The organism is Lentilactobacillus hilgardii (assembly GCF_009832765.1).
GTDB classification, from domain to species: Bacteria; Bacillota; Bacilli; order Lactobacillales; family Lactobacillaceae; genus Lentilactobacillus; species Lentilactobacillus hilgardii.
In genome coordinates, this window is record NZ_CP047121.1 from 346,028 (window position 1) to 1,268,773 (window position 922,746).

Annotated in this window: 836 protein-coding genes, 21 tRNA genes, 3 rRNA genes, 7 pseudogenes, 3 riboswitches and 4 other annotated features (1 of these 874 running past the window's edge); of the genes and pseudogenes, 584 read left to right on the forward strand and 283 right to left on the reverse strand. The window is 40.7% G+C overall.

Going from position 1 to position 922,746, the window contains the following annotated elements; translation table 11 throughout:
- A protein-coding gene (locus tag GQR93_RS01595; RefSeq protein ID WP_003551684.1) for a helix-turn-helix domain-containing protein crosses the window boundary here: on the forward strand, positions 1 to 582 show its 3' portion. The gene continues 312 nt to the left of window position 1, outside the view; 582 of the gene's 894 nt are visible here — the last part of the coding sequence; the start codon falls outside the window, past its left edge; the stop codon is at positions 580 to 582.
- A gap of 36 nt (positions 583 to 618) precedes the next feature.
- Here the strand turns inward: GQR93_RS01595 and GQR93_RS01600 are convergent, their stop codons facing one another.
- From GQR93_RS01600 to GQR93_RS01605, 3 genes are all read right to left on the reverse strand, one after another.
- Positions 619 to 1,194, reverse strand: a complete 576-nt coding sequence (locus GQR93_RS01600) for a tyrosine-protein phosphatase (protein ID WP_369074037.1) — start codon at positions 1,192 to 1,194, stop codon at positions 619 to 621.
- Between the two features lie 28 nt (positions 1,195 to 1,222).
- Positions 1,223 to 1,459, reverse strand: coding sequence for a tyrosine-protein phosphatase (locus tag GQR93_RS15540; RefSeq protein ID WP_003551688.1), 237 nt, complete (start codon positions 1,457 to 1,459; stop codon positions 1,223 to 1,225).
- An 87-nt stretch (positions 1,460 to 1,546) separates the two neighbouring features.
- Positions 1,547 to 2,137, reverse strand: a complete 591-nt coding sequence (locus GQR93_RS01605) for an NAD(P)H-dependent oxidoreductase (protein WP_003551690.1) — start codon at positions 2,135 to 2,137, stop codon at positions 1,547 to 1,549.
- A gap of 119 nt (positions 2,138 to 2,256) precedes the next feature.
- On the opposite strand from GQR93_RS01605, the gene GQR93_RS01610 reads away from it, so the two are divergent.
- From GQR93_RS01610 to GQR93_RS01630, 5 genes are all read left to right on the forward strand, one after another.
- Positions 2,257 to 2,721: a winged helix DNA-binding protein gene (locus tag GQR93_RS01610; RefSeq protein WP_003551692.1), complete on the forward strand. Its 465-nt coding sequence runs from the start codon at positions 2,257 to 2,259 to the stop codon at positions 2,719 to 2,721.
- Positions 2,722 to 2,910: 189 nt separating this feature from the next.
- Entirely contained in the window at positions 2,911 to 4,509 is a 1,599-nt protein-coding gene (locus tag GQR93_RS01615; protein WP_003551694.1) for an Nramp family divalent metal transporter, read from the forward strand.
- 29 nt (positions 4,510 to 4,538) lie between these two features.
- Positions 4,539 to 4,988, forward strand: coding sequence for a universal stress protein (locus GQR93_RS01620; RefSeq protein WP_003551696.1), 450 nt, complete (start codon positions 4,539 to 4,541; stop codon positions 4,986 to 4,988).
- Between the two features lie 146 nt (positions 4,989 to 5,134).
- Positions 5,135 to 6,490 carry an MFS transporter gene (locus GQR93_RS01625; protein WP_159298624.1) on the forward strand — a complete coding sequence of 452 codons (1,356 nt, stop codon included), beginning with the start codon at positions 5,135 to 5,137 and terminating at the stop codon, positions 6,488 to 6,490.
- A 317-nt stretch (positions 6,491 to 6,807) separates the two neighbouring features.
- A complete protein-coding gene (locus GQR93_RS01630) occupies positions 6,808 to 8,229 on the forward strand; it encodes an NAD-dependent succinate-semialdehyde dehydrogenase (protein ID WP_003634401.1) in 1,422 nt (473 codons plus the stop codon).
- A gap of 226 nt (positions 8,230 to 8,455) precedes the next feature.
- Here the strand turns inward: GQR93_RS01630 and GQR93_RS01635 are convergent, their stop codons facing one another.
- Complete coding sequence (locus GQR93_RS01635; RefSeq protein ID WP_003551702.1) at positions 8,456 to 9,292, reverse strand: helix-turn-helix domain-containing protein; 837 nt, start codon at positions 9,290 to 9,292, stop codon at positions 8,456 to 8,458.
- A 366-nt stretch (positions 9,293 to 9,658) separates the two neighbouring features.
- Between GQR93_RS01635 and GQR93_RS01640 the strand changes: the two genes are divergently transcribed.
- The 4 genes from GQR93_RS01640 to GQR93_RS01655 all read left to right on the forward strand — a co-directional run bounded on the left by GQR93_RS01640 (position 9,659) and on the right by GQR93_RS01655 (position 14,102).
- Entirely contained in the window at positions 9,659 to 11,254 is a 1,596-nt protein-coding gene (locus tag GQR93_RS01640) for an MFS transporter (protein ID WP_003551704.1), read from the forward strand.
- Between the two features lie 101 nt (positions 11,255 to 11,355).
- Positions 11,356 to 11,715 (forward strand): hypothetical protein, encoded by a 360-nt coding sequence (locus tag GQR93_RS01645; RefSeq protein ID WP_003551706.1) that lies wholly within the window; start codon positions 11,356 to 11,358, stop codon positions 11,713 to 11,715.
- A gap of 49 nt (positions 11,716 to 11,764) precedes the next feature.
- A complete protein-coding gene (locus tag GQR93_RS01650; protein ID WP_003551708.1) occupies positions 11,765 to 13,816 on the forward strand; it encodes a glycosyl hydrolase 115 family protein in 2,052 nt (683 codons plus the stop codon).
- Positions 13,817 to 13,859: 43 nt separating this feature from the next.
- Positions 13,860 to 14,102 (forward strand): hypothetical protein, encoded by a 243-nt coding sequence (locus GQR93_RS01655; RefSeq protein WP_003551710.1) that lies wholly within the window; start codon positions 13,860 to 13,862, stop codon positions 14,100 to 14,102.
- A gap of 88 nt (positions 14,103 to 14,190) precedes the next feature.
- Here GQR93_RS01655 and GQR93_RS01660 read toward each other — a convergent pair whose 3' ends face one another.
- From GQR93_RS01660 to GQR93_RS01675, 4 genes are all read right to left on the reverse strand, one after another.
- Positions 14,191 to 15,087: a diacylglycerol/lipid kinase family protein gene (locus tag GQR93_RS01660; RefSeq protein WP_035444257.1), complete on the reverse strand. Its 897-nt coding sequence runs from the start codon at positions 15,085 to 15,087 to the stop codon at positions 14,191 to 14,193.
- Between the two features lie 76 nt (positions 15,088 to 15,163).
- A complete protein-coding gene (locus tag GQR93_RS01665) occupies positions 15,164 to 15,640 on the reverse strand; it encodes an 8-oxo-dGTP diphosphatase (RefSeq protein WP_159298625.1) in 477 nt (158 codons plus the stop codon).
- 104 nt (positions 15,641 to 15,744) lie between these two features.
- Positions 15,745 to 17,085: an ammonium transporter gene (locus tag GQR93_RS01670; RefSeq protein ID WP_035444259.1), complete on the reverse strand. Its 1,341-nt coding sequence runs from the start codon at positions 17,083 to 17,085 to the stop codon at positions 15,745 to 15,747.
- 255 nt (positions 17,086 to 17,340) lie between these two features.
- Positions 17,341 to 17,985 (reverse strand): NAD(P)H-binding protein, encoded by a 645-nt coding sequence (locus GQR93_RS01675; protein WP_003551718.1) that lies wholly within the window; start codon positions 17,983 to 17,985, stop codon positions 17,341 to 17,343.
- A 158-nt stretch (positions 17,986 to 18,143) separates the two neighbouring features.
- Here GQR93_RS01675 and GQR93_RS01680 point away from each other — a divergent pair, with 158 nt between their 5' ends.
- From GQR93_RS01680 to purD, 14 genes are all read left to right on the forward strand, one after another.
- Entirely contained in the window at positions 18,144 to 20,054 is a 1,911-nt protein-coding gene (locus GQR93_RS01680) for a heavy metal translocating P-type ATPase (protein ID WP_003551719.1), read from the forward strand.
- Positions 20,055 to 20,083: 29 nt separating this feature from the next.
- Positions 20,084 to 20,305 (forward strand): heavy-metal-associated domain-containing protein, encoded by a 222-nt coding sequence (locus tag GQR93_RS01685; protein WP_035444261.1) that lies wholly within the window; start codon positions 20,084 to 20,086, stop codon positions 20,303 to 20,305.
- Between the two features lie 11 nt (positions 20,306 to 20,316).
- Positions 20,317 to 20,865, forward strand: a complete 549-nt coding sequence (locus tag GQR93_RS01690) for a ferritin-like domain-containing protein (RefSeq protein ID WP_003551723.1) — start codon at positions 20,317 to 20,319, stop codon at positions 20,863 to 20,865.
- A 434-nt stretch (positions 20,866 to 21,299) separates the two neighbouring features.
- The gene (gene purE / locus GQR93_RS01695; RefSeq protein WP_035444510.1) at positions 21,300 to 21,788 is read left to right on the forward strand and encodes a 5-(carboxyamino)imidazole ribonucleotide mutase; all 489 of its coding nucleotides are present in this window, start codon (positions 21,300 to 21,302) and stop codon (positions 21,786 to 21,788) included.
- Positions 21,769 to 22,902, forward strand: a complete 1,134-nt coding sequence (gene purK, locus GQR93_RS01700) for a 5-(carboxyamino)imidazole ribonucleotide synthase (protein ID WP_003551727.1) — start codon at positions 21,769 to 21,771, stop codon at positions 22,900 to 22,902. Before purE ends, purK begins: the two co-directional genes overlap by 20 nt.
- A 1-nt stretch (position 22,903) precedes the next feature.
- Positions 22,904 to 23,644, forward strand: a complete 741-nt coding sequence (gene purC, locus GQR93_RS01705; RefSeq protein ID WP_003551730.1) for a phosphoribosylaminoimidazolesuccinocarboxamide synthase — start codon at positions 22,904 to 22,906, stop codon at positions 23,642 to 23,644.
- Positions 23,644 to 23,907 (forward strand): phosphoribosylformylglycinamidine synthase subunit PurS, encoded by a 264-nt coding sequence (purS, locus tag GQR93_RS01710; RefSeq protein WP_003551736.1) that lies wholly within the window; start codon positions 23,644 to 23,646, stop codon positions 23,905 to 23,907. The genes purC and purS overlap by 1 nt, the downstream gene beginning before the upstream one ends.
- A complete protein-coding gene (gene purQ / locus GQR93_RS01715) occupies positions 23,904 to 24,590 on the forward strand; it encodes a phosphoribosylformylglycinamidine synthase subunit PurQ (RefSeq protein ID WP_159298626.1) in 687 nt (228 codons plus the stop codon). Before purS ends, purQ begins: the two co-directional genes overlap by 4 nt.
- Complete coding sequence (gene purL, locus GQR93_RS01720; RefSeq protein ID WP_003551740.1) at positions 24,583 to 26,817, forward strand: phosphoribosylformylglycinamidine synthase subunit PurL; 2,235 nt, start codon at positions 24,583 to 24,585, stop codon at positions 26,815 to 26,817. Before purQ ends, purL begins: the two co-directional genes overlap by 8 nt.
- Positions 26,802 to 28,247: an amidophosphoribosyltransferase gene (gene purF / locus GQR93_RS01725; protein WP_159298627.1), complete on the forward strand. Its 1,446-nt coding sequence runs from the start codon at positions 26,802 to 26,804 to the stop codon at positions 28,245 to 28,247. Before purL ends, purF begins: the two co-directional genes overlap by 16 nt.
- 12 nt (positions 28,248 to 28,259) lie before the next feature.
- Complete coding sequence (gene purM, locus GQR93_RS01730) at positions 28,260 to 29,276, forward strand: phosphoribosylformylglycinamidine cyclo-ligase (protein WP_003551744.1); 1,017 nt, start codon at positions 28,260 to 28,262, stop codon at positions 29,274 to 29,276.
- Positions 29,273 to 29,863 carry a phosphoribosylglycinamide formyltransferase gene (gene purN / locus GQR93_RS01735; protein WP_003551746.1) on the forward strand — a complete coding sequence of 197 codons (591 nt, stop codon included), beginning with the start codon at positions 29,273 to 29,275 and terminating at the stop codon, positions 29,861 to 29,863. Before purM ends, purN begins: the two co-directional genes overlap by 4 nt.
- Complete coding sequence (purH, locus tag GQR93_RS01740) at positions 29,863 to 31,392, forward strand: bifunctional phosphoribosylaminoimidazolecarboxamide formyltransferase/IMP cyclohydrolase (RefSeq protein ID WP_003551747.1); 1,530 nt, start codon at positions 29,863 to 29,865, stop codon at positions 31,390 to 31,392. Before purN ends, purH begins: the two co-directional genes overlap by 1 nt.
- Positions 31,393 to 31,609: 217 nt before the next feature.
- The gene (gene purD / locus GQR93_RS01745) at positions 31,610 to 32,854 is read left to right on the forward strand and encodes a phosphoribosylamine--glycine ligase (RefSeq protein ID WP_003551749.1); all 1,245 of its coding nucleotides are present in this window, start codon (positions 31,610 to 31,612) and stop codon (positions 32,852 to 32,854) included.
- 115 nt (positions 32,855 to 32,969) lie between these two features.
- Here purD and GQR93_RS01750 read toward each other — a convergent pair whose 3' ends face one another.
- The 5 genes from GQR93_RS01750 to GQR93_RS01770 all read right to left on the reverse strand — a co-directional run bounded on the left by GQR93_RS01750 (position 32,970) and on the right by GQR93_RS01770 (position 36,584).
- Complete coding sequence (locus tag GQR93_RS01750; RefSeq protein ID WP_003551752.1) at positions 32,970 to 33,359, reverse strand: tautomerase family protein; 390 nt, start codon at positions 33,357 to 33,359, stop codon at positions 32,970 to 32,972.
- A gap of 114 nt (positions 33,360 to 33,473) precedes the next feature.
- A complete protein-coding gene (gene pepI / locus GQR93_RS01755; RefSeq protein ID WP_035444514.1) occupies positions 33,474 to 34,352 on the reverse strand; it encodes a proline iminopeptidase in 879 nt (292 codons plus the stop codon).
- Between the two features lie 101 nt (positions 34,353 to 34,453).
- Complete coding sequence (locus tag GQR93_RS01760; protein ID WP_003551755.1) at positions 34,454 to 34,891, reverse strand: DUF805 domain-containing protein; 438 nt, start codon at positions 34,889 to 34,891, stop codon at positions 34,454 to 34,456.
- Positions 34,875 to 35,270, reverse strand: a complete 396-nt coding sequence (locus GQR93_RS01765; RefSeq protein WP_003551757.1) for a hypothetical protein — start codon at positions 35,268 to 35,270, stop codon at positions 34,875 to 34,877. The genes GQR93_RS01760 and GQR93_RS01765 overlap by 17 nt, the downstream gene beginning before the upstream one ends.
- 258 nt (positions 35,271 to 35,528) lie before the next feature.
- Complete coding sequence (locus GQR93_RS01770) at positions 35,529 to 36,584, reverse strand: aldose epimerase family protein (RefSeq protein ID WP_003551758.1); 1,056 nt, start codon at positions 36,582 to 36,584, stop codon at positions 35,529 to 35,531.
- Positions 36,585 to 37,061: 477 nt separating this feature from the next.
- On the opposite strand from GQR93_RS01770, the gene GQR93_RS01775 reads away from it, so the two are divergent.
- Positions 37,062 to 37,244 (forward strand): DUF6366 family protein, encoded by a 183-nt coding sequence (locus tag GQR93_RS01775; RefSeq protein WP_003551762.1) that lies wholly within the window; start codon positions 37,062 to 37,064, stop codon positions 37,242 to 37,244.
- A 147-nt stretch (positions 37,245 to 37,391) separates the two neighbouring features.
- Here GQR93_RS01775 and GQR93_RS01780 read toward each other — a convergent pair whose 3' ends face one another.
- From GQR93_RS01780 to GQR93_RS01790, 3 genes are all read right to left on the reverse strand, one after another.
- Positions 37,392 to 38,633, reverse strand: a complete 1,242-nt coding sequence (locus GQR93_RS01780) for an MFS transporter (RefSeq protein WP_003551765.1) — start codon at positions 38,631 to 38,633, stop codon at positions 37,392 to 37,394.
- Positions 38,634 to 38,751: 118 nt separating this feature from the next.
- Positions 38,752 to 39,117: a type II toxin-antitoxin system PemK/MazF family toxin gene (locus GQR93_RS01785; RefSeq protein ID WP_003551768.1), complete on the reverse strand. Its 366-nt coding sequence runs from the start codon at positions 39,115 to 39,117 to the stop codon at positions 38,752 to 38,754.
- Entirely contained in the window at positions 39,092 to 39,322 is a 231-nt protein-coding gene (locus GQR93_RS01790; RefSeq protein WP_035444264.1) for a hypothetical protein, read from the reverse strand. Before GQR93_RS01790 ends, GQR93_RS01785 begins: the two co-directional genes overlap by 26 nt.
- Before the next feature lie 345 nt (positions 39,323 to 39,667).
- Here GQR93_RS01790 and pyrF point away from each other — a divergent pair, with 345 nt between their 5' ends.
- The 7 genes from pyrF to GQR93_RS01825 all read left to right on the forward strand — a co-directional run bounded on the left by pyrF (position 39,668) and on the right by GQR93_RS01825 (position 47,174).
- A complete protein-coding gene (pyrF, locus tag GQR93_RS01795; RefSeq protein WP_003551774.1) occupies positions 39,668 to 40,387 on the forward strand; it encodes an orotidine-5'-phosphate decarboxylase in 720 nt (239 codons plus the stop codon).
- Positions 40,377 to 41,030, forward strand: coding sequence for an orotate phosphoribosyltransferase (gene pyrE / locus GQR93_RS01800; RefSeq protein ID WP_003551776.1), 654 nt, complete (start codon positions 40,377 to 40,379; stop codon positions 41,028 to 41,030). The genes pyrF and pyrE overlap by 11 nt, the downstream gene beginning before the upstream one ends.
- A complete protein-coding gene (locus GQR93_RS01805; RefSeq protein WP_003551778.1) occupies positions 41,017 to 41,964 on the forward strand; it encodes a dihydroorotate oxidase in 948 nt (315 codons plus the stop codon). Before pyrE ends, GQR93_RS01805 begins: the two co-directional genes overlap by 14 nt.
- Positions 41,965 to 42,186: 222 nt before the next feature.
- Positions 42,187 to 42,540 carry a Panacea domain-containing protein gene (locus GQR93_RS01810; RefSeq protein ID WP_003551780.1) on the forward strand — a complete coding sequence of 118 codons (354 nt, stop codon included), beginning with the start codon at positions 42,187 to 42,189 and terminating at the stop codon, positions 42,538 to 42,540.
- Between the two features lie 80 nt (positions 42,541 to 42,620).
- Positions 42,621 to 43,244: a hypothetical protein gene (locus tag GQR93_RS01815; RefSeq protein WP_035444266.1), complete on the forward strand. Its 624-nt coding sequence runs from the start codon at positions 42,621 to 42,623 to the stop codon at positions 43,242 to 43,244.
- Between the two features lie 324 nt (positions 43,245 to 43,568).
- Entirely contained in the window at positions 43,569 to 46,094 is a 2,526-nt protein-coding gene (locus GQR93_RS01820) for an excinuclease ABC subunit UvrA (protein WP_003551786.1), read from the forward strand.
- Positions 46,095 to 46,214: 120 nt separating this feature from the next.
- On the forward strand, positions 46,215 to 47,174 hold the full coding sequence (locus tag GQR93_RS01825; RefSeq protein ID WP_050757940.1) for a type I phosphomannose isomerase catalytic subunit: 960 nt from the start codon (positions 46,215 to 46,217) through the stop codon (positions 47,172 to 47,174).
- A gap of 114 nt (positions 47,175 to 47,288) precedes the next feature.
- Here GQR93_RS01825 and GQR93_RS01830 read toward each other — a convergent pair whose 3' ends face one another.
- From GQR93_RS01830 to GQR93_RS01855, 6 genes are all read right to left on the reverse strand, one after another.
- Complete coding sequence (locus tag GQR93_RS01830) at positions 47,289 to 49,214, reverse strand: ABC transporter permease (protein ID WP_003551790.1); 1,926 nt, start codon at positions 49,212 to 49,214, stop codon at positions 47,289 to 47,291.
- Positions 49,214 to 49,975, reverse strand: coding sequence for an ABC transporter ATP-binding protein (locus GQR93_RS01835; protein WP_003551792.1), 762 nt, complete (start codon positions 49,973 to 49,975; stop codon positions 49,214 to 49,216). The genes GQR93_RS01830 and GQR93_RS01835 overlap by 1 nt, the downstream gene beginning before the upstream one ends.
- A gap of 92 nt (positions 49,976 to 50,067) precedes the next feature.
- Positions 50,068 to 50,895: a sensor histidine kinase gene (locus GQR93_RS01840; protein ID WP_225442038.1), complete on the reverse strand. Its 828-nt coding sequence runs from the start codon at positions 50,893 to 50,895 to the stop codon at positions 50,068 to 50,070.
- Positions 50,896 to 51,049: 154 nt separating this feature from the next.
- The gene (locus GQR93_RS01845; protein ID WP_159298629.1) at positions 51,050 to 51,733 is read right to left on the reverse strand and encodes a response regulator transcription factor; all 684 of its coding nucleotides are present in this window, start codon (positions 51,731 to 51,733) and stop codon (positions 51,050 to 51,052) included.
- 109 nt (positions 51,734 to 51,842) lie between these two features.
- On the reverse strand, positions 51,843 to 52,496 hold the full coding sequence (locus GQR93_RS01850) for a sugar O-acetyltransferase (protein ID WP_223802106.1): 654 nt from the start codon (positions 52,494 to 52,496) through the stop codon (positions 51,843 to 51,845).
- 99 nt (positions 52,497 to 52,595) lie between these two features.
- Positions 52,596 to 53,969 (reverse strand): sugar porter family MFS transporter, encoded by a 1,374-nt coding sequence (locus GQR93_RS01855; RefSeq protein ID WP_208974605.1) that lies wholly within the window; start codon positions 53,967 to 53,969, stop codon positions 52,596 to 52,598.
- 424 nt (positions 53,970 to 54,393) lie between these two features.
- On the opposite strand from GQR93_RS01855, the gene GQR93_RS01860 reads away from it, so the two are divergent.
- Complete coding sequence (locus tag GQR93_RS01860; protein WP_003551799.1) at positions 54,394 to 55,560, forward strand: ROK family transcriptional regulator; 1,167 nt, start codon at positions 54,394 to 54,396, stop codon at positions 55,558 to 55,560.
- A 93-nt stretch (positions 55,561 to 55,653) separates the two neighbouring features.
- Here GQR93_RS01860 and GQR93_RS01865 read toward each other — a convergent pair whose 3' ends face one another.
- Positions 55,654 to 56,457, reverse strand: a complete 804-nt coding sequence (locus GQR93_RS01865) for a helix-turn-helix transcriptional regulator (protein WP_003551801.1) — start codon at positions 56,455 to 56,457, stop codon at positions 55,654 to 55,656.
- 167 nt (positions 56,458 to 56,624) lie between these two features.
- Between GQR93_RS01865 and GQR93_RS01870 the strand changes: the two genes are divergently transcribed.
- The 8 genes from GQR93_RS01870 (at position 56,625) to GQR93_RS01905 (ending at position 68,973) form a co-directional block, all read left to right on the forward strand.
- Positions 56,625 to 58,544 carry a hypothetical protein gene (locus tag GQR93_RS01870; protein WP_003551802.1) on the forward strand — a complete coding sequence of 640 codons (1,920 nt, stop codon included), beginning with the start codon at positions 56,625 to 56,627 and terminating at the stop codon, positions 58,542 to 58,544.
- 139 nt (positions 58,545 to 58,683) lie between these two features.
- Positions 58,684 to 59,991 (forward strand): MFS transporter, encoded by a 1,308-nt coding sequence (locus GQR93_RS01875; RefSeq protein WP_035444268.1) that lies wholly within the window; start codon positions 58,684 to 58,686, stop codon positions 59,989 to 59,991.
- 105 nt (positions 59,992 to 60,096) lie between these two features.
- Positions 60,097 to 61,425 carry a glycoside hydrolase family 30 protein gene (locus tag GQR93_RS01880; protein ID WP_003551806.1) on the forward strand — a complete coding sequence of 443 codons (1,329 nt, stop codon included), beginning with the start codon at positions 60,097 to 60,099 and terminating at the stop codon, positions 61,423 to 61,425.
- A 163-nt stretch (positions 61,426 to 61,588) separates the two neighbouring features.
- On the forward strand, positions 61,589 to 63,604 hold the full coding sequence (locus GQR93_RS01885) for a DUF5776 domain-containing protein (RefSeq protein ID WP_003551809.1): 2,016 nt from the start codon (positions 61,589 to 61,591) through the stop codon (positions 63,602 to 63,604).
- A 110-nt stretch (positions 63,605 to 63,714) separates the two neighbouring features.
- The gene (locus GQR93_RS01890; protein WP_003551811.1) at positions 63,715 to 64,050 is read left to right on the forward strand and encodes a hypothetical protein; all 336 of its coding nucleotides are present in this window, start codon (positions 63,715 to 63,717) and stop codon (positions 64,048 to 64,050) included.
- A gap of 93 nt (positions 64,051 to 64,143) precedes the next feature.
- On the forward strand, positions 64,144 to 64,383 hold the full coding sequence (locus GQR93_RS01895; RefSeq protein ID WP_003551813.1) for a hypothetical protein: 240 nt from the start codon (positions 64,144 to 64,146) through the stop codon (positions 64,381 to 64,383).
- A 73-nt stretch (positions 64,384 to 64,456) separates the two neighbouring features.
- Complete coding sequence (locus GQR93_RS01900; protein ID WP_003551815.1) at positions 64,457 to 66,826, forward strand: DUF5776 domain-containing protein; 2,370 nt, start codon at positions 64,457 to 64,459, stop codon at positions 66,824 to 66,826.
- Between the two features lie 224 nt (positions 66,827 to 67,050).
- Positions 67,051 to 68,973 (forward strand): right-handed parallel beta-helix repeat-containing protein, encoded by a 1,923-nt coding sequence (locus tag GQR93_RS01905; protein ID WP_035444269.1) that lies wholly within the window; start codon positions 67,051 to 67,053, stop codon positions 68,971 to 68,973.
- A gap of 246 nt (positions 68,974 to 69,219) precedes the next feature.
- On the opposite strand, the gene GQR93_RS01910 is transcribed toward GQR93_RS01905, so the two are convergent.
- The 5 genes from GQR93_RS01910 to GQR93_RS01930 form a co-directional block, all read right to left on the reverse strand.
- Positions 69,220 to 70,014: a sulfite exporter TauE/SafE family protein gene (locus GQR93_RS01910; protein ID WP_003551820.1), complete on the reverse strand. Its 795-nt coding sequence runs from the start codon at positions 70,012 to 70,014 to the stop codon at positions 69,220 to 69,222.
- Between the two features lie 140 nt (positions 70,015 to 70,154).
- The gene (locus tag GQR93_RS01915) at positions 70,155 to 71,153 is read right to left on the reverse strand and encodes an agmatine deiminase family protein (RefSeq protein WP_225430374.1); all 999 of its coding nucleotides are present in this window, start codon (positions 71,151 to 71,153) and stop codon (positions 70,155 to 70,157) included.
- A gap of 229 nt (positions 71,154 to 71,382) precedes the next feature.
- The gene (locus GQR93_RS01920) at positions 71,383 to 72,576 is read right to left on the reverse strand and encodes an MFS transporter (protein ID WP_003551824.1); all 1,194 of its coding nucleotides are present in this window, start codon (positions 72,574 to 72,576) and stop codon (positions 71,383 to 71,385) included.
- A gap of 196 nt (positions 72,577 to 72,772) precedes the next feature.
- Positions 72,773 to 74,170: an amino acid permease gene (locus GQR93_RS01925; protein ID WP_003551826.1), complete on the reverse strand. Its 1,398-nt coding sequence runs from the start codon at positions 74,168 to 74,170 to the stop codon at positions 72,773 to 72,775.
- Positions 74,171 to 74,658: 488 nt separating this feature from the next.
- Positions 74,659 to 75,108, reverse strand: coding sequence for an Lrp/AsnC family transcriptional regulator (locus GQR93_RS01930; RefSeq protein ID WP_003551828.1), 450 nt, complete (start codon positions 75,106 to 75,108; stop codon positions 74,659 to 74,661).
- A gap of 219 nt (positions 75,109 to 75,327) precedes the next feature.
- Here GQR93_RS01930 and xylA point away from each other — a divergent pair, with 219 nt between their 5' ends.
- The 7 genes from xylA (at position 75,328) to GQR93_RS01965 (ending at position 83,884) form a co-directional block, all read left to right on the forward strand.
- Complete coding sequence (gene xylA, locus GQR93_RS01935; RefSeq protein WP_003551830.1) at positions 75,328 to 76,665, forward strand: xylose isomerase; 1,338 nt, start codon at positions 75,328 to 75,330, stop codon at positions 76,663 to 76,665.
- 277 nt (positions 76,666 to 76,942) lie between these two features.
- On the forward strand, positions 76,943 to 78,457 hold the full coding sequence (gene xylB, locus GQR93_RS01940) for a xylulokinase (RefSeq protein WP_003555377.1): 1,515 nt from the start codon (positions 76,943 to 76,945) through the stop codon (positions 78,455 to 78,457).
- A gap of 442 nt (positions 78,458 to 78,899) precedes the next feature.
- Positions 78,900 to 80,123 (forward strand): MFS transporter, encoded by a 1,224-nt coding sequence (locus tag GQR93_RS01945; protein ID WP_003551833.1) that lies wholly within the window; start codon positions 78,900 to 78,902, stop codon positions 80,121 to 80,123.
- Positions 80,124 to 80,512: 389 nt separating this feature from the next.
- Positions 80,513 to 80,974, forward strand: coding sequence for a hypothetical protein (locus GQR93_RS01950; RefSeq protein ID WP_003551837.1), 462 nt, complete (start codon positions 80,513 to 80,515; stop codon positions 80,972 to 80,974).
- 218 nt (positions 80,975 to 81,192) lie between these two features.
- The gene (locus tag GQR93_RS01955) at positions 81,193 to 81,654 is read left to right on the forward strand and encodes a hypothetical protein (RefSeq protein WP_035444270.1); all 462 of its coding nucleotides are present in this window, start codon (positions 81,193 to 81,195) and stop codon (positions 81,652 to 81,654) included.
- A 96-nt stretch (positions 81,655 to 81,750) separates the two neighbouring features.
- Positions 81,751 to 82,317, forward strand: coding sequence for an SOS response-associated peptidase (locus tag GQR93_RS01960; RefSeq protein WP_223801171.1), 567 nt, complete (start codon positions 81,751 to 81,753; stop codon positions 82,315 to 82,317).
- Between the two features lie 229 nt (positions 82,318 to 82,546).
- Positions 82,547 to 83,884, forward strand: a complete 1,338-nt coding sequence (locus tag GQR93_RS01965; protein WP_225430375.1) for an S-layer protein — start codon at positions 82,547 to 82,549, stop codon at positions 83,882 to 83,884.
- A gap of 72 nt (positions 83,885 to 83,956) precedes the next feature.
- Here the strand turns inward: GQR93_RS01965 and GQR93_RS01970 are convergent, their stop codons facing one another.
- Positions 83,957 to 86,170, reverse strand: a complete 2,214-nt coding sequence (locus tag GQR93_RS01970; protein WP_035444272.1) for an alpha-galactosidase — start codon at positions 86,168 to 86,170, stop codon at positions 83,957 to 83,959.
- A 231-nt stretch (positions 86,171 to 86,401) separates the two neighbouring features.
- Between GQR93_RS01970 and GQR93_RS01975 the strand changes: the two genes are divergently transcribed.
- Positions 86,402 to 87,229 carry an aldo/keto reductase gene (locus tag GQR93_RS01975; RefSeq protein ID WP_003551844.1) on the forward strand — a complete coding sequence of 276 codons (828 nt, stop codon included), beginning with the start codon at positions 86,402 to 86,404 and terminating at the stop codon, positions 87,227 to 87,229.
- A gap of 343 nt (positions 87,230 to 87,572) precedes the next feature.
- Here GQR93_RS01975 and dhaS read toward each other — a convergent pair whose 3' ends face one another.
- The gene (gene dhaS, locus GQR93_RS01980) at positions 87,573 to 88,163 is read right to left on the reverse strand and encodes a dihydroxyacetone kinase transcriptional activator DhaS (protein ID WP_003551846.1); all 591 of its coding nucleotides are present in this window, start codon (positions 88,161 to 88,163) and stop codon (positions 87,573 to 87,575) included.
- Between the two features lie 122 nt (positions 88,164 to 88,285).
- Between dhaS and GQR93_RS01985 the strand changes: the two genes are divergently transcribed.
- Together GQR93_RS01985 and GQR93_RS15225 are read left to right on the forward strand one after the other, a co-directional pair.
- Positions 88,286 to 88,927 (forward strand): SDR family oxidoreductase, encoded by a 642-nt coding sequence (locus GQR93_RS01985; RefSeq protein WP_003551847.1) that lies wholly within the window; start codon positions 88,286 to 88,288, stop codon positions 88,925 to 88,927.
- A gap of 855 nt (positions 88,928 to 89,782) precedes the next feature.
- Entirely contained in the window at positions 89,783 to 89,953 is a 171-nt protein-coding gene (locus tag GQR93_RS15225) for a hypothetical protein (RefSeq protein ID WP_003551848.1), read from the forward strand.
- Positions 89,954 to 90,522: 569 nt separating this feature from the next.
- Here the strand turns inward: GQR93_RS15225 and GQR93_RS01990 are convergent.
- On the reverse strand, positions 90,523 to 90,699 hold the full coding sequence (locus GQR93_RS01990; RefSeq protein ID WP_003551849.1) for a hypothetical protein: 177 nt from the start codon (positions 90,697 to 90,699) through the stop codon (positions 90,523 to 90,525).
- Positions 90,700 to 91,161: 462 nt separating this feature from the next.
- Here GQR93_RS01990 and GQR93_RS01995 point away from each other — a divergent pair, with 462 nt between their 5' ends.
- The 5 genes from GQR93_RS01995 to GQR93_RS02015 all read left to right on the forward strand — a co-directional run bounded on the left by GQR93_RS01995 (position 91,162) and on the right by GQR93_RS02015 (position 99,437).
- Positions 91,162 to 92,487, forward strand: coding sequence for an MFS transporter (locus tag GQR93_RS01995; protein ID WP_003551850.1), 1,326 nt, complete (start codon positions 91,162 to 91,164; stop codon positions 92,485 to 92,487).
- A gap of 154 nt (positions 92,488 to 92,641) precedes the next feature.
- Positions 92,642 to 95,518: a type I restriction endonuclease subunit R gene (locus tag GQR93_RS02000; protein WP_202212591.1), complete on the forward strand. Its 2,877-nt coding sequence runs from the start codon at positions 92,642 to 92,644 to the stop codon at positions 95,516 to 95,518.
- A gap of 15 nt (positions 95,519 to 95,533) precedes the next feature.
- Entirely contained in the window at positions 95,534 to 97,132 is a 1,599-nt protein-coding gene (locus GQR93_RS02005; RefSeq protein WP_003551852.1) for a type I restriction-modification system subunit M, read from the forward strand.
- The gene (locus GQR93_RS02010) at positions 97,125 to 98,366 is read left to right on the forward strand and encodes a restriction endonuclease subunit S (protein ID WP_159298631.1); all 1,242 of its coding nucleotides are present in this window, start codon (positions 97,125 to 97,127) and stop codon (positions 98,364 to 98,366) included. The genes GQR93_RS02005 and GQR93_RS02010 overlap by 8 nt, the downstream gene beginning before the upstream one ends.
- A gap of 132 nt (positions 98,367 to 98,498) precedes the next feature.
- Positions 98,499 to 99,437: a DUF5655 domain-containing protein gene (locus GQR93_RS02015; RefSeq protein WP_003551854.1), complete on the forward strand. Its 939-nt coding sequence runs from the start codon at positions 98,499 to 98,501 to the stop codon at positions 99,435 to 99,437.
- 172 nt (positions 99,438 to 99,609) lie between these two features.
- Here GQR93_RS02015 and GQR93_RS02020 read toward each other — a convergent pair whose 3' ends face one another.
- The gene (locus GQR93_RS02020) at positions 99,610 to 100,176 is read right to left on the reverse strand and encodes a restriction endonuclease subunit S domain-containing protein (RefSeq protein WP_225442039.1); all 567 of its coding nucleotides are present in this window, start codon (positions 100,174 to 100,176) and stop codon (positions 99,610 to 99,612) included.
- A gap of 109 nt (positions 100,177 to 100,285) precedes the next feature.
- Between GQR93_RS02020 and GQR93_RS02025 the strand changes: the two genes are divergently transcribed.
- Together GQR93_RS02025 and GQR93_RS02030 are read left to right on the forward strand one after the other, a co-directional pair.
- Positions 100,286 to 101,008: a hypothetical protein gene (locus GQR93_RS02025; RefSeq protein WP_225430377.1), complete on the forward strand. Its 723-nt coding sequence runs from the start codon at positions 100,286 to 100,288 to the stop codon at positions 101,006 to 101,008.
- Positions 101,009 to 101,127: 119 nt separating this feature from the next.
- Positions 101,128 to 102,045: a site-specific integrase gene (locus GQR93_RS02030; protein WP_003551857.1), complete on the forward strand. Its 918-nt coding sequence runs from the start codon at positions 101,128 to 101,130 to the stop codon at positions 102,043 to 102,045.
- On the opposite strand, the gene GQR93_RS02035 is transcribed toward GQR93_RS02030, so the two are convergent.
- Positions 102,032 to 102,670 carry a restriction endonuclease subunit S gene (locus tag GQR93_RS02035; protein WP_003551858.1) on the reverse strand — a complete coding sequence of 213 codons (639 nt, stop codon included), beginning with the start codon at positions 102,668 to 102,670 and terminating at the stop codon, positions 102,032 to 102,034. The two genes, GQR93_RS02030 and GQR93_RS02035, sit on opposite strands and share 14 nt — an antisense overlap.
- Positions 102,671 to 102,844: 174 nt before the next feature.
- Between GQR93_RS02035 and GQR93_RS02040 the strand changes: the two genes are divergently transcribed.
- The 9 genes from GQR93_RS02040 (at position 102,845) to GQR93_RS02080 (ending at position 112,113) form a co-directional block, all read left to right on the forward strand.
- On the forward strand, positions 102,845 to 103,630 hold the full coding sequence (locus GQR93_RS02040) for a glucose-1-dehydrogenase (RefSeq protein ID WP_003551859.1): 786 nt from the start codon (positions 102,845 to 102,847) through the stop codon (positions 103,628 to 103,630).
- Between the two features lie 77 nt (positions 103,631 to 103,707).
- Positions 103,708 to 104,343: a uracil-DNA glycosylase gene (locus GQR93_RS02045; protein WP_003551860.1), complete on the forward strand. Its 636-nt coding sequence runs from the start codon at positions 103,708 to 103,710 to the stop codon at positions 104,341 to 104,343.
- 685 nt (positions 104,344 to 105,028) lie between these two features.
- Positions 105,029 to 106,237, forward strand: a complete 1,209-nt coding sequence (locus GQR93_RS02050) for a serine hydrolase domain-containing protein (protein ID WP_003551862.1) — start codon at positions 105,029 to 105,031, stop codon at positions 106,235 to 106,237.
- A gap of 84 nt (positions 106,238 to 106,321) precedes the next feature.
- Positions 106,322 to 106,465, forward strand: a complete 144-nt coding sequence (locus GQR93_RS02055) for a teichoic acid D-Ala incorporation-associated protein DltX (protein ID WP_003551863.1) — start codon at positions 106,322 to 106,324, stop codon at positions 106,463 to 106,465.
- A gap of 14 nt (positions 106,466 to 106,479) precedes the next feature.
- Positions 106,480 to 108,006 (forward strand): D-alanine--poly(phosphoribitol) ligase subunit DltA, encoded by a 1,527-nt coding sequence (gene dltA / locus GQR93_RS02060; RefSeq protein ID WP_003551864.1) that lies wholly within the window; start codon positions 106,480 to 106,482, stop codon positions 108,004 to 108,006.
- Entirely contained in the window at positions 108,003 to 109,220 is a 1,218-nt protein-coding gene (dltB, locus tag GQR93_RS02065) for a D-alanyl-lipoteichoic acid biosynthesis protein DltB (protein ID WP_003551865.1), read from the forward strand. The genes dltA and dltB overlap by 4 nt, the downstream gene beginning before the upstream one ends.
- Positions 109,221 to 109,259: 39 nt before the next feature.
- Positions 109,260 to 109,496, forward strand: coding sequence for a D-alanine--poly(phosphoribitol) ligase subunit DltC (gene dltC / locus GQR93_RS02070; protein ID WP_003551866.1), 237 nt, complete (start codon positions 109,260 to 109,262; stop codon positions 109,494 to 109,496).
- The gene (gene dltD, locus GQR93_RS02075; protein ID WP_003551867.1) at positions 109,493 to 110,785 is read left to right on the forward strand and encodes a D-alanyl-lipoteichoic acid biosynthesis protein DltD; all 1,293 of its coding nucleotides are present in this window, start codon (positions 109,493 to 109,495) and stop codon (positions 110,783 to 110,785) included. Before dltC ends, dltD begins: the two co-directional genes overlap by 4 nt.
- Positions 110,786 to 110,817: 32 nt before the next feature.
- Entirely contained in the window at positions 110,818 to 112,113 is a 1,296-nt protein-coding gene (locus GQR93_RS02080; protein ID WP_003551868.1) for a serine hydrolase, read from the forward strand.
- A gap of 87 nt (positions 112,114 to 112,200) precedes the next feature.
- On the opposite strand, the gene GQR93_RS02085 is transcribed toward GQR93_RS02080, so the two are convergent.
- Positions 112,201 to 112,686 (reverse strand): C39 family peptidase, encoded by a 486-nt coding sequence (locus GQR93_RS02085; protein WP_003551869.1) that lies wholly within the window; start codon positions 112,684 to 112,686, stop codon positions 112,201 to 112,203.
- A 248-nt stretch (positions 112,687 to 112,934) separates the two neighbouring features.
- On the opposite strand from GQR93_RS02085, the gene GQR93_RS02090 reads away from it, so the two are divergent.
- Complete coding sequence (locus GQR93_RS02090; RefSeq protein ID WP_003551870.1) at positions 112,935 to 114,098, forward strand: histidine phosphatase family protein; 1,164 nt, start codon at positions 112,935 to 112,937, stop codon at positions 114,096 to 114,098.
- A 121-nt stretch (positions 114,099 to 114,219) separates the two neighbouring features.
- Here GQR93_RS02090 and GQR93_RS02095 read toward each other — a convergent pair whose 3' ends face one another.
- Entirely contained in the window at positions 114,220 to 114,537 is a 318-nt protein-coding gene (locus tag GQR93_RS02095; RefSeq protein ID WP_003551871.1) for a glycine cleavage system protein H, read from the reverse strand.
- A complete protein-coding gene (locus tag GQR93_RS02100) occupies positions 114,534 to 115,592 on the reverse strand; it encodes a lipoate--protein ligase (protein WP_003551872.1) in 1,059 nt (352 codons plus the stop codon). The genes GQR93_RS02095 and GQR93_RS02100 overlap by 4 nt, the downstream gene beginning before the upstream one ends.
- Positions 115,593 to 115,772: 180 nt before the next feature.
- Here GQR93_RS02100 and GQR93_RS02105 point away from each other — a divergent pair, with 180 nt between their 5' ends.
- Positions 115,773 to 116,330: a L,D-transpeptidase gene (locus tag GQR93_RS02105; protein ID WP_003551873.1), complete on the forward strand. Its 558-nt coding sequence runs from the start codon at positions 115,773 to 115,775 to the stop codon at positions 116,328 to 116,330.
- A gap of 127 nt (positions 116,331 to 116,457) precedes the next feature.
- Here GQR93_RS02105 and GQR93_RS02110 read toward each other — a convergent pair whose 3' ends face one another.
- The 4 genes from GQR93_RS02110 to GQR93_RS02125 form a co-directional block, all read right to left on the reverse strand.
- Entirely contained in the window at positions 116,458 to 116,775 is a 318-nt protein-coding gene (locus GQR93_RS02110; protein WP_225430378.1) for a glycine cleavage system protein H, read from the reverse strand.
- 258 nt (positions 116,776 to 117,033) lie between these two features.
- Entirely contained in the window at positions 117,034 to 117,879 is an 846-nt protein-coding gene (locus tag GQR93_RS02115; protein ID WP_003551875.1) for an aldo/keto reductase, read from the reverse strand.
- A 117-nt stretch (positions 117,880 to 117,996) separates the two neighbouring features.
- Positions 117,997 to 119,457, reverse strand: a complete 1,461-nt coding sequence (locus tag GQR93_RS02120; protein ID WP_003551876.1) for a PH domain-containing protein — start codon at positions 119,455 to 119,457, stop codon at positions 117,997 to 117,999.
- On the reverse strand, positions 119,447 to 119,926 hold the full coding sequence (locus GQR93_RS02125) for a PH domain-containing protein (RefSeq protein ID WP_003551877.1): 480 nt from the start codon (positions 119,924 to 119,926) through the stop codon (positions 119,447 to 119,449). The genes GQR93_RS02120 and GQR93_RS02125 overlap by 11 nt, the downstream gene beginning before the upstream one ends.
- Before the next feature lie 170 nt (positions 119,927 to 120,096).
- On the opposite strand from GQR93_RS02125, the gene GQR93_RS02130 reads away from it, so the two are divergent.
- From GQR93_RS02130 to GQR93_RS02140, 3 genes are all read left to right on the forward strand, one after another.
- On the forward strand, positions 120,097 to 121,296 hold the full coding sequence (locus tag GQR93_RS02130; protein ID WP_035444278.1) for an MFS transporter: 1,200 nt from the start codon (positions 120,097 to 120,099) through the stop codon (positions 121,294 to 121,296).
- A gap of 194 nt (positions 121,297 to 121,490) precedes the next feature.
- The gene (locus GQR93_RS02135) at positions 121,491 to 122,066 is read left to right on the forward strand and encodes a MarR family winged helix-turn-helix transcriptional regulator (RefSeq protein ID WP_035444279.1); all 576 of its coding nucleotides are present in this window, start codon (positions 121,491 to 121,493) and stop codon (positions 122,064 to 122,066) included.
- An 11-nt stretch (positions 122,067 to 122,077) separates the two neighbouring features.
- A complete protein-coding gene (locus GQR93_RS02140) occupies positions 122,078 to 123,838 on the forward strand; it encodes an ABC transporter ATP-binding protein (protein WP_003551880.1) in 1,761 nt (586 codons plus the stop codon).
- Positions 123,839 to 124,040: 202 nt separating this feature from the next.
- Here the strand turns inward: GQR93_RS02140 and GQR93_RS02145 are convergent, their stop codons facing one another.
- Genes GQR93_RS02145 through GQR93_RS02160 form a run of 4 tightly spaced genes read right to left on the reverse strand, consistent with a single transcriptional unit; the run spans position 124,041 to position 127,386 of the window.
- Positions 124,041 to 124,646 carry a response regulator transcription factor gene (locus GQR93_RS02145; protein ID WP_035444280.1) on the reverse strand — a complete coding sequence of 202 codons (606 nt, stop codon included), beginning with the start codon at positions 124,644 to 124,646 and terminating at the stop codon, positions 124,041 to 124,043.
- The gene (locus GQR93_RS02150) at positions 124,643 to 125,743 is read right to left on the reverse strand and encodes a sensor histidine kinase (RefSeq protein ID WP_003551882.1); all 1,101 of its coding nucleotides are present in this window, start codon (positions 125,741 to 125,743) and stop codon (positions 124,643 to 124,645) included. The genes GQR93_RS02145 and GQR93_RS02150 overlap by 4 nt, the downstream gene beginning before the upstream one ends.
- Positions 125,721 to 126,497, reverse strand: coding sequence for an ABC transporter permease (locus GQR93_RS02155; protein ID WP_003551883.1), 777 nt, complete (start codon positions 126,495 to 126,497; stop codon positions 125,721 to 125,723). Before GQR93_RS02155 ends, GQR93_RS02150 begins: the two co-directional genes overlap by 23 nt.
- Before the next feature lies 1 nt (position 126,498).
- Entirely contained in the window at positions 126,499 to 127,386 is an 888-nt protein-coding gene (locus GQR93_RS02160; protein WP_003551884.1) for an ABC transporter ATP-binding protein, read from the reverse strand.
- A 271-nt stretch (positions 127,387 to 127,657) separates the two neighbouring features.
- On the opposite strand from GQR93_RS02160, the gene GQR93_RS02165 reads away from it, so the two are divergent.
- The 9 genes from GQR93_RS02165 (at position 127,658) to GQR93_RS02205 (ending at position 136,751) form a co-directional block, all read left to right on the forward strand.
- On the forward strand, positions 127,658 to 128,431 hold the full coding sequence (locus GQR93_RS02165) for a (S)-acetoin forming diacetyl reductase (RefSeq protein WP_035444281.1): 774 nt from the start codon (positions 127,658 to 127,660) through the stop codon (positions 128,429 to 128,431).
- Between the two features lie 203 nt (positions 128,432 to 128,634).
- Positions 128,635 to 129,246, forward strand: coding sequence for a TetR/AcrR family transcriptional regulator (locus GQR93_RS02170; protein ID WP_003551886.1), 612 nt, complete (start codon positions 128,635 to 128,637; stop codon positions 129,244 to 129,246).
- Positions 129,247 to 129,447: 201 nt separating this feature from the next.
- Positions 129,448 to 129,693 (forward strand): biotin/lipoyl-containing protein, encoded by a 246-nt coding sequence (locus GQR93_RS02175; RefSeq protein WP_003551887.1) that lies wholly within the window; start codon positions 129,448 to 129,450, stop codon positions 129,691 to 129,693.
- A 14-nt stretch (positions 129,694 to 129,707) separates the two neighbouring features.
- On the forward strand, positions 129,708 to 130,583 hold the full coding sequence (gene lipA, locus GQR93_RS02180) for a lipoyl synthase (protein ID WP_003551888.1): 876 nt from the start codon (positions 129,708 to 129,710) through the stop codon (positions 130,581 to 130,583).
- Positions 130,580 to 131,575 carry a lipoate--protein ligase gene (locus GQR93_RS02185; protein ID WP_003551889.1) on the forward strand — a complete coding sequence of 332 codons (996 nt, stop codon included), beginning with the start codon at positions 130,580 to 130,582 and terminating at the stop codon, positions 131,573 to 131,575. The genes lipA and GQR93_RS02185 overlap by 4 nt, the downstream gene beginning before the upstream one ends.
- A gap of 161 nt (positions 131,576 to 131,736) precedes the next feature.
- Positions 131,737 to 132,630 carry an aldo/keto reductase gene (locus GQR93_RS02190; protein WP_003551890.1) on the forward strand — a complete coding sequence of 298 codons (894 nt, stop codon included), beginning with the start codon at positions 131,737 to 131,739 and terminating at the stop codon, positions 132,628 to 132,630.
- A gap of 905 nt (positions 132,631 to 133,535) precedes the next feature.
- Complete coding sequence (locus GQR93_RS02195; protein ID WP_003551892.1) at positions 133,536 to 134,456, forward strand: ABC transporter ATP-binding protein; 921 nt, start codon at positions 133,536 to 133,538, stop codon at positions 134,454 to 134,456.
- Between the two features lies 1 nt (position 134,457).
- Positions 134,458 to 136,065, forward strand: a complete 1,608-nt coding sequence (locus tag GQR93_RS02200; protein WP_225430379.1) for an ABC transporter permease — start codon at positions 134,458 to 134,460, stop codon at positions 136,063 to 136,065.
- Positions 136,066 to 136,112: 47 nt separating this feature from the next.
- Positions 136,113 to 136,751: a TetR/AcrR family transcriptional regulator gene (locus GQR93_RS02205; protein ID WP_003551894.1), complete on the forward strand. Its 639-nt coding sequence runs from the start codon at positions 136,113 to 136,115 to the stop codon at positions 136,749 to 136,751.
- Positions 136,752 to 136,951: 200 nt separating this feature from the next.
- On the opposite strand, the gene GQR93_RS02210 is transcribed toward GQR93_RS02205, so the two are convergent.
- On the reverse strand, positions 136,952 to 138,094 hold the full coding sequence (locus tag GQR93_RS02210) for a DUF2325 domain-containing protein (protein ID WP_225430380.1): 1,143 nt from the start codon (positions 138,092 to 138,094) through the stop codon (positions 136,952 to 136,954).
- Between the two features lie 130 nt (positions 138,095 to 138,224).
- The gene (locus GQR93_RS02215; protein ID WP_003551896.1) at positions 138,225 to 138,839 is read right to left on the reverse strand and encodes a TcaA second domain-containing protein; all 615 of its coding nucleotides are present in this window, start codon (positions 138,837 to 138,839) and stop codon (positions 138,225 to 138,227) included.
- Between the two features lie 105 nt (positions 138,840 to 138,944).
- Between GQR93_RS02215 and GQR93_RS02220 the strand changes: the two genes are divergently transcribed.
- Entirely contained in the window at positions 138,945 to 139,604 is a 660-nt protein-coding gene (locus GQR93_RS02220) for a hypothetical protein (protein WP_003551898.1), read from the forward strand.
- 11 nt (positions 139,605 to 139,615) lie between these two features.
- On the forward strand, positions 139,616 to 140,287 hold the full coding sequence (locus GQR93_RS02225; RefSeq protein WP_003551899.1) for a Crp/Fnr family transcriptional regulator: 672 nt from the start codon (positions 139,616 to 139,618) through the stop codon (positions 140,285 to 140,287).
- Positions 140,288 to 140,439: 152 nt separating this feature from the next.
- On the opposite strand, the gene tenA (GQR93_RS02230) is transcribed toward GQR93_RS02225, so the two are convergent.
- Positions 140,440 to 141,108, reverse strand: coding sequence for a thiaminase II (gene tenA, locus GQR93_RS02230; protein ID WP_003551901.1), 669 nt, complete (start codon positions 141,106 to 141,108; stop codon positions 140,440 to 140,442).
- A 115-nt stretch (positions 141,109 to 141,223) separates the two neighbouring features.
- Positions 141,224 to 141,314, reverse strand: a riboswitch (TPP riboswitch).
- A 343-nt stretch (positions 141,315 to 141,657) separates the two neighbouring features.
- Between tenA (GQR93_RS02230) and GQR93_RS02235 the strand changes: the two genes are divergently transcribed.
- From GQR93_RS02235 to GQR93_RS02280, 10 genes are all read left to right on the forward strand, one after another.
- Entirely contained in the window at positions 141,658 to 143,265 is a 1,608-nt protein-coding gene (locus GQR93_RS02235) for a xylulokinase (RefSeq protein ID WP_003551903.1), read from the forward strand.
- 20 nt (positions 143,266 to 143,285) lie between these two features.
- Complete coding sequence (locus tag GQR93_RS02240; protein WP_003551905.1) at positions 143,286 to 144,014, forward strand: L-ribulose-5-phosphate 4-epimerase; 729 nt, start codon at positions 143,286 to 143,288, stop codon at positions 144,012 to 144,014.
- A 219-nt stretch (positions 144,015 to 144,233) separates the two neighbouring features.
- On the forward strand, positions 144,234 to 145,073 hold the full coding sequence (locus GQR93_RS02245; protein WP_003551917.1) for a TMEM175 family protein: 840 nt from the start codon (positions 144,234 to 144,236) through the stop codon (positions 145,071 to 145,073).
- Positions 145,074 to 145,171: 98 nt separating this feature from the next.
- Positions 145,172 to 145,912 carry a glycosyltransferase family 2 protein gene (locus tag GQR93_RS02250; RefSeq protein ID WP_003551918.1) on the forward strand — a complete coding sequence of 247 codons (741 nt, stop codon included), beginning with the start codon at positions 145,172 to 145,174 and terminating at the stop codon, positions 145,910 to 145,912.
- Positions 145,913 to 146,099: 187 nt separating this feature from the next.
- Positions 146,100 to 147,428, forward strand: a complete 1,329-nt coding sequence (locus GQR93_RS02255) for a D-alanyl-D-alanine carboxypeptidase family protein (protein ID WP_003551919.1) — start codon at positions 146,100 to 146,102, stop codon at positions 147,426 to 147,428.
- Between the two features lie 671 nt (positions 147,429 to 148,099).
- The gene (locus tag GQR93_RS02260) at positions 148,100 to 149,380 is read left to right on the forward strand and encodes an ABC transporter substrate-binding protein (RefSeq protein WP_003551921.1); all 1,281 of its coding nucleotides are present in this window, start codon (positions 148,100 to 148,102) and stop codon (positions 149,378 to 149,380) included.
- Complete coding sequence (locus GQR93_RS02265; protein WP_003551922.1) at positions 149,367 to 150,311, forward strand: carbohydrate ABC transporter permease; 945 nt, start codon at positions 149,367 to 149,369, stop codon at positions 150,309 to 150,311. Before GQR93_RS02260 ends, GQR93_RS02265 begins: the two co-directional genes overlap by 14 nt.
- Positions 150,301 to 151,122, forward strand: coding sequence for a carbohydrate ABC transporter permease (locus GQR93_RS02270; RefSeq protein WP_035444286.1), 822 nt, complete (start codon positions 150,301 to 150,303; stop codon positions 151,120 to 151,122). Before GQR93_RS02265 ends, GQR93_RS02270 begins: the two co-directional genes overlap by 11 nt.
- Before the next feature lie 10 nt (positions 151,123 to 151,132).
- The gene (locus tag GQR93_RS02275) at positions 151,133 to 152,251 is read left to right on the forward strand and encodes an ABC transporter ATP-binding protein (RefSeq protein ID WP_003551925.1); all 1,119 of its coding nucleotides are present in this window, start codon (positions 151,133 to 151,135) and stop codon (positions 152,249 to 152,251) included.
- Positions 152,251 to 153,126 (forward strand): metallophosphoesterase family protein, encoded by an 876-nt coding sequence (locus tag GQR93_RS02280; RefSeq protein WP_003551926.1) that lies wholly within the window; start codon positions 152,251 to 152,253, stop codon positions 153,124 to 153,126. Before GQR93_RS02275 ends, GQR93_RS02280 begins: the two co-directional genes overlap by 1 nt.
- Before the next feature lie 10 nt (positions 153,127 to 153,136).
- Here the strand turns inward: GQR93_RS02280 and GQR93_RS02285 are convergent, their stop codons facing one another.
- Complete coding sequence (locus GQR93_RS02285; protein WP_003551927.1) at positions 153,137 to 153,667, reverse strand: GNAT family N-acetyltransferase; 531 nt, start codon at positions 153,665 to 153,667, stop codon at positions 153,137 to 153,139.
- Positions 153,668 to 153,741: 74 nt separating this feature from the next.
- Here GQR93_RS02285 and GQR93_RS02290 point away from each other — a divergent pair, with 74 nt between their 5' ends.
- Both GQR93_RS02290 and GQR93_RS02295 read left to right on the forward strand, forming a co-directional pair.
- The gene (locus tag GQR93_RS02290; protein WP_003551928.1) at positions 153,742 to 154,374 is read left to right on the forward strand and encodes a DNA alkylation repair protein; all 633 of its coding nucleotides are present in this window, start codon (positions 153,742 to 153,744) and stop codon (positions 154,372 to 154,374) included.
- Between the two features lie 167 nt (positions 154,375 to 154,541).
- Positions 154,542 to 155,096, forward strand: a complete 555-nt coding sequence (locus GQR93_RS02295) for a helix-turn-helix domain-containing protein (protein ID WP_003551929.1) — start codon at positions 154,542 to 154,544, stop codon at positions 155,094 to 155,096.
- 72 nt (positions 155,097 to 155,168) lie between these two features.
- Here GQR93_RS02295 and GQR93_RS02300 read toward each other — a convergent pair whose 3' ends face one another.
- Entirely contained in the window at positions 155,169 to 155,360 is a 192-nt protein-coding gene (locus GQR93_RS02300; RefSeq protein WP_003551934.1) for a hypothetical protein, read from the reverse strand.
- Positions 155,361 to 155,922: 562 nt separating this feature from the next.
- Here GQR93_RS02300 and abc-f point away from each other — a divergent pair.
- Together abc-f and GQR93_RS02310 are read left to right on the forward strand one after the other, a co-directional pair.
- Positions 155,923 to 157,434 (forward strand): ribosomal protection-like ABC-F family protein, encoded by a 1,512-nt coding sequence (gene abc-f, locus GQR93_RS02305; protein WP_003551938.1) that lies wholly within the window; start codon positions 155,923 to 155,925, stop codon positions 157,432 to 157,434.
- A gap of 20 nt (positions 157,435 to 157,454) precedes the next feature.
- Entirely contained in the window at positions 157,455 to 157,979 is a 525-nt protein-coding gene (locus tag GQR93_RS02310; protein WP_225430383.1) for an ASCH domain-containing protein, read from the forward strand.
- Positions 157,980 to 158,070: 91 nt separating this feature from the next.
- On the opposite strand, the gene GQR93_RS02315 is transcribed toward GQR93_RS02310, so the two are convergent.
- Positions 158,071 to 159,504, reverse strand: coding sequence for a glutamate synthase subunit beta (locus GQR93_RS02315; RefSeq protein ID WP_003551942.1), 1,434 nt, complete (start codon positions 159,502 to 159,504; stop codon positions 158,071 to 158,073).
- 12 nt (positions 159,505 to 159,516) lie between these two features.
- Positions 159,517 to 163,980: a glutamate synthase large subunit gene (gltB, locus tag GQR93_RS02320; protein ID WP_003551945.1), complete on the reverse strand. Its 4,464-nt coding sequence runs from the start codon at positions 163,978 to 163,980 to the stop codon at positions 159,517 to 159,519.
- A 390-nt stretch (positions 163,981 to 164,370) separates the two neighbouring features.
- Between gltB and sufC the strand changes: the two genes are divergently transcribed.
- The 6 genes from sufC to GQR93_RS02350 all read left to right on the forward strand — a co-directional run bounded on the left by sufC (position 164,371) and on the right by GQR93_RS02350 (position 170,155).
- Positions 164,371 to 165,180: a Fe-S cluster assembly ATPase SufC gene (gene sufC / locus GQR93_RS02325; RefSeq protein WP_003551946.1), complete on the forward strand. Its 810-nt coding sequence runs from the start codon at positions 164,371 to 164,373 to the stop codon at positions 165,178 to 165,180.
- Between the two features lies 1 nt (position 165,181).
- Positions 165,182 to 166,474: a Fe-S cluster assembly protein SufD gene (gene sufD, locus GQR93_RS02330; RefSeq protein ID WP_003551948.1), complete on the forward strand. Its 1,293-nt coding sequence runs from the start codon at positions 165,182 to 165,184 to the stop codon at positions 166,472 to 166,474.
- Positions 166,455 to 167,711: a cysteine desulfurase gene (locus GQR93_RS02335; RefSeq protein ID WP_003551950.1), complete on the forward strand. Its 1,257-nt coding sequence runs from the start codon at positions 166,455 to 166,457 to the stop codon at positions 167,709 to 167,711. Before sufD ends, GQR93_RS02335 begins: the two co-directional genes overlap by 20 nt.
- A complete protein-coding gene (gene sufU, locus GQR93_RS02340) occupies positions 167,680 to 168,135 on the forward strand; it encodes a Fe-S cluster assembly sulfur transfer protein SufU (RefSeq protein WP_003551952.1) in 456 nt (151 codons plus the stop codon). The genes GQR93_RS02335 and sufU overlap by 32 nt, the downstream gene beginning before the upstream one ends.
- Positions 168,128 to 169,531, forward strand: a complete 1,404-nt coding sequence (gene sufB, locus GQR93_RS02345) for a Fe-S cluster assembly protein SufB (RefSeq protein ID WP_003551956.1) — start codon at positions 168,128 to 168,130, stop codon at positions 169,529 to 169,531. Before sufU ends, sufB begins: the two co-directional genes overlap by 8 nt.
- Before the next feature lie 303 nt (positions 169,532 to 169,834).
- Positions 169,835 to 170,155, forward strand: a complete 321-nt coding sequence (locus GQR93_RS02350) for a metal-sulfur cluster assembly factor (RefSeq protein ID WP_003551958.1) — start codon at positions 169,835 to 169,837, stop codon at positions 170,153 to 170,155.
- A gap of 226 nt (positions 170,156 to 170,381) precedes the next feature.
- Here GQR93_RS02350 and GQR93_RS02355 read toward each other — a convergent pair whose 3' ends face one another.
- From GQR93_RS02355 to GQR93_RS02370, 4 genes are all read right to left on the reverse strand, one after another.
- Positions 170,382 to 170,609, reverse strand: a complete 228-nt coding sequence (locus GQR93_RS02355; RefSeq protein WP_003551960.1) for a hypothetical protein — start codon at positions 170,607 to 170,609, stop codon at positions 170,382 to 170,384.
- Between the two features lie 133 nt (positions 170,610 to 170,742).
- Positions 170,743 to 171,405 carry a thiaminase II gene (gene tenA / locus GQR93_RS02360; RefSeq protein ID WP_035444288.1) on the reverse strand — a complete coding sequence of 221 codons (663 nt, stop codon included), beginning with the start codon at positions 171,403 to 171,405 and terminating at the stop codon, positions 170,743 to 170,745.
- A gap of 181 nt (positions 171,406 to 171,586) precedes the next feature.
- Positions 171,587 to 172,402: a DNA/RNA non-specific endonuclease gene (locus GQR93_RS02365; RefSeq protein ID WP_003551963.1), complete on the reverse strand. Its 816-nt coding sequence runs from the start codon at positions 172,400 to 172,402 to the stop codon at positions 171,587 to 171,589.
- A gap of 110 nt (positions 172,403 to 172,512) precedes the next feature.
- On the reverse strand, positions 172,513 to 173,466 hold the full coding sequence (locus GQR93_RS02370; protein ID WP_003551965.1) for an aldo/keto reductase: 954 nt from the start codon (positions 173,464 to 173,466) through the stop codon (positions 172,513 to 172,515).
- Positions 173,467 to 173,921: 455 nt separating this feature from the next.
- On the opposite strand from GQR93_RS02370, the gene GQR93_RS02375 reads away from it, so the two are divergent.
- The gene (locus GQR93_RS02375) at positions 173,922 to 174,539 is read left to right on the forward strand and encodes a DedA family protein (protein ID WP_003551967.1); all 618 of its coding nucleotides are present in this window, start codon (positions 173,922 to 173,924) and stop codon (positions 174,537 to 174,539) included.
- A gap of 166 nt (positions 174,540 to 174,705) precedes the next feature.
- Positions 174,706 to 177,525, forward strand: a complete 2,820-nt coding sequence (locus GQR93_RS02380) for a cation-translocating P-type ATPase (RefSeq protein WP_003551969.1) — start codon at positions 174,706 to 174,708, stop codon at positions 177,523 to 177,525.
- A gap of 16 nt (positions 177,526 to 177,541) precedes the next feature.
- On the opposite strand, the gene GQR93_RS02385 is transcribed toward GQR93_RS02380, so the two are convergent.
- The 3 genes from GQR93_RS02385 to GQR93_RS02395 form a co-directional block, all read right to left on the reverse strand.
- Entirely contained in the window at positions 177,542 to 178,276 is a 735-nt protein-coding gene (locus GQR93_RS02385; protein WP_035444289.1) for a class I SAM-dependent methyltransferase, read from the reverse strand.
- 238 nt (positions 178,277 to 178,514) lie between these two features.
- Positions 178,515 to 179,993, reverse strand: a complete 1,479-nt coding sequence (locus tag GQR93_RS02390) for an MFS transporter (RefSeq protein WP_003551972.1) — start codon at positions 179,991 to 179,993, stop codon at positions 178,515 to 178,517.
- 299 nt (positions 179,994 to 180,292) lie between these two features.
- On the reverse strand, positions 180,293 to 181,480 hold the full coding sequence (locus GQR93_RS02395) for an NADH-dependent flavin oxidoreductase (RefSeq protein WP_003551974.1): 1,188 nt from the start codon (positions 181,478 to 181,480) through the stop codon (positions 180,293 to 180,295).
- Positions 181,481 to 181,631: 151 nt separating this feature from the next.
- Between GQR93_RS02395 and GQR93_RS02400 the strand changes: the two genes are divergently transcribed.
- Positions 181,632 to 182,006: a winged helix-turn-helix transcriptional regulator gene (locus tag GQR93_RS02400; RefSeq protein ID WP_003551976.1), complete on the forward strand. Its 375-nt coding sequence runs from the start codon at positions 181,632 to 181,634 to the stop codon at positions 182,004 to 182,006.
- A 104-nt stretch (positions 182,007 to 182,110) separates the two neighbouring features.
- On the opposite strand, the gene GQR93_RS02405 is transcribed toward GQR93_RS02400, so the two are convergent.
- The 3 genes from GQR93_RS02405 to greA form a co-directional block, all read right to left on the reverse strand.
- A complete protein-coding gene (locus GQR93_RS02405; RefSeq protein WP_159298632.1) occupies positions 182,111 to 182,428 on the reverse strand; it encodes a type II toxin-antitoxin system HicB family antitoxin in 318 nt (105 codons plus the stop codon).
- Positions 182,429 to 182,532: 104 nt separating this feature from the next.
- Positions 182,533 to 183,651: a VanZ family protein gene (locus GQR93_RS02410; RefSeq protein ID WP_003551981.1), complete on the reverse strand. Its 1,119-nt coding sequence runs from the start codon at positions 183,649 to 183,651 to the stop codon at positions 182,533 to 182,535.
- Positions 183,652 to 183,660: 9 nt separating this feature from the next.
- Positions 183,661 to 184,128, reverse strand: coding sequence for a transcription elongation factor GreA (gene greA, locus GQR93_RS02415; protein WP_003557486.1), 468 nt, complete (start codon positions 184,126 to 184,128; stop codon positions 183,661 to 183,663).
- A gap of 330 nt (positions 184,129 to 184,458) precedes the next feature.
- On the opposite strand from greA, the gene GQR93_RS02420 reads away from it, so the two are divergent.
- Together GQR93_RS02420 and GQR93_RS02425 are read left to right on the forward strand one after the other, a co-directional pair.
- Positions 184,459 to 184,818, forward strand: a complete 360-nt coding sequence (locus GQR93_RS02420) for an aggregation-promoting factor C-terminal-like domain-containing protein (RefSeq protein ID WP_003551985.1) — start codon at positions 184,459 to 184,461, stop codon at positions 184,816 to 184,818.
- A 244-nt stretch (positions 184,819 to 185,062) separates the two neighbouring features.
- Positions 185,063 to 186,367, forward strand: coding sequence for a nucleobase:cation symporter-2 family protein (locus GQR93_RS02425; protein ID WP_187117516.1), 1,305 nt, complete (start codon positions 185,063 to 185,065; stop codon positions 186,365 to 186,367).
- A gap of 84 nt (positions 186,368 to 186,451) precedes the next feature.
- Here GQR93_RS02425 and GQR93_RS02430 read toward each other — a convergent pair whose 3' ends face one another.
- Entirely contained in the window at positions 186,452 to 188,347 is a 1,896-nt protein-coding gene (locus tag GQR93_RS02430) for a S53 family peptidase (protein ID WP_003551989.1), read from the reverse strand.
- Positions 188,348 to 188,801: 454 nt separating this feature from the next.
- On the reverse strand, positions 188,802 to 189,734 hold the full coding sequence (locus GQR93_RS02435) for a LysR family transcriptional regulator (protein WP_159298633.1): 933 nt from the start codon (positions 189,732 to 189,734) through the stop codon (positions 188,802 to 188,804).
- A gap of 332 nt (positions 189,735 to 190,066) precedes the next feature.
- On the opposite strand from GQR93_RS02435, the gene GQR93_RS02440 reads away from it, so the two are divergent.
- The 8 genes from GQR93_RS02440 to GQR93_RS02475 all read left to right on the forward strand — a co-directional run bounded on the left by GQR93_RS02440 (position 190,067) and on the right by GQR93_RS02475 (position 201,029).
- The gene (locus GQR93_RS02440; protein ID WP_035444290.1) at positions 190,067 to 192,379 is read left to right on the forward strand and encodes a glycoside hydrolase family 65 protein; all 2,313 of its coding nucleotides are present in this window, start codon (positions 190,067 to 190,069) and stop codon (positions 192,377 to 192,379) included.
- A 135-nt stretch (positions 192,380 to 192,514) separates the two neighbouring features.
- The gene (argR, locus tag GQR93_RS02445; protein ID WP_003551998.1) at positions 192,515 to 192,994 is read left to right on the forward strand and encodes an arginine repressor; all 480 of its coding nucleotides are present in this window, start codon (positions 192,515 to 192,517) and stop codon (positions 192,992 to 192,994) included.
- A gap of 1,038 nt (positions 192,995 to 194,032) precedes the next feature.
- A complete protein-coding gene (gene arcA / locus GQR93_RS02450; protein ID WP_035444292.1) occupies positions 194,033 to 195,274 on the forward strand; it encodes an arginine deiminase in 1,242 nt (413 codons plus the stop codon).
- A gap of 293 nt (positions 195,275 to 195,567) precedes the next feature.
- Entirely contained in the window at positions 195,568 to 196,599 is a 1,032-nt protein-coding gene (argF, locus tag GQR93_RS02455) for an ornithine carbamoyltransferase (protein ID WP_003552004.1), read from the forward strand.
- 127 nt (positions 196,600 to 196,726) lie between these two features.
- Positions 196,727 to 197,683, forward strand: a complete 957-nt coding sequence (gene arcC, locus GQR93_RS02460) for a carbamate kinase (RefSeq protein WP_003552006.1) — start codon at positions 196,727 to 196,729, stop codon at positions 197,681 to 197,683.
- Positions 197,684 to 197,970: 287 nt separating this feature from the next.
- Complete coding sequence (locus GQR93_RS02465; RefSeq protein ID WP_003552008.1) at positions 197,971 to 198,657, forward strand: Crp/Fnr family transcriptional regulator; 687 nt, start codon at positions 197,971 to 197,973, stop codon at positions 198,655 to 198,657.
- A gap of 123 nt (positions 198,658 to 198,780) precedes the next feature.
- On the forward strand, positions 198,781 to 200,208 hold the full coding sequence (gene arcD, locus GQR93_RS02470; RefSeq protein ID WP_003552010.1) for an arginine-ornithine antiporter: 1,428 nt from the start codon (positions 198,781 to 198,783) through the stop codon (positions 200,206 to 200,208).
- Positions 200,209 to 200,372: 164 nt separating this feature from the next.
- Positions 200,373 to 201,029, forward strand: coding sequence for an HAD hydrolase-like protein (locus GQR93_RS02475; protein ID WP_003552013.1), 657 nt, complete (start codon positions 200,373 to 200,375; stop codon positions 201,027 to 201,029).
- Between the two features lie 265 nt (positions 201,030 to 201,294).
- Here the strand turns inward: GQR93_RS02475 and GQR93_RS02480 are convergent, their stop codons facing one another.
- Complete coding sequence (locus GQR93_RS02480; RefSeq protein ID WP_003552015.1) at positions 201,295 to 201,633, reverse strand: DsrE family protein; 339 nt, start codon at positions 201,631 to 201,633, stop codon at positions 201,295 to 201,297.
- Positions 201,626 to 203,062, reverse strand: coding sequence for a DUF2252 domain-containing protein (locus GQR93_RS02485; protein ID WP_225430384.1), 1,437 nt, complete (start codon positions 203,060 to 203,062; stop codon positions 201,626 to 201,628). Before GQR93_RS02485 ends, GQR93_RS02480 begins: the two co-directional genes overlap by 8 nt.
- Positions 203,063 to 203,207: 145 nt before the next feature.
- Between GQR93_RS02485 and GQR93_RS02490 the strand changes: the two genes are divergently transcribed.
- Positions 203,208 to 203,786, forward strand: coding sequence for a methylated-DNA--[protein]-cysteine S-methyltransferase (locus GQR93_RS02490; RefSeq protein WP_003552019.1), 579 nt, complete (start codon positions 203,208 to 203,210; stop codon positions 203,784 to 203,786).
- Here the strand turns inward: GQR93_RS02490 and GQR93_RS02495 are convergent.
- On the reverse strand, positions 203,758 to 204,606 hold the full coding sequence (locus GQR93_RS02495) for a hypothetical protein (RefSeq protein ID WP_003552027.1): 849 nt from the start codon (positions 204,604 to 204,606) through the stop codon (positions 203,758 to 203,760). The genes GQR93_RS02490 and GQR93_RS02495 overlap by 29 nt on opposite strands.
- 220 nt (positions 204,607 to 204,826) lie before the next feature.
- Positions 204,827 to 205,255: a helix-turn-helix domain-containing protein gene (locus GQR93_RS02500; protein ID WP_187117503.1), complete on the reverse strand. Its 429-nt coding sequence runs from the start codon at positions 205,253 to 205,255 to the stop codon at positions 204,827 to 204,829.
- Between the two features lie 137 nt (positions 205,256 to 205,392).
- On the opposite strand from GQR93_RS02500, the gene GQR93_RS02505 reads away from it, so the two are divergent.
- The 3 genes from GQR93_RS02505 to GQR93_RS02515 all read left to right on the forward strand — a co-directional run bounded on the left by GQR93_RS02505 (position 205,393) and on the right by GQR93_RS02515 (position 209,351).
- Positions 205,393 to 206,337: an alpha/beta hydrolase gene (locus GQR93_RS02505; RefSeq protein ID WP_187117504.1), complete on the forward strand. Its 945-nt coding sequence runs from the start codon at positions 205,393 to 205,395 to the stop codon at positions 206,335 to 206,337.
- Between the two features lie 54 nt (positions 206,338 to 206,391).
- Positions 206,392 to 208,020, forward strand: a complete 1,629-nt coding sequence (gene rny, locus GQR93_RS02510) for a ribonuclease Y (protein WP_003552037.1) — start codon at positions 206,392 to 206,394, stop codon at positions 208,018 to 208,020.
- Positions 208,021 to 208,325: 305 nt separating this feature from the next.
- Positions 208,326 to 209,351: an IS30 family transposase gene (locus tag GQR93_RS02515; protein WP_010619295.1), complete on the forward strand. Its 1,026-nt coding sequence runs from the start codon at positions 208,326 to 208,328 to the stop codon at positions 209,349 to 209,351.
- A gap of 28 nt (positions 209,352 to 209,379) precedes the next feature.
- Here GQR93_RS02515 and GQR93_RS02520 read toward each other — a convergent pair whose 3' ends face one another.
- The gene (locus tag GQR93_RS02520) at positions 209,380 to 210,951 is read right to left on the reverse strand and encodes a bifunctional metallophosphatase/5'-nucleotidase (protein ID WP_159298634.1); all 1,572 of its coding nucleotides are present in this window, start codon (positions 210,949 to 210,951) and stop codon (positions 209,380 to 209,382) included.
- Between the two features lie 209 nt (positions 210,952 to 211,160).
- A complete protein-coding gene (locus tag GQR93_RS02525) occupies positions 211,161 to 213,128 on the reverse strand; it encodes a cation:proton antiporter (protein ID WP_003552042.1) in 1,968 nt (655 codons plus the stop codon).
- A 189-nt stretch (positions 213,129 to 213,317) separates the two neighbouring features.
- Here GQR93_RS02525 and spx (GQR93_RS02530) point away from each other — a divergent pair, with 189 nt between their 5' ends.
- Both spx (GQR93_RS02530) and GQR93_RS02535 read left to right on the forward strand, forming a co-directional pair.
- A complete protein-coding gene (gene spx, locus GQR93_RS02530; RefSeq protein WP_003557539.1) occupies positions 213,318 to 213,713 on the forward strand; it encodes a transcriptional regulator Spx in 396 nt (131 codons plus the stop codon).
- Positions 213,714 to 214,002: 289 nt separating this feature from the next.
- Positions 214,003 to 214,803 (forward strand): Cof-type HAD-IIB family hydrolase, encoded by an 801-nt coding sequence (locus GQR93_RS02535; RefSeq protein WP_003552047.1) that lies wholly within the window; start codon positions 214,003 to 214,005, stop codon positions 214,801 to 214,803.
- A gap of 103 nt (positions 214,804 to 214,906) precedes the next feature.
- Here the strand turns inward: GQR93_RS02535 and GQR93_RS02540 are convergent, their stop codons facing one another.
- Positions 214,907 to 215,863 carry a nucleoside hydrolase gene (locus tag GQR93_RS02540; protein WP_035444299.1) on the reverse strand — a complete coding sequence of 319 codons (957 nt, stop codon included), beginning with the start codon at positions 215,861 to 215,863 and terminating at the stop codon, positions 214,907 to 214,909.
- 273 nt (positions 215,864 to 216,136) lie between these two features.
- Here GQR93_RS02540 and GQR93_RS02545 point away from each other — a divergent pair, with 273 nt between their 5' ends.
- On the forward strand, positions 216,137 to 217,249 hold the full coding sequence (locus tag GQR93_RS02545) for a PrsW family intramembrane metalloprotease (RefSeq protein WP_003552050.1): 1,113 nt from the start codon (positions 216,137 to 216,139) through the stop codon (positions 217,247 to 217,249).
- Positions 217,250 to 217,324: 75 nt separating this feature from the next.
- The gene (locus GQR93_RS02550) at positions 217,325 to 218,323 is read left to right on the forward strand and encodes an NAD(P)/FAD-dependent oxidoreductase (protein ID WP_003552052.1); all 999 of its coding nucleotides are present in this window, start codon (positions 217,325 to 217,327) and stop codon (positions 218,321 to 218,323) included.
- Positions 218,324 to 218,479: 156 nt separating this feature from the next.
- Here GQR93_RS02550 and GQR93_RS02555 read toward each other — a convergent pair whose 3' ends face one another.
- Positions 218,480 to 219,265, reverse strand: a complete 786-nt coding sequence (locus GQR93_RS02555) for a potassium channel family protein (protein WP_003552054.1) — start codon at positions 219,263 to 219,265, stop codon at positions 218,480 to 218,482.
- A gap of 116 nt (positions 219,266 to 219,381) precedes the next feature.
- On the opposite strand from GQR93_RS02555, the gene GQR93_RS02560 reads away from it, so the two are divergent.
- Complete coding sequence (locus GQR93_RS02560) at positions 219,382 to 219,678, forward strand: hypothetical protein (protein WP_147605454.1); 297 nt, start codon at positions 219,382 to 219,384, stop codon at positions 219,676 to 219,678.
- A gap of 22 nt (positions 219,679 to 219,700) precedes the next feature.
- Here the strand turns inward: GQR93_RS02560 and GQR93_RS02565 are convergent, their stop codons facing one another.
- On the reverse strand, positions 219,701 to 221,839 hold the full coding sequence (locus GQR93_RS02565; RefSeq protein WP_003552057.1) for an LTA synthase family protein: 2,139 nt from the start codon (positions 221,837 to 221,839) through the stop codon (positions 219,701 to 219,703).
- Between the two features lie 364 nt (positions 221,840 to 222,203).
- Between GQR93_RS02565 and GQR93_RS02570 the strand changes: the two genes are divergently transcribed.
- Together GQR93_RS02570 and GQR93_RS02575 are read left to right on the forward strand one after the other, a co-directional pair.
- A complete protein-coding gene (locus GQR93_RS02570; RefSeq protein ID WP_003552059.1) occupies positions 222,204 to 222,866 on the forward strand; it encodes a histidine phosphatase family protein in 663 nt (220 codons plus the stop codon).
- A 14-nt stretch (positions 222,867 to 222,880) separates the two neighbouring features.
- Entirely contained in the window at positions 222,881 to 223,315 is a 435-nt protein-coding gene (locus GQR93_RS02575) for a GNAT family N-acetyltransferase (protein WP_003552062.1), read from the forward strand.
- A gap of 64 nt (positions 223,316 to 223,379) precedes the next feature.
- On the opposite strand, the gene GQR93_RS02580 is transcribed toward GQR93_RS02575, so the two are convergent.
- The 3 genes from GQR93_RS02580 to GQR93_RS02590 all read right to left on the reverse strand — a co-directional run bounded on the left by GQR93_RS02580 (position 223,380) and on the right by GQR93_RS02590 (position 228,197).
- Positions 223,380 to 224,489: an acyltransferase family protein gene (locus tag GQR93_RS02580; RefSeq protein ID WP_003552063.1), complete on the reverse strand. Its 1,110-nt coding sequence runs from the start codon at positions 224,487 to 224,489 to the stop codon at positions 223,380 to 223,382.
- A gap of 193 nt (positions 224,490 to 224,682) precedes the next feature.
- Positions 224,683 to 225,150, reverse strand: a complete 468-nt coding sequence (locus GQR93_RS02585) for a C40 family peptidase (RefSeq protein WP_159298635.1) — start codon at positions 225,148 to 225,150, stop codon at positions 224,683 to 224,685.
- Positions 225,151 to 225,488: 338 nt separating this feature from the next.
- On the reverse strand, positions 225,489 to 228,197 hold the full coding sequence (locus GQR93_RS02590; protein WP_003552067.1) for an MMPL family transporter: 2,709 nt from the start codon (positions 228,195 to 228,197) through the stop codon (positions 225,489 to 225,491).
- 149 nt (positions 228,198 to 228,346) lie between these two features.
- Between GQR93_RS02590 and GQR93_RS02595 the strand changes: the two genes are divergently transcribed.
- From GQR93_RS02595 to trxA, 4 genes are all read left to right on the forward strand, one after another.
- Positions 228,347 to 229,330 carry a linear amide C-N hydrolase gene (locus tag GQR93_RS02595; protein ID WP_003552069.1) on the forward strand — a complete coding sequence of 328 codons (984 nt, stop codon included), beginning with the start codon at positions 228,347 to 228,349 and terminating at the stop codon, positions 229,328 to 229,330.
- A 59-nt stretch (positions 229,331 to 229,389) separates the two neighbouring features.
- Positions 229,390 to 230,004: a glycoside hydrolase family 73 protein gene (locus GQR93_RS02600; RefSeq protein ID WP_003552072.1), complete on the forward strand. Its 615-nt coding sequence runs from the start codon at positions 229,390 to 229,392 to the stop codon at positions 230,002 to 230,004.
- Between the two features lie 117 nt (positions 230,005 to 230,121).
- Complete coding sequence (locus tag GQR93_RS02605) at positions 230,122 to 230,883, forward strand: TerC family protein (protein ID WP_003552074.1); 762 nt, start codon at positions 230,122 to 230,124, stop codon at positions 230,881 to 230,883.
- On the forward strand, positions 230,858 to 231,196 hold the full coding sequence (gene trxA, locus GQR93_RS02610; protein ID WP_003552076.1) for a thioredoxin: 339 nt from the start codon (positions 230,858 to 230,860) through the stop codon (positions 231,194 to 231,196). Before GQR93_RS02605 ends, trxA begins: the two co-directional genes overlap by 26 nt.
- 144 nt (positions 231,197 to 231,340) lie before the next feature.
- Here the strand turns inward: trxA and GQR93_RS02615 are convergent, their stop codons facing one another.
- Positions 231,341 to 231,730: a hypothetical protein gene (locus GQR93_RS02615; RefSeq protein ID WP_003552078.1), complete on the reverse strand. Its 390-nt coding sequence runs from the start codon at positions 231,728 to 231,730 to the stop codon at positions 231,341 to 231,343.
- 251 nt (positions 231,731 to 231,981) lie between these two features.
- Between GQR93_RS02615 and GQR93_RS02620 the strand changes: the two genes are divergently transcribed.
- The 3 genes from GQR93_RS02620 (at position 231,982) to apf (ending at position 234,482) form a co-directional block, all read left to right on the forward strand.
- Positions 231,982 to 232,884 carry an IS982 family transposase gene (locus tag GQR93_RS02620; protein ID WP_138467835.1) on the forward strand — a complete coding sequence of 301 codons (903 nt, stop codon included), beginning with the start codon at positions 231,982 to 231,984 and terminating at the stop codon, positions 232,882 to 232,884.
- Between the two features lie 66 nt (positions 232,885 to 232,950).
- Positions 232,951 to 233,505, forward strand: a complete 555-nt coding sequence (locus GQR93_RS02625) for a GNAT family N-acetyltransferase (protein WP_003552080.1) — start codon at positions 232,951 to 232,953, stop codon at positions 233,503 to 233,505.
- 365 nt (positions 233,506 to 233,870) lie between these two features.
- The gene (apf, locus tag GQR93_RS02630; RefSeq protein WP_446197585.1) at positions 233,871 to 234,482 is read left to right on the forward strand and encodes an aggregation-promoting factor; all 612 of its coding nucleotides are present in this window, start codon (positions 233,871 to 233,873) and stop codon (positions 234,480 to 234,482) included.
- 194 nt (positions 234,483 to 234,676) lie between these two features.
- On the opposite strand, the gene GQR93_RS02635 is transcribed toward apf, so the two are convergent.
- The 6 genes from GQR93_RS02635 to GQR93_RS02660 all read right to left on the reverse strand — a co-directional run bounded on the left by GQR93_RS02635 (position 234,677) and on the right by GQR93_RS02660 (position 243,136).
- Positions 234,677 to 235,636 carry a hypothetical protein gene (locus GQR93_RS02635; protein WP_003552084.1) on the reverse strand — a complete coding sequence of 320 codons (960 nt, stop codon included), beginning with the start codon at positions 235,634 to 235,636 and terminating at the stop codon, positions 234,677 to 234,679.
- A 15-nt stretch (positions 235,637 to 235,651) separates the two neighbouring features.
- Positions 235,652 to 237,550 (reverse strand): ABC transporter ATP-binding protein, encoded by a 1,899-nt coding sequence (locus GQR93_RS02640; RefSeq protein WP_003552086.1) that lies wholly within the window; start codon positions 237,548 to 237,550, stop codon positions 235,652 to 235,654.
- On the reverse strand, positions 237,550 to 239,283 hold the full coding sequence (locus tag GQR93_RS02645; protein WP_003552088.1) for an ABC transporter ATP-binding protein: 1,734 nt from the start codon (positions 239,281 to 239,283) through the stop codon (positions 237,550 to 237,552). Before GQR93_RS02645 ends, GQR93_RS02640 begins: the two co-directional genes overlap by 1 nt.
- Positions 239,284 to 239,662: 379 nt before the next feature.
- The gene (locus tag GQR93_RS02650) at positions 239,663 to 240,631 is read right to left on the reverse strand and encodes an aldo/keto reductase family protein (protein WP_003552090.1); all 969 of its coding nucleotides are present in this window, start codon (positions 240,629 to 240,631) and stop codon (positions 239,663 to 239,665) included.
- 156 nt (positions 240,632 to 240,787) lie between these two features.
- Positions 240,788 to 241,759 carry a GMP reductase gene (locus tag GQR93_RS02655; RefSeq protein ID WP_003552093.1) on the reverse strand — a complete coding sequence of 324 codons (972 nt, stop codon included), beginning with the start codon at positions 241,757 to 241,759 and terminating at the stop codon, positions 240,788 to 240,790.
- A gap of 90 nt (positions 241,760 to 241,849) precedes the next feature.
- Positions 241,850 to 243,136 (reverse strand): adenylosuccinate synthase, encoded by a 1,287-nt coding sequence (locus GQR93_RS02660; RefSeq protein WP_003552095.1) that lies wholly within the window; start codon positions 243,134 to 243,136, stop codon positions 241,850 to 241,852.
- 228 nt (positions 243,137 to 243,364) lie between these two features.
- Here GQR93_RS02660 and purB point away from each other — a divergent pair, with 228 nt between their 5' ends.
- Positions 243,365 to 244,660, forward strand: a complete 1,296-nt coding sequence (gene purB / locus GQR93_RS02665; protein WP_035444302.1) for an adenylosuccinate lyase — start codon at positions 243,365 to 243,367, stop codon at positions 244,658 to 244,660.
- Between the two features lie 506 nt (positions 244,661 to 245,166).
- Here purB and GQR93_RS02670 read toward each other — a convergent pair.
- Positions 245,167 to 246,156 carry a LacI family DNA-binding transcriptional regulator gene (locus tag GQR93_RS02670; protein ID WP_003552100.1) on the reverse strand — a complete coding sequence of 330 codons (990 nt, stop codon included), beginning with the start codon at positions 246,154 to 246,156 and terminating at the stop codon, positions 245,167 to 245,169.
- 139 nt (positions 246,157 to 246,295) lie between these two features.
- Here GQR93_RS02670 and GQR93_RS02675 point away from each other — a divergent pair, with 139 nt between their 5' ends.
- The 5 genes from GQR93_RS02675 (at position 246,296) to GQR93_RS02695 (ending at position 251,398) form a co-directional block, all read left to right on the forward strand.
- Positions 246,296 to 247,675, forward strand: a complete 1,380-nt coding sequence (locus GQR93_RS02675; protein ID WP_003552102.1) for an SLC45 family MFS transporter — start codon at positions 246,296 to 246,298, stop codon at positions 247,673 to 247,675.
- A gap of 58 nt (positions 247,676 to 247,733) precedes the next feature.
- On the forward strand, positions 247,734 to 249,401 hold the full coding sequence (locus GQR93_RS02680; protein WP_003552104.1) for a glycoside hydrolase family 13 protein: 1,668 nt from the start codon (positions 247,734 to 247,736) through the stop codon (positions 249,399 to 249,401).
- Between the two features lie 234 nt (positions 249,402 to 249,635).
- Entirely contained in the window at positions 249,636 to 250,001 is a 366-nt protein-coding gene (locus GQR93_RS02685; RefSeq protein WP_003552105.1) for a hypothetical protein, read from the forward strand.
- A gap of 202 nt (positions 250,002 to 250,203) precedes the next feature.
- Complete coding sequence (locus GQR93_RS02690; RefSeq protein WP_003552106.1) at positions 250,204 to 250,653, forward strand: LytTR family DNA-binding domain-containing protein; 450 nt, start codon at positions 250,204 to 250,206, stop codon at positions 250,651 to 250,653.
- Between the two features lie 4 nt (positions 250,654 to 250,657).
- Positions 250,658 to 251,398, forward strand: coding sequence for a LiaF transmembrane domain-containing protein (locus tag GQR93_RS02695; protein WP_003552107.1), 741 nt, complete (start codon positions 250,658 to 250,660; stop codon positions 251,396 to 251,398).
- 54 nt (positions 251,399 to 251,452) lie between these two features.
- Here GQR93_RS02695 and GQR93_RS02700 read toward each other — a convergent pair whose 3' ends face one another.
- Positions 251,453 to 251,728, reverse strand: a complete 276-nt coding sequence (locus tag GQR93_RS02700) for a type II toxin-antitoxin system mRNA interferase toxin, RelE/StbE family (RefSeq protein WP_003552108.1) — start codon at positions 251,726 to 251,728, stop codon at positions 251,453 to 251,455.
- Between the two features lie 1,385 nt (positions 251,729 to 253,113).
- On the opposite strand from GQR93_RS02700, the gene GQR93_RS02705 reads away from it, so the two are divergent.
- On the forward strand, positions 253,114 to 253,965 hold the full coding sequence (locus GQR93_RS02705; protein WP_003552109.1) for an alpha/beta hydrolase: 852 nt from the start codon (positions 253,114 to 253,116) through the stop codon (positions 253,963 to 253,965).
- Positions 253,966 to 254,111: 146 nt separating this feature from the next.
- On the opposite strand, the gene GQR93_RS02710 is transcribed toward GQR93_RS02705, so the two are convergent.
- The gene (locus GQR93_RS02710) at positions 254,112 to 254,768 is read right to left on the reverse strand and encodes a YczE/YyaS/YitT family protein (RefSeq protein ID WP_003552110.1); all 657 of its coding nucleotides are present in this window, start codon (positions 254,766 to 254,768) and stop codon (positions 254,112 to 254,114) included.
- Positions 254,769 to 254,903: 135 nt separating this feature from the next.
- Here GQR93_RS02710 and GQR93_RS02715 point away from each other — a divergent pair, with 135 nt between their 5' ends.
- Complete coding sequence (locus tag GQR93_RS02715) at positions 254,904 to 255,524, forward strand: hypothetical protein (protein ID WP_003552111.1); 621 nt, start codon at positions 254,904 to 254,906, stop codon at positions 255,522 to 255,524.
- A gap of 134 nt (positions 255,525 to 255,658) precedes the next feature.
- Here GQR93_RS02715 and GQR93_RS02720 read toward each other — a convergent pair whose 3' ends face one another.
- Positions 255,659 to 255,865, reverse strand: a complete 207-nt coding sequence (locus GQR93_RS02720) for a hypothetical protein (protein WP_225442040.1) — start codon at positions 255,863 to 255,865, stop codon at positions 255,659 to 255,661.
- A gap of 162 nt (positions 255,866 to 256,027) precedes the next feature.
- Between GQR93_RS02720 and GQR93_RS02725 the strand changes: the two genes are divergently transcribed.
- From GQR93_RS02725 to GQR93_RS02735, 3 genes are all read left to right on the forward strand, one after another.
- Positions 256,028 to 256,267: a hypothetical protein gene (locus tag GQR93_RS02725; protein WP_035444533.1), complete on the forward strand. Its 240-nt coding sequence runs from the start codon at positions 256,028 to 256,030 to the stop codon at positions 256,265 to 256,267.
- Positions 256,268 to 256,457: 190 nt separating this feature from the next.
- Complete coding sequence (glpK, locus tag GQR93_RS02730) at positions 256,458 to 257,972, forward strand: glycerol kinase GlpK (RefSeq protein ID WP_003552114.1); 1,515 nt, start codon at positions 256,458 to 256,460, stop codon at positions 257,970 to 257,972.
- Positions 257,973 to 258,257: 285 nt separating this feature from the next.
- Positions 258,258 to 258,686: a TMEM175 family protein gene (locus tag GQR93_RS02735; RefSeq protein WP_404808339.1), complete on the forward strand. Its 429-nt coding sequence runs from the start codon at positions 258,258 to 258,260 to the stop codon at positions 258,684 to 258,686.
- Here GQR93_RS02735 and GQR93_RS02740 read toward each other — a convergent pair.
- The 10 genes from GQR93_RS02740 to GQR93_RS02785 all read right to left on the reverse strand — a co-directional run bounded on the left by GQR93_RS02740 (position 258,623) and on the right by GQR93_RS02785 (position 265,146).
- Positions 258,623 to 259,780 (reverse strand): tyrosine-type recombinase/integrase, encoded by a 1,158-nt coding sequence (locus GQR93_RS02740; protein ID WP_159298636.1) that lies wholly within the window; start codon positions 259,778 to 259,780, stop codon positions 258,623 to 258,625. The two genes, GQR93_RS02735 and GQR93_RS02740, sit on opposite strands and share 64 nt — an antisense overlap.
- Before the next feature lie 68 nt (positions 259,781 to 259,848).
- Positions 259,849 to 260,091 (reverse strand): hypothetical protein, encoded by a 243-nt coding sequence (locus tag GQR93_RS02745; protein WP_375711408.1) that lies wholly within the window; start codon positions 260,089 to 260,091, stop codon positions 259,849 to 259,851.
- Positions 260,092 to 260,132: 41 nt separating this feature from the next.
- Entirely contained in the window at positions 260,133 to 260,843 is a 711-nt protein-coding gene (locus GQR93_RS02750; RefSeq protein WP_159298638.1) for a serine hydrolase, read from the reverse strand.
- 643 nt (positions 260,844 to 261,486) lie between these two features.
- A complete protein-coding gene (locus GQR93_RS02755; protein ID WP_159298639.1) occupies positions 261,487 to 261,687 on the reverse strand; it encodes a hypothetical protein in 201 nt (66 codons plus the stop codon).
- Positions 261,688 to 261,704: 17 nt separating this feature from the next.
- Positions 261,705 to 262,082, reverse strand: a complete 378-nt coding sequence (mscL, locus tag GQR93_RS02760) for a large-conductance mechanosensitive channel protein MscL (RefSeq protein ID WP_159298640.1) — start codon at positions 262,080 to 262,082, stop codon at positions 261,705 to 261,707.
- Between the two features lie 134 nt (positions 262,083 to 262,216).
- Positions 262,217 to 263,119: a hypothetical protein gene (locus GQR93_RS02765; protein WP_159298641.1), complete on the reverse strand. Its 903-nt coding sequence runs from the start codon at positions 263,117 to 263,119 to the stop codon at positions 262,217 to 262,219.
- 147 nt (positions 263,120 to 263,266) lie between these two features.
- Complete coding sequence (locus GQR93_RS02770; RefSeq protein WP_159298642.1) at positions 263,267 to 263,647, reverse strand: transporter; 381 nt, start codon at positions 263,645 to 263,647, stop codon at positions 263,267 to 263,269.
- A 54-nt stretch (positions 263,648 to 263,701) separates the two neighbouring features.
- Positions 263,702 to 264,256: a DUF4352 domain-containing protein gene (locus GQR93_RS02775; RefSeq protein WP_159298643.1), complete on the reverse strand. Its 555-nt coding sequence runs from the start codon at positions 264,254 to 264,256 to the stop codon at positions 263,702 to 263,704.
- Between the two features lie 70 nt (positions 264,257 to 264,326).
- Positions 264,327 to 264,815, reverse strand: coding sequence for an ImmA/IrrE family metallo-endopeptidase (locus tag GQR93_RS02780; protein ID WP_159298644.1), 489 nt, complete (start codon positions 264,813 to 264,815; stop codon positions 264,327 to 264,329).
- Positions 264,736 to 265,146, reverse strand: coding sequence for a helix-turn-helix domain-containing protein (locus tag GQR93_RS02785; protein ID WP_159298645.1), 411 nt, complete (start codon positions 265,144 to 265,146; stop codon positions 264,736 to 264,738). Before GQR93_RS02785 ends, GQR93_RS02780 begins: the two co-directional genes overlap by 80 nt.
- Before the next feature lie 148 nt (positions 265,147 to 265,294).
- Between GQR93_RS02785 and GQR93_RS02790 the strand changes: the two genes are divergently transcribed.
- Complete coding sequence (locus GQR93_RS02790) at positions 265,295 to 265,519, forward strand: helix-turn-helix domain-containing protein (RefSeq protein WP_159298646.1); 225 nt, start codon at positions 265,295 to 265,297, stop codon at positions 265,517 to 265,519.
- 47 nt (positions 265,520 to 265,566) lie between these two features.
- On the forward strand, positions 265,567 to 265,746 hold the full coding sequence (locus GQR93_RS02795) for a hypothetical protein (protein WP_159298647.1): 180 nt from the start codon (positions 265,567 to 265,569) through the stop codon (positions 265,744 to 265,746).
- On the opposite strand, the gene GQR93_RS02800 is transcribed toward GQR93_RS02795, so the two are convergent.
- Positions 265,700 to 265,957, reverse strand: a complete 258-nt coding sequence (locus GQR93_RS02800; RefSeq protein WP_008856371.1) for a hypothetical protein — start codon at positions 265,955 to 265,957, stop codon at positions 265,700 to 265,702. The genes GQR93_RS02795 and GQR93_RS02800 overlap by 47 nt on opposite strands.
- Before the next feature lie 80 nt (positions 265,958 to 266,037).
- Here GQR93_RS02800 and GQR93_RS02805 point away from each other — a divergent pair, with 80 nt between their 5' ends.
- The 52 genes from GQR93_RS02805 to GQR93_RS03050 all read left to right on the forward strand — a co-directional run bounded on the left by GQR93_RS02805 (position 266,038) and on the right by GQR93_RS03050 (position 304,611).
- A complete protein-coding gene (locus tag GQR93_RS02805; protein ID WP_159298648.1) occupies positions 266,038 to 266,772 on the forward strand; it encodes an antA/AntB antirepressor family protein in 735 nt (244 codons plus the stop codon).
- Between the two features lie 77 nt (positions 266,773 to 266,849).
- Complete coding sequence (locus tag GQR93_RS02810; RefSeq protein ID WP_159298649.1) at positions 266,850 to 267,356, forward strand: hypothetical protein; 507 nt, start codon at positions 266,850 to 266,852, stop codon at positions 267,354 to 267,356.
- A 3-nt stretch (positions 267,357 to 267,359) separates the two neighbouring features.
- A complete protein-coding gene (locus GQR93_RS02815; protein WP_159298650.1) occupies positions 267,360 to 267,659 on the forward strand; it encodes a hypothetical protein in 300 nt (99 codons plus the stop codon).
- Positions 267,660 to 267,784: 125 nt separating this feature from the next.
- Entirely contained in the window at positions 267,785 to 267,943 is a 159-nt protein-coding gene (locus tag GQR93_RS02820) for a hypothetical protein (protein ID WP_159298651.1), read from the forward strand.
- Positions 267,930 to 268,052, forward strand: coding sequence for a hypothetical protein (locus tag GQR93_RS15545; protein ID WP_263863845.1), 123 nt, complete (start codon positions 267,930 to 267,932; stop codon positions 268,050 to 268,052). The genes GQR93_RS02820 and GQR93_RS15545 overlap by 14 nt, the downstream gene beginning before the upstream one ends.
- Positions 268,024 to 268,212: a hypothetical protein gene (locus GQR93_RS02825; RefSeq protein WP_159298652.1), complete on the forward strand. Its 189-nt coding sequence runs from the start codon at positions 268,024 to 268,026 to the stop codon at positions 268,210 to 268,212. Before GQR93_RS15545 ends, GQR93_RS02825 begins: the two co-directional genes overlap by 29 nt.
- Position 268,213: 1 nt before the next feature.
- Positions 268,214 to 268,771 (forward strand): host-nuclease inhibitor Gam family protein, encoded by a 558-nt coding sequence (locus GQR93_RS02830; protein WP_159298653.1) that lies wholly within the window; start codon positions 268,214 to 268,216, stop codon positions 268,769 to 268,771.
- Complete coding sequence (locus tag GQR93_RS02835; protein WP_159298654.1) at positions 268,768 to 269,475, forward strand: ERF family protein; 708 nt, start codon at positions 268,768 to 268,770, stop codon at positions 269,473 to 269,475. Before GQR93_RS02830 ends, GQR93_RS02835 begins: the two co-directional genes overlap by 4 nt.
- Positions 269,476 to 269,523: 48 nt before the next feature.
- Positions 269,524 to 270,432, forward strand: a complete 909-nt coding sequence (locus tag GQR93_RS15355; protein ID WP_225442043.1) for a hypothetical protein — start codon at positions 269,524 to 269,526, stop codon at positions 270,430 to 270,432.
- Positions 270,429 to 271,700 (forward strand): DnaB-like helicase C-terminal domain-containing protein, encoded by a 1,272-nt coding sequence (locus GQR93_RS02845; RefSeq protein ID WP_225442044.1) that lies wholly within the window; start codon positions 270,429 to 270,431, stop codon positions 271,698 to 271,700. Before GQR93_RS15355 ends, GQR93_RS02845 begins: the two co-directional genes overlap by 4 nt.
- Complete coding sequence (locus GQR93_RS02850) at positions 271,678 to 272,085, forward strand: hypothetical protein (RefSeq protein ID WP_159298655.1); 408 nt, start codon at positions 271,678 to 271,680, stop codon at positions 272,083 to 272,085. The genes GQR93_RS02845 and GQR93_RS02850 overlap by 23 nt, the downstream gene beginning before the upstream one ends.
- Positions 272,086 to 272,096: 11 nt before the next feature.
- Complete coding sequence (locus tag GQR93_RS02855; RefSeq protein ID WP_159298656.1) at positions 272,097 to 272,501, forward strand: single-stranded DNA-binding protein; 405 nt, start codon at positions 272,097 to 272,099, stop codon at positions 272,499 to 272,501.
- Positions 272,502 to 272,516: 15 nt separating this feature from the next.
- Complete coding sequence (locus GQR93_RS02860; RefSeq protein ID WP_159298657.1) at positions 272,517 to 272,747, forward strand: hypothetical protein; 231 nt, start codon at positions 272,517 to 272,519, stop codon at positions 272,745 to 272,747.
- Entirely contained in the window at positions 272,744 to 273,169 is a 426-nt protein-coding gene (locus tag GQR93_RS02865; protein ID WP_159298658.1) for a DUF1064 domain-containing protein, read from the forward strand. The genes GQR93_RS02860 and GQR93_RS02865 overlap by 4 nt, the downstream gene beginning before the upstream one ends.
- Positions 273,170 to 273,181: 12 nt before the next feature.
- Positions 273,182 to 273,586: a YopX family protein gene (locus GQR93_RS02870; RefSeq protein ID WP_159298659.1), complete on the forward strand. Its 405-nt coding sequence runs from the start codon at positions 273,182 to 273,184 to the stop codon at positions 273,584 to 273,586.
- 173 nt (positions 273,587 to 273,759) lie between these two features.
- Complete coding sequence (locus GQR93_RS02875; RefSeq protein ID WP_159298660.1) at positions 273,760 to 274,275, forward strand: hypothetical protein; 516 nt, start codon at positions 273,760 to 273,762, stop codon at positions 274,273 to 274,275.
- Positions 274,276 to 274,367: 92 nt separating this feature from the next.
- Complete coding sequence (locus GQR93_RS02880; protein WP_159298661.1) at positions 274,368 to 274,832, forward strand: hypothetical protein; 465 nt, start codon at positions 274,368 to 274,370, stop codon at positions 274,830 to 274,832.
- Positions 274,833 to 275,343: 511 nt separating this feature from the next.
- Positions 275,344 to 275,502 carry a hypothetical protein gene (locus GQR93_RS15230; RefSeq protein ID WP_202212592.1) on the forward strand — a complete coding sequence of 53 codons (159 nt, stop codon included), beginning with the start codon at positions 275,344 to 275,346 and terminating at the stop codon, positions 275,500 to 275,502.
- Between the two features lie 2 nt (positions 275,503 to 275,504).
- Positions 275,505 to 275,780 carry a DUF2829 domain-containing protein gene (locus GQR93_RS02885; protein ID WP_159298662.1) on the forward strand — a complete coding sequence of 92 codons (276 nt, stop codon included), beginning with the start codon at positions 275,505 to 275,507 and terminating at the stop codon, positions 275,778 to 275,780.
- 66 nt (positions 275,781 to 275,846) lie between these two features.
- Complete coding sequence (locus GQR93_RS02890) at positions 275,847 to 276,023, forward strand: hypothetical protein (protein ID WP_159298663.1); 177 nt, start codon at positions 275,847 to 275,849, stop codon at positions 276,021 to 276,023.
- A gap of 111 nt (positions 276,024 to 276,134) precedes the next feature.
- Positions 276,135 to 276,662, forward strand: a complete 528-nt coding sequence (locus GQR93_RS02895) for a hypothetical protein (protein ID WP_159298664.1) — start codon at positions 276,135 to 276,137, stop codon at positions 276,660 to 276,662.
- A gap of 141 nt (positions 276,663 to 276,803) precedes the next feature.
- A complete protein-coding gene (locus GQR93_RS02900) occupies positions 276,804 to 277,106 on the forward strand; it encodes a hypothetical protein (RefSeq protein WP_057864305.1) in 303 nt (100 codons plus the stop codon).
- A gap of 89 nt (positions 277,107 to 277,195) precedes the next feature.
- On the forward strand, positions 277,196 to 277,684 hold the full coding sequence (locus GQR93_RS02905; RefSeq protein WP_159298665.1) for a terminase small subunit-like protein: 489 nt from the start codon (positions 277,196 to 277,198) through the stop codon (positions 277,682 to 277,684).
- Complete coding sequence (terL, locus tag GQR93_RS02910) at positions 277,665 to 279,116, forward strand: phage terminase large subunit (RefSeq protein ID WP_159298666.1); 1,452 nt, start codon at positions 277,665 to 277,667, stop codon at positions 279,114 to 279,116. The genes GQR93_RS02905 and terL overlap by 20 nt, the downstream gene beginning before the upstream one ends.
- Positions 279,117 to 279,127: 11 nt before the next feature.
- A complete protein-coding gene (locus GQR93_RS02915) occupies positions 279,128 to 280,573 on the forward strand; it encodes an anti-CBASS protein Acb1 family protein (protein WP_159298667.1) in 1,446 nt (481 codons plus the stop codon).
- A gap of 8 nt (positions 280,574 to 280,581) precedes the next feature.
- A complete protein-coding gene (locus GQR93_RS02920) occupies positions 280,582 to 281,424 on the forward strand; it encodes a phage minor head protein (protein ID WP_159298668.1) in 843 nt (280 codons plus the stop codon).
- A 122-nt stretch (positions 281,425 to 281,546) separates the two neighbouring features.
- A complete protein-coding gene (locus GQR93_RS02925; protein WP_159298669.1) occupies positions 281,547 to 282,047 on the forward strand; it encodes a LysM peptidoglycan-binding domain-containing protein in 501 nt (166 codons plus the stop codon).
- Between the two features lie 12 nt (positions 282,048 to 282,059).
- Positions 282,060 to 283,214 (forward strand): DUF2213 domain-containing protein, encoded by a 1,155-nt coding sequence (locus GQR93_RS02930; RefSeq protein WP_159298670.1) that lies wholly within the window; start codon positions 282,060 to 282,062, stop codon positions 283,212 to 283,214.
- Positions 283,214 to 283,720, forward strand: coding sequence for a structural cement protein Gp24 (locus tag GQR93_RS02935; protein ID WP_159298671.1), 507 nt, complete (start codon positions 283,214 to 283,216; stop codon positions 283,718 to 283,720). Before GQR93_RS02930 ends, GQR93_RS02935 begins: the two co-directional genes overlap by 1 nt.
- Before the next feature lie 63 nt (positions 283,721 to 283,783).
- Complete coding sequence (locus GQR93_RS02940; RefSeq protein ID WP_149315771.1) at positions 283,784 to 284,671, forward strand: encapsulin; 888 nt, start codon at positions 283,784 to 283,786, stop codon at positions 284,669 to 284,671.
- Between the two features lie 11 nt (positions 284,672 to 284,682).
- Entirely contained in the window at positions 284,683 to 285,063 is a 381-nt protein-coding gene (locus tag GQR93_RS02945) for a hypothetical protein (RefSeq protein WP_159298672.1), read from the forward strand.
- Positions 285,064 to 285,077: 14 nt separating this feature from the next.
- Positions 285,078 to 285,458 (forward strand): DUF4054 domain-containing protein, encoded by a 381-nt coding sequence (locus GQR93_RS02950; RefSeq protein ID WP_013728207.1) that lies wholly within the window; start codon positions 285,078 to 285,080, stop codon positions 285,456 to 285,458.
- On the forward strand, positions 285,455 to 286,045 hold the full coding sequence (locus GQR93_RS02955; protein WP_013728206.1) for a hypothetical protein: 591 nt from the start codon (positions 285,455 to 285,457) through the stop codon (positions 286,043 to 286,045). The genes GQR93_RS02950 and GQR93_RS02955 overlap by 4 nt, the downstream gene beginning before the upstream one ends.
- A 1-nt stretch (position 286,046) precedes the next feature.
- The gene (locus GQR93_RS02960) at positions 286,047 to 286,427 is read left to right on the forward strand and encodes a hypothetical protein (protein WP_159298673.1); all 381 of its coding nucleotides are present in this window, start codon (positions 286,047 to 286,049) and stop codon (positions 286,425 to 286,427) included.
- Positions 286,411 to 286,893 (forward strand): phage neck terminator protein, encoded by a 483-nt coding sequence (locus GQR93_RS02965; RefSeq protein ID WP_159298674.1) that lies wholly within the window; start codon positions 286,411 to 286,413, stop codon positions 286,891 to 286,893. The genes GQR93_RS02960 and GQR93_RS02965 overlap by 17 nt, the downstream gene beginning before the upstream one ends.
- Before the next feature lie 2 nt (positions 286,894 to 286,895).
- A complete protein-coding gene (locus tag GQR93_RS02970; RefSeq protein ID WP_159298675.1) occupies positions 286,896 to 287,951 on the forward strand; it encodes a DUF3383 family protein in 1,056 nt (351 codons plus the stop codon).
- A 13-nt stretch (positions 287,952 to 287,964) separates the two neighbouring features.
- Positions 287,965 to 288,381: a phage structural protein gene (locus GQR93_RS02975; protein WP_149315764.1), complete on the forward strand. Its 417-nt coding sequence runs from the start codon at positions 287,965 to 287,967 to the stop codon at positions 288,379 to 288,381.
- Positions 288,382 to 288,462: 81 nt separating this feature from the next.
- Positions 288,463 to 288,813: a hypothetical protein gene (locus GQR93_RS02980; RefSeq protein ID WP_013728201.1), complete on the forward strand. Its 351-nt coding sequence runs from the start codon at positions 288,463 to 288,465 to the stop codon at positions 288,811 to 288,813.
- Between the two features lie 34 nt (positions 288,814 to 288,847).
- A complete protein-coding gene (locus GQR93_RS02985; protein WP_159298676.1) occupies positions 288,848 to 289,027 on the forward strand; it encodes a hypothetical protein in 180 nt (59 codons plus the stop codon).
- Positions 289,028 to 289,042: 15 nt separating this feature from the next.
- Positions 289,043 to 295,006, forward strand: coding sequence for a phage tail tape measure protein (locus tag GQR93_RS02990; protein ID WP_159298677.1), 5,964 nt, complete (start codon positions 289,043 to 289,045; stop codon positions 295,004 to 295,006).
- Entirely contained in the window at positions 295,003 to 295,938 is a 936-nt protein-coding gene (locus tag GQR93_RS02995; protein ID WP_159298678.1) for a phage baseplate protein, read from the forward strand. The genes GQR93_RS02990 and GQR93_RS02995 overlap by 4 nt, the downstream gene beginning before the upstream one ends.
- 11 nt (positions 295,939 to 295,949) lie before the next feature.
- Complete coding sequence (locus GQR93_RS03000; RefSeq protein WP_159298679.1) at positions 295,950 to 296,378, forward strand: phage baseplate plug family protein; 429 nt, start codon at positions 295,950 to 295,952, stop codon at positions 296,376 to 296,378.
- Entirely contained in the window at positions 296,371 to 297,417 is a 1,047-nt protein-coding gene (locus GQR93_RS03005; protein ID WP_159298680.1) for a hypothetical protein, read from the forward strand. The genes GQR93_RS03000 and GQR93_RS03005 overlap by 8 nt, the downstream gene beginning before the upstream one ends.
- Before the next feature lie 10 nt (positions 297,418 to 297,427).
- Positions 297,428 to 297,883, forward strand: coding sequence for a hypothetical protein (locus tag GQR93_RS03010; RefSeq protein WP_159298681.1), 456 nt, complete (start codon positions 297,428 to 297,430; stop codon positions 297,881 to 297,883).
- Positions 297,883 to 298,290 (forward strand): hypothetical protein, encoded by a 408-nt coding sequence (locus GQR93_RS03015; RefSeq protein WP_159298682.1) that lies wholly within the window; start codon positions 297,883 to 297,885, stop codon positions 298,288 to 298,290. The genes GQR93_RS03010 and GQR93_RS03015 overlap by 1 nt, the downstream gene beginning before the upstream one ends.
- On the forward strand, positions 298,280 to 299,455 hold the full coding sequence (locus tag GQR93_RS03020; RefSeq protein ID WP_159298683.1) for a baseplate J/gp47 family protein: 1,176 nt from the start codon (positions 298,280 to 298,282) through the stop codon (positions 299,453 to 299,455). The genes GQR93_RS03015 and GQR93_RS03020 overlap by 11 nt, the downstream gene beginning before the upstream one ends.
- The gene (locus GQR93_RS03025) at positions 299,448 to 300,065 is read left to right on the forward strand and encodes a hypothetical protein (RefSeq protein WP_159298684.1); all 618 of its coding nucleotides are present in this window, start codon (positions 299,448 to 299,450) and stop codon (positions 300,063 to 300,065) included. The genes GQR93_RS03020 and GQR93_RS03025 overlap by 8 nt, the downstream gene beginning before the upstream one ends.
- Complete coding sequence (locus GQR93_RS03030; protein ID WP_159298685.1) at positions 300,065 to 301,858, forward strand: pyocin knob domain-containing protein; 1,794 nt, start codon at positions 300,065 to 300,067, stop codon at positions 301,856 to 301,858. The genes GQR93_RS03025 and GQR93_RS03030 overlap by 1 nt, the downstream gene beginning before the upstream one ends.
- Positions 301,859 to 302,408: 550 nt before the next feature.
- Positions 302,409 to 302,891, forward strand: a complete 483-nt coding sequence (locus GQR93_RS03035; protein WP_159298686.1) for a hypothetical protein — start codon at positions 302,409 to 302,411, stop codon at positions 302,889 to 302,891.
- Positions 302,884 to 303,729: a GH25 family lysozyme gene (locus GQR93_RS03040; RefSeq protein ID WP_159298687.1), complete on the forward strand. Its 846-nt coding sequence runs from the start codon at positions 302,884 to 302,886 to the stop codon at positions 303,727 to 303,729. The genes GQR93_RS03035 and GQR93_RS03040 overlap by 8 nt, the downstream gene beginning before the upstream one ends.
- Positions 303,726 to 304,004 carry a hypothetical protein gene (locus GQR93_RS03045; protein ID WP_159298688.1) on the forward strand — a complete coding sequence of 93 codons (279 nt, stop codon included), beginning with the start codon at positions 303,726 to 303,728 and terminating at the stop codon, positions 304,002 to 304,004. The genes GQR93_RS03040 and GQR93_RS03045 overlap by 4 nt, the downstream gene beginning before the upstream one ends.
- 277 nt (positions 304,005 to 304,281) lie before the next feature.
- A complete protein-coding gene (locus tag GQR93_RS03050; protein WP_225442045.1) occupies positions 304,282 to 304,611 on the forward strand; it encodes a hypothetical protein in 330 nt (109 codons plus the stop codon).
- A 48-nt stretch (positions 304,612 to 304,659) separates the two neighbouring features.
- Here the strand turns inward: GQR93_RS03050 and GQR93_RS03055 are convergent, their stop codons facing one another.
- The 3 genes from GQR93_RS03055 to GQR93_RS03065 all read right to left on the reverse strand — a co-directional run bounded on the left by GQR93_RS03055 (position 304,660) and on the right by GQR93_RS03065 (position 307,554).
- Entirely contained in the window at positions 304,660 to 305,106 is a 447-nt protein-coding gene (locus tag GQR93_RS03055; protein ID WP_003552117.1) for a hypothetical protein, read from the reverse strand.
- Positions 305,107 to 305,139: 33 nt separating this feature from the next.
- The gene (gene rlmD / locus GQR93_RS03060) at positions 305,140 to 306,558 is read right to left on the reverse strand and encodes a 23S rRNA (uracil(1939)-C(5))-methyltransferase RlmD (protein ID WP_003552118.1); all 1,419 of its coding nucleotides are present in this window, start codon (positions 306,556 to 306,558) and stop codon (positions 305,140 to 305,142) included.
- A 147-nt stretch (positions 306,559 to 306,705) separates the two neighbouring features.
- Complete coding sequence (locus GQR93_RS03065; protein ID WP_003552119.1) at positions 306,706 to 307,554, reverse strand: aldo/keto reductase; 849 nt, start codon at positions 307,552 to 307,554, stop codon at positions 306,706 to 306,708.
- A gap of 270 nt (positions 307,555 to 307,824) precedes the next feature.
- Between GQR93_RS03065 and GQR93_RS03070 the strand changes: the two genes are divergently transcribed.
- The 15 genes from GQR93_RS03070 (at position 307,825) to GQR93_RS03140 (ending at position 324,990) form a co-directional block, all read left to right on the forward strand.
- Positions 307,825 to 308,682: an oxidoreductase gene (locus tag GQR93_RS03070; RefSeq protein WP_003552120.1), complete on the forward strand. Its 858-nt coding sequence runs from the start codon at positions 307,825 to 307,827 to the stop codon at positions 308,680 to 308,682.
- A 733-nt stretch (positions 308,683 to 309,415) separates the two neighbouring features.
- A riboswitch (TPP riboswitch) is annotated at positions 309,416 to 309,523 on the forward strand.
- Between the two features lie 158 nt (positions 309,524 to 309,681).
- Positions 309,682 to 310,470 (forward strand): hydroxyethylthiazole kinase, encoded by a 789-nt coding sequence (thiM, locus tag GQR93_RS03075; RefSeq protein WP_003552123.1) that lies wholly within the window; start codon positions 309,682 to 309,684, stop codon positions 310,468 to 310,470.
- A 47-nt stretch (positions 310,471 to 310,517) separates the two neighbouring features.
- Entirely contained in the window at positions 310,518 to 311,336 is an 819-nt protein-coding gene (gene thiD, locus GQR93_RS03080; protein WP_003552125.1) for a bifunctional hydroxymethylpyrimidine kinase/phosphomethylpyrimidine kinase, read from the forward strand.
- Positions 311,336 to 311,992 (forward strand): thiamine phosphate synthase, encoded by a 657-nt coding sequence (gene thiE / locus GQR93_RS03085; RefSeq protein WP_159298689.1) that lies wholly within the window; start codon positions 311,336 to 311,338, stop codon positions 311,990 to 311,992. The genes thiD and thiE overlap by 1 nt, the downstream gene beginning before the upstream one ends.
- 70 nt (positions 311,993 to 312,062) lie before the next feature.
- The gene (locus tag GQR93_RS03090) at positions 312,063 to 312,917 is read left to right on the forward strand and encodes a hypothetical protein (RefSeq protein WP_003552129.1); all 855 of its coding nucleotides are present in this window, start codon (positions 312,063 to 312,065) and stop codon (positions 312,915 to 312,917) included.
- Positions 312,918 to 313,305: 388 nt separating this feature from the next.
- Positions 313,306 to 314,877, forward strand: a complete 1,572-nt coding sequence (locus GQR93_RS03095; RefSeq protein ID WP_035444306.1) for a hypothetical protein — start codon at positions 313,306 to 313,308, stop codon at positions 314,875 to 314,877.
- A gap of 312 nt (positions 314,878 to 315,189) precedes the next feature.
- Positions 315,190 to 315,981 (forward strand): ABC transporter ATP-binding protein, encoded by a 792-nt coding sequence (locus GQR93_RS03100; protein ID WP_003552135.1) that lies wholly within the window; start codon positions 315,190 to 315,192, stop codon positions 315,979 to 315,981.
- On the forward strand, positions 315,978 to 316,958 hold the full coding sequence (locus tag GQR93_RS03105) for a FecCD family ABC transporter permease (protein WP_159298690.1): 981 nt from the start codon (positions 315,978 to 315,980) through the stop codon (positions 316,956 to 316,958). Before GQR93_RS03100 ends, GQR93_RS03105 begins: the two co-directional genes overlap by 4 nt.
- Positions 316,955 to 317,956, forward strand: a complete 1,002-nt coding sequence (locus tag GQR93_RS03110) for a FecCD family ABC transporter permease (RefSeq protein ID WP_003552139.1) — start codon at positions 316,955 to 316,957, stop codon at positions 317,954 to 317,956. Before GQR93_RS03105 ends, GQR93_RS03110 begins: the two co-directional genes overlap by 4 nt.
- A complete protein-coding gene (locus GQR93_RS03115; protein ID WP_003552141.1) occupies positions 317,956 to 318,927 on the forward strand; it encodes an ABC transporter substrate-binding protein in 972 nt (323 codons plus the stop codon). The genes GQR93_RS03110 and GQR93_RS03115 overlap by 1 nt, the downstream gene beginning before the upstream one ends.
- A 441-nt stretch (positions 318,928 to 319,368) precedes the next feature.
- Complete coding sequence (locus tag GQR93_RS03120; protein WP_003552144.1) at positions 319,369 to 321,306, forward strand: ABC transporter ATP-binding protein/permease; 1,938 nt, start codon at positions 319,369 to 319,371, stop codon at positions 321,304 to 321,306.
- Between the two features lie 424 nt (positions 321,307 to 321,730).
- Positions 321,731 to 322,186, forward strand: a complete 456-nt coding sequence (locus GQR93_RS03125) for a DUF5839 family protein (protein ID WP_223801007.1) — start codon at positions 321,731 to 321,733, stop codon at positions 322,184 to 322,186.
- A gap of 96 nt (positions 322,187 to 322,282) precedes the next feature.
- Entirely contained in the window at positions 322,283 to 322,699 is a 417-nt protein-coding gene (locus GQR93_RS03130; protein ID WP_003552148.1) for an OsmC family protein, read from the forward strand.
- 65 nt (positions 322,700 to 322,764) lie between these two features.
- Entirely contained in the window at positions 322,765 to 324,387 is a 1,623-nt protein-coding gene (locus GQR93_RS03135) for a peptide ABC transporter substrate-binding protein (RefSeq protein ID WP_003552153.1), read from the forward strand.
- Positions 324,388 to 324,621: 234 nt separating this feature from the next.
- The gene (locus tag GQR93_RS03140; protein ID WP_003552155.1) at positions 324,622 to 324,990 is read left to right on the forward strand and encodes a hypothetical protein; all 369 of its coding nucleotides are present in this window, start codon (positions 324,622 to 324,624) and stop codon (positions 324,988 to 324,990) included.
- 406 nt (positions 324,991 to 325,396) lie between these two features.
- On the opposite strand, the gene GQR93_RS03145 is transcribed toward GQR93_RS03140, so the two are convergent.
- A complete protein-coding gene (locus GQR93_RS03145) occupies positions 325,397 to 326,125 on the reverse strand; it encodes a potassium channel family protein (RefSeq protein ID WP_003552157.1) in 729 nt (242 codons plus the stop codon).
- Between the two features lie 207 nt (positions 326,126 to 326,332).
- Positions 326,333 to 326,512, reverse strand: coding sequence for a DUF1508 domain-containing protein (locus GQR93_RS03150; protein ID WP_003552160.1), 180 nt, complete (start codon positions 326,510 to 326,512; stop codon positions 326,333 to 326,335).
- Positions 326,513 to 326,932: 420 nt separating this feature from the next.
- Between GQR93_RS03150 and GQR93_RS15235 the strand changes: the two genes are divergently transcribed.
- Together GQR93_RS15235 and GQR93_RS03155 are read left to right on the forward strand one after the other, a co-directional pair.
- Complete coding sequence (locus GQR93_RS15235; protein ID WP_003552162.1) at positions 326,933 to 327,070, forward strand: hypothetical protein; 138 nt, start codon at positions 326,933 to 326,935, stop codon at positions 327,068 to 327,070.
- A 255-nt stretch (positions 327,071 to 327,325) separates the two neighbouring features.
- Positions 327,326 to 327,682, forward strand: a complete 357-nt coding sequence (locus GQR93_RS03155; protein ID WP_003552166.1) for a YisL family protein — start codon at positions 327,326 to 327,328, stop codon at positions 327,680 to 327,682.
- 147 nt (positions 327,683 to 327,829) lie between these two features.
- Here GQR93_RS03155 and GQR93_RS03160 read toward each other — a convergent pair whose 3' ends face one another.
- Positions 327,830 to 328,684, reverse strand: coding sequence for a C40 family peptidase (locus GQR93_RS03160; protein WP_003552168.1), 855 nt, complete (start codon positions 328,682 to 328,684; stop codon positions 327,830 to 327,832).
- Between the two features lie 1,142 nt (positions 328,685 to 329,826).
- Between GQR93_RS03160 and GQR93_RS03165 the strand changes: the two genes are divergently transcribed.
- Positions 329,827 to 330,543, forward strand: coding sequence for a gamma-glutamyl-gamma-aminobutyrate hydrolase family protein (locus tag GQR93_RS03165; protein ID WP_035444309.1), 717 nt, complete (start codon positions 329,827 to 329,829; stop codon positions 330,541 to 330,543).
- Positions 330,544 to 330,686: 143 nt separating this feature from the next.
- On the forward strand, positions 330,687 to 331,373 hold the full coding sequence (locus tag GQR93_RS03170) for a Fic family protein (protein ID WP_003552171.1): 687 nt from the start codon (positions 330,687 to 330,689) through the stop codon (positions 331,371 to 331,373).
- Between the two features lie 61 nt (positions 331,374 to 331,434).
- Here GQR93_RS03170 and eutC read toward each other — a convergent pair whose 3' ends face one another.
- The 3 genes from eutC to GQR93_RS03185 are packed head-to-tail and all read right to left on the reverse strand — an operon-like array spanning position 331,435 to position 335,081.
- Positions 331,435 to 332,280, reverse strand: coding sequence for an ethanolamine ammonia-lyase subunit EutC (eutC, locus tag GQR93_RS03175; RefSeq protein ID WP_003552173.1), 846 nt, complete (start codon positions 332,278 to 332,280; stop codon positions 331,435 to 331,437).
- Positions 332,281 to 333,657: an ethanolamine ammonia-lyase subunit EutB gene (locus GQR93_RS03180; RefSeq protein WP_003552175.1), complete on the reverse strand. Its 1,377-nt coding sequence runs from the start codon at positions 333,655 to 333,657 to the stop codon at positions 332,281 to 332,283.
- Positions 333,658 to 333,671: 14 nt separating this feature from the next.
- A complete protein-coding gene (locus tag GQR93_RS03185; protein WP_003552178.1) occupies positions 333,672 to 335,081 on the reverse strand; it encodes an ethanolamine ammonia-lyase reactivating factor EutA in 1,410 nt (469 codons plus the stop codon).
- Positions 335,082 to 335,247: 166 nt separating this feature from the next.
- Between GQR93_RS03185 and GQR93_RS03190 the strand changes: the two genes are divergently transcribed.
- Positions 335,248 to 336,876 (forward strand): amino acid permease, encoded by a 1,629-nt coding sequence (locus GQR93_RS03190; RefSeq protein ID WP_003552179.1) that lies wholly within the window; start codon positions 335,248 to 335,250, stop codon positions 336,874 to 336,876.
- 67 nt (positions 336,877 to 336,943) lie between these two features.
- Here GQR93_RS03190 and GQR93_RS03195 read toward each other — a convergent pair whose 3' ends face one another.
- On the reverse strand, positions 336,944 to 337,225 hold the full coding sequence (locus GQR93_RS03195; RefSeq protein ID WP_003552182.1) for a hypothetical protein: 282 nt from the start codon (positions 337,223 to 337,225) through the stop codon (positions 336,944 to 336,946).
- Positions 337,226 to 337,482: 257 nt separating this feature from the next.
- Here GQR93_RS03195 and GQR93_RS03200 point away from each other — a divergent pair, with 257 nt between their 5' ends.
- From GQR93_RS03200 to GQR93_RS03225, 6 genes are all read left to right on the forward strand, one after another.
- Positions 337,483 to 337,821: a hypothetical protein gene (locus tag GQR93_RS03200; RefSeq protein ID WP_003552183.1), complete on the forward strand. Its 339-nt coding sequence runs from the start codon at positions 337,483 to 337,485 to the stop codon at positions 337,819 to 337,821.
- A gap of 186 nt (positions 337,822 to 338,007) precedes the next feature.
- Positions 338,008 to 339,453: an MFS transporter gene (locus GQR93_RS03205; protein WP_187117517.1), complete on the forward strand. Its 1,446-nt coding sequence runs from the start codon at positions 338,008 to 338,010 to the stop codon at positions 339,451 to 339,453.
- Positions 339,454 to 339,976: 523 nt separating this feature from the next.
- Positions 339,977 to 340,450 carry a FeoA family protein gene (locus tag GQR93_RS03210; RefSeq protein ID WP_159298691.1) on the forward strand — a complete coding sequence of 158 codons (474 nt, stop codon included), beginning with the start codon at positions 339,977 to 339,979 and terminating at the stop codon, positions 340,448 to 340,450.
- Between the two features lie 9 nt (positions 340,451 to 340,459).
- Positions 340,460 to 342,571, forward strand: coding sequence for a ferrous iron transport protein B (feoB, locus tag GQR93_RS03215; RefSeq protein WP_404808378.1), 2,112 nt, complete (start codon positions 340,460 to 340,462; stop codon positions 342,569 to 342,571).
- Positions 342,572 to 342,622: 51 nt separating this feature from the next.
- Positions 342,623 to 342,790, forward strand: coding sequence for a FeoB-associated Cys-rich membrane protein (locus GQR93_RS03220; protein WP_003552192.1), 168 nt, complete (start codon positions 342,623 to 342,625; stop codon positions 342,788 to 342,790).
- Positions 342,791 to 343,395: 605 nt separating this feature from the next.
- Positions 343,396 to 344,328 carry an acid shock protein gene (locus GQR93_RS03225; protein ID WP_003552197.1) on the forward strand — a complete coding sequence of 311 codons (933 nt, stop codon included), beginning with the start codon at positions 343,396 to 343,398 and terminating at the stop codon, positions 344,326 to 344,328.
- Between the two features lie 446 nt (positions 344,329 to 344,774).
- Here the strand turns inward: GQR93_RS03225 and GQR93_RS03230 are convergent, their stop codons facing one another.
- The 6 genes from GQR93_RS03230 to GQR93_RS03255 form a co-directional block, all read right to left on the reverse strand.
- Positions 344,775 to 346,706, reverse strand: coding sequence for a S53 family peptidase (locus GQR93_RS03230; protein WP_035444540.1), 1,932 nt, complete (start codon positions 346,704 to 346,706; stop codon positions 344,775 to 344,777).
- Positions 346,707 to 346,869: 163 nt separating this feature from the next.
- Positions 346,870 to 348,795, reverse strand: coding sequence for a S53 family peptidase (locus tag GQR93_RS03235; RefSeq protein ID WP_003552202.1), 1,926 nt, complete (start codon positions 348,793 to 348,795; stop codon positions 346,870 to 346,872).
- A gap of 167 nt (positions 348,796 to 348,962) precedes the next feature.
- Positions 348,963 to 350,882, reverse strand: a complete 1,920-nt coding sequence (locus GQR93_RS03240) for a S53 family peptidase (RefSeq protein WP_003552204.1) — start codon at positions 350,880 to 350,882, stop codon at positions 348,963 to 348,965.
- Positions 350,883 to 350,954: 72 nt separating this feature from the next.
- The gene (locus tag GQR93_RS03245) at positions 350,955 to 351,758 is read right to left on the reverse strand and encodes a TraX family protein (protein ID WP_003552207.1); all 804 of its coding nucleotides are present in this window, start codon (positions 351,756 to 351,758) and stop codon (positions 350,955 to 350,957) included.
- 300 nt (positions 351,759 to 352,058) lie between these two features.
- Positions 352,059 to 353,948: a S53 family peptidase gene (locus GQR93_RS03250; RefSeq protein WP_003552209.1), complete on the reverse strand. Its 1,890-nt coding sequence runs from the start codon at positions 353,946 to 353,948 to the stop codon at positions 352,059 to 352,061.
- Positions 353,949 to 354,002: 54 nt separating this feature from the next.
- Positions 354,003 to 354,419: a hypothetical protein gene (locus GQR93_RS03255; protein ID WP_223802101.1), complete on the reverse strand. Its 417-nt coding sequence runs from the start codon at positions 354,417 to 354,419 to the stop codon at positions 354,003 to 354,005.
- A gap of 335 nt (positions 354,420 to 354,754) precedes the next feature.
- On the opposite strand from GQR93_RS03255, the gene GQR93_RS03260 reads away from it, so the two are divergent.
- Both GQR93_RS03260 and GQR93_RS03265 read left to right on the forward strand, forming a co-directional pair.
- The gene (locus tag GQR93_RS03260) at positions 354,755 to 356,038 is read left to right on the forward strand and encodes a glycoside hydrolase family 27 protein (RefSeq protein ID WP_035444310.1); all 1,284 of its coding nucleotides are present in this window, start codon (positions 354,755 to 354,757) and stop codon (positions 356,036 to 356,038) included.
- Between the two features lie 15 nt (positions 356,039 to 356,053).
- Positions 356,054 to 357,442, forward strand: coding sequence for an MFS transporter (locus tag GQR93_RS03265; protein ID WP_003552215.1), 1,389 nt, complete (start codon positions 356,054 to 356,056; stop codon positions 357,440 to 357,442).
- 92 nt (positions 357,443 to 357,534) lie between these two features.
- On the opposite strand, the gene GQR93_RS03270 is transcribed toward GQR93_RS03265, so the two are convergent.
- Positions 357,535 to 357,723, reverse strand: coding sequence for a hypothetical protein (locus GQR93_RS03270; RefSeq protein ID WP_003552216.1), 189 nt, complete (start codon positions 357,721 to 357,723; stop codon positions 357,535 to 357,537).
- Positions 357,724 to 357,766: 43 nt separating this feature from the next.
- Positions 357,767 to 358,705 (reverse strand): AraC family transcriptional regulator, encoded by a 939-nt coding sequence (locus GQR93_RS03275; protein WP_003552218.1) that lies wholly within the window; start codon positions 358,703 to 358,705, stop codon positions 357,767 to 357,769.
- Positions 358,706 to 358,910: 205 nt separating this feature from the next.
- Between GQR93_RS03275 and GQR93_RS15240 the strand changes: the two genes are divergently transcribed.
- Positions 358,911 to 361,016 carry a glycoside hydrolase family 36 protein gene (locus GQR93_RS15240; protein WP_003552220.1) on the forward strand — a complete coding sequence of 702 codons (2,106 nt, stop codon included), beginning with the start codon at positions 358,911 to 358,913 and terminating at the stop codon, positions 361,014 to 361,016.
- 260 nt (positions 361,017 to 361,276) lie between these two features.
- On the forward strand, positions 361,277 to 362,107 hold the full coding sequence (locus tag GQR93_RS03285) for a DegV family protein (protein WP_003552223.1): 831 nt from the start codon (positions 361,277 to 361,279) through the stop codon (positions 362,105 to 362,107).
- A gap of 213 nt (positions 362,108 to 362,320) precedes the next feature.
- Here GQR93_RS03285 and GQR93_RS03290 read toward each other — a convergent pair whose 3' ends face one another.
- From GQR93_RS03290 to nadB, 4 genes are all read right to left on the reverse strand, one after another.
- A complete protein-coding gene (locus GQR93_RS03290) occupies positions 362,321 to 363,940 on the reverse strand; it encodes a peptide ABC transporter substrate-binding protein (protein WP_003552225.1) in 1,620 nt (539 codons plus the stop codon).
- A gap of 328 nt (positions 363,941 to 364,268) precedes the next feature.
- Positions 364,269 to 365,369, reverse strand: a complete 1,101-nt coding sequence (locus tag GQR93_RS03295) for a cysteine desulfurase family protein (RefSeq protein WP_003552227.1) — start codon at positions 365,367 to 365,369, stop codon at positions 364,269 to 364,271.
- Between the two features lie 16 nt (positions 365,370 to 365,385).
- Complete coding sequence (gene nadA, locus GQR93_RS03300; RefSeq protein ID WP_003552229.1) at positions 365,386 to 366,477, reverse strand: quinolinate synthase NadA; 1,092 nt, start codon at positions 366,475 to 366,477, stop codon at positions 365,386 to 365,388.
- Between the two features lie 76 nt (positions 366,478 to 366,553).
- Positions 366,554 to 368,029, reverse strand: a complete 1,476-nt coding sequence (gene nadB / locus GQR93_RS03305) for an L-aspartate oxidase (protein ID WP_003552231.1) — start codon at positions 368,027 to 368,029, stop codon at positions 366,554 to 366,556.
- Positions 368,030 to 368,872: 843 nt separating this feature from the next.
- On the opposite strand from nadB, the gene GQR93_RS15550 reads away from it, so the two are divergent.
- From GQR93_RS15550 to GQR93_RS03320, 4 genes are all read left to right on the forward strand, one after another.
- Entirely contained in the window at positions 368,873 to 369,004 is a 132-nt protein-coding gene (locus GQR93_RS15550) for a hypothetical protein (protein WP_003552237.1), read from the forward strand.
- 100 nt (positions 369,005 to 369,104) lie between these two features.
- Positions 369,105 to 369,848 (forward strand): XRE family transcriptional regulator, encoded by a 744-nt coding sequence (locus tag GQR93_RS03310; RefSeq protein WP_225430389.1) that lies wholly within the window; start codon positions 369,105 to 369,107, stop codon positions 369,846 to 369,848.
- Between the two features lie 98 nt (positions 369,849 to 369,946).
- On the forward strand, positions 369,947 to 370,138 hold the full coding sequence (locus GQR93_RS03315) for a type II toxin-antitoxin system HicA family toxin (RefSeq protein ID WP_035444313.1): 192 nt from the start codon (positions 369,947 to 369,949) through the stop codon (positions 370,136 to 370,138).
- 30 nt (positions 370,139 to 370,168) lie between these two features.
- A complete protein-coding gene (locus GQR93_RS03320; protein ID WP_003552243.1) occupies positions 370,169 to 370,558 on the forward strand; it encodes a type II toxin-antitoxin system HicB family antitoxin in 390 nt (129 codons plus the stop codon).
- A gap of 258 nt (positions 370,559 to 370,816) precedes the next feature.
- Here the strand turns inward: GQR93_RS03320 and GQR93_RS03325 are convergent, their stop codons facing one another.
- Positions 370,817 to 371,218: a type II toxin-antitoxin system HicB family antitoxin gene (locus GQR93_RS03325; protein ID WP_035444547.1), complete on the reverse strand. Its 402-nt coding sequence runs from the start codon at positions 371,216 to 371,218 to the stop codon at positions 370,817 to 370,819.
- Positions 371,219 to 371,680: 462 nt separating this feature from the next.
- Between GQR93_RS03325 and GQR93_RS03330 the strand changes: the two genes are divergently transcribed.
- On the forward strand, positions 371,681 to 372,832 hold the full coding sequence (locus GQR93_RS03330) for an ArgE/DapE family deacylase (protein WP_035444315.1): 1,152 nt from the start codon (positions 371,681 to 371,683) through the stop codon (positions 372,830 to 372,832).
- A gap of 14 nt (positions 372,833 to 372,846) precedes the next feature.
- Positions 372,847 to 374,364 (forward strand): YfcC family protein, encoded by a 1,518-nt coding sequence (locus GQR93_RS03335; protein ID WP_003552251.1) that lies wholly within the window; start codon positions 372,847 to 372,849, stop codon positions 374,362 to 374,364.
- 584 nt (positions 374,365 to 374,948) lie between these two features.
- On the opposite strand, the gene GQR93_RS15360 is transcribed toward GQR93_RS03335, so the two are convergent.
- The 5 genes from GQR93_RS15360 to GQR93_RS03360 all read right to left on the reverse strand — a co-directional run bounded on the left by GQR93_RS15360 (position 374,949) and on the right by GQR93_RS03360 (position 383,962).
- Positions 374,949 to 377,042, reverse strand: a complete 2,094-nt coding sequence (locus GQR93_RS15360) for a DUF5776 domain-containing protein (RefSeq protein ID WP_225442046.1) — start codon at positions 377,040 to 377,042, stop codon at positions 374,949 to 374,951.
- A 132-nt stretch (positions 377,043 to 377,174) separates the two neighbouring features.
- Positions 377,175 to 378,923 carry a DUF5776 domain-containing protein gene (locus tag GQR93_RS15365; RefSeq protein ID WP_003552257.1) on the reverse strand — a complete coding sequence of 583 codons (1,749 nt, stop codon included), beginning with the start codon at positions 378,921 to 378,923 and terminating at the stop codon, positions 377,175 to 377,177.
- 156 nt (positions 378,924 to 379,079) lie between these two features.
- Positions 379,080 to 380,945, reverse strand: coding sequence for a DUF5776 domain-containing protein (locus tag GQR93_RS15370; protein WP_003552259.1), 1,866 nt, complete (start codon positions 380,943 to 380,945; stop codon positions 379,080 to 379,082).
- Positions 380,946 to 380,986: 41 nt separating this feature from the next.
- Positions 380,987 to 382,780, reverse strand: a complete 1,794-nt coding sequence (locus tag GQR93_RS03355) for a DUF5776 domain-containing protein (protein WP_003552261.1) — start codon at positions 382,778 to 382,780, stop codon at positions 380,987 to 380,989.
- A 264-nt stretch (positions 382,781 to 383,044) separates the two neighbouring features.
- Positions 383,045 to 383,962 carry an NAD-dependent epimerase/dehydratase family protein gene (locus GQR93_RS03360; protein ID WP_003552263.1) on the reverse strand — a complete coding sequence of 306 codons (918 nt, stop codon included), beginning with the start codon at positions 383,960 to 383,962 and terminating at the stop codon, positions 383,045 to 383,047.
- Positions 383,963 to 384,216: 254 nt separating this feature from the next.
- Between GQR93_RS03360 and GQR93_RS03365 the strand changes: the two genes are divergently transcribed.
- The gene (locus GQR93_RS03365; RefSeq protein ID WP_035444317.1) at positions 384,217 to 384,558 is read left to right on the forward strand and encodes a helix-turn-helix transcriptional regulator; all 342 of its coding nucleotides are present in this window, start codon (positions 384,217 to 384,219) and stop codon (positions 384,556 to 384,558) included.
- Positions 384,559 to 385,050: 492 nt separating this feature from the next.
- Here the strand turns inward: GQR93_RS03365 and GQR93_RS03370 are convergent, their stop codons facing one another.
- The 5 genes from GQR93_RS03370 to GQR93_RS03390 all read right to left on the reverse strand — a co-directional run bounded on the left by GQR93_RS03370 (position 385,051) and on the right by GQR93_RS03390 (position 388,983).
- Positions 385,051 to 385,629 carry a hypothetical protein gene (locus GQR93_RS03370; protein ID WP_003552266.1) on the reverse strand — a complete coding sequence of 193 codons (579 nt, stop codon included), beginning with the start codon at positions 385,627 to 385,629 and terminating at the stop codon, positions 385,051 to 385,053.
- Complete coding sequence (locus GQR93_RS03375) at positions 385,622 to 386,896, reverse strand: AAA family ATPase (RefSeq protein ID WP_003552267.1); 1,275 nt, start codon at positions 386,894 to 386,896, stop codon at positions 385,622 to 385,624. The genes GQR93_RS03370 and GQR93_RS03375 overlap by 8 nt, the downstream gene beginning before the upstream one ends.
- Before the next feature lie 224 nt (positions 386,897 to 387,120).
- On the reverse strand, positions 387,121 to 387,528 hold the full coding sequence (locus tag GQR93_RS03380; RefSeq protein WP_050757942.1) for a type II toxin-antitoxin system HicB family antitoxin: 408 nt from the start codon (positions 387,526 to 387,528) through the stop codon (positions 387,121 to 387,123).
- Positions 387,529 to 387,567: 39 nt separating this feature from the next.
- On the reverse strand, positions 387,568 to 387,750 hold the full coding sequence (locus GQR93_RS03385) for a type II toxin-antitoxin system HicA family toxin (RefSeq protein ID WP_003552269.1): 183 nt from the start codon (positions 387,748 to 387,750) through the stop codon (positions 387,568 to 387,570).
- A 300-nt stretch (positions 387,751 to 388,050) separates the two neighbouring features.
- A complete protein-coding gene (locus tag GQR93_RS03390) occupies positions 388,051 to 388,983 on the reverse strand; it encodes an amidohydrolase family protein (protein WP_035444553.1) in 933 nt (310 codons plus the stop codon).
- 107 nt (positions 388,984 to 389,090) lie between these two features.
- Here GQR93_RS03390 and GQR93_RS03395 point away from each other — a divergent pair, with 107 nt between their 5' ends.
- Together GQR93_RS03395 and GQR93_RS03400 are read left to right on the forward strand one after the other, a co-directional pair.
- On the forward strand, positions 389,091 to 389,696 hold the full coding sequence (locus GQR93_RS03395; protein ID WP_003552273.1) for a TetR/AcrR family transcriptional regulator: 606 nt from the start codon (positions 389,091 to 389,093) through the stop codon (positions 389,694 to 389,696).
- Positions 389,697 to 389,750: 54 nt separating this feature from the next.
- Positions 389,751 to 390,254: a hypothetical protein gene (locus tag GQR93_RS03400; protein WP_003552274.1), complete on the forward strand. Its 504-nt coding sequence runs from the start codon at positions 389,751 to 389,753 to the stop codon at positions 390,252 to 390,254.
- Between the two features lie 135 nt (positions 390,255 to 390,389).
- Here GQR93_RS03400 and GQR93_RS03405 read toward each other — a convergent pair whose 3' ends face one another.
- Positions 390,390 to 390,875, reverse strand: a complete 486-nt coding sequence (locus tag GQR93_RS03405; RefSeq protein ID WP_003552276.1) for a YbaK/EbsC family protein — start codon at positions 390,873 to 390,875, stop codon at positions 390,390 to 390,392.
- 493 nt (positions 390,876 to 391,368) lie between these two features.
- Between GQR93_RS03405 and GQR93_RS03410 the strand changes: the two genes are divergently transcribed.
- The 7 genes from GQR93_RS03410 (at position 391,369) to GQR93_RS03440 (ending at position 399,229) form a co-directional block, all read left to right on the forward strand.
- Positions 391,369 to 391,905 (forward strand): sigma-70 family RNA polymerase sigma factor, encoded by a 537-nt coding sequence (locus tag GQR93_RS03410; protein WP_003552278.1) that lies wholly within the window; start codon positions 391,369 to 391,371, stop codon positions 391,903 to 391,905.
- A 133-nt stretch (positions 391,906 to 392,038) separates the two neighbouring features.
- Positions 392,039 to 392,287: a DUF1659 domain-containing protein gene (locus tag GQR93_RS03415; protein WP_003552279.1), complete on the forward strand. Its 249-nt coding sequence runs from the start codon at positions 392,039 to 392,041 to the stop codon at positions 392,285 to 392,287.
- Positions 392,288 to 392,370: 83 nt separating this feature from the next.
- On the forward strand, positions 392,371 to 392,595 hold the full coding sequence (locus tag GQR93_RS03420; RefSeq protein ID WP_003552280.1) for a DUF2922 domain-containing protein: 225 nt from the start codon (positions 392,371 to 392,373) through the stop codon (positions 392,593 to 392,595).
- Between the two features lie 321 nt (positions 392,596 to 392,916).
- Positions 392,917 to 394,830 carry a GW dipeptide domain-containing protein gene (locus tag GQR93_RS03425; RefSeq protein ID WP_159298692.1) on the forward strand — a complete coding sequence of 638 codons (1,914 nt, stop codon included), beginning with the start codon at positions 392,917 to 392,919 and terminating at the stop codon, positions 394,828 to 394,830.
- Positions 394,831 to 394,977: 147 nt separating this feature from the next.
- Positions 394,978 to 395,880 (forward strand): IS982 family transposase, encoded by a 903-nt coding sequence (locus GQR93_RS03430; RefSeq protein ID WP_138467835.1) that lies wholly within the window; start codon positions 394,978 to 394,980, stop codon positions 395,878 to 395,880.
- 245 nt (positions 395,881 to 396,125) lie between these two features.
- A complete protein-coding gene (locus tag GQR93_RS03435) occupies positions 396,126 to 397,682 on the forward strand; it encodes a glycosyltransferase (protein ID WP_003552285.1) in 1,557 nt (518 codons plus the stop codon).
- Between the two features lie 2 nt (positions 397,683 to 397,684).
- The gene (locus GQR93_RS03440; RefSeq protein ID WP_003552283.1) at positions 397,685 to 399,229 is read left to right on the forward strand and encodes a glycosyltransferase; all 1,545 of its coding nucleotides are present in this window, start codon (positions 397,685 to 397,687) and stop codon (positions 399,227 to 399,229) included.
- 94 nt (positions 399,230 to 399,323) lie between these two features.
- On the opposite strand, the pseudogene tnpA reads toward GQR93_RS03440, so the two are convergent.
- From tnpA to GQR93_RS03475, 8 genes and pseudogenes are all read right to left on the reverse strand, one after another.
- A pseudogene (gene tnpA, locus GQR93_RS15375) lies at positions 399,324 to 399,609 on the reverse strand (IS200/IS605 family transposase); the annotation flags it as partial.
- Between the two features lie 260 nt (positions 399,610 to 399,869).
- On the reverse strand, positions 399,870 to 401,351 hold the full coding sequence (locus GQR93_RS15245) for a hypothetical protein (protein ID WP_202212593.1): 1,482 nt from the start codon (positions 401,349 to 401,351) through the stop codon (positions 399,870 to 399,872).
- A gap of 587 nt (positions 401,352 to 401,938) precedes the next feature.
- Entirely contained in the window at positions 401,939 to 402,307 is a 369-nt protein-coding gene (locus GQR93_RS03455) for a hypothetical protein (RefSeq protein ID WP_003552289.1), read from the reverse strand.
- 143 nt (positions 402,308 to 402,450) lie between these two features.
- Positions 402,451 to 402,558 (reverse strand): annotated as a pseudogene (locus GQR93_RS15380) (transcriptional regulator); the annotation flags it as partial.
- 134 nt (positions 402,559 to 402,692) lie between these two features.
- A complete protein-coding gene (locus tag GQR93_RS03460; protein WP_003552292.1) occupies positions 402,693 to 403,454 on the reverse strand; it encodes a hypothetical protein in 762 nt (253 codons plus the stop codon).
- Between the two features lie 166 nt (positions 403,455 to 403,620).
- Positions 403,621 to 404,436 (reverse strand): hypothetical protein, encoded by an 816-nt coding sequence (locus tag GQR93_RS03465; protein ID WP_035444319.1) that lies wholly within the window; start codon positions 404,434 to 404,436, stop codon positions 403,621 to 403,623.
- 316 nt (positions 404,437 to 404,752) lie between these two features.
- A complete protein-coding gene (locus GQR93_RS03470; RefSeq protein WP_003552296.1) occupies positions 404,753 to 405,580 on the reverse strand; it encodes a hypothetical protein in 828 nt (275 codons plus the stop codon).
- A gap of 197 nt (positions 405,581 to 405,777) precedes the next feature.
- The gene (locus GQR93_RS03475; RefSeq protein WP_003552297.1) at positions 405,778 to 406,533 is read right to left on the reverse strand and encodes a competence protein ComK; all 756 of its coding nucleotides are present in this window, start codon (positions 406,531 to 406,533) and stop codon (positions 405,778 to 405,780) included.
- A 432-nt stretch (positions 406,534 to 406,965) separates the two neighbouring features.
- Here GQR93_RS03475 and GQR93_RS03480 point away from each other — a divergent pair, with 432 nt between their 5' ends.
- The 3 genes from GQR93_RS03480 (at position 406,966) to GQR93_RS03490 (ending at position 414,620) form a co-directional block, all read left to right on the forward strand.
- Positions 406,966 to 411,135, forward strand: coding sequence for a DUF5776 domain-containing protein (locus GQR93_RS03480; RefSeq protein ID WP_050757943.1), 4,170 nt, complete (start codon positions 406,966 to 406,968; stop codon positions 411,133 to 411,135).
- A 1,013-nt stretch (positions 411,136 to 412,148) separates the two neighbouring features.
- Positions 412,149 to 413,309 carry a DUF2325 domain-containing protein gene (locus tag GQR93_RS03485; protein WP_003552301.1) on the forward strand — a complete coding sequence of 387 codons (1,161 nt, stop codon included), beginning with the start codon at positions 412,149 to 412,151 and terminating at the stop codon, positions 413,307 to 413,309.
- A 261-nt stretch (positions 413,310 to 413,570) separates the two neighbouring features.
- Positions 413,571 to 414,620, forward strand: coding sequence for a hypothetical protein (locus tag GQR93_RS03490; RefSeq protein WP_035444320.1), 1,050 nt, complete (start codon positions 413,571 to 413,573; stop codon positions 414,618 to 414,620).
- A gap of 187 nt (positions 414,621 to 414,807) precedes the next feature.
- Here the strand turns inward: GQR93_RS03490 and GQR93_RS15655 are convergent.
- Both GQR93_RS15655 and GQR93_RS03500 read right to left on the reverse strand, forming a co-directional pair.
- Positions 414,808 to 415,155: pseudogene (locus GQR93_RS15655) on the reverse strand (type II toxin-antitoxin system PemK/MazF family toxin).
- On the reverse strand, positions 415,155 to 415,409 hold the full coding sequence (locus GQR93_RS03500; RefSeq protein ID WP_003552309.1) for an AbrB/MazE/SpoVT family DNA-binding domain-containing protein: 255 nt from the start codon (positions 415,407 to 415,409) through the stop codon (positions 415,155 to 415,157). Before GQR93_RS03500 ends, GQR93_RS15655 begins: the two are co-directional and overlap by 1 nt.
- A 368-nt stretch (positions 415,410 to 415,777) precedes the next feature.
- On the opposite strand from GQR93_RS03500, the gene GQR93_RS03505 reads away from it, so the two are divergent.
- Positions 415,778 to 416,104, forward strand: coding sequence for a type II TA system antitoxin MqsA family protein (locus tag GQR93_RS03505; RefSeq protein WP_147605510.1), 327 nt, complete (start codon positions 415,778 to 415,780; stop codon positions 416,102 to 416,104).
- A 134-nt stretch (positions 416,105 to 416,238) separates the two neighbouring features.
- On the opposite strand, the gene GQR93_RS03510 is transcribed toward GQR93_RS03505, so the two are convergent.
- Positions 416,239 to 417,594 carry an MFS transporter gene (locus GQR93_RS03510; RefSeq protein WP_225442047.1) on the reverse strand — a complete coding sequence of 452 codons (1,356 nt, stop codon included), beginning with the start codon at positions 417,592 to 417,594 and terminating at the stop codon, positions 416,239 to 416,241.
- Between the two features lie 331 nt (positions 417,595 to 417,925).
- Here GQR93_RS03510 and GQR93_RS03515 point away from each other — a divergent pair, with 331 nt between their 5' ends.
- On the forward strand, positions 417,926 to 418,852 hold the full coding sequence (locus GQR93_RS03515; RefSeq protein ID WP_003552319.1) for an alpha/beta hydrolase: 927 nt from the start codon (positions 417,926 to 417,928) through the stop codon (positions 418,850 to 418,852).
- Between the two features lie 382 nt (positions 418,853 to 419,234).
- Here the strand turns inward: GQR93_RS03515 and GQR93_RS03520 are convergent, their stop codons facing one another.
- Complete coding sequence (locus tag GQR93_RS03520) at positions 419,235 to 419,900, reverse strand: AAA family ATPase (protein WP_003552320.1); 666 nt, start codon at positions 419,898 to 419,900, stop codon at positions 419,235 to 419,237.
- A gap of 350 nt (positions 419,901 to 420,250) precedes the next feature.
- Here GQR93_RS03520 and GQR93_RS03525 point away from each other — a divergent pair, with 350 nt between their 5' ends.
- Positions 420,251 to 423,064 carry a BspA family leucine-rich repeat surface protein gene (locus tag GQR93_RS03525; RefSeq protein WP_159298693.1) on the forward strand — a complete coding sequence of 938 codons (2,814 nt, stop codon included), beginning with the start codon at positions 420,251 to 420,253 and terminating at the stop codon, positions 423,062 to 423,064.
- A gap of 125 nt (positions 423,065 to 423,189) precedes the next feature.
- Here GQR93_RS03525 and GQR93_RS03530 read toward each other — a convergent pair whose 3' ends face one another.
- From GQR93_RS03530 to GQR93_RS03540, 3 genes and pseudogenes are all read right to left on the reverse strand, one after another.
- Positions 423,190 to 423,630, reverse strand: coding sequence for a hypothetical protein (locus GQR93_RS03530; RefSeq protein WP_003552325.1), 441 nt, complete (start codon positions 423,628 to 423,630; stop codon positions 423,190 to 423,192).
- 245 nt (positions 423,631 to 423,875) lie between these two features.
- Positions 423,876 to 424,142 carry a helix-turn-helix domain-containing protein gene (locus GQR93_RS03535; RefSeq protein WP_003552327.1) on the reverse strand — a complete coding sequence of 89 codons (267 nt, stop codon included), beginning with the start codon at positions 424,140 to 424,142 and terminating at the stop codon, positions 423,876 to 423,878.
- Positions 424,132 to 424,488, reverse strand: a pseudogene (locus GQR93_RS03540) (type II toxin-antitoxin system RelE/ParE family toxin). Before GQR93_RS03540 ends, GQR93_RS03535 begins: the two are co-directional and overlap by 11 nt.
- A gap of 94 nt (positions 424,489 to 424,582) precedes the next feature.
- Between GQR93_RS03540 and GQR93_RS03545 the strand changes: the two are divergent.
- The 5 genes from GQR93_RS03545 (at position 424,583) to GQR93_RS03565 (ending at position 428,755) form a co-directional block, all read left to right on the forward strand.
- The gene (locus tag GQR93_RS03545; protein ID WP_003552331.1) at positions 424,583 to 424,882 is read left to right on the forward strand and encodes a DUF1828 domain-containing protein; all 300 of its coding nucleotides are present in this window, start codon (positions 424,583 to 424,585) and stop codon (positions 424,880 to 424,882) included.
- 347 nt (positions 424,883 to 425,229) lie between these two features.
- Complete coding sequence (locus GQR93_RS03550; protein WP_003552333.1) at positions 425,230 to 427,269, forward strand: BspA family leucine-rich repeat surface protein; 2,040 nt, start codon at positions 425,230 to 425,232, stop codon at positions 427,267 to 427,269.
- Between the two features lie 207 nt (positions 427,270 to 427,476).
- The gene (locus GQR93_RS03555) at positions 427,477 to 427,911 is read left to right on the forward strand and encodes a hypothetical protein (RefSeq protein WP_035444323.1); all 435 of its coding nucleotides are present in this window, start codon (positions 427,477 to 427,479) and stop codon (positions 427,909 to 427,911) included.
- A gap of 67 nt (positions 427,912 to 427,978) precedes the next feature.
- On the forward strand, positions 427,979 to 428,248 hold the full coding sequence (locus tag GQR93_RS03560) for a HigA family addiction module antitoxin (RefSeq protein WP_035444324.1): 270 nt from the start codon (positions 427,979 to 427,981) through the stop codon (positions 428,246 to 428,248).
- 87 nt (positions 428,249 to 428,335) lie between these two features.
- Positions 428,336 to 428,755, forward strand: a complete 420-nt coding sequence (locus GQR93_RS03565) for a hypothetical protein (RefSeq protein ID WP_003552339.1) — start codon at positions 428,336 to 428,338, stop codon at positions 428,753 to 428,755.
- 172 nt (positions 428,756 to 428,927) lie between these two features.
- Here GQR93_RS03565 and GQR93_RS03570 read toward each other — a convergent pair whose 3' ends face one another.
- Complete coding sequence (locus GQR93_RS03570) at positions 428,928 to 429,335, reverse strand: hypothetical protein (protein ID WP_003552341.1); 408 nt, start codon at positions 429,333 to 429,335, stop codon at positions 428,928 to 428,930.
- 99 nt (positions 429,336 to 429,434) lie between these two features.
- On the opposite strand from GQR93_RS03570, the gene GQR93_RS03575 reads away from it, so the two are divergent.
- The 5 genes from GQR93_RS03575 to GQR93_RS03595 all read left to right on the forward strand — a co-directional run bounded on the left by GQR93_RS03575 (position 429,435) and on the right by GQR93_RS03595 (position 432,157).
- Positions 429,435 to 429,863: a hypothetical protein gene (locus tag GQR93_RS03575; RefSeq protein ID WP_003552342.1), complete on the forward strand. Its 429-nt coding sequence runs from the start codon at positions 429,435 to 429,437 to the stop codon at positions 429,861 to 429,863.
- Between the two features lie 23 nt (positions 429,864 to 429,886).
- Complete coding sequence (locus GQR93_RS03580) at positions 429,887 to 430,324, forward strand: hypothetical protein (RefSeq protein WP_003552343.1); 438 nt, start codon at positions 429,887 to 429,889, stop codon at positions 430,322 to 430,324.
- Between the two features lie 443 nt (positions 430,325 to 430,767).
- A complete protein-coding gene (locus GQR93_RS03585) occupies positions 430,768 to 431,211 on the forward strand; it encodes a hypothetical protein (protein WP_003552344.1) in 444 nt (147 codons plus the stop codon).
- 29 nt (positions 431,212 to 431,240) lie between these two features.
- The gene (locus GQR93_RS03590) at positions 431,241 to 431,672 is read left to right on the forward strand and encodes a hypothetical protein (RefSeq protein ID WP_003552345.1); all 432 of its coding nucleotides are present in this window, start codon (positions 431,241 to 431,243) and stop codon (positions 431,670 to 431,672) included.
- Between the two features lie 74 nt (positions 431,673 to 431,746).
- Positions 431,747 to 432,157 carry a hypothetical protein gene (locus tag GQR93_RS03595; protein ID WP_003552346.1) on the forward strand — a complete coding sequence of 137 codons (411 nt, stop codon included), beginning with the start codon at positions 431,747 to 431,749 and terminating at the stop codon, positions 432,155 to 432,157.
- Positions 432,158 to 432,255: 98 nt separating this feature from the next.
- On the opposite strand, the gene GQR93_RS03600 is transcribed toward GQR93_RS03595, so the two are convergent.
- Positions 432,256 to 432,729 carry a hypothetical protein gene (locus GQR93_RS03600; RefSeq protein WP_035444327.1) on the reverse strand — a complete coding sequence of 158 codons (474 nt, stop codon included), beginning with the start codon at positions 432,727 to 432,729 and terminating at the stop codon, positions 432,256 to 432,258.
- Between the two features lie 228 nt (positions 432,730 to 432,957).
- On the opposite strand from GQR93_RS03600, the gene GQR93_RS03605 reads away from it, so the two are divergent.
- The 6 genes from GQR93_RS03605 to GQR93_RS15390 all read left to right on the forward strand — a co-directional run bounded on the left by GQR93_RS03605 (position 432,958) and on the right by GQR93_RS15390 (position 443,151).
- Entirely contained in the window at positions 432,958 to 433,371 is a 414-nt protein-coding gene (locus GQR93_RS03605; RefSeq protein WP_035444328.1) for a hypothetical protein, read from the forward strand.
- A 14-nt stretch (positions 433,372 to 433,385) separates the two neighbouring features.
- Positions 433,386 to 433,790 (forward strand): hypothetical protein, encoded by a 405-nt coding sequence (locus GQR93_RS03610; RefSeq protein WP_003552349.1) that lies wholly within the window; start codon positions 433,386 to 433,388, stop codon positions 433,788 to 433,790.
- Positions 433,791 to 433,857: 67 nt separating this feature from the next.
- Positions 433,858 to 433,992 carry a hypothetical protein gene (locus GQR93_RS15555; protein ID WP_003552350.1) on the forward strand — a complete coding sequence of 45 codons (135 nt, stop codon included), beginning with the start codon at positions 433,858 to 433,860 and terminating at the stop codon, positions 433,990 to 433,992.
- A 781-nt stretch (positions 433,993 to 434,773) separates the two neighbouring features.
- Positions 434,774 to 437,239 carry a BspA family leucine-rich repeat surface protein gene (locus GQR93_RS03615; RefSeq protein WP_003552354.1) on the forward strand — a complete coding sequence of 822 codons (2,466 nt, stop codon included), beginning with the start codon at positions 434,774 to 434,776 and terminating at the stop codon, positions 437,237 to 437,239.
- 139 nt (positions 437,240 to 437,378) lie between these two features.
- Positions 437,379 to 440,915, forward strand: coding sequence for a BspA family leucine-rich repeat surface protein (locus tag GQR93_RS03620; RefSeq protein WP_159298694.1), 3,537 nt, complete (start codon positions 437,379 to 437,381; stop codon positions 440,913 to 440,915).
- A 355-nt stretch (positions 440,916 to 441,270) separates the two neighbouring features.
- Positions 441,271 to 443,151, forward strand: coding sequence for a DUF5776 domain-containing protein (locus GQR93_RS15390; protein ID WP_003552356.1), 1,881 nt, complete (start codon positions 441,271 to 441,273; stop codon positions 443,149 to 443,151).
- A gap of 161 nt (positions 443,152 to 443,312) precedes the next feature.
- Here GQR93_RS15390 and GQR93_RS03630 read toward each other — a convergent pair whose 3' ends face one another.
- Together GQR93_RS03630 and GQR93_RS03635 are read right to left on the reverse strand one after the other, a co-directional pair.
- Positions 443,313 to 443,906, reverse strand: a complete 594-nt coding sequence (locus tag GQR93_RS03630; protein WP_003552357.1) for a DapH/DapD/GlmU-related protein — start codon at positions 443,904 to 443,906, stop codon at positions 443,313 to 443,315.
- Positions 443,907 to 443,909: 3 nt separating this feature from the next.
- On the reverse strand, positions 443,910 to 444,656 hold the full coding sequence (locus tag GQR93_RS03635) for an SDR family oxidoreductase (RefSeq protein ID WP_166427830.1): 747 nt from the start codon (positions 444,654 to 444,656) through the stop codon (positions 443,910 to 443,912).
- 126 nt (positions 444,657 to 444,782) lie between these two features.
- Here GQR93_RS03635 and GQR93_RS03640 point away from each other — a divergent pair, with 126 nt between their 5' ends.
- The gene (locus GQR93_RS03640) at positions 444,783 to 445,655 is read left to right on the forward strand and encodes a LysR family transcriptional regulator (RefSeq protein WP_035444329.1); all 873 of its coding nucleotides are present in this window, start codon (positions 444,783 to 444,785) and stop codon (positions 445,653 to 445,655) included.
- Positions 445,656 to 445,936: 281 nt separating this feature from the next.
- Here GQR93_RS03640 and GQR93_RS03645 read toward each other — a convergent pair whose 3' ends face one another.
- Positions 445,937 to 446,530, reverse strand: a complete 594-nt coding sequence (locus GQR93_RS03645) for a TMEM175 family protein (protein ID WP_035444331.1) — start codon at positions 446,528 to 446,530, stop codon at positions 445,937 to 445,939.
- 662 nt (positions 446,531 to 447,192) lie between these two features.
- Here GQR93_RS03645 and GQR93_RS03650 point away from each other — a divergent pair.
- The 5 genes from GQR93_RS03650 to GQR93_RS03670 all read left to right on the forward strand — a co-directional run bounded on the left by GQR93_RS03650 (position 447,193) and on the right by GQR93_RS03670 (position 458,811).
- Positions 447,193 to 449,637: a DUF5776 domain-containing protein gene (locus GQR93_RS03650; RefSeq protein ID WP_035444333.1), complete on the forward strand. Its 2,445-nt coding sequence runs from the start codon at positions 447,193 to 447,195 to the stop codon at positions 449,635 to 449,637.
- Positions 449,638 to 450,125: 488 nt separating this feature from the next.
- A complete protein-coding gene (locus tag GQR93_RS03655) occupies positions 450,126 to 451,544 on the forward strand; it encodes an MFS transporter (RefSeq protein ID WP_003555072.1) in 1,419 nt (472 codons plus the stop codon).
- 103 nt (positions 451,545 to 451,647) lie between these two features.
- Positions 451,648 to 453,615: a glycoside hydrolase family 127 protein gene (locus GQR93_RS03660; protein ID WP_159298695.1), complete on the forward strand. Its 1,968-nt coding sequence runs from the start codon at positions 451,648 to 451,650 to the stop codon at positions 453,613 to 453,615.
- A gap of 182 nt (positions 453,616 to 453,797) precedes the next feature.
- A complete protein-coding gene (locus tag GQR93_RS03665) occupies positions 453,798 to 456,272 on the forward strand; it encodes a DUF5776 domain-containing protein (protein ID WP_003552364.1) in 2,475 nt (824 codons plus the stop codon).
- Positions 456,273 to 456,426: 154 nt separating this feature from the next.
- Positions 456,427 to 458,811 carry a DUF5776 domain-containing protein gene (locus GQR93_RS03670; protein ID WP_003552365.1) on the forward strand — a complete coding sequence of 795 codons (2,385 nt, stop codon included), beginning with the start codon at positions 456,427 to 456,429 and terminating at the stop codon, positions 458,809 to 458,811.
- A 315-nt stretch (positions 458,812 to 459,126) separates the two neighbouring features.
- On the opposite strand, the gene GQR93_RS03675 is transcribed toward GQR93_RS03670, so the two are convergent.
- From GQR93_RS03675 to GQR93_RS03685, 3 genes are all read right to left on the reverse strand, one after another.
- The gene (locus GQR93_RS03675; RefSeq protein ID WP_003552366.1) at positions 459,127 to 460,587 is read right to left on the reverse strand and encodes a hypothetical protein; all 1,461 of its coding nucleotides are present in this window, start codon (positions 460,585 to 460,587) and stop codon (positions 459,127 to 459,129) included.
- Between the two features lie 123 nt (positions 460,588 to 460,710).
- Entirely contained in the window at positions 460,711 to 461,040 is a 330-nt protein-coding gene (locus GQR93_RS03680; protein WP_003552367.1) for a hypothetical protein, read from the reverse strand.
- The gene (locus GQR93_RS03685) at positions 461,033 to 461,332 is read right to left on the reverse strand and encodes a type II toxin-antitoxin system RelB/DinJ family antitoxin (protein WP_003552368.1); all 300 of its coding nucleotides are present in this window, start codon (positions 461,330 to 461,332) and stop codon (positions 461,033 to 461,035) included. The genes GQR93_RS03680 and GQR93_RS03685 overlap by 8 nt, the downstream gene beginning before the upstream one ends.
- 1,107 nt (positions 461,333 to 462,439) lie before the next feature.
- On the opposite strand from GQR93_RS03685, the gene GQR93_RS03690 reads away from it, so the two are divergent.
- The 3 genes from GQR93_RS03690 (at position 462,440) to GQR93_RS03700 (ending at position 465,717) form a co-directional block, all read left to right on the forward strand.
- Entirely contained in the window at positions 462,440 to 462,769 is a 330-nt protein-coding gene (locus GQR93_RS03690; protein ID WP_003552369.1) for a hypothetical protein, read from the forward strand.
- A gap of 1,226 nt (positions 462,770 to 463,995) precedes the next feature.
- Positions 463,996 to 464,817, forward strand: coding sequence for a CHAD domain-containing protein (locus GQR93_RS03695; RefSeq protein ID WP_050757944.1), 822 nt, complete (start codon positions 463,996 to 463,998; stop codon positions 464,815 to 464,817).
- Positions 464,818 to 465,048: 231 nt separating this feature from the next.
- Positions 465,049 to 465,717, forward strand: a complete 669-nt coding sequence (locus tag GQR93_RS03700) for a hypothetical protein (RefSeq protein ID WP_003552372.1) — start codon at positions 465,049 to 465,051, stop codon at positions 465,715 to 465,717.
- A gap of 202 nt (positions 465,718 to 465,919) precedes the next feature.
- On the opposite strand, the gene GQR93_RS03705 is transcribed toward GQR93_RS03700, so the two are convergent.
- Positions 465,920 to 466,942, reverse strand: a complete 1,023-nt coding sequence (locus GQR93_RS03705; protein WP_003552373.1) for a LacI family DNA-binding transcriptional regulator — start codon at positions 466,940 to 466,942, stop codon at positions 465,920 to 465,922.
- A gap of 217 nt (positions 466,943 to 467,159) precedes the next feature.
- On the opposite strand from GQR93_RS03705, the gene GQR93_RS03710 reads away from it, so the two are divergent.
- The 4 genes from GQR93_RS03710 (at position 467,160) to GQR93_RS15250 (ending at position 474,205) form a co-directional block, all read left to right on the forward strand.
- On the forward strand, positions 467,160 to 468,812 hold the full coding sequence (locus GQR93_RS03710) for a glycoside hydrolase family 43 protein (protein ID WP_003552374.1): 1,653 nt from the start codon (positions 467,160 to 467,162) through the stop codon (positions 468,810 to 468,812).
- 59 nt (positions 468,813 to 468,871) lie between these two features.
- A complete protein-coding gene (locus GQR93_RS03715; protein ID WP_035444337.1) occupies positions 468,872 to 470,125 on the forward strand; it encodes an MFS transporter in 1,254 nt (417 codons plus the stop codon).
- A 278-nt stretch (positions 470,126 to 470,403) separates the two neighbouring features.
- On the forward strand, positions 470,404 to 471,177 hold the full coding sequence (locus tag GQR93_RS03720) for a CPBP family intramembrane glutamic endopeptidase (RefSeq protein WP_003552377.1): 774 nt from the start codon (positions 470,404 to 470,406) through the stop codon (positions 471,175 to 471,177).
- A gap of 352 nt (positions 471,178 to 471,529) precedes the next feature.
- Positions 471,530 to 474,205, forward strand: a complete 2,676-nt coding sequence (locus GQR93_RS15250) for a DUF5776 domain-containing protein (RefSeq protein ID WP_187117506.1) — start codon at positions 471,530 to 471,532, stop codon at positions 474,203 to 474,205.
- A 151-nt stretch (positions 474,206 to 474,356) separates the two neighbouring features.
- Here the strand turns inward: GQR93_RS15250 and GQR93_RS03730 are convergent, their stop codons facing one another.
- The 3 genes from GQR93_RS03730 to GQR93_RS03740 are packed head-to-tail and all read right to left on the reverse strand — an operon-like array spanning position 474,357 to position 476,335.
- Positions 474,357 to 474,728 (reverse strand): hypothetical protein, encoded by a 372-nt coding sequence (locus tag GQR93_RS03730; RefSeq protein ID WP_003552380.1) that lies wholly within the window; start codon positions 474,726 to 474,728, stop codon positions 474,357 to 474,359.
- Positions 474,721 to 475,041 (reverse strand): hypothetical protein, encoded by a 321-nt coding sequence (locus tag GQR93_RS03735; RefSeq protein ID WP_035444339.1) that lies wholly within the window; start codon positions 475,039 to 475,041, stop codon positions 474,721 to 474,723. Before GQR93_RS03735 ends, GQR93_RS03730 begins: the two co-directional genes overlap by 8 nt.
- Positions 475,034 to 476,335, reverse strand: coding sequence for a Y-family DNA polymerase (locus GQR93_RS03740; RefSeq protein WP_187117518.1), 1,302 nt, complete (start codon positions 476,333 to 476,335; stop codon positions 475,034 to 475,036). Before GQR93_RS03740 ends, GQR93_RS03735 begins: the two co-directional genes overlap by 8 nt.
- Positions 476,336 to 476,870: 535 nt before the next feature.
- On the opposite strand from GQR93_RS03740, the gene GQR93_RS15395 reads away from it, so the two are divergent.
- Positions 476,871 to 478,988: a DUF5776 domain-containing protein gene (locus GQR93_RS15395; protein ID WP_225442048.1), complete on the forward strand. Its 2,118-nt coding sequence runs from the start codon at positions 476,871 to 476,873 to the stop codon at positions 478,986 to 478,988.
- Between the two features lie 173 nt (positions 478,989 to 479,161).
- On the opposite strand, the gene GQR93_RS03750 is transcribed toward GQR93_RS15395, so the two are convergent.
- Positions 479,162 to 479,428 (reverse strand): AbrB/MazE/SpoVT family DNA-binding domain-containing protein, encoded by a 267-nt coding sequence (locus tag GQR93_RS03750; RefSeq protein WP_050757945.1) that lies wholly within the window; start codon positions 479,426 to 479,428, stop codon positions 479,162 to 479,164.
- 220 nt (positions 479,429 to 479,648) lie between these two features.
- On the opposite strand from GQR93_RS03750, the gene GQR93_RS03755 reads away from it, so the two are divergent.
- From GQR93_RS03755 to GQR93_RS03765, 3 genes are all read left to right on the forward strand, one after another.
- Complete coding sequence (locus tag GQR93_RS03755; RefSeq protein ID WP_003552392.1) at positions 479,649 to 480,731, forward strand: hypothetical protein; 1,083 nt, start codon at positions 479,649 to 479,651, stop codon at positions 480,729 to 480,731.
- A 308-nt stretch (positions 480,732 to 481,039) separates the two neighbouring features.
- Positions 481,040 to 481,723: an N-acetylmuramoyl-L-alanine amidase gene (locus GQR93_RS03760; RefSeq protein ID WP_035444341.1), complete on the forward strand. Its 684-nt coding sequence runs from the start codon at positions 481,040 to 481,042 to the stop codon at positions 481,721 to 481,723.
- Between the two features lie 96 nt (positions 481,724 to 481,819).
- Positions 481,820 to 482,275: a DUF2975 domain-containing protein gene (locus GQR93_RS03765; RefSeq protein WP_003552396.1), complete on the forward strand. Its 456-nt coding sequence runs from the start codon at positions 481,820 to 481,822 to the stop codon at positions 482,273 to 482,275.
- A 184-nt stretch (positions 482,276 to 482,459) separates the two neighbouring features.
- On the opposite strand, the gene GQR93_RS03770 is transcribed toward GQR93_RS03765, so the two are convergent.
- A complete protein-coding gene (locus tag GQR93_RS03770) occupies positions 482,460 to 483,065 on the reverse strand; it encodes a TetR/AcrR family transcriptional regulator (RefSeq protein WP_003552398.1) in 606 nt (201 codons plus the stop codon).
- Between the two features lie 213 nt (positions 483,066 to 483,278).
- Here GQR93_RS03770 and GQR93_RS03775 point away from each other — a divergent pair, with 213 nt between their 5' ends.
- Positions 483,279 to 484,400 carry a M24 family metallopeptidase gene (locus GQR93_RS03775; RefSeq protein ID WP_225430397.1) on the forward strand — a complete coding sequence of 374 codons (1,122 nt, stop codon included), beginning with the start codon at positions 483,279 to 483,281 and terminating at the stop codon, positions 484,398 to 484,400.
- A 13-nt stretch (positions 484,401 to 484,413) separates the two neighbouring features.
- Positions 484,414 to 485,289: a YitT family protein gene (locus GQR93_RS03780; RefSeq protein ID WP_003552402.1), complete on the forward strand. Its 876-nt coding sequence runs from the start codon at positions 484,414 to 484,416 to the stop codon at positions 485,287 to 485,289.
- A gap of 88 nt (positions 485,290 to 485,377) precedes the next feature.
- Here the strand turns inward: GQR93_RS03780 and GQR93_RS03785 are convergent, their stop codons facing one another.
- Positions 485,378 to 485,821 carry a GNAT family N-acetyltransferase gene (locus tag GQR93_RS03785; RefSeq protein ID WP_003552403.1) on the reverse strand — a complete coding sequence of 148 codons (444 nt, stop codon included), beginning with the start codon at positions 485,819 to 485,821 and terminating at the stop codon, positions 485,378 to 485,380.
- A gap of 624 nt (positions 485,822 to 486,445) precedes the next feature.
- Here GQR93_RS03785 and GQR93_RS03795 point away from each other — a divergent pair.
- From GQR93_RS03795 to GQR93_RS03810, 4 genes are all read left to right on the forward strand, one after another.
- Positions 486,446 to 486,742 carry a MazG-like family protein gene (locus GQR93_RS03795; protein WP_223801318.1) on the forward strand — a complete coding sequence of 99 codons (297 nt, stop codon included), beginning with the start codon at positions 486,446 to 486,448 and terminating at the stop codon, positions 486,740 to 486,742.
- A gap of 105 nt (positions 486,743 to 486,847) precedes the next feature.
- A complete protein-coding gene (locus GQR93_RS03800; RefSeq protein WP_003552410.1) occupies positions 486,848 to 487,594 on the forward strand; it encodes a metallophosphoesterase family protein in 747 nt (248 codons plus the stop codon).
- Positions 487,595 to 487,847: 253 nt separating this feature from the next.
- Positions 487,848 to 489,515: a glycoside hydrolase family 13 protein gene (locus tag GQR93_RS03805; protein WP_159298696.1), complete on the forward strand. Its 1,668-nt coding sequence runs from the start codon at positions 487,848 to 487,850 to the stop codon at positions 489,513 to 489,515.
- 294 nt (positions 489,516 to 489,809) lie between these two features.
- A complete protein-coding gene (locus GQR93_RS03810) occupies positions 489,810 to 491,003 on the forward strand; it encodes an MFS transporter (RefSeq protein WP_159298697.1) in 1,194 nt (397 codons plus the stop codon).
- Between the two features lie 80 nt (positions 491,004 to 491,083).
- Here the strand turns inward: GQR93_RS03810 and GQR93_RS03815 are convergent, their stop codons facing one another.
- A complete protein-coding gene (locus tag GQR93_RS03815; protein ID WP_003552415.1) occupies positions 491,084 to 492,091 on the reverse strand; it encodes a LacI family DNA-binding transcriptional regulator in 1,008 nt (335 codons plus the stop codon).
- Positions 492,092 to 492,369: 278 nt separating this feature from the next.
- On the opposite strand from GQR93_RS03815, the gene GQR93_RS03820 reads away from it, so the two are divergent.
- Positions 492,370 to 492,780 carry a hypothetical protein gene (locus GQR93_RS03820; RefSeq protein WP_035444344.1) on the forward strand — a complete coding sequence of 137 codons (411 nt, stop codon included), beginning with the start codon at positions 492,370 to 492,372 and terminating at the stop codon, positions 492,778 to 492,780.
- A 213-nt stretch (positions 492,781 to 492,993) separates the two neighbouring features.
- Here the strand turns inward: GQR93_RS03820 and GQR93_RS03825 are convergent, their stop codons facing one another.
- Positions 492,994 to 494,106, reverse strand: a complete 1,113-nt coding sequence (locus tag GQR93_RS03825) for a 5-methyltetrahydropteroyltriglutamate--homocysteine S-methyltransferase (RefSeq protein ID WP_003552419.1) — start codon at positions 494,104 to 494,106, stop codon at positions 492,994 to 492,996.
- A gap of 43 nt (positions 494,107 to 494,149) precedes the next feature.
- Positions 494,150 to 494,392 (reverse strand) — a binding site (T-box leader).
- Between the two features lie 98 nt (positions 494,393 to 494,490).
- Positions 494,491 to 495,117: a hypothetical protein gene (locus tag GQR93_RS03830; RefSeq protein WP_035444346.1), complete on the reverse strand. Its 627-nt coding sequence runs from the start codon at positions 495,115 to 495,117 to the stop codon at positions 494,491 to 494,493.
- A gap of 389 nt (positions 495,118 to 495,506) precedes the next feature.
- Between GQR93_RS03830 and GQR93_RS03835 the strand changes: the two genes are divergently transcribed.
- Both GQR93_RS03835 and GQR93_RS03840 read left to right on the forward strand, forming a co-directional pair.
- Complete coding sequence (locus GQR93_RS03835) at positions 495,507 to 497,495, forward strand: DUF5776 domain-containing protein (protein WP_003552423.1); 1,989 nt, start codon at positions 495,507 to 495,509, stop codon at positions 497,493 to 497,495.
- Positions 497,496 to 497,678: 183 nt separating this feature from the next.
- Positions 497,679 to 497,942, forward strand: a complete 264-nt coding sequence (locus GQR93_RS03840; RefSeq protein WP_003552424.1) for a phosphocarrier protein HPr — start codon at positions 497,679 to 497,681, stop codon at positions 497,940 to 497,942.
- A gap of 55 nt (positions 497,943 to 497,997) precedes the next feature.
- On the opposite strand, the gene GQR93_RS03845 is transcribed toward GQR93_RS03840, so the two are convergent.
- Together GQR93_RS03845 and GQR93_RS15400 are read right to left on the reverse strand one after the other, a co-directional pair.
- Positions 497,998 to 498,939 (reverse strand): IS3 family transposase, encoded by a 942-nt coding sequence (locus GQR93_RS03845; protein WP_225430414.1) that lies wholly within the window; start codon positions 498,937 to 498,939, stop codon positions 497,998 to 498,000.
- Positions 498,876 to 499,403, reverse strand: coding sequence for a helix-turn-helix domain-containing protein (locus GQR93_RS15400; RefSeq protein WP_003552429.1), 528 nt, complete (start codon positions 499,401 to 499,403; stop codon positions 498,876 to 498,878). The genes GQR93_RS03845 and GQR93_RS15400 overlap by 64 nt, the downstream gene beginning before the upstream one ends.
- Positions 499,404 to 499,843: 440 nt before the next feature.
- Here GQR93_RS15400 and GQR93_RS03850 point away from each other — a divergent pair, with 440 nt between their 5' ends.
- Complete coding sequence (locus GQR93_RS03850; protein ID WP_159298698.1) at positions 499,844 to 502,282, forward strand: DUF5776 domain-containing protein; 2,439 nt, start codon at positions 499,844 to 499,846, stop codon at positions 502,280 to 502,282.
- A gap of 168 nt (positions 502,283 to 502,450) precedes the next feature.
- On the opposite strand, the gene GQR93_RS03855 is transcribed toward GQR93_RS03850, so the two are convergent.
- The gene (locus tag GQR93_RS03855) at positions 502,451 to 503,188 is read right to left on the reverse strand and encodes an SDR family NAD(P)-dependent oxidoreductase (protein WP_159298699.1); all 738 of its coding nucleotides are present in this window, start codon (positions 503,186 to 503,188) and stop codon (positions 502,451 to 502,453) included.
- A 196-nt stretch (positions 503,189 to 503,384) separates the two neighbouring features.
- A complete protein-coding gene (locus tag GQR93_RS15255; protein ID WP_003552435.1) occupies positions 503,385 to 503,546 on the reverse strand; it encodes an AbrB/MazE/SpoVT family DNA-binding domain-containing protein in 162 nt (53 codons plus the stop codon).
- 336 nt (positions 503,547 to 503,882) lie between these two features.
- Here GQR93_RS15255 and GQR93_RS03860 point away from each other — a divergent pair, with 336 nt between their 5' ends.
- From GQR93_RS03860 to GQR93_RS03880, 5 genes are all read left to right on the forward strand, one after another.
- Positions 503,883 to 504,293: a hypothetical protein gene (locus GQR93_RS03860; protein ID WP_035444350.1), complete on the forward strand. Its 411-nt coding sequence runs from the start codon at positions 503,883 to 503,885 to the stop codon at positions 504,291 to 504,293.
- 54 nt (positions 504,294 to 504,347) lie between these two features.
- A riboswitch (TPP riboswitch) is annotated at positions 504,348 to 504,438 on the forward strand.
- 82 nt (positions 504,439 to 504,520) lie between these two features.
- On the forward strand, positions 504,521 to 505,234 hold the full coding sequence (locus GQR93_RS03865) for a thiaminase II/PqqC family protein (protein ID WP_003552438.1): 714 nt from the start codon (positions 504,521 to 504,523) through the stop codon (positions 505,232 to 505,234).
- A gap of 426 nt (positions 505,235 to 505,660) precedes the next feature.
- On the forward strand, positions 505,661 to 506,200 hold the full coding sequence (locus GQR93_RS03870; RefSeq protein ID WP_003552439.1) for a hypothetical protein: 540 nt from the start codon (positions 505,661 to 505,663) through the stop codon (positions 506,198 to 506,200).
- 224 nt (positions 506,201 to 506,424) lie between these two features.
- Positions 506,425 to 506,709 carry a hypothetical protein gene (locus GQR93_RS03875; protein WP_003552440.1) on the forward strand — a complete coding sequence of 95 codons (285 nt, stop codon included), beginning with the start codon at positions 506,425 to 506,427 and terminating at the stop codon, positions 506,707 to 506,709.
- A 552-nt stretch (positions 506,710 to 507,261) separates the two neighbouring features.
- The gene (locus GQR93_RS03880; protein WP_035444352.1) at positions 507,262 to 509,037 is read left to right on the forward strand and encodes a phosphatase PAP2 family protein; all 1,776 of its coding nucleotides are present in this window, start codon (positions 507,262 to 507,264) and stop codon (positions 509,035 to 509,037) included.
- 166 nt (positions 509,038 to 509,203) lie between these two features.
- On the opposite strand, the gene GQR93_RS03885 is transcribed toward GQR93_RS03880, so the two are convergent.
- The 4 genes from GQR93_RS03885 to GQR93_RS03900 all read right to left on the reverse strand — a co-directional run bounded on the left by GQR93_RS03885 (position 509,204) and on the right by GQR93_RS03900 (position 512,723).
- A complete protein-coding gene (locus GQR93_RS03885) occupies positions 509,204 to 509,548 on the reverse strand; it encodes an arsenic metallochaperone ArsD family protein (protein WP_003552444.1) in 345 nt (114 codons plus the stop codon).
- Between the two features lie 185 nt (positions 509,549 to 509,733).
- A complete protein-coding gene (locus tag GQR93_RS03890; protein WP_003552445.1) occupies positions 509,734 to 510,858 on the reverse strand; it encodes an MFS transporter in 1,125 nt (374 codons plus the stop codon).
- A 130-nt stretch (positions 510,859 to 510,988) separates the two neighbouring features.
- Positions 510,989 to 511,414 carry a MarR family winged helix-turn-helix transcriptional regulator gene (locus GQR93_RS03895; RefSeq protein WP_003552446.1) on the reverse strand — a complete coding sequence of 142 codons (426 nt, stop codon included), beginning with the start codon at positions 511,412 to 511,414 and terminating at the stop codon, positions 510,989 to 510,991.
- 268 nt (positions 511,415 to 511,682) lie between these two features.
- Complete coding sequence (locus GQR93_RS03900; RefSeq protein ID WP_003552447.1) at positions 511,683 to 512,723, reverse strand: zinc-dependent alcohol dehydrogenase family protein; 1,041 nt, start codon at positions 512,721 to 512,723, stop codon at positions 511,683 to 511,685.
- A 216-nt stretch (positions 512,724 to 512,939) separates the two neighbouring features.
- Between GQR93_RS03900 and GQR93_RS03905 the strand changes: the two genes are divergently transcribed.
- From GQR93_RS03905 to GQR93_RS03940, 8 genes are all read left to right on the forward strand, one after another.
- Positions 512,940 to 513,770 carry an undecaprenyl-diphosphate phosphatase gene (locus GQR93_RS03905; RefSeq protein ID WP_035444354.1) on the forward strand — a complete coding sequence of 277 codons (831 nt, stop codon included), beginning with the start codon at positions 512,940 to 512,942 and terminating at the stop codon, positions 513,768 to 513,770.
- A 122-nt stretch (positions 513,771 to 513,892) separates the two neighbouring features.
- Complete coding sequence (locus GQR93_RS03910) at positions 513,893 to 517,237, forward strand: leucine-rich repeat protein (RefSeq protein WP_003552449.1); 3,345 nt, start codon at positions 513,893 to 513,895, stop codon at positions 517,235 to 517,237.
- A gap of 345 nt (positions 517,238 to 517,582) precedes the next feature.
- On the forward strand, positions 517,583 to 518,662 hold the full coding sequence (locus GQR93_RS03915) for a DUF2325 domain-containing protein (RefSeq protein WP_003552463.1): 1,080 nt from the start codon (positions 517,583 to 517,585) through the stop codon (positions 518,660 to 518,662).
- Between the two features lie 211 nt (positions 518,663 to 518,873).
- Positions 518,874 to 519,791 carry a hypothetical protein gene (locus GQR93_RS03920; protein WP_003552464.1) on the forward strand — a complete coding sequence of 306 codons (918 nt, stop codon included), beginning with the start codon at positions 518,874 to 518,876 and terminating at the stop codon, positions 519,789 to 519,791.
- Between the two features lie 858 nt (positions 519,792 to 520,649).
- Entirely contained in the window at positions 520,650 to 521,045 is a 396-nt protein-coding gene (locus tag GQR93_RS03925) for a hypothetical protein (RefSeq protein WP_003552467.1), read from the forward strand.
- Between the two features lie 14 nt (positions 521,046 to 521,059).
- Positions 521,060 to 521,572 carry a hypothetical protein gene (locus tag GQR93_RS03930; protein ID WP_003552468.1) on the forward strand — a complete coding sequence of 171 codons (513 nt, stop codon included), beginning with the start codon at positions 521,060 to 521,062 and terminating at the stop codon, positions 521,570 to 521,572.
- Between the two features lie 260 nt (positions 521,573 to 521,832).
- Positions 521,833 to 522,462 (forward strand): type IV toxin-antitoxin system AbiEi family antitoxin domain-containing protein, encoded by a 630-nt coding sequence (locus GQR93_RS03935; protein WP_003552469.1) that lies wholly within the window; start codon positions 521,833 to 521,835, stop codon positions 522,460 to 522,462.
- Positions 522,459 to 523,307, forward strand: a complete 849-nt coding sequence (locus tag GQR93_RS03940) for a nucleotidyl transferase AbiEii/AbiGii toxin family protein (RefSeq protein WP_003552470.1) — start codon at positions 522,459 to 522,461, stop codon at positions 523,305 to 523,307. Before GQR93_RS03935 ends, GQR93_RS03940 begins: the two co-directional genes overlap by 4 nt.
- Positions 523,308 to 523,396: 89 nt before the next feature.
- On the opposite strand, the gene GQR93_RS03945 is transcribed toward GQR93_RS03940, so the two are convergent.
- Positions 523,397 to 524,278 carry a peptidylprolyl isomerase gene (locus tag GQR93_RS03945; RefSeq protein WP_035444593.1) on the reverse strand — a complete coding sequence of 294 codons (882 nt, stop codon included), beginning with the start codon at positions 524,276 to 524,278 and terminating at the stop codon, positions 523,397 to 523,399.
- Positions 524,279 to 524,567: 289 nt separating this feature from the next.
- Here GQR93_RS03945 and GQR93_RS15560 point away from each other — a divergent pair, with 289 nt between their 5' ends.
- Positions 524,568 to 524,693, forward strand: coding sequence for a hypothetical protein (locus GQR93_RS15560; RefSeq protein WP_003552472.1), 126 nt, complete (start codon positions 524,568 to 524,570; stop codon positions 524,691 to 524,693).
- Positions 524,694 to 525,232: 539 nt separating this feature from the next.
- On the opposite strand, the gene GQR93_RS03950 is transcribed toward GQR93_RS15560, so the two are convergent.
- Both GQR93_RS03950 and GQR93_RS03955 read right to left on the reverse strand, forming a co-directional pair.
- Positions 525,233 to 525,535 carry a type II toxin-antitoxin system RelB/DinJ family antitoxin gene (locus tag GQR93_RS03950; protein ID WP_003552475.1) on the reverse strand — a complete coding sequence of 101 codons (303 nt, stop codon included), beginning with the start codon at positions 525,533 to 525,535 and terminating at the stop codon, positions 525,233 to 525,235.
- A gap of 57 nt (positions 525,536 to 525,592) precedes the next feature.
- A complete protein-coding gene (locus GQR93_RS03955; RefSeq protein ID WP_035444357.1) occupies positions 525,593 to 526,351 on the reverse strand; it encodes an alpha/beta hydrolase in 759 nt (252 codons plus the stop codon).
- A 285-nt stretch (positions 526,352 to 526,636) separates the two neighbouring features.
- Here GQR93_RS03955 and GQR93_RS03960 point away from each other — a divergent pair, with 285 nt between their 5' ends.
- Positions 526,637 to 527,413, forward strand: a complete 777-nt coding sequence (locus GQR93_RS03960; RefSeq protein ID WP_003552477.1) for an acetoin reductase — start codon at positions 526,637 to 526,639, stop codon at positions 527,411 to 527,413.
- A gap of 69 nt (positions 527,414 to 527,482) precedes the next feature.
- Here the strand turns inward: GQR93_RS03960 and GQR93_RS03965 are convergent, their stop codons facing one another.
- Together GQR93_RS03965 and GQR93_RS03970 are read right to left on the reverse strand one after the other, a co-directional pair.
- Positions 527,483 to 527,731, reverse strand: a complete 249-nt coding sequence (locus tag GQR93_RS03965; RefSeq protein ID WP_003552478.1) for a helix-turn-helix domain-containing protein — start codon at positions 527,729 to 527,731, stop codon at positions 527,483 to 527,485.
- Between the two features lie 67 nt (positions 527,732 to 527,798).
- Positions 527,799 to 528,065, reverse strand: a complete 267-nt coding sequence (locus GQR93_RS03970) for a hypothetical protein (RefSeq protein WP_035444359.1) — start codon at positions 528,063 to 528,065, stop codon at positions 527,799 to 527,801.
- 312 nt (positions 528,066 to 528,377) lie between these two features.
- On the opposite strand from GQR93_RS03970, the gene GQR93_RS03975 reads away from it, so the two are divergent.
- Positions 528,378 to 529,211, forward strand: a complete 834-nt coding sequence (locus GQR93_RS03975) for a hypothetical protein (protein ID WP_003552480.1) — start codon at positions 528,378 to 528,380, stop codon at positions 529,209 to 529,211.
- Between the two features lie 858 nt (positions 529,212 to 530,069).
- Here the strand turns inward: GQR93_RS03975 and GQR93_RS03980 are convergent.
- A complete protein-coding gene (locus GQR93_RS03980; RefSeq protein ID WP_003555409.1) occupies positions 530,070 to 531,239 on the reverse strand; it encodes an IS110 family RNA-guided transposase in 1,170 nt (389 codons plus the stop codon).
- Between the two features lie 745 nt (positions 531,240 to 531,984).
- Here GQR93_RS03980 and GQR93_RS03985 point away from each other — a divergent pair.
- From GQR93_RS03985 to GQR93_RS04010, 6 genes are all read left to right on the forward strand, one after another.
- A complete protein-coding gene (locus GQR93_RS03985) occupies positions 531,985 to 532,902 on the forward strand; it encodes a hypothetical protein (RefSeq protein ID WP_003552483.1) in 918 nt (305 codons plus the stop codon).
- 58 nt (positions 532,903 to 532,960) lie between these two features.
- Positions 532,961 to 533,464 carry a hypothetical protein gene (locus tag GQR93_RS03990; protein WP_003552486.1) on the forward strand — a complete coding sequence of 168 codons (504 nt, stop codon included), beginning with the start codon at positions 532,961 to 532,963 and terminating at the stop codon, positions 533,462 to 533,464.
- Positions 533,454 to 533,897: a hypothetical protein gene (locus GQR93_RS03995; protein ID WP_147605469.1), complete on the forward strand. Its 444-nt coding sequence runs from the start codon at positions 533,454 to 533,456 to the stop codon at positions 533,895 to 533,897. Before GQR93_RS03990 ends, GQR93_RS03995 begins: the two co-directional genes overlap by 11 nt.
- A gap of 66 nt (positions 533,898 to 533,963) precedes the next feature.
- A complete protein-coding gene (locus tag GQR93_RS04000; RefSeq protein WP_003552490.1) occupies positions 533,964 to 534,203 on the forward strand; it encodes a hypothetical protein in 240 nt (79 codons plus the stop codon).
- Positions 534,204 to 534,534: 331 nt separating this feature from the next.
- Positions 534,535 to 534,837 (forward strand): hypothetical protein, encoded by a 303-nt coding sequence (locus GQR93_RS04005; RefSeq protein WP_003552493.1) that lies wholly within the window; start codon positions 534,535 to 534,537, stop codon positions 534,835 to 534,837.
- Between the two features lie 471 nt (positions 534,838 to 535,308).
- Positions 535,309 to 535,665 carry a hypothetical protein gene (locus GQR93_RS04010; protein ID WP_035444363.1) on the forward strand — a complete coding sequence of 119 codons (357 nt, stop codon included), beginning with the start codon at positions 535,309 to 535,311 and terminating at the stop codon, positions 535,663 to 535,665.
- 252 nt (positions 535,666 to 535,917) lie between these two features.
- Here the strand turns inward: GQR93_RS04010 and GQR93_RS15565 are convergent, their stop codons facing one another.
- From GQR93_RS15565 to GQR93_RS04020, 4 genes are all read right to left on the reverse strand, one after another.
- Positions 535,918 to 536,040 carry a hypothetical protein gene (locus GQR93_RS15565; RefSeq protein WP_003552510.1) on the reverse strand — a complete coding sequence of 41 codons (123 nt, stop codon included), beginning with the start codon at positions 536,038 to 536,040 and terminating at the stop codon, positions 535,918 to 535,920.
- Positions 536,041 to 536,044: 4 nt separating this feature from the next.
- On the reverse strand, positions 536,045 to 536,221 hold the full coding sequence (locus GQR93_RS15260) for a hypothetical protein (RefSeq protein WP_003552512.1): 177 nt from the start codon (positions 536,219 to 536,221) through the stop codon (positions 536,045 to 536,047).
- Between the two features lie 383 nt (positions 536,222 to 536,604).
- A complete protein-coding gene (locus GQR93_RS04015; RefSeq protein WP_003552514.1) occupies positions 536,605 to 537,288 on the reverse strand; it encodes an NADPH-dependent F420 reductase in 684 nt (227 codons plus the stop codon).
- Positions 537,288 to 538,340, reverse strand: a complete 1,053-nt coding sequence (locus tag GQR93_RS04020) for an LLM class flavin-dependent oxidoreductase (RefSeq protein ID WP_003552515.1) — start codon at positions 538,338 to 538,340, stop codon at positions 537,288 to 537,290. Before GQR93_RS04020 ends, GQR93_RS04015 begins: the two co-directional genes overlap by 1 nt.
- An 854-nt stretch (positions 538,341 to 539,194) precedes the next feature.
- Here GQR93_RS04020 and GQR93_RS04025 point away from each other — a divergent pair.
- Together GQR93_RS04025 and GQR93_RS04030 are read left to right on the forward strand one after the other, a co-directional pair.
- Entirely contained in the window at positions 539,195 to 541,108 is a 1,914-nt protein-coding gene (locus tag GQR93_RS04025; RefSeq protein ID WP_159298700.1) for a site-specific DNA-methyltransferase, read from the forward strand.
- A gap of 13 nt (positions 541,109 to 541,121) precedes the next feature.
- Positions 541,122 to 543,746: a DEAD/DEAH box helicase gene (locus GQR93_RS04030; protein WP_003552518.1), complete on the forward strand. Its 2,625-nt coding sequence runs from the start codon at positions 541,122 to 541,124 to the stop codon at positions 543,744 to 543,746.
- A gap of 139 nt (positions 543,747 to 543,885) precedes the next feature.
- Here the strand turns inward: GQR93_RS04030 and GQR93_RS15690 are convergent, their stop codons facing one another.
- From GQR93_RS15690 to GQR93_RS04055, 6 genes and pseudogenes are all read right to left on the reverse strand, one after another.
- Positions 543,886 to 544,020: a transposase domain-containing protein gene (locus GQR93_RS15690; RefSeq protein WP_438861238.1), complete on the reverse strand. Its 135-nt coding sequence runs from the start codon at positions 544,018 to 544,020 to the stop codon at positions 543,886 to 543,888.
- A gap of 27 nt (positions 544,021 to 544,047) precedes the next feature.
- A pseudogene (locus GQR93_RS15695) lies at positions 544,048 to 544,161 on the reverse strand (IS66 family transposase); the annotation flags it as partial.
- A 98-nt stretch (positions 544,162 to 544,259) separates the two neighbouring features.
- A complete protein-coding gene (locus GQR93_RS04040; RefSeq protein WP_003552521.1) occupies positions 544,260 to 544,871 on the reverse strand; it encodes an IS66 family transposase in 612 nt (203 codons plus the stop codon).
- Between the two features lie 461 nt (positions 544,872 to 545,332).
- Entirely contained in the window at positions 545,333 to 548,305 is a 2,973-nt protein-coding gene (locus tag GQR93_RS04045) for an SIR2 family protein (RefSeq protein WP_003552522.1), read from the reverse strand.
- A 547-nt stretch (positions 548,306 to 548,852) separates the two neighbouring features.
- Positions 548,853 to 549,638, reverse strand: coding sequence for a cyclase family protein (locus tag GQR93_RS04050; RefSeq protein ID WP_003552523.1), 786 nt, complete (start codon positions 549,636 to 549,638; stop codon positions 548,853 to 548,855).
- Between the two features lie 13 nt (positions 549,639 to 549,651).
- A complete protein-coding gene (locus GQR93_RS04055) occupies positions 549,652 to 550,998 on the reverse strand; it encodes an APC family permease (protein WP_003552524.1) in 1,347 nt (448 codons plus the stop codon).
- Between the two features lie 624 nt (positions 550,999 to 551,622).
- Positions 551,623 to 551,857 (forward strand) — a binding site (T-box leader).
- Between the two features lie 105 nt (positions 551,858 to 551,962).
- Between GQR93_RS04055 and GQR93_RS04060 the strand changes: the two genes are divergently transcribed.
- The 24 genes from GQR93_RS04060 (at position 551,963) to GQR93_RS04175 (ending at position 579,090) form a co-directional block, all read left to right on the forward strand.
- Positions 551,963 to 552,469: a GAF domain-containing protein gene (locus GQR93_RS04060; protein ID WP_003552529.1), complete on the forward strand. Its 507-nt coding sequence runs from the start codon at positions 551,963 to 551,965 to the stop codon at positions 552,467 to 552,469.
- The gene (locus GQR93_RS04065) at positions 552,466 to 553,641 is read left to right on the forward strand and encodes an aminotransferase class I/II-fold pyridoxal phosphate-dependent enzyme (RefSeq protein ID WP_003552531.1); all 1,176 of its coding nucleotides are present in this window, start codon (positions 552,466 to 552,468) and stop codon (positions 553,639 to 553,641) included. The genes GQR93_RS04060 and GQR93_RS04065 overlap by 4 nt, the downstream gene beginning before the upstream one ends.
- Complete coding sequence (locus GQR93_RS04070; protein ID WP_159298701.1) at positions 553,638 to 554,738, forward strand: iron-containing alcohol dehydrogenase family protein; 1,101 nt, start codon at positions 553,638 to 553,640, stop codon at positions 554,736 to 554,738. Before GQR93_RS04065 ends, GQR93_RS04070 begins: the two co-directional genes overlap by 4 nt.
- Positions 554,739 to 554,754: 16 nt before the next feature.
- Positions 554,755 to 555,810: a methionine ABC transporter ATP-binding protein gene (locus GQR93_RS04075; protein ID WP_003552535.1), complete on the forward strand. Its 1,056-nt coding sequence runs from the start codon at positions 554,755 to 554,757 to the stop codon at positions 555,808 to 555,810.
- Positions 555,794 to 556,474, forward strand: coding sequence for a methionine ABC transporter permease (locus GQR93_RS04080; protein WP_003552537.1), 681 nt, complete (start codon positions 555,794 to 555,796; stop codon positions 556,472 to 556,474). The genes GQR93_RS04075 and GQR93_RS04080 overlap by 17 nt, the downstream gene beginning before the upstream one ends.
- A 19-nt stretch (positions 556,475 to 556,493) precedes the next feature.
- Positions 556,494 to 557,345, forward strand: coding sequence for a MetQ/NlpA family ABC transporter substrate-binding protein (locus GQR93_RS04085; protein ID WP_003552540.1), 852 nt, complete (start codon positions 556,494 to 556,496; stop codon positions 557,343 to 557,345).
- A 307-nt stretch (positions 557,346 to 557,652) separates the two neighbouring features.
- Positions 557,653 to 558,759, forward strand: a complete 1,107-nt coding sequence (locus GQR93_RS04090) for a PfkB family carbohydrate kinase (protein WP_225430399.1) — start codon at positions 557,653 to 557,655, stop codon at positions 558,757 to 558,759.
- A 178-nt stretch (positions 558,760 to 558,937) separates the two neighbouring features.
- Positions 558,938 to 559,891, forward strand: a complete 954-nt coding sequence (locus GQR93_RS04095) for a carbohydrate kinase family protein (protein WP_003552545.1) — start codon at positions 558,938 to 558,940, stop codon at positions 559,889 to 559,891.
- 29 nt (positions 559,892 to 559,920) lie between these two features.
- A complete protein-coding gene (locus GQR93_RS04100) occupies positions 559,921 to 560,613 on the forward strand; it encodes a phosphoribosylanthranilate isomerase (protein WP_003552547.1) in 693 nt (230 codons plus the stop codon).
- Positions 560,614 to 560,649: 36 nt separating this feature from the next.
- The gene (locus GQR93_RS04105) at positions 560,650 to 561,282 is read left to right on the forward strand and encodes a YczE/YyaS/YitT family protein (protein ID WP_225442049.1); all 633 of its coding nucleotides are present in this window, start codon (positions 560,650 to 560,652) and stop codon (positions 561,280 to 561,282) included.
- Positions 561,269 to 562,429 (forward strand): iron-containing alcohol dehydrogenase, encoded by a 1,161-nt coding sequence (locus GQR93_RS04110; protein WP_003552551.1) that lies wholly within the window; start codon positions 561,269 to 561,271, stop codon positions 562,427 to 562,429. The genes GQR93_RS04105 and GQR93_RS04110 overlap by 14 nt, the downstream gene beginning before the upstream one ends.
- Positions 562,430 to 562,459: 30 nt before the next feature.
- Complete coding sequence (locus tag GQR93_RS04115; RefSeq protein WP_003552553.1) at positions 562,460 to 563,644, forward strand: NupC/NupG family nucleoside CNT transporter; 1,185 nt, start codon at positions 562,460 to 562,462, stop codon at positions 563,642 to 563,644.
- Between the two features lie 27 nt (positions 563,645 to 563,671).
- The gene (locus GQR93_RS15405; protein WP_003552555.1) at positions 563,672 to 564,064 is read left to right on the forward strand and encodes a hypothetical protein; all 393 of its coding nucleotides are present in this window, start codon (positions 563,672 to 563,674) and stop codon (positions 564,062 to 564,064) included.
- A 14-nt stretch (positions 564,065 to 564,078) separates the two neighbouring features.
- Entirely contained in the window at positions 564,079 to 565,014 is a 936-nt protein-coding gene (gene rihA, locus GQR93_RS04125) for a pyrimidine-specific ribonucleoside hydrolase RihA (RefSeq protein ID WP_003552557.1), read from the forward strand.
- A gap of 228 nt (positions 565,015 to 565,242) precedes the next feature.
- Complete coding sequence (locus GQR93_RS04130; protein ID WP_003552560.1) at positions 565,243 to 565,686, forward strand: Lrp/AsnC family transcriptional regulator; 444 nt, start codon at positions 565,243 to 565,245, stop codon at positions 565,684 to 565,686.
- Between the two features lie 164 nt (positions 565,687 to 565,850).
- Positions 565,851 to 566,675 carry a hypothetical protein gene (locus tag GQR93_RS04135; RefSeq protein ID WP_035444366.1) on the forward strand — a complete coding sequence of 275 codons (825 nt, stop codon included), beginning with the start codon at positions 565,851 to 565,853 and terminating at the stop codon, positions 566,673 to 566,675.
- 41 nt (positions 566,676 to 566,716) lie between these two features.
- Positions 566,717 to 567,265: a hypothetical protein gene (locus tag GQR93_RS04140; RefSeq protein ID WP_225430401.1), complete on the forward strand. Its 549-nt coding sequence runs from the start codon at positions 566,717 to 566,719 to the stop codon at positions 567,263 to 567,265.
- A gap of 183 nt (positions 567,266 to 567,448) precedes the next feature.
- Positions 567,449 to 567,859, forward strand: coding sequence for a hypothetical protein (locus GQR93_RS04145; protein WP_159298702.1), 411 nt, complete (start codon positions 567,449 to 567,451; stop codon positions 567,857 to 567,859).
- A 418-nt stretch (positions 567,860 to 568,277) separates the two neighbouring features.
- Positions 568,278 to 571,586, forward strand: a complete 3,309-nt coding sequence (locus GQR93_RS04150; RefSeq protein WP_159298703.1) for a DUF5776 domain-containing protein — start codon at positions 568,278 to 568,280, stop codon at positions 571,584 to 571,586.
- 201 nt (positions 571,587 to 571,787) lie between these two features.
- A complete protein-coding gene (locus tag GQR93_RS04155) occupies positions 571,788 to 574,139 on the forward strand; it encodes a MucBP domain-containing protein (protein ID WP_003552575.1) in 2,352 nt (783 codons plus the stop codon).
- A 287-nt stretch (positions 574,140 to 574,426) separates the two neighbouring features.
- Positions 574,427 to 576,505, forward strand: coding sequence for a DUF5776 domain-containing protein (locus tag GQR93_RS04160; protein ID WP_035444610.1), 2,079 nt, complete (start codon positions 574,427 to 574,429; stop codon positions 576,503 to 576,505).
- Between the two features lie 262 nt (positions 576,506 to 576,767).
- A complete protein-coding gene (gene mazE, locus GQR93_RS04165; protein ID WP_003552579.1) occupies positions 576,768 to 576,980 on the forward strand; it encodes a type II toxin-antitoxin system PemI/MazE family antitoxin in 213 nt (70 codons plus the stop codon).
- Complete coding sequence (locus GQR93_RS04170) at positions 576,980 to 577,360, forward strand: type II toxin-antitoxin system PemK/MazF family toxin (RefSeq protein ID WP_003552581.1); 381 nt, start codon at positions 576,980 to 576,982, stop codon at positions 577,358 to 577,360. Before mazE ends, GQR93_RS04170 begins: the two co-directional genes overlap by 1 nt.
- A 236-nt stretch (positions 577,361 to 577,596) precedes the next feature.
- Complete coding sequence (locus GQR93_RS04175) at positions 577,597 to 579,090, forward strand: hypothetical protein (protein ID WP_225442050.1); 1,494 nt, start codon at positions 577,597 to 577,599, stop codon at positions 579,088 to 579,090.
- Positions 579,091 to 579,610: 520 nt separating this feature from the next.
- Here the strand turns inward: GQR93_RS04175 and GQR93_RS15570 are convergent.
- Both GQR93_RS15570 and GQR93_RS04180 read right to left on the reverse strand, forming a co-directional pair.
- Complete coding sequence (locus tag GQR93_RS15570) at positions 579,611 to 579,742, reverse strand: hypothetical protein (RefSeq protein WP_260159741.1); 132 nt, start codon at positions 579,740 to 579,742, stop codon at positions 579,611 to 579,613.
- Positions 579,743 to 579,819: 77 nt separating this feature from the next.
- Positions 579,820 to 580,071 (reverse strand): hypothetical protein, encoded by a 252-nt coding sequence (locus GQR93_RS04180; protein WP_003552587.1) that lies wholly within the window; start codon positions 580,069 to 580,071, stop codon positions 579,820 to 579,822.
- A 385-nt stretch (positions 580,072 to 580,456) separates the two neighbouring features.
- Here GQR93_RS04180 and GQR93_RS04185 point away from each other — a divergent pair, with 385 nt between their 5' ends.
- Entirely contained in the window at positions 580,457 to 581,371 is a 915-nt protein-coding gene (locus GQR93_RS04185) for an IS3 family transposase (protein ID WP_003552589.1), read from the forward strand.
- A gap of 230 nt (positions 581,372 to 581,601) precedes the next feature.
- Positions 581,602 to 582,735, forward strand: coding sequence for a CobW family GTP-binding protein (locus GQR93_RS04190; protein ID WP_003552592.1), 1,134 nt, complete (start codon positions 581,602 to 581,604; stop codon positions 582,733 to 582,735).
- On the opposite strand, the gene GQR93_RS04195 is transcribed toward GQR93_RS04190, so the two are convergent.
- Positions 582,716 to 583,171 carry a MarR family winged helix-turn-helix transcriptional regulator gene (locus GQR93_RS04195; protein WP_003552594.1) on the reverse strand — a complete coding sequence of 152 codons (456 nt, stop codon included), beginning with the start codon at positions 583,169 to 583,171 and terminating at the stop codon, positions 582,716 to 582,718. The genes GQR93_RS04190 and GQR93_RS04195 overlap by 20 nt on opposite strands.
- Positions 583,172 to 583,602: 431 nt before the next feature.
- Here GQR93_RS04195 and GQR93_RS04200 point away from each other — a divergent pair, with 431 nt between their 5' ends.
- The 3 genes from GQR93_RS04200 (at position 583,603) to GQR93_RS04210 (ending at position 585,775) form a co-directional block, all read left to right on the forward strand.
- A complete protein-coding gene (locus GQR93_RS04200) occupies positions 583,603 to 583,998 on the forward strand; it encodes a Spx/MgsR family RNA polymerase-binding regulatory protein (RefSeq protein WP_003552598.1) in 396 nt (131 codons plus the stop codon).
- A 157-nt stretch (positions 583,999 to 584,155) separates the two neighbouring features.
- Positions 584,156 to 585,046 carry a tyrosine-protein phosphatase gene (locus tag GQR93_RS04205; RefSeq protein ID WP_035444369.1) on the forward strand — a complete coding sequence of 297 codons (891 nt, stop codon included), beginning with the start codon at positions 584,156 to 584,158 and terminating at the stop codon, positions 585,044 to 585,046.
- Between the two features lie 387 nt (positions 585,047 to 585,433).
- Complete coding sequence (locus GQR93_RS04210) at positions 585,434 to 585,775, forward strand: hypothetical protein (RefSeq protein WP_003552602.1); 342 nt, start codon at positions 585,434 to 585,436, stop codon at positions 585,773 to 585,775.
- A gap of 86 nt (positions 585,776 to 585,861) precedes the next feature.
- On the opposite strand, the gene GQR93_RS04215 is transcribed toward GQR93_RS04210, so the two are convergent.
- Together GQR93_RS04215 and GQR93_RS04220 are read right to left on the reverse strand one after the other, a co-directional pair.
- Complete coding sequence (locus GQR93_RS04215) at positions 585,862 to 587,475, reverse strand: glycosyltransferase family protein (protein WP_035444371.1); 1,614 nt, start codon at positions 587,473 to 587,475, stop codon at positions 585,862 to 585,864.
- Positions 587,472 to 588,701: a glycosyltransferase family 2 protein gene (locus tag GQR93_RS04220; protein ID WP_003552606.1), complete on the reverse strand. Its 1,230-nt coding sequence runs from the start codon at positions 588,699 to 588,701 to the stop codon at positions 587,472 to 587,474. The genes GQR93_RS04215 and GQR93_RS04220 overlap by 4 nt, the downstream gene beginning before the upstream one ends.
- A 565-nt stretch (positions 588,702 to 589,266) precedes the next feature.
- On the opposite strand from GQR93_RS04220, the gene GQR93_RS04225 reads away from it, so the two are divergent.
- From GQR93_RS04225 to GQR93_RS04245, 5 genes are all read left to right on the forward strand, one after another.
- Complete coding sequence (locus GQR93_RS04225; protein WP_223801262.1) at positions 589,267 to 589,548, forward strand: hypothetical protein; 282 nt, start codon at positions 589,267 to 589,269, stop codon at positions 589,546 to 589,548.
- A gap of 184 nt (positions 589,549 to 589,732) precedes the next feature.
- Entirely contained in the window at positions 589,733 to 591,196 is a 1,464-nt protein-coding gene (locus tag GQR93_RS04230; RefSeq protein ID WP_003552611.1) for a zinc ribbon domain-containing protein, read from the forward strand.
- A gap of 25 nt (positions 591,197 to 591,221) precedes the next feature.
- Entirely contained in the window at positions 591,222 to 591,866 is a 645-nt protein-coding gene (locus GQR93_RS04235) for a zinc ribbon domain-containing protein (RefSeq protein WP_159298704.1), read from the forward strand.
- Between the two features lie 17 nt (positions 591,867 to 591,883).
- The gene (locus tag GQR93_RS04240; protein ID WP_003552617.1) at positions 591,884 to 592,333 is read left to right on the forward strand and encodes a zinc ribbon domain-containing protein; all 450 of its coding nucleotides are present in this window, start codon (positions 591,884 to 591,886) and stop codon (positions 592,331 to 592,333) included.
- 137 nt (positions 592,334 to 592,470) lie between these two features.
- The gene (locus GQR93_RS04245) at positions 592,471 to 593,448 is read left to right on the forward strand and encodes a zinc ribbon domain-containing protein (RefSeq protein ID WP_003552619.1); all 978 of its coding nucleotides are present in this window, start codon (positions 592,471 to 592,473) and stop codon (positions 593,446 to 593,448) included.
- A 90-nt stretch (positions 593,449 to 593,538) separates the two neighbouring features.
- Here GQR93_RS04245 and GQR93_RS04250 read toward each other — a convergent pair whose 3' ends face one another.
- Entirely contained in the window at positions 593,539 to 594,837 is a 1,299-nt protein-coding gene (locus GQR93_RS04250; RefSeq protein WP_003552621.1) for an MFS transporter, read from the reverse strand.
- A 491-nt stretch (positions 594,838 to 595,328) separates the two neighbouring features.
- Between GQR93_RS04250 and GQR93_RS04255 the strand changes: the two genes are divergently transcribed.
- From GQR93_RS04255 to GQR93_RS04270, 4 genes are read left to right on the forward strand one after another with little or no spacing between them, the layout of a single operon-like run.
- Complete coding sequence (locus GQR93_RS04255; protein WP_003552623.1) at positions 595,329 to 596,180, forward strand: metallophosphoesterase; 852 nt, start codon at positions 595,329 to 595,331, stop codon at positions 596,178 to 596,180.
- A 51-nt stretch (positions 596,181 to 596,231) separates the two neighbouring features.
- Positions 596,232 to 596,993, forward strand: coding sequence for a hypothetical protein (locus GQR93_RS04260; protein ID WP_147605477.1), 762 nt, complete (start codon positions 596,232 to 596,234; stop codon positions 596,991 to 596,993).
- The gene (locus GQR93_RS04265) at positions 596,980 to 597,492 is read left to right on the forward strand and encodes a hypothetical protein (protein WP_159298705.1); all 513 of its coding nucleotides are present in this window, start codon (positions 596,980 to 596,982) and stop codon (positions 597,490 to 597,492) included. Before GQR93_RS04260 ends, GQR93_RS04265 begins: the two co-directional genes overlap by 14 nt.
- Positions 597,493 to 597,987: a hypothetical protein gene (locus tag GQR93_RS04270; protein WP_003552630.1), complete on the forward strand. Its 495-nt coding sequence runs from the start codon at positions 597,493 to 597,495 to the stop codon at positions 597,985 to 597,987.
- Positions 597,988 to 598,075: 88 nt separating this feature from the next.
- On the opposite strand, the gene nhaC is transcribed toward GQR93_RS04270, so the two are convergent.
- Positions 598,076 to 599,491 (reverse strand): Na+/H+ antiporter NhaC, encoded by a 1,416-nt coding sequence (nhaC, locus tag GQR93_RS04275; RefSeq protein WP_003552632.1) that lies wholly within the window; start codon positions 599,489 to 599,491, stop codon positions 598,076 to 598,078.
- A gap of 390 nt (positions 599,492 to 599,881) precedes the next feature.
- Positions 599,882 to 600,523 carry an NAD-dependent epimerase/dehydratase family protein gene (locus GQR93_RS04280; RefSeq protein ID WP_003552633.1) on the reverse strand — a complete coding sequence of 214 codons (642 nt, stop codon included), beginning with the start codon at positions 600,521 to 600,523 and terminating at the stop codon, positions 599,882 to 599,884.
- Between the two features lie 210 nt (positions 600,524 to 600,733).
- Here GQR93_RS04280 and GQR93_RS04285 point away from each other — a divergent pair, with 210 nt between their 5' ends.
- Together GQR93_RS04285 and GQR93_RS04290 are read left to right on the forward strand one after the other, a co-directional pair.
- On the forward strand, positions 600,734 to 601,162 hold the full coding sequence (locus GQR93_RS04285; RefSeq protein ID WP_003552638.1) for a hypothetical protein: 429 nt from the start codon (positions 600,734 to 600,736) through the stop codon (positions 601,160 to 601,162).
- A gap of 127 nt (positions 601,163 to 601,289) precedes the next feature.
- Positions 601,290 to 602,258: an alcohol dehydrogenase catalytic domain-containing protein gene (locus GQR93_RS04290; RefSeq protein WP_035444379.1), complete on the forward strand. Its 969-nt coding sequence runs from the start codon at positions 601,290 to 601,292 to the stop codon at positions 602,256 to 602,258.
- Positions 602,259 to 602,331: 73 nt separating this feature from the next.
- Here GQR93_RS04290 and GQR93_RS04295 read toward each other — a convergent pair whose 3' ends face one another.
- A complete protein-coding gene (locus tag GQR93_RS04295) occupies positions 602,332 to 603,300 on the reverse strand; it encodes an ATP-binding cassette domain-containing protein (protein WP_003552641.1) in 969 nt (322 codons plus the stop codon).
- 4 nt (positions 603,301 to 603,304) lie between these two features.
- Positions 603,305 to 604,783: an ABC transporter permease/substrate-binding protein gene (locus GQR93_RS04300; protein WP_050757962.1), complete on the reverse strand. Its 1,479-nt coding sequence runs from the start codon at positions 604,781 to 604,783 to the stop codon at positions 603,305 to 603,307.
- Positions 604,784 to 605,014: 231 nt separating this feature from the next.
- Here GQR93_RS04300 and GQR93_RS04305 point away from each other — a divergent pair, with 231 nt between their 5' ends.
- The 6 genes from GQR93_RS04305 (at position 605,015) to queG (ending at position 610,809) form a co-directional block, all read left to right on the forward strand.
- On the forward strand, positions 605,015 to 606,349 hold the full coding sequence (locus GQR93_RS04305; RefSeq protein ID WP_003552645.1) for a dihydrolipoyl dehydrogenase family protein: 1,335 nt from the start codon (positions 605,015 to 605,017) through the stop codon (positions 606,347 to 606,349).
- A gap of 163 nt (positions 606,350 to 606,512) precedes the next feature.
- Positions 606,513 to 606,941, forward strand: a complete 429-nt coding sequence (locus GQR93_RS04310; RefSeq protein ID WP_003552647.1) for a MarR family winged helix-turn-helix transcriptional regulator — start codon at positions 606,513 to 606,515, stop codon at positions 606,939 to 606,941.
- 29 nt (positions 606,942 to 606,970) lie between these two features.
- Entirely contained in the window at positions 606,971 to 607,555 is a 585-nt protein-coding gene (locus GQR93_RS04315; RefSeq protein WP_003552649.1) for a hypothetical protein, read from the forward strand.
- Between the two features lie 13 nt (positions 607,556 to 607,568).
- Positions 607,569 to 607,778, forward strand: coding sequence for a hypothetical protein (locus tag GQR93_RS04320; protein ID WP_003552652.1), 210 nt, complete (start codon positions 607,569 to 607,571; stop codon positions 607,776 to 607,778).
- Positions 607,779 to 608,043: 265 nt separating this feature from the next.
- Positions 608,044 to 609,438 carry an amino acid permease gene (locus GQR93_RS04325; protein WP_003552655.1) on the forward strand — a complete coding sequence of 465 codons (1,395 nt, stop codon included), beginning with the start codon at positions 608,044 to 608,046 and terminating at the stop codon, positions 609,436 to 609,438.
- A gap of 204 nt (positions 609,439 to 609,642) precedes the next feature.
- Positions 609,643 to 610,809, forward strand: a complete 1,167-nt coding sequence (queG, locus tag GQR93_RS04330) for a tRNA epoxyqueuosine(34) reductase QueG (protein ID WP_003552657.1) — start codon at positions 609,643 to 609,645, stop codon at positions 610,807 to 610,809.
- Positions 610,810 to 610,900: 91 nt separating this feature from the next.
- Here the strand turns inward: queG and GQR93_RS04335 are convergent, their stop codons facing one another.
- The 5 genes from GQR93_RS04335 to GQR93_RS15410 all read right to left on the reverse strand — a co-directional run bounded on the left by GQR93_RS04335 (position 610,901) and on the right by GQR93_RS15410 (position 615,984).
- Positions 610,901 to 611,923, reverse strand: a complete 1,023-nt coding sequence (locus tag GQR93_RS04335; protein ID WP_003552659.1) for an alpha/beta hydrolase — start codon at positions 611,921 to 611,923, stop codon at positions 610,901 to 610,903.
- Positions 611,924 to 612,230: 307 nt separating this feature from the next.
- Positions 612,231 to 613,658, reverse strand: coding sequence for an APC family permease (locus GQR93_RS04340; RefSeq protein WP_003552661.1), 1,428 nt, complete (start codon positions 613,656 to 613,658; stop codon positions 612,231 to 612,233).
- A 255-nt stretch (positions 613,659 to 613,913) separates the two neighbouring features.
- On the reverse strand, positions 613,914 to 615,059 hold the full coding sequence (locus GQR93_RS04345; protein ID WP_003552664.1) for a glycerate kinase family protein: 1,146 nt from the start codon (positions 615,057 to 615,059) through the stop codon (positions 613,914 to 613,916).
- A gap of 68 nt (positions 615,060 to 615,127) precedes the next feature.
- Positions 615,128 to 615,493 carry a hypothetical protein gene (locus GQR93_RS04350; protein WP_003552666.1) on the reverse strand — a complete coding sequence of 122 codons (366 nt, stop codon included), beginning with the start codon at positions 615,491 to 615,493 and terminating at the stop codon, positions 615,128 to 615,130.
- 137 nt (positions 615,494 to 615,630) lie between these two features.
- On the reverse strand, positions 615,631 to 615,984 hold the full coding sequence (locus GQR93_RS15410) for a hypothetical protein (protein WP_225430402.1): 354 nt from the start codon (positions 615,982 to 615,984) through the stop codon (positions 615,631 to 615,633).
- A 369-nt stretch (positions 615,985 to 616,353) separates the two neighbouring features.
- Here GQR93_RS15410 and phnX (GQR93_RS04360) point away from each other — a divergent pair, with 369 nt between their 5' ends.
- Complete coding sequence (gene phnX / locus GQR93_RS04360; protein ID WP_003552669.1) at positions 616,354 to 617,145, forward strand: phosphonoacetaldehyde hydrolase; 792 nt, start codon at positions 616,354 to 616,356, stop codon at positions 617,143 to 617,145.
- Positions 617,146 to 617,342: 197 nt separating this feature from the next.
- Here the strand turns inward: phnX (GQR93_RS04360) and GQR93_RS04365 are convergent, their stop codons facing one another.
- Entirely contained in the window at positions 617,343 to 618,293 is a 951-nt protein-coding gene (locus GQR93_RS04365) for an L-lactate dehydrogenase (protein WP_003552671.1), read from the reverse strand.
- Between the two features lie 220 nt (positions 618,294 to 618,513).
- Between GQR93_RS04365 and GQR93_RS04370 the strand changes: the two genes are divergently transcribed.
- Entirely contained in the window at positions 618,514 to 618,834 is a 321-nt protein-coding gene (locus GQR93_RS04370) for a hypothetical protein (protein ID WP_003552673.1), read from the forward strand.
- 111 nt (positions 618,835 to 618,945) lie between these two features.
- On the opposite strand, the gene pdxT is transcribed toward GQR93_RS04370, so the two are convergent.
- Together pdxT and pdxS are read right to left on the reverse strand one after the other, a co-directional pair.
- Entirely contained in the window at positions 618,946 to 619,491 is a 546-nt protein-coding gene (gene pdxT / locus GQR93_RS04375) for a pyridoxal 5'-phosphate synthase glutaminase subunit PdxT (protein WP_003552675.1), read from the reverse strand.
- Positions 619,492 to 619,508: 17 nt separating this feature from the next.
- Positions 619,509 to 620,399 (reverse strand): pyridoxal 5'-phosphate synthase lyase subunit PdxS, encoded by an 891-nt coding sequence (gene pdxS / locus GQR93_RS04380; RefSeq protein WP_003552677.1) that lies wholly within the window; start codon positions 620,397 to 620,399, stop codon positions 619,509 to 619,511.
- 816 nt (positions 620,400 to 621,215) lie between these two features.
- On the opposite strand from pdxS, the pseudogene phnX (GQR93_RS15415) reads away from it, so the two are divergent.
- The 3 genes and pseudogenes from phnX (GQR93_RS15415) to GQR93_RS04390 form a co-directional block, all read left to right on the forward strand.
- Positions 621,216 to 621,962: pseudogene (gene phnX / locus GQR93_RS15415) on the forward strand (phosphonoacetaldehyde hydrolase); the annotation flags it as partial.
- Positions 621,963 to 622,019: 57 nt separating this feature from the next.
- Complete coding sequence (phnW, locus tag GQR93_RS15420; RefSeq protein WP_035444614.1) at positions 622,020 to 623,105, forward strand: 2-aminoethylphosphonate--pyruvate transaminase; 1,086 nt, start codon at positions 622,020 to 622,022, stop codon at positions 623,103 to 623,105.
- Positions 623,106 to 623,302: 197 nt separating this feature from the next.
- A complete protein-coding gene (locus GQR93_RS04390; RefSeq protein WP_003555416.1) occupies positions 623,303 to 624,559 on the forward strand; it encodes an ISL3 family transposase in 1,257 nt (418 codons plus the stop codon).
- A gap of 104 nt (positions 624,560 to 624,663) precedes the next feature.
- On the opposite strand, the gene GQR93_RS04395 is transcribed toward GQR93_RS04390, so the two are convergent.
- The 3 genes from GQR93_RS04395 to GQR93_RS04405 are packed head-to-tail and all read right to left on the reverse strand — an operon-like array spanning position 624,664 to position 629,449.
- Positions 624,664 to 626,706: a CocE/NonD family hydrolase gene (locus tag GQR93_RS04395; protein WP_003552685.1), complete on the reverse strand. Its 2,043-nt coding sequence runs from the start codon at positions 626,704 to 626,706 to the stop codon at positions 624,664 to 624,666.
- A gap of 15 nt (positions 626,707 to 626,721) precedes the next feature.
- Positions 626,722 to 628,353: a peptide ABC transporter substrate-binding protein gene (locus tag GQR93_RS04400; protein ID WP_003552687.1), complete on the reverse strand. Its 1,632-nt coding sequence runs from the start codon at positions 628,351 to 628,353 to the stop codon at positions 626,722 to 626,724.
- Positions 628,354 to 628,378: 25 nt separating this feature from the next.
- Complete coding sequence (locus GQR93_RS04405; protein ID WP_003552689.1) at positions 628,379 to 629,449, reverse strand: mandelate racemase/muconate lactonizing enzyme family protein; 1,071 nt, start codon at positions 629,447 to 629,449, stop codon at positions 628,379 to 628,381.
- 329 nt (positions 629,450 to 629,778) lie between these two features.
- Here GQR93_RS04405 and GQR93_RS04410 point away from each other — a divergent pair, with 329 nt between their 5' ends.
- Both GQR93_RS04410 and GQR93_RS04415 read left to right on the forward strand, forming a co-directional pair.
- Complete coding sequence (locus GQR93_RS04410; RefSeq protein ID WP_003552691.1) at positions 629,779 to 631,638, forward strand: FAD-binding protein; 1,860 nt, start codon at positions 629,779 to 629,781, stop codon at positions 631,636 to 631,638.
- A 152-nt stretch (positions 631,639 to 631,790) separates the two neighbouring features.
- Positions 631,791 to 633,650, forward strand: coding sequence for an FAD-binding protein (locus GQR93_RS04415; protein WP_003552693.1), 1,860 nt, complete (start codon positions 631,791 to 631,793; stop codon positions 633,648 to 633,650).
- 62 nt (positions 633,651 to 633,712) lie between these two features.
- Here GQR93_RS04415 and GQR93_RS04420 read toward each other — a convergent pair whose 3' ends face one another.
- The gene (locus GQR93_RS04420; RefSeq protein ID WP_003552695.1) at positions 633,713 to 634,309 is read right to left on the reverse strand and encodes a YdeI/OmpD-associated family protein; all 597 of its coding nucleotides are present in this window, start codon (positions 634,307 to 634,309) and stop codon (positions 633,713 to 633,715) included.
- A 208-nt stretch (positions 634,310 to 634,517) separates the two neighbouring features.
- Here GQR93_RS04420 and glnA point away from each other — a divergent pair, with 208 nt between their 5' ends.
- Both glnA and GQR93_RS04430 read left to right on the forward strand, forming a co-directional pair.
- Positions 634,518 to 635,840, forward strand: a complete 1,323-nt coding sequence (gene glnA, locus GQR93_RS04425; protein ID WP_003552697.1) for a type I glutamate--ammonia ligase — start codon at positions 634,518 to 634,520, stop codon at positions 635,838 to 635,840.
- Positions 635,841 to 636,019: 179 nt separating this feature from the next.
- Entirely contained in the window at positions 636,020 to 636,583 is a 564-nt protein-coding gene (locus GQR93_RS04430; RefSeq protein ID WP_003552701.1) for an RBBP9/YdeN family alpha/beta hydrolase, read from the forward strand.
- A gap of 94 nt (positions 636,584 to 636,677) precedes the next feature.
- Here the strand turns inward: GQR93_RS04430 and GQR93_RS04435 are convergent, their stop codons facing one another.
- Positions 636,678 to 638,747: an alkaline phosphatase family protein gene (locus GQR93_RS04435; RefSeq protein WP_003552703.1), complete on the reverse strand. Its 2,070-nt coding sequence runs from the start codon at positions 638,745 to 638,747 to the stop codon at positions 636,678 to 636,680.
- 575 nt (positions 638,748 to 639,322) lie between these two features.
- Between GQR93_RS04435 and GQR93_RS04440 the strand changes: the two genes are divergently transcribed.
- Genes GQR93_RS04440 through GQR93_RS04455 form a run of 4 tightly spaced genes read left to right on the forward strand, consistent with a single transcriptional unit; the run spans position 639,323 to position 642,936 of the window.
- Complete coding sequence (locus GQR93_RS04440) at positions 639,323 to 640,270, forward strand: LysR family transcriptional regulator (protein WP_003552705.1); 948 nt, start codon at positions 639,323 to 639,325, stop codon at positions 640,268 to 640,270.
- Positions 640,271 to 640,317: 47 nt separating this feature from the next.
- The gene (locus tag GQR93_RS04445; RefSeq protein WP_003552707.1) at positions 640,318 to 641,031 is read left to right on the forward strand and encodes an ABC transporter permease; all 714 of its coding nucleotides are present in this window, start codon (positions 640,318 to 640,320) and stop codon (positions 641,029 to 641,031) included.
- A gap of 16 nt (positions 641,032 to 641,047) precedes the next feature.
- Complete coding sequence (locus GQR93_RS04450; protein WP_050757947.1) at positions 641,048 to 642,088, forward strand: taurine ABC transporter substrate-binding protein; 1,041 nt, start codon at positions 641,048 to 641,050, stop codon at positions 642,086 to 642,088.
- A gap of 38 nt (positions 642,089 to 642,126) precedes the next feature.
- Positions 642,127 to 642,936: an ABC transporter ATP-binding protein gene (locus GQR93_RS04455; protein WP_035444383.1), complete on the forward strand. Its 810-nt coding sequence runs from the start codon at positions 642,127 to 642,129 to the stop codon at positions 642,934 to 642,936.
- Positions 642,937 to 643,068: 132 nt separating this feature from the next.
- Here GQR93_RS04455 and GQR93_RS04460 read toward each other — a convergent pair whose 3' ends face one another.
- Positions 643,069 to 643,782: an SGNH/GDSL hydrolase family protein gene (locus GQR93_RS04460; RefSeq protein ID WP_003552713.1), complete on the reverse strand. Its 714-nt coding sequence runs from the start codon at positions 643,780 to 643,782 to the stop codon at positions 643,069 to 643,071.
- A 328-nt stretch (positions 643,783 to 644,110) separates the two neighbouring features.
- On the opposite strand from GQR93_RS04460, the gene GQR93_RS04465 reads away from it, so the two are divergent.
- From GQR93_RS04465 to GQR93_RS04500, 8 genes are all read left to right on the forward strand, one after another.
- On the forward strand, positions 644,111 to 644,986 hold the full coding sequence (locus GQR93_RS04465) for a carbon-nitrogen hydrolase family protein (RefSeq protein WP_003552715.1): 876 nt from the start codon (positions 644,111 to 644,113) through the stop codon (positions 644,984 to 644,986).
- Positions 644,987 to 645,168: 182 nt separating this feature from the next.
- Positions 645,169 to 645,609, forward strand: a complete 441-nt coding sequence (locus GQR93_RS04470) for a hypothetical protein (RefSeq protein WP_003552717.1) — start codon at positions 645,169 to 645,171, stop codon at positions 645,607 to 645,609.
- A gap of 1,059 nt (positions 645,610 to 646,668) precedes the next feature.
- Positions 646,669 to 647,832: a 2-isopropylmalate synthase gene (locus tag GQR93_RS04475; RefSeq protein ID WP_035444617.1), complete on the forward strand. Its 1,164-nt coding sequence runs from the start codon at positions 646,669 to 646,671 to the stop codon at positions 647,830 to 647,832.
- Positions 647,832 to 648,911 (forward strand): 3-isopropylmalate dehydrogenase, encoded by a 1,080-nt coding sequence (leuB, locus tag GQR93_RS04480; RefSeq protein WP_003552723.1) that lies wholly within the window; start codon positions 647,832 to 647,834, stop codon positions 648,909 to 648,911. The genes GQR93_RS04475 and leuB overlap by 1 nt, the downstream gene beginning before the upstream one ends.
- Positions 648,889 to 650,262: a 3-isopropylmalate dehydratase large subunit gene (leuC, locus tag GQR93_RS04485; RefSeq protein WP_035444385.1), complete on the forward strand. Its 1,374-nt coding sequence runs from the start codon at positions 648,889 to 648,891 to the stop codon at positions 650,260 to 650,262. Before leuB ends, leuC begins: the two co-directional genes overlap by 23 nt.
- Entirely contained in the window at positions 650,263 to 650,847 is a 585-nt protein-coding gene (gene leuD / locus GQR93_RS04490) for a 3-isopropylmalate dehydratase small subunit (RefSeq protein ID WP_003552727.1), read from the forward strand.
- A gap of 33 nt (positions 650,848 to 650,880) precedes the next feature.
- Entirely contained in the window at positions 650,881 to 652,191 is a 1,311-nt protein-coding gene (locus GQR93_RS04495) for an MFS transporter (RefSeq protein ID WP_003552729.1), read from the forward strand.
- A 297-nt stretch (positions 652,192 to 652,488) separates the two neighbouring features.
- The gene (locus GQR93_RS04500) at positions 652,489 to 652,776 is read left to right on the forward strand and encodes a hypothetical protein (RefSeq protein ID WP_003552731.1); all 288 of its coding nucleotides are present in this window, start codon (positions 652,489 to 652,491) and stop codon (positions 652,774 to 652,776) included.
- Between the two features lie 159 nt (positions 652,777 to 652,935).
- On the opposite strand, the gene GQR93_RS04505 is transcribed toward GQR93_RS04500, so the two are convergent.
- The 3 genes from GQR93_RS04505 to GQR93_RS04515 all read right to left on the reverse strand — a co-directional run bounded on the left by GQR93_RS04505 (position 652,936) and on the right by GQR93_RS04515 (position 656,521).
- Positions 652,936 to 653,922: a matrixin family metalloprotease gene (locus GQR93_RS04505; RefSeq protein WP_003552733.1), complete on the reverse strand. Its 987-nt coding sequence runs from the start codon at positions 653,920 to 653,922 to the stop codon at positions 652,936 to 652,938.
- A gap of 724 nt (positions 653,923 to 654,646) precedes the next feature.
- The gene (locus tag GQR93_RS04510) at positions 654,647 to 655,108 is read right to left on the reverse strand and encodes a YbaK/EbsC family protein (protein ID WP_003552735.1); all 462 of its coding nucleotides are present in this window, start codon (positions 655,106 to 655,108) and stop codon (positions 654,647 to 654,649) included.
- Positions 655,109 to 655,120: 12 nt separating this feature from the next.
- Complete coding sequence (locus GQR93_RS04515) at positions 655,121 to 656,521, reverse strand: amino acid permease (RefSeq protein WP_003552737.1); 1,401 nt, start codon at positions 656,519 to 656,521, stop codon at positions 655,121 to 655,123.
- Between the two features lie 781 nt (positions 656,522 to 657,302).
- Here GQR93_RS04515 and GQR93_RS04520 point away from each other — a divergent pair.
- Positions 657,303 to 658,274, forward strand: coding sequence for a CAP domain-containing protein (locus GQR93_RS04520; protein WP_003552740.1), 972 nt, complete (start codon positions 657,303 to 657,305; stop codon positions 658,272 to 658,274).
- A 96-nt stretch (positions 658,275 to 658,370) separates the two neighbouring features.
- Here the strand turns inward: GQR93_RS04520 and GQR93_RS04525 are convergent, their stop codons facing one another.
- Positions 658,371 to 659,753, reverse strand: a complete 1,383-nt coding sequence (locus tag GQR93_RS04525) for a sugar porter family MFS transporter (RefSeq protein ID WP_003552741.1) — start codon at positions 659,751 to 659,753, stop codon at positions 658,371 to 658,373.
- An 817-nt stretch (positions 659,754 to 660,570) separates the two neighbouring features.
- Here GQR93_RS04525 and GQR93_RS04530 point away from each other — a divergent pair.
- From GQR93_RS04530 to GQR93_RS04555, 6 genes are all read left to right on the forward strand, one after another.
- Positions 660,571 to 661,320, forward strand: coding sequence for a sugar phosphate isomerase/epimerase family protein (locus tag GQR93_RS04530; protein ID WP_003552744.1), 750 nt, complete (start codon positions 660,571 to 660,573; stop codon positions 661,318 to 661,320).
- A 2-nt stretch (positions 661,321 to 661,322) separates the two neighbouring features.
- The gene (locus GQR93_RS04535) at positions 661,323 to 662,612 is read left to right on the forward strand and encodes a hypothetical protein (RefSeq protein ID WP_003552746.1); all 1,290 of its coding nucleotides are present in this window, start codon (positions 661,323 to 661,325) and stop codon (positions 662,610 to 662,612) included.
- 48 nt (positions 662,613 to 662,660) lie between these two features.
- Positions 662,661 to 663,620: a sugar kinase gene (locus GQR93_RS04540; protein ID WP_003552748.1), complete on the forward strand. Its 960-nt coding sequence runs from the start codon at positions 662,661 to 662,663 to the stop codon at positions 663,618 to 663,620.
- Complete coding sequence (locus GQR93_RS04545) at positions 663,621 to 664,244, forward strand: orotidine 5'-phosphate decarboxylase / HUMPS family protein (protein ID WP_003552751.1); 624 nt, start codon at positions 663,621 to 663,623, stop codon at positions 664,242 to 664,244.
- A complete protein-coding gene (gene hxlB, locus GQR93_RS04550) occupies positions 664,241 to 664,783 on the forward strand; it encodes a 6-phospho-3-hexuloisomerase (protein WP_003552753.1) in 543 nt (180 codons plus the stop codon). The genes GQR93_RS04545 and hxlB overlap by 4 nt, the downstream gene beginning before the upstream one ends.
- A gap of 153 nt (positions 664,784 to 664,936) precedes the next feature.
- Positions 664,937 to 665,923 carry a LacI family DNA-binding transcriptional regulator gene (locus GQR93_RS04555; RefSeq protein ID WP_003552755.1) on the forward strand — a complete coding sequence of 329 codons (987 nt, stop codon included), beginning with the start codon at positions 664,937 to 664,939 and terminating at the stop codon, positions 665,921 to 665,923.
- 368 nt (positions 665,924 to 666,291) lie between these two features.
- On the opposite strand, the gene GQR93_RS04560 is transcribed toward GQR93_RS04555, so the two are convergent.
- A complete protein-coding gene (locus GQR93_RS04560) occupies positions 666,292 to 666,594 on the reverse strand; it encodes a hypothetical protein (RefSeq protein WP_003552758.1) in 303 nt (100 codons plus the stop codon).
- A gap of 110 nt (positions 666,595 to 666,704) precedes the next feature.
- Between GQR93_RS04560 and GQR93_RS04565 the strand changes: the two genes are divergently transcribed.
- On the forward strand, positions 666,705 to 667,337 hold the full coding sequence (locus tag GQR93_RS04565; RefSeq protein WP_003552760.1) for a carbonic anhydrase family protein: 633 nt from the start codon (positions 666,705 to 666,707) through the stop codon (positions 667,335 to 667,337).
- A gap of 32 nt (positions 667,338 to 667,369) precedes the next feature.
- Positions 667,370 to 667,840 (forward strand): Panacea domain-containing protein, encoded by a 471-nt coding sequence (locus GQR93_RS04570; RefSeq protein ID WP_003552761.1) that lies wholly within the window; start codon positions 667,370 to 667,372, stop codon positions 667,838 to 667,840.
- Positions 667,841 to 667,936: 96 nt separating this feature from the next.
- Here GQR93_RS04570 and GQR93_RS04575 read toward each other — a convergent pair whose 3' ends face one another.
- The 3 genes from GQR93_RS04575 to GQR93_RS04585 all read right to left on the reverse strand — a co-directional run bounded on the left by GQR93_RS04575 (position 667,937) and on the right by GQR93_RS04585 (position 669,962).
- Complete coding sequence (locus tag GQR93_RS04575) at positions 667,937 to 668,185, reverse strand: hypothetical protein (protein WP_003552763.1); 249 nt, start codon at positions 668,183 to 668,185, stop codon at positions 667,937 to 667,939.
- Between the two features lie 334 nt (positions 668,186 to 668,519).
- Positions 668,520 to 668,894, reverse strand: coding sequence for a hypothetical protein (locus tag GQR93_RS04580; protein ID WP_003552764.1), 375 nt, complete (start codon positions 668,892 to 668,894; stop codon positions 668,520 to 668,522).
- Positions 668,895 to 669,068: 174 nt separating this feature from the next.
- Positions 669,069 to 669,962 carry a DNA/RNA non-specific endonuclease gene (locus tag GQR93_RS04585; RefSeq protein ID WP_003552766.1) on the reverse strand — a complete coding sequence of 298 codons (894 nt, stop codon included), beginning with the start codon at positions 669,960 to 669,962 and terminating at the stop codon, positions 669,069 to 669,071.
- 214 nt (positions 669,963 to 670,176) lie between these two features.
- Here GQR93_RS04585 and GQR93_RS04590 point away from each other — a divergent pair, with 214 nt between their 5' ends.
- The 10 genes from GQR93_RS04590 (at position 670,177) to GQR93_RS04635 (ending at position 687,684) form a co-directional block, all read left to right on the forward strand.
- Entirely contained in the window at positions 670,177 to 670,416 is a 240-nt protein-coding gene (locus tag GQR93_RS04590; RefSeq protein WP_003552768.1) for a hypothetical protein, read from the forward strand.
- 217 nt (positions 670,417 to 670,633) lie between these two features.
- Complete coding sequence (locus GQR93_RS04595) at positions 670,634 to 672,379, forward strand: hypothetical protein (protein WP_003552770.1); 1,746 nt, start codon at positions 670,634 to 670,636, stop codon at positions 672,377 to 672,379.
- A 258-nt stretch (positions 672,380 to 672,637) separates the two neighbouring features.
- Positions 672,638 to 673,510, forward strand: coding sequence for a hypothetical protein (locus GQR93_RS04600; protein ID WP_003552772.1), 873 nt, complete (start codon positions 672,638 to 672,640; stop codon positions 673,508 to 673,510).
- Positions 673,511 to 674,001: 491 nt separating this feature from the next.
- Positions 674,002 to 675,894, forward strand: a complete 1,893-nt coding sequence (locus tag GQR93_RS04605; RefSeq protein WP_003552774.1) for a hypothetical protein — start codon at positions 674,002 to 674,004, stop codon at positions 675,892 to 675,894.
- 191 nt (positions 675,895 to 676,085) lie between these two features.
- The gene (locus GQR93_RS04610; RefSeq protein WP_003552777.1) at positions 676,086 to 677,762 is read left to right on the forward strand and encodes a hypothetical protein; all 1,677 of its coding nucleotides are present in this window, start codon (positions 676,086 to 676,088) and stop codon (positions 677,760 to 677,762) included.
- A gap of 550 nt (positions 677,763 to 678,312) precedes the next feature.
- Positions 678,313 to 679,950, forward strand: coding sequence for a hypothetical protein (locus tag GQR93_RS04615; protein ID WP_035444391.1), 1,638 nt, complete (start codon positions 678,313 to 678,315; stop codon positions 679,948 to 679,950).
- Between the two features lie 722 nt (positions 679,951 to 680,672).
- Positions 680,673 to 682,340, forward strand: coding sequence for a hypothetical protein (locus tag GQR93_RS04620; protein ID WP_003552781.1), 1,668 nt, complete (start codon positions 680,673 to 680,675; stop codon positions 682,338 to 682,340).
- Positions 682,341 to 682,738: 398 nt separating this feature from the next.
- Entirely contained in the window at positions 682,739 to 683,782 is a 1,044-nt protein-coding gene (locus GQR93_RS04625; RefSeq protein WP_159298706.1) for a hypothetical protein, read from the forward strand.
- A 485-nt stretch (positions 683,783 to 684,267) separates the two neighbouring features.
- Positions 684,268 to 685,575 carry an S-layer protein gene (locus GQR93_RS15425; RefSeq protein WP_223800289.1) on the forward strand — a complete coding sequence of 436 codons (1,308 nt, stop codon included), beginning with the start codon at positions 684,268 to 684,270 and terminating at the stop codon, positions 685,573 to 685,575.
- A 243-nt stretch (positions 685,576 to 685,818) separates the two neighbouring features.
- Entirely contained in the window at positions 685,819 to 687,684 is a 1,866-nt protein-coding gene (locus GQR93_RS04635) for a hypothetical protein (protein ID WP_003552791.1), read from the forward strand.
- Between the two features lie 122 nt (positions 687,685 to 687,806).
- Here GQR93_RS04635 and GQR93_RS04640 read toward each other — a convergent pair whose 3' ends face one another.
- Positions 687,807 to 689,030 carry an SGNH/GDSL hydrolase family protein gene (locus GQR93_RS04640; protein WP_003552792.1) on the reverse strand — a complete coding sequence of 408 codons (1,224 nt, stop codon included), beginning with the start codon at positions 689,028 to 689,030 and terminating at the stop codon, positions 687,807 to 687,809.
- 219 nt (positions 689,031 to 689,249) lie between these two features.
- Between GQR93_RS04640 and GQR93_RS04645 the strand changes: the two genes are divergently transcribed.
- The 15 genes from GQR93_RS04645 (at position 689,250) to GQR93_RS04715 (ending at position 705,411) form a co-directional block, all read left to right on the forward strand.
- Positions 689,250 to 690,374: a hypothetical protein gene (locus GQR93_RS04645; RefSeq protein ID WP_003552794.1), complete on the forward strand. Its 1,125-nt coding sequence runs from the start codon at positions 689,250 to 689,252 to the stop codon at positions 690,372 to 690,374.
- 1,239 nt (positions 690,375 to 691,613) lie between these two features.
- Positions 691,614 to 692,453 (forward strand): alkaline phosphatase family protein, encoded by an 840-nt coding sequence (locus GQR93_RS04650; protein ID WP_225442051.1) that lies wholly within the window; start codon positions 691,614 to 691,616, stop codon positions 692,451 to 692,453.
- Between the two features lie 130 nt (positions 692,454 to 692,583).
- On the forward strand, positions 692,584 to 693,864 hold the full coding sequence (locus tag GQR93_RS04655) for a NupC/NupG family nucleoside CNT transporter (protein ID WP_003552796.1): 1,281 nt from the start codon (positions 692,584 to 692,586) through the stop codon (positions 693,862 to 693,864).
- 30 nt (positions 693,865 to 693,894) lie between these two features.
- The gene (locus tag GQR93_RS04660) at positions 693,895 to 695,208 is read left to right on the forward strand and encodes an NCS2 family permease (protein ID WP_159298708.1); all 1,314 of its coding nucleotides are present in this window, start codon (positions 693,895 to 693,897) and stop codon (positions 695,206 to 695,208) included.
- A 31-nt stretch (positions 695,209 to 695,239) separates the two neighbouring features.
- Positions 695,240 to 696,157, forward strand: a complete 918-nt coding sequence (gene rihC, locus GQR93_RS04665; protein ID WP_003552799.1) for a ribonucleoside hydrolase RihC — start codon at positions 695,240 to 695,242, stop codon at positions 696,155 to 696,157.
- Positions 696,158 to 696,343: 186 nt separating this feature from the next.
- Positions 696,344 to 697,642 carry a peptidase T gene (gene pepT, locus GQR93_RS04670; RefSeq protein WP_003552801.1) on the forward strand — a complete coding sequence of 433 codons (1,299 nt, stop codon included), beginning with the start codon at positions 696,344 to 696,346 and terminating at the stop codon, positions 697,640 to 697,642.
- A 257-nt stretch (positions 697,643 to 697,899) separates the two neighbouring features.
- On the forward strand, positions 697,900 to 698,637 hold the full coding sequence (rsmG, locus tag GQR93_RS04675; protein ID WP_003552803.1) for a 16S rRNA (guanine(527)-N(7))-methyltransferase RsmG: 738 nt from the start codon (positions 697,900 to 697,902) through the stop codon (positions 698,635 to 698,637).
- Positions 698,638 to 698,648: 11 nt separating this feature from the next.
- Complete coding sequence (locus tag GQR93_RS04680; protein WP_003552804.1) at positions 698,649 to 699,416, forward strand: ParA family protein; 768 nt, start codon at positions 698,649 to 698,651, stop codon at positions 699,414 to 699,416.
- Positions 699,406 to 700,290 carry a ParB/RepB/Spo0J family partition protein gene (locus GQR93_RS04685; protein WP_003552806.1) on the forward strand — a complete coding sequence of 295 codons (885 nt, stop codon included), beginning with the start codon at positions 699,406 to 699,408 and terminating at the stop codon, positions 700,288 to 700,290. The genes GQR93_RS04680 and GQR93_RS04685 overlap by 11 nt, the downstream gene beginning before the upstream one ends.
- Before the next feature lie 90 nt (positions 700,291 to 700,380).
- The gene (locus tag GQR93_RS04690) at positions 700,381 to 700,575 is read left to right on the forward strand and encodes a DUF951 domain-containing protein (protein WP_035444395.1); all 195 of its coding nucleotides are present in this window, start codon (positions 700,381 to 700,383) and stop codon (positions 700,573 to 700,575) included.
- Positions 700,576 to 700,599: 24 nt separating this feature from the next.
- Complete coding sequence (gene ychF / locus GQR93_RS04695; protein WP_003552811.1) at positions 700,600 to 701,700, forward strand: redox-regulated ATPase YchF; 1,101 nt, start codon at positions 700,600 to 700,602, stop codon at positions 701,698 to 701,700.
- A 34-nt stretch (positions 701,701 to 701,734) separates the two neighbouring features.
- Complete coding sequence (locus GQR93_RS04700) at positions 701,735 to 702,472, forward strand: DUF1129 domain-containing protein (protein ID WP_003552813.1); 738 nt, start codon at positions 701,735 to 701,737, stop codon at positions 702,470 to 702,472.
- A 412-nt stretch (positions 702,473 to 702,884) separates the two neighbouring features.
- A complete protein-coding gene (gene guaB / locus GQR93_RS04705; protein WP_003552815.1) occupies positions 702,885 to 704,036 on the forward strand; it encodes an IMP dehydrogenase in 1,152 nt (383 codons plus the stop codon).
- 164 nt (positions 704,037 to 704,200) lie between these two features.
- Positions 704,201 to 704,584: a toxin-antitoxin system HicB family antitoxin gene (locus tag GQR93_RS04710; RefSeq protein ID WP_003552817.1), complete on the forward strand. Its 384-nt coding sequence runs from the start codon at positions 704,201 to 704,203 to the stop codon at positions 704,582 to 704,584.
- A gap of 5 nt (positions 704,585 to 704,589) precedes the next feature.
- The gene (locus GQR93_RS04715; RefSeq protein WP_035444396.1) at positions 704,590 to 705,411 is read left to right on the forward strand and encodes an SPFH domain-containing protein; all 822 of its coding nucleotides are present in this window, start codon (positions 704,590 to 704,592) and stop codon (positions 705,409 to 705,411) included.
- Between the two features lie 65 nt (positions 705,412 to 705,476).
- On the opposite strand, the gene GQR93_RS15430 is transcribed toward GQR93_RS04715, so the two are convergent.
- Positions 705,477 to 706,106: a matrixin family metalloprotease gene (locus GQR93_RS15430; protein ID WP_003552821.1), complete on the reverse strand. Its 630-nt coding sequence runs from the start codon at positions 706,104 to 706,106 to the stop codon at positions 705,477 to 705,479.
- A 288-nt stretch (positions 706,107 to 706,394) separates the two neighbouring features.
- Here GQR93_RS15430 and GQR93_RS04730 point away from each other — a divergent pair, with 288 nt between their 5' ends.
- From GQR93_RS04730 to GQR93_RS04740, 3 genes are all read left to right on the forward strand, one after another.
- Positions 706,395 to 707,180, forward strand: coding sequence for an NUDIX hydrolase (locus GQR93_RS04730; protein WP_003552823.1), 786 nt, complete (start codon positions 706,395 to 706,397; stop codon positions 707,178 to 707,180).
- Between the two features lie 113 nt (positions 707,181 to 707,293).
- Positions 707,294 to 708,721: a nicotinate phosphoribosyltransferase gene (locus GQR93_RS04735; RefSeq protein ID WP_003552825.1), complete on the forward strand. Its 1,428-nt coding sequence runs from the start codon at positions 707,294 to 707,296 to the stop codon at positions 708,719 to 708,721.
- A 117-nt stretch (positions 708,722 to 708,838) separates the two neighbouring features.
- Complete coding sequence (locus GQR93_RS04740) at positions 708,839 to 709,249, forward strand: peptide deformylase (RefSeq protein WP_003552827.1); 411 nt, start codon at positions 708,839 to 708,841, stop codon at positions 709,247 to 709,249.
- Between the two features lie 120 nt (positions 709,250 to 709,369).
- On the opposite strand, the gene GQR93_RS04745 is transcribed toward GQR93_RS04740, so the two are convergent.
- Positions 709,370 to 709,867 carry a GNAT family N-acetyltransferase gene (locus tag GQR93_RS04745; RefSeq protein ID WP_003552829.1) on the reverse strand — a complete coding sequence of 166 codons (498 nt, stop codon included), beginning with the start codon at positions 709,865 to 709,867 and terminating at the stop codon, positions 709,370 to 709,372.
- A gap of 274 nt (positions 709,868 to 710,141) precedes the next feature.
- Here GQR93_RS04745 and GQR93_RS04750 point away from each other — a divergent pair, with 274 nt between their 5' ends.
- The 5 genes from GQR93_RS04750 (at position 710,142) to GQR93_RS04770 (ending at position 714,597) form a co-directional block, all read left to right on the forward strand.
- On the forward strand, positions 710,142 to 710,831 hold the full coding sequence (locus GQR93_RS04750) for a response regulator transcription factor (protein WP_159298709.1): 690 nt from the start codon (positions 710,142 to 710,144) through the stop codon (positions 710,829 to 710,831).
- Positions 710,832 to 710,864: 33 nt separating this feature from the next.
- Positions 710,865 to 712,040, forward strand: coding sequence for a sensor histidine kinase (locus GQR93_RS04755; protein ID WP_003552833.1), 1,176 nt, complete (start codon positions 710,865 to 710,867; stop codon positions 712,038 to 712,040).
- A gap of 18 nt (positions 712,041 to 712,058) precedes the next feature.
- A complete protein-coding gene (locus GQR93_RS04760) occupies positions 712,059 to 713,324 on the forward strand; it encodes a D-alanyl-D-alanine carboxypeptidase family protein (RefSeq protein ID WP_003552835.1) in 1,266 nt (421 codons plus the stop codon).
- Between the two features lie 140 nt (positions 713,325 to 713,464).
- Entirely contained in the window at positions 713,465 to 714,250 is a 786-nt protein-coding gene (locus GQR93_RS04765) for an AzlC family ABC transporter permease (protein ID WP_003552836.1), read from the forward strand.
- 17 nt (positions 714,251 to 714,267) lie between these two features.
- Positions 714,268 to 714,597, forward strand: coding sequence for an AzlD domain-containing protein (locus tag GQR93_RS04770; protein ID WP_003552837.1), 330 nt, complete (start codon positions 714,268 to 714,270; stop codon positions 714,595 to 714,597).
- Between the two features lie 75 nt (positions 714,598 to 714,672).
- On the opposite strand, the gene GQR93_RS04775 is transcribed toward GQR93_RS04770, so the two are convergent.
- Positions 714,673 to 715,053: a DUF1694 domain-containing protein gene (locus GQR93_RS04775; RefSeq protein WP_003552838.1), complete on the reverse strand. Its 381-nt coding sequence runs from the start codon at positions 715,051 to 715,053 to the stop codon at positions 714,673 to 714,675.
- A 341-nt stretch (positions 715,054 to 715,394) separates the two neighbouring features.
- Between GQR93_RS04775 and GQR93_RS04780 the strand changes: the two genes are divergently transcribed.
- The 5 genes from GQR93_RS04780 to GQR93_RS04800 all read left to right on the forward strand — a co-directional run bounded on the left by GQR93_RS04780 (position 715,395) and on the right by GQR93_RS04800 (position 720,453).
- A complete protein-coding gene (locus GQR93_RS04780; RefSeq protein ID WP_003552839.1) occupies positions 715,395 to 715,802 on the forward strand; it encodes a hypothetical protein in 408 nt (135 codons plus the stop codon).
- 186 nt (positions 715,803 to 715,988) lie between these two features.
- Positions 715,989 to 717,194, forward strand: coding sequence for an Ig-like domain-containing protein (locus GQR93_RS04785; RefSeq protein WP_003552840.1), 1,206 nt, complete (start codon positions 715,989 to 715,991; stop codon positions 717,192 to 717,194).
- Between the two features lie 205 nt (positions 717,195 to 717,399).
- On the forward strand, positions 717,400 to 718,323 hold the full coding sequence (locus GQR93_RS04790; RefSeq protein ID WP_003552841.1) for a hypothetical protein: 924 nt from the start codon (positions 717,400 to 717,402) through the stop codon (positions 718,321 to 718,323).
- A 241-nt stretch (positions 718,324 to 718,564) separates the two neighbouring features.
- Complete coding sequence (locus tag GQR93_RS04795; RefSeq protein ID WP_080544202.1) at positions 718,565 to 719,620, forward strand: AI-2E family transporter; 1,056 nt, start codon at positions 718,565 to 718,567, stop codon at positions 719,618 to 719,620.
- Between the two features lie 143 nt (positions 719,621 to 719,763).
- Positions 719,764 to 720,453 (forward strand): 2,3-diphosphoglycerate-dependent phosphoglycerate mutase, encoded by a 690-nt coding sequence (locus tag GQR93_RS04800; RefSeq protein ID WP_035444397.1) that lies wholly within the window; start codon positions 719,764 to 719,766, stop codon positions 720,451 to 720,453.
- 159 nt (positions 720,454 to 720,612) lie between these two features.
- Here GQR93_RS04800 and GQR93_RS04805 read toward each other — a convergent pair whose 3' ends face one another.
- Positions 720,613 to 721,269, reverse strand: a complete 657-nt coding sequence (locus tag GQR93_RS04805) for an SDR family NAD(P)-dependent oxidoreductase (RefSeq protein WP_003552849.1) — start codon at positions 721,267 to 721,269, stop codon at positions 720,613 to 720,615.
- 19 nt (positions 721,270 to 721,288) lie between these two features.
- Positions 721,289 to 721,864, reverse strand: coding sequence for a DNA-3-methyladenine glycosylase I (locus GQR93_RS04810; RefSeq protein ID WP_003552851.1), 576 nt, complete (start codon positions 721,862 to 721,864; stop codon positions 721,289 to 721,291).
- Between the two features lie 505 nt (positions 721,865 to 722,369).
- On the opposite strand from GQR93_RS04810, the gene arcD (GQR93_RS04815) reads away from it, so the two are divergent.
- Complete coding sequence (gene arcD / locus GQR93_RS04815) at positions 722,370 to 723,812, forward strand: arginine-ornithine antiporter (protein WP_003552853.1); 1,443 nt, start codon at positions 722,370 to 722,372, stop codon at positions 723,810 to 723,812.
- Positions 723,813 to 724,179: 367 nt separating this feature from the next.
- Positions 724,180 to 724,839, forward strand: coding sequence for a hypothetical protein (locus GQR93_RS04820; RefSeq protein WP_003552855.1), 660 nt, complete (start codon positions 724,180 to 724,182; stop codon positions 724,837 to 724,839).
- A 131-nt stretch (positions 724,840 to 724,970) separates the two neighbouring features.
- On the opposite strand, the gene GQR93_RS04825 is transcribed toward GQR93_RS04820, so the two are convergent.
- Positions 724,971 to 725,576 carry a cadmium resistance transporter gene (locus tag GQR93_RS04825; protein WP_003552857.1) on the reverse strand — a complete coding sequence of 202 codons (606 nt, stop codon included), beginning with the start codon at positions 725,574 to 725,576 and terminating at the stop codon, positions 724,971 to 724,973.
- Positions 725,577 to 725,743: 167 nt separating this feature from the next.
- Between GQR93_RS04825 and arsC the strand changes: the two genes are divergently transcribed.
- The 3 genes from arsC (at position 725,744) to GQR93_RS04840 (ending at position 727,903) form a co-directional block, all read left to right on the forward strand.
- Positions 725,744 to 726,160 carry an arsenate reductase (thioredoxin) gene (arsC, locus tag GQR93_RS04830; RefSeq protein ID WP_035444398.1) on the forward strand — a complete coding sequence of 139 codons (417 nt, stop codon included), beginning with the start codon at positions 725,744 to 725,746 and terminating at the stop codon, positions 726,158 to 726,160.
- 79 nt (positions 726,161 to 726,239) lie between these two features.
- On the forward strand, positions 726,240 to 727,064 hold the full coding sequence (locus tag GQR93_RS04835; protein ID WP_003552861.1) for a hypothetical protein: 825 nt from the start codon (positions 726,240 to 726,242) through the stop codon (positions 727,062 to 727,064).
- Positions 727,065 to 727,066: 2 nt separating this feature from the next.
- The gene (locus GQR93_RS04840) at positions 727,067 to 727,903 is read left to right on the forward strand and encodes a hypothetical protein (protein WP_003552863.1); all 837 of its coding nucleotides are present in this window, start codon (positions 727,067 to 727,069) and stop codon (positions 727,901 to 727,903) included.
- A gap of 84 nt (positions 727,904 to 727,987) precedes the next feature.
- On the opposite strand, the gene GQR93_RS04845 is transcribed toward GQR93_RS04840, so the two are convergent.
- A complete protein-coding gene (locus GQR93_RS04845; protein WP_003552865.1) occupies positions 727,988 to 728,647 on the reverse strand; it encodes a GPP34 family phosphoprotein in 660 nt (219 codons plus the stop codon).
- A gap of 192 nt (positions 728,648 to 728,839) precedes the next feature.
- On the opposite strand from GQR93_RS04845, the gene GQR93_RS04850 reads away from it, so the two are divergent.
- The 5 genes from GQR93_RS04850 to GQR93_RS04870 all read left to right on the forward strand — a co-directional run bounded on the left by GQR93_RS04850 (position 728,840) and on the right by GQR93_RS04870 (position 732,020).
- On the forward strand, positions 728,840 to 729,076 hold the full coding sequence (locus tag GQR93_RS04850; protein WP_003552866.1) for a hypothetical protein: 237 nt from the start codon (positions 728,840 to 728,842) through the stop codon (positions 729,074 to 729,076).
- A gap of 433 nt (positions 729,077 to 729,509) precedes the next feature.
- A complete protein-coding gene (locus GQR93_RS04855; RefSeq protein WP_003552869.1) occupies positions 729,510 to 730,136 on the forward strand; it encodes a cation diffusion facilitator family transporter in 627 nt (208 codons plus the stop codon).
- A 107-nt stretch (positions 730,137 to 730,243) separates the two neighbouring features.
- Positions 730,244 to 730,570, forward strand: a complete 327-nt coding sequence (locus GQR93_RS04860) for an ArsR/SmtB family transcription factor (RefSeq protein WP_375711428.1) — start codon at positions 730,244 to 730,246, stop codon at positions 730,568 to 730,570.
- 165 nt (positions 730,571 to 730,735) lie between these two features.
- Positions 730,736 to 730,942: a hypothetical protein gene (locus tag GQR93_RS04865; protein WP_003552871.1), complete on the forward strand. Its 207-nt coding sequence runs from the start codon at positions 730,736 to 730,738 to the stop codon at positions 730,940 to 730,942.
- A 139-nt stretch (positions 730,943 to 731,081) separates the two neighbouring features.
- Positions 731,082 to 732,020: an FAD:protein FMN transferase gene (locus tag GQR93_RS04870; protein ID WP_260159694.1), complete on the forward strand. Its 939-nt coding sequence runs from the start codon at positions 731,082 to 731,084 to the stop codon at positions 732,018 to 732,020.
- Between the two features lie 69 nt (positions 732,021 to 732,089).
- Here GQR93_RS04870 and GQR93_RS04875 read toward each other — a convergent pair whose 3' ends face one another.
- The gene (locus tag GQR93_RS04875; protein WP_003552873.1) at positions 732,090 to 732,506 is read right to left on the reverse strand and encodes a MerR family transcriptional regulator; all 417 of its coding nucleotides are present in this window, start codon (positions 732,504 to 732,506) and stop codon (positions 732,090 to 732,092) included.
- A 111-nt stretch (positions 732,507 to 732,617) separates the two neighbouring features.
- On the opposite strand from GQR93_RS04875, the gene GQR93_RS04880 reads away from it, so the two are divergent.
- From GQR93_RS04880 to GQR93_RS04890, 3 genes are all read left to right on the forward strand, one after another.
- Positions 732,618 to 733,634 (forward strand): aldo/keto reductase, encoded by a 1,017-nt coding sequence (locus GQR93_RS04880; RefSeq protein WP_003552874.1) that lies wholly within the window; start codon positions 732,618 to 732,620, stop codon positions 733,632 to 733,634.
- A gap of 270 nt (positions 733,635 to 733,904) precedes the next feature.
- On the forward strand, positions 733,905 to 734,351 hold the full coding sequence (locus GQR93_RS04885) for a CopY/TcrY family copper transport repressor (protein WP_035444399.1): 447 nt from the start codon (positions 733,905 to 733,907) through the stop codon (positions 734,349 to 734,351).
- 211 nt (positions 734,352 to 734,562) lie between these two features.
- A complete protein-coding gene (locus GQR93_RS04890; protein ID WP_003552881.1) occupies positions 734,563 to 734,751 on the forward strand; it encodes a hypothetical protein in 189 nt (62 codons plus the stop codon).
- Between the two features lie 136 nt (positions 734,752 to 734,887).
- Here the strand turns inward: GQR93_RS04890 and GQR93_RS04895 are convergent, their stop codons facing one another.
- Positions 734,888 to 736,243, reverse strand: coding sequence for a threonine/serine exporter family protein (locus tag GQR93_RS04895; RefSeq protein WP_003552883.1), 1,356 nt, complete (start codon positions 736,241 to 736,243; stop codon positions 734,888 to 734,890).
- A 245-nt stretch (positions 736,244 to 736,488) separates the two neighbouring features.
- Between GQR93_RS04895 and yjeM the strand changes: the two genes are divergently transcribed.
- The 4 genes from yjeM to GQR93_RS04915 all read left to right on the forward strand — a co-directional run bounded on the left by yjeM (position 736,489) and on the right by GQR93_RS04915 (position 740,705).
- Entirely contained in the window at positions 736,489 to 738,006 is a 1,518-nt protein-coding gene (yjeM, locus tag GQR93_RS04900) for a glutamate/gamma-aminobutyrate family transporter YjeM (RefSeq protein WP_003552884.1), read from the forward strand.
- A gap of 131 nt (positions 738,007 to 738,137) precedes the next feature.
- Positions 738,138 to 738,914, forward strand: a complete 777-nt coding sequence (locus GQR93_RS04905) for an FAD:protein FMN transferase (RefSeq protein WP_003552885.1) — start codon at positions 738,138 to 738,140, stop codon at positions 738,912 to 738,914.
- 61 nt (positions 738,915 to 738,975) lie between these two features.
- Positions 738,976 to 739,641, forward strand: coding sequence for an endonuclease III domain-containing protein (locus GQR93_RS04910; RefSeq protein ID WP_003552886.1), 666 nt, complete (start codon positions 738,976 to 738,978; stop codon positions 739,639 to 739,641).
- A gap of 206 nt (positions 739,642 to 739,847) precedes the next feature.
- Positions 739,848 to 740,705 (forward strand): GRP family sugar transporter, encoded by an 858-nt coding sequence (locus GQR93_RS04915; protein WP_369074038.1) that lies wholly within the window; start codon positions 739,848 to 739,850, stop codon positions 740,703 to 740,705.
- A 347-nt stretch (positions 740,706 to 741,052) separates the two neighbouring features.
- On the opposite strand, the gene GQR93_RS04920 is transcribed toward GQR93_RS04915, so the two are convergent.
- Both GQR93_RS04920 and guaD read right to left on the reverse strand, forming a co-directional pair.
- Positions 741,053 to 742,450: a uracil-xanthine permease family protein gene (locus GQR93_RS04920; protein ID WP_003552889.1), complete on the reverse strand. Its 1,398-nt coding sequence runs from the start codon at positions 742,448 to 742,450 to the stop codon at positions 741,053 to 741,055.
- A complete protein-coding gene (guaD, locus tag GQR93_RS04925) occupies positions 742,434 to 743,804 on the reverse strand; it encodes a guanine deaminase (RefSeq protein ID WP_003552890.1) in 1,371 nt (456 codons plus the stop codon). The genes GQR93_RS04920 and guaD overlap by 17 nt, the downstream gene beginning before the upstream one ends.
- 343 nt (positions 743,805 to 744,147) lie before the next feature.
- Here guaD and GQR93_RS04930 point away from each other — a divergent pair, with 343 nt between their 5' ends.
- Both GQR93_RS04930 and GQR93_RS04935 read left to right on the forward strand, forming a co-directional pair.
- Positions 744,148 to 744,618, forward strand: coding sequence for a YbaK/EbsC family protein (locus tag GQR93_RS04930; RefSeq protein WP_225430405.1), 471 nt, complete (start codon positions 744,148 to 744,150; stop codon positions 744,616 to 744,618).
- Positions 744,619 to 744,843: 225 nt separating this feature from the next.
- Positions 744,844 to 746,217: an Nramp family divalent metal transporter gene (locus GQR93_RS04935; protein ID WP_035444400.1), complete on the forward strand. Its 1,374-nt coding sequence runs from the start codon at positions 744,844 to 744,846 to the stop codon at positions 746,215 to 746,217.
- A gap of 234 nt (positions 746,218 to 746,451) precedes the next feature.
- On the opposite strand, the gene GQR93_RS04940 is transcribed toward GQR93_RS04935, so the two are convergent.
- Together GQR93_RS04940 and GQR93_RS04945 are read right to left on the reverse strand one after the other, a co-directional pair.
- On the reverse strand, positions 746,452 to 746,607 hold the full coding sequence (locus GQR93_RS04940) for a hypothetical protein (RefSeq protein WP_155114972.1): 156 nt from the start codon (positions 746,605 to 746,607) through the stop codon (positions 746,452 to 746,454).
- A 118-nt stretch (positions 746,608 to 746,725) separates the two neighbouring features.
- Positions 746,726 to 747,385, reverse strand: a complete 660-nt coding sequence (locus tag GQR93_RS04945) for a TetR/AcrR family transcriptional regulator (protein ID WP_003552895.1) — start codon at positions 747,383 to 747,385, stop codon at positions 746,726 to 746,728.
- Positions 747,386 to 747,641: 256 nt separating this feature from the next.
- Between GQR93_RS04945 and GQR93_RS04950 the strand changes: the two genes are divergently transcribed.
- The 4 genes from GQR93_RS04950 to GQR93_RS04965 all read left to right on the forward strand — a co-directional run bounded on the left by GQR93_RS04950 (position 747,642) and on the right by GQR93_RS04965 (position 751,715).
- Positions 747,642 to 749,012, forward strand: a complete 1,371-nt coding sequence (locus GQR93_RS04950) for an Nramp family divalent metal transporter (RefSeq protein WP_050757948.1) — start codon at positions 747,642 to 747,644, stop codon at positions 749,010 to 749,012.
- 299 nt (positions 749,013 to 749,311) lie between these two features.
- Positions 749,312 to 750,220, forward strand: coding sequence for a magnesium transporter CorA family protein (locus tag GQR93_RS04955; protein ID WP_003552897.1), 909 nt, complete (start codon positions 749,312 to 749,314; stop codon positions 750,218 to 750,220).
- Positions 750,221 to 750,472: 252 nt separating this feature from the next.
- A complete protein-coding gene (locus tag GQR93_RS04960; RefSeq protein ID WP_003552898.1) occupies positions 750,473 to 751,327 on the forward strand; it encodes a tyrosine-protein phosphatase in 855 nt (284 codons plus the stop codon).
- Between the two features lie 139 nt (positions 751,328 to 751,466).
- Positions 751,467 to 751,715 carry an SHOCT domain-containing protein gene (locus GQR93_RS04965; RefSeq protein WP_003552900.1) on the forward strand — a complete coding sequence of 83 codons (249 nt, stop codon included), beginning with the start codon at positions 751,467 to 751,469 and terminating at the stop codon, positions 751,713 to 751,715.
- A gap of 72 nt (positions 751,716 to 751,787) precedes the next feature.
- Here the strand turns inward: GQR93_RS04965 and GQR93_RS04970 are convergent, their stop codons facing one another.
- The 4 genes from GQR93_RS04970 to GQR93_RS04985 form a co-directional block, all read right to left on the reverse strand.
- Positions 751,788 to 752,207, reverse strand: a complete 420-nt coding sequence (locus GQR93_RS04970) for a hypothetical protein (protein ID WP_003552901.1) — start codon at positions 752,205 to 752,207, stop codon at positions 751,788 to 751,790.
- Positions 752,208 to 752,355: 148 nt separating this feature from the next.
- Positions 752,356 to 753,309, reverse strand: a complete 954-nt coding sequence (locus tag GQR93_RS04975) for a phosphoglycerate dehydrogenase (protein ID WP_003552904.1) — start codon at positions 753,307 to 753,309, stop codon at positions 752,356 to 752,358.
- 276 nt (positions 753,310 to 753,585) lie between these two features.
- Positions 753,586 to 754,605, reverse strand: a complete 1,020-nt coding sequence (locus GQR93_RS04980) for a sugar kinase (protein WP_003552905.1) — start codon at positions 754,603 to 754,605, stop codon at positions 753,586 to 753,588.
- Positions 754,606 to 754,770: 165 nt separating this feature from the next.
- Positions 754,771 to 755,430 carry a GntR family transcriptional regulator gene (locus tag GQR93_RS04985; RefSeq protein ID WP_003552908.1) on the reverse strand — a complete coding sequence of 220 codons (660 nt, stop codon included), beginning with the start codon at positions 755,428 to 755,430 and terminating at the stop codon, positions 754,771 to 754,773.
- 187 nt (positions 755,431 to 755,617) lie between these two features.
- Between GQR93_RS04985 and uxuA the strand changes: the two genes are divergently transcribed.
- Entirely contained in the window at positions 755,618 to 756,697 is a 1,080-nt protein-coding gene (uxuA, locus tag GQR93_RS04990) for a mannonate dehydratase (protein WP_003552910.1), read from the forward strand.
- An 89-nt stretch (positions 756,698 to 756,786) separates the two neighbouring features.
- Here the strand turns inward: uxuA and GQR93_RS04995 are convergent, their stop codons facing one another.
- Positions 756,787 to 757,773: a LacI family DNA-binding transcriptional regulator gene (locus GQR93_RS04995; RefSeq protein WP_003552912.1), complete on the reverse strand. Its 987-nt coding sequence runs from the start codon at positions 757,771 to 757,773 to the stop codon at positions 756,787 to 756,789.
- Positions 757,774 to 758,022: 249 nt separating this feature from the next.
- Here GQR93_RS04995 and GQR93_RS05000 point away from each other — a divergent pair, with 249 nt between their 5' ends.
- Both GQR93_RS05000 and GQR93_RS05005 read left to right on the forward strand, forming a co-directional pair.
- Complete coding sequence (locus GQR93_RS05000) at positions 758,023 to 759,432, forward strand: SLC45 family MFS transporter (protein WP_147605483.1); 1,410 nt, start codon at positions 758,023 to 758,025, stop codon at positions 759,430 to 759,432.
- Positions 759,433 to 759,473: 41 nt separating this feature from the next.
- On the forward strand, positions 759,474 to 761,138 hold the full coding sequence (locus GQR93_RS05005; RefSeq protein ID WP_035444401.1) for a glycoside hydrolase family 13 protein: 1,665 nt from the start codon (positions 759,474 to 759,476) through the stop codon (positions 761,136 to 761,138).
- Between the two features lie 145 nt (positions 761,139 to 761,283).
- Here GQR93_RS05005 and GQR93_RS05010 read toward each other — a convergent pair whose 3' ends face one another.
- Positions 761,284 to 761,922 carry a bifunctional 2-keto-4-hydroxyglutarate aldolase/2-keto-3-deoxy-6-phosphogluconate aldolase gene (locus GQR93_RS05010; RefSeq protein ID WP_202212597.1) on the reverse strand — a complete coding sequence of 213 codons (639 nt, stop codon included), beginning with the start codon at positions 761,920 to 761,922 and terminating at the stop codon, positions 761,284 to 761,286.
- Positions 761,923 to 762,229: 307 nt separating this feature from the next.
- Here GQR93_RS05010 and GQR93_RS05015 point away from each other — a divergent pair, with 307 nt between their 5' ends.
- Together GQR93_RS05015 and GQR93_RS05020 are read left to right on the forward strand one after the other, a co-directional pair.
- A complete protein-coding gene (locus GQR93_RS05015) occupies positions 762,230 to 764,134 on the forward strand; it encodes a glycoside hydrolase family 2 TIM barrel-domain containing protein (RefSeq protein WP_003552919.1) in 1,905 nt (634 codons plus the stop codon).
- A complete protein-coding gene (locus GQR93_RS05020) occupies positions 764,121 to 765,083 on the forward strand; it encodes a beta-galactosidase small subunit (protein WP_003552920.1) in 963 nt (320 codons plus the stop codon). Before GQR93_RS05015 ends, GQR93_RS05020 begins: the two co-directional genes overlap by 14 nt.
- 272 nt (positions 765,084 to 765,355) lie before the next feature.
- Here GQR93_RS05020 and GQR93_RS05025 read toward each other — a convergent pair whose 3' ends face one another.
- A complete protein-coding gene (locus GQR93_RS05025; protein WP_035444403.1) occupies positions 765,356 to 765,601 on the reverse strand; it encodes a hypothetical protein in 246 nt (81 codons plus the stop codon).
- A 419-nt stretch (positions 765,602 to 766,020) separates the two neighbouring features.
- Here GQR93_RS05025 and GQR93_RS05030 point away from each other — a divergent pair, with 419 nt between their 5' ends.
- The gene (locus tag GQR93_RS05030) at positions 766,021 to 766,815 is read left to right on the forward strand and encodes an alpha/beta hydrolase fold domain-containing protein (RefSeq protein WP_159298711.1); all 795 of its coding nucleotides are present in this window, start codon (positions 766,021 to 766,023) and stop codon (positions 766,813 to 766,815) included.
- Between the two features lie 150 nt (positions 766,816 to 766,965).
- Here GQR93_RS05030 and GQR93_RS05035 read toward each other — a convergent pair whose 3' ends face one another.
- Complete coding sequence (locus tag GQR93_RS05035) at positions 766,966 to 767,448, reverse strand: GNAT family N-acetyltransferase (RefSeq protein WP_035444404.1); 483 nt, start codon at positions 767,446 to 767,448, stop codon at positions 766,966 to 766,968.
- A 31-nt stretch (positions 767,449 to 767,479) separates the two neighbouring features.
- A complete protein-coding gene (locus GQR93_RS05040; protein ID WP_003552925.1) occupies positions 767,480 to 768,253 on the reverse strand; it encodes a PhzF family phenazine biosynthesis protein in 774 nt (257 codons plus the stop codon).
- A 101-nt stretch (positions 768,254 to 768,354) separates the two neighbouring features.
- On the opposite strand from GQR93_RS05040, the gene GQR93_RS05045 reads away from it, so the two are divergent.
- Positions 768,355 to 769,224, forward strand: a complete 870-nt coding sequence (locus GQR93_RS05045; protein ID WP_003552926.1) for a LysR family transcriptional regulator — start codon at positions 768,355 to 768,357, stop codon at positions 769,222 to 769,224.
- Positions 769,225 to 769,334: 110 nt separating this feature from the next.
- Here the strand turns inward: GQR93_RS05045 and GQR93_RS05050 are convergent, their stop codons facing one another.
- The 4 genes from GQR93_RS05050 to GQR93_RS05065 form a co-directional block, all read right to left on the reverse strand.
- Complete coding sequence (locus tag GQR93_RS05050; RefSeq protein WP_003552927.1) at positions 769,335 to 769,775, reverse strand: GNAT family N-acetyltransferase; 441 nt, start codon at positions 769,773 to 769,775, stop codon at positions 769,335 to 769,337.
- A 9-nt stretch (positions 769,776 to 769,784) separates the two neighbouring features.
- On the reverse strand, positions 769,785 to 770,219 hold the full coding sequence (locus GQR93_RS05055; RefSeq protein ID WP_003552928.1) for a MarR family winged helix-turn-helix transcriptional regulator: 435 nt from the start codon (positions 770,217 to 770,219) through the stop codon (positions 769,785 to 769,787).
- A 187-nt stretch (positions 770,220 to 770,406) separates the two neighbouring features.
- Positions 770,407 to 772,029 (reverse strand): peptide ABC transporter substrate-binding protein, encoded by a 1,623-nt coding sequence (locus tag GQR93_RS05060; RefSeq protein ID WP_003552929.1) that lies wholly within the window; start codon positions 772,027 to 772,029, stop codon positions 770,407 to 770,409.
- Between the two features lie 380 nt (positions 772,030 to 772,409).
- Positions 772,410 to 772,715, reverse strand: a complete 306-nt coding sequence (locus tag GQR93_RS05065) for a hypothetical protein (protein WP_003552940.1) — start codon at positions 772,713 to 772,715, stop codon at positions 772,410 to 772,412.
- Positions 772,716 to 772,863: 148 nt separating this feature from the next.
- Between GQR93_RS05065 and GQR93_RS05070 the strand changes: the two genes are divergently transcribed.
- The gene (locus GQR93_RS05070; RefSeq protein WP_003552941.1) at positions 772,864 to 773,658 is read left to right on the forward strand and encodes a CPBP family intramembrane glutamic endopeptidase; all 795 of its coding nucleotides are present in this window, start codon (positions 772,864 to 772,866) and stop codon (positions 773,656 to 773,658) included.
- A gap of 161 nt (positions 773,659 to 773,819) precedes the next feature.
- Here the strand turns inward: GQR93_RS05070 and GQR93_RS05075 are convergent, their stop codons facing one another.
- The gene (locus GQR93_RS05075; RefSeq protein WP_225430407.1) at positions 773,820 to 774,269 is read right to left on the reverse strand and encodes a hypothetical protein; all 450 of its coding nucleotides are present in this window, start codon (positions 774,267 to 774,269) and stop codon (positions 773,820 to 773,822) included.
- A gap of 197 nt (positions 774,270 to 774,466) precedes the next feature.
- Between GQR93_RS05075 and GQR93_RS05080 the strand changes: the two genes are divergently transcribed.
- Positions 774,467 to 774,904: a hypothetical protein gene (locus GQR93_RS05080; RefSeq protein ID WP_003552945.1), complete on the forward strand. Its 438-nt coding sequence runs from the start codon at positions 774,467 to 774,469 to the stop codon at positions 774,902 to 774,904.
- A gap of 548 nt (positions 774,905 to 775,452) precedes the next feature.
- On the opposite strand, the gene GQR93_RS05085 is transcribed toward GQR93_RS05080, so the two are convergent.
- Positions 775,453 to 776,274: a matrixin family metalloprotease gene (locus tag GQR93_RS05085; protein ID WP_003552949.1), complete on the reverse strand. Its 822-nt coding sequence runs from the start codon at positions 776,272 to 776,274 to the stop codon at positions 775,453 to 775,455.
- 176 nt (positions 776,275 to 776,450) lie between these two features.
- On the opposite strand from GQR93_RS05085, the gene GQR93_RS05090 reads away from it, so the two are divergent.
- Complete coding sequence (locus GQR93_RS05090) at positions 776,451 to 777,884, forward strand: PstS family phosphate ABC transporter substrate-binding protein (RefSeq protein WP_003552959.1); 1,434 nt, start codon at positions 776,451 to 776,453, stop codon at positions 777,882 to 777,884.
- Between the two features lie 50 nt (positions 777,885 to 777,934).
- On the opposite strand, the gene GQR93_RS05095 is transcribed toward GQR93_RS05090, so the two are convergent.
- Positions 777,935 to 778,426, reverse strand: a complete 492-nt coding sequence (locus GQR93_RS05095) for a GNAT family N-acetyltransferase (protein ID WP_003552960.1) — start codon at positions 778,424 to 778,426, stop codon at positions 777,935 to 777,937.
- Positions 778,427 to 778,523: 97 nt separating this feature from the next.
- Between GQR93_RS05095 and GQR93_RS05100 the strand changes: the two genes are divergently transcribed.
- A complete protein-coding gene (locus GQR93_RS05100) occupies positions 778,524 to 779,999 on the forward strand; it encodes an MFS transporter (RefSeq protein ID WP_003552967.1) in 1,476 nt (491 codons plus the stop codon).
- 249 nt (positions 780,000 to 780,248) lie between these two features.
- Positions 780,249 to 782,282, forward strand: coding sequence for a KUP/HAK/KT family potassium transporter (locus GQR93_RS05105; protein ID WP_003552968.1), 2,034 nt, complete (start codon positions 780,249 to 780,251; stop codon positions 782,280 to 782,282).
- Positions 782,283 to 782,459: 177 nt separating this feature from the next.
- Here GQR93_RS05105 and GQR93_RS05110 read toward each other — a convergent pair whose 3' ends face one another.
- Positions 782,460 to 782,816: a hypothetical protein gene (locus GQR93_RS05110; protein WP_035444406.1), complete on the reverse strand. Its 357-nt coding sequence runs from the start codon at positions 782,814 to 782,816 to the stop codon at positions 782,460 to 782,462.
- A 681-nt stretch (positions 782,817 to 783,497) separates the two neighbouring features.
- On the opposite strand from GQR93_RS05110, the gene GQR93_RS05115 reads away from it, so the two are divergent.
- Entirely contained in the window at positions 783,498 to 784,445 is a 948-nt protein-coding gene (locus GQR93_RS05115; protein WP_003552980.1) for a glycoside hydrolase family 43 protein, read from the forward strand.
- 195 nt (positions 784,446 to 784,640) lie between these two features.
- On the opposite strand, the gene GQR93_RS05120 is transcribed toward GQR93_RS05115, so the two are convergent.
- Complete coding sequence (locus tag GQR93_RS05120; RefSeq protein WP_003552982.1) at positions 784,641 to 785,546, reverse strand: ArsR/SmtB family transcription factor; 906 nt, start codon at positions 785,544 to 785,546, stop codon at positions 784,641 to 784,643.
- A 451-nt stretch (positions 785,547 to 785,997) separates the two neighbouring features.
- Here GQR93_RS05120 and GQR93_RS05125 point away from each other — a divergent pair, with 451 nt between their 5' ends.
- The 6 genes from GQR93_RS05125 (at position 785,998) to GQR93_RS05150 (ending at position 794,148) form a co-directional block, all read left to right on the forward strand.
- Entirely contained in the window at positions 785,998 to 787,449 is a 1,452-nt protein-coding gene (locus GQR93_RS05125; protein ID WP_003552984.1) for an alpha-N-arabinofuranosidase, read from the forward strand.
- A 109-nt stretch (positions 787,450 to 787,558) separates the two neighbouring features.
- The gene (locus GQR93_RS05130) at positions 787,559 to 788,845 is read left to right on the forward strand and encodes an MFS transporter (protein ID WP_159298712.1); all 1,287 of its coding nucleotides are present in this window, start codon (positions 787,559 to 787,561) and stop codon (positions 788,843 to 788,845) included.
- A gap of 130 nt (positions 788,846 to 788,975) precedes the next feature.
- Positions 788,976 to 791,276 (forward strand): alpha-L-arabinofuranosidase C-terminal domain-containing protein, encoded by a 2,301-nt coding sequence (locus GQR93_RS05135; protein WP_003552987.1) that lies wholly within the window; start codon positions 788,976 to 788,978, stop codon positions 791,274 to 791,276.
- Between the two features lie 24 nt (positions 791,277 to 791,300).
- A complete protein-coding gene (locus GQR93_RS15575; RefSeq protein WP_159298713.1) occupies positions 791,301 to 791,813 on the forward strand; it encodes a beta-L-arabinofuranosidase domain-containing protein in 513 nt (170 codons plus the stop codon).
- 52 nt (positions 791,814 to 791,865) lie between these two features.
- Positions 791,866 to 793,725 carry a beta-L-arabinofuranosidase domain-containing protein gene (locus GQR93_RS05145; protein WP_159298714.1) on the forward strand — a complete coding sequence of 620 codons (1,860 nt, stop codon included), beginning with the start codon at positions 791,866 to 791,868 and terminating at the stop codon, positions 793,723 to 793,725.
- A gap of 48 nt (positions 793,726 to 793,773) precedes the next feature.
- On the forward strand, positions 793,774 to 794,148 hold the full coding sequence (locus tag GQR93_RS05150) for a hypothetical protein (protein WP_003552994.1): 375 nt from the start codon (positions 793,774 to 793,776) through the stop codon (positions 794,146 to 794,148).
- Between the two features lie 85 nt (positions 794,149 to 794,233).
- Here GQR93_RS05150 and GQR93_RS05155 read toward each other — a convergent pair whose 3' ends face one another.
- Entirely contained in the window at positions 794,234 to 795,271 is a 1,038-nt protein-coding gene (locus GQR93_RS05155; protein ID WP_159298715.1) for a sialidase family protein, read from the reverse strand.
- 45 nt (positions 795,272 to 795,316) lie between these two features.
- The gene (locus GQR93_RS05160; RefSeq protein WP_159298716.1) at positions 795,317 to 797,704 is read right to left on the reverse strand and encodes a DUF5776 domain-containing protein; all 2,388 of its coding nucleotides are present in this window, start codon (positions 797,702 to 797,704) and stop codon (positions 795,317 to 795,319) included.
- A 344-nt stretch (positions 797,705 to 798,048) separates the two neighbouring features.
- On the opposite strand from GQR93_RS05160, the gene GQR93_RS05165 reads away from it, so the two are divergent.
- Positions 798,049 to 800,649, forward strand: coding sequence for a DUF5776 domain-containing protein (locus tag GQR93_RS05165; RefSeq protein ID WP_003552998.1), 2,601 nt, complete (start codon positions 798,049 to 798,051; stop codon positions 800,647 to 800,649).
- 263 nt (positions 800,650 to 800,912) lie between these two features.
- Positions 800,913 to 801,890 (forward strand): aldo/keto reductase, encoded by a 978-nt coding sequence (locus tag GQR93_RS05170; protein WP_003552999.1) that lies wholly within the window; start codon positions 800,913 to 800,915, stop codon positions 801,888 to 801,890.
- A 202-nt stretch (positions 801,891 to 802,092) separates the two neighbouring features.
- Here the strand turns inward: GQR93_RS05170 and GQR93_RS05175 are convergent, their stop codons facing one another.
- Positions 802,093 to 802,533, reverse strand: coding sequence for a universal stress protein (locus GQR93_RS05175; protein ID WP_003553001.1), 441 nt, complete (start codon positions 802,531 to 802,533; stop codon positions 802,093 to 802,095).
- 249 nt (positions 802,534 to 802,782) lie between these two features.
- Between GQR93_RS05175 and GQR93_RS05185 the strand changes: the two genes are divergently transcribed.
- Together GQR93_RS05185 and GQR93_RS05190 are read left to right on the forward strand one after the other, a co-directional pair.
- Positions 802,783 to 803,241: an NUDIX hydrolase gene (locus tag GQR93_RS05185; protein ID WP_003553003.1), complete on the forward strand. Its 459-nt coding sequence runs from the start codon at positions 802,783 to 802,785 to the stop codon at positions 803,239 to 803,241.
- On the forward strand, positions 803,216 to 804,199 hold the full coding sequence (locus GQR93_RS05190; RefSeq protein ID WP_003553004.1) for a phosphoglycerate dehydrogenase: 984 nt from the start codon (positions 803,216 to 803,218) through the stop codon (positions 804,197 to 804,199). Before GQR93_RS05185 ends, GQR93_RS05190 begins: the two co-directional genes overlap by 26 nt.
- Positions 804,200 to 804,301: 102 nt before the next feature.
- Here GQR93_RS05190 and GQR93_RS05195 read toward each other — a convergent pair whose 3' ends face one another.
- Both GQR93_RS05195 and GQR93_RS05200 read right to left on the reverse strand, forming a co-directional pair.
- The gene (locus tag GQR93_RS05195) at positions 804,302 to 807,052 is read right to left on the reverse strand and encodes an FtsX-like permease family protein (RefSeq protein WP_003553005.1); all 2,751 of its coding nucleotides are present in this window, start codon (positions 807,050 to 807,052) and stop codon (positions 804,302 to 804,304) included.
- A 10-nt stretch (positions 807,053 to 807,062) separates the two neighbouring features.
- On the reverse strand, positions 807,063 to 807,767 hold the full coding sequence (locus tag GQR93_RS05200; protein ID WP_003553008.1) for an ABC transporter ATP-binding protein: 705 nt from the start codon (positions 807,765 to 807,767) through the stop codon (positions 807,063 to 807,065).
- Positions 807,768 to 808,061: 294 nt separating this feature from the next.
- On the opposite strand from GQR93_RS05200, the gene GQR93_RS05205 reads away from it, so the two are divergent.
- The 4 genes from GQR93_RS05205 to GQR93_RS05220 all read left to right on the forward strand — a co-directional run bounded on the left by GQR93_RS05205 (position 808,062) and on the right by GQR93_RS05220 (position 811,113).
- Positions 808,062 to 808,673, forward strand: a complete 612-nt coding sequence (locus tag GQR93_RS05205) for a TetR/AcrR family transcriptional regulator (protein ID WP_003553010.1) — start codon at positions 808,062 to 808,064, stop codon at positions 808,671 to 808,673.
- A 150-nt stretch (positions 808,674 to 808,823) separates the two neighbouring features.
- A complete protein-coding gene (locus GQR93_RS05210) occupies positions 808,824 to 809,081 on the forward strand; it encodes a hypothetical protein (RefSeq protein ID WP_003553012.1) in 258 nt (85 codons plus the stop codon).
- Between the two features lie 234 nt (positions 809,082 to 809,315).
- Positions 809,316 to 810,287, forward strand: coding sequence for an NADPH:quinone reductase (locus GQR93_RS05215; protein WP_003553014.1), 972 nt, complete (start codon positions 809,316 to 809,318; stop codon positions 810,285 to 810,287).
- 91 nt (positions 810,288 to 810,378) lie between these two features.
- Positions 810,379 to 811,113, forward strand: a complete 735-nt coding sequence (locus GQR93_RS05220; protein ID WP_035444418.1) for a glucose 1-dehydrogenase — start codon at positions 810,379 to 810,381, stop codon at positions 811,111 to 811,113.
- Positions 811,114 to 811,278: 165 nt separating this feature from the next.
- Here GQR93_RS05220 and GQR93_RS05225 read toward each other — a convergent pair whose 3' ends face one another.
- Positions 811,279 to 811,539, reverse strand: coding sequence for a hypothetical protein (locus GQR93_RS05225; protein WP_003553017.1), 261 nt, complete (start codon positions 811,537 to 811,539; stop codon positions 811,279 to 811,281).
- A gap of 221 nt (positions 811,540 to 811,760) precedes the next feature.
- Here GQR93_RS05225 and GQR93_RS05230 point away from each other — a divergent pair, with 221 nt between their 5' ends.
- Together GQR93_RS05230 and GQR93_RS05235 are read left to right on the forward strand one after the other, a co-directional pair.
- Positions 811,761 to 811,880, forward strand: coding sequence for a putative metal homeostasis protein (locus tag GQR93_RS05230; protein ID WP_003553018.1), 120 nt, complete (start codon positions 811,761 to 811,763; stop codon positions 811,878 to 811,880).
- A 66-nt stretch (positions 811,881 to 811,946) separates the two neighbouring features.
- Positions 811,947 to 812,258, forward strand: a complete 312-nt coding sequence (locus GQR93_RS05235) for a hypothetical protein (RefSeq protein WP_147605489.1) — start codon at positions 811,947 to 811,949, stop codon at positions 812,256 to 812,258.
- A gap of 81 nt (positions 812,259 to 812,339) precedes the next feature.
- Here the strand turns inward: GQR93_RS05235 and GQR93_RS05240 are convergent, their stop codons facing one another.
- The 9 genes from GQR93_RS05240 to GQR93_RS05280 all read right to left on the reverse strand — a co-directional run bounded on the left by GQR93_RS05240 (position 812,340) and on the right by GQR93_RS05280 (position 820,749).
- The gene (locus tag GQR93_RS05240) at positions 812,340 to 813,536 is read right to left on the reverse strand and encodes a D-alanyl-D-alanine carboxypeptidase family protein (protein ID WP_035444424.1); all 1,197 of its coding nucleotides are present in this window, start codon (positions 813,534 to 813,536) and stop codon (positions 812,340 to 812,342) included.
- Between the two features lie 584 nt (positions 813,537 to 814,120).
- Positions 814,121 to 814,999 (reverse strand): hypothetical protein, encoded by an 879-nt coding sequence (locus tag GQR93_RS05245; protein ID WP_003553026.1) that lies wholly within the window; start codon positions 814,997 to 814,999, stop codon positions 814,121 to 814,123.
- Between the two features lie 12 nt (positions 815,000 to 815,011).
- Positions 815,012 to 815,674, reverse strand: coding sequence for a hypothetical protein (locus GQR93_RS05250; RefSeq protein WP_003553030.1), 663 nt, complete (start codon positions 815,672 to 815,674; stop codon positions 815,012 to 815,014).
- A gap of 14 nt (positions 815,675 to 815,688) precedes the next feature.
- Positions 815,689 to 816,627: a GH25 family lysozyme gene (locus tag GQR93_RS05255; protein WP_159298717.1), complete on the reverse strand. Its 939-nt coding sequence runs from the start codon at positions 816,625 to 816,627 to the stop codon at positions 815,689 to 815,691.
- Between the two features lie 397 nt (positions 816,628 to 817,024).
- A complete protein-coding gene (locus GQR93_RS05260; RefSeq protein WP_035444425.1) occupies positions 817,025 to 818,041 on the reverse strand; it encodes a sugar kinase in 1,017 nt (338 codons plus the stop codon).
- A 249-nt stretch (positions 818,042 to 818,290) separates the two neighbouring features.
- Positions 818,291 to 818,992 carry a DUF975 family protein gene (locus GQR93_RS05265; protein ID WP_003553034.1) on the reverse strand — a complete coding sequence of 234 codons (702 nt, stop codon included), beginning with the start codon at positions 818,990 to 818,992 and terminating at the stop codon, positions 818,291 to 818,293.
- A gap of 94 nt (positions 818,993 to 819,086) precedes the next feature.
- Complete coding sequence (locus tag GQR93_RS05270) at positions 819,087 to 819,491, reverse strand: hypothetical protein (RefSeq protein ID WP_003553042.1); 405 nt, start codon at positions 819,489 to 819,491, stop codon at positions 819,087 to 819,089.
- A gap of 40 nt (positions 819,492 to 819,531) precedes the next feature.
- Positions 819,532 to 820,209 (reverse strand): type 1 glutamine amidotransferase, encoded by a 678-nt coding sequence (locus GQR93_RS05275; RefSeq protein ID WP_003553044.1) that lies wholly within the window; start codon positions 820,207 to 820,209, stop codon positions 819,532 to 819,534.
- Between the two features lie 18 nt (positions 820,210 to 820,227).
- Positions 820,228 to 820,749 carry a DUF1836 domain-containing protein gene (locus GQR93_RS05280; RefSeq protein WP_003553046.1) on the reverse strand — a complete coding sequence of 174 codons (522 nt, stop codon included), beginning with the start codon at positions 820,747 to 820,749 and terminating at the stop codon, positions 820,228 to 820,230.
- 76 nt (positions 820,750 to 820,825) lie between these two features.
- Between GQR93_RS05280 and trhA the strand changes: the two genes are divergently transcribed.
- From trhA to GQR93_RS05315, 7 genes are all read left to right on the forward strand, one after another.
- Positions 820,826 to 821,476: a PAQR family membrane homeostasis protein TrhA gene (gene trhA, locus GQR93_RS05285; RefSeq protein WP_003553048.1), complete on the forward strand. Its 651-nt coding sequence runs from the start codon at positions 820,826 to 820,828 to the stop codon at positions 821,474 to 821,476.
- Positions 821,477 to 821,965: 489 nt separating this feature from the next.
- Complete coding sequence (gene hisD / locus GQR93_RS05290) at positions 821,966 to 823,243, forward strand: histidinol dehydrogenase (protein ID WP_035444426.1); 1,278 nt, start codon at positions 821,966 to 821,968, stop codon at positions 823,241 to 823,243.
- Positions 823,244 to 823,705: 462 nt separating this feature from the next.
- Positions 823,706 to 824,137 carry a hypothetical protein gene (locus GQR93_RS05295; protein ID WP_003553058.1) on the forward strand — a complete coding sequence of 144 codons (432 nt, stop codon included), beginning with the start codon at positions 823,706 to 823,708 and terminating at the stop codon, positions 824,135 to 824,137.
- A 212-nt stretch (positions 824,138 to 824,349) separates the two neighbouring features.
- Positions 824,350 to 824,862 (forward strand): hypothetical protein, encoded by a 513-nt coding sequence (locus GQR93_RS05300; protein WP_223801865.1) that lies wholly within the window; start codon positions 824,350 to 824,352, stop codon positions 824,860 to 824,862.
- Positions 824,863 to 825,173: 311 nt separating this feature from the next.
- Positions 825,174 to 826,352, forward strand: coding sequence for an MFS transporter (locus GQR93_RS05305; RefSeq protein WP_003553062.1), 1,179 nt, complete (start codon positions 825,174 to 825,176; stop codon positions 826,350 to 826,352).
- Positions 826,353 to 826,372: 20 nt separating this feature from the next.
- Positions 826,373 to 827,077 (forward strand): MIP/aquaporin family protein, encoded by a 705-nt coding sequence (locus GQR93_RS05310; RefSeq protein ID WP_003553064.1) that lies wholly within the window; start codon positions 826,373 to 826,375, stop codon positions 827,075 to 827,077.
- Between the two features lie 77 nt (positions 827,078 to 827,154).
- Positions 827,155 to 827,964 carry a DUF975 family protein gene (locus GQR93_RS05315; protein WP_003553066.1) on the forward strand — a complete coding sequence of 270 codons (810 nt, stop codon included), beginning with the start codon at positions 827,155 to 827,157 and terminating at the stop codon, positions 827,962 to 827,964.
- 81 nt (positions 827,965 to 828,045) lie between these two features.
- On the opposite strand, the gene GQR93_RS05320 is transcribed toward GQR93_RS05315, so the two are convergent.
- Positions 828,046 to 829,179: a trans-sulfuration enzyme family protein gene (locus tag GQR93_RS05320; protein WP_035444427.1), complete on the reverse strand. Its 1,134-nt coding sequence runs from the start codon at positions 829,177 to 829,179 to the stop codon at positions 828,046 to 828,048.
- 531 nt (positions 829,180 to 829,710) lie between these two features.
- Here GQR93_RS05320 and GQR93_RS05325 point away from each other — a divergent pair.
- From GQR93_RS05325 to GQR93_RS05340, 4 genes are all read left to right on the forward strand, one after another.
- Positions 829,711 to 830,880, forward strand: coding sequence for an iron-containing alcohol dehydrogenase (locus GQR93_RS05325; protein ID WP_003553069.1), 1,170 nt, complete (start codon positions 829,711 to 829,713; stop codon positions 830,878 to 830,880).
- A gap of 318 nt (positions 830,881 to 831,198) precedes the next feature.
- A complete protein-coding gene (locus tag GQR93_RS05330; protein ID WP_003553071.1) occupies positions 831,199 to 831,705 on the forward strand; it encodes a hypothetical protein in 507 nt (168 codons plus the stop codon).
- Positions 831,706 to 831,843: 138 nt separating this feature from the next.
- Entirely contained in the window at positions 831,844 to 832,848 is a 1,005-nt protein-coding gene (gene rfbB / locus GQR93_RS05335) for a dTDP-glucose 4,6-dehydratase (RefSeq protein WP_003553073.1), read from the forward strand.
- A gap of 15 nt (positions 832,849 to 832,863) precedes the next feature.
- Positions 832,864 to 833,727: an NAD(P)-dependent oxidoreductase gene (locus GQR93_RS05340; RefSeq protein ID WP_003553075.1), complete on the forward strand. Its 864-nt coding sequence runs from the start codon at positions 832,864 to 832,866 to the stop codon at positions 833,725 to 833,727.
- A gap of 107 nt (positions 833,728 to 833,834) precedes the next feature.
- On the opposite strand, the gene GQR93_RS05345 is transcribed toward GQR93_RS05340, so the two are convergent.
- Positions 833,835 to 834,035: a hypothetical protein gene (locus GQR93_RS05345; protein WP_003553076.1), complete on the reverse strand. Its 201-nt coding sequence runs from the start codon at positions 834,033 to 834,035 to the stop codon at positions 833,835 to 833,837.
- Between the two features lie 296 nt (positions 834,036 to 834,331).
- Here GQR93_RS05345 and GQR93_RS05350 point away from each other — a divergent pair, with 296 nt between their 5' ends.
- A complete protein-coding gene (locus GQR93_RS05350; protein ID WP_003553077.1) occupies positions 834,332 to 834,775 on the forward strand; it encodes a MerR family transcriptional regulator in 444 nt (147 codons plus the stop codon).
- 166 nt (positions 834,776 to 834,941) lie between these two features.
- Here the strand turns inward: GQR93_RS05350 and GQR93_RS05355 are convergent, their stop codons facing one another.
- Complete coding sequence (locus GQR93_RS05355; RefSeq protein ID WP_003553078.1) at positions 834,942 to 835,151, reverse strand: hypothetical protein; 210 nt, start codon at positions 835,149 to 835,151, stop codon at positions 834,942 to 834,944.
- A 222-nt stretch (positions 835,152 to 835,373) separates the two neighbouring features.
- Between GQR93_RS05355 and GQR93_RS05360 the strand changes: the two genes are divergently transcribed.
- From GQR93_RS05360 to GQR93_RS05490, 27 genes are all read left to right on the forward strand, one after another.
- Entirely contained in the window at positions 835,374 to 836,027 is a 654-nt protein-coding gene (locus GQR93_RS05360; protein ID WP_159298718.1) for a zinc metalloprotease, read from the forward strand.
- Between the two features lie 51 nt (positions 836,028 to 836,078).
- Positions 836,079 to 836,285: a binding site (T-box leader), on the forward strand.
- Positions 836,286 to 836,331: 46 nt separating this feature from the next.
- A complete protein-coding gene (gene tyrS / locus GQR93_RS05365) occupies positions 836,332 to 837,588 on the forward strand; it encodes a tyrosine--tRNA ligase (protein ID WP_003553080.1) in 1,257 nt (418 codons plus the stop codon).
- Between the two features lie 458 nt (positions 837,589 to 838,046).
- Positions 838,047 to 839,620: ribosomal RNA gene (locus tag GQR93_RS05370) — 16S ribosomal RNA — on the forward strand.
- Positions 839,621 to 839,704: 84 nt separating this feature from the next.
- Positions 839,705 to 839,778: transfer RNA gene (locus GQR93_RS05375), tRNA-Ile, on the forward strand.
- 28 nt (positions 839,779 to 839,806) lie between these two features.
- A tRNA-Ala gene (locus GQR93_RS05380) sits at positions 839,807 to 839,879 on the forward strand.
- A 175-nt stretch (positions 839,880 to 840,054) separates the two neighbouring features.
- Positions 840,055 to 842,974 (forward strand): 23S ribosomal RNA (locus tag GQR93_RS05385).
- Between the two features lie 74 nt (positions 842,975 to 843,048).
- A 5S ribosomal RNA gene (rrf, locus tag GQR93_RS05390) occupies positions 843,049 to 843,165 on the forward strand.
- Together the 16S, 23S and 5S rRNA genes with 21 tRNA genes alongside form the textbook arrangement of a ribosomal RNA operon.
- A gap of 10 nt (positions 843,166 to 843,175) precedes the next feature.
- Positions 843,176 to 843,248 (forward strand) — tRNA-Val (locus tag GQR93_RS05395).
- A 4-nt stretch (positions 843,249 to 843,252) separates the two neighbouring features.
- Positions 843,253 to 843,325, forward strand: a tRNA-Lys gene (locus GQR93_RS05400).
- Between the two features lie 38 nt (positions 843,326 to 843,363).
- Positions 843,364 to 843,436: transfer RNA gene (locus GQR93_RS05405), tRNA-Thr, on the forward strand.
- A gap of 4 nt (positions 843,437 to 843,440) precedes the next feature.
- Positions 843,441 to 843,512, forward strand: a tRNA-Gly gene (locus tag GQR93_RS05410).
- Positions 843,513 to 843,518: 6 nt separating this feature from the next.
- Positions 843,519 to 843,604, forward strand: a tRNA-Leu gene (locus tag GQR93_RS05415).
- 6 nt (positions 843,605 to 843,610) lie between these two features.
- A tRNA-Arg gene (locus tag GQR93_RS05420) sits at positions 843,611 to 843,684 on the forward strand.
- A 9-nt stretch (positions 843,685 to 843,693) separates the two neighbouring features.
- Positions 843,694 to 843,767, forward strand: a tRNA-Pro gene (locus tag GQR93_RS05425).
- Positions 843,768 to 843,800: 33 nt separating this feature from the next.
- Positions 843,801 to 843,874 (forward strand) — tRNA-Met (locus tag GQR93_RS05430).
- Between the two features lie 21 nt (positions 843,875 to 843,895).
- Positions 843,896 to 843,969, forward strand: a tRNA-Ile gene (locus GQR93_RS05435).
- Positions 843,970 to 844,007: 38 nt separating this feature from the next.
- Positions 844,008 to 844,095, forward strand: a tRNA-Ser gene (locus GQR93_RS05440).
- 9 nt (positions 844,096 to 844,104) lie between these two features.
- Positions 844,105 to 844,178 (forward strand) — tRNA-Met (locus GQR93_RS05445).
- Between the two features lie 4 nt (positions 844,179 to 844,182).
- A tRNA-Asp gene (locus tag GQR93_RS05450) sits at positions 844,183 to 844,256 on the forward strand.
- 5 nt (positions 844,257 to 844,261) lie between these two features.
- Positions 844,262 to 844,334 (forward strand) — tRNA-Phe (locus GQR93_RS05455).
- A gap of 18 nt (positions 844,335 to 844,352) precedes the next feature.
- Positions 844,353 to 844,423, forward strand: a tRNA-Gly gene (locus GQR93_RS05460).
- Positions 844,424 to 844,440: 17 nt separating this feature from the next.
- A tRNA-Ile gene (locus GQR93_RS05465) sits at positions 844,441 to 844,514 on the forward strand.
- A gap of 4 nt (positions 844,515 to 844,518) precedes the next feature.
- Positions 844,519 to 844,606 (forward strand) — tRNA-Ser (locus tag GQR93_RS05470).
- A 6-nt stretch (positions 844,607 to 844,612) separates the two neighbouring features.
- A tRNA-Glu gene (locus tag GQR93_RS05475) sits at positions 844,613 to 844,684 on the forward strand.
- Between the two features lie 30 nt (positions 844,685 to 844,714).
- Positions 844,715 to 844,788 (forward strand) — tRNA-Met (locus tag GQR93_RS05480).
- A 4-nt stretch (positions 844,789 to 844,792) separates the two neighbouring features.
- Positions 844,793 to 844,866, forward strand: a tRNA-Asp gene (locus GQR93_RS05485).
- A gap of 335 nt (positions 844,867 to 845,201) precedes the next feature.
- The gene (locus GQR93_RS05490; RefSeq protein ID WP_159298719.1) at positions 845,202 to 847,379 is read left to right on the forward strand and encodes a copper-translocating P-type ATPase; all 2,178 of its coding nucleotides are present in this window, start codon (positions 845,202 to 845,204) and stop codon (positions 847,377 to 847,379) included.
- A gap of 85 nt (positions 847,380 to 847,464) precedes the next feature.
- Here the strand turns inward: GQR93_RS05490 and GQR93_RS05495 are convergent, their stop codons facing one another.
- A complete protein-coding gene (locus tag GQR93_RS05495; protein ID WP_003555086.1) occupies positions 847,465 to 847,995 on the reverse strand; it encodes a hypothetical protein in 531 nt (176 codons plus the stop codon).
- A gap of 85 nt (positions 847,996 to 848,080) precedes the next feature.
- Between GQR93_RS05495 and GQR93_RS05500 the strand changes: the two genes are divergently transcribed.
- The 3 genes from GQR93_RS05500 to GQR93_RS05510 all read left to right on the forward strand — a co-directional run bounded on the left by GQR93_RS05500 (position 848,081) and on the right by GQR93_RS05510 (position 850,123).
- Positions 848,081 to 848,821 (forward strand): MBL fold metallo-hydrolase, encoded by a 741-nt coding sequence (locus tag GQR93_RS05500; RefSeq protein WP_187117445.1) that lies wholly within the window; start codon positions 848,081 to 848,083, stop codon positions 848,819 to 848,821.
- A gap of 118 nt (positions 848,822 to 848,939) precedes the next feature.
- Positions 848,940 to 849,338: a transcriptional regulator Spx gene (gene spx / locus GQR93_RS05505; protein WP_003555088.1), complete on the forward strand. Its 399-nt coding sequence runs from the start codon at positions 848,940 to 848,942 to the stop codon at positions 849,336 to 849,338.
- A gap of 116 nt (positions 849,339 to 849,454) precedes the next feature.
- On the forward strand, positions 849,455 to 850,123 hold the full coding sequence (locus GQR93_RS05510) for an adaptor protein MecA (protein ID WP_003555090.1): 669 nt from the start codon (positions 849,455 to 849,457) through the stop codon (positions 850,121 to 850,123).
- 129 nt (positions 850,124 to 850,252) lie between these two features.
- Here the strand turns inward: GQR93_RS05510 and GQR93_RS05515 are convergent, their stop codons facing one another.
- Genes GQR93_RS05515 through GQR93_RS15660 form a run of 3 tightly spaced genes read right to left on the reverse strand, consistent with a single transcriptional unit; the run spans position 850,253 to position 853,897 of the window.
- On the reverse strand, positions 850,253 to 851,266 hold the full coding sequence (locus GQR93_RS05515) for a glycosyltransferase family 2 protein (protein WP_003555092.1): 1,014 nt from the start codon (positions 851,264 to 851,266) through the stop codon (positions 850,253 to 850,255).
- Positions 851,267 to 851,283: 17 nt separating this feature from the next.
- A complete protein-coding gene (locus tag GQR93_RS05520) occupies positions 851,284 to 853,560 on the reverse strand; it encodes an ArnT family glycosyltransferase (protein ID WP_003555094.1) in 2,277 nt (758 codons plus the stop codon).
- Complete coding sequence (locus GQR93_RS15660) at positions 853,547 to 853,897, reverse strand: GtrA family protein (protein WP_375711569.1); 351 nt, start codon at positions 853,895 to 853,897, stop codon at positions 853,547 to 853,549. The genes GQR93_RS05520 and GQR93_RS15660 overlap by 14 nt, the downstream gene beginning before the upstream one ends.
- A gap of 222 nt (positions 853,898 to 854,119) precedes the next feature.
- On the opposite strand from GQR93_RS15660, the gene GQR93_RS05530 reads away from it, so the two are divergent.
- Entirely contained in the window at positions 854,120 to 854,812 is a 693-nt protein-coding gene (locus tag GQR93_RS05530) for a response regulator transcription factor (protein WP_003555098.1), read from the forward strand.
- Positions 854,809 to 856,122 carry a sensor histidine kinase gene (locus GQR93_RS05535; protein ID WP_003555100.1) on the forward strand — a complete coding sequence of 438 codons (1,314 nt, stop codon included), beginning with the start codon at positions 854,809 to 854,811 and terminating at the stop codon, positions 856,120 to 856,122. The genes GQR93_RS05530 and GQR93_RS05535 overlap by 4 nt, the downstream gene beginning before the upstream one ends.
- Before the next feature lie 127 nt (positions 856,123 to 856,249).
- Here the strand turns inward: GQR93_RS05535 and GQR93_RS05540 are convergent, their stop codons facing one another.
- A complete protein-coding gene (locus GQR93_RS05540) occupies positions 856,250 to 857,776 on the reverse strand; it encodes a gamma-glutamylcysteine synthetase (protein ID WP_003555101.1) in 1,527 nt (508 codons plus the stop codon).
- Positions 857,777 to 857,932: 156 nt separating this feature from the next.
- Between GQR93_RS05540 and GQR93_RS05545 the strand changes: the two genes are divergently transcribed.
- Both GQR93_RS05545 and pepF read left to right on the forward strand, forming a co-directional pair.
- Complete coding sequence (locus GQR93_RS05545) at positions 857,933 to 859,081, forward strand: competence protein CoiA (RefSeq protein WP_003555102.1); 1,149 nt, start codon at positions 857,933 to 857,935, stop codon at positions 859,079 to 859,081.
- Positions 859,082 to 859,121: 40 nt separating this feature from the next.
- Positions 859,122 to 860,927: an oligoendopeptidase F gene (gene pepF, locus GQR93_RS05550; protein ID WP_035444923.1), complete on the forward strand. Its 1,806-nt coding sequence runs from the start codon at positions 859,122 to 859,124 to the stop codon at positions 860,925 to 860,927.
- Between the two features lie 203 nt (positions 860,928 to 861,130).
- Here the strand turns inward: pepF and GQR93_RS05555 are convergent, their stop codons facing one another.
- Positions 861,131 to 861,757, reverse strand: coding sequence for a DsbA family protein (locus tag GQR93_RS05555; protein WP_003555104.1), 627 nt, complete (start codon positions 861,755 to 861,757; stop codon positions 861,131 to 861,133).
- Between the two features lie 429 nt (positions 861,758 to 862,186).
- Here GQR93_RS05555 and GQR93_RS05560 point away from each other — a divergent pair, with 429 nt between their 5' ends.
- From GQR93_RS05560 to GQR93_RS05585, 6 genes and pseudogenes are all read left to right on the forward strand, one after another.
- Entirely contained in the window at positions 862,187 to 862,837 is a 651-nt protein-coding gene (locus GQR93_RS05560) for a GTP pyrophosphokinase (protein WP_003555105.1), read from the forward strand.
- On the forward strand, positions 862,818 to 863,630 hold the full coding sequence (locus GQR93_RS05565; RefSeq protein ID WP_003555106.1) for an NAD kinase: 813 nt from the start codon (positions 862,818 to 862,820) through the stop codon (positions 863,628 to 863,630). Before GQR93_RS05560 ends, GQR93_RS05565 begins: the two co-directional genes overlap by 20 nt.
- Complete coding sequence (locus GQR93_RS05570) at positions 863,623 to 864,516, forward strand: RluA family pseudouridine synthase (protein ID WP_003555107.1); 894 nt, start codon at positions 863,623 to 863,625, stop codon at positions 864,514 to 864,516. Before GQR93_RS05565 ends, GQR93_RS05570 begins: the two co-directional genes overlap by 8 nt.
- Positions 864,517 to 864,528: 12 nt before the next feature.
- A pseudogene (locus GQR93_RS05575) lies at positions 864,529 to 865,399 on the forward strand (methyltransferase domain-containing protein).
- Positions 865,392 to 865,904: a tRNA (cytidine(34)-2'-O)-methyltransferase gene (locus GQR93_RS05580; protein ID WP_035444930.1), complete on the forward strand. Its 513-nt coding sequence runs from the start codon at positions 865,392 to 865,394 to the stop codon at positions 865,902 to 865,904. Before GQR93_RS05575 ends, GQR93_RS05580 begins: the two are co-directional and overlap by 8 nt.
- Positions 865,905 to 866,045: 141 nt before the next feature.
- The gene (locus GQR93_RS05585) at positions 866,046 to 868,358 is read left to right on the forward strand and encodes a DNA translocase FtsK (protein WP_225430267.1); all 2,313 of its coding nucleotides are present in this window, start codon (positions 866,046 to 866,048) and stop codon (positions 868,356 to 868,358) included.
- Positions 868,359 to 868,497: 139 nt separating this feature from the next.
- Here GQR93_RS05585 and GQR93_RS05590 read toward each other — a convergent pair whose 3' ends face one another.
- Positions 868,498 to 868,674: a DUF4044 domain-containing protein gene (locus GQR93_RS05590; protein WP_003555119.1), complete on the reverse strand. Its 177-nt coding sequence runs from the start codon at positions 868,672 to 868,674 to the stop codon at positions 868,498 to 868,500.
- A gap of 40 nt (positions 868,675 to 868,714) precedes the next feature.
- Between GQR93_RS05590 and GQR93_RS05595 the strand changes: the two genes are divergently transcribed.
- The 35 genes from GQR93_RS05595 (at position 868,715) to mnmA (ending at position 901,190) form a co-directional block, all read left to right on the forward strand.
- Entirely contained in the window at positions 868,715 to 869,098 is a 384-nt protein-coding gene (locus GQR93_RS05595; RefSeq protein WP_003555122.1) for a DUF3397 family protein, read from the forward strand.
- Positions 869,099 to 869,384: 286 nt separating this feature from the next.
- The gene (mraZ, locus tag GQR93_RS05600; protein ID WP_035444932.1) at positions 869,385 to 869,810 is read left to right on the forward strand and encodes a division/cell wall cluster transcriptional repressor MraZ; all 426 of its coding nucleotides are present in this window, start codon (positions 869,385 to 869,387) and stop codon (positions 869,808 to 869,810) included.
- A 42-nt stretch (positions 869,811 to 869,852) separates the two neighbouring features.
- Positions 869,853 to 870,800 carry a 16S rRNA (cytosine(1402)-N(4))-methyltransferase RsmH gene (rsmH, locus tag GQR93_RS05605; RefSeq protein ID WP_003555131.1) on the forward strand — a complete coding sequence of 316 codons (948 nt, stop codon included), beginning with the start codon at positions 869,853 to 869,855 and terminating at the stop codon, positions 870,798 to 870,800.
- Between the two features lie 21 nt (positions 870,801 to 870,821).
- On the forward strand, positions 870,822 to 871,199 hold the full coding sequence (gene ftsL, locus GQR93_RS05610; RefSeq protein WP_003555133.1) for a cell division protein FtsL: 378 nt from the start codon (positions 870,822 to 870,824) through the stop codon (positions 871,197 to 871,199).
- Positions 871,196 to 873,355, forward strand: coding sequence for a penicillin-binding protein (locus GQR93_RS05615; protein ID WP_003555135.1), 2,160 nt, complete (start codon positions 871,196 to 871,198; stop codon positions 873,353 to 873,355). Before ftsL ends, GQR93_RS05615 begins: the two co-directional genes overlap by 4 nt.
- 49 nt (positions 873,356 to 873,404) lie before the next feature.
- The gene (gene mraY / locus GQR93_RS05620; protein ID WP_003555137.1) at positions 873,405 to 874,364 is read left to right on the forward strand and encodes a phospho-N-acetylmuramoyl-pentapeptide-transferase; all 960 of its coding nucleotides are present in this window, start codon (positions 873,405 to 873,407) and stop codon (positions 874,362 to 874,364) included.
- Positions 874,365 to 874,506: 142 nt separating this feature from the next.
- Positions 874,507 to 875,889: a UDP-N-acetylmuramoyl-L-alanine--D-glutamate ligase gene (murD, locus tag GQR93_RS05625; protein WP_003555138.1), complete on the forward strand. Its 1,383-nt coding sequence runs from the start codon at positions 874,507 to 874,509 to the stop codon at positions 875,887 to 875,889.
- The gene (murG, locus tag GQR93_RS05630) at positions 875,886 to 876,977 is read left to right on the forward strand and encodes an undecaprenyldiphospho-muramoylpentapeptide beta-N-acetylglucosaminyltransferase (RefSeq protein WP_003555140.1); all 1,092 of its coding nucleotides are present in this window, start codon (positions 875,886 to 875,888) and stop codon (positions 876,975 to 876,977) included. The genes murD and murG overlap by 4 nt, the downstream gene beginning before the upstream one ends.
- Before the next feature lie 122 nt (positions 876,978 to 877,099).
- The gene (locus GQR93_RS05635) at positions 877,100 to 877,930 is read left to right on the forward strand and encodes a cell division protein FtsQ/DivIB (protein WP_003555142.1); all 831 of its coding nucleotides are present in this window, start codon (positions 877,100 to 877,102) and stop codon (positions 877,928 to 877,930) included.
- A gap of 107 nt (positions 877,931 to 878,037) precedes the next feature.
- Positions 878,038 to 879,342, forward strand: coding sequence for a cell division protein FtsA (gene ftsA, locus GQR93_RS05640; RefSeq protein WP_187117446.1), 1,305 nt, complete (start codon positions 878,038 to 878,040; stop codon positions 879,340 to 879,342).
- A gap of 24 nt (positions 879,343 to 879,366) precedes the next feature.
- The gene (ftsZ, locus tag GQR93_RS05645) at positions 879,367 to 880,689 is read left to right on the forward strand and encodes a cell division protein FtsZ (protein ID WP_003555146.1); all 1,323 of its coding nucleotides are present in this window, start codon (positions 879,367 to 879,369) and stop codon (positions 880,687 to 880,689) included.
- A gap of 64 nt (positions 880,690 to 880,753) precedes the next feature.
- Complete coding sequence (locus tag GQR93_RS05650; RefSeq protein WP_003555148.1) at positions 880,754 to 881,104, forward strand: cell division protein SepF; 351 nt, start codon at positions 880,754 to 880,756, stop codon at positions 881,102 to 881,104.
- Positions 881,105 to 881,137: 33 nt separating this feature from the next.
- On the forward strand, positions 881,138 to 881,425 hold the full coding sequence (locus GQR93_RS05655) for a YggT family protein (RefSeq protein WP_035444935.1): 288 nt from the start codon (positions 881,138 to 881,140) through the stop codon (positions 881,423 to 881,425).
- Positions 881,426 to 881,446: 21 nt separating this feature from the next.
- Positions 881,447 to 882,241: a YlmH family RNA-binding protein gene (locus GQR93_RS05660; RefSeq protein ID WP_003555152.1), complete on the forward strand. Its 795-nt coding sequence runs from the start codon at positions 881,447 to 881,449 to the stop codon at positions 882,239 to 882,241.
- 15 nt (positions 882,242 to 882,256) lie between these two features.
- Positions 882,257 to 882,928, forward strand: coding sequence for a DivIVA domain-containing protein (locus GQR93_RS05665; protein ID WP_003555154.1), 672 nt, complete (start codon positions 882,257 to 882,259; stop codon positions 882,926 to 882,928).
- Positions 882,929 to 883,208: 280 nt separating this feature from the next.
- Complete coding sequence (gene ileS / locus GQR93_RS05670; RefSeq protein ID WP_202212594.1) at positions 883,209 to 886,016, forward strand: isoleucine--tRNA ligase; 2,808 nt, start codon at positions 883,209 to 883,211, stop codon at positions 886,014 to 886,016.
- 131 nt (positions 886,017 to 886,147) lie between these two features.
- Positions 886,148 to 886,363, forward strand: coding sequence for a cold-shock protein (locus GQR93_RS05675; RefSeq protein ID WP_035444938.1), 216 nt, complete (start codon positions 886,148 to 886,150; stop codon positions 886,361 to 886,363).
- 59 nt (positions 886,364 to 886,422) lie between these two features.
- Positions 886,423 to 886,965, forward strand: a complete 543-nt coding sequence (locus tag GQR93_RS05680; RefSeq protein ID WP_003555159.1) for an NUDIX hydrolase — start codon at positions 886,423 to 886,425, stop codon at positions 886,963 to 886,965.
- Positions 886,966 to 886,977: 12 nt separating this feature from the next.
- Positions 886,978 to 887,268 carry a hypothetical protein gene (locus tag GQR93_RS05685; RefSeq protein WP_003555160.1) on the forward strand — a complete coding sequence of 97 codons (291 nt, stop codon included), beginning with the start codon at positions 886,978 to 886,980 and terminating at the stop codon, positions 887,266 to 887,268.
- Positions 887,269 to 887,337: 69 nt separating this feature from the next.
- Positions 887,338 to 888,039, forward strand: a complete 702-nt coding sequence (locus GQR93_RS05690; protein WP_035444939.1) for a 5'-methylthioadenosine/adenosylhomocysteine nucleosidase — start codon at positions 887,338 to 887,340, stop codon at positions 888,037 to 888,039.
- Positions 888,040 to 888,045: 6 nt separating this feature from the next.
- Positions 888,046 to 889,215: a cysteine desulfurase family protein gene (locus GQR93_RS05695; RefSeq protein ID WP_003555165.1), complete on the forward strand. Its 1,170-nt coding sequence runs from the start codon at positions 888,046 to 888,048 to the stop codon at positions 889,213 to 889,215.
- Positions 889,215 to 889,559: a DUF1831 domain-containing protein gene (locus GQR93_RS05700; RefSeq protein ID WP_003555168.1), complete on the forward strand. Its 345-nt coding sequence runs from the start codon at positions 889,215 to 889,217 to the stop codon at positions 889,557 to 889,559. The genes GQR93_RS05695 and GQR93_RS05700 overlap by 1 nt, the downstream gene beginning before the upstream one ends.
- Positions 889,560 to 889,977: 418 nt before the next feature.
- The gene (locus GQR93_RS05705; protein WP_003555169.1) at positions 889,978 to 891,006 is read left to right on the forward strand and encodes a branched-chain amino acid aminotransferase; all 1,029 of its coding nucleotides are present in this window, start codon (positions 889,978 to 889,980) and stop codon (positions 891,004 to 891,006) included.
- Positions 891,007 to 891,224: 218 nt separating this feature from the next.
- Positions 891,225 to 892,265, forward strand: a complete 1,041-nt coding sequence (locus tag GQR93_RS05710; RefSeq protein ID WP_003555171.1) for a branched-chain amino acid aminotransferase — start codon at positions 891,225 to 891,227, stop codon at positions 892,263 to 892,265.
- Between the two features lie 152 nt (positions 892,266 to 892,417).
- Entirely contained in the window at positions 892,418 to 893,266 is an 849-nt protein-coding gene (gene hisJ / locus GQR93_RS05715) for a histidinol-phosphatase HisJ (RefSeq protein ID WP_003555173.1), read from the forward strand.
- Between the two features lie 74 nt (positions 893,267 to 893,340).
- Positions 893,341 to 893,603: a binding site (T-box leader), on the forward strand.
- Positions 893,604 to 893,731: 128 nt separating this feature from the next.
- Positions 893,732 to 894,889, forward strand: coding sequence for an ATP phosphoribosyltransferase regulatory subunit (locus tag GQR93_RS05720; RefSeq protein WP_003555175.1), 1,158 nt, complete (start codon positions 893,732 to 893,734; stop codon positions 894,887 to 894,889).
- On the forward strand, positions 894,876 to 895,529 hold the full coding sequence (gene hisG / locus GQR93_RS05725; protein ID WP_003555176.1) for an ATP phosphoribosyltransferase: 654 nt from the start codon (positions 894,876 to 894,878) through the stop codon (positions 895,527 to 895,529). The genes GQR93_RS05720 and hisG overlap by 14 nt, the downstream gene beginning before the upstream one ends.
- 5 nt (positions 895,530 to 895,534) lie before the next feature.
- A complete protein-coding gene (gene hisB / locus GQR93_RS05730) occupies positions 895,535 to 896,119 on the forward strand; it encodes an imidazoleglycerol-phosphate dehydratase HisB (protein ID WP_003555177.1) in 585 nt (194 codons plus the stop codon).
- Positions 896,119 to 896,745, forward strand: a complete 627-nt coding sequence (hisH, locus tag GQR93_RS05735) for an imidazole glycerol phosphate synthase subunit HisH (RefSeq protein WP_003555179.1) — start codon at positions 896,119 to 896,121, stop codon at positions 896,743 to 896,745. The genes hisB and hisH overlap by 1 nt, the downstream gene beginning before the upstream one ends.
- Complete coding sequence (gene hisA, locus GQR93_RS05740) at positions 896,723 to 897,451, forward strand: 1-(5-phosphoribosyl)-5-[(5-phosphoribosylamino)methylideneamino]imidazole-4-carboxamide isomerase (protein WP_003555181.1); 729 nt, start codon at positions 896,723 to 896,725, stop codon at positions 897,449 to 897,451. The genes hisH and hisA overlap by 23 nt, the downstream gene beginning before the upstream one ends.
- Entirely contained in the window at positions 897,441 to 898,199 is a 759-nt protein-coding gene (gene hisF / locus GQR93_RS05745) for an imidazole glycerol phosphate synthase subunit HisF (RefSeq protein WP_003555183.1), read from the forward strand. Before hisA ends, hisF begins: the two co-directional genes overlap by 11 nt.
- Complete coding sequence (gene hisI / locus GQR93_RS05750; protein ID WP_080544238.1) at positions 898,169 to 898,531, forward strand: phosphoribosyl-AMP cyclohydrolase; 363 nt, start codon at positions 898,169 to 898,171, stop codon at positions 898,529 to 898,531. Before hisF ends, hisI begins: the two co-directional genes overlap by 31 nt.
- On the forward strand, positions 898,524 to 898,850 hold the full coding sequence (hisE, locus tag GQR93_RS05755) for a phosphoribosyl-ATP diphosphatase (protein WP_003555187.1): 327 nt from the start codon (positions 898,524 to 898,526) through the stop codon (positions 898,848 to 898,850). The genes hisI and hisE overlap by 8 nt, the downstream gene beginning before the upstream one ends.
- Positions 898,851 to 898,877: 27 nt before the next feature.
- The gene (gene hisC / locus GQR93_RS05760) at positions 898,878 to 899,963 is read left to right on the forward strand and encodes a histidinol-phosphate transaminase (protein ID WP_003555188.1); all 1,086 of its coding nucleotides are present in this window, start codon (positions 898,878 to 898,880) and stop codon (positions 899,961 to 899,963) included.
- 102 nt (positions 899,964 to 900,065) lie between these two features.
- Positions 900,066 to 901,190: a tRNA 2-thiouridine(34) synthase MnmA gene (gene mnmA / locus GQR93_RS05765; RefSeq protein ID WP_003555191.1), complete on the forward strand. Its 1,125-nt coding sequence runs from the start codon at positions 900,066 to 900,068 to the stop codon at positions 901,188 to 901,190.
- A gap of 158 nt (positions 901,191 to 901,348) precedes the next feature.
- Here the strand turns inward: mnmA and GQR93_RS05770 are convergent, their stop codons facing one another.
- Positions 901,349 to 902,269 (reverse strand): AEC family transporter, encoded by a 921-nt coding sequence (locus GQR93_RS05770; RefSeq protein ID WP_003555194.1) that lies wholly within the window; start codon positions 902,267 to 902,269, stop codon positions 901,349 to 901,351.
- A 245-nt stretch (positions 902,270 to 902,514) separates the two neighbouring features.
- On the opposite strand from GQR93_RS05770, the gene GQR93_RS05775 reads away from it, so the two are divergent.
- From GQR93_RS05775 to GQR93_RS05810, 8 genes are all read left to right on the forward strand, one after another.
- Entirely contained in the window at positions 902,515 to 903,171 is a 657-nt protein-coding gene (locus GQR93_RS05775) for a histidine phosphatase family protein (RefSeq protein WP_035444941.1), read from the forward strand.
- Complete coding sequence (locus tag GQR93_RS05780) at positions 903,172 to 903,948, forward strand: tetratricopeptide repeat protein (RefSeq protein ID WP_003555198.1); 777 nt, start codon at positions 903,172 to 903,174, stop codon at positions 903,946 to 903,948.
- Between the two features lie 63 nt (positions 903,949 to 904,011).
- A complete protein-coding gene (recD2, locus tag GQR93_RS05785) occupies positions 904,012 to 906,498 on the forward strand; it encodes an SF1B family DNA helicase RecD2 (RefSeq protein WP_050757978.1) in 2,487 nt (828 codons plus the stop codon).
- A 136-nt stretch (positions 906,499 to 906,634) separates the two neighbouring features.
- A complete protein-coding gene (locus GQR93_RS05790) occupies positions 906,635 to 907,594 on the forward strand; it encodes a ribose-phosphate diphosphokinase (RefSeq protein ID WP_159298720.1) in 960 nt (319 codons plus the stop codon).
- Positions 907,595 to 907,625: 31 nt separating this feature from the next.
- Positions 907,626 to 908,615: an aldo/keto reductase gene (locus GQR93_RS05795; protein ID WP_159298828.1), complete on the forward strand. Its 990-nt coding sequence runs from the start codon at positions 907,626 to 907,628 to the stop codon at positions 908,613 to 908,615.
- A gap of 224 nt (positions 908,616 to 908,839) precedes the next feature.
- The gene (rbsR, locus tag GQR93_RS05800; protein ID WP_003555208.1) at positions 908,840 to 909,850 is read left to right on the forward strand and encodes a ribose utilization transcriptional repressor RbsR; all 1,011 of its coding nucleotides are present in this window, start codon (positions 908,840 to 908,842) and stop codon (positions 909,848 to 909,850) included.
- A gap of 239 nt (positions 909,851 to 910,089) precedes the next feature.
- On the forward strand, positions 910,090 to 911,007 hold the full coding sequence (rbsK, locus tag GQR93_RS05805; RefSeq protein WP_003555210.1) for a ribokinase: 918 nt from the start codon (positions 910,090 to 910,092) through the stop codon (positions 911,005 to 911,007).
- 192 nt (positions 911,008 to 911,199) lie between these two features.
- Positions 911,200 to 911,418 carry a hypothetical protein gene (locus tag GQR93_RS05810; RefSeq protein ID WP_003555212.1) on the forward strand — a complete coding sequence of 73 codons (219 nt, stop codon included), beginning with the start codon at positions 911,200 to 911,202 and terminating at the stop codon, positions 911,416 to 911,418.
- Positions 911,419 to 911,505: 87 nt separating this feature from the next.
- Here the strand turns inward: GQR93_RS05810 and GQR93_RS05815 are convergent, their stop codons facing one another.
- From GQR93_RS05815 to GQR93_RS05830, 4 genes are all read right to left on the reverse strand, one after another.
- Positions 911,506 to 912,465 (reverse strand): ADP-ribosylglycohydrolase family protein, encoded by a 960-nt coding sequence (locus GQR93_RS05815; protein WP_003555214.1) that lies wholly within the window; start codon positions 912,463 to 912,465, stop codon positions 911,506 to 911,508.
- Between the two features lie 186 nt (positions 912,466 to 912,651).
- A complete protein-coding gene (locus tag GQR93_RS05820) occupies positions 912,652 to 913,629 on the reverse strand; it encodes a diacylglycerol/lipid kinase family protein (RefSeq protein WP_003555217.1) in 978 nt (325 codons plus the stop codon).
- Between the two features lie 132 nt (positions 913,630 to 913,761).
- The gene (rnjA, locus tag GQR93_RS05825) at positions 913,762 to 915,447 is read right to left on the reverse strand and encodes a ribonuclease J1 (protein WP_003555219.1); all 1,686 of its coding nucleotides are present in this window, start codon (positions 915,445 to 915,447) and stop codon (positions 913,762 to 913,764) included.
- Complete coding sequence (locus tag GQR93_RS05830; RefSeq protein WP_003555220.1) at positions 915,444 to 915,665, reverse strand: DNA-directed RNA polymerase subunit epsilon; 222 nt, start codon at positions 915,663 to 915,665, stop codon at positions 915,444 to 915,446. The genes rnjA and GQR93_RS05830 overlap by 4 nt, the downstream gene beginning before the upstream one ends.
- 174 nt (positions 915,666 to 915,839) lie before the next feature.
- Between GQR93_RS05830 and GQR93_RS05835 the strand changes: the two genes are divergently transcribed.
- Positions 915,840 to 916,346, forward strand: coding sequence for a hypothetical protein (locus GQR93_RS05835; protein WP_003555222.1), 507 nt, complete (start codon positions 915,840 to 915,842; stop codon positions 916,344 to 916,346).
- Positions 916,347 to 916,782: 436 nt separating this feature from the next.
- On the opposite strand, the gene def is transcribed toward GQR93_RS05835, so the two are convergent.
- Positions 916,783 to 917,349 carry a peptide deformylase gene (gene def, locus GQR93_RS05840; protein WP_003555224.1) on the reverse strand — a complete coding sequence of 189 codons (567 nt, stop codon included), beginning with the start codon at positions 917,347 to 917,349 and terminating at the stop codon, positions 916,783 to 916,785.
- A gap of 377 nt (positions 917,350 to 917,726) precedes the next feature.
- Here def and pdhA point away from each other — a divergent pair, with 377 nt between their 5' ends.
- From pdhA to lpdA, 4 genes are read left to right on the forward strand one after another with little or no spacing between them, the layout of a single operon-like run.
- Positions 917,727 to 918,848 carry a pyruvate dehydrogenase (acetyl-transferring) E1 component subunit alpha gene (pdhA, locus tag GQR93_RS05845; RefSeq protein WP_035444946.1) on the forward strand — a complete coding sequence of 374 codons (1,122 nt, stop codon included), beginning with the start codon at positions 917,727 to 917,729 and terminating at the stop codon, positions 918,846 to 918,848.
- A gap of 2 nt (positions 918,849 to 918,850) precedes the next feature.
- On the forward strand, positions 918,851 to 919,828 hold the full coding sequence (locus tag GQR93_RS05850; protein WP_003555229.1) for an alpha-ketoacid dehydrogenase subunit beta: 978 nt from the start codon (positions 918,851 to 918,853) through the stop codon (positions 919,826 to 919,828).
- A gap of 30 nt (positions 919,829 to 919,858) precedes the next feature.
- Positions 919,859 to 921,178: a 2-oxo acid dehydrogenase subunit E2 gene (locus tag GQR93_RS05855; protein ID WP_003555231.1), complete on the forward strand. Its 1,320-nt coding sequence runs from the start codon at positions 919,859 to 919,861 to the stop codon at positions 921,176 to 921,178.
- Positions 921,179 to 921,185: 7 nt separating this feature from the next.
- Positions 921,186 to 922,610, forward strand: coding sequence for a dihydrolipoyl dehydrogenase (lpdA, locus tag GQR93_RS05860; RefSeq protein WP_003555233.1), 1,425 nt, complete (start codon positions 921,186 to 921,188; stop codon positions 922,608 to 922,610).
- Positions 922,611 to 922,746: the final 136 nt, after the last annotated feature.

Sequence of the window (922,746 nt, forward strand, 5' to 3'; positions counted from 1 at the left end):
GATATTTCAATGGATCAAATGGATGACGATGATACAAAAATGGAATATTTGTTTATTAAGGGATATTTATTTGCACTTAGTGATTATCCGACAAGCGATGCCGTTTTTTGTTTTGATCAGATTTTAAATGGGTTAGATGAAGAACATCAGACAATCTTTTCTCAATTGGCGTATGTTGGTCTGGGAATTGCTTACGAGCATGGGAAAAATTTTGAGCGGGCAGATTTTTATTTCTCAAAGATGCCTCAACAGCTTCAAAATCAACGGATGTATGGCGTGGATGATATTTGGAAAACACTAACAATGTTGTTTTACACCGGCAACTATTATTCGTATCGAGAAGATTTTGTGACCGGAAATATGCTGTTGCAATCTTTAATTCATATGAGTTCAAAGCGACACGTCACTTTTTACGTGGCTCGGGCCCAGTTTCGACTTGCCCGTAATTTTGAGGGACAACATGTTAAACAGGCTATCATCAATGAAACAATTCGAGACGCTTACGCCTTTGCCAAATTTAACGGTAATCAAAAGCTGATTTCGAGAATTGAGCGGTATCAAAATCAATATAAAACTAAATAAAAACATCAGCCTTGGTCGTTCCTCGAAAGATAAAAACTAAGGCTGGTGTTTTGTTAAATAGTCTTTGCGCAAAGTTGAAATAGCACTGTTTGATAATTTCATTTTGTGTTTCAAATAGTTTTTAACTGAGCCCGATTGATGATCAATTGCTGAATAAGCGGCTCTTAAATACGATCTGCTTGCCATTTGGGAACGTTTTAGGTTTAGTAGTGTGCGACGGTTATGCGTTATTCTTTTTATTTGATGCTGTTCAATCTTATTAAAGGACCTTAATGCTTGATTTGATTGAAGATAGTTCTGAAAAATTGCCTTTTTGGGGACTCCTAAACTGGATAGGATTAACATTGTTGCAATTCCTGTTCGATCTTTTCCGTGAGTACAGTGGTAAAGCACGGCGCCTGAACGGTTGTTTAACAACAATTTGAACATTTTTTGATAGGTTTTGATGCTGTGACGATTGGTCACCATTTTTTTATAAAACAGCTGCATATTATTTGGCTGTCTGTGAGCTAACTGAACAGCGTATTGTTTTGGGCTGTGCACACCAAAACGGGGATCGGCCATGACGCTAAGATGATGAATGACGGCATATGACAGCTCTTTATCAGGCATTTGATGCATTTCAGCGGTAGAGCGAAAATCAATCACAACCCGTAAAGTGACTTTGCTTATCCAAGCGCCATTTGTCTTTGTAAGTGAGCTTAGAAAGTGAATCAGAACGAATCAGTCTATTTGGTTTGATAGTCATGCCATTTTTGGCTTTAATGCCACCAAGATCAAACGTGTTTGAAGTCCCGTGGAGTTGAACAGGGGTACCGTGAATGGATCGGGATTTAGCATAAACCTGGGACTGATTGACAGAATTGATGGTCATCATTGCAAAACCAGCAAGTATGAACAGGTCCCTTTTAAAAATAATGTTTGTCGCTTCTTTCTAAAATCTTTAACCTAATCATAACAGGAATTACAAATACTTTCCGATTGTTTTCAATGCCTTTTCCCGCTTTGCTGCAGATTGATCCTCCGCATTAAAGTTATACCAATTAACCTTCTTTAAACCGAGCTTTTTAAAGGTACCCCGTGAGAGGGCCTTTTCAATCGGGTTTCCATATTTCAAACGGTATAGTATTGTCGGAGTGCCGGAGACAGTAAAAAATTTAATTGTTGGATTCTTCGGTAAAACAATGCGGGGATGGGCGGATACTAGCCGATTTTTACTGAAAACCTTATCAATAAACCCCTTAGTCATGGCCGGCATAACTTCCCACCAGATCGGAAAGATAAAAATAAGATGGTCGGCCGATGATAATCGTTCAAAGTATTGATCCACCTGAGAATTGATGGATTGTTTTTTGCGCCAATTGGAAAGGTCGTTTTGGTGCATGACGGGATCAAAATGATCTGCGTGCAAATCAATCACATCGACTTCCTGATTCATTTCTTTTAAGCGATTGATTGTCGCTTTGGCCAGTGCCGCACTATAGCTGCGAAAATGGGGTTGATTATCACTAGCCGCCAAGGTATAGGGATGGTCGAAAATAATAACTGTTTTCATTGTTTAATAACCTTCTTTATTAACACGTGTAAGTTTCACTTTTTATTTTTCATTCCAAGGAATATAATCAGTATAAGCATTAAAAATAAAATGTCAAATACATTCCGAGGAATTTAAAAATGAAAAAGCAAAAGCTACTTAACGATATTCAAAATGAATTAACCATTTTTCGCAGCAAGGATGTTGATCAACGGATTTTAACAGTCATTAAAGACTCAAACGTTTTGCCGGAGCCTGTGATCAAAAACGTGACAATAAACGATTTACATGTCATTCAAGCCATTGGTCAGGAGGATGTTAGAATCTCGGAAATTGTTTCTAAATTGCCTTTAACCCAGGGAGCCGTTTCGAAGATCATTGCAAAATTATCCAAAGTAAACCTGATCATAAAAAAACATAAGCCTGATAATCGTAAAGATACGTACGTTAGCTTAACCGACGATGGCAAGAAAGCAAACCGGCTTCACATGGAGTACCATCAAAAAATGAATCAGAAAATCCAACAATTGGCTATGGATTTTTCGAAAGATGAGTTAAAAACAATTAACGATTTTTTGCGTAACGTTAATCAAATGCGAGAGTGAAATTAAGTAAGCACTAAATTTTTTGACTATTTTTTTTACTAATATGATAAGCGGTTTCATCAGCGTTAATTAACGAATCCTGTTTTACACACTTACAATTATTAAGTTAGGTGCTCCTAAATTCATATTTACTTTAGATTAGATTATGGTAGTATTGGATTTGAAATTAAAAGGAGGTACCTATGAAAAATGGTAAAAGATAAAGCTCCGAAGAAGCAACATTTGATTCACTATGCAAATGGACCTTCATTGGAAGAAATTAACGGAACAATTGAAGTTCCGAAGGGCCGAGGATTCTGGAAAACGTTGTTTATGTATTCGGGGCCTGGTGCATTAGTTGCCGTTGGATATATGGATCCCGGTAACTGGTCAACTTCAATTACTGGTGGTCAAAATTTCGAGTACCTACTCATGTCTGTTATCTTAATGTCGAGTTTAATTGCGATGTTGCTTCAATACATGGCGGCTAAACTGGGTATTGTGTCACAGATGGATTTGGCCCAGGCAATTCGAGCCAGAACCAGTAAAACGCTTGGGTATGTTTTATGGATATTAACTGAATTAGCTATTATGGCGACTGATATTGCGGAAGTTATTGGTGCTGCGATTGCCCTTTATCTTCTATTCCACATACCACTTGTTTATGCCGTATTTATAACGGTTTTTGACGTTTTGCTTTTGCTATTATTAACCAAGGTTGGTTTTAGAAAAATCGAAGCAATCGTTGTTTGCTTGATTTTGGTTATTCTTTTCATCTTCGTGTATGAAGTTGCACTTTCCAATCCGGATTTCGGTGCTATTTTTAAAGGCTTGATTCCAACCGGTCAAACATTTTCCGGCACGGATCACGTTAACGGATCAACACCTTTGACCGGTGCTCTTGGAATTATTGGTGCCACGGTTATGCCCCATAATTTGTACCTGCATTCTGCTGTTTCTCAAACACGAAAAGTTGATCACAGCGATCAGGAAGATGTTGCCCGAACAGTTCGTTTCACAACATGGGATTCCAACATTCAATTATCATTTGCCTTTGTTGTCAATTCATTACTGTTAATTATGGGTGTTGCGGTATTTAAGACAGGCGCTGTGAAGGATCCATCATTCTTTGGATTGTTCCAAGCTTTGTCCAATAGTTCAATGTTAAGTAATGGTTTACTGATTGCCGTTGCAAAATCCGGTATCTTGTCAGTCCTATTCGCTGTTGCATTGTTGGCTTCAGGCCAAAATTCAACTATTACCGGTACCTTAACTGGTCAGGTTATCATGGAAGGGTTTATTCATATGAAGATGCCTCTTTGGCTTCGTCGATTGGTAACCCGTTTGATTTCAGTTATTCCTGTTCTGATTTGTGTTGCCATGACAAGTGGTCAAACGGCTATTCAACAACATGAGGCCTTAAACACACTGATGAATAACTCTCAAGTCTTCTTAGCCTTTGCACTGCCCTTCTCAATGCTGCCATTGTTAATGATGACTGATAATCCTAAGGAAATGGGAGACCGGTTTAAAAATACAATGTGGGTTAAGATTCTTGGCTGGATTTCTGTTTTAGGTTTAACTTTCTTAAACATGAAAGGACTTCCGGATAATATTGCCAGTTTCTTTGGTAACAATCCTTCTGCAAGTGAGTTATCATTAGCTCATACGATTGCTTACGTTATTATTGCCGGCATTATCTTACTTCTTATTTGGACCATTTATGATATGTGGTCAAGCAGAAACAAGATGCCAAAACGGTTTGAAACGACCGAAGAGCATTATGATGAAAGTAAGAGTGAAAATTAACTTTAAAGTTATCGGAGGGTATACATCAAATGGATAATGAGAATTCTCCACACACAAAATTTAAACGAATTTTAGTAGGTGTTGATGACTCACCTGATGCTCAATTAGCTTTTAGGTATGCAGTTTCTGAAGCTCGTCTGTCGGGTGCATCGTTGGTCATCGCTTCAATTCTTGAAAATGAAGAAATGAATGTTTATCAGGCGCTAAGCAAAGATTATGTTCATGGTGAGCGAAAAGAATTAGTTGCCCATCTAAAGGAATATCGAGATTTAGCACTACGTTCCGGTGTTAAGACTGTTGATACGGTTGTCGAAGAGGGAGATCCCGGCGAAACAATCGTTAAAAAGGTGATTCCTGCTGTTAAGGCCGACTTACTCATTGTTGGTTCACTTTCGAAAAAGGGTGTTCGAAAGTATTTTGGATCACAGGCAGCCTATATGGCAAAATATGCACCAATTTCAGTAATGGTTGTTCGTTAGAACTAAATTGATGCAACTCGTTACTTTCAAGAATACAATTGAAATGAATTGAATATACGATAAAACTGAAGGGAGCTAAGTGCAATTAATATTTGTACCGGCTCCCTTTTACATATTTTACCGTAGATACTAGGGGATGGATTTAGATGGAACTTACAGAAAAGAGCCGAAAATGGTTTGTAGCAACGTTACTATTAGGTACGTTTACGATGTCGATTAGTCAATCATCGCTTTCGACGGCTTATCCAACATTTATGCGGTATTTTAATTTGCCGGCCAGCACGGTGGCTTGGTTAACGACAGGATTTATGTTGATCATGTCCGTAGTAATGCCGCTGTCACCATGGTTGATGGATAACTTTAAATTCAAACCATTGTATCTTACTTTATTAGTTAATTTTGTGGTTGGAACGTTAATTGTTATTTTTGCACCGAATTTCCCAATAATGATGGTTGGGCGATTAATGGAAGGGTTTAGTGTCGGGGTACTTTTTCCTTCATACCAGTCCATTATTTTGGAGATTACACCACAAAATAAACGAGGTAGTGTCATGGGAACAGTTGGACTGGTTATGGGATCAGCACTTGCTGTTGGCCCGATTATCTCGGGAGTTATTTTACAAGTGATGAATTGGCAGGCAATCTTTGCTTTCTTCTTGGTTGTATTGTCGGTTGTTTTCATACTGGCTTTGAAAACGGTTGTAAGCCCATTAAAATTAAAATCAACCAACTTTGATTTTATTTCAGTCTTTATGTCATTGGGAATTATTGGATTGTTGTATTTTATTAACGAAATTTCTCATATGACAAGTGGAAGTTATCTTAATTGGATTATTTTGGGTGTTTCAATGATTCTGCTGTATCTATTTGTTCGCCGTCAGTTGAGAATGCCAGAGCCCTTATTGCGCTTGGACATTTTAAAGATTGGCAATTTTGACTTGGGAGTTGCACTGACTTCACTTTCTTACATGTCTTTAATTACAGTGACGATTATCATGCCGCTTTATTATCAACAAGCTCTTAGAATGACACCGTTTTGGTCAGGAATGGCATTGGTCCCGGCCGCTGCTCTTCTTTCATGGCTGAATCGCAGAAGTGGTCAATTGGCCGATAGGATAGGGTTCAAACCGGTTATTACAATTGGCTTTGGCTTGTTTATTGTCGGCTGGGGGATGCTACTGATTCTCTCTGGTTTAAAGAGCGTTTGGGTTGCCATTATTTGTTCAATGATAATTGAAGCCGGAAATGCGTTTGCAATGATGCCTGCGACGACATTAGGAGCCAATTCATTAACAAATGAGTTAATTCCCCACGGCTCTTCGATTATTGCAACTTTCCGACAGATTCTTGGATCTACTGCAATTGTGTTAGCAACGGTTATTCTTGGAAATGGTAACTTTAATGCAGTATTTGCAACATTCTTGGTCATGGAAATTGCCGCAATGGGGTTGGCAATGATGATTAAGGATACGACTGCCGAACGGGTCGCAGAGGCAAGATAATTATTTCCAAAACTGGATAAAATTATAAAATAATGAATAATTTTCAAGGGCACAGTATTGATACTGTGCTTTTTTAGTTGCTTTTATTTTGTGAATGTAAAATATTTACACGAAATATTTTAAGCTATAGTTGACTATGTACTCACTTTTGTAAATCACAAAGTAATTTATTGTAACCACTTTCAAAGTGTGCTATTCTTCTAATAGACGCATAAATGTTTATCACATGATAATACATAGACAGTTAAACCTATGCATGGGTGACTGTCTGAGATTGTGAGACGTTTGAGAAGTCTATATTTAGGAGGAAGCATATTATGGCATACAAAACTGTTAATCCTTACAACAATGAAGTCGTAAAGGAATATCCTAATGCAACAGAAGATCAATTGCAGGAAGCACTTGCAACGGGACATGACTTATACAAGACAATGCGTAAGCAACCGATTTCAGAGCGTGCTAAGATTCTTCATAATGTTGCGGCAAAGTTACGTGAACATTCGGATGAATTAGCAAAAGCTTGTACGGTAGATATGGGAAAACTTTACCGTGAATCAAAGGGTGAAGTTGAACTGGTTGCAATTATTGCTGACTGGTTTGCCGATCATGGTGAAGACTTATTGAAATCCGAAAAGATTGATACCATTGCGACCGGTGAGGCGGAAATTCGTCATCAATCAACCGGTGTGATTATGATGGTCGAGCCTTGGAACTTCCCTTATTATCAGATTATGCGTGTATTTGCACCAAACTTTATGGTAGGTAATCCTATGATTCTGAAGCATGCTGCTAATACACCAACATCTGCTCAGATGTTTGCCGATGTTGTAGCTGAAGCAGGTGCTCCAAAGGGTTCATTGACTAATTTGTTCTTATCATATGATCAAGTTACAGAAGCAATTGAAGACCCTCGTGTCCAAGGCGTTGCTTTAACCGGTTCTGAACGTGGTGGGACAGCTGTTGCCGGTGCTGCCGGAAAGAACCTCAAGAAAAACACAATGGAACTTGGCGGTATGGATCCATTTGTTGTTTTAGGTGATGCTGACATGGATGCGGTTAATGACATTGCATGGCGTGCACGTCTTTATAACTGTGGACAAGTATGTACCTCTTCCAAACGATTCATTGTTATGGACAACGTCTATGACGAGTTCTTGGATTCATTGAAGAAACATTTTGCTGCTGTTAAGCCGGGTGATCCAATGGATCCTGCAACGACTTTAGCACCAATGAATACTGAAAAAGCTAAAAATAAACTGCAAAGCCAACTTGATGATGCGATTGCTCACGGTGCAAAAGTTGCTTATGGTAATGAACATATTGACTTACCAGGCCAATTCTTCATGCCAACAATTTTGACTGATATCGATAAAGATAATCCAGCATTTAAGACTGAATTGTTTGGCCCAATTGCTTCTGTTTATAAGGTTCATAGTGAACAAGAAGCAATTGATATTGCTAATGATTCTCCTTACGGCTTAGGTGGCATCGTATTTTCAGGTGACGCCGATCACGGTGCAGAAGTTGCCGGTCAAATCGAAACCGGAATGGTCTTTGTTAACAACTTCATGGCAACCTTACCTGAATTACCATTTGGTGGTGTCAAGTTGTCAGGCTATGGCCGTGAAATGAGCCACATTGGTCAAATGGCATTTGTTAACGAACAATTAATCGTTAAAACAGACAAACCAGATTTAGGTAATTTGGCTGGTGGTCTTGTGGCAACAGATCCTGAATAGTGGATTGATGATAAAACCTTAACATGATATTTTTGTATTGTTTTGAGAATAACTCGTCTGCGACACCGGACTTCTCACATTGGCGTCAAACTGATGACTCTTTTCGGTGTAGCAATACCAACTTTACAGTTATTAAATATTAATGACTGATCTCATTCTCCTTAACAAAAAGATCGATTGACAAGTTTAAATTGTCGGTCGATCTTTTTTGCATTCAGGAATATAGTTATTTTTTATATTTGCCTGGTGATATGCCAACATATCTTGTAAACGCCCTAATAAAATTACTATAGTTTCCAAAACCGCATTGATTACAGGCGTCTGTGACTGATTTTCCAGCTTTCAGTAGTATCTTTGCTTGGTTGATTCGACTTTCACTGATGTATTTATGAATCGATAAGCCCATGTATCGTTTGAAATAGCGGTTAAGATAACTTTGATTTAAATAAAAATGCTGACTAATCGCCGATAAACTTAAATCGTTAGCTAAATTAGTATCAATGAATCGAATCATATTTTGCAGCAATGCTGGAATAATGTTTTGGGGTTGGTTCGTGATATTGTCTACCTGATTAATTAATAGGAGAATATCTGACAGTAAAATTCGTTCCCGGATATCATTTCCGAAAGCAGTTGGCTGATCAAGCACTGCAATTAATTTATCGCAAAGTGAAACAAACTCAGACAAATCTGTTTCATTCAACTTAAGAATGTTGATTTCTTTTGATTTGTCAACCTTGAAACACGTTGATAAGTCGGTATCAAAGGTTGAAAAATCCTTTACGAGATTAGTCCGAATATTTAAAAAGATGCGTTCATACAGACTGTCATCGTTAGTGACGGCTCTATGCCAATGACCGTTGGGGATGGCAACCAAATAGCCGCGTTTCATTGGGTAAGCGGACGCACGGGTCCAAAAGGTGGCATTACCGGCTAGAAATAAATAAAGTTCGTAGTGATTACTATGCTGGTGAAACGGTGTATCGTGATATCGACTTTGATTGTGGGCACAAACAACGTCCTCATTTATCGTGCCGTCTGCCGGCATATCAATAATATTCATCAGCAAAACCTCCTTTTTTGCAATAGTAAGTTGCGAAAACTGACAAAAGCGACACTTTTTGGTAGCGCTATCAATTACGGTGAAGAATTGTTATCTTTTAAATGTTCCTTTTTGCAATAAATGAATGTTGAATTGCAAAGAACATGCGAAATAAATCGCTTACAATTATCAGTGTACAAAAGATTAACCATTAAGTAAACAGGTTCTTCAATACAGCAATTATTAACTCTATATTTAATCAATATTGTCCGGTGTGTTTCCTGTTTACTCATTGCAATGGTTAAAAAGATGATTGAGGTCAAATGAAAATTCGGCATTAATCAGAAGTGTAAGCGGATTCTAAGACTATAGGAGGGTTCTTCGATAATGGATACAAATAATAAGCAATCAGTTGTTCACGATGGCTGGGATGAATACGCCAATAAGCGGATTTATCAGAGTCGTGGCAAAGTTGGTATTTGGCGTTCACTTGGATTTGGTGCTTTCTCATTTTTCAGTATTTCGATGCAGGGACTGGTTGGGGCTTGGTTGATGTTCTTCTACACCACCTTTGCTGGTTTAAGTGCCGGTCAAGGAGCTACTATTTTCCTGATTGGTCGTGTGGCAGATGCCATTGTTTCTCTGATAATGGGAAATATTTCAGATAATGTTTATAAATATAAAATAGGCCGGAAATACGGTCGGCGTCATTTGTTTATTTTAGCTGCGGCTCCCGCAGTTTTGATCGCAATTACGATGTGGGTTGCTGGAATGAACTTTTGGTATTATTTAATTACTTATCTGATTGTGACAGTTCTGATGTCGACACTTCAGATTCCTTGGGAAACGCTGCCTAATGAAATGACCAAGGACTTCAATGCGCGAACCAAGATGTCAACGACGCGAATGGTTTTAGCCGGACTAGGTGGTATGTTAACCCAATTTGTTCCTGCCCAATTATTCAAGTATTTTCCTAAGTCATCACCTGAACCCTATATCTTAATGCAAGTTATTTTTTCAGTTGCAACATTCTTCCTGATTCTGATTACTTACCACACTACTTGGGAACATTTTGTGACCAAGAAGGAAGCCAAAAAGCTTGAAGCTGAAGCATTGGAAGAAAATAATGGTCAGAAGCCTAATCTTAAATCAGAGCTTAAAAACTACTTCTCGACTTTTAAAATTAAGACGTTCAGATTACACATGGGGATTTATCTAAGTTCCTATTTCGCAACAATTTTGTTCTCCACTGTGTTCGTTTATTACATCGTCTACGTATTGAGAATGTCGACCAGTGTTTCGGGATTCCTACAATCTCTGAGTATCGTTTCAATTCCAGTAACGATTATTGCTGGCTTTGCAGTGACAAAGTTTACTTATCGATCACTTTATATCTTTGGCTACTCATTGATCTTGATAAGTGCGGCCAATTGGGCATTTGTTGCTTTGACACGTCCGGCACACATGATGGTCTGGCTGATTGTCGGTATGTCATTCTATGAAGTTGGACTGTACATTTTGTACTTTGCACCTTGGAACGTCTTTCCATTTATCCCGGACTTGGATACATTGGTAACTGGTAAGAATCGTGCCGGATTGTTTGCATCAGTGATGACCTTTATCAATCAAATTAGCCAAGGGCTTGCGTCGGTTGTTGCCGGGTATTTGCTTGATTTTGCACACTTCCGTCAATCAGCAAGTGGTGCGGTTTCTCAACCACAAAGTGCAACCAACATGATTATTTTCATCGTATCCGGTGGTGTCGGATTTATGATTCTGCTGGCAATGTTCTTTGCTGCTCGATTCCACTTGAGCAAGAAGACTTTTAAGGTTCTGGCTCAGGAACTAGGGCGTCTTCAAAAGGGCGGCAGCATGAAAGATGTTGATCCACACACCAAGGCGGTTTGTGAGGATCTTACCGGTGTTAAATATGATTCGATTGATTTTTGGAAGAAAAATGATAAGCCAACGATTCAAAAATAGCTTATATCAATTTTTAATTACAAATGGCATGAATCCGGAAAGCGATCGGACCATGTTGTTTATTATATATCGGGTTTATCGCTGAAATAGGAGGCTTCATTATGGCAGAAAATGGATCGAATTGGAAAGAAGCGTTAAAGTCTGAAACAACATTTAAAGACTTTATCACGAACTATTTTAAAGAACATCAGGAATTAAGCGGTTCATATGACATTCCGTCATACTATGAACATTACACTGTGCGACTGGATAGCCATGATGGATTGGTGATCACGTTGATAACAGGAATAAATCAAGCTGGAAAGAACGAGTCGACGGCATTACCGTTCAAGCAAACTGAAAAGATGTCTATTGAAGACTTCAGAAAATTAATTTTACACAAGAAATTTGCTGATCAGAATATGTCGTTAGCCGATGTCTTTCAAGTGGTTGCGGGTGTTCCAGACAGTGATGATCAGTAGTCATTAAAGGTGTTATCAATAGTAACGGATATTCAGAAGGGAGAAACAATTGGCTGAAAAAGCGTTTATTATCTCAAAAAAAACGATTGTAAAAGCATCCGATTTTAGGAATCCGGTGTTAAAAAACGCCAGTATGATTTTACAACGGGATATTGAAAAAGTAACTACAAAGGACGTAGATGAAAACCGAATTGAGCTGATACTTGATCCACAAGCAACGGTAGAAGGTGATGCTTACCGGATTGCATTCGTATCTGCTGATATCGTGAAATTGACAGCCAAGACTGCGCTTGGTGTTATGTACGGAGCCCTTGCAATCTCAAGGGAGATACTGGGTGTAGATGATTTTTGGTACTGGATGGATAAACTTCCCGTAACTAAAGACACAATTAAATGGACGAATTTTGATTTGCATCTTCCTGAATTTCAAACCAAATATCGTGGCTGGTTTGTTAATGATGAATTATTAATTATGGGCTGGGAAGACCATGATTCTCAAAGATACGTTTGGCAGCGAATTTTTGAAACAGCCTTGCGTGTGGGGTGCAACCTCATTGTTCCGGGAACGGACATTAATTCGCAAATCAATAGACAGCCGGCCAAAGAATTTGGCTTGATGATTGCACACCATCATGCTGAACCGTTGGGTGCTAAAATGTTTGCCCGGGAATATCCAACCTTAACGGCTTCGTTTATCAAGTATCCTGACTTATTTAGAAAATTATGGCGGGATGCCATTATGGAACAAAAAGGGACACCAACCATTTATAGTCTTGGCTTTCGTGGTCAGGGTGATAAGCCTTTCTGGCTGGACGATGACAGTCGAAAGTGGGATGATCACGCGATTGCCGACGTTATTAATGGAATTATTAAAGAACAATACAACATGGTAAAGGAACTTGATCCAGGTGCACCCATGGCCCTGAATGTGTATGGTGAATTAACCGGACTCTACAATAAGGGGCTGATTAAAGTACCAAATGATATTATTGAGATTTGGGCCGATAGTGGTTATGGGAAAATGGTATCCAGACGTCAGGGGTTGGATAATCCACGGTCACCTATTCTAGAAGCTGCCAATCCTGAACATCGTCAGCGGGGGATTTACTATCATGTGGCCTTTCATGATCTTCAGGCTTCCAATTTTTTAGGCTTGCTGTCAAATAGTCCGGCTTTTGTATCTTCTGAGCTAATGAAGGTTCGTCAGCATCATTTTGATACACTGGAATTAATTAATACCGGAAGCATCAAACCTCATATTCTCTATTTAAGAGAAGTTGCCAAGTCGTGGTTGACTGATTATTCGGCACGCAATAATGAAACTATTTTGAAAGATTATGTTACTCATTATTATGCCAAAAAGCGTGATGAGGTCGTTCAATTATATGATCAATACTGGCAAGCAATCGTTCAGTATGGACCACATACGGATGAAACGGCCGGTGATGAGTTTGCACCTTATTTAATTCGACGCCTTATTAAGGCTTGGGTTAGTGGTCAAGATAAATTGAGTGATGCGGGCTGGGTAGTCGGTGATGCAAAATTGGATAAATCATTGGAGAAATTGGATCAACTTATTACACCTAAACTAGCAGATTGGGATACTTTGTTACTGCAGGTTCGAGAATTATTATTGACGTTAGATCAGGAAGATTCCCGACGTTTATATGGGGATTTGTATTTAAGCGTGATTAATCAAGCACGTGGCTTAAAAGCATTTCATTTGGTCATTGAAGCATATCAGGAAGTGTCTAAAGCGAAGAAGTCTGATGATTACGTTAAGCCATTCTTGGTGACTGATGAAGCATACCGATACTTAAATGAAATTACGATTGCTGAAAAGACGAATCCATCAACAAAATGGCGTGACTTTTATAAAAATGATGGCTATAACAATGTGCCATTGGCCGTTTCACAGCTCGAATTCCTGCGTCATTACCTAAGAACGTTGGGTGATAGTGATGATGAAGACAAATGGGAGCACCACTTTATCAAGGCAACCGCGGAAGCCAGGGTGATGACATTGTCAAACACACGGCCGGCAATGAGTGATGATAAATTAGCTGAGAAACTTCGGGAACGATTAATTGATCATCTGTAAAAAAATCGGCTTATTGATGTAAATAGTTACGGGAGTTGATTAAATGAGCAGCAAAAAGATCAAGATTAATCCAGATAAGTTTGCTTTGGCAGTTGTGAGCGGTTCGACACTGACTGAAAGTGACGACGTAAAAGCGAGCAAAGTGGCGCTTCAACGGTATTTATCTGCTTACCTGTTAATTGAAGACTATAATAACCTTGAAGATAAAAATAGCAGTATTTTTAATAGTCAGAGTGTTACGGAAATGATGGAAAATATGAGCAAAGCGTTACAATCGAAGTACTAGATAATAGGTTGTCCTTATAAAGAAGATGACCATTATTAATAAGAAATATCCCCCGGAGTTAAAGTCCTTTAACTTCAGGGGATATTTCTTATCTTAATGACTTAGGCAATAGTATTTTCAAGAAATCCGCTTTTACCTTCACAGTAATCGGTAAGGCCATTGCCGGATCACCATCAATTCGGGTTTTGATCTTTCTGGAAGATAAGTTTTCGATTCGAATCTGTTGGCATTTTATATACTTAACGCCCCTGGCATTCTTTAGGTTTCCGGAAAGGAAAAAGGCACCATAGGTCATTATTTTAGGGAGCGTGAATTTTTTTAGAAGAAAGACGTGCAGGCAATCATCGTCATATGTTGCGTCCGGATTAAAGGCAACATACCCACCGACGGAATTGGTTGTGGTGATGAGTAGGATCTGAGCACGCAATGTTTCACTGGTCCCGTCTGCATCAATTTTTAATTTATACGAACGGTTTGTAAACAATTCTTTAATTCCCTTAAAAAGGTAAATCATCGTACCAAATTTTCGCTTCTCGGCCTGTTTGACATTTTGAGAAATATCTGCCAATCGTCCCAGTGTTAAGCTGCTAACCATTGGTGTATCACCAATGGTTGCAAGATCAACTTTTGCAGGAGAGCCATCAATTAAATTTTGAATGGCCTTGTCTGTATTGAGAGGGATCTTTAAGGCTCTGGCGAAATTATTAACGGTGCCACCGGGGATGATACCCAAAGGAATTGATTGCCCAGCTTTAAGAAAGCCTGCGCAGGCAGTGTTAATAGAACCGTCACCGCCAATTGTCACTAAACAATCATAACGACTGGTTGATGCTTTAGCCTGCTTAACGGCATCTTTTTCAGAGCTGGTCGCTGCTAAATCAACATTTTTCCCTGCTTGATGCAACATTCGCTGTGCCTTTTTCGCAATCGTTTCGTTATCGGATTTGCCAGCTGTTCCATTGTAAATAATCAGATAATTTTGCATGATCCGGGCCTCCCTCTTAAATATTGAATCCGCTTTCCTAATAGGGGACACCCGTATTATATCCTATTGTCTTCTCTCATGCTTCTTTGGGGATTATCGATAAAGAGCCGTTCATGATTTTTGAAGTGGCATCCACAGTAGTGGGTTCGGTAAATATTTTTAAAAATGTCATAAAGCTTTCGGCAGTGTTGTTCTCGTTGAGATCCGCCAATGGTATCCAATAGATTTTGCCTTCGCTGCTTTGCTTCAACGTTCCGGAAAAATGGCTTGTCTTGTATAGAAAACCCAATCGCCGGTAAAGGGGATCTTGATTAAACCATTCAACAGTACCGCATGATTCCAGCTGGGTAATGGTTAAGCCGGTCTCTTCGTAGACCTCCCGGACCATGGCATCATAAAGACTTTCGTTTCTTTCGACATGACCGCCTGGAAAAGTATGACCAAACTTCCAGGTAACGTCTGTTTTATCTTCAACCAGTACTTCTTTTGTTTTCGGGTTATAAATCATACACATATTGACCAGTTCAACATGCTCTGAACGTGAATAAGTCATTGTATCTCGCTTCCTTAATATCGCAAAAACTGCTTTTGAAATCAGTATAGCAGACTTCAAAAGCAGTTTTTATTAACTTTTTGGCGATGTTAGTTATTTTTCTGTCAATGGTCTCTGGGACCGGGTGTTTTCGGTGAATTCAAACCTGCCATTTGGCCTCTGAATTCCTTAGCATACATATTCATATCGGATTGATAAGCATCCATATCATTACTGATATCAACGGTGTAATCGGCTTCCTCACCGTGTTCACCTTTATCAAGTCCAATTTCCTCTTCCTTGCGATCAACACGCATCGGCATGATTAATCCAAGTACTTTAATAATAATGGTTGCGGCGATTGATACAAAGACGATGGTGACAAGGGTGGCAAATACTTGGATACCTAATTGATGCCAACCGCCACCATAGAAGAGGCCGTTGTGGGACACGATTGGGTTAACTGCCTTTGTAGCAAACAAACCGGTAAAGATACTGCCGACAATTCCGCTAACACCATGGCATCCAAAGGCATCGAGGGCGTCATCAACACCGATTCTGTCTTTGAGGTAGTTAACGAAGAAGTAGCTGGCAAAGGTTGAGAACATGCCGATCCAAAATGAGCCGGCAATTGTTACAAAACCACAGGCAGGTGTAATACCAACCAGTCCACAAAGGGTACCGGTACAAACACCAACTAAGGTTGGTTTTCCGGAAATGATCATATCCAGAATCATCCAGGTAACCATTGCGGTACCGGTTGACATGGTTGTGGTAATCGTTGCTTGAGCAGCAATGTTATCAACTCCAAGTGCTGAACCGGCATTAAAGCCATACCAACCAATCCAAAGAATGGCAGTTCCGAGCAAAACCCATGGTAAATTGTAGTGGGTGTGAGGTTTATCACCGAATTTGATTCGTTTACCAAGAAAGGCTGATAGAACAAAGGCGGTAATACCAGCGTTAATATGAACAACGGTTCCACCGGCAAAGTCCAATGTACCAAGTCCGGCTAGAAGACCATTAGGACTCCAAACCAAGTGAACCATTGGGTAGTAAATTAAGATTGACCAGAGAATTAGGAAAACCAGTAAAAAATTAAACTTAATTCGACCAACAACCGCTCCTACGAATAAAGCCGGTGTGATAATGGCAAACATCATTTCAAAAACGGAAAAGATTCCGGTTGGAATTTTAGTTGCGGTTAAGGTGCCCAATTTAACACCGTTCATAAAGAAATTATCTAACGTTCCGACGATCCCGTGAATATCTCCTTCAAATGATAAACTGTAGCCAACCATGATCCAGAGGACAATTGCGACTCCAGTCATGACGAATACAGATAACATCGTGTTGACAACGTTTCGTTTTGACACCAGGCCGCCGTAGAAGAAAGCCAGCCCGGGTGTCATGAATAAGACCAAAATACTAGACAGAATCATAAATGAAGTATTAGCAGCATTCATAACATCGCTTCCCTTTTTATTTAATGTCATAAATTCTAACATCATCAATGCAAACCGTCTAGTGTTTGTTAGAAACGTTCTTATTTAATTCTAAGAGTGTTAAAAAATGGAACCGGTCTCAAAAGCCTGTTAAAAAGCAATTCAAAAATCACAGAAAAAGCTAAAATTTATTTTGGTGATTAACCGGTGGATGTCATATAATATAACAAATATTACAAAAACAGTTATCCTACTTTAAATAGGATAACTGTTTGTTTAAGATTTAACTTCGGCAACTGCATCTGTAATTGGCGTCGCACCATCACTCATTGGAAGAATTTTGCCAATGGTATGATCATCTTTAACAATTTCTGCAAGTACATCCGCCACGTTTTCGATGCTATTTTCGTTCTTGGTGTATTCACCCAAACTTACTTTACCGGAACCTGGGGTTTCTGTCAGAGCCGTTGGCTGAAGAATCGTGTAATCCAAGGTTGTATTCTTAATTAACCAAAGGTCGGCAAAATGTTTGGAAATTAGATAATTTGCAAGTGGGGACGGATTGTCGCCGCTAAATGAATCAGGGGTCAAAGAGTCCTTGGAGCTCAGCATAACAAAGCGGTCGATTCCGCGTTTAGCCGCCTCTATCATGACTTTAACGGCACCATTCAAGTCAACCTGCAGAAGATCTTTACCGCCGGAACCAGCAGTAAAGATCAATGCGTCAGCTTCCGGCAACGCTTTTAGGATGTTGTCTTTAGTGTCGTGTAAATCAATCTTGAAAGGTTTGATATTAGAGCCCTTTTCGATACTTTCAGGTTTACGGGCACCCGCAAGAACTTGATCGCTCTTGTTTTCAGCCAACTTTGAAACAACTTGCTTGCCAACCCGACCGGTGGCACCGATGACGATAATTTTCATGTTTGTCCTCCTTTAAGCTTTCTATGTTTAGTATATCGGTTATGACCCACATAATGAAAGAAAAGTCTTGGAAAAGATTGAATTCTTGATCTGCATCAATTATTTAAATCTAAAATCCCCATATACTAAATGTATCATATCGGGGAGGAGACATTTAAATGAAATTTCAACGCTTTATTAATCAGCATATTAATCAAATTACATTAATAACGGCAGCTTTAATCGGTATTGGCTTATTGGGGAACATCACCAAGATAGGGTGGTTATATACCTGGTCATTTATCTTAGCTTCCATTATTTCGGCGGTTCCCATTGTTCTAAGAGCATTCTCAGCTTTGCGATTTAAAACAATCAGTATTGAACTGTTGGTCAGTATTGCAGTTGTTGGGGCATTCATTATTGGTGAATACAATGAGTCGGCCATCGTCACATTCCTATTTCTTTTTGGAACTTTTTTGGAAAATAAAACACTGGCAAAGACCCGACATTCTATTAAAGATCTGACTGAAATGGCACCAACAACGGCACTTGTCATTGGTGAACATGATCAAATCGAAGAAACGGATGTTGACTTTGTAGACACGGGTGACGTCGTATTGGTTAAGACAGGTGCTCAAGTGCCGGTTGACGGTCGAATTGTTTCAGGATCCGGTCACGTTAACGAAGCCAGTATTACCGGCGAAGCAAAATTAGTTTCTAAAACCAGCGGGGATTCTGTTTATTCAGGTACTATTTTGGATAACGGGACGTTAAAAGTTCAAGCCACCAAAGTTGGCGATGATACAACCTTTGGCAAAATAGTTGAATTGGTTGAAAATGCGCAGGATACTAAATCCCCAGCTGAAAAGTTTATTGATCGATTTGCGACCTACTATACACCAGCCGTTTTAATCATTGCGGCACTTGTCGGTATTATTTTTTCCGATTTTCGTTTAGCAATAACGGTATTGGTATTAGGGTGCCCCGGTGCTTTGGTAATAGGCGCCCCGGTGTCAAACGTTGCCGGAATTGGTAATGGTGCCAAACATGGTGTGTTGGTTAAAGGTGGCGACGTGATGAACACATTGAGTCACGTAGATACGATTATCTTTGATAAAACCGGGACACTGACTGAAGGCAAAACGGCCGTAACCCATTTTCACACTTACAGTGATGACGAAAAAGGATTATTGGTGGCAGCAGCGGTTGAAAGTCAGTCCGATCATCCTCTGGCTAAAGCAGTGGTTGATTTCGTCCAATCGAAGCATCTTGATTTTTCATATATATCGGTTACGTCCAGCAATACGATTAAAGGTCGCGGCATTAATGCCCTTGTGAATCAAGAACGGGTATTAATCGGTAACCAACAGTTAATGGCGGATAACCGGATTGAGTTATCGACCAAACAGTTGGACGATCTGCATGCCATTCAGCGACAGGGGAGTTCTTCGGTAATTGTGGCCGTGAATCATTCTGTTCAAACGATTGTTGGTATCTCGGATGTCGTTCGAACCGGCGTTAAGGAAAGCTTACAACAATTGAAAAAAATGGGTGTCAAAAAAACAGTGATGCTGACTGGGGATAATCAATTGGCGGCCCAAGCAGTTGCCAAACAGTTGCAAATTGATGAGTTGCATGCAGATTTGCTTCCGGAGCAAAAGGTCACTTTTGTTAAGCAATTTCAAAACGAGGGTCAAAAAGTCGCCTTTGTTGGTGACGGTATTAATGACAGTCCATCGATTGCCACTGCGGACATTGGCATTGCGATGGGAAGCGGTACCGATGTTGCGGTTGAAACGTCCGATGTTGTTCTGATGTCTTCCGGATTCGATGAGTTGGTTCATGCTTTTGGCTTGGCTAAAAAGACAGTGTTAAATACGAAAGAAAATATCATTATTGCGGTTGGAACGGTTGTATTCCTGCTCGTCGGGTTGATAGCAGGCTATATCTATATGGCTAGCGGCATGCTGGTTCACGAGGCCAGTATTCTGGTTGTTATTTTTAACGCCATGCGACTCATCCACTATCAAACAAAATCACCAAAAATTGATGTAGATCAAGTAACTGAGAGCCGAGTTAAGTTATCTTAATTATAGAAAGAAAAACGGAGGTCGTTAAAATGAGTAAAGCAATTTTACAATTAGATGCATTATCATGCCCGTCATGTATGCAAAAGATCCAAGGTGCGTTGGAGAAACAAGCAGGCGTGGAGACTGTTAAGGTTTTGTTTAACGCTGCCAAAGTCAAAGCGGAATTTGATGCGGATCGGATTTCTGCAGATCAATTATCAAACACCGTGACTGACCTGGGCTATGAAGTTAAATCAATGAAAGTTAAGTAGGAGTGACTAAAATGACAACGCAAACACCGGAAAAATTGTATGAAGCAGAAGTTAAGCAAGCGGATCTTGATCACCATACGCCAACAGCCGGGGCAATGACCGGCCACATTGTGTCAAATTTGGTGGTCCTGGCTGATAAGCTGCAGCAGATCAAATGGTATGTTAAGGGGATGAATGCAGCCTCACTGAAGCAAACGATAGCCGATTTATTGCAGCAGGCCTATCGTCAAAAAGATACTATGGGAAGTGTTTTGATTGATGAGGCGCTGTTGACGCCGACAACTCAAAAGGAATTCACCGAATATGCCATGCTTCAGGAAAATGGTCGAAACAAGTATCAGAATGCCGACTGGCTGGTCGACGATTTGGTTCATGACTACGATACATCGAACCTCTTTGTAACCCGGGCAATTAAATTGGCGGAAAAAGAAGATCGTCCCGTTTTGGCACAGCATCTCACTACGTTATTGGGTGAAAATAATCATAACATTGCTTTCTTACAGGCACTCTTGGGTAAGACGCCGAGGGAAGGGCTGGATGAAGAAGACGATGCAGACTGATTAAATTGCAGGTATATCGAAGAAGGATCCTTAATGACTCTATGATCAAAGAGTCGTGAAGGATCCTTTTTTTGTAGGGCAACTTATTTGACGCAATTTGTAATGATTTTGTCGAACTTATATCATAATTTCACATTAGATCATTAGTTTTGCCTAAAAACAAAAACCGCATCAAAACAAAATCGCCTTAGACACGAACAATTAAATTAAAGTTACAAAACCAGTTCGTGTTTCCTATTTTATAGCTGTTTTATTATCAACCAACTGAAATAAATGCTAAATGATATCATTATTTCAAGCAAAGACGAACAATCTTACACAATGTAAATTTTTGGTCGGAAATATACAGCAAAACACGAACTTTAGATATTGACTTTCGCTTAATTGTTAAGTATTATTTAGACACAAAATAATTTAAAAGGTGAGTGGTTATGATGGCAAACATCGTTGGGGTTGCAATGGGATCAATCTCGGATTGGCCAACAATGAAATTGGCCTGTCAGCAATTGGATAACTTGGAGATTTCGTATGAGAAGCACGTCATTTCAGCACATCGAATGCCCGATGAACTTCAAGCATTTGGAAAGTCGGCACGAAATAAAGGCTTAAAAGTTATCATTGCAGGTGCCGGTGGGGCTGCCCATTTGCCGGGAATGATCGCCGCAAACACAACGCTGCCTGTCATCGGTGTACCAATTAAAACCCGAACATTAAATGGTGTTGATTCCCTGCTTTCAATTGTCCAAATGCCATTTGGTGCCCCCGTGGCTACTGTTAGTATCGGCGAATCCGGCGCAAAGAATGCTGCCTTGTTGGCCGCCCAGATTTTGGGAGTTGAAGATCAATCAATTCAACAGAAACTTTTAGATTTAAAACACGAACAACGAGTGGAGGCCAAAAACAGTGAGCAGCAATTCGATTAAAACACTTTTGCCACCGGCAACCATCGGCATTGTTGGTGGTGGGCAACTCGGACAGATGATGGCGTTGATTGCCAAATCAATGGGATACAAAGTCGGTATTCTAGATCCAACGCCTCAGGCACCTGCCGGTCAGGTTGCCGACTTTCAGATTGTGGCTGAATACGATGACGTTGACTCACTGATGGAATTAGCCGATAAAAGCGACGTTTTAACTTATGAATTTGAAAACGTTGATGAGGATGCTTTATTAAAAGCCAAAAAAGTTGCCGAACTTCCGCAGGGAGTCAACTTACTGCACATCACCGGCGAACGTTTAAACGAAAAAAACTTTCTTCGCCAAGCCGGTATTCCGGTAACCAACTTTGCGGCTGTTTCAGATGAAGCATCTATGACAGATGCCATAAAAGAAGTCGGTTATCCGGCAATCCTGAAAACCGTATCGGGCGGTTATGATGGCCATGGTCAAATGGATATTAACAGCCCTCAAGATATTGAAAAGGCCGTTGAACTTTATGGGAAATCCCAATGCATTCTTGAAGCCCGCCAGTCCTTTATTGCCGAAGCATCGGTGATGGTTACAAGGGATGTCAACGGCAAGGTGATCACATTTCCATTGGTTGAAAACCGACATAAGAATCACATTCTTCATACAACGATCGCTCCCGGCCGGTTCTCAAAAACCATTCATCAAAAAGCGCATGACTATGCAGAAACTATTGCCAATAAACTTGATTTGTACGGTGTGCTCGGTATTGAACTCTTTGTCATTGATGACAAGGATTTGATGGTTAACGAGTTGGCACCCCGCCCACATAATTCAGGTCATTTCACCATTGAGGCCTGCAACATTTCACAATTTGAAGCACATATCAGAAGCATTTGCGGATTGCCGATTCCTCAAATTGTACAAGAAAAGCCGGCTGTTATGAGAAACCTGCTTGGCACCGACTTAACGCTTGCAAGGAACCTGCTTAAAGATCATCCGGAATGGCATTTCCACGATTACGGCAAAGCGGAAATTCGCCCACAACGCAAAATGGGTCATGTGACCGTTTTAGGTGATGACATCGACCAGTTATTGAAATCAATCGACATGTTAAAGGGAGAAAATTAAAATGACTGAAATTGCTGATATCGAAAAGAAAGATTTATTGTACAAAGGTAAAGCCAAAGAAATGTTTACCACAAATGATCCCGACATCATGTGGGTTCATTACATGGATCAAGTAACGGCTTTTAATGGTAAGAAAAAAGTTCAGATGCAGGGAAAAGGCCAGACCAACTGTGAAATTTCATCGTTAATTTTTACGGACTTGGCAAAGCACGGTATTGAAAATCACTTTATCAAGCAATTGGATGCTAACAACCAATTGGTTAAGCGGGTCAAAATCATTCCGTTGGAAACGGTCGTTCGAAATTTTGCTTCAGGCAGTTTTGAAAAACGGTATGGCGTCGAACATTTAATGGCATTTGAAAAGCCGGTTACCGAGTTTTTCTACAAGAGTGACGAGCTTGACGATCCCTTTATTAATGATTTTGATGCCGAAGCGCTTAATGTAGCAACCGAGGATCAAATGAAAAAAATCCGTGACATTGCTTTAAAGGTCAATGATCGCTTGAAAGAGATCTTTTCCGAAATGAATGTTGATTTGGTTGATTTCAAAGTTGAATTTGGTATGACCAGTGATGGTCAGTTGATTTTGGCAGATGAGATTTCACCAGACAGCTGTCGCTTAATTGATCGCACAACCAAGAAGTCGCTTGATAAAGATGTCTTTAGAAAAGGGCTTGGTGCATTGGTGCCTGTCTATAAAGAGCTGCTGGGGCGCTTGGAAAAAGTGGAGGATGTTCAATAATGGCTTTGGTAAAAGTATACGTTAACTATAAAAAATCAATTTTAAATCCTGAGGCACAAGCCATTCAGAAGGCACTCGGCCGTTTGGGATACGATAATGTCAATGATCTCAAACTTGGTAAATATTTTGAAATTACCGTTGCCGACGACATTTCACGCGACGACTTGAATAAGGAAATTAACGATATCTGCGATAAGATGCTGGCTAACTACAACATGGAAAATTATCATTACGACATTACTGAAACGGAGGCTGCTCAATGAAATTTGCAATCCTTGCGTTCCCAGGTTCCAACTGTGAAATGGATCTGTACTACGCGATTCAAGACATTATGAATGAAGAAGTTGAATTGGTTTCTTACAAGAAGAACTCATTAGAAGGCTTTGACGCTGTCTTAATTCCCGGCGGCTTTTCATACGGAGATTATCTTCGCAGTGGTGCGATTGCCCGCTTCTCACCAATTATTCCGGCACTTCAGGAATTTGCCAAAAGTGGTCGACCGGTTCTGGGAATTTGCAACGGATTTCAGATTTTAACGGAAGCCGGGTTATTGCCCGGCAGCCTCCAAAAAAATGTTTCAGCCAAATTTATCTGTCAGACAGAACCGCTGGTCGTTAATAATGCTGGTTCACTATTTTCTTCAGCTTTTAAGTTGGCACAAATTATCAACCTGCCGATTGCTCATGGAGATGGTAATTATTACTGTGATCAGGAGACTTTAAAGCGGTTGATTGCCAATGATCAGATTATTTTTAAATATCGAAACAACCCCAACGGAAGCGTCGCCAACATTGCCGGAATTACCAATAAAGCCGGAAACGTCCTGGGTATGATGCCCCATCCGGAACGAGCCGTTGAAGATATCTTGGGATCAAGCGATGGCGTTGGTATTTTTCAGTCAATTGTTAACTATGTAAAAAGTCGAGAGGTAGTCGCTCATGGATAAAGTGATGAATCAGTCGGTTGAAGCTACACCGGAACAAATCAGAGATCAAAAATTGTATCAGTCAATGGGGTTGTCGGATCATGAATATCAGTTGATAAAGGATGACGTTTTACATCGGTTACCAAATTACACAGAAGTTGGCCTTTTTTCTGGCATGTGGAGCGAACATTGTTCCTATAAGAACTCCAAACCTGTATTAAAGAAGTTCTATACCAAGGGCGAACATGTTGTGAAGGGGCCTGGCGAGGGCGCCGGCATTATTGATATCGGCGATAACCAGGGGGTCGTTTTTAAAGCAGAAAGTCATAATCATCCTTCAGCCGTTGAGCCCTTTCAAGGTGCGACAACCGGTGTCGGCGGTATCTTAAGGGATATTTTTTCAATGGGTGCCCGGCCGATTGCCTGTCTTGACAGCCTGCGTTTCAGTGCACCTAAAACCGATGAGGATCGTTACTTTATTTCTCAAATCGTAGCGGGAATCAGCTCTTACGGTAATTGCATCGGGGTACCAACCGTTGGCGGTGATACGAGTTTCGACGATGCTTATGAACACAATCCATTGGTTAACGTCATGTGTGTTGGCTTGATGGACCTCGATAAGATTGAAGTCGGCGCTGCAGCCGGTGTCGGCAACAGCATTGTATATGTGGGTGCCAAAACCGGTCGTGACGGTATAAACGGTGCTTCATTTGCTTCGTTCCAATTTGATTCCGAACATGAAAGCCAGCGTTCGGCTGTTCAGGTTGGAGATCCCTTTACTGAAAAATTGGTTATGGAAGCTTGCCTGGATGTTATTAATCATCATTCGGATTCACTGGTCGGTATTCAGGATATGGGAGCAGCCGGATTGGTATCATCATCAGCTGAAATGGGCTCTAAAGCCGGCGGTAACGGCATGGTCCTTGACCTCGATTTGGTACCGCAACGTGAAGCCGACATGACGCCATTTGAACTTATGCTGTCAGAGTCACAGGAAAGAATGTTGCTTTGCGTAAAGGCCGGACATGAAGATGAAGTCTTGACCGTTTTTGACGATCATGGTGTTGATGCAGTTGTGATCGGCCATGTGACGGAAGGCGATCATTATCAATTGCTGCAGCACGGTAACGTTGTTGCAGACGTTCCGGTTGACTCATTGGCTTCTCAAGCACCGGTTTATCACCGAGAATCCGAAGTGCCGGCGCATTTAAAGGATGCCGATACCAAACAATTTGTGCCCGAAATTAAAAATCCAACAGCGACTTTAAAACAGATGTTGACGCAGTTAACGATTGCTTCAAAGGAAAGTATTTATCAAACATATGATACACAGGTTCAAACAAATACGGTGGTGGCACCGGGATCGGATGCCGCGGTTGTGCGGGTTCGTCATTATGATAAAGCTTTGGCAATGACGACTGATGTCAATGGCCGCTATCTTTACTTGAACCCTCGGATTGGTGGCCAAATGGCAGTTGCCGAAGCAGCTCGAAACATCGTTGCCTCAGGAGCTGTCCCACTTGGCATTACTGATTGCCTGAACTTTGGCAATCCCGAAAAGCCGGATCAATTTTACGAATTGGATCAAGCGGTTATGGGGATGAGTGATGCCTGCGAGAAATTCAATGCGCCGGTTATTTCAGGAAATGTCTCACTGAATAATGAATACGATAACGTCCCGATTTATCCAACGCCAATGGTTGGCATGGTTGGCTTGATCAAGGGGTTGAAGCATGTGACGACCCAGGACTTTAAACAGGCAGGTGACCTGGTTTACGTTGTCGGTCGAACAGGAAACGGATTTAACGGCTCTCAAATTCAAAAAATGCAGACCGGTAAGATTTCCGGAAAACTATTTGATTTTGACTTGGACTACGAAGCCCAAATGCAACAATTAGTGATCGACGCCATCCAAAATGATTTGGTACACAGTGCCCATGATATTTCAGAGGGCGGCCTGATCACGGCAGTTGCCGAAAGTACCTTCGGCAATCAACTCGGGGTTGATCTCACCAGCGACTTGCCTGTTGATCGATTCTTTTCGGAAAGCCAGTCACGATTTATTGTGTCAATTGCATCTGAAAATCAGGATGCGTTTGAAAAGTTGATGGGTGAAAATGCCGATTGTTTGGGAAAAGTCACTGACAATAATCATTTATTTGTTTCCGCAGCCGATGGTTACTTTGATATGGATGTTGATGATGCATTTCACCTTTGGAAGGGAGCACTGCCATGCAGCCTGAAGTAAAGAGTTTAAATGAAGAATGCGGTATCTTTGGCGTTTGGGGAACACCGGATGCCGCACGCTTAACTTACATTGGCCTGTTTGCCCTTCAGCATCGTGGTCAGGAAGGCGCCGGCATTACTGTTAATAACGATGGCGAGTTGCGTACCAAACGCGGCTTTGGTCTGTTAACCGATGTTTTTGACTCACCAAATGCAGTCGCAGATCTTGACGGAAATGCCGCAATCGGACATGTCCGTTATTCCACGGCCGGTAGTAACTTGTTGGAAAATATCCAACCGTTGCCATTCAATTTCAGTGATACCCAGTTTGCATTAGCCCATAACGGTAATCTGACCAACGCTATTTCAATTCGAAAGCAGTTGGAGGATCGTGGGGCCATCTATCATTCAAGTTCCGATACCGAGAACCTGATGCATTTGATTCGTCTGAGTCAGGCGCCTGATTTGGATGATCAGGTGAAGGAAGCCCTGAATATCATCAAGGGAGGCTTTGCCTATCTGATTATCACAAAGGATCGGCTGTACGCTGCTCTTGATCCAAACGGTTTTCGACCATTGGTTGTTGGCCAATTGCCCAACGGTGCTTATGTCGTCTGCAGTGAAACCTGCGCGCTGGAAGCAGTTGGTGCCAAGTTTAAATTTGATGTCCAACCCGGCCAATTAATCAAAATTGATGATACCGGGATTACGATTGATCAATATACCGATGACACACAGCTATCAATTTGCTCAATGGAATTTATTTATTTTGCCCGTCCGGATTCCGATATCTATGGGGTCAATGTTCATTCCGCCCGTAAGCGGATGGGAGAAATATTGGCCAAGGAACAGCCGGCAGATGCCGATATTGTGACAGGTGTGCCAAATTCGTCATTGTCAGCAGCGATGGGTTATGCCGAGGCAGCAGGTTTGCCTTATGAAATGGGACTTGTGAAGAATCAGTATTCGGCACGAACGTTTATTGAACCCACTCAGGAATTACGTGAGCAGGGTGTCAATATGAAGCTTTCAGCAGTTAAGGGTGTTGTGAAAGGCAAGCGGGTTGTCTTGGTTGACGACTCAATTGTTCGTGGAACCACCAGTCGCCGGATTGTTAAATTATTGAAGGATGCCGGGGCCGCTTCGGTTCATTTGCGAATTGCGTCACCGCCGCTTCGCTACCCATGCTTTTATGGAATTGATATTCAACACGTCAGTGAGCTGATTGCTGCCAATCATACAATTGAAGAAATGCGTCAGATCTTTGATGCTGACTCACTGGGATTCTTGAGTGTGGAAAGTTTAATCAAAGCGGTTAACTTGAAAACCACTGCGCCTAATAAAGGTCTTTGTGTCGCATACTTTGATGGCAAATACCCAACGTCGCTTTATGATTATCAAAGAGAGTATGATCGTGATCAGGCTCAATTACACGCCGCAAAAATGGGATGAGAGGGAAATAAAATGGATGCCTATAAAAAAGCCGGTGTTGATATTAACGCCGGGTATAAATTGGTTGATGAAATTAAACAGTTATCTCATAACGATGCGCTGGGTGCCTTTGGCGGCATGTTTCCATTGAGTTTGGGTCATTATCAGAATCCGGTTTTAGTGTCTGGAACCGATGGTGTTGGTACCAAATTATTAATTGCAATTAAGGCCGGCATACATGACACAATTGGGGTTGATCTGGTTGCCATGTGTGTGAATGATGTGTTGGCACAGGGCGCTAAACCGCTTTTCTTCCTTGATTATTTGGGAACCGGTCATTTGAACCAGGCTGAGGCAAAAGCCATTTTAACCGGTGTTGTTGACGGTGTTTCTCAAGCTGATGCAAAATTGGTTGGCGGCGAAACGGCTGAAATGCCGGATATGTATCAGCACGGTCACTATGATTTGGCCGGTTTTACCGTTGGGATTGCCGATCGGGATAAATTATTGAAATCGGATAATCTCCGAGAAGGCGATGTTTTGCTGGGCTTGGCCTCCAACGGCCTGCACTCCAACGGTTTCAGCCTGGTACGGGATATTTTGTTCAAACAAAACCACTATTCACTGGATGAGACATTACCGGGTTGTCAATTGGATCTAAAGCATGAGTTACTGCGACCAACTCGAATTTATGTCAAATCGGTTTTGCCGTTGATTGAACAGGGATTAGTTCAATCAATTGCGCACATTACCGGTGGGGGACTGATTGAAAATGTCGGTCGGATTTTACCTGACCATTTGGATGCAGCGTTCAACCTGAATAGTTGGCAGATACCGGCCATCATGACGAATTTACAAAAGATCGGCCACTTGTCATTTGATGACATGAAGCAGACGTTTAATTTGGGACTCGGAATGGTATTGGCCATTCGACCGACAGATGTGGATCGCGTGAAGGCTGAATTGGAAAAAGCCGGCGAGACGGTTTACCAAGTCGGTAAATTGGTTTCCGGTTCAAAAAAAGTTGTGATTCGAGAGGATTTGTTATGAAACCAGACGTTAAAAGAATCGCCATTTTTGCTTCAGGTGAAGGGACTAATTTCACCGCGCTCTGTGAGTCGTTTAAGAAGGAAGGCTTACCGATTAATGTGGCCTTATTGGTATGTGATCACCGTAAAGCCAACGTGTTGAATCGAGCTAAAAAGGAAAATGTGCCGACTTTTGTGATTAACTTTAAAGATTATCCCGATAAAGCGGCTGCCGAAAGTGTCATTGCCAGGAAACTAGCGGACGAAAAGATCGATTTTATCCTGTTGGCCGGTTACATGCGAATTATCGGGCCAACCCTGTTAGCGACTTATGAAGGAAAAATTGTGAATATCCATCCGGCCTTGTTGCCTAAGTTTCCGGGCCGTCACGGGATTGAAGATGCTTATCAGGCCGGTGTTGACGAAACGGGTGTCACTATCCACTGGGTTGACTCCGGAATCGATTCCGGAAAAGTGATTGCACAACGGACGGTGCCAGTGTATAAAGATGATAAGCTGAGTGAACTTGAGCAGCGAATTCACGCTACCGAACATCGATTATATCCAGAGGTAGTCAAACAACTATTAGAAAGAGGAGAAATATCATAATGGCTAGAAGAGCTCTGTTAAGTGTTTCCGATAAAACTAATTTGGTTGATTTTGCAAAACAGTTGAAAGATTTGGATTTCGAAATCGTTTCAACCGGCGGTACCAAAAAAGCATTGGAAGCCGGCGGCGTTGACGTTACGGGCGTTGAAGAAGTTACCGGTTTTCCCGAAATGTTGGATGGTCGGGTAAAGACCCTTCATCCAAAGATTCATGCCGGTTTATTGGCTAAACGGGATGACCCGGATCACATGAAGCAGTTAAAGGATGCCGGAATTACGCCGATTGATTTGGTGGCAGTTAATCTTTATCCCTTCAGACAGACCATTGAGAAGCCGGAGACAACCGAAGCCCAGGCAATTGAACAAATTGATATTGGCGGGCCTTCCATGTTGCGGGCCGCAGCCAAGAACTTCGCCGGTGTTTTAACAATTGTTGATCCTAATGATTATCAACCAGTGATTGACGCACTTAAAGCTCACAGTGACGACAATGCGTTTAGAAAACACTTGGCCGCAAAAGTCTTCAGACACACAGCTGCCTATGATGCCATTATTTCAAACTACTTAACCGAAGAGGAATTCCCGGATCAATTGACATTGACCTACGAGAAGCAACAAAGTCTTCGATATGGTGAAAACAGTCATCAAAAGGCTGCTTTCTACCGTGATCCGATTCCTTCAAAGCTGTCTGTGATTACCAAGCAGCTTCACGGAAAGGAATTGTCGTTTAACAACATTAAGGATGCAAATGCTGCCTTGAACATGGTCAGTGAATTTGACGATCCGTGTGTTGTGGCGATGAAACATATGAACCCATGCGGTGTCGGCACTGCCGATAATATTAGTCAGGCTTGGGATGAAGCCTATGAGTCCGACCCAATGTCAATTTTTGGAGGCATCATTGCCGTCAATCGTGAAATCGATGCGCAAACTGCTGAAAAAATGCACAAGATTTTCTTGGAAATTATTATTGCACCATCGTTTACGGATGAAGCTTTCGAGATTCTAGCCAAAAAGAAGAATATCCGTTTACTTCAAGCTGATTTGAGTCACCGTGACCAACCGGACCGCTTTGAAACCATTTCGGTCAGTGGCGGGATGTTAATCCAAGAATCTGATCATCAAATCGATCAAATTCCTGATTTTAAGGTGGTTACCAAGACTCAACCGACTGAACAACAGTTAAAAGCGCTCCAATTCGGTCAACACATTGTTAAGTTCGTTAAGAGTAACGCGGTGGTTGTTACAACTGATACTAAAACATTGGGTGTTGGAATGGGTCAGCCAAATCGGATTGATTCAGCCAAGATTGCTATTCAAAAGGCAATGCCAAAAGATGGCTACGAGCATGCGATTATGGCCTCCGATGCCTTCTTCCCGATGGACGACTGTGTTGAGTATGCTGCTCAACACGATATCAAAGCAATTATCCAACCGGGTGGCAGTATTCGGGATAAAGACTCGATTGCTATGGCCGATAAGTACGGCATTGCTATGGTCACAACGGGAGTAAGACACTTTAGACATTAGTGTGCGAAACAAAGCGGTTAACATTTGGAATATAAGGCGTGAATCTTGGAAATCCTGGGTTTGGATTTTTAAGATTTATCCCTTATATGTAAAATGTTGCTTTGAGGAGCAGTCCTAATTAGTGTGCGAAACAAAGCGGTTAGCATTTGAAGCAAAGCATTTCAACCAAGAAAGTTTGTACTTCTTGGTTACATAGTCAAATAAAGGAGAGATAAAATTGGCAAACGTTCTTGTTATTGGATCAGGCGCGCGTGAGCATACGATCGCGGCAACATTTATGAAGAGTCCCCAGGTTGAAAATGTTTATTGTGCACCCGGAAATCCAGGGATGAAGAAAGATGGTATCCATCTTGTGGCAATTGACGAAACTGACTTTCAGAAATTGGGAGACTTTGCTGAAAGTCATCAAATCGATTTGGCATTCGTTGGTCCGGAAGTCCCGTTGGCAATGGGTGCAGTTGATACATTGCAAAAACGCGGTTTGAAAGTCTTTGGACCCGGTCAGGCGTCCGCCTGCCTTGAAAGCGACAAGACGTTTGCCAAACGTTTCATGAAACGAAACGGTATTCCTACGGCTGATTTTGAAACCTTCACGGATTATGATAAAGCAGCGGCCTATGCTGAAAGCTTGTCTTTGCCGTTGGTTGTTAAAGAAAATGGTTTGGCTGCCGGAAAGGGTGTCACGATTGTCACCCAACGAGCAGATGTTAATCCACTGCTTCGAAGTGAGCTGGAAAAGTCCGGTGAAATCTTGATCGAACAATATCTTGAAGGAGAAGAATTTTCCCTCATGCTTTTCGTTGGTGGAGATAAACGAGTGATTTTACCGATTTCTCAAGACCATAAGAAAATTCATGAAGGTGAGACCGGACCAAATACTGGAGGCATGGGCGCTTATTCACCGGTTCCCCACATCACAGATGATGTCTTGCAGGAAACAATTAAGACGGTTGTTGATCCAACTATGGCTGGTCTTAAAAATGAAGGTCTGGAGTTCGCAGGCACAATTTATATCGGCTGCATGCTGACTAATGACGGTATTAAAGTCATTGAATACAATGTTCGTTTGGGAGATCCTGAAACTCAAGTTCTGCTGCCCCAACTAAAGAGTGATTTTTACCAAGTTATTATGGACCTGGTTGATCATCAATTACCGGACATGCAGTGGCAGGACTCCGATTATTACTTGGGCGTTGTGGTTGCAGCTCCGGGATATCCCCAAGCACCGCAACAGGATATTCCACTGCCGGCGTTACCCGATAACATTTTTTATGCCGGCGTTACCAGCGATAATGATAAATTGTTTAGTTCAGGCGGCCGGATTTTTACAATTGTGGATCATGCCCCAACGTTGCAAGCCACTCAGGATAAAGTTTATGCGGAATTGGCAAAAATCAACCTGTCGGATTTCTACTATCGAAAAGATATTGGCTTCAGGGATTTGGAAAAAAGTCGGGTATAGAATGGTCTTTAGGCTGAAAGTCAATTAAAAAAGAGTTTTAATATAACAACAAGCCGAGCATTCCCAATTTAGGGAGTGCTTGGCTTGTTGTTTGTCTATTAAAAGGGAAAAATAATCAAAGGTCACCAGTTAGAAACTGAGCTTTCCCGAGTCCGAAGCTCCAATCTTCATCACTGTTAACAACCAGGCTGACAACGATGTCTTCTTTTCGCATGCCCAATTTTTCGTGCAGTCGATCAACCAATTGTTGATAAAACTGCTGTTTTTGCTCGGTTGTCCGTGGTCGGGTGACCAGGTTGAAGATAATGACCCTGTCGGTTCGTTTAATGCCCAATCCGGTATCCAAAACAGGCATTTCGTATGGTTCGTGTTGGGTGACGATTTGGTAGCGGTCACCATTGGGCGCACCGAAAGTTTTCAGCATAACATGATAAGAAATATCCAAAACCTGCTTGATTTCGTCTTCGGTTCGTCCTTTGAGCATATCGATTCGCATTAACGGCATGATAATTCCTCCAAACTTTTGTGAGTGTTCAAGTAACTACGTTCAGCTTAATCTGAATTAAAAAATGAGTGGGATTTTGTTTGAGAAAAATCCCGCTCACTTGAAAGTGACTAGTTAGTCATGTGCGTTTAACCAATTATCCATCACTTTAATAAATTCGTCATGTTGATCCAGCAACGCTAAGTGACGGCTGTTGGCAAACAGATGCCATTTAGCGTTTGGAATGTGATCATACACCGATTTTGCGATAAGTGGTGTGCATAAATCGTCGGTACCGTTGGTGACTAAAACCGGGACATGGATGTTTTTGAGTTGATCCGTCACATCGAAGTCACTGATCGTGCCGTTCTCAGTAAACTCGTTAGGTCCTTCGGCAATTAAGCTTGCTTTCTTACCGTTGGTCGGCCGTCTTAGCGGTTCGGGAGAATTTTCGTCAGGATCGTCCCAGCAATAGCGCTCCATATATCTGTCGTTGGCAGCCAGGTATTTTGGCCCGGAAAAGTCACCGGTCCTCTCAGCCTCACTGATTGCCTGACGATCTTCATAACTTAAGTATTTAATCAATCGATGCTGTTCTTGTATCCATAATTTAATAGACGCAGGAGAACCATCGATCATGACGCTTTTAATGCCGGATTGATCGTAGTTGGTCAGGTAGAACATTTCCAGCATCCCACCCCAAGATTGACCAAGCATGTGGATGTTGTCCAAATGCAGGTATTTCCGGAGGGCAACTAATTCTTCCGCCCAGGTTTCTTTGACATAAACGGAGCGGTCATCAGGAATCGATGATTTCCCGCAACCTACCTGATCATACATGATGAGCTGTCGACCAGTAGCCGCATAATCGTCCAGTAATTCGAAATAGTTGTGAGAAGATCCCGGGCCGCCGTGAATTAAAAGTAGCGGTGCCTTATTTTCACTTGGCTCACCGATAATTCGGTAGTATGTCTTGTAACCACGAAATGGCATGTAACCTTCTTGAATCTTGATTGTGTTTGTGTCCATAGCACCAAATCCCTTCATAAAAATCTTTTATTGAAGTCGATTATACTACTAGATTACAAAGCGTATTAGGGAAATCTAAGTTTCCTTTAATAATCGGATTGATTCATTCCCCAAAGGGTATTTGTTTTGGAAGGCATTAAGTTCAAAATAAAAAGGACTAGGTTCCCGGCGAGAGGGAAGATAAGTAATAAGATCAGCCAATTGCTGAGGTTGAGATCGTGAAGCCGACGAGCCCGACTGGTGAATTGACCGATAGTGGCAATCAGAAGGACTGTCATTACAAGAAGAATAATGACCGCGTGTACGAGGGAGTTTGGTGGTGCAAGACCCAAACGGACAGAGCCATATTTGGCGAAGTGCTGCCATTGGCCGGTGATAAATCCGTATCCAAAGAAAAGAACATTATTAATCAGCCACGGAATCCAATACTGACTGCGGGTTGCGGTGGCATTAAAAATAAAAGCCTTTGACCAAAATTCCCAATAATAGATGAACCAATGGGTTAATTTAGTGGGTTGTGCCATGAGATGGGTGGGTTCCTCCTATAATCCAGCCGTGTCCTTTAAGATAGTACCAATTGAGTCCTTGAGCATTGATGACTTTAGTAATCTTATAAGTCGTGTCCGCTTTGCTAAAGCCGATTAATTTAAAAGTAACTTTTGTAGCATGGCTAAAGATGTGGGCTTTGTATAGCGAAATATGTGACTTGGCACTGGTATGATAGCGTTTTGGCTTTGAATAGGCTGACTGTTTTGAAATGGTCATAGTAATCGAATCGGATATTGTTGATGGCTTTTGAGAATCTCTCACATGACCTGTATCCGCATTTGCGGAGAAAGGGAAAACTGTAAACAGCAATAATGCGAATATGACGAATATCAGCTGGCTGAATATTTTCTTCATTTAATAATCTCCCTTTAATAGACTAAATACGTAATAACTAATGTTGAAATAGTAATCGTACTATGGGTTGATATTAGAATAGAATGAATTAAGAAAACTGTCAATTGTCTTTTATTTGTAAGGTCGGTACGCTCAAGCTTACCGAGACTTTTTAAAATATTTAAACACTATTCATTCTAAGCAAAGAGGCCAATCACTTGTCATGCAGTCGTGATTGACCCCTTTGTTAGAAATGAATAGTGTTTTTAATAAACCGGCTTAGAAACTAAGATGATACTTAATTGCATAAGAAACGGATTGATCTTTTTTGATGGTCATTTCTGAAAAATCTTTTTCTTGACCCGGTTTAGGTAGAATCATGGGTTCCATGGCGACGCCTTCATGAGGATGTCCAACGCCATTTGTGCGGACAAAGTTCATATGGTCTTTGGTAAATGAATTTGCGGTAAAGAGAATCATGCCGCTTCGGCTGGATTCAATTGCGACAGAGCAGTTAGTGTCGGGATCCTTTAATTCCGCGATAATGTTGTGTGCATCCGGATGAACAGCGAAGACATCATCAAAGCCTTTTTCTTTAGTGTTCGACATGGCGTTAATTGCGTCACCGAGAGACTTTGACTTTCTAAAATCATACGGCGTCCCTTCAACATCAATCCGGTCTTTAGTCGGGATCTTTTTATCATCGAGTTTAAGCGCTTGGATTGCGTTCAACTTCAATTGATGGCTCATAATATCTGACGTTTTGCCCAAATTGAAGTAAGTGTGTTGGGTTGGATTGAAGACCGTATCTTCAGAACTCTTGGCGGAGAAATTCATCGAAACCACGTTATCGTCAGAGAGCGAGTAGGTAATGGTTGCATCCATATCGCCAGGGAACCCATCATCTTCTGATTTTTGAAGGTGATGCATGATGATAACGTCATTTCCGTCTTGTTTACCAATTTCACCTTGCCAAATTTGCGTGTTGAAACCGTCTGGGCCACCATGAAGGGTTGTCGTACCTTCATTTTGTGGTAATTGAGTTTGCTTTCCGTCAACAACCAGCTGGCCATCGGCAATTCGACCACCTACACGGCCAATACCCATGCAGATGTAAAATGGATTTTCAAAGTAGTCTTGACTGTGTTCAAAGTTTAAAACAAGATTACGAACGCCGCCTTCTTTATCAGGGACGTTTAATTCGTATAGTGTTGATCCGAGTGTAATAACGGAGATCGAAACGTTATTGGCGTTTGAAAGGGTTAGTTTGTCAATTTGATGACCTTGATAGTCATCAAACTTGTCGATTGTTCCGACGGTTTGATTGTTTGACATGATTAGAAAAGCCTCCAAGTTTTATTTTTGATAATTGTAATTGAAAATGCCAAGAAGAATGCATACGCTTACAATAAAATCATATTTTATTTATCCGTATAAGTCAATGGCTGGTTAATTTATAATGATAAATTAAGAGATAATCATGCTTGCTTTTTCAAAGTGACTTAATTTAATATCTATTATTTTTAAGCGCTAGTGTTAAAAAATGATTTAATGATTTAAAAGTAATTTGGATCAAAAAATTCGATACATATTAAATTATATTATTTCAAATTACTAAGTATTAGATAAGCATAAAATTAATAAAATATGAAAATAAGTTGAACTTTTATTGACTTTTTTTGGAAAACCTTGTTTTCAAAAAAATATATTGTTATTGTGTTATCAATGATTAATCATTGTTCCATAACTGGTGCCTTAAATTAAAGTTGACAGCACTTTATCTTAAAAGACAGTTGGAGGCTATATTTCCTAGTGGCGAATAATAAGAAAAAAATTAAGAACGGTTCTGAACATCCAATGGCGATAATGGTAGATTTCGTTCAAAGAGCTATGATTGGAAACTTAGGTGATCAACATCATGCTAATACATGGGTAGATACACTAATTTTGATTTTTGTTCTACTGGTTGTTTTAATTTTAATGACAATTTTTTAAAAATGCATGAATGAGCGATGTCTATTAAAAAATTCCCGACAAATTTGAATTGAATTTGCCGAGAATTTTTTGTTTAATATTAATTTGAAATAATATGGTTAATCTAAGTTGTTTCCAGACCTTAGGCAGATAATAGTTAAAAGGGGATTAACTATTTTTAACAGCTAATTTCTTCAACCCCGGTAGTGTCATCATAGTAGTGAAGCTGATGATATAGAGCACGGATAGGAAGCCCATTACAACGGCAACCGAGTAGTTATCCATTAAAATGCCGATCACAACTGAGGAGAAACCGCCAACTGCACGACCGATATTAACAATGATATTGTTTGCGGTTGAACGGATTTCCGTTGGATAAAGGCGGCTGATGACGGCGCCGTAACCGCCAAACATCCCATTTGAGAAGAATCCAACTATGGCGCCGATAATCAGCAGTGATAGGGTACTATGGGCTAACGTGATTGTATAAACCATGCCGGCAGAGGCAACGAGGAAGATCCCAAATGCCCGGCGTGGACCGAAGAAGTCAAGAATCGAGCCAAATGTCATCATACCAAGGCTCATACCGATAATCGTTGCAATCATCCAGAGCGATGAACCGGAAACGTTTAAACCAAGTTGTTTTTGAACAATGATTGGCAGCCAGTTCATCAAGCCGAAGTAACCGGCAATTTGTACGGTTGTCATGATCATCAGGGCAAAACTTTGATAAGCCAGTTTAGGGGAGCTGAACATGAATTTGAAAACAGCACTGGTCGTTGATTCGGTTTCTTCTTTTTTTGCTTCAACAAAGGCGGTTGTTTCGGTTAAATGCCGACGGACAAAATAGGTTAGAATAACCGGTACCAATCCGATCAGAAACAGGGCGTGCCAGCCGAGATTTGGGATAATGAACGCTGCAGCAATTGCGGCTAGAATAGCACCGACTTGGCCGCCAATGGCAGCGATTGATGTCATTTTGCCGATTTGATTTTTGTGAAATGATTCGGCGATCAGTGAAATACCGACGCCGTACTCACCACCGGCACCGATACCTGCCAGAAATCGTAAGACATAAATTAAGGCAATGTTATTGGCAAAAGCCATGGCGGCAGTCGCAAAGGCAAAGATGAAGATAGTGTAGGTAAAGGTTTTTACGCGGCCAAATCGATCACCGATCAGTCCAAATAAAACGCCCCCGAACAGCATTCCCAAATTTGTGATGGAGCCAATTAACCCAGCGGCACCACCGCTTAAATGAAGTTGGCTGATCATTGAACTCATTGCAAAAGATAGAAAAAGCACATCCATATTTTCCAATGCGAAGCCAGAACTGGTTGAAGCGATCACCCATTTCTGATTCTTGGTAAAATGACGGCTGTGCGTAACGGTTGTATTTGTATTTTCCATATACTCGTTCCTCCAAAATGAGCGCTCACCGGCACTCGTTATTTTTTTGCTGAAAATAGTATGACATGAATAGGTAGAAAATGCAAGAATGGCACTATTCAAATGAGTATGACGGAAATTAATTCAAAATATCAATAATGGTCTGTTTGACTTTGATAAAACTGGGCGTATCAAGTAAGCCGACATATTCGGCGTTTCTATTATCAAAATCATAGGTATAAAACTGCAATGGGTTAACAAAACCATCTATATTTTTATTCATGACGCGAACTAAAAAACCGCTTTTGCGTAATGCGTTATTGTTTGCGTGGGTAATAGGGGAGACGACAACTAAATGCGTCAAACGACTGTACCCCTGATTGCTCAAAACAAGTGCCGGGCGACGTTTTCGAATCTCATGACTAATAGATGGATCGAAATCAATAAAAATAATATCTTGCTGATTTGGAACGTAATTGTTAGTCTTTTGGGATTTCTTCGCCAATTAAGGGTCCCCCGAATTCTTCACTTTGTTTAAGGTTGTGTGATTTGATGAAGGTTTCATCGTGGAACGGATTCTTGTGTTTTGGAACGTAAACGATCACACCGTCTCTACCCTGAAAGACATCGAATTCTTTAGCAATAGGTTTAATATCATTGGGAACTGTTAGTGTATTGGGATTTCCAACTTTTCTCATTTTAACTGACATGTTGAGGAGACCTTCTTTCATCATATGGGATACACATAGTATACATTAAGACGCTTGAACGTACAGTTAGTTAAGATTCATGAGGCCCTTTTGTATAGTCATTATCCCTGGTTGAGAGTTGTGAACCCGTTAGTGTGCCATTTTCCCTAAAATCAACTTGAACAAAATCACGTGACGTGATAAAGTAATTAACAAATAACAAAGCTTTAAATTGGTTCAGAGAGGCCAAAAGCGGACGACATAAAATAATCAGAGAGTCCGTGATTTTGCGAAGAATTCAGTGCAGGGATGTATTGGATCGCATGATTCCGGGCTCTTTTTATGTAAAAATAACGGAGGTTAACCATGAGAGGACCACTAATTGTATCGCTCGATGTTGCGAATAGAGAAGGATTATTTAAGATTATCAACAAGTTTCCTACCGGAGAAGAAATGACCGTTAAAATCGGGATGGAATTATTCTATGGTGAGGGACCGGAAATTGTTCGCAGCCTGCTTAACAAAGGGTTCAAAGTTTTCTTGGATCTTAAGCTTCAGGATATTCCCAACACCGTAAAGATGGGTATGATGCAAATTGGTCGGATGGGTGTGACCTATACAACCGTTCACGCACTGGGCGGATCGGAAATGATTGCCGCTGCCAAGGAAGGCTTGGAACTTGGAAGTGAAGAAGCCGGCGTCCCTACGCCAAAATTACTGGCCGTTACCGAGTTGACTTCAATTACTGAAGACGCCTTGAAGAACGAACAAAATTGCCGATTGGATATGGTAGATCAAGTTGTTTCCCTGGCAAAACTAGCTAAGAAGTCCGGTGCCGATGGTGTGATTACCTCTCCACTGGAAGTCAGCTCGTTAAAGAAGCAGGTCGGTGATGATTTCCTTTATGTAACACCGGGAATCCGTCCGGCCAACTTCCCCAAGGACGACCAATCAAGAACCGCAACACCAAAACAAGCTGCAGAATATGGCAGTTCGGCTCTGGTTGTCGGCCGACCGATTATTCGCTCAAACGATCCGGTAGCCGCTTATCACAAAATGCTAGAGGAGTGGAATTATGCAAACTGATAAAATCATTCAATCATTAATCGATAATAAAATCGTCAGTATTAATTTAAAGAAACCTTTTCGATATGCAAGTGGCATTCTTTCACCAATTTATACCGATTTTCGCCTGACTATTTCAATTCCGGAGTTACGGGATATGATCGCCGACGGGTTGGCCGAATTAATTCGGAAAAACTATCCCGAAGCAACGGTTATTGGTGGTGTTGCGACTGCCGGTATTCCTCATGCTTCGTGGGTTGCACAACGTTTGAATCTGCCGCTGATCTATGTTCGGGCAAAGCCTAAGGATCATGGTGCCGGAAAACAGATTGAGGGCCGTATCGGAAAAGATGACAAGGTTGTCTTGATTGATGATTTGATTTCAACCGGTGGCAGTGTTTTAGGAGCAGTGAAGGCTGTTCGAAACGAAGGCGTTAACGTGATCGGTGTTGCTTCCGTCTTTACATATGGAATGCCGGATGCCGACAAGAACTTTGCGGACGCACATACAACACTTCATCCACTCTTGAGCTATGCGGAACTTATTTCCCAAGGACACAAGGAAAACAAGTTCTCGGATGAGGAGTATTCACGACTATCAACTTGGCACAAAGCCCCTTGGGACTGGACAAAACGGGAGGAACAGGCAAATGCTGCAAAATAAAATCTCTTTAAAGGCCAACATTGGCAAGTATAGATTTAACAACGTTTTATTAAACGCTGCAGGAATCCGTTGCGCAACAACCGATGAACTCACTAAGATTTTACGTTCAACAGCTGGTGGTTGTGTGACTAAAAGCGCAACCCCTCAACCACGTGAAGGAAACGAGAGCCCTCGAATGAAAGCAACGCCACTTGGCTGTATCAACTCAATGGGCTTGCCTAATCACGGTCTGGATTATTATTTGAAATTTGCTGAAGAAAATCAAGGGAAAAATGACAATCAGGTTATTCTGTCGATTGCCGGATTGTCCGTTGATCAAAACCTGGAAATGCTTCATCAAATCCAGGATAGTTCGTTTGACGGTTTAACCGAGTTGAACCTTTCCTGCCCGAACATCAAGGGTGAGTCACAGATTGCCTATGATTTTGAAGCTGTTCGCGACATTTTAACTAAAGCGTTTGACTTCTTTACCAAAGATATCGGCATTAAGCTGCCGCCATATTTTGACTTACATCAATTCGACCAAATTGCCGACGTATTGAATGAATTCCCGATTGCTTATGTTAACTCAATCAACTCCATTGGTAACGGGCTGATTGTAAATCCAGAGACTGAATCAGTTGTCCTTAAACCAAAGGGCGGTTTTGGCGGCCTCGGAGGCGACTATGTTAAACCAACTGCGCTTGCCAACGTTCGTGGCTTAAGACTTCGATTGAAGCCGGAAATTGCGATCATCGGTACTGGCGGTATCAAATCCGGTCGGGATGTTTTTGAGCATATTCTCTGTGGCGCCAATGTTGTTCAAATCGGAACGGCTTTTGGTTTTGAAGATGTTAAGATCTTTGATCGGATTTCCAAAGAGCTAAAAGAAATTATGGCTGAAAAGGGCTACACGAGTTTGGATGATTTCAGAGGAAAGCTGAAGACACTGTAGACCATTCTGAGAATCAGAAATTAATCATTGTTTGCCATTAATAAAACCTGAATGCACGCCGGTTGCCGGGGTGCATTTTTTTGTATCTAAGAGTAGATAATATCTATTTGGGGAAAGAATTTATTGTTAAATCCGTATTTAACAATTGTAGTAGAAGGATTAAATAATTCAAAAATTAGTTCAAAGTAGGTGTATTATGAAATATACAGGAAGGTGGATTCTATGACAATGGAAGATTTAGCTCATCACATTATTGGTATCGCGCAAGAAAAGAATTTGCCGATTACCAATTTACAATTACAGAAAGTGATGTTCTTTTCTTTGAAAGATGCCATTGTTAATCATCGATTTAGCGAATCAGCTTTAATGAGGATATACGATAAGCCGTTCCTTGTTTGGAGATATGGTCCTGTTGAAAAAGATATCTATGATGAATACCGGATTTATGGTGCCGATCCTATTATTGAACCTAATAAGTCTAATTCAGATTTTGAATCTTTGAATGAAAAGATTATTTCTTTATTGGAAGAGGACCCTTTTGAATTGGTTCAGCAATCTCATGATGTGACCTTTTAGAGGGAGCATGAGTCTGCCATAGATGGGTGGCGGAGTTCAGTTCCGTATTCTTTGCGAGACGTTGGGGAAATCAATTAGGTATGCGAATAAGTAGAGAAGAAACACTTGCTTATTTGGATAGCCAGTCTGAAGAATCTAAAATAATCAGAGGATTTTTAAAGCAACTGGAAAGTATGGTACAGAATTGGGTTGCAGGTGGTCATTATCAACTTAATGACTCTGATTTGCTTTTTGATACGGATTTTAAAAAACTATTAACAACCATGCAGGGAATACATACAGAATTCATTCCTTATTCAGAAGTCACTCGAATTATTTATAATAATAATGCTGATGGACTTGACGCTTTTTTTATGAAGCTAAATCAAAAAATTATGGAGAACGTTAAATTAGAGGATTCCCCAGAGATTGCAAATGAATATGTCGTTTTAATAAAATCTGTAGAGCATATGAAATTGGCAAATAAGCAAATGGACAATTTGTATAAGAAACAACAAGATAAATTAAATCAACAGCAAGAAAAAATAAATGTGCTTGAAAAAAATATTTCAAAAACGAAAAAGAGATATAAAAAACTTAATAAGATGAAAGGCTTTGTATGGGGATTTCATTGCTATTTTAGGGATTTTTGCCGCAGTTATTTTTACATTGTTTGGCGGATTACTGACCGTATCTCGTGTAGTTGCCCAAATGGCCAATGGTGATAGAATTTATCGTATTATGATTTCTGTTTCACTGTTGGGAATTGTACTAATTGGATTATTATTTTTCCTTTTGAAGGCCGTGGCTACTATGTCCGATAAATCAATTTCTATTAATGATAGTAAAAAGTTGTATGATAGGTATCCTTTCTTTATGTGGAGCCTTACTATTATGGCGGGTGTGTTTGTTTTGGGTTTAATTGTTGATTTTCTTTCACACATATAATTATTTTGGACGTCTTTTTTCTATAATTGAAATAGACGTTTTTTTGTACAACATTTTTTGCTTTATAATTAGACTAAGCATTTTTCGAAAGGAGTTTTTATATGGCAGATCAAGCACAGCCTGAACAGATTCAAGTGATTGACGGTAATGTTAATAACCTGAAGAATATTTCGGTGAACATTCCGTTGCATCGATTCGTAGCGATTTCGGGACTGTCGGGTTCTGGAAAGTCCTCGTTGGCAATGGGCATTCTTTATTCAGAAGGTGCAAGGCGTTACCTTGATGCCTTGGCAACTTACACGCGCCGAAGAATCAGCCAGGTAGGCCGAGCTGATGTCAAAGAAGTTCGGCACATTCCATCTGCACTGGCATTACGTCAACGGCCGACGGTGCCGGGCGCTCGATCCACGGTAGGCACGATGACTGAAATTTTTAACGTACTACGGCTCATTTATTCCAGATTGGGTTCGCCGGTATGTCCCAATGGTCACCAAGTACCACCGACCATTAAAATTGCGGAAGCCATGGATAAAGCCGGATCGGAAATGGGCATGATTACCTGTCCAACTTGTGGGGTTCGGTTCATGGCATTTGGTGCCGAGGACTTTGCCTTTAATTCCGATGGGGCCTGCAAGAATTGTGAGGGCCTCGGGGTTACAAAGCAAATTGACTCGGAGACGTTGATTGGCGATGAGACCAAAACCATTCGTGACGGAGCGGTTGCGGCTTGGCGCACACCCGGTCGGAATTTTATGCCGATTGTGGCTCAGGCTGCCGGCGTTCGGATCGATGTGCCGTACAACCAGTTGTCGGATAAGGAAAAAGAAACTGTATTACATGGTAAACAACAGAAATTTGCCATTAATATTCCAAGTAAAAATGGTCGGGTTTTTCATATGGACCATGCACTTTATGAAAATGCATATAACGCAATTGAAGATAGTATGGCAACTACCAAAAGTGATATTGCCTTGAAACGGCTGAACCGATTTTACCGGTTTTTCACCTGTCCGGTTTGTCACGGCACGCGAATTAATCCCGATCGGCTGGGTCAATTGGTAGCCGGGAAAAGTATTGCGGAAGCCAGCCAACTGCCGCTTGGAAAACTACCGGCATTTGTTAAGGAAATAAAAGCCTGGTTGCCGGATAATATGCGTGATTTAGCCAATAATTTGACGGGAGAATTGCTGAGCCAACTTCAGCCGCTGCTGGACTTGGGTTTGGATTATTTAACGATGGATCGTGCCGGCGCAACGCTTTCAACCGGGGAACTTCAACGTATTCAGCTTGGCAGAACTTTGCGGACGCAAACCACCGGTGTTCTATATGTTTTGGATGAACCTTCCGTTGGCTTGCATCCGGATAATGTTTCGGGACTCATTAAGATTTTTCATCAGCTGGTGGACCAGGGAAACTCGGTTGTGGTTGTCGATCACGAAACGTCAATTATTGATGCAGCGGATTGGATTATTGAAATCGGCCCCGGTTCAGGAGAAAAGGGCGGCACAATTATCGATCAGGGAACGCCAAATCAGATAAAGGCAAGTCGCCGGTCCTTAATCGCACCGTTCTTAACAGGAAAGGGAAAGCTATTAACACGGCAAAAATCAAAAGATGATGTATTCGCTGACGGCACGGTGGAACTAAAAATCAACCACCGGTTTAACTTAAATCAGGTTAGCGCTAAATTTCCGATTAATCGGCTGATTGCTGTCACCGGCTTTTCGGGAGCCGGCAAAACAACACTGGTCTTGGATGGCTTATTGGATGCGTTTAAAGCTGATTTTAATCATAGAAAATTGCCGAGTTATATCGATCATTTTGATCCGAATCGAATTAAACACATTGTGAGTGTTGATGCAACACCGGTTGGTAAGAATGCTCGCTCGACAGTGGCAACTTACACAAATATCATGGATCATCTGCGAAAACTATTTGCGGCCCTGCCGGAAGCAAAGCAAAAGCACTATACACCAAGTTATTTTTCCTATAACAATAAGCAGGGCGGTTGCCCGACCTGTGGCGGGACCGGTGAAATATCTCTGGATATTCAATATCTGCCGGATATGGTCGAAACCTGCCCAACTTGTGGCGGAAAGCGATTTAATAAACAAGTGCTCCAGGTTAAATGGCATGGCCTGTCGATCGCGGATGTCCTGGATGATGACGTTGATCAGGCAACCGAGTTGTTCAAGAAAAATACGGCTATTGGAGCAACGTTAAGGGTGCTGCAAAAGATGGGGCTTGGTTATTTGCATCTGGGTGAAGACACACCAACTTTATCGGGCGGAGAAGCCCAGCGATTAAAGTTAACGTCACATATGCGACGCAGCCAGGATAATACACTGTTCATTTTTGATGAGCCTTCCGTTGGCCTGCACCCATTGGATGTCCACGTTCTGCTGAAGGTCTTTTCCCAGCTGATTGATCAAGGTGCAACCGTTATGATGATTACCCATGATCTTGATTTAATGGCAAATGCAGATTATATGATCGACATGGGGCCACGTGGTGGTGATCAGGGTGGTCGAATTGTGGCTGAAGGTAAGCCGGAGGACTTGACTAAAGCGCCTAAGAGTCTGACAACAAATTATCTGCGTTCGCATTTTGATAATTATAGAGTTTGATTCTTACAAAATTAGAATTTTATAAATTTAGTGCAAACTTTCACAAATAGCGTTATGGTGGTATTGAATTCCGCTACGGGATTGATTCCAACTATTTTTTACGGGGGACTTAAACTAATTATGGAAGTAAAAGTTGCACCATTATTTTTAACGCCTGTTCTCCACAGCAAAATGTGGGGTGGTACCAAACTACAGGATTATGGGTTTAAGCTGCCCAGTGATCATACCGGTGAAGCTTGGATCATCTCAGCTCATCCCCATGGCCTAAGCAAAGTTTCCGATGGCCCGTTTAAGGGGGAAACATTGGATCAGCTTTGGAAAGAAGAGCCGGCACTTTTTGGTGGCCATGCTCAGAATGAAGAATTTCCATTGTTGGTAAAGATTTTGGATGCAAAGGAAAACCTATCAATTCAAGTTCATCCGGCTGACGATTATGCACGGGCACACGGTGAAAAGTTTGGTAAAGCTGAAAGCTGGTATATTTTGTCTGCAGCGCCGGGAGCCAAAATTTATTACGGACATACTGCAAAAACAAAGCAGGGATTACAAATGGCTGTTGATAATGGTCAAATCAATACCATTTTAAGGACAATTCCCGTTAAAACCGGTGATTTCTTTTACAATCCAGCGGGTGTTTTGCATGCCCTTGGCAGTGGCATCGTCGCACTTGAAACCCAACAAAATTCTGATATGACATTTCGGCTTTATGATTTTGATCGGGTAGACGCAACGACTCAAAAAAAGCGACCACTTCAGGTTAAAGACGCGTTGGCAGTAACCAATGTGCCACATCAGGATCCTCATGTTGTTCAAGCAACTCGAGCAGCCAGCTTTGGAATGGTCACAACTTTGGTGAACGCAAAGCATTTTGTAGTTGAAAAGATTCAGACAACCGGTAAGCTATCGTTAAATCAGATTCACAATTATATGTTGCAAACCGTCATTGATGGTCAGGGAGACTTAATCGTTAATGATGTTCGATATCCAGTCAGGAAAGGGATGTCGTATATTTTACCGAAAAAGGTCTCCAATTATCAATTGGATGGATTTATGACGGTGATTGCGAGCTACGCAAAATAAAAAAATTCCAAACCAATTTTAGATCTTAATGACTTGTTAATAAAAAGGCTAAGACGGGGTTCAACATGTTCCCCGGCTTAACCTTTTTTCGTTAATGATTTTCTAACATGCATGTTAATCAGTTGACGGGTTTTCGACAATTCGTCTATACATAGTCGTCGTTGCTAAGTAAATAAGCATATAACTGATAATCAACACACTGATTGTAAGTAAGCTGACGATTAATAAAATCTTTAAGTTATACATTGAGAAGATCGTCAGCACACTCTTGATTGCTGGTAAGGCAAATATCAGATTGAGAACCGCTCCGATAATCGGGAGGGTAAATACCGTTAACACCTGACTTTGAATGGCTTTCTTAGTCTCTTTTTTACTTAACCCGATTTTGCTCATAATATGATAATGATCTTTGTCGGCATATCCTTCAGAAACCTGCTTATAGTAAATAATCATGGTTGTCGCACAAATCATGACGATACTGATTAAAATGCCCATAAACAGTAAACTACCAAACATCGCTTTTAATAGGTCTCGCATGATGTACTTTGAGGTAAAGTTGCCCGGATCTATGTTCAAAGTTTTTTGAACGGTTTTTGCAAATTGCTTTTGGTGGCGTTTGGTTCCGTGGGTATTAAAGCCTTGAGCATAAATGTAAGGCTGGGGATTAAGTTGTTTTGCAATTGTTTTGTTGGCAGCCACAATAAAAATGGATTTATAGATAGTGTGACTATAAACAAACGCTCCATTAAATCTTTGGACCGGTTTAACTTTAAAAGTTCTTCCCCGAATGGTTAAATGGCGTTGTGAATAATTGCTCCCAGGTGCGTACAGCAATACCTCGTTATTTTTAAGATGATAGTTGGTATTTTGAAGATGATTATACTGTTTTAGATCAAGTGAAGATAATGTATATTCGGTTTTGGTGTTAAATTGAGAGTTGAACTGGTTGCCTGATAATGCACCCATCACGGGAGTTGTAACAATTAACGTTTGAGGTTGACTCATTGTAATTTGATAGTTATTTGCCAATCTATGGATGGTTTGGTTTGCAGTTGTTGAAAGGGGAGCCTTAGACACAATTTGGATATCTCTGGGACTCCAAAGATTAATCAGATTCTTTTGTCCGGCAACCAGCGATACTGATGCAATTAGGGCAACCAGAATTGATGTACATAACAAGCTGATTGAAGCCAGTCCCGCACCATTTTGTTTCATTCTGTAAAGCATGTTTGAAACTGAGATAAAATGATTGGGTTTGTAATAATAATTTTGATTCTTTTTGAGGGCTTTGAGTAAGCTGATACTTGCAGTGATAAATACCAAATATGAACCAACAACGACAAACATAATGGCAATAATAAACTGTCCGAATGCAGCTCCGGTTGGCCTAACCGTCACTGAAATGTAGTATCCAATCAATAAGATGATAATACCCAAAACAGCAAGTAAAATGTGTGATTTTGGTTCCTTTTCGGGCTGGGAGGATTTGGCCCATAAATTAATCGGGTTAACCTTTCTTAATCCCCAGAAATCAAAGAGGATGATCAATATAAAGATACCGGCAAAAATGACAGCAACATACAGCAAAGGCAATAACGTAAAGCTTTGATGAAGAGAGGACGCTCCCAAAAGGGATTTCAAGCTCATAAAAGCCAATTTTGAAAAGGTCATACCTAAGGTGCTGCCAATAATGATACAGATCATGTAAAACAAGCTATTTTCCAGTAAAATGATTTGGCGAAGATGACGTTTCGTCAGACCAAGCATACTGTATAGGCCTAGTTCCTGCATCCGTTGTTTACTAAGTAGGCGTTCGGCGTAAAACGTTGATAAAGCAGCAATTAGGATCACAAATACCAAGCCTAATTTTAGAATATAATTTGCAACAGTTCCGTAAGAATTGGTCTTAATATTTGTGTTATAGATCATTGAGAGGAAAATATAAGTGATGATGACCCACATTGAATTTGAGAAGATAAACGGTAAACTTTGATTTTTACTTTTAACTAAATTATGAAGAGCGAGCTTTAGTTGAATCATTAGCCAACCTCCTCGTTATTTTCCAAGGCAGTCAAGCTGTCGATAATCTTTTGAAGATACTGGCTTCTGCTTTGATCACCACGATAAAGTTCGTTGTAAATTTTACCGTCTTTGATGAACAAAGTTCTTTGCGCATAACTTGCTGCCTGAGCACTATGCGTGACCATGAGTATTGTTTGCCCCCGCTCGTTGATTCGCTCAAAGACATTTAAAATTTTTTTACTGTTATTTGAATCCAGTGCGCCTGTTGGTTCATCTGCAAGTAGTAAGCTTGGATCGGTTATTAATGCTCTGGCAATGGCAACCCGTTGCTTTTGACCACCGGAAATCTCGGAAGGCTGCCGGTCTAAAAGTTGCTCAATACCAAGTGTTTTACTTAGTGGCTGTAGTTTGTTATCCATGAATTGATGGGATTTCCTTGATAATACCAGTGGCAAATAAATATTATCCCGGTTACTGAAAGTATCAAGCAGATTAAAGCTTTGAAAGACAAACCCAAGGTGTTCTCTGCGAAATCGGGAAGATTCATTTTCGAATAAATGACTCAAGTCGATGCCATTAAGCATAATTTCGCCGCTGGTTGGCTGGTCTAAGGTCGCGATAATATTTAATAAAGTGGATTTACCGGCACCGGATTCTCCCATAATGGCGACGTAATCACCTTTTTCAACTGAAAAACTAACATCCTTTAATGCTTGAACTTCATTTTCGTTACCCACTGAAAATACTTTTTTGATATGTTTTAAATTTAGTAAGCTCATTTTTTTCCTCCTAAAAAATCATTTCATAACTTAGTATAAAAAGGATTCCTCAAGCTTTGTAGTTACAATGCATTAAGGAATCTTACAATTTGTTATTTTGTTGTGATCTTTTTGGGATTGAAAGTGAGTTTGACTGTTGTGCCAACGTTTTCAGTAGATGAAATGCCAACTTTTATGTCGAGTATTTTAGCGATTTGCTGAGTCATATACAGGCCCATCCCGGTTGCTTCACCGTGGGTTCGGCCATTACCGCCGGTGAATCCCTGTTCAAAGACTCTGGGTAGGTCACTTTTGGTAATGCCAATGCCGTGGTCTGTAATAGTCAATGTGTCATTGTTAAAGCTGATTTGCACAACACCATTTTTATTTGAATACTTAACGGCGTTGGTAATGACTTGTTCTAAAATAAAGGATAGCCACTTGGAATCGGTTAATATTTTTACCGGTGGCACAGCAATTTTGGGCATAACTTCATGAGACAAAAAGAAAGAAGCATTCTGCTGGATTACCCTTTTAATGCAATCGGACAAGTCAATCTTTTCAAAGACCAAATCATGATTAAAATCATCCAATCGGTCAAAAGTTAGGAGTTGTTTGAGCTGATAATTGACTAATTCAATTTTCTCGGAAACTTCTTCACTTGGAACAGTAGGATTATTTTCAGCAATCATCAATAATGAAGTAAGTGGCGTTTTCATCTCGTGACTCCATAAAGTTAAGTAGTCTTTACGGGTTTTAAGTGATGCCGTTAAGCTTTTGCTTTCAGTTAATCTTTGCTTCGTAACTTTCCGAAGAGCTCGGGCATATAAATGACCATAAAAGCCATGAAGGTGGATTTGCTTAAAGTTACCTTCTCTAATCAGTGTATTGATTGATTTGACATCAGTATATTTTCGGTATGCTTGAAAACCAATGATCATTAAAAATGGCATTATTGTGTAGCGGATCAAGTCACCGATAACGTTTAAGTCTATTTTGTAAAGAATACATATAAAATAAAATAGGGACAAAAAAAGTAGGTAAATAACAAGGTTGGTCCATTCAGAGACGATTACTTTAAAAACAAGTTTTGTATTATTTTCCATTATCTAATAACCTGTACCCTTTACCATATTCTGTCACTATCTTGTCTGCTAAACCGATTTGACCTAATTTGTCACGAAGCCGACTCATATTGACATTTAAAATATTTTCATCGGTAAAGTCACCGTTTTGCCAGATTGATTTAATGATTTTCTTTTTAGAAATAACCTGATCAGGATTTAAAAACAATAATTTTAAAATAGTGCCTTCCGTGGTCGTTAACTTAACGGATTCGTTTTGAGACTTCAGTACATTTGTAATAATGTTTAAAGAGAATGTGTTGAAACTGATGGTTTCAGCTAAATGATTGTTTTGATTGGTCCGTCTCAAAATGGCTTGGATTTTTGAAACAAATACATCAACTGAGAATGGCTTGGTTAGATAGTCATCAGCGCCAATGGAGATGGCCCGAATGGCGTTAGGATCCATTTCTGCCGCTGAGACAAACATAATGGGAATTTTAGAAAATTCCCGGATTTTCTGTGTCCAATAAAAGCCATCATAAAAGGGCAATGTGATATCCATAATGATAAGGTCAGGGGATTGTTGTTTGATTTCAGAATCAATGTTCTGAAAATCTTGGACCCAGCTAGCTTGGAAGTTCCATTTCTTTAAAGATTGAACCATTTCGTTGCGAATAGTTTGGTCATCTTCGATAATAAAAATTTTCTGCATTATTTTTCTCCAGAAGTTAATGTATCGTTTACTAATAGTTTAACGCAGATTAAATCTGCCTGTTGGTTAAACTGATTGAGCAGCGACATGTCTGACAGAAAGTTTGCAGTTAGATGTGCTTAAACGGTTGATGATTTTTAATGGCATCCAAGTATTTTTGGGGCATTGGCCGATGCTTAGCATAGTATTTTCGGTCAATTTCTCCCAACTGACGAACAACTTTTGCGGGATCGCCGTAAGCTAAGACATTAGCAGGAATGTCTTTTGTGACAACTGAACCGGCACCAATGACGCTGTTATCACCTATCGTGGCACCGGGGGTAACGGTGACGTTTGCGCCTAACCAGACGTTGTTACCGATGTGGATAGGAAATGCAAATTCAGCACCGCTTCTCTGCCTGATTTTTGGATCCAATGCGTGTCCGGCAGTGTAGAGACCAACGTTTGGCGCAAATAAAACATTATCTCCGATTGTGACAGGGGCAGCATCCAAAATAGTCAGATTATTATTGGCAAAGAAATTTTCACCAAGTGACGTATTTAAGCCATAGTCAATATGAAAGGGGATTTCGACAAAACAATGGGAACCGATTTGCTTGAAGATTTTGCTTAATAGTTGGTATCTGCCGGTCAGGTCACGGTAATTGAGCCGATTGTACTGATACAGTAGGTCTCTTACTTTCATTCTGATTTCCAATAATTCAGGCGTTTGATCATAAAGGTCACCATTGGCCATTTTTGCTAGTTCTTCCTTAAGATTCAATCTAATCGCATTCTCTCTTATTTTATTTAGTAACAACGAAAACTTGAAGGCCACGGAAGGCCTTCAAGCTTTGTTAGACTAATTTATATCTGTATCGATTTATTTTGCGCGTTCTGCTTCAGTTACTTTTTGATCACTACGTTTCCGCAAAGTCTCTTCGATATCTTCCAAGGAGCGGTTTCTGGTTTCGAAGACTTTGGAATGAACAAACCAAATAGCAACAAAACATAAGACCCCGTATCCGATGAAGAGGCTACCGGTACCGAAGAAATCAAGTAATGGTGGAAATGTTAGTGACACAATCATATTGGCAGTCCAGTTAATGACACTAGAGAAGGAGTTCCCCAATCCACGAATATTTAATGGGAAGACTTCACCAATCATGACCCACATAACAGGTCCCCAAGTTGCGGAGAAGAAGGCAATGTAGATCGTTAAAGCAATGACACAGATAACAGCGGCTGCTTGACTTTGTCCCGAGAACTTCATTGCGAAACTCATGATAAACAGGGACACACCCATACCAATGGCGCCGCCAATCAGCATCTTCTTTCGGTCGATCTTGTCCATAATCATGACCGCAACGGCAGTGACAATCACGTTGAAGATTCCGATTCCGATGTGGGCAATTAATGCGGCGGATACGCCAAAGCCAACGTCGGTAAAAATAGTTGGCGCGTAATAAAGCACCGTATTACAACCCATGACTTGCTGGAAGATTGCCAAACCAACACCAATGACTAATGCCGGTCGAACCAGTTTGCCAAACAACTCGGACCAACCACCACTCTTAATGGCAGCTTGTTCTTTAATATCTGATAATTCTTTATCAACGACACTTGTGTTGTGCTTGTTCATAATTTCCAAAATTTGCTTAGCTTCAGAAACTTTGTTTTCCTTAACTAAGAAACGTGGACTTTCCGGTAGAACCAAGGCGCCGAAAAACAAAAGAGCAGCCGGAATTGCGGCAAATCCCAACATCCAACGCCATCCGGTGTAGAATCCCGAGAACGAATAGTTAGTGACGTAGGCAATAAAAATCCCTGTCATGACCATCAATTGGAACAAACTGGACATTGAGCCACGCTTATCAGCGGGTGACAATTCAGCCAAGTAAGTTGGAATTAAGGCAGAGGCAGCACCAACTGCCATCCCTAAAATGATACGAGAAAGAATCAAGGTCCAAAATTCTGGTGAAAAGGCTGATCCCAATGCACCAATAAAGAAGATAATAGCAGATAACAGAACGAGCTTTCGTCGACCAAAGCGATCAGACATTGGCCCGATAACCGCGGCACCCAAAATGGCACCCAGAAGAACGGCACTCACCACCCAGCCTTGTTGCCAAGAATCCAAATGGAGTTGTTTCTCAATAAATAAAATGGCACCGGAGATGACACCGGTATCGTATCCAAATAATAAACCGCCTAAAGCACCAAAGAAATAGACAAACGCTGAAGAAACCTTGTGAATCTTTGGCGCAGATTCCGTATTGTTTTGCATGTATTCACACCTCGTCATTAGTTAAAAACTGAAAACAACAAATTAATTGTAAGTAGGTTGGTTGCTTGAACTTTTTAACGTGACTAAATAGTAGCACTTCCGAATTTTATCTGCAACCGCTTTCAAATTTATCCGGCTAGATTTTCAATAGTATGGTTAAATAGAAGATAGGCCGTTCTAGCGATGAGCGTGATAAATGAAAAACAAATTTTTTTAAATAAATGATAATTGCGCAACCGGATTCTCAGCGACATACCAAATAATCAGTTAAACTTAAAGATAGCAGGTAATGGGTAAGACTTTTTAGTAAATGTTGGGAAAATCTTTGATTATTGATATGCCTCTGATAAGATAAGGCTAAGATATATGAAATTAACGTGAGAAGGACACTGAAATGAAAACGATAACCAATAAAGATTTGATGAGAAGAGCTAATAGTAAGCTGGTCCTCCAAGAAATCTTTAATAATGACTATACGACCCGAGCGGCAATTTCCCGGCAATTGGGATTAAATAAGTCAACGGTTTCTTCAATTTATGATGAACTAAAAGAAGAACAATTAGTTGAAGAAGTCGGCGAGGGTGCGGCATCACATGTTGGCGGAAGAAAGCCGACCAATATCAGAATCTATGCAAACTATGGGTTTACCATCAACTTTGATATCTCGTATCACAATCTTCATTTTATGGCTAATTATTTAGATGGAAGTGTGATTGAGCAAGCTGAAACCACTATTTATCGAAAAAATATTCATGAAATTGTCGCTATAATTGAACATCAAATCGATCAATATGTGGATACGGTTGTTTCAGTCAAAGGGTTGTTGGGCATTTGTCTATCAATTCACGGTATCGTGAACGAACAGCAGGAAATCACCTATTCACCCTTCATAGATTTTGAAGACGTCAATCTCAATGAACGTTTAAGTGCCAAGTATCATGTTCCGGTAGTCTTGGAAAACGAGTCTAACCTGACGGCGGTTTACGTTCGGGATTTTATGATGAAATTTGATAGCAAAAATTTGGTTGCTATTGGGATTCATAAAGGAATTGGGTCGGGCGTGATTATCAATAACCGGTTGTTCCGTGGTTTTAGAGGTCAAGCAGGTGAAGTTGGTCGAACACTGACCAAAAATGCCCAAGGACAATTAACACCGATTGAACAAATTTGTTCAGAGGATGCCATCATTAACAGAATTAGTGATGAGTTGGGATTGACCGGGTTGAATCGATATAAAGTCGTTGAAATGTATCGCGAGCATAATCAGAACGTGGTGGCAGCCATTGATGAGTTTATTCAAGAAATCTCCAGCTTGATTTATAACTCGTCTATGTATTTTGACACCGGTGCAATCTATCTTGGATCGCCACTAATGGAAGCGGCACCGGAAATCTTTGACCAGGTGTTGATTAAAGTTCAACAGCTGAGTCATTCTGAAATAAAATTAGTACGGCTAACCGATTCGGATAAGGCAACACTGTTAGGCGCCTGTTCAGTGATTACCCATTATGCTTTGGATCTGGTCGGTTATCCACTAAACTTTTTTAAAACAAAAAACTGACATCATTTTAAGAATCAGACAAAAACACCACCTCCGCAAATCCGATTGTTGCGAGGCGGTGTTTTAATTTTAAGCTTTTTAACGGTTTTGATATTATCCGGAAATATAATTTTCCTGGATGGCTTTTCCATACGTTGTTGTTTGATCTGTTTTGCGGTAATCAGCGGGACTGATTTCATTCAGTAATTTAAAATTACGGTTAAAAGTCCGGAGATTTGCGTAGCCCACGTTGAAAGCAATTTGCGTAATCGGCTCATCAGTGTTTTTTAAAAGTTGTCTTGCTTTTGAGATTCGAAATCGATTGAGATACTTGGTGAATGATATATCCATCGTTTTTTGGAACAGCTTTGACAAGTAAACGTAGTCATATCCAATAGCTGTTGAAGCAAGTTGTAAAGTACATTCGTGTGTGTAATGATTATTAATATAGTCAATGATTTCGTGGACAATACTTAACTTTTCAGATGTCTTTTGGGGGATGAAGGTTGTTTGTTCGACAATCTTGCTGCACAGGGTGTACAGCAGTCCCTTAATGGCAAAGATATTGGTCGCACCGTCAAAGTCCAAGGGATGGTTATCAAAAATCACCGGATTTTCCGGTACCAGATCATGATATTGTTCGTTAAAAGCGCCAATAATTTCTGGTGAAAAAAGGACAATTGTTGCCGTTGAGTTAGGGAGCATATTAAAGCCATGAATTTGGTTGGGGAAAACCACAGCAAACTGTTGTTTATTAACACTGTAGGTTTGCTTTTCGATTTGGACGTGGAGCTGCCCACGCTTAACAAATATTATCTCAAAGGCTCGATGTAAGTGTGGCGGATAGTTGAAGTCACTTAAATCAAAATGCTTAAATATCGGCTTTGCTTCAAGGCCAAAGTGTTGAAAAAGGACCATGTTTTTTATACCTCCAATTCACGATGACAATTATTGTCTAAATAATAACAAAAATCAACCTTTCTTTAAAGCGTTTTCTCGGATACAATTATCACAGATTTGATCGAATCGATGGTTACCCACATTTTAGAAAGCGCTTTAAAATTTTGTGGAAGAAGGAGTGAGCGATGGCAATTTATCACGTTGCTAAGAACGGAACTGATGACAATGTTGGGACAGAGAATCAGCCATTTTTAACCATTAATCATGCAGCTCAAATTGCCCTGCCCGGAGATACTGTTATGGTTCATCAAGGGGTATATCGTGAATGGGTTGATCCAAAAAATGCCGGTTTAAATGATCGGCAGCGGATTACTTATCAAGCGGTTGCCGGTGACCATGTTGTTCTAAAAGGGTCCGAAGTTGTGAAAGATTGGCAGCCGGTTACAAAGGGAATTTGGAAAACGGTTGTTGATAACAAGCTCTTTGGCGACTACAATCCGTTCGCTGTTAAATTGGACGGCGACTGGTTGGAACAGGGTAATGACTGTCATGCTGGCGATTTATATGTTAATCATCATTCATTTTATGAAGCTCATAGTTATGAAAAAATGGCGACTGCCGATGAACGAAAGACAGTGACAGACTATGTCACCGGCATTCGGTCAGCCGATCGACATGCAGCCCGAACCAAATATCGTTGGTTTGCGGAGGTATCCGATCAGACGACAACCATTTATGCAAACTTTCATGAGCTTGATCCCAAGCAGGCATTAGTTGAAATTAGCGTTAGAAAATGTTGCTTTTATCCACGCCACACGGGTATTAATTATGTGACGCTTTCCGGATTTGAAATTTGCCAAGCCGCAACGCCTTGGGCACCACCGACTACCGAGCAAATTGGTATGGTGGGACCTCATTGGGCAAAGGGATGGCAAATTAAAGATAATGAGTTACACGATGCCAAATGTTGTGCAATCAGTATTGGCTGCCCCAAACTGGGAGACGACAACGCGTATAATCAGCGTCATGATAAACCAGGTTATCAATATCAATTGGAGCGGATTTTTAATGCTTCAAGACATGGCTGGGCAGCTGACACTGTTGGTGCACATGAGATTGTTCATAATACAATTTATAATTGTGGCCAATGCGCCATTGTTGGTAACATGGGGTGTATCTTCAGCCGGATTGTTGATAATCGTATTTTTGAAATCGGAACCAAATATGAGTTTGGTGGCTGGGAAATTGCAGCTATTAAATTTCATGCACCCATTGATACCGAGATTTCTCAGAACAAAATTGACCACTGTATTTTGGGCACCTGGCTCGATTGGGAAGCCCAGGGTACCAAAATTGATCGAAACCTATATCATCACAACTTACGGGATTTACTGATTGAAATGTGTCACGGACCATTGTTGGTCGTTAACAATGTATTTGCTTCCAAACGGGCGATTGATGAATATGCTCAGGGAACGGCCTTTATTAACAACCTGATTGCGGGTCAAAATACGATTCAAAGTGTTTTGAACCGGGCAACCCCGTATCATCTGCCACATAGTACGGCGATTAAGGGGTATGCAATGGTTTATGGTGGAGATGATCGTTACTACAATAACATCTTTATCAAACCAAAAGACGAAAGCCTGGTTAGTGGAACGAGTCTTTACAATGGTAGTCCAACGACGATGCGTGATTATATTTCTCAAATCGAAAAACGAATGCCGGGCGATGTCGAGTTATTTGAGACCGTTCGACAACCAACTTACATCGATCATAACGTGTACCTGCAGGGGGCTAAACGATTTTCAAAAGAGAAATCATTTGTGGAAAATGCGGAGCTTAATACTCATTTTGAAATTAAGCAAAATGAAGATTCGGTTTCAATGACGTTTGAAATGCCGAGTAATCTTGCAAGCGCAAAAGCACAGCCGATATCAGCAGACCAACTGGGAAAGCTGAGAATTGTTGATGCTAAATTTGAAAGCGCTGACAGCAAACCGCTCCAATTCAACAATGATTACTTTGGCAATCCGTTTAATGATACCGGAGCGATGGGACCTTTCGCTGGATTAAAGCCCGGCACCAACCATTTTCAAATTTAACGGTAAATTGTCAAATCTGTTTCTTTTTCAAGACAATAGTTTGATTACACAACAAACTAACTGATATATTAGAAAATTTAGAACCTAGCGACTAATGAGATGTGAATTAATCAGTTTAATACAAGAAAAGGTGGAAAATATGGCACAAAATTCAAAAAGTACGCCGGTATGGCATGACACTGTTTTAGACAGTGAACAGCCAAAGGCGCCAATCAAAATTGGTATTGCTACAGGAATCGGAGCTTTACTTTGGTTAGGCCCCTACTTGGGTGTTAACGCGGTTTTACTTCCCGCAAAAGTTGAGCAAATCATTCCTTCACAGAAGGCTCAAGTTGTTGCCTTACTTGCTTCGGCCGCAATGATCGTTGCAACATTGGCAAACATTGTTATTGGTGGTTTCTCAGATTTAACCCGTTCCAGATGGGGACGTCGTACACCTTGGATCATTATCGGATCTGTTGGTAGTTTAATTACTTTAGCTTGGTTTAACATGTCCGGCTCGGTTCCAATGATGGTCATATCGTGGAGTTGTTATCAGATATTCCTGAACGCGATTGTGGCGCCATTATTGGCCTTCCTGCAAGACCAAGTTGCTCCTCAACATCGTGGGACAATTTCTTCAATCTATGCTTTCGGTTATGTTATCGGTCAGTATGGTGGTCAGGTTGTTGGTGCACAGTTCTTGGGTCATGTTGGAACAGGTATCCTGGTAATGGGCTTCCTAACATTACTTTCAGGACCGGTTGCTGCAATGATTGTGCGTGAACCTTCCAGTAAGGGCATGCCTAAGAAGAGCTTTACTTTCAATATGTTCCTGCAAAACTTTATTTTCCCATTGCACAATGCTAAGGATTTCTACCTTGCTCTCTTCGGTAAGATGATGATTAACACTGCTACTACAGCAATTATGGGTTACCAGTTATACATTTTGAGTGACTACATTAACTTGAATACAGCAGGTCAACAAAAGTATGTATCGATCATTTCAATGATCTTGATGGTAACTGCGATTGTCATGTCAATCTCTGCAGGTCCTGTTTCGGATAAGATGCACAGTCGTAAGGTGCCGGTATTTATTGCGGCATTATTAGTTGCTGTCGGCGTTATCTTCCCTGCATTTACAAACGCATCATGGTCAATGCTTGTTTATGGATTATTAGCCGGATTGGGAATGGGAATCTTCTTCGCTGTTGATCAGGCGCTTAACCTTGAAGTATTGCCTAACCCACAAACAGCTGCCAAGGATTTGGGGATTCTGAACTTAGCCAACACCGGTTCACAAATTTTAGGACCAATTGTTGCTGCTGCCATTGTTACTGCTGCTCATGGTAGTTACTTCGGAATTTTCCCGGTTTGTGCCGGCCTTGCCCTTGTCGGTGGTGTCTTGATTCTCTTTGTTAACGAACATCGTGATGTTCAAAATCAACAAGAGAAAGCTGAAGACTAATTTAACGGGTTTCAATCATTCTTGTTGGCTGTCATGCCTTCGCTGCCACGAGAATTAACATTAACTAAAATGTGAAGGCAAAAATAAACCAGAGGTGAAAAATTTATGAGTGCAACACAAATCGAAAGTACTCAAGATACGAAGCTCAAAGAAACGACTTTAAGTACGACAGACAAGAAGCTGCATAACAACCTTGAAGTTGGTACCGAAAAACGCCAAGAAATTTGGGGATTCGGTCAAACATTTAATGAACTGGGGACAGTTGCTTTAAACAATCTTTCTGAAGAAAAACGTAATGAAATTTTAGATGATTTATTTACACCGAAAGGCATGAACTACAACATCTGCAGAATTCCTGTTGGTGCCAGTGACTATGCATTGAACTGGTATAGTGCCGATGAAACACCTGATGATTATGATTTGGCAGACTTTTCAATTGAACGTGACAAGAAATACTTGTTGCCATATGTTAAAGCAGCTCAAAAGCGTAATCCAGACATTGTCTTTTCAATTTCGCCTTGGTCACCACCAACATGGATGAAGAGTCATCCGGTCTACAATTACGGAATCTTAAAGCATGATCCAAAGGTTCAACAGGCATATGCTGACTACTTCGTTAAATTCTGTGAAGCATACGAAGAAGAGGGCGTCCACATTAGCTGGATCTTCCCACAAAACGAACCACAACGTGATCAGAAATTCCCTTCATGTTATTGGACAGGTGAAGAACTTCGTGACTTTATCAAGAACTATCTTGGCCCAACTGTTGAAAAGTCTGATTTAAAAGATACCAAGATTTGGTTGGGAACTATTAACTCACCACTTGAAGACACTGAAATGACAAAGGACGAAACCACTGATTATCCAGTGATTACCGAAACGGTCCTTTCAGATCCGGAAGCATACAAGTATGTTAAAGGTGTGACCTATCAATGGGCTGGTAAATCAGTTCTGCAGCGAACGGTTCAATCTTTCCCAGAACTGGGATATCTTCAATCCGAAAGTGAATGTGGTAACGGAGATAATACTTGGACTTATGGTGAGTACGTCTTTAACCTGTTCCGACACTATATCAGTAACGGTGTCAACGGTTATATGTACTGGAACTCTGTCCTACAAGGTGGTTCAAGTACTTGGGGCTGGCTGCAAAACAGCATGATTTCAGTCGATACTGACAAAGGCGAAGCAACCAAAAATCCGGAATATTATGTCATGCGTCATTATGCTCACTACATTCAACACGGTGCCCACTTGCTATCATACGGTGGTCACGCTGCCGGTGAAGCAACTGCATATGAGAATCCTGATGGCAGTATTGTTGTGGTCATGTCCAACAGTATGAATCATGATCGCGATATTACGATTGATGTAAAGGGCCAGACATATAAGGCCAGCTTGAAAGAACACTCATTTAGCACATTTGTCTTTGATTAGATTTGAATAATTGAGGGACTAAAAAACGATGGGGGAAACGTTTGATAGACGCTTTTTCCCATTGTTTTTTATATCAAAATGAAAGCGGAATCATTTGCTTTTTTGAATTTTGTAGGGTTAGTTTTTAAGAAATTGGGATTGTTAAATTGAGAGGAGTATCTTCATGGTTAAAATATCACATATTCTTGGAACGGCGGTAGCAGCCGTTACCCTGTTATTTACTTTCTCGGTCACAAGTAAAGCAGATACAAAGCCGGCGGCAATTGATCCGGTTACCGTATATCAGGCGAAAAACGACGGAAGTGGTTTCTTGAATGGTAAGAATTATGGCGCTCTTTCACCAAGAGTCATTCAGTTAAAACATCAAGCCAATTCTGCGGATAATGGCAAATTATTAATGACCTTTGAACAGGTAATTACAAATAAAGCCGGAGAAACGGGACATCCCGTATTTCCGATTTATGAAAGTGATGATAATGGTGCAACTTGGAAACAGGTTGGTCAAGTTACTGAGACAAACAATAAGGATTGGGGTAAGCTGAATTGTCCCCAGTTATATGAATTACCACAGACAATCGGTGATATGACCAAAGGAACTATTGTCGTCGCCGGTGATGCAACACCTAATGACAGAAGTGCAACTGATTTGGAGCTCGATAAGAGTACCGATGGTGGAAAAACCTGGACATATGAAAGTACAATTGCTCAATCTGGTGGTAACTTTCTGTACGGTGATCCGGTTTGGGAACCCTACCTCATGGTCTATGACAACAAATTAGTTTGCTACTATTCAGATGAACGTGACAGCTCCGGACTTCCAGCCAAGTCCCAGGCAATTGTCCACCAAACGACCACTGATGGTAAAACTTGGAGTCCAATTGTATTTGATGCCAATCCAACTAAGTTGACTAATAAAGATCAACGTCCGGGAATGCCGATTGTGACTCAAATGAGCAATGGCGAATGGGTGATGACCTATGAACAATTCGGTGGCGGATCATCAGGTGCCAAGTTCAGTAAGGATCCTTTGAATTTTGATCAGGCTGATCCCGGCACAACAATTGCACCAAGTGGCGCACCATATATTACGACTCTTAATAATGGTGAATTAGCTTTCAACAACAACGGTAATGGCGGAAAAGTCTTTATTTTTAAAGATAAAACCAGCCTATTAAGAGGGACTTATCATCCAGATGCAACGTTTACGCCTAAATCAGGTCAAGCCTATAATCGTCAGTTGTTACCACTCGCAAATGGCATGCTTTTAGTTGCAAACGGTGGTGGAACAGGGAATACACCAAATGCAATTAAGGTTGAAACCCTAGATGCCAGTGACACTGTTCAGCAAGGCAAGGTTGTCATTCATTATGTAGATGAAAACGGTAAACAAATTAAGCCCGATGATACAACAACAGTCGGAACGGTTGGTACCAAGTATGATGTCACTGATAAGACCAAGTCATCAATTACCGGTTATCAATTAAAAGGTGTGACTCAGGGTCAAAATAATTTAGCAGGTAATTTTGGTGCCGATCCAATTGAAATTACAGTGACCTATACCACCAGTAATAGTGGCAGTGGTTCAACTGTTACGCCACCAGCGTCAAGCAGCAGTTCGAGTTCATCAAGTTCAGCGGTCACAAGCTCATCCTCTTCATCAACTGAAGCTTCGAGTTCAAGCAACGTGACTGAAAGCTCATCCAGTACCACTACTCCGGAAGCTTCAACGACTAAGAAAGTGACACCGTTCAAAATCATCGCAAAGAAAGCTTTGTATCGATATAACAGTACGACTTTTAGCAAAGCCAACCGAATTAAAGGGTATGCGAAGAAGTCAATTACCAAAGCACCGGTGTTTAAGGTTGTTGGAACGGCCAAGTCGGCTAATGGTGCTTTAAGATACCAATTAAGTGATGGCAGCTATGTGACTGCTAAAGCCGGTTATACGGTTAAGTTATACTTGACCAAGAACGTTAAGGCATTGAAAGTTATTAATGCTAAAGGGACATGGACCTATAAAACGACTAAAGCCACAAAGAAGAATGCAGTTAAGCATTTGAAAAAAGGGACTATCGTTAAAACCAAAAAGATTGTTAAGTCGGGAAGCACGACAAAGTACCAATTAACAAATGGTTATTATATTACTGGCAGTCGCCAATATGTTAAAGCACAGTTTTAATTGAACACAAGTGATAAATAAAGTACCTGGAGGGATTCTAGCTGCCAATTAGCAGTTAGAATCCTTTCCATACATAATCGTTTATAAAGCAATGAAAGAGGAGAAGCAAAATGGATTTGAAAAAAATAGATGAAATGATTAAAGCAGGCGATATTATGGGCGCAAACAATTTACTGGGACATCGCTATGAAACAAAGGGTGAACTGATCAGAGCCCAAATCAACGGGCGTTGGATTATTAATCTTTTTGACCATCAATTTAAGATCCCACGTGCCGGTGACTATACTGGATTTGTAAAGATTGCGGATCAGGAGCGAATCACGTCGATTACGGTCAATCGTCCTGGAAATCAGGATTCATCGGCAATTGTTTGTGTGGATTTATATGATTTCAATGAATTACCACATCGAAGCACATTAACAACGTCAATTGAGTGGATTGAGTGAAGACTTTATGGCGTGTTTATATTATAATTAAGCAGGATTAAAACTATCAATCTACAATTATATCGATAATATAAATGGGAGCGTGTTTTATATATGGGTTGGGTTAAGAGGTTGGCTTTATTAATTGGCACCATTGTGTTGGCTGGACGTGGGCGTATCGATCCTTTCCTTGGGATTTTATATAATTATTATAAGTATGATCAAAAAGTGAACATGAATGATGATAAATATAGACCGCTTACACAAGCTTATGAGGCCCGGATGCCGGAAGGGACTTCTCCAGATTATCCGGCAGCAGGGACCCTGCTATTTACACGAAGTTCAGCAAATTAAAGATGAAATCTATTTTAAAGGTAGTTTCAAAAGTTAAATAAAGTATTTATTTTAAATGTAGAGGATTGGAAAAATGAAAAAATTATTACTAATAAGCTTGGCATTTTTGTTTTCTATCTTTATTACACTTTCGGTTGCTAATCCGATTGCAGATGCAGAAGGATTACAGGAGCAAACCGGATCGACCATTCAAGTGTTATCTAAACCGACACTGAAACAACGACAAGAAAGTGGCATGAAAGTTGTTGGTGGTTCGTTTACACCTTATAAAAATGGATATGTTGCAGGTACTTTGGGTGATCTGATGCACCGGGGCGATAATATTGAAATAACCGGGACCGGATATTTGAGAATTCGGACAGAACTGGAATTCTGGTATGGCATTGGGAAAATTTCAATGCCGGAAATTAGTGCGCAGACAAAGGATACTAAAGTTCAATCAGTAGGTGAAGGGTATCAGTATTTTTCAGAGTCATCATACAACCAAAGTGACGACACCCCCGGAATTGGGTATAATGACCGCTTTATTTGGTTTTCGGGGACGATTAAAATTGGTGAGTTGGAGAAGATTTCCGGATATAATGCTCAATATAATATTGGTGTTAGTGATGTTTCTTTTAATCAAGTTAATAATGGAACTGCAGTTGTTTATGATACAAGTGATGGTATCTTACCAGCTTATAGTTATAAGCTGATTAGTCGTGGGACGGGTAATGACGGTTATATGGATGATCAACTGGTTGAAACCAGGGATCGTCAATTTGACACAACCGGAAAATATGATTCGACAACAGCTGATAATGGTGCTACTGCCCAAGATGTTGTTTACAGAGGTGAAGATGAGGAAACTGCTAATCAATGGTGGACATTCATTTATGCAGGTGATCAGGATGGTAATCATTATTATCGAATCTTAAATGACTTGACCGGTAAATATTTATCTGTAGCTAATAACAACGCAGGATACAATGTGATCACGGAAGATGAAAATGCATCAAGCCAAAGTCAACTGTGGGCAATTAATAAGGCTGATAATGAAACTAATCCTGACTTGTCTAATCATATTTCTACTGCGATATATGATACCTTTCAGAATAAAGCGAGTGGGCTTTATTTAACGGATGATGGCAGCAGCCTTAGCCAACAGCCACTCGGAAAAGTAGGAACGGCTCTTTTTATGCCACGTTATACTAAAGGCTATACAGATCACGATGGTGATGGTTTCCCAGATAGCCTGTTACCGGCATTTCGACTGGATAGCACAAAATATAAGCGATATGAAGCTGAATCGTTGGATAGTAGTAAGTATGCTGCACAGGGAACTGATGCAGAAAGGAATTGGCGGGGAAATGAAGATGTTTCAGGAACTCGTTTTGTCAGATTAAGCCAAACCAATCCAACCTTAACTGAGACGGTTAACGTTCCTCAAACCGGTCCTTATGATGTCTTAATTCACTACGGTTCCAATTCTGATGTTAGTAGTCCGGTTTACGTGAAAGCACAGTTAGCAGATGGAAAAGAATACTATGTCGCTAATGACGGCAAAACGTCAGCTGTCTCCGGGGATAATCTTGATGATAGTTTGGCACAGCAGACGTTAGTATTTACGAATAATTCCAGTTACCCAAGTGGCGCTCATAATAGTACAAGTCACAAGTTTCTCCTTTGGTTCTCAGATGGTAGTATAAAGCAGACTCAATTATATCTGCATGCTGGGAAAAATGAAGTGACAGTTACTGATCCATCGGGTTCGACCTTGGATTTGGACTATTTGGATGTGGCATTGAAAAGTTCTGATCCGGTCACGGATACGAATACAGGCACAAGTACAGGCACAGGTACAAGTAGTACAACAAGTACGGCAGTACCTAATAATACTGATCCCGCACAGACAACTAATTCAAACTCATCTTCGAACTCGGCTGATGGGACTACAGGTTCCGAGCCTGTCACAACAAGTCAGTCTTCAAGTAGCAGGCCAACCACGAAAAAAGCAAGTGTCAGTAAAAAGTCAAAATTCAGTGCTTTTACGGGTTATGCAAAACATCTTATTTATGAATATAACAGCACGACATTTTCAAAAAAAAGTCGAAAGAGTAAAGTGTTAAAACACGCGTCATTCAAAGTAATAGGCGTTAAAAAGTCTGCTTCTGGGCTGAATCGTTATAAATTGAGTAATGGTCGCTATATAACATCTAATGATAAGTTTGTTGATAAATTATATTTGACAAAGAAAAAGAATCAAGCCAAAGTGATTAATAAACACGGTTTATACGAGTACAAAAAAATTGCTTTTTCAAAGGGAAATCGGGTCTGTTACCTTCACAAGGGGACCGATATTGCAGTAAAAAAGATTGTTCACTTTAAATTGACAACTAGGCTTCAATTGACAAATGGACACTATGTAACCGGTAGCAAACTGTTTGTTAAGAATATCCAATAATAAATGTCGCAAAAGTCGTGATTGTAAACTGTCACGACTTTTTTGACCTTTATGACAAATAATGTCCGATGCAAGCTTATAACTAGCTATCAACGCAAACAGATTACCTATAAAATAGTGGTTGTAATCTAGATTGGGTATTGTTTTTTATGTATTATTGTAAGCGTTTAACACTATTTAGCATATGCTTTTACGTTGAAACCATGGAAAGGATAATTATTTTTATGACAACCTATTATGTTTCAAAAAACGGTAGCGATCAAAACGATGGTCACAAAGATAGTCCGTTTTTAACCATTCAAAAAGCGGCTGATGTTGCAATTGCGGGGGATACAGTGACAGTTCATGAAGGTGTTTATCGTGAATGGGTCAAACCTCTCAATCCGGGACTCAGCAGCCGGAGACGAATTGTTTATCAAGCAGCCGAAAATGAACACGTTGTTATCAAGGGCTCCGAAGTTATTGAACATTGGGAAGAAGTTGGTGATCATATCTGGAAGACCAGTGTTGACAATCAACTATTTGGTGACTTCAATCCATTTGCAAAAGCTGTTTGGGGAGACTGGCTAACGTCAATAGATCATACCAACCACCTTGGAGCGGTTTATATCGACGGTAAAGCAATGTTTGAAGCCCATTCACGTGAGGCGCTTGAACATCCAAAACAACGTCAAACAGTTGAAAACTTCTTTACGCATGAACAATTACCGGATTTTTATTCCGATGATACAAAATACTTGTGGTATGCAGACGTACAAGAAAATCGAACGGTCATTTATGCCAATTTTCAAGGAATCGATCCTAATACTGCCTTGACTGAAATTAATGTTCGACCATGTTGCTTTTTCCCGGAAAGGACAGGCATCAACTACATCACCGTTCGAAATTTTGAAATGGCTCAAACGGCTACGCAATGGGCACCACCAACTGGTGAGCAGCAGGGACTAATCGGCCCTCATTGGAGTAAAGGCTGGATCATTGAAGATAACGTGATCCATGACTCAAAATGCAGTGGTATTAGCTTGGGCAAGGAATTATCAACGGGGGACAGTTATTACTATCGCCGCTTTGATAAGCCCGGATACACCTATCAAATTGAGACGGTTTTTGCTGGAGAACATAACGGCTGGTCTAAAGACAATGTCGGCAGCCACATTATTCGTAGAAACCATATTTATAATTGTGGTCAAACCGGTATTGTGGGTCATATGGGCTGTGCTTTCAGTCAGATTTATGATAATGACATTCATGACATTGCCACGCGACACGAGTTTGAAGGATGGGAGATTGCCGGCATCAAACTGCATGCAGCTATTGATACTCAAATTCGTCATAATCGAATTTACCGGTGTTCACTCGGAACCTGGTTGGATTGGCAGGCACAGGGCACCCGGGTCCGCCAAAATATTTATTATCATAATGGTATGGATTTCTTCGTGGAAGTTTCTCATGGGCCATTCTTAATTGAAAATAATATTTTTGCTTCCAAGTATGCGTTGAGACATCTCTCGGACGGCGGAGCCTATGTGAATAACATTATTGCAGGAGATATGCTGGTTGATGATGTTCGAAATCGGTCAACGCCGTATCATTTACCGCACAGTACGACTATTAAAGGGATGACACCGGTTTACGGTGGCGATGATCGCTATTTCAACAATATTTTTATCTCTCGCGAAAAGGCTAAACACTGTGGGACAGATATGTATGATGGTCATCCACAATCATTACAGGCCTATATTGATGACGTTCAAACTCAGGCACCAACCGATCTTGAGGGGTATGAAGCAAAGAAGACACCGGTTTATATTAATAACAATGCATATTTTAACGGTGCAAAAAATTACGCTGATGAGGCAAATAAATTATCCGATCCATCGTTTGACTCGAAATTTGCTATTGAGGAGCGTGGACGGTCGCTTTATTTAACGATTAATCTTCCTGAAGCCTACACCGTTTTTAAAGTACCGGCTAAAGTAACTGATACATTACCACATGTCAGGCTTGTGGATGCCGACTTTGAGCAGCCGGATGGATCACCATTAAAGATAAATACGGATCTGCTGGGTCGTGTTGCCGATGATCATGTTCTCACAGGGCCAATCCAGTCATTAAATAGTGGTGAAAATCACATTAAGATTTGGTAGTTGACTTTTTAAATTAAAGTGGTCCGCTGCCTTAACCCCATTCGAGAATGACCACTTTATCAGCCGGTTTTTCTAAAAATGGCAAGAGGGTGCGCACAACCCGTGTTGGAAAGTTAAGCTGGTAGATGGATTTAATAATGGTAAAGTCCCAAGAGAATCGTTCTAATCGATTTTCTTGGGACTTTTTATGTAACATCAGGAAGGAGTTCTTCAAGTGTTTATAAAAATGATGGCGAGCTCTCACCATTAGAAGTAGGCTGTTACGAACAAGTAGGCGGCCAACCCGAAAGCAGCAATGGAAATTAAGGCCCTCAATAGGTGAATGTTTGCGTGGCGAACAATAATCGGACCCGTGTAGCCACCAATGAGAAGGCCAAAGCCTAAAGGAATAACAAGCAGCCAATCAATATGCGACTTGAAGATGAAAATGATGGTCGCAATCAGATTACCGGCAAAGGCAATCACGTTTTTCATGGCGTTAACAACGGCAAAACGATCATCGGTAATGACCGAGAGAATGGCAAGAAAAATAACGCCGCCGGCAGCACCGAAATATCCCGTGTAGGCACCGACCAGGATAATACCAATTAAACTAATCAGTGACACCCACCACTTCTTTTCAGGGGAGGAATGGGCTTCTTTTAGTTTTGAAGTAGAAACGTCCTTTTTCCGACCTGAAAGAAATAGTAAAATACCGGCAAACAGAATGAAGAAGGGGACAACTTTCTCAAACGAAGAAGCGGGTGCAACTAACAGCAGGATACTACCACCAATACTACCGATTAAAGATAACACAATAAAAATTGATAGTTTTTTCCAATGACCGCGAAGTTCTTTAAGCGAGGAAGCAGTTGCACCAATTCCGGAAAAGATCAGTGCAGTCGTATTAGTGACGTTTGCGATAACCGGTGGCAGGCCAACGGCTAAAAGGGCAGGATAGGAAACCAGCGAAGCGAGTCCGGCTACCGAGGCTAACAGGCCAGCCGCAAATCCGGCAATGATTAAAAAGATAAATGTCAATATCAAGGTAGAAGCACACATCCTTTCAGAAAGTAAGATACTTCTAATATACTACTACCAATGACTTACTTTTAAAACAGCTCTGGCAATCCCCATGGTCAAATTCAAAGTGTTTGTTTAGGTTTTGATGGTATCCAAATCAGTGTCACGAGAGTTAAACATCAGCTTTTGTCAGGCTTAAACTTTGCTGGGACATCCCAAGTCAGGCAGTGTACAGAACCGCCAGTAGTTGAAATTTGAGCTACATCAATGGGCACGACTTTTTTAGTCGTCTGTTGTTTAATGATCTTTAGGACTTTAGCATCCGTTTTAAGACCATAATGTGGGACGTAAATGGTCTTCGGTGTTTCCAACATGTTGACGTATAGGCCTTTAGCCGAAGCAATTTTGGTATCATACTGCCCCTTTGATGTATAGGCAGAAGGTAGGAGAACAAATTTCGCACTGGGAAGTTGTTTTCTAATTAGCTGCTCGATCTTTTTAACTAATTTTTGATTCCCAGAGAAATCGCTAATATATAGTTTCCGGGCAGTGATAAATTTAACCATCCCATCGGCATGCCCCAACACGTCTCCGGGTTCGGTGGGGATAAAAATGACATGGTTAACGGCTAATTTTGTCTTTAGCTCCTTAATAATTTCAGTGCGGGACCAATTGGGATTGTCCGTGAAAACGTGGGTGGTTAAGATAACGGTATCACTGTTATTCCAAATCAAATTGCCACCGTCAAGGACCAAGTCACTGGTTTGATAATTGAATTTTTCCCGGTTGAGCCACGTACGAAATCGTTGGTCTAAATAATGACGATCTGCCTTTTTTAGATAATTTGGACTGTAACGGAATTTGACCATTTTAGTCGTGATTACCGGTGCCACATCCCGGAGCCAAATGTCATCATAGGTGAAATTGCTGGTTCGATGGGCTAATGGTTGCTTGGTAATGGTGAGGACGTTATTTGGATCCTGTTTGGCCAGTTGACTGTCGAAATGTCGTAACGCTTTATTAAACGGTCGATAGTAAGTGTCACTAGGCTTGGGTAAGGCGGTATAAATGGTCGGCTGGTTTGCAGCAGCCGTTTGGGTGACAGAAAGTTTGCTTGTACCGGCTAATAGGCAGCCGGTAAAGATCATGATTGCTAAAATGCCAGTTCGTTTACGCATGATGATGTCCTCCAATTGAGTTATTGGCATCATGATAGCATGGGCTTTTTTTATTAATTTTATAAAAAATATTATAAGCGCGGCTAAAGAGAAAACTGCCTATTGACAAGGTTGGGTTATATATAAATTAAAATATTAACTATATAAAATAGTGTTGGATAAAGAGACGTTATTATACAAACACAGCTCTGGACATCTTCGTAATGAGGATATCCAGAGCTGCGTTTGATTATTTAGACAACTGAGTTGCTGATTTTTGCTTAGTCTTGATTGCTTTATTAAGCAGATAAACAAATAACAGAGAGATTGCTGCGTATACTGCAGCGCCCACACTGATTTTATCCAAGCCGACAATGCCAACCATTGATGAAGCAGTTGCTGATCCCAGTGAAATACCGAAGTTGAAGAAGATTGAGCTGAGGGATGACGCTAATACTAATGATTGTGGGTAATCCGATTCGGCAATATTTAAAAAATGCAGCTGAATTGGAGAGTTCAAAACCGTGACAATCAACGTTAATATCAAAATAATCGCCATTCCCGTGATTTTATTCTTCAATCCAAAGGGCATCAGCAATAATAAGATAATATCAGCCACGTAAAACTTTGGCATGGTCCTGAGTGGATTGGGCTTTTCAGCGATTGCTCCCGACAAGCGGTTACTTAAGATGCTCATGATACCAATGATGAATAACAGCCAATTCAAACTGGTGATGCTGAAGCCCATCGAGGTTGTCAGCAGCGGACGAATGTAAGTGTAATAAGCATACATTGTCGCAGCGGTGAACAAGACCAACACAATGCCGATATAGATTCTAGGGTCAAGAAGCAGTGTCAGTTGATTTTTAATGGAGCTCTGCGTTTGTTTAACTTTCCTGGGTAATATAAAAATTAATAGAATAAATGTCAAAATAGTGATAACTGAAATACTGAAGAACGTATAACGCCAATTGTAACTGGTACTGATAGCTACTCCAATCGGTACCCCGAAAACGGAAGCGATGCTAAAACCGGCGAAAATCCAGGAAACCAAACTGGCTCGTTTGTTTCTTGGCGCAATGGTGCTGGCAAATGTCATTACCAATGAAATGATTGACCCGGCAGTTGTTGCGGTGATGATTCGCGAAACAACCATAAACAGATAGCTGGTCGATAAGCCGCTAAGCGTGTTGCCAATCAGAAAGACAATCATTAATGATAATAGTGTTTTATACCGACTGAATCGACTGGTAAGAACCGTAACAAAAGGGGTACTGACCGCATAAACTGTCGCAAAGATTGTAACCAGGTAACCCATAATTGAGATTGGGACTTGAAATTGCTTTGATAGATCCGATAATATGCCGACAACAATGAATTCGTTACATCCCAACATGAAAGCAACGAGCACAAAGACGATTGATTGTATTTTGAATTTAGTCACGGTAGTTCCCCCTTGTTAGTGATGGTAATGATTGACGTATAAAAGCGCACCTTTTACAGATTAGCATAAAACGATTGAGATTGGGGAACTTTTTCTTGAAAAAAATTGTCAATCAGGACACAAAAAGGGACCACAAGCAACCAAACGATAGAAAGGTCGGTTTGTGGTCCCTTTTTGAACCAAGTAAGCTGTTAAATTAGTTGTCGGCGTTTGCAGAAACCATACTTCGTTGATGTAAATAAGTAATGCCACCAAAAATAACGGTCCAGGCAATTGCACCAAGTGCTCCGATGATATCTTGTGGAATGAAGAATAAGGTCATAAAGATAATGGCAAAGAAAGCGATCGTGAGGGGACTGGTAAATTGATACCAAGGCATCTTAAAGCCATCCGCCAAGAAGTCGCTGGATTCCCGATATTTTCGGTGTGCAATCATGACTAATGCATAAACAATAATGTACATATCGTTTGAAGAACCGGCCACGATCGTAAAGACGGCCCCGGTAGCGCTGGTCAAACTTAATAAAGGCGTCACCAGCAGTAATAATGCGGAGATCTTAATAGCCGCTGCAGGAACACCGCTTTTGGAAATCTTTGCAAAGTGTTGATGCATCCAACTTTCTTTTGGTAATTCGGTTGCCAGTTGGTAAAAATGACGACCGGCAGAGAAAATAAAACTATTGAGTGATGAGGAGGCTGACGTTAGAACCACAAAGTTAATGAAGGCTGCCGCAGCAGGTAATCCAGCCAATTTAAAGACTTGAACAAAAGGACTGCTTTGAGGTGTTAAATGTGTCCAAGGAATAATCCCCATGATCACAATCATGGCACCAAAGTAGAAAATCAAAATTTTGAGTAGGGTTTCATTAACCGCTTTTTTGATAATCCGATGAGGGGTCTTTGCTTCACCAATGGTAATGCTGACAAATTCAATCCCCTGAAAGGCAAAGAAAGCCATTGGGAATGCTGAAATGAAGCTTAGTCCACCGTGTGGGAACATACTGAAATGATGGAAAAGATTTTGAACGGATGCATGTCCAAGTGGTGTCAGCGAATGGCTGGTCATCATGAAAATACCAGTTACAATCAAAGCAAGAATGGCGATGATTTTGATTAGTGCGAACCAGAATTCCGCTTCACCAAAGATTTTGGCTGCAATTAAATTAACTGAGACCAAAACACCCAGGAAGACGACTTGAATAAGCCAAGCCGGAATATTCGGAAACCAGAATTGAGTATAAGTCGAAATAGCTGACAGCTCGGCCATGCCACAGAAAGTAAGTCCCAACCAGTATGTCCAGCCGGTAAAATGGCCCACTGTCGGACCTAAATAGCGAGTAATAAATGATACGAAAGTATGTTGGGAGGGATCGGAGTAAAGCATTTCTCCGATAGCCCGCATCATTAAGAAGAAAAAGATTCCTAAAACTAAATAAACTAATAGAATTGATGGCCCGGTTTTACTAATGGTTGTCCCGGATCCTAAAAATAATCCTGTTCCGATTGTCCCGCCGATGGCAATCATTTGTACGTTGCGGTTGCTTAGAGAGCGTTTCGTCCCATCGGCATTTTCAGTAATATGCGATTTTTGCATGCATAGATTCCTCCTTGAAAGTGATGGAAAATGATAATTTTAAATTAGAGGCCCTCTAATTAATCTGGCATTATCCTAACATGACAGCGTCGAAAAACGGCTGTTTTCAAGGAATCTTTTTACATGATTTTGTAAATTGAGAAAATTTTTAATGAAAAAAAGGCAAATAGGGAAGCCTGCCTATGAAAATGAAAAATAAGTGTGCGGATCAAAGCGGTTAGTACCCAGAGTATAAGACGTCAATTTGGGAAATCCTGGGTTTGGATTTTTCAAATCGATCTCTTATATGGAGTGGTGCTGCTTTGAGGAGCAGTCCTAATAAGTGTGCGGAACAAAGCGGTTAGTATTCGGAGTGTAAGGCGTTCATTTTAGAAATCCTGATTTTGGATTTTTGAAATGAATCCCTTACATGCAGAATGCTGCTTTGAGGAGCAGTCCTAGTCTAGTGTGCGGAACAAAGCGTCTAATGTTCGGAGTGTAAATGGTATCTAATCCGACTTTTTTTCGGGTAATTTCAAGGGTCGTGGTCCGATATTTGTTGTAAAGGCCACGTTAGTATGGGTATTACCGAATTCTTTTAATGATGCGTTGAATCGATTAAGCTCGATCATTGTTTTATAAAAGACCTTTAACTGAACGGATGCGTCCCCGGTGATAAAGTTACATTCCACAACGTTGGGAACTTTTGAAATGAACTTAACGAATTTGGGCAGTTCCTTATAACTTACATCAATTCGAACGAAAGCTTTTATTAAATAGCCCAACTTTTCGTAGTTAACGGTGGCGGTGTAGCCGGTGATAAAACCGTGGTTTTCTAAATTTTGCAGTCGAACAGAAGCGGAAGGGGCAGAGATAAAACATTTTTCAGCAATGCTTTTTATTGAGACCCGGCCATCCTGCTGGACGATATTAAGAATTTTTCGATCAAGTTTATCCATTGAATTGTGTCTCTTTTCTTAAGTTAAGTGGAGATTCTTTCCTTATACTATCATTCTAATCGGTACTTTGACGAGTTGAGATAAAAGGCTTTAAGGCAAATTAAATAAAAAAGTTCATGAAAGGGCTTGCAATTTTGCTGACTATTTTCTATAATATGATTTGTAAGTTGGTTGTGTGAACGAACTAATTAAAGATGAACAAAATTGGAGGACTTCTTTATGGCTTATTGGAATGTTGATAAAATCAAGTATGTTGGTACCAAAGATAAAAAATCTGGTTTGGGTTTTCAGTATTATAATCCAGATGAAATGATCGGCGGCAAGAAAATGCGTGACTGGTTACGTTTTGCCGTTGCATACTGGCACACATTCGACCAACGTTTGGTTGACCCGTTTGGTGATGGAACTGCTATTCGTCCTTATGACAAGTATACTGATCCAATGGATTTGGCTTTAGCTAAGATTGATGCCGCATTTGAATTTTATGATAAATTAGGTGTTGATTTTCTTTGCTTCCATGATCGTGACCTTGCACCAGAAGGCGACACGCTTCGTGAAACCAACAAGAATTTAGATAAAGTTGTTGATAAAATCGTTGATTATCAAAAGACTTCCGGCATGAAAGTTCTTTGGAATACATCGAATTTATTCACCAATCCTCGATTCGTAGAAGGTGCCGGAACTTCTCCATACGCTGATATCTTTGCCTACTCAGCTGCTCAATTAAAGCACAGTCTGGAAATTGGTAAGCGGGTTGGTTCTGAGAACTATGTTTTCTGGGGCGGTCGTGAAGGTTACGAATCACTCTGGAACACCGATATGAAGCGTGAACAGGAACATGCTGCCAAACTATTCCATATGGCCAAAGATTATGCTAATGAAATTGGTTTCGATGCTCAAATGCTTCTTGAACCAAAGCCAAAGGAACCAACGACTCACCAATACGACTTCGATGCCGCAACCACAATTGCCTTCATGAAAGAATACGGATTGGATAAAGATTTCAAGCTCAACTTGGAAGGTAACCATGCCAACTTGGCCGGTCATACTTATCAACATGAAATCCGTGTTGCTCGTGAAGCAGGTTTGCTTGGATCATTGGACGCCAACCAAGGTGACAAGTTAATCGGATGGGACATTGATGAATATCCTTCAAATCTTTATGAAACAACTGCTGCTATGACAGAAGTTGTTGAGAATGGTAGCATCGGCCCGCGTGGTGGTTTAAACTTTGATGCCAAACCACGTCGTTCATCATTTGAACCAAATGATTTGTTCTATGGCCACATTGTTGGTATGGATAGCTTTGCTGCCGGCTTAAGAGTTGCCGTTGCTATGAAGGAAGATGGCGTTCTTGATAATATCGTTAAGAACCGTTACAGTTCATTTGATTCAGGTATCGGTGCCGAAGTTGAAAGTGGCAAAGCAACTATGAAAGAACTTGAAGACTACTCACTCGACAAGACACAAAAACAATTGCGTGACGCAACTCATTCCGATCATCTTGAAGAGATTAAGGACACAATCAACCATTATATTATTCAAACACTAAAATAGTGTGCGGAACAAAGCGGTTAGCATCCGGAGCATAAGGCGTCAAATTGGGAAATCCCGACCTTGGATTTTTCAATTTGATCCCTTATGAGGAGTGATGCTGCTTTGAGGAGCAGTCCTAAAGAAGTGTGCGGAACAAAGCGGTTAGCACCGCTAAATAATTTTAAATGAAACATTAATTGTTACCCCCAGAGAAACAAATTGCAAGATAGATAACATATAATAAAGAGGAATGGAACTCACCTTCCATTCCTTTTTTCGAAGAAGAGGAGGAGTTATTATGACCGAGTGCGTCTTAGGCGTTGACCTGGGAACCAGTGCGGTTAAGGTCTCCGCTGTTACCAAAGATGGTGACATCATCGCTCAGGAAGGGATGGATTTCCCATTGCGCCAACCGAAGCCGGGATATGCAGAACAGGATCCCGAAGATTGGGTGAGTGCAACGACGGTAGCGATTGTTCGACTTATTTTAACTGATAAATTAAAACCTGAAGAAATCAAAGGGATTAGTTATTCTGGCCAAATGCACGGATTGGTTCTTTTGGATAAAGACAACCAAGTTTTGCGACCGGCAATGCTTTGGAATGATACCCGTTCTACCAAGCAGCGTGAAGAAATCATGGCAAAAATGGGTGATCGCTTTATCGAAATTACCCATAATCAACCATTGGAAGGATTCACCTTGCCAAAGCTATTATGGGTAAAGGAAAATCAACCGGAAATTTTTGCAAAAGCAAAAACGATGTTGCTTCCCAAGGACTATGTACGTTTTCGAATGACCGGGAACTTAGCCATTGATTATTCTGATGCAACGGGAACAGTGATGTTGGACGTTGAAAAACAGCAGTGGAGTCAGGAAATCCTTGATGCCTTTGATATTCCAATGAGCCTGTGCCCATCATTGGTTCGTTCAATTGATGATACAGGGAACATTGATGATTGGTATGCTGAATATTCCGGACTGTCTACAGATACCAAAACTTTCGGTGGTGGTGCCGATAATGCCTGTGGTGCCGTTGGTGCCGGTATTGATAGTCCAACCAAAGTGTTATCCAGTATTGGGACATCCGGCGTGATTTTAAAATATGAACCAAATAAGGAGACCAACTATAATGGTGTTTTGCAATATGAGGATCACGCCATTCCGGATGCTTTTTACTCGATGGGCGTGACACTTGCTGCCGGTTTTTCATTAAGTTGGTTCAAAAAGACGTTTGCAGCTGACGAGGATTTTACGTCAGTTGTTGAAAGTGCTGCTAAATCAACCGTTGGCGCAAATGGACTATTATTTGCACCTTACATCGTTGGTGAGCGGGCGCCGTATGCAGATGCCGATATTCGGGGAAGCTTTATTGGCATTGATGGTATTCATAAGCGATATGATTTTGTTCGAGCGGTCTTGGAAGGCATCATTTTCTCGTTCAGAGATTTAATGGACGAATATGAAGCTAAGGGCAGTCAGTTTGATACGGTTGTTTCCATTGGTGGTGGTGCAAAAAGTCCACTTTGGCAACAGATTCAAGCTAACATTTTTAACACTCGGGTTGTTTCTTTGAAGAATGAGCAGGGACCCGGTCTTGGTGCTTCAATGTTGGCAGCCGTTGGCTTAGGCTGGTTCAAGAGCGTTTCCGAGTGCACTAAAGTTTTTGTCCAATTTAAAGATGTTTTCTTGCCCGAGCCGGCAAATGTGAAGAAGTATCAAAAATTGCATGAGATTTATAAAAAGATTTATCCAAGTACTAAAGAAATGACGCATGAATTAGTTGATTATCGACGAGAAAATCAAGAAAAATAAATAGTAAATCTACTGAAGTAACCGTTAGCATTTTGGGACGGTTATTTTTTGTATAAACATCTTACACTCCGGTTTATCCCCAGGTTGGCTCCGCACACTAGATTAGGACTGCTCCTCAAAGCAGCACCGCTCCTTATAAGAGATCGATTTGAAAAATCCAAGCCCAGGATTTCCCAAATCGACGTCTTATACTCCGGGTGCTAACCGCTTTGCTGCGCACACTAAATTAGGACTGCTCCTCAAAGCAATGTTCTGCATGTAAGAGATTCATTTCGAAAATCCAAAACCGGGATTTCCAAAATGAACGTCTTACACTCCGAACATTAACCGCTTTGCTGCGCACACTCTAAAATTAAAATTGCAACATACAACTATTCTCGCTATAATATTTCTTGTGCAATTAATTCGAATACGATAATAGTTAGGATCTTGATAAAAAATTATGGCAAAATCAAAAACACCACAATGGAAGAAAAATTTATGGGCACTTTGGTTCGGCAACTTTGCGACCGGTGCTGGAGCCAGTATGGCGTTACCATTTTTACCGCTGTTCATTTCAGAATTCGGTAATTTTCCAAAATGGGAATTAACGTTATATTCAGGGCTGGCCTTTTCGAGTGTGTTCTTAAGCCAAGCAATTGTCTCACCAATGTGGGGGAACTTGGCTGATCGGACCGGACGCAAGCCAATGCTGCTGCGAGCATCGATTGGGATGACCATCAGTGCCACACTCTGTGGGTTGGCTCCAAATGTTTGGACATTAATATTAATTCGGTTTATCCAGGGAACTTTTTCCGGATACATCAATAATGCCTATGCCCTGATGGCCAGTGAGGTACCTCAGGAAGAAAGTGGGCATACAATGGGAACGCTGACGACCGGAAACGTTGGTGGTAATTTGATCGGCCCGATTATCGGCGGTTACCTATCCGGCGTGTTTGGCTATCGATTACCTTTCTATATTTTCGGTTTTATGATGTTTTTGGCTGCTGTTTCAACATGGCTGTTCGTTAAGGAAGATTTCAAACCGGTCAAAAAAAGTGCCAAACTGGGGATCAAGGATGCTTTTGCCGGTATACAGAAAAAGTGGGTTGTTTCCGCAATGATCGTTTCCTCAATGCTGATTATGGCTGCAACCATGTCGATTAATCCGATTATTAGTCTGTTTGTTAGGGAATTGATGCATGGTCATGGAAACGTGGCGTTTATCAGTGGTGTTGTTGCGGCCCTTCCGGGGATCGCCACAATTTTGACGGCACCAACCCTTGGGAAACTCGGTGATCATATCGGTCCCGAGAAAATCCTGCTTGCTGGGCTCATTTTTTCAGCAGTCGTCTTTTTCCCGATGACGTTTGTGACAACTGTGCTAATGTTGGGAATTTTACGGTTCTTAATCGGAATTGCCAATGCAGCGTTGATGCCGATTACACAAACTGTGATGACATTGGAAACACCTGCCAGTTCTGTTAGTCGAATTTTTAGTTATAATCAATCGGCCCAAGCAGTGGGAGCGGTTATCGGACCAATGATGGCATCAGGTGTTGCGGGAATATTGGATTATCGATACGTCTTCTTAATGACAACCTTGCTTGTACTGATTAATCTCGGAGTCGTCTTGATTGCTTATCGAAAAGATCGGGGTAAGCGGATTGCACCGATAGATTAGTGTGGCTGTTTTGAAAAAATTAAGATCATCAAAAATAAGTTGAGATTTGCGCAAAAGAACTTATTGCGTGAATCTCAACTTTTTATACCTGAAAAAGCAGAATCTTTAATCTTTCTTAACAACTTAAGTAAAAACAATCCTTATCCGAATGGTGTCGTTTTCATGAAAACGTTACCTGAAAAAAGGGTTCAAAAGCTATAGCCGGTCTTGGAAAATGATTGTATAATCGTTTCCAAATCAAGTATTAAGCCAATTGATCCTATGAAAGTTAAATAGCATATTTTCATAAGTTGATTATCTTAGGTTGAAATTTACTTATTTTACATGTGGGATTCATCAGTTGATTTAAGAGAGCAATTGATTGAGAAAGAAACTGGAGGCATATACATATGACACTATTTTTGAAGATTACAGATTTCCTGTTGCTATACTTGTTAATTGCATTGTGGGTTGGCGATTTCTTTTCCATGAAAATGCAGGGGAAGTCATCCGAATATGTTTCAAAATTATTGAGAAACGATGCCGGTCGATTAAAAATCGCAATCAAGGACCCGGTACATATGTCTGAACAAACCCAAGCGTTTATTTCCAAAAAACTTGTGTCGATTAATCGTTGGTTCTGGTTGGCAAATAAAAATGTCATGATGATCTTGGTACTCGGTCTTCAACAGTGGCTTGTGATCACGGCCAAACAAAATTGGGGACTCGTTGTGATCGAGTTGGTCATGCTGGTTATTTGCGGGGTTATTTTAGCTGCAGATTTACGAGTTAATCATGTTCGAGTAGAGCTTGAGAAAAAACTCAAACCATATGAGGATCGTCTCTGGTTCGAATATCAACTTCGAAGTTAATTAGAAAAAACGTTAAGCGGATAACTGCGAAAGTGCAGTTGTCCGCCTTTTTGTCTGTTACAAATTTGTAGGCATAATCTTACACATTTATTGTAGATGGCTGTATACTTTTCGCAAATAGTCAAACAGAATTTTAAGTTAACGCATTGGGGGATGCCGTTAAGGATGGTTTGGTTTTGATCAATTGAACCATAGAAGTCAGAATGGGAGGGATTGAAATGACCGATTTTTTGAAATTAACTGATTTTTTTCTGATCTATATGTTGATTGCGCTTTGGATCGGTGACTTTTTCTCCATGAGAAGAGTCGGCAAATCATCTGCTTATGTCTCTGAATTATTAAAGAAGAACGCAAGGGGACTTCAAATTGCCCTTGAGGAATCTGCCAATCTCACAACTGATCTTCAAAAGCTGGTGACTAAGAAGGTTCGAGCGATTCATCGGTTGTACTGGTTGGCCAACAAGACACTGGCAATGATCGGTATTTTAGCCTTACAACAATGGTTGGTCATGACAGCTAAGCAAAATTGGGGATTAGTTGTGATTGAAGTTACGATGCTCGTCATTTGTGGTGCTATTTTAGCCGCGGATTTTCGGGTTAATATCATTAGGGTGCAGCTGGAAAAGGCTTTAAAACCTTATGAAGATCGTCTTTGGTTTGAATACAAGCTCAGAAGTTAATCAATTAAAAGTCGGGTTGAGGCGGTTTAGCTTCAATCCGATTTTTAATTGATTGTGACATAATGGGTTATGGCAGATAAAAGAGAAGGTGTGATAATGTGTGGACGATATTATTTTGATGTTTTAAAATCAAAGCGGCTTCAAAAGTTGGTTAACCTTTTGAAGGAAGCCGGAATTAACGTGAAGACCGGTGAAGTCTTTCCAAACGACGTGACGGCTGTTATTAATGCCAGTCATCAGAAAACACAACTTTCCGGTATTAAATGGGGATTTGAGGGCTTTCGGGAAAATCAGTTGATTATTAATGCCCGTGCCGAGTCCGTCACCGATAAAAAGATGTTTCGAACACCGTTTTTAACAAATCGTTGTTTGTTTCCGATGTCCGGCTTTTACGAATGGAGTCCGGCAAAGGATAAGTTCTACTTTACGTACCCTGATGATCAGTTGATATTTGTCGGTGGCTTTATTCGAAATGAACAGGATGGCCCGCGTTCAATCATTATGACAACTGAACCTAATCAAAATGTGAGCCCGATCCATAATCGGATGCCGGTGTTAATCGGTGAAAAAGACATTAAACAATGGTTGTTTGATAACGACTTCGCTCGAGGATTGATTCAGCATCGGATGCCGGCATTGAGTGTGACAAAGGTTCCAAAATAATTTAGATCATTAATAATTTGTTATTAAATGACAAAAGGTGATACGTAAAGTAGATCAGTTTTTTTGTTAAATAAAAATGCCAATTAATTTCAAAAAGGTTAAGATTATCTCAATAAAACGTCAGTTCGATTAAATCCAGACGTAAAATTAACGCTTTGCCCTTGGATGGTGTTACATTGAAGTTGCGGTAAAAGAACCGCATAGATCATATATGGGGGCATATATAAATATGAAATTTGATACGAAAAAGTCATTGTATGTTGGTTTGGCAGCATTGTCTTTAGTTGCTGCAACCGGATTTGCGACAACAAATGCGAGTGCCAAGACTTACGCAACCGTAGCTTCAAACTCTACGTTATCAAGTGATCCGACTACTCGAAACGTGGTAACCAACGGAACAAATGCTTTGTACACCAAAGCAGGAACGCTTCGTGGTGCTCGAGTCATTGCCGGCAAGGGAACCCTGTCACAGTATGGCAGTTCAAATAGTTCCCAACAATACTTCCGGGCATATCGAGTGGCAACCACTAATAGAGGATCTGTTTACTATAAAGTTGTTTCCTTTAATGGCAGCCTTCGTGGTTGGATCTACGGTGGTAAAACAACGTCATCATTTGGCGGTGGTATTTCATCGACTAATACGATGACTCAAGCCAGCATGCCATCCGTTACAAAGGGATACACGTTAGCTAACGCTGCTAAAAATTCACTTTGGGTTAATCCAAAATGGAGTCAATATAAGGCACAACCAGCTGATATGAGTGGCTACAAGAGTGGTGATACCTTTACAGTTACGGGTGCCGCTACTAAGACCCGTGAAGGATGGTTGTATTATCAAGTAACTGATGACAACAATTCCGCCGTTACTGGTTGGGTATTTGCCGGTGGTTTGAATGCACCAACAAGTAAACCGTCAACGCCAACCACGCCGTCGACACCAACGACAACGCCGACCAAAGATAACAGTATTCAAATTGTTTATCTGAATGCATCCGGTCAACAGGTGGGTCAAACCTATAACTGGATTATTCAGAACAGTGATTTGAAGAGTGGCGCCAAACTGGCAAATGGGGCAAAGTTGGGTGATATTTTAAACAACTCATCTGAATTAACGGATGTTGCTAATAAAAATATTCCAACCGGCTACACGCTCAGCAAGAGTCAACCTAATAATCCGGTTGCCAATGTGACGGTCGGCAGTAACTACACCGTTTACGTTGATCAAGTTGCTCATAACTACACCTCACAATTGAGTTATTATGATTCGGACAGTAATCAACCGATTTCGAGTTCCGCACTGGTTGAGGGTATTTATCCTGTATTCAACGATACTGATAAAGCTGTCTTTACGAGTGCAACCCAAGGCACAATTCCAGCAACGGTATTTGATAATGATATTTTTAAGGGTGGCAATTTGGCTTCCTTGACGGGAAATCCGGTTCTTATTAATGGACGATATCAAACACCTTCATGGAAATTTGATGCAACCAAGACAAAGCAGGAAAATGCGAATGCCAAGTATGGAGATACTGTTAAACTCTTCTATAAAGCAAATCCGCTTGCTTAATAGCCATTAAAAAGTAATTAAAAAACGGCTTCCATTTTTGGAAGCCGTTTTTAGTCGCTTAAATGACATCATTTAGACAGCCTTTACGACAAATAGTTGTGAATAAAAGTCCTTGGATTCCTTGCCGTCTGCCAGAATGGTTGGGACAAAGTAGCCGGCATTCATTAATTCATCACCATAATATGTTTCTGCATCATCATTGATTTGATACTGCTGATTTGGATCCAAGCCCTTGAAATAGAATCTGGTATATGGTGCGTTTGGATGGTTTAGCAGTTGATAACGGGCCGCAATTGCTTGTTTTCGGTCATCACTGACAACTTGCCAGCTAATAACGTTACCACTTCCAACAAATGGACTGTCAATTCGATAGAACTTTCCGAATTGGAAGAGGTGACGATATTGTTTATAGAAGGCAACTTGGTCTTTAATTTGGTCAAGTTCCTCCGGTGCCATTTTTGTAATATCGAGTTCATAACCAAAGTCACCGAAGAAAGCAACGGCACCTCTGGTTTTTAGAGAGGTTATTCGACCCATTTGATCGTTTGGCACAGCTGAAACGTGGGCACCCATCATAGATTGTGGATAGCCATAGGAAGTCCCGAATTGGATAAGCATTCGTTCTGCTGCATCGGTATCGTCACTGGTCCATGCTTGAGGTGCGTAATACATAAGACCGAGATCGAAACGACCGCCACCTGAGGCACAGGATTCAAACAACACATTTGGATAAGCCTTTGTCAGGCGATCATATAGTTGATAGACCCCGAGAATATAGCGATGTGGCATCTCTAATTGCTGGTCACTGGTTAATTCCGAGCTGAACATTTCAGTAATATGGCGGTTCATATCCCATTTGATGTAGTCCAGATCGGCTGATTCAATCATGTGACTCATCAAATTATACAGATAATCAATTACTTCCGGACGAGTCATGTCAAGCACGAATTGATGTCGACCGGGAGTTGGTGTCGATTTGGGATCATGGATCATCCATTCGGGATGTTTTTGATAAAGGTCGCTGTCGATGGAAATCATTTCCGGTTCAAACCACAGACCGAATTTCATACCAAGATCATGAACCTGTTGACTGAAGTGTTCGATACCGTTTGGAAACTTCTTCTTATCAACGAACCAATCACCCAGGGAAGTGGTGTCGTCATCCCGATGACCGAACCAACCATCATCGAGCACGAACATTTCAATGCCGAGTTGATGAGCCTGATTAACAATTGTCATAAGTTTGGCTTCGTTAAAGTCAAAATAGGTAGCTTCCCAATTATTAATTAGAATTGGCCGATCTTCATGCGTGAACCTGGGATTAACCAAATGCTGACTGTAGAAATCCGCCATTTGTTGGGAAAGTTGGTTCATGCCTTCGGTTGTATAACTTAGAATTGCTTCCGGTGTCTGAAACGATGTTTGGGGAGCAAGGTTCCAACCAAACTCGTCTGGATTGATACCGGTTAGGATCCGGCTGGTATCATATTGATCAACTTCGACCGAGTCTAAGAAATTGCCGGAGTAAACAAGGTTGAAACCAAAAACGTCACCTTGTTCATCAGTGGTCTGTGGACGTGCCAGCATCATAAATGGATTTTGTTGATGACTTGATGACGTACGAAGGCTGCTGATACTCTGAATGCCGGGTCTTAATTGGTTACGATACAAGTGACGCTCGCGAGCCCAAGTGCCGGAAAATTGAATGAGGTCATAATTTGAATCCGGTAAATCAAGTTGTGAACTGAGTGCCCGGTTTAAGACCAGTTTTTCTGAACTCGGGTTGGTAAATTTGACACTTTTAACGATGATGTCTTGGTGAGGGAAAATACTGTAATTAAGATCGAGTGTCAATCCGGTAATTTGGTCTTTAAAAGAAAGGACCAACGTTTGGGCATCGTCGTTTGTATCATCGAAAGTTGATGGCAGATCTACCAACCGGCTTTTACCATTCAGGAGTTGGTAATGGTCATAGGTTAGTTCGGTGATTCTGCTCCCGTTTTCTTGGGTGACCTGAAAGGCGGGGTAACGGAAATCCCCTTTGCCCAAGCTGGCATATTCAGACTTGATTGCGGGCGGTTGAAAATTGGGATCTTCTTCACTTAATGACGGGTTATCGTCTCGCCATTCTCTTGAAGTGAGATTCTTATAATTAGGTTGAACGTGGATTTTTTGACCATAATAAATTTGGCCGGCTTCACCATTTTCCATAATCCGGAAAATGTAGCTGGTATGGTCGGTTTGAAGATGAAAGACAAGATTTGCTTCGTTAACATTGATTGTCATAGGAGCCATCCTTTCAAAATAAATGATGCGGTTAAGAGATCGTATTGTATGCCGCATCAATTTAATGATTTTCTTTACATTATATAAAGTAACCGTTTTCACAAATAAATACAACTCTTAATCCCTTTTTTTAATGCGGCACTCAGAATAATCTGAAATGCCAATTTCTAGCGTTTTTATAGTTTAAGTTCCATAATGTAACTACTTAATACAACACGAGGAGGCATTACAATGTCAATTCTAACTGAAACGTATCAATTGAATACGGGGAACGAAATCCCTAAAGTCGGTTTTGGTACCTGGCAAATTCCAGATGGCAAACCAACTTACGATGCAGTAACGGCTGCTTTGAAGGCAGGCTACCGTCATATCGATACGGCTAAAGCATATCGGAATGAAGAAAGTGTTGGCCAAGCAATCTTTGATTCGGACGTTGACCGGGAAAACGTCTTTGTTACGTCTAAATTGCCGGCAGAAACCAAAACCTATGATGGGGTTATTAAAGACTTCAAATCAACGATGAAGGCACTGGATTTTTCCTATTTGGATTTATATCTGGTTCATGCACCATGGCCATGGGGACAACGCGGCTCAACAGAATATGATGAAGCCAATCGTGAAGTTTGGCAGGCAATGCAGGATATTTATAATAGTGGTGAAGCAAAGGCCATTGGTGTATCGAATTTCAATGTTCATGACTTAAAGAATATTTTGGATATGGCAGACGTCAAACCAGCCGTTAACCAGATCCGTTACTTTGCCGGGTACACGGAACCACAGATCACTAAATTCACCAAAGATAATGGGATCTTGGTTGAAGCATATTCACCGTTAGCAACCGGTGCATTATTTGAGAATCAGGATATTCAACAGATGGCAAATAAGTATGGTGTTAGCATTGCACAATTAGCGATCAAGTTCGTGCTTCAAAACGATGTTCTACCATTACCCAAAGCTGTCAATGAAGAACACATTAAAAACAATACTCAACTTGATTTTGAAATCAGCCCGGATGATATGGAGCTGTTGGATGATTTGAGTGGGAGTGACTTCGGATAGAGTCAGAGTGCGGAAAGAGACGGTTAACTCCCAGAATATAAGGTCACTAATCAGATATTCCTGTTTTTGGAATGTCTGATTAGTGACCTTATATGGCCGGGAGTTGTCTCTTGGAGCACGTTTCGGCTTGGTAACAGCGAAGAATTCCTGAATTCGGAATTTAATGCAAGTGCCTTTACATGCAAGCTTATGGTTGGCGGAGCACGTTTTGGCTTGGTAGCAGTGATAATGAATATTCCCGGTTTTGGAATGTTTGCTGTGGCGACTTATATGGCCGGGGTCTGCTTTTCTTTTGCACGTTTCGGCTCGGTAGCAGTGGAGAATTCCTGCAACTAAGTAGTCTTCACAAGCTTTGCGAATGCCGATATGAGTCAATCCGTCTGGTTCTCAGAAGCAAGCCATTAATCCCATCATCTAAATAATCCCTTAAGTTGGCAACTTCATCGTGGAGATTTAAATGACTATCGGGGCGTAAGAAACGTTTCAATTCAGACAATAAAGTACGACTTAATAATTCCTGTAGAAAAGAGCAGTAGTCAGTGTTAATTGGCAGCTGCTCTTTTTTGCTGAGATCAATAAAGATGTTGCCGACCATTTGGCGAATGTGATTTGTGATGACTTTTTCAGGTGCATTCTGTTCATCAATTTCAATGACTTTTTGGTAAAATTCACGATTTTCTTCAAAATAAGTCATCATTTTCAGAAGTGTTTGCGGCCAGTAGCGATAAGTATTGCAGTATTTTACCGCTTCATTGATTTCAACAGTATAAATCCAATCAAGGACGTCATATTTATCGTGGAAATAGTCATAGAATGTTTGGCGACGTAATTGAGCGGCTTCCATAATACTGGTGACCGAAATATGATCGAACGGTTGTGATACCACTAAATGTTTAGTTGCGTTGGCAATCTTAAGTTTTGTTTGTGAAATCATTTAAAGGCCCCTTTAAAATTTTGAGTGATCCTGCGGACAGTTAGCCCCAATTGTCCGTTTTCTTTAAGTTGATTCCTTCTTATCATAGTATATGTAGAAGCAATAAGGGAGGAATGTTATTTATGGCAAAGATCTTGATTCTTGGCGCAAACGGTAAGATTGCCAAATTGGCTGAGAAAGAATTGTTGGAGAAAACGACTCATCAATTGACCCTGTTCTTGAGGAATGCCGATCGTTTGAAGTCGAGTGATGATAAACGCGAAATGGTTGTTGAAGGAGATACGACAGATACAAAATCTCTTGAAAAGGCGTTAAAGGGCATTGATATTGTGTATGCTAACTTAGCAGGTAAAAATATTGAGCAGCAGGCTAAATCGGTTGTAACTGCAATGAATACTGTCGGTGTCAAACGATTGATTTGGATTTCTACTTTGGGTATTTATGATGAAGTACCTGGTAACTTCGGTAAATGGAATCATCAAATGTTAGATGGCGGTTATTTGGAAACATATGCAGCGGCCGCAAAAATCATTGAGAATTCTGACTTGGATTATACACTTGTTCGGCCGGCTTGGTTATCCAACAAGGATATTGTCAGTTATGAAACAACCGAAAAGGGAGAACCATTTAAAGGAACCGAAGTTTCACGAAAAAGTATTGCAGACTTCGTCGTTCATCTCATTAATGAACCTGATAAAGAAAGCCGCCATTCTGTTGGAGTTAACCAGCCGAATACGGATGGGGACAAGCCATCGTTTTATTAAAATGACGGTCAATGCATTGGGAGTAGATGCGTTGAGGCTTTAAGGGAATAGGCAAAGAATTATCTTTTCGGTTTTTAAATGGATTGTTAAAATAAAATTGGTTTTGATTTGAACCGGAACCGACTTTTTTAGAATTCGAAAAGTTTAAACTTTGACTAACAACTTCGTATGTTAGAAGTGAAAGTACTGGTTAAATATCGTTTTATTTCGAAACTTAACTGTTTTTAAGGTTGAGTTAAGGTAAGCTCGTTATTCTTTAGATATTAAATATTCAGAGTGTTTAAGCAAATGATTTCTTCTGATGATACCCCTACTCCAAGCGAAAATGTATTTGAAGATGATGAACCCTTAATACCCCCGCTCTGAATATTTAGGGAAATGCAATGTACAGTTAGGATACCCGATACAATAACTCGCCCCAGATAATGACTAATACCAATACTTTCTAACGAATACACACTCTAGTTACATTTTCCCTCAGATTGGCCTTGCGAAAGCAGGGCCTTTTTCTATGTAGTGACAAAATAAAAAGCTGCATTTCCTTCCTGACACAAAAAGAAGAAACTGCGGTTTTTTTCGTAATCCTTGGCAATTTTTTAAAAGGTTAGCGCAACCTTTAAGAAAAAAATTTCCTGTTTGATGGGTCTGATTTAAGTTTGGATTAAGTTGTTACAGGTAATCTGTAGACAATCAAATTTGAAAGGGGACGATGCCAATGGTCTAAAAATAACGATAGTCACCGAACTTTCAACTTGGCAATAAAAACTAAATAATTAAAAATTTAAATGCTCACTAAAAATAAGTCGTGATCATTAACTATTCAATTGAAAGAATTAACTTGAAGGGAGATTTTAAATGATGACAATGAAACAGATTTTATATATATCAGGGGCTGCCTTGACAATGTTTGGAACAACGGCAGCAAGCTCAATTGTTGTCAATGCGGATACGACACCAACAACGATTAATGGTAAAGACAACAAACAAAACGGTAACAAGGCTGTTTCCAGGCGGCCTCTCAATTAATTAACTATATTTGATTGCTTTAAGCTTCGATTAAGCTCCGGATTATATGATGTAGACAATAAAATAAGAGGCAGGGATAAAAAGAGCCTCTTTTGATAATGACTATGATCGAACGGAAGGAATGATGACTGATGACAATAGCAAACAGTGCAAAAATCAAACCAAAGTTTAAATATGATAGGAAACTTCTCGAGCATACCCGCATCGTTGTGTGGAGTTGCTACTAATACGGTAAACCCTTGAGTTAATCCAGTTCGAGAGCTGAAACTCAGTACACACACGCTAACTTTGAAAGGAGTGATGCGATGACATTTAACTAGTTACAAATTGCATGCAAAAACACTAAAAAACTCACTCCTCAAATAATCACAAATTCAAACGATTTCTTAACAAACTTCATGATGTGAATACCCTTCGATATAATGAAAAAAATTCCCCTCAAAAGGTCCTGCGTTAGCAGGACCTTTTCTTATCTTATAGGAGGGTATTCGATGATTATATTTGACAATGACAATGCTCCAATCCCTTAGTTAAGGCTTCGAAGCGTTGTTGGATTCTCTTAAAAAAGATCAAAGACCCAAATAAAGGACAATCAACAGGACAATTGGACAGACCACATAGATGGTAAGATTGGCAATTCGGCCTAATAGGTTATCATTACTAAAAGTTACTTTCCAAGCATCATTGCCCGGAACAATCAATGGTAATGTCAAATTTTTTTCAAAAGTTGTTTCATTGTTTTGCATTTTGATTCCTTCTTTCCGCTTTTAAAGAAGTTCGAGAAAAAAACAAAAAAGATTTTTAACTTAAGCTTCAGTTAAGCTAAGGACGATATGATATAGACAATCAAATAAGAGAGATGCAAAGCCAACTTGATTTGTACCACAAAGCCAAATCAGCACTCTCTTAATATAATTAAGGAAGCGATGCGATGGATTTTAGCAGCTTGTAACGAGAAAATGTGTAAAATAATTAACCCCTCAAATAATTATTTAACTCAACGATTTCTTAACTAACTTCATGTATATGAATACCCTTCAATATAAAATGAAAACTCTTCCCTTAAGATCTGGACGCCAAGTTCAGGTCTTTTCTTATGGCCTTTGCGCAATAAAAATTGACAATTGATTGCTATTAACACCTGGAAACGCCTAGAATAGTTGTTAACAATAAGGATGTTAACAATTTAAAGCAAATCAGGTGATTAAATGGCAAAAACAACTGCCGGTTGGGTAACCCGCTGGCCTGAACGAATCAGTTACGGATTAAGTGATGCGGCTGATAATTTGGTTTTTCAAATGATGACAACTTACCTGCTGTTTTTCTACACGGACGTTTATGGCCTAAGTGCCAGTGCGGTTGCCATTTTATTTGTGGTAGCTCGAGTAGCGGATGTGGCGGAAAGTTTCATTATTGGTGTGATGATCGATCGAACGCATTCTAAATTCGGTAAGAGTCGACCGTTCTTTCTGTGGTATGCATTCCCTTATGTGATCTTTGCTGTTCTTACGTTTATAACACCCGGTTTTTCATACGGTGGCAAATTGGCGTGGGCATATTTTACATACTTGGGGCTCGGCTTTTTATACACAGCGGTTAATTTACCGATTACGTCGATTTTACCAACGATGTCGCAAAATTCGCGTGAGTTGGCGTTACTCGGTGTGATCCGTCAGTTCTTTGGCAGCTTGGTTCAAATTATAGTGGCGGTATTTACATTGCCGCTCGTGGCACTTTTCGGAAAGGGAAATCAACAGGCAGGTTTTCTTGGCACGATTATCTTGTTTGGTATTATTTCGTTGATCCTGATTCTGAATACGTTTATCCACGTTCGTGAGCGGTATGCGAATCCAAATATTGCACATCAGCCATTGAGGTCAGTGGCCGCAATGATTCGCAAAAATCAACCTTGGATTGTTATTTCGGTATCGATTTTTATGTACTGGCTGGTCACGTCGATTAAGAATCAAACCACTATCTACTATTTTAAGTATGTTTTGGGAAATGAAAACCTGGTGCCACTTGCTAACAGTTTTACGTTTACGTCATTAATCGGTGTACTGTTGATCATGCGGATTACGGAAACCCAAAGTAAAAAACGCACCATGGTGGGTGGCATTTTGACCGCTTTTGTTGGTCAAATCGTGATTGCACTTGGTGTTTATCTAAGCAATATGCCAACGCTGTTTGGCGGTATCTTTATTAACTCAATTGGTAACGGTATTATTATTGGCTTGGTGTCGATCATGATTGCGGATACAATCCGATATGGGGTCAGTATGGGCGTTCAGGCAGAGGGCATCTTGGCTTCGACCGATGATTTTGGTGTCAATTTCGGGCTGGGAGTCGGCGGCTTGATTACAGCCGGGTTGTTTCATATTTCTGGATACGTTGCCAACCAGACGCAGAATAGCGCAACAATTACGATGATTGATGTGAATTATGTTTGGATTCCGCTGGTGATTTATGCAGCAATGTACTTTGTAATGAGGTTGTATGATGAGCAGCGGATATTGGATGAGATTAAGGAATAATGATTCTTAACTTTTTTAATACAATCTAAAAATACAGCTAACGATGGTTGGCTGTATTTTTATTGGAATCGTATACCTCAATAGTCTTAGCTATGATAATATAAAGAAGAATATTAGTTATTACATATTTGAATCTGTAAGGGGGCTGGTATCAATGAGTGAAGGATATGAATCTGAAGCGTTACTGGAAAAAAGATTTATGAACCGGCTTAACGCAATTGGATACAAGACTGTCAAAATTAGCGATGAAAAACAATTAACTGATCATTTTCGGACTTTATTAAATGAACGAAACGATGAAAGACTTAAGGGCACCCCGTTAAGCGACACTGAGTTTAGCCGGGTGCTCCATCAAATGGTTGGCGCACGAAATATCTTTGAGATCGCCCAGTTGTTGAGGGGAGCGGATATTCAGCCCTACGGAAAAATTGTGATTCAACGGGATGATAATTCTCAATTATATTTAGAATTTTTTGATGGTCACGATTATCAAAATAATACATATGAAGTGACACATCAAGTAACGGTTAATACGAAGTATGTTAATCGATATGATGTTACTATTTTGATTAATGGTCTTCCAATCGTTCAAATTGAATTAAAAAAACGTGGTGTAGACTTTTCTGAAGCATTTCATCAAATCATTCGCTATCGTGACGAATCCTTTCGGCAACTTTATCGGTTTGTTCAGCTTTTTGTAGTCTCGAATGGTGATGAAACCAGGTATTTTGCGAATGGTGATGGCAAACTTAATTCCAATTTTATGTTTTATTGGACAGATCGACAAAATAATTGGTTGAATGATATTGATGCCTTTACATCATCTTTCTTTGTGCCAAAAAGACTGCATAGTATGATTGCCAAATATACAATTTTTGATAACGACAATCAGAGAATGTTAATCATGCGACCATATCAAGTTTACGCAACTGAAGCAATTGTGAATCAGGCTAAGCATCATCCGGAAAAGAATGGCTTTATCTGGCACACGACAGGTTCTGGCAAGACGATCACCGCCTTTAAGTCTGCACAACGACTTACGCGTGAAACCGATGCAGAGAAAGTGATTTTTCTAATCGATCGATCCGATCTGGATCTACAAACGGCTAAAAACTTTAATTCTTATTTACCTAAATCCGTGACTAATCAACCTGCATTGGATAGAATGGATGACACGCGTAGTCTGGTGAAACAGTTACGATCTAAAGACGACCCACTGATTATTTCAACCATTCAAAAAATGAACGTTGCTATTAGTAATCCAAAATATAAAAAGTTATTAAGCCAATTTCATGATCAACGAGTAATTTTTATCGAAGATGAAGCTCATCGTAGCCAGTTTGGTGAGATGAGAAAAAATATCAATAATTGGTTTAAAAATTCTGAGCATTTCGGCTTTACAGGTACGCCGATCTTTTCCGAAAATATCGGGGCAGATGGGCGGACAACTAAAACACTCTATGATGAAGAATTACATCATTACCTTATTAAAGATGCCATTCGGGATCATAATGTGCTCGGGTTTAGTGTTCAATATATCGGAACAATCAAGGGAAAGGACACTACTATTGATGACGAAAAGGTTCCCGGTATTGATACCAAAGCGGCCTTTGAAAGCCCAGAGAGGCTTAAACAGGTTGCTACGCATATTATGTTGAACCATGGTAACGTTACTAAAAATAGACAATATAATGCTATTTTCACAGTGCCAAGCACTAATATAGCGCTTAAATACTATGAAGTGTTTAAAAAATTAAAAGAAGAATCAAACAGTGATCTTAAAATCACAACGATATTTACTTGGGCTGAAAATGAAAAGGATGCCGAAAAGAAACAGGATGAAAAGTTTAAAACATCTCGTCACGGCTTGGATGCAGTAATCGACGATTATAATCATCAATATGGCACGGCATTTAGTACGGATAAGTTTTCAGATTATTTCGGAGATGTTTCTAAGCGCATGAAAGAACATAACGCTCAGACACCGGATGATAATATTGACATTCTGATTGTTGTCAATATGTTTTTAACCGGATTCGATTCGCCTAAGTTATCCACTCTATATGTTGACAGAAGATTACAGTGGCAGGGCCTTCTTCAAGCGTTCTCCAGAACCAACCGAATTGAAAAGCAATCCAAACCCTTTGGAAATATTATTTGTTATCGAAATATTAAAAAGGAAACGGATGATGCTATCAAATTGTTTTCCGGTGGCTCCGGTAACTTTGTAGTTGTGCCATCCTATCAAGAGCTGGCAGACCAATTTGACGATAAAATCAAGCGATTAAAAGAGGTAGCGATCACCCCTGGGGATGTGGACGACCTTCATAATCAAGGTGAAGATAAGCTTAAAGATTTTGTTTTGGCATTTAGGGATGTTTTGCGGGTACAAAATAAAATACGTGTTTATGATGACTTTTCTTGGGATAAATTTGAAAATCAATTATCTGAACAGGAAATGGAACAGTATCGTTCGAAATATTTTGCTGCCCACCAGGCGCTTGAGCAAGAAGAAGACGGTGGTGGGGAGAAAGCTTCAATTCTTGATGATATTGATTTTGAAATTGAACTGTTGGAGACGGATAAAATTGACGTTGAATATATTATGAATCTGATTAAGTCAATCAATCTTGGCAGTAAGGAATCAAAGAAGTCAGACACAAATAAGATTAAACGGATGCTTAATAATGCGGATAATCCGGAATTGAAATCCAAAGCAGATTTGTTGGCGGATTTTTTGGATCAAATTATTCCCAAGCTACAGTCTGACGCAAATGTCAGTAATGAATTAAATAAGTATTTGGCAAAACGTCGGCAGAATGAAATTCAACAATTCTCTGAAAAAAATAAAATTCCGTTGGATATTATCGACCATCAATTAAGTGATTATGATTTTTATGGTCGGACAAATTCTCAGGAGGTTATGAAGGCCCTGAGTGAAGCAGGTTATGACTTTAAGCAAAAAATAACAATAAAGAAACGCATCAAATCGTTTGTCCAAAAGACAATCAAACGATTTGCAATGTCGTAAAGAGGAAGACACAAAATGGTAGCGACACATACGGAACAGGCACAGCAACAAGCTGAACTTCAAAAGAGACTGTGGGCAATTGCCAACGATTTACGAGGCAACATGGATGCAAGTGAGTTTAGAAATTATATTCTTGGATTGATTTTTTATAGGTTCTTGTCTGAGAGGGTTCAGATGTACGCAAATCAATTACTGCAAAATGATTCATATACGTTTAGCGAAGCCTATCAAGATGAAGATTATCGAGATGATTTAGTTGCTGAAATCAAATCTTCACTAGGCTTCTTTATTGAACCAAAGGCTTTGTTTGATTCGATGATTCAGCATATTCAAGCCGGTAATTTTGATATCGAAATGCTACAGGATTCAATTAATGAAGTTCAAAGTTCAACAATTGGCCAGGAATCAGAGGATGACTTTAAAGGCTTGTTTGAAGACATGGATTTGGCATCCTCGCGGCTTGGCTCAACCGTTGCCGAACGTAGTGAATTGATCGCTAAAGTGATGATGAATTTGGCAGATATTGATTTTCACGAAAATGAATTAAAAATTGATGTTTTAGGTGATGCTTACGAATATTTAATTGGCCAATTTGCTGCAACGGCTGGTAAAAAAGCCGGAGAATTCTATACACCTCAACAAGTCTCCAAGGTGCTGTCACAACTGGTAACACTTAATAGGGAAGAAGTTCGAACAGTTTATGATCCAACAATGGGATCCGGTTCTCTGCTATTACGGGTAGGTGACTATGCAAAGGTTGCCGAATACTATGGTCAGGAACTAAACGGTACAACTTATAACTTGGCCCGAATGAATATGTTAATGCATGGAATTAATTACAGTCGTTTTGATTTGAGACAGGGAGATACTTTGGAAAATGATCAGTTTCCAGAGCGGACCTTTGATGCGGTGGTGGCTAATCCACCGTATTCAGCAAATTGGAACGCAACCGATAAGTTGGATGATGAACGGTTTAGAAAATATGGGAAAACTGCTCCCAAGTCTAAGGCAGATTTTGCTTTTGTGGAACATATGTTATATCACTTGAAAACAGATGGTCGAATGGCAGTTGTATTGCCTCACGGGGTTCTGTTTAGAGGCGCCGCGGAAGGTAAAATTCGGCAATACATGATCGAAAAAGATAATGTATTGGATGCTGTCATCGGGATGCCGGCTAATTTGTTTTATGGGACGTCAATTCCAACGGTTGTTCTGGTCTTTGACAAGAGTAGAATCAACCATGACATTTTATTTATTGACGCTTCAAAAGATTTTGAAAAGGGTAAAAATCAAAATAACTTAACTGATGAAAATGTCAAAAAGATTATTGATACTTACAAAGACCGGAAAGATGTTAAAAAGTTTGCGCATGTTGCTGACTTTAACGAGATTAAAGAAAATGAATTCAATTTAAATATTCCCCGGTACGTTGATACGTTCGAACCGGAACCGCCAGTCGATGTGGACAAACTGGTTGCTGATATTAAGGACACGGACGAACAAATCAGCAAATTAGAGTCAGAATTTTCGTCAATGCTGGATGATCTGGAAGGCAAGAACCCTGTCGCTCAACAGCAGCTTACAAAGATTAAGGAGTTGTTCAAGAATGAGTGAGGAAAAACAGCCTAAAATCAGATTTAAGGGATTTGATGATCCTTGGGAACAGCGTAAGTTGGGAGAAGTAAAAACTATAAAAGATGGCACACATGATTCGCCACGATATGTTCCAAAAGGATATCCCCTTGTCACCTCTAAAAACTTAAACGATTCTGGGCTAAACTTGTCAGATGTGTCATACATATCTGAATCTGACTTTGATTCAATTAATAAACGATCTAAGGTAAATGTTGGAGATATTATTTTTGGAATGATAGGTACAATTGGTAATCCAGTATTGTTGGACGAATCGAATTTTGCCATCAAAAATGTTGCTTTATTAAAAAATGATGGACCAATTCAGAATCATTGGTTAATACAGTATTTGAAATCTGATGTTTTCAATCGATTGACTTCTGAGAAAACTGCTGGTAATACACAAAAGTTCATCGGCTTAAATGTTATACGTAATTTAATTATTGATACGCCTAGCATTCATGAGCAAGTTATAATTGGATCTTTCTTGAAATTAACTGACTCCATTATCGCTGCCAATCAGAGTAAGCTTGAACAGCTAAAACGACTTAAGAAGTTGTTGATGCAAAAGATTTTTAATCAAGAGTGGAGATTCAAAGGGTTCACTGATCCTTGGGAACAGCGTAAGTTGGGAGAAATCTTTAATATTATTGATGGAGATAGAGGGCATAACTATCCTCATGAGTCAAACTTCTTGGAAAGTGGAAATGTTCTATTCCTAGATACCGGAAACGTTAAAAAAAATGGGTTTAATTTTGAAACCCAAAAATATATAAGTGATCAAAAAGATAAGCAACTAAAAAATGGAAAACTAAATGTGGGTGACTTTGTTCTAACCTCTAGAGGAACGTTAGGCAATGTTGCTTATTATGATAAGAGCATCAGTCAAAAATTTCCCGAGATAAGAATTAATTCTGCTATGTTAATTCTTAGAAAAGAAAGCAGCCAACATTTATCCAATTTATTTCTTGAATCTAGCCTAAGGGGGAAAATAATAGACAATTTTATGAGGAACGATCATGTTGGATCTGCCCAACCTCATATTACAAAGAAAGATTTTTCTAAAGTTAAATTAAATATTCCACAACTATGGATGGAACAGGATAAAGTCGGAAAGATATTTCAAAATATCTTTATTCTTATCGCTGCCAATCAACGACGGCTCGATCATTTACAAAGTTTAAAAAAATATTTGATGCAAAATATGTTCGTCTAATTTTTAATATTTTTAGATACGTATCGCTGCCAATCAGTGATATTGTAATAAGAGGATTTTGGAAGTGGTTTTTAAGTCAGGTTCTCTCTGTTTTTGTGATTATGTATTTTGATGTAAGGAAGGTGGTAATCAATGGAACTTTATAAAATAAGTGAGAATAAAAAATTAAAAATCATCAAGCCGGAAGATTTCAAAATTGAACGTGAAATGCAGAATATCGTTCAAGCTAATGTTGAACAACTTTTTGGAGATAAATTTCTTTCGTCTGAATTTACGGTTGGTATTTATCGATTAGATACAGTAGCTTTCGATGAAGAGCTTAAATCATTTGTAATCTTGGAATACAAGAATATGACTAAATCAAGTGTGATTGATCAAGGGTACTCATATTTAAATACTCTTTTAAATCACAAGGCGGACTTCATCTTACTTTATATTCATTTCTATGGGGTGAATGAATCGGAAAGCTATTTTGATTGGTCTCAAATAAAAGTTATTTTTGTGGCAAAAGGATTTACTCAGTATCAAAAAGACGCAGTCAACAACCCGGTTTTACCGATTGAATTGTATGAAGTCAACAAGTATACAAATGACTATGTGATTGTTAATAAAATTGAAAAGGATAATTTGGGGCAAACGGCACATACCCATGTTGCCGCAAAGCCTAAGTCGGTGCAAAGTGTAAAAGATGTTTCTTCAATCGCACTATATACTGAGGAAGATCATTTAAGTAACGGTTCTGAAGAGATTCGTCGATTATATCAAGCGTTTAAAGATGCCATTCTCTCATGGGATAGCACAATCGAGGTGAAACCAGTTAAACTTTACATTGGATTTCGAATTCATAAGCATAACTTCATTGATATTCAGATTCAAAAGAAGCAATTAAAAATATGGATTAATTGTCCTGAAGGAGAGCTCGATGATTCCCTTGGATTAGCACGAAATGTGAAGCATATAGGCCATTGGGGAAACGGTGATTATGAATTAGTTGTTAAAGACGATACTAATTTAGAATATATTCTAAGTCTTGCTAAAAAGTCTTGGAGAGATAAAGAAAAGTTAGGTTGAGCAATAATTTGATTTTATTTTTGTTCAGTATGAGTGAAAGCAAATGGATAATTGTAGTCTGATAGGGAATTGTATGCCTAAGGATTAGATGGAAGAATGTTTTGCATATTATTCAGAAGCTTCTAAGAATAGTTATCAATATGTAGAATGGGTGTTCTGGATTTTTACATTTCTATTCATTGATTGATGCTTTTGAATGGTTCTCTATGTTTAGTGAGTTATTAAGACGCTGTCGCAGATTGGCAGCGATAAGTTGATCAGTTAAAAATAAAATTTTACCAATATACTTTTGCTCTTTTTCATCTGGAACGGCTAAGAAATATTTTTGAACCTTATCATAATTTATCCCAAATACTTTTAAACCAGTTCCAACTTTATAAACGTAATGTCTAAAGCCCGGAGACAAAAAAAGATATAAATAATAAACGGGGTCCCCACACTTAAGACGAATAGCTATTGTATGCAATCCTGATACTACTTTTCTTCCCTTGATATTTTTCATTAACATTGGTTCAGCAATTTCTTTATAATCTTCTGAAGCATCTGCCAAAACAATGTCGCCAGTTTGAAGTAGCTGGAAGTCACCTGATTTAATATTAGGCAACCTAAATGATTTATCAACATATTTTCTTGACGAAGTGTGGATATCACCATAATGAATGTATTCAGTATCACTTTCTGGTACTTCATACTTTCTGGGCAAGGAATAGGATTTTAGTTGCTTAAGACCTTCTCCCAACTTACGCTGTTCCCAAGCGTGTTAAAATCGGGTTCATTTTTGGAATTGTATTGAATAACATTCTCGTGAATTGAAAAAACGCTATTATATTTGAAAGAAGCGTCTGTATATGAAAATAACCAGTCGAATTTTGATTTTTCTATGTATGGCAATTTCACTATTCCTCATTAATAGTAGTACTGCTCATGCTGCCACTTATTCGGAAAAGGATATGATTCATGATCAATTGAATCTTTTAAAACCTTCTCAAAAGCAACAGATTATCCAACAAAATCACCAATGGCAGCACGAGGGTAACAAACCACAAATTTGGATTTATACATTAAATCGGCGGCCTTCGGACATTGATAATTTGGGTGAGGATCTTTTAGCCAAGATTGCTAAAAAGGCAACACCAAAGAATGGTGATTATGATTGGGAAACGGAAGTCGACTCGAAAGCGCAGGCATGGGAGATGCATGTCTCACTTTTAGTTGCTTATCCTGGTAAGGGAACGCAAATTAAATTAATCAAGAGTGAAGATTTAGATGGAGCTACATCTGATTTCCAAAATTGGCAGCTTCACCGAGGATTATCGACGAAGATAGTTAATAAGAATATTGCTTATCAATACTTCAACCGCTTTTCGCCGTTTATTAATAAGCATGTTGCCAACGTTAAAACGATGAAGCCTGGTATTAGTTGGGACGATATTTGGGCAGTCATACTTACGCCGGTGGTCCTCTGGTTAATTATCAAATTAATTCGATGGTTGCACAACACACCAACTTCAGGAGGCAGTGACGATAGCAGCTTCGATGATGGTTACATATTAGGTCGATGGTCACACTGATGCGTGCTTTGGAATTATAGAGTTTAAATTGGCTTTTTATGGTCTATTGCCTGTTTAATAAATATAGAGGGGGCTTCTGCAAATGAAGTGTCCTCTAATTTATTTATGGAGGTAATATCATGGCTAGCGATATTAAGTTACACCGATATTTTCAGGATTGGATGAACCTATACAAAAAAGATGCTGTCCGGGAAGTCACTTACCGCAAATATGAAATGACTTACCGACAAATTGTTTCTCTAGCACCGGATTTGAGGATGTGTGAACTATCAAGATTGACTTACCAGAAATTGCTTAATGATTATGCGGAAACTCATGAAAGACAAACCGTTATGGACTTTCATCGACATATTAAAAGTTCTTTGATTGATGCCTTGGAGGAGGACATCCTCGAACGTGATCCTACTCGAAAAGCAATTATAAAGGGGAAGAAGCCGGGACCACACAAAACAAAATTTTTGAATCAACATGAAGTTCAATTAATGTTAGACAGTTTGTCTTTAGATGCAGGTGTGAACTGGGATTATTTTATTTTACTCATTACTAAAACCGGCTTACGATTTTCTGAAGCGCTGGCTGTTACGCCAAATGATTTCGACTTTGCCAGACAAACGTTGAATATTAATAAGACTTGGGATTACAAATCGAGACAGGCTGGGTTTGCGCCAACCAAGAATTTCTCGTCTATGAGAAAAATTCAATTGGATTGGCAAACGGTCATTCAGTTTTCTCAGTTAACGAAAGAATTATCGGAAGATAAACCGATATTTGTAAGGTCAAAAGTATATAACGATACGATTAATCATTATCTGGAAAGACTATGCAAGAAATCCGGCATTCCAATTATTTCTGTTCATGGTCTTAGGCATACCCACGCATCACTTTTGTTGTATGCGGGTGTTAGCATTGCCTCTGTTGCCCGTAGACTGGGACATTCTAATATGAACACCACGCAACAGACTTATTTGCATATTATTCAAGAGTTGGAGAACCAAGATAATGACAAAGTTATGAAACATTTAGCTAGTTTAGTGTAAAACGTGTCAAGAATAACGCCTGACAAGATAAAAGGGCGTTTTTAATTTGTAAACGCTTACCCTGATTGGCAGCGATGGTATTTTGAATATCTATGAAGAACTCAGAAAATCGTTTTTGTTCGTTCAATGTGGGGAATTTAAATGTCATTTCTCCAATTTGAAAGAAATTTAGACCTTCTCGTCCACCACCTGCTTGATTACGAAATATTTGAATTTGACCGTAATAAGACGATAAAAATAATTGTAAAAAATCAGAATCATACCCATCGACTAAACGAATAATACATACATGCTGATTAACATTTGCATGGCGCACCAACCTATAAACAGCACTTCGCCCAATGGAAGCTCCAGTTATGTTTAAAAGGACATCGTTATAATTTATAGATGAACTGATCATCTCTTCATCTGTTTTAGAGGATATATAGGCAACATTGTTCAAATCAATTCTATTATTATTTATATTTTGAGATCGTAAGAATAATACACCATTCTTCTGTTCATACTCCTTTTTACCTCCGAGCGGAGTTTTGCCACTACCAATTTTTGAAGTTATATTTTTCAACTTACGCTGTTCCCAAGCGACCTCCAAAAAATTAATGGTATTTATTAAAATAAAAAACACGAAAATATTAATATTTTAAATCGGACCAACTTCATATGCGCTCTTTCTCCCAACATACCAACACTCGTGCTTGAATTCCCAGCGTTGTCAGATTAACATTAATTTGTAACAATATTTTGTTTTAAAAGATGAAGCTGGTTTGAACCTTAAATTAACTTCCGGGGGAGGAAACAAATGTACACAGATTTAAAAAACAAAGTTGCTGTCATCACCGGTGGCTCAAAGGGAATCGGCAATGCGATTGCCAACAGGTTTGGTCAGGAACATATGTCGGTTGTCATCAATTACAATAGCGATGAAGCCGGTGCTCAAAAGGTAGCGGAAGAGGTGGCCGACAACGGTGGTCAAGCCACAATTGTCAAAGCCGATGTTTCCACTGAAAACGGCAATCAGGAATTATTACGTGCGGCGTTGGATAAGTTTGGCGATCTCGATGTTTGGGTCAATAATGCCGGTATGGAAATCAAGTCACCGACACACGAACTATCTTTGGAGGATTGGAATAAGGTTATTTCAATCAACGAAACGGGGGTCTTTTTAGGGGCAAAAACCGCACTGAATTACTTCAAAGAAAAAAATAAAAAGGGCAATATCATTAACGTTTCATCAGTACATGAGCAGATTCCATGGCCTACCTTTGCCAGTTACGCTGCAGCTAAGGGTGGCGTGAAGCTGTTTACTCAAACAATCGCAATGGAATATGCTAAAGAGGGGATTCGTGTTAACGCCATTGGTCCCGGTGCAATCAATACACCGATAAATGCGAAGAAATTTGCTGATAAGGCACAACTTGATCAAACGGTTTCAATGGTGCCGATGAATCGAATCGGCAAACCCGAAGAAGTCGCGGCCGGCGCAGCCTGGTTGGCTTCCGATGAATCAAGCTATGTGACAGGAATTACCTTGTTTATCGATGGTGGAATGACACTGTATCCAGCTTTTAAGGATGGACAGGGTTAATCGATTTGATGATAAATTATCAGTAGTCAACCTGTATTTTGAAAGTGCGACAATAACCAAGAAAGAGGTACGTGCACATGCAACTTCACACCGTGTTAACCCCCGAATGGATTGAGTGGGGAAAGAAAAAGTCGGAAGAAAATCCACACTTGGAGGGGTTTGTCGCCGGAGAAGGTGGCTATCATCCCAAAGTATTGCTTTTAGGTGAAGCACCGGGAGATAAAGAGGTTAAATTAGGACATCCATTTCAAGGTCCATCCGGAAAAGAACTCGACCGTTGGCTGGCTTCGTTGGGCTTAACTCGTGAGGATATCTACATTACAGGGGTTGTCAGTGCCCGACCGTTTTCGATTGGCAAGACTGGGCGTAAGCGCGACCGGCGGCCTAACAACACAGAAGTGAAACAGTGGGCACCGATGTTTGATTTTGAGATGACTCATTTTAAGGATCTATTGATGATTCCAATGGGTAATGCCAGCCTTCAGCGTTTACTTGGCAATAAAGCCAAAATCGGGGATCTGCATGGGCAATTGATTGAGCAGCCAATTCAATACCTCGATAAATCAACCGATACCTTTAAATTGACCGATAACATTCGAAAAATCTTTCCGCTTTATCATCCTTCGTATTCTAAACGGTTTAAAAATATGAAGACAGTTGTTGACCAAGATTCAGCCAATTTAAAAAAGCTGCTTGCTCAAGTACTTAGTTGATGTTTGATCGTCCTGTCATTTTGGCAACGATTAACTAATGGTATTAATGAAGATCGTTATTTTCAGTGATTAACTTAAGCAAGTCGCAATGGGCATCCAATGTCGTTATTTACAACGTTATTGGGTGTCTTTTATTTGTTGGGTGAAAAAGAGTCGTTGACCTATTTGTAACAATCAATACTTTGTGGTTATATCTTACTGTAAAAAAATGCTTATTTAGGCAACGAATATTAACGGAATGCAAAAGATACTAAAGGTTTATCAAAGAGAAGGAAATATTGGAGCATTTTAATTGTTATTAGAATCACGCAGAATATAATGGGTTCAAATAAGTGTAAAGGAGATAGACGGGAAAAAATTAGACACTTAATGTCGGTTTTAATCACCTAACCTGATTTGGCTATCTGGGCTAATCGGAAACCTAAGTGGCAACTAAGTAAGAATTTGTGCGAAGACCGCGAAAACTCAATTAATTGGGGGACAAGGGATGTAAACCACATGTCAAGAAAGTTTTACTTGTTCGAGTGGCTTTTTGTAGTAATCTTGAGGCTATGTAAGAAATTTAGAGGAGCAGTTTTCGAACAGGACGTTAAAACTGCGTTCCTTGGCTAACAAAGATGATTATTTACCAATTAGTATGATGGTACACAAAGTTTGAAATAGATTTGAGGAAGGGGGTGCACACATGAAATGGGGACGTCGTTGGGCATACGGGTTTTTACTATTAGTGGTTATCGTTATTGGCGGCGCCTTAGCTATTAAACAGCATTTAGACGCGCAAAACGCACGCCAGGCTGAGATAAACCGCTCAGAAGGAAACCGTTCTTCCAGCAAAAAAAATGCCAGTCGTTCCAAAAATAAACAAAAAGAGACGGTTAAGTTTCAGGCTAAAGGGTCTGGTGATCATGCTGATACACAAACCAACGATATCACGATGTATTTGAAGAAAAATCATTTTGTGGGGTCGGCTTTGATTATTAAGAACGACCGATTCTTATATCGGCGTGCATTTGGATATGCGAATTACGCGGATAGAATCAAAAATAGAACCAATTCTGAATTCCAAATTTTGTCAATACAAAAGTCTTTAACGGCGGCATGTGTGATGAAACTTGTGCAAGAAAGAAAATTATCATTAAAGACGCCTTTAGCACATTTCTACCCGACAATTTCAAATGCAACCCATATCCAGATTCGCAATATGCTTGATATGGATTCGGGATTGTCAATGAAAGAGGTTGGGTCGACCAGGTTGTTAAACGAGAAACAGGTTGTGGCATTTGCCGTTAAACATTTATCAAGTAAAACGTCTGAGTTTGGTAAATGGCAGTACCAGCCGGTTAATTATGTTCTATTATCTGGTATTATTTCCCGTTTGACCGGAGAGACTTATAAGAAGTATTTTGAACAAACGTTTATAAAGCCCATGAATCTAAAGGGGACCGGATTTGTTCAGGATCAGCCTTTAACGCTTTATAAAACAACGGGTTATCGCTATCAAAAAGCGGATCAGTTCAGTCAAAACTATCGACGGCCCTTTAATGAAACTCAGGCTTCAATGAATAACGAATTGGGTACGGGGCAGGTTTACATGACCGCTTTCGAACTTTTCAAAGCTGAGCATCGTCTTTTACAGGGAAAAGTGATTTCACTATCAAATGTCAGAATTTTACATACACCAGGTAGCTCGTCAACTTATGGAGGTGGTGTCTACAATCAAACAAATGGCATCCGGTCGCACGGCATTGGTTATGGATATGAATCGTCTATCTTGGAATCTCGGGATGGGAAAAATGGCGTCGTCCTTTTAAGCAATAATTATCGACCGGCAGCTTCTATTCAAAATTTGTCAGTTCAACTCTTTAACAGGGTGATGAATGGGGAGCTGAATTAGTTCATTATTTTAAGATTGTAGAACGCATAATTTAACCAACCTATTTTAATGTAGTGTTGACTTTTTTAAAGGGGGAGAGTTTGCATGGCTTTACTAGAGTGGATTCAGAGGCCAGTTGTAAAATTTGTTTTAACGACTTTATTTTACTTTGCGATTATGATGGTTCTCTTTTATCTATACGATTATAGCGGAATCAATCAAGCAAAATTTATTTACAATGACTTTTAACGGGGTGAGTGAGGATGCAAAAGAATTTAATCGACATGGTTGATTCATATGCCGAAACTAAAAGGGATGAAGTTGTTTATCATTACAACAATCAAACAAACACTTATTTAGATTTAAAGCACTATTCAGATGCTCTGGCAAAACACATTGATGCCATGAAGCTACCTGCTAATCAACCGATTATGGTTTTTGGTGGGAAAAGCTTTGAAATGATCGCAACATTTATTGCGATTGTGAAAACCGGCCATTCTTATATCCCTGTAGATGTTGATTCGCCGGATGAGCGGCTGGTATTGATAAATTCTATCGCAAAGCCGGTTGCTGTAGTGGCAGTTGAGGATCTACCTGTCAGCCTTGGGACTGTACCGGTAATCACCAAAAAGGAACTTGGCAACATTTTCTTGGAGCGGGAAGACTATCAAGTGACACATCCTGTCGAAGGAGATCAAACTTTCTATATTATTTTTACGTCTGGAACGACCGGTGTGCCTAAGGGCGTTGAAATCAGCTATCATAACTTAATGAGTTTTGTAGATTGGATGGTAGGCAATGATTTTCAGTTGCCGGATGACTTACAGATGCTGCAACAACCTGCTTATTCGTTCGATTTATCTGTTATGAGTCTGTATCCGACGTTGTTTAAAGGTGGGACATTACACGTCTTATCTAAGAAAATGACAGATAATTTTTTGGTTCTTTTTACAACGTTACCAACACTGCCGATTAATGTTTGGGTTTCGACACCGTCATTTATGAACATTTGCTTGTTGGAGCCGACTTTTAACGCAGAAAACTATCCGGCTTTAACCGATTTCCTCTTTTGTGGAGAGGAGTTAACGGCAAGGACAGCCAAAATGCTAAAGAAAAAGTTTCCTAAGGCCCATGTTTTTAACACTTATGGTCCCACTGAAGCGACTGTGGCTATGACCCAAATTGAAATCACGGATGAGGTCATTCAGAAATTTGACCGCTTGCCAATTGGCTATGTTAAAAACGGTATGCATATCAGAATCATTGATGATGACGGTCATGTTGTTAGTGACGGGAAACAAGGAGAACTTGAAATTTACGGTTCAAGTGTTTCCAAGGGGTATATTAATAATCCGGAAAAAACGAAACGTGTTTTTTCAACACTAAATGATCAACCGGCGTATAAAACAGGGGATGTCGCTACCGTTCGCCAAGATGGCCTGATTCAATATTATGGTCGAAAAGATTTTCAAGTTAAGATAAATGGTTACAGGGTTGAACTTGAAGATGTGGCTATTTTGGTTGATAAACAGAAGTACGTTAAACAAAGTGTGGTTGTTCCAAAATATAATGCACAGCATCAGGTATCAATGTTGATTGCATATATTGTGCCAAATGAAAATCACTTTAATAATGAGCTGGATTTAACGGCAGCAATCAAAAGTGATTTAAAAAATTCAATGATGTCATATATGATTCCTCAAAAAATTATATATAGAAAATCTTTGCCATTAAGCCCTAATGGGAAGGTTGACATTAAATCAGTCATTAACGAGGTTAACTCAAAATGAGATGGTATATTCCTTATGGAAATCCAACGTATTTTATTTGGTTAGCCGTAGCGTTGATACCGTTAATGATTGGCTTGCTTTATGGACACCGGTTTCGATGGTATCAGACATTGGTATCACTGTTCTTCCTGATTTTGACGTTTGGTGGTCCCAACTGGCGGACCGGAATTGCATTAATTTGTTATTTTGTTTATCAGGTTTTACTGGTATCCGCTTATTTTCATTACAGACGTCGGAAAGATTCGCCCAATAAGGGATGGGTGTTTGTTCTATCGGTCATCTTGGCAATTCTGCCATTGGTTGTTGTCAAAGTAACACCCGCTATTCAGTCGGGTAAACAGTCCATTATCGGTTTTTTGGGTATTTCATATATTACGTTTAAAGTCGTTCAGACAATTATGGAGACTAGGGACGGCTTTATAAAGGAGTACCATCCGATTATCTTTGGTCAGTTTCTATTATTCTTTCCAACAATTTCGTCAGGGCCAATTGATCGGTACCGGCGGTTTGTAAGTGACTATGAGGCTGTTCCTGCACAGAAAGATTATCTCGACTTGGTTCAAACAGGTGTCCGATATATCTTTCTTGGTTTTCTTTACAAGTTTGTTTTGGCATACTATTTTGGCTCTGTATTGATGCCTCAAATGCAGTTTGGTGCCATGATGGCCCATGGCTTTTCATGGTATATTGTTGGCTATATGTACACGTATAGTATGGACTTGTTCTTTGACTTCGCAGGCTACAGTTTATTTGCGGTAGGGATCAGTTACTTAATGGGCATTAAAACGCCTATGAATTTCAATCATCCGTTTAAATCTAAAAACATTAAGGATTTTTGGAATCGTTGGCATATGACTTTATCGTTTTGGTTCCGTGACTATATTTTTATGCGGTTAGTCTTCTTTATGATGAAGCACAAGGTCTTCAAAAGTAGAATTACAACCGCAAATGTCTGCTATATCATCAACATGTTAATTATGGGATTTTGGCATGGTGAAACATGGTTCTATATTCTTTATGGGTTACTTCATGGATGTGCATTAGTGGTAAATGATACTTGGCTTCGTTATAAGAAGAAGCATCAAGATAAGATTCCACATAATAAGTTTACAGAACTATTTGCAATCTTTATTACATTTAATTTTGTTTGCTTCACATTCTTGATTTTCTCAGGTTTTCTTAACACGTTGTTTTTTGGACCAAGTAAGTTTTAATGAGTACAAAAATTAAATTATATTGAGGGGTTGACTATTATGGATGATGTAAAAGAAACTGTTCTTTCAATTTTAAATGACTTAACTGGTGAAGATTTTTCAACAAGGTTGGACGAAAATTTGTATGATAGTGCATTATTGGATTCTATGGGGACTGTTCAGTTGTTATTGGATCTCCAGGATAAATTGGGTGTTAATGCACCAATTTCAGAATTTAATCGATCGGAGTGGGATACGCCTTCAAAAATTATTGCAAAGGTTGAAGAATTGAAATGAAAGTAAAAAAGCGTCTTTTTGAAATCTTTGGGCCAATTTTATTTGCGGCTTTACTGATGTTTGCTGTGTTTTTATCACCAACATGGATAAAATTCAGCTATGTCAGTCCCAAAGTTCAGAGGAACGCCGCCGCTTCCTTGTCGCCTTTAATATTGAAGGGCCAGTTAATAAAGCGCAGCGCATTGGAAAACAATTATGTACCGTTTTTTGGTTCTTCTGAATGGTCGCGGTTTGACCCATTTCATCCATCGGTTTTAGCTACTAAGTATCACCGATCGTATCGTCCATTTCTTCTTGGAGCCAGAGGGAGTCAGTCCCTCACCCAATTTTTCGTCATGCAGTCAATTAATCAACAAATGAAAAATAAGAAAGCAGTCTTTTTTGTTTCACCACAGTGGTTTGTGCCAATGGGTGAAGACCCAAATGCCTTTTCTTTTTATTATTCACCGCTTCAAACAACGACCTGGATTCAGCAGGAAAAGGGATCTAAAATGGATCGTTACGCTGCTTACCGATTACTACAGATGCCTTCCGGTGACTCTGATAAAATTATTTCCGGGACCTTGGCAAGAATTGCTGCAGGGCTTAAACCAACATCCTTTCAAATGCTTTATGTTAACTATCGTCATAGGGTATTGTTGAATGAGGATCAGATTTATTCCAGGTTTAGAATCCCGGTTAATAATGCGAAAAAAATTGCTAATAATGCGGCAGAACTACCAAAGACTTATCATTTTCAGCAGTTGGATAAGTTGGCTGGCCAATTAGGTGAACAACATACAAACTCTAATAGGTTTCAGATTGGGAATCGCTTTTGGAATCGCCGCTTAAAGCATCACGTGAAAGCTTTGAAGGGATTTCAATCTAATATGAGTTTCTTGAAATCGCCGGAATACGGCGACTTTCAATTAGTACTAAATCAGTTTGCTAAAGATCATACAAATGTGTTATTTATTATTCCACCGGTTAATCAAAGATGGCAAAAATATACTGGATTGTCTTCAGAGATGTTGAAGCAATTTGATCAAAAGATAACTTATCAATTGCGCTCTCAAGGCTTTAATCATATCGATGATTTAAGTCAAGATGGAAATGTGAATTACTTTATGACAGATACCATTCATCCGGGATGGCGGGGATGGCTGAAGATGGATCAGGAAATTAATCCGTTTTTGACTAAAAAGCAAAAGGCACCTCACTACAGGATCGACAAGAGTTTCTATTCCAAAGGATGGCAACAGGCTGGTTCAGATTTTGATTATGATGGTTATAGAAACGATGGACGGTGACAAGTTTGATTCAAACGACAAAAAGGGTAAGAATGATACTATTCTTTTTCTGTGGGATGCTATTTGCCGGTTCGATTGCAATTCATGGGCTGATGGACGGATATAATCCGATATTAAAAACAAGCAATAAACGATATGATGCACAAATTGTTAAGCGTTCTAATGCGTATTCAATCTATCGTTTTGGACCTTATTTTACCAGTTCAAGCACAAGAACGGCGGATAGCAATGGAAATAAATACCCTAATGACTATGTAAGAGTGATGCAGACCAAGACAACCAAGACCGGCACCTATGCAAAATTAAGGTATTTCAATCAAAATATTGGTTGGATGAATGTTAAGGGACTCAAACCCGTTAGTTTTTCTCAAATAGCAGCGGCCACTATGAAACAGTATGATGTCAGTGGAAGTGCTATATTGGCTTCAGCAGGCAGTAAGCACACTGTCACTGTGAATAATGGATTCGCCAATGCAGCAAAGAAAACTGCGAATAGTAGTGACGGCACGGTACTATATCCTTTAGCATCCCTCCAAAAGGCAATGACGGGCGCAATTATCCAACAATTGATAAGTAGTGGCAACTTGTCTGCCGGGACGAAATTAAGTCGTTATTATCCGCAGGTAAAAGGCAGCAGCAATATTACGATTCAGCAGATGCTGTCAATGTCATCCGGTCTGGATAATAATGATACGACACCGGCTAAGGTGATGACTGAAAATCAGGCCTATACAAGCATGTTGAAACGTTTAGAGTCAACGGGCAAGATGACCTATGATTATAGCGATGTTAATTACGTTTTATTGGCAGGCATTATTGCCAAGGCAACAAAGCAGAGCTATGTTTCAAACCTAAAGACAAGAATTATTAATAAACTTGGCATGAAAAATACAAAGGTTGTTGATAGTAATAATATTGATACGTCCTCGATTGCATTAAGCTATTCTCGAAAGGCAACAACGGATTATACCAGTCCACAATCGGTTTCACTCCCAAGACTCTCTGCAATTCCCGGAGCGGGCAATATGCTCACGACACCGAGTGATTATTACAAGTTTATCTTAGGATTGCAAAACGGTTCCGTCTTAACGGCTAAGCAATATCAACAGTTGTTAAGCTATGGAACGGTTTATTCCGGTGGTATGTATGTTACCCAAAATGGTGTGAAGTACAATAACGGTTCGTTTGGTGGTCAGGGTTATCATTCGGGATATTTCGCAACTACTGGTAATTACCACATGGCCATTGTCTTCGAAAATCAAGATCCACTTGGTTTAACACCGAAAGATTTTGTGAAAAAAATGTATCAGGTTGCAACATATTATTAATTAGACAAAGATATAATCATTAATTATGATTGGTTATTAATAAAACAAGGAGTTGAGGCAAAATCATTTTGCCTCAACTCCTTGTTTTTAATAGCTTAAAGCCATTTGTTGTTTGTTGTGCCAGATTTTATAGAACGCATCTTCAGGCAATGAGTCCTGCTTTTTCGTCCAACAATCGTTAAAATAAATTGCTGAGTTGTTAAATCCCGTCATTAGTAAGGCGTGGGTGTGAAACCCGTCAAATTCACCGACCCATATGACAATGGGGTGACCGGTTGCACTTAAATACTGTTTTAGATCGACCAATGGTTGACCGCTCAAATTGACAGCATTTCCTGCATAGGTTGTCACTAAATCTGTGAGTGCAGATGGGTAAATACTATCACCATCATCAGTGAATGGATTACCAACAAATCCCTGATTGGGGTCAGTCGGATGGTAGGGCATTTCATGTGCCAGCTGAACTTTGTCAACAACGGCACCTGCATATTGAAGCATCATTGTGGTGGCAGTAATCTCGCAGCCGGTTGGGAGTTCTGGGCGCTGAGCAATAACGGGGATTGATAGTTTCATTGATATATACGCTCCTTGATAAGTAGTAAATGTTTATTCTCCTGATATTATATAACGCTTCTGGTTTATCATTGTGATCAACTGTTAAAAATGTTTCCATTCTAAAAGAAAGAATAGTTTTAATGATGAAAGCGCTAACACAAAATGATATAATTAAATCGGTTTAATAAGCGCATTGGGCGATTATTGACTATCATTATATTATTTCGTAATGGTCGGGTACCATTACTTGTTCTGGGGGACTCTATATGAGAAAATCACTTATTGTTGTAACGACCGTTTTGTCAGGCTTGTTTTTCTGGGGCACAGCTAATCAGCAGGAAGCTTCAGCGGCATCGAAGCCTGTTGAGATTTATTTGACACGCCACGGGCAAACGATGTTTAACATTAATGGGCGTGGCCAGGGGTGGGCTGATAGCCCATTAACGGATACCGGGGTTCAAGTTGCACATCAATTAGGCTATGGATTATATGGCTTACATTTTAGTGCTGCATATTCGGCTGATAATATGAGAACGTTTAAAACAGCTCATTATGCACTTGACTCATCCGGCAATGGTAAGGTCAATGTGACTTGGACGCCTAATTTGCGTGAGGGTGGTTACGGTAGTTTTGAAGGTCAAAAATATGACGACGTCAATAAAATTACGATGCCGTTGGTACGGCCTGCAGGAACCTACACTGGACCGCAGGACTTTGGCAAAGCACAGCAGGCACTTGGTAAAGACTTTTGGCCGGCACTTCAAGATGCTTATCATGATGCGGAAACCATTGATGGCGGAAAGTATAGCGATTCAACATTACCGGCCAGCCTAAAAGCCGAATCAGCCAGTCAGGTTATCTCACGGATGGACACTGAATTGACCTCTATCGCTAAGAAAGCTGCTAATAAGGGTGGCAATGTGTTGGTTGTCAGCTCGGGCATGTCCATTCCTGAATGGTTGTCTGCCCAATCAAATTATACGGTCAATGATTTTGTAAATTGGGGCAATGAGGCTGTTATGAAGGTCACATATAAAAACAATCAATTTTACTTTCCGAAATATGTGACTAGCGATACCCTCCTTTATACAATTAATAAAGGAGCCAAGTTGCAACAGTTACCGGCAAACAGATTGAGCGTTAATCAATTTAAGTTGAAGAAAAATGTCCTCACCGGAAAGACTTCTCAAAATGCTTCGTTGACGGTCTTGACCGATAAAGGAGCGACCTTACAAACTGCCAAAGCCAAGCCGGCCGGCACCTTTGGGTTTAAATTAACCAAGAATGCTTTGGACAAAGTTAAGCACTTCAAGCAGTTTAAAGTATTGTCAACGCCAGCCGGTGCTAAGGCATCATTGAATATGAACACCGACGTGGTGACTCAAACTGTTTTTGGAAATAAAACAGCGACTGTTAATGTCATCCAATAACTGGTTTGGAGAATAGAAGCGCAATGATGTTTAACGTTTTTTAAAATACCAATTTGGCGATTAAACAACAAAAGAGGCTGTGGACTTATATGACCGTCCACAGCCTCTTTTATTTGTTCGATTAATATAATTCTATAATCCAGTTTTTCTCTTTATCCGCATCATTTAAATAATCGGGATGGTCAAGCAATTCGGTATTAACACGAGCAACTTTACCCGATTGAGGGGAGTGTATATCTTCTACTGCTTTAGCGCCCTCAAACGAAAAGAATTCTTCGCCGACCTTAACCTCGTTTAGATTTTTAGGGAATGACGCGTACGAGATTTGACCGATTTGGTTTCTGGCTTCGTCGTTAAGTCCAATACGGGTATGTCCTTCTGAAGTTTCTTCCCGCCATAAATAGTTTGAATCATCAATTGGGTTTGCCATGTTAATCATCCTTCCTGTTGTTTCTGTTGATAAACCGGATTGACCATCAAATCTGCCATTTGCGCAGGTGTCAGGTTTCCGATATTGTCTGCCAAATGGGTGTGACTAAAAGCTTCTTCAAGATTATCTTTTTCAAATGGGACGCCGGCTATTTTATCTTCAATTTCTTTTAGATTGCCATTGGCCTTATTGAAATCGCCAAAAAGTTTGGCATGTGAAACAATGCCGTCATTAACTGAAAAGCTGATTTCAACGTTACCGACACCTTCATAATGATTGGAATGGAAATTATCATCGTGATAACGTTTTCCCATTGTCCAAGTTTCATCCTGATAGTCATGACCGGTGATGTCGTTGACTTTTTGCCAGTCAATTTCGGTCATGACGTGAGTTGGAATTTCTTTAATGGTATCTGTTTTAAAAATTTCTTTTAAAATTATTTCTGTTATGTCGTTAATTGAAATATCTTGATACTTGGCGGAGAAATAAGGGCGAATATTTGTTACCCGGCTGTGAACCGACTTAACCCCCTTGGAAGCCAATTTAGATTTCGGCGGATTTAGTGCTTTATCGGCAGCGTCCAAATTGACATCAATCATCAAGGTACCGCCACAATAAAAGCGATTGCCGATTTTAAAAGCTGCCATTCCGGAAAATTTCTTACCATCGACGGTGAGGTCGTTTCGTCCGGTTAAGGCTGCGTTAACACCCAGCTTTTTTAAAACGTTGATGATAGGGGTAGCATACTTTTTAAAGTTCATATAGTTAGTCCCGTCATCAGTGTCCACAAAAGCATACGTCAGATTGCCGGAATCAACGTAAACAGCACCACCGCCACCGGCTCGGCGGGTGATTTGAATATGATTTTGTTTGATATAATCCAAATTCAGTTCGGAATACACATTTTGGTTGGCACCGATAACAACCGATGCTTTAAGAGGCCGAGACCATTCGAACAACGTATCCGTAAATTGATCGTTTGTCATTAAATACCGGGAAACACTTTCAAACATCGTTGGATTTCCCATGTACTGCGTACCGGTAGAAAGATCTACATATCGCAATTTAGCACGTCTCCTTTCAATTAAGTAACCGTTTTCGTAGTTAAGTATAGCATTTCCCAAAATTTTAGAGAAAGAAAGGGATGTTTTGATAGGAGTTGATATCGTCGGCCTCAGGAACTATAGTTAAGAATGTGATTTTAGTTGATCTAATTAGTACATAAATGGGGGCCTTAATAGAATATGAAACGATTTTTAATGATTTTTTCAACACTGGCAATTACTGCAGTGATTGGTTTGGCGTTATTGGCTGGTTTTGGTTCAAGAAAAACAACCTATGCAAAGTATAAAGCGATCGGGTCAACGGTTAATTGGCATGACCCATCGGAAAGTCGGCCATATCCAAATTTAAAAAACGAGTCAAACCTTTGGATATACGTCAGTACCAAAAATCAACGTGTTTATTTGCATGGCAATGGTCAGGTGATTTATAAGATGTACTGTTCAACTGGGGAGGCCTCATCGCCAACACCCAAAGGGACCTTTCACATTCAAGCCCAACGTGGTAAATCATTTTATAATGCGGCCTCGGGTGAAGGTGCCAACTACTGGGTATCATGGTTGGATCATGGCGTTTACCTTTTCCATAGTGTGCCAGTGACCAAGACTGGGCAATATATCCCTTCCCAAGCTGAAAAATTAGGAACGCCGGCATCTCATGGGTGTGTTCGCTTAACGGTTGCCGATGCTTATTGGATGTATAGAAATATTCCTTATGGGACAAAAGTTGTTATTAAATGAAAAAATTAAAACGAGGGACTGAGTCAAAAGTGAATTTGATTCAGTCCCTCGTTTTTATAAAAATAAAATAATATCACTAAAATGCGTGACAAAAACCGACCTTGTGCTTTGTTGGCACACGATGTTTCTAGTATACTTCCACAATCCAGTTTTTATTTCGATCGGCACTATTGATCAGGTCGGGCTGATAAAGTAGTTCTGTATGAAACCTAACGACTTCTCCACTTTCCGGAGAATGAAGAACGGTTGTGTCGCTAACGGTATTGGGGCTCTCAAGCGTCAAGAAATCATGCCCATCACGAATTTCTTTATCGGATGTTGAGAATGTGACTGAGGAAATTTCGCCGAACTCTTCACGAGCGGCATCACTTAAGCCGATCCTAAAGTTGCCGTCATTGGCACGAGCTTTCCAGAAGTAACGTGAATCATCAATTGTACCAGCCATGTTAATCATCCCTTCACGGTTTTATTCTTAACCTCTATTATCGGTCTTATTGTGGAAATTTGATAGGAAAAGGGCGTGGATTTTTTCAGAATATTAAAAAAGGTTGGAATTTGTTCTTTTTGATACGGTCTTGTTCAGAATCAATGATTATCGGTAGCACGTTTTGAAGCAAATTTTCAGCTGTATTATCGTGATAGTCAAACAACGTTGGAGCAAGAACTTTTCTGCTTCAGCGTTGTTTGACTTGTTTTATAAAATTTATCGGATATCTAAGGGTTGTTTACTGGTCGGCTTTGGAAACTGGGTATCAAGTTTTGCCAGATCATCATCAGAAAGTGTGATTAAACCGGCTTTCACGTTGTCAACAGCGTGTTTAGGATCACCTGATTGAGGAATGGCAAGTGTACTGCCGTCGCGAATTGCCCAAGCCAGCAAAATCTGCCATGGTGTTGCGTGATGCACTTCGGCAACTTCTTTAACGGCTGAATGATTGATTAATTGACCGCGTTCGTCACCAGCGGCTACCGGTGTGTAGGCAATCAAAGGAATGCCCTGCTGACGCTGCCAGGGAAGAAGGCTGTATTCGATACCGCGACTGCCGAGATTATAAAGGTCTTCGTTTGCGGCTACCTGATCGCCACCCGGCAAATCAAGCAACTCTTTCATATCTGGGAGGTCAAAATTGGAAACGCCCCAGTGCTTGATTTTACCCTTTTTCTGCATTAATTGGAGTGTTTCAACGGTTTCACTTAATGGAACGGCGCCTCGCCAGTGATAGAGGTAGAGGTCCACGTAGTCGGTACCGAGCAGCTTCAAACTGATATCCAAGCGGTGTTCCATTCTATCAGCGGAGGCGTTGGAAGGAAGAACCTTGTCAATTAAGAATAAGTGATCACGATTAATATTGGCAATGGCTTCACCAACCAGATTTTCACTGCGGCCGTTGCCGTACATTTCCGCAGTATCAATGACGTTTGCGCCGGCATCGATACCGGCTTGGATTGCTTTGATTTCTGTTGAACGGGTTGCTGCAGAATCTCCCATATGCCAGGTACCAAGGCCGATTGCCGGAACCGTTCTGTCGCCAAGATGTAAGTCTTTCATAAAAAATTAGCCTCCTAATTGATTAGAAATGTGTTTTCAACTGTTCCTTTGATACTTAAAAACATTGTGAAAACGTGACGCTAGGTTCATTATAGGAGTGAAAAACGGGTTAATCAATCAGTTCCTGATGCGTAACCAGTTAAAAATCTTTTCGGCATCTTTGAATGGTACGTAGCGGATTTCGACTTGTTCGTTATGATTTCCGTGCCGAACATTTACTCGCAGGTGTGCCAGTTTTTTATGTGACATCCAAATGGATTGGTTAAGACTGAAGGACTGGACATTCTTTTTGGGAATAATGAATTCGGTTCTTGTGAAAAGCCAACCGGATTGCATGATCAACTGATCGCCATGGAGTTGCCAGCCGGTATTACTTGATGAGTACCAACCCAGGAAGAATGAGATGATCAATAAAAGCAGACTGAATGCGCCCCAGAGTCTAAAGAAATAAATGCAGCCGGCAATTGGAATCAGTGTCCAAAGAATGGCATTTCGAATAAAATAAAAATAATTTTGTCTTGGCAATCTTTCAAGTGAAATAAACTGATCCGGCGCCCAACTCACAAAGGGCTTTAATTGGTTGAAAACGTCGTGAGTTTTGATAACCGGTAAAATCATCATGTCGTTGCCCTTATCATCGTCTCCTGCCGAAGAAGCGGCTAACGCCTGAACAGTTGAAATTTTGGCCCACTGTCGGAGAACGTTTTGTTTAACCCTAAGGGCTTGGATGCGGTTGATAGGGATGGTGACAGATTTTCTTTGAAACAGGCCCTGGTAGGTTTTTAATTGGTTTGATTCGGAAGTTAAGGTGAATTTATAATATTTTTGAACGAGTGAAAGATAGGATCCTACCACCGCAATGATGACAATTAATAAGACAATCCCGCTGATAATCAGGATAGATTGCGAGATGATTTCCTTGGTGACCGTGTTGACGAGACGTTGGGGGATGTACTCCTGAATTTTGCCATAAAGAGCAGCTAAGATCCCCATTAACGGCAGGATACCAAATGAAGTCAAAGCAAATACATTAAGATCATGAGGATTTATTTCGTAATGGTGAGTGGCCGCTAATGGTGTTGAAGAATCAACTGTGGGTTTCGCTGATTGATCTGTTGTTAAGTCCGGAGTTGTTGAACTTCCCTTAACTGCTAAGCGTTTACGATCGATTTCTTCACGAACGCTTTCGGAAACGACCGGTAACGTGACTTCAGGACGATGACTTTCGTGACCGGCCGTCTCAATTTTTAATTGTTCCAAATGCAGTGGTTTCAAAAAGAACCATTGACTGCGTTGGATTGTCTGAATCCGACCGTAGGGGATGTGCGTGTGACGTTTAACAAAGATGCCGGAATTAATGGTTATCATATCGCCGCCGATTTGAAAGGTGAAAAAGAAAAATTTCAGTAATCCGACAATAATAACCAGGCTCAATAGTGTTCCAATGACGACCCAGAAGTTGGTTCGTTGAGACGGAAGGGCGATAAGGGCAAAAATTCCCCAGTTAAGAATGCCTTTGTAAGCATAGTAAAATAAAGAAAATGGGTTTAGATGTTGCTTTGGCGCTTCAGACGTCATTTTCTTTCACCTCCACGGCCAATTGCATGATTTGGCGGCGTAATTGCTCGGCTGTTTGTGGTTCCAGCCCATCAATTTTGTGTGAGGTTGAGGCAGTTGTAATTTGAACTGTTTGTAGCTTTTGTGATTGAAGAATAGGTCCAGCTGAAAGGGTGACGTCCTGCACACGTGCGATTGGAATTGAAACAAGCTTTTTGAAAATGTAGCCGGATTGTAATTCAACGGCATCGGCGGTTAGGTTATAGCGCCAAAAGGCATAACGGTACGAAACCAATATCAGCTCAAATATGAGATCAATGATTGCAATTGCACCAAAGCCTATTCCCGGCCAAAACAACCATTGCCAATTGAAAAAAATGAATGCGATGTAACAGCCGATTGCAATGATGAGTAGGACGGCAAAGTTGATGAAGGCGGAGATCCGCCAAACGTTTTTAATCTTTTCTGGTAAATGGGTTCCTTCTGTCAAAATAAATCACTCCTCTTAATATGTATTGCCCTTACGTGAAGTGTACAGAATAGCTATTGAAAAATCCAATTCTTATTATGTTATTATTGTTCTTTTGTGTAGACACGCCGAGAAGAATGGCGTTATACTATCCTTTATGCGGTCTACGACTTTAAAAAGGGGATGATTAATTGTCAGTAAAAGTAAGGAACGCCATTATTGTGCTGATTTTTGGAAATTTTTTGGTTTGTATCGGGATGAGTCTGATTTTTCCGGTGATGCCGTTTATTAAAAATGAACTTCATCTGTCGGCAACCGATATGGGTATTATGAATTCACTATTTGCCTTTGCGCAATTGATTGCTTCCCCAATTGTTGGTCAGATTTCCGATCGAATTGGCCGAAAGCCTGTTTTGGTCTGGGGATTAGGGCTATATATGATTTCTGAAATTCTATTTGCGGCAACAAATTGGTTGTGGATGTTTGATATTTCACGGACAATCGGTGGCTTGTCAGCTGCAATGGTCGTGCCGACAACCAACGCTTTGGCAGCGGACTTAACGACGCCAAGGCAACGGGCCAGAGTGATCGGCCTGCTTTCGGCAGCTTTTAGTGGTGGCTTGATTTTAGGCCCGGGTATTGGTGGCTTCCTCGCTAAAATCGATTATAAAACACCGTTTTGGTGTGCAGCTGTCTTAGGGCTACTCAGTATGATTTCGCTACAAACCATGTTACCGAGTGAAAAAGAAATCGAAAGTATTGCAAAGGATAATATTGTCCCACCAATTTCGAAGGGGCCAAGTCGTGCAACTTGGGAACAAACCAAACGGCTATTCGGCGGTCCTATGAAAATCCTGTTCCTATTGATTCTGATATCATCATTTGGATTAGTTGGCTTTGAGAGTATTTACAGTTTGTATGTCAATGAGGTATTCGGATTTACGATCGGCAATATTGCCTTGGTATTAACGTTGAATGGCTTATTATCACTGATGTTTCAGGCACTTTTATTCGACCGTTTGGTGACCTGGCTAACGGAGAAGCGATTAACCAGATACTGTTTCTTCTTGGCAGCCGCCGGAACGGTTTGGATTATTCTCGCCCATAGTAAACTTGAGGTGATTATTGCAACTTTGATCGTCTTCACATCATATGATCTCATTCGACCGGCAATCACAACCCTTTTAACGAAGGCAAGTGCGACGGGACAAGGTTTGATTAACGGTGTTAATATGTCACTAACAAGTGTTGGTAACATCATTGGACCGATTATGTCGGGTGCCTTGTTGGATATGAACTATCATGTTCCATATGTGATAGTGGCAGCGTTTCTGGCCTTGTCGTGGTTGATGACGTACATGGTTAAGGATCATTTTACTGTAACAATTTGAGGTATCATCTGTATTAGAAAGCACTTGAAAATGATTTATAAAACAATCAGTTTGGTCCTTTCTACCAAGCTGATTTTTATTTTCAAAAAATGTTAGTTTTGGTTGACAAAGACTAACTAACTATCTATAATTCACTTTGTTAGTTTAATCAGAAAGAGACTAACTAAATAATGAGATTAAGGAAAGTGAACAAAATGACTTACAATTCTCAGGAACTTTTAAATCTTTTTGGCCGTTTGTTTCAACAACGTGCTTTCATGTCTGCCGCAATTAAAAGCGTTCAATTTGGCCGTTCCCAGGATCCACAAAAGAATCCAAATCAGTTGCGCGTTCTTCATGAACTGGCGGAAAAGAAAGCATTAACGAATACTGACATTGTTGAAGCGTTGGACATTCGACCAAGTTCGGTCAGTGCGATGGTAAGTAAATTAGAGGCCGCCGGCTTAATCGAACGGCATGAATCCCCGGATGATAAACGGGTGATGTTGATTTCATTAACAGCAAAGGGACAAAACATGATTGATGATTCTCGGCAGTTCACGGATCAACTATCCGAGTCGCTTTTCTCGTCACTGACGGACGATGAACAGCAGCAACTTCGCAAATTATTGAGTAAATTGATTACCGATCTGGAACAAAAAATGCCGGAAAATTGGTCAGAGCCCAAAAATTTTGCGGATTTTATGAGAATGGCTCATGATTGGCACCACAATATGGACGGATTAAATCGTGACTTTCCATTTGGCGGATTTAATCGGAACCGGGATTAGGGGGTAAGATTATGGAACAGGTTATGCAGCGACCCACCAGGCCAAAGAACAAATCAAAATTCAAAATTAAAGGGTTTCTGCGGCTGATTGCGCAAATCAAGCCCAAGTATTGGCAATTGGGTGTAGGGCTTTTGCTGGGAATGATTGCCACGGGAATGCAATTAGCTGTGCCAAAGTTTGCCAAAGATTTGATCAACCAGTTGGGTCATCATCTCAACACGCAATTGGTCATCGGCGTGATTCTGCTTTTTGTGGCGAGTGCGTTGATTAGTGCCTTTTCTGGTGCGATATTGGGCTTCTTCGGTGAAAACGTTGTTTATAAGCTTCGAGGGAAGCTATGGCAGAAATTATTGGTATTGCCGGTCAACTATTACGATGAAACCAAATCCGGTGAGATTACCTCGCGATTGGTAAATGATTCTACTCAAGTGAAGGATTTGCTTGCCAATTCTTTGCCGAATATGGCAACGTCACTTCTTCAACTGGTGGGCGCATTTATTCTAATGCTGGTTATGGACTGGAAAATGACCATCATGATGTTTATTGCCGTTCCGTTGGTTATTTTGGCAATTCTGCCTGTGGCAAACAAATCTCGAAAGATTGCGCATGCCCGTCAGGATGCCCTGGCTGATTTTAATGGCTCGGCAAGCGAGATTTTAAGCGAAGTTCGGCTTGTTAAATCATCAAATGCCGAAGCAGTCGAGCGGCAATCCGGTCATAACCGCATTTCAAAGCTTTATCAAATCGGGTTAAAAGAGGCGATTTATGATTCCGTCGCAGGACCATTGATGACAATGGTGATGATGGGGATGGTTGTAGCGATGTTGGCCTATGGTGCCAGCAGGGTAGCCCAAGGTACGATGGATATGGGGACACTGTTCTCATTTCTGATGTATTTGGTTCAAATGGTTGGTCCGTTTGCGACCCTCGGGCAATTCCTTTCAGCAACTGCCAAAGCCAGTGGATCGACTGACCGGATTCAAGAATTACTTGGCACATCCGAGGAGAATCAGGTTGATGGGCACCCTGTTGATGCACAAGGTCAAACGTTAAGTATGAACAAAGTTGATTTTGCTTATGAGGACGGTAAATCTGTGTTAAATAAGGTTTCGTTTGAAGCTAAGCCAAATTCGATTGTGGCCTTTGCCGGACCTTCAGGCGGTGGTAAATCAACGATCTTTAGTCTGCTTGAACGTTTTTATCAACCAACTGGCGGCACAATCAAAATAGGCAACCAGAATCTTGAATCGGTTAACTTGACGGACTGGCGGGAACAGATCGGGTTGGTTAGTCAAGATGCTGCTATTATGGCTGGAACGATTCGTTACAATTTAACCTATGGTCTCAGCGGTCAGTATTCGGATGAGCAGTTGTGGCACGTTCTTGAAATGGCATACGCTAAGGAATTTGTTGAGGCGATGCCGGATGGGCTGGATACCCAGGTTGGTGAGCGGGGTGTTAAAGTCTCCGGTGGTCAACGCCAACGTTTGGCGATTGCCCGGGCATTCTTACGTGATCCTAAAATTCTGATGCTGGATGAAGCAACTGCCAGCTTGGATTCGGAATCGGAAATGATGGTTCAAAAAGCGTTGGAAAAACTGATGCATAATCGAACCACTTTGGTCATTGCACACCGTTTGAGTACGATTGTGGATGCCGATCAAATCTACTTTATAGAAAAGGGTCACGTCAGCGGTCACGGCACTCATAAACAGTTGGTAGCGGAGTTACCATTGTACCGTGAATATGTAGAAAATCAGATGAGTATGTAATCTGATTGACGTAAAACGACTATCAGAACTTCGACAATCATATTATCATTTAATGATATGAATCCCATTATAAAGTTTAAACGATAATAGTTTGATAGTTAAAGAGGGTCTCAACAATCGAGTCATTAATTGTTGAGACCTTCTTTTGGATATATAATGAGCATTATTTTTTATTTTTCAGTAAGATTGGCTGTCAAAATTCTCAGAACCATTTGTTGTTCTTAGCCATATTAACCGCTTCTAAGCGATTGTGAACGCCGAGTTTACTGAAAATAGCTGAAAGATAATTACGGACGGTACCATTAGATAAGAAAAGCTTTTCAGCAATTTCTTTAGTCGTATCACCATCAGCGGCGGACTTTAGGACGACCATTTCCTGATCACTCAAAGGGTTATCCGCCGCGTTAACCATATTGCGAACTAATTCTGGATCGTAGATTGTTTGGCCGGCCATGACATTTCGGATGGCTGTTACCAAGTCATCGCTTGGACTATCTTTCAAAAGATAACCGCTGACTTTGGCTTTTACCGCTCGCGCAAAATAAGCCTTTTGAGCAAAAGTCGTTAAAATAATGACTTTAGTTGCTAAATGGGCTGCCAGGATGTCATCGGCAACATCCAGTCCGGTAGCTTTTGGCATTTCAATATCCAAAATGGCAATATCCGGTTTTAATCGATTAATATCCAGCCAAGCTGTTTGACCATCACCACTGGTACCGAGGACTTTGAGATCGTCTTCCAAGTTCAGAAGCTGTGCAAGTGCTGAACTCAACATACTTTGATCTTCTGCTAAATACAAGGTAATCATTTTATCTCGGCCTCCTTTGACCATTGGGCGGAAACAAGTGTCCCGATTTTGTTTGATTGGATATTGAATTGGCCACCATCGGCTTGAACGCGTTCCTGCATCCCTGATACGCCATGAGACCCCTCGCGACTATAGTTAATGCCATGGCCGTTGTCTTGAATTGTAACTTGATAGGAATCGTTGTCTGGTCGACTGAAAGAAATCAGCACCAAAGTCGCTCGACTATGACGAATGACATTGGTAATCGCCTCTTGCAGGATTGGCGTTACTTTAATTTGAATAGCAGTCGGCCATTTATTGGCATCCTGTTCGCCTTCTGTTTGAAGGTTGATCTGGGCTTCTTGAAGATTCTTTTGTTGCTTGATCATTGACTCGTCAATCATTTCTTGGCGAAGATTATTAACAATATTTCTGACCAATTGAAGGTTTTGACGACTGGTATCAATAATATCATCGAGTTCTGCAGGGACCTTTTCCGGCTGTTTCTCGAGTAGTTTTTTAGCAAGTTGGGACTTAACGGTAATCATTGAAAAGGATTGACCAAGTGTATCGTGCAGGTCCCTGGCGATTCGTTCACGTTCGCCGCGTTTAATGACTGATTGCAAACGTTGGTTGGTACGGGCAAGGTCCTGCATGTGCTTCATGGACCTGGACAAGCTATAAGCAAAGATTGGTGAGACGGCAGGTAAAATAAATGACCACAAATCAAGGTTCACAGGATTCAGAATTTTCAAATTAATCATTTCGCCAATAAATGTCGCATAATAAACAGTCGCGAAAAGCCTAAAGTAACGTTTTGGCGCGTAAGCTAAAATGGATGAAATTTGCCATCCCGGAAAAATCAGGATCCAGAAGTTATTATCAAAAAATGTAAAGATCATTCCGATCAGCGTCTCAGCTACCATACCGGCTATTTGGTATTTTTGGGAGGCTGAAGTGATCACGTAAGCAATCAGAAAAAGAAAGGTCATTCCAATCCAAAACCAATCGTTTGACGTTTTGGGAGGAATTTTATCTGAAATGTCTTCTATCAAAAAGATTAGCCAAATATACGAGTACCAATAGGTTTTTAAATTAGACCGCAGTCCCTTGATCATTTTTCAGTTCTCCACTCTTTTGAACCAATTTAATCAGTACAAAAATTAGTACTAATATGATGACGGTCCAAATGACTATTCCCATAATATCATGAATTGGTAGGGATTGATTATTGATCGCAAGATTGATCATTTTACTGGTGAGGTAAGTCGGTGTGGCTTTACCGATGGTCTGAACCCAATTCGGCATCATCGAGATTGGCCACCACAAGCCACTGATGACGGCTAACGGAAAGACAGTTAAATTTGCAATAATACTGGTTAATTGGGGTGTTTTGGCAAATGAGGAAAGAACGCCAACCCCCATGATTGGCAGCGTACCAAGAACAGCAATGACAATAACAGTAATGGATTCACCTAAAGAGAGATTGATATGCCACGTTAGTTTTGCGACAAGCTGCATTAAAATAATGGCCAGCATGTTGACCAGCGACATGATAATACCGATTGAAATATAGTAGTACTTGGTGCCTCTAGGTGTGAGTGATAATGCCGAGAGCAGTTTGTGCTGACGGTCGTTCTGCATAATTTGTCCCAGCCCAAACATGGCGTTAATCAAGACACTGTACACGATCATACTGCCAAGGTATTGCTTGGCAAAAACCAATTCCTGAGCAGTGGTTCCCGAAATCAGAACCTTTGTGAATAGGATATAGAAGCCAATTGGCATTAAGATGGTGAAAAATAAATAGTTGAAGTTTCGTAAAAAAACGCGTTTTGCATTAAAGCTGATTTGATATCCCAATGTTTTCATCTTAATGATCCCCCTTATTTGTCATTTCCAAAAAGATTGACTCCAATGATTCACGCGTAATCGTGATGTCATGCAGCTGATCGATAAAAGGCAACAGCGCCTTCAACGTTAAATCGGTATCGTTACTGATTAAGGTCATATTGGCGTCGGTTTGAGTGGCAGATTCAACGGCTGGTAAATGTGTGAACAATGATCGTTCCAGCTGTGTGTTGAAATTGAATTGACCATTATCATGGTGGCTTTGAAGTGTCTGCCAAGTACCAACGTAACGGAATTGCCCGTCTTGTAAAATGGCGATTCTGTCAGCCACTTTTTGAATTTCCTCAAGATAGTGGCTGGTAATGACAATAGTGACGTTTTGCTGACGCAACTTTTCAATATAGCGCCAAAAATTTTGCCGAGTTTCTGCATCCATACCCACGGTTGGTTCATCTAAAAATAAGAGTTGCGGATTTGACACAATGGCACTGGCAAAACTGACTTTTCGACGTTGACCACCGGATAGTTTATTCATGAGTTGATTTTGAATATCTGTAAGGCCAAGTTCCTTTATGACCGTTTCGGGATTCTTGGGATGGGTTGCTTGTGCCGCAAATAACTTAATGAACTCTCTTACTGTGACATTGTTAATTTGTAAATCATCTTGAAACATTGTAGCCACCTTTTCTTTAACGATGGTGCTTCCCGGTTGGCTGTCCAAAACGGTAATGGTATGATTGTGGGAGCTTAAGATGCCCTGGATGAGATTGAGCAGGGTGGTCTTTCCGGCACCGTTTGGACCGACCAACCCAAAGATTTCGCCTGATTGAATTTGCAAATTCAGATGATCAAGTACCCGCTTATTAGGGTATGCAAAGGATAAGTTTTTTAATTGAATAGCAGCTGTCATGTTGCCCGCCTCTTTCTTTTATCTGTTTTTATAGTAGATGCAACGAATAAGTTTGTTAACGAAACAGCATTTGTCATATAGGTCACTTCTTTTTCCTATCTACAGTCATAGTATATATTGATGGCTATTTGGCTTGTAGTAAGGATTGTCATGAATAGGGATGACAAATGTCACATGATTCTTTATGAAAAAAAGGCCCTTTTCATTGTGAATCAATTTCATTGGAAGTATACTGTAAGCGGATACAAAAATGAAAACGGAGGCGTTTATTATGGCAGAAAAAGTAGCGTTTGTTACAGGCGGCGGTCAAGGAATCGGTGAAGCAATTGCAACACGGTTACACGAAGATGGATTTAAGGTAGCAGTTGCGGATTTGAATATCGATAATGCAAATAAGGTAGCCGCTAAATTATCGCCGGATGGCAGTCAGGCCATTGGCGTTAAGGTAGATGTTGCAGATCGTGATTCTGTCTTTTCGGCTGTTGATGAAACTGTGGATAAATTGGGCGGCTTTGACGTAATTGTCAATAATGCAGGCCTTGGACCAACCACACCTCTGGACACCATTACACCGGATCAGTTTCGACTCGTATACGGCGTTAACGTTGGTGGCGTTCTCTGGGGTGCTCAGGCCGCTCACCAAGCCTTCAAGAAATTAGGACACGGTGGTAAGATTATCAATGCAACTTCACAAGCCGGTGTTGTCGGGAATCCTAACCTGGCCCTTTATTCAGGAACCAAATTTGCCGTTCGTGGGATCACTCAAGTGCTTGCTCGTGATTTGGCTGAAGAAGGGATTACGGCCAATGCTTATGCACCAGGTATTGTTAAGACACCGATGATGTTTGATATTGCACATCAAGTTGGTAAGAATGCCGGTAAGGACGATGAGTGGGGCATGCAAACATTCGCAAAAGATATTGCTTTGAAACGATTATCAGAGCCCGAAGATGTTGCAGCTGCTGTCTCATTCCTTGCTGGTAAAGACTCTAATTATATTACCGGCCAGACAATTATTGTTGATGGCGGGATGCAGTTCCATTAATTAATTGGTGTGTCGTTTAAATAAGGATTTATTATTAAGCTTACGAAGGGTCAAGGCAAAATCTGCTTTGACCCTTTTGGTGTGTCCTTACTGGGCCCTTAAATTGATGGGGTGAAGTCAGTCAGCATACTAACCCCTACGTGATTGATTTAGCTTCTGAAGTCGCTTAAGATAATATTTGATGCACCATTGGGGGGGATTACATGTCATCAAATCAAAAAGTCGTCAATACGGAACGCAAGATTAAATCGGCTTTTATTTATCTGACAGAAACAAAAGGAATAAAAGCGATGACTGTGAGCGATATTACTAAATTTGCAAGGATTAACCGCAGCACGTTTTACACGCATTATCGTGATAAAACAGCGATGGTAAGCGATTTTGAAGATCAGATATTAACTCATATTGAAAAATTAGTGTTGGATCATTCGGATGAGAAAATCGGCTATCAGGACGTTTCTGAAGGGACACCCCACGTCTGTGCGGCGGTTGAAACGGTCGTTGATTATCTCAATCAAGAATTTAACATGTCCCGAGCGTTATTGGGTCCGGGCGGGGATTCCCAACTTGAGGTAAAAATCAGAAAATTATTGGGTCGACTAATTGATAGGCAGTTGGCTGAGGTGAAAGGGCAAACCGGGCCGACTAAAATCCCTGATAATTTTGCTCGGGAAATTATTGTTTCGGGATTAATGAGCATCATTAAGGTTTGGCTTACAGAAGGTAATCCCGAGACGCCCAAAGAAATTTCAACCATTATCATGAAGACCAGGTATCTGAGCCCCTTTGACCTTTTGGACGTTAAAAAGGCATAGGATGGAATATTCGGGCGCCTTTTTTATAACGATGCTTAAAATTGAATTATTCACAATTTAAATAAAAAATATATGCAATAAACCCTACTGTTAATAGGCAATTAAGGGTTTTCCCTAATTTGTTGAAAGCGCTATTTCACAATTTGATGAACGATGTTATATTGATGCCAAGAATCCAATTATTCTTAAGGGGTGGCCAAAATGTTAAAAGAAGTTCATATGCCAAAATTAAGCCCAAAGTCTGACGATTACTTTTTCGGTGAGTGGATCAAGAAACCCGGAGAAGCGGTTAAGCAGGGCGATATCCTATTTGAGGTTGAGACGGATAAAGTGATTAGTCAGGTTGAAAGTGAAGAAAATGGTGTCTTAAAGGAACAGAAGGTTGCGACGGGTGATACGACCAAGGTTGGAGATCTAGTTGCGACAATCGAAGTTTCGGATAGCTAAAGGGGAAATCACAAATGGAAAAGAAAGAAGCACCAAAGAAGCCGGATTGGTTAAAAGTGACGTATGATCAAAAGAAAGTTGACCAAATGAATCAATTATTGTCCGGTTTGAAACTGAACACGGTTTGTGCGGAAGCTAATTGTCCCAATTTGGGCGAATGCTTTGGGAGCGGGACGGCTTCGTTTATCATTTTAGGCCCTAACTGTACCCGGGCCTGTCGATTCTGCGATATTCCCCATGGTCACCCAAAGCCTGTTGATTTAATGGAACCATACCGGGTCGCCGAGGCTACCAAGCGATTGGGATTAAGCCACGTGGTTGTTACCAGTGTTGATCGAGATGACCTGCCGGATCTTGGTGCCGACCAGTTTGTTAAGACAATCAATGAAATCAGGAGATTAAACCCGGATACCACGATTGAAGTATTGACACCGGATTTTCAAGGACATGAGGATTGTTTGGATAAAGTGATTGCGGCCAAACCGGATGTTTTCAACCATAATATGGAAACGGTGCGCTCAATTACGCCAAAGGTTCGGCACCGTGCTACTTATGATACCTCACTTAAAGTTTTGAAATATGTCAAACAGCATGCGCCAAAGACGACCTTTGTCAAGACAGGGATCATGCTTGGCCTTGGTGAAACTGATGAGGAAGTTTATCAGCTAATGGACGACTTGAGAGCGATCGATGTGGACTTTTTAACAATTGGTCAATATGTTCAACCGGGCCCTAAAAATTACCGATTGCGTGAATGGGTTCCAATGAAACGTTACGCAACTTATTATCGTGAAGCCAGGAAACGCGGATTCAGATTTGTCGCAAGTTCCCCACTTGTTCGAAGCTCTTATAAAGCCAAAGAAGAGTTGGAGGCAGTTTACGGAAAATGATTTATTTACCCGTGACGTCGACTGACGTTTATCATAATTTTGCGTTGGAATATTATCTGATGAGTGAAAAGCATTTTAAAGAACCGGTGTTTATGCTGTGGTCCACGACGCCAACGGTGATGCTTGGTAAATATCAGGACGCTGCGGCTGAATTAAATCTTGATTATATTAAAAAACACGGGGTACACGTTGTTAGACGCTATTCTGGCGGTGGGACGATTTATACGGATCAGGGCGGTTATCAGTTTACGTTGATTTATCCAGATGAACACTCGGAAATTGACTTTTCAGCCGGATTGACACTTATTAAAGCGGCTTTGAATCAGATTGGCATCAAAGCTGAAACAGATAGTCGAAACGACTTGGTTGTCGACGGACGAAAGGTTTCCGGGAGCGCTCAGTATGTGACGCCCGGATACAAGCTGCATCATGGCAGTTTGTTGTTTGACTCAGATTTGGATACCATGGCGCATGCGTTGAGGGTCGATCCGGTTAAGCTAAAGGCAAAGCGGATTGCTTCCGTTCATCAGCGAACCGTTAATTTGAAGGAGCAACAGCCACTTTGGTCGGCTTCGGAGTTCAGAGAGCGTTTATTAGAAGCGTTTTTAGCGGCTGGACAATATCAAAAATATCAGCTGACTGACCAAGACGAAGACAGGATTTCGGCGATTGCAACCCAACGTTTTGCAAATCCTGATTTTATTTATGGGCAGGGCAATCGTTTTGAACATACCGGCAAACGTTACTTTAAAGGTGGCGGCTTGGCACAGATCAGTTATACGCTCAGCAATCATCAATTAAAAGATGTTCGGTTATCTGGTGACTTTTTCAGTAACTTGGATAGGGATAGCTTTGAAGCGGCTTTAATTGGTGCTGTCTTTGATCAAAAGACAATTTCAAGAATTATTAAGAATCAGCTTGATATAGCGCCAATCATGGGTATCAGTGCGGATCAATTAACATCGCTGCTATTTTCATCAGAATTAAATTAGGGTATGATGAGCTTTAAAAGTTGCTTGATTTTAGTCGCTTCAAGTGATTCTTTAAGGCTTTTTTCTTAATTTTATGCGTTGCTCCATCTTCTGATTTGGTATCACATTAATTGATATGTTACGATTTAAGTGGTTCACAAAATGATTGGAGATGTTTCACAATGGACGGATTACACTCAACAATTACCTTGAATAACGGCGTTAAAATGCCGCGATTTGGTTTAGGAGTTTGGAAGACCGATAACCGGACGTCTCGTGATTCGGTTGCGGCCGCAATCAAGAATGGCTACTTGGCAATTGATACTGCACGACAGTATGGTAATGAGCAGGGAACCGGTGCCGGCATTAAACTTGGTTTGGGACAGGCAGGATTAAAGCGTTCCGACCTCTTTGTGACAACTAAGCTTTATAATGGTGAACAGGGAGATTATGATCAGGTTTCTAAGGCATTTGAAAACCAACTAAAAGATTTGGGACTGGATTATGTTGATCTTTACCTGATGCATTGGCCGGTAGATAAGACTTATATTGAAAGTTATCACGCAATGGAAAAATTGTATCGTGAGGGCAAGGTTCGGGCCATTGGTGTTTCTAATTTTGATAATGACCGAATGGAAAAATTGCTTGAAGAAGCCGAAATCATACCGGCTGTTAACCAAATGGAATTCAATCCAACTAACCAGGAACGTGAAATCTTGGCCTTTGATCAAAGTCACGATATTGAAATGACAGCGTGGTCACCACTTGGCGGCGGTGAGTCTTTGACCAATCCGGTCATTGATGCGTTGGCTAAAAAGTATGACCGTTCAGCCGCTCAAATCATCTTGCGCTGGGAATGGCAACGTGACATTGTCACGGTTGTTAAATCTACCCACGAAAAGCGGATCATTCAAAACAGCCAAATCTTTGATTTTTCATTAAGTGATGAAGATGTTCAAAAAATCAACGAGCTTGATCAAGGAAAACGTGGCCTTTGGTATGATGACTTTCAGTGGCATAATCCAAATGGAAAGGTTGCCAATGGCATCGACCAATGGCCAGATACTAGAAAGTAATTGCCACCGACTGATTTAAAATAAGGTGTTTTGGGTAGAACTTGGATTAACGTTAATCTGTTAAAAACTCGCTATGTAAAATATGAATAAAAAAATATTCCTTCAGGAAGATTCGGAAACGGTTTTTGAATCTTTCTGGAGGCTTTTTAATGTTTGGAGAAGCCAGTTTGAACGCCGGGACTGAGAATGAGTGTGAATACGATAATGGTTGGTAGTGACCAAGCCAGTGACCGAATAGACAACAAAAGCGGGTCTTGAAAAAATGGGCCTGGGTAAAAGATAAGGCTGATTAAAAAATTACCAATAATTAAGATAAACGAATGATGGACAATAAAAAAGAATGTATTCGATTTCGTTCTTAGACTAAGGTTAAAAGTTCCCGTTTTATTTCGCGATAGTTGATGTGCTTTGCTATTTGTCGAATAAGCTGATCTTTTGGCTGATCCACATGCAGCTAGAGTTGCCATAAGTGGGATTCGTTCAAACGAGAGTGTGCGCATTAAGAGTGAAATAATCGTTTGACTTCTTTGAAAAAGGCCGGCAAGCTCCCCGACATATCTAAAAAAGGAAGCCACTGTTAAGAAGATAAGGAGAATATAGAGGCAACGAAAAGTTGTCGAGACATCTTTGTAATAATTAATTTTTTTGAACAGATTCCAAGTGGTCAACTGAATCACCCCGTGTCGTTATTTAGTCATTAGTAATAGATTAACAATTATCATGACTTGGTTCAATAACCCGTCTGACTATGATGCTTGTAAATCCTTTAACATCAGGTTGATTTACTGACCAAAAATATTGATTTTAATAATGACTGCATGGTTATTGACTGGGCAGTCATTACTATATATACTAAGGGCGAAAGAAAGAATAGGGCTTGTTCTTAAGTATGAGAGGTGTTAGCTATGAATGATGAACTTGTTTTAGAAACGAAAAATTTAAAGAAATCCTTTGGGAAATTCCAGGCATTAAGGAACGTTAATTTACAGCTTCATAAGGGCGAAGTGTTAGGTTTTATCGGACCAAACGGTGCTGGAAAGTCTACAACGATTCGGGTTATTCTGGGTCTGATTAAAGCTACGGGTGGCTCAGCAACTGTCTTCGGCAAAGATGTTTGGAAAGACTCGGTTGCCATTCATAAGAATTTGTCCTATGTACCGGGGGATGTTTACCTTTGGCCTAATTTGACCGGTGGACAGACAATTGACCTATTGTTGCATATGTCCGGACAAAAGCATACGGCTAGAACAGATCAACTCATTAAAGAATTTAAATTGGATACCAGTAAGAAGAATCGAACCTATTCAAAAGGAAACCGACAAAAGGTCGCACTGGTAGCTGCATTTTCAACCGATGTTTCATTATATATTTTTGATGAACCGACTTCGGGACTGGACCCGTTAAATGAAGTGATCTTTCAGCAACACGTTGCCGAACTTAAAAAGGCGGGCAAAAGTGTCCTGCTTTCAAGCCATATTCTTTCAGAAGTTGAAAAGATGTGTGACACAATTGCCATTATTCGTGAAGGAAACGTGATTGAAGCTGGTTCGTTGGAATCAATGCAACATCTAACTCGTAATACAGTTGCCGTTCGAACGAAGAAGCCGCTTGACGAGTTACAGAAAGCCGGGGGTGTCTATCAATTAAAGTTCAATGATGCATCCAAAACAACTGCTGAATTCAGTGTAGATTCGGACCAGATTGGAAATGTTATGGACTTGCTTTCAGCAAAAACAATTGTACAGCTGAAAACAACACCGCCAACGCTGGAAGACCTTTTCCTACGTTATTATCAGTCTGCCGACGAGCAAAAAGGTGGCGATTAATATGACACAATATGCTCAAACATTGGCTTTGCTAAAAGCTAATTTAAAACGTGATTGGCTAAAAATGACGATATGGCTGGTTGTTTTGGCAGGAATGTTTGTCGCTGTAGCTGCAAAGTTCGAGGGGATTTATGGTACACCCAAGCAAATTTCAACTATTGCAGAGACGTTGAAGTCCCAAGCAATGGTGTCGCTATTTGGCCCAATGACGACGGCTCATTTAAACACTGCCATTATTTTTGCATCTGAAATGATGGTCTTTTGGGGCATCTTTATGGTGATCTTCAATTTTTCACTTTCGGTTGGTGCGACGCGTGGTCAGGAAGAATCCGGCCTTACTGAAATGGTTTTGGGCGGTCATCCTGTTGGCCGACTGGCGCCCCTTGCTGCAGCCGGTTTGGAATTAGTGATTGCCAACGGTGCATTTGTGATTGTTACGGGTGCCGGAATGATGGTGGCAAACATGCCCGGAAGTGATGGAAACGGCAATTGGTTATTTGCAGTAACGTTAGGTGCGGTTGGCCTAAGTTTTGGATTGATCTCACTTATTTTTGCACAATTGGTTGCTGATAGTCACAATGTTGCCATTTATAATTATGTGTTCTTTGGGATAACGTATTTGGTACGAATGATGACTGATGTTTCAAATCCGGATTACACTTGGTTCTCACCGTTTGGGTGGATTGAGAAAGCTGATATTTACACGAAAAATAATTGGCTGCCGGTTGGGTTACTACTGATGTTGGGAGTCGTCGGTTTTGCCGCTGCCGTCATCTTGAATGGCAATCGAGATATTGATACTGGAATTATTCAAGTCCGTGGTGGTAAACGCACGAGTCGATTTCTTCGTGGCTCTGGAACATTATTGTTTTGGAATCAGAAAGCAATTAGCCTTTTCTGGATTGTCGGTATGGCAGTTTTAGGCGCCAGCTATGGATCAGTGTTCAATAGCATTAGTAAAATTGTAAATGATTCGCCGGTTGTTCGCCAAGTTCTTGGTCAAAGCGGTGTTCGGCATTTGGAGCAGAACCAAATCCTTTCGTTTGTTGGTATCTTAGGCGTGATTTTCAGCGTCCTGGCGGTTGTGGGGGGTGCAATGGTCATTAATCATCTCTACACGGAGGAACGTCGGGGATATTTACAGATGATTAATACAAAGCCTGAAAGTCGATCTAAATTATTAGCAACCTACATGGTTTACGGATTTGTTCTGTCTGTTATTATTTTATTTGTAGCTTTGATGGCAGCAATGGGAGCCGGAAACTCAGTCTTAAAGCATCCATTAGCATTTAAATATTTCTGGCGACTATTCATAGCAATGTTGCCAACGTTGGCGCTCTTTACCGGAATTCTGGTTGCGTTAATCGGCATTATGCCAAAATGGCGGGCTGTTGTTTGGATTGCACTTGGTGGGGCGTTTGTGATTTCCTACTTTGGCAGACTGATTGATTTACCAGCCTGGGCAATGAAACTATCGCCATTTTACTGGTTCAGAAAAGTACCGTTGGCACACATTGATGTCGCACCGGTAACGTGGATGCTCGGTATTGCATTTGTGATGATTGTGATTGGTTTCATTGGGTACAATCATAGGGACATTGAGAGTTAACATCATCAAATGACGTAACAGTAGGCTGATTTCAAGGGAGGTTAATAATGGGAAAGAGACTACCAAGAGATCCGCAAAAGGAAAAGGCCATTCTTGCAGCAGCTGTTAAGGCTTTTGGAACTGACAGTTTTCGGGCAAGTACTGATAAAATAGCTGAATCGGCAGGTGTGTCAAAGGGATCTGTTTTTAGATATTTTGATAGCAAGAAGAAGTTATATGTAGCAGCGGTCCATCAGGCGATGGACACACTGATCTCGGTTGTGGATTTTAATGTTTGGACCGATTCTGATGATTTAGTCAGTATGATTATTCGAGCGACTAAATATAAAACCGAGTTATCACATCGGTATCCAAATGAATTTGCTCTGTTAACAAGGGTGTATGCACATGATGTCAATGTTCCTGAAAAGCTCAGAAATGAAGTGTTTTCAACATTTAACAAATGGGCAGAGCAGACGCAAAATATCATTGTAGATACAATCGTTGATAAATTGACTTTACGGCCCGAACTTGATGAAGTAACGGTAAAGCATTATTTATCTATTACGATTCAAGAAATTTCAAAACGTATTCAGGATTATTTTGAAAAGCATCCGGGGTTAAACCGAATAGAGGATATGACAGAAATAATTGATGAGGTCAAAGGTTATATGGATATGGTTCAATATGGTATAGTGAAGCAGTAATGTAGTGAAAAGGAAACTCGATTTGAAAGAAAGAGTGGGTCAGTTGGATAGTTAGGCTTTCATTATCCAAGTGACCCACTCTTTCTTTGTAGTTGAGCTAGTGGCAGATATACGGTCAATGGTTCAACTACTTTAAAGTTAATTTTAGAGCATGACAACTGATTATCTTTTCGTAACCGACAATTAATAAGGTATTAAAATTATTCCTCTGCATTAACTTGAGCTGCTTCATATCGTTGTGCTGCAGTTCTAAGTGCGATTTCGAAAGGAATCTTTGCGTGTTGATTAAAAGTAGCGTAGGTTAGTCCGTGTGCCTTAGCAAGGTCGACTGCGAGATTCGAATCGCGATGGCTGACATAATGTAGTGCAATAATCAGCATATCCGCACTTTCAACCATTGCTTCAAAACGTTCCCGATCGATTGAATCAACTTCCGTTAAGGTGGCATCATAAGCATCCGTTACTCTTCGGAGATTTTCTGTATAAACACTGTCACCGACCAATAGGACAGTTTTTCCGGAAACGATTGGTTTTATTTCGGCATAGTTGGGTGTCCATGGTTTGGGGGTATTACCGGTTGGTTTCTTTGGCTTTTCCGGTTTGGACTCAGCTTGGCTGTCAGCGGCTTCTTCCGGATGAATCCAGACAATCTTTATGGTACCGGGGTTGCTGGCATACCAGCTAACATCGACAATTTGACCGACTTTAAGATCATACTTGTCAATTTCTTCGTGTGTCGGCACATATGGCAAAGCCCCCATTTCAAAAGCGGCAGTTCCGCTGATATTACCATCACCGGTTGGATTATCAACTTCCAAATGACCGTTTCTGTCGACAATTTCCCCAGTATAAAATTTGATGCCGGCATCGTCTAAAGTATGACCGTTATGTTTAATGACGTTAACGGTAATTTTACTATCCTCAAAGTTGGCATTGGCTAAATCGCCATCGGATAAACCATAACGACGAACAATTTCTTCATTAACGTATTTGGTACCAATGTTGGCGCCGGAGAGATGTAATCTCACTGGGAAAGCTTGTGCGACATTAACTTTTTTTAGAAGGTCTTTTTTTAAGTCGTTATGCGATTGTAGATAATCCCAGAGTTGATCGATTGTAATAGTTGAATCTAATTGTTTCAGAGAAGTGACTTTATTAGTTTGAGTTTCCTGTTGTAAACTAGCAATCTGATCTTGAAGGATTGATATTTTATTAAGTAATTTTTGAAGATCAGGATAAGGTAAATTAACATTTGCGTGGTTTAATTCGGGAATTTCCGAGTTTGTTTTTTCTGTAAACGACGGTTCATTTTTATATGAGAATTGATGATCGAGTAGTCCCATTATGGATAATTCCTCCTTTGCTTGTGAATTTAGAATACTAGCTTTTCCCAATAGCCTCAAGGGAACAGGCTAAAATTTTATAAAGTTTTCTTAAAAAAATATTGGAGAAATTACGTAAGAAATGAATCGACTATTTAAAATTTTCCTGAACGTGTAATGATTGTGGTGATGGGTCTATCCACTCAAATGTACGACTAACCATTTTCGTTTTTTCATGATTATTTGAAGTCATGACAATGTTGTAGCGCCCGGGAATATAAGGACCAAACGTGCGCGTGACGTTTTTGTTCAAACTTTTGGCGACTATTTGATTGTTAATTTTAACCTGAGTGTTATCTTGATTGGCGTTAATCGTTGGGAAAATCGGTTTTACTTCGAGTAGGTACTTTTCAAAAATGAAAAAGTGATGGCCGGTATCCACAAAGTCCAAGACGCCGTTTACGACACCGGTTGCCGCCATCCGTCTTTTTAATTTGGCCCGCTGATTCGGATGATTTTGATAATAGGCCATTAGAGGCTGAACCGAATGGGGAGTGACTTTAAAATCCGGATCATCCGTACGGATTAAAGACGACACTGTTTTAGAATCATTCTGTTCGATGGCGGTTACGAAACGATTTGTTGTGGCTGACCGGCTATAATAATGATTTAAATATAAGTAACTGCCGACAAAGGCAAGGAGAATGACCAGTAAAATTCCGATGAGCCATTTTTGAGTTTTTGTTGCATGTTGTTGCGATTCCAAGGGCAGTCTTTCTTTCTGAATTGGCGTTAGTGATTGTTCTGTTATATCCTATTATAATATAATTAATGTTATCCAAAACAATAGATTGCGGTATAGGTGATAATAATGGTAAAACAAGGTAAATTTGCCAAGTCCAGTAAGCTTCGACAGATAAAAGAAATAAAAAGGGCCCGCCAGGAAAAGTCGGATAGAACGATTACCGAGAAGCAGTTTGGTAAGTTCATTTTTGTTCGCTACGGGTTGACAATGAAAGCCAAAATGATTGGGACGGATAAGGAAACCATGCAACGTTTTCTGATCGAATGGGTAGATCATGCACCTAAAGATAAAAATTGGTCAATAAAAGCACTGGCTGTTAATACGTTAAAAAAAATTAATGTGCGAGTGCCATACCAGTTCTATCGGGCAGTTGTCAGAAACTGGTCAAAGTATCAACGATTTTTAAAACGGGAAATTCCCGCGGTCCCTTTAAAACAGCGGATTTTGTTGACTGATACACTCACAACCGAAGAATTTGAACAACTTGTTGCCAGACAACTGGCTGCGAACATTCTGTTATCGACTTTGGGAAATAACCCTCAACTGATGCAACAGATCAATCTTGAGCAGGTTGCGGATCTTTCTAAAAATTTAATGACTGAAAATGGAAAAGGAATTGATTGGCAGAAAGTTCAAAGTGTTTTTAAACCAATGCCATTTGATATGAGTACAGCGCCGGATACACCAACTAAAAATTGGTTGGGACATCTTTTGACTGAAAAATGAGGTGATTAAAAATGCATACTGAACATGCACTGGATTGTGTTAACCTGGTACCGATTTTTAAATCATTACCACTTGATGAAAAAAAGGCGGTAGCAGGCTTGGTTGTTCAACACCAATATCCCAAGGGAACGATTATTTACCTTGCTGGTGATCAGGTGGGACACTTTATGATTTTGGAGCACGGACAGGTCAAACTTTCTCAGATATCCGAGAGTGGGAAGGAACAACTTTTGAAAGTGATGCAGCCGGGAGATTTTGATGGTGAAGCAGCTCTTTTTAGTCATGATCAGCGAAATGTTACGGCAACTGCATTGGTTGATTCCAACGTTTGCCAAATTGATCAGGATGCCTTTCAATCTTTATTAAAAAGCAGTCCGCAGTTAGCTGTTAATTTACTAACGACGATGAGCCAACAAATTAATAACCTTCAAGAAGAAAAGACGGTTTCATCGACATCCGATGTTGCAGGTCAGCTTGCCAAATATTTGTTGGAAACCAGTGCTTCTTTGCACGAATCAAGTTTTAAACTGCCACTTAAGAAAAAAGACATCGCTACTTTCATTGGGACAACTCCTGAAACAATCAGCCGTACGTTTAAGCAACTCATTGCTGATGGGGTGATCAAAATGACCGCTTCGCTGGTTGAAATAGTAGACCAGGATCGATTGACAGACATTGTTTGAGACTATAGGTTTCGGTATATAAGAGGGGGTGTTGAATCAAAAATAATTTTGATCCGGCAGCCCCTTTTGATGTCCTTATTTTCTTGTTAAACGGTATAAGAAAAGGTTGATTTGAAACCTGAAACTTGAATTCTCTCTTACCTGACGCCGTTTTAAAGTGAATCCCAATTTTCATGTCGAAGCGACATTCCCCAGTAACCCAGTTCGTATGCACTGCTTCGAATAAAAGCGGTCGTCATTTCTTGTCTTTCAGCGTCATCTACTTGCTCAGCAGCTCGATTGGTCAACTGAATCATTTTATTAACGCTGTCTGTGTAACCATCACTGTCATAGGTTTCAATCCATTGCTGATAGAGGCCGACTGGTGATCCCTGCCTAATCAATGCTTGACCGATTTCGTTGTAAAGCCAGTAACAGGGAAGTAATGCCGCAATTGCTCGTTGAGGGGTACCTTGATACAGGGCGGCATACATATGGTTAACGTAATTATAAGCAGTAGGCGCAATCGGGGTTAAAGCGATTTCTTCTTTTGAGATGTTTAATTGGGTAAAGAATCCCTTTCGAACCGCAATTTCGCCATTTTTCAATCCTTCGGCACCATCACGGAGAAACTGAATGGCCGTTTTGTCTGTTAGTTGATCAGCAATCTTATCGTGCAATTTGCCGAATTCACTTAAATAGTAGCGATCCTGCAATAAATAATAACGAAACGTTGAGAGTGGTAAATCTCCCGAAGTCAATTGCTTGATAAATGGGTGATGGGCACTTCGAAGCCATAGGGGCTTTGCAAGTTCGTGAATCTGATTTGTAAATGTTGTCAAAATAGAATACCTCTTTCTTTTTAACCTTGAAAACTAAGGAGGAGAATCGGCTTTGACGATAAAAAAGCCCACTTCAGTTTAAAGTGGACTTTTAGTCAGATATTAACAGATGATGGTTTGACTAAAACGGTCTTCCTTCGACAGTATTAACTGCATCAGGTTCCATGGGTATCTCTCAGCCGATTAAAGCACCCCAGACCACAAGGTTATTTGATTTTTAAGCGGTGTCTTTTAAAGACCAACAAAGATAATGATCAATGATATCATTGCTTTTGTTCCGCAATTTAACTATATACCAAGAGAAAGATAACATCAAAACAAAAAAGATTGTTTAACCGTTTTGTGATTGGATAATAGCACTATTCCCCGTATTCGAGGGAGTTAACTATCTTTTAATAAAGCACATAAATGAGTTATCCATCTGTTATTCTGAGAATTCAGTGCCAATTTATTCTACAAATAACAAATACCATTGATTTATCCGTACGAATATTCTACAATTAAGCAGTAAATGTAATTTAATAACGAGCAACTCTGGAGGATAAAACAATGGACGAAAGTCGAGTACGAGACGAAATTGTAAGCGGAAACATCTCGTTGGGTATCGAACTAGGATCAACCCGAATTAAGGAAGTCCTGGTAACGAGCGATTTCCAAACAATTGCTTCAGGCGATTATCTTTGGGAAAACGAACTGGACAATGGCATTTGGACTTACCCGATCGAAAAGATTTGGGATGGGATTCAAACCAGCTACGCAACATTAGCCTTAGAAGTTCATGATAAGTATGGCGTTGACCTTAAGAAGATCGGGTCAATCGGCGTTAGTGCCATGATGCACGGTTACATGGCCTTTGATAAGAATGGCGAACTGTTGGTACCATTCAGAACTTGGCGAAATAATATTACCGGCCAAGCTGCTGAATCTTTAACCAAACTATTTAACTTTAACATTCCGGAACGCTGGAGTATTGCACATTTATATCAGGCAATTCTCAACAAGGAAGACCATGTTAAAAACATTGATTTCCTGACAACGCTTGCCGGTTATGTGACATGGAAACTTTCAGGCGAACGTGTTCTTGGCGTTGGTGATGCTTCGGGTGTCTTTCCAATTGACGAACAGACGACCTATTATGAAAAGGGTATGATTGATAAGTTTAACAGTCTACCGGAAGTTCAACAATACCCATGGAACTTGACTGACATTTTGCCACAGGTTTTACCAGCTGGCAAAAAAGCCGGTGAATTGAACGCTGAAGGTGCCAAATTATTGGATCAAAGCGGTCAACTTGAAGCCGGTTCATTGATTGCACCTCCAGAAGGGGATGCCGGTACTGGTATGGTTTCAACCAACAGTGTTAAGAAACGAACTGGTAACATTTCTGCCGGAACTTCAGCATTCTCAATGGTTGTGCTTGATCGACCAATGAGAGCCGTTCACCGTGATATCGATATGGTGACAACGCCTGATGGTGCACCTGTTGCCATGGTTCATACCAACAACAGCTCATCAGATATCAATGCTTGGGTCGGCTTGTTTGGTGAATTTGCCAAAGCGCTTGGGCTTCAGCTTAAACCCGATGATCTTTACGGAACATTGTTTGCAGAATCTGTTAAGGGTGATCAGGATGCCGGTGGTTTGGTTAACTTTGCTTATCTTTCAGGTGAAAACATTACTAAGATGCCTGAAGGACGACCATTATTTGTTCGTAAACCGGATGCTAAATTAAACCTGGCTAACTTCATTAAAACCCAAATCTATTCAGCTTTTGCGCCATTAAAGATTGGGATGGATATCTTATTGCGTGAAGAGCACATTAAGACAAATGTTTTGGTTGCCCAAGGTGGTATTTTCAAGACACCGGTTGTTGCACAACAAGTCTTGGCTGATGCATTAAACACACCGATATCTGTTATGGAAAATGCCGGTGAAGGTGGTCCATGGGGAATGGCAGTATTAGCACTCTTCTGCATCAACCGAAAAAATGGCGAATCTTTGGAAGACTACCTGGCTAACCGGGTATTCAAGGATTCAACCAAAGCCACTCTTTATCCGGAACCAGCAAGTGTTCAAGGATACGACAAATTTATCGATAATTACAAAGCTGCTTTACCTGTTGAAAGTGAAGCCGTTAAGTCAATGAAAATGAAGTAATTGAAAGGTGAAATCAGACAATGCTAGAAGATCTTAAACAAGAAGTTTATGAAGCAAATATGCAGCTTCCCAAGTTGGGCCTTGTGACCTTTACCTGGGGAAACGTTTCCGGAATTGATCGGGACAAGGGTTTATTCGTTATCAAACCATCCGGAGTTGAATACGATAAGATGAAACCATCCGATATGGTAGTGGTTGACTTGGACGGTAAAGTCGTTGAAGGCGACATGAATCCATCAAGTGATACACCAACCCACACTTATTTGTACAATCATTTTCCTAATATCGGTGGAATTACCCACACGCATTCACCTTGGGGTGTTTCCTTTGCCGCAGCTAAAATGGATATTCCAGCTGTCAGTACGACACATGCCGATACTTTCTATGGTGATATTCCATGTGCACCGGCTTTGAATGAGGAACAAATCAAGGATGCTTACGAATTGAATACTGGTAAAGTCATCGTTGACGAATTTGAAAAACGCGGGATTGACCCGGATGCTGTACCAGCCGTGTTAGTTAGTCAACACGGACCCTTCTCATGGGGACCAACACCGGATAAGTCAGTATACAATGCCAAAGTATTGGAAGTTTCAGCTGAAATCAGCTACCATGCTTTGCAATTGACTCGTGACGAAATCCACGTACCACAATATCTTTTGGACAAGCATTATTATCGTAAGCACGGTGCCAACGCTTACTATGGTCAAAACAGTGCCAAGTCAAAGGATCACGCAGAACACGAATAAATTAAGTTGATTAGAATGTCTGCAAAGTGTTGTCATTTTGACGGTCGGGAGCCCACTTTGTAGTCGATACAATAAATTAAATTAAGAAGCTGGACAAAAAGTGAATTTTTGTCTGGCTTTTTTTGACGTGTTGATAACGCGTCATTGACTCTCTAGCAATACCGGTTGATTTGGACTATACTGGTTTATATTTTGAAAATGGAGAAGTAGTTGACGTTTATGAAGGAAAAATTAAAGGGGCGACTTGACGTTTTTGTCGATGCAATCATTGCTATTTTGATTACGGTGATGGTCCTGGAGTTGCCCATTCAAATTAATAATGGTGTTTTGGACTACCGGAGTTTATTTGCGGCAATTGGTATTTACGCGGTTAGTTTTTGCTTTATTGCCAATTTGTGGTATCAGCACGCAGTGATTTTTAATGAAGTCGAAAAGATTTCAAATGGTGTTGTGGTTGGTGACTTGGCGCTGATGTTCTTTGTGTCGCTTATTCCAACGTTTACCCGGTTAATGGCCATTGATACCAATTCAATGACGGTGGTCATGTACGGGGTATTGGACCTTGTCATTTCGGTCTTGTTTCGGCGAATTGTAAAGACAATTATCCATGATAAGTACACTGATAAAGATGATATGCGGAAGTTATACAATGTTATTTATGGCACTGCTTTTCTTGAATCCTGGATATCATATTTGATTTTAATCGTTATTGGTTACTTTTTTCCGAAGTTTTCTCTGATCTTATTCATCATTATTCCCGTTCGCTCGTTTATTCGGCATGCCTCGGATAATGAAGAGTTTAGTGATGTTGGAGATTTGGGAACTCAAGAGCGTAAAGCTTTTATCGAACTAACACCAAGTCAGCAGCGAACCTTTCGCCGGTTAGCCCACGACTATCGGCGAAAGACCAGGTCAATCGGAAATCAGCCAGATGCCCAAAAGCAGGCTTGGCAGGATTTCTCGAGTCAAATTCAGGAGAAACTTAATATGTCTGCCGGAGATGCCATGAAATGGGATCATCAAAATAACCAGCACGATCATCATAATCAAAGACGATAACCAACAAATTAATTGGAGTCGATTTGTTTGACCAAGCCCTAATTCGAGGATAAACTGACCTCAAAAGTAAGCGGATTAGCGAACGGAGGGACTTTATCATGGCAAATCATGCACCGTTAGTAACAATTTCAATCCCTGCATATAATTTAGGCTCATACCTTGAAAAAACGTTGAACAGTGTCTTTAAACAAACCTATCAAAACTTTGAAATCCTACTGGTTGACGATGCCTCAACCGATCATACGGCCGAAGTCATCGCAAAATTTGCAGAACAGGACGATCGTATCAAACCCCATTTCTTTAAAGAACATGAGGGGGTCTCCAAGGCCCGTAATTATGCGATTGACAATGCAAAGGGCGATATAATCGTCTTTGTGGATGGCGATGACTTGCTGGATCCGACTTATTTGGAAGTTATTGTGTCGGGCTTTTCAGATCCAAAAACGGATTTAGTGATTGTTGGGTTTAATTGGGGTTGGCGTGGAGGCGGTTATAATCGTCAGCCCGGGTTTGAAGAGGTTACCAAACGAAGAGCCTATGATTCAATTAACTATCGCGGCGATGGCATTGGTGGCTATACCTGGAATAAAGGGTTCAAGATGTCAATTATTCGCGATAATCATATTCGTTTTGATGAATCTTTGGATTTGGCAGAGGATTTATTGTTTACCGCCGACTATATGATGGCTTCCCATAAATTTCTATTCTACGATGTGCCGCTTTATAACAAGGTAAATCGCGGCAACAGCATTATTCATAGTGCCACTTATCAGATGCGGGCAAAAGAGCAGGTTGTTCGTCGGCATATTGACGAAATGGGTATGAAGTTAATGCCGTAGTGTTTAAAACAAGATTAGTTAAAATTGCCTCCAAAAATTTACAGGCAAGAAGTCACATTTTTGAGTTTTGTTATCAAAAGTATGACTTCTTTTGCGTATATGTTAATTTATGAAGAGAGTGTGAACTCTGGGTAAATTTTAGGTAAAGAATCAATACGAAGGACTTTTATTTTTCACATAAAGCGGTATGATAATTCAGATTAAGAAATTAATGGAGGTAACTTTTATCGTGCGAGGCACTTCCCGATTAACTAAATTGATGGCTGTTATTTTGGTATTGACCTGTGTTATTGCAGCATTAGTACCGTCAGCAACAGCTCAAGCAAAAAGTAAGAAACTAAAGTATAAATTCGAAGCCAAAGAAATTTACGTAATGGACGCAAAATCCGGCCAGATGCTGTATCAAAAAAACAGTGATCAGAGACGACCAATTGCCAGTTTATCCAAATTAATGACACTGTACCTAACCAAAAAGGCAATTGATCAGCATCAATTGTCTTGGAATCAAAAAGTCCCTGTCAGCAAGCCGCTTATCAAGATGAGCAAAAGTTATGAACTGGGTACTTTTAAAATTAAAAGATCAAAGCAATATACGGTTAAACAACTTTATCAGGCAGCTTTAATTGCATCTTCCAATTCATCGGCAATTGCTCTTGGAGAGTTGGTGGCCGGCGGCAGTAATACCAAGTTTATTAACCTGATGAATCGGCAGGCTCAAAAGTGGGGGATTGATGCTCATTTTGTCAGCAGTTCCGGTCTTGATAACACCGATTTAACAACCTACAAACTTCAAGTTCCGGGAACCGGCAAAAAAGCTCAGAATATGGTGAGTGCCAAAGCTATTTCAACCGTTGCCGCAAAAGTTTTGGGCGAATTTCCTTCAATTACCAAGTGGAGTAGGAAGCCCTCGATGAAGGTTGGCAATCAGGTTCTGGTGAACAGCAACAGACTGTTGAAGGGGGACGCTTTCTATAAGAAGAGCGAGCATGTTGACGGTTTAAAGACCGGCTTCACAGATACTGCCGGTTTATGCCTGACCGTGTCTTTTTGGCATAAAGGACGTCATCTGATTGCAACGATCATTGACAGCAACACCATTTTTTCATCGATGGAAAAATTGGTGAGAGCAATTGAAAAGAACTATACAACAGAAACGCATTTGATTCATCAGAATATCTTTACGATTGGAAATAGAAAAGTTTCCGCGTCACCTCAGGATTCAAGGGCGACCATATGGAAGACTGAATCATCCAAACCGTCTATTAGCGATTCATATGAACCAACGACTCAAAAATTGCCGGTTAAAAAGGGCTCAACCGTTGGCAACGTTCTTGTAAAAGTCGGGAACAGTACTGCGACGGTCCCGATGCTGGCAACACAAAGTGTTCGGGCACCTAAAACTATCGTCAAAGAAACGGTTAAACATCGATCGCTTTTTTCGAAAATCGGTGACTTCCTGGGGAATCTTATCAGTGGTCTAGCGAGAGTGGTTAATCAAATTTTTAAACATCTTTAATTGAATATCACCTAAAAGTGTGAGGACAGAATTTTGATGTCTTTGCGCTTTTTTGTTTGGAGTGGTTTTGGCTTGCCATGGGTTGATTCCGCACACTGATTAGGACTGCTTCGCTAACCACAAGCCTGCATGTAAGCTGACAGCCATCAAATTCCAAGGGCGGGAATTTACTGCCTGCCAACTTACACTCCGGCTTGTCCCAGGTTAGCTCCGCACACTTTATTAGGACTGCTCCTCAAAGCAGCATTCTACATGTAAGGGATTCTTTCCAAAAATCCAACCCCGGGATTTCCGAAAAGAACGCCTTACACTTCGAATGCTAACCGCTTTGCTCCGCACACTTTCTTAGGACTGCTCCTCAAAGCAGTACCACTCCATATAAGGGATCGATTTGAAAAATCCAAACCCGGGATTTCCCAAATCGACGCCTTATATTCCGGGTACTAACCGCTTTGTTCCGCACACTTCTTAGGACTGCTTCAAAAGACTGATCCCTGCCATACAAGGAGCTAAATTCAACATTCCAAAAACAGGAATATTGAATTTAGCTCCTTGTACTCTGGGATCAAACCGTCTTTTTTCGCACACTTTTACTTTTTTGATACATTAAGATGCCTTATTTTTTACACTGACTTGTTATCTTTGAGGTATTAAGAAGAGGAGGGTTCATCATGAATTTCAAACACGTCGTGAAACGGTTTGTCGGGTTAATTTCTATTATGTCGGTTGCACTTTTATTTGCCGGTTGTTCCAAATCAGCCGCTCATAAAGTGACCCATATTACATACTGGCATGTCAATGCTCAGACACTTGGGGGTGCTTCGGTAGATAAATTGGTCAAGAAGTTTAATGATACGCATAAGACGATCAAAGTGACGGCCAAATACAATCCCAATATGTATCAAGGGTTAATGCAGAATTTACAGTCTGCCCAAGCATCCGGGAAGGTGCCGGATATCGTTCAAATTGGTTGGGCCTTTACCAACTACTTTTCAGATAATTTTAAGTATATGACGCCAACGGATGCTGCTCAAAAGTTCGATAAAAATAAAGATACAATTACGAAGAACTTTTCAAATCAGGCACTTTCATTTGCGAAAAATGCTAAAGGAAAGCTGGTTGGTTTACCTTATTCACTCAGTACACCCATTCTTTATACGAATGATAGTATGCTTGCCAAATACGGGATTAAGAAAAGTGATCTAAGCACTTGGGAGGGTGTTTCAAAGGCTGCCAAGACCATTAAACAAAAGAGTGGTAAATATGGCGTCTATATTCAAGAACCTGCCGATACCTGGGCCCAGCAAGCGATGATGCTGAGCAATGGTGCTCAGATTAAGGATGCCAGTGGTAAAGCAGCCTTTGCCAGCAGCCAGGGTGAACAGGCTTACCAACTTTATCAGGATATGGTCGTAAAAGATAAGACGGCCATTCATACGCCCTGGAATCAAGGGATGGATGACTTTGTTAATGGAAAGGTAGCCATGGCATTTACAACGGTTGCCCAAGCCTCACATATTAAGCAGAGTGTCAGTTTTAAAGCTTCTGCTCAAACAGCTCCAACCTTTAAAGCGCATAAACTAACCGTTCCGGTTGGTGGCTCGATGCTGTCAATCACTGCCCAAAAGACTGATCAGCAAAAGGCCGCTTGGACATTTGAAAAGTTTATGTACCAAAATGATTCATTGTTAACCTGGGATAAAGGAACCGGTTACCTGCCACCGACAAAGACGGCTTTGGATTCCAGTCAATTCAAGACCTACCTGGCAGCCAACCCGATGATCAAACCGGCTGTTGATGAATTACCCAACGCCGTTCCCTGGACCTCATTCCCTAAGAATGGGCTTCAGGCTGAACAGGATATGATTGATGCACGTGATAAGATTCTGTCGGGAAGCAGCGTCAGTTCAACGCTTAAGTCAACTCAGGAGAAGATTAATGATCAACAATAGTTCACAGGTTCAAAATAAAATCGCAAGTCGCTCAGGGCCGGAAATTACCGGCCGTTTTCGGTATCGGCTAAAGCCACTGATGTATTTGTTGCCATCGGCACTTTTGTTGTTTGTATTTATTGTGATTCCGATTGGTTACACATTTTATCTCAGCTTTTTTAATTGGAATTTGATTGCACCGACAAAGGAATTTGTGGGCCTCCAAAACTACATTAGCGTCTTTACGGATCCAACCAATCAGAAAGTCATGTTAAACACGGTAATCTATATCATACTCCTGTTGATTCTGAACTTTATTTTTCCATATTTAATCTCATTAATTGTCAATTTCTTTATTGGCAAAATGAAAGGCGCCTATAAAGTATTATTCTTTATTCCAAGCCTGTTTTCTCTGGTAGTGGGAGCCATGCTATTTTCATGGATTCTGAATCCGGTGTCCGGCCCGGCAGCTTTGATGCTACGAAATTTTGGAATGAAGTTACCGCAGTGGACCAATTCGGGATCAATGGCAATTATTGTGATCTGTCTGATTACAAACTGGAAGGTTTTTGGATACAATTTTATCTTGCTATTAACCGGTTTGGGGGCGGTTCCCCGCAACATTTTAGATGCTGCGGCACTGGACGGGGTACCAAAATGGCGGGTCATTTGGAATATTGTGTTACCGATGAACCGTGGTGTCGCTATTTATGTATTGATTTTAACGATTGTTCAAGGACTGCAGTATGTTTTTACACCACTTAACGTGATTACACAAGGCGGTCCATATTACGGATCGTCCAACATTTTATATCACACCTATTTAAATGCATTTGTGCTTTACAAAACTGGAAGTGCCTCTGCTTTGGCAACTGTTACCTTTATGATCTTTTTGGTGCTGTTATTTGTTGAAATCAAGTTTGTTGAGGGGAGGAATCGGGATGTTGAGTGAGCGAAGGCATATTGGATGGCATGTTTTGTTACTTCTCATTTGTCTATGTGTCATCGTGCCCGTTCTTTTTATGATTTCCAATTCGTTTAAAACGTTACAGGAATCCTACCATTCAATCCTACAGTTGATTCCTTCCCATCCTACCTTAAGTAATTATCGAACGTTGGATAAACAAATCAACATATTGAGGATGGTTGGCAACACCTTCCTAATGGCAACACTTGTTACTTTGGGAAAGGTGTTAACCGGACTGCTGGCAGCCTACGGGTTTCTGAATTTTCATTTTAAAGGTAAACGTGTGGTTTACTTCTTATTTGTTGCAACAATTTTTGTGCCGTTTACAACGGTGATGATTCCAAACTATTTGGTGATTTCCAAAATGAATTTGTTGAATAACGTTCTTGGTGTGGCACTTCCACAAATGTGTGATGCAACCGGGATCATGTTATTTTTAAAAGCCATGGAAAGGGTTCCTAAATCCTTAACCGAATCAGCTAAAGTAGATGGTATTCCGGACCGGCGGATATTCTGCAATATCATTGTGCCACTATTAAAGCCCAATATTATTAGTGTGGGTGCGATCTTCTTTATTAACAGCTGGAATGAATATGTTTGGCCGACGTTGATTTTGAAAGATAAAAGTAGTTTTACGTTACCATTAGCCCTTCAAAATTATATTTCCAGTGAAGGTGGGACAAACTTTCCGTTGGCTATGGCATTGGCAGTTATCATGATTGTGCCGCCACTATTGATTTACATTGTGTTTCAACGTTATATTTTGAGCAGTATCAGCAATTCGGGATTGAAGTGAGGCGAAGTATATGGAAACAAACGGTTTTTCAGTTGAATTAAAGGACGTTTCGAAAAGTTATAACAAAAAGACCAACGTTATTAATGAAATGAATCTTTCGGTTAGACCGGGGGAATTTTTGGTTTTCCTCGGACCTTCCGGTTGCGGCAAGTCAACCACACTAAGAATGATTGCGGGTCTTGAAAATCCTACCGGTGGTCACATTTTAATTAATGGTCATGACTCGGCTGCTATGACAAGTCGCCAGCGAAACATTGCCATGGTTTTTCAAGACTATGCCTTGTACCCGAACATGACTGTTTATCAAAATTTGGAATATGCGCTGCGGGTACGAAAAGTACCGAAGAAAACCCGCCAACAACGGTTATCTACAATTTTAGCTTCGTTAAATTTAAGTGATTATAAAGATCGTTATCCGGCTCAACTATCCGGCGGTCAAAAGCAACGGGTGGCACTGGGACGGGGAATGGCCAAGAAGAGCAACATCTTTTTACTGGATGAACCGCTCTCGAATATTGATGTTCAATTAAGAGAGAAGGCACGGGATCAATTACTACAGTTACACGCAGAAAATGGGCAAACAATCATTTACGTCACACATGATCAGCAGGAAGCCATGGCTTTGGGAGATCGGATTGCGGTCATTAATGATGGAAAGATTCAGATGATTGACACCCCGGATAATCTGTATCGACATCCAACAAACCTGTTTGTTGCACAATTTGTCGGGACGCCACAAATCAATATTCTTCCCGTGAACTTTTCGAATCATCAACTAACCGGCGTGGATGGCACGGTCATTTCGAGACCCGGGAAAAACATCCGGGCCAATTTGGATGAGGATCAATCGTATTTATTAGGGATTCGACCTGAAAATGTTCATCTACATGATGAACAGGTATCTGGCAGTTTTCCGGTTGAAGTTCAAACAATCGTGGATTATGGTAGGTACAAGCAGTTAACCTGTAAAGCATTTGGCGAAAAGTTTATTAAAGCAGTGGTCAACCAATGGCCTAAGAATGCGACTGGAACTGCTTGTGCAACGCTTGATGAATCGGCAATGCTGTTGTTCGACCCAAATACCAATCAGAATGTGTTGGATGCTCAATCAAACTATGTATTGGAGTGATGATAATGGTTCAGTGTAAAATTGTTCAGATTTCTGATACTCATTTAACACCGGCGGGCGCAAAACCTGCCAATCATCAACGCCTTGATCCTGAAGAAAAATTGCGCACCGTTTTTGATGATATTTACAATAGCAACGTTGATCCCGACCTGATTGTGATCAGTGGTGACCTGATCCATGAGGGAGATGCCGAGGCTTATGCAGATTTTCATCACATGCTGGATCAGGAGCAGGAACGTTTGATGGCCCCGATCAAAGTTATTTTGGGTAATCATGATCGAACCGATCAATTTTATAAAGGCTTTTTAGGTAAGAAACGGGTAGCTACTCGTTATTACTATCATGAATCGTTAGAGGGGCTGGAGTGTTATTTTCTGGATACCAAATGCGGTGATATTGAGCAGGGGTATTTGGATCAAACCCAATTACATTGGTTGAAAAACCAGTTACAGGAATATCAAAGGCCGGGAATCATTTTCATGCACCATCCGCTATATGGCCCGCCATTGCAGCAAATGCGCTACAGTATCTTACAAAATGGGGATGATCTGTTGAACGTTATCGACCATACTTATGTTAAAGCGATCTTTTCCGGTCATGTTCATTTTGCTAACAGCTATGTGGTAGACGGCATTTTGAATGTGGTTGCTGATTCGACGGCTTACCATATCAATTGTGCCAATCCACATGAACATTTTGTGACCGATGGGACCGCTTATAATGTCATTACGGTTGATGGTGATGACATAGGCGTCGAACAGCGGTTGCTTTATTTAGGCACTAAAACGATTAATGCCTTTAAGATTCCCAACACAGATTTTGTAGATAAAAAAATCCTCACCCGGGCTTGGAGTAATGTCCTGAGTAAGGAATAAGGCCGGCAATTTATTGCCTGAGTTTCGAGTATAAGGCCATATCTCTGAATTGGTCGTTATAAAAAGCGTATTGTTTTAAGATGCCATCTAAATGAAAGTCTCGACGTTCTGCAACGTTGCGGCTTTTTTGATTATGTTCATCAGCCATAATTTCAATGCGATTCATATTCAAATCGTGAAAAGCAATTGCTTCGACTTCTCGAACGGAAGCGGTCATAATACCCTTTCCTTGAAAACGTCCCGCCAACCAGTAGCCAATTTGGCAACGACGATTTTCGTGATTGATTTGATGGAGATCAAGAACGCCGGCAATTTCATCCTGATATAAAATAATAGCAAACCAAAATGTGCCGGCGGCCATTCTCTGAAGACCATCCTTAATGAAGGCTCTTTCATCATTAATTGAAAATATTTCTTTTGCCCAAGGCAACCAGCGGCCAAATTCAGCTCGGTTGGTATTGACGATTTCAAGCAGGCTGTTGGCGTCCTGCTTTTCGGGCAGTTTCAAAGCAATCGTTTCATTTACTTTATGTATGAACATTTGCCATTCCCCCTTACGATACCTACAAAACAAGTATACTATACTTATACATCTAGAAACGCGGAGGACACGGAATGTTTCAAATGATTGGTAATCTTCAAAATCAACCTTATATGGAAAAGTATATGCGCAATCAATATCGGTTCTTAGGATTAAAAACACCGGATAGAAAAGCCCAGTCAAAAGAAATTGTGACTGCCTCAAAAAAATGGCCGATAGCGCGAGTGTTTTCAACGATCACGGCGCTTTATCAACGGGACGAACGGGAGTATCAATACGTAGCAATTGATATTGCACATGTTAACGTGAAACGGCTGACATTTTCTGATATTGACAGATTAACAGCCTATATTCAAAAAAAGTCGTGGTGGGATACCGTGGATTCATGGCGAAAGACATTCGGTCAATTTGTTCGATTGCACCCGGAAGAAAAAAGGCGGGTATTTAATCTTTTTTACCAACATGAAAATTTTTGGATGAGGCGGATTGCAATTACGCTTCAATTGCTCGAGAAGGAAACACTTGATAAAGAACTACTGACTAAAGCAATTGAATACGATATTAATACTGAAGAATTTTTTATTCAAAAGGCGATTGGCTGGTCGCTGAGAAATTATAGTAAATATAATCCGGAATGGGTCAAGACTTTTATTGCTGCTCATGAGTTGTCAAAATTGGCGGTTAAAGAAGGCAGTAAGTATCTTTAAGATTAAGCATTACAGGGATCGCAAACTAATCGCAAACCGTCTTTTCTGGTTTGCATTTTTTTGTCGAACGAGTTGATGCAACCAGATGGTGCTGTTCAATAATTGAACCGGTGGGTATACTAAAATTAAAAGTTGGCATAATGATCGTATCGTTGAGGTGAGTAATCGTGAAAATTGGAAAAGTATTACAGGTACAAAGGGAAAAACGTCACTGGTCACAAGCCGAATTGGCTGAAAAATTAAGTATTTCTCGTCAATCTATTTCTAAATGGGAACAGGAAGTCGCATTGCCAAGCTTTGCAAATGTCGTTGCGATTAGTGACCTGTTTAAAATTTCATTAGATGATTTAATTAAAGGAGACGATAAGCTGATGGATAAACTTTCAAGAAATGATAAAATGCGCCCGGTTACAAAAATACTACTATGGGCGTTTGGTTTTGCAATTAGTATCTATGTATTGCTTCAAGTGCTTCATATTGGAGTGGCCGATGTTTGGAACTGGGTAGAGTTTCCGTTATTCGTGACCTTTATTGCACTTTTATTTACAATTAATTGGCGTCAGTTAAATCGGGCGTTCTCTAAGCCTACAATTATATTGGGCATTATCGTGCTAACCTTATTTTTAGTACCGGAAATCTATGGGTTTGTACATGAAGCAGTTAGCAATGCTATGGCGTATTATCAGGGATACCAAGACGGTTTTTATAATTTTTTGGAATGAAAATGGCGTCTAATCAAAAGAGGTACAATTCCACTCGGAATTGTACCTCTTTTGATTAGCTTGCACGCTTACTTAGTGTCTTGAAGCAAGGTGATGATGATCGGTAAATCGAAATCCGAGAAATACCAATGCCGCTGCGATTAAGAATGATAGCAAACCAGGTAACACAGTTGTTACACCGAAACTGGCAACAATCGAAGCAAAGATCGTGCCGATTATCAAAGTTAACAAACCAATTAACGTGATTTTTAAGTTTTCATCCATAAGATCGCTCCCCCTACATTTAATGAAAAACTGCAAGCAATTTGGAGGCGGATAAGAAGCGGACTAAAACTGCTTCTAACCGTGTTGGATCAAGGAATATTGTTGAAGCGTAGCAACAAACTGCCTGCGTTTCCCTACAACTTCATTATACCGATGTTACATGGGAATGTCACCAGTATTAATAATAAAAAATGAACAAATTTTTAGTTATGTTCACAACTTGTGAACACTTGTTGATCTCATTGAAAAGGCTTTCTAAACGTGTTGCCTTGAAAAATAAGTCTGTGTACGCTATGATAAATACATACTAAAAAGGGATGTGACAGGACATTGAAATTTGCAAATCGTTAATCAGAAATTAAAGCCGACTGTTTTATACAGGGGGTAAGTCTGTGCGATTTGTAATGACTGTCAATGTCTGGATCATTTGGATCATTAAATCTGAATTTTTGCATCCACGACTTGAATAAGTACGACAAAACCCGTCTGCAGATTATTGCAACGGGTTTTATTTTTAAAATTAAACAGACATACGCCATTACATTTAGGGAGCGTGTGAGTTATGGGAACTATTCAAATTAAGAATTTATCGTTTCGATATGATGGCATGGTCAACCATATTTTTGACCAATTCAGTCTCAGCATTGATGAAAGTTGGAAACTGGGATTGATTGGTCGAAACGGCCGCGGCAAAACGACCTTTTTAAACTTATTGTTGGGAAAATATCCCTATCATGGAGAAATCCAATCTAATCTGCGTTTTAATTATTTTCCGCAACCGATTACCGATTCCACGAAAAACGTTGTGGATGTCCTACTGGCTGTTTCGGGGTTAAACGAATCAGAGGTTTGGAAAATTCAACTGGAAATGGATCAATTGGGATTGACTGACGATCTACTAAGCCGGCAGTTTTCAACTTTAAGCCCGGGTGAACAGACCAAGGCATTATTGGCGGCCATGTTTACCGATAAAGAGACTTTTCAACTCATTGATGAGCCAACCAATCATTTGGATATTGCCGGTCGCCAAGTTGTTGCGAACTATTTAAAGTCAAAACGGGGATTTATTGTTGTCAGCCATGATCGTTATTTTATTGATCAGGTCATCGATCATGTGCTATCTATTGACCGGGCAAAGATTCAATTATTTGACGGTAATTATGATACGTGGCAACGCGAATTTGATCGTGAGAATCTGAGTGAGAAAAATGAGAGGGCACATCTGCAAACTGAAATTAAACGCTTGAGTGCGACTGCCAGTCAGGTAAAACAGTGGGCAGGAAATGCCGAGAATAAGAAATCTAAAAAAGCTTATGGCGGGCAATCCAATGTCAACCTTGATAAAGGCTTCTTGGGTCATAAAGCAGCAAAAGTGATGAAAAGATCCAAATCAACCCTTAAACGAACGGAATCAGCGATTGATGAAAAGAAGTCGTTGTTAAGGAACATTGATGATGTGGCGCCTTTAACATTGAATTACAAGCAGCCCCATCAGGATCATATTTTACTATTGAACGATTTTCAGGTTCAACGGAATCATAACATTCTGAATGAACCGATTACGTTCGATCTAACAAAGGGCCAGCGATTGGTTTTGGAAGGGCCAAACGGATTTGGAAAGACCACAATGATCAAAGCGATTCTTGGTGAAAAACGGTTGATTGCACGTGGCAGCTTGTCATTTAGTAGAACGGTCAAAGTATCATATTTGACACAGGAATTTGAAACCCTTTCAGGATCAATTGAAGCATATGCAAAACACCATGACGTCGAGTTGCCGGTATTGCTGAATATGTTGAAAAAGCTGGGATTTGAGCGATCGGCATTCACCGAAGATTTGTCAGAACTCAGCATGGGACAAAAACGAAAGGTCTCGTTAGCCAGATCATTGTGTGAACCTGCTAATTTTTATATTTGGGATGAACCTTTGAATTATTTGGATGTCATCACCAGACGTCAGATACAAAAATTAATTTTAAAGGTTAAGCCAACCATGCTGTTGATTGATCATGATCAGGACTTTGTAGACGCAATTGCGACAGAACTGCCAATTGAATTGAAAAAATATCGTTAATCTGAAGGGAGGGGACGTGCTTGAAAGCTTTATCCATGAGGGAACCCTATGCTTGGGAAATCATAATGGGCGATAAAACAATTGAATATCGAACCTGGCTTCCGGGAAAAGTCTCAACCTTTCTTCTTGTCAGTACAGCGACACCATCAGTAACCGATTTTGGCTGGGGATTGCCAAATGGATATGCATTGGCAATTATTAAGATTGATGCGGTATCTGATAATAAAAGTCATGGCAGCTATTCGTGGCATGTAAGTGTCGAGAACTTGGTCAAACCATTTCCCGTAAAGGGCAGATTGCACTTTTATCAGGTGGATGATGCCAAAATTGAAACATTACCTCATTTACTGGATTCGTTGATGGTGTATCGAGAAGATAAAGGTTCTAAGAAAAACGGGAACTTCGTTGAGCAGTATGTCAATCCGCTTTTAAAAATCGGCTATGGACAAATGCCGAAAAAGTACCAAAAGATTATTCAACGAACGGGCGATTGGCATGTAGCAGCTGAAACATGGTACAAATCAAGAAATTCCGGCACACATTAGGTTGATGATCTAGTTGAAAAAAGTGCCGGCAAATAAAAATAAGGTCTACATTTCCAATCCAGTTGAGAAATGTAGACCTTATTTTTTTGTGCTATAGTTTTGCGCTTGCTAAGGTTTGCAATGACGCATCGATTTTTTCTGCACATAAACGGCCTTCATGAATGCCCCAAATAACGAGACTTGGACCGCGGCGGCAATCACCGGCAACGTAGATTTGGTTGTCATTTGTGGTGTAATTGTCATTTTTCTTAGTAATGCCAAATTGGTCAAACAGCCATTGCTCTGCACCGGTAAAGCCCATTGCCAACACAACAACATCGGCTTTGATTCGCTTTTCGGTACCGGCAATCGGCTTAAAATGATCTACCTGACTGATTTCTGCTTCTTTAACTTGGCCATTTTCACCAAAGAAAGCAGTTGCTGTTGCTGAATATTCCGTAACGTTGCCAAAGAGTGCCTTGGCTTCTTTTTGACCATAACCGGTCTTTAAAACCATCGGCCATTCGGGCCATTGATTTTTTGACGTTCGTTCTTTAGGAAGGGCAGGCGTAATTTCCAACTGCGTAATGCCGGCGCATCCTTGGCGAATTGCCGTTCCAATACAATCATTACCCGTATCACCACCGCCAAGGATTAAGACATGCTTGCCCTTTAGGCGGTTATTGGCTTTAGTGCCATCCTTCAGGACTTCTTTAGTGGCAATTTTTAGAAAGTCAGCTGCCTGATAAATACCGGAAAGATCCCGCCCTTTAACATTCAGGTCACGTGCTTGTCGGGCACCGGTACAAATCACAACCCGGTCAAATTCTTTTTTGAGTTCTTCCGCCGAAATGTCTTTGCCGACTTCTGTATTGGGAACCAGATCAATGCCGACTTGAGATAGGGTATTGATTCGGCGCTGAACGACTTCCTTTGGTAATTTCATGTTTGGAATACCATACATCAGAAATCCGCCAAAACGGTCGTCACGTTCAAACAGTGTCACAGAATGACCCAACTGATTTAGTCGCCATGCAGCTGAAATGCCGGCGGGACCACTACCGATAACGGCAATCTTTTTGCCGGTCCGACGAAGTGGTTTACCGGAATCAACAACCCAGCCATTTTTAAAGGCTTGTTCAATAATGAATTTCTCATTATTTCGAATGGTAATTCCCGGTCCGTTTAATGCCTGTACACAGGAAACCTCGCAGGGTGCGGGACAAACCCGCCCAGTCATATCCGGCAGCATATTTGTCCGGCTTAGCCGTTCAAATGCCCGCCGGTCCTGATCACGATAAACAAGGTCATTCCATTCGGGAATGAGATTATCGTTTGGGCAACCGCTGACCGCTCGGCCGCCACCAAAGAAAACACCATGGTGACAAAATGGAATCCCACAATTCATACAACGGGCAGCCTGTTCTCGACGATCTGCGTCGCTTAAGTCAAGTTCCATTGCGTTAAAGTCTTTAACACGCTGCATGATTGGGCGCATGGGATTATCTTTTCTGGGATATTTTAAAAATCCTCTTGGATCTGCCATTTTGAATTCCTCCTAATCTTGACTCGTAGCCGTATAAAAGGCTTTTTCAATCACTTTTTCTTCTGAAATTCCCGGTTTCGTGTATTCACGAATCAGCTTGCGCATCTTGTGATAATCACGAGGGTAAACCTTGACAAAGGTGTGCTTTTCAACTTCCCAGTTATCAAGAATCTTTCGAGCGGTTTCCGAATCGGTGTATTGAACGTGTTTCTTTAGGAGTTCTTGAAGAATGCTGTCATCACCGGCTTCATCCAGATGATAGAGGTCAACCAAGTCCCGGTTGCAGTTTTTTTCAAAGTTGTGTGTCCAATCATAAACGTAAGCGACACCACCGGACATGCCGGCCGCAAAGTTCCGGCCTGTCCGTCCAAGAATGACGGCTACCCCACCGGTCATATACTCACAGCCGTTATTACCAACACCTTCTACAACAACATTGGCACCGGAGTTTCGGACACAGAAGCGTTCACCGGCACGACCATTGAAGTAGGCCTCACCGCCGGTTGCACCAAAGCAGGCAACGTTGCCGACAATTGGTGAGTGAGTGTAAAGTTCTTTGGCTTGGTGAGGGGCAGCAACGATCAAACGGCCGCCGGATAAGCCTTTACCAACGTAATCATTGGCTTCACCAACCAGTTTGATTTCAAGTCCCTGAGTGATAAAGGCACCGAAACTTTGGCCGGCGGTTCCGTGGTAATTAAACCGTAGTTGGCCCGGTTTCAAACCATAGTTACCAAAATGAGCCCCAATCCAACCGCCGAGTCGGGTGCCAACCGCCCGGTCAACGTTATTGATTGGTAGATTGATAGTGGTTGAATTCTGATTCTTCAAACTGGTTTCTGCGAAACGATCCAAATCCGGCCAGTCATACTTCGGCTTGAATGGATTTTCCTTCTTACGATCAATCGTGATCGTCTTGTTTAGCATTCGGTCGTAATTTAAAGTTTTGGACTTGCCTGATGGCACGTAACGCGGCTTTAGGTGTTCACCGTGCCCAACCATTTGGTCAACTGTTCGATAGCCCAAAGCAGCCATTTGTTCCCGTAAATCTTCAGCCAGGAAGTGCATCATATTAATAACATGTTCAGGACGACCGGAATATAGTTTCCGGAGTTCGGGGTTCTGAGTGGTGATCCCAACTGGACATGTATTTAAATTACACTTTCGCATCATGACACAGCCGATTGAGACCATTGTTAAGGTTGCAAAACTAAATTCTTCTGCGCCCAACATAATGGCAATGGCAATGTCGCGGCCGGTTAATAATTTACCATCAACTTCCAAAGTTGTTCGTTGACGTAATTTGTTTAATGCCAATGTCTGGTGGGCATCGGCCAGGCCCATTTCCCAAGGAAGACCGCAATCCCGAGTGGAGTTTCGGGGAGCCGCACCGGTACCACCGTCATACCCGGAGATAACAACCGTGTTGGCTCCGGCCTTAACAACACCGGCAGCGATTGTGCCGACACCGGTTGAAGATACCAACTTTACGTTAATTTTGGCATAAGGGTTAACCTGCTTTAAATCATAGATTAACTGTGCCAAATCCTCGATGGAATAAATATCATGATGAGGCGGTGGTGAGATTAGTTGCACACCGGCAATCGATCCCCGGATACTTGCGACCCACGGATAGGCCTTGCCGGCCGGTAATTGGCCACCTTCACCGGGCTTTGCACCTTGAGCCATTTTAATCTGAATTTCTTCGGCACTCATCAGGTATTCGGTATTGACACCGAATCTGGCAGTTGATACCTGTTTGATCTTACTGTTTCGATCAAGACCGTCGGCACCCACGTGGAATCGGTTGCGACTTTCGCCACCTTCGCCGGAGTTGCTTCTGGCACCTAATTTGTTCATAGCAATCGCAATGGTTTCATGTGCTTCTTCGGAAAGGGCACCGAAACTCATCGCACCGGATTTGAAACGCTTAACGATGGAACTGACAGGTTCAACTTCACTTAGTGGGACCGGTTTGTTATCATTTGTCTCAATATTCCACATTGAACGCAGGGTAACCGGATTCTCCTTGGCTTCCTTGTTCATTTCGGCTGTGTATTTTTGATATTCCTGGTAATCACCCGTTCGAACGGCTTTCTGGAACTGGTAAATACTGGTTGGATTGTAAAGATGTTCTTCGCCATCCACCTTGTATTGGAAGCTGCCCCCGGATGGTAAATCATCAACGGAGTGATTGCTGAACGTTAATTTATATTTTCGATAATACTCATTTTCAATTTGGTTGAGGCTGATGCCGCCAATTCGGGTTGGGGTTCCCGTAAAGTATTGTTCAACCACCGCATCGGATAATCCGACCGCTTCAAATAATTGGGCACCCTGATAGCCGGCAGTTGTTGAGATTCCCATTCGACTCATAATCTTGATAATGCCCTTGGTTGATGCATGACAGTAATCTTCCAAATGATTCTCAAGGCCTCTTTCACGTAAGGTTGCAAAGGCACCATACGGATGGATTGCGGCAGCACCGTAGCCGACCAGACAGGCGAAGTGGTGAATTTCACACGCTTCGGCAGTGTCAACAACGATTGAGGCCGCCGTACCTTTTCCTTGGCGAACCAAATAATTGTGTAAGCCGGAAACGGCCAAAAGAACCGGGATTGTCATTTGATTATCGGCAACCGGCCGATCACTTAACACCAAGATTGTAGCGCCGCTGTCAATTGCATTTTCAGCTTGGGTAAACAAATCCTTAAGGACATGTGCCAATCGATCGGGGGTGTCCGCCAGATCGTAAGCCAGGGACAATTTAGCCACTTTTAAAGCAGGTAAGTCCAAGCTGAGGATTTTGGCATATTCCTGATCGTTAAGAATCGGGCTGTCAATTTTTAATTTATGACAGTTTTCAGCGGAATCTTTCGTGCAGTCACCATCACGTCCAAGAAAACCAAATGTGCCAATAACCACTTTTTCACGTAATGGATCAATTGGCGGATTGGTCACTTGTGCGAAGGACTGCTTGAAATAGGTAAAAAGCGACTGTGGCTTTTTGCTCAAAACGGCTAATGGGGAATCAAATCCCATTGCAACAACGGGTTCACCACCGTTTTGAGCCATTGGAATAAGTGCTGTTTGAATAACCTCATGGGTGTATCCGTTTCGAAGCCAAAGCTTTTTTAAACTATCTTTTGAAATACTTGCTTCAGGTTTAACTTCTGGCAAATTAGCGAGTGTCAAACGATTTGCATTGAGCCATTGCTGGTAAGGATGAGCCTCTGCGCAGTCACGCTTCAGTTCATCAGTCTTGGAAATTCTTCCGGTACTGGTATCGACCAGAATCATTTCAGCCGGAGCCAGGATTCCTTTGTCAACGATGTCACTTGGATCAACATCGACAACGCCGGATTCCGATGCAACCACGAGTTGGTTGTCTTTTGTTAAGGTGAATCGGGATGGTCGTAAGCCATTTCGGTCAAGAAAAGCACCGACTTGAATGCCATCTGTAAAACATAGGGCGGCAGGACCGTCCCAAGGTGCCATGAACGTGGCATTATATTCATCAAATGCCCGTTGTTCATCTGACATCTCTGTGCCGCTTCCCCATGCTTCCGGTACCATCATCATTAATGATTGTGGGATCGATCGGCCATGGCGATATAAGTACTCCATGCAATTTTCCAATTTAGCCGAGTCGGAATCGTCCTCATCATAAATCTCGATTCCGTGACTGGTCATCCAGTTTTCGGCGCCCTTTAACGTGTTGATTTCACCGTTATGAGCCAGGAAACGGAAAGGCTGGGCTCGATCCCAGCTTGGAAATGTATTGGTTGAGAAACGGGAATGGATCAAACAGATTGCACTCTTCATTTGTGGATCGTGAAGATCCGGATAAAAGAGGCTGACCTGATAAGCATGTAGCATTCCCTTGTAAACAATTGTGCGGCTCGATAAGGAGCAAATGTACATCGACTGACGGTCAAAAGTTTTTTCGAGCTGCCGTCTTAAAACATAGAGATGGTCTTCAAAGTCCTGTCCCAGGTTGATATCGACCGGACGCTGTAAGATAACCTGCACAAATCCCGGCATCGATTGTTGGGCTGCCGGACCGCAATTTTCATAAACAAACGGCACGTTACGTGTCCACAAAACCGGAAACCCGGCTTCGTCAATTTGACTGGTAACTGCTTGTAACATTGAAGCTTTCTCCTGCGCGTCATGTGGTAAGAAAAGTTGAGCGACCGCGTAGTCACCAGATTTCGGTAACGTTAATTCGTATTTCGCCATTTGATCACGGAAGAACGCGTCCGGCAGTGCCATAAGTATCCCGGCACCGTCACCGGTATCGGGTTCGGCCCCGGTACCACCACGATGATTCATTCTTTGTAACATGGTCAAAGCCTTTTCCACAATCTCATGACTCGGATGGCCATCCACTTGAGTGATAAAGCCCATTCCACAGGCTGCGTGCTCAAACTTGGGTGAGTACATTAACTTGCCGTCATCCTTTAAGCTATCCATGAAACCACCTACCTTAATAATTTAAACTCAGATTGTCCATACCAATTGTGTAGTTCTCATAGTATTCTAATAATTATAAAATTACAATGTTTTTTTGCATAGTGTAATAAAAAACCGAGATTCTACCTATTATACATAAATTATGTGAAATGGTGAATTTAAGTTGACCATTTTGTTATTATTCCAATAAGCGAAAAATTTAAATTCTAAACGAATATTAAGTTTGGTATTGCAAAAAGGGGGTCTTAGCGTTTATAATTTAATCTAATTTTAATGATACATATTTATGGGAAAGCTGTTTCTATAAATATTCCAAATGTATGTAAAAATACATATTTCAAGCGGTATTAATTAAATCAAAGCAGACGTTATGGAAGGGAGAATCGCGATATGGCAACTTTAAAAGTAACTGATCTTCACGTCGCAGTTGAAGATGAGGAGACCAAGAAACGACAAGAAATTTTGAAAGGTGTCAACTTGGTGATTAACACGGGTGAAACTCACGCGATCATGGGACCGAACGGAACCGGGAAATCGACTCTGTCTGAAACGATCATGGGAAATCCGAATTATCACGTTACTCAAGGAGACATTACTTTAGATGGAGAAAGTATTTTAAATAAGAAGGTCGACGAACGTGCTCGGGCAGGGTTGTTCCTGGCAATGCAGTACCCGGTCGAGATTAAAGGAATTACAAATTTGGAATTTATGCGGACAGCTGTTAACGCAACCAGAGAAAAACCGTTACCCATTCGAAAATTTTTAAAGAAGCTTGATGAGAATTTGAAAGTCCTTAACATGTCGGATGAAATGACCGAACGTTATTTGAACGAAGGCTTTTCCGGTGGTGAAAAGAAACGAAATGAAATTTTACAATTGATGATGATTCAGCCTAAATTTGCGATTCTGGATGAAATTGATTCTGGATTGGATATCGATGCACTGCAAGTGGTTGCCAAGGGTGTCAATCATATGGAAAGCCCGGATTTTGGGACTTTAATGATTACCCACTATCAACGATTACTGAATTATATTCATCCCGATCAAGTTCACGTCATGATGGATGGTCGGATTGTCAAAACCGGTGACGCCAGTTTGGCAGAAAAACTTGAAGCAGAAGGTTACGCCGGTTTGAAAGATGAATTGGGCTTAGATGTGAACCTGGTTGATGATGATGTTAGTGTCGGAGGGGGGAAGTAGCATGCTTTCAACAAAAGCCCGAAAACTCAATCCTGCACTTTTGAAACAAGCCAGATTTGATAATGAACCGGAGTGGTTGACAAATTTGCGGGATGAAGCCTGGAAACAGGTAGATAAATTAACATTGCCGGTGTTTGATAAGGTGGACTACCATTCCTGGCCACTACTTGATTTTACGGAGACAGAGGAACAGCCAACAGGTGACGTTACTTCATTATTGGACCCGACTGAAAATTACCACTTTGTCAGCGTTGGTAAAAAAACAATCAAAAATGATCTTAGTGACGATTTAAAGTCAAAGGGCATTATTTTAACCGATATGAAAACGGCAATCCGCGATCACAGTGAGACACTATCAAAATATCTATTTCAAAAAGCCGTTAAATACAAAGAGAACCGACTGACAGCTGTTAACGCTGCGTTAATGAACGGTGGCACTTTTCTATATGTGCCGGACAATGTCGATATCAAAGATCCGATAAATCTCATGGCCGTTCAAGACAGCCGGGTTAAAGAAAATTTTGTTAATCATACACTGATTGTAGCCGGCGCAAACAGTCATTTTTCTGTTCTACAACGAGTATCAACGATTGGTGAACAGACTAATCCGGCCCATGTCACGGTAGAGATTATTGCCGAGGATTCCAGTTATGTAAAGTTTTCCGCTTTGGATACATTGGCCAAAAACACCTATGCCTACTATAACCGCCGGGGTTACTTGGAAAGCAGTGCCAGAATCGATTGGACAATGGGTGTCCTGAATGATGGTCATACGGTTGCCGATTTCGACTCCGACTTAATGGGAGACGGGTCACACACTGAGATGCAGACGGTGGCGCTGTCAACCGGAAAACAGGTGCAGGGGCTTGATACGCAGGTCACTAATTATGGTCGCCACTCGGAAGGCAACATTTTACAACGGGGCGTTTTGCTGGATAGTTCAACCCTGATTTTTAACGGTGTCGGCAAAATTATTCACGGTGCGCACGGCGCAAAAGCCCAACAGGAGAATCGCGTGTTGATGTTATCACCAAAAGCACACGGAGATGCCAACCCGATTTTGCTGATTGATGAAAATGACGTCATTGCCGGTCATGCGGCCAGTGTCGGTCAAATTAATAAAAAGCAGCTGTATTACTTGATGAGTCGCGGCTTGTCCAAAAAAGTGGCCAAAAGACTGGTTGTTCGAGGCTTTCTGGGTGTTGTCTTACGAGATATTCCAGTTGCAGACGTTAGGGAACAAATGGTAGAGATGATGGAAAGGAAGCTTTCAAATGAGCAAGGGACTGAATAATTCAAGATCGGATTTCCCGATCCTTGATCAAAAAGTAAACGGCGAGCAACTGGTTTATCTGGACAATGCCGCAACGACGCAAAAACCGGTCAGTGTATTGAACGCCTTAATTCATTACTATGAACATGACAATGCCAATGTTCATCGTGGGGTTCATACATTAGCGGAGCGGGCAACGGAAGAATTCGAAGCTGCCCGGGACAAAGTTGCAGCTTTTATTAATGCCAAGAGTCGAAAATCAGTGATTTACACCCGTTCGACGACCGAAGGATTAAATTGGATTGCCTCAAGTTTTGGCAACAGTGTCGTCAATGGAGGTGATGAGATTGTCATTTCGGAATTGGAGCACCACAGTAATGTGGTTCCTTGGCAGCAGGTTGCTAAGAATCAGCACGCAACGTTAAAATACATCGGGTTAACTGCTGATGGTGAACTTGACATGGCAGATGCCAAAAAGAAGATAACCGATAAGACTAAGATCGTTTCAATTGCTCATGCGTCCAACGTTATGGGGGTTATCAACCCAATTAAAGCCCTAACCAAATTAGCTCATCAGCATGGCGCTTATATGATTGCAGATGGTGCGCAGTCAACTCCTCATCTAAAAGTGGATGTTCAGGATTTGGATGTTGATTTCTATGCCTTTTCAGGTCATAAGATGTTGGCACCAACCGGGATTGGGATTTTATACGGTAAGCCGGAAATTCTTGACCAAATGGCACCTGCCCAATTCGGCGGCGAAATGATCAATGAAGTTCATGAACAGGCAGCTGACTGGAAGGAATCGCCATGGAAGTTTGAAGCCGGCACGCCCAATATCAGTGGCGCGATTGCACTGGGCAGCGCAATTGATTATTTGAATAACTTGGGAATGGATAATATATCCGCTTATGAACAGGAAATCGTGGACTATACATTACCCAAATTACTTCAAATCGATGGCATTACGGTTTATGGTCCGCATGATCCAGCCAAACATACTGGGGTTCTGTCATTTAACCTGAAAGGCTTACACCCTCATGATGTCGCAACCGGTCTGGATATGGATGGGATTGCCGTTCGAGCAGGTCATCATTGCGCCCAACCGTTAATGGAATATTTAAGCTGTGAGGCAACTTGTCGGGCCAGCTTCTATTTCTATAACACAAAGGAAGAAGCCGACCGTTTGCTTGACGGGTTGAACGAAGTAAAGGAGTTTTTCGCAAATGGGATTGGCAAAGCTGAACGAACTTTATAAAACAGTGATTATCGATCACGCTCAATTTCCGAGACATAAAGGTGAATTGGCGGATCCAACCGGTGAGAAGCGTTTGAAAAATCCAACCTGTGGGGACGTCATTAAAGTATCAGTTGTTGTTAAAGACGGTCAAATTAATGATGTTGCCTTTGATGGATCCGGATGTACGATTTCCCAAGCTTCCGCCAGTTTAATGACGACGGTTCTAATCGGCAAGGATGTTAAGACCGCCAGAAAATTGATTTTGGCATTTTCCAAGCTGATTAGTGGCGATGAGATTGATGATGAAGATGAGGAATTATTGGGAGATGCCGCGATTGTTGGCACGGTTGCGGAATTTCCTACCAGAATTAAGTGTGCGGCTTTAGCGTGGCACGCAATGGATGAAGTGTTGAACGAGGAAGGGAGTGGGGCAAGTGACTGATGTTTCAGAAGTACTTGATGATAAAGATTATGAATTTGGTTTTCATGACAATGTCAAGCCCGTTTATTCAACCGGACTGGGTTTAACGGAAGATACGGTTCGAGAAATTTCAAAAGCCAAGGATGAACCAAAGTGGATGCTTGATTATCGGTTAAAGGCCTATCATGCTTATTTGAAAATGTCTGAGCCCGGCTTTGGTCCTGATTTAACCGGTCTTGATTTGGAACATATGAAGTTTTTCCAACGGGCAACTGATAAACAGTATCGTGACTGGGATGATGTGCCACAGGATATCAAAACAACTTTTGACCGTTTGGGGGTTCCTCAGGCCGAACGAAAATATTTGGCTGGATCGTCTGCTCAGTATGAATCAGAAGTGGTTTACCACAAGATGGAAGAGCAGTTCGATAAACTGGGGATTATTTTTACCGATACCGATACGGCTTTAAAAAAGTACCCGGATCTTTTTAAAAAATGGTTTGGCAAACTTGTCAAACCAACGAATAATAAATACGCTGCGTTAAATTCGGCTGTTTGGTCCGGTGGGACGTTTATTTACGTACCAAAAGGTGTGACGGTCACAACGCCGATTCAATCCTATTTCCGAATTAACGCTGAGAAGTCCGGTCAATTTGAACGTACCTTGATTATTGTGGATGAAGGTGCACATTTGGAATATGTTGAGGGATGTACTGCGCCTACATACAAGAGCGACAGTTTGCATGCGGCCGTTGTTGAAGTCAATGTGTTGCCAAATGCTTATTGTCGATATACGACTATTCAGAACTGGTCAAATAACGTTTATAGTTTGGAAACCAAGCGGGCTCAGGCTCTGGATAATGCAATTATGGAATGGGTTGATGGCAACCTGGGTTCAAAAATCACAATGAAATACCCATCTGTTTATTTAAACGGTGAGGGTGCTCGTGGCACAATGCTGTCGATTGCGGTTGCCGGCAAGAATATTGATTCCGATACCGGTGCCCAAATGATTCATAACGCACCGAATACGTCGTCTTCAGTTATTTCAAAGTCAATTTCTAAAGACGGTGGCGCAGTTGATTACCGTGGCAAAATCAAATTTGGTCGGCACTCGGATGGTTCTTTTGCCCACGTTGAGTGTGATACGATTATTATGGATGATCAATCAACCAGTGATACGATTCCATATAACGAGATTTTAAACGATAATGTGTCGATGGAACATGAAGCTAAAGTTTCTAAAATTTCTGAAGAGCAGCTTTATTATTTAATGTCTCGTGGAATTTCCGAACAAAAAGCTACTGAAATGATCATTATGAGCTTTGTGGAGCCCTTTACAAAGGAATTACCAATGGAATACGCGGTTGAATTGAACCGACTAATTAGTTTCGAAATGGAAGGGTCAATTGGATAGTGTGCGTATCAAAGCGGTTAGTACCCGGAAGATAAGGCGTCGATTTGGGAAATCCCGGGTTTGGATTTTTCAAATCGATCCCTTATATGGAGTGGTACTGCTTTGAGGAGCAGTCCTAAAATAAGTGTGCGGAAAAAGACGTTTTGGTTCCGGAGTACAAGGAGCTGAATTCAATATCCCCGGTTTTGGGATATTGGATTTAGTTTCTTGTATGGCAGGAATCAGTCTTTTGGAGCAGTCCTAAAACAGTGTGTGAAGCAAAGTATCAGCATCCAAAAGAAAAAATAACGAGGAGGCCACGCTATGAGTGAAATTGACAATCGGCCATTTAAAGAAAAAGCGATGGATGTTTTAGAGAATGTCATTGATCCGGAATTGGGTATTGATATCGTTAATTTAGGCTTGATTTATGGTGTTGAATTAGATGATGAAGGATTATGTACATTAACGATGACGTTGACGATTGCGGGATGTCCGTTAACCGATTATTTAAACGAAGCCATTCGTGAAGAATTAACCGGATTCGATGAGGTTAAAGACGTTTATATCAACGTTGTTTTCGAGCCGGCGTGGTCAATTGACAAGATGTCAAGAGAGGCAAAGCTGGAATTAGGGATTCATTAAAAGCAGTGTGCGGAGCTAAGCGGTTAGCACCCGGAGTATAAGACGTCGATTTGGGAAATCCCGAGTTTGGATTTTTTGAATTGATCTCTTATAGGGAGTGGTGCTGCTTAACATTTAGCATCGGCACACATGCCATCCCAGCCTAATCTAATAAAGCAAAAAACGAGGCTAGGACGGTAAAATGTCTAACCTCGTTTTATGATGCCCATTTTTAATTTATAAAAGGTCACAGACTGTTTGCGAAATGCTTCATGGCGGCTTCTACCTCATCATAATTCTCGGGTTTGACCAATGGAAACAACGTATTTTGTAGATCAGTTAGATTTGCAGTAGTCAGTTTCTTATGCTCCTGTTCACTAAAAGCTTGAATGAGTACTTGTTCAGCTTCGTCCCTTTTATCCTTAAGTGTTCTTGCAATAAAGAAATCTAAGAATTCTTCCTGGCCTTCATTCATGATGATCGTCTCCTTAGGGTGAGAAAACGGGTATTAACCAAACTTTCAGGGTCATTATCTGCTTGTTTGTCGATGATGTCCAGAATAGTTGCCCAAAAATGATCTGACATTTTTGACCAAGTAGTTCACCACTTTATGCCCATTTTTGGTGATTGTAAGCCATTCCCCAGAAATGCAACTCATAGTAACTGCTACGAATAAAGGCGGTATTCATCTTTTGTTTCTCATCGGGATCAGCTTGCTCCCCCAGCTTGTCAACAATGTTGATCATTTGATTTGTGGCATCGGTGAAGCCATTGCTATCGTAGGTATTGATAAATTGTTGATATATTTTGACTGGTGAGCCATTTTTAACCAATTTTTTGCCTATCTCGTTATATAGCCAGTAGCATGGCAATAAAGCGGCCGCTGCTCGTGCCGGTGACCCCTCGTTTAATTCATGATACATATGGGAAACATAATTGTAGGCATTAGGAGCGATTGGGGTTGCTTTTATTTCATCGGTCGTAATCGATAATTCCTGAAAGAATTCCCTGCGGATAGTTGCCTCGTCATCGTGAAGACCCTGAGCGCCATCGTAAAGGAATTGTTTAATGGATGCATCGGATAGATGATCTGCAATTTGCTGATGCAGGTCGCCAAAGTTTTCTAGATAATAGCGATCCTGTTTTAAGTAGTAACGGAAAGTGTCAGTCGGTAATGATCCAGCAGCCAGTTCTTTAATGAAAGGGTGGTCAAAGCTTTCCTGCCACAGTGGAGCAGCTTGCTGATGCATTGTCTGGGTAATAGAAACCATGTTTTTTCTCCTTTTTAAGTAAACTGATATCATTGGTTGTATTTTATCATGTTTTGTGATGAGCCAACGGCATAATTTGGCTGAAAAATTGTGAATGTTATCGCAGTTGGCAAAATGAATTACTAAAGTGAGAAGTAAAAAAATGAGCGATTCGAATGGGTGTTATCCGAATCGTTCATTTTTATGGTTCTGGTACTTTCATAGTTCGATCAATGGTTGATCGACCGGTTGCATAATCAAATTTGACATTAGGCTGAACGTTGAACAGATAGACGTTAAAATCAAGTGAACGATCGGTACTGATTGCCTCAAGATGAATGCCCCTGGCCATTAATTCTTTGTCTCTAAAAATTGGCTTGGCAAAGAAAACCACGCGCTTGCCATCCCTTAGAGCAGAGCGGATTTTTTGTTCATAAATAGTTTGAATCCGCTGATTGGAAAAGGCTGTTTGGGTGAACAGGTTCTTGGGATTGTTTTGATCTCCGGAAGTGTCACTTGGGTTATAGTGACCATTTTGATTAATGCCCTTTGAAATTGAATAGGCAATTAAGTGACCACGGTTAATGATTGGCTGCCGATCTACAAATTTTTGATGCCAAGCGGTTGGTTCAACGTATTGACGGACCCGATTGTCATCAGATGCCAGATTACGGGATTCCAGGTAAGCAAGGTTACCGGTACTAGTCCGGTTAAGAGAATCCAAATTTGAATAAATGACTTTATTGACCTGCCACTTTTGAGGATCAAGTTTGGCCTTGTTATGGTTAACATAGACGAAACTCGATTCGCCGGAATGGTAAGTCAAATCAGCCAACTTATCATTTGAAGCAACGTTTTTAGTTGAATTTGTGACTGTTTGGGTGGCTTGATTAAATAAATCGGTTAAATTACTCGGCTGACCACCGGTAAAATACCACGCACCGACCAAAACAATCAAGGTCACGATTAAACTCAGTAGGGAGTTTGACCGGCGTTTCTTTCTTCTGCGTTTACTCATATTTTAATTCTTCCTGTCATTAAAAACTCAGCGGCAACAGATACGTAACCGCTGAGTGGATATGATATTATTTGATTTTGGTATGCTTTGCTCCGCACACTTGTATTTTTTTATGGCAAATCATTTCCCGCTGCGAAGTACAGATCATACCATTCCTGCTTCGTCAAGTTGATGTCGGCACCTGATGCGCTGTCTTTGATGTGTTCAGGGTTCATTGTGCCCAACAATACTTGAACATGTGCAGGATGTCGAAGAATCCAAGCTGTAGCAATTGCGTTTTTAGAAACACCGTATTTGTTTCCGAGTTCTTCCAATTTCTTGTTTAGCTTTGGATACTTTGGATCATTAATGTACATACCGGCAAACAAGCCATAATTAAATGGTGACCATGCTTGAATGGTCATGTGCTTGCGGCGACTATATTCTAAGATACCACCGTCATGGTCAATACTTGCGTCATCGATCATGTTGACGTGCATGCCGCCCTTTATCATGCCGGAATGAACGACATTGAATTGAAGTTGATTAATGAGGAGACGTTGACTGATCCATGATTGAACCATTTCAACCTGTTGTGGATTAAAGTTCGATACACCGAAGTGTCGTACTTTTCCTTCTCGTTGCAATGTGTCGAAAGCATCTGCAATGTCGTCTGCTTCCATCAATGGATCCGGACGATGTAATAGGAATGAATCCAGGTAATCGATTCCCATTCGTTGCAAAATCCCATCGACAGCATCAATAATGTGTTGTTTTGAAAAATCATATCGTGCGCCAAAGACAAGACCATCATGACTTCTCTTGGGATCAAGAATAATGCCACCCTTGGATTGGATGTATAGGTTATCCCTTGAAATTCCTGAGGCTTTCAAGGCTTCTTTAAATGTTTTTTCCGATCCACCTTCACCATAAATGTCGGCGGAATCAATGTAGTTAATCCCGGCTTCGTTTGCGGCTTGTAGTGTTTTGGCCGCGTCTGCGGTGTCCATACCGGCCATTCGCATAATACCAAGTGCTACGGCAGATGTTTCAAAGTGAGTGCCGCCTATCTTAACAGTTTTCATAAATGTAAAAACCTCCTTTATTGGTACATTTTAATTATAAGCCAAAGATAAGGGGGAGTGAAAGAGAATAAAAAATAAGTGTGCGGAACAAAGCGGTTAGTACCCGGAAGATAAGGCGTCGATTTGGGAAATCCCGGGTTTGGATTTTTCAAATAGATCCCTTATATGGAGTGGTACTGCTTTGAGGAGCAGTCCTAAAAAAAGCGTGTGGAACAAAGCGGTTAGCATTCGGAGTGTAAGGCGTTCTTTTCGGAAATCCCGGGTTTGGATTTTTCTATCGGTTGCCCAGTCGCTGTATTTAAAGAAACTTAAATTGTCTAAGTATTTTTAGTTGACCGGGATATGATATACTTTTGGTACTGATCCATAAAACAGGTTATCATGATCGATTTTTGAAGGGCAAGTGGACTTGTTCCGATCAGCTCAGCACATTGAATAAGAAACGAGGCAATTAATTGAGCGAAACAACCATTACTGAATTAATCAATCAATATGGCTATTTGGCAGTTGCATTCCTAATTGCATTTGAAAATATATTTCCACCAATTCCATCTGAACTGGTTCTTGTCTTTACCGGTTATTTAACATTAACCAATCATCTAACTATTTGGGGATCGATTATAGCAGCGACAATTGGTGCCTATATCGGTGCGTTGGCTTTGTACGGAGTGGGGCGGTTGCTTAGTGTTGCCCAGATGGAAAAGTTGGTGTCCGGAAAAATCGGTCGCATGTTGCGACTTAAACCGACTGATATCGAAAAAGCGGGTCATTATTTTAATAAACGTGGTGGTTGGGCAATTTTAGTTGGTCGTTGTATTCCGGTTGTCAGGAGTCTGGTTTCAATTCCAGCGGGAATGACGGCCTACCCTTTGGCTAAATTTTCAGGATTGACGCTATTGGGGACTTTTATCTGGAATACCGTTTTAATTTTAACGGGCCATTATGCCGGTCATGCATGGACAAAACTGCTAGAGATGATAGATCAGTGGCTGATTGTGCTGCTGGTGATTGCGGCTGTTATGGCTACCTGTTATCTATATTACCGATTCACTAAATCCAAAGTTAAAAAATAAGCAAGAAGCAAACTTAAGATAATCTTTTAGGTTTGCTTTTTGCTTATTAATTTATATTTAAGACATTATTTGTTCACACAAAATTCACATATTTGCGACTGATTTTTGTTACACTATGATTATATTATATTAATTTTTACTAATCAAAACGATAAGGAGAAATGTGATGAAATGGTATGATAAAAGTGGTGACGCAATCTTTAAAGCGTTAAGCACCAGCCGAATGAATGGACTAACGGATAGACAGGTCCAGAAACGACTGGCGGAATTTGGCCCTAATCAACTGAGGACAAAAGAAAATGATCCAGGATGGAAGCTTTTCTTAAGAAGTTTCAAGGAACCTTTAATTATTATTTTGCTGGTCGCCACTGTTCTGGCGCTTGCAAGTGCAGTTTATGATTTTAATGTGACGGGGGATCACGCTCATGCAATGGCTTCTGTGTATGAAGCCGCTGCTATTTTGATTATTGTTTTAATTAATGGTGGCTTGACCTTCCATCAAACCCGATCGGCTCAAAAGTCGTTGGCTGCCTTGTCCAGCATGCGACAGCACCATATGAGCGTGCTGAGAAACGGTTCGTGGGAATCGATAGCTGCCGATCAATTAGTTCCCGGAGATGTTGTGACTGTTAAGTCCGGTGATTTTATTGAAGGAGACCTACGCTGGGTCAAGGTGTCCGAATTACAAGTAGACGAGGCCCATTTAACCGGCGAGTCTGAAGCCATTAGTAAGACAATCGTTCAATTACCTGAGGACACCGAACTCGGGGATCGAACCAACATGGGGTATTCCGGTTCAATGGTCGTTAACGGTAATGGCATCGGCGTCATTGTTGAAACCGGGATGAATACAGAACTGGGACGAATTTCCGATTTGATGCAGGATATTGGTGAAACAAAGACACCTATTGAACAATCGGTTCATAGCTTAAGTAAAAAATTGATGTTGTTGGCAGGGATGATTATTCTACTGACAATCGGGTTTGATCTTGTTAAATCATTGATGGATAACGGTGCTATTTCAGTTGGAGATTTGGCCGGAACATCATCCACGGCAATTGCGATTGCGGTGGCTTCGATTCCGGATGCCATGCCGGTGGTGCTTTCAATCGTCTTGACCATTGGTGCCAAAATGTTAGCAGATAATAAGGGGTTGATTAAATCATTGAGCAGTGTGGAAACACTTGGGGCAACAACTTATATTGCGTCTGACAAAACTGGAACCTTGACCAAGAACGAAATGACCGTTACCCGTTTTCTGACTAATGGACAGGTTTACCAGGTTGAAGGAAAGGGGTATACACCGGTTGGCGATTTTATTAAAACAAACGGAGAGCCCGGAAGCCGGAAAGATTTTCTCCGATTACTCGAAGTAGCGGTTTTGAATAACGAGGCTGAAATCAAACCCGACGAAAAGCAAAATTGGCGACCGTTCGGGAATCCGACCGATGTGTCATTGGTTGTGCTGGGTGCTAAACAAGGGATTAAACGAGACGCTTTGTTGGAAAACCAAGCCGGTCATGATGTTGATATTATTCGAGTGTTACCATTTGACAGTACTCGGAAGATGATGACGGTCGTGATTAAAGAAAATAACGACTATTACAGTTTGACGAAAGGTGCGCCGGACGTTGTTGCTTTAAGAACAAAGTCGGTTTTAATGAATGGTATCGTAAAAAAAGATGAAACTGTTGAAGAAGAGATTCAGCAGACAGTTCTGGATTTTGCTGGGGATGCCCTGAGAACCATTGCGCTCACGCAGAGAAAAGTGACAAAAGATCAAGCTCTGAATGCTTCCGCAGACGAATTGGAGAAAGATCTATGTTTTGTTGGCTTGGTTGGCATTATTGATCCGCCAAGAGAAGAAGTGAAAGCATCCATTAAGAATCTTTCCGATGCATCGGTTAATGTTGTGATGATTACGGGAGATCATGCAGAAACGGCTAAAGCAATTGCCAAACAGTTGGGCATTATCAAACGGGAAGATGCAAGAGTCATCACTGGTCGGGAATTAGAAAAAATGACCGATGAACAGTTAAGCAAACTTGCGTTGGATACCCGGGTTTATGCGCGAGTAACCCCTGCGCATAAGCAACGCATCATCAGGACGCTTCAAGCGCATCAACAAGTTGTCGCAATGACCGGGGACGGCATTAATGACGCACCGGCATTGAAAGCAGCAGACATTGGTATTGCGATGGGAATCAACGGAACGGAAGTCACCAAAGATGCTGCTGATCTGATTTTACTGGATGATCAGTTTACAACAATTGAAAAATCGGTTAAATTCGGTCGAACAATTTTTTCGAATATTTTAAATTTTATGCGGCATGAATTAACGACCAACGTTGCGGAAGTGTTGTCACTTTTATTGGGTGTTTTCTTAATTACCTCCCCAATCGGTGAGGTCTCGGAAGTGACGCCGACACTAACCGCTTTAATGGTATTATGGGTTAACATGATTAGTGATTCGTTACCATCTTTTGCCTTGGGTTACGACAAACCGGAAGCTGATTTGATGAAACAGAAGCCACGAAATACACGGCAATCCATTTTGGCAAATGGCATGCTGACCAGGGTATTGCTTCGGGGATCCGTTATGGGCGGACTGGTCTTCTTAGCATTTATTTGGGCAGCTTCTCAGGGATACTCGGTTGCACAAAGTCAGACGATTGCGTTTTTAACATTGGTATTTGGCCAACTATGGCACGTTTATGATGCCAGAAGTGCTAAAACACTTTTTGATCGCAGTCCGTTTAGCAACTCCAGGTTAACGCTGGCTGTTGGCTTTGCGGCAACGTCATCAATTTTGGCGACCCTTATCCCATTCTTCAATAATGTGATGGGGACGGCACCGTTAACCATGCCAATGTACCTTGGTATCATACTCATTTCTGCAGTTCCAACATTTGTGCTTTCAGGAATCAAGAAACTGGTGATCAAAATGAGACCTGATCGAAACAATGAGCAACTGGACGCCGCCTAATCATTATCGATACAGATCAATGGGTCCGATTTGCTGAAATGATGAGCATCATTGGCCGTCTTAATTCATCACGCATTTCTTGACTTTTAGCCAGCATTTCATTAGTTGGAGTGGGTTCGTTGATTTGATTTAATGTAAAATCGTGATTGAGCAGGGTATTTAAATAGGTGGCCACTGTTCGATGATATTTTTGAACAGGGAACCCGAGAAAATCCGTGGTTCGTTTACTTTGATCGAAGTAGTGATCGACCGGCCAGTATTTGGGACGGCCATTTGAGTCCATCATCCATTCTTCGTGTCCTTCAGCTGTGAAAATGGGGTGTTCGACACTCATGATCAACTGACCGTGAACATTTAAAGCGTTATGAATTTTTTCGATTAATGCACCGTAATCTTTGATATAGTGGATAGCCAGCGAACTGATGATAACATCGAATTTAGCTTCAAGCTGGTCGATTGCCATCATGTCCATAATATGATAATGAATGTTGGGCTGAGTGGTCATGTCTTGTGCCTTGTCAATCATCTTACCGGATGCATCGATACCAACGACTTCTTTGGCACCATGATCGGCTGCATAACGACAGTGCCAACCATAGCCGCAACCAAGGTCTAAAACGGTCTTTCCTGTAAAGTCCGGAAAGAGTTTGCGCAGTTCGTGCCATTCGCCCGCTGCACTTAGGCCGTATTTTGAGCGGGGCATTTGACTGTAAGCTTCAAAAAAGGATTGATCATCATATATATCTGTCATTGAAAGACCTCCATAAATTAAAATCTTACTATCATCATATCCCAAAGCCATGGGTTAGCCTAAACCATGAAGAATTTCTCTGATTGGGAAATTGCAGCGGATGTATACGCTACAGTAGTTCAATGTTTGGATGTGACATTATCTTTTTATTATAATCACCTGAAAATTAAAAAGGGATCTTAAGGCAAGTAAGTGAAGTTTTGTCTTAGGATCCTTTTTAAAATTAATATCAAAAACATCATGAGTTCAATAACCTATGCTGCCGCCTCATCAAATACCAACCGATCAACGTAATGACCATCGAAGCGATAATTGCCAGCCAAAACATCTGTTGGTAAGCTTGCTGAGCTGTCGCGTAAAAAGCCCTTAAAAGTTGATATCGATTACTACCGGTCATTCGCTGAAGACCGCGGTAATACTGTTCAATGGACGTGTTCATTTGAATGCTGCTGAATCCGCTTTGAATAATCGTTGCGTAAATAATGGGGGCAATTGTAATACCGACTTGCCGACTAACGGACAAAGTCCCAAGGGCAACACCATTGTCCTTTTTACTGGCAACTTCGGCTATCAATACGGATAATGGCGCTCCCATTAACATCCCAAAACCAATCCCGGCAATTGTTGAAGACAAGATAAACCAAAGCGGATTGGGACTTAAATAAGCAATTAGGGCAAATCCGACTGTCGATAAAGATCCGGAGATAACAATTGTTTTGGTTGAGCCAAATTTAGAAGTCAACGACCCGCCAACCGCTGCACCAACGACCGAACCCAATCCGATACCACTCATCCAAATCCCACTATTATCAGCTGAAATGCCATAACGCTGTTCAACGAAACTTGGGATGAAGACAAAGATTCCGATTAAAGCTCCGGACAAAATGCCCATTAATAGTGTTAAAACAAATCCTTGGCTGCGTAATAACTGGTAAGGCAGAAAAGGATCCACCTGATCTGAAACCCGCTTTTCAACTCGAATAAACATGATAAACAGAATAATGCCTAAACCAATCAAGCCCCATACCTGGATTCTCAACAAGCTTCCAACTAAAGCATTGCTTTGCAGGTTAGTGATTGCCAACATAAAGCTTAAAATACCCAGGCTTAATAGAACCAACCCTTTAAAATCGATTGTTTTGATGCTGCTGGCTTTTGTCTCCGGAATAACCAAATAGCCGCTAATAATCACGAATAATGCAATCGGCAGATTAATTAAGAAGAGCCAATTCCAGCGGCCGGTCATATTTAAAATCAAACTTCCAAGATTCGGACCCACTACCGAAGCAATTCCATTAACCGCACCCAGTGCACCAAGCAGGCCACCCTGCTTGTCTTTCGGATATGTCGATAATACGTGACTGGAGGCAATGATAAAAATCCCACCGCCACCAACTGACTGAATTAATCTGGCAGCTAAAAAGAGAATGAATGACGGACTCAGCGCTACCAGCAATGATCCAAGCGCAAAGATACTAATTTCAATCAGGAATAGTTTTCGTCGACCAAATTTATCGGCCAGCTTGCCAATAATCGGGGTGGAAATTGCCATTCCCAGCGTGTAGCCTGTAATTCCCCACGTTCCTTGAACCTCACTGACTTGAAATGAATAATTGATTGTCGAAAGCGCACTGGCAATAATGCCGTTATCCAAAGCCGACATAAACACGCCGATAATCAAGATGATCATCGCAAAAGTTGAATGCCTTTTTCCCATGAAATAATTCCTTTCTTGAAGCAATTTAATAATGAAAATTTTTTGATTTACATGACGGTTCCAATAACTATTCCCACAATATACGGAATCAGCCAAAATAGCCGAACCGCCAAGTTGAATTTATGAATATTATTTTTGGCTTTTTGTCCTCTTAGTTAGAATGTAAATCGCCAATGTTTCTTTTTTAGTTGATTAAAGTATACAACGCAGAAGGGATTGCTTTGTAATTTTGGTCAAAAAAAGGCTAAGAACCACGTCGAGTTCGCGTAGTTCCTAGCCTTCATGTTTCAGCAAAATAACTAAAGTTTTTTCTCAAACCCTTCCATCGGTGCCAGCGAATTTTGATAATCCTGATGAAGTTCGGGATCATCAGTAAACTGCATAACAGAATAAAAGGACTCTCTCAAATACGTTTGCATAACCGGTGGAATTGCTAACTCATCCATATCTGACGGACTGATTTGTGTCCGGATACTTTTTAGATCATTGTGAGCCACCTTTTGAACCCACTGTGGTTCCCGAATAAAGGTTCGCCCAATAGCAACCAAATCAGCACCATCGGCCATCGCAGCATTAACGTCTTCGGGGGTTGTCACAGATCCGATCCCGATAAGCGGAATGATGCCATGAGTATGTTCAGCAAATTGAGAAATTAATGATTGCTTGTTACTTGGATCATTTAACGAAGTTCGCTTGTAACTCCCCATTGAAAGGTGAAGATAATCAACTTTATCTTTAATTTGATCAACAAAGAAGAGGGAATCTTTCAAACGAATCCCCGGTGTTTCGATTTCTTCCGGTGAAAGTCGATAGCCGACTAAAAAGGGCTTATCTGCATAGTTTTTAACGATTTCATTGACGGTTTCAATCACAGCGAGTGGGAACTTCAGCCGTTTTTCTCTTGAACCCCCCCAGTCATCGGTTCGTTGATTGGCATTTTCAGAATAAAATTGTTGCAGCAGATACGTGTTGGCACCGTGAAGCTCAATGCCGTCAAAGCCGGTCTTGATAGCTCGCCTTGTGGCTTCACCGAAATCAGAAATAAGTTGAAGAATCTCGTCAGTCGTTAATGCCCGTGGCGTCTCGGAATTAGCCGGATAAGTGGCCGCAATTGCACTGGCACTAACCGGCTTTTCACCGCGAAGAATGGCACTATTTGATTTGCGGCCTGCGTGAAAGATTTGCAGGATGGCCTTTGTGCCGTCTTGATGAATCACACTCGCCAGATTGGTTAGCCCGGGGAGCATGTCGTCGTGGGCAACCGATAATTCTCCTTCGAATCCCTTGCCGCTATCGCTAACGTTGGCAACACCCGTTATCATCATTCCGGGACCACCGGCACGAGTTGCATAGTAATTGAGTTCGTCAGTGGTGATCATACCATTATAAAAACTGGTCATTGTGGTCATTGGTGACATGACGATATGATTTTTGATTTCTAAACCATTATTGAATTTAAACGGTGATAAAAATGGTTGCTTTGTCATAAAATGATTTCCTCCAAATTTCTACTGGGCTTTCTAAACTATATATGCTAGTATACGGGTTACGGAAAGTTGAACAAGTACGCACTAAAAAGTCATATAGTTACTTAAAAGTGCCTAATGGGACCTATCAAGGATTATAAGGAGTTTAACGATGGAAAAAATTTATCATATTGGTGTTGAAGCGTCTTTGGATGTTATCGGCGGTAAGTGGAAGCCGATCATTTTATGCCATCTTGGAAATGGCCCTCTTAGAACCGGTGAACTTCGCCGTCGTATTCCAACTATTACTCAAAAGATGTTGACCCAGCAATTAAGGGAATTGGAAGAAGACGAGATTATTGTCCGAAAAGTCTATAATCAGGTACCTCCCAAGGTTGAATATTATTTGTCTGATGAAGGGAAAACATTACGCGATTTGTTGGTTACAATGTCTGTATGGGGTGAAAAGCGGGTTAAGCGACTACAGGCAAAGGGACAACCTGTAGAATTGCTAAGCCAGGGGCACGAAGGCTATCTGAAATTCTAGTAGTTAAAATAGGTTGTGTAATAATTAGGCAACAAGCAAGAATTCACAAAGGGGACTCAATCAATTTTTTGATTGAGTCCCCTTTGGTAACAATGAGTATCTAATTAAAAGGCATTATTATTCTCTTGTGAACCCTTACCTGACATGAGTTGTTGATAAAAAGCCAAATCAATTGTGACGGTTGTTTTGGTATCGCCGCTTTTTGATAAAACAATAATATTGTCTAATGGTGTTGGCGTTGGGAGCCGAGGCTGATCAACCAAGGTCGTTCCGATAAGATTTCTTGCCTTGTCAAGGGCCTGTTGTTTTGTAATTCCTTCGGTCCAGGCACCATTGATATCCGGAATTTCGACACTGTAGCCGATTTCTTCATGATGCAGAATAATAGGATAGATTAACTCGTTTGTGCTTTCTTTGACCATTATGAAACCTCTTTTCAGTCAAATAATAGGCAACGTTTTTATTCCATTATAGTGAATGATGCTTAAATCGACTAGGGGTTATGGCAACTTTCTTGAATTAATTATCAGCTGAATAAATGATCCGTTTTAGCCTTGGTATCTGTCCCGCTGAGATGCTCAAAAAATAGGCGATGCCGGCTGGCAAACGAATCGATTAGGAGGTCCACCAAGATGAACAAAAGGACTAAGGAGGTGACCACAATACCCCAATGAATCATTGAGAGTTGTGACAGTGGTGCGGTGCCTGTTAAATTTAATAAGGAAGAGTCGGCCCAAAAGGTGCCGCCGATTACACCATAAGAAATGACATTTCTCAAAATAACCTGATACCATTTGGCTTGATTACCGAATTTGTTAGTCACTCGAATTCGGACAAGCTGCATGCCGAATGAACGTTGAAAAAAGACTTCGGGGATAATGACAAGGATAAACCAGGCCATAAACGTTTCTACCCAGTCATGACGTTGAATAATCAACGCAATCAGTGAACTTAATATTGACATTAATATCAGGTCGATTGCCAACGCGGTCAATCGGCGAACGGCGGAGACACTGTGACTATGTGAAAGCGTGTGGGATTGAACACTTTCTCTGGATGGCAGAACTTTTCCGAGCCAACCGGCTATCCAAAAGCCAAGAAGCCCACCGGTTGTGTTTAGAATTAAATCATCAACGTCGAATAAGCGATAGGGACGGGAATAGATACCATAAAGACCTGTGTATTGAGTCACTTCGAAAAACAAAGAGAGGCAGAAACTCATCAAAAAAGTTTGCTTCCAGTTTCGACGAAAATAGTAGTGGAGATAAAAACCGAATGGAATGGTTAAAAAAATATTAAATGCCGGTTGAATAACGGTTGGCGCCTTTAGCGCTGCTAACCAGGTTCCGGGATGAAAGAAGGAAAATGGATTGTATTTAAAAAATTCTATGATAAAAGTAAATGGAATGAAGTTGTGTGTGGGTGTTTTTAATTGATTAACGAAACTTTGAGTGGGTAAGGGCAGGATGATCAAAAAATAAGCACACATGATATAAAACACAAATGTATAGAGCATAAAGATGTTCCATTTGGGAAGGGCACCATAGCGGTGATAATTAACTAACAGAATTGGAAGTGTGATCAGGATTGCCAAGAATGGAAATAAAATAACGGCGGTATAAATAACACTGACATATTGCGACATAGATTTCTCCTAGACTTTAATTTCCTTGATTTTAACCTGATAGGTGAGGTTGGGCGCCTGAATTGTGACGATTTCACCAGTATGATGATTCAAAAGGGCAGCACCGATTGGGGATGCAATAGAAATTTTTCCATTGTCAATATCCACTTCGGGAGTGCCGACAATTTGATAGGTTTCGGTTGACTTGTCATCGAGAAATTCGAAGGTGACATATTTGCCCACTTCTACATTGTCGTTGTCGGATGGCGTGTAAATCTTTGAATATTGTAATTCTTTACGTAAAAAGCGAAGCCGGCTTTCCAAATGACGAAGATCACGTTTTGCGGCACTATATTCGGCATTTTCTGACAAATCGCCAAGCGCTCGTGCGTCAGCCAAACTTTTGATTTTAATGGGCCGGTCATTTTCGAGCTGGTTGATTTCATCTTTAATTTTTTGATAGCCCGCTTTGGTTATTTTGTTAAAATGCGGTTCCAAAGAATCACTCCCCGTTAATATAGTCTAATGATAATTTTATAACAGTTTGGCAGAGAGGCACAATAAAATTCAAGAATGGCACGCAACAAAAGCAGATAAATGCGATGCAAATGCTTGGAAAGCGTTTATATTCAATCTTTTTTAGCTAAAATTTGACGCCTTTCATTACAAAATGAAGGGCGTCTTTGTCCGTTGTTACGGTATTCTGTCTTAAATATTACTAAAATCGCTTTTGTTTTAACACGCTTGTAATTTTCTAGACACCTTCGTGTAAATCCGACAGTGTATATTCATAGTCGTTGATTAATTACGGAGGGAAATAGTTATATTATGAATTTAAAGAAATCTATCGTTACGTTAATGATGGCACTTACAATGTTTGGGACATTCCAAGTAGCCGCAACCCAAGAAATCGCAAACGCACAAACAACCAGTACTTCAGCAACTTATAAATCAAATCTATCAAAGGCAAACCTTGCCGCTAAAAAGTGGATTGCCTATCACGAATCACGGGGCTCATATTCTGCCCGTAATGGTCGTTATGTTGGCCGTTACCAATTAAGCTCATCATATTTACATGGTGATTATTCGAAAGCTAATCAAGAAAAGACTGCTGACCGTTACGTTAAAGCTCGTTATGGCAGTTGGGTCAGTGCCAAGCATCATTGGCAAGCATATGGTTGGTACTAAAAAGATCAAACAACAAGGTTATTTCTGAATGAGATTAGAACAGTAGTTAATCGGTATTCTCCGGTTAACTGCTTTTTTAGTATCCAGATGACTTGTCTTTAAGTAGAAAAAGGTAAAATTATTCGTTATTTGTCTTGATATTAGAGTATGTCAGCGTTATTATTCGGAAATGGCGTTGTTATTGTCAGAGTTTCATGGTAACATGACGTTATCACTTTAAACACGAATGAAAAGGGAGAGCATGATGAATAATGTTTCTGTTTCGGATAAGAAAACACCTATCCGTAATGCAATTTTAGGGTTTCAACATTTACTTGCAATGTACTCTGGCGATATTTTGGTACCATTGTTGATTGGTGGCGCGTTAAAGTTTAACGCAACACAGATGACCTACCTTGTTTCCATGGATATTTTCATGTGTGGGGTTGCAACACTGCTTCAAATCAGACGAACACCGATTACAGGGATTGGATTGCCGGTTGTTTTGGGATGTGCGGTTGAGTATGTGGCACCACTTCAGTCGATTGGAAAAAATTTCGGGCTTGGTTATATGTATGGTGGCATTATTTGTGCCGGTTTATTTATTATCATTGCGGCTAAGCCATTTGCTCATATGCGTAAATACTTTCCACCAGTTGTAACCGGCTCACTGATCACATTAATCGGGTTTACGTTGATGCCGGTTGCCTTTCAAAACCTGGGTGGTGGTGACTCGACTGCTAAAGCCTTTGGTGATCCAACCCATTTATTCTTAGGATTCTTTACGGCCCTGATTATTATTGTTTTGAACATTTGGGGACGTGGGTTTCTAAAGCAAATTGCTATTTTAATTGGGATTTTGGTTGGTACGCTAACGGCATTGGCAATGGGGACAGTCGGGTTTGAATCCGTCGGTCAGGCACATTGGGCACAATTACCACAATTCTTTTACTTTGCCGCACCCAAGTTTGAATGGTCGTCGATTGCAACCTTAATCCTGGCTGCTTTGACTTGTATGATTGAATCGACCGGTGTTTATTTTGCGTTAAGTGAAATTACCGGGCGTAAACTCGAAGACCGTGACTTGGAACATGGCTATCGTTCAGAAGGAATTGCCGCAATCCTTGGCGGTGTATTCAATACCTTTCCATACTCAACTTTTTCACAGAACGTTGGCATTGTTCAATTATCGGGCATCAAGAAGCTGGCACCGATTTATTATTCAGCCTTCTTCCTAATGCTTTTGGGATTAATTCCAAAATTTGGTGCGATTGCAACGCTAATTCCTGCGTCTGTTCTTGGTGGTGCAATGCTCGTTATGTTCGGCATGGTAGGGGCACAGGGAATTAAAATGTTGTCCAAAATTGATCTTAACAACAAAAACTTACTGATCATTGCAGTTTCAGTTGGCCTTGGTCTCGGGGTAACGACTCAACCCAATTTATTTCAATACTTACCAGCAACCGTTCAGGTTATCATGAGTAACGGAATGGTTGTCGGCAGCTTTACAGCCGTTATTTTAAATGTTCTTCTCAACCATACCGGTTTGAAAGATAAAGTGGAAGAATAAAATAAAGCAAAATAAAGAACCAGCTAGACACTGAGATTTCTCGGCGTCCAGCTGGTTCTTTTGTTTAACTTTTAGATGGTTAAATTATTGATAACTGTCATATAGCTTTTCAAAGTTAACCGTTCCCAACCCGGTTGCTTGATTATAAATTTTTCCGGGCTGACCTGTGTAATAAAGATTGGAATTATTGGTGGTACTGTCCATTACTGTAAATGGATTCTTATCTTTATCCTGGGCCAATTGGTAAATCTGGGTGTTCCAAAGGCCCATTCGTTGACCCTTACCACTGTTCATGACTGCAGTTGCACCATTGAATTGTGGTGCGACAAAGCTGGTACCACCGGTAACCTGCCAGCCACCCAGTGCTTTATCATAAAGATCATATCCGGTCAATGGATCAGCGTTCGCGGATACATCAGGGTAGTTTCGACCATAATCTGTCCCGCTCACCAGAACAGGGTTCATTCGCGGCTGCATCAGATTTGAGACGTATTGACGGGCGTTAAAGGTATTAACACCGGGAACGCCTTCCTGGTATTGAGGCGTGTTGTAAAGGTGGCTGATGCCACCGCCACCGCCGGCCATTGCGTATGAATATAATTTAATGTTATTCAATAGATCATGACGACCCTTGGCGTAGGCGTTGAACATGTAATCGCCACCCCAGGCACGTTCTTTATCAACGGAGACTTTGATGCCTTTTTTGATCTTTTTACTGAAAGGCAATGTCGTTCCCCCAGTTGTGGTAACCCATGGATTGTCTGCCGGGAAAAAGGCATAAGTACTATAGTTTGGAATGCTGATAGGACCGATTTTACCGCCGATCCCTTGTCCAAGTGCACCACTATCTCCAGAAGCAACGAATGTCGAAACCCCTTGAAGGGCGCCTTGCGCCATCACGATATTCATGACTTGTCCATAAACGGGTGTCAGCATTTTATTATTCTTCAGATAATGCGTCATGTACTCATTAATTCCCCAACTTAATGAAAGGGAACCGGCTTTATTTTCATCAAAGGCGGTTGCAAATACATTCACCATGCCGACATCACTGAAATTCGAGTGGTAAACACGGACGTTGGCTTTAGGTGCAATTGCTCCGGCTTGCTGGGCATCAACCGTTGTTTCTACTTGAGACAATGCATCGTTGGTAGGCTGGCTGGACGGGCTTGAAATCTTCTTGATAGTAATTCGATTAGGATTGCTGTTAACACCCTCACTTTTCCAGAAGTGGGTGACATCAGATTTCTTGAAGCCGGCAAATGAGATGATTCCAACGGTTTGTCCCTGGCCTTCATACCCCTTATCATAAAGCGGCTGAAGTTGGTATCTGTCTGAAAATTTGCTTGGTGCATATTTCTTTTCGGGCTTTTTGACTTTCGTTTTGTTCTTTTTAGCCAACCCTCCAGCCCTGGTATTTAAGTTGGTAATTCCTAAAACCGTCAAGACATTGTCTGCCAATTCAGCAGGCATTTTTGGCTTTTTACTGGAAAATTGGACTGGATTATTATGGTATTTTGCAGTTTCGAGGTTTGTAGAGAAAGCCTTGTTGATGTTCTTAGCGGATCCTGAAACCTTAATGATCAATCCGTTACTGAAAACATGACTCTTCAAATGATATTTGGCCAAGTATGGTTTATATTGGCCGGTAACTTTAGCAGGCTGACCAAATTTTGCCCGAAAACTTGATGGCGTGTAAAATTGCTTGAAATTCGGTTTACCTGGCGTATTGACGTTATAAATCTCATCAGTAAGCTGACTTTGGTTCTGTGGCTTCAAAAAAATGTCCAGCTGAACATGTTGTTTTGGAGAAACTTTTTTCTTTGCCATTAGTTTCTTTAGGATCTTGTTGATGCCATAAGGATCACTGCCCGCACTCTTCTTCTTTGAAGCTGCAGAAGCTGATGGTGTCAACATTAAAAAGACGGCAAGACCGGTGAGACCTGCCAATAATATTTTTTTCTTCTTCAAATTACTCATACCCTTCCTGTGAAAAATCTCCCCCGCACTTAATCACCCCTGATTAAGTGTCATAGTCACCTTTCAGAATAATGTTCCCTCAAATTCCTTCAGTGAGATGCACGCTATGTATCGAACAAATCTCTGAGGATAGTGCAAAAAATGAACAACTCTTTGATTGAATTTAAATTGCCAATTTTCCCCAAAGCCTTGACGTGATTGATCATGACTCCTTCCTAATCATTGTTAGGGTACTCTGAATAACACACTATGTCAATAATGTTACATAAATATGAATTTTATGTGACGGAATTTGTGGAGATTGTTATTAAAATCAGGAAGATAATAATTAATGACAAAGGAGGATACTTCGTGGGGTTAACCGGTTACATAGTCAGAAAATAAAAAAAGAACACGCTATTTGCATCTTGCAAAACAGCGTGTCCCTTAATCATAAATGTTGAATTTTTATTGATTATCGACCGGGTGTATATTCTTCGACCACCTGAGAAATGATTTCCAATAAATCATTAATAGGTTCGGAAGTTTGTTTGGTCTTCATGTACGTAATTCCAAAATCAGCAGTTAAAGCATCGGAAGGAATACGGACAACATTAAGTTTCTTCTTTTGGTCGTCGCTGACAAACGGGTCGGCAATGAACATTTCAGGTGCGATTGTGACACCCAGTGCGTTAATAGCAAGGTTGGCTGCCAAATGAATATCAGGAACTTCCAAGCTATATTCAGGAGAGACACTTAGATCACTGAGATAATTGTTAACAGCTCGTTGATAATAGTCTTGTTGTGGGATACCAATAAACGGTTCACCGGATAACTTGCTAAAATCAAGGCTTTGATAATCGACTTCATATTTACCTGCTTGGAATAATGAAGAAGATTCCGGAATAATGAAGACAAGCGGAATTTTTGCCACTGGTTGATATTCAACCTTTGGATTTGAAAGGGGTTGACCAACAAAAAAGTCCAAGGATCCTGACAAAAGGCGCTTTTCAGCATCTCTACTGTTCATGCGAATCACTTGTGCATGAATTTTTGGATATTTGTGAGAGAATCTAATCAAGATGGGTTCATAAATATCATTAGACAAGATGTCGTTTGATGCAATGGTCAAGTGACCGTACTTAAATTCTGAAAGATGTGTCATCTCTCTGTCCAAATTAGCGCGGAGACGATTTTCTTCTTGAAGGTAAGATAATAATTTCTCACCTGCATAGGTTAATTGAATCGGATGAGATGATCGGTCAATCAATCTGACTCCAAAATTAACCTCGGCATTTTTTATTACCCGACTGATATAGGGTTGTGTAACAAATAATGCTTGAGCTGCCTTTGACATGTTACCCTGAGCCTTAATTTCTTCAAGAAACGAAAGTAATTTGCTATTCATAATATTTTCTCCTTTAAGGACCTTTCATCTTTATACGCTACCAGCCTTTATTTACATATTGATTATATGTCATTTGATAGGCAGATGCATGCATAATGACTTATCGACTTATTAAATCATAGTGGAAAGTCAATAAAAAGTATACCAAGTTGTAATAAGCTAGTAAAGTAATAATTGCAACTGCCCGTGTAGATTTAATGAAACTTAACATCTTAAAATGATTACTATAATGTACTAACATAAAAATATGAATTTTTTGCAAACAAAAAGTGAAATCTTTATGTAGAATGGTAAAATTGAGTCAATTATTTTATGCAGGAGGAACGGTGCTTATGAGGATTGAACAATCTCCGGAATTTCAAATTCATTTGCAAAACTTACGTAGTAAGGAACCGTTATTTTTGGAAACTATCTATAATGTGGGTAATGGTCATTTTGGCGTCCGTGATTCTAATCCGCTTCAAGGAAATAACCTGGATTATATTGGGTCGCCGGGATTATTTATTAATGGTTTTTTCGATTACAACGACGTTAGTTATGGCGAAAAATATACCGGATATCCTGAAAATGATCAAATTATTAATCGGGTATTTGATCCAAGATATATCAGAATTAAAGTAGCCGATGAGGATTCAGCTATCGATCATTTTACGGTGGATAATATTGATAAAAACCTGGATATGCAAACGGGGCTGCTGCATGAAATGTTTTCAATCACAACACCTGAGAACCGAAACTTTAATCTGGTAGTCGAAAGTTTTTCCAGTTTAAGCAAACTAAATGTATATGGGATACGCTATTCGATTATCCCGACAAACTTTGATGAAGACGTTGAGATTATTAAACTGCACAATTATGTGAATCAGGCTACACATCAGCAGAATGAGGATGTTCGGGTAAGCCAGAGCATTGGTGAGATGCAGTTGGACTTTATCCCTGATAATGGTCAGCCGAGTTATTTGATTACCACTTTTCGAAGTCAGCAAGGGATCATTTTGACGTTTCAGGCTAACGAAAATGTGGCTCCAGATCCTAAAATCGACTATTTCAAAGATGAAAACAATCAGTATGGCTATCGAAGCAAGTATCACGCCAAAAAAGGCAGCGAGAAAAACTTTGAGTTCTTATTTGCTATTGGCGATATTCATCCTTTAGTGAACGCAAGGGTATACGCTGATCAGTATCTTTCGGCATTGGATAATTATATTCGAGGGACATCGTTTCAGTCGGAATTAATGGCTTCCACTCAAGTTTGGCAGACTTTTTGGCTTCATAGTGATGTTAAGATCGATGGTGATCCACAGATTCAACTGTGCTTGCGGTTTAACCTTTTCGAACTGAATCAATCGGCAGGTCGTGATGAGAACACCAGTATCCCTGCAAAGGGACTGACTGGAAATGGCTATGGTGGTCACTTCTTCTGGGATACCGAAATGTTCATGCTGGCTTTTTTCACATACACACAACCGCAAATCGCTAAAAAGCTTTTGATGTTTCGATATCACACCTTAAATATTGCAAAGCAACAAGCGAGTGAATTCGGTCTGCCTAAGGGGGCAATGTATGCTTGGCGGACCATTAACGGGTACGAATCGAGCTCATATTGGTTAGCTGGGATGGCACAATTTCATATCAACGCTGATATTGCCTTTGCAATAGAACAGTACTATACGATTACCGGTGATGATGATTTTCTTAAAAAATATGGATTTGAAATTATTTTGGAAACTGCCCGTTTTTGGATGCAGTATGGTAATTTTACGGAGCTTGATGGAAAGCACGTTTTTGTCATTAACAAGGTGACCGGCCCTGACGAGTACAGTGCATTGGTTGATAATAACTACTATACTAATGTGATGGCTCAATTCAACCTGCGCTTGGCAATTAAGTATGCTGAAAAGTTTAAGGCAACCGATGTGACGAGTCGATTGAATGTTTCCGATAAGGAAATTGACAGAATGAAGCAGGCGGCTGATTTAATGTATCTTCCATATGATAAGGAAAAGAACGTTAAATTGCAGTTTCAGGATTTCGAACAGCTGCCGCCAATGCACCTTGATCAGATCGATCAGAGCTTGTTCCCGTTACTGCTTCATTATCATCCCTTAATGCTTTACCGTTATCAAGTCAACAAGCAGGCAGATACAATTATGGCTGATATCCTGTTTCCAAAGGGGAATACCAAGGAACAGTTAATTGCCGACTACGACTTTTATGAACCGATCACGACCCACGATTCAAGCTTGTCAAAAGCTATGTACGCCATTGCAGCATCACGTGCCGGAAAAAAGGAGCAATCTTATGATTTCTTCTCGCAAGCCGTAAAGACAGACTTGCTGGATTTGCATCATAACACCCAGAATGGCATTCATGCCGGTAGTTTGGGAGCAGCATGGCAGGGTGTCGTTTATGGTTTTGCCGGCGTTGTTAATAACGCGGAACATTTCAGCTTGGAGCCAAAATTACCTTCGGCTTGGAATTCGATTAAATTTAAGCTTCGGCTTCATAACAATGAGTGTTTATTTACGATTTATCAAAACGAGGTCCATGTTGAGCTGACAAGTGGTAAAGCTTGCGAAGTTTACGTTTACGGCAAGAAAGTTCGGGTTACTCCCCAGCATGTCAAGGAAGTTTGTAAATATTAGTATAAATAATGATGGTTATTTCTTTATAGCCAAACCGCGCACTTTGTATTATGATTTGTTATGATGTAGTTATGCAATTAACTTGAGAATTTATGGATATTTAAGCAACTTATTTTCAATAGGGAAGGTAAAATCATGAAAAAAGACGTGCGGCAGGCTAAAATCGAACAAATTATCAATCAGTATACAATTACAACCCAAGAAGAATTAATGGAAAAGCTAAAACTGTCTGGTATTAACGTTACACAGGCAACACTCTCACGGGATATCCGTGAAATGCAAATTGTGAAGCAGCCTGATAGTTCCGGCAATTCCAGATATATGATTTTTAAATCGGGAAATCAAAATGAACTGGAACGGATGTACCGCATGATTAATGGAACGGTAACCGAAGTCCGGCAAATCGAATTTATCAATGTTATTCATACGCAACCGAGTTATGCGAATCCACTTGCGGCCGTGATTGACGACCTGCACATGGATGATGTTGCGGGGACCTTGGCTGGGTATGATACGATCGTGACGTTTTGCCCATCAGTCAAATCAGCTGAAAATATTAAGAACTTGTTTCTGAAACATTCAAATCCGGATTTGCTGATAACAACGGTGGATTAATTTAAAGTGTGCGAAGTCAGCCTGGGACAAGCCGGAGTACAAAGCAAGCGGCAGGAAATTCCCGTTTTTGAAATTTTGTGGCGCTTGTTTTGTATGCAGGCTTGTGGCTGACGGAGCAGTCCTAATCCAGTGTGCGGAGCAAAGCGGTTAGCATTCGGAGTGTAAGGCGTTCTTTTCGGAAATCCCGGATTTGGATTTTTGAAAAGAATCCCTTACATGCAGAATGTTGCTTTGAGGAGCAGTCCTAAGAAAGTGTGCGAAGCAAAGCGGTTAGTACCCGGAGTATAAGGCGTCGATTTGGGAAATCCCGGGTTTGGATTTTTCAAATAGATCCCTTATATGAAGTGGTACTGCTTTGAGGAGCAGTCCTAACCCAGTGTGCGGAAAAAGACGTTTTGATTCCGGAGTACAAGGAGCTAAATTCAATATCCCCGGTTTTGAGATGTTGGATTTAGTTTCTTGTATGGCAGGAATCAGTCATTTGGAGCAGTCCTAAGAGTGTGCAGAACAAAACAGTTTCAATTATTAACATAATAGATAAACCAAAAACGGGGGGAATTGGTTCTCCCCGTTTTTGATTAGCCTAATAATGCGTTTAATGTATGAAAATCCAATTGGAAAGAAGCAACAAACCTCGGTAACCGCTTTCATAGCAAGCACTTTTGTTATTAAGCCGTTTAAAAGTATGTATTTTATTTGAAAAAAGTATGAATATTTTGCAAACCAAAAAAATATTTATTCCGTTTTAAATTAGAAGAAAATATGAAATATATGAAGAAAGTGTGATATTATAGGGTATGGGTAATTTTAATCAAACTTTTACTTTCTCATTTAATCATTTTAGTTTGTATAAAAAACCATAAAATTCCGTTTGTGAAGCGAATAATTAGCTAAATGCTTAATAATATTCATGGCTTAAAAAAAGCATGCTAATTTTGCTAAAAAATCGACATTTTCAATGCATGAAATTATACGATAGCGTTTACAAAACGGTTTATCATTAGGTATGTATTCAAGGGAAGAATGGAGGTTACACAAATGACAAGTCCAATTCATAACTACTCAGAAATCGGTAAGCTAAAGACTGTATTGTTGAAACGACCCGGTAGGGAAATCGAAAACTTTACACCTGAAATGATGCCTCGATTATTATTCGATGACATTCCATATTTACCGATTGCTCAAAAAGAACATGATTATTTTGCTGACACACTTCGTGATAACGGTGTTGAGGTATTGTACTTGGAAAAACTATCGGCTGAAGCTTTGGATGCTGGTGGCGAAGAAGTACGTAATCACTTCTTAGAGCAAATGTTGACAGAATCAGGATATGCAGCAGGCAGCATTCATGATGCATTGAAAGAATATCTTGGCAGCATGAATAACCAAGACATGGTTGTTAAGATTATGGAAGGCGTTCGAAAGAACGAACTTGATTTTGTACCAAAGGATCTCGTAAGTTGTGCTGAAAATCAAGACTACGAATTTTATATGGATCCAATGCCTAACTTATACTTCACGCGTGACCCTTCGGCATGTATCGGGGATGGTTTAAGTATTAATCATATGACATTCGCTGCTCGTCAACGTGAATCATTATTTAATGAAACAATTATTAAATATCATCCACGATTCGCTAACAAGGGCATCCATGTATGGCGTGACCGTAACCACACCACCAGAATTGAAGGTGGAGATGAATTAGTATTAAACAATCACGTTATGGCAATCGGAGTTTCACAACGAACTTCTGCAGATGCTATTCAAGATATCGCCAAGAACCTCTTTAAAGATGGTCAGTACGATACAGTGATTGCTATCAAGATTCCTCATAACCATGCGATGATGCATTTGGATACTGTGTTCACAATGATCAACTATGATCAATTCACAGTTCATCCAGGTATTCTTGGCAAAGGTGGTCAAATTGATACTTGGACAATTACACCAGGTAAGAATGAAGGCGAATTAAACCTTCAACACGATACTGACTTGAAGAAAGTTTTGAAGACTGCCCTTAATTTGGACGACCTTGACTTGATTCCAACTGGTAACGGTGATCCAATTATTGCCGGTCGTGAACAATGGAATGATGGTTCCAACACATTGGCCATTGCACCAGGCGTTGTTGTTACGTATAACAGAAACTATGTATCTAATGAATTATTAAGAAAACACGGATTAAAAGTACTTGAGGTTATTTCAAGTGAATTATCTCGGGGCCGTGGGGGTCCACGTTGCATGAGCTGCCCAATCGTCCGTGAAGATCTTAAGAAGTAGTGTGCGGAGCTAAGCGGTTAACGTTTGGAATATAAGGCGTGAATCTTGGAAATCCCGTATTTGGATTTTTAAGATTTATCCCTTATATGTAAAACGTTGCTTAGCGGAGCAGTCCTAAGAAAGTGTGCGAAATCAACCCGGGATAAACCGGAGTACAAGCCGGCTTGGATTAAATTCCTGTTTTTGGAATTTGAGCCAAGTTGACTTGTATGCAGGTTTATGGTTGATGGAGCAGTCCTAAAATAGCTTTAAACAAAGTTAGTACCCAAAAATCACATCAAGGAGAATTCGATATGACAAAAGATTTTAGACAAAACGTATTTCAAGGCCGCAGCGTCCTTGCTGAAAAAGACTTTTCCGCTGCAGAACTGGAATATTTAATTGATTTCGGTTTACACTTGAAAGCTTTGAAAAAAGCAGGCATTCCTCACCATTATTTGGAAGGAAAAAACATTGCCCTATTGTTTGAAAAGTCATCAACTCGAACTCGTTCGGCATTCACAACTGCTTCTATTGATTTAGGTGCTCATCCAGAGTATTTGGGTCAAAACGATATTCAACTGGGTAAAAAGGAAAGTACATCAGATACTGCTAAAGTGCTTGGCAGCATGTTTGATGGAATTGAATTCCGTGGATTCAAGCAAAGTGATGCTGAAATCTTAGCTAGAGATAGTGGTGTTCCTGTTTGGAACGGTTTAACCGATGAATGGCATCCAACTCAAATGTTGGCTGACTTCATGACTGTTAAGGAAAACTTTGGCAAACTTCAAGGCTTGACTTTAACATTCATGGGTGACGGCCGCAATAACGTTGCCAATTCATTGTTGGTTACCGGTGCTATCCTGGGTGTTAACATTCATATTGTTGCACCAAAGGCCTTATTCCCAACAGAGGAAACTCAAAACATTGCTAAGGGCTTCGCTGAAAAATCTGGTGCCAAACTTGTGATTACCGATGACCTTGATGAGGGACTTAAGGGATCCAACGTTGTTTACACCGATGTATGGGTATCTATGGGTGAAAGCAACTGGGAAGAACGTGTTAAGGAATTAACACCTTACCAAGTTAACATGGAAGCTATGAAGAAGACAGGTACGCCTGACGACCAATTAATTTTCATGCACTGCTTACCAGCATTCCATAATACTGATACTCAATACGGTAAAGAAATCAAAGAAAAGTACGGTATTACAGAAATGGAAGTTACTGATGAAGTCTTCACCAGTAAATATGCCCGTCAATTTGAGGAAGCAGAAAACAGAATGCACTCAATCAAGGCAATGATGGCAGCAACCTTGGGTAACCTATTCATTCCTAGAGTTTAGAAACAAACTTAATTATAGAAGGATAACAAACCAAGAAAGAGAGGGTCGGCGACAAACACGAATAGTCTGTCCCCGGCCTTTCTTATTTAAAAAACCTATATTTTTAACTGAAACAGGAGGGAAAGACATGGGACGTAAAATCGTAGTTGCACTCGGTGGAAATGCCATCCTTTCAAAGGATGCTTCGGCCGCTGCACAACAACAAGCATTGATGGATACCGCAAAACATTTGGTGAAATTTATCGAGAACGGGGATCAATTGATTATTTCACACGGTAATGGCCCACAAGTTGGTAATTTATTATTGCAGCAGGCTGCCGGTAGTACCGAGGAAAACCCGGCAATGCCATTGGATACAGCTGTTGCAATGACCCAGGGAAGCATTGGTTACTGGATGCAAAATGCCATGAATCAGGTATTGAAAGAAAAAGGCTTGAATAAAACGGTTGCCACTGTGGTGACTCAGGTTGAAGTCAGTGCGGATGATCCGGCATTCACCAATCCAACAAAGCCAATTGGCCCATTCATGTCAAAGAATGAAGCAGATCTGGCCAAGAAGGAAAATCCTAATTTTACGTTTGTAGAAGACTCAGGTCGTGGCTACCGACGGGTTGTTCCTTCACCAAAACCAATCGGTGTTGTCGAAACAGACGCAGTTAATACGTTGGTAGATGCAGGAATTGTACCAATTTCAGTTGGTGGTGGCGGGATTCCGGTTGTCGCTGACGGGAATCAGTTATTAGGTCGAGAAGCGGTTATCGATAAAGATTTTGCCAGTGAAAAATTGGCCGAATTAGTTGGTGCCGACGCTTTGATTATTCTAACAGCCGTACCGAATATCTATGTGAACTTCAATAAGCCAAACCAAAAGAAGTTGGAACACGTTTCGGTAACCGATCTTGAAACGTATATCGGCGAAAAGCAGTTTGCTCCTGGAAGCATGTTGCCAAAAGTTCAAGCTGCGATTGATTTCGTAAAAGCAACTGGAAACGAAGCAGTTGTGACTGCCTTGGACAATATTGAGGGATTTGTTAACGAAGGGTCTGGAACCGTCATCACAAAAAAGGTGAGGCAACAGGCATAAATAAGTGTGCGGAGCTAACCGGTTAGCACCCGGAATATAAGGCGTCGATTTGGGAAATCCTGATTTTGGATTTTTCGAATTGATCCCTTATATGGCGTGGTGCTGGTTAGCGGAGCCCTAATAAGTGTGTGGATCAAAGCACTTACAAATCACAATCATAATATACAGGATACTTGTATATGTAACCCACAAGTATTATTCCGATACGTTTGATGTACAAAATCATTAATTGCGTTACACTTTTATTGACAAGATAATTATCTAACCATTTTTGGAGTGGAAAAACGATGATATTGAACAATAAAGGTGATTACCAATTATATCGAAACAAAATGAAGCGCCATCCAGAATTCAGCCCTCTGAGCGATGAAGACTTGGATCGTGTAATCTCAGCGATGACGATCAAGACTTTTCACAGAGGGCAAGTTCTGTTTGATCAGGGGGATCCCAGAAGAAACTACTATTTTCTTATCAGTGGGGTCGCCAAATCGTTTCATTGGGACGAGAACGGGGATGAACAGCTCTATCTTTATATTCGGTCAAACAAAGGATTCCCATATATTGGGTTATTTGAAGACGAAAATTATGCGTATAGCGTTGAAACGATGACAGAAGTGAAGCTTGCTGTTATTCCGATGACACTTTATGAGACGTTATTGCGGGAAAATCCCGAAATGATGGTTAATGCTATTCGTGAGATGAGCTCAATTATTAATACGACTGAAACGCAGCTTCAACGGATGGTCACAACTAGTGCCAAATGTCGGGTTTGGAATGCGATTTGGTTTCTTGGGCAACAGATTGGTGACAAGCAGGATGATGGAACGGTATTAATTCCATATCCAATGACATTAATTGAATTGTCTAAGGTAAGTGGTACAACAAGGGAAACAACCAGTTTGATGGTGCAGCAGCTGGTTGCGGAAGGTAAGGTACAGTACAGTCGGAAGTATTTCAAAATTTTAAGTGTATAGAGTCAATCGGAATATCTCCAGCCAATGTATACCAAGCCAAGTCACTGACTGCACTGGTTTTGCAATTTATTTGATACCAGGGAAGCATCAGAATTTATTTTGTACTAGGGAGTGAGTGACAATATGAAAGAGCATGATGGTAAATTAGGCTTACTCGAACTGATTGGTCTGGTTGTTGGATCAATTATCGGTGGGGGAGTATTTAATTTAATGCATGATATGGCTGTCGGCGCTGGTGCCGGAGCTATTATCATTGGATGGGTTATTACAGCGATCGGAATGGTTATGCTGGCATTAACCTTCCAAAACTTAACAATGAAACGACCGGATCTGGATGCTGGTGTTTATAGTTATGCCGAGGCTGGATTTGGTAAGTATATGGGCTTTAATTCAGCTTGGGGTTACTGGCTGTCCGCATGGCTTGGTAATGTTGGTTATGCCACACTATTGATGAGTGCCGTAGCTTATTTCTTACCGGTTTTTGGTAATGGTCAAAATATTTGGTCGATTGTTGCGGCCTCATTTATTTTGTGGGCCTGCCACTTTATGATTTTACGAGGAATCGAATCAGCTTCATTTGTTAACACGATTATTACGATTGCGAAGTTGATTCCAATCTTCCTGTTTTTGATTATTGTATTGTTTGCTTTTAAACTGAACATGTTTACCGGTGACTTTTGGTTTACACCAAGTGGCAAATTCCAATTTGCCGACGTGATGAAACAAGCCAAGAGCACGATGTTGGTAACTGTTTGGGTCTTCATTGGAATTGAAGGGGCGGTTGTCTTTTCAGGACGTGCCCGAAAACGTTCCGATGTTGGTAAAGCAACCGTTTTAGGAATTATTACGGTTATTTTGATTTATATGTTGGTAACATTGCTATCGTTTGGTGTTATGAGCCGTGCCGGACTATCGCATCTGACACAACCCGCAATGGCCGATTTGCTTCAAAGTATTGTCGGTAAGTGGGGCGCGATGGTTGTTAACCTTGGGTTGATTATTTCAGTTGTCGGTGCGTGGTTGTCTTGGACGATGTTTGCTGGACAACTACCATACGAAGCAGCCAAGGAAGGGACATTTCCTAAATTGTTTGCTAAGGAAAACAAAAATGGTGCACCAATTACGTCATTAACAGTGACTAATATCTGTGTAGAGATCTTTATGTTCAGCTATTTAATCACAGCATCGGCTTATAACTTCTTCTATTCGGTTTCAAGTGCTGCGATTTTGATTCCTTACGCATTCTCGGCTTTCTATCAGTTAAAATACTCCGTGAATGAAGACCATGGCAGTGGTCGGGGTAAGAACATTACAATCGGAATCATCTCAAGTATTTACGCATGCTGGTTGTTATTTGCCGCCGGCACCAATTTCTTGTTACTGATGTCATTGTTGTTTGCTGCCGGGATTCCTGTTTATTGGATCCTTCAAAAACGGGATAATAAGGCAGATAAAGTATTTGGTCCAATTGAAATGACAGTTGCTATCATTATTGTCATTGCAGCCATCTACACAATTTATGGATTGATGGTTGGAAAGATTACATTTTAGAGTTGTGATAGTTTGCAACAAAAAGGCTGGGGCAAGGTGTTTGTCCCAGTCTTTTGCTGTCGTTGAGTGACATTACGACTTCATGATTTCTTCAGGTGCTTGCATTTTTTCTTATTCCCGGTAAGATAGTGGAATATAACCTTATGTGAAAGCGAGATAAATTAATGAAACATTTATTCTTTGATTTTGACGGTACGATTGCGGATTCAGAACGCGGAATTGTTAAATCAATCAAGTATTTTATTGAGAAGATGCATCTGCCTGAACTAACGGATGATCAATATAGAAAATTTATTGGCCCAGCACTCATTTCGTCAATTCGAAAGTTTTATCCTGATCTTTCTGAGGATGACGTTTTTAATGCACTTAAATATTATCAGGAATATTATCAAGATGACGGTATTTTTCAATTGAAAATTTACCCTGGCATTTTAGAAGAATTAGATGCTTTAAAAGGTGCCGGGTACCATTTACACATTGCATCGGCCAAACCGGAAGTCATGATCAATCGAATTAATGACCACTTTGAACTGGGACGGTATTTTGACGGAGAATTTGGCGCAACCAGTGATGAAAGAACGCGAATTACCAAATCAGCAATTTTGGCCTATGCATTAAAAGAAACCGGTGCAAATAAAACCAACAGTGTGATGATCGGTGATCGAAATACAGACATGCTTGGGGGCTACGAGAACCATGTTAAGACCCTGGGGGTAACATATGGCTTCGGCGATGTACCGGAACTTTCAGCAGCACATGCAAGTGCCATTATTAATCGACCGGAAGAAATTCACCATGGTGTCGAAAAATTGGTTGGTTAAACATTGATACTTTAAAACTGATGAATTGGAAATGTCGTAAAAATAATTAATATGAGCGACTTTTGAATGCTTTAACCAAAAAAATCACAAAACGTGGCACAAAAATAACGCCAGAGCTTAAGAGCATGGCGTTACTTTTGTGCCACGTTTTAATTTGGTCATAATTGTGATTACAAATCAGATGTTGAGAATAAGGATGGTTTGTAACCCGGCCTCGATATGATGTAGAAATCGATTGCTTGACGTGTCGCGTGAAAAGCAGATCTTACGGCTTAATATATGAATAACCCTGTTCCTGTAATGCAATCAAATCAGCGACACCTGCCGGAACAATCTCAACGTTGTCCGGCAGATCTTTTGCTGCAATACCGTGGCTTTTCATCGCGTTTTTGCAAGCGTGAAACCGAACAAATTCTTTACCGAGGTTTTTAACGGCTTTTCGACCGGTCGTCATTAAATATCCCATAATGCCATCACCATTGACCAAAACCGTCACTTGATAATCTTCACCCTCACTATTGCCGTAATCAAGTAAGTTTTTAATATTTCCCATTGTATGGGACCATTTCTCAGCTTCATCAATATGGAAAACAACCTTATGCATTTGCTTCCTCCCTTGCTAACTTTCCGGTATCAAAGGCTTCTTTAAATAGTTGGTAGTCCTTATGAACCTGCTTGGCATAATCATTTGACCAAGTGACCAAACTATTTGCTAATTTTTTCTTTTTACCTATATAACCATGGATGATGCCGGCAGTTGGACTTTGTGCGTGTCCCCGGGCAAGCAACAGAGCACAAATCTTAGCATAATTAGCGAAATCTTCTTCATCCATTTTTTCGAGATTAACAGATTCTTTCATATCCCAAAACTGACGTACATAAAAACTTCTGCCGGTGTCTTCATTATGGTAAAAGCCTAGGAAAGGATCGGATGCCCGCTGTAATACCTGTTGGCAGGTAATGATTCTTTCACCGTTGTCCGGGCCGCTTTGACTATATTTGGTTGTGACATCGAACCCTTGAAACCGACGGGTCTGTAGTGCTTCTTTAATTTGTAAAACAAGGTGGCTGCCGTCAATGGCAGTTAGTAAAACTAAATAGCAGCGGGTACCAAAGCTGCCGACACCGACGCTGTGTCTCACAATATCGCTAATATGGAATTGTGAAAGAAGAACCGCAACATCAGGACTGACGGTTTGAAGGTATTTCTGGAGATGGTCCACAATTTGGCCGTAACGCTTTTTTGAAACGTGGACGGTTTTAGGTGGATTTTCGCGGAAAACAAGGTGACCTTGAGTATCAATGGTGGTAAATTTCTTAACCACTTTTTCTGAATCACGCGAGACGGCACTATTTTTAATCTTTTCCCAGAGCTTTGGCAACGAATTGCCATCTGCTTCGGCTTTCAGGAAGCTTTCAACTTCAGTAGAAAAATAGTAACGTTCCAATGCACTGTGATCATCAAAACATTGACTAAGGATTTCCTGGTAGGTTTCAACGGCTGCTTTTTCAATGCTTGAAATTTTGTCATGGGAAAGTCCAAGTTGTTCGCCTGCCAGAATAACGCTGACTAACAATCTGCGAATATCCCAGTCCCACGCTCCAATTGTGGACTCATCAAAATCATTGAGGTCGAAAAGCAGCTTTCTTTCCGGTGAGGCATAAAAGCCAAAATTACCAATGTGTGCGTCACCTGAAATGACGACCGGAATGTTTGATGATTCTTGATTTGACAGGTCATAAGCCATTAGTTCATCTGTTCCTCTAAAAAATGAAAAGGGGGATGCAGCTAACCGCTTATGGCGAAGTGGGAGTAGTTCCGAGATCAATTTGCTCTCAACATGCTCAATCCCTGATACCACATCTCTGTTTACTTGTCTAAACTGTGCCAGTTTTTCAAAAGGTACTTTGTCTCGAACATCATGGCCCATATGAATCAGCTCATTAACAGTTTTATTGATTCGAATTTCACTTAAATCGTAGCGTAAGCTTGAAACCTGCTGCGCTGATGACGAAGGTTGTTTATTTTGCATCAATGGTCTTTCCTTTCGGGTATTTAGCTTCATTGTGGCTGAGTGACAGGCAGCAGTCAAGAAAAGTGGTAATTTGCGTTTGGAACTTGCATTGACAGGCTCTGTGTTACAATACCATTAATGAGTTATTTTGGAGATTTTATCTATGAAAAAAATTTATTGGGAAAGCATTGAAATTAATCATCAGACATTTTATTTTACCGTGACTGACAAGGGCTTGAATTTTGTTTCCAGTCCGCATCGGCATATTTCTGAAATCTTTGATTTCTATCCTAACAATCGATATCAATATCAGTTTATGTACAATGAAACAATTACCGGAATTTATCTTGATGAGTTCAAAGAATACTTTGATAAAAAGCGGAAGACTTTCGATATACCGCTGGATTTTAGCGAAATTCATAATGAACTCGAATTACAGGTATTGGATGCGCTTCGCCAAATTCCTTATGGTGAGACGGTTACTTATAAGCAATTGGCCGAAACAATTGGTAGGCCAAGGGCGATCCGAGCGGTTGCCAGTGCCGTTGCCAAAAATCCATTCTTAATTGTTATCCCTTGTCATCGTGTCATTCGGTCTAACGGCGAAATAGGCGAATACCGGGGTGGTGCGGATGCAAAAGAGTCCCTTCTCAAGTTTGAGAAAGAACCCCTTGCAAAGGAACCATTAATTAAAAAGCTGCCATTACCACGTCTTAGTCAACTAGGTAAACCTGATCTTTAATGAGGTCAAATGGTTTGTGGTGGGCGTTTAACTTCTTGGCGGCCTCCGGTTCGATAATGTGAGCCTGCTGCCAGAAAGCTTTAGAATCTGTTGCACCGTTTCTTTCGCCGATGACGATCAATTTAAGATCGTGGTCGGCTTTTCGTATCGCGTTAAGAACGTCGAGATCGACTGATTCTTTATCCGGAGCCCAACTCATTATAACGTATTTAACCTTGTCCTGATATTTTTCAATTGCCGAAACGGCATCTAGTTTTTCGATCTGCGTAACTTGATGCTTACCGGTTTGATTTTCGGAAAGCCACTCAAGGCTGTCAGTTGGATAGGCCTTGACGTTAAGATCCTGAAGACCCTTTGAGATGTAGCCGTTGCCGGCCATGATTTCCAAGACAGCTTCGTGATCAATGTAAGCGGCTAAGCTCTTAACGAATGGCCCTGAGATATATGCCCACATACCGTATTGTTCTTCCAAATAGTCACGATAGGAGCGGAGGGCTTTATCTAATTTTGGCAATGCATCGCTTAACTGGTTCCAAAGCTTATCGCCTTCCGGATCATCCCGATCGAAGCGTTGATTGATTGCTTTAAAAATCTGATCTTGAATGTCTTCGGGGAGAAGTAATTCCGGCAGTTCCTGAGGTAGTAATTTAGACTTGATAAGGTGGTCACTTTCGAGTACATTATTAATTAAAAACTTGACATCGGGAAAATCGGAAAACAACTCGCGATACCGCTTCATTTGTGAAATGTAGTCGGATTCTGGGGAAACTTGATGTTTACGATTTTTTAAAAGTTTCTTTTTTTGTTTATTTGTTAGCATATTGTCTCCTAGTCATATTTAAGATTCGAGGGTTGATTAAACAGTGACTTTTGCTCAAAAAATATTCACCATTTGGGTGATCCTGTTAATAGGACTAATTTTTGCAATTATTCAAAAAAATAAAGCGCAAATTGCATTTTGTGCATTTGCGTGGGCTGGATTTACGATTTCGACTTTTATCGGTGTATTTTTAATGATCGGTAAATAAAAGAATAGTCCTTTAATGATTACTTTTATCCATCCCTAAATCCAACTCTTCTTGTTTCATCGTTGGTGCAGGCGGTTGGGTTCGACCTGTTTTACCGTGAATGTATCCGGAAATTAATTGATAGATTTCATATCGATCCGATGAATCCAAATTTTGTCCATTGAATTGAAGAGATTTATCCGAGATGAACAGTCGTGCCAAATCATAAGTACTATTTTCAGTGAGGCCGGTTAAATAATCCATCGTGACATTGAAAAATGAGGCTAATTTCTGAACCTCTACGTATGAAGGAGTTCTGACACCGCGTTCCCAGTTTCCAATTTGTGAAGGTGTGTTCTGATGCTCCTCATCTGTTGGAAACTGTTCGTTAAGTAGTTGGGCTAATTGCGGAAGTGTCAGGTGTTTTCCACGCCGCAGTGCTCTAAGTCGTTCTGGAAACATTATTATCACCGTCCTATTCATTACTTATTATTATACTGCATTTTGTATAAGTGTGCGGAGCAAAGCGGTTAGCATTCGGAGTCCTGCACGGTCTTATCTTAAATAATCAAACTAAATCAATGGTGGTCGTTTATAAAATGAAAAAACGAACAAAAATCATAATTGCCTGTGCCTCTCTCGTGACGGTTGTTGCTGCGGGATTATTTGGTGCCGGTCTTTATTTTTATAAAGTTGCAGTGGTTCCCGCACCTAAGTCATTTTTAAGTAAATCACAAAAAATCAAGCCGGACAGTCCTCTGTATCCGGCTCACCAATGGTATCAAAGCGTTCATAAACAGCGTTGGCATGAACTATCGGCAACACGGCATTTAAAGCTTGATGCCAACTATATTGCGGCTGATAAGCCGACTAATAAAACGGCTGTCGTTGCGCATGGGTTTATGGGAAATAAAGATCAGATGTTTCAATACGCCTATATGTTTCATAACTTAGGATATAATGTATTGCTACCGGATGCCCGTGGGCATGGCGACAGCCAGGGGAATTATATCGGTTATGGTTGGCCGGATCGTTTGGATTATGTTAAATGGATTAAAAAGGTCATCACAAGAAAGGGGGCAGATTCCAGAATTGTTGTTTTTGGTACCAGTATGGGTGGTGCGACAACAATGATGGTAAGTGGCGTTAAAGATGTTCCCAAACAAGTTGAAGCCTACATTGAGGATTGTGGTTATACGGATGTGTATAGCGAAATTTCCTATCAGGCAAAACAATTGTATAACCTACCGAAATTTCCGTTGGTTGGTATTGTGAGTGCGATTAACAGGGTTAAGAACGGTTATACGTTTAAAGAGGCAAGTGCTTTGAATCAGGTTAAGAAGAATCGACGACCGATGTTATTTATTCATGGCGCTCATGACCACTTTGTTCCTACCCGCATGGTATACCCACTCTATAAAGCAGATAAGGGGCCAAAAGAACTGTTGATTGTGCCAGGAAAGGGTCATGCCAGATCTTATCAAAACCATCCAAAACTTTATACGGATACCGTTAAGAAGTTTTTAGAACGTTATCTCAAATAGATTAAAGAATATGTTAGACTAACTATAGAACTATTTTAGAAGGGAGGTTTGGTCTTGATCTATGTCATTCTAGGCATTATTGCCTGTATTATCGGCGTGATCAGTGGTGTTTCGCTTCAGAAAAAACGGTATGCTGCTGAGATTGCAAAAGCACACCAAGAAGCAAGTAAACTGCTGGATCGTGCCAGAGTTAAAGCACAAAAGGAAACTGAAAAGATAAACGAAGCTTCCGATCGGCAGACTTCTGATTATAAAGAATCAATTGAAGAGGAACTTGACAGTTACCAGGCGGATAATGCGACCCGCCAGATCAGAATCAACCAGCGTGAGAACGGGCTGACACAAACTGCGACGAGGCTTGATCAAGTTCATCAGGATCTTTCAAAACGAAATAATGAGTTATCGGAATTAAAACAATCGATTGCCGATCTTAAAAAACAAGCTGTTGATTTGTCAAAAGAGCGCGTTGAAACACTTGAGAAGCGCGGCGATTTAACAAGCGCGCAAGCTAAAGACCAAATCTTTGATCAACTGAGCCAGGATTTAATGCGCGAAAAAGATATTGAATTGCGTTATCAACAGGATGAGGCAGCTGTAAATGCACCTAAAATTGCCAAAATCATGGCTGTTGACGCCATTCAACGTGGACCGGTTGATATGCCGCGAGAGCATACGGAACACACAGTTCAAATTTATGATAACAGTACGAAGCAGAAGCTGGTTGGCCGGGATGGTCAAAATATTCGTTATATTGAAACCTTAACGGGTGTGGACTTGGTATTTGACCCGGATGATGGGTCTTTACTCCATGTGGTTACAGCTGATCCAATCAGACGTGAAATTGCTAAAATGGCGATTACCAATTTGACAGTTTCAAAGCAAATTAATGTGCAGTCAATTGAACATCAGGTTCAAGCAGCTCAAACGGATGTGATGAATGATATCCGAAAGACGGGGGAGCAAACTGTCAGTTCATTGCATATCGGATGGATGCATCCAGATCTAATTAAGATTATTGGTCGATTAAAATATCGAACAAGTTACGGTCAAAACGTGTTGAATCATTCCGTGGAAGTAGCGGATATTGCCGGTTTATTAGCAGCTGAACTTGGATTAAACGTTAAATTGGCCAAACGGGCAGGCCTACTGCATGATATTGGTAAGGCAATTGACCGTGAAGTTGATGGCACCCATGTTGAGTTGGGTGTTAAGATTGCGGAAACTTTTGAAGAAGATCCACAAGTTATTAATTCAATTGCTTCTCATCATGGAGATGTTGATGTTACCACACCAATTGCTCACTTGGTTGCTGCCGGAGATTCAATTTCAGGTGGTCGTCCAGGTGCCAGAAGTGAGTCTGTTGAAGAGTATGTTAACCGCCTAAAGAGTCTTGAAAGAATTGCAAGCAGCAAGCGTGGTGTTCGAGAAAGTTATGCCATTCAAGCCGGCCGTGAAATTCGAATTATGGTTGATCCAAGAAAAGTAAATGATCAACAAAATGCAGAGTTGGCTAATCAGGTTAAAGATGAAATCGAAGACGAGCTCACATATCCGGGAAAAATTAAAGTGACTTCAATTCGTGATTTCAAGGCAGTGGCTTTTGTTGGCGTTGAGAAGAAAAAAGCGCATCGAGCAAATGATGGAAAAAATCATAAGCCTAAAAAGGCTAAAAGTAATGCTTGAAATTAATTAAGAAAAATAGTTTAAAAATCAGTGTTGTAATAGACTAATAAAATCCGGTATTGAATATGATTCAAACAATCATATTCAATACCGGATTTTATTATATGTCCTTATAATTGGGATCTATATGAAACAAATAATAGCAAACACGAAACTATTTATTTCCTTGCTTCAATTTTAAAGTTACCTCGATTTAAAATTGAAGTGCAACACCTGCTCTACTAGACCAGTTCTTTATTCAGACTAGTCAAAAAGGCCATGAAGACCTATTCTTAATTCACCACAAACAAGAAAGAGGTATCTTCATGACCCGAATTAAGAATATCATATCTAATCAGTATCACCAACTCAATTTAGCTGAACGTGGTCGAATTGAATCCCTAAGGGACTTAGATTGGTCTATCCGCCGGATTGCCCAGGCCCTTCATCGTAATCCCAGCACGATTTCACGTGAATTAAAACGTGGGACAACGACACAGATTAACGCTAGTACTCATATCTTTGAACAGTCATATCTGGCAGAAACTGGTGAAGCAATTTATCGTAAGCACCGACTAAATAGCTGTTATCGTGGACTCTTTGATCATTGTCAAACCTTCTGTAATGCTTTGGTGACAGCTTTAAAAGCGCGTCCCAGGATGCATAGTGTGGATACTTTTGTCCACCAATTCAAGACTGATCACCCAAGGCTTGTCTGCCCCTCAACACCGACGGTGTACCGGTATATTGATGACCAGCGTTTAGCTATCCGCAATTCAGACCTACCAGCTAAACTACGTCGCCGGATTAAATGCCCCGGGGCAAAGCATCATCGAATCAATAAGAAAAATCTGGGCCATTCAATCGAAGAGCGTCCCGCCATGGTTCAAGCGCGTCAAGAGCTTGGACACTGGGAAGGTGACTTGGTCAAAGGCAAACGGGTTGAATCTGAGCCAGCATTAATGACTTTGACTGAACGTGTTAGTCGCTTAGAGATCATCGTTAAACTTCCCAATTATCATGCCGACACTTGCTTGAAAGCCCTCCAGAATACCTTATATGACTATGGAACCGAGCACTTTAAAACCATTACTTTTGATAATGGTGCTGAGTTCTCAAGCTTGAGTCAAGTCAAGGGAACTGACATCTACTTTGCCCATCCTTATTCACCATGGGAACGTGGAACCAATGAGAACACTAACGGCCTTTTGCGCGAGTTCTTCCCGAAGGGCAGATCCTTGGCTTCGGCCTCACTCATTGACATTCAGCTGGCTCAAGATACCTTAAACAACCGGCTACGGCGGTCATTGAACTATCGCTGCCCAGCCGATCTAATGCCTGAACTAGCTTAGCAACTAGACCACTTCTAAGAATAGATTCTTAGTGTTGCACTTGATTTGACAATTGAGGAATTTTAAAGTTATGATTATTAGTCGCTTTTACTACGGGATGTTCTTGTAAATATTCTAAAATAATTTGGCTGATTGTCATGTCACAGGAAGCAACGATTTTGTCTTTTGTATACATAGGATAGTGACCACCGCCATTTGCTCTGTAACGGTTTAAGGTAACGAATAAGACCTGATCGTCTGTAATATCTTTGCCGTGATATTTTAGTTTGGTTACGCGGTGCCCCACAGGATTAGCGATATTTAGCGTATATTCAATTCCTTCATACATATCGTAATTATAAAAACGTTCTTTAGGAAACATAAATTGCTCGTTAACGACTACCTCACCATGCTTAACATCAAAATATTTAGCGGTTACTTCCAATGCTGCCCGGAGATCGGCGCCGGAAATTTTTGATTTGACCAGTGTGTTTGGGTAAACGTAATTTGTAATGATATTTCTCATGGTGATGGGGCTTTCAAAACCATGTGCTTCATTATTATACAGAGCAGTGGCAGAAATATCGGTTCCCATTTTGCTCATTTGAATTTTTTGAATAAATTCGATGAAGGCAGATTCTTTAATTCGGGCATGGAAAGGATCGTTAAAAGTCAAATCCCCCTCAATATGGGAAAGGGGTTTATCAAGCCAATGTTGTAGATGTGCTGACAGAGGTGCGATTTGTTTGGCGATTTCTTGATCCGGTTCACTATCTGCAACGCTCAATAATTCTGAACTGTGACGCGTGATCTTTTTGGTTGAGTTTGATAAATCAAAAGAAATCTTTCCAACAAATTCACCACGGGATCCGGGTTGAATAATCGGCACTTTAAAAAGTTCACTGGCAATTTTACGATGCTGATGCCCGGAAATAAAACCGTCAATGCCTTTGATATTCTTTAAAATATCATATCCGCGATTCTCACCGGGATTGATGTCATTCCAGTTACCGGTATGGTCCCGCTCAAATCCACCGTGATAAACAACAATGACGACATCGGCCTTTTCTCTTAGTTCAGGTAAATAGCGTTTGCACGCAGATAATTCGGAGATCAGGTTGAAGTCGTTTAAGTCATTAACATTCTTCCATTTTTTCGTGCTTGTGGTTGTTAGTCCGAGGAATCCGATTTTAACACCGGAAATAGTTAAAATGGTATATGGATTGGTTAGCAGCGGTTCATTATCATGATCCACGATGTTTGCACAAACAAATTGCCTACCGGAATGGTTCATCACAAAATTGAGGTAGTCCAAACCATAGTCAAACTCATGGTTGCCAATACTGCCAATCTGATAACCAACTTGGTTGTAAGCGTTGATAAATGATGCTTTGTCGACTTCATCAGCTCGCTTGGCAACGTAATCGGCCATGGGCGAACCTTGAAGAAAATCCCCGTTATCAATCAGGATGACTTTTTCATCTTGATGTTGGTTAATATATCGTTTAATTGTCGAACTTGCTTTTTCTAGACCAAAAGGCTTGTTTGCATTTGAATCCACATAATTAGTGGGTTCAATAAAGCCATGTGTATCACTGGTCGCTAAGAGGGTAATTTTCATTATTTTCACCTGCAAAGTCAATGTATACCGTCAAGTATAATCAATTGACAGTACTTTGTAAACGTCAGATTAATGGGATAAGAGTGCACTAAGAAGCGGTTAGATTCCAGAGTACAAGTCTTTAAATCAGATAGTCCGGGTTTGACTATTTGATTTAAAGACTTGTGCGGCCGGGATCTGCTTCTTAGTGCACGGTTTCAAGCGTTGCCTTATCCCTGTTCCATATAGACCATTTGGTCTGTCGTAACGCTTTGATTCAACTGATCGGAGATGGTTCGGGAGATCTCCTTATCTCGAAATGCCGAGGCAACGTAGGAATACTCGTATTGAAATGCTTGAATCAACAGTTGATTTCTTAAATCATCCGAGCTGTCTGATGAGTCGATTCTGGCATGACGAAAGTTATAGCCATTCCTAACAAATGCAATTGACGGTGCATTTGTTTCGTTTTCAATATCATCAAGGAATTTATTAACATGTTGGTAAACAGTGTCTTCAACGATTTTCCTGATCGCTACCTTTTTGTCGAATAGTTTTTGATTTAATTCCGGGCTGAATCTTGATGCGACAGACTGCATATTTCGCTTGATTTTGCGGGTCCTTTTGTTCGGAAAGCGAACACGGAATAGAAATTGAAGTTTAGTGAGAAAGCCGCCACGTTGACCGGGTGTCATCATCATTCGTCGGGAAATTTGGTTTGCGACATTTTGAGGGATTTTACCGGCCGTTAGTAAACCTGTGATTGCATCAATTTCAACCTTGTGAGTCTGGTTCATAATGTCGTTGATCTGTGTTTTATCAATATTTCCGCCCTGCTTTTGGCTCGCAAGCATATCAATAACATAATTTCTATCTGCTAGGGGAACACTTTCCTGGACCTTAACTTGCGAAATGCTGTAGTTGACCATTTCAGTACGATAATGATTGAAAGAGGATTGGTCGTCATCTTTTTTTCGGGGCAGCATATTTGGCAATATAAATGCCGGAACTACTAAGCTGAGGAGGATGACAATGGTTGCGACAAATATGATTTCATTTCGATAAGGGAAAGCGTGCCCTGAGAGGGTTAGTGGTAATGAAAGAGCCATGGAAAGTGTAATTGTTCCATGAACGCCGCCAATGGCAATTAGAAAAGCTTCTTTCATTGTTGAGGGCTGGTCTCGGTTGAGCCTGATAAAGTTGAGCTTTGCCCAAAGGAATCGGACAATTCCCATTAAGAGGTAGATAGCAAATGCAAGGCCTGCCAGCTCAATTGTTAAAGTAGATGATAAGGGAATGATGTTTGAAATGACGGTCGGTAGCGTGACACCCAGTAGCACAAAGACAATGCCATTTAGCAAATTACTGACAATCGACCAGGTGGCACCTGTTACCAAACGGACATTGGTCGTTGTCAGCTTTAGGCGACTCTGGTTTAAGCCATAGACGATTCCTGCCGCAACAACCGCTAAGATACCGGAGCAGCCCAAGTGCTCTGAAATGAGATATATTGCAAATGGCGTCATTAAGCTGAAAGGAACAATGACGCTGGATGTATCCATAGATTTATTAACAAGGAAGGTTTGCAGTTTAACAAAGGCCAAGCCGGCAATTAACCCGATGATGAGACCACCAAAAAAGCTGATAATAAAATTAATTAATCCTTTTGAAAAAGAAAATTGGCCTGTTAGAAAAGATGAGAGGGCTAAATTGAACACAACGATACCAGATGCATCATTGAACAGTGATTCGCTTTCAAGAACAGTCGACACATTTTCCGGAAGTGAAACACCCTCGGTGATGGATGAAAACGCCAGCGAGTCGGTTGGTGTCACAATTGCTGCTAAGGCAAAACAGAGACTCAGCGGGATGATAGCCATCATTGTGTGTGCGAAAGTACCGATAATCACGGCTGTTAGAATTGCCAAGTAGACGGCCATTGACATAATGTGGTGAAAAGCATTTCCAAGATGTGAGACATCTGTATTGCGACCATCATTGAACATGAGTGGCGCAATGATACCAACCATGAAAAATTCGGGGTATAGTGTATAATCCCTAAAAATAGGAAGTAATGTGAGTAAGAACCCGCAAGCAATTTGGTAAAAGGTGAGCGGTATCTTTGGAAAAACAGTGTAAACCATATTGGAAATAATTGTCGCAACAATTAACAGTGCGACTAAATAAAAAGCTTCCATAATTCAATCCCCCAGTTTGTTTCAATAAACTTATTATAACGGAAAAGGTGCTGAAAGAGGGTTTCGAAATTTCACAAATTTGTTTACAAAAAGTAAGTAACGGTATTGACAAAAGGTTTCACTGTGTTAATATATTACGTGAAGGATGTATTTAGGTTTCATTTCTGTTACAAACTAGGGGGGATTGTAATGTTAAATCTATATGTCGCACAAAGTAGTGCATCAAGTAGGAAAGCACGTGCATGGTTAAAGAGCCACAACATCGCCTTTAAGGAAAGAAACATCAATTCCAATCCTCTGAACGCCGATGAAGTAAAGCAAATCTTACGTTTAACCGAAAATGGAAGTGAAGATATCATTTCCACCAGATCTAATGTCTATAAGAAGTTAAATATAGATATGGATAATCTTTCGGTATCTCAGCTAATTGATTTATTGGTTAAGTACCCGGATTTGATTAAACGACCAATTATTTTTGATGATCATCGACTAGAGGTTGGTTTTAATGAAGAAGAGATCAGAAGATTTCTTCCTAGAAGTGTTCGTGAAGCTGAGCTTCGGGAACTTGAATCACAAATCAGCTAGTTTAAATAATAACAGTTAAGTTATACGGATAAATTTAGAAGTTGAGGTAAATATTACCCCAACTTCTTTTTTTGTTTGTGAAATTACATTGGAAATGTAATCAAATTAGGTGCATACTTGGCTGATTAATATAATTATTAAATAAATTATCCGGAACAATTTTGTAATTGATCTAGCATTTATGAAAAGTTCTGTGTAAGATATTGTCAAAGGGTTGTTTTTCCTATTTAGTTTCTTTAGAATAAACGTCGTTATTACTATCAGAGGGGGAACTCTAGCAGTGATTAAAATGGTTGCGTTGGATTTGGATGGGACGTTGCTGACAAGTGACAAAAACATTTCCAAAACTAATGAGAATATATTGAAACAGATTCATGATAATGGTATTAAGGTGGTCCTTTGTACCGGTAGACCAATTAATGCAATTTGGCCGTATATTGAACAATTGGGGTTAACTGGTGAAGATGATTACACGATCACTTTCAACGGGGCATTGGTTGTTCATAACAACGACAAAAAGGAATTATTTAAGAGGGGGATGGCCAAAGCGGATTTTGAATCGTTACATAAATTTGCACGTGAAGTTTATGCACCGCTGGATATTCTGAATTTTGAACGTGTCTATTCGATTTCTGATTTGAAACCGTCAATGTACCAACAACAATTTAAAGGAAACATCGAATTTGTTTCCAGAAGTTTTGCAGATTTGGATGAAAATGATTTGTATTCCAAGGGAATTGTGTGTGACAAGCCGGATTTACTTGATGATTTCAGTAATGACCTGCCGGTTCGAATTAGTAAGCAATATCATATCGTTCGGTCACAGCCGCAGATTATGGAATTCTTAGCACCGAAGATGGATAAGACGGTTGGGTTAAAAGCGTTACTTAAACATTTTGGCTGGAACTTTTCCAACCTTATGGCCTTTGGAGATTCTCAAAATGATCTCGGAATGATCGCCCATGCTCAAATCGGAGTTGCTATGAAGAACGGGACAGACGAAGTTCGGGCAATTAGTAGTGTGATTGCCGGTAATAATGACGATAATGGTGTGGGGAATTATTTGAAAAGCTTTTTCTCCATTCGATAAAAGCGAAGCAGCCATTGTTGCGTGGTCACCTATAGTTAATCAAAAAACGACTGCCAATCGTTATGACGATGGCAGTCGTTTTAAGTGTAGAACCTACTTTAAATTAGTGTTTACTGAATAATCCGGTTAAGTGAGTCATAAATGCATTTAAGTAAGCATCTACATCAGCGTTGACCGCAACTTTAACATTTGGATTTGGATCAGACAAGCGGGCAGGATCACCTGTTGTTCGACCGTAATACTTTTCATCGGTTGTGACGTACATGTTTAAACTGATTGTTTGAACAAAGTCGGGATTAATCGCAACGCCAACCGCAAATGGATCATGAAGCGCACAACCGTGAAGATCAGGGCTTGTGACTTCATATGCTTTAATATAATAATCTACAATATCGGCGAAGGCTTCACCTGATTTAGTACCCAGGTCACGCCACTGTTGCGTTTCTTTTTTAGTTAACAGGGTTCTTAAAGTGACGTCGAGACCAACTTGGGTAAGTGGGGCCTTGCGGAAAACGTTGTTGGCAGCTGATGCATCTTGCTGAATATTTGCTTCAGCGACATTGGTTACATTTCCCGGAACGGTAACCGCACCACCCATTAAAGTAATGTTGCCGATTTCTTTTGTAATTTCGGGTGCCTTTTTAATAGCAGCATCTAAATTGGTAAGTGGACCGGTCGGCACAAGGATTAGGTCCTTACCGTATTTCTTGACAGCATCAATAAAGAAGTCGATTGCGTCGCCTGTTTCAGGCTTGCGGGAAGGATCCGGCAGGTCAACATCGCCAATACCGTTTTCACCGTGAATTTGAGCACTGACAGGCATTCTGTCAAAGTGGTCACTTTCTGATGAATGTGAAAGTCCCTGATAGACCGGAACGTCAGTAGCACCAAGTAATTCAAGAATTTTAAGTGAATTTTGAACGCCGTCTTCAACGTATACGTTTCCATATGAACCAATGATACCGATTAAATCAACATCCGGATCCGCAACTGCGTAGGCAATTGCCATTGCATCGTCGATACCGGTATCAAGATCAAGAATCATTTTTTTCTGGGCCATTAAAACTACCTCCATAATGTTGTAATATCAAGGATGAAAACCCTTTACTTAATCATAACCGAAAACGGACTATAACTCAATTTTTGACTTGGGATCACCCTGAATTTTTATCAGTTCGATTGACCAACCACAGAGCGTTTTTTGTTCGTGGGTTACAGCCGCCACTGCGTATCGTGAAACAAGTTATTGAGAATAATTTTAGCACGTAACTTGAATCTATTATCATCGTAAGTTACGCTAAATAGTAATACTTATAGGAAAGATGTATTTTAGATGAAATTTGAAAATAAAAAAATAGGTCGAAACTTTTTCTCGTTGATCTGGACAGGTGTGCGACGAAATTACGACAACCTTGATAATTTAGACGACAGCATCGCCAAACGACTTGGAGGCAAGGAAAACGAAAGCCCGGTGGAGATTCATCTGTCACGAATGTTTTCTGAAGTTTTTCAAAAACATAGTAAGGATGAAGCAGATCGGTTGTTTATTGTGGGCACCCGATCGACAACACCAAGTCTACGAAAGGTTTCCAGTCGACCGGTAAAGCCGTGGTTCTTTTCCAGAATTTTCTTTGTGTTGGCAGTCAGTTTTGCAATGTTGATGTTATTACTGTTTCTTTTTAAAAGCAATAAGGCAATTCCTGGTTTGATCTTTATTGGATCTTTGGCGGTACCTTTTTCGTTAATGATGATGTTTTTTGAGATTAACGTTTATCAAAACATATCGGTTCTTCAAGTTCTGACGACTTTTTTGGTGGGGGGGATTCTTTCATTGCTGGTAACAATGACATTTTATCTGATGCTGCCGATTCGAACCGATGTCAGTATTGAATCCGCACTGATTGTTGGTGTCGTTGAAGAACTTGCAAAATGCGTGGTTGTGATTCTCTTTATCAACTCATACAAACTGAATTACATATTTAATGGTGTTTTAATTGGAGCGGCCGTTGGTGCAGGTTTTTCGGTGTTTGAAAGTTCGGGCTATGTTAGTCAGTATGGATTGATGACGATTTTGACGAGAAGTTTTCAAGCAGTTGGAACCCATACAATTTGGGCGGCCATTATGGGCGGTGCAATTATTTTAGGGAAAGCTCGGAAAAAGCCGTTTACGATTCGGGATTTCTTTACAAATCCTAAATTCTACGTATTCTTTTTAATCACTGTCATTCTGCACACATTTTGGGATTGGGACATTCCAAATACAGGATTGAACGTCTCGATTATGCAGGAAATTCTTGACGTGGTTGTGGGTTGGTTCTTAATATATATAATGATTGATGCTGGACTACGTGAAGTGAAAACATTACAAGGGCAGCGTATCATCATTCCAAAAGCGAAAAAAACAAAGAAACGAAAACCAGAGAAAAATAATTCAAAAAAGCGTTAGTAGAAGTGAAAGGGCACAGCCCGGTTGGGTGTTGTGGATTGAATTAACCTGACGGTATTAGGAGGAAGTAAACAAATGGTTTCAGATAATGCAACTTATGATATTACCATTATTGGAGGAGGCCCGGCGGGAATGTTTGCCGGGTTTTACGCTGGCCTTAGGAATGCTAAAGTGCAACTTATTGAAAGCCTAACCGAACTTGGTGGCCAAGCCAGTGCATTATACCCGGAGAAGACGATCTTAGACGTTGCTGGCTACCCTATGATCAAGGCAAGGAACTTGGTTGAACAACTTGAAGAACAGCTTAAAACGGTTGAGACGGACGTTAAATTGAATCAGACCGTTAATGATATCAAAAAAACGACTAACGGTTATCAACTCATCACAAATCAGGAAACGACATTCACCAAAGCGATTATTATTGCGACTGGGGTGGGGGCTTTTAATCCCCGTAAACTGGCTGTTGAGAACAGTGCTGATTTTGAAGGGCAACATTTATTTTACAGTGTCAAAAACCTGAACCAATTCAAAAATCAAACAATTTTAGTAGCCGGGGGCGGTGACTCGGCAATTGATGAAGCGTTACTATTGGAACAAGTCGCAAAAAAAGTGTTTCTGTTGCATAGACGGGATAAATTCCGGGCGATGGAACACAGTGTTGATCAATTAAAGGCGTCATCAATCGAAACCGTGACACCTTACTTGATTAAACAACTCACCAAAACTGATAATGGACAAGTCGTTATTAAGGCAAAGAAAATGAAGTCTGAAGAGTTTACCGAGTTGACAGTTGATAAAATTGTTGTTAATTATGGATTTATTGCGCAGGATGATGCGCTAAATGCATGGGAGGTTCATCCCGAAATCAAGCGGGGCACGATTAACGTTCGGCCGAATGGTCAAACAAATTTGGAAAATGTATTTGCGATTGGGGATGTTTCCAAGTATGAAGGCAAGGAACCACTGATTTCGACAGCTTTTGGTGAAGCACCGGTTGCAGTGAATGCAATTATGCAGGCACTTTATCCGGATAGAAGGGGACCATTGCATAGTACGGCAATGCATAAATCGTAAATCGATGTTTGACGTGGATTATTATTAACAAAAAGGACCGTTAGAATGAGGAAATTTCCTTTCTAACGGTCCTTTGTTTTGCGTTGGCCAAATCGGCATTATTATTCAGACCAATGTGCGTCTAAAGATCATAAGTTGATTTTGAACAATTTTAAGTCATTTTCGTTTTTTCTTTTTTACTATCGGCTTAGGCTGACCAGTTTGCTCCTGCAATGTTTTTTGCATTTGTGTGACTTGTTTTGACAGATGTTCAACCTGCCTGGTGAGGTGTTTTAAAGATTTATCCCGTTCGTCTTCAGCGTCTTGATTAGTGAAGAATCCGGTAATTGTTGAGGTTAATAAACCAAGAAAACCGATTCCGCCAAGCATTAGAAGTGAAGCAACGATCTTTCCACCTGCAGTATGAGGCGTTTCATCACCATAACCAACCGTTGTCGCAGTTGTAATTGCCCACCATAGGGCTTCTTGAAGTGAAACATGCTCAAACGAGGCAAACACCAAAGAGCTGCCGATCAGGATCACCAAACTAATCGAAAACAGGTAAATGAACCCAGTATCATAAAGGAAGCGGTGAAGGCCATTAGTAAACTTTCCGGTCCATCCCAATTTCCACAGCAGATTATATTCGCGGACAATGGTAAATATTCTTGCTATTCGGAAAAGTGCAAATATTGGATGTGAAGGAATTAACGCAATTAAATCAAATAAGTTTGAAATTAAAAAATCTTTTTTTGACTTTGCGAGCTTAAAACGAATCAGGTAATCAATTAAGAAGAAAATCCAAATTAATGAGAAAATGATGCGATAAACACCATGTTTTAAAGTAATGATGTTGGTAACTGCCAAAACAACAAGTGCAAATGAAGCCAGTGCTAACAGTACAACTAAAATGTTGTACAGTAGAATTCTGCCCCACTCAGTTTGTTGGTTCTGTTTTTTCACGATACCTCATCCCCGTTTGTTTAGGATTATCATTACTGTGAGTACTAAGTGCTTGGATTCGCACACTATCTTAGGACTGCTCCTCTAAGCAGTACCGCTCCATATAAGGGATCAACTTGAAAAATCCAAATTCGGGATTTCCCAAATTGACGCCTTATATTCCGGGTACTAACCGCTTAGCTTCGCACACTATCTTAGGGCTGCTACTCAAAGCAACGTTCAAGGGATCCATTTCAAAAATCCAACCCCGGGATTTCCGAAATGAACGCCTTACACTTCGAACGTTAACCGCTTTGATCCGCACACTTTTTCTAGGACTGCTACTCAAAGCAGTACCACTCCATATAAGGGATCAACTTGAAAAATCCAAATTCGGGATTTCCCAAATTGACGCCTTATATTCCGGGTACTAACCGCTTAGCTCCGCACACTTTTTTACCTGCTACTATCATTATTACTTGCATCCGGGTTCGTAATCTTGATTCGGTTGGAATCAGTTGATTTATGATGGATTTCCGGTGCGTCTGTGAAGTAGTCTTTGAAGGTATTTCCCTGTTCTGAATAAAGGCTTGTTGATTTCTTGCCGCGTTTCTTAGCTATTAATTTTTCCTTTTGATAACCGTTGGCGTAATTGTATTTACGTGGATCAACAGTTTCAAATCCCTTCGGATGATAGAAACGCAACAAATTCTTTTCGTTTAATGAATCTGATAAGGATAACTCTTTGTCGACACGTTCCTTGTCCTTATCAACCTGCTTTTGCTGCCGCTTAGTCAATTTCAACAATTGCCCGGTTTTATTTGAATAAATATCACCACTGACAGAAGTAAATGCAGGGCTAACCCAATCTTGGTTTCTGAATGCTACAACTTGATCATGGTGTTTGGAGAAAACATCCGTGCCAAATTGGACATAGCGTTTTGTACTAATACCCAGCAAGTGCATTAAAGTTGGTAAAACATCAATTTCACCGGCATACTTATTGGAGACATATCCATGTTTCATCCCGGGAATGTTAATGATCAGTGGCACTCGCTGCAGCTGAGCATTATCATAGTCGTCCCAATCATCAGGGTTCTTTCCCAAAGCCTTTGCCAGGTTTTTATTTTCAGAATCAGAGATGCCGTAATGATCGCCATAAAGCAAGATTAAGGAATGTTTTAGCAATCCTGTCTTTTTGAGATATCTGTAAAATTCGTGAATTGATTGATCAAGATAATGCGCAGTCACAAAGTAATTGTCAACGACATCGTCTCCGGTATTGGTGGTCTTAAATCGCGTATCTTCTTTATCCAAATCATAAGGGAAGTGATTGGTAACAGTAATATATTTTGCATAAAAAGGCTGCTGTAGATTCTGGAGATATTTAACAGAATCTCTAAACAATAATTTATCCTTTAAGCCGTAGCCCATTGAACGGTCACCCGATGTGTCGTAATAGCTGGCATCGAAGAAATATTGATAACCCATTTCTTTATACACATTGTTTCGGTTCCAGAAGCTGGCAACATTTCCATGAAAGACGGCGCTTGTGTAATCTCGTCGTTGTTTCAAAATTGCCGGTGCGGCTTGGAATGTGTTATCACTGCCGAGCTGAGCAAACAATGATCCCTGAGGAAGGCCATAAGTGCTTGTTTCGAGCATGTTTTCGGCATCGGAGGTCTTGCCTTGGCCGACTTGGTGGAAGAAGTTTCTAAATGAATAGGAGGATTGACTCTTGTAAAGTTTATTTAGGAACGGTGTTACTTCTTGACCATTAACCTTTTTACCAATGAGGAACTGTTGGAAACTTTCCAGATGAAGAATAATCACGTTTTTCCCCTTTGCAATACCGTAGTACTTTTTATTAGGCTTTGCATAGTGAGCACGGGTGAACTTCAAGACGTCTCCCAACTCCGATTTAGTAGCTGTTGCCCGTAAATCATTGGTGTGCTGGGACTTAATGCCGTCATAAACTGTAAAAGCATCCAAGCCAAGGTACTTAACAATATAGGTACGGTCGAACGTTCGGGTTAAAAGTTGGGGACGATCCATTTCTCCAAGTGAGAGATTGACTGCAAAAAATAACAATGAAAATGAAGTGACCGCCAAACCGATGCGACGATTAAGCGGACGATGATCGATTTTGATTTTTTTAGTGACCATTAAAATAATAATTACAACTAGATCAATCCAGTAAATAAAGTCATGGAAATTTGTGAGGGCTAAGGAACTGCCACTTAGTCCCTGATTGACTTTAGAATAGCCGGTCATGGTGCTGACGGTCATAAAGTCGGTGAATTCCCGAAAATAGATAACGTTTAAATACAGTAAAACCGTATTTAAGATTGAAATAATAATGGCAACCGGGTAGAAAATACGACTTTTCTTAAAATAAAGGGCGATTCCCAGTAGCAGTCCAGTAGTTGCCAGTGGATTGATGAGAACAATAAAAAATTGAAAGGGATTGGTGATGCCCAGTCGGAAATCGACAAAGTAGGCAAACATCGTCTTTACCCAGAAACAAATGACAAGTAATAAGAGAAATCCTTTGCGGGTACTGCATTTTGCAAGGATTGAATTAACATATTTCAAGACGCGGCTCCTTCGATAATACATACTTGTTTTATAGTATCAGATAAATGTAAAGAAAAAAGGGTGGGGAGAATAATTTGGCGGAAAGTTAAAGATTTAAGATAGTGTGCGTATCAAAGCGGTTAGCACCCGGAGTATAAGGCGTCAATTGGGGGAATCCTGCATTTGGATTTTTCGAATTGATCCCTTATATGGAGTGGTGCTGCTTAGAGGAGCAGTCCTAAGATAGTGTGCGTATCAAAGCGGTACAGCTTAGAGGAGCAGTCCCGCATCAAGTACGCTGTATCACCTTCAACAAAATTCTATCCTCGTTTAACTGATAAATTGTTATACTTAGGGTATCAAAGGCAAAGGATGTGTAAGCATGACTAAATTTACTTTGTATATGGTTCGTCATGGGCAAACCTATTTTAATATCTATAATAAACTTCAAGGTTGGAGTAACTCACCATTAACCAAGAAGGGTATTCAAAACGCTGTTGATACGGGTGAGAAACTGAGGAATGTTAAATTTGTTGCCGCATATTGCAGTGATACGACACGAGCAGAGGAAACAACAAAAGAGATTTTGAAACGTAATGTTGCATCGGATGTTAAGCAACCTACAACCTCACCATTTTTCCGTGAGGAGTTCTATGGCTATTTTGAAGGTAATGATATGGATCAGGCTTGGTATCTGGCAGGTGCGCCACATGGGCTTCCAACATTTAAATCAATTGTTGAAAAATATTCGATTGGAAAAGCCAAAGACTATTTAAAAGAAGCAGATCCGTTCCATCAGGCTGAGAATAATGAAGAATATTGGCAGCGTCTTGACCAGGGATTGGCATTAATTAAGAACAATCCAACGATTAAAGATGGCGACAACGTTTTGTTAATCAGCCATGGAAATACCTTGTTAAGTTTAGTTGAACGATTCGGTGATGGACAGTTTGACGTTACGGAACGACCGGCCAATGGTAGCTTGACCAAGCTACAGTTTGACGGGGATGATGTCACTGTTACGGATTATAATGTGCAGTCTTAATATGAGTGGAGAAAATGGTAGAAGTAAAGAAAACTAATCAATTAAACCGGGTTTACCAAGATGCCCAAGCAATTCGAAAATCGGTCTTTGTTAAAGAGCAGGGAATTGATGAAACACTTGAATTTGATGGGACGGACGGTGATGCAACTCATTATGTAGCTTACGACCAACATCGGCCGGTGGCAACTGCCAGAGCCACTGTGACCGGTGAGGGTGTGCATATTCAAAGGGTTGCTACATTAAAGATGTATCGTCATAAAGGATTTGCCAAACAGTTGCTGGAAGCCATCCTGAATGATCCAAAATATAAAGGTGAAACTAATTTTTATCTTGGTGCACAGGAAACGGCAAAGGGACTGTATGAAACGCTGGGATTCAAGCAATATGGCGACCCATTTATGGAAGTCGGTATTAAGCACGTGAATATGAAAAAGAGTGTGCGAAACTAAGCGGTTAAACCAAATTACAAAGGATAGTATAAAGGCGTGGTTCAAGAGAAAATCTTGACCACGCTTAATTTATTGTACGGGGATTATAAGATCGAGTATATAGGCAAAATTTTTGCCAACACAAGTGAATGGCAAAGGCGGATCCAAACGATAGTAACCAAGTGCCCGTATATAAGACAAGTGCCCCGATAAGCAGGTGATTAATAACCAGATTTTTGCCGAATACATACCAGAGCAGGTAAGACCAAAAAACATTCGATAAGAAGGCTTTATAGGCAAATTCGGCCAGAATATGAATGACTTTATTAATAGTTGAGTGATTATCAATTTGAAAGATTCCCAAGGTTGAAATCAAGCTGATGACAGACAAGTCATAAAGAATCATTGATGGTTTATAGTAAGGGGCATTCGTTAATTTAACGGGAAGACCGAATTCAAATAATTCATGGTTGATCCAGTAGAAGCTTCCCAGAAAGATAAGGCAAACGATTGGCCACCATGCCCGAAAAAACCTGTTCACTGTTTTTCGGTATTGCCATGCCAGAACACCTAACACACCATAGATAAAAAAACTTAAGAAGAGGCGATCCAGCAGGTACCAATTCATCATGTGCGGACCGTGGAAAACTTCAGTGTCATAAAACGAGATCCAAAGCAAATAACCAGCGATTGATACAATAGCAGTAAGTGAGCCGCGACGTGAATTCGAACCGCACCAGCGGCCTATCAGCCACATTAACGGCATTAAAAGAATAAACTGCAGCATCATTGTGTTGTACCAAAGATGAGGAGCAGCATTACCGTTAATAAATTGCCAAATAAGCGAACTAATATTGTGATAATGATGTCCCTGTTGAAGTTCCGGCGTGATAAATAGATAAATGGTCGTCCATAGAATAGTCGGAATAAATAAACTGTGCCATTGTTGTTTTAAGTAATGTCTGTAGGTGATAGGAGTTGCGATTGTTTTGCGGGCAGTCGTGTATAGGATGCCAAATATAAAGGCCGGTGCCGTAAACTTGATTAAGTTGTATGTCATACCAATACCAATTTGATTAGTTGCGGAAGGGATAGTCGTTAGAACAAACATAAGGATGGTTTGTAACATAACAGCCGTACACGCAAACAATTTTAGATAATCACCAATATCGGTAACTTGAGTCGTTTCTTCCATGGTTAAATTCCTCGCTAAAAATGATGTTTGAATCTATTTTAGTAGTTAAGGGTAAGCAATGACAAGGTTGAATTGGCAATAAGCCAAAAAGAAAGGCCAGCATCTTTTATGCCGGTCTTTCTTTTGAAATAGATATTAAGTTGTTATTATGTGTTTAAAATTTTAATTGAATAATATGTTTGGTATTGAATGATTAGTCATCAAGGTCAGTAACATGAACGCCACCGACATAATGCCACCATGGTGCTTTGACATTTTCAGTGATGACACCTCGGTTTTGAGCATCGATCATTTTTCCATTACCAACGTAGAGGCCAACGTGTGAAATTGAAACGGCACTGCCACCGAAGAATACCAAGTCACCTTTTTCAAGATTGCTGTAAGAAACTTTCTTTTCGGCATTGTATTGAGCTTGGGCAGTTCTTGGAAGTGAAACGCCTGCACCTTTTTTATAAACGTAACTTGTAAATCCTGAACAATCAAATGATGAAGGACCAGTAGCACCCCATACATATGGCTTACCAAGATTTTGCTTTGCAACGCTATAAAGTGTTGAATAAGATGGATCATCAGCTTTTGCAGCTTGAGCAGTTGTGAAACCTGCAGTTAATAATGTGAAGAATGCAACTAGAACTAAAACGATTTGTTTATGTACTTTCATAATTTTTAACAACTCCCTATCAATTTACAAATATAATCCTACCAATAATTTGTTGCAGGACTGTGACAAACAATTTTCAATGCAGTTAAGGAAAATGTCGTGATGAAACATTGTGTACAATCGGTTGCCCTTTGCAGCTGAGACTGTTACTCTGGCGGCAATCTAGTTATCCGGACAAATTAAAAACGTCTGAAATAATTCAGACGTTTTGAGGTAATCTAGTTAAATTCGAAGCAATTTACTGTAATTTTACTAAGTATTTCAAGCCTTGAGTCGAGTAATGTTACAATTTGTGAACAATTTTTCGAGATCATTCAGCATTAACTTAGTTCAAATCACTATTTGTTTTTTAAAATATTCTTTTTGTTCGGCAATGTGACAGCCAGTTTTCCCAGAGAAGATACAATCATTGGCAGAACCAGATAAAAGACGCATGCTGTGTAGATGACAATTAAAGCAATTTCGATCATTGCCAGGGATGCGCCAAAAGTGAGTGCAATTGCCAATGCAACGACAACCAGCAAAATATAACGGACAATCTGTCCATAACTAGCCATTGTCGGGCGAATCCAATCAAGCAATGATAATTCCGTGTATCGATAGGATAACCCCAGCGCAATGATCTGCCAGGCACCAAAAGCAGCTAAAATAGTTGCGGTGATCACTGGGACTTGCCAGTCGAACTGTTTAACACTGGCGACAAAATGCATTGTTAAATAAGTTAGTTGGAATCCCGTTAAAGCTGACATGACAAATGCGACGGTCCAGTAAAGCGGCTGAAGAATAGCGCGACTCAGAATAAAGACAGCAAGCAGAATACCTAATACCAGAATGGCTAATAGTGACGCAAAGTGGTGAGTCATTTTAGATTGAATAATTGATTGAGTAACTGGTTCACCGGTCATTGCAACTGTTGCGTTAGAAAGGGATGTTCCCCTTAATTGAAGGTTGATCTGTTGCTTCAGCCGATTAACCTGGTGGATATTTGATTTACTGGAAGGTGCATTTTTGAAGACGACCTGTAACATTGTCAACTTCTTATTCTTACCAGCGTAGTTTAATAGTGTCTGTTGAAAATCGGTGTCAGCCAGTTGAGCCTTTGTAATGTAGTAGACATTGGCACCGCCGGACTTTTGAAGGCCGTTCAGGTAGTCATAAATGCCATTGAGCTGGGAGGTCGAAGATGTGACTTGCTGATTAACCTTTTTGAGTTGCTGCTTAATCTGACTGATTTGTTGACTATAGGCTTGTAAATTATTGTAGCTGTTTTGTCCGTAATTTTGAATGACCTTTCCTTCGGTTGCCAGTTGGCTAATGCCAGAAGAGACAGATTGAAGGGATTGGTTTAACTGATTGATCTGCTGCTGATATTGGCGGACACGCTTTGACGCACCCCGTTGAACCGAGACACTTGAATTGGCTGCAGCACTATTTACCTGCGAAGCCAAGTTACTGCTGTCTTGGACAATTTGATTACTCTTGGAGACCATTGATGACAGTTGTTTAACCTGACGTTTCAATGAGTTTAGGTCAAGCTTGGAAGTGTTGGACTGGAGGCTGTCGGAAGCTTGGGATAATTGCCCCGTGGCTTCCTTGGAACTTAAACCGATTGATTCAAGCTGATTTGAAACATAATATTTATCAATTGGCATACCACCGGGTTGAGTTAATGAATAAACATTTTTTACGCCCTGGGTATGTTGTAATTTGGTGGTCAGCTGATCAAGGCTTTGTAGGTCTTTTTCATTATTCAGAGGCTGTTTGGATTTTAGATAGACAGTAACAGGTGTTGGTTTTCCCTCATTAAAGTGTGCTTGAAGGACGTGAGCACCTTTAACGGCTTGATTAGTTTCCGTTAGATTGGTTATTGGGGAGAAATTCAAACTGTTATGATAAAAATAAATAAATGGCAAGGTAATGTATAGGACGATCAAAAAGCCGGCAATTGGCTGCCAAAGCGAAAATTCAGTGGCGGTTTTCCAATAATGGGACTTCATGGCAGCTTTTGGCGTACTAGACGGCCAAAAAATACTTTCTCCTAATGCAGCAGTAAATACGGCATTTAGTGTGGTTACTGCCAGAACCAAAACGGGATAGGTCACTGCGAGTGCCCACAATGACTGGATTTCATTAAAATTAATAAAGCCGCATAGAGCAAATAAAATTGTCAGGGTACCACCAACCATAATGATTGGAAAACGTAACCCCTGAATTGTTTGTTTAGTGGCAGCCCTGGCTTCCCGCTGGACAGCCAGGACACTTTTAAGTTTACGATAGATATAGATATTCCAAATAGTTCCCAAAACCAATGTTGCAAGGCCAATTTCCAGGGGGACGTATTGTGAAAAAGCCCAATTGAAATGCTTTGCTAAATTCAGTGAAAGGCTATAGGAAGTTACAAATGACGTAAATAGAACGATAAATGAAATGACTGATGCAAGAACAGCACGAAAATAAATGCCAACAATCAAAATAGATGCAATAAACAGCGTGATGAGAATCAAATTTGTGATTTGAGCGGTTTTTTGATTATTAACGTCCCGAATAATTTCCGGACTGGTAACGTAGGATTTTAATCCGTTGACTTTTACTTGATTGGTTAATTCACTGGTTAAAATTCGTAAATCATTTTTAGCATCGATATCAAGTGAGACGACTTGGGTTGAACCGTCTTTTGAAAGCATTTGGGCTTGACCGGACACGTTTGTATCGGGTGTTACAATTCGTTTGATGCTGTAAAAAGATTGATGTTCTTTAAGTTTGTCAGCGGTTGTTTGAATAGTGTTCTTTTGCTTGGTGGTTAATTTTCCGCCAGGGTTTTCATAGACAATATTAATAGTGGCCGAATTTCCTAGCTGATAACCCCATTGATTACGAAGCTTAGCTGCCTGTTCAGGCTGTGATTTAGCACTAAAAGTTGGCTGGCTGTATGATTGTAAGGTGTTAGTTATGCTTGGAGCGGAAATGATTGCAATAAAGACAATTATCAGCCATACTAACAGCGTGAATACCCGATTCTTGTGTAGTTTAGAAATTGTAACTTTCATTTAACTGTCCCCTGTATATGTACTCAAAAATATCCGGGATTAATTTCCCAGTTAATAAAATTTTACCATTTTATGAGACGCGTTGCGATAGCAAATGGCAGACTGGGTGCAATTTATACCAAATATATAACGAATAGGAGATTTTTTCGATGTGTACTAGCATTTTACAAATTGGCCAAATGGATGGGACACATGTCTTAGCCAGAACAATGGACTGGCCGCGATTGGGCGCTCGACCAATGTTTTGCCCGCGTCAATATCATTGGCATTCGGTTTTTGATGACCATGAATATGTGACTAAATATGCGTTGCTTGGTTCCGGCGGCAGACACGATCGCCGAATTGATGCATCAGACGGGGTGAATGAGTTTGGGTTGGCCGTTCAAAAATTGACGTTTACAAATGGCAGTCAGTTGGTGGAAGAGCCAACCGAAGGTAGAATTCATTTAGCACCATTTGAACTTTCTTTTTACCTATTATCCAATTACAAATCTGTTCAAGATATAATTGATCATATAGATGAAATTGAGTTGATGGCCGACAAACATAGTTTGATGAAATACGGTCATAGTGAACTGCATTTCGCGGCTTGTGATCCAACCGGGCGGATTGTTGTGATTGAACCGGTCACACACCCGATTGAAGTTATTGAAAACCCGCTTGGTGTACTGACAAACAGTAATCATTTTGACCGACAAATTAATAAATTGGAAAAGTATGTGGACTTTACGGATGCTTTTAAAAGCCAGACTGTTCCTTTAAATACACCACGGGTTACAACGGGAAATGTTTCCGGCAAATCAACACCACCCGGTTCATATACACCGGGCTCACGGTTTATAAGGGCGGCCTATTTAAAAGAGCGGATTGATTTACCCGAAAATGAAATCGAAGCCTTTGATAATTGTTGGCATTTGTTGGATTCTGTTAATGTGCCAAAGAGTTCGGCTCATCAGCCGACGTATTCTGTTTATCGGGCTGCGGTATGCTGTGAAAGCCGAAACTACTACTATCAGCCATACCACGCAAAATCGGTTATTAAAATTCAACTGACTGACGACTTAATTCGTCAAACGGAACCAATCTTCTTCCAGGTGGATGATCGAGTGGACTTTAGAGAAATAAGTGTGTGAGTCAAAGCGGTTAGCACCCTAAGCTAAAAAATGACTAATCAAAGTGAGATGAGCAGCAGTTGCGCAAAAAAATTTGGTGGGCCTTTCTTTTATTGTTAGTGACGGTTACGGTTATTTTGACCGGAGTTATTGTGAGAAATCACAGGCATCTTGAAAATGAAACTCAGATTCCCAGAGTGACGCAATCCAATCAGAGACACATCACGATTAAGCAAAGAAACAAATTTATAAACAAAATTTCGACTCCGGCAGTCATTAATTTTGAGAAAAATCGGGTTGTTCTCCCCAGCGTTGTCATTGCTCAAGCAATCCTGGAGTCTCAATATGGAACGTCTGAACTTTATAAATTAGCGAAGAATCCGTTTGGTATTAAAGGGAGTTATCAGGGGCAATCGATGACGTTTTACACTCATGAAGTTGAAAAAGGAAAGACAATTAGCGTGTTAGCCAGGTTTCGAAAGTATCCGAATTTACAGGCAGCTATTATGGATCATAATCAGTTGGTTCATCGAAAATTTGTTAGACAGAAGAATCTTCTTAGCTATCGGAAGACAACGCGATTATTACAGAAGAATGGGTATGCGACTGATCCACATTATGCCCAGAAATTGAATCGTCTAATTGTGAAATATAAATTGGGACGTTATGATTTGAAAGCGCTCAATGACAATTAATTTGAAGTTGGCTATTGCCGTTACCCAAAAAATAATATAATCTATGAAGCGGAGAGTATTGAGGCTCATCATTTAATGAGCTGAGAGCTTGAAAAATGAGGAGGAATTGCCAAATTGTTGGATTGGGTTTTAAACTTATACGGCCCGTTTTTTGATGCACATAATTGGAGTACGGTTATTACCAGTGGAAGTGATTGGTTGATCATCTTATCATTGGTGACCATTGAATGTTTGCTTTCAGTGGATAATGCAGTGGTATTAGCCGCACAAACACAAGCTTTACCTACGAAAGTTCAGCGGGAAAAATCGCTGTTCTACGGACTGTGGGGCGCCTACTTGTTCAGATTCCTGATCATTGGGCTTGGAACCTACCTGATCCATTTTTGGGAAATTAAAGTTATTGGATCTTTGTATCTGATTTATCTGGTTTATTCCTTTTTCCGAAAAACAAAAGTTGTTCGAACTAAAAAACTGGCTAATCAAAAGAAACACCGCATTTCACTATTTTGGTCAGTGGTTCTCCAAATTGAATTCATGGATGTGGTGTTCTCTGTTGATTCGGTATTGGCCTCTTTAGCTATTTCGCCTAATCCGGTCATTGTTTTAATTGGTGGGATGATCGGGATTTTAGCAATGCGGGGCGTTGCTGAGGTTATCATGAAATTAATGAGCAAAATTCCCGAATTGCAACCGATGGCTTACGTTCTGATTGGCATTATTGCTTTGAAGCTGTTGTTGTCAATCCCAATGATTGATATCGAGATTCCAGCGCCGCTATTTGGTGTTATTGTCATTGCTGCTGTGATTATTACGTTAATCATTCATTATGTACGAAAGGATCGAAAGAAATCTGATGAGCGTGGAGATAACGAAGAATAACCTTCAATCTGAAACCAATAATAAACTAACGGTAATCGATTTTTGGGCACCATGGTGTGGTCCCTGCAAAATCTTGGATCCCATTTTGGCTGACTTGGAAAAAGAATACGGCGATCAAATTCATTTTGGGCGAATGAACGTGGATGGCAACCAGGATGTTGCTGAGCAGTATCATGTCCTAAGCGTACCCAGTTTGGTCATCTTTAAAGATGGTAAAGCAACCGAAAAGGTCTCGGGCGTTTATCCAAAAGAAAAATTAGCCAACTATTTTAATAAGAAGATTAAAGAACAGTGTGCGGAACAAAGCGATTAATGTTCGGAGTGTAAGGCGTTCTTTTCGGGAATCCCGGATTTGGATTTTTGAAAAGAATCCCTTACATGCAGAACATTGCTTTGAGGAGCAGTCCTAGAACAGTGTGCGGAACAAAGCGATTAGCACCCGGAGTATAAGGCCTCTTTATTTAAAAGGCTTAATCCCTTTTTCTTTAGCTTCTTTAGCTAATTCTTTATCCAGCACATCCAGTCCTTGCAAAGGAAAATTAAAAATTGGTGCGAAATAATTTTTTCGTTGTGGGTCAGGGATATCCTGACTCTTTTTTAGATTAGGAAGAAATTTTTGCAAATCATTTTTTGTCAATTTCAATTGGCGGGCATAATACATCACTCGTTTATAAACAACATTCTTAAACCATAGATAATAAGTAATTAAAGCAGCAGCAATATACCAAAAAATACTCCATTGAAGTCCGATTCGATTTGGATCGAGAAATCCAAGGGTGAAAGCTGCTGTTGCGAATATAAGATAACCAATTAGACTAATAAGCGAAAATTTTACTTTTGTAGACATAATAAACCAACTTTCTCATTGTTTTTTAATACTGTTATCCTTTATACTGATATTAGTGTATAAAAGTTGCCATGAACTGACAACTTTTCATGTTAGGCATCATTTTGAGTTTAACAAGTTTAATAGTTAACGCGTTGTGCTAGTTGTGTCACATTCGTAACAATTGAATTAGTTTTTTGAGCTTTAAGCAACCCAAAGCCCCGCATACGCGGTAACTTCTTAGGTGACTAAACCAGAAAGAAGGAACTGTTATGCGAGGCCTCCTCAAAGTTATCGTAAAAACCAATCCAATTCAAGCTAAATTTCAACATTTTATCGAAATTATTGAACCGATTTATGAAACCATTAATCCGGCTATTCGTTTCCGGCCAAATTACCGCCAGCTGAAAGCCGATGATGTCATTATCCTGGCCTGCATGTTAATGCGGATTGAAGAACGGGACGGTTCCGAAACCTATTTTCATCAAAAATTGGTTAGCTGGGGAATTACTGTCCCTGAACGCTCCCGGTATAACCGGCGTTGTCGAGATTTAGTATTAATAATGAAATTCATGCGGGTCACTTTATTGAGACAGTGGGTCCCACCCGTTACCTATGAAATCATTGATAGTGCGCCGATTACTTTGGCAGCTACTCGTCGAAGCAATCAGGCCAAGGTTTTAACCGGTTTCGCCAACAAAGGCTATAATGCCACCAAACAGACCTATTACTATGGCTTTAAGTTACATGCCGTGATGGCCAACCAAGGCTACTTTCTGGCCTGGGAACTGACGCCGGCGTCCCTTGATGATCGAAAAGCCGCGGAAGAACTCTTATTAACCGCGCCCGCGCGACAGGTCTTAGCCGATGGCGGTTATTTAAGCCAACCATTAAAAGATCGGTTGGCCACCACCTTTGGCATTCATCTTTGGACGCCCTTGCGCAAGAACATGGCTGCCCAGACAACGGTCGATACCGGATTTTTGAAAAATCAACGTCGGCATATTGAAACCAATTTTAATAATTTAGATACGGTGGGCCACTTTGAACACCCGGGAATTCGAACCATGTCCGGCTTGGAGAGCCGCTTAGAAGCGCTGTTACTGTGGCACACGATTCGAGTTCATGAACAACTCGCCGCTGGCAAAAGCGGGTTAAGACTTGGCCATTACTAACCAATATTTCATAACTAGCACAACGCGTTAGTTAGTTACATTATATAGAAAGAGTGGAGATTAGTCGTGAAATTTTCAATTGAAACAGCCCAAAGAGAAGAATACTCAGATATCAGAGCCATTATTGCCGAAAGTTATACAAATCAGGAAACCAATACTGACGGTGACGAAGTTGATATGGTAGATCGACTACGCACTTATAGTGATTATCAATCTGAGTTTGAGGTTGTTGCCAAGGATCATGATCACCAAGTTATTGGGCATGCATTGATGATTCCCGTGACGATTCGCTCTTCAAACCATTCTCACCGGATTGTATCAATCGTCGAAGTGAGTGTACCAAAACAGTATCGGGATCAAGGTGTCGGTCAAGCAATGGTGTATGAGCTTGAAAATCGCGCACAACTTGCAGGGTATCCAGCAGTTAGTGCGATTGATAATACCGATTTCTTTTATGATTTAGGATATGTTGCCGCAGAGAACTTTAACATTTTCTCAACTATGCCGATCAATATTAATGCTAATTTGATCAAGCCATTGACCGATGGCGGGCTGTTTAAGCGAAGTGGCAAGATTTATTATCCTGAAGAATTTTATGGGGTTCGACGAGCTGAACAATAAGTTCACCCGAAATGGTCTGAAAGGGCCATTTTTTTAATGAAATATTGTTAAAAATGGGTTATTTTGGATTATTCTTTTAAAAAATTGGAGAAAAAACAGTTATTTACTATTGAAAAACAAGTGAATTGAAATATTCGTGCTCTTAAAAAAAGTGCCGTAATGACTTTTGTATGACTGTTTGAGCGCAACTTCCATAAATAAGTGTTTAACAAAAATTACTATACCGTTACATGATTTACACACTTCACGTGAAGCTTAATACTGGTGTTATTTGTTTGTCACACCAATGGGATAGACTATGCATTGTTGATCGATGAGGTCAGCAAATTCTAGTCACAGACACAAGTATTCTATAGGAGTGTGTAATTTTGAAAAAAGTATTATCTATGATTCTCGCAACCTCAGCAGCAGCCGTTGGATTATTTTTCGCAGGATTTTCATATGCATCAGCAGCAACAGTTGTTACTATTCAATCCGGAGATACAGTATGGGGACTATCACAAAAATATAATGTCTCAGTCGAGGCAATCAATCAGGCAAATAATTTGAGTAATTCCAGTGTGATTATTGCTGGTGAAAAGATTAATATTCCAGATGGTAGTCAAGCATCTTCAACCACGCAATCGACTTCTCAGACTGCTTCTTACAGCCAGCCACAATACAAACAAGCAACTCAATCAACTACTCAAAGTAACGCTGCAACTACTAATAATGCAGGCTCAACTTATTCAGCATCTGCCAATACGGGTGCAACTGACAGCAATTCAGCAAAATCTTGGATTGCATCCCACGAATCAGGCGGTTCATATTCAGCACGAAATGGCCAATATGTTGGTAAGTATCAATTAAGTGCATCTTACCTTAACGGTGACTATTCAGCTGCCAATCAGGAAAAGGTTGCTAATCAATACGTAGCAAATCGTTACGGTTCATGGTCAGCTGCCAAGTCATTCTGGCAGGCAAACGGCTGGTACTAAAATAAAAAGTACCAGACAAGTGATTTAAATTAAATGAAAATGGTCTATCACAAATGTGATGGATCTTTTTTTGTCTGTTATGAAAATTAGAATCAATCTTGGCATGCTCAGTTTGGGTTGATGAGGCGTTACGATAAAAAGCGGTCGGGATAATAATTGTCCCGGCCGCTTGTCACTGTTAAGTTTAAGTTCACTTACTGCTTGGTGATGTAGATATAAAGTGTGGTTGTTGAATAACCAATTCGAAAATCGACACCATTTGATCGAAGTGCCTTATTGGTAGTCTTACTGGTTTTACTTGATTTCGTTTGTTTCTTGAAATCTTTCATTAATTTCTTGGCATCAGCACCGGTACTGTTTGCTAAAACAGAGAATGAAATCGCAAATTTCTTGGCATCGGTTTTATTCTTCATGGCGGAGACGGGAACCATTAGCGCAATTCCAACAACTTGATTCTGATCTGTATTGGTCCGAATCGTCACATCTTTTGTCTCGATTAAATTGTGGATACCATTTGGTGATTGAGTAGGGAGCAATTGATCTTTAACCCGATTCTTGGCCTTTTTCATCGCTTGAGTGACTTCTGTACCTGTGGCTTGCAGGTTGGCTGCCTGGGCTTTTAAAGCATTCCCTTTGGCTGCCTGCGTTTTCAAGTCACCGGCAGCGCTGGCGTCACCGGAAGCAAGCTTTTTCTTAGCGGCAGCAACAGCCTTTTCAATGGCTTGTTGCTGTTGCTTTAGTTTTGCACCTTGTTTTTGCAGAACCATTGCTTTTTTCTGATCAGCTTTTGAAAGAGCGGTTGCAGTTATTGCCTGATTATATGTTGACTGAAGGGAGGAATAGGTTATTAGTGGATCAGCTTTTTCGATTTTGACAGTTTGATGGGTGTCATCTGCAGATAAAACAACTTTTTGATTAGTTGCCTTGCTGGGAATCGTCAGTGCAAAGCTGCCATTGTGTGTCTTTTCGGTTCGCTTCTTGCCATTATCAATTCGATAGTCGATGGTTTGATGACGACTTTGGCCTTTAATAACTGCGCCAAGCCCATCAGGTTGCAGTTGATGATGGTTAACTGATAAGCTTGGTCGGCCGCAGCCAGCAAGCCCTAAGGTTAGAAGAACAGCCGCAAAACCAAGTCCAAATATTTTTTTCACGTTGTTGTCTCCTTCCTAGTTAAATGACACGTTGTCTGAAAATTGACTGTTATACAGATCGGCGTAGAAACCGTTCTTTGCCAATAATTCATTGTGGGTTCCGGTTTCAACAACTGAGCCGTGGTTCATGACAATAATGTTGTCAGCATTTTGAATCGTTGAAAGTCGATGGGCGACCACAAAACTGGTTCGATTCTTTAACAATTCGCTCATTGCATGCTGAATTTGGACCTCGGTTCGCGTATCGACAGAGCTGGTTGCTTCATCTAGGATAAGGATTTCCGGGTTGGCGACAAAAGCACGGGCAATCGTAACCAGTTGACGTTGTCCTTGAGAGATATTTGAAGCTGCTTCGTTTAAAACGGTGTCGTAACCATCCGGTAATTTTCTGACAAATTCGTCGACGTGGGCAGCTTTTGCGGCTTCAATGATGTCGTCGTGTGTGGCATCTTCACGTCCGTATTTAATGTTGTCATAGATGGTACCGGTAAACAGCCAAGTATCCTGAAGAACCATTGCAAAATGAGATCTTAATTTTTCCCGGTCAATATCCCTGGTGTCAACACCCTTGAGGCGAATTGAGCCGCCTGAGACATCGTAGAAGCGCTCCAAAAGGTTAATGATGGTTGTCTTGCCTGCACCTGTCGGTCCGACAATGGCGACCTGTTGGCCTTGTTTAACCTGCAGGTTGTAATCGGTTAGTAAAAGGTCGCTTTCTTCATAACCAAATTGAACGTGTTCCAAGGACACAATGTTATCTGTTCCCTTCTCAACCGGACGGTTTTGATGAGTGTTTTTCATTTCTTCTTCATCAATGACATCAAATACCCGTTCAGCAGAAGCAATCGTTGACTGAATCGTATTCATTAAGTTAGCCAACTGAGAGATCGGTTGGGAAAATTGGTTGGTATATTGGAGGAATGCTTGAACATTACCAAGTGTAATACTGCCGTTGGCAACCTGGATACCACCGATAATGGCGACAAAAACATAGCCGATGTTGTTCATAAAGATCATAAGGGGCATGATGATGCCTGAAATGAACTGGGCTTTCCAAGCTGATTGATAATACTTGTCATTTTGTTCTTCAAATTTATCAATGGTGTCTTTTTCTTTATTGAAACTTTTGAGAACTAATTGTCCGGCATAATTTTCCTCGACCTGGTTATTAAGCAGTCCAAGACTCTTTTGTTGTGCCGCAAAGTATTTTTGAGACTTTGGTGCGACAATGCCGACGACCACAATACTTAATGGAATGGTGACAAAAGCAATCAGCGTTAATTTCCAACTGATTGAAAACATCATCCAGAGTGTCCCAATGAAGGTTACCAAACTGGTGACTGCTTGAGTAAGGCTTTGCTGAAGGGTACTGGCGATATTATCCATATCGTTTACGGCCCGACTCATAATATCACCATTACTGTGGGTATCGTAGTATTTAATAGGAACAAGGCGCATTTTTTGTTTCATTTGTTTTCGCAATCGATAAACAGTTTTCTGAGAAATCAGCGTCATGATAAATTGCTGCAGATAACTAAAGATTGCGGAAGCCAGGTACATCAAGGCAACGATAATAATAATGTGAACAATTTTATCAAAATTGATCGGCAGATTGCCAATGTTAAACCCGGCCTTTTGCTGCGCAGATCCTTTCATGACGCCCTTATAAATTTCCGTGGTTGCCTGACCAAGAATCTTAGGTGTTCTAATTTGGAAGATAACACTGGTAATCGCAAAAATCAGAACCAGAATCAAGCCGACAATCCGGTCGGACATGTAATGCATGAGGCGAGCTGTTGTTTTCCAGAAATTCTTTGGCTTTTCAACAACGCCACGTGGACCACCGGGACCATGACCGCCACCGGGCCCACGAGTTGGTTGCGATGAAGTGTTGGATTCGTCTTTTTGGGCCATTATTTATCCTCCTCTCTGATTTGAGACTTGATAATTTCTTGATAGACTTTGTTTGTCTTCCGAAGGTCATCGTGTGTGCCTTTGCCGACCAGCTTGCCATTGTCCAGTACCAAAATAAGATCGGCATCGGCAACCGTTGCGATTCGTTGCGCAACGATCACGGTGATACTTTGTTGGATATGGGTGTCTTTTCGCAAAGCAGCCCGCAAGTCTGCATCGGTTTTGAAATCGAGTGCTGAAAATGAATCATCAAAAATATAGACGGCGGATTGTTTAACCAGTGCCCTGGCAATTGCCAATCGCTGACGTTGACCGCCGGAAAAGTTGCCGCCACCTTGTTCGACATGCAAATCAAGACCTTCAGGGTAGGCTTTTACGAAATCTTTTGCCCTGGCAATCTCCAAAGCATGCCAAATGTCATCGTCTGTTGCGTCATCCTTACCATATCGCATGTTGTCCCGAAGCGTTCCGGTGAAAAGGGTTGCCTTTTGAGGAACCAATGACACTGCTTCATGAAGCTTATCAAGTGCCATATGATTAACGTTGACACCGTCCAGTTCAACCTGACCGGATTCGACGTCATAAAATCGGGGAATCAAATTAATTAAAGATGTTTTCCCAGAGCCGGTTCCACCGATGATGGCGACCGTTTGACCACTTTTAGCTTCGAAGTCAATATCGGTTAAAGCGGGCAGCTCGGCATTTCGGTAACGGTAGGTGACATGATCGAATTTTAAGGTATGTTTAGGTGCTTTGACATCTACGTCAACTGGATGATCTTGAACTTTAAGAGATGAATGCAGGTTTAGAACTTCTTGAATACGTTTGGCTGATGCTTGAGCCCGTGGAATGAAAATGAAGACCATTGACATCATCATAAAGCTCATGAGAATTTGCATCGCGTATGTCATGAAAGCTATTAAATTACCAACCTGCATTGACTGGGCACCGATTAATTTGGCACCAAACCAGATAATGGCGATGTTGGTACCACTCATGATCATCGTCATAACCGGAAACGCGAGTGCCATTAAAACGTTGACGTTGATTGCGTTTTGTGTGTAGTCTTTGTTGGCATCTTCGAAACGATTCTGTTCAAATTGATCTTGCCGAAAGGCGCGGATAACCCGGACGCCGGTTAGTCCCTCACGGAAGATTCGGTTGATCTTATCGGTTTTGGTCTGCATGGCTCGAAACATCGGCACAGCAAAATATAGTAGAAAACCAATAAAAAGTGCCATGATTGGTAGAACAACCAAGAAAACGGTTGTTAATTGGTGATCTTTTGTGTATGCCAGGAAACTGGCACCAATTAACATGATCGGTGCCATCAACATCATTCTCAACATGATGATACCGACGTTTTGAATTTGAACCACGTCATTAGTCGTTCGGGTAATGAGCGAAGAAGTTTCAATTTGATCGTATTCATCATTTGAGAAATTGATAACCTTGCGATAAATATCACTTCTAAGATTTTTCCCGAGTTTCTGGGACGTTGTTGCAGCTAAAAAAACATTGCAGACGGCTGCTGCAATACTGAGCAATGAAAAACCAACCATTTTGAAGCCGACTTGCCAGATATAGCTAATATTACCGGTAGCAACACCGTTATTAACGATATCTGAAGTTAGGCTGGGGAGATTTAGGTTGGCGATCACTTGGATAGCCATAAAAAAGACAGCCCCAAGGACTGCAAGATAGGAAATTCGTCCCTTAGCGATTTTTAACAATAGTAATGCCCCTTTCGAGTTTCCAAAGTGCGAAAAAAATAATTAACAAACACCCGTTAGTTTACACCAAATCAGAAAAAATGGAAGCTTTCTTTGTACTAATGTTAACTGTTCTTATGCTTTTGTCAATATAATTAACAAGTGTGTGGAACAAAGCGGTTAGTACCCGGAGTGTAAGACGTCAATTTGGAAAATCCCGGTTTTGGATTTTTTGAATTGATCTCTTACATGGAGTGGTACTGCTTTGAGGAGCAGTCCTAAACAAGTGTGTGGAACAAAGCGGTTAGTACCCGGAGTGTAAGGTGATAGATGAATTAAAAAAAGTGCTATCCGTGACAAATGAATTGTCTTGAATAGCGCTTTTTTGATGAATAATTGATTAGACGATTTTTCGTTCGAATTTTTTAAAATGAAACAGATTGTCAATTCGTTTGAAGTCATCATCAGGGATCGTTAAATCAATTGCCTTTAAATTATTTTGAAGTTGGGAAGGCTTGCTGGCACCGGTAATCAAACTGCTGATGCGGGAATCACGTAAAGCCCATGCAAGTGAGAAGGTCGCCAAGTCAGTATTTAATTCATCGGCCATCTTAATGAGTGTTTCAACTTTATCCAGGTTATCATCGGTTAATAATGCCTGAATTTGGTCCTGGTAAGTGGCCCGGGAACCTGCTGGAATCTTGTGGCCCTTACGATACTTACCGGTTAAAAGTCCTTGGGAAAGTGGTGAGAACGGAACGACTCCAAGACCAAACTTACCGCAAACATCCAATAGTTCATGCTCAATATAACGATCAAACATATTATATTGAGGTTGAACAACTGACATTGGGTGCAGGCCGAGTCGTTGAATGACTAATTGGGCTTCCAGGATTTGAACGGGACGCCACTCACTGACACCATAATAGAGGATTTTACCCTGGTTAACCAGGTCACTTAATGCTGTCAGCGTTTCCTCAAGTGGGGTGTTTGGGTCGAATCGGTGGCAGAAATACAGGTCTAAATAATCGGTTTGAAGATTGGTTAATGATTGATCGACAGATTCCATGATGTGTTTTCTGGATAGGCCACGGTCATTGATGCCGGAACCTGTTGGGAAATAGACTTTACTGGATAAAACAATTTCTTTTCTTGGAAATTGTTTGAGCGTTTTTCCGAGGAACCTTTCGGCTGCACCACCGCTGTATGCGTCAGCACAATCAAAAAAGTTAACACCGCTTTCATAAGCGAGCTTAATGCTTTGAGCGGCCAAGTCTTGCTTATCGCTGTCACTGACATCCGTCATCCAACTGCCGAGTGCAATTTCACTAACACGAATGCCTTGTTTACCAAGTTGTCGATAGTTCATATTCAAATTTCTCCTTAACTGTTATTTGAATTGATTACAAGACTCATTGTAGAACTTCGAGTTAACTTGAAGTCAAGAAAAATTTACTAAAATAGATAAAAAAAAGCTTACATAAGCAAGCTTTTTCTTTTGTGATTTAACTGTTTGAAACGGAGACTAGTCTCCGTTTAAGATCGAATTTTTAACCACTACATAATCAACTGTGCGGATATCTTTTAATTCTTTTCCACCCGCGTATGAAATTGATGATTGGAGGTCTTGCTGCATTTCAAACAATGTGTCGGAGATTTCACCACGATAAGGAACCAACATTTGGCGGCCCTCAACGTTGCGGTAGGCACCTTTTTGCTTTTCGGAAGCTGATCCCCAATATTGTTTGTATTTTTTACCGTCGATGCTAATAACATTACCAGGTGATTCTTCGTGACCTGCTAATAGTGAGCCGATCATGACCATTGAAGCACCAAAACGAACTGATTTCGCGATGTCGCCGTTAAATCGAATACCACCATCGGCAATCATTGGTTTTCTAGCGGCCTTTGAGCATAGGCGTAAGGCGGCAAGTTGCCAGCCACCGGTACCAAAACCGGTTTTTAGCTTGGTGATGCAGGCTTTACCGGGTCCAATCCCAATTTTGGTTGCGTCAGCACCGGCGTTTTCGATTTCACGTACGGCTTCTGGCGTTCCGAGGTTTCCGGCAATCAGGAAACTATCCGGTAGCTTTTCTTTGATATAGTGAATCATTTTGATGACAAAGTCCGAGTGACCATGAGCAACGTCAATGGTAATGTACTCAGGCTTATTATTGTGTTCAGCTAATTCATCAATGAATTTGTATTCATCATCTTTAATACCAACGCTGATTGAAGCGTATAGATCTTTAGCGTGCATCATTTCAATAAAGCCTTCACGCTTTTCCGGTTGGAAACGGTGCATAATGTAGAAATAACCGTTTTCAGCAAGCCAGATTGCCAAATCATCATTAATAACCGTTTCCATGTTTGCTGGAACCACTGGAATCTTGAATGTTTTGGGACCGAATTTAATCGATGTATCTGCATCGCTACGGCTCTTAATAATACATTTGTTGGGGATCAATTGAATATCTTCGTAATCAAAAACTTCCATTATTGTTTACCTCCGAAATATGAGCGGGGTGATTGATGTTAGACACAAGAAGTTCCCAGATGTGTCTGACATGTTGAATTTTATTTTCTATTAATTAGTCCAAACTTTTTCTACAACGTTTGTCTGCTCGCGATCCGGGCCAACCGAGAAGGTAGCAAGTGGTACATGAACTAATTCTGAGATTCTTTCCAAATAGTTGCGGGCGTTTTCAGGAAGATCTTCCAACGTCTTTGCTTGAGTGATGTCTTCTTCCCAACCTGGCAGTTCTTCATAGACTGCTTCGCATTTATTGAGTTCTTTTAGTGTTGCAGGGTAATCATCAATTTCCTTGCCGTCTAATTTATAAGCGACACAGATTTTTAATGTCTTGATTCCCGTTAAAATATCAAGACAATTCAATGATAAGTGGGTGAATCCGGATACGCGGGCTGAGTGCCGGAGAACGACACTGTCAAACCAACCGATTCGACGTGGACGTTTTGTGACAACACCATACTCATGCCCGACCTCACGAATGTGATCGCCGGTAGCGTCTTTTAATTCAGTTGGAAAAGGACCTTCGCCAACACGTGATGTGTAGGCTTTGCAGACACCGATGACGTTGTCAATTCGGTTAGGGCCAATTCCTGTTCCAACTGCAGCACCACTGGCACTAGGGTTGGATGATGTGACAAACGGATAGGTTCCGTGGTCCACATCCAACATAACGCCTTGAGCACCCTCGAATAAAACATTCTTATTTTCATCTAATGCGTTGTTGATTAAATAGGAAGCATCAATGACGTATGGGCGGATGCGATCTGCATATGCGTTATATTCATTAAAGATTGTATCGAAATCCAATGGCTCGGCATCGTAAATCTTAGTCAAAAGTTCATTTTTAATCTTTAAATTGCTGCGAAGTTTTTCTTCAAAGCTGTCTTTATCGATTAAATCTGCAATCCTGATTCCGATTCGTTCGTATTTATCCATGTATGCAGGGCCGATTCCCTTATTGGTTGTTCCAATTTTGGAATCCTTCTTCTTTTCCTGCAGACCGTCTAATAGGATATGGTATGGCATGATGACGTGTGCCCGATTTGAAATCCGAAGATTCTCAGTACTGATTCCGTCTTTTTTTAGCTGATCAATTTCACTGATTAGGGATTTCGGGTTCACAACAACACCGTTACCAATTACACTGTATTTTTCCTGATCAAAAATACCTGATGGGATCAACTGTAAATGATAGCTTTTGCCATTCAATACAATGGTATGCCCAGCATTATCGCCGCCTTGATAGCGTGCGGTAATATCGGCATTTTGGCCGAAGAAGTCGGTAATCTTACCTTTTCCCTCGTCTCCCCATTGGCTTCCAACAATCACAATAGATGACATATGAACACCTCTAAATTTTATTGCCGGGAATCAACCCAGCATTTTTAATTCTACCAAGTTGCACGGGAATGTCAACTAAAATGTTAATGATTTTAATCGTTAAAACGTTCAACGTTCGACTTTAGGCTTAAATGCGAACAAAAGCTTTCCGTATTATATAGAATGTAGTCAAAACATGAACGATATGGTATTATTAACGTGTTAATATTTATGTGGAAAGGAACCATTATGATAGATAGATATTCTTTACCAGAGATGAAACAGATTTGGTCACTTGATAACCAGTATGCTGCATGGCTGAAAGTTGAAATTGCCATTGATGAAGCATGGTCAAAGCTGGGCAAGATTCCAGTAGAAGACGTTGAGAAAATTAAGAAGAACGCTAAATTTGATTCAAAGCGAATTGCTGAGATTGAAGCCGTAACCCACCATGATATTGTGGCATTTACCCGGGATGTATCGGAATCTCTCGGCCCCGAGAAAAAATGGGTTCATTATGGTGTTACCAGTACCGATGTGGTGGATACCGCTTATGGTGTCCGATTCAAACAGGCAAATGAAATTATCAAAAAAGATATCGATCATTTTATCGATGTCATTGCCAAACAGGCGAAAAAGTACAAAGACACGGTTATGATTGGCCGAACACATGGCGTTCAGGCAGAACCGACAACTTTTGGCTTGAAGTTGGCCCGTTGGTATTCTGAAATGAACCGAAACAAGCGTCGATTTGCGGCCGTTTCCAAGGAAGTTGAAGCAGGGCAGATTTCAGGTGCTGTTGGGACGTTTGCCAATGTGCCACCGTTTGTTGAGCAATATGTGTGCGATTCGCTTGGCATTCATGCACAAGAAATTACGAGCCAAATTTTACCGCGTGACCTTCATGCCGACTATATTTCAACTTTGGCTTTGATTGCCACCAGTTTGGAAGAGTTTGCAACTGAAATCCGTGGTTTACAACGTTCGGAAATTCATGAAGTTGAAGAACATTTTGATGCCGGTCAGAAGGGGTCATCTGCAATGCCCCATAAAAAGAATCCAATCGGATCTGAAAATATTTGTGGTCTTGCCAGAGTTGTTCGGGGGCACATGATCACGGCGTATGAAGATGTGCCACTGTGGCATGAACGGGATATTTCCCATTCTTCTGCTGAACGGATTATTATTCCGGATACATTGATTTTGTTGGATTACATGTTACATCGTTTCTCGCGGATTATTGAAAGACTAACGGTTTTCCCTGAAAGAATGAAGAGTAACATGGGTTTAACCTATGGTTTGATTTACAGTCAGCGGGTGATGTTGAAACTGATTGATTCAGGAATGACACGTGAACAGGCTTATGATTTGGTTCAACCGTTAACCAAGCAGTCTTGGGATAAGGGCATTCAATTCCGTGACTTGGTTGAAGGAAATAAAAAGATTACGGATGCATTAAACGAAGATCAAATTGCCGATGCATTTGATTATCATTATCATATTCGTCATGCGGATGAAATCTTTGCAAGAGTCGGATTAGACTAAATTTGTTGAGGTTATGTATGGCGTCGCCAAATAGGCTGATGCCGTGATTAAACGGGACTAAAAATTGAAATGATATAAAAGAAGAGCAACTGGACAAAAATTGATTTTGTCCGGCTGCTCTTCTTTTGGTATACATTATTTGGGTGATGAATTTGATGACACCTGTTGCAAACCGGTTTCTGGAAACCGATATTTGGAGCAATTCTGAGTGTGGCCGATTGACTAGGTGATACCATGTTATAGGTATATTGTTTTCAGTGATGTTTGCGAATGCAGTATCCATTTGATTAACTGAAAGAGCAATCGGTCTAGGCAATTTTAATAGTTAAACTGATTTTTTTGCACGTCGAATAATTAAGGCATGGCGGTTGACAAATTTTAAAATGGGCATACAATAATTTTACGTAAGCGCTTACGTAAAAACTTACTCTAGGGGAAATACTTTAAAAGAGGGTGGAATGATTGATTGTTGAGAGCAGAAACAATAAGCTTGCTGTTTGCCATTGCTAAGATGTTTCACGGATATCAATTCTGAATGGGATTGTGACAGTTGTGATTCTATGAGGATCTGCTTTTTTGGGGGCCAACTGTTTAATGGCAGTTTTTCCCATTAAAGCAAAATCTTGGGTGACACTTGTTAATCTGGGACGGGTTTGCAAACATAACGCCGTTCCGTCAATGCTGATGAGTGCAATGTCACCGGGAACGTTAACGTTCAGGTCATAAAAACCGTTCAAAAGTCCCCAAGAAACTTCATCACTGACACCGATAACGGCATCGATATCACCATACTTTTGATAATGTGCCGTAGCATGGATGCCGGTTTGATAACTGTAAGTTTCTTCAAACAGCCAGTCTGGCTTAAAAGAAATACCATGTTCTTTTAAGGCTTTCCGGTAGCCCGAAAAGCGCAAATGACTGACGTAATCTGTCATGACATTGGGGCTGACAAATCCAATACGTCGATGGCCCTTTTCAATTAAGTAGGTTGTTGCCTTGTAGCCGATGGCCGCGTCATCCGAAGAAACGTAAGAGACGGTATGATCGGTTGCATCACCAATGACCTGTGGGAAAATGGCAGCTCGATTAAGCATTTGAATGATTTGGGGACTTGGATGTGTGGAAATAAACTGGACGGCAAAAACGCGTCGTTCAATCATATCCCGAACAATTTTAGTCAGGCCGTCGGGGTCGTTCTGTTGGGCAATCATTAAAATAACATCCAGATGACGTTTCTTGGCTTCGATCATAATGTTTTTGATAACGAGGTCATTGAAGTTCGTTTCAAAGTCAGTGTAAATAACGCCAATCGTGTTATTGCTTCGACGAGCAAGGTCCGATGCGGAACGATCTTTAAAATAACCTAGGTCATTTGCGATTTTCATGACGCGCTTAGCCGTTTCTTTACTATAACCGCCTTGGTTATTCAGAACTCGTGAAATAGAAGCGGTTGATAGACCGGCAATCTTTGCGATGTCTGAAATTTTTGCTCTCAATAGACTTTCATCCCCATTTATGATTTATAGCTCAATTATACATTATTCTTACGCTTCGATAAGTACTGTTTGATTTTATTCTATAACCTGTTTGTGCATTTATAACTGATTGAATCAAGTTAAAGGGGGAAGTTTAATAATGAAAATTGCTTCTAATACTGATGACCAAACCGTCACGCAAAAAGCTGTATCGAAAGTCAGCAATCATTTACCGTTATTGAGCAAAACAACTATTTTTGCAATGACGTTTGGCTTCTTTGGCGTTAATATGGCATTTGCTTTACAGCAATCCCAATTGGGAAGAATTTTTCAAACGATTGGAACGGATCCGAATAAGTTGGGGTTCTTCTTTATCCTACCGCCACTCGCTGGGATGGTGATCCAACCATTGATTGGTAAGTATTCGGATCGAACATGGAACCGGTTTGGCAGACGGATGCCCTATCTTCTAATCGGTGCACCTGCTGCAGCGATTGTCTTGATTTTGCTTCCTAATGCCGGATCATTTGGATTCGGGTACGGGTCGGCAGCTGCGCTATGGTTTGCGGCCGTTGCAACCTTATTTATGGATCTAACGTCTAATGTTTGTATGCAGCCATTCAAGATGGTTATTGGCGACATGGTTAACGAAGACCAAAAGGATCTGGCCTGGTCATGGCAACAATCGTTTTCAAACCTGGGTGGCGTGGTTGCCGCTTTAATTCCATTTGTTTTGGCCTTTATCGGCATTCCCAATGTTGCTGCCAAGGGAGAAGTTCCTTTGACGGTTAGAATTGCATTCTATATGGCAGCGGGCGTTTTGCTGATTACATCTGCTTTGACGATTATCAAAGTTCATGAATATAATCCGGAAAAGTACGCGGCTTATCATGGCATTGACGTTAATCAAAAGGATGATCAACCTGGTCTTTTACAATTGTTGAAGGACGCACCAAAGATTTTTTGGGAAATTTCAGTTGTTCAGTTCTTTACATGGTTTGCCATTTTATATTCGTGGACTTACGCAACGGGTGCCATTTCACTTAATGTATGGCATACCAGTAATCCTTCATCGATTGGGTATCAGGCGGCCGGAAACTGGTTCGGCGTTCTGACATGTATCCAATCGGTTGCAGCCGTTTTGTGGGGGCTTTTGGTTCAATCACGTACCAAGCCAAGTCATCGAAAGTTCTGGTATCAGTTTGGATTGGCTGCTGGGGCAATTGGATTCATCTCAATATTCTTTATTCACAGCAAATATCTATTAATCATTCCGTTTGTCTTAATTGGGATCACTTATCTTGTCATGAATACACAGCCGTTTTCATTGCTGACAGAAGCCTTAAACGGCAAGCATGAGGGCTCTTATCTTGGATTATTTAACTGCAGTATTTGTTTACCGCAGATTGTCGCATCAATTGCCAGTTTTTGGATCTTTCCGTTGGTTGACCATTCGATGCCCGGCATGTTCTTGGTAGGTGGTATTTCATTAATATTGGCAACATTCTCTGTTCGTTTAATCCATTCGAAGTTTGATTAATTTAGTTGAACATATTTTGTAAAATAATCATTAACACAGTAATTTTAGGAGGATATTTATGACACACAAATGGTGGCAAAATGCAGTTGTTTATCAAGTTTACCCAATGAGCTTTCAGGATAGTAATAACGACGGGATTGGTGACTTGCCGGGAATTACAAAGCGGCTTGATTATATTCACCAATTAGGGGCAGATGTCATTTGGTTAAATCCAATTTATAAATCACCAAATAAGGATAATGGCTACGATATTGCTGATTATCGTGCGATTAATCCGGAATACGGGACCATGAAGGACTTTGATACACTTCTGGCTGCAACACATAAGCATGGTATGAAATTATTAATGGATCTGGTTGTTAATCATACGTCTGATCAGCATGAATGGTTCCAGGAAAGCAAGAAATCAAAGGATAACAAATATTCTGACTTTTATATTTGGCGTGATCCGGTTGATGGTCACGAACCAAATAATTGGCGCGAGGCATTCAGTGGTTCTGCTTGGACCTATGTGCCAGAACGCGGACAGTATTATTTACATCTTTTTGCTCCGGGTCAACCGGACCTTAATTGGGAAAATCCGGAAGTACGACAGGCGGTATTTGATATTGAACGTTTTTGGCTGGATAAAGGCGTTGACGGCTTCAGAATGGATGTTATCAATCTGATTTCCAAGCCTGCCGGGTTGCCGGATGTGGCTGGCGTTCCAACTGCCGGAACCACCCTTGACTTTGTAGCTGATGGACCTCGGTTAAATGAGTTTCTGCATCAAATGAATGATGAAGTCCTCTCACATTATGATGTGATGACCGTTGGGGAAATGCCCGGGTCAACACCGGAAGATGCGATCAAATACACTGGACTTGAAAGTAATGAACTGAACATGGTCTTCCAATTCCAGCATGTTAACCTGAGCCCTAATCCCGATGTGCGTTTGGGTAAGTGGAATGATCAGCCGGTTAAACTGCCGGAATTGAAGGTTGCCTTGAATCGTTGGCAAAAAGCTCTGGATGGTAAAGGATGGAATAGCCTTTACTGGAATAACCATGATCAGCCTCGAGCGGTTTCACGATTCAGTAATGATGATCCTAAGTATCGGGTCCGTGCGGCTAAAATGCTGGGCACAACGTTGCACATGATGCAGGGGACACCATACGTCTATGAGGGCGAAGAACTTGGAATGACAAATGGTCACTTTACCAGTATTGATCAATATGAAGATCTTGAGTCGATTAACATTTATCGAGAATTGGTTGAACAGGATAAAATGATTGATGGACCAACGATGCTAAAGTATTTGGCAAACATGTCCCGTGATAACGCCAGAACACCAATGCAATGGGATGCTTCTCAAAATGCCGGCTTTACGAAAGGAACGCCTTGGTATGCGTTAAATCCAAATTATAAGGAAATTAACGCCGAGGATGCTTTGAAGGATAAAGAATCTGTCTTCTACCATTATCAAAAGTTGATTCAACTTCGTCATCAGACTGATGTGATTAAGTATGGGACTTTTGAAGAGTTGGATCCAAAAGATGATCAGGTTTATGCATACCGCCGTCATTATGAGGGAAAAACATTGTTGATTATGAGTAACTTCACTGACCAAACCGTTACCCGAGATTATGACCAACAAAAGGCTGCCAAAATGCTGATTAGTAATTATGACGATGATCAGGGAACGACATTAAGACCATATGAGAGTAAAGTTTACTTGTTTGCCTAGATAAGCGGTTTCACTGTCTTCTCAAATGGTTGATTACCTGGTCAGTTTATATGAAATAAATGAGCTTAATACCAGATCCGGTTAAAAATTGCGTCGACAATTTCTAACTGGTTTTTTTGTGAAATCATTCAATATCAATTCACTTTAAATTGCTCTAAAATAAAGGTGATTGAGAATCGTGCACTGACTTGGCATTAACTGTGCCAACACGTTCACTGTTTGGAGGCAATTAAAATGAATAAGACATTTGTAAGCATTACGATGCTGATAGCGACTTTTGGATTAATCGTTTTGGTCCCGGTTACAAGTCAGGCAATGAGTATCTACAGTCCAGCAAATCCATATTGGAATGAGTCTCATTGGGTAACACTAAATAAAACAATCAAGGTCTTTAAAATTCGAAACATCGATCCCCAAGTGAACAGTTACAAGGTTGCAACCTATACTGTCAAGAAGGGCGACCATTTCAAACTTTTCCATTCAGCAATTAATGTTGCATGGGGATTGGATTCCGGACGGTTTAATACCGGACATCAATATACGTTTGAAGTTGATCAGGGTGAAAATAATCATTCGTGGTTTGAATTTGGAATTCACTAAAAATCGGACAATTATTTTCAAAATATGTCATTTTTTGGAAGCTGGTTAAATTGAGCTTGACCGGCTTCCTTTTTTGATGGTCATTTTTCATTGTGACCATCAATATGACCACTTAGACACGCAAAATAACCACTTAAACAACTTGTATTTACATGAATTGCTTATAATGGTGTAATAAATTGTAAGAAGAAGGGATGTCAAAATGAAAGTTCGAGTGGAAATCGACGGTGATTTAAAAAATAAAGAAATTGTGATAAAGGCGCCTCGGTACGATGCTGAAACGGAGAGCCTGTATCAATCCATTCAAAATCTGTATGGGCAGATTAAACCACTCGTTTTTTTAAAAGGAACTTCGGAATATTATCTCGATGTAAATGACATCCTCTTTTTTGAAACGGATGGACGCCAGGTTCACGCGCACACCCGAGATGATGAGTATGTGATCCGTTATCGATTGTACGAACTGGAAGATCTGCTAACAGGGCAGTTTGTGAGAATCTCTAAATCGGCAATCATTAATTCAAATCAAGTATATGCATTGACCCGGTCGGTCTCGAGCATTGTGGTTCGCTTTCAAAATTCGTCAAAACAAGTTTATGTTTCCAGACGATATTATAAGGTTTTAAAAGATAAATTAGAGAGAAGAAGGTAACAATATGAGAAAAGCGGTTAGGCAACGTTGGATTGCCGGGTTGGTATTCTTATTGGCAGCTTTGGGATGGCTATCAGTGGAAATAGGATGGTTAAATTTCCATATTAGTGCGATGACGTTCATCGTCACCATTATTTTGGCGATTATTTTAGGATCGTGTGTACTCAGCCTGAATGTTTTTGGAAGCGTCTTTTCGTTGGCATTTTTGGTGATGTTGTATGCCGGCCCACTTGGGATTACCCATTTGGTACCTTGGACGATCTTGGGGATTGCATTACTGATCAGTATTGGGCTCTCACTGATCTTAAGACCGGTGATCCATAAGCAGCGCTGGAAGAAGTGGCAGCATTGGTTTGATCAGGATAATGAATGGCATACGCCAAATTTTATCGATAGTACCGGCACGGATAATGATTCCTATATCCATATCAATGCCGAGATGGGGGATACCAACCGGTACATTGAAAGTCAAAATTTCAAGCAGGCCGATATTCACGCGTCAATGGCTGATGTTAATATTTATTTTGACAAAGTTAACATTCAAGGGGACTCGGCCATTATTAATATTGATGGCTATATGTGCGACATCGATATTACGGTACCTCATGATTGGAATATCGTTAATAATATTGATCCGTATTTGGGTGGTGTTGAAGCTCAAACCAAAACCGGAAATCCGGACAGTCCAACCGTGTATTTGAATGGTCGGGTGAGTCTGGGTGATTTAAAAGTATTATATGTATAGGCAAAAAAGCGTTTCAGCTGATTTCCTAATTTAAGGAAATAACTGAGACGTTTTTTAAATATCGCCGTGCCTGCCTGTATCCAAAAAGCGAACGGTGTCGTTTTCGTAGTCGTATATTAACAGCCAATTGCCTTTAATAAATAGGGCGCGTTGCGGCTTGCGACTTTTAATGACGTGGTCATCATACCGTTGATCGGGATGTTGGCCGCTCAGGAGTACCGTTTCAATTGCTTTGAATTCTTTTTCGGAATAGCGATTTGCACGAATCATGTTTTGATAGTGTTTTTTAAAACGTGATTGGTATTTTGCTTTAAAGGTCAAAGTGGTCACTTCTTTATTAAGATTAATTGCTCTTTCACTCTATCACGAATTAAGGTATCTGAAAAAGGCGAGATAATACCCGAGTGTGATTTAGGCAATATAAAAAGCCAAGGCTGGGGGGCCTTGACTTCGTAGTATCAATATTCTGAGGGGAATATGAATATGAAAAGTAACAAATTAATGGGGGTTAATTTATCACCTATTGGGGGGAGAAGAAATATTAACTATCTCTTCTTCATGCTTTTAATATACAGGATAAATTTAACCAAAAAAGGACGAAATTGTGAATATTTTGTGATTTCTTCATCAATGTTTTTAAGAATTTGAAAAGACCATTTAAAACGACTTGAAATTTTAAACTTAAAGGTGCTAAAGACTGTGAAATTTAAAGACAAAAAAAGAAAAGGTGTGGGGGCACCTTTTCCTTGCTAATATCTTTATTAATTTGAGGGGGAAATGAAAGTGAAGCCAAAACAACCTGAAATTCATTTTATGTGGAAATAATTATTGGGCTCTTTGACATCTCTTTACTGTCTATAATGTACTATAAATTTGTAACGAAATTATGCTCAAAATGTGAAGAAAGTGTGAAGATCAATGAAAGACTTGATGTATCAACTCTTCTAAGACTTTAAAAGTTTGGCATTTAATTGACTTTGTTCAAAAGAAGTTGATTTTTAGCAAAAAGTGGCAAGAATATGTCGGAACGTGATACGCTTACATTGGCTTAGGACTGCTCCGCTAACCACAAACCTGCATGTAAACTAACAGCCATCAAATCCCAAGAGCGGGGATTCGCTGCCTGTCAGCTTACACTCCGGGTTGTCCCGGGTTAGCTCCGCACACTGTTTTAGGACTGCTCCTCAAAGCAGTACCACTCCATATAAGGGATCGATTTGAAAAATCCAAAAGCGGGATTTCCCAAATCGACGCCTTATATTCCGGGTACTAACCGCTTTGATCCGCACACTATCTTAGGACTGCTCCTCAAAGCAGCATTCTGCACATAAGGGATTCTTTTCAAAAATCCAACCCCGGGATTCCCGAAAAGAACGCCTTATGCTCCGAATGCTAACCACTTTGATCCGCACACTTATTTCTATGTAAACAAAAAGATAAGACACGGGGATGTCTTATCCTGATACCTATATTCTAGGGGAAGAATATGAATACAAAAGTAATAAATTAAATTAAAGGGGGATTTAATTTATTGCGGCATGAGTGATTTCTTTAACCTCATGCAACAGCTATAACTATATAGATGAGTTGTTTCCAAATAGTGAAAATTTTGTGAAGATTTTGTGAATTTCTCGATTTTTTTAGGAAACATATATGGACATTTATGTGATATATCACATTTATTACATAAAAACTATTTTTAGGAAGTGCTTACAATGAGTTTTATGGCAAAAAGACTGCTCAAAAAGTTTAAAAAAGAAAATTATAAAGTGGCTGTTAATCATAGTTTCCTTCATCCTAATCAAAAAGCCACTATCTTTACGGATAAAAGTAAAGATATAAAAATTTATCAGATGAATCATGGTCAAACAGTCACACTAACGCCTACCGATAATCCGGATAATCAGATCATGTATTTCCACGGAGGGGCCTTTACAGTGCCAATGAACACTGATCAACTGGAAATGATTACTAAAATTGCTATCGAATCCAACAGCTTGGTACAAATTGTTGATTTTCCGTTATTACCCAATCATTCGTCAACTGAAATATTAGAATCGGCCCAAGAAGCCTTGGATATTGTTTATTCAACAGAGCTGCCAACATTTATTGTGGCTGATTCGGCGGGTGCCGCGATTGCACTACAGCTATTAATAAAAAATCCAACTAAAATAGCTGGAACGTCATTCATTTCTCCTTGGCTGGATATGCAGCTTAAGGATCCGGAGATTTCCGCCAAAGAAAGCGAAGATGTGATGCTATCATTAAGTGTGCTTCGCCAAATCGGACAGCAATTTGAAGTTGGTTTGAATCAGGATAACTGGTTTGACGTATTTGATCCCCAAAATCTGAATATCGGATCAATTCAAATCTTTTATGGCGAAAATGAATTATTGACACCGATTAATTTAAAATTTATCCAGGCACTTAAGCAAGCTGATAAAGCATCTGTAGAAGTAACGACCTTTAAAGATGGTTTTCATGATTATACGTTGTGGTTTAAGTTGCCTGAAACAAAAAAGACGTTTAAGGAGATTGCGAGGTTTATAAAAGACAGAGTGCATTAAGAAGCGGTTAAATTCCAGAGTATAAGAGACGCCCAACAATTATTCCGGTTTTGAATAATTGTTGGGCGTCTCTTATATGGCGGGAGTCTGCTTCTTAATGCACGTTTCGGCTAAATAGCAGTGATGATTCGTTAATCAAACGTTTGTCAAAGATCAACATGGTGCTTCAGTTTTGGAAACGCATGGGTGTCGGACCACTTCATCATGGCGCCTTGGAAGATTAATGCAAAGGCAGTACCAAAACCGATCGCAAATACTTTTCCTGTAAAAAGATAAGCTAATGTTGAGATAATAACCGGTGGAATATAGCTGAGCCACTGCGATGTTACCGCGCTTCCGGAAATGTATTTAAACCTGATAATGTATGCCATATCATCATTTGGATGCATGATGAGGTTGGCCCGTGAATACATTGAGACGGCCATGGCAACACAGAACAGGCCAATCATGTCCAGGATAAGCCTCAGCCAAAAGCTATAGGTGGGCACGCCCAACGAATCGAAAATCCATTGAGAAAATTGAACCAGGTAACTAAAGGGAACTGTATATAGTAGGTTGGAAACAAAACGGCGACGATCAAATGACCCGATCATCAGTTGATTAACGATTGTGACAACAATCCCATATAGGAAAAGGGTTGTGCCAAGCGGAATGTTAACCCATTTGGAAAGGTTAACCGCTGAAGCCGTCCATACGGCACTTCCTAAATTTGTTGAAATTGCCAATGCATTTCCTGCTGAATTAATCACAATGGAAAGGCATAGGTAATTAAACCGTTGATTAAAATCTTGAATTTTAGCCATTTTGTTTTAAAATCTCCTCAAAAGTTTCAGTACGATTTATTGTATAATAATCCCTTGGGTTTGGAAATAGTCCGGGTCTAATTGATTCATTTACGTAGTTAATCATGTTAACATTTAGAGTAAGAAGGTGATCTTGTGGAAAAAGCGTATTCAGAAGTCGAAGCAGAGAGAAATCTCGAAAAAAATCGCCTTTGGGTTGGTCGCTTTAAAACCACCCGTTCATTTCAAAAGTTGACCAAACCGGAAAAGGTAGCTGCGTTGTACGTTACACAGGCATTTGTTGGTTTAGCCTATAAATACGAGTTGCGGGAACCGCGACGTTATACTGCTAAATTGGTGAGGAAAGTCCTGTTGGAGTTATTTCCTAAAAGGATTGCGGCCACTAACGTCTTTTTTTCTTCAGTTATTCCTGTTATGCGAAGGTATTTCGTCTTTCTAGGTGTCCAGCACAAGATCAGCAATGCCGATACGTTAGTCAAAGCACTTGATTCAGTTAGCACTAAACAATTGTTGGATATTCATCAGGATCAAAACAATTGGGATGCACATAAAGTCAAGGCAATGGCGATTTTAATGGGGACCGTTGACCATGTTGACCCTAAAAGAGTCGCTGCTTTTGAAGAAGATTATAATATGGGCGTACCGCTAAGATTTTGCTTTGACCTGGGGGTTTATCGACAGCCAAAGAATATTATCTTATTGACGGAAGGCTTACGAAAAAAGTTTGAGCAGATTCTATATGAGAAGCATAATTGAGATCGAATAAGGATGCGACCGTTAATGGCAAATAATGCCAATAATAATACCCTTTCACTGAGACAACGTTGAGTTGCTTGGAGAAAGGGTATTTCTTATTGGTCACAATAATCGGTTGTTAAGTTTTAAATCGGTTAATTCAGTTCCTGCACCTTTTTAACGTCATTTAAATTGATGGCAGTTACTCCTTTGACCGGCTGATTAATATAAGCCAGGTCGTCTTTAACTGCTGCAACGGTTCCTGTGATATGGCCGCTGTCGGTTACCAGCATAACCAATTTTTGACTTTTATAAGCATTAATTAATTCGTTTGAAAAATTTTTTGACGCAATTGTCATCATTTCCACCTCGATTGATAACCTCAAGTATAGTTCAGTATTGACACTAATGTAAATACAATTATTCAAATAAAATTCTAATCTTGCAACTTTTACTATCACTTTTTCCCAATTAGCGCTAAAGTGGAGATATAGTGATACAAGTGAGGTGAAATGGACATGGAGATGACTGAACGCCAATTAATCCAAGAGATTTTGAACACTGTCGATGTAATCTATAAATTTGTTAACACCGATGATGATAAAAAGGAATACGAAATTGTGATTAATCGCCAAGATGGTGATCATCGACCGCTTGAAGAAGTTAATAAAGAGATCAAGCATTACTTTACCGACGCTAACTTTAGTTATGACGAGAAGCTAAACGACGGCGGTGATGATATTCACGTTGATGTAAAACGATAATTGGTCTAGTTCTCTGATTCTTTATAATCATTAATTACTAGGCAATTTGAACTAAGTAGTACATTATGGTATAGTTCATAATGTGCTTTTTTGTTAGGGGAATGAGATTGTCAAACAGTTAATTCGGTGCGATTTATGGTACTATTCTTTCATAATAATGAAATCGTTTCCGACGATCGGAGGGAATTAGATGCTTACTGATAGACCAAAATATGTACTTTCAATTGATCAAGGTACGACAAGTACAAGAGCAATGATTTTTGACCATAATGGTCGAAAGGTGATTGAGGCATTCAAGCCAGTTAAACAGATTATTCCACATAATGGCTGGGTTGAAACTGATCCAAATGAAATTTGGACATCTGTGCTTAATGTTATTTCATCAGCTTTTATTGATGCCGGTATTCATCCGGAAGATATCTCCGGAATCGGTATTGTTAATCAACGTGAAACAACATTGATTTGGGATAAAGAGACTGGTGAACCGATTTATAATGCAATTGGTTGGCAATCCAAGCAAACGGCATCCCTGGCACGAAAATTAAAAAATGACGGCTACTCGAATTTGATTCACAAAAAGACGGGATTAATTATCGATTCTTATTTTTCAGCTACCAAGGTTCGATGGATTTTGGATCACGTCGAAGGTGCCCAGCAACGGGCTGAAAAAGGTGAATTACTTTTTGGAACCGTTGACAGCTGGTTGGTTTGGAAATTGTCCGGTGGCGAATATCACGTAACGGATTATAGTAATGCCAGTCGTACCATGTTGTTCAATATTCATGCACTGCGTTGGGATGACGATATTCTCAGACTGTTGAATATTCCGCGGGCAATTTTACCAACCGTTAAAACATCAAGTGAATTTTATGGCACCACTAAAAATTATCAATTCTACGGTATTGAAGTGCCGATTGCCGGAATTGCCGGTGACCAGTCGGCGGCTTTGATCGGCCAATTGGCATTTGATCCCGGGATGATTAAAAATACTTATGGTGACGGTGCTTTTATTATGATGAACACAGGAACCAAGCCTGAACTTTCGGATGATAACCTATTGACCACCATCGCTTATAACATTGGCGGGAAAGTAACCTATGCGCTTGAAGGATCAATCTTTTCAGCCGGAACGGCCTTGAGTTGGCTGGCAGACAGCCTTAAATTAATCGATAATGTCCCGGAATCTCGGCAGGCAGCAATGAATTCAACCGATGACGACGAAGTTTATGTTATTCCGGCGTTTAACGGCTTGGGGGCACCATACTGGGAACAGGATGTCCGGGGATCTGTCTTTGGACTGACCCGTGGCACGACCAAGGATGATTTTGTAAAGGCAACCCTACAATCAATTGCATATGGTACTAAGGACATTATTCAAACGATGGAAGAAGATACCCACATGCACATTCCGGCTCTGAAAGCAGATGGTGGTGCTTCTCGAAACAGTTACCTGATGCAATTTCAAGCTGATATCCTAAATATTCCGATTCAACGAGCCGCTGATGAAAATACGACGGCATTTGGTGCGGCAATTTTGGCCGGACTAGCGGTCGGATACTGGAAAGATATCGATGAAGTAAAAGCATTGGCAGAACCGGGACGACAATTCGAACCGAAAATGGATGAGAATCGACGAAATCGCTTGTATAGAGGATGGAAAGCAGCAATTGATGCCACAAGGGCATATAAATTAACAAAGATTTAAAGCGTATGGTGGAATGTGCGTTTGATCTTGCTCCATCTCATAAAAGCAGCAGCCGAATATTTCGATTATTTGGCTGCTGTTTTTGTATGCCGAAAATTTTGATTTGGCATATGCTTCAACCGAATAGTGAGAAATCCGATGATTGTAACGGGCTGGTAGATGTTCTAAGTATAAAAATTGAGAGAAAGTGTGGTGGGATAACATTTGACTTGTTTTCGAGTATACTTTTCTTGATAGGGATAGTTGACTGTCAAATGTTATTTTAATGAGGGGAAGCGTAAACAAATGTCAAAGTCTCGACTTGAAGCGTTTACTGATGGGGTTGTTTCAATTGTGTTGACGCTGTTAGTACTGACAATTCAAATTCCGGACGCGCCAACGTGGCAATCGTTGTGGAAAGTTCGACTGATATTCTTTGCCTATGTTGTGTCGTTTGGATTCGTAGCTGTTATCTGGGTGGCTCATCATCGTCTGTTCCAGTTAACGGATTATGTTAACGATAAAGTTGTTTGGGCAAATATATTTTGGCTGTTTTGGTTAACGTTGTCCCCGGCAGTGACAATCTGGGTTGGACAGCATCCTTTCGATACTGGTATAAATATGATAGATAGTTGGTGTATAAGTAATCTTTTAAAAATGTCCCACAAAAATTACCACAGATTGTTGAATTTGTCTGCCAAATTATCTTTTTTCATTGGTGTTTTTTCAGTATAAATTGATAAAGTAACTTCTGGGGATGCGTGTCCTAAAGATGCAGAAACCTCTGAAACTGCCACTCCGGAATTAAGTAGATAGGATGCATATTGATGACGAAAAGTATGCGCAGTAAAATGCCCAATTAAATAATCAAGCTTAGCATGGTCAAGAGTATTACGCAATTTTAGCGAAACGTATTTATTATTCAAAGGTAAAAGTCTGTGCTTGCTTGTTAATACGAAAGTAGTTGGTTTAACTTTTAACCCATGTTTAAAGAACAACTCTAATTGTTCATGGTAAGCGTTATGATAAATTTTAGCTAGGCTTGTGCTGATGGATACCGTTCGCACACTGTTGGGTGTTTTGGCCGTTCTGAGGCCATTGAAATCTCGAGTGTGTTTTATGTGTATTTTTAAATTATCTAAATCAATGTCTTGCCATTGGAGCCCCATTAACTCACCCTGGCGCATACCAGTTTGTTCAAGTGTGTATAACATTAATTGAGTGGTCAATGATTCCTGATCCAATTGATAATTAAATTTTTGTAGTTCAGCTTTTGACATAATTCTTTTTTCTATATGTCCTGTATCAGGAATTGGGGTTCTTGATAATGGATTTTTTGTGAGCAATCCTTCATCCACAGCAGCATTGATAATTGTCATGAGAGTCTTATGTGCTCCACGAATTGTCCATCGTTTAAGCCCTTGTTCAATCATCGGATTAAGCATCAGTGTTTGGTATTTGCTTTTAGTAAGGCGCTTTAAACTTGTATCACCAAGTGAGGGCAAAATATATTGACGCAATCGCGACTGATAATCCTTAAGTGTCGATATTTTCCAGTGCGTATAATTTGCTTCCATAAATCGTTTTGACCACTGTTTGACGGTGATTGATTCAGCATTTAGCGCATTTGTTTCGTTATTAATAATTTCTACTTTAACCCCTAGTGATTCACGATAAGCAGATTGAGGATTAGTAAAGCCACGTTTTTGTCTCTCATGTCTTTTATGAAGATCATCATAGTAATTTAAACGATATCCATACTTTACCCCACCTTTAGTTGAATAACTAAAAACAGAGTTATATTTTTTAGAGTAATTTAGTTTGGACATTAATATTTCCTCCCTCGCACACACGTTCTCTAAACATTCTAAATAAAAAGCCCACCAATGGGCTTTTTTTATTTGGTACGTTTACCAGTAAAATATGGTGTTAAATAATTAACCGGAGCATATTTGGGATTAAGAGTTTTGAAGTGACTACTCATTTTAGGCATCTTTTGCGCATCCGGTTTTAAACACGTATACCGAACACCATTTTTATCTTCAATAATAAAAATACGGTTGAAATCGTTTTTTGTATTAACGACTCTAGCATCCTTATGTTTAATATTAAAAATATCTGTACAGTTCAAAAGTTCCACCCCCTTATTTATTATAACTATTTTCATATTTAGATTGTATGCTAATGAACACTACTGTAAGCGATTGACTGCATTTTACGTGTTATTTTCGCAATTCTTGGAAACCCAGAGAATCCACTTTGATTTGAGGCATTTGTCATTATAACTAATATATATCTTTGACCGCTAGGCAATGTAACGATACCTGCATCATTATTTACACTACCAAGGAAACCGACTTTGTCTTCAGTAACTGAACCCTTATCTGCCTTGCTGGCACCAGTTGGAATGCCGGTTCGATACACTTGCTTCTTCATTCTAGTTAAAAGCATTTTTCTCTCGGTCAAGTTGGTAAAGGGTTTTTTATGAGCCTTCAATTTATATAAAAGATTTAGTAGACTATTAGCAGTCGTTGTAGCATCCTTATTAGTGGTAAATACAGGAGCATACCAGTGATTATCATTAATAAAGGCATTTACACTTGGCATTCCAAAATTCATAAGTTCATTGTCTGCAAAATCATTTTCACTATAAACAATCATTCGGTTAAAACCATCTAAATTCGTATTGTTCCAATCAAAATTATTATCCTTATTTTGATTGAATAGATAGGCAGAAATAAATAGTTTATAAGTGCTGGCTGCAATCATAGGACTATTTCCACGAGATTGAACTGCTAGTGATCCCGAACTGTAAATTGGAGAATATTTACTTTTTGCGGCATGACTGCCCCTAATAGGGGATAAATTATAAAAAGCAATGCTGGTTCCCACCCTTAGTTTGCTGCTTAATATAATGGCTTAACCTATTTTGAATTGAATTTTGTTTCTGCGTAACCATATGCGTTGTTAATTTTGGGGGAATGTTTTTGGTTACAACTATTCTTTTCCAAAAACTTGAACTACTTATTTTATGCTGCATACTAATTGAAAAAATAAGAATAAAAATCATTAATCCATGTAATATCATTCGCTGTTTATCAGATGCTTTCAAGATACAACCTTCTTATCCAATGCTTGCTCTAGAAAAAAGTATACGTGTCAATAATTACTGATACATATATTGTTTTTATGGAAGAGTTAAAACTACCGTTACTATGAGTAATACTAACGCTGGTATCAATAATGAATTGGATACAGTGGTCATTAAATAGCTAATTATTGCTAAAGAAAATCCTATAAACAAAGACTTTTTACGAGGCCTTAAATTGAATAAGACAATAAGGTTAAGAGTAATTCCTAAAATAGAAAGAATACGAAAAAAGTTAGTTACTATGAATATAGGATAGGCTCCATTAAAGTTGGCCGATAGGACTATCCACAAAAAAGGTATCCAAAGAAAACAATTAATAAAGTTAAAAATGAGTGCAAGTTTAATAGGCTTATTTTTTTTCATATATCTGCCCCCCCACAAGTGTTACTTAAGCGATAGATATATACTAATTCCCAAATAAATTGTACCGATCAGACTAATAATTAACCCATACATCAAAAATGGGATGGACTTTTTATCCCAAGCTTCTGGATGACGTCGATTGCTAATCCCCAAAATATCAATAAACGAAATTATGTCTCCTAAGACTAAAATAATACATGCAATTAAAACATTTCGATCCATATTTTTTCCTTATAAACTTAATTATGAGAATTGTTCTTTTTCAAAATGTCAGCGATTTCTTGCAGGTATTGAGCCTCCATTGAGATTGGGGCAGTTGGAGCTTCCTTTTTAGGCATAATTTTGTTGATGCATTTTACTAACAAAAATACAACAAAAGCAATAATTAGAAAATTAATGATGGAATTAATAAAAGCACCATACTTGAATGTTGCACTACCAACTTTAAAAGCAAGATCAGAAAAATCAATTTGCCCCAAGAAGATACCAATTAATGGATTAATTAAGTTATCAACTAATGACTTAACGATAGATGTAAAGGCAGCACCGATAATGACACCAACTGCTAAGTCCATTACATTACCACGTGAAATAAACTCCTTGAATTCTTTTAACATACAAGTTTCTCCCTTAATTTTTTCAGCTTTTAACGTCACCAGTATTTGGACTAAGTTCCCCATGCCTGAGTCGAACAGGTACTGGTTTCGAGTGGGGGAGGTGAAATAAAACCGTAGCCAATACATCGAATGGTCTAGGTGTCTTTGTCTGTGAAATCCAAATCTATTTGTTGTGCACCCTTACGGTGCTCTAGGACTTTTAGAATTTTGTAATTACTTTTTAAGGAACCATCTTTATCAACAAATTGTTGTGTTTCAAGTAATACTTTCAGAATATCTGTTGACCCGAACTGTTGTATATTTCGTTCTACCGATTTTAAAAAATCTTTATCAAGTATTTTGGCAAAAAAAGTGTTGCCGCCAGATGAAAACCTCCACTTACCATGCTCAAAAGCAACGTTCATTATTTGAAGATATTGAGTAGTTGTTGAAGAATTTAGCTCTTTAGAAGTAGTGGTAGGGACTTTAAAATCCTCGTAGTGTTCTTCAGTAATCGTTATTTCTTCTTTGCTTGCGTGATGAAATTGAATCGAACTAATTCCATCTTCTTTTAAAGGATCGACAACTTCCTTTATATTTTTCCTAATCTCCAAATTTTGATAGGCATCAAGAACTTTTTTAGGAATGACGATTTTGGTATGATCATCCAATGTAATTTCAATCTTTCCATCGTTAAGCTCTTTTTTACTTTTAAGTTTATGTTTAGCCAATTGAAGTATTGTATTAATAAGCAATGTAAAGATTTCCACGTAATCCTTTAAATTTAAAAAAGCGTTGGAATCTGAATTATTTAAAAGTGAAACTGCTTTTTGAAGAAGATCGTTCCCACTTGTTAAAACTAAATCCACAATAAAAGAACCCTTTTCGGTTGCTTGAATGTCCAGTGAAATAGGTGCTTCTAGTGGGCTGTTTAGTTTTTGTATATTTTGAAAGGTTTCTGACAAAGCCAAGAGTGAAGGGGCGAGGTCACGAATAGGTATGCGATTTTCTTCGAGAGCTTCACCAGAGTAATGGACTGAAAAATCATATTTTGCCATATTAGCGCCTCCTTTCTAAATAGTATACCGCAAAGCAGCTGCCTCTTATTGGCCTCAAGTTCAGCTTTTATAGTCATCAGTATTTGGACTAAGTTCCCCATGCCTGAGTCGAACAGGTACTGGTTCCGAGTGGGGAAAGTAAATCAATTATTGATTATTTAAATTTGAATTATGGCTTTGTACATATGATTTACTTGGATGTTGTAACATAGTGAAAACCGTTGCAACAATTAGAACTACTAATGCAGGAAAAGCCATAGCAGCAGTGAATCCGAATAATGCGCTACCAATAATACCTAAAACGGGGCCTACTAATGAAATGCCATGACGGCGAGATTGCAGTAAAGCAATGACGTTTAGGATTACCCCAAACCAAGCCATTACATAAAAGAAAGTGCCTGACGAATCAGCAGCGTGTGAGCCATTAGCAAGTGCATCACCAAAAACGACAAACCAAGAAGCGGCAAATAATACACAATTGACAATATCTAAAATCCCTGTCCACGTATTAATTTTAAGACGTGTCATTATAAGATCTCCCCTAAATTTCAACTTTTAATGTCGTCAGTATTTGGACAACGATTAATTAAGATTAACCTTGATTGTTTTATCATCAAGAAAAGATGGTTGATATTCAAGCTTTAATTTAGCATTTTTCTTGGCTTGACCAATTAAATTGCCGGAGACGGTGGCACCCTTGTCTAGTGAGCCACTATCTAAAGTATTGTTATCGTAGTTACCGGATGTAAGAATTTCGTCAAAATCGGTAGTATTACCATCGGCATTTAGTTCAAAATCCATGGCATTGTAGTCTTGCTTTTCATGACTATCATTTTTAATAGTAACGTTACAAATAACATATTGACTGCCACTCTTAGGCGTATCCATACTATTACCAGCAAAGTATTTAACTTTATTAACCTTGAATTTATAGCCTTTATAATTGGCAATTTGGCCAACCTTATAAGTCTTCTTGAATGGCGAAACCTTATGAGTTTTCGGCTTACTACTTGATGAACGAGAAGATCCACCGGAACCACTCATCATACCGCCAAGCACGAACAAAACGATAACCACTAGTACCCAAAACCACCATACTTTATACCAAGGTTTTGGCTGTTTTTTCTGATTATTCATTTAACCCACCCCTTAATAAATTATTAATATTACTCCAAGTGAAAATATTTAATTTATCACCACCCTTAAATTAGTCTAACATATCAATAGGTGATCCATAATGGTGGACTAAATCATAATAGCTATCTGGTCCATACCCTTTTTCCTCTACATAAAGTAATCCCATTAGGCCAGTAGCAAACTGGTTAGCCTGATATTCACAAATACCGTGGCTTAATCTCCCGGTTTGATATCCTGTTTGGCTAGGTTGACAAATTATGTGACCAAGCTCGTGGCCACAAGTGAAATTGCGTTGTGGTGAATCTCGAATTTTTTCATTCAACAAAATAATCGGATATTTATCAAAATAAGCAGTTTGACCAAGTGGGTGAGGCCCGAATGTTTCCCAACGAATCTCAATGTTTAATTGCTCCGCAATGGAAAATGGATCGGCAGTGCCTTTATCAAGTACAATTTTCTTAACCATTTCTTTAGCAAAACTATTTGCGGTTATTCTTTTGTTTCTGTTTGTCCCAAAAAAGTCCCTCCAAAACTCTTCTAACTTGCTTTTGCTCTTCATCGGTTAATCCCTCACCTCCATACGTCATACCATTAGCATTCTCCTCAAGAAATCTCTTGAGATCTTTTTTATCATCATTGGTTGCCCAAGAAGGGGTGTGACCATTCTTGTCAATTGTGTTTCCTACTAAGTAGTCTACAGAAACATCGTAAAGATTGGCAATTTTTTTGAGCATAGAAGCATCTGGTTCATTGCTGCCATATTCGTAGTTTGCATAGCGTTGCATACTGCTAAGACCCAATCTTCGGGATACTTCAGTTTTTGACCAATTATGCTCTTCTCTGAGATTGATGAGACGCATTGGTAAACCCGTATTCTTTTTTTCTTCCATGTCATCACTCCTAAAATAAGTATAAGGCAATTAAATAATTTGTTTATATTATTCAATAAAAAATTTAAAAAAGTTCTTGACTTAAACGATATATTTAAATACAATGTATTCATAAAGTTAAATGATTTATTTAGAAAGGAGGAACAAGATGAAAGTTAAAGCAAACGCAAGCGAATTGATGCAAGTACGTCGCAAAGAGCTTGGATTAACTGGGGCTGAGGTTGCAAGACGTATGGGATTTAAAACCACTCAGCATTATTGGAATATTGAACACAAAAAGAATCGTTTAACTTTAGAGTATGCATTTGTAGCAGCAAAAGTTTTAGATGTAAAAATTGATTTTTTTTGCGATGGTGTTAAAGAATATGTTTAACAGTGGTAAATTCCGCGCAGGAGCCAAGCACGTAAGGAGGTGAAGTAATGAATGAGCAACAGGCAGACGCACTAATTGATGAGTTACACGAATTAAACAAAACGCTCAAGACTATCGTAAGTAGCCAAGAGCGTCAAAAAGTTTCAAGTAAGAGTATTCAGAAAGCGCTTGAAACGGCAATTATGAATCTTTCTTCTTCACATCAAGCTGATCCAAAACTTCTGTGAGTGTTTGGTTAGCTAATCTACTGCCAACTTCAATAGCCAGTAATTCGCTTGATTGAACTACATTGGCAATGATTGTGGAAAGATCTGTTTCATCGTGAATCTTTAAATCATTAACCGATTTCTTGGCTAATTTTTTTAAATACGGTTGTTGCTTTTCAAAAGCAACTTTTGAAGCTTCATTCACTAAATCTTTAATCTCGTCATGGTTCATAGTTTTTCACCACCTTTAATGAAATAACTTAATTATCCCACTAAAGATGATGTTGGATTCAAATTTCAAGGAACGAAAGGATGATACAAATGAATGAACTAATTAAAACCTTTAAACAAAATGATGGTTCCGTTGCTGTGGATGGCCGTGACCTACATGACTTCTTAGAAGTTGAAACACCATACACCAAGTGGATTGATCGAATGATGGAATATGGATTTGCCGAAAACGTTGATTTTTCCGTGTTTGACAAAAATGTCCATGACGATACCGTCTTTGGTGGAATTCGAAAAATAAAAGATCACGCCTTAACTTTGGACATGGCGAAAGAGTTATCCATGATTCAAAGAACGGACAGAGGCAAGCAAGCTCGACAATATTTCATTGCTATGGAGAAGAGAGCCAAGGCAAAACAACAATTACCACAAACACCCGAAGAAAAGATTATGTTACTACTTCAAAACGCCAATGAAGACAATAAGAAGATCAATCAAATTGACAACCGAGTTAAGGATTTGGAACATAATAAGCCTTTAACTCCTGGAGAGTATAACTACATTTCTCATGCTGTCGGTGGGGCTGTTAATACCTATGTTCAAACACATCACTTAATCTTGACTGCTAAGCAACGCGGCAAGCTTTACAAAGATATCAACGGTGGCATTAAACAGATTGCGGGAATCCAAACACGAGCTCAGCTTCGCGAAAAGGATTTTGAGAACGTTGATAGGTATATCCGTAACTGGGTACCGTCAACTGCAACCATCCTGATTATCAAGCAATTAAGCGAACCAGTTGCTAGCAACGAAGGCTAACTTCTAGCCTTGATTGTATTGTACTTTGACAAATTGGAAATTAATTATCGGCTATTTGCCGATTGGAGATGATGGGTATGTATAAAGAAGCAGTGCAACTAGATTTAGCTTTAAAAAGTTCCAAATTTAAATCACCACTAACTAAGTTGGCACATGAAATTCCTGCCAGCAAAGCTTCAATTAGTCGTTGGCGTCAAGGATTACGCAAGATGGACAACGATACGTTAAAACGAACTGCCAAGTTTGTTGATGATTGGTTTTACAAGTATTCAGCTGCTCGAGCTGATTACGGCATTTTATCATTTTTTAAAAGCAATCGATTACGTGAGGGATTGTTTGCAGCAGTGGTAAATCAAAAGCATCAGGAAGCTGATCGTCAAAAGATCCAAGATGTCGCTTTTGAAAGTGCGGCGGTGCCACCGGCAAAGCGCACCGAGCAGGACTGGAAGAACCTGGACGCTTTCAGCAAGGAGTTTCCCGAAGAAATCGGCGCTGATATTACGGAGCTTCTTGAATGGTGTCGATACACTGATAACGATCCCAAGCAATTAATTGCCCAATTCAACAAACAGTTAGGAGGCTAAAAGATGGAAGCAACATTTGCTCAGCATATTGACGATATTGCTCGTCAAGAAATTAAACACGCTATCGATAACTCGTCAACCATTAATGACTACTTTTTGCTTGATAGATATACAGCGGCTAAAAAATTATCGATGAAAGACGGATATTTTTATAAGTATATTTATGGAACCCCTGAGGAAAGATCGGTTCGACGCTATCCGGTTGATCCCCGGACAGGGAAAGCTTCTGACAAGCCTTATTATCGTCCGGAAGAATTGAAACGAGCAATCGGCATGATATCCAGACGATGGGAGATGAAATAAATATGGTTTACGAATTGGGAAAGTTCATCGTATACGGATGCTTGTATTTTGGCTTCTTTGCCGGATGCTACTTAGCATATCTGATGGTCAAGAACCCCAGTGAGTGGTTCAAATAGGAGGGCGTTATGAAAAATATGTATAAAAAAAGCATCGGACAAGTGGATTTGTCTGATGCGACTAAAGAGAAATTGTTTGTATGCCAAAACATTCTATACATCAAGTATAGACCGACACAGACATTTCTGCAACGACTGTTAGGGGGCATGAAGCATGTATCCAGATAGTCCAAAAGAAGATGCCTATTACGACGAATTAGCTGATGAGTATGAAACTGGTACAGACAAAGAACTGGAGGAGCTTAAGTATGAATATCAAGCTGGCGAATGGGATTAAAGCAGTCAAATATGCACGCTTGCGGGTTGCCGGATTGGAACGAGCTTATGACCAAGAAAGCAATCCGAAAGTTAAAAGAGCACTGCTGACTTGCCTCAGAAAAGAAAAAGATAAACTAAGTGATTACGAAGTTACCGGACATTATGAGGAGGTTGAGTGATATGGATGCTTTAGAGAAATCAGATCTGGATAATGAACCAGAACAAACTGAAAAACCTAAATTTGAAGTTCATGATCTAAGTTCAGCTACATGGGTAATGCGTAAGTTACGTGATTTCGATGACCAAGATGCTGAAGTTAAGCAAGTGGCTAAAGAACAAATCGAGGACATCGAAAAATGGCAACAGAAAGAACTCGACAAGAATGAATCAAGTCGCGAGTACATGCAAGGATTGCTATCCGATTATTTGCATGAGTTACGTCAAAGTGATAAGAAAGCTAAGATCTCAACACCTTATGGGACGGTTTCAACCCGCAAACAACGGGAGGGCGTCAACTGGCCAAACGATAAGAAGCTAATCCAAAGTTTAACTGATCAAGGGTTAACCGATTTTCTCAAACCAAACCCGAAGCCGGATAAGGAAGCTATCAAGAAGAACTTCCACTTTGTCGGTGATCACTACATCAGTGATGACGGGGTGATTTTGGAAGGCCCAACCATCAAGCCGGCTACCGAAAAGACAACCTTCAAATTTAACGATAAGGGGGTAATGTTATGAAAATGAGCGATTCAATTAAGAACCTTGCCGCTGCCATGTATGCCTTTAGAAAGGCGGTTAAGCAGCCTAAGAAGGACAAAGAGAATCCCTTCTTTAAATCTACTTATGTTGCTTTGGAAGGCGTTCAGAAAGCAATTGACGATGCTTTACCAGATGGCTTGAGTTACACACAAGCCTTAATTACTGAGGATGGCAAAGTTGGTATTGCCACGATTATCTTACACAAGAGTGGGGAATTTATAGCCTTTGAGCCATCGTACGTACCAGTTAAGAAAAATGATCCCCAAGGTTACGGTTCTGCTGAAACCTACGCCCGTCGATATTCGTTATCCGCTGCCTTTGGAATTTCCAGTGACCTTGATGATGACGGCAATGCTGCCAGCCAGGGGCAGTATAAACCATCAAACCGATCTAATCGCTCAACCAACGCACGGAAACCGGCACAGGCAACTTCACCAAAGGCGGCAACTAAAGTGCAAACTGACGAAATCAAGAAGCTTATGGAAGATGTTAGTCAACATTCAAATCAAGATTTAAAAGTCGTTGCTAAAAACGCAATGGCTAAGGCAAAGGTTAAGAGCTTCAAGAATATCTCGGCACAAGATGCTGGCTATCTAAAAAAGGAACTTAACACGGAGTTGATGGAGATTCAGCAAGCCAACGAAAAAGATTCTGATGCAGCATTTGCAGGCTTGGATAGTTAATCAGTTTTAGCGGTGGGTGGGTAGGAATATAAGAAAGGAGGCCACGTCGTGAATTATCTGTTACAGATTCGAGCTTTTGATGATTACCGGATGTATGAAACGAAGTTGTCAAGTGGGCAAGTCTCATTGTGGTACACATTGATGTCCATCAATAACAAAGCACACTGGCAAGAGTGGTTCACAGCCGCTAATGTCGTGCTTGAACGACTGTCAGGTTTATCACGATCGGGGATTGTTAAGAATCGGAATGTCTTAAAACAATTAGGACTAATCGACTTCCAATCTAATGGTCGTAAGGCTACCTCCTATCGAGTATGTGTACTTTATACGTCAAATAGTACACAACAGAGTGTACAAAGCAGTACACAAGGGAGTACACAACGGAGTGTACAAGACAGTGCACAACGGAGTAGCGCATTAATTAAACAAAACAAAACTAAACAAAAACCTCTTCGTCAAAAACGTGCTAAACACGTTTATGACCCAGACAGTGATTACTACAAACTAGCTGAGTTCTTTATCAAAGAGATTCGGGAAAATAAGACTGATTTCAAAGAGCCAAATCTTCAAACGTGGAGTGACGATTTTCGAAAGCTGGTTGAGATTGACAAACGCGATAAGCATCAAGTGGCGTTGTTAATCAAATGGGTCCAGCATGATTCCTTCTGGGCACCAAACGTTTTATCACCGAGTAAGCTTAGAAAAAAGTTTGATCAACTAGCAATGAAAATGAGCCAAGACCCCGCTAACCCAACCTCTGAACCACCGGTTTCTAAAAAGCCGGTTTACTCGGATGGTGAACAACGATCAATTGATATCATGCAGGCGTTTAGTACGCATGATCATGATGCCGAGAAAGCGACACGAGTGCTACAAGCTAAGTACCCGGATATCGTACAGGAGGAAGTTGAACGACAAGTTTATCCCGAAAAGTTTCGAAAGGAGGATGTCTTTTGAACTCACGAAATAAGATGCCGGATATCGAAAAAAAGGCTATTCACATCATGATTGAGCATCCAGACGTGGTGCTAAGTACCAACGTTGAAGAGAAATGGTTCAGCAACAATCATTTGCGAGAATTGGCCAGTTTCATCAACTACTGGTTTGGTCGATATACCAATGCGGACGAGATTCGGGCCCAATTTTGTGAAACGCCGTTTGGTAAAAGAATGGATTGCGAAGCTCTCTTTGCTTACTTGTCTAAAATACCGGATCCATACGATTATCCGGCGGTGTTTAAAACACTGCGGGCGGATTATTACAAGCGAAGTTTGCAATCTTCAGCGGCTAACATCGTAAAAGAGCCGTGTGAATTTACGGTTAACCACTTGTGGGGCATTTACCAGGAAGCCAATCAAACCGACAATAACGCCACGTTTGATAAGCAACAAGTAACCGATGAGTTGCTACGAGATTTGGATGAACCGGTGAAAAGTTGGATCAAGACTTTTCCCAAATTTGATCGTTTGCTTGGTGGCGGTTTAGGTTCGGATCAACTCTTGATCGTTGGTGCTAGACCGTCAGTCGGTAAAACTTCATTTGCGTTAAATCTTGCGCTGAATGCGATGCTGGACAACCAAAATTTGACGGTTGAATTATTTTCGTTAGAAATGAGCGCTAAGCAGAACATGCGCCGCCTTAACTCAATGGTGTCCCAAATCCCATTGAATGACTGGAAAAATCCAGCGGTCCGCATGAATGATCAGCAAAAGGCCAAAGCCAGATCCACAATTCAAACGATTGCCGGATTAAATTTTCTATGCAACGACAATATCACCAACATTGAGCAGATTGCCCATGTCATCCAACAGCACGCCACAAGGTACGGTGCTACGAATTATTTGCCGATTGTTGATCATATTCAGCTAGTTGAATCCGATGACTTTAAACTCGATCCCCGACACGCACTAGAAAAAGTATCGCGCCGGCTTAAGCAATTAACCCAGGAACTGCATATTCCTTTGATCGCATTGAGTCAGTTAAATCGGGCTGTCGATTCACGACAAAGCAAAGAACCGTATTTAAGCGACTTACGGGAAACCGGATCAATCGAACAAGATGCCAACATCGTGGCTTTCCTTTGGTGTGACGAGGACGGTTCACCGGTCTTAAATTGTTCGGTTAAAAAGAACCGGGACGGTGAATTGGGAACGGTCAAGCTCTATTTCGAACGAGACACGCAACGAATGGTCGAGGTGAAAAATGGTGACTACCAAACAGCTTAATCAACAGGAATTAGAAAAAATCTTTCGTGAACAAAAGTTGCACGTCACGGCGGCTGTGAATGCTTATTTAGACATTGCTCGTCAGTGTGCCGATCGGGTCCGAATCTTGAAAAAGACGCCTGGATTTGAGAAGCAGGTTGATAAATTTGAGGATCTCAAACAGAAATTCATGTGGAAAGCACTTAAAACGGCGATGGTTGAGAAAGAGCAGCACTGGCGATTTATCGAAGATGTCGATTACTTTAAGGACCGGTTGAGGCAAAAATACAATGACCTGGACTTTGTAACGGATTTAGATGATCTACGGGCATTGTTGGAAGTAACGCGGCTTGAAAATATTCAACAATTTATAAAAGATAACGTTGCCATTGAGCAATTTATCTAGGAGGTAAGATAATGCGACAAATGCAGATCAGTGGGCGCTTAACCCGTGATCCAGAAATAAAAGATGGTAAGTATCAAATGGCTAAGTTCTCACTGGCAGTGCGTCAGAATCGTAAAAATGAACAGGGCGATTACGGAGTAGATTATGTTAACTGCACGGTATTTGGTAAACGTGCTTCTACGATTCAGCAATATTTCCATAAGGCCAATCAAGTGACAGTGGCTGGCGAATGGTCGTTAAACACCTGGACTGGGCGTGATAATCGTGAACATACTCAGCTTCAGTTGGCTGTAAATGATTTTGATTTACCTGAGTTTCGTAATGAATCAACAGCAAAGCAGACAAACAGTAAAAATGATCCTTTTGATAAAAATGGTGATGCGTTGGACATATCAGATGACGATTTACCGTTTTAGAAAGGGGATTAAATCATGGATTGGCGAGTAATTGATATTACGACCGGTAAGATTTTAGCCGTTGGCAAATTTAAATCAGAAGCGAATCAAAAATTGTTAGAGCGACAGGAACGGGGCGAACTTGGCAAAGTTCCTTATGGTAAAACTTATCAGCATCCAGTGTTATTTATCCACGGACGATTGACGGCCACCGAAGCGGCATCAATCCGCTTTGCACAATCACGCAAGATGAAGGTGAGCAAATGACAAACTATCCCACAGGTGTCCAAGAGCCACCTGGGTCGGCAATTAAATTGCCAAGAAAGGGCAATAAGTTCAACGCCCACAAAATGAGTATTGATGGTCACCGATTTGATAGCAAGGCCGAGGGTGCGTACTACCTGCACTTGAAGAACTTGAAATTGGATTTTAAAATCCATGAGAAGTTTGAGACCTTACCAAGTTTCGATCTACAAAATCCTAGGAAGCATGTCCGTGGTTGCACCTATACGCCAGATTTCAGCATATACGAACACGGTAATTTGGTCAGCGTGGTGGATGTGAAAGGCGGTCGTGCAACGTTAACCAGAGCGTCTGTCTTGCGTATGAAGATGTTCATGGCTAAGTATCAGATACCGGTGGTAATCGCCGAGTACGACGCTAAGAACGGCATATTTGAGGAATATTAGGGAGGAAGACAAATGAGCAGAGAGATTAAGTTCAGAGCTTGGGATAAACATGAAAAGCGTATGCTGGACGTTTATCGTATTAGTTTTGATGGACCAATTGAGGGTGCACAAGTTCATTGCTATTTGGATGACCGGGGGGGTAAAGGGTCAACGGAATATTCTTATGATGGTGATGGTTTAATCTTGGAACAATTTACGGGATTGAAAGATAAAAATGGCAAAGATATTTACGAGGGCGATTTATTAAAATTTAAAATTCTTTTTAGTGATGATGATTATGAGGTAGGCCAAGTTATATGGTCAAATCAAGATGCTGGATTTGTTTTAAAATGTTTTAATTTATGGAAGGTCGCCTTAAGAGCGGAGATCGTAGGTAACATTCATGAGAACACAGAATTGTTGGAGGCAGACCAATGAAAAGGTTTGATAAACAATCTCTGTTTATCTGTCCATATGTAATTGCATGTGGCCCGAATTGTTTACTTGACGCTTTTTAAAAAGATAGATAGCTAAATGAACGTTTCAGAATTTGGAGGAAAAATAAAAAAGCTGCTTCCTGAGCCGCTTAGGATCGTTAAGGGGGAATTAAAATGATTAACCGTCCCAAAGTAACTGATACACTTAGTAAATTAGTTGAGAAACGTCTTAACTCTCAAAAGATGTATTGGAGTCCAGAAGTAGACTTTGACAAAGGAACACCAAAATATAAGAGAATCGATTATGTGGGGTTTAAGCCATATACTCCTGATTATGAGGTAGAAGCAACAAGCGTTGAGCTAGGAGATTTTGTTTGCTATGAAGTTAAATCATGTATGCAAGACTTTGAATCTGGAAACGGGTTGACTTTTTATGGCGATCATAATTATTTGGTTTGCACATTAGAACTTGCGGAACAATTGCAAAATGAGATCAAAATTCCTAGTCAAATAAATGGAGTTCTTGTCCCAAACAAGTCTTTAACATCTCTCTATCTTAAATTCAATTTTGGAATTAATCCGGAATCTCATAGAAGAAGAACGGCTTCCGAAATGCTTTGGGAAATTGTTAAGTCGCATGATCGATTAAAAAGATTAGATAAAGAGGCACTAAATTTGAAGGAAAAATAAAAAAGCTCCCGTTTCCGGAAGCCGAGGTGATGTTAGTATTCTGACGAATTCATTATAACATCAACTAAGGTGACAATAAAGGAGTTGCGGAGATGGACAGTGTCTTTGGCTTATTGGATAGAAAGCAAACAATAAAAAATGCTAAACAATTTTTGTGTGAGTATCAGGATTGGCAACTTGAAGCGGCGAGATTCAGTTTCTCCCTGCAGTCGCCGATGATGGACGGTATGCCAAAGGCACAGTCAGATCCAAGACATACCCGGCAGGAAGATAAAATGATTAAACAAGCCACCGCTAAGATGGAATGTGAGCTACGTTTGAAGACTATTCAACTCATGAGCTCGATTGATGATCAGAATGCCTTTTTAGCCGACCTATTGGAGTATCGATTCATTAATCATTACACCGTAAAAAAGTGCTGTGAACGCTTAGCAGAAAAGTATGATTTAAACTATCTGCCTGAGCGTACATATAACGATTATCAGAAACAAGCCTTATGGGTGTTTGCGATAGTTTGTCCGCGTGACACATTACGAGCAAAAAAAGTTCGCCGATAATCTGCCGACTTTCTGCCGACAATCTGCCGATGTTCTGCCGAAAAAATGCAAAAATAGGGGTTATATTGGTATTGTGGAATTTGTTAAAAAGAGTTTCACCCTTCTGGATTTAGATGTGTGACTGTAACGTATACGTACGAAGAGGGCGGACAGCTTACCGTGCAGGGTTCGATTCCCTGCCAGTCACGTTGTGCTTTAACGAGCACATCCTCCAAAATATAAAATATTCAAGTGGACTGCCACCTGGCGGTTAGTTGTGAGTCCGATTCTCACAGGCAGTTTTAAACTCACAGATGATTTATTTTATCGAAAATATAGTTAAGTACTCGAGATTCTCTGTTTCTGTTAACGCAATCTGTGAGTGTGACCGGTGCGTGGAAAACGCCGGCTTTTATTTTGTACATAGAAAGCAAGGAGGTGGCAATGTGGCCACGTTAATTATTTTAATCCTGGTCATGTTGTTGCCGGCTGGGATCGCTGAATATGGCCGTTATAGGGGCTGGTGGTACTGATGAGTGATCGTAGACATCCATATACACCCATGAAGCAAACCAGCTATGGCTATACTTCCAATGAAGAAATAAAGATAGATAAACAACTGGATAAAGATTTAAAGAAGCGTCTTCGCAAAGAGGGCGCTTTTAATTTGAAGAAAAAGGGGAATAAATAACTATGGATTTTGGCGAAGCATTAGAAGCGTTGCATCATGGTAAAAAGGTTGCTCGTGAAGGTTGGAATGGTAAAGGACAATTTATTTTTCAAATGTTAAGTACTCAATTAGCACGCACAGTTGAAGATTACTTTGAGTTCCGTGATTGGAATTTAACACCTTATAAAGGTCTCATTGTGTCGGATACATTTGTTATCGTTACTAAAAAAAATATTCAGGTCGGTTGGTTAGCAAGTCAAACAGACATGTTAGCCAACGACTGGGAGATTGTTAAATGAGCAAACACAACAAGCATATAAAAAGTGGGAAAACATTGAATACGACATTTAAGGAGAAGTCTTGCCATGACAAATACAGCAGGTTTTAGCCGGATGAAGGCTCGTAAGCAAAAGCTAGAAGATCATTACGACATTTCTATTGATGCATGTGGAAATGCGGTGAAGGTCAAAAAAGCAATTAAACAGGCTAGACAAAAAACGGTAGAGAGAATTGCGGAGGAGTTTGGATCATTCAATGAGTAAGCATAATAAACACACGAAGAGTCATAAAAAATCCAAAATCAAGGATCGAAAACGAAAAGCATTACAGGCGCGGAAATTGAACGAACTTAAACTGAAGGAGAAAAAGTTTAAATGACATACGTTAATTCTGTTACGAAGACCGAAGCAAATGGATTGTTAGAAGTAATCAACCACGGGGATGCACGGGTTAAACTACCACGGCATTTTCAACACATTGTTAGTTATGCTCACGATGCTCACTGGGGCGACTCAAAAGTTTACGAGTTTAACAACGGATTGTACTTACAAGACGTAAAGAACGATGGCAAAACGTTTTATGACCCTTTAATTGACGGAAACAACGATTACCAACCAAATACTTTGCAGATTCATCTTAACAATCATCAACGATATTTAGTTGAAGACTTAAATATCGCTGGTGGGAAGAACGGCTCGGAATTAGGCCGAATTATCGCAGACCAGGACATTAAACGCAAGTACGTGACAATTAAGAATCTTGATCGTGGGTATATCAAATCAATTAAAAAGCATGAAAAAAACATCACTGTTATTAAGATGTTTGACGGCTCGGAAATTCGTTTGTTTAGTATCCCGTCAATGCACGGTGTTGCTCATATTGAGGATGAATTTTGGAACTAAAAGGCCAAAACAAAAGAGACTCTTAACTAATTTCTAGCTAAGAGCCTCAGGCCTTAAAGCCTATCTATTTACTAGATCATGCTATATGCACAACCGGTACTAAATACCTGTAATTTAATTGTATCACGAAGGAGAGAAATAATGACTAATCGGGAGAATGCAGATTTTAATAAGATTGTTGACGAACTATCAAAACTAAAGCCTGAAGTATCTAAGATGATTATGAGCGATAAGGTTACTAATTCCGCCATTCAGCAAGAGTTAAAAGATGGGGATATTGACCAAGAAATTCGCAACCATGCGGAAATTATGACCAAAGCATATGACAATTTCTCAAATGTGCCATTGATTGGTAGTAATTATGATTACCTGATCTTTATCATGCTAAAAGAGGTTTGGGGAGACATCCCTATCCCATACGGCTCAGATAATTTTATAAAATAGTTTTGGAACTCACATTGTGGGTCCTTTTTTGTAGTTTGAAAATAAACGATAATACCTAATTTTGCTCAAAACAAGAGGTGAAATCACAAATGGCTAATACTGGAAAATCACATCGAAAATACTGGCTATCTGGTGATGGCATTTCGATTATTTCGTCTATGGCTCGTGACGGGATGACCAGTGAAGAAATTGCGAAAAAAATAGGCATCGCACCATCGACCTTCTATAAGTGGATGCACGAAAATCAAGATTTATCGGAGGCAGTCATGGCAAACAAGGAGATGGCGGATCGAACGGTTGAAGCTGCCCTTTATCAGCTTGCTACCGGATTCGACTATTACGAAGACAAGGTGAGTGCTAGCGGTAAGCGATTGAAGAATGTTGTGCAGCACGAGTCGCCAAACATTGCAGCAATTAAGATGTGGCTTAACAATCGGCAGCCTAAGAAGTGGCGCGATAAGCGTGAAATTGAGTTGTCTGGTCGCGTTGATTCGTCTTTTGACAACTTGGGTACAGACGAGTTGATTAAGCATTTAGAAAAGCTGGAAGGTGATAAAGATGGCTTGGAACCTAAATAACCCAAAAGAACAGGCGGAATATGGCATTGAGTTGGCACTAGCGCGGCGCAAATATGAGTATTACTTTACTTTGTCCCATGAGAATCGCTATAAACTCTATCCGCACGTTAAACTGATCTGTTCTTATCTACAACGGATTATCAACGGCGAGAAGCTGTTTCTATGCGTTGAGATGCCACCACGTCACGGCAAGTCAGCCAGCATTACTGAAACATTTCCGAGCTACTACTTGATGAAGAACCCTGATAAGGAAGTTATGATGGCGGCCTATTCGGAAGATTTATATACTAAGTTTGGCCGTAAGAATCGTGATAAATTCATGGTTTACGCCCCGCAAATGTTTAGCCTACAGCTCTCGCAACAAACCAGTTCTGTATCTGATTGGGGTGTTAAGGGGCATTCTGGTGGAATGTATTCGACTTCAATTCTATCTGGTGCAACTGGTCGTGGCGCTGATCTACTTATTATTGACGACCCGATTAAGAACGCACAAGAAGCGATGTCAAAAACAATTCGTGACAAAATCTGGGAAGAATGGCAGTCAACCTTTTCAACTCGGTTGCATGCGGATTCTTCTTGTATCGTGATTATGACCAGGTGGAGCGACGATGATTTAATTGGCCGTTTGCTGAAACAGAGAGCGAGACCTTGGATTGAATTAAAGTTGCCGGCAGTATGTACTGAATCAGATGATTTATTAGGTCGTGAAATTGGCGACACACTCGCACCACAGAAGCCATTAAGCTATGACAAAGCCTGGGCTGAACAAACGAAGAAGAGTGTTGGCGCTCGAACATGGGCGGCGCTTTATCAACAAAATCCCATCCCTGAAGGCGGTGGCGTGTTTAAACCGGATTGGCTTCGTTACTACGTACCAAACGAACAAATTAAACATCAATTAGGATTAGACGAGAGTGTGGCGATTTTGCCACGCTTTTTAGATACACAAGTACAATCTTGGGATGCAACTTTCAAAAGCAAAGAAAATGATGATTATGTAGCCGGTCAAGTCTGGGGTGCACGTGGTGCTGATCGTTATCTATTGCATCGTGAACATGCACGTATGGACTTTACACAAACGCTGAATGCTATTCGACGAGTAACCAAGATGTACCCGAAAGCTTCACGGAAGTTTATTGAAGACAAAGCAAACGGGCCAGCCATTATCAACACGCTTCAGCATGAGATTGGTGGCATTATTCCGGTTGAACCGCAAGGTGGCAAGGAAGTGCGAGCATATGCCGTTACTGCACAGTTCGAGGCCGGTAATATCTACATCCCTCATCCGGCTTGGCGACCTGAGATTGACGATTATATTACTGAGCTAACGAGCTTCCCAACCGCAGCCCACGACGATGAAGTTGATAGTACGACGCAAGGACTAACGTACATGGAGAAGTCTAATAATCTATTTGCGAGATATGGAATGTGAGGTGACGCAGTGTGGCAAACAAACGCATTAAAAAGAAACAAGCGAGCAAAGATTCGCTAGACGAGAAAGTAAAAATTGTCGACAGTATGGCCGATGATCATAGTGCCTCGGCAAAGAGCTACAGCAATCTTGTGCCACATGGCAGTTATCGGGAACTAGATGATAATCAAATCCAACAGCTTGACCACGATAACCACGTTGCTCATATGGTAATTACAATGCCTGCAACCGATATGACGCGGAATGGCTGGGAGTTTACCTCTGACAATGAAGACCTGGACGATTTAATAAACCAGAAGCTCAAAGACTTGAATAGTCAGAACGTCTTTGCAAAATTCCTTAGTGATCGCCTGAAGTGGGGCGATTCATTTATTGCCATCGGTGGCATTGAGGGTCAGAAAAATGATGATTCAGAAGAGCCACTTGACACTGATAATCTATTAGACGTTCAGTACATTCAACCGTTTGATAGACGGATTGTAGGCAACATTATTACTAACCTTTGGCCATTTAGTCCAACCTATGGTAAAGAAGCCAATATCCAAGTTACGGTAGGCAATTCAGTCTACGATCTGGAAAACAACACACAAACTGAGAATGGCTTAATGAAGACCATTGACGCTTCACGGTACATGCATGCTGAATATGGGCGTGATGAGGGCGACAATCAAGGGCATTCGCTGTTTGAAACAATCTTTGATGCATTGAAGCTGGTTGATACGGCTAACTGGTCAGTCGGTCAGATTATGAATGATTTATCATTTAAAACCTATTCATCGAATTCAATTGATACAGCTAGTGCGGACCCCAAAAAGTTGGCTAAATTATCCGGTATGATGAACTACCAGTTTACTACCGAATCACTGGCTTTGATTGGTCAGAATGATGAGGTTGCCAAAGTTGGTACGCAATTGACTGGCGTTGATTCACTAATTAGCTTTATGTGGGACAACTTATCGGCAGCGACTAACATTCCTAAAACGGTTCTCTTAGGTCAACAGTCAGGAAAGGTATCTGGTACACAGACCGATGTGCAGAACTACTATTCCTATATCAAGTCGCAACAAGAGAATGTTCTACGACCATTTCTGGAACGTTTAATTCGACTATTGTTGAGAGCTAAGAACGTAGGCAATGTTGATCCAGATAGTATCAACTGGGAGCTTAACTTCAATCCACTTTGGGAACAAGATTCACAGACGAATGCACAAACATCCCTGGCAAAAGCGCAAGGGTTATCAGCCTTAGTTCAATGTGGTGCTTTGAGCCCAGAGGAAGCTCATGACGCATTCCTGGATACCGATAAGAATAATGCCCAGAATGCGTTCACGGGCGATTCTGCGGATGATATTAAGCCCTTTGAACAGCTAACTGATAGTGAGAAGAATGAGCTGGTTAAAAAGTACAACGGTGAAACTGCTAAGCATCAAAACTGGTTTAAGAGGCTATTTAAGTAGGTGACGGCATGGCTAAACTGATCAAAATACCCAAGGAATTGTTACCGCACATTGTGCCAACACGGTTCTGCTTTGGATTAGAGACACGCTATCACAAGTACATGGACAGCTTGCTGAAGCAATGGTTTAAACGAGCTGACCAATTGTGGCGATATACGATTATCCCGATTTACAAACAATCAGCCATTTATCAAGACGACGACACTAACGATAGTGTTGCCGACCAGCTTAAAGCAGCTATGCAGTATTTAGAGAACCAATTAGAATCCGGACTTAATGATATTACTTTAGAAGCTTGGGTTAGAGAGTTTATTAAAGACGTTGATAAGTGGAGTTATAACGGGCTGAAAGTTCAAATGGGGCCGCAATCCATTGACCCGATATCATCAGACAGGTTTTTAAGGCAATATACGCAAAGCAAGATTGCGGAGAATGTTAGTCGCATTACGACCTTACATGATCAATACGCCCAACAAGTAGAATCAACCGTTTTTAATGGCGTCACCAAAGGGCAAGGAACGGGCGAAATTGCTAAGGAGATTGCCAAAATTGATGACGCAACCAGCGCTCACGCCCATTTAATCGCTCGTGATCAGACTGGAAGTATTCTCGGCCAAATCAACGCACATCGTCAGCAAGAAGCTGGTGCCAATTATTATATCTGGCAGTCAATGGAAGACGCCCGTGTGCGTGATTTGCATCAATTGCTTGACCAAAGTTTACAAAGATATGGCGACCCTGCTGGCGGTGATAATGGCATGGTGCCAGGAGAACCAATCCAATGCCGATGCGTTGCATTACCGGTATTTGCCGACCAACTTCATGAATATCAAGCACAAGGATTAATTTAATAGTGGCTAGGCAGAGACCGCAATGTGGTGCAAGCCCACATAGTCACATTACTAGGGATAAGGCGTTCAGAAATGAGCGCCTTTTTTGATGCCTAGCAAAACTAGAAAAAGGGGATTTTATTATGGCACAAGACAGTAGTTCAAGCAGTGATGCAACAACTAGCTCAGTTAGTTCTGCATCAAGTAGTTCAGCACCAACCAGTTCCAGTGCTTCATACGCTGCTTCCACTTATCCAAGCAGCTCTGCATCAAGTACTCTAGCTAAAAGTGATGCGCCTACTAATTCAGCACCGGCTAGTTCATCAGCTGTTTCTCCAGTTGATGAGGTATACTCCGAAGATCCAACGGTACGTGCGCAGCAAGTAGCCTCACACTATGGCAACTTGAAGTTGACTAATCAGCAGAAGAATTTCTGGCTGAACCATCCTAACCAGTGCACTTACTACGAAGATGCAACTTACCAAGTTCAAGAAGGTGAGTCAATTGCCGATGTTGCCAATCACTTCGAACGTGGCTCTGAACAGTTGCGTTGGTACAACGGCATTGGCAAGTATCGTAAGATTCAACCTGGTCAGGTTATTTATTCACCAAACCGTTACTTCATGGTTCCACTCGGCGAATAGAAGGTGGCAGATTTGAAGACTGTTACCAGATATGACCGAATGGCAATCATGGATTCGGCGATTGACGACGATGGTTTTCTGAATATCACCGCTTGTCCAATCGCTAAACCAGGTGTGTTCCCATATCGCTTTTCTGACGGCTCTGAACTGATGGAAGCCAAGCTCCCTGATGATATCTTTTCGCCGGAAACTGTTCAGTCTGCTAACTCAAAGCCCATTACGAACGATCATCCCAGCGAAACAGTTAAGCCTGCTAACTATAAAAAATATGCCGTAGGAATGACGCACAATGATGCGCAGAGTGATGGTAGACATCTGAAGGTGTCTATGACGGTGGCCGATCAGAAGACGCTTGACCAGATTCGAGACGGCAAACATGAGTTGTCTATTGGCTTTTTAGCCAATGTTGATGATAACCCGGGCGAATACCAAGGAACGCGATATGATGCGGCACAAAAGAATATCAAGATCAACCACATTGCGATTGTTGATCGGGGCAGAGCCGGACATGATGTCAATTTGTTTGGTGATTCTGCCGAAATGGTTTTAGACAAACACAAATCGAATGGAGGGAATCAAATGACCAAGTTAATGCTGGATTCAGGCGACACTGTTGAGCTTGAATCAGATGCAGCAGACAAAGTTCAAGCTCAGATTAAGGCTTATAAGCAACAGATTACCGATGCTAAAGAGCAAGCCAAACAGAGCAAGGAAACCGCTGAAGAGACTGAAAAGAAGCTCAAGTCTGCTAAGGACGACAAAGAAAAGGCTGAAAGTGAAGCTACTAAAGCCAATGCTGAAAAGGATGCTGAAAAAGCTAAGGCTAAGAAAGCCAAACAAGATGCCGCTGATAGCATTCAAGAAGCCGTAAAGAACCGTTTAGCGCTCGAAAAGAAAGCTAAGAAGGTTTTAGGCGACTCTTACGAGTTTGAGAGTAAAGATGATAAGCAGATCAAGGTTGATGCGATCAAGAAGTTGAACGATAGCTTCGATGAGAAAGATAAAGATGATATTTATATCAACACCTATTTCGACGCTATGCAGGACATCGCAGAAAATACCGGCTTTGATAACGCTGGTGGCGAATTCCACAAGGATAGCGCCAATGAAAAGAAGCCCGGAAACAACCTCGATTTGTATGATAAGAAATTCGGAGGTGAAAAGTAATGCCTAATTTTATTCCTCAAGGTACCGGCTATGTCTCTGGTCCATTAGGTGCCGGAACAATTGCTACTAACCAACCTTATGTTGTTAATACTGACCATGCAGCCGATGTAGTTCCATTCGGCATTGCGGTAACTAAGACTAACAACGTGATTGCACCGGCTGCTAACGGCACTGGTGTTTATGGCGTGGTACTTAATCGATATTACATTCAAAGCTGGGATTCACGAGATGTCGAACAATGGGATGCCAAAGATGAGATTCCGGTAATGCGTTCTGGTGCGGTTACTGTTCAGATTAGCGCTGATGTAAAAGCTGGCGATCCGGCTACGGTTGGTAATGGTGGTGTATTCAAAACTGCCGCTGCTGGTGATACGGTTATCGGTCAATTCTTGGACGATGGCAAATTCAATGCCTCATCTGTTTCCAAGACGGACTTCGGTCAAGTATCAACCGCTCCCGTTCAGCTTAATTTAGGTGCTCCATACGCTACTCCAGCGAGTAAGTGATGCCACCGTTGGAAATGCAGTAGTTGGTAAAGCTACGGCTCAATAGAAAGGAATGATAACAGCATGGCAAACTCTCATGTAATGCTAGAAGCTCGCGATTTGAAGGCGATTGATAAAACTATCTATCAAGCACCTCAACAATCGCTTCTGGCTCGAAGCTTAATTAAGCCTTATACGGATATCCCTCAAGGCGCAACATCATATCGTTACTACGTAGCTAGAAGCTTTGGTCAAGCAAAACTTCTGGAAGAACGTTCTAATGACATCCCGATGGTTGACACTGATATGACACCAGTCGACAGCTCAATCTTTCGGATTGAAGTTGGTGCTACTTGGACGGATGAAGAACTTAAGCAAGCACATTTAGCTGGCTTAACACCCAATGTAACCAAGATTGCAACTGCTGCACGGGCAATCGCTGAGAAAGAAAATTCAATCTGCTTTCTTGGTGATCAAACCAAAGGTATTAACGGATTATTTAACTCACCTGACAGTACGGTTACTACAAATACTGATGGCCCATTTTCAGCAATCACTGATTCTGCAGCCATTGTAGAAGTGCTTCGTAAAGCACGTAAAACACTGACGTTGATCAACGGTTTCTCAAATATCAAACCAGTTCTGGGCTTAGCTCCTGATGCTTATGAAGAACTTAATCGTCGCTACAGTGATTACGATTCACGTTCAATCATGGCAGTCGTTCAAGCAAACGGCTGGTTCTCAAGCATCGTTTCAATTCCTGAACTTAAGGGTGCTGGCGCTGGTGGCAAGGATTCTTTGATTATCTTTGATAATCAGCCAGATACCGTTCAGATTGCGATTGCTGACCCAATGAGTCGCTCACAAGAAGAGATTGTCAACTTCTGGACTCACCGGATTGCTTTGTACGAACGATTAGGCGGCATTATTCTTCGTCGCCCTTATTTGGTAAACCGTGTCGATAATGTTTAGGAGGCGCTATTTTGGTCAAAGTTGAAAACAAAACTCAATTTAACCGAGTAATTAATGGTGTCATGGTCAAACGAGGGTTGAATGACCTGCTTCAAAAAGATTTCAACAAGGTCAAAAAAGCCCTTGCTGATCCGCTCATTAAACCACTAGTAGCAGACGGACAATTAGTCATTGAAGACGTTCAACAAAGCACTAAGACTACACCAGCAACCAATGTGTCGACCTCTGCGCCAATTGAAACCCCTGATGTGGCAAACATGAATGTTGCGGATGCTACTAATGCAATTAGAACGATTTCAGATGAAAGTGTTTTAGAAGCACTATTAAAATCCGAAACCACCAGTGCAAATCGTAAAGGCGTTGTAGATGCTATCAAAGCAAAACTAAAGTAAGGGGGATGAGCTGGATGGCAAATTACACGACTATTGATGCCGTTAAAAACTCGGCTCCTGATACGTTTGAGGATGTTGCCGAAGCCACCATTCAGCAATACATCTCTGATGCGCATATCAAAGTGACTCATGATGGCTTCTCAACTACCGATACTGATATTCTGGAGATGGCAGAACGCTATTTAACCATCCACAAGTACATTGTTGGTACCTCTTCAACGTTAGTTTCTGCTGAAAAAGTTGGGCCAATTCAGGTTACTTACTTTAAGGCTGGTTCACAGGACTGGTTAAAGTGGCTGCAACTAACGACCTGGGGAGCTGATTATTATCGCTTATGGTCGCTATATGGTGACAACGGTATGCCACGTATCAGTTTGGCGGTGTTACCACAATGAGTTATAACCATCTGGAAAAAGGCATTCCTGAACTAAAGAAGCTGATGCATCGGGAGTTGTTCGTAGGTGTTCTGTCAGAGGAAGGCGGAAATTTGGCAATGATTGCCCATGTACTGGAATTTGGTGCACATATCAAGCCGATTAACAGTAAGTATCTGACTATCCCGAGTGAACACGTGCCACGTGGCAAAAGCGCTAAGGATTATGACAACTTACATCTTAGGACAAGAGGCAATGGTAAAGGTATTCTGGTCGATGATTCGGGGCAAGTAATGTTCTATTTGGTCAAGGAAGTCATAATTCCACCTCGACATTACTTTACTGAGACTTATGACAAACGGTTTAATGCTTGGACTAAAGAATATCGCAACCAAATCCATGAGATTGTCATGAGTCGCCAAACGGCTGAGGGTTGTATGCATCATATGGGCAACATCGTTGTAGCAGACATTCGAAAAGCAATCATAGGATGGAAAACGCCTCACAATGCGCCAGCCACAAAGGCTCGCAAGCATGGTGTTGATAATCCCCTGGTCGATACTGGCCGGTTAGCTCAATCAATTATCTATGAAGTAAGGAAGTTCTAATATGCGTTTAAAAATGGGTAGCATCGTCAAGAAAATGGGTGTGCCAATTCAAATTTATAGTGCTGACGGTGATAAGGGTGCGTCTAGCGGCGGCTTTAAAACGCATCAGTTAATTACTGATAGAACGCCTGACCTTGAAGCCAAATGGGCACTCGTACCAGTTGGGACTTTTGCTGTTATGACTTACCAACGAAATACTGGTACTGATTTGGATCTTGACATGGAACTAGTCGGTACCAAGTTTTTCCCTAAAGATTCTGTGGTTGTGGATGTCCGAACGGGAATGAAATATCTCATTAAATCAATTACAGATTTTCAGGGATATTCCGATATCGTGATTTATGAATTGAAGGTAAGTGATAAAGATGAGCCAAACATTTAGCCATCTGGATTTTATGAATCGCATTATTGCGGTGATTAAAGATGCGACTGGATTAGAAACCACCTATGGCAATAGCAATGATAAACGACCGCCGTTTCCGTACTTTGCCATTGTCCCGTTTAACTCACATCAGTTAGCCACCATTGACGTGGTTGAAAATGAACTGTTCTTTACCGGAGCCCAAATTGAATCGCACGCCCAATCGCCTTATGAAGCTCAAGATAATCTTGAAGCTGTTCGTAAGGCGATTTATCGTCCTGACGTATTAATTGAGTTTAGTAAAGCCAACATGCGTCCCTACAAACTGGATTCGGTGGTAGACAACACAGTTCTAGCGAATCAAACCCAAGATTACAATTTTCTATTTACAGTGACTTACATCGTTCGCGACGACTACACGGTTGCCGATCAATATAAGCCGCAAATTACTCAAACAAATATCAAAGAAAACAAGGAGCGTGATTAATAATGGCAACTACGTTAGTGCCACAAATTGCTGATGTTGTTATCAATATTCAAGAAATCATTCCCGTACCCAATGTTGGTTATGGAAATCTGCTAATTATGACTGAGCAAGCCGCTACGGGCTATACCGCACCCACTGGGGCAATTGCATCAGTTACGGGTGGCAATTATAAAGAATATACATCCCTTGACGAGGTAGCGACTGACTATGATGAATCTTCAGCCACATATGCCAAAGCCAAGGGTTATTTTGACCAAACAGAACACGGTAATTACCTCATGATCGTTTCATATCCATCAGGCAAGGCATCTGATACCTTGGCTGATTTCTTCTGGAACGGCTGGTATTTTGCTGTGCTTGATAAATTTGACGCTAATACGGCAACTGAATTAGCCAATATGTTTGAAACCAATGCCGGTAAATTCCTACTTCTACAAGTTGAGGATTACACCACGTTAGCTACTTTGGGTTCCCAAAATTACACGATTGGCCTTCAGCATCCGGCAAATGAACCATTGGATGCTGGTCTAGTTGGTACGGTTGCATCCATGACGGTTGGTTCACAAACTTGGAAGTTCAAGAATGTGGCTGGCATCACACCACAGAAGTACAACAACTCGCAATTTCAGGCGATGAAAAAAGCCCATGTGATTGTGTACTTTACCACTACTGGTAGTTCCGTTGGTGAGACTTCTGAAGGCTTCACGCTATCCGGTGAGTACATCGATAACCTGCACGGTGAAATTTGGGTCAAAGTTGAGATGCGTAACCGAATCCAAGCCCGCTTACAAGACCCCAAGAATGGCAAAGTTTCTTATGACAAAGTGGGAATTGACACGCTGGAACAGATCGTTCGGGATGTCCTTAATGACGCCTGGAATAACGGCATTATTCTAACCGGCGCTGACGGCAAAGGTGCTTATGATACTAGTTTCAGCACCCGTGAGCAACAGTCACAAACTGACATTTTGGCACGTGCTTATAACGGCGGGACATTCTGGTATACCCGTTCCGGCGCTATCCATACTGTCACAATTAACGGCTCGGTAATGAACTAAGGAGGGATACAACATGGATAACAGTGATAACAGCGGTTTGATGAGCATTTACAATGCTAAAAATGTATCAATTATCGTCGATGGTATTTCTCTTTTCGGGTTCCAAGCCGGTGACATGGTTAGCTGGACGCAAGCAGAAGATAACGTCAACTTGGTTATTGATGCTCAAGGAACTGGTACAGGTTCTGAGTCCAACGATAAGCACGGCACTGTGACGGTGCATTTGTCACAAGCTTCTCCAAAAATGAAAGATCTAAACGACTTGCTGGCAGCATCGAAGTACTTCTCATTTACTGCCAAATCGGATAATGAAATGATTGAATCAAAGCATAGTTGGGTAACTAAAGCGCCTGATGGTTCATTCTCAAACACTTTAACTGCCCGTGATTGGGGATTAACGTGTGTTAACCTTGGCTATTCGGTAATCTAAGTTACTCAAAAAGGGCTGCTACTTCGGTAGTGGTCCTTTTGGGTACATACAAATATTAAAAAATAAATGGAGGAATTTCTCATGACTGAAACTACAAAGAAAACTGCAACTAACGATGTAAAGGCTCGTTTACGACAACATAAATTCACTTTCAAAAGTGCACCACTCAAGCCTGACGGCTCGGTGGATGAAGAGAACGAAAAAGAAATTTCTGTAACCGAACAATTTCCTGGCCGTCGCCAGGCGGTTGCCATTCTTGATGACTCACGTGGCTCCGCTGGTGTGATTCGGGAAAGTAACTTCTTGGATGCGGTCTTTGACAAAACCAGCAACATCTTGATCTCACCGCAAACTTTGAACTGGGATTACTTCGATACCCATACCGGTTTGGGAGACTTCTATATAGAAACGGTTTCCTTTCTTCAAAACTAGTTTTGGCGAAGCAAATACTTTTCTAGCAGAGAAGATGGCGCAAGAAGACGAGACATACTGGTACATTAACGAGGCGCTGGGTGTCGATATTAACGAATTAAGAGAAGCAACCGCAACAGAGCTGGAGTACTACATTAAACTGGCCGATTTGCACTACAAGCGATTGCAAAACGTAACCGCCGGTGGTGTAAACACCGGTCTTTTTGGTAAATAAAGGGGTGTAAGAAAAATGGCTGGAGATTTAATGCGTGATGAAGGTATTGGCGTTCGTTTTGAAGCTGATCTTGCACCTTTAATTAAAGCTAATGAACTAACCGATAAGCTGGTTGATAAATGGGCGATTGTCAATAAACAGCTTGCTAAAACTGGAGATACTACCGGTTTAAGCCGTGGAATGGCTCAAGCTAATACCGAGATCAAGCGCACCGGTGATTTAGCTGATCGTAATTACAGCCAAATGAATCGTTCGATCAATCAAAGCATTGATTCGGTGAACCGGCTTGGTGATGCTACCAAGCGCACCGGCAACGAGGGGAGTAACTCTCTGAACATTGCTGCTAAACACACCAAGCTTTTAGGTCGGGCCGCTGATTCAACCAAGGACAAAGTGTCCGGCATGTGGAATAGAGCGACTAATAGCGAAGCTACTCAAAAGACGAATGACAACCTTAATAAGGTTGATGAACATCTGTCACGGGTTGGCAATTCAGCTAACAAGTCAGGGAATAAAGTTTCAGAATCCCAACGACGCACGCGCAGTGAAACCGACAAAACCACAACCAGTTTTGGGCGTTTAAAGGACGCTGGTAGTCGGCTCACCAATATGGGTAACACGATTGCAATGGCAATGATTCCCGTTGCGGCAGCCTTCAAGAAATCGGCGGACGAAGCAACCGAACTAGAGAACCGATACAAGACCATTCAAAACTTGCTGCATACCGGTGGTGAGTCGGCTTCTGCTTCCAAGGCTCAAACTCGGGCAATGGAAAAAGAAAACAACCAATTTGCTTTGCAATATGGGGTTTCACCGACGGCAATGGCCAAAGGTGGCGAAGAACTCATTCGGCGTGGCTATTCGGGGAATCAAGAATTAGCTTCGCATAAATACTTTCTTCAAGCCGCCCGAGCTTCTGGTGATCCGTACAGTGCGGTAGTTGGCTATGGTGCACCGGCCCTCGAACAGTTTGGCTACAAAAAAGCCGCCGGCAGTTCTCGAAAGGAAATGGCCAACTATTCGAAACTCGTGCTTAATCAAATGGCCTACGGGGCTGACCTATCGGCCACTGATTTTAGTGGCATTGGTAATGCATTACGGTATGCCGGTGCAACTGCTCATAGTGGTAACCAATCATTATCCGGGACGATTGCTGATATCGGTGTGCTTTCTAACAATGGTATGGACGGATCTGTTGCCGGGACTGGCTTACGTAAAGATATTAACTCTTTATTGTCTCCAAGTAAGGGGCCAATGGGACAAGGTGAAGCGGCTCTTAATTCAATTGGTTTGCATGATAAAGATCTGCGTGATTCAAAAAATAACTTAATGTCTTTGGACAATATTTTTCAGCTGTTAAATCGGCATATGAGAGGTATGACGGATACTCAAAAAGCGGCCGTTTTTCATGGGTTGTTTGGTGCAACTGGGCAAGAAGCTGCTTTGATTTTGTCTAAAAACGTTGATCAGATGAAGTCGTTGAACAAGCAAGTTGCCCAAGCACCAAAGTACGGTAAAAATGGTTACATTGCTGATCTGGCCAAGAAGAATATGTCTTCCTGGCAAAATCAAATTGACGTTTTTAAGCAGCATTTGAACGTCATGGGGTTGGACTTCACTAAAACAGTTCTACCTGGTATTACTCAAGCTCTTAAGATTGGTAACAAGATACTTGGTGATTTAATCGCGATGCCTAAACCACTTAAAACGGTAGCCGGTTATGCAACTGCTATCGCAGCATCTGCCGGGACTGCCTACGTTAGCTATAAGATGTTAGGCAAAGCCGCCGCTGCACTTAGCGATAGTCATGGCATGGGCAACATGAAAATGGGAAATTCCAAGGCTAATGTTGCCGAAGATGTTGCAATGAATTCGATGAACATGCCTTCAGAAAAGGGTACTAAATCGCGACATTCGCTTAAGGGACTTTTTCGAAGTGGTTTATTTGGCAATGCGGCGTCTAATGTAGAAAAATCAGCTCCTAAAATAGCTGAGGGCGGTCGAATGTCTAAGCTAATTTCTGGAGCTAAAATGGTTGGATCTAAAATACCTTGGTTGGATGTCGCACTAACTTCAACAACCTTAATGGGAATGAATAAGCACAATGCTGGATCTAAAATTGGTAATTTTGGTGGTACGCTTGCCGGCATGGAAGGTGGCGCCGCATTAGGTAGTTTCTTAGGGCCTGCTGGTACGCTGATAGGTGGAAGCTTAGGCGCAGCAGCTGGTTCATGGATGGGTTCTAGAGCTGGGAAACATATTCAAGATAGTTTTTCAAACAGGCCTCCAAAAAAGAATAGTTCTACACGAACAGGTAATAAACGGGCAGTTAATCCATTAAATAGTTTACCGAAAGATGCTCGAAAAACGACCAAGCAAGCACTTGGATATGTTCAGGAAGCTAATCGTGATTGGGTCAAAACTAATTATGATACATTGACTAAATCGAAACATTTAACTTCTGATTATAATAGGCAAAACTCGGTTTACGGGAAACTTGAAAATAGTGTCGATAAATATATCGGTCGCCAACAAGCAAGTGGTAACAAGTCTATCAGTTACCTGCAGAAGGTTGGAGCTATTAGCGCGACTACGGCTCAAAAAAGTTACAGTGAAGAAGCTCGCTGGGGAAATAGTCGTCGGCAAATTATCAATCGCGACTTACAAAAAATTAAGAATGATGAACAAAACGGTGGACGAAATCGTGCTGCCCTAGTGTCTAAACTTAATTTTGATATTGTTAAGATAACTGGTAAAGGCTTTAATAAGCAGCGACAGCTTTACCAAAAATTGCAAAATAGTTCTCAAAGCAGTTCATACAGTTTAATCAAATACAGTAACCGAGCTGAAAAAGAGAGCGTTGCGTCCGCTAAGAAATCATACAATGGGCAAATGTCTGCTGCGGCAGCAACTTATAAGGGTACTGTGAAGGCTGCTAAAAAAGCCTATGGGGTCCATTCGAGTGAATATCAATCAATTAAAAAATTTGCTCAACGACAATATAATAAGACCAAAGATGCTGCTGAAAAGCAATATAACAAGGTCACGGAATTAGCAGAAAAACAGCGTAAGAAAGTTGTTAATGAAGCAAGGATTCAGGCCTTTGGCGTCGAAGCTGAACTAGTGACCTCAACTGGTAAACTCGGCGGAGAACTGGGAACTATTCTTCGCGAAAATGTACTAGCGGGGCTCGGAACACAACCAACAAAGCAAACGAAAAACGGTTTGACTAATACCATCGCACGTCATAACCGTGGCAATAGTCATGCAAAAACCGCAAATGAAGCAACATTACCATTACCAGTCTATAGTCCAGGAACTCAAAATAGCAGCCGACAGTTAGCCGCAGCCGTTCGAAAAAATCAAAGAAGAACTAATTCTGTTGGAATGCAAACTTTGCCAGTCCATGCGAACGGTGGTAAAATCAGTCGATCTCAAACTGCACTGGTTGGTGAAGGTGGACTGGAACTGGCTTACACGGTTCGTGGTCGAAAAGCTCGCTTATTAGGTGTTAATGGGCCACAACTGGCACATTTAAAGCCTGGGGAACATATTTTGAATGCTCAAGCTACCAAAAGAGTTTTGTCTGGGAATTATGGTCAATCACTACCTGGCTACGCCAATGGGACAACCAGTTTAGGAACTTCAAAAGCAAATGGTTCAATTGACAAGTTCAGTAAGAAGTCCAAAAGGACTTGGGAGAAAACCTATTCCGACACATCTAAATCAACCAAGAAGATCAAGAAAAATACGATTGATGATTATGACGCTACTCAGAAGGGTAGCGTTATTCAGTTGTCGCAATTGTCCAAACAGAACCGATCTCAATGGTCAAACATCTACAACAAGACTGGCGACTACACGGACAACATTCGTAAGAGTTCAGTTAAAGACTTTGACAGCATGCAAAAGGGCGTTCAAGGTCAGATGAATCAAGTTCGCAAGGGTGTAACCAATGCGGCTGACGATACAGCAACCGGATTCGGTCATGCCCTTGGTCGCATGGACAATTATGCGCATAAAGCAATGTCCGACACGATTAATCAATTGAATAACGGGATTAAAGGTATCGATAAGTCACTGGGACAATTCGGTGGCAATAATTCCGTTATCAATCCGATTCATTATGCTCAGGGCTCGAACGGCCAATTAAGCGAAGATCAAATTGCTATGGTTAACGATGCCGAGTCTGGACCACGTCAAGAAGGTATCATTCGTGGTAATAGTCTATACGCACCGCAGGGTAAGAATCGTGTGATTGGGCTACAGCGTGGGGATGCTGTTCTGAATGGTACACAAATGCAACGTCTATCGCAGGCTCGTGGTATCACTCACTATGCCAAAGGTTCAGGCGTATCTAATGCATTCCTTAAGAAGCTGATTAACTCAAGTGCCAAAGACCCTAGCGGTTGGCTCAAGAAAAACATGACCGTTAACATTAAGCTGCATGGGACAGACTTATCAAAGGGCGCTACCAACACGACTAAGGGTGCGTATGGAAAATATGGTAACCCATGGGCTGATGAAGTTTGGAAACAAATGAAAGATGCTCGTAATGGTGGTGGAAGCGGTGCCGGTGGTAACTGGGCACATAATCCCGGTTCTGGATTCTCTGTAACGTCTGGATTTGGCTATCGTGGTGCTACTCCTGGCGGCCTTGCAATTCATGATGGTGTCGATTTCTCCGGCGGACGCGTTGTTCATGCTGTTCATGGTGGTAAAGTCATTCGAGAAGGTGGTGCTCCATCGAGTTGGGGTGGAGTTAACGGTATTGGTGAAAGTTTAGTTACCAGATCAAGTGATGGCTACTATGTTATTTACCAAGAATTTAATGGTAAAAACAATTCTGGCGCCCCTCTGTATGCCAAGATGGGTCAAAATGTTCAAACTGGTCAGAAAATTGCTGCACTTGGTTCTTCCGGTACTCATGTCCATATTGGTGTTTCTAAGAGTAATCCATTTTCAAACAATCCGGATTCAACTCATGGCTGGTTTGATATTACCAAGCTACGGGGTGGAAGTTCCAAAGGAAATAAGAAAACTAACACCAAGCATAGCAGTGCATTATCAAAGCTAGTTGCCAAAGAGCTCGCACCACAACTTAAATGGGTTGGCAAGCATCTACAAGATGAAACAGCCGGTTCAATTGGCTCGTTGGGAGTATCGGGTAGCCTTAGAAGTCGTGCTAAAACATTAGCTTCTGCAATTAAAAAAGCCTATCCTGCAGCCACTATGAAGGGTATCGAAGCTGTTTTAGGGAACTGGGAATTTGAATCTGGTGGTTTGAATCCTGGTATCAGTAATTCGGCTGGAGCTCTTGGACTTGGGCAATGGCTTGATCGTGGACCAGCTCTAAGACGATACGCTGCAAAACATCATATGAGTTGGAAAAATGCTGGGTTGCAGATAGATTTTGCCTTACATGGTGATGGTGCCAATAGTTCAATCCTTAAAAGAGTGCTTCGTGGAAACGGGTCTGTTGCATCATTAGCGTCAGAGTTCTCAACCGACTGGGAACGTGGCGGTTATACAGCTCAACACGTTGCTGGTGCAAGAAAAATTCAAGCGGCTCTTAAAGGTTATGCAAGAGGCGGTGTTCCCCAAACTAACAAAGCTTCAATTGTTGGCGAAAAAGGTGCCGAACTCTTCTTGCCGAACGTTTCTGGTAGAGTATTTACAGCCAAAGATACTGCGGTGATGGCAACTAACATGATGAAGGCTTCTTTAAGCGTTGGCAAAATGCTGAGAGAACTCGAACGAGTTATCAAGAAGCCGGCTTTTTCGGCTTCTAGTTATCGTCACGTTGCTAAAACTGAACCAACTGTCCATATTGAAACGCATGATAAATTTGAGTTTAATATTGGTAGTGGTGTTGAATTAAATCAAAGAACAATCGACAAGATGATTAAACAGGCTCTCAAAGGCGAACGACAGAATATGGCTCGCCAAATTATCGAACAGTTTGGAGGTACTAAATGATGGTTGCTAAAACCACGTATTTGAATACCAAACAATTAAAGAGTGCAATTAAAAACAATAGTCTGCGCGCTCAACATGAGGGGAATCGTTCCTATCTCATCGGCGTACAGACTAAAGTTTTACAAGCTAAGTATGATAAGGCTTCCGGTAGTGATAAAGCGACACTAGGGCGGATGATTGAGACCTATAAGGGTTCGCAGAAGGCTCATATTGCGGCGCATAAAAAATATGCTGCCAAAGTTAAAGCTGAAAAAGCAACTCTGGCGAAACGTTCTACTGCTGCCAAAGTTCAGGCAAATAAGAACAAGATAGCTGGTAAGATTGCTAACAACAAGCCAAAATTTAATACAGGCCATATGATGCTCTATCGGACGGATGGCAAGAGCAGTGCAATTGTCTTTATGTCGTCAGTCCCAGAGTCCGAAGATAATACAGTGCAAGTTACACCGAACGCCTTACCCAAAGGTGAACCGACTGCCACCCATTCACAGCAAACCGAGAAAGATATCTCGATTACTGCCCGAATTATGGGGACAGACGCACAGCAACGAACGGCTTTTAACCAACTATTGAAGTGGAAAGCTGAAGGCTGTGAAATGACCTATAAAGGACGCATCTACTACAAGCATTGCTTGTTTACAGCGCTTCACCGTGAGTACAACAAGGATGAGACGGCTCTAACCATTACGCTTGGCTTGCAGTTTATTGACTGGTCTGAGTTAAAAACCAGTGGTAAAAGTGTCAGCAGTGGCACTAAGAGCAAGACGCATAACAAGTCGACAGCTAAGAAGTATGTCACGACTAAACTTGGGACAACTTATGCCAGTTTGGCAGATGATCACAACACAACAATTGCTAAATTGATTTCGATGAATCCTTATAAATCGGCAGTTAATGTATTACCGTACGGTGTAAAAATTAGAGTTTCCTAGGAGGTGGTTAGATGGCGTTATTAGATACCTTAGATGTTGGTGAGGATGATTATGGCAATCCGTTTGATGTTGTTCTTGGCGGACGTGCCTACCGCATGGAGATAGATTTAAATAAATTTGCCAACTTTTTGACAGCCAGTTTGTGGGATGATGAGGGCAACGCCTTAGTTAATGGTGAGAAGCTTGTAATTAATCAACGATTATTTGCTTCGCTTAATTCTAATGATTATCCGATTGAAGACCTGGTACCAATGGATGAATCAGGACAGGAGGCTGAGGTTAATGGTGATAATTTTAACGATACCGTAAAGCTAACGTTTGATGATCGACCAGCTAACGGTGCTGGATTTGATACGCCGGTTGCTGAGACTAACGAAACAAGTAATGCTGACACAGACGACGATACCGATATTGATTTAGAGAGTGATAGTGATGAGTAACTTACTACGTTTTCCAGTACTGTACTGCACAATAAAAACAACTGATGGCAAAACGCTAGAATTAGAAAACAATTTGCGTCCCGGTTCAGACCTATTGTTTACGTTTGATATTAACTTTAATATGGATGCCACACCGCCGGAATCAGACGCATCGTTTATTAACACCAGTCAAAATATGAGGAACTATTTAAAAGCGAAAAATCAAATCGCTTTTTTTATTTCTTATGAGGCTTTCGGAAAAATGCTGATTGGTGCTGGCAAAATTAAATCGGTTGAACCGATTCAGTATGATGGTGTGACAACGACTGTGCCAATTACTTTCTCCGCCGGTCAGGACTTCAGTAACATTTCTGCCAAGTCAATCCAAAAGGAAAAGACTAAGAAAGTCGGTCACTATAAAAGGGTTAAGGTCAATGTAAAAGGCAAAACGGTTAAGCGACGAATTCATTACTATTCCGATGAAGATGGCAAAAAAGTGGGCCATTACAAGGAAGGCCATGTTCACATTGCTGGTAAAACCAAAATTAAACGAACCCGTTATACCGTTAAGAAAAAGTTTTACAGTAACTTGTCTTTCAAAAAGGGCGTTAAGCCTTCGGTTGCGATTAAGAAGATTGCTAAGGAATCAGGTATAAAGATTTCATCCACAAAGTTAGCTGAGGATAAACCGTTTAAAAAAGGCTACACCGTTTCCGGTAAGCCATTGGACGCGATTAATAAATTGGTCAAACGATGCAAAAGTAAGATGTTTTACGATCGTGATCAGCTTAAGATTGATGATCTTAAAGAGAGCAAAAAAACTCATATTATTTTGGACTACTCGTCTGGATTATTAAGTGAACCATCCTATTCAGATGATTCCGACTCAGGCGAAGAGCTATATGAATCATCGTCTTATTTATTGCCACAAATCTCCGTACACAGTACGTACGAGGTTCGTGGCGATTTCATTAAGAAGACGCTGGTTGCTCAAAGTGGAACGTATAGTTTTGACGGCACACAGCCGACAATGACGGTTGATGGTGCTGTTGCAAAATGAGGTGTTTTAATTGGCAAAAATTACAAATCCTTATAAAAAAGCAGCTCAAGCAATTGCCGAAGCGGCTTCCCGTGATAATCACAATTGTTTAGTTGGCAAGATTGTTAAGTATGACAAGGCCAAGCACATTGCTGACATCCAACCGCTTCCCGAAGACCTTTCTGGTGACAAAATGGGAATTATCAATGACGTTGAGGTTCCGTTCAGCATCTACTGGATTGATGAAATCTGGGACCATATGGCGGATTATTTAACCCCAATCTGTCCGAGAGACGGTGCTGGAACCATGAAGATTACGCCACCGCCTAAACGGTTGGTGCCGGGCACCGAAGTGACGATGGTAGTTCATGATTATTGCTTAGATGGCTATGAAGTTGGCAAGGGGTATTTCGGTCGTGAAGAAGATCCACGGGAACACGATCTAAACGATGCGATTGTTGTCGCAATTAATTCGGAGGGGAGTTGATGCGAGATTTAATGATTAAGCCAGACGGCGATGTCGTTCAAGATGAGCTTTCTCATGATTTAGTAGAAGTTTCTGGTACTGACGAACTCATGCAATCTTGTGGCGAAGTTCTAGGTATTGAGCAAGGCGAGATGGACGAACTTGCGCCGGACTGTGGGCTACCTTTGGATAATATTTTAGGGAAAGCCTACGATGATAATTATGCGGCTCAAGATATTTCTGATACTTTAACGAGCCAAGAGCCACGAGTGGATGCGGTGGACGGCGTTGAGATTACACATGATCTGGCTAAACGAACCAGTGATATCTCCGCTAATATCCATTCATCCGAGATTCAGAATTCTGGCAACCAATATGATGACCAAGGCAATTTGAAACTGACGGTAGGTGATAGCGGTGGCATTTGATGATACAGGCTATTACGTTGAAAGTTACAACGAAGAAGTTAGTAAGCAAACCACTATTTTTAAGAAAATCCTAGGCAACGATATTAATGTTGGGCCACAAGCCAATTATGGTCGAATAATTAGGGCGGTTGCTTACAATAATTGGAAAGAAAACCAAAAACAGCAACAAGTTTGGCTGAATGCTTACGTGCAATTTGCCGGAGGTGTTTCCCTTGATTACTTAGCTTATAATCGGGGGATTTTTCGTAACCAGTCACAACAGGCGAATGCAACGGTCAACATTACCGGTACAAGTGCGGTTCTACTTGAAGGTGGGACAACCGAACTCATGACTGACGATGGTACCTATTTTGTACTTGTTGAAGATACCGTACTGTCTGACGATGATGGCGATGGCAAGTTTACAGCCACCGCATCGGTGGTTTCAGAAGATTATTCAAGTGATACCAATGTGCAAGCCCACACGATAACTGAGTTTGCGACACCGGTTGATGGTGTTGATACCGTAGATAATCCACAGCCGGCGGTTGGTGGGTCGGACGAAGAAACGGATGATTCACTTAGGCAAAGGATTCTAGAAACTAACGTTGCTAACATTGGCTCAACGATTGACGGTATTTATACCGCCTTGGATAGTGTTAATGGGATTCGCGACAAGTACATTGATAATAATACCAGTGGCGTCACCGATGCTAACGGAACACCAGCTCATGCGCTTCAAATTGTTGTCTATGGCGGTACCGACCAAGACATTGCTAACGCAGTGAGGAAAGCTAAAGGTGCTGGCACTCAAACCTTTGGCAGCTTATCGGCAATTGCCTACGATATCGCTGGTACACCTGAAACAATTTATTTTAATCGGGCAACAGAAGTCCCGATTTACTTTGCAATTACGGTTAAGGCGAATAGCAACTGGAATGCTGATAGCGGTACTGATGATGTGCTGAACGCTTTACAGAATTATGTCAATAACCTGCATATGGGACGGCCAGTTTATATCAGTTCGGTCTATGGCGCTTTAGCTCAAGTTCCGGGAATCGATTCGTTTACGGTTCAGATGGGGCTTGATAAAACAAAATTAGCGGCAACTGACGTGACTTTAGGGATTACCCAAGCGCCAGTAGTTAATGCTGACGAGATTGAGGTGACGACAACCAATGGCTGATATCAAACATGATGATAATCTGATTGAAATGGACGACACGCCCACGATGCTGAGCAAGATGAGCCGCCTAACTAATCAAGAGTATGGCAGCAAGTTCTATGAGTTGATGGATGCTATTTTGTCTCGGTCTAAAGACTATGACGTTGCTTTAGAAAAAATGAATATTTTCCATTCGCTGGAGTATTTAACCGGTAAAGCGCTTGATTATTTTGGTGAACAGTTCGGCGTTTATCGGGCTGGAGCAACCGATGATTATTACAAGTTTAAAATTCGAGCAGCAATGGTAGCGGCGACGGCTGACGGAACGACAGATTCTATCATTAAAGCAGTTGCTTATATCTTAGATTGTCAGTATTCGGATGTTCGAATTATTCAACCGTGGCAAACTGGTGGTGAAGCGCGAACAATTACCATTACAGGATTACCATTTCAATACGCCAGTGATCCGGATGCCGTTCGGTTTCTGACAGAGCAACTGGCAAGGTCAGTGGAAGCGACAATTCGAATTAATGGAACTGAATTTAGTCAAATTGATGAACAAAGCCTATATGTTGGAAATGTGGCAGTGACTCAAAGCCGTTTTATTATACAGAATCGAGGGATTAACTAATGCCAGCAACTTGGGGTAAAAATACACTAACCAATCAAGCATTAACCATGATGAACCAAGCTTTAGGAATCAGCGCAATTACCTTTACTAAAGCAGTGACGATTACCGATGATATTACCGGTGATTCGGTTTCACAATTACAAGCATTAACTAGTGTTAACTATAAACAATCGCGAACACCTAAAGCCATTGCAACACAAGACAACAAGTCTCGGTTAGGAGTGACCATTGATAACAGTGATGTGAATGAAGACTATACTTACTATGGTATCGGCCTCTATGCCAAACAAAATTCAACCAATCAAGAGGTATTATTCAGTGTTATTCCATTAACTGCCGGAGCGACAATGATTGCTAAAGAAAATAATGCGACAACAGCTTCGATTTATCTGGATCTATATACTGACATCGTTCGTGGTACCCAAGTAACCATTATGGTTTCAAACAGTGGTACCCTGTCCCGTGAAGATGTTCAACAGATGATTTCTCAGTCGATAGGAAATGCGTTAAATTATCCAAATGAGACAGCTTCGATAGGTACTGATTTCAATGCCATTTTAGATATCAGCATTACCAGAATTATCAACGATACCACAGTGGTAAATGCTCCAAGTGGTTTTTCGGGAACTGGTTATTTGACCACGATTGGTAGTGGAGATAAGACGGTGCCAATCATGCAAACTTTAGATGACACAATTAACAACATTCGATCAACTCGCTATTTCAATTCTACAACCAATGTTTGGAGTGAGTGGAATGCTTATGCCAAGACAGTTGACGTTAATCAACAACTGGATAAAAAAGTAAATGTAGCTGATATGCGTAAACCAGCTAGTGATGTAGTAGGATTAGAAGATGTTTCAACTGGGCTTTATAAGGGTGACCTTGCAGAAAATACTGATTTAAATACTTTGACGCAAGAGGGAATATATGATTTTGTTGGGACGTCTTTTGTAAACTTTATAGATTCAGATAAGCATTGGGGAACAATTCATATAATAAACAAGAGTGCTATGATCGTTCAGTATATTATCTGTAGCAGTAATATAGGTGATCAAATATTTTTTAGGACGCAAAGTGGTACTCCTGAAACATGGTATCCTTGGACAATGGTTCCGAGATTTAGTACGGATAATAGTTTAGTATTGCCAAATGGTGAGCAACTTAAGCCGGCCAATGACACAACCGTTATTCATAAAGATCCCAATACCGGTAATACTTCTGAAGATGTTAATTTCATTGGAAAGGCTCAAAAGGATAATAAAGACCTGCTGACCGCTGACCAATTGCCGTCTGACCTAGCACGAACGGGACAGGCTCAAACATTTACAGCTCAACAGACATTCAGTATTGCGCCAGTCATAAATGACGCCTCGACAGATAAGGGGGATAATCAGGCCGCTACTATGGCCGATTTGAAAAGCGTTGAGGCAGACGCTTGGCGTCAGCTAGACTTATCAAAGAGCGCAGGTAGTTTTAAAGACATTATTCTATATAAAATAGATAAAGATAATAAGAACATATTAATTATTGCAAATTCTAATAAATTTACGGAAATAAATGGCGGGGAGCCATTTATAGATTTATCTAATCTTATAAATAACGTAACATCAGTAAAAGGTAAAGCTTTTGTATCAAATAGCGGGGAAAGCTTTGTCCTAAGCTGGTCTAATTTAAGTTTTAATAATAATATTATTATATTAGATGAACCATCCGATTCAAATATTGTAACTACTGTTGGTGAAAACACACCATATTTAATAGTCGGATATGATTCTCTAGTTAATAAGTAGAAAGAAGGATATTTTTATGACTTACTATGTAACACTTGATACCGATGATCGGGTATTCAATTTTGGCAAAATATGATATAATTTTTCCGTGGATAACAACGCCTCCAATGTTGCTATTCACACCCAAAGAATATATTCCCCTCAGAATATATCTTTCCAAATTATATTCATATTCTTATTCATATATCCCCATATATGAATTGGCATCTATCTGTTGGATAGGTGCTTTTATTTTGCAATATTAGGACTATAATGTCTGGGAGACTATCGTGGTTAGAACGCGTTAGTCCACTACCATTCATGTGTCAATATAGTATTCATCTGTTTGATGAATGCTTTTCTTTTGCAAAAATTAATGGTTTACAACCAAAATAAAAGCTCATATAATTTTATTTGAGCTCAGTGTTCTGTTCTACACTGATCTTCTCCTGTGTATAGATGATTAAGTATCGCTCCTTCGGTAGACTAATCATCAATGTATAAATTATTATGTTAAGCATCTACTTTCAGGTAGGTGTTTTTATTTTACCCAAAATTAGGAGGCTTTATTATGTTTACTCATATTTTAGATGTTTTTAATTCCTTGAAGGCAACCGGTGTGGTTGCTTTTTTTGTTGCCGTTATTCCGGTAGTTTACAAGCTTATTAATCCGTACTTGCAAAAAAAGATTGCGACTGAAAAGAACGTTCATGCTCAACAAGCACTAGAGCTGGGACTGAAACTGGCCAATGTGATCGTGCCGGAATTAGCCGTTTTGGCAGCCTTGAGTAAATCTGATCGGAAGAAGGAGGCGATACGTTTCGTTAACGATCAGTTAAAAGCTAACGGTTTTGACCTTGATTATCAAGTGATTGCTGGCCTAGTTGAAAAAGCTTATCAAGCTTACAAAGCGACAGGGGCTGATAATCATTTTGCCCCAATAACACCAGCCCCCGTAGAGTCAGAGAATAGCCAATCAGCTAAGTCTATTGATGCAACCGGAAACGTTTCTCAAACGTCGCAAGCAACAGAAAAGGGTGGTGCAAATGCCTAAATTAGCTGCCGATGTGGCTGTTTATCAAAGCAAGTCAAAAGCATTTTTTGAGAAACTCAAACGATATGGAATTGATTCAGTTATGGTTAAGTTGACCGAAGGAACGACTTATGTGAACACCAGCGCTAGTGAACAGGTATCAAATGCTTACCAAGTATTTGGCACCGTGGGGGCTTATCATTTCTTTCATGGAAATGGTTTGGCTGAGGCAAAGTACTTTTTAGCTTGGGTTAAAAATTATGGGTTGGATAAATCAACGGTGTTAGCGATCGATGTGGAAGCCCAAGATTTACCGGCCAACACGACACCCCAAGTAAATATCTTTTTAAAGTATTTAAAAGCTCAAGGGTATTTGAATGTGATTACCTATGGAAGTGGTTCTTGGTTTAAATACGGTCGGATTAATCGTGTAGCTTTAGTTGATCAGCGAATTTGGGTAGCCGCGTACGGGGTTAACCAACCGGGCATCGATAATGCTAATGCTTGGCAGTATACCGATAACTTTAAGAGATTACATGTGGATGCCAGTTATGATTTTGATGGATCCCTGTCTGGAACCTCAACTAAATCAAGTACCAAAACGCAGTCCAGTTACTACCAAGCTACTGGTTTGGGTTTATATGAAGTTGTCGCACCCAAGGCTAATGTTTATAAGAAGCTTAAATTCGATAAAACCAGCAAAAGTGACATGAGTTATGCCAAGGGCTCACGGGTCTGGGCCTCAGCGGTCAAGGCTGGTAAGATCACTCATCTTAAATTGAAATACGCTAATGGATATATCACGTCAAACAGTGCCTATGTTAAACGGATCCGTTTGTTGGGCGGTGATCAGAAATGACCTTTGACCGTTGGATAGAATTAATTACTGTGACTTTAGGCATTTGCGGTAGTGTTTACGGCGTTTTGAGAGTTCTTCTGAAACCGTTAACCCAGAGGCTGGAAGATGTAGCTGAATCAATTAGAGATACATCGAACCGTTTGGAACAATTTGTAAAGGATCAATACAGTATTAAGGAAACGTTGGCAGAATCTCGCGGAGAACACCAAGTCATTAACCAGAGAATTGACGATTTGGAAGATGATGTAAATGAATTAAAAAAAGTCAAAAAGTAATCTCAAAAAGGGGCCCACTCAGATTAAGTTCTGGGTGGGCTTTTTTGCATATTCACAATAAAAAGTAGTTCATTATTTACTTCCCACAAAATCTCCCACAAACTTGTGGTAAGTAGTGATTAAAAATTAAAAATGCATATTTTGTTTGGCTATACGTAAGGATAATAAAACTTAATAAAATGGTATTGCAAATCCTTTCGATGTTGTGCCTAATTTGGCCTACGTCTTTATTTTCACAATGTGGAGTGTTTCGTTTGAAATTCTGGTGAGGGAGTTATTGAAGATTCACCGGCCGGATTCGAAATTGGCTCGGGTGCTTCGGCATGATCGTCGGTCTCTCTATTCAGATGTGATTAACGTGTTAATTTTTATTGGCGTTTTCTTTGTGCCGATCATCGGGTTGATTGGTCGCTTCTTTGTGACGGCACTTTGGGTATTCCCATATCGAATTCCGGCAGGGGTTCCCAAGGCAGAAGTAAAGCAGGGAGAAACACCGAATATTGATGAGAAGCGTGTGCAGGAACGACAACAGTTGGTTAAGGAGGGAATTGCCGTAGAAAAGCCAAAGAAAAAGCACAAACTATTTTTCTTAAGACCTCGAAAATAAAAAAATGACGTGCAGTCGTATTGAATCATACGACTAGACGTCATTTTTTTAATTTTGATTGTCACTTTTATCCTTAAGATAGCGGGCACTGATTAGCAATTCTTTTGAACGCTGATCTGCAGGCGCATACCCCAGCTTAAACAGATGTTTAAAGTACATCATGTTGTAAATAAGCATCCAGATAACGCCGAGAAAATATTCACCGGTATAAAAGGTAATGCTGAGCGGTTGAACCAGATACATTGATAATCCCATACCGACAATGACTTCAACGCCCAGCATACAGAAGAAATTATACCAATCGGATCGAAAGACCGGTACCAGGATTTGGAAGAAGAGTGCCGTGAATGAAAGGCCAACCTTTGCAATCCTGATCTGACCGGTTTCTTTGTTAACGACCGTCGCAAAGTTAGGCGGGATTGGAATTAAATTCCGTGGGTCATTATCGTTATTGTCATTGTTATCATTATTACCATTCCCGAATGGATTTTGCATGGTAGTCTCCCTTCTTAATGGTGTTTCAAAAGGTTATTTCTTTTTAAATTTGACAACACATTCGCATCGTGATGTTTGCGGCATTAAATCAACAGATTGAATGTATTCGACATTATACTTCCGAGTTAATTTTACTAGATCTCGCGCCAAAGTCGAAGGATTACATGAAATATACACGAACTTTTTAGGCGTAATATCCAGAATGGTATCAATTAGAGAATCTGCCAATCCGGTTCGTGGCGGATCAACAATCATTGCGGTTGGGTTCCAACCATCTTCAATCCAAAGGGGCAGTAGCTTCTCAGCTTCACCGACTTCATAAAGTGCATTGACAATCCCATTCTTAATGGCGTTGGCATTTGCATCATCAACGGCATCTTTAATGGTGTCCATGCCACGAACTTCACGAACCTGACGGGCAACCGAGAGACCAATTGTACCAACCCCGGAATAGGCATCGACTAATTTCTCCTTACCAGAGAGCTCCAATGCTTTAAAAGCCTCTTGATAAAGGACAGCTGTCATTTCAGGATTGACTTGTAGAAAGGCCCTTGCGGATAGATCGAAAGATAAATTGTTTAGAACCTCGGTAATTTTATCCTTGCCGGCCAAATGAATGGTTTCTTCACCCCAAACCAGGGATGTTTTACCTGGATTAACGTTCTGCATGACCGATACAACTTCTGGCAGATCGTGATCAATGCGTTCAAGCAATTGATGCTTTTTAAGTAATTTTTTGCTCTGCGTAATGAATGTGACCTGGGCTTCATCAGTTGCAGTGGCGGCACGAACAACGACCGTTTTGATAATGCCGGCGTTTTTTTCTTCATCATAAACCGGAATTCCCAAGTCGTCGATCATCTCAACAACGGCACGCATGACTTTCATCGTGAGCGGGTACTGTAAAGCGGACGTCTTTAAATCAACTACAGTGTGACTGCGATGCTTGTACAATCCGGCAATCACCTTTTGACCATCGTTTCTGATTTGAAAAGTGGCCTTGTTTCGATAGTGGATTGGATCATCCATCCCGATTGTCGGTAACAATTTGTATTTTCGATAGCCTGCTGGCTTGTATTTTTCCAGTGAGTCTTTAATGACATCACGTTTAAATTCAAGTTGTTTTGGATATGCCAGATTTTCTAATTCAAAACCGCCGACTTCATTGGCATAATCATCGACTGGCTGAACACGATCTTCACTTTTTCTTAGAATTTCGATTAAGTCTGCTCGAATAAAATTGTTTAAATCTTCAGTGACTTCAACAACGACTTTTTCAGTAGGAAGTGCACCCGGCACGAAGACCAGCTTATGTTCATAATAGCCGATTCCCTCACCGTTGATGCCCAGCCGTTTAATTGTTAATTTTAATTGTTCACCTTGTTCAACGTGAACTTGTGGTTTGTTAGTATACATGAAACCTTCCTTATATCTATAGTTATTAAGTATCATAGCACACAGTAGGGGGCTTTCGCACCTGCTTGTGCTTTATTGAGGTTATTAATAAAAACAAAAAGCCCGATTCTTTTCATTCGATGTGAATGGGGAATCGGGTTTTCGTAACGGTTGATTATTTAAGGCTATTATTAAAAATGACGATTACCAGGTTGCGGTATCCGGATCGATTGCCAAACCGGCCTTGCCGTGAAACCCATCGATCGTTTTCATATCAATATTGGATAAATTAAAATCAAAGATATCGGCATTTTCCTTGATGTACTTTTCGTGAACCGATTTTGGCAGCGGTAGGAATCCGTGTTGAAGTGACCAGCGCAAAACAACCTGAGCGGGAGTTTTGCCGTATTTTCGGCCAATCGGTGCCAATTCGGGAATCTTAAAAATACCACCGGTCCCGAGTGGACTGTATGCTTCGGTTAAAATGTCATGGTTATTGTTGTAGTTAACGACGCCTGGCTGCATGTCCGACGGATTGATAAACAACTGGTTGACCATTGGCTTTACTTTGGCTGTTTCCAGCAACGCATCCAAGTGTTTTTCACGGAAATTGGAAACACCGATCGCTTTGGCAGTACCGTTTGCATAAAATTCTTCCATGGCCCGCCATGAGTCGGTGTTTGCTTGCTGCCAATTTTGACGAAAGTCGATTGGATTTGGCCAATGGATCAGATAAAGGTCAACATAATCCAAACGTAATTTTTCGAGTGAACGGCCGAATGCTTCTTTGGTAGCCTCGTAGCCATGATCGGCATTCCATAATTTGGTCGTGACGAAAAGGTCTTCGCGGCTGACACCACTATCAATAATGGCCTGACCGACGCTTTCTTCGTTGCCATAGGCAGCAGCGGTATCGATGTGGCGATAGCCGGCATTTAATGCGGCTAAAACGGCGTGATAGGCCTCGTCGCCGTTTGCAGACTGCCAGGTACCAAAACCTACTTGAGGGATTTTAACCCCGTTTGAAAGGGTATACGTATCAGTTAATGACATTTGTAAAGCCTCCTAGTGTTTGACTAACAACTACAGCGTTAATCGTACTGGAAAATTGACTACGCGACAAGTATCATGGATCATCATTTGATTAACGCCATTGTGAATTGCCCCTTGGCTTGTAAATTGGGACAAATAATATCATATTTTTCGGGTTAGCGGAAGGCTTCGTGTGATGGGAAAAGCATGCAACGGTGATATAATTAAAGCATTAGAAAGTTGATCACTCAACGTTACTCGGATTCAGATAATGGAAGGACGGGATTGCTTATGAGCCGAAAAGTTGCCATTGTAACCGGCGCTTCATCCGGAATTGGCAAGCAGATTGCAAAAAATCTGCACCGAAACGGGATGGAAGTTTATGCCGTATCAAGAAAAGTCTACCAAATGAACGAATTGGATGACTTGGGAATTCACACGCGTCATCTTGATGTAACGGATTATGAGGAAGTGGATCGGGTTGTTAATCAAATTGCCAAGGAAACCGGTAGAATTGATGTTTTGGTTAATAATGCCGGGTTGGGCGTTTTTGGCCCGGCAGAAGAAGTTGATTTGGCTGAAGGCGAGTACGAGTTCAAAGTAAATGTGTTTGCCGCGATGAAAATGATTCAGGCTGTTTTACCATTTATGCGAAAGCAAAAGAGCGGTCGAATTGTGAATATTTCTTCGATCGATGGTAAAATTTACAATTTACTTGGAAGTTGGTATGTAGGCTCCAAATTTGCCATTGAGGGTATTAGTGATGCCTTAAGGCTTGAGTTGAAGCCGTTTGGTATAGATGTTGTCGTGATTGAACCCGGTGCTGTTAAGTCTTCGTGGAAAGATACCGCTACCGGAAAAATGGTTGAAAAGGCAGCTGAGGGGCCTTATGAAAAGCTGGCACGTCTATCAGCAGACTTTTTCTCCCTGTCCTATAAGTTTGCCTCTGAGCCCAGGGTAGTTGCCAGGATGGTTGACAGGGCGGCTTTTTCAAGGCGACCGAAAACACGTTATGCGGGAGGGGCAGGCGCCAAGCCGATACTATTCATGAGAAAAGTATTACCGGATAAATGTTTCGATTCGTTACTGACCGCACTTAGTAAATATGCCCAAAAGGTCTTGAATAAACAGACGGCGTTTAATAGGTAGTGTGCGGATCAAAGCGGTTAACGTTCGGAGTGTAAGGCGTTCATTTCGGAAATCTGGGGTTTGGATTTTTGAAATGGATCCCTTACATGCAGAACGTTGCTTTGAGGAGCAGTCCTAATAAGTGTGCGGAACAAAGCGGTTAGCATCCGGAGCATAAAGCGTCAATTGGGAAATCCCGGGTTTGGATTTTGGAAATCGATCTCTTATATGGAGTGGTGCTGGTTAGAGGAGCAGTCCTAAGGTAAGTGTGCGGAACAAAGCGGTTAGCATCTGGAGCATAAGGCGTCAAATTGGGAAATCCCGAACTTGGATTTTTCAATTTGATCCCTTATGAGGAATGATGCTGCTTTGAGGAGCAGTCCTAGACAGTGTGCGGAGTCAGCCTGGGACAAGCCGGGGTACAAAGCAAGCGGCAGGAAATTCCCGTTCCTGGAATTTTGTGGCGATTGTTTTGTATGCAGGTTTGTGGCTGATGGAGCAGTCCTAAGATAGTGTGCGGATCTAACCGGTTAGCACCCGGAATCAGCCCCAAAAAATAATTAAATTTGTACGTTATTTATTTGCAAAGCGCTTCATTATATGTGAAAATGATGATGTTAGATATGTAAAGGAAAAATGTGAATTTCTTTCTGAGGGGAAGAATTCGGGGATGTGGCAAATTCAAGCCTTGCTGGATCCTCTTTTTTCTTGTCCTTATTGACTAGGAAAGCGATATCAATTATTCTTAAATTAAGCACAACACTAGGGGTGCCGCCAGAAGCGGTTGAGATGGATCTGTTCGGTCTGGTCCCTTGGAACCTGTAAGACAATGCTTGCGTAGGGAAAGTGACAGTGAGGGTGTGAACCATCCGAAATTTTAAGGTATTTTTGAGATGGGGCACGTTTAAGATGGTTGCCTAGTATTCTGCCATCACTTAATTCAACTCTATACGTGAACAACTTTGGACTGCAGGCAATGATGAATTGTCGCGGTCCTATTTTATTTTAAGGAGAAATATAATGAAAATTGATTTATTAAATACACTACGAGAAAAAAATCCAATTGCTTTTAACATCTCTAATTTTGTGACCGTTCAGGACGTTGCAAACGGTATTAATGCACTGGGGGCTTCGCCAATTATGTCTGAAGAGAAAAATGAGGCCGAAGCAATGGTTAAAATGGCCAACTCGGTCACAATTAATCTGGGTGCATTTACCGAGCAGCAGCTCACTCAAATTGATACGGTAATGACGTTTGCCAACCAATATCATAAGCCAATCGTGGTTGATCCCGTAGCCGTTGGTGCTGTGCAATACCGTTTGGAACGGTGTAACGAGCTGCTTGCTCAAAAGCAGGTAAACGTTATTCGAGGCAATGCTGGCGAAATTGCTGCCTTGGCAGGTGTTGAATGGAACGCTAAGGGGATTGATGCCGGTGAAGGTGCCGGGGATTTGGTTGAAATTGCTAAAAAGTTGGCGAATAAATACAATTGCACAGTTGTTGAAAGTGGGAAAACCGATATCATTACAAATGGTGATGCGGTGGTTAAAGTGTTCAATGAATCTGATTTATTCAAATTGCATGTTGGATCCGGTGATATGCTTTCAAGTACAATTGGCTGTTTTGTAGGAGTTGAAGATGATTACTTTGAAGCCGCCCAAACAGCCGTTGTGGTTTTTGATGTTGCGGGTGAAGTTGTTGCTAAAGCAATGGACAAGCCGCTTGCCGGTTCATTTGGACCACAATTAATTGACGAGTTGCATTTAATCGATACGAAAACGGTTGAAAAGTATGCAAACTTTGAGTAATCACATCTTTAACCAGTGAAGAATGGATAAGCAAAGGAGAAATAAAAATGGTTAACGAAACGGTTCAAGCTCTTACGATTGCAGGAACTGACAGTGGCGGTGGCGCCGGCGTTATGGCAGACATTAAGACAATGCAGGAACGTCATGTCTTCTCGGCGGCTGTGGTAGTCGCGGTTACTGCGCAAAATACAATTGGCGTTCAGGACTTTATGGCAATGCCAAAGAAAATGATTGATGAGCAATTTGCATCAGTAGCGGATGACTTAAAAATCCGGGCATGCAAGACCGGTATGCTGGCTGATGTGCCGACTGTTGAAGCAGTTGTCGAAAATTTAAAAAAGTATGATTTGGGGCCGTTAACGGTTGATCCGGTCATGATTGCCAAGGGTGGTGCACGTTTACTATCAGAGGATGCCATTAGCACTGTCCGTGAAAAGCTATTGCCGTTGGCTGATATTTTAACGCCCAACCTGCCGGAAGCAGAAGAATTGGCCGGCATGAAAATCAATGATCATGATCAAATGATTCAGGCCGCTAAAAAGCTTCAAAGCATGGGTGTTAAAAACGTGTTGATTAAGGGCGGTCACCAGGTTGAATCAAAAGAATCCTCTGATTTTATTTTGCTTGAAACCGGTCATTCCTTTTGGGTCAGTTCACCAAGGGTCGACACTAAGCGGACGCATGGAACAGGAGATACACTCTCTTCATGTATCACAGCTGAACTAGCGAAGGGGAGCGATGTTGAAACGGCTATTCGCACCGGTAAGAAATATGTTCAGGCTACTATTGCAAACGGCATTCAGGTAGGACACGGTCATGGGCCGCTGAATCACTGGGCCAAGATTGACAAAGAGGGTGACGACTGATGGCAATGGCATTTAAAGTCGGTATGTTACGGGCGTATTTTATTGCCGGCACACAAGATATTAAAAAGTCAAATCTGACGTTACCAGAGGTACTTACTCAAGCTTTACAGTCAGGCATTACCGCGTTTCAGTATCGTGAAAAAGGCGCCGGATCTCTCTCGGAAGAGAAAAAGGTTGATATGGCGCATACACTTCGGAAGCTTTGCGAAACCTACAAAATTCCGTTTATCGTGGATGACGATGTTGATTTGGCACTTGAAACAGCGGCTGACGGTATTCATGTTGGCCAAAAAGACGAGCGGGTAACGAAAGTGATTCAACAAGTCGGCACAACAATGTTTGTTGGGCTTTCCTGTGATACAAAAGAGCAGGTTGCCATTGCCAATGAAACCGAGGGTATTAGTTACATAGGAAGTGGTCCTGTGTATCCAACTGGTTCAAAAGCAGATGCCGATCCGGTGATTGGGATAGCCGGTTTAAAGAAGCTGGTTCAGTCCAGCCGGTTGCCTGTCGTTGCAATTGGTGGGATTACCGAGGAAAACATTTCTGAATTGCCACAAACAGGAGTGGCTGGTGCGTCTGTTATTTCCATGATTGCCCAAAGCAACGACATTAGGCGAACCGTTACGAGAATGCGGGCTGTCTTCGAAAAGTAATTCCTTTGCTAAAGTCACCGGGGTACCGTATGATGAAAGTAATAAATCTCGATGATTGGCAGTGAAAAGGATGACGACTCAATCAACGCGGAGCCTCTCCGCACAATTTCGTAAGATACAGCAACAAATTGATAACAGTAAGCCGGGGAAAATTATTGCCAACACAAAATTAAACGGCAACCAGCACAGGTTTAAGGTGCAGTCTCATGGTAAGTCAATTGATTTTAACGGTCCTGAATGGTTGGTAGATAGTTTTCGACAGGCAAGTGAAAATGGTAAGCAGCTTGAAGATAAATATCCGGCCCACAAAGAATTTTTTGAACGGATTGCCAAGCTTCATTGGACATGGATTGACCAGATGCCATTGAACTCTGAGCGCATCGACAGGCTCTTAAAGCTTGATGATCATGAGCTGAATCAAGTGTTTGTCGATACCTTGATTCGGGATTCCCACAACTTACTTAATCAAAACCTGGATGATTTGGCGGCTTCTTTGGATAATGGTCATGCCAAACAAATTAAAATTGTTAAACGACTGATTTACCAAGCACACGATAATTACATCGTTTTGTTTAATTTGCTGTTTTCAATTCTAGAAATGGTAACCGTTCAAAAATATGGTCAGTCGCGAACGGCTACCTGGAACTATAATCCGTCTCTAAATGAGATTAAACGGATAAACGAGCAAATCAAAACGGATCGGCATAAGCAGTTTGGCCGGCTACTTGAGTTGAATGAATTGGATGTTTTGTCGGGGTTATACAAATTCTTTGATTTTAACTCCTATCATTTACAGACAATGCCATACTCCAGACATACGGTTGAACATGGAAAGTTTGATCCAAATAATTATACCTTTACCGAATTCATGCAATTGGTGCTTCTTAGTAGAAATATTGCGGTTTCCTTGAAAGGAGAGAAGTAGGCCACTGATACTGTTACCTAGCCGAAACGTGCGCCAAAAAACAGCTCCCTGCCATATAAGTAAATAAATCCAATATTCAAGTCCAGAATATTAGTTGATCACTGTTACCTAGCCGAAACGTGCGCCAAAAAACAGCTCCCGGCCATATAAGCAATCAAATCCAATATTCAAACCCAGAATATTCGATTTGATCGCTTATATTCTGGGAGCTAATCGTTTTCTGTCGCACTCTTTTCTTCAGAAATGTTACACTATAGTTACTTGCTCGTTACATTTATTGAGTTTCAGTGAAAACGAGGGCATAAGCCTTGTACTTTTTCTGATAAATCGTTATAAATGAATGTGAGTCATGTATTTTTTATTTTACAAATTAAGGTGGGGATATGTAATGAAGGGACATTTTAAGTTTGCTGTAATGACAGCTCTCTTATTTGCGTCCGCCGGAATATTCGGAATCGCTGCTAACGCCAATGCTGACGTTATCGATGCACCCGGCTCGGCTGGCTCAATCAAACAAGTTAATGCCGGTAACGTGTTAAAAGATTATGACGAAGAGGCTCTTAACACAGTTAATAATGATACGCCTCAGGGGAATACGTCGAAGAAATACGCGAAGTATGATCTTGATCCATCAGGCTATAACTATGCTAACTCCTATTCAACAATTTCAGGTAGTTCGCAATCAAATACATTTAAGACCAAATGGTTCTTACCAGATGGTTTTAACGTTTCCAACCTGCAACACGGTAACTTCCAAAGTGTCACTATGGATGATAGCGGAAACGTTTACTTCGTTGAATCGAATGGTACCAATACAAACCAAGGGGCAATCGTTAAGTTTAATATGGCTAAGCTGCAGCAGCTCGGTGTCAACAACGATCCTTTAGCTTTGTGGCAAGCATTTGATTACTTTAACCCTTACACAACGGATGGAACGGCACATAACCAGGAATACGAAGATGCGTACAATCAAATGAAAGGGTCATTTGATCAGATTAAGACGTTAACCAATACGCTTAACCAGAATAAATCTTGGCAGAATAATCAGAATAACTACCAGAATAATGCGCAAAAATGGTATTATTACTGGAAAAATAAGAAATCTAAGAATCAAAAAATTGTGAAATCTGCCAAGTATTCTTATGCTTCCAAGCAAAAGGCCAAGAAGGTTGTTAAACAGGCAACTGCTAAGATGGCACAATGGATGAAGTCATATCAGATGCATAAGAAGAAGGTTGCCAACTACAACAAGAAGATCACATCCATTCAAAACCAGATCAACACTTATCAAAGTCAGGTTGATGCGGTTAAGGCACAAAATCCTGAGATGTTTAAGTATGTTGATATCGCTCAAACCGCACAGTTGTCTCCAGAGGTTGACATAGGTCATGGTCAGACATTGGCTTTCAACCCACAAAACAAACACATTTATCTTGCTGAAGATAACACGTTAACCGATTTGAAGACACGTGATGATAACAACACGGTTCTTGAAATGGATCCGAATACGTTGAACCCAATTCGTGAATATAACTTCAAGATGTATCACGGCGACAGTGCCAACCTTCAGTTGCATACACTTGCGTTTGATAAGAGTGGTAATGCATACTGGGGTCGTAAATATGGCAAGGGATATATCTTGTTCTATGGTCGTTTAGATGAAAACGGTGTCTCTTTCCAAGCTTCACAAAACATGGTTGGAAACCGTGGTGGTAACACCAACCAAGGGATGAGTTATAACCCACAGAATGATCGGGTTTACTTTGTTTCCGATGATATTTTAACGTCTATTCCGGCTGAAAAAGTCCGGGATAGTAACTTCACTGCTGATGATATTCACTATCAAGCATTTGATTCAAAACGTGAGTTTGAAAGCTTAACGTTTGACCAAGATGGTTATGGCTACTTGTTGGCATTATGGCCACCTGAGTTAATGCAATCAACAGCACCATTAAATTAAACACTGAATTTCCGAACTTAATGATTAAATCAGACATCTGATAGTAATGGAATATTTTAAAAAGGCTCTTGCAACGGTAATGAAAACGTTGTAAGAGCCTTTTTAATAACAGAAACAAGTAAAAACATTATGAATTTTATTCTAATTGTATTAAAAAATATATTGACAATGGTAATAATCCGCAAGTATACTTAGCGTATTGATTTCTGGGGGGATTTGGCAAAGCTTTATTTTGTCGGATCCCCTCTTACTTTTTAATAAATTAGAATCATTATCATAATGATGTCGTTCTAAAATATAGGGGCTGAAAAGATGACAGATAGTTTGGCAGCAAAAGATTTAACAGCAGGGTATGGACATAAAGTCGTGATTGATCATCAGGACATTTCAATTGCTCAGGGTCAGATTACCGGACTAATCGGTCCAAACGGAAGCGGCAAGTCGACTTTATTTAATGTGTTGAATGGTTTCGAGTCGCCAATTTCAGGAACGGTGACTTTAAGCGGAAAGCCGATTTCAAGGTTCAGTGCTCGCCAACGCGCACAACAGATTGCCTGTTTACCGCAGCGAACAGTTATTCCGGATGGGATTACTGTTTTTGAATTGGTTTCTTATGGACGCTATTGTCGGCAACGTGGCTTCCACCATCTGTCACAAACAGATCGAAAAGCTATTAATGACGCAATTCAGGCAGTTCACATGACCTCAAAGGCGGATGAACTGCTGACCAGTCTTTCAGGCGGTCAGCAGCAGCGGGCATTGATTGCCATGACACTTGCTCAAGACAGCCGTATCTTGATGCTTGACGAACCGACTACATACTTGGATCTGACAAATCAACTTGAGATTTTAAATCTGTTACAGGAACTAAATGCCAAGTTCCGGAAAACAATCATTATTGTGTTACATGATTTAAATGAAGCTGCCCGTTACTGTCACCGATTGGTTTGTCTGGTTGATGGTCATGTAAAGGCAACCGGCAGACCGATTGACGTTATAACAAAGGCCATTTTAGCTGATGTGTTTAAAGTTGATGGTGATATTCTTCATGATCATGGCTGCCCACAAATCATGAATTGCCATACGCTGGCAATGCCATCATGATCTTTCATAAAAAAAGAGTGTTAACCGGTTGCCTGCTGCTGGCGTTGGGGTTTGCGGTTCTGCTGGATACTTTGGGCGGTCCAAAGTGGTATGGTATATCAGAATTTTGGCGGCCTACCTCAAAATTAGCCACACAAATTCTGTGGGATGTCCGCATTCCAAGAGTGTTGGCCGCAATGCTGGTTGGCATTTTACTGGCGACTGGCGGTTTGTTGCTGCAAACAATTTCACATAATCCCTTGGCTGATCCGTCAATCATTGGTGTTAATGCCGGTGCAAATTTGGCTTTGATTGCGGGAGAATTAGCCGGACTTGCATTGACAGTTCTTAATGCTTTTTGGCTGGCGCTTATAGGTGCATTATTGGCGTTCTTGGTTGTTATCGGGTTTTCCTTAAACAAAAAGGGATTCAGCCCACTTCGATTACTACTTGGCGGCACTATTTTTTCAGGTTTTCTCAGTAGCATATCGATGGCAGTCAGTTTTATGACCAACAACACTCAACAATTTCGAGTTATTCTGGCTGGTGGTTTTAGCGGTGCCAATTATGAACAGGTCGGCTTATTGGTTCTGGTTGCGATTGTGGTGGTGGGCAGTGTCTTTTTCTTTCGGACCGAATTTACGCTGTTGGGGCTTGACCATCAAACAACCGTTGGACTGGGACTTTCTTTTAAAAAATTAATGGGGATCGCAATTGCTTTAATCGTATTAGCTGCCGGTAGTTCCGTAGCTGTAGGTGGCAACATCGGGTTTGTCGGGGTGGGCGTGCCCCAAATGGTCAATTTTGTTCATCCCGGTTCATTCAAAGCCAACGTTTTTCCGATTGCACTGTGCGGCGGCATTTTTATGCTGTTTGCCGATTTGATTTCCAAAGCAGCGGTCAGTTCTGTTGAATTACCGTTATCGGCCCTAAGTGCCATTGTCGGTGGGATCGTTTTGTTTATATTGGTGGCCTTTAAAAAGAAGGTAGTGAAATGACAAGAAGGATACGGTTAGTACTGACTTTTATGATTCTTTGCACCATTTGGATTGGGCTTTTATTGGCAGTTTTGTCATTTGGAGACATTAAATTAAATGTCGTTGAGGTCATGAAATCTTTGTTTGGACTCAGTCGGGATTTCACCACTAATTTTGTTGTTTGGCAGCTACGGTTCCCCGGCTTATTGGCATCGATTATCACGGGTGGTGAGTTGGCTGTTAGCGGTTTGATTCTGCAAATCCTGACGCATAATTCGTTGGCAGATTCCAGTATCCTTGGCATTAACGCCGGTGCGAGCCTTGGTGTTGTGATTGCCATGTTTGTATCGGCTGCAGTTGGCCTTCATTTAATGTCTTCCTGGTTGTTGCTGGCAGCACTTATTGGTGGACTTACCAGTTCCGGATTACTCATGTTGGTTGGTCGGCAACAATCCGCAATTAAAATTTTATTGGCAGGAGTAGCCTTAACGGCAGTTTTGAATGGTATTATTTTGATGCTTGAATTGGAAATGAACCAGTTTGATTTTGATAAAGTATTGGTTTGGTTGAATGGCAGTTTTTGGAATCTGGGCATGCCATTTTTAACGATCCAATTATTGTTTGGTATTGGTTTGATTATTCTGGTTATCTTAATGGTCCCGGCACTTAATGGGTTAACGTTGGGGAGTCGTGGTGCTTATGGCATTGGTGTGAACGTTAAGATGGCCGGTAATGTGTTGATGGGCGTTGCCATTTTATGTGCAACCGGGGCGGTTTTAGTTGGCGGGGCCATTAGTTTTGTTGGTTTAATGGCACCCAATATTGCCAGAAAATTAGTAGGGCAGCGGGTGACTTATTTATTGCCGACCAGTTGGTTACTCGGCTGCTGTATTATGATGCTGGCTCAGTTTGTGGCAACCAATGCGTTTGGAAAAACAGCGTTGCCGGTTGGATTAGTCGTTTCAGCGGTTACCATGCCGTATTTTATTTACTTGTTATTTTCAGAAAGGGTTGATTAATGATGAAAAAGAAACATACATATCTTAAGGTGTTGGCTGTTGCCATGATGGCACTTTTATTTTTGGCGGGTTGTGGAAAGGAAAATTCGGGCAAGTCTGCCAATAAGGGGTCGGCAAGCAGTACCAGGGTCATTCGGACTGCTTCCGGAAAAGTAAAAATTCCTACCGATCCAAAACGGATTGTGACTAATGTTTATACAGGGGATGTATTGTCGTTGGGCGGCCACGTTGTGGGTGCAACGGCCATTGATTTTGCGAGCCCATATATAACAAAGTCTCAGAAAAAAGGCATCACGAATCTTGGGTTAACGATGAAGCCGGAAGCGGTGCTGAAGTTGAAGCCTGATTTGATCGTGACGTCCAATGAGTCAGATGTGAAGTCATTGAAAAAGATTGCACCGGTTGTGTATATTCCCTACGGCACGACGGGTAATATTGAAAAAACGGCAACTAAGTTCGGTCAGGTTCTGAACCGACAAAAGCAGGCTCGGAGTTGGATTGCCAAATTTAAAAGCGAATCCGATAAGCAGTCACAGCGATTAAAAAAAGCGGGAATCAATCCGACTAAAACGTCAATCGGTATTTATGATATGCAGAACGGTAAATTATTTGTAGATGGTGCGAAATGGGGACGTGGCGGTCAAGCGTTGGTTACCGGGCTTGGATTTAAACTGCCTGCTTCTATTCAAAAGATTGACCAAGGTGCAGGCTTTCAGCAGATTTCCTTGGAGTCGTTGAAGAAGTATTCGGCAGACTGGCTGTTCTTTACAAATACAACGAGTGGAAAATCAACGAATAAGCAGGCAATTTCGGATCTAAAATCGAATCCGGTGTGGAAGAGCCTACCGGCAGTCAAAGCGGGCCATGTTGTTCAGTTGCCGGAAAATAAAATGTATTACTTTGATCCAACTGCCGTATACCAACAATTGAAATTGGTGACGGATGCAATGGTAAGAAGTGTGCGGAGCTAACCGGTTAGCACCCGGAGTATAAGACGTTGATTTCGAAAATCCCGGGCCTGGATTTTTGAAATCGATCTCTTATATGGAGTGGTGCTGGTTAGAGGAGCAGTCCTAAGAAGTGTGCGGAGCTAACCGGTTAGCACCCGGAGTGTAAGGCGTTGATTTCGAAAATCCAGGGTTTGGATTTTTGAAAGGGATCCCTTACATGCAGAACGTTGCTTAGAGGAGCAGTCCTAAGAAGTGTGCGGAGCTAACCGGTTAGCACCCGGAGTGTAAGGCGTCGATTTCGAAAATCCCGGGCTTGGATTTTTGAAATGGATCCCTTATCAGTTGTTAATGCGTCTAACAATGACATCATAAAATTCAGTGACCACTATTCCCAAACTTATGTATTCGCGGTACAATACATCGAGTATACGTATCTCCCGATTTAGAAGAACGGAGGAAAATATGGCTTATCTGGAATTACATGATATTAAGAAATCGTACTACCTTGGCAGTGAAGAGTTCCCGGTACTTAAGGGACTGAACCTTTCATTTGAACAAGGGGAGTTTGTTTCAATTCTTGGTGAATCAGGTGGTGGGAAAACTACCTTGATGAATATTATCGGTGGGTTGGACAGTAATTACACCGGTGATGTTGTCCTGAATGGTAATTCATTGCGACATGACACTAACAAACAATTGGATGCCTATCGACGACAAACAATCGGTTTTATTTTTCAAAACTTTAATTTAATCAGCCATTTGACAGTTCTTCAAAATGTAATGGTGTCTCTTGAAATGACAACCTTGAGTCGTAAGCAGCAGGAAGAACGTGCCCATCAATTGTTGGAACAGGTTGGGCTGAAGGAACATGTTAAAAAATTTCCAAACCAGCTTTCGGGTGGCCAAAAACAACGGGTCGCAATTGCCCGTGCGTTGGCTTCCGACCCTGAAATCATTATTGCTGATGAACCAACGGGGGCTTTGGACAGTCAAAACACACAGGAAATTCTTGAACTGCTAGATCAGATTGCTACGGACGGTAAATTGGTGATCACAGTTACCCATTCACAGACTGTCGCGGATTTTGGTACCCGAATTGTGCGACTAACGGACGGTAAAATCAGTGAAGATAAGCAGATTAAGGAACCGTATAAAGCTGGCAATGAAAATGAGTTAACGACGCATACTCTAAAATTCGGTGCAACCTTAAAAATGGCACTGGAAAATATGCGATACAATTTGAAACGAAATATTCTGATTATTATCGGAGCAGCGATTGGGATTTTTAGTGTGATTGTCATGCTTGGACTGGGAAATGGTGTCCAAGGATATATTAATCACGAAATATACTCGCAGGTAAATCCGAATGCGTTGCAGATTACCAAGAATGTCAGCAGTGATAATACAGACGTCAACAAGAGTAATATGCAGACAAAGGATAAGAACCGACTCGAGAAGATTAAGCACGTTAAAAATGTTCAGAACGGGTTTTACGTGCAAGGTGGCAGTCAGTTGCGATTAGGTAAACAGACAGCTGCTATTTCGTTCATGCAGACGTTTAACCCGACAATTTTGAAGAAGAGCATCACAAGGGGGGATGCGCCCAAGGGTAATGAAATCCTGCTGACCAAGGAAATTGCTGCAAAGCTAAATAAAAAGCATCCCTATTCTCTAATCGGTAAGAAGATTACTTTCTATCAAAATACGTTAAATAAGCAGAAACGACCGGTGACTTTAAGTAAAACATTGAAAGTGAGTGGGGTTGCAAAAGCCAATACCGGGTCTACTTCCGTTACTTATCAAACAATGAAGTCGATTTATGGGTCAAAAAATATTAGTATTAAACCAAATTTCTTAACACTTGAAGTAACTGGCAGTGTAGAAAATGTTAAGCCGGTTCAAAATAAGATTAAGGCCTTTAAAAACAGTAAGAATAAGGCACAATATATGATTACCGGTGTTGGTGGTTTTGTTGACACGTTGAATACCTATATTAATTTAGCGGTTAATGTATTGGCAACGATTGCCGGCATCTCCTTGTTGGTATCAGCAATCATGATTATTGTTGTTCTTTACATCAGTGTTTCTGAAAGAACCAAAGAAATCGGTATTTTACGTGCGTTGGGGACGTCAAAGGGTAGTATTCGAAATCTGTTCTTCTCTGAAGCTTTCTTCATTGGCCTGTTCTCGTCGGTACTTGCAATTGCTTTGGCAGAAGGACTGGCTGCAATTGCCAACCACATTGCCGAATCCGGCATTAATTATCAGATAATGCAAATCTCTACTGGTAATATTCTCTTCGGACTGATAATCTCAATTGTCATTTCGTTACTGGCTGCTTTGGCACCAGCAGGAAAGGCAGCAAGATTGGATCCAATAGAAAGCTTGAGCTATGAATAAGTGTGCGGAGCAAAGCGGTTATCGTTTGGAGTGTAAGGCGTTCTTTTCGGAAATCCCGGGTTTGGATTTTTGAAAGGGATCCCTTACATGCAGAACGATGCTTTGAGGAGCAGTCCTAGAGAAGTGTGCAGAGCCAACCTGGGATAAACCGGAGTATAAGGTGACTCGGATTAAATTCCCGGTTTTGGAATTTGAGCTCAGTTGGCTTATATGCAGGTTTGTGGTTGACGGAGCAGTCCTAAAAAGTGTGCGGAGCAAAGCAGCTATCACCCGAAACCGCATATTACGGCTTTTGTAATCATTTGTAATTGGAAATTGTAAATCGATGATAGTATCATTAAAATGTAGTGTGTAAAGCAAATTGAGATGATTGAGTTTGCTTACAATTCTAAGAAAAAGAATGAAGGCAAAGGAATTAGAGATTATGGCTGATAAGAAGACAATTTCAGAGAAACAGAGTAACCAGCAGCATCCAAAGAAATCGAAAGAGTCGAAGGAACAAGTGCGTCGAGTGATCGGCGGATTGCACATTCGACTGGAAGAAGATGGCAAGCGTACGTTGGCAACCGACCATGAATTTTTCTGGAAAATCGGCAAAAAGACAGGTAATGAAGGGTCAGAACTTGTTGACGGTTTTCCCGAGTTGGGCCGAGTGGCAGTTGTTGAGACCAAATTTGGCTGGCGACCGGTGCTGGTAGTCCGTGAGCAAACAGTGACGGGAGAGGCTGCTGTGAAGGCAGCTGATGATTTGCGTCATGTTAGTCGATTTACGGCAAATGATGTTCACACGTACCATTTAGTCAGACCGTTTAAAAAGTATCTAAAAGATAATCATATTCAAGATCCGCGTGACGAGAAGAACGAAAAGGCGGATAAGTAAGATCAATTAAAAATACCAGTGATGATTTGTTTTGAGTCATCGCTGGTATTTTGGTATGCTTACTAAAAGGAATTAGAATTTTTATGGAGGTTTCCTATGGGAAAATATATCGTTAATGCGAAATTACGCAAAGTTGGTGCCCAAGTGGACACGCAAACCGGCATTCACCATTTTCTGGTTGATGAGCCGGTTGCCGGTGGTGGCACAGATGCCGGTCCAAATCCAGTGCAATATTTATTGTCGGCGGTTAGCTCTTGTATGGCCATTACTGCAAATGATATTGTTAGACGACAGCCGGAAATCAAAATTAATAAATTTGAGGTAAAAACGGCTGGTGAAACGACCAAGTATCAAGATGGCCGATCAGCAGTGACCAAAATTCAGGTCACGATACATGCTGAAACTAATTTGAATGAACAGGATCAGCATACTTTTATTAATCAAGTCATTAAGGAATGTACAGTTCATGAGACTTTAAAACATGCAGTTCCGATTGAAATTAAGCGTGTTTGATGAAATTTGAGGGATAGAAGTTTTATCGGGTCGATTGGATTTCGAATGAATTGAGGGGATAAATCGTGAAAAAAATCAAATTGTTGTTGGCTGGGTTGGCAACCTTCGTAACTGTGGCTGTGTTATCAGGATGTGGCACTCAAAGTCAGTCAAATAAACGGACACTTAACTTAATGCAGACATCCGAGCTTACAACGTTGGACAATACAAATCAGGCGACTTTACCTGAGTTCAATACGTTGACCAACATTTCGGAAGGCTTGTATCGGTTGAATAGTAATGATCAACCGGCACCTGCAATGGCAACAAAACTTGTTAAACCGACCAATAATGGGAAGAAGTACGTTTTTCATATCCGAAAAAATGCTAAGTGGAGTAACGGCGATCCTGTGAAGGCTGAAGATTTCGAGTTTGCATGGAAACGGGCAATGAATCCGGCTAATAATCCGGTTTATACGTACATTTTCAGTGGTATTAAAAATGCGGATGCTATTATGGCTAATAAGAAATCGTATAAGACTTTGGGGATTAGGGCAACCGGTGACAGAACGCTCGAGATTACTTTGGATCATCCAATGACCTATTTCAATAAATTGGTTGCAATGCCTGTATTTATGCCGCAGGATAAGTCGTTTGTGACTAAAGTCGGAGCTAAGAAATATGGCACCAATGCGAAAAATACGGTTTCAAATGGTGCGTTTAAGATTACCAAATGGACGGGCACTAATGATAGTTATCAACTGGTTCGCAATCCTTATTATTGGGATAAGAAGGCAATCAAGCTGGATCGCATCAATTACAAGACGGTCAAGGACCCTAATACTGCACATAATTTATTTCAATCCGACAAATTGGACGATGCTACAATTTCCGGTGTAACTGCTAAGAGTCTGCAAAAGAATAAAGATCTCAAGCGGGTACCGAAAGCGTGGACATATTATTTGCAGGTTAACCAAAAGAGTGGTGAGCCTTTGGCCAATCAGAAACTTCGAGAGGCAATCTCACTTGTGATCAATCGAAATGAACTAACTAAAAAAGTGCTTTCGGATGGTTCCGAACCTGCAAGTAGTTTTGTCAGTCCAAAAACATCGGTTGATCCTATTACCGGCAGGGATTTCAGTCAAGAAACCAGCACCAGTGTTGAACCGAACCTTCAAAAGGCAAAGCGTTTATGGAATCAAGGTCGAAAAGAAGCTAAGATTTCCGGGACACTTAAATTATCAATTATCGGTGACGATCAGGATGTGACTCGTAATGTTGCTCAGTTTGTGCAGGGGCAAATTAATCAAAACCTGCCTAACGTAAAAGTCAACATCAGTAATTTACCTGATAAGGCTTATCAAAATCGACGGACTAATGGTCAGTGGCAGTTAAGTCAATGGTATTGGTTGGCGGATTTTGCGGATCCAATTAATTATTTGGGTATTTTGACAACTAATAATACGATGAATCCAGGTCATTTTAGTGATAAAACTTATGATAGGCTGGTTGCCAGTGCTAAAAAAGCTGATAACCAAACCGATTATTGGCGGGATCTCAGACAAGCTGAAAAGCGACTGCAGAAGTTGACCGGCGTCATTCCGCTGTATTATGTAAAAGAAGATCATTTGGTTAATCCTAAGTTGTCCGGTGTTGAGTATCATGTTGCCGGATTTGCGGACTACACTAGAGCAAGATTAGCAAAATAGATAGACAAAGGGAAGCATCTCATAATTGATGGGATGCTTTTTTTGATACTTTTAGACGATTTTACTAAAATATTAAAAATAATTGGAAAAGTTAAGCGCTTCCATTCCATTTTTACCAAAGTCTGGTTATAATAAGTTTAGGTGTTTATGCCGAGCAACCCGTTTGACTAGGCACTTCTTTGTTTTAGTATATTTGTTGAATTTTACCAATGGTGGTAGAAAGAAGGAATTTTTATGGCATCAATTAATGGAAATGAGTGGAAGGCAGCGTTAAAGTCTCCAGAAGAGTTTAAAAGTTATATGACTAAGTATTTTCAGGAAAATAAGGAATTGACCGGAAATTACGAAACACCCAGCTATTATGAATACTACACAGTCACCCTGGATAGTAAGGAAGGGCTGGTTGTTACTTTAAAGACGGGGTTGAACCAACCTGCATCTTCTTTGCCGTTTAAGGATGTTGAACATCTATCGATCGAAGAATTTCGGCAATTGATTTTAAATAAGAAATTTGAAGATCAAAGTGAAACGCTAACCGATGTCTTCACGAAAATGATGGCAAGTGAACCAAAATCAAGATTGCATAAGGGAGGAAAAAAGTAGTGTGCGGATCAAAGCGGTTAGCACCCGGAATATAAGACGTCGATTTGGGGAATCCTGGTTTTGGATTTTTCAAATTGATCTCTTATATGGAGTGGTGCTGCTTTGAGGAACAGTCCTAAAACAGTGTGCGGATCAAAGCGGTTAACGTTCGGAGTGTAAGACGTTCAGTTTGGAAATCCCGATTTTGGATTTTTGAACTGAATCTCTTGCATATAGAACGTTGCTTTGAGGAGCAGTCCTAAAACAGTGTGCGGATCAAAGCGGTTAGTATCTAGAGCAGTTTATAAAAGTAATTAAGACAATATGCTCACATACCATGTCACACATGATATAATGGTTGAGTTGTAAAACATTGCAAGGAGCCTCTCGCGGCGGAAAACGTGAGGGGCTTCAATTGTATCTTGGCTTATTTTATTTTCTTTTTTAAGTCATCCAAACTATTCTTTAACTCTTCATTTTGCTGCTCGATTTTAGTCAAACGGACCTTTAAATCTCTATATTGGCTTTTGTCCTGACCTGCGAAAAATGAGGTGATCGTACTTGTCAGCATACCAATAAAGCCGATTCCGACAAACATTAGAAGGACCGCGGCAATTTTCCCCATTAATGTATGAGGCGAAATATCACCATAACCAACGGTCGTTGCAGTCGCAATGGCCCACCAAAGTGCCTGCCCCCAAGAGACATGTTCGGCAAGCGCATACATTGATGAGCAAATAAAGAGGATTGCCAGGCTGATCCAAAGCAGGTAAATAAAGCCGTTGGTTTTCAAAAAAGTATGAAATGACTTTTGAAGTTTGCCAATGATACCGATCATGCGAATGAAACGAAGCAGTTTGAGCAATCGGAAAATGCGGAAGACTCTGGAGAATCGAAAGAAGCTAAACGCTGAGTATAGTGGGATGATTGCCAGTAAATCAAAAATGTTGTGAATGAAAAATTCAGACTTATTCTTTGCGTAGGCTAATCTCGTGAAATAATCAATTGTGAAAATAATTAAAATACCATCGTTGATGACGTTCCAAGGGTCACTAGTCAAGCTAATTGTATTGCAAAAATCCAGTATGGTTAATGCAATTGAGATAATGGCAAGTATCATGATGGCCATGTTGTAAGCGATGTTGTATTTTTTCACGTTAATGCCCCCACATAACGATTTCGAGTCTTCGCTTCCATTTTACCAAGTCTTTAATCAAAACGTGTTAAAAAGCTCGCCCTTCTCTTATTTTGGAAAAGAAAAAGGCTGAAGCTGGATTTGCCTCAACCTTTCTATCGTTATCTTTTAAGAATTTAATTGAAACATGTCTTTGAAGCATTCCCTATAGTCATGTCACTTGGGCTATTAAACAAGGTCTTCTATATGGGATTTCGGGCTGAGATGCCCATTCATGATGATAGAAACGGCTTTTTGAGCGGCCAGCTTTGTGTCAAAAGCTTTGCTCATTGCGATCGTTTCGTGATCTGCAGATTTGATGAAAAACTGAAAGGTTCCATTTGGGGTTTGGTCGATAACAAAATACATGAAAATCACGCTCCTTAAGCAATCAATTCTGAAGATGTCTTGTTATTATTCCCCTCAATAGGTCTATTATATTTTCAGAAAGGCATGGTTTGTCAAATAGGTTAAAGGGGATATAACGTCATTAAAGAACTTTAATGTTATGATGTTTCAATACTGATGAATGACTTAATTAGTGAATAAACCGCTTCTGACAGTCGTCATTATAAGCTTAATGACTATTAACTGATTGGCGAAAAATGATAACTAATTTTTCATGATAAAATTTGAAAAAAATGGTTGAATTTTAAGCATAAATTTTTACAATAAAAGTTGAAAGGTGAGATCTTAATCATCTTTCAGCTAGAAATAGCTCAGGCAGTAACTGATCCTGTCCGTGTTTATTTTCAACTTATTTCGTTTGTATAAGGGAGGGTTGATTTTATGGTATTAAGTAAACAATTAGAGATGACTGTTTTTGGACAATTAGTTACTGGCCTTAAACCGCGACAAAGATTAAAGAAGTTGCAGAAGAAATTGCAACGCGAGAAGGGTCAGGCAACTGCAGTAGCTGCTTCTTAATTACAAATTCCCCCAAATTTGCCAGAAGTGACGACATATAATGATTCGATGTGTTCGAGGCTCTTCTCGAGAACGGGAGTTGGTAAGTTCTATATGAAATTAACGGTTGACTTGGTGAGCACCCGATAACCTGTGACGTTGTCGGGCGCTTATTTTTGTATATTGTTATAATGAAGAAGGTGTTTCTACCTAAACAAATCGCACTAAAAAGCATAGGATAGACACATTACATTAAATATTGGGGGAATTGAATCGATGTTATGGTTATGGATTCATTTAGTGACTTGGTTTGTATTAACAATCGTGGTTGTACTTGGTTTGATCGCAAAATCTCATAAAGTAACGGTGTGGGCAATGACGGCACGCGTTTTATATTTGATCGCCATTATCAGTGGCGTCATTCTGTTGTTGGGAACTTGGCAATACAATCCGATACTGAGTACCATCAAAGTTATTTTGGCATTGGGCCTGATTGCGTTTATTGAAATTGCGTTTGCCCGTAAGCAGGAGAATAAGTTTCATGCCGGTTTGATCTGGTGGGCACTTTGCTTCTGTATCGTCGTTGGTATTGTTGGGTTAATTCTTTCGCAAGGCAGACCATTTCTACATTAGCTTGATTAATAAAGACAGTCAAAAAGCGCCGATCAAAGTCACCACATTAGTGCTCGACTTTGATCGGATTTTTTGACTTTATAAAATGAGAAAACCACCTATCGTCTTTAAAACGATAAGTGGCTTTTTATAATGGTCATCAATTAATTAAGCATTGACCGAACCTGCAAAGCTGGGTGCAAAGTACTGTGAAATAGTTTGTACTTGAACTGTCTTGCCGGGTTCCGGTGCGTTAGCGTATTGATTATTGCCCAGGTAAATAGCGCTGTGATAAACGCCGCCTTTGCTTCCCCAGAACAAAAGGTCACCTGGCTGTGCGTTTGATACGGATTCATTTGTAGTAGATTCTGCTTGTGCTTCAGCTGTTCTTGGTAAAGAAACGCCATTTTGCTTGTAAACATACTGAACAAACCCGGAACAATCAAAGCCCTTGGTAGTTGTGCCACCCCATTGATATGGAATGTTTTGAGTGGTCAACTTTTGAGCTAAGGTTGTCACACCGTCAACAGTGCCTGAATTAGTATCAGGAGTGGCTGTCGTATCGGTTGTTGCATTTGCTTTCAGTGCTGTTGATGATTTAGCAGTCTTGGTTGACTTGATGGTGGTCGAACTGGAAGCTGTTTTGCTTAATGATTTCGTAGTGCTTGTTTGTTTATTTGAACTCGGACTCACATATGTACTGGTTGTTTGCTTATTCTTCCCAGTATAGGTTTTCCCCGTCGTGTATTTTTTAGCACCCGAATTTGATGATGTTGAACTTGATGCAGCAGTTGACTTACCCGGAATCGTGATTTGGGTTCCGGTAACAATTGTATTTGCGTCCTTTAAATGATTTGCTTTTGCGATTGTACTAACGGTCGTGTGGTATTTTGTGGCGATTTTATATAAGGTATCGCCTGATTTTACTGTGACCTTAGTATCGGCGTTCGCGGCGACTTGGCTCAAGGTAAAGACACTAGCCATTGAAAACAAACCTAGGGCTACTTGTTTCTTTATACTCATCAAAAATCATCTCCCCGAATTTCTTAAGACTTTATTAAGACACCTATACCATAACATTTTTCCACGCTCGATTTGTAACAAGCTTGTTACAAATTTGGCGTTTTGATCACTAAGAAGAAATGGGCTTTAAGAGCTGCAATAGTAGTCTTAAAGACTTCTTAAGAATTTGAAGCTGGTAAAATAACGTGTCATTTGAAACATATTTGTAACATAAAAAGATGAAAGTTATATTATTGTGATAAAAGAAATAATAGTTTTGAAATAGTTAATCAATTTACATTGATTAAAAAGTAATGGGACGACTTTTGAAATCTATATCAAGTGAGGGTGATATAATTTGCCTATTTATCCGGGATGACATGCCAATGTTACGATTGATGCCGGAATTAAATGAGGCTAGAATAAATTTAAAGTGTGCGGATCAAAGCGGTTAATGTTCGGAGTGTAAGGCGTTCATTTTGAAAATCCTGGTTTTGGATTTTTGAAATGAATCCCTTACATGCAGAACATTGCTTTGAGTAGCAGTCCTAGAACAGTGTGCGGATCAAAGCGGTTAATGTTCGGAGTGTAAGGCGTTCATTTTGAAAATCCTGGTTTTGGATTTTTGAAATGAATCCCTTACATGCAGAACATTGCTTTGAGTAGCAGTCCTAGAACAGTGTGCGGATCAAAGTGGTTAATGTTCGGAGTGTAAGGCGTTCATTTTGGAAATCCCGGTTTTGGATTTTTGAAATGAATCCCTTACATGCAGAACATTGCTTTGAGTAGCAGTCCTAGAACAGTGTGCGGAGCTAACCCGGTATAAGCCGGAGTGTAAGTTGACAGGCAGCGAATTCCCGCTTTTGGAATTTGATGGCTGTTAGCTTACATGCAGGTTTATGGTTAGCGAAGCAGTCCTAAAACAGTGTGCGGATCAAAACGGTTAGCATCCGGAATATAAGGTGTTGATTTGGAAAATCCCGTTTTTGGATTTTTCAAATTGATCCCTTATATGGAGCGGTGCTGTCTTGAGTAGCAGTCCTAGAACAGTGTGCGGATCAAAACGGTTAGCATCCGGAATATAAGGCGTTGATTTTTCGAGTTGATCCCTTAATATGCAGTGGTGCTTTGTTGTGTATTAATTCTCTGAGAGGGTGGGGCTATTGAAACCGTTAATTGGGATTCCGGCTAATACCGGGTTAACAGAACTTGGATTTAGAGATTACGTAGATGCTGCTGTCGCTCAGGCAATTATTAGGGCAGGGGGACTGCCTGTCATACTGCCTCCTAATAATGATCGACGCTTGGCGAAACACGTTGTCAGTCGTTGTGATGGGTTTATGTTTATTGGCGGACCGGATATTGACCCGACCTTGTTTGGCGAGGAGCCGATTGACCAGATTCATGGGACATCGTTAAAGAAAGATCAGTTTGAATTAGCTGTTTGTCGAGAAGCGTATAAGTCCAACAAGGCAATTTTTGGGTTTTGCCGTGGCATGCAGATTATTGCTGTTGCGTTGGGCGGCTCATTATATCAGGACATTTCCAGTCAGAATAAGCAGGCTTATATCAAGCATCATCAGGATGCCCCGATTATTTATCCGAGTCACCATGTGGAAATTGATAAGGGAAGTCAAGTTGCGGGCATTGTTGGTGCCAATCCTTATGTTAATTCGCATCACCATCAGGCAATTAAAGAGTCGGGTCCTGAACTAAATGTCGTGGGGCGGGCACCGGATACGGTTATTGAAGCGATTGAATCCAAAACGGATGATCAAGTGATCGGAGTACAGTGGCATCCGGAATTTCTATTTGAAACGATGCCGGAAGAAAGGAAACTTTTCGAGAACTTTATACACCGCTGCAAAGATCGAATGTGACTTAACCAAGTTGATAATAATGATTTAAAAATGGTGGATTTTAGTAGACAGAAACGGACAGTACCACTTATGATTTAGATTGTGTTTCTATTTGCGAAACCGCTATTAGAGCTGCATGATTAAATTGAGGGAGAAATCGGAGAATGAATTTTGCGGACAAAACAAAATTAACGCAACTCGAAAATCAAAAGTTAGCGATTAAAGAAATGATTCGCTTAGTGTATTCGGCTTCCAGATTTGAGGATAACAAGGCAACAATTCGGGAAACTGAAACGATTATTTTAGGATCTGATGTTTATGGTCTTTCAACAAGGGACACGAAGATTATTCGACAACTGCAAAGTGCGGTCGAATTAATGATTAGAAACAGCAAACCCTATTCTTTGGCGGTCAGTCATGCCATTAACGGCTTGGTCGCAAAGGGTGAGTCGGTTGCTTGGGGAATGCTGCGAACGGGCAAAGTTAAAATTGGCGGAACGGATTACATCCCGATGATCCCGGTTTACGATCAGGTAATGGCTGATCTTACCGAAATAATGATGGCCGATCAATCCGCAACCTGGAAAGCCTTAAAGGTGATGCTTTATATTATGCATAGCCAGTTGTATTGGGATGGCAATAAGCGGACCGCTCTTCTATCTGCGAATTATATTTTAATTCAGAACGGCGCCGGACTCTTAATCATTGATGACGAGCACATGACGGCTTTTTATCGCCTGCTGAATGGTTATTATAATACCGGCCATGGTGAAACATTAATGAATTGGCTGTACGAAACCTGTATTGTGACTGATAAGGCGTTGGATGCGAAAAAAGAATCGTTTAACTAAAGAAAAGCTCCCTATCATCAGCCATCCCTTGAGGTGGTTGATGATAGGGAGCTTTTTAGATCTAATTTTTTAAGGCTTCTTTCAAATCCAATCCGGATTTCTTAAGTGTCAGCATATTCCAAATTGTTTCCGCAATATAGGCGCCCGCTTCGACAGCAGGAATGCCACCGGGATGGATATTTGAAATGACTGTTCGTCTGGCTTCAGCCATTCCGACAGTTGGCTGATAAGCGATGTAGGCACTCATTGACTTTGGTGTTACCAATCCGGGACGTTCCCCAATTAAGAGGCAGACAACTTTTGCATGGGTCAGCTCTCCCAGTTGGTCTTCAACAGCGACCCTTGAAAATCGAATAAAGGGAATCGTGTTGATCGAAATATCATGAAGCTTCAATCCCTGCTTAATGGCTGGGATGACATCACCGACGTTTGCCGTAATGGCCTCGGAGCTTAATCCATCACCGACAGCGAGTAAAACGGATGGGCCCTTGTCGATGAGTTGAGTAACTTTGGCTGCAGCAGCTGTCGATAATTGACGACCGTGATCGGGGCGGGTGAGGTATTCGGTCTCATCTTGACACTGGGATTGCAACGGCAGCATGTTCATTGATTGAATAAACTCGGATGGGACATCCGCCCACACAGAATCCTGGGCAGCCGCATGATCGGCTCTTAAGCGTAAAACAGAACGGGTTTTGTAGCGCAACCCTGCCCGGCCCATACCAAGTCTTGCGGGAGTAGCTTCCTTTAATGAGAGGTAGGCATCTCTATTTGCTGGATGGTCAACCATTAATTGCGTGTTTAAATGGATTGAACGAATATCGATCAACTCGTTATCGGCGTTGACAGGAAGCGGTTGAACTTGTGGTGGTGTGAGTAATTGATTTTGGGTTTTAAGTACTTTCATTTACATCGGCTCCTTTTCCATAAAAATTGAGGCGTCCCCGGCTTTGCTGGTTAAGCGGCCATTTTGACTAATGCCGATTTTTTCCATCCAAGCCTCAAATTCGGGAATCGGGTGAAGATTCAGCAGCTCCCTGATAGTTGCAGTTTCTTGAAAACCGGTTGATTGGTAATTGAGCATGACATCGTCTGCTTGGGGAACACCCATGATATAAGTACAACCGGCATTTGCCAGAAGCAACGCCAGATTTTCAATATCATTTTGATCGGCTTTCATGTGGTTGGTATAACAAACATCACATCCCATTGCCAAGCCACTGAGTTTGCCCATGAAATGATCTTCCAGACCGGCTCTGGTAACCTGCTTGGCATCGTACAGATATTCCGGTCCAATGAAACCAACCACGGTGTTGACAATAAATGGATCAAAATGACGGGCAAACCCGTAGCAGCGAGCTTCCATTGTGACTTGGTCGGCACCGAAATTGGCATCGGATGATAATTCGGATCCTTGACCGGTTTCAAAATACATCACGTTTTGCCCCTTGTTGTGCAGCGCTTGTTTTCCCAACTGGTTGGCTTGGGCGATCAAGTGCTGATCAATTCCAAAAGCAGTGTTGGCCTTTTGCGAGCCGGCGATGGATTGAAAAATCAGACCGGCCGGAGCACCTTTTTCAATGGCCTGCATCTGGGTAGTGACGTGAGCCAAGACACAAGTTTGGGTTGGTACCTGCCAGCGGGTCACAAATTCATTGAAAGTATTGAGAATGGCGGTTACGCCGGAGACGGTATCATTAACCGGGTTTAATCCAATGACGGCATCCCCGATCCCCATACTTAACCCCTCCATTGTCGAGGCCATAATGCCACGAAGATTGTCTGTAGGATGATTGGGCTGTAAACGTGATGAGAAAGTTCCGGGTCGGCCAATGGTTGTATTGGCGGTCTTTTCATTAATCATTTTTTTAGCAGCGGTAATCAAATCAAGGTTTGTCATGAGCTTGCATACTCCGGCAATCATCTCGGAGGTTAACCCTTGTGAGAGGTAGTGAATCATGTCATTGGTTGTTGTCGTTGCCAATAACCATTCCCGAAGTTGTTCGAATGTCCAGCCTTTTATTTGTCTGAAAACCAATGGGTCCAAATCATCGATAATCATTCGGGTGACTTCATCATGATCGTAGTCAACAGCGGGATGTTCATACACATCATTTAGAGTCAGCTGTGACAAAACGACTTTTGCGGCGACTCGTTCCTGCATGTTGTGGGCAGCGATACCTGCGAGGGTGTCACCGGATTTCTCTTCATTTGCTTTTGCCATGACGTCCTTGACGGATTTGAATTGATAATGTTTGCCGGAAAGAATTGTTTTTAGAATCATTTTGATCACTCCATTCAATTAAATGCCAATGTTTTGATGATGAGGGGAAGCGCCTGACCGTTTGCAACCGGTCGACCGATATCGATGTAGTCGCCGTCTTTGGTCGAAACGGCATCTAAGCAGACCAGTGGGTAATCTTTGGGAATATGTTCGCGAAAACAATTGCCGAAGAACAGGGCCACATTTTTCTCCATTAAAATAACCAGGGGAACTTTCATGCGAATCAAGTTGGTCAACCCTGATGCCAGATCGGCGGCCTGCTTGGTGATTGCTTGAAAGTTGGCGCCGACGTGTTGCAGAGCAATTCCGATTGCGGCTAATTCGGGCAGGTCGTATAGCATGAGCTTGTCTTCAATAACCGGATTAATATCGGTAACCTTCGATTGATCAAGGCTGATCACGGGCACGTTTCTTAAGGGAAGGGCATTACTCGAATAGCGGATCGTACTGCCACTTACGGTAACGGTTTGCGAGCCTGCTCCGATAACGGTTGCCCCGATAGTCTCTGTGGGATGACCGATATGTTTAGCCTTAAAGAATGCCGAGGTCTTAATGGCGTGTCCAAGCAGGATGCCAATGTCACCATATTTGAATGGATTTGTGGGTAATTTTGAAAAGAAACAATCGGAAACGCCACCTGAAAATGTGATCAGGGCGTCTTGATTAACAGGATGGTTCAGTGGGTCTGTTTGAAGAAGATTGTAGAAAGGCGCCGGCTGAGTACCGCCGACCATCTTAACCAAGGCCCGCACCATTTCGTCAATTAATGGCTGAAGGATGGCCGGGGTTACAGTGTCTCCCAGGTGAATGGGGAGTGCCAGGCTTGAAATGATCTTTTGAAGCTTGGGCGCAATGTATGTAATTTGACGATGATCGTTAACCCGGATAAGCCGACCGCCGATATCAAAGCAGGCGGTATCCATGCAGTCACCATTTTTGAAGTAAGCCATGTTGGTGGTTCCACCGCCTATATCCAGATTAATAACCGGTATTTCGGGATGTCTTTTCAGCAGTGTTTGATTTGCACCCTTACCGGCAATGAAGCTTTCCAGCCTTGGACCTGCAGTCGCACAAACAAAATTACCGGCAAACTGGCTTAATGATTGAAGAGTGCGCCTGGCATTTTGCTTACGAGCGGTTTCTCCCGTCATGATAATGGCACCCATTTTCAGATCGGCCTTATTAATCTTGGCGATTTGATACTGATGGGCAACGAATGCCTGAAGTGCCTCCTGATTGATCCTCTTTGCGTCAATTAAAGGTGTAAAGATAACCGGACTTCGATAATTGATTTGTTTATCAACGATCTGAACGTGAGGCAAACTGGAGAAGGCTTCAGTATTTTGAATTGAAAGCTGTGCCAACACCAGAGATGTTGTGGTTGTTCCGATGTCGATTCCTACCGTTTGAATGGTCTCCGGCATAATGTCATTCCCTTCTTTTATGTCAAAAGTTATGACATAAATTATTAATAAAATGATAGATTGATCTTATTTGATTAAAAAATAGCTTGCTATTTCTAATCTATGTCATATAATGTAACACATAAACGAACGAAATGGTATCTATTTTAGGGAGGATGGGCATAAAATGATTATTTTTGGATTAATCGTCATTTTTGTCACCATCATAACGATGTTGGCAATTCTGGTAAAAGCAACAGATTCGGTTAGAAAGTGGAAACTGCAGTCTGGAAGCCTGTTTCAAATCTCAAAGTCGTTTGGCTATAAACAGGAATTAATTCGTGATATGGGCGGCTTTTCAAATTTTGCCGTTTCGTTTTCAATTATTTCGATTTTGACCGGCGCCGTTTCTTATTATGGTTACGGGTTTAGCAACGGTGGTCCGGCGATGATGGGGATTGGCTGGCCGATTGTCACGTTCTTTGTCCTGTTCGTGGCTGCCGCAATGGCTGAACTAACCTCGGCCATTCCGACATCAGGCGCGATTTACCATTGGGCGTCCATTTTGGGTGGATCGACTTGGGGATGGTTTACAGGTTGGCTGAATGTTATCGGACAGGTGACAATCGTTGCCGGAATCGATTATGGTTGTGCTATTTTTGCTTCAAATCTTCTTTTCACCCATCCAAGTAAACCGATGTTTCTGCTGACGTACGCAGTGATCCTTGGCAGCCATGCCATTTTGAATCATGTAGGCATTAACATTGTATCGAAATTAAATTCGATTTCTGCCATTTATCACGTGGTTGGTGTCTTTTTAATTATTGGCGTATTGGCGGTGCTTGGCCCCCAACACAGTGGTACTTATTTATTCCATACCTTTTCAACGGCAACTTCCCAGTCAATGCCGTACTGGGGTGCTTTCCTGATCGGACTGCTGCAGGCTCAATGGACATTGACCGGTTATGATGCCTCTGCGCATACCAGTGAAGAAACAATGAATCCACGTATTCAAGCACCGTGGGGCGTTTATCTTTCAGTTGCAATTTCCGGTATTTTTGGATTCCTGCTATTATCACTGGTGACTGTTTCGATTAAAAACCCAACGGCGGTTGCCGATGCCGGTAACAATGCTTTCATCGTTGCAATCGAACAGGCAGCTGGTTCACGACTGGGAAGTGCAATGGTTTGGTTGGTCACAATTGCGATGTGGTTCTGTGGCTGCTCGGCGGTAACCTCATCATCCCGAATGGTTTATGCATTTAGTCGGGATGGCGGCTTGCCATTTTCAAATCAACTCAAGAAAATTTCCAGTAAATTTCACACCCCGACGATTGCCATTTGGCTGATTGTCACGCTGTCATTTCTATTCGGAACCTCTGATGGTGTTTACGCAGCTATCGGTACAATGAGTGTCATTGGTCTTTATGGATCGTATCTGGTACCGATTGCTTTGAAATTAAGGGCACGTGTTCTCCACATTTGGACTAAAAAGGATGATGGTCCCTGGAGCCTTGGTAGCTGGAGTATTGCAGTCAGCTCGATTGCTTGTGGTTGGATTGTCTTTTTGATCTTACTCATGATCTTTTCGCCAACTGATGTTCAGCTAACGTCTAACATGGTGTTACACTATGCGACAGGTAAAATTTTTGTGGCCGTCCTGATTGTCTTGATTATTGATTTTGTTGTTTATGCAAGACATCATTTCACAGGCCCCAAACTGGGATCCTATGAAGCATTAAATAAACAATTAACGACAAGTCAACGCGATCAATCATTGACACCGGAAGTTGATTCGGAAACTCGAAAAAAATAACTCGTGAAATAAAAATCGTCATTAGTTGCCTCGGATAGGAGGAAACTAATGACGATTTTTTTGATCATTAATTTTTAAAAATACCTATAATTTTATCCAACCAACCGGATGCATCTACTTGGTCTTTCAGGCCTTCAAGTGATTCGGCTACTTTTGAGGTTGTTTCTTCACCGAAATTTTGGACGTGATCGGTCACACTGGAAACGTCAAAATCTGCCAGCATATCAGTGGCGTTGGTCAGATGATCGCCGAGTCCTTCAGCATTTTCCTGCAAAAAAGTCCGGGCTTGTTCAAGGTGGCCTGCATCGAGTAATCCTTGAAACTGACTAAATAAGTCTTCTGGTGTCATTGAACTCCTCCGTTTCTGGAAGTCATAGTGGCATCTGGCGTTAAAATGTCATCTTTATAATGATAGTTTAGCATGTGGTGTGTGGCTGCGACAATCGAAATGACCTATTTGTGACGTGGCTTTTGCTGGTTAATGATGGGTAAAATAAGTTGGTAAAATAGGCGATTATCTTTTTACACAACCTTTACATCAAATTTACAGGATTGTGCAATTGCCGCGCTATTATCAGGGTGGAGATAGAAGTGGGGTGATGTGAAATGTTTAGGAAATTTCTATTTATCGTCACTGTTGGATTACTGTTGTTTGCCGGACTTGTCACGGTACCGTCATCGCATGCAAGCACGTTACCCGGATATTATTCATCATATTGGTACAAGCCTCGTCTTATTCACATTAAATATCCGGTCTATGTTTATCAGGTTAATCCGGAAAATTCACGGACAAACCAAAAAATGGTGTTGTTGGAGGATTCCAAGGTCCAAGCGGAAAACGATACAACTTTTGGCTGGGTTGTTAAGGCACCGTATCTGCAGCAAAAAAGAGGCTATATTTGGATTGTAAAGGGTCATTATAACCAAGATTGGATAAAGTGGTAAGTGTTAGAATCAGTCGATTAAAAAGATCAAGGAGAAAATGGCCTTGATCTTTTTTTGTGACGACTTTTCCAAGTCGATATCCTCAAACTTTTCCTATATTAGTGTTATAAATGTTAGTGAAAATACTGATAGCGCTTTTTTAAAAGATACGATCGATCGCATCAATGAGTCAAAGGGGGAAGAATGATGGCTGATAGTCGGGGGAAAAATCTATCTATTATTGGTGTCCTGGGGATGTTTTCATTTTTGACATCTCTGTCAGGTTCCAGCACAAATTTGGCAATTCCAAAGATTGCCATTTCAATGAATATTTCGAGTAGCGCCGCAACTTGGATTGTCCAAATCGGGCTGATTACAACGGCCATATTATTGGTAATGTTTGGCCATATTGGCGACATCTTATCAAAGAACGCCGTCTTTTTAGCCGGCGGTATTGCCTTTTTAATTGGATCGACAATTACGGGGTTTGCGCCGGATTTTATCACCATTTTGATTGGCCGGGTAATTCAGGCGATTGGCGCGGCTATGATTATGGCTAATTCAATGGGGATTGTGACGCAATATTTTCCGGATAATAAACGGGCTGAAGCTTTGGCGATGATTTCCATGTTTATTTCGGTTGGGTCGATTTCCGGACCCGGAATCGGTGGTTTTATTATTTCCGTTTCGAGCTGGCGATGGATTTACTGGATTAATATTCCGTTAGGTATTTTAGTCCTTTGGCTGGGCTTTAAATTTCTGCCAATTCCCAAAGAATCCTGGGCACACATTAAAGAAGTAACCAAGGGCGCCAATTGGACAGGGCAAAACTTATTCACAATTGGCATTATTTTGTTCTTCTTAAGTGGGTCATTCTTTCAAAGTGGGCGTGATCACTTACTGATGGGGCTTGCTTTCTTCATTGTCGGTGGCGCAATCACGGTTTACTCGTTCATTCAGGATGATAAATCAAATCTGCCGTGGATTGCACCTGAGGTTCTTCGAAACAAAGGCTTCATGACATCGATTTTTGCGTTGAGTTTAGTGATGCTGGTTAATGCCATATCAAACATTTTGTTACCATTCTATCTGCAGAGTTACAACGGTATGAGTCCGTTCGCCAGTGGGCTGGTCATTATGCTCCAATCGGTCATGATGCTAATTACTACACCCTTTGCCGGCGTTCTGGCGGATAAAATCAACCGGGAGTTGATGACGGTTATCGGCTTGGCAATTTTGATGTTTTCACAAGTCGGTTATGCGTTTTTCCCGGATCATTTGGATATGATGAAGATTATTCCGCCGATTGTTTTGAACGGTATGGGCATTGCCATCTTCCTGTCACCAAATAACGCGTTGACAATGGGGATGGTTGATAAAAAGCTCTCTGGAATTGCCGGATCGTTTAATTCCTTTGCCCGGACGTTGGGAATGACAATCGGAATCAGCTTTGCATCATCGGCACTATTCTTCCAGTTGCCGGGCGTTACCCGAATTACGCCGGCAGTTGGTGATAAATTTGTTCAGGCATTCTACAATGTCTTCTGGATTGCAACAGCAATTTCCGGATTGGCACTTGCTGTGGTTTTGATAAGATATTTGAAATCAAGAAAAGAACCGGTTAAGAAAGATTCGGCTAAAGAATCAGCCTAAGAATAAGGGCTCGATAGTAAAACGCTGTTTGGAAATGAGTCTCATTTTCCAAACAGCGTTTTTGATACAACTTGTTAGGCGAAGACGTTAAAAGCGGTTCAGAAAATAAAAAAGTAGCCGGCCCATGTCAGCCGACTACTTTGTCATGCAGTATTTTCATTTACAGTCCCGCTGCACTCGAAGACTTACGAATAAAATGACTAATACTTATTAGAGTACCATTAAAATGGTTACTCGCTTGACACTGAGTATACGAGAAAAAAAGTTTAATTTCAACCGTTTTCAGGATATTTCTTGAATATAATCGATTAACACGCGGTCGTTAGCTGTCCGAATTTTTAGAATCATTATCACCAAATAATTAGAACAACACTCATTTTTCTTATCGTATTGACATTTTTTGTTTTTACATTTAATATTTGTTTATCACATATACCACAATAATGTATTTAGTGGTAGGAAAACGAAAGATCTCTACATATTTAAATATTCCAAAATTATAAATTGAAAAGAGTGATCAACTATGGAAGCATTATCAGAAGCCAAACACAGGGGTGAATACATTATTATGAATGTCTTGGGTGACAAGGCAATTGTTCGCCGATTATCTGAAATGGGGATGATTTCTGGTAAGAAGGTCACGGTGATCTCTCTTTCGACGGATTCAAGCGGCATGATGATTTATTTTCAGGGTCAGCGCCTGGCCATCAGTTTGGATATTGCCGAACGAATCGTCGTACGGGATATTAAGGAAAAAGCCGGTGACAAGCTGCACTCATTGTCCGACTTGAAAATAGGCAAGAGTGGAATCGTTCGAAAGATGGTTGGTGATCGGGCCTTACGTCGCAGATTATTGGACATGGGATTAACTAATAACACCATGATTAAAGTCAACCAAATTGCGCCGCTTGGCGATCCGATCGAATTGATGGTTCGAGGATATAAATTGAGTTTGCGGAAACGTGATGCCAGTTGCGTTTTAATCGAGGAGGTGTAATGAATGGAAATGTCTTCGCTTGCATTGGTTGGAAATCCCAACAGTGGTAAAACCACATTATTTAACGCGCTAACCGGTTCCAATCAACATATAGGTAATTGGCCGGGCGTAACCGTAGAACGAAAGAGCGGCCAGCTTAAGTCCGATAAGAGCATGATTGTTCAGGACCTGCCCGGCATTTATTCCCTGTCACCATATAGTTCCGAAGAATTGATCACCCGAAAGTATCTGCTTGATGATCTTCCGAGTGAAATTTTGGATGTCGTTGATTCAACCAACCTGGAACGTAATCTTTATTTAACCCTGCAATTAATGGAAACCGGTATTCCGTTACTATTGATTCTAAACATGATGGACATTTTGAAGAAGCAGCATCATCGGCGGATCAACCTCAAAAAATTAGCATACATATTGGATGTACCGGTGGTCAGTATCAGTGCGTTGAAGAAGCAGAACCTGGATCAATTAACTGAAAAAATTCGGGAAAAGGATGCGGAAGATCATCAATACGCCTACCCGGAATATGATCCACGATTGGAGTCCGCACTATCAATGATTCAGGATCAATTGACGGGTCAATTGCCGGACAACGAATTACGATGGTACGCCATTAAAGTTTTTGAACGGGATGAAGCGGTTAGCCGGGCAATGTCATTTACAGATAAACAACAACGGGAAATTGAAGCCACTATCAAAGCAACTGAAAAAATCTTTGACGACAACAGCGACAGCATTGTCGTGAATGCCAGATATGATTTTATCGCTAAAATCATTGAAATGTGTGTTGTCGATACAGATGACTTTAAGATGTCGATGAGTGACAGAGTTGATCGAATCGTCACTAATCGTTGGCTGGCACTGCCGATCTTTGTCCTTGTCATGTGGGCGGTTTACTACCTCTCTATTCAAACGATCGGTACGATCGGCAGTGACTGGGTCAATGACACCTTGTTTGGCGCTTGGATTCCCAACGTGACGACAAGTCTTTTGAATGCCATGGGAGTAGCAGCCTGGTTGAAAGGATTGATTGTTGACGGCATTATCGGTGGGATCGGGTCAGTACTTGGTTTCCTGCCGCAAGTGATGATGTTGTTTCTATGTTTGGGCATTCTTGAAGATTGTGGTTACATGGCACGAATCGCCTTTGTGATGGATCGGATCTTTCACCGTTTTAATTTATCCGGAAAATCCTTTATCCCCATGCTAATCGCAACCGGTTGCGGTGTACCGGGGATTATGGCGACTCGAACGATTGAAAGTGAAAAGGATCGCCGAATGACGATTATGTTAACCACTTTCATGCCATGCTCGGCCAAGCTAACTGTCATTGCGCTGATTAGCGGGACCTTTTTCCCTCACAACAGCTGGGTGGCACCTTCCGCTTATTTCCTGGGGATGCTGACAGTGGTTTGTTCAGGGATTTTCTTGAAAAAGACAAAGTTGTTTCGTGGCGCACCGGCACCTTTTGTCATGGAATTGCCGGCTTATCATTTTCCAAAATTGACGAATACACTTCAAAGCGTTTGGTTCCGGGCCCACGCCTTTATTATGAAGGCCGGCACGATTATCTTCCTGTCATGCGTTGTGATCTGGTTTCTTCAAAGCTTTAACTTTAGGCTGCAGATGGTCGATCAAAATCACAGTATCCTGCAAGCCCTGGGATCATTTTTGGCACCGGTTTTTGCACCACTCGGATTTGGAGATTGGCACGCAACGGTGGCTGTGATCGCAGGCCTGATTGCTAAGGAAAATTGTGTTGGTACGCTGCATATTACCTTTGGTGGCAGTAATGCCGGTTTTGTAGACGCCCTTCGCTCAACCTATTCACCGATGGCCGGATATGCGTTCCTGGCATTCAACTTATTGTGTGCCCCGTGTTTTGCGGCAATCGGCACAATGTACAAAGAGTTTGGGGATGCCGGTTGGACTTGGCGGGCTGTTGGTTATCAAACGCTGGTTGCTTATATGGTCGCTACCATCATTTATCAGAGTTCGCAGGTCTTTTCTGCCAACTTCTCACCGGTTGGCCTGACCGTTGCAATTCTTGCATTGGGAGTGGTGGTCTATGGGTTGTTCATTAAGCGTGAACGACCGGATTTAGGTATTAATGTTAGTGCTTAGTCGTTAAAAAAGTTCAACACAAAACGTCACGATTTGGAAGGAGTCGGTCTTATGGGCACACTTATTGTCGCCATTATTTTATTCGGATTGGTAGGTTTCGCGTTTTACGTCCGTTTTCTCAAGAAGGGATCCAAGGGGAGCTGTCATGAATGCGCAGACGTCGGTTGTCCGTTAGCCGATCGGGCGAAAATGGTTAAAAATAAAAGAATGAAAGCATAACAACGTTTTTTACTGAAATAGATGATTGAACGGACTTGAAACTAACTTGTCATGTCACTTAAGAAAGGGTTGTTGATCTATGGAACTTATCATGATTTTTAGTCTTTGGTTGTTTAGCATTTTTGTAGGGGTGGCTATTGAAGGCATTGCTTATTGGCGAGGGAAATTAACTTTGTCGGATGATGATTATAAGGCCTTTTCCGCTCGGATCACGAGTGCTAAAATAAGGTAGGAATCAGTCAGAATGGGGCTCACTTAGGTCAAGCAAGCTTATTCTTAGCAGAACTGGGTGATTAAAGGATGAATAGTCGTTGGATGATTACAACAAGGTGGCTGGGATAAATGTCGTTTATTCTGGTCTTTTGATGTCGTGAATAATCACGGTCAAAGCGTATCTATAGCAACTGTATATACTATTAACAGGCGCACTATTAATATAAAGTATGCATTGTTAGGCAATGGATTTCGATTACTTGTTTTCCAAAGGGCAGTTAACATTGACAAACAATCTTGAAAAAGGTTGAATAATCTTTGTGTTTTTCACCGGATATGTTATATAATAAGAGCCGTTCAGGGAATATTTTTATTAATTTGGAGGGGTAATTATGAACAAAGCACTTAAGAAAGTTACATTACTTAGTGCTGCCGTCTTAGGTCTTTCTGGCGCTGCATTTGCAGCTCAACCAGCAACTACTGCTTCTGCTAAAACAGAAACAACAGCTGTTGCAAAGGCCCATGCTAAGAAGGCAACATCTAAGAAAGCAAAAGCAGCTGCTAAAAAGAAGGCTGCTGCTAAGAAGAAGGCAGCTGCCAAGAAGAAAGCAGCTGCTAAAAAGGCTGCTGAAAACAAAGCATCTCTAGCCGCAGCCGCATCAGCAGCTGCAGCCGCTAAAGCTGCCGAAGCTAAGAAGGTTGGTACACCAGCTACTGCTTCATCATCAAGCACTGCTGCACCTATTTCTTCAACTTCATCATCAGCTCCTTACGTATCAGTTGGTACTACCCAAACTACTATTGACAGTACTTTCAATATTGAAGGTTACAGTCAAGCTACTGGTGGTAAGCAAGTTGCTCATGCACAATGGACGATTCCTCTATGGAACGGTAACGTTAACTGGAACAATGCCGTTAACACGTTCAACCGTGATCGTACTGTAATGGGCGACAAGAAGGATGTTATTCCTTCAAACACTTTGAAAGCTGCTTTGAAGAATGACGGCTTCAACCAAGTTTACATGAAGATTACACCAACTATCCTACCTCGTCTTGCAGGTGGATGGCTTGATAACGTTGATTCATTGACTGGTGTTTACATGAAGTTCAACTTGGATACTGATAGTATTCCAAGTAACGTCCACTATGGCGACACGGTTCGCTTAGGTTACACTGTTGATGATTCAGCGTTGTACACTAAGTCTGCTGGTGACACTAAGAATGAAAATTCAAGTGCCAATGCTGATGGTTACATCGGTATGACTATCTATCGTCAATGGGTAAAGACCATTCTTGATATGTATGTTGTTAACCCATACCTATAATGATTAGTTAACTTAATAAATAAAGGCATTTCCTTTGGGAGATGTCTTTTTTTGACCCTAAAAAAGAGCTGCGCACTGCAGCTCTTTTTGGAGGACGGCATCTTTGAGGGGGAGATGTCTTTTTTTATTTGAAGGGGTAATCATGAAATTTGTTAAGAAATCGTATTATTGGAGGGCAATTATTTAATGACTCATTTATGGGTGGCATCACTTCTTTCAATTAGTATTGATACTTGAAGTCGCAACTCTCTGGATGTGTTAACCTCTTATTTGATTGTCTATATCATATAGGCGCCGGCTTAACTCAAGCTTAAAATCAGAAACAAAGTGAAAATTAACTGCGGAATAGTCAGTTTTTCTAGCCTGTTGACTATCCGGAGGTAGCAAAAAAGCCGTCACCATTTATCTTGATAACGACTTTAGCTGGTTTTTAATGAAAAGGGTGACTAGTTGCTGGGACTTTCATTATTGAATTTTTGATATAGTTTCTCGAAATTAATCGTGCCAAGTCCGGTTGCTTGATTGTACAGGGTTCCCGGTTGGCCGGTGTAGTACAGATTATTGTTATTATTTGCGTCATCCAATACGTTGAACGGTGTGTCGGGTTGTTGAGCAAACTTGTAAATCTGTGGGTTCCAGAAACCGATTGGCGTGCTGCGATCACCGTTCATAACGGCATTTGCGGCAGCCATTTGTGGTGAGGTGTAGCTGGTTCCGCCACCGACCATCCAAATTTTGGCTGGTTTAATCGAAAGGCTCTTGCCCTTTATAGAAGCCTGATTTCCAGAGAAGTAGGTTGCATATCCGGTCTGGGTATCGGCGTTTCCAGCGACATCCGGCAGATTTCTCGAGTGACCGGTTCCGGTAATGACTTTGGGATTCTTGTTGATGGTGTAGCGGCCATTACCGACATACTTCAAGGCTTCAATGGCTCTGAAGGTATTTACACCGGGAACACCCAATTGATAGCGTGGTGTTGGATTCAAAGCTGAGAAACCGCCGCCACTGCCTGGGAAGACCCCCGCTTTAATTTCGGCGGGACTAACGCTGTAGGTATCGCCCCAAGCACGTTCCTTGGCCACCTTGATGAGTTTGTTGTGAAGAATCTTAGTGTACGGTAACGTTGTGCCACCAACAATCACTTGATAAGGTGAGGTTGAAACAACGTGATTTTCTTTACCGGTTGGCGATTCGCTTCGTCCGTAATCACCACTGGCTCGGAAGACGGAAATGCCTTGAGCAGCAGCTTGTTCCAGCATGAGGTTATAAGCATGATTATATTGTTTTAAGGTTGAACTGTGATCCGGCCATTCGGAATTGGTTTCGACACTTGGACCGAAGCTGGTACTGATTTGTTTATCATCATTATCCGAAATAGCCGACATAAATGCCGTGTAGTGGGCAGAAGGCGTTGTTGTCGCATCATTGCTTGGTTCGGCAATATAAACGTCAATGTTTGCTTTTGGCGCAACCGAACTGGCCGATTGAACGTCCAAAGAGGCTTCCAGTTGACCGGGTGTCATCAGCCTGCCCGAAATTTTTTGAACGGCCTTTTCACCACCAACTGTATAGATTCGATGAATTCGGCTGGTATCTGTATTAACCCCGGTCTGTTCCCAGTACGTCTTGATATCACCAATCCGAAAATCAGCATGTGAAATAATTCCGATCCGTTGGCCCTGTCCTTGAAGTCCCTTATCGTAAAGGTTGTTTAATTGGTAACGGTCGGCAAACTTAAGGGCACCGTATTTTTTGGAAAACGCATTGCCGGTGACATTGGTGTTCGGCTTGTTATCGCTGACGGGAACATCAGCGCTTTTTAAAATTGACGGGATATAAGCTGCTTTTTTTGCCGATTTCTTTTTGGCAGGTGTTTTCTTGGCTGCTTTTTTGGTCTTGGGTTTTGGTGCGTAAACACCAATTACTGCAACCACTTGCTTGGACAGCTTACCTGGCAGTTTATAGGTCGTTTTTGATTCATGACCCTTTTCTTTGACATATTTAGCTTTAAAAGCTTTATTGACATTAGCTTTGGTTCCCCGAATCTTTAGGGAAAGATTGCCGGGATAAGCGTAAGTGCTTAGATGATATCGATTTAAATAGCTTCTAAATGATGATAGATAGCTATCGGATTGACCGAATTTTTGAGCAAATTCACTTGGTGACAGATACTTATGATAGTTGGCTGAATTTGGATCAACCGTATCATAAACGTAATTGGTTAAGTCGTTTTCGTTGGACGCTTTAAAAGCAACGTTAACAACAGTTGATCGATTGTCTGCTTTCTTGGCCTTGGCATTAGCGGTAAAACCAGTCCCCAGAACCAGGAAACCGCTTAAGGTCGCAATAATAAGTTGTTTTCCCCTCAAAATAATCACTCTTTTCCTAAAATAATCTAGTTTAATTATAACAGTCTCATTTATTGAATACGCCAGATGTGTTTTGTGATTTTGGTTCAATCGATAAAACGAGGTTGGAAAATCAACTTCTCGATTTCCCAACCCCATTTAAATCATATTCACTTGTTTTTCGGATATTGGCTTAATTAGCAGTGCCTTCACTATTGAACTTGGCATTTAGCTTTGCAAAGTTAATGGTTCCAAGCCCGCTGGCCTGATTATAGAGCTTGCCGGGTTGACCAGTGTAATAAAGATTATTACTCGTTGTGTCAGCCAAGACGTTGAACGGACTATCGGTTTCCTGGGCGAATTTGTAAATTTGGGGATTCCAAAAGCCGATTCGAGTTGACCGGCCGCTATTCATAACGGCACTTGCGCCGGCCATTTGTGGTGTTGTGTAGCTGGTACCGCCACCGATCACCCAAATTTGATAAGGCACTCGAACAACTTTTTTGCCTTTCTTAGTCGGCTGGGTGCCATTAATGTAGGTCGCATACCCGGTTTGTGGATCGGCATTTCCGGAAACGTCCGGGAAGTTTCGGCCGTGGCTAACCCCAGTGATCACTTTCGGATTCTTGTTAACGGTAAACAGTCCCTTGCCAACGTACTTCAAAAGCTGGATGGCACGGAAGGTGTTGACACCGGGAACCCCTGCCTGGTAACGAGGTGTTGGGTTTAATGTTGAGAAGCCACCGGCACCGCCACCGGGGAAAAAGCCCTTTTGTAGTTGAGCGGGACTGGCACTGTAAGTATCGCCCCAAGCGCGTTCCTGGTTAACTTTGATGAGTTTATTATGGATAATTCTGGTGTATGGCAAAGTTGTGCCGCCAACCAAGACCTGATAAGGGGATGTTGATACGGCGTTTGTCTGAGCAGCTTGTGCTTCATCATAAGGACCGTGGTCGCCACCGGCTCGAAAAACGGTAATACCTTGTGCGGCAGCCTGTTCCAACATCAGATTGAATGCGTGATTGTATTGAACAAGGTTGGCACTTTTATCGTCCCAACCATTTTTGGCTTCATCACCAGGTGAGAAACTAGTGCTGATTTGGTTATCTGCGTTGTTAGAAATTGCTTGCATAAAAGCAGTGTAGTGGGCAGAAGAATTTAAGGTTGCACCGCTTGGTGCCAAATCAATATAAACGTCAATATCGGCTTTGGGAGCAACCGAACTTGCCGATTCAACGTCCAGTGTTGTTTCGACTTGAGCCATATTAAACTGTGAGTTCGAAAGAGCTGTCACATTCTTTTGCTTTCCGGCAACGGCAATTCTGTGAAGACGCCCGGTGTCTGTATTGACACCAACCTGTTGCCAATACTTTTTGACGCTGCTGTTTCTAAAATCGGTGTGGACAACAAGTCCGATACGCTGTCCCTGACCTTCCAAACCCTGGTTATAAAGGCTGTTTAGTTGGTAGCGGTTCGCAAATTTAGCCGGACCGTATTTCTTGGAGAAGGCGTTACCGGAAAGTGCGGTATCGGGTTTGGTACCACTTGTAGGGACGTCAACGTTACTTGAAAGTGATTTTGTATAAGCTGACTTTTCCTTTGACGATTGTTTCTTGGTTGTCTTTTTAGCTGCTTTTTTCTTGGCTGCCTTTGGATTGGGTGTATAGACACCGATGACGGCGACTACTTGCTTGGACAAGCGTCCGGGTAAGCGGTAACTGGTCTTGTCACGGTTCACATACTTGGCTTTGAATGCCTTGTTGACATTGGATTTTGTCCCGGTAACTTTTATGGACAGGTTGCCCGAATAAGCCGAGGCCTTCACGTGATACTTGGTCAAATACTTCTTAAACGCTGTGATATAACTGGTTGACTGGCCAAACTTTTGTGCAAACTCACTTGGTGTTAAATACTTGTGAAAATTGGCAGAATTTGGATCAACCGTGTCATAGACGTAGTTGGTTAGGTCGGTTTCATGGCTGGGCTTTAACGCCACGTTAGCAACGGTCGGCCGGTTATCGGTTTTCTTGGTCTTGGCGTTAGCGGTCAAACTGGCCCCCAGAACCAGAAAACCGCTTAAAGTTGCGATGATAAGGTGTTTTCCCCTCAATATACTCACTCTTTTCTGTAAATAATCTTATTCGTAATCAATTATAGCAGTCTTGTAACCTGTAAAGTTATTTGATGTTCTTGGACATTTAATGTTAGGCCAATATTAAAGCAGGGCTACCGCTTGAACCAAAAAACGGTCCGGTACAGAAAATGTACGAGATCGTTTTTGAGGGATTATTTATCGTTGGTTTCTTGATCAAACTTTCGAGATAGCTTATCAAAATTAATGGTGCCCAGACCGGTTGCCTGATTATAGAGTTTGCCGGGTTGACCGGTGTAATAAAGGTTGTGATTGTTCGTTCCGTCTAAAACGGTAAAAGGCGAGTCGGCTTGCTGAGCAAATTTGTAGATTTGGGGGTTCCAAAAGCCGATGGAAGTTGTTCGGCCACTGTTCATGACAGCGTTAGCCGCCATTTGTGGAGAAGTGTAGCTGGTTCCGCCGTCCATCATCCAAACTTTTTTGAGAACCGAGTGAAGTTTATTTTGTTTAAACCTCACTTGATTACCGGAGAAATAAAGCGCATATCCGGTTTGGATGTCGGCATTTCCTGCCACATCGGGTAGGTTACGGCCGTTATTAATACCGGTAATGATTTTGGGGTGCTTACTAATGGTATATTTGTGGCTTTTACGCTGAATCTTTAAAAGCTCAATGGCTCTAAACGTGTTAACACCGGAGATGCCTTGCTGGTATCTTGGTGTTGGGTTTAGGGCGGAAAAGCCACCGCCACTGCCTCCAATCTTACCGGCTTCAATTTGAGCCGGAGTGGCAGTGATGTTGCTGCCCCAGGCACATTCTTTGGCAACGGTGACCACTTTATGATTAATGGTTTTTGTGTAAGGTAGAGTCGTTCCACCAACAATAACCTGGTAGGGTGATGTTGAAAAAGCGTGATTTTCTTTGGCAAGCGTCACGTCATCGCGAGGACCGTTGTCCCCACTAGCTCTGAAAACGGTGATGCCCTGGGCGGCTGCCTGTTCCAGCATTAAATTAAATGCGTGGTTATATTGGGCCATTGTTGCACTGTAATCATGCCAACGACTCTGGACTTCGGCGGTTGGTGCGAAGCTGGTTGAAAGCTGTTGATCAATATTGTCTGAAATTGCCTGCATAAATGACATGTAGTGGGCGGTTGGCGCATTGGTGAGATCATCGGTACTGTCACCGATGTAGAAGTCGATATCGGCTTTGGGAGCAACCGAACTTGCGGCCTGAACATCCAGTGTGGCTTCTATTTGTGCCCCGTTTACGGCAAAATCCAACCGTTTTTGGACATCTTTTCGGCTATCAACGGTATAGATTTTGTGAATGTGACTTAAATCATTGTTTACGCCGGCTTGCTTCCAGTAGGTTGTTAAATCGCTATTGTGGAAATCTCCGCTGGAAATAATGCCGATGCGTTGGCCCTGTCCTTTGAGACCTTTGTCATAGAGGGCAGTTAATTGATACTGCTTGGCGAACTTTAATGCCCCGTATTTTTTTGAAAAACGATCTCCGGAAAGGGTTGTGTCCGGTTTGGTGTCGTCGGTTTGGGTGGGACTGCTGACGGAAGAGGACCGAAGTTGAGTCAATGCTTTCTTGCTGTGTGATTGACGATTAACCGGTTTGTTGACAGTCGGCTTGGATTGATAGAGACCCATGACGGTTAATACGTGATTGGATAAATGTGCCGGTAATTTGTAGGTGGTCCTTGATTTGTGAGTCCCTTTTTCCGTCACATATGTCGCATTAAAGGCGCGGTTGACGTTATTTCGGGTACCGGACACTTTCAATGACAAATTTCCGCCGTAAACATCCGCATTGACGTGATATTTTTTTAAATACGTTTTAAAGGCGGCTACATACCGATTGGATTGGCCAAATTTTTGGGCAAATTCATCGGGGCTCAGATAATGATGAAAGTATTGCGAGCTTGGATCAACGGTGTCGTAAACATAATTTGTTAGGTTGGTTTCGTTTGTTGGTTTAAAAACGACATTGGCAATCGTAGGGGCATTATCGGATTTTGCATTTGCCGTCAGTCCGTGTCCCATTGCCAGAAAGCTCAAGCCGCTTAAAACTGCAATCATAAAGTGTTTTCTTTTCAATGTCATAGCCTTTCTTTGATGATGGATAATAGTACCTGTTTTTAGCTCATATAATAGTTGTAAAGCTTTGTCGTTAAATTATTTTCCAACGCCCAACAGTGAGGCCAGAATGTAAAGCCCCCAGATGTGAAGTGGGTAAAAACCGTAGAAAAAGCCTTTCATGCTCTTGCCGAGCTGACCATTATAGAATGAGAGCGGAATAATGGAAAATACCATCATCCACTGCATATTTGAGAGCAGGTTGGTAAAGTTGAACCCGGTTGATAAAAGTGCAAAACAGGCAATGGCAATCATTTGCCAACTGCGATGTTTTCTAACCAGATACAATACCGGTCCCAGATAAAGGAAAAAGGAGTTTTCAGCAGAAAAGGGCGTCGGCGCAGCTAACATCAGATAGGTTGTGTAATCAGCCATTTTTCCCTGCATGAATGTTAGAAGAAGTACACCCAGTACTAAGGGAAGCATAATGAGAAAGAAACCGAATGACGCCTTGGACAATTGATGGTTTTTGAAGCCGTCTGCGAGCATTTGAATGCCATACATGGTCAGGACACCTATAAACAGATCGCCAAAAATGTTGTTGATCAGGACCAAATTGCCAACACTGAAAAAATGACCAACAACGAAATTACCGATACCCATCATCCAAAAGCCGATTAATAAGCGTAGCAAATATCGCTTTTTATTATGGGTGTGTGTAAAGCCCTCGACACTTAAAAACATAAAAATGGTTGCGACCGGCCGACCGAACATATCGACCCAGGTCGGAACACCAGCTGCCGAAAACATCTCATGGATGTGATCAATAAACATCAACGTAATGCCGAGAATTTTGATGTCAAAGCTGGTTAATCCTCTCTTCTTGATACCTTCTAATAACATAGTGTTCCTCCAGATGATTGAATGTTGTACCTTGCTAGTTAATTATTCTAGTAACTAACCTGATTTAATTAAGATATCGTAATCGGTATAAATTGTCAATTATTTTTTTGAAAAGTTTTAAAACACCTTTGACTGAATCATCAACAAAAGAAGTGAAACCAAAGGCCATTAAACCGGCCCTTAGTTTCACTTCTTTTGTTTAAAAACAACGTCATTCACAAAATGGTATCGAAATTGAGACTAAAAAAGCTCGAAAAATTGTTTCCGAGCTTGAGTGTTGGCCGCTCATTTGTCTGTTAACTATTGACTTGCGTCTTGGTTATTGAAATCTTGATAAAGTTTGTCGAAGTTAATTGTACCAAGTCCGGTTGCTTGATTATATAAGGTTCCTGGTTGACCTGTATAGAATAGATTATTGTTATTATTGGCGTCGTTTAAGGGATTGAATGGTGTATCTGTTTGTTGTGCAAATTTATAAATTTGTGGATTCCAGAAACCGATTGACGTCGTCCGGCCGCTGTTCATGATAGCGTTAGCTGCCGCCATTTGAGGAGAGGTATAACTGGTACCACCACCGATAAGCCAATATTTTTTCAAAATGGGCTTACCTTTTGAATCCGATCCGGTAGACATGTCACTGGAAAAATAGGTGGCGTATCCGGTTTGCTTGTCCGCATTTCCAGAGACATCCGGTAAATTTCGGCCAGTATGCGTACCTGTCAAAATCTTTGGATGAGGATTAATGGTGTAAAGATGGGTTTGGGGACGGTAATTTAACAAGGTAATCGCTCTGAAGGTGTTTACGCCTGGGATACCCTGTTGGTAGCGTGGTGTTGGGTTTAATGCGGAAAAGCCACCGCCACTCCCATGGAAAATTCCTTTTAGGATCTCGTAAAAACCGCCAAAGACGGGTTCGGATGGATGGTCAATATCGCCTAATGCCCGTTCCTTGGTAACTGTAATCGTTTTGTGATGGATCTTCTGTGTGTATGGTAAAGTTGTTCCACCAACAATTACTTGATAGGGGGATGTAGAAAAGGAATGTTGTTCTTTTAGTCCGCCCATCGCATATGGTCCTGAATCGCCACTAGCTTGAAAAACGGTAATGCCTTCGGTTGCTGCCTGCTCAAGCAGTAAATTTAGCGCATGGTTGTAGTTGGCAAGGGTTGCACTATGATCATCCCAACCGCCAAGAGACTCTATCGCTGGAGAATAACTGGTAGAAATTTGATGATCAAGGTCATTAGAAATCGCCTGCATAAACGATGTGTAATAAGCGCTTGGAAGGCTGGTCAAATTATTATTGGAATAGCCACTGTAGATATCGATATCGGCTTTGGGTGCCACAGAGCTTGCAGATTCAACATCAAGGGCAGCCTCTGTTTTGGGAATAGTTCCACCGATTTTGGATTCTTTTTGCATTGCTTTTCGATTATCAATTGTATAGATACGGTGAATTCGGTTTGGATTGTCATGGATGCCGTTTTGTGCCCAATAGATTTTTAAATCCTGATTGTGAACAATACTATCACTGATAATGCCGATACGCTGTCCTTGACCTTCAAGCCCGTTATCGTAAAGACTGGTTAGCTGATAGTGAGTTGCAAATTTTAAAGGGCCGTATTTCTTCGAAAAGGCATCGGGAAGAAGGGCTGTATTCGGTTTATGACCTAAAGCGGCTGTTAAAGCGGTTTTTGAATGGGCGGTCCTTTTTGAAGTGGGCTTTCCTGTATAAAGGCCTATAACCGCTACAACTTGTTTGGACAACTTAGCTGGCAGTCGGTAAGTCGTTCTTGAAGGTGTCCCTTTTCTTGGATGATAATTGGCGTGAAATGCCCGATCCATATTGTTTTGGGTACCACGAAGTTTTAAAGCAAGGTTTCCGCGATAAACGGCAGTCTTTATATGACGTTTGTGTAGATATTCTTTAAACATTGAGAGATAGGCATTTGGTTCACCAAATTTTTGCGCAAATTGTTTTGGCGTTAGATAGTGATGATAGTTGATCGAATTGGGATCAACCGTACTATAAACATAATTGGTTAGATTAGTCTCACTTGTTGGCTTAAATGCAATGTTGACAACAACTTGATGAGTGTTGGACACGGTTTTTGCTTTGGAAGTTAGGCCGATACTTAGAAATAGCAAGCTGCTTAGTGCAGCGATGATGAATTGGTTTCTTCTCTTCAAAATAGATGGACTCTTTCCTACTGAATACTTCTTGGTTTGTATGGCTTTTATTGATTAGTCACTGAACACGACTTGACCATCTTCGGAAACGGTTCCGTTCACAAACCCGGATAATGGCCGATGTCCATCCTCTGGATCAACCACGGCACCGTGTTTATTTTTTGGATGCTCCAGTTGATCCAGATAAACTTTTCCGCGGCTGGTTAGCCACTCGTCTCCCTGCAGCGAAACGGTAAAGTATTTTCGTGGAAAGGTTTGGTAGACTTCGATATTCAGCATGACATCATGAATAGCGTCCAAGTTTTCAAGCTCCTTTAAAATATCTGTGTCAGCATACTTGGCTTTCTTGGCTGATTCAAAGAGCATTTTCAATCGCTGTTGACCGGGTTGACCTGTATCTTTTGCTAAAAAAGACAGGATAAATAGCTTGCGTTTTTCGTGAATATTTAACTTTGGTCCTAATAATCCCATGATGATCATTCCCTCACAATTCAAATTAATGATATGTCCATCATAGTGCAAGTTGGGAAAAGATACTAAACAAATAGGTTTCTGGTACTGAATCAAGAGGAAAAAGGATAGATATTACTTTTTGACACCTAATGTACAAGTCCTAGTTACATTTAGTCACTAAATATACTTTTAATGACGTTTAAATCGCTTTCTTTGATCTCTAATATAATAACTGTGAACAAGGTTAAGCCAATAAGGGCCATTAACTGAGTGATCGACTTGAATAAAGGGATGTCATCAAGAGATGATTGCAGTGGATTTAATCGGAAATGATCGGAAAGGGATTAAAAATAATGATAGAAAAATTTAGACAATTTGCGAAAGTACCACCAAAGGGCTGGAACAGCTGGGATGGTTATGGCGCTTCGGTTCGTGAAGACGAAGTCAAGCGGAATGCTGATTATATGAGTCAACACTTAAAGCAGTTTGGCTGGCAGTATATAACGGTTGACATTCAATGGTATGAACCGAGTGCCGACTCATCTAAGTACCATGACTTTGCACCATTGGTTATGGATGATTACTCACGGCTCCTGCCTGATCCAAAACGATTTCCATCGGCTACGAATGGTAGCGGTTTCAAACCGCTGGCGGACTATGTTCATCATCTTGGACTGAAGTTCGGTATTCATATCATGCGTGGGATTCCCCGTCAGGCAGTTCATAAGGCTTCACCGATTAAAGGAACTGACAAGACAGCCAGGGACATCGCTCTAAACAACATTTGTCCGTGGAATTCCGATATGTATGGCGTCAACGTCGATATGCCGGAAGGACAAGGCTACTACGATTCTCTCATGGCACTTTATGCTTCTTGGGGCGTTGATTTTATCAAATGCGATGACATTGCAAATTCGGTTATTTACAATGGTACCCACAAGAAAGAGGTTGAGGCATTAAGAAAAGCAATTGATAAGACTGGTCGTGACATGGTGCTTTCATTGTCGCCGGGACCTGCTCCGGTTGAAAACGGGGCTTTCTTTCAGCACACCGCGAATATGTGGCGGATTACCGACGATTTCTGGGATGAGTGGTCGCTGCTGCTAAACATGTTTGACCGGGCAGAAAAATGGTCATCAATGTCTCGCCCCGGCAACTGGCCTGATTGTGATATGTTACCGCTGGGTCACATTGGCATCCGCTCCGTTGACGGACCCGGTGGCAATCGTCAGACTCGATTTACCAAGGCAGAGCAAAAGACTATGATGACGCTTTGGTCTTTGATGCAATCACCATTGATTATGGGTGGAGAATTACCTGATTTGGATGATTGGACAAGTAGATTGCTGACCAATCGTGAGCTTCTAAAGATGGATGACCGGATAACTGAAAAATATCAGATCTATCGGGATAAAAAAATGATTATCTGGTACGCTGCCAGTTCAGATAGTGAGTATCATGCAATTTTTAATGTTTCGGATGATGAATTAACATTGACCGGTTCTCAGATCTCGAGTTTCGATTTACCACTGAAAGGGTACAATGTTTGGCTGGATCAAGATGTGACGCTTTCAACCAAACAGACAATTCAAATTGGATCACACGATGTTTATTTGATTAAAACATCAATTAACTAAAAAATACGAGGAGTGATGGTTATGGATGAGAAGATGACTCATAAAGTCACCAGTTATCCAGCAGGATCAACCAAAGAAAAGGTTGGTGTGCTTGAAAAGCTAAGCTATGCGAATTTGGATTTCTCGGGGCAATTGGTTGCCACAATTGTCAATAGTTATTTAATGTATTTCTTTACCGATGTTGCGGCAATTTCGGCTGCTTCAACGGGTGTCATTCTGTTGCTTGCACGGGTAGTCGATGCGATTGGGGCGCCAGTTTGGGGAACCTTTATCGATATGACGCATTCTAAATTCGGAAAGGCCCGACCGTATTTCTTGTGGCTGGCGATTCCGTATGCTGCAAGTGGCATTCTGCTATTCTGGGCACCGGATCTTAGTGCGTCGGCAAAAGCCCTATATTGTGGCATTGTGTATATGATTTACGGTGTCCTTTATTTGGGTATTAACGCACCGATTACAACCATTTTGCCATTGATCACGTCCCATCCCACACAACGGGTTAAGCTGAATTCATGGCGAATGGTCGGGTCAAACCTGGGCGTTTTCGTTGTAAATTCGCTGACGCTGCCATTGGTTGCCTTCTTTGGCGGTGGCAATGATATTAAGGGATTCCGGATTTTTGTCGTGATTTTTGCCATTTTAAACCTGTCCGGTACGCTGTTCTCGTTTGGTCACGTTCGGGAACGGGTTGTCGTACCAAATAGTCAACGTGTAACGTTGAGAAGAAGTATCCATGCTATGAATAAAAACTGGCCGTGGTTTATTATCGTTGCCGGCAACTTTCTGTTCTGGGTTGCTCAGCAAGGCCGCCAACAGTCCATGGTTTACTATTTCACGTACTACTTCCACAACAAAGGATTGGTTACGTTCTTTAACTCAATTGCCATTATTCAGGTGCTGGGCGTTATTTCAATTCCGCTTTTGAATAAGGTTATGTCCAAGAGCCACATCTGGGGAATGGGTCTAATCATTGCCGTTTTGGGACAATTTGTGATTATGTTCTCCGGTTTGAGTGCGGTTGGCGCAACTGCCGGTTGGCTCATTGCCAACGTTGGTTCAGGAATTGCCGTATCAATGCCGTTTGCAATGCTTGGCTCGGCTGTTGATTATGGTGAGTGGAAAAACGGTGTTAACGCTGCAGGTATCTTAACCACCATTGGTTCAGCATTCTGTATGTCAATGGGAATGGGTCTTGCCGGTGCTATGAACGGCGGTATCATGTCCGCCTTTGGTTACATTGCAAACCATGCCCAATCGGCGCATGCGTTGACCGGGATTGGGATTTCCTTTAATTGGGTTACCATTTTGATGTATGGTTTGGCGATTATTCCTGCCTTTCTATATCAAAGATATGAAAATATGGAATCCGAGATTACAAATGAGCTTTCCAAGACACGTGAATAATTGTTAAAAAATGACTTGATTAACACAAAAAAGGATGAATCCAAGGCAATTTACCTTAGGATTCATCCTTTTTGTGTTAACTATTGAAGTCATTATGACATCACTATTGATTTTATAGTGGGTGCCGGAGCGTTCATAATAACGGTTGTTTGAATGGTCGAAGCCTGGCTGTTCTTTTGATTGTGCTTTTTAATCATTGAATAGCCAATAAATAAAGCATCGACAACGATGATAATCAGTAATATGACTAAAAAATTTCCGCCTTTTTTGCGATTATTCACGGGATAACCTCCTTAATCCAAGCCGTTTATGGTGATTGCCTGATTATTCGAATCGTCTTCGGTAGTCTTCTGTGTTCTTGGTAATCGGTACCTCGGGATCGAAGTTGCTGCTGTCAAGAAACTGTTGGGTATAGGCACGGCGAAATTCTGACGGTGTCAGATTGGTATATTTTTTAAACGCCTTCATGAACCGCTTTTCGTCCGAGAAGAAAGCCATGCCGGCAATTTGCTTAATGGCCATGTTAGTTCGAACCAACAACTCCTTTGCTTCTTCCATCTTGAGTTTATTGATGTATTGAATGACGGTTTCGTTTGATTGTTCTTTAAAAATGCGAACCAGATAATGCGGATTGAGCGCAAATGCGTCCGCAACGTCACCGACTCGAAGGGATTCGGAAAGGTTGGCTCGAATCCAGTTCTTAATGGTCTCGACACGTGCAGCGTGCTCTGAAGGAGAGGGACCAATGATTTTTTGATAATAGTCTTCTGAAAGTTGAATAATCATTTCCGTGAGCAAATAATCAACGGAGAGGGATGTAAAGTAGTTGCTGGCTGAAACGTCTAAAATCTGGTTGGCAAGAACAAATTCCTTTTCAACGGTTGAAAGGTTAAAAATCAGGGGTAGGACAGCTGTGTCACTATTAAATAGTGCCGTTATTTTGCCTCTGTCCTGCTCGACATCGATTGTTTTTAACCCATTTGGTTTCATAAAGAAATGGAACCAAAAGTATTGAGTATCTTCCGGGGAAGGCTTGTAACCATGCAAATGATGGTACGGCGGCAGTGCAAAAACGTCACCGGAATTCAGTTGGTAGTGATCGTTATCGACTTGCATATAGAGCGTGCCCTTGATCACAATAATAATTTCAAAATTCCCGTCATGATACATGTGTTTATGCATCCAATTCTTAGCGGCGGTGAATTTACCGGAAGAAATGTGAAGGACCGGAGCACTGATATCAAAGCATGTTACTGAAAGCATACTGTTCCTCCTTTCTGTCAAAAAATGGTTTAAACGGTAGCTACTGATAGAATAGTGATAAAATGACACTAAATGTGAGGATAAATAGTTACAAATCAACACCTTTTCTATAATATATACCATTTCTAAAGAAATTGAAACCGATTACAATAAGAATATAAATTAAATAAACGGATCATAAACAACTATAAGGGAGTTGAGCGATGTGTCGTCATTTAATGTCGAAACAGATTCAGCCAAATTAGGATTTGAAATTCTGGACAATCATAAAATCATTTTGACAACGGTTGGCACCAATGATTTATCAAAAGTCGATGCTGAATTAAAGCAGCACATGACACTAACGGAAGTACAGATTACCGGGCGTAATTTTCATCACAAGGGATTGAGCTTTGTGGATACGAACCCGGGGCGTGATTTGACTTATGTTCGTCATACAATTGAAGAAAACCGGGCCGGCAAATTATTGAAGGTGGTTCAAGAAGGTGAAAATAGACAGCTTGAAGTGACCAACTTTTATCAACTTTATCAAAATACACCGGTGGTACGTAGCTGGGTCAGCCTCAAGAATATCGGAAATGAGGATCTGGGCATTGAATATGTCTCTTCGTTTGCGATAAGTGGCGTTAACCAAGCAGATGATTTAGGCGGTAACTATTCAGAAGACAACGTTGTTTATATTCCCAACAATGATTGGACCGCCGAAGCGCAGTGGAAGGCCGACTCGCTAAAAGACGCCGGCTTGGATTATTGGGTTGATGGTGAGAAAAAGCAGGCATCTACCAAGCGGATCAGCATCACCAATAATTCTTCCTGGTCCTGTTCTGAATATTCACCCAACGGGATTCTGGTCAATACCAGAACGAATCAGGCGGCTGTTTGGCAGATTGAAAATAATGGTGCCTGGCATTATGAATTGACAGATATTGGCCGCGGTAATTTATTGGCACTTCGGTTATCCGGTCCGGAAGAATTGGATAATCATTGGTGGAAAAATCTAACGGTCGGCCAAAGTTTTACAACTGCCCAAGTCGCTTTTGGCCAAGTGAAAGGTGATGTTGAAACCGCTCTTGATGCCATGACCACCTATCGACGAAACATTCGTCGATCAAACGAGGATGACCAAAAGCTGGCCGTTATCTTTAATGATTATATGAATGGTCTTTCAGGAGATCCGACAACTGCTAAAGAAATACCGTTAATCGATGCCGCTAAAAAGGTCGGCTGTGAATATTTTGTCATTGACTGTGGTTGGTATGCCCCGGGTTATTGGTGGGACAGTGTTGGTGAATGGCAGCCTTCCGAGGAGCGTTTCCCGGGCGGAATCGAAAAGTTGATTCAGTATATTCGTGACCAGGGTATGACACCCGGACTATGGTTGGAACTTGAAGTGATTGGTATCAAGTCGCCATTGGCGGATAAATTGCCGGATGATTGGTTCTTTATGCGTCACGGTAAGCGGGTAATCGATGCAGACCGCTACCATCTTGATTTTACGAATCCGGCAGTTCGTCAATTTGCGGATGAAGTGGTTGATCGACTGGTTAAGCAGTACGGTGTCGGCTATATTAAGATGGATTACAACATTACGACCGGAATCGGTACGGACTTGGATTCGAACAGTGCCGGTGATGGTTTATTGAAACATAATCGGGCTTACCTTAACTGGTTGGATGATGTCTTTAAACGTTATCCGGATCTCGTCATTGAAAATTGTGGCAGTGGCGGCATGCGTCACGATTATGCTATGCTGCAGCGTCACAGTATCCAATCAATGACCGATCAGACGGATTATGTGCGAAACGGTAATATTGCTGCAGTTGGGGCTTCGGTTGTCACACCCGAACAATGTGCGATTTGGTCCTATCCGTTGCAAAAGGGCGATGATGAAGAAGTAATCTTTAACATGGTGAACGCCATGCTGCTACGAATCCATCAAAGCGGTCTCTTAAATAAAGTAACTGGCCATCGACTGGAACTGGTTGCTGAAGGCATTAAAATCTATAAGAGCTATCGCGACAAGATTCCGACCATGCTGCCGATTTGGCCGGAAGGCTTAAGTCAACTGGATGACCCATGGTTTAGTTACGGCTTAAAAGGCAACCACGAGCTTTACCTGGCAGTTTGGCGCGGTGTTAGTGACGAAGAAGGCCATCAACTTGATTTGAGTCAGTATGGTAGCGTTGAATCGATCGAACAGATTTATCCAAGCGAGGATCATCAGACTTCTTATGCACTGAACGGCAACAATCTTCAGTTAGTCTTTTCAAAGCCCAAGATGGCCCGTTTGTATCATGTTAAATTAAAATAGATCTGAGAAATGATCATGATGGAATTGCTTAACCGCCAAGACCATCTTCAAAAATATGACATACCTTCGTTTAGCGGTATTAAATAGAAAGCATCAACTAACTATAAGTCGTCGTCTGCAGCTTCCCACCTTTGACGACGACTTTTTTGTTTTGGATGAATTTGCCACTATCTTAAGCTTTGTAAGTGACAATACCTCCTTTATTTTACGACGCATAACAGAGCATAAATGGTTATAATTGACAGAAGAGGTGATAGCCAATGATCCATATTGTGACGGATTCAACCGCTCAGTTAACGGACAAAGAAATCGAAGATAACCATATTATGGTTGTGCCGTTAGCGGTAACTTTGGAAGGGCAGCATTATCAGGATGGGGTCGATGTCAGTCGGGCAGAATTTTCACGGCGCCTGAGAGAAGACCGGCAGTTTCCCAAGACCAGTCAGCCATCTTTGGGTCAGTTTGTGGAAACGTATCAAAGAATTGCCAAACCAAATGACCAAATCTTGTCAATCCATATCGGCTCGGTGTTGAGTGGGACAGTCCAAACTGCCCAGATGGCAGCCGAACAGGTGCCGGCACAGGTTGCCGTCTTGGACAGTGGCCTAACCGATCGTGGATTAGCGTTCGTTGTCTTGAAGGCCGCCGAACTCATTCAAACTGAGCATGACTTGGCAACGATCATGGCGGAGCTTAAAGCATACATGAACAAAATTACATTAACCTGCTTTGTCAATAGCTTGGACTACTTGGTGAAGGGCGGTCGTGCCAATCGGGCTATCGGTTTTGTGTCAACGTTAATCAAACTCAAGCTGGAATTGGGGATGCCGAACGGCGAACTGAAGGTTCTTCATAAGTCGCGCGGTGAAAAGGGGATGCAAAAGATGATCGATCAGGTAACAGCAGACATTATCAATCATCCTCAAATCACCCGTGTCGGACTGTCCTACGTTGATAGCCATGCGGATACGGATAGGATTGAGGCAGTCTTAAAGAAAAAGCGCCCAGACTTGGAAATCGTCAATCGTTTAACCAGCCCGACAATTATGACGCACGTTGGGCCAAATGGGTTTGCGGTTATTTTTGTTTGAAAATCAGCTGCCGTCACAAAGAATCTCCGGAGAAATTATCTGGCATTTAAGTGAAATCCTTAAGGTGGAATTGACTATACTGATTCAATGTTGTCAAAGTTAGCGGGACGGCTTTTATTTTTGACTCGTTTTAAATCAAAAAGGCAACGGTTAACTTCAATTAAGAAGTGACCGTTGCCTTTTAATATTGATTGTTAAGTTGTTAGAATCGGATTATTTAATAGAAGCCTTGCTCCAATCCCATTGTGGTGCGGTTGGGAAGAATTGAACACCTTTAACTTTGGACTTCATCAATGCTGATTGTCCCTGTTGGGTTAATGGCACAATTCCTTGATCATTCATCAAAATCTTTTCGGCTTTAATCATATCGTTCCAACGAGCGGTTTCGTTGTTGGCATCCTGATTTTCCGACTTCTTGATCAGGGCATCGTATTGAGCGTTCTTCCACTTACCATTGTTGTAAGTGTTGGTTGATGTGAAGAGATCGAGGAAGTTGCTTGGATCAGGATAATCAGCGATCCAACGGGAAATGACGATATCAAATTGACCGTTTTGTGAACGTGAGAGGCGGGTCTTAAATGGAATGTTTTGGTTGGTAATCTTTAATCCGGGTAATTTGGTCAATTGGCTTTGAACAAATTCAGTGATCTTCTTTGACGTATCATCGTCATCCGACATTAATGTCAAAGAAACGGACTTCTTGCCAACTTCTTTTAATCCCTTGGCCCATAGCTGTTTGGCTTCGGCATCGTTATTTGTAACGGCGTCTTTGACGTAGGCTTCATCCGCAAAGTCCTTGCCATTCTTCTTGTTCATGCCGGCAGGAACATAGCCTTTTGGCAGTTGCGACCCATCGGCCAATACTTTATTAACTAATTGATTTCGATTGATAATTAATGAGAAGGCCTTTCGGATATCTTTGTTCTTGAACATCGGCAGGCGTTTCTCGTTCATTTCCAGGTATTGGGTAGAAGCTTCTTTATAAGACTTGTAGTCCTTGTCGTTCTTATACTGTTTAACCTGGGTACTGTTCAGTGTCGTGAAGTCGAGTTTGCCGCTTTGGTAACTGTTAAGGGCGGTTGACGGATCCTTGATAACCTGAACGTTCATCGTTTGAAGCTTAACGTTTTTGGCGTTCCAATAGCTCTTGTTCTTAACAAGCTTCATTGTATCGTTGGTACCGGTCCAGCCTTTGAGAACAAATGGGCCGTTATAGCCGTTTTTGGTTGAATTGGTGCCGTAACTTGAACCATACTTTTCAACAACCGATTGTTCTTCTGGGAAATAGTAGCTTTGTGCCACCATAAATTTGAAGAAGCTTTGTGGCTTGATCAAATGAACAACCAGCTTGTAGTTACCCTTTGCTTCAACACCCAATTTAGTTGGTGACATCTTGCCGGCGTTGATCTTGTTGGCATTTTCGATGTTCGCAAAAATGTAAGCATATTGAGAAGCGGTCTTAGGTGTCACAGTTCGACGCCATGAGTAAACGAAATCTTTGGCGGTAACGGGTTTGCCATCGTTCCATTTGGAATGACGGAGATTAAACGTCCAAGTCTTACCGTCCTTGGAGATCGTATAGTTCTTGGCAACACCGGGTGAAACTTTGCTGTTGCCCATTCGAAGCAGGCCCTCATTCGTATCGTTTTCGATCTGTGACGAATATAAGTCCGTCATTTTTGAAGCATCCATTGTGGAAATATTGGCTGGCAGCATCCAATTCAGCGTTTGTGCTTTGGAACCGGATTGTGATGATTTACTTCCACAACCTGCGAGCACAAGTGCTGAAAGAATGGCCACCCCACCAATCTTCACTAATGATTTCAATTTCATTGTGATGCACGTCCCTTCGACATGTAAGATTTATTAACGTTACTCATTTTAAATTAAAAACAAATTAAAAGCAAACTATTTCTATATAACTTGATACAGCAGCGTTTTCGAAGGGTTAGAATTGGCCGACATGTCATTAGTATGTTAATTTTAAATTTTGCTTGGAACGTTTTATCATTTCTGACTCATTAGATTTGATTTTAAGTAGACTATAAGGAGAACTGCCAATTACCTGTCCAACAGTTGAAGTGATACCGCACTAAAAAACCGGAACTCAATGAAGCGGCTCCGGTTTTTGGTACTGATAAACAGTGACTGGTTTTAATGATTAGCTGTAGGTTCGGTTAAGTGCATCTGCAAATGAAGCGACTTCTTGTGGCTGGTTGCTTGGCCCAAAGGAAACGCGGATGTAGCGGTTGGTTTGTTCCGGTGTTAATCCTAAAGATACCAATGTCCGGTCGGGGCGGGGGTCTTTAATGCTGCAGGCACTGACGGTTGAGAAGCAAAAACCCTGTTGGCCCATGCTGGTAGCGGCACTTTGACCGGGAGTACGGGGCAGAATAAGACCACAGACGCCCGGATATTCCGACCAGGAGGCAACGGGGCGAATGGTTGGCGCTAATAGTGATAGGAGCTGCTTCTTTAATTGACCAACGTGGGTTAAGTTATCAGCCATGGCATCCCATGCATTTGTAAGCGCAACGGTGGCACTCACAATTTCGGGAACGGCGAGGGTGCCGGGCAAAAAGCCGTTTTGCTGAAACACGTATTTGTAAGGCGCCTTTGTCATGACTTGCGGTGATAGGTAAAGCAGACCACAGCTTTTTGGACCGTTGAATTTGTGGGCGCTGGCACTGAAGCCGGCCAAACCACTAAGGTCCAAGGGAATTTTGGCTAATCCCTGGACGGCATCCACGAAAAGGGGGATGTGGGCGGCGCTGGCCAATTGTTTGAGTGCTTGAATGTCCTGGACAATTCCTGTAATGGCATTGACGGCCTGAATCACGATCAATCCGGTTTGATCGGTGATGGCTTTTTGCAAAATGGCTGGCGTGATGTGACCCTTTTGATCGACCGGTAGAAATTTAATCCGATAGTCCATCGTATCAGCCAGGTAATTCAGGATTTGGTAGACAGACGAATGTTCCAAGGGACTAACAAGAATTTCTTTTTTTGAACTGCCGGTGGCCAAACAGCGAATACCGAGCTGGTTGCTTTGGGTACCGCCGCTGGTGAAGATCAGTCCTTCCACCGGCACGTGAAGCAGGTCGGCAATTTTAGCCTTCGATTCCTGAACCAGCTGACCGGCAGCGTTTCCCGCCTGATGCAGGCTTTCGCTATTAGCAAAAAAGTTTTCGGCCACTTCCCGATAGGTGTTCAATGCTTCGGTACTCATTGGGGTAGTGGCAACGTGATCAAAATATATCATTCAGATTCCTCCATTTCTAAAGACTGAGCTGTAACATTTTGTCCAGCGCTTTTTTGGCCCAATAAGCAGTTTGCGGATCAACGGTTATGACGTGACCGGTTTTTCCGGCAGCCAGTTGATCCATTGTCCAGGCCAAATGGGGCAGGTCGATGCGATTCATTAAAATACAGGCACAGGAATATGGATTTAAAAACATGACCTGCTTGGTTGCGTATTTAGCCTTTAGACGGCCGACAAGATTGTTGTCGGTGCCGATGGCAATCCTGGCATTGGTTGGCGCCTGATCAACGTAATTGATCAAGGCTGATGTTGAGCCGACAAAATCAGCGGCAGCGGTGACCTCATGGGCGCATTCGGGATGGACGATAATTTTGACGTCCGGGTATTTTTGGCGAAGCCGCTTAACGTTGTCGACACTGAATTGCTGGTGAACGGAACAGTATCCGTTCCATAAAATTACCCGTAGTTTGTCCGGTTGATCGGCTTCCAAGAAGTCCTGTTGGGCATGCCATAAGCCGATTTCTTCGGGTTTGATGCCGAGGTCAAGTGAGATATTTCGACCAAGGTGTTGATCCGGCAAGAATAAGAGATGTTTAGCCTGTTTTAATGCCCAGGTCATAATCTTTTTAGCGTTACTTGAGGTGATTGCCACGCCGCCTTTTTGACCGACAAAGGCTTTGATGGCAGCTGAAGAATTCACGTAAGTGACCGGTATAATGGAATCCCCGTATCGATCGGTGAGGGTCTGCCAGGCTTTGGTGAGTTGAAACGGATTGGCCATATCGGCCATTGAACAGCCGGCCATGGGATCCGGGAGAACGACCTGTTGCTGATCGGTGGTTAGGATGTCGGCGGTTTCGGCCATAAAGTGAACACCACAAAAGACGATTTTTTTGGCAGTGTGGTTTTGAGCAGCAATTTGGGCCAGCTTGAGTGAATCGCCACGGGCATCGGCAAACGCCACGATTTCGTCTTTTTGATAATGGTGTGCGACCATCATTAAGTCGGAGCCAAAGTCTGCTTTGATCCTTTTGATCCTGGCGATTTGATCTTCCGGTGCTTCATCGTAATAGTGATTAAAAGCAATTTTTTCTTTTAAATTCAGCATTGAGTTGCGTAGTCCTTTCGAAATGGTTTGAGAATCTTGACATGATTGAAAAATAACGGTCTGATGACTAAATGATTTAACCGGCTTGGGTCTTGACTGTCGTTTCTTGAATGTAGTGGGCACCGAGACTCTTGGGTTCTGCCAGGGCAGCTTTGTCAATCAGGGAAGCGCAAAGGCAGAGGTTGGTAATCGCCAAATCGGTTGCGTTCAGTTGACTTGGCTGTAATTCTTGATAGTTGAATTGAGATAACCAATTTTGAAAAGCGGTTAAGCCGGCTTTGGTCCGGACAACGCCCAGGTTTTGCCAGGCGTTTTGCTGAAGATCGGTTAGGCTTGGCAAAAGTGGTTTGGGTTGTGGAGCAGCCGGTGTATCTTGGGGGATAATCGTAACAGCATCAATCTTTTGAATGGCCTCGGCCGCCTTTTTAGCACTGACCAGGCAGTCCAGAAGCGAATTGCTGGCCAGCCGGTTGGCACCGTGAACGCCGTTGCAGGCAACTTCACCGATGGCAAATAGGTGGGGGATTGACGTTTGGGCGGACAGATCGGTGGTGATGCCACCCATGACAAAGTGGGCACCGGGTTGAATCGGAATCCGGTGAGTGGTTCTGAAAGGCACGTGATGGTTATCCAGATTTTCGGTGACGCCGGGGAAGCGGGTTGTGAAATCGAGAATGGCCGAGATATCAAGAAATAATTGGTGGCCTTGCTCCTGCCAGGCTTTCAAGTGGCGGGCAACAACGTCTCGGGGTGCCAGATCCTTCTTGGGGACGTTTGCCATAATGCGGTGGTTATTTTCATCGACCAGGATAGCGCCACTGCCACGAATGGCTTCGGTGATGAGGCCGTAGCATTTTCCGTGCAGTGATAGTAAGGTCGGGTGAAATTGCACGAAGGCCATGTCTGAAATAGCGGCCCCGGCTCTGGCCGCAATGGCAATGCCGTCTCCGGTGATGGTTTGGTTGTTGGTGGTCAATGGGAATAAGTTTCCCAAGCCGCCGGTTGCAAGGACGACGGCATCACTGGTAAGCGTTTCTAATGCTTGGTTTTTGTCATTTCGAATAATAACGCCCACACAGACGTTATCTTGAACCTGTAAGTCGATGGCGGTTGAGTATGGTTTCCAATGGACCTGGTGGATTTCCCCTTGGACGAAGCTGGTCAGTGCTGCGCCGGTGCGATCCCCGTTGGCGTGGAGAATCCGGTGATGACTGTGGGCGCCTTCCAAGCCGAAATCCAGTTGGCCGTTTGATTGGCGATCAAACGCCATCCCGTCTTGGATGAGGTGTTGAATCAATTTTGGACCGGTCGCAACCAGTTGGTTAACGGCTGCAGGTTTGTTGTGGTATTGACCGGCAGCGAGGGTATCGGCCGCATGTTGGGCCGGAGAGTCACCGGGGTCAAGGGATGCAGCAATCCCACCCTGGGCCAGCATGGAGTTACTGTCCTGGATACTTTTCTTAGTGACGATGGTGACGTCACAGGTGTTCTGCAATTGAGTTGCAAGATAACAGCCGGCAAGACCGGCACCGATAATAATCACTTTTCGCATAACGCACTTCCTTTTAGGGTTAATGGATCATTTTATAAAAGTACCTTTTACTTTAATTAATCTAATAAAAAAGTACAAAATACTTTTATTAATTGTTGTTATTGTAGGTCTGGGGATTTTGGATTGCAATTAGGGAAATGTCCTAATTATGATTGATGAGATTTTAAACACTTGAAATTGACGAAGACAACTAAGCAAAATTAAAAAATAGCCGTTAGCTTTTAAATAACCTGTAGTCCATTTAGGATATCTTTATACGGTTCTATCGCTTAGAAAGGAAAAACGTCCAGTATTACTGAACGCTTAATGACCGATTTAATTAAGGATTTTGAAGAATATATTTAGAGGCTCTCCCCAGACCGATTAACTTAATCTGCCTGGTTTTCTGCAGATTGATTAAGGCTCGTTTAATGGTGACATCGCTATACTGAGGGACCAAAGCACTAATTTCCCGACGTGAGAGGGGCTTTAATTCTTGTTGAAGAACAGACAACCTTCATCGGAACTCGTATATTTGGTTAAGTTTATCGACCATCGGACCAGATAACTGTAGATTGTTTAAATTCTGATAATTGAACGTTTTCAGGATCATTTCCTCCTTTACGGTATCAAATGGGCTTAAATGATACCGTAAATATAGTATTGATCTTGCAAAAGGTCAAAAAAACAGGCTTTTTGATTAATTCGATCATCATGCGAAGGATTTTTTCGATTTTTCTTGGTTATACGGAAAATATGCATTAAATTTTGAATAAACAGCAGTATACTTAAGACATCTTTTATACATATCCGGAGGGGTATCATAAAAATTAAATTAGTAATAACTTGAAGGGGATTGTTTAGATGAGACTATATGACGGGAAACATTTGCACATTGTGGCAAAGATGCATAAGAATACGAGAAAAGAAAAGATTGAGGCTGCTATCGTATATGGCATTCTGGCGTTGCTACTTATTTGGTGGTTCGTCAAATAGGTGGGTGGCAATTCATCTGATAATTAAATTGATCAACACAGATTGCCTGATAATGACTGTTTTCAAACGTTTGGAATTCCGAGTATTAGGAGGTACTTGGTTGTACATTTCAAGTAGCATAAAAGGGTGTGACTTTAGAGTGTTCGCTGAAAATTTACGCTATCTCAGGAAAAAGTATCATCTCAGCCAAACAACGCTTGCCCGCCGACTTGGGCGAAAAAGTGTGGCTTCTGTGAGTGAATGGGAATCCGGAAAATATACCCCAAAGTTGGCAATTATTGAAAAAGTTGCGGCACTTTTTGAGGTTGATGTAACGGATTTACTTTATCGGGAGTTAGGTAAGGCTAATGAACCTAAAAGCCGGCCCGAGAGCTTCTTATCAATGTATTCAAAACTGACGCCCGATCGTCAACGGAAAGTGTACCAGCGAATTCTTAAGCTGCAAGAGACAGAATCCGAAGACAGTCAAACACCGATCGAACAGCCGGTAACCATATTGAAACTTGAAAAAACGGATTTGGCTATTACGGATGAGGAAGAGTCGGTGAATCGGCCTCAAAAAGCTGGAAAGCCAAACTTTGACTTCGCGGTTAAAATAATCGGTTCTTCGATGCTGCCTAATTTTCACGATCAACAGATTGTTTTTATAACGGCTGCGACAAAGGCTGAAAATGGTCAGATTGTTCTGGCAAAGGTTGATGGAAAGTATTATATAAGACGGTATGAGAAAACGTCCGAGGGTGCTTGGTTGATGCCCTTTAATCAAGACGAAGCACAAGTCAAGATTCAGGATGATACTGATTTTCGGTTAATTGGGGTTGTGACAGGGCTGCTAGAAGAATAGGATATTTTTTTCTTTTCTAGTAGATTATTATATGTATAAAGTATGTACAACCACTTTTCCTATATGTATAATATACGTATAGGAAGGAGGGACAAGGTGTGCCAATTACTCCAAGAAAAATGGAGAAGAAATTACTTAAGGCAGGTTTTAGACGCATTCCTGATAGAGGAAAGGGTGGACACCGCCGTTATCGGCATCCTGATGGGCGAACAACAGAAATTCCGTTTCATACAGGTGAGCTCAAAAAAGGTACCGAGTTAGCAATTCTTAAAGAAGCAGGGCTCAGATAGAGCCTTGCTTTGGCATACCTTTACTAAGTTATGAAAAAACGTTTAATATATCCTGTAATTATTACAGAGTATCAGGACGATGGGCATTATTTTGTAGTTACCTCACCTAATATTAAAGGGATGGTGACACAGGGTGATTCTATAGCTGATGCTGCTTATTGGGCAGAAGATGCAATTGCAACAATGATCCAAGATATGCCACATTATCCCAAACCACAAGATCCACGTGAATGGAAACTAGAGACAGGGCAGCAAGTTGTCTATATTTCAGTTGATATGACGAAATGGCTTAGACAAAACCGAAAGACAATACGAAAAACGATCACTGTGCCAAAGTATCTAAGTGATTTGGCAAAAGAAAATGATATTAATGTTTCAAAAGTGGCGACTGAGGCGTTGAAAGAAAAGCTTGGGGTATAACCAGGCTATGAAGGCAGTGAGTGTTTTAATTTACAGCTAAAAGTATTTAAATTTAAACACTTTTAGCCGTAATTTAAAACATGTCAAAAATTGTTTTTAATCGTTATTTGACATATTTTTGGCACAATACATCTTTTTGAATTAATTATTCGGAAGCAGCAGACTCTGCTTTTATTGATCATAGAATGCTGTTAGTCACTAATTTCGAAAGAACTTTAAATATGAATTTAATCAAGTTGAACAAAAGCCATCCTGCAATTATTGAGGATGGTTTTTGTTATCGTCTTCTGATAGATACTTTTCGATATCTTTTGGATTGGTTAAGATAGGTGATTTGCTTTTATACACGGCTTTGGCCAAATGAAGCCGTTCTTTTTCCTCATCTTCACGTTCTCGGGCAATGGTGGTATTAACCTCGATTGGAACTAAAAACTGATCTTTGCCGTGTTCAATCGTTCGTGGATCGGATGTATCAGGAAGCTTGTCATTGTAGTCTTCTGAAGTTAATAAATAACCTTCAAGTGCATCATGAGCCATGTGGAGCGCATCAGGAACATCATTGCCAAAGGTTGCAGCAGCGAATCCCAGATCAGGAAAGGTGACTTCGACTTGGCCTTCCGGATTAAAAGTCAGCAATGCGTAATATAGATAGGTCATCATTGAATCCTCCGTTGATAAAAATTGATTCTGGTTTAGATACGATTTGATTTTCAAGCATGGGATCATGCCTCTTTAATAGAATGATACCATGAGGCACGATTTGGCATGTGTTGGCGAGCATTTCATTGTCAGTTCACTTGTTGTATTTTATGAGCCGAAGTGGCGAAAAAAGTTGAATAAACAAAATGAATGTCTGACCCATATTTATCGGTTGGATTGTGATTAATGGCCTACAATAGATTCAATAACGGTTTGTAATCCGTATCCTGCACAATTGAAAGTGGTCAATTTTTGAGATTAATCGTCAGGATTTGAAATCATAAAAATCCTATTAAATCAATGTTGTAATCGCTTACACAAAATGCTATTGTGTTACCATGCGGTTTAAAACCGTCAGGGCCGATCATCTTTTAAAGGGTAAGGCGATGATCAGCCAAACAAATTCTGGGGAGGTTATTGATGATGAATAAGCAACGACAAATTGAGATTCTTTCAAAACTGATTTCGATTCGATCAGTTAACGATCACGAAGCAGAGGTGGCGGATTATATTGCGTCATTGTTTGAACCATACAAGGATAAAGGGGTTCAAATTGAACGGGTCACGTATGCGCCGGGCCGTGATAGTCTGGTTGTCACAATTGGAAAAGGAGACAGAATTCTCGGTTTTTCCGGTCATGAGGATGTTGTAGATCCGGGAGATTTAGAAGCTTGGGATAGCGATCCGTTTAAAGCCGTTATCAAGGATGGCAAACTATATGGTCGTGGTGCGACCGACATGAAGAGCGGCCTGGCTGCCGTCATTATTGCCATGCTTGATATGCTGGAAAATGATGCGGTACCCGGCAAAATCAAACTTTTTGCGACGGTTGGTGAAGAGACCGGTGAATACGGTGCTGCTCAACTGACTAAAGAAGGCTACGTTGATGGTGTGGACGGCATGATGATTGCCGAACCCGGAGACAGTATGGGTGAAGTCGGTTTTACGTCCAAAGGCATTGTTGATTATATTGTGACGTCTATCGGTAAGGGGGCTCACAGTTCCCAACCCGAAAAAGGGATTAACGCGATTGACCACTTAATCGATTTTGCCAATGAGGTCAAACCGGTCATGGCTAAATTCGATAAAGTTGATCCGGTCTTAGGCAAATTGACGCATGTTCAAAGTCTCTTTAATGGTGGCGAACAAATCAACAGTGTGCCTGCCAAAGCGGTTATCAAAGGCAACATTCGAACAATTCCGGAATACCCGAACAAAGTGATTTTTGATGCGCTGGAGGGGCTGGTTAACAAATTAAATAAGAAGTCCGGATATGATTTAAGCATCGCCTATAGTTTTCCTGAAGAAGCCATGCCGGGGGATGCCAACTCGCCATTTATCAAACTGATTAAGAAAGTTCACGACGAGATGTTCGACAAGCCGCTGGTTGCCAGTGGTCAGTCAGGTGCCAGTGACGGCTCCGAATTTCTACATGCCAAAGGTGATTTCAGTATTGCCCTTCTGGGACCTGGAAACGACACGTCTCATCAAAGCAACGAATACGTTGATGTGGATGTCTATCACCAGTCGGTTGACTTTTATAAACAGTTGGCACAGGAATTTTTTAATCAGTAAAGGGGGCATATCAAATGAATGAGTCGGATCAAATGAAGAAGCATCGTTTTAAGATGCCGTCTGCGTTCACAATTCTTTTTGGACTGACCGTCTTTATTGCGATACTGACCTGGTTTATTCCAGCCGGAACGTATTCGACAACGCCGGATGGCACGTTGATCAGTGGGACGTATCGAACGGTTGCCAGTCATACCCAGGGACTGTGGGATGTCTTGATGGCGCCGATTATCGGGATGATTGGTAATAAACAGACGACCGGCGCAATTGAAATATCCATCTTTATCCTTGTGATTGGTGGCTTTCTGGGTGTCGTTAATCAGACCGGGGCACTGGATGATGGGATTCGAGCCATCGTTCACCGATATACCGGTCACGAAAAACGGCTGATTATTATTTTAATGATTCTCTTTTCCGTTGGTGGGTCCACTTACGGAATGGGAGAGGAAACGATGGCGTTTTTCCCACTGTTGATCCCGATTATGATGGGTGTCGGCTATGATTCACTGGTAGCCGTGGGGATTATTCTGTTAAGTACGCGGGTCGGCGATTTGGCTTCGACCGTTAATCCGTTTGCGACCGGAGTGGCCTCGGGAATTATTAAAATTTCACCGGGTGTCGGACTGTTTTCCAGAGTGATTCTACTGGTAATCGTCACGGCGATGGCCATTTGGTTTGTGATTCACTATGCGGAAAAGGTGAAAAAGGATCCCACTAAATCACTGGTCTATAGTCAGCGTCAGGAAGACATGAAACGTTTTTCGGTTGCGGATCGAACCAGTGCGCCCAAACCATTGACTAAAAATCAGAAGCATGTTCTGTGGGTGTTCTGCCTGACATTTGTCATTATGATTGTTGGATTGGTGCCATGGACCAGCATTAATAAGAGCTGGAATTTCTTTGACCGTTTCAATTCGTGGATTACCGGCAATGCGTTCTTAGGGACAATATTGGGGAAAGACATTGTCTCGTTGGGAAATTGGTATTTTAACGAAATTACGTTATTGTTCCTGCTTATGTCGATCGTGATCATGTTCGTTAGTCACATGAAGGAAGGCCAGTTCATCAATGCCTTTATGAATGGGATGGCTGATTTATTAAACGTTGCCATTATTGTTGCTGTTGCCCGTGGTATTCAAGCGATTATGAACAGCGGGATGATTACCGGGACCATTCTTCATTTGGGTGAAACCAGTTTGAGTGGGTTGCCAAAGCCGGTCTTTGCGATCCTCGCGTTTGTCTTTTTCTGCGTTCTCTCGGTTCTGATACCGTCAAGCTCGGGACTCGCTGCGGCAACGATGGGCATCATGGGATCGTTGGCAGTCTTTTCCCACGTTGAAGGCAGTGTGGTTGTGTCCGCATTTCAAGCATCATCAGGATTGATTACGGCCATAACGCCAACCTCCGCCATTTTGATGGGCGCACTCGCATTATCGCACGTCAGCTTAACAACTTGGTGGAAATGGACGGCAAAACTGATTGTATCGTTGTTTGTCGTTACCTGTGGGTTCCTGGCTATTGTGTCGGTGATGTGAGGACTGTAAGAAGCAGCGTCCATGTTTAAATTAATTGAGTATGTAATCTTTTGATTTTTTGGAGGTTGAATAATTAGATAGAAAATACTTGAAATATTAATCTATCTACCAGCAACCGATAGTGGTAGTTGGATTAGTTATTTAACCATTTCAATTCTTTTTCAGGATTACTAAGTTTAGCATAATTCTGACTGTTAATTGTGTCCTTTAAGTGTTGATTGGGCTGGAAAACCTCAAATGGCATGCTATTGACTTCAATCGTTTTTTTGCAAAAATGCAATAGGCTTCTGTTGGTGTAAGGCCATCTTTTTCGGAACTTCTTTGAATTCTTTTTTATCATTTTCATCCAAACAGAAATGAACTTGAGCTGTCATTACTATCACCTTAAACGTATCGTATCAAGTGGTGCCGCTGCTGAAAACACTTAATATTTGGGTGGGACGATTAACGCTTTGCTTCACTAAAAAAGCCATTCCAAACTTAGAATGAGTGGAATGACTTTTTTGTGTGTACTGGTTGAACGTCCTGAATAGGGCAATGAGTCTTGGTACTGATTGACTCGTAAAAAAATAATTCTCAATAAATTACTTTTGAATCACAAACTTCTTGTTAGCTGTGACGTAGTGTCCATTCGTTAATTGATATCGGGTTGCTAATTTATACTTGACGATCTTCTTAACTTTTAGAACGGCCTTGTTCTTATAGTGAGCCGCTTTGGTTGCGAGACTGGCTTTCTTATAAGTATTCACACCGTTCTTATTAATAACAGTAACCTTCCTACTCTTTGGAACCGAAACATAGTAGGCTGGTTGGACGTACTTTGAGCTGGCTGTAATATAGCCTTTCCTGCCCTTAACGTACTTTTGTGTATATGGGTTATATTGTTGTACGCGGTAACGCAACTTACCATTTTGACCGTAAGCATAGCCCTTTACAATGAACTCTGGACGGTTAACCCGCTTGGCCTTTGGAAAGGTGGTAACACGTTTGTTTGCCTTAAAGTCAACTGATTTATACAATCGAATGCCCTTAATTGCGTAAACAGCCTCACCTTTAACAGCAATTTTACTTGACGAAGTTGGCTGTTCGCTGGTTGAAGGATTTGTACTTGTCGTAGGTGTAGAGCTGGAACTTGAACTGGTGTTGGTTGCACTGGAACTGGAAGTGGTTGCTGAACTTGAACTGGATGACGTTGTCGTCGAACCGCTGCTCTGGCTTCCAACGTTAACGGTAATGGTCTTGGAAATCGTTCGCTTATTACCATTTGGATACGTATGGCCAAAGGTATATTTAACATGGTAAGTGCCAGCCTGATTGGTATCCAGATCATGGTTGGCTGTTAACTTGCCATCTGATGAAGTGATTTGAAGATTAATCTTAGACTTATCAATTGTATTGGCCTGATAAGTCGTATCAGGATTCCAAATTGAAACGTTATCATAGGCGTTCCATTTGCTGCCAACTGGTAAATTGATTGTATCATTATAATCAAGGTTCTTAACATCGATAATTTTGACAACCTGCATACCTAGTCCAGTATTATATACTGGGGTTCCGGCTGGATATGTGGGAGAAACAGTCGATGGAGAAGTACCGATTGTATAAGTGAATTCAGTTTTAATATTATTATCTTCGTCGTAATTACCAGGATAAGGCATGGCATATCCATGCTCATACAGATAGTCAATTAGATTTTCGCCATTCTTAGCTTTCATATTTTTGAAGTGAATGGTGTAACTTGACCCAGTGTATAAATAAGCCAGTCCGTCATTAAAAAAGCCGTTGTTAACATCTGAGGTGTCGGTGTTAAGTGTAACGTCAGGCATTTGCAATTGAACGTCGGTTGCTTGTGGATACGAGTAGGTTTGAACGCCATCCGCATTTTTAGTGCCGGGAACCTTAAGAACAACCCCATATGGTTTACCAACGCCGGCATAGTCACTTAAGGCTTCACCCTTGGCAAACCTGCCATATATACCATAAACATTTGAGTCGTTTATAACATCAGATTCGAAGGCATTTCCAATATTATAAGCATCAACTGTTGAAGCATTTGTCAATTTTAACGGTAGGGTTAATTCATAATTGCTGCCTGCTTTTAATGTGCCGGAAATAATGACATTATTGGCATTTGCCCAATCGGTAGCGGATGATGTATCCGTAAGTGTTGAATTGTCAGCGTAATAAGTAGTTGTCAGACCATCACTATTGCTAATCGGAGTTGTAGCCTGAGCCTTTGCATATTGGATTATTGGATGATTTGTGTAAGATCCGCCAAAAATTGGCTTAGGTAAAATAACTTGAATGTTAATCTGTTTGTTACTACTTGTTGTGTTATTAATTTGAACCTGCTCGGTTAAATTACTGGTTCCATCGCTATTGTCTTTATAGGCATTGAGATTAAATATAGCGGTTGGAAAATACCAGCTATTTGAAACCTTGTCACCCGTGTACATAGAATTGGTACCGTCCATGTTGAAACGAGCTCCAAGTGCAAGACCATCATCGTTTGTTAAGGACTGATGACTCTTAGAATAGGTATCAGTTCCGTTATAGATTGCTGGAATGGATGAGCTATCCGCATTTACTGTATATCCTAAAGAACTCAAACTAAATAATGCAAGAAGGAGGGGAAAAAGACCCCAACTTAAAATTTTAAAAAAATGACGTTTTCTCATACTCATTGCCCCCATAATAATATTAATTAATTCCTAACCGTTTTCATCATAGCATTAACTATTATTAAATGATTCACAGCAGTTTTTATCTTGAAAATGTAGCTTGACTGAATTGGAATATCGGTTCTGATATTAATCGCTCCCGATTACCAATTTTTTATTAGTTGTGGCATACCAACCGTTACTTAATTGATAACGGGTAGTCAGATTGTGCTTGACCAGCTTTTTAACGGTTAGACGAATACCTTTTTTGTAATGCTTGCTTTTACCGGTAAGCTTCACTGATTTATAGGCATAGATACCTTTTTTAGAGATTACCGTGATTTTTTTGCTTTTCGGTAAACTTGCATAGTAGACAGGGATGACATATTTCCTGCTGGCGGTAACATAACCAGTCTTGCCGGCAGTTTTGTGACCATGGTTGACATCTCGTACTTGATACCTCAATGTGCCATTAGCTGAACGGGCGTAGCCGGTAACGACGAACATTGGCCGATTGATTCGTTTTTGCTTTGGGTACCAAACTATCCGGTTGGCTTTTGTGAAATTAACACTCTTGTATAACGCGATCTTCTTAGTAGCGTAAATGACGCCACCCTTAACTTCGACGTTACCACTTTCCGAAGGCGAGGTACTCGGCACTGTGGTCGTAGTACTTGAGGATGATGTGGCTGGCGTGCTGGAGGACAGACTGCTGGTAGTTGCGGAGTTGTCGGTTGTAGGCGTTGCAGTGGAAGTATTTGGTGTTGTTGTGCTACCGGAAGAACTTCCACCAGTACCTGGTGTTGACGTGGTTCCAAATTTGAAGTAGAAGGCATTGGTTTTACCATTGCCTAAAGGATCTGTACCGGTGAATTTAACAACAGTTCCGGGTTTAAGTGAATTTAAGCCGGTTATCTTATAACCATATTGTGAAGAATCTTGGACAGACCTTAGATTTGGATTGTCAGTTGTCCATTCTGTTAGGTCTCCATCATTCAAATCAGATAGGTAAAGTTCACCGTTAGATGGAATATCAGTGTTTATTGGGCTTTGGGCTGTGTTAGGAAGCATACTTTTAATGTTATCAATAGTTCCGGAAGACTGATAAGTACTATAGCCGTAATTGTCATCACTATTTGAGCGACGTGAACCTGTTAATGACAAATAAAGTGTTTGTGAACCAGTGAAGAGCTTGCCCTTATCATTGTTTAATGGCGTAATGGTCACTTTAGCGAGGTCGTTTTTGTTAGCCATTTTGTCGAATCCTAAAATGGTTGGATACTGATAGCCTTGGGAATTAACAACATATAAGCCACTATTTGGGACAACATCACCATTTGTGTTAACCTCTTCAACTTTGAAATCGAAGTAGTCACATTCTGGACGGTAGGAAGTGTGGGAACCATCATATGAAGGCCCAGCAGCTGCGTACATCATGTCAGAATACGCGCCTAGTGAAACGCCAGTGACCAGGAATTTGGAACTATCATATTGAGTGATCGTATCTCCAACTTGTGCATCGGATTGGTTATAGTTGTCTTTATCCATTGCAACAACTTTTGGACTGCTTGTTCCAACGACATACGGATTCTGAAGTGAAACGATGTTTCCAGCTGTGGTTCCAAAGTTTTCAAGATTCCCGGGATTATAATCAGGACTGGGATTCCAATCACGGGCATCTAGTGCAGGTGTTCTCATAAGTGAGTATGTTGCTGGTCCGTCAGGAGTAGTCGGATCTCCTGCTGGTAATAATCCCCAACGCAAATTATTCAAATTAAATGGTGCCGCCGATGCATTTGACGGCCCGCCAATAAAGACGGTCAGTAATGCAATAATGGTTACCGCACCGGCAAATAACCATTTCGATAAATGATTGAAACGATGATTAATTTTTCTCATAAAAATGTCCCCCTTCAGTACTCTTGGTGAATTAATAATAAACCGTCTTAACTATAGCATTCGTTTGAAATATTGTACTCAAAAAAGCCCATCAGGACATCGTTTGGACGACTTGGTGGACTTATTTCTACTATATTTAAGCGATCAATCAAGAAATTAATTATTCCCCACGATGACCAATTTCTTATTAGCCGTGACATACAGGTCATTACTCAACTGGTAACGGGTAGTCAGGTTATGCTTAACCAACTTTTTGACGGTTAGGTGCACGCCTGTCTTGTAATGTTTGGCTTTACCAGTGAGGGTAGCTGATTTGTAGGCGTTAATCCCTGTTTTGGCAATCACTGTGATCTTCTTGTTCTTTGGTACGGTTGCGTAGTAGACCGAACCGACATATTTCTTGTTGGCGGTAATATAACCGACTTTACCAGCGGTTTTGCGACCGTGGTTGACGTCACGAACTTTGTATCTCAAGGTTCCGTTGGCTGAACGGGCATAACCGGTAACGACAAACATCGGCCGGTTGATCCGTTTTTGTTTTGGATACCAGGCTAGTCGACTGGATGCCTTGAAAGTCGGACCCTTATACAAGCCAACCTTCTTTAATCCATAAATGACGGTGCCTTTCGCCGCAACGTTCTTAACTGTAGGAACGGGAGCATTTGACGTTGTAGCTGGTGTCGTGCCGTTGTTTTGACCTGAAGTGGTTGTGGCTGAAGAACCTGTTCCGGGATTACTGGTTGAAGCACCGGTGGTTGTGGCGGGAGGGATGACACCGTTTGGCTTACTTGAGCCCGTTGTTCCTTTGGTTGTGGTATTACTGCCACCGGCTGACCCGCCACCCGGTGTCGAGGCTGTTCCAAATTTGAAATAGAAGTCACCTGTCGCACCATTGGGATAGTGAACGGTAAACTTAACCACGGTTCCGGGAGTCAGTGAATTCAAGCCCGTCACTTGATAGCCGTCTCGAGTGGCATCTTTTGCAACTTTAATCTTGTCATTATCAGTTGTCCAAGTTGCGGCTGCGTTTTTCGGGTCTGCGAGATAAAGCCGACCGTCATCAGGGACTGCCAGGGCAACCGGACTTTGAGCGGTGTTGGGCTTGATGCCGGTCAATTGGCCAATGGTACCGTTAGCATCGTACAACGCATAACTGGGGTTGGTCTCGGCTGCCGGTGTATTTGAATTGGTGATCTTGAAGTAGTAGTCGCTTGTTGAGTCATAGCTCTGGCGAGCGGTAAATTTAACCACGGTTCCGGAGACGACAGAATCTAAGCCGGTTACTCGATAACCAAGCCCATCAGTATTCTTCGTTAACGTTAAGTTGGCATTATCTGATGACCAAACTGCTTTGTCGTCATTTATGTCCTCAACGTAAAAGATAACGCCTTTGGATGCAGTGAATGCGATCGGATTTTCAGAAGTATTCGGCTGCATGCTTGTAAAATCAGTTAGAACATCAGCGGAATCATACACGCCATATCCGGCATTGGTTTCAGAAATCGCCGGTGTGGTATTGTTTGTGATGATCTTAAAATAGAAATGATTGGTTGTGCCGTCACCGTGTCGCGCGGTAAATAATAGGACAGTTCCGGAAACCAGTTTGTCCAAGCCGGAAGCGACATACCCATCAATGTTTGGATTTGCGATCGATGTGTCTGTCATGGTGATTTTGTCGTTGTTGACTGTCCAAACGGCATTTCCGTCAACCATATCATCGATGTAGAATTGACCACCATCGGTAGGCGTAAACTCGATTGGGTTCTGCTCTGTAGCGGTATCGAGATCGATGATCAAACCGATGACATTTGGCAATTCTGTTGGTGAATCATAAGAACCATAGGCGATACTGAAATTGTCCGGATCCGCTGCGACTGCCAAATGCGTATTGGTCTCGGCTGCCGCGGCTTTTGAGTTGAGTGGGTGACCGATAAATAGTGTGATCGTTGAAATAACGAAAAGTAGACTGATGATAAACCAGCTTGGGCGTTTCAACGACTGTGGATGGCTGGTCTTTTTCATGATATGAATCCCCCTTAATGCTGAAACTGTCAGTCAAACAATCAGTAGTTCCCCGCGATGATCAATTTTTTATTGGCTGTCACAAACGATCCGTTCGTCAACTGGTAACGGGTAGTCAGGTTATGCTTAACCAATTTCTTGATGGTTAAGCGGGTGCCCGTCTTGTAGTGTTTGAGCTTACCGGTGAGGCTTTTGGCTTTGTAAGCATTGACGCCTTTTTTGGCAATGACGGTGATCTTGTTATTTTTTGGTAGACTTGCGTAGTAGACTGGCACAACGTATTTTTTATTTGTGGTAATATAGCCGATCTTGCCGGCCGTCTTGGCGCCATGATTTACATCACGAACTTTGTATCTCAAGGTTCCGTTGGCTGAACGGGCATAGCCGGTGACCACAAACATCGGGCGGTTAATCCGTTTCTGCTTTGGATACCAAGCAATCCTTTTTGATGAGGTGAAGGTTGGGTTCTTGTACAACCCGAGTTTCTTTAAGCCATAAACAACTTGGCTCTTTACAGCAACGTCTTTTGGTACGGCAATTGGCGCATTGGAAGTAGAAGTGGCCGGTGTGCTGCCTTGGCTTGTCCCTGTGGTTGTGGTTCCCTGTTGATTAACGACTGATGAGTCACCTGTGGTTGTCGGGATGCTTGCCGGAGGTGTCGCTGAACCGGTAGAATTGCCACCGTTGGCAGTATTACCGCTGGTTGTGCCGCCACCGGGGGTTGTTGGGTTGCCGAACTTGAAATACACATCTTCGGTTGTGCCGTCGATTTTCGTATCTGTAAATTTAACAATCGTTCCCGGCGCAAGTGATTTCAAACCGGAAACCCGATAGCCGAGTTGATCCGGATTAGGATCTTTGACTAAAGTTAATTTTGGATTGTCGGCTTTCCAAGTCGCACCCGGATTGCTTAAATCTTCCAAATAGAGGTTGCCGTCGTTTGGCGTTTCAAGTAGGATGGGCATTTTTTCTGTCGAGGTAGCCACGTCTTTACTTGTAAAACCGCCAATCTTGCCACCGGTATCGTAGAGCGCGTAGCCGATGTTGGATTCCTTTGCCTTAGGTTCAACCACCGGCGCTTGAATGCCCGTTAGTGAAAAATAAAGTGTCTGAGGGTTGGCGAATAGTGATGAATTGAGTGGTGTAATGGTGACCTTGACAAGGTTGTTTTTCCGATCGGTGATTTTATCGACTCCGAGAATGGTCGACCACTGAAAATTGCCTTTTTTAAAAACGGTGAGCTTGTTGTTGGGAACGACTTGACCATTCCGATCGACTTCTTGAACCTGGAAGTCAAAGAATTCGGATTCGGCTCGTAAATTGTCATACCAGCCACCATAGCCCGTGACCGATCCCATTTCTGTGGCGTTGGCACCGATTCGAAAGCCGGTGACTGTCATTGTGCTGCCGTCCTGTTGCTGAATGGTGTCACCGATCTTTGCGTCGGATTGATGCTTGGTGTCGCCGCCAATTGGATTGCCATCCTTATCGTAATTACCGATCACCGTCTTTGGTGTGTCGGTTCCGACAATGTAGGGTTTCTGAAGTGTGGCATCTTTGGATGTGAAGCTTTGGTCGCCGTCAGGATCCGGTGACCAGTCGGTTGAACTGATGGCAGCGGTATCAAAATTAGAAAAGATTGGAAATCCACTCTTATCAAGTCCCCCTGCCGGTAATAATCCCCATCTCATGTTGTTTAAATCATATGGTGCCGCGTGTGCTTTGCTTGAGATCCCCAATGATACGGTAATGGTTGTAGCAATGGCTAACAAACTGAGAAGCAGCCATCTGACCAATGTGTTTGTGTGTGGACGATGAGTTGTCTCCATGATCATTCTCCCCTTTAGAAGTGCTGACCGTCTGTTCTTCTACAGGGTCACTTTAACATATTAGTTAAAAGAAATGCTAGCTATTAGCCTTTACTAATATAATTAGTATTGACTGTGTATATACTAATGAAATACAAATGAAGAATTGGTCGAATTCCATGCATAAAGCGCATTAAATCGCCTAAAAACAATAGGCCGTTTAATGTGCTTATAGTAGTTATTTGGTTTTACTTAAAGATTTGAAATCAATAGGGATTAATACCCGACACCTTATTGTTGGACAATTTCTTTGATGCCTTCTTGAATTGAGGTGACTTGAAAGTCGGGAAACCGTCTTTTGAACTTGTCCGATAGGAAGATATTATCGACAGTATAACGGGGTAACAGTTCCTGAAGTTCACGGGCATTCTGATTGAAGAAGCCCGCCAATTTAAATACCCATGGCTTGATGACAATGGCTTTGATCGACTTTCCTGTTATTCTTTGACTAAGCAGGATCAGGTCGTGATAGGTTAGGCTATCGGCAGTTGGCAGATGCCAGGTCTGATCATAGGCATCCGCTGTGTTTCCAATTAAGGCCATGGCGCGACTGGCGTCCGGTGTCCAAATCAGGGTTCGAAGCGTCTGATCGCTGACCGGGATTTTAACAAGTTTGTCTTCTATAATATTGTTAAAAATTAAGTTATTAGTAATACTCTTGGTTTTGGCCGGTCCATAAAATTCAGGTGCCCGACAAATCACGGCTGTTAGTTTGCCAGCCGCCATTTCTTGGAGAACCATATTGGCTATTTGCGCTCTGACAACTGATTTTCTACCCGTTGGAAGGAAGGGGCTTTCTTCGGTTTGGGGTTGATTGGTTTTGGCATACATATAGGTGTTATCAAAAAAGACAAGCTTGCTGTGATTGGCTTCGCAGGCTTTCAACACGTTTTCGGTTATGATTGGAAATTGGGCTTCCCAAATGGCTGAATCATTAGGTAGGCCGACTGTAAAATAAACAATGTCACTGCCAGCTATTGCTTGATTGGTGTCGTTAAAATCCAGCAGGTCTGCCGGTAATAGCTGATCGTTGCTGTTCACTTTTCGCGGATGCCGACTCACCAGTCGAATATCCTGTGTATAGTGGTGGGCCAATTCTTTAGCCAGTTCTTGACCGATTTGGCCATTGCTTCCTAAAATGGTTTGCATGTTGATCAACTCCTTTGGCAATACCGTGTTCTTTCTGGTTTGATGATTGAATAGAAGTGATTTTGATAATTGAAAGTCATGAATGGCAGGCTTTAGCCAGAAACGATAAAAAGATAAATAGCTAAAAAGATAAATAGCTAAAAAATAAAAAGATAAATAGCTAAATTTATTATACCAAAGCGGTATAATAGGCTTTGAATGACGTTATGGGATCAGTTAATACTTACAGATTATCACCAAAGGAGCTGATTGGAATGCTGCATCGTGAAAATAAAATTCTCAAATATCATACGAGTTCGGCTGCGGATTTAATTAAAGAAACAATGATGTATTATCATATTACCCAAACAGATTTAGCAGAAAGAATCGGTGTTAGTCAGAAAAATGTTTCAGAGATTCTTCAGAGAAAGAGGTTTATTAATGAGGTCATCGCTTTAAGAATTGAAAAGGTGATGGGATTATCAAGCATTCTTCTTTTGAACTTGGATTCGAAATTCAAACTTCATGCGGCAAAGGACCAGCGTAAAGAAGAGAAGACCAAAACCGGTACAAAGTCAGACAAATTTCTAAAGCGGTATGACTGGGTTAATGCGTAAACTTTACTTAACAGTGAAGTAGGAGTTGCTAGCAGCGACTGAATTATACTTAAATAGTCTGTCGTGATAAATACAAAAAAGCAGATCAGTGGTGCACTTGGACGACCAAGTCCTTACTGATCTGCTTTTTGGTTGTCAAGATTTTGACGAAAGCAATAATAATGGACTAAAACTAAAAAACATTAAATTGTCTAAAATCAAGCAAACAATTTAATGCCAATTAAATAACTGAATTGACTCTTTTCTGATGATTGTAAGTAACTAACGGGGCAATAGTTCAAGTAAATCATGGTAAGTTATGCGGTCAGCAGTCTGCAGAAGTTACCCGAGCCAATTCTGAATAACCGTTTTAGTTAGAACCTGTGACTTTCTCCTTTGGGGAGGAAATGGGTTACTTTCTGTTTGCAACTGATTATTTTTGGTATACATATAGCTGTTGTCAAAAAAAGACCAGCTGGCTGTAGATAATGATGTTGGATGATGCACTGCTATCTAATCTCTTAGTAAATCAGCTAGATACTTATAGTTGCTTCCTTTACTTTTTAACAAATCCTTGTGCTGCATTTCCCTTTTTACGGACTGTAAAGCGTCAACCAATGCCTCCGGTTTATCTTTCCAGAGTTTATACACATAGTCATATTTTTTGATCTTTGAAATTTTTAATTCATGAATAAAAAAATTGCTAGGCTTTTTATCTGTGCCTTTTTTTCTTTTGTATTTTTCAAAACGAGGCAACCAGTTAGGATCTGCTCGAAGTTGAATTGATTCAATTTCTTCTCGGGTAACGTAGTAGGTGATGTCTGTTACTGCATTACTTAATTTCATAATTTTTTTTGAGTCTCTATTGGGATTGTCGCAGACAATATGCATGTGAATCGGAATATCACCGAAATCACGGGACAGGAAAGTGTTGACAAACTTTCTATCGCCTAAGAAATCCTGGTACAAGTTTCCGCTAGAGTTTGATATCAAATCGTCACTGCTAAACTTTAGCAGATCATTATCTAACAAAATCTTAATAAGTGCTGATTCAGCGGCCCCCTCAACCATTAATCCATTTAAATCAGTCATTTTTAACGGCTACTCCTGTATTTTTTGTGGTAGCGCCTTTCAATGAGTTGAATTTGTGGTTATGGTTCTTAACCGCACTTATTAACTTAAGATAGGCGCTATAATTTGGTGCAGTTCCACTTAAAGTATTATTTTGGAAGATTTCGCTGTGCTTTAATTCGGTTCGAATGCGTGCGTCGTTTAATCGGGTTAATTTTGTTTGACCTTTTCTAGTCAGAATGTATTCTTCGTCGCCACGTGTTAAATCATCGGTTAGCTCAATATAATGAGATGAGTAGACGAGCGTGGCATTATTAATATTAATTTTTGGATTAGCAAAGAAACCGATAAAATCTTTGACAATTTGACGATTAATATGCAATTCGATTTCATCCACCATTAACGTTGAACCCATCCGAAGTGCAACTAAAAATTCATGGAATAGTGTAATTCCCTTGATAGTTCCGGAAGAAAGGTAGTTACTCAGTTCATCAAAGCTGGTTGCGTGGATGATATCATCAGAACCTTTAAACTTTAGAGTGTAGCCGACTGTCTTACCGGCGTCATCCTTTTCGTAAATTAAGTCATCAATTGAATTATCCAAGTAATCCAACAGTTCTTTAGGCGTATTATCCATAAAAGAGATGATCTTGTTTCGATTCGTCAGGGAAACAGTAGATGAAACTGTTGAAATACGACCCAAGTCACCAACTGCTCGAAAAACAGAATCTTTTTTGCTTAACAACTTTTTTTGATCCTGACTTAAAGCTTTTCGATCAATAACTTTTGTCAAAGTATTTTTGTCGTTTGAAGATTCGGGAATTTTGAAAAAGTCCTTTTTAGTAACAGATTTACTTTTGCGGTGGTAAACAGTTTCATCTGATATAATCCATTCTTTATTACTGCCATCATCGATACCATCGGGAATGGGTACGTTTTTAAAGGTAGTCTTGACAACGTAACTATCATTAGTATCAGTGGCTAGATAAGCATTGATTGTAATTTGATCATCTTTTGAACGGAGCCGATCATTCAATGGCGTCTGGTCGACTGATTTATCTAATAAATAGAGTTGATTTAGACCATCAAAGATTTCCATTAAAGTGCTTTTTCCAGTTGCGTTAATGCCAACAATGCCAATCACGCGATTTAGCGTTAGAACATTATTGAATTGAATGATTCGATTCTTACTTTTTTGAGTAATTTGGCCACTTGTTTGAAGTGTGAAATGAGTGTTGTTTTCAAATAGGGAGTGGCCAAATATCTTAAAACCGATTAATTTAATCATGGGATGCCTCCTCCTGGTTAAAGAAAATTACATAAAGGATGTAATTTTCTTTAAAATAATAATACATTTTTTTTTTACATTAAGCAATAGCAGCCTTCAAGTCATAGACAATATTTGCAAATAAATATGGAAACGAGTGGCCGTTTTTTTGTATCAGACATGCAAAAAGTCCCGCCAAAGCAACCGGAAAAGTTGCATTAGCGGGGCAATCTGATTGCTACTATTTAATTGTCTTTAACGCCTAATTGTTCTTTGAGAGCGTTGGTTAAGGTAGCGGAAAAATTAATTTTTTGTTCGTTACCTAAATCATTCAAATATTGCGGAATAACAAGCGTCTTTTTTACGTTCCGGTTTTGTTCCCGTTCGCGGGCGATGGTCGTATTAACCTCAATGGGGACGACCAATTGGTTTTGGTCGTGCTTAATCTGACGCGGATCGGTGGTAGCTTGCGGGATGTCCTCCCCATAATCTTCCATGGTTAATAAATATCCTTCTAACGCATCTTTTGCCATATATAACGCATCGGGAACATTATCTCCAAAGGTTGCTGCCCCATTCCCATGATCAGGAAAAGTAACTTCAACCTTTCCCTCGTTGTTAAACGTAAATAAGGCATAATACATATATTTCATTGTCATTCCTCCATTAAGTGAACATACACGAAACAAGGCTCATTTGAGCCCTGCTTGTTTTAAGATGCTGTTTAAAGTTCCCTTGGGAATTCTGGGATGCGGAACTGTGACAACGCCAGAACCTGGTTTCATATCATTTCTAAATTGAAAATGATTCCCGTGGGTTCGAACGTGTTTCCAACCCGCCTTTTTTAGCATCTTAATGACCTCTCGAGAGTCCATTCATGTGTACCTCCTTTAGGTACATGATTATAGTAACACGTAGTCTTGCACGTGCAAAAGGAAGAAGCTCGGTTTTTAATGTCCGCCTATTCCAGTAGGCGGACACTATTATCTTGTTTTAAGACAGACCCTAGCCATTTTGAGAAAATAGCAAAAAAGCCCATTTCGAATTGATCGAAGGGCTTTTCATCCTTGCCTATTTTAAATTGAAAATAACTGATCTACCAGTATCTACCGGTATCTACCATAATCGACCACTGGTAGATAGCCTGTAATTCGGAACGCTAAGACTATTGATGCTTAACGGTTAACTTCAAGCAACTGGGCCGCATTATCATGGAAAATTTTCTGTTTTTGCAGATCAGTCAAAGCATTGGTATTAGATAGTTTTTGTTGCAACTTAGCTGATTTGTCTAATGGTGTATAAGGAATATCACTGCCATACAGAACGTGATCTTCGTCAGCCAGCGTCAGCAAAGCCGGCAGTTGACGCGGTAATACGGAACCGGCAGTGTCAAAATAAACGTGTTTCATCACTTTGTAGATGTCGGTATCGTATTGGGACTCAACGTATTCAGCAACCCGATCGGTTAAAATAGCCATGAAAGCACCGGCGTGGGGAATGATTAATTTAATATTTGGAAAACGGTCAAAAAAACGATACTTTAATAGATTCATGACGGTCATGGTTGTATCTGTAAAGAATCCCAGTAGTGGCGTTGGAAGACCGGTATCGACATTCTTCGGTAGGGCACTGGGCTCGTTAGGGTGCATGGCGACAATTGCGTGTCGGTCGTCTAGAGTCTGATAAACATTGTTCAGTGTGGGTGACCCAAAGTAAGTTCCCCGACTATTGGTTGGGACCGTTACTCCGAGTGCGTGGTATTGATCGAATGCTTTGTTAACAGCGGTGACGGATTCGGTTTCATAAGGGAATGGCAATGTAGCAAGATAGCCGAGTTGTTTCGGGTATTTCAAGGTCAGATCATTGCCGAGCTTATTGCTTTCTTCTGCTAAACGAATGGTTTCTGCCTTATCGTTAAAGTTAATATGGGGTGAGGAGAGAGACAAAACCGAGTAATTAATGCCGTTTTGTTTCATGAAATTCAGGGTTGTGCCAACTTGCCATTCAGGGGTTGGCCAACCGTCCGGATCTCCGGCAATGTGTGTCTTTAAAGCGGCTACGTAACCCTTTGGCAGATAATGGGTGTGCAAATCAATTTTTTTGTTCATCATATGCAATCTCCTCTTTTCAGTTGATAGGTTTATTTTAAGTACTTTTGAGTTGAATTGGTATCTACAAAAAAGCTAAAATTGTGTAGTTAAGAGGTGAATTGATTGTGAAATTAACGGGAACACCTGCACAGCTTAAAATGTTTGCCGCTCTTTCAAAGCTTCTAAATCAAAAGCCAACAGTACAAGTGTCCATTACGGCAATTGTCAAAACGGCAGGGGTCAGCCGTTCCGCATTCTATCTTTACTATTCGGATCTGCCGGCGTTTTTCAAAGATTTACAGGATAGGTTGTTGGCACACGTTGAAAAAGCACAGGATGATCATTTGAAATCAGCGATTAATGCCACAGCAATTTCTCCCGACTTTGAAAATGCTTATCCGGTCTTTTTTTCGTTAACTAAAGCAGTGCAAGATAATTTCATGCTTTTTAAAGGTCTAACTGAACAGAAAGAAAGCCGTCAATTCATAGAAGCCTTTCAATTTTCGTTAAGTGAGACGCTGTTCTCAAATCTGACGGAAAATATGGAAAACAAAGAATTCTTCGATGGGATTCCGTCAGACTATGCAATGCCAATGTTCTTTAGCAGTATTTTGATCATTATTCTGCATTGGCTGCACAAAAAGAATCCTGAATTGGCTCAAGTAATCGCACGATTAATTACGAGAAGCAGGTATGTGGCACCATATGAATTATTCAAAAAAGCAGATTAGGGGGGCGAGTTCTATGACAATAAGACTTGTATACAAAGGATTAGAGGCGTTTCTATGAGTAAACAGTGGAAAGTACAATTGTGCTATTGGGCAACATTTATTATTGGCGGTATGCTGGCGTTTCATATTAACACGCGTGAGTGGTTACGACTTTTTCCCAATGTAACGGATCAGGAACCAAAGCCAAGGTCATTGTTGGAGCTGATGATGGTCAGTGATTTCATTGAGTTAATCATCATTAGCGCGTTATTGGCATGGCTGGCTACAAGATTCCTGACAAAGGGGCAATTTCACAGAGATCAATTAATATGGATAAATCTTGTTATGATCGGCTTAATGACTGTCACAATTATTTGTCTGATAGTCTATCCGGCATCATCGCCTTTATTACTTACTATTACTTGGTCATTGTCCCTACTTGGCAGTCCATTTGTGATTCTGAAAAATGATTCAAAAATTGTAATCACAAAGGATCGTCAATACTATTTTTGGGGCGTTTTAATCGGTATCTTCTATATTGTTATGCTCGTGCTTGTCTTTTACGGATCCACAATGTGATATTGCGTTGGATCGGATACATAACTGTCATTTGGAAAATAATGACGGCTAACTGAAAAATATTAACCAACTGGAGTCAGCTGATTAACCATAAAAGCCTTGGATCTCTTTACCGGAGAGCCAAGGCTTTTGCGTCTAGTCAACCATGATCGGGTGATGGTCCATTTCATCCAGCACCTTCAGTAAATCCGTCCACGTTAACAGTATCGTTGCCGTGTTGGTATTGGGATGAGCAGAAATTAAGGGCAGCTTTTTCAAACGACTGTTTAGTAACACTTGAACCTCATGTTTGGTGTCGTGCATGAGAGCTAGTGGCGTCACCATACCGGAAACAACACCCAGTAAGTTTTCCAATTCATCTTCGCTGGCAAAGGTCAGTCGGCTGTGTGCAAGCCCAAATTGATCGGCTAATGATTTAAAGTCGACTTTCGTGTTATCGGTCAAGTATAGGTAGAATTGATCGCTTTTCTTTTTCTTCAGCAGTAGGTTTTTGACTTCCGGTAATCCTTTAGGCGCGTTTGGATCGTCCATTGTCCAAATGGCAGGGTGATCCACTCGCTGATAGTTGATTTTTAAATCGGTTAGTAGGTTAATTGCTTCTTGTTCGGTTGCCATTTTCATAAAAAACGGGTTCCTTTCTATAAAGTCATTTATTTTTAAAATGTATCAGTCAGTAAGATCGTTATGTCGATTATATAAATGATAACTGAAAGAATCTAGAAGAATGATTATTTTCATTGAATATATCTTAAAAAGAGAATCGTGTTATATAAAACCTTTTTCATTTATAATTAAAATATTCCATACAATATAGAAAGCTTTTATCAATTTCTGCTTGAAAATGCCAATCAACCGACAAGAAAAGTGACTGAAAACGGGTAAATAACAGACAGTTTTGTTTTAATCCATAATCACTAGCCAATATTTTAAAAGCAAACAGGAAAAACAGAAAAAAGTATACATAAACCGTTTTACTATATCGCTTTAAATCCTTGATAATCCAAGAATCTTGCTTATAAAAAGTCCCTTATAGCTGTTTTGGTGAGGATTATCTATCATTGTTTCTTGTGATCAGGGCCCTGTGATCAAATCAAATTGATTGAGGAGATTCAAGATGAATTATCAAGAACAACGAGACAGAACTGAAGCATTTAACTTTCTATTAGACGGTGATCACGAACTAATTATTTACGGTGTGCTGAAGAGGCTACATGTGATGAAAGGCAACCCGTTATATGACGACATGGTCCAGGAAGGGCGGCTGGCTTTTGTGAATAAGTATATTCAGGGGATAAATGCTGAGAAAAAGCCGGATCCGTTTTTAGCGTATATCTATCAGGGTGTCTATTGGGCGATGATTGATTATATGAATAAGCAGCGTGTGGCAGATGGACATATTTATGAAACAACTGGTGAAGATGATCCACTGGCCGAAATTTCGGATGCTAATCAAAGCGTTGAGAAAATGGATGGCGTTGCATTAATTGAAACATTATCGGGATTATGTACGATGAACGAATTGAAATATTTGAAATGTGCGTATTATTTGGGGATGAACGTGACTGAAATTGCGCTGTACTTGGGAATTAATAGAAAAACCGTTTATAGATGGCGTAAAAGCATTATCAGGAAAGTAGGTAATCGCCTATAAACAAGGTTAAAAAAAGAATTTGAAAAAAGTTGAAATTTCATGGGACACTTTTGCCATCTCATTTCGTTACTAATAGATGTAAGGGTTGGCCAACAGCTTACAAAGTTAATTAAAACAGAGGAGAATACACATAATGCAAAGAGATTGGATGAAATCAACTGCGACCTACACGTTTACTGAGAAAGATCATAAGAATGGCGTTAAGCATAACTTTAGTTATGTTGCGAAGGATGTATCGGCAGAAATGATCACAAAATTCGGCGGCATCATTGATTCTTTAACTGAGGGAGACTTGCTGGACGCAACGGTTGCTACCACTGATCATGTCAGCGTGGATGCACCTGTTAAAGAAGAAGCACCTGTTGAAGCGCCAAAAGCATAATTTAGGATAATCAGAAATCTTTTTTTAATGGAAATACCGGATTTTAACAACAAATTTTATCAAAACTCAGGAGGAAACACTCTATGCGAACACTTGAATTAATCTTTAAATCATCAGACGACAAGACAAAAACGATGACAATCAGCTATGCCAGCGGAAATTTAGCCGGTGAAGATGTCCAAAAGAAGATGCAGGCCATTTCTGTACTTGGTATGTTCGATAAAGATGGTGTAAACCCATACCAAACACCGATCGCCGCTCAATACAAGAGTACCGAAATTGATCCATTATTCGACACTCGTAAATAATTAAATCTAGTTATTTGTGCACAATGTATCAAATGAAATATTCTTACTGATTACACTAGCATCAAGAGAAGAGGGCTGAACTGATAAGTTTAGCCCTCTTTTCATTACAATAGTGTTTCAGATATAACAATCATATAAATTAAGGACGTAAATGTTGCGAACCCCTAAACAAGGCGTTAGAATAATGTACGTAAAGTTGATTAGGAGCAAAAATATGAGATTGCGGTTGTTCATTTCATCGATTTGGGGTAGAATGATAATTGCAGTTTACATATACCTAGTGAACTACAAATCAATTTATATATTGGAGGAGACAAGATAATGAAATCAAGCTTGAAGAAATCATTATTTGTAGGCTTAGCTGCTTTAGGCTTCGTCGCTGTTGCAGGTTCTGCTAACGCACAAACTGCTTCTGCAAAGTCATATGCTAAGGTTACATCTAACAAAGCCTTAACTGCTGACGCTACTACTCGTAACGTTAACGTTAATGGTTCTAACGCTCTTTATACCAAAGCTGGTACTTTAAAGGGTGCTAAAGTTGTTGCTACTAAAACTACTTTAAATGGTGTTAAAGACAGCAAACAAGGTCAGAAGAACTGGCGCGTTTACCGTGTTGCTACTACTAACCGTGGCTCAGTTTACTACAAGGTCGTATCATTCGATAAGACTTACCGTGGCTGGATCTATGGTGGTAAGAGCACTTCTAACTTTGCTGGCGGTATCGCTTCATACGACACTACTAGTGCTGCTTCATCAGCTCCTGCTTCATCAGCAACCTTCACTTTGAAGACTCCTGGTACTAGCAGCTTAGCTTACAATGCACCTGCTTGGTCACAATACAAAGTAGGCCGTGCTACTGTTGATGGCAAGGTAGTTACTACTACTACACCATACTCTGGCGCTTCATTCACTGTTACTAAAGCCGTAACGACTTCTCGTGAAGGCGAAACTTGGTACCAAGTTTCTGCTGCCCCTGCTAGTTCAGCTTCAACATCAAGTGCTAACTCATCAGCTGCTTCTTCAGCATCAGCTTCCGCTGCTGCTCAATCCGCTGCCGCTCAATTGAACGGTAAGTGGATCAAGGCTTCTGATCTGCAAAGTACTAGTGCTAGCTCTTCTACACCAACTAACCCAATTGCTGATAACGCAATCCGTGTTAACTTAGTAGATGCCTCAAATAATGTTGTTAAAACATTTGATTATGCCAAGAACGGTGTTAAGAAGGGTGATACTTTAGGATCACAATTCAATGGTACTTGGACTCTTGATCAAACTGATCAAAGCAACATCCAAGACCAAATCAACAAAGCACTTGCTGGTACTAACTACAGTATTACTACATTAACACCTGCTCAAGTTAGTGCTTTAGCCCAAGCTAAGTTCGGTGCTTCTGTTAACTTGACTGCTAATGCTACTACAACTAACGTTGATGTAACACGTGCTGTAACTCTTAACTATGTTGATGCTTCAACTGGAGCATTAGTTAAGTCAACTTATTGGGCACCAACTGGTGTTGTTAATGGTCAAGCAGTTGATATGACAAATGGAAATGCATGGCAATTTGTTCAAGTTGCACCAGCCGGTTACGCCGTTAACGTTCCAACAGCAACTTCAGCATTATACAAATCATTGCAAACCGCAAAATATGGTGAGTCATTTAACATTCCTGTAAGTCGAGCTGCAACATTGACCAGCACTCAAATCGGTCAAATCTTTGACAAATTACAATTTGGTGATGACAACAACTTGTTACAAGCAGACACATTGGCAAACTATGCTGGAACTAATGGACATACTGGTGCCGTTGGTGATCCAGCTACACACGTTGTTTTGAATTCACAATTCTATGCTAATGCAAAAGCTGCCTTTGCTGCTCAATTACAGACTAAGGTTGCTAATGGTGGAAGCTTATCAGCCGCCGATTTCAAGGCTGCTTTAAAGGCTGGTAATCTCGATTCATTCTACTTTGCTAATGGTGGTGGTGCCGGAAACCAAGGTAACATCGACACAGCTCAAAATGGATTCAAGGCTACTCTCACTACTGTAAACCATAATAACGGTGCTAACACAAGTGATACAACAATCACTTTGAAGATTAACGCTGATGGTACACAGGATGCAGCAAATACTATCTATGCTCATTACACTGTTCAAAAAGCTCAATACAGTGGAGCCGTTAACTCAACACCTACTCATGGTGATTTGGGTCAAACTAACTGGACAACTCAATTTTAATTAAACGATTAATTTTGTTAGTCTAACGCGTTGTGCTAGTTGTGTCACATTCGTAACAATTGAATTAGTTTTTTGAGCTTTAAGCAACCCAAAGCCCCGCATACGCGGTAACTTCTTAGGTGACTAAACCAGAAAGAAGGAACTGTTATGCGAGGCCTCCTCAAAGTTATCGTAAAAACCAATCCAATTCAAGCTAAATTTCAACATTTTATCGAAATTATTGAACCGATTTATGAAACCATTAATCCGGCTATTCGTTTCCGGCCAAATTACCGCCAGCTGAAAGCCGATGATGTCATTATCCTGGCCTGCATGTTAATGCGGATTGAAGAACGGGACGGTTCCGAAACCTATTTTCATCAAAAATTGGTTAGCTGGGGAATTACTGTCCCTGAACGCTCCCGGTATAACCGGCGTTGTCGAGATTTAGTATTAATAATGAAATTCATGCGGGTCACTTTATTGAGACAGTGGGTCCCACCCGTTACCTATGAAATCATTGATAGTGCGCCGATTACTTTGGCAGCTACTCGTCGAAGCAATCAGGCCAAGGTTTTAACCGGTTTCGCCAACAAAGGCTATAATGCCACCAAACAGACCTATTACTATGGCTTTAAGTTACATGCCGTGATGGCCAACCAAGGCTACTTTCTGGCCTGGGAACTGACGCCGGCGTCCCTTGATGATCGAAAAGCCGCGGAAGAACTCTTATTAACCGCGCCCGCGCGACAGGTCTTAGCCGATGGCGGTTATTTAAGCCAACCATTAAAAGATCGGTTGGCCACCACCTTTGGCATTCATCTTTGGACGCCCTTGCGCAAGAACATGGCTGCCCAGACAACGGTCGATACCGGATTTTTGAAAAATCAACGTCGGCATATTGAAACCAATTTTAATAATTTAGATACGGTGGGCCACTTTGAACACCCGGGAATTCGAACCATGTCCGGCTTGGAGAGCCGCTTAGAAGCGCTGTTACTGTGGCACACGATTCGAGTTCATGAACAACTCGCCGCTGGCAAAAGCGGGTTAAGACTTGGCCATTACTAACCAATATTTCATAACTAGCACAACGCGTTAGTCTAATTATTCCACTAACCTAAAAAGGGTTCAGACGTAATATGTCTGAACCCTTTTTATATAGTTAAGCAAAAAATTTCATGTTTATTATTTTTCCTTTACAACTTTCAATATTGCTGAAACACCACGCATTACAGCTATTTGATATGATAAACTATAGTTATCTTGTGTTATTTCTCAATCATTAGAAGACACTACAAGGAGTGTAAATACACATGTACTTTTTCTACGATGACAATATCAGCTTTAAAAAGTCTGGTATCGAACATGCGGAAATTAAACGATTGAAATTGTTTAATGAAAAACATGTTCCTGCCAAAATCATTACCCGCGCACTTTCACTTAATCTACATGATGTGATAGATGATGCCGGTATTCCAGAAGATCAATTCGTTAACTTATTCGACTTCTTTCAAGGAACAACTAATTTCAAACGCCGTAAAATGACTATCAAAGAACTAACCTTACCTAAAGGCGCAAAACTAAAACTTGAAAGGGATAAGACAAAGACCGATGTTTTTGTCGGTGATCAGCTTGTTATGATCGTTGGGACTAAGACCGTAAAAAACAAGCAGATTGACTGGGTTCAATACTCCGGTTTTAATGGTCGACCCGTTCGAATGGTTCGTTATGATTCCCGTGGTTTTGCGTCATTAGAACAATTTTTTGCTTATGATACCACTTTGGTTTCAGAACAAATCCTTAAACCAAATGGCGAAGTTGCCATTCGCAGATTTACAATGCCTCGCCGTGACGGTACCACTGAGACTTCATTACATGAAGTGATTAATTATAAGGGACAAGATTACGACTTTGCCACTTTTGAAGATTTAACCACTTTTTGGCTGGATCAATTAAACCTCTCGACAGGTGAAGCTAATACAATCATCTGTGATCGTTCCTATGAGTTGGATTACTCCATTCAAAAGATGGAAACGCCTATCTATTCCGTGATGTATCTACATAATAATCACGTTAATTCCGGTACCGACCACATGCACTCTAGCTTCAACTATAATTATGAATACATGTTAGAGAATCGTCGTCGTTGGAATGGTATTGCTACCTTAACCCCTTGGCAATATCAAGACTTTACTGAACGTTTTGGTAAAACAAAGCCCAATGTTTATATGATTCCAGGCGCTGTTACTGATCAAAAAATCTTAGACCAACCGCATGTTAAATGGTCAGACCGTAAGCCCAAGTCTGTGATTATGGTTGCCCGCCTTTCTGATGAAAAGCAGCAGGATGTTCTAATCGAAGCTTGGCCTAAAGTGCTTAAAGCCGTACCGGATGCTACCCTTGATTTCTGGGGATACAGTAATGGTGATTACGATAAAACACTTGCCGACCTTGTAAACAGACTGAACTTAAACGATGATATTACTTTCCATGACTATACAAAAGATATCAGTGCTGTTTACAATCAAGCCCAACTCTTAATTTTGCCTAGTCGTGCAGAAGGATTACCACTAACATTAGTGGAAGCCCAAGCTCACGGCTTGCCAATCGTTGCCACAGACATTAAATACGGGCCTCGAGATGTGATTAATGATGGTAAAGATGGTTATTTGGTTGAAAACAGAAATGTTGATCAATTAGCAGATCGGATTATCGAACTGCTTTCAGATCCAAAGAAACTTGAAGCATTTAGTGAAAATGCTTATAAAGATAGCTGGAATTATTCTTCCGATGCCATTTGGGAAAAGTGGCAACCATTACTTAAAGATGCAGAGAAGAATGCTCAAATTCCGGAAAGTTTTGAGGTGTAACCATGTATTACTTTTTAAATCAGTATATTAAAGCATTTAATTCAAGTGTCGAACATGTGGAATTTCATCGATTAGCATTGTTTAAACATGAACGGCTTCATGCAAAAATTGTGACCCGTGATTTTGATACTATGGAATATCTGAACGCTGCCAATTTCGGCTTAAAGCAGGATGATATCTTAAATATGTATGATTATTTCCAGGGAACAACTGATGTTAAGGAGAAGCAGACTAGTACCAAAGGCCTTAATATCCCGATCAGTTACCAGTTGAAATATGATAGTGACGTTTCAAAAGCTTATCAAGGTGGTCGCTTAGCCCAAACGATTCACCATACACCAAGCCGAGTTGGTGAAATTTCTTCGGTAGAACATTATGATGAATTTGGCAATATCGCCAATCGAGAATTATGGGACTCACGTGGTTTTCATTCAGCCAGTCAATTTCTAGATTATGACGGTGCTCCACATGCAGAAATCCTTTATCATTTAGATGGTACCAGAGCTTTGGAAAGATTCTGGGAAGTCACTGATGATCGTAAGGGTAAAGTCATTTTCAACATTCATTTGATTAATTATAAGGGCAATGACTATTACTTTAACTCTGAGGAAGAATTATTCACTTTCTTCCTTGATGAAATCAATACCCAAGATAAGGATGAAACAACCTTCATCGCTGATCGACCGGGTGTTGCGGATATTCCACTGGTTAATATGAAGACAAAAGCCAAAAAATATCTCTTCTTCCCGATCCTTCATGCTGCTAATCCGGAAGATTTGATTAACTCACCGCTTGAGCCAAGCTATGAGGAAGTCTTCAAACATTTGGATAAATTGGATGGCTTAATCACAATGACAGATGCTCAAGCACGTCAATTAAGAATCCGATTGAAGCGTCAAAAAGGCAAGGGTCGAAATATTAAGATCACTTCAATTCCTGGAGTTGCCTTTAGTAATAAACAATTGAAAGAACCGCAAGTACCTATGGCTAATCGCCCAGGTAATAAGGTCCTTTATGTAGGGCGACTTGGTGCAGATAAAGGTGTTGATAATCTGATTCGAGCATTCGCATTGGTTACACCACAAGTGCCCGATGCTACATTAGATATTCGTGGCTTCGGTGATCAAGAATTTGTTAAATCGCTTGAAGATCTTATTCAACAATTGAACCTTCAAAATAACGTTACTATTTCTGGATATACGCCAGAAATTCAACCTGTTTATGATTCCGCAAAAGTATTTGCCAGTGCCGCTCATCAAGATGCCTTTCCACTTGCGATGGCTGAAGCATTGGCTCATGGGCTGCCACTTGTTGCTTTTGATACGAACTTTGGCCCAGGAGAAATCATTAAGGATAAGGTTAACGGATTCTTACTTGAACCTGGTGATTTGTATGGTTACTCTCAAACGATTATTTCACTTTTAACCAAAAATACTGTCCTACAAAGGACAAGTGAGAATTCATACTTGGATTCTAAAAATTATAGTTATCCAAAAGTTTGGAAAAAATGGAAAAATGTTTTGTTATCAAAAAGCAATACTAAGTAATTAGTAGAATAAAATGCTAAATCGTAGAACAGCTATTGGGACTACATGCAATTGAGGTAGCCTCTTTTTTGTATAGAAAAGACTGGTTGTAAATTTAATTCAAACCAACCGTGCTAATGCAGTATCCGCTTACTCAGAAGCTTCAATTACCATAGTTATATTTCAAATTGGCATGTCCTTCGTGCGTAATACCGGCACTTCGTTCTTTTAAATATCTCACAAATCTCGAAACACACATTTTGGGCGGAATTCTAACTAACATATGAATATGATATGGCGTGTGCCTCGCTACTATCAACCTCTTTCAATTCACACAGTCAACATAAAATCCTGCCAATAGCTTGCTTTAATTCACCGTAACTATTTTTCCACCGATATTTTTTTGGGGGGGAATATAATGTGGTGGTACTAACAATTTTATCTTAGGTGTGCTAAGCGATTATTATCTATAGACAAGGCACTCCTTTCCAACGCAGTTTTTCACGCTAAAACTTTTTTCACCCCTCACACGGTAAGCTTGTGGTTTATTCGCGGGTATTAAAATCTAAAAAGCTCAACTTCAGAAATTAATCTAAAGTTGAGCTTTTTATAACTATAAGTCATTGCAATAATTCAACTAAATTATTACCAAGGTGACAAATTAGTTTTGTGACATACCAGGATCTGTAAATGCCTTTGAAACATTATCAACAGTAAAGCTATTTTGACCATTAAATGCATTTGTTCCTAATGATGCTTTGATAGTTGTTAACTTGTAAGGAACTGGTGATTTAGTAGCACTAGCACTATTTGCATCAGGAATAGTTAATTGGGTTGATCCTAACCATGAAGGTTGGAACTCGAATTTTTGAATAGTAACATATGAACCGGCGCCTGAATTATTCTTCAAGTTAGCCAATTCCGAAGGACTAGTTACATACGTACCATCTGATGGTTTCAAAATCAAGTAATAGGTACTTAATCCATTATCATTCAATGCGTTTTGAACTTGTGAGGCAGTTACATGATCACCAATACCACCTGCAGTATTCTTATCAGTTGCTAATGCAGCTTTCTTATTTGTTGCTGTATCTGATTTCTGCGTAGCAAATGAATATGCAGTAGTTTGTCCGCCATTAGTAATTGACTCTAAACCAGTACCATCAGCATTCGTTGTATACTTGAGATCGGCTAATGAATTAGTAGCATTTCCAAAGTAATTGTATGCTGATTGCTTTGCTTTAACATAATAAGTAATTGACTTGCCATATTGTGCGTTTGCAACGGCAGATGCATTAGTTGCAGCTTGACTATTTGTTAAGCCATTGTTCGAAACAACATCCGTGTAGCCATCAGGAAGAATAGTTGAAGTACCAGAAGCATTTAATAGCAAATTGCTAGTGATAAAGTTAGAAGCGCTTTGGTTCAAATAATTAACATTCGAACGAACAACGGTTGTCCCAACCGGTTGGTTATTATCAACATTTACGAAGTTAATACCGACTTGGCTTTGGCTAATAGTTGCATTTGCGTTAACCGTCAAATTAATTGAATCGCCAAACTTAGCTTGGGCCAATGCAGTTTGTTGTGCACTAGTTAATGAAGTTAAATTGAAGCTAGTACCGTTCAAAGCAGTATTAATTTGAGTTTGAAGAGCATTTTGATCGGCATTTGCTAAAGTCCAAGCACCATTAGTTTGAGTACCAAGGGTGTCGCCCTTCTTAACGCCAGTCTTAGTGAAGTCGAATGACTTAACAACGTTATTGTTTGAGTCAACCAAGTTTACTCGAACAGCATTGTCAGCGATAGGGTTTGCACTTGAAGCAGCTTGCAGATCAGAAGCCTTGATCCACTTACCGTTCAATTGAGCGGCAGCGGATTGAGCAGCAGCGGAAGCTGATGCTGAAGAAGCAGCTGATGAGTTAGCACTTGATGTTGAAGCTGAACTAGCAGGGGCAGCAGAAACTTGGTACCAAGTTTCGCCTTCACGAGAAGTCGTTACGGCTTTAGTAACAGTGAATGAAGCGCCAGAGTATGGTGTAGTAGTAGTAACTACCTTGCCATCAACAGTAGCACGGCCTACTTTGTATTGTGACCAAGCAGGTGCATTGTAAGCTAAGCTGCTAGTACCAGGAGTCTTCAAAGTGAAGGTTGCTGATGAAGCAGGAGCTGATGAAGCAGCACTAGTAGTGTCGTATGAAGCGATACCGCCAGCAAAGTTAGAAGTGCTCTTACCACCATAGATCCAGCCACGGTAAGTCTTATCGAATGATACGACCTTGTAGTAAACTGAGCCACGGTTAGTAGTAGCAACACGGTAAACGCGCCAGTTCTTCTGACCTTGTTTGCTGTCTTTAACACCATTTAAAGTAGTTTTAGTAGCAACAACTTTAGCACCCTTTAAAGTACCAGCTTTGGTATAAAGAGCGTTAGAACCATTAACGTTAACGTTACGAGTAGTAGCGTCAGCAGTTAAGGCTTTGTTAGATGTAACCTTAGCATATGACTTTGCAGAAGCAGTTTGTGCGGTGACACCGAAATGTTGTACGAAAGGTGACGAAAAGAAACTTAATTAGCTTGATGGTCATATTACGACTTTAAGAGCTTCTTGAGACATTTACTAAGGCCGGAAACCTTGTGAGGGGAAAATCAAAGTTGGAATATTCATTTTAATCAGTTTGTTTTCATAAACATAGTTTTTCTAACCGGTGCTATTTATAGCTTTAGTAACTAGGAATCTAATCTTTTAGTATTTCTGTCCCAAATCCATCCTTTTACACTGCCGCTCTTATTACTGATCAGCCAATAGTTTGCCTCTTTACCATTGGGCTTTTTTATTGTGGCATGTCGGCTGGAGTAAAACATTTCGTTTTTATAATTTTTGGCATGATACTTAGCCTGGGTTAAAAATCGATTTGACCAAATGTAACCTTTGGATACTTTTAAACGAATTGTTGGGTTTTTCATGTTATAAACAACTTTAGCTTTTTTAGATTGCGCAAGAGCCGCAGGTTGATTGAGGTGGGATGTTATACCCACCATCAATCCTAGTCCTAGAGTTGTTAATACCACTGCTTTTAAAAAATGTTTTTGATTCACGTTAAATTCCTCTTTTCATTAAGTTTGCAAAGTTGGCGTTGATATTTAGCCCCTTTATTACTTTATTTAGTGTACAATTTTGTTTGAATATTTACTATACATAATTTTTGTTTGCTCACTTGGCACACAAAAATAATTGCAACTTACGAACAATACAGCGTCAAGTGCATCTCCCGATCATAGTTCCCAAATCCTTTACCAAAAATCATACAGCCACCTTGATTCTTGGCATCCCGAGCGACACCAATTCGCAGTTGGCTGGGGAGCGGGGTGAAATCGTCAATCGTGGTACCGCTTAAGATTTATGCTAAGCAGGTTCGATCAAGAACCTTTTTGTAATGAATCGTAAGGCTAATGGTAGATTTTGATGAAGCGATTATCAATCTTAATCCAAGTCAAATTCCCGGCTTACCTGAAGCAAAGTATCGTATCCCAGCGAGGGCTTATAGTAAAAGCCAAGTTCTTGTTTGCAGGCTGCAATCTTTTCTTCTTCGGTAATGATGATCCCGAATTGATCCGCAACTTTTTTCAATCGGTTTATAAAAACGAAGGTCTTGAATCCCTGCTTGATTTGACGGTAGCGGTCATCGTTTTCGGTTCTTAGAATATTGAGTAGCCAATGAATATTCTTGATTGTACAAAGGCGTTTCTCCAGAAAATAACTGGTTGTTGGAATTCTGACAGATGAGTCGATGCCTTTAAAGAACACACAAGTTGCGTCATTATTAGGGGTTGGTTGGATATGATCAATGTGCTCTGCCGAAATCCAGGTGACGTTCTTTGATCTGTGAGTTGCCTTTAAAGCAATAAACCCTAATTTACCGAAAGGACAGGGGATGTATTCCTTCTCCCCGATGAAATGCGCTAACTCTTCTCGGGTATAGTCATTATTGGTGGTATATTCAACGGTTAATTTTTGAAGCAATGTCTTGGTCGTTAATTCGTAACCGGTTATTTTTTCAGTTCTGAAGAAAATGGCCGTTCGATAGTTCTTATTGTTTAATTCCGTTATCATATAAACATCCTGCCAATTAATCCGGCATTTTTTTCGACGACTATCAAGATGATTTAATCTCAATTTTGTGATGTCGAGTGTGTCTTGATGGATTCGTTTACCGGTTGCTGATAATTGGGCTTTTAACTTCATGATGTCCTCCGTTTAGTTAAATGAAGTTGTATTAAAAAAACTGATAGTTGTTTTTTGCATATTTTGGTTTCAAGAGTTTGCTTAATTGAAAGTGCAAGAATTCCTAGTGAATCGTTGCGTCTCCTCAATTATTAGGCTGAGAATAACACTTCGATAGATCGTTTTTTTAATAAGCATTAACGTGATATCGAAGCGGGAATTCTAATTTCAAATTCTTTTTTGATTTATCATAATAATGAATGTGTTCCAGACACCATTTTCGCTCGTCGCTTTCCGTTACCGGTGTGCCGGTTGTTTTACAGATATTCTGATATTCCTGAATGGCCACAAATTGTTTGAAGGGTAAGACAATTCGCTTGTTTGCCTGACTAACGGTGTCGTCATAATTAGAATAGGTTGGACAATAGACATTCAGAAATTGCTGATACATTGCAGCAATAACTTGATGTACTCTATCGACATCTTCCATTCTTCTGGAGATGAAGTCATGGGAGTAGGGGACCGTAATCGGATGATTAACATCTTTAAAAAAGATAATAGTGTCATTTGATTGGTGATGATCAAAGGTGTGGTATTCAATAAGTCCTGTTTGAATCCACGAGGCATTACGAGTACCATTGGTCACTTTTAACGGTGCCAGTGAAAGATTACCGAATGCGTATGGTACGTACTCGCAAATACCGGAAAAATTCGCGAAATGTTCTTTGGTATAAGGACTTCCATATGAGTGCCGTTCAACTAAATTTGTAATCAAGCTATTAGTAGAACTGTTTGTTAGAATAATACCATCACGTTTAGTGATAATTGCTGTTTTGAATTTGGAGCTTTCTAGGCTAACCAGCATGAGGACATCAGGCCAATAGGGTGAAAGACTTTTTTGATGGTGTTGAATGTGGCTTGTTTTTAAGTTTGCGATATTTAGAGAAGCATGGTGTGCTTTCATTCCAGTTGATGTCAAATACTGCCTAGTTAAAAAATTCATTTCGAACCTCCATATTAGTAAGTGCTTATTGCTTTGATTAAAATTCAATAAGAAAAGAATATATCAGATAAATGCCAGAAAGTAAATAGTTTTTTGAATATTTTTTTTGAAGTAAAGGCTTGATGTATCGCAAATGTGATATATCTTATGCATTTTTATTGAATAATATTCTAGATGCAGCCAATTTTTATTAAATTCAAAGATTCGCGGGTATAAAAATAAAAAAAGCAAATTTTAATATGTGCAATTGATTAGTGCTTACTATTCAATTGCGAATGGGTTTACCAATCTTGATAAATTGACGATAGTTTTTTTATTAGTCACCGCTCTCAACATCCCCTAGGTAAAAGAAGTGGTGTCCACCAACATTATAATTAGTCCATCTGGCCGAGAAGAAGTCTTCGCCAGAATGCCAGGTCTTACCAATTGTTCCCAGCTGATTAATCTTTAGCCGGTAATAAGTCTTAGTAACTTTCTTGTCAGCTAATCCTCTGACTGGCGTTCGATAGTAAAGTGTGTCGTACTTGCCTTTAACTAGAAATTTGGTAATTTTTACCGATTGAGTTGGCTTGATGGTGAACAATGGACTATTAACTGCCGCTCCGCCACTTCCTTGCTTGCCATAGCTCATATTATTTTGAATCTGATAATGTTTAAGCCGTGATTGACTGTAATACTGTAGGTAGCCGTCCATTGTTACGACAAAGATTGGCTTGTAATGTTCCGAGCCATCATTAGCATATTTTCCGAGCTGTAGGAATTGACCACGAATGGGTAACTTGAGCGAATAAGGTTTAAAGTATGTTGTATTGTAATTACGAATATAAACCCCATTCTTTGGTTGATAAATTCGCTGCTGCTTGACATAACTGATCTGACCTAGAGAAAAGACGGCTTGACTGCGCCGGCTGTTCGTAGCTGGGCTTATCCCCATGATTTTTAAAATTGTTCCTTTAGGCGTTATAATTCTTTGCCCTTTCTGACCATTAACCTTGGTGTATTGACCGGTAAAGGTCGGCTTTTTAACTTTGACATATTGAATGTTTTCATTGTTACCTAAATCGGTGCTGGCGTTGACTGCAATTGCACCGCTGGTAAAAAGGACGATTCCAAAAGCAAGTGATAACGCTATTTTCTTTAACATTGGTGAAATTCCTCCTAACTATTGTTTAGTACTTAGTATTATAGTCGTTTACCTGTGGTGATTCTATTGATTTAAATGTTAACAATACCGTTGTTCAATTTGAATTCCACCTACTATTTATAGCGCTATGTACATACCCCCCCGCAAAAATTCATTTTGATACTTCTTGAAGGGAATATTGATTAAACTTGGGGTTTTTAATTAAATTGATTCTCAAAATCAAGTAACGTTTGATACCCTAACGACGGCTCATAATAAAATCCAAGTTCTTCTTTACAGGCAGCCACAATTTCTTCATGAGTGATTGTGACGCCTTTTTTATTTGCAAACTTTTTCAGCTTGTTCGAAAGCACAAAAGTCTTAAATCCTTGCTTGATTTGTCGATAACGGTCATCATGTTCATTTCTAATGATTGAAAGTAAGCGGTGAATATTTTTGATGGCTTGTAGCCGCTGGTCCAGAAAATATGTTGTTGTTGGAATCATAACGGGCGAATCAAAGCCCTTGAAGAAGACAGTCGTTGCCTTTCCATGATCCGCCGGCTGGGTATGATCAATCAATTCGGCTGAAATCCAAGTGACGTTTTTTGATTTATTGGATGATTTGAGTGCAATGAATCCTAATTCGCCAAATGGGCAGGGGATATATTCCAATACGCCGATAAAGTGAGCCAGTTCTTCTCTCGTATAGTCATTGTTGGTAGCGTATTCGGCTGTTAGCCTTTGAAGTAATGTTGTGGTTGTCAATTCATATCCAGTGATTTTTTCGGTTTTAAGAAAAATGGCGGTCTTGTATTTCTTGCTTTCCAGCTCGGTAATCATATAAACGTCTCGCCAGTTGATTTGGTACTCTTTTCTTCGACTATCAAGGTGGTTTAACTTTAACTTTGCAATATCAAGCGTACCTTTGTGTGCACGTCTACCTGCGGCTGACAGTTGGGCTATTAATTTCATTTTATTTTATTTTCTCCATTAACTAAATACTATTAAAGTCACTACTTTCATAACGATGAGATTCAATATGCCAGATCACTTTCAAAAAGTAAATAACTTTTTGAATATTCTTTATTCAAGATTGCCGGTCTGATGATCTTGTTGAATTAAATTATGCAGAAGGACTAATAAATGATAGGTAGTGTTCGAACATTAAAAATATTGAAATAGAATATAAGTTCTACCATTCTTGTTTTATAATAGTCAGTGGAGGGGTTGGACAAAACATACTTTAATATAGAGGGCGAGTGCTAAAAATTATATTTGATAGATAAAGCTTTTACATAGTGAAGGGGATGAATTTTAAAGAAGTTTGATTATTGATTAACTAGAGAATCAATGTCTTTTATCTTGTTTATTGTTAATCGGGTATCTGAACAGGGGGTAGTATAATTGGCGTATTCTTGTTTTAACAAAGTATTACGCAAAGTTGAATTATTTTCACTTGGATTATTGTTTTTCTTTATGGGCAACGGAGCTTTAGCCAGTCCAGTTAGTTTATCAGATTTTTCTTCCGTTCCAATCACTCAGCAGATTGATACGGCGTCTAAACCGACAACACCGATTTCACCTAATGCTCCTACAAAGCAGCCTCAAGTATCGGGACAAAATAGCATTCAACCTGATCAGAATGCGGCTTCTCAGCAGAAAACATCGTCCGATCCCGTTTTAACCGGAAGTGGCTTAATGTTTGATCCACAAGGAAGCGGTAGTGGACCATTTTATCCCGATGACAGCATCAACTTAATTCTTCAAATAGATAGTCAAGGATCTGGAGCGGACTATGCCAATGGTGCTGCTAAAATTTACTTTAGTAAAAAGTATTTTCAGGAAATCAGTAAGAGTGAGATTTCGGGTGGTGACTTCAGAAAAGATCCGGAGATTACTGAGGATAAAGACAACTATATTTTGACCGTATATCCCATCACAATCCCGGCAGGGTCTCATTTAGGTATTTCACTGATTGTGAACTTGGTTCCGGGACAAATTAAAAATAAGGGGTCATATTCAATCCCAGCTGATTTTCTTGATCAGAATGGCAAAATAATCTTGAGCAATCAAAGCTTTAAGGTATCAACTGTGACGGATAATCCGAGTATAAACGGTACGGCTAATGGCTCTGCTTCTTTAAGTGATACTTATTGGAGTGATGGTAAGTTGAAGGAAACCTATCAACTTGCAATGAGCAGCCCCTCATTTTATTATGATGACCGTACCGAACCCGGTAATTATACAGTTACTGTCCAACTGCCCAAGGATGTTCGTGTATCTGATGCTGACATTCCCGATCTTAATGGGTGGACATATGATAAGAGTAAGAATACGTTAACCAATAAAGTGACGATTGACACGACAAATTTATCCGGTTCGAAGTATTCAACATTTTCGAATTTTTCAGTAACCGTACCAAAGGGGTATCAAGTCGATACACCAGAAACGTCCACAACAGTTCTTAGTGGACCAAATGGGGTAGTTGATACACGAGACGGTTCAATATTGTTGTCCGGGCCACAGCCTGTGCCGACGTATGACTTTAATGTTTATTCGCGAATTGATGCGACGTTTACCGGAGATGTCGATAGTCCTAGTGTTGATTATTCTCAGGCCGGAACTACACCATTGCAGACAACTTTGACACCTGTTAATTTTCAAAACCTTTCAGATGGTAAAAATGCGTCTGGAAACACCGGGAATAATTCTGCTCAACTTAGCAGTGTGACTGAAACACCTAATTTTGGTTATCAGGAGAAAAGTTTGTCGTTTGTTGACACGGATGATCTAAGTTCGGCCATTAAGTCCGAATTAAATCAAAACACGGTCAAAGCAACGAATGATAAAGGTCAATCGGTTGATTTGGGTACAGTTCAATATGGTAAGCCTTTGGATCTTAAGGGCGGCGTTTATAAGAATCTGACAATTTCATTTAAATCACCTGTAACCTTTGATACCGATGAAGCTGATAGTTTCCAGGCTCAAATTACCGGTGCTCTGACAAAAGATGAATTAAATAATTTTGTTGCCAGTGGTGATCCCTATACGTCGTATCAAAATAATATATCATCCAATTTTTCAAAAACAACCGAACCGGACTTTGGTAGCGATAATCCTAAAACAGACAATGGAAATGTTTCTGTAACTCGTAATATTCCTCAGCTTGGCGGTTACGGTTATACTGGCTTAAGCCTAACCGGTCAAAATAGTGATCAAATGTTGGGCGGTAAGCCGCTGTTGGCTAACTTTTCATTTTACGTTCAAGCCAATGAGACGATGAACATTGCGCCGAAGAATGCCAAGATGGTTTACCTTGTTCCGGACGGAGTGACGTTGGATAAGGATGACACATCGGATATTAGTCATTTAAAGAATTTAACGGTAGAGCCCAATTATGCAGGTTCGGGTAAGACAGCCATCATCGGTGATATCAGTAATGCCGGTGATTATAACAGTGATGGGAGTAGTATTAATTATCAAGTTCCACTAACGGCTGATGAATCGCTCACGTCCGGGGCTTATTCAGTTGAAGCGTTCCTTGTCCTGGATAATAATAACGGCAAGGCCGGCAGTCAAACCGATTTTGTGATCGGTAGTAACGCGGCTGGTGTTGCGGATAGCTATGGCCTATATCAAAACACCAATAATCCTAAAGGCGTTGTTTCGCAAGCCGGTAATTTCACTTATTTGCCTAACCGAAAGTTGGTCAATACCAACAAAGTCATGGCAGACAATCAGCCCCCTTATGTATCGGATACCGGTACAAATGCGTACATCGGTGATCCATTAAGCTATCAAGTCACATTAAATAATGACGGTGAGCGGACGTATGATTATTTGGATATTATTGACGTTTTGCCTTACGATGGTGATTGGAAATTAAACGGTGTCTCTCGAAAATCCAATATTCCGTTGCACTTAACCGGAGCGGTCAAGGTACCGGATGGCTATACCGCTTCCTATTCCACCGACAGTCCAAGTAAAACGTTGATTGATAATTATAAAGCCAAGTTTGTGAGTGCTGGCAAGGTAACCGACTTTAGTAAGGTTCGGATGATTCGAATTAAGTCAAATACTGGTACAAAGCTGGGGCTTAAAGATAAAATCAACATTACCTATCCATCGGTTGTCCCAAACGTTGATAAAAATAGTCCGTTAGCTAAAAATGCTCAAGCCGTCAATACGTTTGTTGTCAGAACAAGCGATAAAGATAATTCGCTTCTTGAATCAACTGCGGCAACGGTTCACGCCATGCAGCCATATGTCAATGCGACGATCCAGTTCTATGATAAGAAGACCGATCAACCAATTGCGACGCCAAAAGTGATTAAAGACCAAAAATTGGGTAGCAAATTGACGGCAAATGCTGCTGATTATCCAATTGCCGGTTACGTTCCCGACAGTTCCAAGGACCAAACCATTACAATTGACCGGAATCTGACCAAGAATGTCATCAAACTTTACTACGACAAGCAGGCTAATGTTAAAGTTAACGGAACGGCAAAGTTCCAAACGACCGATGGCCAAACCATTGCGCCGGATATTAGCTTCAATGGTCAGAGTGGTTATCGTTATGATTTGAGTAAAAATAGTGATGTGACCAAGACCCAAGATAATTTAAAGCAAAAGGGGTATACGTTTGTTAAAACGGTTGGTTCAACTTCCGGGATCTTTGAAAAAGGCAAGGACATCTCGGTGGTTTACCAATATAAGAATAAAGAAACGCCAACCACACCGACGACCCCAAGTACGCCAGTTACACCAAGTACACCAACGACACCTGGTACGCCAAGCGGTTCGGCGAGTTCTTCAAGTAGTGCGGCTTCCTCATCTTCGGCTGCAAGCAGTAGTACGAGTGAACAGCCTGGTTTGGTCGCTAAAAAGGGAGAAGCCGTTTATGCCCTGAAGAAGATTGGCTTATATCGGACCACTAACTTTTCAGCTAAGAATCGGCGGGCTTGGTATGTCAGCAAGCCACGGGTTTACCGGCCAATGTTTGTCGTCACCGGCTATGCCCGATCAGCAAGCGGTCAGCTTCGATATCGAGTACGGGATGTTAACCACTTGACCAAGAATCGTCATTTGAAAGGTTACATCACAGCTGGATGGACTTATGTGCGACCGGTTTATTATCAATCCAAGCACCAAACACTGACGGTAATTAATCCCCGTGGTGTGAACGCCTATCGAAAAGCGTCTCTGACTAAGAAGGTCCGAAACTTTAAGCAAGGGACACGGTTACACGTTAAGCGGTTTGTTCACCATAACTTAACGACTCGATATATCTTGACGAATGGTCATTATATTACCGGTAACCGTAAGCTGGTTATGATGGGCAATGTCTCAAAAAAGGCCTTTCCAAAGAAAGTAACGATTAAGCGATCAATCAACCTTTATCGCAATGTTAACCTGACTAATCGAAAGAAGTCTCTCAAGAAAGGTCAAAGCTTGAGGGTTTACCGATGGGATTATTCATATGCGAACAGCGTCACTAAACATGGTGCTTTGCGTTATCGGGTTGCCGGTGGTTGGATTACCGCTAATTCGAAATTTGTTAAGGTTATTAGATAGTGATTTTTGAGTGAATAGTTAAAGTAAACGAGGATAGGGCAAATAAACACCTCTGAGTTCGGTACCGTAAATCGAATTCAGGGGTGTTTTAATATTGAAGATGGTGTGTAAGAACCGGTTATATCAAGGAATAAGGCACTTATTTAAAGTGTGAGCTTTAACTCTTGCAAACGCTTACGGATGTGGTATTATATAGTCAAGGAAGGGAAGAGAAGTTCGAAGCATCAAGGGTTTAAACCTACTTTGAATGTTCTTCCACCAACAAGTATTTGTTGGAAAAGTAACCTTATTTTCAAATGTTTGTAATTTGAAGTGATGGATGATTAATCTTGGTGAGTATGAGTTTTAAACAGTAACATTGGTTAGGATGATTACAAGCGAGGATGACAAAATTAATTTCAGGTGATTAAGTGTTTGAATATAAAATGATCCAATCATGCGACATGGATTTAAAGATCGACTATTAATACTCAGTGGAGTAATCGAATAGATAATTGTACAGGGGTCGCTTGTAGTAGATCGATGAATCCGATAAGCTGTTAAATTGATGTGATATCAAATTGACGCATAGATAACAGATTCACAGATCCGATTATTAAAAATGAGATTTTTGTAGCACGACTGTTTCAGTACCAATTATTGACAGTTTTAGAAGTTCCAAAGTTTCACGACACATCAAATTGATCGCACGGCAAATTTATCAAAAGTTAAATTATAAAACCGATTCAAGTTTGCGACAGTTAGATCAATTTAATAAGTTAAATTGAGGCGATAAAACATTAGATTTAAACAAAAGTGGGCATTAACCCTTAATCATAATATCCCTTCCGATCAATAGGCACTCAGGTTGAAACGCATAGCAAACCTGAGGCCTATTTTTGTGCTTGTAGACAAAAGTCGAAAGCAGTGGTGGCTTAATCGGGCCTGCTCTTTCGTGATATAATAGATAAAATATTGTATTATAGCCAGTAATTAATAAAAATGGTACATATTGATTGAAAAGAGGGAAAATAATGGCAGCTAAAACCTATCTGGACTATTGTCGGGATGTTGCCAAAATACTGCAATACGCCGATAAAGAAAATATGCCGCTCATAACGGATGCAATTGGCATCATAAGTAAATACGCGCATTTAGCAAGTTCAGTTGAAAATAAAGACGATAGTGATAGTGAAAAAAGTGTTCAGAAAATTGTCGACGCAATTAACAAGCCACAATCAGACAAAGAGCAACAGCCTGCTGGAGATGAGAACCAGAAAACCGATAAGGATACTATTGACAAAGTGGTTGATAAACCGGAAGAAACGGCAGCCGACGATAAAACCTATCGATTTGACAGAAAATTAATCGGGGCAGTCGTGAATGGTATTCATTACTCCGAAACCGTGATTAGGAAAACGGATTTAAAAGACGGGGATATCGTCAAATTAAAGTATAGTCATTCTTATCAACCGGAAATTGAATTAGTGGCACGTCAGGCCTCAACCGGTGAGGACCCCATTGTTCGAAAAACGGTGATTGCTGAAGATGATCCGAACCTGGGACTGGTTGCCAAAAAGGCCTATGATGGTACACCTTTATTACACGATGACGCGCCCGTGACTATTCGGTTGAATTATAAGGATTCAAGCCGAAACAAGGTACAAGATGGTGACATTATCGATATTGCCTATTATCGGGACCGGGGTCCGGCAGAGGCGCGGGTTGCGTGGGTTTATCGAAGCAGTGATACGGATGAACCATTGAAAACGGCGCCTAAACCACACAGTGCCTACGTTGATCAATCCGATAAAACACCAAGGATTGTTGAGCCGAAGTTGGACTTTGATTTAAAAAATAAGACGGTCCTCATGGCCGGGTATTCTGCTCACAGATCTGAAGTAGATGACGTCATTAAAGCCCATCATGGAAAACTGATCGTCTTTGATGGTGAAGCAAGCGGAAAGGGTATTGAATCGGACTTATTAACCGCGGTCAAACACGCCGATATTGTGATTGTCATGCTGCACTCGGTCAGCCATGAAACAGCCAATAAAGCCATCACAAATGCCAAAAATTTTGATAAATTGGTTGCCACCAGTAATATTAATAGTCCATTAAGCATAGAAGCAGCTATTCTAAGAGCTTTGAACAGGGAACCAATTTATCAACAGTCCAGTCATATTGTTGAGTAGATCTGATGAGGTTGCTACCTGAGAGAACCGCTTTACAGGTAGTGGTCAAATAAGCAGAAAACAATTCGAAGTCATCCTGCAACGGAATCATTTGGCAGGACGGCTTTTTTTGCTGTTCATGCCACGGAGCAGCACATTGAGAAACATAACAAGTAAGCAACGTTCGTTAGTTTTGCAAATTGGTGTTCGATCAATCTTCTTGATTTGGTATAATAATATGTTACTTAAATGCAAGATGATGGCAGTAGACAAGGAGAAAAAATGGCGAAAAAAAAGCAAGTTGAAGCATATGTTGATCAACTAATGGCAACCTATTGGGATGATTTTCTTTCGGGTGGAGATTTCATGACAACGGTATCGATGGAGGACGACTTTAAAAATGATATGCATGAGTATCTCGAAGCCTTTTTAAGGGTCCTCATGTATGCTAAAATCAAGCCCTTATCACAAATCAACGCTAAGGATATTCAGTTAGCCATCGGGATGATCGAGCAAACGCTTCCCAAAGATGAGATGTTCGAAGATCTTTGGACAAACTATATGGCAGTCAGCCGGATTTTTCTGGGGTGGTTAATTGGAGAAGGCATTCTCAAGTTAACGGATGATCAAGTTGATGATGCTTATGACGAGGCGTTGGACGAACCTTCAGTATCCGGAACGGATGATGATATTGAAGCTATTAATCGAAAATTGTATCATTACGACAAGCCTGATTTACCAACGTATCAGAAAGATGAAGCTATCGAGATTCGTTCCAAGACAGTTGATGTGGCTGAAGCATTTGTTAAAACGAATGCGCTGAAAACCATTTATGGATTGATTACCCCTGACATAGAAAATAATGCGGTATCGGATATTGCCGATTTTGCAACGCATATGTACGGAGAGTACCGACTTAGTCCGTCTAAATGGTCGGCTGAGGCAACACAAAATATTTTAAAAGGCTTTTTTGTGAAGGATGCGTTACTCAATCCGGATGAGTTTCATTACCTTGGACCGACCTTGAAGCTGTTTATGGATTATGCGGTGACGGTTGATTTCATTCCGGAAACGGTCGGTCATTCCGTGAAGCGTGCAATTGATGATGTTGCACCAACATTAACGCGCTTAGGGACAAATGAAGCCAACTTTTCTCCAGAAAAAAGAAAGATTTTGTCTCTTATGAAGGTTACCGAAGACATGCCCATTGACGAGGCCAAAGACTATATGCAGGCTGAATTGGAAAATGTTGAAGAAAAGGGCGACGTGATGTCGGTAGAAGAGTGGCACAAGAAACGAAAAAAGCGGAAGAACAAGAAAAAGAAGAAATAAGTAACAATGATCCCCAAAAGTGTCCGTAAGTTCGGCTGTCATGAACTTACGGACATCTTTTTAAGTGGTTGGTGATTGATGATCACATAAAAAATTAATACGCTGTGATAAGCGATTGGCAGGTATTGTCATGGTGGTGCAAGTGAACGCGTGACCTTTCATGTTGATTAAAGATTTCTTGAAGTTATTAGAAAAACTGCTTTAAAGTGTCCGAAAGACCATTCATCATTTCTTGTGATAAATGTCCGACTACTTTACTGTCTTGACGTCTTTTTAAATCAACGGCTCTGACATGCTGCAATAGAATAGTTTCGTGAGCATCTTGTTCCTTAAAAGAAACAAAGATCGGTGATTTTACATATTTATCCTGTTGCAATTACTTACTTGATGAACTAATCGGAAGAACGAGCGTTGTATTGAAGTATCTATTGTAATCGTTGTTACTCACGACTAGCCAAGGGCGTGTTTTACGCATTTTGTTACCTTTTGAGGGTTCCAGGTCAACATAGACAATGTCTCCTTGTTTTATTGTCATTAATCAAAATCCTCCGATTCAACGTCTTTTCCCCAATCAATCTCATCAGTACTGACATTGCCATAAATCTTTTCTTGTTCATGCAAAGTCTCCCAGAGAGTAGGTTTAGCATTTTTAATCCGTACTTCTTTATTTGGTAATACTTCAAAGTCAATGGTATCGTGTGAGCTGATATTAAGAATTTCCCGAATTGTTTTTGGAATAGTGACCTGATTCTTTGATGTCAACTTTGCTTTTATAGAAGTTGTGTTCATATAGATTTCTCCTCGTATTTATTCCCTACATTTATGATATGTCGCCACTTGGAGTAAGGCAAATCTAAGGCTAAAAATATTAAAGTGTCGAATTTTGAGGTTAAATCATCGTTTTGAAATTGTTCAACGACTGAATTTATTGATAGCCGTATCCAGATATTGTGAATTTTTTAAGGATAGCAATCGTTCACATATTTTGAATACTTACCGTTAATTCGAAGTATGTCAGGATTGAATCCTGTAATTGCTAAAAGTAAGCAATGGCAGAACTGAAAAGTTGCTACAATTTTGTAGCAATAATATTATATGTGTAGTAATGACTGGAGGAATAGGATGACTAATTAAAGGGGATGATTATTGTGGAGAAAATGGATGTAAAGCTGATTGATGAAGTATATACAATTCGTGGTGAGAAGATTGCGATTAGGTCTTCGGCAAGATTTGATAGTCAAACCAATAAGCAAGTTTTTGACGAAAAGTTGGATGATCAAGCTGTCAATGAAGCCTTTGATGCCTATAGAGTCAAGCATGATGTTATCAGTCCGGATCGAATTAAAGCATTAAGACATAAGTATGGTCTTAATCAACGTGATTTTGCGACTCTCTTGGGATGGAGCCCCACTACTATTGCCACTTATGAAACGGGTGCATTACCTTCAAAGTCCAATGATCGGATACTAAAAAGTCTTGAATAGTCGTTTTTAAGTGAATAGTAAAATAAAACGGGGACGCGGCATTGATTTGCTGCATCCTCGTTTTATTATTTGTGGTTTAGATAGACTGTTGTCTAAAATCCAGCTTTTTTCTTGCTTGATTTTTAGTCAACAACTTACTTTTTAACCGGCTTCTTAATAAATGCAAAAATTGCTAATGAAATAACAACCATAACCAGAAGTACCCAGTAGGTTAAAGTAAAGTTTTGGGTTAAAACAGCCCCGTTGGATAACGTGACTTTCTTTGGATCCAGTGGATTACCGGAAGCCATTAAGAAGCCAATGATAATGGCACCGATTCCGAATCCTTGGTAGATCATTGAATAATTGCGTGACGTATTTTTTAATCCAAAGTAATCGGAGACATAAGTTGGAAATACAGTAATGTTACCACCAAAGCAGAAGGCCATTGCGATAACAACAATGTACATCATCGCCATGCTCATTGAGCCGGGTTTCGTCATCAACAAAGCAATCAGCGAAAGCAATTGAATGATATAAGTGATGAAGAACACGGTTTTTCGTCCGGTAATATCGGATAACCAGCCCATGAAGAATCGACCAATGGTATTAGCAAGTGCCACAATCGCTACAAAAGTTGCAGCGGCACTTGTACCACCCCAAACGGCAACTTCATTCGGAGCTTGTGTCCAAGCAGCTGCCATGTTGGTAACAGCGGCACCCAAGAGTCCCATAAACATAACAGCGGTTGTTAGGCAGAAGAACATCATATAGGCTTGAGATGTGTGTAACATTTCAGACGTTGTAAAGTTCGTTTTGTCTACTTCCGCAGGCTTGTTAGCATCATTTGACGGAATAGCCATATTATCCGGTGCATCCTTCAAGAAGAAGGATCCGACGACTGCTAAAATTAATGCCAGAATGCCCCACCAAAGAAGAACTCTGCCAATGTTGTCGGCGGTAATCGCACCATTACCACCAGCAATAGCCATGTCGATATATTTAAAAATAAATGAGCCAAGACCATAACTGGCAACACTGATTCCTGAAATTAATCCCTTTTTCTCTGGGAACCACTTGATTGCGTTAGTGAGTGTTGTTAAATAAAGCACACCGTTCATTGCACCAAGTAAAACACCACCAAACAGCCATAACATCCAAATTGACGACCCTTTACCAATCGTCATTAAACCTAAAATGGATAGGCCATAAATAACGGATGCACAAAGGCTAACCACTTTAATGCCATACTTCTTAGCAAGTGGAATTCCAGCCAACGTTGCCAATGACAAGCAAAGCATGCCAAGCGTAAAGGTAAAGCTGACAGATCCTGCAGGGAGGCCCCCGACGATCTTCTTTACACCATTAACGACCTGAACAACACCACCTGATTTCATCATAAAACCATTGTTAAAGATTGACCAAGCGTAGAATGATCCGGCAGAAACCTGAATCAAAATTGTGCCGAAGATAATGAGCCAGCGGTTAGTTGCTCCTTTACTATTTTCCATAATATTCCCTTCTTTCAAATTAGAAGCGGCAATTGGAAGCAATATTTTATGAACCCGCTTTCGGTTTTTATTCTAGCACTCAATAGAAGAGACAGTATCTTTTTCGATTCCAATTGTTAAAGAAAATACAAACTTGGCTTATTTAAAGGCTTTTAGGGTAATAAAGGATGGTTACAATTAATGTTAGCCAACAGTAAAGTTTCGATTTCCTTAAATTTGTAAATGTTTGGTTTATTTTGAGCATTGAAACACCTTAAAGTGATGATAACTACTAGAATGGTTCTATAATCAATTAAGCTAAACTGGTAAGCTTAGCGCTTGAGGTGGATGAATGATGACAAAGCGAAATAAAATTTTAATCACCACAACCATGATCATTGGTGCGGTAGTTGTGTTAGTAGTGGCCGGTATTCTCTTTCGGTCGCCAAGCCATTCACAACGGATGAGTCAACGAACAACGTTGGCTGTGAATCATTCAACCACACCGGTTTTGTTTGTGCATGGTTGGGGAGCCGGCTTACGTTCCCAAATGCCGTTGGCTAGAAAAGCCATTAGGGAAGGGTATGCTCAAAAGGGACTGGTTGTCTATGTAGGGCCATCAGGTCAAATCCAGATGTACGGTCGTTTACCTGCCCATCCCAAAAAATCACCGGAAATCCTGGTTAAATTTCCCAATGCTTACGTTGGTGAATATAAAGAAGCCGCCGCACTGCACAAGATTTTGATACTGTTGAAACGACATTATCACATGACTCAATATAATGCGATCGGCCATTCCATGGGTGCCTATGCGTTAACCTTTCAAGCTGAAAAATATGGTAACTCAAATCAATTGCCTCGGCTGAACAAGCTGGCATTAATAGCCGGTCCGTTTGACGGTATTCTGAATCGACACAAATGGGATCAACCGTTGAGTGGCAAGCTGAGTCGATTGTGGGACGATTATCCTGGACAAAATCGATTGCTTGCTAATGGTCAGCCCAAGATTAAGCATCCTGAATATCGTGTGTTAATGCGAAATCGATATCGCTTCCCTCGGCAGGCTAAAATCCTCAATATTTTCGGTCAAGTCAATGATGGATCTGATTCAGATGGGACCATTAGCGTGCCATCAGCTCTATCATTGGGATCAATATTGAAAAAGCAAGTGGCCAGTTATAAAGTTCGCGGCTTTTCGGGACAACTGGCAAAACATGCTAATCTTGAGACCAAGAATACTCGGGTTCAGGAGACGATTATGAAATTTCTTTGGGGATAAGAGTTGATGGGCTTTGAGTGATAAGATTCATTGGCATTAGAAGAAGTGTTTATGGTTTATAAAGGCATTTCTATTAGAATGACTTGGAATAAGGATTTTTCAAGCTGTTTTGATAGGGATGCTTTTTAGTTTCTAAGATAGGTGGCTCGATTTTATTGAGCGTTTTTGAATTAGGCTTATTGAGCGAAATTGTCATGAGGGTCAACCTGATTTGGAAATTGCAAAAGATTCCTTTAGGGATAAGGGCACTTTAGTGAAAGCACAAATGAATTCTTTTAAAAAAGCGCCTTTCATACTGATGTGAAAGCACGCTATTAATAAAAAATGTATTTAGTTGTTCGGAAAGGCGTTTTTATGGAAAGAGAAAGCGCGGTTAAAGTCGCTAACTGTCTTGCAATATCTCGTTTGTTAGTCGTTCATAGAATTGATTCATGCCGAATTCGGATGTCATTGCTAAATGGAAAACGTCTGATGCAAATTGTTTGTCTGCCAAAAAGTTAAAAAGGTCTGGAATGGCTTCTTTGTAACAGTTAATATTGATTTCTCTGTGATGGTGTTGATAAGTGTTGATGTTTTTCTGCTCTTCTGGGAGATATTCAGTTGCAGCAATAGGCAGGAATCTGATCAAGGCTTTGGGCGTCACTCTTTCGGCGATTCTGGAAGCAGTAAAAGAAATGTTTTTTGGGGATACCGTTTGCAGTCCTTCAAACCCAAGAATTGGAATAATGACTTCGTCGCTTATTGCAAGAGCAACCTTATTTAAGATCATGTCGCTGCCTGTATCAATGAGAACAACATCTGATTTATCGTCATTCTTTAGAAAGTTGATTAATGGTTCCTCAGCTTCAATTTTCATTGGCGTGATATTTTTGATTTTCGATTGATAATTCTCGACAGAATTGAATGCGGTTGTCAAAGCTTCTTGCCTGTCAAGATCAATTGCGGTTACTTTTTTGCCCATCTTGTTTAAGCAATAGCTGATGAAGAAAACAGAAGTTGTTTTTCCGACTTTGTGTTTGTCGCTGTAAAAGGTGATTACTTTTGACATGGAATTGTTGAGTCCTTTCTGGAATGTGGCTGCTATGGTTAATTTTATATCACGGGAGCGGTGTTTTGAAAGGGATTGAGGAAAAAGATGTAGCAAAAATTTATGTTCTTGTTTGATAGTGGATTGCAAACTATTTTCACTTAAATTCTTCAGGTATATTCAAGATGCTTTACTGGTATATTCGTAGCCTTTAAAACTTCAGACGTACTTGGATAAAATAGTTCTTTTATTGATTCTTAATTGATTAACGCATCATATATTTTCATAATTTATTTGGTTGGTTTCCACTTCGAATGCTAACATAGAAGAAGGAGCAAAATTAGATTAATCGGGATTATGGGAGAGATTATATGTTAAGAAAAAATAGGTTTTGGTTGTATGCGACATTAATTTTGTCATTGAGTATTAGTACATATACAAATTCAACCAATGTAAATGCGAGTGTAAAACATAATTATCAGACGACTACGACACCAAAAGTAAGCGCAGATGAAAATGTTGAGAGTGGCTTTTGGGGTGATTGTCCATGGAAACTCAATATTACTACAGGCGTCTTACAAATTGGGGATCCCACAAAAACAACAACAGGTTCTAACACGCGAGGCATAACTCCCTTTGACAGGTTGGATCTTTGCAAGTCAATTGATATAGTTGGAAAAGTTAACTTGCCAGAAGACTCTTCCGGTTTGTTTAGTTTGTACGATCCTAAGTGGGAAACTCCGAGTTCCATAAGTAAAATAAACCATTTAGACAGATTAAATACAGAAAATACAAAAATTATGTCATATATGTTCGGTGGTGACGGAGACTTACAAGCACTAGATGTGTCTAATTTCAAAACTCAAAAAGTTAATGATATGTCTCTTATGTTTTCGAACTGTCGAACTTTAACGAATCTTAATTTATCGAGCTTTGATACTTCTCATGTTACTGATATGAAATACATGTTTGAAGAGTGCAACGACTTATCTTCACTAAATTTATCTAATTTTATTACATCAAATGTTCAAAGAATGGATTCTATGTTTTACGCTTGCAGTAATTTAGTAAATTTAAACGTTTCTAGTTTTGACACTAAGCAAGTAACAACTATGAACAGCATGTTTGAATTTGATAAGAGCTTGAAAAATCTTGACCTTTCAAGCTTTGACACCCCAAATGTAACTGATGTTGATTTTTTGGTGAGTCAGTGTACCGATTTAGAGAAATTAAATTTAGCAAATTTCAATACAAAAAATGTTGAACCAGAAAAAAGCAATATTTTATTTGTGGATAAAAATGTATGGAGTCTAACACTTGGGAAAAATGTAACTAATGACTTTTTAAAAAATCAGGAGTATCAATTTGGACAACCTTATAATCAACCAATTCCAAGTACTAATCCCGTCAAGTACGCAACCGGTCCTGGCTGGATAGCTGTAGATCAATCCAAGGGTGGAACGGACACAAATCCTCAAGGGACTTTGTACAGTAATTATGCTACTTTTGCTGAAAAACGGCCGGCAGAAACAGAAACTTATGTTTGGCAACAAGAAACAACCCCAGTCGATCAATACACACTTGACGCTAATAAAAGTCAAGATTTATATCAAGGTCAAACATGGGATCCAACGAGTGCGATTACCTCAGCAACCAAGAATGGTACTGACGATAAGAGTAATGTTACCATCACAGACAAAAAAGATGGAAATGCAGTCACTCAAGATTCCGTTGCTAAGTTAAACCCGGGTACTTATGATTTAACTTATAAGAATGGTGACAAAACCAGCACACTAACATTAACGATTAAATCAGACCTTGCTAGTCTAAAGACAACCAATATTGAACTTTATCTAAACAAGTCCTTTAAAGATGCGGACTTGCGTGACAATATTGATTCAAAAGATTCTGACGGGAATCCACTAAACTATCAGTATAGTATTAAAGACGCGAGTGGGACTGTACCTGTTGACCAAGTAAGTTCCAAGAAAGGCCAGTATACAGTTGAGATTACAACCGATAAACCCAAAGATGGTAAAGCTGCCTTAAAGGGCACACTGATAATTAAGGTTACGGATAGAAGTGCCTTGAATTTAAAGTACACTACCGATACGATTACTGTCGGGCAAGCCTGGAAACCGGAAGACGCCTTTAAAAATGCGACAGATGCTAAGGGTGATAATCTGGCCTTTAAGGATATTAAGGTCACGGCTACTGACACTACTGACAGTAAACATAAACCTGTGAAAGACCTAAGCAGTCTCAATACGAAAGCTGGAACTTATACCATTCATTATGCCAATGGTTCAGCAGAGCAAGATTTGAAGCTAACAGTCCAAGCACCATCTACGCCATCAACTCCGGCTACACCAAGTACCCCGACAACGTCGAGTAGCTCAAGTTCATCATCATCTTCAACTTCCAGCACTAGTTCAAGTACGCCAACTTCATCTTCATCGTCCAGTTCTTCAAGTAATACCAGTTTGCCAAGTTATGTAGCTGCAAAAGGGACTGTAGTTTATTCCATTAACAAGATTAGCCTGTACAAGTCAACCAAGTTCTCAGCTACTAATCGAAGTGCCTGGTATACCAAGAAGCCAAGAGTTTATCGGCCAATGTTTGTTGTTACCGGCTATAAACGGGCTGCTAACGGGGCTTTGAGATACCGAGTTCGAGACGTTAATCACACGTCTAAGACGAATGGTAAGACGGGTTACATTACTGCTAGTCAGAAGTATGTTCGTCCGGTTTACTATGCCACTAAGCATTCAACCGTTACCGTGATTAATCCACGGGGTGTGAATGCCTATCGCAAGGCTAACTTGACTAAAAAAGCCAGAAGCTATCGACAGGGAACTGTTCTCCATGTTAAACGGATTGTGTCGCATAATCTCACCACTCGATATGTTTTAACCAATGGCGACTATATTACTGCTAACCGGAAATTGGTTAACATGGGACGTCATAAGCAAGTTAAATCAGTTAAAACAAAACGGACATTGAATCGATATAGCAACGCCAACTTCACCAAGAAGAATCAGGTGATCGCCAAGAATCGAACATTAAAGGTTTACGGATATGATTATTCTCAGAAGAATAACGTTACCAAACATGGTACTTTACGTTATCGAGTAGCCGGTGGTTATATTACTGCCAATACAAAATACGTTCGTGTTTATAAATAGAAAGTAAAAACGGTCTCGCCAACTTAATTGGTGAGACCGTTTTGTTTCAGTGTAAGTAATGGAACCCAATGACAAGTGATTTTTACGCTTTCATTCTCAAAACTCTCAAAACGGGTTTAGATTTGTCAAATTCCAGCATTGGTATGACGAACCTTATAAAAGACACCTTGACCACTTCCCATTATCACAGGAGCTGACATTTTTTTGACTGAAATGGGTATAAGCTTGAAAGTCCTATAGTATTTAGTAGACCCATCTTGCATATAACTTCGAACATAATAAGTGCTTCCGACTTTAGCTGTTTGTGAAACTTTATAGCCATAGTCATCAAGACCTGTTGCAGCATAACTCACAAACCTCTTGGTTATCCGATAGGCTTGATGACGAACAATTTTCTCATGCTTATCTTTTAAGTATTTACTAGGAATCGTCTTCTGCCAAATCCCACGAAGTACTTTCGGTGTTTCATTGTGCCAAACTGTTGAAGCCTGTACGGTTGTTTGTTGCCATCCAATTCCAAATATTAAGACAATGCTTGTGCCTAAAAGGATCCATAGCTTTTTCATTTCATTATCTCCCTATTTATAACAATATACAATATTATATTTAGGATGAATAGCTAACTGCAAGCTTTTAATTGCAGCTTCACTATCATTAGCTCCTATACTCCAATAACCATTTTTTAAGTATTTACATAATAGCTGAGTACGATCTGTTCCGGAAATAAACTTCTTCCCGGATAATTAAAAAAACGGTTCGCCTATACGCCCACTTTTAGCTGTAGCGGTATTGAAGTAATATTTACCGATATTTAATCAAAACTAACAACCAACTTCTTACCTAAAGCATGTGCAATCGATGAAAGCTTTTCAAATGAAACATTGTCCCCACGTTCAATTTTAGCGATTGTAGCTTGAGTAGTTTGGGCTCGTTCTGCAAGCTCAGCTTGCGTTAATCCAGCGTTTTCACGGGCTTTATATAGTGCCACCGCCGTTTGCAATTTTTCATCTTCTACTTCGTACATTTGATTAAATTCAGAATCACGACGTTTTTCAGCAATTAATTGACTAATTTTCATGGTCAAACCATTCCCTTCTTAATGTTTTAGCATGGTTAATTTCCTTAAGGGGAGTCTTCTGAGTCTTTTTTGTAAAACCATGTGTGATCACATAACGCTCATCTTCAATGTGAAAATAAAGTGCTCACTGAATGTTCGAACTAACTTTACTACGTAATTCATAGAGGTTAAAGTCCAGTTTATGGACCCACTTAAGCCGCTGAGCAATTAACATACCATTGGATTGGAGCTTATCAATGATACTCAATAATTTAGCACTATCCTTATTTGGAAGTATATTGATCCATTCCAGGAATTCATCATGGCCATTCGGTCGTTTATATGTTTCAAAACTTGGCATTTTCAAACTTATATTATATTGTATACTTCATTTTTGTCAACGATTAGGAATTTTTTGGCAGTTATTGGTAGAATAAATAACAATTCTTTTAAAGATATAATTGGAAAATGCCACTCGCATTGAAGTGCCATTTTTAGGACTTGGTTTGGACGACCTGATTATCTATGCCGTTCCTTTACCCGACAACCAGATTCGATTAACCGACGATGGGGGGACGTTAAATACAGAAACTATCACCCCAACGAAAAGAACCATTCTTGTTCAACAAATCCAACGGTATGGCTTACGTTTAGAAAATGACGAGATAATGGTCGAAGCTGGTTCTGACCGCTTCCCTGAAAAATCGCAGCAAATGATTGAAGGACTAATCCTAATAAATATCTTTGTATTACAGCAGTAAAAGAAGTCCTGACAAACGGCTGCCATTAGCTCCAATTACTCCGGCTACCCCAAGTACACCGACTACATCGAGTAGCTGGTGGCTATATTACCGCTAACACAAAATATGTTCGTGCATATAAATAGAAGTTAAAAATGATCTCATCAACTTGATTGTTGGTGGGATTTTTTGATTATGTGACCAATGATTTTTTACGGGAAAAGGTAACTGTTTAAGAAAAGGTTATGAATTTAGACAGCTGGTTTAATAATTTCAACAAAATATAAGGATCGTGTTAACATTTAATTGGAAAAGTGAGTGACTCGAACGACTGTTGATTTCTTTGCCCAATTAGTGAGGGGACTAAAATGAATAAGAATCATCAAAACTACCTGTACATTTTTGTAAGCGCTCTATTTATTGGCGCCGGCAGCTACCTTGGTTCAACCAATGTGCTTGCTGACGCTGATAACCCGATTGCACAAGTAGCTAAGAACAACGCACAGATCAATAATTCAGCGAATGTTGAGCAAGGGTATTGGGGTGAGTGTCCATGGAATTATGATAGTGTCTCAAAAACACTAACGCTTGGTGAGCCCGGTAAAACTTTTAGCGGCGGCACTGTTCCGAAGCCCGAAACTGAGGGTCACCGAAATGTTAGTCCCTTTAATGACATATTTGTTTCTGGCTGCCAACACGTCATTATAGCTGGTAAGGTTATTTTAAAGGGAAATATGTCTATGCTTTTTGGAACTATTTCTCATAATGAGATTCAAGACTTTCAGGGGTTGGATAATTTGAATACGACCGATGTAACTAATATGTCGATGATGTTTCGAGAAGGAAACGCTAAGACCATCGATGTATCAAAGTTTGATATGGCTAACGTGACTGACGTAAGTGGTATGTTTAGCAATTCTGCATATCTAACGGAATTAGATGTTTCACGGTTCAATACAGCCAAGGTAACGAATATGAGCTGGATGTTTATGGGGTGTCCAAAATTAAGGGACCTAGATGTTTCAAGTTTTAACACGGCTCAGGTCACTGACATGACAGACATGTTTTTAGGCTGTTTAACAGTTGAAAAATTGGATGTTACAAACTGGAATACTGCTAAGGTAACGGAAATGACTGAGATGTTTGGAAATTGCCCACAACTAAGACAATTAGATTTTTCGAACTGGGATACTAGGGAAGTTAAGTATGCGAGGTACTTTTTTTCTGGAGCTCCTAATAATCTATGGTGTATTTCTTTGGGTAAAAATGTTACTCCATTGGTATTTGGGCAGTTGCAAAATGCAAGATACCACGAAAAAGGTACCCCAATTCCAGACAGTACACCGATCCGTTATGCAAATGGTTCTGGTTGGCAGGCCGTTCACTCAAATGGAATGCCCTCTCTAGGGACACCTAATAATCCACAGGGCAGCATCTTTTCCTTTGATGATTTTATTAAAAATCCGCTTTATGGAACAGATAGCGGACCTGAGACTTATGTCTGGCAACAGGAGTCAAATCCTATTACTAAGCAAAATGTCACGATAGAGTATCTTGATGCTAATACTGGCAAATCAATTTCTGGAGTTAAAACTAAAGTAAGTAGCGATTATCCAGGAGAACCATATGATGTGACAGGTGTCGATTCTCGCCCAGATATTAGTGGGTACACATGGGACGGCAAAACACCGGCGAATGCAAAAGGTATTTATGGCGATAAGGATATTGTTGTTCAGTATGTTTATCATAAAAACGCCACGCCAAGTACACCGGGAACGCCAGCAAATCCAAGCAATAATAATTCACAAACTGTAACGTCAAGTACAGGCCCTTCTTCATCATCAGCTTCAAGCTCAAATGGCTCTTCACAAACTACACCAAACACGCCAAATACAGCGCCTAAACCGTCTACTTCGGTAGGCCCTAACATTGCTGTTAAGGGTGAAGCGGTTTACGCTACCAAGAAGATTGGTTTGTATAAGAATGTTAACTTTAAAAAATCTCAGCGAATTGCTTGGTACCCTAAGCAAAAACGGATTAACCGTCCAATGTTTGTTGTTACTGGTTACAAACGCACTAGTAATGGTACTTTGAGATACAAGGTTCGTGATGTTAACCACGATCGTAAAACCGACGGCAAGACTGGGTATATTACTGCCAACCGTAAATATGTCGTACCGGTTTATTATGCTAGTGTTCCGAAGTCCAAGAAGATCACAGTGATTGTTAAAAAAGGTATTAACACTTATAAGTCAGCTAGCCTAACTGGTAAAGTTAAGCATTACAAGAAGGGGACTCGTTTGACGGTTAAGAAGTTGGTTAAGCATAACTTGACCACTCGCTATCAGTTGAGTAACGGCAACTATGCTACAGCCAATAAGAAATTAATCATTACCGGCAACTACTAGAGTTTCTGTATGAATTGAATAATAACTAGGGGATCTCATCAACTTAATGGTTGGTGGGGTCGTTTTGTTTTGGAAATGGATAAAATCAGAGCACTGTTGATTCTGCTTTTTACGTAATTAACATATCTTTTACAAAAAAAGTCATTCACTCGTGAAACGTTAGCGTATACTGAAATGGTAATTAATAATTACTTGGAGGGTATACTTATGAAATTGAAAGAGTTTGTCACAGGGGTAGCAATAATGTCTGCTTTGGGAGTAGGGATGTTTTTAAGTTCTTCGCAGGTAAGTGCCTCTGTTTGGCATAAAGGGATGCCTAATGCGTTAAAAGGAACTTGGCGAACGCATAATAGAAAAATAGTCAAAGGCACTTATGAATATTACATTCTAAAAATAAAGGGCTCTAGGATTGATGGCACGATGTTTGCAAATACCCATGGACATATTCAAGAAGACGCTGGTCCAATTAATGTTTATAACACTCATTATCGCTATCTGGGAAACCATGTGTATCGGATTAGGGCTAAGAATGCTTTAGGGAATGCATCAACACAGATAAATTTAAAATGGCTTAACAAGCATACAATGCAAACATATTGGAAAAGCGGTAATAAATGGGTCGTGGAAGGTTATTATAGATGAACTGGTTTAATCATTAATGCTTGTGAGTTGTCATAATACCTTAAACTTTGTGATAGGAGAAGCTATGATGAATGAAATTCCAACACCCAAGATTAGTGAAATCTTAGCAGAAGAATTTATGGAGCCATTTAATTTTTCGGCTTATGCACTTGCGAAGCATATTGAAGTTCCAACATCCAGGATTCAAGGTATTTTGCATGATCGATGTAAGATAACCGTCGATACCTCCGTTAGATTAGGCAGAGTATTTGGGGTATCTGATCGGTACTTTTTAACTTTGCAAAATGATATTGATTTGCGTAATGCAGAAGCGAGTGACGGTAGCGAGCATAGGTAAATAATAGAGCTCTAAGTGGGGCTGGTATAGTATGAAAGATGCGAGTAATTATAAAACTCTTAAAATATAAGGGGGATTGTTCGGTAAATGAAAATAGATAAATTTATTATTACGATGGAACTGTTATCTTGTGTTGGGTTTGGCACACTTTTGAGTTCACAACAAGCAAGCGCTGCCACATGGCATAATGGTATGCCGGATTCAATCCGTGGCGTTTGGAAGACCAAGGTCAGGGAGCATACACTCTTTTATCTTTGGAATATACCAAGTGAGGGATCTTTTACAAAATCCAGATCATTTTTCAATAAACGTTGGTACTGGGGAAATGAGACTGACGGTATTTTTGGAAAGACTAAATACAAGGTGATTAATCAAAACACATACATGCTCAAGGCTAAAAACAAAGAAAATAAGGCTGGATATGCAAAGGCAGTCTTAAATAATTCAAAGAAGATCACTATGAAGTATTATGGTGAGGGTGGATTTACAAGTGTGTTTTATAAATAATTATTTCAGATTTAGATAGTTCTCTAAAATGATTCAGGGCATTTTTCACAATTGGTTTAAGATAACTGTGCATATACCAGTTAGATTATGAGGACTTTTTGAATAAAAGTAAAACCTCACTAAAGTTGCGATTAGTGAGGTCCTTTGGACTATTAGAATTATTGTTGAATATTTATTTGGAATATCGAATCATCTTTATCCATCTATTTGGCCCATATCCCCAATAATAAATATGGTGATGAAACCATTTTAAATCGATTGGGTCCGCGGCCGGACTATACAAAATGAATCGATTATTAGAGGCCCTTCTTCGTTTGGTTACAATCGTTAGAGCCGTTGTGGCAGCTGGCCCACCATTTTTAGTAGTTACCCAAACATATTTTGGATTGGATACTTTAAATTCAAAAGTGGATCCATCTTTTAATTTCTCGATCCAGATTCCTTTTGCTTGCTTTGGGAGTCGACTTTCATATGTACCCTTTGGCAAAGACTGGGGTGCGGCATATGTGACGAAAGTGAAAGTTACAAAAAATAAGAATGTTGCTAAAAAGACTCCAACTATTCTTTTAACAGAAAACATTTTATCCCTTCTAAATTATCATATATTCATCTATTTTTATCATTCAAGTAAAAGTAATAGGTGTATGATTAATATATAATATATCGGGAGGTAATTCAAATGAGAGTTTGGAAGAAAGGATTATTAGTGGTTTTATCCACAATTTTATTTATGACATTATCTTTTAACACGAAAGCGGCGCCAACTTCGACTGTGCCTAAAGCAATGAGGGGCAATTGGTATTTCTATGATTATAATTCAATGAATCATTATCTTTTTACAAAGCATCGGATTCGCTTTGATATTAATGATAAAGGATTTCGCCCAAGAATTCGTACTATCTATAGAAAAATGAAACTCCCAGGTCATTCTGCAAGAACTTTTAGGGGCTACAGCTTTGATATAGATTACATATATTTTCCATATAAATTAAAAGTTGCCGGCAGGTATCGTCATGTTTTGATTTCCACCATGGAGCAAGGGCCTATGGCGATTTATACGCATTTTATGCCTGCAAAAACATACACTATTAATGCGCGTATGTATTAGTTTTTTTAAGGAGAGGCTAATTTATGATTAAAAAGCAAATGTATTGGATTGTCGGTATTTGTGTCACATTCCTAATTGGTATCAATATGACAGTTATTCCTTCGCATGCTGCTGGCTGGCATAGTGGTACGCCATATGCTTTAAGAGGGCATTGGAGAACTAAAACAATTCATCAGAAAGGAAATATGAAAACTACTTCTAAGGCCGAAATTGGTGCAAATAAAATTGAATTTAATTATTTTGGCGGTATGCCTGACATATTCGCTCATATTAAATGGCACAAATTTAATCATCAAGTTTATATTCTAAAGGCGAGAAGGTTTCTTGACAGTTACCAAAAGGTTTACCAAATTACGATCAAAAGGCCAGCTAAGGACAAAATGTGGGTTTATCTTGATGGCGATGCCTATCCTTATCCTGGGAGCTCGACAGCACGCCTATTTCATCGTACTTCTAGATAAATAAACTTTCATCGAAGTTGGAATTAACACGAATTTTTATAAAAATGGCATTCGTTTGTGAATCTTTACGGTATACTAAAATAATAATCAATAACCGGGGAACGTCTCAAATTCTGTGAAAGCCTAACTTCGACAATAGTTTCTCTTTTGGTTTCAGTTTGGTTTGTAGCTTATCCAACGTTTGGGCGTCAAATACTCTTCAAGCCATGGGTACTGGTAAAGTTGACGTGGCGATGATTATAAGAAACTAAAGGGTCAAATTAGTCTTAGGTTAAACTGGCTTCTGTCAGGGGCTTGTTGTCTTCATTTGACTGAAGCGGAACCAACAAGCTCAAATGACAAAAATCAAGTGGTCAGTAATTGTTCCTCGTCAACTTGAATCAGATTTAACTATTTAGCTGGCATTTGGGTAGTTGCTAAAACATCTAGTAGGAGATAACAAAATGAAAAAGTTAGGAATTCAAGTATTACTTGGCTGTGCCAGTTTGAGCCTCTTGTGGTCAATTAATTTTAATCATCCAGTTCAGGCACAAGCGCGGGTCGTACCAGCCAATATGAGGGGCGTTTGGTATAGTTATGAAGGACACGGTAAGTACTTCAAAATTAAATTAACCGAACAATTCCTCTATTCGAAAGACTATTTTGATAATCATTATGATTATACACATTTTAAAGTGGAAGTCTCAAACTATGTTCATGGCACTTGGGTGGCAATTAACCCGGTACACAAGATGGCAGGGCCAATTGCTTTTTATAAATATTCACCAATTAGTATTAAGGGGCGATGGCATAAATCATTACAATTCAGAGAAGGTAGTATTTATTATCGACTTTTTAAAACGCCAATTCGCCATTCCTTTAATAAGACTGTTCCAATTTGGTATTAAGTCAACAAGTCAATATGAAATGAGGGAAAATGATGAATAAATCTGCACTGATTCTAACAGCTTCACTGATATTGGGATTTGGTATGGGTACGACAACTACTTCTAGTCAGGCAGCAAGTTGGCATAAGGGCACGCCCGCTGCACTGAAGGGGGTTTGGAGAACTCACAGGGACAAAATAGCTACCAAAACCTATGAGTATTACATTCTGAAAATAAAGGGTACTAAGATTCATGATATTAGTGTTGAAAGTCATCAAGGAAGTATTACAGAAGACGTTGGTCCAATGTATGTTCATAATGTTCACTATCGGTATCGAGGTAATCATACTTATCAAATTAAAGCTAAAAACGATATTGGAAATACAGCAATGCAACTAAGGATAAGGTGGATTAATCGTTATAAAATACGGACATATATGAACAATGGCAATCATTGGGTTGGGGGAAACTATTATAGATAAGTTGGCTTAACTTGCTTTTAATACCTAAGAAGCAAGATTATTACTAGGGGTTTAAGATGTGAGGAGCAACTTTAATGAAGGGACATATAAGTACAATAATTGAATCATCTTTGCTGATGATGATTTTCTTACTAGGATTTTCTTTCTGTAAGACGACAGCGTCTTACGCACAGAGCTATTATCAAAGTATACCAACATCCTATCGTGGTACATGGCATGAAATTGGCGAAAGAACTTTGACTGGACAATGGTATAGGGAGACCAAAGAAAAGTTGATCGTTCATAGACGCTTTGTGAAAACTTCAGTTGGAACCTTTGGCGGATTACATTTGGGCGTCCATCGAGGGAAGCATTATGTAACCATTTTGCCAATAAGAAGTGGTCATCGAGCTGGTGAAAATTACGTCATGCGTCGAGGGAAATACTATGGTCATAAAGCGATATTGGTCGATTTTGATATATGTGAGCAATTATACATAAAATGATAGTAAAGTTAAAAATAAACCGAGAGTACAGATTTCAGACCAACGTTTGAGTTCTGTGCCCTCGGTTATTTTGCTTTGCTAAGGTTTAAGTGTCATGTTTATTTAATTAATTTCATTTTATCTAATGGGGTAGTGATGTAATAACGTCCTGATTTAGTAGCACTTCCTGTATTTGAATAGATTAAATGCTTGTTAATTTTCACGACTTTGATTAACGGGTATGTATAGTCACCACCAGAATGATCAGATGCACCTTCGATTATATAAGTCTTTCCTGCATGAATATAATGGCAGTTTCGCAAAGATGAAGAATATTGTGCTCCCAGAAAAGTCATATGGGATTTATAAGTACGTATGCCTTCGTATCGTCGAGCATTGCCATTCTTAACCCATTTATCACCATACTTCACATACTTTGGCCCTAACCTCGTTCGATAAAATTTATTCCTTAAAAATGATGGGTTACCATTGTGCCAAGATCCCCATGAACTTGCATGTACCGGTTTGCTATTTAAGAGTGGTATAAATGCCATTGCGGTAATAATTGAAGCCAATGTCAATTTAGTGTTCACGTTTTCCTCCAGAAATTTTATTTATGTCCATTATATGCCACTTGCAAACCAATGTTTTAGCTTTTTTTATTGGGAGATGTATAGCGTCTGTATATTATTTAAGTAATTAATAAAGTCAAACTTTCATCGAAGTTGGCATTAACAAAAATTTTATAAAAAATGGCATTCGCTTGTGGATCCATGCAGTATACTAAAATAGTAATCAAAAATTGTTTGGAGGGTATACTTATGAAATTAAAAAGGTTTGCTGATTGTGTAGCAGCGTTATGTTTTATTGGTATTGGGGTAATTTCAAATGCACAATCAGTAAGCGCCGCAGGTTGGCGCAAAGGTGTACCGAGATCACTATGTGGAAATTATAAATGTAAAACGCATCAACATGCATACCCACATTGGGGTGTAATGAGTATTCATGCCAACTACATTTCGGAAATGTTTCAGGGCGATCCTCAAAGTTTTTTGACGCAGGTAAGATATAAAGCTGTTGGACATTATACATATAAATTAAACGGTTTTGCTAAGTCAAACACAGGCAACGGACATGGGGACCATGAAACATGGATTATACGAAGAAGTGGCAAAAGGATTAATGTTAGATTTAATAGTTATAATGCCGGCCAGTGGTATAGCAGAGTGCACTAAATTTGGAGGATCTTATGGAAATGAAGAAATTTGCTGTCGGAATAGCAGTTGTGCCTTTTATTGGTATCGGTTTATTATCGAATCCTCAACAATCAAATGCTGCAACGTGGCATAGGGGGACGCCAAGAATATTAAGAGGGAATTATGCCAGAAAGCAGTCAGCTTATCCACAGTTTGAAACTTTAAAGTTCTATTCCAATAAGGTTGTTTACCAAGGACAAGGTAATCCGCAGTTAATAATGCAAAATGTAAAATATAAGAAAGTTAGAAATGCTTATATTTTACATGGGTTTGTGAAGGTAGCCATAGGTATACGTCCAGGAAGAGTGACGTGGAAATTCTATCATTACTCGCATAAACTGGCTTCTAAGAGTTTTGATGGGCACGCAACTTGGTATTATAAGAATGTGAAGGCTTAGTTGCCTATGAAGCACGGAGATTATAAAGCCGAAGTTTTGTCAAACATTAATTTGGAGGGATGCTTTCATGAAAGCAAAAGGTTTTGTTGCTGGGGTAGCAGCGGTATTCTTTATTGGTATGGGGGAAAGTTCGAATTCGCAATCAAGCAGTACCGCAAGCTGGCATAAAGGGACACCGGGTGTTGTTAGAAACAAGAACTAAGCGCTTAATTCGCAAAAAGACTATATGGCACAGGTCGGGTATACATTTAAAAATGATTCTATTAATGCTTGGACAGGAGCTAATGGACAAGGGCTTTACGTGTACCCACATACAAAGTACAAAAGTATAGGGGCCGTCTGTACGACATTAAGGCTCATTCAGACGATGTTGCCTATGGTTCTGGTAAAACATGGTTTAAGGTGAAAGTTCTGAGTAAAAAATGAATTTACGTTAATGACAGTTCCAGTATGTATCATGGTTATGCTCAATATAAGTATGTTGGTAATGTCGGCATTTCAAGACTTTAGTTAATAATCTGTAAAGTAATTAATGGCATCATTTTGTAGTCACAGTAGCGGAGCCAAAAGTGGGAACAATTATGCAGCCTTGGATTGCCAAGCATACTCATAAGACTTGGCCTTTAATAATTGGAAAGATAATAGTTGGGGCAAAAATACCGAAGTTAAACTTGTTAAAATCGGTTGGTGACAAGATCGATAAGTTTAAAAATTAGTTTGTGGTTCGGTAAATTGTAGAAAGCTTTTTTGGGATATGAAAGCCCACCAGGAAACTGGTGAGTTTTTTGTGTTTTTAATCGTCACTGTGTGAAAGCACGGGGACTTTTTGTGCTGATATATGCACGAAACGTTTTTTAGAGTCCAAAAAAATATGGTTGAGTGAATAAGGGACACGTCTTATTCAATGATGTTTGAATACAAAACGGAGTAGATTAAGAAAAGGTTATGAATTTAGATAACCGGTTTTATAATTTCAATAAAATATGAGGACCGTGTTAACATTTAATTGGAATAATGAGTGCCTCGAACGATTTACTGATTTCTTTGCCCAAATAGTGGAGGGGTTAATAATGAACAAGAAGCAAAACTACTTGTACACTTTTGTAAGCGCTTTAACAATCGGCATCAGTGGCTATCTATACGCAACCGATGTGCTTGCCGACGCCGATAGTCCCATTACACAAGTAGCTAATACCAACTCTCAGACCGATAACCTAGCAGGTGGCGGGAAAGTAGCGCTTGATACGCCTAGTGTTCAGGCAAATCCAATTCAGCAGACACAGCAAGTAGCAGCGGAGACTGGCAGTGGTCAAATTGAGGATGTCAAATATAGTATTGATAATGGCATATTAACACTTAATGGTGGAACACTCACTTCGGCTCATGTTTATCCTTGGATGGGTAACACAGACATCACAAAGGTGCAGATAACAGCACCGCTATTTTTGGAAGACTCAGCGCCTGTAGGCTTTCTTTCTGAGATGACAAATTTGGAATCAATTACCGGAATGGATAACATTGATACGTCTAAAGCCACTGATATGTCATCGATGTTTAACGGTGACTTTAATTTAGCCAATTTAGATGTCTCAAATTTTGATACGTCCAACGTAATTAATATGTCATGGATGTTTAATGATAATCAAAAGTTACAGACCATAGATGTCACAAAGTTTAATACATCCAAAGTCAACAATATGGCAGGGATGTTTCGTGCGACTGAGTCATTAACCGACCTGAATGTCTCAAATTTTGATACATCTAAAGTAACAGATATGTCCTATATGTTTTTTCAGAATATGGCGTTGAAAAGTTTAGATGTCTCAAACTTTAATACCTCTAAGGTAACCAACATGTCTAATATGTTTGGTCGGAATAGATTAACCACCTTAAACTTAGCAAATTTTGATACGTCCAAAGTCACCGATATGGATGGGATGTTTACGCATAGCCAAGTTTTAACCAGCTTGGCGTTACCGAATTTCGATACTTCTAAGGTGACCACTATGGCTAATATGTTTGCCTGGGATGACGTTTTAACCAGCCTGGATTTATCAAGTTTCGATACGTCCAACGTGACAGATATTTCTCGCATGTTTTATGACAATGATAAGTTATCGATTTTAAAATTGGGCAATAAAACCCTCAATAAGGGCTTGGATGGAAGTGAGTTGCCGGAACATTCGTCAGCTTCAAAAATTCCTAATAGTAGCCCGGTACGTTATGCGACCGGACCTGGTTGGCTGGCAGTTGATGCAAATAATGGTGGCACAGTTGATAATCCACAAGGTAAAACTGTTTACGATGGTTACTTGGCCAATCGTCCCGCTGAAACGGAGACCTACGTTTGGCAACAGGATTCAAAGCCTGTCGCCAAGCAAACCGTCACAGTGGAATACATTGACGCTGCGACCGGAAAGCCGATTCCTGGAGTTGAGGCAAAAGTAATTACTGGTTTTCAAGGTAGGGAATATGATGTGACAGGTGCCGATTCACGTCCGGCAATTAGTGGGTACACATGGGATGGAAAAACACCGACAAATGCTAAAGGCACTTATGGAGACAATGCTGTTGTTGTTCAGTACGTTTATCGTAAGAACTCAACGTCAAGCACACCAAATACACCATCAACAACCACAGGTCCATCGTCCCCAACAATATCTTCACAGGCATCGAGTGGTTCAAGCAGTTCTAAAGCAAGCACCAATTCGTCAACGGCATCTTCAACTAACAATAGTGCAACCAACGTACCGGGTTATGCTGCCACTAAAGGCACAGTCGTATACTCAATCAAGAAGGTCGGCCTCTACAAGACTACTGACTTTACTAAAAATAATCGTCGTTCCTGGTATGCTAAAAAGCCACGAATCAATCGGCCAATGTTTGTGGTCACCGGATATGCACGTGCGGCCAACGGTAAATTAAGATATCAGGTTCGTGACGTAAATCATAAATCCGAAACCAAGGGGCAAACAGGTTACATTACCGCTAGTCGGACCTTTGCTCGTCCCGTTTATTACGCAACTAAGCACTCAATGGTTACGGTGATCAATCCCCGAGGTGTCAATGCCTATCGCAAAGCCAGCTTGACGGGTAAGGTTAAGAATTACCGTCAAGGGACTGTCTTAAGGGTTAAAGGGATCGTTAAACACAACTTGACGACTCGATATGTCTTGACCAATGGTGACTATATCACCGCTAACCGGAAGCTGGTGAACATGGGCCGTCACAAGCAAGTGAAGTCAGTTAAAACTAAACGGGCAATCCACCATTACAGCAACGTTAACTTCACCAAGAAAATTCATTCGATTGCCAAGAATCGCACGTTAAAAGTTTATGGATACGATTATTCTCACAAGAATGATGTTACAAAGCACGGGACATTACGTCATCGAGTAGCTGGGGGGTATATTACTGCCAATACAAAATATGTTCGTGCTTATCAATAAGGACTAAATAAAGGTCTCATCAACTTAACGGTTGATGGGGCCCTTTCCAACGTGCAATTAGTGATTTTTGACTGCAAAGCGAAGTAGATTAAGAAAAGGTTATGAATTCAGATAACCGGTTTTATAATTTCAACAAAATATGAGGACCGTGTTAACATTTAATTGGAATAATGAGGGACTCGAACGATTTGCTGATTTCTTTGCCCAAATAGTGGAGGGGTTAATAATGAACAAGAATCAAAACTACTTGTACATTTTTGTAAGCGCTTTAACGATTGGCACCGGTAGCTACGTGTGTTCAACTGATGTGCTTGCTGACACCGATAGCCCGATTGCACAAGTAGCTAATACCAACTCACAGATCGATAATCTAACAGATGTCGGAAAGACAGCGTTTGATACGCCTAATGTGCAGACAAACGCAAAAAATCAAGTACAACAAATGGCAAGTCCAAATGCGCTTACTTCTCAACCAGCGACGGCTGCCAGTGGCCAGGTTGAAGATGTCACATATAGTATTGATAATGGTGTATTAACGCTGAGTGGTGGAACTCTTAAATCATCCACTGTTCATGATTATCCTTGGCGGGCTGATAATACGATTACAGATATACGGATAACGGGGACACTAAAATTGGAAGGCGATACGGCTTCATCGCTTTTTTGGGGTATGAGCAATTTAAAATCAATTGCTGGAATGGATAAGCTGGATACTTCTAAGGCCACTAGTATGAGTTGGATGTTTGCTGGTGACTCTGGGTTAACTAGCCTAGATTTATCTAAATTTGATACCTCTAAGGTGACGAACATGAAAAGCATGTTTGATGGTGATTTTGGTTTAACTAACCTAGATGTTTCAAATTTTGATACCTCTAAAGTGACGAACATGACTGAAATGTTTCTTAATAATTCTAAATTAACCAGCCTAGATTTATCTAAATTTGATACCTCTAAGGTGACGAATATGAATAGAATGTTTTCTGATGCTTCTAGTTTAACTAGCTTAGATCTTTCAAATTTTGATACCTCTGAGGTGACGAACATGTATGGTATGTTCTCTCAGAATAGGAGTTTAACCAACCTAGATGTTTCAAATTTTGATACCTCTAAGGTGACAAACATGAGTAACATGTTTGCTCAAGATTCTAGGTTAACTAGCCTAGATGTTTCAAATTTTGATACCTCTAAGGTGACGAACATGAGTAGCATGTTTCAGTCAAATTCTAAATTGACTAGCCTGGATGTCTCAAACTTTAATACAGCCAATGTGACAAATATGAGTTATATGTTTTTTGTTAATTCTAGTTTAACCAGCTTAGACGTCTCAAAATTCGATACGGCCAAAGTGACAAACATGAGTTATATGCTTTCAGGTAATTCTAGTTTAACCAGCTTAGACGTTTCAAATTTTAATACGGCCAAAGTGACGAATATGCAGTCTATGCTAAGTTTGAATACCGGTTTAACAAATTTGGATGTCACAAATTTTAATACTTCTAATGTGACAAACATGGACTCTATGTTCAGTGGTGATATTAATCTAACCAGCTTAGATGTTTCAAAATTTGATACGGCTAACGTGCGAACTATGGAGTCTATGTTTTCTATGCCTTTTGATAGTTCTAAGTTGACCAGCATAGATGTTTCAAAATTTGATACGGCTAAAGTGGAAAATATGTATCGTATGTTTAGTAATAATGCTGATTTAACCAGTTTGGATCTATCAAATTTTGATACAGCCAAAGTGAAAAGTGCGGACTTCATGTTTGCCAGTGATGAAAAGTTATGGATTCTGAAGTTAGGACCCAAAACTTTTCATAGTAGCTTTGGTTATAAGGCGTTAACTGAACATTCGTCAAATTCAAAAATCCCTAACAGCAATCCAATACGTTACGCAAGCGGTCCAGGTTGGCAGGCTGTTGCCGGTGGGACTGTTGATAGCCCTAGAGGACCAGTGTATGACGGGTTGTTAACCAATCGACCTACCGAAGCGGAAATCTACGTCTGGGAGCAAAAACCCGCCGCAGATCAATACACCCTTAAGGTTAATAAGACTCAAGACTTATACGAAGGTCAATCTTGGGATCCGGCAAGTGCCATTACTGCCGCCACCAAGAATGGTGAAAGTAATAAGAGCAGTGTTACAATAACCGACCAAGACGGCAAACCGGTGACACAAGAGACGGTTGCTGCCCTAAAGTCGGGCTCTTATCCGTTGACCTATAAGAACGGAGACCAAACCGGAACTTTGAATTTAACGATCACTGCCGATACTACCAGTTTAAAGACAACCGATATTGATCTTTATTTAAACAAAACCTTTACTGATGCCGACTTGCGAGAAAAGATTGAGGCAAAAGATTCTGACGGCCTCTCGTTAAATTATCAATACAATATTAAAGATGTGACTGGTAAACCGGTTGCTGTTAACGATGTCAGTGCCAAAGTCGGGCAATACACAGTAGAGATTGCGACTGACAAACCAAAGAATGGCAAGGATCCGTTAAAGGGTTCGCTGACGATCAAAGTGACTGATAGCAGTACCTTAAACTTGAAGTACGCTACTAAAACCATCACAACTAACCAGGCATGGCAACCGGAAGATGCCTTTGACAATGCGACTGATGTCGGTGGTCAGACGCTGATCTTTAAAGACATCACCGTTAACGCCACTGATAGTTCCGGCAAACCGGTTAATGATTTAAATAACCTTTACAAGAATTCGGGGACTTACACGGTTCACTACACTAACGGGGCGGCAACAAAAGAGCTTAAGTTAACGGTTCAAACGCCATCAAATCCGACGAACCCTACAAATCCTGCCAAGCCAAACAGACCGTCAACGCCGGTAACACCAACTACACCGAGTGGTTCAAGCTCAGTACCCTCAACAACGTCTGGCGGTGGTTCAAATGCAAGCTCAAACACGCCCGCTGGTTCTCCGTCTAATTCTTCAAACAATGCAAATTTACCAAGATACGCGGCTGCTAAGGGAACAGTGGTCTACTCAATCAAAAAAATTGGGCTCTATAAGACGACTGATTTCACCAAAAGCACTCGCCGTTCCTGGTATGCTAAGAAGCCACGAATTAATCGACCAATGTTTGTGGTCACCGGATATAAGCGAGCTGCCAATGGTGTTTTAAGATATCAGGTTCGAGATGTTAATCACACGTCTAAAACTGATGGTCAGAAGGGATATATTACTGCTAGCCAGAAATATGTTCGTCCGGTTTATTACGCAAGCAAGCATGCAACGATTACGGTGATCAATCCCCGAGGCGTCAATGCCTATCGCAAAGCCAATTTGACGGGCAAGGTTAAGAATTATCGTCAGGGAACCGTCTTGCGGGTTAAAGGAATTGTTAAACACAATTTGACGACTCGATATGTCTTGACCAATGGTGATTACATTACTGCCAATCGAAAATTGGTGAACATGGGTCGCCACAAACAAGTGAAATCGATTAAGACTAAACAGTCGATTAATCGTTATAGTAACGTTAATTTAACAAAGAAGAATCAGTCGATTGCCAAGAATCGCACGTTAAAAGTATATGGATACGATTATTCACGCAGAAACAACGTGACTAAGCATGGTACTTTACGTTACCGGGTAGCCGGTGGTTACATCACTGCCAATACGAAGTATGTTCAGGTGATTGACCGCGGCTAGTAAATTGATTCGAAGTCCGTGACTGATCAAATCACAGGTTGATTTAAAATTGAAGTAAACAATACGCCAGTGGGCTGCCTGATATTAAGTTAGGTAATCCAATTTGGCGTCTTTTTTTGCTTTTCCACTGTCGATAAAAAGTGGATAATCCTATTTTTCAACCAGTCCCAAATTCCCGTTAATGATCTTATGATTATCATTAAGAAAGTATTAAATGACAAACCGCATTAAGCATTAAATCCCAATGATTTTTGACAAGATGATATGATTTGTATGCAGGGGGATAACTAATTTTGTGTCCCCCCGATAAAGGACGAAGAACCGTTGCCACTCAAGATTATCGGGGGAATTAAGAATGGAAACAAAAAAGGTATTACATGAAAAAACGGCTCAAAGAGGATCGAACAGGTCACAATCCAAGAAGCGTGTCACTACCAAATTATTGATGACCGCATTGGCAACACTAACATTTGGTGGAATGACTGCCATTACGGATGTTGGGCTACCGAGTAATGTTGTGCAGGCGGCTGTCGGTACTTACTATATTCAGCCGAGGGATAGTGCCACAAATGCTTATATTGGCGAGCCTATTTCGGTGGTTGGGATGTCGGGACAAAGTGTTGATACACCACGCGTAATTGGATATAAGGCTAGTCGGTCAAAAACGATGTTACCGATGAAGCCTGGCACAATAGTTGTTGCTTACATCCAAGTTCCTGCTATGGGCACCGTTACCGTCAACTATTTCAATACCAATAAGTCATCCACAAAACCGGTCACTACGGAAACAATTCAGAAAATTGCCTATAATCAGACTGGCTCTATTACATTTAAAGATTTGGGCAAGGATTACACCGATTATAAGGCTGAAGTTGCCACAGCGCTTAATGGACTAACATTAGATGTCGGCCAAGCGACTGGATTCAGTTATGACAATCAATCCGAAGTCGATGGTACCGCGGTTATCAACGTTACCGTGAATGGGCCGGCGGATTTCAAACCTAAAGACATCACCTACAAAATTGGCGGCGCAAAACCAACTATCGCCGATTACGTTGATAAAGATCTCAAAGGCAATGTCATTGATCTGGCCAAAGTAAAAATTGACGAATCGGCAGTTAAATGGGATCAGGTCGGTTCATATCAGGTACCGGTAACGTATGGTGGAGAAACGCATCAGGCCACCGTGACTGTTCAAGCAGTCGATAAGCCACAGCCGGTTCAATATGCTTACACGGTTCGGACGATTGATAGTCAGGGACGTGACCTCGGCCGGGGCTACACTGGTAGCGGCACTTCCGGTAGTTCGATTTCTGCACCGACCATTTCCGGCTACACGTTGACTTCGGCAAATAATGTGTCGTTAATAAGCAATGGTCAGCAAATCACCTTCACTTACCGTTTGAATTCATCGACGCCAGTAAACCCTGGAACGACTAATCCAAATCCGGGTACAACCAATAACTCAGGGTCAACGGTGACGCCAAGTAACTCGTCAAGCTCCAGCAACAACACTACCGAGCCTGCCAACAATGTACCGGCCAATGCGGCTCAAAAAGGTGCTGTTGTGTACGCCATCAACAAGATTGGCCTATACAATAGTCCTGATTTCACCAAAGCTAATCGCAAAGGGTGGTATGTGAAACAGCCACGAATTGCCCGACCAATGTTTGTGGTCACCGGCTATGAACGGAGTCAAAACGGGACGTTAAGATATCGGGTTCGGGATGTCAATCATTCATCAAAGACAGCCGGTCAAGCAGGTTACATTACAGCCAGTCAGGCTTATGTCCGCCCCGTTTACTACGCAACCAAGCATGCAACGATTACGGTGATCAATCCCCGAGGCGTCAATGCCTATCGCAAAGCCAACTTGACGGGCAAAGTTAAGAATTACCGTCAAGGGACTGTCTTAAGGGTTAAAGGGATCGTTAAACACAACTTGACGACTCGATATGTCTTGACCAATGGTGATTACATTACTGCTAATCGAAAATTGGTGAACATGGGTCGCCACAAACAAGTAAAATCGGTTAAGACTAAACAGGCGATTAATCGTTATAGTAACGTTAATTTGACTAAGAAGAATCATTCGATTGCCAAGAATCGCACGTTAAAGGTTTATGGATACGATTATTCTCACAAGAATGATGTTACAAAGCATGGGACATTACGTCATCGAGTAGCCGGTGGTTACATCACCGCCAATACAAAATATGTTCGTGCTTATCAATAGAGACTAAAAAATCCCATCAATTTAAATAGTTGGTGGGATTTTTGTTGAGCATATGACGCTTATCTTATATTAACGGATTTAGTCTTCGACACATGGCAAATGCATGCGTTCACGTAAATAATTTGCAAGGTTTACGCACTAAGAATCGATGTTCTTCCGATTTAAGTTTCATCAGAAATTCGGTGAACAGGCTTTGCAGGATTTCCGACCACAACTGTATTTGCGGCGACATCTTTAGTGACGACTGAACCTGCACCGACAATCGCGTTTTCGCCAACCGTCACGCCGGGTAAGACAATTGCCCCTGCGCCAACCCAGGCATGTCGCTTAATGTGAACTGCTTTGGGGATCAAATCACGGCGATGATTCGAGTCCTTAACGTGATTCACAGACAGCAAACTTACTTTCGACCCGATCAAAGCGCCATCATCAAGATAGATTCCCCCAAGATCAACAAAGACACAATCGCTATTAACAAAAACCCCGGCACCGAGAAAAATATGGCGACCGAAATCCGTATTAAATGGTGGTCTGACAACTGTATCTTGATTAATCGGTTGTAAAGTAATTTGCGTTAATAACTCTCGCCGGGCCTCTTCAGAAGTTGCTTCATAGTTGAACTTCCGGAGTCGTTCAGTGTTGGCAGCGACAATCTTGTCAATCTGTTTAAAGTCGGGATCTTCAAATTTTAACCGTTTACCGGATAGTGCCGCCTTCAAAATTGACTTTTTACTTTTTTCTATCAAATCGGTCATTCCCTATATTTCCTGGTCAGTGGGGCGAATCAGGATTTCACTAACTGACACTCGACTAGGTGTACCAATCGCATAGACGACAGCTTCAGCGAGGTCTTCCGGAGTGAGGGAACTGTCGGGCGTTTGTTGCCAAGCAGCGACTAAATCTTTTGCACTTTTTGGATCACTGATAGACTTATAAAGTTCAGTATTGACAGCTCCCGGAGAGATAATTGTTGACCGAATCTTGTTCTTTAATTCTTCCTGCCGTAAGCCTTCCATAATGGCTCTTACAGCAAACTTGGTTCCGCAGTAAACAGCCGACCCCGCGTAAGCAATGTGACCAGCGACCGAGTCTGTTGCAAGAATGTGGCCGTAACCTTGTTCGTGCATGATTGGTAGAACTGCTGAAATGCCGTTTAGAACACCCATAACATTTATATTCAGCATATTCTGCCATTCATTTCTGTGATCTTCAGCTAAATTTGCGGTTGGCATAATGCCGGCATTGTTGTAAAGGGCGTCGATCTTACCGAATTCCCTTTTTGCCAAATTGACTAACGCAACCACATCATCGTGTTTGGAAACGTCGACAGTCCGGTAGGCAATTTGGTCAGCGGGTAGATTTTGAGCCACCTGTTCTAATTTGTCCTGGCGACGAGCGCCAAAGACAACTTTTGCACCTTGTTGAACCAATAATTCGACAGTCGCAGCGCCAATCCCACTGGATGCACCTGTGACAATAACCACTTTATCCTTTACACTCATAATGACGAATTCCTCCTTGAATGAAATTTTAGTGCTTTACAGTTTTTAGAATATAAGGTATTAATAGTGATGTCTAATACTTATAGTGAATTAAGGTGTATAGCTAATAACTATATGGAGGGTGACTATATGGAAATAAGGGTATTACGCTACTTCATTAAAGTTGTTCAGGAACAAAATATTAGTCGGGCAGCTCAATTGCTTCATGTATCGCAGCCAACCATTTCAAGACAGCTAAAAGAATTGGAAGATGAGCTGGGCGTTGTTTTGTTTAAACGTGGCAGTCGTTCAATCGAGCTGACGGAAAGTGGTGACTATCTTGCCGAACAGGCGCGACAAATTATTTCTTTGGCGGACAAGACGCGGGATAATATTCGCCAACCAACTGATATTACCGGTAGTATTACGATTGGTAGCGGTGAATCACAAACGATGATGACAATTGCAAAAGCGATTAAACGATTGGGTGATCAATATCCCCACATTAAAGTTAATTTGGTCAGTACCAATGCCGATGATGTTTGGAAGCGATTAAAAACGGGGCTCTTTGACTTTGGCATGGTCATGGAACCTACTGAAAAACGGCATTACCACTTTATGACCTTGCCCGGAGAAGCCAGGTGGGGATTGTTAATGCGTCAAGATGCACCGCTTGCTGGAAAAAGTGAGGTTACACCGAGTGATTTTAAGGGAGCTAAACTGATTGTCTCCCATCAAAAGGGAGTCAGTGACTTATTAAAGGATTGGCTTGGAAGTAGTCAGGTTGAGTATCAAATTGTGGCTACTTATAATTTGCTGTACAATGCCTCGTTATTAGTTGCTGCCGGAGTTGGCTATGCGTTATGTCTCGATGGCATCATTAATACACAGGGAACGAATCTTAAATTTGTCCCGTTAATGCCTCTAAATACTGCCAAAACCAATTTAGTCTGGCCTCATGGCGTTTCAATGTCTGGAGCGGCAAAAGCGTTTTTGGCAGAGGTGACTAAAACGTTGTCTTGAAAAGACTATGTTTTTTAAATCGGTTGAAAGGGAATGATGTTCAATTAGCCACTAAGAGGTGGCGGTTATGATTAGTCGCATGGTGATGATGTTGCCAAACGTGGTAAATGACAATACTTTGAAGGTATTGGCACTGAGGCGTGCGCTGCTATGATAGAAAGCAAAGATCCCATCAACAATTAAGCTGATGGGATCTTTGCTTTAGAAGCAGGTGAAATCATAACCTCATTTGATTCGCGTAACTTTTGCTATGCACGTCTTAAAGGCTTATCTATTAAAAACTATTTGGTCAATTTATCACTGTCCGAAGGGGTCAAGAAGCTTAGTATGATCAGCCCAACAAAAGTGATTGTAATGCCAAGTACTGGCAAAAAATAAATGCCAATGACGGTGATGCCAATAGACAACGGGAAAAAGAATGAGGATAGGAATCTAAAAGGAAACATGCTTTCAATCTTTTTACTAACCGACGTGTTAACATGCTCCGGTGTCTTCCTAATCGAATTTGAAAGCCAAAGATATGACGAACTCCAAAAAATAAAGACAAATAAATATAGGTATTCCGGACCGGAATATTGCGGAAATTTTCCTACCCAACCGGTCGCAACCGGTAATAAAGACATGCTAAAAAGCCACAGGTTATTCACCCAATACACTTTTTTGGATATTCTGATGGCTAATGTAAACATGTAGTGATGATTGTACCAAGCTACACCGACAAATAGAAAACTAACAATATAAGCAAAAAAGTAGGGCAATTGCTTGATGATTTCTTCCCACTGGGCGGTCTCCGGTGTTTTAAATTCAAGAACCATAATCGTGAGTATAATCGCTACCACTGCGTCTGTGAATGCTTCAACTCGTCCTTTATTCATATTCTCCCTCTTTGTAACAAAACTAACTTCTTTCACCAATAATTCAACAAAATCTTTCTTAATACAAGGATAATTTTATACTTCCCCTAAAGTTGTCTCAAGTTTTATACTAAGTCCACCCTATAACAACATTTCTATTAAACCAATTTTGGAAAATTATCTTCAAATTTGGTTAATGGACATGTTGTTAGGAGCGTTAACTGTTTTTCGGACATGTAATGATCAATTTTTAAAATATCGGAAATCATCACCAAATGTTCGCACAATTGGACTTGATGGCCTGTAAGCCATTACTCAGTCATTTTTGTAAAAATTAATTAGTCGGAAACCATCACTGATTTTGCGGGTATTGGTGTTTCTTTATTATTTGAAACCGCTTACTATTAAGAGCGTAAATGAATCCCCAAACAAATATAGATTAAACGTTTGGAGACGCAATTACTCGCGAGTTGTTTTGTAGATACATTTACTTATGCTTTGTATTGAAATGGTTTAGCTATATGAATTATCAATTGAAGGCTATTTGAGTTATTCCACGAAAATGACATGATGAGACGTAGACTAATGACTTGCCGGCGCTTATTTTTACCAAACGAATGTAAGCGCAACCATGGTCTGATTATCATTTTCAAATGGAATATAAGCAGGGAAGGGGTATTAACATGCTTGACCGTAAACATAGAAATTTGGCTTTGCTGACCGCAACTGCAATTGCCGGACTATTCGCATTCGGATTAAAATCCAATACTGCCAATGCGGAAGACATAAACGTTGACACAACGACTGCAATCAGAAGTAATGCAGAACACGTTGCTTCAGGAGGGCTTTATGCGCTGCAAAATGAAACGACACCAGGTGCTGATCTGATTTCACCGCTTAAACCGCGGACATTCACTCAGGCCCCGCCTGATCCGGGCCAATTGCCAAACGGGTTAACTGAACCGGGTGGTGATTTTCTGAAGGTCGCGACAACTGCTCAACAGGTTGGGGCTAAGGTGATTATTCGTCTTCCGGATCATTACAAGACATTTCCGTATGGCTTTTCGACGATGGACGATTGGCTTAAGCAAGTCGACGATATGGTAACCCAGGCCCAAAAATATAAACAAGATATTTATGGGTATGAACTCTGGAACGAGCCCAACTGGACCTATCAAAAGATTAATGGTCGGACTCAAGAAGATTACTTTAAGCTTTGGGATGCAACTTATAAAGAAGTGAAAAAGCTGGATCCGAATGCAGTGATTGTTGGTCCAAGTACCAGTGCTTGGGATAAGGGTTGGATGGATAAATACTTTGCTCACGTTACTGAAGCAAAGACTGTTCCAGACGTTATTTCCTGGCATCTTCTCGGCGGCGGTTCGGAATGGACACCTGCCGGATTCAAGGGCAACGTTGCTGATCTTCATGCACTTGAAACCAAATATGGTATTGATCAGAATACAAAAATTTTGATCAATGAATACAGTGAACCTCAAGAAACAGCCGTACCCGGTAAGATGATTGATTACATTCAAGCCTTTGAAAATGTACCTCAAGTTGATGGTGCCGATTTGGCGTTTTGGTACAATTACGGTCGAATGGACAACTTGTTAACCGATCAACAGAAACCTAACGGTGGCTATTGGCTGTACAAGTGGTATGGCGATATGAGTGGTCAGATGGATAAGACAAGTACTATTGATACAAATGGAGATTTGGCAAGTATTGCAAGTACCACTGCTGATAAGAGCCAGACTTCTGTAATTCTTGGCGGGACAAGTGGCGATAACACGGTTAATATCAGTGGATTGAGCCAAGCTAAATTTGGTCAAAAAGCCAAGGTACAAATTAATGAAACTCCTTGGTATGGTGTTGATACAGCTGTTTCTGAGCCTAAGACAATCGCGACAGGAACGGTTGATGTTAATAACGGTACTGTTCAAGTTCCGGTTAAGGATATGAAAGCTTCCGATGGGTATCAAGTCATCGTAACGCCTGCAGACGGTTCGTCGACAACGGGATTACAATACACCACCCAACAGGCAACCGATCCAATCAGAGTTGAAGCTGAAGACGGTACTTTAGCCGGTGGTGCCAGAAAGGCACTTGGAAGTTACGCTTCCGGTAATTATTATGTAGCCGGCATTGATAAAGCCGATAGTTCAATCAGTATGACTGTGAATGCATTACAAGCCGGCGATTATAAACTTGAAATCGGATATGCCGATGGTTATACGACAACGGCAACAGAGAAGTTGACGTTGAATGATAAATCGCTTAATGACGCCAGCTTTGCACCTACTACCGGTTGGACCAATGCAGTTCCAAACGTTAATGGAACTCGAAAGGTCCTTCAATATGGTACGGTCCATCTAAATAAAGGGACTAACGCTTTCAAAATTGCTAAAGGTGATAATAACGCCGAAATTGATTATGCCCAATTTACGTTAGCCGACAGTGGTGCAGTTACCCCAGGTGGCGGTAGCGGTGATTCCTCTTCATCCTCATCATCTTCAAGCTCAAGTTCAGTATCATCGAGTTCAAGTTCTGTTACCAGTTCATCCTCATCAACGACCACTTCATCGAGTTCAAGTACAACGACCAGTTCATCGTCAAGTACAACGACAACAGCACCATCAACTTCGGTGAGTGTACCCAAGTCAGCGGCCAAGAAAGGCTCAACGGTTTACGCGGTTAAGAAGATTAACCTTTACAAGTCGGCTAACTTTAAAGCCGCCAACAAGCTTGCCACTTATGCAAAACGCACTCGCATAAATCGACCAAAATTTGTCGTAACCGGTTATGCCCGTTCAACAAATGGCGCCTTGCGTTACCAAGTACGTGCTGCAAACGGTAAGAAAGGCTACATTACCGCTAAGGCCAGTTATGTACAACCGCTTTACTACCAGTCGGTACCGAAGTCCAAGACAATCACCGTGATTGCCAAGAAGGGTATTAACGCCTATAAAAATTCGACATTAACTGGTAAGGTTAAGCATTACAAGAAGGGAACCCAGTTGAAAGTCAAGAGGTTGGTTAAGCATCACTTGGCCACCCGCTATGAACTTTCCAATGGTCACTTTATCTCAGGTAACAAATTATTAGTTGCCCAAGGACGTTACTAATTTAATGGTATTAAGCTCAAATGGTTTTTATTTTTGACATAAAAAATCGAACCCCATCCGAATAACATTTGAGATGATGCAAAAGGCCTTTGAATTTTATTAAGTTAAAATTCAAAGGCCTTTTATTTGGAGGGGGTGATTTTTGCTAGTCGGAAATGATCACCATTTATAGAATTTTCGTTAGCTTTTATAATGTCGGAAACAATCACCAAAGGTTCAATAAACGATATATAAGGTGGTAAATAAGGGACATTGAACTAGCCGGCTTTAATAAATAGTCGGAAAGTGTCACTTTTTATATAAATTCAGGCCTTATGTTTTTTGTTGAAAACGGTTACTATAATAAATGTAAAAGCGGTTACATGCTAACTGCTTGCGAGAGCCATTGAAAATTAACTTTCGTGGGCGACTAACAAGCCATTTTATGATTTTGCAATATTTCATCAATTGTAAGCGTTTGTATTTATAACTAATTGGAGGTCAGAATCATGAGTTCAAATGCAAGTCATGTAGATTCAAATACGGCCAGTGCGCAGGCACTCTTGGCCAATGACACATTGCCATGGCACAGAAAAATTACCTATGGCTTTACGGATATGTCTGGTAACTTGCTTTACTGTATTATCAGTTCATACATGCTTTACTTCTTCACCAACGTCTTTGGTTTGACGGTTGGAACAGCCGGTGTCTTACTGTTGATCGGTCGTATCTTTGATGCGATTGGCGCACCGGTCATGGGAATTTTGGTTGACCACACCCATAGTAAATATGGTAAGAGTCGCCCATGGTTCCTCTGGATGTCCTTACCATTCGCTGTCTTTGTTTGGTTACTGTTCACTACCCCCGCTTTGAGCGGCACGGCTAAGATCATTTACGCCGGGGTAATGTATATCCTGGCTGACTTGTCTTATACCGCAATGTCAACCCCAATTACCTCCGTTCTGCCTAACTTGACTTCAAGTACCGACGGCCGAATGCAAGCCAACTCAGTTCGTTTGGTTCTTGGTAACGTTGGTAACTTCTTCGCCGTTACGTTCATCATTCCATTCGCCGGTCTCTTAGGCAATGGTAACCAACAACGTGGCTGGTCATTAGCAGTTGGTATTTACTCAATCGTTGCTTTGATTTTGCTCTTAATTGCCTTCTTCGATATGCGTGAAAAGAATATCGAATCTGAAAAAGTGATTACGATTAAAGAAAGTTTGAAAGCCACTAAGGGTAACTGGCCTTGGGTTCTGATCGTCGTTGCCAACTTGGCTTACTGGACCGCCTTTATCGTTCGTAACGCTTCGATGCCTTACTACTTCCAGTACAACATGGGGAGCACCGGTTTAATTTCATTCTTCAACGGCTTTACCATTATCCAGGTTATCGGTATGGCTTCGGTACCATTTTTTGTTAAGTACATGCACAAGTGGGGCACGACCGTCTTCATGCTGGCTTTGACCATGGTTGGTCAAGCTTGGATCGGTTTTGCCGGTGCCAACACCACGTCCGCTTTAATCGGCTGGTGTATTGCATGTATCGGTTCCGGTTCTGCCTGCACCATGTTCTTTGCCATGGTTGGTGACACGGTTGACTTCGGTGAATGGAAGACCGGCGTTCGTGCCAACGGTTTCTTAACGGCCATTGGTGCTTCATTCTGTATCCAAATGGGTTCCGGCTTCGGTTCATTTATCGCTTCCATGTTGTTGAAAGGCTTTGGCTTTAACGCTGCTGTTAAGACCCAAACTGCTTCAAGTCTTTCAGGTATCAGCTTTACCTTCGTTTGGGTTCCGGTTATCATTTACGCCATCAGTTTGATTTTGATGATTGTTTACCGTAAGTGGGAAAATCATGAACCAGTTGTTAAAGCCGACTTGGCAGAACGTCATGCGCAAGATGCCAAGGCTGCCACAGCCAACTAAGCAGTTGGTTGAATCACCATGCCTTTAATCAGTTTATTTAATCGATTTATCTAAACAGCTAATTACTAACTAATCACTGTATTTTCGAGAGGAAGGTCCATTTATGCAAGTCTATACCACGCCGAAGTTAAATAAAGTCAAGGTGACATCCGACTTTTGGAAACGCTATCGGGAGCTCGTCGTTAAAGAAGTTTTACCTTACCAATGGAAAGTTATGAACGACGAAGCCGATATTTCGATTGCCGAAGATCCACAAAACAACGGTCAGGACAAGAACAGTCACGCCGTTGCCAATTTGAAGATTGCTGCCGGTGAAATGACCGGCCATCACTATGGCTTCCCATTCCAGGACACGGATGTCTACAAGTGGTTGGAAGCCGCTGCCTATTCGTTTGGCTACCATCCCAACCCGGATTTAAAGCAGATTACCGACAACCTGATTGATTTGATTGCCAAGGCTCAAGATGATGACGGCTATCTGTCAACCTATTTCCAAATTGATGCCCCGGAACGTAAATTCAAGCGTCTCCAACAGTCGCATGAATTATATACAATGGGTCATTACATTGAAGCCGGTGTGGCTTATTACAACGCCACCGGTAATGAAAAAGCTTTGGACATTGCTAAACGCATGGCCAACTGTATCGATAACCACTTTGGCCTTGAAGAAGGCAAAATCCCCGGCTATGATGGTCATCCCGAAATTGAATTGGCTTTGTCCCGGTTGTATGAAGTTACCCAGGACAAGAAGTATCTTGACTTGGCCCACTATTTCCTCACCCAACGGGGTCAGGATCCGGCCTTCTTTGAAAAGCAGATCAAGGCCGATGGCGACAGCACTGACCGTGATTTAATTCCCGGCATGCGTGACTTTACCCGTGAATATTACTTGGCCGCAGAACCCATTAAGGACCAAAAGGTCCCTCATGGTCACGCGGTTCGGGTGGTCTACCTTTGCACCGGCATGGCCTACGTTGCTCGTTATACAGGTGATAAAGATTTACTGGCTGCCTGTGATCGCTTCTGGAACGATATTGTTAAGCGCCAGATGTACATCACCGGTAACATTGGCCAAACCACCACTGGTGAAGCCTTCACGTATGATTATGATTTACCCAACGATACGGATTACGGTGAAACCTGTGCCTCAGTCGGCATGTCCTTCTTTGCCCGTCAAATGTTGAACATCCATGCCAAGGGCGAGTACGCCGATGTGCTGGAAAAGGAACTCTTCAACGGCGCTTTAAGTGGGATGTCATTGGATGGCAAGCACTTCTTCTACGTTAACCCGTTGGAAGCCGATCCGGCTGCCAGCAAGGGTAACCCCGGCAAGTCCCATGTCTTGACGCATCGGGCTGACTGGTTTGGTTGCGCCTGCTGCCCGGCCAACCTGGCGCGTCTGATTGCTTCGGTTGATGAATATCTCTATACCGAAAAGGGTGACACCATTTTGTCCCATCAATTCATCGCCAACGATGCCGAATTCGATGACGGCATCCAGGTTTCCCAAACCAACCACTTCCCATGGAGCGGTGATATCCACTACGAGATTCAAAATCCCAACCAGGCCGCCTTTAAGTTTGGCATTCGGATTCCCAGCTGGTCTGCCAGTTACGAATTAAACGTGGATGGTGCTGCCAAGACCTTACCGGTTAAGGATGGTTTCATTTATCTCGATGTTGACGGCCAGTCATTAACCATTGATCTCAAGTTGGACATGAGTACCAAGATTATGCGGGCCAACAACCGGGTCAGCCATGACTTCGGCAAGGTTGCCGTTCAACGTGGTCCGGTGGTTTACGCCGCTGAACAAGCCGACAACCAAGCACCGCTTTGGTTATACCAGGTTTCACCGGATGCCCAGACAGACTATCACTTTGATGAGAAGTTATTGGACGGCGTTGGGGTCATCAAAGTGGCTGCCAAACGTGAGAAGCTTAATGCCGACGATGCTGATCTGTATACCGAAGCTAAACCGGCGGATACGGAAACGGTTAACCTGACCATGGTGCCATACTATGCTTGGGCTAACCGTCAGGACGGCCAAATGAGGGTTTGGTTGAATAAATAAGCTTTGAAATAAAAAAGTTTTAGAAATTGATAAAATATGGGGGATTTAGGAATACTTGTAGTTTGTTCCTGGTTCCTCTTTTTTATGAAAAAATGTAAGCGAATACTTTTTAATTCGTTAAACTCAAGAAAAATTATTGAAGGCCGTTAAGATATCAAAAAACACATAAAGAGGGTTGAGTTATGATTTCACATAAAAATATTGTCACTTGGATCACAGCTGCCGCTGCCGCAGGATTAATAACAGTTGGCCTCGGAGGAATTCGGGCAAACGCTGAAGATATCAGTGTTGATACGACTTCAACAGTCAGAGCGGTTTCACATGTTGCTTCGGGTGGTTTATATGCACTTTCAGATGCAAATACGCCAAACACAAGCTTATTAGCACCATTAAAATTAAAGACATTCACTCAGGCACCACCATTTGGCCAACAGATTCCAAATGGTGAACCGAAAGCCGCCGGACAGTTTAACGTCATTCAACCGGCAGCTCATAGCCTTGGCACCAAAGTTATGGTTCGACTTCCTGACTATTATGACAAGTTTGCATATAACTTTGACAGTATGGATCAATGGAAATCCCACGTCACCCAAATGGTCAATGAAGCTAAAAAGAATAGTGGCGACATTTATGCTTACGAGTTGTGGAATGAGCCAAATGGTTATTGGAAGAGTCCGGGTGATTATGGCAATGGTAAGTCAGTGGACGCCGGTAATTATAAGTCGGTTACCTATATGCAACTTTGGGACGAAACTTATAAACTGGTTAAACAGCTTGATCCAAGTGCCAAAATTGTTGGTCCCAGTCTGGACGGGTTAGGTGCGAGTCAAATGAAGTGGATGCAGACATTCCTCTTAGATGCCAAAAAGGACGGCACACTACCTGACTATATTTCTTGGCATCAATGGAGTGCGTCTGCCTACCCTGGACAAGCTCAGGCTTTGGAAAAATTTGAACTTGCGAATGGCATTACAAAGCCCGGCAGTACGGAACCGATTCCGATTAGTATCAATGAGTATGGTGCTGAACAGGAACTTGGTGTACCGGGACAAATGGTTCATTATATTCAATCCTTTGAAAACGATAAATATACCGATAGTGCTGATTTAGCATTTTGGTTTAATTATGGTCGTATGGATAATTTATTAACTGATCAACAAAAACCAAATGGTGGCTATTGGCTGTACAAATGGTATGGCGATATGTCCGGAAACATTGATACTACCAGCACGTCTTCCGAAAATGGCAGTTTGGCAAGCTTGGCTAGCACTAATGCTGATAAGAGCCAAACTTCAGTCATCTTTGGGGGTGCCAACGGTGATAATTCGATAACTGTGAACCATTTGGATGCAAGTAAATTTGCCAACGGAGCTAAAGTTCAAGTCAACGAATCTCCTTGGTATGGTGTTGATACTGCCGTTACACCAAAAACAATCGAGACCGGTACCGTTCAGGTTAAAAATGGGACAGCCACGGTTTCTGTCAAGGGAATGAAAGCATCCTCCGGCTATCAACTAATTGTCACCCCGGCCGATACTGCCGTTACAAAAGATGATATTCAATATACCCAACAACAAGCAAGCGATCCTATCAGGGTTGAAGCTGAAGACGGTACTTTAACCGGTGGTGCTAAGAAAGCGCTAGGCAGTTATGCTTCCGGTAATTATTATGTAGGCGGTATCGATAAAGATGATAGTTCAATTACCATGAATGTAAATGCGCTACAGGATGGCGACTATCAACTTGAAATCGGATATGCCAATGGTAATACGACAACGGCAACAGAGAAGTTGACGTTGAATGATAAGTCACTCAAAGACGCAAGTTTTGCACCCACCACTGGTTGGACTAATGCGGTTCCAAATGTTAACGGAAGTCGAAAGGTCATTCAATATGGCACGGTTCATCTAAATAAGGGGACCAATACTTTCAAGATTACTAAAGGTGATAACAATGCCGAAATTGACTATGCTCAATTTACATTAGCTGACAGCGGTGCGGTTACACCCGGTGATGGTAGTGGCTCGTCATCTTCCAGCTCAAGCTCGATTTCATCTAGTTCAAGTTCGACTGCCAGCTCATCGTCTGTAACAAGTTCTTCGACGACCTCGTCAAGTTCAAGTTCGGCAACCACTAGTTCTTCGTCCAGTACAACGACAACGGTACCATCAACGTCGGTTAATGTGCCGAAGTCGGCTGCTAAAAAAGGCTCCGTAGTCTATGCTTTGAAGAAGGTCAGCTTATATAAAAGTGCCAACTTCAAGGCGGCCAACAAAGTGGTTACTTATGCCAAAAAAACTCGGGTCAACCGTCCAATATTTGTTGTGACCGGTTATGCCCGTTCTTCCAACGGTGCTTTGCGCTATCAAGTACGTGCTGCAAATGGCAAGAAGGGTTACATTACTGCTAAAGCCAGTTACGTACAACCGGTTTACTACCAGTCGGTACCGAAGTCCAAGGAGATCACTGTGATTGCCAGGACAGGTGTTAACGCCTATAAGACTTCGAAATTAACCGGTAAAATCAATCATTACAAGAAAGGAAGCCAGTTGAAAGTCAAAAAGCTGGTCAACTATCATTTGACGACTCGCTATGAACTTTCCAACGGTCACTTTGTCTCAGGCAGCAAATTATTGATTGCTCAAGGACGTTATTGATCCTTGTAATTAAGACGGAAATTGTTCTGTATAAATAGCGGGTTAACTTTTATTTACCGATACGTTAATCCATATAGATTATATTTTAATATTTTATTTATACTGTGTTAAGGTGGTGGTGAGAAACGTTTAGTTGTTTTTAGGGGGGAGCTATATGCTAAGTGTGCATAAATCTAACTATTTTAAAAAACAGTCAATCTTTTTGATCCTAGTTTTTGTTGTCTTTTTACTCGGAATCGGTGCCGGTATTGGATTTAGCCAGGATGTATTTTTACCGAATAAAGTCATGGCGGCGACCAATACCGAATCAATTGATGACTGGATGCCTGATAAAAGCTTGCAACAGTTGGTTTTATGGCAATTGCAACAGGATGATGTGATGGTTAACGGCAGTTTGATTTCATCCGCTGACCAGATTACCAAAGAGATGTTGGAAAGTGATCAATTTACCGTATTATACAGCGGAGATCCCAATGTTCAGCTGAATAACAAGGCATTTTTTGAGGACATGCTGAATATTCAGTCATTAAATGGCCTACAATATGCCAAGAATTTAAAGGAAATTAATATTTCACCTTATATGGGTGCGGCCATTCAGTGGGGTGTCAATCCCTTTCAAAAGGGTAAATTAAATGACATCAGTGCCTTAAAGAATTTAGATAGTTTAGTCAGCATTAGCATCGATATGGAATCGGTTCATGATATTAGTGCTTTAGCCGGTAAAAAATTGGATTCCGATCCAACACGAGCAGTAAGCTCTTTTGCTTATAACAACATTACGGATATTTCACCACTTAAGTCATCTAAGGATACATTACAAGATTCGTTGGAAGTTAATCATCAAGCATATGTATTGCCGACGATTATTTTGAATTCGAATCTTAAGTCGTATCAGATGGCAAGTTTTGTGACTAATATCGATGGTCAAAATATTCCGGTGACACCGTATTACGCTTCGAGTTCGCAAACACAGTATTATCGTTCCTATAAAAGTACTGCTAATGGTGGTACGGCAACGACTGCTGTGCCCAGCATTACCTGGACTGATTTGGCAAGTGGTGCGGGGACCACGAGTACAGGTCAAAAAGGTGGGTTTATGACTTTCATTTGGGATCAACCGATTTTTCCCGGTGGTGGTGATTTCGCTTATGATGGCGGCGTTATTCAGCCTTACTTATTAGATGATAGTGTCGGGGACGTTAATGCTCAATTCGTTGACGCAAAAACCAACCAGCAATTGGCACCGCAACAAACCATTTCCGGCAAGTTGGGTGACTCATATAATTTGTCAACCAATAGCAATGTTCAGAATGAAATAACCGCACTTAAATCTAAATACGGTTATACCTCGTATACGGTTTCGGGCAGCCAAACCGGAACCTATCAGGCTGATAGTGTCCCAACGGTGACTTATAAATTCGGCAATACACCAGTTGTCAAAAAAGGTAGTGTCACAATCAACTTTGAAGATCAAAATAATCACGTTATTAAAGATCCAGTTACTAAGAGTGGTGATGCCGGAAGCAAATTTACATTGCCTGACGGTCTTCCCGCATCAACCATTAGCAAGGATGGAAAAACTTATGATTTGGTAGGATTAAAAACAGGCGAAAAAGTGCCGGCAACATACAGTGATCAAAATCAGTCGATTACTTATGTTTATAAGGCTGCTACGGGGCCAACTCCGGGTGGCGGTGGCTCATCATCGTCAACTTCTTCATCCAGTCAGGCAAGTACGAGTTCGGCTGCCGGTGGCTCCGGCTCCAACAGCAGTTCATCGGTTGTCGCATCATCGTCCGGTAGTGCAGGTTCATCCAGTCAGGGAAGCCCGGTAGTGTTACCGGACTATGCTGCCAAAAAGAATGCGGTTGTCTATTCGCTGAAGCCGATTTATCTATATCGACATGCCAACTTTGGTAAGAAAGAACGATTAGCCTACTATATCAAAAAGCCACGAGTCTATCGACCGATGTTCGTTGTGACCGGTTATGCCCGTTCCGGTAATGGTCAATTGAGGTACGAGGTTAAAGATGTTAACCATCTAAGCCGGACCGCTAATAAGCGGGGGTATATTACCGCACGATGGTCTTATGTCCGACCGGTTTATTACTCAAAAAAGAGGACGCGTGTAACAGTCATTAATCCTCGTGGAATTTATGTTTATAGTCGGAAAAATTTAACTCAACGCGGTCAATTATATCGCCAAGGAACAATTCTCAAGGTTAACGGTCTTGTTACCCACAACTTGACGACACGGTTCAAATTAACAAACGGTAAGTATGTGACAGCTAATAGAAAGCTGGTCATGATAGGGAAACAGCATTATGCAAGATACGTAAAAACTCGTCGTGTCATCAGTACTTATCGAAATGTTGATTTGACGAAACGTTTGAAGCGGATTTCTAAGGGACACATCTTTAGAATTCTCAATTTTGACTATTCAAGTCAGCATCAGATGACCAAGCACGGATTATTGAGATATCGAATTGATGGTGGTTATGTGACCGCTAATCCAAAGTATGTCATAACGGTTAAATAAAGTTATGAAACGTTTATAAAAGCATCGTTATCGAAATTAGACAGAATGATAATCATCATTTCTATCAATTTTTAATAATGATGCTTTTTTAACTATATAAAAATGCAAAACGATTGAAAGGGACACAACTTAAAAATGTCTTTATGTGTGGTATTCATTCATCAGTCTCTTTCTTATATCTTGGCTGTTTTTATACTGTTTTTGATTGAGTTATCAAAAAAATTAATCATTAAACCAGTTACTGCTACTTATTCGAACGTCATATATCGTTGAGCCACGTTTGTTTATATGAATTCTGTCATAATTTTAAGCAGCTTAATCGATTAACTCATAGGCTTTCTGCATTTCGTCTATAAGTGCCGAGCGGCGCGGATATTGCTTGATCAATTGTTGACACCAATAACGAGCCATCCCCTTATCGCCATAATCCGCATAATGCCGAATGGTTCTTCCCAGTTCTCGATAGCGTTTACGGGTATTTCCGATATCTTGATTGACCAACGCCTTGTAGTATAGTGTTGTGACCTTATCAGGGAACTGTTTAAATAAGACTCTCCCGTGTTCCGCAACCAAAGACGGCACTTTTTCAACAATGGCCATGAGCTTGGTTGTTTCCTTTTCAAAACTTAAAATGCTGGCGTAGTCTGTCGGTGTCAATTTTTGAGAAAATTCGGTTAATAATGCTGGATAGGCCTGTTGCCAATCACCGTGCATTTGAATGACACCCTTTAGCTTCTTGTAATCATCAAGATTGAAGGAGCCCCAGGTGGGCTGGAGAAGACGAGACTTGTAGACACCGGCCAGTTTGTGATAGTCCTTTGTCTGCAGATAAATTTTTTCCAGGTAATCAAACCATGTCGCTTGGTCATCAAGGTTATTATTTTTAGATAATGCACCATTGACCGCGAGTTTTTCCGCGGTTCTGAAATCTTTTTGAGATAAATAAAAGTCGATTGCCGTTTTTCTAACCGAGTTGAAGGTGATATTTTCAGCCATCACTTTTTTCGCAGCTGCAAAGTCTCCAATGCTGATGAGGCCCATGCTCTTTAAATTGGCATTGTAGGCCTTGATCTCGTTTAACTGAAAATTTTTATAATTATCGGTAAAGTCAACATCATCAAAGAAATCGGAATCTTTCGGGGCAGCATGAGCATACCTATCACTTATTTTGGCGGCGGCCCTTTCCATTAGCTTCAGGGAATTCGTGGAAATCAATGGCATCGTCTTTTCAAAAATGGCATAACGAAAGTTGTCCCAGTCGTCAAAAATTTTAAGGTTGAAAACTTGGACGGCTGATTTGATCAGTGCCGTTTTCTGCTGATCAGATAATACTGTGGCAGCGGTTTTGGATAATTTCTCCAATGTCGCAAACGCAAAATCCAAGGTTTCAGTGGTACAACCGGAACTATCGTCAGCCCGTTCCAAAAAGCCGATGGTTGACCTAATGACCATTAAGACTTCCTGAATAGCAAAATTTAAGTCTTCAGTTGGCGCTACTTTTGCCGCTTTGTGGGTAATATCATCCAAAACATCACAAACAGCAATGCAATCATGATAGTCAATAAATCCTCTGTCATTATTGTCGCCAATGATGTTGCGAATATAAGCTCTGAGTTCCGATAACTTCTCTTTGTCCGAAAGGTCACCAAACCTGTTTTGAAGCTCATAATAGAGGGCATCATCTGTTTGCGCCTGCTTTAAAACAATTTCTCGTAACTCTTGTTTGGTTGCTTTATCCAGCCATTGATTAATGTTCGTTGCTTTTAGTGCTGCCATTTTAACGGGTCCTTCTTTCAAAAAAAGGATAAGGTCAATTGAATGGCGTTATCCCCAAAAGTTAACATCTGGTTGTCGTTTAACATAATTGATTTTTAAACGGTTACTTGGATAAGACAGAATCTATCGTTTATTTCTGCTGTTTAAGAATAAAATTAATCTAGCGATGTCATCAATTTGAAGTTGACCGATAACTTGAATTCTTGTAGATTTTTTAATTTGCAGATGATGTCCTGTATCGACCCATGAAGGTTTCTTTAATCCAGAAAGTTGCCATTGCCTTATTTTAAAATAGACTGTCTGAATTTGTGCGGATTTAGTTTGAAACTGACTCGTTATGCTAAAAGCATCGTAATAGTCACTGGTCTCACCAAGTATAAGAACTGGTCTTTTCTTCCCACCGGAATGATGATCAAATTCGATGAAAGCAAGGCCTATATCATCTTTATTCATCGTAGCTGTCGTCTCCGTTTTCCAGTAGGTAACGTGCGACTTCCTTTTGATCCTTGATAATCGGAATGTCTGAATCTTGAACGGCCTTGTGGAGTTCGAAGCTTAGCCGATCACGTTTGGATTGGGAGAGATCAAACGGAACCCTTCCTTCAGCGACAACTTTCTTAAGCAATACATTGATCAAGGTGGATTGCGATATGCCAATATCAGATAACACTTCGTTAGCGTCATCATATAAGTCACTATCGATTAGTACTTGAATACGTTTTTTCTTTTTTGCTGAAGCAGCCATGTTTATCACCTCAAAGAAATTATATCATCATTGAGTAATTAATACTTAAAATAACTCTAAATTGATTGATAAATACTCAAAAATCAATGTGAGGCTTTAGCCATAGATGTCAATCTATTCAGTTAGTATTGCTTGTACTTATGTAGATTCACGGGCTTTCTTTCACAAGTAAACGTCAAAGTTGGCAAAAATATTTGTTGGTTCTTGAAGAAGACAGCACGCTTTCACCTGAAGAGCCAAGAAAGGGTAGTGAAATATGACAACTAATTATCCCGACGAGGAGATATTGTAGTTGTTGACGCTGAACCTCACGCTGGTCACGAATTCGGAGGTCATGACCCCAAGAAGGGCAATATTCGCTGTCCATTCATCGTTTATCAAAATCAAGCTACAATCGCGCAACAGGAATAGTAATGGTGGTTACATCAACTACACATGACAATAGGAATTTGTATTACCCGTTTATTGATCTGCCAAGTGGTATCGAGGGTGATATCGTTACCTGGTAATTATCGACCTATAATGCGATTGCTAGAAGCCTTGAGGTAATTGGTCATGCATCAGATAAGTTGATAAGCGAACTGTTCCAAAGGGCGATTAATACTTTTAGTTAGGATGTAGAAGTTTCCAAGAACCGTGACGATTTCAGTTTCCAAAATAAAGCTCACATATGCTAGGGTGTGTCTTCAAACTATTTAATCAGCAAAAAAATGGCACTGATACAATGCCGGAGTAATTTTATACCTTTTCGAAGATTGTCCTAAACTCTATACAGGTTCCCAATTGGAAAACATCATAGTTAGTTAAGGAAAAGAGTCGAGTCTTGGTGATTAGAGGGTTGCTAAGAAATTACCATCGTTAGTACAGAGAGCGATTTTACGTAAATCGATTATGATTGAAAATGACTATAAGCGAATAAACAATGTTAATTTAAGTTAAAAGGTCACGACTGCGTATCCTTGCAGAAAAATTTTCTCCTACAACGAATACTTCCAATATCCTGATTAACCACTGTTCCTTTAATTCATGCCATTACCTATAATTAGAATAGTAGATGGTAAACTATATTTGTAGTAAGTATAAGTATAAACGAAGGGACTGATTATTTTGGATATTACAAAAACCAGAAAGCAGGGAAATTCCATTATCCTCACTGTTCCTAAGTCGTTTAATATTGGGGAAGGGGTTCCGGTTCGCCCACGTTTGACCAGCAATGGTATTGTTTATGAATTTGTCAAAGACGATGATCATGTATGGGATTTTGATACCGATATTTTAGAGGATTTAACTAACCAGGGATATACCGGCAAGGAATTAGTGACTAAGTTTAAAGAATCTAAAAAAGATTTTTCGAAAGCTTTGGATTATTTAATTTCACAAACCGAAAAAGAGCCAGAAATGAGCAGATCGGCCTTTGAAACGGAAATTGGTTTATAAAATAATACCTGGTAATCACTTGAAAGGGTATCTCAAGAGACTCAAGGATAAAAGTTAAAGTGGCTTTTTGTCAAAAATACTTACGTTAACATTGCGGATGACCCCAAAAGTGGTGTTCCTAAAAAAGAGACTTACCGAATTGCATATCTTATAAAAAATGACACGGTTATTCTTGGTGGACCATACGAGGGATTTTACGCAGAGCTTAAAAGAATAGTCGCAAATATGTGAAGAAAATAATTGCTAAATTAAACAGGGGCACGGCTAAATCCGGTAGTTGTAGTGAATTCCACATTTGTTTAAAAAAGAAAAGATTCCGCTATATCATTTTTTTGTGAATGATATAGCGGAATCTTTTAGTTAGTTTTGGGAGTGGTGAATTACGGATAAATTCTAGATCGTTAGCGGTAATATTTTGGCATTGAGTAATACGCTATTTCGGAATAGGACATGGTGGTATCAATTGAGTAGTTAACCTATATAGAATCGAAAAATAACTTTCTAGTTATTTTAACTTATTGGTGGTAAAATAACCTATTGTGGAGTAGTTGGGCGGGAATATTCTTCCAAGGAAAGGAGAGATGCGTATGCAACGTATCAATCATATTCTGAGAAAGGTATTAGTCTTTGCTGTCTTGGGCGGCTTTGCTTTTTGGCGGGGCTGCGGTAATCAGGGCAATTGCCAAGTACAATCAGTCAGTTGCGGATTTAATCCGTGCTTTGACAGAGTTAATACGGGCAATAAAAAAGAACCGTCGTTAAACTTTGGCCAGTTCTTCGGTTCTCTTTTAGACCTGTAGGAGCGTTGCCGCTCTACTAAACTACTATCGCATATGAGATATATTATAGCACATGCGATAGTAGTTTTTGTTTTGGGTATTATGGTTTGTTTTCGATTCACTGAAGAATTAGTTGGATTAGGGATAATATTTAAAAAGATATTGACGTTGTCAGTGAGGTTTTAGACTGCAAAAACGATGCTTTATCTTTATGTTTACAATTAGTTTTGGGTGGTTATTATTGTTCTAGAAAAACACATTGATAGCGAAAAAAGTGGGAGCTTGACTGCGATCAAGTGACTTATATAAAAGAGCACATTCTTGAATGAGTACAAATCATCATTTCGGTTTACAATGAAGCTAAGTAAATGCTTTTTTGTATTTTAAACTGAGGTGTTTATGTACCTAATTCTTTATCTTGACTTTGCATCAAGGGAGGCCAAAATCATGACATCAATCAAAACAATTCTGAATCAACAATATAAGACCATTCAAATTGAATGGCTTCGTTACCGGAATAATCCTTATGATGTGCAGCGAGCTCATGACTTACGGGTTTCGATTCGAACATTGCGTGGGCTGATCAAATTTTTGAAGCGACGGATTCCACAGGTTGTTTATGACTCACTTAATGGGGATCTTAGTCAATCTGCCAAAATCTTTGGGCCGTTGAGAGACCTTGACGTCCTAATGATTCAAGTTGGGAAGTTTGCGTATGCTCATCCGGAGGAAGAAACGGACTATCAGGGACTTTTTGAAGGGCTTTATCATCAACGAAACGAAGAAATGCAAACGACTTTGACGGACACAACACAGGAAGTTTTGGCGACCTATTTAATGCAGGTAAAAGCGCAGTTGGATACGTTGAATTTCAAACATGAGACGGATTGGGACAAATCAATTGCTCAGGAATTCAAACGTCGGGATCACAAATTAATGAAGCAGTACCATCAACTTGATTTCCATGATTACCTTCATGTTCATCATGTTCGTAAAAGGGCCAAGACATTACGGTATTCGGCAACTTATTTTTCGGAATTCATTCCTGAAAAAGAAGGTCGGATTTTGCGGAAAGCCAAGAGGGTTCAAGATGTGTGTGGCACAATTACGGATGCCCACGTTATTGACGGCGAGTTGCGTCAGTTGGCGGCTCAAACACCGAACCGGGATCGGCAAAAATTATTACTGCGAATTGCGCGTTCGCAACGGGATATTTATATGGCTAATAAAAAAACAATTATTCAGGATTTGGATAAAGCGATCAGTTAGCCAATCTTTAAACGAGAAGCGTTCCTTTAAAAGGGAGCGTTTTTTGTTGGATTCAAAAGGCATCTGTTAATCAATCTCTTTAACAAACTTTTACAAAAAAGACATCTAAATTACAGTTTCATGGCATAATTAATACGTTTCCCTTTAAATGGTTGAACCATTAGCCATTGTTTCCTATGATGTAATTATAGACAAAATAGTAAAGTAATAAAAATTAATGGGGAATAATACATGACTCAAGACAGACAAGCAGTTCTAGACGCGGCAACCCGCTTAAGCAATTCAATTGATTCGGCGGATAAGCCGGTAGATCACTTTACCTTTGTGAGTATAGTGGCACGGATGGCACAACACGATCCGTTATTTAAGCAACAATTACTCGAGGGGCTTCACCAGGAAATGTTACCATCGCTTTTTGAGCATATTAAAACAGATGTTGAGAATCAGGAACGAATGAATCGACTGAGAAAAAGGGCTCGGCTTTCCAAAACCGATCAGTACTTTATTAAACGACAGGTTGTTGCTTACGGGAGCCAATTAGGATGGTCTGGGTTAGGGATGAATCAGGTTCTCCCCAAGCTAACGGTTGTCAATATTCCAGCCCGTGATCAACAATTATATTGGGAAGTCTACGAAAACGATTATTGTGTGACATTCCACGGTAAAATTGTCGTTTATAAACTGGCAGTACTGGCGTATTTAAAAGAACAGATTAAATTTATTTTAGAAGAAAAACAGGAAAAGGTTGATGAGAGAGAACTGCTGAAATCTTGGCAGGAAACCTTTGATTCGGCTAAGAGTATGTATCGTAAGAAAAAAGGCTTCACATCATCGATGAAGGATCAAATGAGGGATGAAATGAAGACACTTTTGGATAATATTCCAACGGTAGACGATTAATCACTGCCCAGTGGGGCGATACAATAGTTGTCAATTGCTTTAATAGGCTGTTACAATGTATCTGATGATCGTCCCTCGAATGATCATTTATAAAATAATAATTTAGATATTACGCGAAAAGAGTTCTTCACAAAAGTGGAGGACTCTTTTTTTGTTGTTTCATAATTGAAGACAGACAGCGGATCTTATCGTGGATAAATGCCTATTGTTCAGGCACCAGTTTTGGAAAACTATCTCTATAAATAATCTGCCCAGGTACAGTAATGATATTTGTACCAAGTAGGGAATGGTTAATTTGATCGCGCAACAATCGTACGGCGGCATTTGCAATTTCATCGGTTGGAATCTTTACCGAAGAAATGGTTGGTTTCCTGATTCTGGTAATTGATAGATCATCAAAACTGACGATGCCAACGTCTTCTGGAATCCTGATGTTAGATTCTGAAAATGTATCTGCGAGCCCCCTGGCAATCAAGTCGTTGAGCGCAATAATGGCGTTTGGAAAAGCATAACCGGATTCTTTTCGCCGTTGGAGAAGTTGAACGGCTGCCTTTTGACCGTCAGCAATCGTTAGGCCGACATTGATAATGTCCGGAATCATCGAATGCTTTTTTGCCCATTCATAATAAGTGGACAGCCTTAGGTCAATTAGATTATCCCATATTTTCCCCGAGCGATTAATCCGCTCAATCGAACCACCGACAAAAGAGATCTGATGTCGATGATCGGCTAGAAAGTCATTTAAAATACCTGTCGTAATAGCATCAAAATTACTTTTAACCTGATTAACGCCGGAAATAGTTGTGTTGTCGTCTACCAGCACAAATGACCTGGCGATTTTTTTCATACTGACAATTGCGGCGGTTGTAAAAGGCCCGATCACCAGAACACCGTCCAGTCTGTCCAAGTGATACAGGTCGTTTTTATCCGGCAGCCATAAGGTTTTGACTACTTTTAAATTATTTTGTTTGCAAAATGATAGGATTCCTGAAAGGAGTTCGGAAAAATAGGGATCCTGGATAACCCGTTGTTGGCTTAAGGCCAGTAAGATGGCAATCTCGCTTCGAGAGCTCTTTCTAAGTATATAACCGGTTTCTTCGATAACTGATTTGACGTTTTCACGAGTCTTTCGGGAAACTCTTAAAGTCGGATCTTCATTGATAATTCTTGAGACGACACCGGGTGAAACATGAGCGATTTTTGCAATATCACGCATCGTTGTCATAAAATCATGCTCCTTTGTTTACCAAAGTTTACCACGTAAAAGAATGACACAATAAAAATGGATAAACGCTTATAGATAGCGCTTACAAGTAAACTACTGCCATTATCATATGCGTTTAAATGGCTTTCGTCCAGTGGATCTTATTGTTTGGGAGACTAAAATAACTTAAATTTTATATATGATAGCGCTATCAAAATAACTGGAAAGAAGGCCCATTATGAGCAACTATGCAACAATTAAGAATCCAATCCTACCCGGTTTTACACCGGATCCGGCCGTGTTGGGAGTGGGTGATGACTATTATCTGGCAACATCAACGTTTAATTGGTATCCGGGTGTTCAAATCTTTCACTCTAAAGATTTGGCCCACTGGGAACTTCAATCATACGTTTTCAATGATCCGGCTTTTCTAAAGCTGGCAGGAACCGATACGCCGGCTGGTGTTTGGGCACCCGACCTGACCTATGATCAAAGAACCGGAAAATACTGGATTGTGATGTGTCAAATGCACAACATGAACGGTAACCTGTTTGACCAAGATAACTATGCCGTTTATGCAGATGCTATTACCGGCCCATGGTCAAAACCAATCTACTTAAACTCGATCGGCTTTGACTGTTCGTTATTTCATGATGACGATGGCAAGCACTGGGCTGTGACTTTGGAATGGGATACGCGAAAAGGATATCAGCACCCGGGAGCCATTGTTTTGGAACAATTCGATCCCGAACAACAAAAGCTGGTTGGACCGACAAAGCGGATTAGTCGCGGTGGTACTGATCGGGGATGCCTTGAAGCCCCTCATATCTATAAGCATGACGGCTATTATTATCTGATGACGGCTGAAGGTGGAACCGGGTATGGTCATGGTGTCGTTGTACAACGCTCCAAGACAATTGATGGGCCATATGAATCAGATCCTCAAAATCCGATTATCACCTCGACACCGTATCGTTATTTCCGGCGTGGCGATCCTGATTCACTTCGGCTTGATTTATATAATCCTAAAGCACCGCTGCAAAAATGTGGTCACGGATCCCTTGTTCACACCGCAACGGATGAATGGTACGTCGTTCATCTATCCGCCCGACCATTGCCCGGCACAACCAATTGTACGCTTGGACGGGAAACGTCAATTCAGAAAGTTGCCTGGACAAAGGACGGCTGGTTGAGAATGAAAGCCGGTGGCACGTTAGCACAACCAACGACCGAAGGAATGAAAGGGGTTACGGTTTCGGATGCCCCTCAAGCAGCCGGAGTTGATGCAGACTTTGGTACCGGTCAAGTTGATCATCATTTAATGAGCCCATATGGTCCCCGAACCGAGGACTGGTGTTCATTTGATGCACGACCGGGATGGCTAAGAATTCGGGGGCGTCAATCATTCTTCAGTCAGTTTGAAGTGTCCCTGCTGGCATCACGGATTGATTCCTTTAAATCAACGGTGTCAACGGCATTGGATTTCGATCCGATTCATTATTCCCAATCGGCCGGTTTGACCCTGTACTACGACAATAGCAATTGGCTATTCGCCCGAATCTATCATTCAGAAACCTTAGGTGGGACTGCTTTGGCAATTATGAAAGGTGAAAAGGGCAAGAAGGATGAATACATTCTTGACCGGATCGCATTGCCGTCAAATCATGCTGAATTGCAAGCGAAGATTGATTACGACCACGTTCAGTTCTATTACCGGGTCAAAGGAACCGATGATTGGCAAAAACTCGGCCCCAAGATTGATATCTCGTTTATGTCGGATGAACAAACGGGCGGCTTTACCGGTTTGATGGGTGGTATCGGTGCTTGGGATGCGTACAGAAGACAATCGTATGCCGACTTTAAATACTTTAAGATTACGCCGGAAGAATAGCGTTAAAGTTTAAAAATGTGACTTTAAATGAGCTTTATATTTTGAAAGGAATGAACATTATGGCACAAGAAAATTCGACAGTTGGCGTGTTAGATTCTCAACAACCCAAACGCCCGATTAAACTCGGATTTGCATTATTAATCGGTCCTGCATGTTGGCTGGGCCCATACGTTGGGGTTTCGGCAACCTTACTGCCTGCTAAAATTGGTCAACTGGCACCGGCAGACAAAGTTCCGTTGGTAGCCGCTGCTTCAGCGATTGCGATGACCGTTGCGACAATTGCCAATATTATTGCAGGTGCATTATCGGATGTGACGCGGTCCAAACATGGAAAACGAACACCTTGGATTGTAATTAATTCAATTCTATCCGCTTTATGTTTGGTAGCGTTATCGATGGCAACCAGCGTGACAATGTTACTGATTGTTTGGGGAATTTATCAGGCCGTTCTAAACGCCGTTGTGGCACCGATGATCGCTCAAATCTCCGATCGGGTTGCTCCTAAATGGCGGGGAACGATATCATCATTTTATGGTATCGGGATGGCATTTGGAAACTATGGTTCAGGCATCATTGCATCACAATTTATCGATACAACCGAAGTTGGTATCCAGGTGCTTGCAGCATTTGCCTTGATTGGCGGCTTGCTTTCAGCCTTTCTTGCCAAAGAACCTTCTAATTTGGATGAACCAAGAGTAAAGTTTGATGCTGCAACGATTAAGCAAAACTTCATGTTTCCAACAAAGGGCGCGAGGGATTATTATTTGGCGCTGGCTGGAAAACTACTCATGGTTACAGGTCAATACGTGATTGTTGGTTATCAGCTATATATTTTTACCGATTATATGAAATTAGGAAAGGCGGCAACCGCTGCTTCGATTGCGACAATGTCATCGATTTTGATGGTAACCGGCATTCTGTTTACCGCTTTAGCCGGTCCAATCTCTGATAAAATGCATCGATTAAAGGCGCCGGTTGCACTAACAACCGTTTTGCTTGGTGTTGGGGCATTCTTCCCGTTCTTTGATGCCAAGCCCTGGACGATGTTTGTCTATGCTTTAGTTGCCGGAATCGGAATGGGTGCGTATAACGCGGTCGATCAGGCCTTAAACGTTGCCGTTCTGCCTAATCCAAATTCTGCAGCGAAAGATTTGGGAATTATCAATATGGCCAACACATTGGGACAGGTCTTTGGTCCGATGATCGCAGCTGTTGCGATTTCAACAATGGGTTATAAAGCGATGTTTCCTGTTGAAACAGCTATTTGTGTTGTTGGCGGCTTGCTGATTATGATGATTAAGAGAGTGAAGTAAGCTCACTTTAGTAGCAGTTGATTAGAAGGATAAGAGTTAGTCAGATGGAATATCTTTTTAAATTTACCATGGTGTTTATGAATGGTGAATTTGGAAAGATATTTTTTTGCTCAAATAGGATTGGGCTATGATACGTTTGATTTTCAAATGATGAGTCTTCTGATTTGGGTTATCAAGTTTTTAAATGATAATAGGGACCGTTTCCCGTGACTGGCTTCGCTCTAGGTTTCAAAATAGTTTTGGGTTAAAAGCAGCCCAAGAGAGGGAGAGTGAACTTAATGAACAAATCGACTAGCCGTTACATTTGGGAAATTATCGGCCTGATTGTGGTTGAAGACTTAATCATCTTCAATCCTCACTACGTTTTAGATCCGTTTAATTTATCTGAAGCCGGAGCAATAGCCGCACAAGAAATTATTTCTTTTGTTATTTTTGTTTTGATCAATATATTTATTGTTAAGGTGAAGATCAATTTGATCCCGACCGTTTCATGGGGAAGAATACTTATATTGGCGGTACCCATTTACATTGTGATTGTTGCTGCCGTTCAACGGATTGTTACAAATACACATCTGGATGTTCCCTTAGGCATTACCGTTGGTCTCGGTGCGGGTATCTTCGAAGAATTCTTTTACCGCGGCTTGATTCTGGGAACCTTGATGAGACTGTTTAGCAAGCAGACTTCCAAAGCACGTCAAATTTGGTATCCATTACTGATTACCAGTTTGATCTTTGGGTTGGATCATTCAACGAATGCCTTTTCTCAACCAGCCATTAATACACTGTTTCAAGTGATTCAGTCATTCACACTGGCTTTAATCATGGGGGCTCTTTATATCAGGCCCGGATCATTGATGATGTCGATTCTCTTCCATGGTATTTGGGACTTCGTTGGTTCCGTCGCTGTTGGAAGCGTCCTGTCAACAACTACTGTGAATGCCACATTTATTGTTTCAAACCTTGTATTGGATCTGATTCTTTTCTCTGGGGCTTGGTTTTATCTGCGAGCTAAAAAGATTCCGTCAATTAGGCTGGATCGGTTTTATCGGTGAGGGAATTTGGTAGACAGCTTGCTATGAAATAACTAATGATTGATAGTTATTGTGTCACAGTTAACAGGAAGTTTGTGATTTGAAGGTAATTTTTATCGAAATATTTTGAGAAAGTGCGCGGCATATTTTAAATTATGCTGCGTATTTTTAATAATAAATTAAACTACAATTTTGAGATTTTTAAGCAAAATGTGTTTAGTTTCGTATATGGCATGTTTTAGACACCATTAAATGTTAAAATGGTTATTGCAAGTTGTTATTGATTGGTAACATTTCTCGAAAAGAGGGTAAGAGCGGTATTTTAATGAGAGCTAATGTTACGGTCATGATAAATAAGCTAGGGGGTATGACAATGCATCTAAGAAAAAACAATGTAGCATTAATTACTAAAACATTAGTAACTTTTGTTATTAGCTTAAGCTTTATGTGTGTTTCAGCACTTGCTGCTGGTTATAGTGGTTCATTTTACAACGGCGGAAGTCAATTTGTAGCTAAACCAAATGGTGTAACAGCAGCCATGACATTGACTGGTAACAAGCAGGGAACAGGTGAAGGATATCCAACTTCTGCAGGTACTACTACACTTCCGATTAATTATGACAAGTGGAAGAGTGATGGTAACACACAATTTTTGGCTCATTTGGATATAAGTAATAATTCTGGTTCAGCACAGCCGGTTAACCAAGAAATTCGATTAACTGATTTGTCAACTAAAGGTGTTTATATCAGCGATACTGACAAAGATGCGCTTGTTTCTAAATTGAGGGACTTAACTAGCAAAATTCAGGTTATAAGAATTTATTTGGGAAATGGTGACGCTGTAAGTTACACTTCTGCAAGCACAGATTCAGACTGGAATAATTTAAAGGCAAAAAATTGGAATGGTGGTTTTGCAATCCAGATCACCACACCTGATGGTACCACTGGCAATAAACTTGCTGATAAAGATACCATTTCGCTCAGTATTCCTTTGACGGTATCTGATCCAACAAGCGAGAGTTTTAGTAATTTTAAAATGATTCAGTTTAGTTTTGAAGGTGGAACGTTGACACAGGCCAATCTTAATCCGTCTTTTGCTAAAGAGGTTAAGGATACTGTGAATAATAAACCATATTTGGCAACTCAATTATTATCAAGAGATCCTAGCGGCTGGAAATATCAGGTGTTACCTGATGATGTTCAAGCATTGCTCCCAACTGCTAAAGATAATCCGGTAATTTTTGATCCATTTGGTGTAGGATTTGAAAATGCCAGGACTAATCAAAATGCGATTCCATCATTTAACGCGGGAACTTTTTACGTTAATAACTTGCCAATCTTTAATGTCGTATCAAAATACGGTTGGTCTATGGAGTATGTAAATAATGGTGGACAAGAACAGAATACAATGTATTCGCATTATACTTATACTTGGGACAATGGCGGCAGCAATGGTCCGTCGTTTGTTGATGATCAAGGAAAAGAACTACCACTTACAGGTGATAATTATGCTGACTACGTTTCCTTAAGAAAAGTGTTGGATGTCAGAGATTGGCAAATGAATGTTAACGGTAAGTTCGATGCTAGTCAAGGGTTCGGACAATGGATTACAAACAATTCAACGATCAAAGACTTGGACACGGCTCAAAAGGCTGGATTGAAGATTGATCATAGTCAAGTTAATACTAGCAAAGCAGGCGTTTATCCGGTTACTTTTACAGTTCCGGATGCCAAATTCGCTGATGGAAATGGTGATGTACAAAAAGTTTCTAAAACGGTTAACGTCACGGTTCTAACGCCCAATTCATATATTTTAAAGGGTAGTGAGATTGGTTCTTATCTCAATCCGTCCAAGTACTATGTGGACGTTATGTATCGAACTGGCGATAACGATAAGAACGGATTTACAGTAGGTAATTTGACTGATAGTGATTTGAGCATTCAAGATAATAGCGGTAATACTCCAAGCTCGATGACACCTGGTCAGACGTACAAAGTTGTTTTGACAGATTCCGGTAAGGCTAAAATAATGCAGCAAATTAAGGCAAAGGCTGGAAATGACGTTAAGATTGATTCCGCGCTTAATGATGCTTACTTCACTTATACTGTACCTGCTGCAGACACAGTCATTGCCAGATTATCAGGCTCATCTACTAGTAAAGATACCTTGGATCCCAGTGATTATAAGGTAACGTTTACTGGTGATGCTGCTAATAATCACGCTGCTTATACGCCCGTTGCAAATGATCTTCAATTGCAAGACAGTAATGGAAATGTTGTTACTAATCCAGTTGCGGGTGAGTCATACAATGTTGTCCTCACAGCTGCTGGGAATAAACATATAGCGGACTTATTTAGCTCGACAATTAAGGTGATTACAAGCGGTAATGGAATATTTACTAGACCGACAACTTCCACTGGTGGCAGCGGTACTAGTACGTCAACCACACCAACGGGAACAACTAGCTCATCAAGTAGCTCATCGTCAAGTACCACGGCAAACAGTTCTAGTCAAAACAGTTCCTCGGCAACTACTCAACCAGGTACTGCCACTGAACCATCGACTAGCGTTGCAGTGAAGGGCGAGGCCGTTTATGCAACTAAAAAGATAGGCTTGTATAAGAAGGCTGATTTTAAAGGGAACAATCGAATTAAATGGTATTCAAAGGCTAAGCGAGTTAATCGCCCTGAATTCATTGTTAAGGGTTATCAAAAAGATACAAATGGTAAGTTGAGATATCGTGTTCAACAATATAATCCATATACTCGAAAGTATGTTAAAGGAACTAAAGGTTACATCACGAGCAGTACCAAGTATGTTGTGCCTGCCTATTATCAAACAGTTCCAAAGAGTAAAAAGATTATGATCATTAATCGCAACGGTGTTAAATCATATAAAAAGGCTTCTTTGACAAGTAAGGTAAGAAACTATAAGAAAGGTTCCTTGCTAAAAGTTAAGAAAGTTGTTAAGTACAAGTATTCAACTCGTTATGTTTTGAGCAATGGTCAATATATTACGGCAAATAAGAAGTTTGTGATTCAAAAATAGTTACTTGGTTTTAATTTTATCAGTTATATCCTGATAAAGTGAGAAAGTATGGTATCTAAAGAGATGCAGCTAGGACAAGAGAGTTATTGTCCTAGCTGCATCTTTTTGAAAATGGTAGCTAAGTTAAATAATGAGTTTAACGTAGGTATGTCTATATACGCTCAACATGCCGAATGTCATCAATAGAAACAGCCTTTTCATCATCGATGATAATCTTGTCGCTATGATAGCCGTATACATGCGTTTGAATATCGGGGAGTTGATTACCGTTTGCGTCCAACTCATTTAGTTGAAGGCTAACCGCACGGTGTCGTTGATAAGCTTCTGCCAAGATGGTTGTGATGGTTTCGAGAGATTGTTGGGATTTGGGATGATAAACTTTTTGATCTTTGGCTTCTTGTTTATTTAACGCCGCAGTGTGATCTGATAAATAGAAACCCTGCCATTTCACCATGCCTCGATCATGGTAATCATGTTCAAAAAAATTGTTAACAACGTCCATGTCAAAATGATCATTATTCAAGTTGCTCACGCCTCCATTGAATGACTTTTTGGGTAGAAGGCCACTTCATACCTGCAAAACCGGTAAACTCGATTGTCAGGTTGGTTTTACTCCTTAGCCCTTTAATCACTTGTTCCAAATAGGAAAGGTCATAGTTAATCAGCTTATGTAGCGGTACTGATTTCAAACGTTCCCCCTGTCGTTGACTGTTAAAAAAGAAATTGTAACTTTGGTCGTATGGATCGTTGTTAACCAGTATCCAGTAGCGGGTACGACTCATTCTTTTAAATAATTTTTCTATTCGGCTATAGATAATATCCAAATCATTATTCATAAGAATTTCCTCCATTGTGTCCGCCAACCAGCTTTGAACGTTCAATTGCTGTTCCACCCGTAGTTAAGCTGGTGGCGTAGACTAATTTGGTGAAGCCAAACTTTTGATGGATTTCATCAATGACATAGCCCAGCTTTTCATTCTTTATTTGTCGGTTGGGATTCATAAACAAATCCAACTGTTGGTGCGTATCAGGGGTTAATCGACTCGTGTAGACAGCAATATTACGGACTGCTTGACCGTTCCAATCTTGGCGAAACATGAAGATTAATTGCTTAACGATTTCACGGTTGTTATTGCATGGTGGCAGTCTCAATGCATGATGAAAGCCGCCACGACCGTCTTCTGCAGTTGCCGCATATGAGAAGCCGATGCTGAGTGATAGGCAGCTTGCAAGTTTGTGATGGTGTCGCAGACGTGCAGCAACCTGTTCACCGATTTCCTTAATGACTGTTTCGATTTCCTGTTGACCGAGGTAGTCACGGGGGAGTACTTGGGAGTTACCCAAACTGGCGGATTTAGTTACCGGTTTATGGCTGACTTTGGAACGATCAACGCCCCATGCCGTCGCAAATAGTTGTTCACCGATGAGGCCCATTTCCTGTTTTAGTAGGTACGGATTTTTGTGGGCAAGTTCATACATGTTGTGAATGCCGAGTCGATTGAGGTGCTTGGCTGTTCTATTGCCAATTCCCCAAACATCGGTTAGATTATTAATCGGCCAAATTGTTTTCGGAACGGTTTCGTAATGAATTTCGCCAATAAGTTCAGGGGTATGCTTAGCGTAAACATCTAGGGCAATTTTGGCCTGTACCGGATTATCGCCAATCCCGACAGTGGTGTAGAGCCCCAATCTTTTGCGAACGGTTTTTTGAATGACGCGGGCAACCTCACGAGGAGTGTTACCAAATAATTTCCATGAATGAGTCATATCAACAATGCTTTCGTCAATTGAATAAGGCCAAACGTCCTGTTCGGAAGCAAATTCGGTAAAGATCTGGTTGATCTGTAAATTACGTTTAATATAAAGATTCATCCGTGGTGGCACCACACATAGCCGAGGATCTTGAGGCAAGTTTCTTTGACGGGAAACGTTGGCTTTAAGATGGAATAATCGTTTTGCTTCAGGAGAAGTTGCCAGGATAAGGCCGCCGTTCGTATTTTCTTGTTCGCTAAGAACGACTAATGGTATTTTGAGCGGGTTGAAGCCACGTTGGACCGCCTCACAACTGGCGTAAAATGACTTATTATCGATTAAAAAGAAGACACCGTGTGGTTCTTTATCTATGAACATCATCATCACTTCCCCCAAGGCTTTGATTATTTTGGTGCGAACGTAAACTGATATTTAATGTGTAAATTGTTAGAGTCAAAAATACTCTAGAACTATCAAAATACTAATCGTAAAAGCACCAGTCGAATGTTTGTTTGCTTATCTCTATGATACGAACGTACGTTTTAAATGTCAAGATAATTTATAAAATAAATAAAAAGCATATTACTCAAACTGATATATCTCATATGGAATGTCTATTTTGGGTAATATGTTCTTTATGCCCGTTGTGTTGAGGGTTGAGCTACAGAGTCTTACAAGTCAGTATCGCGTCAATCGTGATTAACATCCAAATAATGAGTAAACAACTCAAATATCAAAGAAGGATAATTAAAAGAAGACCGTTTTAATATTTTAGCCATTGATGCTATCTAGGTTGTTTGTGAATTAGGTTCACGGTATGTTACAATTAAATTGTGAAAACGGGTACATATTTAAAGGGTTTAGTTATGCGGGAATTTGTACCAGTTTCAAAATATAGGGGGGATGAAGATTCATGAAGAATTTAACAAAGATGCGAAGATTGTTCTTTTCAGTTGTACTGGCAGTATTGAGTGTACTATTGCTAGTTAATGCACTACCAAATAAGGTAGGTGCGGATGACGCGTCAGCCATTTATAATGGGACAGTGACAAACTTAGATCCGAATGATAATAGCTCACGTACCGCTAATGGGCTGATTCATAAGATTTGGATGACTGCAAAAAATAATAGTGGTCAAACTGAATCATCAAATTATGGTACTGCTCAGCCAGGAGTTACTCATAACTTTTTGCTCGAAAAGGGGAACTACCAGGATTTATACCTGCATTTACGGCTAACTAATCAGTCAGAAAATGATCCTATAACGATTCATAATGAAATGTTAAATTTACCAATTTCACATAATTTTTTGGGTGATGCTAATAGTCATATTGTATACGGAGATACGAAGCCGGTTTCTAATCCTGACAATGCAAGCATTTGGTATGACTTTGCTGATGGCCGGAATGGTACGGATCATCCTGATTCGGGTTGGGATCAGATATTTGCGATTTCGATTAAAGCTGGTAATGTAATACCAGCTGGAGGATCGATTCAAATTGATGTACCGCTTAAAGTTATCCCAGATGCTAATGGTAATGTCGGGAAGTTCACGTTTGCTGACTATTCATATAATGCGAGCGCTGTATACACAAGTATTCAGAACTGGGCTCGAGTTGCTTCACCAGTTGAGTTGAATTATCGACAACCAGGTTATGAGGGCTATTTTATAGCCGGAACAAGTAGTAATAGAGATCCTGGTCATCCTAGCACACTTAATTTTGCAAATAATGCTCAGAAGTATTTTCCCCAAATAACAAAATCTTTGAATGCAATCGGTTATGATAACACTAATTCCTTTGTTGATAAGGCAGGTCTGGACAATGTTTTCTATACAGATGGTCTTCAAGTTGTTCAATTGGATGCAATTCCTTCTGCAACTGGGAAGGGCACATTAGCGGATGATTTGCATAACAATGGTTATTCGTTTTTAATTCCCTCTGTAGATTATCGATGGGGGTTTAAAGCAAATCAAGAAGCAAAAGATTATGTTTATTCCGTTGCAAACAGCTCACCATTGGCCGATGTTAAAATGCCCGATGGATCAGGAGCTACTGGTCAGATGTATGATAACAAACTCCTAGGTAGCATCACACTACAGGTCCAACAATTATTGGATGCTTCCGATAGGACAATTCCAGTAACCAAAGATGGTGCATGGGCACCATATGATGGTGTTACCTTCTATGGAATAGATCAATCAAAGCTTGACAAGAACCCTGATGGAGCAAGTTACGTTGTTAAGAAAGTTGACTCAAACAACAATGAGTCAGCCGCACCTGGTAATAAAGTTGATACCACTAAAGACGGTGTCTATCATGTCACATACACTTATGAGGTTTACGATGGTTTAACCGTCAAAAAGACGATTACGATTACAGTTGGAAAAGGAAATCCAACGCCACCAACAACAGGGACATCGAATAATGGCGGTACAAACACGTCAAACACAAATAATAATAACAATAACAGCAACAACGGTAACAATTCCGGAAACACAAACGGCTCGACAACTACGACAACCAAGCCTTCTACTTCGGTAGGTCCTAACATTGCTGTTAAGGGCGAAGCTGTTTATGCTATCAAGAAGATCGGTTTGTATAGGAGCACTAGTTTTACTAAGAGCAAGCGGATTGCCTGGTATCCTAAACAAAAGCGGATTAACCGGCCGATGTTTGTTGTTACCGGATATAAACGCACTAGCAATGGCACTTTGAGATACAAGGTTCGTGATGTTAACCATGGACGCAAGACTGCCGGCAAGAAGGGTTATATCACTGCCAGCCGGAAATATGTCGTACCAGTTTATTATGCTAGTGTTCCAAAGTCCAAGAAGATTACTGTGATTGCTAAAAAGGGCGTTAATGCTTACAAGTCAGCCAACTTAACTGGTAAAGCCAAACACTATAAGAAGGGTGTTCGTTTAACAGTTAAGAAGTTGGTTAAACATAATTTGACCACGCGTTATCAATTAAGCAATGGCAAGTATGTTACTGCCAATAAAAAGTTAATTATTGCAGGTAATTACTAAAATCAGTTACGGTTATCAGCCGTACTGAAATTAGGCTAAAACAAATAGGTTCTTATCAAGTCTGTATTGACCTGATAAGAGCCTATTTTTAATATTGTACTGATAAAAATAAGGGATGCTATAGGGATGATTTGATTTCATCATTGGCTAGTGAGCATCTTCTAGGATGATTCTCATTCGCCAATACTCTCATTGCCAGCATCTTTGCCCCAATCAATTTCAGGATTACCGATTTTACCATCAATGTGATAGGCTTTCTTCTTCTTTTCGATTTGATCCCAAACGGATTCCTTGTGTTTGGTAACAGTGATATGGCTGCTTCGTATCTCAAAATCAAGATATTCCGTTGGTTTAACATTCAAGACATCCCTAACAACTTTTGGAACGGTGATCTGGTTTCTTTTGCTTAATTTGGCACTGCTCTTAATAATAGGATCCATAGTGATCTTCCCCCTTTGCATTGATAGTTGTATCTTCTAAGCAGAAAAAAGTAAAGGATGGTCAAGTCAAAACCAATAGCAAAACAGGGTGTGTGACTATTAATCCTAAATTTAATCTTTTGTTCTGTTATTATTTGGTATACTAAACACACTTATATATCGATAGGCGCAAGTACAGCAATTATATACCTAACCATGATTAGTACGAGGAGAGAAAACAATGAACGAAAAGGAAATGGATGCCTATTTGGATGATTTCTTAACACCCTATTGGCAAAACTTTGTGGATGAAAATAACGATGGTGAGCAGAGCTTTCAAAGTGATGAAGAACTTGAGGCAATGTACGCCCTCATTAAAGGATTTATGTCCGGAATGGTGGTTAACGGTGCGCAATCAATTCCACAAATTACCGAGGACGACATTCAGGCAGCCATTGGTATGCTTGATAAAGCACCAACGGATGCAGAACCCGAATTTGACGATCTTGTTGATCATACTTTGACATTGGGACATCTCTTTTTGGCTTGGCTTTCTGTCAGCGGAAGTATCAATTTGACCGGCGAACAGATTGATGGAGTCTTTGGCGAGGACTTATCCTATTTGTCTCCAATGGATGATATGGCTGATATTGATCGGGATGAGTATCATTATGATCGCGCGGATTTAGATGAGTACCGATCAGAAACGGCTAATGAAGTTAGTCGTCAGGCGGAGAAAGCGGCTGAACTATTTATTGATTCAAAGGCTCTGAATAAGCTGGACGGTCAAGTGGACGAAGATGACGAGGATAATATTATTCTGACAATACAAAGTTTGGCTGTACACCTATATGGTGAATACCGCCAGTTGCCTTTCGAGGAGTGGACCGGATCAGCATTAAAGGCTGTTTTAACAGGATATATCGTCAAAGATGCTTTTCTTGCTTCAAAAGACTATCAAAGCTTCGGACCAATCCTAAAAGCGTTTATTGATTTTATCGCAGGTACCCAGTTGATGACCGCAACGGTGGGGAAATCTTTAAAGAAAGCTATTGATGAAGCAACACCGGAAATGATTCGTTTGGGTCAGGATGAAACCAATTATTCTGAGACCAAACAACTAATATTGAGTGTCAAGGAAAACAAAACCGATCCAAGCGAAACGCTTTTCAAATTACTGGACGATTCATCAGACGACAATCCTTTTGATATGCTTGACCAACCAGATAATAAAAAAGGTAAGCCAAATGTGGTTTCAATGGAGGATTGGAAAGATAAGCCTCGGAAAAAGGGTAAAAAGAATAAGAAACCTAAGAAAAGATAGCGTTGAATAAAAATAAGCATTAAAAAGTCTGATTATATTGAACAAAATTATGCAATAAACAAGGGTGGCTGAGAAATTTTATCTCAGGCGCTTTTTCTTTGTGGAAATGAATTTGGGCTCTCGGCGCTATCTTATCGACTATTTGTAAGGCTTAATGACTTTGCTTGATTTGGTGCTCTCTCAAAAACAACCGGGACGGTTTAATATAATAGCGTGTTCTCAAAGTATATGAGTCAAAAAATATTAATGGCTTGTGAGTGGCTAGGGTATACTGGAATGGTAAAGGTAAAAGTCTGAGGGGGCTAATTATGAGAAAATCAAAAAATGTGCTGGTCGTGTGCCTAACATTACTGGCGGTATTAGTAGTTGGATTTACATACAAATTATCTGTGTCAGCGGCTGAAAAGCCAACTACACAGACTGTTAAGTCGACCAAACCCATGCATCATTATTTGTTGGTAATGGGGCATGGTGCCGGTGATCCGGGTGCTCGCGGCAACGGGACAAACGAAGCGCATTTTATGCGGGCAAAATTATTACCTGAGCTTCGAAAATATGCGAAAGAGGTTAAGCACAGCAAAGTCACCTTTTACAATCCCAAGCACGACATTGTCCGTGACACGCTGGTCTACCATAAGGGATCTTATAAAATCAATAAAAAGACCACGGTTATCATGTTTCATTTGGACTCGGGCAGCGGTGCATACGCCCATGGTGGACATGTGATTATCCACCGACCGACACCAACTAAGCGTGATCGACGACTTGCTCAGGTTATTAAAAAATATGTGGGCCTTAATCCTGCCTATCACGGCTACAGTTACCGAACCAATTTGCGAAACTGCAATGTTTTGCGCCGCCGGGGTATCGACTATAGTTTATTGGAGACCGGCTTCATCACGAACAAACACGATTTCAAAAAGATCAAGCATAATCTCGATAAAATTGCCAAAGGCTATATTGAAGCGATTACGGACGAAAAGATCGAGTAAGTTTGTGGTTTGCTTAAATTTTGACTTGGTTAGGCGACACTTGTTGCTTAGCTGAACGGGTGGTGCTACGCTTGGGTTTAGCTAAGGAGGAATCGAATGATGAAATGGTTAACTTCTTTTTTAAAACTGGTTTTAGTTGGTCTTGGACTGGGAGTTTTGCTCCTATGTGTTTTGGCATTCCCAGCGCTTTTAAAGAAGCTCGGTGTCATTTATCCACAATATGGTTTTGAACGTTTGTTGTTTATGACGAGTCTATATACTTCAGCGATTCTCTTCTATGTTGCTGGTATAAATGCTTACCGGATTCTAAATCTGATTAATCAGCATAACGTTTTCTCGGTTACGGCGATTAACGCCATTGCCCGAATTAAAAAAATGATTCTGGGGATGGGGATCTGTTACACACTTTTCCTGCCATTCATTTATCGGGTTGCCGATAGTGAAGACGCACCCGGATTGGTTCTGATGTTCGGGGTTGTAGCCCTTGTGCCATATGTTGTGTCGGTGTTTGCGGCTATTCTTGAAAAGTTGGCAAAACAAGTTGTTCTCTAGAGTTGATATCATTATTTTAATAAAATGGGTTCATTGGATTAATTAATCTTGATGGGTTTTAATATAAAAATGAAGCAGGTACTCTATTAGGTAGGGTATCTGCTTCATTTATTGTTGATATACTCAACTGAATAGTTGACGCGATGATGAGCACAAAAATACTATAAGGTTGATTTAGCTGTTATCACCTGTTTTCAATTTGTGGCCCGGAAGAAAATTTATTCAAGAATGTGCTGATGCCAAAGGTGTTAAGCCTACTGATTTTATTTTGGATCTGATCATAATCAGTATTACGTTGATCGTTTATAAAGAATCTAAGTGTCGACAATGTGTTTTGAATTAAAAAATTAGCGCAAAGTTTGGCGTCATCTCGGTTAATTGAAAATGATGCCAAAATTGACTGGGTCATTTCTTTGGCTACCATCCGTTCGATCTTTCTGGTAAAGAAACTATATTCGTCAGAAAATAATAACCGCGACCAAAAATCTTTGCTTTCCTGCAATAAACTGATAAGTTCGGTTAAATTCTGACCAGGATGTTCATAGTTTTCTTTAAAGGACCGCTGCTTAAATAAGCTGACTAACCGTTGGGTCACTTCATTTACATAAGAATTTACCAAGTCCTCTATTGAGTCAAAGTGTAAATAAAATGTTTTCCGATTAATATTGGCTTTCTCGGCTAGTTCTTTAATTGTAATATCGTGATAATCATGGGTGGTTGCAAGTTCTTCAAATGATTTTTGAATCGCTTTTCTTGTTCGTATAACGCGCCGATCGACTTTCTCTTCCATAAAATGTACCTACTTTCTTACCAAATTAAGCGATTGTGTGGCATAAGCCCCAAATGATTGATTTGTGATGTTGTCAAATGTTTTTTATGCTTCTATATTGTCTAATACACACATGGTAATTAATTAGTATATCGGCATCTACACATAGAATGTAGAGAGAGTACCCGACGTATTTTAAACATGTGCCTACTAGAGAAAATGGAGGGTAAATTGATGAATTCTTTACAAACAGAAATAAAGCACAGAATTACTACCTTACAAAACAATCTTCAGGATAATGACTTGGACGCCTATGTTATCACTGATCAAGAAGATATTTGGTATTTTACGAACATTAATTATAAATCGGAGCAGCGTCCTTTCTTATTTGTGGTTTATCCTGATAGGAAGCCCTTATTTATTGTGCCGAAATTAGAGGTTGATCATTTTACAGTCCCATACTTTGACTATGATTTAGATCATTATTTTGATGTCACTTCCAGGTCCGGTCAAAATTGGTATGAGGTATTGACGAGTTATCTTGGTGGTTTATCAAAGGTCGGAATTGAAGCCAACGGTCAATTATTAATGACGCATTTTACTCAAGGTATCAATTGGGAAACTAAGTTTTTGGTCCAAAACCAGCGGATGATCAAAAGTGACTATGAGTTAGATAAACTTCAGTATGTTTCTGATATCTGCAGCAGTGTTGTGCAAAAGACTTTGGAGATGTCGAAGACGGGCACTAAAGTTTCTGATACTTATAAACTTGCCATGCAAGTTGGGGCTGAAGAAATGACTAAACATTTCAGTCTGGAAAACAGGACAATCAACGCCGTCTGGCCGTCCGAATATAGCTTTATGCCGCATAGCATTCCGGATATGAACGCCAAAATTGGTGCCGGCCCAAACATTAATATTGCACTGTTTGTTATTCAAGGATACGCTGCCGAATGTGAACGAACTTTCTTTACTGAAGACCCGACAAAAGAAGAGGTCGGACATTTTAACCAAATGATGAATGCTCGTAAGCTCTTTTTAAAGCATCTTAAGCCCGGGGAAAAGGCAAGTGACATTGAAAAAACGGTCGATTCTTATTTTGCAGAAGAGGGTGTTTTAGACAGTGTTTTACATCGTCCAGGTCATGGAATTGGCTTGAATAATCATGAATGGCCAACTCTCTCTCTTGGGAATGATATGGTTTTGCAGGAAAATATGGTTGTTTCAGTGGAACCAGCCATTTACTTTAAGAATCAGGGTGGCTATCGTCATTCAGATACGGTATTAATAACTAAAGATGGCTATAAACTGATGACCCATGCGCCTACTTCTCTATCGGAATTGACTCTCAGATAAAGCTGGAATTGCTATGGAAAAGAATGAAACTCTTACTATCTACAGGCATCGTTATAACTGGCTTCGTAAATTAATAGTGGCGGTCATTTATGGCCTGTTTTCAGCTATTGGGATCAACTTGTTTTTAAGTTCCGCCCATTCCTACTCGATTGGTATTCCGGGAATTGCGCAATTACTGCATGGACTCTTGGCCTTAAATCAAATCAATTTTAGTATTGCTGGACTGGTTGTCCTGCTCAATATCCCCATGGTGATTATTTCACTAATTATTTTTGGCTGGGATTATACTATATTTTCAGTAGTGGCTGTTATTTCCAACGTCGTTTTTTTAAAGATTATTCCAGAAGAGAAGTTAATTTCCGAACAGATTACCAACACGTTGGTTGGCGGCGTTATTATTGGCATTGGGATTGGTCTTTGTTTTCGTAACGGTTTTTCAACAGGTGGAACCGATGTTATTGTGAGTTTTGTTCAACAAAGATTTCGTAAAAATATTGGTTTTGTAAACATTATTATAAATGGGTTTATTTTGGGCGCAACGGCCATTTTCTTCGGTATTTCAGGAGCCATTTATAGTTTGCTGGGGATGGTCGTAACAAGCTACATGATGGATAAAATATACATCCAGCAAAGTGATGTCATGTTAATTATATTTACTAAGAAATCTGCAATGTTGGCAAATCACTTGCGTCAGTACACACATGGTGCAACGGTGTTTAACGGCAGAGGTATTTATAAAAATCAAGAGACGGATATGGTTATCACCATCATTCAGAAGAGTGAAATTTCGTTTTTTAAAGATTTGATCCTCAAAATAGATAAAAAAGCATTTATCAGTGTACAGACAACTGATTTGCTTAACGGTAATTATATTCGAAACTTCTATTAATTTAACAAAAACGAATTTATAAAAATAAATATGATGCGGACTTATTGCTGTTATATTGAACGGCATGCGTTTCGCTTTTGAATTCTGGTTAAATATTTTTATGATAGAGCTTCATTTTTCGTCCCATAAAATCTGTGACATCACCCTGATAATTAAACCCCATTTTTTCATAATAGTTATCAAGTCCGGAAATAACGTATACGTCTTTAAATCCGAGTTGTTTAGCGGTTGATTGCGCTGCCTTTACTATCTGTGTGCCGAGGTGTTTCTCTCTATAATCCGGGTCGACGTAAATTGCACTGATAAAGGGGGTTTGGGGGAGATCGGCAATATCCTGACGAACAAGTGAACCAATACCAACGACTTTTTTATGGTCAATCGCCACAATAACCCGTTCGTTGATGCCCATTGTTCCCGCCATTTTTTTAGCGGTGAGTTGGGCACCGCCCCATTTAAAGGTGGTGATTTGTTGCCGGATGTCGGCCCATTTCTCCTTTTCTGTAGTGTGTTGGTTTAAAATATTGATTTCCATAGTTAACAGCTCCTTATCATCATGCAGTCAATGTGGACATTAGTTCTTGCCCTCCTTCCACCCGTCTTTTGAGTTGAATTTAGGATGGAAAAAGAGTTAAATAATGAAGTAACTTTTAGCAATCTTACTGTTTTGCATTTTTCCCAAAAGTGGAGGTGAGGGAAATTTTTTTCTTAATCGTTAAAAATAACGAAGAGCAATATCAATTCCTGTTAAAAAATAAAAAGAACGACGTATTGGCTATGAGCAAAGTCTATGCGTCTAAAACCGAATTAAAAAAAGTTATTAGAGAAATATCAGTGGGTGAATTCAACGAAGATAACCTGATTGTTGATCTTACTTAATTTGAAATATGAAACGTTAAATCTTAGAATAGACTGCTGATCTGGTCTGACAAGTCTATTTTAAACCTAATTGGTTGGTTATCGAACAAGTCACAGCTGAATTAACCAGTTTAAAAGCCATGCCGCGTCTGAGATAACTCAGTATCCGGGATGGCTTTGTTCTTTATTTGGAATTTATGGGTAAGTCATTGTAATTCTATCCTTTTAGAGAGAATTGACGCCAGCTGTCATAAAATCGATAATAGCAGTATATCAAACAATAATTTTGGGAGCTGAAAAAATGGACAATATGATCGATAAAATAAAAAAAGCAACGCAGTCGGAACCTAAAAAGCCGGAGCAACAATTTATGAAGTTAATTGAGGAAGTCGGCGAGGCATCACAGGCTTATTTGTCTAGTGAAGGTGCGTCGGGTAATAAATACAAGCATCTGGATCAAAGCAATGTGAAAGAAGAATTAGTGGATGTATTACTAGTGACATTTGCGTTACTGTCAAAAGTCGGCGCAACCGATGAAGAAATCGAGGAACTTATTAATCGTAAAGTTGATAAGTGGATTCATAATCAAAACCATTGATCGAAGGATTCAACAGTTTTATAAATGAAGCTATCCAGTGGCTTATTTATATAATGTGCTAGCCAGTTTTAGACGTGAATATACTAACAGGAGTTGAATGACGTAATGAAAATAGCCGCACTCTATGATATTCATGGTAATTATCCTGCTTTAAAAGCAGTTTCGGAGCAACTAGATCATCTGCAGCCAGACTTGATTGTTATAGGTGGTGATATTGTTAGTGGGCCAATGCCATTGGAGACTTTGCAACTAATCGATCAGCTATCAAAAAAATTTAATACGATGGGTATTTCAGGCAATAACGATCAAGATGTTGTTGATGCCTATAATGGCAAGCGGCTTTTTTTATCGGAACATGCTCAGGATCAAATTAGATGGGTTGCAGATCAATTAAGTGAACGACAGATTTTAGAATTGAAAAGATTATCGCTTAATGTGACAGTCGGCGATGATTTCTTTTGCCACGCAGTCGCCAAGGACAACACGACGGTTTTTACGCCGCATTCCAATGTTGCAACAATTAAAACGCTGTTTCGAAGCGTGCGCTCACCGTTTATTATTTGTGGTCATACCCATTTGCAATTTAAATTGACGATCGGCCATCAGCAAATCATTAATGCCGGTAGTATCGGGATGCCTTTTTCGGATCAGGAAGGAGCCCAATGGCTTTGGATAGTGGATAATCAGCAGTTTTTGTTCAAGAGAACCAGGATAGATAAGAGTGAAGCAGTTAGACTAATTGGATCAAGCAGCTATCCTTATGTTGACGATTTTATTGAGCAACATGTTAAAAACACCATGTCTCTTTCGGTGGCCTATCAGATGTTAGATAAAATGATGATAGACCGTTAATCCAATAGATGAATGGTTATAATTGTAGTGCTGAATTATGTTCTCGGCAGGGGTGATAATGCTGATACGATATTTTCAGAATTTGCACATTTATTTAACAAAATTCTGAAATAACCGGTTTTCAGCGTCTTTTTTTAAGAAATTACGTAAACGTTTGAGTTGTTTTTAAATAGGCATTGCAAACGTTTCCTATCGGTGATAATCTATGGTTGTTATCTTAATTAAGAAATTTTATACCGAAAGGATTTTTTCTATGTCAAAAGAGTGGTTCAAAGATTCAGTCGTCTATCAAGTATATCCAATGAGTTTTCAAGATAGCAACAATGATGGTATCGGAGATTTACCGGGAATTGCAGAACGCCTTGATTACATCAAGAAACTCGGCGCCGACGTTATTTGGCTAAACCCAATTTATAAATCACCTAATAAAGATAATGGTTATGATATTGCGGATTACAAAGCCATTAATCCTGATTATGGTACAATGGCCGATTTTGATAAATTATTATCTGAAACACATGAAAAAGGTATGAAACTGTTAATGGATCTGGTTGTTAACCATACGTCAGATCAACATGAATGGTTTAAGGAAAGCAAGAATTCTAAAGACAATCAATATGCTGATTATTATATTTGGCGTGATCCGGTTGATGGTCACGAACCCAATAATTGGCGGGCCGCTTTTGGTGGGTCTGCTTGGACTTATGTACCGGCACGGGGACAGTATTATCTACACTTGTTTGCACCCGGTCAGCCTGATCTCAACTGGGAAAACCCTGAAGTTCGTCAATCAGTCTTTGACATTGAACGCTTCTGGCTGGATAAAGGTGTTGATGGCTTTAGAATGGATGTTATTAATTTAATTTCCAAGCCTGCTGGATTACCGGATGTTCCAGGAGTTGCAACCGCCGGAACAACGCTAGCTTTTGTTGCTGATGGTCCTCGATTAAACGAATTTTTAAAGCAGATGAATGAGGAAGTTCTTTCACACTATGATGTTATGACAGTTGGTGAAATGCCCGGTTCAACACCTGAAGATGCTATTAAATATACCGGACTTAAGAGTAACGAACTTAACATGGTCTTTCAATTCGAACATGTCCTACTAAGTCCCAACCCTGATGTTCGACTTGATAAGTGGAACGACGAACCAGTTAAGCTTCCCGAGCTAAAGGTTGCTTTGAATAAGTGGCAAAAAGCACTTGATGGTAAAGGCTGGAACAGTCTTTATTGGAATAATCATGACCAGCCTCGAGCTGTGTCTCGTTTTAGTAATGATGATCCCAAATATCGAGTTCGAGCAGCCAAAATGTTAGGAACTACTTTGCATATGATGCAAGGAACGCCTTATGTTTATGAAGGAGAAGAACTCGGCATGACAAACGCTCATCATACTAAGCTTAACCAGTATGAGGATTTGGAATCAGTGAACGCTTATCATGAATTAGTTGATCAAAAGCACATTGTTGATGGACCAACTATGCTGAAGTACTTGGCCAACATGTCTCGAGATAACGCGCGAACCCCAATGCAATGGGACTCGGAAGCAAACGCAGGTTTCTCTAAAGTGACACCTTGGTATGCATTGAATACTAACTACAAGGAAATCAATGCCGAAGCTGTGCTTAAAGATGATCATTCTGTTTTCTACTACTATCAAAAATTAATTAAGCTTCGTCATGATAATGAAATCATCAGACGAGGAACGTTTGAAGAACTTGATCCAAAGGATGATCAAGTTTATGCATATCGTCGTCATTACGGAGATCAAACATTATTGGTAGTAAGTAACTTCACAGACCAGACAATCACGCGTGATTATGATCAAAAAGATGCCTCAAAATTATTGATCGGTAATTATGACGATGATGAGGGAACAACCTTAAGACCATATGAAAGCAAAGTTTATTTATTTAAATAAGATTTGCTTAAAGCTAATAACCTAAAATACGTTTAATTGAATGTTGATATAGAACTCGTTGATAATAGCGAGTTTTAGTTATAGGACTCTATGAAAGCGTGTTCAACCAAGCCTATTTTCAAGGACAGCTTGGATATGACCGGTTTGCATCAGAAGCTGTGGATTGTTAGATATCAGCCATGATTCCGACATTAAGGCATTTTAATCATTTTTGAAATGAGGCTTTCATAGGAATTTAATGAACAAAATTAGTTGAATAAGTCAAGAGAGAAACATTATTATGGAGGTAATTATTTGAGTAAGTCAGTACCAAATGTAAATTCAAAAACTTTTTCTTTCGCCATTCTCTCTATTTCATTTATGATAACGACAGGAACGGCAATTTCTTCTTCCTTGCCGAGTATGGCGCGAAGCTTCCCCGGAATCCCTATTGCACAACTTGATACAATTGCGACCGTTCAACAATTTACCGTGATGCTATTTTTATTAGCGTCAGGTACAATTTCGCGAAAGATCGGTATCAAAAAAACAATTAATATTGGGTTGTTGATTACCGGAATCGCAGGTGTTTTTCCATTCTTTAGTAATAACTTTGTGGCTATTTTAATTTCAAGGTTATTGCTTGGTGTTGGGATTGGGTTGTTTAACTCTCTGGCGATCACCGTTATCGATTTGTTTTTCCAAGGAAATAACAAATCACAAATGTTGGGATTTCGTTCAGCTACTGAACAAATTGGAGTTTCGATTTTAAATTTAGTTGTTGGTTTCTTAATTTTAATTAATTGGCACGCTTCGTTTTTGATTTATCTGTTGGCCTTCCCAATTATGGCTTTCTTTTCAAAGTATGTCCCGGAGCCACCAATACCAACTGAAAGTAAAAATGTTAGACAACGAGTTAACTTTAAAGTGATTGCTCTGACAATTTTGATGATGGTTATTGTCATTTGCTCAACGGCCGTTATTGTTCAAATTCCTAACATTATTGTAAGCGATAAGCTGGGATCGGCTACTACTGCCAGTTTAATTATTTCAGCCAACACACTGGCAGGGATGGTAATGGGCATTCTGTTTGGTAAGGTTTATCAAATTGCCAAAAAGTTTACACTGACTATTGGAATTCTCTTTATGGCCTTGGGCGCATTTATTATTGTCATTGGGCCCAACTCCCTAGTAGTTGGACTTGGTGCAATTGTTTGTGGGCTTTCATATCCGCTAGTTGGATCATACGCCTTCAACTTATTAGGAACGGTTGCACCTGCTGGATCTGAAACGCTTGGTAATTCAGTATTACTGATCGGTGCAAACATTGGATCCTTTGTGACACCGGTTGCTTTAAGTGGATTGAGTAAACTTAATGACTTAAATAATCAAGCAAGTCCTTTTGCATCAATTTTTTGGATATTAATTGCGCTTTCGGCTTTTATCTTTGTTTTCCAAGTCAGAATGCTGAAAAAGCGTAATTCGGTTAGATTACACTCATTAAAATAAATATCATCAGAGATAATAAAAAGGATTAGGCAAAAATAAAATTTGCCTAATCCTTTTTATTGTTGCAAAACCTATCACGATTATCCTAATATTTTCCCGTTTCGCTTTGTACTTTGGCGTTCTTCGATTTTTAATCCAGTAAACTTTTTATAATGGTCATCCTGATTTGATTCTATCAGATAGCGAACCCCTAACGTGCCCATTTCATAAAAGGATTGAGTCACACTTGTAAGGTTAGGCCTTACTAATTCACAAACCTCCGTTCCATCAACAGAGATGATGGACAACTCATCAGGGACTTTGATGCCCCAAGCGGATGCTTGATTGATGAGACCTAACCCGACAAAATCACTGCATGCCACGATACCGGTGATCTCGGAGGACTTTCCCAGACTTTTCAAAGTATTGACACCGTCTTCGTAAGTAAAAGATCCGTCAATAACCCATTCCGGTTTAGGGATTATACCATCCTCATTAAGGGCATCCAGATATCCTTTAATTCTTTTTTTACCGACGTATGAAGTCGTTTCCAAGCCAGTTAAGGCAATATTTTGATGTCCCTTATCGATTAAATACTTTGTGGATTGATAACCAATTAAATAATCATCGGAGGCAATGAAAGGAAATCCCCGATTATTCGAAATTGATAAAAATATATAAGGGGTTCCCGCCTCTTTTAAAAGATTGTAACTCTCATCGGACAGATCCAAAGCTAAAAGCAGGATCCCCCTGACAGAGCGTTCAATCACGGTTCTTACTGCTTCGAATTGTCGCTGGGGATCGTTTTCCCCAGCATAGATGATAATGACGTTCAAGCCGTGTTTGTACGCTTCCTCATGAATACCATTAATGATTTGATTAGCGAAGTTTGTCTTAGTTGCCGAAACGATTACTGCAAGTACTTTGCTGGATTGAGTGACAAGTTCAACGGCCGCCGTGTTTTTTCTGTATCCCATTTTTTTGGCGATATCTTTAACTTTTTTTATGGTTTTTTTTGAATTGAACCCACTTTTTCCGGATAGGATTCGAGAAACGGATGCGATTGATACATTTGCCTCTTTGGCAATATCTTTAATTGTTACGCCCATGGGGTTCACCTCTTAATAATGACTAACATAACTGTTAATTATAACATTTCTCGACTTTATTAGTAAACGCTTTCTACATTATCACTATAACGTTTAGAGTATTTATGTTAAGCGATAATATGATTATTAATGACATAAAAATTTTCAAACCAACCGGAAATTGAAAATATTGTTAGTTCATCGGGCGCTCGGGTCAATTTAGGCATAGGCGGTTCTTTTTAAATCTTCTGTCTTGGCACGCAATCTTTTGGGTTAATGTGCCATTGGGTCTGACTTGTTTGTTAATCTTAGCAGAAATTGGCTTGGCACTTAGTCACGGTCAATATGAGTCTTGGGTGATCGGTGGCATTTCTATCCTGATTTCCATTGGGACCGAGGCTTTTAATACACCAAGCAACACGTTGATTATGAGTAGCGTTCCCACTGATTTAAGAGGAATGGCCGGTGCCTCTAATTCATTAGCTAGAGAATTCGGGATGGTTTTGGGAACGACATTAGCGACGTCCACCTTTTATGGTAGTTTGAGCCTGTTCGTCGGACGGACAAGCTTGACGGCTACAGGTCAGCCACACCATTATTTGTTTTTTGCCCAATCGGTCGCCTATTGTGTCGCAACACTGCTTTTGATACTTGGGCTTTGGATTATTCGGCCTGCAAAAATGAGGGCGGCAGATGGTGATCAGTCTTAGAGTGGCACATTTTGAATTCTTTGGTTTAGTATAGGAAAACAAAGTCTAACTAAAAAGACTAACTGTTACGCGTTTTAACGTAATGGCTAGTCCTTTTGATTTTAAAAATTTAATGATTGAGATTAGGTCTTCTGGCAAACAAGGAAATCGTTTGTAAATGTTGCTTTTTGGGTAATTGTGGAATGTTTTAAGGATGACATGCTAGACAACGGGCTAATCTTTCCAAATATCTTCAGCTGTATCCCGAACCAACCGTAGCTTCTCCCATTGTTGTTCTTGAGTCAATTTGTTACCAACTGTACTTGAGGCAAAACCACATTGGGTTGAAAGTGCCAGGTTTTCAAGTGGTACCTTTTCAGCTGCCTGATTAATCCGGTTAATCAATTCTGATTTGTTTTCCAATTCAGGGGATTTGGAGGTAACCAAGCCGAGAACAAGTCGCTTATTCTGATCACCATTCCAAATTCGACCAAGTGGATCAAAGTTTCCTGCCCGGCCACTGTCATATTCTAAAAATAAACCATCGTAATTTAATTTTCCAAGGTAATCGGCAACGACATCGTAACCGCCTGAAAAAACGTAGGTAGAATGGAAGTTTCCTCGACAGACATGGGTTGTCATGGTGAGGTCTTCCGGTAGGCCTTTAAGAATATGATTAATGAGCCTAACGGCATCAGCCGCTTGCTGTTCATACTTTTGATGCTCGATCGGGTCATCCTTAGTGGCATTTAATTGACTGATGAGAAAGGCCCAGTTGGTATCGTCAAGTTGAACGTAGCGGGCTCCTAATTGATAAAAATGCAGAATGGTATCGTGGTAAGCTGCGGACAGATCATTGAGGTACTCATCCCAGTCATCGTAAAAATCTCGCCAATTTGTACCGAATAATAAAGTTGGTGACGGTATCGTTTGCTTTGCGATGATGCCGTCCGGCGTAATTGAATTGAGATATTGAAACGTTTCAAAGAAGGGATGGTCGGGATTGTAAGCAACTTTTCCTTCCAATTGAGCACTGTGGAGTTTGTTACCACCACCTTTAAATGAAACGGTTGTTTTGAATTCCTGACTGATGCCGGTTAATGATTTCCAAAAGTCCAAATGCCACCAGTTTCGGTTAAACTCACCATCTGTTACATCTTTAAAACCTAAAGCAACCTGCTTATCAACAATTTTTTTGGTTTCAGCGTGCTGCACCTGCTTTAGTTCATCTTCTGTAATGAGTTGCTGGTCATATTGTTCATGGGCGTTTTTTAGAGCATCGGTTCTTAATAAGCTTCCCACCATATCAAAGTGATAGGGGTATTTGAGCTGTGTTTTTGCTGTCATCGATAATCCTCCTCACAATAAAAAAAGTCCCTGGAAACGAATTTCCAAGGACGATTGTTCTTCGCGGTACCACCTTACTTTTTATTTAGCTCACACTAAATAACTTTAATAGTGACATCATTTAGTCACTAAGGTGCGGTAATGGGCACCTGCCAATGTTATTTCACAATCTGCTTGATAACATTCCGCTCGAAGACCATTTTCGTAGAGCGCTGTTATCCTCTTTCACCAGTTGAGGATTCTCTTGAAACAGCGTCAAAACTACTCATCTTTTCATTGCTGATTTATTTGCTTGATTGAAGTTTAGGGGTGAAAGCTCATTATGTCAAGCTTTTGTTGCTTGATCAAAAATGGATGGTTGACTATTACTATGGTTGTCGATCTTTAATTGAGTGTTTTATTTGGGACTTCTATCTCAACCGATTTCCAGTTACGAACCGTAATCATGCTTCCAGGTGTAGCGGCAATTGGGGATGTCACAATTTTTTGAATGTGTTTGTAGGCAGCGCGTAAATTGACGGTATGGGTCCCACCAGCCAAATTGTATTCGGCTTTGAGCATGTCATAACCGGATCCCAACGTCCGATAAAGCATGGCACTGTTTTGGGATGGGAACACGTTGATATCGCCATTGGACGGCTTTTCAAGCCAAACAATTCTGGTTGACGTGTTTGTAGAAGATAAGTTATCTGCAAAGCTTGTCAGTTGCTTATAAACTTTAGGATTAACTTTTTTGATTGCACCGTAAAGATCGGCATCTTTATAGGTTTCAACGATTGTTCCATCTGTTTCTTTGGTAAGATGTGTTTTTTTAGCCACAATTTTGGCTACGTGTTGTCGTTGACGATCTGTCAAAGTATTGCTCTTCTTGTTGGTTGAATGTTTTGAACCGGTCTTGAGAAGTTGTGTGCTGAGGTGATGATTTGTGTTGGCAGCATTGACTGTTGCCGGAATCGCAATACCAAGCGTGAGTGCAGCGACGGTTAACATGCCGTATCGTTTAATGAACATTTTCAGGGCTCCTTTATAGTGATATATTGTTAAACCAAGCATTTTTCGGAAAAACAATATAATATTTCCTAACTAAGAATTAAATCCTACCACAATCGTAAAGATCAAGCCGGCATCTGTCAAAAAAAGTTGTGAGTGTTTGATAATTAATGATTCTTTTGAATAACGGGTTGATTACTTTAGAAGAAACAGCAGCCAATTTTTAAGCTGATTTCAAAGAGCCAATTTCATTAATTAGCCGGTACTATAACCCACTGAGAATGCCTTTAAAACGGCATTGTTATCGTTTTCAAAAAAGAGAGCAACATCCTATGATAATATATATAATCTTGTTATTCTTACAGTGTAGATTAGTATAAGATTCTTATTAATTATAGGAGGGGCTATCAATGAACACGGTGGGGTTAACCAAAAGGCATGTTGTGATTAAATTGATATTGATTGCGGTTGCTTTTCTGTTATTTATTGTTACCGCAGGCCGGCATGCATCAGCTGACGACACTTCGGCGATATATGCCTACACTGGTGAAAAGAGTGTGCAACAAAAAGCGATTAGTGACGGAATTGAATTTAATACGCAGCTTATTGTTAATGGAGAGTATGGTCCATATCCACTTAGGAATTTTGCTACCCAGAAAAGCGATGCCATTGTTGATATGGATAAAGTAACGTCTCTGGCACAGGAAGTCACAATTAAAAATACAACGGATAAGGACTACACGATTAGCAGTTATCAGGTTTCTTTACCCAGGTGGATAAATCCCGGCTCGCAGGTTGTTGCAGCCAGACCTTTTTCTGAAGAAACACAGAATGGCCTCACAACCAGGTGGTTTTCGTATGTAAATGATCAAAATGATGATCCAACAAAATTAAGGTCCTTTAATATTACCGGGAAATTGCCGGCAGGTCAGGAATATAAATTGGAGATTCCTTTAAAGATTAACGATCCCAAGGCGGTCAAAGTTGGGGATACTTTCAATATAGACAATACGATGCATAATTCCGGAATATCGATTTACAGCTACTTTAGATTTGGTAAGGCCATTAATGATAGCAATGGTAACAGCACGTTGAGCAGCACCGGAAGGTATATTGCGACAATCAGGGATAAAAATCGCTATTTGATGTTGCCAAACAATATTCAACGGCTTATGCCAAAGATGAATGATGCGAGTGATCCAGCCGCTAAAAACGAACTGCGAATTAATAATTTCCCGAGTGGATCAAATGAAGTTGATTTTAATAGTGCTCGGGATACCAAGCTATACACGGGTGGCCTTTACTTTGTTCAATTGGATCGCATTAAAAATGCCGTCCGTGACGAAGGCTATTCGGTAGCCGTTAATTCCGGTACTAAAAAAATGTATGACTTTTACAGCTACAATACGTCGGTCGGCTCACCTATTACCGACCCTAATACCGGAAAACCGGTTGATGTTTCCGGCAAAGACGGCTACGGAACCGTTTATGTTGAGTTGCGCCAGGTAATTGATGCACATGATTCAACCATTAATTCGGGCAGCACGTGGAAGGCAGCCGATAATGGAAAAATTGTTGATCATAGCGGCAAACAGGTTGATTTAACCTCAGCAGCCGATGTTAAGGTTACGGGTTCTGTGAATACGGCTGTGCCGGGCAAATATAAAATCACTTACACTTATCTCCCGGACAATGTTTCAAAAACAATCACTGTGACTGTAACTGGTGGCTCGGGTAGTGGTAGTAGTGGTAACAATAACGCAAACGATGGTTCAACTAACGATTCGGGGACTAGCGGAAACAATTCAAATAACTCAGGCAGCAACAGTAACAATAGCTCAGGCAATCAGCCAAACGTGGATTCAAATACCAATGGGGATAACAGTTCAAAACCTGTTCCAAGTGATGGGCCACAGGTAGCCGTTAAGGGTGAGGCAGTTTACGCGACTAAGAAGATTGGTTTATATAAGAAAACCGTTTTTAACAAAAACAACCGAATCAAGTGGTATTCAAAAGCCAAACGGGTTAACCGTCCTCAGTTTATCGTCAAGGGATATCTCCGTGACAATACGGGCAAATTAAGATACCGCGTTCAACAATATAATCCATATACCAGAAAATACGTTAAAGGAACCAAGGGCTATATCACGGCCAGCGCCAAATACGTTGTGCGGGTTTATTATCAGTCGGTTCCAAAAAGTAAAAAAGTGACGATTATCAATCGAAAGGGCGTTAATGTGTATAAAAAATTGGCGTTAACACAGAAGGTAAAGCACTATAAAAAAGGTGCCATACTCAAAGTCAAGAAAGTGGTTAAGCACAAGTATTCAACCAGATACGTTTTGAATAATGGTCAGTACGTTACGGCGAACAAAAAGTTTATGATTGCTAAAAATTAAATGGCAATGTTTTATGGTGACAGCTTAAGGGCTAATGACAGTTTAAATGGCGAGAACAATTGAAAAATGAATGCGTTTACATTACAATGAAAGGTATAACCAATCAAGGATCAAAAATGGTTGCCAGCCATTCCGACCTGGCGTTAATTATCAAAATGTAACTCATTCACGGGAGATGGTCATTTGCTGAAGGAAAGTTTTCACACCGTTTCTGAAACCGGTATTACAGCACGTCCTGCACTCGATTTAATCTCAACTGCAGATGATTATGAATCAAAAATCAACTTGCAATATCACGATAAAATAGTGAATTTGAAGTCGATTATGAGTGTCATGTCTCTTGGAATCGGGAAGAATGCGGACATCGTCATTTCTGCTGATGGTGAGGATGAAGAAGCGGCAATTGCGGATATTACCAATAAAATGAAGGAACTTGGACTGGTTTAGTTCCTTTTATCAAAAATCATAGCCTGAAGTGAACCCTTAAACTTGGACAACTTTATTAAGCTGCTTTCTGGGCGGTAAGTTCCCGGTATTTTACCGGGGACTTGCCGTCCAGTTTTGTTTTGATACGACGGTGATTGTAGAAATCTATCCATTCGGTCATAGCTTTGATAAGTGCTGCTTTGGTCTCAAACTGCTCATCCATAACTTCGACTTTCATGATGTGAAAGAACGATTCCATGGCGGCGTTGTCGAGACAAGTAGCTTTACGAGACATACTTTGAAATGCACGATGGTCTTTAAGCACGTTTTGCCAGTGACGATGCTGGTATTGAAATCCTTGATCAGTATGAACGGTGGTGCGATAATCTAACACCGGTATCTGATTTAAGGCTTCTTTCAGAGGCTTTACGGCGAATTCAACGGTGGGGTGATCACTAATATTGAAAGCTAAAACTTCTCCGTTGAAGAGATCTAAAATTGGTTCTAAATAGACCCGCTCGTCTTGACTCTTGTTTCCGTATCGAAATTCACTAACATCGGCGACCAACTTCTGGTAAGGTCGATCTGTTTTGAAGCGTCGTTTAAGTCGATTGGGCGCGATCACCCCAACGGTTCCTTTGTAAGAATTATATTTTCGCTTCTGGCGATTAAAAGCTCGACATAACCAGTCATGCTCCCGCATGATACGTAAGACCCGCTTGTGATTGATTTTAAAGCCGTAATCATGTAAAACATCAGTTATTCGTCGGTATCCATATTTGCGGGTGTACTTCGGATCTTGTTGACGAATCTCGTCAATGGCCTGAATGATTTGTGAATCATCTAAATCGCGACTACGATGTTCCTTAGCGTAATAGTACGTGCTGCGAGGAATATGAACCGCTTTAAGAACTAGTTTGATGGGAGCTTGAAACTCCTGCCTTAACTCGTCTACTAGTTCGATGAGTTCGTGTGTTTTGACTTCTTCCGTGCTAAGGCATCGAGTTTTTTTAAGAATTCATTTTCAATTTTTAACATTTGATTCTCTTGTTTCAACTGTTTCAACTCTGCGGCTGGGGTCTGTGTTTTCGCGGGTTGGGGCTTGTTCTGTTTATGTTTGGCCATGTGCTTAGGATTCCCTCGTTTTCGCTCAAGTCCTGCAATTCCAGATTCCTTGAATCGTCTTTCCCATTGCCAAATAGTACTTGGCGATGATAGGTCAAAGTGTAATGCAGTCACTGGAAGCGAAGCTTGATTTTGTTTCTTCCAGTTTAATACATCGACTTTAAACTGACTAGAATATTCTTGAGACATTGACCGATCTTTCAGACCTTCAATACCTCGCCGCTCCAACCGGTGAACCCAATCCAGAATGATTGAATGCGTGCTAATGCCATACTTTCTGGCTAAAGATGGTGAACCTTTACCAGATAAATATTCAGTAACGACCTTTATACGAAAATTTAAATTAAATTTAGTCATAGTAAAACCCCTAAGATTGGATTTAGTGTCCAACCTTAGGGGTTCACTTTAGCCTTCTGAAGGATCGCTATGATTTTTAGTTTGAGTTAATGGTCATACTGAAAGTGATTATTGGCACACATTTCAATAGGTCTGTCGGGCATGGCTATTGACAAGGTGGATCTCCTCTGACTTAAATGATAATGAATTTTACCTTTTTGAGAAAGTACCTTCTTTTGAAATTATGAGGCGCTAAATTAGCGTCGTTTTAAAAACAAATTGACAAATATATCCTTCAAAAAAATAATTGTTAATGGTATGATCCGTTAATTTGCTGAATTTACTTATGAATGTCAATTGGTTTGTTTTCGACATCTTTTAATATCATATATAACTTACTGAATGATATACTTAATGAAAGGTTACGATCTAGGATTCAAAGAACAGAAGGGTTGAGGGGAATGTTATCTAAACATTATTTGCTAAATTTTTCAAAGATCACTTTATATGGCATCTTTTTTATGTCAAGTTTTATATTTGCTTCTTCAATGGATTCTCGGTGTATATTTGCTGCAGATTTGACCAGTCAAACCAATATGAATACAAATTCTGTGGGACAGATGAATGATTTAAATAATAAAATAACTATTGATAAGAATAATTTTGAAACGTATTTTCAACGTTCAAGTCGAACTAGTTATGATCCACAAAATGGTGCAATTTTGTTGTATCCACTTAATAATAGATATATGACAGCGGATGGTAAATTTGATTATCGACCCGGTATTAATGATGGTGCTGATAATCCGGCTCTTGCCGGCTCAGTCTATTTGAATAAAAACTTAATTGATATGAAAAATGATTTTTCACTTAATGGCTCGATAAGTATAAAACCTGATTTCAGACGAAAAGCGTCTTTAAAAAATACAGGCATTACTGACGAGGGCGATAATAGTTACCAATATGGTGATGGCTTTTCATTTGCCTTTAGACCCGCCGATTCTGCTCCTGTGGGTGTTTCAGGGATGGGGTTGGGAATGACTGGAATTCCCCATGCCTTTGGAGTTGCCTTAGATTTTTACCATAACAAGGTTTATGCAAATAAAGCTAATGGTGGTGAATTATTATTGTCAGATCAATCAGTGCCAAACGTTGGCTTTGCGTATACTCAGAATATACCAGGCTTTTATGATAAGGTTGGCTATACTATTGGAGACGGAGTTGATATTAGCGGTAGTGACCTTGATTGGATGACACGTTTTGACAGTCAAGGAGAACATTTGTTGGGTTATAGTGATCTTACAAAAGACGGTAATGTAGAAAAAATGCCCTTTAAATTGACTTGGGATGCCAAAAATAACGCACTACATTATAATTTTCAGGATGCTAATCAACATCAGTATGAGGGGACAAAGGTATTTTCGGATCGGCCGGATTTAACTAATTTTGCGATTGCTGGTTCTGGGAATGCTGCACAAGCTGAGTACCGAATCAATATTGACAAAATTCAGTATGCTGCTTATGGGATTGTCAATGCTCAATACTTGTATCAAAATAACGAGAATGATCAGCCTGTTGAGATTCCTGGTGTTCCCGCCCATCAGACAAGTGGTTCCTTGAATGACAATGCAAAAATCAGTTCTAAGTTAACAGATGTGGTTAGTTCAGATGCGACAGAAAGCCAAAAACAGTCTTTATCTGAATATCATTTATGGAAAGTTGAAGGGTTTCCTACAAAGAATTTAGAGGATTATTACACGTTACCATTTAGTGGTGGTGTAGCTCAATTACCGTTTTCCGACGTCACTCAAAACGTTAAATTATATTATCGAAAGGATAGTTTATTATCTGTTGTTATTAACTACGTTGATGAAAATGGAAAAAAGATTGCTGATCCCGAAACTATCCAAGGCTCGTTTAATACTGAAAAAGATATACCTGTAAAAGTAATTAATGGATATTCACCAGATACTTCTAATCCCAAGACCGTTAGATTTGGGACGCTAGGATCCGATGGCAAAGTCATTACACAAATTGATTTGAAATATCATCAAAATAGTGGTGGCGCGTCATCATCGTCGTCAGTTTCCAGCAGTGCTTCAAGTTCGTCTGCATATCCAGGAACTAGTGAAAGTATAAACGGTTCCTCAAGTTTAACTACCAGCTCAGCATCTTCGAGTAGTATTGACGTTTCGGATATTCCTAAGTATGCAGCTAAAGAAAATGCAGCTGTATATGCATTGAAAAATATTTATCTTTATCGTAATGCTGATTTTAATTCTAAAGAGCGTTTAGCAAAATATGTGAAGAAGCCAAGAATTTATCGACCGATGTTTGTTGTGACTGGATATGCACGTTCCACTACTGGTCGATTACGATACGAGGTTCGAGATGTTAATCATTTAAGCAAGACAGCAGGTAAAAAGGGATATATCACTGCAAATTGGAACTATGTTCGTCCAGTTTATTATGCTAAAAAGCAATCAATAATTACAGTCATCAATCCAAGGGGTGTGAGAGCATATCGCAATGCTAAGTTAGCAGGTAGATCGGCTCATTTTCGTCAAGGATCAAGGCTACATGTTAAGCAAATTGTAAAGCATAATTTGACGACCAGATTTATTTTGACAAACGGGAAATATATTACTGCAAATCGTAAACTTGTTAAGATGGGGAAACATAAACAGGTTCGCTTGGTTAAAACTAAGCGTATGATTAATCGGTATAGTAATGCAAATTTGACTAAGAAAAATCTTCATATTGTGAAGAACAAGCGTCTTAAAGTTTACGGCTTTGATTATTCACATGGGAACAATATGGGTAAGCCAGGAGCTTTACGTTATCGAATTGTCGGTGGTTATATTACTGGAAACACCCGATATATTTACATCTATAAGTAATTTTTAGCACAATTTAAAAACTTTTTTAAAGTTAGGCTGACAAAGTATTTCAGCAATGATTACTATAATTAAAGCCCATAAGATCAGTTTTTATCGACTGATGCTATGGGCTTTTAATTTTTGCTAATTTTATTGTTAAGAGAACTTTTTGGTTTAATTTAAACAATGTCACACCATCGTATACCCACCGTCAGCCACAATCTCCTGACCGGTAATAAAACTTGATTTATCCGAAGCCAAGAAGTTCACCACATTGGCAATTTCTTCCGGTTTCCCGAGTCGTTTCATTGGGACGCCCTGCGCAATTTTTGCTTTATTTTCAGCAGGAATGTTTTTTAGAATCGGTGTTTCAACCATGCCGGGATGAACTGAATTCACGCGGATGTGATCGTCTACCAAATCAAGAGCGGCATCCTTTGTCATACCACGAATGGCAAATTTACTGGCACCGTAGGCAATTGTATTGAGGATAGCAATCAAACCACCAATTGAAGAAATGTTGACGATCGATCCTTTGCCCGCACGTTTCATGGAAGGGACAATGGCCTTCATACCGTAAAAGACGGAATACTGATTAATATGGACGACTTTGTCATAATCTTCAGGCGTCATATCGGTAATGGGTTTCATGATGTCGATGCCGGCATTGTTGACGAGAACGTTAAACGGTCCGAAATTGGCTTCACCGGTTTCAATCACCCGTTGCCAATCTGCGACTGACGTGACGTCGTGTTTTAAAAACAAACTATGATCTCCTAATTTTGCTTGGATCGTCTTACCGGTGGTTTCGTTGATATCTGTAAACACAACCCGAGCGCCATTTTGAATAAAATTCTCGACAAATGCTTTACCCATACCACCGGCAGCACCGGTAATCAGTGCCGTTACAGTTGATAGATGAGCCATGTTAGGTCATCCCTTTCTGATAATAGTGATTGTTATTTCACCCTTAGCATACACGTACAGTTGGCTGTTGGCATGGGATTGACTTGGCAATTCTTATTTTGAGAAGTTTACCGGAATTCAAAAAGAGGCGCTGAAATTTCCAGCTCCTCCCAATTAAAGATCTAATGTAATTCTGTATCAAAAACTCAAGAAATGGTTATTCCTGGTAATCATCGGGTGTCTTTTCGATAATAATCTGACCCTGTTCATCGGTCCGAAAAGTCACCTGATCACCAGCTTGGAGAAAATCTGTCTCGCGTAATTCCGCGGACATTGATACTCGACCATTGTTAGAAACTATCTGTACATGTTTTGACATAATAATTCCTCCTTGTAGTCTATGATGTTGTGAACAGCAGTTACATTAAAAGTTTACATGATGTAACTTGTTCATTATTCTAGCATAAGGCGGATTAAGTAGCAATTGATTCATCTTTAATGAATTTTGACGGCGAATACTATGATTCAATGACAATGATAGAAAAAATATTTTTTAACTGTTGGTAAATTTAAACCTGATTTTGCTGGAAAACTGTCAATATTCACCTCCCAATTGTAAAAGATTGTAAAAATCAAAAATTGATGCGCCATTTATGGATTATTGAAGTATAATTCGATTATAAACAAATAATTATTGTTTAGGGGGGTATCAGAATTGAAATTTAGACGATCATTTTTTGCAGTAACGTTGGCAACTTTTGCTGGTGTGGGTGTTTTTGCTGGCTTTAATCAAAGCACTATTGCGGCCAGTTGGCATCGAGGCACACCTAAAGCATTACGTGGAAGTTGGACACACAAGGATAAGGCACCATTGGGATCGGATGCAATAACCGTGACCAGGAACAAGCTTGATTGGGCGAGCAGCGGGATGCAGGCCCATAATATCAGAAATCCCCGGTGGAAGTATCTCGGGAATCGTAAGTATGTGATTGATGGCTATGAAACCTTTCATCCATATACGAAGAAAGGTTTCCATGAAAAAACAGTTCTGGGGCGTCGGGGTCATCATTTGGTTATGTATCGATCTGTGCATTCAAAGTCTGGGACATATTTTCATAGAAGCTAATAAGTGTATCTGATTGTCACCAATTAACTGCTATAAATAAACGAAATAAATATCATTCGTGGTCTAGGGTGCCTTTAATGGCTGAGAAATACCCATGGAACCTGCTGCAGTTAGTACTGTCGAAGGAAGATCGAGTAATTAGCATTACCAGTCCGCTTGAAATGACAAGTGGGCTTTTCTTTTGTCACGACTGGTTCCCCAAACCAGGAATTTTAGGAGGAATCAGTATGTCATTATCTGAAGAAATGATCAAAGAAGCCCGACCATATTTGGTTGCCAGCGAGAAGCATCCTTTTGTTCAGGGCATTATTACCGGGAAATTAACGCCAGCCCAATTACGTTATTATGATGAGCAGGACATCGCATTTGAATACAATGAGGTAGCGGTCATTAGTGCGTTAATCAACAACAGTACAACTACAGACCAAGCTTTGCTGTTTCAAAAACGATTGTCTTTGCAGCTGACGATGTTGCGTGATTGGTTAAAACGGGAACCCAACGACATGACGCATGATTGGGCAAGCCTTAAGCAGATAAAGATTCAGCCGATCAACCAACTTTATCGGCAGCACATGGTCGGTACCATTGCTACCAATGGTGTGCTGCAGATCCTGCCATCGTTTGCGGCGGGTGAGTGGCTTTATATTGAGTTGGGCAAATATATGCAGAATCAAGCCCGGGTGAATGACGAACCGTTTCACAGTTTTTTGACACTTGCCAACCAGGACTTTCTTGGACCGGACGGCTTTATTGAACGCTTCTTCAATATTATCGATCAAGAGGCGAAAACAGCGTCACCTCAGGAACAGAACCAAGCCAAGGATACTTTTCTTAAAAGCTGTTTATTGGAATGGTATTTTTGGGATGCGGCTTATAAGCAGACAACTTGGGATGATTGGCGGACAGTGGCACCTGAGGGACAGGATCAACCGAATTTGTAAATTGGGATTTTGATAGATAGGCCATGATTGAAGGGGAACCTATGGAATCTTTTGTCGCCATATTGATCGATTGACAGGGCAAACATTTCAAGCTCAAGCGCTTGCTTAAAATGACACTTGTATGTATGATTTGGCTGTAAAAGCGGACTGGTGAATCCGGCAGCTAAGTGCGAAAAGCTGAAATGCTGGTCATTCAGGGACTTTTACGTTGCTAAGATTTTTAATTAAATTGGGTACTCAACTCAGATGCGGTAACCCCCCTCAAGCTACATTTGAGACAATACAACGGATCCCCATGCCGGGTTGTGGCATGGGGATCTATTGTTTTTAAGATGTTTCAAAAAATTGAAAATTCACTTTAAAGAAGAAGTATAATTAGTTTTGAAATATGTGGATTAGTTTATAGTAACCATTGAATGATCAATTATGGGGAAAGAAGATAGTGTTAAATTGAAGATTAGTCGAGAATTATTTGTAGGAATGGCGTGTTTTGTAGGCGGAATGGCCTTGTTCACTTATAAACCATCAGAAGTTCAAGCTAAAAAAGTTTATTATACAAATCCTAAGGCATTAAGGGCACATACTTGGTATGGTCATACGAATGCATATAGCGGGAAATGGCTCTATGAAAGAATTCATTTTTCTAAACATACGGTTTATTTCGCCAATAAGATTCATAAAGACGACAAATGGAAAGTAAGCCACATTCCGGCAAAAAGATATGTCATTAGTAAATCTCATGGGTGGTACTTCTTTGGAGCGAAAGCATCAGATGATATTACGACTGTACAGATTAATCGTAGAAAATTGGGTGGTTCCAACCGGCTAGTTCTTAGCGTTTTTGATCAATCCAATGATAAGGGTGGGTATCAGGAACAAGCTCCTTATAAAGTATGGGACTACACAACGAGCCTCGGAACTGCTAAGGGTTGGTATCATAAGATAAATACAGTTCCTTCCATGTAATTATAAGCGTGTAAAGCAAAACATGGTTAAAAGCAATGGATAGCTTCCGGCGGGATTAACCAAGTGAGTTATCAGGATACACATGCCACACTTTTCAACCATTCAAACTCAACGGAGGTGGCGGGTATCCGAATTGGTAAGACTTGGAGAAGTCGAGACGGACCTGTGAGTAGTTGATTTCATTGGATTGTGCTACGGTGTATTGTTGTTAGCCAAAGCCTACCATGAAATCAAAAAAGACTAACCAATCGGCTAGTCTCATTCCCAAGTATCCAAACTCACGATTGCGGGTATCGGAGGGCATTCTGGTACTCATTTTTTCACGAATTATCATACCATATTGGTATCGGGAACACAATTTAAAGGATGTGAGAAGCATGGCTAAACAACCTTATACCAAAGCCCGTCAGCAAGTTAACAAGAAGTGGGACCAAGCCCACAAAGAACAAATACAGTATATTTCCCGACGTTCGCAGGCGCAAGGATTCATCCGCAACTTTGCTACCTAAGATGATTTAGATGAACTTAAAGGATTGATTGCTCAAAGAGAACAGGCATTATTGGACGATTAATCATCTCTCAAACAGTAGATAAGAAAATATAACGTTGACTAATAAAATCCTCTGAATGCTTGATTGGTGTTAAAGGCATGGAAGCTATTTTGATAGTTAATTCTTTTTTACCTTAACAAATGGTGGCTACATTACCGCCAATACGAAATATGTTCACGCTTATAAATAGAAATTAATGAACCTCGTCAACTTAACGGTTGGCGGGATTCTTATTTTTTTAACGTCACTGTACGCTGAGGTCACTTTATACCAGACTGCTGCTTATATTTGTCACTAAATATTTGAACAGATACTAAAGTTACTTTTATCCAAAGAAATTTGTGAGACTTATTGTCATTTTTACGGGTATTTTACAAAGAATTCGTTTTGTTTTTACGCTGCTTTAGTATGCTTAAAGCACCGGCATAACGGGCTTAAACCATTTTTGGGGTATGAAATGATCGGCAAAGTGTTATGTCAAATAAGGATAATCGAGTGGAGGAACGGGTTATGCAGTGGGGCAAAACATCTTTATCAAATCGGGTTTTTAAAGGGTTATTGAGCCTATCATTGGCTGGCGTGACGTTGACAACAAGTCAGGTCGTCACGCATGCGCAGGATACTAGCGATCAAAATTTGGCGGAAGAGCTTGCACCAAAGGCAGCATCGTATGGTTACTATGTCGATTTATATAAAAATAATGTCAAAACTAATTTGGATCCCAACATCAATCCCGGAATCGGTGTGTTTCAAAATACGTTTTCCAATTATTGGTCTGGTGACGGGACCAGGAAGAATCCGACCATTCTCGATGAAAACGTTGAAAAGACCGCTCAGATCACGGCCAATGTTTCCGCTGACGATGCTTTGCGATCATACTTAACCGATCGGCGTGATTCACCATATAATGTGATCAGTGGATTGGGACCATATGCGGATGAGTTTATTCAAAAAAGTGACGCCCACACAAATTACACAAGGTTACCGTCATCACCATTGCCTGCCAGCGACAAGGGCGATGACGGTAACACAACCCCTTGGGCAAGCGAGGATTCTGATTTGGGTCCGGTTGTAAAGTTAATTGATTTAACGGCTAAATCAAACTTTTCGTCTTCGGGAACACCCAAACAATATTTTAAATATATTCGACCATATCGACAAAGTAATCAGGTCAAGGTCCCAAGCGTATTGGCCGATGTTTTTGCGGCTGCCCCACAAGATGACTATGATTTTCCGAGTGGGCACACCACCCAAGGCTTTGAAGCTGGTTTAAGCTTAGCGTATATTTTTCCACAACGATTTCAACAGCTTGTTACGCGCTCGTCGGAAATCGGTTACGACCGGGTTTTGGTTGGACGGCATTCGCCACTTGCGGTAATCGGCGGTCGCATTTTGGGAACGGCTGTCACTGCTTCGGTTTTAAATGATCCGGCCAATAAAGACTTAATTGATCAGGCAAAGAGTAATATCCAAAGTAAATTAACGGCGGACGATGCCAACAGCCAGGATTCCTACGGCGACTATCAAAAAAATTTAAAGGCCTATACGGAACGATTGAACTATGGGTTTGAACCGGTTGGCGACACCAATCAACCGATGCGCGTTCCCAAGGGTGCGGAAGTTCTGCTGAAAACCAGATTCCCATATCTATCTGACCTGCAACGTCGAGAAGTTCTCTATACAACCGGTATTTCATCCGGTTATCCAATGACTGATGATACCGAGGGGTGGGGAAGATTGAACCTGTTTGCGGCTGGAAACGGGTTTGGCAACTTTTTAACGAATACAACGGTTAATATGGATGCCAAACAGGGTGGTTTTAATGCCAACGATACTTGGAAAAGCGATATTGGCGGGAGAGGTGGTCTGACCAAACAGGGAACCGGATCACTGACACTTTTAGGAAACAATGCTTATCAAGGTGATACAGTCATTGAGGCAGGGACGGTGGTTGCTCAAAACGAACATGCTTTGGGTGCTGGAAATTTGAACATCAAAGCGGGTACGCTTCAATTAAGTACTAAAAAGGTTCAAGTTAAGGGCCAGTATCAGGAGTCAAGTTCCGGGACACTTGAGACCGGCACCGGTCAATCTCTGAACGTGAGTGGAAACGCTCATTTGAATGGGAAATTGATTGTTGATGGACGCCAACGGCCAGCACATAGACAGGTCATCTTTAAGGCAGCAAGGATTCAAGGTAAATTTAAGCACGTTCAGCTTAAAGGATTGGCAAAGAATTGGCATTTAAGCTACGACCAACACAAAGTTACGCTGGTTAAAAAATAGGTTTTATTTGGGAACAAAAGGTCAAAATTGATTACAAAAAAACAGCATCAAAATAAAAGCCTTAACACACGCAGTCATTAATACGTGAGTTAAGGCTTTTATTTGATTGGGATAATTATTAGATGATTTGGTAGAATTGACTTATAGTTTAAATTCATGTTCTTGATTATGGGTGCAACTTATTTCTGGTTTCCTCGTCAACTTGAATGGACAACCCATCGATTAAATCTTCTAATTCACTAATTTCAAGGAGTTGACCAATTTTTCTTATCTTTTGATTGACTGTCACAATTGGCAGTGATTTGACGCCATTTTTCTTCAAAATAGCTTGGACGCCACCGTTTTTGATTGCGGAAATATCAGCTGCCGTTTGAATTTGGGTAATATTAAGCGTTTTATCTTTAAAAAAGGCCTTGTGATTGTTTCTGGATTGAGATGTCACCAAACTCCTGAATATATCCAAAAGGGGATCTTTTTCGTTTTGTTTAATAAAATAAGTGATTTCTAGCATTTTTGTCCTCCAGCATTTTCGATAGCGGTGTTAAAATCTGGATTACGAATACGGTTTGCCTTGCATTATGATGCAAGAGTATTAGATGATAAATTATAAATCACAAATCACAAATTACAAATTACAAATCATAAGCCACACAATATACGACTACGTGGTTAGAGGCTTTTGTAAATTTAAGATCATTATTCGCCAAATACTGATGGTTTACTATCAACCAGCAGGCCGAAACTCGTTTGAATAACGACAACGATCAGCATCATCACAATGACGGGCCACCAGCTGGCGATGGCACCGTGTATCAGTCCGGAAAGCAGTGGGCCAACCGCTGCGGCCAGGTAGCCGATGGATTGAGCCATTCCCGAAACAGCTGAAGTTTCGTATGGATTTGCAGTTTTGAGTGAAAATAAAATCATCGACATACTGAAAGCAGAACTGGTTGCGAATCCTAATAGAATGCAAATGATGACGGCAATGGTCATTGAAGCGGTATTTAATAGGAGACCACCTAATCCCAGAATGAATAATCCGAAAATTGTCCAAACCAGTGGCGCTTGTTTTGTTAGCCGACCAGCCAAATTTGGAATGAAGTAAGCTGTTGGTAAAGATGCCAGCTGGAGTAATCCCAGCAGCAGGCTTGCGCGGTTCTGATTGATACCATGGGCGATAAAGATTGACGGCAGCCAAGTCAGAATCGTGTAGAACAAGAATGACTGCAAGCCCATAAACACGGTAAGGTACCATGCCAAGGGTTGGCGCCAAACCGGTTTAAGCTGAGCAGTCGGATTAAATGATGATCGGGAAGACTGCTGCGGATGCTTGCGGCCGCGTGATCCGAACGCGATTAACAAAGTTAAAATGGGGAAAATGACCAGCCATTGAAGCATCGGCTGCCAACCGATTTTTGAGGAAATCGGTGCACTTAATCCGGCAGACAAAGCACTGAAAATCGTCATGGAAAGTGTGTAGGCACTGGTCATGAGACCTATTTTTCGTGGATAGAATTCGGCGACCATCGTTGGGGACAAAACATTTAGAATAGCGATCGATCCCCCGATTAAAAGCGTTCCAATCAGTAGGGTGGAGAATGAATAAATTCGAATGAATGAGCCAATCAATAGCCCGATTAGGGCGGCAATAATTGTTGTTAACATGCCAAACTTGCGGCTAAGTCGATTGACAAAGGGTGAAATCAAAGCGAAGCACAATAGTGGAATAGTTGTTAAGCTGCCTAAAAACCAGTCAGGCAAATTAAATGAACTGGAGATATTAGTTAAAATCGGTGGCACTGCAGTTAATGCAGTTCGCATGTTGGCTCCGATTAAGATAATCAAAAGGACGGTTAAAATTTGGGTTAGGGAACGGTTCTTACTTTTCTGCAAATTGGTCTCTCTTTTCTATTGTTGATTTGATATACACACTTGCCTTCATGAATAAGAGTTAATGATTGCTTTCCATCTTTTCCAATACCTTTTTAATCCCGGCTAAATCCAGTTGATCCAAACGGAAAGTCTGAATCAATTCGTCCAAATAGTTATCGTAAATACCGGCAGCCACGTGTTTGCCCTTAGAGGTGTCGTTGAGGATAAACCGGCTTTTATTTTGAGGATCTAGCTGTTTTGAAATCAGCCGTTGTTCTAATAATTGACTAACAAGTGTGGAGATGGTGCTTTTATTAAGCTCCAAGATTTCCGCCAATCCCATGACTGAATTATTCGGAAAATCTTCCAGTGTATCAATCAGTAGTAACTGATTGGGGGAGAGACCATTTTGACGGGCGTGTTTTCGAATGATCCGTCGTTCTGTTCGGCGAATACCCCGATTTAAAATAATAATTTGTTTGAGTAGTTGTCTATCAGCAGCCATTAAGCTCACCTCCTCGCGTTAAGTGTTCGACTTCGAACACTTAACAATCTATCACGAATTGAATGAACTGACAAGTTTTGGCTAACCAATTCGTGTGACGTGGAAGTCGCAACCAATTTTGTCATGGGCGTGCACGTTTTTATTTGTAGTTACTGTGACGGTGGTGGTGAAGGCTTTCGGATTTATCCAGATAATAAAAGAACAGGCTGATTTAAAAAAGTTAAATCAACTTGTTCTTTTATAAAGTGACACTGATTTGATTGACTAATTAATCAATAACCACCAACGACTTAATTGCTTCACGTTTAACCATTGCCTGATAGGCATCATCGATTTTATCCAGTCCGAAGCGTTCTGTAAAGACTTTGCCCGGATGGATGTCGCCATCTAAAACGGCTTTTAGTAAGACACTTTTATCATAGGTTGTGACTGATGCGGGGCCACCAGCAAAGGCGGTGTTTTGATAGAACGGTGCTGCCAAGTCCGTTTTAGCCGTATGAGGGAGACCAACCCGACCGATGATTGCACCCGGACGAGCGATCTTCAATGCTGTATCTGTCGATAATTCGGTTCCGACACATTCCAGAACGGCGTCTGCGCCATCACCATTTGTTAGAGCCATCACTTTTTTGACGGCGTCGTCACCACGTTCCGGCACGATGTCGGTTGCGCCAAATTCAGTAGCGAGTTTTTGGCGGTCTTCGTGACGGCTCATGGCAATAATGCGTTTGGCACCACGCAATTGAGCGGCAATCACACCACACAATCCAACGGCACCATCGCCGACAACTGCAACCGTATCACCCGGCTTGACGTTGGCAACCCTGGCAGCGTGATAGCCGGTTGCCATAACATCGGCCAATGATAGAAGTGAGTTGAGCATGCCGTCGCTGTAATCAACGGGACTTCCCGGAATCTTGACCAGTGACCATTCAGCGTGTTGGTAGCGAACGTATTCTGCTTGATAACCAGAGCTGAAATTATCAGAATGGCTTTGGCAACTGCCTTCATAACCGGCCCGACAAGCGGCACAATGACCGCAACCGTGGGTAAACGGTGCGATGACAAAATCACCCGGTCTAACAGTTGTGATCGCTTTTCCGACTTCTTCAACGATACCAATGGCTTCATGGCCATTGTTTTCTGAATTGGCGGCCTTTTCATCCAAGCCACGGTATGACCATAGATCCGAGCCGCAAACACAGGCGCGGACAACGTGAAGAATGACGTCGTCGGGTTTTTCAATGACTGGTTTATCAACGTTTTTAACAGTCACTTTTCCTGGTTTCACAAATAATGTTGTTTTCAATTGTTAAGTCCCCTTTGTTTTAAATTTACAGCTTCATCTTAACATTTATCGTCGTTTGAAAAAATAATCTTATATTTGGAATTGCTGGGATTGTTGAAACAATGTAAAGGTTTGGTTTCTACTCTGTAATTTATTGGTAAATTCCCGCCTTGTCGTTTACTTTTATGGCATTCTTAAAGGGTGCTATTAAATCTTATTGATGAGAGGTTTGGATTTATGTTAGATATTATTAAAGCCGTTATCCTGGGAATTGTCGAAGGGATTACCGAATTTTTACCGATCAGTTCGACCGGGCATTTAATTTTGGTTAATGAATTTATCAAGATGCAAGAGTCAACTCAGTTTACCGATATGTTCAATGTGGTCATTCAATTAGGAGCGATCATGGCTGTTGTGGTTCTTTATTTTCACAAGCTTAACCCATTGTCACCAAAGAAGGATCCATTCGAAAAGCATGCGACATGGATCCTATGGTTCAAAGTGATTGTGGCTGTATTGCCGTCCGTTGTTCTCGGTTTGCTGTTTAATGATTGGATGGATGCCCATTTAATGAATTGGGAAGTTGTTTCAGCGATGCTTCTCATTTACGGGATCTTGTTTATTGTAATTGAAAATCGAAATGCCAACCGACGTCCACGGTTCACCGATTTAAATAACCTGCCTTATCAAACGGCCTTTATCATCGGGATGTTTCAACTCTTATCGCTGGTTCCCGGTACCTCAAGATCCGGTGCCACCATTTTGGGCGCAATCTTAATCGGAACCTCTAGATATGTTGCGACCGAATTTTCCTTTTTCCTCGCGATTCCAACAATGTTTGGGGCATCCCTTCTGAAAGTTTATAAGTACTTTGATCATGGTGGAACGTTTAACGGCACTCAGAGTATCGTTTTGGCAACTGGGATGATCGTGTCATTTGTTGTTGCCTACCTGGCCATCAGATTCTTATTAAACTACATTAAAAATAATAATTTTAAAATTTTTGGATGGTATCGGATTGTGCTGAGTCTGATTGTAATTGCCTACTTTGGTTTGATCGCCAGATAGGTCGTTAGCGGATTCTTTGTTTCCCTCGTTAACTATAGAGCATGTGTTGTATACATTTTAATGATTCAGTATATAATAGTAAGCAAAATTAAAAAACACACTGATCTTCGGGGGAACGTTGAATGAAAAATTTCAAATTAACAGCGGCTGCTCTGGGCTTAGTTCTCGGATTGGGAGCTTCTGTAAATGTGGACAACGGTCTTTTTGAGCAACCAGCTCGAGCCGAAACGGTTTCGACAGCGAAAACTGTTCAGAAGACATTTAGTGATCAAACTAATTTTGACTGGACATACAATACAGACGGAACGGCAACCTTATCAGGTTTTAACAATGGAACAGTCGTTTCTGAACCATTTGAAGCAGATATTCCGGATACGATTACGCACGATGGGCAGACTTATAAAGTCACTTCGATTGCGCCGTACGCTTTTTGGCAACAGAACAATCTGATAAAAGTTGTCATGCCAAAATATCTAACCACAATTCAAGACAATGCTTTTATTTATCATGCTGATCTCCAACAGGTTGATTTCAGCAAAGCCACCAATTTAACCACAATTGGCGACCAAGCCTTTTTTAGCTCGGGGCCAACAGATGGTATTAATTTACCGGATTCAGTAACTACGATTGGAAACTCAGCTTTTGCGTCTTCACAGGCTAAAAGCATCCATTTTCCGGCCAAATTAGAAACAATCGGCAAGCAGGCTTTTGCCAGCTGGCCGGGAACTGACCCGATCACGCTTCCAGATTCTTTGACGTCTCTTGGGGATGGGGCATTCATTTACAGTCAAATTCCAAGTGTGACATTGCCGGCAAATTTGACACGGATTGGTAGTCAGGCTTTTCTTCACAACCCGAATTTAACAAAAGTTGTCTTGAACTCAAAGCTGACACAAATTGGTTCACAGGCATTCCTGTACGATGATAACTTAAGCGATGTGAATTGGCAGGATGCATCCAGTCTTGAGACCATTGGGGATAATGCGTTTACCTTTACCGGTTTAAAGGGTTCAATTGCTTTTCCAGATGCACTTCAGACCATTGGCAGCCAAGCTTTTTTGGGTAATAAACTGACGACTGTTGATTTTGGTCAGAATTTAAAAACGATTGGCGATGCTGCCTTTGCCTACAACGCAATTAACAATTCGCTTGTGATTCCGGCTTCGGTTCAGTCGATTGGGTCTCTGGCATTTTTTGGCAATCATTTAACACAAGTGGGTATCAATGGCACGCCAACGGTAGCGACCGACTCGTTTTCTTATAATCGGATTACCAAATACGCGGCGTCAAATGCGACTATTTCGAGTGGCGCTGTTCAGCATCAGACAGCGACAGCGTTCGATGATAGTCCGACGTTATCGATCAACAGTCTGTTTAATGTTAATTTTACGGGAACCACTCAAAGCAAAATTGCGATATCAAATTTAACAAACAATGTTACCTATCATCAAGATAGTGGGACGTTTACAATTCCTGAAACAACAAACCAGTTTGAGTTTGATTGGACACTGACAGCGGCAAACGGCCAAGTTTACACCGGTCACTATACCGTTGTTCATGAAATCCCTGATATTCGGGCATTTAATAGCCAAATTTATGTTGGCAGTTCCTGGACCGCTCAAGATAATTTTAACGGGGCCACAATTAATGGCAAGGATCTGGAGTTGGGAGAGGGCGGCATTCAATACAAAGTAACCAACGCAGCGAACAATGAGCCGGTTGATACGGTTGATACATCAAAGGCCGGCAAATTTAATGTGACTTATTTCTATGGTACAAGTGCACAAAGAACAGTGACCGTGGATGTTCTGCCACAAGCGAACCTCATTTATACGCTGTCCGGTGATCAGGAGGGCACGTATACTGGCAATGCCCAGAGCCTTGACCTCGGCAAATACAGTCTTAATTTAAGCAATGGCGAGTCTTATACATTAAAAGCAGGCGATATTGCGGTTAAAGAGGGCAATCTGACAGGTGCCGGCACCTACCAAATTGTATTAACATCACAGGGATTAGATAATCTAAAGAAGGATGTTGGTGCCGGTGCTAATTTAACAGGAAGCAGTTCAGCAACCTTTACCATTACGCCTAAAACCGTTACACCAACGTTAACAGGTAATGAGGCAGTTGCGTATGATGGCAACGCACATAAGCCGACGGCCGGGCACTATACTATTTCTCTTGATAATGGCGAGGATTATTCGTTAAAAGATAGTGATATTCAAATCGTCAATCAACCAGATGGTGTCACGCAAAGTGGGACTTACGATGTGACATTATCCCAATCCGGGAAAAATGATATTCAAAAGCAAATTGGCGCCAACTATCAATTGGCTAATGTTGACACGAAAGCGGTCTTTACGATTAATAAGGCAGCGGATGCCAAACCGGTGACGGTTAAGTACGTAGATGAGAGTGGCAAAGAAATCCATAAGCCACAGATCATTACCGGAAAAGTCGGAGAAGCTTATGACACCACAACCAAGACGTATCAAATCTCCATTGATGGGTACACATTGAATCAGGCAAAGTTGCCAACAAACGAGAAGGGAAAACTATCCGATAAAGAGCAGACCGTGACGTACGTTTACACTAAGAATACGACACCTTCAACACCATCCGGTGATACAGGAACAGCTACACCAACACCGGGAAGTGGTTCGGAATCAGGATCTTCAAGCTCTTCGAGTTCCACAAGTTCGTCGTCTGATTCAGCTTTGGAATCCAGTACGCCGTCAACAAGCACCCAACAAAAGCCATTATTGATTGCTAAAAAGGGTGCCGCTGTTTATTCTCTAAAGAAGATTGGGTTGTATAGCAGTAAGAACTTTTCTGATAAGGCTCGAAAAACCTGGTACGTATCGAAGCCGCGAATCTATCGGCCAATGTTTGTCGTGACCGGCTATACCAGATCCAGTACCGGGAAACTCAGATACAAAGTTCGTGACGTCAATCATTTGACTAAAAATCGGAATAAAACCGGTTATATTACCGCAAATTGGCAATATGTCCGTCCGGTTTATTATGCGGCCAAGCACACCACGTTTACGGTCATTAATCCGCGAGGCGTCAATGCTTATCGTAAAGTTAATTTAACCGGCAAGGTGACCAACTATAAGCAGGGCACGGTTCTGAAAGTAAAGGGCATCACTCACCATAATTTGACGACCCGATATATTTTGTCGAATGGTCAATATATCACCGGAAATCGAAAGCTCGTTCAAATGGGACGGCACAAACAGGTTAAGACAGTGCGTGCAAAGGGTGCGATTAACCGGCACCGTGACGTTAATTTAAGTTACAGAAGCCAACATTATTCAAAGAAACAGCAAAAAGTTTTTAAAGTTTATGGGTTCGACTATTCTCGCGGTAACAGTGTGACCAAGCACGGTACTTTAAGATATCGGGTTGCCGGTGGTTACATTACCGGAAACGCGAAATATGTGAGGATCATCGACTCGAAGTAGAATATGTTAGATGATTAAAAACTAAAAAAACGACTTGTTAGAAAAAGCTACTATTTCTGATAAGTCGTTTTTATTTGTGATTGACGTTGCTTTGGTTAAATAAATAGATCATGTTAAACATAATTGTCATGATTTTAAATAACTTCCGATTAATGAGATAAGTGAGAAATTTGGCTGATAAGATATTTTTAATGGAAACAAACAAAGGTTGTACATCCATAAGAAAATAGTTGATAACATTAGTTGGCTGGCCTATTCATCCATGTTAAAGTAATAAATAATCATTTTCATATGTATAACCGGATTAGCAATAGTCATGAATAAGGCGAGAAGGGGGAAGCCAAAATGACGAACATCAACTACCAAGCATACTTTAGCGATATCAATCAACTTTTAAAGTATGCGAATGAACATTATTTACCGGCAATAACGGCGGCTGTAAGTCAATTTAGTGAATATGATCAGGCATTAAGTGAAGCCGATAGAAACAGAAGGGGTGGTCAATTTGAGAAAGATAAATTGACCATCGAGGGAAATACTATAGTTACACCAGATCTTCGAGTAGGGAGGACTTATCGTTTCAAACGTCAATTAGTAGGTGCACAAGTTGGCAGTTATCATTATGGGGAATCACTTGTTCGAAGGATGAACTTGAGGGATGGCGACATTGTTAAGTTCAAGTTGAGTAATCAGGTGCCACCGGAATTGGAACTGGTTCAAAGAAATGAATTGGATGATCCAAGAAAAATTGTTCGAAAAAAAGTCATCGTGGAACGTTATCAGCAGGGAAAGCTGGTTGTTCGACGGTTACATGATGGAAAACCGATTTTAGAGGGTGGAAAACCGGTCACAATCCAGTTAAGTCCAAATGATGTTCGTCGAGATAACGTGCAGGTCAATGATGTTATTGAAGTTGCCTATTATGTTGATCAGGGTTCTGGGCGAGCTCGGATTTCCTGGATTTATCGAAATGAGACTAATCAGACTGTTAAACCGGAACCTAAACCCCATAGTGCCTATACAACGCATAAAGCAAAATCGACGGATGTATTTACACCGAAGATTGCCTTTGACCTAACCGACAAAACGGTTTTAATGGCCGGTTATGCCGCACATCGGGAAGAAGCCGCCGCCTTGGTTAAGGCTCATCATGGCAAATTGATTGTTTTTGATCATACGTCCAGTGGTAAAGGTAAGGGGATTGAGTCAAACCTTGCCACCGCTGTTAAACATGCGGATATCGTGATTGTGATGTTGCACGCCGTTAGTCATGAAACGGCAAATAAGGCGATTGCCCATGCCAAAGATTTTCATAAATTAGTGGCAACAAGTAACATTAATAGTCCTTTGAGTATTGAGGATGCTATTAAGCGGGCGTTGAATCGTGAGCCGGTTTATCAGCAGTCCAGTCATGTGGTTGAATGAGAATATAGAAATCATCTCAATCAGACAGTAAGCCAGTCGGGAAAATCATAATCCCGGTTGGCTTATTTTGGTGTGGATATGATGGTTAGTATGGAAAAAATGCAAATCCAGTTAAAATATGGTCCAATCCCCAAATGGCGATTTGGTAATTAGCGGTGTAGAATAATTTGTAACAAAGTTATCGAAATGAGGATCCGAAAGGAAAGATAAATTGACTGAAGAACAAAGTAATTCGCAACAGGACATTGATAAGTTGGGCAGGATTTATTGGCAGGATTTCTTTTCAAACAATGGCATTATTGAGCCGGAAACACTGACTGCGAAACAAAAAGATCAATTTTATAACGCATTTATCAGGTTCCTAAAGGTAGCTTTTTCCAAACGAGCGATACCACTTCGAGAATGGACGCTTGAGGATATCATTTCAGCTATCAGAAGATGTGTCAGCCATGCGGCAGAAGATTCACCGGTCCACGGGCACAGCGACGAATCTGATGAGGCTTGGATGGCAGCTTCCAAAACGGGGCTACTCTTTGCCAAGTGGCTGGTGGATAGAGGGACTCTGGACATCGCAACTCATCAACTAGCGATGGCTTATTATCATGACGTGTTGGGGGCAGGAGCGTCTATAGGCAGGGATGAGCAAAAAGAAAAGTCGGTTATTAATTATGAACAGCTTGCAGTTGCCGATGTTAGTCGTCAAATTGACCAATGGACGTTTAAATTCGTTCTGTCATCGTCCTGGCCAGACCAAGATATTCAAAAATCTATTTCGGGGCACTATGCGCAAGTGTTGATCAGAACGGTGGGTGTTCGAATTTATTACGATACCCATTTAAAATTGATGGATTGGACACCATCCGCGTTAGAAAATGTTTTGACAGGTTATTTCATTTCAAGGTCAATTCTTGCGCCAGGAGAATACTGGGATTTTGCAGAAGTGCTCATAGCTTTCTTGGCTTTTTTAATTGACGAAGGTCAAATGACGCGGCGACATGGAGCCCCCCTCGTACAAATCGTGGTTCCGGCAACAAAGAAAATGCTGGCATTAGCCCGCGATCAACGCAACTTTGCCATGAGTAAGCGAATTGAGCTGGGATTGATCGTTTCAGGATTTTATAATGAGTGATTACCAAATTGGGTAGTAAATACGATGACCGGGTGAGTAACGGTCAAAGGCTGAGCGAGGTATTGAGATGTAAAGTGAAAATGTTATTTTTGGGGGGAGACTCATGGTCTTTCCCAACTTTGTTAGTACCTGTCTATTACTCCGTTGAAAAACAATGTTTGATATCAGTTTTTGGAATGATTGTTGACGGCTTTATTTGACAAGCTTTAAGCAAAGATCCTTTTGAAAAATAAGATCACTCTTCCCCAAAACGAAGCTTGACGCTTTTCTTGAGGTTCTGTTTTGTGGATTTCTTGAAGTTCAATTTTGTGGATTTCCTTATGAGTCTGTTCGGGACTCTTGATGTGAATCTTTCTAATTTCGACCTTGAATCTGATCCAGCAATCCGGATATTTGCAGTTTCCTTTATATGATTCAGTTTTAGTTAGGGTAACATCTTCCTGAATCCACCCACAGTATGGGCAGGCATAGTGATAATGGCATGATTGTTCGTCGGATTCAGTGAAGATGACACCTCGTATGGCTTGAAATGCGATCATGTATGAGTGGTATCCTTTCGATTAACTTTTTAATGACAGTTTAAAAAAACACTTCTAATAAGTTTATATCATAGTTAGATGTCTGTTGAAAATGATTTTCTGTCAATCAGGGTGAAAGGTAAGAAACAAAGCAAAAAATTATGACTTTTCAGGTTACAAAATAGTATTAGAAGTATAATAAAATTGAATACATTTAATGATGTATTTTGATCTTATACCTTAGAATTGGAGTGGCTTTTGGCATTACTGTTAATTGAGACCACGAAAGCATCTGTTGGTATAAAATCAATCAGTTTTTAGAAATGGGGTATTGGGGAGAATGAACAAAAAAGGATTAATCGGGTTAGTAACGCTTTTGTCAGCAGTGATTGGATTGGCATGTTTTGGCAACATTCAACGGGTATCAGCTCAGCCGCTGTGCTGGGAAGAACATTATCGGCACGAGTATAAAGTCGAAGTTTTAAAACCAATTCGCATCAATAGGGTCATTTATGGTAAGTATACGTATCAAAATAAGTGGGTAAATGGCGGTAGATTACATAAAGGAAGCATTGTCAGGACTTGGTATGCCGGTATTGGTGGATTTGATTGGCATCTCACTGGTGGACCTAATGGCCGGTATGATATAACTTCTAAGTATGGCTATAATGTCAGCTGGCCTTCCAAACATTATTTCAAGATTTTGAAAGTTTATCATGGATATCATTGGTTCTGATGGAGGGATAAAGGATGATTAAAAAGATTTTGTTAGCTTTTGCAGCGTTTCTAATATTGATGATTGGTTTAGCGGTAGTGCCTGGATCAGCTAGTGCTTCATACAGCCAAAGTACGTTTCCGAGATGGGCAAGGGGAACCTGGTATTCGTATACGCCCCATGCAAAAAGAATTCATTATGATAAGATCACAATTACAGCCAAACATGTGTATGATCATGATTATTATGGTGGTAGATGGCATCGATATTTTAATGTGATTACGCGCAGAGGATTTAATGGCGAGTTATTGCCTAAAAAATCTGTGTATATCGCTTCAGGTCACCGCTTTACCGCGCCAATTGCTAAAACGACTCATACCAGATCAGCCATGGTACCTGAATACTGGCATGTTAAGAAGATAAGGGTTCACAATCATTATTGGAAAGCTTTGCTGAGTTCCACTGGCGCTGGTTGGGATATCGGTGATACGTATGCATTTAGAAGTCGGGTTTGGTATCAAGCTAAATTCATGTACACTGTATTTTAGCGAAACAGACTATAAAAATTTTTAGTCACTGGGAAATGAATGTGTCGGCATGACCATTTTCTTGGTGGCTTTTTTCTGCTTTTATGTATGATATTTATAACGCGTTTGATTGTGGTGGGCAGCAGCTTAGGGGATGGAAGGTTGCGATTATTGTAATTAATATTTTAAAATAATTGCAAAATACAAAAATGAAATTAAATATTATTTTAAATTACAAATGTATTGGAATACTGTATACTACATAGCAGGGGGAGTTAGCAGTGACTAAAATAGAAAACTATTTTTCAAAAAAGCAAAAACGTTTAGATGATTTGAGAAAAAAGTTAGCTCAGGATAATTTATTGGTAGCAACAGAACTGTCGGATAGTGATTTGGTCCTTGCTAAAGAAATGACAAAGGAAAAGCTGTTGCACAGTATTGATAATCGTATTTTCATAACTAGTGAATTTCCAATCAATGATTTCTTAATCAGGCAATTAGTATTGGGAAAGGGAATTTATTATGGTAATACAGCTTTATATCTATGGAATTTAAGTGACACATTCCCGTACACAATCCATATTGCCATGCCTCTTGGCTATCGAATACCCGATAGCCGTTATCCTGATTGGACTAAAAATGTACATTTTAAACAGGTTAGAGAGCCAATGCTTAGCAATGATGTTGAACGTCTTGATGTTGAGGGCACAACAAAAACGATTCAACTATATAGTCAAGAACGGCTATTGGTTGACTTGGTGAAATCCCGCCCGACTGATCAAGAGCAAATTAAGCAAAGTTATCGTCGTTATCTACACTCGAAAGATCGTAATTTTAATCAGCTTTTAGTAGTGGCTAAACGCTTGAAAGTTGAAAATAAAGTAAGAGATATTATGGAGCTTATGATTTGAATAATTTTGATGAAGTGAATAGTTTGCGTGATCGTCTTAAAAATGTTCGTAAACGGACTGGAACAGATATGACTATTTTACTGAGAAAGTACTTTATTGACGGATTCTTGTATTTGTTGTCGCAATCTGAATATCAGAAGAATTTTATTTGGAAGGGTGGATTTGTATTATCTGCGATTACTGGTATTCAACATCGGACAACTGTTGATTTGGATACAATGCTTCAGGGGGTTAGCCTCAAGACTGATGAACTAACAGAAATTATCAATGAAATTATTGATGGTAAACGGTATGATGGGGTTTCTTATCTCTTGATTGATATTCAACAAATACAGGAGGAGAAAGACTATACTGGTCAACGGGTACGAATTTTGGCTACTATCGATAATTTGAAAGATATTTTTCATCTTGACATTGCAACAGGTGAGACGCTGGTTCCAAATGAAATTGCTTTTTCCTATAAACCACTTTTAGGAAATCAGAAGATCCCGTTACTAATTTATCGCCCAGAAAGAATTTTATCTGAAAAACTGCAAACTGTTTTGTATCGTGGCATTCTTAATACACGAATGAGGGATTTTTATGATATATATGTGCTAAATCAGACGAAGCAAATAAACTTTAAAATATTGCAGGTTGCTTTCTCTTACGTCATTAAGAATCGCCATACATCATCTGAATGGGAAAATTGGCAAGAAATTATAAGCTTAATAAGAACTGACAAGCATTTTCAACGGAATTGGCAACAGTATGCAAATAAACATTCTTTTGTTAAAGACCTTTCTTTTGATGATGTTATAAATACAACAGAGTCGATTTTAGAGAATCTTAGTTTCTCCAGTTGACCTTAAAAATACTGCCTAGAATTAGTCCATTTGAAAATTCTAGGCAGTATTTTTGATTTATAGTGATGAATTAATGCTTGGCTTTGATTCTAAGATTTCATTGATGATTGATTTTCAAAGCCAGCCAACACATTTTGCAGCTGTTTATCGTGAACCGTTGCCTTCCCACGTTTAAGCACTTTAGTTGCAACGGCATGGACTGTGTTGTTATCGGCTGCTTTTGTGTCTACAATTTGATTCTTTAGTGCCTCTTTATGGTTTTGATACGTTCCCTTAGCAGGATGATTAACCATTTGAATCACTTCGTAGCCATATTGGGTTTTAACAGGCGTCTTGGTGTATTGACCTGTTTTAAGCTTGAATGCGGCTTTTTTAAAGTTGGGATCAAGCGTCGTGTTGGTATTGTCGAACGGAGAAATGCGACCACTCTTTTTCTTGGTTGCTGTGTCGGTTGAATAGGCGGCAGCCAACTTTGCAAACGAATGACCGGCGTTAAGCTGATTAATCACTTTTTGAGCCGTTGCCTTTTTTGAAACCAAAATTTGGTTCACTGTCACTTTAGGCTGATAATGTTTAAACTGTTGTTTTAACATATCTGGTGTAAATTTTGTATCTGCCTTAATAGCCGCTCTTAGTAAAAGATCCTCTTTAAGGTTGCGTTTGTATTGGCTGGCTGTCAGCCCGTTTTGCGTCAAAAATGCACCAAAAGAAGCACCGTATTGTTTCTTTACGGTATTCAATTGCCGGGTAACGGCTGTATTCTTGACCTTGTTTCCGTATTGTTTTTCTAACCCCTTATCAAGAATCATTTGCCCCAAAGCCTGTTGACCACTGGGAGAGTCTTTCATTTCTTGATAATAGGCGTCTTTGGTAATATTTGATCCGTTGATGGTGGCAACGGATTGGTTGCTGCAGGCACTTAAGATCAAACCGGCTCCAATACCCGCCAAAATAACAAATCCCTTTTTCATAATCATTTAAACACACTCATTCCCTAAATAATTTTGTTCCAGCTGGAAACAACAAAAATTATATTAACATAACACAAGTACTTAATTAATTACTTCAGTTTCTTATTTAAACTAATTTTATACGTTTCTTATTATAAAATGAAGGAACGTCATAAAATCGCAACTTATTTTAAAATCGATTTAACTATTTGATAAAACGGTTTACAACTATTTAACTTATGATTACTCTTTAATGGAAAGTGTCATAGCACTAATAGCAAAAATGGGGAATTAGAGGGGATACTTAACGATGGATGATTTGACGGTTCTGCTTATTTTTATCTTAATGGTGATTGTTGCCGTTATTTTGGCAGTCGGGTTTCAAGTGAAGCTTGCACCGGCTGACTATAATACTTTTGACATAGTTATAATCTAAAAACAGGTGAAAAATGACAGACAATGTAGTAGCCATTTAATATTGATCATATAGATGATGCTTTATTTTTGATTAAAATTATCATGCGCGAAAAATGAGCATGAAAAAAGCTGGTCGAATTAGGATGACCAGCTTTTGCTTTATCAAATTTTAAATTGTGGAATTGGGTAATCATCATTTAAAGGTTTAAAACGATTTAGGCTTTTTTGGAACTGATGTAGTATTTAATAAAGTGTTTTAGATTGATAACATCAAGTCTGGTTAAATGCCCAGTCACCATCACATCATTTAAGTCTTTTTAACTAATAACAAAGATTTTGACGATATCAATGTAAGAAGGTTCGGTTAGACCTTTGATCTGATTCCAATTGACGATTGGACAATACTGTTTTTGGATATGGGGTGATTTTCTTTTGTGTTGATGAGTAATCGGATAAAAAGATAAATCATTATTTGAATCTTCCAGAACGAGTATGGACCTTCGCTTGCCACCTTTTCCCTGTACAAAGGCAACGTACATCCAAGCCACATCAAAAGGATTAATAATCATACCTCGGATCGTCAAACCATTTTTTTATTTTTTCGTCGGTGTCTAATCGTTCTACAGGGATCTTCTTCGCTAGTTGGCGAATCTCCAAAGCATCCTTATCATCTTGGCTTATTGTTAAATTGAACGGGATACCACCGGTGCTGATGACTTTTCGATAAAATGCGTTGATTGCTGTAGTTGGCGTCACACCAATTCTATTAAAAATGTCCTCTGCTTGAGCGGCAACTGATTTATCAATTCTAACTTGAATGAGTTTGTCATTTTTATCATGTTCAACTGCTTTATCTTTCATGAGGTAGCCTCCTTTTTGTGTGTGTCGATATTTGGCTTATTCTGATATATTTTCAGACTAATTTAACACCGACCGACCATTATCAAGCCGAGCCTTCAACAACCAAGTTAAAACATCCGGCAGGACCGACTGCCAATATAACCAGTCATGGTCACCTGGCGATGTTTTGTAAGTGACGTTCAAGTTCAGCCTTGTTTTCATATAAGTCACAAAAGAATCATTATCGGCTTTCAGGAAATCCTGATCGCCGATGCAGTCATAAAAGCGGATTTTTTTCAGTGAGCTCTGTGGTGCCTGGGATGCTAACTTTTCCAGATAGTGCTTGGGAATAGGGTCATTGAAAATGCCGCGCCAGTCCGGCATCAGTTCCGGTAAAATTGATAAATCAACGACCGATGAAATGGCGATGGCGGCACTAAACCAGTTAGGATGGGTAAAAACAAGTTTAAGTGCCCCGAATCCGCCCATCGACACGCCACCGACAAAGTTGTCTTTTGGATTGGCGGATAGCGGAAGCAATTTTCTCATTTCGGGGATAACTTCTTTAGTTAGGTAATCCCAGTATGGTAGGCCATTAGCCATATTCATGTAAAAGCTTCTGCCCATTTCCGGCGTAATAACAGCTAAATTGGTATATTTTGTCAGAACCTCCAAATTCGTTTTTCGAATCCAACCATTGCCACTGTCGCCGAGTCCGTGAAACAGCCAGAGGACTTGTAGGGGATGATCCGATTGAATGTTATTTGGCAGGATGACGTGAGTGGTTGTTTGTTCCTGAAGTGCCGGCCATGCACGAGTTAAATTTAAAAGTGTCATCGTTTGGATTCTCCTGGTTTTCTTTAACATATAACCTAAAAACTGGGAAAAATCAATCATAGACATCAGAAAATAGTAGGCTGAGATGGTGTTATAAAGGAGATATGGAAATGAGGTGGATTAGGCTTTGGATCATAAGTATTAAGGAATTCAAAAGCAACTTTTAGCAATAAAAGATTCATCGAATTCGGAGTCAAATTGTGTGCAACATTTTTGTGGTCGGGGTAATATGATAGCGTATTCAGATACTAATCTAAACCGATTCATTTTAGGGGAGGCTTTATTATGGCAGAAAAAGTAGCTGTAGTTACCGGTTCAGCAGGTGGCTTGGGAAAGGGAATTGCAGAGCGTCTTGCCAATGATGGTTTTGCGATTGTCCTTCATGATATCAACAAAGATCTGTTAGCTGAAACCGAAAAGGAATTTAAGGATAAAGGGATCGAAGTAACGAGTTTTGCGGGAGATGTATCCAAGCGAGACGATCAGTTTGCGTTGGTTAAACATGCGGTTGATACGTTTGGCCGATTAGATGTTTTTGTTAATAACGCGGGGATCGAAGCTGTGACGCCATTCCTGGAAATTGACGAAAAGGAGCTGGAACGTGTCTTTTCAATTAACGTCTTTGGAATGGTTTATGGGACCCAGGCTGCGGCTACCCAGTTCATTAAACAAGGTGGCGGCGGTAAGATTATCAGTGCTTCAAGTATTGCCGGCCATGAGTCCTATGCAATGCTGGGCACCTATTCCGCAACTAAGCACGGCGTACGTTCGTTTACGCAAACGGCTTCAAAGGAATTGGCAAAATACAAGATTAACGTGAACGCTTATGCACCGGGTGTTGCCAAGACCAAGATGTGGGATCGAATCGATGCCGAAATGGTTAAGCACGATCCGTCATTGAAGCCAGGTGAGGCATTCGCAAAATACAGTGCTGAAATATCGTTAGGCCGTTACGAAGTACCATCAGATGTTGCCAAATTAGTTTCATTCTTGGCATCACCGGATTCGGATTATATTACCGGTCAAACAATTCTGGTTGATGGTGGAATGGTTTATCGTTAAGCATAAAAGAGGATGTTTGCAAGGGTTTAAGCGGCCCTGTAAACATCCTTTTTTAATCAAAACGAACCCTTATTTTTTTGCTAATGCATGAGTGATTGACGAAAGTTTATCAATCGAAACGTTATCGCCACGCTCAATTTTGGCGATAATTGCCTGTGTGGTTTGGGCGCGTTCAGCGAGTTGAGCTTGGGTTAAACCGGCATTTTCACGTGCTTTATATAAGGCAACGGCTATCTGCAGCTTTTCGCCCTCAAGTTCATATTCGCGGTTAAATTCAGCGTTACGCCGTTCCTTTGCAATTAATTGGTCAATTTTCATGGTCGTACCATTTCCTTCTTAATACCTTGTCGTGAGTGGGTTAACTCGTTTAAAAGCGAGAAGCCCCTCAATCGTTTAGATCCTTCCAAAGTTCTTCTAGAGAATCATAAGTTTTCCCTTCGCCGGCTTCAGCTTCCCTTTTTGCTTCCAGTGCTTCCGGAGTATCGAGGTAATTAATGATCTTAACCTCATGATTGGCCGCTTTGGTTAACGCATCGCTTAAATAGTCGGATACGCTAATATCATATTGTGCCAAGTAGGCTTCGGCTTTATTACCAACTTCTTGACTGACTTTGGTTGAATACGTCTTATCGTGAGTAACTTTATTTGCCATGATATCAGACTCCTTTTTCGTAGTTGTGGAAAATAGCAACATTTATACCAGGACAGCTCCTCAAAGCATCACCGCTTCAAATAAAGGATTGGTTTGAAAAATCCAAAAGTGAGATTTCCCAAATCGACGCCTTAAGTTCCGGGTGATGACCGCTTTGCACCACACACTTGTATATGATAACTATAGATATCATAAAATGAATTCCAGCAAAAGGAAAGTTTCAGAACACTTCTTCCATTAATCTCTCAAGACTGGTACGATTAAAAGTAAGGGGCATTAACTTTAAAGCTGCCTAAAGGAAGGGATGGGGTTATGTTTAAGAAATTATGTATCGGGATGATAACGGGGGTTGCATTATTGGTTGGGTTGGCAACACCAACTCACGCGTCGACGGACTTAGGGAAGACGCCACATTTATTCTATGTCAAAGTTAAAAAGCCGATTTTTACGGGCCAGTACAAAATCGTCAAGGGGCATCATCAACGGCTTCTAACACCTAAAGGGACTGTTCTACGGGTGGTCAAGATAAAGAAAGCCGAAAATGGTCAACGCTCTGAAGCTGCCTTAACCTGGGGATTGATCAGTCACAAATTACGACAAAAGGTCTATGATCCAAGATCGGCTTCATACGCCGTCAAGCAGTTCAATACAACATATTTTGAACCATATAAATTAAAACTCCCAATTTCCGAGTATATGTTTCAAGCGGGAAGCTTCTCCAATACACAGGAATCCTATTATAAACCGATTTTTAACATTACAATGGACGGTTATCTTCAATATTTCAGTTCATCACGGCTGAAGCATTACCATATTCAAACGACTTGGTTATACGGTAAGACGCCTGCAAATGGTAGGCAGAATCCGATTTACACAATCAAGCCGTCAAAGACAGTAAAAATCGCTAAATCGACAAGCAAGGACAAACAATTCCGACTATATTATCGACAACCGATTAGCGGTCTGACCGAAAAGAAAACGCATGGGTATTACCGATTAACGATTAATGAACTTGGCGACAAGTCCCAAACCTGGAAGTCGAACGGCCACACATACGCTGCTATGTGGCGGACATATAAGGTCGGCAGTCATCCGTTTTATTATTTGTGGGGATCAGAAACCGATGATCCGCAATATCTTAAATAATAGCGGGATTGGCGAGAGTTTGCACGCGTTAGTTATCTGATAACGTTCGGCTAAGTATAGAAGATAAATTTTTAAATGTGATCAGTAGTGAAACAAGCTTCAGCCACAGTCTCCTCAATGGGTCATGGGTTTAATACCATGTCTTGTTGGGGAGATTTTTAAGTTTTGAGTTAACATTTTTTATCCACTGGATTTGCTTGCATTGGGAGAATTGCTATCAATCAGACATTGTTTCAGCTAATTATAGTGAAGTAAAGCAAAACGAGATTAATGTAAAAGCACTTAAACTGGAATTAGTGTTCCAATGCTACAAGAAAATGTCTAATTTATCATAAGACTTGGTCATTTAAGTCGTTAGTCTTGGTAAGTTGATAAATTACCATTAAAGATGTTGACGTTAGGCTGTCTATACTTATAGAAAATATCGAATTGTTTGAAATCCAGCTTGAAATGAATTAATTTTTAGGATAATTTAGTATTGGTAGATGTTTTCTAAACTAAATAGAAATGGTGTCGTTGGGATCCTAAAATGGCAATGTTGAAAACACAGTATTCCTCATGCATATGGGGATGAGACTTAGCTATTTAAAAGGAACGCTATTTTCATAAATGACCGCCTACTTGGTGGAAATCAAAACTACTTTATTTGTACGCATGAGCTTGGCCATCTGATCATTCACCATATTTACGCGGGTATCATTGCTTAGTTTATTCAAGAAGTAAATATGAGAAACGAGCAGATGAATTTGCACTTGGTTTAATTGAACTTTTATAAGAAAGTAACCTAAAAAAGGACATACTAACCTAACGGTAGTCAAATACCGAAAAAATTAGTATAATTTAGTTAGGTAAAGTATTTTATTGACCAACGAGCGCTTTCGCTCGTTGGTCTTTTCTATACTCTTGATAACTTGAACCAGTTTCAATCATGGCATAGGTAATCCTAAGCAGTTTATGAGCTAATGCGACTACTGCCTTTTGCGCACTCATATGACCTTTTAAACGATAGAAAAAGTCTTTTAATCCAGAGCAGGTTTGTCTTTTCGCACCTAGCGCTGCGGTTACCAGGGCAGTTTTCAAATAAACATTTCCATGCAAAATGTGACTGCTTTTGGATTGGCCAGCTGATTCATAATTTCCAGGACATAGGCCAGCCCAAGAAGCCAAATGATGAGCGGTCGGAAACGGGCTTACATCTGTCCCAACTTCGGCGATCACAATTTGGGCAATGTGTTTACTAATCCCTGGAATGGTTTGAAGCCGAAGATACAATTCTTCAAGTGGTTGAAGTTGTTCTTCAATTAGTAATTCCAAGGCATGAATTGCCTGTTGAACATCTGCCAATAATGCAAGTTCAATCTTTAAAATTTGGCGATCACTAGGAGACAGACTGCCGTCTAAAGCAGCGACAATCATTTCCGGTTTAGCTTTTAGCTTGGCGTGCATACATTTAGAAACTGTTTGCAGGTTAATCGGTTTTCCTTGGATTAATAAAACTAACAATTTCTGGCCAGAACTACCAAAAATATCCGTTACATAGGTCGTTAACTTAATGTTTGACCGTTGAAGGATATTATGAATCTTGTTTTTAATACTCGTAGCCGTTTCAGTTAGGGACTTGCGTGTACGAGTTGATTCGCGCAATTCTTGAATTGGCCGTGGTGGAATAAAACTAGCAGCGACTAATCCCAACCGAGCTAATTCGGCGATCCATTCCGAATCCTTTTGATCAGTCTTTTTACCCGGAATATTTTTAATAATTCTGGGGTTACATAAGACCATTTTGAAACCATAAGGTTCCAAAATTTGCCAAACCGGCCGCCAATACTGACCGGTACTTTCCATTAAGACGACTTCAACTTCCTTTTCTAACAGCCAGTTCGCGCATTGACGCAATTCGGGTGATGTTGTTCCGTAACGCCGACTGTTCTTCCGGGGCTTTTGATCAGCTCGACCAATTAAAGTGGTGAGGGTGATCTGTTTTTGGTGTACGTCGATTCCACAACACTTCTCTGTAATGACATCCATGTCAGCACCTCCATTTAGAATAAAAGTTGGCGGTTAACCTTACAGCCTTGAGGAATGAAATTTTATAAGCGTGCTCGAAGCAACAATGGGTTAATCTCGAGGACCGAAGGGCATCGGTTTTATATTCGGGCTTATTAGCACCAAAAAGATAACGATGTACAATGAAACCGCCTTCACCTATATTATACAAAGGAAGACGGTTCTTTTCATTGATGGTTACGAGGAAAAGCGAAGCGCTCCTCGGAGAGTTTTATATGTAGACGATAATGGGCACTTGCTAAATTGTTACAATGAGCTAATCCATTAGTATGGATCGCCCGGTGACGACATTGATTAATATTTTGAGGGGATTTTACTATGGGAATCTTTAGGCGGTTTTTAAAACTAAAGAAGAGAAAGAACAAAAAAGAGATTAAAAAGTTAAGCGCTTCTTAAGCAAACACGGCTTAGATGATTTAAAATCTGAATCTTATCAGCTTGTAAAAAATATCATGGATTAAAAAATGCCTGATGATCAGTTTTTTTTTAATCCTCGGCGTTTTTTAACGGGGATGAGTTTCAAAATACTTTGGTAACAGATTTTGATGCTTTAATCGAACAAATTGGATTATTAATTAAGCAAAGCGTTACACTTTAGAAACAAAATAATGAACTTCTAAAAGCCATTAATGAAAAAGCAAAACGATATTTTGTCCAGCGAACTGACGACAATAAAAGCTGAAATCAATCTGGGGAGATCCTAATAATGCGAGTTAGTAAATTATTATTAACTGGAGTAGCTTTTCTAGGTTTTGTTAGTTTTAATATCGGGCAAGTATATGCATCAAATTATTTTCCAGTTAGGCACTATCATTCTTACACGCCTCGAAGCTGGCGAGGCACATACCACACGAGCGATGGCGATATGATGAAAGTAAATACGTATTCAGTTTCCCTTAATGGTAAAACGTTTTATAGAAGCAATTGGCATGGTTGGCGTAAACTTGCCTTCGCTAAAGTTGATTCATCTCACTATACATTTAATGTTTTAGCAAAATATGGTTATCAAAGTAGTAGACGCTGGCATTTAAAATATAAGAATGGTAAAAAGGAATTAATCAACAATTTGGAGATGGGCTATTCTCAAGTTTGGTATAAATCAGTTCACCATACCAAAAAAGTTAAATCAAAAAAGACTCAAGTCTATGGATTGGATTACCATAGCGCACCTGAATCGCTTAAGTCTTGCGTAGGTCATATGGTTTACACAGGAGATTGGGTGGATAGTTCCGATCCCGTAGGATTAACAACAACAATGGATAATTATGACAACAATATTTTTGCTGTTAAATTGGAAACCGGTGGAGTTCCATTAATACTTAGTGGTTTTAAACATGACGGAATTCAAAAGATGGCGTTAGTTCAATACAACGGCCAAACATATTATGCATATGCTGATACAGGGAACGATCTTGTTCCCTATAATACCTATACTCAAAGTTTAAGTGGTGATACTTTCGTAATTTCATCTGTTAAACCAACTGATACAAAAGATGTGGCACTGAAAAGTAGTGATCAAGTGCTAACGAATAATATTTGGGATTACACCAATCCCAATACTGGCAACGAAATTTACTACCATTACTCTTTGAATAAAGATAAATGGTATCAAGACAATGATTAACGTTGCAATTGCCCCAATAGGGATTTTTATTTTATAAATCATAAAGGAGGTACAAATTATGCTCCCCAAAAGTTTCTTTATTAGTGGTTTTTCAATTAACGGAGAATCTTTGTCCGATTACGTTCCCTTAGAAATCACAAAAGAAAAACCATACATTGAACTCAATGGCCTTCTAACTTCTTACTACAAAGGTGAAATGTTGAACGGGCGTGAAATAATTCCAAGATTACTAATTCAATTAAGCTTAGTTATCTCCGATAATCCTAAAAATTTTGTTGAAGATATCAAAGAAATTCCAACTCACATCCAATCGCTGGACGTAAAATCCGCAGCTCTGTCAGCTTATCCTTCTTTAAAAAAACCGGCACTTTTTACTGTAAGGCTTAATCCATTTCGAGAACCATCTCTTAATTTTAAATCTTTATCTTATGGAAACTATTACTTTCAAATTGCAATCTTTATAGATACAAAACGAACAGTTGAAGCTGAAAGCCTGTTAGTTGCTAATGTTCCTGGAAAATTTAAATATTTTGGAAATGATGGAGATAAAAATGATGAATAATAACGAAAAAGCAAGAGTTATCCCAATGCCCTCTAAAAATTTTGAAGATGATTATTTAAATACTCCATCATTACCTAAAAACAGGGGCTTGGATTATAATGGTGGTGATGATGGAGGTGGCGGAAATATGGATGATCACGTAACTCATAGGGAACTGGACAATGCTGTGGAATCTTTACAAAAAGATATCAAACTTGCTCAAACCGAAACAGCGAAGCAAATTATCGGGTTATCTGGAAAAATAGATACAATTCAAGCAAACTTAATCGGAAAAATTGACAATGGTAATTCTGACCTATCGGGAAAGATAAACGCATTGGCAACAAGTATTGGAAGCTTATCAAAAATAACCTGGTGGATAATGGGAGTTATAAGTGCAAGCATTGTCATTCCACTTATTGGTTTTCTTATTAAAGTAATTTTCAAATTATAATTAGGCCCTGATTGGGTTTCTTTTTTTAAAAAAGAACTCAGCGGGAATTGAAAGAATGTGATAAATATGAATGAGGAAGAAAGATTTGAAAAAATGCTTCAAGACAAGGATTACAAATATTTTGATTCGCTATTGAAGAAAGCTCTTACCAATCACGATGATCACTTTTCCTTTAGCACCCAACATTTTGATAACCATCAAGAAGCTCAAAGCACTTTATGCCAGTGGGCAGATCAGCATCAAGAAGTTAATGGCTTTGAGATTGGACCGGTTGATATAACTGTCCATCTTCATACAACAGTCTAAATCCCTTGTGGTTTTCCGTAATTTCCTTTATTAACAGGTAAAACGCATTTGCTGATTGCTCTTTTGCTAACGCTGTGAACTCTTTCATAATTTACATAATAAATCTCGGCAAACACGGAGATTCCTATTTCTTGATCAAAAATTGTAATGCAATGTTTTAATGTATGGACTGATGCTTTCGACAATTTCATAATGCCATCTTCTTGCCTTATTGTACATTAGCTTTTTTTATTAAATCAAATTAGTATAATAAATGGTTATATAATAATCCGATCCTTTATTAACCCAAGATTTGGCAATGGACTAGAATGATATCAAGGAGGTCTCTATCATGGCCATAATCATTATTAGCACACTGCTATTCTTTTTATTTGGCCTTTCACGGTTTGTAACTAGTTGGTGGTGGCTAATTCTGCTAATGTTTGTAGCAATCGTTGGCATGGATTTCTTAAACTATATTATGAGTGGCACAGGAATCGACATCATTATTGTTGGTTTCGGGATAGCTGTCTATATGTATTTAATAAAACCCAAATTATTTCATTATCAAATTAGATCACACTTCAGTCAATTTAAATCATTATACGATAATGTAAAATCACGATTCATTAAAATCGATTCAAAAGGAGATTAATTTCCCCCTTCCATGAGGGATTTTGTTTACATTCTAAAAGAACGTATGTACGAGGTAAGAATAATGAAATTAAACTATTTTACAAAACATCCCATCGTTTTGAAGTGCAATAGAAAAGTTAGACACGTTTCAATTTAGCTATCGGCTGACGTTTTATGATTTAGTTCACCATCGGTACGAAAAGAAACGCAGTTTCGACAATCCGAACGTTGCTTACCATGAAAACGATCTATTGAAAGTTGAAACTGTCAAAGTGCGTCAATGGGTCGACAGTTTCGTCAAGGATAATGCGACTAATTGGAAAAAATTAACCATACAGGCTTATGAAACCAACTTGAACCAATACATTTTAACTGCATTAGGTGATTTTGGGTATTCTCCATGTATATGGAGGGATCCGAATTCGCTTGTGAGATATATTAGATGATAAAGCTATGTAAAGAACAAAAATTATCTGGGGGTTTTAAAAATATGAATATTAAAAAAACAGCAATTGTTTTGTTGGCATCAACAAGCTTAGGGATTTCCATTGGGTCAACAATTAATCAAAATACTGCACAGGCATTCTCCTGGCATTCATCAGCAATTCCAACCAAGCTACAGGGGTATTGGTATGCCACAGCGAACCATCATCAAGGGGTGGGCATTTATAGACACTATATTCGTTATTCTGGTGAAAAAGCTGCTCATATAACCAAATGGAGATATGCAGGAAATCATTTCTATAAATTCCATTACACACATTCTGGTGGATTTACTATTCTGCTACATTATTTTGGACCACATAAGATAACCATGGATTCTTTCTGGCATTCCTATTTTAGGTAAGATGGGCATAGTTGAAGAAATGTGTGTATTAGTAAATTTGGTTGGATTATCATTGGGCGGTGTTTTAGCTGTCAGGAATTCTTTAATAAGTCAAGCTTGGAATTTATCTATTAAAAAGGCGACCAACTACATAAAATGTAATCAGCCGCCTCAAGTGTGCTCCGAAAAGTAACACCGCCATTAGTCGATTAAGTGTATCGACTTTGTGGACAATTTAAATCGCTGGCTTTATGTTTACTGATTTTGCGTCATTTAACGTACTATAGCCCAAATAATTAAACCTAAAATAATGATCGAGGCAACTCCGATAATATTCTGCTTGGCAGTTGCCTTACGCATGTATACAGTGACGTGCTTTGATTTAAATAGTCTCATCGCCTTATCCCTCCTTTAATCGTTTCTCAATTAACTTTTGCAGTGTCTTGACATCCTCAATTGTTCCGTCTGTGGTAATAAACATTTTTGCCGCGCTCCGTTTGTTCAGGTATCGAACTCTGTCACGGTGCTTGGCTTTATACTTTTTACTAGCTCTTTTTTGTGCCTCACTTAGTACCATTTAACTGCCTCACAATCTTTCTAACTAATTTTATGTAAAATAATATGAATGAACTAAAAAAGTAACTAAGCATTCCTCTATATGGCTTTTAAACTAATTAAGAGCACAATATAAGATTAACGGATGACAGTGACGACTGCTTTCAGGGCATCTATCCCGATGTTTCTTATGGAAATGCTTAGCCGTTCATTCAAGCTTTTCTTTGTTGCATTAACAATTATAAGCTGAGGTACACGAGGTCACAACACTTTTTTAATCGTCTAAAATGTTGTTGCAGACTAAAGAGAAATTTAGTTTGAAATGCAGCAAATGCTCAGCTAAAAACGGACTAGAAGAATTGTAAAAAATTTCTAGTCCGTTTTTATTTGAAACGATGCCCTTTATTAAGCTTCCTGATTGCTTTTAATTTTCTTGCCAAACTCGGTTTCATCAAAATGATCAATCACGTTTTTAAGATCTGAACGGGTCAGACTTGCGCCGAACAGGGGACTGCCGGGTTCGGTCATGATACCGTCGGCGAGGTGATAGTGGACAACGGTGTCAAAGCCCATTGTATCCACAAAGCGTGCGATTTGATCGACGGCTTCCGGATTATCTCCGGTTACAAATAGCGCTTTTCGATTCTCGGCACCCGCCGGTTTAGCTTCTTCTTGAAGGTTGTGGTAACCCATGTGATTAAACGTTTTGACGATGGTACTTTTACTGAAATATTTTTGAACCTGTTCGCTGGAAGTCGATGAAGGATCCAACACTTCTTCTCGAATGCCGTCGGTTTCCCACCAATAATTCATGGCATCGATGACCAGCTTTCCTTTCAGCAACTTTGCGTGAATGTTCTTATATCGACTAAGCGGGATTGCCAGAATAATCAGGTCACTTTTACTGACAACCCCCTGATTGGTTGACGCGATGGCACCGGGCACCAAAGTTTCAATGGTAAGGGCGATTTTTTGGACGGAACCCGAACCGGAAATTCTGACGTTATAACCGGCAGCCAAAGCCAACTGTGCTAAAACAATTCCGACCTTTCCGGCACCGAGAATGCCGACGGTTTTAATTTCGGTCATTAGGCGGTTACCTCCTGGGACAAAAGTTCTTTGACGCGTGGGATGACTTTTGTTGCATAAAGTTCAATCATTCGTTCACGCTGGGCAGCAGTTTGATTGCCGGCACCGTATACGAGATCAAAACGGCCAAGATTGAGTAATTTAATGGTGCGGGCAATTCGTTGGGCAACGTGTTCCGGATTGCCAACGTAAAATGAACCCGACTTGGTTTCGCCGTCGAACTGTTCGCGGCTCATCGGTGCCCAGCCACGAGTCAAGCCAATGCGGTCAAAGTTTGCTTTGATATTCTTCCAGGCAACTTCAACGGCTTCATCCTCATCGTCGGCAATAAAGCCATGGGAATGAACGGCAACCGGGTAAACCGGCTTGTTGTATTGAGCAGCGGCTTTCTTGTATAAATCAAGATAGGGCGCGAAACGATCAGCTTGACCGCCAATAATGGCTAAAATAACTCTATATCCGTTTTTGGCAGCTCGGATAATGGATTCAGGTGAACCGCCGATACCGATATAGGTTTCCAAGCCATCGTAATCTGTCTTTGGATAAACGTCTTGATCTTTGAGCGATTGGGTATATTTCCCGTCCCAAGTGATGGGCTTTTCTTTTAAAAGTTGAGTGAACATATCCAGTTTTTCATTGAACAGATCATCATAATCGATTAGATCGTATCCAAATAGTGGAAATGATTCGGTAAAGGAGCCACGGCCAAGCATCACTTGAGCCCGTCCTTGCGAAAGACCTTCAAGCGTTGCAAAACGTTCATAGACTCGAACGGGATTGTCAGAGCTTAATACTGTAACGGCAGTCGCAAGCTTAATGTTTTTAGTGACCGAAGCAATGGCACCCAGCACGACTTCAGGACTGGAGACACTGTAATCGGGACGGTGGTGTTCACCGACCCCAATAACATCAATGCCCAATTTGTCGGCTAATTCACCTTCCTTAACGATTTGGAGAATAGATTGACCGGCTGTTAAAAGGTGACCGTCTTCAGCCGCAACAATGTCACCGAAAGTTTCGATTCCGAATTGTAAGTTATTAACGTTGACCATGTTGCTCCTCCTTTGCTTACTTTTTGTAAGTTCGATATAAATATATTATAGATTGGGGTGGAAAGCAAGGAGAAGGGTGTGGTTAAAAAAATAAAAGCGGTAAAGCCTGAATGGTCCTAGGATTTAGCAAGATTTGAAAGCTAACTTGGATACGTAATTTTTTGATTATGCTATTGTTATGGATTCATGTTTGGCTGTATAATTAGCCTTGAAATTTACATTTTTGATTGGTTAGAAAATGTAAATAATCTATTACAGCTAGCTTTTTTACATAGCACTATCAAAATGCATGAATAGATAGACACGCCCTAGTTAGTGGCTGCTGAATAATTCCATAAATACCGATGATACAAGCTTCCCAGAAAAATTGATGCAAGGAAAAGAAACTATATTTAACCATTTCAACATATTCTCCTGCATTTCATTTGTAGAAAACATTTTAAAAAAACGACATAGTTGAATTTAGATCAACTTTTCTGCTTTTCATTTTCATAGAAAACATAACACAGCCTTTTTTTGATCTGTTGGCTTGCAAAAATAATATCTGCAGAAAAAATTGAGGCTAATTCAGCAGTCGTTAGTTAATGAGTTGATTAATTAATTACAGTTGAAGCTTATGATAATATTCCAATGAGTCATTAATCAACTGATAGCCGTCTTCATTTTGGATCAGACTTTACTTTGCCTGCTTGATTTATTGCCTGAGGCAGTTGATGTGAACATTTGTGGGATTGAAATTCTCGGCATTCAAATGACGTGCTTTAGCCTTTGCCTTTAATATTGTATAATTATTGTTAAAAGCATTGTAAGATAATGAATAGTATCTTAAATAACTAGCGAGAGGGAACTTTAAAATGCCAATTTTGAATTGGAATGGTAAGTCAAAAGTGATTAATTATCATTTTAATGTACCATACCATATACTGGATCTTCAATATACTTTTGGGGCTAATAATAAAAGTAAGAGTATGATCATTCATGCTGACAACTTAATAGCACTAAAAAGTTTGTTGCCACAATATGAGGGGAAGGTAGACTGTATTTATATTGACCCACCTTATAATACCGGGAACGAAAAATGGGTCTACAATGATAATGTTAATGATCCTAAATTCCGCAAGTGGTTAGGTCAAGTCGTTGGTAAAGAGGGTGAGGATTTGTCTCGCCACGATAAGTGGCTTTGTATGATGTACCCGCGTCTTAAACTATTAGCTAGACTATTATCTTCAAATGGCGTAATTTTTATTTCTATTGATGATAATGAGTTCTCAAATCTTAAAGCTATTTGCGACGAGATTTTTGGTCATGATAATGCTTTAGGACCAATTATTCAAGATAAAGGTAACGCAAAGAATGATACTCATAATGTTCAAAAAAATCACGAGTATATAATCGCATATCGGAAAAAAATTGACGCTGGTCAGGACGGTCATGTTTTATTTTCCGATCGTAAAGTGCGTCGACATATTTTGAAGGATATTCAGGACCGATACTTTTATTTGAGTGATCCTATTACTACTCGAGGAGAGGGGGGGACTCTCCGAGCACGTAAAAATTTAGGCTATTCATTTTATTTAAACCCTGATACTCAAGAATTTATTCCTGTGATGGATTATGATCAAGAGCTTGCTTTAACGGCTAATGATGAGGCTGTTGTTTATAAAAACGACAGTAATCTTAAAGATCAAGGATATACTGTTATAATAAGGCCTCCACGTGTTCGTGGTCAGTTGGGCGCTTGGACTTGGGATATAAATAAAGCAAAACAACACATTGAGGATTTGTATCTTAAACCTAATCGTAAGGGTTCGTATTCCGTTTGTTTTAAGCATTATGTTCCTTCTAATGAAGTTTTTGAAGAGGATGGTAGGTTGTTCTTTGAATCAATTGATAAAGGCCCTGTACCTAGTATTATTAGATATAATACATCCGAAGGAACAAAAGAACTTAAGCGTATTTTAGATACAGGTAATTTTGATAATCCAAAAAACGTAGATATGATATCCTATCTAATCGATTTAATAAAAAACAAAAACGCAGTGGTGTTGGATTCATTTGCGGGATCTGGTACTACCGCGGAGGCAGTTTTGAATTTAAATAAAAGGGATGGAGGTGAACGCCGCTTCATTTTGATAGAAATGGAAGATTATGCTGAAAGTGTAACGGCCGAACGAGTTAAAAAAGTTATTAAAGGCTATACTACCCATTATAGAAAAGTTGTGCAACTTTATGCTAAAAGATTAAATCTTTCAAATTTACGTAAGGGTTCCCAGATTCTTGATAACGCACATGAAGTTATGGAGAATAATCAAAGTCGCTTTGATAAAGTGCAATGTAAATTGAATGATAACAGCATCGTAGTACAAGGGATTAAGCAGAAGGGGCAACAGGTTGCAGGAGTTGGTGGTGGTTTTTCTTACTACACTATTGGAGATACATTATTAGATGAGTATGGAAATTTCAACGTTGACGTGCCAACATCAACTGTAGCAAGTTATATTTGGTATTCAGAAACGAGAAATAGTGCTAGTGTAATTAATAAACACTTTGACGAGAGTGGTTATCTTGGCCGAGTTTCTGATACAGCATATTATTTATTATATGATCCTACCAGGATAACTGTTTTGAATGAATCCTTTTTGACTCATATAAAATACCATGCTGATATGTATGTCATTTATGCTGATCGACTAACTATATCAAAAGATAGGTTATCAGCTTTGCACATTACATTTAAAAAAATTCCTCGTGACGTTGAACGATTTTAGGAGGGCTAGAATTATGGAATTGAAAGAATATCAAAAGGGCGTTTTGGACGATATCTCACGGTTCTTGGAGGAGTGGTCGGGGCCATCCGATTACAATGCCTCGACAGCTTATTCACACTTCTGGCAAATAAAGGGTTTAAAGGTAGCTGACGATGGGCCAATTAATCCTTACAATGATCAAATTGATAACGAAAAGGTCCCTCAACTCTGTGTTAAAATTCCAACAGGAGGAGGCAAAACTTTTGTTGCAGCTAGCGCTTTAAAGCTCCTTTCAGATTATTTGCCATATACAGACAAAAAGGCTGTCGTTTGGTTAGTTCCCTCAGATTCAATTTTAAAGCAAACTTTTAAAGCGTTATCTGATCCGACTCACCCTTATAGAAAGCGTATTGATGCTGATTTTTCGCATAGGGTTGAGATCTACGGCAAAGATGAGCTACTTGGTGGTCAAAATTTTACAAATTCGTCGATTGAACATCAACTATCAATTTTTGTGTTAAGCTTTAATTCACTTAGAACTTCCAATAAGGATTCTAGACTTGTTTATCAAGAAAACGGTAATTTACTGTCGTTTAAATCCAGTTTAACAAACCAAAATGTGTTAGATGATGCGGACGAGCTTTCCTTAATTCAAGTAATTCGATCACTTGATCCGATTGTAATTGTTGATGAAAGCCATCATGCAACATCTAAGTTGAGCATTGATATGCTAAAGAACATTAATCCTACATTTATTTTAGAGTTAACAGCTACGCCACGACAATCAAGTAATGTGCTCTCTTTTGTAGATTCTTATAGTTTAAAAAAAGAGCATATGGTTAAGCTACCTGTTATTGTCTATAACCGAAACGATAAAAGTGAAGTGATTGGAACGGCTATTGCTATACGAAATAAATTAGAAAGCTTAGCAAATAAGATTAAGAAAAAACGTTATATACGTCCAATTGTATTATTCCAAGCTGAGCCTCAAAATAAAGATGGAGCAGTTACTTTTAATAGGATCAAAAAAGATCTTATTAAAGTAGGTATTCCTTCTGAACAGATTGCAATTAAGACTGCTAATGTTGATGATATTGGTGATACTGATTTAATGAACCCTGAGTGTCCTATTCGTTATATAATCACAGTTAATGCTCTCAAAGAGGGGTGGGATTGCCCGTTTGCCTATATTCTTGCGACTATTGCTAATAAGAGTTCTAAGGTAGATGTTGAACAAATACTTGGGCGCGTCTTAAGGTTACCATATGCTAGCGAGTCGTCAGAAGAATTACTTAATTTGTCTTATGTTTTAACTTCCTCTGATGATTTTGCAAATGCATTAGACGGAATAGTGAAGGGGCTTAATCAGGCGGGATTTAGCCCAGAAGATTATCGAGCTATCGACAATATATCACAGTATCCTTCTATAGACAGTCCTGTGCCATTCAAAAATGATACTAATTCCACCCCTTTTCAGACAAAATCAGTATCTAAAGAGTTGCAAATAGAAGAAATAAATTCAGACACTGTCAAGGCGTGGCTGCCTCATAATCCAAATAAAGAGGTGAACAGGGAGACTAAAACGGACAGGCTTCTTAACCAAGCTAAAAAAATGAATACGGTTTATAAAAAAGAAACATACAATAGGTTGAATCAATCTTCTGATGGTTTTGTTCCGTATGATCTTTCTAAACGGGTACCAAAAATTACTATCCAACCTCAGTATATAGAAGATGCAAGTAATACTGTGTTGCCTCAGTTTACAATCCCAGGTGAAAAAACAATTTTTTCTGATACTTCTTCAAGACTCCTAACTTTCTCCGACCTAACGATAAATTTTGATCTTAGTAAGTCTGATCTCAATATCAATTTAACAGAAACATTGCCGGAGATGGCAAAAATTGATGTTAATTCCCAAAATAAGGTTAAGCAGGGGCGTATAACTGGTAATTTCTCTGGAATTGAAAAAATCATCTATGATAAAGCACCTTTAAGACAGGCGATCGAAATAGCTATACATAGAGCAGATAGCATTAACTTTGTTGACCACAGGTCAGTCTGCAGTTATGTAAACCGGGTTGTTAATTCCTTAAGTGCGTCACAAAAAGAGACTATTATTAAAAAACCGTTATTTTTTGCAGAAAAAGTTAAAGCGAAAATTTTTGATCTCATAAATAAAGAGGAGCAAAAAGAATTCAATGAGAGGCTTGAAATCGATTCAATTAGTGTTGAGCCAACTTATCATTTTCCTAATGAAATGTTATTGACTAACTCTATCGACTCTTTGGAGAAAACTTTATATTCAGCTGAGCAACGGGGAAATGGTTTTGAGCGAAAGATGATGGATATGTTGTCAGAATCGAAGAATATTCTTTGGTGGCACCGCAATCCAGCTCGATCAAAATATGGTTTCTGCATGAATGGTCCCTTTAACCATTGGCCGGATTTTATAGCCAAAACGTTAACTGGAAAAGTCTTAATAATCGAGACTAAGGGCGACGATCTTCGTGATAATGGTATTGAAAGAGCAAGACTTGGTTCGCAGTGGCAATCATTAGCTGGTATCCATGATTTTCGGTATTTTTTAGTTTTTCAACATTTGCAGGAAAAGGAAACGGTTAATTTCACTAAATTCAAAGATATCTTATCTAAATTATGATTTTGACTGCTAAATTCAAGGTAAGTGTTTTTGAGTTAGTGTTATTAGGAATGCTTTACGTATATTCTGAACGTTAGGGAAGCACCCAAGAATTGACCGTTATTTAAGCAACTAATTTAGGTTGTTGAGATATTTGGTTTTAATTCCATGGTAAATAGGCTTCCAGAACTTCCTTTTTGGCAAAGACCGGCAGTTGTGGTAACTCAGTTAGTAAAGTTTGCAGATATTTTTGTGGATCTAGGCCACAGGCTTTCGCACTTTCAATCAAAGTCATCCAAATTGCGTTGGCTCGTGCCCTTTGGGGACTAGTACTGAATAGCCAGTTTTTACGACCAATGACGATGTTCTTCATAGCTCGTTCGGCGGCGTTGTTGCTCCAGTCGATTGCCTCGGTATTTAGAATCCGATTTAAAGCGGCTCGCTGATTTCAGGCATATTGAACGGCTTTCCCTAACCGCGCTTTTGGTAAAACGGTGAATCGTATCAATCCAGTGCCAAAAACGCTTTACCAGCTTATTTAATTTGGCCCAACGACGGCGTCACCGCACGCGAGGAGAAAAGTTCTGCCATTGACGTTCCAACGCAAACATTTCGTCCAACAGTTTCAACGGAACACTCATTACCGTTGTTTCTGTTACCTTGAGCCGCATCATAAAATTTACGGCGTACATGTGACCAGCATCCCACGCGAACCACCTGGGTTCCAAGGAGATTGTACCCAGCATAACCATCGCACTGAAGAGTCCTGGTAAAGTTGGCATATAGTCTTTGGGCAAACTTGCCTGAACGACTGTCGCTATAAGCATAAAATACAATCGGCTCATCACTCCTTTTAACACTCCGAGCTACCCACATGTATGATTTGGAAGTCGCTTTTTTACCGGGTTCACGCAAGACCGAATGGGGGGTCTCATCACCTTGTAAATAATATTGACCGGTTAAGTGTTCGTGAATCAGCCGATAAAGTGATTCAACTGGCACGGTTCCTTGAATAACCCAATTATTGAAAGTCGTATCCTGGGCATTTGATCCCAGGCGATGCCAATCTCTCATTTGCCGATAAATGGGCGTTCCCAAGACGTACTTTTGATAAAGGATACTGGTTAGCAGCGACAATGAAACCACACTATGGGGAAATAATCCGCGAAGCGCTCTGGCTTGTTTGAAATGACTTTTCCCGTCTAAACGTTCACAGATTGGACGCTTGTAAGTTTGTTCCTAGACTTCTTCGACACACAAACGAGCTGGAATATGATGAACCTCTTTGCGGACTTATGTCACAGCCCCGTTCTATTGATTACAGATTCGAATTTGAAACGCCTTGCTAGCGGGCAACTTCTACCCTGAACTCCGTCGACCTAATTTGACTTGAACAATTTCGTTTTCATCCATAAAAATACATCACCACTTTTTTATGGATGAGGTAAGGATAGCGCAACGCGCTAACAATTTATAGACGGTCTAATGTTGGGGGCTTATGTTACAAATCGGTTTCCTAATAATAAGCGGTGGGCCTCTTCAAAAAGTGAGGAAGTCCACCGCCTATCATTTTATCAACAACGGTCGCTTACTGGATATCTGTGATCTTACCTAGATAATATCTGTTCAAGAAAACTAAATGTCCTAGTGAGGTTTATATTGTTGTTTCGAGCAATGAACTGTTTTTGGATAGGAATAATTTGTTCCTTTGTCAAGCCTTTTCGGAAATATTTTGTAAATCGATTTTTTCCATCCTTTAAGGTTCCAATTAGTAAAATTTGCCAACGTTCATTGGTGACATCGATTAGATCATAATTAAAATCTTTTGGAGAGTATACAAATTGAAATAGTGGTGAAATGTTTAGAATTGAAATAAGAGTTTTTCTGCGATATCTATAATTAGTTGTTAGGAACAAAAGTAAGGAATCAATTAATTGATTTTCAAGACCTCCAATTTGTATACGACCTTTTGGAACTCGGTGTTTATCAACTTGTTTAATAAGGTGATGAAAATAATATTCCCGCGATTGTAAAAGATATCCATTTTCAAATAGTTGAATTGGGAGTTGGGGATGCCACTTTAAACAGTAATTTATAACCTTATAAGCATTTCGTCGAGGGAACTCTTCCTTTTTGAAAGAGGAAATGAAGAAAATCATATAGTCGGGATGGCTATTTGAAACAATGTTTTTGCGAATTAGTTGTTTATCTAGTTTATTACATGAAAGTACCCTTTCTGTCCAGAAACTTAAGCCAGAAAGATTTCCTAGAGGTGTGTTTAATCTGCTGAAATTTGTGGGGTTACTAAGATAACGAATCAAAAAGACTTCTAGATCAGTGATTGGTTGATCCTTCACCTTAAATGAATAATCCACAATAATTTTTGAAATTTTTTCTAAAATAACTAAGTCAACTTTGACTTGTTCGGTTAATGAAAATACAGCTTTTAAACATCGTGTAAGGCTTGAAGAAGAAAGTTTTGAATATCTTATAAGTAATAGGTAATTTTCTACCCATTTTTCAAATTTATTTCTGGCTGGGTGGATGCGCTTCTTGTTAAACAAGTGCAGTCTCTTATCAATTCTTTTATACGAATCACACAAATTCACGAAATTTTGACAAAATTCCTTTTCATTGTTGTAAATTAGATCATAAATATGTTGATTTTCTAATTGTCCCTTTAAAAAGTCTGTGGAAGTAAGTTTTACAATAATGTCGACATCCACGCTGTTTAGTGGATAGTTTCGTTGTGTATTTATTTTAGGATTAATCTTATTTTTACCACTAACATAAGTAGTAATGATCATACTGCAGTATGCGTTGAAAATGCTATTCCAACTTGTGTAGAAAAAGTCAACAAATAAGTAGTTTTTATGAATGTAGTTATACATGTCATATACGAAAAATTGTGTTTCTATTAGTCTTCCATACTTTTTTATACTATTACCCAACGCATCAATTAAATTAGCAGAAAAAAAGTCTCTTGTATAAAATCTCTTTTGCTCATCGATAAGTTTTCGTAAGCTTACATTGTTTGCGTAAAAAGATTCAGTATCACCGAGAAAAATTTCTCTTAAAGTATGCGATTGCAGTTGTTGTAAAGGAGTTTGCTCATTAAATATTTTGCTGATGATGCCTATTGGATTAATTTCAGTATCTGTAAACGCAAGATTTAATTTTTTTATTAACGAATATAGGTAGTTTTTTGTCCCATCTATTGAGATATTTGAGAGTATCTTAATAGATTTTTTAGGGAAGAAGAGATAATTTATATAAGCATATTGAAACTGCGACTCTATTGATGAACTAGTAAGTCTGGAAGACGCTTGCTCAAATAGTTTATAAAATTGATTTGATTTCGTTAATGAAAATACTGTATTGGACTTTTCTCTTGGAACTGAAATTAAATGGTATTTAGACAAATTTGAGTTTAAAACAACTATTTTAGCGATAGAGGACTTAGATAAGATGGAGTCAACTAAAGGTGTATTTTTCTGAATATCTTTAATTCTTTTAAAAGAATTCTGACTCATAATAACAGTTGATCCGTAATAGTTTAGAGATGAGTCTGTAAACTTTCCGTTTGATGACAGTTCGATGTCGTGTGTTATAACAGGCCGGAAATCCTCAAAAGAAGTGTATGGAAGCTGATCTAACATCTCTAAATAATTGTTGTTAAAATATGGAAACCAATGAGCAATTGCGTTTAAAATTGCATAATCTGACTTTGCCGTTTTGTCTGTTAAACTATTTTCGTTATCGTATCTCATTACCTCAGGAGGTAAGGTATCAAGATCAATTAGATCAATATTGCTTGCTTTATAATAATTTTGAAGCTGTGTGTAAGAATAATTTTGGCTTCTTGAACTTGAATATAGTAAAACATTATTTGGAATATGAGTTTGAGTATTATTATAAGTAAGTTGCCGTCTTAGGTGGTTTATCCAGTTAATTATTAAACGAAGGTTATTATCCGACATTGAATACCCAACAAAAATAAAAGTATGTGTTGCAAGTAATGCTTTGATAAAAGTTGAGATTAGAATGTGAGAGTGGTCATAGTTTAAATAATCGGATTCTTTTAATACGATAGTTTTTTCTAAATTCTTTTGAGTAATGTCACCGTGCATTTTTAATATGAAATGAGAACCAGAATTGCCTCGAAGCAAGAAAGATGAGTCGTCAAAAATAGTTACATATTGGAATATCCGAGCATTAAGACTAGCAGATCTTTCGAGAAGTGTATCGTAGTTGGTGGTAATAATGTGATCAGGACTTAGCCGAACAATCATGTCATCTAGTGTATTTCCAGAACTTTGTTTTTGCATTGTTTTTCTAATGATATTGAAGTATTTATTGCGATCTTTCTGAAACATCATTTCTGGTATTTTTAATAGTTCATCATTAGTAAATTCGTGGCTGGATTGAATGTTCAGAGCTTTTGCCATCGCATTTACAAGCTTTGACCAAGATGGTAATCCCGAATTTTGCGAGACACCAGCTCCAACAAAAATGATCAATTTAGAATCGTCTGAGGCTTTAATAAGTTGTGACAAGATTGTTGATAATTTAGATTCCATTTTTCTCCCTTAAATCATCTTTATTCATTGTTTATGGCAAAAGCCTACAGGTATGATTATACATCGTCGCTTCTTTTTCTGCATTGATGATAAACCTACAATAAAAGAACTGAACTTTACTTTACCCTTAATTTGGTAATCTCTTCAATTTTCTTAAGAACGTAGGCACTTTATCTGTTGTGCTAGTTGACTTTGGGATGTATCAATCAACGTTGCTCTAATCGGGATTGAAGTCTTGATAATGAATGTAAGCGGATTTAATCGATATTGTAAGGGCGATTAACTGTAAAAGAATCTTTTCGATTTTGCACTGTTGCAACTTTAACAGTCGCGGGTAACAATATTCAATGCTCCAATTTCTGAATAGTGAGTATAAAAAATTGATAGCAGAATTTGCTGGCAATTAATATTAATAATGCTTAGAAGTCTGAAAGTCTGAAAATTTAAATATACAAGTAAGAGCTCCTGTCAACTTTTAAAAGTCGGCAGGAGCTCTTACTTGTAAAACTAGAATTTCATTTACACAAATAATTTTTATGAAGCAAAATTATTTAGGAACAACCGCAAATGCTCTTACTGGGAACCCGGGTGCTTTTTCAGCCTTAGGCACGGAAATAAAGATGTAAGCACCAGTTGCTGGAACAAGATCAAGATTATCTAATAATTCAACTTGATAATGACCGTGGGAAAGGACATAGTATTCACCAACTAAACCATGTTCTTGTTTTACTGCTGTATCAGTGTCGAAAGTTTCATGACCATTAGCTGACGCACCTCGTTGCTCATAGATAAATTTCAGAGCATCCAAGTCCCATCCGGGATAATGAGCTTGTTTCTTGTCATCCAGGTTTTCAAATTTTTCTTGACTAGGCCAACGTTTTGACCAATCGGTTCGTAAAGCGACAAAAGAATTTTCCGGAATTTTTCCATGTTCCTTTTCCCATTCTTTAATGTCGTTTACGGATAGGGAAGCATCAGGGTTCTTCTTGGCTGCATCGGAATGATCAATGACAACTAGTGGGAGAACTAATTCTTTGAGAGAAAAGTTTTCGACATACTTATCTTGGTGTTCATCAAAATGAATTGGTGGATCAATATGAGTCCCAAACTGTCCTGGAAAAGTATATTGTTTGACGTAAAAACCATCAGAATGTGTAAAAATGGTTTTAAATTCTGGGCGTGCGAATGAAGGGAATCGAGGACTTTCTGGCCCAAATGAATGGGTTAAATCTACCCAATTAAATGATTTTAATTTTTCAACGACTTCGCCAACAGATTGTGGCTTTGAAATTTTGGATGTGAATTTTGTGTTTGCAGTTGTTGTAGTTGTCATAATAAAAATCCTCCTAATCCTTGTTTGAGAAGTCTAAGCTTGGTGTTTTTTCTGAGAAGAAATGAGTTTTTGCAACTAAGATTGCCAATCCTACCAAGATCCAAATAATACCGACAATCTTTGATTCGATTGATAGGCTTAAGAAAATCCAGGTGCTGACCGCAAAGCCAATAAATGGTGATACCAAATACTTAATAAATGACGAAACTGAACTGTGGTCTCCCTTTACATAAAACTTCCAAATAACTGAAAGATTCAACAGAATGAATCCAAAGAGGGCACCAAAACTAACCAAATTAGAAACTGTATCTTGCGAAAGTGTTAGTGATAGGATTAGTGAAGCTAAACCAACTAGAACAATGGCAAAGATTGGGGTTCGATACTTCTTATGCAATTTGGCAAAAGCAGAAGGCAGAATGCCATCTCTGCCCATAGCGTACAGAATCCGTGAGACAGCGGTCTGACCTTCTTGACCACTGGCAAAGCCGAATGAAAGAATAATTGTAATGTCTGCTAATTTAACTAACCATGTGCCGCCAACTCGTTGAAGAATGCCGAGAAAGGCGGTATTTGGATTGAGGTTTTGATAGTCTGGAGCCACAAATCCAGCTAAAACGGTAATAACAACAAACAGAATACCAATTGATAAAATTGAAAGAATAATGGCTCTTCCTACTGAGCGATGCGGATCTTCTGCTTCTTCAGAGAGGGTACTAATTGCATCAAAGCCTAAGTAACTAACAATGACAATTCCAGTTGCTTGGAGTACACCCTGCATGTTGAAGTGCTGAGGATTATAAAATGAAATTGCTTGTGGTTGAATAGTACCTGAAAGGAGTAATCGAATGGTGCCAATGATGAAAGCAACTAAAACGACCCCTTGGAGTGCGAAAAGAACCCAACTAATCTTAGTAACGACGTTAGCACCTAAGATATTGACGATGGTGTTAAATAGTACCAAGATAACAATCCATGCCCAACTTGGGACTGCCGGAAATAATGATTCACCAAATGATTGGCTGATTAGGTAAGTAATGGTTGGAATTAAAAAGTAATCAAGTGTAATTCCCCAGCCACCGATAAAGCCTAAGCCGGCATTAGTTCCTTGTTGAACGTACGTATAAACTGATCCGGAAAATGGATATCTACTGGACATGGTTGCATAACTGAATCCTGTAAAGAGCATTGCAACCATTCCTACGAAGTAGGCTAAGGCAACCATCCCATTTGCAGGAGTTAGGAATGAACCGTAAAAAGCGAGTGGTGCAACTGGAATCATGAATGTAATGCCGTATACTAATAAATCTTTTGTTGAAAGACTGACTTTGAGTCCGCCTTCAACACTTGCGTTTTCTGCCATGAATAATACCTCCCTAAAATATAACTGATTCTCTAATAAAGAAAACTATGAAGACTAATTCATCTCTTCAACTTCACATAATCGGTTCCGACAAAAAAGTCGCCCCTTGCTGTCAAATAATGACAAACAAGGGGCGACTTTAATCGCTTTACCACCCTATATTCACACCAAAAACTATGGTGTCTCAACGGTACTTGATAATACCAGGGAAGTTAACGGTTCCTACCGGTCTATCTAGCCAACATACCAGATAGCTCCTCTTTGAAGTTCATCTTCACTTTGAGATTAATATCCATTCCCATCAATTTGGATTCTCTTTGATTAATCTTTTCAGTTACTCTTCTTCTCATAGGATTATTAAAATGAAATTAAAAGATTGTGAAAAGAATAGTCCCGAAAATTATAAATGTCAATACTTTTATTTATGAATTTTAAAATTTTGCTAGTACAAATGCAGCTTTTAGCAAGCTAGGAACGAAAAAGAAAAAGAAACATTTATGGATTGAAAATATTGATTTTAATTTCACCGTTAAATCACCAATAAAACCGATCATCATTAAAAATATTCAAAAAAAACATTTGATTAATTAAAAAATAATGTTATTATTTATAACAATCTTAATACAACACGTGATGAAGAGAAGAGTAGCAATTAATCGTTCTTCTAAAGAGAACTGCCAAGTGGTGAAAGGCGGTAAGAAAGATAATTGTGAAGATGAGCTCTGAATAATGATTGATGTTGACGCATCAATCACGGAAGGATCCGTTACTATCCCTGGCATCAATAGGTGTCGTTGAGGTAATTCATGTAAGTGGGTTACGAATTTAGGGTGGTAACACGAAAGCTTTCGTCCCTTGACTGTGTAGAACATACATATTGTCAGGGAACGGAAGCTTTTTTGTTTTAGTTGATGGAATTTTCTGAATAATCAGAAAAGGACTTTCATATTTTGGAGGTAAAAGAATGACTAAGAAGCAGGATTATCAGTTGTTATTAAAGCAAGCTCAAACACTTCTAGATGGTGAAAAAGATATTGTCGCAAATATGAGTAACTTGGTTTCTCTCATTTTTCATTCATTGACAGATCTAAATGGCACAACCTTTTATCGGAATATTAATCACGAACTTGTACTTGGCCCCTTTCAAGGTAAACCTGCTTGCATGCATATTCCTTTTGGGAAAGGGGTATGTGGAACGGTTGCTCAAACTAAGAGATCTGAAATCGTACCGGATGTGACAAAGTTTGATGGTCACATTGCCTGTGATGCTGCTTCAAAATCTGAAATTGTTGTCCCGGCTTTTTATCATCGAGCGTTTTGGGGCGTCCTTGATTTGGATAGTCCACATCTGAATAGATTCGATTCAATAGACGAACATTTTCTACTTCAAATTGCACCACTTATATTTGCAGATAATGATGAACCAATTACCGATCGACAAATAGTTGGCAATCATTTAGAAGCGAGGTGATTGATTTGAACTTCAAACCATCTGATAGATTAAACGAGATTCCAACCAGCTTTTTTGCTGAGCTGGACGATAAGATTGCCAACTTCAAAACCAACACACCAATGATTGATTTATCAAAAGGTAATCCGGATTTACCCACCCCTCAAAATATTGTGAATGCGTTGAAAAAGGCAGCCGATGATCCCATCAATGATGCATATACACCGTTTGAGGGGAAGGCATCTTTACAGCAGGCAATCAGTGATTTTTATGAACGGGAATATCACGTTGAAATTGATCCGACAACTGAAGTTGAGATCTTTAATGGTGCAGCAGTTGGCATTTATGCGTTACCACAGGTCATTTTGAATCCAAATGATATCGCATTGGTTCCGGATCCCTATTATCCGGAGTATATTCCAGCAATTCAGCTGGCGGGCGGACACATCTATCATTGTCCGCTACTGGCACAAAATCATTATTTACCCGACTATCCGTCAATTCCAACAGAGATTAGTGATAAAGCAAAATTACTGTTTCTCAATTATCCAAACAATCCAACCGGCGCAATTGCAACACAAACCTTTTTTGAGAAAACAGTTGCTTTTGCCAAGCAGCACCACCTAATTGCGGTAAATGATTTTGCATATGCGTCACTTGGTTTTGATAGTCATCCTTTGAGTCTACTTCAGATTCCCGGGGCCAAAGAAACGGCCGTGGAAATTTATACTCTGTCAAAAACATACAGTATGGCAGGTTGGCGAATTGGTTTTGCGGTTGGAAACGCAGATGTGATTGCCAGTCTAAAAAAATATCACGCTCATGTTTACAGCACGGTATACGGGGCGGTTCAGGATGCGGCAATTGAGGCGTTATCCGGGTCACAAGATGGTGCCACTAAAATCCGTCAAGCGTATCGTCAACGAAGGGATTTGTTTGTTTCAGGACTTAGAAAACTTCAGTTTGACGTTCAGCCGGCAGCGGGGACCTTCTTCGTTTGGGTCAGGGCACCCCAACAATTAACCGGTCAGCAGTTTGCGGATCAGCTATTGAAGCAGGCGGGGATTGCAGTTGCCCCGGGGATTGGATTTGGCAAAGAGGGTCAACAATATGTTCGGTTCAGCCTGGTTCATAGTGACAAGACGTTAAAGGCAGTTTTAAGCAGGTTACAAAAAATGGAGGGATCAATATGATTATTTCAAGAATCGGCCCGCAACAATACGTAGTTTCTTCCGAAGCTTATGATCAGCTACCAAAGTATCTCTCTAATAATCAACTGACGCGGATTCTGTTACTTCATGGGCAGCGATCCTTAAATGCAGCCAAACCATATTTGCCGGAGTTACCAAAAGATAGTCATATTTACAATGTTAATTTTAATGGTGAATGTTCAATTAATGAGATTAACCGAATTCGGACACTGATTAAACAATATGATATTCAAGTGGTGATTGGTTTGGGTGGTGGTAAAGTTCTGGATACTGCCAAGAGTGCCAGTCATTACGAGCGGGTACAGTTGGTTTTAATACCAACATTGGCTAGTAATTGTGCACCGTGGTCTTCCGTAAGCGTTCATTACAAAGAAAACGGTGAACGATTGGACCACGAAGTTTATGATACGGCTGCAAATTTACTTTTAGTCAACCCAGTGGTCATTTTAAATTCCCCGGTGAATTACTTGATTGCCGGTATTGCAGATACGCTTGCAAAATATTATGAGTCCGAGCTGGTATTTCAACATTTGGCTGAAAGTGATCATTTTGATAGTACGTTGCAAATCTCGTTTCAAATGGCCGTGGATTGTCGTGATATTTTGTTGAAATCGTCAATTGCCGCTGTTAAAGATATGAAAGCCGGGCAATTAACGACCGAGTGGTTAAACGTTGTTGAAACAATTATTGCAACTGCCGGAACAGTAGGCGGTTGGGGTGATCAATATGGGCGGGCAACCGGTGCCCATTCAGTCCATGACGCATTGACGTTGTTTAAGGAAACCCAGCCGTTGCTCCACGGTGAAAAGGTTGCTTATGGTATTTTGGTTCAACTCGCTTTGGAAGCCCACGTTGATGATTTAAGAAGGTTGATTCAATTATTTAAAAAGCTGAATTTGCCAACAAATTTAAAGGAACTGGGATTTCAACAAATCACAACATCACTGATTCATCAAATTGCTGCAGAGTCCAGTTCGCCTGATAAAACAATTCATCTATTACCTTTGGCGACAGATGAACAGGCAGTTTTTAATGCGATTCAAAAATTGGAACATGTCACTCATAAATTAAGTGTGTAAAGGGGGAATTTGCTAGATGACAAATAATGCGTTAATAAAATTTGATCATGTTGAAAAGACTTTCCCCAAAAAGAATGGTGTCAGTCAGAAGGTTCTAAATGATGTGTCGTTAAGTATTAACGAAGGCAGTATTTTTGGCATCATTGGATATAGCGGTGCCGGGAAATCGACTTTGATCCGGTGTGTTAACGGGATAGAAAAGCCAACCAGGGGCAACGTGTTTTTTCAAGATCAAGTTATCAATCAGTTAAAGGCAGGGGAGTTGCGAGATGCCCGCCAAAAAATCGGCATGATCTTTCAGCAGTTTAATTTAATGCCTTCCAGAACCGTTTTTCAAAATATTTATTTACCAATCAAGTATCAACACCAGAAAAAGGAGGAAGCGGCAAAGCGTGTTGATAAATTATTAGACTTGGTCGGATTACCTGATAAGGCAAATGCGTTTCCATCCGAATTGTCAGGCGGTCAGCAACAACGTGTCGCAATTGCAAGAGCACTGATTGATAATCCAAAGGTTTTGCTTTGTGATGAAGCTACCAGTGCACTTGATCCCCAAACGACCCAGGATATTCTTGATTTACTGCGGAGATTGAATCGTGAATTAGGAATTACGTTGATTGTGGTGACACATGAGATGGATGTGATTGAACAAATTTGCGACGATGTTGCTGTATTGGATCATGGTCAGATCGTTGAATCCGGGGATGTCTATTCTATTTTTGCAGATCCTAAGGATGACTTGACCAAACGGTTTATAGACACAACTTCCAGATTGGATTTATCTGATGAAATTATCCATAGTCATTTGATTAATTTATCCGGCAGTCAACGGTTGGTGAAGATCACTTATTTGAATGGCAAAGCAATGCAGCCGTTGATTTCTTATATCTCAAGAACGTTTGAAGTCGATGCCAATATTGTGGTCGGTGATATTAAAATTCTGCAGTCCAAGCCAATCGGAGGCCTGGCATTTGTTCTTGATGGTAAGCCGGAACAAATTGAGCATGCATTGTCTTATCTAAAAGACCAGGATATTCGTGTGGAGGTGTTGGATTATGTTAAGTCTGATTAGTCATTGGTTTCCAAATGTGTCGGCTAATTCCGGCATCTTCTGGACAGCAGTTATCCAAACGTTGGAAATGACAATTATTGTTGGGGTGGTTTCCTTTGTTATTAGTTTGTTCTTAGCAATTTGTTTGGTTGCCACCAAAAAAGGAGGACTCTTGGAACAACCCGCAACATGGACTATTTTGGATAAAATCGTGAATTTATTCCGGTCGATTCCATTTATCATTTTGATTGCGGCCTTAATTCCACTAACCAGGATAATATCGGGCACGGCAATTGGTGTTCAGGGAACTATTTTTCCATTAATTGTTGGGATTACCCCGTTCTTTACCCGTCAAATTGAATCGGCCCTCAATGAAGTGGATAGTGGGCTGATTGAAGTCGGAGAGGTCATTGGCTTAACACCATGGCAAATTATTCGATCGATTTATCTTAAAGAAGGCATTCCAAATATTATTCGTGTTACAACGATCACCATTATTAGTTTGATAGGTTTAACAGCCATCGTGGGTGTTGTTGGCGGTGGCGGCATTGGCGATTATGCCATTCAATATGGTTATCAACAAAACGAATTGGACGCCACATATGCCTGCATCATTATATTGGTTATTATTGTAAGCATCATTCAAGCAATTGGTACATTACTGAGTCGTAAACTGACAAGATAGAAAGAGAGTGTTTAGTCTTATGAAAAAAGGTAATCGGTTTATCAAAGTTGTTCTGTTATTGGCGCTGTTAATCAGTATCCCTGCCTTTTTAAGCGCTTGTGGGAATAAAAATGCTTCAGGAAAACAGGTTGTCAAGGTTGGTGTTGTTGGAACCAGTGATGCGCCAATTTGGAAACAGGTTAATCAAAACCTTAAAAAGCAGGGATCCAAAGTTAGAGTCAAGCTGGTTAGTTTCACTGATGGTGTTCCGGCCAATCAGGCGCAGGCAAATAAGGATATTGACCTGACCGCGTTCCAACACTATGCATTTTTACATCAAGAAGAAAAAGAGAAGCACTATAAATTTAAAGTTGTTGGACAGACATACTTAGTACCATTGAACGTTTTCTCAAGTAAGATCAAGAGCCTTTCACAAATTAAGAATGGTGATAAAATTGCAATTCCAAATAATGTAACAAATGCAGGGCGTGCCTTAAAAGTGCTTGAGACTGCCGGATTAATCAAGTTGGATCCATCTAAAGGGAACACACCTGCAATCCAAGATATTACGCAAAATAAACATCATTTAAAAATTATTCAAGTCGATCCATCCAAGATTATGAATTTACTACCGGACTTTACCGCTGGCATTACCAATTCAAACTTTGTCTTAGCTGCAAAGAAGGATCCGATTAAGGATGCTATCTATCGGGTTTCACCGAAATACAGTGATCCAAAGAATAAGCCTTGGATTAACGTCATTGTTGCGAGAAAAGATGAAGCAAATAAAGCTGCTTATAAACAAATAGTGAAAGCCTATCACACAGCATCTGTGGCTAAAGAACTTGAAAAATTATATAGTGGTGTTTATACACCGGCTTTTAAATATTAATTTTGGCCCAAATTTTTCATCTTTTGCAAATAGATGGCATCATTAATTGTCTCATTGTAATACCTGTTTTGATTAGTTACTTTTATAAACACGAAAAACGCAAGCATAATTGGTGGCTTGCGTTTTTTTGTCGGTAAAAATAATTTTATTGCTGTTATCTCGTAAAAACGGTGCGTAGTTTGGAAAATGTAGGATTGGCAAGTAAAGATGAGTATTATTGATGTTTTAAAGTTGTTAAATGGATATATGATATTATTAAAGAGGCATTTAGAAAGTTTACTAAAAATGATAATTGGGGGAAAAAGTAGTGGATGAGAATAATGAGATCACTCAACGTGAACGTCAGATTCTTGAGTGGATTCGTCAAAATCCGATGATTAGCCAACTTGAATTAGCAAAATTAGCCGGGATATCACGTTCGGGAATTGCTGCCCATATTTCTAACTTGATGAAAAAAGGATATCTGAGGGGGAAAGGGTATATTGTGTCCCCGATCGAACATGTAACAGTTATTGGAGGCATCAATACAGATATTTACGGTATTGCCAGTCGAGAATTTATGGCTAAAACCTCAACACCTGGACATGTTTTTCACGCAATTGGAGGCCTGGGACGTAATATATCTTTAAATTTACGGAAGTTAGGGGTTTTTAACTACTTTATTTCCGTATATGGGGACGATTTAGGTGGAGAACAATTTAAAATAGATGCCACTAATAATGATATGGATATTACATACTCTAAACAGTTGATGAATCGAAAGACTTCCAGTTATATCTATTTAAATCAGCCTACAGGTGAGCGATTTGTTGGATTGGATGATATGGGGATCAACGAAATGATCACTCCTGAATTCTTGAAACCCAGGGAAGATGTTATCCAAGGGTCTACAGAAGTTGTTGTGGACACAAATTTACCAGAGAATACGATTCGGTGGATATGTCAGAATTTTAACGGTCCTGTGTTTGCCAAGGCAGTTTCACTAAGCAAAACCGAACGTTTAAGGTCAAATTTACATTTGATCGATACGTTAGTCATTAATGGGATTGAGGCTCCTATTCTCTCTGGCATTCAGCCGACGGATAAGCAAACTGCAATTGATTGCTCAACCAAGTTATTGCGTCTTGGTGTAAAAAATGTTTTTTTGTACATTGATAGCGTCGGCATGCTTTACCAGAATAAAGATGCGATTCAATATTTTCCACAACCTTCTATTGAACTGACGAATACCAATGGTGCCGGAGCAGCAGCTACGGCAGCGTTAGTATTTGCCAGACAAAAGCACAAATCATTTAAAGAAGCAGCTGAATTGGCCAATGCCGCTGCTTACCTTACTTCAGAGAGTAAAAGTGCCGTTAATGAACAATTAAGCATCAATGCATTAACTGAACAAAAGAAGCGCTTATTTTATTAGCATTTTGAATTATCATGAGTCTTTTAATTCAAAATGCTTTTTTTGTACGTTCAATTATAGAAGTGAAAATAATCACATTTTAAATTGACGGCGCTTACAGAATGATGTATTGTTTAACTAACATAAGTTTACCATTCTAAACTTATGTTTAAGAACGATAAACAAGGAGGATTCTATCATGGGAAGCCCAGAGTACGAATCAAAAGATTACGTTGTCGTTATTGGTGGCATGAACATGGATATTTTCGGGATGCCCAACGAAAAGGTGATTGATCGTGATTCAAATCCCGGCGTTGTCGGAATGACGGTTGGTGGGGTTGGTCAAAACATCGCCCAAAACCTGGCTCATTTGGATGTGCCAACGTACCTTATTACCGTTTATGGCAATGATTACAATGGCCAAGTATTAAAAGAATCGTGTCGACAAAACAAGATTTTGTTGGATTATGCTGCTGAAATTGAAAACCAGCGATCATCAACTTATATGTATATCACTGATGAAACCGGTGATATGCTCGTTGGCGTTAACGACATGGAGATTTGTAAGCAAATTTCGCCATCGTTTCTAAAAAAACGTTTGGACTTCATAAATAATGCCAAGTTGTGCTTAGTTGATGCCAATCTAGCCAAAGAAACGATTGATTGGATCGGCCAAAATGTAGAAGTTCCTCTTTTTGGAGATACAGTTTCATGTGCCAAAGCACGGCATCTAGAGGGAATCTTGGATAAGATGACGACTTTAAAGCCCAATGCGCTGGAGGCTTCCCTGCTTACGGGAATTGAGATTCGAGATGAAGAGACTGCTAAAGAGGCTGCTCAAGCTTTATTAGATCGAGGTGTCCAAAACGTTTATATTTCGTTGGGCGCAAAAGGCATTTTATGTGCAAATCAATGGAAAAAATTAGTTATTCATCCATTTACCACTAAAATTGTAAATGCTAATGGAGCCGGTGATTGCGGTATGGCAGCCATTACCTGGAGCTTCTTTGATAATCCCAACCGGCAATTGGGAGAAGTTGGGCGAATCGCTCAAGCCGCTTCAAGTATTGCACTGGAAAGTTCCAAGTCAGTGCCGAACATCACCGTTGATAAGGTAATGGCCAAATTAGAAAGTATGACTGTAGCAATTTAACTATTAAAAATTCAAGGAGATTATCGATAATGATTAAGCAAATTTATTCTTTAATTCAATACGACGAAAGTGTAAAAACAATGGAGGCCGGTGCCAACAATATTGGTTTAGTACCAATGCAAAATGGTGGTGTTCCCGCGCATCGGGTACCGCTTGATCGGGTGCATAAGATCTTCAATGAAGCAAAGAAACGTGGCGTTAATTCAGTTGCCATTATGTTAACAAATGATCCTGAAGAAATGCTTCAGTTAGCAGAAGAGATCCAACCGGATATTTTGCACATTGCTGGTGATGGTTACGCCGCAACTCCTGCATTTGCTAAACGCCTCAAGGAAGTTGCGCCGGATACAGACTTAATGCAAGCTGTTTTAATTGACAATGAGTCTGCAATTGACCGTGCCAAACACTTTGCGCCTTTTGTAGATTATCTCCTATTAGACTCAGGATTGGCACCGGATACCGGAATCGGTGCAAGTGGACAAACGCATGATTGGAATATTGATGCTCAAATTGTTAAAGAAGTTGATATTCCAGTTATTGAAGCTGGTGGTTTAGGCCCTGATAATGTCGCTGATGCAATTAAAAAGATTAAGCCATATGGTGTTGACTCACTGACTAAGACCAGTATTAAGTACGAAGGCGGCAATATGGAAAAGGATATTGATAAAGTTCGATTGTTCTGCCAACGTGCTGATGAAGCTGCCAAAGAAATCGGCTTATAAAATTAAATGATTCGATCAGAAGTAGTTAAAAACCGTTTGAGTTTCAAAAAAATTTCTTTGGCCATGGTCGGCATTTTCCTGGTTTGTGTAGGTGTGGCATTTAATAATAATACTGGATTGGGAAATGATCCGGTCGGCATTATTTATGATGGGTTAAGAGTAGCGTTTCAAATTCCGATGATTAAATTAGGGCTTGTTTCAAACCTTTTAAACATTGGGCTGATTGTGATCCTATTTATTTTTGGCAGACATTATGTCAACATCGGCACGGTGATGTACCTATTACCGTATGGGCTATTCATTACAATAGGATCGCATCTTTATCCATACTTGTTCAATAACGCCTCAATGATTACCAGATGTTTTGGTGGCTTAACCGGTATTAGTCTTTATTATATTGGTATTAGTCTGTTTGTAGCTGCTGATATTGGTGTTGATCCATTCAACGGCTTCATGCTGACGATTCGTGACCGAACTGGTTGGAGTATTCGACGCAGTAAGATGACGTTTGATATCTGCCTGATGACTACAGGATTCTTACTTGGCGGAAAATTTGGGGCAATTACAATTCTTACCGCTTTAACAACAGGGCCAACAATTCAAATACTAGGGGAATGGATTCAAAAACATATTTTTATTGAAGGGAAGAAACAAATTGATAAACGTTAAGTTGCTGCAAAAGGTCAAAATAGTTAACACAGATCATTTAGACCAAACGATCTTAGAGATTTTAGAAGAACGACAATATAAGCGTCCGTTGGTCGTACTGGACCGTTTTCTGTTAAATGTTCAAATTATTAAGGATACTTTGAACAAACTTAAAAATAACGATATCGACTTTGCTATTTTTGACGGCATTGTGCCGGATCCACCCACTGAAGTCGTTGATAGTGGTGTTAAGGCTTTTAAAGCGCATCAAGCTGATTGCATGATTGCTATTGGTGGCGGAAGCTCAATCGATGTTGCACGAGGGATTAATATTGTTCGAATTAACGGTGGATCAATTAGCGACTATGCAACATCTCATAAAACAATCGATCCGTGTCCCGGATTGATCGCAGTGCCAACAACTTCCGGGACGGGAAGCGAAGTTTCCAATGCATTGGTTATTACTGATAAAGATTCCCAAAAAAAGTTGGCGATTTTATCAGATAATGCAGTGAGTGAATATGCTGTCTTGAATCCGGATTTGGTTTTGACATTACCTAAAGATATGACAATTGCAACAGGTTTAGATGCGTTTTCCCATGCTGCAGAGGGATATCTATCTACTTTAGCTTCCCCAATGACTGATGCCATTTGTGAGAAAGTCATGTTCCTGCTATATCATTTTCTGCCACGTGCAGTTGCCAATGGACAAGATCGTGAAGCACGGCAACGGGTTATGGTTGCTGCTACATTGGCGGGGTGGATGCTAAATAATGCCGGGACCAATATTGGCCATTCTTCAGCCCATATATTGGGATCTAAATATCATATTGTCCATGGTGAAGCGGTCGCTTACGCTTTACCCGGCGTATTAAAATTGGTTGGATCGACACTCCCCCATAAAGTTAGGGAAATCGGTCAGATTTTGGGAGTTACTTATCCTGAAGGAGCACCCGAATCTCAGACTACAGAATTTGCAATTAATGCCTATAAAGAATTTCGTGATCAGATTCTTGGGTTGCATCCATTCACAGATTATCACATTGATCAGCGAGAAATTACCTCTAATGCACAAGACGTCCTTCATGAACGGTTTGCCGGTAATACGCCTGTTAACCTGAATTTGAAGAATGTACAAGCTTTCTTAGATGAATTTGGACGACAGTAATTATAGTAAGTCATACGAGGAGTGAAAAAAATGAACTTTGTCTTTCTTTTAACAGGACTCGCACTGGTATTTGGTATTGGTTGGTTAATAAGCAGCGATCGAAAGCACATCCGATTTTTCTCGATTGCCAAGTTATTTGCTCTGCAAATTATTATTTCATTCATTTGTTTACACACTTCGGGCGGCATAAATGCCCTTAAAGGCATTTCTTCGTTCTTTAGTTGGTTGATGCAGCAAGCCTCCGGTGGTGTCGATTTTGTATTTGGCGGGTTGATGATTAAACCGGGTGGTTCGGTCTTCTTCCTGACTGTTTTGATGCCAATTGTCTTTATCTCTGCACTTGTAGGGATTTTGAACTACATCAAGGTTTTGCCATTCATTATTAAATGGACAGGTTGGGCATTGAACAAGGTTTCGGGAATGGGCGAACTGGAAAGTTATTTCGCTGTCTCGACTGCTATTTTGGGACAACCAGAAGTTTTCTTAACCGTTAAGGATCAAATTCCAAAGTTAACCGAACAGCGTTTATATACGATTTGTGCTTCAGCTATGAGTGCTGTATCAGCTGCTATGTTAGCATCGTATATGAAAATGGTTCCGGGAAAATTCGTTGTTGTAGCTGTATTTCTTAATATTTTATCTGCTTTAATTATTTCTTGTATTGTAAACCCTTACATTCCAGAAAAAGAGGATAAATTAGTAGAAGTGACCAAAGGAAATGATGAGCCATTCTTCCAGGTCTTGGGAAACTATATCGTTGATGGATTCCAACTGGCAATTACGGTTGGTGCAATGCTGATTGGATTTGTTGCATTGGTTACGTTCTTAAACAATACCTTCTTGGCCGTTATCCATATCAGTTTCACTGACTTAATCGGCTATGTATTTGCACCGATTGCATATCTAATGGGTGTTCCAACTCATGACGTCCTAAAGGTTGGTAGTTTGATGGCGACTAAGTTAATTACCAACGAGTTTGTTGCTATGGGAACATTACATGGAGTTGCAGCGACTCTTAGTGTTAAGGCAAATGCGATTATTTCAGCATACTTGGTTTCTTTTGCCAATTTTGGAACTATTGGGATTGTTTCCGGATCGATTAAATCAATTAGTGCCGAACAGGGTGGCTACGTTGCCAAATTCTCAATGAAACTTTTGCTTGGTGCAACTTTGGCATCTGTTCTGACAGGAACAATCGTTGGTGTGTACTTTTAATTAACGGATTAATGGAGAAGGGGTCAAATGATGAAAGGCTATAAGCAAAGATTGATTTCGTTGGTTCTATTGGCACTAACACTTTTCGTTTTTAGTAATTCGTTTACTTTTATTTTGCAAAATCATCAAACAGATCTCAGTACGGTTTTGAGATCGGCAGCGTTTGTAGTTGTTTTGTATCTTTGGGCTTTGGTACGATTGTTCGGATTAAAAAGATTTGCAGTACCTTTTATTGACTTTGTCAACGTTGTTTATGGCATGGGTTTTATAAGCAATATTGCTATGACAGTAACGACAATTTCAGGGATTAAAGCCTGGCTGATTATTGTCATGAGTTTAAGTGGTATTTTAGTTAATATTTGGGTGTCTAAAACCGCTCGCAAATTTAATGGATCGTTTAAATCAGCTGTTAACAACTAGAAAGTAGGGAGATAATGATGACAAAAATTATTTTAGATTGTGATCCGGGACACGATGATGCTTTGGCAATGATGATGGCAATTGCCTCACCAAAAATTGACCTAGCGGCAGTTACTACGTCAGCGGGTAACCAAACTCCGGATAAAACCTTAAACAACGCTATGAGAATGCTGACCTTAATGAAGCATGAGGAAATTCCGGTAGCGGGTGGAAATCATACACCTCTAGTGAAACCGTTAGAAACTGCTGGTAATGTTCATGGCAAGTCTGGTTTGGATGGAGCAGAATTGCCTGATCCTGATTTTAAACCACAGAATATGACAGCCATTGAATTAATGGCCAAAACAATTCAAGAATCTAATGAAAAAGTGACATTGGTTGTTACCGGACCAATGACTAATGCTGCGATCTTTCTAAGGGTTTATCCAGAATTAACAAATAAAATTGAAAGAATTGTTTTCATGGGTGGGGCAATGGGCCTTGGAAATTGGACACCATCAGTCGAGTTTAATATATTTGTTGATCCAGAAGCTGCAAAAATTGTTTTGAATGCAGGCATTCCATTAACAATGGCACCGTTAAATGTGACTCACAAAGCACAAATTCTAAAGGATGAAATTAAAAAGGTTGATGAGATTAATAATCCGGTAGCTCACGCATTTTATGGACTACTTAACTTCTTTGAAATTTATCATGAAGCACCTAAATGGGGCTTTAAGGGGGCACCTTTACACGATCCATGTACGCTTGCATGGCTAATTGATCCTTCAATGTTTGAAAGTAAATTAATGAACGTAGATGTTGAAACTCAGGGAGAATTAACCACTGGGGAAACAGTTTGTGATTATTATGAATTGACAGGAAAGCCACAAAACACAGATGTACTTTTGGGAATTGATAGACCAAAATTCATCAAGTTAATTATGGATTCATTAAGAACATTCGACTAAAATTATTTTGCCTAATGATGGATGATAAAATCAGTTTCTCGGCAAGATAAGAACGTAAATTACAAAAAAGCTGATGCAAGTTAATTGTTATCAGCTTTTTTGGATTTATCGGAAGTAAATCTTAATTGTCTAAAAATAACCGTTTACCTTACTACTTTATTGGGTATATACTTAATTCATAAAATCAATAAGCGTTTTACTTAATAGTTTTACAAAAGGAGAATTGATATGATCGACGAAAACGATGAAAAGATCCTAAACCTTATCCAAACTGATGGCCGCTTGTCTGTAAAAAGAATTGCCCAAGCTTTATCGTTAAGTGGACCGGCCGTTTCTCAACGACTGACTAATTTAAAGAACAAAGGCATCATTAAAGGGTACCGTGCTGAAATTGATATGAACAAACTGGAACTGAGTGTTCGCGCCTTTGTCCAAGTCGACGTTAGCCCTAATCAAAAGAATCAATTTTATTCATTTATCAAACAGATTCCAAATATTTTGGAATGCAATGTTGTAACTGGACCATACGCAATGCTACTGAAAGTAGCCTATAAGGTTCCTGAAGAACTGGATGATTTGGTCAATAAATTGCAACGTTTCGGCAAAACAAATACAATGATGGTCTTTTCAACGCCTGTACGACCAAGAGGATTTTTCTTTGAGATTCATTGATCAGAATGTGTCTGATAGTGTTGTATAATGCGGATTATACCTTAAGGATCTTTTGCAAAAAAAGCAGAAGATCCTTTTTACGCTTATCAAATATTAGATTGCACATTTTATTAAAAAGAGTCATATTAGAAGAGAAATTAACTTTATATTCTGGGATGGGGGGAATGATCAAGAAAGGTTTATTAGTGATGATGGCTAGTATGGCACTGGGGCTTTCATTGCCATTATCTATTCATGCAGCGACTGATTTGGGGACCAACTATCACACTAAATGTGTTGAGGTTAAAAGACCGATTTTTATAGGTGAGTATACCAAGGTGAATGGTCATCGCGGTCACCGGATTTTAACGCCCAAAGGCACGATACTATTCACTTTTATCAATAAGAAAGCAAAAAATGGGAGGCCGTCGAGAGTGACGTTAATTCCCGGTATTTTGAGCTATCACAAGAAGCAGCATGTTTCATGGTCGCTTTCATATCAAACTACCCACTTTAATACGACTTATTTCAAGCTTTATAAACTAAAGCTGCCGATTAGAACCGATCAGTTACAGGCTGGCAGGTTCACGCTCTCGAATGCCAAGGATTATCAGCCGATTTTTAACATCACAATGGACGGTTATCTTCAATATTATCGTTCAAGTAAATTGAAGCATTATCATATTCAGTCCGCTTGGGAATATAACCAAGTTATGGGTGATCGAAATCCACTTTTTACTATTAAACCTTCCGTTTCAAGAAAAGTTCAGAAATTTGTGGTTAAAAAGAACAACTACTATCTTTATTTTCATCATCCGGTTGACGGACTGAGAATGAAGAAGAGTCACCATGGCTACCGTTTAACTGTTAAAAATCTTGGGAAGAGACACAAAGTATTTTATGAAAAATCTTATTTCTATCTTTTTAAATGGACCGACTTTCAGGTTGGCAAACAACCGTTTTATTATCAGTGGTTATTTGGAAGTAATGACCCGAGTTATTTTAAATAGCAAATAATTAGTTCTAATCAAGCAAGGGAAAGGACATGGCGATGAAAAAGGGACTAAGTTTTGGTGCACTGATGGTCATCATATTGGGTGTCATATTTTTCTCGCTGACCAATGTTAATAACCATCATTCTCACCAAACGCAAAATAGCCAACGAATCGCAAAAAAGATCAGCTCTCAAAAAAAGACAGTTACACCACTTTCTAGGGATGAGCTGAAGCAGAATCGGAAATTGATGTTTTGCAGCATCATTTATTTTGCAGTGAAACACGTTAAAATTCAACGCTGGCAGGAAGTATCCGACTTCAGTCTTGGTTGGCAGATTGAAAGCCACCATACTGATCGTGGTACTCATTACTTGGTGTGGCCCGACAAGAATATCACCACTAATGAAAAGAACCTTGAACCGAACTGGTTTGAGATAAAAAAAGACGGACGTATCATTTACCACAGCTTTGTCGTTCACTCATTTCATAAAAATCTGACGGAAGCAACTACCAAAACTAAGTTGATTAAGCAACTCAATGCTGATAAAGCGGGGGATAAAGTTCGGAAGATGGTTAACAATTTGACAATGACCCATGATAATTAAGCATCTATAAAAGTCATGTTTAATCTTTTTTCAGGATCAGGGATATCCTTTCGGTACCATTTGTGTCTATTTGATATCGAACGTAAAAATAACGTCAAACATTGTAAAAATTCGAGTGAACCGACCCTTCCCGACTTATAATAGATTTGGCTCTAAAGCTAAATAAACGTAGGGGTGATTAGAGTGAAGAGGTCAAAGGTATTACTTGCATCAGTAATTGGTCTGCTTTTCGGCATTGCTATTTTCTTTGCACTTTCTGCATCTGAAACATCGCAGGCTCAAAGTGTTTACCAGCGAATCCCGGTTTCTTATCACGGAACCTGGCGGCAAAGTAGGCAGCGTTATCCTAATGGCAGTTGGCATAAGGGATCCGGCGCTAAATTAGTTGTCGGCAGCCGCTTTGTAAAAAGCGAGGCGGGTCATTTTAGTGGTCATTCGATGGGCGTTTATAAGACAAAAGGCAGTGTGACTGTCTTTCCAATTAAAAATGGTCATCGAGCAGGTGAAACGTTTCAGATGAAACCAACGACCTACAAGGGTCACAAGGCATTAATCGTCACATATAACGTGGCCAAACAGGTTTATGTAAAATAGCACTTAATTTGTCATTTAAACAGTTTTTTTGCGTTAAAAGCAACTCTTTAATGATTGTAAAATTATGTTTACTGTCATTGAAAAGTTGCTTTTATTTTTGAAAGTTTGATGATGGATTCTGAAACAGAAAATTCATCCGGATCGTTATAAAAAAATTAAGTCGTACTAACAAATAACGGCGAAATTAAATTGTAATTGAATACATATCATTTGAAATACTTTAAACTGGCAATATTTTACTAAAAAATTTATCCGGTTAATTAATAATGATAATGTGAGTTCACAAATCAATCCAAACTATTACTAAAAAATAGATTGACTTTACTAATAAAACCGCTTACATTAATAATGTGTTTTACCAAATACGATTGTATTTAGTAAAATCCCCAACGCTAGTCATTATTTAGGAGGCAAATTTATGCACAAGAACAAGTTTATCTATTCTTTAGCGGTTTTATCCTCACTTGTATTAGGGAGCGCCTATGGGGTGGCGGCTCACGCTGATGACTCGGGGGCATCATCAGCTAATACACACGATGTCACAATTGACGGGAAAAATGTTGATACTAATCCGGCGAATACCTACAAGGGATTTGGGATGGTTTCGGCAAATGGAACATCCCGTTTACTGTTGGATTATAAAGCGGAACATCCAGCACAGTACTGGCAAATCATGAAGGATTTATTTGATCCGCAAACGGGCGCTTTGAACTTTATTAAGGTGGAAATGGGAGCGGATGTCAATACGTCAACTGCGTCGACGCCGGCGACAATGCGGTCGGAAAATGAAAGCGCAAACACACTTCGTGGCTGGGACTGGCATATTGTTGCGGACGCAAAGAAGATTAATCCTGGTTTACAGGTAGATATGCTTCATTGGAGCGAACCAAAGTGGGTTAGTGATAAAAAGTCGGCTGGTCAGGATGCCTATTATGTGGCCAGGTATAAATGGATCAAGGAGACGCTGACCTCGGTTTACAAGACATATGGCATTAAGCTTAATGATGTGAGTGCGGATAAAAATGAAACCAAAAATCCGGAACCGGATTGGATCATTTATCTCCATAATCAGTTAAAGAGTGATAAAGATACACCTTATGATTTTTCTCAAATCAAATTGGTTGCATCAGACGAACTTGGTAGTGCAAAATTGCCAACCTTAATGCACGATAACCCTGATTTAAGAAACGCGGTTGATGTCATTTCAATGCATTATCAGACCCACACTCAGCCGTACATGAAGGAAATGAACGATCAGTATCATAAAGAAATTTGGTATTCGGAAGGCATTGCACCATCCGGTTATGCGGAGCTCCGAAACAATGCTGACCCTTCCAAGCAGGGCCTGGGTGGTCAAAAGGGTGCGTTGGACGTTGTAAATGCATTTATCAATATGTACCATTCAAAGAATGGGACCACAGATTCTGCCCCGGATGTTAGTGCCAACATGACACGTTATGAATTTCAGCCGCCGGTCAGTGCTTTTTATGATGGTGGTCAATATTCATCCAAATCCTTGATTGACGCGGAAACACCTTGGTCCGGCAATTACTATGTAGATGCCGGCCTTCCGGTTACGCAACAGATTAGTGAATTTGCAAAAACCGGCTGGCAGTATGTTCAGGGTGCCTCGGAAGGGATTAGTACCGGTAATAATCCATACAGTTCCAGTTCGGATAATCGATTAGCATTAACCTCACCGGATAAAAAAGACTATTCAGTTGTGATTACCAATGATAGCACTCAGCCGCGAACTTATAACTACACGCTCACTAACATGGCTAATCCGGATAAAACTCTTCATGTATGGCAAACCAGTGGTCCAAAAGATGGTCAAAAATACGATGCCAATTGGCTAAAGAGCGTTGCTAATGTGACTCCGAAGAAGAATCAGGATGGCAATTACATCTTCAGTTATACGGTACCGGCAAATTCAATCGTAACTTTAACCACGACAACCGGCCAACAACCTTATCAAGATCAGAATAGTCAAAAGATGTATGCGGACGATCAATTAAGTTTGCCATATGCGGATGATTTTGAATATAGTGATAGTAAGTATCAAAATTATCAAGACACAACTGTATTGGATTCGGCCAAACAAGGGTATTTGACCAGTCGTGACGGCACACCACGTTACTTTGAAGATATCGGCGGCTCGTTCCAAGTTGTTAAATCGAATGACACTGGGCATGGTAATGTGCTTCAGGGGATGATTGATAAAAGTATCCATGCGGACGGTGAATGGAACGCTAAAAATGGAAATGACACGGTAATGGGAGATAACCGCTGGGCTAACTATAAATTCAGTTCAGATTTCAAGATTGATAATAATGATGATGGAAATGGGACCAATTACGTGTCGTTATTGGTTCGCAACTTGATTACTCAAGGCGGTTCCAAGTCCGCTGAAGATACCGGTTACCAGTTAAGAGTCTTTAAAGACGGGACCGCAAAATTAATCAAAGATCAAGGTGATGTAGCAACGGCCAATCTTCAGAACTTTGATGCGACTAAGTGGCACAATGCACAGGTTGTCGCTGACGGTAATACCATCACTGCTTTTGTGGACGGCAAACAGGTCTTTAATTATACTGATAAGTCATCTTCATACGCTACCGGAAAAGTCGGCTTGAATACAAACTATTCTCATGGTCAGTTTGATAACGTTAAAATTGAATCAATTAATGGGAAAGCGTCATTTGTACAACGATACGATGATGTTGATTCAGCCGTGACATACACAGGCACTTGGAGGCATGATTATCCAACCGGTTACGATAATTTTAACCGTACTATTTCGACATCTTCAAACGGAACCATGGCATTTGATGTCAAAGGCACCGGCTTTAAGTTAGACGGGGCGACAGATAGTGCCAATATTAAGGTGTCTGTTGATGGGAAAGTTGTCGCAGATAATCAGGCAATCAATAAAACAACCAAGCGAGCAACTTCATACGCTTTAACCGGCTTGAGTGATGGGACCCACCACGTTACGGTTCAGGTATTGAATGGTAACTTTTCGGTTGATGCTATTGATGACGACGCTCCATTGGCTTCAACACCTTCTGGAGGAAACACTGGAAGTGAAACAGGCTCAAGTTCGAGTTCAAGTTCAGTACCCACAACCAGTTCCAGTTCTTCAAGTTCATCAAGTAGTTCTTCAAGCTCGTCTGCAACAACTGGTTCCAGCTCGACTTCAACCGGTTCAACGACCACGGGGGCAACAACTGAAACAAAACCAAGTAAAATTAAAATTGGTGAATCAATCGTTGCGGTTAAGAAAATTTATCTGTACAAAAACGCTGATTTTAAGGTCGGTCAGCGACTCGCAACGTACCCAAAGCGAAGCCGGATCAATCGGCCTACATTTGTTGTCACCGGCTATGCACGTTCATCAAATGGGACGTTACGTTTCCAGGTGAAGGATACTGATTCTCACAGCAGGAACTTTGGAAAATCTGGCTATATCACCGCAAGCAGCCGATTTGTCAGCCCACTTTTTGAAACAAGGTTGCCAAAAACAAAGGCGATTACGGTTATTTCAAAGAAAGGACTCAATGCTTATCAAACTGTTAGTTTGAAGGGCAAAATTAAACATTATAAGCGTGGTACCCATTTGAAAGTGAAAGCAATTAAGAGGTACAAGTTGACGACTCGTTATCAGCTATCAAATGGTCATTACGTTTCAGCAAACAAGGGCCTGGTTATCCAAGGCACGCGTTAATCATAGTTTGTAAAACATAAATATGGCAAGGACAACGTTTTCCGATGAGGAAATGCGCTACTCTTGCCATATTTATTTGAAGAAAATGAGAATAGGCCATTTTTGAGCAAGCCGCTTTTGAATTAAGCGCTTTCACGATACAATTAAATAAACGGGGGTTATTATTTACCTTGTGATCATAAATTATAGGGGGAAATCGACATGCAACTTTTTAGTGGACCGAGTTCCGGTTCGTTTTCGAAACGCTTTAAGATTCTGCTGATGACCTTACTGACGACTATAACCATTATTTTTGGATTTGCAATGATGGGTGGACAAGCCAATACGGCTGCGGTTGCCCGTGCTGACAGTATTGATACGTGGATGCCAAACAAAAAATTGCAGCAGCTGGTTTTATTTAATTTAAATGAGCAGCAGCCTGATGGCAAAACGTGGGCGTCCGTCAATGATATTAAAGAAAGCGACATGGCGCTATTGGCGGAATTGCAGGTAGATTCAAATTCAACCGATCAAAATATTAATACGACTTATAATGACGGGAAAAATTATTCCCTTGAAGGCTTGCAATATGCCATAAATTTAAAGAAACTAGTATTATTTGCCGGGTTGAACTACCCGCCAAGACAGTTTAGGGGGAATATCAGAGATCTAACCCCGATTGAAAAGCTGACAAAGCTAACCTATGTTGATGTCAGGCAAAATGAGATTACCGACGTTACCCCATTAGTTGGGCTGACCAATCTGAAATACCTGAATATTAGTTTCAACTATATGGCGGATTTATCCAAACTAACGGCTTCTCAATACACTGATGGCTTTTCATACCAGGGACAGACCGTTAATTTGAGTCCGGTGTATATCGGGTCCGGCACAACTTATGAGATGGCCTCACCCCTGAAACTGCCGGGTGGTGAGACTGCCAAAATGGTCATGTCCGGGGCAGCGGTTCTTCAGACAATCGGATTGGATAACAGGAGCGGAAAATATATCGTGCTGCCCTTTTACAAAGGTGGGACAGCCACTCGGGATGGCAATGGCGGCTTGAAATATACAGGCTTGCCGACTCAGATTATGCCCGGACCTACATCTAATCCCATACCCGGTCAAATTGAAAAAATCATTCAAAACGACTACACCTATTTCATGATAGGCCAATATTTCGATTCAACTGCCGGACAAAATCCGATTTTTACCGTGACACTACCCTACGTTAATGAAAAGATTGCCGGTCAAAATGTGACGGTTTACTATATTGACTCGACAACGGGAAACGTCATTCAAAGCAAACAACTATCGGGTAACCTTGGCGATTCCTACGATGTGACAACTGCTGAATACAAATTGGCAACAATTTCCGGAACCGATGGGGTGACCTACAAACTGGATACCAACCGGTTGCCGGCAAACGGAATCGGAACCATTTCCGATAAACCACAAACGGTCTATTATTATTACACCAAAAGTGAACCAGTGGTTGAACACAAGGTAACTGTGCACTTTGTCGATGAAAAGGGCACTGTCCTGCAGGCGGCCGACGAAAAGAGCGGTAAAACCGGTGACACCTATTTGGCACCCAAGATTCCTTCGACAATCATCAAGGATGGTATTACCTACGAGTTGATGGGCGAAAAGGATCAGAAGACCCTGCCAAAAACATTTTCGGACAATGACCAAACCTTCACCTACGTGTATAAAGTCAAGTCCACGGGTGGCGGCTCCGGTGGTGGCAGTGGCGGTTCGGGCGGCGGCGTAACAACCACCCCGTTGACACCGTTGATACCGGCAAAACCGGCAACGCCAAGTACGCCAATCACTCCGTCAACACCGATCACACCAACCACACCCGACGATCCCAATGCCGGGCTGGTAGCTAAAAAGGGTGAGGCAGTCTACGGGATCAATAAGATTTATCTATATCGGAAACCGACATTTAATAAGACCCAACGGCTGACGGTTTACACCAAGAAGCCACGGATCAACCGACCGATGTTTGTTGTGACTGATTATGCCAAATCAGCCAATGGCAAGCTTCGATACTATGTCAAAGACGTCAACCATAAATCTAAGACGGTCGGGAAAACCGGCTACATTACCACCAATGCCAAGTACGTCATTCCCGTTTATTATCAGGGTAAGCATGCAACTATTACCGTGATTAATCCACGTGGGGTTAATGCTTACCGGAATAAGAATCTGACCAAAAAGGTTAAAAATTATAAACAGGGAACCGTTTTGAAAGTTCGCCAGCTTAAAAAGCATAACCTGACTACCCGATTTGTGTTAAGCAATGGACGACATGTGACGGCAAATCGAAAATTGGTGATTGCCGGCAAGCATAAGACGGCCAAATATGTTAGAGCCAAGGGGACGGTCAACCGTTATCGCAACGTTAATTTAACAAAGCGTAATGGCCGATATACCAAAAGGACTTTCAAAGTTTTACGTTGGGAATATTCAAGAACACACCATATGAAGAAACACGGCGCGTTAAGGTACCGGGTTGCCAGTGGTTATATAACCGGTAATACCAAATACGTTAAAGTTGTTAAATAGTGTCATAATCAGAAAAGAAGGTTATTTAGTCAGTTTTGTCAGGAGGGTGCCAGTAATCATGGAGTGGCGCCTTTTTTTGAAGACTATAAAGAATATTAAAGATGCACTAATATAGGCAAACTTCTTTGAAACCCATGATAAACCCGTTATAATAAACGTGTACCGGGGAAACTATTTAGCCTGTCACGTAATTGAACGGGGGAGCCAACATGCAAGAAAACAAACGGGGAAGTTTGGGACTTTTTAGAAAGCGTTTACAAAGATATCTGCTATCTTTCTTATTGGGAATGATCGTGGTAGCTGGGATGCTTTTTGGAATGAGTCTATCAACGACAGCGAGGTCTGCAGGCATTGATTCATGGATGCCTAATCAGCAACTACAAAATCTGGTTTTATATGATTTGAATCAACAGTATAAAAAAGAAGGGAAACCGGTCCTAGCCAATGTTAATGAGATTACGCAGGATAATATTAAGGATCTCAAGTCACTCATTTACTTTCCAGGGACCGGGGCTCAGGATCCAATCCTGACGGAACCGGTTGTTGGCGGTAATGGTTCACTTGGACCGACCAACCCGGGAAACTACTCGCTTGAAGGGCTTCAATATGCAACAAATCTTGAAACCATTAACATGAATGAAAACTTGAATTATCAACACCAGTTTTTCCGTAATGATATCACGGATGTGAAACCACTTAGTAAATTGGATAAGTTGCAGACGCTTGAATTATCCGGCAACCGAATTACCGATATTACACCGGTTGCCAATTTGCCAAAGTTGACAAAACTCAATGTGATGTCTAATTGTATTGCGGACCTCTCGTCATTGGATGGTAAGAAATTCACAAATGGTCTTTCATATATTGGTCAACAGGTGGTATTACCGCCCGTTTACGCGAAAGACAATGCGTATAAGCTGACCGAACCATTTATCAATAAGCTGCCAAAGAATGCCAGAAATCCGTGGACCGGTAAGGATCTTGTTTATGATCAGAAAAATCTGGCAGTGGCAACCGGCGGTGGCATTGGATACCGGATTGATGCCCGTAACGGTCCTACCAGTCACGTTCAGGTTTTCCGGATCAGTGGTGCCGCATCGGTTTCAGGAGATGATTTTAACTATAACAATCTTAAAACTCAAATTAAGCCGGGGATTGATGTCGAAGATCCTTGGGGAAACAAGGCTCAAGTTGTTCGAAATCCGTACACGTATTATTTAATTGCGGATTACCGAATGGCGCCTGATTCGGTTCAGATACCGGTCATTGAATATTTGATCCCTTATGAAAGTACAGCTATCAGCGTGGATTACGTTATTGTTCCAGTTGATCAGGACGGCAAACCAATTGCAGGCCTCACCCCGAAGAAGGGCAGCGGACTTCCGGGAGATGTTATCGAGGTACCAGCGTATGACGGCTATGAAACAAGTACCAAAAAGGTAACCATTCCTGAAAACGGCGGCAATATTAACGTCGTCTATTCGAAGAAATCTACTGGTGGTGACAATGGCAATACCGGTAACGGTGGCGGAACCGGAACAACACCGGGGCTGCCATCTACGCCGATCGGCCCGGCAAATCCGGTTGAACCTTCCAAACCGGAGCCGCCGACAACACCGGAAAAGCCATCAGAGCCCGAAACGCCACCGACTAATCCGGACGGCGGAATAGTTGCGAAGAAGAACCAGGCCGTTTACGCGGTCAATAAGATTTACTTGTATCAAAAACCGACTTTTAACAAAAAACAGCGACTTGTATACTATACCAAAAAGCCGAGAATCAACCGGCCGATGTTCGTTGTGACCGATTATGCCAAGTCCAAGAATGGTACTTTGCGCTACAAGGTGAAAGATGTTAATCACAAATCGGCAACCGCAGGCAAAACAGGTTATATTACCGCTAATTCCAAGTATGTCTTGCCGGTTTACTATCAAGGAAAGCATCGCACCATTACGGTGATTAATCCCAAGGGTGTTAACCTGCACCGGCAGAAGAACCTAGCCAACAAAATCAAAAATTATAAACAGGGAACTGTGTTGAAAGTTAAGCGATTGGAAACGCACAATCTGACCACTCGATTTGTCTTAACGAATGGCGGTTACGTCACTGCTAATCGTAAATTGGTCATTGCCGGTCATTACAAGTTTGCCAAACAGGTGAAGGCCAAGGGTGCTATTAATCGTTACAGTAACGTTAATCTCACAAAGAAGAACCGTCAGTATAGCAAGAAAACACAAAAAGTATTTAAAGTTAAGCGGGCGGTTTATTCCAGAACCCATGATATGACGCAGCGGGGGACTCTGAGATATCAGGTTGCCGGCGGGTACATTACGGGGAATGCGAAGTACGTTAAAGTCATTAGATAATCAGAAGCTGGTTAAAATGGTTTAGTAAAGTCTGTTCGTATGCTTACAATTTAATCATTAATTGAATAAGATCCAGTTAAAGGCCGAATGAGTTAGCCCTTAACTGGATTTTTTAGCAACTCGTAATACCTTGTTTCTACGGTGCGTACTTAAAGGCATCATTAAAAAGAAGTGAGTTAGAGAAATCGTCTTCCTATACGTTTTCTGAAAAATGTTTTATAATTAAAAGTAATGACAATGTGAATACGAAGGAGAAACAGTTATGAAAATTCGTCAACAGGGAAACTCATTGGTTGTGACAGTCCCATCCAGATTTGATTTTAAAGCCGGCGATGAAGTTATTGCTGTCAAAGGACGGGACCATTCAATTACCTATGTACCCAAAATGAGTAATCCGTTTAAAGATAAGGCTATTAGTTTTGATCATGAGGATGAAGCATTTAACGATATGACTGCAGGGCGGGAAGAAATTTGATGAGAGACTATCAGTATCATGGCTATACGCCAAGACAGGGAGACATTATCACCGTGAACCTTGATCCACAAGTTGGCCGTGAAATCAAAAAGCGACGGCCAGTAGTAGTAGTCAGCTCTGATGGTTATAATGCTAAAACCGGCTTTGTCCAGGTTTGCCCGATTACTCATACAATTAGAAAACGGGCCGGGTTTTTTTCAATGAATACCCGACATGTTACAGGGCAGGTTAATGCGATACAACTCCGTTCTCTTGATTTTATATCTGAGCGGCGGGCAATCAAAAAAGTAGATGAGTTGGATCCTGAAACATTTGGGAAGGTTGCACAATTCATACGATTTATATTTGACTTTGACCAGGTCATTGATTTCGGAGAATGAATTGTTGATTGCAAGTGCTGATGTTGTCATTAAAACGAATTGTGGTTTTTGAGGGATTTGTGGCAGAGATAAAAATGAGGTTGCCTAATTAACTTTTTGCAGGAAGTTGCCGTTGGCAATGATCAACATGTGAAATAAGGTTTAATGGGAATGCTAAAAGAGTTATAATTAGTTTTACACAATATTCTCTATATGAGAATCAGCAACACTTAAAAAATGAAGAGAGGTGGTCAGTTGTGCGATATGATCCACGACGCATGAACAAGGCACAGAAGAAGAATCAGAGTCTTGCCGATCAACATCGGGATGAAGTGTTGGAGGCCTTTAAGAAAAAGCAGGAAAAATTGGCGGCAAACGCTTTAAAACAATCCCAAGTAGAACCGATTGAGAAGACTCATGAGTCACGTCAATCAAAGTTTGGCAAGAAACTAAAAAAAGAGACCAAAGACAATAAGCGGTTAAAAGCCAAACTGAGACAAAACCAGATTGAACGAAGAACTGGTCGACAAAAAATCAGACAGTTAAAGAAAATGGTGACGAATCTGGAAGCTCAAAGGACGAAACTTCAGGCTGAGTTGCTTGAAACACGACGTGCACAAGCAGAATCCAAACAGCAGGTCGAGGCGTTTTACAGGGTCAGGGACGGCTTGGAGAAAAACAATCAGGCCCAGGGCAGGCGAATCCAGTCACTCTCAGATATGAATAAACGGGTAACGCAAAACTACCAAAAGCTTCTTCGTAGCACAGAAGGCCAAGAACTTGGCGCACTGCGATCTCAAAATAAATCATTGATCAATGAGAATCAAAATTTGAAAGAAGACATTAAGGGGTTTCGCAAACGGCTGGACAACCTTAAGCAAAAATCCAAGCTCGATCAGTTAAACAATCGGTTAAGCCAATCCAGACAGCCTGATCCGCATATGAAGCAGGCTTCTATTCAGCAGCTGGTCAGTGAGTTGTTTTACCGACTTGATGAGCGTAATGTCATGAGGTTCCTATCAGTGCTGCCATTATATAATCGGGTTAATTATTTACTGAAAAAGGCCGAGGAAAATACCATCCTACATACAGTTGACAGTGACCACCTACACAATAGCCAGCAGCTTTATGGTTACGTCAAGCCTATTAATGGTCAGCCGGCGTTTATTTCTTTGGATGGCTCGATTTTTCCTGGTCCACAGGTCCAAGGTAACAGATTTGATCTTGTAGAAAACGATGTCTATCGTGGTAATTATTTTGCGGACACTGACAGTTTTGTGATTAATAAGCGTTACACGGCCCTAACTGAGGATAAAAATCAGCTTGGCTCTGATCATTTTCAAAGTGGTCGTCAGGATAAGCGACCGGTAAAAGATACGTTTGCTAAACGGTTTATGGAAGATCATCCCGACGCAAAAGCGATTTTAGGCAACAAGACGATTAGGATTGTGACCTGGTTTAAACAGATCAGCTATAAGCGCCTTTTTCAACCGTTTGACGTGCAGATCGATGTGTTGGATCCCAGTGAGCAGAGTGGCGACTTTATTTATCAAAGAATCGAAAATGTCGATAGGGATTTGGCATTCATCCTGATTGAAGGGTCTCATCATGTAAACAGTCGAATCTATAAGGACCGCCCGGCGGCACATCCTGATAGAATTCGAATTTTGGACAATGCGTCTCCCAAAACATTGTTGGAAATGACCTATAATCATTTTAAATCCTTGGAAACCAGGCAAAATCAATCATAAAGCCAAAATTAAAGAGACCATCAAAGCGTGATGCCTTTTGGCCTCTTATATACATACTAAGCAATTCATCTTTTTATTGACCTTTTAAAACCGAGTTCCAAAACAAACGACCCTTTAAGCTGATCTTTGAATTTTCCGTGCGGGTGCTGTCTTTCTTAAAGTGACGACCAAATAATCTCTTTAGTGATGTCATATAAACGTCCTCCTTATCAATATTCAGTCACGCAACCAAACAGACGTGAAATTAATCAACGTCTGAGAGGAAGTCTTTTCTTTCTCTCTATTTACAGTATAAGGCTGCAATGATTAAGTGCGTTCATATTTTGCTCAACTATTTTTAGAGCGTTCATTATTAAATGAAAAATCCCCTTAATTAATGAGAAGCCATGTCGTCGCTGACGGTGTTAATTTTAAGTGAAAAATAGTTTTTTGCTCAGAATTAACATAATCATTTAGATACACAGACATGATTCCACAATTAAGGGAACGGTTTGATTTGGCAAATTTATAAACGGAACTGCTAGAAGAAAGCCCACGATGTGATGATCAAGACCGCGACAACTGCGATTAACAACCAGCATATGGCGTCTTTGTACCAAGCTTTTAACGGGACACGCTTAGATTTATCCGAAGCATTAACATTTCTATCCATTTAAAATCGCCTCTCAAAGTAATGAAAATTTGTAAAACGCTTATAACGGGTTAACTAAGGTAAAATCCTGATGAGCCTTAGTTAACCGCATCTGCATCTGCTGCTAAAGATTGAACACGATCCAACTTTTCGAGCAGGTCTTTATCGTTTAGCTTAGCGACCGTTCGCTTAACCGGCTTTTCACGAGCCGAGATCAGTTGGGAGATTAATTGGGGACTGCCTACGGAACTGTACATATAGCCAAAATCAGCGTGGATTGATTCTTCAAGGACATAGTTCACAAGAATTTCTTCGAGATGCTTTCGGGATTTTCGGTTTAGTTTATCCATATCTTAGGACCTCCTAAAATTATTATCACACAAATCAAAGTAAAAAACACAACTAATTCAAAGAAAAAGACGATCAGCTAATTATTTTTATGAAATGATGGTTAATCAATTTAAAGAAAATGCTGGTTGCTGCTTAGGAATAAGCTGAGCGACATTGACTTAACAGACTTGTAAAAGCAGGTCCGACTTCAAACACTAAAAATAGTTAAAAAGCGGTATGATATGAACAAATAAGGAATAAGAAGCAGAGTGTTTACCAATTTTAAGGAAGTGGGTTCATGCGACGATATGAGCAAACTGAATTATTGACCGACTGGTTTATTAATGACGATATCCGGCAGTCCTTTTTAAAAATGTTTCGGCTGCTGGGAAGAAAGCAGCCGACTTGACCAAACGAGAAATTGCCCAGTTTATTCTGGGGCTTCGGGACCAATTTGTATTGGCAGATATTTTGCGGGCCCTGAAATTTCCGAAGGCGACCTATATGTATTGGCAAAAAAGATTTAATCTTGGCGACCCGGATAAGGAGTTGGAAGATCAAATTTTATTGATTCATCGTCAAAATCCGGATTATGGTTATCGACGAATGACGGTTGCCTTACGTGGCTATGGCATGCTTGTGAACAAGAAACGTATTCAGCGATTGATGCGAAAAATGGGGATTCACGTAAAGGGATACTCAACTCACGTGTCGGAATACCGCAGTACATATCATTCCTATGAAGGAAAAGTTGGCTTTATTTGTAAGAATCGGCTTAAACGCCGTTTTCAGACACCGGTTTGTCATCAAAAAATTACGACGGATACAACGGAATTAGTCTATTTTGATATTTGTATTGGAGAACCGGCAACCGTACACGGTCTTTATCTTGATGTTTTTCTGGATATGTATAACAGTGAAATCATTTCATATCGGCTGTCACCGGTTCCAAATGAGCAGGCCATTTTAGAAGGCTTGGATGAGGCCATTCGGATCACTGATGATTGCCGTTACCGACGGACGTTTCATTCTGATCAGGGGTGGGGATACCAATCAGCGGACTATCATCGCAAGTTAAAGCAACATCGCATTTTCCAAAGTATGTCCAGAAAGGGGACTTGTTTGGATAATGCGATTATGGAAAATTTCTTTAGTATTTTGAAACGTGAGATGTATTATGGAAAAACCTTTCACAGTTACGATGAGTTAAAAACAGCTATCGATCGATATTTATATTATTACAATTATCAGCGGATTAAGGAGAAATTGGATTGGCAAAGTCCAGTGATGTACCGACTTAACGCAAGCAATAGGTCCTAGCTTCTGGGGCCTGAGAATCTTATCACGATCAGCGTTGAATTATTTGTCAGGTTGTCAATAACGGGGATAACTTTGATAAATGCCAGCAAAGGCAAGCATAATTCAGGAAACAAAGCCGGCCTTAATGCCAAAAAGGACTGGATCTGGAGAAAGAATATGGTAGGATTAAATAGTATTAATTACTATTTAGATTGTGAAAGGATGTGCGTTGTTTGGATAACTGAATTCCAGTGACGGTCATTTCCGGATACCTTGGTGCCGGGAAAACGACGTTGATTTTGCATTTACTGAAATGTAAGGAACATAGGAGAGTCGGCATTATCGTCAATGATTTGGCGGCAGTTAATGTGGATGAAAAAATGATTGAAAAAAATCCGTATTTCTCGCAAGCAGATCGATTAATTGCACTAACCAACGGCAGTATTAGTGGTAATCTTCGTCAACGGTTAGTAGATGCAGTCTATGATTTGGCAGCTTCGGGAGATGTTGATTTGATTTTGATAGAATCTTCCGGCATTGTTCAACCGGATATGGTTGCCAAATTTATTTCTCGAGGAAAGAACACAGATGGCCGAAGACTTTCAGATAGCTGTCGTTTAGATACCAACGTCACAATTGTGGATGGGTTCAGAGTTTTACAGCAACTTATGCCCGGTGTCGGTGAGTATAATCAGGACTTTACCCAAAGCAATCAATTGATCATCAACCAAATCGAATTTTGCGACGTCCTCCTTTTTAATAAAACGGATCTTTTGACGAATGAACAACAACTGTATCTAAAAAAGTTTATCAGGCAATTGCAACCGTGGGCTAAATTTTTAGAAACCAGATTTGCCGTGGTACCTGTCAGTAAAGTGGTGAATACCCGGCTATTTGACGAGAAAACAGAACTTAAAGATTATGATCGTTCGGATGATTTAAGCCATTTCTCTGAACATCATGATTTAAAATTTGGCATTGAGTCGTTTGTCTACCGACGGCGACGGCCTTTTAATCCCAAACGTTTTAATGACTGGCTGGACCAATGGCCGCCTGAGATCACGAGATGTAAGGGCGTGATGTGGCTGATTACCCAACCCGAAAGAGTCTTCAATATTTCCCAATCCGGTCGGGCAATGGACATTATTCCATCGGGATACTGGATTGCATCGATGAAAGAATGGGAAATAAAAAAGATGTTTACGGTTCGTAAACATCTTCGGGAAATTTGGGATGAGCGTTTTGGTGACCGCATGATTGAACTGGTCTTTATTGGTCAAAATATGGATAAAGAAACAATTATTCATGACTTGGATGCCTGCTTGATGCGTGAGGATGAGGTGGTGACACTCAGAGACGATCCATTTAGGCTGACTCACCATTAAGCCGATTGTGTGAAGTTGGGCTGGGTGAGTTTAGCTGCCGCATTCTCTGGATTAAAGTCGCGACATCTATTTTGGGATCGCATGCAAGGATATTGTTATTTAAATCATCTATCAGAGCACTGATATCCTTGGCGGCAGTCGTTCCTGATTCTGTCAGCTGTAAGGTATGGCTTCGCTTATCTGTTGCAGCATGTTTCATTAAGTAACCGTTCTTTTCCAGCGCGTTAACTGAGCGGGTGATGGTACTTTGGTTGAGTTTCACCAAAGAGGAAAAATCATTTTGGATGATATTTGGGTTGTTTAATAATTTTAATAAATAAAAATAATTATTGGCGTTAATATTTGGATATGAAATATGGTGGTTAAGATAATCTGTCATTTCATGGTTAAGTTGAGCAAGTTGTTGAATAAAATCCTGGTCCTCATTGAATGCCATTGCAATCTCCTTTCATTTATAAATCGAAGATAACGAAAAAAATCGGTGGAAGCAAGTCTTCTGCATTTTTTTGTTTTCAAAAATTTTGGGGGCCATTAAAAAGGGCATTTTTGTGTTGGAATAATAAGGATGTTGGCCTATGATAGAAAACTTCTATGAATTATTCGATATTTTTTTCGTTTGAGCGATTGTATTATTCAGTAAAGCGTGCTAAAGTTAGACTATTAAATTGTACACAACTAATTTATTTAATATTAAAAATAGATCGCTCCATTTTGATTAATATTAAGTTTGGACATCGCAATGTAAGAAATGTCAATGAATAGATTAGTAAAAACCTATTTCACATAAATTATTAATGTGATACCATGTGTATATATTAAATTCGTTAAATTATTTTTAATTGTCATCTTCGTGAGGAGGAGAGGCTTATGCTACATTTATTAGTTGCTCCAAGTAGTACTTCAAGTCGTAAAGCGCGCCAATGGTTAACCGAACACCATCTTGAGTTTGCAGAACGGGATATTTATCGGCGACCACTTCACGCCGATGAAATTAAACAAATCCTTCGCCTAAGTGAAAATGGTTGTGAGGATATTGTCGCAACCCGTTCGAATGCGTATAAGCGTGTAAAAACGGATCTTGATGCAATGCCTTTGTCACAGTTTATTGATGTATTAACCAAGCATCCTGAAATGTTGAAGCGACCGATCCTCTTTAATGATGAGAAGTTATTGGTAGGCTTCAACGATGAAGAAATCCGTAACTTTTTGCCAAGGGAATTGCGTAAGAGAAATCTTGAAACGTTATTAAAAAAAAGCAGTTAAGATTTAAAGCCGTCTATCAGTAATGGATTTGTATATTGGTGATTTTTCAGTAATCGGTTGTTTTATACGACATCTTTACACGAAATTTACCAGGCCTTTACGACAACTTGATAACATGAACTTGTACCAAAAAATGGTCAGGGGAGAGTTATCCAAGATGAAAAAGTCAATTTTATCTGTGATGGTTGCGCTCACGTTGAGTTCGACCGGTGTTGCAATTGCGGCACCGATTCAAAATCAGGCGTCACCTACGGCAATTGCCGCCACAACCAAATCAGGATACGGTGCCGGCTCACAGATTAAGCTCAGTGGTGCAGTCAACGTTCGTGATCTTGGCGGTTATCGTACTAAGTCCGGGCTCAAGGTTAAGCCCAATATGTTAATTCGGTCTGCCAAGTTGAATACGCTAACCAAGCATGATCAACAGGTATTGACAAAACAACATCATTTGGCAGTAGATGTAGATTTACGGACACCTGCAGAAATGAAAGCGGCACCCGATGTTAAAATGAGTGGTGTCACGTACGTTGCCGATCCGGTTGTATCCAACAAGGAAAGTCAATCGAACGATAAAATTTTCGATAAGAATGGCGAACAAGCTATGATTGATTATTACAACTATTTTGTGGATTCTACACAAGGTAGGGCTGCATACAAGAAACTGTTCCATGAATTATTGACGGTTCCCAAAGGCAAAGCAGTTTTGTGGCACTGCAGTGCTGGTAAGGATCGTGCCGGCTTCGGAACTGCCCTTGTATTAACCGCTTTGGGGGTAGATAAAGACACAATCTATAAAGATTTCCTGCTTTCAAACAAATACCGTAAACAGACTAATGATGCTGCACTCGCTGCGCTGAAGAAAAAAGGCGCCAGCAAGACTGAACTTAAAAGCAATTATTATGGGTTGATTGTTGAGAAACAGTATTTGGATGAAGCATATAAGGCAGCAAACAAGCATTATGGGTCAATGAATGGATTCCTACACAAAGGACTTGGTCTAACCAGTTCCGATATTAATAAGTTACGCGCAAAATATTTAGAAAAATAAGATTAAAAGAATAGTTGTACAAAATGATACACCAAAATATATCCTTCAAAAATACCTTCAAAAGTAACACATTGCTCGGGAACCGACAGTGTGTTTTTATTTGCCAAAAATATCGAAAAATAACTTATATGTAGCAATTATTAAAAATTTTAAGCAAAAAGTTGGATATAAGTACCTAATATAAGAAAAAAAGACTTGATTTAGTAAAAGAAAGCGCTTACTATAATGGACATAGAGAAATTTATTGTAACCACTGGCATCATAATTGTTGAATTCACAGACTTTCAAAACGATTTATGACTGGATTATTGAAAAGCAAGCATTGAGATTGAATTTGTCTGATCAATTTTCGATGACGTCAATCTAAAAAGTAAAGAGGAAAAGGAAATGGACCCAAAACAAATCAATGAACCTTCAAATATTGACGAGAGATTAACCACTAATGACCTGATTAAGTATCGATATGAGACCAAGGGTGAGCTGATCAATGCTCAAATGGATGGTCGTTCAATTATCAATCCAAAGGACGATCCAGAAAGAATTCCTGATAGTGGTGAATATACCGCTATTGTTAAAATTGCGGATCAAAAGCGCATTACACCGGTTCTTGTTAAAAACTCAAGTAAGGCAGATGCTAATGCGGTGATTTATTTAAATCTTCGCGGATTTACAAAATTGCCACACTATAGTCCGATTCCGGTTACAATAACGTGGATTAAAAAGCTATAAGATAATCAAAATCAACCAAAAGTGGTCAAGGTAATTAGACGCCTTGATTTTTTTATCTATAAATTTAGTTCTGATAAATTGTTGCTTTAGTATTTGGTTTTATTTGAGGGACTTTTCAAGTTATCAAAGGCCTCTTCGATCTTTTTAACGTCCTCCTTATCAGGCGCTTTTGGATCATATTTCCCCATACCCAGTGCCCCTAAAATGATCATTGGCAGATACCAGGCAATTTGGTAGCGACTTTGAACTTCGACAAGGCAGGAAGCCAGTAAGACGCCATCAAGTATGATTGCCATCAATACTATGCCATTTCCAATACGCCAGTATTTTAGATTTGGCCAATAAAATAAAAGCCCAATTATTGTCGATAAAATCAAAATAATTTGAAAACCGGTGGTAAAACCAGTAAGCCAACGTGGGAATGAAACGTTAGAGTGGCTGGACAGGGATGCATCTGATAACGATTTGGTATTCATCACAAAAAATTGAATGCCATAAAATGATTGAGAAAGAACTTGGTTTTTTTGAATGAGGAAGTTGAGCCAACCGTTCGTTCTCTGTAGATACCGGAGATTATGTTTTAAGCGAGATTTTAATAGGACGTTCATTTGATTATAACGTTGAGCACTATGATTTTTTCGATTAATCTTTTCTAGCTTATTAATGAGAGTCAGGTCATACATTCCTTTTGCGCGTATGTTACTTCCTACTGTAAACGAGTACAGCGAACTGTTATTTGTAAAGGGGATATGATAAATCTGCCTGTCAACTTTTGGTGCAATGGCCAAAAAAAGCGTAAAGATTATTAAAATGAGAAAACTACCAGCAAGTTGATAAGGTGTTCGCGTTTTCTGATAAGCTTTTGAAATGTGATTATCGTGTAATGTCATCCAAGTAAAGAAGAAGAATGATAGTACCCAAATTGGTGTTAGTGGACGGATGAGTTGAGCTAAGATTAGAGAGACGATGGTCATGAGCAACCATCCCCAATAATAGCTGTTTGAAATTTGCCAGTGTCCAAGCCGCCAGCGATTAAAACATAGACTGGAAATGACTAATAGAAGAAGCCAAAGGGGTTCGTATCCGGGTAAAACGCTATATATGTAGTAGGTGGGCATCAGATAAAAGAGCAGGGATGAAAGGATCCCAACAAAATGGTTACCGATTTGCCTGCCAAAGTAGTAAATTAGGACGGCCGTCGTTAACGTAATCAAAATATTGAACAATTGGATTGTAAAAGGCTTATTGATAAAAAGACGATCTATCCAGCCAAAAGCACTGCTGATGTGAATGACACTTGGAAAAAGTGGATTTAAATCAAGTCCGCCATTTGAATACATCCATCTCCAAGAATCTCCGCTGGCACTGGAACCTCCTAAATTTGTATAAGAATATATGTCAGATACCGGACTGATTTTAAATAAACCAATCAACATGATCTTTGGAATTGTTAAAAGTGTCAATGTTACTACAAGCCAACCAACATAATGTTTGGATAGCCAGTAGGCGACCCCCCATATTAATGCAAAAAAACCGAGAGCAACAATCGTTCCAATGAGTAACACATTTTTGCCCGGATAAATAATCTTTTGAAATTTAGCAAAGTATCCAGAAATGGTCATTACTAAATAAAAAGTCAGAAAGCAAATGGTCAAAAGTCGAATGCACCACTGACAGTAAACCTTAAAAATACGACTCATTTTGGTACCCCCTTGAAATCAGAAGAAATCTGATGCGCTGTTTTAACCCAATTGTTTTGCCCGGTTACCAAACGCCAAAGTGAAATGAACGGTATCGGTACCAAACACCAAATATAAAATAAGTTTCCTACTGCCATCTTAAAACTAGTAGTGAAAACAGTTTTCTGATGATTCACAAAATGCATTCTGTCTGCTGCAATAATCATGATTCCTGATGTACTTAAGCCAAAAATGACGATTGTTAAGATAATGCCGATTGTTTCTTGGTAATTATAAATCAGCAAAAAATACATTGTCGCAATTGAAGTCAAAGCGCCAATTGAAAAAATCATCGAGCCAAACGGAATCAGCATAAACAGCAGTAGGTTTGCTTTTAGTCGTGAAGGAATACGGTGATTGATAAAAATGCGTTTACCATAGGAGAAAAGGCACTGCATACCGCCCTGGCACCAGCGGGTTCGTTGTTTAACCAGCGCTTTATAAGTCGTGACAGCTTCCTGTGGCATCAAAACATTGGGTAAGAAGCCACCATAAAACCCTTTAAAGAAGCCGTTTATGGAGAATTCCAAATCATCCAATAGAGAGGAACGCCATCTGACAGCACTAGCCATTTCCAAAGTCATGAATTGACCGTTACCACTCGCCATGGCAGAACCAAAGTCCATTCTTAAGACCTGTTCCAGATAGTTTGAGACCTGAAATTCAAAGGCTTGCATGAGGGTCAGAAAAGAAGTCTGATTGGAAATGCCAATTCCCGTTTGAATGAGATCATAATTTGAGTTTGTGAAGCCCTTATAAATTTGTGCCATGATTTGGCTATTGGGCTGGCTATCGCTATCAATGACACCGATAATTGTCCGTTGGGGCGTCATCGATCGTGTTTCAACCCATTCCAAGGCACTGTTTAAGGCCATCCCCTTTCCCTGTTGGGCATTTGGAAATTGACGAAAAATTACTTTCAAGCCCGAAAGGTTCGAAAGTAATTTTAGTTTTTGGGTGGTGCCATCATTTGATGCGTCATCGATGACCACCAAAGTGGTTTTAATTGGGAGACTGTTAAGTGAAGCTAATAAAACATTAACGGTTTTGACGATTGTTTGAACTTCGTTGAGAGCAGGGACAAAAACAAATAGGTGATCAAAACTTCTGACCGGATCATTTGTATAATGTTGGCTATCGTGTTTATCACGTAACGCTGTAAATAAGTTCCAAATGCCAAATCCCATGGCGTCCAAAAGTGATATCCATAGTAATAAATAAATAGTGATAAGGATAAGGTTAACCCCCTTAATATATAGAGCACGTTCACAATTAACTTATGGTTGATAAAGTTTTACTCAATACATTAGTTTACCATGTCTGATGATATAATTGAAAGGTTGATTTTTGATTATGGATGAGATCTATTTACTTATGGCCATTTTTTGAGGGGGATTTTTGTGGGTGTTCACAAAAATAACCGAACTTGCTGGTTTGACCAACTTGTTATGGTAGGATTGTCTAGACGGATATCCACTAGCAATCACAAGAACACCTTCTTTTATTAGATTACTAGTTTCAATCAATTTCTAGACAGACGGTAACGTTTTTTATTTTTGATAAGGGTATCTGCATTTTAGTGACTGACTCTGTTCAGCCACTTTTTTTGACAGTATTAAGTTTAGTGTGTCTGTAAATGTGGTCTACCAGTCTATACTAAAGAAAAGTAAGAAAGTTCAATCTAATTTGCGGATAACCAACTATTTGAAGTTAATCCTCCTATAATAGGTAGTAGAAGGAGGAATGACGTTTATGAAATTACCAGATCTGATTCTCCAACTTCAATTGTCATTTGAGGACTACAACCAAGCAGCCAAAAAGCAGGACCTGGATGCCTATTATATTGAGGATTTAAATGGCATGGCAACGATTCACAGCAGTCGTACCAAATTATACTTTGAGATTCCCCGTGATTTACCAAAGCTAATGGAGCACCTTAAAGCGAGCGCTCAAACCAATGAGTGCACAATGGGAACTCTGGCGGATTTGGAAAAGATCGAGAAGCGATTAGTGGCAGGACAGTCAAACCGATAGGCTCAATTGAACAGATTCAATCTCGTTCCGAAATGCGTTGCGTTTTCGGAACTTTTTTGTATACAATTATTCTTCAAAATTGATCGTTTATCTCAAAATTAATACTGACAGGGCATCGGCTTTATATTATAATTATTATATTAGTATTAATTCAATGAATGGGTTTTAATTGGGGGTATTTGGGATGACGTCAAAAGAATCAAGTGATGAGCAGGGCAGTGAACTTTTATTTTGTCCAAATTGTGGTCAGAAGGTCAAGCCGACGGATGAGTTTTGTCCAAATTGTGGGTACAATTTGAATGCCTATCGACAGGGAAATCCTGTTGAAGTCGATAATGGCAAGCAGGTTGGGAAACCTAAAAAGCGGCTTTTCAGTCGGGCAACCAAGAAACAGATCAGTAAACATCGGAAACGGCGACGACGATTAATCACATTTGGTGTTATTGTCGTTGTCGCTGCAGCAGGATTAATCGCTTATGGCGAACATTATTATTCAAAGGCGAGTACGCTAAGCAGAATCGTCAAGTCGGCAAAAAACGACCATCATGACCTACATAGATATTTTTACACGAACGATCCGTCTTTAACAATTAATAACGCATCGTTAAAACCTTTGGTCCGGTATTTCCATGACAGTCCCGAGGCACTCACATCGTTTAAGCAGCAAATGGGAACGATTGGAAAGTTTGATAATAATCGGCTTGAATATAAAGAAAATGGTCATCGTTTTTTGATTTTCCCAAAATATGAAGTCCAGGTCAGACCGGTTTACGTTTCTCTAAGTGTTAATAAAAAGAACGCTAAGATCAAACAAGGGGCTAAGGTTATCGCAACCTCCAATTCCACACGTTTTGTTAAAAAGATAGGGCCACTGGTACCGGGAAAGTATGAGCTTTCCAGTTCTGCCAACATTAATGGGCACAGTCTGTCAAATGACAATACCTATCATTTGAATTCGAACAATCAATCGATTCCGTTAACATTAAAAACGGTTTCCTTTAATGTGCATGGCCCTCAGGGAACCGAAGTTGTCATTAATTCAAAGGATCAGGGACGAATCGGGGCAAACGGTGTGATGAACTTCAAGGACTTTCCTTGGACCCAAGAGCTTAAAGTGCAGGGAATTTATCAAGCCGGAAAAAATAATATTTCATCTCAGTCCAGAGTTATTAGCGATCAAAGCGGTGACCATGATGTGACATTGCCATTTAAAGGACTCGTGAGCTACGATGATGCCGATACGCTGTTGAGCAATCTTTGTGATGCGACTTCCGGGCTGAGTAACAATGGCGACCTTGCCGATGCGACCGATGATGATGGCGATGACCTATCTTCCTTCTTCGCTGGCGGAGAGTCCGATCCAAACTATCTTCAATTTGAAAAAATGGGTAAGGGTTATTATCATGACGACGATATTGATGGGACTGACATGAGTGACACAATTGATTCAATCAAGCTCAGCTCGCAAAATAGTAGCGATGTCACGTTTGATCTTAAGTACAAATTTGACGCCGGAGATCATTATCACGTTCAAATTTTCCGTTATACGGCCAATATGGTCGTTAATGGTGACGATAGTGACAATCCATTACAGATTAATTCACTATCGGGTGCGCAAAAGGTTGATGATTATGATGAAGACGAATAATTAAGAAGGATCGAAGGTGACTGTAATGGAAAACGAATTTAAATTTTGTCCAAAATGTGGCGCAAAGGTTAAAGCAAATGCAAAATTTTGCCCAAAATGTGGTAATCGCTTTATTGAAATGTCACAAAACCGCTCGTCAAATGACCAATCCAATGCCGGTTCATCACAGCCGCAAAATATGGCGTCCGGTAAAAAGCCGTTTAAACACCGTAATTGGTTGATTGCCGGCGTAATAGCCGTTATTGTCGTGATTGTGACAGTGACAATTGCCAGTTCGATTATTACGAAGCAACAAACACAGGCGAAAAAAACAGCTATGATTCAGTCATCACAGTTGAAAGAAAGCATCAAAAAGAAAAAAGAAGCAAAAGAAAATAAAACCGAGAAACAATTGGCCCATGAATCTGTCGACGTTGTCACGGATATGATTCAAAACGACTGGGACCTGGATGCCGAGTGTGATGATGTCACGATTACATCCAGCTACGGTGGTAATCAGTATGGTGGGTATGCGAGTGTATCAGATGATGATGGTGATCAGACAACGGTGGATGTCACGGTCACCAACGTTAAATATGATCACAACGTCTCTGTCGAAATCGACGGGGATGGACACGATACTTTGAACAACACGTTTGATACTTATGATGATGAGGACGATGACTATTAACGGGAAGTGATTTGAAAATGCTTAGTGAGGTTTACCGAATTTGCCCAAAATGTGGGACAAGTAATGAAGTAGCTGCTAATTTCTGCTTAAAATGCGGGTCGAAACTATCTAAAGACGACGAGAAACCGTTACTGGAGCATGGTGGCCAGTTAAGTGAAGTGTTGGCTCAAATGGACTTGACACCCGAGGAACAACTTGCGGCTCAAAAAATAGTCATTATGACGGGAGATATGCCCCAGGGGTATCGTTTTCAAGATGTGGTCTACGTAAACGCAACGGGAGTGCTCGGTCAATCGTACAAAGAAGTTATGGAGCAGTTATCCAAACACCTGTATAGTACGCTCTACAGCCTGGGGATGGCCGGTATTTCAAATTTACACATTTCCCATACAGTGGTGCCGGATGAAGGCGTCGGAAATCACTTTGATTTGTTTGCGTATGGCAATGGATTTAGTGTGCGGAGCTAAGCGGTTAACGTTCGGAGTGTAAGGCGTTTATTTCGGAAATCCAGGGTTTGGATTTTTGAAATTGATCCCTTGTATGGCAGGAATCAGTCTTTTGAAGCAGTCCTAAGATAATGTGCAGATTTGGGGGATGGTTGTTAATGAGTGGGGTAAAAGGGTTCTGCCCGCATTGTGGTGCTAAATTACGGGATGATGCCCAGTATTGCCAACAATGTGGTTATAAGGTCCCAACGGTAAGTCTGGATGACCGTTTATCCAGCAATAAAACACATCGGGAGGCCGATGATCAGGAACAGGGTTTTATGCACGGAAATTTGAAAACGGTATATAAACGATCGGCAGTTGCCAATTTTATACAAAGAAATAAAACGATCATTGATCCAATAGTTGCTTGGCTGCCGGGGATTCTCTTTGTGTTTTTGGTGATCGGTCTTTTAATAGAAAGTGATGGAACCTTTTATATTGCTTTTGTGTTACTTATGGTTGATATTGGGGTACGGATTTGCAAAAATAAAGCTTTGTTGAAAAAATCATTTCTTGGAAAATGGATTGGCAACGCTCAATATTCATCCGGAAAAGAACAGATTCTAGCTGAAACCAAAAATAATCAAGCAAATAGCGAATATGGTCGGGGAAAAGAGACGGATAAGACGTCTCATGTTGCACACTACACAATGAGGGTCAGAGAATTTTTAGCGATGCTAACCCTGTGTGTCGTAGTTGGCAGCATTTATTTCGGTGATTTTGTGACGGCTGGTGTTTCTTTCTGGAATAAAAGGGGTGGCATCGACCTTTCGGCATTGCTTTCAACGGGCGGTTATTTGGATGGAGACTTGAACCAACTTAAAATCGTTTTAACGATATTACCGGTTTTAGGATTGCTTTTTATTGTGTTACCAAATTTATTTTTGAAAATGATCGGGTTGTTGGCGGCTTTTGCAACTGATGGGCTGATCGGCTACATCATTTATACGATTGATCAATACATGAATGACGGTAATCAATCGGTACTGATGAGTTTTCAGTTTGGCCCCTCTGCAATTGTCATGGGTGTTGCCGCAGCAATTGCGACGTTATTTGCGATTAGTTGTTTATTTCCGAGTTCGGTTAGGCATTAAAAATTGTTCATAAAAGAGACTGGCAAGGTTGAAAAATCTGACTTGCCAGTCTCTTTTATGAACAGTTATATTTAATCCTTTTAACTTTATTTATCGAACTCGTTTAATCATCGCAATGGCAATACCACCAATGATTTCCATACCAACAGCGAAGATAAAGATGGCATGATAACCGAAGCCTTCCACAATTGCGGAAGCAACCATGGCACCCAGCATTTGACCTAATGTGTTGGCCAGGTTAATCAGACCGAGATCCTTACCGGCAGTATCGGATGATGGCAAAACATCCATGTTAAGGGCACCATCAACGGAGTTATATAATCCGTTTCCGAAAGCTGCAACAACAGCGTAAGCAAACATTGCCCATGGTTTTTGGACAAATAATGGGAATAGAGCAGCTGCACCCAAAGCAAAAGTAGCAATCACAACCGGTGCTTTAACCCGCTTCATTTTATCGGCCAGTGGGCCACCAATTAGGGCAAAGGTTACACCAATAACTAACATAATCATCGAGAAGATGGAAATTGATTTGCCGGCTTCACCGGTATTTTGACCAATATAATCAGTAAACAGGAACAATAGGAAAGTGGTAACGATTGTTGAACCAACAACCATGAAGAATTTACCAGTCAAGGCTAAGTAAAAGTCCCGTGCGTCATGAGTTGGGAAGAAGAAGTATTTCTTCAGGGTATCTTTATCCAAACGAACTTTTGGTTCGTCCAGATTACCCTTTTCTTGAATCAATAATTCGTGAATAATGGCTAATACAACCGTGCAGGCAGCCATCGTGTAAATACCGAATTTAACGTTACCCAGGAATTGAGCCGCTAACAACGCAAATCCTTGCTGGGCAATTGTAAAACCAACTCCATAGAAAGTGGAAACAGTTCCACGCCATTTTGGTGCAACCCGATCAGAAATCTGCGGGTAGATTGCCGCGGCAATCGCATTTTCGGCCGCTGCTGCAATGATCCAAACACCAATAATAGCAGGGATTGATTTAAGATTGGCAATCACAACCAGGGAAATCGCAATTGCGATTGTACCTAAAACGATGTAAGGTTTCCGTTTACCAAAACGTGAACGGGTAACATCTGAAAAGGCGCCGAACAAAAGATTGGCTACCGCACCAACAATTGAGGCAACCGTTGCTAAAATACCAACCGCCCAAACTTTTTGAGCCGGGTCAATTTGACTAAATAATTGTGGAATTAAAACACTACGGGTAGAGCCGATTGGACCATACCAGCATAGCGGTGCTAGAAACATTGCAGAAGAAACCATCCAAGGTAGTTTTGGCTGTTGTGAATCTTTAATCTTGGCGTTTGTAATTTCACCAACGGCTGTTTTAACCTCTTCAGGTTCTTTAGGCTTGTTGTTTTGAGACATCAAAAGTCACTCCAATCAATAGAATAAGAAATATAGCAGAAATATGTTTTACCTCTGAAAAATGTAAGGATAGGAGGCCTCCCCTCTTGATTTACATGAAAGATAAAACGCTTACAGATAGAGTATAGCGCTTTCATTTAGTAATGTAAATACAATTTTACTAAAATATAATTCAAGGTATCATTGGATTCTGGTATGACGTCCGATTACGTGCAACAAAGCCTTGACTAATAAGGATTTAAAAATATTTTTATTGATTATTGATCATTGCATTTTTTTGAAAGTACTTAGATTTCCGAGAAAATATAAATTCAAGATAAAAAGGTCGACTGTATTTTTCTTTATTTAGCAAAATTTACTAAAAACTATATACCGGAAATTTTTTATCATTTAAACAACCTTTAAGGTCAACATATTCCTTTGAAAATCGCCTAATATCCTATTATGCTTAAACCAGTAAACGAATCTTTTTTAGTGAGAAGTGACTAACAATGCGAATTGGTTTTATTTCGGATCTACACATTGACTTTAATCGGCGGCATCATTTTATTGCGGTTATGACCGAACTGGTTAAGAAAGAACGGCTTGATCACTTGGTTATCATGGGTGATACGGCCAATGGGCTTGAGAGGAATCTGGCATTTAATGATGCGCTTTCACAGTCACTTGAAATTCCCTTTCATACGCTGGTTGGCAATCACGATTTATATGTATCACATCCCCGTGAGAAGACTGTTTCGATGATTCAACAACGTTCAAGAGATGCTTATCATGAGTTGGACGAGTCACCATTTTCACTGACACAACACCCACTATTGACGACTCACTGGGTTATCACCGGCATTAACGGCTGGTATGATTATACTTTTGCAAAAGGATTCAGTGACAACCGGGGATCGACTCTTGCCAATAACTGGGTGGCTAAGCATGTCTGGCCGGATCAGCTATACATTAACGGTAATCAAATTGATTATTGCCGTGATCGTGACTGGGTGACCAAACAACTCTTTGATTGGCAGCATCAGATTAACCAAATGCAACTGGGATCAAGAAAGCTTTTGGTGGCGATGCATATGTTGCCGACAAAACGGTTGGTCAGACAGATGCCAGTGCCGTTTTACGATCGGTTCACGTATCAATTGGGAAGTGAACGGTATCGCCAACTCTTCGAACAGAACCACGTCAGGGTGGCACTTAGTGGCCATTCTCACATGCCCAATGTTGTTGATTATCGAGGGATTCACTATCAAAACGTTTCGCTGGGATATGACTTTCAGTGGCAGAATCCGGCCGATGCGCTGGGTGAACTTCAACGGGTAATGTTTATTTTGGAGGATGAGTGAGATGAAAGAATTGGAAACTTTGTGCTGTGATGCGGCCTTCTTTGTGGCGAAGTGGTTGCATATTCACCGAAGAAAACATTATTAAACTGGTGCATTAGATGGCACACTCCTGTTATAATATCTCTAGATACTAGTATTGAAAGGAATATTTATTTTGGTATGAAATGCATCCCTTTTTGTCAAAAAGGCAAGACAGCTTTTTCTATTATTGAAATGTTAGACGCTTTGATTGATACGTACGAAAATTGCAAAGATGAGAATCAAGCAAAAATCGCTTATAGACGTTACTTGTTAATTGTTAAATGTTTGGCAACAGCTAGTAAATTTGAAGTACGGGATTTTGAGGCTATCATGCAAGGTAAGCGTCGGTCATTGAAATCAGGACACTTATTATTTTATCTAGATGATGTAAGTCAAAAAGATGTTGAAATCAATAGCTTTGAATTAGTTAAAAATATTGAAGGATGGGGAAATAAGGAGTCTTTAGAACTTCACCACTTTATTTCTCAATCCCCAATTTTTGAATTAAGAATTAATGCTTGTGAATTCGGATTTAGGTCTATTCTTTTTCTATCTTCTAAAGAATTTGGAGATTATTTCGATCAATTTCAGTGCTATTGCGACTCTTTTAGAAAGGAAAAGTACATTACGCGGAAAGCAAGGAGAATTGGGAACAAAAAAACAAATGAAGCAGTATTATCCACAGCCGAAATTTATCAGTCATTTAGAAAAGATGAAAATTCATTTTCCACTTTTTTCGATGAAGCAAGAATTATTGTGGCCGAAGGAGGGAGTTATTTTGACACGTATTAAAAATGTAAAAAAGCATGTGCAAAAATTAATGAATCAGGATCATTACAAAAAACATACGGAATTAATGGCAGCTTTGCTAAAATATAATTTGTACGTAGGCCGCGACTTATCGTGGCGTAAACTTGCTGAAGACAATGATCTTAAAATGGATGAAGCAGGGGGATATCTAAGTGGGCGGTGCACCGATCTTGCAATGTATGATCAGTTAATTAACTATGTTAAAAATGAGTATTCGATTATTCAATCGCTTGATTTTCACACAAATTATCCGCTCTCTGATTTAAAGAAAGATAATGATGATTCTTCTGTAAAGCATTCAACATTTGGAATTTCAAAAATTGATAATACTTCTCATCCATATTATCAATATAATTTGTCTTCCGTGGGTAGGCCAATAAGACTATCCCCAGATCAATTTGATACGGAATCATCGTTTTCTTTTAAGGATAATCTGCATAAAAGCGTAAAAACGATTATAATTTCAGGGACGGTGAACTAATTGCCGGAAGAAAATTACCAAAGTACGCATAAAGAAATTAATGTACATCTTGAAAGTATTAGAGTTAATAAAGCTTTTTTAACGACCATTGAAGAAATGAAAGGCTATCTTAAGGGAAAGTCGTATTTTAATGCTGATAACCTTAGATTTGATGCAGGGCAAACCAGTATGACTATCAATTTTACACCGGATAACCTAAATAAAGATGAAGCATTGGTTCTTTTCACCGAAGCAAGAGTCTTGTATAACACTAATGAGCATTCCGGTTTTGTGGTTGCAAAATCGAAGATGACTTTTCTAGGTGCGATAAAGTGGAATGAAAATGATGTTCAGAATTTTTTGAATCAAAGAGCAATTGAAATTATGACACCTGTGCTCAAAAAAATAACTTTTTTAATGTATGCCTTGTTTGATTCATCTGAAATAATTGGAATGGTTCCCGATCTACTTGAACTGGCTGCTAAAAGGGTTGAAGGAAGTCATTCAGAAGATTAATATGTTTTTGAAAATATGACCAAATTTAAAAGTACCTTTGTAAAACACTTCAAGATGGTGTTTTACAAAGGTACTTTTAAATTTTAAATTAATTTTGTGCTGGTACCGGTCGTTCTTCTTGAGCCTTTGAGGTAGTCGACTTCTTCAAACCGATTCCGGTAAAGCCACTTAATAGCGAGAAAACCGGGCAGAGGAGACTGAAGAAAACAAATGGCAAGTATGAAATAGTTGGGACACCCAGAGTATTTGCAATGAAGACACCGCCAACACCCCAAGGAACCAAGTAGTTCAAGACAGTACCACCATCTTCAAGGACCCGTCCCAGAGCGGCACTAGCCAAACCTCCGTTATTAAAGGTTTGTTTGAATGCCCGCCCAGGTAAAATGATAGATAGGAACTGTTCACCAACAAAGATATTCACACCAATGCAGGCAGCCAGTGCGGCTGTAATTAATTTGGCAGAACTATTCAATTTGGTTGACAACGGCGACATGACTGCATTGATCAAACCGAAGTGAACGAGCAGTCCGCCAAGCGATAATGTCAACACAATCAAAGCCACCGTTGGCATCATACTGACAATTCCGCCACGGGATAATAACAAGTTGACTTCAGAGTTGGACGTTTTTGCGACAAAGCCGTTCGTAATGATATTACTTGCTTTAGTCATATTTAATTGGGGATTGTTCATAAACATCATGGCTGCCGATACAAAAATGTTGAGCAGCATGGTTGGAATTGCGGCCATCTTGAAAGCGGCACAAATGAAAACGAGTGCAATTGGAATCAATGCGATAATTGAAATGTGAAAATCATTGTTCAAAGCAGTAACCGTGGTATTGATCTTAGCCATATCGGCGTGATTATGTCCCATTCCCAAAAGGGCAAAGGCAATTGTCGAAATCGTGGCTGCCGGAATAGTTGACCAGAGAATGGTTTTCATATGGTTGAAGAGATCTGTGTCAACCACTGCGGCAGCTAAATTATTGGTCTCGGATAGCGGTGACAGTTTATCACCGAAAATGCCACCGGCGATAATGGCACCGGCCACCAGTGCCGGGTTGAAATTCATTGTGACGCCAATACCGAAGAAGGCAATGCCAACGGTTGAGACAACCGTAAAGCAGCTGCCGACTGCCGCACCAACCAACGAACAAACCAGAAAGACTGTTGGTAAAAACCACTGTGCACTAATGGCCTTAAACCCGATGACCATCAGCGTTGGAATTGTGCCGGCAGCGATCCAGGTACTGATCATCGCACCGATCAAAATAAAGATCACAATCGGAATGATACCTTTATCAATACCGTCTTTAATGCCGGCGTTGATTTCATGCCAGTCAAAACCCCGAACCTTTGCCCAAAAGATGGCGACTGTAATTGCTAATAAAACCGGCACTTGAGGTGATAGGCCAAAGCCGATCACGCCGATGCCCATAATTGCTAAAATAATCATTAATACGATTGATGCTTCAACTAAACCTAATTTACTTTTTGTCATCATGTTAACCTCGTTTTATTTTTTAGTGTTTCGAATTTGTTTATAAAACTTGGTCAATCAATATCGCGCCAAGCCCCCATTAGTTGTTTCCCTCATCGTCAACAGTCCTTTCTGAAAACAAAAAATCGTCCCTATTACACTTAAATGTAATAGGGACGATTCGTTACCGTGGTACCACCCAACTTGTGCACGCAAAAGCATACACCGCTCACTAGAAGATAATGGATTCTAGTTATTGACCATTGTCGATGATATTACGGTATTTCGGCTGCCTTATCCTGATTGGTTCGCAGCAACCACCAACTTCCTGACACCCAGATAAGGAACTACTTCATGTAAATCGACTTTAAATATTGTAGATAGTATAAGACGGGGAAGAAAAAAATGCAAGTGCTAGTCTACCCGTTCTGTTAAGAAACTGGTTTCACCCGTCAGAATCCGAACCGTTTCCTGGGCAATGACATCCCTGGAAACAAATCTCAGACGTTTGAAATAAAGGCTTAAGGTCAGGGCTTTTGCGAGATTTTCCAGTAGACGGGTTGTCGGCTTCGAGCTGTCAGTCACAATCCCGGGATAGACGACAATTGAATTTTTGGGCAGCAAACGAGCCATATCTTTTTCAACTTCCAGTTTGGCTTTTATGTAAGGTGCCATGAAGAACGGACCATAGTTTGCCGAGACAAATAAAAAATGCGTCTTTTTGGGGTTGTCCGAAGCAATATTTTGCCGATGAATCGTGTTAATGAGAGATTCAGCCGGTTGGATACTATTTTTCCAGTAACTGGTTTTGGTCAGTGGATTTGGAAACAAAATCCCAACGCAGTCGATGACCCAATCGCTTTTAGCGATGATTCTTTCCCAATCCCCCGGTTGGGAAACGTCACCTTTAAGCCATTTAACGTTTGGTAGCGTCACGTGTTTATTAGGCAGGCCGCTTCTTGAAAGACTGTAAAGCTCAAAGTCGTCGAATTGGCTTAATTCTTTCAGCATGCCGCTGCCGACAAACCCGTTACCGCCAACAACAGTGATAATCATTAATCGTCCATCCAATCTTAATCATTTTAGTAGGTGAAAAATAAAATCAGTCTCATTTTCCGTTTTTGTGTTTGTGGTGCGATGATTATACGCGATGTTAAAGAACATCCTATCATTCTACACTACGTCAGCAATCATTTCATCCCGAAATGAGAAAGATCCTGAAGAGCGTTTTAAAAAAATGTGTTTTGATCAACTTGGTGGTGTAAAATGATTGTTGGTGATCATGATCAAATCGCGATCACTGAAACGTTGATGAAGGGGAGTATTACGATGGACCAAAAGTTTTTAGATGTCATGAAGCATGAGGGCCCTGCCACAATTGTGACAATTAATGCGCAACCAGCCCACGTTGTTAATACCTGGATGTCATATGTCCAGGTAACAGATAAGCAATTGCTGATTCCGGCGGCCGGCATGCACAGTATTGAACAGGACTTTTCAACTGACAACCACGTGATTATAACGGTTGGGAGTAAAGAGGTTGAAGGTACCCAGGGACCCGGCGCCGGCTTTCACGTTTATGGGACCGGCCAATTCTTAACATCCGGTGATGACTTCGATACAATGAAGAAGAAATTTCCTTGGATTACCAGAGCTTTGAAAGTCGATATCGATAAGATTGAACAAAAAATTTAAATCAAAGTCGCCAAAGCAGCTTATGTTGTTTTGGCTTTTTCTTTTTGGAAAAGCTTCTTTGACTGAAGCCCGCTTCAATTGGCGTTATGATAAGTCTGTAGCAAAATTAAGAAGGGAATGATCAGAATTGAAAGCAATTGTGATTGATCAGCCGGGCGGTCCTGAACAGTTAAAGTTAAAAGACGTTCCAACCCCTCAGACAAAACCGGGGTGGAGTTTGGTCAAAATCAAAGGTTTCGGTATCAACAGGGCGGAAATCTTTACCCGTTTGGGCTATTCGCCCGTTAAGTTTCCCCGAATCCTGGGCATTGAGGGCGTCGGGATTGTTTCAAAATCGACGGATTCCAAACGGCTTCCCGAAGGACAAACCGTTATTTCACTCATGCATGGCATGGGACGTGCTTTTGATGGCAGTTATGCAGAATATGCATTACTACCCAACGACAGTATTTATCCGGTTGAAACCCAGTTATCTTGGCCTGAACTGGCTGCATTGCCGGAAACGTTTTATACGGCTTATGGATCGTTACTAAATATGAAAATTAAAACGGCTAAAACGTTACTGATTCGTGGTGGTACCAGTGGCGTCGGGGTGGCTGCCATGAGGCTTGCCAAGGCAATGGTCCCGGAAATCACGGTTGCCGGAACAACTCGAGATCCCGAAAAATTCGCCCGAATGAAAGCAGCCGGTTATGATGATACCCTTTTGGACCATCAGCGACGGCTTCAAACAGAAGACCATTTTGATGCCATTCTGGAATTGGTAGGCCCGGATACATTGATGGATTCCTTAACCCATTTGAACGTTAACGGGATTACCTGCTTCACCGGTGAATTAAGTGGCATGGACGATGCCCGGTGGACAGTTGCCGATTTTGATCCGTTTGGCATTCCTGCAGGGGCTTATTTGACCCACTTCAGCTCTGATGCAGCAAATGCATCCGATCTAAATGATCTGATTAAGCTTGTCGAGACCCAACGTATTGACATTAAACCGACAAAAATATTTGATTTGGCTCATACCGGTGATGCGCAGGCAGCTCTTGATCAGGCTGATAGTTTTGGAAAAGTGGTCGTGGTTAATAGTGACTATTAAGGGTTAAGTCGATTAAAAAGAGACTGTGGCAAATTGAACCCTTGCCCCAGCCTCCTTTTTTTGTGATAGGCAGCTAATTATTTGTCGCTTTAGTAGCCAAAAAGTTTAAAATGCTTTCCGAATTTAAATAGCCGATCACCTGACTGTTCCTTCTAACAGCCAACTGCTGATTTTGCGCAAGCAGCTGATAACAGTCGCCCAGTGTCCGGTCTCCTTCAACAGAAGTGACCGGTAACTTCTCAAACGGGGTTTTTCTTCCATACCCGGCCAAGACCAACCGACGAATATAGACATTTTCGATTTTGTGGGCTTCGCTGCCGTTAAACAGTGTTCTAACATAGTCGTTGCTTGGGTGGCGGACAAGGTTATCCGGTGTATCCAGTTGAATAATCTGCCCGTCTTTGACGACGCCGATTTGCTGCCCCATTTTTAATGCCTCGTTCATATCATGTGTAATAAATAAAATGGTGTTGTTAAAGTGTTGGTGGATGGAAAGCGTCAGGTCCTGCAACTGCTCGCGTGATACAGGGTCAAGTGCACTGAATGGTTCGTCCATCAAAATCAGGTCGGGCTTGGTGCCAAATGCCCTGATGATGCCAACCCGCTGCTGCTCGCCACCCGATAATTCGTTGGGATATTTTGACAGATAATCGATTGGTAACTTTGCGGCAGCCATCAATTCTTTAATGGTTTGGTCGGCCGCAGTCTTTGACTGATGTTTGATTTCCGGCAGTAGTGTTAAATTTTGGTTGATTGTCATATTAGGAAAAAGAGAAATTTGCTGGAGAACGTAGCCCATGTTTAACCGAATCTTTCTCAGATTTTGATCGTTTAGTGTTAGCCCGTTGACTAAAATGTGTCCACTTGCCGGTTTAACTAATCCGCTGATGGTTCGCAGAATGGTTGTCTTACCGCCACCGGATTCGCCAACCAGCACCATGATTTCGTGCGGATAAACCGATAGGGACAAATCATCAATTGCTTTTTGCTGATCATAAACGACGGAAATATTTGAGAGTTGAATGACTGGTGTATTCGGCATATGATCACTTCCTTAATAGATGATGGCGTTGCAAATAATGCCTTGCAACCTTTGCGGCACTGATTTTTTTGACGTTGACGTCATAGTTCATCTCCCGCATCTCTTTTGCCGTAATTTTTCCGGCCAACTGGTGCAGTTGTTTGACCACGGCCGGATGTTTTTTGGCAAATGCCTTGGTCATGAGTGGCGCTCCCTGATAGGTTGGAAAGAGATGCTTATTATCCCGCAACGAAACCAAATGGTATTGACGAATTTGAGAATCGGTTGAATAGCCGTCAATGACCTGAACCTGGCCACGGCGAATGGCCTGATAGCGTAAATCGGGATCCAAATCAGTATTGTTAAAGGATAGGCCATATTTTTTGACGAGTCCCTTATAGCCGTCATCACGATTCATGAATTCCAAATCAAAACCGCTGTGTAGACGGTTTTGAAGTTTTTTGAGGTCACTGATTGTGTGAAGATGATGGCGCTTGGCGAACTTTTGGGTGGTGACGACTGTATAGGTATTGTTATAATTTAACGGGGAACCATAAGTCATATTGTATTTAGCCGCAAGCTCGTTTTTGGCCATGTGATAAATTTGCGTTGCAGATTTGTTTTGAAGCTGTCGTTCGCTGTTGGGAATGATGTCTTCAAGAACGGTACCGGTAAACTCCGGATAGATGTTGATTTGATTGCTCTTTAGAGCTGAAAATAAAAAGCTGGTTTTACCGAAATTAGGTTTTAAGTCGACATCAATTTTCTTGTCACCGGCTTCGATCAAGTCCCGATACATATTAATCAAAATATCCGGCTCGGAACCTAATTTACCGGCAATGACGATTTTTTCCGGTTGGGTAGTGGCCGTGTATACTTTTGGTGCGATAATGCCAAGCAGTAAAAGTAAAAGGGCGGTACCGCCGACAATGACCATCGATTTGGCTTTTAGACGACCGAATCGGGTGATGAGCCAACTAAAGACAACGGCAAGTAGCGCTGAGCCAATTGCACCGGTCAACGTTAACGCGGTGTTACTGCGGTCGATTCCCAGCAGAATAAAGGTTCCCAAACCACCGGCGCCAATCAGGGCTGCGAGGGTAGCCGTTCCAATAATCAGAACGGTTGACGTTTTAATACCGGTCAAAATACTGTCCGTGGAAAGGGGCAATTCGATTCGAAAAAGTCGTTGCCATTTGGTTAACCCGAAAACTTCGGCCGCTTCGGTTAAGTTGGGATCAATCGTTGTGAGTGCAGTATATGTATTACTGTAAATAGGCAAAATACCGTATATGACCAGTGCAATAATGGCCGGTTTACTGCCAATGCCGACAATTGGAATCAAAATTCCCAAGATGGCCAGAGAGGGAATGGTTTGCATGATTGACGTAAAACCGAGTGCAATATGAGCGAATATCCGGTGGTTGCGTGCATATACCGCCAGTGGGATGGCAATGACAATCGCAATGATCAATGAGATAAGGGTCAGATAAACGTGTTCCATGAGTGCGTTGATAAACTTGGCGTTGGCCGTAAAAAAATGAGTAATGGCTGTGATCGACACGGATAGGCACCTCCTTGGGTGTGAAAACAAGTTGACTAGGATTTCATTATACAACTCGATTGTGCATGATACGAATCCGAAGGCAAAAATGATTGGGAGAATACCGACGCTTTAGGCCAAGATGGGCTACAATTAAAGTAAATCATGATTATATATGAGGAGTGAAGCATTTTGAAAACACATTACGATGTCATCATCTTTGGTGCCGGTCCTGCAGGGACTGCAGCTGCTTATGGGTTAGTTGGGTCAAAATCCGTCTTAGTCATTGAAAATGATCTTTTTGGCGGGACCTGTCCCAATCGTGGGTGTGATCCTAAAAAAATGCTGTATTCGGCAGTTCAGGCAAAGGATAGGGTTGCCCGAATGCAGGAAAGCGGGCTAAAGGACGTTCCCACGATTGATTGGAAACAGTTAATGGCCTTTAAACGTGGATATACGTCACAAATCCCAGGTGGTACGAAAAGGGGAATGTCCGGTGCCGGCATAGATACGTATCATGGGCAGGCTGCCTTTTTGGACCAACATCGGATTCAGCTGGGTGACCAGACGACGGTGAGTGCGGATGAGGTCATTTTGGCCACTGGTCGCCGCCCACGGTTATTGGATATTCCCGGTAAATCATTCCTAAAAACCAGTACAGACTTCCTGGATTTGGATGCATTGCCAAAGCATATCACGTTTGTCGGTGCCGGCTTAGTATCGATGGAGTTGGCAAATATTGCCAATAAGGCTGGTAGTGATGTTGATATTATTCATCATAACGATCAACCATTAAAGGCATTTCCACAACCCTTTGTGGCGCAACTGGTTCAAGACATGATTGATGACGGTATCACCTTTCACTTCAATCAGAACCTGAAGGCTGTTTCTAAAAATGAAACCGGCTATACACTGACCACCGATCTTGAAACGTTGGCTTCTGATTATGTGGTTGAAGCGGTAGGCCGATCGGCGAATAGTGATCAATTACAATTGGAGAATTGCGGGGTTAAAACGTCGAGCCGCGGTGTGTTAGTGGATGATCATTTGCGAACCAACGTATCGACGATTTATGCCATCGGGGATGTCGTTGACAAAGCCAAGCCAAAATTGACACCTGTCGCTTCATTTGAAGGACGATACGTTGCTGAGTTGTTAACGAAAAAGACGACAGCACCAATTCAGTATCCGGTCATCCCACAGATTCTTTTTGGGACAACGGAAGTCGGTCAAGTGGGGGTTGGTTATCAGGAAGCATTAAGCAAACCTGAAAAATATCATGTAAGTGCTTTTGATTTAACCCATTGGTATACCTATAACCGCATTAAAGATGATGTTGCCAAGGCAATGGTGATCCGGGATGCCAATACTAAACAAATTGTCGGATTTGACGTTTTATCTTCAATTGGTGAGCACTTGCTGAACGCTTTCAGCCTGGCGATGAATTTAAAGCTGTCGAATGAGCAGATCCAGGACATGATTTTTGCCTATCCATCTGTTTCGAGTGATTTGCAATATTTGGTATAGCATGGTTGTTTTAAGCTTGGAAAGAATCAATTTGAAGATTAGTGGAGATCAGGCCGATAAAAGGCTGGTCTTTTTTAGTTGGAAATAACGAATCAACTTGTTTGCGCAAGCAAGTAATTAATGTTAAACTTTTGTCAGTCATAAATGGAGAAGGTGATTATTGATGACAGATATAGAAATTGACGGGTTGATTGCAACGATCAACACGGCTTCACGTCAGCTGCAAACCTATTTGGATGAACAGTTAAAACCGTTGAAGCTGACATCGAGTAACTATTATTTTATTTTAAAAATTAACCAGGCACCAACTTTAACACAGGATCAATTATTTAAACGAATTTATCTGAGTCAAAGTAATGTCACGAGGCGATTGGAACAGTTAATCAGACTGGGATACGTTCAAAAGGAACGGTCACAGACCGATGGCCGCTCTTGGTCAATTAGCCTGACAAGCACTGGAAAAGCATTGGTTCCCAAGTTGAATGAGCGTTTAGAATACGTCAACAATAGAGTCTTTAGCGGCATTGATCGTGTGACGCAGGATCGATTAATGGCAGCCTTAATCAAGGTCGAACAAAACTTAATGCAGTAGCGCGGTGTTTGAGAATCTAGGAGGTTTTTATGACAAATTACGTCAAGATTTTTGATAAACCCAATCATGATTTGATTATTCCTGAAGGATTTAAAGCAATTACGGCTGATCAGCGTCAACGAAACCACGAACGGGTGACGGTTGTTCGCTACCAGCGTCCAGGAAAGGTTGAACCGAATAATGCACATGTCACCGTTATTTATGGCAGCGATCAGCGGTTGATCAGTTATAATAACTTTGCGATTGAGACCCACGCCGCTTTGCCGGGAGAAAGGGTGGCAATTGACAAAGCAAATCAGGTTTTCGAACGATTGGATTCAGCCTATGCCAGTGGTCTGACTTTTATGCGGGTTGATCGACTCAGCAGAACGTTCAGAGATGATCAGGGACAGGTCATTAATATTCCGATTCTCTGGGTTAAATTTGCTCATCAAAATGGATCATATAACTGGGTGTCAATTGGCGCAGACAATCAAGTCGTTGAAGTTGAGCGGGAATCAAACTGGGACTACTTCCGTTCACGACGTGCCACCGAAGAATGGAACTATGACCACTGGGTTTTAGCAAGAATGGGCAGGGGTCCCCAGCTTGAGGCTCCGGAAGCATTGGCTTAAAGGAGTCGTTCAAATGGATAGTGAAGATCGTTTTAATCAATTAATGACGCAGCTGGGATCTTTGAATGAGCAAGTCCGTCAGTTAGAAGATGTCGATTACATGACGGCTACCTATAAGGGTTACAGTAATGCAGGTTTAACGTTGGAAGAAGTTAAAGATGAAATTGATCGTCTTCGTCAACAAATTGAAACCCTTAATAGGGAATTGGATGCGTTCGATTGAGGCGACACGCTAAATCAAATGATATGAGTAAAAAAGGCATGACTTGTGATGCCTTTTTATTTTTACATAATTTGTGATAACTTATGACATTGAAAATATTTTTGGACGAATTAAGCCCTTAAGACGGGTCTTTTTGGCTAATGATACGTTACTTATGTAAAATAATCTGACACAAAAATAAAAAACGTGGTAGAATAATGATATTCAAATGAGAAGCATTTTAACTATTATCTTATCTAGCTCTTATTTTGCAGGAGGATTGTGTATGAAATCAAAAATTGTAGAAAATCAAGATGGGACAATGCGGGCCCTAAGTAACCGTCACGTTCAAATGATCGCTATCGGCGGTACGATCGGAACGGGGTTGTTTTTAGGGTCAGGCAGCACGATCAGCAAGACAGGGCCTTCAGTAATGCTGGTTTATTTAACATTAGGACTGTTTTTCTTCTTCATGATGCGGGCTATCGGAGAAATGTTTTACTCCGATCCTTCGCAACATACATTTGTTTCGTTTATTTCGCGATATTTAGGACCGACAGTGGGTCACTTTACTGGCTGGACCTACTGGATTGGCCTGGTGTTTGTCTGCATGGCTGAGTTAACCGCTACAGCCACTTACGTGCAATATTGGTTCCCTAACATTCCTTCGTGGATTGTTGAATTAATCTTTCTGGGAGTTCTGGCAAGTGTTAACTTAATTGCCGCACGGCTCTTTGGTGAAGCGGAATTCTGGTTTGCGATGATTAAAATTGTTGCCATTGTCGCTATGATTGTTACCGGTATTTTTATGATGACAAGTCATTCGGTAACACCGCTTGGACACGCGTCACTGACAAATGTTTTCCATAATTTCTCATTGTTCCCACATGGGGCCTTTAATTTCATTTCAGCTTTTCCGATGGTTTTCTTCGCCTTTCAAGGAATTGAATTTGTCAGTATCACGATTGGTGAGGCGAAATCACCGCATACGGTCATTAAAAAGGCCGTTAATGAAACATTACTCAGAATTCTTTTGTTTTACATTGGCGCTTTAATCGTGATCATGGGCATCATTCCGTGGACATCTTTGTCAGCTAATAGTAGTCCGTTTGTTCAAGTTTTCAAACTTGCCGGATTCCCTGCAGCGGCTGCCATGATTAACTTTGTTGTTTTAACATCTGCGGCATCGTCTCTGAATAGCTGTATTTTCTCCGCAGGCCGACATTTCTATCAGTTGGCAACCGAAGTTCCCGAAAATAGTTGGATGCACAAGACATTTGCCAAAATTTCCAAAAATGGTGTGCCGGCAGCTGCTATTATTTTATCGGCGGCACTGGTTTTAATCACACCATTGATGAGTTTAACAACGGCGATTACCTCAGTCTTTACAATTGTTACAGGGGTTTCCAGCGATATGTACATTATCGTTTACACACTGGCAATGGTTGCTCATAGAAAGTACCGTGCTTCCAGTGACTTTCTGCCGAATGGGTTTGTGATGCCGTGGTACAAGGTGACCAGTCCATTAACCATTTTCTTCTTTGGTGTCATTTTCGTGAGTCTGTTCTTTATTCCGGAAGATATCATTGGCGCTGTCGGCGCAATTGTTTGGACATTGGTCTTTGGCGGATTAGAGTATTTCCGTCAACGCAAATTGGTACCGGCAAATATGGACCAATGATCGTTAGACGTTTCCTGCCGAATGGAATGAGTTGTCGGCGTCGGGTTTACAATTAATTGAATTGTTAAAAAAATACCGCTGTCTCTTGGATATGAACCCTTATCCATGAGGCAACGGTATTTTTTGTCGACAATTGACTGATTAAATTCCAATAGGTTAAGATGGGAGCTGAATGGTGACTCAACTTGGAAAGGACTGTTTTGAATGTCGGCTTCCGTCACGTTAAAACAACAGATTATTACCGAAAGTCAGAAACTCGGTATCGATAAAATCGGCTTCACGACTGCCGATGATTTTGAGGAACTCAGAAGCAGTCTTGAAGCTCAAAAAGCCGCTGGGCATACCAGCGGTTTTGAACATCCAAATATTGATGAGCGGTTAAATCCGACTTTAATCTTTGACCATCCTCAATCGATTATTGCAATTGCTTTGGCTTACCCCAGTCGGATGAAACAACAACCGAAACGAACCGGATTAAAGCGGGGCCAATTTGCCAGAGCGTCATGGGGCGATGACTATCATCATATTTTGCGTGAAAAAATGGCTTTATTAATTGATCGGGTCAAGGACATTGTCGGAGAGGGCAATGCCAGATTCGAACCAATGGTAGATACGGGTCAGCTCATTGACGTGGCGGTTGCCCATCGAGCGGGTTTGGGATTCATCGGCAAAAACGGTTTATTGATTACAGAGGAGTTTGGGTCATTTGTGTATTTGGGCGAAATGATCACCGACTTGAAGTTGGAACCCGACACGCCGATTCCGTGTCAGTGTGGAGAATGTACGAGATGCCTTGATGCGTGTCCGGTACAGGCATTGTTGGGTGATGGCCGAATGAATGCCCAGCGGTGTTTGTCGTATCAAACGCAAACCAAAGGATTGATGGCAGATGAATTTAGACCTAAAATTCGAAATGTGATTTATGGCTGCGATATTTGCCAAGTCGCCTGTCCATTTAATCGTGGGAAGGATTTTCATTTACATCAACGAATGGAGCCGGATGTCGAAAAGGTTCGCCCGGAATTATTACCGATGCTGAAATTGAGCAACAAACAGTTTAACGATCGATTCGGTCAAATGGCGGGGGCCTGGCGGGGTAAGAAACCGCTGCAGCGAAACGCCATTATTGCGTTGGTTAATTTAGGAGATGTCTCTGCCGTGGATGATCTCTTGCATGTCATGAGCCAAGATCCACGGCCAATGATAAGGGCGACCGCTGCCTATGCGGTCGGTAGGTTAAGCCGATCATACGAGACAACCAGTCGAGCCAAGGTAGCTGAACAATATCAAAAGGAATTGGTTTCGGGACAGGAAGAAGCCTTTTTAAAGGAATACCGGCGAGCATTGGAGACGATAGATGCGTTGAAATGATCGCGTTCCGATAGGGTTAGAGACCAAAAAAGAAATTGACCAAACATCATTTTGTTTGAGTCAATTTCTTTTTTGGTTAATCACAACTGATTTATTGCGCTTTTAACTGGTTTTGACGTTTAAAAGCCATTCCCGGATTCATCATTTTATCCAACATCGGATTGTACTTGGGTGCACTTGAGGACATGTTGTAATGCTTACCCCAAAGAAAATTGGTGAGTGACCGGTCTACCGCTAAATTGTGATTATGTAATTCACTATGCTGCGCATTGGGTCCGGTTGCTTTGAAGGTTTGATAGTAGTTGACGCGCCCTTTAACCAAATACCCCAGCGACAGGGCAGACTCGGTTGTGACCACGCCATCGGAATTGGATCCGTCGTTTAAATCACCATAGACGTTTAGAATTCTGATTTGACGGGGCATGCGATCCTTCAGCTGATTTAACATTTGATATTCCGGATGAATCGTTTTGGGTCGACCGTTTTTTAGCAGTTTGTTTGCGTTAGGCTGATCGTCCCATAATTTTGCCAGTGGTCCGGTAATCGGCTGGTTTTGCTTGCCGTTATTAATAATCCCGTTGTAGGGGCCGGCAAGTAGGCAGAGCTTATTTGCCCTGGGAAGATCCTGGCGATTGCCGTTCATCATATTATAGTAAACGGTGGCGTAGGAACCCATTGAGTGACCGACAAAATTCAAATTATCAATATGATACTTGGATTTAAGTAGTTTGCAGACTTTGGTCAGCCAGCGGGCGTATTGAAATTCACCTGCACGATTGTTATCCATTCGAAGAAAAATGATCGGATTGCGCATCCATTTTTCGATTGTCCCGGTCACATCGATCTTGCCGTTTGGACGAACGCGAATGATCATCCGTCGTTGAGCAGCGTCACTGGCTTCTGCATCCGAAGCCATTTTCTTTTCGGAGCGCAGAGTACCGCCCCAACCGTGGATGAATAGGGTTGGGGTATTTGAATTAATGTAATTTTCTTCAGCAAGACGTTCCTGGTCTTGATGATCGTGCCAAAGAAAAAGCCCAATCGCAATAAAGATGATGCTGCCAAGGGCAAAGTATCCGATCCGCCACATATTGCTGTGCCGATTAGTCATCATATTTTATTCCCTGCTTCACTAAATGTTATATTTGTGTAAAAATCTGTACACAAATAAAATTGTACCATGGAAAAATGAGGTTTCATACTGCCAAAATGATTAAAAATGTCTTATTTCTTACATTTTTAGAAAAAAAGCCATAATTATTGCGTATGTGATATTTCTTCTCATTCCAGGCGGATGATTAGCAAGGTGTTGGAATAAATGAAGCACCCAAATAAATGATTTATTTTATCGGATATAGCTACCAAATTGGTTATTTTGGGCGCTTTCGAAGCTGGTTTAAATTTTGATCGACATGATGGCGTTAATGATCGGACTTTTTATCGACAGGCGACTTGAGATCCTGCAGGGATCGTCCCAAAAAGTCGTCGGAGACTTTTTTCTTCTGATTCCCGGTTAAAAATCCGATTAAACCAAGAATCATCCAGATTCCCAGAACGACATATTCGTAAGGCCAGACCAGAGAAATTGGGGTTCCCGGAATAACTGTCATGGCGGAGATACTGAAAGCAAATAGACCACCTATGACCGGGAAGAAAAGGTGTTTGATTCGAAAGCCGGCTTTTAAGGTTGGATACCTTTTTCGGATTCGAAACAGGCTCAGTGCATTAAATGACCATGCCAAAGCAATCAGAAAGCCACCGATGTCCAAGAAATAAATCAGTGCACCTTTTCCAAGCCAACCAATGCCCAAAACAAGTGCCAATACCAACCAAAGCGCGTTTGTCGGTGTACCGTACTTGGGATGAACCTTAGCGAGTCCGGCAGGAAGCATGTTGCCGCGAGCCAATGACAGGATCAGGCGGGGAGTGGCGGCGAAAAGTGTTAGAAAACTGGTTGCCAATCCTAAAAACGAAATAATAAACGCAAAAGTCCCCAATAACGGAAAGCCGGCTGTTTTGAACGCATCGATGGTGCCCATGTCCATATTCGCGGTTTGTTTCCAAGGGTAGATAAATGCAGATGATAATAAGACCAGAATATAGTAAATGGCAGCGATGATAATTGAGAAAACAACCACTTTACCAATCAGCTTTTTGGGGATATTTGCTTCTTCAGCCATAATGGCAACCGATTCCCAACCGGTTAGAAACGTCATAGCAGGAAGAACGAAGCGGATAACCGATGACACACTGTTTTGCTGCGGATAAAAGGCCGGCAAAAAATTAGCCGGTTTTCCTTTAATAAAGCCGACAACCACCAAAATCGCACCAAGAATGATTAAGCCGGCGAACAGGATAATTTGAACGTTTCCCGTTAATCTGGCACCAAAATAATTAACGATAAAAATAAATAGAGTAATACCGATACCGATGGCCAATTCCAAATAGTGAACTTTGACACCGGCAAATGTGTAATAAGGCCCGGTTGAAATCTGTGGAAAAAGATAGGAAATCAGCAAACTTGAAGCGGTTACAAAAAATGCCAGAATACTTAGGTACGAACCAATCAATGCCCATCCGGCGAATAACGCCCCCTTTTTGCCAAAAGCGGCGTAGGCATAAACCACTTCACCACCAGACTTGGTAAAAATGGTTGAAAGTTCAGCGAATGACAGGGAGACCATTACTGCTAAAACGGCCGCAATCATTAATCCAAAGATCTCACCGCCGGCACCGTATGCCTTGAAGAATTGACTATTGGTATAGATCCAACTGCTGCCAATCACGCCACCTGCTCCCAACGAAATAAGGCCGTAAAAGCCGATGTTTTTCTTTAACGAGCTTGCCATAAAAAAGCCTCCAGAGTAGTTAATTGTTGAAGAATAAGAAAGATGTTTTGTTCAGCTTATATAAAGGGAATCGATTATTTTGAATCCAACAAATCATTCGGATATTGAGAATAATCTTTTCTTACTATGCTCTATTGAGAATTATAAAGGATTGGTGACTGGTATACTCGGATTTGAGCTCAAAGAATGTGCCAAGCAAAAATTTAAAAATTGCTTGATGTCAATTGGTGTGATTAACGAAAGCGTGTTTAAAAGTCATTTTTGTGTGGCGTGAATAAGTCGGGCAATGTTTTCCGAGACTTGCGAAATATCGTGTTGTGCAAAGTGAAGCGCTTCGTTAATGGATTTAACGCCAGAGACACTGGTGAAAATGGCATCGATGGCGTTATCGGCGTAAAGGCTGTCGATGCCGTCGCCGACATTTCCGGCAATCACAATTACCGGAGCGTTGGGTGCAACCTGCTTTGTGGCCAGGGCAACGCCATAGGGAGTCTTACCGAATTTGGTTTGAAAATCGATACCGCCCTCACCGGTAAAAACGAAGGTTGCATTTTTGGCCTTTTCTTTTAGACCGCTGTATTGAATCACAAGGTCGACACCTCTAAGCATTTTTGCGTTGGTAAAAGCGAGTAGGCCGGCGCCCAAACCACCGGCTGCTCCTGCACCGGGATAGTGAGCCAAACCTTTTCCCAACTGTTGAAAAATAAGCGTCGCATAATGGGATAAATTTTGGTCAAGCCTCTTGATCATTTCGGGTGTGCCACCCTTTTGCGGTCCGAAAACCATTGAGGCACCATTTTGACCAATTAACGGGTTGGTGACATCTGAAGCAATTAAGAGTTTCAGTTTTTTGATCCGTGGATCGATCGTCGATATCTCAATTTTGGCGAGTTCATTAAGATGACCACCTCCAAATGAAATATCACGGTGGTTTTGATCCAGTAGACGTGCGCCCAGTGCCTGAGCCATTCCGGTACCGCCATCATTTGTGGCACTGCCGCCAATTCCCAAAACCAGTTCGGAGATACCGTGATCCAAGGCCTTGAGGATTAATTGGCCGGTACCGTATGTAGTGGTTTTCAAAGGATTGGCGGTTTTGCCAGTGACATATTGTAATCCACTGGCCTGAGACATTTCTATGACCCCGGTGGTTCCGTTACCCAGAATGCCGAAGGTGGCGTCGACCGGCTTGCCGAGGGGCCCGGTCACTTTTTCTGTGATAAAGGTACCATTTGTCGCGTCCACTAAAGATCGGACCGTCCCTTCACCGCCATCTGCCATGGGGACCAAGCTATATATTGCGTTGGGATAAACGCGTTTGATGCCTTCTTTGATGGCTTCCGCAACTTCTTTGGCGGAAAGACCACCCTTGAATGAGTCTGGTGCAATTACAAACTTCATTATTTAACCCCTTATCTATTATCTACAAAATAAAAAATGCCAAGAGATAGTTAATCCATGGCATTTTGTTAGTGTTCAGTTGTTTTGAGTCCAAGCCAATTGTTGATCACCCGTTCAACATTATGAGGATTGTTGTAGTCGGTCGGATTCTGGTGAACCAACGCATCAACAATACCCGGTGTGTATTTTTTGACGATAAGTTTTGTCATGTCAACATTATTCATCATTAAATTAGTCAATTCAGCCGCAACGTTAAAACAGGCGAGACTATGATTTGATGGAATTGACTCTTCCGGAAACGGTGTTGGATGAACGGTTCTGCTTTGATGACCATCCTTTAGAACCCGCATTGATAAATTGCGAATGGCACTGTCTTGATGATCGGTCATAATATTAATTAAATCATTAATAATACGTTGTTTCGTTACATTCATTCATAAGCTCCTTGGTGATTCTTAACTCAGCTTACGAATAACCCCTTCACTATATTTAATATTATATGTGGCAATTGTTATCTGTGCAAGTGATAAAGATGACAGTTTGATGACGAAATTCTAAAGAAAGCATCGAACTATTCTTCCAGGCTGTTGATACCTAACCAGGTATTTACAACCATTTTGACGTTTCGGGGATTCTCGTAGTCTACTTCGTACTGCTTAACGAGCTCGCCTATAATTCCCGGTTGGTATTGGCCAACGATTCCTTCTGCCGTCGGGTCTCCATTTAAAAGTCGTTTTGCCAATTCCGAGGCAACGTTAAATTGAGCAAGGCTGGGATTAGAAGGAATTGGTCCGCTTGCCAGGTTGGGGTGGTAGGGGTAGGGATCATCGGGCTTAACAAGTTTAATACTTGTGATGGCTTTATTTCGAGTCGCATCCATTAGTGAAATGAGATCGTTTAAAACGAGTTGCTTTGTAGGTTGCAAGGGCCATTGCTCCTCTATGAAATGAGTTATTTTTGAATTCAAGGGATACTATCGTTATATTTTAGACGTCGATCATGTAAAAATTGTGACCAATTTGTGAAGAATTTGAGAGAAATGTTCGAGGAAAACGTGACGATTAACATTATTTTGCAACTTTTAAAAAATACGAATGCTTCTATACGTACATAAGATATAGAGCGTGGCTAAATAAGTTAATGGATTTAAAAATCCTGGAACCCCCGATACATTAATGGTTTCCGGTGTGGTTATGTTTACATAACTTTTACATTTATGACATTAAATATTTACACGTTCTCTATACAATAAAGAAGTAAGTGAGTGACTACTTAAATAAAAGGAGAACAGACGATGATTCGAGCAGTTATATTTGATTGGGCCGGCACAACAATTGATTATGGAAACCAGGCGCCCGCAATGACGATTAAAAAGACGCTTAAGCAATTTGGCATTGAGGTCACCTTTGCGGACTTACGCCAAGAAGTTGGACTGGAACCGTTAACCCAAATAAAAGCCTTAATGGGTCGTGAAGATATTCAAAAAAAGTGGTACATAATGCATCCGGATATGTCGCTGGAAGAGGGCATTTCCCAGATATACAAGTGGTTTACCAGAAACATCCTGGAAGTCTTACCCCAGATTGCCAAAGTAAAAGCGGGGATGCCAACGTTAATTTCATATTTAAGAACACAAGGGATTCGATTTGCGACAACTACTCGATACACAAAGGAAATGCTGGACCAGATTTTACCTCTGGCAAGTGAGCAGGGCTTTGACCCGTTTATTAATATTACTGCCGAAGATCTTAATCGTACCGATTGTCTTGATTCAGACATGATTAGCCAGGCAATGAGGAAACTCAGAATCCGAAATCCGAGAACAGTGATTAAGGTTGGAGATTCGCCAAAAGATATTTTGGAAGGTAAAGACGCAGGCGTTGTCACAATTGGCATGATTGAGGGCAGCAGTTTAATTGGCATGTCCCAACAGGAATTCAGTATTCTGCCATTTGCAAAACGAAACTCGATGAAAAATCAAGTTGCAGCCGAATTGGAAAAAGCAGGAGCAGACTACGTTGTTGAAAATGCCAAGGATTTGATGAGACTGATTAAGGAATTGGATTCTGAAAAAGTCGTTTCATAAAGAAACCGAACGCTCTCAAAATTGATTGAATTCAAACAGAAACAGGCAAACCCGATCATGATTTGCCTGCTTCTATTTGATTCCTAATGCGTTGTTTTAGACACAAATAGTTGGGATAGGCAGCAATTAGCAGATAACATAAAAAGGTGAGACCACGTCTGGTCTCACCTTTTAAACATCAACAATGACTAAATTATTTAGTTAGCTTTTGCGCCTTCCATATCAGCGAGTGTATCCTCAAAACGGGTTCGGATATAATTTGCTGAAGTCTGGAGCTTTTCCTTTTCATCATCTGTTAAATTAAGTTTTATTTGTTCAATGATGCCATCTCGTCCAACAATCGCTGGATAGGAGAGATAAGTACCATATTCTTCGTGATAGTTGGAAACTGGGATTTCCGTATGGGCATCACTGATAATAATGTTTGCCAAACGTACGGCTGCCGATGCAATACCATAATTTGTGTAGTGCTTGCCATGGAAAACAGTATAGCCACCGGCTCGCGCAACTTCATCAAGCTTGGATAAATCAATGTGTCGTTCAGCAGCAATCTTTGTTATTGGCTGACCCAGTACGCGAACTGCTGACCAAGCAGTAAATTGGGAATTTCCGTGTTCGCCAAGATTATAACCGGTTACTGAACGAGGATCGATTTTCAATTCCGCCGAAACAGCTCGTCTCATTCGTGAAGAGTCCAATAACGTCCCTGTACCGATAACACGGTTTTTAGGGAAACCGGTGAAATGTTGATACATCATTGTGATCACATCACATGGATTTGTGATGTTGACTAGAATGCCGCTAAAGCCTGAGTCTTTCAACTTTTGGCTAACCGATTTAACGGCTTCCTTAGTGAAAGGAAGTTCGATAAAGCGATCATGTTCTTTATTATCCTTTTGAAGACCGATATTTCCAACTGCTGAAATAACGACATCCGCATCTTTAAGAGCTGAATAGTCATTAACGATCAGGTTTGTATGAACGGGCAGATTAGACATTGCATCTTCAAAGTCCGTTGCGTCTGCGTTTACCTTTTTTTCATTTGGATCGATTAAGACCAAATCATCTGCAAATCCGTCTGCAACTATGTAGTGAGCAACTGTTGAGCCAACATGGCCCATACCGATAACACCGATTTTTCTTGTCATATATGTGCACCTCTCAAAATATAATATGAATACTATTCGTTTAGTATAACACGCCAACTCATTATTTTGAAAGATTATTTTAATAAAATGAGATTACCTCTTTTTTACCTTTTGATCAAAAAAGGTTTTTAGATTAAAAAGGTTAAATTACTTTCCATTCAGAACCCGATATGACTATAATTAAATAATAAGGTAATCGTAATGAAGGGACTGCAAGGCAATGGATAATTTATTCGATGTATTGAAAATGGTCAGTTTTAACCACTTTGGTTTTGATTCCTCTCAAGTTGTGATAACTGACGTTGCGGGGAAACCTAACAGCTTGTTAACGGATCTGTTTCGGGATGTTGTTAACAAAATCAACCTGTTTATTGACTTAAGTGCTGCACACGATGCTGGGGACGTTTTAGCGTCACTGCAAAATCATACGCCATTGCCTGATGATGTATTGGACGAGTATGGCAAAATACTGAGAGAGCCTTTGGTTGGAATCAACTTTGCTCCTCAAAAGGGTCAAATGGAACTATTGGTTAATGGTTAAGTGTTAAAAATCAAAAGTAAGGGAATCGAGGCAACTTTGTGTGCCTTGATCCCCTTACTTTTTTTGCTATTTACATTGTTTGATTTTATTCAATCAGGACTAGGTTCATTGCTAATTAACAAAGTGATCGACAAAATATTCGTGTAAGCGGACATCGTCTGTTAGTTCCGGATGAAAGGCAGTTGCCAATACGTTGCCTTTTGAGACGGCAACTGCTTTATCATCAATTGACGCCAGAACATTGACGTCAGCGGCAACGTCTGTTAAATAAGGTGCCCGGATAAATACGGCGTGAAAAGGATCGGCCAAAGCGTCAAAATGAAGATCTTCCTCGAAGCTCTGCTGCTGGCGGCCAAAGCCATTACGGACAACCGTGGCTTTTAACATGTCAAACGACTCGGGTTGAGATAATAAAACCATTCCGGCACAGGTGCCAAAAGTCGGCAGACCTTCCTGAATCAATTTTTTAATTGCCGGAAACAAGTGGTTGTATGCCATTAGTTTCTTAATTGCGGTACTTTCACCACCGGGGATGATCAGACCATCGAGTCCCTTCAGGTCGTCTTGGTTGAGGACGGCTTTATTTGAGACACCAATCTTATTAAGTACTGCTGCGTGTTCGCTAATGGCGCCTTGAAGTGATAAAACACCGATCATTGATTCAAGACCCCTTTCTAGTTGCCTCGAGTTTCCATTAAATCAGCTTCACTTAATTCGGACATGTCGATCCCCTTCATTGGATCGCCGAGATTCTTTGAAACTTCTGCAATCAACTTGTAATCGGTAGGATGTGCGGTTGCCTGGACAATGGCTTTGGCAAATTTTGATGGATTCTTTGATTTGAAAATCCCTGAACCAACGAAAATGCCATCAGAGCCCAAATTCATTAACAGTGCGGCATCGGCAGGTGTTGAAACACCACCGGCTGCAAAGTTGATAACAGGAAGTTTGCCATTTTCATGAACCCACTTAACCAATTCATAAGGCGCTCTTAAATCGCGGGCAATTGTCATTAATTGATCCGGCTTTGCGGCAGCAACGTCTCTGATTTGAGTTTGAACCTTTCGGATATGGGTAACAGCCTCAACAATGTTACCGGTACCTGGTTCGCCCTTTGTCCGCAGCATTGAAGCGCCTTCGCCGATTCGACGAAGCGCTTCGCCTAAATTACGGCATCCACAAACAAAAGGAACGGTATACTCATTTTTCAAAATGTGATACTCATTATCGGCGGGTGTTAAAACTTCACTTTCGTCAATATAATCAACGCCAACGGCTTCGAGTACTCTGGCTTCAGCTGAGTGGCCGATACGTGCTTTGGCCATAACCGGAATTGAAACGGCATCCATGATTGATTCAACCATGGCAGGATCCGACATCCGAGCGACACCACCTGCTTTTCGAATATCAGCCGGAACGCGTTCCAGTGCCATAACGGCAACAGCACCGGCATCTTCGGCAATTTTTGCCTGCTCAGGATTGACGACATCCATGATGACACCATTTTTCTGCATTTGCGCCATGCCACGTTTGACAGCGTCAGTACCAACAATTTGCTTTCCCATAAATACAAACCTCCTACGGTAATGTTAAAAGAATAATAATTAGAAAAATACTAATGAACGATGAGCTATGTAGCAGGCGTTTAAAAGAATATTAGTATTGATCTCATTTTTACAAGCATATGGGCATTTACAGCGTTTGTCAATGCTAAATTGGACGTAAAAAATCTTTTTGATGAAGGATTCTTAATCCTCACATGATGAATAACTAATAAATCATATAATGATTAAAAATGATAGAGAAATGGTATCTAGTGATGGAGCACCTCAATTTCGTTGCGTTCACTAGATTGGAATTGTTGGTACTAATAGGGCATGGCATTCTGGCTTTGGATCATGAAGATGCTTGCTTTCTTAATTAATTTTATCGATTTGTAAGAATAGGGCTTCCTAGCTGTTCATATCTAGTTTAAAAGGTCTAATTGAGTAGTGTTGCACTTGAATTATAAATTGGGCTGAACAGTTTTCTTAACATTGATTGTTTACATGATGCTGCATTTATTAACCTACCATTTACAATTGTTTACTGATAATTAGATGAATGTTTACATAAGATAGATACAATTAAAAAAGTCTTCGAATTGAATTGCTTAACTTGACGAATTCAAATAAGGCAACAGCTGGCTGGATAAATGCTGGAGGTTGAAGTGTAATGACACTGATTTAAGCAGTTTAAGTATTACTTTGTGCGATCTTGTCGGTTTGAAGTTTTGCCTACACTATTGATAATTCTTCTGCGAATTGTTTCTTATAAACTTCGAACAAAATACATTAAGCGGGCAACAAAATAAAATCACTTAAAAATAGGAGAGATAAATTATGATTCAAGCAGTTGTATTTGATTGGGCGGGAACCACGATTGATTATGGCAGCCAGGCACCGATTATCGCTTTTAAGCAAGCATTTGCACATTTTGATATTCATATTCCAACCGCTGAAATTCGTCAGGATGTCGGTTTGGACAAGTTGACACACATCAAAAAAATGATGGCTAATCCGGCCATTCAGTCAAAGTGGGTGGCCAAGCATCCCAACATTGCCGTTGAAGATGCGATTACTCAAATTTATCAACAATTTCAACAGGATATTGTCGCTGTCTTGGCAGAGACGGCCCAGTTGAAGCCCGGTGTGAAGGAATTAGTTAATTATTTGGATGCGCAAAACATTCCCTATGCATCGACTACCGGCTATACACAATCGATGCTGGATCGGGTCCTGCCTTTGGCGGCAAAGCAAGGATACAATCCTAAAGCAAATGTGACTTCTGAGCAAACCGATGGCGTTGGGCGGCCCCAGGCAGATATGCTGCTTCACGCGATTGACCGGCTGGGTGTGCCCGATGCCAGGTCTGTCATTAAAGTCGGTGATACGGTTAACGACATTTTGGAAGGAAAGGCCTCCCATGCGATTTCGATTGGTGTCGTTGACGGGGGCAATCTGATCGGTTTATCCGAAGGGGAATTTGATGAACTGACCATTGCGGAACAAAATGAACTGAGAAATAAAGCGACTGATGAATTGGAAGCGGCCGGTGCCGACTATGTCATTAATGCGATTAATGATCTGATTAAGCTGATTCCAACGATCAACGTTGAAGAACAACATGTTGAACCTGAAGCACCGATCCTGCTTACACCGGGGCCCTTAACAACCAGTAAAACGGTGAAAGAACAAATGTTGGTTGATCATGGTACTTGGGATGACGAATATAAGGCAGACACTCAGGAAATTCGTTCTGAACTGTTAAAGGTTGCCAATGTGTCGGCTGACAACTATGCGGCTGTCCTGATGCAGGGAAGCGGGACCTTTGCCGTTGAAGCAACACTTGGCACAGCAGTTCCCAAACACGATGCGACGCTGATGATTGCGATCAATGGTGCTTATGGTCAACGAATGGCTCAGATTGCGGATTATCTTGATATCGATCATATTGATGTGACCTTTGGGGAAGATGAAGTCACAACGCTTGAAAAAATTTTGGATGCCCTGGCTGCTCATCCGGAAGTCACACACTTTGCGATCGTCCATTGTGAAACGACAACTGGCATTCTGAATTCAATTGAAGCGATTATTCCAAGAGTTCACGAGTTGGGAATCACGACAATCGTAGATGCCATGTCGAGTTTTGGCGGTGTCCCGATTAATGTGGAAGTACTTGGCATCGATTACTTGATCAGCAGTTCCAATAAGTGTATTCAGGGTGTCCCGGGATTTGGATTAGTCATTGCCAAACGGCGAACAATCGATCGAACCGCCGGAAATGCACGGTCGCTGTCTTTGGACCTGTACGAACAATATAAGTGTTTTGAAGAACATGACGGCAAGTGGCGCTTTACATCGCCGACCCACGTTGTTTATGCTTTCCAACAGGCATTAAGGGAGCTGGCCGCTGAAGGGGGTGTTTCCGCAAGAAATAAACGATATCGTCAAAACGAAAAGAAATTACGTCAGGGGATGCTGGCAATCGGCTATCAACCGGTTATTTCAGAAGAGGTGCAATCACCGATTATTACTTCCTTTAAGTATCCAAACAAAGACTTTGACTTCCGGGGATTCTATGAATATCTCAAGGAAAATGGGTTCATTATCTATCCCGGAAAAGTTTCGAATATTGATAGTTTCCGAATTGGCAACATCGGCCAGGTCTTTAGCGAAGACATGACCCGCTTATTAACTCTGATTAAGAAATACAGTGTGGTAAAAGTTTAATGTATCATCTCGGCAATGATATTTTTTACTAACCCGCAAGGCAAATAAAGACCCTCGGTTCGACTTTTAACCAAAAATCGAAGGGTCTAAAATTTTTGGGGTTGATACCGTAAGGTATCAATCTTTTTTTGCATATAAATAGGGCATCGCCCTACTATTGAATTAGCCAATAATTCAGATAGAAAGAAGTAAAAACGATGTCCCAAGACAAGCTTATCTTAAATTTAGTTGGTTTAAAAGACCCCCACATTCACTTCGAGGCTGATGCTAAAACCCAAACCGGGCTATATCACGGTCATCCGGCATTATTTATCAATGCTAAATTGCTTAAAAAGATTTCACAGTGTCCAAATTGCGGGTTTGCTGATTGCCTTGTAAAAGACGGTCATAAGACCGTTAATTTAAAATTATCCCCACAGAGATTCCACTTATTAATTCTCCGGTTAGCTAAGCAACGGTTTCTTTGTAAACACTGTGGTTCAATCATTACTTCGCAAACGGATGCTGTTAAGCCTAACTGCCAAATTTCCAAGAACGTTTGGCAATCAGTGGTGATGGACTTTCATGATAATATGGCAGCGACACTGATTGCTAAACAAAACGGGGTTTCTGCCAGTACCGTCAATCGAGCATATCCGCAAGCAGCGCAAATGATCAGTAATCGGTTTGTTCGCTTACCGAAACATCTCAGTTTTGATGAGTTTACCTCTTCGCACCAAAATCGGCGCATGCGGTTTATCTTTCAAGATGCCGATCATCATAATCGAGTCGTTATTCTGTATGGCCGCCGTAAGGCGTTCCTCAGGAGCTACTTCATGCAGTACTCACACAAAGAACGAGCTCGCGTTAAAACCATTTCTGTCGATCTAAACGCTGGCTACGTTCACCTAATCCCAGAGCTTTTCCCTAAAGCCAAAATTATAATTGACCGCTTCCACATCATTCAAATGACTCAAAGGTCCCTAAATGAGGTACGTTTGTCAGTCGCGAAAAAGCAACCTCATTCCTCGCGTGAATATCGGATGATTAAGAAATATTGGCGTTTATTCGACAAGCCCTTTGATAAGCTGGAAGCTAAACGACTCTATTATCGGACACCGTTAAAACGAGAGATGACTAGTCAACGAATTGTGACAGATGCCGTTGCCCTTAGCCCTAAATTTACCAGTGTTTACTTGGTTTATCAGGATATTTTAACGGCTGTTCAAAGACATGACCAGGATTTACTTGCCAAGACGATCTGTGACTATCGAAAACTCAATTGTTCAATGGATACCACTATTCGTAGCCTAAAACAAAACTTAAAAGCAGTTACCAATTCCTTGAAATATGCTTACTCCAATGGACCTCTTGAGGGAGTTAACCGCAAAATTAAAGCTATTGGTAGAACTGCTTACGGTTATCGGAATTTTGACCATTATCGAACTAGGATTCAAATGGAATTATTTGCTTAATTCAATTAATGCAAAAGAAAAAGCAAATCCTTTCGGATTTGCTATATAAGCTGATATCAACCTCAGTTGACAAAGAGCCAAATCGAATCGAGGGCTTTTTTATATTAATCATTCTCCTGATTGAAAAGTAAATGGGACGGGTAGGATTCTCCAGTATAGATTGTTTGAGTTGCTTTAATGCCGTCAATAGAATCTGCTCCGGCACGTGTGTTGCTGTTTGGAAAAACCAAATTTTCAGCGGCGCTGGCAATGTCCAACCTCAGACGATGACCGATCGGTAATTTGATAGAAGTCTTTTGGGTTTCGACAGTGAATTGATAAATGTTTCCCGGTGTCATTAAATCGGGTGTTGACAAGTCATTGCGAAATTTTGCGTTGAGGACACCGTCTGCAATGTTAACAGACTGACCGTTGGGCGTTACATCCGTCAGACGGACCACCCAATCTGTATCCACGGCTGAACTACTGGCGTAAAAGATTGCTTTGAACCAGCCGGTAATCGTCATTGGTGTTGTTAACGGACTGGTTGTAAAAGAAATCACATCGGATCGTTTTTCAACTTGTGTATAATCGTTTGGAAACTCCAACTCATTGGCGGAAACGTCAATTAAATGAGGTGTGGGGGTTGCTGGGTCGTAAACGTAACTGGATGATTCTGTTTTCTTTGACGGTTTCCAATCCAGCGTTTGTTTCTTGGCATTCAGGAACAATTTAGAAGGTTGTGGATTGACCGGAAAGCTGTCTGCCGTTCGCCATTTGTCGGTGTTAAGCGTGTAGTAGTCCAAAAGGGGCTCTTTTTCAATACCGTTTTTGACACCATTTAAGAAGTGATCAAACCAGCGGACATGCTGGAGATCGATATCGAATCGAAGCGCATGTTCTCCTAAATGATACGGTCCCAAATCATATTGGGCATTACCACTGTGCACCCAAGGTCCGAGGATCAGCTTTCGGGTACCGGCGGGGTAATGATTGGTTGCGCGGATAGCTTCGGTTGTCCCGACACCATTATCATCGAACCAGCCGCTTTGAATCAGGGCAGGAACGTGGATTTTATCAGAACGGGCTTTCCAATCCATATTTTCCATAAAAGTGTCTGCTGATTTGTGCGCCATAAATTTGCTGAAGCCGGGAATTTCATGTCCCAGTCCCTTAACCGGAATTTGAGAAAGTGGCCGGACTTTCATTAAGTCGTTCCAATCATTTCTCTGCATATTCGCCATGTTGAGTTTTTTTTCGGCTGTGGAGAAGAACCAGGCAAGGCTGCCTGAAATCGGGGCGCCGTTTTTATAAATGGTGTCATTAAATGGGCCGCCCGCTGTTACCATGCTGACAAGGGCCTTGAGGTGGGGTGTTGCCGAAGAGGCAGCCGCCCATTGAACGTATCCGCCATACGACCCCCCGATCATGCCGACATTACCGTTGGACCATGGTTGGTTGGCCAGCCAGTTGATCGTATCCCGACCATCATCACGCTCGTAGTACATCGGCAGCCATTCGCCCTGCGAGTCATTTCTACCACGGACATCTTGAATCACAAGAACGTACCCCCGCTGAACAAAACGTTGTTCGTCATCATAATACATTTCCCGACCGTAAGGCGTTCGTTCCAAAATGACGGGATGGGTTTTCTGGCCATCATCGGGGATGAAAACTTCTGTTGCAAGCTGGGTACCGTCGCTCATTTTGACCATCTGGGTAGTCTGACTGGCGATTGGGAATGGTTTTTGCATTAATAAGTGATTATCCTGCCACATCTTTAGGATAGTCAGGTTTTCATAACCTGGACGAATAAGAACAGCAATAATATTTCTCACAGCAATTTGGCAGCCGACCAATTTGCCATCGGACACGACGAGGTTGACAGCCGGTTTTTGACGGTGTTGAATCCATAGGTGCCCATCTTGCCTCTTTTGAAAGTGTTCACCGTTTTGGGTTCTCAACTTATTTCCTGAAAAATCCAAAGGTGTGAAGAGATATTTTTCAAAAAAGTGTTGTGGTGAAGTGTGTAGTTTGGACTGGTAGCGTTTATCCAGTTCTTTGGTTAAAACCGATCTGGGCTGTTGAAAACTCTCAACTTCGATTGTTTTGTCCTGTACATAGAACGTGGCTTGTTTAATACCTGATTGATAGAAATCAAATTGCAATGGTCATCATGCCTCCTATTTCCAATAAGCTGTTGCGTAAGTGAATGGTGCGCCGACCATGTGGTGAGTTACCCCTGCCAACTTGGGTTGTTGAAGGATTGAATAAACTTGCTGGTTAAGCGGTACCATGACCTGCTGATCCTTAACAATCAGTTTCTCTGCTGCGTGGAAGTCGGCAAAACGTTTAGCGGGATTATTGACATCTTTACCATTGGCAGCGTTAATCAGTTGATCGTATTTTGGATTATCATAACCAGCTGCCCTGCCCGGGGTGTTGGTATAATTGGCAAGGTAGGTTGTTGGATCTTGGAAGTCCGGCCCCCATTGAGCAAGGACCATTTGATATTTACCTTGAGCAACCAGGCCTAATTCCTGCTGTTGGGGGAGAACACGGATTGAGACTTTCAGTCCGGGGAGATTCTTTTCCAGTTCAGACTGTAGAAACTCTCCGGTTGATTTTTGCCAATCCTCATCATCAATGAGTAGTTGGAGGGTGAGGGATTTTTGACCGAGTTGTTTTTGAGCTTGTTTCCACTGTGAAGCAGCTTTGGCTTTATCCGCTACGTAAAGTTTGCCGCCTTCTTGTCTAAAATCTTTACCGGTAGCTGAATTTTTAACAAATTTCGGTGGGATATAACCGCTTAATGGTGAAGAACCGTCTTGGAGAATCTTGCTGGCAAGCTGTTTGGTATCAATTGAATTTGCGATTGCCTGCCTCAAAGCTTTATTTTGAAATGGTAATTTGGCTTTTTTCCGCATATTAAACTGTAAGTAGGTAATCATCGAATTTGGAATTGTTTTAAATCCGGCCCGATTTTTATTATTCTTCACTAAATTATTTGTTAGGAAAGTCATGTCCAGTTTATTAGCTTGATATTGGTTCAAACCCGTTGTCGAGCTTTTAACAACTTGGAAATTCAGTTTGTCCAGCTTGGCTTTAACAGGTCCTCGATACTTAGTGTTCTTGGTAAGTGAGAGTGTGTTTGCACCCAGTGAATAGGAAGAAACCTTGAATGGACCATTATAAATCATCTTACTTGGTGAAGTGGCATACTGGCTGCCAACCTTTTCAACAAAAGCTTTGTTTTGTGGAAAATAAGGATTGAAAGTCAATAATGATTTAAAGTAAGGCGTTGGTTTTTGCAAAGTAGCCTGAAGTTTATATTTTCCGAGCGCTTTAACACCTAATTTACTGGGACTCATCTTTCCGGTAGCAATTTGGGTACCGTTTTTCAAAATGGTTTGAATGATAAACGCATAGTTGCTCTTGGTTTTGGGGTTGGCACCTCGTTGCCATGCGTAGACAAAGTCGTCGGCGGTGACAGATTTTCCATTGGACCATTTAGCATTGTGACGCAGGCTGATGGTGTATGTTTTGTTGCCATTGGATAATTTTGGCATGCCTTTTGCAATATCGTCAACAACCTCATCCTTGCTGTTCATGCGATATAATCCGCTAAAAACGGCGGCTTGGACGTCAAAACTATTGGGATCCTGTGCTTTTAAGGTATCCATCGAGGCTACTTCGGTATTGAGACCGAAACTAGCGCTCTTCTTGTCCTGTGATGACTTGCTTTGCTTACCACAGGCTGCTAATAAGACTGTACTCGCGACAGCGACTGTTAGAAAAATTTTTCGTTTATTCATGATATGTACACCCCTCAGTGTCAGATTAAAAGTTAACGTTAATGCCCAATCCTGGTTTATCGCTCAACTGTAGTCGATCCTGTTCCTGTGTAAATCCTTTGTCCAGTAACCATTTTGGCTGTTTAAACATCATAAAACTGTCCAGGTCGCAATAGGCCACATTTGAATGTGCTGCTGCAAAATGGACCGCGGCGCAGATACCGATGCTGGTTTCGGCCATGCAGCCGATCATGCAGTTTAAACCGGCGGCCTCAGCAATCTTATTAATTCCTTCAGCGCCAAAAATGCCCTTGGACTTCATTAATTTGATGTTGACCAGGTCAGCTTCACCATTTTTTATGACGGTCATTGCGTCACTTGGTGAATGAACGCTTTCATCCAGCATGAGATTTTGACTGATTGATTGACGAATCAGCTTGTTTTGTTCATGTTGCCAATAGGGTAAGGGTTGTTCTACTGCATGTAAATTAGTGCCCTTGAATTTTTCCATTATGGCGATTGTTTGTTTTGCTGTCCAGCCCTGGTTGGCATCCACTTTAATTTCGGTTGTCGGAGTAACCGTATTTAGAATGGCTTGAATGGCTTGTTCATCGGCATGAGGATCAATACCGGCCTTAACTTTCAGTTGTGAGAAGCCACTAGAAACGTATTGCTGTGCTTCAGTTGCCATTTGTTTGGGGGCATCAATTGAGATCGTGATGTCTGTTTTAATTGAATTTGAAGCACCACCGAGTAATTGATAAACGGGTAGTCCCGTATCCTTACCCAAAACATCATATAGAGCAATATCAATGCCGGCTTTAAGTGCCGTATGCCCAAGAATGGCTTCTGCCATTAAACCGTGGTTTTTTTCAATATTTCTTGGATCTTTGCCACGCAATGAATCAACAATTAATGGTAACGCTGCCAATTCACTGTCGATACTTTCACCGGTAACCGGCTCAAACGGACAGGCTTCGCCATAACCGAAGATCTCCGTATCGGTCGAAATTTTGATGATTAATGTTTCGACGTCGGTAATTTCGCCAAAAGTGACTTTAATTGGTTTTGTCAACTTAACTTTCACTTTGTGAGCGATGATATCAGTGATTTCCATGAGAAAAATAAGCTCCTTTCAAATTATCTTAATTGAACTCTAATCATAACTAATTTTTAAAAAAGTTGCAATCAAATATGTGCTTGATAAGGTAAGAAGCGCTTGTTCTAAACGCGGGTTGGATAATATAAGCAAGTCATATCGGCGAAAGATTATAAAACATACATATATGTTGTAAATGCAAAGCGAGTTGATTAATCGACTATTTAACTTTCGTTTGGATTAGGAGATAATAGAGATGTAATCGCTTACGATGTCATGCTCATTTTGTAACAATCGGGAATAAAACGATTAATCTAACATGTTTTTAAAAAAGAGAGGTCTTATTGATGAATCAGACAATCGATACAAATAAACAAAGCAACTGGGCAGCCACTTACGATGTCATCGTGATTGGATTTGGTGCTGCAGGTGCGACTGCCGCCAGATTTGCGGCGGATAACGGTGCTAAAGTGCTATTGACGGATGCGGCACCCGAAGGTCATGAAGGCGGTAATACCCGATATGCCGGTCAAGTGGTTTTAACCGGATATGATTTTGATAAAATGAAGCAATATTTTAAGCAATTATTCGGACCGATTAAAATAGACGAGAAAATGCTTGATACCTATGTTCATGGATTGACCACAATTCCGGATTATTTCAAACGTTATTTGGAAATCAAGAATCCGGTGTCTTACAACAAGGTTCATCGTGATCCGGATTTTGAAGCCTTTGCCAACGGCCTGTCACCGGAGTATCCGGAATTTGAAGGCTCGGAGACGGTTGATTTGACAACGGTTCACGATGGTTACTTTGATGCCTCGTTGTGGAAAACGTTGCGTGGCCAAGTAACCAAGCGTGAAAATCAAATTGATGTTTGGCTGGCATCACCTGCTAAGCATTTAATTCAAAGCCATGAAACAGGTGTGGTCGAAGGTGTTCAGATTCAGAGACATGATCAATTGGTTGATATCAAAGCCAATAATGGTGTCGTCATGGCAATGGGTGGTTTTGAGAATAACAACGATGATATTCAGAACTTTATCGGAGTTCCCAAACTGAAAGTGATCGGGACTTTATACAATAAGGGCGATGGCTTGAAGATGGCCCAGGAAGTTGGCGCCAAACTTTGGCACATGAAGTCCTTTGAAGGGTTTGGTTTTAATACCGGTTTCACATTTGAAAATACCGCCGAAGCCAGGGGAAAGTTTATTTTGAGCCCATGGCCGGATCTGTCGAACGGAAGTATCTTTGTGGCCGCCGACGATGGCAGTCGCTACGTTCGTGAAGATGAAAACGGCCGGCACGGACACGCGTTTGAACATGGCAGCTGGAAGAATCCGACTGTCTATTCCCATCCACATCTGATCTTTGATCGGGAACAATACAGACAGATCAAATCCCGTGGAAAGTTACCATATGATGATTTCTTTAAGATTACGGTCAAGGCTAATACAATTGAAGAGCTCGCCAGAAAAATTAAAGCAAATCCAAAGACACTGGTTCAAACTGTTGAACGATTCAATGTCTTTTCAGAAAACGGCGAAGATTTAACATTGAACCGTTCCGGTGACACGATGCGGGCTTTTGGTGACGGCCCGTACTACGCCACGCCTTTGGCAACTGCCATGCTCAACACGCAGGGCGGTGCCAAACGAAACGAGCAGGCACAGGTACTAGATGCGTTTGATCAGCCGATTCCGCATTTATACAGCGCCGGCGAGTTTGGCGGCATCAATGCCAATCAGTATAATGGCGGTGGCAATTTGGCAGAATGTCTGATCTTTGGCAAAATTGCCGGAGAAAATGCCGCTACTGTCAAGCATGATATTGAAGTTACGCCGGAATCCACATCCACAACCGTTGACCTTGGCGGTAACGATTTGTCGAGTGATCAGGCATTAAGCAATTATTCAGTTGGAAAAGATCAGTACCTTGGTGTCAGTGATGCCGGTATCGGCGGTCGGGTCATCGTTCGGGTCACCTATCGTGACGATCAGCTTAAGAATGTAGAGGTTCTGGAAGAATCCGAAAGTGAAGATGTCGGCCAAAAAGCAATGACAGAATTGCCAAAAGAAATGGTGACCCAAAATACTTACGACGTCGATGCCGTTTCCGGCGCATCATCTTCAAGTCGAGCATTGAAGAGTGCGGTTAGAAATGCCATTCAAAAAGCAACTCAACCAGCTAAAAACTCAGCTGACTGATTCGAAAACAACAAAGACAACATCAATTTTTAAGTGCCGATATGATGGCATTTATAAAGAAGATGTTGTTTTTTTGAAAATATAGATGAAAGCGCAGTCATCCATGATAAAATGAGGTTGAAAAACATTTAACATGGTAGGGGGTTCTTAAAATGGCAGTTGGAGAAGAGACTTATTGGCATGCATCATATGACGTGATCGTTTTGGGATTTGGTGGCGCAGGAGCAACCGCAGCCAGGTTTGCGGCGGATGCCGGCGCGCACGTATTATTGGTCGATTCAGCACCGGAAGGTCACGAGGGCGGCAATACCCGCTATTCAGCGCAGTTAATCGGTACGGGTGACAATTTCGATGACCTTAAAAAATACTATCAGGCATTGACCGCACCGATGCATCTGGATGAGGAGATGATTAATACCTACGTGACAGGGATGGTCAATACACCGAATTATGTTCAAAAATATTTGGGTGTGAAACCGTTCAGTTGGAAGCGTGAAAAGAAAGACGATACCGGTTTTGTAGATTCAATTGTCCGGGAATTTCCGGAATACGAAGGATCAAAGAGTTACGATTATACGACCGTTACCAGCGACTTCTTCGACGCAGCGCTCTGGCGCAATTTGCGTGAACAGGTGATGAAACGTTTGGACCATATCGATGTTTTATTTGAAACACCTGCTAAAAAGCTGATCCAAGATCCCGAGTCAAAAGTCATAAAAGGCGTTGTCATCCAGCGACAGCAGCACGACCTCAACGTACAAGCCAAGAACGGTGTTGTTTTAGCAACCGGTGGTTTTGAGAACAATCAAAAAGATGTTGAGGATTATTTAGGCGCTTCCAAATTGGCACCGCTCGGCACGCTTTATAACAAGGGTGACGGCATTAAAATGGGCCGGGAAGTCGGTGCCGATATGTGGCACATGGCTAATTACGAATCACTCGGGCTGTTGCACGGCATGGCGTTTGCGGTTAAACCGGGTGAACGCGGGCGGCTTATGATTGGCAAACAAAACGATTTGGTCAGTCACGGAAGCGTCTTTGTCATTGGTGACGATGGTTCCAGGTACTTTAATGAGGCGGAAATGAATCGGCACGGTCACCTGTATAATCATGGTCAGTGGAAGGTACCGTTGAATCAGGATCATCCCTATTTGATTTTTGATAGGCATCAGAAAAAACGATTGGATAAGGACCAGATCATCGGTAGTTACGCGCCATACAAAGAAAATGTAATCAAGGCTGATTCAATTGATGATTTAGCGAAGAAGCTGAGTGTTTCGGCTAAAATCCTTCATCGAACGTTCAAGCGCTTCAACAAGGCAGCCGATAAAGGAAAGGATCCTGAATTTCACCGGGCAGCGAGGACAATGGCCGAATTTGCCAAACCGCCTTACTACGCAGTGCCACTGGTGCAAACCATGTTGAATACACAGGGTGGTCCAAGGCGTAATGTGAAAGCGGAGGTTGTTGACACAAACGGTTTGCCGATCCCTCATTTATATAGTGCCGGTGAACTCGGCGGTATTTGCGCCAACCAATATCAAGGTGGCGGCAATTTGGCAGAATGTCTGATCTTTGGCAAAATTGCCGGGGAAAATGCCGCAAAACCCAAGGATGACACAAAGAACGTTGAGCCAAACCAAGAACCGGATACGATGACATCAGCTTCCCAGTCAACAGACACAACGTTGGCAAGTGATTTAACGAATGATGAAGAAAATGAAACCTTTACAACCACTGATCATCAATTTATTGGCGAAAACGATGACGGTATTGGCGGAGAAGTGGTTGTCAGAATCACGCTTGACGATGATCATCAGTTGACCAACGTTGAAGTTTTGAAACAAAGTGAAAGTGAAGATGTTGGTTTGAAAGCCATGACCGATCTGCCAAAAGAGATGGTCAAGAAGCATACGGCTGATGTTGATGGTATTTCAGGTGCTTCAGCTTCAAGTAATGCGTTGAAAGCTGCCGTGAAAGACGCTTTAGAAAAAGCAAAGCAGGGAAATTAGATGAAAAATCATTCAAAGTCAAAAGACTCTGGATGATTTTTTTACGGAACTATAGGTTTCAATTAATTCTCGTAGATGTGGTTTAACCGTCCACCATCGTTCCAACTCCCAATCATTTTATGATTTTGACAGGCGTTAGCAAATTTTGTTAGACGTGAACGAAATAGTTCTGGGTGACTTTCTTTTATTTGAATAGTGTCTACTCTTACCCGTTGATAAAGAGGTGGACAAGAACAGAAAAAATGCCATGCACCGGGTCGTCTTTTTAAGGCTCGTTTAATTTTAGGATTAATCGAGAAGTGTGCCGGATCCATATCCGGGAGTTCTTTTTGACCAGACGGAGTCATTCTTCCCAGCTCTTCCATACGGATACATCGAGCTTTATTTAATTCAGACCAAGAACTGTTAGGCCTTCGAGGAACAAAGCGTTGAGCAGCTGGTTTGCCTGGCTCAATAACCTTATAGGTACTATCAATCCATCCAAAACACATCGCTTCTTCGACTGCATCAACATACCAGAAGTGGTCATTATTCTTTGGAATGCCCCTTTTGACATTGACCCAGCATTCTTTAGCGGTATCGTGGTTTGAGCTTAACCATATGCGAAATTCATTACGATTTTTGACAGATAAATAGTTTTGTGGCGTTTTAGTCGTCATGGTAACCCCTTCAATTTATTAATTTGCATGATTGACGCAACATTTTGTCAATAAGCTAAGTTACTTCTAGTTTATATCTAAAAAGATAAAAAAAGTTTTTTTCAGAAAAAAACTGATGTCAGAAGATATTACGTGTATAATACGCAGTAAGGGAACCCAAATCAAATATTTAGGTATTCCGAATTAATGACTTTTCAGGGGGCTTTTGATGAAGACAGTTGATGATATTCGTAAATTGGCAAAGGATGAAAAAATTGATTATTTGAGGATGACGTTTTCGGATCTAAACGGTGTGCTAAAAAACGTTGAGATTCCGGTCAGTTTACTGGACACCGCTTTGAATAACAAGATTAAAATTGACGGGTCCTCGATCACTGGATTCTTGCCAATTCAAAACTCTGATATGTATTTGTATCCGGATTTGGATACTTGGACCATCTATCCATGGATCACGACGGGTGGTAACACGGCTTCACTCATTTGTGATGTTTACAATCGTGACGGAACGCCGTTTGCCGGTGATCCACGACTTGCACTAAAACAATTGGATGCATCATTATCTGACATCGGTTGTGGACATTTGAACGTTGGTGCCGAGATGGAATACTTCCTATTCAAAACCGACGAGAATGGCCATTTAACGACTGAGTTAAATGATCAGGCCTCCTATTTTGATGTGTATCCGAGCGATGCCGGCGAAGCGTGTCGACGTGATACGGTCAATACGTTAAAGAAAATGGGCTTTTCAATTGAAGCAAACCATCATGAAGTCGCACCCGGACAATGTGAAATTGACTTTCGGTTTGACGATGCGGTTCACACAGCTGATCGCATTCAGTTGCTGAAGCTGGCTACCAAGGCAATCGCGGTTAAACACGGATTACGTGCAACATTTATGCCAAAGCCGCTTGCCGGAATGAACGGGTCGGGCATGCATTTGAATACCTCACTGTTTGATGGCGATCACAACTTGTTTGATGATCCAAAGGCTGATCACGGCTTATCTGCCCTTGCAACAAATTACCTCGCCGGCATTTTGACTCATGCGAGAGCCTTTACAGCCATTACTAACCCAACCATTAATAGCTATAAGCGTTTGGTTCCGGGGTACGAAGCACCAACCTATGTTGCGTGGGCTATCGCAAACCGAACGGCGTTGGTACGGGTACCGGATGGCAGGGGCCCCGCAACCCGGTTTGAATTGCGAAGCGGTGATCCGTCCGCAAATCCTTATCTGGCAATTGCTTCCGTTTTATCGGCCGGACTGGATGGCATCAAAAACAAATTAACACCCCCAAAGAATGTGGAGGACAATATTTATAATATGTCTGCAGAGCAGCGAACGTCTCAACAAATCATTCAGCTACCCGGTTCATTACCCAAGGCATTGACGACTTTAAAAAATGATCAGACACTTGCCCAAACGTTGGGCATCATTGTACCGAAGTATTTGGAGATTAAGCATAAGGAACTGGCTAGTTTCCAGATGAGTGTCACGGATTGGGAAAAAGAGACCTATTTTAATGTTTAAATTTGGCAATTAAAATAAAAGAGCTGCCGTTCAGCCAATCACTTGAATTGACTAAATGACAGCTCTTTTAACATGGAAAAGCAGCTGATGATCCGATGGTGGATAAAAATGGGTGCGATAATCAGCGGAAATGTTTTATAATCGACGTTAAAGACAAACATAAGCGAAGGTGAAAGAATATGTCAGAACAGCTCATCTACATGTTTCATGGTTATACATCATTTGCACACGATCACTGGTTTCCCTGGCTTGAAAAGCAGGTAGAGGATCAGCTTGACATACCGTTTAAAAAGCTCAATTTTCCCGACTCCAATCATCCCAACGAGGCTGCTTGGGATCTCTATTGCGATCAAGCAATTGACGCCAGGGATGGGATTACCTTGGTCGGACATAGCTTGGGCTGCATTCAGGTCCTTCATTATCTGGCGCAACATGATATCAAGCATGTCAATGTCTTATTGGTTTCCGGCTTTGATGAACCGATTTGGACATTACCGGAGCTGGATGCATTCACGCAACACCCAGTCGATTATACCGATATTCTTCCAAAGATTGCGCATGTCACGGTTATTTCCGCGATTAACGACAACAGTGTCCCATATCCTTACACCTTAACGATGGCTCGGCATCTACATTCAAAGTTTGTCTTAATGCCGTCCGGACATCATTTTACCGATGAAGGAAAAGATAAGAAGCTGCCGATTGTATTTGATGAGTTGAAAGCCATGCTGAAAAACGACTAGCAGGAATAGCTAATGACGATTTTTAAGCAACACGAAAATCTAAAATAACCTTAAAAAGCCACGGTGCTCAAAATACGCCCGTGGTTTTTATTGATCAAACCTCTGATTTAAAAATTTGGTAGATTGGTGCACCTTCACATTGTGCCGGAATCCTGGTTCCGAGTAGTAATGCGATTGTCGGGGTGACGTCTACTTGGCGAATAACCCGATCTGTTGTGAATTGGGACTTGATTCCTTTTCCCGAAGCAATAAAAACCGGTGAGACCGATGTTTCAAAGTAACCTTCAGCCGTTGTCAAACCGTCACCATGTAATCGGTTGAATCCTTCTTCAACAGTGAAAAAGATATCGCCACATTCGGGACCGCTGGCACCTAGAATAATGGCATCCTTATTTCTTAGTGCAATACCAACAACACGTTTACCTGTCCTTGGATCGCGGTAATTATAGAGATCTGAAATGATTTTTTCTTCAAGGTCGTATTTATCTTTAGGGTCTACGATGCCGTGTTTATCACGGCCTTTCAAATTGACGTAAACGTAATTACTTCTGATTTGAACAGCGGTTGTCTTTTCCCAATCAACTTCGTCAATCTTTTGACCATTCTCATCTGTTTTGAGAGTGGTATAGCCTAGATCTTCCATGACCTGGGTGTTAAGGCCGCCATACTCACCCAGAATAGGCGGGACGTTTTCACCAACTAATAGGCCGTGATCTGAAACGACCAGGATGGTATAGCCTTCATCCAAATAATGCAGGAAGCGGCCCAGATAAGCATCGGTTTGTTGGTAGACACGCTCGATAAATCTCTGATAGACTTTCTCATCGGTATCCTTCCAAGGAGCCAAAGTTTTCGCTAAATGCCAGAGTTGATGGCCGGCACAGTCGACGTTGTGAAGATGGCTGAAAACTGCGTCGAAGTGTTGATTGTCTAGTAAGTAGGCAATGCTGTCAGCCTGCCATTGGCAATAAATATCCCAAGAGGGCAGAAAAACTTTTTCAACCAATTCAGGATCTTCACCGCCAATTAAGCTTACCGGTGGCACCGGACCAACGTGAGCAATGACTTCATCATAAAGGGCACTGGGCTGCCAAAGCATTTTGTTGGTTGTATCCAAGGCGTTGCTGATCCACAGACGGAGTGTTTTGCCATCCGGACTTAATTCAAGCAGTTTATAAGAACGACAGCTTGGTTTGGTACGGCCTTTTTTTGTGGCATTATCGATGATGCCGGATACCATTTTGTCTTTGGGAATTGTCACAAATGGATCGGCGCCATCTTTTGTATGATAGAGAGTGACGGTATCGTAACTATCGTGGTGACTTTTTGTGATCAGACCGTAACGGGTTTCCTGACCGCCGGAAATCAGCACTGTAAATTGAAGACTGTCTTCCGGTACATGTTGCCAATCATCGGCTGGTTTGATGGGTGTCATGACGATGTCATATGCAACTTTTGCGCCGATCATCATTTCAGTGTCCTCAAGAGACTTGACGTAAGTCCGAATTTCACCGCCTTTTCTGGATTCGTCTCCCCACCAAATCTCCATCATTTCGTCCTCATCGTCAGAATGGTCCTTTGCCGGTTGATTTGAAACAACTTCTTGAAGATTGGTGATGTTGCAGCCGACGCCGGCAGCTTTTTCGGTATGTGGAATATAGCGGGGCTTATCAAGTTCTGATGAGCCATAAATAATCTTTTCCCAATCCATTTGAGCAACGCCCATGTTAACAGAACCGGGTTGGGTGCCGTCAACAACGTTTAGCAACGGATTATCTGAAGAAGCCGGCCAGGAACATCCCGGCCAGTGCCAAACCAGCGTTTTTAAATTATTTTCGACGGTACAATTCCAGATTTGCTCAGCTTTACAATTCCGAGAATCCATATTGTAGACAACGGCATCCAGGCTATCCGGAGATTGGCGCCAGTAATCGGTAATGCCATGGGTACCCGGATAGGCACCGGTTGCCAATGTTGTCCAGCAGGGTGGGGTGATGGTGGGATGTGCTCCAAGCATTTCCTGTCCGGCCCTTGATGATCCCGCTTCAAGGTACTTCTTGATGTTGGGCAGTTTGCCCTCCTTAACCAAACGGTGGGTTGTTCTGGCGTCCATGCCGTCGATTCCCAGTACAATTAGTTTGTTTGTTCGTGCATTTCTTGTCATTGTGATGGCCTCCCCGATACATAAAAATCAGAATTGATTTCTTGAATGACACCCATGATAGGTGGGGAGTCGGTCTTTTAGTACCCCTCAAATATCGATGGGGGGTATGGTTGATTTCGATAGTGAATCGAAGGATAGTTATTCTTTATCATTGGAATTTGTATAGCTGATATTGTTTTAACTCACAAAGCCACCGGAATTAAGATGCTTTTGATAGGTAAAGACTATGGGAAAATGATTGCCTTTTATCAAAAAATCCAGTATCTTTTTTCCAAGCAAACAAATTGCGTTGAGGAGAAGAGTAACTAAACAGCCTCATTCAAGAGATCCCGGATGATGAGAAAGGGAATTGGGTTGTTTGGCGAAGATGAGCTCTGAGCTATCAGTTGGTAGATTTAGCTGGCTGGTCGGAAAAGTCGCCGTTATCAGACCGGGTTTTATTTTAGAACCGTTGAGGTATTATTTGTGAGAATAATACAAAGTTAGGGTGGTAACACGTCAAAGCGTCCCTTTATTTGTCAAATGATTGACAGGTAAAGGGGCGCTTTTATTTTTGAAATGGAGTCGTGATTGATATGAAGTTAGAGCAATTATATTTACTGAACGAAGCCGTTAAGTACGCGTCGATTTCAGATGCAGCCAAGAATAATTATATGTCCCAATCCTCGATTAGCCATGCCATTATCAGTTTGGAAAATGAACTGCAGTCAAAATTATTGACCCGAACGTGTACCGGTGTTTCTCCGACAGTGGTGGGACAGGCGGTTTTAAAACAAGTCCAGACAATTATTAAAAGCGTTCAAAATATTCAAGCGCTATCAAAACCGGGACGATTTATCGATGAAATCAAGCTTGCCTGCATTCCGTGTTTGAACGACTGGATTGTCCCGACGGTTCTCAGTCAACTTCAAATGGCCGATGGCAAGGCTTCTGTGTCCGTTAGTACCGAGGAAAGCGGCAGGATTGTTCGTGAAATTTCAAGTAGGCAATCCGATTTTGGCATTGTGATTAATCATCGCGGGTCGGGGAAGGTTGACGATCTTGTGTATGAACCCTTATTTCATGATCAATATGTCTTATATGTCGGTCGTCATTCACCACTGTTTGGAAAGGAAAACGTCACATATGAAACCTTGTTGGCGCAGCCCTACATTGCTTATAAAGATGAGTTTCGAAAAGAAAATGGTGGCCTGACCAATCTGATGAGGTCAGGTCAACAACCTAACGTTCAGTTTAGAACGGATAGTCTTGATGCGATTAAAAGCTTAATTGCAAATGACCGCTACGTTGCGTTTTTTCCGCAGTACATGTCACAAAATGATTACTACTTGCAGTCGAAAATGATTCGAAAAGTCAGGATTATAGATCAGCCGTTGGACTTTGAGGTTGGTTCCATCAGCAATAAAAAGTACCCGCTTAATGACCAGAACAAGTTATTTCTGGCAACGTTAAAGCAAGTGGTTAATTCTCGGACTTTTATGTTAAATCAATCAAAAGAAGGTGACTCATTATCAGTAAATTAAAAAATAGATATTTCCTTAGTTCGACAACGGGAATCTTGATTTTGCTCATGTGGTTGTTAGTGACTTGGCATGGTCGCATCTCAAGTTTAATCATTCCGGCGCCGAATGCCGTATGGACCAGTTTTATCGATTTGCTGCAAAACGGCTACAAGGGACATACATTGTGGCAGCATTTGTGGGCAAGCCTGCAACGCCTGTTCATTGCCTATTTTGCGGCTGTCTTATTTGCAATTCCACTGGGTTTGGTAAGTGGTTATTCACGAAAGGTCAGGGCGATTTTTGAACCGGTTATTACATTTTTGCGGCCCCTACCGCCTCTTGGGTACTACACGATTATCATTCTGTGGATGGGTACTGGGAATACATCAAAAATTGTTCTACTGTTTCTTGGCGCGTTTTCGCCAATATATGTCTCATGCGTTGCCGGTGTCAGTCGGGTTAAAATTGATTACCTTAATCGGGCAAGAACACTTGGCGCCAACCAGTTTCAGGTATTTAGTCACGTTGTTTTACCGGCATCGCTACCGGATATCTTTGTTGGTTTGAGAAATGCCATGAGCGTTGCCTATGCGACTTCTGTAGCTGCCGAAATGGTTGCGGCAGGATCAGGTATTGGCTGGCTGGTATTGGATGCCAGCAAATATTTGAGAAGTGACGTGGTCTTTGTCGGCATTATTATCATGGGTGTCACCGGCATTTTATTGGATACCATATTGTTGCTTTTAGAAAAGAAAGTTGTCTTCTGGGAAGGCAAAGATTGAATTGGAGGAAACTGAGATGAAAAAGGTTAAGGGATGGGTTGGCATAGCAATTGTTTTAACGGGCGTTTTACTGGCAGGGTGTGGTCAATCCAAAGCGGATTCGGCTAAATCAGCAAATAAGGATCCACAGACGGGACAAGTCTATCCAAAGACGGTGAAGGTTGGGTTAATTGAAGGCGGTCCTGAATCGGCTATCTTACAAAAAGAACATTATCTTAAAGGCATTGGCACAAAAGTAAAAACGACCAGTTACTCAACTGGAACGGATCTTAACAATGCTTTTGTGTCAAAGGACCTTGACGTTGCGTCGTTTGGTTCATCCCCTTATGCACTCGGTGTGGCAAACGGTGTGCCTTATAAGGCAGTGGGCGTACCATATGTAGAAAGCGGTAATATTGAGGCTTTGGCTGCGAAGAAATCGGCGTCTATTAAAAAAGTAGCAGATTTAAAGGGTAAAAAGATCGGTGTTCCCTTTGCAACGACTTCCCACTATGCTTTGTTAAAGGCTCTCGCATTGGCAGGATTAAAGCCCAGTGATGTGACATTGAAGGACATGGACGGTCAAAGTATTGTTGCAGCCTGGAAACGCGGCGATATCGATGCAGCTTATATTTGGAGTCCGGCCTTGGATGAGATTGCAAAGACCGGCAGGATTCTGACAAATGATGGTCAATTGAAGAATAAAGGTGTCATCATTCCGGAAGTTGCCGTCTCAGGTAACGATTTTTCTAAAAAATATCCGACACTGGTTAAACGTTATGTCCAAGCTTTGATCAAAGTTCAAAATCTTGTAAAGACAAATCCTAAAAGGGCCATTCAAGACGTTGCAAGTTGGGAAGGCATTCCGACAGCAAATGCCAAGAGTCAAATTACCGAAAATGATTGGTTATCAGGAAACGAGCAGGCTGATTACCTCGGATCGGACGGGAAACTAGCGGACATTGTTAAAACAATTACCGACTTCCATAAAGCGCAAAAAAACATTTCCCAAGCCCCAACTAAATCCACGATTAATGATGCGATTGATGGCAGTTTTCTCCAAAAAGCTTTGAAATAAAATTAGTTGATTGATTATGAAAAAATGAGGTGATGATGATGCTGGAAGAACAAACAGAATCAGGTCAACAGTTAATTTCTGTTGATCAAGTGACTTTGGATTATGGTGGTAAAGGTGGCACATCTCCCGCAATAAAGGACGTGTCATTAGATATTTACCCGGGTGAATTTGTGTGTGTCATGGGGCCGAGCGGCTGTGGTAAAAGTACACTACTTAAAATTCTGGCGGGCTTTATTAAGCCAACGAGCGGGTCTGCTCAACTCAATGGCCAACTCATTGACGGTATTGATTCGCAAAGGGGTGTTGTCTTTCAAAATGCGACATTATATGATTGGTATTCCGTTAGAAAAAACGTTGCCTTTGGACCTAATATGAAGCACGTGGCCAAAAAGATTATTGATGCCGACGTGAAAAAGTATCTGGCGGAAGTCAAGTTAACGGGGTTTGCGGATAAAAAAGTTTTCGAATTGTCCGGTGGCATGAAACAGCGGGTCGCAATTGCCAGTGCGCTGATTAATAAACCCGAAATTCTGTTAATGGATGAACCATTTGGCGCACTGGATGCGCTGACCAAAACCCAAATGCAAAATTTAATTCGCCGAATTTGGTTTCGATCTCAGAACACAATTTTCTTTATTACCCACGATGTTGATGAAGCACTTTTGTTGGGAAGTCGGGTTGTTGTCATGTCAAAACATCCAGGCCGAGTGATCGCTGATTTCCCGGTGAACTTTACCGAAACCATTTTGAACAGTCAGACCGACTCGACACGTTACAGCAAATCGTTTCTACAGCGGCGAAAGTATATCTTGAACCTGATCAGCCAGGATGAAGAGGCGTCCTTTTAGCAGTTCATATTCAAACAAGCGTGGTATTCGAGGGTCACAATAGAAGACCTTCGAGTATCACGCTTGTTTTGAATGCGATGGTTAAAAAAGATGGTTTAATTAAAGTTTGAGTTCAATAGCCGTTGAAATGGCTTAATTCAAATCTTCGGAAATTTCTTTTGCCAATGTATGGGTATAGTAGACCGCACCGGTTAAATCAACGTGGACGCGATCACTGGCAAACCAGCCGGCATGCCCTTTACTGGCTTTGTACCAATTGACAACGTGGACATTTGCATGTTTTTTAGCCGTTTTCTTGATTAAATGATTAGTCGTATTTTGCCATTTTCTTGGAACCCGTGTGTTGATCCAAAAGATTTGCCGTTCCTTGCCAACGGTTTTGAGAACCGAATTAATGTCTGCCTGGGTTGGCGGCCCATTTGTCCCCAAATTAATCACCACGTACCTGGCAAGGTGGCCGGTTGCCCTTAACTGGCGGACAATTCCGGGAAGTGAATAAAATTGCCGGCCAACAGAACCACTAACGGCACTATGTGGGAAGACGTGTTTAATGTTCGGCTTAACGTCTACCATAACCGAGTCGCCAATTGCCGTTAAATGGATTTTACTGGCGGTTCGAGTTTGGAGCTTTGTTAGATGATAATTGCGGGAGACACTTTTCTCGCGAGCAGTTAAGTGGAGTTTGGCTGTCTTTGCCTGGACTTTAGTTGTTGAAAAGATGTGATTATGCGCCGCCTCACTATTCCGATGATTGCCGGTTCCCAAGAACCCGACCTCCAGCAGGACAACTACGAGCGCGAATCCAAGTAGTGAGTATGTCATGAAAGCCCCTCGTGATTTTTGCATTTTCTCTCCTTATGAAGATAAGCTATTTCTTTAATGTTATTATTTAAAATCTATGATTTAGTATACAATATTTCGTTCATTTAACAAGTCACTTAGACGTGCAAAAATAAATCATTCTTTTTAACCATGTTATAGGATATTACATTGAGAAACGCATACCCCCGTTTAAACTGGTCAAGTTTGGCAATAAAGGGGCTAATGGCATTCTTTTGTTGACTATTTGGTTAAGAACGCTATAATTTAGACAATCAATGTTAGAAAAAGTCACACAAAGTGATATTTGGTCTCATAAATCAAGGAAAAATAGCCTCAAAGGGGGGATCTTGAAATGAAAATTCAAGTGGCAAGTGTCCAATTTCAACCGCAGCTTAACCGGGTCGCCTTTAACTTAAGGGCGATGGCGAAGTGGGTTAATCGAATTAAAAGTGAACAGATCGATATTAAGCTAATCGTCTTTCCGGAACTCAGTACAACCGGCTATGAGTGCGGGACAGGCTTTTATCAATTAGCCGAAACCGTTACCGGTCAGTCGGTTCAGTACATGCAAAACGTTGCAAAGCGGTACCACGTTTATCTGATCTTCGGCTTTGCCCAACGGGATCAAACAAACGCTGGAACGATTTATAATTCAACCATGTTAATTAACGATCAAGGACAGATTGTGGGTACTTATCAGAAGGTTCACTTATTTGATACTGAACAACGTTATTTCACACCGGGGAAAACGTATCCGGTGTTCAAAACAAAGATCGGGACAATTGGGATGATGATATGTTATGATACCTTTTTCCCCGAAGTGGCCAGAATATTGGCACTTGAGCATGCTGATCTTTTGACAATTTCAACCAACTGGGAACGACCCAGGATTCAAGACTGGGAGCTCTGTGTTCGGGCCAGGGCTTTGGACAATATCATTCCAATCGTTGCTGCCAATCGAATCGGGTTTGATAAGGAATTGGACTTCTTTGGACACAGCAAGATTATTGATCCGCTTGGAACGGTTATGTCAAGTTTGGATTCTGAACGACCGGGTTATCTTCAAGCAACAATCGACTATGAACAGACAAGGGGGCTTCGACATGGTTATTACTCGATTTATCAGGATGCACACCCTGAAACGTATTCTGAAAAATGGCATCTACAAGGAAACATGGATTCGAAAGATCCGAAAACAGCCGTGGTAAAGGCGGAAGATGCAAACTGAATGACATTTATTTTTTACTTTAATAATGATCAGCTAGCAATCTAATTGCTAGCAATATATAAATACGTATTAATTTATAGATAATCGTTAAATAAACATTAATAAACTAACGCACTATACCTCGAAAAAGTGATAAAATATCTTTGTTGTGAAATTTTTTAATTACTTGGAGGTATCATTATATGCGTTCTCAGAAATTAATTGTTCTAGGATTTCTATTAGGGGGAGCGTTTCTACTGAATCCCACTGCAAAGGCGAGCACTTATCACAGTGGGACCCCAAAGGCATTAAGGGGATGCTGGTATTTGGGGAAACAGTCTTATTTGGAATATTGGTCAAGACATACCGGTATGAACAATCTTCAATATTCATCGGCATACGGAGGCTACTTAAGACCAAATCCGTACGGCCTAACCTACGTTAAATATAAGTATTTAGGGTATCATACCTATCGACTGACCGGTTGGACGTATTCAACATCACAAGATTTCAGAGTGATTGATCCAACCAGTGAAAAGTACACGTACAATGTTAGGCTATTGAATAGCAAACAGTTGTATCTATGTGATCGAAACGTCACATATACGAAGTACACGACAACACCCGGATGGGTTGTTGATTAATTTTTTCACCCGATTATTGGTTAGGGATATCCCTAGTTTATTTCATATTAAAAGTCGCTATTGGATACCAAGTCCGAGGCGGCTTTTTTGATTTCGTCATTACTTAATGTGTATATTCTTTTATTGAGCGATAAAGATAAAAATACCTGTTCTACCAGTATTGGAATCGCAACCATTATTCAACTTTTAAGAAGAGAGAGTTGTTGATTGGGATAATGTTAGTGTTATCATCATTGATGAGAATGACACGTCTAAAATGTGAAAACAAAAAGAGAATGATTAAAATACGTGTTGACAATCTATGAAAATCCTTTGTATACTAGCACCAATCAATTTGATGAACGACGTGTTAATCACATGTTCAGTAACAACCAGCGAATTTTAAAGAAAGCATCGTTGATGAGAAGATGTATCTTCCTGGTAGGTGAAAGTGCATGTGAGCGAAAGTCCTTTTCGAGGGGCTTGGGAATGACTTCCCTTAAGAATGTCAGGGTATCAGCTTAAACGGTACCCATAGAGGTCATGCGTGCGAACGTGTGATGAATTTAGGTGGTAACACGGTAAAACGTCCTTTTCAGCTTTAGCTGAAGGGGGCGTTTTTTGTTCATCAAAATAAAATTGATCGGAGATGGTTAACGTGCATCAAAATCAAAGAACGTCAAATGTAAGTTGGCCACATTTATGGCTGACGGCCTCAAACTTATAAGATTTAAAAAATTCCGCTAACATCATTAATTTTAACCACATATCTTGGCCTTAACCCAAGAATAGGTCCATACCAACACATATGTATCATCACATAGATCCAAACTATTAATAAAACGAAAGGAGTTGTTTCAAATGACGATCATCAAATCAATTGCACCGGCAAAAGTTAACAAGGATTCATTTGAAGCAACTGCGTTATTAGCCTTATTACTTTAAAAAAGGACTCGGACATATTAGTCGGGCCCTATTTGAGAAGCAATGGGGCACTGCAGGTACCCCAGAATACTGGTGGTACTATTTTTTTACAACTTTTTCAGATTAAACAACAAACAAATTAAGGAGATCTTTATTATGACAAAACAAATTCAATTTTTCGATACAACATTGCGTGACGGCGAACAAACAATTGGTGTTAATTTCAGTGTTGAACAAAAGGTAGAAATTGCCAAAGAGCTTGAGAGATGGGGCGTTGATGTTATTGAAGCAGGCTTTCCGGTTGCTTCTCCGGAAGATTTTGAAGCAGTTCAAGCTGTATCACGGGCAGTTAAACGCACCCGAGTGACGGGCCTTGCGAGAGCACGCAAAGGCGATATCGACGCCTGCATCAAAGCAACAAAGGATGCCGCACACAAACAGGTCCATGTCTTTATTGCAACAAGTCCTATTCACCGTGAATCAAAGCTTCATATGACCAAAGACCAAGTGATTGCCTCGATTCGTGATTCAGTCACATACGCCCATCAATTCTTTGATATCGTTGAGTTTTCACCAGAGGACGCTACCAGAACGGAACCTGATTTCCTGGTTGATTCGATTGAAACCGCCATTCATGCCGGTGCTACCGTCATTAACATTCCGGATACCGTTGGTTATACGAATCCGGTTGAATTTGCCGAACTATTCAAGAATCTTCGTGAAAATGTTAAAGAATTTGATGACATTACCTTCTCCGTACATTGCCACGATGACTTGGGAATGGCTGTAGCCAACAGTTTGGCTTCTATTGAAAATGGTGCAACCAGAATTGAGGGCACAATCAACGGTATTGGCGAACGTGCCGGAAATGCCGCACTTGAAGAAGTTGCCGCTGCTTTGTACGTTCGAAAGGATTATTACAATGCAACCAGTAACATTAATTTGAAGGAGACCAAGCGTGTGTCGGATATGATCAGTGATTTTGCCAACATGCCGGTTCCTCATAACAAGGCGGTTGTTGGTGCCAATGCCTTTGCCCATGAATCAGGAATTCACCAAGACGGTATGCTGAAGAATCCACAAACCTATGAGATTCTAACACCGGAATCAGTTGGCGCAAACAAGACAACATTGCCACTCGGAAAGCTGTCAGGGTCACATGCAGTGATGGCTAAACTGAATACGATTGGTTATGACGTTGACCGCGATGACATGAAGAAGATCTTCCCGATTTTCAAACGGGTAGCCGATGATGAATCGATCGTAACAGAAGATGATCTTAAGAAAATTATGGACAAAGTCAAGGAGGCCGTTCACTAATGAGCCATTCAACTGCAAAAATTACGGTTTTACCAGGAGATTACATTGGCCCGGAAATTATGAGTGCGGGGCTGTCAGTTTTAAAAGCGGTTAGTGAAGGTGAATTTGATTATCAAATCGACGAGCAGCCCTTTGGCGGGGCCGGCATTGATCAGAAAGGCGATCCGCTTCCACAACAGACCCTTGAGTCAGCTAAAGCCAGTGATGCGGTACTCTTGGCTGCAATCGGTGGTCCTAAATGGGATAACGCACCCAAGCGGCCGGAGAAGGGATTACTCGCAATTCGTCAGGAATTGAACTTGTTTGCCAACATTCGTCCGACTGCAATCAGTCAGGCCATGCAAAAGTATTCACCCATTAAGCAGGTTGAACCGGTAGATTTCGTGATTGTCCGTGAGTTAACCAGTGGGATTTACTTTGGAAAGCCCAGAGAAATTGATGATCACCATGCCATTGATACGATGCGCTATACCGATGAAGAAATTCGGCGGGTTGCCAAAGTTGCCTTTGAAATGGCCGAAAAGAGAAAGCAGCATGTCACACTGGTTGATAAAGCCAATGTACTGGCAACAAGCAATCTTTGGCGACGGATTGTTGAAGATGTGGCTGCGGATTATCCGACGATTACTTACGATACCAGTTATGTGGATGCGGCAGCCATGAAGATTATCAGCGCGCCTGAACAATTTGATGTTATTTTAACCGAAAACATGTTTGGCGATATTTTAAGCGATGAATCTGCAGAAATTACCGGGTCATTAGGGACGATTCCGTCGATGAGCCGAGGCACAACCGGTCCTGCACTTTACGAGCCGATTCATGGTTCCGCACCGGATATTGCAGGTAAGGGCATTGCCAATCCGCTGTCCATGATTAATTCGGTTGCCTTAATGCTGAGACATTCATTTGATCGACCGGATTTGGCGGATGACATTGCCGACAGTGTCGACGCCGTGATCGAAAGTGGCAATGTCACTCCTGACCTGGGTGGCGGTTCAACAACCGACCAAGTGACAAGTGCCATTATTAATAAAATTCGTGAAAGAAGGAACGCATATGTCGAAAACGATGTTCGATAAAATTTGGGATAAACACGTTATTACCGGAAAAACCGGTGAGCCACAATTAATTTATGTCGATTTACACTTACTTCATGAAGTGACTTCACCTCAAGCTTTTGAGGGATTACGTGAAAATCACCGAAAAGTTCGCCGGACCGATAAAACCTTTGCGACAATGGATCACAACGTGCCAACTGTCGATATTTTTAACATTAAGGATGAAATTGCCAAAAAGCAGATTGATACCCTTCAGAAAAATGCGGATGAATTTGGTATTCGCCTCGCCGGAATGGGTGATAAGGATCAAGGGATTATCCACGTCATCGGACCCCAATTAGGATTGACACAACCCGGAATGGTGATTGTTTGTGGCGATTCGCATACAGCCACTCATGGCGCTTTTGGATCGATTGCTTTTGGCATCGGGACCAGTGAAGTCGAACACGTTTTAGCAACTCAAACTATTTGGCAGACCAAGCCCAAGACGATGGGCATTCATGTTCATGGGAAGCTGCCCAGAGGTGTTTATGCCAAGGACATTATTATGGGCATTATTGCCCGGCAAGGGGTTGCGTTTGGGACAGGATACGCTGCCGAGTTTTACGGCGACACCATTTCCAACATGGGTATGGAAGAACGAATGACCCTATGCAATATGGCAATCGAGGGTGGCGCAAAAATGGGAAGTGTTCATCCGGATCAAACAACCTTCGATTATGTAAAAGGTCGTCAATATGCGCCTAAGAATATTGATAAAGCCATTGACTACTGGAAGCAGTTCACGACTGATAGTGAGGATGCTTACGATCGGGTGATTGATTTTGACGTCAGTGATCTGGCACCTTATGTCACCTGGGGGACCAATCCCGGCATGGCAGTACCCGTTGATCGACAATTTCCCGAGATTAAGGATGACGATGATCAAAAGGCTTACGATTATGTTGGGTTAAAGCCGGGTGAAAAAGCGACCGATATTCCGATTAGATGGGCATTCTTCGGGTCCTGCACCAATGGTCGTTTATCAGACCTTAAAATTGCAGCAGCCATATTGAAAGGCCATCATATTGCAAAGGGATTAACAGCGTGGGTGGTTCCGGGTTCCCGGGCAATCAGGGAACGCGCCGAAGAAATTGGCATTGACAAGATTTTTAAAGATGCCGGTTGTGAATGGCGTGAACCCGGTTGTTCAGCCTGCTTGGGGATGAACCCCGATCATGTTCCGGCTGGTATTCACTGCGCGTCAACCTCAAACAGGAACTTTGAGGGTCGTCAGGGAGCCGGTTCAAGAACCCATTTGGCCAGTCCCGCAATGGTAGCAGCTGCGGCCATTCATGGTCACTTCATCGATCTTCGAAAGGAGCAGGTCTAAATGGAAAAAATTAATGTGATTAAGAGTACGTCAATTCCGATTATGAGGGACAATATCGATACGGATCAATTAATTCCAAAACAGTTTTTAAAGAATATTTTAAAGACCGGCTATGGCAAAAATCTATTCTACGATTGGCGTTATCAAAGCCCGAATAAACCAAATCAGGATTTTATTTTAAATAAACCCGAACGTCAAGGCGCCGAGATCTTGATTGCCGGTGACAACTTCGGCTGTGGTTCTTCCCGTGAACATGCGGTATGGGCACTAAAAGATTGGGGCTTTCGGGTCGTCATTGCAGGTGGTTACAGTGATATCTTTTATATGAACAGTACCAAGAATGGTTTCTTGGCGATTAAACTGCCTAAAGACCAACGGGAAATTTTAGCCCAGGCAGCACCGGACGAAACCATTACCGTTGATTTGCCAAACCAGACAGTCAGTTATCGGGACAATCAATTTCCCTTTGAAATTGATCCGCTTTGGAAACATAAATTCGTTAACGGATTGGATGATATTGCTATTACGATGAACTATGAAAAACAAATTGAAGAATACGAAGCAGAAATTCCCGACTTTGGTTAGGAATATGGATGTTTTTAATTTGAGAAAACAAACATGATTAGGGGGCAGATGCCTATGGAAAGACAAATTAGTTTGCAGGGTCGAATTGACCGAACCAAAGAATCACCTTTATTTTATGAGATATTTGCCTTGGTAGCCGGTGGTATGTTTTTGGATGCCGTTGATGTTTACTTGGCAAGCGCGGTGGCAACAACCGTTTTAAAAGATAATTGGTCCACGTTACAATTGAATTCCTATTTTCTGTCAAGTGGCTTTCTCGGATTATTTTTAGGATCAATCATTGCCGGTTTCATTGGTGATTTAAAAGGTCGACGGGTCGCCTATCAAATTAATCTGTTGATGTTTGGTGGCTTTACTTTTCTTGGTGCATTTGCGCCTAATATGGGATTTTTGATTTTCTGCCGTTTAATGTCGAGTATCGGGTTGGGATCTGAAATCGTAACCGGGTATTCCATGATTAATGAATTTGCACCAATACATAGTCGTGGTAAATGGTGTGCAACAACCTCATTGGTTGCCAATTGTGGTGCGCCCGTCACAATGATTCTGTGCAGTGCGATTATTCCGCGATATGGCTGGCGGGTGATGTTTATGGTTGTCGGGATTGTGGCAGCAATTCTCTGGTACCTGCGTCGAAACATTCCTGAGTCTCCGCGCTGGTTAATGGCCCATGACCGGGATGATGAAGCCAGGGCAATTATCGAAAAGCTTGAAGTTAACGGTGTGAATGACGATGTTGACGAGACACCAAAGAAGCATGAAGTTGTTCATCATTCACTATGGATTAGTTTGTTTGTTGCTACAGTTGCCGCTTCGGCAACTATTATCTGTCAGTATACGTTTACGTCCTGGGTACCGACGCTGCTTAGCAATCGGGGCATTAATATTTCCGGTTCACTTTGGATGTCGGCCTTTATGATGGTTGGTGCACCGGTTGGATGTGCCGTGGGTGCTTATCTGGTTGATCGAATCGGTCGTAAAAAGACCATTGCACCGGCATTCTTTATGACTGCAATCTTTGGATTTATGTACGGCCAACAGTCGACTGTCGGCGGGGTGCTTGCCATTGGTTTTATGCTTGAAGTTTGTTTCTATATTTTGATGGCATCGGTTATTGCAGTTTATGTTGCCGAACTTTTCCCGACCAAATTCAGATTCAGAGGGTCCGGGATTGCCAACGGGGCTGCCAAGCTTTTCACGGTTGCCATGCCGATTGTGGTTGCTTGGATGCTTAAAGTTACCAGTGCCGATATGATTTTCTGGGCAATCGGTGGGATTGCATTATTTGCCGGGATTGTCGTTTGGGTATTTGGTGATGAAACAAATCAAAAGGACATTGGCTAAGTAGCTGTATTAAAAATTGATTTGTTATTGAAATAAACGAGTTTTAGAGCAGTTACTGTTATCTCAAACTTTCAAAATAATCAAAAAGTCCTCAAGATGAGGTATGAGGTATACCGCCAAAGTTAAAAAAACTTTAGCGGTATTTTTTGTTTAAGTATGTTGTAAATTAACACTTGAGAATATAATATAGGTGGTAATTAGATTATGGCATTAAAATTTAAATACCTTATTATTGTTTTGATGCTTATTTTTGATATGATGTTTTTAAACTATTTTGAAAGCAAAGGGGACCTCTAAATGAAAAAGTCACAACTCTCTGATCGAATAAATGAAGCATTTATTGCTTTTAACCGTGAAGCTTCGCATCATGCAGACAATACCTATGTTGCTCGGCTGGATAACAATGACGCTGTCTCTGTGATTGCTATTCCGTATGGAGATCCTCATAAACCGTACTTGATTCCACAAGACTTTTCGAAATTACTCGATGATGTTGCAGATAAAGCATATGCTGCTGAAACGGGTGCGTTTTCACAGCTTAAAGCATTGGAATTGGAAATTTCGAAACAGGGTGTCGAAGAATAAGGCTTACTCAATAGACCACAAATAATAGCGTATCACTGATTATAACTTAAAAAGTAATCAGTAATACGCTATTTTAAAATGGTCATAAAGATTGGCGACTTCAACTAAGAACGAGTTTTCAAATTAATCGTTGAGTGTCTTAATCGGCTTTATCTCGGATTATTGCTTGTTATACAAATACTTTAAGGTATTTATGTCAGCTTCTGTAATTTTCTGGGTATAAGGATCTTTTTCGTTTGGATACATCACATCATTTTCGTCGGTACTATGGGCAAGTCCTAAAGCATGGCCCATTTCGTGAACAGCAATAAACTGTGTATAGGCATAGTCAAAATTAAACTTGATTGCCTGCTCAGGCAGAATGCCGATCACCGCGGATTTCATCGCGTAAAAACCTGCTGGGTTTCTGGTAGTAGCACGTTGAATATAGGAAATGCCAACCGTATGAGCATCGACACCATCCGAATTCGATGCCACATTGGTGATCTTGATGTTTGCGTTATTATAATCAGAAGTTTCGGACAGATTAACAACATTGACACTGTTCCATTCTTGAATGGCCGAATACCAAAGTGCCTTTTCGGAATTGTTCATTTTTGGATAGAAGGCATAGGTAATATTGCTTGATGCCCAGCTAACGCCCTGGTCAGGCGTGTAAGATTTTGCCGGATCTTTGACAGGGGTTTTAACCGGAGTTGTCGTACTTGAACTGCTTGAGTTCGTGACGCTGGTGGTCGTTTCGGTTGTTGTAGGTGTCGTCGTAGTTGTGGTTGTAGCAGTAGGTGAGCTGGCCTTTGTCAGGTAGCTGCTTTTAACCCAACCCTTTAAGTTATTACCTTTAACATAGCGATAGGTCTGGTATTTGCCACTCACCTTTATTTTACGTTGATATTGACTGGTGAAAACAACTTTTTGATGGGTTTTTAGTTTGAATAATTTCTTGCCCAACTTGGCCGTATAAGCATAAGCCTTATTTGAAACGTTGGGCTTAACCCAATATTTTGTTGGCTTTGTTTTGACGATCTGAGTTGTTTGTACCTTGGTTTTTGCTTGAACAGGCTGTGTTGAATGAGCCGTTCCAAACGTTCCTAATAATGTTGTTGCTAAAGTACCTAAAATGAAATAAAGTAATTTATTATGCTTCATCTTTTTGTGCAGTCCTTTCTTGATGTTAGAATTTCGAGCACGAAAATGATTAGAAATGATCTATTCTTAATGCCCCTTATATAATAATAATTATACTCAAAATCTGTTAAAGTTGCGAGAACGAAACCGCGGTTCTGCAAAAATAAGGACAAACTAAAAACTGCCGGCGATTGAACACGGCAGTTTGACCACATTAGGCGTTTAAAATGATACTAATTGATTGGGTCTGCACACTTTAGGACTGCTCCGCTAACCATAAACCTGCATGTAAGCTAACAGCCATCAAATTCCAAAACTAGGAATTAGCTGCCTGTCAACTTACACTCCGGTTTATCCCGGTTAGCTCCGAACACTGATCTAGGACTGCTCCTCAAAGCAGTATTCTGCACATAAGGGATTCTTTTCAAAAATCCAAGATCGGGATTTCCGAAAAGAACGCCTTATGCTCCGAATACTAACCGCTTTGCTCCACACACTGGATTAGGACTGCTCCTCAAAGCAGTATTCTGCACATAAGGGATTCTTTTCAAAAATCCAAATTCAGGATTTTAAAAAAGGACGCCTTACACTCCGAACGTTAACCGCTTTGCTCCGCACACTTTTAGGACTGCTCCTCAAAGCAGCATCACTCCTCATAAGGGATCAAATTGAAAAATCCAAAGTCGGGATTTCCCAATTTGACGCCTTATGCTCCGGATGCTAACCGCTTTGATCCACACACTTGTTATTTGCTTACCTTTACCCACCTCACCGGGTGGCTCAATTCTGTTAATTCCGTCAGTGATAGTTTTAGTGCATGATACTCGTCACCGGCAGCCGGATATAGCCACAAAAGTCCTCTTAGCGACGTATCGAGATAGACCGGTAGATCGTTTTCCAAACCGATGGGATTGACACCGCCTACAGGATATCCGGTTGATTGTTGAACTTCATCAGGTGGCAGTAAATGTGGTCGAACGTGAAATTCTTCTTTGAAATGATGATTGTCCAAGCGGGCATTGCCGCTAAGAACGATCACGATTGGTTGATCATTAACGTTTAGTACCAATGATTTCGCAATTGCATCCGGATCAACGTGCAAAACTTCGGCAGCTTCGTTGACTGTTGCGCCGGTTGAGGGTAGGTCGATGTAACGGTCTCTTAATTGATGATAACTTAACTCGTTTTTCAGATCGATTAAACTCATGTTAATAACCTCCTATAAGGAATCCTGGGAATCTGCCACATCCAATTTTTTTTGTCGATAAGCCAGCAATACGTTAAATCCAAGGGCCCACACGAGTGCTCCGACAGCCGGCAAAATCGAGGACGGGTTGAAGAACAGACTGGCAAAAATTGCTAGGAAAAAGGCAATCGTGAGTGGATTTGACCAGCGATATTGTGGCATTTTAAAGCCATCCAGTTTGAAATCACCGGAGTGGCGATACCTATAATGAGCGACCATTGTTAAAATACATACCAGAATATAAATGTCACTTGAAACCGAAGCGATGAATGAAAAGGCCACACCCAAAGAATTAAATGAACTAATAATAGGTGCCAAAATCATCATCAATGCCGAGAAGAGCACGCTCGTAATCGGAATACCGTTTTTGGAGACTTTTGTGAAGAATGTCATTCCTTTTGATGGTGATTCTTCGGCTAGTTGATACAAGTGGCGACCGGTTGAGAAAATTGCGCTGTTCAAAGTGGAGCAGGCTGCCGCAATGACAACTAAATTAATGATTTGTGAGGCAGCAGGTAAGCCGGCTAATTTAAAGATTTGAACAAACGGGCTTTCATTAGGATTCAATGTGTTCCATGGGGTGATGGCCATAATGATGATTAATGAGCCTATATAAAATAGGAGAATTCTGCCAATGATCTGGTTGACAGCATGCGGTAATACTTTTCTCGGCTGTTTGGTTTCCGCGGTTGTGATTCCGACAAATTCCATCCCTTGAAAAGCAAAGAAGACCATTGGAAAAGCATTAATAAATTGATGGGCACCATTTGGAAACAGCGAGAAGTGGTTAAAAATATTTCCCCAGGAAGCTTGAGTACCCGCCGGATTTCGGTGATTAGTGACTACTAAATAGATTCCGATGACAATTAAAGCGATAATGGCTAAGATCTTTATTCCGGATAGAAGGGTTTCGGATTTCCCAAATGAACTGACCATCGCCATGTTAACGGCGGTTAGGATCAACAGAAAAGCGAGTTGGATAATCCAGGCAGGAGTACCGGGAAACCAGTATTTGACATATGTGGAAATGGCAGTGAGTTCGGCCATGCCGGCTAAAACCAATTCCAGCCAATAACTCCAAGCAGCAAAGTATCCCAGCCTTGGGTTAACGTATTTCCCGATAAAAGATACAAAAGTATGCTGTTCCGGATCAGCGTACATCATCTCACCGATTGCCCGCATCATAAGGAAGAAAAAGATCCCGATAATGAGATACACAAACAAAATTGATGGACCTGTTCGGTGAATCGTGCTTCCGGCCCCTAAAAACAGGCCGGTACCAATTGAGCCGCCAAACGCAATCATTTGGACGGCCAGGTTTGAAAGGCCCCGGATTGTACCATCTTTATTAACTTCAACTTCATTTTTAGCCATGACTTATTTCTACTCCAATCTACAGTGTCAAAAACAAACAAAAACGCCCCTACAGAAAATCTGCAGGGACGTTTAAGCGCGGTACCACCCGAATTCGTGATAACTTTACAGCCATCACCTCAGAAACTCGTTAACAATCAGTGTGCGGAACAAAGCGGTTAACGTTCGGAGTGTAAGGCGTCCTTTTTTAAAATCCTGAATTTGGATTGTTGAAAAGGATCCCTTACATGTAGAACGTTGCTTTGAGTAGCAGTCCTAGAAAAGTGTGCGGAGCTAACCGGTTAGTACCTAGAGCGTAAGGCGTCAAATTGGAGAATCCCGAATTTGGATTTTTCAATTTGATCCCTTACGTGGCGTGGTACTGGTTAGCGGAACAGTCCTAGAAAAGTGTGCGGAACAAAGCGGTTAGCACCCGAAGTATCACCTAATTATCTACTAAAGTCTGAGACGGTAACGTGTCTTAACGTAGGCATCGCTTTCACGTGCCTAATGCTCTGAGCTCATCTTCGCAATGACCATATCTACTGCATTTCACCAAATAGCAGTTCTCTTTAAAGAAATAGGCAATTGTTACTCTTCTCATCATCACATTTGTATTGAACTTTTACACATTATACTATCATGGTATTTTAATATTTCAAGTCAAATCGATAAAAAATAGACCTATTGGCGATAGAAATTCTCTATGGTCAATAGCCGATCATTGAAGTAGAATAATCCTATAACCGTTATCGAATGTCAAAGGACGGTTAATGATCAATATCTGAGGGGATGGGTTTTTATGAAAAAAAGTATGGTAAAGGGTGCATTGCTTCTTGCTCTTGGGGTTACAGCGTATATGGGAGTATCAATGACTGGTCAAACCGCTTCTGCAAAAAGGCAAGTGAAGGTTGTGAAAACCACAAAACTGACAGGGGCGGATTATCACGTTAGTGGCGGCTACCTGTATTCGAGTGTTAAGCTAACTAAGCGCGTACATAGTGCCAAAAACTATCAGAGAACATTATTCTTCTCGAATCGGCGGGTAACGGTCAGAAAATCAAACGGACATCAAGCAAATTATCAATATATTGTTTCCCGGAATGGCAGGATTCATGGTTGGATTTGGACAGGAAATTTGAAAAAAGTATCGAATATGTCAAATACGTCTAAAAAGGGAGCAACAACCCCAACCAGCACCGGTTCGACCGCTAATGATCAGACAAATTCTTCGAGTGCCGATTCGGCTTCATCAGCCAGTTCAACAGTAACCGTAACGGTGACAAGTCCGTCATCGACCAGTTCAACCTCCAAGAAGTCGGCTAATCCGACAAACGCATTTTCATTGACCGATTATCGGGCAAGCTTTATGAAATATTTGAATCAGGAAAGAGCTAATAGGGGACTTCAACCGTATATTGAAGATCCAAATTTGGATGCGTTGGCTCAACAGCGATCGACACAGTTGATTACTAATTTCAGTCATTTTGATACACAGGGCAATGCCATTGCGGATGAATCCGCCACGCAATTTGGTGTTGGCAACTTTGGTGCCGAATGTATTGCCCAAAATGTTTGGGATGACGACAGTACCAGTGATTCAGTAGCTAAAAACGATGTCCATGAGTACATTTATGACGATGCTGCCTCAAATTGGGGACATCGCGATATTTTACTTAATACCGACTTGAAGTCTATTGGAATGGGTGCCACATTACATGAACACACTGATGGCTTTATGGCAACATGGACAGCTGCAGATTTTGGGTATTGAGGTTGTTTAACTTAATAAAAAATGACCAATTGTTTATCAGCCGATTAATAACGGCAAAAACAATTGGTCATTTTTATACTGAATTTACGTGAATGATTAGTTGGCGCTCTTTTTCAAAGCAGCCTTTTGACGCATTTCCATTTCGATATCTTCAAGCGTCTTGCCACGGGTTTCCGGTACCATATAGATAACAAAGAAGATTGACAGAACGGCGAAAAAGGTAAAGACAGCGAATGGACCACCGACGTTGTTATGGAACATGCTTAACAATACCAAGAAGAATTGAGAGACAATAAAGTTCCCGATCCAGTTGGCGGCTGAACCGATTGAGTTACCAACGCCACGAACGTTCAATGGGAAGATTTCACCCAACATCAACCAGCAAATCGGTCCCCATGAAACGGCAAAGCCAAAGATGTAAATGGCGATTAGGATCATGGTTGGGACCGCTGCGGCTTGAACAGTCAATGTGAAGTTCAAAACGGACAGGGTGCCGATTGAAACAGCCATGACGATAGAGCCGAAAAGCAAAATTGTTCGACGGTTAAATTTGTCCATGATCTGGTAGGCCAAGAGCGTGCAGAGGAAGTTAACAACCCCTATGCCGACTGAAATCCAGATGGCGTTTCCTTCAGCAAATCCAAAGCCTTTAATGAAGACTTGTGGTAAAAAGTAGATCACTGAATTAATACCGACTAATTGTTGCAAAAGCATTAAACCAATCGCAACGATGACAGCCGGGCGAGCAAAGGTAACCAGCTCTTTCCAGCCGCCTCTGGGTTGGTTGGCGACTTTTTGAATATCGGTTAATTCTTTATCGGGATCTTCATTGGTGTTCTTACGTAATTCATGCAGAACGTCGCGAGCTTCATCAACGTTTCCTTTTTCAACAAGGTAACGTGGTGATTCCGGTAGAATTAACGAACCGATAAAGAGAATGGCAGCAGGGATCAAGGCGGATCCAAGCATCCATCGCCAATCACGAATGCCTAACAGGTTGTGATGAAGAAACCCCAGGTTGGAAACATATGCCAGTAAAATACCAGCCGTAATCATAAGCTGAAACATGGTCCCAAGCGATCCACGGTGAGGGGCGTCAGCTAATTCTGCCAAATAAGCAGGCGTTAAAGCTGAAGCTGACCCAACGGCAAATCCTAAAATGATTCTGGCCGTGACCATCGAAGCAAATCCAACGGCGGTCATCGAAAGACCGGAGCCAAGCAAAAATAGGATAGAAGCAACCAATAATAATCGTTTACGACCAAACCTATCAGATAGTGTCCCAATAGATAGGGCACCGATTGATGAGCCAATTAAAACGGATGAGGTGATGAATCCGGTTTGCTCAATGTTTAAACTAAAGTCATTTTCGATTAATGAGGAGGCACCAGAAATAATACCAGTATCAAATCCAAATAAAAGGCCTCCTAAAGCACCGAAAACAAAGATGAAAAAGATGCTTAAATGTTTCGCACGCATGTAAATCCCCCCTAAACCAGAATGTAAAAAGATTTTAACGATTTCTAATTGTAAACCCTCTCATCATAAATGCAAGCGCTTGCAATAGTACCGCATCTGACAATGAAAGCTAATAACCGCTAGTGACGCAAATCATTTCCCTTCTTTTGAAAAATAGTTAGTTACAATTAATTAGCATTTACAGGATTATTATTGCACAGATGCCTCTTTTTTCAATTAAATAGATTGGGAATTTATTAGGGAATTATTTTGCGCGGTGATAATGATTCTTAAATAAGTATGATTTTAACAATCTGCCTTCACCGCGTATGCGAAAAGTCAGGCTTAGTTCATCAGATTTACAGTTAATATTTGTTAGGAGAAACACCCTTACTTTTATAGTGGGGTAATTATAGGGTCAATGTTCAAGCACGAAAGCGCTAAAACATATTTGAACCGGCAAAGATACCTAACAATGGGTAGGGAAGAATACGTTAACTGTGAGTGATTAGTCATAACAATACCCCGGTGAACCATTAACATGAGTTGTGTTATCAATTTTGCAAATGCGATAATGTGGCTTTTCGTATGATTAATCAAAAAATGCCGTGACCAAATCGAGTTAATGAATTCGATTTGATAACGGTTTTTATCATGGTGTGATTTTCTGTTAATTATACGAATCAATGTAAACGATAACCTAAAATAGTTGTATAGAAATTCCTTTTGGTTAAAGGATTAAATAGTAGTTGACTTTATTTAGGTAATCGTTTACCATAACTATCGTGAACAATTGATAGTTGGGTTTAACCAGTAAAAGTTAACGGAGGAAATCGTGATGACGCTGATCTTAAACACATGGATTTTTGAACAGGATGTTAAAAATGGGACACCTCAGGCAGAGTTGGTCGACAGGACCGCTAAGCTCGGTGCAGATGGTATTGAAGTTCGACGGGAATATTTTACGGATTTGGAAACAGAAACAGCGGCCGTTGGAGAGAGGGCTAAGGCCAATGGCTTAATGGTGACTTATAGTGTACCGGACGAATTATTTTTTGAAGATGGTCAGTTTAACCCCAAGTTAACCACCTATTTTGATGAGGCTAAGGCGATGGGCGTTTCAAAAATTAAATTTAATACAGGACGATTTGATCGCTATCAGGGAAATCTAAAACTGGACTTGAGTCGTTTACCTTTGAATGAGATTGAAATGAATGTTGAAAATGATCAAACTGAGGCTTCAGGAAATGTTGCACCGATTAAGGCTTTCCTTGAGGCAACTGGAAAAGTTGCTTTTAATCAGATTGGTTATGTATACGATCTTGGAAACTGGGCGTTTACAGGTAATGATGCGATTCAAAGTGCCAAAGCTTTGGCGGCTTATACAAACTACATTCATCTAAAAAATACCGTGAGCGATCATGGGGAACTGAAAACATCGGCAGATCTGAATACCGGGATTTACGATTGGAAGCGTATCTTGAATGAGCTACCTAATGATGTGCCGATCGCTTTGGAGTTCCCGATGGCAACCGATGAAAAAATTGCAGCGCAGATGGCCATTTTGAAGGCCGGAGCGGAGGGATAGTCATGGTTTCAACAATAAGTGCGATTTTATTATTAATGACGTTTGCAATTTTTATTGTTTACATCGTTAAAGGCGGCAACCTGATGATCGGCTTTTTCGTCATGGCAATTGTCTGGTCGATTGTTGGCATGGTTCCCGCCGATCAAGTGATTCAAAAAGTTTTTGCCGAACCGGCGTTAAATTATGCGCCAACAATTATTTATATTGTATTTGGTTCATGGTTTGGTCGGGTATTGGTAGACAGTGGTATTGCCCCAGCGATTTCCGAACAAACTAATAAAGTCGGTAAAAAGCATCCTTTCTTGGCTGCAATACTTGTCCTATTGGTCACGGCATTCATATTTGTCAGTGCATACGGTGTTGGTTCAGTGATTGCGATTGGCGTGATTTTACTGCCGATTATGTTATCTGTGGGGATTCCCAGAGATTTGGCATTATCGGCTTTTACAATGGCGATTGGTGCACCAATGTATTTAAACGTTGTTTTGTATAACCAGATTAAAGCATTCTTTCCAACAGCTGTCTATGGTGGTAAATATCTTGTCTTTGGTTGGGCAGCAACTGCAGTCCAGCTAGCTGCCGTTATTATTTTTCTCTTCTTTAACCGCAAGCGCTTTGATCCGACTAAGGCACAGGAAAACTTGGAAATTATTGGTGCGGAAGATAACACAGCTTCAATTGTTAAAGTACCGAAAATTGCCTTTATCGTTCCGGTTATTCCTGTTTTAATGAATATGCTTTTTAGTTGGGATGCCATTCCGGCACTCATCTTGGCCACACTGATTGCAATGCTGTTCACAGGAAAGTTCAAAGGGTATCAGAAGTTTGTTGACTTCTTGAACAGTACGATTCAACAATCAATTTCAGACATTGCCGGTCTGGTTATGTTTTTAATGGCCCTAATCATGTTCAGTGGGGCTGCTCAGATGGATGCCGGCCGGTTTAAACCGATTTTTGCCGCTATTCTACCGCACAACCATTTGATTTTAGCCGTTGCAATCGGTATCTTGGCACCGTTGGCATTGTTCCGTGGCCCGTTACATGTTTGGGGTGCCGGTGCGGCAACGGCTGCCGTACTTTCCGGAACCGGTCTTTTCAATGATGCCTTTTTACTGCCATTGTTGTATGTACCTTCAATTATGGCGGTGTCAACCGATTTGACCCAATCTTGGAATGTATGGGGACTGAAATATATGAAAGTCACATCAACAGCATTCCTTAAAAATGGTGTTTTTCTAATGTGGGTGGTGTCGATTATTAACGAAGTCCTTGTCTATTACTTCTTCGGATAAGCCGTTAATGGAATCGTAGTCAATTAACTTAAAGTGAGGAATTAAAATATGAGTGAATTAATAACAATTGGTGAACCGATCGTCACCTTTGCGTCCAAGCAACCGGATGTGTCATTGATTGATGCAACCGAATTTACCAAAATTATGGGTGGTGCCGAATTGAATGTTGCCATTGGGGCGACCCGTTTGGGTCATTCAACGGATTACATTTCAAGAGTGGGAAACGAACCATTTGGTGATTACGTCATCAAAACGATTTTAAGTCATGGTGTCGGGACAAAATATATTTCCCGTGATCCAAAGTATTGGACCGGTCATCAACTGAAAGAGCTGGTGACAAAAGGAGATCCGCAAACGTACAATTATCGAAAAGGGTCGGCTGCGGCTCATCTGTCAAAAGACGTTATTGAAAAAGTGGATTTGAATGGCGTCAAAATGGCTCATATGTCGGGAATCTTTCCTGCTATTTCAGAGATGGCCGAAGAAACTTTTCGAACATTGCTTGAGAGGCTGATTCAAAAAGAGATTACCATTACGTTTGACCCCAACTTAAGGCCGGCACTTTGGTCAAGTCGGGAAAAAATGATTCGCACAATTAATGAGTTGGCCGGGTCAGCAGATATCGTGTTACCGGGCGTTGAAGAAGGCAAAATATTGCTTGGAACGGATGATCCTGAAAAAATTGCCGATTTTTATTTAAAAGGACAGAGAACAAAAGCGGTCATTGTGAAAGTTGGATCAGCCGGCGCCTTTGTCAAAACGGCTGAAGGTGAACGGTATGATGTTCCGGGCTTTAAAGTGAAACAAGTCATTGATACAGTTGGTGCCGGTGACGGCTTTGCACTTGGTGTTATTACAGCCTTACTGGAGGGACTGAACTTGAGATCGGCTGTGGTACGCGGCAACGCTGTGGGTGCTCTGCAGGTTCAAACGTATGGGGATAATGATGGCTACCCTGACCAGAAACAATTAAAAGCCTTTTACCAAAAAGAAGGAGTGACGGAATAGATGAAATTACAAGTTGCAATAGATCGTGTCTCGTTGGATTATGCATTGGATTTAGCTGCTAAATTGGATCAATTTGTCGATATTGTTGAGTTTGGGACTTCACTCGTTAAAGATTACGGGTTGGTTGAAATTGGTAAAAGAAATCCGGATTTGTCCCATGCACAATTATTGCTTGATCTAAAAACGTTTGATGAAGGTCCCTATGAGTTTGAAAAGGGATTTGATGCAAAAGGGGACATTTTGACGGTTATGGGAGCAGCTTCAACTGACACGCTCAAGGGCGTTTACGATGTTACCCGTAAAAGACAGGGTGAGATGTTTATCGATTTGATGGAAACCAGTGATGAAAAGACCACCCAAATTGTCGACTTTGAAAATGCTGTTTATGGGATTCACCACTCGCACGATGCCGCAATCGGGTTTGATGCTGTTTCAACGGTCGCAGATTTTCATAAAAAGTTCCCGGCAGTTAAACGCATTTCAGTTGCTGGCGGCATTGATTTGGAAACGGCCAAGAAGCTTGCTGAACAGGGAATTGCAGAATCAGTGATTGTTGGCAGTAAGATTATTAAAACAGATGATCCGGTAGCTAGTGCAAAACAATTTATGGAGGTCATTAAATGAGCTTAGTAGAACAGGTTATGGGCGAAGTTAATCAAGTAATGGGCATGATTGACGAACAACAATTGAAGGATGCCGAGGGCGTTATTCAAAAAGACAAACGGATTTTTGTTCTGGGTGCCGGACGATCAGGATTAATGGCTAAAGGATTTGCAATGCGTTTAATGCACATTGGCTACACGGTGTATGCCATTGGGGAGACCATCACACCATCAATTCAGGCCGGTGATGTCCTGGTGGCAGTTTCCGGTTCCGGTAAAACATCCAGTATTTTGGAATTAACCGAAAAAGCCAAGAATGACGGTGTCAAAGTTGTAGCCGTTACCAGCCATTCTGATTCTCCATTGGGAAAACTGGGCGACGTGACAATTGTGGTTCCAGGTGCAACCAAAGCCGGCGATGGGGTTAAATCAATTCAGTTATTAAGTACATTGTTTGATCAAAGCGTTCACATTACTTTGGATGTACTCTGCCTCATGTTGAGCCGTCGAGATCATGTTTCTAATGATACGGCAAAGGCAACTCACTCAAATTTGGAGTAAGATCCTTTATTTTACGAAGAACAGTCATATCTGATCATTAAGCGATTAGGCGGATTTTAGATGCTAATCGCTTTTTTCATGATAAAATTAAAAACGAAACTGGTTTGAAACTCAATCTTAGGCATACTTGAAGCAAATGAAATGGTGGTTTAAATGGCAAACAATGGTAGAAAATCTGCGAATATTAAGGACGTTGCAGCGTTAGCAGGGGTATCAGTCGCAACAATTTCCCGGTATTTAAACGGGGAGTTGGATCGGATGTCCAAAAAGACGGCAGAAAATGTCCGAAACGCAATTGAAAAGTTAAACTATGTTCCCAACTCCGTTGCACGTCAAATGAAGACCCGTTCCAGTAAAATGATCGCAGTTATCGTTTCAAACGTTGATGATTACTTCTCAACTGAATTATTTAAAGGAATCAGTTCGATTTTGGAAAGCAGCGGATACATTGGCGTTCTTTTTGATGCGGATTCCGATGATGATCGTGAGCAAAGATTATTAAAGACTATCGGCAGTCAGCTGTTTGACGGTGTGATTATGCAGCCGGCCAATAATCCACAGACAATTACGGAGGCACTTCGGCGGTCGATGCCAATCGTGACGGTTGATCGAGAGATTGATGACAGTCCATGGCCACAGGTTGTGATTAATAACTATGAAGTTGCCCGCTCTGTTAGTCATCATTTTGTGCAGGAAGGGTATTCCAGAGTGGCCGTCTTAACTTCTGAAATAAAAAAAGCCCGCACCCGTCAGGAACGGTATCGCGGGATTACGGCTGAATTTAAACATGTAGATGTATTGGAAATTTCCGAAGTTGCCCATAATCATCAGACAACCTATCAGCAGCTGCTTCATTTAATTCAAAAGAATGATGAAAAGACGGTCATCTTTAGCCTGAAAGAACGTTGGTTTTTGGAGTTTGTCCCACAATTGGTATTTGATCGGGTTATTGATAACAAACGGGTGACGGCAACAGGTTTTGCGGATACGGATTATGCCCGGCGATTAGAGCCGAGACTAAAACTCATTTCTCAAAATCCGTATTTTATGGGTGCCAGCTCGGCGGAAGTTATGCTCAATCAGTTGCAGGATAAAAGTCAGAAAGCAGAAAGAATTGTGATTAGGGCGAAATTTGAATAGTGTGTGAAGCAAAGCGGGATAAACCGGAGTGTAAGTTGACAGGCAGCTAATTCCTGCTTTTGGAATTTGATGGCTGTTAGCTTACATGCAGGTTTATGGTTAGCGGAGCAGTCCTAAAACAGTGTGCGTGGCAAAGCGGTTAGCATTCGGAGTGTAAGGCGTTCTTTTCGGAAATCCCGGTTTTGGATTTTTGAAAAGAATCCCTTACATGCAGAATGCTGCTTTGAGGAGCAGTCCTAAATCAGTGTGTAGAAAAAGACGTTTTTGATTCCAGAGTACCGTGTGCGGAACAAAGCGGTTAATATCCGGAACAGCACTGACACCGCAGACAGCTATTCGATCGTATTTTTTTAGTTAAATTGATCATGTTAATGATTAAAAATCAGGTCGTTAATGCCAAAGTAATTGACGACATACATAAAGGTCATGACAGCGTTGACTCCCAGTGACATGAGGACAATTCCAAAGCGGATGGTGGCACTGAACCAACCAAAAAGCCACGGGTTTCGATAACGTTTCCCTTTGTAAGTAAGCGTCATCCACAGTAGAACAATTGTGATAATGGCCTGAAGAAACAATCCCAAGAGATAAATGATTGGGCCACCGCTATATAGTTGGAAATAATAGCCGCCAAGACAAATGACGTCTAATAAAAGTGCAAATAAAGTCACGTTAATTTTTCCTCCACTAAAATGATTCGTGAATTAATTCTAACACAAGTTCTGTTGATATATATTTGTGATATTATTTGAGTAACATAAATGAGAAGGGATGCGTACTTATGCTTGATTATAACGCACAATCACAGTGGTCAAATGGATTTGGTGGGCAGCAGTCACCAATTGATTTAAAAGGTTCAGAAGCGGTCCAACATAATGGATCACTTTTATTTGAAATAAAGAATTCGTATGATTTGACCAGCGAAATTGATGATCAAACGACAATTCGGGTTTTGGGAGATGGGTCCGCAACGATCTTTGATCGGTTATTTGATTTTGTACAGGTTCATTTTCATGTGCCGGCCGAGCATTTAGTAGATGGTGAAGCAAAGCCCTTTGAAATTCATCTGGTTCATCAAAACAAAATTGGCCAGCTTGTGGTTGTCGCATTGCTGGTTTCAGAAGGAAAAGGGGATGCCACCCTTCAGCAGATCATTGACCAATTTCAGGTTGGGCAAACCAAATCAGTGAATATTCAATTGGGAGACTGGGTGCCGGCTCGACCAAACGGGTTTCATTATTTGGGCTCTTTAACAACGCCACCGCTAACGGAAGGGGTGGAATGGCTCGTGATAGCCAACCCGAATGTTAGTATCAGTGCAGATCAGTTGGCTTGGTTCAAAGCACATTTTCAGCCCAATAATCGGGAAACACAAGACTTGAATGGCCGGTTGATCGGTTCATATTTAAAATAGGATGACCATTTCGGTTAGTCATAGGTGGAATCATGATTAGTATTTCAAAGTTGATAAGTTGGTTTATTATTGTGAATATGGATAAGCAGAGGCAGTATCCCGGTACTGAAAAGCTGACACAAATGAAGCTGATGTTTCTACTATACTATGTACAGGGAACGTTTCTTGCATTGTATGGGCAAAAGGCATTCTCCAATGATGTCGTTGCCTGGAAGTACGGACCGGCTATTGCAGTCGTCCACCAGCGGTTCAGGGGAAAACGATTTGTGACAGGAACAGTGACCAATGAAGATGACGTCAATTACAGAGACGTCAATCAGGATGACCGCTTGTTAAAAATTGTTTTTGAAGTACAGGAAACGTTTGGCAACAAAACGGCAGCGGAATTGAGTCGGCAAACAATGCGTGAACGTCCTTGGAAAGTGACCCCTCAAAGCGGTGTGATTGATCCGGAAGTATTGGCAGATTATTTTAAGAAACACATCGTTGAAATGGATGATTGAAGTTTATACGGTAAATAGAAAAAGCTTGGGCAGTTGCCGACCACTCTGAAAGTCAATCAGAGTTGTTCACAACTGCCCAAGCTTTTTCTGGTCACGTTATTTTTCCCAACCGCAAAGTCTGTAATGGTGTGACTTCGCCCAGTGCAAAGTGACATGGACTTTTCTGCCCGCATTGTTTAACCCACGACAATTCTTGGAATAATGATACTTTTTACCGTGGTTTGGCGCGATCCATACATAGGTCGTTCTTGCGTTTGATTGAACCGGTGGCTGAACAACTGCGATGCCACCAAATGTAAAGGTTGCCGCAATCATAATCGCGGCTGTTTTTAATTTTGTCATCATACTGCCCCTTTTCGCCCTAGAATATAATATGTGATTTATTTAACAATGTTATCATAGCATAAATCGGATTATCTAAATATGGTTATTTTTATATAAATATCATTTAATTTTTCCGAATAATAATCTGACAGGTTTGTTGAGCCGCTTACTCGTGATAACTTAATGCCAACAAATCCGCGAAGCAGTGGTGCTGGTGATTATTTTAAAGAGCAGCATGCGTTTAATATATGGCATACACTTGTAAGGTGAATCGTTTTTTTAATAGAATCAATTAAAAATGAGCCCCCCGGCTTCTTTCTTTGAAATAGAAGAGACCGGGGGCTCACTGTAAAAATTATATTTCCATTTTATGCCAAGCACCCTTTGAGTACTGGTACATCGTCATTAAATTGTCATTTTTGCCATGGTGCCAAATCCAAGGATGCCTTGTCGGCACGATTTTAGTTCCATATTTAAAAATAACTTTTGACTTTTGGGTTGGTCGATATTTGGATAAAATAGCGTGTTGCTTAACATTGTATTCTGAATTGTAGCGGACATAATTCCTGGCTTCAATTCGATACCCGTGAAATGATTTGGTTCGATACCTGCCGATGGATAATCCACTGGTAGTGGTTGGGATGGCATTAGCGCTTGTGTCAGCGACCATGAGTCCCATCCCCAAACAAAGTGTTGCCAAAGCAATATAAATGCAGCTGCTTACTTTCAATGAATGACGCTCCTCAATCGTGCTTGTGCGACAGTAACTTGATGAACATGGCATTTTTAAACTAAAAAACGCTTACTTAGTTAAAAGTACCATGTTTTGTTTTCTTAAACAATGACTGTTACAGAAGCGTCATGAGCTTTTAAAACAACTGTATTAATGTGTGCACATGGTTAACTAATTAGTGACCTGGCTGGTACCGGTTTTGTAATTCAATTTAACACCTGCTTGAATGTTGCGAATGTAGATATTGAAGCGAACCCGATTACTGCCGATAGATTTTCCCTGCATCTGGACACCGTTTGCCAAGAGGTTATTAGATTTGAAAACAGGCCGAACCTGATATCGGATGTAATGCTTGCGGCTGCTTCTTAGGTAGGCTGCCACTTGATTCTCATAACGTTCCATACATGGTGTATTCAATGAGCGTGTACCGGTAATCAAGTTTCTAAGATTATTGTTTTGACCGGTCAATTGATAGCCGATCAAATGACAACGATTATAAAGCCAACCACTGCTGATTTTTTTATTATGCCAGCCGGTTGGATCGACATAGAGAGGCGCTCGTTGTTCGGTCGGCATGAGTCGTTTGTTAAGCATTGCGTTCGCGGTGGTTGCACGATTTAAGAAATCAAGCCGGCCATATCTTTGCCAAGCGCCATGTTTTCGGGTGAGCGTCGCTTTTGAAAATTTTGGCCGATTTTGATTGATGATAATAATTTGCCGACCAATCTTTATTTGACGCTTACTGACTTTTTGAGCTTTTTTACCTGCGGCTTTTGCCTTTTTGCGTGTCGTCTTAACCGTTTTTTTGCGCGTTGAACTTGGCTTGTAATCGGTCTTGGCCAAAGTTAAGCCACGCTTTTTGGCCGTCGAAAGCTTGACGCGATAAATTTTTTTAGCATTGTTTAAGCCACGGTTATGTTTATGATAAAAGTAATGTTTACCGGTTCGGGTAACGTAGACGTAAGATGATGCTTCTGCAGTCTGAGTGGGCTGCTGGTAAGACGCACCGCTTACAATCAAAACCGTAAACAGGAGGAAATAAATGAATTTTCTGATATAAAACACCCCTTAAAATAAAGTCGAATGCCAAGCAAAACATAGTGTGAGTTCCTTCACAAATAAATCTTATCACTATTTTTAACAGAAAAATAATTTAAAATTCGTATGGTAGTGGTAGCAAGGGGTTTCAAATGTTTGCTAAAAAAAGACCAAATTTCCCTGTTGCTTTTATGAACGCTCGTTCGTATAATGAGTATTTGTCAGGAGGGGGATTTTGCGAATGGATAAAATAGCAGAAGCAACAGTTTTAGATATGGCGGTAAAAGCGATGCGCCGTGGTCGAATGGTTCGACTGAGTTTTGGGGATCGCCAAGAACATCAAGTGACAGACATAGAGCCTGTAGTCGGGTACATAACGGGGATTAAGGATGATAAACTCACTTTTACCAATATGCTGAATCAAAGCCGGTTTGTTGACGTATCGACGCTTGACACCATCACGTTTGTCATGAACTCATAAATGAAATGATACATAAAATAACGACTGATCATTAGCTTGTTGAAGCGATCTTGACCAATCGTTTTTTTGTCTATTTAAAATGGCTAATGGGGGTTAATAGTTACCTCTGTTATTACTATCGGGATATTATTTCATTGAAAATGCAAACAATAGTCACATCTAATTCAAATATTTCGGTTATTCTTATGGTATCGATAAGGATAATGGAGGGATTACGATGAAAAAGGAAATTAAACGCGGAGGCTTATGGATCGGTGCCTGTGCTGTGACGTTCGCTAGCATGTTGTTGTTAGTCATTCAGCCGGTCCAGGGGTCCAAGGTAAAAGTGACAAGCAACAAAGCGTTGACAACCAAAGTGAGTAAACGAAATGTGGAACCGACTGGTAAAGCCGGTTTGTATACCAAGCCAAGCGCCTTAAAGGGTGATAAGCTGGTTTTATCCAGAAAAACGATGAAAAAAATGGATCATTCCGAGAATGCCAATCATTATTTGCGTGCTTATAGAGTTGCAAAGACGAATCAAAATCAGGTTTACTATAAAGTTGTCAGTTTTGACGGTAAACATCGGGGATGGGTATATGGCGGTCAAAAAACAAATCGCTTTTCCGGAGGCCTACACGCAGTCAAAACCTATCGTGAACTGGCGTTAACAGCTGAGGAAAAGACAGCTACTTATCAATTTACCAATCCCGGCACCGGACATGTTACCTGGCGGGCACCATATGGGACAACCTATAAACCGACAAAAGTCGTTAAATCATTGGCGCCATACGTGAACGATACTTTAACGGTGAAAAGTGTGGTTGAACGGGAAAAGGGCGACGAGATTTACTACTACATTGCCAGTCAAGAACATCCAGGTATTAACGGATGGATTCAGGGTAAGGCTGTCGAACCTGCATTTGACACTTCGAGCAATCAGCCCGGGTTAACGTTGCCTGAACAATCAGCTTCAGGTCAAAAACCGACCGCACCAACTTCCACGCCGAGTCCGGACACTTCTAGTCCGGAAAAACCAGGAGGGACACTTAATTATTCAGGGACATTCAGCTCTACTGATGCCAAGGTTTACAAAAATGCCTTTTCTCAAGAAACAGATCAATCTGTGATTTCCAAAGTCCAGAAGAGTTATAAAGAACAGGTGATTAAGGGGCTTTCGGAACCGTTTAATTACGATCAAAATATGTCCTTGGTCGAAATTGCAACTAAATTGGGACATGGTAAACGATTTACGGCTGAGGGTGGCCGCAACTATGCGGTGATTGTTAATCCAACCGGGAGTTCGTTGGTCACATTAATACCGTATTCACAAATTAAGTGGATTAATGCGAAGGCAGCTGTATCCGGGCTGGATAGTGGTATTTTAGGGATGCTTATAAATGATGAGTTGAAGGCTCAAATTCAGTCGGCAGCCAATCTTTACTACAAGGTCAATTATCTGGGATCGCTGGTCATTATGTCGCCAATGTCGGATAGCACCGTTAAGCGGTTGTTGGGTGATGGTAAGCAGCTTAGTATTAATGTCGAACAATTCTTTGAGGAATTGCCAATTACAGTGAAATTTGATATTGGCGTTAAAATCGATCGGGATGATAACGGTATTACAGCAGTCAATGTTGACTTGAAATTGGATCCGGAGTCATTAAAAGTGCCTGATCCGGAAAATCCAGCGAAATGCCAGTTGAACGTTGATGTCAAGCAGTTGGGATTAGGTACATTTCCATCGATTGCAGCGCAGGCAGCAATTCGGGTTTTCTATCCAATCAGATATCCTTATTACAATAAAATTGACCAGAGCATGAGTCCCGATAAAATCAAGCGGGTTTTAGGCAATGGGCAAACCATTCAGGTTAATCAGTCAGGTATTAAAGCAAATTTAACGATGGCGGTAGATGTTTCCCAAGAAAATGGGGTTTCAAAGAACGTGACGGTTAAAGTTGTTGCGACTAAACTGACGGAATAAAAGCTTAGAGGAAGTTTTGCTGCGACGCATTGAAGGATGTACAGCAAAACTTTTTTGCTTTTGAAAGCAACCGGACTTTGTTGAGTTTCAATTGTCTTGCGCTTATACTGGAACGAATGGAAGTAATTGCAACGGGAGATGAATCCCGGTATAATCGTTTTTTAAAGATGTAGAGGTTGGACAAATGGGTCATTTTCCGAATACGGATACTGGTTTAGTATGTGATTTTGGGAAATGGCCTTGTGAAGGAGAAGTGTGATGTCACAATCATTTTCAAATCATAAGTTTACAAATTTGCCGGACAATATTGTAGATATCGCAACGGGTATTCTTGAACGGTCAACTGAATTTCAGCAGCGAATGACACCGCCTCGGAAACAAGGGGATGAACGAGACAAGGCGTTAGCGATACCAGGCAACGTGATTTTTTACGTTCCGACACTGCACATGGATGATGCTCAGTATCAGGGACATGGCCTTTTACCCCACTTGGTTAAAAAGAGCTACTTGGATATTGATGTGGGGGTTGTGCCGGTAAAACAGGAAGTCACCGTCCGTCATGCAAAGATGGCTAGTCATTTTACGTATGAGGACGCCCATATTGACCTGTTTAATCGTGTTCACCACCCGGCTTACATTATTGGCGGCTATGATCTCAACGGTAATCGATTACGGGGTGTAACGATCCCACTGCCGGATGTTAAAACGGAAAAGGTGTTTGTCAGAATTGATGAACATTGGAAAATTGCGACGGATAATAATGGTTATGTGACCTCGGTGTTTCATCGTTATTTCCTGATTGATGGTATTGGAGCTGAGAGGAAATCGGTTCCTAAAATTGCCACGATTAATTCGGATTTATCGATGCTGAGTCCTAATTGGGGCCGTCAATTAAAACACTCGTTGGCAGAAACCCAGTCGTTTCATTCTTTGCTGGATACGCCGCAATATTATGAACATCTGGGCATGTTTACCAACTACCAAGGGTCGATTCAATTCGGAACCGGTTTGGATGCTCAAAGCGGTAGTCATGAACAAGTTGAATTGCAAAAATACAATGCAAAGGTTTTGGGAAACCAGGAGAATTGGCATATTGTGCCACACTTAACGTTGAAAAAATTAACAGAATAATGATATGACAGTAGGTCTCGCTTCAACGATGTTTAGTTGAAACGGGATCTTTTTATTGTTTTCCAGTAACCGATTTTGTTTAAAGTAAACGGCGGTTATTCAACTTAGTACCGAAATGAAATGCGATTGGTAGCGCTACCATTAGAGAATTGATGTTCTGCTTTTTAAATAAGGCAGATGAAGAGGACCTAAATTTAGTTAACTAATTAGTAAAGAACGGGATATGCTTCGAGTTGCCCTCATTGAAAGTATCAGGGAGTTTATTCAAAATCGGCGTATAACAGCTTTTTCTTTTAGATAGTGCACAATCAAATATGAGCAGTAGTGTTATTAAAATAAATGATTGGTGAATGTATATTTGAAATATTCAACCAATTAGGTTATGAGAATCCTTCTCATTCGTAAGCAGATTCTTGGAAAGCGCATTCATAATGATTTATACTTAAGGTGTTGTATAGGAGAAGATATATGTATTAGGGGAGGTTTTAATAATGAGGTTTGATCTAAAGAAGTCATTGTTTGTTTCAATGGCAGCTCTTGGATTATTCGCAGCAACTGCAACCATTAATGCAAATCAAGCAGACGCGAAGACTTATGCACGTGTTACTTCAAATAGCAAGATGTCATCCGATCCGACAACTCGAAATATTTCGTTTACCGGTGGTAATGCCATTTATACCAAAGCCGGAACACTTCGTGGTGCTCGATTAGTTGCATCGACGGCAACACTATCCACGTTGGCAAATTCAAATTCGTCATCGGATAATTTCCGTGCTTATCGAGTAGCAACAACCAATCGTGGATCTGTTTACTATAAGGTTGTATCATTTGACCAACAGACACGTGGTTGGATTTATGGTGGTAAAAGTACAGCTAATTTTGGCGGTGGTACTAAGCAATTTACAACGTTTAGCACTAATAATTTAAGTGATGCCCAACAAAATAGCTTGTACAAAATTGCGAGCCCAGGAATTGCCAATGATGGTAAGACGGTCACATATAAGCAACCTGCATGGACTCAATATAAGGTAGGGCGTCAGGTCCTTGATTCAACGCCTTACGCAAACGCAACCTTTAAGATTATTCAAGTGGGAACACGTACCCGTGAAGGTGACCAGTGGGTACAGGTTCAAGCAACCGATAACCAATACAGCCAGGCAAATGGTTGGATCTTATATAGTGGTTTGACATTAACTCAAACGCCGGTTGCCGATAATGCCATTCGAATTAATCTGGTAGATTCAAGCAATAATAACAACGTTGTGAAGTCATTTGACTACACTAAGACAGGTGCTCAAAAGGGTACGCGTCTTGGAACACAAAATGGGGCTAACTGGACGTTGGCTGCAAGTGACCAGACACAACTTCAGAACCAAATTAATACCAACTTAAGTGGTACCGGATACTACGTTGGCGCTTTGAACCAGACACAGATTAATGCGTTGGGTGCCGCAACGTTTGGCGGTTCAGTTAATATTGCAGTTACAAAGCAAACCGCAATTGCGGATAACGCCGTTCGAATTAATATGGTAACGCCAAATGGCACATTCTTGAGGTCCGTTGATTATCCTAAGGCTAATGCCACAAAGGGCAATTATCTTGGATATTGGAATGGTAACGTTTGGGCATTATCAAATGATGACATTACTAATATTAACGGCATTGTTAATAATGCGTTGACCGGCACTGGTTACTTCTTAACTAATGGGCAGTTAACATCAGCCCAGCAACAAGCGATTGCCGCTGGTCGATTCGGGGATAATGTGACGATTACGGTAACGAATACGCAACCGGTTACAACTACTACGACAGTTCAGCCGATGTTAAATGGTTATCTTGGATCGTTAACAGCTCGACAGATGAATAGCATATCTGGTCCGACTGTTAACACTGACATTGCGATTCCTGGATTCGCTGGTGGTTCTGGTAGTGATAAGACTATTGTGAGTGCTAGTGACCTTTATCAGTGGTCTAAGAGTAGCGATACAACACTGAAACAAAAACTTGCTGATGCAATGACTGCAGCAAATAAGTTAACATCTGATCAATTGAATAATGCAACTACAGGTATTAATCCACAGGCTAAACAAGCTGCTAACTTAGTATATCTACAACCTAATAATATGCGGATTAATTTAGGTGCCAGTGGCGCATATTACTCGGGTGATACTGCTTTAGCACAAGCAAAGAGTAATAATCTTGGCACTATTTACTCACCTATTTATCCAATCATTACTCAAGATACGACTGCTGGCGCAACTCAGGCCAAACTAACTTGGGGCAGATTAACCTATACTGCTCAGAGTGCAAATCCTGGTCTTAGTGGTGGAACGGTGAATGTTTATTACAATGCTGATAATGGTACGACGGTAACAAACCCATAATTTAATCCGTTTTTTATGAGAAAGTCTTTCAGGTTTTATTTAACTAACTTGAAAGACTTTTTTACTTTACTAATTTATATGACATCCATATTAAACCCCATAAACAATTGTCATGTTATATAGTAATGAGAACTAATATGCTGTAAAATACAAGTGAAGTTTCAAATAATATGTATTGGGGATAATGGAATATGAAAAATAACCTTAAACGGTCATTACTTATATCGGCAGCTGCATTAGGATTCTTTGCAGTCGCTGGTGTAAGTAATGGACAAACTGCAAGTGCGAAGACTTACGCCAAGGTAAAGTCTAATCAAACGCTTTCGATGAATCCATCTGATCGAAACGTTAACTTTACAGGAAGCAGCGCACTTTATACAAAAGCAAGTACACTCAAGGGCGCAAAACTAGTTGCATCAGCCAGTCAATTAAGCAGTTTTGCAAATTCGAATTCTTCAGATCATAATGTCCGTGCATATCGAATTGCTAAAACCAATCGCGGTTCTATCTATTATAAAGTGGTCACATTTAATGGCCTGTATCGCGGATGGATTTATGGCGGGAAAAGTAACGCTGACTTTGGCGGGGGACTAAAGGGATATAATACATTAACTCCTGCTGCACTAACGACTGATCAGAAAAACGGTACCTTTAAAATAGCTAATCCAGGGAATGCAAACGACGGCAAGACAGTTACTTACAAGGAACCATCTTGGACGCAATATAAGGTTGGCCGTCAAATCCTTGACTCATCAGCGTATGCTGGTAAGACATTCACCATTGATCAAGCCGCAAATCGTACCCGCGAAGGGGATTTGTGGGTTCATATAACAGCAACGGATTCTGGCAATTCAGGTGCTAACGGTTGGATTTTATATAGTGGATTGACTGCTGTTTCCAGTCCCAGTTCATCGAGTTCATCATCTTCTTCAACTACACCGACAACAACGGCACCAACTAATCCAGCAGATAAAATTTTGAGAATTACATTCGTTGATCCAAATGGGAATACAATTAAGAGTATCAATTATACAAACAATTCAGCTGTTGGCGGTAATACATTGGGAACCGCAAATGGTTCCACTTGGACATTAAATACCAGTGATGTGACTTCGATTCAGGATCAAGCTGCTAAAGCATTAGCTGGAACAGGTTATACATTAGCAAATAATACCCTGACAGATGACCAGAAGACGTCTTTGGCACAGGCTAAATTCGGAAGTACCGTTCAATTGAAGACTGTTGCTGGTAATTCATCATCTACTGCAACTAAGCAGGCCTCAAGCGTGATTGTGCCCTCTGCAGTTAACCAAAGTACGACGTACAACTGGTGGGATATTTTACATTTGTTCCAGATAAATGATTCCAGTGTTAATGCTATGACTGCATTCAGTGACCAATATGATAATACTAAGGTTGATTTCCCTCATGTTTGGAATCAAGATCAATGGCTTCCGACATCTTCAGATCAAAAATATTCTGCTCAAGATTTGGCAAATATGAAACCAGATGATCAAGCATATAAGAACATTATTGCATCGTTTAGTGGAGTTGCGTTCAATCTAGATGCAAACTCATTAAATCTTGCGTTCCGTCAAGCCGTTGCTGGCAAGTATATTGCACCAAGTAACTTCTCGATCTCAGGTAATCAAGGAGCGACATTTACAAACGGTGACGCATTGTCGGCGGTTTATGCTAATAATGCATTGCTAACTCTTAAGTCACCAATGTATCCACAATTTGTACAAAAGAACGGTAAGTGGACTATCGAGTGGGATCAAGTATCCTATACTGCTCAAAGTGCCGGAAATGGTACTTATGGTAATCCTGTTCAGGTAATGTATAGCTATAATTTAGCAGTCAAGTGATTCTAGGACAAAGCATTTTAGAATTGATGGAGATAATTTAATTGGTTAAAGCGACTCTACCTTGAAAGAAATGCAAGGTAGAGTCGCTTTTATTATGTAAAAAAGTTGATTCAGATCTAAGATTTTTTATGTAGTAAGTAATACCTTTTTATTCTTCGGGAAAAGACAGATGATTTTACTTCTTTTTTTCTATTTTTACTAATAAGTGATTGCCGAAATCAATCCTAATTACTTATTATTAATATTCATATTTTCTTCATACTTTGTACACAATTCAAAAATAACATCAAATCCCAATTTAGTCACGATCCAACCGATTGCATAATTCTATGCTTCCATTAAAGTATGAAGATTTGAATATTCTGTGAATTCTTAGCGTATTTTGAAAAGCTTAATTTTTAATTTCTACTTTTGTTACAATGTTGTTTCAATGTAACTTTATTGTAATAAAAGTCCAAAAACGAAAACTTTTCGTAATTTCACTAAAACCTCAGAGCGGTATACTCTAATCATTCTTTGTGGATGCACAAGAAAATTGGAGGAATATATTTTGACAAATAATTTGAAAAAGTCATTATTTGTTGGCTTGGCTGCATTAAGCTTTGCTGCCGTAGCAGGTACTGCTACTACACAAGCAAGTGCAAAGACTTATGCCAAGATCACATCTAATAAGGCTTTATCTTCAGACGTAAATACTCGTAACGTGAACTGGACTGGTTCATCTGCCTTATATACTAAAGCTGGTACATTGAAGGGTGCCCGCGTTGTTGCAGGTAAGTCCGCTTTAAGTACTGCTGCTGCATCAAAAGACAGCAAGAGTAATGTACGTGCATACCGTGTTGCTACTACTAACCGTGGTTCAGTATATTATAAAGTTGTTTCATATGATGGCCAATACCGTGGCTGGATTTACGGTGGCAAATCAGCAACAAGTTTTGGTGGTGGTGTTGAATCATACGCGACAACTAAGCCTGTTACGCTAGACAGCTCTGCTGCAAACGCTACTTATACTTTGGCACAACCAGGTTCAGACGCTGCCAACTTAGCATATGAAGCACCGGCATGGACTCAATACAAAGTCGGTCGTGCCAAGGTTGATGGTAAAGTGATTACAACCACTGCTCCATATTCTGGCGCACAATACAAGATCGTTAGCGCTGTAACCAACTCACGTGACGGCCAAACTTGGTATCAATTATCTGCTGCACCTGCCAGCTCAGCTAGCGCATCAAGTGCTAACTCAAGTGCTGCATCTTCAGCAAGTACATCAAGTGCCAACTCAAGCGCTGCATCATCAGCGAGTTCATCTGCTTCAGCATCTGCTGATCAGTTGAATACTAAGTGGGTACAAGCTTCAGCTGTTAAGGCTACTTCAGCTTCATCATCTGCAACAAATGATTTTGACGCTAACAAGAGCGTTAAGATCCAATACCGTGATGTAAAGACCGGTAAGACTTTGGATAAGACTAATACTTGGACAACTGCTTCAAGCGACACAAAGCAGGGTCAAACTGTTAGCGATTCCAACTTAAACAGTGCCGGCTACAAACTTGGTGACTACATCTTCAATACCAAGGCACCTGCTGGTTACACTTGGACTAATGCAAATGCAAAGAGCTTTAGCGACTTGACCATTGCACCAGCCGTTTCAAGTGCAACCTTTGGTTCAACTTTGACTGTTGATGTTACACCAACTGCCGCAACGACCAAAGTTTCATTCTATACACAAGATAAAGATGGAAATTTAGTTGCTTTAAAAGCATCTGATTTCTCAGGTAATGCTTTCCCTGCATTGACTGATGCTGATCAAAAGGCTGCTTTACCAGATGTTAACAGCAACAAGACAACATTTGCTACCGCAGATTATTTTGGTGAAGGTAAGGCATTTGAAAATGTTCTTAATACCAAGGTTGCTACTCTTGTTCCTGCCAAAAAAGGCGAATTGACCGATCCATATACTAACCAAGTAACAGGTCTTCCAAAGGTTGGTTTCTTCGGACAAGCACTTAATAATGGCAGTCAACGTTACTTCTACGTTTACAGCGCACAAGATACTCTTAACAATAATAATCCACAACAATTTCAAGGTGCTACTGTGAAAGTTGTACTTCAGAAGTTTACAACTAACCTTCCAGACACAACACCTACCAAGGATGCTAACGCCAACACCAACTATATTGCTCAATAATTAGTGGTTAGGCATTAACGGATTTGATCATCAAAATAGAAATTTTTTCATTTTAAGTTAATAGGGGGTTCGGGGGATAACAATGGTTATTTCCCGAACCCTCTTATACATAAGGCATCTTGACGAAGATGACCTTATTAATCATTGATAATCAATATATTGACTATCTTGATTCTCCATAATTGATTTGGGTGATTGGATGTGATGATTCAAGCTCATTGCATTCGTCATTTAGCGGATAAAATGATTCAAGCTCATTTTTATTGGCTCACTAGGTAAACAACATAAATAACGGGATCGACGGCTTACTCCAAGGCTGGCGATCCCGCTTTTTTATAAACAATTTAATAACAAATTGAGTTGTAATGAGTAATCAAGAAACTTACCTAAAGAGATAATTTTATAGTAAATATAATGCAAAATCCGTTATGTTCATACTTTCTTCACATTTATAAAGCGTCTGAGAATGTTGCTATATTAGGATAATTGGGCTGTTAACAATCCTTTCAGAGCCTATTATTCGGCCAAAATATGAAGAATATGTGAATTTTTTAAATTTTTATGAGTTCCTTTGCCAGATTGTTAGATTGTTATCATTTGGCAAAACAGTTGTAAAAGTAGACTGTTTTTGTGGTCAATTGGTAATGCCATAAACCATTTTTTGACGCTATACTACTTATATTCTTTGTGGAAACACAATAGAAAAATGGAGGAATGCTTTTATGACAAATAATTTCAAAAAATCTTTGTTTGTTGGTTTAGCTGCTTTAAGTTTTGTTGCCGCAGCAGGCACAGCTAATACACAGGCGAGTGCAAAATCTTATGCCAAGGTGACATCAAACAAAGCTTTAACTTCAGACGCTACAACGCGTAACGTTAACTGGACAGGATCAAGTGCTCTTTATACCAAAGCCGGTACATTAAAGGGTGCAAAAGTCGTTGCTACCACAACAACATTGAAGAATTTATCCTCTTCAACAAGCTCTCAGCAAAACGTTCGGGCTTATCGTGTTGCGACAACAAACCGGGGCTCCGTTTATTATAAGGTTGTGACTTTTAACGGCAACTACCGTGGTTGGATTTACGGTGGTAAGAGTACCAGCAGCTTTGCTGGTGGCCTGACGTCATACGCTACTACAACTACTGCTTCGTCCGCTCCTTCTTCATCAGCAACCTTTACACTTGCAAATCCGGGATCAGCTTCAACCAGTTCATTGGCTTATAATGACCCAGCCTGGAGCCAATATAAAGTTGGCCGGGCGACCGTCGATGGCAAAGTTGTTTCTGATACTTCTGTATACTCAGGCGCTCAATTCACGGTCACTAAAGCTGCCTATACAACTCGTGAGGGCTCAGATGCACTCTGGTATCAAATTTCAGCTGCTCCGGCCAGTTCGGCAAGTACTTCCAGTTCGACTTCAAGTGCCAGTTCGAGTGCGTCATCATCATCAGCAAGCGCTTCGTCCGCAGCTCAATCAGCTGCCGCACAACTTAACGGCAAGTGGGTGAAGGCTAGTGATTTGAAAGCGACATCTGCTTCTTCATCATCGTCATCATCCGCTGCGTTTGATGCTGATACCAGTGTCAAGGTTCAATATCGAAATACGTCCACTGGTAACCTTGTGAGCGATGCAAGTAGTACTTGGACAACATCATCATCAAATTCCAAGCAGGGCGAGAGTGTATACAATAGTGGCTCGAGCTTTAAAGATAGCACCGGTCGTGATTTAGGTGCATACATTGTTAATGCGGGTGCGCCATCCGGCTACGCATTTACGACTACCGACGGCGCTGCTGCTTCAAGCAATGGGACAACCACTAACTTGAACGTTAGCCCAACATTATCCAATGCAACCTTTGGCACAACGATTACAGTTGATGTTGTACCTGTTGCTGCAGGCACAAAGGTTTCTTACAACTATGTTAATAGTGACGGTGGGTTGACAAGCTTGTCGGCATCTGACTTTGCACTGGGATATCCCGGGTTGACCACTTCTCAACAATCAGCTGATTTGCCTTCTGGTGGTTCTACAACCGGATCATTCAAGCTTAGTGATTACTTTGCTTCAAGTGGTAAATTCGAAACTGCTCTTGATAATTCAAATACCAAAGTTACCCTTGATAATAAGAATCTATACACCGATACATCCTCAGGTCAACAAGTATCGCTTCTTGGCCAATCAACCGGATTCTTTGGCAGCAACGTTCCGGGATCAGATAACTGGCGTTACTTCTATGTTTATGATGCAACAAGCACTGCAAGCAACAATGCATCTTCATTGACTAATGGCTCAACTGTTAAGGTTGTTCTTCACAGATACGTGACCCAAGTTTCTGTAAACAGCAAAGATACCTCAATTAATGCAAACACGAATTATATCGCTAAGTAACTTTAGAAATAGTTAGTTCTGGTTTAATTATCAGTTTTACTTTCGAATGATGATGCTTCAGAGAGGGAAGAAAGGAATTTTCTTTCCTCTCTACCTACATAAAGTGTGTTTTACCTGCACACTTTATTAAAAAATAGATATACATTCCTTCAATTAAATATATCTAATTCCATATAAATTGATTTTTCTGCAGGTAGTTGTTCAAGCCGGCTGCATGCAGGACTGATAAGGGTTCCTTCAAGCTTGCCCGTATCGGTTTACTAGGTAACTAAAACGTCTCGAGAACGCATTCGAGGCGTTTTTTCTATGTTGTTTAAAGAAATGACTTCCAACCACATGGTAAACTGTTATATAATTACAGTGTGATTATCAATGAATTCATGAGGAGGAAACGGGTTATGAATAAGAATTTACATAAAACGTTGTTTATCGGCTTAGCAGCTTTGGGATTATTCGCGGCTGCTGGTTTTTCAAGTGCTCAGACTGCAAATGCTAAAAGTAAAGCGGTAAAGGTCACACGTGACTATGCCGCAAGTGCAAAAGGATCGGACAGAAATGTGGTACCAACCGGTCAATATGCCATTTATACAAAACCGGGTACTGTTAAAGGTGCTCGTCTGGTTGCAAGCAAAACAACTTTAGGGGCATTGGCAAACTCTGAAAACTCAAAGGATTACTTTAGAGCCTATCGAGTTGCCCGGACAAATAGAGGGTCATACTATGCAAAAGTTGTTTCTTTTGATTATCAACATCGTGGCTGGATTTATGTTGGTAAAAGTAATCCTGACAGTGATTGGTCATCGGTTGGTTATGGCTTGAAGTATACCGAAACAACTAAAGAAGCTGCAATGCCTGATACCAGAACCGTTCAATTAACCAATCCTGGGGTTATTAATTCACTATGGTCTGCACCGTATCGATCACAATATCGAGCTCAAAAAGTCCTGACTGACACAACACCATATGGTGGGGAAGACTTTACTGTCACTCAATCAGTTGAGATGATCCGTGAAGGCACACCATATTACTATGTTGTTAATGATAATGATCCGCAGATTCATGGCTGGATTTACGCAGGGGCCGTTATTGAACAAGTACCCACGCCTACAGTGAGCAACGACAAAATTGTTTACGCAAAAATCATTGACGCAGACTCAGGATTAGTTGTTGCAGATCAAACGTTGACAAATACCCGGGCAGATTTAACCAACGCACCAGCCTTTGCTGCTACTGAACTTGGAAATGGGTCGACTGACGAGGCAAAACTTGGTGCATATGCACCGGGATATGTTTATGATACGTTAAGTGCTGCTGACAAGAGTGCTAATTACAGTGCCATTGCAGGTGCCACGTATGGTTCTACGGTTACTGTTAAGGCTCGGTTGGCTTCAACTGCATTGCCATTCAGTACCTTGACTGACGCAAACCTAACTTCAAAATAGATTGATTTGATTCGTTATAATATGTAAGAAAAATCACTTAAGATAATATATGAACGTCCAAGGCATTGTGACTTGGGCGTTTTGTAACGTTAAAGACAGAATATGTTTTATTTGTGACGAATATGTGAAAATATAATGAATATGATATGATTTGAATTAAGTTGGAACAAAGTGTGAATATAAATCGATGTTTTCCTTAAAAAACAATTAAATTTTTAAAAGATATTACGAAGAACAATCCTAATGAAAGCTAATTGGATATGCAGACAAATAGATGCCTAACCGCCGTTGGAATAGGTGTTCCAAGTGATAAAACAGTGATTGGTAAGCGCTATTAGCTTCATTAAAGTGTGGAATAGCAGTGCCTATTTATCGTTCTTTTTGTTTACAACTTATAGCCGAGATGTTATTATAATGTCTGAAGGGGCGAGAGAATTACATAATCGCGTCTAATATCTTTATTACAGAGAGGGGAAATTCGAATTATGAAAACTAACATCAAGCGTTCATTATTCGTAGGTTTGGCTGCATTAAGTTTTGTAGCTGTTGCCGGTGCATCATCTAATGCATCTGCTGCAAAGAAGAGTTATAAGATTGACTTCAACCAAGCTTCAAGTAGCGCAACTGCTACTAGTCGTAACTATGTTCCTACTGGAACAAATGCATTATATACTAAAGCTGGCGTATTAAAGAGTGCTCGCCAAGTTGCTTCAACTGCAACTTTACAATCACTTGCCAGCTCAAAGAAGGGTAATGACTACTTACGTGGCTACCGTGTTGCTAAGTTAAGCAACGGTTCATACTACATGAAGGTTGTTACTTTTGACAAAGCTTACCGTGGCTGGATCTATGTTGGTAAGACTGATCCTCGTAGCAATTACCAAAGTGTTGCCGGCGGCTTGAAGTACACTGATACTACTACAGATGTAACTTCAACTTTAACTGACGCACAAAAGAAAGCTACTTATCAATTGAACAATGCTGGTACTTCATTTGAAGCACAAACCTTCAAAGAACCTGCATATACTCAATATAAGATTGGCCGTAACACAACTGATACCACTAATTACAAGAACGATACCTTTACAGTTACAAAGGCTGTAAAGCGTAACCGTGAAGGTGATACTTGGTATTACGTAAATGATGCTAAGAACCCATCAGTTAATGGTTATGTTCTTTCAACATCACTTAGAGAAGCTACTGGATCAAGCTCATCATCATCAACACCTACAACTCCAACTGTTTCTGTAGGTACTAGCCAAACTACTATTGACAGTACTTTCAATATTGAAGGTTACAGCCAAGCTACTGGTGGTAAGCAAGTAGCCCATGCACAATGGACAATTCCTCTATGGAACGGTAACGTTAACTGGAACAACGCTGTTAACAAGTTCAACCGTGATCGTACTGTAATGGGTAACAAGAACGATGTTATCCCTACAGACACTTTGAAGACTGCATTGAAGAACAATGGCTTCAATCAAGTTTACATGAAGATCACACCAACTATCTTACCTCGTCTTGCAGGTGGATGGCTTGATAACGTTGACTCATTAACTGGTGTTTACATGAAGTTCAACTTGGATACTGACAGTATTCCAAGCAATGCTCATTATGGTGATACACTTCGCTTAGGTTACACTGTTGATGATTCAGCATTGTACACCAAGGCTGGTGGAAGCACTAAGAATGAAAATTCAAGTGCTAATGCTGATGGTTACATCGGTATGACTATCTATCGTCAATGGGTAAAGACCATTCTTGATATGTATGTTGTTAACCCATACCTATAATCTTTAATTAGATTGTTAGATATGTAAATGGAAAAGGCATCTCCATTGGGGGTGCTTTTTTTATACATACGTTTCGTTTAAATGATTTGGAATGAAATTATAACGCCTATTCTAATTAGATAATGATACACAATTTTAACTTTTGTAATATGGCATTAATTGATTAAGGGGTTATAATGAATGTGTAGATAACGGATTATAGTGATTCGTTTTCCTTACATATAGATATAGGAGGGGATCGTATTGAATAACAAATTTAGCAAAGCCGCATTGTTAAGTGCAGCGTTGTTTGGCTTAGGATTTGCGGCAGTTTCAGCAAATTCAAATACCGCAAGTGCTAAAAGTTATGCAAAGGTTAAGTCTAATAGGGCTTATACCACTAACTACACTGAACGGAATTATCTGCCATCAGGATCTACGGCTTTATATACGAAGGCCGGTACCCTAAAGGGTGCTCGAAAGGTTGCTAGTGCTTCGACATTGAACGCATTGGCAAATAAATCCGATAAAGGACAAAGCTATTTTAGAGCTTATCGAATTGCAAAGACTAATCGGGGATCATACTATTTAAAGGTTGCGTCATTTGATAAAACTTATCGTGGCTGGATTTATGCAGGTAAGTCAAACCCGAGTGGTAAGACATCTGTTGGCGGTATGAAGAAAGTTTCAACCTTTAATCAGGGGAACTTAACCACCGACATTTCAAACACGACTTATTATTTTGGTGCATCGTCGACAACTTACAAGCAACCTGATTGGACACAGTATAAGATCGGCCGGAATATGGATTCACTTTCTGGTGACTACACAAAGGATGCTTTGAGAGTGACTGGCGTTGGGACTAAAACTAATGGTCGCGACAATAATGCTACTTATTATTTTGTTGAAGATTCAGCTCATCCAACAGTTAATGGTTGGATCAAGGCATCTGATTTGAAGTCTGGTTCAGGTACAGGCACTTCATCATCTTCTTCATCTACTAATATTGGTGCCAACCAAGTATTGGTTAACTATGTTGATGCTTCAACTGGAAACTCAGTGACAACCAAGCTATTAACGAATAATAATTCATCAACTCAGACCGCTGCAAGTTACTTGGGTACAAACTTATCCGGTCAGGCATATTCAAATATTCCAACCGGTTATTCAGCACCTGGCGACAGCACCCAATATGGTACGTCTAACACAAGCGCGTTAGCAGCGGCATCATATGGCAAGCAAGTTAATTACTATGTCATTGCAACGTCAAGTGATAACTTGTTCAGCACATCTCCAAAATACACATCAAAAGCAAATAATCGAACTTACAGTGGCCTTCCTGGCGATCCTGTAAGTAAGAATGCCTTTACTTCACCACAAGGGGTTCAGTTTAGCTCGTTGCTTTCCAACTTAGCCAAGAGCAGTTACACGAGTGGTAATGGTGGACAACGTACCACTTTCACTTCTACGGACGTCTTTAATGCCGTTCAGGGTGCAAAGATGGACACCATTTACTATTTGGCATACTGTGATCCAATGAGTAATATCCTTGATGGTACTAAGCAGGCAATTTTGACTGCATCAAGTACTGGTACACCAAGTGTCAGCGGCTTGTTTGGAACAAGTTCAAGCTCTAGTACGAGTGATACAACGGATCAACTTTCCGCAATCTTAGGTGCTTCGGGAATTGATTCCACAGGAATTTTGAGTGGCCTTGGTAATATTATCGGTAGTGGCTTGGATGGCATTGCAAACAGTTTGTTTGGTGGTCGAATTTGCTACAGAATCGTTCAATTAACGACTTCTCAAGATGCAATCAAGACTGCTAACGGCGACAGCATTAAGATGGGAACTCAAGTAACCATTCCTTATACTGCTACAGCTTCAAAAGTGGTTACTCAAGATGCTATTACGGGATACCAAAATCAATTGGATGTTGGCTTTACTAAAGCTGGCACAGACGCAACTGACCAAGGAAACGCCTTTAACGATAAGACTTTCCAAAGCAGCACAAGCGCATTATCAGGCTTGTTAACGGATGGTAGCGGTACGACTTCAACTACCAGTAGTTCGGCCTTAAGTAGTGATTCCAGTTTAAGCAATCTTTTATCAGGATTGTTTGGCAATTAAATAGACTGATTTAATATGAGCATTAACAATCCGATTTCGATTCTGAAATCGGATTGTTTTTTGCATTAAAAAAGCCCTGTGGCATCTATCGTAGATGACCAAAGGGCTTGGATGAAATTAATTTATTTTGTTGTTGTGGTCTTAGCAACCTTTTTAGTGACCGTTGTCGGTGTCGTTGCTTTTTTCGTGGTTGTTTTAGCTGTTTTCTTGGTTGTCTTAATTTTATCTTTTGGATAATTGTTAATCATAAACTGGGCGATCTCTCTACCCATTAATTGATAAGTCTTGGCAGACGGATGTAGTCGTTCATCATACAAGCGGTATTCATGATTGCTGTCTGTAATTAATTGTGTGGTATCTTTGCGCCAATCCAGGTAAGGGATATTGAATTCCTTATATACCTCAGCCTCCGCATCACGTAGGTCGTTCATGGTGAAGCCACCTTTGCCGATAATGTTATCGGAGTTGGTATTTGAATCATACCGGGTAGTTGGCAGAATACCATAGATAATAAGCTTCTTATTGTCAGACTTCATTTTCTTAATGTTTTGTCTTAACGTGGTTTGAATATCGGAGATCGAATTTGACACATGACCGTAATCATTAGTGCCGTAAGCGATTGTTGCAACATCGTAATTCTTAAAGTTATGTGAGTTAACCGTCGGTGTCAGATCACCGGTTGTTTCCTGTTCGCCGCCATCACACAAGAATGCGCCATTGTATCCGGCATTCAAAACGGTGGTATCTAAGTATCGATTTAACCAATTAGGGTAGCCCATGTTATCTAATGTTTCGTAACCGTCATAACCTTTAGTAATGGAGTCACCTAAACAGATAATATTCTGGTTTTTAAAATAGTCACTGTTTTTCATTGCAATATCAAAAGTCCCTTCTGAGATTGGTTCGAGATTTCCTTGCCAAATCCAGCCGGATTGGGCGCCAGAACCGCTTTTAACATAATACCAAACCGAATTTCCGGAACCTTGGGCTGACCGATCGATGACAGCCTTTTTCTCAGTATACCAAGTAACCTTTGAAAAATCTTTAGCTGGGCCGGCTTGCTTATTTAGTTTGGAAGATGTATAAACATAACCTTTATCAATATGGTATGGTAATTCTTCATCAACGGTTGTGCTGCTGACCAATGTTGCAGCTGGGATTGGTTTTGTGGATGACGAACTTGCTGTTTTGGAACTGGATGTGCTGCTTTGACCTGACTTAGTGGCAGGTGCGGTCGTTTTTGTAGGCGTAGCCGTCTTACTGGCTGCTTGAGTGGTGATTGTCGTGGACATCCCCAATAACGTCGCAATTGCAACGACGATGACTCTCTTATTTTTCATTCTCATAATCTCCTCAAAATATTGTTAACGCATTTAAGAATACCACGGTAATGTTACGAACATTTTACGGGCGAGTGAAAACCTCATAACTAACCGATGGCGGTTCAGTTTCCCGATTTAAGTTAAAATGACGTTCTTTTACATAACACGCTTGAAAAAGAATCGCAAATAATTTATCATAGAACATGTATAGTACGACTACTTTAAAGTCGGGGGGAATGTACCATGAACAAGAAGTTCAAATTTAGATGGTCTCTTATGGCATCGTCTATTATGTTGGCTTTGTTCGGTTTCGGCGTTGGGGGCAACGCTGAAGCTGACTCAGCCAATGTATCAACACCTGCGCAATCGCAGGTAACTGCCGTCAACCCTTCTTCTGCAGATTCTAACGATCAAAGCTCATTACATACTACTGGGGATAATAGTCAATGGGCGCTTCAAAGTTCGTCTCAATATTCTGAAAGTGTAGAAGAAGCCGCTTCCTCGGATGGCACGCAAAGCTCCAGCTCAGCAGTAACTGGTTGGAACAGTGTTGGCTCATCAAGTGCAGCCGATTCTTCAGACAGCACATCATCGAGTAGTTCAAGCAGCAATGGGGGCACGACGACTACTTATGACAATGCTAATAGCAATAACGTTGATCCAAATAGTGACAGCTCGTCTTCAGCTTCTTCAAGTAGTGCTGATGCGAATTCGTCCTCTTCCGAACCGATGCTCGGTTTAGGGGATAAAGGATCAGCAGGCGCAGGTTCGGGTGCCGATAAGGTTGTTAAGAAGATAATCGATAAGGTTGTTCCGGGGGGTGGCTTGGATAATACCAAACCAAACGTACCGGCCAATAGTAGCTCTTCGGCAACTGCTGGGCAACAAGCAAATACTGCTACTGGTGCAACGGACAGCAGCCGTGTTTCAGATACACAGCAGTCTGACACTAATGGCCAGGGAAATGCTTACGCTGCCAATTCAGCTGTTGCTGCACAGGCCAAGCGTCAAACAGCAATTGAGAAGCCCAGCGCCAATGATGCTATGACACACAATTCATTTGCCAACCGGGTCTCTAAGAGTGACTCAGCTAATGCACAAAAGAATACAACTAAACTGGTTAGTTTTAATACGTTTAGTAATTTATTTTATAAGCAGGCACTCAATAACAAAAAGAATCCTGGTAAGTTTACAACTTCAAAGGGTAAAAAGGTGACAATTACGACACCGGTTTCCAGTGTGAAATATACCGATCACGATGTTAACGGCATTGTTGAAACATTGCCGGTTATTATTACATTGTCAATTATTGGTATCGTTGCGTTATCGTTTATCATTTTTGATCCATTACGGTTTATCTTTAGATAATATTGAACATGAACACTAAAACAGACTTGAGACGTCCAGTATGGGACATTTTGGGTCTGTTTTTGTTTCCAAAAGCTCGGTCATTCATGACTGAATAGTTCACAGATAACATCAGTTTGTGAGCATGGAGCTGACACCCAAATGAGTGAGAGTGATCGCATTTGGACAAATGCTTCGTCTCAACATAGCCGGCGGCCCCTTTTTGGTCGAAAGGTGAGTAAAAAGCTGTTTTATCAAGGAATCGGAGGAGAAAGTCACAAATGAGTCTTAAACCTTGCAAACGCTTTCAGATATGGTATTATATAGTTAAGGAAGGGAAAGAAGTTCGAAGCATTAAGGGTTTTAAACCTACTTTGAGCGTTCTTCCACCAGCAAGTACTTGTTGGAAACGTAACTTTATTTTCAAATGTTTGTAATTTGAAGTGATGGATGATTAATCTTGGTGAGTATGAGTTTTAAACAGTAACATTGGTTAGGATGATTACAAGCGAGGATGACAAAATTAATTTCAGGTGATTAAGTGTTTGAATATAAAATGATCCAATCATGCGAAAAGGATTTAAAGATCGACTATTAATACTCATTGAAGTAATAGAATAGATCATTGTACAGGGGTCGCTTGTAGTAGATCGATGAATCCGATAAGCTGTCAAATTGATGTGATATCAAATTGACGCATAGATAACAGATTCACAGATCCGATTATCAAGAATTAAATCTTTACAGCATCAGTGTTTCAGTACCAATCATTTACAGTTTTAAAAGTTCCAAGTTCCACGAAACATCAAAATTGATCGCACGGCAAATTTATCAAAAGTTAAATGTTAAAACTGATTCAAGTTTGCGGCAGTAGGTCAATTTAATGAGTTAAATTGAGGCGATAAAACATTAGATTTAAACAAGAGTGGGCATTAACCCTTAGTTATAATATCCCTTCCGATCAATAGGCACTCAGGTTGAAACGCATAGCAAACCTGAGGCCTATTTTTGTGCTCAAAATAATGATTTCTTGTGAAAGACCTGTGCACTTTCCGCTAGGGAGTGGGAGATGTTATTTTTATGACGCACTAAGTTGTGTCAAGAAATCGTTTTTGCTATAATGTAAGCGCACACAATATAGTAAAAGGTCTTACTTCCGAAAAATGATTGACCAATTGATTTACAGGTTTCAGAATATTCGGTATTCTAGTCAATGGAATGAGTTTTTCTGCTAATTTTTGTAAAAGAGGGGAATCGTTTATGGATTTTCAAAGGGTCATCGTGATTGATCTTGCGTCACTGGGTATTGGTGAGGCAAGTGATGCTAATCGTTATCATTCGATTGGCACCGATACTCTGGGGCATGTTGCAATCAGAGTTGGAAATAGGCTCAAACTACCGACCCTGGGAAGACTGGGATTGGGGAATATTCGCTTTGGAAATCCGGTTAACGGGTTACCACCGGTTGATCAGCCGCTTGGCTTTTACGGGAAAATACATCTTGAGGGATTGAGTAACAGCCCTGAAGGCGGCATTCGAGAGATGCTTGATTATCAGGACGGCATTCGGGTGACAAGTGTGATTGATCCGATTGTCAAATACAGTGATGATTACGCCCGCTCGATTATGATTACCGATTATAAAAGCTACATCTCCAATCAGAACTTAGCCGATATTGTAGCAGTTAACAAAGATTCTCTGGCTTTTCAGACACTTCACCATGAAGTGATATCACCGGTTAAGGGACTGATTTATATGTCCGTTCAGGGATTGCCAAGAGCTGCCGAGAACGGAAGTGTCGATCAGTACCTTGAAATATTGCGTGAAACCGATCAACACATTGCCCAAGTGATTAACGAGATGAGTCGAACTGATCTGCTAATCATCACAGCGACATTTGCTAATGATATGACCGCGGCTGTTTCACCTACTCGAGAATATCTACCGCTGATTGCCTATAGACCTTCAAATGAAGATGGGCGGGCACTGGGGATTCGTCATTCGTTAGCCGATATTGGTGCAACGATCGCTGAAGCCTTTTCCTTGAGTTACTCAAAGGAATCGGTCGGCCACAGCTTTTTGGGCGAGCTATTATCATAACGGGGTTTAAACTTTTAAAACCAAATTCATTATAAGGGGGATCGCGGGTGTTAAATATTATTTTTGGCCATAGTCGTTTTAGCCATTATTGTTTCGTTATTCGTAAAAACAGAAAAGAGGATTTCCGCGTATGTCGTTAACTTATTTATTAGTCAATATACTGGGTGTCATTGTTTACCTGGGTATTGCGATATTATTTTCCAAGGATCGAAAGGCCATCAATTGGCGTTCTGTCCTTGTCGTGTTGGTCATTAACCTTGTCATTGCCTTCGTTCTAACCGAGTTTAAATGGGGTCGTGACGGTGTTAAAGCCGCAGCCGATGGGTTCAACTGGCTGGTTCAGGTTTCCTATAAAGGCATTGCGTTTGCATTACCGAACTGGGTGACACCTGATTTTGGCGGAACAGCCAAATCAATGAACTTCGTTACCAGTGCGTTGCTGCCTATTTTGATGATTGTGCCATTGTTCGATACCTTAACTTATATTGGTGTCCTACCTTGGATCATTAAATGGGTTGGCCGTGGCTTATCATTTATCACGGGCGCACCTAAGTTTGAATCATTCTTTGCCGTTGAAATGATGTTTCTTGGCAACACTGAAGCACTTGCCGTTTCATCACTGCAATTAAAGCAAATGTCTGCTAAACGAAACCTAACGTTGGCTTTGATGTCGATGTCATGTGTTACCGCGTCAATCATCGGGGCTTATACCCAGATGGTTCCTGGACAATATGTATTAACTGCTATTCCATTAAACGTTTTAAATGCGCTTATTATTACGAGTATTTTGAATCCGGTTAAGGTGACACCTGAAGAAGATACCATTGCCAAGATGGGTGGAAGCGGTGCTGCAAGTGAAGCTGCCGAAGAAGCCGGCGAGGTTTCTGCCGATGGCAAAAGAGAACCTTACTTCTCATTCCTGGGTGATTCCATTCTTGGCGCCGGTCGTTTGATTTTGATCATTGCTGCAAACGTTATTGCCTTTGTTGCTTTGGCTGCCTTGATTGATAAAATTTTGGCATTATTCAACCCATGGTTGTCTCTCGAACATATTTTAGGAATTATTATGTTCCCATTTGCCTGGTTGATGGGCCTGGATGTCGACCATGCCTTCCAGTTTGCCCAATTTATGGGAATGAAGTTAGTTACCAACGAATTCGTTGTTATGGGTAAGATCGCTGGAACAATTAACAATCTCAGTATCTTCCCAGCTCACTATCAAGCCCAATTAACGGTCTTCATTACATCATTTGCCAATTTCTCAACAACCGGTATGATTATCGGTGCCTTCAAGGGCTTGGTTGACAAAAAGAAAAATGATTTGATCAGTAAGAACGTTGGTATTATGTTACTTTCCGGTATTTTAGTATCGTTGATGTCTGCCGGAATCGTTGGACTATTTGTATGGTAAACTTGCAAATTCGAAAGCTAGGTCATATTTTTGGATAAGTTACAAAGAGCAGAAGCCGTAGCCAATAAGCTGCGGCTTCGTGAGGCTATACGAGATAAAAACCTGATAAAACGTGAGATTATTGCCGGTGTTACCGGTTTCTTCGCAATTTCCTATATTATTATCGTTAATCCGATGATCTTAAAGGATGCCGGAATCCCGACTGATTTAAGTGTTTTTGCAACCATTATTTCGTCATTGATTGGTTGTTTGATTATGGGGTTCTGGGCGAATGCACCGGTGATCTTAACACCGGGGATGGGCGTCAATGCCTTCTTTACCTACACGGTTGTCGTGTCGATGGGATTGTCATGGCAGGAAGCATTGGCAATTTCGATGGTAGCCAGTGTTATTTACGTTTTAATTGCATTCACCAAGCTGAGCCAGGTGTTGGCGGATGGTATTCCGGATACGTTAAAAGCAGGTATAACTGCCGGTATTGGTCTATTTCTGGTTGAAATCGGTTTGGAAAAGGCCCAATTAATCCAGGCCGGTAAGAGTTCAATTTTGGCACTTGGCGATTTAACACAACCAGCTACGTTATTGGCAATGTTTGGCCTGCTGCTGACACTGTTCCTTTATATTCGAAATGTAACAGGTGGTTTCTTTATTGGGATCTTCGTGACCTCACTATTAGGTATCCTGTTCGGGATTAAGGATCAGGCATCGCCCTCTGTAGGAATCGGCGACATTGCCAAATACTCACAGATCGTTGGAAAAGGTGACTTTAGTCATGTTTTCAGTGTGGCATTTGTCCTTGCTGTCTTTTCAATGACAATGATCTTGGTGTTTGAATCGATGGGACTATTGGAAGGCATCATGCCAAATCCCAAGAAGTTTAAGAAAGCATTTCAAGCAAGTTCTATTACCAGCTTCTTGTCCGGTGCTTTAGGCACAAGCCCAACGGTTGCTGCCGCCGAAAGTGCTTCGGCAATTGAAAGTGGTGGTAGAACCGGCATAACAGCTATTGTGGCCGGTCTCATGTTTGCCGTTTCAATGTTTTTCATCCCATTGCTATCATTTGTACCACAGGCTGCGATTGCCCCGGTGATTATTATTACCGGAGCGCTGATGATGAATCAGTTGAGCAGAATTAATATGTTTGATTTTTCGGATTGGTTCCCTGCATTTTTGATTGTTGTCTTGATTCCATTTACGACCAGTATCTCAACTGGGTTGGCATTTGGATTTGTGGCTTATCCAATCCTGAAAATTGCAGCAGGGAGGGCAAAGGAATTAACGGTTGCTACCTACGTGTTAGGCGGTTTATTCCTATGTGATTTAGTCCTTTCGGCGCTTCTATAAACGCAAATAAAATAAAAAGGGGAAGATAAAAATGACCATTAAAATTGTAATGGATACTGATCCGGGGATTGATGATGCAGCAGCTCTAACCATGGCGCTGAACGATCCTCAAATCGAGGTCAAACTGATTACCAGTGTGGCCGGAAATGTAACGGTTGATAAAACAACAAAAAACGCGCAAAAAATTGTGCGTTTCTTTAACAAGGACGTACCGGTTGCCGCTGGTGCTAAACAACCGTTAATCAAAGAATTTGAAGATGCTGCCAGAATCCATGGCGAATCGGGGATGCCCGGGTATGACTTTCCCGAGGACCTGCCGAAACCACTTGATAAAAGCGCTGTTGAGGCATTGCATGATACGATTATGAGTAGTGATGAAAAAATCACGCTGGTACCAACGGGGTCATATACCAATATCGGACTGTTATTCAGCGAGTATCCCGAAGTTAAGGATCATATCGAGCGGATTGTGGCAATGGGTGGCTCTCTTGGTAAAGGGAACATGACCAGTGCTGCCGAATTCAATGTCTTCACGGATCCGGATGCTGCTAAGATTATGTATCAATCGGGTATTCCAATCACCATGGTTGGGTTGGACATTACAATGAAGGCATTGATTACGCCGGCCTCACTCAGCAAGTTGGAAACAATGAATGAGACGGGTAAGATGCTTCACGACATCATTATTCACGATGGCGATAACAGTGATGAGGGCATTGCGATGCATGACGTGAACACGATTTTCTATCTTTTGCATCCGGAAGCAATCAAAACACAGCCTATGTGGGTTGATATTGTCACTGATGGTCCTGCAATCGGTGAAACGGTTGGTGATATTCGGGGTGCCTATCATGATGGTAAGACCAACGCAGATGTTTGTGTTGACATTGATGCACAGGCCTTTAATGACTGGTTCCTGGATGAAGTTGCAGCCATCACCAAGCCATAAAGAGCGTTAACGGTTTTGAAAAATGAATCAGCTTATTAAAATCAGGAGATTGGGACAAAACGATTGTTTATTCCAGTCCCCTTTTTATAATGGGGTGAATAAGCATCATACTTATTCTTTAAGAGGATTGTTTACAATTTCATAATGGTATTTTATGATTGAAGTTAGTTTTAAAAGAGTGGGGAAATGAAGTGGGTGAGTTATTTGAGTGAGTTTGATCATGATTTAATTGAATCACTTTTCATAAAGTACGCGAAGGTCAACACCAGATCCAACCCGAATAGTCCAACGGTACCGACAACGCCGGGACAAGTTGAACTGGCGCAAATGATTGTCGAGGATTTAAAAAAATTGGGTATCAAAAAGGTGACATACGATACCGATAGTGGGTATACATTGGCGGAGCTGCCGGGGAACTCTGAGAAAGAACTGTCACCAATCGGTTTTATAGCCCATTTGGACACAGCGGATTATAATGCCGAAAATATTTCGCCTCAGGTCCATGCGGACTATTCAGGGGAAGACATTGTCCTGAATCGTAAGAAAAACATGATTTTAAGTCCAAAACAATTTCCGAATTTGAAGAAGTTTATTGGTCAACGACTGATTACAACCGATGGGACTACCCTGCTGGGAGCTGATGACAAGGCAGGGATTGCAGCAATTCTTGGCGCCTTGGATGACCTGTTGAAGCACCCGGAAATTGAACATGGACCGGTTGAAGTAGCGTTTGGGCCGGACGAAGAAATCGGCAGAGGGTCAAAACGCTTTCCGGCAAAAGCCTTTGGTGCCAAGTTCGCATATACGATGGATAATGGTCAGCCCGGTCAAATCGAACCTGAAACTTTTACCGCCTCTCAAGCTGAAATCAGCATAAAAGGGACGGCTGTTCATCCAGGTGATGCTTATGGATTGATGGTCAATGCCGTTAGTTTGGCCAATGAAATCCTTTCCGCACTTCCAAAAGATGACGTACCTGAGAAAAGCCGGGGTCATCAGGGGTTCTTTTTGGTAACCGACTTTAACGCAACAATTTCAGAGGCTCACTTAACGATCATTATGCGTGATTTTGATGCTGACAAGTTTCACGAAAAGGAACGATTGCTTGAAGAAACGGTTCAGCAAATCAATGACCGTTTCGACGTTCCCAGAGTGGCACTTAAAATTGACGAGCAATATCAAAATATTGGGGATGCTATTCAAAAGTATCCATATGTCGTGAATCTGGTTTTGGATACTTACAAACGTTTGGGGATTAATCCCAGAATTACACCGTTTCGTGGGGGTACAGACGGTAATGCGATTACGGCCAAGGGCATTCCGACACCTAATTTATTTAATGGTGGGGATAATTTCCATGGTCCATACGAATATATTACGACAGAGGCGATGGCAGACGTTTCAAGGATCATTGTCGAGATTATCAGGGAACATGTTCGCCAATATGGTCATGAAAATCAAAAGCCAGTGACATTCAGTGATTAAACGGGTTTTGATCAGGTTTTGTTACCAGAAATGGTTTTTGCCTTATTAAGTTTAATTTTTAACCACAAAGGTCGGGGTTCTCCCGGCTTTTTCTTTTCGCTCGAAAAGTGATCGTCAACATATTATAATTTTAAATAGGGGAGTTTAGGATTTTAGACAACTTCTTACACAGTAGTCCTTGTCATATCAACGATTTTAAGGTAAAGTAGAATAAGACGTGAAACAGAATTGTTTCACATATCAGGAGAATTTATTTAATGAATATCGATCAATTTATCAGTGCGCTTTTAGCGCAGAACATTCAAGTAACCGATGATCAACTAGGCCAGTTTGATGCCTATTTCAAGCTATTAGTGGCGACAAATGAACATGTCAATTTAACAACTATCACCGAAAAATCAGAAGTTTATTTAAAACATTTCTATGATTCGATAACTCCTGCTTTTTTTGTTTCACAGATTCGTGAACAACCGGTTTCAATTTGCGATGTTGGTGCGGGAGCGGGTTTTCCATCAATTCCGTTAAAAATCCTGTTCCCTCAGCTAAAAATCACCATTGTTGATTCTCTGAATAAGCGAATTCATTTTTTAACAGAATTGGTTCAACAACTTCATTTAAAGGATGTCACATTGGTCCATGCGAGAGCCGAAGAATTTGGCAACAAGAAATCTGCCAGTCGACAATCATTTGATATTGTGACTGCGCGGGCAGTTGCCAGATTAAGTGTCTTAAGCGAGCTGTGTCTGCCATTGGTAAAAGTTGGCGGCCAAATGATCGCTATGAAGGCAGCTAAGGCGGAAGATGAACTTGAAGATGCCAAGCAGGCTATTTCACTGCTTGGTGGTCAGGTGAAGCACGACTTTGACTTTTCACTGCCGATTTTAGACGAAAAACGACACATTATTATCATTGAAAAAACAAAAGATACACCAAAAAAGTATCCACGTAAACCTGGAACCCCCAATCGGGAACCAATAGGAAAAGTAAATAAGTAAGGAGGGAAGACATGTCATATGTGATTGCACTTGCCAATCAAAAGGGCGGTGTCGGTAAAACGACGACGGCTGTTAATCTGGGCGCCGGCCTGGCTTCACTTGGTAAGAAGATTTTACTTGTTGACGCCGATGCACAAGGAAATGCAACCAGCGGTGTTGGGATTTCCAAGGCCGATATCGGCAAGGACATTTATGATGTATTGGTGAACGAAGAGTCAATGCAGGAAGCAATCGTACATACAGCTCATGAGGGCTTGGATATTGTACCGGCTACCATTCAACTGTCTGGTGCCGAAATTGAATTGACACCGCAAATGGCTCGTGAAACGCGATTGAAGGCAGCGTTGGATGATGTAAGGGACCAGTATGATTATGTTTTAATCGATTGTCCGCCATCACTGGGATTAATTACGATTAATGCTTTTACCGCAAGTGATTCGATTCTGATTCCGGTTCAGAGTGAGTATTACGCTCTGGAAGGACTCAGCCAATTGCTCAATACCATTCAATTGGTTCGGAAACATTTTAATCCGGATTTGAAAATTGAGGGTGTTCTCCTGACGATGTTTGATGCCCGAACGAATTTGGGCGTTCAAGTCAATCAAGAGGTCCGCAAGTATTTTAAAAACGAAGTTTATGAGACCGTTATTCCAAGAAATGTTCGGTTATCCGAAGCGCCCAGTTACGGCTTACCGATTATGGATTACGATCCAAAGTCAAAGGGTGCGGATAAGTACATGAAACTGGCGAAGGAGGTGCTGGCCAACCATGGTGAATAAGAAAAAACCGACTGGATTGGGAAAGGGTATTGAAGCACTTTTTCAAGACAACACCGTAGATACGAGTAAAGAAAATGTGATTGATATTAAAGTGAGTGAAATTAAGCCCAATCCATATCAGCCACGACACCGATTTGACCAGAAAGCACTTGAGGATTTGGCATTATCGATTAAGAATTCCGGGGTCTTTCAACCCATTATTGTTCGTCAACCGGATCCTGAAGTTGAGTCGTATGAACTGCTAACCGGTGAGCGACGGCTTCGGGCGTCCAAAATTGCGCAGCAAAAAATGATTCCTGCCATTGTTCGAGATGTCAACGAAGAACAGATGATGGAAATTGCCGTTTTGGAAAACCTTCAACGTGAGGATTTGACAACACTTGAAGAAGCCGAAGCGTATAACATGTTAATGACTAGGCTTGATCTGACTCAGGCACAAGTTGCCCAAAAACTTGGAAAGAGCCGGCCATACATTGCTAATTATTTGAGAATTCTTGGGTTGCCTACGGAAGTCAAGGAAATGCTTGAGGATCATAAATTATCAATGGGTCAGGCCCGAACCTTGCTTTCCGTTAACAATAAGCAGGAACTCATCAAGCTGGCCCGCAAATCCGTTACGGATTCAATGACGGTCCGCCAGTTGGAACAGGCTGCTGCAAAGATTAATGGTAAAACGGGCAATAGGAAAAAACGGGTTCAAAGAAAATCACCGTTTGTTCGGGCTTCTGAAGGCCAATTACAGGAAAAATTCGGAACGCCGGTTTCGATTGTGAACTCTTCTCGCAAGAAGGGAAAAGGGAAGATCGAAATTGAATATGTATCAACGGAAGATTTGAATCGTATCTTGGAAATGTTGGATGTGAACTTGGATTAGTTGAGTTGCAGCTGTATGTCATGGTTTAAGACATAAGGTTCTACAACCACCTTATCCGAAAAGCTGTCACCTTTAGAAAGGATGTTCAATATGTACGGTCTCCATGATTTAGTTGAAATGAAGAAACCGCATCCATGCGGCACTAACCGTTGGGAAATTATCCGAATGGGTGCTGATATTAAAATTCAATGTACGGGTTGCGGACACATTGTCATGATGCCCCGAAGAGAATTTGACCGAAAACTGAAAAAATTACTTCAAAAAGCAGAAAATTCTGAAAAATAGACTAGAAAGAAGAGTTGTTAAGTTATGTCACTAACTGCAGGAATCGTTGGGTTGCCAAACGTCGGAAAGTCTACGCTGTTTAACGCGATCACCAAGGCGGGCGCCGAAATGGCCAACTACCCATTTGCCACAATCGATCCAAATGTCGGGATGGTTGAAGTCCCTGATAAACGTTTGGATAGGATTCAGGAATTAATCCCGGCTAAAAAAGTCGTACCGACTACCTTTGAATTTACCGACATTGCCGGAATCGTTAAGGGTGCCAGTAAGGGTGAGGGACTTGGAAACAAGTTCTTGGAAAATATTCGACAGGTGGATGCGATTGTTCACGTTGTTCGGGCATTTGATGATGATAACATTACCCATGTTTCCGGAAAGATCGATCCGATTGATGATATTGAAACGATTAATCTGGAATTGGGAATTGCCGATCTGGACGCTGTTAACAAGCGACTGGGAAAGGTTCAGCGTGCTGCCAAGGGTAGCGACAAGGAAGCAAAAGCCGAGTTGGCAGTCCTTGAAAAGATTAAGCCGGTTTTGGAAGATGGTGGTTCCGTTCGCTCGATTGCGTTCGATGAAGATGAAGAAAAGATCGTTAAGGGCTTATTCTTATTAACCAGTAAACCGGTTCTGTACGTTGCCAATATTGCCGAAGAAGATATGGCTGATCCTGAGCATTCCAAATACTTCCCGCAAATTGCCGATTATGCGGCAAAGGAAGGTGCTCAGGCAATCGGTGTGGCAGCGGCGCCGGAAGAAGAGATTGCCGAATTGGACGATGATGAAAAAGCTGAATTTTTGGAAGCAGAAGGTGTTGAAGAACCTGGCTTGAATCGGCTTATTAGAGCTTCTTACAAGCTATTAGGGTTGGAGACATTCTTCACTGCCGGTGGCAAAGAAACCCGTGCATGGACCTATAAGAAGGGTACAAAGGCACCACAGGCAGCCGGTATCATCCATTCCGATTTCGAACGTGGCTTTATCCGGGCAGAAATTATGGCTTTTGCCGATCTCGATAAATACGAGACACCTGCAGCCGTTAAGGAAGCGGGAAAGCTTCGTCTTGAAGGTAAAGACTACGTCATGCAGGATGGCGACATTGTTGAATTTAGATTTAATGTTTAGTAAAAGTATTTGAAAAATAAGTAATGGGGATGAGATGCGAGTGAGTAGTAGTGAAGAAACAAAACAAGAACGTAACGCCCGCAAAAGAAATGCCAATGTTCAACAGGATCGGGATCGGGCAAAGAAAATTGTTCATTCTCAATTTGACAACATTGGGTTAACAAAGCGAAATGCTGAGTATATGTTCAAATTTAATCAAGAAATTGCAAAGACAAAACTGACGCCGCAACAACAGGCTGATACCATCCACCAAATGGTAGAAGAACTCTTGGCGGGACAAAAGTCCGGTAAGACAGCCCGTAATATGTGGGGAACCGTTGACCAAAGAATTCAACGGGTTCTGAATCCACCGAAACGTAAGCCGGATATTAAGCGTGATTATTGGCCGAATGCGTTTTATAACATGCTTTTATTCTTTGTTATCTTTACGTTTTTATATGGGATTACCTTTTTCTTCTCAAAGAACAGTGCCCGTGGCATGATGGGGATTACAGGAATTGTCCTCAGCTCAATTATTGCCGGTTTGGGGATTCCTGCCTTAACAATGCTGATTCAGCCGGGTGTTAAGCATAAGTATCCCTTGTGGTTGAGAATCATCTTTATGGTGCTTTTCTTTGTCGTATGGATGGGTGTATTCTTCTTTGCCGGTTTGATCCCAGCAGTTATTAATCCGGTACTCAATCCATACGTTTATATTGCACTTGGTGCTGTCGGCGTTGTTGGTGCGTTCTTTGTTAAGCGGAACTTTCAAATTACCGGTGGCCTGTTTTAGCAGACCTGATTTAACATGGTCTATGATGTGAACGGAATATGAATGATTTAAGGTAAAAGTCTGATCAAAAAAGGGGACGTACGTTCACGATTTGATCAGAAAATAGAGTTGAATAACGGTGCATCACGAACGTCTGTTTTGTGATGTGCTGTTATTTTTTTACGTGAAAATGTAAAACACGAACATTGAATTCAATTAAAAATGATCGGTTTGATATTGTCCGTAAAAAAATAACTTTTTTCCTTTTATTTTTTAAAAAGTTCGTGTATAATGAATACAATTTTTAACCTATCAATGTCTGGTAATCATGATGTTAGATTAAATCATCATTAGAAATCTTTCAGAAACGTTGATTTTGTGCTAACAACATGATAAGTTATTAGGCAATCAAATTTTAAAAGGAGCGAGATAGATGGTTAGTTGGGATGAAAAGTTCGGAAAAAAGGGTTTTACATTTGATGATGTGCTGTTAGTACCCGCAGCAAGTGATGTATTGCCGAACGATGTGGATTTATCAGTACAATTGGCAGATAATTTGAAGTTAAATGTTCCTTTTTTAAGTGCCGGTATGGACACTGTTACCGAATCGAAGATGGCAATTGCTTTAGCAAAATTGGGTGGCTTGGGCGTTATTCATAAGAACCTCAGTATTGAGTCCCAGGCAGGAGAAGTTGCTAAGGTAAAGGCTGTTAAGAAGACGACTGATACACCTAAGGCAGCTGTTGACAAGAATGGTTCACTGTTAGTTGCCGCTGCGGTAGGTGTTTCCTCTGACACGTTCGATCGGGCATCCGCTCTTTTGGAAGCCGGTACCGATGCCATTGTCATCGATACTGCTCATGGGCATTCGGCTGGTGTTTTGAGGAAAATTGCCGAAATACGAGATCATTATCCTGACACAACTTTGATTGCCGGAAACGTGGCAACCGCTGCTGGAACCGAAGCACTCTTTCAAGCCGGCGTTGATGTCGTCAAAGTAGGAATCGGTCCAGGTTCCATCTGCACAACCCGAGTGGTTGCCGGTGTCGGTGTTCCCCAACTAACCGCCGTTTATGATGCCGCTGCAGTTGCCCGCAAATGGGGCAAACCGATTATCGCTGATGGCGGAATCCAGTACTCCGGTGATATTGTTAAAGCGTTAGCTGCAGGCGGAACCGCCGTTATGCTTGGCAGCATGTTAGCCGGAACAGCAGAAGCACCGGGTGACGTGTATGAAGAAAACGGTCGAAAGTATAAGTCTTATCGTGGCATGGGTAGTGTTGCAGCAATGAGCCAGCAGCATGGGTCATCCGACCGTTACTTCCAAGGTGGTGTCAATGAAGCCAATAAATTGGTTCCGGAAGGCATCGAAGGAGAAGTTGAATATAAAGGCAGCATCAACGATATTGTCTTTCAAATGGTTGGCGGCCTTCGCTCTGGTATGGGTTATACCGGTTCTGCAACCGTAAAGGATTTAAACGACAATGCCCAGTTCGTTGAAATTTCAAATGCCGGTTTGCGAGAATCTCATCCACATGATATTACAATTACAAAGCAGGCACCTAATTATGAACCGGAATCATAATTGTTTCGGTTATTAAAATCCGGTAGTCAATAAAACGAAAGGGAGTCACTAATTGTTTAGTAGCAATTGGTGACTCCTTTTATGATGCCAAACAAATCAGGCATCAAACGATAACTTTTTCTTGTGTTTAAAGAAACTACATGATATCATAATGATATCAAAAAATGATGCATCATCTTTTGACAATCAGTTTAATAAACGAAAGCGGTTATGTTATGGGGGATACGGAAAAACGCTTCTTACTGCGATTAAGTCAGCAACTTTACGAAAAGTTGGCAGCTGAAGCAACCGAAAAAAATAAAAGTGTCAATGCATATATTGTCAGTTTATTGGAAGACGCCGAGGGAGATACCAATTTTGAGCATCGCCAGTTTATCGGTCGAGCAATTGCCGGTAAGGATATCTATGTCGAAAGCGGTTTGGTCATGGTTTCCGGGATATACTACCGTTATTTGATTGATGACAACAGTCACGTTGATAAACGTGCTCGATATACTGTGATTGAGGCTAATGGAAACATTTTAACCCTACGAAAAATTAAGGAGTGATCATCTTGCCTTTAGGTATAAAAATTGTCCCGCAAAATAATCAGGGACTTGTTGAAACATTTGGAAAATATCGTCGAAGTGTGGCCTCTGGATTTCATTTTTATCTGCCAATCATTCAAAAGATTCGCACCGTCAGCTTGGCAATGGAACCCAAAGCATTGCCGAATTATTCTATTATCACGAAAGATAATGCGGACGTTTCCGCGAGCTTGACGTTGAATTATCATGTTACAGATGCAGTTAAATATCAATATGAAAATACCGATTCTGTCGAATCAATGGCACAGCTGGTTCGTGGTCATTTGCGTGATATCATCGGTCGAATGGATTTGAATGAAGCGCTGGGATCAACAGCTAAAATCAACCAGGAATTGACGATTGCGATTGGGGACCTGACCAATACTTATGGGATCAATGTTGACCGGATTAACATCGATGAATTGACACCATCATCAGCGATCCAGGAAGCAATGGACAAGCAGCTGACAGCCGATCGTGAACGGGTTGCGGCAATTGCCAAGGCCGAGGGTGAGGCAAAGTCGATTGAATTAACAACAAAGGCTAAAAACGATGCTTTGAAAGCAACGGCAAAGGCTGAAGCAGAAGCTACCCGAACACGGGCGGATGCAGAACGTTACCGAATAGATACGGTCCAAGCCGGCTTGTCATCTGCGGATGATAAGTATTTTCAGAATCAGTCGATCAACGCTTTTTCGGAATTGGCAAATTCACCGGCGAATATGGTGGTTGTGCCATCTGATAAGACGGGTGATTTAGGTCAACTTCCCATTGCGGGAAAACTTCTAAAAAAGGGCGCCGATTTATAGGCGTTCAGCAAAAAAACGGGTCTCCATTTTTGGAAACTCGTTTTTACTATGGTCGCTTAAATGTGTTAATGAAACTTGACTTGGTGGCTGTGGACCTGGCGGACAAACGGATCTTGAAACAGCGTATTCTGGGTTAACGATGCAGTTGCGTCAAGCGATGCTGCATACAAGTTACGAACACTTGCGATATCAGCTGGTTGAATAGTGTAGAATCGGTTTGCTGCAAACATCACACTTTGTTTGATCGGACTATGATAAAGTCCAATGGCGTGACCTAATTCGTGTTCAGCTACGTTGGTTTCCTGTGATGGCAGGTAGCCAACGGATGTCATCACTTTGGGATTCAGGGTGCTGTCTGCTTGCGTAATCACACCCTGATTGTTAATCGTTAATTTAGTAAGTCCGGCATAACCTGTACCAATACTGGTGTTTGAACTGGCAATGATTTGGGCAGTTGAACTCGTCGAAAGTTCGAAATTAAAAGCCCCGGTGTTATTCCAAGCACGAATGGCATTCATCCAGATGACTTTGTAACTGCTGCTATTGTTATTAATGTTTATAGTTGCGTTTGGTGATTCAAAGCGGGCAGTTCCATGGGGCGTGATTGGGTCAGCCAGTGCTGAAATTGGCAAAAAAGTGAATAGAGCGGTGAGCAATAGCACATACAATGAAAGAAGACTCTTTTTTCTTAACATTGATCTCACTTCCTTAAGTAACTAAATCAGAAACGAGAAAGTTTAACTGACAAACAGCTTGCGTATGGTTGAATCAGCAGCATAATGTTTCCTTAATACCAACTTAATTTTATGGTTAAACAGACTGAATAGCAATCAAATACATTTTTCAAATTTAATACTAAATTTATTGTTTTCTGTTCTCTGTTTTGGAAAAAGAGCTTATGATAATGAAGTGTAGATAAACGTTTTAACTGTCAAATGAACTGACGTTGGAACGGAATTTTAATCATAAAAATTAATTCGTTAATGAGGGGGACTGACATGGACTCAGAAAGTATTTTGGAGCAACCATACATCAATATCACAAATATCATCTGGAGCTTCGACCAAATTACCAGTAAAGTTAATATTTTACTCGTTAAGCGAAGCAACAAGCCATATAACGGATACTGGGCACTTCCCGAGACCTTTATGCGGACTAATGAAAGTGCTGATGAAGCTGCACTTAGATTGGTAAGGGCAAAGATTGGCATGGCACTTTCGAATAGTCATACAGAGCAGCTGGCAACGTTTACGAATCGGTTGCGGACACCTGAGCAGCGAACGCTATCATTGGCATATATGACCTTTTTACCGGATAAGCCGATGCTAAAACCCGGGTATGGGGCTTCGGATGCCCGTTGGTTCAGTATGGATTATACGGAAAACGGGTATGCTTTTTCGGATGGCGAGCTGACCTTTTCAACGGCACAAAGTCAAACAGAATCCCAATACTATGCAAAATTGGCTAAAAGCAGTCTGAGCAAAGCACATTTGGCCTATGATCATGAGTGGATTTTGAAGGTGGCCTGCGAGCGGATTAAGAATAAATTGGATTATCAGCCAAATATTTTATTGGTTCTGGGGCCACAGTTTACTTTAAAGGATGCCCGCTTGGTTTACGCGCCTTTCTTAAAAATGCCGTTTGAACTGATTGACAATTCCAATTTTAAAAAAAGTCACCGTCATTTATTTACGGACGTTGGCACATCAATGTCCAACAGACCGGGCAGGCCGGCCAGGGTTTACAAACTATCGTACTTATTCCCTTGAAATTTTTGCCGATGCGCGTTACCTTAGAATAAAAGTTGAAGCGACTTTTATTTATAGGTACATAAAAGTAAAAATCACCTTTATTAATCAACAAAATTGAGAGGAAACGTGTAATGGATAATTTATCAATGTTAACTGATTTATATGAATTTTCGATGGCAAACGGGTATCGTCAAACCATTGATGATGAGCAGGGCGTTTTTGACATCTTTTTTCGAAAGGTACCGGATAACGGTAGCTTCGTTATTTGCGCGGGTCTGCAGCAGATTGTTGAGTCGTTAAAAGACTTTCATTTTTCGAAACAGGATGTCGATTATTTGCGGTCACTGAAACTATTTAAAGAGAACTTCCTTGATTATCTCAGTGACTTTCATTTTGATTGTCAGGTATCAGCTATTCCGGAAGGGACACCTGTCTTTCCCCGTGAACCGTTATTGACCATTCAGGGACCGTTGCTTCAAACACAACTGTTTGAAACGTTATTATTGAATATCATGAACCACCAATCGTTAATCGCTACAAAAGCGCGTCGAATTACCTTTGCGGCTGGCGATAAGCCCATTATGGAATTTGGTGCGCGTCGGGCACAGGGGCCAAGCAGTGCCACGTTTGGTGCCCGGGCCGCGGTCATTGGTGGTTGCGCAAGTACATCAAATGTATTGGCGGCGGAAAAATTTGGGATCCCGGCAGCTGGCACAATGGCGCATGCCTGGATTGAAGCCTTTCCGGATGAATTAACGGCCTTTGAGAAGTGGGCGGATGTCTACCCGGATAATGCTTCGCTGCTTGTCGACACGTATGATGTATTGAAATCGGGTGTACCCAATGCCATTACAGTCTTTACCGAATTAAAAAAGAATGGTCACAAACCTGTGGGTATTCGAATTGATTCCGGTGACATTACCCAATTGGCCAAGGGCGCGCGAAAGATGTTGGATGATGCCGGTTTTCCTGATGCAAAGATTACTGCATCCAATGCGTTGGATGAGCATGTCATCCAATCATTGTTAAACGAAGGGGCACCATTGGATAACTTCGGGGTTGGAGAAAAACTGATAACAAGTTCAACGTCGCCTGTTTTAAGTGGTGTTTATAAATTAGCTGCCATTGTTCAAAATGGAAAAATGATTCCAAAGATTAAAGTCAGTGCCAGTCGTGAAAAGTTGACACTTCCCGGCCTCAAGCAGGTTTATCGGCTTTATCGGCCAAATACCAATCAGGCATTTGCGGATATTATTGCGTTAAACGATGAAGTGTTGGATCGGCCAATGGATGTTGTAAAAGCAAATCCGATCGCAACCGAGCGCCAACAATCAATTGAAAATTATGTTGCCAAACCGCTTCAGGAGAAAGTCATGGACGGCGAGAAGGTTCAGGCTGAATTGCCGGATGTTTTCACCATTCAAAAGCGATCCAAACAAATGCTGAAAGAAATCCCATCCGCTACACAACGGTTGGTTAACCCCGACGAGTATCCGGTTTACATGACCCCGAAGCTTGCTCAATTACAGGAAAACTTGGTTGCCGAAGAAAAGAAGTAGTTTAGGATTAAGTACCTTCTTTGCTTCTTGAAATAGCAGATAAAAGCTTGTCAAAGATTAAGTATGATAAAATACAGGCAGTCGTAAAATGCATGATTCATTATATAGGAGAAAAACATGATCAAACCGATTAACCATAATCCATTAACGTTGTCTCAAAGGGCGCAACCGGCAACGTCGGCTGATTCTCAAATCATAACCGATTTGTTGGACACACTGCGTGCCAATACTCAAATTTGTGTTGGTATGGCGGCCAATATGATTGGCGTAAATAAGCGGATTATTGTTGTTCAGATGGGGATGCTTCCGGTAGCTTTGGTTAATCCCGAAATTGTCGAAAAATCGGTACCGTTTGCAACAAAAGAGGGGTGCTTGTCTCTTGAAGGGCAACGATCAACTACCCGCTATAAGGAAATTACGGTGACCTATTTGGACCAAAATTTCAGGTCACATCGACAAGGCTTTTCTGATTGGATTGCTCAGATCATTCAACACGAGGTTGATCACTGTGAGGGCATTTTAATTTAGTAACCGGCCTATTCTTAGTTAAAATCAAATTGCTTTTAACAAAAGAAGCCCCTAACGTTAAACATTCTGTGATGAGATGTTGACGTCAGGGACTTCTTTAATTTTTGAATGATGTGGAAACTAATAATAGCGACGCCCCAGAATATCCAGATCCCGTCTTTGATCATCCAGCTCAGCCACTTCGGGTAAATGTCCCCAGGTTTGAAAGCCGTTTTTCTTGAACAGACCCAGGCTGGGGAGGTTATGGGCAAAAATAAAGGAGACAATTGTATCGATTTTCAAATCTTTTAATTGTGTGGCAACAAAGTCGAGTGCCTGTTGACCAAGTCCGTGATGACGAAATTCGGCGCCAATATAAATGCTGATTTCAACGGTATGGTGATAGGCGGGACGGCCGTAAAAGCTTTCGAGACTTACCCAGCCGGCTATTTGATCATTTAGAATGATCTTCCAAATAGGGCGGTGTTCGTGGTTAAACGCATTGAACCAACTGCGTTTGGAGGCAACCGAAACGGGTTCAAGATCTGCGGTCACCATACGACTGGCAATCGTTTCGTTATAAATATCAACGATTTTTGGTAAATCGGTTATTTCGGCATATGTAAAAGTGGGCTTCATTTCTGGAAATCCTCCATAGAATTTTATTATGATCTGTATTATAGTATAATTTCAACTTACATGCAGTGCCATGTAGACGTGACAAAATGAAAGCTCTCGGCTTATTCAATTCAACGAGGTTGTCAAAATGGATCGCTTAATTATCTTTTAAGTTCTGTTTCGCGTTAGTTGTCGTTTTGTCCAAATAGTGTAGAATCAATATTGAAGTCTTTAACTTTAAAATAACTTACAAATACAATAAATTTATATTAATAGTAATGAGGTAGGTAAAATTATGAAAATTTTAGTTGTCGACGATGATAAGGAAATTGCTCAACTACTTGAGATTTATATTCGAAATGAAGGTTATGAACCAGTTTCGGCATACAGTGGTAATGAAGCTCTTACCAAACTGCGAACTGAAAGTGATATTGGTTTGATGATTTTGGACATTATGATGCCGGGGATGAATGGTATCGAAGTGATTAAAGAAGTTCGCAAAGATTCGCAAATTCCGATTATCATTTTATCAGCCAAGACGGAGGATATGGATAAAATCCAAGGTTTGATCAGTGGTGCCGACGATTACGTGACAAAGCCATTTAATCCACTTGAAGTTATGGCACGGGTTAAATCATTACTGCGACGTACGGAAGAACACGTTACAAACGATACGCCGGATGTTCTCGATATTGGGCCATTAACAATTAACAAGGATTCTCATGAGGTTAAAACAATCACTGGGACACCGATCCAATTGACTGCACTTGAATTTGGCATTCTATACTTGCTTGCAAGCCACCCCAACCGTGTCTTTTCCACGGATGAGATTTTTGAACGTGTTTGGCGACAGGAAAGTATTGTATCGGCCAAAACCGTCATGGTCCACGTCAGCCATCTACGGGATAAAATTGAAGAAGCTACCAACGGCGAAAAGGTGATTCAAACCGTTTGGGGTGTTGGTTATAAAATTGAATCACATTAATTTTGGAATTTACAAAGATAGGATGGCTAAAGCTTGAAATTAACTGGTCGTGAAAAAACCGAACTCTTTTTGGAAGGTATTGTCACTGTCATTTTACTGTTGATGTTGAACCTTTCAATCATTATTTTGATCAATCAGTCTATTCACACAAATCCTGGCCTTCGAGACGGTATCTTTATTATTAAAAAATCAATTTTGATTGGTCCCGATCATTATCATTTGTGGAGTTGGGAAAACATTTTTATTACATTGATGCTGCTGTTTGATGCCGCCGTTGTTTATTGGCGCCTCATTCGTCGCTATCATCAGATGCAGTTAAGACACATCATCAGTGAACTTCACTATATCGCTAATGGTCACTTGGATCATCGAATCGGATTTAAGCTTAAAGGAAATACCCAATCGGTTGTTGAAAGTATTAACGCTTTGGTTGATAGTGTCATTAAATCAATGGATGAGGAACGGGCGATTGAAAGTTCAAAGGATGAACTGATTACAAATGTCAGTCATGACTTACGGACGCCGTTGACCTCTATTTTAGGGTATCTGGGGTTGATCCAGGATAAACAATACAAGAGCCAGGAAGATTTGTTGAAATACACTGAGATTGCGTATTTAAAAGCAAAGCAAATGAAATCGTTGGTTGACAATTTATTTGAATATACGAAAGTCAAGCAGACCGGAACGCCACTGTCGATTAATCGGATTGACCTGAGCCAGATGATGGAACAATTAGTTGCCAGTTTTGAATTGGAAGCTAAAAAAAGCGGCCTTCAGATTTCGGCTCAGGGCACTGAAAAGCCACTGTATATTGAAGCAGATGCCGAAAAATTAGGACGTGTCTTTAATAATTTGATTTCCAATGCCATTAAATATGGTAAAGGCGGAAATCACATCTATTTAACCTGTCGAGTTGGCAAGCCCAACGAGGCGGTGATTCACGTGTCTAACGATGGACCTGAAATTCCCAAGAAGTCTCTGAACCAGATTTTTGAACGATTTTATCGGGTTGAAGGTTCCAGAAATAAGGATACCGGCGGATCAGGTCTCGGGTTGGCAATTGCACAAAGCATTATTGATCTACATGGCGGGTACATCGTCGTCACGTCCGAGTATCATCTGACAACTTTTGCAATTCATTTACCCTTTAAGCACGGCGATAAGTTAACCCGACCGGATGAGGTCGATGACAAGTCAATTTCTAAATAGAAAGGTTTATTTGCTCAAATGACGTTTAAAATCAAATGGTTTTTACTTGTATTAGGTTTATTTGTGTTACCGGTAAGTGCACAGTCAGGTGCTTATGCGGCGACGGTTTCAACCAGCCAACCAGTGATTTATGCCAAATCGGCAATCGCAGTTGATGCTGATACCGGACAAATCCTGTATGAAAAAAATGCCCATCAACCATTGGCAATCGCATCAATTTCAAAATTGATGACAGTTTACATCGTTCGAAAGCAGATCCAGGAGGGAAAGCTGTCTTGGAACGATCAGGTTAAAATCTCTCCCGCTGTCGCTAAACTAAGCACAGCATCCGGATTAACGAATGTGCCATTAAAATCCGGGAAATCTTACAAAGTCCGCGATCTGGTAAAAGCAGCTTTGATTGTGTCGGCGAACGCTGCCGCAATTGCACTTGGACAAAAAGTGTCCGGAAATGCGCAGAACTTCGCTGACAAAATGACTAAGACCGCAAGGGGACTGGGTATTAAGGATGCTAAATTTTATAATGCTGCCGGTCTAACCAATAAATTGACAGGTTCTTTGATGTTGAAAAAAGATAGCCCGAATGCAGAAAACCTGATGTCTGCAAAGGATATTGCACTTCTTGCCAGTCGGCTCGAAGAATCGTTTCCCGGATTGACTAAGATAACCGGACAAACGCAAATGACCTTTGCAGGCAACTCGTATGCTGGGCACAATCAGCTTCTTGATGATCGCCAAATTGCCAAGGGCGCTGTTGTGAACGGTTTAAAAACCGGCACTTCGGATGAAGCCGGTGCCTGTTTTGCAGGATCGGCCACTTATCATGGCAGACGCATTGTGACGGTCGTTTTAGGCGCTCGAAACAACAGTGCAACTGATCCTGCCAGATTCATTCAGACTGCTAAGCTCATGGGGATCGTTTTTCACAAACAACATCCGGTTAAGCTTGCAAAGCATGTTCATATTAGTGGATTGGGGACAACAAAGGTGCCCGATGGTAAGCTGACAAAGACAAAGCTTGTCACTAAAAAGACAACTTGGGTCTGGGTACCAAAATCCATCAGCCAAAATCAGGTGAAGGGAAAGTTTGTCAAAACGCCCAAGAAAATTAATGCGCCGGTTAAGAAGAATAAGTCGGTTGCTTCTGCTAATCTGGTTTATGATCATCATTTCTTAAAATATTTGGATACCTTCCCAAGCCGGGTTGACTTGGTAACAAGTAAAACGATTGAAAAAGCAAATCCTTTTGTACTCTTCTGGAGAGCGCTTTCAAGACTTTTTTAGCAATCAATTCGCTAAAAAGTGTTTATTAATTGTCCGATTTCTCATATAATTGAATTTGAATTGTGTTTACATTATTTTTACACGCGTTATCATAAGCGTGTAAATTTCGAGTTTACGTTTATTTAGATGGAGGATTCCTTTTGGGTAAGTTCGCAGAACGATCAGACGCAGGGGCACCATATTGGAAGAGAATATTGGATGCCTCTTTGCCGGTTGACCTAAGTTACATACCAATTGGTTTGGCGTGCGGTATCTTATTAAATGCTTCCGGGTTTAATGTCTGGACAACACTGATGGTATCAGTCATGGTGTTCTCTGGTGGCGCGCAATTTTTAATTGCTTCTTTATTGGCTACCAACGCACCGATGTTATCTGTTCTATTAATGATGTTCTTCTTGGAGTTACGGTATGCGTTGCTCGGTTCAAGTCTTTCGAAGTATCTGCATGATCAATCACTCGGTTTTACGATGATTTTTGCGGCTTCTATGAATGATGAAAACTACGCATTGAATTATCTGAAGTTTTCGACTGATAAGAAATTCACACCGAAAGAGGCGTTACATGTTGAACACACGACGTTAATCTTTTGGACAATCAGTAATCTTATCGGAAGTTTGATTGGAAGCGCAATTAACATTGATTTAACAATTGTGCATTTTGCTTTAACTGCTTTGTTCTTATATATGATTGTGATGCAATTAAAGAATGGTTTAATCATTGTAATATGCATTTTATCAGGCTTCTTGGCAGCATTCTTCATGGTACTCACAAAATCAACTTTGGGGCTGGTTATTTCAACACTGGTTGCTTCATTCATTGGTTTTATGATTGAAGCAGCGATTCGAAAGCATCATCCGAAGAGTGGTTGGCTTAAGTCGATGAAGAACCCTGCCGGAACACCTGAAGAGGACGTAGACAACGAGTAGCTAGGAGTAAGAGCTTTATGGAATGGACGACGACACAACATGTTTGGTTGGTTTTAGGGTGTTTCTGCGTGGCTTTCGCGCCACGTTTAATACCACTCTTATTTTTTCGTACCCGGAAGATTCCGGATTGGTTTAATGAATGGATGAGGTACGTGCCGATTTCATTGTTTACGGCGTTGGTTGTAAAGGACATTTTTATCACACCAACGTATTCGGTCACAATTCACCAGATTCCGGACATGATCGCAGCAATTATTGTGATTGGCGTTGCCTACTGGACACGGTCGATGGCCATTTCAGTTATTTTGGGATTGTTGGCAGTCTTTTTACTGGCAATGTTTCTTTAATTAAATAAATAAAAATAATCCGTTCTACCTGTCAGTCATAGACAGATAGAACGGATTTTGAGTTTAAGCGTGTGACTATAGTAAAATTCGGCGTTTGATCTTGTTTTTAGGATCAGCGACAACTAATCCAAAATCATTTGGACCAGTGGGTTGATCAACACGCAGACCGTTTTGAACCAGGATGGTGTATTGATAGCGATGGTCAATAGCGAGTCCCATATAATCATCAATTAAAGACTGTGGCATTTTACCATTCAAATAAGCCCGGTATTCCGGGTATTGATCAAAAATTTTGGTTACCATTTCTTTGGTTTGAGATTGGCCCAATTGTGAAATTGTGAGAGCAATTGCGACCCGTTCCCGAAAGTTGCCCAGAAAAGCCCGCTTTTCATCGGGTTTGAGTTGTGGATTGCCAAACATATGTTGTTTGATGAAATCTTCGGAATCATTAGCCATGAATAAAATGGCCTCCTTTGGAATGAATATAGTCGACTATAGTGAAATGCCAATTGCACTCATCATACTATGTTTGAGCTGTTTTCGAAAGGGAAACCCTTTATAGATTTTGAGTGTGTGCACGCCTTTTTTGAATGACTTTGTAACGTAATTGTAACAATCAGTTGCAGTACAAATAACGAATCGTATGGTTAAAAAACGTTTCCAAATCTTAATATAACAGTGTTTCTTTGATGGAAAAATTAAGAAACCATTAAGCTGAAATAAAAAGTTGCCTTTTCCTTTGAAATAATTCTGTAACAGAATATAATTTGGTCATCAAAGTTTAGGAGGCTTTTATTATGAAAAAGATGACAACATTTATCGCAACTGCAGCATTGGCATTTCCTTTGGTATTTACCGCACCGCTGGCTGCTTCAGCTGCAACTAAACCTGCACAAACAACTCAAACGGCTGCCAAGAGTACGACTTATACAATTGCAAAATCGAATTTCTTTAAAAAGGCAAAGGTTTATCATACGAAAGATGCGACTCCTACAGTATATAAAGCTTTAATTGGTGCCGACAAACCGACATTTACCACAACCGCAAAGGGTAAATTAAAGTCCGGAACGACTTATTATGTGACTAAGGTTGTTAAGACAGCTGCCAGCAAGACTGCCAAAGCTAAAACATTCTTTTATGTTAAAGGACAGGGCTGGGTTGTTGCTTCTGCATTAACAGCCGGAAAGTTCCAACAAGCTGATTAAGGTTTATTTTAAAAAAATCTAAAAATAAAAAAATGAGTCCGGTAAGTTTACGTAATTACATTATGTAGGCATTACTGGATTCTTTTTTATTGAGAGACAAATAATTAGAAAGGAGGAGCTTGAAAAAGTTTTGAGATTTTAAAGTGAATCAGTAATCCTACCAAATAAAATTTTGGAGGAATTTCGATGAATAAATATGTATTGTCAGCACTAGTCGTTCCAGTCGCACTCATGGGTGCAGTTACCGCACAAGCAAAGACGACGTTGCTCAAGGCAACTGTTAACCAAGCAAAGTCCGGTACCAAGGTCGTTTCAGGTAAAGCAACCCGGGGCGCAAAAATCAAGATTTCCCGGGCAGGTGTTACCTATGGGGTTGCCAAAGCCAATAAGCATGGTCATTTTGTGATGAAGTTGAAACGGGCAGTTAAAGGTGGCTGGACTTATAAGGTGACGGTTACTAAAGCAGGCTTTAAAGTAAAGTCAGGTCACTTTAAGGTTAAAAAAGGTAAGAAACAGGTAAAAGCTGTCAAACCATCAACAACTACGCCAGTTACGCCGGCTCCGGCAAGTAAGCCAAGTAGCACGCCTGCCACTCAAAGTGCGCCTACAAAACCAATTGTTCCGAATGCACCGAAGACAAGTGTAAACACGCGTATAAGTTCAATTGATATTGAGGCTAATCAAATCAGTGGTGAAATTTTTGGGCTAAACAGACAACTGGATGCTGTAATCTTTGGACAACGAAAACTTGATGCAACACAACGTGCATTTTTGAGTAATCAGATTTACCAGTTGCAAAATCGAGTTAATGTCTTTGCGACTCGATCAGGAGTCAGCTCAGCAACTATTAGCAGCATGAACAATGAATTAACCATGTTGCGTCAAAAATTTAATGGGCTGTCAAACACGGTTGTGTTGAGTGGGAGTACAGGAACAACTAAACCTGCTTCTGACGTACACTTACAAAATGTGGTAAAGACTGACAAATCAGCCAGTCAACAAATTGCTGAATTACAAAAACAAAATCAGTTATTAAATGAAAGTGCTTCAAAGTTAGATATTCAGATTGCCAATTTGAATACCAAGTTAGAAACGGAAAAATATCTAGATGAATCCATTTCAAAGTTTTTAGAAAAGGTTTCCGATGAACTGGCCGATGCAAAAGAAGCAAATCAAAAGCGTCCGAGTCAAAAACACGAGGAATATGTTAAGCAGATTCAACAAGAGTATGATCAAGCAGTTTCTCAGCAAGAGATTAACAAGCGGAATTGTCTCGATGCTTTAGACGATGCAAAATACAAACGTCAAGAATTGCGTGATCAAATTCAAAGTAATGAAGTGCACATTAAATCTATCCAAGAAGCTCAAAAGCGAGCAGTAACAAATAATTAGAATCATTAAAAGTAGCTTTCATCCTTATTGAACATCATATAGTAGGTGTGACCACCCTGAAAAAGATGGTTGCGCCTTTTTAGCACAGTATGTTAAAAAATAGATTTTCAAGCGGTAAACACTGCTTCAGAATATAATCTGTTTTAAGCCCCCGTCCCAAAATGGTATAATAAAAATGAATAATTAATTCCTAGGAGGGCTTACTTTGAAAAAGTGGATTTGGATTGTAATCACCATTGTTATTGCCGCTTCAGTGGGTGGTTACGCATACGCCCGTCATTCTCAAAATGAAAAGCTATATAATGATTCGATGCAGCGGGCCAGCCTTCAAATTTCTAATAAAAGCTATATTGCTGCGGAAACTTCTTTTACAAATGCGTTAAAGAGAAAACCAAGTGATAAAAAGGCAACTCGACTGTTGAGTCAAACTCAAAACTATATGGCAGCCAATGATTCGTTTAGCGACCGTGATTACAACAGTGCCAAGGATGGTTATCAATCAGTTGTTGATACTAAGAATGGGAATGAGACTCTGAAAGATCGTTCAAAGGATAAGCTGTCAACGATTAAAACCATTCAGGGAAATCTCAAGAAGTATGACAAGATTTATAATCAGGCGTTAAATGAGACCGGTGAAGGCAATTATACTGAGTCTAACAGCACACTGGATAAGATTCTTTCGGACCAAACAGCCAAGCAAAGTTACTACAAGTCAATTTTGAATAAAGCTAAACAATTGCGCTCGAAGAATAATGCTTCACTGTCGGGAAATACAACAACTACGCCAAGCAGTAGTAGTTCTACGAATGAGTTTGAGTCCTCTACTTCAAACAGTAGTACCCAAAATAATCCTAATGTTGCGCCTAACAGCAGTGATAGTTTGACCTCGTCAGAAAAGAAGGCAGCAAATGCTTATAAAGGGTCAAATGAGTTTACGGTTAACCCGAAGAAAAATAGAATTAATGGTCAGCAGATCACTGAGTCCCAGGTTAATAGTGCCAGAAAAGAGATCAGCGCTGCCGGAGTCGATTCTAATGCGATGAGTGACCAAGATATTAAGAATATTATTAAAGGCGCTCACGACAATCATGAGACGATTGGCCAGTATGTCAAAGCAAGATATAAGTGATGTTGGATTTAAAAAAATAAATTTCTGAATCGTTGATGCAAGAATGACTGTATTGACGGTTTTTTTATCCGGTGTTTTCAAGAAATTGTCTTATTTGAAGGAAAGCAGTAAGTGATTGATGGGTTAATTCGTGAGAAAACTTTAATTTGTGTTTAATTATGTGTAAATTCTTGTGAGAAAATGGCGTGAACGTGTAAGATAAATGCCAGAGATTAGAATTATTTGAAGGGGTGGTGGTTCTTTGTCGAATTGGGCCAAATTTGTGAACAACGTCCCACTTAGGAGATTTACTGTTCTTGGGGTAGTTGTCTTAATCTTGTATTTTGCACGCAGCATGATGAGTACCTTGCTGTTAACGTTTATTTTTTGTCTGTTGGTCGTTAAATTAACAAATGGCATTCGCAGATTTGTTAAAATTCCATCGGAAGTCATTGTTGTGATTGTTTATTTGTTGGTTTTAGCCGGGCTGTACTTTGGCGTAACCGTCTATATTCCACAAGTTGCCGACCAGGCAATCAGCTCTACAAAAGATATTGTCGATTTTTATTCCAATCCAAGTAATTTACCTGATGACAATACGTTAAGATGGGTCAATGAACTCATAAAACAAAGTAATGTGATGGCCCAAATGAAGAACGGTGTTTCACTTATTTGGAGATATATTACAGGTGTTGGGACAATGGGTATCACATTGTTTTTATCAATGATCTTAAGTTTCTTTTTCGCAATAGAGAAGAAGACCATGTACAACTTTTCGCATCTATTTTTAGATAGTGATTTTTCATGGTTCTTTCAAGACCTTTATTTCTTTGGTAAAAAATTTGTGGCAACGTTTGGCGTTGTTATCGAAGCCCAATTTTTCATCGCAATTGTGAATACGGTTTTAACCACAATTGTCTTAGCTTTTATGCATTTGCCACAACTTGCAGTATTAGCGCTGATGGTCTTTATCCTGAGCTTGATACCAGTAGCCGGTGTGATTATTTCGTTTATACCATTGTCATTAGTCGGCTATTCCGTTGGCGGTTTACAGGATGTTTTGTACCTAATCATTACGATTGTTGTCGTTCATGCACTGGAAGCTTATGTTTTAAATCCTAACTTTATGGCTTCAAAGACTAATCTGCCGATCTTTTACACGTTTGTTGTCCTCTTAGTCGGCGAACATTTCTTTGGGGTATGGGGACTGATCTGTGGTGTGCCGGTTTTCACTTTCTTACTGGATATTCTTGGTGTGAAACGGCATAATGAGCCATTACCGCCAGCTAAACCCGACACCAAAACCTTTAAATATTGATGTTCAATCACAAAGTGAAATCAGTGATTGAAATCATTAATGATTTGTATGTTATTTCACAGACTTTTTTCTGAATACTGATGAAAATTATTCTGATTTGGTGTAAAATCAATCTGATAGAGATATAGAAAGAGGTAATGATATTGGCAAAACTTGTTTTAATTCGTCATGGTCAAAGTGAATGGAACCTTTCTAACCAATTTACTGGTTGGGTTGATGTTGATTTAAGTGAAGAAGGGGTTAAGCAAGCCATCAATGCTGGTAAATTAATCAAAAAAGCCGGTATTGAATTCGACTATGCTTTCACTTCAGTTTTGACCCGTGCGATCAAGACACTGCACTATGCTTTGGAATACTCAGACCAACTTTGGATTCCTGAAGAAAAAACATGGCGTTTAAACGAGCGTCACTATGGTGCATTGCAAGGTCACAACAAGGCTAAAGCTGCTGAAAAATATGGTGAAGATCAAGTTCATATCTGGCGTCGTTCATACGATGTTTTGCCTCCACTTTTGGATGCAAGTGATGAAGGTTCAGCTGTTCATGACCGTCGCTACGCCAACCTTGATCCACACATTGTTCCCGGTGGTGAAAACTTGAAAGTTACACTCGAACGAGTAATGCCTTATTGGGAAGATAAGATTGCACCGCTTTTGCTTGATGGTAAAAATGTTGTGATTGCTGCCCATGGTAACTCACTTCGTGCACTTTCCAAGTACATTGAAAACATTTCAGATGAGGACATCATGAATCTTGAAATGGCAACCGGCGAACCAGTTGTTTATGATTTCGATGATAAATTAAACGTTACAAACAAGACTAAGTTGGACTAATTTTCCAATTTAACTGAGGGTCTCACTAGAAATGGTGAGGCTCTTTTTTTCATACATAACTAAGCATCAGGCACCTCGTCATGATATGGGCAATAATCAGGCCAACATGGATGATCAAAGTCCATGCTGGCCTGATTGGGTAAAATATAATGGTTTAATTTAATGATACTGGACTTCAGCGGCTTTCTTATCATTTCCGAGATCTTCAAATGCTTTCGCGATGACATTTGGATCCATATGTCCCGGTTTTCCTTTTCGAATATAGGTGTTAATGGTTACAATTCCAGCAAAAACACCGGATTTACTTAATTCCTTATTTAATGCAATGACATAGCTATGCAGGCCGGCTTTGCCAATTGATTGTTCAACATCACTTGTACCGGGTTTGGCTGCTACGATGCTTCCCGTGTAAAGAAAGACACCGTCACCGGTCTTTTTGACGTAAGGCAAAGCTAAATTTGTCACCGTCACAGCGCCAAGAAGGTTACTTGCCAGACTTTCAGTTAACAAGTCGCTGGTTAAGTCGGCAGGCTTGTTTTTGGTCCGCGTTGTTGCTGTATAAAGGACGACTTGAAGGTCTCCCTTTTGGGCAATTTCTTTTAAAGCAGTTGAGACACTAGCCGGGCTTGCTAGATCAGCGGTTACTGAAAAGGCTGAAATATTGGAGGCCGTGAGAGTCTTGACTAAATCATTTAACGGATCGGGATTTCGGCCGAGAAGGGCAATCGTATACCCCTTCTGACCATATCGATTCGCTAAAGCTTCTCCTAAGCCGGCATGTCCGGGACCAACAATTAAAGCAATTTTATTTGTCATTTGAAAGGCTCCCTTTCTCTTAGGGGTTAATATGCTTAAGAACGCCGGTACCCACCAGTAGTAATTCGATCGTAGTGGGGCCGACAAATGTAAAGCCGCGTTTCTTCATATCCCTTGCAACCAGAGCGCCCAGGGTACTTGAGTCCTGAACAAGTGCGCCTTCAACCAGGTTGTCTTTGGGTTTAAATGACCAAAGATAATCGGCTAAGTCTTTAAACTCCGGGCTTAAGTTTAAAGTCGCCCGTGCATCCTGTACGACTGCCCGTATTTTTCTTGGATTGCGAATCATATCCGGATTTTCTTCTAACGCTTCCAGATCCATTTCGTCAAACTTGGCAATCTCTGCCACTTCAAAATGCTTAAACACTTTATCGAAAACAGGGAGCTTGCTGGCAGCAACCCGCCAGTTCAATCCCGGTTGAAAAATATTGACTGTCAGCATTTCAAACATAACACGAGGATCGTGAATTTCGGTTCCAAATAATGAATGATAAAGGTCAACACCGTTTGTACTTTTGACCATGTAAGTTCTCCTTTCGAACTTTCTTTTGTTTAGCTGCATGTAGAATAGCACTTTTTGAAGAAAAGCGTTCATGAAATGCTTAAAGTGACTGTAAAATTTTACATTTGTAAACGCTTAATGTGAATACTTTTTCCGTTTTTTAATGTGAATATGCGAAAATATCTTCGTTGTTAGGATAACAAAATTATTTATAATAAACGCATTTAGGTTTATTATTTTCATAATAATAAAAGTCGTGATATTCTAGTTATCATTATAAAAGGTGGCTAAATATTTTTTGATTTAAATGGGTTTGGCTATTTATGAAGATTGAATTAGGACTGCTCCTCAAAGCAGCACCACTCCATATAAGGGATCAATTTGAAGAATTCAAGTTCGGGATTCCCCAAATTGACGCCTTATACTCCGGGTACTAACCGCTTTGATCCGCACACTGTTATTAGGACTGCTCCTCAAAGCAGCACCACTCCATATAAGGGATCAATTTGAAAAATCCAAGTTCGGGATTCCCCAAATTGACGCCTTATACTCCGGGTGCTAACCGCTTTGATCCGCACACTCAGAAAGGACATATCACATGGAAACACAACCAAAACAAAAAGGTAAACCTGGCGGTATAGGCCTCACAGCCTTAACCGCAATGGTCGTTACATCATCAATCGGTGCCGGGGTATTCGCTTTGACATCGGATCTCGCAACTGCAGCATCTCCCGGACCTGTTCTGATTGCCTGGGGGCTTGTCGGCTTTGGCATTTTGATGTTGGCACTCTCCCTGAATAATTTGGTGTTAAAGCGCCCGGATTTGGAAGGGGTTTTTGCTTATGCCGAAGAAGGATTTGGTCAATATGCCGGCTTTATTAGCGGCTGGGGTTATTGGCTGTCTTCGTGGATGGGCAATGTTGCCTTTGCGACTGTTATGATGAGCGCGGTGGGATACTTTATTCCGATTTTTAAATCAGGAAATAATGTGCCTGCCATTATCACGGCCAGTATTATTTCATGGTGTTTAACTTATATTGTTAACCGTGGTGTTGAAAGTGCAGCTATTTTAAATGCAATTATTACAATATGTAAACTGATTCCGTTATTTACGTTTATCGTTTTCTCCATTTTATTATTTAAGGCAAATGTGTTCACTGCTCATTTTTGGAACAATGTCAGTGGCAACTTTAGCGGTGGCGCGGGTGTCGGTTCCCAAATCAAGAACTGCATGATGGTCATGATGTGGGTCTTCGTCGGTATTGAAGGCGCGACAATGATGTCATCCCGGGCAAAGAAAAAATCTGATGCCGGCAAAGCAACTATTCTCGGATTGATCTGTTTATTATCAATTTACGTGTTGGCCTCCGTATTGCCATATGGTTATATGACACGTGCAGAGTTGACAACCATCCACCAACCAGCCATGGTTTATATTTTTAAGAGTATGGTTGGTAATTGGGGCGGTGCCTTGATCAGTTTGGGACTCATTATTTCGACCCTTGGCTCATGGCTGTCATGGACAATGCTGCCGGCAGAAACGGTTATGTTAATGTCGAAGCGAAAGTTACTACCGCCGATCTTTGGTAAGAAAAATAAACATGGTGCACCAACCTTTTCACTTGTAATGAGTGGGGCTTTAATTCAAGTATTCTTGTTTACACTGCTGTTTACGGATCGAGCCTATAACTTTGCCTACTCATTATGTACAGCGGCAATTGTTATTTGTTATATTTTTGTGGCTGCCTATCAGGTTAAATATTCCTATCAGCATTTAAGTGAGAAGGGGAATTTAATTCAACTCTTTGTTGGTGCTTTCGCTTTTATCTTTGAATGTGTCGGAATCTATATGGCAGGATTACAATTTGTACTTTTGTGTGCTATCGCATATATTCCCGGCTTCTTCCTCTTTATGAAAACCAGAAAAGATGCCGGTTATGATAAATGGTTCTCTAGAATCGAATCAATTGTTACAGCCGCAATTGTGACCGGTGCTGTATTGGGAATTGTTCTGTTAACAATGGGAAGAATCAGTGTTTAAATTGAATGATCTACAAGGTTGAGTCAAAGTTGGGTTTGATTCAACCTTTTTTGTTGGCGTTTTTGTCAGGAAAGTCGTGTTGAAAATCTTTGATGGATTTATCGGATAATGCCATGTGTTAATTAATATCGAATAGGGTAAAAAGAATTTTTAAATAATTAGTTTGAAAGTCAAATTTTCATGCTATCATTAGTCTATGATTTTAATCATACATAGCAGTTACATTTGATTTTCTTAGAAAGAAGTGTTTATCATCAGACACCCACGGAGGACCCGCAGAGTTAATCGTTGGTATAAGCAATGGTGGGTCATAATAGCCGCATGTATTGTAATTTTATTGATTGGCCTATTTGGCGGACAAACCTTAATGAATAAGGTTTATGATGATTCAGCGGCCAATCAATCAGCCAACGTTAACGTCAAAAAACAAAGCAGTCATCATATTATTCAGCATAAGCAGGATCCAAATGATATTGATCATGCGCCATTATACAAAATTGGTCAATATTATAATAGTCCCAGATATGGACGAATTAAATTAACCGGGATTTCAACAGAACGGAATTTGGTATTTATGCGAAATCAACTGACGACAACCATCAATTGGGCTAAAGTATGTACGAACACACCGAAAACAGCGGCTCAACGGGCAAATTCAGCGAGTGACTATAATTTGGATAAAGTTGATAATCCATATACCTATCTAAAAGTTCAGTATACGGTTCAGAATCATTCTTCAAACGCAATGACGTTTGGCGGTGTTAAACAAGTTGGTTTTGCCAATGGCAATGTTTTGGGCGGAACGGATGAATTAGTCATTGATGATGGGCAGTCTGAGCAACTAGCACCCCATTCCAAGCGGGTTTTCACCATTCATGTCCTTATCGATAAATTTACGGATCAGGCTCATCCCAAAAGCGTTCACTTGTATTTTGATGATTCAAAGGGTGCTGTTACGTTGAAAAAAGTCTCTCAAGGCTTTAATTGCCTATTGCCGTTTACGTATGATCGAGGAAAAGACGCCTAACAAAAACGTGACCTTTAGTGTGGTTTACTTATAGCAAGTAATCACGTTAAAGGTCACGTTTTGCGTTTGTTACATTTTGACATGGCTTTTTTAGAAGGTTGAATTGTCAATTCAATGAGGAATTAAAACCGTCATAGCAATTGAATTAAATGAGTAAGGGTGCCGCTTTCCCATAGAATATAAATGCCCAAGCCGATGTAGACGACTGCGGTGATGTAACGTGACCACTTTTCAAGAATATTTCCGATGGTTGGAATTTTGCTTAATAAATACCCCAGATAACAGAAAAGTGTCATCATGATGAAGAAAGTGACGAGTAAGATCGGGATGTTAGTAGGCGAAATTTGCGTGAATAATGGGACATATATGCCGATATTATCGGCGCCACAGGTTGCGATGGTAATAATAGCAACTTTTAAAATAACATTTGTTTTTTTCTGAATTTCGTTTTCAATTAAGTCATCGTCTTCCTTTTCACCAAATATCAGTAATTTGACTCCCATTAAAATTGGAATCAGGCCTAGAAATCCCAGGAGCCACTCTGCTGGTACGAAGCCAAGAATAACGGCCATTAAATAACTTGTAAGAACCAGAATGGCTGTCCCAAGAAAATCACCCAGATAGACTAAAAAGCGATGTCGTTTAGGCGTGGCACCGAAAATAACCATTAAAATAATCAGGTAATCAATGCTGGTTGAGATATAGGCAGTGATACCGGTTAATATTGTTGTCAGCATGTTATTTTCCTCCTCAAGTAGTTGACCTTCATTTTACATATCACACATGTTAAAGTCAACATATGATCAAGACACCATTTTACTAATAAGATAGTTAATTCTCTTGCTATTTCAAGAAAGTTAGTCGAGAATATAAATTAATTAATGCCATGAATGGAGGAACTGAAATGCCAAAGATCTATTTCTTATGTACAGGAAATTCTTGTCGAAGCCAAATGGCGGAAGGGTTCGCTAAAAAGTTGCTGAATGATAGTTGGCATGTTGAAAGTGCCGGTATTGAAAAACATGGCTTAAATCCGCTGGCGGTTAAGGTAATGTCTGAGAAAAAGATCGATATCTCAAGAAATCAATCCAAGTTGATTGATAGAGCGTATTTAAATCAGTGTGACCTTGTTGTGACACTTTGTGGGGATGCAAGGGACCGTTGTCCGGTCACACCGTCAACCGTAGAAAAGCGTCATTGGCCTTTACGTGATCCGGCGCAGGCTCACGGCAGCAACCTGGAAGTGCTGGATGCATTTCGGCAGGTGAGAGATCAAATCGAAAAACGGGTAGCGGCGCTAGCGAAACAATTAAACGCGTAGTTGATCATTCTACAGATTTAACGTTGGCTGCCAAAGGGGTAAACTTAAAGGGAGTACAAAACATAAAAGTGGGGATGAGATGATGGTTAAACGGGTTTTGCTGGGGATGGCCCTGATCTTTTCGTTTATTTTAATCGACCAGTCAGTGGCGTCAGCAGCTAAAGTGACAAAGAATTCTTTTTTAACGACCAAGCGGGTGATTAAAACATACAACAGTTCCAAGACAATTAAGGTCACCATTCCCAAGGGGACGACTGTTTTGGTTAACGGAACCAAAAATGACAATGGTCAGAAGTACGTTTCGTTAAACCTGAATCGCCTTCGTTATCAAATTCGAAGGCCATTGATAACGGCTCAAAATTCAAGCCGGGTGAGTCGCTGGATCTTGGCGAAGGGCCAGAACTTCAGCAAGACCAACAAACCGGTTTATCTTTCTTACTATTCATTAACCAGAAGTAACAAAGGACATGCGCTATTATCATATGTTGCGAATGGTGATTTGTGGAAAGGCAGTACGCTGCCTGCTGATTATGCACAGCTGACCGGGACAAGGTTTACGATCACCACGGATGGGTATCTCGACTTTTTTTCGAGTTCTCCCTACAAATATACGATCAGTCCCAAACCAACCAGTTCAACTGAAATTCAAAAATCATATTACCGTTCTTCACGTCAGTTATACTTATATTTCAAAACCAAATTAAAGGGGCTGCCGGTGACGAAAGTGTCCACAAAGGGCAATAATCGTTATCGTTTGAGTATTAATCGAACGACACAGACAACATCAACTGCCATTCCCAATGAGGATGATGCAACGCGGGTAACACTTAATGAAATTTATCAGATCGGAAAAACCGACTATTACATGCATACCGAAAATGCACGCTTTCTGGGGGAAGATTGATTATGAAACAAACACGACGTTTGGTTAATATGATATTGGCATTAATTGCGACATTTGCATTACAAATGACCGTTGCCCAGGCCAAAACAACTTACTTATCAGTTTCAGCCCGTGACTATTTGCAGACTACCCAAAAATTAACGGTGACTAATTCGTACTATAAGAACATTAAAATGACGCTGCCAAAAGGGACGGTTGTCCAAGTTGCTTCGGCTGCTCGAAGTCAGAAAACACATCATCCTTTCTTTACAATTGATATGGATACGATGAGTTACCGACTTCGCAAACCGTTTTATAATGCCAAAAGCAAGCCAAATATGACGGCAGGCATTTGGGCAACAACAGCTGATTTTAAAAAAGTCGACTCGCCACAATACTTACGTTATTATCAGGTGACCAGTCCGGACACCAGGTCGGCCGGGGATTATGTTGCGGATGGAAATTTATGGCAGGGGGATAAATGGCCAGCCAACGAAACAACAGCGAAAGCCAGTGGCGTAAAGGTTACGGTAGATGGTTACCTGGAAGCCTACTCAAAAGTGAAAGTTTTCCAAGCCTATGCTCCTAAACCGGTTGGTTATGCCAAAATCCAAAAAACGGTGACTAATGGGAAAACGACGGATTTTTACGTCGCATCAAAAATAAAGGGCATGCCATTAACGCGGGTCGCAAAATCCGGGAAGGATCAGTATCGGTTATCCATTACCAGAACCGGTGAACACGGGGTCACGATGATTCCCGAGGATGAGCATCCACAGTACATTGATTCTGTTGAAGTTTCAGAGAAGTATTTAATCGACAATCAAAATTACTATATGCATACTGAAGTTTTATTTTAAGTGAATGAACCGTATGTACAAAAAGTGAGTCCAAAACGATGATCGACATTCGTTTTGAGCTCACTTTTTTTAAAACATGTGTGTTTATCCGCGACCTGATGAAGCCGCAACAATAATGGCTGTGATAAAATCATCAACCCATTTCGCAAATTTGAAGAAGGTTTCGTATTCGGGATTGTGTCGAAGGTCTTTTACCTGTTGTGTTAATTGGGCGCGTTGATCTTTGTCAAAATAATTTTTTAATGTTCTGCTTCTACTCAGATTTGCGACTAATGCGATAATTTCCAGTGAAGCAGTGTTTGATCCAAGCAATTCTGCTTTAATTTGATTGACAACTAATTTTTTGGCTTCAGCCCTGGGAATGTATTTATCATGACTAAATATTAAGCCGCGACTGCTTGTCTTTGTAGCCCTGTTCTTAAACAAAAGCTTTTCGCCAATACCATCGTATACGATCCGATTGATTTTACGATTTAAGACAACGTGACGCAAACTGTTTTTGCTTGATTTATTTTCACGGTCATTGAGGATATCCAATACAGGATTTAAAAAGCCGTAGTCCTTGGATAATGGTGCGATAACCTGCATACCCTTGTCCGTTAACTTAATGATGCCGCCAAGCTGCAGGTCAAATAAAACGCTGGCAGAAAGATAAGCACGTTTTCTCATTGAACGCATGATAGCACTACGGTTACCGTCCGTTTCGTTAAGCAGAAGGTACATTTCCGAAATATCACTTTTCATCGTCTTTCCTCCAGACCGAATTGTTATATGAATACCTATGGTGTAACCATAGCATTGATATTCCTGATAGTAAATTGAAACGAAAGCAATTTTTTGTAATTACGGGAAACCTAAAAAATAATTTGTTGTCCTTAAATTAAATCTTGCTTAATGTCTAAAAATTGATATGATAAGAAGCGGGGAGGTGATAAAATGACCGAACTGCTTGTTCACAATACTAATGTGCCACAACCGATTAAGTTATCGGATGGTAAGCCGGGGTATTTGAGCGTCAAACGCGAAGGTAATCATTTTCGATACTTCTTTAAGTTCGAAGCGCATGAACATCATGACTTTTGGTACGATGCACCTGCATTGCCAAATGATCTTGTCATTAAGGTTGCATCGATTGATGGTCCGGAAAGCTTTAGGATTAAGCTGATTAATTAATATATGAAGAAATATTAATTTATGTCTCTATATATAAGTTAATCAACAGATAAAAGAGAAAAGGTAACATGTTTGTTCGGTTTAGTCGTTATTAATTGAAGTTGTTGATAAATTAAAAGCTGACTGCGAATTTGATTTCGCGGTCAGCTTTTATAATTCAGAACATTGTTAGCAGGTTAATGGAAAAACATGATTTGGCAATTAGTTTGAAATCGGGCTAATCTTAGTTGAAATAGAAAGGAGTTAACTTAATACACTCATTGATTAACTAGATAACAATATTCTGAATTATTTTGATTATATCATAAATACACGGTCACGCTAAAAAGAAATTTAATTAATTTGGTTTACTCTGATTACTATACATGTTAGTATCTACATATGAAATAGTTACCATATCAAAACAATCGTTATTTTTGAAAGAAGTCTTTATATGGAAAATCAATTGCAAAAGCGACATTTAGTTTCAAGCAGCTTACGAACAGAATATTTTTCAACTGGCTGGATGGCCTTTGAATTCCTGGTTGGCTTTATTTCCGGGTTGGAGGCGGGGTCAATTCTGCTGATTGCCTTTGGGCTGGACAGTTTTTTGGAAATTATTTCCGGAAGTACGTTGATTTGGCGGTTACGCAAGGAAGCAAACGGTGCGTCGGCCGAGGAAATCCAAAGTGCCGAGAAACGATCGTCGTTAATTGTTGGGACGATTTTACTGCTATTATCTGTTTATGTTATTTTTGTGTCATTATTTAATTTAGTTAATCACCAGGCAGCTGATACGAGTTATTCTGGAATTGCGATTGCGCTTGCATCGGTTGTTCTTATGCCAATCCTAACCTTTAGGAAACGGGCACTTGGTAAGCAACTTCATTCGGATGCCCTGGTTGAAGATGGTATGTGCAATATCACATGTGCCTATATGGCTGCCACGGTTCTTGTCGGTGCGCTACTGACCTTCTTCTTCAACTGGTGGTGGGCCGATTCGGTTGCCGCCCTGGTTCTGGTTTACTTTATTGCCAGTGAAGGATGGGAATCTTTTCAAGAAGGACGCGGGCAGGATTAAGCTTGCGTAAATGTGCTTGAATTTTCGGTCTGCTTCAGTGATATAATAACAGGTAATAACTGCAAATTTCATGATTGGAGTGGCGTCCTTTGACTGAAAAGGATTCATTGACCGATATCGAATTGATAGATCAAAAACGTTTGGCTGAATCGGAACGGATTTTTAAATTATTAAGTAACCCGTCGCGTTTACAGATGCTGAAAGTGTTGGAGCAGCGTGAGTTAAATGTTGGCGAACTTGGTGACTTGTTGGGCTTGGAACAGTCAGTGGTTTCCCATCAGTTGGCTTTGCTGAGAAAACATCAATTAGTCAGTTCGGAGCGGGTTGGCAAAGCTAATTATTATCGTTTGGATGATCCTCATATTTTGGACGTGGTGAACGAGATGTTGGAACATGCCGATCACGTGATGCGTGGAAAAACGCACGGTCATTAATGAAACAACGTTAAACAATTTCTGAAAAATAAGGAGGCTGGATGCTAAAGGTAATTTTGGCGTTCAGCCTTTCTTGGTTAATATGACAACTTTATGGATCAGCGGGTCTGCAAAGCGTATATAATAAAAACGTCAGTTTAATCAAAAAGTCGGGAAGGCGTTGCCATGTTAAAATTAATGGCGGTTGTCGACACGCAATCGACATTTTCTTATAATCGGATGCGACGATATTGCAGTTCACGAGTAGGTGTCCCGTTAAAAAAGAAGGGGACAACTATAGAAAACGAGAAGTTTTATCCAGATGAAATAACAGGGGCTTCTTTTAGCGATGCCAAAACAGGCGTAACTCAAAATAGCAACAATTGGGGATAAAAAACAACCCGACTTTGCAGATAACAAACAAGATGGCAAAACCGGTGCTTCAAAACATTAGTATATAAGGAAGAATTGGGGATGATAGCTTATCGAGGAAAATCTTGCACAAAAAAAGACCACAAAAAATTATTATGGACTGGGAACGCAAATCAGATTGACATTATTCGGTGATGTCATGGCCGAACAGCTTGACGCGACTAATCGATTGATTGCCTATTATGAAAACTTGTTAACAGTCAATCGGCCACAGTCTGAAGTGATGGCCATTAATGATGCGGCCGGCAAACATCCGGTTCAGGTTTCAGACGCAACCTATACCTTAACAAAACGGGCACTTCAATTGAGTCGTCAACATTTCGGCTTTAACGCGACGATTGGACCGCTGGTTAAATTGTGGAAAATCGGGTTTAAGGGCGCCAATGTCCCATCCGAGTCAGCCATCAAAGAGAAGTTGGCCTTAATTAATCCCGATCAAACCGACTTTAATGATCAAGCGTTATCGATTTTCTTGAAGCAATCAGGCATGCAATTGGATCTTGGAGGCATCGCAAAGGGGTATATTGCCGATCGGATTGCTGATTATTGGCGGGCCTATGGCAAACGTTCCGGAATAATCGATCTAGGTGGCAACTTGTTGCTTGTCGGTGATTCACCCGCACATCAAGATCGGCAATGGCGAATCGGTGTTCAGGACCCCTCTTCAGAAAGGGGACAGTCGATTCTAAACGTTAAGATCGGTCCATGCTCCGCTGTGACAAGTGGGATTTATGAACGGCATTTGGAAGTAAATGGGCATTCTTATCACCATATTTTGGATTCTCAAACGGGGTATCCAAAGCAAAACGATCTTGCAAGCATCACGATTTTTTCAAAATACTCAATTGACGGTGAGATCGAAACGGCCAGATTGTTTTTTGCCGGGAAACCACTTGCCGGCTGGGCACGTGATCGGCCGGATATTTATGGCGCTGTTTTCGTAACTCGAGATAGGCACGTGACCATTGTGGGCCTTGAAGACGCGACAGTGACGTTGTTGGATGAGTCCTATAAGGTTCAAAAAGAATCTAAAGGTTAATTTGAGCGATTCAAACAAAAAATGAGTAGGGACGTTGCCCATAAGGCGATGTCTCTACTCATTTTTGTGTTAATGAAACGTTTTCGAACGGTAATTATCCCAATCCGGCAGCGGTGTGTTGGTCTGTTCTGCGGTGCGGATATCTTGATAGAAGTGAAGCTTTCGTTTGATATGCTGCTGATTTTGTTTAAGCAGGGCTAACTGCTCATCGACTTCTTGACAGTGTTGATCGAGCAGGTCGACAATTTTGTCAAGGTCACCGCCGTGCTCACTATAACTAAATAGTGTCTGTAATTCGCTCAATGTCATCCCAGTATTTTTAAAACAGCAGATTGATCCCAAACGATCCAAATGTTGTTGGGTATAGGCACGCCGATTGCCCTTTCGAGGGATGTCGTAGAGTAGCCCCAGGTCTTCATAATATCTCAGCGTGGTAGTGGGTAAATGATACATTTCCGAAACCTGACTGATGGAGTAAGTTTTCATAGGTTTTTAACTTCTTTCTTTACTTCAAGTTAACTTGAAGTTGTATGCTATAGCTAAGCATAGTAGAGAAGATCAAAAAAGACAACTGTTAAATAAACGGGAGGTTTTAAAATGTATCAGGCAAATGACAAACGTTATGAAAAAATGGTTTATAATCGCGTGGGAAAGAGTGGCTTAAAACTTTCTGCATTGGGACTTGGACTTTGGCACAATTTCGGTAGTGTGGATTCCTTTGAAAATCAAAAGGCCATTATTCACCAAGCGTTTGATCTGGGAATCACCTATTTTGATTTGGCTAACAATTATGGGCCCGTACCCGGAAGTGCTGAAAAGAACTTTGGCCAAATCATGGCAGGGGACATGAAGCCTTATCGGGACGAAATGATTATTGCCAGCAAAGCCGGTTATGAGATGTGGGATGGACCATACGGTGATTGGGGTTCTAAAAAAAGTATCATTGCCAGTGCCAATCAAAGTTTGACACGCCTAGGCTTGGATTACGTTGATATTTTTTATTCACATCGCCCAGATCCGGAGACACCGGTGGAAGAGACTGCACTGGCTTTGGATCAATTGGTTAAACAAGGTAAAGCCTTATATGTAGGCATTTCCAATTACAACGGCCAACAAACCGAGGCAATTACAAAAATCTTTAACGACCTTCACACTCCATTTGTGATTCATCAACCTCGCTACAACATGTTTGATCGAACAATTGAAAAGGATTTATTCCCGGTCTTGCGAAAAGAAGGGAAAGCAGCCGTCAGCTTTAGTTCGTTGTCACAGGGCCTGCTAACGGATAAATATTTACATGGGATTCCAGAAAATTCCCGTGCAGCCAAATCTACCAGTCCGTTTTTGCATCCATTGCAGGTTGAAGAGACAATTAAGACAGTTCAACAACTTAATGAGGTTGCAAAGAAACGCGGTCAAACGCTGGCTGAAATGGCGCTTGCATGGAATTTACGCGAACCCGAAATTGCATGTGTACTGGTAGGGGCGAGTCGACCGCAGCAATTGTTGGATAATGCAAAAGCACTGGATAACTTAACCTTTAGCAGCGAGGAGCTGGCAGAGATTGATCAGATCTTGGGGAATCAGTCAAACATTAAATGGGGTGCCCATTAACCTGTCGTGTCATTGATCAGAGTTTACGGTCCCCGTGGTTAAAGTTATACTTAATATTGAAAGTCGTTAGCCAGGTAATGACACTTGCTTTTTTACGATTACAAATGTAGACTATTAAATGTAGAAAGTTTACGTTTGCAAATTAAAAAGATGTCGACACCAATTATGATCGTTGAATACGCTCTTGAAAGTTGGATCAACGTACGGGAATGATAAGCAGTTATTTATTTGACGACTAATTTTGAACATGATATTAAAGGGGACTCCAAAATGATTGATGCAAAAGATGTGGCAATCTCTGATTCAGAGTGGGAAGTTATGCGGGCCATTTGGACGTTAAAACACGTGACCAGTCGACAATTGATTGATGTGATGTCTTCAGCCAGGGGATGGTCGGAATCAACGACCAAGACATTGCTTCACAGGTTAATTACAAAGGATGCGGTTGTGCGGGTTGGTGATGGGCGGCCTTTTGAATATGAACCGGCCGTTGATGAAAGAGACTCAATGGGAGCGGCTGCCGTCAACCTATTTGATCATATGTGTGCCATGCGTGCAGGTGACACCCTGGTTAAAGTGATCGACTCTCGTGACTTGTCACAAAGTGATATCAAGAAGCTTCAGACAATTCTTGCCGAGAAAGCAAAGACTGCTCCTGAAATGGTCGACTGCAACTGTCTGCCACAGGAAATGATGAGTGGCGATGGTTGTCAGTGATGATTCTTTAATAATCCTTAAACACCGCTTAATGCAGTATTTACAAGCGATTGGAAGCGTTTTAGAAAAAGAGGGTCGTCAAATGTCTTGACTCTTTGATGATTGAAGGTAAACTTAGTGTCAATTATCAAGTCATTTTTGATAATCAGCGACGCTTACAAAGCGTTTTAAATCATTCTAGTAGACAATCCAATTGAGAGAGGTTTTTTAAATGATTACATTACTTTTACTGGCATCAATTGCCGTTTATTATGTCGTAACCCGTTCGTCCAACAACCAAAGCAAGACAACACGTGATCAATTTGGCCGTCAGCACGCTTATGCCCGTGCCAGAAATGATGAGCCCGAAATCTTGGATAAGGGCCAAACCAACGGCAGATCCAGACGAAACGTTAATTAAAGCGCCTGTCTTTTAGGCTGTGTGTCTTTAAAAAAGTGGCTTAAAAAGAAGTGGCGATAACAAATTTATTTTGCTATCGCCACTTCTTTTTATGCGGAGAATAATTGATTGCCGATACTAAAACGATTTCTGTTGATTAGTCAAAGTGGCGCCATTCCTTGTCCATCAATGCTCTTGCCACGAATAGACCAAGAGGTAGGAACATGATAATCAAAGATGCCTTCGTTAACCAGAGAGCCCCAACCGCAATCTGATTAGTGCCAATATTGTAAATGGCCCGGTAAATGTAAAGGCCGGGGACCATGATGACAATTGAAGGGACGGTTAGTGAAATTCTTGGATAGCCGTTATAACGATTAACTATAGAAGCAATCAGTCCTGCGACCAAGGCACCGAAGAAAGCCGCTGCAGCAGGAGGCATAGAAGTTAAATCGACCAATTCAAGCCGCAGTGTGTTGGCAACTGCGCCGATGCATCCCGCCACCATCGCCATCTTTTGGGAACTGTTAAACATAATCGAGAAACCAAAGACGCCACAGAAACTGGCGGGAAGTCTTAAAAGCATGACGACAAACGGTGATAAGCCGAGTGGCAGAAAATCTGCCGGGCGAAAATTAAAAATCAATGCAACCAGCCAACCGACCAAGGTGGCAATTAACGTGATCATGATTGCGTATGCCAGTCGTTCCAATCCGGATCGCATGTCCAGCTTGGAAATATCCAAAATACTGGTAATAAATGGAAACCCGGGTATCACGAAGAGCATTGCGCCGATGTAGCCTGCCTCATGTTGTGCTAAAACCTGGAAGTAAAATTCGAATATTTTGAATGTACACATGTAGGTCAGGCAGGCAACGGCCACACTGATTGAAATGCTGGCTACCGTTGTCATTGAATGCTTTCCCATCATTGCCCGGGTCCAATTACCAATGCCGGCACCAATGAAAGAGCAAATCATTTCCGGAATACCGCCACCCAGCAAAAAGATGAAGGCACTGCAGGCCAATGCGGCTGCCAAACCCGAAATCAATGGTGAATATTGTTTCGGCCGTTTTTGAACGTCGTCGATGATGTTATGAATCTGGCGAACGGTTAATGATGAGAAATCATCGTCAAAGTTCTTGACCAGATTTTCCAGAATGTTTAATTTGTCTGTATTAACGCCGGTATTTGGTAACGACAGTACCTGAGTATAACTGTGATCATTACTAAAACAGGTGAATTCCAAAGAAATCAGGCCGATATCAGCGGAGCACGTCAGCTCCAATTTTCTGGCGACCTTATCCATTGCATCACGTACCCGCCAAGCCCCGGTTCCACATGACAACATAATGATCCCAATCCGACCGACAATTGATGCCCGTTCGCGTAAACTTGCCTTTCGAGCGGGAAGGTTGTCGTTTTGAATAAAGCTGTTCCATGGAATTGTCATATGATGGCGCTGAGAAAGGTGAAACTTTTTGGGCGCCTTTGGGTTACTTTTGTTATCCATTTGATCCTCCAATAGTATTATGTATCAATTCGTAAAGCCCACAATTTCTTCATTATAGGCGCAATCTCATATGGAATTCAAGATGCCAATTGTATGAAATCCCTTTCAAATAACAGCAATTCTCATTCCGATTGTAATCTTGCCATTCTTTTGTTACTTAATTCACAGACGTTTTTTACCAGTAACTTCTATACTATTTTTTGGTAAAAAGTGACATATTTATAAAATTGGAGCGTTAATTAATAATGAAACATAACAAAATAAAGACGAGTGGGCTTGTCTTAATGATCATTTCAACGATCTTCGGGTTTGCTAATACGACAGTAGCCTATGAGCAGATGGGATATGCCAGTATCATCTGGTATGTCTTGGCAGCGGTCTTCTTCCTGCTTCCGAGTTCATTAATGTTTGCCGAGTATGGGGCAACTTTTAAGGATGCCCATGGTGGGATCTATTCTTGGCTGGCCGGCTCGATTGGTGAAGAATGGGCCTTTATCGGGACCTTTATTTGGTTGTCGTCCTGGATTATTTGGATGACATCGACTGCCTCAAAAGTTTGGATTCCGTTTTCTACAACATTGTTTGGCAGTGACAAGACACAAAGCTGGGGCGTAATGGGCTTAAATTCAAATCAGGTTATTGGGATTCTGGCCATTTTTTGGATTTTAACGATTACCTGGTTTGCCGTTCGCGGGATGGACTCAATTGCTCGAATTGCTTCCATCGGTGGCATCTTTACGATCTTGTTGAATGTAATCTTTGGGATTGCCAGTTTGATGATTCTTTATTTAAACGGTGGTCATTTTGCCCAACCAATTAACGGCATATCCAGTTTTATTCAATCACCCAATTCCCAGTTTCAATCACCGGTGACACTGATTTCGTTCATTGTTTACGCTGTTTTCGCTTATGCTGGAACCGAGTCCATGGGTGGTGTAACCGATAATATGGATAAGCCCGAAAAAACATTTCCGCGTGGTTTGATTATTTCGGCGGTTATCATCACCCTTGGCTATTCCCTAACCATTTTTCTTTGGGGAATCAGTACCAATTGGCAAAAGGTCTTGGGCAATGACCAGGTTAACTTGGGAAATATTACTTATGTCTTAATGAATAACTTGGGCTATTCCTTGGGGGAAGGATTCAACCTTTCGGCTTCGGCAAGTGCCTTTTTGGGTGGCTTATTCGCCAGGTTTGCCGGTCTGGGGATGTTTATCGGATATCTCGGCTCATTCTTCGTGCTGGTTTATTCACCACTTAAATCGTTTATCATGGGATCTAATCCCAACTTTTGGCCAAAGCGAATGACCGAACTCAACAAAAAAGGGATGCCTGCATTTGCGATGTGGACGCAGGCTGCCGTTGTGGTTGTGATTATCTTCTTTGTTAGTTTTGGTGGTTCCAGTGCCCAGCAGTTTTACGTTATTCTCACCAACATGGGCAATATTTCAACATCATTCCCGTACCTCTTCCTGATTGCGGCGTTTCCGTTCTTTAAGCGTCAAAAGAATTTGCAGCGACCATTTGAGATTTACACCAATCGTCGCTGGACGGATTTTATCGTTGGCGTTGTGTTATTTGTATTGGTTGCCGGTATCGGCTTCACAGCCATTGCACCGGTTTTGGCGCATGATTATCAGACGGCGTTTTGGACCATTATCGGCCCAATCTTCTTTGGCTTTGTCGCTTGGGTATTTCTTCAGTATCAAAATAAAAAGAAAAGCAAGTCTCATAATTGGGCCGAAAACCCGAATCAAAATTGATAAGTTAAGAAATGATTAAAGCATCCGGTGGTTTGGGTGCTTTTTGTTTGGTTTAAGGATCAATTAAGGTATTCTTCGTACCATGAGGTTAGTGATTCGGAAATAACCAATATGAGCATGGAGGCTTCTATATGCAAACAATTAATGACACCATTCAAACATCACTGTTTCGGCACCTCAGAGTTTCAGTTGTGATTTCGGAAATGGTTAATCACAAAGTCAATCAATTTAAAAATAAATTTACAGCAATTACCGGTCAAATCAAAGAAAAATTTGATCAGGTAGATCAGGTCTTCTCATTACAAAATTCAGGTTCACTTGTTGCTAAGTTTCAAAGAGGAGATAGACAGCAGTTGCTTGAGTCACCTGATTTTCAGACGGTTTATTCGTTGGCAAATATATCAAAAAACAAGACAAATGGTTATTTTGATCCCTTTGACGGCGGTCGCTATACGCCGTCTGACCTCATAAAGAGTTGGGCGGTCGACCAGGTATTCAATCAGTATCTGAGGCCGTTGGTAGAACTCCCGGTAGCAGGGATCATGCTTGAGGCAGATGGCGTTATTCAAACTGCGGTTGCCACCAGTTCAGCCTTTCATTGGCCGGTTTTGGTTCATGATTCATTTAAGGGAGAGGGCTTATTGGAGAAATACCAGCTGACCGGCGGTGGCATTGTCACGGTTAATGCAAAGACGTCCAAAAGACCGCAAAGCCCGATCAAGCAACTGACAATCATTAGTGAACGAGTCAGTGAGGCGACAATATGGGCGATCGCTGGGTTGAATGCCGGTACTGCTAAATTCCTCAGACTGATCAATCAAAAGCATCTTAGTGGCATTCTTATTGACAGGGCACTTGGTGTTATAGAGTTTGAGTCGGGAAAGTTGGCCCAGAAGCAAGTCTTTTAACGAGTGGTAGGGTCTTAGAGATTAATGGTTATCAGTGTTAAAATACGGGTGAGGTGATTTAATGCAGGATATTAACCCCGTTTGCCTTTATCACAAATTATTTGATGAGATGGGTCCACAACACTGGTGGCCGGCCGATACCAAAATGGAAATTGTGATCGGTGCGATTCTGGTTCAAAATACAAATTGGAATAACGTTGATTTGGCACTTCAAAATTTACGTACGGTTACGGGACTGGATCCCAAACAAATTTTGAACTTATCTGCGGTCCGGCTTCAGCAGTTGATTCGACCAAGCGGGTTTTATGTGAATAAAACCAAAAGCCTTTTGAGCGTTTTGGGATGGTTTAACGATCATCAATATGATTTTTCCGGAATGGTTCAGCAGTATGGACCGAAACTACGACATCAATTGCTGAACTTGACCGGGATTGGTGAAGAAACTGCTGATTCTTTGTTGGTTTATGTTTTTGATCAGCCAGCGTTTATTGCGGATAAATATGCCAGAAATCTGTTTCAATTTTTAGGCTGTCGCCACATTGAGACTTATGCCAAGCTACAAAAACGCATTCGATTGCCGGTTGATTTTGATTATCGTGATGCTCAGGAATTTCACGGGTTAATAGATGAGTTTGGCAAATTATGCAAAACCAGGGAACAGTTTCAGAAAAGCTTTCTTAATGGCTTTTCGCTACAGCAAGGATTGAAGTCGGAAATTAAAAAGTGATGCTTTCAAGTTCACAAGTATTGGATAATCAGACCAACTTGCCAAGATTTAAATTTTGGCAAGTTTTTTTCGTATGAATGAGTTTTTTTATCAAAAATTGAAAAAAATTTACAGGAATCCGTTTACATTTAAGTCTTTTGACTTTATCATTAACACATAAGTTTTTTTAGCCTGAATAAGATGGTCGATTAGAGAGGATGTTTGTTTTGAGTATTTTACTATTGTTGCTACCAGCGTTGGGATGGGGTCTTTTGCCGCCGATTGTTGCTAAAATTGGCGGTAAGCCTGCCAACCAGATTTTTGGAACCGCTGCCGGACTTCTTCTAGCCAGTTTAATTGTGTTTGCCGTTGTCAGACCGACGACTGATATGAAGAGCTTCCTTCTGGCGGGATTAGCGGGTGCTTTCTGGATTGCCGGTCAGGTTGGCCAATACATCGGATATAAGAAAATCGGTGTGTCAACGACGATGCCGATCTCAACAGGGATGCAATTAATCGGAACGTCTTTAATCGGTGTGTTTATCTTTGGTGAATGGTCGACAGGGATCGAAAAAGCTGCCGGTATTACGGGGATCATTTTATTAATCATCGGTATTTGGCTCACATCAATTAAGGACAAAAGCAAAACGGAAAATAAAAAGGTTTTGACAAGTACCATTATCATGCTGATTTTTACGACAATCGGGTACTGTATCTATGAATCCATTCCAAAGGGGCTTCAAAGTTCCGGCATCGCCATTTTCTTACCGGAATCGATTGGTATGTGTGTTGGTGTGTTGATTTACCTGCTTTTCAGTGGACAGATGAGTGTCTTTAAAGAGAAGACGAGTTGGTTAAACAGTATTGGCGGCATTGTCTTTTCGTTCGCGGCCGTTTCGTATATTTACTCAGTTCGCTATAACGGCGTGAATACCGCATTTATTGTGTCACAGTTATCCGTTGTTATTTCGACTTTGGGCGGCATGCTGGTTATGCATGAGTCTAAAAGTAAACGTGAGCTGACTTTTACGTTAATCGGCCTGGTATTGATCATTGGCGGTGCATTTATTACATCTGTTTTCTAAAAAGACTTGTCAACTAAATTAACAATGCTATAATAATGGTTAATTGGGGGATTATTCTTAATTGTGTTGGCAGTGGGGGCTTCCAGCAGATGACGTTCCGATTGCTTTTTATACTAGTCAGTATGAAGGCTACTTGGAACAAGTCATAGCTGGTCGTTAAAATAGCCGATACATCACTAATCATTAGTTTAATCAGATTTGAAACTGAAATATTATCCTTCAATAAAAAGAATAGAGACCGGAACATCCTTCAATTTACCGATCTCTTTTGTTGTATTTGCAAGTCGCTAGGTGCAAAAAATCGTCGAACATCATGTCCGACGATTTTTTGTGTTTAAAATAAGTCATTACTTTGTAGCTGCTAATTTTGTATCGTGATCAACTGTCTTTTTGGATTCTCTTGGTTCATCGACGGTTTCTGTTTCCGGACGATGATCGCCCATAACCAGGTTTAGGATAATGGCGCTGACCGCCGCGATGGTGATGGGGGACCCTAAGAGATATTGAATCATCTGGGGTGTGCTGCTAACAAGGTGACTTGGTACCAAAATAACAGCCATTGTCAGGACAATTGGAATTCCCAGAATATAAATGGCACTTTCGTTTGTGTCAAGATAACGAATGACATTCAAGCCGTTCAACATGATAATGACACAGATAATTGAAAAGATCCCGCCAATAACCGGTGCCGGCACAGCAGATAAGAATGCGGATAATTTACCGAAAAAGCCGAGAATGATAAACCAAATGCCGGCTGAAACAAATACTCGACGACTGGCAACACCCGTGATGGAAATAACACCGGCGTTGGTTGAATAACCGGTCATTGGGGTGGTTCCAAGAATAGCAGCAAAGAAACAGCTGAGCCCTTCACCGATAATACCTTGATTCCATTGCTTCTTGGAAATCTTTTCACCGACAACGGCGCTCATGGCAAACCAGGTACCGGTCGTTTCAGTAGTTAGTACCATATAAATCACAATGAACGTTAAAATTGCAGGTAATGAAAAGTGAAAGCCATAATGAAATGATGTGAACTGTGGAATGCTGAACCATGGTGCGTTATTAACGGATGACCAATCGAAACGTCCCATGAATGAGGCAGCCACCGTTCCAGCAATCAAAGCGATAATGATTGAACTGACTCGGAATAGTCGTTGCAATTGAGGAATCCGAATACCGATGGTAATAGCAAGCAACATGACAAAGCCGGTTATGGCAGCAATTTCGATATTTTGACCAACGTTACCGGTTGCTTTAAAAATATTGTCGTTTAATGCGGAAGGAAGCAAGGACAGTCCCACGCAAGTGATGATCGTGCCGCCGACCAGTGCGGGTACCAAGGTATTAATTATTTTTTGGTAGATACCGGATAGGCCCAGCAGGATCAATAAAACAGCACCGATAATTAATGAACCGAGTACGGTTGCCATTCCGCCGTTAGGACCGCCATTTGCCAGATATACCCCAGCGACGGCACCGATTGGCACAAACGACGGCCCTTGTGATACGGGCAGCTTCATAAAGAATTTGGTTTGAAGAATGGTACCAATGCCACAGGCTAGAAAGGCAGCTTGTAAAAAGCCGGTTTTCTGGACCACACTCATTGATAGTAAACCAGCGATAATCAATGGCGGCACGTATACATCCATTGCCAAAACATGTTGAAGGCCCAAAAGACCTGATTGAAAGTATGAAACCTTATCTTCGGGACCATAAAGTAAACCGTTATCTTTGCGTTTCATAGTGACCTTCCTTTGCGAGTTTTCCTTGAACAAAGACCTGTTTAATGTTGTTCTTTGTTGTGTGATAAATAAGTTTTTCAAAAATATCATCCGGAGTTTGATCTGTAAAAGTCGGATAGGGTGCTTTAACCACTTGCAGATCCGCCAGGTACCCGACTTTTATTTGACCGGTTTTGAGGTGTAGACTTTGAGCACCGCCGACGGTTGCCAGATAAAAGCCGTTTTTAGCGGTAATTGCATTAATACTGGTACCGCGTTTTGCTGGTGGCAGTGCCTGGTCAACACCATCATGAAGCATTCGGGATGACACAATCGCCTGATCAATGTTTCGATAAAGACTTGGTGAATAGCCACCGGAAATATCAGTGCCAAGGCCAATTTTGTTTTGTTGAGCCAGGATTTTAGCAACCGGCAGAACAGCATTGCCGAAATAGGCGTTTGAGATTGGGCAGTGGGCAATGGCAACCCCACGTTCTTTAAACAGGTCAAGATCGGATTGGTTTAAAAGGGTGCCGTGAGCCATGATGGCCCTATCCGTCAGTAATCCAAATTGATCAAGAACTTCAGCGTCTCTCTTATGGTAGTGAGTCAACGCGTAGCTATTTTCCCAATCACTTTCACTGCAATGTGACTGGATGGGTAGATCATATTTTTGGGCCAATGCACCGAGACCTGCTAATGATTCAGGGGTACAACTCGGCACAAAACGGGGTGTGATGACAGGCGTTTGTTTTAAGTCGGCGGTTCGATTCAAATCGATTACTTGCTGGATAAATGTTTCGGCATGGCTAATGGCCTGTTTTGCTGAAGCATCTCGATAATAACTTGGTGTTTGATCAGGGTTATCCATTGTTACCTGACCGATAAAGCCACGCTGTTGATGGCGAATACAAGCTTTTGCCAACTCAAGATTGGCTTCGTTATGAATAGTGCCAAAGTAAAGTGCCGAAGTTGTGCCATTATCGACCAGTTCCTGAATTAAATGATTATAAACTTTCTTGGCAAAGGCGACCTCTTTATACTTGGCTTCAAGTGGAAAGGTATAGTCGTTCAGCCATTCATTGAGCGGCTTGTCCAACGCAAGCCCGGCATTTGGCCATTGTGGTGCGTGAACATGGAGGTCAATAAACCCGGGCAGCAGGAAGTCATCTTCGTTTAAAGAAATCAGTTGATTTTGACGTTTTGCGGCATTTCGAGTTGATGAATAGTCCGGATCTGTCTGATCAATAATGCGGCTAATGTAACCACTGTTATCAATACAAATCAGTTGATGGGGTAAAAAAGAAATGGTTTCGGGTCCGGTTGATGTAATGGTGGATCCTTCAATAATAGTTGTAATCGAAATAAAGCTCACCTCATTAAAAAGTAATTAAGTAAAACACGAACTTTATTGTTAATGTTTAATTCATAATTCGTATTACTGTATAGCCGTTATTATAGACTGTTGACAATCATTGTTCAATACGAAAGACAAAATTAAATTTAATTCTAATGTTCGTGTTTAAGCGATAAATATTTAAATGTGGCGGGTATACCTTCATGATTGTTGGTGGAAGCCTTTTTTACTGATTTAAGAACTGAACGATTCACCGGCATATAAAATGAAGAAATTCTATATTAAATTTTTTCTAACCGTTTACTAATTTTTGCAAACATTATATGCTATTAACAAGTTACAACTGAAAGGATTGATAATCGTGTCTAGAGAGAATGTGCAACAATATTTCGAGCATTTAGGGCTTTCAGAACGGATTAAAGTATTGGATCAATCAAGTGCAACGGTGGCAGATGCCGCGGCAGCTTTGGGATGTGAACCGGAACATATCGCTAAAACGTTATCGTTATTGATTGATGAGCAGCCGATTTTGGTGGTTATGGCAGGGGATGCAGAGATTGACAATCATAAATATAAGGAAACCTTCCATAAACGCGCGGAGATGATTCATCGCCAAGAAGTTGAGGCATACATTGGTCACGCGCCGGGTGGTGTCTGCCCGTTTGCGGTGAAAGCAAATGTCTTAACGTACCTGGATGTTTCACTGAAAAGATTTGACACTATTTTTCCGGCAGCCGGAGATAGCCACAGTGCAGTTAAGTTATCACTCAAAGAATTGGAAGCTTGTGCAAAAGCTGAAAAGTGGGTAGATGTCTGCAAAAACTGGGCATAATACCTCCACTTAAACAATAATATAATTGTAATATTTATGTACGCTTTATTTCTACCGATTTTCGATTAAATACTTAATTGACCGTGATTTTTAATAATCCGGTCTTCTTTTTTATTGACTAAAATCATAACTAGTATATACTATCTTGTGGCAATTGGTTGATAAAATAGTTGATTAAATTCCTTTATTTTTATGGAATTTAGTCAGACGAAGGGAAGGCTAAAGATGAAAGATGATGAGGAGAAATCGGATAAACAGAAACTGTTTTCCTTTGATGAGCAGGAAGGCAAAAGTCTCGATGAGGTAAACGGCAGTATCGAAGTTCCTGATAACGCCGGTTTCTGGAAAACATTATTTACTTATACAGGTCCCGGCATTCTAATTGCGGTTGGCTATATGGATCCCGGTAACTGGATTACGTCAATTGCCGGTGGTGCCCAGTTTAATTACAAGCTGCTGACGGTGATTCTGATATCAAGCCTGATTGCAATGCTGCTTCAAGCGATGTCTGCTCGATTAGGTATTGTGAGTGGAAAAGATCTGGCACAGCTAACCCGGGAGCACACTTCCAAAAGAGTTGGCTTTTTCCTTTGGATTATCACAGAATTGGCCATTATGGCGACGGATATTGCTGAAATTATTGGTTCTGCTATTGCCATTAAACTTTTATTTAATATTCCGCTCATTATTGGTATCTTGATTACCAGTGCCGATGTGTTGATCCTGTTACTTTTAATGAAGATGGGTTTTCGAAAAATCGAAGCGATTGTAGCGACCCTGGTTGCTGTAATCCTATTGGTATTTGCGTATGAGGTCTTCTTATCCGGACCTAAGGTTGATCAGGTGTTGGCCGGTTATTTTCCATCTTCGGATATTTTGACTAATAAATCGATGCTGTACCTTTCCCTTGGGATTGTTGGTGCAACGGTTATGCCTCATGATTTGTATCTGGGCTCTTCAATTTCTCAGACACGGGCGGTTGATAGAAGTGATCGTGGTGCGGTTCGAAAAGCGATTCGATTTACAACGATTGATTCCAACATTCAGTTGACACTTGCTTTTATTGTGAATAGTTTGCTATTGATTTTAGGGGCAGCCTTATTCTTCGGCACCCACAGTGAACTTGGACGATTTGTTGACTTGTTCAACGCGCTGAGTAACTCAAAGATTGTTGGTGCGATTGCCAGTCCGCTGTTGAGTATGCTGTTTGCCATTGCACTATTGGCATCCGGGCAGAGTTCGACCATTACCGGGACGTTGTCTGGACAGATCATCATGGAAGGCTTCATTCACCTGCATATGCCATTATGGGCACAGCGATTGTTAACACGGCTGCTATCGGTTACACCAGTGATCATTTTTGCTATTTATTATCACGGTAATGAAGCAAAAATTGAAAACTTATTAACTTTTTCGCAGGTTTTTCTGAGTATTGCGTTGCCGTTTGCCATCGTGCCACTAGTGATTTTTACAAGTAGTCAAACAATTATGGGAGAATTTGCCAATCGGGTGTGGGTCAAATATGCAGCCTGGATTGCCACGGTAGTCTTGGTCGTGTTAAATATCTATCTGATCCTACAAACTTTCCATGCATTTTAATCACAGAAACGCCATTCCTTTTATAAAAAATAGTCACGTTTGGTTGGAATGTTCTTTATAAAGGGACTTGGCCTAAATGATACAAAAGGACAATTGATCCGGAATTTTTTTCCGAGTCAATTGTCCTTTTATGATGAATGATGCTTTGATATTGATCAGTTATCAAAGCATCTGTTCGCAATCGGTTTATTTAGGTTATTTTCAATTAGTTACTGTATGACTTGGTAATTGCCATCAGGAATGTAGATGGTGGCCGGTTTGATTTGGCACATGATGGGTAGGCCTGGATCTGGAGCCACCGAAGTGACATTCCCAGTAGGTACAGCCCTCGATGATTAGGCCGGCACCCATACTTAGTCCACAAAAAATCACAATTACCAATAATTCCATAACTTGACAGTCCCTTCCTTTGATTACCCGGTCATTGCCTGATCTGGTACCATCTTGTTAACTTTTACACTGTAATCATAATAGAAAACGTTATAAACAACAACCCCTGCGGAACAAATTAATCAACCATCTTCTGACTTAACGCTTTTGTGAGCGCGTCTACCGTATGGTTGATTTCAGTGCTGGTAACGGGTTGCTTAAAAAATAAATAACTAACAGCCAAGCCCGCGACCACGGACCACATAATCCTTAGAATTTCAGTGTTTGCCCAATTAACCAGGAACTGGTTTGCTTTAAACATTGAAAGATTCCGGTTGATATTTTCTAAGTAAAATGTGGCTGATGAGGCAAACTGATCCTGGAAGTCGGCTCTTAGTTGGTCATCGTAAATCATTTCGGCCATAAAAATTTTGAGGACATCTGCGTTTTCTTCCATAAACCGAACCCGATCTTTTACCGATGCTTCTATAAAGGCGTGTAAAGTTGTGTATTTATCGACGATTTGGGCATCGGTAAATTTATTCAGGGTTGCCGGGAAAATCGATTGGATAACCGGATCGATGATCGCTTGGAGAAGACCGCGTTTGTTGGTGAATCGACTAAAGATGTTGCCTTCTGCAACACCGGCTTCCTCGGCTATTTCCTTGGTACTTGAATTTGAATAGCCTTTTTCAGCAAACACCTTAATAGCCGCAATCAGAATTTTTGACTGTTTATCGGTTAGGTCATCAAAGACGTGATTCTCTGTGAATAGTTTATATGAAACCTTGGTTAACAAAATATGGGAACACCACCTTTTTTATTGAAATTGACTTTACATTTTTTAGTATACCTTTTAATCGAATTTTTACAATAAATTGATTAAAAATTTATGTATGCCAAACTTATCAGCAACTATTTCAATAATAAAGGCGTTTTCAAGGAAATAAAAGGTTGACGAATTTCACAAAGCCACTATAATAAGCAGTGGGAATTAATTGAGTACTCACTCAAGTAACCAACCTGAATTCAAGACAATGAAAGAGGGCTTCAAAATGCGTGAAAGCGTGGTATCATCAAAACATCGTTTCTTTGAAAGCACAGAAGGCAGTAATAAGAGTTTAGACGAAGTAAATGGCAGCATCAAGGTTCCAAAAGACGCAGGGTTTTTGAGAACCTTAATGGCATATACCGGCCCGGGAATTTTAATTGCGGTTGGTTATATGGATCCCGGCAACTGGATTACGTCAATTGCCGGTGGTGCTCAGTTTAAATACAGTTTACTGTCGGTCATCCTGATTTCCAGTTTGATTGCGATGCTGCTTCAATCTATGGCAGCACGATTGGGCATTGTCACTGGTAAGGATTTGGCTCAGTTAACCCGCGAGAATACCACTAAGAGAGTTGGTTTTGCATTATGGGTTGTGACGGAACTTGCTATTATGGCAACCGATGTGGCTGAAATTATTGGTTCGGGTATTGCGTTGGAACTATTATTTAAGATTCCGTTGGTTGTCGGAATTTTAATTACCAGTGCAGATGTCTTGCTGCTGTTGGTATTGATGAAGTTGGGTTTCAGAAAAATCGAGGCGATTGTTGCAACTTTGGTTTTGGTTATTCTGGGGGTCTTCTCATATGAAGTATTCTTGTCAGGCCCACAGATGAGTCAATTGTTTGCAGGCTATCTGCCAACAACGCATATTGTGACAAATAAATCGATGCTGTATCTGGCTCTTGGAATTGTGGGCGCAACCGTGATGCCTCATGATTTGTATCTGGGGTCATCAATTTCTCAAACCAGGGCGGTAGATCGAAGCGATCGTGAGGATGTGGCCAAGGCAATTAAGTTTTCAACGATCGATTCAAACCTGCAGTTAACAATTGCCTTTATTGTTAACTCACTCCTGTTGGTATTGGGTGCCGCTCTATTCTTCGGTACCCATAGTACGGTTGGCCGATTTGTTGACTTGTTCAATGCACTGGGAAATTCAAGTATTGTTGGTTCAATTGCAAGTCCGATGTTAAGTATGTTGTTCGCTGTTGCATTACTGTCATCGGGGCAAAGTTTTACAATTACCGGAACTCTTTCAGGTCAGATTATTATGGAAGGTTTCATTCATCTGAGAATGCCAATGTGGGCTCAACGGCTGTTAACCCGGTTATTGTCAGTCACACCGGTACTGATCTTTGCAATCTATTATCATGGCAATGAAGCCAAAATTGAAAATCTTTTGACACTATCACAGGTTTTCCTAAGTGTTGCATTACCGTTTGCGATCATTCCATTGGTTAAGTACACGAGTGATAAGAAACTAATGGGGGAATTTGCAAACAAGGCCTGGGTTAAGTACTGTGCATGGACTGCGACAGTCGTCCTGATCGGATTAAATGTCTATCTGATTTTGCAAACTTTGGGACTTATTTAAGGTAATCAAATCCATTTATAAAAAGAATTTGCGAGATGAAAATGCTCTTTATAAGTGAATTTGACAGAGTGTGAAAAAAAGCGTTTAAACTCCAGAGTATAACAACAAAAACCCGATATCCCTGGTTTGGGGATATCGGGTTTTTGTTGTTATATGGCCGGAGTCTGGCTTTTTTCACACGTTTCGACATATTAGGAAAAGGATAAACATGAAATGATGATTATTTGTGTGTCAGCTTGATTCACATAGGGTAAAATGAGTGTAACACGAATGAAAACGAAAGGTACGGGGATTGGCTGATGATAAAACCAGAAAAAGAAGTTGCCGGTATCAAATGGATTGAAACCGAAAAGCTTACTGCCGAAGAACGGGAGCATCTTCAGGAACAATATGCAATCGATGAAGACATTATGACTTATGTGACCGATAAAGATGAAAGTGCCAACTATGTTCATGATATTAACGAGGGGGATCAATTGTTTATATTCCTGGCACCTTATTCAATCGATCGAAAAAATTTGCGTTACATTACCAGACCGTTTGCAATGCTGTTGCATGAGGGCCGGCTGTTTACTTTTAACGAAAGCCGAATTCATGAGGTGACTGCTTCATTGCGGGATGCGATGGATAATCCGGAAGTTCATACGGTTGATGCTTTTATTTTGGAAACCTTATTCTCACTTGTGGACAGCTATATTCCAATTTCCAGGGAAGCTTCCAAAAAGCGGAATCGTTTGGACAAAATGCTTAATCGGAATACCAAAAATGCTGATTTAATTGCCTTGTCACATTTGCAACAGACGCTGACGTTCTTGTCCAGCGCAACACAAATTAATTTAAATTTGTTGAATCGATTACCGAGAACTTATTTTGGCAATAATGCTGATCAGGACAAGAAAGACCTGTTTGAAGATGTTCAGATTGAAGCCGAACAGGTTCAACGAATGATTGAAATTGAAACCCAGGTGGTTGATCGAATTGACCATACCTTTAATAACATTGCCAATAATAATTTGAATGACACAATGAAATTCTTGACAATTTGGTCATTAACGATGGCGGTACCAACGATTATTACAGGCTTTTACGGCATGAACGTTGCTTTACCGTTATCAAGAATGGAAGACGCGTGGGTACTGGTCATTCTGATCTCAGTGACGTTGATTGTGTGGCTGTTGATAATGTTGAGGGTGAGGCACAAAATGTAGCGTGTGCAAAGAGACGTTTAGTTCCCAGAATATAAGCAGGGAGCTGTCTCTTGGAGCACGTTTCGTGACCAAAAGCAAAAACGGTTCGCCGGAATTAATAGTGTTAATCAACTTCTATCATCTCCGTGTCAGTTAATCGATACTTAACTTTTACGCAATCTTTACGGGTAATTCACCAAACCAATCACTGAACGAATTACAATAATGGTGTTACATTAAAGGTTGTGAGACTGAAAAAGGGGTGTGATTAGAATGAAGAATAACAGTGCAGCATTTGCTACATCAACGTCATCATTTGAAGCTGGTGCAATCCCAATCTCCGAGTCCCAAGGCGTTCAAATTAAGACATTAGCACCAACAAAATCAGAGGCGGATCACGAAATTAAATTGGAAGGTGCATTCAACGTTCGTGATCTCGGTGGCTTCGTCACAAAAGATGGTCGGCGAATCAAAGACCATCTTTTACTACGTTCAGCGCGGTTAAACCATTTGACTAAAAATGATATTCAAGTACTTACTCATCAATATAATGTTGGCATCGACTTTGACCTGCGACGTCCTCAGGAAGTGGCGGAAGCACCTGATATGAAGATGCCGGGTGTCAAATACATCAATGATTCGGTGGATACGGACGAAAGTTTCCATTATCACATTAATGACCGTAATAATCGGAAACATTATCGTTCCTATATTTCCAATCAGCGTGCAAGAGAAGCCTACCATGATTTATTTATGACGCTTCTTAACGCCAATGATAAAGCGGTACTTTGGCATTGTGCTTCCGGTAAAGATCGAACCGGCCTGGGCGGTGCTTTGATTATGTACGTGCTTGGTGTTGATATGGCAACTATTTTTGATGATTATGATGCTTCCAATGATTTCTTGCGAGCACATAATATGAAACGTCTTGAAGCCTTGAAAACGGCCGGTGCCAGTCGGGATGAACTTGAATTGGCCCGTGTTGATGGTGGCGTTGATCGTTCTTATCTTCATGCTGCTTTTGATGAAGTTAAGAAGGAGTTTGGCTCCATTGATGCCTATTTGGTCAATGGATTGCGGATTTCTAAGCGTCAGCAACGAAAACTCAGAAAACAGTATTTGATTTAAATCGTTTAATAAAAATTAAGCCACTTGGGTAGAAGATGATTCCTTTATCCAAGTGGCTTTTATCGTGATAAGGGTTGTTATTTGTATACTGCCCGGGGTATGATAAAGATGGGAACACAAAGAAAGAAGGTCGATTTTAATGATGAGATCATGGGGTTGCGGTTCAGGCTGGTCTGGTTTTGGTCACATGGGCTGGATGGGTTCAGGTATGAGCTATCTAACAATTGCATTAATTGTGATTTTAGTAGTCGTGTTGTACATGGCCTTTCGTACCAATCGTCAGTCAAATCAGCAATCGTCCGCAATGGCAATATTGGATGAACAATATGCTTTGGGAAAAATTAGTGAAGATGAGTATTTGAAACGCAAGAAGAATTTGGGCAAATAGATGTTGATTGCGCCTGACAAAAGAAGCCCGAATCTACCTTTGAAATCAAAGGAGGTTCGGGCTTCTTTATTTTTATTTAAATAAATACTGAACAACAGGTTTACGATGTGTGTCATAAGAATATCTAATCAAAGCGGTCTTGCCATTTTTCTTGGTTCTTTTAAGGTACATTTTGTCATGACTAACGGTTAACGTGAATTTCCAATAGCCCTTCTTGTTTGGCTTATTGCTCATGATAAAACCGGTTGAAGATTTTGAATTCCGATCTGATTGCATATTAAACTTGATGCCATTCTGTGTCAAACGATATTTAGAGACGGTCAATGTAAATGAATAACCGGCGTCCGTTGTTGTGTAGGCGCCTTTCCAGGTCCCACGTAAAGTAGATGGAATTGGCTTTAACGCTGTGTCTTTTGCCAGAGCGGTCGAACCGGAAAATAAAGCAAATGAGAAGATTGCTGTTGTGATGATACCGGATTTAAGTAATGTCATCAAAAATCGCTTCCTTTTCTAACGTATTGATCATTGTGTTAGTTTGAGTATACATCAGTGGATTGATAAAGTGGCGTGTTTTTACAATTAGCATTCTTGATGGCGTTGGTTACTTAGAATCATGCTATCTGAATGTTAAGATTTCGATTTAATAACCTCTGTTAAGGTCTACCTGATTTACAGCGACTGTACCGTCAGCCAGGTATGATTGTAGATTTTTATAAAAAATTGAAAAGGCTGCTTCATTGTAAGTTGAAAAGCTACCGGAGATATGTGGTGTAATCAGGACGTTTGGCATATCCCAAAGTATCGATTCTTTGTCCAACGGTTCTTGATCAAAGACGTCAAGAACCGCACCGGATAATTGATGATTTTTTAACGCTGTCTTCAAAGCATCGGTATCAACACTTGGGCCCCGACCAACATTAATAAAGATAGGTTGATTGGTAAAGGCATTAAAAAGGCCTTGGTTAAAGTAACGAGACGTTTTTGATGTGAGTGGCATTGTATTAACAATGAATTTGGCTGACTGAATTTGTTTTGAGGAGATTTGAGTCGGCAGAATGTGATCAAATCCGGGAACTGTATGCCCAGAGGTATTTATACCGATGGTTTTCATTCCAAACAAATGACAATAGTAGGCAATTTTTGATCCGATTTTTCCGGTGCCATAAATGGCAATCGGGACGTTTTTAAGATTATAGACGTGCTGACGCAAAGAATCACTCAGCCATTTATGATCTTTTTGAGCATTAAGGCTCGAAAGAATGCCTCTGGAAAAAGCCAGTATATAACCAATAACAGATTCGGCAATCGGCTCTGCATGAATGCCGCTCGTATTTGCCAGCAGGATATGTTGGTCCTTTATCTTTGCCAGTGGCATGTAATCGACGCCGGCGGAAACGGATTGGATAAAGCCTATTTGGTTTGGCTGATTGATGACACGTTCACCAAATTGATTCCAACCATAAATAATGTTGACGTCCTTCCAATCGTTTATCGATTGATCATTTGATGTGTTATCGATGATTTCTAAATTCGACATCGCATTAAGTTGTTGACGCTCCTTCGAATTAATGGCAAAGCATAATCCTAGTTTCATGATTTGTACAATTCCTCCTAAAAGTCGTTGGCTGTTAATGTCCTAAACGATAGTCAGTATTAGAGAGCAGTTCCTATCAAATAACCCAAGAAAATATTAGCTATAGCAAACTGATCATTTGAGTGACCTCATCTATTATTTTAGTTCATTTACCAAAATTTAAGGAGAAAAAAAGATTAAGCTCTCACTAAAACGAGCCTAATCACATTGGCAATTGTTTTATAAATCCGATCAAATTGAAATTGGAAGTTTAGGACACCGTCATTAAATCGTGAACTAGCGGTTCATAGCTGCACCGCCGCGCTCAGCCAATTTGGAGATTTCATCACTATAAGCCAGATTAAAATCACCCGAGATAGTCAGCTTTGTCACACTAGCTGCAATACCAAAGTTAATCTGTTTTTGAGGATCGTATTGATTCAGGAAGCCATGCATGATGCCGGCCGCAAAAGCGTCGCCACCTCCAACACCCTCATAGACATCAACGGGGTATACAGGACTGTCATAAAAGTGATTATTTTGTAAAAGGATAGCTGACCATTGACTTTTTTCAACGGTATAAATGTTTCTCAGCACCGAACCAACCGTTTCCAAATTCGGGTAACGCTCAGTCAATTGAGTCATAGCAGCTTCAAATTGTTTCTTTTGAGCAATGCCGTTTGTCATATCGCCATCAAAGGCTTTAATACCAAAGGAAGATTCAAAATCTTCATCGTGGGCAAATACGATTGAGACATAAGGCATCATCTTCTCGGAAAACGCTTGTGATTCTTCAGGGGACCATAATTTGCCGCGATAATTTGCATCATAGACAACTTTAATGTGATGTTGTTGACAATAGCTGGCAGCTTTCAAGACCGTTTTTTGAAGTTCGGTTGAAAGGGCAGGTGTGATACCGGAAACATAAAAGTAATCGGTATCCTTTAAAGTCGTCTTCCAGTCGTAATCATTGCTGGTTGACGTTGCGAATGAGCTGTGGGCACGGTCGTAGATCACGTTAGTCCCGCGAATACTGGTTCCTTTTTCGAAATAATACGTCCCGATTCGTTGACCGCCTCGAAGCACTTTGGTTGTATCAACGCCATAACCACGAAGGCGGTAAAGGGCTGCCTCACCGAGCATGTTTTGGGGGAGTTTTGTGATAAAGCTGCTTTGATCACCTAATAAAGAAAGTGAGACCGCAACGTTTGATTCCGCACCACCAAATGAAGCCTCAAAAGAAGTGGCTTGAATAATTCTTGTACAATCTGCAGGTTTGAATCGTAACATCAGTTCACCAAAAGAAGTTAATTTCATAATCAAGTCGTCTCCTAAATTCGAATGGTTGGTTCCGCTTACACCTAATTGTATATTAATATATTAGTTTGTCAACAACTGTTTAAAAAGCCTCTTTTGAATGAGCTTATCAAAAGAGGAGGATAGGTGGATGAGTTTAAAATCACCGCATATGGATTTCTAAAATTAATCGATAAAGTAGTCCGGGAATTCTGAAACAAGTGTCTTCTTTTCAGCAAGCATCAGATTCAGATGGTCAAAGGCACGTTGACCGCTTAATTGCTGGTTGTGACTTTTTGTCGCGTCAAGGATGCCTTGATGCTGCTCAATTAATTCTTCCCATGGCATTTCTGTTTTCTGAATTCGAAGAAAGCGATAACGGTCTAGTTGAAGTGTGAGTACCTTCAACCAATTCCAGACTTCATCTTTGCCGGTTGCCGTATAAAACTTTTTGTGAAAGTCATTATCCAAGTAGAAGAAATCAACACTGTTTCGGTTCTTGGCAGCCAGTTTTTGCTTTTCGATCACATTTTGAGCATCCAGTACATCGAAATCACTCATTTCTTGAGATGCTTCCTCCACGACGCTACGTTCCACACTTTGCCGGACAAAACGCGCATTTAAAGCACTTTTTAAACTGATCTTGGTGACATATGTACCGCTTTGGGGAACCGTGTCCATGAGGCCGTCGTTTTTAAGGCGTAAAATAGCTTCCCGGACGGGGGTTCGACTAATATTTAATTTGTCTACCAGGTTTTTATCCTGAACCCGTTCACCGGGAGTTAATTTAAGTTTTAAAATATCATCAAGAATTGTTTGATAAGCAATTTCGTTAAGGCTTTGCATTGGTTAATTCCTCATATCTTTATTTTATTAAAATCAGTATACTAGTATTATTGTATCACGACAATCATGGCGGAATAGAAAGGATATAATATTATTTGACAGCGTTTTCCGGGCGTGGTAAATTAGATTTAATTGATATACTAGAATATTAGTTTTATTAGGTTGAAAATTCCTGTAGGAGGAAATTATGGCAAATCTTAAAATGGGGTTTCGTTGGTTTGGTCAAAAAGATGATCCGATCTCGTTAGCAGAAATCAGGCAAATCCCTCAAACAAAACAGGTTGTGGGTGCATTATTTGATGTCCCTGTGGGTGAGGTGTGGCCACAAGAAAAGATTGATGCGTTAAAGAAGCAGGTTGAGGATGCGGGCTTAAAGCTTGAGGTGATTGAGTCGGTTAATATCCATGATGATATTAAGATCGGTCTGCCCAGTCGTGATCAGTATATTGCAAATTACATTCAGACAATTAAGAATCTTTCGAAAGCGGGTATTAAGGTTATTTGCTACAATTTCATGCCGGTGTTTGACTGGTTGAGAACCGATTTACATCATCAATTAGCTGATGGTTCCAACGCTATGATGTATGAGGAAAGCAAATTACCCAAGGATCCTAAAGACCTGATGGCAGAAATGACTTCAGGCTCTCACGGCTTTAGTTTACCCGGTTGGGAACCGGAACGACTGGCAGCTTTAAAAGACCTGTTTGCAGCTTATAAAGACGTTGATGCGGAAAAGCTGCGGGAAAACCTAAAATATTTCTTGGATGCCGTTATCCCGGTTTGTGAGAAATATGATGTGCGTATGGCGATGCATCCGGATGATCCGCCAAAGCCTTTATTTGGTTTACCACGGATTTTCAAAGATCGCGACGATATGATTAAAATTGAACAGCTTCATGAATCACGTTATAACGGGTTTACCATTTGTACCGGGAGTTTGGGAGAAAATCCGTTAAATGATCTACCGTCGATTATCCGCGAATTTGTCCCCAAAGACCGGGTCCCGTTTATGCATGTTCGTAACATCAAGTATGTTGGCGAAAATGCATTTCATGAATCTGCTCATCCATCGTCAGAAGGCTCTCTGGACATGTTTGACATTATGAAAGCACTTCATGATACCGATTATGACGGGTATATTCGTCCCGACCACGGCCGAAATATTTGGGGCGAGGATGGTCGTCCCGGTTATGGCCTATATGACCGCGCCCTCGGCATTACTTATTTGTTGGGACTTTGGGAAGCGTTAGAAAAAACGTCTAATTAAGTTTGCGAGTCATTATTATAGAAGAAAAAAATTGGCATCTACCATGATGAAAATGGGTGAGATGCCAATTTTTGTGCTTGATGAAGGTGTTAGCTGCTTTGCCTCTCGGTAATTTTAATAGGCGTATAAAGTGACTTGAATTGTTTAATAGATTGACTGAGGAGGGTTTCAACACCCTTGACGCCCATTTCTCTAAATGATTGGGTAACACTTGTGATTTGGGGTCGCATGATCGTACACAGAAAAGTGCCATCGATACTGATAACGGCGAAATCGTTTGGTACTCGGATACCGAGTTTTTGGGCCTGATTCAACATGCCGATGGCGGCGAGGTCACTGGAAGCAACCGCTGCTGTTAGGTCGGTGTGTTGTTCATAATAGGACATTGCGGCAATGCCATCGTCATATGTAAACTCGCCATCATAAACCCAATCCAGTTTTGGCGTGACATGATTGCTGGACAGTGCCTTCCAATAACCGGCTAATCGTAACTGACCGATAACTGTTTCGGGATCAGCTGCCGCAAAGCCGATTTTGGTATGTCCCTTATCCATGAGATATTTAGTTGCCTGATAGCCGACTTGAAAGTCGTCCGATGAGATGAACGGGAATCGTCCTTTGAGAAACCCGATGGAGAGAAATAGAAAGGGGATGTTTGCTGACCTCAACAAAGCATCGTTCTTTGTATTCAAATCGATCGCTACCAACAAGATTCCCATGACAGCACGTTCAATAACCGTCTCCAGCGCACGTCTTTGTAAGTCGGGGTTCTTCTCTCCAGCATATAAAATAATGACATCCAAACCGTTCTTCATTGCTGTTTCCTGAATGCCGTCAATAATTTGATCGGCAGCGTTGGTCTGAATTGTACTGATAATGACTGCCAGAACATGGCTTTTTTGAGTGACCAATTCAACGGCACTGGTGTTTTTTTGATAGCCTAATTTTTTTACCGCTTGTTTCACTTTTTTAGCTGTTTTTTCTGAGTAAAAATCGGTTTGACCTGACAAAACTCGCGAAACGGTTGCCGGTGACACCCCCGCTAATTTTGCAATATCCTTGATTGTGGTGCCCATTTTCGCCGCTTCCTTTCTAAAGCATGAATCGTATTAATAACTATTCTACCATATAAATCCTGTTATTTTTGTAAACGTTTGTGCAAGTGATATAAAAGGGTTGCAACCGTTTGCATTTAATGTTAGTATCTTCAGTATAGAAGTGAATGAAACCGTTTTCTATCAATTTATATCAATTGGCCAAGTGATATAAAACGGTTCCGTAACAAATAATATATCTTGATACCTGTATATATTGGGGGAGTTCATATGATTGCTAAAGAACAAGTTGGTAAGATCGCCGGGCAGGCACAGGTTCAATCCGAAGCCAAGCCACAGCATAAAGGACTGCCAACGTTAAAATTAAGTACTATTTTTGCCATGACATTCGGTTTCTTCGGCGTCAACATGGCGTTTTCATTGCAGTCTTCGCAAATGGGGCGGATTTTTCAAACCATTGGTGCGGATCCGACAAAATTAGGTTTCTTCTTTATTCTCCCGCCTCTCGCGGGAATGGTTGTTCAGCCATTAATTGGTAAGTATTCGGATCAAACCTGGAATCGATTTGGCCGACGGATGCCATATCTGATGATTGGCGCACCAATCGCTGCGTTGGTCATGATTTTGCTTCCAAATGCCGGGTCGTTTGGTTTTGGCTATGCATCGCTTGCTGCATTGATGTTTGGTGCCATTACGATTCTATTTATGGATTTATCATCAAATGTCTGCATGCAGCCGTTTAAGATGATTATTGGTGACATGGTTAACGAAGATCAAAAGGATAAAGCATGGTCTTGGCAACAATCATTTTCCAATCTTGGCGGCGTACTTGCTACGATTTTTCCATTCCTGTTAACCTGGATTGGGGTTTCAAACGTTGCGCCAAAGGGTGAAGTACCTTTGTCCGTTAAGATGGCCTTTTATATTGGTGCCGGCGTCCTGCTTTTGACATCTCTATACACCATCTGGTCGGTTAAAGAGTACGATCCAATGACTTATGCACGCTATCATGGTATTTCAGAAGATAAGAAGAAAGAAAAGCAGCCAAGTCTTTGGCACTTGGTTAAAACAGCTCCCCGTTCATTCTGGGAAGTCTCATTTGTTCAATTGTTTGACTGGTTCGCTTTTCAATACATCTGGACTTACGGAACGGGTGCAATTGCTAAAAATGTTTGGAATACCAGTAATCCAGCATCTGCCGGTTATCAGGCGGCCGGAAACTGGTTTGGTATTATGACCTGTGTTGAATCATTGGCTGCAGTTATTTGGGGCTTTTTGGTTCTGTCGCACACGAAACCCACGCAGCGTAAATTCTGGTTTAGAATTGGTTTGATTATGGGGGGTACCGGTATGATTTGGGTATTCTTTGTCCATTCACAAATGCTGCTGATCGTGCCGTTTGCTCTAATCGGTATCAGTTACCTGACAATGCAGACTGAAGCATTATCATTATTCACGGAGTCACTTCATGGTGAAAATGAAGGGGCTTATCTGGGACTATTCAATTGTGGGATTTGCTTACCGCAAATTATCGCATCGGTTGCCAGCTTTGCCCTTTTCCCGTTGATCGGAAAATCAATGCCCGGAATGATTGTGATTGCCGGTGTGATGATGTTTATCGGTGCTTTGGCAGTTGGAATGATTCATCCGGCTTATTCTGAAAAATCAGCAACTAATTAATAAATGAAGGATTTTAAATTAAAAAATGGAGGATGTTTAGTATGGCACACAAGTGGTGGCAGGATTCGGTTGTCTATCAAATCTATCCAATGAGTTTTCAAGACAGCAATAACGACGGAATCGGCGATTTACCCGGTATTCAGAGTCGATTGCCCTATCTAAAAAAGTTGGGAGTCGATGTCATCTGGCTGAATCCGATTTATCAATCACCGAATAAGGATAACGGCTATGATATTGCTGACTATGAAGCAATTAATCCGATTTACGGCACAATGGATGATTTTGACAACTTGCTCGAAGCAACGCATAAAAATGGCATCAAGCTGTTAATGGATCTTGTGGTTAACCATACCTCCGATCAACACGAATGGTTTAAGGAAAGTAAGAAATCTCGTGATAATCAGTATGCCGACTATTATATTTGGCGCGATCCGGTTGACGGTCACGAACCCAATAATTGGGGTGCGGCGTTTGGTGGACCTGCATGGACATACGTTAAAGAACGGGGACAGTATTACTTGCACCTTTTTGCACCGGGACAACCCGATCTCAACTGGGAAAATCCGGAAGTTCGACAATCAATCTGGAAGCTGATGCGTTTCTGGTTGGATAAGGGTGTTGATGGTTTCCGAATGGATGTCATTAATCTTATTTCCAAGCCTGATGGGCTCCCTGATGCGCCTGCACCCGCAAATTACGCCACTGTTGAAAGCATGGTTGCCGATGGGCCTAGATTAAATGATTACCTGCATGAAATGAATGATCAAGTATTGTCGCATTACGATGTCATGACGGTAGGGGAAATGCCAAGTTCCAAACCGGAAGATGCGATTGAATATACCGGCCTAAAGAGCAATGAATTGAACATGGTCTTTCAGTTCGAGCACGTTTCCCTAAGTGCCAATCCGGACAAACGGCTGGGAAAATGGAACGATGCCCCAGTTAAATTAACGGACTTGAAGCGGGCATTATCGCGTTGGCAGGTTGAATTAGACGGCAAAGGCTGGAATAGTTTGTATTGGAATAATCATGATCAGCCAAGAGCCGTTTCGAGATTTGCGAATGATGATCCGAAGTATCGGGTACGTGCCGCAAAAATGCTCGGTAACACGCTTCATATGATGCAGGGGACCCCCTACGTTTATGAAGGCGAAGAACTTGGAATGACCAATGTTCACTACACGAGTTTGGATCAATATGAAGATTTGGAATCGATTAACAGCTATCATGAGTTAGTTGATCAGAACCACGATGTTGATGGTCAGACGATGCTGAAGTATCTGGCAAACGTTTCCCGAGATAATGCTCGGACACCGATGCAATGGGATGATCAGGAAAATGCCGGCTTCAGTCAGGCAAAACCATGGTTTGCATTGAATCCCAATTATAAGAGCATCAATGTCGCAAGTGAGCTTGAAGATCCGCAATCCGTTTTCTACTACTATCAGAAGTTGATTGCATTAAGGCATGATTCCGAATTGATTCGCTACGGTACTTATGAGGAAGTTGATCCGGAAGACTCTGAAGTGTTTGCTTATCGGCGTCATTATGCCGGTAAAACATTGCTGGTGATGAGTAATTTTACTGATCAAACGGTTATTCGAGACTATGATCAGGCCAGTGCCAATGAGTTGTTGATCAGTAACTACGATGATGATCAGGGCGTTAAACTTCGTCCTTATGAAAGTAAAGTTTATATCAAATAAATGCAACAGAGACAAAAAGACAGTGTGCTCAGGTTTTACCGGTTGGTAGGCTTAAGACACTGTCTTTTTGTGTAAGCAATTTTTATTTCAATGCGTGATGATCATATTTATGGTTATTGACTTGGGATGGTTTCAAAGGCCTGTTTTACTTGTTTCTAATAGCGTTGAGCTTCTTCATATACGCCTTGGCGTTTTCTGTAACTTGATCATAATCGCCGGCAGCACCCGGGCCAACCAAATTACCGCTTGCACCTGCACAAACTGCACCGGCATCGAACCAGTCTTGAAGATTATCCAAGTTAACGCCGCCTGTTGGCATGACGTTCATTTGTGGGAACGGTCTGTGAAGTTCTTTGATCATGCTTGGGCCGGCAACAACGGCAGGAAATAGTTTAACAATATCCGAGCCGCCTTCAAGTGCTTTTTGCATTTCACTCATCGTACTACAACCGGGCAGGTAAGGGACCTGGTATAAGTTACATAGTTTAGCAATATCGGCGTCAAACGTTGGGCTGACAATGTATCCTGCACCTGCCATAATGGCCAGCCGGGTAGAAGTCGTGTCCAGGACGGTTCCGGCACCAATGACGCCGTTGGGTAATTCTTTGGTCAATCTGCCAATAACCTGATCAGCGTGGGGAACAGTGAAGGTCAATTCAATACCGGTCACGCCGCCTTTAATGGCAGCTTTACTGATTGCTTCGGCTTTTTCCGGCGTTTCTGCACGGACGACGGCAATAATCCCGGCGTCGACAATTTTCTTTAAACTGTTTAAACGATTCATTGACATCAAGAAAATCTCCTTTGATAGTTTTAAAAACAGAATTCAAGAACATTAGTATATCAGTTTCATATATTAATATATTACTTTTGAATTGAAAACGCAACCACCTGAAAAGGTTATTTGTAAATACTGTAAGCGGGTGATGGCGTTTATATAGTAAGAATTAAATTCTATGCAAGAAAGTGCAAATATCATTAAATAACATTAAATATTTTTAATACAATTTAATAAGGATGTTGACAAAAATATGTGAAGCGCTTACATTAGTGTTGGAACTTAAATTTGCGTATGGGAGTGTGAGTGATAGATGAGTCACGAAAAAATAGCTCAAGCAGATAGTCGCTGGTTAGACGACCCGGAAGTCTTTCGGGTTAACGAATTACCAGCACACAGTGATCACAGATTTTATCGAAATCAAGATGAAATTAAACGTGATCAAAGTAGTTTTGTTCAATCATTAAATGGTGATTGGCGATTTTCTTATGCCAAGGATCCAATGAGTCGTCAAAAAGATTTTTATAAAGCAGATTTTGATTCCGGCAATTTTGATACAATTCGGGTTCCCGGATTAATTGAATTTGCCGGATATAATAAGATTCATTACATTAATACGTTTTATCCATGGGAAGGAAAAGAATTCCGCCGACCAGCGTTTACAATGGGACCGGATCAAGATGAAGCCGGTATGTTTAGCAAGGGCAAAGATAATCATGTTGGTGCCTACGTTAAGAAATTTACGTTGAATCCGGATTTACAGGGCCATGATGTCCGCATTCGTTTTGAGGGCGTTGAAACCGCAATGTATGCTTGGCTGAATGGCCATTTTCTGGGCTATGCCGAAGATAGTTTTACCCCTCACGAATTTGATTTAACACCTTATTTGACTGATGGAGAGAATACCTTGGCTGTAGAAGTATTCAACCGCAGTACGGCCAGTTTCTTGGAAGATCAGGATATGTTTCGTTTCTTTGGCATTTTCCGCGATGTGTCGTTAATCGCTCAACCGGCTGTTCATATTGAGGATTTATCAATTAAGCCAACCGTGAACGATGATTTTCAATCCGGACGATTAAAGGTTGAAGCTCAGTTTTCCGGTCAGCAAAGTGGCGTTGTTGCCCATTTAACCGTTGTTGACGCAACAGGCAAGCAGGTCTATGAAACCAGAAGTGAGGTTGACAGCGATGTTCAATTAGCCGATACACCGTTTAAGACAATTCACCTCTGGGACAACGATAACCCGTACTTATATCAGTTAACGATTACATTGACGGATAAAGATGGTCGGACATTGGAAGTTGTCCCATACCAGTTCGGCTTCCGTCGAATTGAAATCAATCAGGATAAAGTGATTGTCCTAAATGGCAAGCGACTGATTATCAAAGGTGTTAACCGCCACGAATGGGACGCCAAGTCCGGCCGGGTTGTCACAATGTCGGATATGAAGCAGGATATTGAAACGTTTAAGAAAAACAACATCAACGCTGTTCGGACCTGTCATTATCCGGATCATATTTCCTGGTACTACCTGTGTGATACCAACGGTATTTACATGATGGCCGAAAATAATTTGGAATCCCATGGGACTTGGCAGAAATTGGGCAGTGTCGAACCGTCCTATAACGTTCCCGGATCGGTTCCACAATGGCAAGCAGCCGTTCTTGATCGAGCTAAAAATAATTATGAGACTTTCAAGAATCATACCAGTATTTTATTCTGGTCACTTGGTAACGAATCATATGCCGGTGATGATATTGAGGCTATGAACAGCTACTATAAGGAAGTTGATCCATCAAGGCTTGTACATTATGAAGGCGTCTTTCATAATCCCAAATATAAACCAACCATTTCAGATGTTGAAAGCCGAATGTACGCAACACCGACTGAAATTGAGGCTTATTTGAAGGATAATCCGCAAAAACCTTTCCTACTATGTGAGTACATGCATGATATGGGTAATTCAATCGGCGGTATGAAATCGTATATGGACCTTCTTGATAAATATCCAATGTATCAAGGTGGCTTCATTTGGGACTTCATCGATCAGGCGGTTGCAGTCAAAGACGAAGTGACCGGTCAAAAGGTGCTTCGATATGGCGGCGATTTTGATGACCGGGTTTCCGACTATGAATTTTCCGGAGACGGCTTGATGTTCGCCGATCGGACAGAAAAACCAGCAATGCAGGAGGTTAAATACTATTATGGCAAATACTAATCAGTTAAAGGTCATTTACGGCGATGGGACTCTTGGTGTTGGTGGTGATGATTTCCATTATATCTTCAGCTATTCACGAGGTGGCCTTGAATCTTTGGTCATTGGTGGTAAAGAATGGTTATATCGTGAACCCAAACCGACTTTTTGGCGGGCAACAACCGATAACGACCGGGGGAATGGCTTTTCAAAGAAATCAATTCAATGGTTGGGAGCCGATATGTTTATCGATGTTAAATCGATTGATGTTAAAGTGAATAATCAGCTGATTGACTTTCCAGGTGCTCCGTTAAATAATCGGTATTCCAACAATGAGTTTGCGGATCAAATTGAGATTATTTACCATTATGAAACGTTGACGACTCCAAGCACGACGGTGGACGTGAGTTATACAGTGACACCAAATAGCGTCATTAAAGTGGCTGTTCACTATGCCGGACAAAAGGCGCTTCCGGAATTACCGGTATTCGGGATGCGTTTTGTATTACCAACCAAGGCAATTGATTATCAGTATGACGGTCTTTCAGGTGAAACATATCCTGATCGAATGGCTGGCGGTGTCCCCGGGGTTTATCAAATTGATGGCTTACCGGTCACAAAATATTTGGTACCGGAAGATAATGGTGTCCATATGGAGACAAACTGGGTCACGGTCACTCGAAACAGTACTAAAAATAACGCGGACTCATCCAGTGTCCCGTTTAGCCTGACTTTCGAAAAAGTGGATCAACCATTTGCGTTTAGTGCTTTGCCATACACCGCAGAAGAATTGGAAAATGCCACGCATATTGAGGAACTGCCGCTTCCAAGAAGAACTGTGATGACTATTTTAGGTGCCGTTCGTGGTGTCGGCGGTATTGATAGTTGGGGTGCGGATGTTGAACCTCAATATCATATTCCGGCAGATCAGGATATCGATTTTGGCTTTGTGATTAAACGAGGGTCGAAATAAGATTCGGATTGCGAATGGGGTTTCTAACAACTATGTAAACTTATTTTGAAATAAACGAGGGCCTCCGAGATTTGTCTTGGGGGCTCTTTTGTCGTTCACCGTAAAAGTTAATTCTCTTACCAATCGGGTCATTTAACCGAAATTAATCTGACTTAGGTGGCTGCCATAGGTTAGATAAGTATTAATGGAAGGTGAGCATCTATATATGGATCTCAAATTGTGATCTTTTTGCTATGAAACTTAATGCTTTCTTCCTGAGTGGAATCTTCTCACTAGTCGTCACTGCTTGAACCTGAAAAAATATCAACAACTAGTGCGATGAAGATTAAAGAAGGTGCCCAAGTGAGGGTGGCACCGAAGAATGAAAGTAAGTTACTACTTTTGGGTGCCCACTTAAATAATTCGAAAACAAATTGAATAAACAAACAGTCTGCCAAGCCAAATGTGATATCAAACGAGTATCTAAACATTAAAGATGTTTTTCTTTTGAATTTTATCTTTTGTCGTAAGCTACACATTGGCATTCTCCAGTCCTTAATAAATTTGGTAATCCCAATAATCAGCAGTTTTGTTAGTTCGGGAAGAGTCTGAATAAATTTTGACGTGATATCGCACGCAAACACTTTCTGAATCTTTGTCTTTCCAAGTGGATACCCACTAATTTTTGTTGGTTATTCGCGAAATACCTTTATTAACGATGCATCGTTGAAATTAGGCTATCATGCAATTTTGATTTTAACAATGGATTTATGAACTTTTCATAATTTTCACAATAAATCAATTCTTATTTAAAAAAATTTCATCTTTCAAATTACTATCATTATAAATCCAGAATCTCAATTATGAAGACGCTTTAATTGATTTAAGTGCCTTCTGGGTAGATACTTCATGTGATGAAACATCGAGCGTTTGATTTCTATCTAGGGGGAATTTAAAAATGGCAAATTTAGTTGTTAAAACGGATGTTGAATATGATTCGATCAACCATCAAAAGACGGACATCTACTATGATGGGGATGTGAAACAAGCTAAGGGTGCAATCATCGATATCCATGGTGGCGGTTGGTTTCGTGGCAATAAATCCAAGGATGCCGATTCATCCAAACGTTTCGTTGAATTGGGATATTTAGTCGTTACACCAGCTTATCGTATTACACCGGTTGCCTATTATCCGGCACCGTTAGAAGATATGGATCATTTGTTTGAGTGGCTGAAAAATTCTGATTTACCGTTCGATCATGATCATATCGGCGCATTTGGGTCGTCAGCCGGCGGAAATATGGTGGTCGAATTAGCCATTAAATACGGCATTCCAATCGTATCGCTTTCCGGAATTTTGGATATTGATGATTGGTTGGGCAAACATCAGGACGTGGTCGCTGCAGAAGGCGATACCAGCGGATTTAACGCTACAGCCAGTGCAAATATTAATCAGACCGGTGCCAACGATCCATTTTACAAATGGTTTGTGACCAACTATTTCAACGGCCGAACGGATCAGTATGAAGCAGCAACTCCTTATCACAGAGTAACCGATCAGACCGGCACAATGTATTTGGCTAATTCCTTGAATGAGTTTGTGCCAAACAGCGGTGTTTTAACGATGGCAAAGACGTTATCCGACCACCAAATCCCATATACGACCAGAATGTTGACTGGCAGCCGACATGCAAAGGGATATTTGGATGATGTATGGGATGATGTTGCGGCATTCTTTAATAGGACGGTTTAGCTTGTTGTTCTATAATAGGCAATCTTTTATTAAAAAGCTTGACCAGATACAAAATAACGGTTCAATAACTTCTAAAGCCAGTTTTAGAATATTGAACCGTTATTTTTTGCCTAATTTGATAAATTGATCCCTTTGTCATCTTAATAATAGTTAAATTGCCATGACAAAGAATCTATCCATAGCTGAATGTTCGCCATTGTTTAGAGGATGACCCAATTCTGAGAAGCCGTATTCCTGATAAAGATGAATGGCTGTTTTTAGATTATGGTGGGTTTCAAGATAGACTTCCTTGTAACCGGCATGTTTAGCAAAGTTAATTGCTGCATCAAGTAACTTGTAACTGAGATGTTTTCCTCTGGCATTCTCTGTTAAATATAATTTTTGCAACTCGGCTATTCTATTTTTTGCATCATATTCAGCGATGCCGTTACCACCTAAAATATCACCGTTGTCAGTGGAAGCTACGAAGTATTGACGCTTAGGGCTTGACTGGTAATACTGACTTAGGTTAGAGAGTTCGGGATCAAAATAGGCTGTCCCGGGGATATCTAATTGATATGCTTTTAATGAATGTTGAACAATATGAGCTAAAGCTGAATTGTCGCGACTTTCAATGGGTCTGATTTGTGTCATTTGCATTACTCCAATTCAAATTAATGATATGTTAGGCATATACTTCTCCAATTGAGTAAAGGGCTGCTTTACCGCTCAGTATGGTTCGTGCTCCTTGGTACTCGCAGTAAAGGATACCGCTTCGTTTGGAAGCTTGATAAGCGGTGATCTTATTTTTATTTAGTCGTTTTGCCCAATAAGGAACGAGGTGACAATGTCCGCTTCCACAAACGGGATCTTCATCGACAGCCAACTTTGGTGCAAATGAACGGGAAACGCTATCGTATTTTTCTCCTAGTGCTGTGATGTGTAGTAATAACCCATCGAGCTGACGAACCTTTTCTAGGTCTGGTTTAGCGTTGATGACTTGGTCCGGTGAATCAAGGACGCAGACCAGATCCCGGGCCATGTAAGCGGCAAGTGGTTTTGTTCCGATTGCATCAGTCATTTCCTGGGTAACCGCAACGGGTTTGAGATCATATGAAGGAAAGTTCATTTCATATAAATCACCGTTTTTGGCAACCTCCAATCGACCGCTTAAAGTTTCGAAGGTCACCCGAGTTCTGTCTTTTTCAATGAAGTTCATAATCACGTAACCGGTTGCTAATGTGGCGTGTCCGCAGAGGTCGATCTCACCGCCCGGGGTAAACCAACGGAGTCGGTAGCCAGTATTTTCCTTGACACAAAAGGCCGTTTCGGATAAATTATTTTCCATTGCAATTTTTTGCATCAAGTCATTCTCTGGCCAACTATCCAGAATGCAGACAGCAGCGGGGTTGCCTTTAAATATTTGATTAGTAAAAGCGTCAACAATATAACTTTTCATAGGCTAGTCACTCCATTTCTTATTGCATATACTTTAAAACAAGTTATCATATAAGTAAAATTAATTTTTGTAATTGCCGAATTAGGAGAGCTGATATATTGATGAATCGTTTACTTGCACTTCAAAAAGTCGTTGAGTTGGGGAGCTTTACAAGGGCAGCTGAAGCTTTAGGATTCACTCAGTCTGCAATTAGTCAAATGGTCACATCGTTAGAAGAAGAAATGAAGATTAAACTTTTAGATCGCTCCAGAAATGGCATTACGTTAACCCTGGAAGGGCGAAAAATCTTTTCTTTTATTGAAAATATTTTATTACAATACCAAATTATGGAAGAAAAAGTTGACGAAATCAAAGGCCTCGAAACAGGCGTTATCAGAATCGGAACCATTTCAAGTATTTCATGTCACTGGCTGCCCAAACTAATTAAAACATTTCAAGAAAAATATCCAAAGGTTGAATTTATCCTTCACCAGGGAGATTATACAACGATTCCTGAATGGGTGAAAAATGGTGAAGTTGATTTCGGCTTTATTAATCCGGACGTTAAAACCGGGTTGGATACTGAATTTATTAAAACCGGTGAATTACGTGCGGTCATTCCTCAAATCAGTGTTTTAGCAAAGCAATCCTATGTTAGATTATCAGATCTTGCACAGGAGCCGTTTTTACAGTTGGAAGAGGGCATCTTAAGTGAACCAATGGAAGCTTTCCATCGAGCTGGTCTCAATCCGGATGTGAAGTTATGTGTTCATGATGATTATTCAATTATGTCAATGGTCGAATCAGGAATAGGTGTCAGTATTTTGCCTGAGTTGGTCTTACGAAAAACAAATTACAATGTTAAAATTTTACCTATCAAACCTGTTATTAAAAGGAAAATTGGCATTGTTAAAAAAGACAAAGAGTCATTATCTTTAGCAAGCCAAAAATTTATTAAGTATCTATTTACAAAAGTAGATACGTTACCATGAAAACAAACGCATTTAATCAATTAGTCATTACATAATCAATACAAATCAACGAGATGGCTACTCTTTTTCCATTTTTAATCTGGTTCGAAATGCATTGTACTTGTCGGCAATCATCCTGCCAAAGGTTTATGAACCATTCTGATGTGCGGCGTGGAATGAAAGATAAATGGGTCGCCTTGAGTGATAAAACCAAACTTCTGGTATAGGGATTCGACTTGAATTTGGGCTTCAATTTTGATTGGCGTATTTGGGAAATCAGTTTGAATTGTCTGCATAATATGGTCGATTAAGGCTCTGCCATATCCTTTCCCTCGATATTCCGGTGCGGTAACGACACGGCCAAACGTGACTTGGCCATCGTCCTCGAATATCCGGGCATAAGCTGCGATGTTGCCGTCAACTAATTTGAAAACGTGGATGGCCTTAAGATCGTTGGTATCTACTTCCTGATAGATGCGCTTTTGATCGACCACAAAAATTCTGGTTCGAAGATATAGTATATCGAATAGTTCTTTGGTCGTTAACTGATTGAATGGTTTGATAACCCACATGATGAACGCCTACTTTCTGGAAAATAATAATTGATTAATGGTTTCAACGGCTTGATAAAATTGAGCCTGTTTGTCGATAGACAATTTTGATAATAATTGTGCTACCTGTTCGTTTGACCTATCATCCAGGTTCTGGGTCATTTGCTGACCGGAAGCAGTCAGCTTCAATTGAACGGAACGGGAGTCTTCAGGTGAGGGCACTTTTTCAAGGAAGCCCTGCTTGACCAGCCGATTAATGATTCGACTGGTATAGCTTTTATCGATTTTTAAATGGGTGGCAATCTCGTTGGGGTTGATGAGGTGGTTAATTTTAATTTCCAATAAGATACGTCCTTCCTGCCAACTTAGACTGGTATTGAATACCTGTCTGTTCAGTAATCCAAGAAGCTCCGTATAATCGCGATTAAATTCGCGAATCAAGGAAATTTCTTTTTGTGAAAGCAAAACGGTCCCTCCTGATGATTAAAATTTGGTGAACGTGATTCTAATTATAAATATTTTAGTGGCTTTTGTCCACTATTTTTAAAGGCGATTCTTCTGATTAAATCAAAAAAACGATTCGAAATTTCTAAAATGAGGTTAGAAATTTCAAACCGTTATCGAATAAGCTTAAAATGAAGACTGCCAAAATTTATTTTACATAAGCGTTCTTATAATTATAGTTTGGTCCTGCGGTATTATAAATGATGCCCTTGACCTTAGGATTAATTAACCATTTCTCTCCTGATTGATAAAGCGGTACGATAGCTTGATCCTTTAATGCCAAGTTCTGTGCACTCACCATATCGTTCCAACGGGCCTCCGGTTTATCGGCATCCTGGCCGTTACTTTTAGCAATTAATTTATCATAAGCAGCGTTTTTCCATTTTGAAATGTTACTGGGGTTCTTAGACGTTAAGATGTTTAAGAATGTGACCGGATCGGAATAATCGGCGAACCAGTCGGCAACGGTTGCTTGAAATTGTTGATCGGCCTGACGTGACAGGACAACTCTGGCAGGAATGTTATTTAAGGAAACCTTCAAGCCGGGTAATTTTTCAAGGGCGCTTTGGAGGTACTCTGTCAACTGTTTAGTAGAATAATCATCCCCAGCCATCAGCGTAAAGCTAAGTGATTTTAATCCCTCTTGTTTTAGTCCTTCTTTAAATAGTTTCTTGGCTGCCGACAGATTATAGGTCATTGAGGCAGGTGCGGTTGTGTCTTCAGTGAAGTCCTTTCCAGTCTTTGGCGAAACGGCCAATCCTTTGGAAACAAAACTATCATTTTGGATAGCACCGCCACCCACGACTTTGTTTGTCATGACTTTTCGATCAATGGCCATTGAGATTGCCTGACGAATTTTTAGATTCTGAAAGACCTTTTTCTTTTGATTGAAAGCAATGTAGTAGGAAGATGACTGATTTCTGGTCACAATGTGTTTATTCTTGCTGTATTGCTTGGCTTGGTCGTTGGAGAGACCGTCCATATCCAGCTTCTTTTCGTTATATAGATTCAGGCCGGTTGTCGGATCTTTCACAACACTGTATTTAACCTGATTCAATTTGACGTTTTTCTTATCCCAATAGTAAGGATTCTTCTTTAGGGTCCATGATAAGTTGGTTCCTGTCCATTTTGTTAATGTGAACGGCCCGTTGTAAACCTGTTTGTCAGATGACGTGCCATATTGACTACCATATTTTTGAACTGCTTTGGCGTCTTGGGGGAAGAATACCGGAAAGCCCATGAGTAGTTTAAAGAATGGCAGCTTATCTTCGAGTGTGACGGTTAGTTTATACTTGCCGTCTGCTTTAATGCCCAGGGATGACACAGGGGCTTTATTGGCTTGGATCTTATCGGCATTTTTAATCCCTGAGAAAAGATAGCCATACTGTGAAGAAGTCTTTGGATTCAGTGTTCGACGCCATGAATAAACGAAATCCTGTGCAGTGACCGGATCACCGTTACTCCATTTTGCATTTTTTCTGAGATTAAACGTGTAGGTCTTACCATCCTTGGATTCTTTGTAGGATTGAGCAATTCCGGGTTCAATCTTACTATTCTTGCCCAAGCGAAGAAGACCTTCGTCGACGTTATTTAATACTGTAAAACTGTTAAGCGCAGTCGTTTTCGATAAGTCGACAGACGTTAATTCGGAGTCGATTGATGTTCGGATAATTTGCTTGTCTGAAGACTGCTTGGATTTTCCACAGCCAACCAATAGTACTGAAAAACAGGTGATGCCAACCAATAATTTAAGTTGTTTTGATGACCCCATATAAAATCCTCCCTAAGTGCCGTTTTTGTTCTTCGTAAAATATTAGAAAACGGTAAACTGATGTTAGAATATGTAACATTTTCATTAATTATACTTTAATCAAATTTTAATGCAACCTTTTTTGATAAAACTAAAGCTTATAAACGGATTTTATTCAAATAAGAAGGGATAGGGATGGGGGATCAGTAAAGGTGACAGCAGTTTAAGAAAGGTTGATTTTTAGACATAAAAGAGCGATTCAGTTTTCCTGACATTAATCCAGGAAAACTGAATCGCTTTTTAAACGAACCTTATTTAAAATAACGGATACAACTCTAATTGAGCGGTTCTAATTCTTTGAGTGGCGTTATTGCCCCACCGTTTGAGTTTGATAACCTTACTTAAAATAAAAAGTTTATCGACAGGACAAACGCAATATAAAGGATGCCGTATGCCAATACGACAAAGTGTAAGGTATCTGTCAGTTTAAGCAGTCGGGTGGTTGCGTAATCTTTATTGAAAAATATGTGGAACCACCCCAATGGCAGTAACACAAGCAGGATACCATAGCCGATTTGTTCATAGAAGTGAGCCATTGTCAAAATCACAGGTGAGAAAAGAATCATCATAGTGACACCCACCAAGTACATAATGGCAAACGACTTCATAAATTTTGGATTGATTAATCGTTTTAAATTCGAGTTCATCAAAATAAATCATCTCCGTTTGAGTGGCTTACACTGGCATTATAACAAGTTAAAACCGTTAAAGCCAAATTGATTTAAAAAACACAAAATTTATTCAGGGGCTAAAATATGATACCCTGTCAGTATGCATTAAGAAAGTAGGGATAATTTGATACAAACACGTTGGTCTTGGCAGAAGCTTCTTATTTCCGCTGTCATTTTATTTGGATTATTATTTGGTATCAGCTTTGTTTCCAGAGCGATACTGTTTTCCGGTCACAGTGAGACGGCGATTTATCTTCGAGCAGTTGTCAGGTTTACATACGCTGTTATCGCGGGTGGCATTGCCTACTATGGATTGGGAGGCAATCGGCTTTTAAAATCGGTGCCGCCATTAAACCTTTTTCTTAAAATAATGATAACGGTTATTGGTGTGTTATTAATATTACTGTTGCTCGTAAGTGGCTTTCCATATCGGCTGTTGGCAATGGTCCATTCAAATCTGTTTATTGCAAATACATTAGTTGCATTATCGGCCGGAGTTCTTGAAGAGTTTACCTGTCGGGGGCTGTTACTGTCGGCTTTCGCGCAAGCATTTGAACGAAATAAGTACCGTTATACGTGGGCGGCGGTGGTTTCAGGCGGTTGTTTTGGGTTACTGCATTTATTTAACTTACTTGCCGGTCAAGCCTTAATGACCACACTTCAACAAGCCATCTATGCATTTGTTTTGGGCATCCTTTTTGTCGCAATCAGATTAACGACTAATTCGCTTGTTTGGGTGATGATCATCCATTTCTTTATTGACTGGCAGCCAACCATCTCATCTGAAGTCATGACCGGAAGTGGGTCGCCATGGGGCGCATTTTTTATTGTTTGGACGCCTGTTTTGTTGATCGGATTGGCATTTATGATTGGTTTTGACAAGAACGTTCGCTGGCATTCGGGGTTATCATTTCTATAAATTGACGTGAAAGACGATCAATTCACCCATTTAGTGGTCGCTATTTTGCTGACTATCGATTATGTCAAGCAACAGGAATCTCAAGCAGATATGGACAGTACAACTTACTGAAAATCAATGAATGGCATTAGAAGTCGAGCTGAAAGACTTTTAGTGTCATTTTATTGTGCATGTGGGTATTTTGAAGTTATATACCGGTCTTTCAGAAAAAAGAGTCCTGCAATCAAGGGCCCCAGTAGTGCATAAAGCAAACTCAGACTGATGTTGATGACGAGCCCCCACTGGTCATCGTGGAGCTGCATCATGAATTGCCACTGCGATAAGCGTTCTTTTCGTCGATTGATGAATCCCCATTCATCTTTAGGAGATCGTTTTCTGATTCTTTCTGATTTTAATTCTGATAGTCCCTTTGTCGGCAGTGATTGACTGGTTAAATAAAATGTTTTGCGATTAACTAAGAACAACTGAGAAACCCATGAACAAAAAAGCCATACATTGAACCAGTTAAAATTAAACACGAACCGCATCCTACCATCTGCATTGAAGAAGTAGAGTAACCCGATCATGATTAGAGATTGGCAGATGAAGCGGCCTGTCTTTCTATAGATCATTGTTTTGTCCCTCCAGTTTTTGAAAACTTGCCTATGGTCAAAAGTATAGCGAATTATGGCTAAAATTAAAGACATTTTCTCAGAAATACGACATATTTCTGAGAGGCCCTTTAATTTTAAGCGATTGTCTTTATAATGGAAACCAGTTAAAAGTTTGAAGGACCTAATTGGAAACAGTGAGGATGGGAGGCAGTTAGATGACAATGGCTTATGAGATTCGTGGCCTTGAAAGGGGAACGCTAAGTGTCTTGCTCATTTTATTTTTTAACGTAACTAACTTTAGCGTATCGGCATTTCATATTAATTTTAATTGGTATGTGGATCTGGTACTCCTAAGCTTTATCACGGTTTATCCATATGTCAGGTATCGCCTGCATCGCCTTTATCAATGGCAGTTATTTTCGAACAGAAAATCGCGGTTAACCACAAATGTTAATCAATATCGTGACCGGTATCTGGCGACGGCACGGATGCCCGAATCAAATTTGAGAACATTGGCTTATTCAAGTGATGGTCATTATTTGTGGTTCTTCGCAAAGTGGTTGAAAAACTTTTTGTTGGATTTGATCGTTATGCCGCTGAGTATTGTACTCAGTGTCTATTTTATTTTTCGGAGTCGATTCACAAATCTTTAAGATTATAAGCAGAAATAATGGTCGCAAATATAAATAGACGCGTTTCAATATAAAAATAAAAGTCCTGTAAGGATCGATGATTTTACACTGATCTTACAGGATTTTTTTAAATGTATCGCCTGAGAAAGGGATTTCTTTTGGTCATTTGAGATGAACTGCCATTAGGAAAAAAATAACGTACATGACAACAGCTATTGGTCCGAATACTCTCGTGGATTTAATATACATTTTTTTGCTGTCTTGATTCTTAATTAACTTATCGCCTATTAAGTTAAGCGATAGCGCAAATATCAATGGTATGCCGATCATTAAAAGAATATAAAGATAAATAGTCATATTCAAAACTCCTTGCTAACCAGTACACACCAAAAATATGTCTAAAGTTTGAGTATTTTGTAAATATAGTGTGAATAGAGGTTGATCTTTTTGTGAAAAAGTTTAAGTGTTTGGAGTATTAATCTTTGTTTAACAGGTTTTCTTTAAAAATATAAACAATCAAAAACGAGGTCGGATTTTTCCGACCTCGTTTAATAGGGCATTTAAGCTGATCACCAATATCCCAATAATTTCGTTAATTTAGCTCTATTAATATCCCGGTTCGATAATTTGTTGGTAAATCCCGCGAAAGAACCATTGCCGGTTTTAGACGTCGTCCAGGAATATTTAATACTGCCGGCACTTTCGCCTGACTGAGCGTACATAATATCGTCCAGATAAGGTGTGTGATCCAGCCCCAAGCTGTGGCCGAGTTCATGGGTGATCGTTGCTTCCCAGAAGCCGCGGTAATACTTATCGTAGGCAGCTTTGTCAGCGGCGGTCTTTGGTTTGGATACCTTTTTTCCGCTAACGGCTTCAAGTACGGTCAAGATGTAACTGTTGCTATTGAAGTGGGATTTATTGACCCAAAGTTTATTGGTCCTGTACAGGCCATCCCACAGACTGCCATTTTGACCACCCGTTCCAAAGCCGACTCTGATCGTGTAGTTGGTGCTCGTTCCGGTTTTAAAAACGGTTGTCCCCAAAGCTTGATTCCAGGTTTTCATCGAGACAGACAAGTATTTACGAAGCTGGGGAGAGGCAGTGTAAACCAACGCTTGATGATGGTTAAAGACAGACGGCTTGCTCATTAAATCAACATTATATTCCTTGTTGAATGTTGTTTTGTATTGACTGTAAGTCGCTTTGGAAAATGAGCGGACGCTGCTTGTCGGATTTAGATCGGGTGTCTTTTGAATCCGTGAGATAACAGTCTTTTTTGCGGTTGTTTTGGCGTAAGCCTGTGTTTGGAAATGGGATCCAAGCGAAAATGGCAGTGCGGTGGCGACTGTCAGGGATGCCAATAAACTGGCAAGTAAACGTTTCTTCTTCATTATCAAATGATAGCTCCTTACATATAGTCCGTTATAAGTTATTGGAATCATAACACCATCTAAGAACCGGTTCAAGAAATCGCCATCAAAGGTTCCTGTTTATTATGAAATTTTCATCATTAGAATTTATAGTGATTATATATAGAATGATCTCAATATGAGGGGGAGTTTGAACGTTGAAAAATAGGAAGCGTCATGACCGAAAGGGGTTCTGGTGGCAGTTATTCAGAAGTCTGATTGTTTCACCGTTAATTGTCGGATTCATTGGTGTTTTTGGACTCGGCTGGTGGTGGGCAATGATACCGGCATTATTGCTGAACGGGATTTATTGGTATCGGTACAATAAGAAATATCAAATCACCAACTTTTCAAATGAAATAAAAGCAATGATCATTTCTTTGATCTATTACCTGGGTATTTTTTCGCTTATTATGATTGTCTATCGTTACAATTACGTTGCTATGTCGGAGTATCCGTTAATTGCATTTGCCTTTCCATACAACTTATCCAGTCTGATAGCCGGTGCTTTTTTAATGTATGACCTTTTCCCATGGTTGATTATCGGGACATTTTGGTCAGGGGTATTGGGTGCTGTTTACTACCAAAGTGTGGTTGGACAATTTCCAAAACTGGGAAAGAGGCAGATGACTTGGTTAATTGGGCTCTGTTTGATTAGCTTACTGCCGCTTTACCAACAATTTGCCAAAAATTTGCGATACGTTCATACATATAGCGATACTTCCAGTGAACTTAATTTAAAACAGTTTCGACCGTTTATGAAAAAGTCACATCTGGCGAGTTTGGGCCATTCAACAAACTTGCGATTTGTCAGTCACTATCCCCGTTTGGATGGGGCTACGGCTGCGTATCCCATTTATTCAGCGATCGCACAGACATTGTATAAGGGGATGACGGCAAAGCAGGCCGCTAAAATAGTTCGGGTAGGAACAACCCCACAGGCCTTTGATCGACTGATTCATAAAAAAGCTGACGTCGTCTTTATGGCTCAGCCGTCCACAAAACAATTAGCAGCTGCCAAAAGGGCCGACGTTAAGTTGAAGCTGACTCAGATTGGCAGTGAAGCATTTGTGTTTTTCGTTAACAAAAAGAATCCGGTGAACAGTCTTTCCGTCAAACAGATTCAATCAATCTATCAACGAAAGACCATTTTTTGGTCAAGCGTAGGTGGTCGTTTTGAAACCATTTTGCCGTTTCAAAGGGCAGAAAACTCCGGCAGCCAAACGGCCATGGAGAAGCTGGTCATGCGCAATCATCAATTAGCTAAACCATTGAAATATCAGGAAGTTGACGGCATGGGTGGCATTATTGATGACGTAGCCGGATACAACAATCGTACCAACGCACTCGGCTATTCGTTTCGATTCTATACGACAAAAATGAAGCGAAATAAGAACATAAAATTATTGAAGGTTAATGGGATTACGCCAAATATGACGACTATTCGTCATGGCAGTTATCCGTTTATTGCTAAAATTTATGCGATTAGCAGATGCCATCAGACTAAAAATACCCAACGGTTGATTCGTTGGGTACAAGGCAGGGACGGCCAACAATTGATTGATCGAACCGGATATGTGGGGTTGAGGTAGCTCTGCTGAATTGATCCGAATACGGGTGTGAAGCATCATCATGATGCTTTCTATAAGGTAAGCACCATATTATACCAAATTTCATCAGCGTGATCGGAATCCGCCACGCCTTCGTTTTTGTAGCCGTGGCTTTCATAGAAAGGAATCAATTTCTTTAAACAGGTGAGGCTAATGGCGGTCCGTCCTTGTTTTCTAGCTACTTTTGCCAATTCATCCAGCAATTGACCGGCAATGCCGTTATGTTGATATGAAGGGTCAACCACCAAACTGAGCACTGTTTGATAGCTTTCACTTGGATTGTTTGGTCTCGCCTTTTCATAAAGCTCGTCGGTTAAGTAACGTTGACCAAAGGAAGGTCCCACAATGTAGCCGACGACTTGGCCTTGATCATTCTTGGCAACGATAAATGTATCCGGGTAAAGTTGGATTCGGTCTTTCATAGCTTCGGTAGTGGCAGCTTCAGCGTCTGAAAAGCCGGTATGTTCAATCCGCATGATGTCGGATAATGCTTGTGGTTGGGCGTGATCAAAAGTTATTTTCATCTTAAAAGCTCCTGTCTAATTGATTGTCTGTTCTCATTTTATCTGATAATGGTAGACTTTTCTATGTGAACAATTTTGAGAGAAGGGATTCGGGTTTATGAATCACAAAACAGAAACATTGGATAAGCAGCAAGGTCCTAATAAACGGTGGATCATTATGACAGCGGTTTTTATCGCTACGTTCATGACATCGGTTGAAGTGACCATTGTGACGACAGCTTTGCCGGCCATCATCAGTGAATTACACGGGCTGGCTTTTCAAAGCTGGATTATGAGTGCGTATTTGCTCACAACGGCCATTACAACGCCGATTTATGGCAAATTGGCTGATATGATGGGTCGACGAAACATTTTTCAATGGGGTGTCTTTGTCTTTACCGTGGGGTCTTTGTTAAGCGGGTTATCACCATCTATTTTATTATTAATTATCTCTCGGGCGCTTCAAGGAATTGGTGCAGGCGCAGTCATGCCACTGACGTTTACCATTATTGCGGATAATTTTAGTTTTAAAGAACGCGCCACGGTGTTGGCCTTTAATAACACGGCGTGGGGGTTATCAGCGTTGGTTGGACCGTTGATCGGCGGCTTTCTGGTTGATCAGTTATCTTGGCACTGGGTTTTCTTTGTTAATGTACCGTTGGGCATTGTGGTTATGCTATTCGTCTGGTTTGGCTACCATGAAAAAGTTAAGTTACGGAAGAAATTGACAATTGACTGGTTCGGTATCCTTTGGCTTGCGGTCTGTTTAGTCGGCTTACTGTTAGCTATCCAGGTTTTGGATAATCAGCCTGTGATGGCGCTGGGACTGTTTATCATTGCTGCGGTTAGCCTATGGCTGTTAGTCAGACGGGAACGGCATTTTTCAAATCCGTTGTTATCACCAAAAATGTTTCGTTCGGCGACCTTTAGCATTCAAATTATCACCGCAACGATATTAAGCGGGGTTCTGATTGGCTATCAGGTTTATTTCCCGATTTGGCTGCAGTCGCTTTACCGGGTTTCCGCCACGACAGCGGGGTTGGTTGTCACGTCTAGTTCGGTTATGTGGTTAATTGCCTCCTTCTTCGTCGGTCCCTTACTTGCCAAATACGTGCCAAAACGGATTGCAATTGTCCTGATTATCTTGATGCTATTGGGATATGTCGAGTTGATAGTTGCAGGTCAGTCGTTTCCGGTTTGGGCATTCTATGTGATTGCGATGGTTAACGGCACCGGGATGGGCATTGTGATCAGTATGAATACGATCCTCAGTCAACATTTGGTTCCGCCGACAATGGTTGGTTCGGCCACCTCAATTTTAACTTTGGGGCGGTCATTGGGCCAAACCGTCATGGCTGGTGTCTATGGCGCAATTTTAAATTTGATGATTCGACTGAATCTACATGACGGCATAACCTTTTCACAGGTTAATGGTGTGATCAGCTCAAACCACACGCATGAGGTGGCTAATCGGGCAATGGCAGATCCAATTATTTTAATGGCATTACATGCGGTTTTCGTTTCTGTTGTTTTGATTTTGCTGATTGTGATCGTGATTAATTGGCTGGATCCGAATAAAAAGATCATTAATTAATATCAGTTGTTAAATAGTTTTAAAAATTGCTTAGCCTAAGGGTTGTCTTTAGGTTAAGCCTTTTTTATCAAATTGGTCTTAATCAATTAGGTTATATTCAAAAGAGTGACTCAACACATGGTTCGACATCAGCGTCCAAGCTTCGGTTAGAAAGTGATTAATTATTTAATCAACGGGGTTGCTTTATTTGCTTTTTTGGCATACAATTCATCAGTATTAATTTTTGGAAAATGTTGGAGGCCACTGAACATGAACAAGCAGCTGGAACGTGTCTCGTTTGCGGGGATGCTGGTTACTTTAGGAATCGTTTATGGTGATATTGGAACATCACCATTGTATGTAATGAACGCATTGATTGGTGATGCCGGAAAAATGGGTAACATTTCCCCGGACTATGTCATTGGATCTATTTCATTGATTTTTTGGACATTGATGATCATTACAACGTTAAAGTACGTGATTATCGCAATGCGGGCGGATAATAATCATGAAGGCGGTATTTTTGCCCTTTACGCATTAGTACGGAAGAATGCAAAATGGTTGATTTTTCCGGCGTTAATTGGTGGAGCTGCTATTTTGGCCGATGGGACGTTGACTCCGGCCGTGACCGTGACGTCAGCGATCGAAGGTCTGAAGAATCAACATCTGGGACCAGTGACATTCAGCAATTCTCAACATGATGTGTTGCTGATAACAACTGTTGTCCTGCTTTTATTATTTGTGATTCAGCGTTTCGGTACCGGGACAATCGGTCAATCATTTGGTCCGGTTATGGTCTTGTGGTTTGGCTTTCTGTCGGTCTTCGGGGTGATCAATTTGTTAGACTACCCAATGGTGCTGAAAGCCTTGTCGCCATACTACGCAATTGAAATTCTTTTCAGTCCTGTCAACAAAGTCGGTATCTTTATTCTTGGTAGCATTTTTCTGGCCACAACCGGTGCCGAGGCCCTCTATTCCGATATGGGTCACGTTGGTCGAAAGAATATCTATGCGACATGGCCATTAGTGTATGCAGCCTTATTTTTAAACTACTTGGGACAGGGCGCTTGGGTGATTAATCATGCCAATGATGCTGCTTACCGGAATCTGTCCGATCTGAATCCGTTTTACGAAATGCTGCCGGGTAACTGGCGATTGTTTGGCATTGTGATTGCAACGTTGGCTGCTATTATTGCGTCTCAAGCATTGATTACCGGATCATATACGCTGGTTGACGAAGCAATCGGATTAAAGTTTTTGCCCAGATTGATCGTGAAGCATCCAAGTAATGTTAAAAACCAAATTTACATTTCAAATGTTAACTGGCTTTTGTGTATCGTGACGCTGGCAGTTGTCTGGTATTTTGGCAATTCCCAGAAGATGGAAGCGGCATATGGTTTGGCGATTACGATCACAATGCTCATGACGACCGTACTATTGTATGAATTCCTGAAAGGATCCCTTAGGAAAGGGATTGCACTGACAATCGCTTTATTCTTTGGCATGATTGAAGCCATTTTTCTGATTGCCAGCCTGGTTAAATTCATCCATGGCGGCTATGTCACATTAACGATTATGTTGGCTATTTTGTACATTATGTGGGTATGGTATTTCGGTAATAAGCGCCGTGAACATTACGAACGGGAAAGTGAATATGTCTCACTTTTGGATTATCGTGATCAACTTAAAGAACTCAGCAAAGATGAAGACGTCCCGCTTTTTACAACCAATCTGGTGTACATGACTAAAATTAAGGGCGATTATCAGATTAAACGCAGTACCATGTATTCGATTTTGGATCAGGAACCAAAGCGGGCCAAAGTGTATTGGTTTGTGACGGTAAACGAAACCAATGTGCCGTACGAAAGCAACTATACGGTTGATATGCTTGGCACAAATAATATCGTTAATGTCCAATTGTATTTGGGCTTTCGTAAATCTCAATCGGTCAGCGTCTATCTGCATCAAATTGTGGATCATTTGGTTGATCAAGGAATTTTAGAGCCCCAGGTACCAAAATATTCCACTCAACGGAAACGTAAAGTCGGTGATTTTAAGTTTGTTATTATTAATGAACAACCGGCAGATTTGGTTGCGAATGATCAGATCGGGTCATTGGATAAACGGTTGATCAGTGGTCGAATTTATTTGCAAAACATCACGGCGTCACCAACATCATGGTACGGCCTGGAGTTCAGTAATGTTGTCGAGGAAAGTTCACCTTTATTTATCGTTCAGGAAAAAGATCAGTACCTGGTTCAACGAAAGATTTATCATTATGTTGACGATAAAACGCATCAATAGGAATGAGTGCTTAACATGGCTTTCTTTTGGCTCCTTTTCGGTAGACTGATTAAAATTCTTGAAATGATTTTTTCCGAGATGGGACCAAAAAAAGGATTAGTGTTAGAACCTGTTTGAAGACTTAAACAGGTTCTGATGCTAATCCTTTTTTGAAACAGTTATTTTATTAGGAGCTAACTATTCTTTCATTGCATCCGGCACACCGGCAACGGTCTTGAAGACATCTGCCAGTGAAGTGTGCATATCGGCGAATTTCTTGTTAAGAATCAGTTGACGGAATTGTTCAACTGAAAGCCTTTCAACGTCCTTGAATGGTACGGGGCTGACACCCAAGTTACCAGTGGTATTGATACCTGTGGTAAGGGTAATGATCAAACCGGCTTTACTGTCCAAACGAACGGTATAGTATTCGTAATATGACGTGTTTTCATAATTACCAGTCAGTTCTTCATGTTTTGCAAAGTAATCGGTAATAAAGTTTTTGAAATCTTCTTTTGAGTTAAGTGCTGCTTTCCAATCAGTTGTATTTGTCATCGTAGTACTTCCTTTCATATCTTATCACTAGGTTGTCACAAATTGAGAATTGGTCAACTAATATGTTAGACACTCATTCCCTATCTCAATTACAATTATCATTCTAAACATATTTAATTTAATTGCAAGTGAAAAAGCCTATGAAAACGTTGACAAATAAGGATCTTTTACAATTATTTATTGTAAACGTTATCTTATATTTGTTTTACAGAATAAGTGATTCAAAGCTTCTTATATATCAGTTTTGAGGACGATCCATCCCATTTCCGTTCGATATTCGTATTTCTCCGTTCAAGAAGCCGTGTTGCCGTACTTTTGTATTTTCTTGGGATTGCTATTTATCATTTATATGATAAAACTGATGACCAAGATGATAATCCTTTTGAAAAATAGTTTAAAAAGAGACTGTAATTAATTATTCACAATAATTGTTAATTAGTAGGTGGTTATAGAAAATAATAAGCAAGCATAGTAATAAAAGTGTTAATTAACAAAAAAACAATTTAAATAAAATAATATAAATGCTATTTACTTATTTCCTTGTAAGCGCTATATTCATACTAACGAAAGATATATTAACCCTTTTGCGAAAAAAGCAACGTTATATCACTGAATAAAGTGTATGCGTTTTATTATATAAAATAATTAATCCATTTTTTAAGGATTTCTGGAGGAAATTAAATGTCAGCTTATCTTTTTGTTCATTTTAAGGAAAAAAGAACGCCTGATGGCGAACAGGTTTATTTTGGCATCAGTCGTGATGGTTACAAATGGGAAACCGTCAATGATGCTCAGCCGGTCTTATGGAGTTATTACGGTGATAAGGGTGTCCGAGACCTTTCGATCAATCAAACCCAAGATGGCCGCTATATTATTTTGGCAACGGATCTCAGCCTATCTTACGGGATGTTAAACCAATATCACAATTCCTGGACTGAAATCAGTGAGCATGGGAGTAAAAAACTGGTTATGTGGGAATCTACCGATCTGATTCACTGGAGTTCCCAACAAATGATTAGTATTGAAGGCGCTAATGATTTTGGTGTCATGTGGGCACCGGATGTTGTTTACGACTCACAAAATAACGATTACATTGTTAATTGGTCATCTTCAACTATGCAGGACAACTATGGTCCAAAAGCCATTTATTATAGTCGAACAAGTGACTTTAAAACATTTTCCAAGGCGCAACTCCTGTATCGAAAATCAGACAGTGAAGTCATTGATTCAGCTATGTACGAAGAAGACGGCTGGTACTACCTGTTCGTTAAATCCGGAGCTAATCCGGAAACTATTATTCTTTTAAGATCACAGCAGTCAACCGGGCCATTTGAAAGAGTATCAAATTTTGATGACGGTATGAACCGGATTCAACGCGGTAAATATGAAGCACCAACAGCGGTTAGGGTTGAGGATCAATGGTTGTTATTTTTGGATTATTATGGCACGGGCGCAGAGGGGCAGGGATATGTTCCTTTCATTGGAAAAACGTTGAGTGCCGGAAAGTTTGTTCGCAGTGACCAGTCATTCAGTTTTCCTTATGGATTCAAGCATGGCACTATTTTAAAGATCAGTGATGCTGATTTTGATAGACTAAAGGCCTATCATAAGAAACCTTCCGAGTATTAAAAACCAGGATATAAATAGATGATCTCCACGCACTCAATCAGTGTAGCCCTTGAACAGCGATTGGCCGGGTGTGGATAGTCCGGCCAATCGCCTAAAATTTTCTATGTTCACTCCATAGGAATAAGAAAAATAATTGCATAAAAGCACCTTTGAGAGCATGAGACACTTTCAAAGGTGCTTTTATTGCGATGATAATCACTGATCTTCAATATCACTAAAATAAAAAATGCCTTTAATGCCTTGATCGTGATTACCGAATTTTTTACCGAAGATTGTACAACCACCAACGTTTTTAGCTGTATCTTTAACCTCAAACCTAAGTGTCCAAGAGTTTTTAGTAGGATCAATATCTGTTATAAGTGTATCGGTGGCGTGCTGGCCGTCAATGAAAGAGCCATGTTTAGAGATTCTGAAGGATTTGAGCATACCGTATTGATTCATGTCGTTATAGACCCATTTTGGGGTGTAACGTCCGCGAATATCAGAAAAATCACCGGGACTTGTCCACGTACCAATCTCATGACCATCCAGGCTGACCGTGATGTCGGAAGGCCAGTTATTGTTTGAAAATGGAAATTCAGAACTAAGCTCGGCCGAAAGCTCAATCATTTCGAGCTGCTGATTGTCTTTTAGGTAGTTCGGAATTTGGTATTCTACAAATCCCTTTGAGAACCACAACATACCTGCTTTGTACCGTTCGGGATCCATAAAGTAGCTCGGATTGTCGACTTTGCCTATGAAACCATCCTGACCTGCCAAACCGCATGAAGGCTGAACATCATAATCAGTAAACTGACCGATCGGCAATTCGATATCCCAATTCTCATAAGGAATATATAACTGCTGTGGGAAAGAAACGTTGATGGTATCAACACGTAAGCTGGAGATGCGTTGATTACCTTTCTTTTCAGTTCTAATAATATTTGCCTCTTGAAGTTTATTGAGATGCATAATAGTGATTGGGCTGCTTAAGCCGATTGCCTTTGAAATTTCGGAAACGTTCATTTTCTTTTCCGAAAGTAATTTAATAATATGAACCCGCACCTTACTGTCCAATGCAGCGAATACGGGAATTGATTTATCAGATATATCGAGATCCATAGTGAGTATCCATCCTTAATTGAATAAATTAACATTTTAGCTAGTATGTTACTGCTAATGAGTGATAAAGTCCATATATTAGTAATGTTTTTATATCTTTACAAAGCTAATGTCTTTTATTAGCTAACAAAATAGTTGTGGAATTCTGATTATGACAGATTTTTTGGATTAAAAAATTAGAACTTTTCATTTTTAAGTGGATTAGCGGATGATAAGTATTGTTTTTGTTAACAAGGAAAGGTGTTAAGATGTTTTTTACTCAAGTAAGATAATATTTACTAATATAAAGCGAAATAAAGTCTCACTTTTAGTAAAAATGTTATTTACTTTTGCCAATGAAAGCGCTATATTTAGATTGTTAAAACTTCTACCGGTGAAAGTTAACAAATTTCATTAATGTTTATATTATGTATGCAATTATTTATTCAAAATAGGAAAGGTTTTAGATACGATGTCAATTGAACTATTAAATCAAAAAAAGGGACCTGAAATTAGTAAATATATTTACGGTCAGTTTTCAGAACATTTAGGCCATGGCATCTACGGCAGTTTGTATGTTGGAAATAATTCCGATATTCCTAATGTCAATGGGATGCGAAGCGATGTTGTTGATGCATTGAAGCAAATTCACGTGCCGGTTCTTCGATGGCCCGGTGGCTTATTTGCAGATACGTATCACTGGCAAGACGGGATTGGTCCTAAAGACACGCGGAAAAAAATTGTCAATACCAACTGGGGAGACGTTACAGAAGATAATTCATTTGGAACTCATGAGTATTTTGAACTATTACGTCAACTTGGTGCGGATGCTTACATTAACGCCAATATTGGAAGCGGTACCGTTCAGGAAATGGCTGAATGGGTTGAGTATATGACAATGGCCGGTGAATCGCCGATGTCAAAGCTGCGTCAAAAGAATGGCCGGCAGGATCCCTGGAAACTGAAATTCTTTGGAATCGGCAACGAGTCATGGGGTGGCGGCGGTAACATGCGCCCCGAGTATTATTCCGATGTTTATCGTCAATATCAGACATTCCTACCACAATATGATAAGGATCATCCGATTTATAAAGTTGCTTGTGGTCCTAATGAAGCCGACTATAACTGGACAGATACGGTTATGAAATTGGCCGGTCAATATCTGGATGGCATTAGTCTTCACTATTATACGTTGCCAACCGGTAAGTGGGGCTGGGACAAAGGTGATGCTACCGATTTTCCTGAAGACCAATGGCAGTCAACAATGGTCCGTGCCGAACATATGGATGAGCTAATTACGAAACACTCAACCATTATGGATCACTATGATCCTGATCATAAGGTCGATTTAATCATTGATGAGTGGGGGACTTGGTACGACGTCACCGAAGGAACCAATCCGGGCTTTCTTCAACAACAAAATACCATTCGGGATGCGATGGTTGCCGCCATTACATTAAACATCTTCCATAAACATGCTGACCGGGTTCACATGGCCAACATTGCTCAGATGGTTAATGTGCTTCAAGCAATGATTCTGACGAAGGGTGACAAGATGATTAAGACGCCGACGTACTATGTCTTTGATATGTATCAAAAGCACATGAATGCCGAATTGGTTGAAGGTGTCGGCGATGTTCCCGAAAATGTCACCTACACGGCTTCTCAAAAGAATGGTCAGCTAACGATTTCAATTACCAACTATGATTTGACTGATGAGAAGACGGTTGATTTCACTGCAGCCAATGCATACAACCAAATTGAATCAGCGACTATCTTAACTGCTGAAGAAATGGATGCTCACAATACATTTGAGAATCCGGATGTTGTTAAAGAAGCCAAATTTGAAGGTGCAACGCTTGTTGATGGTAAGTTACTTCTTGAACTCCCTGCCAAGAGTGTTGTCACAATTACACTTAAATAAAGTTTGGAATAAGGCCAAACTGGCGGGTTGGTCTTGGTACAAATGTCAATGGTTATGATCACGAAAAGTCGTCACAATTTAATTTGTAATCCTATTGGAGGGATTTTACATGGCAAACAAAAACGATAAAGAGAAGAAAGAAGCACCGGTTGAGCCGACAAATGCGAAAGTTAAAAATGCGGAACAGCCAAAATTTCCGAAACTATTTGGTTTAGCAATGTTACTGGGGCCGTTTGTATGGTTGGCCCCTGCAAGCAACGTTCGTAATACATTACTACCGCAATATTTCAGCCAAATCGATCCAAGCGGTAAAATTGCTGCAATTGCGCTAATGGCATCTGTTTCATCTATTGTGGCCGCTGTTGCAAATATTTTATTCGGTGGTTTATCAGATATTACCCGAACCCGTTGGGGGAAACGTAAGCCGTGGATTCTTGGTGGAACCATTGTCGAATCCGGTTTGATTTGTGTGGTTGCCAACTTACATGATATTTGGGCAATCGTGGTCATTTGGGGATTCGTTGCTGCAGCTGAAAACGCTGTTGCCGCAGCAATGGTTGCTCAAGAGGCAGATCGAATTGCGCCTAGATGGCGGGGAACAATTTCAACACTTTACGGAATCGGTTATACTGCTATTCAAGTTGTCACAATGATTGCCGCACAATTCTTGGGTAATCCTAAAATGGGTATGTATGTTATGGCCGCAATCGGGTTTGTTATGGGAATTATTCATGTTTTGTTTGCTCATGAAGGTAGTAATCTGGATGAGCCCAGAGAGAAGTTTTCATTTAAATCCTTATGGCTTCATTTTTCACTGCCAACTAAAGGTGCCCGCGATTACTGGTACGCCGTTGCTGGCAAGTTAATGATGGTTATGGGTGGTACAATTTCAACTGCTTATATGCTCTATATTTTGACCGATTACATGCACTTGGGGCAACAAAGTGCCGGTAAAACACTTTCAGAAATTTCACTGATTAATTTAGTCTTTGGTGTTGTTTTTACGGCCATTTCAGGTCCTGTTGCTGATAAAATGGGACGTTTAAAGGCGCCGGTTGCTCTTTCAACTTTGCTTATTGGTATTGCTCAATTCTTCCCGTTTTTTGATAACAAGCCATGGACAATTTTGACATACGCTGTTTTGGCTGCCATTGGTAATGGCGTTTATAACGCCGTTGATGGTGCCTTGAACTTGGCTGTTTTGCCCAACGCAGAAACTTCCGGTAAAGATATGGGATTCATCAACCTTGCCAACACATTGTCACAAATCTCCGGTACGGTTGTTGCATCATTGATTGTCACATATCTTGGTGGGTACAAAGCAATCTTCCCGGCATCATTTGTGATTGAATTGATTGGTGCTATCTTAATCTTTAGAATTAAATCAGTTAAATAATATTGAGATACCAAGTGTAGTAAAAATACGCTGTATCTAATCAAGACGAGCGAATTTTAGATAGTTGATACCAAAAATTTTGTTCGTCTTGTTGTTATAATGAACAAAAAAGTAAAAAGGAGCGATAACCTTGGCACGCTGTAAGCTAACAATTAAAAGTGACTTTGGTGTACCGCTGAACGACTTATTCGGCATTTTCTTTGAGGATTTAAATCATGCTGCTGATGGTGGGCTCTATGCCGAAATGGTTCAAAACCGGTCTTTTGAGTTCGAACCGGTCGACCACGAGGGCTATCATGAAACCTATGCGTGGGAAATTAATCATCCTGATCAGGCGGTCATTTCGTCGGATCAACCGTTGAATTCAAAGAATTTACATTATTTGGCAGTCAAATCAGGTGCAGAAGACTTAACGGTTACCAACAGGGGCTTTAATCAGGGGATGTTTGTTCAAGAGGATCACACGTATCTTTTTTCGATGTTTGCATCAGCTAAAGAAAAGGGTATGGTTCAGGTCTTTTTAGAAAATAGTCAGCACCAGCAACTTTCCCCGACGGCAGTGATTGCGGTTGACGTACCTGGATGGAAAAAATATCAGGTCGTTATTAAAGCGAATCAGGACAGTATTGAAGGTCGCCTAGTGGTTAAGATATTACCCAATTCCCACCTTAATCTTGATATGATTTCACTATTTCCGACCGATACTTTTCATCATCGAGAAAATGGTGTTCGGCGAGATTTAGGGGAAGCTTTAGCCGCCATGCATCCAAAGTTTATGCGATTTCCGGGTGGTTGCTTAGTTCATGACGGGACTTTGGATCCGAATGATCGTGAATCCATGTATCGTTGGAAAAATACGATTGGGCCGGTCGAAAAACGACCAACCCGTCGGAATAAATGGGGATATAACCAGACGTTGGGCCTTGGTTATTACGAATATTTCCAGTTGGCCGAAGATTTGGGAGCAAAACCACTTCCTGTTTTGCCCGGTGGTCACGATCCCCATCATAAGCGGGCAGTACCCATCGATCAATTACAGCCTTGGATCGATGATGCCTTAGATTTAATCGAGTTTGCGAACGGAGATACGGATACCAAATGGGGCAAAAAACGGGCCGAGTTAGGTCACCCGAAGCCATTTGGACTGGAGTATCTGGCAATTGGAAATGAAGAAGTGGGTCAGGCTTTCTTTGATCGGTATCCTTATTTCCATAAAGCCATTCGGGAACGCTATCCGAATATTAAATTGATTAATACGAGTGGTCCATTTGCTTCCGGTAGTGAATTCGACCGCGGTTGGAAGAGTGCCAAAGAAAATGGATCTGATTTTGTTGACGAGCATTACTACATGTCAACAGACTGGTTCTTAGCCAATCAACACCGCTATGACCATTATGATCCAAAAGGGCCCAAAGCATTTCTGGGCGAGTACGCTTCTAAAGAAAATAAATGGTATAACGCCGTGGTAGAAGCCAGTTATATGACCGGTTTGGAACGCAATGCCGATAAAGTCGGGTTGGCTTGTTATGCTCCTTTGCTTGCCAACGTTGATTATATTGATTGGGATCCGGTGTTGATTTTCTTGAATCAGCATCAGATCGCCCCGACTGTGAATTATTATGTCCAACAACTATTTATGACATATCAGGGAACCCATAACGTTCAGTATTCAATTGACGGGCTTTCCGATCCAGTAGTTAAAGACGATCAGCCAATTACGGGGCAATTCGGGTTTGAAGGTGATTTGGCAGAGGTTACCTATAACAATGTGACCTTTACAGATCGTAAGTCCGGCAACCAACAAGACTTTAATGGTGGTCAGTTGTTGGAGAGAAAGCGACAGTTAATTGGTCAAACTGATAGTGATGATTACACATTGAGCTTTGACGCTACCAAAACGGGTGGCCGACCTGATAAAGGCTTTCATCTTATTTTCGGTCAAGCGTCCGATCCGGATTACTTTATGTGGGTTCTCGGTGGTTGGGAGAACCAGGATTCAATTATTAAGCAACGAGGTGCCCATGGTATGGAGAGTGATTGGGACCAGTGTCAATGGACGATGGAAAGTGATCATCAATATCATTTTGATATTCATGTTCATGATCGACAGATTACGACGTCTATTGATGGTCATCAATTTAATGAGATTGAAATCATGCCAACCGTCATTCAACCACTATATAGTAATATGACCTTTGATGAAAAGATAAAGTCATACTATCTCAAATTGGTCAATGTGACAGACAAACCGGTAACAATTCTGTTAAAAGACACACATTTTCAAAACGGCCAGTATCGTGAACTGTCAGCCGATCCAGAAACTGAAAATAAAATTGGTGAATCAAATAATCTTAAAATCAATAAAACCACGGTAGATGGATCGTCAATTCGGGTTCAACCATACTCTGTCAATGTGTTAATCAGTAAATGATGGTTAAGGAAAGGAAGAAAAATAATGAGAGAGACGATTCCTCTAAAAGATGTCCGAATATCCGACCCTGAGATTCTTAACGCTCAGCGCAACGCCGTTCATTATTTATTAACATTGGATCCAAGCAGATTCCTATATGGATTTAATCAAGTATCGGGTTTGAAGCCGGTTGCAGCAAAGCCTTATGGCGGTTGGGAGCGCTTGGAAGGTCCTAACTTTCGTGGTCATTTCTTTGGACACTATCTTTCGGCGTTGTCACAAGCAATCGATTCAGTGAGCGATGATGATACCAGGAGTCAATTGCTGAGTAAGCTAAGAATTGGGATCGAAGGCCTTTTTCGAGCACAGCAGGCCTATGCTAAAAGCCATCCTCAAAGTGCCGGCTATGTGTCTGCTTTCAGGGAGGTCGCGTTAGACGAGGTTGAAGGCAAACGGGTACCCGAATCCGAAAAGGAAAACGTGATTGTACCCTGGTATAATCTCCATAAAATTTTGGCTGGGTTAATTGACGGATATGAACACCTGAAAAAAAATTGATCCACAATTATCCAAGTTGTCACTGCAAGTTGCCGAACACTTTGGATCCTACGTGTATCAAAGAGTAAGTCGATTAGACGATCCCAAGTATATGCTGAAGGTCGAGTATGGCGGTATGAATGATGCATTGTACCACTTATTTTCAATTACCAAAGACGAACGACATTTAACGGCGGCCACTTATTTTGACGAGGTGGAACTGTTTAAAGACTTGGCAGCTGCCAAAGATGTACTCCCTGGAAAGCATGCGAATACGACCATTCCAAAGCTTTTGGGGGCCATTCGCCGCTATGAAATTTTTGATGATCCTCAGATGGCTGGCCAATATCTGTATGAAAAGGATCAAAAACAATTGCCGATATATTTAAAGGCTGCCGAAAATTTCTGGCGGATTGTCATTAATCACCATACCTATGCCACTGGTGGTAACAGTCAAAGTGAACATTTTCATGATCCCAATCAGTTATATCACGATGCCGTGATTGAAGACGGCGCGACAACTTGTGAAACCTGCAATACCCATAATATGTTGAAACTGAGTCGGGAATTGTTCAGGGTTACCGGTGATAAGAAATATCTTGATTACTATGACCGTACGTATAGCAACGCCATTTTGGGTTCCCAAAATCCTAAAACCGGGATGATGACTTATTTTCAACCAATGGCGGCTGGCTATCGGAAAGTATTTAATCGACCTTATGATGAGTTTTGGTGCTGTACCGGTACCGGAATTGAGAGTTTTACCAAACTTGGCGACAGCTATTACTTCAAAGAAGGGCAAACGCTTTATGCCACCGGTTACTTTTCAAATCAATTAAGCTTACCGAAAGAAAATTTAAAACTGGATATGCAGGTTGATCGAAAGGTGGGCGCTGTTAAATTAACGGTTTCCAAGTTGATTGATAACAAAACATCAGAGCCGCTTAACGTTAAATTCCGCCATCCTGATTGGAGCCATGGCAGATTATCCGTTAAGAAAAATCAAAAGACACAACCTAATAATGAAACGTTTGGTTTTGTTGAGGTTAAGAAATTAGTCCCTGGTGATGTCATTGAAATCAACTTATCGATGACACTAACGGTTGGTTCAACACCAGATAATCAACAATATATTTCTTTGAAATACGGGCCGTATGTTTTAGCGGGTAAACTGGATCGGTATCAAATGGATTCAGACAGGCCCAACGGCATCTTGGTACGAATATCGACGTTAAATCAAACAGCGACCAGCACCTTGACTGCTCACATGGATTGGCCGAGCTGGCAGAAAAAAGCACATGCAGACTATCAGTTACAAACCGAAAATGAGCGATATTTGGTCAAAGTTGGACTTCCGGGAGTTGATGAGAAGATTGAATTTGTGCCATATTATCAGGTTTATGATCAGCGTTATGGTGTCTATTTTCAGTGGCAGCAGGCAGGTAGTTTGGCAGCCAAGCAACGACAAGAAAAACTGGCTGCTATTGAGGCCTACCAAAACCGCATTGTTGATCAATTGACTAACTTTGATCAAAATAACTGGGAATTTAATAAGCATCTTCAGGCCAAAAACTCCGAAGTCGGCAATGCATATGGCAGGCGTTTCAGACAAGCCGGCGTCACAGGCTACTTTAGCTACAGGTTTGATATCAAAAAGGCTCAACCTAAAATGCATATGATTTTAATATTTAACAAAAGTGATGATGGTAAATTATTGGCAACACATATCGGAAACGATCCGGACAACCAGTTCCAAAGTCAAATTGTCGTTGATTCTTCAAACGCCAAATCAGTTGATAAAGATGGCTTCTTTGAGTTGGAAATCGAATTACCAAAGGATATTTACCTAGATCAACCGTCCTTAAAAATTTGTTTCTCCGGGTTACAAGATACAAGTGCCAGGTTATTTGGTATTCAATTTTTGAATGCGTAGTTGAGAGTGAATGATTGTTAACATATTACTAGAAAGAAGCGATTAATAATGACAGAAGTTAATGCAACCGAATGGCGAAATGCAATTAAATCAGAAAAAGCTTTTGAGGATTATATCAGAAAATACTTTGAAGCAAACCAAGAGCTGGTTGGAAATTACGAAACACCAAGCTATTATGAGTACTATACTGTGACGCTGAATAGTAAAGAGGGGTTGGTAGTAACTTTGAAAACCGGATTGAATCAGCAAGCCAACGCGGCAGCATTACCATTTAAAGATATTGAACATCTTTCTATCGAAGAGTTCCGTCAGCTTATTTTAAATAAAAAATTTGAGGATAAGACGGAAACGTTAACGGACGTTTTTGCAAATATTATGGCGACTGATCCGACTGCCCGATTCAATAAAAAAGGTCGAAAGTAATCAGGAAAAACGTACTAAATAAAACCAGTTGGAAACTGACAAGATCAGATTTCAACTGGTTTTATTTAGTATTTATTTTGATCGATTAGTCCGTTGGTATTTTGAAGATCAAAGAGGTCAGTTCATGATCGGCTTTTGCTGTTGGACCAGCGTAAGGACCGGCGCTCACAATCAGTACCTGACTGTTACCAAGAGGTGTTAATGATCGTGAATAGGCACCTGCCATTGGCGTTTGAACCGTTGCCCACTTTCCATCACCGTTTTTATCGTTCACATAAAGTTCATTACCGGTACTGTTGGCAACGACGCGACCATCGCTCAACACAGTGACATATGGCGAACCACCATTGGCGAATTCAGTTCCAGGATCGGTAGGTTGCCAGTCCAATCCATTTTGGGAAATTTTAAAGTTTGAGCGATTACGTTCGCCGTTGACCACAATGGCACCTTCAGCGACCATTTCAAACGTCATAATATAGTTGCCATTTGCCATTCGGGCGACCGTTGCCATGCCAGGGCGGGCTTCAGGGTTGGAAACAGCGACATCGTCGATTTCTGCACCCCAGTGACGACCATCTCGAGATAATTTATGAGACAATTTTTGACTATGGGCCTTTTTGTCCCGTTCATCAGAGAAAAAACAGACTAATTGATGATTAATCACAATTAGGAATGGTTCCCAAACAGGCTTCTGGTCTTTTACCGAAGCTGTTCCACCTTGAACAACGGTACTAAGATATTGCCAACTTTGACCGTGATCGACACTTTTATAAAGATCGATTTTGGTCGCACTCATATCTTTGGGGATGGAATTGCCTGCGCATATTAACGTGCCCATCGGTAAATTTCCGATTTTTTCAGGCAGTTCATACAAAAATGGTTGATAACGCATTCCCCAGCCATTGACCTGGTCGGAAACATCACTAATATGTTGCCAGGATTGGCCATGGTCGATACTTTCAAAAATTGGAAAATTAGGGACACCGTTAACATAATGTTCGCAGGTTGCATAGAGTCGGCCATTATGCTGTTCATCGGAATGGGTAGTTAAAAGGCCCTTACCGTAAAGAAAATTTGGTTGTCGAGTATCGGAAAATATGGACTTGGTTGCAATTGTGATCATTTTTATACCTCCATCTATACCAAGTTGATTAATGTCTTCAAGCGTTTACTTTAAAATACCAACCAGTTTTTTACTCCCTGATACATATGAACCGTTGGATAATTGAAAAACTGTTTTGCTGCCCCGTCTCAGGAACCGCCTGATTTTCAACACGGCTTTTTTCTTATGGTGGGCTTCCTTCTTTGTTAAGTTTTTTGAATAAAAACTGTTGACACCATCAGAATTGATAACGATTAGTTTGGGTCTGAAACGTTGCCAGTATAGATTGGTAACGTACTTTGGATTAGCAGTTATATAATAGCCTGTTGATAATTTGTATTTTAATACACCGTTCACTGATTTTGCCGTTGCGACAACTTTGAAAGTAGGTCCGAAGACTCGGGAGGAAACGTGATATTTCTTTATGCGGTTAGATTTATGGAATGTCGCCGAGTTGTAGAGATAGGCACTTTTTTTGAGATAAAGCCAAAATGGTTTAATGTCATGGATCCTTGTCTCGGACGGTGCTGCAGAAGGACTAGTCGTTTTTATTGAAGACCTTGATGAGGATGAGGGCGTAACAACCGGCATTGATGATGAAACGGAAGCGGATGGTGTTAAGGTTGCCTCTGTTTGCTGACTGGGAGTTGAGGGGATTGATGTCGAAACATCCGATCCATAGACGGTTAGCTCATTGAAGCCGGCTGCCCAGTTCTGCAATGAATCATCTGAAGCCTTATAAGTCCCCAACACCTTTAGGCGAATATATCGGTAATCGTTTGAAGAAGATATCACATTTTCGTTGAAGCCAATGATCCGATTTTGAATATTATCTTTAACGGTTGTAAAGCTTTTACCATCATTACTGCCTTGAATCAAGTATTTTGAGTATGTCTCCGAACCGCCAATATATTTAAATGAGATGTCAACTTCATTAATGTGATAGGATTTCCCCAAATCAACCGTCCAATTATACTGACCATCGGAAGTCTGTGGTTGATAGGCGTTAGTCGAATCCGCGACGATTCCGTCATTGGCTTTTTGAGGGCCACGGTCCTTTACGGCGGAGGTATCACCTGCGACCTGGCCAGCTGGTTTGTTCACCGACAAAATTTCGCCATTTTGAACCGGTACAATTTTGTCTTTACCGACATCGTATTTAACTGTTGGGTAATAATCGAAGGCAGCAAAACCGTTATCCATATCGACTAAGAACATCCGGGATGCGTTCTTATTATCAATGGCAGGATCAGGATATTTCCATCCGGCTGACCAGCGATTGGCCATCGTAAAGTAAGGTGAGTTTGGTTGGTCACTGAGCTGACCGACACCGCCGGATTGTGCGCCGTAGCCGGAAGTATTACCAATCGGCTGCAATTTTGAGGTTGCCAAATTGGTAATGCTGGTTGCGGAATTGTAACCACCTTCACTGGGGTACCAACCGTTTGCTTTTGAAGTAAACAAGTAGTACCAGTTATCTTTTTTAATCATCGATGGTGCTTCACGACCTAATCCCTTATTTGCAATAATCGGGTTAAATTGAGGATCGATACCCGTCCAATCCGAATTTAGTTTGTAAATGTTTGTATTTTGATTTGCATGACCGGATTTACTACTTGCTGCAGAAATGAGGTAAGCATCTTTTCCGTTTGGATCAGCAAAAAAAGACAGGTCTCGTGATTGATATTCAGTTCCATCAGGAGTTTTCGGTCGGAAACTGCCGTGATTGATGAAGGGCTGTCCGGGCTTTCCTGAAATGCAGATCATACGACCGAGTGAGTAGTCAGTTGCATTTTCATAATGTCCCCAAACAATAATGACACCATTATGCATTTCAATGCTGACTGATTCAATTTTACATGCGCCTAATTCACTATCATTTTTTATCGTAACAGGTTTGAAGTCTGTAAAATGGGTGCCGTCGTTTGAAGAAGCCTCTTCCAATAGCGCCTTATGGCTTTCGACCGTTAGTTTGTAGCGATAATAAACGTCATTGACTTTAAAAGCTGCGTTTTTTCCATGAAACTGTGAGATTCCGGTGTTGCTATAAGAATCTGACAGCGTGATATCTTGTTGAATACTTTCTTTAATGATGTTTGATTGACCAATTTGCTGGTTATTGTTGTTGAATGCTCGAATCCTGTAAAAAACAGCTCCTTCATTAACATGATTATCATCGCTGGTGGTTGCCGTTGTCGTCTGAATTTGATTAAAGTCGGTTCCATTGACGGACTTATCGATAACGTAATGATCGGCGCCCGGCTCAACTTGCCAATGGAGTTTGACATTGTTTGCCAATTGGGTTGTCGAGTTGATAAATATGTTTCCGGTTAAAGCAAAACTGTTCTCACCACTGGCGGATACCTTAGGTGCTGTAATAAACGTGATTGCTAACAGTAAAATCCCCAGTGCTGTTAGTATGATTCGATTGATTGCTTGTTTCTGTGTGTGCATTGTCATCATCCTCTCTATGGATCAGTAAAATGATTGCAATTTTAGTAAAATACACAACTATCACAAATAAAATAATAGTCTATTATTTGTTAATTTGCAAACGCTTTCTAAAAACGGGTATGAAATGTGTTACTTACTTTTAAGAAAACGCTTGCACTCTCGTATAGCGACGTAGTATAGTCAAGTAAGCGTTTTAGTATAACCTAATTTGTTGCTTTTGGTGCGTAGTAGGTAATACAAGTACTAATGATCGAAAGTAGGGATTAGTTGCCAACACGCGACTATCACTTGTATCTGAGGAAAATAGGGGCAATATTTTAAGTAGTTTGGAAGGAGTTTTTCTAATGTTTGGTAAAATTAAAATGGGGTACAAAATAGGGTTAACATTGTTTGCTTTAACGATCGGTACCTTGATCTGCAGTATCCCAATGGTGTCAGCTGCTGAAAGTTCCCCAGTGACACAGGTGACCGCATCAAATTCGAATAAAACGGTTATTGATAAATCAAAGTTAGTTCAGGCTGTTGCTGACGCTCAAACCTACAAATCTTCAATTGGGAATGATGCTCAAATCAGCCAGGACAGATATAATCGGGCATTAAATATGGCAACGGCACTAGAAAAGCAGCCCTCAGCCACCCAGGATCAAATTGATTCCGCCACAACATTGCTGAATTCTGCCATTAGTGAAAACAGTTTATTTCCTAAACAGGAGAATCCTAACCGTTATACATCTGTGCCGGTTGGGCAAAAATGGTTGGATACGCAGGGTGCTCCGATTCAGGCTCATGGTGGTGGCTTTTTAAAGCAGACCCAGGCAAATGGTCGGCCAATTTATTACTGGGTTGGTGAAGATAAAAGTCAAAATAATAGCCGTTTTAACGGTATTACATTGTACTCTTCAACCGATTTGGTGAATTGGACCTATCGGAAAACCATATTGGCCCCAAGCTTAACCGATAAAGGGTTGGAAAACGCGACAATCGAACGGCCAAAAATTCTTTATAACGCAAAAACAAAAGAATACGTTGTATGGGCACATTGGGAAAGTGCCGGTGGTTACAGCTCGAGCCAAATCTGTGTGGCAACCAGTAAAACAATTGACGGGGATTATCAATTCCTGGGACACTGGCGTCCAGGAGCAAATGCCACCAATCGTAATTGGCGGGTCACTGACCAGTCGGCCACGTTTGATAAGACGGGTCAACCGATTAGTGATTACAGTGATGAAAGTACGTGGGGGACTGGTTCGCGGGACTTCACGCTGTTTCAAGACGGCGATAAAGCTTATATTGTCTCAACTCAAGACGGTTCGAATATGCGTATTTATGAGTTGAATGCTGATTTTACAGATGTCGATAAAAACGCGATGAAATCGTATCTGGTCTTTCCGGGAGCAAGAAGAGAAGCTCCGGCACTGGTGAAAGACGGCCAATACTATTTTATGATTAACTCGTCTCAATCCGGATGGTATCCAAACCAGGCCCGTTATTCGTACACTAAGAATTTGAGTGATGAAAATGGTTGGGAATCTTCAACAACGCCAAGTGGTGCAAAAGTGCCGGCAGGACTTCTCGGTAATAATTCGACCTACTATAGCCAACCAACGGGGATTATGGCGGTCAACGGGACTAAGCAAACTAGTTATATTTACATGGGTGATCGATGGAACCCGGATAAGTTGGGCGAATCGACTTATGTTTGGTTGCCCTTAACCATTAAAGATCCCAGTTCTGACAATCCGTCGATGTCGATGGCTTATACGCCCGGTTGGCAACTTGATAATGCCACCGGTGAAATTACAACAGGCAATGATCAGTTGCTGTCCCAAGGGAAACCGGCAACAACGGATGCAGCAGGTAGTGTCGCGACTGGTGATTTTGGGCTGAACCAGGCTAATAACGGCGATGCAATGAATTTGAATACATCTGGGGGCAATTCAACCTATTTCAAACCAATTGGTAAAGATGGCCAACCACAAGTGCCATTTACCTATACAGTGGATTTGCAAAAGTCCTATAATCTTTCTCACGCAGATGTTAGTTTCAATTTATACAACGGTTCAGAGTCATTTAGTCAATATACAATTGAAACCAGTCTGGATGGCAGGACATGGCAAAAAGCTGCCGATGAGTCCGCAAATACGATGGTCGGTTTTGTTAGCGATAAACTATCAGGTCGGGCACGTTATGTCAGACTCAACGTTTCCAAGGTTTTAAAGGTTGGAAAATCCCCTCAAAATGCGGCCTGGACGGCTGGACTTGTTGAGTTCCAGGTTTACGGCACACCAATTGAGACGGGCGGCACCACAACACCGGCACCTTCCACCCCACCCGCTACCGAAACGGGTGCGAGTTCTTCCTCAAGCAATATCGGCGCAAGCAGCAGTTCTGTGTCGTCAACGAGTAGTTCGGCTGCGTCTTCCAGCACGGACAGTGGCAGTACGACCGTTACCACTAAGAAAAAGAGAACAAAGTATCCATTCAAGATATATGCTAAAAAGTCGATTTACTTGTATCGGCACACGGATTTTACCAAAAAGAATCAGCTAACTCATTATCAGAAAAAGAGTCGGATCAATGCGGACACGTTCACAGTTGTCGGTACAGCCCGGTCCAGAAATCATGCATTGAGGTATAAGGTACGTGATACAAACAATAAGAGCAGGCTTTTCGGGAAAGTCGGGTATGTAACGGCCCGTCCAAGCTATGTGGCACGACTTTATTATCAGACCTTGCCGAAATCAAAAACGATTACGGTTATTGCAAAAAAAGGTGTAGATGTTTATAGGTCAACCAAGCAATCTAATCGAATAAATCATTATAAACGCGGTACAATTTTAAAGATTAAGAAAATAATTAAGAACAACAAGGTGACCAACTATCAGTTAAGAAACGGAAATTACGTCACTGGCAATAAAAAAATTGTGATTCAAGGAAAATATTAATTTATTTTTCTAATGATTAAAGCGAGTCATTCACGAGAGACAAGTATTTTGTTTTTACGATGGCTCGTTTTATGCTTCATTTAAAAGCTAATGAAAATTTCAAAAGTTTCACTTGACTTCGAGTATACTTGAACATCTATTGTTAGAGGTATGGGAAAACAGCAGAAGTTATGTTCACAGTACTGTAGTAGAAGGTCAGTTTAAGCCATTTGTATGTAATAATTAAAGATGCAAAAAAACTGTTTTAAGGAGGAAATACAATTATGGAATTCCGAAAATTTGGTAAAACAGGTTTTTCAATCAGTGACGTTTCATTAGGAACTTGGCAGCTTGGCGGTAAATGGGGAACACCTTTTGATGCAAAGGATGCCTATGATACGCTTTCAGAAGCTTATGATCACGGTGTTAACTTTTTTGATACCGCAGACGGGTATCAGGATGGTAAAAGCGAAAAAACGGTCGGTAAGTTCATTAACAGTCACCCCGATGTTCATTTCACCACTAAGATTGGCCGTAAAGAAGAACCGTTGAGTGTTGAACATTTCGATGCAGCACATTTAACACGCTATGTTGATGAATCACTTAAAAATATGAATCTTGAAACCTTGGACTGTGTGTTATTACATTGTCCGCCGATGAGTGTTTATTATATGCCGGAAACTTTCTTTACGATGGACCAATTGAAAAAAGAAGGCAAGATTAAGCACTACGGCGTCAGCGTCGAGCGTGTTGAAGAAGCAATTAAAGCGATGTCTTATGATATTTCGGCAGTCGAAATCATTTTTAATATGTTCAGATTGCGACCGGCCGACCTGTTCTTTGATTTAGCTAAGAAAAATAACATTGGCGTTTTGGCTCGGGTACCGTTGGCAAGCGGTTTGTTATCCGGTAAGTACACAGCCAACACAAAATTTGCCCCTGAGGACCACCGTACAAACAATCGGAACGGCCAACACTTCAGTAAGGGGGAAACCTTCTCGGGGGTTGACTACCTGACTGGTGTGAAAGCCGCTGACGAATTGAAAGAGCGACTCGGAACAGATAACCTGGCCGCAATGGCTCTTCGATTTATCTTAATGTATGATGCTGTTTCGGCCGTTATCCCCGGTGCAAGTAATCCTAATCAAATTGAACGCAATACAACTGCAGCTGAATTGCCGGCTTTAAGTGATGATCAGATGGCAATTGTGCGTGACGTTTACGACAAATACATTAAAGATCCGGTTCAATATCTGTGGTAAAAATGATCTGACAGGCATTTAGCGGTTTTGCTATGAAGTCGACTGTTTTAGGGATTGTGGCTAACTTGTTTATTTCCACGTATTGGTCAACAACCTTTTCATCCAAGTAAATTAAAAGGGCGCTTATTGAGACGACTATTATGTCTCTGATAAGTGCCCTTTCGTTATGAATTTAAATGATTGTTACTATAATAGTACTGGCCTATGCATCATCACTAACAACCAATACCTGAACAGTTGCGTTTCTAACAACGTAAGCAGTTGTTGAACCAATAATGAATCTGTCAATAGCACCCCGACCTGATTTACCGATAACGATTAAATCAATGTTGTTTTGCTTTGGCACATCGGTTGCAATGACTGATTTTGGATATCCTTGAGTGACGATTGTCTCGGCATCCAAACCATTTTCTTTAACGGTTTTCAGCCCGTCGTCAACAATGTCGTGAGCATAACTGGTTAATTCAGAATAGCTGCTGTTTGGCGCAGCGGCTGCAGTTGCCGGCATTGCAAAATTACGATTATCAACAATTGATAGTAATGATAGTTTGGATGAGAAGGTTTTTGCCAATTTAATGGCGACATCTAATGCTTTTCGAGAATTTTCACTACCATCAAGTGGTACTAAAATGTGCTCATACATTAAAATCACTCCTTTTAAATGACTATTAACCGCTTACATCTTTAGTTTAAAGCATTGTCTGATCGACATCAAATTTAAGTCTCTTTTTGTTATGAAAATTGATCATTTGGTGTCTTTATTAAGACTATATCTTGATATCAGTCAAAAAATCAGCTATTTATTTAAAATGCATTTTACTAAATTTTTTAAAGCATGTATCCTTAATCATAAAGAAGTGTCGATAATAAATACGAGAAGGATGGATGATTAATGGCAATAGATTACGTTTCGATGATTCGCTCATTAGTTGGTCACACACCGATTATAATGAATACGGCTGCCGGTATCCTGCTAAATGGCGAAGGCCAGGTTTTATTGAACCTGCGAACCGATACCCATAACTGGAGTTTACCGGGTGGTTATTTAGAGTACGGTGAAACCTATGCACAGGCCTGTGTTCGTGAATACAAAGAGGATAGTGGCATTGACGTGGACATTATCCGTTTTTTAAAAATATTTGACAAGGGCGAAGTGCGATACCCGAATGGTGACGTCACTCAAACAATTTCGGCACTTTATCACGTAAAGCAGATTGGTGGACAGCCCTTACAATCGGAAACGGACGAAACGGTCAAACTGGCCTATTTCGATTTTGACAAGCTGCCACCTTTATTAAACCAGCAAACGGCAGATATGTTAGACTATGCTTCAAAAAATATTGATCATTAATGGGGGATTTAACATGAGTAAAAAGGTTGTAGTACCAAAATCGTTATCTGAAGACGGAAAAAAATTTTTAACGGATCGGGGAATTGACATCATAGAAGTTGATGGCAACTTTACCGATGGCCTTTTGGAGCATGGTCGGGATGCTGATGGGATGATTATTTTTCTGGATCACGTTGGAGAGGCTGTATTGTCGCAGATGCCCAACCTAAAAATCATTGCCCGACATGGTGTTGGCTATGACAGTATAGACTTGGATGCAAGTGCCCAACATGGTGTCTGGGTGACCAATACACCAAATGCAAATGCGGCAACGGTTGCAGAAACCACGTTGGCTGAAATATTTGATTTATCCAAAAATGTGACCAAAGCTTCTTCTGAAATGCGAAAGGGCAATTATACGTACGCATTGGCACATCGGGGCTTCGATTTGGCGGGCAAAACGTTGGGAATCATTGGATACGGCCACATTGGCCAGCAAGTTGCCAAAAAAGCCAGCGCCTTGGACATGCCGATTCTCATTTATAACCGATCGAAAAAAGAATCTCCTTATGGGAAATTTGTCGATTTGGACACGTTGTTGAAAACAGCTGATATTGTGACGCTACATTTGGCTTCAAATCCGGCTACCCATCACATTATTGGAAAGGATCAACTTGCCGAAATGAAACGGTCAAGTGTCCTGATCAATTTGGGACGTGGTGGGTTGATTGATACAAGTGCCTTAATCAATGCCTTAAAGACTCACCAAATTGCCGGAGCGGCCTTGGATGTTTTTGAAGAAGAGCCGTTACCATTAGATAGTGACTTATTTCAATTTGACAATGTACTTTTAACACCTCACATCGGTTCAAGTACGGTTGAAAGCTTTTCGCGGATGGCCGTTGACGCGGCAAGTGAAGTGGTTCGGGTACTGAATGGGGAGAAACCCCAGTGGCCGGTGAATGAGCCGAAAAAATAAACAGTTGATATTTCATTTAGTTGGTAAGAAAACAGGTTGTCCTTTGCAGAGTTTCTCTCTGTGAAGGATAACCTGTTTTTGTTAATGATGAGTTATAAAAGGCTAATCAACTGATTTTAAAGCGCCCAGCATGTCTACTCGTTGGATTTTGTAAGCCATGATTGCCATTACAATCATTGAGAAAAGCAAGGTCATGACACCGGAAGTTGTAAAATTAGTCCATAAAAGGGTCATGTCTGCCATTGCGGTCTCGGGAGGTAATGTTTGCATAATGTAGTTATGCAGCCACGATCCTCCCACAAAGCCGGACAGAACACCTGCCAAACTAAGAATAAAAGTTTCTCGGTAGACGTACATGACAACTTCCATAGGGTAGAAGCCAAGCACTTTAATAGTCGAAAGTTCTCGAATCCGTTCGGAAACGTTGATATTGGTCAGCGTAAACAATACCACGAACGCTAATAGTGAAGCAGCCCCGATAATGATTAGGACCAAGTGGTTTAATCCTGCCAAAATATGATTAATTGTCGCTTTGGCATCGTCCGATTGAACAGCAGTGACGGAAGCATCCAGTCGGGTTAATTGACGTGAGACCCGATCAATATTCTTGGATGATCGGTCTTTTAACATGAGCATTTTTGCATTATAAGTTGCCCGTTTATCAAACGCCTTATGATAATAATTTGCGTTCATATAAAGCGAATGACCAGCATACATCTCAGTTATTCCGGCAATTTTGACCTGATGTTTTTCGCCGTTGGTTTCCTTTATGGTCAGTTTATCGCCAACTTTTAAATGGGACAGGGTTGCCATTTTACGAGTGATGATAGCGCCCTTATCAGATAGTTTGAGTGTGTTTCCGGTATCGGGGTTCTTTAAGGTCACAAATTTATCAAAGTTATGAGCAGATTTTGGCACAATCATTGAAATGTTTTGATTATTAATCATTCCCTTTGGTCTTGAAGTCACGGACTCATAATAAACCGTTGTCTCGTGTTTAACCCCGGATAGATTATTTGCAGCCTTTTTGTAATCATTTTGTTTTGTTTGGGAAGCGTGAGAATTAAAGATGCCAATAACATCGTAATGAATAATATTCTGATACTGGGTATTGACAATGCCATTTAAAGAATCCCGGATGCCAAAACCTGTTATCAGAAGTGCGGTACATCCTAATACACCCAAAATTGTCATAAGCATGCGCCCTTTATAACGAGCAAGATTCCGAACGGTTACTTTGTAGTTGAATGATAAATGCCGCCAGATAAATGGGACATGCTCCAACAAAACTTTCGAACCGGATTTTGGCGGTTTGGGTAACATCAGTGTTGCCGGTTGATCCTTTAACATTTTAGAAGTGACCCAAACTGCAGGCGTGATCGTACAGATTAATGAAATGAGAATGGAAATACCAATCCAAAAGCCGGATGGTGGCGTTTGAAAGTTGGGTATAACGAAATTTGCTGCATACGCGTCGAAAATCTTTCTTGGAAGTAAGCCCGTCCCCAACCAAGCACCTATGATCGATCCTAGAAGACCGGCTAATGTGCCATAAATCAAGAAGACTTTCATCGTATCGAATTTTGTATAACCCAAAGCCCGCTGTGTGCCGATTTCTTGGCGCTTTTCTTCCGCCATTCTAGACATTGTGGTTAAACTAACAAAAATAGCCACGGCAAAGAATATAATGGGGAAGGTGTTTGAAAGCACGTCGATTCGTTTGGCATTTTCACCAAATTGATTATATCCGGCATTATAGTCGTTCCGACTTTGAATCTGATAGATAATAGCCGGAAAACGATTAATTGCTTGACGCTGATCAATCATTATTTGACGAGCACGGTTGATTTTGTTTTGACTAATTGCAAGTTGTTTGTAACTGGCTTTAAGTTGTGCGGTTTGGGTAGCCAACTGGTTTTGTTGAGCAGATAATTGACCAACAGGAATCCGGCCCGTCGATTGGGCACGACTCAGTTGATCCTTCGACGACTTTAATCGTTTTGAGGCTGCCGATAATTGCTTTTTACTTTGATTAAGCTTTGTTTGCTGAGTGGCCAACTCTTTTTTTTTATTTTCAATTTTCTTTAATGCCGAAGATCTTAGCTGATTTCTGCGACCCTTTGCACGATTGTTTAATCGGCTTTCGGCATTATCCACATTAGACTGAACTTGTTTCTCATACTTATCTGTGTAGCTTTTTCCATGAACATTATTGTAACTGAGTCGTGCAATCGTTGGTTGGGTGCTTGTAAAGACATCCTTGACAACGACACCAAAAGTGGATAGTTGACCGGTTCCGGCTGAAGTGGCACCCAGGTTTTCCTTCATTAAATAATCACTGGAAGTCACAAAGCCAACAATTTTATAGGAAGCATTTTTCAGTCCTGAAATACGTGATTGGTTATGATTATTTACCAAACGCAATGTTTCACCGATCTTGTAACGGGATCTTTCATTGCTGCTTAGAGCGATTTCGTTCTTTGTTTTTGGTAATCGGCCAGAAATTGTTTGATTAATTGAAAGGTTATCGGTTTTGGAATTTAACCGAATGCTATCATTGGTTCCTTTGATAATAGCGTCTTTGGAGGTGCCGAATTCTATTTTTTTGACGTGCGGTAATTGACGCATATATGCTTGATCTGCTTTGGTAATGCCGGTATTACTGTTAATCACTGCATCTGCCATTTTATGGGCAGTATAGTAGTCATTTCCGGTGGTACGCATGTCCGGGCCGGTTACCTTTAGGCCGATAAGCACAAAAACGCCAAGCCCCAGCAGTGTCGCTATTGAAATGAAGCGGGCAAATGAAAAGCGAAACTCGCGAAAAATATTTTTTCTTAAAATTGATTTCATTTTGGCTCACCTACCATTCGATTTGCTGAATCGGTGTCGGTTTGGGATTTAGAACGTCTTGTTTGACTTTGCCATCACCAATTTCAATGACATGGTCGGCCATTGGTTTAATCATGCCGTTGTGGGTGACAATAATGACGTTTTTCCCGGAACGGCGGCTGAAATTTTGAAGTAATGTTAAGATACTTTTTCCTGTTTTGTAATCCAAAGCCCCGGTTGGTTCATCGCACAAAAGCAGTTCGGGATTTTTTGCAATGGCACGTGCAATTGCGACACGCTGTTGCTCACCACCCGATAATTGGGCAGGGAAATTGGCCATTCTTTGGTTTAACCCGACTTCTGCCATCACGTCCTGAACATTAAGTGAGTGAGGTGATATTTGAGCCGCCAGTTCAACGTTTTCCGCTGCGGTTAGGTTTGGAATCAGATTATAAAATTGAAAAACAAACCCAATGGATTTACGACGATACGTTGTCATTTGCCGACTGGAGTATTTGGAAATATCTTTGCTATTAATGATTACCTGGCCTTTCGTGGGAGAATCCATTCCTCCTAAAATATTTAGCAGGGTGGATTTCCCGGCACCGGAAGCACCAACGATAACGGTCAATTCTCCCTTTTGAATTGTAAAATTGACATCATCGTTAGCCCGAACTTCTCGTTCACCGCTGCCATATATTTTTGATTCATGAATAATGTCGATATATGCCATCATATTCTCTCCTTTTTAACCAACAGGTTGTTGTTTACGATTACTATAATCGGTCAATCAAGATTAAGCAACCATCAAAAATGCAATAAGTGTTGGTTAAAAACAATCAAGTAGATATAATATGATCACAAAATTTGCGGTTAATTAGCGGGTATTGTTGGCACCGGCAATGTTTGAATGAGAGTTTTGTGAATAGAAATCGATCATCATCATTATTGATTTAAAACGACAATACGTTGATTTCAAGTATATAATCGTGTATGCTTAAATCAGTTAATTGAAAGGGTGGGATAGGTGATGGCCGTTCATCAGAAAGTTATTCAGACAGAAAGAAAGATTCGTTCAGCTTTCATTTACTTGGCTGAGACCAAAGGTGTCGATAGAATGACGGTTAGTGATATTACGAAATATGCGAAGATTAATCGCAGTACTTTTTATGCTCATTATCAAGACAAATTTGCGATGATCGATCATTTTGAAAATCAAATTTTAACTGATATTCAAAATCTCATGAAAAACAATTTAACAGACACAATGACCTATCAGGACCTATCGTCCGGCAAACCACAAACCTACCCAGTTGTTGATAAGATCATTCAATATATTGATCGTGAGTTTAACCTGATTCGGGTTTTGCTGGGACCTAAGGGGGATGGTCGGCTGGAAGAAAGGGTCAAGCAAGTGTTAACGGAAATTATCGATGCCGATCTTTTTCGACTTAAAGGTGAAATGGGCATGACAAAGCAGATTCCAGCGAACTTTGCTCACGAAATTATCGTATCAGGATTGATGAGTATTATTAAAGTTTGGCTGGCTGAAGGAAATCCGGAGAGCCCGAAGGAAATCTCCGAAATCATTATGAAAACGAGATATATGAGCCCCTTTGACATCTTGGGAGTTGAAGAGTAAATGTCATTTTTGGGGATTGACATTTTTTGCATTTATTTAACAGAGTGGCAGTCAATTTTAACGGTGTGGCTTAATGGCCATTCTTTTCAGGAAGGTGAGTGATTCCATTATTTTGCGAAGCATTAACTAATTGGGGTATTAAGCACTATAATGATCTTGGAGGTGCAGGTTATGACAACAATCTATGTCAATCCAGATAAAAAGCAAGATCAAATTGTGAAATTGTCCGATGGTAGTTATGGTGTGATGAAAGCAAAGAAAGAAAGGGCTGGGATTGCCTATCAGTTTAATTTTACCAGTCATCAACATCCCGGATTTGTGATCAGCCACGCACCGGTTAATGGGGATGTTGAAAATGTTGATTCAATTGATGGTAAGCAGACCTTTAAGATTGCTTGGCGTTCGTGAGTTTATTTATTAGGTCATAATGACATTATGTATGAATAAATAAGCTTATAAACAACGATTATAAGATATCATTTTGATTATTGACGTACCAAAGGAGTTGGGGACGATGAACCCAGCTCTTTTTTTGCTCAATTAAATTTAGAAGAATTTGACAAATGCACAAGCGTTCACGGCCAAACTAAAACACTTTCGGAATATAATATAGACGTAGCCTCATGAAAGGGGAAGAGTCATATGAAAGCAGCATATATTAAGGAAACCGGTAGTAGTAAAAATATTATTATCGGAGATTTACCGGAACCGGAAATCGGTGCTGATGATGTCCTGGTTAAAGTTTCGGCCGTTTCGGTTAATCACGTGGATACGTTTGTAAGAGCCGGTTCATATCAAACAAACTTGAATTTTCCGTTTGTTATTGGCCGGGATGCGGTTGGTGAAGTTGAAAAAGTCGGCGCTAACGTTGACCGCTTTGCTATTGGTAGCCAGGTTTGGACCAATAGCATGGGATATGATGGTCGACAGGGCACAACAAGTCGTTATGTAGCTGTCCCAGCTGATCGCTTATTTCATATTCCATCAGGTGTAGATCCAATTAAGTTGGTAGCCTCGGTGCATTCATCCGCAACTGCTGCTATCTTGATTAATCACGTTTTTCAGGCTAAGAGTGGTGACACGATTTTAGTAGAAGGTGCAGCTGGACACGTGGGAACAAAATTGGTTCAACTTGCGCATACCATGGGATTGAGGGTTATTACGACCTCTAATGAAGCTGACTTTGATAAGATGGATCGTTTTGGCAGCGATTTGGCATTGGATTACAAGAAGTCTTTAACCAAGCAACTGGAAAAGCATGCCATTGACGGTGTGGATTTTGTTGTGGATACTTCAGGAAAAGTTGCCCTACAGGAAAATATTAACGCCCTTAATGAGCGGGGAACAATTGGATTAATTACAGCGCCAGAGGATAATAAGTTTACGTTTAATGTGCGAAAGTTCTATACAACCGATAAAGCGATTCGCGGATTTGTCTTAAGCCATGCAACAATTGATCAATTCACTGATGCTGCAAAGCTGCTCAGTCAACGAATGGTTGACGGCTTCTTACTGGATGATGACATTGTTGAAAAGCCGATAGAAGATGCAGCACAAGCACAGCATGCGTTGGAGACAAATGCGGTTAAAGACAGACTTGTTTTGAAATTCTAAATATTCCTAAACAAATTGTTTAAGATAATGATACCGGTACGCTATAATGAAATTGGAAACAGTAACCGATTACATTATAGGAGGCCTTATTATGGGAAAATTAGATAATAAAGTGGCAATCATTACAGGTGCATCTCAAGGAATGGGTGCCAGCCATGCAAAGCTGTTTGCTAAAGAAGGCGCCAAAGTTGTTATCACCGATATTAATGAAGAAAAAGGAAACCAGTTGGCTAAAGAACTTGGCAATGGTTCGATCTTCATTAAACAGGATGTCTCCAGTGAAGATGATTGGAAAAATGTCATTAAGACAACATTGGACACATTTGGTAAATTGGATATTCTGGTTAACAATGCCGGTATCAGCTTTAATAAATCACTTGAAGATATCACAACCGATGATTATATGAAGATATTCAAGATCAATCAATTATCCGTCTTTTTGGGCACCAAGTATGCGGCCGAAGCCATGAAGAAGAACGGTTCCGGCAGTATCGTCAACATTTCCTCAATGAACGGTTTGGTTGGCGGTGCAGTTGGTTATACCGACACCAAGTTCGCTGTCCGTGGCTTTACAAAAGCTGCCGCACTTCAATTGGCCCACAGTGGGATTCGAGTAAATTCCGTTCACCCAGGTGTTATTTCAACCCCAATGATTCACCAAGGGGATAGTGAAGCGGTTATTAAGGAATTCGCCAAGGCTATTCCACTACAAAGAGTTGCTGAACCGGAAGAAGTTTCCAAGATGGTTTTATTCTTGGCATCTGATGATTCCAGTTACTCAACCGGATCAGAGTTTGTGATTGATGGTGGATTGACGGCACAATAAATTTTAAGTCATTATAGTTTGAGAAAAGGAAAAAGCCTATCTTTTTCAATGTGAAAAGATAGGCTTTTTGTGTACGCTGATCAATTTACAAACAAGTTGTTTTAACAAAAAGCAATTAAGTCGATTAAAGTGGTTTTGTGCTACTTTATCTGACTTAATTGTTTTTTAGCTTAATCGCATTCTAAAAATGACCTTCAAGGTTGGTGCCGAATGCTTAAATTGTTGAATTGGTCCGCGTTTTTTAATCGAGTTATCTTCTTCACGAAGTTCACTTTCTCTAATTGCCAAAAGCATTTTAGCTTCACCGTCGCCGTTATCTGCCCGCCGTTCTAATTCTTCTTTTGCGTAATGGGCAACCATTGCTTCGGAAAAGCAATGGGGGTGAAGTCTCTGAAACAAATCGTAGTTACTGTTATCCTCCAACATAATCTCCTTGATCCCCCGTATTATTTGAAATGACTCAAAGAAAAGAGTATGCCATTTTTGAGAAGATGTCAATGGAAGATCGGTGCTCAGGTTGGTTTGGTGGTAGTTAAAATCGCGAATTTAAATTTATTTTTTCAGAAAATTTCTTGACAATGTCATCAGAAGTTTGCATAATATTAAACAGTAATGATTACGATTTGACAAAATGGAGGCAAACAACCATGGAAAAGCAAGACTTGGCAAGTGCACGTCGACGGATGAAAAGTCCAAACATTAAAACTCGAAAGCGGGCGTTGAGAATTATTCATGAGTATAAGCGGCATCAAAAGGGGATCAGATAAAGACAGGCCTAAAATAGGGGCGTCGTCGGTGAAAGGAGAGCTTGATTTTTGATGGACCGTGGCTATTTGGATGAACAAGAATTGACGGATTTAACTTATGGCAAAGTTTTTATAGGCAATAATGGTGTGTTGGCAAGAATGCCGGATGATCCTGTAGATGATGACCGATTGTATTTGCATCATAATGGTGCGAATTTTACATTGTACCAAGCATCAAAAAGTGACATTAGAATTCTCATTAATACGATTGATGGTGTCACAACAGCAATATCAAATTATCCGATTAAGGAAAACCAATATGGTTGTCTCTATGTTGATCATCCTTCTATTCAAAATAATTTAACAGTAAGGCAAGCTCAGGATTTATTTATTCAATAAAATCCTTTTAACAGAAAATGCGTCTCAACTACCGGACAATTGTCTAATAGTTGAGACGCATTTTTCATATTCATTGATCCATTAAGCCAAATTCTTATTATAAACGTAATTCATCAATGAACGTGTTTCAGTAAACTCATTTTCATCGTGAAGGACAACCGTGATAATCCGGTCATGTCCGGATTTACGGCCGGTACCAACGAAGCAGTAACCTGCGGGATCTGTATAACCGGTCTTCAAGCCATCAACATTCAATGATTTTTGATAGTATTTTCGACCAGGCAACAAATTATTATAATTATAAAGCTTCTGACCGTCCAATGACATTGAACCAATTGAGGCATCTTTCAAGACGTCGTTATAGTCTGTGATCAAGTGACGGGCGATTTGAGCAACATCCGCTGCTGAAACCATGTTGGCGTTTGCACCACCGATGCTGTATCCGAATGGTTTCAAACTATTTTGTTCCATTCCGGATGCCGAGACAAATGAGGTGTTGGATAGATTCCAACTTTTAGCTTGAGCATTCATCATGGAAATAAACTTCTTATTGTAGGTAGGTGTTGAACCGCCGGCAACCCATTGTCCAAGCGCAATTGCGGCGTTATTTGAAGACTCAATCAATGCGGCAAGATAGAGATCGCGAACCGTATATGAATTCTTAGTGAATTTAAAGCCGCCGAATGTGCTGTCTTTACCTAATTTCTTAAGTCCGGCATTGCTGGTATTGACCTTTGAGGTCCACGTACCGCCACCGTTACTGATCTTTTGTTGAACCAGGTAAAGGGTCATTAATTTAGAAACAGATGCAATTGGGCGAGGGGTATTGGCGTTTTTTGACCAAACCACACCATTCGTGTTCACATCCAAGGCAACAGCGCCTTTAGCGTATTTCAATCCAAATGGTGCTTTACCGGGTGTGACATAATTATGCCATACGTAGCCGGACACAGACCCGGAACCGTTCTTAACTTGATAGTAAAGCGCAGTTGAGCCACCACTCTTTTTTATAGATGCTTTTTTGGTGGCGTACCAAGTGGTATAAGGATAACCCTTTAACGTGGCCACCTGCTTGGTGTGTGACGCATTCCAAATGGCACCTGCAGAAGATTTCTTATGATAAGGTGCCTTTGTCATTGAAGTAGTTGATACAACCTTGTATGTAGGCGTAGCAGCTTCTACTTGTGTTGATTGAGACTGAAGTCCCAACCCAATTCCAAAAGTAAGTGCTGTTGCACACGAGATCATCACAGTGCGCAACCATTTATTGATTTTCATTATATATTCTCCTCCCAGCTTCTGATTCAAATTGTACCATGCTGTGAGGAATCTGCTCAATGTTTTAATAGATTTGTAACCGATTTGTAGGCCGCGTGTTAATTAATTCTACGGATCTTAATGGTTGACATCTTTCTTCAGCTGGTCACACTTGTTTTTTTAAGCAGAAAATTGAGATAAGATTATATTTCTTGAGATGATCATAAAGTTGTGTATGGACAAGTTGGGGGAGTCGGTTTATAATGCAAAAAGTAACCATTACTATTAACACTCGACGATTTATTCTATCTAAAATGATCAGCCTTATTTTTAAACAAGTGGTCAATCGCATCTTTCATCTGCTTTCATGGAGGATTGTTCTTTCTGTACGGTACACGGGCTGAGTGGCAGGTTTAATAAGTTTGTCGGGTGTTTTTTATTTTTGCTCAGTAATAATCGTGATTGCACTAAAAGGAGATGGATAAAGTCTCGTCTCAGCTTTTAATGTAGCGAAAAAGATCCAGTTAGAAGTTGATTTTTGTCAATTTCTAACTGGATCCCGCTTTAGATTATTTTGGCTGATAAGATTTGATAATCGGAATTCATTATTTAGCACTTGCAGCCATTTGAACGGCAGTATCAATATCGACGCCCTTAAGTGTATAAACACTTAAACCATCCTGCCATGTAATAGATTGGTCACGGGTGTGATCGCTCGAACTGTGAACATTCAATTCAATAGCACCGTATTTTTGAGGTGCCGGTAACATGTAGTGATCGAAGAGGTTAACCGCATGAATGGCAGTCTGCTTAGGATTAGTGTTATTGACAACACTACCATGAACCGCAATTGACCAGCGGCCTTCATGCCAGGCAATATAACGTTGACCGCCACCGGCATTCTCGTATCCGGTAATTTTACTGCTTAATTTTACTTTCGGTAAACCTTTATTTGTAGATGCTTGTGAGTAATCAACAGCGCTGGCTGCGGTACTTTCAGATGAATAGGTTTTTTTCTGGAAAGTGGCGTAGGGTGTTTCGTTTGAAACACCGCTGGCATTAAGATCCAATGCTTGATTTCCTACGCTGTAATAGATTGTATAATCTGATTGCGTACCATTGTAGCGCATATTCAGATTGTTGCTGCCGGAACTAAGCCCATCATCGCTTGGCAGCGTGATGTTTCCAATTTTATTGATAACTTGATTATTGAGATTACTGATCCGTGAACCGGTTGTTGCTTGAGTCGATGAAGAACCTGCAGATGTTGTTGAATCGGATTGTGCGCTACTTGACTGAGCCTGACTTGAATCGGATGATGATGACTGACTACTGGCATTCTGCATATCCGTCTTTGAGGATTTAGAAACAGTGGAATCATTATCATTGCTTCCTTTGCTTTGCTTATTGGAATTGCATCCGCTTAGCCCGCCAATGACCAATAGTAATCCAGCGGCCAAACCGATTAATTTTTTGTGACGCATAAAAGACCCTCCCTAGTTGGCATGATGACTTAATTGAATCGCTAAGTTACTTTGATCACTGGTAACTTGGTAAACACGTTTATTTGCCTGCCATCTGACAGTGTTGGCTAATTCCGATTCATTAGTGGGGTATAACACGATTGCACCGTGATTAACATTCTCACTGGGAAGTGGATATTGACTAAGTTGGCTGGCAACTTGGCTGGCAAATGTTGCGGGATTTGGACCTCCTGCAGCTTCTGAAGGCGTGACAGTTGTAATAGACCAGTTTCCTTGGTTCCAATGGGTGTAAACGTGTCCCAGAGTTCCTTGAGAGGTGGCTTGTTTACCGTCCTTCAATTTATCCTTGGTACCGTCCTGCTGACCGAAATAATTAAGAGAATCGGCAGCTGATTGGGCATCGTCATAAGTTTGCATTTCAAAGGTTGCGTGACGGTTGTTATTTGAATCATTGTAATCAAGTTTATAATCTTTGGGATCCGAATTGGTGATTGAAGCAGTCAGCTTATTCCCATCGACCGTTAAGTTTTGCGGTGCAGGGGTCTGCTGGGTTGAACTAATGCCGATATTTGCATGAAAAACGGTTTTGCTGACAGCCGCATATCCGCCAAATGTGAGAGAAGCGGTACCGGCAACTGCGATTAAAGAGCCAATTAATTTCTTTTTAAATGTCATGTCGATAAGCCTCCTTATTCATTGACATATGAGCGGTTAGCAGTGATGTATTGACCAGTCGTCGTTGTAAAGTAATAGGAGCCCGTTGATCGTTTGGTAACCGATTGGATACTGACTGAATCACCGGCAGACAATGTTTTCACGCGATTGGCTTTAGAAAAAGTCTTAGAATCGTAAAGATAGATTTTTTTATTAACCGTGACCTGTTTGGCAGCATTTAGAGCATGATAATACTTTGGTGTTGTGACTGCTGATGTGTCGGCCAACGCCGTGCTTGCGATACTGGTTCCCGTCCACCAAGAAGCAGGATGTGTGACAACTTTACTGTTATCAACGTACTTGCCTAATGCTGCCAGATAATACTTGTTGGTATATTGCCAAAGGTCGGTTGCAATCGTTGGCTTGGCAGAATAGTTGGCAATCCACTGGGCGTCGAAATTATTACGGGCGCTTCCGGCATATTGAGTCGCAAATGATTGGTATGAGTAGAAGACCAACTTCTTATTGGTCAGAGAACGCATCTCATTGTACCAAGCTAAAACAGCGGCTTTAGAAGAACCGGATGTCACATTGTTTTGTTCATAATCGAGTACGTAAAACTTTGCACTTTTATTTGAACGATTATAGAAGTTTTTGGCTTCCGTCTTAGCACTGGCGGGACTTGTAAACATGGCGTAGTCGTATTCACCGAACGGGATACCATATTTAACATAGAGAGCAGTGTTATTAGTTGCGTATTTATCAACGTAACTGCTGCCATATTGACGGCGGTTAATGACGAATGAAACTTGGTTTTTCAGATTTTGTGCTTGAAGACTGGTCATCTTACCCTGCCATTCCGAAACATCGGGGATAGCGGAAGATGCTGCTTTAGAATTAGTGGTAGCAGCGCCGATGATACCAATACTGACGCCGAGTGTCGCTAAACAGTAGGCAATTTTTCGTTTTATCATGTGGGTCCTCACTTTTATGTAACTTTTAATTTGTTTGAAAACAACTTCACCATATAAACTATGCTAAACCGGCACCAAGAGCAACCGGTAGACGGCCGTCAATTTGTAATATTACACCTGTTAAAACGATCATTGCGACTTTCAACTTACTTTTTATCAAAAAGATTACTATTTAATGACATCAACGATTGTCGATTAGGTTGTCACCATCTAATGACTTCAAGCATACGGTAAACCCATTTGGGCGTTGAAGAAAGTAGGCATACATTGAAGGCGGTTGAACAAAAAAGGGTAGAGACAAAATGAGATTGAGGTTTACCCCCAAAGTGGCCTCATTTTCCTCTGCACCCGTTCGCTTTAAAGATGTTTTGTGAAAGTTACAATTGATGTCCGGTGGCTATCTTAAAATGTTTTGGTCACCTTTGTTGATGACGGCTTTGATTTCTTTATCTGAAAGTAGGGCATAGTCGCCTGGGATTGTGAGCTTAAGAATGGCAGCTGCTATTGCATAATCAAGCTGTTCCTGTCCGGAGAACCCATTGATGATGCCGTGAATAATCCCGGCTCCAAAGGCATCGCCACTTGCTACCTCGTGATCTGTTGGCACGAGGTAGCTCGGACTTTGATAAAAATGACGATCCTGACAGAGCAAACTGGCCCAACGACTCGAAGTGGTGCCGGTATCTCGAACGATAGTTGCAACGGTCTGGAGGTTTGGGTAGTTGGCAGTCAGTTTTTTCAGAGAGCGTTTGTATTCGGTTATCCGATTGGCAAAGGTCGTGGCATCTGATTGTTCAATGGAGAATCCGAATGCAGGGCCAAGATCCTCATCATGGGCAAAACAAATATCGACGTATGGCAGAATCTGTCGGTTAAATGCTATTGCGGCTTCCGAGGTCCAAAGCTTGCCACGAAAATTAGCATCATAAACGACTTTAATCTGATGCTGATGACAATATTTGGCACTGTCAAGAACAGTTTGCGCCAGTTCATTTGAAAGGGCAGGCGTAATGCCGGAAATATAAAAATAATTGGTTCTCATAAATAACATATCCCAATCGTAATCGGATTTCCGAGAGGTCGCAAATGCACTAAAAGCGCGATCATAAATCACTGAGCTTGGGCGAATGCCTGTACCACGCTGTAAGAAATAAAGTCCCATGCGATCCCCACCGCGTGCAATAAACGAGGTATCTATTCCGTATCCTCTAAGTTGGTTAATAGCTGTATCCGCAATGTCATTTTCTGGTAGTTTGGTCACAAAAGTCACTTGGTCGCCTAATTGATTCAGCAGAACGGCAACATTAGCTTCTGCACCGCCAAAATTAGTTTCCAAGTGCGTTACTTGACTAAAGCGGAAAGTATCAGGAGTCGTGAGTCTAAGCATAAGCTCGCCAAAAGTTGTTACCAACATAATAAGCGCCTCCATTTAAGTTATAAACGTTAGTATCGCACTTATTTTACCATTTTTAATAGGGCTGTGTGGGCTTTCACAAGAATATGGCGGGAACCTATCATTAAGAAAAAATAGCCTTTAATTTTTTGGCGGTCCGAAGTTGTTTTTTAACCCATTCTTGCTGGGAATGATCGTGAGCATACTAAAAGGGCTGGACAAAATGATTTTTGCCACAGCCCATTGTTTTGTTTCTACACAATAGTCGATTTAATTGTTTTCCGATGCCTCGGAAGTTGGTGCTTGGTGATCTTCAACGTGACCATCCTTGGCATTTTGTTCACGTGACAGTTCATTGTAATAATTTGCGAAACTTAAGGACATGTAAGGCTGAACCCAGATTGCCGCAATTCCGGCAGTGACACTCACCAATATCAGCCAGCCAATAAAACTTAATCCCATGACAAAATATTCCCACTTGTGGCCGTCCATCATTTGACGGCTTCGGGTGATTGCATCTGTATAAGAGATGTGTTCACCATGATCAATCGCATCCCGGTAGATGAAAAAAGACTGGGAATAAGCCATTGATTTGATAATGCCGGGAACAATCAGCAGGATTGACCACAAAATGACAAAGATATATTGAATAATACTAATTAACAATGTCCCCAGAAAGTAATCGCCATTGTGAAAAAGAAACATTGACTTTTGAAGCGGGTTTTCGTACGTCAGCTTTTCGCGCATTGCGTCAAGACAGACAAATGACATACCAATTGCCAGAAGGGCAGCTATCCAAGTGATCAAAGTGCTGACGCCATCGGACGGTTCAAGGTAGTCGGTAGCGTTGATGCCAAAGATGATGCCACCAATGACCTCTAAAATAAAAGCCGGTAAAAATAGCAAAAAATAAAATGAAAAATGAGAGTTGAGAATGCTTTTGGCATCCTCCTTTAATGCAGCTCGATTCATAATATGACCTCCTCCTAATTTTGACGATCGTCAACAAAAAAACGGTCTCTCCCTTACATAAAGGATACACCGTTTGTTAACTTTGCGTCATGATTTAACCTGGTAATTTAGTTGCTTCATTGTCAGTGTTAAGTGCACCTTTGGTCACTTTTACGCTTTGAATCCATCCGTGGCCCTTAACGTAGAGAAACGAACGGATTTTTTTGGTTGCATTACTTTTGGCTTTTACGTAACGAGTCACATGGTAGTTGGTACTTGGTTTCAATTTGCCGTTTGCAGTAAAAGAGATACTTGGATTATCCGCGCCGATTGCAGCACGGTAAACCGTGACGGTATGATCGTTAGTGTGGTAAACAGGTAAATTATCATAAAAATCAGCTGTTAGAATAGAGAATGAATATGTTTTTGCTTTAGCAGCGCTTGCCGATGTAGATGACACTGCTGCAAAAAGGGGAAGTGCCAGAATAATAGTGGCAAAAATGATCCCGAGTTTTTTCATGGGAATACCTCCAGTTTTACTTTTTTGATGGTCATGGCTTTTATTTTGGATGCGTCACCAGATAATCCAGAATTTGATTTAAAAGCAGTGCTGCATTTGGATCGAACGTTTGAGACAGTACCTGCTGGGCATTGTCTGCGTATGTTGAACCGGGGATGAAGTCAGTGTCCGCACTTGCAAGCGCCGCGAGTGTCTCCGGGGTGGATTCCAAGTGAAATTGTAAGCCAATTGCTGAACCTAATTTAAATCCCTGATATTGCCAATAATGACTTGTAAACAATAAATCCGCTTGCTGTGGTAACCTGAACCCTTCACCGTGCCAGTGAAGGACTTGATAAGTGTCGGCAGCGTTAAAAAGTGATTGAGCTGATTGAGTAGCGGTTACCGGACCAAAGCCGACTTCTTTTTTGGTGGGGACAATGGCTTCTCCATAGGCTTTGGCGAGTTGCTGAGCACCCAGACAAATACCGAGCATTGGTTTGCCTGAATCAACGATGTCCTTAATAAGTTGACGTTCCGGTTCAATCCACGGTAAGTCATCATTGGCGCTCATTGGGCCGCCCAAAACAATTAAGAAGCTGACTTGCTCGGGTTGGGGAAGCTGGCCATCATTTTTAAATAGTTTGACGACGTTAAGTTTGTGTTGATGAGTTTTGGCCCATTTGGTCACCAAACCCGGGACTTCAAACGATACGTGTTGGATGACTGTTATTTCCATAAACTTACCTTCTTTAAATTAAAGATCTTTATTGACCATTTCCTCAACCAGTAACTTATAAAGTAATGATCGAATGGCCATACGCTGGTAATTCTCAGCGTTCAAATGTTGGGACTGTGTTTTGGTCAACTCATCGTTAAAAGCGTGAATGAACTGGTCATATGCTTTATCAACCGGATCCAATTTTAATGCAATGGCGATTGCTTTTTTGATTGTATCCAGTGACAGAATTGGTTTCATTAAGCTGACAACCAGGATCTCAGCCAGATGCTGCTTGGAATAACGCTTTTTTTCCGGACGGTCAACCAGTCCCTGCTTAACGTAACTATTAATCATTGATTTAGTGATTTTGGTTTCGGTTAGTGGAACGAGGAATTGATTGACTTCGTCGATTACCTGATCCATATAGAGATTCAAACTCGGCAGCTCCGCATATAGCGGTAGTGAAAGCCTGGCAAATCGTTTTACTGTATCATCTTTAATCTTTATCAACTCCTTTAACCTAAGTACAAATATTATCGCACAGATATGAGGATTCACACAAATAGATATTGATTCTAGATAATCTTGACTCTTGGTTTATTTTATCTTATGATAATGGCAAGGAGGTGTCGAAATGGCAAGTCAATTAATTCATTTGAAGCGGCAGCAGATTGTTTATGAAGTATTAAATGCTGTTACCCATGGTGTGTCGTTTATTGCTGGTATTGTTTTAACCATTCTTTTGTTGATGAGGGCATATCATGATCATTTGTCATCGGTAGCGACAATAAGCTTGATTGTTTATTGTGTCAGTGTATTAATGCTGTACTTAGCTTCAACGTTATTGCACTGTTTTGTTTTTACGAGGGCAAAGCGGGTCTTTCAAATTTTGGATCATAGTAACATATTTTTATTGATTGCGGGCACGTACACACCTTATTGTGTCATATTTATTAATAATTTAGCCGGCAATATTTTACTGGCCGGTGTGTGGCTTTTAGCCATTTCGGGAATCGTCAGTCACGTTGTGTTTCATGGAAAATACCAAAAAACAGAAACCACAATTTACGTCGTTATGGGATGGTTGTGTCTGCTTTTAGGTAAACAGCTTTATGTTAATTTGACACCAAGTGGCTTCTGGCTGTTGGTAAGCGGGGGGATCATTTTTACTGTTGGTGCAATCATTTACAGTTTTCCACGAATCCCCGGCTTACATTTAATTTGGCATTTCTTTGTCATGGCCGGAACGTTGACAATGTTTTTATCAATCTATATGAACGTTTAATAAGCGGTTGGCTGGGATAAATCAGTCACAGAAAATTAAAAAGAGTCAAAGTTGATTTATGAAATTAAAAAATAATGTTGACATTCAAAATGAACATGGTATTGTAATGGTAATCACAAATTAAAAAACAATAATAAATATGAAGTTACGATTAGAAAAGTAAGCAATCATTTGATATAAAGAGAATCCCGATGGTGAGAACGGATCGTCAGGGTTGCTGAAAACACATCTATGAACTGGGTAATTGAATTAGAGTAGGTTATCCCGCTAGTGAGCGTTACCACGGCTGCTGTAACTGTTCTTCATCTTGAATGGACGACTAGTTAAAAGCAGTGTAAGGTCGTTTCATCGTGAGATGGCGACGAATATGAGGTGGGACCGCGAGAAATCGTCCTCAGATATTGCAAATCAGCAATGTCTGAGGACGATTTTTTTATTTTCAAAAGTCCTAACCGTAACCGACTATTTATTGGAAACGGAGTGGCAAATATGCAAATTATTGAAGAATCTTTAGATCAGATGTTAAAGCAGGTCGCAATTCGAACAAACAAAGTCGCAAACCGTGCAGAGGTAGAAAAATCGGTTCGCGACATTATCGCAAATGTTGCTCAAAATGGAGATCAAGCGGTTAAGGATTATGAAAAGAAATTTGATCGCGTTGAATTGGATAATTTGGCTGTCAGTCAATCTGAAATTGATGATGCTTATGATAAGACAGATCAAGACGTCATCGATGCGCTGGAACTTGCCAAACGAAATATTACGTCTTTTCATAAGATGGAAATTGAAGACAGCTTTGTAGATGCCAAGCAAAAAGGGGTTATCAGAGGCGAGAAAATTGCACCGTTGGCTGCTGTAGGCGTGTACGTTCCGGGTGGGACCGCTGCTTATCCTTCTTCTATTTTGATGAATGTTATTCCAGCAAAGATTGCGGGTGTTAAGCGGGTAGTCATGGTCACACCGCCTCAAACAAACGGATTGAATAAGGCAGTCTTAGCCGCCGCTAAAATTGCGGGTGTCGATGAAATTTATACAGTTGGTGGTGCTCAGGCCATTGCCAGTTTGGCATATGGCACTGAAACTATTCCACGTGTTGATAAAATTACCGGTCCAGGTAATGCATATGTTGCAACTGCCAAGAAACAAGTTTTTGGTCAAGTTGATATTGATATGGTTGCAGGTCCTTCTGAAATTGGTGTTATCGCCGGTTCCCAAGCTGTTGCCAGTCAGGTAGCTGCAGACCTATTATCGCAGGCAGAACATGATAAATTGGCTCGACCAATCTTGGTCACTGACGATAAACAATTGGCGATCAATGTAAATGCGGAAATGAATCGTCAGGTCAAGCTGCTTCCGCGCCAAGAAATTGCACAGGCAGCGATGGATAATGAAGGGTTTATCGCTGTTGTTAAAAACATTGATGATGCGTTCACATTGATGAATGCCGTAGCTCCGGAACATTTGGAAGTTCAACTGCCGGATGCAATCTCTTATTTGAATCAAATTCAAAATGCCGGTTCCGTATTCCTTGGCTTTTCTGCATCGGAGCCTGTAGGAGATTATGTTGCCGGTCCAAATCACATCCTGCCTACGGGTGGAACTGCAAGATTCTTCTCACCGTTAGGCGTTCAGGATTTCGTTAAAAGGACGCAATTCGTCTCATATACTCGTCCAGCTTTAAAGAAGGAAGCGGATGCAATCACAACTTTGGCAAGGGTGGAAGGCTTAGAAGCCCACGCAAGAGCAATTGAAAGCAGATTTAAGTAAGTGTGCGGATCTAAGCGGTTAACACCCGGAGTATAAGACGTCGATTTGGGAAATCCCGGGTTTGGATTTTTCAAATCGATCTCTTATAAGGAGTGGTGTTGCTAAGAGAAGCAGTTCTAGTAAGTGTGCGGATCTAAGCGGTTAGCATTCTAAATTGCATCCAAAAATTTCTGCTGGGCTGATACTGTTATACTATAGAAGAAAAAGAGTCAAGACGTCTCAAACGATTGCCAATTTTTTAAACGGCAATCGTTTTTTTGTAGTCTGATGGTAATATTAATGCAACATTTCGAAAAAACTAATTTACTTGTTAATTATCAGTATTGGTTAGTCCACTATTGCAATAACGTTGACAGGGTTATTACAAGTTGTTTAGTTTGTAAAACAATTGTAGTCCGATGGTTAAATTGAATTGTCAAATGGCATGTTATACTTTTAAGCAACGGAGGTGTATATCGATCAATGAAAAAAATACAACTTATTTTGGCTACTTTACTGGTTGTTTTGGGTATTGAAGGAGCAACTAATAACATTCAAGCACATGCAAGTTCTTCAACGACAACACCGAAGTCGCTTCGTGGAACCTGGTACAAATATACGGGCGATGGTAAATTTAGTACGATCAAGATCACAACGCACAGCCTCACATATAACGGTAGCATTTACTCGCCTTCTAAAAGTGGGGCACATAAACTCAAAGTTAGTAAGTGGGGGTCTTGGTACTCATTTAATAAAGGATCCTCATCATCCAATCTCGGTCAGTTTAAAACTGAAAAAAGACTAATTAAAGGGTCTTATAAAAAATCTTTGGTTCGCTATCACAGTATTGGTACTTATTATGTCTTCACACATCATAAATATAACCAGGATTATTCATTTAAAATATTGGATTAATATCCAGAAAAAGTATTTGGTAATGGATAATTGTAATCAAACTAACTGCTAACAGGACAATGGGACTTTTTGTGAAGCTTTGATTAGCGTTTGGGTTAAATATTCTTTATAATATAAATAAGAACATTTGTGAAGGACTTAATTTGAATTCATTTAATGAACTGCCATTATTGCAGATGGTGGTTTTATGACGCTAATCAGGGGGTAATCACATGAAAAAGACACTATTGACTGTCTGCTTGATGGGCCTGCTAACAATAGGGCTGGCGGGTTGTTCATCAAACTCAAGCGATTCATCTTCAAGCAGTAGTTCCAAGGCACAAGAGTCTCAGTCTCAGGTTCAATCTTCAAGTGAGGTGACGAGTTCATCGGAGACAAGTGCCACTTACGCTTTTAAAGGGCAAAAAGCCATTCGGATTCGATACGAGAATGTTCATTATACGACGCGTTTGGATAATGATTATCAAGAAGAAAGACTCTATCAGAAGGTTCCCGGCTCCACCACTAATAATCGGGTTTATCATTGGGATAGTTTAAATGTTAGTGATCGCCAGGATGTTTATGTTGATAAAAAGGCCATTGCAACGTTCAAAGACGATGATAATGCAAATGAATACGACCATGAGGATTTCTATCGAATTTCATTTGGCAGGAATGCTCATCAAAAATATTGGGCAAGTGATGATGTGATTGAAAATGAAGCCAATGAAGGCTATGACGACTAATTGAATCAAAGGACTTGCAATTTATCTGGAATCATTGTATTATTTGGACAATCAAAAAAGGAGGTGATGCTTTTTGACTAGTGGAATATCTCAGAAGGCATCAGCTGTGGAGAACGACTTAAAATAGTTGATGTTTAAGAGAAAGAACCGGCGAAATTAAAAAATCGTCGGTTTTTTTGTGTCTAAAATTAAAAACGTTCTCAGTCATTCTTTTGGCGTATATCTATAGACGCTTTTGGATAAAACTTGTAATATGGTAAAGTCTGCGACATCTGTGGATCAAAAAAGAATGAAAAGGAAGTGAAAATACAATGAAGCAGTTCAAATTACAAAGTTTTGTTCTGGTATTAATTGCATTTACGTTGGGATTCAGTGAATTCTTAATTGTGGGGATTTTGGATGATCTTTCAGAACAATTTAACGTATCGGTTGCAACCGTTGGTTATCTGGTTACGATTTTTGCAATGGTTTATGCGGTTAGTACCCCGTTTATCACATTGCTAATTGGTAAATATAACTTATTCTGGGGTCTTTTAGCCTTAATGGGTATCTTTACCATTGGCAATATATTGAGTTTTGTTGCGCAAAATTTTGTTTTTCTTGTCATTTCGCGAATCATAACAGCACTCGTTTCTGGTGTGGCAATCTCAATCGCCTTATCATTTGTTGGCTACATTGCCCCGATGGAGAAAAGAGGCTGGTTGCTGTCATGGGTATTTTCCGGCTTCAGTATCGCATCAGTACTGGGCGTCCCCTTGGGAACTTGGATTTCAACAAATTTTGGCTGGCGGATTTCGTTTTTAACAATTATCGGCATTTCTGTGATAACAATGGGCTTAATCTTTGGTTCTTTACCACGTGATTTTAAACAGAAGAGAAGCAGTATTGGTGGTCAACTTGCTTTGCTGAAAGATCATCGAATTCAAATCGGCATGTTTTTGCCGATGTTTAATTTAGCAGCCATTTATGTATTTTACACATACTTACGGCCGATTATCACAACGCAGTTGCATTTTTCGACAAGCATGCTGACGATTCTTTTGTTTGTCTTTGGGATTGCAAACATTGTCGGAAATCAGGCGAGTGGCAAATTGACGGAAGGCCCCGGCCTAAGCGCAATGCCCAAGGTTTATGTCGCTCAATTTATTTTAATGGTTGTCATGCCGCTTTCCTTCCATTATAGTTGGTTTGGTGCAATTCTTTTGATGATGTTGATTGTCAGTATGCCACTTTTAAACTCTCCAATCCAAATTCAATTTTTGCAGGTTGCTGAAAAAAATTATCCGCAATCAATTGTTTTAGCTTCTTCACTAAATTCGATTTTTTCAAACTTTGGCATTGCGCTGGGTTCGGCAACAGGTGGCATAATGGTCAGTAACTTTGGTATGAGTTCGGTTGGCCCGGGTGGTGCAGGATATACGTTGGTCACGTTTATACTTGTTGTATGGCTTAATCATCTGAATCGGAAGTTTGCCCCACAAAGTTTATAAACTGAAAGTGGGGATGAGTCATGAATGGCTTTCTCGGAGAATTATTTGGAACCTTTGTTTTAATTGTGTTGGGAGCAGGGACAGGTGCTGGTGTAAATTTAAATAAAACCTACGGGCATGGATCCAATTGGACATTCATCAGTTTAGCGTGGGGAATGGCTGTTACAATGGGAGTCTATGTGGCAGCATCGTTTGGCTCTTTAGGGCATTTGAATCCCGCGGTGACAATTCCGTATGCACTTTTTGGATTGTTTCCTTGGAATCAGGTGCTTCCTTATTTGTTAGGACAGTTTTGCGGTGCGTTCCTAGGTGCAGCAGTTATCATTGTGATGTTTGCGCCACATTTTAAACAAACCAAATCCAATCAGGGAAATACTGTTGGTATCTTTGCGACAAGGCCGGCAATTAAAGCGCCTTTGGCCAATTTCATTTCTGAGGTAGTTGCAACTTTTGTTTTTGTATTTGCACTTTTAAATTTAGGAAATTTTTCTCAAGGATTGAAACCGTTGGTTGTCGGACTGCTCATTATGGTCGTCGGTATGGGGCTTGGCACAACTACTGGATTCGCATTGAATCCGGCTCGTGATTGGGGGCCGAGGCTTGCTTATACGATTATGCCGGTGCCAAATAAAGGCAGTGCCGAGTGGGGATATTCTTGGGTGCCGATGTTCGGTCCTCTAGTTGGCGGGATCATTGCGACATTTATTCAAACGACCCTTCACTGATGAGTGTCAGGTTGACAAGTATCGTGTGAATAAATATACTCAGCAATAACATATTAAATAAGGCAAAGGAGTTTTCGATGGATAGACCACAGCTTAAACTTGAAATGAGACGGATGTTAAACAGTCATTTTCCGTTTTTTATATTATTATTTTTACCTGTATTAGTCATTGAATTTGGGCTTAATTTTACCCAATATTTACCATGGAGCCATGGCAGTTCCTATTTGAACATCGGCAATTATTGGAATGCACCCAGCATTTATGATTCCAGATTTAATTTTGATTATACTGATCCAAAAGCAATAACTGCATTCTTGGGCTTGCTTCTTTTACTGGCAATTATTAGCAGTTTGCTATTAACCGGTATTCAGTTTGCCAGTATCGACCTTATTCGTAATAAAACGACCTTTGATCAACCAGTCAATAAGTCATTTACTATTTTCAATAATGGTGATTATTTTATTGGTACGATTATGATTGGACTTATAACGAGTATCCTAACCTTTCTTTGGTCACTGCTGTTGTTTATTCCCGGAATTATTAAAGGGTATGCTTACTCACAAGCAATCTTTATTTACCGGGATGCACTTGATAAGGGTGAAAAGATTGGCTACCTTGAGGCAATTACGAAAAGCCGGGAGTTAATGGACGGCAATAAGATGGATTTCTTTGTTCTTTACCTGAGCTTCCTTGGATGGTTCATTCTCTCGAACTTTACATTAAACATTTTGGATTTATGGGTAGTTCCTTACTATAATTTGGCAGTTGCTAATTTTTACGTTAAGATTCACGATGATCAAAGCGAGCCATTACAGACCATTTTGGTTGATCCTGATCAGCCACATCATTCGGACGATGATCACTCTTCATCCAATGATCAGACATAATCATGATCAGAACCTAGAAAACGGATGCTTTCCTCAACAATGGGGGGCGCATCCGTTTTTGATTGAGTCATCATTTTAGCATTAGTCGCCAAGTGCCTGTTTTAAATCCTCAGCTAAGTCTTCCGGATTTTCAAGGCCAACAGATAAACGTAACAATTCATCCGTAATGCCCAGCTTAAGTCGATCGGCTTTGGCCATGTCCCGATGTGTTTGCAGCGAAGGAATCGTGAGAAGCGATTCAACGCCGCCTAAACTTTCGGCAAATGAAATGATATTTAACCGTTTGAACAGTCGATCAACCTGGTCACGGCTTTGAACGTAAAAGCTGATCATGCCACCTTGCCCAGGATAGAGTACTTTTTCAACTTGCGGCAATTTAGCCAAACTGGCAGCAACATAGGTTGCATTTGACGTGTGTCGTTGCATTCTAACCGAAAGGGTTTTAAGGCTTCGAAGTAGTAGCCAGGAATCAAAAGGATCTAACGTGACGCCGGTTGTATTGAAATTAAATTCCAGTGTTTCACCGATTTCTTCTGATTTTGCGATAACGGCTCCTGCCAGCATGTCGTTATGACCTGAAAGGTATTTGGTGGCACTATGAACGACAATATCGGCGCCTTCACGAATTGGTTGTTGGTAAATGGGTGTTAAAAAGGTATTATCCACACAGACTAGAATGTTTGAGTTGCTACTATGAGCGATATCTGCAACTTTTTGAATATTAATGACTTTCATGGTAGGATTTGACGGTGTTTCGATCCAAACGGCTTTTGTGTGAGGCGTGATTAGGCTAGACAGGGTATCGTAACGCTTGCCATCCCACTTATTGAATTTAATACCATAGTGCTCGGTCAGATAGTCAAAATATCGAAATGAGCCACCGTATAAATCATCTGAGGTGATAATTTCATCTCCGGAGTTAAACAGTGAAAAGACCAGCTGAATGGCAGCCATACCCGAACTCACAGCGAAAGCCTTTGCGCCGTCTTCCAGTTTAGCCAGGGTTTCCTGCAATACTTTTCTGGTAGGTGTTGAAAGACGGGAATATGAATATTGCTTTTCCGGGTCAAAGTTCTCAACATCTTCCAAGTCCCGGTGACGAAAGTTGGATGATAGGTAGATCGGTGTCGAAATCGAATGGAACTGGTCGTGGTTATCTCGGTTTCCTGCTTGTGCCAATAGTGTGTCAATATCAAAATGTTTATTCTTAGTCATGTCAAAGAATCCTCCAAAAAATAGTTTATAAAGCAAAACCGCCACTCGGAAAATGAAAAATCATTTTCAGGGTGACGGTTTATTCACGATACCACCTGATTTTACCAACATTTCACAATGTTGGACTCAGTGAGTGTTTAGTCGGGCTTACTGCACAATTATTGTTCTCAACGAAACTCACACCGGTCAGCACCGGTGTGAGGCAATGATTAATTAAGCCAAACTATACTCTTGCAGGTAACGTATGCAAACGATGTGTCAGCCAAAAGACCGCCACACAGGCTCCGAGCTCATCTTCTTTTTAGTCGTCGGGTTTCTTTACAGCTGCCGAAACTCTCTTAACCGGCTACTAAACCTACTCTTCTCATCAAAGCTTTAATTCATTAAAATCTTCTCTATTTTAAACTAAACTGGTGACAGAATCAATGCAAAAAAATGGGTTGAAAGATTGTGAAAGTGTTTACATTCTCATATGAAAATGCTATTATGAAATTGGTTCAAATCATAACCATCTAGGAGGAAGTTTTTACAATGAAAGAAAACTTTGATTTCTTAATGCCGAGTGTCAACTTCTTTGGTAAAGGGGTTATCAAGAAAATTGGCGATCGTGCAAAAATGTTAAATATGAAAAAGCCATTGATTGTGACTGACAAGTTTTTGCGGTCAATGGACAATGGACCGGTTGCTCAAACATTAGCATCACTTGAAGCAGTTGGCGTTCCTTATACCATCTATGATGGTGTTGAACCTAATCCAAAAATTCGAAATATTCAAGAAGCAAAGAAAGTTTATTTAGATAATGATTGTGACAGCATTATCACTGTTGGTGGCGGTTCTTCACATGATGCCGGAAAAGGGACCGGTATTATTTTGACAAATGGTGATGACATCACCAAGCTTGCCGGAATCGAAACGCTGCAAAATCCATTGCCACCATTGATGGCTGTTAATACAACCGCCGGGACCGGTTCAGAGCTGACCCGTCATTGTGTGATCACAAATGAAAAAACCAAACTGAAATTTGTTGTTGTGTCATGGCGAAATATTCCATTGGTATCATTTAATGATCCAATGTTAATGTTGGATGTTCCGGCATCACTGACGGCTGCAACAGGGATGGATACATTTGTTCAGGCAATTGAACCTTATGTTTCAACCAACCGAAATGAAATTACGGATGGTCAATGCATTCAAGCAATTAAATTGGTTGAAGAAAGTCTTCGTGAAGCTGTTGCCAATGGTCACAACATTGAAGCCCGCACCAAAATGGTTGAAGCTGAAATGTTGGGTGGTATGGCTTTTAACAATGCTGATTTGGGATATGTTCATGCCATGGCCCATCAATTGGGTGGTCAATATGATGCGCCACACGGTGTCTGCTGTGCAATGTTACTTCCAATTGTTGAAAAGTATAATATTGTTGCCGCACCGGAAAGGTTTGCACAATTAGCTAAAATTATGGGTGAAAATACGGACGGATTATCCACAAGGGATGCTGCCGACTTATCCATCAAAGCAATGCGCCAAATGTGTGATGATGTCAAGATTCCTCGAAGCATTAAAGCAATCGGTGCTAAACCGGAAGACTTTGAATTGATGGCTGAGAATGCGCTTAAAGACGGTAACGCCTTTTCAAATCCTCGTAAAGGAACCAAAGAAGAAATTGTTCAATTATTCCAGGAAGCATATGATCAAAAATAAGTTGTAAAAAAACTTAAGAGAACTTCAAAGGCTTTTGCGTCATAACGACCAACATGAGTCATCTGAATTTAGGGGTTGAGACAAAAGTAGCTTTTGCCTTAATCCTTTTTGTGTCAAAACGACAACCATTACTTGGTTGAAAAGCTCCCTGTGTGACTTTTTTCCTCGTTAAGGGTTTGACTGGAAAAGAGGTTAAAAGTTCATTGATTCTTCATACTTTCTCCGCTTTATTTGGTTATTATTATGGTAATGATAAGTGTAACGAAAAAATGACGAGTGAGTGACCAATCGACAAGTCATAGTCTGGAGGTTTTATTAATGAAACGACATATTTTAACCGACGTAGGACTGCTGTTTTTGATTCCACTGGGGATTATTGGATTTTCATTAAGTTCAGATAATCAAAGTGAGTCGAGGCAGGCAGCTCAAGCTCAAAATAATACTGTCAAAACAACGACCGATACTGAATATGGCAGTGGATCCGTCTTGAGTGCCAATCAAATACAGTCTCTTGATTTTCGGCCATCACGAGTATACCGTGTGAGGTATACAAAGGTGAACTTTAAAACGGTTTTAGATGATGATTACCGAGAAGAAAAGCTTTATCGTTATGTACCAGGCGCCAAAAAGAATAATCGGACCTATAAATGGAGCCGGATAAAAGCGCGTATTGGGAAAAAGGTCTACGTTGACATGAAAGCAAAAGCATATTATCGTGACGATGATGGTGAACGCGAATCAGAGGACTTTTATCGAATCAGAACGGCCAAAAGTGCTTCATCTCAGAAGTACTGGGTTAATGAAGATGCCATAGAGGACGATTAGGAGATCCAAGACGAGTTTAAAATGTTGTTTATAACCAGTTTTATAATTGAAGTCAACATGAGCTGATGCTTAATGGGTTGGCTTCTTTTTCTCTAATTTTTTTTGAAAATATATGATACATTATAATTAGTTCTTTCATTGCACGAGGAGGTGTTGCTGTTGAATATTTTGGTGACCGGCGGGGCTGGTTTCATCGGGTCAAACTTCATTCATCTGCTTTTAGGTCATCGTCAAAGCGATCGTTTAATTAATTTTGACGCTTTAACTTACGCGGGTAATTTAGATAATTTAGACGATATTCCCGAAGGGGCGACTTATCGGTTTATAAAGGGTGATATTGCTGATAAAGAGGCCGTCAAAAAAGTGGTGTCCAATTATCAAATTAACGTTATTGTGAACTTTGCAGCCCAGTCACATGTTGACCGGTCAATTATTGATGCAACACCATTTGTTCACACCAACATTGAGGGTGTCAATACGCTATTGGAAGTTGCCAGGGAGTACCACCTCGATAAATTTGTGCAGGTTTCGACTGATGAGGTTTATGGCAGCACACCTTCCCAAGCGCGCTTTGACGAGCAGACCCCCCTTAATCCAAGTTCACCATATGCGGCAACTAAAGCATCTGCCGATTTATTGGCACTTTCCTACTTTAAGACATTTGGCACGCCGGTTTGTATAACCCGATCTGCTAATAATTACGGTCGATATCAGTTTCCTGAAAAACTGGTCCCTTTGATGGTGACTGCTGCTTTGCGTGGAAAAAAGCTACCAATATATGGTAATGGTCAAAATAAGCGGGATTGGCTGAATGTCCAAGATAACTGTCGGGCAATTGAAATGGTTATGAGCAATGGCAAACCCGGTCAGATTTATAACATCGCAGGGCGTCAACATAAAACAAACTTACAGATTGTTAAAATAATTGAAAAACAACTGGCTGCGATCCACCCACAAGTGACATTTGTGAAAGATCGACCCGCCAACGACCAACTCTACGCGATTGATGATTCGAAGATCAGACACGAGTTGGGTTGGCGGCCGGAATTTAGTTTTGAGATTGGCATGGGAGATGTGATCGATTGGTATGTCATTCATCCGGAATGGTGGCAGCCGTTGCTCAAAAGGGTACAGAATAGATAAAACGAGGTAATTGATATGAAAATTGGATTTATTGGAACAGGTGTTATGGGAACGGGGATGATTAATAATCTTCTCAAGGCCAATTTTGAGGTCACCGTTTACAATCGAACCAAAGCCCATGCACAAGAAGTGCTGAATCATGGGGCAAGCTGGCAGCAAACGCCTGCTGACGTTGCCAAGGTCAGTGATGTTGTGATTACGATTGTTGGATTCCCCAAGGATGTCGAAGAAGTTTATTTTGGCCATAACGGTATTTTTGAGACAGCAAAGCCTGGCGAAACGTTAATAGATATGACAACCAGCTCTCCGGTTCTGGCTAAGAAAATTTTTAGTGCCGGTCAGGACCGGCAAATTGATGTGTTGGACGCTCCGGTTTCAGGTGGTGATGTTGGTGCTAGAAACGGCTCACTTACAATTATGGTTGGCGGTCAGCAGGCTGTGTACGAACATGTACTGCCGGTTTTCAATGCAATGGGGACATCAGTTACCCGATTTGGTGGCGCCGGTCAGGGGCAAAATGCAAAAATGGCTAATCAAATTATGATTGCTGGCACGATGACAGGCCTAACAGAGGCGCTGGTGTTTGCTAAAGCAGCCGGTTTGGATCAGGCACAAATGATCAAAACCATTCAGGGCGGTGGTGCTGGTAATTGGAGTATGGGGACCTATGGCCCGAGAATTTTAAAGGATGATTTAAAACCGGGTTTTTATGCAAAGCATTTTTTGAAAGATTTGCGGATTGCATTGGATGCAGCCGATGAAATGAAGATTCAGCTGCCGGCCACGCAAAAGGCTAAAGATCTATATGAAGCAATGGTTGATCAGTTTGATTTAGGTAATTTAGGTACCCAGGGACTCATTAAAATTTATGATAAGTAAGCATTGTTTTATTTTTAAAGCGTTCTTTAATTAAGTGCAATTGAGTAATGGTTTATGGGTTAAATAAAAAAGGCAGGCCTATTTTAGACCTGAACCTATTTGTAAAGCTATTTATTTTTGCGCTCACGTCGTTTTTGAATGGCAGAAACGACGTTAATCACAACGGAAATTGTTAGAAAAATACTTGCAAGAATGATGAGACCGATCTTAACGTTGTCTTCAAGATGACTTGATTGGATATAAAACGCAATAGCAATTGATAGAATCAATGATAAATCGGCTACTATTAGTTTTGGTGAAAATCCCATTTTTTCCAGTCCTTTCAATGTAGATACGCAAGCATTATAACAAATTTTGGGCAGGTGTTTTTATTATATTTTGTTAATCGATCATTTGTATATGAAAGATGTGATCGGAGATGCACTGTTAAGTAATTTTGCTTGTTCAAATGATCAATTATCATTTATACTTAATAAGTACTTTAAGAAACTGTGTCGTAGCAAACGGCGGCACTTATGTGTAACAATTGGTGGTTTTAACCAGTTATAACGACATAGTGTGTGTCGAAAGCTTGTTTTCGGTGCAGATTTAAAAAGGTGAAAAAATGACAAAAGAGAATTCAAATGAACCGCTTATAGACAGTAACAAATTAATCTTTGGGATTGGTCAGGTTCAACAAATCACCGGTGTTTCGGGTAGACAATTGAGGTACTGGGAAGAACAGCATTATATAGCGCCAATCGAACAGCAAAAAGGAACGCAACGCCAATACTCGTTTCATACACTTTTTTTGATCTTTCATATTCAGCGCTACTTAACTCAAGGATTTACTTTACAGGCAGCGGTTGAAAAGGCAAAGGAATTTGAAAAACAAATGCCGGTTTTGCGTACTTTTATAAAGGCTCAACTTCAGGGAGTCGATGTGTCGAATGAACGAAGCGTCATTGATTTCGGGTTTAAAAACGATGAGCGTAAGCAGCGCGTTTATGGCATTGTCGAAGGCGATAAAACCTACTTTAAGATAGAGGATTTAAAAGAGTCGAAATGAAATCGTTATGATGAGCTTTGAGTCATTGTTAGACGCTCAAAGTTAAAGATAGAATCCAGGTAAAATTGCGCTTATACGCAACTTCACCTGGATTCTTTTTGAATGATCATAGTCGACCACATGATTAATAATCAAAAATAGGCACCTAACCTGCTAATCAGTTGTATTAATCGCCCTCATTATCAAACTTTTTGTATAAACCGATAATTGTTTTATCATCCAATTCAATGGGGTTTCCATCCAACGTCACACTGTCGATTTTATAATAATCCTCTAAATCGGGAACCTCCAAGCGCTGATTTGCCATAAAATCAGCGGCAGACTTATAGTCAATGGTTTCGTGAGAGGTTCCATTTTGATAAACAATTTTGAGCATTGTATGTCACTTTCTTTCCATTAAAGAATTTCATTTCAAAACCACCTTAATTTTAGAGGTTCAATTTTTGAAATACAACTAACTTGTCGTTTGGCTTTTATTATCAAATGGATAAAATGGAGAGTTTAATTTTGCACAATTAATTTATGCTTGATATGATACTTATAACAACAAAACAAGTTGGCGTTTATTAACAGGGGAATATTTAAATGGGGGATTTAAATGTTTAAACCAAATCATTTTTTGGCGGTTGTGGGGATCATTTTATTAAGTCTGGTTGGGGTTGCAACGTTTGTACAAAAACCGGTCTTGGCTCAGACGGTGACTTTTACGCCTGAGATGCACGGGACGAAGAATTTAACACATCAAGGAACGATTCACTACTACATTCGTCCTGATGCGGGTAAGTATCAAAAAGAGATCAGAACTGCGGTTGCCAAGTGGAATCGAGCATTGGGCAGGCCTATTTTACAACCGGGTACTGATATGGGGACATCCCGTTTGGTTTTTACAGCAACCAATCATTTGGATAAAGGATATGCGGGGATGGCCGAGATTAACAGTGGTGTCATTGCTTTGAACCGTTCGTGGATGAGTCGGTACAATGGCGAAAAGAAACAGGCAGTGGTTATCCATGAGCTCGGTCATACATTTGGGACAAGGGATTTATATGATTACTCGAATCCATCGTTAAGAGCTGCATTTAGGAAGCATACGATTATGGGTGGCAGCTATTCAACAAGAATTCAGCAATTCGACGTTAAATTAGCAAAATGGAGTCTGGCAAATACGAGAAGTATGTCACAGGCTGAATTTAACGGATATCGGTCTAATCCTGGGCTTTACTATCAACAAATGCTCCATGGAAAACTTTGATCGGATTGAATTGACAAGGCTTCGTTCAACAATTATGATTAGGTTATCGTGTTTGAAGCGTTGAGGTAAATATAGTATTTAATTGATCGAGAAGTCAGAAACTTGGCGGGTGATGGGAGCTAAGCGGTTAATTAATGAAATTACGTTTGCGGAGCTTTCTATATCTTATATAGACGAGTCATTTCGTTACCAATGAATGAAGAGACTGCTTTTTTAAGTAGTAACTTGGGTGGTAACGCGGAAAAATTCGTCCCTGGCAATTTATTGATTGCCGGGGATTTTTTATTTTGGGAGGATATTTGGAATGAACATTTTAGACGATTTGAAATGGCGCGGTGCAATCAATCAGGAAACCGATCATGATGGATTGTATGATTTGGTTAATAAAAAATCTGTTGGCCTTTATGTTGGTATTGATCCAACGGGAGACAGTATGCATATCGGACATTTAATCCCGTTTATGATCTTGAAAAGGTTCCAATTAGCCGGACATCATCCGGTTATTCTTATTGGTGGTGGAACCGGGTCAATTGGTGATCCAAGTGGTAAGAAGTCAGAGCGGGTTCTTCAAACCATGGATCAGGTTCGTCATAATCAGGAAGCCCTGACGCGCCAGATGGAAAAATTGTTTGGACAGGATGGTTCTTTTGAAATTGTGAATAATTACGATTGGCTGTCGAAAATGTCGTTACTTGATTTCTTACGGGATTATGGGAAACTTTTTAACATTAATACGATGATTCGCAAGGAAATTATTGCAAGTCGTTTGGAAGCCGGCATTTCCTTTACTGAATTTACTTATCAAATTTTGCAGGGAGTCGATTTCCTACATTTATTCCGTTACAACGATGTTCAGGTACAGTTGGGCGGGGCCGATCAATGGGGCAATATCACGTCTGGAATTGATTTGATCCATAAGGTTGAAGGGTCCGATGCTCAGGCTTACGGGATGACAATTCCGCTTTTGCTTAAAGCCGATGGCACCAAGTTCGGTAAAAGCGAGGGCGGCAATGTTTGGCTTGATCCGGAAAAAACAACGCCTTACGAATTTTACCAATTCTGGCTTAACCAGGATGACCGCGATGTCGTTAAATATCTGAAATACTTTACTTTTCTGGACAAGACCGAAATTGATGACTTGGAAAAGAAGGTTCAAACCCATCCGGAAAAAAGAGAAGCGCAAAGAAGACTTGCACAAGAAGTGACTAAGTTTGTTCATGGACCAAAGGCGGTTGAATCAGCTGAACGAATTTCGAAGGCACTTTTTTCAGGTGAAGTAGCTGATCTGACGACGACTGAAATCGAACAGGGATTTAAAAATATGCCGACGGTTAATGTGTCTTCAGAACCATTGAATATTGTTCAATGGCTTGTTGACGCAACCAAAATTGAATCTTCTCGTCGCCAAGCTCGTGAAGATATCAATAATGGTGCGATTCGAATTAACGGTGCAAAGATTCAAGACACTGATTTTGAAATCAATCCATCTGATAAATTTGATGGTAAGTTTGTTATTGTTAGACGGGGAAAGAAACGATATTTCTTAGCCCGCGTAAAGTAGAGTTGTTCCTTAACGGCAAAGCGCTTTTGAGCGTATACCAATTCCATTTGCATTGTCGAATGGAACAGTCATTTTAAGTTGGAAACAGGGAAGTTTAATCCCTGTTTCCAACTTTTTTTAATTTGTTTACAATTTGTACTTGACCAGCTTTCGAAATCTTGGTAAACTAGTTTTCGTTGCGTTAAAGCAATCGACTTTCAATGCCAAATTCAAGTTTTGTTTCTTTCAAAAAACTGCTTGCATTTCAATTGAAAATCTGATAATATTAAATAGTTGTCAAAAGCGATGAACAAGCGCTTTGATAGCCAAGTAGACCTTTGAAAACTGAACAAAATTTTCGACAAACAAATTGTGTAGGGTGCTTCGATTTTTGATCGAAGCCAATTAACAAATTGCGAAGTCAATTCGCTAGTAACAATAAAAAATAATCAATGAGTCACAAATGATCATTTTGATTTTAAGATGAGAGTTTGATCCTGGCTCAGGACGAACGCTGGCGGCGTGCCTAATACATGCAAGTCGAACGCGTCTTGGTCAATGAAGTTGAGTGCTTGCATTTAACTGATTTGACATTAAGACGAGTGGCGAACTGGTGAGTAACACGTGGGTAACTTGCCCCGAAGCGGGGGATAACATTTGGAAACAGGTGCTAATACCGCATAACAACAAAAACCACATGGTTTTTGTTTAAAAGATGGTTTCGGCTATCACTTTGGGATGGACCCGCGGCGTATTAGCTAGTTGGTGAGGTAATGGCTCACCAAGGCAATGATACGTAGCCGACCTGAGAGGGTAATCGGCCACATTGGGACTGAGACACGGCCCAAACTCCTACGGGAGGCAGCAGTAGGGAATCTTCCACAATGGACGAAAGTCTGATGGAGCAACGCCGCGTGAGTGATGAAGGGTTTCGGCTCGTAAAACTCTGTTGTTGGAGAAGAACGGGTGTCAGAGTAACTGTTGACATCGTGACGGTATCCAACCAGAAAGCCACGGCTAACTACGTGCCAGCAGCCGCGGTAATACGTAGGTGGCAAGCGTTGTCCGGATTTATTGGGCGTAAAGCGAGCGCAGGCGGTTTTTTAGGTCTGATGTGAAAGCCTTCGGCTTAACCGGAGAAGTGCATCGGAAACCGGGAGACTTGAGTGCAGAAGAGGACAGTGGAACTCCATGTGTAGCGGTGAAATGCGTAGATATATGGAAGAACACCAGTGGCGAAGGCGGCTGTCTGGTCTGCAACTGACGCTGAGGCTCGAAAGCATGGGTAGCGAACAGGATTAGATACCCTGGTAGTCCATGCCGTAAACGATGAGTGCTAAGTGTTGGAGGGTTTCCGCCCTTCAGTGCTGCAGCTAACGCATTAAGCACTCCGCCTGGGGAGTACGACCGCAAGGTTGAAACTCAAAGGAATTGACGGGGGCCCGCACAAGCGGTGGAGCATGTGGTTTAATTCGATGCTACGCGAAGAACCTTACCAGGTCTTGACATCTTCTGCTAACCTAAGAGATTAGGCGTTCCCTTCGGGGACGGAATGACAGGTGGTGCATGGTTGTCGTCAGCTCGTGTCGTGAGATGTTGGGTTAAGTCCCGCAACGAGCGCAACCCTTATTGTCAGTTGCCAGCATTTAGTTGGGCACTCTGGCGAGACTGCCGGTGACAAACCGGAGGAAGGTGGGGATGACGTCAAATCATCATGCCCCTTATGACCTGGGCTACACACGTGCTACAATGGACGGTACAACGAGTCGCGAAACCGCGAGGTCAAGCTAATCTCTTAAAGCCGTTCTCAGTTCGGATTGTAGGCTGCAACTCGCCTACATGAAGTTGGAATCGCTAGTAATCGTGGATCAGCATGCCACGGTGAATACGTTCCCGGGCCTTGTACACACCGCCCGTCACACCATGAGAGTTTGTAACACCCAAAGCCGGTGAGGTAACCTTCGGGGGCCAGCCGTCTAAGGTGGGACAGATGATTAGGGTGAAGTCGTAACAAGGTAGCCGTAGGAGAACCTGCGGCTGGATCACCTCCTTTCTAAGGAAAATTCGGAAACCTACACAATGTCGAAAGTTTTGTTTAGTTTTGAGAGGTCTACTCTCAAACACGGTTACGCTTTTTGGGCCTATAGCTCAGCTGGTTAGAGCGCACGCCTGATAAGCGTGAGGTCGATGGTTCGAGTCCATTTAGGCCCATCACCCGGCCTCATGACCGGCGTAACATGGGGAATTAGCTCAGATGGGAGAGCACCTGCTTTGCAAGCAGGGGGTCAGCGGTTCGATCCCGCTATTCTCCATTGACGCGTCAGCGTCAGAATTTGGTTCTTTGAAAACTAGATAATATTAATTTTCTGTAATTTATTGAATTGGATATAATCCAATTTCAACCGAGAACACCGCGTTATTTTGAGTTTGTTAACTAAGTAAAAAATCGCAAATACTCAATTAACTAAAGTATCCGTAGGATACTTAGGTTAAGTTATCAAGGGCGCATGGTGGATGCCTTGGCACTAGGAGCCGATGAAGGACGGGACTAACACCGATATGCTTCGGGGAGCTGTACGTAAGCTTTGATCCGGAGATTTCCGAATGGGGAAACCCAGCAGTTTTAATCGACTGTTACTGCTCAGTGAATTCATAGCTGAGTAGAGGTAGACGTGGGGAACTGAAACATCTCAGTACCCACAGGAGAATAAAGAAATTTCGATTCCCTCAGTAGCGGCGAGCGAACGGGGAACAGCCCAAACCAATGAGCTTGCTCATTGGGGTTGTAGGACTGAACATTTGAGTTACCAAAGTGATGGATAACCGAACAATCTGGGAAGATTGGCGAAACAGGGTGATAGCCCCGTAGGTGAAATCCAGCACCCTCAGTTCAGGATCCTGAGTACGGCGACACACGTGAAACGTCGTCGGAATCCGGGAGGACCATCTCCCAAGGCTAAATACTCCCTAGTGACCGATAGTGAACCAGTACCGTGAGGGAAAGGTGAAAAGCACCCCGGAAGGGGAGTGAAACAGTTCCTGAAACCATGTGCCTACAAGCAGTTAGAGCCCGTTAATGGGTGATAGCGTGCCTCTTGTAGAATGAACCGGCGAGTTACGGTTGCATGCAAGGTTAAGGTGTTAAAGCCGGAGCCGCAGCGAAAGCGAGTCTGAAATGGGCGTTGAAGTATGTTGCTGTAGACCCGAAACCAGGTGATCTACCCATGTCCAGGCTGAAGGTGCGGTAAAACGCACTGGAGGGCCGAACCCGTGTACGTTGAAAAGTGCTGGGATGAGGTGTGGGTAGCGGTGAAATTCCAAACGAACTTGGAGATAGCTGGTTCTCTCCGAAATAGCTTTAGGGCTAGCCTCGGACGTAGAATCATGGAGGTAGAGCCACTGTTTGGACGAGGGGCCCGTCATGGGTTACTAAGTTCAGATAAACTCCGAATACCATTGATTTTTATCCGGGAGTCAGACGATGAGTGATAAGATCCATCGTCGAAAGGGGAACAGCCCAGACCGCCAGTTAAGGTCCCTAAATATATGCTAAGTGGAAAAGGATGTGGAGTTGCATAGACAACTAGGATGTTGGCTCAGAAGCAGCCACCATTTAAAGAGTGCGTAATAGCTCACTAGTCGAGTGATCCCGCGCCGAAAATTTACCGGGGCTAAGCATATTACCGAGACTGCGGACCTGAACTTTGTTCAGGTGATAGGAGAGCGTTCTAAGGGCAACGAAGCCGGACCGCAAGGACCGGTGGAGCGCTTAGAAGTGAGAATGCCGGTATGAGTAGCGAAAGATCAGTGAGAATCTGATCCACCGAATGACTAAGGTTTCCTGGGGAAGGCTCGTCCTCCCAGGGTTAGTCGGGACCTAAGCCGAGGCCGCAAGGCGTAGGCGATGGATAACAGGTTGAGATTCCTGTACTAGTTGATGATGTTTGAGCGATGGAGGGACGCAGGAGGCTAAGTTGTGCATGCAGTTGGAAAGGCATGTTCAAGCCACGAGTCAGTCAAAGAGTCAAATGCTTTTTGGCGGGTTGACAAGTGGTGATGAGGACCGAAATTTAAGTAGGGAAGCAACCCACGTCACACTGCCGAGAAAAGCTTCTAGTGAGTCATCAACTACCCGTACCGCAAACCGACACAGGTAGTCGAGGAGAGAATCCTCAGGTGAGCGAGTGAACTCTCGTTAAGGAACTCGGCAAAATGACCCCGTAACTTCGGGAGAAGGGGTGCTGGCCACATGGCCAGCCGCAGTGAAAAGGCCCAGGCGACTGTTTATCAAAAACACAGGTTTCTGCAAAATCGTAAGATGACGTATAGGGGCTGACGCCTGCCCGGTGCTGGAAGGTTAAGTGGATGAGTTAGCTTCGGCGAAGCCCAGAAATGAAGCCCCAGTAAACGGCGGCCGTAACTATAACGGTCCTAAGGTAGCGAAATTCCTTGTCGGGTAAGTTCCGACCCGCACGAAAGGCGTAACGATCTGGGCACTGTCTCAACGAGAGACTCGGTGAAATTGAGATACCTGTGAAGAAGCAGGTTACCCGCGACAGGACGGAAAGACCCCATGGAGCTTTACTGTAGCTTGATATTGGGTGTTGACACAGCTTGTACAGGATAGGTAGGAGCCGTTGAAGCCGGAACGCTAGTTTCGGTGGAGGCATTGGTGGGATACTACCCTCGCTGTGTGAACACTCTAACCCGCGCCACTTAGCGTGGCGGGAGACAGTGTCAGGTAGGCAGTTTGACTGGGGCGGTCGCCTCCCAAACAGTAACGGAGGCGCCCAAAGGTTCCCTCAGAATGGTTGGAAATCATTCGACGAGTGTAAAGGCAGAAGGGAGCTTGACTGCGAGACAGACAGGTCGAGCAGGGACGAAAGTCGGGCTTAGTGATCCGGTGGTTCCGTATGGAAGGGCCATCGCTCAACGGATAAAAGCTACCCTGGGGATAACAGGCTTATCTCCCCCAAGAGTCCACATCGACGGGGAGGTTTGGCACCTCGATGTCGGCTCATCGCATCCTGGGGCTGTAGTCGGTCCCAAGGGTTGGGCTGTTCGCCCATTAAAGCGGTACGCGAGCTGGGTTCAGAACGTCGTGAGACAGTTCGGTCCCTATCCGTCGCGGGCGTAGGAAATTTGAGAGGAGCTGTCCTTAGTACGAGAGGACCGGGATGGACATACCGCTGGTGTACCAGTTGCGCCGCCAGGCGCACCGCTGGGTAGCTATGTATGGATGAGATAAACGCTGAAAGCATCTAAGTGTGAAACTCGCCTCAAGATGAGATTTCCCATTCCTATATGGAAGTAAGACCCCTGAGAGATGATCAGGTAGATAGGTTGGAAGTGGAAGTGCAGCGATGCACGGAGCGGACCAATACTAATCGGTCGAGGACTTAACCAAGTAGAAATGGTGTTTGAAGGCAGAAAATTAATATTAGCTAGTTTTGAGAGAACGAAGTTCTTTCAGGAAAATAGTGTGGTGGCGATAGCCAGAAGGATACACCTGTTCCCATGCCGAACACAGTCGTTAAGCTTCTGCACGCCAAGAGTAGTTGGGGGATCGCCCCCTGCAAGGGTAGGACGTTGCCACGCGTTTCATTATGGAGGATTAGCTCAGCTGGGAGAGCATCTGCCTTACAAGCAGGAGGTCACAGGTTCGATCCCTGTATCCTCCATATTGAGCCGTTAGCTCAGTTGGTAGAGCATCTGACTTTTAATCAGAGGGTCGGCAGTTCGAGACTGCCACGGCTCATTACAATTGAATATTATTTAGCGCATAATATATTGTATGCCGACTTAGCTCAGCTGGCAGAGCACCTGTCTTGTAAACAGGGGGTCGGAAGTTCGAATCTTCTAGTCGGCATTTTGCGGAAGTAGTTCAGTGGTAGAACATCACCTTGCCATGGTGGGGGTCGCGGGTTCGAATCCCGTCTTCCGCTTGTTATGCCGGGGTGGCGGAATTGGCAGACGCACAGGACTTAAAATCCTGCGGTCAGTGATGACCGTACCGGTTCGATCCCGGTCCTCGGCATATTATGCACCCATAGCGCAACTGGATAGAGTGTCTGACTACGAATCAGAAGGTTGTAGGTTCGACTCCTACTGGGTGCATTGTTTTAACGGGAAGTAGCTCAGCTTGGTAGAGCACCTGGTTTGGGACCAGGGGGTCGCAGGTTCGAATCCTGTCTTCCCGATTGATAGGTTTGCTATCAAAGGTATCACACCATCGCGGTGTAGCTCAGCTGGCTAGAGCGTCCGGTTCATACCCGGGAGGTCGAGGGTTCGATCCCCCCTGCCGCGATTTAGGGTCTTGGACCTTCTTGGACCTTTAGCTCAGTTGGTTAGAGCAGACGGCTCATAACCGTCCGGTCGTAGGTTCGAGTCCTACAAGGTCCATTAGACTCAGTATTATATATTTTTTTATGGTTACTTATGGAGGATTACCCAAGTGGCTGAAGGGGGCGGTCTTGAAAACCGCTAGGTGGGTCAAACCACGCGAGAGTTCGAATCTCTCATCCTCCTTTTAATTATCGCGGGATGGAGCAGTCTGGTAGCTCGTCGGGCTCATAACCCGAAGGTCGTTGGTTCAAATCCAGCTCCCGCAATTTTGGTTCGTTGGTCTAGTTGGTTAGGACGCCTGCCTGTCACGCAGGAGATCACGGGTTCGAGTCTCGTACGGACCGCTTTTGGCTCGGTAGCTCAGTCGGTAGAGCAATGGATTGAAGCTCCATGTGTCGGCAGTTCGATTCTGTCCCGCGCCACTATGATTAATTGAATATGCGGGTGTAGTTTAGTGGTAAAACCACAGCCTTCCAAGCTGTTGTCGCGAGTCCGATTCTCGTCACCCGCTTTTTCTTATGTTATAATGGGCCTATAGCTCAGCTGGTTAGAGCGCACGCCTGATAAGCGTGAGGTCGATGGTTCGAGTCCATTTAGGCCCATATTGGAGAAATACTCAAGTGGCTGAAGAGGCGCCCCTGCTAAGGGTGTAGGTCGCGTAAGCGGCGCGAGAGTTCGAATCTCTCTTTCTCCGTTAAATGACCCGTTGGTCAAGTGGTTAAGACACCGCCCTTTCACGGCGGTAACATGGGTTCAAATCCCGTACGGGTCATTCAATGCATAGTTCATTATTTTATATTATCGCGGGATGGAGCAGTCTGGTAGCTCGTCGGGCTCATAACCCGAAGGTCGTTGGTTCAAATCCAGCTCCCGCAATTTTGGTTCGTTGGTCTAGTTGGTTAGGACGCCTGCCTGTCACGCAGGAGATCACGAGTTCGAGTCTCGTACGGACCGTCACTTAAACGAATGTTTCCAAAGATTTGAGAGTTAACAGTGTTAATGCTGTTAACTCTTTTTTGGTTGTTAGAAAAATAGAGTTGTACTGACTGCTAAAGGGTGCAATCACTCGAGCAGCATTATCAGCCAGTTACTAATTGGTGATTTATCCTTTTCATATTAACAGGCAGTTTTAATCAAAATAATTATGAAGTTTACAATTGTAGTTGCAATTTTCGATTACTTAGTCTACAATTGTAGATGTAGGAAAAAGAAGTTGAATTGAAAGGAAGCATAATAGGGCCAACTCATTAATATGATGAAGCGATAGTAAAATAAGAGGGGGAAATAGAATGTCGAAACAAGAAAACAATCATATGAAAAAAATGGTAATGAACTCGAATCAAAAAAACAATCAAGACAAGAACATGCAAATGAGTGAACATCAAGACCATCAGTCAATGTCTCACATAAAAATGACTCATCGTAATATGGAAATGAACCATGACGACATGGAACATATGGATCACGAGATGTCCGGCATGAATATGGGGCATGGCATGAGTGGCCACCATATGAACATGGATATGGGAGATTTAAACCGACGTTTCTGGATATCCTTAATATTAACGATTCCGGTTATTTTGCTTTCTCCAATGGCAGGAATGGGTGGATTTGGATTTCATTTTTCATGGTCTCCGCTATTGTTAACGATCATTGGGTCTATCTTGTACTTTTATGGTGGTAAACCATTCTTTTCAGGCGCTAAAATGGAAATGAAGAGTAAACAACCGGGAATGATGTCATTGATTACTTTAGGGATAACGGTCGCTTACTTCTACAGTATCTATTCAGTAGTTGCCAACAATGTCTTTCACGTGACACCAACGGTAGATGAGTTTTTCTGGGAGTTATCAACGCTAATTGATATTATGCTTTTAGGGCATATTATTGAAATGAAGTCGATTGATAGTGCCGGTTCTGCAGTTGACGCATTGTCCAAGCTATTACCATCGACTGCCAAGGTTGTCAGAAATGGACAAGTGGTTAACGTTAATGTTGCTGACTTAAAAATTAACGATATTGTTCAGGTGCAGGCCGGTGAGAAGATTCCTGCTGATGGCGCAATCGTAAAGGGAACAACGACAGTTAATGAATCATTAGTAACCGGAGAATCGAAACTGGTTCCAAAGTCAATTAATGATGATGTCATTGGTGGCTCCATTAATAATGATGGCACTTTTGAGTTTAAAGTTGATAAAGCACAAAATGACAGCTTCTTGAATAAAGTCATGCAGCTTGTGATGAACGCATCAAATAATAAATCACACGCTCAAACAATTGCTGACAAAGTTGCCGGATATTTATTTTATGCAGCATTAACAGTTGCAATTATAGCTTTTATTTCCTGGATGTTTGTGAGCGGTGCAACCATTGCGTTACCAATTGCGGTGACCGTATTAATCATTGCCTGCCCCCACGCACTTGGGTTGGCTATTCCCCTGGTAGTTTCCCGGTCAACAGCTTTAGCCGCTCAAAATGGGCTGTTAATTCGTGATTCCTCAGCTTTGGAGCAGTCCAACAAGGTTCAATACGTTTTAATGGATAAAACCGGTACTTTAACGGAAGGAAATTTTAAACTTAACTTTTATCAGACGTTTAATTCCCATTATTCTAAAGATCAAATTTTGGCATTAGCCGGAGCACTGGAGAAAACATCCAGTCATCCATTAGCTAAGGGCGTTATGGATGAGGTTGCAGAAAAGAAACTGCAGCTTGATGAAGCGGAAGATGTTCAGCAAATTCCCGGGTTTGGTCTTACCGGAATAGTTAATGGAAAAAAGTATCAGTTGGTTTCGAGTAATTATTTTGAAAAAGAGTCAATTGAGTATAATCAGGAAACTGTAAATAAACTGTTAGCCGATAAAAATAATTCCATCAGTTTTCTAATTGAAAACAATCAGGTTATCGGTGTGATTGGCGAAGGCGATGAAATTAAAGCCGGTTCAAAACCGATGATTGATTATCTTAAACAGCACCATATTCAACCGGTCATGCTGACAGGGGATAACGAAGCAATTGCTGCCAGCGTTGCTTCGTCACTTGGAATTGATGATTATCGCGCAAAATTGTTACCGGAAGATAAGCAAAAAATAGTGGCAGAGTATCAAAAAAGGGGGACAACCATGTTTATTGGTGACGGTGTTAACGATGCACCCAGCCTAAGTGGTGCAAATGTTGGTGTTGCCATTGGAGCTGGTACCGATGTGGCAATTGATTCGGCTGATATCGTTTTAGTTAGAAGTGATCCAAAGGATGTCGTTGATCTCTTCAAACTTGCCAAACGAACAGCGGATAAAATGAAACAGAATCTTTGGTGGGGTGCCGGATACAACATTGTTGCATTACCATTGGCAGCTGGCGTCCTCGCATTTGCGGGCATTTTGTTAAGCCCGATGGTCGGTGCTGTATTGATGTCGTTGAGTACCGTGGTTGTCTCGGTAAATGCCTTGACACTTCGCATTGGATAGATTGTTAATTAAAAAGCACCAAATTATCTGAAAGAAATTAACCTTTCAAAATAATCTGGTGCTTTTTCGTAGTTAATATATAGTGCTAATGAATTTCCTTTTTTTCAACGGGGGTATAATAAGCCTCATGTGAATAAAAGCTGGGAGAATCTCGGTATTCTTTTGGAATAAATTCATGAGTACTGTTTTTCCAGAGCTCGAAGTCACGATAGGACTGCCATGTTCCTAGAATGACACGTTGGCTAATATCCTTATGATAGTTCAAGGAGTAAATTGAATGCATGCCCTGTGGAAGTCCATTGCTGATTAAACGATTAATTCTGGCATCAAAGACTTTTTGTTGATCGAAGTTTAGATCCAAAGCGGAAAAACTAATGAAACTGTTCCAATTGTCTGTGCCACCGTGACCTAAAACATCGTAAAGAACTGGTGAATGAAAAATTGAATTTTCTCCTGAATAATCCAACATCATTTGTTTACCGGTTTGATTCAAGGCTTTGTAAGTAACAAGGTCACGATCCGGATATTCTTCTTTAATCTGTTTCATTATCCTATTATCACCAAAGGTAATTGCAATCTGCTTTTTCACAATACCCACCTCCTGTTTCAAATTCATTATACTTTTTTTGAGATGCTTATCCAAACATTTACTTTTAACCGATGCTAACCTATACTGAATTCAAAAAGTGGGAGGTATTTTCTTGAAATTAACAGTCTTGGGATTCTTAGGTGGCTATCCAGCTAATGGTAATGGGACTAGCAGTTATTTGCTGGAATCTGGTAATTTTCATTTCTTAATTGATTGTGGTAGCGCAGCACTTTTAAGCCTTGAAGAAATCCTTGATCCATTAAAACTGGATGCTTTGATTCTAACGCATTATCATCATGATCATACAGCTGATGTTGGTGTTTTACAGTATTACTGGCAGCTCCATGAAAAACGATATGATCAAAAGTGCTTACCAATCTATGGTCATACATTAGATAAAATTAATTTTGATGGTTTAAGTTGGCCTGACTCAACTAAAGGAGTCGCTTATGACCCTGAAAAACAACTTGATGTTGGTCCATTTTCCATTACATTTTTCAAAATGCACCATCCGGTTCCGGCTTTTGGCTTAAGAATAACAGAGAAAGCAACCGGTAAAGTCTTGGTTTTTACAGCTGATACAGCCTATTTTCCGGAAATAGCATATTTTGCGAGGAATGCTGATTTATTAATGACCGATACCAATTTCTACGCTGATAAAACCGGAACAAAATGGCATATGACATCGACTGAGTCTGGCCAGCTTGCAAAGGATGCCGAAGCTAAACGCCTTTTGTTAACTCATTTACCGGCATATGGGGATCTGAACCAATTAAAGCAAGAAGCTGAAACTGCAGCCGGAAGTGGCATTCCGATCGATGTTGCAAGTCGGCACTTAACGATTCAGATATAAAAATTGAATTTGTGATGAAAGTTTAGTGTTTGTTAGACTATTCTGTGAAACTTATGATTTTTATAACTTTATCCTTTATAATCAAGATATAGAAAAGATTATTAGGAGATGAGTTATAATGACGGTAAAATTTTTAATGACACCAAGTTGCACATCCTGTCGTAAAGCAAAGAAATGGTTAACTGAAAATAATGTGGACTTTAAAGAAAGAAATATCTTTGCGAACCCACTCACTAAAAACGAATTAAAACAGATTTTAATGCTTTCCGAAACTGGTACTGAAGGGTTGATTTCAACCCGGTCTTACGTTTATGATCAATTTAAGGATAAAATCAATACACTGACGATTGGTGAATTGCTAGAACTTCTTGAAACACATCCGGAAATGATTCGACGGCCAATTATGATTGATGAGAAACGTCTTCAAATTGGCTTTAATGATGATGAAATTCGACGGTTCTTGCCGCGCGACATTCGTAAAAGTGATCTTGAGCGAATGATTAAAAATGCCCAGTAAGTAAAAAGAATGATTTACTTGTCACTCACCATTTTTAGCCGTATCATTTACTTGGACAATAATTGTGTTACAATGATATAATAATTACCCTCAGAGATTGAAAGGGGTGGCTAACTATGGAAATGGAACGGATCAACGAGAATACAATTCGAGTTTTGATCGGAAATGATGACCTTGATAAACGTGGGATTACCGTTTTAGATTTACTCGGAAATCATAAACAAATTGAAAGTTTCTTTTATAGCATTCTCGAGGAAGTCGACAAGGATCATCAATTTCAAAATAATGATGCCGTCACTTTCCAAGTTCTTCCAAATCAGAATGGTCTTGAACTCTTTATTAGTAAGGATGTTGACATGTCTGATGAAGATGAACCGCTGCTTGGTTCCGGCGATGGGCACGAAAAACACGACCAAGTTTCAAAATATATTGATGAACATGGCGTGGACAACAAGCCTCAGAGTGACAAGAAGACCAATGATGAATTTGGCCATCAAAAGAGAACCGTTATTCTTGAATTTGATGATTTGAATGATTTTATTGAACTTTCAAAGGCATTGCGTTTGGAAAATGGGACTTCGGATTTGTATTTATATGAAGGTAAGTACTTTCTAAAGCTTCAGTTGTTCAGTAATGATCCTGTTGATATGATTGTCAGTGACGAGGTTGCAATTGCGAATGAGTATGGCAAGAAAACGACGGTTACTGAGGATGTTTTAAATGAATATGGTCAACAAATTATGGAAAATAGTGCGCTTGAACTAAGCAGATACTACTTTAAATAATATTGAACGATAATGAGTTTTAAACGAAAGCTGTCACCCACAAGTGTTAAATGACATTTGTGGGTGACAGCTTTTGCTATTTTAGAAACGATTCATACATCAATACGAGACCTTTACTTTAGTAAATTTTTATTCGAATACTTGGTTTTTACTTGGCCTGGCATAGTACATGGTCGTTTTATGACCATGTTTTGACGCATCATGAACTTCCTGTGTTGCCGATTGAAACCCGCTTGTTTTAGCAACAATATAGAGGGGGCGCTTTCTGGAAGCTTCAAAAACACGATACAGATATGAGCCAACCAGTCCTAAAGACAGGAAGACAAGTCCAACTAATAAGAAAAGAGAAAAGACGGCAAATTGGAGCGTTTTAAATCCGGTGAAAAGTGTGATAATCAAGTAACCGATACTGAAAATGATTGAAAGAGTTCCCAGCCAATTTGCGAGTTGTAATGGAAAGGCTGAAAACGAGGTGACACCGTCCATCGCAAGTCGGATCATTTTAGAAAGTGGATATTTTGATTCACCGGCAATTCTTTCCTGGCGTTCATATTCGACGGAAGCCTGATTGAATCCAACCCAACTGACCATTCCTCTCACGTAAGGATCCGTTTCGTTCATCTTTGAAAGCTCATGGACTACTTTACGATCCATCAATCGAAAGTCGCCTGTATCTAAAGGAATATTTATACTGGTGATCTTTCTAAGTGTGCGGTAAAAGATTGCGGCTGTTATTTTTTTGAAAAAGGTTTCGCCATCTCGGGAAACACGTTTACCGTAAACAACCTCAGCACCTTCCTTCCATTTTTTGATCATTTCAACAATTACTGAGGGTGGATCCTGCAAGTCGGCGTCCATGACAACGACTGCATCGCCACTGGTATATCGGATGCCAGCTGTGATTGCTAATTGATGCCCGAAATTTCTTGAAAATTGCACAATTTTTATATTACGATGTAATTTTTGTGCTTCAGTGATGAGCGCGACACTTTTATCTTTTGATCCGTCGTCAACGAAAATTAATTCAAATTCCTGGGGTTGGTTACTGATAAAGGCTTCTAAAGTATCAATTGTTCTTTCAATCCCCTGTTCTTCATTAAAAACCGGAAGGACAATCGAAACCAAATCTGTGCTTTTTTCCATTCAAAGACCTCCTTACGTTATTTATAAATTGTTGACAAATCATATAGTGTTCCTGATGATCCCATACCGCCCATACCGGTTGGCATTGCGGTTTGTGATTTCTTGGTAGATTGTTTATTGCCGGCCTTAGCAGTGGACTTAGCTGAGGTTGACTGTTTTATCTTGCTGGGAACGCCTTTGCCTGGCATGTTTTTGCCATTTCTCATACCTTTTGGTGCATTTGGTGTTGTGGCTGATTTTTTCGAGGATTCTGGCTTATTAGTCGATCCTTTGGATGTTGAAGTACCAAAACCACCAAATTGTTGTTTGCTGCTTGAGTCTTGATACAAACTACTTTTGACTTTAGTAGCATGTTTTTTGATCCAATTAATAATCTTGGTATTTCCGGAACGACCGGAGTAATAGAAATACTTTAGATCACCATTTTTAACGAGTTTTTTAAATTGGGAAAGTGTAATTGCCGGATCGGTTCCATTGAAACCACCCATTGCCATAACCGCTTTTCCGGTTTTAATAATATATGGAGCAGCGGTAGTTGAATCACTGGTTGCAAAAAGATATTTTGCGTTTCCTTGATGTTTTTCCAGGTAATTCAGTAGTTTTGTATTCACCTTGGAATTGCCCATACCACCGCCACCACCAGGTCCTGAGCTGCTTGTGGACAGAAGCGACGGTCCGGCGGTGGGAATCATAGCCGATTCTGCTGAAAGAGTCGGTGTAAGTGACCACCACCCGGGAGCAATAAGAATGGTAATTGTCGCTACAACCATGCTGATCTTACTTGCGTTATTCTTAGGAAAAATGAATAAAAGAAGTGAAGCAACGATCACAATTCCCAAGATTAACCATGTCAGCCATGGATAATAACTGTAAACGTACCAAGCCTGCAGCGCTGCCGTGGTTAAAATAGCACTTGGGAAGAGATAAAATTTCCAGTTTGTTCTGGTATTATCTTTAAATAATCTGGCTAATGAAACGACGCCGATTCCGAAAAGGGCTGCAATTGGCGGTGCCAGCATAATTGTATAATAGGGATGAAAGAAACTGGCGACCGAGAAGAAACCATAAACGGGTACCAACCATCCTGCCCAAAGTACCAGTTGCTTTTGCTCATGGGAAAGGGAATACCATCGTTTTTTTCGATCATGGTAATAGGCGAGACTGCCAATTAAGCCGATAATGGCAAATGGAAGCAACCAACTGATTTGTGGCCCTAATGATGACTGGAACAATCTGAATGGTCCAATTGTACCGATATTAAAGGCACCTCCGCCACCACCGGCACCCATATTTTGCCGTCCTTTTTGACCGCCAGGAGCGCCTGTTGGCATTGTTGTCTTACCATTTTTCCCCTTCTTCATGGCATTTTTGGCACCAGTTGGCATTTTACCGCCACCGGGCATGCCCATACTCTTTGATTGACTCTTAGAAGTCATACCGGCTCCAAATGTTCCACCGGTTCCCGTTGTTTGTCCGAGTAGGCGCTCGGTGCCGTTATATCCAAATGCCAGTTCCAGTTCCGAATTGGTTTCAGAACCGCCAACATAAGGACGCTGACTTGCCGGGGTCAAATCGACCGAGACGGGATAGGCAAGGGTGAAAACGGCTAATCCTACCGTTGCAAAAATGAGTTTCTTAACTTTTTGCTTCCAATTTTCATTGGCTGCCATCCAGTAGAATAAATACATGGCAGGTAAAATCATAAAAGCTTGTAACATTTTAACGTTAAAAGCAATACCAATTAGAGAAAAGCTGACAATAAGTGCCCAGACTTTTTTCTGCACAATCGCTTTTTCAAGGAACCAAAGCGCTAGGAGTAAGAAAAAGACTAAAGTGGCATCCATATTATTTGTTCGTGAATCAGCTACCACGATTGGCGTGATCGTCATTGCTAAAGCAGCAAGCCGACCGGCATTTTTGCCGAAATATGGTGCAACCAATCGGTGCATCAAATAGACGGAACCAACTCCAAATAGGACAGATGGCAGTACGATACTCCAACCATGCAACCCAAATATTTTTGCACTAATAGCCATAAACCAAAGAGCCACAGGTGGCTTATCAACCGTAATGTACCCGGCCGGATCAAAACTACCGTACCAAAAGTTGCTGAAGCTTTCGGTCATGCTTTTGATCGCGGCAGTATAAAATGCGTTGGCAGAACCTGCTTTCCATATTTGCCAGCCGTATAAAAACAATGCCAGCAGTAGAATAACTGTTAATATCGAATCAAATCGAAATTTCTTTCTTGATTGGCTTTGGATATTCCGTGACGAATAATTATTGATTTCCAAAGTGTTGAGCCTCCTTCATTGATGAATTTTTGAATACCCAAAATTTTGACAGTAGGAAATTAGTGGGTACAGTGATCATAAGACTAAAAATCGGAATTAGATGGTCATTGACCCCTGTGAAATGACTTAAAATATCGGCAATTGCTGTACTGAGAAGCCAAGTAGATAGATAAGTGGCATAATACTTAATCACAACTGACTTGAAATGAGCGTGCGTTTTGAATACCCAATGATTATTTAATGTCAAGCTGATCAATGATGTACCTCCATAACCGATCGCCATTGCAATTGTTGCATTTGTAGGGGATAGCAACAATAAATAAATAGCGTAGGTCAAAAACGTATTTGCGAATCCGATGACTCCAAACTTTAATAATTGCTTGAATCCAGAAATGGTTGGTCCCTCCTTCTCTTAGAATGAAAACTATTTTATCCAAATAACCATAAATTAAGCTTAAAAATTTTTGTTTCAATTAATTTCAAATTGAACAGTTGACGAATGAGAAGAAAACGGATAGTTTATGAGAAGGTTATAATTGGTAAAAAGGAGAAAATGTAAATGAAAGAACTGCATATCTTAATAATTGAAGATGATGAATCATTAGCCCAAAGCTTACAATTGTTTCTTGGAGAAATTGCCCAAACCACCGTTTCCCATGATGGTTTTGAAGGACAGATGCTGGGTGAAGAGGGCATTTATGACTTAGTAGTTCTGGATTTGATGCTTCCCCAGGTCAATGGCTACGATATCTTGAAACATTGGCGAACAGAGTCTCATTTATCGATGCCGGTGTTGATTTTAACCGCAAAAGATACGCTTGATGATAAAGTACACGGTTTTGAACTTGGAGCAGACGATTATCTAACAAAGCCGTTTCACCGTGAGGAACTATTAATGCGAGTGAAAGCATTACTTAAACGTAGTGGTCACTTGGGAAACGATAATCAAATGGTTGTTGAACCATTTACGGTTGACTTAAGTAATAGAACAGTGACTGTTAGGGATCAGCAGTTAGAACTAAATGGTAAGGAATTCGATTTATTAGTCTATTTTCTACAGAACCCCGATACGATTATCACGAAAGAACAGATTTTTGATCGTTTATGGGGATTCGAATCTGAGACGGCCATCTCGGTTGTTGAAGTATATATGAGTAATTTGCGAAAAAAAATAAAGACGGCAACCGACTTAAAACCGATTAAGACGCTGAGAAATGTGGGGTACATGTTCGAAACGGAGGAGCTTGATTGATTAAAGGGGATCCACAAAAGAAACAGCAACTATCATTGTTTGCTAAGGAATTAATTGGATTTGCGCTATTATTTGCAATTCTAGGATTAGTTGTCAATTTCTTTTTTCAACAATCAATTTATGAAAATATTGATCGTGGTTTGAATTGGCAAAGAATAGGAATACTGACCAATCGACGGCAGCCGACATTCAGGACGGGTCAGGCAAATCCATCACAAGGGCAGGTCCCGCCTGCCAGGAATACGCCCTTTAGGACCAATGTGTTGGTCTTTAACAGTAAGGGGAAAATAATGAACAATCAGATGTTGGGCAATCGACTTTATAATGTTTTTGTTAATACGCGCCTTGATGTTTCAAAAGTTAATAAAATTCGGGAAATGACATTAATGTCATCCGATAACTCATGGCATTATTTTCGAACACTGCTTATTAAAGTACCAAAAACTAATAAAAACCCTATGTATGCCGGACGATATGTGTTGATACTGGAAAATATTGATTCGGATTTACTTGCGATTCGTGGCTTTCGACAATCCTTATTAATGACATTGCTGGTATTTTGGTTCTTAGCGATTGCAGTGGCTTACTTTTTGTCGAGATCCAGCATGAAGCCGATCCTGGAGTCATGGAACCGCCAGAAACAGTTTAGTGCGAATGCAGCTCATGAATTGCGAACGCCGCTGACAGTCATCCAAAACCAAATGGAATATATGCTGACCAAGCCCAAAGCAACAATCATCGATCAGGCAGAACCAATTTCAACAACACTTGACGAGGTGAGGCATTTACAGACACTGACAAATCGGCTTTTGATGCTTGCCCGTTCAGATGCCGATATTATTCAAATTAATCGTCAAAACGTTTCATTGCAATCTTGGTTTGATCAGGTCATTAAACCCTATATTGATATTGCAAACAGCCAGACAAAAGCGATGGAAACTTATATTCGTGTTTCAGGTGAAGGAAAGATTGATGAAGATTTAATTCGCCAGCTCATAATTATCTTATTGGATAATGCGATTAAGTATACGCCCGAGGGTGGCACGGTTACTTTCACCGCTGAGAAAATTCGTGACGGTCGGCTTAAAATCGAGGTTAAAGACACCGGAACAGGCATTTCAGACAATGATAAAAAACACGTTTTCGAGAGATTTTATCGCTCTGATAAATCCCGTAATGCTAAGACAGGTGGAAATGGGTTGGGATTGGCGATTGCAAAATGGATAGTCGATGAACATAAGGGCACCATTTCAGTCAAAGATAATCATCCAAACGGTACTGTTTTTATGGTTGTTTTCCCAATTAAATAAAATAAATGTCATCTGCAATAAGATTGTTGAGTCATTTAAAACCAAAAAGCATCTGAGGCAAATTAAGTTTTGCTGTCTCAGATGCTTTTAGTCTTAACATAAGTCAACTTTTTAGGTTGAAGTGAAGCTACCAATTCTTTTTGGCAGCCTTCTCAATAGTTGGAAATAAATCGTATAGGTATTGTAGTGGGCGGTCGTTTACTTTGTTTGAGTAAACAACCTGCGTAATATTATCATATGTCAGCATTAGCAATTCTTCACCATGCTCGTCGCGAACGACATAGTAGCGAATTCCAAGCGCAATTGCATGAAAAATCAATCTTTGGGCATTGGGCGTTAAATGGGACATAGCCGGCAATAGGTACTGTGAATTGACTCGCTTGTTTTTCCATTTCTTGGCAGTTTGGATGCCAAAAGTTTTCAAACTATTGTTGTTGATCTTCGGTAATAACATTGCTGATGCCGTTAATTCAGGATGGCTCATGACTTCACTGAAATCATCCAGGGCTTGAAGTTGTTCTGAATGTGCATGAAGTTGCTTCGCCATTTCAATAAGGTCTCTGAAAATTTTTAAGCCCTCAGCTTCTTTAAAGGTTGGCTGGTCAGGAGATTCCAAAGCCACACGGTTATTATCATCGAATGACTGTTTTAATTTATCGTGGATACGCGTTTCATCGACAGGCTGAACCAAGAGGTACATTAAGAAAAATTTCAAAAAATACAAGGCATGGCGACTAATCCCGTTTGGGGTAAATGGTGTGTTGTCCATGACTCTGAATTCCAAATAGGAAATACCTTTGGTGCGATAGTCTTTTAGTGCGCCTTGTCCGCGTAAACGAACCGGGCCGTAGAATTCTGCCGGGGAAAACAAACGGTGCCGGTCAATTGCATTTGAGATACGGTCAATATAGTTTCCTAAACTGGAGTAAAGTGTCACATTAACCTGATCCTCAGGTTTATTGACGTAACCATAAATGCTGTTTCGAATACTCCTTACCGGATGGGTGAGTGGTGCCGGCGTTTCACCTGAGAAAAAGCCCTTTTCAGCGATGGGACTGGCACCGAATAAGTAAGTTAACAGCCAACGATGAAGCACAAAGTTTTGAGCGATTTGGAAGTAAAGAGCATTCTTAAATTCTACCAAAGACTTAAATTGACCTTCATAGTGTGTATATAAACGGTTAACGACCGGTTCAGGAATACTAAAATTGACGTGTAATCCAGTGACAATTTTTAATGGTACCTTGTATTTCTTGGTTAAATAATCACGGTATTCTTGAAAGGGAGGTCGAGCAAAGTGATTTTCAACAAAATGGATATCATCGTCTGAAAGTGCGGGCGGCATACTTAACGGCCAGATATATTCGTCATCTTTCATTGAATGATAGAGCACGGTTTGAATGGTATCAAGCTGATCTAAAACGCCACCGATATTCGGGTTGGGATCTGTAATTAATTCGTTCATTGACTCGGAAAAATCTGATTGAAGATAGGGATGGTACTTTCGTGATCCCAGGTTTTCAGGATAGGGATGCTGACTTAACTGGCCATCCCCCTCAATTCGATGTTCTTCGATTTCAATACCAATTAAGCTGTGATAGAGCTGTTCTGCAACGTCTTCCTGTTTGATGTTTGCTAATAGATTTTCAAGCATTGGTAGTCTCCTGATGGATAGATTTACAAATAATTATAAACAATTTTGACATGATTGATAGCATATTATCTCTATTTTGCAAAATCTTTGTTGAAAATAAAAAAATGTGTCATATAACGGCGTAATTAACAGTAAATACATAAAAGGAGAAAAAATATGTTGGTTGCCCAGCTCAATGGCCAGTTGATTCAAGCAAATGAAATTAAGCTTAAAAGAAAGGATAAACATGAAAAAAGACGTTATGTTTGTCCCCGATGTCAAGAACCGGTTATGTTCAAGCATGGTCATTCAAGAATCGCTCACTTCAGTCATTTTTCAGTCAGCGAGTGCCCATTTAACGAAAATGAAAGTCAGGTCCATTTAGAAGGGAAAATCAGGTTTAAGAAAGAGTTTTTATCACTGGGGCATGAGGCAGTACTAGAGCATTCATTTACTCAGATCGGACAAAGAGCCGATGTCTATATTCCAGATTCTCAAACTGTGGTGGAATATCAATGCAGTCCAATTTCATTTTCAGAAATCAAACGACGAACACAGGGATACCTTAGTGTTGCAAAACGTGTATTTTGGATCTTGGGAGCACGTTATAATACCGGTATTTACCATCGGGATACGGTTGCCAGGTTTAGCAGATACCATCAACAACTCGGCTTTTACTTTGTCTGTTATTCAGATAAGGATCAGTATTTTCGACTTCATTATCAATTAAAAGAGGTTGCCGGAAAAATAATTGGTGAAACCCAGAACTTTCTTAATTTGAAGGCCTTGCTTCGATTTTTAAGAACCAGCCAATATTCTTCGAAAAAGTATCAGATTGGTCAAAATGCTACCCGCCGGCTGTTATTGCATCAGCTGAAAATGATTCAGCAAAGCAATTTAAACCGTAACCGGACATATCTAGAAAGTGTGACGGATTGTTACTCATTTCGTAAACTGTTTATTGGTTGCCCGATGATTTGTCATGGTAATAGGGGTAGTGGCCTGCCGATTTTTAACAAATCCGTGCTTTGTTGGCGAACATGGGTCATTTTACGGCTATTTGATAGTAATCGGACCCTACTGTCGGATGAATTTTTAAAGGGTATATTTAATATCAGTTATGAGCAGTTTGGCTTGGCTTTTGCGCAAATTGTCGATAACGAGCCATTTTTTAAGGCAGAATGCCGTCGACTGATTATTCAGCTACATGATCAAGGTTATATTCGTCATACCGTATCCGGTATTCAAATTTTAAAACAGCCGGTTTGGTTTTCTAACTATGACGAAAAGCGGTGGCATATTATGACGACGACACAATTCTTGTGATAATCTAGTGTTAATGACGAATATGAAGGGATGTAATGAAATGTCAGAGACACAGAAATTACCATTACGAAAAGATGTTCCAGCTGACTTAACCTGGGATTTAACAACCATTTATCAAAGCGACGACCAATTTGAAAAAGATTTTGTAAGTGTTGAAAAGACGTTGCCAAGTCTTAAAAAATTATCAGGGACACTGACTCAGGGTGCAGCAGCCCTGTTAACGGCAACAGAAACGATGCTGACTGCTGCCAGGAAGCTTGAAAAGGTTTATGTATACGCTCAGCTGAAAAACGATCAGGATACCAGTGAGGACGGTTATCAGGCCATGTACGCCAAAGCACAGGCTCTAGCAGCCCAGTTTGGGGCCGCAACCGCATGGTTTGATCCCGAACTGTTGAAACTCAATGATAAACAGATGACTTCTTACTATGAGGCACAACCCAAGTTACGGGATTATAAACGGTTATATGATCAAACCTTTGCAAAGCGCGCACATATTTTGAGCAATGAGGTTGAGGAGGTTTTAGCCGGAGCCGATGATATTTTTTCATCCGGTGAAAAGACATTTGGCGTGTTGGATAACACAGACCTTTCATTTCCAACGGTTACTGATGAGAATGGTCATCAGGTTCAACTATCCCAAGGTGTGTACGGTATTTTGCTTGAGTCAACGAATCGGGACGTTAGAAGACAGGCGTTTCAAAAACTTTATGAGGTTTATAGTCAATTTCAGCACACATTGGCTGCAACACTGACAACAAATGTTAAAAATCATAATTTTAAAGCAAACGTACGTCAATATCATTCAGCATTGGAAGCAGCCTTGTCCTCAACCGAAATTCCGGTAAAGGTATATGATAATTTAATTTCCGAGGTTAACAAGCATTTGGATCTTTTACATCGATATGTTGCGCTTCGAAAACGCATTCTGGGCTTAGACGAGTTGCATATGTATGATTTATATACACCGTTAATCGGGGAAAAATCACCTAAATACACGTTTGATGAATCTAAGAAGGTGGCCTTGGATGCATTACAGGTGATGGGACCCCAATATGTGAACCACGTTAAAGAAGAATTTAATAATCGATGGATTGACGTTGTTGAAAATCGTTATAAACGAAGTGGTGGCTATTCTTCAGGAACGTATGATACCAATCCGTTTATTCTATTAAACTGGAAGGACAATTTGGATAATTTATATACTTTGATCCATGAAACAGGTCATAGTATGCACAGTTATTATGCGTCACATAATCAGCCATACCAATATGGTGACTACTCGATCTTTGTTGCCGAAATTGCCTCAACAACCAACGAAAATATTTTGACGGATTATTTATTGGATAAATTTAAAGATGACGACAAGATGAAGCGGTATATTTTGAACTATTACCTTGATGGATTTAAGGGCACTGTCTTTCGCCAGACACAATTTGCAGAATTTGAGCAGTATATTCACGAGCAGGACGCAAAGGGACAGCCGTTGACGGCCAACTTCCTTGATAACTATTACCGTCAGTTAAATCAAAAATATTACGGTGAAAGTGTTATTTCGGATAAAGAGATTGGTTTGGAGTGGTCACGAATTCCACATTTCTACTACAACTTCTATGTTTATCAATATGCAACAGGATTTGCGGCGGCTTCGACACTTGCGGACAATATTGTCAATGGTGATGCCGAACATGTTGAAAAGTATCTTAATTACTTGAAGTCCGGGAGTTCGGACACACCGATTAATGTCATGAAAAAGGCTGGTGTCGATATGACGCAGCCGGAATATTTGGAGAAGGCTTTCAGAATCTTTGAAGAGCGATTGGATGAATTCGAAAAATTGTTTTAGATGAGTCACATCACAAAAAATAATTGAAGCAGGTATACGTGAATTTATTAGTGGCACTGTTTGTTTCACGTTTCACTTGTTAATAATAGTGACCACAAAAAAGGAAGCTGGGCAAAATGATTTTTGTCCCAACTTCCTTTAGTTACTAATAAAAGTCAATGATAAACCCGGAGATTTTTCGAGTCTACTGTCATGACTGAATTTCAGAAGAAACTTGATTGTGGGTACAAGATAGTCGCACCCTGATTATTTTGATGCTGTTTAATCAATTCTTCGAAATGATGAACAGATTTAACGCTTTGTGCACAGAATTTGAACATTGAGTTATAATCGAAGTCCTTGATTAACACGCCGTTATTATCAACTGCCGAGTTAAACAACACTGCAGTTGCCGGTTCATCTACCGACATTTCATGAACCATCCGTTGATCACATTTAAACATGTTTTCCGCTAAGCTGGATCGTCGGTCTTCTTCAAACATACGACAATCCAAACCATTATCTTCCGCCAAACCGTAAACCAAGTCATCATTATAATCGCGATCATTAAGTAATAATTCTCGCTGCAAGTCCATCAAGAAATGGCGCCCCAACTTTTTACCTTGGAAGGATGCCGCTTTTGAATCAAGAACAATGTTATACGGAAGCTTGCGATCAAACTGGTCGCCTGCTTTCGCTGCCATTTGATTGAGAATCTTGATATTTAACATGGAAATGAATCGAACAGAAACCTTGGTATTTAATTTGCGGGAAATGTTATCAATCGTTTTCTCAGCGTCGTAACAATGTCGATTTAACGGATCAATGAATAAATAAATTTCGAGAACCATAGTGCCCCTCCAATTTTTAATCGACAAATAAAAGTAATATACCAATTATTTACTTATCTAAGAATACCAAATTTTGAACTAAAAACAATATATTTGCTCATAAAGTGCGTAAAGTAATGTTGGCAACCAGTGAAACAAAAGGCGTTCATTAGTAAAAAACGTTTTTACTTTTTACTAATAATCTTTGCGTTCGAAAGACTATTAGTACAACGAGCCAAGCTGGGTGCACCTTATTAAAAAAATGACGTTTATAAATGCTGATTCCGTTTTGGGGAATCCTCATTTATTATGTTAAAATATAGTCTGATTGTAAAATTTAAAAACTGAGTCATTAAAAGAGTAGATTAAATAGTCGTTAGTCGGCTTAATTCATGATATTAATGAAAGACAATCAGATCTCTACTCATCAGAAAGATTGGAAGTGATAGCTTGGTTGAGGATTGGGATAACTTTTTAATTCCATACAAACAAGCTGTTGATGAATTAAAAGTTAAATTACGGGGGATTCGGGCCCAATTTTTAAAATTGGATGGCCGAAGCCCAATTGAATTCGTAACAGGACGGGTTAAGCCTGTTGATAGCATTAAAGAAAAGATGGTTCGTCGACATATTTCCGAAGACCGACTCGAAGAAGATATGGAAGATATTGCCGGTCTCAGAATCATGTGTCAATTTGTTGAGGATATTTATCAGGTGGTTGATTTATTGAGGAAACGCACTGACATCAATATTCTTGAAGAACGGGATTATGTTCATAACAAGAAGCCCAGTGGATATCGTTCGTATCATATCATCTTCGAATATCCCGTGCAGATGTTAAATGGTGAAAAAGTGATTTTGGCTGAAATTCAAGTCCGAACGCTTGCGATGAATTTTTGGGCCACGGTAGAGCATTCCCTAAACTATAAATATAAGGGTGAATTTCCGGATGACTTGAAGGTGCGACTTGAAAGATCCGCAGAGGCTGCATTTAAGTTAGACGAAGAGATGTCTGAAATCCGAGGAGAACTTCAGGAGACTAAAGGAGATTCTTCAGGCAATGATGTGAGGAAGTCATCAGATGAGAATAGCGATATATAGTAATTTGGGAGAAGCTTCAAATATTGTCGCAACTTCCTTAAAGAATCAAATTGAAAAGTCGTCCGATTTAGTCATTGATGGGCTTAATCCTGAAATTGTTATTTCAGTTGGCGGAGATGGGACGCTTCTTTCCGCCTTTCATCACTATCAAGATATTAATAATAAAGTCCGATTCATTGGTATTCACACCGGCCACTTGGGTTTTTATACAGATTGGCGGGACTATGAAGTCAATGATTTAATTGCCAGTCTGGAAAATGATAATGGTCAAAGTGTGACTTATCCTTTACTGGATATTAAGGTCAACTATCCCGGTGGTGGTTCGGCAGATATTGGATTAGCACTAAATGAATCTACTTTAAAGCAGATTAGTGGATCAATGGTTGCGGACGTTTATATTAAGAACCAATTGTTCGAAAGCTTCCGGGGAGACGGCTTATGTGTTTCAACACCAAGTGGTTCTACTGCTTATAATAAATCTGTCGGTGGTGCGATTATCAATCCCAGACTGAATGCCATTCAAATGGCCGAAATCTCCTCGATTAACAACCGGGTTTTTCGAACACTGGGATCCCCTTTAATTATTGCGCCTGATGAATGGATTAAAATTGTGCCAAAATCAACTCATCGAACTATCTTAACATGTGATCATCAAGTTATCACAACACGTAAAGTAGCATCAGTTGAGTTCCGGATTTCTCAAAAACGAATTGCTTTTGCCCAATACCGGCATACACAATTTTGGCGACGGGTCAGTAACTCATTTATCGGTGAGGTTAATTTGGATGACTAAGTTTACCTGGGAGTATAAAGGAAGCTCACCTATCAAAGTTCGAACCTTTATTATGGGCTACGGGATTACCCGAACACTACTCAAAAAGATCAAGTATCATGGTGGTCAGACATTGGTCAACGGCGAACCGTCATTGGTTAACCGTAAACTGATAACCAATGATGTTGTTACCGTTGTTTTACCGCCGGAACCCGAAAACGACAACGTACCAGCTTCCGACTTACCGATTCAAATTGTGTTTGAGGATGAACATTTTCTGGTGGTCAATAAATCCGCTGGCGTTGCTTCTGTACCGGCTCACAATCGAGCCAATGACTCTCTGGTTAACCGGGTAAAAGGTTACTATCAGCGTAACCATTATGCTAATCAGAAAATTCACATTGTCACGAGGCTGGATAAGGATACAAGCGGATTAGTTATTTTTGCCAAACATCACTTTGCCCATTCGGTTTTGGATAAACAGTTGAAAGATCATCAGATTAAGAAGACATATTTGGCGATTGTAGAGGGCGTTTTTTCAACAACTCATTTTGAGATCTACTTACCGATTAAGCGTGCAGCTGGCTCACTTGTTAAACGCCAAGTTGGGTTTCCAGGGAAAATGTCGGTTACTGAAGCATGGACCAAGCAACGATTGCGGCAACACACACTTTTAAAGCTTCAAATTCATACGGGAAGAACGCATCAAATTAGAGTTCATATGACGGCGATTGGTCACCCATTGGTTGGTGACTGGCTTTATAATCCTGAAGATAAGTCGTTTCCCCGACAGGCACTTCATTGTGCAGGATTAAGGTTTTTTAATCCATTTGCCGGGCATTTTGTTGACTGCCGGGCACCGCTTCCCGATGACATGAAAACCTATTTAGCTAGTCACGAAAGGTAGGCATCGTAATTTTTGAAAAAGATTGAAAAGGCAACTGCTTTTGTGAATGAAAATCGGAACTTGTTTCGTTGCCCGGTATGCGAGCGTCCTTTTGAGCGAGTTGACGGATTCAGCTTGGTTTGTCCAAATAATCATTCATTTGATATATCGAAAAAAGGTACACTGTATTTCTTGACCAAGTCAGCTAACAATGAATATGATAAGCAAATGTTGATTTCCCGTCAGCGTATTTTACAGGCCGGCCTGTTTGATGGTATTATCCAAAAAATCAGTACATTTTTAAAGGCTGCCCCGGAAACAATATTGGATGTTGGGTGTGGGGAAGGGACACCTTTGGCGCGGTTGTTGAGAAAAAGGGCCAATGCAGATACTGCTGTTGGTTTTGATATCTCAAAGGACGGCATTAACTTAGCAACCCAGCATGAAACCAGGGCGTTCTTTTGTGTTGCGGATCTTGCTCGCTTACCTTTTAACACTTCTGTTTTTTCAACAGTAATTGATTTATTTTCTCCTTCTTCGTATAGTGAGTTTAACCGGGTCATTAAACCAGGGGGGACAATTGATCAAAATTATTCCGAATAGCGGTTACTTGCAAGAACTACGACAGTTGCTTTATGGAACCGATCAAGCAAACAGTTCGTATTCTAATCAAAAAGTATTAGATTTATTTACAACTCATTATCCACACAGCAGTATCTATCCATTAAAATATCAATTTCAAATTCCTGCCGGGCTACAGCGTGACATGATGATCATGACACCCCTTCATTGGGGTCGCGGGCAAGACTCGCACAGTTCAGTACAACTTGAGACGTTGACAAAGATTACTGTTGATGTATCAATTTTAATTAATCATTTTAATGATGGAGGAAAAAATGGCTAATCATATTGTTTTATTTGAACCGTTAATGCCGGCTAATACCGGAAATATTGCCAGGACATGTGCCGGCACCGATACGATTTTAGATTTAATTGAACCTCTGGGCTTTAAGTTGGATAATAAGCATTTAAAGCGAGCAGGGCTTGACTATTGGAACAAGGTTCAAATTAATTATCATCAAAATTTACCCGAATTTTTGAAAACGGTTGAAAACCCAAAAAATCTTTTTTTGGTTTCCAAGTTTGCCAACCAAGACTATACTGATCCAGATTATTCAGATCCTAAACAGGACTATTATTTATTGTTTGGTAAGGAAACAACAGGGTTACCCGAACCCTTTATGCGAAAGAATCCGGAAAAGGCCATTCGAATTCCCCAAGACGATGATCATATTCGAGCATTGAATTTATCAAACAGTTGTGCAATTGTGATTTATGAAGTTTTAAGACAGCAAAGCTTTAATCATTTGGAGCGGACACATAAATATCCACATGATAAATTGAAATAGGAAAGTGGTTTATTTTGCATCAGCTAGGAGAAAGTTTCGTTCACACCCGATTTTTTTGCCTTATTAATGTGAAAAGGGGTGTAATGATCGTTTTCATGATGATTATTTTTTGTGAACAATTTAATTATTGAGGAGAAAAAAATGGCGACAAAGAGGACTCGTAAACGTACAACTAAAAAACGAGGTCGCCCAACCAAGGCCAAAAAGCCTGAAACCTTTTTCTCAAAATATGCAGTTAATATTTTGGGAGCGGTGGTGGCCGTTTGGGCATTGTTAGGCCTCTTTCATGCTGGTATTGTCGGGATATTAATGATTAATATTCTGCGCATTTTTGTTGGCATATTATACCCACTAGGGCTGCTGACTTTAATAGTTGGTGGGCTGTGGCTTGCCGGATTTTCTCGTTTGCCCAAGATTAAGGGAAGACATTTTTTGGGAATCGTCATGGTTGTGATCGGCGTTTTAACCTTTATTAGTCTGGTTGAATATGTTCAAACTGCCCAACCAGTTGAGTTTGTAGCCGTAAACTGGGGTAAGTTAACCGATGATATGATTTCCTCGAATACAACTTCCAACATTGGTGGCGGCATTTTATCGGCAATTTGTTTCTATCTTTTACATATGTTGGTTGGAAAAATCGGTGCGGGTATTATCAGCGGCTTATTAGTTGTTGCTGGTGGCTTTGTATTGTTTAATATTTCGTTTGGCAACGTCTTTTTGGCCATTCACAGGACAATCGCATTTATCGGCCATGCTTTTGGGGAAATCCAACAAAAAATACATTTATTAAGAGTGAAAAAAGCGACAGTTCAACCGGATCTTCAAGCAAAACAGCAACCCCTAAAAGAGCAAACTGATGCGTCAAAGGAAGAAAGGGCTGTTAAACCCAAATTTTCGACATCATCTATTACAATTTCCGGAATGCCGGTGTCGGATGAACCAAAAGATGATGTAAAACAGCCTCCAAAAGAGTCTGATACGGAACCAAAGCCAGAGCAGGACAAGTCAAATGATGTTGATTTGGTAAACGTTCAGGAAGACGATTCTTATAAATTACCAACATCTGATTTATTAACTCAGATGTCGCAGGATGATCAATCCGGTGAATTGAAGTCTATTGACCATAACGCAAAGGTGCTTCAAGAAACGCTCGACAGTTTTGGGGTCAAGGCTGAAATTAAGCATGTCAGTCTGGGTCCTTCAGTGACAAAATATGAAATTCATCCTGATATCGGAGTTAAAGTTAGTCGAATTGTTAATTTAACTGATGATATCGCACTTGCACTGGCAGCAAAGGATATTCGAATTGAAGCGCCGATTCCGGGAAAATCGTTGGTCGGGATTGAAGTTCCAAACAAAAAGATTGCGACAGTTTCGTTTAGAGATGTTGTTGAACATCAACCGGAAAATCATGGTCATCTATTGCAGGTTCCGCTTGGAAAAGATGTGAATGGAAATGTGATTGCAGCTGATTTAACAAAGATGCCGCATTTACTGATTGCCGGTTCCACGGGTAGTGGTAAATCAGTCGCAATCAACAGTATCATCACCAGTATTTTGTTAAATGCCAAACCAAGTCAGGTTAAATTAATGTTGATTGATCCCAAAAAAGTTGAGCTTGGCGTTTATAATGGTATTCCACATTTGCTTAGTCCGGTTGTTTCGGAACCCAAAAAGGCGGCTCGGGCACTTCAGAAAGTTGTTTCCGAAATGGAAAATCGATATGAACTGTTTGCTAAATACGGGCAACGTAAAATTAGTACGTTTAATGAATTTGCGGCGAAAAATAATAAAGACAATGATGTTAAAATTCAACCAATGCCATACATCGTTGTTATTGTCGATGAATTGGCAGACTTAATGATGACTGTTTCAAATGATGTTGAAGCAGCGATCATTCGATTAGCTCAAATGGGGCGTGCTGCGGGGATCCATATGATTTTAGCAACCCAGCGACCCTCCGTTGATGTTATTACAGGATTAATTAAAGCGAATGTACCTTCTCGAATTGCATTTGCCGTTTCTAGCGGAATTGATTCAAGGACCATTATTGATACTAACGGTGCTGAAAAATTGTTGGGACGCGGCGATATGCTCTTCTTGCCAATTGACTCAAATACGCCTATTCGAGTCCAAGGTGCCTTTATTCCGGATAAAGACGTTTCCCGAGTTGTTAAGTTCATCACAGACCAGCAATCGGCTGATTACGATGAGTCAATGATGGTTAGTGATGAAGAAATCAAGCAGGAAGATCAGCAGGAATCAGAGGACGATTTATTTGATGATGCACTGGAATTTGTGATTAATGAACAGAAAGCCAGTACATCGTTACTTCAAAGACATTTTAGAATTGGGTATAATCGTGCGGCCAGATTGATTGACGACTTACAAAATCGCGGTTATATCGGTCCTCAAAATGGCAGTAAGCCACGAGAGGTTTTCAAAAAGCCTTAGGAGAGCGAAGACATTTATGGCCTTATCCTGGTTTAAAAATCATCAAACGGCTGATGTGTTGGTATATATGATTGATGGCACAAAAAAAGACCGGCATCGTTTTTGATGTCCAGCCTTCTCCATTGCCTGATCGTTTTGGCTATTGTTGCTCCATAATCGTGATTACAGCTGAAGCTAATAATGAACCAACCGTTGCAATAATCATGATCCATACGAAAGTCAAAGTTATTTTTTGAAATGTTGTTCTCTTTTTACGCGCCAATATTTGCACCACTTTCTGATTATATTCAATAATTAGTCTAACTATCATTATCATTCATTGCAATACGTTTTGTCAAAATTAGGAGGGACGAGCGATGCAATTTCCTTCATGGGCGACCATGATAGCAGTGTTTTTCATGCAATTAGCTGTTCTTTTATTTATTGCTACTGTCATGATCTTAATTCGCAAAAAAATCATGCCCCACAAAAGGCTTAAAGTTGTACCGGTTGACCTGTGGCCGCCATTTATATTGTTTTTTATTCACCAATTAAGTGCTTCTGCCGCATCAGGATCGGTTATCCCACAAATTGTGATTATTTGGATGACAATTAGCCTGGTTGCGTTGCTTTGGCAAATTTTGACAGATAAAAAAATGACTTTTCGTCGATTTTTTGTTTTATTTTGGCGTTTAAGTGACCTAGTATTGCTTGTTAGCTGGATTTACACGTTTGTTTATATGATCATTCAAGCAGGTTAGCATGTGTACGGATAGTCGACTATTAATAATATTGCATATATAAACTTAGCTAAAATTTGGAATACTGAAAGTTTGAGGAGAAATCTTCACTTTCAGTATTTTTTTGTATCATTCCCCACTAATTCCCCACAACTGAAAATACCTATTCTAATAGTCATTATGAGGGACTGTATCCTTTTATGAAATCGTTTGTGACATTCTTTTTACAAAAATAGGGGCAGTGTGGTTGGTAGTGGGGAATTGTGGTAAAATGTGATTGCAAGTTGAAATAAAAGGGGATGTAGGGATGCTGCTTGGTGAATTTCAGCACAATATCGATGCCAAGGGGCGTATCATCATTCCCGCTAAATTTCGTCAAGATCTTGGTAACAAGTTCGTTATTACACGAGGGATGGATGGCTGTTTATTTGGTTATCCAATGAGCGAATGGAAAAAAGTTGAAGATAAGATCGATTCTCTTTCGGTCAACAAAAGAGATGTTCGAGCCTTTACTCGTTTTTTCTTTTCAGCTGCCGTTGAGTGTGAATTTGATAAACAAGGTCGAGTAAATATTCCTAGTATTTTAAGGAATTTCGCAAAAATCGAAAAAAAGTGTGTCGTTGTCGGCGTTTCTAACCGAATTGAGGTATGGAGCGAGCCTGCTTGGCATGCCTTTACAAGTGATGCCGCAGCTCATTTTGATGAAATTGCTGAAAACATCATAGATCTTTAGTCGTTATGACAAAAAAATAGTTAACTGAAAAGTGGTGATTGTATGTCTGGCTTTAAGCATGTGACCGTTTTATTGCATGAGGCAGTGGACGGCTTGGACGTTGATCCCAACGGTACATACGTCGATGCAACGCTAGGTGGTGGGGGACACACCACAGAAATTTTAAAAAGAATAGATAAAGGTCATCTCTATTCATTTGACCAAGACGAGGAAGCGATTTCATATAATCAACAACATCTTCGCCAGTACGTTGAAAATGATAAGTTGACCCTGATTCATGATAACTTTAGAAACATTAAGGGCGCATTGGCTGATCGGGGGATTTCCAAAATTGATGGGATTGTCTATGATCTCGGCGTGTCATCACCACAGTTTGATGAGGCAGGCAGAGGGTTTAGCTATCGTTTTGAAGCCCGTCTGGACATGAGAATGGACCAGGATAATCCAGTGGATGCCTGGAAAGTGATTAATGAATGGCCATATGAGAAATTGGTTCGAATTTTTTATCGATATGGTGAAGAAAAGTTTTCAAAGCAGATTGCCAGGAGAATTGAGCGAACTCGTGAAGATCATCCGATCAATACGACAACTGACTTAGTAACTTTGATTAAAGAAGCGATTCCTGCCGCAGCAAGACGGCATGGCGGTCATCCGGCCAAAAAGGTTTTTCAAGCAGTTAGAATTGCGGTTAATGATGAACTTTCAGCTTTAGAGGATTCATTGGAACAATCACTTGAACTTTTAGCAGTCGGCGGTCGAATCAGCGTCATTACGTTTCAATCGCTTGAAGATCGGCTTGTTAAAACCATGTTTAAAGAAAAGGCATCATTACCAGAATTACCACCTAACTTGCCGGTTATTCCCAAGGAACTTCAACCCAAATATAAGCTTATTACTCGAAAACCAATCATTCCAAATGAAGATGAATTAGCAGACAATCATCGTGCTCATAGTGCAAAATTACGAATCATTGAACGAACAAAAATCTAGTAGAAAGAAGAATACATAAGTATGGCACAAAATAATTTAGCTCGTAACCTTGCCCAAGAGGAACCACAAACCTACATTTCAACACCGAAACGGGTTCAAACACCAGAAATAGGTGCAAACCAACGTCTGGGATTGAATGCTTTTGAAAAAACGCTGATTGCTTGTGGAAGTGTCATGTTAACTGTGCTAATGTTAGTAGTTGTCTCGTCTAAAATTGCGCTGTCCGATTCTCAGCATCAGCTTCAGCATCTGGATACCCGGATTACGAATATCCACAATAATAATACAAACCTGCAGCAGCAAATTGGGGAGTTACAGAGTAGCAGTCGGCTTCAGAAAATTGCTAAAGAAAACGGCATGTCTCTTTCCAATGGAAATATAAGGAATGTTACTAAATGAAAGACCCATCTAATCGCTCTGAAGAAAATTTAAAAGCCCGAAAAAATCGAAAGCTCGTTGGAATTTCACTGCTTTTGATTTTTTTCATTGTCTTTTTTGTCCTCTCTCTACGTCTGGTCGTGATTGCAGTCGGCAAAAACGTGAAACACGTTAATCTGAACGAAAGGGCAGAGAAATTATACAATCAAACACAGACTTTAAAGGCAAAGCGCGGCACAATTTATGATGCAAACGGGGATCCGATTGCTGAAGATACCAGTACATATTCGCTTTATGCAGTTCTTGATAAGAACCAACGCGGCCTGAATGATAAGCCGCTGTATGTCGTTAATAAGGCCAAAACGGCGCGTGTTTTATCGAAGTATTTACCAATTACTCAAAAAAAGGCCTTGAAGATACTATCACCAAAGGACGGGCATCCATTTCAAGTTGAATTTGGCAGCGCCGGTACGAACATTTCTCTCATTACGAAGAAAAAAATTGATGCTAAACATCTCGCAGGGATCAACTTTGTCCAACAACAAGCACGTCTTTATCCTAACGGTGTCTTTTCATCTAATCTGATTGGGGTGGCCACCTCACAAAATAACAAAAAGACCGGTATGTCTGATTTGGTAGGACAAATGGGAATCGAACAGGCTTTTAATAAGCAGCTAGCCGGAACTAACGGGTTTAGGAATGCCGACTATGACGTTTATGGTTATAAACTACCTGGTAAAAAACAGAAGGAACGTAAGGTTAAAAACGGCGACAACATTTATACAACAATTGATTCCCGAATTCAAACGTTATTGGAAAGTGAAATGAATTCGGTTCAATCACAGGTTCACCCGGCATCTTTGAATGCGATTTTGATGGATGCCAAGACTGGAAAAATTGTAGCCGAGTCTCAACGACCAAGCTTTAACGCTGCTACTTTATCCGGTATTGGCAAGGCTTGGACAAATACATTTACATCCGATACATTTGAACCTGGTTCTACAATGAAAATTTTTACGTTATCCGCTTCAATCGATTCCGGCCATTTTCACGGAAATGATACTTATGAATCCGGTCGTTATTCAATAGACGGCAAGATTGTACCCGATTGGGACACGGCCGGTTGGGGATATATCACTTACAATAAAGGGTTTGCCCTTTCAAGTAACGTCGCTATGGCACATCTGGAACAACAAATGGGGCCCAAGACATGGAAAAAATATATTCAAAAATTCGGCTTCTTAAAATCAACCAACTCCGGGTTGCCAAATGAGTTGACGGGAAAAATTCAGTTCAATTATCCTATTGAGCAAGCCGATACGGCATTTGGTCAAGGAATTGAAATTACGCCGATTCAAATGATGCAGGCTTTAACTGCGGTATCAAATAATGGTAAAATGATGAAGCCGTACTTTATTTCTAAAGTAACGGATCCCAATACGGGTAAAACGGTTAAAAAGTATGGTCCTAAAGAAATCGGAACACCGATTCGATCATCAACCGCAAAAAAAGTCCGTGATCACATGCAGGATGTTGTTTATAAATCTTATGGTATTGGGCAGGATTATAAGATTAAAGGCTATCGAGTTGCGGCTAAAACCGGTACGGCACAGGTAAGTAACGGTTACGGTGGTTATGCTTCCGGCGATGACAGCTATCTTTATTCGGTAGCAGGGATGGTTCCTGCTAATAATCCACGTTATGTGATGTACATTACGATGAAGCAGCCCAAATTAACCGGTACCAAAACAGCTACCCAGTTGATGGCGGAAATTTTTAAACCGGTTATCGTTCGGGCTTTGCAAAATTCTAATACCAAGCAGACGGTGGTTAAGAAGCAAGTACCTTCTGTGGCCTATCAGACAACAACGGAAGCTAAGAAAGTGTTGAACGAGAAAAACTTTGAAGTTGTATCGATTGGTGATGGTGGAACAGTTATCAAACAATCGCCAGCAGCGAACACAACACTGGCTGAACGAAAGCGAGTCTTTATTCTGACGAACGGGACATGGAAAATGCCTCGAATTATTGGCTGGAATAAAAAAGATGTTGCTGAATTTTGTCAATTAACCGGATTGAAATTAGAATCTACGGGTTCTGGATATGCAGATAGTCAAAGTATTAACTTTTCGCAAACAATAAAAAAGGGCCAGACACTAAAGGCCAATTTTGAATAAAACAAAGAAGTCGTTTTAATATTATGGTTAAGGATGGGTTTGAAAGAAAATGGGGAATTGGTTAGTCTCATCAATCGGGGCATTTGTCATAACAGCACTTTTTATGCCCAGTTTGATTAAGTATTTTAGAAGTAAACACGAAGGCCAGATGATTCGTGAAGAAGGTCCAAGATGGCATGAAAAGAAGTCTGGGACACCAACCATGGGTGGTATTCTATTCATTATTGCAATTGTGATTGCTGATTTAGCGGTTGCAGGATTTCAAGGTGGGTTAACACCGACGCTATCAATTCTGCTGTTTGTTTTGGTCGCTTATGGATTGATTGGAATGTGGGATGACACTATTAAGCTATTCCGTCGCCAAAACGAGGGGCTGAAGGCATGGCAGAAACTGCTGGGACAGATTATTGCTGCAATTGTTTTTTCAATTGTCTATAGCCATGAGGGCTTTCCAATGGCTATCAAAATACCATTTGCTTCTGATTGGCGAATTGGATACTGGTATATCCTATTCATTGTGTTCTGGTTGGTCGGCTTTTCCAATGCTGTCAATTTGACCGATGGTCTTGATGGGTTGGTTTCTGGACTTGGAACTATTTCCTTTGCGGCTTACGGTATTATTGCGGCTGTTCAACATCAAAACGATGTTGCAATGTTCTGTTTTACCGTTGTGGGCGGACTATTGGCTTTCTTCATTTTCAACCACAAGCCAGCTAAGATTTTCATGGGTGATATGGGATCTCTGGCTTTGGGTGGCGCGCTTGCGTGTGTTTCAATACTGGTTCATCATGAGTTTTCACTCTTGGTTATCGGTATTATCTATGTTCTTGAAACGGCAAGCGTTATGATTCAGGTTGCTTCATTCAAACTAACCGGAAAACGTGTTTTCAAAATGACACCCATTCATCATCATTTTGAAATGTGTGGCTGGTCTGAATGGAAAATTGATATTGTTTTCTGGAGTATTGGATTGATTGCAGCGGTAATCAGTATGATAACGATTGTTTAAGGGTTGGTGTGAGACTGAGGTTTTGCTACCGACCTCTTTGAGTATCTATTTTTAAATCTAAAAAATAAAATATGTCAATAGCTGAGATAAATGAGTTAATTGATGTTTTAACTTCTTAGAAACAAAAGGGGATAAATTCAGGATGAAAATGATTGATGATTATAAAGGCAAGAGAATTCTAGTTTTAGGAGCTGGAAAAAGTGGCACACATGCAGCCGAGTTATTACAGCAATTAGGTGCAACAGTTGTTTTAAATGATGCCAAGCCAAGTGATCAACTTCCGGAAGTAGTCGAGTTGGAAGACCGGGGTATTAAGACGATTACGGGAAAGCAGACTGCTGATATTTTGGATAATCATTTTGACCTGATGGTTAAGAATCCGGGAATTCCTTATGATAACGAGGTTGTTGCCAGAGCTGTCAGTGAAAAGATGCCTATTATTACCGAGGTTGAATTAGCGGCTCAAATGACCGATGCCGAAATTATCGGTGTTACCGGTAGTAATGGAAAAACAACAACGGTTACAATGATTACTAAAATTTTAAACGAAGAACGTAAAAAGGGACATGCCTATGCAGCAGGAAATATCGGGGTCTCTGCCACTGAAACGGCTTTAAAATCAACAGCAGATGATACGATAGTCATGGAACTTTCCAGCTTCATGCTTCTTGGAATTAAAAAATTGCATCCTCACGTTGCAGTTTTAACGAATATTTTTTCGAATCACCTGGACTATCATAAAACTCGAAAAAATTATGTTAATGCTAAAATGCGTATCACAATGAACCAAACACCAGATGACTTTTTTGTTGTTAACTTTGACTCTGATGAGTGGCGACAGTTAAGCAAGCGATCCAAAGCTCAGATTGTCCCGTTTGCCCGTACGTCAGAAATTGATCGGGGCGCATACGAAAAAAACGGCAAATTATATTATAACGATGAATTTATTATGAATGCTGACGATATTAAAGTGCCGGGTCAGCAAAATGTCGAGAACGCGCTTGCTGCAATTGCAACCGCAAAGATTTTGGGGAAATCTAATCTGGCAATTACAAATGTTTTGGAGACGTTTACGGGTGTGCGTCATCGAGTTCAGTTTGTATTGGAAGCTGATGGCCGCAAATTCTATAATGACTCCAAAGCTACTGACATTGAGGCGACTCAAATCGCACTTGAGGGATTTGACCACCCCGTTGTACTCTTGGCGGGGGGGTTAGATCGTGGCTATACATTTGATAAAATGGTGCCACAATTTAAACAGCACGTTAAGGCCGCTGTTTTGTTTGGCCAAACAGCCGACTTGCTGGAAGAATCGTTACAAAAAGCCGGCGTTAAGAATATTACCAAGGTAGATAATTTAGACGAAGCAGTGCCAGCTGCTTATCATTATAGTGATTCTGGAGACATTATTTTACTGTCACCTGCCAATGCCAGTTGGGACCAGTTCAAAACCTTTGAACAACGTGGCGATGAATTCATTAAGGATGTTGAGAAATTGACACATAAGCAGGAGGAAAAACAATGAGATTAATTATTTCCGGTGGTGGTACTGGCGGTCATATTTATCCCGCTCTTGCGATTATTGAAGATTTGATGAAACAGGAACCTGATTCAGAGGTGCTATACGTTGGTTCTGAACGTGGCTTGGAAAGCGCCATTGTACCGAAGCAGGGGATCAAATTTGTCGCTTTACGGATTCAAGGATTTAAGCGGTCATTGTCTTTGGAAAATTTAAAAACGGTCGCGTTGTTCCTAAAAAGTGTCCATGAATCAAAAAAAATGATTAAAGATTTTAAGCCGGACGTCGTCATTGGAACAGGAGGCTACGTTTCAGGAGCAGTTGTTTACGCAGCTGCCAAAGCACATGTTCCTACAATCATTCATGAGCAAAATAGCGCCGTTGGTTTGACAAATCGTTTTCTGAGCCGATACGTTGATAAAATTGCAATTGGTTTTCATGAAGCAAAGGCCCAGTTCCCGGAAGAAAAAGTTATTTTTACGGGAAATCCGCGTGCACAGCAGGTCGCTCATATGCATAGCGATTTCAAATGGTCGTCAATTGGCCTAAAAGATGATGAAGCAACGGTACTGATTTTTGGCGGCAGCCAGGGGGCACCTGCCATCAATAATGCCGTTATTGCATCAGTCAATGAATTTAATAAACGAACCTATCAGGTCGTCTTTGTGACAGGTCAAAAGCGCTATGATGGTGTTATGGAGAAATTGGGTAAGACTCAAATTAAGGATAATATCAAAATTTTACCGTATATCAACAATATGCCACAGGTACTTCCCAAGGTTGACTTGATTATTGGTCGTTCGGGTGCAACAAGCATTGCGGAAATTACCGCTTTGGGTATTCCGGCAGTTTTGATTCCCAGCCCGTATGTTACGGCAGATCACCAGACGAAGAACACAATGAGTTTGGTCACAAGGGGAGCCGCATTAATGATTAAAGAAGCCGATCTTAATCCTAAAAATTTATTAAAGGCGATTGATCAATTAATGCATGACTCGGATGAACGTGAGAAAATGTCAGAAAACTCAAAGAAACTCGGCGTTGTCAATTCAGCTGATCAAATTTTGGATATTGCACGTGGATTGATAAGATAACCGGACTTAGAGTGAGCAGCGATAAAACTAATTTGTTTGACAGAATTAAATTTGTTAGATAAACGGGGAATCCGCGATTAAATCATTTTGATTAAGTCACTTGCTGACAAGGGGGAACAACTATGGGCAGGAAAAACGATCATGATGAGGAGCTGACGCCTTGGCAAAAAGCTTCCGGTCAATCTTCTTTGGGGACTAATTCCCCAAAGAAGAAAATTAAGCGTCGACTCGTTAAGGACTATCAAATTCGGAACTTTAGACGAATGTGGCCATTTATTATAATATTTCTGATGATCATTTGTGCCATGGGATTCTTGATTTCGCCAATCAGCAGAGTTAAAAGTATCAAAATAAGCGGTAACGAAATTGTCAGCATTAAGCAGATTAAGCATTACTCTCCTGTTAAAAAGGGTATGTCTCTTTTTGGTGTTTGGGGTAAAACGGATAAACTTGCTGGGGAATTAAAAAATCGGAGTCAAAGAATGCAGTCTGTTAAGATTAACCTCGTTAACTTCAATCGAATCCATATTAAAGTTGAAGAGTATCCGACAATTGGTTATCTTTATACCGATGGAGGATACCAGCCTATCTTAAAGAGTGGGGTTATTATTAAAAATAAAGTGCTTAATCCTCGTGATGGGTTTCCGGTTTTGAAAAAGTTTAAGAATCCCCGGACGCTTCGGCGAACGATCAGACAATATCGGCGGATCAGCCCCCCGGTTCGAGCTGCAATTAATACGATCAGTTATTCACCGGTCAAAAGCAACCGGGATCGGGTATACTTACAAATGAATGATGGCAATAAAGTTTTTGCATCAATTTCCAGTTTTGGCGACAAAATGGATTATTACCCAAGTATTAATGCAAAGCTGAAAGTTAAAAGCATCATCAATTTGGAGGTGGGGGCATATTCCTATCCGTTAACGAAGCATGAATCAAAAGTTAAGTCGTAAGAATACAGGTGATTATTAGCGTCAATTAGGCTGTTTCCGTCGTTATCATTGTGTTAAACTTATGTTATGTTCAGAAAATATTCTAGATGTGGAGGTTCCTTACATATATGGATAATTCGGGTTTATATGTGGGACTTGATATAGGAACTACCTCAATAAAAGTAATTGTTGCAGAAAAAGTTAAAGGGCAACTGAACGTTATTGGTGTGGGGAATGAGCCTTCTAACGGTCTCAGCCGTGGCGTGATCGTTGATATAGATCAGGCCGCTGAAGCTATTAGGAGTGCAGTAAGTCAAGCTCAAGAAAAAGCAAGTATTGAAATTAAAGATGTTATTGTCAGTGTTCCGGCGAACATCTTGCGAATTGAAGACTGTAACGGGTTGGTCACTTTGGATGACCAATCTCGTGAAATCACGGTCGAAGATGTTCGAAATGTGGCGGTGTCTGCGTTAGGTACCAGTTTGCCTCAAGAACGCGAAGTCATAGACATTCAACCGGAAGAATTTATTGTTGATGGCTTTGACGATATTAAAGATCCTCGGGGAATGGTCGGTGTCCGCTTAGAAATGCGCGGGAAACTCATTACAGGATCAAAAGGGATTATGCACAATTTAAAAAAGGCGGTTGAAAAAGCCGGCTTGAACATTATCTCCACGGTTTTGACGCCTTTAGCAGAAGGTCATGAAATTTTAAATGATGGCGAACAAGATTTTGGTACCATCATTATTGACCTCGGCGGTGGCCAAACAACCGCTTCTGTTATTCACGACCACCAATTAAAGTACGCAACTACTGATCCCGAGGGTGGCGAGTACATTACAAAAGATATATCAATTGTTTTAAATACCTCAATGGAAAATGCTGAGAAAATTAAGCGAGATTACGGATATGCCGATTCACTGCAGGCATCGGCTGATAATCAATTTCCAGTAGACATTGTTGGTCAAGCTGAGCCAACCTACATTGATGAAAGATACTTAGCTGAAATTATTGAGGCCCGTCTAAGTCAGATTTTTGATCGAATTAAAAGCCGACTTGATCAAGTTCAAGCACTTGAATTACCAGGTGGAATCGTTTTAACCGGTGGCGTTGCCGCACTTCCGGGAATTGCTGAGTTGGCGGCTGATCAATTCAATACGAATGTCAGAGTTTATATTCCGGATCAGATGGGACTGCGGCATCCGTCGTTTACAGCTGGACTGTCCCTTGTCTCATATTTCTCAGATCTCTCGGATGTTGATATGATTGTTCGATCAGCCGTTGGTGCTACATCAACAAAAGTTCCAAAGCTAACAGACCCGCAAGATACTCAAGTTCCTGTGTCGAGTAAATCAGACAAACCGAAACGAAAAACACAGAAGAAAAAACGTGGCGAAGGAATCAAAAATTTCTTTAGCGATTTCTTTGATTAGCACTTAAACGGAGGTAAAATAATTATGGAATATTCACTTGATTCCACCGAAAATCACGGTGCAGTAATTAAGGTCATTGGAGTTGGTGGCGGTGGTAGTAATGCTGTTAACACAATGATTAGTTCAGATGTAAAGGGTGTAGAGTTTATTGTTGCAAACACAGATGTTCAGGCGCTCTCTACATCTAAAGCAGAAACAAAAATTCAACTCGGACCCAAGTTAACCAGAGGATTGGGAGCAGGTTCCAATCCGGAAATAGGTGCAAAAGCTGCTGAAGAAAGTGAACAGGAATTATCCGAAGCACTTGAAGGCGCAGATATGGTTTTTGTCACTGCCGGAATGGGCGGTGGTACCGGTAACGGTGCAGCACCGATTGTAGCTAAAATTGCTAAGGATCAGGGTGCTCTGACGGTTGGGGTTGTTACTCGTCCGTTCTCTTTTGAAGGTCCTAAGCGCAGTAAATATGCTGATGAGGGTGTTTCACAGTTGAAGGATAATGTAGATACACTTATTGTCATTGCAAATAATCGCTTATTGGACATGATTGATAAAAAGACACCTATGATGGATGCCTTTAAAGAAGCTGATAACGTTCTTCGTCAAGGCGTTCAAGGTATTTCAGATCTAATTACAAGTCCGGGATATGTTAACTTGGATTTTGCTGATGTTAAAACAACTATGCAAGATCAAGGCTCGGCATTAATGGGTGTGGGAGCTGCTAATGGCGAAGATCGAACGAAGAAAGCAACTGAGAAAGCAATTTCATCACCATTACTTGAAGTTTCCATTGACGGTGCCGAGCAGGTACTGTTGAACATTACGGGTGGACCGGACCTATCACTATTTGAAGCTCAGGATGCCTCAGATATTGTTTCGCAAGCGGCAACCAGTGATGTTAACATTATCTTTGGGACATCAATTGACGAATCACTTGGAGACGAAGTGCGGGTAACTGTTATTGCAACAGGGATCGATAAGAAAGCAGCAGAACAGGGGAGATTGGAAACACGTCGTACGCGGACGGCTTCACCTTCTGCTCGACCACAATCCAGTGCACACCCCCGTCAATTTGATGGTCATCGTAATTCTTCCCAGGAGACTAGCAATAGCAATTCAAGTGCTAATGACAGTCATACTGATCCTTTGGGAAACTGGGATATTCGTAAGCAGCCAACTACTGCCCGACCATCTGTTCCAGAAAATGACGAGTTTAATGACGTTGAGAAAAAGGATTTTGATCCGTTTCAGCCTGACGTCAATTCAGATAAATCGGGCAAAACTGATAATGATAATTCACAGGATGATATTCCACCATTCTTTAAGCACCGTCGTCGTAACAATAAATAATGAATCTCAGTTAATGTAGAGACGGCGCTTATTTGAGCATGGTGAAATTCGAAAGGAAACAAACATGTCAGAAAAGTTTAATTTTGCGAATTTTTTTGGAATGGAATCGGATAAGCCGAAGAATGAGGATGCGAAACTAGTGGATAATGTTGTGCCTTTAACACGAAAAGATTTAGAAACTAACCGTAATATTGTGGTTTTTGAACCCATCAATTACACAGATGTTGACACCATTGCTCAAAAGTTATTGGAAGATAGCGCTGTTATCATCAAACTCGGTAAGCTTGATATTAAATCTGCTGAAAGAATGGTTGATTTCTTAAATGGTGTTTTGTTTGCAATTCATGGTACTATTGATCGTCTTGATAAGAACATTTTTATTTGTTCACCTAAAAATTTTAAGGTCACTAAGTAGCTAAGTTTTAAACAAGAGATAAGGGGTATTTTATTGGTATCTGTAATCGCGTCTATCGTTTGGTTATTAAATAAGCTTATCAGCATTTATATGCTGGCAATTGTTATCTATGCATTGATGAGTTGGTTCCCAAATGCTTATGGTACCGCATTTGGTCGCTTTCTTGGCCGAATTGTTGAACCGTTTGAACGATTGTTCAATTTTGCGTCCGTTGGGATGATCAGTTTTGCGCCTGTTGTCGCACTGATTGTGTTATCCCTAGTTCAGGGTGGTATCACCTATTTGGGGAATCTCATTATTGGATATGGTTATGGGTATTAGTTAGAAGAGGGGTATTTAGCGATGGCTGTTGATGCAAACGTTTCTCAACATTTTCGACCTGATGAAGTGCCGTTTCTTGAGTCAATTGACCATTTAAGTGGGCAGGTTGAAAATGAATATCGGCCTATTTTGACTGAGTTTTTAAATCCCAGACAACTCTATATTCTTGAATCAATCATTAATCGCCATGATGGCATTCATTTCTCAACTTACGGTGGTTATTCAGGTGCTGAGTTGCAACGGGCAATCGTCTATCCTGAGTATTTTACGCCTAAGACGGATGATTTCCGCATCACTGCGTTTGAGATTGATTATCCAAGTAAATTTGCGACACTGGCACATGGAAAAATATTGGGATCATTGATGGGTGCCGGTATTGAGCGAAATGTGGTTGGCGACATTATTACGGACGGTCTTAAATGGCAGTTCATGGTGCAATCCGAAATGGCAGATTATGTCAAAGCACAAGTTGATCACATTGGCAAAATTAAAGTCAAGCTTGAAGATATCTCACCAGAAGGGGTCATTACACCCGTTGATGAAAGTGAAACGTTAACAACAACTGTTTCTTCTCTCAGAGTTGATGCTCTGATTAGTGACGGTTTTCATATTTCTCGTCACCATGCTAAAGAATTAGTCGATGCTGGTGATGTTCGGATTAATTGGGTTGATACGACGAGGCCGGATTTTGAATTATCGACAAAAGACATTATTTCTGTGCGGGGATATGGACGAATTGTCATCAAAGAAATTACCGGAATGACGAAAAAAGATAAAATTAGGATTATCATAAGTGTGTATAACCGGAATAAATAGGAGGATTGGTTCATCATGGTATTAAGTCCACAGGATATTCACAATAAAGAATTTTCAACGAAATTGAGAGGGTACAATATCGACGAGGTCAATGATTTCCTTGACCAGGTCATCAAGGATTATCAGATTATTTTGGAAGAAAATAAGGATTTGAGATCTCAATTGAGTGAATCGAAAGATAAACTCTCGTATTTCAATGACCTGAAGGACTCGTTGAACCAGTCAATTTTAGTTGCACAAGAAGCTGCCGATAAGGTTAAGAGCAATTCGAAAAAGGAAGCCGAGATTACAAATCGTGAAGCCCAAAAGAAGGCTGATGACATTGTTAAAACCGCTGACGAAAAATCGACTCAAATTCTTGAAGAGGCTTCTAAACGTGCTAAAAAGCTGGCAATTGAAACTGACGATCTCAAGAAAAATACTCGAGTATTCCGTCAACGACTTGAGGTCATGCTTGAAAGCCAATTAGCGGTTATTAAGGGCTCTGATTGGGATCACTTGGTCGAAGATGGGCCTACGACAACCTATGAAGATATTGAAAAAGTTGTTGGAGATCTTGACAACCCTACAAATTCAGATGTAGAATCAGGAAACAAACAGGGTAATAATGCTGACGCAGTTGAAAGTACGCCGACAACCGATGATAAACTGCAAACAGTTGTCATTTATCCTGACAGTCAAAAATAATAATAATTAAATCGATCAGAGACCAGAAATTAATCAACCGAAACATTAGCGAGCTAAAGATGGTGAAAGTTTAGCAGTCACCGGTTGTTTAACAGATCAGCTCTATTACATATCGATTGTTATAAAGAGATAGGATTATTAAATCCTAAAATTGGGTGGTACCACGAAGATTTCGTCCCTTGGGCGGAATCTTTTTTTGTATCGTTTGATCTGTCAGGGTGTACAAATAACGGTAGTTTATTACGCTATTACTTTTAAAATGGAGAAAGGGAGTCAAATAATGCGGGTAAAAGACACTTTAAACTTAGGCAAAACGAAGTTCAAAATGCGTGGTAATCTTCCTGTAAAAGAAGTGGAACGTCAAAAAGCATGGGAAGAAAATCGTGTCTACGAACAACGACAAAAATTAAATGAGGGCAAACCAAGTTTTGTTCTTCACGATGGACCTCCATACGCCAACGGAGATATTCATATGGGACATGCGATGAACAAAATTTCTAAGGATATTATTGTTCGTTACAAATCAATGACCGGATATCGGGCACCTTACGTTCCCGGTTGGGATACACATGGCTTACCAATTGAACAAAAATTAACCCAAGCCGGCTATGATCGAAAGAAAATGTCGACCAACGACTTCCGAAAGCTTTGTCAAGAATATGCGATGAAGCAGGTTCAACGCCAAATGGATGAGTTTAAACGTCTTGGCGTCTCCGGGGATTGGGATCATCCCTATCTCACATTGCAGCATGAGTTCGAAGCTGCCGAGGTTCGTGTCTTTGGGGCATTTGCCAAACGTGGCTTGATTTACAAGGGTAAAAAGCCTGTTTATTGGTCATGGTCATCCGAATCTGCGCTTGCTGAAGCAGAAGTTGAGTATCATGATGTTACATCACCATCTGCTTTCTATGGCGAAAAAGTCATTGACGGTAAGGGTGTTTTGGAAGACGACAATACATTTATGGTGGTTTGGACAACGACGCCTTGGACAATTCCAGCGTCGGAAGGTATCACCGTAGATGCTGATTTTGATTATGCAGTGGTTCAACCTGAAGATGATGAACGAAAATTCGTCATTGCCAGTGAGCTGCTTGAAAAAGATGAAGGCCTATTTGGCTGGAAAAACGTCAAAATTGTTAAGACAGTTAAGGGACGTGATATGGAAGGCATCCTTGCTGAACATCCATTTGACCATAGTCGAAAAATATTAACAATGTTAGGTGATTTTGTTACGTTGGATGCCGGTACCGGACTTGTTCATACTGCTCCCGGATATGGTGAAGATGACTTTAATATTGGTCGGAAGTATGGATTGGATATCTTTGCACCCGTTGATGATCGTGGGTATTTGACTAAAGAATCAGGCGAAGATTTTGCTGGAGTCTTCTATGAAGATGCTAATAAAATCGCGTTGGATAAGTTAAAAAAGGCTGGTCTGTTATTGGATTACATGCCGCTGAATCATAGTTACCCATTCGACTGGCGTACTAAGAAACCGATTATTTTCCGAGCAACGCCACAATGGTTTGCTTCTGTTGATAAAATTAAAGATGATATTTTAAATGCTATCGAAGATGTGACCTTTTACCCTGATTGGGGAAAGGTTCGTCTCTCCAATATGATTAAAAATCGTGGCGATTGGGTCATTTCCCGACAACGTGTTTGGGGTGTGCCGCTTCCGATTTTCTATGGTGAGGATGGCGAAGCAATTATTACCCAGGAAACAATTGACCATGTTGCTGACTTGTTTGCCAAATATGGGTCGGATGTTTGGTTCGAACGTGAGCCCAAGGACTTATTACCAGATGGCTTTACCAGTGAACATTCACCAAACGGCAAATTCACTAAAGAAAATGACATCATGGATGTTTGGTTTGATTCAGGTTCATCGCACCAAGGGGTCTTGGCAGCTCGTCCAGAGTTGACTTATCCCGCAGATATGTACCTTGAAGGTTCTGACCAGTATCGTGGTTGGTTTAATTCAAGTCTGATTACCAGTGTTGCCGTTTCAAATAAAGCACCGTATAAATCAATTGTCTCACAAGGTTTCACACTTGATGGTAAAGGCCATAAGATGAGTAAATCTTTGGGCAATACGATTGCACCAATTGATATTATCAAAAAAATGGGTGCTGAAATTGTTCGTCTTTGGGTAACATCTGTTGATACATCAGCTGATGTTCGAGTTAGTCAGGAAAACTTTGTTAAGATTTCGGATGCTTATAAGAAGATTCGAAACACAATGCGATTCTTGCTAGCAAACACGTCTGACTTTGATCCAAAGACAAATGCAGTTGCGTTTGATGAAATGGAAAGCCAAGATCAGTACATGACTGTTTTGCTTAATAAGTTTCTTGGTGAGGCTCGTGATAGTTTTGAACAGTATGACTTCTTGACTTTCTATAAGAAATTCCTGAATTTTGTGACAACCGATTTATCGGCTTTCTATCTGGATATGGCAAAGGATATTGTTTATATTGATAAGAAGGACGGTCATAAACGTCGCTCCATGCAGACAGTTATGTATCATGCTGTTACGACATTGACCAAGCTGATGACACCGGTCCTGCCGCATACAGCCGAAGAAATTTGGGGATTCTTGAAAGAACCTGAAGACTTTGTTCAATTGACTGATATTCCCAAGCCACAGCATTTTGACAATGAGGCTGATATTTTGGAAGAATGGACCAAGTTTATGACTTATCGGGATGATGTGCTTAAGGTTCTGGAAGAGGCGCGTGATGCCAAAGAGATTGGCAAGGCATCAGAAGCATCGTTGACAATTTACGCGACAACCGAAGTGAAAGATCTTTTTGAATCGTTAAATGTAGATCTTGCAACGGTTCTTCTGGTTTCCCAGTTGACAGTTAAGGACTTTACTGATGCACCGGATAATGCAACGAAGTTTGATAGTGATGGCTTGGCACTTCTGGTTGAGCCGGCAAAGGGTAAAACATGCGAACGCTGTCGTTTGGTTAGGACTGACGTTGGTTCCGATAGTGACTATCCTACTTTCTGTCACTCTTGTGCTGAAATTGTTCGTAGTGAATTCCCAGAAACGGTTGCTGAAGGTTTTGAAGCTAAATAATCAGAATCGTTTAACAATTTGAAAAACTGTTTTAAAACTAATTGTAAACCAGTACAATTAAGAGGTTGAGGCCAGGCAAATGTCTGGACAGCCTCTTTTTTGATTTGAAGAAGCTTCAGGAGGAATTTAAAATGCTTTATGGAAAAGTAAAAACGTATAATGCTAAAAACGGTTTTGGATTTATTACACAGGATCAGGGAGACAATCTGTTCTTCTTTAAGAATGCCTTTCATGGTGAAGACTATTCGCGGATTGTTCCAGGGATTCGTGTGAGCTATGTTGTTGTTGAAGGCCAAAAGGGGCCACAGGCTGCTAAAGCACAAATTGTGGAAGAAGCGGGTGAATAATTGCATTAAGGACTGAATGTTTGTAAAATATATTTATTAATGGAAAATAGGGTGATCTTGTGGATTTTGAAGAACATGTCGTTGATTCTCAAAACATTTATGATGGTGCAATTATCAATGTTGAAAAACAAACAGTCCGGTTGCCAGATGGTCAAACGGCTTTTCGAGAAATTGTTCATCATTCCGGTGCTATTGGTGTTTTAGCGCTTACCAAAGACAATAAGATTATCCTGGAAAAGCAATGGCGAGCACCTGTTGAAGCAACAACGATTGAAATCCCCGCAGGAAAAGTGGATAATCGCGATACGGACTTTCATCACGCGGTTATTCGTGAACTAAACGAGGAAATTCGATATACACCAAAGCACGTTGAGGAGCTTTTTGGGTTTTATTCTTCCGTAGGCTTTTCGGATGAATACATGAAATTGTATCTCGCCACTGATTTAGAGCCTGTTAAAGATAAATTGCCCAGAGACAAGGGTGAATTTTTGCAAATCATCGAAAAGACGTTGGATGAAGCTGTTTCAATGATTACAAATGGTGATATTAAAGATGCAAAAACAATTATGGCAATTCAGCATTGGCAATTAATGCAAAAGTAGGTGATTTTTTAAGTGGTAACCGATGATAAAAAAGAATCCAAAGCCCTTACAAGAGAACAATATCGAAAACTCAAGCAGCAAGAGGATGACGATTTTAAACAACGAGACAAAAAAAGAGTTGAAGTAGAGCGAGCTTATGCGAGGACACATCAACAAAATCCCGGCGATGATGCTGCTATTGCAGATGCCAATCAATTCAAGACGCCCAGATGGCATAAAATTAATAGGCGGCTAAATTGGACGATTGGCATTCTAGCTGTTTTGATTGTCATTGTTTACTTGGTTCTTTTCTTTGTTAATTAAATTTTTAATATGATTTACAAATTATAAAAAGTGCCGACACTATACTATTTTAGTTTAAGGAGAATGATCATGACTTACGGCGTTATATGCGCAATGGATGAGGAACTTGCTATTTTAAAAGAGGCATTGGTAAATGAATCTGCTCAAAACTATGGTCAGATGAATTTCTATACGGGTCAAATTCATGGACAGGATGTTGTACTGGTTAAATCAGGCATTGGTAAAGTTCAGGCTGGCATTACAACATCAACGCTGATTAATGAATACCATGTTGACGCGGTCATTAATTCCGGTTCTGCAGGCGGAATTGGCGATGGATTGTCAATTGGCGATATTGTTATTTCAACAGAAACGGCTTACCACGATGTTGACGTGACTGCATCAAACTATAAGGTGGGCCAATTACCAGGATTTCCGGCCAGGTTTGAAGCATCCAAGGATTTGGAGGACGCTATCGCACAAGCAGCTAAAGAAAGCGGTGTGACTGCCCATTTTGGCTTAATTGTGTCAGGTGATCAGTTTATTGCAGATTCCAAACGGATTCAACAAATTAAGGACAACTTTCCAGACGCGTTATGTTCGGAAATGGAAGGGGCTGCGGTCGGCCAAGTTGCCTTTCAAAATCATGTCCCGTATGCCGTGATCCGAGCAATGTCTGATGTTGGGGATGAAAATGCCGAAGTCAGTTTTGATCAATTCATTATTACGGCTGGTAAAAAGTCCGGTCAGATGTTGATTGATTTATTCGAGAACGAAGCAGCAAGGAAGTGAAAAGACTTGGAAGAGATTTATTTAGATAATGCTGCAACGACCAGAGTTTCAGATGAAGTTTATGCAGAATTAATGGACAAGTATAAGAATGTTTATGGGAATGCGTCGACGCTTTATGGGCTCGGACGCCAGTCCAAAGAGGTTATGGAACACGCCAGAGAAGTGATTGCCAAGTCAATTAACGCGGACCCCGAGGAAATTGTTTTTACCAGCGGTGGTTCCGAGAGTGACAACACCGCAGTAATGCAAACAGCTTTTGCACGTCAATCTTTGGGAAAGCATATTATTACGACTGCAATAGAGCATGAAGCCATTTTAAGGCCCATGCAGGCGTTAGAGAAGCTGGGCTTTCGAATTACCTACTTGCCGGTTGATCAGTACGGAAACATCTCCTTGGACGACTTTAAAGCGGCATTGGACGATGATACGATTCTGGTTTCGATCATGACAGGAAATAACGAAGTCGGTTCCGTTATGCCGATCCATGAAATTGGCGAGATTTTAAAAGATCATCAAGCATGGTTTCATACAGATGCCGTTCAAGCATATGGGTTATTAGATATTGACGTCCAACGTGATCATATTGATTTATTGTCAACGTCTGCACATAAAATTAACGGCCCAAAAATGATTGGGTTTTTATATCGTCGAACAGGTGTTAACTTCCCAAGTTTAATTAAGGGTGGCGATCAGGAGACAAAACGTCGTGCAGGTACTGAAAATGTGCCGGCAATTGCTGGCTTCGCCCGTGCTGTTGAGACGATTACCAGTGAGGAAAAGGCACATCGTCAGGCTAAATATCTAAAATTCAAAAAGTATATTGCCGATAAATTAACAAAAAATGGCATTGACTTTGACATTAACGGTCAAATTACCGAGGACAATTTAAACCACGTTTTTAATATTTGGCTAAAGGGAATTTCAACCTATGTGATGCAAACTAATCTGGACTTGGCAGGAATTGCTGTATCTGGTGGTTCGGCTTGTACAGCGGGAAGTATTGAACCTTCCCATGTTTTGGTTGCAATGTATGGTAAGGACAGTCCGCGTATCAGTGAATCGATTCGAATTAGTTTTGGGCGTTACAACACGTATGAGGATTTGGACAAACTGGTTGCTGCGATTACCCAAACGGTTAAACGTTTAAAAAATAAAAATAGGGAAGTGAAACTGTGATGGCTTTTTCCACAACGGCTAAGGTGAGTGGTGATTCGCATGCTTACGAACTGAATTCTGAAGTGAAGAAATATACGTTAAAAGACTTGGGATTTACGGAGACCAAGGCTGGCAATTATTCTTTAGAACGCTCATTAGACCCTAATTCTCCATACGGAACCGGGTATAAATTTAAAATGATGGTTTCTAAAGGGCTGGACGGTTTTCGAATGTCCATTACAACGGGAAATGGACTGCAAAAAGTTAATATTTTTAAAAATTCTGAAACACAAGAAAGTGTTGATCAATTCAATTTCTTGATTAATAATTTGGTTGATCGAGAAGTCTTGAAACGAACGGATTAGGTAAGGATGCTTTGAATTTTTAAATGAAACTCAGTTAGGCAACCGGTTAATATCGGCTTGCTAACTGAGCTTTTTTGATTTTTGAAGAAATAATTCATCTCGTGTTGCACATGTGTTAACGACATTAATTAGTCTGTGACAGGGATCCTTTTTTTGAAAAATGTCTGTCAAAAAGATGATCACTCAATTGATTTGGTTTGAAGAAAGGATTTTTCATATTGACAGAGCTTTTTAAAAGGGCTAAATTAGATATTAATTAAGATACAATGATAAACGCACTAAGGATAATGACTTTTATTATTTCCTATAGGCGAAGCTAGGCTTATTTTTCAACCCAACCACCTTTTAATGTCATAGTTGTTATTTTTACTCGATTATTAGAGTAGCTTGATTTCAATTTTAAGGAGGTTTCTTATCAATGGCAAAACAAGATGTTAAGGATCTTGATTGGTCCAATTTAGGATTTACATATAGAGATTTACCATATAGTTACAACGAAGAATTTAAAGATGGTAAATGGCAGAACGGTGGCTTGACTACTGATTCCACACTTACATTTTCCGAAGCCGCCGAAGATCTTCACTACGGTCAAGAAGTTTTTGAGGGCATGAAGGCTTATCGGACAAAGGACGGTGGCATCAACCTGTTCCGTCCTGAAATGAATGCCGAAAGAATGGCCAATTCGGCTAAGCGACTTGTAATGGAACAATATCCAAAAGATAAGTTTGTTGAGGCTGTTAAAGCCGTTGTTAAAGCAAACCAAGAATTTGTACCACCTTATGGTTCGGGCGGATCATTATACATTCGTCCATTTATGGTGGGAACCGAGCCTGTTGTGGGTGTTTCCCCATCGACTGAGTATACGTTCCATATTTATGCGACTCCGGTTGGCGCTTATATTAAAGGATTAAATCCAATGCCTTATACCGTTAGCGACTATGATCGAGCTGCCGGTGCCGGTACTGGTCAGGCTAAAACTGCCGGTAACTATGCAAGTAGTTTATTACCATCAATTTTAGCCAAAAAAGCCGGCTTTGCGGACTGCCTGTACTTGGACCCTCGTGAACACAAGTATATCGACGAATTTGGTGGCGCTAATTTCTATGGTGTCACTAAGGATGGGCAATTTCTGACACCAAAATCAGATTCTATCCTGCCATCAATTACCAAGAAGTCCATCTTACAAATTGCAAAGGATCAGGGATTAAATCCTCAGGAAACCCGAATTGCAATTGATGATTTGGATAACCTTGCAGAAGCTGGCGCAATGGGAACAGCTGCCGTTATTTCACCTGTCGGTTCGTTGACTTATAAGGGTAATAAGCACGTCTTCTATAGTGAAACAGAGGCCGGCCCTGTTACGCAGAAGTTGTATGATACTTTGTTTGGCATTCAAGAAGGCGATGTTGAAGACAAGCATGGCTGGGTTGAATCCGTCGATCTATAAAATGAGTAACTGCCTTTAGGCTATTTGGTATTGTCTAAAGTAAAAACGTTTCGCCCTTTTGGGAGAGGCGTTTTTTGATGTTGCAAAAAGTAATAAATTAAAATTTGACAAAATTACAATTTCAATCGGGTTGACATTAATCCATTAAAATATTAGACTATTAGAAATTGGTTAGACCAAGCCAATTGATATCATTACATATTTTTAGGAGGATTTTTATGGCTAAAGCAAAACCAGCATCAGAGTTAGATTACAACAACTTAGGATTCAACTATATGGATCTGCCTTATCGTTTCCTAGCCCACTATTCGGATGGCAAATGGGACGCTGGCAAGTTGACTGAAGACAGTACATTACATATTTCAGAAGGGTCAACGTCTCTTCATTACGGTCAGGCGGATTTTGAAGGCCTGAAAGCTTACCGGACAAAAGACGGCAGTATTAATTTATTCCGACCGGATATGAACGCAAAACGGATGCATAATAGTTGTGAGCGTTTACTAATGCCACCATACCCTGAAGATAAGTTTATTGAGGCTGTTAAGCAGGTTGTAGCAGCAAATGCCGATTATGTGCCGCCATATGGTACCGGCGCAACGCTTTATCTGCGTCCTTTAATGATCGGAATTGGAGGCAATATCGGTGTTCATCCAGCTTCAGAATACTTGTTCACCATTTTTGCGATGCCTGTTGGTGCTTACTATAAAGGTGGGTTAAAGCCAACTAACTTCACGACCTCATATTATGATCGTGCTGCACCTCACGGAACCGGTCAAAGCAAGGTTGGCGGTAACTACGGCGGGAGTTTACTTCCCGGGGACGAGGCTCATAAAGCAGGTTATTCGGACGTTATCTATCTTGACCCAGCTACTCATACAAAAATCGAAGAAGCCGGTTCTGCCAACTTCTTTGGCATTACAAAGGATAACGAATTTGTTACACCAAAATCACCATCAATCTTACCAAGTATTACAAAATATTCCGCACTTTACTTGGCTGAGCATCGATTGGGACTAAAAGCTGTTCAAGGCGATGTCTTTATTAATGATTTGGATCGCTTTAAAGAGGCTGGCGCAATGGGAACTGCCGCTGTTATTTCACCAATCGGCGGTATCGAATATAAAGATAAGCTTCATGTATTTTATAGTGAAACTGAAGTTGCGCCATTAACACGTAAGCTTTACGATGAATTAACCGGTATTCAATTTGGTGATGTAGAAGCGCCTGAAGGATGGATTCAAAAAGTACCGCTCAATTAAATTATTTAATAACTGAAATACAGAATTGAGTAGCGGCATTTTGATCCGAAAGATAAATAAACGACCCGACTATTCTGTTTTTAGGACTAGTCGGGTTATTTATTTATCTGATTAGAAGGTTGAGACTTAAACATTTAAGATAGTTTAGAGAAATGGGAGATAACGATATGCTTAAACGAGAAGGTCATTCTCATACGGAATTTTGCCCACACGGTAGTGGTGATGATGTAGAATTAATGATTCAAAGGGCCATTCATCTGGGCTTCAAAGAGTATAGTATCACCGAGCATGCGCCACTGCCCCCAGAACTTCAGAACGAGTATGCGGGGCAAAAAACGGGTTTAACGGAAGCCTCAATGTCAATGTCCGATTTGGATGCTTACTTTAAAAAAATGACATTAATGAAGACTAAATACGCTGATCAAATTCACATTCATATTGGGTTTGAAGTGGACTACTTGGCAGATTTTGTCTCATGGACGAGAGATTTTCTGGATGAATACGGGCCAAGAACCGATGATAATATTTTATCCGTCCATTTCATGAAGGGAAAAGATGACAAATATTGGTGTGTAGACGATACCATGCAAGATTTCGAAATCGGGTTGCTTAGCGAGTCAGAAAATGCTCAAACGTTATTTGCGACCTATTTTAATTTGGTTGATGAATCCGTTACAGCAAGCTTGGGTCAGTATGCGCCTAATCGAATCGGTCATATGACATTAATTCGAAAGTTTCAGGATCGCTTTAATTTGGATTCTCAATATAACGAAACTAATCAAAAATTAATCCAAGAGATCCTTAGAAAAATCTTGGATAGGGGATTGCAGCTTGATTTCAACGCTGCGGGCCTTTATAAGGCTTATTGTAATCAGCCCTATCCGAACTTTAAAATCGCCATACAAGCGCAACAAATGGGTATTCAGCTGATTTATGGCAGTGATGCGCACAGCGTGGCTGAGATCGGTCATGGTTATCACGGATTGGCAGAATTCTTTTAACCAAATTCTCAGAAAGAACTTGACTTTTTTATACGCCGTGTTATGATTTCTTATAAATTAAAGATTAATAATAAAATAAAGTTTTGATTAGAAGAAGTAATCGGCTCTGAGTGTAAAGAGAGTTCCGCTGCTGAGAAGGGACCATTCCGACCGGTGAAAACACATCTATGAACTAGTTGATTGAACAGAGTAGATCAATTCGCAAGTTTAGCGTTATCAGGGTTACCGCAACTGTTATCGGGCATTTGTCTGCTGAGTAGTTGTTGGCAACGTAAGGCAATCTATCGTGAGGTAGGTGCAAATTGGGGTGGAACCGCGATTAAAATTCGTCCTCGAGAACTGACTTTCAGTTTTCGAGGACGTTTTTTATACAGTATGTGATTCAAAGCGATTATCAGAACACACAGATTTTTTTCAAACACAATTATTATCAATCCTCCAATAAAATCTAAGGAAGTGGTCGACATGAAAAATAAAAATTTACCAAATGGCACTCGGGATGAGTTTGGTGTTCAAGCAGAAGTTAAAGAAGCAATTCAGATGAAACTCCTAGGCCTCTTTAAAGACCGGGGGTTTCGAAAATTAACAACGCCGGTATTAGAGTATTCTGATGTTTTTGAACCACTTAGCACGGATAATTATCGACCATATCAATTCTTGGATGAACAGGGTGAAACGTTGGTGCTTCGACCGGATCTGACATTACCGGTTGCAAGGGTCATGAGTACGACAGGCGTGGATTTGCCAGTTAAATGGTACTACAGCGGGGATGTCTTTCGAGTTAAAAAGCGGCTTTCGGGAAGCTATAATCAAACCACTCAAGCGGGGATTGAAATTATTGGTTACAAAGGAATTAAAGCTGACTGGGAATGCCTTCAGGTAGCATTATCTGGATGTCAGCAAATGGGCTTGGAAGATGTCACTGTTGAAATTAGCCAGGCAAAATTCGTTGATACGGTCATTAATCAACTTGAGTTGCCCGAACCTACCAGAAACAGTCTGAAAATGGCATTGTTCGATAAAGATTTAAACCGTTATCAAAGTCTTTGGTCACCATTGGTCCACACAAAGTTTGAAAAATTTTTAGCAGAATGGCCATGGTTGTTTGGGGACTTTGATCAGGTGATTCGAATTGTAGAAACACTGCCCAGATCAGCAGAACTGGAAGCGATCATTAAGGATTTGATTGCAACTAAAACATTTATTAATCAACAATTTCCCAACTTTCAGGTCACGCTTGATCTAAGTGTTCGGTCACCTCAGTCATATTATACCGGCATGGCTTTTCGAGGCTTTACCGGTAAATCAGCGGATTATTTATTCAGTGGTGGTCGATATGATGATCTGTTAACAAACTTTCAGAAAGTAAAAGTCTCCGCTGTTGGTGTGGCGTTTGACGTTGACGCTTTGGTGGAACGAACGGCTTTACCGGCCAATAAACAGCAAACGCTTATTTATTTTGATGATGATCAATGGCAGCTTGCCGAAAAGAAGCTGCAGGAAATTCCAAATTCAACGCTCTGCCTCACACAATCGGTTCAAGCAGCTAAGCGGTTGGCTGATAGTGATGGTAACAAGCTTTTGGATTTGACGGAAGGCAGGTCACAAAATGGAACCAATTAAAATTGCCCTGACAAAGGGGCGAACAGAGCAACAGGTTGTCCCATTACTGGAGGCGAGTGGTATTAACTGCCAGGGACTAAAAAATAAGGGTCGTAAATTAATTTTTAATGATGATCCAAGGTATGACTTTATTTTGGTAAAGGGCCCCGATGTTTTGACCTATTTAAATAGCGGTACCGTTCAAATAGGAATTGTTGGCAGCGATGTATTGGATGAACAGGAAAATTCCCAATATGCCATGTTAAATTTGAGTGTTGGAAAATGCCGATTTGTCTTAGCCTCAACTGCTGATTTCAACCCACAGCAACAGCGGCGAAAGATTATTGCAACTAAGTATCCCAACATTACCAAACGTTATTTTGAAGGCATTGGTGAAGATGTTGAGATTATTAAGATTGAAGGCTCGGTTGAACTTGCTCCGCTGATTGGATTGGCGGATGCAATTGTCGATATTGTGGAAACGGGAAATACCTTACGTGAAAACAACCTTCGGGTATACGCAAAGCTACAGCCGGTTAATACCAAATTAGTCGTCAACCGTCTGGCCCTTAGGCAATATCAACCACAGATCAAAACATTGATTTCCAACTTACAGACAGCGGACAGACAAGCCGTCAAGGCAAAATTAATCAGGGAGTGACTAGTATGAGAACGGCAACTATTTCCAGAAATACAAATGAAACGCAAATTGAATTACAGTTAAATCTTGATGATTATTCAACAATTCAAGTTGATACAGGTATTGGATTTCTTAATCACATGTTAACAGCATTTGCCAAACATGGTCGCTTCGGGTTGATTGTTAATGCCAAAGGTGATTTGGATGTTGATCCACATCATACGACCGAAGACGTTGGCATCGCGCTTGGATTAGCATTAAAAGAGGCTTTGGGTGATAAAGCCGGCATCGAACGATTCGGGTCCGCGCTTATTCCGCTTGATGAAACACTTAGTCGAGTTGTCATTGATTTATCAGGAAGATCCTATCTTGTTTTTAAAGCAGAATTTGCCAATGATCACTTGGGAGGATATGACACTGAAGTGACAGAAGATTTCTTTCAAGCTTTTGCATTTAATGCCGAATTAAATTTGCACGCCGAGGTCCTGTATGGACGTAATACACATCATAAAATCGAAACTTTATTTAAAGCTTTAGGAAGGGCATTACGGGCTGCTGTCACGCTGAATCCTGAAATTAAAGGGATTCCATCAACCAAGGGGGTCATTTAATGATCATTGTGATTGATTACGATACTGGAAATACCAGAAACGTCAAAAAAGCGCTTGATTTTCTGGGTGTTGAAAATAAATTAAGTGCTGATCCACAGGAAATCACAAATGCGGATGGCGTTATTCTTCCTGGCGTCGGCGCTTTTAAAAAAGCCATCGATGCACTAAATGAACGGCAGTTAATTCCGGTTATTCAACAGGTTGCCAAGCAGGGAACACCGATGTTAGGGATTTGTTTGGGCATGCAATTACTGTTCGATCGAAGTCTTGAATTCGGTGACACAACCGGACTTTCCCTTATCAAAGGCGATGTTATTCCAATCCCAACTAATTTAGGCGTGAAGGTTCCCCACATGGGGTGGGATTTGAATCAGGTTACGCAATCTGATCCGATTGCAGATATATTTGATCAACAATTCAGTTATTTTGTGCATTCGTTTTATGTCAAAACGTCTGCAGATAAGGTTTTGGCAACGACTGATTATGGTGTTCAAATACCAAGTATCGTTAGACAAAATAATGTGATCGGAATGCAGTTTCATCCTGAAAAAAGTGGTCAGGTTGGCCTTAATGGGTTAACAAAATTTAAGGAGATGGTTGAAAATGCAGATTATTCCCGCAATTGATTTGAAAAACCAAGAGAGTGTGCGACTGTACCAAGGGGACTTTAACCAGACAACCTTGATTAGCGAGTCACCTGTTCAGCAGGCACTTGCGATTGAAAGGGCGGGATTAACCAATTTACATTTGGTTGATTTGGACGGTGCGAAATCCGGGCGTCCCGTCAATCGGGCAATTATTCAACAAATTTGTGAACAAACCGGACTTGCTGTTGAGGTTGGCGGTGGCATTCGATCCCTTTCCCAAATCAATACCTATCTTACTTCAGGAGTGACTCGAGTTATTCTTGGTTCGGCAGCGTTGAATGATCCTGAACTGGTCCAAGAAGCAATTAAGCAATTTGGCGCAGATCAAATCGTTGTTGGTATTGATGGTAAAGATGGACTGGTGGCAGTTTCAGGATGGCTTGAGCAAAGCACTGTCAAAATGGATGAATTAATGGCGTCAATGGTTGCCTTTGGCGTTAAGACGTTTATTGTTACTGATATTTCAAGAGACGGTACAATGAGCGGCCCAAACGGTGACCAGTTGAGCCATTTACAAAAGCAATTTACAGCCGCAACCGTTATTGCTTCAGGCGGTATCCGAAACGTCACAGACCTCAATCAGTTGGCCGATTTGGGGATTCGTGCAGCAATTGTCGGCAAAGCAATGGCCACGGGAGATTTACCGTTACAGACTTTGGCGGAGGTGAACCAAAATGTTGGCTAAACGAATTATTCCCTGCTTGGATGTTGACCACGGCCGAGTTAAAAAAGGTGTTAATTTTGTGAACTTGCAGGATGTTGGTGATCCCACCGAAATTGCCGCGGCCTATCAAAAGCAGGGTGCAGATGAACTTGTTTTTTTGGATATTACGGCAACCAATGAAAAGAGAAAAGCAATTGTTGAAACAATTGAGCAGGTTGCAAGCCAGGTCTTTATGCCGTTGACCGTTGGTGGCGGCATTCATGACGTTTCGGATATGATGAATCTGCTCAGGGCAGGTGCTGATAAAACAGCTGTTAACTCAGCTGCAGTTCGCCATCCTGAATTAATCACCCAGGGAGCTGAAAAGTTTGGAAGTCAATGTGTTGTATTAGCAATTGATGCAAAATTTAATCCTCAAACCCAAACCTATCAAGTCTACGTGAATGGTGGCCGCAAAGCGACAAATTTGGATGCAGTACAATGGGCAAAGGAAGGTGTCAAAAGGGGTGCAGGCGAGTTACTGGTTACCAGTATGGATAAAGACGGGACTAAAAGTGGTTACGATATTGATCTATACAGACAGTTAACAAAAGCTGTTTCAGTTCCGGTGATCGCTTCCGGTGGATGTGGAAAGCTGACAGATTTTTCGGATGTTTTCCGGGAGTCAGACGTGGATGGTGCATTAGCCGCTTCCGTTTTTCATTTTGGCGAACTGACTATTAGTGATGTTAAGCAACAATTAAAAACGGATGGGGTGATCGTACGTTAAAACCAGACTTTGCAAAATATCCGGACAATCTGGTTCCGACGATTGTTGTTGATAGTCAAACCAACCAGGTCTTAATGATGGCCTACGTGAACGAAGAAAGCTATCAGCGAAGTTTAAAAACCAGGCAAACCTGGTTTTGGTCTCGAAGCCGTCAGGAGCTATGGCATAAAGGCGAAACAAGCGGCAACACGCAAGAGATTGTTTCAATGGCGATTGATTGTGATGAGGATACATTATTAATGCGGGTGATTCCTGCTGGGCCGGCTTGTCATACCGGACACACAAGTTGTTTTTATCGAAATGTTTTAGAGGAGGAAAAAGATAATGGCTGAACAAAATTTGGATGATTTATATCAATTAATATTAGAAAGAAAAAATAATCCTGAAAAGGGATCTTACACAGACTATTTATTTACGAAAGGATTGGATAAAATCCTTAAAAAGGTAGGCGAGGAAGCTACCGAAGTTGTTGTTGCTGCTAAGAATGATTCAGATCCTGATTTTATCTTGGAAGTTGCCGATTTAGCCTATCACGTGGAAGTGTTAATGGCAGAGCGGGGAATTACAACTACCCAGATTAAGGAAGAATTGGCGAGCCGAGAAGGTCGTCAAAGTAAAATTCAGGATCGAAAAGATATTAAAAATTGGTAGTTTAGTACCAAGAATTGGAGGACTCCTATGGTAAAAGAATCTGTTAAGCATCTTAATCCGTACGTTCCCGAACAGACACTGGATGATCTTAAAAAACAATATGGACTTAAAAAATTAGTTCGACTGTCAGCCAATGAAAATGCGTTTGGCACTTCTCCCGAGGTTGCGCGAGCTTTAGACAGTTGGCATTTTTCAGATGCAAATTTATATCCTGACAGTAACGCCGAGGTCCTTCGACGGAGTATTGCCACCCGGTTTAATATCAGTGAAGATCATCTGCTCTTTGGAAATGGCTTGGATGAGGTCATTGAACTATTATGTCGGGTTATTCTTGAACCTGGAGATGAAGTGATCGATCCTGCCCTGACGTTCTCCGAATACCAGCTTCATTCTCAAATTGAAGGTGCCAAGATCAAACGGGTTGCACTTGATGATGCCGGGTATTTGAACTTAGCAGCCATTAAACGGCAATTAACGCCTAAAACTAAAATCATATGGATTTGCAATCCTAATAATCCAACTGGGACTTTTTTAGAACCGGCCACCATTAAATCCTTTTTGGAAGCTATACCGGATAGCGTTACGGTGATTGTAGATGAAGCTTATATTGACTTTGTGAATGAAAAAAATGTTTCGGTTATTCAATTGACCAAACAATTTAATAACCTGGTTGTGTTAAGGACACTTTCAAAAGCTTATGGATTGGCTAATTTTCGAGTTGGCTATGCTGTTTGTAATCCACCTTTAATGGCCTATCTTCAAGCCGCTCGATTACCTTACAATTTGAGTACTTTTGCCGAGGTGGCTGCTACCGCAGCTTTTAAAGATACAGAATTTGTCAAACGGGTTGTCAACACGATTGCTGAAGAGCGTATTAAATGGAACCGCTTTTTAACGAAACAAAAACTACCTTTTTACGAGTCATCTGCCAACTTTATTTTTTTCAAAGCAGGTAATTCAGATAAACTACATGATTATTTACTTAGAAACGGTTACCTAATCAGAAATGGATTAAAGCCGGGATGGTTGAGAATTACGATAGGAAGGCCTGAGGACAATTCAGCAGTTCAGAAATTAATGGCAGCGTATTTCAACGCGTCATTTAACATGTGATCAGTGGCATTTCATCGCAGAATGCGTTAATATAAATTTTACTGGAAATTACGACCTTCACTCGTGGATTCTCCAGAATCTAATTGAAATGATGGTGGTTTTATGCAAGACAACAGTCAAACTCGGGTTGTTGTTGGAATGAGTGGTGGCGTTGATTCGTCAGTTGTCGCTTATTTACTCAAACAACAGGGTTACGACGTGATTGGCGTTTTCATGAAAAATTGGGATGATACTGATGAAAATGGTGTCTGTACAGCAACGGAAGATTATAAAGATGTTGCCAAGGTTGCCAATAAAATCGGCATCCCTTATTACTCGGTAAATTTTGAAAAAGAGTATTGGGATCGGGTCTTCACATACTTCTTGGATGAGTATAAAAAAGGCCGGACTCCTGATCCGGATGTGATTTGTAATAAGGAAATCAAATTTAAAGCATTTTTGGATTACGCTTTGGAATTGGGTGCTGATTACATCGCAACAGGACATTATGCTCAATTAACGCGTGATGAAGATGGGCACAACCATTTATTGCGTGCCTCAGATGGTAACAAAGACCAAACGTACTTCTTGAGTCAGTTATCGGCCAATCAGTTGGATCGGGTTATGTTTCCGATTGGTAACCTGGTTAAGCCGGAAGTTCGTGAAATTGCACGAAAGGCTGGTTTAGCCACGGCTGACAAGAAGGATTCAGTTGGTATTTGTTTTATTGGTGAGAAGAACTTTAAGCAGTTCCTGGGTCATTACTTACCTGCGACTCCGGGCAAGATGATGACTGTTGACGGTGAAGTCAAGGGGCAGCACGACGGTTTAATGTACTACACAATTGGCCAGCGTCGCGGTCTTGGTATCGGTGGTGACGGTGTCGATAACCAGCCTTGGTTCGTTGTTGGCAAGGATTTAAAGAAGAATATTCTTTATGTTGGCAAGGGTTATCACAATGAGTTGCTGTACGCCGATTATTTAGAAGCTTCTGATATTCATTGGGTTAATAATTTGGATCGTGGTCAGGACTTTCATTGCACGGCCAAGTTCCGTTATCGTCAAAAGGACACTGGTGTGACCGTACACTTAAGCGATGACGGTCAAAAAGTGCGGGTTGATTTTGATGCGCCTGTACGTGCCATTACACCCGGACAGGCAGTTGTCTTTTATGACGGCGAGGAGTGTTTGGGTTCTGCGATCATTGATGCCGCATATAAGCAGGCTGAAGAATTGCAGTATGTATAGCGGAACAAGTGTGCGGATCAAAGCGTTTAGCACCCGGAATATAAGGCATTGATTTAAAATGACTTGTCCAAGTCAAAAGGGAAGACCAGACGATTTTGTCTGATCTTCCTTTTTGTTTTCAGTAACATTGAAATAACAGGGGCAATTATTGCTAATGGTTATCCGATTAGCCACATAAAGATAGGCATTGTGATGAATGAGAAAACGGTGCTCCAAAATTGAATGGAAGCAATTTCGGATTCATTTATTTTGAATTGGATGGCCAAAGTAGTTGGCATCGTAGCAGTTGGAATGGCCAAGGTCAAAACAACGATATTGATGAGGCCGGCTGGTGCATTGACTGCCAACATAATTAGCCAAATGATACATGGAAAAACCACGTTTTTGGCAAAGACGCTGACCCCAATAGATAAATTAATGGTAATTCTTCTGGTAAAGAGAACAATTCCGATTGAGAATAAGGCAAGTCCACCGGCAACTTTACCAAGAACCATAAACGTATTTTCCAGTTCCGCCGGCATTTGCCAACCTGCCAGGGCAATCACAAAGCCAAGCAGCGCGCTGATGACCAACGGCTTTTTGAATGTGCTGATTAGCCGCTGACCAAGGGACGTGACTTCTCCCTCTTTTGCAAGGGAAGCAAAAACAGCTGGTAACAGTAAAATGTTGATAATCAGCGTACACAGACCGATGGTAATGGCACTGACCTGATTGCCAAATAATAGCGGTAAAATAGCCGAACCGATAAATGGGACCGATGGGTCGGCAACTGATAAGGCACGTAAAGACGAAAGGTCAAGTGGCAATCTAAAACCGAATCGATAAGCGATAATCAAAACAATGTAACAGCCAACCATACCAACCAACAGCCAACCGGCTAATGGAATGTCGGCAATGATAATTTTTCTGGGAGTCCCCCATATACCGGCAAAAACGCTGAACGGAAGTGCATAATTCATGACTAATTTTACAAATTGCTGACTATCGTGATCATCAAAATCATTTCGATAAGCAGCGAAGTACCCGATTCCGATCGTGGTAATAATCGGAATCAAGGCAAACAATAGTGTTTGAAGCATCCCAATTTCCCCCTAATGTGCTTTTCAATTCCAGGGTCATTAACTTAATGAGATCTGTATGAGAGAAAAGCTAATTAAAGTAAGCTTACCACTGAATAATTAAGTTTTGAAGCGTCTGAATGGTGAAATGATAAATTTTAATAGTCGAGGCGCAAACCACTTTTCACAGCACACTGAATTTCTTTGAAATTCAGTAGCAATGCTGTCATAATAGGTGAGTGATTAACATACGGGAGGAATGGCTTTTGACACGATTATATTTTGTACGGCATGGAAAGACTGAATGGAATCTCGAAAGCCGATACCAGGGTGCTGGCGGTGACTCGCCGCTACTTTCTGAAAGTTATAATGAAATGGCATTACTTGCAGCTCATTTTCAAGACATTTCTTTCAATCATATATATGCCAGTCCGATTAAACGGGCTCGCGTTACCGCCGAAACAATTGGCAGGCGTCTCAAAAGTCACCCTGCCATTTCTTTATTGTCCAGATTGGAAGAATTTAACCTGGGCAAAATGGAGGGAATGAAATTTTCTGACGTTGAAAAACGTTATCCGCAAGAATTTGAGAATTTCCGGAATCATCCTGATCTTTATGATCCTGCTGAGATTGGCGGTGAGAGTTACTTGGATGTCATTAATCGAATGACACCCGCCATTATTGAGATAATCAACAGCAATCCCCACAAAAACGTCATGATTGTCAGTCATGGTGCTGCACTGAACGCAGAGATGAATCATTTGTTGGGGACATCACTTGCTGATTTACGAAAACGCGGTGGGTTGGCAAATACCAGCACGACTATTATAGAAAGTCATGATGCTGGACAATCTTTCTCCCTGATTAAGTGGAATGATACAAGTTATTTAAACAAAAAATTGGATGAAACTGATCTAGTCTAGGTGATTGATATGAAAAAAAATAATTCAGACAAGATTAAAGAATTGCAAAAAAAGAATCAGGAGAACCAACGTAAATATACTAAGAAACGTGAAGATGAGGAAAAAAAGGCCAATCAACTTATTCATCAGATGGTTTCGAAAATTGATGCCAATCCCCATGATTACCACCATTACTATGATTTGGCAACTTTATTAGTAGAGGGTAAGGATTACGAACAGGCAGAAGAGCTCTTGATGAAAGCATTGGGGATTTTTGACCAATCCTCTGAGGATATTAAAGATACTTTGAAATTTGGGCTTGGCAATGTTTATTACGCTGCTCAAGAGTACGATAAAGCTATCAAAATTTTTCAGGAGATAAATGATGACAAGCTCCAGGCAGAAGCCTATATCATGCTGGCACAAAGTTATATGGCCAAGGGTGACAATAAGCGGGCAATGGTGTTTGCCTTATCTGCGCAAAGTACCAGGCAAAAGGATCCGGCTGTCAATGAGATGATTGGTGATAATCTGCTGGCACTCGGCAATTTTTCTCAGGCCGCTGAATTCTATGATTTGGTTTTAACGGCTGAGCCTCAGAATGGTAGAGCCAATTTTAATCGTGGACTGGTTGCGATGGTTGCGGATGAACCCTTTGAAAGTTATTTCAAAAAAGCAAATCAATATGATCCGGCATACTTTAATAAGGGCCAAAAAAAATTGAAAGATATTGAAAAATTTATTCAGTTAAACGGAACTAAAAAGGCTCATGATCAGCATGGCAAAAAAACTAAGTAGGCTTGCTGATGGATTCAGTGAGTCTTGAATCATTTTGTGAGGAGAATTAAAGTGGACCAACCGATGGGATTATTTGAACCCCAAGATAACTTAAATCAAAATATGTACGTTGATGGACGGCTGAAGGCCATTTTCTTTTCTAGCAATGACAGTTTTTACAAAGTTCTGTTAATTGAAATTACGGATACCAATTTGAACTGGCCGGAAAGTGAAATTGTGGTGACTGGAAACTTTGGCGATGTCGTTGAAGAAAACAGCTATCATTTTACCGGAAAGGTTATTGATCACCCCAGGTATGGTAAGCAATTTCAAGCCGCCAATTATACGAGTTTAATTGCGACGACCAAGGAGGGCGTGATTAAATATCTTTCCGGAGATCGTTTTCCCGGTATTGGCAAGCAGACTGCCCAGCGGGTGGTTAAAGTTTTGGGCGATGATGCCATTCAACGAATCAACGCCGATGGTCGGGTTTTGGACCAGGTGCCGATTACCCAAAAACAACGAGATGCAATTTTGGATAATCTAAGTGTTGATGATGGCTTGGAAAAAGTGATTGTGGGACTTAATTCGTATGGATTTTCTAGTAAAATTGCGTCGGATATTTATGAGAAATACCATGGGGATGCCCTGAAAATCATATCTGAAAATCCTTATCAATTGGTGGAGGATATCCGCGGTATTAGTTTTAAACGTGCGGATGCAATTGCCTTAAAATTGGGGTTAACAGCTGCTTCTACCGAACGGATTAGAGCCGGTCTGCTGTACGCAATTCAAGAACTTTGTTTTGAAAATGGTGATACTTACACAACAACTTCTGCATTATTGAATATGGCAGGTGGCCTGCTGGATAACAACGCTGAACATCAGGTGAGTGGTCAACAACTCGGCGAATCTCTAATTGAATTAGCTAAGGAACATAAAGTCGTCGGTGAGGGAGACCGAATTTATTTGAGCTATGTTTATAATGCCGAGGTTCAAATTGCCGAACACTTGAATCGAATTATTAAAAATAAAGACGATGGTGAAGACCATTTTTCTGATGATGCAATTAAAAGCCAAATACGCATGGTTGAAAGTAAATTTGATATTAATTATGACGATTCACAAAGCCAAGCGATTATGGAAGCTGTGAAATCACCAGCTTTTATTCTGACTGGTGGTCCGGGAACCGGTAAGACAACTATTATCAATGGGATTGTCAATACCTATGCCCGACTGCATGAGTATTCATTGGATATCAATGAGTACAAGGATAAACCTTTTCCGATTGTGCTGGCTGCACCAACTGGACGAGCGGCAAAGCATATGTCTGATTCAACCGGACTACCTGCCAGCACGATCCATCGACTGCTTGGGTTAAATGGGCAGGAGTCTGCGGACTATACTTCACCAAAAGATATTGAAGGAAGCTTGTTAATTATTGACGAAATGTCAATGGTTGATACTTTTCTTTTTAGATTATTGATGCGTGCGGTTCCAAACCATATGCAAATCATCTTTGTCGGCGATCAAGACCAGTTGCCCTCAGTTGGCCCCGGACAAGTGTTTCACGATTTACTGACATCCAAGCAGCTTCCTGCCATGCATCTTGATAATATTTATCGACAGGAAAAGGGATCTTCAATTGTCCAACTTGCTCATGATATTCATGCGGGGAAACTTTCTGAGAACTTTGACCAAAACCAATCAGATCGGTCGTTTATTGCTTGTAATGAAACGCAACTGCCCTCGGTCATTGAACAGGTTGCCCGTCGTGCTAAAGACAAAGATTTTGGCTTGATGGATGTACAAGTGCTTGCTCCGATGTATCGGGGAACAGCGGGCATTGATCATTTAAACAACATCTTACAAAATGTGTGGCAGGTTAATCCGACTGGTAAATCAGTGACAATTAGGGACCATACGTATCGAATTGGCGACAAAGTTTTACAGTTGGTTAATAATCCTGAACAAAATGTTTTTAATGGAGATTTAGGCATTATTGTTGGAATGGAGGCACCTAAGAACCAAGCGATTCCTACAAAAATAATCATTGACTTTGATGAAACAGAAGTCACTTATGAGAAGAACGAATGGATTCAATTTACACTGGCTTATTGTACCTCGATTCATAAAGCTCAAGGTAGCGAGTTTCCAATGGTTATTCTGCCGATTGTTCGGCAATACTCACGAATGCTGCAGCGGAATTTGCTTTACACAGCTGTTACACGTGCCAGTGACTTCTTAATTATGTTGGGTGAGAAACAGGCGTTTGAACAATGCGTGCGCAGTATTTCGGTAAATAGAAAAACTAGTTTGGTGCAGCGCCTGGTTGAAGCTATCAGTGAGGAACCGTATCAAGCAGTTAAAAATCCATCAACAGACAATTTAAATGATTCTGTTAGCATTAAAAATAATCATGATGAGCAACAGGAAGCGGTGGCATCGAGTGAACCGCGTCATCTTCCCGACCACTTAACTGGGGAGATGATTAACGATGAACAAGTTGATCCAATGATTGGAATGGATGGGATAACACCTTATCAATTTGATAAGTCAAATATGTCATAATATGAACGAATGGCTGGAAAAGGATGATGAAAGCGTTAAACAAACGATTTCTTCTTAACTTTTCACGTTGATTCGCTGTATAGTGGAAGCAAAATTATGGTAGTATTTAATTAAACAAGAATACTTGGAGGGTAACATGGCTGAATTGAAATCACATCCTAGGGTTAAATTATTTTCTTTAAACTCGAATCGTCCACTTGCCGAAGCGATTAGTCGGGCGGTCGGAGTGCCACTTAGTGATGCAACTGTCGAAAAATTTAGTGATGATGAAATAAAAATAAGTGTGAATGAAAGCATTCGAGGCGATGAGGTCTATATTATTCAGTCGGTTTCAGATCCTGTTAATTCAAATCTGATGGAATTACTGATTATGGTGGATGCTGTTCGTCGTGCCAGTGCAAAGTCAATTAATGTCGTCATTCCATATTATGGGTATTCACGGGCAGACCGAAAAGCGCGCTCGCGAGAACCGATTACTGCTAAGCTAGTTGCATCATTCTTGGAAATGGATGGTGTTGACCGGGTTGTGACGCTTGATTTACATGCGGATCAAATCCAGGGATTCTTTAACATTCCCGTTGATCATTTAAGAGCAAATACATTATTGGCAGATTATTTTGCTAAGAAACACAATGATTCCAACAGTGTTGTTGTTTCACCTGATCATACGGGGGTGTCTCGGGCTCGAAAGTTTGCCGAGCTTTTAGATGCTCCGATTGCTATTATTGACAATCGTTCTCCCGAAGATGCAACAACCGTTCCAGAATCTGTCATCGGTAATGTTAAAGGCAAAAAAGCAATCATTGTAGATGATATGATTGATACTGCCTTCAAATTAACCATTGCAGCTGAAACTTTAAAAAAAGCCGGAGCAACCGATGTATACGCAATTGCGACACATGCCGTTTTTTCGGGGAATGCGCAACAACGGCTTCAAGATTCAGAAATTGAAAAAGTTATTGTGACTGACTCAATTAATATTTCCAAAGCAGATCAGTTTGAGAAATTAGAAGTTGTTTCGGTAGGGGATTTGTTCGGTGAAGCAATTACTTTGATTCATAATCAACAATCAGTTGGCAAACTGTTTGGAAGATAATTTTTTATTAAGGGTGGATTGATTTATGTATATGTACAAGGCAAATGAAGGACGTTATGATCATGCAGTTGTGAGACGAGCAGGAGATTCTGGACTTCAAGTACCTGCTTTGTCATTTGGAATGTGGCATAGTTTTGGCGATGATGCCAACTATGGCGACAGTGAAAAGGTTATTTTAAAGGCGTTTGATGAAGGTATCTTCAGCTTTGATTTAGCTTATAATTATGGGCCGACTTCTGGTGCGGCAGAAAGAATGTTTGGTGACGTTTATCGTGCTAATTTAAAATCCTATCGTGATGAATTGGTTATTACGACTAAAGCCGGTTTTAATATGTGGCCCGGTCCTTATGGAAATTTTTCATCCAAAAAAACATTAGTTAATGCGTTGGATGGTAGCTTGAAACGAATGGGGTTGGATTATGTCGACATTTATTACAGTCATCGATTTGATCCAAACACTAATTTGAAAGAAACCGCCAATGCGTTAGATGGCATTGTGCGGTCTGGTAAGGCACTCTATATTGGCATTTCCAATTATAATTCAGAACAAACAAAAGAAATAACGCAATACTTTAATGACTTGCATACGCCATTTGTGGTTAACCAGGCTTCATATAATATGTTAAATCGGGAAGTTGAGGATGATGGTCTTCTGAAGACACTGAAGGATGAGAATAAAGCTTTGATTGCTTATGGGCCTTTAGCAGAAGGACTATTAACCGATAAATATCTTGGCGGAATGAGTGATGATGTTAAAGTTCATTGGAGCAACCAGTTTGTAATCAAGCATGGTAAAGACGAACTTGTTAAGAAATTGAATGAGTTAAACGACATTGCTAAGAACCGTGGGCAAAATCTTGCTCAGATGTCTTTAGCTTGGCTGCTTCATGATAAGACGGTTGCCAGTGTTGTAACCGGTGCCTCAAAAGTAGCTCATTTGGAAGATAATTTAAAAGCATTAGATAATCTTGATTTTACTGATGATGAATTATCACAGATTGATAAAATTGTTAAAGAATAAAGTATGATTATTGGAAAATGAAGTTAATAGTCTTTGTAAAGGGTGGCGTATAATCAATTTTTGATTAGAGGCCACTTTTTTTGACTAAAATTGCTGGAATGGCGGTTTATGTCCTGTAAAATAATTTGATGAATAGTGAGTTTTAGCAAATATCAAGTAAAACTGTTTAGTTTAATCATGATATACTTATCTGTATTAGATTATGCCTTGAATGGAGAATAGTTATGACAAAAAAAGTTACTATCACGGATTTGGCAAAGCGTGCCAATGTTTCCGTTACGACAGTTTCACAGATTCTTAACGGAAAAGATGATCGTTTTAGTGAAAAAACGGTTAAAAAAGTTCATCAATTACAAAAAGAGATGGGATATGTCCCTGATTTTAACGCTCAGAGTTTAATTCGTCGAAGTGGTCGGACAATTGGTGTTTTGGTTCCAAATATTAATAATCCGTTTTTTAGTCACTTCTTAAGGGGAATTGAGTCTGTCGCTATGGACAATGGTTATATTCCGCTTATTTTTGGGTCTAACAACAATCAAAAGTTGGAAAGCTATTACTTGTTTGAATCTATCAGAAGGGCCGCAGACGGCATGATAATCGCTTCTGCTATCTCGGATGTTAGTTACATTGATAATATTCTAAATCAGAACGGCATTCCTTATTTGCTGACTGATCAAGCTCCGGTTGCAGACGGGGATCAGGTAGATGTTAATAATTACCATGGTGGAGAGTTGTTAGCAAATTATCTTATCCAAAAGGGTCATCAAAGAGTGACCGTTGTTACTGATCAACACCCAACCCTCAACCTTAAACAGCGACTTACCGGATTCCTTGATGTATTTCGCAGCCATGGTTTATCGATTGCAGATGAACAAATCGTTGAAACCGAACTAACAAAATTGGGAGGATATCATGCGACAAAACAAGCCTTGGCGCATCATCCTACAGCAATCTTTGCGTTAAATGATGAAATTGCTATCGGCTTATATCGTGGTATTCATGAAGCAGGGTTAAGGATTCCCGATGACATTTCAATTGTTGGCTATGACGATATTGATTTAACCGAATACGTTACACCAACATTAACGACCATTCATCAACCATCATTTGAAATGGGAGAAAGCGCGGCGAAACTGATTCTAAAACGAATTCAGGACAGAGATCGGCCGTTTCAAAGCGTCTCTTTGCCGATTGAACTTGTTGAGAGGGAAAGTGTTAAGAATATTAATTCTTGAAATTTTTATTTGTAAAAGGATTTCAGATCTGGTATTCTCTTTAGTGAAAGGTTTTACTTAATTTCGATTTTAGTAGAAAACCTGTTATTCTCAGGGCATCGATTGGATGCTTTTGTAGAATTAATCATTGATTATGAGGAATGTACGGCGGGCAGAGATTGCCGTGATCAATACGGCGAACGGGTGATTCGAATCTCTATACTTGTTTGTACATATTTATATTAAGAGGAGCCTTAAAAATGACGAATAAAGTGGTTGTACTAGGAAGTTTAAATGTTGATACTACCCTCCACATTGCGCAGATGCCAAAGCCGGGTGAAACCATTAGTGCGCAAAGCAAGACTAATTCTGCAGGGGGAAAAGGTGCCAATCAGGCTGTTGCAGCTGCCCGATCACATGCCCAGACCAGTTTTATCGGCCAAGTTGGTGAAGACAGCGCGGGTGAATTCATGATTAATGCATTAAAAAAAGATCGGATTAACACTGATCATATTAATGTAACATCAAACGCCGGTACTGGATCCGCAGTTATTTTGCTGGACAAAGAAGGACAGAACAGCATTATGGTTTATGGTGGTGCAAATCAAGCGATGAGCACGGATATTATTGCGGATAGCGAGGCTGTAATTGCGGATGCTGATGTGTTGATTTCACAATTTGAAACACCTCAAACAGTCGCTTATGAAGCGTTTAAGGTTGCAAAGAAACATGGCGTTATGACGATTTTAAATCCTGCACCGGCAGCCGATATTTTAGATGGTTTGTTGGAAGTGACAGATTTGATTGTTCCCAACGAAACGGAAAGTGCCACGTTGACGGGAATTAACGTCACTGACATTGACTCTATGGATCAAAATGCTGCAAAATTTGCTTCAATGGGTATTCAAAACTTGATTATTACAGTTGGAGACCGGGGCGCATATTATCACACTCCCGATGCGAGTGGATTTGTACCAGCATTTAAGGTGAAGGCGAAGGACACAACGGCAGCAGGAGACACCTTTATTGGTGCTTTCAGTTCAAAAGTGCTTAAAGATCTTTCTAACATTGAGATGGCATTGACTTACGCTCAACAGGCGTCATCCATTACTGTTCAAAGGATGGGCGCATTGCCTTCAATTCCGACAACCGAGGAAATTTCTGCAGAATATAAATAAAACTTATTGTTTCCATTAGACCTTTTAGGCAGGTAAAAGTGTTTTTTTCAAAGGTGTTGATTTACTAAAGTTTATCTGTTAACATTACCAGACGTTAGCAGGAATTTAAATTTAAGAACTTAACATATTCTTTAGGATTGTTAAGTTTGGTGTTAATCAATTCATTTTATACGTTTAAAGGGGTTTATAGCTATGAGTAATAAGTTAGAAATTCTTAAAGATTATCAAAAAGCAGCTTCCAAGCTAAATCGATTGAAATCACAAGAGGCTGAGGTCTGTCGTTCTGAAAATGGCGAAGACAAGGACACGGTTGTGATTAAACCGCAATTTGGAAATGAAATGAATCATCTTAATAAAGAGTGCGAACAGCTAAATATGATTCTTGAAGCAATGGATGCTTCGGAAGATTAAGGTTAGTCAACTCTATCAAAAGAGATCCGGATTAAAATATCCGGATCTCTTTTTGATAATATCACTAGGTTGATGTCGACATAAAAGTTAAAAATAGTTAGATAAAAGGGCAAAGGAGACAGCAATTTTTATTTGGCCGCGACCTTTTAAGTCTTTTAACCAATTTGGTGGGAATGTCACAGGTGCGTAAAGTAATGAAGCTAACATAGAAGTGATAGAACCGATGGTGTCGGCGTCATGACCGAGGTTAACGGCTCGTTTAACAGCGACAAAATACTGTTCCGAATTAAACAGGCACCAAAAGACTGAGTTTAGTGTATCAACAACGTAGGCAGAACTTTTAATTTGAGTGCTTGGTTGCCGCAAGAAGCCAGAATCGCCTAGTTGCTCGAAATAGGGGACTTGATCCTTAAATTGGGTTTTACCCTTATAATAGTCTAAAGCCTCTTGAATCGCCCGTAACATCGCATATTTGTTGGGATTTTGAATGACCCTGATAATAACGTTGATTAAAATTCCGGAAGCTACTAGGCTGCGGGGATGGCGATGGGTTGTTGCGGTGAATCGATGGACAAGTGATGCTACCTGATCATCAAATTGATAGTGACGGTAATCGGTTAAGATGAAAAAAGCCAGTGGCATCATCCGCATTAGCGCGCCATTGCCATTATCCATTTCATCATTACCACCGCAAAGTTCTGGGGTGATACCCTTATCAAAGCGTTTGATAGCGGCTTTTGTTGTTTTACCGATATCAAAGGAAGTTCCGAACGGTGTATAGTCACCAAAATGATACCATTGAGAGTATCTTGTCATGAGATCATTAAGGTTGAACCCAAGCGATAGGCTAACTAAAGATGCAATAGATAACGATGTGTCGTCTGACCAGGTTCCCTTGGGAACATCGAATGCTCGATGGCCCAGCATCGTATCAACAGGGCTTTCAAGTAATTTTTCGCGTTCTTCAAATTGTACAGGGACTCCAAGGGCATCGCCCAGGGCGACAGCAGTTAAGGATTGAAATAAAAGGTAGCTTGTTGAATACATGAGATTTACCTCGATCTTGTGATTTCTAAACGGTATTTCATAACGGTTTTATTGAAAGCTGTTCGTTTAACCATAAGCCACTTGATAGTCATTTTCAATGCTAAATCTTGGTAGTAAGCGGTTTATCTTGATCGTTTTCTGTTAAAAATTGAAGTTAAAATGAATTTATGATTTGATCTTGAACTTTCAAAGTTGGGAATTATCCGTCTTCTTTATCCAAAATGGATAATCCTTTGTTTCGTAAGAAGCGTTATAAGTTTTGTGACCAAGTTCTTCACCATCAATTTGACCATAGCGAGCCTTTTTGGTCTTTAATTCGAAATGGGTCTCAGAAAAATGATGGACAAAACGAAGATGCAAATGACGCTTCAATAGTAGCATAAAAATAAACAACAGGATCTGACGGTAGGTTGGTTTCTCGACGATTACCAAATCCAATTGGTCCTTATAAACAGACGCTCGTGGCACAATATCGATGCCTCCGCCAAAGTAAGGGTGATTTGTAACTGTTACGAGAAATGCTTTTGAATAAGTGTGAATAGTGCCGTTGGGGTGGGTGACTGTTAGCTCAAAAGGTTGAACGGTTTGAATAGCATGTAAGACGGATACCCAGTATGAAAAACCGCTGAATTGTTTATGATGTTTTAATAAGGAATGGTTCGCCAAATAAACAACGGTTGCATCTAATCCGATTCCAAAATTATTAAGAAAATAACCATCTGTTGAAAGATCGTGATTAATGAAATGCCCAATATGGATTTTAGTAGGGACTTGGCATTCAAAAATATCATGAAGCGCTTTTTTCCAATGACGAGGAATTTTTAATGCCCGTGCGAAATCATTTCCAGAGCCGATTGGTAAAAGCCCAACTGGGACTCTAGGGTCCTTTATCTGGGGGTGCTCAGCATAAAAGCGCATGCAACCGAGGATTGTTTCGTGAAGAGTTCCATCGCCTCCTGTAGCGATAATAATTGCGTCAGGATGATTGGTGGCCGTTATTTGATCAAGAATTCGCATAGCGATGGAAACTGCATGACCGTCGTATTCAGTAAAGTAGGCGCGGTAAGAGATGTTTTTCTTTTTGAGATATTGTTCAATTTGAGGCCAGACTTTACGGCCATTGTTCCCACCAGCCGTGGGATTTACGATAATAAAGTATTCCATTCCTGAAAATGCCCCCGTTACAATAAGTAATAAGCTTTAATATATGTAAAAAAAGCTTGAGAATCGAATGGTTAAACTATCCGATTCTCAAGCTTCTTGTCAATTATAGCCCCAAAGGTTGTTTTGAAATGTTTAGTGATTACCGTTCATGATTAACATTGGCAGAATCATTGGATGACGTTCGGTTTTATCGTATAAAAACTCTTGTAAGTCATCAATAACAGCATTTCGAATAGAAGCCTCAGTTGCTTTTTTATTATGCATAGCTTTTCTGATTGTCTTAAATACGCGTCTTCTACCTTCGTCAAGTAGTTCACCTGACTCACGCATATACACAAATCCACGAGAAAGAATATCAGGACCGGATTGGATTTCTTGATTGTGCAAGTTGATTGTTGCGACAACGACTACAATACCTTCTTCAGAAAGTAACTGTCTATCTCGCAATACAATACTTCCAATATCTCCGATGCCACTACCGTCAATGTAGACATCACCGGCTTGGAAGTGACCAGCTAATCTGGCAGTGTCTTTAGATAATGCCAAGACATCACCATTTTGCATGATAAAACTATGATCAAGTGGGACACCACATTGTTCGGCAAGCTCTGTGTGGATTTTTAACATTCGGTATTCACCATGAATCGGCATAAAGAACTTGGGCTTCATTAAGCGAAGCATCAACTTCTGTTCTTCTTGACCACCATGTCCGGAAGTATGAATGTTATTAACTTTACCGTGAATAACATTAGCACCAGCTTCTTCAAGCTTGTTGATAACATCATTCACGCTGGTTGTATTACCTGGAATTGGGTTACTTGAAAAAATAACGGTGTCTCCAGGTTGAATTGAAATCTGTCTGTGAGTACCATTAGCAATTCGTGAAAGAGCTGCCATGGGTTCACCCTGAGAGCCGGTACATAAGATCATTGTTTTATTAGCAGGTAAGGATTGAAGCTGATTTGCATCAACAAATGCGTCATCAGGAATATCCAAATATCCTAATTCACGGCCATTAACAATGGCAGCATCCATACTCCGGCCAAATACCGCGATCTTACGTCCCCGAGCCAATGCATTATCACAGGCAGTTTTAATTCGGGAAATATTTGATGCAAATGTCGCAAAAATGATCCGATCTTTCACCTGATCAAAAATATGGGAAATGGAAATACCAACCCATTTTTCTGATTTAGTCCAAACCGGTTTTTCAGCATTTGTACTGTCAGACATTAGACAAAGGACACCTTCAGCACCTAACTTTGCCATTTCCTGAAGATCAGGCGGCTGATTAGTTACCGGTGTGAGGTCAAACTTATAATCACCGGTTTCGACAATGACACCCACTGGCGTATGAACTGCAACACCTAGTGTGTCAGGAATCGAATGAGTTGTTCTGAAGAATGAAACTTTTGTCTTACGAAACTTGATGACGGATTTATCACTAATTTCATGAAGTTCTACAGAATTTAGAAGGCCATGTTCTTCTAGTTTGTTTTTGATAAGAGCCATTGCTAACGGTCCGGCATAGATTGGGACGTTCAAAACCTTCATCAGGTATGGAACGCCACCGATATGATCTTCATGCCCATGTGTGATAACAAGTGCCTTAATCTTATCCTTATTGTCAACTAAATATTTGTAGTCCGGAATAACATAATCAACTCCGAGAAGATCATCTTCGGGGAATTTGATTCCGGCATCAATTAGAATAATTTCATCCTGAAATTGGACGCCATAGGTGTTTTTTCCAATTTCACCAAGTCCGCCAACGCCATAGATAGCTGCTTCGTTATTTTTGACGTTCAGCTTTTTCATTTATTGTTAAACTCCGTTAATTTGAAATTCGAACTGTCTTGCTCGTATTTCAAGTGTTCACCTTGGAGCGGCTCCACGAATTCGATAGCATAATCAGTGTTATCTTCTACTAATCCGCGAGCTTCTACTTCTGTATCGGCCTCAAGATACAGAGAGAGTGTCGTTTCCCGACGAGGTGTTTGCTTTTTGTCGGGTTGATATAAAACCTTAAAAATCATAAAAAAACTCCTTTATTCATGTACTTTTTCGAAACGATCAGGTTTCTTTCCGAACAAGTGGTTGTGAGAACACAACTAATGGAGCTATTTTACCATAATCTAAAGAATAAGTATATAAACATGATATCAAACTCTAAAGGCGTTCTCATGTTAAAATTAATTTAGCAAAGTGAAATGGAAGTGAAAAGTAGATTGACTATGATGCTTATCATTCAAATCGTTATCGGTTTAGTTGCAGCTTTTGCCGTGTATAATCTGATTCACTACTTATTTGTTACACGTCCAAGTCGAAAGAGACTACTTTCAGCACAGAGAACAGTTAACAAAGCAGTTGCCGAAGTCCTTAAAGCTTTAATTTCGGCTGATAAGCTTGCTCCTATAAAGGAGGAAGAATTACACTCAGAAATGATTGCCAATATTTGGGGGAGGGGTGTGATGGCATTCGAATATCATATTCCAATCGACCGGGTAAAGGGCTCGATTCCGGATTTAAAGGAATTGTTGACAAAGGGATTGGATGAGTATAGCCAGAAGAACGGGATTCATGCGCATGGAAAAAAGTCGTCCGTTTTTGTAGTAACCGATATCTGGCAATTGGATGACCGCTTACACTTTGATGTCGCCTATTTGATAAATTTAACCACAATTGAATATATTGATGATCTCAATCGACTACATTGATAAATAGGTTGATTATTAAATCCGGTTTTGGTTGAGAGGCACAGCTAAAATGATCTTAAGAAGTCGTGATTGTAAAATAAAGAGATTGGGCAATGATTTGCTCCAACCTCTTTATTTTTTTGTTTTGTAAATGTCAAAAAACCAGCAGCCATAACAGCGTCGTTTCCGAATTTTCAGATGGCTTTAAGCACATCTAGGTCGACGTGACTGATGATGAGTTCCAGATTCAAAAGAGTGGACAGGACCACGCGCACTTTGATTGTTGAAATTATGTTTCATATTTTTTGAAATGCTAAAAATTACTTACAAAAAGTACACTAATATAGTGATTCACAACAACATTATCAATTTCACGTTTTCAAGCGGACAAGCCCTGAAAGATTGTACAAGAATTAAAATGATCGACGTGTCACTTTTTACTGTTCAAACAACAGATTTAGTAAATGAATACCTCGTCATCATCTCGTTTAAAGGGATTGTCTTTGTTGATGTGATCATAAAACAAAATGCCGTGTAAATGATCGATTTCATGTTGACAAACAATTGCAGGGTAGTTTTTTAAACGAATCTTGTGTTCATTACCGTCAACATCCTGATATTTCAACGTAATTCTTGCTGATCGAGGGACGTATCCAGGTACGTCACGATCAACGGAAAGGCAGCCCTCACCCTCAGTCAATGCACCACGTTGAACAGAATTTGAAACAATGACGGGGTTAATAATAACGTCCTTGAAAAGTGGTTTACCTTTTTCATTTTCATCATCATTCGGAACTAAAACAGAGGCCATCATTTTAGAGACACCGACTTGTGGTGCTGCTAATCCGACTCCCGCACGAAGCTTGTATTTTTCACATAGTTCTGGGTTTTGACTGACTTCAAGGTATTCCATTAAATCGTGTGCCAATTTTTTGTCATCGGCAGATAATGGAAATTTAACTTTTTTAGCTTCTTGTCGTAGAACGGGATCGCCATCTCGAACAATATCATCCATTAAAAACAAATCAAAGACCTCCGAATATTTTTATCACTATTTACATTTTATCTTAATATCTAAAAAAATACTATGCGTTAAATTCATAAGTTATTTAGGAAATTGTTAAAAAAATCGGCATAAAAGGTTGAATGAGATATAGATTTATGGCATAGATGCAGGGGCATTTATTAAATAAATAAACATGTAACATTTCACAATCTTTACTCGCACAAGCGGTTTCAAGGTTTATTTGCAGGAAAAAAGTAAGCAAACGAAAAAACCCTTTTGAAAGCAATGTAAGGGCTTGCAAACGGACTGAAAAAATGCTAAATTTTAAGTGTGGTTTAGAAGTGATCTATTTGTGCATCACAAGTCTAGCTTTACAGGAAAGGAAAGTGTTATCTATGGCAGCAAAGAGTAAGCATGTTGTTGATTTTGAGAACATCAAATCGACGATGAGCGATCCATACAAGAAACCTGTTCAAGTAATTGATGAAACTGGAAAGATCGTTAATCAGGAATTGTTCGATCGGTTCAGTGATGATGAACTGGTTACTTTGATGGAAAAGATGGTTTGGGAACGTGCATTGCACGAACAAACAATGAACTTTTCGCGTCAAGGTCGTTTAGGCTTCTATGCTCCAACTTTAGGTGAGGAAGCTTCCGAAATGGGAATTGCTCACGCAATGAAGAAACAAGACTACCTATTCCCAGCATATCGTGATTTACCACAATTAATCCAACACGGTGCAACCGTTAAAGAAGGATTCTTATGGTCTAAAGGTCACTATCAATGCTATGACTATGTACGACGTGGTGTTCGTGCATGGATTCCACAAATTATCATTGGCGCTCAGTACGTTCAATGTGCCGGCGCAGCATTAGGTATTAAAAAGAATGATGAAAAGGACACAGTTGCCTATGTATTTACAGGTGATGGCGGTACTTCGCAGGGTGACTTCTATGAAGGAATCAACTTTGCAAGTTCTTTCCAAGCACCGGCTGTCTTCTTTGTTCAAAATAATGGTTGGGCAATTTCAGTTCCACGAAAGACACAAACTGCTGCTGAAACACTCGCTCAAAAGGGTGTTGCTTCAGGTGTTCCAGGTGTTCAAGTTGATGGAATGGATATCTTGGCAACTTATCTTGTTGCCAAGGATGCTCGTGACTTTGCCGCTGCAGGCAATGGCCCTGCATTAGTTGAAACCTTAACTTATCGTTTCGGCGCTCACAGTTCTGCTGGTGATGATCCAAGTCGTTATCGTACTAAGGAAGAAGAAAAGCCTTGGTTTGATCGTGACCCATTAATTCGATTAAGAAAAGTATTGACTGACAAGAAACTTTGGGATCAAGACAAAGAAGACAAGTTGGTCGCTCAATACAAGGATCAATTCAAACAGGATATGAAAGATGCTGAAGCTGCACCTAAGCAAAAGGTCAGTGACTTCTTGAAACACACATTTGAAGTACCTACCCCAGATGTTGCAGCCCAAATCAAAGAATTTGAAGCAAAGGAGTCGAAGTAATCATGGCTAAATTAACGTATATTAAAGCAATTACCGATGGACTTGACCAAGTATTGCAAGATGATCCGAAGACATTGATTTTCGGTGAAGACGTTGGTAAAAACGGTGGTGTTTTCAGAACCACTGTCGGCCTTCAAGACAAATACGGAACTGACCGTGTCTTCGATACACCATTGGCTGAATCAGGAATTCTTGGATTGTCAATTGGACTTGCATTAACTGGTTGGCGTCCAATCCCAGAAATTCAATTCATGGGATTCACAATGGAAGCTGTTGATTCCATTGGCGGTCAAATGTCACGTAACAGGTTCCGGATGTCAGGCGATGTTTCAATGCCGATCACAATCAGAACACCATTTGGTGGTGGTACCCATACCGCTGAACTTCATGGTGACTCGCTGGAAAATCTCTTTGTTGGAATCCCGGGGTTACGGGTTGTAACACCTGCAAATCCTTATGACGCCAAGGGAATGGTTATTTCAGCTGTTGAAAATAATGATCCGGTATTGTTCATGGAAAACCTGAAACTTTATCGTTCAATGAAAGATGAAGTTCCTGACGGTCACTATACAGTTCCGCTAGACAAGGCGAAGGTTGCCCGAGAAGGATCTGACATTACAATCGTTGCTTACAGTGCCGAAGTTAATGAAGCATTGAAAGTAGCTGATAAATTAGAAAAAGAGAATATTTCAGTTGAAGTTATTGATTTACGTTCATTATCACCAATCGATACTGAAACGATCTTTAATTCAATTGATAAGACTCATAAAGTAGTTGTTGCTCAAGAAGCACAAAAGATGGCCGGTGTTGGCGCTCAAGTTGCATCAGCAATTGCCGAAGACGACATTATGTCACTTGATGCTCCTATTGGTCGGGTTTCTGCTCCTGATAGCGTATTTCCATTTGCAATGGCTGAAAATGATTGGCTTCCAAATGCAGATGACATCGAAGCAAAAGTACGCGAAATTTTAAACTACTAAAATTCTAAGTAAGAAAGGAAGTTAGATCCCATGGCTTATAAGTTTAAACTCCCTGAGCTAGGAGAAGGAATGGCCGAAGGCGAAATTGCTTCATGGCTGGTCAAACCTGGCGATAAAGTTAAAGAGGACGATCCGTTAGTAGAGATTCAAAACGATAAGTCCGTTCAAGAGTTGCCATCTCCTGTTGCCGGAACTGTTAAGAGTATCGATAAGAATGAAGGAGACACTGCAGAAGTTGGGGATGTCCTCATCACAATTGATGACGGTTCTCCCGACACGCCTGATGATGCTGCTCCTGCACCCGCAAAAGAAGAAGCTGCACCTGCACCTGAACCAGCTAAAGAAGCTGCACCAGCACCTGCCGCAGCACCTGCTGCCGCTGCTCCTGCACCGGCTGGTAATCCGACTCCTTCTGATCCAAATAAATTAGTTAAAGCAATGCCATCTGTTCGTCAATATGCACGTGACAAAGGCGTTGACATTACGGCTGTTCCAGCGACTGGTAATCACGGACAGGTCGTTAAAGCTGATATTGACAGCTTTAATCCTGCCGCAGCACCAGCAGCTCAAGCACCTGCTGCAGAAGCTGCAGCTCCAAAGGCTGCCGGTGGCCCAATCAAACCATACAAGTCTGCACAACCGGATCTTGAGACCCGTGAACCAATGTCCATGATGAGAAAGATCATTGCTAAATCAATGAGAGAATCTAAAGATATTGCACCTCACGTAACCTCATTCGATGACGTTGAGGTTAGTGCCTTGATGGCTAACCGTAAAAGATATAAGGAAATCGCCAAGGATCGCGATATTCATTTGACATTCCTGCCATATATCGTGAAAGCCTTAGTTGCTGTTATGAAACAGTATCCTGAATTTAATGCTTCAATCGACGATACGACCCAAGAGATTGTCTATAAACATTACTTTAACGTTGGAATTGCAACCAATACTGATGATGGATTGTATGTTCCAAATATTAAGAATGCAGACGCCAAAGGCATGTTCGAAATTGCTAAGGAAATTACCGAGAATACTCAAGCTGCATACGACAACAAGTTGTCTGCAGATAAGATGAGCGGCGGTTCAATTACTATTAGTAATGTCGGTTCAATTGGTGGTGGCTGGTTCACACCAGTTATCAACCAACCTGAAGTTGCAATTTTAGGTGTTGGCAAAATTGCCAAGGAACCATATGTTGATCCCGAAGACGGCGAAATCAAAGTTGGCAATATGCTGAAACTTTCATTGAGCTATGATCACAGATTGATTGATGGGGCACTTGCTCAAAATGCGTTGAACCTAATGAACAAGTTGCTTCATGATCCAGATATGCTTTTGATGGAAGGATGATCGAATAATGGCTGAAGTTGAAAAGAAAGAAACGGTTATTATCGGAGCCGGCCCTGGCGGGTATGTCGCTGCAATCCGTGCTTCCGAATTAGGGCAGAAAGTGACCCTGATTGAAAAGTCCGATACACTCGGTGGTGTTTGTTTAAACGTTGGTTGTGTACCCTCCAAAGCATTGATTCAAGCAGGTCATCGGTTCCAAGAAGCTAATGATGCCTCAACTTATGGTATTACGACACAACCCGCAACCATTGATTTTAAAAAGACTCAAGATTGGAAGCAAAAGAAGGTCGTTGATCGAATGACCAGCGGTGTTAAGATGCTTTTGAAGAAGCACAAAGTTGATGTTATTCAAGGCGAAGCAGTTCTTGATAGTGATACGCAACTTCGAGTAATGCCGGTTGGGCCACAACAATTCATGAGTGCTGATACTGGATTAACGATTCAGTTTGATAATTTAATTATCGCTAGTGGTTCTCATCCAATTGAAATTCCTGGATTTAAGTTTGATGGTCGAGTTGTTGATTCAACCGGTGGTCTCAATCTTCCAGAAATTCCTAAAGAATTTGTCGTTATTGGTGGCGGTTATGTTGGAACAGAGCTGGCAGGTGCTTATGCCAACATGGGTTCACATGTGACAATCATTGAAGGTACACCGTCGATCTTGGCTGGATTCTCAAAGGATATGGTTTCAATTGTTCAGAAATCATTGAAGAAGAAGGGCGTTGATATTATTACCAGCGCAACTGCCAAGTCTTCTTCTCAAGATGCTAACAGTGTTAGTGTCACCTACGAAGCAGACGGCAAAGAATCAACGATTAAGGCTGATTACTGCATGGTTACTGTTGGACGTAAACCAAATACGGATGATTTGGGTCTTGAATATACCAAAGTTAAACTCGATGATCGCGGTATCGTTCAAACCGATGATCAGGGCCGAACAGATTCACCACACATCTTTGCCATTGGGGACATCGCATCAGGGCCTGCACTGGCTCATAAGGCATTCTTCCAAGGTAAAGTAGCTGCGGGCGCAATCTCCGGTAAGAACACTGCCAATGATTACGTTGGCGTTCCAGGTGTCTGCTTTACGGATCCGGAAATGGCCGTTGTTGGCTTGACTCAATCTCAAGCTAAGGATAAGGACATTGATGTATCAACTGCAAAGTTCCCATTTGCCGGTAATGCACGTGCGGTTTCATTGGATGAAGCGGAAGGATTTGTTCGTTTGATCTACACAAAGGATGATAAAACCATTCTTGGTGGTGAAGTCGTTGGACCTGGCGCAAGTGACTTGATCGCTGAACTAAGTCTTGCAGTGAATGGTCGAATGAATGTTGAAGATATCGCTTTGACAATTCATCCACATCCAACATTGAGTGAGCCGATCCAAGAAGCAGCTGATGTTGCATTGGGATTCCCAACACACATCTAATTTTTACAATAAATTGGATGCTGGTATATTAAAGTAAGATGGTTAAAACGACCTATCGTATTTTGACGGTAGGCCGTTTTATTGTACTTAAAATTAAAAAGAAAAGAATATTAGACATCATTATCGGCTTTTCCAT

Coding starts and splice junctions, on each gene's coding strand:
- GQR93_RS15570 (WP_260159741.1), bottom strand. CDS start 579,742: ATGGATAGAAATGTTAATGCTTCGGATAAATCTAAGCGTGTCCCGTTA.
- GQR93_RS15430 (WP_003552821.1), bottom strand. CDS start 706,106: ATGTTAAGAAAAAAGAGTCTTCTTTCATTGTATGTGCTATTGCTCACC.
- GQR93_RS05490 (WP_159298719.1), top strand. CDS start 845,202: ATGTCGAAACAAGAAAACAATCATATGAAAAAAATGGTAATGAACTCG.
- GQR93_RS04050 (WP_003552523.1), bottom strand. CDS start 549,638: ATGACAACTACAACAACTGCAAACACAAAATTCACATCCAAAATTTCA.
- rnjA (WP_003555219.1), bottom strand. CDS start 915,447: ATGAAAAAGCTGAACGTCAAAAATAACGAAGCAGCTATCTATGGCGTT.
- GQR93_RS02790 (WP_159298646.1), top strand. CDS start 265,295: ATGAAAGTTAAAGCAAACGCAAGCGAATTGATGCAAGTACGTCGCAAA.
- GQR93_RS04565 (WP_003552760.1), top strand. CDS start 666,705: ATGCTTGATTATAACGCACAATCACAGTGGTCAAATGGATTTGGTGGG.
- GQR93_RS05175 (WP_003553001.1), bottom strand. CDS start 802,533: ATGTATGAGCACATTTTAGTACCACTTGATGGTAGTGAAAATTCTCGA.
- GQR93_RS04805 (WP_003552849.1), bottom strand. CDS start 721,269: ATGACAAATAAAATTGCTTTAATTGTTGGTCCCGGACATGCCGGCTTA.
- GQR93_RS01655 (WP_003551710.1), top strand. CDS start 13,860: ATGAGCAGCAAAAAGATCAAGATTAATCCAGATAAGTTTGCTTTGGCA.
- GQR93_RS01815 (WP_035444266.1), top strand. CDS start 42,621: ATGCGAATAAGTAGAGAAGAAACACTTGCTTATTTGGATAGCCAGTCT.
- GQR93_RS05120 (WP_003552982.1), bottom strand. CDS start 785,546: ATGGATCTCGATATATCTGATAAATCAATTCCCGTATTCGCTGCATTG.
- GQR93_RS05100 (WP_003552967.1), top strand. CDS start 778,524: ATGAATCACAAAACAGAAACATTGGATAAGCAGCAAGGTCCTAATAAA.
- rihC (WP_003552799.1), top strand. CDS start 695,240: ATGACCATTAAAATTGTAATGGATACTGATCCGGGGATTGATGATGCA.
- GQR93_RS03750 (WP_050757945.1), bottom strand. CDS start 479,428: ATGGATCCTATTATTAAGAGCAGTGCCAAATTAAGCAAAAGAAACCAG.
- GQR93_RS04910 (WP_003552886.1), top strand. CDS start 738,976: ATGCAGGATATTAACCCCGTTTGCCTTTATCACAAATTATTTGATGAG.
- GQR93_RS01665 (WP_159298625.1), bottom strand. CDS start 15,640: ATGACTTATTCACGTTCAGAGCATGTTGAACTGGTCAATATGTGTATG.
- GQR93_RS05545 (WP_003555102.1), top strand. CDS start 857,933: ATGTTGGTTGCCCAGCTCAATGGCCAGTTGATTCAAGCAAATGAAATT.
- GQR93_RS02590 (WP_003552067.1), bottom strand. CDS start 228,197: ATGAAAGTTACAATTTCTAAACTACACAAGAATCGGGTATTCACGCTG.
- GQR93_RS04415 (WP_003552693.1), top strand. CDS start 631,791: ATGGCAGTTGGAGAAGAGACTTATTGGCATGCATCATATGACGTGATC.
- ftsL (WP_003555133.1), top strand. CDS start 870,822: ATGGCACAAAATAATTTAGCTCGTAACCTTGCCCAAGAGGAACCACAA.
- GQR93_RS01770 (WP_003551758.1), bottom strand. CDS start 36,584: ATGTCAAACAATCAAACCGTCGGAACAATCGACAAGTTTGATGACTAT.
- dhaS (WP_003551846.1), bottom strand. CDS start 88,163: ATGATTTCACAAACAAAACTTAAGATTGCCAACGCAACTAAACATTTA.
- GQR93_RS04520 (WP_003552740.1), top strand. CDS start 657,303: ATGAAAAAAAGTATGGTAAAGGGTGCATTGCTTCTTGCTCTTGGGGTT.
- GQR93_RS04010 (WP_035444363.1), top strand. CDS start 535,309: ATGAATATTAAAAAAACAGCAATTGTTTTGTTGGCATCAACAAGCTTA.
- GQR93_RS04005 (WP_003552493.1), top strand. CDS start 534,535: ATGGCCATAATCATTATTAGCACACTGCTATTCTTTTTATTTGGCCTT.
- GQR93_RS02480 (WP_003552015.1), bottom strand. CDS start 201,633: ATGCATAAGGTTGTTTTCCATATTGATGAAGCTGAGAAATGGTCCCAT.
- GQR93_RS04545 (WP_003552751.1), top strand. CDS start 663,621: ATGAAATTACAAGTTGCAATAGATCGTGTCTCGTTGGATTATGCATTG.
- GQR93_RS03895 (WP_003552446.1), bottom strand. CDS start 511,414: ATGGCTGCTGATAGACAACTACTCAAACAAATTATTATTTTAAATCGG.
- GQR93_RS03680 (WP_003552367.1), bottom strand. CDS start 461,040: ATGAATAAAGATGATATAGGCCTTGCTTTCATCGAATTTGATCATCAT.
- GQR93_RS01660 (WP_035444257.1), bottom strand. CDS start 15,087: ATGCAAAATTATCTGATTATTTACAATGGAACAGCTGGCAAATCCGAT.
- GQR93_RS02865 (WP_159298658.1), top strand. CDS start 272,744: ATGACAAACTATCCCACAGGTGTCCAAGAGCCACCTGGGTCGGCAATT.
- GQR93_RS02660 (WP_003552095.1), bottom strand. CDS start 243,136: ATGTCATCTATTGTGATTGTTGGAAGCCAATGGGGAGACGAGGGAAAA.
- GQR93_RS04730 (WP_003552823.1), top strand. CDS start 706,395: ATGAGGGGGACTGACATGGACTCAGAAAGTATTTTGGAGCAACCATAC.
- GQR93_RS02350 (WP_003551958.1), top strand. CDS start 169,835: ATGAGTGAAATTGACAATCGGCCATTTAAAGAAAAAGCGATGGATGTT.
- GQR93_RS02475 (WP_003552013.1), top strand. CDS start 200,373: ATGAAACATTTATTCTTTGATTTTGACGGTACGATTGCGGATTCAGAA.
- GQR93_RS02050 (WP_003551862.1), top strand. CDS start 105,029: ATGAAATGGGGACGTCGTTGGGCATACGGGTTTTTACTATTAGTGGTT.
- GQR93_RS02690 (WP_003552106.1), top strand. CDS start 250,204: ATGAAAGTTCGAGTGGAAATCGACGGTGATTTAAAAAATAAAGAAATT.
- GQR93_RS02640 (WP_003552086.1), bottom strand. CDS start 237,550: ATGGCCCAAAAAGACGAATCCAACACTTCATCGCAACCAACTCGTGGG.
- mnmA (WP_003555191.1), top strand. CDS start 900,066: ATGCAAGACAACAGTCAAACTCGGGTTGTTGTTGGAATGAGTGGTGGC.
- GQR93_RS01890 (WP_003551811.1), top strand. CDS start 63,715: ATGGATTTGAAAAAAATAGATGAAATGATTAAAGCAGGCGATATTATG.
- GQR93_RS01925 (WP_003551826.1), bottom strand. CDS start 74,170: ATGCAAAAATCGCATATTACTGAAAATGCCGATGGGACGAAACGCTCT.
- pdxT (WP_003552675.1), bottom strand. CDS start 619,491: ATGATCGGTGTTTTATCACTTCAAGGCGCCATTAGCGAACACGCAGCA.
- GQR93_RS04295 (WP_003552641.1), bottom strand. CDS start 603,300: ATGCCGAATACACCAGTCATTCAACTCTCAAATATTTCCGTCGTTTAT.
- GQR93_RS02570 (WP_003552059.1), top strand. CDS start 222,204: ATGACTAAATTTACTTTGTATATGGTTCGTCATGGGCAAACCTATTTT.
- GQR93_RS02800 (WP_008856371.1), bottom strand. CDS start 265,957: ATGAACCATGACGAGATTAAAGATTTAGTGAATGAAGCTTCAAAAGTT.
- GQR93_RS04515 (WP_003552737.1), bottom strand. CDS start 656,521: ATGGCTAAAAATGAAGTTGAAGTTAATAAAGATGGTACAATCCGGGGC.
- GQR93_RS04740 (WP_003552827.1), top strand. CDS start 708,839: ATGATCAAACCGATTAACCATAATCCATTAACGTTGTCTCAAAGGGCG.
- GQR93_RS02725 (WP_035444533.1), top strand. CDS start 256,028: ATGACTGAACGCCAATTAATCCAAGAGATTTTGAACACTGTCGATGTA.
- GQR93_RS03225 (WP_003552197.1), top strand. CDS start 343,396: ATGAACAAAGCACTTAAGAAAGTTACATTACTTAGTGCTGCCGTCTTA.
- GQR93_RS03560 (WP_035444324.1), top strand. CDS start 427,979: ATGAATGAAATTCCAACACCCAAGATTAGTGAAATCTTAGCAGAAGAA.
- GQR93_RS04825 (WP_003552857.1), bottom strand. CDS start 725,576: ATGCTGACAACAATATTAACCGGTATCACTGCCTATATCTCAACCAGC.
- GQR93_RS03390 (WP_035444553.1), bottom strand. CDS start 388,983: ATGAACAAAAAAATTGATTTGCACACCCATTATCTGCCAAAGGGTTAC.
- GQR93_RS03805 (WP_159298696.1), top strand. CDS start 487,848: ATGTCAAAAGAGTGGTTCAAAGATTCAGTCGTCTATCAAGTATATCCA.
- GQR93_RS15395 (WP_225442048.1), top strand. CDS start 476,871: ATGAAGAATTTAACAAAGATGCGAAGATTGTTCTTTTCAGTTGTACTG.
- GQR93_RS03620 (WP_159298694.1), top strand. CDS start 437,379: ATGAGGACCGTGTTAACATTTAATTGGAATAATGAGGGACTCGAACGA.
- GQR93_RS04745 (WP_003552829.1), bottom strand. CDS start 709,867: ATGAAGCCCACTTTTACATATGCCGAAATAACCGATTTACCAAAAATC.
- nadA (WP_003552229.1), bottom strand. CDS start 366,477: ATGCTGAATTTAAAAGAAAAAATTGCTTTTAATCACTATTACGATGAA.
- GQR93_RS03500 (WP_003552309.1), bottom strand. CDS start 415,409: ATGAACACAACTTCTATAAAAGCAAAGTTGACATCAAAGAATCAGGTC.
- GQR93_RS04350 (WP_003552666.1), bottom strand. CDS start 615,493: ATGAATGTAACGAAACAACGTATTATTAATGATTTAATTAATATTATG.
- GQR93_RS03970 (WP_035444359.1), bottom strand. CDS start 528,065: ATGGCAAATAAAGTTACTCACGATAAGACGTATTCAACCAAAGTCAGT.
- GQR93_RS04965 (WP_003552900.1), top strand. CDS start 751,467: ATGATGAGATCATGGGGTTGCGGTTCAGGCTGGTCTGGTTTTGGTCAC.
- GQR93_RS02985 (WP_159298676.1), top strand. CDS start 288,848: ATGGCGCAAGAAGACGAGACATACTGGTACATTAACGAGGCGCTGGGT.
- GQR93_RS03190 (WP_003552179.1), top strand. CDS start 335,248: ATGATTATTTTTGGATTAATCGTCATTTTTGTCACCATCATAACGATG.
- GQR93_RS04845 (WP_003552865.1), bottom strand. CDS start 728,647: ATGAAAAGTGATATTTCGGAAATGTACCTTCTGCTTAACGAAACGGAC.
- GQR93_RS05275 (WP_003553044.1), bottom strand. CDS start 820,209: ATGGAAATAACAGTCATCCAACACGTATCGTTTGAAGTCCCGGGTTTG.
- GQR93_RS15225 (WP_003551848.1), top strand. CDS start 89,783: ATGATGACAATGAAACAGATTTTATATATATCAGGGGCTGCCTTGACA.
- GQR93_RS01615 (WP_003551694.1), top strand. CDS start 2,911: ATGGTAAAAGATAAAGCTCCGAAGAAGCAACATTTGATTCACTATGCA.
- GQR93_RS05255 (WP_159298717.1), bottom strand. CDS start 816,627: ATGATAAAACGAAAAATTGCCTACTGTTTAGCGACACTCGGCGTCAGT.
- GQR93_RS04220 (WP_003552606.1), bottom strand. CDS start 588,701: ATGGGATTTGGCATTTGGAACTTATTTACAGCGTTACGTGATAAACAC.
- GQR93_RS01750 (WP_003551752.1), bottom strand. CDS start 33,359: ATGCCGTTAATGCGAATCGATATGCTCAAAGGACGAACCGAAGACGAA.
- GQR93_RS01915 (WP_225430374.1), bottom strand. CDS start 71,153: ATGCGTAAACGAACTGGCATTTTAGCAATCATGATCTTTACCGGCTGC.
- GQR93_RS05150 (WP_003552994.1), top strand. CDS start 793,774: ATGACAGAAGTTAATGCAACCGAATGGCGAAATGCAATTAAATCAGAA.
- GQR93_RS03655 (WP_003555072.1), top strand. CDS start 450,126: ATGAGTTCAAATGCAAGTCATGTAGATTCAAATACGGCCAGTGCGCAG.
- GQR93_RS04440 (WP_003552705.1), top strand. CDS start 639,323: ATGAAGTTAGAGCAATTATATTTACTGAACGAAGCCGTTAAGTACGCG.
- GQR93_RS04540 (WP_003552748.1), top strand. CDS start 662,661: ATGAGTGAATTAATAACAATTGGTGAACCGATCGTCACCTTTGCGTCC.
- nhaC (WP_003552632.1), bottom strand. CDS start 599,491: ATGATGACAAAAAGTAAATTAGGTTTAGTTGAAGCATCAATCGTATTA.
- GQR93_RS03975 (WP_003552480.1), top strand. CDS start 528,378: ATGTTTAAGAAATTATGTATCGGGATGATAACGGGGGTTGCATTATTG.
- GQR93_RS02465 (WP_003552008.1), top strand. CDS start 197,971: ATGATATTGAACAATAAAGGTGATTACCAATTATATCGAAACAAAATG.
- GQR93_RS02390 (WP_003551972.1), bottom strand. CDS start 179,993: ATGGGAAAAAGGCATTCAACTTTTGCGATGATCATCTTGATTATCGGC.
- GQR93_RS03685 (WP_003552368.1), bottom strand. CDS start 461,332: ATGGCTGCTTCAGCAAAAAAGAAAAAACGTATTCAAGTACTAATCGAT.
- GQR93_RS02025 (WP_225430377.1), top strand. CDS start 100,286: ATGAAAATAACCAGTCGAATTTTGATTTTTCTATGTATGGCAATTTCA.
- GQR93_RS03155 (WP_003552166.1), top strand. CDS start 327,326: ATGTTATGGTTATGGATTCATTTAGTGACTTGGTTTGTATTAACAATC.
- dltD (WP_003551867.1), top strand. CDS start 109,493: ATGAAAGTAAAAAAGCGTCTTTTTGAAATCTTTGGGCCAATTTTATTT.
- GQR93_RS02225 (WP_003551899.1), top strand. CDS start 139,616: ATGCATACTGAACATGCACTGGATTGTGTTAACCTGGTACCGATTTTT.
- pyrF (WP_003551774.1), top strand. CDS start 39,668: ATGAGAGGACCACTAATTGTATCGCTCGATGTTGCGAATAGAGAAGGA.
- GQR93_RS02435 (WP_159298633.1), bottom strand. CDS start 189,734: ATGAATAGCAAATTACTTTCGTTTCTTGAAGAAATTAAGGCTCAGGGT.
- GQR93_RS04840 (WP_003552863.1), top strand. CDS start 727,067: ATGAAACAAACACGACGTTTGGTTAATATGATATTGGCATTAATTGCG.
- GQR93_RS04450 (WP_050757947.1), top strand. CDS start 641,048: ATGAAAAAGGTTAAGGGATGGGTTGGCATAGCAATTGTTTTAACGGGC.
- GQR93_RS03355 (WP_003552261.1), bottom strand. CDS start 382,780: ATGATCATGGAGACAACTCATCGTCCACACACAAACACATTGGTCAGA.
- GQR93_RS04100 (WP_003552547.1), top strand. CDS start 559,921: ATGATTAAGCAAATTTATTCTTTAATTCAATACGACGAAAGTGTAAAA.
- GQR93_RS03565 (WP_003552339.1), top strand. CDS start 428,336: ATGAAAATAGATAAATTTATTATTACGATGGAACTGTTATCTTGTGTT.
- GQR93_RS03615 (WP_003552354.1), top strand. CDS start 434,774: ATGAGGACCGTGTTAACATTTAATTGGAATAATGAGTGCCTCGAACGA.
- GQR93_RS01950 (WP_003551837.1), top strand. CDS start 80,513: ATGACACTATTTTTGAAGATTACAGATTTCCTGTTGCTATACTTGTTA.
- GQR93_RS01685 (WP_035444261.1), top strand. CDS start 20,084: ATGAGTAAAGCAATTTTACAATTAGATGCATTATCATGCCCGTCATGT.
- GQR93_RS02755 (WP_159298639.1), bottom strand. CDS start 261,687: ATGGATCGAAATGTTTTAATTGCATGTATTATTTTAGTCTTAGGAGAC.
- arcD (WP_003552010.1), top strand. CDS start 198,781: ATGAAAGAGCATGATGGTAAATTAGGCTTACTCGAACTGATTGGTCTG.
- GQR93_RS02980 (WP_013728201.1), top strand. CDS start 288,463: ATGACTGAAACTACAAAGAAAACTGCAACTAACGATGTAAAGGCTCGT.
- GQR93_RS03770 (WP_003552398.1), bottom strand. CDS start 483,065: ATGGAAGAGAAAGTCGATCGGCGCGTTATACGAACAAGAAAAGCGATT.
- GQR93_RS01670 (WP_035444259.1), bottom strand. CDS start 17,085: ATGAATGCTGCTAATACTTCATTTATGATTCTGTCTAGTATTTTGGTC.
- GQR93_RS03555 (WP_035444323.1), top strand. CDS start 427,477: ATGAAATTGAAAGAGTTTGTCACAGGGGTAGCAATAATGTCTGCTTTG.
- GQR93_RS05005 (WP_035444401.1), top strand. CDS start 759,474: ATGGCACACAAGTGGTGGCAGGATTCGGTTGTCTATCAAATCTATCCA.
- GQR93_RS04970 (WP_003552901.1), bottom strand. CDS start 752,207: ATGACATTACTTAAATCCGGTATCATCACAACAGCAATCTTCTCATTT.
- glpK (WP_003552114.1), top strand. CDS start 256,458: ATGCTTACTGATAGACCAAAATATGTACTTTCAATTGATCAAGGTACG.
- GQR93_RS04650 (WP_225442051.1), top strand. CDS start 691,614: ATGGATTTTCAAAGGGTCATCGTGATTGATCTTGCGTCACTGGGTATT.
- GQR93_RS02150 (WP_003551882.1), bottom strand. CDS start 125,743: ATGATCAAGGGACTGCGGTCTAATTTAAAAACCTATTGGTACTCGTAT.
- GQR93_RS04590 (WP_003552768.1), top strand. CDS start 670,177: ATGGATAAAATAGCAGAAGCAACAGTTTTAGATATGGCGGTAAAAGCG.
- GQR93_RS05215 (WP_003553014.1), top strand. CDS start 809,316: ATGAAAGCAGCATATATTAAGGAAACCGGTAGTAGTAAAAATATTATT.
- GQR93_RS01780 (WP_003551765.1), bottom strand. CDS start 38,633: ATGGAAAATACAAATACAACCGTTACGCACAGCCGTCATTTTACCAAG.
- xylA (WP_003551830.1), top strand. CDS start 75,328: ATGGCTTATTGGAATGTTGATAAAATCAAGTATGTTGGTACCAAAGAT.
- GQR93_RS05705 (WP_003555169.1), top strand. CDS start 889,978: ATGGCAAAACAAGATGTTAAGGATCTTGATTGGTCCAATTTAGGATTT.
- GQR93_RS05635 (WP_003555142.1), top strand. CDS start 877,100: ATGGGCAGGAAAAACGATCATGATGAGGAGCTGACGCCTTGGCAAAAA.
- GQR93_RS02860 (WP_159298657.1), top strand. CDS start 272,517: ATGGATTGGCGAGTAATTGATATTACGACCGGTAAGATTTTAGCCGTT.
- GQR93_RS03530 (WP_003552325.1), bottom strand. CDS start 423,630: ATGAAAAAGCTATGGATCCTTTTAGGCACAAGCATTGTCTTAATATTT.
- GQR93_RS05125 (WP_003552984.1), top strand. CDS start 785,998: ATGTCAATTGAACTATTAAATCAAAAAAAGGGACCTGAAATTAGTAAA.
- GQR93_RS04060 (WP_003552529.1), top strand. CDS start 551,963: ATGACTAAGAAGCAGGATTATCAGTTGTTATTAAAGCAAGCTCAAACA.
- GQR93_RS03205 (WP_187117517.1), top strand. CDS start 338,008: ATGGCTGATAGTCGGGGGAAAAATCTATCTATTATTGGTGTCCTGGGG.
- GQR93_RS03595 (WP_003552346.1), top strand. CDS start 431,747: ATGAAGGGACATATAAGTACAATAATTGAATCATCTTTGCTGATGATG.
- GQR93_RS04465 (WP_003552715.1), top strand. CDS start 644,111: ATGAAAATTCAAGTGGCAAGTGTCCAATTTCAACCGCAGCTTAACCGG.
- GQR93_RS05195 (WP_003553005.1), bottom strand. CDS start 807,052: ATGAAATCAATTTTAAGAAAAAATATTTTTCGCGAGTTTCGCTTTTCA.
- spx (WP_003555088.1), top strand. CDS start 848,940: ATGACGGTAAAATTTTTAATGACACCAAGTTGCACATCCTGTCGTAAA.
- GQR93_RS04890 (WP_003552881.1), top strand. CDS start 734,563: ATGATTACATTACTTTTACTGGCATCAATTGCCGTTTATTATGTCGTA.
- GQR93_RS02675 (WP_003552102.1), top strand. CDS start 246,296: ATGAAAATTGCTTCTAATACTGATGACCAAACCGTCACGCAAAAAGCT.
- GQR93_RS05305 (WP_003553062.1), top strand. CDS start 825,174: ATGAAGCAGTTCAAATTACAAAGTTTTGTTCTGGTATTAATTGCATTT.
- GQR93_RS02055 (WP_003551863.1), top strand. CDS start 106,322: ATGGCTTTACTAGAGTGGATTCAGAGGCCAGTTGTAAAATTTGTTTTA.
- GQR93_RS04645 (WP_003552794.1), top strand. CDS start 689,250: ATGAACAAGAAGTTCAAATTTAGATGGTCTCTTATGGCATCGTCTATT.
- GQR93_RS03240 (WP_003552204.1), bottom strand. CDS start 350,882: ATGACATTGAAAAGAAAACACTTTATGATTGCAGTTTTAAGCGGCTTG.
- GQR93_RS04575 (WP_003552763.1), bottom strand. CDS start 668,185: ATGATGACAAAATTAAAAACAGCCGCGATTATGATTGCGGCAACCTTT.
- GQR93_RS03695 (WP_050757944.1), top strand. CDS start 463,996: ATGACATCAATCAAAACAATTCTGAATCAACAATATAAGACCATTCAA.
- GQR93_RS04835 (WP_003552861.1), top strand. CDS start 726,240: ATGATGGTTAAACGGGTTTTGCTGGGGATGGCCCTGATCTTTTCGTTT.
- GQR93_RS02165 (WP_035444281.1), top strand. CDS start 127,658: ATGGCAGAAAAAGTAGCGTTTGTTACAGGCGGCGGTCAAGGAATCGGT.
- GQR93_RS02580 (WP_003552063.1), bottom strand. CDS start 224,489: ATGGAAGAAACGACTCAAGTTACCGATATTGGTGATTATCTAAAATTG.
- GQR93_RS02420 (WP_003551985.1), top strand. CDS start 184,459: ATGAATTTAAAGAAATCTATCGTTACGTTAATGATGGCACTTACAATG.
- GQR93_RS05770 (WP_003555194.1), bottom strand. CDS start 902,269: ATGCTTCAAACACTATTGTTTGCCTTGATTCCGATTATTACCACGATC.
- rbsK (WP_003555210.1), top strand. CDS start 910,090: ATGACGAATAAAGTGGTTGTACTAGGAAGTTTAAATGTTGATACTACC.
- GQR93_RS04950 (WP_050757948.1), top strand. CDS start 747,642: ATGCGTGAAAGCGTGGTATCATCAAAACATCGTTTCTTTGAAAGCACA.
- GQR93_RS03255 (WP_223802101.1), bottom strand. CDS start 354,419: ATGGGATTATTAGGACCAAAGTTAAATATTCACGAAAAACGCAAGCTA.
- purF (WP_159298627.1), top strand. CDS start 26,802: ATGCAGCCTGAAGTAAAGAGTTTAAATGAAGAATGCGGTATCTTTGGC.
- GQR93_RS05200 (WP_003553008.1), bottom strand. CDS start 807,767: ATGATGGCATATATCGACATTATTCATGAATCAAAAATATATGGCAGC.
- thiM (WP_003552123.1), top strand. CDS start 309,682: ATGAAAATTGATTTATTAAATACACTACGAGAAAAAAATCCAATTGCT.
- GQR93_RS04600 (WP_003552772.1), top strand. CDS start 672,638: ATGTCACAATCATTTTCAAATCATAAGTTTACAAATTTGCCGGACAAT.
- thiD (WP_003552125.1), top strand. CDS start 310,518: ATGGTTAACGAAACGGTTCAAGCTCTTACGATTGCAGGAACTGACAGT.
- GQR93_RS05350 (WP_003553077.1), top strand. CDS start 834,332: ATGACAAAAGAGAATTCAAATGAACCGCTTATAGACAGTAACAAATTA.
- sufD (WP_003551948.1), top strand. CDS start 165,182: ATGCTTTCAACAAAAGCCCGAAAACTCAATCCTGCACTTTTGAAACAA.
- GQR93_RS04365 (WP_003552671.1), bottom strand. CDS start 618,293: ATGACAAGAAAAATCGGTGTTATCGGTATGGGCCATGTTGGCTCAACA.
- GQR93_RS01880 (WP_003551806.1), top strand. CDS start 60,097: ATGAGTGCAACACAAATCGAAAGTACTCAAGATACGAAGCTCAAAGAA.
- GQR93_RS03755 (WP_003552392.1), top strand. CDS start 479,649: ATGAACGAAAAGGAAATGGATGCCTATTTGGATGATTTCTTAACACCC.
- GQR93_RS04785 (WP_003552840.1), top strand. CDS start 715,989: ATGAATAAATATGTATTGTCAGCACTAGTCGTTCCAGTCGCACTCATG.
- purH (WP_003551747.1), top strand. CDS start 29,863: ATGGCTAGAAGAGCTCTGTTAAGTGTTTCCGATAAAACTAATTTGGTT.
- argR (WP_003551998.1), top strand. CDS start 192,515: ATGAAAAAAGACGTGCGGCAGGCTAAAATCGAACAAATTATCAATCAG.
- GQR93_RS03325 (WP_035444547.1), bottom strand. CDS start 371,218: ATGATGACCTATCTATATTACGCATTGCTGACTTTTAATCCGGAAGGC.
- GQR93_RS02990 (WP_159298677.1), top strand. CDS start 289,043: ATGGCTGGAGATTTAATGCGTGATGAAGGTATTGGCGTTCGTTTTGAA.
- GQR93_RS03055 (WP_003552117.1), bottom strand. CDS start 305,106: ATGCAAAATCCATTCGGGAATGGTAATAATGATAACAATGACAATAAC.
- dltA (WP_003551864.1), top strand. CDS start 106,480: ATGCAAAAGAATTTAATCGACATGGTTGATTCATATGCCGAAACTAAA.
- GQR93_RS05035 (WP_035444404.1), bottom strand. CDS start 767,448: ATGACACAAATCAGACCCATTGAAAGTCGCGACAATTCAGCTTTAGCT.
- GQR93_RS04505 (WP_003552733.1), bottom strand. CDS start 653,922: ATGAAGCATAATAAATTACTTTATTTCATTTTAGGTACTTTAGCAACA.
- GQR93_RS01820 (WP_003551786.1), top strand. CDS start 43,569: ATGGCAGATCAAGCACAGCCTGAACAGATTCAAGTGATTGACGGTAAT.
- GQR93_RS03470 (WP_003552296.1), bottom strand. CDS start 405,580: ATGTTAAAGAAAATAGCGTTATCACTTGCTTTTGGAATCGTCCTTTTT.
- GQR93_RS02395 (WP_003551974.1), bottom strand. CDS start 181,480: ATGACAAAGCAACCATTTTTATCACCGTTTAAATTCAATAATGGTTTA.
- GQR93_RS03605 (WP_035444328.1), top strand. CDS start 432,958: ATGAAATTAAAAAGGTTTGCTGATTGTGTAGCAGCGTTATGTTTTATT.
- GQR93_RS05700 (WP_003555168.1), top strand. CDS start 889,215: ATGGCTTTTTCCACAACGGCTAAGGTGAGTGGTGATTCGCATGCTTAC.
- feoB (WP_404808378.1), top strand. CDS start 340,460: ATGTCTTCGCTTGCATTGGTTGGAAATCCCAACAGTGGTAAAACCACA.
- GQR93_RS02940 (WP_149315771.1), top strand. CDS start 283,784: ATGGCAAACTCTCATGTAATGCTAGAAGCTCGCGATTTGAAGGCGATT.
- GQR93_RS02140 (WP_003551880.1), top strand. CDS start 122,078: ATGGAACAGGTTATGCAGCGACCCACCAGGCCAAAGAACAAATCAAAA.
- GQR93_RS05835 (WP_003555222.1), top strand. CDS start 915,840: ATGGAAGTGAAAAGTAGATTGACTATGATGCTTATCATTCAAATCGTT.
- GQR93_RS04445 (WP_003552707.1), top strand. CDS start 640,318: ATGTGGTTGTTAGTGACTTGGCATGGTCGCATCTCAAGTTTAATCATT.
- GQR93_RS15235 (WP_003552162.1), top strand. CDS start 326,933: ATGGTATTAAGTAAACAATTAGAGATGACTGTTTTTGGACAATTAGTT.
- GQR93_RS03400 (WP_003552274.1), top strand. CDS start 389,751: ATGAGTAAACAGTGGAAAGTACAATTGTGCTATTGGGCAACATTTATT.
- GQR93_RS05105 (WP_003552968.1), top strand. CDS start 780,249: ATGAACAAGCAGCTGGAACGTGTCTCGTTTGCGGGGATGCTGGTTACT.
- GQR93_RS02575 (WP_003552062.1), top strand. CDS start 222,881: ATGGTAGAAGTAAAGAAAACTAATCAATTAAACCGGGTTTACCAAGAT.
- GQR93_RS03070 (WP_003552120.1), top strand. CDS start 307,825: ATGAGCCGAAAAGTTGCCATTGTAACCGGCGCTTCATCCGGAATTGGC.
- GQR93_RS03990 (WP_003552486.1), top strand. CDS start 532,961: ATGCTCCCCAAAAGTTTCTTTATTAGTGGTTTTTCAATTAACGGAGAA.
- GQR93_RS03110 (WP_003552139.1), top strand. CDS start 316,955: ATGACAAGAAGGATACGGTTAGTACTGACTTTTATGATTCTTTGCACC.
- GQR93_RS03670 (WP_003552365.1), top strand. CDS start 456,427: ATGCTAAGTGTGCATAAATCTAACTATTTTAAAAAACAGTCAATCTTT.
- GQR93_RS05210 (WP_003553012.1), top strand. CDS start 808,824: ATGATCTTGGAGGTGCAGGTTATGACAACAATCTATGTCAATCCAGAT.
- GQR93_RS01865 (WP_003551801.1), bottom strand. CDS start 56,457: ATGGTCCTTTTTCAACACTTTGGCCTTGAAGCAAAGCCGATATTTAAG.
- GQR93_RS02695 (WP_003552107.1), top strand. CDS start 250,658: ATGAGAAAAGCGGTTAGGCAACGTTGGATTGCCGGGTTGGTATTCTTA.
- GQR93_RS03410 (WP_003552278.1), top strand. CDS start 391,369: ATGAATTATCAAGAACAACGAGACAGAACTGAAGCATTTAACTTTCTA.
- GQR93_RS03120 (WP_003552144.1), top strand. CDS start 319,369: ATGGCTTATCTGGAATTACATGATATTAAGAAATCGTACTACCTTGGC.
- GQR93_RS04240 (WP_003552617.1), top strand. CDS start 591,884: ATGCTTAGTGAGGTTTACCGAATTTGCCCAAAATGTGGGACAAGTAAT.
- GQR93_RS03380 (WP_050757942.1), bottom strand. CDS start 387,528: ATGAAATATATGTATTATGCCTTATTTACGTTTAACAACGAGGGAAAG.
- GQR93_RS02365 (WP_003551963.1), bottom strand. CDS start 172,402: ATGAGTAAACGCAGAAGAAAGAAACGCCGGTCAAACTCCCTACTGAGT.
- GQR93_RS05050 (WP_003552927.1), bottom strand. CDS start 769,775: ATGTGGGTTATCAAACCATTCAATCAGTTAACGACCAAAGAACTATTC.
- GQR93_RS02170 (WP_003551886.1), top strand. CDS start 128,635: ATGTCATCAAATCAAAAAGTCGTCAATACGGAACGCAAGATTAAATCG.
- GQR93_RS02765 (WP_159298641.1), bottom strand. CDS start 263,119: ATGGCAAAATATGATTTTTCAGTCCATTACTCTGGTGAAGCTCTCGAA.
- GQR93_RS03485 (WP_003552301.1), top strand. CDS start 412,149: ATGGCAGCTAAAACCTATCTGGACTATTGTCGGGATGTTGCCAAAATA.
- hxlB (WP_003552753.1), top strand. CDS start 664,241: ATGAGCTTAGTAGAACAGGTTATGGGCGAAGTTAATCAAGTAATGGGC.
- GQR93_RS02425 (WP_187117516.1), top strand. CDS start 185,063: ATGAATAATGTTTCTGTTTCGGATAAGAAAACACCTATCCGTAATGCA.
- GQR93_RS03360 (WP_003552263.1), bottom strand. CDS start 383,962: ATGCAAACCATTTTAGGAAGCAATGGCCAAATCGGTCAAGAACTGGCT.
- GQR93_RS02775 (WP_159298643.1), bottom strand. CDS start 264,256: ATGAATAATCAGAAAAAACAGCCAAAACCTTGGTATAAAGTATGGTGG.
- GQR93_RS01970 (WP_035444272.1), bottom strand. CDS start 86,170: ATGACAATCAATGTTAACGAAGCAAATCTTGTCTTTCATCTTCAAACC.
- nadB (WP_003552231.1), bottom strand. CDS start 368,029: ATGCGAAAAGTGATTATTATCGGTGCCGGTCTTGCCGGCTGTTATCTT.
- GQR93_RS04500 (WP_003552731.1), top strand. CDS start 652,489: ATGAAAAAGTCACAACTCTCTGATCGAATAAATGAAGCATTTATTGCT.
- GQR93_RS04215 (WP_035444371.1), bottom strand. CDS start 587,475: ATGAGTCGTATTTTTAAGGTTTACTGTCAGTGGTGCATTCGACTTTTG.
- GQR93_RS03765 (WP_003552396.1), top strand. CDS start 481,820: ATGATGAAATGGTTAACTTCTTTTTTAAAACTGGTTTTAGTTGGTCTT.
- GQR93_RS03570 (WP_003552341.1), bottom strand. CDS start 429,335: ATGTTTTCTGTTAAAAGAATAGTTGGAGTCTTTTTAGCAACATTCTTA.
- GQR93_RS03090 (WP_003552129.1), top strand. CDS start 312,063: ATGACGACTCAATCAACGCGGAGCCTCTCCGCACAATTTCGTAAGATA.
- GQR93_RS03150 (WP_003552160.1), bottom strand. CDS start 326,512: ATGTATTTTGTTATCGACCAAACCCCAAATGGAACCTTTCAGTTTTTC.
- GQR93_RS15575 (WP_159298713.1), top strand. CDS start 791,301: ATGAGAGAGACGATTCCTCTAAAAGATGTCCGAATATCCGACCCTGAG.
- GQR93_RS05015 (WP_003552919.1), top strand. CDS start 762,230: ATGAGTCACGAAAAAATAGCTCAAGCAGATAGTCGCTGGTTAGACGAC.
- GQR93_RS15555 (WP_003552350.1), top strand. CDS start 433,858: ATGAAAGCAAAAGGTTTTGTTGCTGGGGTAGCAGCGGTATTCTTTATT.
- GQR93_RS04700 (WP_003552813.1), top strand. CDS start 701,735: ATGCGAGTGAGTAGTAGTGAAGAAACAAAACAAGAACGTAACGCCCGC.
- GQR93_RS05665 (WP_003555154.1), top strand. CDS start 882,257: ATGGTATTAAGTCCACAGGATATTCACAATAAAGAATTTTCAACGAAA.
- GQR93_RS01860 (WP_003551799.1), top strand. CDS start 54,394: ATGAAAACGATAACCAATAAAGATTTGATGAGAAGAGCTAATAGTAAG.
- GQR93_RS03425 (WP_159298692.1), top strand. CDS start 392,917: ATGAAATCAAGCTTGAAGAAATCATTATTTGTAGGCTTAGCTGCTTTA.
- GQR93_RS01875 (WP_035444268.1), top strand. CDS start 58,684: ATGGCACAAAATTCAAAAAGTACGCCGGTATGGCATGACACTGTTTTA.
- GQR93_RS02535 (WP_003552047.1), top strand. CDS start 214,003: ATGGTTGCGTTGGATTTGGATGGGACGTTGCTGACAAGTGACAAAAAC.
- GQR93_RS02885 (WP_159298662.1), top strand. CDS start 275,505: ATGGATTTTGGCGAAGCATTAGAAGCGTTGCATCATGGTAAAAAGGTT.
- GQR93_RS03025 (WP_159298684.1), top strand. CDS start 299,448: ATGGCTGATATCAAACATGATGATAATCTGATTGAAATGGACGACACG.
- GQR93_RS02235 (WP_003551903.1), top strand. CDS start 141,658: ATGGACGAAAGTCGAGTACGAGACGAAATTGTAAGCGGAAACATCTCG.
- lpdA (WP_003555233.1), top strand. CDS start 921,186: ATGGCTGAAGTTGAAAAGAAAGAAACGGTTATTATCGGAGCCGGCCCT.
- gltB (WP_003551945.1), bottom strand. CDS start 163,980: ATGGATAGCTTAAAGGATGACGGCAAGTTAATGTACTCACCCAAGTTT.
- GQR93_RS04030 (WP_003552518.1), top strand. CDS start 541,122: ATGGAATTGAAAGAATATCAAAAGGGCGTTTTGGACGATATCTCACGG.
- GQR93_RS04570 (WP_003552761.1), top strand. CDS start 667,370: ATGATTAGTATTTCAAAGTTGATAAGTTGGTTTATTATTGTGAATATG.
- GQR93_RS04435 (WP_003552703.1), bottom strand. CDS start 638,747: ATGACAAGAAATGCACGAACAAACAAACTAATTGTACTGGGAATCGAC.
- GQR93_RS05595 (WP_003555122.1), top strand. CDS start 868,715: ATGCAATTTCCTTCATGGGCGACCATGATAGCAGTGTTTTTCATGCAA.
- GQR93_RS05095 (WP_003552960.1), bottom strand. CDS start 778,426: ATGAAAATAACTTTTGATCACGCCCAACCACAAGCATTATCCGACATC.
- GQR93_RS05270 (WP_003553042.1), bottom strand. CDS start 819,491: ATGAAAAAACTCGGGATCATTTTTGCCACTATTATTCTGGCACTTCCC.
- GQR93_RS04085 (WP_003552540.1), top strand. CDS start 556,494: ATGAAAAAAGGTAATCGGTTTATCAAAGTTGTTCTGTTATTGGCGCTG.
- GQR93_RS02030 (WP_003551857.1), top strand. CDS start 101,128: ATGGCTAGCGATATTAAGTTACACCGATATTTTCAGGATTGGATGAAC.
- GQR93_RS02685 (WP_003552105.1), top strand. CDS start 249,636: ATGAATAAGACATTTGTAAGCATTACGATGCTGATAGCGACTTTTGGA.
- GQR93_RS03890 (WP_003552445.1), bottom strand. CDS start 510,858: ATGCGAACTGCATTAACTGCAGTGCCACCGATTTTAACTAATATCTCC.
- GQR93_RS03105 (WP_159298690.1), top strand. CDS start 315,978: ATGATCTTTCATAAAAAAAGAGTGTTAACCGGTTGCCTGCTGCTGGCG.
- GQR93_RS15400 (WP_003552429.1), bottom strand. CDS start 499,403: ATGACTAAATTTAATTTAAATTTTCGTATAAAGGTCGTTACTGAATAT.
- GQR93_RS03125 (WP_223801007.1), top strand. CDS start 321,731: ATGGCTGATAAGAAGACAATTTCAGAGAAACAGAGTAACCAGCAGCAT.
- GQR93_RS03995 (WP_147605469.1), top strand. CDS start 533,454: ATGATGAATAATAACGAAAAAGCAAGAGTTATCCCAATGCCCTCTAAA.
- GQR93_RS05330 (WP_003553071.1), top strand. CDS start 831,199: ATGAAACGACATATTTTAACCGACGTAGGACTGCTGTTTTTGATTCCA.
- GQR93_RS05225 (WP_003553017.1), bottom strand. CDS start 811,539: ATGTTGGAGGATAACAGTAACTACGATTTGTTTCAGAGACTTCACCCC.
- GQR93_RS04170 (WP_003552581.1), top strand. CDS start 576,980: ATGAGAGACTATCAGTATCATGGCTATACGCCAAGACAGGGAGACATT.
- GQR93_RS05075 (WP_225430407.1), bottom strand. CDS start 774,269: ATGATCTATAGAAAGACAGGCCGCTTCATCTGCCAATCTCTAATCATG.
- GQR93_RS05790 (WP_159298720.1), top strand. CDS start 906,635: ATGGCTGAATTGAAATCACATCCTAGGGTTAAATTATTTTCTTTAAAC.
- GQR93_RS04205 (WP_035444369.1), top strand. CDS start 584,156: ATGAAAAAGTCAATTTTATCTGTGATGGTTGCGCTCACGTTGAGTTCG.
- GQR93_RS02280 (WP_003551926.1), top strand. CDS start 152,251: ATGATAATGGTTCAGTGTAAAATTGTTCAGATTTCTGATACTCATTTA.
- GQR93_RS02735 (WP_404808339.1), top strand. CDS start 258,258: ATGTCAAAGTCTCGACTTGAAGCGTTTACTGATGGGGTTGTTTCAATT.
- GQR93_RS02205 (WP_003551894.1), top strand. CDS start 136,113: ATGGGAAAGAGACTACCAAGAGATCCGCAAAAGGAAAAGGCCATTCTT.
- GQR93_RS03430 (WP_138467835.1), top strand. CDS start 394,978: ATGCGAGGCCTCCTCAAAGTTATCGTAAAAACCAATCCAATTCAAGCT.
- GQR93_RS03515 (WP_003552319.1), top strand. CDS start 417,926: ATGATGACAAAGCGAAATAAAATTTTAATCACCACAACCATGATCATT.
- phnX (WP_003552669.1), top strand. CDS start 616,354: ATGATTCGAGCAGTTATATTTGATTGGGCCGGCACAACAATTGATTAT.
- GQR93_RS03040 (WP_159298687.1), top strand. CDS start 302,884: ATGCCTAAATTAGCTGCCGATGTGGCTGTTTATCAAAGCAAGTCAAAA.
- GQR93_RS05300 (WP_223801865.1), top strand. CDS start 824,350: ATGAAAAAGACACTATTGACTGTCTGCTTGATGGGCCTGCTAACAATA.
- GQR93_RS01675 (WP_003551718.1), bottom strand. CDS start 17,985: ATGAAAATTATCGTCATCGGTGCCACCGGTCGGGTTGGCAAGCAAGTT.
- ftsZ (WP_003555146.1), top strand. CDS start 879,367: ATGGAATATTCACTTGATTCCACCGAAAATCACGGTGCAGTAATTAAG.
- GQR93_RS04470 (WP_003552717.1), top strand. CDS start 645,169: ATGCGTTCTCAGAAATTAATTGTTCTAGGATTTCTATTAGGGGGAGCG.
- GQR93_RS04250 (WP_003552621.1), bottom strand. CDS start 594,837: ATGTCTCAAAACAACAAGCCTAAAGAACCTGAAGAGGTTAAAACAGCC.
- GQR93_RS04980 (WP_003552905.1), bottom strand. CDS start 754,605: ATGAAATTAACTTCTTTTGGTGAACTGATGTTACGATTCAAACCTGCA.
- GQR93_RS03580 (WP_003552343.1), top strand. CDS start 429,887: ATGATTAAAAAGCAAATGTATTGGATTGTCGGTATTTGTGTCACATTC.
- GQR93_RS04255 (WP_003552623.1), top strand. CDS start 595,329: ATGCGAATTGGTTTTATTTCGGATCTACACATTGACTTTAATCGGCGG.
- GQR93_RS05590 (WP_003555119.1), bottom strand. CDS start 868,674: ATGATAATGATAGTTAGACTAATTATTGAATATAATCAGAAAGTGGTG.
- GQR93_RS03285 (WP_003552223.1), top strand. CDS start 361,277: ATGATCCATATTGTGACGGATTCAACCGCTCAGTTAACGGACAAAGAA.
- GQR93_RS04655 (WP_003552796.1), top strand. CDS start 692,584: ATGTCGTTAACTTATTTATTAGTCAATATACTGGGTGTCATTGTTTAC.
- GQR93_RS04340 (WP_003552661.1), bottom strand. CDS start 613,658: ATGGCAAGCTCGTTAAAGAAAAACATCGGCTTTTACGGCCTTATTTCG.
- GQR93_RS03375 (WP_003552267.1), bottom strand. CDS start 386,896: ATGATTAAATTAATCGGTTTTAAGATATTTGGCCACTCCCTATTTGAA.
- trxA (WP_003552076.1), top strand. CDS start 230,858: ATGAGCGTGGAGATAACGAAGAATAACCTTCAATCTGAAACCAATAAT.
- mraY (WP_003555137.1), top strand. CDS start 873,405: ATGGGGAATTGGTTAGTCTCATCAATCGGGGCATTTGTCATAACAGCA.
- GQR93_RS02175 (WP_003551887.1), top strand. CDS start 129,448: ATGTTAAAAGAAGTTCATATGCCAAAATTAAGCCCAAAGTCTGACGAT.
- GQR93_RS04155 (WP_003552575.1), top strand. CDS start 571,788: ATGCAACTTTTTAGTGGACCGAGTTCCGGTTCGTTTTCGAAACGCTTT.
- GQR93_RS04810 (WP_003552851.1), bottom strand. CDS start 721,864: ATGAACGCTTTTCTTCAAAAAGTGCTATTCTACATGCAGCTAAACAAA.
- GQR93_RS03585 (WP_003552344.1), top strand. CDS start 430,768: ATGAAAAAGTTAGGAATTCAAGTATTACTTGGCTGTGCCAGTTTGAGC.
- GQR93_RS01895 (WP_003551813.1), top strand. CDS start 64,144: ATGGGTTGGGTTAAGAGGTTGGCTTTATTAATTGGCACCATTGTGTTG.
- GQR93_RS04750 (WP_159298709.1), top strand. CDS start 710,142: ATGAAAATTTTAGTTGTCGACGATGATAAGGAAATTGCTCAACTACTT.
- GQR93_RS05830 (WP_003555220.1), bottom strand. CDS start 915,665: ATGATTTTTAAGGTTTTATATCAACCCGACAAAAAGCAAACACCTCGT.
- GQR93_RS02995 (WP_159298678.1), top strand. CDS start 295,003: ATGATGGTTGCTAAAACCACGTATTTGAATACCAAACAATTAAAGAGT.
- GQR93_RS02220 (WP_003551898.1), top strand. CDS start 138,945: ATGGTAAAACAAGGTAAATTTGCCAAGTCCAGTAAGCTTCGACAGATA.
- GQR93_RS05245 (WP_003553026.1), bottom strand. CDS start 814,999: ATGCGTCACAAAAAATTAATCGGTTTGGCCGCTGGATTACTATTGGTC.
- GQR93_RS04690 (WP_035444395.1), top strand. CDS start 700,381: ATGTACGGTCTCCATGATTTAGTTGAAATGAAGAAACCGCATCCATGC.
- GQR93_RS02095 (WP_003551871.1), bottom strand. CDS start 114,537: ATGATTAACATGGCAAACCCAATTGATGATTCAAACTATTTATGGCGG.
- GQR93_RS02200 (WP_225430379.1), top strand. CDS start 134,458: ATGACACAATATGCTCAAACATTGGCTTTGCTAAAAGCTAATTTAAAA.
- GQR93_RS03980 (WP_003555409.1), bottom strand. CDS start 531,239: ATGGATGTCATTACAGAGAAGTGTTGTGGAATCGACGTACACCAAAAA.
- GQR93_RS02950 (WP_013728207.1), top strand. CDS start 285,078: ATGGCAAATTACACGACTATTGATGCCGTTAAAAACTCGGCTCCTGAT.
- GQR93_RS05250 (WP_003553030.1), bottom strand. CDS start 815,674: ATGACATTTAAAAAGAAATTAATTGGCTCTTTAATCGCAGTTGCCGGT.
- GQR93_RS04685 (WP_003552806.1), top strand. CDS start 699,406: ATGGTGAATAAGAAAAAACCGACTGGATTGGGAAAGGGTATTGAAGCA.
- GQR93_RS02620 (WP_138467835.1), top strand. CDS start 231,982: ATGCGAGGCCTCCTCAAAGTTATCGTAAAAACCAATCCAATTCAAGCT.
- GQR93_RS03795 (WP_223801318.1), top strand. CDS start 486,446: ATGGACAATATGATCGATAAAATAAAAAAAGCAACGCAGTCGGAACCT.
- GQR93_RS02880 (WP_159298661.1), top strand. CDS start 274,368: ATGGACAGTGTCTTTGGCTTATTGGATAGAAAGCAAACAATAAAAAAT.
- GQR93_RS03825 (WP_003552419.1), bottom strand. CDS start 494,106: ATGACAGCAAAAACACAGCTCAAATACCCCTATCACTTTGATATGGTG.
- GQR93_RS03035 (WP_159298686.1), top strand. CDS start 302,409: ATGTTTACTCATATTTTAGATGTTTTTAATTCCTTGAAGGCAACCGGT.
- GQR93_RS15690 (WP_438861238.1), bottom strand. CDS start 544,020: ATGACTTTGATTGAAAGTGCGAAAGCCTGTGGCCTAGATCCACAAAAA.
- GQR93_RS04710 (WP_003552817.1), top strand. CDS start 704,201: ATGATGCATCATCTTTTGACAATCAGTTTAATAAACGAAAGCGGTTAT.
- GQR93_RS02505 (WP_187117504.1), top strand. CDS start 205,393: ATGAAAAAACGAACAAAAATCATAATTGCCTGTGCCTCTCTCGTGACG.
- GQR93_RS02795 (WP_159298647.1), top strand. CDS start 265,567: ATGAATGAGCAACAGGCAGACGCACTAATTGATGAGTTACACGAATTA.
- sufC (WP_003551946.1), top strand. CDS start 164,371: ATGGCAACTTTAAAAGTAACTGATCTTCACGTCGCAGTTGAAGATGAG.
- GQR93_RS04620 (WP_003552781.1), top strand. CDS start 680,673: ATGACAAATAATTTCAAAAAATCTTTGTTTGTTGGTTTAGCTGCTTTA.
- GQR93_RS04975 (WP_003552904.1), bottom strand. CDS start 753,309: ATGAAACTAGGATTATGCTTTGCCATTAATTCGAAGGAGCGTCAACAA.
- GQR93_RS04230 (WP_003552611.1), top strand. CDS start 589,733: ATGACGTCAAAAGAATCAAGTGATGAGCAGGGCAGTGAACTTTTATTT.
- ychF (WP_003552811.1), top strand. CDS start 700,600: ATGTCACTAACTGCAGGAATCGTTGGGTTGCCAAACGTCGGAAAGTCT.
- GQR93_RS03855 (WP_159298699.1), bottom strand. CDS start 503,188: ATGGCTCATCTATCAACTGTAACGGCACTGATTACCGGTGCTGCCGGT.
- GQR93_RS02875 (WP_159298660.1), top strand. CDS start 273,760: ATGATTAACCGTCCCAAAGTAACTGATACACTTAGTAAATTAGTTGAG.
- GQR93_RS02010 (WP_159298631.1), top strand. CDS start 97,125: ATGAGTGAGGAAAAACAGCCTAAAATCAGATTTAAGGGATTTGATGAT.
- GQR93_RS02975 (WP_149315764.1), top strand. CDS start 287,965: ATGGATAACAGTGATAACAGCGGTTTGATGAGCATTTACAATGCTAAA.
- GQR93_RS03440 (WP_003552283.1), top strand. CDS start 397,685: ATGTATTACTTTTTAAATCAGTATATTAAAGCATTTAATTCAAGTGTC.
- GQR93_RS02525 (WP_003552042.1), bottom strand. CDS start 213,128: ATGGAAGCTTTTTATTTAGTCGCACTGTTAATTGTTGCGACAATTATT.
- GQR93_RS03000 (WP_159298679.1), top strand. CDS start 295,950: ATGGCGTTATTAGATACCTTAGATGTTGGTGAGGATGATTATGGCAAT.
- uxuA (WP_003552910.1), top strand. CDS start 755,618: ATGGCAAATCTTAAAATGGGGTTTCGTTGGTTTGGTCAAAAAGATGAT.
- GQR93_RS02515 (WP_010619295.1), top strand. CDS start 208,326: ATGACCCGAATTAAGAATATCATATCTAATCAGTATCACCAACTCAAT.
- GQR93_RS03875 (WP_003552440.1), top strand. CDS start 506,425: ATGAAATCAAAAAAGACTAACCAATCGGCTAGTCTCATTCCCAAGTAT.
- GQR93_RS03510 (WP_225442047.1), bottom strand. CDS start 417,594: ATGGAAAATAGTAAAGGAGCAACTAACCGCTGGCTCATTATCTTCGGC.
- GQR93_RS04895 (WP_003552883.1), bottom strand. CDS start 736,243: ATGGATAACAAAAGTAACCCAAAGGCGCCCAAAAAGTTTCACCTTTCT.
- GQR93_RS15255 (WP_003552435.1), bottom strand. CDS start 503,546: ATGTCAAAACATGTACAGATAGTTTCTAACAATGGTCGAGTATCAATG.
- GQR93_RS04555 (WP_003552755.1), top strand. CDS start 664,937: ATGGCAAACAATGGTAGAAAATCTGCGAATATTAAGGACGTTGCAGCG.
- GQR93_RS04020 (WP_003552515.1), bottom strand. CDS start 538,340: ATGGTCAACGTTAATAACTTACAATTCGGAATCGAAACTTTCGGTGAC.
- GQR93_RS04300 (WP_050757962.1), bottom strand. CDS start 604,783: ATGGAACACGTTTATCTGACCCTTATCTCATTGATCATTGCGATTGTC.
- GQR93_RS01640 (WP_003551704.1), top strand. CDS start 9,659: ATGGATACAAATAATAAGCAATCAGTTGTTCACGATGGCTGGGATGAA.
- arcD (WP_003552853.1), top strand. CDS start 722,370: ATGGAAACACAACCAAAACAAAAAGGTAAACCTGGCGGTATAGGCCTC.
- GQR93_RS02615 (WP_003552078.1), bottom strand. CDS start 231,730: ATGTCTACAAAAGTAAAATTTTCGCTTATTAGTCTAATTGGTTATCTT.
- GQR93_RS03960 (WP_003552477.1), top strand. CDS start 526,637: ATGGCAGAAAAAGTAGCTGTAGTTACCGGTTCAGCAGGTGGCTTGGGA.
- GQR93_RS03245 (WP_003552207.1), bottom strand. CDS start 351,758: ATGTTATTAGAAGGTATCAAGAAGAGAGGATTAACCAGCTTTGACATC.
- GQR93_RS02495 (WP_003552027.1), bottom strand. CDS start 204,606: ATGCTAACAAATAAACAAAAAAAGAAACTTTTAAAAAATCGTAAACAT.
- GQR93_RS03465 (WP_035444319.1), bottom strand. CDS start 404,436: ATGAATTTTTTAACTAGGCAGTATTTGACATCAACTGGAATGAAAGCA.
- GQR93_RS02805 (WP_159298648.1), top strand. CDS start 266,038: ATGATACAAATGAATGAACTAATTAAAACCTTTAAACAAAATGATGGT.
- GQR93_RS01910 (WP_003551820.1), bottom strand. CDS start 70,014: ATGTGTGCTTCTACCTTGATATTGACATTTATCTTTTTAATCATTGCC.
- GQR93_RS05515 (WP_003555092.1), bottom strand. CDS start 851,266: ATGGAAAAAAGCACAGATTTGGTTTCGATTGTCCTTCCGGTTTTTAAT.
- arcC (WP_003552006.1), top strand. CDS start 196,727: ATGGGACGTAAAATCGTAGTTGCACTCGGTGGAAATGCCATCCTTTCA.
- GQR93_RS04315 (WP_003552649.1), top strand. CDS start 606,971: ATGACAAATTACGTCAAGATTTTTGATAAACCCAATCATGATTTGATT.
- GQR93_RS03705 (WP_003552373.1), bottom strand. CDS start 466,942: ATGACAACGATGCGTGATATTGCAAAAATCGCTCATGTTTCACCCGGT.
- purS (WP_003551736.1), top strand. CDS start 23,644: ATGGCTTTGGTAAAAGTATACGTTAACTATAAAAAATCAATTTTAAAT.
- GQR93_RS02830 (WP_159298653.1), top strand. CDS start 268,214: ATGGATGCTTTAGAGAAATCAGATCTGGATAATGAACCAGAACAAACT.
- GQR93_RS03800 (WP_003552410.1), top strand. CDS start 486,848: ATGAAAATAGCCGCACTCTATGATATTCATGGTAATTATCCTGCTTTA.
- GQR93_RS03505 (WP_147605510.1), top strand. CDS start 415,778: ATGGATGTAAAGCTGATTGATGAAGTATATACAATTCGTGGTGAGAAG.
- GQR93_RS04135 (WP_035444366.1), top strand. CDS start 565,851: ATGATCAAGAAAGGTTTATTAGTGATGATGGCTAGTATGGCACTGGGG.
- GQR93_RS03910 (WP_003552449.1), top strand. CDS start 513,893: ATGAAAAATTTCAAATTAACAGCGGCTGCTCTGGGCTTAGTTCTCGGA.
- purN (WP_003551746.1), top strand. CDS start 29,273: ATGAAACCAGACGTTAAAAGAATCGCCATTTTTGCTTCAGGTGAAGGG.
- GQR93_RS02920 (WP_159298668.1), top strand. CDS start 280,582: ATGGCTAAACTGATCAAAATACCCAAGGAATTGTTACCGCACATTGTG.
- purQ (WP_159298626.1), top strand. CDS start 23,904: ATGAAATTTGCAATCCTTGCGTTCCCAGGTTCCAACTGTGAAATGGAT.
- GQR93_RS15550 (WP_003552237.1), top strand. CDS start 368,873: ATGAGACTATATGACGGGAAACATTTGCACATTGTGGCAAAGATGCAT.
- GQR93_RS02110 (WP_225430378.1), bottom strand. CDS start 116,775: ATGGCTGGTACAATTGATGATTCACGTTACTTCTGGAAAGCTCGTGCC.
- GQR93_RS03275 (WP_003552218.1), bottom strand. CDS start 358,705: ATGCTTTCAGTAACATGCTTTGATATCAGTGCTCCGGTCCTTCACATT.
- ftsA (WP_187117446.1), top strand. CDS start 878,038: ATGGATAATTCGGGTTTATATGTGGGACTTGATATAGGAACTACCTCA.
- GQR93_RS15545 (WP_263863845.1), top strand. CDS start 267,930: ATGTATCCAGATAGTCCAAAAGAAGATGCCTATTACGACGAATTAGCT.
- GQR93_RS02135 (WP_035444279.1), top strand. CDS start 121,491: ATGACTTACAATTCTCAGGAACTTTTAAATCTTTTTGGCCGTTTGTTT.
- dltB (WP_003551865.1), top strand. CDS start 108,003: ATGAGATGGTATATTCCTTATGGAAATCCAACGTATTTTATTTGGTTA.
- GQR93_RS02935 (WP_159298671.1), top strand. CDS start 283,214: ATGCCTAATTTTATTCCTCAAGGTACCGGCTATGTCTCTGGTCCATTA.
- GQR93_RS02780 (WP_159298644.1), bottom strand. CDS start 264,815: ATGAAGAGCAAAAGCAAGTTAGAAGAGTTTTGGAGGGACTTTTTTGGG.
- GQR93_RS05020 (WP_003552920.1), top strand. CDS start 764,121: ATGGCAAATACTAATCAGTTAAAGGTCATTTACGGCGATGGGACTCTT.
- GQR93_RS02680 (WP_003552104.1), top strand. CDS start 247,734: ATGACACACAAATGGTGGCAAAATGCAGTTGTTTATCAAGTTTACCCA.
- hisJ (WP_003555173.1), top strand. CDS start 892,418: ATGGGAGATAACGATATGCTTAAACGAGAAGGTCATTCTCATACGGAA.
- GQR93_RS04885 (WP_035444399.1), top strand. CDS start 733,905: ATGATTGATGCAAAAGATGTGGCAATCTCTGATTCAGAGTGGGAAGTT.
- GQR93_RS02820 (WP_159298651.1), top strand. CDS start 267,785: ATGAAAAATATGTATAAAAAAAGCATCGGACAAGTGGATTTGTCTGAT.
- guaB (WP_003552815.1), top strand. CDS start 702,885: ATGGTTAGTTGGGATGAAAAGTTCGGAAAAAAGGGTTTTACATTTGAT.
- GQR93_RS05060 (WP_003552929.1), bottom strand. CDS start 772,029: ATGGGGTCATCAAAACAACTTAAATTATTGGTTGGCATCACCTGTTTT.
- GQR93_RS02190 (WP_003551890.1), top strand. CDS start 131,737: ATGGACGGATTACACTCAACAATTACCTTGAATAACGGCGTTAAAATG.
- GQR93_RS05675 (WP_035444938.1), top strand. CDS start 886,148: ATGCTTTATGGAAAAGTAAAAACGTATAATGCTAAAAACGGTTTTGGA.
- GQR93_RS03170 (WP_003552171.1), top strand. CDS start 330,687: ATGAATTTTGCGGACAAAACAAAATTAACGCAACTCGAAAATCAAAAG.
- GQR93_RS04150 (WP_159298703.1), top strand. CDS start 568,278: ATGCACAAGAACAAGTTTATCTATTCTTTAGCGGTTTTATCCTCACTT.
- GQR93_RS02085 (WP_003551869.1), bottom strand. CDS start 112,686: ATGAAACTATCAATCCCCGTTATTGCTCAGCGCCCAGAACTCCCAACC.
- GQR93_RS02290 (WP_003551928.1), top strand. CDS start 153,742: ATGTTTCAAATGATTGGTAATCTTCAAAATCAACCTTATATGGAAAAG.
- GQR93_RS01690 (WP_003551723.1), top strand. CDS start 20,317: ATGACAACGCAAACACCGGAAAAATTGTATGAAGCAGAAGTTAAGCAA.
- GQR93_RS02850 (WP_159298655.1), top strand. CDS start 271,678: ATGGTGACTACCAAACAGCTTAATCAACAGGAATTAGAAAAAATCTTT.
- GQR93_RS02040 (WP_003551859.1), top strand. CDS start 102,845: ATGTACACAGATTTAAAAAACAAAGTTGCTGTCATCACCGGTGGCTCA.
- thiE (WP_159298689.1), top strand. CDS start 311,336: ATGGCAATGGCATTTAAAGTCGGTATGTTACGGGCGTATTTTATTGCC.
- GQR93_RS03610 (WP_003552349.1), top strand. CDS start 433,386: ATGGAAATGAAGAAATTTGCTGTCGGAATAGCAGTTGTGCCTTTTATT.
- GQR93_RS04850 (WP_003552866.1), top strand. CDS start 728,840: ATGACCGAACTGCTTGTTCACAATACTAATGTGCCACAACCGATTAAG.
- purC (WP_003551730.1), top strand. CDS start 22,904: ATGACTGAAATTGCTGATATCGAAAAGAAAGATTTATTGTACAAAGGT.
- GQR93_RS03290 (WP_003552225.1), bottom strand. CDS start 363,940: ATGAAATTGAAATCATTAGTGAAGATTGGTGGGGTGGCCATTCTTTCA.
- GQR93_RS03590 (WP_003552345.1), top strand. CDS start 431,241: ATGATGAATAAATCTGCACTGATTCTAACAGCTTCACTGATATTGGGA.
- sufU (WP_003551952.1), top strand. CDS start 167,680: ATGGGATTGGCAAAGCTGAACGAACTTTATAAAACAGTGATTATCGAT.
- GQR93_RS03945 (WP_035444593.1), bottom strand. CDS start 524,278: ATGAAAAAGGGATTTGTTATTTTGGCGGGTATTGGAGCCGGTTTGATC.
- GQR93_RS05690 (WP_035444939.1), top strand. CDS start 887,338: ATGACTTACGGCGTTATATGCGCAATGGATGAGGAACTTGCTATTTTA.
- queG (WP_003552657.1), top strand. CDS start 609,643: ATGTCGGCTTCCGTCACGTTAAAACAACAGATTATTACCGAAAGTCAG.
- GQR93_RS01975 (WP_003551844.1), top strand. CDS start 86,402: ATGTCAATTCTAACTGAAACGTATCAATTGAATACGGGGAACGAAATC.
- GQR93_RS15390 (WP_003552356.1), top strand. CDS start 441,271: ATGGAAACAAAAAAGGTATTACATGAAAAAACGGCTCAAAGAGGATCG.
- GQR93_RS03780 (WP_003552402.1), top strand. CDS start 484,414: ATGGAAAAGAATGAAACTCTTACTATCTACAGGCATCGTTATAACTGG.
- lipA (WP_003551888.1), top strand. CDS start 129,708: ATGGAAAAGAAAGAAGCACCAAAGAAGCCGGATTGGTTAAAAGTGACG.
- purL (WP_003551740.1), top strand. CDS start 24,583: ATGGATAAAGTGATGAATCAGTCGGTTGAAGCTACACCGGAACAAATC.
- GQR93_RS01605 (WP_003551690.1), bottom strand. CDS start 2,137: ATGAAAACAGTTATTATTTTCGACCATCCCTATACCTTGGCGGCTAGT.
- GQR93_RS01810 (WP_003551780.1), top strand. CDS start 42,187: ATGACAATGGAAGATTTAGCTCATCACATTATTGGTATCGCGCAAGAA.
- GQR93_RS05580 (WP_035444930.1), top strand. CDS start 865,392: ATGGCTAATCATATTGTTTTATTTGAACCGTTAATGCCGGCTAATACC.
- GQR93_RS04140 (WP_225430401.1), top strand. CDS start 566,717: ATGAAAAAGGGACTAAGTTTTGGTGCACTGATGGTCATCATATTGGGT.
- GQR93_RS03710 (WP_003552374.1), top strand. CDS start 467,160: ATGAGCAACTATGCAACAATTAAGAATCCAATCCTACCCGGTTTTACA.
- arcA (WP_035444292.1), top strand. CDS start 194,033: ATGACAAGTCCAATTCATAACTACTCAGAAATCGGTAAGCTAAAGACT.
- GQR93_RS02485 (WP_225430384.1), bottom strand. CDS start 203,062: ATGCAAAATAAACAACCTTCGTCATCAGCGCAGCAGGTTTCAAGCTTA.
- GQR93_RS03645 (WP_035444331.1), bottom strand. CDS start 446,530: ATGAATAAAGGACGAGTTGAAGCATTCACAGACGCAGTGGTAGCGATT.
- GQR93_RS15560 (WP_003552472.1), top strand. CDS start 524,568: ATGGATGATTTGACGGTTCTGCTTATTTTTATCTTAATGGTGATTGTT.
- GQR93_RS04935 (WP_035444400.1), top strand. CDS start 744,844: ATGAAAGATGATGAGGAGAAATCGGATAAACAGAAACTGTTTTCCTTT.
- GQR93_RS15405 (WP_003552555.1), top strand. CDS start 563,672: ATGATGAAAGGCTATAAGCAAAGATTGATTTCGTTGGTTCTATTGGCA.
- GQR93_RS05185 (WP_003553003.1), top strand. CDS start 802,783: ATGGCAATAGATTACGTTTCGATGATTCGCTCATTAGTTGGTCACACA.
- GQR93_RS04495 (WP_003552729.1), top strand. CDS start 650,881: ATGATTAGGGGGCAGATGCCTATGGAAAGACAAATTAGTTTGCAGGGT.
- GQR93_RS02655 (WP_003552093.1), bottom strand. CDS start 241,759: ATGGAAGTTTTTGATTACGAAGATATTCAATTGATCCCCAACAAATGT.
- GQR93_RS04605 (WP_003552774.1), top strand. CDS start 674,002: ATGAGGTTTGATCTAAAGAAGTCATTGTTTGTTTCAATGGCAGCTCTT.
- GQR93_RS15425 (WP_223800289.1), top strand. CDS start 684,268: ATGAAAACTAACATCAAGCGTTCATTATTCGTAGGTTTGGCTGCATTA.
- leuB (WP_003552723.1), top strand. CDS start 647,832: ATGAGCCATTCAACTGCAAAAATTACGGTTTTACCAGGAGATTACATT.
- GQR93_RS04475 (WP_035444617.1), top strand. CDS start 646,669: ATGACAAAACAAATTCAATTTTTCGATACAACATTGCGTGACGGCGAA.
- GQR93_RS03660 (WP_159298695.1), top strand. CDS start 451,648: ATGCAAGTCTATACCACGCCGAAGTTAAATAAAGTCAAGGTGACATCC.
- GQR93_RS02120 (WP_003551876.1), bottom strand. CDS start 119,457: ATGACGTCTGAAGCGCCAAAGCAACATCTAAACCCATTTTCTTTATTT.
- GQR93_RS05085 (WP_003552949.1), bottom strand. CDS start 776,274: ATGAAGAAGAAACGTTTACTTGCCAGTTTATTGGCATCCCTGACAGTC.
- terL (WP_159298666.1), top strand. CDS start 277,665: ATGGCTTGGAACCTAAATAACCCAAAAGAACAGGCGGAATATGGCATT.
- yjeM (WP_003552884.1), top strand. CDS start 736,489: ATGAAACATAACAAAATAAAGACGAGTGGGCTTGTCTTAATGATCATT.
- GQR93_RS03675 (WP_003552366.1), bottom strand. CDS start 460,587: ATGGCAGCACTAAAAGCAACGAACATTAATCAATGGCTGGATAAAGCA.
- GQR93_RS05565 (WP_003555106.1), top strand. CDS start 862,818: ATGAGAATAGCGATATATAGTAATTTGGGAGAAGCTTCAAATATTGTC.
- GQR93_RS04055 (WP_003552524.1), bottom strand. CDS start 550,998: ATGGCAGAAAACGCAAGTGTTGAAGGCGGACTCAAAGTCAGTCTTTCA.
- GQR93_RS02545 (WP_003552050.1), top strand. CDS start 216,137: ATGAAATTTGAAAATAAAAAAATAGGTCGAAACTTTTTCTCGTTGATC.
- GQR93_RS03160 (WP_003552168.1), bottom strand. CDS start 328,684: ATGAGTATAAAGAAACAAGTAGCCCTAGGTTTGTTTTCAATGGCTAGT.
- GQR93_RS02015 (WP_003551854.1), top strand. CDS start 98,499: ATGGAACTTTATAAAATAAGTGAGAATAAAAAATTAAAAATCATCAAG.
- GQR93_RS05850 (WP_003555229.1), top strand. CDS start 918,851: ATGGCTAAATTAACGTATATTAAAGCAATTACCGATGGACTTGACCAA.
- GQR93_RS03370 (WP_003552266.1), bottom strand. CDS start 385,629: ATGACTGATTTAAATGGATTAATGGTTGAGGGGGCCGCTGAATCAGCA.
- hisG (WP_003555176.1), top strand. CDS start 894,876: ATGGAACCAATTAAAATTGCCCTGACAAAGGGGCGAACAGAGCAACAG.
- rsmH (WP_003555131.1), top strand. CDS start 869,853: ATGTCTGGCTTTAAGCATGTGACCGTTTTATTGCATGAGGCAGTGGAC.
- GQR93_RS05000 (WP_147605483.1), top strand. CDS start 758,023: ATGATTGCTAAAGAACAAGTTGGTAAGATCGCCGGGCAGGCACAGGTT.
- GQR93_RS05325 (WP_003553069.1), top strand. CDS start 829,711: ATGAAAGAAAACTTTGATTTCTTAATGCCGAGTGTCAACTTCTTTGGT.
- GQR93_RS03415 (WP_003552279.1), top strand. CDS start 392,039: ATGCAAAGAGATTGGATGAAATCAACTGCGACCTACACGTTTACTGAG.
- GQR93_RS03865 (WP_003552438.1), top strand. CDS start 504,521: ATGTCATTATCTGAAGAAATGATCAAAGAAGCCCGACCATATTTGGTT.
- GQR93_RS01835 (WP_003551792.1), bottom strand. CDS start 49,975: ATGAGCTTACTAAATTTAAAACATATCAAAAAAGTATTTTCAGTGGGT.
- GQR93_RS04390 (WP_003555416.1), top strand. CDS start 623,303: ATGTCCCAAGACAAGCTTATCTTAAATTTAGTTGGTTTAAAAGACCCC.
- GQR93_RS04325 (WP_003552655.1), top strand. CDS start 608,044: ATGAAATCAAAAATTGTAGAAAATCAAGATGGGACAATGCGGGCCCTA.
- GQR93_RS04960 (WP_003552898.1), top strand. CDS start 750,473: ATGAAGAATAACAGTGCAGCATTTGCTACATCAACGTCATCATTTGAA.
- GQR93_RS04410 (WP_003552691.1), top strand. CDS start 629,779: ATGAATCAGACAATCGATACAAATAAACAAAGCAACTGGGCAGCCACT.
- GQR93_RS05315 (WP_003553066.1), top strand. CDS start 827,155: ATGGATAGACCACAGCTTAAACTTGAAATGAGACGGATGTTAAACAGT.
- GQR93_RS04200 (WP_003552598.1), top strand. CDS start 583,603: ATGCTACATTTATTAGTTGCTCCAAGTAGTACTTCAAGTCGTAAAGCG.
- purE (WP_035444510.1), top strand. CDS start 21,300: ATGGCAAACATCGTTGGGGTTGCAATGGGATCAATCTCGGATTGGCCA.
- GQR93_RS02900 (WP_057864305.1), top strand. CDS start 276,804: ATGACTAATCGGGAGAATGCAGATTTTAATAAGATTGTTGACGAACTA.
- GQR93_RS01680 (WP_003551719.1), top strand. CDS start 18,144: ATGAAATTTCAACGCTTTATTAATCAGCATATTAATCAAATTACATTA.
- GQR93_RS05355 (WP_003553078.1), bottom strand. CDS start 835,151: ATGCTCAAAATTGTTTATCAAAATGGAACCTCTCACGAAACCATTGAC.
- GQR93_RS03550 (WP_003552333.1), top strand. CDS start 425,230: ATGAATAAGAATCATCAAAACTACCTGTACATTTTTGTAAGCGCTCTA.
- GQR93_RS05160 (WP_159298716.1), bottom strand. CDS start 797,704: ATGCACACACAGAAACAAGCAATCAATCGAATCATACTAACAGCACTG.
- GQR93_RS03100 (WP_003552135.1), top strand. CDS start 315,190: ATGACAGATAGTTTGGCAGCAAAAGATTTAACAGCAGGGTATGGACAT.
- GQR93_RS04025 (WP_159298700.1), top strand. CDS start 539,195: ATGCCAATTTTGAATTGGAATGGTAAGTCAAAAGTGATTAATTATCAT.
- GQR93_RS02115 (WP_003551875.1), bottom strand. CDS start 117,879: ATGAAAGACTTACATCTTGGCGACAGAACGGTTCCGGCAATCGGCCTT.
- GQR93_RS02810 (WP_159298649.1), top strand. CDS start 266,850: ATGTATAAAGAAGCAGTGCAACTAGATTTAGCTTTAAAAAGTTCCAAA.
- GQR93_RS01990 (WP_003551849.1), bottom strand. CDS start 90,699: ATGCAAAACAATGAAACAACTTTTGAAAAAAATTTGACATTACCATTG.
- GQR93_RS05080 (WP_003552945.1), top strand. CDS start 774,467: ATGACAATGGCTTATGAGATTCGTGGCCTTGAAAGGGGAACGCTAAGT.
- rsmG (WP_003552803.1), top strand. CDS start 697,900: ATGAATATCGATCAATTTATCAGTGCGCTTTTAGCGCAGAACATTCAA.
- GQR93_RS04345 (WP_003552664.1), bottom strand. CDS start 615,059: ATGAAGTTTGTAATTGCACCAGACTCATTCAAGGGTGGTCTTTCCGCC.
- GQR93_RS03640 (WP_035444329.1), top strand. CDS start 444,783: ATGGAAATAAGGGTATTACGCTACTTCATTAAAGTTGTTCAGGAACAA.
- murD (WP_003555138.1), top strand. CDS start 874,507: ATGAAAATGATTGATGATTATAAAGGCAAGAGAATTCTAGTTTTAGGA.
- GQR93_RS02300 (WP_003551934.1), bottom strand. CDS start 155,360: ATGGATGAAAACTTAAAAATCACGTTAATTGGTTTGTTAACTTTGATA.
- GQR93_RS02595 (WP_003552069.1), top strand. CDS start 228,347: ATGTGTACTAGCATTTTACAAATTGGCCAAATGGATGGGACACATGTC.
- hisD (WP_035444426.1), top strand. CDS start 821,966: ATGCAAATTATTGAAGAATCTTTAGATCAGATGTTAAAGCAGGTCGCA.
- GQR93_RS02185 (WP_003551889.1), top strand. CDS start 130,580: ATGATTTATTTACCCGTGACGTCGACTGACGTTTATCATAATTTTGCG.
- GQR93_RS04115 (WP_003552553.1), top strand. CDS start 562,460: ATGAACTTTGTCTTTCTTTTAACAGGACTCGCACTGGTATTTGGTATT.
- GQR93_RS02400 (WP_003551976.1), top strand. CDS start 181,632: ATGGAAAAAATTTATCATATTGGTGTTGAAGCGTCTTTGGATGTTATC.
- GQR93_RS01870 (WP_003551802.1), top strand. CDS start 56,625: ATGGCAATTTATCACGTTGCTAAGAACGGAACTGATGACAATGTTGGG.
- GQR93_RS05585 (WP_225430267.1), top strand. CDS start 866,046: ATGGCGACAAAGAGGACTCGTAAACGTACAACTAAAAAACGAGGTCGC.
- GQR93_RS04245 (WP_003552619.1), top strand. CDS start 592,471: ATGAGTGGGGTAAAAGGGTTCTGCCCGCATTGTGGTGCTAAATTACGG.
- GQR93_RS03015 (WP_159298682.1), top strand. CDS start 297,883: ATGCGAGATTTAATGATTAAGCCAGACGGCGATGTCGTTCAAGATGAG.
- GQR93_RS05660 (WP_003555152.1), top strand. CDS start 881,447: ATGGCTGTTGATGCAAACGTTTCTCAACATTTTCGACCTGATGAAGTG.
- GQR93_RS02405 (WP_159298632.1), bottom strand. CDS start 182,428: ATGGTCAAAGAAAGCACAAACGAGTTAATCTATCCTATTATTCTGCAT.
- GQR93_RS05295 (WP_003553058.1), top strand. CDS start 823,706: ATGAAAAAAATACAACTTATTTTGGCTACTTTACTGGTTGTTTTGGGT.
- GQR93_RS04000 (WP_003552490.1), top strand. CDS start 533,964: ATGAATGAGGAAGAAAGATTTGAAAAAATGCTTCAAGACAAGGATTAC.
- GQR93_RS01610 (WP_003551692.1), top strand. CDS start 2,257: ATGAAAAAGCAAAAGCTACTTAACGATATTCAAAATGAATTAACCATT.
- GQR93_RS03265 (WP_003552215.1), top strand. CDS start 356,054: ATGGTTATGGATGAGAAGATGACTCATAAAGTCACCAGTTATCCAGCA.
- GQR93_RS03785 (WP_003552403.1), bottom strand. CDS start 485,821: ATGGAAATCAATATTTTAAACCAACACACTACAGAAAAGGAGAAATGG.
- GQR93_RS05615 (WP_003555135.1), top strand. CDS start 871,196: ATGAAAGACCCATCTAATCGCTCTGAAGAAAATTTAAAAGCCCGAAAA.
- GQR93_RS01830 (WP_003551790.1), bottom strand. CDS start 49,214: ATGATTCAACTAAAGCTCGCTCTTCATAATTTAGTTAAAAGTAAAAAT.
- GQR93_RS02160 (WP_003551884.1), bottom strand. CDS start 127,386: ATGACAGCTGCTATTCAATTAAAAAACTTATCCTTTGCATACCCTAAT.
- GQR93_RS03830 (WP_035444346.1), bottom strand. CDS start 495,117: ATGTTCATTAAACGATACGGCATGTTAACCGTCGCTGCACTCACGCTT.
- GQR93_RS02905 (WP_159298665.1), top strand. CDS start 277,196: ATGGCTAATACTGGAAAATCACATCGAAAATACTGGCTATCTGGTGAT.
- GQR93_RS03665 (WP_003552364.1), top strand. CDS start 453,798: ATGATTTCACATAAAAATATTGTCACTTGGATCACAGCTGCCGCTGCC.
- GQR93_RS04985 (WP_003552908.1), bottom strand. CDS start 755,430: ATGCAAAGCCTTAACGAAATTGCTTATCAAACAATTCTTGATGATATT.
- GQR93_RS02335 (WP_003551950.1), top strand. CDS start 166,455: ATGAGCAAGGGACTGAATAATTCAAGATCGGATTTCCCGATCCTTGAT.
- GQR93_RS05040 (WP_003552925.1), bottom strand. CDS start 768,253: ATGAAAAGTTATATTGTTGACGCTTTTACTAATCAAATATTTAAAGGC.
- GQR93_RS02250 (WP_003551918.1), top strand. CDS start 145,172: ATGGCAAATCATGCACCGTTAGTAACAATTTCAATCCCTGCATATAAT.
- GQR93_RS05025 (WP_035444403.1), bottom strand. CDS start 765,601: ATGTGTAGCTTACGACAAAAGATAAAATTCAAAAGAAAAACATCTTTA.
- purM (WP_003551744.1), top strand. CDS start 28,260: ATGGATGCCTATAAAAAAGCCGGTGTTGATATTAACGCCGGGTATAAA.
- GQR93_RS01760 (WP_003551755.1), bottom strand. CDS start 34,891: ATGGCACAACCCACTAAATTAACCCATTGGTTCATCTATTATTGGGAA.
- GQR93_RS04865 (WP_003552871.1), top strand. CDS start 730,736: ATGTTAAAATTAATGGCGGTTGTCGACACGCAATCGACATTTTCTTAT.
- GQR93_RS02155 (WP_003551883.1), bottom strand. CDS start 126,497: ATGAAAACATTGGGATATCAAATCAGCTTTAATGCAAAACGCGTTTTT.
- GQR93_RS15370 (WP_003552259.1), bottom strand. CDS start 380,945: ATGAAAAAGACCAGCCATCCACAGTCGTTGAAACGCCCAAGCTGGTTT.
- GQR93_RS03850 (WP_159298698.1), top strand. CDS start 499,844: ATGTTATCTAAACATTATTTGCTAAATTTTTCAAAGATCACTTTATAT.
- GQR93_RS02355 (WP_003551960.1), bottom strand. CDS start 170,609: ATGAATGAAGGCCAGGAAGAATTCTTAGATTTCTTTATTGCAAGAACA.
- GQR93_RS04420 (WP_003552695.1), bottom strand. CDS start 634,309: ATGACGACTAAAACGCCACAAAACTATTTATCTGTCAAAAATCGTAAT.
- GQR93_RS05265 (WP_003553034.1), bottom strand. CDS start 818,992: ATGAATCGAGCTGCATTAAAGGAGGATGCCAAAAGCATTCTCAACTCT.
- GQR93_RS04780 (WP_003552839.1), top strand. CDS start 715,395: ATGAAAAAGATGACAACATTTATCGCAACTGCAGCATTGGCATTTCCT.
- GQR93_RS02440 (WP_035444290.1), top strand. CDS start 190,067: ATGAGGATTGAACAATCTCCGGAATTTCAAATTCATTTGCAAAACTTA.
- GQR93_RS02870 (WP_159298659.1), top strand. CDS start 273,182: ATGAGCAGAGAGATTAAGTTCAGAGCTTGGGATAAACATGAAAAGCGT.
- GQR93_RS02770 (WP_159298642.1), bottom strand. CDS start 263,647: ATGACACGTCTTAAAATTAATACGTGGACAGGGATTTTAGATATTGTC.
- GQR93_RS02005 (WP_003551852.1), top strand. CDS start 95,534: ATGGTAGCGACACATACGGAACAGGCACAGCAACAAGCTGAACTTCAA.
- rbsR (WP_003555208.1), top strand. CDS start 908,840: ATGACAAAAAAAGTTACTATCACGGATTTGGCAAAGCGTGCCAATGTT.
- GQR93_RS05170 (WP_003552999.1), top strand. CDS start 800,913: ATGGAATTCCGAAAATTTGGTAAAACAGGTTTTTCAATCAGTGACGTT.
- arsC (WP_035444398.1), top strand. CDS start 725,744: ATGCCAAAGATCTATTTCTTATGTACAGGAAATTCTTGTCGAAGCCAA.
- GQR93_RS03775 (WP_225430397.1), top strand. CDS start 483,279: ATGAATTCTTTACAAACAGAAATAAAGCACAGAATTACTACCTTACAA.
- GQR93_RS05205 (WP_003553010.1), top strand. CDS start 808,062: ATGGCCGTTCATCAGAAAGTTATTCAGACAGAAAGAAAGATTCGTTCA.
- GQR93_RS03880 (WP_035444352.1), top strand. CDS start 507,262: ATGCAGTGGGGCAAAACATCTTTATCAAATCGGGTTTTTAAAGGGTTA.
- GQR93_RS05820 (WP_003555217.1), bottom strand. CDS start 913,629: ATGGAATACTTTATTATCGTAAATCCCACGGCTGGTGGGAACAATGGC.
- GQR93_RS01620 (WP_003551696.1), top strand. CDS start 4,539: ATGGATAATGAGAATTCTCCACACACAAAATTTAAACGAATTTTAGTA.
- GQR93_RS05495 (WP_003555086.1), bottom strand. CDS start 847,995: ATGAATTTGAAACAGGAGGTGGGTATTGTGAAAAAGCAGATTGCAATT.
- GQR93_RS03700 (WP_003552372.1), top strand. CDS start 465,049: ATGACTCAAGACAGACAAGCAGTTCTAGACGCGGCAACCCGCTTAAGC.
- pepF (WP_035444923.1), top strand. CDS start 859,122: ATGTCAGAGACACAGAAATTACCATTACGAAAAGATGTTCCAGCTGAC.
- GQR93_RS03985 (WP_003552483.1), top strand. CDS start 531,985: ATGCGAGTTAGTAAATTATTATTAACTGGAGTAGCTTTTCTAGGTTTT.
- GQR93_RS02720 (WP_225442040.1), bottom strand. CDS start 255,865: ATGATGACAATTGCGTCAAAAAATTTTTCAAACGAATTAATTAATGCT.
- GQR93_RS03965 (WP_003552478.1), bottom strand. CDS start 527,731: ATGAAAATTGACCAATTAATTGCAAAGGAACGGCGTAACGCTGAATTT.
- GQR93_RS05555 (WP_003555104.1), bottom strand. CDS start 861,757: ATGGTTCTCGAAATTTATTTATTCATTGATCCGTTAAATCGACATTGT.
- GQR93_RS01985 (WP_003551847.1), top strand. CDS start 88,286: ATGGCAAAGATCTTGATTCTTGGCGCAAACGGTAAGATTGCCAAATTG.
- GQR93_RS05810 (WP_003555212.1), top strand. CDS start 911,200: ATGAGTAATAAGTTAGAAATTCTTAAAGATTATCAAAAAGCAGCTTCC.
- GQR93_RS03005 (WP_159298680.1), top strand. CDS start 296,371: ATGAGTAACTTACTACGTTTTCCAGTACTGTACTGCACAATAAAAACA.
- GQR93_RS03490 (WP_035444320.1), top strand. CDS start 413,571: ATGGCGAAAAAAAAGCAAGTTGAAGCATATGTTGATCAACTAATGGCA.
- GQR93_RS03930 (WP_003552468.1), top strand. CDS start 521,060: ATGATTAAAAAGATTTTGTTAGCTTTTGCAGCGTTTCTAATATTGATG.
- GQR93_RS04455 (WP_035444383.1), top strand. CDS start 642,127: ATGCTGGAAGAACAAACAGAATCAGGTCAACAGTTAATTTCTGTTGAT.
- GQR93_RS05190 (WP_003553004.1), top strand. CDS start 803,216: ATGCTTCAAAAAATATTGATCATTAATGGGGGATTTAACATGAGTAAA.
- GQR93_RS04310 (WP_003552647.1), top strand. CDS start 606,513: ATGACAGATATAGAAATTGACGGGTTGATTGCAACGATCAACACGGCT.
- GQR93_RS03210 (WP_159298691.1), top strand. CDS start 339,977: ATGGAAGCATTATCAGAAGCCAAACACAGGGGTGAATACATTATTATG.
- GQR93_RS01600 (WP_369074037.1), bottom strand. CDS start 1,194: ATGCCTGATAAAGAGCTGTCATATGCCGTCATTCATCATCTTAGCGTC.
- GQR93_RS04610 (WP_003552777.1), top strand. CDS start 676,086: ATGAAAAATAACCTTAAACGGTCATTACTTATATCGGCAGCTGCATTA.
- GQR93_RS03140 (WP_003552155.1), top strand. CDS start 324,622: ATGGCATCAATTAATGGAAATGAGTGGAAGGCAGCGTTAAAGTCTCCA.
- GQR93_RS04875 (WP_003552873.1), bottom strand. CDS start 732,506: ATGAAAACTTACTCCATCAGTCAGGTTTCGGAAATGTATCATTTACCC.
- GQR93_RS05260 (WP_035444425.1), bottom strand. CDS start 818,041: ATGTTGGTAACAACTTTTGGCGAGCTTATGCTTAGACTCACGACTCCT.
- GQR93_RS02785 (WP_159298645.1), bottom strand. CDS start 265,146: ATGGAAGAAAAAAAGAATACGGGTTTACCAATGCGTCTCATCAATCTC.
- GQR93_RS02410 (WP_003551981.1), bottom strand. CDS start 183,651: ATGTCGCAATATGTCAGTGTTATTTATACCGCCGTTATTTTATTTCCA.
- GQR93_RS04225 (WP_223801262.1), top strand. CDS start 589,267: ATGAAATTACCAGATCTGATTCTCCAACTTCAATTGTCATTTGAGGAC.
- GQR93_RS02210 (WP_225430380.1), bottom strand. CDS start 138,094: ATGGGACTACTCGATCATCAATTCTCATATAAAAATGAACCGTCGTTT.
- GQR93_RS02960 (WP_159298673.1), top strand. CDS start 286,047: ATGCGTTTAAAAATGGGTAGCATCGTCAAGAAAATGGGTGTGCCAATT.
- purB (WP_035444302.1), top strand. CDS start 243,365: ATGATAGATAGATATTCTTTACCAGAGATGAAACAGATTTGGTCACTT.
- GQR93_RS03460 (WP_003552292.1), bottom strand. CDS start 403,454: ATGAAGTTAAAAGCCCAATTATCAGCAACCGGTAAACGAATCCATCAA.
- rihA (WP_003552557.1), top strand. CDS start 564,079: ATGATGACAAAAATTATTTTAGATTGTGATCCGGGACACGATGATGCT.
- pepT (WP_003552801.1), top strand. CDS start 696,344: ATGAAGTGGGTGAGTTATTTGAGTGAGTTTGATCATGATTTAATTGAA.
- GQR93_RS02430 (WP_003551989.1), bottom strand. CDS start 188,347: ATGAGTAATTTGAAGAAGAAAAAAATATTATTGGCAGGTCTCACCGGT.
- GQR93_RS04015 (WP_003552514.1), bottom strand. CDS start 537,288: ATGACCGAAATTAAAACCGTCGGCATTCTCGGTGCCGGAAAGGTCGGA.
- GQR93_RS02550 (WP_003552052.1), top strand. CDS start 217,325: ATGGTTTCAGATAATGCAACTTATGATATTACCATTATTGGAGGAGGC.
- GQR93_RS03185 (WP_003552178.1), bottom strand. CDS start 335,081: ATGCCGGAGACCATTCAAACGGTAGGAATCGACATCGGAACAACCACA.
- GQR93_RS01635 (WP_003551702.1), bottom strand. CDS start 9,292: ATGAATATTATTGATATGCCGGCAGACGGCACGATAAATGAGGACGTT.
- mazE (WP_003552579.1), top strand. CDS start 576,768: ATGAAAATTCGTCAACAGGGAAACTCATTGGTTGTGACAGTCCCATCC.
- GQR93_RS03525 (WP_159298693.1), top strand. CDS start 420,251: ATGTTAAGAAAAAATAGGTTTTGGTTGTATGCGACATTAATTTTGTCA.
- tyrS (WP_003553080.1), top strand. CDS start 836,332: ATGAACATTTTAGACGATTTGAAATGGCGCGGTGCAATCAATCAGGAA.
- GQR93_RS01945 (WP_003551833.1), top strand. CDS start 78,900: ATGGCAAAATCAAAAACACCACAATGGAAGAAAAATTTATGGGCACTT.
- GQR93_RS05855 (WP_003555231.1), top strand. CDS start 919,859: ATGGCTTATAAGTTTAAACTCCCTGAGCTAGGAGAAGGAATGGCCGAA.
- GQR93_RS05230 (WP_003553018.1), top strand. CDS start 811,761: ATGGAAAAGCAAGACTTGGCAAGTGCACGTCGACGGATGAAAAGTCCA.
- GQR93_RS02045 (WP_003551860.1), top strand. CDS start 103,708: ATGCAACTTCACACCGTGTTAACCCCCGAATGGATTGAGTGGGGAAAG.
- GQR93_RS05110 (WP_035444406.1), bottom strand. CDS start 782,816: ATGACAAATACAACTGATTGGAAAGCAGCACTTAACTCAAAAGAAGAT.
- GQR93_RS03740 (WP_187117518.1), bottom strand. CDS start 476,335: ATGTTCATAGATAAAGAACCACACGGTGTCTTCTTTTTAATCGATAAT.
- GQR93_RS04070 (WP_159298701.1), top strand. CDS start 553,638: ATGATTATTTCAAGAATCGGCCCGCAACAATACGTAGTTTCTTCCGAA.
- GQR93_RS15360 (WP_225442046.1), bottom strand. CDS start 377,042: ATGAGAAAACGTCATTTTTTTAAAATTTTAAGTTGGGGTCTTTTTCCC.
- GQR93_RS05320 (WP_035444427.1), bottom strand. CDS start 829,179: ATGACTAAGAATAAACATTTTGATATTGACACACTATTGGCACAAGCA.
- GQR93_RS03955 (WP_035444357.1), bottom strand. CDS start 526,351: ATGACACTTTTAAATTTAACTCGTGCATGGCCGGCACTTCAGGAACAA.
- GQR93_RS02815 (WP_159298650.1), top strand. CDS start 267,360: ATGGAAGCAACATTTGCTCAGCATATTGACGATATTGCTCGTCAAGAA.
- GQR93_RS04880 (WP_003552874.1), top strand. CDS start 732,618: ATGTATCAGGCAAATGACAAACGTTATGAAAAAATGGTTTATAATCGC.
- GQR93_RS05360 (WP_159298718.1), top strand. CDS start 835,374: ATGTTTAAACCAAATCATTTTTTGGCGGTTGTGGGGATCATTTTATTA.
- GQR93_RS03030 (WP_159298685.1), top strand. CDS start 300,065: ATGCCAGCAACTTGGGGTAAAAATACACTAACCAATCAAGCATTAACC.
- GQR93_RS03575 (WP_003552342.1), top strand. CDS start 429,435: ATGAGAGTTTGGAAGAAAGGATTATTAGTGGTTTTATCCACAATTTTA.
- GQR93_RS01840 (WP_225442038.1), bottom strand. CDS start 50,895: ATGATCATTGGTTTTCAAGCATACCGAAAATATACTGATGTCAAATCA.
- GQR93_RS01960 (WP_223801171.1), top strand. CDS start 81,751: ATGTGTGGACGATATTATTTTGATGTTTTAAAATCAAAGCGGCTTCAA.
- hisE (WP_003555187.1), top strand. CDS start 898,524: ATGGCTGAACAAAATTTGGATGATTTATATCAATTAATATTAGAAAGA.
- hisF (WP_003555183.1), top strand. CDS start 897,441: ATGTTGGCTAAACGAATTATTCCCTGCTTGGATGTTGACCACGGCCGA.
- GQR93_RS04775 (WP_003552838.1), bottom strand. CDS start 715,053: ATGGCTAATGATTCCGAAGATTTCATCAAACAACATATGTTTGGCAAT.
- GQR93_RS02520 (WP_159298634.1), bottom strand. CDS start 210,951: ATGAAAATTACCCTCTTAGCGACCAGTGATACACATGGCTTTATTGAA.
- GQR93_RS04400 (WP_003552687.1), bottom strand. CDS start 628,353: ATGAATAAACGAAAAATTTTTCTAACAGTCGCTGTCGCGAGTACAGTC.
- GQR93_RS05240 (WP_035444424.1), bottom strand. CDS start 813,536: ATGAAAATCAATAAATGGTTGCGCACTGTGATGATCTCGTGTGCAACA.
- GQR93_RS05310 (WP_003553064.1), top strand. CDS start 826,373: ATGAATGGCTTTCTCGGAGAATTATTTGGAACCTTTGTTTTAATTGTG.
- GQR93_RS02090 (WP_003551870.1), top strand. CDS start 112,935: ATGAGAAAATCACTTATTGTTGTAACGACCGTTTTGTCAGGCTTGTTT.
- GQR93_RS04210 (WP_003552602.1), top strand. CDS start 585,434: ATGGACCCAAAACAAATCAATGAACCTTCAAATATTGACGAGAGATTA.
- hisB (WP_003555177.1), top strand. CDS start 895,535: ATGAGAACGGCAACTATTTCCAGAAATACAAATGAAACGCAAATTGAA.
- GQR93_RS01955 (WP_035444270.1), top strand. CDS start 81,193: ATGACCGATTTTTTGAAATTAACTGATTTTTTTCTGATCTATATGTTG.
- GQR93_RS03435 (WP_003552285.1), top strand. CDS start 396,126: ATGTACTTTTTCTACGATGACAATATCAGCTTTAAAAAGTCTGGTATC.
- glnA (WP_003552697.1), top strand. CDS start 634,518: ATGAAGACAGTTGATGATATTCGTAAATTGGCAAAGGATGAAAAAATT.
- GQR93_RS03200 (WP_003552183.1), top strand. CDS start 337,483: ATGTTTAGGAAATTTCTATTTATCGTCACTGTTGGATTACTGTTGTTT.
- GQR93_RS04405 (WP_003552689.1), bottom strand. CDS start 629,449: ATGGAAATCACTGATATCATCGCTCACAAAGTGAAAGTTAAGTTGACA.
- GQR93_RS02710 (WP_003552110.1), bottom strand. CDS start 254,768: ATGGCTAAAATTCAAGATTTTAATCAACGGTTTAATTACCTATGCCTT.
- GQR93_RS04235 (WP_159298704.1), top strand. CDS start 591,222: ATGGAAAACGAATTTAAATTTTGTCCAAAATGTGGCGCAAAGGTTAAA.
- GQR93_RS03760 (WP_035444341.1), top strand. CDS start 481,040: ATGAGAAAATCAAAAAATGTGCTGGTCGTGTGCCTAACATTACTGGCG.
- GQR93_RS04595 (WP_003552770.1), top strand. CDS start 670,634: ATGAAAAAGGAAATTAAACGCGGAGGCTTATGGATCGGTGCCTGTGCT.
- GQR93_RS02260 (WP_003551921.1), top strand. CDS start 148,100: ATGAATTTCAAACACGTCGTGAAACGGTTTGTCGGGTTAATTTCTATT.
- GQR93_RS02370 (WP_003551965.1), bottom strand. CDS start 173,466: ATGAAAACTGTTAAGATAGGCGGCACTCACTTTGAAACATCTGCCGTA.
- GQR93_RS04160 (WP_035444610.1), top strand. CDS start 574,427: ATGATCGTGGTAGCTGGGATGCTTTTTGGAATGAGTCTATCAACGACA.
- GQR93_RS01905 (WP_035444269.1), top strand. CDS start 67,051: ATGACAACCTATTATGTTTCAAAAAACGGTAGCGATCAAAACGATGGT.
- GQR93_RS05010 (WP_202212597.1), bottom strand. CDS start 761,922: ATGAATCGTTTAAACAGTTTAAAGAAAATTGTCGACGCCGGGATTATT.
- GQR93_RS03715 (WP_035444337.1), top strand. CDS start 468,872: ATGGCACAAGAAAATTCGACAGTTGGCGTGTTAGATTCTCAACAACCC.
- GQR93_RS01645 (WP_003551706.1), top strand. CDS start 11,356: ATGGCAGAAAATGGATCGAATTGGAAAGAAGCGTTAAAGTCTGAAACA.
- GQR93_RS04080 (WP_003552537.1), top strand. CDS start 555,794: ATGTTAAGTCTGATTAGTCATTGGTTTCCAAATGTGTCGGCTAATTCC.
- GQR93_RS01930 (WP_003551828.1), bottom strand. CDS start 75,108: ATGGATAAACTTGATCGAAAAATTCTTAATATCGTCCAGCAGGATGGC.
- GQR93_RS04920 (WP_003552889.1), bottom strand. CDS start 742,450: ATGAAACGCAAAGATAACGGTTTACTTTATGGTCCCGAAGATAAGGTT.
- GQR93_RS03535 (WP_003552327.1), bottom strand. CDS start 424,142: ATGAAAATTAGTCAATTAATTGCTGAAAAACGTCGTGATTCTGAATTT.
- GQR93_RS02080 (WP_003551868.1), top strand. CDS start 110,818: ATGATACTATTCTTTTTCTGTGGGATGCTATTTGCCGGTTCGATTGCA.
- mscL (WP_159298640.1), bottom strand. CDS start 262,082: ATGTTAAAAGAATTCAAGGAGTTTATTTCACGTGGTAATGTAATGGAC.
- GQR93_RS04195 (WP_003552594.1), bottom strand. CDS start 583,171: ATGGCATTCAATGAGGACCAGGATTTTATTCAACAACTTGCTCAACTT.
- GQR93_RS02385 (WP_035444289.1), bottom strand. CDS start 178,276: ATGACAGATATATATGATGATCAATCCTTTTTTGAAGCTTACAGTCAA.
- GQR93_RS04625 (WP_159298706.1), top strand. CDS start 682,739: ATGAATAAGAATTTACATAAAACGTTGTTTATCGGCTTAGCAGCTTTG.
- GQR93_RS02855 (WP_159298656.1), top strand. CDS start 272,097: ATGCGACAAATGCAGATCAGTGGGCGCTTAACCCGTGATCCAGAAATA.
- GQR93_RS05155 (WP_159298715.1), bottom strand. CDS start 795,271: ATGATCACAATTGCAACCAAGTCCATATTTTCCGATACTCGACAACCA.
- GQR93_RS01845 (WP_159298629.1), bottom strand. CDS start 51,733: ATGCAGAAAATTTTTATTATCGAAGATGACCAAACTATTCGCAACGAA.
- GQR93_RS02145 (WP_035444280.1), bottom strand. CDS start 124,646: ATGATTACCTTGTATTTAGCAGAAGATCAAAGTATGTTGAGTTCAGCA.
- argF (WP_003552004.1), top strand. CDS start 195,568: ATGACAAAAGATTTTAGACAAAACGTATTTCAAGGCCGCAGCGTCCTT.
- GQR93_RS03520 (WP_003552320.1), bottom strand. CDS start 419,900: ATGTCAAAAGTAATCACCTTTTACAGCGACAAACACAAAGTCGGAAAA.
- GQR93_RS04130 (WP_003552560.1), top strand. CDS start 565,243: ATGATCGACGAAAACGATGAAAAGATCCTAAACCTTATCCAAACTGAT.
- GQR93_RS02500 (WP_187117503.1), bottom strand. CDS start 205,255: ATGTTTCCAGAACGACTTAGAGCACTGCGGCGTGGAAAACACCTGACA.
- GQR93_RS02835 (WP_159298654.1), top strand. CDS start 268,768: ATGAAAATGAGCGATTCAATTAAGAACCTTGCCGCTGCCATGTATGCC.
- leuD (WP_003552727.1), top strand. CDS start 650,263: ATGGAAAAAATTAATGTGATTAAGAGTACGTCAATTCCGATTATGAGG.
- GQR93_RS03295 (WP_003552227.1), bottom strand. CDS start 365,369: ATGATATATTTTGATCACGTTGCCACTACCCCAATGAGTACCGAAGCA.
- GQR93_RS04460 (WP_003552713.1), bottom strand. CDS start 643,782: ATGCAAAAATCACGAGGGGCTTTCATGACATACTCACTACTTGGATTC.
- GQR93_RS02380 (WP_003551969.1), top strand. CDS start 174,706: ATGAAATGGTATGATAAAAGTGGTGACGCAATCTTTAAAGCGTTAAGC.
- GQR93_RS03045 (WP_159298688.1), top strand. CDS start 303,726: ATGACCTTTGACCGTTGGATAGAATTAATTACTGTGACTTTAGGCATT.
- GQR93_RS05570 (WP_003555107.1), top strand. CDS start 863,623: ATGACTAAGTTTACCTGGGAGTATAAAGGAAGCTCACCTATCAAAGTT.
- pdxS (WP_003552677.1), bottom strand. CDS start 620,399: ATGGGAAAGCAAATTGTTGGTACTGACGCTGTCAAACGTGGCATGGCG.
- GQR93_RS04075 (WP_003552535.1), top strand. CDS start 554,755: ATGACAAATAATGCGTTAATAAAATTTGATCATGTTGAAAAGACTTTC.
- GQR93_RS04095 (WP_003552545.1), top strand. CDS start 558,938: ATGGGAAGCCCAGAGTACGAATCAAAAGATTACGTTGTCGTTATTGGT.
- GQR93_RS15540 (WP_003551688.1), bottom strand. CDS start 1,459: ATGATGACCATCAATTCTGTCAATCAGTCCCAGGTTTATGCTAAATCC.
- GQR93_RS02955 (WP_013728206.1), top strand. CDS start 285,455: ATGAGTTATAACCATCTGGAAAAAGGCATTCCTGAACTAAAGAAGCTG.
- ileS (WP_202212594.1), top strand. CDS start 883,209: ATGCGGGTAAAAGACACTTTAAACTTAGGCAAAACGAAGTTCAAAATG.
- hisH (WP_003555179.1), top strand. CDS start 896,119: ATGATCATTGTGATTGATTACGATACTGGAAATACCAGAAACGTCAAA.
- GQR93_RS04280 (WP_003552633.1), bottom strand. CDS start 600,523: ATGATTATCACTGTTGTTGGCGGTAACGGGTTTGTCGGCAGCGGCATG.
- GQR93_RS04735 (WP_003552825.1), top strand. CDS start 707,294: ATGGATAATTTATCAATGTTAACTGATTTATATGAATTTTCGATGGCA.
- GQR93_RS05345 (WP_003553076.1), bottom strand. CDS start 834,035: ATGGGATTTTCACCAAAACTAATAGTAGCCGATTTATCATTGATTCTA.
- GQR93_RS01995 (WP_003551850.1), top strand. CDS start 91,162: ATGGCAAAAACAACTGCCGGTTGGGTAACCCGCTGGCCTGAACGAATC.
- GQR93_RS01790 (WP_035444264.1), bottom strand. CDS start 39,322: ATGTCAGTTAAAATGAGAAAAGTTGGAAATCCCAATACACTAACAGTT.
- GQR93_RS04530 (WP_003552744.1), top strand. CDS start 660,571: ATGACGCTGATCTTAAACACATGGATTTTTGAACAGGATGTTAAAAAT.
- GQR93_RS05130 (WP_159298712.1), top strand. CDS start 787,559: ATGGCAAACAAAAACGATAAAGAGAAGAAAGAAGCACCGGTTGAGCCG.
- GQR93_RS05065 (WP_003552940.1), bottom strand. CDS start 772,715: ATGAACTCGAATTTAAAACGATTAATCAATCCAAAATTTATGAAGTCG.
- GQR93_RS03095 (WP_035444306.1), top strand. CDS start 313,306: ATGAAGGGACATTTTAAGTTTGCTGTAATGACAGCTCTCTTATTTGCG.
- GQR93_RS02255 (WP_003551919.1), top strand. CDS start 146,100: ATGATAATTCAGATTAAGAAATTAATGGAGGTAACTTTTATCGTGCGA.
- tenA (WP_035444288.1), bottom strand. CDS start 171,405: ATGGTTTCTATTACCCAGACAATGCATCAGCAAGCTGCTCCACTGTGG.
- GQR93_RS01630 (WP_003634401.1), top strand. CDS start 6,808: ATGGCATACAAAACTGTTAATCCTTACAACAATGAAGTCGTAAAGGAA.
- mraZ (WP_035444932.1), top strand. CDS start 869,385: ATGCTGCTTGGTGAATTTCAGCACAATATCGATGCCAAGGGGCGTATC.
- GQR93_RS02740 (WP_159298636.1), bottom strand. CDS start 259,780: ATGTCCAAACTAAATTACTCTAAAAAATATAACTCTGTTTTTAGTTAT.
- GQR93_RS04510 (WP_003552735.1), bottom strand. CDS start 655,108: ATGAGTTTAATCGATCTGAAAAACGAGTTAAGTTATCATCAATTAAGA.
- GQR93_RS05720 (WP_003555175.1), top strand. CDS start 893,732: ATGAAAAATAAAAATTTACCAAATGGCACTCGGGATGAGTTTGGTGTT.
- GQR93_RS04760 (WP_003552835.1), top strand. CDS start 712,059: ATGACGTTTAAAATCAAATGGTTTTTACTTGTATTAGGTTTATTTGTG.
- GQR93_RS15565 (WP_003552510.1), bottom strand. CDS start 536,040: ATGAGACTATTTAAATCAAAGCACGTCACTGTATACATGCGTAAGGCA.
- GQR93_RS15230 (WP_202212592.1), top strand. CDS start 275,344: ATGAGTGATCGTAGACATCCATATACACCCATGAAGCAAACCAGCTAT.
- GQR93_RS03260 (WP_035444310.1), top strand. CDS start 354,755: ATGATAGAAAAATTTAGACAATTTGCGAAAGTACCACCAAAGGGCTGG.
- GQR93_RS04905 (WP_003552885.1), top strand. CDS start 738,138: ATGCAAACAATTAATGACACCATTCAAACATCACTGTTTCGGCACCTC.
- spx (WP_003557539.1), top strand. CDS start 213,318: ATGTTAAATCTATATGTCGCACAAAGTAGTGCATCAAGTAGGAAAGCA.
- GQR93_RS02585 (WP_159298635.1), bottom strand. CDS start 225,150: ATGAAAGTACATAAACAAATCGTTTTAGTTCTAGTTGCATTCTTCACA.
- GQR93_RS02105 (WP_003551873.1), top strand. CDS start 115,773: ATGAAACGATTTTTAATGATTTTTTCAACACTGGCAATTACTGCAGTG.
- GQR93_RS03365 (WP_035444317.1), top strand. CDS start 384,217: ATGCTGCATCGTGAAAATAAAATTCTCAAATATCATACGAGTTCGGCT.
- GQR93_RS04285 (WP_003552638.1), top strand. CDS start 600,734: ATGATTGTTGGTGATCATGATCAAATCGCGATCACTGAAACGTTGATG.
- hisC (WP_003555188.1), top strand. CDS start 898,878: ATGGTAAAAGAATCTGTTAAGCATCTTAATCCGTACGTTCCCGAACAG.
- GQR93_RS04855 (WP_003552869.1), top strand. CDS start 729,510: ATGGAAAATCAATTGCAAAAGCGACATTTAGTTTCAAGCAGCTTACGA.
- GQR93_RS03905 (WP_035444354.1), top strand. CDS start 512,940: ATGTTAGATATTATTAAAGCCGTTATCCTGGGAATTGTCGAAGGGATT.
- GQR93_RS04335 (WP_003552659.1), bottom strand. CDS start 611,923: ATGATGACTAATCGGCACAGCAATATGTGGCGGATCGGATACTTTGCC.
- GQR93_RS05165 (WP_003552998.1), top strand. CDS start 798,049: ATGTTTGGTAAAATTAAAATGGGGTACAAAATAGGGTTAACATTGTTT.
- GQR93_RS03130 (WP_003552148.1), top strand. CDS start 322,283: ATGGGAAAATATATCGTTAATGCGAAATTACGCAAAGTTGGTGCCCAA.
- GQR93_RS02315 (WP_003551942.1), bottom strand. CDS start 159,504: ATGGCAGATCCAAGAGGATTTTTAAAATATCCCAGAAAAGATAATCCC.
- GQR93_RS03320 (WP_003552243.1), top strand. CDS start 370,169: ATGAAAAAACGTTTAATATATCCTGTAATTATTACAGAGTATCAGGAC.
- GQR93_RS02825 (WP_159298652.1), top strand. CDS start 268,024: ATGAATATCAAGCTGGCGAATGGGATTAAAGCAGTCAAATATGCACGC.
- abc-f (WP_003551938.1), top strand. CDS start 155,923: ATGGGAACTATTCAAATTAAGAATTTATCGTTTCGATATGATGGCATG.
- GQR93_RS03385 (WP_003552269.1), bottom strand. CDS start 387,750: ATGGACTCTCGAGAGGTCATTAAGATGCTAAAAAAGGCGGGTTGGAAA.
- GQR93_RS02895 (WP_159298664.1), top strand. CDS start 276,135: ATGACATACGTTAATTCTGTTACGAAGACCGAAGCAAATGGATTGTTA.
- GQR93_RS05115 (WP_003552980.1), top strand. CDS start 783,498: ATGTCAGCTTATCTTTTTGTTCATTTTAAGGAAAAAAGAACGCCTGAT.
- dltC (WP_003551866.1), top strand. CDS start 109,260: ATGGATGATGTAAAAGAAACTGTTCTTTCAATTTTAAATGACTTAACT.
- GQR93_RS03870 (WP_003552439.1), top strand. CDS start 505,661: ATGGGGAAAGAAGATAGTGTTAAATTGAAGATTAGTCGAGAATTATTT.
- GQR93_RS15260 (WP_003552512.1), bottom strand. CDS start 536,221: ATGGTACTAAGTGAGGCACAAAAAAGAGCTAGTAAAAAGTATAAAGCC.
- GQR93_RS02890 (WP_159298663.1), top strand. CDS start 275,847: ATGACAAATACAGCAGGTTTTAGCCGGATGAAGGCTCGTAAGCAAAAG.
- GQR93_RS04680 (WP_003552804.1), top strand. CDS start 698,649: ATGTCATATGTGATTGCACTTGCCAATCAAAAGGGCGGTGTCGGTAAA.
- GQR93_RS02285 (WP_003551927.1), bottom strand. CDS start 153,667: ATGTTCATACATAAAGTAAATGAAACGATTGCTTTGAAACTGCCCGAA.
- leuC (WP_035444385.1), top strand. CDS start 648,889: ATGTCGAAAACGATGTTCGATAAAATTTGGGATAAACACGTTATTACC.
- GQR93_RS02195 (WP_003551892.1), top strand. CDS start 133,536: ATGAATGATGAACTTGTTTTAGAAACGAAAAATTTAAAGAAATCCTTT.
- GQR93_RS04770 (WP_003552837.1), top strand. CDS start 714,268: ATGGAATGGACGACGACACAACATGTTTGGTTGGTTTTAGGGTGTTTC.
- GQR93_RS05540 (WP_003555101.1), bottom strand. CDS start 857,776: ATGCTTGAAAATCTATTAGCAAACATCAAACAGGAAGACGTTGCAGAA.
- GQR93_RS01885 (WP_003551809.1), top strand. CDS start 61,589: ATGGTTAAAATATCACATATTCTTGGAACGGCGGTAGCAGCCGTTACC.
- GQR93_RS02490 (WP_003552019.1), top strand. CDS start 203,208: ATGAAAAAAATTTATTGGGAAAGCATTGAAATTAATCATCAGACATTT.
- GQR93_RS02265 (WP_003551922.1), top strand. CDS start 149,367: ATGATCAACAATAGTTCACAGGTTCAAAATAAAATCGCAAGTCGCTCA.
- GQR93_RS02275 (WP_003551925.1), top strand. CDS start 151,133: ATGGAAACAAACGGTTTTTCAGTTGAATTAAAGGACGTTTCGAAAAGT.
- GQR93_RS05510 (WP_003555090.1), top strand. CDS start 849,455: ATGGAAATGGAACGGATCAACGAGAATACAATTCGAGTTTTGATCGGA.
- GQR93_RS03815 (WP_003552415.1), bottom strand. CDS start 492,091: ATGGGCGTAACAATTAAAGATATTGCCAAAGAGGCAAATGTATCAATC.
- GQR93_RS04995 (WP_003552912.1), bottom strand. CDS start 757,773: ATGGGCACCACAATCAAGGATATTGCAAAATTAGCGGGGGTGTCACCG.
- GQR93_RS03915 (WP_003552463.1), top strand. CDS start 517,583: ATGACGAACATCAACTACCAAGCATACTTTAGCGATATCAATCAACTT.
- GQR93_RS05650 (WP_003555148.1), top strand. CDS start 880,754: ATGTCAGAAAAGTTTAATTTTGCGAATTTTTTTGGAATGGAATCGGAT.
- GQR93_RS02540 (WP_035444299.1), bottom strand. CDS start 215,863: ATGGCCCAGAAAAAAATGATTCTTGATCTTGATACCGGTATCGACGAT.
- GQR93_RS05815 (WP_003555214.1), bottom strand. CDS start 912,465: ATGTATTCAACAAGCTACCTTTTATTTCAATCCTTAACTGCTGTCGCC.
- GQR93_RS02245 (WP_003551917.1), top strand. CDS start 144,234: ATGAAGGAAAAATTAAAGGGGCGACTTGACGTTTTTGTCGATGCAATC.
- GQR93_RS05795 (WP_159298828.1), top strand. CDS start 907,626: ATGTACAAGGCAAATGAAGGACGTTATGATCATGCAGTTGTGAGACGA.
- GQR93_RS03420 (WP_003552280.1), top strand. CDS start 392,371: ATGCGAACACTTGAATTAATCTTTAAATCATCAGACGACAAGACAAAA.
- GQR93_RS03180 (WP_003552175.1), bottom strand. CDS start 333,657: ATGATTCTAAAAACAATTCTTTCCGGCAAACATTATCAATTCAAATCC.
- GQR93_RS05030 (WP_159298711.1), top strand. CDS start 766,021: ATGGCAAATTTAGTTGTTAAAACGGATGTTGAATATGATTCGATCAAC.
- hisA (WP_003555181.1), top strand. CDS start 896,723: ATGCAGATTATTCCCGCAATTGATTTGAAAAACCAAGAGAGTGTGCGA.
- GQR93_RS03925 (WP_003552467.1), top strand. CDS start 520,650: ATGAACAAAAAAGGATTAATCGGGTTAGTAACGCTTTTGTCAGCAGTG.
- GQR93_RS05340 (WP_003553075.1), top strand. CDS start 832,864: ATGAAAATTGGATTTATTGGAACAGGTGTTATGGGAACGGGGATGATT.
- GQR93_RS01965 (WP_225430375.1), top strand. CDS start 82,547: ATGAAATTTGATACGAAAAAGTCATTGTATGTTGGTTTGGCAGCATTG.
- GQR93_RS01825 (WP_050757940.1), top strand. CDS start 46,215: ATGGAAGTAAAAGTTGCACCATTATTTTTAACGCCTGTTCTCCACAGC.
- GQR93_RS15250 (WP_187117506.1), top strand. CDS start 471,530: ATGCATCTAAGAAAAAACAATGTAGCATTAATTACTAAAACATTAGTA.
- GQR93_RS04940 (WP_155114972.1), bottom strand. CDS start 746,607: ATGGAATTATTGGTAATTGTGATTTTTTGTGGACTAAGTATGGGTGCC.
- GQR93_RS04820 (WP_003552855.1), top strand. CDS start 724,180: ATGAATAAGGTTTATGATGATTCAGCGGCCAATCAATCAGCCAACGTT.
- GQR93_RS04535 (WP_003552746.1), top strand. CDS start 661,323: ATGGTTTCAACAATAAGTGCGATTTTATTATTAATGACGTTTGCAATT.
- GQR93_RS03330 (WP_035444315.1), top strand. CDS start 371,681: ATGAATAAGCAACGACAAATTGAGATTCTTTCAAAACTGATTTCGATT.
- GQR93_RS03065 (WP_003552119.1), bottom strand. CDS start 307,554: ATGTCATTAACTGATACGTATACCCTTTCAAACGGGGTTAAAATCCCT.
- GQR93_RS04640 (WP_003552792.1), bottom strand. CDS start 689,030: ATGAGAATGAAAAATAAGAGAGTCATCGTCGTTGCAATTGCGACGTTA.
- GQR93_RS03835 (WP_003552423.1), top strand. CDS start 495,507: ATGAACACGGTGGGGTTAACCAAAAGGCATGTTGTGATTAAATTGATA.
- murG (WP_003555140.1), top strand. CDS start 875,886: ATGAGATTAATTATTTCCGGTGGTGGTACTGGCGGTCATATTTATCCC.
- GQR93_RS01900 (WP_003551815.1), top strand. CDS start 64,457: ATGAAAAAATTATTACTAATAAGCTTGGCATTTTTGTTTTCTATCTTT.
- GQR93_RS15365 (WP_003552257.1), bottom strand. CDS start 378,923: ATGAGAAAAATTAATCATCGTTTCAATCATTTATCGAAATGGTTATTT.
- GQR93_RS05530 (WP_003555098.1), top strand. CDS start 854,120: ATGAAAGAACTGCATATCTTAATAATTGAAGATGATGAATCATTAGCC.
- GQR93_RS03885 (WP_003552444.1), bottom strand. CDS start 509,548: ATGCTAGAAATCACTTATTTTATTAAACAAAACGAAAAAGATCCCCTT.
- GQR93_RS02240 (WP_003551905.1), top strand. CDS start 143,286: ATGCTAGAAGATCTTAAACAAGAAGTTTATGAAGCAAATATGCAGCTT.
- GQR93_RS02970 (WP_159298675.1), top strand. CDS start 286,896: ATGGCAACTACGTTAGTGCCACAAATTGCTGATGTTGTTATCAATATT.
- GQR93_RS04320 (WP_003552652.1), top strand. CDS start 607,569: ATGGATAGTGAAGATCGTTTTAATCAATTAATGACGCAGCTGGGATCT.
- GQR93_RS04370 (WP_003552673.1), top strand. CDS start 618,514: ATGGATAATTTATTCGATGTATTGAAAATGGTCAGTTTTAACCACTTT.
- GQR93_RS03335 (WP_003552251.1), top strand. CDS start 372,847: ATGAATGAGTCGGATCAAATGAAGAAGCATCGTTTTAAGATGCCGTCT.
- GQR93_RS04525 (WP_003552741.1), bottom strand. CDS start 659,753: ATGCGTGCGAAACATTTAAGCATCTTTTTCATCTTTGTTTTCGGTGCT.
- GQR93_RS04045 (WP_003552522.1), bottom strand. CDS start 548,305: ATGGAATCTAAATTATCAACAATCTTGTCACAACTTATTAAAGCCTCA.
- GQR93_RS04430 (WP_003552701.1), top strand. CDS start 636,020: ATGTCAGAACAGCTCATCTACATGTTTCATGGTTATACATCATTTGCA.
- GQR93_RS02650 (WP_003552090.1), bottom strand. CDS start 240,631: ATGAACTATCGACAACTTGGTAAACAAGGCATTCGTGTTAGTGAAATT.
- recD2 (WP_050757978.1), top strand. CDS start 904,012: ATGGGATTATTTGAACCCCAAGATAACTTAAATCAAAATATGTACGTT.
- GQR93_RS05220 (WP_035444418.1), top strand. CDS start 810,379: ATGGGAAAATTAGATAATAAAGTGGCAATCATTACAGGTGCATCTCAA.
- GQR93_RS02705 (WP_003552109.1), top strand. CDS start 253,114: ATGAGTTTTATGGCAAAAAGACTGCTCAAAAAGTTTAAAAAAGAAAAT.
- trhA (WP_003553048.1), top strand. CDS start 820,826: ATGGCAAGTCAATTAATTCATTTGAAGCGGCAGCAGATTGTTTATGAA.
- GQR93_RS01805 (WP_003551778.1), top strand. CDS start 41,017: ATGCTGCAAAATAAAATCTCTTTAAAGGCCAACATTGGCAAGTATAGA.
- GQR93_RS02270 (WP_035444286.1), top strand. CDS start 150,301: ATGTTGAGTGAGCGAAGGCATATTGGATGGCATGTTTTGTTACTTCTC.
- pdhA (WP_035444946.1), top strand. CDS start 917,727: ATGGCAGCAAAGAGTAAGCATGTTGTTGATTTTGAGAACATCAAATCG.
- GQR93_RS03475 (WP_003552297.1), bottom strand. CDS start 406,533: ATGAAATTAATAGCCCAACTGTCAGCCGCAGGTAGACGTGCACACAAA.
- GQR93_RS03650 (WP_035444333.1), top strand. CDS start 447,193: ATGCTTGACCGTAAACATAGAAATTTGGCTTTGCTGACCGCAACTGCA.
- GQR93_RS03220 (WP_003552192.1), top strand. CDS start 342,623: ATGGGCACACTTATTGTCGCCATTATTTTATTCGGATTGGTAGGTTTC.
- GQR93_RS03735 (WP_035444339.1), bottom strand. CDS start 475,041: ATGAATAATGATTTGGATATTATCTATAGCCGAATAGAAAAATTATTT.
- GQR93_RS03950 (WP_003552475.1), bottom strand. CDS start 525,535: ATGAAAGATAAAGCAGTTGAACATGATAAAAATGACAAACTCATTCAA.
- GQR93_RS05045 (WP_003552926.1), top strand. CDS start 768,355: ATGAATCGTTTACTTGCACTTCAAAAAGTCGTTGAGTTGGGGAGCTTT.
- GQR93_RS02965 (WP_159298674.1), top strand. CDS start 286,411: ATGAGCCAAACATTTAGCCATCTGGATTTTATGAATCGCATTATTGCG.
- GQR93_RS03630 (WP_003552357.1), bottom strand. CDS start 443,906: ATGACCGATTTGATAGAAAAAAGTAAAAAGTCAATTTTGAAGGCGGCA.
- GQR93_RS04955 (WP_003552897.1), top strand. CDS start 749,312: ATGATAAAACCAGAAAAAGAAGTTGCCGGTATCAAATGGATTGAAACC.
- rlmD (WP_003552118.1), bottom strand. CDS start 306,558: ATGATACTTAATAACTATAGATATAAGGAAGGTTTCATGTATACTAAC.
- GQR93_RS03195 (WP_003552182.1), bottom strand. CDS start 337,225: ATGACACCAGAAGACTTATTTAGTCAGTTTCAAGGATTACTCGATGCA.
- xylB (WP_003555377.1), top strand. CDS start 76,943: ATGACCGAGTGCGTCTTAGGCGTTGACCTGGGAACCAGTGCGGTTAAG.
- GQR93_RS03720 (WP_003552377.1), top strand. CDS start 470,404: ATGAACAAATCGACTAGCCGTTACATTTGGGAAATTATCGGCCTGATT.
- GQR93_RS01625 (WP_159298624.1), top strand. CDS start 5,135: ATGGAACTTACAGAAAAGAGCCGAAAATGGTTTGTAGCAACGTTACTA.
- eutC (WP_003552173.1), bottom strand. CDS start 332,280: ATGAAAGTACTTAAAACCCAAAATCAATTACTCACACCACCACAAGTT.
- pyrE (WP_003551776.1), top strand. CDS start 40,377: ATGCAAACTGATAAAATCATTCAATCATTAATCGATAATAAAATCGTC.
- GQR93_RS02925 (WP_159298669.1), top strand. CDS start 281,547: ATGGCACAAGACAGTAGTTCAAGCAGTGATGCAACAACTAGCTCAGTT.
- GQR93_RS04180 (WP_003552587.1), bottom strand. CDS start 580,071: ATGGATAAACTAAACCGAAAATCCCGAAAGCATCTCGAAGAAATTCTT.
- GQR93_RS05710 (WP_003555171.1), top strand. CDS start 891,225: ATGGCTAAAGCAAAACCAGCATCAGAGTTAGATTACAACAACTTAGGA.
- GQR93_RS03405 (WP_003552276.1), bottom strand. CDS start 390,875: ATGAAAATGGCAACCGAACAAGAAGCAATTAACCTACTAACCGATTTA.
- GQR93_RS01765 (WP_003551757.1), bottom strand. CDS start 35,270: ATGAAGAAAATATTCAGCCAGCTGATATTCGTCATATTCGCATTATTG.
- GQR93_RS02000 (WP_202212591.1), top strand. CDS start 92,642: ATGAGTGAAGGATATGAATCTGAAGCGTTACTGGAAAAAAGATTTATG.
- GQR93_RS03115 (WP_003552141.1), top strand. CDS start 317,956: ATGATGAAAAAGAAACATACATATCTTAAGGTGTTGGCTGTTGCCATG.